Source organism: Pedobacter frigiditerrae, from assembly GCF_004331645.1.
GTDB classification, from domain to species: domain Bacteria; phylum Bacteroidota; class Bacteroidia; order Sphingobacteriales; family Sphingobacteriaceae; genus Pedobacter; species Pedobacter frigiditerrae.
Genome location: NZ_SJSK01000001.1, coordinates 1 through 922,746, shown reverse-complemented (window position 1 = coordinate 922,746; position 922,746 = coordinate 1). Strand labels below are relative to the sequence as shown.

Sequence of the window (922,746 nt, the reverse complement as noted above, 5' to 3'; positions counted from 1 at the left end):
TCACAATTCAGGTAACAAATTTGCGATTTTTTTTAAGGCGTTTAATGGAGTTCCGTATCCCAAGGCGGAGTGTCTTCTTTCATAGTTGTATCTCCACATAAAACCTTCCAGTTCTTCCAAAAGTTCTTCTTTTGTTAGTGTTCTGGTCTGACATAGGATGCATTCCTCATATAATATCCTCCAGAACCGCTCTATCTTTCCGTTTGTCTGGGGGCGGTATGGCTTGGTATAGATATGTTTCACATTGATGATTTTGAGCATTGTTTCGAAAAAATGGGTCTCCCTTGCTTTCTGGGAGGTATATGCCGTAAATTCAACCCCGTTATCGGTCATCACCTGTTCTGGCTCTATCCCATGTGCCTGCATCCACTTATGGCATTTAAAATATGCCTTGGTTACCTTCGCAGCGGTCTGTCGTTCTATCAGTTCAACATGGCACAGCCGTGTATGGTCATCTATCACGCCCAGCAGCATGTATCCCTTTCTGTCCACGGTAAGTGTTTTTGCTATTCGGTAGGTATCCGCATGCAGCATCTCCCCGGGATAACGCTTGACATAGCGCTTGACTGCAACTTTTCGCTTTTCATTCAATGGGTATCCCTTGAGTGTACGGCATATCGTGGATACCGAGGGGTGGGTCTCCAGTTTCCCTTCGATCATATGGAATATCTCGAACTCGTTGGCCTGTAACCTTCGCCTGATGTTTATGATCGTCCTTTCATCGTCCTTGCTCAGTATCTTCATTTGGCCCTGCCTGGGGCCACGCTTCAATGGAAGAAGGCTTTCTTCGGACTTGCCGCTCCTTGACCAGCGCTCATAGTATTTACTTATGTCTTTTCGATGAACCTTGAAAACATCACAGATCTCTTCTACGGTGCTAAAATGTTTACTCCTTTTTTGCTTGACGGCTTCATATTCCTGTACAACCAGAAGCCATTTACTTGTCATCAGTTGTTGCTCTGTCTTTTTCATAAAATAACAGTTTATCTAAGTTAATAACTGTTACCGAAATACTGAAGAATTACACTGCAGGCAGGCATTTTACATCTATTCTATTTTCCAAACAATGTTTTATAAATAGAATACTTGTAATTATCAGGAATTGCACTGGCTACGAAATAAGGAGCTTCAAATAGTTCTGTTAGTTTTTTTCTCAGTTCTGCTAAAAACTCAGGTTTAATTTCTTCTAAAAAATCACCTTTTAAAAGCTGCCTATTTGATTTGAACCATACCCCACCATAAGTTGGATCATTCATTGTTTTAACGATATACAAATTTGGCTCTACACAAGTTTTGCCGGCAAATTGCTCATAGGCATAAGTGTAAAGCAAAGTTTGAATTAAAGCCTTATTGATGTGTTTTCCATCTGAATCAAAAAGTGAAGGAATATCTTTAAAAGTCAATTTATCACTTCCAGTTTTGTAATCGATGATTTTGGTAACACCATCTTTAACATCGACCCTGTCTATGTAACCAAAAATCTTAATACTAGCTTCTTTTCCGTTAAGCGGGAAAGCAATTTCGGCTTCTACTTTTTGTTCTAAACTAACGATATTAAAAGGTGTTTGTTTTTCATCTTGGTCAAGAATAATAGTTGCATAAGCATCAACAATTGCCAAAACCACCTTTTGCATTCCTTTGTACTCGTGTACCTTATCAGGATTTTTAAACATCACAAAATTGAATGCTTTTTGGATAAATCCAGGGACTAACTTTCTTCGCTCATTTATCCGCTCTGCAGTAATTTCTGCAACCCTTAAATCTTGATAGAAATATTCCATCACCTTGTGCAAAACTGAACCGATTTCGTTAGCCTCTACAACGGCACTTACTTCTTTTGGTTCTTTAATTCCTGCAATGTAATTGAAGAAAAAATCTATCGGATTGGATATGTATTGCGTTAAAGCAGACGGAGAGATGGCTTTCTTTTTATCTAAGTAAACCTGTAAAGCCTTCTGAATAAACTCATTCCCTACTTTTTCAATTTTAACCTCCTTAAAGGGTTCTGTTTTTATATCGAGATTAAGCTCATTGTATTTAAAGTCGAAACCACTCTCAAATTCCAGTTGCTTTAGAATTCTGCTAGCTTCACCAGATGTGGATTCATCAGTTAAACTATTATAGACAAAATTGATATCTTTTGCTCGCTGTAATAGACGATAGACCATATAAGATGAAATTGCATCTAGGTTTTCTAATACTGGCAAACCATAAACACGGCGAATACTATCTGGAATAAAGCTATTTCCAATAGATGATTTAGGGATAATCCCTTCATTAAAGCCTAAAATAACAACCTTATCAAAATTTAAATTTCTGGTTTCTAATAATCCCATTACTTGGATACCATTCAATGGATCACCAGCTAAGGGAACAGCAATTGCTTGCAAAGATTTTTGAACCAGATAGATTACAAAAGAGATTTCTTCGTTGCCTATATGCTTTCCAAAAGTATCGTGTAATCTGTTAAGCTCTTGAATGGTTTTGACAAACAATTCTGCATCTATTTTTTTTAGCGTTTTAGCATTTGATAATCGTGTTAAAACGTAATCGAGAACGCCTAATAAATAAGTAACAACATTTTCTGGTTTATCAATTTTTTTATAGAAAACTTCAAACAACCCGCTTTGCTTTAGCAAACGTTGATGTTCTATTTCTACAATGTTTTCATTTAGTAAAGCCGTCTGGATTTTATCCTTCATCTTTTGGCTTAAACCAGACAATGGATGAGTGATAAAAGCTTCCACATTTTTATATGAAACGACATTGTTTTGCAAAACTTCCAACTGACTATTCAGCCACAAATCTGCCAAACCAAATATGCTCGAAGTAGCTAATGCAAAACCCATTGTTACGTTTAAATCAATGTCGTTTCCATTGTAATTTGTTGGGATAGTTTGTAAAGTTGGAATGAGCAAACTTTCATCAGCCAAAACTACTACAGTAGAGCCAAGTTCTTCTGTTTTCTCATAATCATCAATCAAAATATGGTTCAAAATTTTTGCTTGCGCAGATTGACCTTGTACTTTGAAGACATTAACCGAATGTTCAGCAGTTTTCATCAAACTTACCTGGTTCTCAAACACATTTTTTAAACCCAACTGGTTGATGTTCTTCCTTAAAAACAAACCTGCTTCTTGCAATGGGTCAGCTAGGTAATATTCATCTGCATCAAAGTAAAACAAGGATTTTTCTGCCTCTTGTAACTGGGTAAATATTTTAGCTTCAGCACTGCTTAAAGCATTAAAGCCAACGAAAACGATTTTACCTTTTTCAAAGGTCTTTAAAAATTCTTGTTCATTAATATTTCCTTCTGCCAACAGGCGATAAGCTTGACCATTGGTAATATAATCCTGCGCTTTTAAAGTCTCGTGAAATTTGTGATAAAGCTTTGGCATTCTGCGCCACATCTTTATAAAAAGTTCCTGTTGTTTTTTATGCTTTCCTTCAGAATAGGATGTCCAAAATTGAGCTAAAAATTCATATTGCTCAGGACTTAAATAATCGAAATCTTTATTGATGATAGAAATGTCTTCTAAATCTTGGTACAGCTTTTCTGCATCAACCAAATCACTATCTATCTGGCTAAAATCACTTAAAATAATTTTGGCCAATGGAAAAAATTTATGGCTAGAAATGGTTTCTAGCTTTTCCTCTACCAATAATTGATTATAGATTTTATGTAAGGTGAAAAACTGCAGGTAAAAATCGGCAATCTTGTATTTTGTTGCACTTGCAAAAAACTCTTGAATGGTAAAAAAAGAAGGGCTAAAAAACGGCTTTTGAATTATATCAGCCAAATGCTTCTGCAAATAAGCAGATGGTCTTTTGTTATTAAAGATAATGGCACAATGCTGTAATTGCGAACCAAACTTCGCTATCAAATCTTCAGCAACTTCTTGTAAAAATGGTTTCATATTAGATTTGAGTATTGAGATATGAGATGTGAGACAGAATGCTTATCGAATGAGAAGCAATCCTAAAGCGTATGTTATTAAATTTTGTAAAATTTTCCATTTCTCTATACCAATTTTAACTTTCCACTAACCGCATAAAACAAATAGGTTTTCACATTCTCAAATCCCATAGCCAACAACAGATTTTTATAATTATCAATCTGCTCTATGTGTTTATCACTCTCTTCTAAGGTGAATTTATAATCTAAAATAATTACTTCATCATCGGTAATTAAAACTCTATCTGGCCGATGCAATTTACCCTTAGCATCGATAATATTTTTCTCAGTTATACTTTCCGTCGCTTTGCTTAAGATTGCTTTCAAGTCTGCATTATTTAACACCTCTAATACCGATGATTTCAAATCTAATTGTTCTTCATCTTGTACAATTCCTTGTAACACCAAACCGCTTATGTACGTCTCCACTTCTTTTTCAGTACTTGCGTTTGCCAAAATATCGTGAAGAAGGGAACCTTTTCTGCCAGATTTCTCAATGTTCACTAAATGCCTTAAATGTTTTTCTTCTGATGGAACATACAATTCAGATAAGCGTGTTGTAGTAGGATAAGTAGCTAACCTGATAAAATTAGAATTTTCAACCTTGTTTTCAATCTTCACATAATCCTCAATCGCATACAAGTTATTCTCATCGAATTGAGCATCAAAAGTTAGATTAATCACATCGCCCATTGTAGATAATTTTGGTTCTTTTTTAGCCATCGTGGCGATGTATAAATAATCCTTCGACCTTGTCGTTGCCACATAAAGCATATTCAATGCATCCATATTATTGTATAACAACTCTTCGTAATATGCTTTTGAAATTGATGAATTTGACAAGTCTTCAGTGTATTTTAAAGGAATGCCACGCAACTCTTTGTAAACTGTATCTTCTGATGAAACCCAAAAAGTGGAATTTGTTTTTCCTTTAATTTCCCAATTACAAAATGGCACAAAAACAGCCCTAAAAGCTAAACCTTTAGATTTATGGATAGTGATGATTTGTATCGCATCAACTCCTTCAGGCGATGGCAAAGATTTTTTCACGCCATCCTCATCCCACCAGGTTAAAAACGCAATGATTCCTTTCTCTCCCATCCGACTAGCATTAGCGGTTAAATCTCTAAATGCCAATAAATATGGAAGATGTTCTTGCAGATTTTTTAAGCCATAACTTTCAATTAAAATCTCTAGTAATTCTGGTAAAGGCAATTGCAACCAACTTTGCCAATTTTCGCACAAAGTAGTTGGGAGAACACTAGACAAACTGCTTAAAGAAACACCATTTAAGTTTAAATAATGATTTGCATTTGCTTCTTTTCCTTGCAATGAATGATACAACGCAATACAATTTGCTTTGTACAATGCAGTTTGTGCATCAATACCTATCAGCACTTTTAAAGTATTGATGATTAATTGTATTGCCGAATTATTAGAAATTAACAAAGCATCGCCAGATAAAACTGGTAAATTTTGTTCCATTAATTGCTGAACAGTTAACATTGCCTCGCTGTTAGAACGAACCAAAATAGCGATGTCTTTTAACGAGTAATTCTGCTCGTTTTTAAGATGGTTTATTTCATTTATTACATCAGCCAAAGCCAAATCTCTAAAAACAGTTTCTGTAAATCTTGCTTCATTTGGCGCATCATCCTTGCCAAATTTCTTGATTTTTATCGTTCCACCCTTTAAAGTATTTGGCGCATAATTTTGTGTTGAAGCTCCGTAGATATCTGTAATAATTTGCTGGTAGTTTTGGCCTTGCCACCAGGCTGAGATACTTTCTGGTTTGCCTAATAAATTTTCATTTAACTCATTCTGTAAAGTCAATGGAATTTGACGATAAAGAAAATTGTTAAACGTAATGATATTCTCGGTACTGCGATAATTTTCAGCCAAACTATCCTCTAAAACATTATGCGCACCAACATCGGTCTTAGCATGTTTGTGTAAGATATTCCAATCGCCATTACGCCAACGATAAATAGATTGTTTAGTATCGCCCACAATTAAATGGTCAATTACATCTGGATTTGGCGTAGCAATGGCATTAGTTAAAAGCGATTTGAAACTTCCCCACTGACTTGTTGAAGTATCTTGAAATTCATCAAATAAAAAATTACGGTATCGGTTGCCAACTTTCTCCCAAATAAAGGAAGGATTGTCTCCAGCATCTTCGGTAATTCCATAGATTAATTTTTGCGCATCGCTAATTAATAAGTTATCATTTTCTGCTCTATATTGTTTCAGCAATACTGCAATTTCTTGCATCAACCTTAAATAATACAGATTTTTATTGAAAGCGATTGCTAAACTGTAATTTGGCAAATGCGCTAAGTAGTGAGCCTTTATCTTCTGTAGAATAGGATTTATGGTATCATAAACTTCTGGCAGACTTACATTTTTTTGGAACCATTCTTCAGGCTCATCAATGTATTTAAATAATGTCTCGAGATGAGAAAAATCACCTCTGGCAACTAAGATTATTTTCTTTAATCCGTTTCTAGATTTTCCTTTTAGGTCATCATTTTCAACACCTAAAACATCCATTGCTTCGTTAGCTTCAGTTGCTAGGGCAATTATCTCTTCTTCAAAATTTTTAATCTCAGCTTTGGTAACGCTAATGTATTTTTTGAATAATTCGTCGATGTTTTCCAGTCCTAAATCTTCAACAGCGGTTTCAAAAATCTGAAAGCGTTCTGAAAAAATCTCACCTATTAAATTGTAGAGTTCAATTTTGTAGTTCCAACTTTTATTATCACCAATTCGCTCGATAGCCAAATCTATAATCCATTGTAAAAGTTGTTTGTTATGGTCTAAAGCTTCATCTAATTTGTTAACCAAATCATCTTTCACTTTATCATAATTCATCTCTAAATTATAATCGGCATTTAAGCCCAACTCAAAAGCAAAACCACGAATTACCTTTTGCACAAAACCATCAATGGTACTTACCGAAAAACGACTGTAATCGTGAAGAATTTTACGATAAATCTTCTCTGCTTTAAATTGTAATTCTTGAGTACTAAGATTTGGATAAGCTGTCAGAACCAGCTTTCTGTAATCTTCAATTTTCCTAGCAGGATCTCCTTTTGCCAAGCCAACCAAAACTTCTAAAATTCTGGTTTTCATTTCTTCGGTTGCCTTGTTGGTAAAGGTTACCGCTAATATTTCGCGGTATTTATTTTCGCCACTAAAGAGCAAAGTAAGATAATGTGCCGTTAAACTGAATGTTTTACCAGAACCCGCAGAAGCTTGAAGTATTTTGAGTGGTTTGTTAGCCATATGTAATTCCCTACGGATTAAACTTACAAAATTTAAACCCGTTCAGAAATCTAGATTTTCAACAATTCATTGAGAACTATTTTTTCTTGGCTTTCCTTTTTTGCAAAGTTTTATGGCTTATTCTTGCTGGACGTTGGGCCATTTCTATAGGATAACCTAGTAAATCTCTAATAACAACCGATGCACAAGTCCCGCCAAATGCAGCTGGCAAATAGGAAACTGTCCCATAGGCGGATTTTTTGAAGTTGCTGCCATCAGTCATAATCAATGAATCTTTTCTTATTTCTTCAGTTGAGAATACGGCCTTAATCTTATCTGCATTTATTGTTTTATTTAATCTTTTGCGAACATAACTTGCCAATACACACTGGTAAGTATCAGGCAGCATTGTAATCTTAATACTTGTCGGGTCAAGTTTACCACCTGCACCCATAGAGCTTACTATTGGGATATTTTTTTCTAGTGCCGAAGAAAGTAAGGTAAGTTTTGGCTTTACGCTATCAATACAATCCATCACGTAATCGAACTTATTTTCTAAAAGTTCTTGGCATTTCTCTGGTGTTAAAAATGAATTAATAACATTCAATTTTAAGTCTGGATTAATCGCTAATAACCGCTCTTTCATAATCTCAGCTTTACTTACTCCATGATTGGTTGCCAATGCCGGCAGCTGCCTATTTCTATTTGTTGGGTCAACTACATCACCATCTACAATAGTCATTTCTCCTATGCCAGACCTGCAAATAAATTCAGCTGCAAAAGAGCCCACACCTCCTAAGCCTACAACTAAAACGTGTTTGTTTTGCAGTTTTTCTATTCCATTATCTCCTAACAGCAAAGCCGAGCGAGAAAGCCAAGTAACATTAGACATCTTTTTATATTAGGTTTATTTTTTTGCAGTTGGCAAAAATAATCGCTTTAAGCTCATCAACCGAACATTTTTTTATTTCCGCAACTGCATGATAAATTTCTTGAATTGTTATTTCAGAATCATCGGTTTCTAAGTAGAAGTCATCCAGTTCTTCAACCAGCTTTGCTGCGCCAGAATTTTCTTTTAAAACTGCAGCACCAAAAGAAAGAGAAAAACCTTTAGCTACCAATTGTTCCCCGAGTTCTTCATTTTTATTAAAACCATGGATAATCATTGGAACTTTAACTTTTAGCTTTTCTTTAACCTCTATTAATTCCGAAAAAGACTTCACACAGTGCAAAATTAATGGCTTTTTCAATTCTTCCGCTAATAGAATCTGTCGCTCTAAAATTGCTAACTGATTCTCCAATTTTTCACCTCTCAGCTTATCGAGCCCACATTCTCCTATTAACTTAACATTAGTTTGTTTTGCCAAAAACACTAGGTACTTCATTTGCACTTCGAGCTTATCAATTGTTGCATACCAAGGGTGAAGACCTATAGAAATTGGTTTCTTCTTCGGCATTGCCAAAAAAATATCATCTGTTAGGGTAAGGCTTTGGATGCTGGTAACACCAGATTGTGTTGCGGTTTTGTGAGTATGTATATCTAAAAAATCCATCACTATGCAAAGATAAGCTTTTGTAATTTGTACTTACTCTGTAAAGAAATACTGATTAATATACAAATGGTATAGTCTTTATTATCTTTACGTTATCAATTATATAGCTATGAAAAAAACACTTATAATCTTCGCACTAGCACTATTATCAACAACGGGTTTCGCACAAACAGCGCCAACAAAACCAGTTGTAAACATCTATAATCCAAAAGCAAATGCCCAAGCAGATATAGATGCTGCAGTTGCTAAAGCGAAGAAGGAAAAGAAACATGTATTTATTCAAGTTGGAGGTAACTGGTGTATTTGGTGTATCCGTTTTCATGATTTAGTGGATGCCACGCCAGCTTTAAAAGAGCTTTTAAATAAAAATTACGAAACAGTTTTATTAAATTGGAGTCCTGAGAATAAAAATGAAGCTGTACTTAAAAAATTAAGTTACCCTGGCCGTTTTGGCTTCCCTGTATTTTTAATTTTAGATGGGGATGGAAAATTAATTCACACACAAAACTCTGCCTACTTAGAAGAAGGAAGTGGTCACAGTGTGAAAAAGATTACTGAGTTTTTGAAAAACTGGAACTATGCGGCACTGCAACCAGAGAACAATAAATATTAGTGTTGAGTTGGGGGTTGAAAGTTAATAAAGGCGGAAAGCTATCGCTTTCCGCCTTTTTATTTGTCCATACTAGAAATCCATTGATTTACCGTTCCAAATTTATGATTTGGCGTTTTTGAAGCATTAATTTCCAATACCCCTCCAGCCATAATTTCATCTTGGCTTATCCAATTTCTATCAATCAATTTTCCATTCAGTTTTACTTGATTGATGTAAATATTATCCTTTGTAAAGTCGTTTACAGTAATTATAAACTGCTTTCCTGCTGGCAAATTATAAGTTAAGGTTTTAAATAGTGGAACATTCAAATAATAAATTGGCAAACCAACACAAGCTGGAGAAAAGCCACTAGCTGTAAAAACATACCATGCTGACATTGCTCCTGCATCATCATCCATTGTTCTAATGTAAGCTTTAGGTTCATTTTTATAAATCCTATCTACAAAAGGGTCAATACCTCTACTGTTATCATTAAAATAGTATTGAACAACTGTATCAGCTGCCAATTGATGCATCCATTTTTGTGAAACCCAAGGCTGTTTAGTCATGTTAAACATGAGCGGAACTTGCAAATCGGGTTCATTTGCATGGTTATAAAAATCGCCTTTGTAAAATTTGGTAAGCTGAGCTAGGTAATTTTCATCTCCCCCACACAGTTCTATTAAACCTTTAACATCAAATGGAACAAACCATCGGTATTGCCAAATTGTGCCTTGATACAAACCTCTAGCCTGCATTCTATCTACATCATTCTTATCAATATCCTTAAAATCTTTATTCCAGTATTTTTTGTAGTCCGCAGCTTTTTCTAAATACTTTTTATAGAGTTCTGGTTGTTTAAGATGGTTGAAAATCTGGGCTAGTGCCCAAACATCATAACTTGCTTCTAAAGCTTTATCTGGTTTGCTGAAATCTAATCGATTTATCTCAGACACTAATGAATCTGCAATCTTTGCAAAATCAACCTTATATCCTTTTCTATAAGCATCTAATAAAACAACAATTGCATGCTCTGTTCTAACAGTATTTGATGGCTCTTTTTGAGTGGCATAATCTTTTTTACCACTTAGATACAGGCTTGCAATTGAAGAAGTCATATCTTGAAATGCCTTTGGCTGAATGATCGATAACAAAGGCAATTGTGTCCTATAATTATCCCAAACAGCCCAACCATTGTAGTATGCTTCTTTAGATTGATTAGTTGTTCCATTACTGGTTTTATAACTACCATCAGCCTCTGAAATTAAATATGGCGATTGCATGGTTCTATAAAGCAGCGAGTAAAATAGCTTTTGGCTTGTTATATCTCCTTCTGCTTTAATTGTACTTAATTTTTCATTCCATTCGTTTTGCGATTTCTGCTTTAATCTATCAAACCATAGGTTATTAGCATTTATAACTGCATAATCATGGTTTACAGCAGAAAACCCAATTCGAATTTCCTCTTCCGTTTCATTCTCGTCGAAAAAGACATTTAATTTATGTTCATTAATTGATTTTACAGTTATCTTTTTACCAAAGTATATTTGATAGTAAACCTTGTATTTTCCTTCACTACAAGTAGTTCGTGCTTCAATCCAACCTTCAATTCCTTTGTTATTTACCGTATGTTCTTCTGCAACAAATCCTCTTGATAAAGCATGGCTGAAATCTATATAAACCCCTTTTTTCCCTTTTGGAAATAAATATTTATGAATTCCCGATTTATTGCCTGCAGTTAATTTTACATCAATTTTGTTTTCAAAACCAACATGATAGTAACCAGGACTTGCATCTTCAACAGTTTTAATTAATTCATCTTTTTCATCGCCAAGAAATGGTTTAATTAATAGTAAACCACCACTTCCTGTGCAACCTACACCTTCAAAACGATTATGCGTAAATCCTAAAAATAACTTTGCATTATGCTCATAACCAGCATGAAGATTTGGATACGTTTGTGGACCAATACTCATCATACCAAAAGGAGATGAAGCCGCAGGGCTAAGTTGCCCATGATCTCCAGAAGAACCTAAAAATACATTTACTAATTTTACTGGTTCGAAAACCTTCTGTTGAGCTTTTAAATTTCCACAAAAAAAGAAAAGAAGTATTGGAATTAACTTGGTTGATATTGATTTATAGTCCATCACCATATTTAAAGAACGTATTAACAGAAACCGGAAGTTTACCTGTTGGTATTAATTGATTTTTAAAGACTGAGGCTGCCGATTTTTGCATAAATTCTTCTTTCTGGTAGGCTACCAATAAAGCTTTTGCATTTTCTAATCCTGTTAATCCTGCCAGGTTATATGGGTTTGCAAATAACGCAAAAACCGCATCTTTTTTGGCCATATCAGCAATAAACATTTTCAAATCTGCACTTAAAGGAATGTTATTTCCAGGACGAATACGGGTATCCACAATTCCAATAATCACTTGGTCATCTGGTTTAATTTCTGCCAATACCTTTGCAATTGCATTTGCGTTTGCGTCCTTATTTAAATTATAAACAACAGAATTTTTATAAGTAACTGCCAATTCTTTTTGAAATGCAGTAACATCCGGAGTTCCTAGATTTAGGATAACTGTTCTCTTATCTGGTGAAAGTGTTTTGATGTATTCTCTTCCTCTTAACAAGGTCATACTTGCATCTGCCAACTGCTGTAATAACACTAAGCTTTCTGGCCTATTCACATCGGCAACAACATTATTCTCGTTAATGGTTTGAGGTATATTTAACCCCGCCCAATATTTAGCTGTTAAAATTTTCTTTACGCTTTCATCAATTCTTTCCATGGTTAAACGCTCTTCTTTAATTGCCTTTCTCACCATTTTTACGGCTCTTTTACTATCTTCAGAAAGCTCAAGAATATCATTGCCTGCAATTACGCCCATTACATCGGCTTCGCCATCCTTAAAAAATTTCACTACACCTTTCATTCCCATTGCATCAGAAATAATGATTCCCTTAAAGCCTATTTGCTCTTTTAATATCCCCGTAACAATTGGTTTTGACAAAGTCGAAGGCATATTTGGTGTAGCATCTAAAGCTGGAATATTCATATGTGCAATCATTACCCCTGCTGCGCCGCTCTTAACCAGTTCTTTAAAAGGATACATTTCTAAACTATCTAAACGCTCTTTTGTAAATTTAAGTTGAGGCAAATCAAAGTGAGAGTCTACATCTGTATCTCCGTGACCAGGAAAATGTTTGATGCTCACTAATAACCCGCCCTCTTGCATTCCTTTTAGATAAGCAGCTCCCTTTTCAGCCACATTATATTTGTTTTCGCCAAAAGAACGGTAGTTAATTACAGGATTTTTTGCATTGTTGTTTACATCAACATCTGGTGCCAAATTCATGTGCATGCCAATTCTTTTGAAATCTTTGGCAACCTCTAAACCCATTTGGTATATCAATTCTTTATTCTGAATTGCCCCTAAAGCCATTTGATAAGGATAAGCAATAGTGCTATCCAAACGCATTCCTAATCCCCATTCTCCATCGGAAGCAATTAATAATGGAACTCTTGCTAGTTTTTGGTATTGATTAGTTAAAGCAGCTTGCCTTCCAGGACCGCCCTGAAAGAAAACCAATCCTCCAATTTTTTCTTTTTTGATTACCTTACCAATAGAATCGGTAAAGGCCTTGCTTTTATTTGTATATGCTGCAACAAAGAACATTTGAGCAATTTTTTGCTTCTTATTCAGCTTTTTGAAAACCGAATCAACCCATTTAGGCTCTTGTTTTAAAAGGTCGATATAAGATGTTTGTTGTGCTTTTATCGCAGTTGCGGAAATAGTTATTACGATACTTAGCGTATAAAAAAGGGATTTCTTCATTTTTTCAATTATAGACAAGCCATAAAATTAGCAATTATTTATTTGTCTCAACGTAGGCAAATAGCTAGCCAAGTTATTCAATTGTATTAAATTTAATACACTTTAGACGGTATTATAAACATCAGCTTTGCGATGAGAATAAAAGTTTAAACAAGTATTAAATCGTTGTTTTTCAATCAATAAACATAGTTTTTAATATTAAAAAAAGATCCAATTTAAATTCTTTGGCACATTTATTCCATAAGAGTTTGCAATTAATTAAAAATTATAAAAGATGAAAAAAATATTTATTCTAGCAATTGGCTTGTTTATTACAGGCGTTGCAAATGCACAATCTACAGACAAAGCAATTAGATTTGGAGTTAAGGCGGGTGCTAACTATTCTAACATTATTAAGGATGATGGAAACAATGATTTCAAAACAGATTATTTAGTTGGTTACCACGCTGGTGTTACATTAGACATTAAATTATTAGAAAATTTGGCCTTTACCCCAGAGCTTTTGTACTCAACTAAAGGTTATAAGTCTACTACTACCTTTGGAGAATTTACTCAGAGAACTTCATTTATTGATGTGCCTATTTTGGCAAGCATTAAATTAGCAGAAGGCTTAAATGTTGTTGCAGGCCCACAGGTTTCATTCCTTTTATCTACCGATAATAAATTTGAAAATGGTTTTGGTGCAGCTCAACAAACTATTGTTGAAGATGAATCAGACCGTTTCAAAAAGAGTTTAGTTGGTGGTGTAATTGGTTTTAGATATGATATCAATAGCCAATTCGGAATCAATGGTCGTTATGCTTTAGATTTCCAGAAAAACAATGAAAACGGAAGCTCAACAACTCCAGAATTTAAAAATCAAGTATTCCAATTAGGTTTAGGAATTAAATTCTAATCTCACTAATGATAATAATAAAGGGCCGTCTAGTTAGATGGCCTTTTATTGTTTAAGCAAAATCTATCAAAACAATATTGGTTCCTAAATAGTTACTATTACATCGCTCTGCAAATTATTAACTTAAATAAATATGTTATGAAAGATGTAAGCACACCAAAAAACAATCCAACTGTACAAGGTGGTACAAAAGCAGATAGAGCTAACCACAACATCAAATTGGATAAAAAAGAAATTGGTATCAGCAATGCTGGTGGACAAAGGTCAGACCAAACTTCAAATAAAGATAATCAAAGAAAAAGAGGAGAATAATTAAAAAAGCATCAGGTTCTCTGATGCTTTTTATTAATTTTCTTTAGCTAACGCTATAATATCTTTAACTTCTAGAATTCTTCTCTTTTCAGAATAATTCGATGTATTTATCATAGCCAAGCCCATTTCTTTTAAGCTTACATAACTATTTTTGTTAACTGCTTTTAGGATTGGAAATAACCAAAGGAATACTTTATAAAAACCATGGGTATATTTTAATCCTTTAGTAGGTTTTATTATTCCCGGACGGAAATTAAAAACTTGTTTAAAAGGAAGTTTCATTAAATCATTCTCTGTTTTCCCTTTTACGATCGCCCAATTTACTCCACCTTTTTCGCTACTATTTGTGCCCGCTCCAGATACATAACAAAAGGTTATATCATTATTTAATTTGCTTAATGTTTCTGCAATATGCATTGTTAAGCTATAGGTCATTTTATAATATTCATCCTTTGCCTTCCCTACAGATGTAACACCCAAACAGAAATAACAAGCATTATAACCTACTAATTGGCCTTCAATTGTAGAAAAATCGAAAAAATCTTGATGAATAACCTCTTTTAATTTTGGATGTGCATAACCACAAGGCTTGCGATTAATGACTAAGATTGCCTCAACTTTATTGCTATTTAAACATTCATAAAGTACGCCTTCGCCAACCATCCCAGTTACGCCAGTAATAATTGCTTTTATTTTAATTTCCATAATTTAAATAGATTGTCGCTAATTTAACTATTCTTACAGACAAAAAGTTTGAATGACTCAGTTCTATGGCCTTATAAATTCTGCATAACTTTTTTTGATGTATAAAATAACCTCATAATCGTTCAGCTTTTTTGCGGCTAAGTATGTTGGTCGGTATCTCTGAGTAAAGGTTTGTAATGAATCTCCCTTTAACAGCGTTGAAGTTTCAATTTTTGATTTAGAAAAAACATGATCAATATATTTTTCCTCTTCATCTTTTAATAAAGTTTGTTTTAATTTAGAAACTGGGAATTTATTCTTTCCTAATAAACCTACTATCTGCAAAACATTTAATTTTAATATAGACGCGGTGGAATTAGGGTTTATATTAGTATGTGGAGATTTATAATTTGGATCTACCTTGATAAAGGCATCAGTGAATTTTGGACTCTGATAGTTAAAAACATTAGCATATTCTTTCCTCAAATCAAGAGAATCCTTCTTGTAATTTCTATTTGTTTTTATTTTAACCTCTCTTAAATCTATACCTTTTGTGGCTAGATAAATATTAATAGGACTATTGAACATTTCTTTTTTTACAATTAGTTCAAGTATTTCATAACCCATAATTCTAAAACTAACTCGGTCTCCAATTGAAGCGTTACTGATGCCAAATTTCCCATTTTCATTAGTTAAAACGGTTGCATTTTTACTGTGTACTTGTGCATTTGCAATGGGTAATCTTGTAACTGAATCAATTGCATAGCCATTAACATTTTGAGCAAATAGATTAGTGGAAAACAATAATAGATAGATGATTAAAAGCTGTTTCATTCTCAATATCATCAAATCTAATTTTTAATGACATGGTTATTAAAACTTTAACAGACCTTAACATTTATTAAAATCATTCTATCTTTGCTACATATGCCAGAACTACTGTTATTATGCGTTATGTTAATCCCTCAAACTGTTGCAGGGGTTTATGCAAATAGTATGGGCAAAAGTTTTTGGTTTTGGTTTTTCATTTCCTTCTTAATCCCTATTATTTCTTTAATTGTTTTACTGTTTTTAGATAACGATAAAAATGAAGAAAGAAAAGGTTATCAATTGGCAGATCATGTAGAAAAGAAAGATGAATTAAAATAAAAAATCCTCAATCATGTAACTGATTGAGGATTTTGCTTTATCTCTTTTGTTAATTTCTTGGTCTTTGCTGTTGTGCACCACCCAATAAATAATCTTTAGGCGGCTCCATATTTAACAAATTCTGCACAAAATAATCCCAACGTCTACGCATCATATAAGGTGAATAGGCGCCAAAACCATGTGCACTATTAGGAAACACTAACAAATCGAAGCTTTTATTCGCTTTAATTAATGCGTCAACCACTAACATTGTGTTTGATGGTGGTACGTTATTATCCATCATTCCATGCGCTAACATTAATTTACCTTTTAGGTTTTTCGCATAATTTTGATTTGCTTGTTTTTCATAATCAGAATTTTCCACTAACCCGTTATAACGTTCGCCCCAATCATCCTCGTAGTTACGATTATCATGGTTTCCTGATTCTGCAATACCAACTTTAAAGAAGTCAGGGTAACGGAACATAGCTGCAGCAGTTGCAAAACCACCACCAGAATGCCCCCAAATTCCCACTTTATTTGTATCAATTGGATATGTTTTAGCCAAAGTTCTAATGGCAGCAATTTGATCTGGCAAAGTATTTTCGGCCATATTGCCATAGCTCATGTCATGATAAGCTTTTGAGCGAAATGGATTACTGGTTCCTTCAATCATTACAACGATAAATCCTAATTCGGCTAAAGCCTGGTGATCGCCCCTAGAAGCAGAGAAAGACCAGCTTCCTACACTTCCACCTTGCGGACCAGGATAAATATAATCGATAACCGGATATTTTTTATTTGGATCCATTTTGGTTGGCGTAAATACCAAACCATAAACATCAGTTTTACCATCTCCACCTTTTGTACTCACAACTGTTGGTGCTTTCCAGCCTTTAGCGACTAATCTAGAAACATCAGTTTTTTCTAAACTTGTAACCAGTTTACCTTTAATATCCCTGTAAGCCATTACTGCTGGTATTTCTGGAGTAGAATAAGTATCTACAAAATAATTGCTTGTTGGTGATAAAGAAATAGTATGATTTCCTGCATCTGGCGTTAATAAAGTTAATCCTTTACCATCAAATCCTATTTTATAAAAATAGCCAAAATAAGGGTTGCCTTGCTCGCGACCACATCCCATAAAGTATAACACACGATTTTTCTCATCTACCTTTACCAACCTTGTTACCAACCAATCTCCTTTGGTAATTTGATTTTTTAGCTTCCCTGTAGTTGCATCATATAAATACATATGGCCCCAATTGTCTCTTTCAGAATACCAAAGGATTTCTTTAGTGTCTGGTAAATAACGCCAGTTAATAACCCCACGCCCAGATTCAAATTGAGTTTTTACAGTTTCTTCAAAAACCTCTCTAACCGCTCCTGTTGTTGCATCCGCAATGCGAAATTTTTCATTTTTATGATCTCTTGATGTTGATAAAAATGCCATTTCAGAGCCATCAGCTTTCCAATCAATGTCATCGAAAGTTCCGCTGCTAGCAATATCATCACTCAAAGTTGCTCTATGAGGATCGGGCGGGATATTTAAGCTGATCACCTTTGCATTTTCTACATCGATGATTACTCTTCTTATCGTTGCAATTACTTTATCGCCTGGTAACGGGTATTTCCAAGCTTTTAAAACTGGTGCACCCACATTGGTGGTCACCAAATACATATCGCTCACGTTTCTTTGATCTTGCTGAAAAGTGGCAACTTTTTTTGAATCTGGAGACCAACGTACAATTGGACCATCACTCATTGTCCAACCTGCATTATCAGTGGCGTAACCATAATCTTTTATACCATCCGTAGTTAATTGTGTTTCTTTTTTGGTAGCAATATCACGTACCCATAAATTCCAATCTTTAATAAATACAGCTTTTTTGCCATCGGGCGAAGTAACTCCACTTGCACCACCGCCAAATCTCCTACCACCTTGTCCACCTGAAGAAGCATCTTTATATTCAGTAGTTAAAGTCTTGGTTTTTTTGCTCGGATCTACCAAGTAAGTTTCACTACCATTTTGACTTCTAACAGTATACCAGAATTTATCTGTACCATCAATCCAATTTGGGTTTATGCTTGAACGATCAACATACTGTGCGGTATTATAAGCCATAAAGCTTTCTGCACGTTCATAATCCTTTGCTGTAATAACACCTTGTTGGGCATTTACAGCTATGGATAAAGTTGCCGCTGTTATTGTAAGTAAATATTTATTCATATGTCTATTGTTTTACTACGGCATAAAAATAAATTATTTCAACTAATCGACTTTAAAGTATTAGGAATAATACAATTCTTCAATTCGATTAAACAAAAAATGCCCAAGTGTTAGCAAGGGCATCTCATTATTATATTTGGTTAGATTTATTCTACAACAGTAACTTTAATCATATTGGTTTTACCTTTAGCTTGCAATGGAATTGAAGCTGAATTAATCACAATATCACCTTTTTTAATTAGTTTGTTCTTCTTCAAAACATCATTTACATCTGTAATCGTATCATCAGTGGTTTCAAACTTATCGTAGAAAAATCCCCTAACACCCCAAATTAAACTTAAGGTATTTAACATGCCTTCATTACTTGTAAAAATAAATATAGGCGCTTGCGGTCTGTGGCTCGCAAGCTCAAAAGCAGTATAACCACTTGATGTCATTGAAACTATGCCGACCGCATTTGTCTGTTTTGACAAGAAACAAGCCGAATCGCACACCGCATCACTCAAGAAGCTTTTAGAATCTTTATTTAAATATTTCTCAACGTGGAAAGAGTAATTGTTATCTTCTATGTTAGAGATGATTTTTTGCATCGTTTCGATAACAATTAGAGGAAATTCTCCAACCGAAGTTTCGCCACTTAACATTACTGCATCAGCACCATCAAGAACAGAGTTAGCCACATCATTAACCTCAGCACGAGTTGGACGAGGGGTAGTAATCATGCTCTCTAACATCTGTGTAGCAATGATAACTGGTTTAGAAGCTGCTCTACATTTTTTAACAATCATTTTTTGCAACAATGGCACTTCTTCCATTGGCATTTCAACTCCAAGGTCTCCACGAGCAACCATAATTGCATCAGAAACTGCGATAATTTCATCAATATTTGCAATTGCCTCTGGCTTTTCGATTTTAGCAACTACTCTTGCTTTTTTACCACGAGCTTTAATGATATCTTTTAATTCGATGATATCTTCCGCATTACGAACAAAAGATAAACCAATCCACTCTACATCATTTTCTAATACAAACTCTAAGTTCTTACGATCTTCAACAGTTAAAGAAGGGATAGAAACCTTAGTATTTGGAAGGTTTACTCCTTTTCTTGAAGTTAAAATTCCTCCGTGAACAATTTCGCAAACTACTTCATCTTTATAATTGGTTTCAATTACACGCATTTGTAATTTTCCATCATCCAAAAGAATAATTTCCCCAGCTTTCACATCTTGTGGAAAGTTTTCGTAAGTAATGTAAATACGCTCCTCATTACCAACACATTCTTGTGTAGTAATAACTGTACGCTTACCATTAACTAAGTGAATACCACCATCTTTTACAGTTCCAATTCTAATTTTTGGGCCTTGTAAATCGGCAAGTATACCTACATTATATTTGTATTTTTTATTGATGCTACGGATGGTATCTAAAACTTCTTGGTGATCTGCTTGAGAACCGTGAGAAAAATTTAAACGGCAAACATCTAATCCTGCGTTAAACATGCTATACAAAACGTCTGGTTTAGCCGATGCTGGGCCTAAAGTGGCTACAATTTTCGTTCTTGAATGAAAAGGTTTCATTTATTTATTTCTATTAAATGATAAAACAAAAAAGCGTTATTTTTTAGAAATTAACGATGTTTTATCTAATTGTTTATGTTATATTTTGGTTTTATTTAGATTCAAATATAGTGTATTTAATACACTAACAATATAAAATTTACATTACCAAATTTTCTTTCGACTTCAATTTGAGAGGACTTATCTGCGCAGCTACCTGAATATCAGTCAGTTTGTTCAATCTAGTCAAAATAAAATTAAGGTCATCTTTATCAATGTACTGTTGTATAATGATAAAAAAATCAACTTTGTTCATTTCAGGAATTAAAAACCCTTCCGGATTTCGATTGTTAACCAAATAATATTCAATTTCACCTTGTTCTACAAAATAATAAAACCTAGAAAATGAAAGTGGAGCCTCATCAATATTATAGTAAACCTCGTGATCGTCAGTCTTTTCGAACTCAAACTCTAGGCTTTTATTTATCTTGTGACAGAGGATATAATCTTTTACAGCTGCCGTTATGGCTATTAAAACAAAATCAAGGTCTAAAGACAGTTTTAAATAAGTTTTGTTCAAAACGTAATATTTTTTTAGAATTACGAAATTATAAAACTAATTTTACATTAAGTTTGAAATAAAAAGATTAAAATTGATTGAGAAATAAAAACATTTGAAAAGTGTTAGAATTTTATTTTTCTTTGCACAGAATTATTTAACCATTAAATTATAAAATTATGTCTGATATTGCTTCAAGAGTTAAGGCTATTATCGTTGAAAAACTAGGTGTGGATGAAAGCGAAGTTACGCCAGAAGCGTCTTTCACAAATGATCTAGGTGCAGATTCTTTGGATACTGTAGAATTGATCATGGAATTTGAAAAAGAATTCAATGTTGCAATTCCTGATGATCAGGCTGAGACTATCGGTACTGTAGGTCAAGCTGTTGCTTATTTAGAAAAAAACGTTAAGTAAAAATACGCTTTCCGTACAATACGTATAAATGGAATTAAAAAGAGTAGTAGTTACAGGTTTAGGTGCGCTCACGCCAATTGGCAATACTGTTCCAGAATTCTGGGATGGTTTAGTTAATGGTGTGAGCGGCGCTGGGCCAATTACAGGTTTTGATACAGAAAAGTTCAAGACTAAGTTTGCGTGCGAGTTAAAAAACTTTAATCCAGAAGATCATTTGGATAAAAAAGAGGCTCGCAAGCTAGATCCATTTGTGCAATACGCCTTGGTATCAACAGCAGAAGCCGTAAAAGATGGTGGTTACGATTGGGAAAAAATCGACACCAACCGAGTAGGGGTTATCTGGGGATCGGGTATTGGCGGTTTTAAAACATTCCAAGAAGAGATGAAAACTTTCTTTTTGGGCGATGGTACTCCAAGGATCAATCCATTCTTTATTCCAAAAGTAATTATTGACATTGCTCCTGGTCATATTTCTATGAAATATGGTTTAAGAGGACCAAATTTCTCTACTGTTTCGGCTTGTGCATCTGCGACAAACGCCATGATTGATGCCTTCAACTATATCCGTTTGGATATTGCTGACATCATTATAAGTGGTGGTTCGGAAGCCATTATCAACGAAGCAGGAATTGGCGGTTTTAATGCCATGCATGCACTTTCTACTAGAAATGATGACCCTAAAACTGCCTCACGTCCTTTTGACAAGGATAGAGAAGGTTTTGTTGCTGGCGAAGGTGCCGGAACCATTATTTTAGAAGAATTAGAACATGCTAAAGCTCGTGGCGCTAAAATCTACGCAGAAATTGTAGGTGGCGGCATGAGTGCTGATGCAAATCACATTACAGCTCCACACCCTCAAGGTTTAGGTGCTAAACTAGTAATGTCTAACGCTTTAAGAGACGCTAAATTAACAACCGCAGATATTGACTATATCAATGTTCACGGAACTTCTACTCCACTTGGAGATGTTAGCGAAAGCAGGGCGATTGTAGATTTATTTGGCGAAGATGCCTATAAATTGAACATCAGTTCTACTAAATCTATGACGGGACACTTACTAGGTGCTGCAGGTGCTATTGAAGCAATTGCTACAATTCTAGCGGTTCAAAATGACATTGTTCCACCAACTATCAATCACTTTACTGATGACCCAGAATTTGATCCAAAGTTAAATTTCACATTTAACAAGGCTCAAAAACGTACCATTCGTGCGGCTCAAAGTAATACTTTTGGATTTGGCGGTCATAACGCGTCTGTTATTTTCAAAAAATACGAAGGTTAACCTACGAAAACTATCTTTGTTGATATTTGTATTGTATATTTATACATTACATAGCAACCTTTTAATTTTTTGTTATAAGATTTAATGCCGTTTTTCAACTTATATAAACTTTACTTATCGCCAAACAAAGAGTTTGTAAAAAAACTTAAAAACATTTTGGGCTTTGTGCCTGGAAATGTGACTCTGTACAAAATGGCATTCAGACATCGGTCTGTAGCAAAAGTTTTAAAAAATGGCAGCAGAAGTAGTAACGAACGTCTAGAATTTTTAGGTGATGCTATCTTAGGTTCCGTTATCGCAGAATTACTGTTTAAAATTTATCCTTACAAAGAAGAAGGCTTTTTAACTGAAATGCGCTCTAAAATTGTAAATAGGGCAAATTTAAATCAGCTTGCTCGTAAAATGGGTTTTGATCAATTGATTGTTTACGATCAAAAAACAGTTAGCGTTTCTAGTAAACATCATTCTATGTTAGGTGATGCATTTGAGGCATTAATTGGAGCCGTTTACCTAGATAAAGGCTATAATTTCACTAAAAATCTTTTACTTAAACGCATAGTTAAGCCTTACATTGATGTGCATACTTTAGAAATGACGGAAACTAATTTCAAGAGTAAGTTAATTGAATGGTGCCAACGCCATAGTAAAGATATTTCTTTCGAAATGGTTGAAAATGGTGAAGGCGAAAGTGCTAAACTATTTACCATTCACGCCATCATTGATAATGAAAACCATGGTATTGGAAGAGATTACAACAAGAAAAATGCAGAGAAATTAGCCGCAGAAAAAGCTTGTGAGTCTTTAGCGATTTAAATTTCACTCATGAAGTATCTTCTCGATTTTCACACCCAATACAGTCAATTTTACATAGCTGATAAATTCACTTATCAACAAACTGATGGAGATTTTTGGAATGAAGATGCATATAATGACGGGCTTGGTTCAAAAGACGGAATTCTTGGTGTTGGCACAGAATGTTATGGACCAATGAAGGGAGAGCTAAACACACTTAGTGAGGAAAACTTAAATGTTGATTTCGCAAATTATGATCATATTGTTGAAGGTTCAATAGAAATCAAATCCGGTATATTACAAATTTTAGATTGTCCAACGTCTACTATTCAACTTGAAGTAAATCTGCTTCCAAACTGGTATATGGAAAGGATCTATTCTTCAAACTTAGAAAGTGTGTACGGCGATGAAGGTAATGATTACTATATGATAGAAATTTGGCCACAACCCAAGGCTAACAAAAAAGTACTGAAAAGACTCAGCTAATTTTTCTTCTTCAAAGTATCGGTATAATTCTTAAAAGAATCCTTAATCCACTTTGTGCTATCGTAATAAGTCCAGTTTTTGGCTTTTTCGTAATCAGGGCGATAGTTAACCATAAAATCTTCTAGTTCTTTTCCTGTTAAGCCAGTTTCTTTGTTAATGGTCGTTTTGTTAAAAAGCTGGTCTACGTGGCTATCTTGCAATTCTGAAACGTACATTTTATTAAATCTTCGGGCATTTTTGGGTGTGCGCCCAAATAATTCGTAAACAGCAGTCAGAGGCGATAATACATAGGAGAGTAGTGGAGGTTTTCCACCGTAAAATGAACCTTTGTTTTTAAAATCTCTTTTAATGGCATCGAGGGCTTGTTTTTTACCTTGACCATTAATCACCACCTCACTTAACATCGTTCCACCCCTATTTAATTGCAAAATAATATCCTTGGTAGAGCTAACTACAACTCTTATATCATTAAACCCTCTTTTTATAACAACTAATGTATCGCCTATGGCAGATTTTATAGAAAACAACCCCATATCATTACTGCCAACACTGTAGCCATTACGTAAATTAGTAACTTCTGCTAAGGCAATTCGAATTTTAGACCCATTCTCAAACACAACCCCACTTTGCATAAATTCTTGTTGTCCAAAGGCATTAACAAATGGAGAAGAAACTAAAAACAGAATGCCTAAAAAAACCAAACGTACAGGCTTCATTGTGTGTTATTTATTTATTTTGTAAACTTAAGGATTGTTTGTGAACCCAATTAGTTAAAAAACGTTAATTAATGTCAAAAGTTTTATCAGGGATATATTTAGTCTATGCAGGGATAATTTTTATCTCCTTGATGTTCATTGCATTACCTTTTGTATTATTGGCTTCGGCAATCTTATCAAAAACAACAGGCAAACGGATTATTCTATTTCTGTTAAGGTGCTGGGCTTGGGGATTTAGTGCTGCTTCCTTCTTTTGGATTAAAACAAAAAATACACATTTAATTAATCAAGATATTCCTCATATTTATGTAGGTAATCATGGTTCTTACTTAGACGCTATTGCCGTTTGTATTGGCATTCCACAATATTTTAGTCCGCTTGGAAAAGTTGAGATGACCAAAATTCCTGTGTTCGGCTTAATCTATAAACGAATTGTTGTTTTAATAGACAGAAGTAATAAGGAAAGTCGTGAAGAATCTGTTAGTGCTTTAAAAACAGACATTAGCAATGGGCAATCAATTCTCATTTTCCCTGAAGGAACGATGAATAAAACTGACAAGCCATTAAGCGAGTTTTATGATGGCGCTTTTAGAATTGCGATTGAAACTCAAACACCCTTAATGCCATTTGTAATGATTAATAATAGAGAGTTACTGCCTAGAGTTACTCCGCTAAAAGCCCGTCCGGGTTTATTAACTACAGTTTTTATCACACCTGTGGATGTAAAAGGATTAACACAAGATGACCTTCCCATGCTTAAGCAAAAAGTTTACGACTTAATGGAAGGAGCTATTTTAAAGTTTTAAGGGAATGCCTAGCGTAAAAGATAAAATCCACAATCCCTTCTAATAGCGTTTTGGCAATTAGCCATTTCTTCTTGAGTCTTATTCGCCAAATTTCACTTACAGGTAATAGCTATGGCTGCCCAGGGCACCTGCTTTCAATTAAATTAGCAAAAAGCCATCAAGACTGATACTTAAAGCCTTTAAAGACGAAGGATGAACGTAAGATTAACGAAAAATGAACGTAGGATGAAGCCATTACAACAAAGGATATACTAATGAATAGCTTACGCTATTAACAGCTAAGGCGACGGCTACAACTACTCGACTTAAGCCTAACCAAATAAAAAGATTAACCTTCTTGTTTCTTTATCATGGTCTAGCTATGCTTCTACCATTTCTTCTGTGAGGACAAGACGCCAACTAGGGGTCTGCTTCGACAAAAGCCTTAAAAAAACAACTTTATTAGTGCTAAATTGAGCTTTGTTGGACTTTTACTTGTACAGCGAACTTAAGTTAGGTAAGTTGGGCCTCGGCCACTTATTTGGTAGTTGAGATTGCCCATAATTAGTCCCTTAGGAGTTCTCTAGCTGGATAACTCATAGGGTTATGCCATTTATAGCCTTCTGCCTACTACCTTAAACCTTTTCCCTTTTTTTCTTATCTTTGCACATGATAAAATCAATGACAGGCTTTGGCTTGGCGGCTACTGATATAGAAAATGTAAAGTTTGCTGTTGAGATAAAATCTCTAAACTCTAAGTTTTTGGAGTTAAATTTAAAATTACCTAGAGCATATTCAGATAAAGAGCTTTTATTACGTAATACTTGTAGTAAAGATATTGAACGAGGAAAAGTTAATGTTTCTGTAAACATTGAACGTAGCGATGATAATCAGAAAGGGGCTACAATTAACACCACTTTGTTAACTCGTTATTACAAACAATTAGAAGAAATTAATGCTTCATTGGGCGCAAATTCTGCAAATCTTTTGCAAACAGCGCTTAATTTTCCAGAAGTAATTACCTATACAGAAGAAGAAGTTGGAGAAAATGATTGGGACGTTTTACATCAAACATTTTTAAAGGCACTGGCCAATTTTAATCAGTTTAGAGAAGATGAAGGCAAGGTTTTAAGAACAGATTTAGAGCTTCGCATTCAAAATATTTTAGATTTTTTTGCCGAGATAGATAAATTAGCTCCGTTACGAGTTCCACAAGTTAAAGCTAGATTAACTCAGTTTTTGGAAGAAACTGTTGGCAAGGTAAACGTTGACCAAAATCGTTTAGAGCAAGAATTGATTTATTACATTGATAAGTTAGACATTACTGAAGAGAAAACCCGTTTAAAAAGCCACTGTGATTATTTTATGGCAACTTTGAAAAGCAAAGACGCCAACGGTAAAAAATTAGGTTTTATCTCTCAAGAAATTGGTAGAGAAATTAATACCATGGGTGCCAAAGCTAATGATGCGCACATACAGCAATTAGTGGTGGGAATGAAAGAAGAATTAGAAAAAATTAAAGAACAGTTATTGAACGTGTTATAAGAGCTAAAAGCTTAAAGCACAAAGTCTAAAGCTTTGGTCTTTTCGCTTTAGCCTTTAGGCTTATTAAAAATGAAACAAGGCAAACTCATTATATTTTCTGCACCATCAGGAGCTGGTAAAACAACCATTGTAAGACACTTACTAGAGAAATTTCCGCAATTAAGTTTCTCTATCTCTGCAACAACCAGAGAATCTCGTGGAACAGAGAAACACGAAAACGATTATTATTTCATTACCAAAGAAGATTTTTTACATAAAGTTGCTCGTCAAGAATTTGTAGAGTTTGAAGAGGTTTACAGCGGAACGTTTTATGGCACCCTACGTTCAGAGATTCAAAGGATTTGGGATTCTAGTAAACATGTAATTTTTGATATTGATGTGGAAGGTGGCTTACGCTTAAAAAGGAAATATGAAGATGATGCATTGGCTATTTTCGTTCAACCACCATCCTTAGAAGTATTAAAAGAACGTTTAACTGGCAGAGGAACTGATAGTCAAGAGAAACTACAAGAACGTTTCGTTAAAGCAGAAAAAGAACTTTTATATGCTGATAAATTTGATGTAATTCTTAAGAACTACGATTTAGAAATTGCCTGTAAAGAAGCTGAAAAATTAATCGGCGAATTCTTGTCGAAATAAGTTAAAATGAAAACTGGCCTTTTTTTCGGTTCCTATAATCCAATACATCTTGGGCATTTAGTTATTGCTAACTATATGGCAAGCTTTAGTGGCTTGAAAGAAGTTTGGTTAGTTGTTTCCCCTCATAACCCATTAAAGCAAAAGAGCGGTTTGGCTAATATGTACGACCGCTTAGAAATGGCAAAATTGGCTACAGAAAATGCGCCACAAATTAAGGTGAGTGATATAGAATTTAAGTTGCCACAACCTTCTTACACCATAGATACACTTACTTATTTACAGGAACGTTACCCAGAAAAAGAATTCGTTTTAATAATGGGAGCAGATAATTTGGCGTCCTTAAAAAAATGGAAGAATTACGAAATTTTGTTAAAAGATTATCATATCTATGTTTATCCACGTCCTGGCGCCAATGTAAGTGAATGGCAAAGTCATCCGTCAATTACTTTTACGGATACACCAGAAATGGAAATCTCTTCTACTTTTATTCGTAAAGCTTTAAAAGACAATAAAAACATACAATTTTTTGTTCCAGATAATGTGTTAAAGTTCATCGAACAAAAAAACATGTATAGATAATACTTTGACCCCTTCGCTGAAGCAAGCAGCAATGAATTAACTAAGAAGCTTTATAAATCAAAAATACTGTTGGCTTTTTGTGTAGGTCTATTCTTTCACTTTTCCAAGCACCAACAGTTAAGGTTTTAATGTATTCATCTTCTCCGTTAATATTACAGGCTACGCAGAGCTGAGTACTTCCTCCACAGTTTTTCAATACATCTTCAAATAAATGATTGTTTCTAAAAGGTGTTTCCATAAACAATTGGGTTTGTTTATTCTTCTCAGAAAGACTTTCTAATTCTTTAATTCTTTTAGCTCTATCTACTTTATCAATTGGTAAATAACCATGGAATGTAAAGCTTTGTCCACTAAGTCCCGAAGCCATCAAGGCTTGTATCATAGAGTTCGGTCCAACTAAGGGCACCACCTTTATTCCACGTTTATGTGCTTCTGCAACAATTTCTGCACCAGGGTCAGCAACGCCTGGGCAGCCTGCTTCGCTCATTAAACCAACATCAATACCAGACATTAGTTGGGTAAAATAAGGCACTAAAGAGTTTCCACGTTTGTGTTTGCCAAAATCGTGAATAAGCAATTCACTTTGTGGTGTTTTTAAACCAGCTTCCTTTAAAAACTTACGAGCTGTTTTTTCATTTTCAACAATGTAGGTTTTAATTACATTAATTGTATCAATCAAAAATGGTGTATAAGATTTATTTTGGGCATTTTCTGCCAACGGAACTGGGATTAAAAATAAGGTACCTCTTTGCATAGCTAAACTTTAAGCTACAAAAGTACAGTTTTAAGCCAATAAAAGCGTGCTTTAAGCATTACAAAGGTTTGGCTAAACAGCGAACAGACAATATTGTTTGATTGGATTTCACAAAATGTAGCAAATTTAGTTCTGCCCGCCTTATTTTTTACACATCCTAGGAGTTGCTTTTGGCATACCTTAAAACACTTAATTGTAAAGAAAAGCGTTAAAATGAAGTAATAACACAGATTGTTAATGTTGGCTTAATCCTTAATTAAAAATGGTGTTCAAATTGATATACACAAAGCGTTAGGTTAATTATAAATTTTAAAACACACACAAAATGAAAAACATGATCAAATTACCAGCAATGCTGGTAGGTCTCATGCTCTTATTTGCCGGAACCACACAAGTAGCAAAGGCTCAGCAAGAGGATGTTTCCTTACAATCGTTTTACGATGAACTTTCTCCTTATGGAACTTGGATTCAGGACCCACAATATGGGTATGTTTGGCGCCCGGATGTAGACCAAGAAGATTTTAGGCCTTATTACAGTAATGGTCGTTGGGCTATGACCGAGTATGGAAATACTTGGGTAAGTAACTACGATTGGGGTTGGGCTCCGTTTCACTACGGCCGTTGGATTTACAATCGTTATAACCAATGGGTGTGGTTACCTGATACAGTTTGGGGACCAGCTTGGGTAAGTTGGAGAAGTGGCGGTGGTTACTATGGATGGGCTCCTTTAGGACCAAGCATTAGTATCGGTATAAATATTGGCAGAAGCGGTTATAGAGTGCCGGATATGTGCTGGAACTTTATTCCTTACAACAATATTTACATCAACAGTTATCCTCGTTATAACTATGGCAGAAACAGGGTTTACATCCAGAATACTGTAATTATCAATAACACTTACGTTCGTAACAATAGAACTTATTATACTGGCCCAAGAGCTGAGGAAGTAAGACGTGCAACTAATCAAAATGTAACTGTTTACAATGTAAACAGAAGCAGTAGACCAGGTGCCTCTAGAATTGATGATAGAAATGTAAACATTTACAGCCCACGTGCTAGTAGAGACAATGGAAACTCAGCTCCAAGAAATGCCGTTCAAGGTAGTATTAACCGCGGACCAGTTGGAAGAGATAATAGAGATAATAGAGATAACAATAACGTAACTGCTAATCGTGGTGACAGGGGAAATAATAATGGCGGATTTGATAGAAACAATGGAAACGTAAATCAAGGTGGCGATAGGAATTCTGACAGGGGTTACAACGGTGGCACTTCAACTAGGCCTTCTAGAAATGGAAATGAAGTTACTGCTCCTCAAGGAAGAGAAAACGGTAATCGAGGTAATGAGAATAATGGTGTTGCCAACCAAAGACCAAGTGTTTTTGACAGAAGAAGTGACGGCAACAATAACCCCTCTCAAAGAGTTGAGCGTAGTCAACCTACACCGCAATCTCAACCGCAAGAACAAAGGGTAGAACGTAGCCGAGAAATGCCACAACAACAAAGAGTTGAGCGTCAGCAGCCAGTTCAGCAGGCGCAACCTCAGCAACAAAGAGTTGAACGCCCTCAACCTGTACAACAAGCGCAACCTCAACAACGAATGGAAAGACCACAATCACAACCTCAACGTGTAGAGCGTACCCAATCAGCTCCACAACAAAGGAGCTCTGGTGGTGGTTCAGAAAGTCGTGGTGAGAGAGGTGGAGGCGGTGGCCGTCCAGGAAGAGGATAAAAATAATTGTTATGAACAAGAAGAGCCGGTTTTTTAATCGGCTTTTTTTATGCTTAATGATTTGAAAAGCCAACGCTTCTCTCTTGTGAACGTTAGTCACTAGGTCTGTCTTACTTGTAGAAGAATAAGTTAAATAGACCAGTCCCGATAACTCGGGGAAAGCGATATCCTTTTTTAATCTCACCCTGAGCGTAGTCGAAGGGCAATTAAAAAGATTTAGCGTACCTGCCTTCCGTAGGCAAGAAGCTGGACTAGCTTTAATCATGCATCTAACCTTGCGCTCAAAAAACAGCCTCTCTTTATACTTGCTACTAAATACTTTATACTCTTTTAAATATTCTTACCTTTGCAGCGCAATGAAACAAGCCACAGCCATATTATTCCCTCTTCGCTTTTTATAAAGCCTTGCTGCTGCTATTTAATTAAGTTTCTGCCCACATTATCAATAAAAAATCCATGGTTAATCCTGAAATAGAAAAAAGAAAAACGTTTGCAATTATTAGTCACCCCGATGCTGGTAAAACCACATTAACTGAAAAGTTTCTGCTTTTTGGTGGTGCAATTAATACTGCTGGTGCCGTAAAAAGGAATAAAGCGAACCAAAGTAGCACTTCTGATTTTATGGAAATTGAAAAACAACGTGGTATTTCGGTAGCAACATCTGTAATGGGTTTCGAATATAACGGTAAGCGTATCAATATTTTAGACACTCCAGGCCACAAGGATTTTGCTGAAGATACTTACCGTACTTTATCTGCTGTTGATAGTGTTATTTTGGTGGTAGACTGCGTAAAGGGTGTGGAAGAGCAAACTGAGAAACTGATGTCAGTTTGTAGAATGAGAAACACGCCAGTAATTATTTTCGTTAACAAAATGGACCGTGAGGGTAAAGATGCCTTTGATTTATTAGATGAAATTGAAAGCAAATTAAACATCAGTTTATGTCCATTGAGTTGGCCAATTGGTCAGGGGCACACTTTTAAAGGTGTATATAGTATTTACAACAATCACCTTAACTTATTTGAGCCAGACAAAAAGAAAATAAGTACTCCAGTTATTGAAGTTAATAGTTTAGATGATGAGAATTTAGCGCAGTTTCTACCTGAAAAATCATTATCGACTTTAAAAGAAGAATTGGAATTAGTTGAAGGCGTTTATGGTGCTGTTGATAAGGAAATGTACCTAGAAGGTTTATTAGCACCAGTATTTTTTGGTAGTGCAATCAATAACTTCGGGATTAAGGAATTGTTAGACACGTTTGTAAACATTGCTCCTAGTCCGAAAAGTAGAGAGGCAGAAGAACGTACTGTTTTAGCAACTGAAAAGAATTTTAGTGGTTTTGTATTTAAAATTCACGCCAATTTAGACCCAAACCATAGAGATAGAATAGCCTTTTTAAGAATTTGCTCTGGTAAGTTTGAGCGAAATAAGTTCTTCTATCACACCAGGAATAACAAAAAAATAAAATTCTCCAATCCGATGGATTTTATGGCCAACGAAAAAAGCATTGTTGAAGAAGCTTGGCCAGGCGATGTGGTAGGTTTATATGATAGTGGTACTTTCAAAATCGGAGATACCTTAACAGAAGGCGAGAAATTACAGTTTAAGGGAATTCCGAGCTTCTCTCCTGAAATTTTTAAGGAAGTTGAGAATAGAGACCCATTAAAAACTAAACAGCTAGAAAAGGGCTTACAACAATTAACTGAAGAAGGTGTTGCGCAATTATTCGTCATGCAACCTGGTAATAGAAAAGTAATTGGTGCTGTTGGAGATTTACAGTTTGAGGTAATCGCTTTCAGGTTAGAGCACGAATATGGTGCAAAAGCACATTTTAGGATGTTGAGTTACACTCGTTCTAATTGGGTAACATCAAAAGACCCTAAAAAATTAGAAGAGTTTTTAAAACGTAAACAACAGCATATTGGCGAGGATAAAGATGGTAATCCAGTTTACTTAGCAGATAATGAGTTTATGATTAATATGACGATGAGAGATTATCCAGATATTGAATTCCATAAAACGAGCGAGTTTAAATAGTTCATTGGTTCAATTGTTCATTGGGCAAAGCAGGTTTTTCTTCATATTGTTTATTTGCATTTGCTAACCTTCGTTTTATTTTAGAGACTAATAATCTTGGCGCAAGCACTTTTACGCATTCGCCGAAACCTAAAATTTCTCTTTCTAATTCATAATTTAAAACCACATCTATTCTAACAGTTGTGGTTTTTTCGTTTTTAGTGAGTACTATTTGAGAATCATGCAGCGGTTTGGTAATGATGTACGGCGCATGGTAGTTTTCAAATTCTAATATTACCTTTTGGCCCCTATCCTTTTCACTTTTGGTTACCCCAATTACATCCTCGAAATATCTATCAAAATCTACACCTTGGTAAGCTTTAAACTCTTCGTTTGGTAATTCTTGAAATTCGACAATTCTGTCTAGAGCAAGAGTTAATAATTGCGGGCTTTTTTTCGATTTTGTAATCAGAAACCATCTATTTCTATATTCCTTTAGCAGATATGGGTAATAAATTTGTTGTTGAGATTCTTTAGCCTTAAAAGATTTATACTCGATTAACAAGGGCACTTTATTTAATATAGCACGATATAAATCTGGAATACATGCTAAACCTTTAACCAACTTGTTGCCTTCTAACTGAATATTATTTCCCGTTTGTTTGGTGCTTTTGTACAAGTTATTCTCCAATCGGGCAATCATATCGCTCATCTCATCGAAATAATTAAAAGCGTTAAACTGTTTTAAAACGCCCACTATTTCCTTCATTTTATCAACATCTGAATTGTTTATTGGAGCTTTTGTAATGCTAAAATTAGAATCTTCATAAGCATAGAAACGCTTGTCTTGCACAACAATTGGCGCATTGTAACCTAGCTTATCGCTTCTCATTAACTGAATATCTGCCTGAATGGTTCGTTTACTTACACCTGTGGTAATCCCTTCTAACTCGTAAAGTGTTTTTGCAACCTTCTCAATGATATCATCCAAAGTCCATTTACGGAAACGATTTCTCAAACAATCATCAATTGTTTTGTATCTGATGAGCGCTAATTTATTGATAGCCATATCTAAAGTTTTAATGCGTTTTTACAAAGACCGCTTAAAATTAATCGATTAAATATAACAATCTTCATTTTATCTACGCAACACAACTGCGCAATTGAAATTTTATTTTGTAGATATTATCTTATTTACAAAATTTTTATACTGACTATCAATAACTTAAAATATTTATCTAAATATATTTTTTGTTGCGCAAATGTACTGCGTAGTAGCTAAACAACTTTGTAATGTCGCTCAGCGATAAAGTTCTTTGATTAAATATAATAGATATAAAGATATTCCGATGAATAATCGGAATGGCAATACTAAAGTTTACACCTATCCTAGTTGTGGGTTTCTAATGGCTCCAAAGTATGAGTGCGTTGCATCATCATATACTGATAGGAAGATGATAGTTTGCCTAAACACGTTGTGTGTCGTGGGTTCGAATCCCACTTCCGAGCAATCGGAATAGTTCAGGGGTAGAATAACAACTCAAATGCAGGTTCGAATCCTGCTTTCCAACCATTATGGAAATAGCAAACTGGTAATGCAATGGATTAGGGTTCCATCTAAAAAGAAGAGATACTTCAAATTTCTCAAAAACTAGCGTTGTGAAATGCATTCTGCTTACAAGATGTTGTAAATCTTCAAAAGCAAATTTGCTTTTTGCTTTGAAAGTAAAACGAAAAAGGTGCTGATTTAAAAATCAAATCTTCTAGCGGTAAAAGTAATATTCAAAAGAATATGACAAACTCCAAAAGCTGATTTCGTTCTTAAAAACAACTGAAAGCAATTTACTTCCGCAGAAAACGAATGAATGTTTTCGCAATGCTTTTTAAAAGGATTAACAATTAAATAATTATAAATTTTAAACATCAAAAAACATGAGAAAAATTACAATTAACACCAATTATGTTGGATTGGTGTTTAAAAACGGAGAATTAAAAAGAGTATTAATCACAGGAAGATATTGGTTAGGTTTTGGCGAAACCATCACTTTGTATGACATGAGTAAAGAATATTATTACACTGTTGCAGAGTTAGATGTGTTATTATTGAATGCCGACTTTGCCAAATTAATTTATGTAGTTAATGTTGCCGATAATGAGTTGACTTTGGTTTATCAAAACAAAAATTTCAAGAACGTTTTAGTTGCAGGTAGATATGCAATCTGGAAAGGCTTATCTGAATACGAGTTTATTAAAATTGATATCAGCACCATCGAAGTTGATGAGAGAATTGACAAATACTTATATGAAAAAGGTTCTTTATTCAACTTCATCAGAGCTTTTAAAGTAGAATCTTACGAAAAAGGTTTGTTGTTGATTGATGGCAAATTTGAAAAAGTGATGGAGGCGGGCAATTACATTTACTGGAAAAACAGCACCATTATCCAAGTTTTAAAAACCGATATGAGGCAATTGAACATGGAGGTTATTGGTCAAGAGATTTTAACAAAAGATAAAGCGCAATTGAGAATGAACTTTACAATTCAATACAAAGTAGAAGACATTGTTAAAGCTTTATTGGCTAACAAAGACTTCGAAAAACAATTGTACATCTTGATGCAATTAGCTTTAAGGGAAACTGTGGGTTTGATGACCTTTGACGAATTGATGGAGAGCAAAGAAAAAATTGGAACTTCAATTTTAGAAAGCACCATCGAAAAAGCTGGAGACTTAGGCGTAAAATTGGCAAGTTGTGGTGTAAAAGACATCATTTTATCTGGTGAGATTAAAGACATCATGAACCAAGTTTTAATTGCTGAGAAAAAAGCTCAAGCCAATATGATTACTAGAAGAGAGGAAACTGCATCGACCAGAAGTTTGTTGAATACCGCAAAACTAATGGAAGACAATGCCATGTTGTACAAATTGAAAGAAATGGAATACGTGGAGAAAATCGCAGAGAAAATCAATACCATCAGTTTATCTGGAAGCGGACAAATTGTTGACCAATTGAAACAAATCTTCGTAAAATAAATTAAATTTAGATGCCCTCGGCTAGGTGAACGATGCCTGCCGAGGTTTAATTAGGAGTGAAATGAAAACAGAAATAACAGGCAAAACCCTTAAAGCCTTGGGTTATACCGAAGGAAAACATTAGGCTTGGCTTTAGAAATCTTGAAAGACAATTTTCAAGATATCGAAATAAATGAAGTTCAAAAATTATTAAAAAAGGTAAAAAATTATCCAGAAAGTTTTTTGGATGATAAAGTGCTAGGTGTTTTGGCAACAGCAATTATAGAAGAAGCAAATCCGAAAGGCGATGGCACGATTGATTTAATCGAAAATGCAAAAGCATATGCTGTCTTTGGAGAAAACTATATTGAAGATGGCGCAAAAGACCAAATGAACATTGCCATGAAATTACCAGTTACTGAAGCTGGTGCCTTAATGCCTGATGCGCATCAAGGGTATGGTTTGCCAATTGGCGGTGTTTTAGCTACTCGTAATGCAATAATTCCATATGGAGTAGGTGTTGACATAGGTTGCCGAATGGCGTTGAGCATATTCGATATTCCTGAGAAGCATTACTTTGGTAAAGATGACATGTATAAGAGAGAGTTAATTGCTTTTACAAGGTTTGGTGCAGGGAGAGAATTTAGGTCCTTAGAAAGAGCAGACCATGAAGTTTTAGAAAATGAAGATTTCAACTCCACTCCTTTCTTAAAAAATTTACACGGAAAAGCTTGGGCTCAATTAGGCACCTCTGGTGGCGGGAATCACTTTGTGGAATGGGGAATTATAGATTTTGCAGAACGAGATGAAGTTTTGAATATCGACAAAGGACGTTATGTGGCTTTGTTAACTCATTCAGGTTCTCGTGGATTTGGAGCAACTATAGCGGGTCATTACACCAAAATAGCCAAGGAGATTTGCAAGTTGCCTAAAGAAGCAATTAACCTTGCTTATTTAGACATGAATACTGCAGAAGGTCAAGAATACTGGATTGCAATGAATTTAGCGGGTGATTATGCTTCTGCCTGTCACGAGGTGATACATAAAAGGTTAACTAAAGCCATTGGGGCAAAGGTTTTAGCGAAGGTAGAAAACCATCATAATTTTGCTTGGAAAGAAACTTTAAATGGTGAAGAACTTATCGTTCACAGAAAAGGTGCTACTCCAGCTGGAAAAGGCGTCATGGGAATTATTCCAGGAAGCATGACGGCGCCAGGATTTTTGGTTAGAGGAAAAGGCGAGACAAGCTCAATTAATTCTGCTTCTCACGGCGCAGGGCGATTAATGAGCCGTACAAAGGCGATTCAATCTATTACCAAATCTGATATGAAAGCCATTTTAAAAGACCATAATGTAACCTTAATCGGTGCAGGTTTAGATGAAGCGCCAATGGCTTATAAAGACATTAATAAGGTAATGGCTGCACAAACTGATTTAGTGGATGTGATTGCGAAATTTGAACCAAAAATGGTGAGAATGGCTGATGATGGAAGCAGGGAAGATTAACCCCAAACCCCTAAAGGGGCTTTTAAAACCTCGCAGGAATTAAAACCTACGAGGTTTTTTCTATTATTTCAACTTGCTTAAAGCTGTTGCAATTCTAGGTAACATATCCTTAATATCTTGTAAAGAACAACCACCAATTGACGCTCTGAACCAAGGCATATTTTCATCGTTGCCAAAGGCTGAGAATGGAACGATAGCTGCTTGTGCTTCTTTAATTAAATAGAAGTTAACATCAGCGCTGTTTTTTAGCAAATCGCCACTTGGTGTGGTTTTACCAATATAATCTATTTTCAAAGTTAGGTAGATTGCTCCCATCGGGATAACTGCATCAACAGCAAAACCTTCACTTTTTAATTGCTGAAAGCCTTTATACAATTCATCTAAACTTGCTTGAACTTGTGCTTTAAAACTACTTAAAAACTCATCAACCAATATTTTGTTTTTGAAATAATCTGCCACAGCAACTTGCTCTGCTTTTGGCGCCCAAGCACCAATGTGACCTAACAAAGATTTCATTTTACCAATCACATTTTCTGGTCCAAATGCCCAGCCTACTCGCACGCCTGTAGCGGCCAAACATTTAGAAATGCCATCAATGTAAATGGTATAATCTTTTAATTCTGGACGTAAACCAACTGGATTTACGTGTTCTTTATCAAAAGTTAACAATGAATAAATCTGGTCGTACATGATGTACAGAGGTTTTTCATCCGCTTTGCGTGATTTATTCTCCTCTATTACGATATCGCAAATTTCTTCCAACTGTTGTTGCGTAAACATAGTTCCCGTTGGATTTAATGGCGAGCATAAAGCCAGTAAAGTTGCGCCTTTTAAATGAGGTTTTAGCTGAGCTGCAGTTGGCATAAAATTATTTTCAACTGTAGTTTCAATTGCAATACCTTTTGCTGCCGATAAGTGGCAATAGTGATTGTTATTCCAAGATGGGGCTGGGTAAATCACCGTATCTCCTGGGTCTATCAATGCCAAATATGTTGCATAAATTAACGGACGAGAACCTCCTGCAATTAAGATTTCGTTTAAACCATATTCTAACTCATAACGGTCTTTTAAGATTTCAACTACTGTTTCACGTAATGGTAAAATACCATCTGCTGGTGGATAATTGGTATGACCTTCGCGATATGCCTTTACAATCGCTTCCTCTAGTGGTTTTGGAATTGGAAAAATGGATGAATCAAAATCGCCAATAGTTAGGTTTGCAATTTGAGCACCCTTGCGCTTCATGTCATTAACTTCGTTTCCAATTTTAATGATTTCTGAGCCTATAAGTGTGTTTGCTAATACTGATACATTCATTTCATGTAGATTTTATATTGTTATTACAGATTCGTCTTTCGCAATGACGAGTTAAGAAATTAAAGCTCCCTATTTAACCAAATTCGTTATTGCTTTGTTTACCTTCTCAAATTTAAATTGCGCTAAAACTTCATTCATCATTGCGCTAATTTCATCATTACAAAGATTTCCAATGCTTCCTTCGTGCGTATGCTTAACCGTTTTATTTGGCGCAAAAGTTCCATTTTCAATGGTTTCACCAACAATTTTATAGGCTTCTCTAAAAGGTGTTCCGTTTAAAGCTAGTTCATTCACCACATCAACGCTAAATAGATAATCGTACTTTTTATCGTCTAAAATATGGTCTTTAACGGTGATGTTTTGCAACATGAAAGTTGTCATTTCTAAGCATTCATTTAAAGAAGTGATTGCTGGGAAAAGGTTCTCTTTTAACAACTGTAAATCTCTATGGTAACCAGATGGCAAATTGGTAGTCATCATTGCAATTTCATTTGGCAAAGCCTGAATTTTATTACAACGAGAACGAATCAATTCAAAAACATCTGGGTTCTTTTTATGTGGCATAATGCTAGATCCAGTTGTTAATTCATCAGGAAAAGTGATAAAACCAAAATTCTGGTTAATGAACAAACAAACATCCATCGCCATTTTTGCTAAAGTAGCAGCCACAGAAGACATTGCCTGACCTAAAATTCTTTCTGTTTTACCTCTACCCATTTGCGCATAAACCACATTGTAATTTAGTTTTTCGAACCCTAGCAATTCGGTTGTCATTGTTCTATTTAGTGGGAAGGAAGAACCGTATCCAGCAGCAGAACCTAATGGGTTTTTGTTACAAACTTTATAAGCAGCAAGCATCAATTCCATATCATCGGCCAAGCTCTCTGCATAAGCACCAAACCATAACCCAAAAGAAGATGGCATTGCAATTTGCAGGTGCGTATAACCAGGTAAAAGTTTGTCTTTATGGGTATTGCTTAGCGAAATTAATTGGTTAAACAAGGTTGAAGTATTCTCAACCATTTCTTGTATGCAAGCTCTGAAATATAACTTCAAGTCAACCAAAACTTGGTCGTTACGAGAACGACCACTATGAATTTTTTTACCTGCTTCGCCAATGCGTTGCGTTAACAACCATTCTACTTGAGAATGTACATCTTCTACACTATCATCAATGGTAAATTTTCCTTCTTCAATTTCTTTATAAATTACTTTGAAAGCAGTTTGAACTTCGACTAATTCATCAGCTGTTAGCAAATTAATACTGGCCAACATTTCTACGTGAGCCAAAGAACCTAAAACATCAAAAGCTGCCATTTGTAAATCCAATTCTCTATCCTTACCAACTGTAAATGTTTCGATGCCTTTATTTACTTCAATATTTTTTTGCCAAATCTTCATTGTAATTTTTATGCGCTTAAAATGCTTTGCAAAAGTACGAATAAGTAGCAAGTATTTAGTATCAAGTATCTAAACGGTCAATTTATTCCGCCTTGCTTTAAATTTATTTAAAAACACTATTTTCGTCCAAACAAACCCTTAATTATGAAGAATTTAAAATTTATTCTACTCGTTTTTGCAATATCCGTTGCAACTAACGGTTTTGCCCAACAACGACCGGCATTAACTTGGAAAGACATTTCAAAGTGGACTTACAACAGAGGAAATACGTTATCGCCTGATGGTCAGTGGATGGCTTGGGCAAGCGGACCAACGGAAGGAGATTTGAAATTGACTATTCGTAAAACATTCGACACGCTAAGTCATTCTTATCCAATTGGTGCAACTGCAAATGGATTATTGTTCTCAAAAGATTCTAAGTACGCAGCTTTTAGGGTTTCAGCCAAAGATGCCGAATTTAAAGCTGCCAGAAAAACAATGAAACCTTTGTATGATAAATTAACGATAGTTTCTCTGGCCGACAACAAGCAAACTTCATTTGAAAGAGTAAGGAGTTTTAGTTTTTCTGGTGAAAATTCTTCGTGGATTGCCATACAATTTTCTGCATTAGAAAGTGCACCAAAAGATAAAGATGCAGCCAAAGGAACCGATGTTTTACTTTATAATTTGGCTACAAAAAAGAGCTTCAACATTGGTAATGTTTCGGAATTTGCATTTAATAAAGCTGGCGACCAGCTAGCTTATACTGTTGATGCAAATGGACAAAACGGAAACGGTGTGTTTTTAAGAGATATGAAAACTGGTTTGACTACGGCTTTGGATAACGACAAAGCTGTTTATAAAAGTATAAACTGGAATGAAGAAGGAACTGCTTTTGCCTTACTAAAATCTAACAAAAACGAGAAATACAAAGAAGATGTTTTTAGTGTAATAGGTATCAATAAAATCAATGGCGATTTAACCAGCAAAGTAATTTACAACAGTTTAGATGATGCAACTTTCCCGAAAGGAAAAGGTGTAAATACCAATGCAACACCTTATTGGTCAGACGACCAGTCTACCTTGTTTTTCGGCATTAATACACTAGAAAAAAAGGAAGACAAAAAAACAGACAGCGTTTCGAAATCAAAAAAACCAGATGCTAAAGCTGATAGTTTAGCAAAATTGGTTAAACCTGAACCAAAAAAAGAAGATATCGAAAAACCTGATATGATTATCTGGAACTGGCAAGATAAACGTCTTCAATCTGCACAACAAACGCAAGAAATGAGAGACAAAAGTTTCAGTTATACTAGCTCTTATCGCATTGCGGATAAAAAATTCACACAGCTAGCAGATAGCAATATGCGTTCTGTTACAATTGTACCAAAACAACTTTATGCAATTGGCTATGACAATTCTAACTACGAATTAGCTGGGAACTTAGATGGGCAAAGTTATACCGACATTTATCTAATCGACCTTAAAACTGGTGCTAAAAAACGTTTATTCGAAAAAATGTATGCTTCAAATGGCGGGAGATTATCAGTTGCGCCAAACGGTAAAATGGCTAGTTATTATGTAGATGGTGTTTTCTATAGCATTAATTTAGAGACAGGTGCTACTGCTAATCTGACAGGAAATATTAAATCATCTTTCATTAATGAATTGGATGATCATAATGTTTTGAAACCTTCGACCCAAAACTTAGGCTGGTCTAGCGATTCTAAATACGCCTTAATCATGGACAACTATGATTTATGGAAAATCTCTGCCGATGGCAAAAATGTAGTTGCACTTTCTGACAATTGGAAAAGCAAAAAGACAGAAGTTGCAATGAGATACCGTATTTATGAAGATGAAAAAGGTACAGATTTAAGCAAAGACCAATATTTCGGCGTATTCAATGTTAGAGATAAAAAGGCTGGTATTGGAATTCTTCCTGCTGGTAAAAACAAGATTAACATCTTATTTATGGATGATAATTCTTACGGGGCTTTTGCAAAGGCAGAAAAAGGTAAAGTGTTCACTTATGCAAAAAGCAACTATCAAGAATCTCCAACTTATTATGCTAGTGCAAGTAGCGATTTAGTGGCTCCTAAAAAAGTAAATTCAAATACGCCAGACCAAGCTAAATATGCATGGACATCTGGAGTAAAATTAATTGATTATGTAAGTGCCAATGGCGACAGTTTGCAAGCTGCATTATATTTACCAGCTAACTATGTTGCCGGTAAATCTTACCCTACCATTACTTACATTTATGAACGTTTAACCGATGGTTTGAATAGCTATACGATGCCCGGTTTCCCAGGTGGTGGATTTAACAAAGCAGTGTATTTAAGCAATGGTTACGCAGTTTTAGAGCCAGATATTAAATACAAATTAAACGACCCAGGTATGTCGGCAGTTGCTTGCGTAGTGCCTGCGGTTAAAGCTGCAATTGCAACAGGTGTGGTTGATGAAAAAAATGTTGCCATTCACGGTCACTCTTGGGGCGGTTATCAAACTTCATTCTTAATTACACAAACAAATATTTTTAAGGCTGCAGCAGCTGGTGCTCCACTAACTAATATGATTAGTATGTACAGTTTAATTTATTGGAATAGTGGTGGCACAAACCAAGCTATTTTTGAAGCTAGTCAAGGTCGTTTAACATCAGGTTACTGGGATAACTGGGATGCTTTTGCTCGCAACTCTCCTGTTTATCACATTAAAAAAGTGCAAACACCGCTATTACTTTTACACAACGATAAAGATGGTGCTGTGGATTTCACTCAAGGAATTGAATATTACAACGGATTAAGAAGATTGAATAAACCAGTAGTGATGATTACTTATCGTGGAGAAAATCACGGCATAGCTAAATTGCCAAATCGTAAAGATTACGCTGTTCGCATGATGGAATATTTCGATTATATGCTAAAAGGAAAACCTGCACCAGAATGGTGGAGCAAAGGTGTTAATCGTTTAGATATGGAGAAACATTTAGAAACTAGGGCTTTCGATGGAGGTGAAGGGAACTAAAACTAGTTTGTCATTCTGAGCTTACGAAGAATCTATTACGCTAAATTTCCGTAATAGATTCCTCGTTCTTCGGAATGACAATTTTTTTTATTCTATTTACCGTTAATAACTGGCTTTAGCATATTTACGTAACCTGCCACACCTTCTGCAACTTCGCGAACATATAAAAATTCATCAGCCATATGCGAGCGGCCAGAAAAACCTGGACCACATTTTACTGATGGAATATCTAATAAAGCTTGGTCTGATGTAGTTGGAGAACCATAAGTAGTTTTGCCTAAATTTACACCAGCTACTACCACCGGATGATTTTTATCAATTGACGATGGTTTTAAGCGAATAGAACGAGGCGTAACATCACAATCTACATTTGCTCTGATAATCTCCAAAACCTCTTCATTGGTGTAAGAATCTGTTACACGAACATCAACAGTAAAAGTACAATTTGCAGGAACCACATTATGTTGTGAACCAGCGTTAATAATCGTAACCGTCATTTTTAACGGACCAAAAACTTCAGAAACTTTTGGGAATTGATAGTTTCTAAACCACTCAATATCTTTTAGTGCTTTATAAATTGAATTTTCTCCTTCTTCCCTTGCCGCGTGACCAGCTTTTCCGTGGGATGTACAATCCAAAACCAACAAACCACGCTCGGCAATAGCCAAATTCATTTCGGTTGGCTCGCCAACAATCCCGAATTCTAATTCGCCTAAATCTGGCAAAACTAATTCCAATCCGTTATTGCCTGAAATCTCTTCTTCCGCCGTTGCGGCTAAACAAATGTTATATTTTAAATCTTCTTGAGGATAGAAATAAAGGAAAGTCCCAATCAATGAAACCAAACAACCGCCCGCATCATTACTACCCAAACCGAACAGTTTATCGCCTTCAATGGCAGCATCATAAGGATCGCGAGTGTAACCAGAATTTGGCTTAACGGTATCGTGGTGAGAGTTTAAAAGCAATGTAGGTTTTGTAGCATCAAAATGTTGGTTATATGCCCAAACATTATTCATCTTACGATAGGTTTTTACACCTCGTTCTTCTAAAAACTGTGCAATTAAATTCGCCGTTCTATCTTCTTCCTTACTAAAAGATTGGATGCGAATTAATTGTCGCAATAAATCCAAACTTTCTTTTTGTATATTTTCTAACATCGTATTGAGTAATGCGTATTGAGTATTGGGTTAGGGTTTTCACCTTCAACCTTCCTACCTTCAACCTTTTTAACCTTCTTTTGTGTACAAATTCCCTGCCTTTAAAGCCGAAAGTTTAATGCCTTTAATTAGTGATGAACTAAAACCATTATGTTCCATTTCGTTTAAGCCAGCAATGGTACAACCTTTTGGCGAAGTTACTTTATCTATTTCTGATTCTGGATGTGTTCCATGTAATAAAAGTAAATCTGCAGCACCCTTTGCCGTCTGAACAGCCATTTTTAAAGCTTCATCTGCGTGAAAACCAATTTCAACTCCACCTTGTGAAGCTGCTCTGATTGCCCTTAAAAAGAAAGCAATACCACAAGCACAAAGCGCAGTTGCCGAAGTCATTAAATCTTCGTTTATTTTAACAACCGAACCAACTGTTTCAAACATTTTCGTAACGTCAGCTAAATTCTCTGCAGAAGCATTATCACTTGCAATACAAGTCATAGATTGACCAATTGCAATTGCTGTATTTGGCATTGCTCTAATTACTTCCACATCATTACCCAACTTATCTTTTACCGCAGCACAACTTACGCCTGAAATTACAGAAATTATCAAATGCTTACTGGGATTAATAGCCGATGATATTTCATCTAAAACAGTATTTAATTGTTGTGGTAAAACCGCTAAAATTACAACATCAGCATTTGCAACGGTTGTTTTATTATCATTGCTGATATTAAATCCTGCGACTTCAAAGGGTTTAAGGTGATCTAAACTTCTACGTGTTAAAGTAATTTGAGCAGCCGATGTATAGTCAGCTTTTACTAATCCTTTCGCTAAAGAAATACCGATATTTCCAGAACCTATAATTGCTATTTTTTTTTTCATTTGATTACACAGATTAATGTGATTTCACCGATTTAATATTTATTAGAAAAGCAGGCTCTGTACAACTATTAATGTTAATCCTGCTATCCGCTTTACTTCGTTGCACTTCGTGTTCGCTACTATCAGGTTTAGTTTGCAAGGGCAGTGGTTAAATTGGTTTCTTTTCCTGCAAATAGTAAAGACCTTCAACCTTCCGCCTTTTAACCTTCTACCTTATTTCAGCATTTTTGTTCCAAAGCTCCCACTTTCCAATTCGCCTAACTCATCAGCTTTGCCAATGTAAACAGCAGCAACTCCTTTATTAATTGCTTCAAAGGCATTATGCAATTTAGGTATCATTCCACCTGCAACTGTACCATCAGCTTTTAAGCCTTCAAATTCACTCGATTTAATTTCTCGGACCACTGTCGCATCATCATTTACATCTTTCAGCACACCTTTTTTCTCGAAGCAATATACCAATCGTGTTTTATATAATGACGACATGGCGACCGCAACAGCTGACGCGATTGTATCTGCATTTGTATTTAGCAACTGTGTATCACCATCATGCGTAATTGCGCACAAAACTGGCGTTAAACCTGCTTTCAATAAGCTATCTAACGTAGTTGAAGAAATAGAATTTTCATCTAAATCACCAACGAAACCATAATCTATTTCTTTTACAGGGCGTTTTTTAGCTTTAATGATATTTCCATCTGCACCAGTTAAACCAATTGCATTATTACCTTTTGCTTGCAATTGTGCCACCATGTTTTTATTGATTAATCCGGCGTAAACCATTGTTACAATGCGCAAAGTTTCGATATCAGTAATCCGCCTTCCATCAACCATTTTAGCTTCAATGCCTAAACTCTCTCCAAGTTCAGTGGCAATTTTTCCACCTCCGTGAACTAAAATTTTATCTCCCGGTAAAGCAGTAAAGTCTAACAAGAATTGATGTAAATTCTGAGAATTGTCAATTACGTTCCCGCCTATTTTTATGATGGTTAGTTGTTTCATATATGGGTTATGGGTTGCGGGTTATGGGTTACGAGTTTAGGCGCACTGACCTGTAACCCGCAACTCACAACCCGTAACATACTATTATAATTCTTCCAACATTGCTTTTAACACTGCTTGTGCCGACCAAAGTCTGTTACCAGCTTCGTGAATAACTAGTGAATTTGGTCCATCTAAAATTTCAGAAGACAATTCTAAATCGCGGCGAACAGGCAAACAATGCATCACTTTAGCATCATTTGTAAATTTCAATTTATCGTTATTCATCATCCAGCCGTCTGGATAAGTTAAAACCTTACCATATTCTTTGTAACTGCTCCAATTTTTAACATACACATAATCAGCACCTGCTAAAGCCTCTTCTAAATTATATTCAATTTTAGCTCCAGGCGTAAAGTCTTCAGCAAGTTCATAACCTTCTGGTTGTGCAATGGTAAAATCTATCATTCCTTCTGCTTGTGCTTTACACATCCACTCGGCAAATGAATTCGGCACCGCTTGTGGTAACGCTTTTACGTGTGGCGCCCAAGCCAAAACAACTTTTGGTTTAGCATTAGCTCCAACTCTTAGTGGGTTCCAAGTTTCGTGGATGGTAATGATATCTGCAAAACTTTGCAAAGGGTGGCGAGTTGCACTTTCTAAACTAACAACTGGTACAGCACAATATTTAACAAATTTGTTGAAGAAATCTTCACTGTAATCCTCTTCTCGATTATTCAATTTTGGAAAAGAGCGTAAGCCTAAAATATCGCAATATTGACCCATTACAGCAGCTGCTTCACGAATGTGTTCAACAGTTGAGCCGTTCATTACCACGCCATCTTGAGTCTCTAATGCCCAGCCTTCTTTGTCCAAGTTCATTACCATAACGTTCATACCCAAATTTAAAGCAGCCTTTTGAGTGCTTAAACGAGTACGCAAGCTAGGGTTCATAAAAACTAGTCCTAAGGTTTTGTTTTTACCCAAATCTTGATGCGCATAAGGGTTTGCCTTCAATGCAAGTGCATCCTTTACAAATTGTTTGATGCTCGGAACATCGTGTACGGAAGTGAAAAGTTTCATACTCCAGACCCCTAAAAGGGCTTTAAATTATAAATAATATTATTTAACTAGTTTGCTGAATGCCACCAAAAATTCATCTGCGTGAGCTTTGGTTAAGTTTAAAGCGGGTAATAAACGGATTACATTTGGCTTAGCTTCTCCAGTAAAAATGAAATGTTTAAACAACAAATCCTTTTTAACGTGAGCTAGTTCTTCTGGCAATTCGATGCCAATCATTAAACCGCGACCTCTAACTTCTTTTACCTGTTCGAATTTATTCAATTCTTCAATTAAATAATTTCCAATTTCTTCGGCATTTTTCATCAAGTTATCTTTTTCCATAACTTCTAAAACAGCCAAAGCCGCAGCACAAGCTAAATGGTTCCCTCCGAAAGTTGTTCCTAATTCACCGTGCCAAGGTTTAAATTTTGGAGCAATTGAAATTCCTGCAACAGGAAACCCATTACCCATTCCTTTAGCCATTGTATAAACATCTGCTTCTACGCCAGCGTAATCGTGTGAATAGAATAAACCTGTTCTACCATAACCGCATTGAACAGAATCTGCAATGTAAACTGCATTATATTCATCACAAAGTGAACGGATTTTTTGCAAAAAACTTTTTGAAGCTTCTTTAATGCCGCCAACACCTTGAATGCCTTCAATAATTACAGCGCAAATTTCATCGCCCTGCGCTTTAAAAGTTTCTTCTAAAGCAACTTCGTTATTGTGAGGTAAAAAGACTACGTTTTCAGTTTGGTTAACTGGCGCAACAATTTTCGGATTATCAGTAACGGCTACAGCCAATGAAGTACGTCCGTGGAATGAACCAGAAAAAGCAATTACCTTTTTTCTTCCATTGTAAAACGATGCCAATTTTAAAGCATTTTCATTTGCTTCGGCACCAGAATTACATAAGAATAACTGGAAATCTTTTTTGCCAGAAACTTCGCCTAATTTCTCTGCCAATTGAACCTGCAACGGAATTTTAACTGAATTAGAATAAAATCCAACTTTGTTTAATTGGTCGGTTAAACGAGTTACATAATGTGGGTTAGTATGACCAATAGCTATCACAGCGTGACCGCCATATAAATCTAAATATTTTTGTTCGTTAGCATCCCAAACATTACTGCCTGATGCTTTTGTAATTTCTATATCGTTAAGTGGGTATACGTCGAATAAATTCATTTTCTTAGAGTTTTTGTCATTCTGAGCTTGCGAAGAATCTACTTTTGAGATACTTCGTTCCTCAGTATGACAAGTAATTAAAAATAGGCCGCTTTCAACTTCAAGCCAGCCGTTTCTTCCAAGCCAAACATTAAGTTCATATTCTGAACCGCTTGTCCGCTTGCACCTTTTAAAAGATTGTCGATCGCACTGATGATAAATAATTTATTGCCGTGTTTTTCGATATGAACCAATGCTTTATTGGTATTTACAACCTGTTTTAAATCTATGTTTTTCCGACTTACGTGTGTAAATGGATGTGCAGTATAGTAATCTTCGTAAATAGTTTGAGCTTCTTCTAAAGTCAAATCACTTTCTAAATACATTGAAGCTAAAATGCCCCTAGTAAAAGCACCACGTTGTGGGATGAAATTTAAAGCTTCAGAAATTGATGGCTGAAGCTGTCCTAAACTTTCTCCAATTTCATTTAAATGTTGATGTTCAAAAGCTTTGTAAATAGAAAGATTGTTATTTCTCCAACTAAAATGTGAGGTTGTTGCTAAGCTTTGTCCAGCACCAGTTGAACCAGTGGTAGCATTGATGTGAACTTCGCTCTTAATCAATCCTTTTGCAGCTAAAGGCAATAAGCCCAACTGTATGCAAGTCGCGAAACAACCTGGATTAGCAATGTTTTTTGCTGATTTTATTTTATCTCTATTTAATTCTGGCAAACCATAAACAAATTGACGATTTTCGATTGACGAATTACGATTTAATCTAAAATCTTGTGATAAATCGATGATTTTAATGTTTTCATTAATTGGACTTGCTGCTAGAAATTTCTTTGCATCGCCGTGGCCAACACATAAAAACAGCACATCGATATCCTGAGGGATGTCGCTTGTAAATTTCAAATCGGTATCACCAATTAAATCAGTGTGTACATCAGAAATTAAATTTCCAGCGTTGCTTGTGCTATTTACGAAAGCGATTTCCACGTTTGGGTGATTAACCAAAATACGCAACATTTCACCACCAGTATAACCTGCACCGCCGATTATACCTGCTTTTATTTTTTTACTATTCACAATCTGTTCTGTCATTTTGAGTTGATGGATAGGAGAAAAGTATAAATTCTAAATCTTGATTTGTTTCATTCGAGATTTTATGTTTGTCGCCTGCCTTTATTTGCAAGCCGGTATTTGCATTGACTGTTACGGTTTCCTCCTCAATTAAAAACGTTGCCTGTCCTTTCAATATGTAGAAAAATTGCTCTGCAAAAGCGTGAAAATGTAATTTCTCAGCAGTTTGAGCTGGCATTACCTCTTGTTTAATTGCTGCATCAGCTTTGCTTACAAAATTCCATCCCTCACAATTATCACCCCATTTGTAATGGCTTAAACAATTTTCTTTTGAAAGGATTTCTATCATATTTTATTTATTGTCCTTCGACAGGCTCAGGATGACAACATTAGGGAGCTTGCTTCATCGTTCCTCCTCGCAATTATGAAGTATGTACAGCAGTTTTATTCTTTAGTCTTTTAGCTTTCGGCTTCTTCACCATTAACTTTATGCCATATCATTACTTGGTTACCGAAAATTTTAGAGAAACCTTTAACGTCATCTCCGCTCCAAGCATTATTCATTTCGCCGTAGCTACCAAATTTATTGCTCATTAAATCATGGTTAGATTCTATCCCAATAATTTGGAAACGATAAGGCAATAATTCAACAAATACCTTACCACTTACAACTTTTTGTGTATCGGCTAAAAACGCTTCAATATTCCGCATAACTGGGTCATGAAATTGACCTTCATGTAACCAGTTTCCGTAGAAAGATGACAACTGTTCTTTCCAACTTAGTTGCCATTTGGTTAAAGTATGTTTTTCTAAAGTATGGTGCGCTTTGATTATGATAATTGGGGCCGCAGCCTCAAAACCAACACGACCTTTAATACCTATAATGGTATCGCCCACATGGATATCTCTACCAATACCGAAAGGCTGAGCAATTGCTTGTAATTTTTGGATAGCTACTACAGGATGTAATTTTTCTCCATCAATTGCAACCAATTCACCTTTATCGAAAGTTAATTCAATTCTTTTAGCTTCAGTCTCTGAAACCTGAGTTGGCCATGCGCTTTCTGGTAAAGTTTCGTTAGAAGTTAAAGTTTCCTTTCCTCCAACAGATGTCCCCCATAAACCCTTATTAATAGAGTATCTAGCTTTCTCTGCGCTATATTCTACACCGTGTTTAGCTAAATATTCTATTTCAGCTTCGCGTGATAATTTTAAATCTCTAATTGGCGTGATAATCTCTACTCCAGGAATAAGGATGTTGAAAATCATGTCAAAACGAACTTGATCGTTACCAGCTCCAGTACTTCCATGAGCAACGTAATCTGCACCAATTTTCTTTACATAATTAGCAATTGCAGTAGCTTGGCTAACACGTTCTGCACTAACAGAAAGTGGGTAAGTAGCATTTTTTAATACGTTACCGAATATTAAATATTTGATGCAACCATCATAGTAGCTTTCAGTTTCATCAACCACAGCGTGAGATGCCACACCTAAAGCATAAGCACGTTTTTCAATTTCTTGCAACTCTTCATCAGAAAATCCGCCAGTATTTACAATAACTGAATGAACTTCTAAATTACGATCTTCTGCTAAATGGATGCAGCAAAATGAGGTGTCTAATCCTCCGCTAAACGCTAAGACAACTTTCTTCTTCATCAATTCTATTTATTAAATAAAAGGGTAAACAATACTAAAATGGATTTCAATCCAAACTTTGGTTTAATAACCAATCTCGATTTAATACGCATGAAACGTTCATACAATCCAGGTTTTTTCTGTAATTCTTCTGCAAAGAGCTTTGCTGCTTCGTGTTTCTTCTCTGCCGGATCATAAAGCATTGCTGTACACATACAGTTTTTGCGATCCTTCATTTTTAAAATCTCGAAATTCACACAGCTTTGACAGCCTTTCCAAAAATCTTCATCTTGCGTTAACTCAGAATAAGTAACAGGTTCGTAACCTAAATCAGAATTGATTTTCATCACGGCTAATCCAGTAGTTAAACCAAATATTTTTGCCTTGGGATATAATGATCTGGAAAGATTAAAGATTTCTTGCTTTATGGCATGAGCCAAGCCTCCTTTTCTATACTTCGGGCTAACAATTAAGCCAGAGTTAGCAACAAATTGACCGTGGCTCCAAGTTTCTATATAGCAAAAGCCAGCCCAAGAGCCATCTTTATGAAAAGCAATCACCGATTTGCCCTCTTTCATTTTGCTGGCAATATATTCTGGCGAACGTTTAGCAATGCCCGTACCTCTAGCTTTTGCAGATTCAGCCATTTCTGTTACAATCTCTTCTGCAAAAACATAATGTTCAGCGATAGCGACTTGTACTATAAATTCATTAATATTCATTCGTTTTCTAACGAAAAATTAAGGTATTCTTGTTAATTGGGTTTTTAGAGAGGATCAATTCCTCGTTGGTATTATAGTAAGATGTACTAAATACGCGGCGTATAATTTTGCCGATTGGTAGTAATGTAAAATACGGGGTGTAAGCGTTCAATAAACAAGCTTTTAGATGCAATATTCTTTGCTTCTAAAATTGAAAGTTTATGGATAATATTCTTGCTCATTATTTTGTTTGCTAATCCGTATTAAATTAGTTGAGGCGCAAAGGTTTAAATAAAAAATGAGTTACGCAATATTAATCTCATTTTTTTACATTTTTACGTTGCTTTTTAAGGAATTGTATTGAAACGTTTTTTCATTTAACAAAGTTTAACATCGTTTTGTTAAGATAAAACACAATATTTGTAATAATTAAGATATCAGTAATAAGATAAATTAACAAATATCTTATCCCTATTTAATTTGATCATGACAAAAAATTTTACTTCTATAACATCCAAGAAATCATTTCTAAATAAATTCTATTTAGCTATTGTATTATTTAGCGCAATTTCATTTAGTTCTTGTAAAAAAGATACGCCAGTAGAAACAGCATTTACTGCGGTTTCAGTGTTTAATGCCTCTCCTACGTTTTCAACCTACGATGTATATTTAAATGACTCAAAAGCAAATGCAGCAGCCTTACCATTTGGTGGAGGGTTAAATTATGCTAAAGTTAGTCCAGGTACCTATAATATTAAATTCACAACTTCTGGCAGACCAGAGAGTCTTTTAACAAAAAGTATTACATTACTTCAAAATACTTACTTTTCTTATTTCCTAATCAATAGGCCAACTGGTTTGGATGGATTATTATTAACGGATGATCTAAGTGCGACATCGAGTACAAATGCATTTGTTCGCTTCATTAACTTATCTCCTGATGCTCCAGCGCTTGATTTAGTAATTAATGCTGGTGCAACAATAACCACAAACAAGCTTTTCAAAGAAGCAAGTACCTACACATCACTTACAGCTGGAACTTTTACATTTGATATTAAAGATAAAGCAACGGGAAATGTTTTAGCATCATTACCTGGTTCTGTAATTGCTGCGGGATTTCATTACACCATTATTGCTAGAGGATTAGTTACTCCTGCAAATTCAAATGAACATCCTTTTAGCGCACAACTATTTAAGCAACAATAGATTTTTATAAAAAATTTTAAAGGGCATCATAATTATGATGCCTTTTTTTATGGCTGAAAAACTGGATTCAAAAAAATAAAATTTTTAGAGCTATTGTTAGTAATACCACTTACTGAATTTTTCAATTACCCTAATCCAACAGTTATGAAGCGTTATATAAACGGCAAAATAACGTAAGATAAACGAAGGATGAACGTAAGATGAACGAAAGATAACTAATATACAGTGCGTATAATATGCCAAAACCGATAACTTGATTTCGATTTACTATACCTTAACCACCTACTTGATCTTTTTTAAATTATTCTGAACTTAGATAAGAGCCTGCTAATCCTTTTTTGTTTTCTTATTTAGAATAATTCAAAATAATTTGGATACTTAGCTTTTTCGTTGTTAATTTGCGGCTCTTTAGAATTAATCCAAATAAGAACAACGATGAAAATACAGTTACAAAACGCGATCCTACTCTTCTTTACAATTTTTTCAATCTCCGCCTCGGCACAACAGAATGCCACCATAAAAGGAAAAATTACAACAGCCGACGGCAAGCCTGCACAATATGTTAGCATTGGCTTAAAAAATAAAAACTTAGGCACAACTACTAATGCCAACGGCGAATACACGCTACAAAGGGTTAAACCCGGAAGTTACACACTAAAAATTAGTTCTGTTGGTGTAAATGCTCAAGAAAAAGAAGTAACAGCAACTGCTGGACAGACATTGGTTTTAGATTTCATACTTACTGAAAATAGCCAGGCTTTAAACGAAGTAACAATAGCTGGAATAAAAAACAAGTATAAGGTTAGCTTACCATCTGCTTCATTAAGGTTAAATGAACCCATTTTAGAAGCTCCACAAAATATTCAGACAATTAGTGATCAAGTTATAAAAGATCAACAAATCATTAGCATGAGCGATGGTTTGATTAGAAACGTAAGTGGTGCAACAAGATTAGAGCACTGGGGAGATTTATATACCAATATTACAATGCGTGGTTCTCAAATTCAGGCCATGCGCAATGGTTTCAACTTTGTTTCTTCTTATTGGGGACCCCTAACTGAAGATATGAGCATTGTAGACCATATCGAATTTGTAAAAGGTCCGGCTGGTTTTATGCTGGGTAATGGCGATCCAAGTGGAATGTATAATGTAGTTACCAAAAAACCTTCTGGCTTTAACAAAGGTGAAGTTTCTTTTACGCTTGGCAGCTATGATCTATATAGAACAACTGTTGATTTTGATAGAAGGATAACCACAGACGGAAAACTATTATTTAGATTAAATGCTGCAATGCAAACAAAAGGCTCTTTTAGACCTTTTGAAAAAAACGACAGGTATACATTTGCGCCATCCCTGAGCTACCAAATATCAAATAACACCAAATTTACAGCAGAGTATACATTGCAAAATGCAAAAATGACTGAAGTAGGTTCTTATTATATCTTTAAACCAGACGGAGGTTATGCTTCGTTACCTAGAAATTTTACGCTTACTCAACCTGGTGTGCAACCTACCAGAATTAACGATCATAGTGTTTTCTTGAATTTACAGCACAATTTTAGCACTGATTGGAAATTAACCGCTCAAGTTGCTTATTCAAAATATTTGCAAACAGGAACAAGTTCATGGCCATCTGTAATCAATGCAAATAATACTGTAATTAGAAATGTTGGTATATGGGATGCAGAAAGCACAATGAAATTAGCGCAGTTCTTTATCAATGGTGAAGTAAAAACTGGCGGCATAAACCACAGAATTATTGCAGGTTTTGACGGTGGTAAAAAAGATTATTTAGCTGATTGGGGTCAGTCTCATGACTTAGATTTACCGTCTTCTCCGTTCGATTTAAACAATCCTAACTATGGTTTTCCTTCTAATGGTTATCCTAATTTTGATAGAGATACTCCTTTAGAGCAAAGAGCTATTGCTGCTGGTGGTTTAATGGATCAGAAATATCTTAGCGGTTATGTACAAGATGAGCTTGGATTTTTTAACAATAAAGCTCGTTTAACCTTGGCAGGAAGGTATACTTATGTTAGTCAATCTGCATGGGGCGGGCCTTCTGATAAAGCAAAACACTTTACACCTAGAATTGGCTTAAGCGTATCTATAGATAAAAACACTGCTGTATATGCTGTTTATGACGAAGCCTTTACCCCACAAAGTGGATTATTGCGTAGCGGAGGAACTCCAGATCCAATTACTGGAACTAACCACGAGATTGGTATTAAGAAAGATTGGTTTGATGGCAAATGGAATACAACACTTTCTGCTTACAGAATACTTAAACAAAATGAGCTAACTGGTGATCCAAAAAACAAAGCAGGAGAAACCTTCAGCATTGTTGTTGGAGAGAAAAGAGCTCAAGGAATTGAATTTGATCTAAGAGGAGAGATTACCGATGGCTTAAAATTAATTGCTAACTACGCTTATACGGATGGTAAAGTAACTAAAGTTGCCGAAGGTGTTACAAGTATAGTAGTTGGAGAAATAGTTCCGGGTTTTTCAAAACATACCACTAACGCTTGGTTAACTTACACCTTACAAAGTGGCGCATTAAAAGGAACTGGTATTTCTGGAGGATTTACTTACCTAGCTGGTAGAGCAACTGGGACATACGATGGCTCTAATGCTAACAAAAACTTACCTAATTATTTCAAACTTGATGGAGGTTTATTCTGGGAAAACAAAACAGTAAAAATTACTGCAAATGCCTTTAACATTTTAGATAAGTATTTATTCTCTGGCGCTTACTATACTAATTATTGGAATGCTCCTACTTATGATCAACCTGCTTATTCATGGCAAGCTGAAGCTCCAAGGAATTATCGTTTAAGCATTGCTTACAAATTTTAACATCATTTATGCCAGCAAAGAAAAAAAACAATAGGCTTAAATATTGGACAGGCAAAATACATTTATGGCTCGGATTAACTTCCGGGCTATTTGTATTTTTTTTAGGTATAACAGGTTGCATTTTAGCTTTTGAAGTAGAGATTGAGAATGCCATACAATCCTATCGTTTTACAGAAAATCAAAACAAGCCGTTATTACTTCCAACAAGGTTAAAAGAAATTGCAGATAAGGCGCTTCCAAATAAAAAAGCCCATAGCATTAACTACCAACCAGGCAAAACAACCCAAGTGGTTTATTATGCTGCAGAGCCTGAATATTATTTCATCGTTTTTGTAAATCAATATACCGGAGAAGTTTTAAAGGTTAAGGACATGAGTGAAGATTTCTTCAGGATTGTCATCAATGGACATTATTATTTGTGGTTACCTCCAGAAATTGGTCAGCTAATTTTAACAACCGCTACAATGATTTTTGTTTTCCTTTTAATCTCTGGATTAATTTTATGGTGGCCAAAAAGCAAGGCCGCCAGAAAGCAACGTTTTAGTGTAAAATTAAAATCAAAATGGCGCAGACTTAATTATGATTTGCATAACGTGTTAGGCTTTTATATGACTTTCATTGTTATTTTCATTGCTTTATCTGGAATGGTAATGGGGTTCCAGTGGTTTGCCAAATCGGTTTATTGGGTAAGTTCTGGCGGAAAATCTATGACTGTTTTTGAAGAAACATTTTCAGACACTACAAGAACAGCGAAACTAAGTTTAAATGCGGCAGCGGCTGATGTGCTTTGGGCAAAATTTGTAAAAGAAGATCCAACATTTAAAGGTAGCTATGATGTTCATATTCCAGAAAATGAAAAAGCATCTGTAGAAATTGCCAAAAACCCAGACCCTACAACTTATTGGAAAGCAGATTACAGGTACTTTGACCAACATACTTTAAAAGAAATTGAAGTAAAACACATATACGGTAAATTCTCAAACACTAGCACGGCTGATAAAATTTCGAGAATGAACTATGATATCCATGTTGGATCTGTATTAGGCTTACCAGGGAAAATAATCGCGTTTGTAGCTAGTTTAATAGCTGCAAGTATGCCCGTAACCGGGGTAATTATTTGGCTTGGCAGAAAGAAAAAAAGAAAACCACTTAAATTAATATAACATGAAAAAACTACATTTATTATTCGCTTTAATATCTTCAGTATTTAGCGTTACTGCACAAAACAAAATAGATCAAGATCGCGAAGCCATTAAATCTTTAGCAGGCTTTTATAAAGTAACGTTTAATTATGCCGAAACATTTTCTCCTGAAGATGATTACAAATTCCACGAAAGGCACCGTTCTTCAGCAAAGGAAATTGCTATTTTGGTAGAAGATTCTCCTAGGAAAATTGTTATCCAACATTTGTTGGTCATGAGAGGCGACAGCATGATCATTAAACACTGGAGAGAAGATTGGACTTATGAGGATCAAACTATTTTGGCTTATGATAAAGACAATGCCTGGAAAAAAGTAACATTATCTGCAAACGATGTAAAAGGAAAATGGACTCAAAAAGTTTTTCAAGTTGATGACAGCCCACGTTACCAAGCTATAGGAACTTGGGTACACGTAGATGGCAGACACCAATGGCAAAGTAATACAGACTCTCCACTTCCACGTAGAGAAAGCACTGAGCGTAATGACTACAATGTTCTAAATCGTGGCAATAACCTTTACTTAACTGCTAATGGTTGGATGTTCGAACAAGACAATAAAAAAATTGTTCGTGCAGATGGTAGAGATAAACTGATTGCGATGGAAAAAGGTATGGAAGAGTTTATTAAAACAGACTCAAAATCTTTTGGTTACGCACAAACTTGGTGGAAACAACAAGAAGCTTTCTGGAAAGACGCTCGTGCAAGCTGGGATGCAGTTTTTGCGGAAACGAGCTACTTGAAGTTAAACCTTAAAGTCGAGAACAAATTATTGTATGAGCAATTTTTCGCTTTAGGCGATCGGTCGACAAAAGAAAAATGGTCATCAGAAAAAAACAAGGAAAACATCAAAAAGGTAATCCAAACTTATTTAGTAAAAGCTAGCTAATTTTAATAGCAGTAATTTTTAGCCGCAGATTCGTAGATTCATCAAGGGTAAACCAAGAGAAAATCTGCGAATCTGCGGCTTTCTTATTTAGCATTTATTATATTGCTTGTCCAAAACATTTTTATGAGGAAGGTCTTAATTATTTCTCTCTTGTTAACAAGCTTAGCTTGTTATGCTCAAGATATAAATTATACCCAAAAAACTTTAAACACCCTTACGTCTAAAGAACTTTGGGGAAGAGGTTATACTAAAAACGGCATGAGTAAAGCCGCAGATTTTATAGAATCTCAGTTTAAATCTTTTGACTTGCAACCAATGGATGGAAAAGATTACAAACAGCGCTTTATGTTCTCTGTAAACACTTTTCCTGGACAGATGGACTTGAGTATTAATGGTAAAAAATTAATTCCTGGTAAAGATTTTATAGTTGGCCAGGCAAGTGTTGGCATTATTGCAAAATCTAATCTAGAGCAAAAAGATAGCGTAACATTTTTAGATGCGAAAAATAGAATTGTCGTTGTTTTACAAGATAAATTAACTTGGTCGGTAGCTCAAAAAGTAAATGATTACACTGAGATTTTTATTAAAAAATCATCGCTCAGCGAAACCCCTAAATCTTTAGCCGTTAATATTGAAAATCAATTTATTCCCGACTTTGCCGCATCAAATATTTGCGCCATAGTTCAAGGAGCTACTAAGCCAGATTCTGTAATAATGATTACTGCTCATTACGACCATTTAGGCGGTATGGGAAAAGATACCTATTTCCCAGGTGCGAACGACAATGGTAGTGGTGTTTCATTCTTGCTAAGTTTGGCAAAGTATTACGCTGCAAACCCTCAAAAATATACCATTGCTTTTATTTGTTTTGCAGGAGAGGAAGCCGGAATTTTAGGTTCTAAATATTTCACAGAAAATCCTATAGTTCCTCTAAAAAATATTAGGTTTTTAATTAACGTAGATATGGTTGGAACAGGCGAAACTGGAGCAACTGTAGTTAATGCCACCCAATATGCTAAAGAGTTTGCAGCACTAAACCAAATTAATAATGAAGGTAAACTATTGGTAAAAATTAATCCCAGAGGTAAAGCAGCCAACAGCGACCATTATTTTTTTACAGAAAAAGGAGTGCCAGCTTTTTTTCTTTATACACAAGGTGGAGTTGCAGCTTATCATGATGTTTTCGACAAACCTGAAACACTTCCATTTACAGTTTATGAAAATCTATTTAAGTTATTTGTTGGGTTTAATAAATATTTGATGAACTAGATGAAAATTAGGCGACAACTAACCTTATTTGTAGAAAACCAAACCATTGAAGAAATAAGGGCTAAATTTAATCAAATACAACACGCTATAATACCTGCTCACGTTACACTTTGTAGAGAAGATGAGCTAGAGGATTTAGAAAAAATTATAGCAAATATTAAAGCACTTCTAATTGATAAACCGATAAAGATTTCTTTTAATGAAGTGATAAGATTTGACGATGGCAAAGGAGTCTTAATTCCTGCAAATGAAGAGAATATCGATTTTCATAATTTAAGGAATCTCATATTGATTTATCCTAGAAAACATCTGCCGCATATAACCTTAATTCATCCCAGAAATTCAACTTGTACTGATTCCATTTTTGAAGAAATTAAATCTTCTCAATTACCTACAACATTATTCTTTAACAAAATCATTTTAATAGACAAAAAGATGGTGGGAAATGGAAAATTTTGGATGAATTTATGGTTTAAAAATAACTCGATGTCATTCCATTGTTTGGATATTTAAACGATAGAAACAAATCCATTTCCTTGTTGTTAATTTGCCTAAAAAATTTAGAACATGTCGTTACTTTTCTCTCCCATTAAAATAAAAAACATCGAATTAAAAAATCGGATTGTGGTTTCGCCAATGTGCGAATATTCTGCAACAGATGGTTTCTCTAATAATTGGCATTTAGTCCATTTAGGCAGTCGTGCTGTAGGTGGCGCAGGTTTAATTATTTTCGAAGCTACAAGCGTTTCTCCTGAAGCCAGGATTTCTATCGGCGATTTGGGCATTTGGAAAGATGAACACATTGAAAAATTCAAGGAAATTGTAGATTTTATTCATCAAAACGGTTCCGTAGCTGGCATTCAATTAGCTCATGCAGGGCGAAAAGCAAGTTTTGATATCCCATGGGAAAATCCATTGCAATTGCATATAGAAAACGGTGGTTGGGATACCGTTTCAGCAAGTGCAGAAATTTTTAGTTCTACAGATAAAACTCCAATTGCCTTAGATATTACAGGAATTGAAAAAGTAAAGGCGGATTTTAAATCGGCAACAGTTAGGGCAATTAAGGCTGGCTTTAAAGTAATAGAAATTCATGCGGCACACGGTTATTTGCAACATCAATTTTTATCGCCAATTAGCAATAAAAGAACCGATAATTATGGCGGTAGCTTTGAGAACAGAATTCGCCTATTGATGGAGACCATTGAAGCAGTAAAAGAAGTTTGGCCGGCGCAAAACCCTTTGTTTGTGCGTATTTCGGCAACAGATTGGGCAGAAGGTGGTTGGAATTTGGAGGAATCTATTCGTTTATCAGCTTTGCTAAAAGAAAAGGGAGTTGACGTAATTGATACTTCTTCTGGCGGTTTAACGTTAGCACAACAAATACCTTTAGTTCCTGGTTATCAAGTCCAGTTTGCAGCTGCCATTAAAAAGAAAACTGGGGTAACTACAGGAGCAGTTGGTTTAATTACTGATGCTAAACAGGCTGAAGAGATTTTACAAAACGGCGAAGCTGATTTAATATTTTTGGCTAGAGAATTTTTAAGAGATCCTTACTTCCCTTTGCATGCAGCTTTTGAATTAGGTGATGATGTGAAATGGCCATCGCAATATGAAAGAGCGAAGCCAAGAAAATAATTCTTGTAAGTTGTAAATCCATATGTTAAAAAAGTTCGTATCTGTTTCTAGATAAGGATTAACTAAAAATTAAAACCATGAAAAAACTTACACTCAACCCTATGCTAATTGGCAAATACCTATTCGCATTAATGTTTACCATTGCGATAATTTCTTGTAAAAAAGATAAGACGATTATTACTTTGCCACTCGTTGGTCCAGACCAAGAGTTCTACGTACTTTCTAACAATACCATTAAGTTATTTAATGGTAAAAACGTAAAAACTCAAATCAGCACAGTAACTATTACTGGTTTAACTGGTGCAGAAAAAATGTTAAGCGTTGATTTTAGACCAGCTACTGGAGAATTATATGGCGTTAGTGATGCTAGTAAATTGTACGTTATTAATGTGAGCACAGGTGTTGCAAGAGTCGTTTCGACAACAGCCTTTACGCCAGCTATAGTAGGCACAGCCGTAAGTTTAAACTTTAACCCAACAGTAGATAGAATTAGATTGATATCTAATATGGGTCAAAATTTACGTTTAAATCCTGAAACAGGACTTGTAGCTGCAACTGATGGTTCCATTAATGGAGCTGCAGGTGCTGTAATTTCTGGCGCAGCTTATACAAATAGCGAATCTGGTGCAACTAGTACTGTACTTTTTGATATTGATTTAACCACAAAAAAATTATACAAACAAGACCCACCAAATAATGGAACATTGGTTGAAGTTGGCAGCTTTGGTTTAGATTTAGGAAGCGCAGTAAGTTTTGATATTTCTCCAAAAAACACAAATGCAATTGCTACTGGATTCAGTGGCGGCATTTATAAATTGTTCACTATTGATGTTGCCACAGGCAAGGCAACCTTAGCTGGTGAATTTGCCAACGGCTTAACGATCCAAGGTATTGCCATTTCTAGCAATGCTGCAGCTTATGCTACAACTAGCACAAATAATTTATTAATTTTTAATCCCAAAAACACAGAAACTCCAATAATTAAAGCAATTACTGGTTTACAAACTAACGAGACTGTTGTTGGTATGGATTTTAGACCAGTAAATGGTCAAATTTACGCTTTAGGTAGTACGAGCCGTTTATATGCGGTTAATATTGGGACAGGTGTGTTTACACAAGTAGGCTCAGGCACACTTTCAACGCTGTTACTAGGTACTAGTTTTGGATTTGATTTTAACCCAACAGTAGACAAAATTCGTGTGGTTAGTAACACTGGTCAGAATTTAAGAATAAATACAGATGGTTCAGTATTTATGGTAGACGGGATTTTAGCACCAGGTACACCATCGGTTAGTGCAGCGGCATACACTAGCAATTTTTCTGGCGCAACAAGTACCAAACTTTACGTGATTGACCACAATACTGATAAGCTTTATACCCAAGACGCAAACGTGGGTACGCTAACTGAAGTTGGTGCGCTAGGTATTAATGTAGAAAATACATCAGGTTTTGATATTGTAAGTTCTGGCGCAACAGATACAGCTTATGCTATTTTAACTGTTGGTACAGCTACTAAATTATATACCATCAACTTAACAACTGGTGCAGCAACTGCTGGAAGAGAGATTCCAAACGCTGTAACAAGTTTTACTTTAGGTCTTAGACTTTAAGATATTCTCTCTATGTTTTGAAGCTGTATTCCAATGGGATGCAGCTTTTTTTATTCTTAAGGATATTTTTAAAACAATTTTCTACTATTTTCGATTATAAATAAAAACAAAATAGCATGTTCGATAAATTAATGGCTGCCCAAAAGCAGGCAGAAGAAATTAAAAAAAGATTAGACACCGTTTCTGTATTTGGAGAAGTGGAGGGTGGCGCAATAAAAGTTACAGCTACTGCAAATAAAGCAATTACTGCTATAGAAATTGAAGAGGGCTTTTATGCAAATGCAGATAGAGAAGAGTTAGAGGAACTTTTATTAACCGCTGTAAACAAAGCTTTGGCACAAGCTGATCAAGTTAGTGCAACAGAAATGCAAGCCGCAACTCAAAGTATGCTTGGTGGTTTAGGCGGAATGTTTGGAGGGTAATTGTTTTCTAAATACTTTATACTAACTACTATATACTTCTTTTATGAAATACACATATTACGGCCAATCTAGTTTTCTAATAGAAACTGAGACGACAAAGTTATTATTTGACCCATTTATTAGCCAAAATCCATTAGCTAAACATATTGATATTAGCAAAATAGAAGCCGATTACATTTTGGTAAGCCATGGCCATGGGGATCATGTGGGCGATTTAATTGAAATAGCCAAACAAACCAAGGCACAGGTTATTGCCATGCCAGAAGTTATTGGGTGGGTAATGAAACAAGACATTGAAAATGTACACCCGATGAACTACGGAAAATACACTTTCGATTTTGGAACCGTAAGAATGGTTTGGGCAACACACTCTGCCGGCTTACCAGATGGTAGTTATGGTGGTAATCCAGCTGGTTTTGTATTGGAATTAGATGGCAAACAAATTTATTTTGCGGGAGACACCGGCTTAACTGTTGAAATGAAATTGTTGGCTGAGCTGTATAAATTAAACTACGCCATTTTACCTATAGGCGGTAATTATACAATGGATACTGATGATGCCGTTATCGCCTCAAACTATGTGAATTGCGATAAAGTAATTGGCGTACATTATGATACTTTTCCACTAATTGAAATAGATAGTAAGGTTGCAATAGAAAGCTTTAAAAGGGCACAAAAGACTTTGTTATTACCAGCCATAGGCGAAACCATAACTTTATAAAAAAAGCCTTTCAGAAATTCTCTGGAAGGCTTTTTACTTAACAACTAGTTATGACTTAGTTTTTCTTTGCTGCTTCTTTATTTACTTTATAGCGCATATCTGCAGTACCGTCTTTTTTAGTAGGCCCAGTAACTTTTACTGCTGCTTTATAACGTTTGTCTGGTGTTCCGTCAGCTTTTAGCTTTACACCAGCAGCGTTTGTAGCTGCTGTTACTTTTTTAACAGCTACAGGTGCTGTTGTTTTAACAGTGGCAACTTTGGTTTCAACTTTTTTAACCTCCGTTTTAGTGGCTACTGGTGCTTTCGCAGCCGTCACTTTTACTTGTTTAGTAGCTTTTTTAGCTGGATCTGTTACAGCTGTCTGTGCGAAAGTAGTACTCATCCCTAATACTGCAATTGCGAAAATGCTTAATAATTTTTTCATGGTCGGTTTTAATTTTGATGTAAACTTCATCTATCCTTATGAAGATTAAATGAAGTTAATCAATTATCTCAAAGAAAACCTAATTGGAATTATATATCTCATTCTTACAGGCTCACCTAATTCTTTTGCCGGCAACCAATTCATTGAAGTTCTAAAAACACGTAATGCTTCACTACTTAAATCTGCATCAGGACTTTCTTTTACTTTAACATCTTCCAATTTACCATCTTTCATTACAGTAAATTCTAGTTTTACAGTTCCTTGAATATTGTTTTTTTGAGCATTTGCTGGATATCTAATTTCTCTACCCAAAAACTGATAAAACGCTTGCATACCGCCAGGGTAACTTGGTGGTTGAATAATAAAAACATTTTTTACGCTATTCCCATCTTGGTCGAAATAAATTCCATCAATCACTTTCCCCTTTTCATCGTATTCTTCACTAAGAGCTAGCTTCTTGCCTTTGTAAAACATTTTCCAATTTCCTGTTTTGATGCCCATTACATAATCGCCTTCTTTTTTTAAATCTCCATTATCCCAATAGGCTTTAAAATCTCCATTATACTTATCATAAGTATAATTTACGTTTTCAAACAATTGTTGATTTGGATAGTAATAATGCCATTCTCCATTTTTGTATCCTTTTTCATAGTTGCCCTCCTCTTTTACCACTCCATTTTCATAAAAAGTATAAGGTCCTTTTCTAACCTCCAACTTTTTATCGGCAAAGCTGATTTTTTCTCTTAAAACACCTTTTTTATCTGTTAAACTTAGTACCCAAAACTCTCCCTTTTGCTCAACATTACTAATCCATTTTGAGCGCATTGGGTCTTTGTTGTAACCTGGGTTCGAATATACAATTGTGGTATCCTGCCTTACTTGTGAAAAAGCAAGAGATGGAATAAATATTGAAACAATAAGCAGGATGTATTTTTTCATTTTATGATAAATTAATGTGCAGCTAACCAATTAACACCTTCGCCAATTTCAATTTCTATTGGCACTTCAGTTTTTATTGCAGTTTTCATTCTATGTGTAATAATGGCCTTCATTTGTTCGACTTCAGTTTTTAAAACGTCGAAAACAAGCTCATCATGCACTTGCATTGTCATTTTTGATTCTAGTTTTTGGTCTTGCATATCTTTATGGATGTTAATCATCGCAATCTTGATTAAATCTGCCGCAGAACCTTGTATGGGCGCATTAATCGCATTTCGCTCTGCATAACCTCTTACCGTTTGATTAGCAGAATTAATATCTCTCAAATATCTTCTTCTGCCCATTATCGTTTCAACGAATCCATTTTCACGGGCAAAGTTCATGGTATCACTCATGTATCTTTTAATACCTGGATATTGGGTAAAATATTGTTCAATAATCTCTGCCGCTTCTTTACGAGGGATGTTTAAATTTTGTGATAAACCAAATGCCGATTGACCATAAATAATACCAAAGTTAACCGCCTTTGCATTTCTTCGCTGGGTAGAATCTACTTCTTCAATACTAATTCCGTAAACTTTCGCTGCTGTTGCGGTATGAATGTCGATACCTTTGTTAAAAGCATCGAGCATGTTTTCTTCTTTACTTATTTCTGCAATTATGCGCAATTCAATTTGCGAATAATCGGCGGATAACAAAATATGGTCTTCATCTCTTGGAATAAATGCCTTGCGGACCTCTCTACCCCTTTCTGTTCTAATTGGTATATTTTGTAAATTAGGGTTATTAGAACTTAGCCTTCCCGTTGCGGCAACTGCCTGATTAAAACTGGTATGAACTCTGCCTGTTTTTGGATTTACTAATAACGGCAAAGCATCAACATAGGTTGATTTTAGTTTTTGCAGCTGGCGGAAGTCTAAAATATCCTTTACGATATCGCTTTTATGGGCTAATAATGTCAAAACATCTTCCCCAGTTTGGTATTGGCCGGTTTTTGTTTTTTTCGCTTTCGGGTCTAACTTTAGATGGTCGAACAGAACTTCGCCTAGTTGTTTTGGAGATGCTAAATTAAACTTCAGCCCTGCTTTTTCATAAACACTTTGCTCTGCTTTTGTAATCTCAGTTTGTAGTTCAATTGAGTAAGCATTTAATGTTTCGATATCTATTTTAACACCTTCTTTTTCAATATCTGCTAAAACATAAATCAGCGGATTTTCAATCTCCTCCGCAAGTTTAATGGCATTTTTCTCAATTAGTAAAGGCTCGAAAACATTTGCCAATTGTAAGGTTACATCGGCATCTTCTGCAGCATAATCAACTACATTTTCTACAGGTACATCTCGCATTGTTCCCTGACCTTTTCCTTTGGCACCAATTAAAGTTGTGATAGAAATTGGCGTATAACCCAAATAATTCTCAGATAAAACATCCATATTATGGCGTGTGTCTGGATCAATTAAATAGTGGGCCAGCATAGTATCAAAAAGTTTTCCTTTCACATGAACATCGTACCACTTAAACACCAACATATCATACTTGATATTTTGGCCAATCTTGGCGATGTTTTCATTTTCTAGGATAACTCTAAATTCATCAACAATAGATTGTGCTCCTACCCTATCTTCTGGAACAGGAATGTAATAACCTTCTCCTGGTTTAATAGAGAAAGATAATCCCACTAAATCTGCCAAATTCGCATCAGTTCCAGTGGTTTCCGTATCAAAAGAAATACTTGGCTGTTTTAGCAACAAGTCAATCAGATCTTTTCTCTTTTCAGGAGTATCCATTAAGAAATATTCATGTGGGGTATTACTGATGTTTTTTGCATCAATTGGCGTATCAAACAATGAAGGTTGCTCTGAGAAATCTTTCCTTTTTACTTCAACATTGTTGCCAAATAAATCTTGTTGTTGAGTGCCGCTTTTCGCATCATTTACGCTAAATTCTTCACCAAAAACTCGTTTCCCGATTGTACGGAATTCTAGTTCAGCAAACAGTGGCTCTAATAATTCTCTGCTTGGTTCTTCTAAAACTAATTTAGTTTCATCAAATTCAACTGGAACATTTAAAATTATGGTTGCTAGTTTTTTAGAGATTAATCCTTGCTCAGCAAAATTCTCAACGTTTTCTTTTTGTTTTCCCTTTAGTTCATGGCTATTGGCGATAATGTTTTCCATACTGCCATATTGTTTGATTAACAATTTTGCAGTTTTTTCTCCAATACCAGGAATTCCTGGAATATTATCTACCGCATCTCCCCAAAGTCCTAAAATATCAATTACCTGCAATACATTTTCAATCTCCCATTTAGCCAAAACTTCAGGTACACCTAAAATTTCCATTTCATTACCCATACGTGCGGGTTTGTAAATGAAAATATTTTCAGAAACCAATTGTGCAAAATCCTTATCAGGAGTCATACAATAAACCTGGAAACCCTGACGCTCACCTTCTTTTGCTAAGGTTCCAATAATGTCATCGGCTTCAAAACCATCTTTAGTTATTACAGGAATTTTAAAGCCCTCTATTAGCTTAAAAATGTATGGCAATGCTTTTGATAAATCCTCAGGCATCGCTTCACGATGAGCCTTATATGCCACAAAATCTGTATGTCTTTCTGTTGGAGCTTCAGTATCAAAAACAACAGCGATATGACTGGGCTTTTCTTTTTTCAAAACTTCCATTAAGGTATTTGCAAAACCCATTACGGCCGATGTATTAACACCAGTAGAGGTAAAACGAGGGTTTTTACTCAATGCAAAATGCGCTCTATAAATTAGCGCCATTCCATCTAAAAGAAAAAGTTTTTTATTACTCATGTGATTACACAGATTTTAATGATTCATAGAGAAAATTACCTTATGAAATCGTGAATTTGCAAAGTTATTATTTATTTTTAATTCACCTTATCTTTAATCTTTGTTCCTTATTCTTTATTCACCTATGTACAACTAGACCAAATATTTCCGTTATTTGTTACGATGAAAGCATTTAAAATCCTATCTGTATTTTTTCTTTTAAGCGCTAAGCTTTTTGCTCAAGACGCTATCTTAATTAGTGAAGGAAATTTTGTTCGTGGTGTAATTAAAGGGACAAACTTTAGTTCGGTTGCGATACAAGAAGATGACCAAGTTATAAAAGAATATCAAGCAAAAGATATTCAATCTTTTATTTGGAATGGCGAAACCTACACAAGCAAGCCTATTGTGGTGAAGAAGAAAATGGAATATCGTTTTTTTAAACTGATTGAATCTGGTACGGTTAATTTGTATTCTTATGGAGATAAGGCAGAAACGCCACAAGCTGCACAGCCAAGGGTAAAGGTTAGACCATCAGTAGGAATTGGTATGGGGACAGGTGGTTTTGGCGGAGGCTTAGGTGGTGGTGTTAGCATTGGTTTTGGTGGAGGAAGAAGAAATGATGAGCAGGTTAGCAGTGGTCAGAAAGGGAAAATAACTTACTTTTTAGAAAAACCTGGAACTGGACCAATGCAAGAAGTTGCCATTGAAAATACAAATGCCGTAAAAACCATTTTGTTGGCAAAACTAAACAATGATGAAGATTTAGCCACAAGTATAAAAGCTACAGAAAGCTTCGATGCAAAAAACTTGGCAGCTTATGTGAAGGCTTACAACTCTTCTGGAAAGAAGTAGGCCGCGTGAGAAGCGAGAAATCGTCCATCGTTTTTTGTCTGTCATTTCTAAAAACGAATAACGATAAACGCACAATTACCTTGCCACACAACCAATTATATGGTCGTTAACCATCCCTGTTGCTTGCATAAATGCATAACAGATGGTTGTACCAAAAAACTTAAACCCTCGTTTTTTCATATCCTTTGCGATAGCATCTGAAATTTCAGTTCTTGCGGGAATGCCGCCATTTTTAAAATCATTAACAATTTGATTTTTAACGGGCATAAAGCCCCACACAAAATTAGCAAACGAACCAAACTCTTTCTGAATTTCTATAAAAAGTTTAGCATTGTTTATGGCAGAATTAATTTTTAATCGGTTACGAATAATGGTTTCATCTTTCATTAATCGTTCTACGTCTTTTTCTTTAAAAGCTGCAACTTTCTTTACATCAAAATTGACGAAGGCATTTCTATAACCTTCTCTTCTTCGTAGAATTGTTATCCAGCTTAAACCAGCCTGAGCACCTTCCAAAACCAAAAACTCAAACAAGATTTTATCATCGCGAACAGGCTTACCCCATTCTGTATCATGATATTTGATGTATATCGGGTCGTTTCCGCACCAGTGACAGCGTTTTGAGTTGTGAGCTTCCATATTGACAATTAACAATGAGATTGCTTCGTTCCTCCCAATGACGAGGTGGAAAAATAATTAACTAAGAATCCGAACTGTTCAACTCATCCCAAAACTCAACCGCTCTTCGGTAATGAGGAATTACAATTGAGCCACCTACCAAATTGGCAATCATAAATACTTCATTTACTTCCGCATTATTAACCCCCTCGTTGTAGCATTTTTCTAGATGATATTTAATGCAATCATCGCAACGCAAAACCATTGAAGCCACCAAGCCTAGCATCTCTTTTGTTTTTACATCTAAGGCGCCATCTGCATAAGTAGTTGTGTCTAAGGCAAAAAACCTCTTGATGTTTGTATTTGATGTTTCCATTATTCTATCGTTCATTTTTGTACGATAGCTATTAAATTCTTCTACTAGTTTTCCCATGTTTTAATTTTTGATTATGAATTACGATTGGATATCTAAACATCGGCCTTTCCGACCCGGACTTTTATAACTCTTCTAACGGGTTCCAGAAAACCTTTTTAAAATCTTTTACCTTATCATTTTCAACCCTCACTCCTTCTTGCTCCAATAATTGTTGCATCAATTCCGGTGGCGAGAAATGAAATTTTCCAGTAAGCAATCCACTGCTATTTACTATTCTATGAGCAGGCACTTTTGGATGTGCAATGCCAGCATTACTCATGGCATAACCAACCATACGAGCAGAGCCGCCAGCACCCAAAGCTTTTGCAATTGCACCATAAGAAGTTACCCTCCCTTTTGGAACTAATCTTGCAACTTCAAAAACCTGTTCGTAAAATGAATCGTCCATTAGCTAAATGAAAATTGGATATAATTGATGTTTTTATCATGTTTCAAATAAATTCTTTCATAATGAGTTTTGATGGATAAAACTTCATCTGCAAATTCGGATTGGTAAAGGTGTGCCGTATTCTTGTGGGTAATTAGCTTTAGTTCTTCTACTTTTTCACAAGTATAAGCGTAAAGTCCATCGTTATCTGTTTTAAGGTTCATTTTCCCACCTGGTTTTAGCAAAATTCTATACTTTTCTAAAAAGCCAGGAAAAGTTAAACGCTTCTTTTCTCTACTTTCTTGTGGTTGTGGGTCGGCGAAAGTAATCCAGATTTCATCAATTTCTCCTGGAGCAAAATATTCTAAAATATCCTCAATCTGTATTCTTAAAAAAGCTAGGTTTTGTATGCCTTCATCAACGCCTGTTCTTGCACCTCGCCAAATCCTGTTTCCTTTTAAATCTACGCCTACAAAGTTTTTCTCTGGAAACAGCTTAGCTAAATTAACAGCATATTCTCCTTTACCACAGGCTAACTCTAAAACTACAGGATTGTTGTTTTTGAAATGTTCTGATGCCCACTTCCCTTTCATCACTTTCCCCAAATGCAATTGATATACGTTTGGAAAGGTATCTATCTCTGCAAACTTTCTTAATTTATCTTTACCCACTTTAAAATTTTTAAAACACAAAAGTAAGATTTAATTGCCATCTAAACATTAGCAATAAGTAGTTCTGCAAAAATTAAAGTAGTAACTTATTTCTTTCGAAAATACTGGAAGATCTAGAAACACCATACACAATACCACCTGCCGAAACCTGATAACCAAGAGAAATTACATATACTAGTTTTTCTAAAATAAGACCTGTTTTATTATCTACCAAATAGGTTCCATTGCTACTACTGTTGACTAGTTTTCCAATACTAGAACTTGTAAATTTTAAAATAGTGTTTTTTTCATTCACATTCTCAATCCAAAATTTAGTGGTGATTTTCTCATTGCCAGTAGTTGAAACATCCGTCCAATTATGTCCTTTTATTAAGTTTTTAGTATAGGTAATATCAGCAAATAGGTCAAATAATTTCCCCTTTTTAAAAACCTCAGGTTGTATCCCAGCAAAAGCAAGCAAGGTATCTGTTGCAAGCTCAACCTTTTCAACATTAAAGGATTCTATAATTCCATATTTGTTTATTTTTACATCAACAGGCTTATTGACAATATAACTTAGGGCATTTTTAATGGTTGAACCATCTAAGCCAGAAGAAGAATTGTAATGTAATTTTTTACCCATTGCATCAATAAGATTATCTGTGCTTTTAACCTTAACATTAAATGTATAATCATTATCATCTACAGCAATTACTTTTGATATTTTTGAAACGGTTGAAGTAGAGTTTACCTCAAGAACTTGTTTGCCCCTTTGAATGATTGATTTAGAATTAACCACAACATCTGTTTGATATTCCATGTTATTTTTGAAAATAAAAATTCGATGCCCATCTTGTGCGAATGAGACAAAACGAAATAATGTGAATATAAAAAGGAAATAGGTTTTCAAATATTTGTAGTTCGACATTTCTTATGTGTTAAAAATTACACTATCCTAAAATTAACTGGGGGCCTAATACAAGGCAAGCCTTACTTGGGGGTTAGAAGGAATAGTTGGCAATGGAGGCAGCATTATAGTTTTAGGAAAATTAGACTGTGTAATATCTCCTTCGATAGATTGAATCATATTTGATTCTGGCGCTATTGGCATTCCCGGAGAAGAGGGCAGCTGTGGCAAATAGCTAGCAGCCATTATAGTTGGCACGCCGGGGGGCACAATAATTGGCGGCATTGCAGGAATGGCAATATTGTAACCAAAATCTGGATTTAATGATGGTGCTACAACTGGCAATGGGACTTTAAAATCTGAATTATTGTTTCTGCCATTTTGAGCCATAGACTTACTCAAGCTTATCAAGGTTATTGACATCGAGAAAATAAAAATTAATCTTTTCATAATTATTTTTTGCTTTTTGATAATGAAAAAGGACAACCAATAGTTCCTATCATTGATACTCTATCGCCTGAGTTCTTGGTAAGGTTATAAACACCTAAGCCAATTATTAGGGGAGAATCTTTTACCGGCTGAAAGCCGGTTGAAAAACCAAGATTTAAACCAGACCATTCTACATTGACATTTACATTTTTCAAAACTTCATAAGACACATTTGCAAAAATGCCTGTACCGTGCTTACCTTTACCTGAAGCAATGTCCCAAGGGCTTTTATACAAAAAGCGCCCATTACCAATACCAATGGTATAAATCAATCCAGAATATCCAGCCTCGCTTGATTTTACAGATTGAACAGCATGACTAAATGAAATATAATATGTTCCATCTGGCGCATCTGATACTTTTTGATTTGCAAAAAGTTGAACTCCCCCTATTGCGATACTACTTGCTTTAAATAGTTTTCGGCTTAGTATAATATTTCCTGAAAAATCTCTTAGCTCTGTTATCCTTGTTATATTAACACTAGCCGAAATACCAAAATATTTGCTTGGATTACCAAAACCAATACCAAAAGAGCCAATTAAATCTCCTTTATTCGGCTTTACATACTCTGCAGGAAAAACCCCACCCAAAAGTGCAAAAAGATATGTTGAATTGCCAACCCATCCTGTGGGTGTCATTATACTATGTGTACCGTTATTTGGCAACAAGGTTACGTCAGCAAGAGAAAATATAGCCTTTGCCGATATCATCGAATCTACCTTTAACTTCAAGCCATTTTCAAATGGGTCCTGAGCTTTTGAAATTTTAGGAAGAAGAATAAACACCACAACAGCGATCATTACAATGCTGATTATATTGTTCTTTTTCATAAATAAGCGGATAATTCCTTATCCAGATTTTGAAGCGTTAACTTATTGATATATAAATTTATAACTTTTTATTTATTAAGCAACTTTTAGAAAAATTTAATCTATGTGCAGACAATACGGGTCGATGAAATTAGAATAATTGACCCCAAAGCTTATTCTAAAAATGATTCTTAAATAGAATTTTGATCAAATTGATTCAAATGAACGAGAATTAACATAGTTAAAATTGATACATTTGTAAATAATAATAAATTATAGCTATATGACATTAGTTCAACTGGAATATATAGTAGCTGTAGACACCTACAGGAGCTTTGTAAGCGCTGCTGATAAGTGTTTTGTAACACAGCCCACACTGAGTATGCAGGTGCAAAAGTTAGAAGAGTTTTTGAACGTTAAAATATTCGATAGGAGCAAGCAACCCATTGTACCAACCGAGATTGGAGCTCAGATCATAGCTCAAGCCCGTATTGTTTTACAAGAGAACAAGAAAATTAAAGAAATCATTAGTAGTCAACAGCAAGACGTAATTGGAGAATTAAAAATTGGGATTATCCCAACTATTGCCCCTTATTTATTGCCTAAGGTTATTGCTTCTATGTTAGAGAAATACCCTGATCTAAAATTATTAATATGGGAATATACAACCGAAGACATCATCCATCATTTAAAAACCGGCGTAATTGATTGTGGAATTTTAGCTACTCCTTTGTTAGATATAAATATTTCTGAAACACCAATGTACTATGAAAACTTTGTAAGTTATATCAGTAAAAACAGCAAGCTCTTCAAGAAGAAAGCAATAGATGCAGATGATTTAGAAGATGAGAATATATGGTTATTAAACGAAGGGCATTGTATGAGGTCGCAGGTATTGAACATTTGTCGCTCTACAAAAAACAATCGCTTACAATCCTTAACCTACAACACCGGAAGTGTAGAAACTCTAATAAGGATGGTTGACGTAAATGATGGCGCAACCTTATTACCCGAATTAGCATTGGCTGATTTAAATGCTAAACAGTTAAACAAAGTGCGTTACTTTAAATCTCCAGAACCAGTGAGAGAAATTAGCTTGGTAACACATAAAAACTTCATTAAAAAAAGAATGTTAAATGCATTAAAAGAGGAGATTCTGGCTATAATTCCTAAAACAATGAAGAACAGGAAGAAAAAAGACGTAATTGGAATCTAATAGTAGGTGAGTTTTTTTGTCTTCTCAATATAAATCTGATTGTTCAGTAACTCTTTAATTGTGATCACATTACCAAATGCATCATGTTCGTAGATAAACTCCAATGTGAATGGAACTTTTGCAGGTGAAGGATAAACAACTGCGGCTTTATTCAGTCCAATTTTAGTATTTGTATGAATAGTATGCTTTTTTAGTTGATCATTATTATATTCATAAACTTCGTCTGTAAACAACGTATCTCGACTTGAATGACGCCGAATCAACTGTTGTTTTGAATTATAAAAATAATCAATTTTGGTTTCGATCTTCTTTGCCTTGTCATTAAAGTCTTCATATTTTTCGATTTTCAATAATCCTTTATCATATAAGTAATGACTATACAAGGCGGGCGTATCAGCTTTCCCATTTCGGACGAAGTAAGCCCTTTTTTCAATGGGAAGATGGTCAATATCGTAAGCATAGGCAATAGCAAGATAAGAACCTGCATTTGAAACGTCATAATAAGACTTTGCAAGCACCATATCATTAGCCTTGTATTCATACACAATAGCAGATGTTCCAAGCTGATTACCTCCCATACTACCACTTTTGCTTTTTTTGATCAATAAGCCAGTAGAACTATAAAAAAAATTAGTGTTAGTGCGGATAATGGTGTCGCCGTTAAAAATTGTTGCCCGATACTGAACAAGGTCCTTATCTTGTTTATTTTTTGTGTCTTTATTAAAATAAAGACGGTTCTTGTCTCTCGGTTCTTTTAGTATCCACTCTACAGCATTGTTTTTTTTGAGAATATTTATAGGCTGTAACAATATCACGCTTATTTTCATTAAATGGAATGAATGAAAGCCGATCTCCTTCTTTTGTTAAGTATTCTTCAGAAATGGTGTCTGTTCTAACCGAATTATTGCTATATCTTGTTACGAAATAAACAATTGACTTTACTGGTTTTCTTTTGTCTAGCGCATAAAATTTATCATAGTCAAAAGGCTTTGGCTCAACTTTAACATCAAGAGTTTCTTGGCAACGAACTGTTATTGCGAACGGAAGTAGTACGATCAATATTACGAGAAGCAAAAAGAGCTTTCTCTCCATACATTTAATTATTTCCTACAGACTTCAAACCTTCGATACCAACCACTTTTTCTTCTTCTTCACCCTTTTTCAACTTTTTCTTCTTCTTATTTGGGTCAACACCACTTAGCCGCTCTTCGGTAAGTTTATTGTACTCTATTACCTGTTCAGGCTTTAAAAGGCTTTTAATATTGTTATTTGTTTCGTTGTTCAGCTTGAAAAAGTTAGTCTCATCTTCTGGTCTAAAGGTACCCGCTTGTTGCTTTTTGTACAGCGCCAACTGCTCCTTAGAGAGATTAAAAACATAATTATAGATTACGCCTCTTTGAGTTGGCGTTAATTTTAATCTCTTATCCATCTCTTCTATATTCTTCTTCGCAAGTTCTTCTGCTGTAGGGATTTTCTGAGCCCAACTAGAAAAAAAGCCACTAAACATCAACATCGTAATTAAAATCAGTCTTCTCATGGCACAAATTTAAGAAATAAATCGAAAAAAATAAGGCTTGTGAATTTCTCTTCACAAGCCTTAAAATATTAGCTTCTTGCTTATTACAATGCTTTTTTGTAGCGCTCTGCTACTGCATCCCAATTCACAACATTCCAAATTGCAGCTAAATAAGCTGGGCGTTGGTTTTGATATTTTAAATAATAAGCGTGCTCCCAAACATCAACACCAAAAATTGGCGTTCCTTTTACCTCTGCAACATCCATTAATGGATTATCTTGGTTTGGAGTTGATGAGATAACTAATTTTTTATCTGCACCTACAGAAAGCCAAGCCCAACCAGAACCAAAACGAGTTGCGCCAGCATCCTGAATTTTAGTTTTAAAGTCTGCAAAAGAACCAAAAGTTTCATTAATTGCTTTTGCTAAATCGCCAGTTGGCTCACCACCTTTATTTGGGCCTAAAACTGTCCAGAATAATGAGTGATTAAAGTGTCCACCTCCATTATTACGAACTGCAGCAGGAAATTTTGAAATATTTTTAACAATTTCTTCGATGCTTGAACTTGCCTCAGGCTTACCTTCTAAAGCTTTATTTAAGTTGGTAACATAAGCTTGATGGTGTTTACCATGGTGAATTTCCATAGTCAACTTATCGATATGTGGTTCTAATGCGTCTGTTGCGTATGCCAACGCAGGTAATTCAAAAGCCATAATTTTTATTATTTAAGTTTTTAAAATGTTAATGTACAAATATAATCTTCAAAGGTTAAGTTTTACACCTTTATTTGTCAAATTTCTTTGCGTTTATTTTGAAAAAACGTAGTCATTAACCTACCACATTCTTCGGCTAAAACACCACCTTTTAAAACTGTTTTTGGGTGCAAAAGGTTTTGATTTATTCTAGTAAACCCTCGCTTCTCTTCATTCGCACCATAAACAATTCTCGAAATTTGCATCCAAAAACTAGCTCCAGCACACATTACACAGGGCTCAATGGTTACATATAAAGTACAATCTTTAAGGTACTTGCCACCTAATGTTTGTGCCGCAGCTGTAAAAGCTTGCATTTCTGCGTGAGCGGTTACATCATTTAATTGTTCTGTTAAATTATAACCACGACCAATAATCTTACCCTGACATACTACAATTGCGCCAATTGGAATTTCATCATTGTCAAATGCCTTTTTTGCCTCGTTTAAAGCAAGCTTCATAAAATGCTCATCAGCACCTGTTAGATTTTCTTTCTCTTCGAAATTATAATAACTCATAAAATGGTTAATTGATTAAATTGGTTAACTGTTATATGAGTTTGCTTCCATTTGGCACTTTTTTATCAACTGACATTAAAACAATATCGCCATTTTCATCTGCTAAACCTGTAACCAAAAATTCACTCATAAATTTACCAATTTGCTTTTTAGGGAAGTTGATTACCCCAACAATTTGTTTTCCTATTAATTCTTCCTTGCCGTAATGTTTAGTGATTTGCGCACTGCTCATTTTTATTCCAAACTCACCAAAATCAACCTTTACTTTATAGGCTGGCCTTCTGGCTTCAGGAAAATCGAATGTTTCAAGTATTGTTCCTACTCTTAGTTCTACTTTTTCAAAATCGCTCCAAGTAATTTCTTCCATTTGGTAAAAATACTATTTAACCACAAAGGCACGAAGGACAATAATAGTTATTAATACTAATTTTTGTATTGAATAGGTCCCATAACTCACAACTTGGAACTCACAACTTTTCTTAACTTTGCACAATGGTAGAGATTAAGTTAAAAAAAGGAAAAGAAAAAGCAGTTTTACAACGTCATCCTTGGGTGTTTTCTGGTGCGCTAGAAAAGATTAAAGGAAGCCCTGAAAACGGAGATGTAGTTAAAGTTTGCAGTGCGAATAATGATTTTTTAGCTTACGGTTATTTCAATAGTCAATCTCGTGTTGCCGTTCGTTTATTAGAATGGGATGAAAATCAAATAATTGATGAAACTTGGTATACACTAAAGATTAATCAAGCCATTACCTCAAGAGCTCATCTTCTAAAAAATAAAAACACCAATACCTATCGTTTAATTTTTAGTGAGGCAGATTTTTTACCTGGCTTAATTGTAGATAAATACGATGACTTTTTATCAGTCCAGATTTTAAGTTCGGGCATTGAAAAGGCAAAACCGATTATTATCGATTTATTAGTTAAAGCCCTACAACCAAAAGGGATTTTTGACAGGAGCGATGCAACCGCTCGTACACATGAAGGAATTACTGCAGAAAATGGCCTGCTTTGGGGAGAGGCTCCAGCAACTTTCATCGCTGTTAAGGAAAACGGAATTACTTACCATATCAATATCGCCGAAGGGCAAAAATCTGGCTTTTACTGCGACCAACGTGACAATCGCAAACTTTTAGCAGATTATGCAGAAGGCAAAACTGTATTAGATTGTTTTAGTTACAGTGGCGGATTTAGTTTAAATGCTTTTAAAAACGGCGCTACTGCAGTAACTAGTGTTGACAGCTCTGCATTAGCAATTGAAACTTTGAAGCAAAATATAGCGTTAAACAAATTTGATTCGGAAAACCATATCGCTATCCAATCTGATGTAAACAAGCAATTAAGAGCTTTCAAAGAAGAGGGAAAAAAGTTCGATATAGTTGTGCTAGACCCGCCTAAATATGCGCCATCTCGTTCTGCTTTAGATAGGGCTGCTCGGGCTTATAAAGACCTAAATCGTTTAGGGTTATTATTGCTTGAAAGCGGTGGTTTATTGGCTACTTTTTCTTGTTCCGGCGCAGTAGATATTGAAACCTTTAAACAAATTTTGGCTTGGGCCGCATTAGATGCAGGAAAGGAAGTTCAAATAATTAGACAATTTTCACAACCAGAAGACCATCCTATACGTTTATCTTTCCCAGAAGGCGAATATTTAAAAGGATTATTAATTCGAGTTTTATAAAAAATAGCTAAGAACAAATTATGCTTATTGTACAAAATATTAGGCTCAGTAGAGTATTAATTGATACGTGGAAAGTCGATTTAATAATGATTATTTCTTGTACAGCAGCATATTTTGTAAGAGAATATTTAATTGCACATCACTTTCAAATCTCTGCCATTATACCAACGGTATTGGGTACAGCAATTGCATTTTTTATTGGCTTTAATAACAACCAGGCTTATGATAGGTGGTGGGAAGCTCGTAAAATTTGGGGAGCAATAGTTAATGATTCAAGAAGTTTAGCTAGAAATTTAATCAACTTTGTTGAGGATCAAGAAACTGCCAATAGAATGGTTTGCAGGCATATTTCTTTCATTTATGCTTTAAAAGCTAACCTTCGTAGCACAGTAGATGAAATTTATACCAAGTACTTAACTGAATTCGATAAGCAAGATGTAGAAAGACATAGCAATAAGCATAATGCTATCTTAAACATACAGGCAATGGAATTGCAAAGGTTATATAAAGAGAATAAAATTGACGGGTTTAAGTTTATGGAAATCAACGAAATGTTGGTAAAATTAACTGATAGTATGGGTGGGTGTGAACGTATTAAAAACACTATATTTCCAACTACATATAGTTATTTAACTAAAGTTTTTATATGGCTATTTGTGGTAACCTTTACCTTAGTAATTAGTCAGGATATGGGTTATTGGAGTATTTTTATGGGCTGGCTAATAGGCTTTGTTTTTGTTTCTACCCAAATAAATGGGATGAGATTAGTTAATCCATTCGACAACAAATCATCTGGTTTACCACTTAATCATATCTGTAGAACAATAGAGATTAACCTGTTACAAATGCTGCGTGAAGAAGATATTCCAGAACCAATCAAACCAATTAATAACGAGTATATCTTGTAAGTAATTGTCCATCTAATATTTTAGGTTTGCCTAATAACAAAAGGAAGCTTTCTAACGAAAGCTTCCTTTTGTTATTAGGCATATATGTTAAAGTTATATCTCCTCTGAGCTCCCTGGTAACTTTTCATACTCGCCGGCTAAGGCATATTTGCCGAAAATAACTAAGCCAATTGCTATTGGAATAAAGATTAACAAAATAATCCCCCATTGCAATGCGGTGTTAGTTTGCGCAACTCCAGCTTCAGCTTTGCTAATTTTATCCCAAGCTTGCCATGACATAAAAACCATAGCTGCAGGACCAAGAATAATCCATATTAACCCTAATATTTTTTTTATTGATTTCATATCCTTAATCGTTAATAGTTTCGTCTTTTTTATTTGATAAATATACAGCTCCAATGATAAAACTTAGTGCAGCAATCCCGATAGGATACCATAAACCAGAAAGTGGTGTTGAACCTGCAAAACTCGCAATTAAGGTTGCTACAAAGGGCACCAGACCTCCAAAAACACCATTACCCACATGGTAAGGAAGAGACATTGAGGTATATCTAATTTTTGTTGGGAAAAGCTCTACCAAGAAAGCTGCAATTGGTCCATAAACCATTGTAACTAATAAAATCTGGAAGAAAACTAATCCTACAAAAATCCAGAAAGTTGATGTTTCTAGTATTTTATCTTTATAAATTTCTTTCGAATGGCCAATTGTTTTGCTAGCATCTGCATACACGGTATCAACCAAAACTTTGCTGTAAGATGCCCCACTTAACAAGCTTATTTTAGTACTGGTGGTTATCAAACTATCTCCTTTATCATGTAAAGGAACTCTTGTAATTACAGGTTCTGCCGTAGATGCTATTGCCGATACTTCAGTTTTACTTACATCACTCTTGTCTAAAAACATTTGATAAATTGGGCGATAGAATATAATTCCAAGCAGCATTCCAGTCAGCATGATCCACTTTCGACCAACTTTATCACTCCAAGCCCCAAATACCACAAAGAAAGGCGTTGCAAAAGCAATTCCCCAAAGTAAAATATATCTCGAATCGTTAAAATCTATCTTACAAGTATTTTCTATAAATGATTGGGCATAAAATTGACCTGTATACCAAATTACACCTTGCCCCATGGTAGCACCAAACAAGGCTAACAATACCATTTTGAAGTTTCCTTTTTTACTGAAACTCTCTTTCAAAGGATTTTTAGAAATATTTCCCTCTGTTTTTAACTTCGTAAACATTGGCGACTCGTGCATTTTTAAGCGGATGTAAATAGATACGCCTACCAATAAAATAGAAAGCAAGAATGGAATTCTCCAACCCCAATCTGCAAATGCCTCAGCTCCAATAATATTTTTTGACAGCACAATTATTCCCAATGAAAGGAATAAACCTAAGGTTGCTGTAGTTTGAATCCAACTGGTAAAAAAACCTCTTTTGCCTTTTGGCGCATGTTCTGCCACATAAGTTGCCGCTCCACCATATTCTCCACCTAATGCTAAACCTTGTACTAAACGTAAGATTAATACCAAAATTGGAGCAAAATAACCTATGCTAGAATAAGAAGGTATTAAGCCAATTAGAAATGTAGAACCACCCATTAAAACCAAGGTTAAAAGAAAGGTATATTTTCTTCCAATTAAATCTCCCAGTCTGCCAAAAACCAAGGCGCCAAATGGCCTTACAATAAAACCCGCAGCAAAAATTGCCAAAGTATTAATTAGTGCAGAAGCACCGGCATCTGCGGGAAAAAGCTGTGCACCAATAATGGTGGCTAAACTGCCGAAGATGTAAAAATCATACCATTCGATTAGGGTTCCGAGGGAGGATGCACCAATTACTTTAAAGATGCTATTTGGTTTAGTTTCGTGGTTCATAATTTTTAAAACTAATGGTTTAAAAATTAAAATACAACTACATCAATGAAAAGCTGTTAGCAAAACCGTTAAATTAACGTTTATAATTTCAAATAAAGTGTTTAAACATTAAAGAATTAAGAAAAAATGTTCCTTAATATTCTATTTTTTAAGTAAATCCTATGTTTCTCTAATAGCTAAAAAATTTGGCTGTTATCTCATCTTTACGGGTAAGAATTTTACGTGGGATGCCCATTAATGCAAATTTAAGCAGGAAAAATCATTGTTGAGCGTTGAGTTGTAAAAATGCAATTCTACAACTTAACAAATCAAACAGCTTAACAACTCCACTCTTATTGTTCGTCTCTAAAATAAACCTTGTAATAATTCATAGAGCGGTCATCATCAAAACCTTTTTCTATTAAATCTTTATTACCATGAATATAGATGTGGAAGTTCTTATCTAATTTTAAGATGTTTTTATAGTTTTTGGCCTGTTTTTTTACTGCGGCATCAGAAATATCAAAGTTGTCTGCAATTGGACTATCAAATTCTTCTTCGTAGTTCTTCTTGTAGCTTTTGAAAGATTCTATTCCTTCTTTGTTAGCGATAACTTCGTTTGCAAACTCATCAATATCAAAGGTTTCTTTTTCCTTAAAATACTTCATTGATTTATTTAGCAAATCGATTTTATCTGTTCTAGATATCTCGAAGTCTTCATCTAGTCTTTCGGTTACAAAGCTTTTGTAAACACCTAACACATTTTGGGTTTGACTGTAATTATCATTACGAACTTTTAGCTTTAAAAACTCGTCTTTCCAATAAACTGCTTCTGCACTGCGGTTAGTTTGGTCTATTACTGCCACTTTATAACCTTCCATGGCTTCGGTATTAAAGATTAGGCAACCTTTATCTAGCTTGTTGATATTAATGGCTTCTTGCTCGTATTTTAAGCCAAAACCACCTTGTTCTGGATAAACCGTTAAGTAACTTTCTTTAGTTTCAGATTTGAAGATACCGATGGCATCATGCAAGTCACCTTCAATTTGTACATTTTCGAAATAGGCAACGTATAATTCACCAGATTTTATTTTTGGGTGATTAGAAATCTCGAACAAATAGGTGGCTAATTTTTTAGTATTATCGTGGAAAATTGCTCCATTGGCAAAAATCTCTGCAGCAAAATGGTAAACCTCATTTAAATTAAGGTCGTTATTTGGGTGCATGAAACGATAAATTTCATTTACTTTTTCATACGGTGATAAGAAATATTGCAACAACAATTGTTTCAGCATTTCGTCTTCTAAATGCATAGATTGGTCTGAAAGGACATAAAATTCGTCTTGAAGTTTATTACCAATTCTATGTATAGAAAGTTCGGCTAATGTTGCTTGAGAAAAAGTAATCATATTTTAAAAATGTGACCGCAAAGAAACGAAGATTTTATGGAACACTATAAAAAAGAAATTTCTATTTAAAACTGTTCATTTACCAATTCCTTATTTAACATTGCGCCAACCATATTTCCTCCTGCTACAGAATCTGAAACCGATCTCATCATTGTAGTACAATCGCCAGCTGCGTAAACACCATATACATTTGTTTGTCTAAAGCTGTTAACATCAACATAACATTGTTCATTTAATTGAATGTTTAAATCTGTTATGATTTTTGTATTGTGCTCCATTCCAACTCTAGCGTAAATAGCTTCCAACACAAATGTACTTTCATCCCTAAATTTGAGACGCTGTACCGATCCCTTTTCATGAACAATTTCTTTTATTTCTTTTTGAACAATGTTGATGTTTCTAGCAAGTAGCTTAGCTTGACTAACTGAATCGATATCAGCTATTCCGTTAGTAAATAAAGTAAGGTCTTTGGTCCAGTTGCTAATTAGTTTTGAAAATTCGAATCCAATTTCTCCATTCGCAATTACACCTGTTTTTTCACCTCTCACCTCGTAGCCATGACAATAAGGGCAATGTAAAACTGAAATCCCCCAACATTCTGCAAAGCCTTTTATAGCTGGAAAAATATCTTTAACTCCAGTTGTAATAACCAATTTTTTCGCAACAAATACCTGTTGATTTGAGGTTTTAATCTCAAACCCAGTTTCCGTTTTTACTGCATTATCTGCAATACCTTCTAAAAATCTTACCGTTGGATAAGCCAAAACCTGAGCCTTGGCAATTGCGGCTAAATTTGCAGGGGTTTCTCCATCTCTTGTTAAAAAGTTATGTGAATGTGGCGTTTGCCAGTTGCAAGGCTTACCGCTATCAATAATTAACACCTTACGCAAAGAGCGACCTAAAGCCATACCTGCAGCTAAGCCTGCGTAGCTACCTCCAACAATAATTACATCAAATATTTCCTCCTTTTGCATAACCTTATGTTTGAAACAAAAATAATCGATATATTACTGAAGCTATAATTTAGGCGTAACGATACTGTAAAAAGAACTACTGTTTTTTGTAATATAAACCTTGCCTGTCCGGCAGGCAGGGTTATTGAAGTGAGCACGTAGCGCAGCGTAGTAAAACGAAAAGAAGGGCTCTCGTTTCCGACACCCTTCTTCCTTTGTTTTTCTAAAAACCTTATTTATTTTCTTTTTCGTGTGGCGTATTTCTTAACGAAACGGGTTTTTTATTGTTCTTTTTCATTTTAAGGTTTAACATCTCTACCAATACTGAGAATGCCATTGCAAAATAAACATACCCTTTTGGTATGTGCTGGTCAAGTCCCTCAGCCAATAAAGAAACACCAATTAACAGTAGAAATGATAAGGCTAACATTTTTACAGTAGGGTGTTTGTTTACAAAATTACTAATGGCACTTGCAGAGAACATCATAACGATTACAGCGATAACAACCGCAGCTATCATAATTTCTATGTGTTCTGCCATACCTACAGCGGTAATAACAGAATCTAGTGAGAAAACGATATCTAAAATCAATATCTGAACGATAGTTCCAGCGAAAGAATGCACCTTAACTTTTCCTTCAGATTCTTCATCACCTTCTAGTTTATTGTGTATTTCATGGGTGCTTTTATAGATTAAAAATAAACCTCCTGATAACAGGATTAAATCCCTTCCAGATATAGCCAATTTCTCTAACCATTCTTCGTTTGTAATGCCAATCCAATCGCCAATGTTAAACAATGATGCCGTTAGTCCCATTACCCAGCTTAATGAAAGCAATAACAAAACACGAGTAATCATAGCCAATGCTAAACCTAGTTGACGAGCTTTTTTTTGTTGGTTTTGTGGGAGTTTACCCGACAAGATTGAGATGAAAACAATATTGTCTATTCCTAAAACAATTTCTAATATTGTTAAGGTTAAAAGGGAAATCCAGGCTTCTGGCGTGGCTAAAAAATCCATAGTTAAAATATATGAGGCGAATATAAAAAAAGCCTGTCGATTTACATCAACAGGCTTAGGTATTATTTGTTTGGTTTATTTATTTGAAAGTAACACTATTATACTGAACCTTTACCACTACTCTGGCGTTGCCGCCTTTACCTATTTGTCCGCTATAATTTTTGTCTTGACTATAACTTCTATCGTCTCCACCTTCTCTTTTTGCAGTTACGTTGGTGCCATATTTAAACCCTGCATAACTTGTTTTTACTTCGAAATTAGCATTGTAATTGGTTGCAAAACCTAAATTTACAGTAGTATACTGTCCATCAACATCTACATCTCTACCAGCTTCAATATCATCAATGTTAACACTTCCATACTGGGCTCTACTTGTTAAATTTCCACGTAAAGAACCCACCTTAACGCTGGTATATTGAGTGTTAACATTCATTGCACCACTAACACTACCGATTTTTATTCCACCACCATACTGATGCTTAATACTTGCCGCTCCTTTTACACTTGTAATGTTAACAGCAGAATACTGAACATCGATATCTAATGTCCCAACTGTACCTATAGTAACCCCAGAACCATATTGGTGTTTTATTTTTAATGAGCTGGCTTCTTTAATATTGGCGGCACCATATTGCACATTAACGTAGTTATTTCCATTATTTAAATCGCCTGCAATAAAATTACCATATTGAACTTTTATAGAAGTGGGCCCAGAAAAATCGCCCATGGTAATGTTGCCATATTGCTGTGATGCAGATAATGAATTATTAGCTGGCATATAAACTGTATAATGAACTTTTACCTCTCTACGCCAAATTGTTTTTCCATTTTTAATACTACTTCCCCAGTTACCATTACGATTGCCCATTTCAGTTTTATAGCTCACTAAATCTCCGCTTTTAGTGGCTTCTATCGAAACGTCATCTAATAATTTTTGCGCCTCCTCTGCTGTCTTTGCATAGGCTTTCATGTCTACATCAACCTTTACCTCGTTTTTATCCCAGGTTTTAATAGTTATAGATCCGAATTGGTTGTTTAAACTAATTTTATCACTTCGATCTACTGTAAAAGCCTTTGAAAAAGACTTAGCTTTCATTGGCGTATCGTCTTGTGTATCTTGATTGTTTGAACCATCGCCATACCTAACATTTACACTGTTTTTTACATCATTTACAGTGTAAGAATAAGATGATGAAGTAGAAACGGTGGTGTTAACTTTTGGATTAACATTAACAGAAATACTTGGCTGTTGTTGAGCATTTACCTGTGTGGCGAGTAACAGCATACCCGATAGGCTTAAGATTGCTAATTTCATATTGAATTCTCCTTTTTATTATATTGATTGACTTGATTGATAATCATTAACTGCTGTTTTAAAACTTGCAGTTGCATTTCGCGATTTTTCACCATTTCCTTAACCACAAAAATTTGATTTGGACTTTCTGGCAATTCAGTTTTTAACCTGTCGTATTCTGCATCAAGATTTTTTAAATCTTCGGTAAACCTTTTATACAAATCCGGGTTTTCAGATGCGTAAATAGCTAAACTGTCTTTTTTCTCTTCTATTTGACTTACAAAACTTACTTCTCTCTTGCCAAACTCTGGGTTAATATCCGCCACGTCGATGTTTTTGGCCTGGTTATAATTATATGTAAAGTATAAGCCTAAACTCACTACCAATGTTGCTGCAATACTCATCCATTGGTACATTTTAATCGACTTTTTTGGCTGTTTTTTTTTATCCAGCTCTGCTTCAATTCTTGTCCACAACTGGTCTGATGGACCTTTTACTTCAAACTCTTTTTTGTTGTCTTTTACAAACCCCTCTAATTTATTGCTCATCTTGCTACTCCTTTCATTTCTAATAAACTATTCAACTTTCTTTTTGCCCGCATGTATTGCGAACGTGATGTATTTTCTGTTATTTTTAATATATGTGCTATCTCTTCGTGGTCATAACCTTCAAATAAATAAAGGGTTAAAACTACTCTGTAACCATCTGGCAACTCGTTCATTGCCGCCTTTATGGCTTCTACTTTTAAAGTAGTTTCCTCATAATCAGGCGCAGGCTCATCTGCCACTTCCACTTCATCTAAGCTTACTAGCTCTAACTTTCTTTTGCGTAGGTAGTTAATTGCCCTGTTAATTACAATTTGTTTTAACCACAAACCAAATGTTGTTTCTTGTCTAAAATCAGCTATACGATTAAAAGCATCTAAAAAAGCTTCTTGCAAAACATCCTCCGCTTCAGCATCATCATTTACAATTCTTAGCGCAACATTGTACATCGCATTAGCATACAACTTGTATAACTCAAATTGTGCTTTACGGCTACCAGCTCGGCAATCATTTACCAGCTCTACGTGCTTATCTATGTATACTGTTTCCAAATTCTAAAGCGTTCTGATTAAAAGACATCGTAATTTTTAAAACGTTGCATCAAGGTAGAAAAAAAGTTTATAACCCCTAAATCCCCTAAAGGGGACTTAGGGTTAGAAAAGCAAAGGCAGAAGCTTTTATGAATGTTAGTCCCGCTATACTTTCTGCCATGAAGAATGGCATTCATCCTATCGGGTTTAGAGAACAAAAGTTTGTGCAAGAAGGAAAAAAGAACAAGGAGCAAAGAATAAAGATTGAAATTCCTGTCTTAATACTTAATACTAACTACTATATACTTATTAAAACAAAATCGGTATTTTTGCGGCTCAAAATTTAATTTAAAGATGTTAAGAACAACAACTTGCGGTGCTTTAACACTGCAAAATTTAGGCGAAAATGTAACACTCTGCGGTTGGATGCAGAATTCTAGAGATTTGGGCGGGATGACTTTTATAGACATTCGCGACCGTTACGGCATCACTCAGTTGGTTTTTAACATGAATGATAATGCAGATTTATGCGCTGGCGCTCGTAGCCTTGGTCGTGAGTTTGTAATTAAAGTTAGTGGAATCGTTGTAGAACGTTCAAATAAAAATAAAGAAATCCCAACTGGCGAGGTTGAAATTAAAGTTACCGAATTAGAGATTTTAAATGCTGCAAAATTACCTCCATTTTTAATTGAAGATAAAACCGATGGTGGTGATGATTTACGTATGAAATATCGCTACCTAGATTTACGTCGTAACCCGATTAGAAATAACATGATTTTACGTCATAGAATGGCTCAATCTGTTCGTCGTTATTTAGATGCTTTAGACTTTATCGAGGTAGAAACTCCAGTTTTAATTAAATCTACGCCAGAAGGCGCAAGAGATTTTGTGGTACCAAGCCGTATGAATGGTGGCGAGTTTTATGCTTTACCACAATCGCCACAAACATTTAAACAGTTGTTAATGGTTTCTGGTTTCGACCGCTATTTTCAGATTGTAAAATGTTTTAGAGATGAAGATTTACGTGCAGATAGACAACCAGAATTTACACAGATTGACTGTGAGATGTCTTTCATTGAGCAAGAAGATATCTTAAATACTTTCGAAGGTCTAATTCGTACTTTATTTAAAGAGGTTCGTAACTACGATTTACCTGAAGTGCCTCGTATGCAATATGCAGATGCGATGAAATTCTATGGCTCTGATAAACCAGATACTCGTTTTGATATGAAATTTATCGAAATGAACGACATTGTTAAAGGAAAGGATTTCCCTGTTTTTGACAATGCAGAATTAGTAATCGCTATTAATGCTAAAGGTTGTGCACATTATACCCGTAAACAATTAGACGAGTTAACAGACTTTATTAAACGTCCACAAATTGGTGCAACGGGTTTAATTTACCTTCGCCATAATGAAGATGGTTCTTTAAAATCTTCAGTTGATAAATTTTATAACGAAGAAGAATTAGCAAGATGGTCGGCAACTTGCCAAACCCAACCAGGCGATTTAGTTTTAGTAATGGCTGGCGGAATTGATAAAGTTCGCAAGCAATTAAGTGAGCTCCGTTTAGAAATGGGTAGCCGTTTAGGTTTACGTGATAAAGATAAATTCTCTGCGCTTTGGGTTTTAGATTTCCCTCTTTTAGAATGGGATGAAGAAACTGAACGCTACCATGCCATGCACCATCCATTTACTTCTCCAAAACCAGAAGATATTGCAATGTTAGATACCGACCCTAAAAACGTTCGTGCTAACGCTTATGACATGGTCGTAAATGGAACTGAAATTGGCGGTGGTTCTATTCGTATTCACGACAGAACATTACAGGCTTTAATGTTTAAACACTTAGGCTTTACTGCAGAAGAAGCTCAAAAACAATTTGGTTTCTTAATGGATGCATTTGAGTTTGGCGCTCCTCCACATGGTGGTATCGCATTCGGATTTGACAGATTATGTTCAATTTTTGCAGGATTAGATTCAATTAGGGATGTTATTGCCTTCCCTAAAAACAATTCAGGCAGAGATGTAATGATTGATAGTCCAAGTACAATTGACGATAAACAATTGAAAGAATTAAAGATTAAGACGGATTTGTAGTTCACCAGCTCATGAGTTCATTAGTGTGATTGGGCAAGTAGTATAATCAATAGCTCGTCATGCTGAATTTATTTCAGCATCTGACTTGCAGGAAATAAATTCAGCATGGCGCAGGCCACAAAACAAAAAAGGTCTTGGCAAATTGCCAAGACCTTTTTTGTGCACCTAGCTAGTTAGCTATAAAAAAATGAGCTAACGATGCTACTGAACTAAAAAAGCCACAGTAAAAACTGTGGCTTTTTCTAATAAGTTTCACTATCAGGAGGTATGCCATAGTCTACAAAACCAGCATCTTTCTTTTTGTCTTTTTTGCCAAAAAAAGATTTAACCATATTAAAAATACCAGAAATATTTTCGGCATCTAACGACTTCCCTAATTTCCCAGAAACTAAGGCACCTACCGCTTTTGTAATTACACCAGAGCCTCTAAAAATAGTGCTGTTTAATAACATCGGCAATGCAATAGACATAATTTTACTGCTAATGTTAGTCTTCTCATCAAACTTTAAAAAGCCACTTGGTGTTGCAAATTTTTTAATCAGATTGCCAATTGAAAACTGACTGATATATACTTTAGAATCTTCTTTCAGCATTACCCCACGATGTTTGTAATCAGCTTTTAATCGCTGTACTTCACCATGCAAATCATCTAAAGTTTTGATGCTGTTATAATTTCTCTTCATCGTCATCGTCTTTATCGGCCACCTTATCAAAGTATTTCCTGATGAATAAATTCACCAATACTCTTTCAATGTATTTATCCTTAGTTAAATAAACAATAATAGATAATAGCAAGTAGATGGTAGCAACGCAGCCAAAACCTCTTGCATAACTTCCTAATACTTCAGAAAGATATAAGGCCAAGGTAAACGATGCAAATAAAAAAGCCAGCACAAATGAAATAACTACTGCACCACTTGTGATTAAATCTGCGAAAATCTTAGATCCCTTTTCCACAGCCGAAAGCTTCGTATATTCAATACGAGTATCGATGTATTCCTTGGCATCTAAAAAAATATCTTCAAGATCTTTTTCTTTATTATCTTCCATTATCTTTTAGGATTAAATAGCTCAAACATTTTCTACTTCGGTAGAATACTCATCTTCTACATCACGTAATTTACTTTTTATAGAGCTTACTACTTTATCTTTTAAACTGCTCAGGTTATTAATTTCATCAGCTGCTTTATCCTTAATCGAATCGCCTAAATCCTTTAAAGATTGACTTAATTTATCTCTTGTATCGCTTCCTTTTTCTGGAGCAAACAATAAACCTAATGCTGCTCCTGCAGCTAAACCAGCTAATAATGCTACTAGTACTTTCGAATTATCATTCATAATAATTAATTTTTATTGTTAAACATAAGTTATTTCAAATATAGCAATGCTGATGTTATGCTATTGTTAATCTTAAATTATAACTCATCTTGCTCATGATTTGTTTTAATTCTTTCTAATCTTTCTGTTGCCATTGCACTAGTTTCGTAGATTTTAATGAGCAAGAAAAAGTAAGATAACAACAATGGTCCAAACACCAGCCCCAATATACCAAATAATGGAATACCAATAACTACGCCAATTACAGTAATTATCGGGTGAATATTTCCAATTTTTTTTGCAATCATGAATCTTAGCACATTATCGATATTGATAATGACCACAAAGCCAAAAATTAGCATTGCCCAACCGGCAAAATTGTTTCCCTCTGCCAATTGTAATAATGCACCAGGCACAAAAATAACCGGGGGGCCCAAGATTGGCACCAGTGATATAAATGCTGTTATTACTCCCCAAAAAAGAGGGTCGTTATATCCCAAAACATAAAATGATAAGCTTACTAACGAGCCTTGAACAATAGCAATAAAACCCTGCCCAACAACGTTTGCATAAGTTGTATTTCTCATTTCTTCTGCAAATCGGTTAGAATTTTGTTCTCTGAAAGGCGCATATTTAATCAGTGCGTTTTCAAATGTTTCTCGCTCTACCAACATAAAGTACAGTAAAAAATACATTAGCAATAAACCAAGAACCACATTAAAAACACCAGAAATTAAAGACGGGAATAAACCAGTAGCCCAACTACCAGCACTTTTTAACCCATCCTCTATTATTTTACCTACATTACCGTTAACTGGTAAAAGATGTTGAATTTTATACAGTAAATTCTTAAAATAAATTTGATCGTTATTTAGTTCAGTAATTTTTTCAATTACCATACTGCTTAGTGCATAAAAGGGAAGCACAAGTACTACAATTGAAATGAACAAAAGTAACACCGCAGTAAAACGCCTATTCCAATTCTTTACTTCAGTTAAATGAATATAACCTGGGCGTAAAATGGTGTACAAAACAAGTGTACTTAACAGCGAGCCAAAAATCCCCATTAGGGAATAAGCAATTAAACAACCTAATGCTATAATAATAACAAGGTTAATATAGTTACGCTGTTTGTAGGTAAATATAGACATACGGAGCTTTAGATGTATATATCATTAAATAACAAAAGCCCCTAAATTGTTTTAGAGGCTTTCAATTTTATTGAAAAATTAAATCTTTAATTATCCAAATCAATAGCCTTCATTTTATTATAAAGTGTCTTTCTATCGATGTTCAAAATTTTGGCCGCTTTGGTTTTATTAAAATTTACCTCTTTTAGTACATTTAAAATCGCTTCATATTCTGCTTCTAAAGCTGCGTTTTTTAAATCTCTTGGTTTATTGGAAGTGGCCGAACGAACAATAGAATTTTCAACCGCATTTTCAATTGCCGTTGCTTTTGCATAAGTAGAAATTTCTAACGGCAAAGCTTTTAACTGAATTTCTTCTCCCTCGGTTAATAATGTCGCTCTCCTTACAACATTTTTAAGTTCACGAACATTTCCTGGCCAGTTATAGGTTAAAAAGCACTCTTCAACTTCTTCAGAAAAACCCTGAACATTCCTACTCAACTCTTCATTTGCAGTACCTAAAAAAGTGTTTGCAAAAACCATGATATCTTTTCCTCTTTGGCTTATTGGCGGCAAGTGAATAGAGAATTCATTAAACCTATGGAATAAATCTTCTCTAAACCTTCCTTTTTGAATTGAATCTCCAAGGTTCTCATTAGTTGCAACAATAATTCTTACGTCCAAATCTAATTCCTTTGTGCTACCAATACGTTTAATCTTTCTTTCTTGTACCGTTCGCAATAATGCAGCCTGAATCTCATAAGATAAATTCCCTACCTCATCTAAAAACAATGTCCCACCATTCGCCATTTCGAAGTGACCAATTTTGGTGTACAATGCGCCGGTAAAGGAGCCTTTTTCATGGCCAAAAAACTCACTTCCCGCTAATTCCTTAGTCAAGGAACCACAGTCCATCGCTACAAAAGGTTTATCTTTCCTTGGGCTATTTAAATGGATAGTTTTTGCAACTGATTCTTTACCCGTTCCACTCTCCCCTGTTAAAATAACACTATATGATGTTGGAGCAACAAGCATAATTTGCTTCATCAAATCTCTAGAAGCACTGCTTTGTCCAACTACAAACTCTCCTGTTTCAGCCTCAACTTTTTTAGCAGATTTTTCTTTCTTATTTGTAGAAACAACAGGCTCATAAACAGCATTAAGTGCAATTTGCGTTTCAATTGCCTTATTAATTGTATTTAGGATTTCATCCGGGTAAAGCGGTTTAGTAATATAATCGTAAGCCCCTAACTTTATAAGTTCCACCGCAAGTTTAATATCAGAATAACCAGTTATAATTATTACTCCTGTGCTAGGATAATTATCTTTGATTTTAATTAACATTTCCTTACCATCTGTATCTTCCAAACGGTAATCACACAAAACCAAATCAAACTTTTGTTTAGACAAATGATCCATTGCAGAATTGCCATTTGTAGCAGTTTCTACGCTAAAGGAATTTCTCGTTAAAAACTTTGATAATAAGAGCCCGATATTAATTTCATCATCAACGATTAATATTTTCTTCATATAAATAACTAAATAATAGCTAAATATAAATAAATATTTAGTTTGGGAAATATTTTCTACACTGTTTTTAACAAAAATTCACACAAAAAAAGCACCTGTTAAAAAACAGATGCTTTTTAATTAAATTATTTTCTTAAGAACTAAAAAGTATAACCTAGTCTTAATCCCATAAATCCTGCACCATCTAAACCTTCATATCTCACACCAACATCAAAACCACCAAACTTAGCTCCAACACCTGGCGCATAAGTAAAGCTTGTACTGCTTACAGAAGTAACGGTTCCACCAGAAACAGATGGTAAATAAGTTTTAGCAATAGTTACGCCTGCTTCTGCCATACCGTAAAAATTTTCAGAGAACATGTAACGACCACCAGCTTTAATTGGGATCCATATTGCAGCTTTTGTATCGAGATTTGCATTTGCTAAATCTTTAGGAATAAAAGCAATTGCACCTGTTGTTAGGGTTGCATCGAAGTTTTCTGCAATACCTTGGCTAAACCTTAAAGTTAAACCAGCACCAACATCATAAGATGCCTTTAATCCACTTAAGGGCAAAGCGCCTTCAACTCCAATACCGAATTTGAAACCGTTAACGCCAGCGTTTTGTGCTTTTAGATTTGAACTAGCTAACAAGATTGCGCCAGCTAATAGAGTAAATACTAATTTTTTCATGTTTGTTTGAGTTAATTTGATTAATCTTTGTTTAAACAAATATTGGCACAAACACTGGTTAAATAAATACCCATACATAGGTATATTTTAATACCCACTAACACTTACTAAGAAATAAACTGACTGATTTTCAGTCAAATAAAAATATTATTACCCCATTTAAAATACACTATCTGCCCTTAAAAACCGCTTTCCGTTTCTCTAGGAAAGCTGCAACCCCTTCTTTAAAATCTTCTGTTTGGAAGCAATTGGCAAACTCATCAATTTCAACCTCGAAGCCGTTAACATCTTCTTTTAAAGAGGCATTAACTGCTTTTATAGCACTAGCAATGGCCAAAGGTGCTCTAGTTTTAATTTTATTCAAAATTTCTTCTGCCTTGGCAATCAATTCTGCCTGTGGCACAACTTCATTTATCAATCCAATTCTATGAGCTTTTTCTGCAGTAATCATACCAGCGGTGGTAATCATTTCAATAGCCCTACCTTTTCCTACCAACTGTGTTAACCTTTGCGTGCCCCCATAGCCTGGTATTAGTCCTAAGGTAACTTCTGGCAAACCTAGTTTTGCATGATCACTTGCTAAACGAATATGGCAGGCCATTGCTAATTCTAATCCTCCGCCAAGGGCGAAACCATTAATAGCTGCTACAACAGGTTTGGGACAATCTTCAATAGCATCGAAAACATTTTGATGCCCATTTCTTGCCAATTCTTTTCCTTCAGCTAAAGAATAATTTTGGAACTCTGAAATATCAGCGCCAGCAACAAATGCCTTTTCTCCTGCTCCAGTAATCAATACGCCCCTCACCTCTTCACTGTTTGTGGCAAATACAATTGCATCCGCTAATTCACTTAACACTTCCTTATTTAAGGCATTAAGCTTATGTTCTCTATTGATGGTGATGTAAAAGATCTGCTCCTTTACTTCAGCTATGATTTGTTGATATGCCATCTCTTAAAAATTTCTGTTGTTAACTACCCATTCTTCAATATAAGTCACTATGCTTACCATTGGTGTTCCGGGAGGGAAAAGTTCTCCAACGCCAATTTCTTGGAGCTTTTTCCTATCTCCATCAGGAATAATTCCTCCACCCGTTAATAAAACATCTGTTAATTGCTTTTCTTTCATGATGGCAACAATTTTAGGAAAAACGGTCATGTGAGCACCAGAAAGAATCGAGATTCCTATGGCATCTACATCTTCCTGTAAAGCTGCATTTACCACCATTTCTGGTGTTTGGCGTAGGCCAGTATAAATAACCTCCATACCCGCATCTCTTAATGATGTTGCAATCACTTTTGCCCCACGGTCATGTCCGTCTAAGCCAACTTTTGCTACTAAAACCCGAATAGGTCTATTCAATGTATTGTTCATATTTGATAACAAGTGGAATGTAAATGTAAAGAAATTAGTGCTTTTTAAATAACCTCTCTTAAATGTAATTATAAGGAAGTTAATAACCAGCACAGAGCCAACTTAGAGCCAGTTATAACGAAGGATGAACGAAGGATGAACGTAAGATGAACGAAGGATAATAGGAGTTTAGTTAATCTTTAACTATCTTTATACAAAGCAAAACCTATGGCAATTTCAAAAAACAACATCGTTACCGAAACCCTAAGTGGTAAGGTGGGCAACATCATTTTCAAAAACTACGGCAACAAGACCGTTATCAGCAAGCACCCAGATATGTCTAAGGTGGTCAAAACTGAAAGGCAGAAGGAAAATCAACTGCAGTTTAAGGCGGCACAGGCCTATGCAAAGAGCATCCTTTCAGACCCAGAGAAAAAGCAAGCGTTTATTAAAACGATACCCAAAGACAAAATAGCTTACCACGCTGCCATTTCAAAATACCTAAAAGAGAATAAAAGCACTTAATAAAGCTATTCAAATAGAGGATAAAATCGGTTAATTTATTAACTTTGAGGTCTATAATCTATAATTTTTATGAGTGAAGAAAAATCATTGAACTTTATTGAAGAGCTAATAGAGAATGATTTAAGTAGTGGAAAGACGAAAACCTTAGTAACTCGTTTTCCGCCAGAGCCTAACGGATACTTACACATTGGACATGCTAAAGCGATTTGCCTTAATTTTGGTTTAACCCAAAAATATGGTGGCTACACTAACCTACGTTTTGACGATACTAATCCCGTAACTGAAAAAACAGAATATGTAGATAGTCAGCAAGCAGACATTCAATGGTTAGGCTTTCAATGGAAAAATGAATTATATGCTTCAGATTATTTTGATCAGCTACATTCTTTTGCCGTAAAACTCATTGAAGACGGTTTAGCTTATGTAGACCACAGCACAGCCGAAGAAATTGCTACACAAAAAGGAACACCTACAGAACCTGGTACACCTAGTGCCTATAGAGAACGTAGCGTTGATGAAAATTTAGCTTTGTTTGCGCAAATGAAGAATGGCGAATTTGCTGATGGAACTTGTACATTAAGAGCTAAAATCGATTTGTCAAGTTCAAACATGTTAATGCGTGATCCAATTATTTATCGCATTAAACACGCTCATCATCACCGTACAGGAGATGCTTGGTGCATTTACCCAATGTATGATTTTGCACATGGACAAAGTGACAGTATAGAAAACATTACGCACTCAATTTGTACTTTAGAGTATGTGTCTCACAGAGAATTATACGATTGGTTTATAGAGAAACTTGGTATTTTTCCTTCTAAACAATATGAATTTGCCCGTTTAAACCTTACGTACACAGTAATGAGTAAACGTAAGTTAATGCAGTTGGTTAACGAAAATATGGTTAGTGGCTGGGACGATCCACGCATGCCTACTATTAGTGGTCTGCGCAGAAGAGGTTATACACCAGAAAGCATTAAAGAATTCTGCGAGCGCATCGGCATTGCCAAAAGAGAGAATCTAATTGAATTAAGCTTATTAGAGTTTTGCATTCGCGAAGACTTAAATAAAAGAGCTACTCGTGTAATGGCTGTTTTAGACCCTATTAAATTAATAATAACCAACTATACCAAAGGTGAAGAAATTTTAATAGGCGAAAATAATCCAGAAGCTGAGGATAAAGGAGGAACTCGTGAGATTCCATTTAGCAACGAACTTTGGATTGAGCGTGAAGATTTCATGGAAGAACCTGCAAAAAAATGGTTCAGGTTAGCGCCGGGTGCAACCGTAAGATTAAAACATGCTTATATTGTTAAGTGCGAAGATTTCAAGAAAGACGAAAGTGGAAACGTAACAGAAATTCACTGCACCTATATTCCTGAATCGAAGAGCGGTGAAGATACAAGTGGCATAAATGTTAAAGGAACTATTCATTGGGTAAGTGCAAAACATGCTGAAACTGCTGAGGTGCGTTTATACGATCGTTTATTTACTGTCGAATCTCCAGATAGCGAAGAAGGTGATTTTAAGGATTATTTAAATCCAGAAAGTATGCAAGTAATTAAACAAGCGTATATAGAGCCTTATTTGGCTAATGCAGAACAAGGAATTGGTTATCAGTTTATACGTAAAGGTTATTTTAGTGTAGATAAAGATTCTAAGCCTGGAAACATCATTTTCAACAGAACTGTTGGCTTAAAAGAAGCTTGGAAACCTAAAGCATAATGTAAAAAGGAAAATGTAAGATGGGGAATGGGTTCTTTACATTTTCCATCTTACTTCCTACATATACTTCTTGTACAAATTAAACAAAATCAGCTTATCTGGTTCTGTTAAAGTTGGCGTTAAATCATTACCCACAAAGTGACGTTTGAATGCTGTAATAGCCGCTCCCAAATTCTTCACATCATAACCTATAATTCGCAAGGCAGAAGTTGTATCAAAATCTGTAGGTGGCATTTGCAAAACATCATCAAACCATAATCCAAAACCTTTTTTAGCTAAAGTTTTCCAAGGGAAATTATTTGGATCTGGTTTACGCGTTGGTGCAAAATCAGCATGGCCAATAAAGTTAGCGGTTGGAATACTGTATTTCTTTTTCAAGGTAGCCAATAAAGCGCAAAGGCTATTAATTTGCGCATCTGTCCATACATCGGTTGTACCATTATTATCCATCTCTATTCCAATAGAACAAGAATTCATATCCGTAACGCTACCCCATTTGCCTGCTCCGGCGTGTTGTGCCCTTAAATAATCATTTACCATTTGCACAACCTTTCCATCTCTGCTCACTACATAATGAGAACTTACTGCCGTTCTTGTAATGGTAAATGTTTTTATGGTTTGAGCTAAAGAATCTTGTGCGGTGTGGTGGATAATTACAAAATTAGGCTTTCGAATTCCCATATTAACCGTACCCACAAAATACTGTTGGTTGTTAAGAGAGTCTATAGTTTGTCCTTCTGGGGGAGTTGCTTTAATGGTTTTAGAAAAATCCTTCGCCATATTTTTATAAATCTTATCTGTAGCAGCATATTTATTTGTACTACAGTTAGTCAAAAACATTGTGCATCCTAATAAAATGGCACTATTTGAAATTGTCTTTTTTAACAGCATGGCTTTTGTTTAGTGGTGATAATCAGTAGAGATTTGCTTCTATTTTTTTGCTAATTTAGTGCATTGAAATAAAATAAAATCAATTTCGTAACCAAATGAAGAATAATAACAAAACTGTTGCTTTACTTTTAGGCCTTTCAATAACGACTAGCATATTTTCTTGCAATAACGCGGAGCAAAAAACAGGTAATAACGATAAAAAAGCGAAAGACAGTTTAATAGAATATGTTGCTCAACGATTGCCAATTTATGAGAGAGTTAGGCTAACTACCAACTTGAATGAACTTTCAGTAAGCGAAAGAAAAGTGCTTCCACTATTAATTGAAGCCGCCAAAATAATGGATGAATTATTCTGGAAACAAGCATACCCCCAACGCGACAGTCTTTTAAGCACAATAAAGGACGAAAAAACAAAGCAGTTTGTGATGATTAATTACGGTCCTTGGGATAGGTTAAATGGCGACAAACCTTTTGTAACCGGCATTGGTGCGAAACCTGAAAACGGGACATTTTATCCGGCTGGGATGAAAAAGGAAGACCTTGAAAAATCTGATGTAAAAGATAAGTTTGGCTTATACTCGGTAATTAGAACCGAGCAAGGTAAATTAATCTCGGTTCCTTACCATGTAATTTATGCCACAGAGTTGCAAAAGGCCAGTAGTTTATTAAAACAAGCTGCACTAGTTGCAGACGATGCCGGATTAAAAAAATATTTAAACCTTCGTGCTGATGCTTTGGTATCAGACAATTATACCGCAAGTGATTATGCTTGGTTAGATATGAAAACCAATGGACTTGATATTATTATCGGCCCAATTGAAAATTATGATGACAAATTATTCAATGCTCGTGCATCGTTTGAATCTTATGTTTTAGTTAAGGATAAAGTTTGGAGCAAACGTTTAGCAAAGTATGTTGCTATGCTACCTGAATTGCAAAAAGGGCTACCTGTTGATGCGAAATATAAAAAAGAAACACCAGGTACAGATTCTGAATTAAACGCTTATGATGTTCTTTATTACGCTGGAGATTGTAATGCTGGCTCAAAAACAATTGCCGTTAACTTACCAAATGATGAAGTTATTCAACAGAAAAAAGGAACTCGCCGTTCGCAATTGAAAAATGCAATGCAAGCCAAGTTTGATAAAATCTTAGTGCCAATTGCCAATGAATTAATCGATAAAGACCAAATTAAACACATCAAGTTTGATGCGTTTTTTGCTAACGTTATGTTTCACGAAGTGGCGCATGGCTTAGGTATCAAAAACACAATTACAGGAAAAGGAACCGTTCGCTCTGCATTAAAAGAACAATACTCGTGGCTAGAAGAAGGCAAGGCTGATATTTTAGGTTTGTATATGGTAACTGGCCTGCTTAAAAAAGGTGAACTTACTGGCGACATAAAAGATTATTACACCACTTTTATGGCTGGTTTGTTACGCTCTGTGCGTTTCGGTGCCGCAGAATCTCACGGTAAAGCAAATATGCAATGCTTTAATTTCTTTAAGGAAAAAGGCGCATTCCAAAGATCTGCAAACGGAACTTATAAAGTTGATTTCGACAAGTTCGCGATAGCGATGAATGAACTAACCAATTTCATTATTATACTTCAAGGAAATGGTGATAAAATCGCTGTTGAAAAAGCTCAAAAAACAAATGGAGTCATTGCAGCGGAGCTGCAAGGTGATTTAGATAGATTATCTAAAAAAGGTATTCCAGTTGATTTAGTTTTTGACCAAGGTGTTGATGTTTTGGGCATGAAATAGATAAAAAAGAGAAACAATGGATAGGGAACAGAAAATAGTTTCGGCCTCTGCAAAATAAATAAAAGCCTGTATAAGTGAATTATACAGGCTTTTTTACGTGCTATAATTTTACATTCTACAAAAAAAATAAAAAAGCTTGTAACCTTTTCTTGATTCTGCTCGTCTATAAGGCACAAACTATTGAAGAGGTGAACAACCTTTTAAACTAAACTTAAATTTTAGGAAATGAAAAAATTTACGTGCAGGCGTAGCGGAATTTTTATGCCCTATTTTTTAAACTTAAAACATACAAAATGAGAACTATTTACTTTTTATTATTAGCACTACTACTCGGAAATATAGCCGTTGCCAGTAAACCTGCCAAACAAGGAACCATAAACGGAATCATATTAGATGAGCAAAATAAACCTGTTGATTTTGTAACTGTTGGCTTATTTAAATCTACAGATTCATCTTTAGTAAAAACTGCTTTAACTACAGCAGATGGAAAATTTGAATTCTCAAATATTAACACTGGCTCCTATTATATAAAGGTTAACAATATGGGTTTTGAGAATTACAAGGGAAAGATCTTTATTTTATCTGAACAAAATTTAACTCATACATTAGGTGAAATCAAATTAAAACCTACTAGTAAAACCTTAAATACGGTAAGCGTTACTGCGATAAAGCCATTAATAGAACGTAAAACAGACAAAGTGGTTATGAATGTAGAGAATAGCAGCATCGCTGTTGGTTCTACTGCATTAGAGGTTTTGCAAAAAGCACCAGGCGTTACTGTAGACCAAAATGACAATATTGCCATGCAAGGGAAACAAGGTGTAATGATCATGATAGATGGCAAGCAAACTTACATGAGCAATGCTGATGTTGCCAATTTACTGCGAAACATGCAAAGCTCTCAGTTAGAAACAATAGAACTAATTACCAATCCATCATCTAAATACCCTGCCTCAGGAAATGCAGGAATTATCAATATTAAGACAAAAAAGAGCAAAAATGCTGGTACAAATGGTAGCGCGAATGCAACATTGGGCTATGGCAAAAACTTTAGAGGAAGTGCAGGCATCAATCTAAACCATAGAACAGAAAAGCTAAATGTTTTTGGTAATTACAACTACAGCAATATTGAAAGAGACAATTTTATCGCTATTGACAGAATCTCTAACGGCACTCCAAACACTTATTTTTCTCAAGCTGGAGATATGAATAGAAAGATGAAAAATAATAATTATAAAGCTGGGTTAGACTTTTTTATAGATAAGAAGAACACAATTGGTGTATTAGTAAATGGTTATGCCAACAATGGAAACGAACACTCTTTAACCAATACTAAAATTGGACCTAATTTTTCTGTTTTAGATTCATCATTAGTTGCCAATAATTTACAAACCAATAAGTATAATAACATTGCATACAACATTAACTATAAATCTATATTAGACACCGCAGGTTCAGAAATTTCGGTCGATTTAGATTATTCTAAGTACAATGGTAACGATGGTTCTATTTTTGAGAATACTTATTTATATGCCAATGGTAGTTTAATGAGGCCTACTGAATTTACCAGAAACGGAACTCCTTCTGAAATTAACATTAAGGCATTTAAGGTTGATTATAATGTTTCCTTAAGTAAAACTGTAAAATTAGAGGCTGGGTTAAAAAGCAGCTGGGTTAAAACAGATAACGATTTAAGGGCAGAACAACTACTAGCTAATGTTTGGCAAAATGATGCTCGCCGCAGCAATCAATTTGTTTACGATGAGAATGTTAATGCCGCTTATACAAATATTAATAAACAGTTTAAAAATACAAGTATTCAACTAGGTTTAAGGGTTGAACAAACTACATCAAAAGGAAATTTAATTACTACTAAAAATGTTGTTGAACGTAATTATTGGGATTTTTTCCCCACCTTCTTTGTGCAGCAGACTTTGTCTAAAAATAACCAGGTTGGCTTTTCTTACAGTCGCAGAATTGATAGGCCAAGTTATGATGCCCTAAACCCTTTCGTTTACTACTTAGACCAATATACTTACAGCAAGGGAAATCCATTCTTAAATCCGCAGTATACGAACAGTTTTGAGGTTAGTTATACCTTGCTTCAGAAATACAATCTATCTGTGAATTACAGTAGAACAAATGACGCAATTACAGAAGTGATTTTACCAGACCCTGCACAAAAAGCCTTATACCAAACCAATGCTAACATTGCTAAAAACACCTCTTATAGCGCGAACTTAAATATCCCTGTTAAAATTGGTAAATGGTGGGATATTAACAATAATTTAAATGTTTTCCACTTAAGTTTCGAAGCTCCTAACTTGGCCGGGCAAGAACTAAAGACTGGAAAAACAGCATATCAGTTTAGAATGCAGAATACCTTTATGATTGCTAAAGGTTTAACTGCAGAATTAAGTGGAAATTACGAATCGCCTTTAGATTATGGCACACTGAGCCTTCAGTCTCGTTACTCAATAGATGCAGGAATAAGCAAGTCTTTGTTTAATAAAAAAGCGAGCTTAAAATTGGCTTTGAGTGATGTATTTAATACCAATGATACTGAGTTAACAAGTGCATACCCAGGTTTGAAATACGATTTGTACCAGAAAAATGAAACCCAGATTGGGAGAATTAGTTTTTCTTATCGTTTTGGTAAAAATGAAATTAAACCCGCTCGTCGTCGTTCTACCGGAACAGAATCTGAACAAGGAAGAATGAAGAATTAATATTCAAAAGCGGGAATAATATTAGAAAAGGCAAACCTGAGTTTCATTTTAATGTTAGTCCCGCTTTTACTTCAAGTCGTCCCGCTAAGAAGCTGAATAAGGGACTGCATTTAACCTTGCGATTCAAATAAGCTACTTTTCTATATGTGCGCTTACAATTTCTTCTAAAGCATGAATATCAAAAGGTTTTGCTAAAAAACTATCAGCACCTGCTTTTGTAGCTAAGGCACTTACATCATTATTTGCTGAAAAATAGATAACCGGAATATGTTTTAGATCAGGGTGAGATTTTAACTCTTGTGTAGCTTCAATGCCCCCAACATCAGGCAACCAGTTATCCATAAAAATTAGATCAGGCATATAGGCCGAAACTTGCTCTACAATGTTATTTGATGTTGCAGAGGTTTTAATTTCATAACCAGCATCTTCTAGAATTAAAGTGCAAAGTTCTAGAATATCATTGTTATCATCAAAAATAAATACTTTTTTAGGCATTTCTTGAGCGTTTAATTTAGTTTATTTATATAATCTGCCATTAGTTCTACATCCAAAATTTCATCAACATTTGCTCTTAAAATAGCTTGATTTGGCATGTAATCTACTTGAGCTGTTTTGGGATTTTGTACTGCTACTTCTCCACCGAATTCTTTAACCATTATTAGTCCATTCACACCATCAGCATTAGAACCTGATAACAATAAACAAACCAATTTATCCTTATATACTTCTGCAGCCGATTGAAAGGTTACATCTATAGATGGTCTAGAATAATTTACTTTCTCCGAATAGTCTAGAGAAAAGGTAAAATCTTTTTCAAATAAAAGATGATAATCTGAAGGGACAATATATATTGTTTTGGGAAGTATATTCTCTTTTTCCTCAGCTTCTTTAACCGTCAGCTTTGTTTTTGTAGACAGTAAGTCTGACAGCAAGGAGTCAGTTCCTTTTTTACGATGTAGAACAATTATTATTGGAAATGTAATATCAATATCAATGCTTGGAAGCACTTTGATTAATACATCCAAGCTTCCGGCAGAACCTCCAATTATTAATGCTTCACAATTTTTCATTTACTGTTTTCCTCCATATTTTCTCCATTTCCAATCTTTTATATCGTTTACTGATTGGTGAAAAATCTGTAGTTTCTTTTGTACCCAAAGCTAAGAAACCTAAGTTGTCTAGACTATTATCAAACAATTGCAGCACTTTAAACTGCAAGTCTCTATCGAAATAAATGAGTACGTTTCTGCATAAGATTAGCTGAAACTCATTAAATGAATGATCTGAGACCAAGTTATGAGTCGAAAAAATCATTTTTTCTTTTAAGTCCACATCAAATTTTGCCAAGGAGTAGTTTGCGCTATAATACGACGAAAAATCTGCTTTTCCGCCAGATGCGATATAATTCTCTGAGTATTGTTTCATTTGGCTAAGCGGAAACATACCTTGGGCAGCTTTTTCTAGAACCGTTGGGTTAATATCTGTTGCATAAATTAACGATTTATGCAGTAAGTTAAGCTCTTTTAAAACAATTGCCATAGAATAAGCCTCCTCTCCAGTTGAGCAACCAGCCAACCAAATTCTTATGAAGGGATAAGTTGCTAAGGTTGGCAAAACATTATCTCTTAAAGTCTTATAAAAATTAGGGTCGCGAAACATTTCTGTAACATTAACCGTAATTTGTTCTACAAAACGTTTAAAATAAACGCTATCGCTTCCTATTTTGTATCTAAACTCTGCAAAACTTACTTGCTTATCTAAACTATATAACCTATTTAACCTTCTTTTTAACGAGGCTCTAGAATAGCCCGTAAAATCATACCCGTATTGATCTAAAACATCATCAATTAATGTTTCTACTTGCTCATCATCTATAGAGGGTAAATTAGACACTAGAAATATTTGTTTAAAAGCAATACCAATTCGTCAACGTTTACGGGTTTCGAAACATAACCAGCAGCACCCGCCTCAAGGCAACGCTCCTTATCTCCTACCATGGCCTGTGCAGTTACTGCAATTACGGGAATTTTTTTTAATTCGGGATCAGCTTTCATTTTTCTCATAGCTTGGTATCCATCCATATCAGGCATCATCATATCCATTAACACCACATGGATATTTTTATCTGCCGCTAGGGCATCAAAACCTTGCTTTGCACTTTGCGCAGATAGACAGGTATATTTTTTTGCTTTTAAAACGGCTGATAAAGCAAAAATATTCCTACTATCGTCGTCTATTATTAATATTTTCTTTGTTTTAACTTCCATAAATCTTTAAAACAATTTGTTCTAAACCCTATCATATAACCAAACCCTTAATAACGAAACCAATTGATCAACATCTACTGGCTTCGATATATAATCTGAAGCACCTGCAGAGATACACTTTTCTCTATCTCCCATCATTGCTTTAGCAGTAACAGCTAAAATTGGCAAATGTTTGTAGGCAGGCATTTGCCTTATTAAAGTGGTAGTTTGGTAGCCATCAAGTTCTGGCATCATCATATCCATTAACACCACATCTACTTTTGGGTTTTCTGCCAAAACCTTTAATGCTTCTTTACCATCAACTGCAGGCAAAATTTTCATTTGATGTTGTTCTAAGGCCTTCGTGAGAGAGAAGATATTACGAACATCATCATCGGCTATTAGCACAACTTTATCTTTTAACACCTCATTTAGTCCTCCAAGGTTATCTCTTAATAATGGTTTGGTATGCTTTCCCTTTTCTTCAACCAAATGCAAAAATAGACCAGCCTCATCTAAAATACGTTGATAAGAATGAGCCGTTTTTACAACAATAGAATCTGCATACTGCTTAATTCTACTTTCTTCGCCTTTCGAAATACTCTTACCTGTAAAGATAATAATAGGCAAATGCTCTAGTCCTTCACTTTTTTTAATGGTCTCTAAAGTTTCATAGGCATTTTTATCTGGAATTCCCATGTCTAATATCACACACTCCACTTCTTTCCTTTTCAAGGCCTCAATACTTTGGTTCACGTTTTCTACCACCAAAGTTTGAATGTTCGAACTGCTTAAGAAATAACTTAGTGCCTTAGCATGTTGTTGGTTCTCTTCTACAATTAACACCTTTTTAGGATGCCTGCTCAATGCTTCTTCAAGTTTCTCGAAAATTTGTTTCATGTGATCTAGCGCAACAGGCTTGTCAATAAAATCTACTGCACCTTTTAACAAACTTTCTCTTTTTACCGAAAGAGACGACATGATATGAACTGGAATTGGCCTTGTTTTAGGATTAGATTTCAGCTCTTCCATTACCTGCCAACCATCTTTAATTGGCAATTGAATATCTAATAATATAGCAAGAGGATTAAACTGATTCGCCAATTCTATACCCACATCTCCTCTAACAGCAACAATGCCTTTATAATTTCTTTTACGGGTAAAACCGAGAAGCGTCTTCGCAAACATGGTATCGTCTTCAATGATCAAGATAACCTTGTCATTTGATTTGATATCGTTCCTGTCATCTTCAATCTCTCCGGGAATATGATCAACCGTAAAGCGCTCAATGGGCTCAATTACATCAATCAAATTACTTTTTATCTCCTCTTCTTTATTGCTGGCTTGCTCTTCTAAAAAAGCTTCGTTATCAGAAAAATTAATTGGTAGTATGAGCGTAAACTCACTTCCAACATTTTCATCACTTACCACCCGTATTTCTCCACCAAGTAATTTCGCTAATTCTCTACTAATTGATAAACCTAAGCCTGTACCTCCAAACTTACGTCTGGTAGATCCATCTGCTTGCTGAAAGGCTTCAAATACCATGTTTAGTTTTTCCTTGGCAATACCAATGCCTGTATCCTTAACTTTAAATATTAAAGTTTTATATTGCAAATCTGCATTTACAGAAAGCTTAACCTTTCCTTCGGTTGTAAATTTAAATGCGTTTGATAATAGATTTTTTAAGATCTGCTCCAACCTCATCTTATCGGTATTCATTTGTTTTGGAACATCACTATTTACAAAAACCTCCAGGTCCAATTTTTTATCTTTTGCTATTGGGTTAAATAATGATTGCATATCTGTAACAACCTCTTCAACCGTCACATCTCCAACTTCCAAGCTCATTTTACCTGCTTCAATCTTAGATAAGTCTAAAATTTCATCAATTAAGCTTAACAAGCCTTGCCCTGAGCTTTGAATAACAGCGGCATATTCTGTGTATTCTTTCTCCAAATCCTCATTATCTGCCATTAATTTAGAAAGCAATAAAATTGAGTTTAAAGGTGTTCTTAGCTCGTGAGACATATTGGCCAAAAACTCAGACTTATATTTAGTGCTTTGCTCTAGCTGCTCGGCTTTTTGTTGAATATCTAAATTGCGTTCTTGAATTAACTGGTTTTTTTCTTCTAATAAACTTGTACGTTCTTCTAGCTCTTGATTACTCTGTAAAAGCTCTTCCTGTTGTACTCGTAACTCTTCTTCAGAAGCTTGAATTTTTTGGGTTTGGGCTTCTAGCTCGGCATTTAAACCCTCTAGCTCACTGTGTTGTGCTTGTAGCTCTTCGGCTTGCGCTTGCGTTTCTTCTAAAAAATCTTGTAATTTTTTACGGTTTTGTGCCACATGTATAGCAATGCCGATATTTCCAGAAATAGAATTTAAAAACTCTAGCTTTCTTGGAGTATATTCATTTAACGACGCCAATTCAATAACGCCGATAATAAATCCATCCCTATGTAATGGGAAAGCTACAACATTTTTAGGCTGTGTTTGCCCGGTAGCATAGCTGATGGTTATTTCTCCAGCAGGAATATCTTGTATTAAAATTAACTTTTCTGATTGTAAACATTGCCCAATTAAGCCTTGGCCTGAAACAATCTTATCTTTTACACTATCTGCATTAAGTGCATAAGAACCAGTTAGGTAAAGATTTTTATCATCTTCTAAAACGTAAAGTGCTGCTACGTGGCTTTTGGTATGTGCTACAATTTCAGTTAACATATCATTGGCTAAAGTTTTTAAATCTTTCTCGCCAACCATTTGGTCGTTAAGTTTGGCAATGCCAGATTGTAACCACTCTTTATCTTCTAACAGACCAAAAGAATATTGTAAAGATTCGGCCATCGCGTTTAGCGAGCCTGATAGATTCCCTAAGCCATCTTTTGCTTCATCATCTAATCTAACATTATAGTCGCCACTAGAAATTTGGCGGGCAATACCTTGAATAACTTGAATCCTTTGATCGGTTTCTTTGTTAAGTATTTCAAGCTTGCGTTGTAATTCTACACGTACATCAAAATCGGCAGCCACCTTCCTGTAGAAGAAAATGGTAATCAATAAAGATAAAATTGCCGCAAGAATAATTAAAAATGGTGTATAGCCAGATATTTTGGTTAAATCGGCATTGCGAATAGCAAGCAACCTCGTCTCCTCTTTCTCCATGTCTTTGATGATTCTTCTGGCATCATCCATATAAACCTTGCCAGCCAACAAACTAGCTTCAGAAATAGAGCCTTTATTTCGCTTGAAAATAATTGTTTCATTGATTACTTCAAATCTATTGTCAATTATCCTTTGTAGTTCTTTAATTTTTCTTTGTTGGTAAGGATTATCTAGTGTTTTTATCTTAACCTCATTAAAGGTTGACATGATTTTTTCCTTTGCTCCGTTATAAGGTTCTAAAAAAACTGCGTTTCCTGTTAATAAATAACCTCTTTGACCAGTTTCGGCATCTTTTAAGAAAGATATGATCTGATTTACATTATTTATTACCTGATTGGTATGCGAAACCATATCAGCGTTTCTGATTAGGTTTTTTATGCTGATATAAGATGCAAGCGAGCTGATGACCAATAAGATCAAAGATAAACCGAGACCAAGACGCAGGTTACTTTTGAAAGATAATTTCATTTTTTAGAGGTAAGTTTTAATCATTAAAATCGCTGTTTGAATTTATTGGCATTAGGAAGTAAAACTCTGAACCTTTGCCGTAGGTACTATTTACCCCAACTTGGCCGCTATGTCTTTTTATAATTTCTGATGAGATATACAAGCCAATTCCTAAACCTTGAAACCTTTGAGAAGTCTCTTCTACTCGGTAAAACTTATCGAAAACATGTGCCAATTGTTCTGGTAACATTCCAATCCCTGAATCCTTAACTGCCAAATAGAGCTGTTCATCTTTAACATTTAGGGTTAACTCTATCTCTGTCGTTCCAGGAGAGTATTTAATGGCGTTGGTTAAAAAGTTTATAATAACTTGTTCAACACGCATTTCATCCCCAAAAATTTCACAATTAGCAATTCCTTTTTTGTGAATTTTAAAGTCAGGATTGGATTGATGCATTACTTCAATTACATTATCTACCAACTGATCAATAGAAAAGTTTTGTTTGTTAAATTTAAGCTTACCACTTTCAATTTTAGAGATATCCAACAAATCAGCAATCAAACTATTTAATTTTTCTAGCTGCACTTGTGCTTTAGCTAAATGCTTTTTAACCGTCTCCGTATCCCCCTTACTCACACTTCTTTCTAGCAACTGAACATAACCTTTAACACTTGTTAGTGGGGTTTTTAATTCATGGCTAGCAATGCTGATAAATTCGTCTTTTTTACGTTCTGCCTCCTTACGAAATTCGATTTCTTCGAGCAAGTTTTTCTGCATTTCATTTAGCTTCCTATTCTGCTCGTAAATGCGATAAAAGGTTTTCACTTTTAGTAATAGGATATTCATATCAACCGGTTTGGTAATATAATCTAAACCTCCTGATGAATAACCTTTAGCAATAAATTTAAATTCTGTATTGGCTGCTGATAAGAATATAATAGCTGTTTCCTTGGTTTTGCTGTATCCAGAAATAGCTTCTGCAACTTCAAAACCATCCATCCCTGGCATTTGCACATCGAGAATAATCAAGACATAAGAGTTTCTTAAAACCTTCTTTAAAGCCTCTTCGCCAGAGGATGCAGTATCTACCTCAAAATTATTTTTTTCGAGAACTTTTTTTAATGAAATTAAATTCTCTGGTGTATCATCTACGATTAGAATCATTTAAAACTTGGCGCTATTTTATCATTCTTTAATTTGGTAATTCTAGGCAGAGAACCAATATAAGAATACAAAACAAATGTTTTAATGAATTGTTTTGGAAAACTTTGAAAAATATTTTGCTTGCAATTAATTCTGCATTAAGATACCCAGTTAAGCTGAGCATGACGAACTTCTTAAATCTGCGGTTAAAAAATTTCTATACTACAATCGTGATGCATTAAAAGTATCACCCTGTTTAATATCACCCGTTTCAAAACCTTTTTTAAACCAATACATTCTTTGGGCAGAGGTACCGTGTGTAAAGGCATCAGGCACTACTTCGCCTTGAGACTGCTTTTGCAGTTTATCATCGCCAATGGCATTGGCTGCATTTAAGGCTTCGTCTATATCACCAGCATCTAGCCTAAAATCTTTTAAGTTTTGAGCATGGTGAGCCCAAAGCCCCGCATAAAAATCTGCTTGCAATTCTAATTTAACAGATAGTTTGTTGTATTCAACCTCACTTAATCTACCTCGGGCTTCTTCCATTTTGGCTGAGGTTCCCAATAAGTTTTGTACGTGATGGCCCACTTCATGTGCTATAACATAAGCTTGTGCAAAATCTCCAGCCGCACCGAAACGATTTTTTAGCTCATCATAAAATGATAAATCGATGTAAACTTTATGGTCTCCTGGGCAATAGAATGGCCCAACAGCCGAACTTGCATTTCCACAAGCAGATTGAACTCCATCTCTAAACAATCTTAAAGTAGGCTCTTCGTATCTCGCCCCTAAGGAACTGAATTGTTCTCCCCAAACTTGTTCGGTCGATTCCAGAATTCCTGCTACAAATTTTCCTTGTTCGTCTGTTGGGGCCCCTTTTTTTACCTCTCCTTGTTCAGTTGCTGGTATTTGACTTACTAAACCGGTAAAATCCTGACCAAATATTAAGCCTAGAATTACTACGATAACACCAACACCACCTCCTAGGGCAATTTTACCTCCACTACTGCTTCTTCCATCCTCAACATTGCTACTTCCTTTTCCGAACCATTGCATAATCTTATTGATTTAATTTGGAAATTGATTGACAATTTTAATACCAATATTTAGTTAAAGGCTGCAATTCCTTTTTCTATTCGGCTTTCAGTTTCGGCTTTGCCTAATAATTTGGCGATATCAAAAACACCAGGACCAAATTTTCCGCCTACAAGCATGATACGTAAAGGCAGCATCAATTCTCCTGGCTTAAATCCTTTGGCTTCTGCAAATGCTTTAAACTCTAATTCTAATTCTTGAGCCGTAGCCGATTCATTTATATTTTGACCAAATTCTTTAAAAAATGCAGCTTTTTCTGGACTCCACTTTGGTTTAACCGCAGCAGAATCATATTCACTAGGGGCAGCAAAAAAGTAAGCGCTTTGAGCAACAAAATCTCCCAACAAATTACAACGGTCTTTAACTGTATCAATTACTTTTAATAAGAATTCTTCATCATTAATTTCAATTCCATTTTCAGCTAAAGCATTTTTAACTGATAATTTTAAATTGCTAGCTGAAGACTGCTTAATCCATTCATGGTTGTACCATTTTGCTTTTTCAAAATCGAATTTCGCTCCTGCTTTACTAATGCGTTCAATCGAGAATAATTCTATTAACTCTGCTAAAGTGAAAATTTCTTTATCAGTGCCATCGTTCCAACCCAACATGGCTAAAAGGTTAACAAAGGCTTCAGGCATAAAACCCAATTCCTTAAATCCTTTGGTTATATCACCGGTTTTTGGATCGTTCCAATTCATTGCATACACTGGGAAACCTAATCTATCACCATCACGTTTGCTTAATTTTCCGTTACCATCAGGTTTTAAAATCAAAGGTAAATGTGCCCATTGAGGCATCGAATCTTCCCATCCTAAATATTTCCATAGTAAAATATGGATTGGTGCAGAAGGTAACCATTCTTCACCCCTAAAAGCGTGACTAATTTCCATTGCTTTATCATCTGCAACAACCGCTAAATGATAAGTTGGCATTCCATCAGCTTTTAGCAAAACTTTATCATCCACTAAATTTGTATCGAAACTAACTAGGCCCCTAATCATATCAACAAAAGACACATGCTCGTTCTCAGGGATTTTTATTCTTACTACATAAGGTATATTTTCTGCTAGTAATTTATCTACTTCTGCTTGTGATAAAGTCAAAGAGTTTTTCATCTCCATACGGCTTTTTTGTCCGTATAAAAAATTAGGTTCAATTGCTCTTCTAGCATTTAGTTCTTCAGAGGTGTCGAAAGCGTAATATGCATAACCATCAGCAATTAGCTGATCTGCAAATTGTTTATAGCTAGCTTTGCGTTCGCTTTGGCGGTATGGACCAAAAGCTCCAGGATTTTGTGGACTTTCATCAGGAGTAATTCCGCACCAATTTAAACAGTCTACAATGTATTCTTCTGCACCGTAAACAAAACGGGTTTGGTCGGTATCTTCTACACGTAAAACGAATGTTCCATTGTGTTTTTTTGCAAACAAATAGTTAAAAAGTGCGGTCCTAACGCCACCTAAATGTAAGCCTCCTGTTGGGCTTGGGGCAAATCTTACTCTGATATTCTTTTCCATTACACTGCAAAGATATATTTTCATCCTTATAAAAGTTGCTTTTATTAGTGATCAAGTGCCAAAGACATACCTTTCAGCCAAACATGATTTTTTTGTTTTTAGTGTTATATTTCGAAAAATCATATGGTTTTTACCTCATTTACGTTTCTGTTGGTATAATTTTGATCGCTATTTTGTAATTTGCCATTATCGTATGAATCCATATCAAAAAAAGCGCCGCTGGAAGATTTTCTTACTTGTTTTTGCAATTGTAATTGGTGGTGCCTCTGTTTTTTATTCTGATTTTTTCGTGAAAAAGATGGAGCGTGAAGAAGCTGCCCAGTTTCAGCTGAAAGTAGCTGTTTTAGAACAGCAAATGAAGATGTATGAAGTCCCTGAGGTAACGGCGGTTTTTGATGTCATTAAGAAAAACAACAAAACAGGCTTTATCATTACCAAAACTGATGGGTCTATTTTATTTTGGGATGGTTTAGATACCACAAAAACATTTTACAACGTTGATAATAAAAATCAAAAACAACAATACGATTCTTTATATTTTGTTCGCCAATTAAGTAAAATGAAAGGCCAACACAAACCAGTAAAGATGTTGGGCATTAATGACGAAAAATTGATTGCCTATTATAAAGATTCATTCATTTTAACACAGTTGAGGTTTTTCCCTTACATCCAACTAGGCGTTATTGGCTTATTCTTAATTACAGCTTATGTAGCATTTAGTTCGGCCAGAAAAGCAGAACAAGACCAAGTTTGGGTGGGCATGGCAAAGGAAACAGCGCATCAGTTGGGCACCCCCATTTCATCGCTCATGGCTTGGACAGAGTTGATGAAATCTAAGTTTGATGCCGAGGATGACCCATTGATTGCTGAAATGGAGAATGACATTCATCGATTGGAAATTATAACAGACCGTTTTTCTAAAATTGGTTCTAAACCAATATTAGAAGACCATGTGGTGTTTATCGTTGTCAAAAACTTTGTAGATTATTTTAAAGTTAGAACCTCTGATAAAATCAACTTTATTATACAGGGAGATAATCAGGTTAGGGCAATGTTAAGTATTCCCTTGTTCGATTGGGTTACGGAAAACCTATTAAAAAATGCAGCTAACGCGATTGAAAATGAAGGTACAATTACCATCAATATTATTGAACACTTAACCAAAGAGGAAGTATTTATCGATGTAAGTGATACGGGAAAAGGCATTGCTCGTTCTAAGTTCGATACCGTTTTTCAACCAGGATATACTACCCGTAAACGCGGCTGGGGCCTAGGTTTATCATTAACTAAAAGGATAATAGAAAATTACCACAGCGGGCAGATTTTTGTGAAAGATTCGGAACTCGGCAAAGGAACAACATTTAGAATCATATTAAAAAGTAGTACAACTTATGAACCCACCACAAACACAGGAGTACCCAGAATGGGGTAAAACATACATCAAACTTGTAGAAGGGGATGTAATTGAATTATTAACTCAACAGGCTAGCGATTTCCCAAATTTCATTAATAATTTAATTGAAAAAGGCGATTATGCTTATGCACCAGGAAAATGGACCATTAAGGAATTAATTGGGCACATTATTGATACTGAACGTATTTTGGTTTACCGATTATTGTGCATTGCTAGAGGAGAAAAAGCTGCTTTACCAGGTTTCGAAGAAGATGATTATGTGGCTAGTGCTCATTTTAAAGACAGAAGCTTGTTTAGTTTTTCAGAAGAATTTGCATTGATGAGAAAATCAAACATGTATTTTATTAACTCTTTAAATGAGGCCGAATTGAGTAATGTTGGGAATGCAAATGGAAAGGATATGACGGCAAGGTCTTTAGTTTTTGTGCTAGCTGGACACATTCTCCACCATGTGAACGTGATTAAAGAACGTTATTTATGATTTGGTTTGCGGCGTTTACTCCTGCAATGCTGAATGATAGGCCGAAAAATCACATTGGCGCTTTGCTTGGTATAGAATTTACCGAAATCGGTGATGATTATATTTGCGCCACAATGCCTGTTGATGAAAGAACACACCAACCTGCTGGTATTTTACATGGTGGCGCTTCTGTAGTTTTAGCTGAAACTTTGGGCAGTATCGCATCTTATATGTGCATAGACCCAAATAAATACATTGCTGTTGGATTAGAGGTTAATGCGAACCATATTCGCCCAGTAAGTGCTGGATTTGTGAAAGGCGTTTGCAAACCCTTACACATCGGTGGAAAAACCCAAATTTGGGAAATTAAAATGTACAACGATAAGGGAAAAATGAACTGTGTAAGCAGGTTAACCGTAGCCATTTTACCGAAACCAATTTGAGTCGAAAAAGTCTGGAAGACCGAAAGTCCGAAGATATAGAATCAAAAAAGTCCAGAAGCTATTAACTTCCGGACTTTACTGTCTTTCCGACTTTCTGACTAAGCTTGTTTATCTAACCAAGCTTTCTCGATGATATAAGATACGATTAAGCCTATTCCTCCAAATACACCAAGGCAACCAAAGTAAATTGCAACAGATTGTCCTTCTTGAGCATCCGTCATATTATCGCCAAATACACCTCTTACGGTAAACAAGGCAACTAAAAGGCCAATGCCTAGGCCAACTAATAATAAGCCGAATTTTAAACTTAAAAATGGTTGAGGTGTAGATTTACGAACGCCTGGATCTATTCCGCGTTCTATCATTGCCATTTTTTCCTTGTTGTTAAAATATCTTATTCCGAATATCATTGCGAATGTGCAAATGAAAAATGTGATTGGTACTAATATTCCTTCCATGATTTTATTTATTTAATGTTAAATATTTCTTTTTCGTTTATGAACCGTGTTCTGAATACTATGACAACAAGAAAAAAAATTAGGTTACACCCTGTGTGAAAAAAGATGAAGAAGTTTGGTTAATTGGTTAAATGATTGAACTGGTTAATCGAATTTAAATGCGAACTTTATGTTATATACAACAGTTAAACGATTATACATTTTACACAGTTAACCATTTCTAGAACAATTAATCCTTCTACTGTAACCTAATCCAAAAACCTTGCGTCTTAGTTATATCTTATGCAGCAAAAGGAAACAGATTTAGATTTAATTACAGCAGTGCTGAATGGCGATACCGCACAATATGCGGTGTTAGTTAAACGCCATCAGCGCTTTGTATTTACACTGGCAATACGTTTCGCAAAAAACAGGGAAGATGCCGAGGAAGTTGCACAAGATGTTTTTGTTAAGGCCTATAGAGCATTGGGAACATTTAAACAAACATCTAAATTTTCTACTTGGCTTTATACAATAACTTATACCACTGCTATGACTTTTCTTCGCAAAAAAAGATTGGATACTCAATCTATAAATGATGATGAAAACGTATTACAAATTGCCAACAATGGAAATGATTTTGACGCCAGTAATTCGGCTGAAAAGAAATCAAGTTATGCCTATTTAAGCCAAGCAATTGATATGCTTTTACCAGATGATGCAGCAATCATCACCCTGTTTTATAAGGGCGAACAAAGTTTAGATGAAATTGGTGAAGCCTTAAGTATGGAGCCCAATACCGTTAAGGTAAAATTGCACAGGGCGAGACAACGATTAAAAGAAAAATTACAATATTTGTTAAAGGATGAAGTTAAGGAATTGATATGAACACGATAGAAGAACAACTTTGGAACTACATCGACGGTAATTTTACTGTCGAAGAAAAAATTGAAATTGAAAAAAAGATAACTGTCAATATTCAATATCATAGCGCTTATCAAGAATTATTGGCCGTTCATAACGAACTTAATCAATTAGATTTTGAAGAACCTTCTATGTCCTTTACCCGTAATGTAATGGACAAGGTAAATTTAGAATTGAAGCCTGTTGCGTTAAAAACAAAAATAGACAATCGAATTATTTATAGCATTGGCGCATTTTTCGCTCTATCTATAATTGGCATATTCATTTATGCCATTGCAACAAGCGGTGCAAGTTTTGATTTCAAAATGCCCACCATCAATTTTGATGCTGGTAAATATATAAATGCAACTACAATCCAAGTCTTCGTATTAGTTGATGTAGCTTTGGGGTTATTATACTTAGATAGTTTCTTGAGGAAGAGAAATATAAACGCACAGAAAAAGGGAAATTAACAATATAAGGCATTGATATAAACTTATATTTCTTATATGGTTTTCTTTGCGCTCTTTGTTTCTTTGCGGTTAAAATTATAAATGCATAGAAAAAGGGAAGTTTTAGCTTCCCTTTTTCTATGCATATGGTTAAAAACTATTTCTTAAACTTAATTGGCAATATCGCCTGCGTTGTATCCCAAGCCATCACTAAATTAGCACCATCATTAGCTTCTGTAAATGTCATAGAAAAAGCTTCTAACACTTTTTCGAACCTTGTTATAGGAACATCAACTCTCACTACGTCTTTTGCCTGATCATAGTTAAAAGCTCCCCATCTATCAGTTTGTTTATTTACAATTATTGTCCATTTATCCTTAGTCGGAATAGCAAATAAACTATATGTTCCTGTCTTTATTTTTTTTCCCCCAATGATAACTGATTTCCTGAAATAGATTTCGGTATTTTCATTTGCTCCTAAGCGCCAAACTTTGTCAAACTGCTCCAATACCCCAAAAATCTCTCTCCCTTTTTTCATCGGACGAGAATAAACTACTTTGATAATTGGCAATGACGTATCATCCTTTTTAACTTTTACAGCATTTAAAGGATAATATAATGCATCCATGGGGCTTGCATCTACATTTGGAAATTTGACAGGAGTTGTTTGCGCATTTACTGCAATACCAAACAATGCCAACATAAGGCATAAACTTAATTTCTTCATGGCAAAAAAGAATAAATTATCTAAAGACCTAGTATTCGCGGCCTTTTACAATTTTATTTAAAAATACAGCAGCGAAGATTAGACCTAAAATACCGCCTAAAACTACATAACCAAAACTAGTGGTAACGGCTAAAACTGCTAACATACCAGTTAAAAGACCAATAACGTACCACACCCACTCAAAACTGTTTTTATTTTCTTCTGTACTCATTTTTGTATATAATTTGTGTCCAAAGGTAAATATTTATTTTAAAAATATTTATGCCTTTAACGCTCTGTTTTTAATAATTCGTTGATTTTGACTAGTTCATACCCCTCTTTCTTCAAATATTTAATCAATTCTGGCAATCTATCATAAAGTTTGTCTGTTCTTCTTGGGTCTGTTCCTATATGCAGTAAAAAAATAAAGCCATTTAAACCATCTGGTTTACTTTTATCATACTCAATTATCGATTTATAAATTTCATCACTACTTCTATAAGATTTTCCCAATTCTGGATAAGTGTAATCTGCATTAGAACGAGTGCCCGAAGTGAAATTTATCAATTGTAAATCCATTTGGCTTGTCCAATCTGCAATTTGTTGATTGTACCACTCATACGGAGGAAGGAAATATTTCGCACTATCCATCCTTATCCCAAACTTTTCCATTGCTCCATAATTCCATATCAAATCACTTTTAAACTGAAGTTCCGAAACCAACAAACTGTCTCTTTTAGTCCAATCATTATATAATAAATGGGCATTTGAATGAGCGCCTAAATAATTGCCATTTGCCTTTAAAGACTGAATAAGTTTTATGTTTTTAAATTTTCCGTAAAATCGACCAGTTAAAAAGAAAGAAGCCCTTACATTTTCATCAACCAATGTTTTATTGATACTATTTCCGCCGTCAGCAAATTCATCCCCTGTAAAAACTAAGGCAATCTTTTTTTCTGTCTTTTTCCCTCTGGTAATAGCCCCTAATTCTGCTTGAAATTCCTTAGGCAAAGTTTTTACCCTGCTATCAAATGCTGCCAACAAATAGATGAGGGAAGCTGTCCCGTCCATTGTGGGTTCATTGGTGCTGTAATCTCCATAATCATCATGATAAACTGCTAAATCACTTTGAAATTCAGCGTAATCATCAGGCTTGGTCAATTGAATTCCGATTAGGTTTTTGTAGATACTCGTGTAAACCGGTCCATCAACCAAGCCACCATCAATTGGATATTGCTTTAAATGTGAAAATGCAGAATGTGGGTCAACAGGTGTATCACCCCAAGTAGGCAAACCATAAACCATACTCGTTCCCCAAGGATTACATCCAAAAAGCCAATCGAAGTTTGCCTGTTCCAATTCCGTAAAAGTATCTTCGTCACTTAACTTTTTATACCAAAAACATTGTTGTGCAAAGGCAACAGTCAAGTTATTGCTACACCATATAAATGGGATGCCCCGATAAAATGCATTTTTCTGTGCCCTTTCCCAAACGCGCTCAATCCCTAGTTTATAATATCCAGTCAATTGTTTGCGCATCGTCGGATTGAGTTTCGATAATTCATAATGTCCAATATTTACAAAAGGATAATATTGATAATGGTTCGCGGTATCTTTTGTTAGCCAAGGTGTAACCGGTTCTAATTTGGCATAGTTCAGAGCTTCCTTCGAACTCTTATTCAAATATTTTTTATCTACTAAAGGAATGGAAGCATAAGCCAATTCCATATCATCAACCCAGTTGTCTTCAGCGTAGATGTAAGGAGATTTTACCGAGACCGTTTGTGTTACGCCTTTTTTAATGTTCGCATAAGCCAAAGCACTTTTTGCTTTTTTACCTAAGTTTTGGGCATAAGTTTCATTAGATTTTACGAATATGCTAGAACCCAGCGCAAAAGCACTTGCAAATTTAGCCGCAGTAGAACTTGTGCCTTTGGTGTTGTTCATGAACTTGCCGCGTTGTTGAGGTTCGCCATCTATGTAGTATAAAGGTCGTTCGAAACCTTTTCCATATTGACTATCTTCTTTCGGAATTCTCATCGAAATATGGTCTCTATCATCCGCAAGCTGATTAAACATGATATTATCCTTCGGATGCATTTTTAACAACCAATCTAATCCCCATTTTGCTTCATCCAATACATCGGCAATGCCATTTTTACCATCCAAACCATTCGCTTTTTTTATATCGGCAAATACCTGAGGAAAATCTCTATAAGCCATTAATAAATGATAGGTTGCATTAGCAGAGGTTGTAGAATATTGCAAATAATCACTTGCATCATGCCATCCACCAGATGCATCGATATGTGTGCTATCTTTTATGCCAGCTCTTGCACCGTATAAAACAAAACCATCGTGAGTATGGCAACTGTCTTGTAGGTAAGGATTAAATCCACTTCGTTGTTGACGCATGTAACGCAAGGCGAAGTCTGCCGTGTGGCGATAAACTTCATCACCTATAATTATTTCTGGAGATTTGATTTCTGAAATGCGAATGAAATATTTTCCCGGTGTTTTAAAATCTGAAAAATTTAACCTGGCAGTTGCTGTAAATGGACCATAATCACCAAAAGATTTGATATTACTTGAAGTGTAAACTACCTTTCCTTTTTGGTCAATTAGCTCGAATTTATCAGGAACCTGATTAGTTTTGCTCGCCCAAATAGCAACTTTAACAGATTTAGGTTGATAGCCTAGTAAATTTATTCTTATCCAGCTATTGTTAGAATCTATTGCAGATTTTGGGGTAAAGGAGGTTAATGCAAGAATTAGTAAAAGGAAAAACTTATTCATCAAAGCTTGATTATTAATAACCGATAAATAAATATACTTATTGTAAATTAAATGAAAAATTACAGCTTCTCTTTTTGATAGCTTTTCTAAATGTTTTAAAAGGCGCCTCAAAAGACTGATTTTGGGGATTTAAAGAATCAGAACCAGAATCTGTGGAGTAATTCTATATCAATTGTCTACCTTAGTTAACCCATGGGTTAAACATTAACCGAATGGGATTACATTTGCCCCGATTCCCTAGTAGTGAAAATGGAGTGTTGCGGTGGCACTCTCCTTTTATGTAAGTCCATAGTAAGTCCATATATAATCCATACTAAGTCCATATATTTATATTAATACTTGGACTTAATATAGATTTTATATAGTTTTATATTGAAGGCTTGTCGAAGGAGTGTTTAGATGTGTTTATAGCCTTCCTATAACATACTGGTCATAGCTAGAATAACAGTGAAATTCATTAGTGGGATTGTGGGCCCGGTAATCTTCAAGAAAGTGGGAAACAGACAGCTTGTTGCTTCCACGCATAAGACTGAGCTGGTCAAGATGAAGGCTGCCACCTTTAATGCCGCCCATGTCTAGTAAATTGTGCAAGTATATCAGGTAGGGTGCAGACAACATTCCTTGCCTACGATGATAGCGAAATGGTTATCCGCTTGCTAGCGATTGCAATTCATAGTATTCTACACCTAATATTATTGCTCCATTGATAAAGGAGAACTCTATGTTTTTTATCCTAAGCCTAAATCTACACATTATCATCCAATTGTAAAAGTGATTCAAACAATTTGACAATTAATCAATCGATTGATTAATTTTGTCAGGTGAAATAGTAGCAATGGAAAAAACTGATAAAAAAACTGATATACTTAGGGCAGCAGAGACTTTGTTTGCTGAGCTTGGTTTTGAGGGAACATCAACTCGTCAAATCGCAAAAGAGTCGGGTGCCAATATGGCGATGATTAATTATTATTTTGGCAGTAAAGAAGGTGTTTTCTTAGAAATTATGGAAGACCGTATTTGCGGTTTTAAATCTCAGCTCAATCAAATTAACGATGAGCAAATTCCAGCCAAAGAAAAACTGCTAAAAGTAGTTGAACAATATGTTACTCGAATTTTTTCAAACATTACCTTCCATAAAATGATGCATAGGGAACTTTCTCTAACTCAACGTCCAGAGATGTTTGGCCAAATTAAAGACGCAATGGCAAGCAACAGAATGGTAATTGAAAAAATCATTGAAAATGGCATTGCAGAAGGAAGTTTCAGAAATGTTGATGTAAGAATGAGCATTCTAACCATTATGGGCACCATCAGCATGGTTGCTATTTCGCCAACCAAAGCAGAAGACAACATTGATATGAATGACGAAAAACAAAAGGAAGTTCTAAGAAAGCGCTTAGTAGCTCACCTACAAGATTTCATCATTACTCATTTAACAAAACCAACAAAATGATAAAAAATAAATTCAAACTCTTATTATCAATTTTACTGCTTCCTGCAGTTTTACAAGCCCAATCACTTAAAAAATTAACTTTACAAGAAGCCATAGATTTAGGTGTTGTCAATAGCAAAAACCTAAAACTTTCTCAAAATAAAATTGATGAAGCCGTTGCAAGATTAGCTGTAGAAAAAGACAACGTCTTGCCAACTGCATCTGCAAGTTTTTTATATAATCACGCAGAAATCCCTACAAATACTTTAACCATTGGAGGGGGTAATCCCATCCATTTACCAAACAGAGCCGACGCCTTTGTAGGTACCGCCGCTATACAAGAAGTAATTTATGGTGGTGGAAAATATAGATACGCAACAGAATCAACCAAATTATTAACCGATGTTGCTCGTTTAGATGCCGACAAAAATAAAGAGGAAGTTAGCTATGCTGTTATCAATACTTATTTCTCTCTATTTAAAGTAATGCAAAGCAAAAAGGTTATTGCTCAAAATTTAGAAGCAATAGCAAGTCAGCTTAAACAAGCACAAAGATTTTTCGAACAAGGCATTGTAACCAAAAATGATGTGTTGAGATTTCAATTACAACAAGCAAATGTTTCTTTAACAGATTTAGAAATAGAGAACAATCGTAAAATCATCAACTACAACTTAAACATCCTTTTAGGTTTATCCGAAGATACTGAAATTACAATTGCTGAAAGTGATTTGCCTTTGCAAGCCGTACAGCCGCTAAGCAATTATATCAGCACTGCTTTTGCAAACCGGCAAGAATTACAGCAACTAGATTTGCAAAATAAGGTTGCTGATTTTAACATTAAAAGCATTAAAGCAAATACAAGACCTACAGTTGGTGTGGGCGCAAATTTATATTACATCAATCCAAGTGGCAGTTTTATCCCTCCTTCTGAGCAATTTATCATGCCTATTACCATTGGCGCTACCGTTTCTTGGAATGTAGCTTCTTTATGGAACAACAAGAACAAAGTAGCTGAAGCAAAAATTCAGCAAAAAGAAATTGGTTTGCAAAAAGATGTTTTGTCAGACAATGTAAAAACAGAGTTGAATAGAAATTATCAGAACTATCAGTTAGCAGTTAAGCGCATCAATGTTTTAGAAACTTCTATAGCTCAAGCAACGGAGAACGATAGATTATTAGAATCAAAATACAAAAACAACATTGCCTCTGCTACAGATAGAATTGATGCAGAAACACTTTTATATCAAGCTAAAATCAATTTAGAGTTGGCAAAAGCCGATGCGAAACTAGCTTACTATACCTTATTAAAATCAACAGGAAAAGTTTCTCAATAATATAACCATAACAACATAAAGACAATGACAACAAAACCAGAAAAAAAGAAAAACAAAGTTTTACCAATCGTGCTAGCAATTTTGGTGGTTGCTGGAGCAGCATTCGGTATTAGCGAATATATGTATGCAAGCAAACACGTAGATACAGACGATGCGCAAATAGATGGCGATATCAGTCCGGTTGTAGCTCGTGTTGGTGGTTATGTAAAAGACATCAACTTTGAAGAAAACACAAAAGTAAGCCAAGACCAAGTTTTGGTAACTTTAGATGACCGCGATTATAAAATTAAATTAGAACAAGCAGAAGCTGGTCAAGTTGGTGCAAATGCAGGTGTCGGTGTTACTCAGGCACAAATTGTTGCAACTTCTGCCAATACGAGCACTGCTAAAGCAAATATCGAAGCAGCTAAATCAAATGTTCAAGCAGCAAATGTTAAGTTAAATTTGGCGCAGAAAGATTTTAATCGCTATGCTAACTTGATAAAAGACGGCGCAATAACACAACAAGCTTTCGATCAGGCAAAAGCCAATAAAGAATCGGCAGAAGCCGCAAAAGCAGCAGCTCAAGCAGCGTATGAAGCTGCACAAGACCAATATACAGCAGCTGTTAAACAAGTTGGAACAACTCAATCTCAACTTGGAGTCAGTAATTCGGGTGTAAGTCAACGTCAATCTGATGTAGATTTTGCCAAATTGCAATTATCATATACGGCGATTAAAGCGCCTGCAACTGGTATTGTTTCTAAAAAAAATGTTCAAAAAGGACAATTGGTACAACCAGGTCAATCTTTATTTGCCATTGTTAACGAAAATAGCTTATTCGTTACAGCTAACTTTAAAGAAACACAATTAGAGAAAATCAAAGTTGGTTCGAAAGTTAAGATCACGGTTGATGCTTACGAAGACCAACCAATTGATGGAGAGGTTTATAATTTCGCTCCAATTACGGGTGCAAAAGGTTCGCTTTTACCGCCAGATAATGCAACTGGTAACTTTGTTAAAGTTGTGCAACGTGTGCCAGTAAAAATCAAAATCCAATCAAAAGACAAAGAATTACTAGAAAAATTACGCCCAGGAATGAGTGTTAAAGTTTCAGTTTCTGTAAATTAATTACAATGGCCGAAGTAGGTTTTAAAAAATGGATCATTACGTTTACCGTAATCACGGCTTCGCTTTTGGAGCTGATTGATACTACGATTGTAAACGTAGCTATTCCTCAAATACAAGGTAACTTGGGCGCAACCCTCGAGGATATTGCGTGGTTATCTACAGGTTACGCCGTTGCAAATGTGATCATCCTGCCTATGTCGGGTTGGTTGGGCAGTCGTTTCGGACGTAAAAATTATTTCTTAACCTCCATTATCGTTTTCACCCTTGTTTCTTTTCTCTGTGGTAACGCCACCTCTTTAAATGAATTGATTTTATTTAGGATTTTACAAGGTTTAGCTGGTGGTGGCTTAATCTCAACAGCTCAAGCCATCTTGATAGAAACTTGGCCGCGTGAAGATGTGGGTATTGCTACGGCCCTATTTGGCTTAGGTGCGGTTGTAGGACCAACAGTAGGACCAACAATTGGTGGTTATATTCTAGAAATAGCAGATTGGCCTTGGATTTTTTATGTAAACATTCCTGTCGGGATCCTCGCGGCCTATTGTACGATAACTTTTATTCGAGAGACACCAAAGGATGGAAAAGGAAAACCAGTAGACTGGTATGGCATAGGCTTATTAGCTGTTGCAGTTGGTAGTTTGCAGACTTTGTTAGAAAAAGGCGAAAGCGAAGATTGGTTTGCTACACCATATATTGTTGTTTTAGCAGCAACTTCAGTTTTTGGTTTATTGTTATTTATTTGGCGAGAGTTAAGTACCGACCACCCGATTGTGAACCTTAAAATTATGAAAAAGCGAAGTTTCTCCATTGGGATGTTCACTTCCTTTATTTTAGGTTTTGGATTGTATGGTTCTGTTTTCGTTTTCCCTGTTTTCGCACAAAATCTATTAGGATTTACGCCTTTACAAACAGGAAAGCTCTTTATTGCTGGAGGAATTTGTACCATCTCGATGATGCCTTTTATTGGTATCATGCTTAAAAAAGGTGTGCCAGCACAATTCATGGCAACAGGCGGAATGTTTTTATTTTTTGTGTTCTGTTGGATGTTGAGCAAATCAACCCTAGCTTCTGGAACTGACGATTTTTTCTGGCCATTAGTGATTAGGGGTTTTGGGATGGCTTTATTGTTTGTTCCGCTTACCACTTTGGCTATGCAAGATTTATCTGGACCTGAAATTGGACAAGGCTCTGGATTAAATAACATGAGCAGGCAATTAGGCGGTTCTTTCGGGATAGCTGCACTTACGACATTAATTCATCTTCGTGCCGGTGGCCACAGAGCCAATTTATTGACCAATATAAACGATTACAATCCTGCGTTTACCCAAAAGTTAAATGGCTTAATCAGCAATTTTATGTCAAGAGGAGCATCATATCTAGATGCAAAACTAATGGCTATGAAAGCTATTGAAGGTACTGTAATTAAGCAAACGATGTTGCTTACTTACAATGATGCCTATTGGGTAGCTGGACTGGTTATGTTGTTTTCTATTCCTTTGCTGTACCTGCAAAAGTTTAAAAAGAATACCAACATAGCGGTCGATGCCCATTAAATAAAACAGTCCCGACGTAAACGTCGGGACTGTTTTTCCCAAAAAATTAACAATTAGTTATAGATTTCTTCTTACAAGAAAATCTATAGATACTTTTAAAAGATTTGTTTAACCTTTAAGAATACAAGGTAGGAATTATTTGTAAAAGTTCAAAATATATACTTTCAATTTTTAAGTCCTTATTAAAAATAACTAAATTGCCTTTCAATAATTTAAAATTCGCCGAAATAATCTTAAGGTTAATTCTATATGAATTTTAAAATTATTTGATAATATCGCCGTTTTCCTAACTAATTTTGTAATATTTTTGTTGTTTAGGTGCAAATTCCGTACCTTTTCGCCATGCAATCAAACCAACCTACTAGTCAACGCGAATCTATTTTCAATAACGAAGTAATTTCTAGGTTCGAACTATACAATAGCTTATTCTTAACCTTGCCATTTTATAAGGTAAAAGATACTGGAACCTTATTGCCTCTTTTCATTAAAAGTTGTGAAGATGGTGTTAAAAATCATCAAACTCCAGCAAAGCTGATTGAAGACTTTTTTAAGAAATACACTACAAATACAGATTCAAAAGATGTTGTTGATTTGCTTTTTAGGTTTATTCAATACATAGAAAGACAAGTTGTACTTTTTGATGCCGTTGAAGATGCGTCTTTTAATAAATTAAACGTTAGCGACGAACAAAGTTCTTTAAGAGCACTTTTCTTAAAGGCAAACGATGATAAAACTTTGCATGAAAAAGTAGACCAATTGATAGAGGATTTCTCTTTGCGTTTGGTTTTAACGGCGCATCCAACACAGTTTTATCCTGGAAGTGTATTGGCAATCATTAACGATTTAACGATTGCCATTAAAGGAAACGATATTACTACCATCAATCAATTATTACAACAATTAGGTAAAACACCATTTTTTAATAAAAAAGCGCCAACACCTGTTGATGAAGCCTTGAGTTTAACTTGGTACCTAGAAAATGTTTTCTACTTCGCCGCAGCAAATATTCAATCTGGCTTAAACTCTCTATTGAGCGAGTACCACATCGACCCTAAAAAAATTATTGAACTTGGTTTTTGGCCAGGTGGCGATAGAGACGGAAACCCAAATGTGCATGCAGAAACTACATTGCAGGTTTCTAAAATGCTTCGTCAGATTTTATTTAGATGTTACTACCGCGATTTTAGAAATCTAAAACGTCGTATCACTTTTAGGGGGGTTGAAGATAGTATATCTGTTTTACAAGATTTGCTTTATAAAAATGCTTTTGATACCAATATTGAAGCTCAAGATATCTCTGATTTAATTATTGAAAACTTAAATAAAATCTCAGCTACTTTAATTAAAGACCATGATGGTTTATTTGTTGATTTAGTTGAAAATTTAACGAGAAAAGTAGAGTTATATCGTAGTCATTTCGCATCATTAGACATTAGACAAGACAGTAGGATTTTACGTGATGTACATGCTTATTGCCGCCAGCAGAAACCGATTAACGCTTTGTTTAACGAAGATTATGATAGCTTATCTGAAGCCGAAAAAATTAAAGCCCTTTCGTTTAGAAATGCTAAAATTATTTATGCTGACGAGCAAGACAGTTTAATTGCCGATACCTTGCAAACCATTTTCCAAATTAAGGAAATGCAACAGAGCAATGGAGAAATGGCCTGTCATCGTTTCATTATCAGTAATTGCCAACAGGCGAGTGATATTTTACAATTAATCGAGCTGTTTTTATGGAATGGCTGGGAGGCTGATGAGTTAACCATCGACTTTGTTCCCCTTTTTGAAACCGTAAATGATTTATCCGGCGCAGCCGAAATCATGGAGACATTATACACCCATCCGTTCTACAAAAAACATTTAGAGCACCGAGGCGGAAAACAAGATATCATGCTTGGCTTCTCAGACAGCACAAAGGATGGCGGTTACTTAATGGCAAACTGGTCTATTTTTAAAGCAAAAGTTGGTTTAACCGAAACTGCAGAAAAACACAATATTAAATTGGCATTTTTTGATGGTCGTGGTGGCCCACCTTCTCGTGGCGGGGGTAAAACACACCGCTTTTATGCTTCAATGGGTAAAGAAATTGCAAATAAAAACATTCAATTAACCATACAGGGCCAAACGATTAGCTCACAATATGGGTCAATAGATAGCGCTGCTTTTAACATTGAACAATTAATTAATGCCGGTATTTCATCGGGTGTAAAAGCAAAACACAATGTATTATTAGATAAAGCTAATTATGATGCCTTAGAAGTGATGGCAAATGACAGCTATGAGTCTTTCTTGGCGTTACGTAAACATCCCTTGTTTTTATCGTACCTAGAAACTTTATCTCCCTTAAGTTTGCTTTCTAAAATCACAATCAGTAGCCGACCAGTTAAAAGAAACTCTGGAGAAGCTTTGAAATTGGAAGATTTAAGAGCAATTAGTTTTGTGACTTCTTGGAGCCAGTTGAAACAAAATATTCCAGGTTTTTACGGCATTGGAACGGCATTAAAAAATCAAGAAAAAGCTGGTAATTGGGAGCAGGTAGAAAAAACTTATCATCAATCTGGTTATTTCAAAACCATTATAGACAACTGTATGATGTCTATGAGTAAATCTGATTTTACCATAACCGAATATTTAGCTAAGGATGAGAAGTTCGGCAAATTCTGGAGTGTTCTTCACGATGAATTTGAGCTTTCTAAGGCCATGTTGTTAAAACTAGCGGGTCATCAAAGCTTAATGGAAAATTATCCTGTAGAGAAGCGCTCTATTGCGGTTAGAGAGAAAATTATTTTGCCTTTGGTATTGATACAACATTTTGCTTTAGAAAAACTGCAACATGAATTAACAGACGAAAAACGTCAAGCTTATGAAAAGCTAGCAATTCGTACAGTTTATGGAATTGTTAACGCTGGAAGGAATTTGGCGTAGTTAAGCAAGTTGTCAGTCAGAGCTTGTTGAAGACTTTACATCATGCTTCGACAAGCTCAGCATGACAAACAAATAAATGATGCAACTAACTTGGATTTATAAATCTTTTGATGAACTCAACACAAAGGAGCTTTACGCCATTTTACAATTGCGAAGTGAGGTTTTTATTGTCGAGCAGAATTGCGTTTACCAAGATGTAGATGGCAAGGATAAAAAGTCATTTCATTTAATGGCTTGGCAAGGCGATCAATTGGCCGCTTATACTCGTTTAGTTGCGCCCGGTGCTTCCTTTCCACAAGCAAGCATCGGAAGAGTGATTACCTCTCCAAAATATAGAGGATTGGGCATTGGAATTACTTTACTTGAAAAAAGTATTACTCACACTTTAGAAACTTATTCAACCAATAAAATAAGAATTGGCGCACAGCTCTACCTTAAAAAATTCTATGAAGGTTTTGGTTTTGTAGCCGAGGGCGAAGAGTTTTTAGAAGATGGAATACCTCATGTAGAGATGATTTTGGAGAAGTAAAACCAAGAAGTTTTGTCATTGCGAGGTTCATTCTCCGATTCTTCATCGGTAATGACCGAAGCAATCTCCTTATGGATTAAAAGTATGAAAGAGATATTAAAATCTAAGATAGCACCATTACATTTTCTAATTGTTTTTACAGTAGCTTTTATAATGTGTGGCTTTGTGTGGTTTTTGGCCATTCCTCTAATATACTGGTTTGCATTTGGCGAAGGTGCTGAATCCGAAAGAATTGGAGAGCTGTCTATCAACATTTTTATAGGGAATTGGGCAGCTTTAATTATAGTTCTCATTTTGTGTCTACTTGGGGTTAGCAATAACTATAAAAGGCAACGATTAAGAAATGCGAAATCTTACTTATTGACTATTATACTAATTTCAATTTTATATGTTTTCAAAATACCAATTGCAGAATTAATTATCGAAGGGTTCAATTAGAAATGTTGTTAAACATAAAATGAGATTGCTTCGGGCGATGAAAAATCGACGTCCAAATTGTTGGAGCGGGCTCTCGCAATAACGTCTCAACAAACAAAAAACCCTCTCGAAATTCGGGAGGGTTTAGTATTAATCAAATAGGGATGATTGATTATCTATCGATTGAACCCATTACTCGCTGAGCAAATGCATTTAATGCGTCTTTTTCTAGTGCGCCACCATTTACTTCTGCGTGAACTTCTAAAGCTCCACAGATATTGGTAATCATTTCTCCTGCCACGTTTACTTCTTCTTCACTCACACCTCTGAACTCACAAAAAGCTTCTAAAACTTCTAATGTTGCCTCCAGTTTTTCTGGAGTACTATTTTGAAAAAGTTGTCTGATTACTGGAATCTTCATCTTTAGTCTAGTTAATTTTTGTGAATAATTCTGCCAATCCCTCAGCTTTATTGGTTTGCACTTGGTCTACCAAAGCACCATTTTCAAAAGCTGCAAAAGTTGGTAAATTATCAACGTTAGCAAACTTTCTAGAGTTAGGATATTTTTCTGCATCAACAATCAAAAAAGCTACATCCTCATTTTCAGCGGCCATTTTTTTAAACTTTGGCTTCATGATTCTGCAGTTGCCACACCATGATGCTGCGTATTGCACCATCACTTTTGTGTTGTCTGATAAATGTTGTTGAAGATTGTCTTCTGTTAATTCTAAAAACATAATGTTTTAATTAATTAGTTTGCGCTTAAATATTCAGCAACGCCAGTTCTGTTTGCGTTCATTGCTTCTTTTCCTTCTTCCCAGTTTGCTGGACAAACTTCACCATGTTTTTGAACGTGGCTATAAGCATCAATTAAACGTAAATATTCTTTAACGTTTCTACCTAATGGCATATCGTTAACACTTTCGTGGAATACTTTACCAGTTTCGTCAATTAAATAAGTTGCACGATAAGAAACATTTGAACCAGCAAATGATTCGTTTCCATCTTCATCATAAGCAACTTCTTGGTCAAGGATATCTAAAATAGTAGATAAGTGTCTATGAGTATCAGCTAATAAAGGATAAGTTACGCCTTCAATACCGCCATTTTCTTTTACTGTGTTTAACCACGCAAAGTGAACTTCGTTTGTATCACATGAAGCACCAATTACAATTGTGTTTCTTTTTTCGAAATCTGGTAATGCTGCTTGGAATGCGTGTAATTCTGTTGGACAAACAAAAGTGAAATCTTTTGGATACCAGAATAATAATACTTTTTTGTTTTTGCTAGTCGCTTCTTCAAATATATTGATTTTCAAATCATCGCCCATTTCGGACATTGCATCAATACTAACGTTTGGGAACTTTTTACCTACAAATGCCATAATTATTTTAAATTTTATGCCGCAAAGGTACGCTTATTTAAGGTCGTTATCAACCAAGATTAACTAATAGCACATACTTAATCTTGATGGGCTTATAGACAAAAACTATATAGCGCTAAGAAAGATTAGTTTTTGTCTATTTTATAATTTAGCAAATGAATGATGAAGCTCTTGGTTAATGCAGTCCCGCCGTTCGCTACCTGCCTACTGCAGGCAGACAATCCATTTGGATTTAGCTTTGACAAATTCTTTCCATCATGCTATAAAAGTTGTCAAAGCTTAAGAAAAGCAAAAAGTATTTTCCCTTCCGTCAGGTTTAAAGAACAAAGGTTTGTGGTTCTTGGCAAGATATAAAAGCGAGTTGCAAACAAATAGTCTGTAAGCAACAGACCACGAAAAAAGTTTGTCGAAAAAAAGCCACAGATTAACAGAATATATATAATCTGCGAATCTGTGGCTTAAACTTAAAGTCTAATCTATTTCTTCAAAGTGGTTTCGAAGATTTTAAAAATACGTTTGTATTCATCAGTCCAGCTGCTTGGCTCTACAAAGCCGTGGTCTTCTACAGGATAAACCGCTAGCTCCCAATTATCTTTTCCAAGCTCTATGAAACGTTGTGTTAAACGTACGATGTCTTGGAAGTGAACATTTACATCTACCATTCCATGCAACATCACTAAGTTCCCTTTTAATTTATCGGCATAATAAATAGGCGAGCTGCGCTTATAAGCGATTGGGTCATTGTAAGGTTCATTTAAAATATTAGCCGTGTAGCCGTGGTTATAATGCGCCCAATCTGTAACCGAACGTAAAGCCGCCCCAGCTGCAAAAACTTCTGGTTCCTTAAACAATCCCATCAAGGTGATAAAACCTCCGTAAGAGCCGCCATACAGACCAATATGTTTAGGATTCACCCCATACTTCTCTACCAACATTTTAACGCCATCTACTTGGTCTGTTAAATCTTTACCGCCCATATTCCTATAAATTCCCGTACGGTGATTTCTACCATAACCAGAGCTTGCCGTGTAGTCGATATCGATAACAGTATAGCCATTATCTGCTAACATATTATTGAACATGTATTCTCTAAAATATTGGCTCCACCAATAATGAACGTTTTGTAAATAACCAGCCCCATGTACAAAAACTACAGCAGGTTTATTTGGGTGTGGATTTGCTGCCGGATAAACTCTTGCATACACATCATCGCCATATCTGTTTTTAAATGAAACCAAATCTGGTTGGCGCCATTTGTAGCTATCAAATTCTGCCGAAGTTGATTTGGTAATCTGAACTGCTTTAGCTCCTGGTTTATTCGCTTGAATATAAAGCTCCCAAGGTTTGTCCATATATGAATAATTGATGGCTAACCATTTTTCGTCTGGAGACATGGTAATTTCATTTCCACCTTTCATTGCTGTAATTTGAACTAAATCGCCACCATTTACGCTTAGCTTATAAAAGTGCGTAATACCAGGATGTTCCTTATTTCCACTGATGTAAAAAGTAGTTTTGTCTTTAGATAAAATTGCTCTTTGAACTTCCCATTTACCACTAGTCAATTGTTTTTTCTCCCCATTAGTTATGTTATATGTATACAAATGAGAATAACCCGTTGCTTCACTTTGGAAATAAAAACGGTTGTTATCAATCCATTCTATGTTACGCCCAACACCTGGTCCGCCTATCCAAGCCTCATCACGTTGACGGTCTAAAATACTTACATTCCCCGTATTAGCATCTAACTTTAAAATCCATAAATCTTTGTTATCGTTTGCATCTGCGGTGATGATAGCTGTTGTACCATTTTCATTCCAAATTGGCGAACCAAAATTGATTTTACGGTCTTCGTTTTTCTTAGTTCTCTCTTCTAGTTGTTTAGGATAATCTTTTACATAATCTGGCAAATCTTTTATACCTGGGATTTGAGAAGTATGAACCGTATAAACGCTGTCTTTTGTACCATCATAAATAAAGCTCTCTGAAACCGTTAATGTTTCACCAACCTTAGTACGACCAGCAATGTCTTCAGTATAACCAGAAGCCGTTACATAGTTTGGAACAATGGTGTTATGATTTGTAGTAACTGGACTTGTTAAACGATAAGTAACAAACCTACCATCTGGACTAACGGTTAAACCAGATAGAAATTTATCGTCTAAATAAATTGCCTTTATAGTTTTAAAGTTGGCATCTGCACTGCCAAAACCAAAACGACGACCACCAGCCGCTCCTGCAAAACCCTGTCCCCTTCCTCCTGTTTTATTACGTTTTTTAATGATGTCAAATAGTTCTGTTTGGTCCGTTTTTAACCAAGTATCTTGAACTGTTGGCGCAACTCTTTCTGGAGCTCCAGGAACGGTTGGCCCGCCCAAACCTGGTCTTTTTCCTTTTACAAAATTTGTTAATTGTTTAGTCTCGCTAGTTGACAAACTCAATTGAAATAAGTTATCGCCACGCTGAAAAATAACATCGTTATTGTACAAAAATTTTGTGCCGTTTTCGCGGTCTACGGTGTTGGTTAACCTTGTTTCTTTTTTCTGTTCGAAGTTGTACAAATAAACATCACCACCCTTTTCAAATAAACCTAAAGATTTGTCTTTGTTGTAAGTATAAACTGTACCAGCAGCTTTTTCAGCAGCATTGTCTTCAGTAGTTTCTGGTTTATTGGTTAATACGCTTACTTTATAGGCTTGATCCTTTTCTTTATTTTCTGGATTCCAGCTAAAAAAAATGGTTTTGCTATCGTCAGACCAACGGTAATTTGTTGGGGCAACGCCCATCCATTTTGGGTCTCTCATTATTTTTTGAACCGTTAACGGAGCAACTTGCTGTGCTTGTGCAGCAGCTGATAGAAAGAGAAAGAAAACTAGATATTTTTTCATTTTATTTTATTAATTAGATTTACTGGCTAAACCACCTTTTTTACTACTCACATTAACAGTGAACTTACTTCCACCTTTTACTAACCAACGAACAGTTACAAAAGAGTTTCCAGGGATATTTTGAACCTTAATATTTGCCGGGTCTCTATTTTGTTCAACGGTAAAATTCATATCACGATTAGTTACAATCATTCCGGCAACAACGGTTCCGCCAGTTAAAGAAATAATATCTGGAGTTTCTATGTTATTTTTCACATCCTGACTAGAGTGTGTTGGAATCATTCTTTCGTTATTGATAATTGCCGTAACCTGTGTTAACCCACCAATATCTTTTACTTCAATTTCTCCAACAGACAATTTTGGCGTGTTGTAAGCGTGGTAAACACTGAAAGCCATGTTACGATGCGCATCGCTTTCTAGCAAAAAGCCTGGGTGTAAACGAGTGTAAGTTTTCTTGAAACCACCAATCTCTATATCGCCGTAAGTTGGATGTTTAAAAGGATGCCAATCAACAAAAGCATCTTTCATTAACAAATCCTTATCGAAAGTGTATAATTGCGTTTGGCTGTCTTCTCCATCAGTTTTATTGTACATCGAATAACCAGTCCATAACTCGTTAGAGAAAGTATAAATTCCTCTACCGCCGTAAAACCAATCTAACTCTCCCCCAAAAACAGAATATAAATCTTTATAAACAACTAAGTATTTATATCCCGGCAGCATTTCTTCACCTTTTTTACCTAATGCATCATAAACTCTAATATCTAACGCATTGTAAGTATCCAAATCTTCTAAAGCTCCCGGACCTCTTAAAATCATACCCCCATTATTGTGGTAAGATTGTGCTGCCGCGATGTTAGGATGTTTCATCACAAAATCTACAATCGCTCTGTTTTCTGGAATTGAAAAAGGGTATTTATAAGCACCTCCTTGAATGTAATTTGGTTGCCAGTTCCATCCCCAATCACGGTTCGGGTCATAAGCACCTTCACCATCTTCGTTTACAAATCCGTCTCCGTCATTATCAATTCCTTCGCTGCCCAAAAGTTCGTATTCTCCCTTTTCTTCTCCGCTCACCAAAATCATTCTTCTGTTATCGGTTGGATCAACTTTATAACGACCAGTTACACTTTTGCGACGCATCATTACAATTTGCCCATCGTTATCTAAATCATCAAAACCATCTTCATTTGTTGTCCCATCACGGTCATTGTCGATAGGAATTAAACCTGTTCGTGGAGAATGTGCGGTGTTTGCTTGATGAATAAAATTATCTCTCGCATCAGGATTGATAGTTGGAGCGATATAAAAAGTTTTATCCGCCAGTAAAGACATGATTGCTTTATTGCCAGAAGCGTACATTTCTGCCAAATACCAAGCGGTGTATAAAGCAAACTCACTACCTTGAATTTCATTGGAGTGGATATTTCCATCAATGTACATAGCGGGTTTTTTATCGCCGCTGCCAACTTTTGAATCTGTAATGGTCATTACCCAAAGCTCTTTCCCTTTAAAGGATTTTCCCATTGATTCAAGTTTTACCAAATTGGGATGAGCCGCAGCTAATTTTTTGCAAATGTCTGTTATTGCGGCGTGGTCGTTATATCTATTCCAGCTTACTTGAACCTTCGGATTTGGAGGTGTGCCAACCGCTGCTAAAATATTTTCGGGCTGTTGGGCTTTTAAAATTCCGGCACACAAAATAAATGCAACCAGAAGAATTGTATGTTTAATTTTCATCGTCTTTTCTGATTTTTATAGTGATACCTCGATTGATTTACTTCCTGTAGTTGGGCTAGCTGCATCGATCGTTACTTTACCGCTACCTTTTATCAACCATGTTAATTCTTTGTATTCCTTACCCTGAATACTTTCTAACGATTGGTTTTTTCGTCCGCTAACAACAGTTTGATTAGCATTTGTATTCACTTTAACTACAATCTTTTTCAAGAAATAACTTCTATCGCCAATTTTGGTATAAGTAGACAAATCTCCTGTATTTAATACGCTGAGTGTAACGCGTGTTAATCCATCCGCTACTTTTTCTGTCTTCAAATTAATGAAATCTATTTGAGGTGCCATTGCTGCCAAGCTCACCACAAAATCTGTATGTTTTGCCACAATTCCATCTACCAATTTATAAGGCGGGTTGATTAACACAAATGGGTCAACTCCACCAACTTCTACAGTTTGTCCAGGAAAATCTGGATGAGTTACTGCTTTCCACGGTGTAAAAGTATTGGTAATTCCTTGGCTTGTTGCCCATCTCAAATAAGAAGCAATTGGGTCTTCATTTACAAATTTCTTCTCTTTACGAGCGGAATCGGGAACAACTTTAGGAACCCACCAACCCGGTGTGCTAAAACTTAAACGACCATAGTGAAAATATCCCCATTGAGAAAAATCTCCACTTTCTGCTTGTGTTTTTGGAGCATCCTTTGTTTTGGTAATCTTGTTGTATCTTTCAGAAACTAATGCATTTGCTTTAACATCCGCCTCATACCAACCCGTAATTATTCTTTTAGTTAGCGCCATTGGATTAAATGTAACTGGCGTTGACAAGTTATTTGTTGGGCCGAAAGTTACAACGGCATAAACGTTAAAGGCATCATATAAGAAATCAAATAATGCTCTATTTTCTTTTTCTGAAACTGCATATTCTCCCGCTCCTGAAACAAATGGTTTAAAATTATAGCTAGAATTTTTATTGAAACTTATCCCGCCTTCTCCATCTTCGTTAAACTCGCCATCCTTATCATTATCAATTCCTTCTGGCAATAAAATGTATTTTCCTGTTTCACCTTTGGTAAAATCAGCGACTAATAAAGAACGAGGGTCGTCAGTATTTAATTTATACTTTCCTGTTGGGTCCACGATTCTCATCATTGTGATTTTTCCGTTTCCATCTAAGTCATCAACATCATCTTCGTTTAACTTCCCATCTCTATCGTCGTCGGTTTTGGTTGCATTACCACTTCTCTCAGATCTCACTTTTGCAAAATATTGCTCTGTAGCATCTGGACTCATGTTCGGGAAAACATAGAAAGTTTGTTTGTTTAACAATGTTTTAATACTATCTGTAGATGATGATGCCATTAGTTTTTCTGCAAAACCAATCGCCATTTCTACACCCAAAAGATGTTTACCTTCTACGCCACCAACCACAACAATTGCTGGTTTTTGTTCTGTTTTGCCAGAGCCGATGGTTAACATTAAAATGTCTTTTCCGCCAACTGTTTGCGTTAAGGTTTTCGATTTAACTAATTGGGGATATTTGTCTGCAAGTGCTTTAACCCTTTGGGCTAATTTGGCATTGTTGCTGTAATCCTGTTGATTTTGCGCGAAGGAATTGCATAGCAATAGCAGAAAAAACAGGTTAAAAAGGTATAATTTCTTCATATAAGTTAGGTTATGCTTGCAATTTATAGAAAAAAAGCATTTACATAATCTAAAGCTTATCAAGATTTTACAAATGTTACAGTAGAAAGGTTAAAGGTTGGGGGGCTTATGGGCAGAAGGTTTAAATAATCAAAAAACACAATGAAATCTCAATAATACATGGTGTACTTTGTGTCTTTGTGGTTCAAACTCTTATCTAACGACCTTACCTTTTTCATCAACATTCACATTAAAGGGCGGCATATAATCTTGTAATAAAACAGCGAGCTCCCTTCTGTTAATCTGTCGCTCTAAATCAAATTCTGTTTTAAACTGATAAGATGTTTTCCACTTTTTAGGAATCTCCTTTTTCATAGATTCTAAAGATTTATTTCCAACGTAACTGATCATATCTAAAGACGAGCCGATAGTCATTATCGAGTTTTTATAATCATCGAACCAAATTTGAGCCTTGTAATAAAAGTCTTTTATGGGTTGTCTAATTTCTTCGGTAGTTACCAATTTATTTGGCGAGAATTTAGCAGATTTACCATCTATTTCTGCTTTTAAAATACCTGTAACCCCAACAAATTGTATTGCCTTCCAATTGGTATCAGGCTGTTTAATATCACCAAACGGCATTAAATCTAATTTATAATTAATCAATTCGCCTTGAATTTTTTTGAGATTAGATTCAGATGTTTTTAAGTCGAAAAACGCAGCATAAGCAGCCGTCGCTCCTGCGGCTTGACCCAAGGACATACTTTCCGGGTCATTAATCCAAACCAAATTTTCTTGCTCTTTCAATAGCAACTGGTACATTGAAAAAATAGTTGCTGTATTCCCATTTTCTAGTTTTCCACTTGCCACACTTGTTCTATAAAGTGTTTGGTTGTAATCTAGTTTATTCCAATTTGCACTCGGAGCAATTATTTTTAAAGCTTCATTCAGTTTCGCATCTGCAGGATTGATTAAAACTTTTGGCCTAATTGTACTCCCATCGCTTAATTTAAAAACCCAATTTTTTCCTGAACGTTCGGCTTTTACCCACATAACGTTTTTAATGATGCTTAGATTTTTAATGCTATCAACCCAAACATTTAATGAAGCATTAGCTTTCTGTTTGTCGAAAGGAACAACCTTAGTACTATCCTTTTCCATTAGGAATTCCTTATATTTTTTTAAGAACTTGGTTTGAATTCCCGAACTCAATCCCTCTTCAACCGGTGAAAGGTCAAAACCACCAGCTTGTAGTAATATGCTGGTCTTGACTCCAGAAACAGCAGATTGTACCGCTGCAGCAAGTGCCGCATTCCCATTTCCAATTACCAAAACTTTAGCCACAAAAGGTTCTTCTTTTACCTTTTTAACTGCTGTTTTCTGTGCATCAGCATTGCTAAATAAGTTGACTAAAATTAAAACCAAAAATATCTTCTTTATCATTTTACAGGGAATATGGAATTATATACGCAATATGCTTTATTTGGATGTGTTTTTAATGAACTTTACTAGTCATTTAACTATATTTAACAAATCAAGAACTTATTAGTTCTCAATGGTATGGAGCAAAAAATCAATCAAGTTTTTAAATCACAACAAGCTTACAAATATACGCTTAGAAAAGAAAACGCAGCACAGCGGATTTTAAGACTAAAAGCTTTAAAAAATGCCATTCTAAAAAATGAGTCTGAAATTTATCAGGCTTTACAAAGTGATTTAAGGAAAAGCAGATTTGAGGCCGCATTAACAGAGTTGATTTTCATTTATGGAGAATTGGACTTCGCCATTAAAAAGTTAAGTGGTTGGATGCGCCCAAAACACATTGCCGCAACATTAAGTAATCCATTTGCAAAAAACAGATTGTATTATGAGCCAAAAGGTGTTTGTTTAATAATTGCTCCTTGGAATTATCCATTTCAATTAACAATGAGTCCTCTGATTTCTGCAATAGCAGCAGGAAATTGTTGTATTGTCAAACCGTCAGAATTAAGTCCGCAAACGAGCAAAATTGTTTCAAAAATTATTGAAGAAGCGTTTAATGAACAGGAAGTTGCTTGTTTTGAGGGCAATGCTGATATTTCTTCTGCGCTTTTAGAACTGCCTTTTGACCATATCTTTTTTACTGGAAGCACAGCAATAGGAAAAGTAGTAATGGAAGCCGCTGCTAAAAATTTGACCTCGGTTACTTTAGAACTTGGGGGCAAATCGCCAACAATAATTGATAAAGATGTTAACCTAGAAAAAGCAGCGGAGAAGATTGCCTGGGGCAAATTGGTTAACAGCGGACAAACCTGCATAGCGCCAGATTACATATTTGTACACGAGCAACAACATGATGAATTTATTAGATTGTATAAAGCCGCGGCAAGCAGAATGTTTTTTAAAACAGAAACTAAAATAGACCATCGCGTTTATGGTAAAATCATCAGTCAAAAGCATTTTGTAAGGTTAAAGACCTTAGTTGATGAAGCTGTAGAAAAAGGAGCAAGAATAGATTGGGGAGGAAATTTTGATGAACAAGAACAAACCATTTACCCGGTTATTTTAAGTAAAATTCCTAATGGGGCTAAAATAATGGAAGAAGAGATATTTGGCCCTATTTTACCAATTATTACTTACCAAAATATAGCGGAAGTAATTGACCAAATCAATGCAAAAAGCAAACCACTGGCACTTTATATTTTTAGTAAAAGTAGCAAGATGGTAAAAGACGTCATTAAAAACACCAGCGCAGGCGGTACTTGTGTAAACGATGTTTTAATACATATTTCTAATCCGAAATTGCCTTTTGGCGGTGTAAATGGAAGCGGAATTGGAAGCAGTCACGGATTTTTTGGCTTCAAGAATTTCTCTCATGAAAGAGCAATTATGTTCCAAAGAAGACTAGATTTTAATAGAATGATTTATCCTCCCTATGTTGGTAAAGAATGGGCGCTAAAAATGTTGAAGAAAATAATATAATTTCCTAATGTAATAGTTTTTTAACCACAAAGACACGAAGTTCACAAAACGATTTTAAATCTTATGTTTTCTATAGTTTGCCGCTATAAAAATACAACGCTTATATCTTCTTATAATCCTTAGATGGTTTACATAATATAATTTAATATGCATGATTTAGAAAGTTTAAAATATCCTATTGGAGAATACAATCCACCAAAAACCATTACCGAAAATGTGCTTAAAGAATGGATTGAACAATTAGCAACCTTACCTCAAGAAATTGTAGAAATTACCACTGGCTTAAGCAATACTGATTTAGAAATTCCTTATCGCCCAGATGGCTGGACTGTGAGGCAAGTTGTACATCATTTAGCCGATAGCCACATTAACGCTTACACTCGTGTGCATTTAACTTTAACAGAGGACAACCCGACAGTAAGACCATATCATGAGGAAAGGTGGGCAGAATTAGCTGACGGAAAAACAGAAGACATCCAACTTTCGATTGACATTTTAAACGCAATGCACAAGCGCTTAGTTGCGCTATTGAAAACACTAGATATTAATGCATTCGATAGGACCTATTTTCATCCAGGCGCAGAAAAACAATTTACATTAGGTTATTTAGTTGGCAACTATGCTTGGCATGGCAAACACCATTTAGCACATATTCAATTGACTCTAAAATGAAAAAATATTTAATCTTATTGGCCTTCATATTTATCGTTCAATTATCCGCCAATGCGCAAAACAAATCTATTAAACAGTTTAACTTTATGTTGGGCAGCTGGGAAATGAAAACAGCGAAAGGAAAAATAACTGAAACCTGGTTAAAGTATAAGGATAGTTTAATAGGCAAAAGTTATCGCCATAATTTAAAAGGAGACAGTGTATTAACGGAAACGCTAGTTATCAAAAAGATTGATGGCAATTTTTATTACTGTTCAAAAGTTAGTGGGCAAAACGACAACCAAACCATCAAGTTTAAGCTTCTTCCCGTTAAGGAAAATACATTCATCTTCGAAAACCCATCTCATGATTTCCCCCAAAGAATTGTTTATCAAAACAAGGCAAAAGATGAGCTTTTAGCTTGGGTAGAAGGAGAAAAAAATGGCAAAAAAGGGAAATCAGAATTTAATTACCTGCGAAGGAAGTAAATTAATAATTAAGAGAAAAGCCTACTCCAAAACCCATGTCGCTATCATAATGGGTTGTTAACGAGAAGTATTTATTCGCGATGTATTTAAAACCGCTCATATATTCTTTATCAGTATTTACCATAAAACTCATTCGCAATCTTTTTGAAATAGGAATGTCTTCCCTCATCAATTGCAGTCTTATAATACCGTCATTATAAACTTCAGCTTGTGCCTTAACTAGCATGGGCAAGGTATATTCTGCTCCTATACTTACAACTGTCCTGTTATCTTTGGTGTTGGTTTGACCGAAAATATTCCTTTCTTGTTCATCCATACCCATTTTTCTATAACGCCAATCAAATCCAACAAAAGGCATCAACCATTGCATTTTGCCAATGTATCTTCCAATATGGGTTTCAGTTTCAAAACCATGCATTTTGTTATAACCTAAGCGCCATTCAGTTCCTATGCTCCACCGAGTATTGGCAAACATGGCCATACCGTCGTTTCCGTTACTTGCAAAATCATTTTCGGCCATAAAATGAAACATTCTATCATCGGCAAATAATTTTCTTTGTGCTAATTTCGGATTTGGTATTTCTGGATTTGCTGGCGAATTTTCATAGCTAAAAACTCTGCCCATTCCGCTCATCATGTGATACAAAATGTGGCAATGAAAAAACCAATCTCCACTTTCTGTAGCGGCAAACTCCAAGGTATCCCTTTCCATTGGCATAATGTCTAACACGTTTTTTAACGGGGCAAAATCGCCTTGTTTCCCTACTAATCTAAAATCATGTCCATGCAAATGCATTGGATGCCTCATCATGCTATTGTTGTAAAGTATCACCCTAACATTTTCTCCTTTTTTTATTAAGATTTTATCAGTCTCTGAAACAGTTTTATTATCTAAAGTCCAAACATACCTGTTCATATTCCCAGTTAGGTCAAACTTCAATTCCTTAATTGGTCCATTAGGTAAAACTGTACTTTTTGGGGCTCTCAACATCGTGTAATTTAGCGTTACAATATCTCCTTTTGTTGAGGTCATATCCATTCCGTCCATATCATGATCCATTTTAGCATTATCATCACCAGATATTTCAGGGTACATTACCATATTCATATCCATGATCTGGTTTTGCATTTTCATTCCCTTCATTTCCTTTAGATTGCCATTCATTTCCATCATATCATTCATCATCTTCATCCCCTCAAAATAGTCTAACCTAGGTAATTTTTGTGCTGCCATTTTGATCCCATTACCTAGCCATAATGAGGCAGATTTTGTTCTATCCTCTGGTGTAACCAAAAACTCATAACTCAAGTTTTTTGGGATTTCAACAATCACATCATAGGTTTCTGAGACGGCAATCATCAATCGATCCACTTCTACAGGAACCACATCATTGCCATCATTGGCAACAACGGTTATTTTACCGCCAGCATAAGTAAGCCAAAAATAAGACGAAGCACCTGCGTTGGATATCCTTAACCTTACTTTATCTCCTGCTTTAAAATTTTTAGCAGTGAATTGATTTTTGCCATTTATCAAAAATTGATCATAATAAACATCGCTTACATCCATTGCATTCATACGTTTCCACTCGTTGGTAATTTTTGTTTTAAAATGACCTTCTTTTATCGCTTCCGCATAACTTTGTGTACTGCCTTTTTTGATGGCAAACCAATCTGTCGCATTGTGTAAACTTCTATCAATTTCCTTTGGATTCATATCAGCCCACTCACTCAAAATAACAGGTATTGTTGGAATTGTGGGCTCAGCTCTTTTATTTAAAATCATAGACCCATACATGCCAATTTGCTCTTGCAAACCTGTGTGGCTATGGTACCAATGCGTTCCACTTTGTATAATTGGAAATTTATATAAATGTGTGGTATGTGGCTTTATTGGCATTTGAGTTAAGTTAGGCACACCGTCATATTTATTTGGCACAAATAGACCATGCCAATGCAAAGATGTTTCTTCATTTAACTCATTATGTACATATATTTCTGCTGTATCGCCTTCTGTAAATGTTAATGTTGGCATTGGTATCTGTCCATTTACAGCAATAGCTCTTTTTTGTTTTCCAGTAAAATTTACTGTGGTATCTCGAACATATAAATCATATCGAACTGTTTTTGGCACAACTTTGCTTGTTGAAACCTGAAGAGGTTTTTGGTTTGCACCTGGAGCAGGATTAGCTTGTTTAGACTTCGATTTAACCTCAACTAGCTTCATTCCGCATTTGGGACATTTACTTGGTTTATCATCTTTAACTTCTGGATGCATTGGGCAAGCATATGTTGTTTGGGTTTGGGCATAACCTGATAAATAAATAGAGACTAAAAACAAAAGAAGTGCTAATTTTTTCATGTTGTCTTAAATTTTAACCGTTCTTAAACGAAGTGCGTTTCCTATTACTGAAACTGAACTGAAACTCATTGCTAAAGCAGCAATCATAGGTGATAATAATAAACCAAATACAGGATATAAAACACCCGCTGCTATAGGAATTCCTAATACATTATAGAAAAATGCAAAAAACAGGTTTTGCTTAATGTTTCTCATCACATGGTGACTTAATTTTTTTGCCCTTACAATGCTCTGCAAGTTACCTTTTACTAGGGTTATTTTTGCGCTTTCGATTGCAACATCCGTCCCTGTTCCCATTGCAATACCAACATCTGCTTGCGCTAAAGCGGGAGCGTCGTTAATTCCATCGCCTGCCATTGCTACAATTTTTCCTGTTGCTTGCAATTTCTTAATTTCCTTAAGTTTATCCTCGGGCAAACAACCTGCCTTAAACGAACTTAATTTTAATTCTTCTGCTACTGTTTTGGCTGTGTTTTCATTATCTCCAGTAAGCATAATCACTTCAATTCCTTGGTTTAGTAGTTCAGCAATTGCATTTTTACTTGTCTCTTTTATTGCATCAGTAATGGTTATGTATCCAGCAATTTGCTCATCAATAGCGATATAAGAAACGGTCTTTCCTAGTTGCTGTTCGGCTATAACTTTCTCTGCTATTGAAGCGGAAACAATTGCCCCAATATGCTCCATCAATTTTTGATTGCCAAGCGATATCTTTGAGCCTTCGTAAGTTCCTACTACACCTTTACCAACAATGGTTTCAAAATCATTTACTGACACCAGCTTAACGCTTTTTGCTTTGGCAAAATCTACCACGGCCTTTGCTAAAGGATGTTCGCTTTGCTGATTTAAGGAAGCTATTTTCTTAAGCAAATCATCTTCATTATTATCAAATGAAACTATTTTTTCCAAAGAAGGTTTTCCTTCTGTTATCGTTCCTGTTTTATCTATAACTAAAACATCTACTTTATTCATTTTCTCCAGGGCCTCAGCATTTTTTATCAAAACGCCAACTTGAGCACCTTTGCCGACACCAACCATAACAGACATTGGCGTTGCCAAACCCAAAGCACAGGGACAAGCAATAATCAATACGGCAACAGCATTAATCAATCCGTAAATTAACCGAGGTTCTGGACCAAATTGTTGCCAAATGAAAAAAGTAATAATAGCAATAACAACTACAATTGGAACGAAATATTTCGCTATGGTATCTGCCAGTTTTTGTATTGGAGCTCTTGAACGACTAGCGTCTTCAACCATTTGAACAATTTGAGCAAGTAAGGTTTCCGAACCTATTTTATCTGCTTGCATGACAAAGGATCTTGTTCCGTTTATGGTGCCCGCAATTACATTGTCTCCTTCTTTTCTATCAGCCGGAATTGGCTCTCCAGTTATCATGGACTCATCAACACTACTAAAACCCTGATTTATTTTACCGTCTACAGGTATTTTATCCCCAGGTTTTACACGTAATAAATCTCCCTTTTTTATATCGTGAATTGATATCGGTTGATCTATACCATTTACAACTACTATTGCTTCTGTAGGTGCCAATTTTAACAATGCTTTAATTGCCCCGCTTGTTTTATCATGCGCTTTTGCTTCCATTAACTGCCCTAACAACACAAGCGTTAAAATAACAGTCGTGGCTTCAAAATAGAGATGTACTGAACCATGATCGCTTTCAAACTCTTGAGGAAAAAGATGGGGAAATAATAGTCCAAAAACACTAAAAAGAAATGCAACCCCAGCACCAATCCCTATTAGCGTAAACATGTTTAAATTCCAAGTGATGATTGATTTATAAGCTCTTACAAAAAACATCCAACAGGTATAAAAAACAACAGGTATTGAAAGAATAAATTGCACCCAATTCCATTTCTCATCATCCATTATTCGATTTAAAGGATTAGGATGAAACATACCAACCATTGCAATAATAAATATTGGAATAGTGAAAAGAAGGGAAATTTTCATCTTCCCTAAAAGATTTTTATAGCTTTTGTTTTCTTCGCTAATAGACGTTTCTTTCCTTACTAGGTCCATCCCACAGATAGGGCAATCTCCTGGCTTATCAGTTATAATTTCGGGATGCATTGGGCAGGTATATTCAACCGAATGATTGATAATTGGCTGTTGTACCAAATCCATTCCGCAAACAGGGCAACTTCCTGCTTTATCATAAACTTTATCTCCTTCGCAATGCATTGGGCAATAGAATTTACCTGCCTGAGCAGGATGTACTATTATCGGCGCTTTTTGATGTGTATGTGTTGCGCAACACGATTTTTTTTCTTCTGTTGAAGCTCCACCGCTTGGTAAACTAATTTGATAATGGTTTCCCAAAGCTTGTTGTAAAACTGCTAAATCAATATGGTTGGTCATTGTTATTTTTGCAGATTTGGTGTCTTTAGAAACATCAACTGCCGTAACTTCTGGCAACAACAATAAACTGCTTTTAACTTTATTTTCACAACCAGAACAGGTCATTCCGGTAACTTGATAATTATGTGTCATCATTTTAAATTTGATATACAAAATTATAACAAGCAGACTGAGCCTTTGTTACATAATAACCGATAAGATTTACATAATTTTAAATAGTTATCGTCATTACCAGCTCGACTGTTAATCTTAATGCGGAGGAAAGATGATTAAAGCATAACGCTTTACGATTCCCGTTTTCACGGCAATCACGAAGTCGAATTACCCAATCTGCACAGAAGTCATTGTAAGAGAACCACCAACGGCTTTATCATTAAACAAAGTAGCCCCTTCTTTTTCATTTTGCAAACCCAGTGTATACATTAATGGCAAATAATGTTCTGGTGTTGGAATACCTAACATGACATCACTTCCCATGGTTTGATAATTGATTAACGCTTGATGGTTTTTATTTAAAATGGCATTTTTAAACTTATCGTTCGCTTCAATAGCCCAGTCATAACCTCCGCCATTTATCATTTCCCAACTTACCATTCTAAGATTGTGAACCATATTGCCACTACCTAAAATCAGCACTCCTTTTTTGCGCAATGTGCATAATTCCTTTGCCAAATTATAATGATACTGCGCATCTTTTGTGTAGTCGATACTTAATTGCAAAACAGGAATATTTGCTTTAGGAAACATGTGTTTAATCACCGACCAAGCGCCATGATCTAAACCCCAATCGTGATCTAAAAAAATGTCTGTAGATTTTACTAAATCTGAAGTTTCTTTTGCTAACTGCGGATTACCAGGAGCTGGATATTGCACATCAAAAAGGGCCTGTGGAAAGCCTCCAAAGTCGTGAATTGTTGGTGGCATATCCATTGCCGTAATTTTAGTTCCCTTGGTAAACCAATGTGCCGACACCACTAAAACAGCTTTTGGCACAGGAATGTTCTGAGCAATGTCAATCCACTTTGAGCTAAATTCATTTAATTCAATGCCATTCATAGGTGAACCGTGCCCCATAAATAGAACCGGCATGAATGCTGTTGCATCTAGCCCTGAAGTGAACTTTTTAAATTGATTTAGCGTTTCCATCTTTATCGTTTTACTTGTACAAATTTACGTAGAACGATATTTTAAAACGTTGATGTAAGATAAGAACTCAAACTTCATTCAGCGTTTTGCGTTCCAATTTTTTGTTAGATTTATAGGCCGATGGTGTTAAGCCTGTTACTTTTTTAAACTGCGTTGATAGATGAGCAACACTGCTGTAGTTTAAGTCGTAAGCAATTTCACTTAACGATTTTTCTCCGTAGGCTAGCAATTCCTTAACCTTTTCGATTTTTTGTGCGATGAAGTATTTTTCAATGGTTTGACTTTCGTGCTCAGAAAAAGCAGCGCTTAAATTAGCATATTCAATGCCTAATTTTTCACTCAAATAATCCGATAAATTAAGCTTCAGTATTTCTTTAGAATAATGAACCAATTCAATAATCACCGTTTTAACTTGCTCAACTAGCTGTTGCTTTTTTTCAGTTAAAAGCTCAAAACCGAATCTATCTAAAGCGAGCTTCAAGCCATTCTTCTCTTCTTCACTTATATTTTCTTGCTCAATTTTTACTTCTCCCAATTGAATAGAAATAGGGTTAAAGCCAAGTTTTTCTAACTCAGCTTTAACCACCATTTTACATCGGTCGCACACCATATTTTTGATATACAGCCTCATCTATTTTTTCGCAATAGTTTCTGTTACTTCACCACAGTCATACATCATACTGCCATAAAATGGATTTTGAACATCTTCCACTTCATTTAACCAGCTTTTTTTCGCCATTGGACAATATTGCACATAAACTACTTCGCTGTTTAATTTAAAAGCTTTAGCCAAATTAATCATGGCAGTAGAAACCGCCCAAAAGCTCTGTCTTTGTACTTTAATTACTTTTTCATTGCTTATTGCTAAGGCCGCAGTTTTAATTTTTGCAGTTTCTGTTTTCCATAATGCTTGCTGACTTGCAGCTAATTTTTTGGTTGGAAAACTTTCAATGTTAGTTAACAAAACTTTAGTGTTCTGACTTGCTAAAGTTGCGTTGTCTTTTGCCAAAGCATTTTTAATGTTAAAATAGGCATTTAAAGTTTTATCAAACTCGGTTTTTGTTGTCGCTGTTTGCGCTTTTGCGACAGAGAAAATTGTGATGCTGAATACAGCAATCATTACTAATATTTTTTTCATCTGTTTAAATTTTATTTTCATTTCTTACTTAATGCGTTAAAAAAATTAAATTCTATTCTTGCTAAATACATGTTTTTCAAATATCTATTTGGCATATTTCCTGTTGCTTGAAAACGATAACCTACATCTATTCTCGTTTTGCTGTTTAAAATTACTTGAATAGCTGGGGCCAAATCTAGGTACGAATTTCCATTTGCGGGATTAGTCTTCCCTAGTACTTCAAAATACAAATTAAAGTTAGGTTGGTTGTAGTTTTTATAGACAAAAGGGAGCAATAAATATCCTGATGAAAGGCTGTAATTAAACATTTCATTAGGCATTTTCATTGCCATAAACATTGGTGTCGGCGAATGAAACATCATGCCTGGATCAAAGTACAGCATATCTTCTTGCTTTTTAAAAGTACTACTGTAACCAAGCGTGGCTGATAATGCCAATTTGTGAATCAATTGTGTAAAGACTAACCCGCCTTGCCAACCAGAATTATCTCCTTCTAAATTAATGTCTTCACTAACCATATCACGTTTACTTGTGCTTACTCTGCCATAAAGCGCCCCACGAAAATGGCTGTGATCATTATCCATAGACAAAAACCTATACTTTGCATAAAAACTTCCACCTTCTACCCGATATTTTCCATCCATATCAGACATAAAACCTTGCAGGTGAAACATTAGGCTCTTATTCAGCCCAACCATACCTTCAACAATCGTTCTATTTGTAAAGCTTGGTTTAAACATCCCCTCGTTGGTTAAACGAATAGCGATTGAATTCTTTGGCATATTACTAGCAGGCTCAGTAAAAACATAGAGTTCTTGAGCAAAGGCAGATTGATTAAAGCCAATAAATACCAGCAGTAATCCTATCAATTTCCTTATCATTTTTATATGCTTAAGTGATAAATTCTAGTCTTTTTACCATTGATAATTCCAGTACCACTTGGATAAGAATCAAACTTTACGGTTGCCGATTTCTGTTTAAATGCAGCATTAGAAATGAAGCTTTTATCTATTACACTCACTTTAACCGATCCGTTTAAAACCTTACTTTTTACATTGGCAAAACGATAAACATTTGAACCTACAATTGCTTGTCCTTCTTCATCAATTTTTACTTGATTAAAGTTTACTGTAGCATCTAGTTTTCCAACAGAAAAACCTGCTTCCTTAACCTTTTTGTTCAATTGGTCGAAGTTTACCACTTTGTCTTTTTTGAAGGTAATCACAAATAGGTTTTTATTTAAATCTGGTGTTACATTACTTACATAATCTAAAGTACGCAAAGACTTTTCAGTAGCTTGAGAACACATAGAACAAGTTAATCCTGTTACTTGCATTTCTACTGTAGTAATTTGTTGAGCCGACACTTTGTTTATAGCAAAAAGCATCAAAAAACTGAATATGATTTTGGTCGTTTTCATCTTGAAATTTTTATAAATGAGTAAATATTCATCTCCCCGATGGGAAAAAAAACAATGCATAAGGATAATACTTAGCTTAGCTCATTATCTAATTTCTAAAAACGCAGTTGAAAATGTGTAAAGCCACGCCCTTGGACTTGGGTGGTGCTTTGTTTACAACCTTACTAAAATAAGAAGGTAAAACTTGACTTAATAAATCAGCAAATTTTGGATGTAATAATGTTTCAAAACTAAATAGTTTTGGTAATTTGAAAGCACTCTCTACTTGATGAGAATCCTTAACCTTAGCGTCAATCTTGGTGTTTTTACAACAACCATCATCCTTTTTATCTGTAGTTTTTGCGTTGCAATATTTACAAGCTACTTGTGCATTTGTAACTGAAACAGAAGCTAATTTGCCGCCACAAAAATGAATGCTCAAAGCCACGCCAATTACGCTTAAAAGGTAAAAGATGCAAAGGCCTATTGCTGATTTTTGCTTTAACTTCATTATTAACAAAGCTATACATAATTTTTTGAATTGAGATTTCATCAATTGTTAAAAAATGGTAAATTAAAACTATCATTGATTTTAAGCCACAGATTAGCAGATTCTTATGAGCAATAATTCTATTATCCAAAAGTAATCTGCTAATCTGTGGCTACCTTTTTAGTTATAATCTCTTCCAATTTTTAAATACCTTAGCATAAATTCATTTTAAGTATGAAAAAACTCTTTACACTTCTCTTAAGCCTTTGTTTAGTTACTGCTTTTGCTGCAAAACCTAAAAATCAATATGTAAAAATTACAACATCTAAAGGTGAAGTGATTATTAAACTCTACAATGAAACACCTTTACATCGTGATAATTTTTTAAAGTTAGCTAAGGAAGGTTTTTTTGATGGCACATTATTTCACAGGGTGATAAAAGCTTTTATGATTCAAGGAGGGGATCCCGATTCTAAAAATGCTGTAGCTGGCGCTGCGCTTGGAGAGGGCGGGCCGAAATACACCATTCCTGCAGAATTTGTAGATAGTTTATTTCATAAAAAGGGCGTATTAGCCGCGGCCAGAGAAGGTGATGCTGCTAATCCAACAAAGGCTTCAAGTGGCTCTCAATTTTATATCGTTCAAGGAAAAGTATGGAACGATTCTACTTTAAATGCTGTTGAGAAAAACAGGATGAAATTTAAAATTCCAGAATGGCAACGTCAGGTTTACAAAACTATTGGCGGCACACCACATTTAGATAGAAATTACACTGTTTTTGGCGAAGTGGTAAAAGGTTTAGAAATGGTTGATAATATTGCGGCTGAGCCAACAGCAAAAGGAGACAGGCCTATAACTGATGTAAAAATGACCATTACTATATTGAAGAAAAGAGAAGCAAAAAAACTAGAAAAAGAACTGAAAAAAGCTGCAATAAACAAGTGAAGATAAATGGTTTGGAGCAAATGCTTATCCACCCAGTCTCGCTACTTGATACTAAATACTTGATACTAAAATGAAAATTATCTCCTATAATGTAAATGGCATTAGAGCCGCCTCAACAAAAGGTCTTTTTAATTGGCTACAAGCTACAGATGCAGATATGGTTTGTTTGCAAGAAGTGAAAGCCTTAAAAGAACAAATCCCCGAAATTATTGCCCTGATAGAGCAATTAGGCTATCACCATTATTGGTTTCCTGCAGAGAAAAAAGGATATAGCGGTGTTGCCATTTTAACAAAGATTAAACCTAACAACATTTCTTATGGCTGTGGTGAATCTTGGATTGATGCCGAAGGAAGGGTTTTAAGAGCCGATTTTGATACCTTTTCTTTAATGAGTTTATATATGCCATCAGGTTCTAGTGGCGATGAAAGACAAATCAAAAAGTATGAGTTTATGAAGTTTTTTGATGTCTATATTGATGAAATCAGAAAAGAACATCCTAACTTAATTATCTCTGGCGATTATAACATCTGCCATCAAGCAATAGATATTCATAACCCAAAATCTAATGCTAATTCATCTGGGTTTTTACCCGAAGAACGTGAATGGATGGAGTTGTTTATGAATAATGGCTTTATAGATTCGTTCAGGCATTTTAATAAAGACCCACATCATTACACATGGTGGAGTTATAGAGCTGGTTCTAGAGGTAAAAACTTAGGTTGGCGAATTGATTATCACTTGATAAGCAGGCCTATGGAAAGCAGGCTAAAAAATGTTAAGATATTACCTGACGCCTTGCATTCTGACCACTGTCCGGTATTGCTGGAATTAGCATAAAGTTTAACTGGTTAATTGTTGTAATTGGTTAACTGTAACCGGGCTCAATTAACCAATTTTACAATTTAAACATTTAACCAAAAATGCTCATTATAAACATCAAAGGGCTAGTAGGCGTCCACCCAAAAGAGAAAATTTCTCTTCGTGGTAATGAAATGGCCAATTTGCCCGTTTTAGAAAATGCCTGGCTCTTATTAGAAGATGGGTTAATTAAAGATTTTGGTTTGATGAGTGAAATCCCATCTTCCATTTTACATCTTCCATCTTCCATCAATGCCAAAGGCAAATTCGTTTTCCCTTCTTGGTGCGACAGCCATACACACATTGTTTTTGCTGCTCCAAGAGAAGAGGAGTTTGTAATGAAAATTGAAGGGAAAACTTATGAAGATATCGCTGCAGCTGGCGGGGGAATTTTAAACTCAGCAAAAAAACTAGAACAAGCAACCGAAGATGAGCTTTTTAAAAGGGCAAGCCTACGGTTAGCCGATATGATTAAGCAAGGAACTGGTGCGGTAGAAATAAAAAGTGGCTATGGTTTAACCGTAGAAAGCGAGCTGAAAATGTTGCGAGTTATCAGAAGATTGAAAGAAGCTTTTCCTATTCCAATTAAAGCAACATTACTAGCAGCACACGCTTATCCCTTAGCTTATAAAGAAAATCATAAAGGTTATATTAATTTGATTATCGCCCAATTATTACCTTTAGTTGCCAAAGAAAATTTAGCTGATTATATTGATGTTTTTTGCGAAAAAGGATTTTTTTCTATCGCAGAAACTGATGAAATTTTATCCGCTGCTGCGAAATACGGATTGAAACCAAAAATCCATGCTAACCAGCTTTCAATTTCTGGAGGTGTTCAAATTGGCGTAAAGCATAATGCCATTTCAGTAGACCATTTAGAAGAAACAGACAATGAAGTTTTATCAACTTTAGCTCATAACGAAACCATTGCAACACTTTTACCTTCCTGTTCCTTTTACTTAGATATTCCTTTTGCAAATGCCAGAGGTTTAATCAATAACAGTGCAAAAGTTGCCATTGCAACAGATTATAATCCAGGTTCAACACCATCAGGAAATATGAATTTCGTAGTTTCCTTAGCCTGTATTAAACTAAAAATGTTGCCAGAAGAAGCGATCAATGCAGCTACTTTAAATGGAGCCGCAGCAATGGAACTCAGCAATCAAATGGGAAGCATCGCCATTGGCAAAAAGGCAAATTTATTCATTACTAGAGCGATGCCTTCTTTGGCATTTTTGCCTTATAGTTTCGGCCAGAGCCAAATTGAAACAGTTATTTTAAACGGGGAAATTTATAATGGATAGCTTTAAAATTTACACGCAGAGCGATATCGATTTATTGATAAATGAGAGAGTTGCCGAGGAAAAACTAGGTCAACATGTTTATGTTTATGATTGTCCAACCTGTGCAGAAGGCGAAATAAATATTCAAGCTTTGATGGATTCCCCTGCTCAATATGTTTTACTTGGCATTCCTGAAGATATTGGCGTAAGGGCAAATTTAGGTATAGCTGGTACAAAAACTGCGTGGAATTCAGCTCTAAAAGCATTGTTAAACATTCAGAGCAATCCGTTTTTATCTGGGGAGGAAATCTTGGTTTTAGGACATTTCGAAATTGAGGAGCCAACAGACGCAAGTTTACAAGGATTAAGAAAAAAAGTAAATACTATTGATGCTTTGGTTTACCCAATTATTCAGAAAATAGTTAATGCTGGCAAAGTTCCAATCGTTATTGGTGGCGGACATAATAATGCAGCGCCAATTATCGCTGGAGCATCTATGGGAACTGGTGGACATAAAATTAATGTAGTAAATATTGATGCCCATGCAGATTTAAGGGACAGGGCAGAAGGAAGGCACAGCGGCAATGGTTTTAGCACAGCATTAGGTAGCGGCTATTTGAATCAGTATAAAATATTTGGCTTGCACCAAAATTATGTGAACCAAACCTTACCTAATTATATTGCAGCTAATCCAAATATCAAGGCATTTTACTTCGAAGATTTGCTGCAAAGCCCAAAATCTGTATCAGAAAATTGGAATGATTTTATTGCTGATTTAGCTGACCCCAGCGGTTTAGAAATCGACTTAGATAGCATAGAAAAAGTCTTATCTAGTGCTCAAACGTCATCGGGTTTTGAATTAAATGATATTAGAAATATCCTCTTATCCAACAGGAAAAATTTCGCTTATTTGCACATTTGTGAAGGTGCAACAGAAATGGAAGATGGCAGAGTTGATATTAAAACAGGAAAGACAATTGCCTATCTAATTACTGATTTTATTAAAGCTCTTCAGCCTCATATTTCTCAGAAGCCTTAAGCATTAATTCCATTTCTGCTATTTGAGCAGCCGTTAATGGATCTTCTTGTTCTTGCATTTCGAAAATGGCAATCATGGTTTCTTCGTAATGTTTTGCAGAAGTTATTTTGAATTCCTTTTCCATTTTAATGCGTATTGAGATGTGCGTATTGAGATTAATGCTTTCTACTAATCTTTAAATATATAAATTTGATTTGGTGTAATGCATTTATCCAATCGGATATCATTCAAATGTACATCAATAATTTCTTCTACCGCATCAAAAAATGATAGTCCTATTTTTTGTGTAGCTAATTTCGACAAAAAGCGGTCATAAAAACCTTTTCCATAACCAACCCTATATCCTTTTTTATCAAATGCCAGCAAAGGAACAATTACCATGTCTGGTGTTGTCGTAAATAGTTTTGCTTTTTGAGGTTCTGGAATATGATAATGATTGTTAAGCAGGTCTTCTTTATCTAGATAAGAATGATGACTCATGATACTTGTCTTAAAATCTGCCTTTGGTATTACAATTTCTATTTCTGGGTGTTGTTGTTGCAACCAATCGATAATTAAAAAAGTATCTGGCTCCTTTTGATGAATGATTGGCAAGAAGATATGTAAGCTTTTAATATTCGATAAATCGAGCTTTTTAAACTGCGCTAACAACTTTTCGTTTAACTCTTGGAGATTATCCTCGGTTAAAGCACTGCGTTGATTTAAGGCTTGTTTTCTTAAGGCTGATTTAAGCATATACAAACTTACAAAAGAGATTGTCAGTCTGAGCTTGTCGAAGACTAATTTGTCTAAAATCCTTCGACTACGCTCAGGATGACATTACAAAAAGAAGCCGCAGGTTTACTGATTGATTTAATCAGCGAATCTGCGGCTATGACAAAATTTGTTAAGGAACTATAATCTTGAAAATCTTATAATCCTTAAATCCTACTCCTATTTTACTCTCTCTACGTATTCTCCAGTGCGAGTATCAATTTTAACTCTGTCACCTTGGTTAACAAACAAAGGAACTTTAATTTCCACATTGTTTTCTACTGTTGCCGCTTTTAAAGCATTGGTAGAAGTATCACCTTTTACTGCTGGCTCCGAATAAACAACCTCCATTTCAACAAAATTTGGAAGACTTGCTTGAATCGGTTCTTCGCTTTCAATAGCTACTAAAATGCTCATTCCTTCTTTCAAGAACTTAATAGATGGGCCAAATAAAGATTTAGCCACATTAAATTGCTCATAAGAATTGTTATCCATAACCACCAAAGAGTCACCCTCTTCATATAAGTATTGATAATCATTAGTCTCTACGCGGCAAATCTCCACAACCTCGTCTGTGTTCATACGAGCTTCAATAAGCCTTGATGTTTTAATGTTACGAAATTTACCAGTGTAAAATGCTCCGCCTTTACCTGGTGTGCGGTGATTCCACTCTTCTACTGTAACTAGTTCATTGTTTACACGAAGAATGTTACCTACTTTTATTTCTGATGCTTTTGCCATGATGTTTTAAAAATCACTAATTATTTGGTCTTCTTTTTTTGAAGGCGCAAGGTAAAAAAATATTTTCTAAAAAAGCTTTAAAAAAAGATAGCTTCGGGAACCACTCCGAAGCTACAATCAACCTAAACCTAAAACTAAACTATGAAATTCTTATTATATTAAAATTGCTTTATCTTCTTATTTAGAAACTTGAAGCAATCTATTTTAATCAATTTGTACGATATTTAGCTATTAATTCCGCCTTGTTTCGTGGCGCAAAGGTATATACTATATTTCAATTATGCAATAGCAAATTAAAAATATTTTTATAGTATGGTTTTAAAGAGAAATAGACTAGTTTTTTGCGAAAAATTTAACATAATCAACATTAAATTAATAGGAAAAGCGAAGACGGCTTAGGGGTTAAAGCAAGCCTGGCTTTACGCTAAATCTTTTAATTATCCTTCGACTATGCTCCGGATGCCATTAAAAAGGGTAACGCTTCTCCCGATAGCTATCTGGACCTGTTTATAAACGAAGGCTTTTGCAACTATTTAGGGTTGCAAACTGTCAAAAGAACTACTGGCTCTGTTAAATAAACCCGATTGTAGTGAACACGTAGGGTTAGCCCTTGCGGCTAACCACGAAGTAAAACGGAAAGCGGGACTGTAATTGCCAAAAGCTTCTGATAATCATTTCCCAAAAACAACTATAATTATCCATATAGTTATTAGACGAATCGTTGTATACCAGCAATATTCATCCGATGATGGCTAAAAACCTATTTATAATCAGAAATACTCAGTAAGTTTTTGCAGAAGCCGTATTCATGCTCTTGATTAGACCCTACGATAACCATTTTATTTGGAGCAAACTTTTCGATGAGCTGCAAATACCAATCTACACCTTGTGTGTCTAAGTTTGAGGTAGGCTCATCTAAAAATAAAAGTGGTGTATTGGAGCAACAAGCCAAGGCAAGCTTGGTTCTTTGTTTCATTCCAGAGGAGAAGTGTTTTAAAGCCTTGTCTTGTGATTTCTTTAACCCAAGCAGGCCCAACACCTCGGCGGCATTTAATCCATGGGCATAAGCCTTAAATTGAAAGTGAAAATCGATGGTTTCTTGTAAAGTGAATTCTTCTACTAAATCTAAATACGGCGCAGCAAAGCTGATGTATTGATATACATCCTCAACCCTAATTACCTCCAGATTTGAATACCCGATTTCGCCTTCCGAAGGGGTTAAGCTTCCCAATAAAATACTTAACAAAGTAGATTTTCCAGAACCATTCGGGCCTAAAACAGCATATTTTTCGCCATGCTTAAACGTATAGTCTATATTTTTAAATATCCATTCTTTATTAAACCGGCGACCAACGTTGTTTAGGGAGATATTCATTTAGTATTGCGTATTGAGATATGCATATTGAGAGATATAAGACTTAACCTTACCTTCAACCCTCAGCCTTGAAACCTTAGGCCTTAAGATTATCGTTCCTTGCTTCCTGTACCAAAACCTCTCATTACCCCACGGTTAGAGTTGCGAATAAAATCTACAATTTCATCACGTATTTCGGTTGGCTGGAATTCTGCTTCTATGATATCTAAAGCTTTGGTAACGTTATTGTTTTTTACAAACAACACACGATAAATCTCTTGAATTTCGTTAATCTTTTCTGGAGAAAAACCCCTTCTACGCAATCCAACTGAATTGATACCTACGTAAGAAAGTGGCTCTCTAGCCGCCTTAACATAAGGAGGAACGTCTTTACGAACCAATGAACCACCAGTTACAAAAGCATGTGAACCAACTTTTACAAATTGGTGAATAGCAACCAAACCTGCCAATACCACATAATCTCCAATGGTAATGTGACCTGCTAAGGTTGTGCTGTTAGAGAATATGCAATAATCACCTACTTCACAATCATGCGCAACGTGAGAATAAGCTTGTATTAAGCAGTTTTTTCCAATAACCGTTTTCCATTTGTCTTTTGTACCACGGTTAATGGTTACACATTCGCGAATGGTTGTATTATCACCGATTTCTGCGGTAGTAACCTCACCTGCAAATTTTAAATCTTGCGGAACACCAGAAATTACAGAGCCTGGAAAAATGCGGCAGTTTTTACCAATTCTTGCGCCATCCATTATCACAACGTTAGAACCAATCCAAGTGCCTTCCCCAATTTCTACATCTTTGTGAATTACAGCAAATGGCTCAACTACAACATTATCTGCAATTTTTGCTTGTGGGTGTATATATGCTAACGGTTGTATCATTATGCTGTTTCGCTTTCTTTAACTCTTGAAATTTGAGCCATCATTTCGGCTTCAACTACTATTTTTTCTCCTACCATTCCAATGCCCTTCATCTGTGCAATTCCCCTACGAATAGGCTCCATTAAATCGCATCTAAATATAATCGTATCTCCGGGCAATACTTGTGCTCTAAAACGCACGTTATCTATTTTCAAGAAATAAGTTAGGTAATTTCTTGGGTCTGGAACTGTACTTAAAACCAAAATTCCACCAACCTGAGCCATGGCTTCTATTTGGATTACACCAGGTAATACAGGTGCTCCGGGAAAATGTCCTCTAAAAAAATCCTCATTCATTGTTACATTTTTAACGCCTACAACGTGAGTTTTAGAAAGCTCTAATACTTTATCTACAAACAAAAATGGTTGTCTATGAGGCAAAATATCCATGATCTGCATTACATCATACAATGGTTTTGCATTTGCGTCATAAACCTTTTGTATTTTCTTGCCTTTTTCTTTTTTAATTGCTGCCTTAATCTTTTTAGCAAAAGCAACATTTGCTGCATGACCAGGTCTTGCTGCCATGATATGGCCTTTTAAGTGAACGCCAACCAAAGCTAAATCACCGATCATATCTAACAGTTTATGGCGAGCTGGTTCATTTTGATAACGCAACTCCATATTGTTCAATATTCCTTGTGGGGCAACCTCTATGGCACTTCTATTGAAAATTTTGGCTAAGTGTTCTAATTCTTCTTTAGTTACTTCTTTATCTACAATAACAATGGCATTATTTAAATCGCCTCCTTTAATTAGGTTGTTTTGTAATTGATATTCTAATTCATGCAAAAAGCAAAAAGTTCTACATGACGCTATTTCTTTCTTAAACTCAGCAATGCTAGATATTCCTGCGTGTTGACTTCCTAAAACAGGAGAATTATAGTCAATCATACAAGTAAAACGATAGTCATCTAATGGCATTGCCACAATTTCTACCTTTCTATCTTCTTCTGTATAAGTGATGTTATGAGGAATGGTGAAATATTCTCGGTCAGTTTCTTGAGAAGCAACGCCAACCTCTTCTAATGCTTCAATAAACTTAATAGAGCTTCCATCCATAATTGGTGTTTCTGGCCCATCTAGTTTTAACAAAACATTATCCAAATCCATACCAACCAGGGCCGCCATTACGTGCTCAACTGTACTTACACTTGCTCCATTTTGAGTAATTGTAGTCCCTCTGGCTGTATCCGTAACATTATCACAGTCTGCATCTACAATTGGCTGACCAGGAAGGTCTATTCTTTGAAACTTAAAACCGTGATTGTCTGGTGCAGGGCAAAAAGTTAACGTAACATTTGCTCCAGTGTGCAAACCTACGCCAGCCACAGAAATTTCACTTTTTATAGTTTTTTGCTTAACGTTCATTCTTATTTTTGTATTGTACCTATTTGTTCTATAATAGCTGTTAATTCTGCTATCTTGGCCTCTAAATCTCTTATGCGTTTATCAACTTCTGGCAATTTTTTAAAAATTACAGTAGAGCGCATCCATTCTTTTAATGGCTGTGCAGGGCTACCATGCCATTGTTTATTTTCTTCGGTATTAAAATTAATTCCTGCTTGTGCGCCGATCTGAGTGCCCTTACCCAAATTCAAATGACCTGCAATACCAACCTGACCTCCAATAACTGAATTATCACCCAGTTTTGTACTTCCCGATATTCCTGTTTGAGCAGCAACTACAGCATGAGCGCCAACATCCACATTGTGTGCAATTTGAATTAGATTATCCAATTTGGCTCCTTTGCGGATAAAAGTAGAACCCATTGTTGCTCTATCAATTGTTGTATTTGCACCAATTTCCACATCGTCTTCTATAACAACGTTCCCAATCTGTGCAATCTTATTATAGGTCCCATCTGCTTGTGGGGCAAAGCCAAAACCATCACTACCTATTACCGCGTTTGAATGTATGGTTATTTTGTTTCCTAATATAGAGCGGTTATAAAGCTTAACCCCAGGAAAAATGATGTTATCACTTCCAATTTTAGAATCTTTACCAACATACACTTGCGAATATATTCTGGTGTTATCTCCTATTTCAACATTTTCTTCTATGCTACAAAAAGCGCCAATAAATACGTTCTTTCCAATTTTTGCTGTCGGGTGTATAAAACAAGGTTGGACTATCCCTGCTGGAGCGTAATCATGATTTAATGCTTCATTATATTTTTCTAATAAGACAGAAAAAGCGCTATACGGGTCTTTAACTTTTACTAAAGTAGCGCTTACTGGTTGTGTTGGTACAAAATCACTAGAAACGATTACCACCGATGCTTTTGTAGTGTATAAATAATTCTCATACTTAGGATTAGACAGAAAACAAAGCGAGCCATTGCTGCCATCTTCTATCTTAGAAAGCTCCCCAACTTTTACGGTTTCATCTCCTTCGATGGTTCCATCTAAAAACTCGCTTATCTGCTTGGCAGTAAATTGCATCTTACAAAGTTAAATGTTAAATTGATATGAACAAATAAACAACATTCCTTAATCTTACCACAAGGATAAGACTGTTTAACTGGTAAAAGGTTATTTTATTATGTTAAAAAATGCTAAATATCTCTTGTATAGCAAAGGATGTGCTTTTTTACCGTCTTATCTAAAGATTCTAAGTTAGACAAATCTGATGCTTTTGCAATATCTACCAAATCATTATTCTTCATTAAAATATTGATATTACTATTACCCGCATTGTATGCCCTGTTTCTAATGGTGTCTGTAAAAACAAAATAAGCAACATCATCCTCTTCTAGGTTTAACGCTAAAGCTGTTTGAACAGCTAAATGTTCTATTCTAGCAGCACCTGGTTCTGCATTGCTAATTTCTACTTTATATAAATTTCGAGAGTTTAACATTTTACAAAGCTTAGACAAAATCATATCATCATGGTTTTCCCAAACCTTTATGGCAGCATAAATATCTTGGTCGTCTAGTTTTGAAAATTGCAGTAAATGATTTTCGCCTTCAAAAAAATTATGCTCTGTAATATCGTTCTGCAAGAAATGTTGTAATGCTGGCGTAGCGAATAATATTTCTCCTGCAGATGCTAATTCTTTTGCTCTTTCTAATATTTTAACCAACAATTGTTCTGCTGCAATAACGGTTTTATGTAAGTAAACCTGCCAATACATTAATCTACGAGCAATCAAGAATTTTTCTATCGAGTAAATCCCTTTTTCTTCGATTACCAAATTATCATCAACGACGTTGAACATTTTAATGATTCTATCAAAGCTAATTACACCTTCACTTACACCCGTAAAAAAGCTATCGCGATTAAGGTAATCCATCCTATCTAAATCTAGCTGCCCAGAAATTAGTTGACAGAAAAAACCACGATGATAGTTTCCTTTGAAAACATTAATTGCAGCTGTTAGTCGTCCGTTAAATTCTTCATTCAACTTATCCATCATCACCATAGAAATGTCTTCATGGCTAATTCCGTTGACTAGCGTATGCTCCAATGCATGAGAAAATGGTCCGTGACCTATGTCATGCAATAGGATAGCAATGGTTGCGGCTTCATCTTCTTCTGGAGAAATATAATGTCCTTTATTTCTAAGAACCTCTAATGCCAAACTCATGAGGTGCATTGCGCCTATGGCGTGATGAAAACGCGTATGAATTGCTCCTGGATAAACCAAATGAGTCATTCCTAGCTGTTTAATATACCTTAACCTTTGAAAATAAGGATGCGAAATCAGGTCGTAAACTAATGCAGATGGTATGGTAATAAATCCATAAACGGGGTCGTTTATTATTTTCTTTTTGTTCAATTCTTAAAAATAAATTATACGGTACAAAAATTGCTATTTTTATCGACAGTAGAAAAGACCAGCTCTTTTAAAAACTTTAAATTACATAAAAAGTATATATAATGCAGGAAACCAAAATTTTATGGGCCGATGATGAGATTAACCTATTAAAACCACATATATTATTGCTCAACGAAAAAGGATATCACGTAACTACTTTCACAAATGGTAACGATGCTTTAGAAGCCTTTGGAAAAGAACATTTCGATTTGGTTTTTCTAGATGAAAATATGCCTGGATTAAGTGGCTTAGAAACACTGTCTGCAATTAAAAATATCCGCTCAGATGTACCCGTTGTTTTAATCACTAAAAGTGAAGAAGAAAACTTAATGGAAGATGCCATTGGTTCTAAAATAGACGACTATCTGATTAAGCCGGTTAATCCGAAACAGGTTTTGCTAACCATAAAGAAAATTATAGATAACAAACGTTTGGTTAGCGAAAAAACTTCATCAGCATACCAACAAGATTTTAGAAATATTGGCATGACTTTAAATGACCGCTTAAGCTATGAAGAATGGGTAGACATTTATAAAAAATTAGTTTTTTGGGAACTTGAATTAGAGAAGTTAGACGACCCACAGATGCATGAGATTTTAACCATGCAAAAATCTGAGGCCAATATGCAATTCTCTAAATTTATTGAAGACAATTATTTGGGATGGGTTAATGGAAAAGAAAAAGCACCATTATTATCTAATGAATTATTAAAGAAAAAAGCATTTCCTTTAATTAATGATAAGACACCTGTTTTTTTCATTCTGATTGACAATTTACGTTACGACCAATGGAAAATCATAAACCCTCTAATTAGCGAATATTTTAGACTGGAAGAAGAAGACACTTACTCAAGTATTTTACCTACCGCAACCCAGTACGCTCGTAACGCTATTTTTTCAGGCTTGATGCCTTTAGATATGGAAAAAAGATTCCCTGCATTGTGGCAAAATGATGATGATGAGGGAGGAAAAAACATGCATGAGGAAGCTTTTTTAGCAGACCAAATTAAACGAAGCTTACGTAAAGATTGCAAGTTCAGTTATCATAAGATTTTAACTTTTGACCAAGGTAAAGACTTAACAGAAAAAGTAAGTAATTTAATGGATAATGAGTTTAATGCCATTGTTTACAACTTTGTCGACATGCTGTCTCATGCTCGTACAGATATGCAAATGATTAGGGAACTGGCTAACGACGATGCCGCTTATCGTTCTTTAACTTTATCGTGGTTTGAGCATTCTCCTTTATTAGATTTATTAAAAAAGATTTCTCAAAAACGAGTTAAATTAATCATTACTACAGACCATGGAACAATTAGGGTTAAACACCCTAGTAAAGTAATTGGAGATAGAAATACAAACACCAATTTGCGTTATAAGCAAGGAAGAAACCTTAATTATAATGCTAAAGATGTTTTCTTAATTAAAAATCCACACGAAGCAAAACTGCCTAAAATAAACATAAGCTCAAATTATATTTTTACCAAGGAAGATAAGTATTTCGTTTATCAAAACAACTACAATCAGTTTGTTAATTACTATAATGAAACGTTTCAACATGGCGGAATTTCATTAGAAGAAATGATTATCCCAGTGGTTACATACAGTTCTAAGTAAAAAGCCTCACCCCTTAATCCCCTCTCCAGAAAAGAGGGGGCAGAAGTGAAAATTTACTTCGGACTTTCGGACTGGCTTTTTTTTATCTTTGCAAAATGAAATCCATTTCTATAAATAGCACGGCTGAGTTAAATTCCGTAGCAGGGCAATTATTAGCATTTGCAAACGGTAATAAATTTTTCATTTTCGAAGGTGAAATGGCTGCAGGAAAAACGACTTTTATTAAGGCTTTTTGCTCCGTTCTGGGAGTCAAAGACGTGGTGAGCAGTCCTACTTTTTCTATCGTTAACGAATATGAAAGCAAAGCCGGATTAATTTATCATTTCGATTTTTATAGATTGAAAACCCAACAAGAGGCTTATGATATTGGTTATGAAGAATATTTTTACAGCGGCGATTATTGTCTTGTAGAATGGCCAAGCAAAGTAGAAGGCCTTTTACCAGAAAAGTACATCAAGGTAGAGATTTTAATTACTGGTGAAGAGCATAGAACATTTACTTTTAATGATGAGGTAAATGGCTAATAATTGATGGTTCATTGCCTGTCTGTATGTATCCTATCTGGCTATTGACCATCAACCGTCAACTATCAACCGTTTTCTCGTTCTTTCAAAAAATTTCCGTATCTTCAAACACCTAAAAACTACCAGATTATCATGGCTACAGGATTAAGAGAAGGCATGGCCGCTATTGCTCAGAGAGGATTAATGCAGACCCAAGAGGAGATGCTGGAAACCAACCAAAAAAGCAATAATCTATACATCGGTATCCCAAAGGAAACTTCATTTCAAGAATGTAGAATTGCACTGACTCCACTTTCTGTTGCGCTGTTGGTTAATAATGGGCATCGAGTGGTAATTGAATCTGGAGCGGGTGTTGCCGCAAACTTTACAGACAAAGACTATAGCGAACAAGGGGCTCAAATTTCTTACAGCAAAAAAGACGTTTACGCGGCAGATATCATTGTTAAAATTGCCCCACCAACATTAGAAGAGGTGGGTTTAATGCGCAAAGGGCAAACTTTAATCTCAGCCTTACAAATTGGAACTTTAAAAGAAGCCAATTTAAAAGCAATTCTTCATAAAAAAATTAATGCCTTATGCTTTGAGAACTTAAGAGATGAAGGTAATGTTTTAAGTGTAGTACGTGCCATGGGCGAAATTGTAGGCTCAGCTTCTATATTTATCGCAGCAGAATATTTAAGTAGCGCATTTGGTGGTAAAGGTTTAATGTTAGGTGGTTTTACAGGTGTTCCGCCTACTGAGATTGTAATTCTAGGTGCGGGAACTGTTGGTGAATATGCTGCTAGAACAGCGCTTTCTTTAGGTGCAGAAGTTAAGGTTTTTGACAGCTCTATTTTTAGGTTAAGACGCTTACAAAATAATTTAGGAAGTCGGGTTTTTACTTCAGTTATGCAGCCAATTGTACTTGCGAAAGCAATTACAACTTGCGATGTGGTGATTGGAGCTATTCGCTCTGAACATGGCCGCAGCCCTTGTTTGGTGATGGAAGAAACCGTTGCCAGAATGAAACCTCACTCTGTGGTGGTTGATGTAAGCATTGACCAAGGTGGTTGTTTCGAAACTTCTGAGGTTACAAATCACAAAGACCCTGTTTTTAGAAAACACGATGTGATTCATTATTGTGTGCCAAATATTGCATCAAGAGTCCCTAGAACAGCATCTTATGCCTTGACTAATATCTTTGCCCCAATTCTAGTTGATATAGGCGATATGGGCGGACTAATGAATTTGGTGTGGAATAAACCAGGAATTCGCGAAGCTTTATATGCTTATCAAGGTCACTTAACCAATAAAGATTTAGCCAATATTTACAATCTTCCTTTTAAAGATTTGGAATTATTAGTTGTTTCTAATCAATAGCAAATGAAAAATTGTATAATCCTTTTCTTTTTATCTATTTGCCTTACTTCTTGCGCACAGAAAAATGCACAAAACCCTTATGGTTTAAAAATTATTAATGACTATAGAGCATACAAAGCTGATTATAACGCCAATCCCAATAACGAGTTAATTGAGATCAAAAAAGCTATTCCCTCTGTGGTATTAGACATCCGCTATGCGACAAAAAATAATTTTATGCAGCAAGTGATGTATAATCAAGCAAAGGCATTTGCCAGAAAACCTGTTGTAGAACATCTTAAAAAAATTCAAGCGGTTTTAAAAACAAAAGGCTACGGACTAAAAATATTTGATGCTTATCGCCCTTATGCCATTACACTTGCCTTCTGGGAAAAAGCAAGTGATAAAAACTTTGTAGCAAATCCAAATAAAGGCTCTAAACATAATCGTGGCTGTGCAGTAGATTTAACCATCATAGACTTTAAAACGGGCAAAGATGTGCCTATGCCTACACCGTATGATAGTTTTGCGCCAGAAGCAGCTCCACACTTCGAAAAACTTCCTGCGACAATCATCAAAAACAGAGATTTTTTAATTGCAACGATGCAAGCCAATGGTTTTAAAGTAATCTATAACGAATGGTGGCATTTCGATTTTAACGGATGGCAAGATTATGATTTGATGGATATTCCGTTTGAGAAACTTTAATCCCTTCTACCATTTAGTCCCAAGTTCGAATCTAATTTTCATTTTCAGGAGCTATTTGAAGAGGTTTTGGCTTGTAAATAAATTGAAGATAGATTAATCCTATAAAAGTAATGCCGGTGCAGATGTAAAATATACTTGGTATTGTTGCCACATCATTAATAAAGATACTTCCTGCTAATAAAGCTCCTAACCCTATCCCAACTTCCATGAAGATATACATTGTAGCAACAGCTTTTCCCCTGTGGCCAGGCTTGCTTAAATCAATTGTCCATGCAGTTACGCTAGGAGATAACATTCCCGTTGCTACTCCATAAATTGCAGATGCTGTCATTAAGAGAAATTCTGAGTTTGCAAAAGCTATTCCTAAAAGAGAAACCATTAAAATTGAAAGGGAAATCCGTAAAATTACCATTCGTCCGTATTTATCAGAAACCTTCCCTGCAATAAATCTAATGAGCAGTGAAGCAAGTGTAAACACCATAAAAAACAATCCCTTATTGCTTGTCCCTAAATGATGACTCCAATCTGAAATTACAGTTAAGATTACACCATAACTAATATAACTCCATAAAACGATCAACGCTGCCGGAAGAACCTGCCATTCGATAATGTCTGCTTTTTTGATTTTTAAATGAGCTGCCTTAAACCTTTGCTTGTTAGGCAATGTCTCTTTCATGTTTGCTAAAATAACGATGGATAGCAACGCAAAAAGCGACGAACAGTAAAATAGCATATCAATAGAAAAATGATCTGTTATGGCGCTTCCAATTGCAGGTCCAATAGCCAAACCCGTGCTAAAACAAACACCATGAACACCCATTGCTTCGCCCCATCTATCAGGAGGAACCAAATCTGCAACATAAGCAGAAGTTGCAGTTGGTTTAAAACCAGTAGAAAAACCATGTAATAACCTCAAGAATAGAAATCCTGCAACTGATGTTAATATTGGATATAAAAATCCGCATAAAAAACAAACAATAGAACCCACCGCCATTACGGGAACACGGCCAATGGTGTCTGTTAACTTTCCGCTAAAAGGACGAGAAACTCCAGCGGTTAAGGTAAAAAGTGCAATAATTAACCCCTTATATTCAGAACCACCTAAAGCCGATAAGTAAGCTGGCAACTCTGGAATTAGCATATTAAAACTAGCCGAAAAAAGAAAAGAACTTAAACAAACCAATCCGAATTGTAGGGTATAAATACTCGATGAAGGTTGCAAAAGATGATCAATTATTTATTGCTTTTCATTGCTTTAGCTTCTCCACCCTCGGTATGGTGAGATGCGCCATAACGGCTCGTTTTTACTTCAACCTTTTTTCCTTTAACTGTAACTGTAAAAAGGTAATCATAGTCATCATCAGTTAAAGGCTTAACTGGTTTTTCTCCACCAAAAGCTTCAATTATTTCTAAAACAGTGTTCGAATGTCCAACAATTAAAATATTCTTGCCTTTTGCATTTTCGATTAATTGAGTTGCAAGTGCTTTTGTTTGATCTGGATTATAGGTTTTGATGGAAATCCCTATTTTATCTGCTAATGGAAATCCTGTTAACTTGGTTCTTTTATAATTCGTAGAAAAAATAGAATCAATTTTTTGTCCCTTTAGTTCTTTTGCAAGCGCTTGAGCTCTTTCGCTACCTTCTGGAGATAATTCTGGGTCTTTTTCTTTAGGGTCGCCTGTTAATTTTTCTGCGTGCCTAACCACATAAACCCTTAATGCTTTTTGTGCATTTACAGTTTGGTGGCCAACTAGCAATAAGAAGCAAATAATTATAAAGTTTTTCATATTTTCTATTCTAAAAGGATTCGATTAATTTTTTAATGTCTGATTTATCGTGCCAACTACTTAAAACAATTCTATTTACAATTGGCCCATCCTTATCTGGGTAAGAAAAGGAGGACACAAGAATGTTGTTTGTCAGCAACTTTTTGCTAATGTCTGCATTTTTAAAGAAAAACACTGGAAAATCTTCGATAAAATGCCAATCATCATTTCCTTTTAATTCGTCGCTTAAAGTAAAAATGTTATCCTTAAGCTTTATTAGTTCCCTTCTATAAATCTCATCGCCCTGCATAAATGCAAAAAGCCCCGCTGCCGATGGTGGCGAAGCACCCAAAAATTCGTTGCTTTTTTTTAACTGGCGGATAATTTTTTCTGAGCCTAAAACTATTCCTGCATCAACCCCCAAGGCTTTTGCCATAGAGGCGATTAGAACCACTTCCAGGTTTTCTTGATTATGAATAGATGACAAAGCGCTTAAGCCATGGTTATTTACACCTATTCCGTGGGAGTCGTCAACCAACAAAGTAATTTGCTTTTCCTTTGATATGTCTTTTAGAAATGAATAATCATAAATCTCAGGGTAAAGATTATTCATTGAGTTGCTAATGACAACCCATTTTGTTTTTTCACTTTGATTTATTTCATCAACTAGGCGAATTGACCAAGAAGAAAATGCGTCATTAATTTTTTGATCTACTTTTAACCACAATGCAGGGTGACTTGAAGGCGCATACCTAATTTCGCCAAAATTTGAGAGCATTTTCACAGTTAATTGAGCGGCTAAGTATCCGCTAGAAGTTATTAATGATGCCTCAGCACCAAATTTTTTAGCTGCAAAATTTTCTGCATCTCCATAAATACCAAGCTGAACATTATTGCCTCTACTTGTACCATTGTTGAGGCCGTATTTTTTTATTCCTTCAACATAAAGTTTGATAAAATCATCATTTTGTGGAATGCCCAAATAAGCTGTACCTCCAAAATAAAGATAAATTTTATCGTCAACCCGTATTTGTGGTCCTAATGGTATTGCTAAATCTTTAAACTCTTCTTGCATTAATATGTTCTTCCCAACTGATCATTTGCTGCTCGAATTAGGGATTTATCATTATTGGTGTCATGAGAGAATTCCCAAAACATAATTCCATTTGCCCTTTCTTTTGCTTTTTGGGTTTTTGCTTTAATTAATGTTATTCCATTGTAACCATATGTTTTTCCATTGACTGTAGCTACATTTAAAGTTACGTCTGCGCCAGAAGCTTCAATTTCTCTATAACCTATTGATGCTCCAGCATTATCTTTTCCGTAGAGCGGCATACCCAGTATCGCTTTTTCTTTTGGCATTGCCTTAGTGTTTAACCATACATTTAAACTTGCTTCCGTCATCTTCATAGACGCATGGTTTAATGGTTCTGTGCTATCATAACCAGGCCCATCATATTGCATGATGTTGAAGAAATCTACATATTGATAAACCTCAGTCTGTATTGCATCTTTGTTGGTAGAAGTGTATACAGCCGGCGTAATGGCGGCGCTCAAAAATTTATTAACCTTATGTAATTCTGTCGATAATTCTTTCATTAATAAGGTAAAGTCTGTGTTTGGGTTACCATTTTCTGTTCTTGGATATTCCCAATCCATATCTACTCCATCCAAATTATTGTTTTTAGCAAAGGTTACTATATTCTTTACAAGATTAGCTCGGGCTGTTTCAGATTTAGCTACGGCGGCAAAGGTTGCTTCTGTTACACCTGTTGCTATGCTAATAGAGATGCCAAATTTGACGTTATTAGCTTTTGCTTTTTGTTGCACCGCAGAAAATCTTGCTTGCTGAGGCAATGCCATTAAAGAACCATCTGCAGATGCATTTGGGCTTAGGAAAGCATAAAACAAATGAGTAATCATTTTATATTTCGCATCTGAAACCGTGTTAGGGTCTCTGTAACTTGGCATATAAGCAACAATTTTAAAGCTATTATCTGTTACATATTGCGTGGGGTTAGGTGTTGTCGTGTTTGGTGCTGGCTCTACAGGCGCAGGCGAATCGTTTTTTTTACAAGCGTTTATTGTTAAAATAATTGTTAGTGCAAACAGTAGATTTTTAAATTTCATTCTATTTCAATTGATTCTTAAAAAATTCAAATTGTTGTTTGATAGACTTTGTCCAATAAGCTTTATTATGGCCTCCTGGTTGAGAAATGTAGGTTGCGTTGAGTTTTAACTCATCACATTTTTGCTTAAGCTGGTTGTTGGAAACATAGAACATATCTGATGATCCACAATCAAAAATAAATGGTTTTTCATTTCCTTTTAGTTGATTGATGTTTTCTGTAACCGAAAATTTCTTCCATAACTCACTATCAGCTTGAGGGTTTCCCAATAAATCTCCCAACCCAAATTTACCAAATCCATCTGATAATTTTATGCCTCCGCTTGTACTTCCTGCTCCGCTAAATAAATCTGGGCGTTTTATAAACAGATATAATGCACCATGTCCTCCCATACTTAATCCGCTTATAAATACATTTTTATCATCCACTTTGTATTTGTTTTTGATATCTGGATAAAGCTCATCAAAGAAAAAAGTTTCATATTGCCAATCAGCTTTTGCAGGGCTATTGAGGTACCAACTACTAAATAAGCCATCAGGACAAACAATAACAAACCCATACTCATCTGCATATTTTTGTGCATCCATGATATTATTCCACTGCTTGTAATTGCCGCTGTAGCCATGCAACAAAAACATAACTGGGAGCTTATCAATCTTTTTATAGTTTTTTGGTTTAAAAACCCAAGTTGTATCTGCCCTTGGTAAGTTTTTACTTTGATAAACAAGTAGGTCTTGCGAATATGCCGAAAGTTGCCAAATTAAGGCTATCGTTAAAATAATTAGTCGTTTCATTTAAAAATTATCGTGAATGTATGTCATTACCCTTACCATTTCCTTCCTAACATCTGCAGTTGGAATAACAAAATTATTGTTCATAAATGAGAATATTAATACCCTACCAGACTTTGTAACCACATAGCCACTTTGGTTATGGTTATTAGAAAGGCTTCCTGTTTTACCAAATACAAATGGATTGTCTGTTTTTGGATAAGCATTTTTTAGTGTCCCTGTTTTCCCGCCAGCAGGCAGCATATTAAACAGTTTTTCTTGATTATTTACTTCGCCATAAATTAACTCCAAAAGCTTAACCATATCTCTGGGTGTAAATAAGTTTCCTCTAGACAAGCCAGAACCATCAACCCATTTAGGTTTGTCTGGCAAGGCCGATAAATAAGTATTATTAATGTAAGCTATTGTTTTAGCGGTATTTAAATCATCTCCTATTTTATTCCCATAAACCAACAAAAGCTGTTCGGCAATAAAATTATCGCTCGGAAGCATCATTTGTTTAAATACCGAATCGCTTTTAGTGTTATAAATAGTTTTTGCTGCTGATGGCATTTTCATGTTAATGATGCCGATGTATTTGTTTAAAGTGTCTGACAATAAATTAATTGCTGTTGAACTTGAAACTTTATACGGTACTTGTTGCCCGTACTTTGCTGCAATTTCTGTTTTTGGATAAACGAATCTATTGATATTAAAGTCTCTGGTTACTTTAAAAGTTTGAGTACTTGTACTATCCAATGCAAAACATGAAGCAAAAGTTTGAGGCAATATTTCCATTTTACCCTTGTTTTTTGCGCTTATCAAAACCATATTATCAAACAATGGCAATTCATTAATTTCTGCCTGATAATACTCGTTGTAATCATCCCATTGCCAACCGTTTCCATAAAAATCGCCAGTATATCTTCCGGGTGCAAAAAACAACTTTTTATTGGTTGATTTTAAAAGGCTATATGCATTTAAGCCCTTTAACTGCGTGTGCAAAAACGAAGGATCTCCTGTTCCCCAAAAAATAAGCGAATCGCCTTGTTCAATATATCTTAATGAGGGGATTGAATCTGGCATCATTTTTAACCCTGCATAAAAAGTATAAAGTTTAGTATTAGATGCTGGTGTATAATATTTATCTGCATCTTTCTGAAAAATCATTTCCTTCTTCTGCATATCATAAAGTGCAAAGCCCACTTGATATTTATCAATTATTTTAGAATTTTTAAATTCTTTGCTTACTTTATGGGCGATAATCTTATTTGTGGAACAGGACGAAAACATTATCACACAAAGAAAAATCAGATATAACTTGTGTTTTTTATTAACTAGGGAATTGTTTTCCATTTATATATCTATTATTGATAGAAATGTGCGCCCTAATTTATTAATTTAGTTTCATGAAATATTGGCAACGGGTAATAAAAATCCCTTTAATATTCAGTTTTATTGGAATCATTGCCTTTCAATTGATTTTTTCATTAAAGGGTTATTCTCAAGTCTTTACTTTTCCTGATAAACAAAAAAGATCCTTCATAAATTTTGAATTTATAAAGAATTTAATCGTAATACCTATTTACATTAACAATAAGGGGCCTTATAACTTCATTTTAGATACAGGAGCTGGTCCTTTAATCATTACTGAGCCAACATTAATAGACACTCTCGGTCTTAAAAATTTACGTTCTACAAAAATACGAGGGCTTGGCCAAGGTGAAGAGATTGATGCTTTTGTAACTGGAGAACTAAATGCTCAAATAAAAGAAGCGAGCATTAACAACATACCAACTGCCATCTTAAAAAAAGATATTTTTAATTTATCTAGTTATCTTGGTAAAAAGATTTATGGCATCATCGGCTTTTATTTCTTTAACAGCTTTGTAGTGAAGGTAAATTATACAAATCAGCGAGTTAGTTTTATTTTACCAGATGTAAAAATCAAGAAAAGAGGGGCAAAGTTCCCAATTGAGATAGAAAATAAAAAACCATACATAACTGTCGATTTACAAACACCTCAATTAAACAATGTTAAAGTAAAATTAATTGTTGATTGTGGTGCGGGGCACGCTTTATCAATGGAAGCATTAAATGGAGCACCATTTCCTCTACCTGATTCTAGCGTTGCTGCAAATTTAGGGGTAGGTTTGAGCGGACTGATTGATGGTCGCGTTGGAAGAATTCCTCTTTTAAAGCTGGGCAATTATAAATTTAAAAATATAATAACCGGCTTCCCTGCATTTGAGTCTGTTGCCGCGCAAATTGGTTATAATTCTCAAGATGGAAATCTTGGTGCTGAATTCTTAAGGCGATTTGACATGACTTATGATTATCCAAATAATGCAATTTACTTTAAGCCAAATCAGGGCTATAATTTACCTTTTGACCACGATATGTCTGGTATGGAGGTTTATACCGATCCCGATAATAATAAAAGATACTTTATAGGAAGAATAGAACCGGGCTCTTCAGCAGAAAAACATGGCTTTCTAGAACAGGATGAAATTGTTGGGATAGACTTTAAACTTGCCGAATTATACTCTTTAGAAGAAATTACAAAGTTGTTTAAATCTGATAATGGTAAAACTATAGTTGTTGAAATTATTAGAAATGATAAAAACATTATCAAACTTCTCAAGCTAAAAAGGAGAATTTAATTTTCTAAGTATATTATTAGTAAACATGAAATCAGCATTCTTTATCCTATTGTTGTTAATTAGTCAAACTACATTTGCGCAAAATACGGACTCCATAACATTGGTTAAAGCAAAATGGCAAAAGCAAAAAATTGCACCCAAAACCAAATTAATTACACATCATTTTAACCAAAAAAATCTATTCGCTGCAAATCAATATATCTCCTATATAGAAATCAAAAGGAAGGGCAATGCTCCGGTTTTTGCATTTGGTAACGAAATAAAGGAGAAGAAAACAACTTCAACATTTGGAAAAGAGCTTCATGCCTTTGCAGCCATTAACGGTACATTTTTCGACGTTGCAAATGGCGGTTCTGTCGATTTTATTAAAATGGACGGTGTGATAATTAAACAAAATGTATTAGATAAAAATGGAAATAGGGCAAGGCATCAGAAAGCTGCAATAGTTATAGACCAAGGTAAATTAAGTTTAAAAAAGTGGGATAATTCTCCAAACTGGGAAAACTCCTTAACAGAAAAAGATGTAATGCTTAGCGGCCCTTTATTAACCTTTAATTTACAAAACGAACAATTAGATACCACATCCTTTACCAAAGCCCGCCACCCCAGAACTGCCGTTGGAATTAAACCAGGTGGAAACATAATCTTGCTTACTGTAGACGGAAGGCAAGAAAACGCTGCGGGGATGAGCCTTTATGAATTAACTAGCTTAATGCGTTGGTTGGGTTGTACAAGTTCTATTAATTTAGACGGTGGTGGTTCTACAACCTTATGGGTTTCTTCATATGCTGAAAACGGAGTGGTTAATTTTCCTTCCGATAATAAAAAATGGGACCATGAAGGAGAAAGAAAAGTTGCAAATGTTATCCTTTTAAAAAAGAAACAATAATATATTTGCCGCTGTTATTTGTGAGTGTCGTTTAAAATGAAATTTAATCACCTATCTTTTTCTGTTCTAATTATAAGTTTGCTTTTTTGTTGTGCCTGTAACTCTAAATCTGAAAAATCAAATGGAGAGGAAAAATCTGAGAGTGATTTAACTTTTAGAGATGTAAATGGCATCCGCTTTTATGAAGTTAAACGTAGGTTTAAAAACGGATTGTCTTTTAACAAAGATGGTTTTCAACAAGAACCTACATGGATAATCCAATTTAAGTCTCCAGATACCATGCTTGCCTATAGTCCAGAAAAACAAGGGATGGAAGCCTTTTTCCTTCAGTTTGACCACGGACAAGTTTATAATTTTGCAAGAGAATATTTTAGGGTAAAAACCATCACTAAAGATAGCCTGATATTACAACGGCTACAGGTTGATGGTAGAGTTATAGCAGGAGATGATGATGTTCGCTCTGATGTTTATTGTACTTACTATACCCAAAATTACATAGAAAAAGTCCTTCATACTACTGTAGGTGAGTTACAAAGACCAACAAAAGCAGATACCTTATTTATTAAAGATCTTTCAAACAAGACAAACAAAGACCCATCAAATGCCAAGATAGCCTTTGCGGCAAGAGAACCTGTTGTATTTACGCCTAAAGGAGATTTTATTACAGTAGAAAAATTTAGCACACAAGATGCTACAACACATCGAACTCAGGCTTATGATTATATTTATCCCGAGTATAGAATTGAAATTAAAAAATCTTATAAAGCCTTTGCCTATCGCTTTTCTTTGGTTGTTGCTGCTAATGGAAAAATGTATGTAAACAGGGTTGATGGCGTTATGGAGGAGGATATGGCGGCTAGAAAAAGATTGTATCAAGGCATTACAGATGTTTATTTAAAAAACCTGTTAAAAATAACTCCTGGGACTACCTTAGGTATCCCACATTCAAGCGAAATTACCGTAAATCTAGTGGGCAGACTTGCGAAATAAAAGCCTGTTTCATAGTTATTTGCCAAAAAATGAGGGATTTGCATTTATTAATAATTAATTATGTACCTTGCACACTTAATTATTAAATACAATACAATGCAAGAAGGAACAGTAAAATTTTTTAATGTAACTAAAGGTTTCGGATTTATTATCCCTGCAAACGGCGATAGCGAAATTTTTGTACATTCAACAGGTCTTATCGACGAAATTCGTGAAAACGATAAAGTTGAATATGATGTTGAAAGCGGTAAAAAAGGTTTAAACGCCGTTAATGTGAAAGTAATCTAATTATTATCATATTTTACCAAAAAGCCTCCCGAATATCGGGAGGCTTTTTTGGTTTTAAGGTTTTTGGTTATCAATTTTATTTCTGATAAACCCTTACATAGTCTACCTTCATCTCGGCAGGAAAAACAGATTCATCAATTCCTTTTTTGCCTCCCCAACCACCACCAACTGCAACGTTCATTAATAAATGAAACGATTGGTCAAATGGCCATTGCTCACTTCCTTTACCACTATTTTTAAAGGTTAATGCTTTTTGGTCATCAATAAAGAAATCTATATGGTCTGCAAACCATTCTATTGCATAAAGATGATATTCTGTATAAGGATTTATAACTTTTAACCCTTTACCCACTTGCGTGTTTATTTTATGGTTAAAAGATTTAGTGTGAACAGTTGTATAAACTGTGTCTGGCTCGTAACCAACATGCTCCATTACATCAATTTCGCCACTGCTAGGCCAATTTCCATATTTCCAATCTCCAGGCAACATCCAAATGGCAGGCCAAAGACCTTTTCCTTTTGGCAGCATTGCCCTTACTTCTAATCGACCGTATTTCCAATCAAATTTCTTTCTGGTCGTTACCCTGGCAGAAGTAAATTTCATATTCTCTTTATCCGCTTTGCGAGCAATAATGCTTAAAACTCCTTTGTCTACTTTTGCATTTAAAGTATCTGCATTGGTATAAAATTGTTTTTCTTCATTTCCCCAACCAGAGCCTCCTACATCATAAGTCCAATTATTTGGGTCAGGCAATCCTTTACCATTAAACTCATCGGCCCATTTTAATTTCCAGCCTTTAGCCACCGGAGATTTTTTAATCAATTCAAAAGTTAATTCTGGCTCGTTTGTGGTAATGTAATCAAAGTTGTTAGCCAACAAATATTCTATTTCTTGAGGTAAATTTGCAGTCCATCCATTCAACGTAATCCCGAATTTCTTAAATTTAGGAATATAATCCACATTTTTTTGATACACCGAAAAATGGTAATCTACACCAGAAAAGTGGTCTGCATTCATTTTTTCAGGAGTGGCATCTCCTTTTAGGTATTGGACCTTCGCCCCTGGCATAGCTCCTATAATTTGCGTACAGATATCATATCCAAAACTGATGTACTCAACCCAAGCTTCCGCTTTCATTTTCCTTACCATTTTTAAAGCCATTGCGGTTAAAAGCGAATCTCTTTCCCTTCCTAAATTTTGAGGCTTTAATTCTAAAATAAGTTTTGTTTTTTTCTGTTTCATTCCCGCTTTTAGATAAGATTCTAAAGTTGGTATAGACTCTCCGTTCGAAAGTTTTTTAGCTAACAACTCCTTGTAAGTAGATTTACCAATGTTAATGCCCAAGAAATTTGGATCATGGTTTACCACCATTACGCTATCTTTAGATAAATGAACATCAAACTCAGACCCATGACAGCCTAATTTTACCGCTTGTTGCAAGGATGCGATAGAGTTTTCTGGTAATCCAAGCTTTTTCCATGCGCCACGATGAGCAACAACTTGATTTTTATTCCAAGTGGTTATGGTTTTTTGAGCCATCGTATTTGTAACTATCATACCGATGAACATTGTCGAAATCAATAATCTTTTCATATTTGGGTTTTGAAATGTTAAAATTAAGGTTTTGAAACAAAGTTTATATTGATTTTTTGTTAACTTATGCCTGATTATATAAAAATCATCCCTCAACCTGTTTATCGGTATTTATGACACATGATTTTTACCTTTATATTCGTTAAAAACTTATGGGCAGTAATTACGACCTTCTTATAGCTAAGATTAATGAATTTACTCGAAAGTTTTACCTCAATAAACTTTTACGTGGAAGCATTTATGCCGCAGCAAGTATTTTAGGCCTATATCTTTGTCTCTTCGTTTTGGTTTATTATACCCATCCCGGAACAGCGACAAAAACCACTTTATTCTTTTCTTTTTTACTGATTTCTTTAACAGCTATTGGGTTTTGGATTGTTAAACCCGCTTTGGCCTATTTTAAACTAAGCAAAACATTAAGTATAGAACAAGCAGCAAGTTTAATTGGGAATCACTTTTTTAATGTTAAGGATAGATTGTTAAACACCTTGCAGCTTAAAGCATTGGCTGATGATTCTCCCCAAAACAGTCAGCTAATTTTGGCGGGTATAGACCAAAAGATTGGCGATCTAAAGCCAATTCCTTTTGCAAGCGCCATTAACCTTAACGATAATAAAAAGCATATTAAATATATTTTGGTGCCATTGGCGATAATCTTGTTCATTGGAATTATTGCCCCTGCCATTTTAAAAGAAGGCACAAATAGCTTCATCCGTTACAACGAAGAAATTTTACCGAAAGCTCCTTTTGATTTTAATGTTTTAAACAAAAATTTAAGGGTTACACAGGGAGATGATTTTACCGTGAAAGTAGAATTAACAGGTAATGAATTTCCTCAAGAAGTTTATATCGAAGATGGCGCAAATACTTACAAACTAGAAAAAGAGAACATCAGCCATTTCAGTTATACTTTTAAAAACATTCAAAAGAATAAATCACTACGCTTTTTTGGTGGCGGATTTAATTCTAGTTCTTTTGTGTTAGATGTAAAACCAAAACCATCATTGCTTAACATGAGTGCTAAGCTTAATTTCCCGGCTTATCTGAATAGGAAAAGTGAAGAGTTGAGTAATGTAGGCGATCTGTTAATCCCAGAAGGGACAAAAGTTACTTGGGAATTACACACAGAAAACAGTGATGAGTTAGCATTCATATTACAAAATCAACCTTACAAATTAACCGTTGAAGATGATGTGGCTAGTTTCAGCACAACTATACGAAAAAACAGCAATTATCGCATCGTTCCAAAAAACACTTTTGTAAGCAATGCTGATTCTTTAACTCATCAAATTGCTGTAATTGCCGACCAATTTCCAAGCATTGTCGTCACAGAAACACCAGATTCCGCTAGCACAAAGGCGCTTTATTTTTCAGGAAATATTGCAGATGATTATGGTTTTTCATCATTAAAATTCAAGTTCAATATAAAAGAAGATGGCAAAAATGTAGGTAGCCAAAGTAAAATTATCTCCATTAAAAACAATCAAATTGAAAATGCCTTTTTCTACCTGTGGAATTTAAATGATATAACCGTAAAACCCGGACAAGTATTAGAATACTATTTTGAAGTAGCCGATAACGATGGTGTAAACGGCGCAAAAGTTTCTCGTTCAGAAATAAAAACTTATCAGGTTCCTACCCAGCAGCAAGTTGCCGAAAAAATGGCGGAAGGCAGTGAGGCATTGAAACAAAAAATGGAATCGACCATTAAATTGGCCAATAAAATTGAAAAAGACAGTAAAAAGCTTGCGCAAGATTTACTAGATAAAAAACAGCTAACCTTTGAAGATAAAAAGCAAGTTGAACAATTATTAGATAAACAAAAACAGTTGGAAGAAGCTGTTAAGGATATCAAAAAACAGAACGAGAAAAACACCCTAGAAAAACAAGAAAACAATACACTTAACGAAGAACTAAAAGAAAAGCAAAAACAAATTGACGATTTGTTTAACAATGTTTTAGATGAAAAGACCAAACAATTATTGCAAAAACTGCAACAATTAATGGAGCTTAACAATAAAGACATGACAAGGGAAGAGTTAGCTAAAATGCAACTAGACAATAAAACCTTAAAAAATGAATTAGACCGTATTTTAGAGCTCTACAAACAACTAGAGTTTGAGCAAAACTTGCAAAATAAAATTGATCGATTAGAAGAAATGGCTAAACAACAAAAAGAGTTAAGTCAACAATCTAAAGAAAAAAACGCCAATTTAAATGAGATAAAGAACAAGCAAGACCAGCTCAATAAAGATTTTAAAGATTTACAAAAGGAATTGGGAGAACTTGAAAAGAAAAATCAAGAGTTAGATAAGCCCAATCAGTTTGAAAACCCTAAGGAGCAAACCGAGCAAATTGAGAAAAATCAGCAAGAAAGTAAAGAGCAGCTAAATAAAAACGAGAAACAAAAAGCTTCAGAAAAACAACAACAGGCAGCTGAAAAAATGGAAAAGCTAGCTGAGAAAATGAAAGAAGATCAGCAAGAAGGCGAGGAAGAAGAAGACAAAACCAATGCCGAAGAGTTACGTCGTTTATTAGAAAATTTATTAAGCACTTCTTTTGAACAGGAAAAGGTTTTGTTGGCCTTAAGGAAAATGAACAACAATGACCCTGCCTACATTAGCAATGTTCAACAACAAAGCACCATAAAAGATAACATGAAAACCATTGCTGATAGCCTGTTTTCATTGAGTAAAAGAGTTCCTCAAATTGCAACAACTGTAAATGCAGAAGTTGATAAAATTAATTTCAACATTGGTAAAGCCTTAGATTTTTTAGGAGATAGAAGAACTCCCGAAGCCAACCGCTCACAACAATTGACAATGACTTCTTTAAACAACCTTGCTTTAATGATAAATGAAGCTTTGGAAAGCATGAGAGATGCCATGAAAAATTCAAAGCCAGGAAGTGGCAAAAAGAGCAAAAAACAAAGCATGAAACAATTGGAGCAAATGCAGCAACAATTGAATAAAAATATGCAGAATGCCCGCGAAAAAATGCAAAGGGAAGGCGGTAACATGGGAACGGTTCCAAAAGGACAAATGAGCCAAGAGTTTGCAAAAATGGCACAGCAACAGCAAATGATTAGGGAAGCTTTGCAAAAGGTAAACAAAGAAGAGAATAAAGATGGAAAAGGTTCTTTGGGCAATTTGAATCAGATTGTAGAGGACATGAAAAAAACCGAGTCTGAGCTGTGGAATAAAAAGATTACTGAAGAGACAATGGATCGTCAGAAAAACCTGCAGACCAAACTATTAGATGCAGATAAAGCACAGCGAGAGCAAGATCAAGATTCAAAAAGAGAGAGTAATGCGGCAAAAGATTTTCCTCCGTCTTATCAGCAAATGCTGGAGAAGTTTAAAAAACAACAGCAAAGTGAAAGTGAGCTCATTCAAAAACTTCCACCAAATTTGAATTATTACTACAAAAACAAAATAGCAGAATATTTTAAATTGCTAAATTCGTCCTCGAAATAATCGTCATTTCGACAGCGCGCAGCGACCAGAAAGCTGTTTATTAACTGTTTTATAGACTCATCGCTGCGCTCTGAACGACAAACATCTATTATGGCTAAAATCAATTTCTTTACTGAAGACATTTCCTATAACCTAAAGCATAAACGTTTAATTAAAGCTTGGATTGCTGCAACAATTACAGAAGAGGGTTATCAATTAGACGAACTGAACCTCATTTTATGCTCCGATGAATATTTGTTGCGTATAAACCAAGATTACCTTCAGCACGACGATTATACCGACGTGATTACTTTCGACAACTCTGAGGAGCTTAAAACGATCGTGGGCGATATTTTTATCAGCTTAGAGAGGATTAAGGAAAATGCCGTTAATTTTAAATCAACTACACTTGCTGAATTATGCAGAGTGATCATACACGGTACATTGCATTTATTGGGCTATAAAGACAAAACAAAGGCAGCAAAAACACTAATGACAGAGAAAGAAGATTATTACTTGGCGAAACTTGAAGTATTGCCTTAATTGTCCCAAAGGGATATCTTTGGCACTTTATTGTTGGTATTGCAATGAGAAATAAAAAAAGAGAAAAACAAGCCGACCAACAATTTTGGGCAACATTCTATTACATGAATGTTCCCAAACATATTCCTGGCATTCCCATGCATGTGGAACATGTTCGTTTTAGACTTTATGATCGTGTTGATGATGACCATTTAATAAGAATGGTACAAGGCATTAAATCAGTTGGGCAATTAGACTTAGACGAAACAAACATTACCAATGAGGGTATCGAAGAACTGGTAAAACTAGATTACATCACCGAACTTCGGTTAAAAGGTTGTCATGACATCACAAACGAAGCAATGCCTTTTATTTGTGCCATCAAAGGATTGGAGCTTTTACATTTAATTGGAACCTCCATTACAACTGCTGGTTTTCAGCAAATTGGAAAACTAACTTCCTTAAAAAAGCTTTTAATAAGAGCAGATAGAAACGATCCTTTATTGGAAGAAATCTACATCAATCTTCCGAAAGATTGTGAATTTATTATTGATTACAAGATTTATCCTTTTAATGAGTGATTATACAAAGGCGTCATTTCGATCGCAGCGCAGCGAGGAGAAATCTCTAATTTTATTAGCCATTGAATAAAGTTTCTGCACAAACAAAGCAAGAACATAATAGCTTTCAGATCTCTCGGTCGTTCCCCCTTCGAGATAACGAGAAAATCTAAGGCACAAAAATCGCGTAAATCAAATAACAAATTAGTAAGCCAATTATACCGGTTATAAATCCTGCAACGCGTCTCTTTTTTATGAAACACAACAAGATTAATCCACTTAAAGAAACTAGGATTAAAAATACTGCAGAAATGTCTATGATCCATCCCCAGCCAGAGCCAGAATCCCTGCCCTTATGCAAGTCGTTCATGACAGCAACAACGCCCATTTTTATTTCCGATAACTCGTACTTTCCTGTCTTGCGGTCTATAAAGGCATCAGCAGAATAAGCTGGTCCTTTTAAGGTAACACTAACTTCGGCCTCATCAATTCTAACTTCGCTTACATAGCCTTTAACGTGATGTGTTTTGCGTAAAAACTCTACTATTTCTAGTTTGGCTATTTTGTTGGTGTCTGGATTATTTACCCATTTAACATTTAAAGTGCCTTTATTTTTGATGTTAACTTGTTTGTCGCCACCCAACCATGATGGATGGTTTAATGTTAAGCCTGTAAACGAAAAAAAAAGCACAACGGCAAAACTCACCATCGAAAGGTAAATATGTAACCAACGGGATAACTTGGCTACTTCCTTTTTAGAATTAGCCGTTTTCTGTACAACTTTCTTCTTTGAAGGCGTTGCTTCTGGTGTCGAGTTATTTTTTATAGAAGTCAAAAGTTACGTTTGAGATTTCAACATTGCCTGCATTTGTTGTCTTTTTTGCAGCTTTTTTTAGTTCTAAAGGCTGACGGATAATTTCATCCGTTCCATGTTCTTTAGAGGTTTCTATCATGATGGTGTATTTTCCCTGCGGAACAAAGTCGCCTTTATCATCTTTTCCATCCCATTTTATGGTGTATTTTCCTGGATTACGTGTTGCGCCAGTTACCGAAGCATAAGTGGTTTTATCTGCAGTAAAAGTTGTTCCGTTGATACGATACCAGTTTTTAAGGTCTGGAATCCATTTGGTTTTATTGTACCATAAAGCCAAATTACGAACTGATTTTTTAGCTTCATTCTCTACCCAAATGGCAGCAAATGGACGGTGACTATTTCCTTCAATTTTATTAAACTCAAAGTTAATAGCCAACTCAAATTTTGGATCCCAAGGCTTTTCTGCTCCTTTTAAAACCGAGATTGTTTTTTCAGTTTTAACATTTTTGCTGGCATCAACATAAGCGTTCCAGCCTTTACTTTCTATTCTTTTACCATCATTGGTAATGATTAAATATTCTGCGCCATCAACAGTTGCAGCCAAAACTTTGCTCTCTTCTAAAGACAAAACGTTAAATGCAGTAGCAAGTGCACCAGCGTCTGTAGCGTTTGGCGCAATAACGGTTGCGCTAATTACACCATCAACAGGCTTGCCGGTACGTGGGTCAACAATATGTGAATACCAATTCTTGCCAATTTGCTCACCCCTGCGATAATTACCACTCGTTGCAACAGCTTTATTGCTAAGCAATAAATAAGCCAGAGGCGCATCATTTTCTGCATTTGCTAAAGGATTGGTTACATTTACGGCGTCTGTAACATCGCCTTTAATTACTAAATCGCCACCAATATTTACCACAACCGCATTTACTTTAGCTGAAGCCAAAGCCACGTCACAAGCTAAATTAATGATGTAGCTTTTTGCAAAAGTATTCATCACTAAAGGTGCTGAGCTTAAACGTGTAGCAGTTAAATTATTTTCATTAAGCACATAATGTACCTGTTTCATCGTGGCAACGGCCGATTTAATTGCTGTTGCTGTAGGTAATTGTTGTTTTTTAGCGGCATCGCTCCAAAGCTTATTTGCTACCACTGCTGATGCGTCTAAAGCGCCATTTGTACGTATTTTCCATTGCTCAAACAAGTTCAACATCTCAAACAATTCCTTTGAAACTTTAACTGGAGTATTCAGGTCTTGTTTCATCCATTTACTAAATTCACTATTGGCATCATAAGCACTAAAAATAGCCGAAAGTCTATCGATCTCTGCTAAAGCAGCTGTTTCCGCTTTTTCAGCTTCTGCTTCAGAAACACTTGTAAATTTAAATTCTAGTGATGTTCCCAACACATTTTCGTAGTGAGAAACATATAAATGTTGGTTGTTTTCCTTAACTTTTTCTGTTTTAGGTGGAGCACCAATTAACAATAAACCAGCTAGCAAAGAGGCAAATAGTTTCATTTAATAATTAAGTTTAATTCTAAATTAGGAGTAAATTTAAAACTTGGTTTCGATTTTATCCCTGTGTGACTGTTTTTTTTACCTAAAGGTTTAACCGTTTGTCGGCCTGAGCCTCCAAGACGCTCATTTAGGGATATTCACATTATTAAAATTCAATCCAAGATTAACTTTTTGCAAATGTTATTGCCTCCTTAAAAGCCTCAATAATTAACTTGTTCTCTCTTCTTAGCAAAGTTGGATTGACTTTTATCTTTACAAAACCATCTTCCCTCGGCATTCCGAAAACGATATTATGTTCTCCCCTCAACCTGGTATTTAGCTTTCCGGGGTCAATGCCTTTATCTATTGAAACATTAAATTGGTTTGTGCCATTTTCTACCTCACTAACTTTTATCCCCTTAAGCTGAGTAAAAAGACTAAATAAATCCTTGGTTTTTGTTTTAATCTTTTCCATTACTTCATCAATATCCTTAAGGTGGTGTAGAGCGATGGCAGCACTAGGCCAATTTGTAAAAACGCTGCCACCGTGTATTTTAACTAAATGATGCATTTGATCTATTAAAGCTTTGTCTCCACACAAAATGGCGCCACCTGGAGCCCCTAAATATTTATACAAACACATATAAACGGTGTCAAAGTACGAGGAATATTCTTTTACGGTTGAATTTGTAAATGCTGTTGCCATGTGCAGTCTTGCCCCATCTAAATGCATTTTAAATCCTTTTTCTTTACAATACGCCGAAATCTTTTTAATTTCTTCTAATGGAAATGCTTGATTATCGCATCTTCTTACTGGTGTTTCTATGGAAATTGCACCTACACCGCCAACAAAAACCTCTCCTACTTCATGGTAAGTAACAGACTGTTTGAGTTCTTCTAGGGTAAAATGTGCTTTGCCTTGAGCTAAGGGAATTAATCGTTTATTAAATAAAGTTTGTGCCGCATCTCCTTCATCCCTGTAAACGTGACTCGTCTCTTGCACAAATGCCTTTGTATTACCTCCGCACAAATAACTAATAGCCAATTGGTTAGCTAATGTGCCAGAAGGCATAAAAATAGCTGCTTCCTTTCCTGTCATTTCTTTAAACTTATTTAACAGCTTTTCTATATCGCCTCCTTCTGCGTAACTATCCCGTTCTATTGGTTTTGCAGCATTAATCTCTTGGAGCTTATTGATAAAGTCTTCAGGTCTATAAAAAATGCCATCATTAATAAAATAAACCGCTTCACTATCTTTTGATACTTGCTGCTTTGCTGAAGCAAATGCATTTAATGGCACCGCCGAAGCAATAAGAGGCAAGGCAGATAATGAAGAGAGCTTTAAGAAATCGCGGCGTTTATAGGCAGACATATTTGTGTTTTAAAGATTGTTACAGGATTAATAAAATTGGCTTTTTCTTTTCTGAAATCAAAACGGGAAGCTGATTTTGCTATAAAATGCTGTTTCTGATAGATTAAACCTATAACAGGGACATCTTAGGCGTCGCCCTTGCGGCTAACCCAAGTAAAGCTAGCTCTCTTTTTAACAAAAACTTGTCCCAAAGGGATTCCCTTGGAACTTTTCTAATGATTTTTTTGATGCCCGTTGGTCGAAAAATTACAGGCGTTCGTCGACAGTTACACGATGTAGGTATAATACAGCGATTTACGATGCAACCTTTTGCCCTCGACCTCGTCTTATATACGAAACCAGCCAGAAAGATGGCGGCGACAAAAAAGAAAAAACATTTATAAAACAAAGATTTTAAAAAAATAAAAATATGAAAACTTCTATCAAAACATTAATCGCATTATCATTAACAGGTTTAGTATTAACAAGTTCAGCTTTTGTTACTAAGGCAGCTGATGGTCAGAAACAAACAGTTTTAACAGATGTTAAAAAAGTAAATAAAATAAATGTCTCTGGAAATGTAGAGTTGATCTTGGTTCAAAGCGCTGATGAGAATGTGAAAGTTTACAATGATTATTACGCAAGTAATGCATTGGTTCAACAAAAAAATGGAGAGCTGCGTATCAGTTCTTTCAACAAAGAAACTTTAACAGTTATTGTTTATGTAACTAATTTAAACTCTATCACTGCATCTGAAAATGCAACTGTTAAAACTTTTGGAAAATTTAGTCTTTTGAACTTAGATGTTAACTTAAAAGATAAAGCAACAGCAAATTTGAACACGAGTACAATTAGCTTAAACGCAAATGTAACTGATGAAGCAAACTTAACATTATCTGGTACAACTGAAGAGTACAATGCGGTTTTAGGAAGTGTGGCTAAATTGAACATGAACAGTTTTGCTGCAGAAACTACAAGCATCAAATCACAAAATATTTCAATTGCTAAAATAGCTGCTCCAGTTCAATTAGCGATTGCCGAATAATAAAATTCATAATCCATCATAAATTTAGTTTAGTTTTTAGTTTAGTTAAAAAAATGCGGATGGATGTCCGCATTTTTTTTGCGTTATATTTTTCGTCATTCCCACGCAGGTGGGCATCGTAATGCACCTTATCAAGAACTCGATTAAACTTTGTAACCGCATTACGATGCCCAGTCAAGCTGAGCATGACGAGACAGCGATAACTTTAGCATAATCAAGTCACTTTCTATCCCTAAAATTGACAATATTATAATCTTTATTTACTTTGCCATAAACCAAATTATAGCTTATGAAAATTGCCTTTTCTATTCAGCAAAAAGCAAAAATTGCCTTACTCCTTTTTTGTATCATGGCTTGCACCATATTAATAAGGCTTTTAGAGGACAAGAGCTTGAATAGCATGAATAATGCCTTTGTTTCCATGTATAATGATAGGTTGGTTCCCGCCGCAGATCTTTTTTATGTTTCCGAAATTCTTTTCGAAAAAAGAGATTTGATTGAAAAACATCGCCGTTTAAACATTTCAGAAGCTGAGCAAACCGCTAAATTAATGGCAATTCGTAATTCCAAAATCGACTCTGTCTTAAAAAAATACGGCAAAACTTTTTTGGTTAATGATGAAAAAAGCAGCTTACAGCAATTGAAACAAAGATTAATTACGCACCAAACACTTGAAAAAGATGCAGTTTTTAATACCAAACACAATGATGTTTTTGCTTTTGAAGAGTTAAACTATTCTTATAAGGAGATTCTTAAAAACTTATCGCTTTTAACCAAAACACAAACTTTAGTAGGTAAAGAACTGATTAAAGAATCTGAAAGCTTATATGCCGGAACTAAGATTTACTCAGCCATTCAATTTGTTTTGGCCATTGTAATCGGAATATTAATTGTGTCCATCATCTTTGCTTCAAACGTAATTAAGGTGAAGCAGGAGAAATTTAATCTGAATTAAATCTGGCCTAATGGTCGGTGTCTCATCGACCAGCTTGTTTTAACTATGGCTTCACCATATAAGACACCGGCCAATGGGTAACAATTTAACATTCTCTATCCAAATATTTAAATTTTACCCCCGTTCACTCAACTTAAATTAGTATATTAGTTTAACCATTGCAACTCTAGTAATCAAGCTTTTTCAAAGCATTCGTTCCTTGTTTTAACCCCTCAGGTCCAAGTTAAGTCCACTTCAAGTGCACCTTTACTCCACGTTATATCCACCCTCTCTTTAGTCTTCCTTTAACTGTACCAAAGTGATGTTGTGACATTGCTCTAATTGAAATAGACTATAAATAGGAGAAAAAAGTACGCATAGAAGAAGTATTGAAATAGGCCTAAGTTTGCCAAAATCCTTCGGGTTTTCTTCGGGAATTCTTTTAGGTTTCTTCGGGAACTGTTCGGGAAGCGTTCGAGTCTGCTTCGGGAAGCCTTCGGGAAACGTTCGGGAAACGTTCGACACAGACCCGAATAAAAGTCGAAGCGCACTCGAACGCTTTAGCATCCAAAGGTGATGCAGTTACGACTCAGTTACGATGATATGCTGATGAAAAGATGATGGAGAGGTTCTTCCTTTGCCCCTAATACTTGTCACGCCGACCAGCTTGTTAATTCAATGAAGCAAAATTGATTGAAATCTTTCGTGTTTTCTCCCACATTCCTCCCAGATTCCTTCGAAGAATTGGCCTTTAAAGCAACGTTTCTCGAACAAATCTGGGAGAAGTCTCGAACAAACGTGCTTTCAAACCGTTCAAATCAGGTCAAAACCATTCAAATTCGGTCATCGTGAATCAAGCTACCACAAGCAATGTTTTTTCCTCATACATTCGTTTCAACGTTACTCGTTCTTTGATTTTATTAAATTCTGTCTTTACAATTACCTAGTCAATCTCATGCCAAAATTTTAATCATTACTTTTGTAGTAATTTCTTATCTGATAAATCGTTAAAAAATACTTTGAGTACACTAATTGCAGCTGAAGGCTTAGGCCACGGATACCATGACGAATGGCTTTTCAAAAATTTAACACTGGGCATTAATCCTGGTCAACGTGTAGCGTTGGTAGGTATAAATGGCGCCGGTAAAAGCACCCTTTTAAAATTATTAGCCGAACGCTTTCCTCCTCTAGAAGGAAAAATTGTTAAAAACAAGGCCGTTAAAATTGGCTTTTTAGACCAAGAACCTAGCTTTCCTGATGGTTATTCTATTAGTGATTTCATCTTTTCTTTAGAGAATAAACAGCAACAGCTGATTAGGGAATATGAAGAATTGATTGAAGATCCTAATCCAGATGAAAAAACATTGAACCGCTTATATGAAGAATTAAGCGAGCACAATGCCTGGGAATATGAGCACGAAATCAAAACGATTTTGAGTCGTATGGGGATTAATCATCTACAACAAAAAATAGACACGCTTTCTGGTGGGCAGAAAAAACGTTTAGCTTTAGCTAAGTTGTTAATTGAAGATCCAGAGATTTATGTGTTAGATGAGCCGACCAATCATTTGGATATTGATACGATTGAGTGGTTAGAAAAACTATTGACTTCTGGCAATAAAACCATTCTTTTGGTTACTCACGATAGATACTTTTTAGACAATGTTTGCAATACGATTGTAGAATTGGATAGAGGAAAAATCTATAATTACAACGGAAACTATGCTTTCTTCTTAGAAAAGAAAAGCGAACGCGAGGCTTCAGACGAGAGTACTTTTCAGAAGAACAAAAACCTATTGAAGAAAGAATTAGAGTGGATGAGGCGTATGCCTGCGGCTCGTACGGTGAAATCTCAATCGAGGGTAAACTCATTTTATGATTTAGAAGAAAAAACCAAACAACGTTCTGACAATCAAAAAGTTACACTAAATGTAAAAATGTCTCGTCAAGGAAATAAAATTCTTGAGCTAAATCATATCGGACAAACATTTGATGATAAAAAAATCATTAATGACTTTACTTATGTCTTTAAAAGAGGCGATAGAATTGGTTTAGCTGGTAAAAATGGAACCGGTAAATCAACATTATTAAATATTATTACAGGATTTTTAAACCCAGAAAAAGGAAATGTTGATGTGGGTGAAACTACTGTTTATGGATATTACAAACAAGGGGGCTTAGCTTTTGATCCAAAAGAAAGAGTAATAGACATTGTAAAATCAGATGCAGAATATATTAAGATGGCAGATGGTCAGACCATTTCTGCTTCTGCCCTATTAACTTTATTTCTATTCCCTCCAAAAAAACAACACGGAATGGTAGAGAAATTAAGTGGTGGCGAGAAGAAACGTTTGCACTTGATGAAAGTTCTGATGCAGAACCCAAACTTCTTGATATTAGATGAGCCGACTAATGATTTAGATATTGACACCTTAAATGTGTTAGAAGAATTCTTAGAAAACTTTCCTGGTGTATTAATTTTAGTTTCACACGACAGGTATTTGTTAGACAAGATGAGTGAGCAATTGTTTATCATGGAAGGCAATGGAGGCGTGAGTATTTATAACGGAAACTATTCTGAATATAGAATTAGTTTAGATACGGCAAAAGACAATCAAGCACAGAAGAAGGCAAGAGTTGAAGAAGCTGTTGCTGTAAATACTCCAAAAAAATTAAGTTTCAAGGAACAAAAAGAGCTTGATGAAATAGAGGAAACTGTAGCTGAAAAAGAAAATGAGATTGAAGATTTGACAAAAAAACTCAATTCAATTGATGCAACAGACTATGTTAAAATTCAAGAAACAGCAGCGCAAATAGAAATCCTAAACAAACAATTGGAAAGAATAATGGAGCGTTGGGTAGAACTTTCGGAAAAAACAAGTTAGTATGGAAACCTCAGATGTTATTGCAACTATTGGAGTAAGCCTGTTATTAATTGCTTTTTTTCTGCAAAGTTTAAAAGTGATAAAAACAGAAAGCGCTACTTATGGCTTCCTTAATTTGTTTGGGGCAGGCATTGCAGGATATGCTTCTTGGTTAATTCCTTTTATACCATTTGTTATTTTAGAAGCGGTTTGGAGTGGGGTTGCGCTTTATGGATTAATTAAATTTTATACGAAAAAGAAAAGTTCCACGTGAAACAAAAATAAATCTCATTGAGATTTTTAAGTAATTTTGTATTGTTTCACGTGAAACAAAAATAAAAATCGATGTTTAAAGAGTACGATGTTATTGTTGTAGGCGCAGGTCACGCCGGTTGTGAAGCCGCCGCCGCTGCCGCTAACCTTGGGTCTTCTGTTCTGCTGGTTACCATGAATATGGAAACCATTGCGCAGATGAGCTGCAACCCTGCCATGGGTGGCGTTGCCAAAGGACAAATAGTAAGAGAGATTGATGCGATGGGTGGTTATTCGGGTATAATTGCCGATAAAACTACGCTCCAGTTTAGAATGCTTAATAAATCTAAAGGCCCAGCGATGTGGAGTCCTAGGGCTCAAAATGACAGAAAGCGTTTTGCTGAAGAATGGAGGCTTGCCTTGGAACGAACACCGAACGTAGATTTCTGGCAGGAAATGGTGGGTAGCTTAATCATTAAAAACAACACGGTTGTTGGCGTAAAAACCGCTCTTGGTGTTGAGATAATGGGGAAGGCAGTAGTGCTTACCAATGGCACTTTCTTAAATGGCATTATCCATATTGGAGAGAAAAAATTTGGTGGTGGCAGAACGGGGGAAAAATCAGCTACTGGTTTAACTGAACAATTAACCGAATTGGGTTTTGAAGCAGGCAGGATGAAAACAGGAACCCCTCCCCGAGTTGATGGTCGCTCATTAAATTATTCACTAATGGAAGAACAATGGGGAGATGAAAATCCTGGTCGTTTTTCTTATACCAATGTAGAAAGACCAACAGACCAAAGGTGTTGTTGGATTACCTACACTAACGCTAATGTACACGAAACTTTAAAAGAAGGGTTCGAGAAGTCTCCGATGTTTACTGGAAGGATTAAGGGTTTGGGTCCTCGTTACTGCCCTTCTATTGAAGATAAAATTAACCGTTTTGCAGAAAGAGAAAGACACCAAATTTTTGTAGAACCCGAAGGATGGAACACTTGTGAAATCTATGTAAACGGTTTCTCAACTTCGTTACCAGAAGATGTACAATATAAAGCCTTAACTCAAATTCCAGGATTTGAAAATGCCAAAATGTTCCGCCCTGGTTATGCCATAGAATACGATTATTTTCCACCTACCCAGCTAGGATTAACTTTAGAGACCAAATTAATTAGTAATTTGTTCTTTGCAGGGCAAATAAATGGCACAACAGGTTACGAAGAAGCTGCTAGTCAGGGTTTTATAGCCGGAATTAATGCACACCAAAAGGTAAAAGACCAGCATGAACTGATCATGAAGCGTTCTGAGTCTTATATAGGCGTATTGATTGATGATTTGGTGACCAAAGGAACCGAAGAACCCTATAGAATGTTTACTTCTAGAGCAGAGCATCGTTTATTATTAAGGCAAGACAATGCCGATATTAGGCTCTCTCCTATTGCCCACAAATTGGGTTTAATAAATGATGAACGTTTGGCCATCGTAAATAAGAAAGTAGAAAACTCAGACGCCATTGTAGAATTTACCAGAAAGCAAGGTGTAGAAATGGCTGAGGTAAATGAGTTACTAGAAACTTTGGGAACGGCTACACTAAATCAAAATGTAAAATTATTTAATGTATTGAGCAGACCTCAAGTTGGGATTGAAGACATTAGAAAAGTAAACAAACCTTTTGATGAACTTTTAAATAACTTTGACCAAGAAACTGTTGAGCAAGCTGAGATTAAAATTAAATACGAAAGCTATTTCGAAAAAGAAAATGAGATTGTAAACAAAATGCAAAAGATGGAAGATAAATCTATCAATCCTGAATTTGATTATAACAAGCTCTTATCTTTATCAAAAGAAGCAAGAGAAAAATTGTTAAAGATAAAACCAAGAACTTTAGGACAAGCTTCAAGAATTTCTGGTGTTTCTCCTTCAGATATCTCAGTTTTGATGGTTCATATCACAAAATAACTATATATGTTTGATTATCAGTAATTTAACTTAAATTTATCTCGGCTTATTTTCAGGCGATTTAAAAGCATTTCTCAAAACTTTAATCATATCTATTAAAAACAATATAAAATTAAATACAGCCAATCTAAATGCCTAAAAATAAGAAGACAGCAAAGACCCCGTATTTACATTATCTAATTTTAATAATTGGACTCTTTTATGGCTGTGCAAGCATCCAAACTCCTCAAGGTGGACCAAAAGATACTACCCCCCCAAAGGTTTTAAAAATGGAACCAAAAAATATGATGACAAATTTTAATGCGAAAAAAATTGTTATCGATTTTGATGAGTACATTAAATTAAATAACGAGTTCAAAGAATTTTCTATTTCACCTGAGCAGGACAAAGCGCCAATCTTAAAAGGAAAATTAAAACGGCTAGAAATTACGCTTCAAGATTCTCTTGAAAAAAACACTACCTATACTTTAAATTTTGGAAAAGCAATAACAGACATTAACGAATCTAACGAACTTAAAAATTTCACCTATGTATTTTCTACCGGCCCTACTCTAGACTCACTAAGCATAAGTGGAAGGATTAAAAATTCTTTAACCGGCGAACCCGAACTTGATGCTGTTGTCTTTATCCTTCCGGTAGAAAGAGATTCTCTGTTTGGTAAAAAGAAACCATCCATTTATACTACAACTGATAGCAGTGGTTTATATAAGATGAATAACCTTAAAAAAGGCACATATAAAATTTATGCACTTAAAGAGAAAAGCGGCGATAAAATATATCAGCAAGTAAACGATGAGGTTGGTTTTATTAAGGAGCCTATTGTTTTAGATAAGAATTTAGATAGCGTCAACATCAGTGTGTTTAAAGAGTTAGCTAGTACATTTAGAATTATCGACAGAAGATTAAATACTGATGGAAGTATTTCGATGAACTTTAATCAGAATTTAATTAAACCGGAAATTTCTGTAATTGAACCCGCAAATATAGATGCGGGCAAAAAAGTTCAGTTTAATAAAGGCAATGATTCTGTTAAAGTTTGGCTAAATGATTTAAGCTTTGATTCTCTTAAAGTAGCCATAAAAGACCAGGGGAAAATTTTAGAAACCGTTAAGTTTACCAGGGGAAAAAGAGATACTTACACTAGAAATATTACCATTTCTGACAATACTGATAATAGTGTACTCAATCCCAATAGAAGCTTAAAAATTGAATTTAATTTACCTATAGATAAAATTGATTTAACGAAGGTAATCTTATTGGAAGATTCTATTCCCAGAAAAGGAATAACGATAGAAAAGGATAGTTCGGACGTTTTAAGTTATAATGTTAAATATCCATGGAAAAAAAATGAACCTTATATTTTGAAATTTGAAGCTGGGTCTATAACTGGTATTTTTAATTCTAAGAATAAAGAAATTAATAAGAATTTTAAGTTAGGTAGCACGGATGAATATGCCACTTTAACCTTAAATGTTGTTGTACCCGATACCAGTAAAAATTACATTTTACAACTGGTAAATGAAAAAAAGGAAGTTGTGATTGCAAGTAGGAGAATCTTAAAAAGTTCATCGATAATTCTTGCTAACTATAAACCTGCCAGCTATTATGTAAGAATAGTTTACGATGATAATAAAAATGGTGTTTGGGATACTGGAAATGTAAGCAAGGGTATCCAACCAGAAAAGATTTGGTACGCTTCAAAAGAGTTCTCAATAAGGCCAAATTTTGATGTAAGGGAAAAGATAGAGATACCACCCCCAACCCCCTAAAGGGGGCTTTGCATGGCGGAATATTAAATATTGATAGGCAAGTCCCCTTTAGGGGATTTAGGGGTTAAACCACCCAGAATACATGATATAATTATCAGGTAATTTATTTAATAAAGCTCGTTGCTCGTCTGTAATGGGCTTTATTTTCTTTGCAGGTGTTCCTGCATATAGATATCCACTTTCACAAATTGTATTTTCCAAAACTACTGCACCTGCAGCAATGATACAATATTCCTCAACAATTGCATTGTCCATTACAATGGCACCCATTCCTATTAAAACATGATCTTTAACATCACAACCGTGTACAATGGCATTATGACCCACAGATACCCTATTACCTATATGTGTAGCTGCTTTTAAATAGGTAGCGTGTATAACTGCTCCATCTTGTATATTACTATCATTACCAATGGTAATACTGTTTACATCCCCCCTAATTACAGCGTTAAACCAAACCGAACAGTTCTCTCCCATCACAACATCTCCTACAATGGTTGCGTTTGGTGCAATGAAACAATTTTCTCCCCATTTTGGGTGAATGCCTTTTACAGGAAGAATAACCCCCTTACCCCCTGAAGGGGGATTTGAATTTCCGTTGTTTATAATATCTTGATTCATTTTTAATTGTATTTTTTTGGCAACTTAGGAAAGTCCCCTTTAGGGGATTTAGGGGTTTATATTATGGTATCAACTAATTCTTTTGCGTGTGCTGGATAATCTGTTGTGAAGTGTAATCCCCTACTTTCTTTTCTGGCAACTGCTGATTTTATCACCATATAAGCTACTTGAATTACATTCCTTAGCTCGCATAATTTGACAGAAACCTTATTTTTTTTGTAGAACTCTTCTGTTTCTTCATACAATAAAAACAACCTTCTCATTGCTCTATCTAACCTAAAATCAGAACGAACAATACCTACATAATCGCTCATTATTTTTTGAGTTTCGCGTAGGTTGTGTGTTACTAAAATATCCTCATTAGATTGAGTTACACCTTGCTCATTCCACTCCGGAATATCATCAGGTACAATGTTATTCTTATAATTTTCTAAAGCGGATAAATAAATACGATGCGCAAAAACTGTTGCCTCTAATAAGGAATTTGATGCTAATCTATTTGCACCATGCAATCCTGTAGATGAAACCTCACCACAAGCATACAAGTTCTGAATAGAAGATTTTCCATATTCATCAACTAAAATACCTCCACACATGTAATGCGATGCGGGTGTAACAGGTATAAAATCTTTTGTCATGTCTATTCCGATAGACAAACATTTAGCATATATATTAGGGAAGTGATTTAAAATATCTGCCTTTTTTCTCATGGTTATATCCAAATAAACAAAGTCATCTCCCGACTTTTTCATCTCGTTATCCACAGCACGAGCTACAATATCACGAGGCGCTAAAGACCCACGTTCATCATATTCATACATAAATTCTTCGCCATTTCTTCTTCTTAACACACCACCAAAACCCCTAACCGCTTCAGAAATTAAAAAAGATGGGTATTCTCCAGGATTATATAAAGCTGTTGGATGAAATTGAATAAACTCCATGTTTCTAATTTTTCCCTTTGCTCTGTATACCATTGCCATTCCATCGCCAGTGGCAATAACCGGATTAGTGGTGTTAGAATAAATGTGACCAGCGCCACCACTTGCCATAACTGTAACGTTTGCTAATATCTTTTCCACATCGTTAAGCTCTGTGTTAAAGGCATATATACCGTAGCAGTTGATATCTTCACTACTCTTATCCACATGTTCACCTAGGTGATGTTGGGTAATTAACTCTAAGCAGAAGTAGTGTGTTAATATCTCTATGTTCTCATTTTCATGAATTTGCTTTAATAAAACACTCTCTATTTCGTATCCCGTAATGTCTTTATAATGCAAGACCCTATGTTCCGAATGACCACCTTCTTTAGCCAAATCGAAAACACCTGCAGTGTTCTTATCAAAGTTAATCCCGTAGTCTATAATCTCTTGTATTCTTTCAGGGCCTTCTTTAACTACGATTTCTACAATTTTTTCATCACATAATCCATCGCCAGCAATTAAGGTATCTTCTATATGTTTTTCGAAAGAATCAGATTTATCTACCACAACTGCTACTCCACCTTGTGCATATTTAGTATTTGATTCGTCTTCGTTAGATTTGGTAACAATTAACACTTTTCCGTGCTTAGCAGCCTTTAAAGCAAAACTTAAACCTGCAATACCTGAACCTATGACTAAAAAATCTACTTTCCTCATTAAAATTAACGTAAATCAACAACTTGTTAAGAACATCACAAATAGTGTTAACAGAATGTCTAAATAAAACCAACAACTATTTTTGAATGTTTAAAGCTAAGGTAAAAAGGTAATTTGACACAATCTTTTACATTATTTTTAAGCAACTTTGCATAGTTTATTAACTTTTTACACCACAACTAACAATACACATTTAGGTATTGATAAGTTTTTTAGTGAATTAGTATAACGTTGTAAATCAGTAGAAATTTATAATAAAAATGAATGTTAATTGTTGGTAACTATGTGATAACTCATATTACCTCATTTAAATTAAGAACTTACTCACAGTACCAACACCTTAATAAGTAATAAGATTCTATTTATTTTAAAATAATTATAAATTATTGTACTGTTGAAACCAGCTATCTTTACAAAAGTTAAGAGCTACTAAAAAGAATGCGATGATGACTATAGATGTTTTAGAAGAATTAAATAAAAAAGGTTTTGTTGACGAATCGATTGACCCTACCCTTGATTTATTTGATGAAATTGAAAAATTAAAGAAAGAGAAAAATGCAGTGATATTGGCTCATTATTATCAAGAGCCTGATATACAAGATATTGCTGATTATATTGGAGATAGTTTAGGTTTATCTCAAGAAGCTGCTAAAACAGATGCAGATATAATTGTGTTTGCTGGAGTGCATTTTATGGCAGAAACAGCCAAGATCTTATCGCCAAATAAAACAGTTTTATTACCAGATTTAAAAGCTGGATGTTCTTTGGCTGATAGTTGTCCACCTCACCTGTTTAAAAAATTTAAGGAAAAATATCCAGACCATTTGGTGATTACTTATGTGAATTGTACAGCTGAGCTAAAAGCTTTGAGTGATATTGTTTGTACGTCAACAAATGCGGTACAGATTGTGGAAAGTTTACCAAAAGAACAGAAAATTATTTTTGGTCCAGATAAAAACCTGGGTGCCTGGGTTGCAAAAAAAACCGGAAGAGATTTAGTATTGTGGAATGGTGCTTGTATGGTACACGAAATATTTTCTAGAGAGAAAATTACCAAGTTAAAAGAGCGTCACCCAAATGCTAAATTTATTGCACATCCAGAATGTGAAGAAGCTGTTTTGGCAATGGCCGATTATATTGGAAGTACTACTGGATTGTTAAAATATGCCATCAATAATCCAGCAGAAGAATTTATTGTAGCTACAGAAAGTGGAATTATCCACCAGATGGAAAAAGCTTGTCCAACAAAAACATTTATTCCGGCACCACCAAATAATAGTTGTGCTTGTAATGAATGCCCTTACATGAAAAGAAACACACTAGAGAAATTGTATTTGTGTTTAAAAAATGGTTTACCCGAGGTTACAGTGCCTGAAAATATTATTGTAGAAGCTCGCAAACCAATAGAAAGAATGTTAGAAATTTCAGCAAGTTTGGGATTGTAATAATAATCCGTCACCCTGAATTTATTTCAGGGTCTTTCCTGCAAAGAAGATGCTGAAATAAATTCAGCATGACGAACTTAAATAGAAATTATGTTTGAAAATAAAGAACGCACAGCGATATCAGATTTAGGTGAATTTGGATTAATAAAACACTTAACAACCAACTTTAAAATACAGCACGAAACCAGCTTAAAAGGAGTTGGTGATGATGCTGCAGTATTGGATTTTAAAGACCAAGTATTAATATCTACTGATTTATTGTTAGAAGGAATTCACTTTGATTTAGCCTATGTGCCCTTAATGCATTTAGGTTATAAAGCTGTTCAGGTTAACTTAAGCGATATTTATGCAATGAATGGCATAGCTACTCAAATTACGGTTTCAATAGGTATTTCGAGTAAGTTTCCGTTAGAGGCTGTAGAAGAAATTTATAAGGGAATTGAGTTAGCTTGTAATAAATTTAACATCGATTTAATTGGTGGTGATACCTCTTCAAGTAAGCAAGGTTTAGTTATTTCTGTAACAAGTATTGGTCACGCAGCGGCGGAAGATATTTGTTATAGAAATGGTGCTGAAGAAGGAGATTTATTGTGTGTTTCTGGAGATTTAGGTGGAGCTTATGTTGGTTTACAAATATTAGAAAGAGAGAAACAAATCTTTTTAGAAAATCCACAACTACAACCAGATTTAGAAGGTAAGGATTATATCATTGAGCGTCAATTAAAACCAGAGGGAAGAAGGGATATTGTTGATTTATTAGCTCAAATGAAGATTAAACCAACATCTATGATTGATGTTTCTGATGGTTTGGCTTCTGAAATTTTGCACATCTGTACACAATCTGAAAAAGGTTGTACTTTATACGAAGAAAAAATTCCTATAGACCCAATGACTTATGAAACCGCTCGTGAATTAGGTTTAGATCCAACGGTTTGTGCATTAAATGGTGGTGAAGATTATGAGTTGTTATTTACCATTAAACAAAGTGATTACACAAAGTTGAAAAATGATGTTGATATCAGTATTATTGGCCACATAACTGATAAAAATTCTGGATGTAACATGATTTCAAAATCTAATGTTTCGCATGAGTTAAAGGCGCAAGGTTGGAATGCTTTTAAGGGATAATGATGCTTTGTCATTCCGAGGAACGAGGAATCTGCTGAGGGGAATTTGATTTAATAGATTCTTCGCTGCGCTCTGAATGACAAACAAGCTCTGAATGACAAAATTTTAAAAAGACTTTATTATGAAAAGAACAATTATACTTCTGTTTTTCTTATTTCATTTTAGTTTTACTAATGCTAATGAAAAGTACAGTTATAATAAATATACATCAGCAACACTTTCATTAGATACTGCAAAAGCAAATAAATTTTATAAAAAAGGATTGATTTCAGCTAAAAATGAAAACTATAAAGAAGCATTCGATTATTTTACAAAAGCTATAAATTCAAATCCAAATTTTGCAGAAGCATACCTTAAAAGAGCCATTGTAAGGTATAAAGCCAAGATTTATGAAAATATATGGGGTGATTATGATATGGCTATAAAATTAAAACCTGATTACGGTGAAGCTTATTATGAAAGAGGTAGGTTTAAAGGCCAAATTTCTGGCAGTGGTCTTTTAAAAAGAGCAGAGAATGAAGATATTAAGAAAGCAAAAGAGTTAGGTTACAAACCTTTTTAATGTAAAAATGAAATCAATCACTCTATTTTTCATTCTTATTTCAGTTTCCTTAAATTCTTTTTCACAAGAAAAATTATCCTCCAAAAAATTCGATGAAATAGCTTTAGTCAATGGCATCACTTTTATTGATTCGAAGTTTGACCAACCCAAATTCAGCTGTGGATTTATCTTAAAATATGGAAATGATACGCTTGCAATTACAGCAAAGCATTTGCTAAATATTATCAAATCGGATCATATGAAAGCTGTTTCACTTGAAAGTAGCATCAAATCTTGGAGTTTATATCCTTTGACAAAAAAGGATGAATTTATTATTACTGATAAATTATTAAATGAAAATAAGAGTGAATTATTAGCAGATAAATCGACTTATATTAATGATTTATTGGTTTTTTCTATTAAACAAAATCATTCAAAAGTTAAGCCATTAGAAATTAGAACGACTGTACTTGTAGAGGGAGAAAAACTATATGCTGTTGGTTGGACAAGAAAAATGGAAAGTGGTGAACAAAGGGTTTACGAATTTGAATTTTATAAAATAAGTGGTAATCGTATTTTACTTAAGGATGTAATCGTACCAGAGTTATTTGGTGGTTTAAGTGGAGCACCTGTAGTTGATGAAAATGGAAAAGTAGTGGGAATCGTATCTGGCTCAACAACAGACCCTGAAACTAAGAAAAAATATTTTTCTCCATTTTATCTTACTGAGCTAAAGTCATTTATTGGGAGATAGGTAAGTTGATATCAATGTAAAAAAGAATAGCTTGTATTTCGCATTAAGATGCCCAGTCAAGCTGAGCATGACGAACCCTAAAATTACTCGTCCCCATTCTCTAAAAATTTAGAATCTATCTGTTTATTAGACTTTGTCTTTGCTCCTAGTTTTTTAATCTTTTCTACTTTGCCAATTAGATTTCCATTGCCATATTGCAACTTTTTAAAGGCATCATCATGTGCTTTTTGAGTAAGGTCAATATGTTTGCCAATCTTATCCATATCTTCTAAAAAACCAACAAATTTATCATACAAAGCACCAGCCTCTTCTGCAATTTCAAATACGTTTTTATTTTGTCTATCTACTTTCCAAATGCTGGCAATGGTGCGTAAAGTTGCTAATAAAGTAGTAGGGCTTACAATAACTACTTTTCTATCCCAGGCATAATTAAATAATTCGTTATCTGCTTGAACGGTTACGCTAAAAGACGATTCTATAGGCATAAAAAGTAAAACAAAATCTGGAGAATTGATTTGATATAAATTTTGATAATTTTTACCAGCTAAGCCATCAATATGAGATTTTACTGAGATTAAGTGTTGCTTCAAATTCAGTAACTTCTCTTCATCAGTTTCTGCATTCATCATTCTTTCGTAGGCAACCAAGCTTATTTTAGCGTCTACAATCAAATGTTTCTCGTCGGGCAAGTCAACTATCACATCAGGCTGAAAACGGGCGCCTTCGGCGCTAGTAATACTTGCTTGGGTGCGGTATTCCCTATCCTTGATTAATCCAGAACGTTCTAAAACCCTTTCTAAAATAACTTCGCCCCAATTACCTTGTTTTTTACTATCGCCTTTAAGCGCTTTGGTTAGGTTATTTGCATCAGCTTGGATTTGTTTACTTTGGTCCATCAATTGAAAAATAACACCTTTTAATTGACTTCGCTCAGCAGCTTCGGTTTGATAAACTTTATCTACTTTTTCTTCAAAAGATTTAATGTTTGCTTTTAGTGGGTTTAAAATAGAATCTAAATTTGTCTGATTCTGTGCTGTGAATTTTGCTGTCTTTTCATCCAATATTTTATTAGCAATAAGTGAAAATTCTAAGGTGAATTTTTGTTGTAAATCTTCAAGATTCTTTTGTTGTTCTGCCAGTTTATCACGATGTGAATTAACCAAGGCTTCTGCTTTAATCAAATTGCTTCGCTCAGCAGTAAAACGCTCACGTAAATCATTTAGTTCATCTTCTAGTTTAAGTTTTTCTTCCTTTAAATAGTTGATGGTGTCATTATTTGCTATAGGTTTACGCATTAATACAGCAATAATTAACAACACTACAATTATTAAGAGTACAACAACAACGATTTCCATTTTGCTAATATTTTTATCAAAAATAGAAAATATTAGCTAACCAATTTTGAAGAGATTGCTTAAATACTATATTTACCGCATGAATAATCTTTTAGTCCTAATTCAATGTAAAGATAGCGTTGGCTTAGTTACCAATATCACTCGAGTCTTAGCGCAACATCAATTAAATATCATCGCCATGCGTGAATTTGTTGATGAAGTAAAGCAGCAATTTTTTACAAGGATTGAATGCAGTGGAATTGTGGAAAATCACAATAATTTGCAACAAGAATTACTGAATAATTTGCCAACAGAAGCTGGTGTCCGTTTGATTCCGGAAGCAGAAAAGAGTATTGCATTATTGGTGACCAAAGAATTTCATTGTTTGGCAGATATTTTAGTAAGGGATAACTTTAAAACCCTTGGGGCAAAAGTTAAGTGTGTAATTGGAAATCACGAAACGCTAAGAGATTTTGCCGAGAAATTTGAGGTTCCATTTTTTTATGTTTCTCACGAAGATAAAGGAAAGGCTGATTTTGAAAATGAAATCACAAGTCTATTATCAAATTATCAGTTAGATTATATCGTGTTGGCCAAGTTCATGAGGATTCTTTCACCAGATTTCATCGCTCAATATTCTAATCAAATCATCAATATACATCACTCCTTTTTACCTGCATTTATTGGTGCAAACCCATATAAACAGGCTTTTGAAAGAGGTGTTAAAATCATTGGCGCAACCGCTCATTTTGTGACTAACAACCTAGATGAGGGACCAATCATTTCTCAACAAACCATACACGTTAACCATACTTTTGATGCGAAACAAATGGCGGTTGCAGGCAGGGAAATTGAAAAGGCAGTGTTGAGCAAAGCACTAGAACAAATATTAGAAGATAGGGTGTTTGTTAGTGGAAATAAGACGATAGTTTTTGAGTAGGGTTTTTAACCACATAGGGACATAGAAGATATAGGTATTTTGAAAGTTTAATAATGAAATATATAGTAATCATCTTTTCGATTTTATTAAGTGTAAATACATTTGGACAGGTACGCAAAAAGATAAAGCCGCCAGTTGAATCAGATGTAAAGTCAAATAAATTTGGAAGGATTTCTAATATTAATTTTTCAACAAGAATAAAAAAGTATCCATTTAATAAAGCAGTACAAATACAGTTGGTTTCCTTTGAAGACCCAACAGGTGGAGGTCAAAGAGACTCCACAAAAAAAATTATTTATAACCAAAATATGCCAAAATCATATTTTGCGGTTTGCATTAATCCATTTAAAGAGATAAAAACGCTTAATTATATTCAAGTAGATAAACTAACAGATATCCTATTTAATTACGGTCCGCTAGGCGAAAATCACATATGCAGTTTTGGTGCATGTTATTCCCCCCATAACGCCATATTATTTTTAGACGAAAATGGGAAAGTCTTTGATTTTATAGAAATATGTTTTCATTGTTTACACATGTATAGTTTTTCAAAAAAATTAGATGTTGAAAATGAATGTGACCATACCATTAATATGATAAGCGAGTTTTTTAAAGTGTCAGGGATAAAATATGGTGTTGTGGATGAAGTAAAAAAATAGGTTGAGTGTAAACGCCGTCTATAAAAGCATGGTAAATCAATGAAAATATAAATCCATTTCTATTGTGACCTATGTTTCTATGTGGTAAAAACCTATAGACTCCTCAAAACCATCTCTCCTGCTTCTTCACCTGTATGGCTACCAATTGCAATGCCCATTCCGTTGCAGCGAACTGCGCAAAAAACATTTGGTTTGGCTTCTTCGATAATTGGAGCTAGTTGTGGGCCAAAAGCCATGATACCACTCCATTTGTGCTCAATTTCGAAATCAGTTTCTGGTAAAATAACGTCTTTTAATAATTGATGCAAAGCATTTTGTACCAATTCAGTTTCTCCAAATTGTGTAGTTTGTTCTGCCCTAAAGTTTAAATTTCTTCCACCACCCAAAAGGACTCTACCATCAATATTTCTGAAATAATAATAACCTTTATCGTAATGAAAAGCTCCCTTGATTTTTAAATTGGGAATAGGCTTTGTTACAACAACTTGCCCGCGACCTGGGGTTACAGCTAAATCTGGTAAAAGTTCATTTACAAAAGCATTATTTGTTAACAAAACCTTTTTACCGGTAAACGTACCTTGGTTCGTTATTAAAGCTATTCCATTATCTTCTTCAATTAAATCATCAACCTTGCAGTTACTCAACAATTCCACTCCTAGCGCTTTACTCTTGGTTATTAAAGCTTTCATCATTAACCCAGGGTCAATTTGTGCTTCTAATTTATTTTCCAAAAGCACATCAATTCCGTTGAAACCAAAATTAGAAATCTTGCTATTAGCCTGAGTGTAAACGCCTTTTTGTAGCACAATATCTTCAATTAGGGCATTGTAATGGCTTAATTTTGATACACATTCTTCGGCTAAAACCTGCTGTTCAGGCTTAAATAGCTCATATCCTCCATAATTTTTGAATTGAATATTGTCATCGCCCAGTAAATCCCTAAGCTTCAATAAGCCTTTCCATCTTTTAGAAATAAGGCTATGCAAAGCGCCGGGACCACACAATTTTTCTTGCTCAATTAATTCAGATATACTGCCAAAACAAGCGAATCCAGCATTTTTTGTACTGGCTCCTGAGGGTAAAAAACCCCTTTCCAATATTAAAACGCTAACTTTCGGATTTGTGGTTTTAATTGTGATTGCAGCATTTAAGCCAACAATCCCACTGCCGATTATAATCACATCGGCGTTAAAGAAATTCTTCTTTTCCCAATAAGAGAGGTTATTTGGCATAGATTAGTTATTGTAAATTTTTTATGCTTATCAAATATGGGAACACTTTTTGATTTATTCCACACGAAAAACATACAAAATCGATATGGGAACCTATTTAATTTTAATTATCCCGGTACTTTTGTTGAGCATGTTTGTGCAGTGGCGATTTAGAAATAAATTCTCAAAATATGCAGAAATGCAACTCAACTCAGGGTTTTCGGGCAAGGAAGTAGCTGAAAAGATGCTACATGACAATGGCATTTACGATGTAAATGTATTGAGTTTAGACGGACAATTAACAGACCACTATAACCCAGCAACACGAACTGTAAACCTAAGTACAGATGTGTATTATGGGCGTAGTGTTGCGGCTGCCGCCGTTGCTGCTCATGAATGTGGTCACGCAGTACAACACGCAAAATCTTACCATTGGTTGCAGTTTCGTTCTAGTATGGTACCAATTGTGAGTATCTCTTCTAATCTTTTGCAATGGGTGCTTTTAATAGGTGTTTTTTTAATTGTTTTTAAAGGAACGCCGATTGTTTTAGGCATTGGGGTTGCGGGATTGGCATTGGTTACCATCTTTAGTTTTATTACGCTTCCAGTAGAGTTTGATGCAAGTAAAAGAGCGCTGTTGTGGTTAAGAAATAACCGTAGTGTCATGTATACTGATGAGGAAAATGTACAGGCAAAAGATGCACTTTGGTGGGCGGCCATGACTTACGTGATTGCAGCTTTAGGAGCTCTAGCCAACTTGCTTTATTATGCTTCCATGTTATTTGGAAGAAGCAGGGATTAATAATTTTAACACAAATGAACTCAAGGACGATGATTAATTTTATCGTCCTTTTTTTGTGAAAATGTTAGGTAGTGCTTTTTGGAAAACGTAGTCCCGCCTTTCGCTTTATTCCCGATGAAGAATCGGGAGATATCGCTGCAGTCGGGTTTATGAACAAAGTAGGTGCTAATGGTACAAAACTGCTTCTGTCCTAGGTAAAATAAACCCTGCCTGTCCGGCAGGCTGATGGTAGCGAATACGTAGGGGTTGTCCTTGCGGCTACCCAGAAGTAAAGCGGACAGTGGGGCTAGAGAAGCCAAGAATTACTGATTTTGGTTTGTTAAAACAAGAGATGTCTAAGATAGATTCTTCCTTCGTCAGAATGACAAAATCGCCCAGAATGACAAGTAAAGAAAAGATTTAATTCAATCTATAAGGAACAACCAATTCAAACTCTGGGATGTCTACATCGAAATTGGTTTCATCAACCAAACGAATCATGGAATAATTGCCTTTCATGCTACCGATGTCGGTTTTAAGGTTACATCCAGAAACGTATGAATAACTTTTGCCTGGTTCGATTACAGGCTGTATACCAACCACACCTTCTCCCTCAACTTCTCTTACAGAGCCGTTTGAATCGAAGATAAACCATTGGCGACGCATTAATTGAATTGCATAATCTGACAAGTTTTCTATCTCTATACGATAAGCAAACATGAAATGTTCGTTAGCAGGATTAGAATGCTCGTCTTGGTAAATGGTTTCTACCGAAATTTTTACACCTTGAGTTATAGCTGTAACCATTTGTTAAATTTATAAAAAGCTTTTCAAGAATCAAGCCATTTCAGAAAAAGGTGCAATGTGCTCGTATTTTTCTGCCACTTCGTCTAATATTTGATTGATGGTCTCAATATTTTCTTCTTTAACCAACATCATTCTGTACTGTTTAAAATCTGGCAAACCTTTAAAATAATTCGAATAATGTCTTCTCATTTCAAATACACCAACTTTATCGCCTTTCCACTCAATAGACTTATTTAAGTGTGTCCTGCAAGCAATAATTCTTTCGTCTAAAGTTGGACCAGGCAAATGCTCACCGGTTTTAAAGAAATGTTTCACTTCACGGAAAATCCAAGGATAGCCAATTGCGGCTCTACCAATCATGATTCCATCTACTTCATATTCCATTCTCCAAGCGGCGGCTTTTTCTACACTATCTACATCGCCATTGCCAAAAATTGGAATTTTAATTCGTGGATTACGCTTAATTTCTCTAATTAATGTCCAATCGGCTTCGCCTTTATACAGTTGAGCTCTTGTTCTGCCGTGAATAGTTAAAGCCTGTATGCCAATGTCTTGTAATCGCTCTGCGACTTCTTCAACATTTTTAGTATTATCATCCCAACCTAAACGGGTTTTAACGGTAACAGGCAAGTGTGTGGCTTTTACAACAGCATCTGTCATTTTTACCATCTTATCTATATCTTGAAGCAAACTTGCGCCCGCACCACGACAAGCAACATTTTTAACAGGGCAGCCATAATTAATATCCATTAAATCTGGCCCGGCAAGAGTTGCAATTTCGGTTGCTTCACGCATACTTTCGATATCGCTACCAAAAATTTGAATACCTATAGGTCGTTCGTACTCAAAAATATCTAGTTTTTTACGGCTTTTTGCGGCATCGCGTATTAATCCCTCAGAAGAAATAAACTCTGTGTACATCATATCTGCACCACCTTGTTTACAAACGTAACGGAATGGAGGGTCGCTCACATCTTCCATCGGTGCAAGTAACAAAGGGAACTCTCCCAAATCTATATTTCCTATCTTTACAGACATTTTTCTATCTTCAAACCAAATTAATGGGACAAAGGTACGAAAATTCGAAATAATGCAATTCACCATACCAACTAGAGAAGAAAATCATCCGCTACTGCAACTTTTAATATTAGGAGTAGGCGCTTTTATAGGTGTTATTATTTTTGCCGTTATTGGATTTGTAATCTGTTTAGGTATTTATGGATTAGATTTAATAAAAAGTACAGATTGGGCAACAGGAAGCGATTTAAGGTATGTGGGTGCATTAAAAATTTTAATAACGGCTCAGCAGATAGGTTTATTTCTGGTTCCCGCTATTGCTTTATCAATTTTTGAAGGTAAAAGACCACACCAATTTTACGGGATGAAAACGGCCAACATCAATTTATTAGGCCTTGTATTTCTATTAATGATTTGCTCTACACCACTATTGGGCTGGGTAAATGAATGGAACATGAATTTACACTTGCCAAACGCTTTAAAAAACATTGAAAGCTGGATGAGGAAGATGGAAGATGAAGGTGCGGTGACTACAAAAGCAATTTTAGCAGGTAAATCTTTTGGGGCATTAGCCATTAACCTTTTTGTGGTGGGTTTGGTGCCGGCAATTTGCGAGGAGCTTATTTTTAGAGGGGGATTACAAAGGACATTTTTAAGATTGATTAAAAATCCACACGTTGCTATTTGGTTATCTGCCATTATATTTAGCACCATACATTTTCAGTTTTTTGGATTTTTTCCTAGGTTATTTTTGGGCGCCATGTTCGGCTATATTTACTTCTGGACTAAAAACATTTGGTATACTATCTTTGCTCACTTTTTAAACAATGCTTATGCAGTAACGTTGATGTGGTACTTTCAACGAAATAATTTACCATTGGATAAAGCAGATGAAACAAATATTGCTTGGTACGGCTATTTAATTAGTGCAATATTAACCATAGCTTTGTTTTGGATTTTAAAAGACAAAACAACCAAAGAAGAAGTTGAATAGAACTTTGTCTCAAATCTCAATACTCACATCTCAAATCTAACAATGAAGACCAGAGCAATAACCGCTTTCTTTTTTACTATCGTGATGCTTGCCTCTTTGCTAAATGGCTATGCTTTTACAGGTTTCTATTTAATTTTAAGCATTGTTGCCTTGTTAGAATTCTATAAAATGGTTAAAATAGGAGGGATTCGTCCGCATAGAAACATTGGTGTTTTTGCTGCGGCAGTCATTTTCCTTTTAACGGCCAGCTACCATTTTTATCAATTTGAATTAAAATACTTATTGCTGATTGTACCATTGGTGTTTTCGGTTTTCATATTTGAACTATACAAAAAAGAAAAAATTCCTTTTGCTAATATTTCTTACACATTCGTGGGATTTATTTACGTAACCGTTCCTTTTTGCTTTTTTTACTCGCTAGGATTTCTAGCAGATTTTAACAACTACAACTTTCACTTACCTCTTGCTTTTTTATTGATGCTTTGGGCAAGTGATACAGGAGCATATCTTTTTGGGGTTAAATTTGGGAAAACCAGATTATTTGAACGCCACTCACCAAAAAAATCATGGGAAGGTTTTTTGGGAGGACTGTTCACGAGTGTAGTCGTATCTTACTTAATTTCCCGATGGTTTCCGGAAATGAACCCATTCATTTGGGCAGGAATGGCTGTTCTTATTGTTTGTTTCGGCACACTTGGCGATTTAGTAGAATCTATGCTGAAAAGAAGTTTAGATACTAAAGACTCTGGTAGTTTTTTACCCGGGCATGGTGGTTTTTTAGATAGATTTGATGGCTTACTAATTGCAGCGCCAGTTGTGTACGTTTACCTGTACTTGATTTTAAACCCCTAAATCCCCTGAAGGGGACTTGGTAAACAGGATACAAACATTATTATTTAATTACTTGCGTTGGCTTCTTGTTTTCATCAATAGCTACAAAGGTGAAATCTCCGTGTACGGCTAATTCTCTTCCTTCGGCATACATTTGTTCAATGTAAATCTCAACGTTTACCTTCAAACTCGTATTACCTACCTGTGTAACCTTACCTATTAGCTCAACAATTGTTCCCGCAGGGATAGCCTTTTTAAAGTCAATCCTATCACTACTCACCGTAACCATAATTTGCCTACTAAATCTTGTCGCTGTAATAAATGCAACTTCATCCATCATGTGCATGGCTGTACCGCCAAAAAGTGTATCATAATGATTGGTAGTATTTGGAAAAACAGCTTTGAAAATGCTAGTTTTTGAGGCGATAATTCTTTCTTCTAATGTCATTTTATAATCTTTAATAAGCCTGCCGAATCTTCGACAGGCTTGGTTAATTTTTAGTTATTACGCATTATTTTCGCGGCTTCCACCATTTCGATTAATGCTTTTTTGGTTTCATCCCAGCCTCTGGTTTTTAAGCCGCAATCTGGATTTACCCATAATTGCTCGCTTGGAATTACTGCCTTTGCTTTTTTCAGCAAATCTATCATTTCTAATCTATTTGGTACTCTTGGTGAGTGGATATCATACACACCAGGCCCAATTTCATTTGGGTATTCGAAATCAGCAAACACATCTAATAGTTCCATTTGAGATCTAGAGGTTTCGATGGTAATTACATCTGCGTCCATATCGGCAATGTTTTTTATAATGTCATTAAATTCAGAATAACACATATGGGTGTGTATTTGAGTTTCATCTTTAATGCCACTAGCGGATAGTTTGAATGCATTTACAGCCCAGTTTAAATAATTTTCCCATTCGGCTTTTCTTAATGGTAATCCTTCCCTGATGGCGGGTTCATCAATTTGGATTATTTTGATGCCTGCTTTTTCTAGATCACAAACCTCATCTCTTATTGCTAAAGCAATTTGTGTACAGGTTTGAGACCTAGGTTGGTCATTGCGAACAAAAGACCATTGTAAAATAGTAACAGGGCCGGTTAACATTCCTTTCATGTATTTAGGTGTTAACGATTGTGCATAAGAAGTCCATTCAAGGGTCATCGGCGCATACCTTTTTACATCACCATAAATAATTGGAGGTTTAACACAACGAGAGCCATAGCTCTGTACCCAACCATTTTTAGAAAAGGTAAATCCGTCTAATTGTTCGCCAAAATATTCGACCATGTCATTTCTTTCAAACTCACCATGCACCAAAACGTCGAGTCCAATTTCTTCTTGCCATTTTACGGCTTTAGTGGTTTCATCGGCAATTAATTTGTTATACTCTGCTGTTGAAAAAGTTCCATTTTTAAACTTTGCCCTCCAACTTCTTACTTCCGCTGTTTGAGGGAAAGAACCAATAGTAGTTGTGGGATAGCTTGGAAGATTTAAGGCATTTTGTTGTTTAACTTTTCTAACAGAGAAAGAATTTAATCGCTCAGCATCTTTACTCGTAACTTGATTTATACGAACTTTAACCTCACTTTTATGAATAAGACTTGATGTTTTACGGTTTTGTTGAGCGATTATGTTTTCTGCTAGTTTTCTCTCTGCAGAAGTTCCACGATCGGCATTCGCTAACTGTTTCAAGGTTACCACTTCAGCTATTTTTTGCTCTGCAAAAGCCATCCATTGCTTAATTTCCGGTGTTAATATTTCTTCATTGGTTTCATTGTCTAAATCACATGGCGAATGGATTAATGAACAAGATGGCGCAATCCAAACCCTGCTTTCTCCAATTTTTTCCACAACAGTGTTGATGGTTGACAAGGAGTATTCAAAATCATTTTTCCAGATATTTCTTCCATCAATTAAACCTAGAGAAAGAATCACATCACTCTTTAATACACTTAAAACATCATTTAATTGCTGTGGAGCTCTAACTAAATCTATGTGTAGCACAGAAACAGGTAAAGATGCAGCTAAAGCAATATTGTCTCCTAAACTATCAAAGTAAGTTGCCAAAACAATTTTTAGCCTTGGGAAGGCATTTTTGATTTGTTTATAGGCCTCTCGAAATGCTTTCTTCTCTTTTTCTGTTAAGTCTAGAGCTAAAAATGGTTCGTCAAACTGTACATATTCAACACCAAGATTAACAAGTTGAGTTAAAACTTCAAGGTAAACAGGCAATAGGTTTTTAAGCAAGTCAATTTTTTCAAAACCAGCTTCTTTTTCTTTTCCCAATAAAAGGTAAGAAACAGGCCCAATTAATACGGGTTTGGTAACGATACCTAGTTGTTTGGACTCATAAAACTCGTCTATTACTTTTGTAGAAAACAACTTAAATTGTTGGTTTTTGTAAAATTCAGGTACTAGATAATGATAATTGGTGTCAAACCATTTGGTCATTTCCATTGCAATAATGTCCAAGCCTTCTTTTTGATAGCCCCTTGCCATGGCGAAATACAAATCTAATTCTGTGTTTCCCTTTTTAAGCATGACTTCGTTATACCTTTTTGGGATTGCTCCAAACATTAAGGAGTGATCAAGTACTTGGTCATAAAATGAAAAGTCGTTAGAAGGAATAATAGAGATTCCTGCATTTTTTTGCATTAGCCAATTTTCCTGACGAATGTTCTTACCTACTTGAAGTACGGTTTTGTGTCCTGTTTTTGCTGCCCAATAATTTTCGCAGGCTTTTTTTAATTCTCTGTGGCTACCAATTCGCGGGTATCCCAAATTTTGCGTTAGCATTTCTTTTAAAGATTAAATTAATAAATCGTTTAAAAGTTCTTAAAGCTATATGCTTAGTAGAAATGATAAAAAAGAACAGGCATAAATTATCCATTTGTTTATCAAAAAAGATAGGCAAAAAGCAATAAAACAATGTTTTATGTAAAGATAAATCGAACCTGACCAATTGCTTCATTTCGCGAAAGCATTCGTCAATTCAATAATGGCAGGTCTCCTGGCTCACCTCCAAATTATCGCCTTCCCATTCTATTGAAACAGTGGCGTATTGATAATTTGTTTTCATCCTTAGAAAAGGAAGAAGGTTTACAGTTGCGCGACAGCTCGTGATTTACACACGATTCCCTATTAATCTACAGCTAAGTAAAACCGTTATCGGTTGATGAAAAATAAAATTAAGAACTTACATCGGGGCAAATGTATGTATTAAGAACGAGTAAATGAAGATTTTAACAGATGTAACAAATCAATAACAGCTATACGTTAATAATCTTTCTCTTTTATATTTGGTTTATAAACCCCTAAACTAAATTCCATGACAAAACTTTACCAACGCAGCTTTTTGCTGGTTGCGATACTTTTTTGTATTCAATCTGCAATAGCACAAAACGTTCCAACACCAAAAGACCATTTCGGTTTTAACATTGGTGATGATTATCAATTAGCTAACTATACCCAAACAGAGGCTTATTTCAAAAAACTAGCAGAGACTTCTAAAAGAGTGAAACTAGTTGATATCGGTAAAACCGAAGAGGGTAGAAGTCAGTACATGTTGATCATCACTTCTCCAGAAAATCAAAAGAACTTAGCTCGTTACAAAGAAATTTCTCAGAAACTAGCACACGCTGAAGGTTTAACACCAGAGCAGGCAAAAGCCTTAGCGGCAGAAGGCAAAGCAGTAGTTTGGATTGATGGTGGATTGCATGCAAATGAAGTTGTTGGCGCACATCAATTAATTCAGATGGCTTATAATTTGTCTAGCAAAACTGACGCAGAAACCAATAAAATTTTGGATAATGTGATTGTATTGATGACACACGCTAATCCAGATGGACAAGAGTTGGTAAGTGATTGGTACATGAGAGAAAAAGACCCCAAAAAAAGGTCTACAAATGGCCTCCCTCGTCTGTATGAAAAATATGCGGGTCATGATAACAATAGAGATTTCTTTATGCTAAATCTTAGGGAAACTCAAAATATCGGTCGCCAGTTATTTGTAGAGTGGATACCTCAAATTATGTATAATCACCATCAGGCCGGTCCGGCAGGAACTGTTGTGGCGGGCCCGCCTTACCGCGACCCCTACAATTATGTTTTCGACCCAATTGTTTTAACGACAATTGATGCAGTAGGTGCCGCAATGCACAATAGGATGAATGTTGAATCTAAACCTGGTTATACACAACGTGGAGGTTCTGTTTTCTCTACTTGGTACAATGGGGGATTAAGAACAACCACTTATTTCCATAACATGATTGGTTTGTTAACGGAAATTGTTGGTAATCCTACACCATCAGATATTCCTTTAGTCCCATCGCGATTATTGCCAAATGGAGATTCCCCTAATCCTATCTTACCTCAAAAATGGTATTTCAAAAACTCGATTGACTATTCGGTTTCTTTAAATTACGCGGTTTTGAACTACGCACAGCGTTACCATGATGAGTTGTTGTATAACATTTATCAAATGGGTAAAAACTCAATCGATAGAGGAAGTAAGGATACCTGGTCGTTCTCTCCTAAAAAGATTGATGCCATTAATGCTGCAGCACAAAGTGGAAGACCAGCTACCACAACGACACAAGGTGGTGGCGGATTTGAAGGAAGAGGAGCAATGTCTGTGAAGTATTTGGATACGGTGATGAAAAACCCTGTTAACCGTGATGCTAGAGGTTATATCCTTTCTGCAGACCAACCAGATTTTACAACTGCCATTCGCTTTTTAAACGCTTTGATTAGAACAGGAATTCAAGTTCAGAAAGCAACAGCAGCATTTACGGTTGCTGGGAAAAATTATCCAGCGGGTAGTTATGCGGTTAAAACCGACCAAGCGTTTCGTCCGCACGTTTTGGATATGTTCGAACCACAGGACCACCCGAACGATTTTAAATATGAAGGAGGCCCTCCAATTGCGCCTTATGATGCTGCAGGGTGGACATTAGCTTATTTAATGAACGTTAAGTTTGATAGAATTCAAGATAAATTTGATGGTCCTTTTGAGAAACTACCTTACGGAGAATTATTAAAAGCAACACCAAAAGCATTGCCTTCTGGTAGTGGTTATGTGTTAAGTTCTTATGCAAATGAGAGTTATTTGGCAGTAAATGAATTATTAAAAGTTGGTGCCGAAGTTTATCGCAATGCTGCAGATGGTTCGTTTTATGTTCCAGCTTCGGGGAAGGCAAAAAGCATTTTAGATAAAGCAGAACACGGTTTCGGAATGAGGATTGTTTCAGGTTCTAAACCTGCGAAAGCTGTAAAGATTGCACCATCTAGAATTGCTATTTGGGATACTTATGGAGGTTCGATGGATTCGGGATGGATTAGATTTATCATGGAGCAATACCATTTTGATGCGACCGTAATTTATGCTCCTGATATCGATAAAGGAAGCTTAAAAGATAAATATGACGTAATTGTTTTTGTTGATGGTTCTATCCCCTCGTATAGCGCAAACGGAATTACTGCAGGAGGAGGGAGAGGTGGTTTTGGAACACCAGCTTTAGAAAGTATTCCAGAAGAATATAGAGCTAGGGTTGGGAGAATGAGTCAAGACAAATCAATTCCTCAATTAAAAGCATTCTTAGAGGCAGGAGGCGAAATTGTTGCCATTGGTACAGCTACAAACTTAGCTGCCCATTTAAACTTACCTGTTCGCAATGCGATGGTTGAATTAATTGCGGGAGTTGAAAAGAGATTGCCAGCGGAGAAATATTATGTCCCTGGAAGCGTGTTGAATGTTGCTGTAGACAAAACTCAACCAGCAAACTGGGGAATGGACAAAACAGCAGATGTTTATTTTGATAACAGCCCTGTATTTAAATTAAGTGCTGATGCAGTTTCTAGTGGAAAAATTAAACCTTTAGCTTGGTTTGCTAACTCAACTCCGCTGCGTAGTGGTTGGGCTTGGGGACAAAGCTATTTGCAAGATGGTGTTGCTGCTTTTGAGGCAGATTATGGTAAAGGAAAATTATTTGCCTTTGGACCAGAAATTACCTTTAGGTCTCAAACGCATGGTACATTTAAATGGATGTTTAACCAGTTGTATAAATAGAGAGTCTAGTCATCCGATGATTGTATGCGTCCTGCTACAATCATCGGATGACTAATTATAAATGCTAAAAACCCAGCTAACCTTTTGGTTAGTTGGGTTTTTACTTTTAGCTTACCATCCAAAAATCCATCAACCTTACCTTTGTTTTATGAAAGTAGAAATCTGGTCTGATGTGATGTGTCCATTTTGCTATATTGGCAAGAGACATTTTGAAAAAGCAATAGAAAAATTGCCATTTAAAGATGATATTGAAATAGAATGGAAAAGTTTTCAACTTAATCCAGAATATAACAATACAACCAATGAAGATTTGTATACTTATTTAGCTAGAGCCAAAGGAATGTCTATTGAGCAAGCTAAACAAATGACAGGTCAAGTAGTTGAAATGGCTTCGAACGTTGGCTTGGATTTAAATTTCGCAACCAATGTTCCTGCTAACTCTTTTGATGCGCATCGTTTTTTGCATTTTGCGAAAAGTAAAGGCTTACAAAACCAGGCCGAAGAAGCGTTGTTTAATGCGCACTTTATGGGTGCTAAAGATATTGCTAAACACGAAACTTTACTCAGCATTGCTGAAGATTTAGGATTAGATAAAACTGAAACTTTAAATGTTTTGAAAAGTGATGATTTTGCAGAAGCTGTTCGTTATGATGTTTATGAAAGTCAGCAACTGGGTGTTAGGGGAGTTCCATATTTTGTGTTCGATAGGAAATATGCTTTATCTGGCGCACAACCTGTTCTGGCTTTTGAACAAGCCATTGTGCAAAGCTTTACAGAATGGCAAGCCATGCAGCCTAAAACAACGCTTCAGTCATTAAATAAAAATGATGATGCGATTTGTGATGAGAATGGTTGCGAGATTTAAACAGATTGGTCATTCTGAGGAAGGAAGAATCTCAGAATAAAGCTTCTTTTAGATTCTTCGCCGGCTACCGATGTAAAATCTGCACAAGTCTGAATGACAAACTATTTTTACAAGATAACCCTAATTCCACCCACCTCCTAAAGCCTGATATATATTTACCACAGCATTTAGTTGTTGTTTTTTGGTTTCTATTAATTCTAATTTGGCTTCCAAAGCATCGCGTTGCGTCATTAATACTTCAAAATAATCTGCTCGGGCAGAACGGAAAAGATCGTTAGAAATATCTACAGATTGTGTGAGTGCCAAAACCTGTTTTGTCTTTAGGGCATAACTTTTTTCTAAGTTTTTAATGCTCGAAAGTTGATTAACGGTTTCGATATATCCATTTAAAATCGTTTTTTCGTAATTATAAATAGCTTGTACTTGCTTTGCATTAGCAGTGAGATAATTTGCTTTTATAGCGTTTTTATTAATTAGAGGACCTGCTAAATCTCCAGCTAAGGAGTATAACAATGACTCTGGAGTTCGCACCAAATAAGAAGGGTTAAATGCTTGAAAACCTAAGTTTGCAGATATTCCAAATGAAGGATAGAATTGTGCCTTTGCTACTTTAACATCGAGTTTTGCTGCTGCTAAACCCAACTCGGCTTGTTTAATATCTGCTCTATTTGCCAATAATTGAGATGGAATGCCGGCATTGATCACGTTAGGTAGCAAATCGTTAAAACTTTCAGAATTTCTTTTAATCGTTTGTGGAAACCTGCCTAGTAAAAAGTTAATTCTATTTTCAGTCTCGGTAATGTTTTGCTGAATACTAAACTCTAAACTTTTAGAGTTGTAAACTTCAGCTTCAAATTTTCTAACCGCCAGCTCTGTAACTCTGGTTGCTTGTTTTTGTATCTTCATCAACTCCAAAGCATTATTCTGTATGGTGATGTTTTTCTTTACGATATCGAGCTGATTATCCAAAGCCAAAAGCTCATAATAGGAGTTGGCAACCTCAGCTATTAAATTGGTAACCACAAAGTTTTTGCCTTCAATGGTAGATAAATAACGTATTACTGCCGCTTTTTTCGCATTATGAAGTTTATGCCAAATATCTACCTCCCAATTCGCCGTAAGTCCAAATTGGTAATCTGGTAATATTTCGGGCACTTTTTTACCGGGTATAATATCTGCACTAGCATCTCCAGCACCTTGACTTGTGTAAAGACCCACTTTTTCTAATCCTGCACCTGCACGATAACCTACACTTGGTAAAATTTCTCCTTTTTTAGCTCTTACTTCATTTTTTGCAATCTCGATTTCCTGCAAGGTCACATTCAATTCTTGATTATTTTTTAAAGCCGTATCTATTAAGCGGACTAAATAGTTATCCTTAAAAAACTCACGCCATTTAATACTGGTTACGTTTATTGTATCTGTAGACCCATTAAAAGCATTTGGTATACTTGTGTTTTCGGTTCTTTGTGCCAATTGAGGCGCTTTGCAAGCTGTATAGACCAAGCAGATTAGCGCAAAGCCAAAGCCTTTATATATTTTATTTTTAAACATTATCTTCAATTTCTTCTGTTAAGGGATGTTCTTCTTCAATTTTTATCAGTTTTCTTTTTGAGGCAATTGTGCCGAAAATAAAGTATAGCCCAGGAATGATGATTACGCCAAATACGGTTCCAAATAACATACCGCCCGTAGCCGCGGTCCCAATCGTTCTATTTCCTATTTTTCCTGGTCCAGTAGCTATCATCAATGGAATTAAGCCAGCGATAAAAGCAAAAGAAGTCATTAAAATAGGACGGAACCTAACAACTGCGGACTCTATTGCAGCTTTGGCTACAGAAACCCCTTGGCTATGTCGCTGTGCTGCAAACTCAACAATTAACACGGCATTTTTACCAAGTAAACCAATTAGCATTACCATGGCTGCTTGTGCATAAATGTTGTTTTCTAAGCCTAAAATTTTAAGCAAAAGATAAGTGCCAAAAATTCCGGCAGGCAGCGATAAAATAACCGACAATGGCAATACAAAACTTTCATATTGAGCTGCTAAAATTAGATACACAAAACCTAAACAGATTAAGAAAATATAGATGGCTTCATTTCCCCTAGAGACTTCGTCTTTTGAAATCCCCGCCCAGTCAATAGCGAAACCTCTTGGCAATGTTTTTTTCGCAACTTCTGTAATGGCTTTAATGGCTTCTCCTGAACTATAACCTTGCCCAGATTGCCCACTAATTTCTGAAGCATTGGCCATATTGTGACGTGTAATTTCTGATAATCCATAAACTTTATCCATTTTCATAAAGGCAGAAAAAGGAACCATTTCATCCCTGTCATTTTTTACTGAAAGCTTTAAAATATCACTCGGTAAAGCTCTATATTGGGGCAAAGCTTGCACCATTACTTTGTATTGACGGTCGTATTTTATAAAACTTGTTTCGTAATTACTTCCCACAAAGGTTGACAATGTACTCATTGCGTTATCAATTGTTACGCCTTTTTGCTGTGCTAAATCGTTATCAATGTCTAACATATATTGAGGAAAACTAGCACTATAGAAACTGAAAACTGATGAAAGTTCTTTTCGTTTATTTAGTTCGCGAACAAAATCATTGCTCACCGTTTCCATCTTTTTATAATCGCCACTACCCGCTTTATCCAATAAACGCAGCTCAAATCCACCAGCGGCGCCATAACCAGGTACAGCTGGGGGTTGAAAAAATTCGATAGTTGCACCAGGAATATCTTTAGCTTTTTCTTCAAGCTCCTTAATTACATCTAGCGAAGAATTTTTACGTTCACTCCAATCTTTTAAGTTAATTAAACAAGTACCAGCATTTGAACCTGTTCCTTCAGTCAAAATCTCATATCCTGCTAAGGAAGAAACAGACTTTACGCCCTCAACTTCTTTGGCAACAATTTGTAATCGTTTAGCAATTTGATTTGTCCTTTCTAATGTTGATCCAGCAGGAGTTTGAATAATGGCGTAAACCATTCCTTGGTCTTCGTTAGGGATAAATCCAGAAGGTACTGAATTGTTTAAAAACCATATTCCAATACAAAAAGCAATTAATGTACCGAAGGTAAAAAGCCTACGAGTTACAACTCTATCTAAGATGTTTTTATAACTTCCTGTTAATCTGTTAAACCAGTTGTTAAAGCCATCTAGCACTCGGTCTATTGGTGTTTTCTTTTTTGCCTTACCGTGATTGTTTTTTAACATAATGGCACACAAAGCAGGCGTTAAAGTTAGTGCCACTACTCCAGAAAGGATAATTGCTGTAGCCATTGTAATTGAGAACTGTCGGTAGAAAATACCTACCGGACCAGACATAAAGGCAACAGGAATAAATACCGAAGCCATTACAAAAGTGATTGCAATGATGGCTCCACTAATTTCTCTCATTGCTTGCTGCGTTGCTTTTAATGCGGATATTTTACCGTGCTCCATTTTCGTGTGAACGGCTTCGATAACTACAATCGCATTATCTACTACTACTCCAATGGCCAAAACAAGTGCAAACAAGGTAATTAGGTTAAGTGTGATGCCAAAAAACTGCATAAACACAAATGTTCCAATTAGCGATACCGGTACGGCGATGATTGGGATTAATGTTGAGCGCCAATCTCCTAAAAATAAAAACACCACCAAGCCTACTAGAATAAAGGCTTCCAATAAGGTGTGAATTACCTTTTCAATAGATGCGTCTAAAAATTTAGACACATCATAACTGATTTCATAATCCAAACCTTTGGGAAAAGAAGTCGCCTTTATTTCGGCCATTTTAGCCTTCACATCTTTAATTACCTGACTGGCATTGCTTCCATAAGATTGTTTTAGTACAATCGCTGCAGATGATTTTCCGTTTAAATTGGAGTATAAGTTGTAAGCAGAACTACTAAAATCTACATCGGCAACATCTTTAAGGCGCAACATTTCACCATCTGGACTAGCCCGTAAAACGATGTTTCCATACTGTTCTTTTGTAGTAAAACGACCAGAATATTTCAACACATACTCAAATGCTTGTGAGCGCTTGCCTGAACTTTCGCCAGTTTTACCCGGAGAAGCTTCCAAACTTTGTTCATCAAGAGCTTTCATTATCTCTTCTGCGGAAATTTTATAGGCTTGCATACGGTCTGGTTTTAGCCAAACTCGCATCGCATAATCACGGTCTCCTAAAATATCTGCGAAACCAACACCATCAACACGCTTTAGCTCAGCTAAAATATTAATGTCGGCAAAGTTGTAAAGAAAACTTTCATTCATCTTTGGGTCTTTGCTATAAAGGTTGATGTACATCAGCATATTTGATTCTTCCCTGCTAATTTTTACACCTTCCCTTACCACTAAAGGTGGTAATTTGTTGGTTACTGCTGCTACGCGATTTTGCACATTTAGCGAAGCTTGATTGGGGTCTGTTCCCAAATTGAAAACAACTTGGATACTAGCTTCTCCATCGTTTCCAGCATCAGAGGCAATATATTTCATTCCGGGAACACCATTTAAGGCACGTTCTAAAGGAATTACTACAGACTTAATCAATAACTCATTATTTGCACCTGGGTATTCTGCAGTGATATTTACTTTTGGAGGAGATATAGAAGGGAATTGTGTTACTGGCAAGCCTGTAATAGCAAGCGCACCTAAAAACACAATTATTAGGGATATAACAATAGAAAGGACAGGCCTTTGTATAAATTTGGCGAACATAAATATTAATAATTAAGCGTTATTATTCTGCGTATAATTTCAGGTTGCTGATTACGCCTTTTGGGTCCAGGTACTTGAACTTGATTTTATCATCGTCCTTTACCTTTTGTACACCATCGAATAGGATTTTGTCTCCTTCTTTTAGTCCATTGCCAACTACATATAAATCTGGCATTTCATTAGCGATAGAAATTTCACGAGACCTTACTTTATTACTTTGGTCTATTACAAAAACAAACTTTTTATCTTGAATTTCATAAGTTGCTTTCTGTGGAATAACGAGCACGCTTTTTAGCGGAACAAGCATTTGTATTTTTCCGGTTTCACCATTTCTAAGTAGGTTGTTTGGATTAGTAAACCTTGCTCTAAACGCGATATTGCCGGTTTCATTGTCAAACTCACTCTCTACGGTTTCTACAGTTCCTTTAGATTTTAATACTTCGTTATTTGCCATTAATAAGCTAACCTGTTGTTTGCCTTTTTCTTTATTGGTGTTGGCATAGTTTAAGTATTCTGGCTCAGAAACGTTAAAGTAGGCAAACATCTGGCTATTGTCTGATAGGCTGGTTAGTAAAGCACCTTCATCAACCAAGCTACCTAGTTTAAGTGGAATGCGGTCAATAGTTCCATCAAATGGCGCCCTAATTTCTGTAAGCGCTAAATGCATTTTTGCCAATGATGTTTCGGCATTTGCGGCATCTAATTTAGCTTTCGCCATATAGAGTTCATTTTTCGAAACAACATTTTTGTCAGAAAGCAATTTGGTGTTTTGTAATTCAAGTTCTGCGGCTTTAGTTTCCGCTTGTGCTTTAAGCAATTCGGCTTCAAACATTTTGGGCATAATTCTAAAAAGTAATTGTCCTGCTTTTACAGTTTGGCCCTCATCTACATAAATATTTTGTAGATATCCTTTTTCTTGAGCTCTTAATTCTATATTTCTAACCGATTTAATTTGAGAAACATATTCTTTCGTGAAAGAAGTGTCAATTTTGAGTGGAGATGTGACCGTATACTTGGTTTCTTCTTCCCTTTCTTCTTTTTTTGAAGTGCAACCTGTTTGATATAACAATGCACTCGTGATTGCGAGCATTATAAGTTTTTTCATTATCTGATTTTTTGGCGATTTTTGAGTTCTAGGTATGAAAACCTAACAAGCGCCAAAATAAATGCAGGAATATGAAGTTTTTATGAATTTGATAAGCAGGAAGGATGATTTATTTGTGCAGCAGGCCTAAAATTTCCCTTAAATTGGAAAAAAAGGGGTGTTGAAATAGAATTTTATAATTGGTTACTAACGTTTTAACCCTTGCAACAAATATTCTAATCCGTTTAACTTAATCTCATACATTGTTGCTAATAAATGGCCTAACCTGCCAGGAGGAAAACCTTGGCTATGAAACCAAACCAAGTAAGTTTCTGGCAAACGTGAAATAATCCACCCTTTGTACTTTCCAAAAGGCATTTTCATTGTAACGAGCTCGTTTAACATTTGTGGATCCATAATCTTTTTGTCATTCTGACGAAGCTTGCCCGTCAGCTAGGCGGGGAAAAATCCAGGAGCGAAAGTATAGAGAGATCCTTCGCTGCGCTCTGGATGACAAAATACTACAAAATCAACTCTAGCATTTCTATTGCTTCATCAACGTTTGCAATGTTATCGAAAGAAATCCGTAAACTATCTTTTACTTCCTTTAAATTACACAATCGTTGATGGATTTGTGCAAAAGCCAATATTTTATTAAATACTTCCGAATCAAAAAACCTCGATTGTTTATCGGTAATGAAATAACCACGAAGAATATTCTTTTTAAAACTCAGTTTTTCAAAGCCTAAACGTTTGCCAACCCATTGTAATCTCAAAACCTTAAGCATTGCTTTAACAGGTTGCGGAACTGGACCAAACCTATCTTTTAATTCAGTCTCAAAAGCAGCTAATTGCACTTCATTTTCTAGTTTGGAAAGTTCGGTATATAGATTATATCGCTCTGTAATACTAGTTACATAATCATCGGGAATGTGTAATTCTACATCGGTATCAACCTGGGTAAAATTTACAAAAGCTCGCTCTGGCTCATCCTTAAATAAGTCTTTAAACTCAGCATCTTTTAATTCCTGAATGGCTTCATCCAAGATTTTGTTATACATCTCGAAACCTATTTCTGCAATAAATCCACTTTGTTCTCCGCCCAGTAAATTTCCACTTCCACGTATATCTAAGTCACGCATAGCGATGTTAAATCCGCTCCCCAAATCAGAAAATTCTTCAATGGCACTCAGTCTTTTTCTAGCTTCATTTGTTAAGGTTGATAAAGGCAAACTCAATAAATAACAAAAAGCTTTTTTATTAGAACGACCTACACGACCACGCATCTGGTGCAAATCGCTCAATCCAAACATGTGTGCATGATTAATGATAATCGTGTTGGCATTTGGAATATCAAGTCCCGCCTCGATAATGGTTGTGGCTACCAAAACATCTTTTTCTCCGTTGATGAAATCAAGCATCACGTCCTCTAGCTGATCGCCATCTAATTGACCATGTGCAATGCCAATTCTTGCTTTAGGGACTAGGGTTTGAATCAATCCGCCCAACTGTGGCAAATCATTAACACGGTTGTGTATAAAAAAAACCTGACCACCTCTATCTAGTTCAAACTGCACAGCTTCTTGAATTAATTTATCATTAAATACATGGAGTTCTGTATTAACGGCTTGTCTATTTGGTGGTGGCGTACTCATGATAGATAAATCTCTTGCGCCCATTAAAGAGAAGTGCAAGGTTCTAGGAATAGGGGTTGCGGTTAAAGTAAGTGTATCCACATTTACGCGTAAAGCCTTTAGTTTTTCTTTAGCTGCAACGCCAAATTTTTGCTCCTCATCTATAATCATGATGCCCAAATCCTTGAACTTAACATCCTTGCTTAATAAGCGATGTGTGCCAATTACAATATCAACCTTGCCGTTGGCTACACGTTCTAAAGTGTCTTTAATTTGTTTCGAGGTTTTAAATCGATTGATATAGTCGACTGTACAGGGAAATTCCTTTAAACGTGATGAAAATGTCTTGAAATGTTGTAAGGCTAAAATGGTTGTAGGCACTAAAATAGCCGCTTGTTTACCATTGGCAACGGCTTTAAAGGCTGCTCGAATGGCAATTTCTGTTTTGCCAAAGCCAACATCTCCGCACACCAACCTATCCATTGGATGTGGCGCTTCCATGTCTTTTTTTACATCGGCAGTTGCCTTAACTTGGTCAGGTGTATCTTCGTATATGAAAGAGGCTTCGAGCTCGGTTTCTAAATAACCATCGGGGGCAAAAGCAGTGCCTACCTGGGCTTTCCTCATCGCATAAAGCTTGATTAAATCTCGGGCAATGTCTTTAACTTTTTTTTTTGTGGTCTTCTTGAGCTTGTCCCAAGCTTCGGTACCCAATTTATTCATCTTGGGTTGCGTACCATCTTTTCCGCTAAACTTCGCAATGCGATTTAGGGAGTTAATGTTCACATAAAGTAAGTCGTTATCTGCATAAACCAGACGAATCATCTCTTGGGTTTTGCCATTTACTTCTACCTTTTCTAAACCTGCATATTTCCCAATTCCATGGTCAATATGCGTTACAAAATCGCCAGGTTTAAGTTCGCGTAAATCTTTAAGTGTAATTGCTTGACTGCGTTGATAACCTTTTTTTAACTGATATTTATAAAAACGGTCAAATATCTGATGGTCTGTATAAAAAGCTACTTTTTGCTGCGCATCTAAAAAACCTTCACGAAGCGGGATGTTAACTGGTGTAAACTTTGCCGTTTTATCTATGTCATCTAATATCGCATACAAACGTTCGGTTTGTTTGGTAGAGTTTGTAAAGATAAAATTATGGATATGCTGACTTTCATTCTCTTTTAAGTTCTTAATCAGTAAATCAAAATCTTTATTGAAAGATGGCTGCGGTTTAGTTTCAAATTGGATTACATCATCTGTTTGATAGAAAAACTGCTTGCCAAACTCCACTAAGGCAAAATCCTGAAATAAATCAGACAACATTTTCTCATCAGTAAAAGAGAATTTTGGATCTAACCAATTTGGGTTTTGTTGTTTTTCGGTTAAGGCTAAAGCTTTCCAAAGTTCAACAGCTTTTTTGTAACCACCTTTTACAATGTCTAAAGTATATTCTACATCCTTAAACCAAAGCTGTGTGTCTTTTTCAATATAATCTAACAAACTGATGTTATTCTCTGTTAAGAATTTTGCCTGTACGTTTGGTACGATAGTTAAACTTTTTACATCATCAACTGAAAGTTGCGTATCAATTTCAAAAGTTCTAATGCTTTCTACTGTATCGCCAAAAAACTCGATACGATAAGGGAGTTCGTGTGAGAAAGAAAAAATATCTACAATACCACCACGAATAGAAAATTGACCAGGTTCATAAACAAAATCCGATCTTTCAAAATCGTATTCAAATAAAAACTCATTGATAAAGTCGATACCTAAAGTAGCACCGATGCTAATTTCTAAAGTGTTTTTCTCTAATACAGAACGGTCAATTACCTTTTCGGCCAATGCTTCTGGATAAGTAACTACAATTTTTCCGTATTCAGATTGGTGATTTAACTCGTTTAATACCTCGGCCCTTGCCAAAACATTGGCAGTATCTATCTGCGTAAATTCAAAAGCTTTTCTAAAAGAAGAAGGAAAAAACAACACTTCTTTGTCCAAAATTCCTTCCAAATCTGAAAGGAAATAAGAAGCTTCTTCTCTATTTGGCAGAATAAAAAGCTGTGGTTTGTGCAATAAAAAGTAGGTTGAAATGGCTATCACAGCATCGGCAGAACCTACCAATCCCTTTAATTGGGTTTTGCCGCCCTTTCCTTTGTTTAACGATTTTGCTGTCGCAACAACACGCTCGTCTGTTTTGTATCTGTTAATCAGGTCGCGAATGTTCACTATGTAAAGGTAAATAAAGATTTGTTATTAGATATGAGAATTGAGATTTTAGATATGAGACAATTGAAGAGCATAATGGTTCTCAAATCTTGGCTCACTTCTCAAATCTTGTCCCACTTCTCATATCTATTCTCTCACATCTTAACTAAAACCGAGTTTGTCGAGATTTTTTTTAGTTTCGTCGAGTACACTTTAGTAACAGTAACAAAAATCTTATCATTGTTTCTAATTAATACAAAACGAGGAACATGAAATACATTAAAAGCTTTCCGATAGAGTTAACATTTTGGATTTTAGCTTTGGTGTTGTTAGCAACTGCCAACCCTCATGAGCATCACTTTAGCCTTTGCCCTTTGGCAAATTTAGGAATAATTTGGTGTCCAGGGTGTGGTTTGGGAAGGTCGATAACCGCATTGTTTCACGGAGATGTTAGTGCAAGTTTTTCACATCATTGGTTCGGTATACCAGCTTTGATTTTGATTGGCCATCGCATTTATCAGCTCACCAAACAATTATTTAATAAACAAAAAGAAATTAATTTAAAATTTTAGGAGGATTAGCAATGTTTGACTCACAATTTATGGCTTTACCGGGTATAACCCCTCAAGAATATAGTTATCTACAAACCGCAACAAATGGCTTAAACGAGCAACAAGTGCGTACGTTCTTAATGATTTATTCTAGCAAAAGAAAAAACCCAAGTGATATGCTTTTGTTCTGCGTAATCGGATTATTCTTGGTTCCAGGTTTACAAAGATTTATCGTTAACCAAATTGGGATGGGTATTTTATATTTATTTACTGGCGGATTATGTTTGATCGGTTCGATAGTAGATATCATTAATCACAAGGAATTGGCATTTGAACATAACCAGCGTATGGTATTCGAAAGTTTGCAAATGGCAAGAATGGGTAGTTTCCAGTAAAAAAATTATTAGTTCTCGGATGAATACTTTGCATATAGCTATATTCATCCGAGGACTTTTCATAAAATAATCCTTATCTGTTTAAAAGCGGGTAAGGATTATTTGTGTGTAATCAAATCTGGTTAAAACTATTGATCGGCTAATTCTTTGTTGTAAAGCCCTTTTCAAGCTCATACTGTTGTTCAATTAATCTGGCTTATTAACCCGCTCTTATCTTTATCATCCTTCGTTCATCTTACGTTCATCCTTCGTTTATCTTACGTCTTTATAGGCTTTGTTTAGGCTCTATTCATTAGTGATGCTATGCCCAAGCTTTTGTTGGAGTTAAAAAATTACTTTCTGTTTGGAGGGATTTAGCAAAGGATGGTTAACTTTATCAAATGAAGTTAGCTGAGATTACCAATTTCCTAGAGAAGATAGCGCCACTCAATTATCAGGAAGATTACGACAATGCAGGCTTAATTGTAGGAAATGCGAATGATGAAGTTCACGCTGCTTTGGTAGCATTGGATTGCACAGAGCAAATCGTAGATGAAGCAATTACTAAAAACTGCAATCTTATCATCACTCACCATCCCATAGTTTTTAAAGGACTAAAAAAGTTTAATGGTAAAACTTATGTAGAAAGGGTAGTGTTAAAAGCAATAAAAAATAACATTGCATTATATGCTATTCACACTAATTTAGACCATGTGGCACACGGCGTAAGTGGAGAAATCTGTAAAAGATTAGGGATACAGAATGCTAAAATTTTAGCCCCTAAAAACAACTTGCTAAAAAAGCTAGTTACATTTTGTCCTATAGCACAGGCTGATGGAGTTAGAAATGCTTTATTTGTTGCGGGAGCTGGTGATATAGGTAATTATAGTGAATGTAGTTTTAACACTGAAGGTACTGGAACTTTTAAAGGTGGGCAGGGTGCAAATCCTTTTGTTGGAGAGGTTGGAGAACAACATCTTGAAGCAGAGATAAGGATTGAAACCATTTTTAAGGTTCAAGATGAGCGAAAGGTTTTGTTGGCTTTGTTAGAAAATCATCCTTATGAAGAAGTTGCTTATGATATTTATGCGTTGACAAATAAATTAGATAATGTTGGCGCAGGTATGATTGGATGGTTGCCGCAAGAAATGGATAATGTTGATTTTTTGAATTTAGTAAAGCAAAATATGAAAGTCAAAGTGATTCGGCACACTGCTTTATTACCCAAGAGGGTCAAAAAAGTTGCCGTTTGCGGTGGTTCGGGCAGTTTTTTGTTAAAAGATGCCATTGCTGCAGGGGCTGATGCCTTTATTACAGCCGACTTTAAATACCATGAATTTTTCGATGCTGAACAGAAGCTTGTTATCTGCGATATTGGCCATTATGAAAGTGAACAATTTACATCTAATTTGTTGATAGATAATATTCAAGAAAAATTTCCTAACTTTGCAATCCGTTTAACGGAGCATAATACAAACCCCATAAATTATTTCATTTAATGGAACAAACAGTAGAGCAAAAGCTAAAAGCTTTATACGAATTACAAAACATACACACTAAAGTTGATAAAATCCGTCAGGTAAGAGGTGAGTTGCCAATGGAAGTGGCTGATTTAGAGGACGAAGTAGCCGGATTAGAAACACGTATACAAAAAATCAAAGCTGAATTAGACGATACTGAAGATGCAATTGTAAACCGTAAAAATATGATTAAGGAAGCACAAGCTTTAATCAAGAAATACGAAAAGCAATTAGAAGATGTAAAGAATAACCGTGAATATGATGCTTTAACTAAAGAAGTTGAGATTCAAAATCTAGATATTCAGGTTTCTGAGAAAAAAATTAAGGAACATGGTTTCGAAATTGCTTCTAAAACAGAAATTTATGATTTAGCTTTAGCTAATATTGAAGCGAGAAAAGGCGATTTAGAAGTTAAAAAAGGTGAATTAGCAACAATTACAGCAGAAACTGAAAAAGAAGAGCAAGCATTGCTTAAAAAAGCAGATAAAGCAGAAACTCAAATTGAGGAGCGTTTACTGACCGCTTATAATAGATTGAGAGGTAATGCGGTAAATGGATTAGCTGTTGTAACTATCGACAGAGATTCATGTTCAGGTTGTTTCAACCAAATTCCACCACAACGTCAATTAGACATCCGTCAACGTAAAAAAGTAATTGTTTGCGAACATTGCGGAAGAATTTTAGTTGATGAAGCGTTAACTCAAGAGTTAGCGGAAGCATAGAACCAAAACCAAATATAATACTAGGTCGGATGAAAATCCGGCCTTTTTTTTTGGAAGATTTCTCAAACTGAAGAGAGGACATCGATTTTATATCCCAAAAATTCCTCTTTTAAATAGCTCAATTAAAAACAAAGACCACTTTTGTTCGTTATATAAAATTACTAACTTAAACTTTCAAACGAATTTGCTACCAATGCATCAAATCAAATTATTAAGGTTACCCATTTCTTATTTCCTATTCTCTATTTTCTTTCTATTTTCTAATAATGCTTCTGCAAATTTTGATTTTAATACCAATTGTCAAAAAGCCTATCAAAATATCTTCGAACTTAAACTAAATGCAGCTCGTCAATTAATTGCAGCTGAAAAGAAAATTCACCCAAATAATTCAATTGTTCCATTTTTAGAGAATTATGTAGATTATTATTATTTGTTAACCACAGAGAGTAAATCAGAATTTGAGCGACTAGAGCCAAATAAAGAGGTGAGGCTAGATCAAATAAGCGATGATGATAAAAGCTCTCCATACTACCTCTATGCGCAAGCTCAAATCAACATACAGTGGGCTTTAATGAGAGGTCGTTTTGGTTCTTATTTAACTGTTGCGAGAGAAATAAATAGAGCAAATAGTTTACTGCAAGAAAACACCAAAAAATTTCCGGGGTTTCATTTAAATGGGATAGGCTTAGGGCTTATTAACGCTGTTTTAGGTGTGTTGCCTGATGGGTTTTTAAAGTCAACACTATCAACATTTGGTATAAAGGGAAATTTACAAGCTGGATTAAATATGTTAGATAAATTGGCGGAGAATTTACCAAAATCTGCATACGAGCCTTTTTATGAAGAAACGGTTTTTACTTATGCTTATGTACTGTCTGACGTAGCGAAGAGCCCAAGCGCTTATGCAAAAACAATGAAGTACATGGCTCGGATACCAGATACGAGCTTACTAAAGTGTTATTTACAGGCATATGTTTGTGCTAGAAATGGGCACACGGATGTAGCTATCACTACACTTGCGAATAGGCCCACTGGGGCGGTTTATCAGCCATTTCCCTACTTAGATTATTTAATGGGAATTGCAAAATTAAACAAGCTAGATTATTCTGCCGAGGCATCTTTCGAGAAATTTTTACAAACCAATAAGGGTGTAAACAATATTAAAGATGCCTATTTACATTTAGCGTGGATTGCTCTATTAAAAGGAGAAAACAATAATCTTTCAGCCTTAATAGCCAAAACAAAAGCCAGCGGCTTTATCTTCGCAGAAAGGGATAAACAGGCGTTGAATGAAGCGAATTCTCCTACGCCTAATAAAGAATTATTAAAGGCAAGATTACTTTTTGATGGTGGGTATTTTGCTAAAGGACTTGATGTTTTGTCTGATAGTAAAGCTGAGGATTATGCATCAGCCAAAGATAAAACAGAGTATCATTACCGTCTAGGTAGATTAAATGATGCTTTAGGGAAAGACGATATGGCATTAATGAATTATCAAAATGCAATTACGGTTGGGAAATCGTTAAAGTATTATTTTGCGGCAAAATCTGCCGTACAAATCGGAATAATTTACGAAGCTAAAAAGAACACTCAAAAAGCAAAATCCAGCTTTAACCTCGCTATTTCAATGAAAGGGCATGAGCAAGAAAATAGCATCGAAAATGAAGCTAAGCAAGGGTTAAGAAGGATTGGTGGATAGCTTTGCTTATCATTCTGGCCCCCAAAGAAACTCTTAGAAGAGATTAATCAAAAAAATCAGATTCCTCCAAGGTCGGAATGACAAAACAATCTAAAACTTATAAACCACAGCATTAATGTGCATTCCTGCGCCAACCGATGCAAAAACAGCATATTCTCCTTTTGTAATTTTATAACCTTCTACTTTGTCATTCAAAACTAAGTCTATTAGCGTAGGGATGGTTGCAACTGAACTATTTCCTAACCAAGATATGGTCATAGGAACTAAATTATCTGGCACAGAATCTAAATCATATAGTTTAAAAAGACGTTTCATAATGGCATTGTCCATCTTTCCGTTGGCTTGGTGAATGAAAACTGTCTTTATTTTATCTAATGGAACACCTGATTTATCTATTGCTTTTTTAACAACTTGGGGAACATTGATTACGGCAAACTCATAAAGTTTACGTCCATTCATTTTTAGATAGGTGTTACCGTTTTTTTCATCAGGATTATTACTACTTCCCATTGTTAAAAGAGAGGCGTGGCTTGCAAATGTCTGACTTTTATGTGCAATAATTCCTGTTGGTTCTTCAGTTTCTTTAGCCTCAAAAATTACAGCACCAGCGCCATCAGAAAAAATCATACTATCTCTATCATGCGGGTCGATAATCCGAGATAGTGTTTCAGATCCAATAACCAGTACTTTTTTGGCATCGCCGCTTTTAATTAAGTAATCAGCTTGAATTACACCTTGAACCCAACCAGGACAACCAAAAATCACATCATAAGCAACACAATCTGGATTTTCTATTTCGAGCATTTGCTTAACCTTGGCAGCTAAAGCAGGTAGCATATCCATGCGATTTGAACCTTCCTTAACATCCCCAAAATTGTGGCAAAAAATAATATGGTCTAAACTTTCTTTGTCTATCCTAGCAGCAGCAATAGCTTTTTGAGCAGCTAGGGCAGCAATGTTGCTATTCAATTGATTAGAATCAACGTAACGACGCTCTATAATTTCTGTAATTTCACTAAACTTGTTGATGATTTCTGTATTTTCTTTATCTAGCTTAATGCCGTTATCGAAAAAAGAAGCATCCATAAAATGGTCGCCAGAGATGATATTCTCTGGTATGTAACTTCCTGTACCAGTAATAACTGAATAAATTTTGTTCATCGTGCCCTATTCTGTACCCTATACTAATTCGGTATTTGGTATAAATCTATTATATTTTAATTGAAATTAAAAATAATTAGCTAAAATCGTCAATTAAAAACACAAATAATTCTTTAGGGCCATGTGCGCCAAGCACCAAAGTTTTTTCAATATCAGCCGTTCTACTTGGTCCAGTAATGTTGCTTACCATTGACGGGATTTGAGTGCCGTATTTATTTTTGAGCATTTGAAAGGCATCTTTTAAGTCTAAAACTAATTGTCCGGTTCTGGCTATTACAATGTGGTGATGTGGAAAAATGCTTAATCTTCGCCCTGCGGCATATTGATTACTTACCATGACAGAGCCATTACGAGCAATTAAAGCTTCGCAGAGTGTGATACCTACCTCTGCTTGTTCAAAATCTTTATCAGTCTGGTAAAAGGGAAATTCGTAATGCGATAATAAAGCCTGTAGTTCTGGTTCCCAACAATAAATTTTGCGCCATTTAAATTTATCGGCAAGCTCAAGAATGTTTTCAATGAAATCGACCCCGTTTTCACAGAAAATAAAATTACCAGATATTGCATTTAACTGTTCGGCAAAAAGTACTTCAAGCTCTTCTGAATTGGTTTTATAAAGTTGGCTTTCTTCTAAATTAGGATAAGGATTGTCTCGCTTTTCTAGCAAGGCCTTTCTAATTTTTTTAAGCATTAATTCTTTTGAAGAAACATTCTCTTTCATACGACAGCCAAAATTACTTAACGGGAAGGATATAAGCAAAGAAGCAGCCTTAATTATAAGACTGCTTCTTTTGTAAATTAATTAATCTATTTTTTATTTAGGCTCTTCTTCCGCATGAGCTGAAGGAGTGCCAGGGTCTTTTTTTGTTGGAGTAATTAAGGAAACATTATCTGCAGGAACAAGTTCTGCAAGTAATTCTGTGCCCTCTGTATCAAACTCACGTTTGCCAAATATTTCCTCTAAGTCTTCTTTGAAAATCACCTCTGCCACCAATAGTTTCTCGGCTAGTTTAACTAGGTTTTGTTGATTATCTGCCAAAATTTGTAAGGCTCTTTGGTATTGCTCCTCAATAATTTTGCTAGCCTCTTCATCAATAATTCTTGCTGTAGCTTCTGAATAAGGTTTGGTAAAACTTTCTTGACCTCTAGAATCGTAATAAGAGATATTGCCTATTTTATCGTTTAGTCCATACATTGAAACCATTGCATAAGCTTGCTTAGTTACTTTTTCTAAATCGCTTAATGCACCTGTACTAATTTTACCAAATGTGATTTTCTCTGCTGCTCTACCACCCATTGTAGCACACATTTCGTCTAATATTTGCTCGGTAGTGGTAATGCTTCTTTCTTCTGGTAAATACCATGCGGCACCTAAAGATTGGCCACGAGGAACAATAGTTACTTTAATTAGCGGATGCGCATGTTTTAACAACCAAGAAACAGTTGCATGGCCAGCTTCATGGAAAGCAATAGCTTTTTTCTCTTCTTTAGTAATTATTTTATTCTTTTTCTCTAAACCGCCAATTATACGATCAACGGCATCTAAGAAATCTTGTTTAGTTACAGATTCATGCGTTTTCCTTGCAGCAATTAATGCAGCTTCATTACATAAATTTGCAATATCAGCTCCTGAAAAACCAGGGGTCTGTTTGGCCAAGAAATTAATATCGATGTTTTCTTCTAATTTAATTGGCTTTAAGTGTACATTAAATATTTCTTTACGCTCATTAATGTCGGGCATATCAACATAGATTTGTCTATCAAAACGACCAGGTCTTAACAAAGCACTATCTAATACGTCGGCCCTATTGGTTGCGCCCATGATAATAATTCCGGAATCGGTACCGAAACCGTCCATCTCTACTAACAATTGATTCAAGGTGTTTTCACGCTCATCATTTCCACCCATCATACTACCTTTCCCTCTAGCTCTGCCAATGGCATCGATCTCATCAATAAAGATGATACAAGGCGCTTTATCTTTAGCTTGTTTAAACAAATCACGAACACGAGAAGCTCCAACACCCACAAACATCTCCACAAAATCAGAGCCTGATAAAGAGAAAAATGGAACTTGAGCCTCGCCAGCAACCGCTTTAGCCAATAATGTTTTTCCGGTTCCTGGAGCCCCAACCAATAATGCACCTTTAGGGATTTTACCACCCAAGTTTGTATATTTTTTAGGATTTTTAAGGAAATCTACAATTTCCATTACCTCCACTTTGGCTTCCGTTAAACCAGCAACATCGTTAAAAGTTATATTTACTTGGCTTTCTTTATCAAATAAAGTTGCTTTTGATTTTCCAATGTTGAAGATTTGCCCACCACCACCACCGCCACCACCGCCCATACGGCGCATCATGAATATCCAAAGCCCAATAATTAATAACAAAGGGATAACAATGTTCACAAATAGACCAGACCAAGGACTAGATTTTGAAGTTGTTTCAGATTTTAACTGTTGGTCTAGAGGAATTTTTGCATTGGTTTGAGATGCCTCTAATCTTTTATCCAACGCATCGGTAGAAGGTGAAGTAAAAGTAACTAAAGGACCTTTATTTGTACCTGTATTGAAAGCCGATTTGCTTTTGTATTTTTTATAAGCAGGGTCTTCTACTTTATCATCTTTTATAAAGACTTCAGAAATTACAATGTCATCAGATTTATACGAAAGGATTCTTTTAACGTTACCTTTTAAAAGCATTTCGCTTTCAAAAACTTTATAATCTACGTTTTTAACACTATCTGTAGAAAATAAAACCTGAGCTGCTATTAGTGCAACTATAATTGCTGCATAAACCCAAAAAATATTGAATTTAGATCCTTTTTGGGGTTTTTTTGGAATATTTGGAGTTCGTCTGATCTGTTTTGGCTTGGTATCTGTATTTTGAGGTTCTTTCATGTTAGTTCAAATGTGTGTAAATAAATTGGCTATGCACTTTTGTAAGAGGTGGCTTCTGCATCGCCCCATAAATCTTCAATTCCAAAAAACTCACGTTTTTCGGTTTTAAAAATGTGTACTACAATATCAAAGTAGTCTAAGATAATCCATTCGGCGTTTTCCTGACCTTCTTTATGCCAAGGACTTGTTTGAGTTAGTTTATAGATTTCATCTTCAACACTATCAGCAATTGCTTTTACTTGTGTGGAAGAATCTGCATTGCAAACAACAAAATAATCAGAAACAGAACTATTTAGTTCTCTTAAATCTAAACGAACAATGTCATGCCCTTTTTTTTCTTGTATGCCTTGTACAGCTATTTCAGAGAGGTATGTAGAAAGATTTGCGGTTTTCTTTTTTACCATTAAAAATTTTTAATTTTGATAATCAACAAATATAAATCAACACTTGCAAAATAACACTTTTTCAACATTATTTGTTGGTCAAAATCTTATCAAATTATTAGCGGTTGATTCTACTAATACTTTTTTAAAGAATTTGGTGTCAAAATCCGAGCCATTACCCGAAGGAACTGTAATTATGGCAGACCACCAGTTTGCAGGAAGGGGTCAACAAGAAAACACCTGGCAAGCAGAGCCAGGAAAAAACCTAACCGTAAGCATTTTATTAAAGCCAAAATTTTTACCGCTTAACAAACAGTTTTTGTTAAATATAGCCATCAGCATTGCCATAAACAAAGCTTTATCTAAGTATGTGCCTGTAGGAATAACTATAAAATGGCCAAATGATATTTACTATTTAAATAAAAAATTAGGCGGCATTTTAATAGAAAACTCAATTGTGGGCAATGCCATTAAAACTGCCGTTATTGGCATAGGTTTGAACATTAACCAACAAGATTTTTCAAATGAATTGGCTTCTAAAGCAACATCGTTACATCAAATTTTACAGGAAGATGTTAATTTAGCTGAGCTGTTGAGCGAAATTTGTAGTCAAATAGAAAGTTTATACCTACAACTAAAAACAGGGGCACATGCTTTTTTAACAGAAGCTTACGTTCATAAGTTGTATAAAATTAACATTCCGTCAATGTATCGCCACAATGGCGAGATTTTTGAAGGTATAATTTTAGGAATAACAGATTTAGGATTGCTTAATGTTATGAGAGACGAAAAAGTAACCCAGTTTAATTTTAAAGAAATAGAATTTTTAAACCCATAAATAATGAAGAAAGCAATTTTAATTTTGACGTTAATGTTTTTTAGTGCAGTTGGAGCTTTTGCCCAATTGGAAAATCCAGTGAGCTGGTCTTATAAAGCAACAAAAATTAGTAAAACAGAAGCGATAGTCTATCTAAAAGCCACTATAGAAGATGATTGGCATATCTATTCTCAAAATATAAAACCGGGCGGGCCAAATAAAACCGTATTTACCTTTACACCATCAAAAGACTTTTCATTAGTTGGAAAACCAAAAGAGCCAAAACCAATTACAAAATTTGAAAAAAGTTTTAAGATGGATGTTTTGTATTTCGAGAACGAAGTTATATTTCAACAAAAGGTAAAGTTGAATAAGGGAACAACCGTAGTTAAAGGACAGGTGGAGTTTATGGTATGTAATGACAAACAATGCTTACCACCCAGCGAAGTAACGTTCAGTATACCTGTTAAATAAAACAATAAAATTTATGGAAGTCTCGATTTATCGGGACTTTTTTTATTTAAAAATATGAAGAGAATAATTCTATTCGCGGTTTTGATTTTCGCATTTACAAGGGTTGATGCGCAATTGGAACAGCCTGTCTCTTGGACGTACCTAGCTAAAAAGGTAAATAAAAATGAAGCAACGTTATATTTGAAGGCTAAAATGCAAAACCGATGGCATATTTATTCCTTAGATGTAAAAGGTATCCCTGCTAAAACAAGCTTTAGTTTTTCACCATCAAAAGATTACATTTTGATAGGAAAAACCATAGCACCAAAACCTGTTTCTAAGTTTGACAAAATTTTAGAACTTAATTTAACTTATTTTGAAAATGAAGTTGTTTTTGCTCAAAGAATAAAGCTTAATAAAACATCAACAATAGTTAAGGGGAAAGTAGAATTTATGGCTTGTAATGATAAGAAATGTTTACCTTCTGATGAAGTTGCTTTTAGCATTCCAGTGAAATAAAAATGTAATACCAATGCAATGTAAATAACCCTAAAGCTTACATTAACCGTCATTAATAAAAAGATTTATTAATTTCACCCCCTTTACAAAACAAGCATGAAAAAAATAGGATTACTGATATTACTTATCGGTGTTTTTTTGGTTTTACAACCCGCCTCAAGTTACGCAATCAAACTGCAAACAGATACAACTACAAAAGTAGAAGATGATGGATTTACAACCGTTGGCTCTGCGGAAGATAGCATAGCGAATAGCAAGGTAGCGCCTGTAGCTACAGATACTGTAAAAAAGGATACGGCAGCGGCAGCAAAAACAGGAGGTGTACAAAAAGAAAAAAAGACACTTACACTATGGGAAACCTTTATCAAGGGGCTCTTGGGAGGGTTTCTAGGGTTTTTGATGCCATGCATTTTTCCAATGGTACCTTTAACCGTTAGCTACTTTATGAAAAAGGGAGGAAGTAGACAAAAAGGAATTGCACAAGCAATAATCTATGGGCTTTCAATTATTGTGATTTATGTTGGGGTTGGATTATTAATTACAGTGTTATTTGGATCAGCAAAATTAAACGAGCTAAGTAGTAGTGGTACATTTAACATTTTGTTTTTTATTCTGCTGGTCATTTTTGCAATATCATTTTTTGGGGCGTTTGAAATAACATTGCCTAGTTCTTTTGTGAATAAGATTGACCAAAAGGCCGATACGACTAAAGGATTGGGTGGGCTGTTTTTCATGGCCGCTTCTTTGGCATTAGTATCCTTTTCTTGTACCGGCCCAATTATTGGAACACTGTTGGTAGATGCAAGTTCAAAAGGTGAATTACTTGGGCCAGCAGTAGGAATGTTTGGCTTTTCACTTGCATTAGCCTTACCATTTACCTTATCAGCAATATTTCCAGGCTTTCTAAATAATATGCCAAAATCTGGCGGTTGGTTAAATAGCGTAAAGGTTTGTTTAGGATTTTTAGAGCTTGCCTTAGCATTGAAGTTTTTATCTTCTGCTGATTTGGTATGGCATTGGGGTTGGTTTGATAGAGAGATATTCTTGGTGTTGTGGATTGTTATATTTACCATGATGGGATTCTATCTTCTTGGTAAACTACAGTTTTCACATGATAGCCCATTGCCTTTTATTTCTGTGCCAAGATTACTACTTTCCATAGTTTCTATTGCATTTGCCGTTTATATGATTCCTGGCTTATGGGGAGCTCCAGTAAGTGTTTTAAGTGGGATTGCACCACCAATGCATACGCAAGACTTTATCTTAAGAAGTGGTTCAACAGAAGCTACAAAAGCAAGCGCAGCATTTCCTGCAAAAGTTAAATACAGCGAAGTTCTACATCCACCCATTGGTTTTAATGTATTCTTTGATTTAGATGAAGGGCTTGAATATGCAAAAACGGTTGGCAAACCCGTAATGTTAGATTTTACAGGATGGTCATGTGTAAACTGTAGGAGAATGGAAGACGATGTTTGGATCAATCCAGAAGTTGGCAAATTAATTAAAGAAGAATATGTGCTTATCCAACTTTATGTTGACGAGCGTAAAGTTAAAATGCCGGCGAATAAAGTTCATTATTCAAAATATTTGAAAGGTGATACTGATGATTTAGGAAGATGGAATCAAGATTTACAAGCAACAAAATATGGGTCTAATTCGCAACCTTATTATGTGTTGGCAGATCATAATTTAAACCCATTAGTTGAGCCTCAAGGAGCAATTTTTGATGCAAAAGAATATGCAGCATATTTGCAAAGTGGCATAGACCAATTTAAATCAGCAACAAAAAAATAAAATGAGTACAATTAAAAATATAGGCGTTTTAACCTCAGGTGGCGATGCTCCAGGGATGAACGCTGCTATTAGGGCTGTAGTTAGAGCTAGTTTATACCACAATTTAAAAGTTACCGGAATCTTAAGAGGATATGAAGGATTAATCCAAGGAGATTTTTTTCCTATGGATGGAAAGTCTGTAGCCAACATTATCCAACGTGGGGGGACCATATTAAAAACTTACAGATGTGATGCTTTTCGTACTAAAGAAGGCAGAGCCCAAGCCTATAAAAATTTAAAAGAAAGTGAAATTGATGCCCTCGTAGTAATTGGTGGAGACGGAACTTTTAGAGGAGCGGACATCTTTTCCCAAGAATTTGATTTTCCTATAGTTGGTTTACCCGGTACAATTGATAACGATTTAATGGGTACCGATTTCGCAATTGGTTATGACACTGCAATAAACAATGTTGTTAACGCCGTTGATAAGATTAGAGATACTGCCGAATCGCATGATAGACTTTTCATTGTAGAAGTGATGGGCAGAGATTCTGGATTAATAGCTCTAAGAAGTGGTATTGGCGTTGGTGCCGAAGCCATCTTAATTCCAGAGGCAAAGGTTGGCTTACCCCAATTATTCCACAGAATAGAAACCGGACGTAAAGATAAAGCTTCAAAAATTATCATCGTAGCAGAAGGCGATGAAGGAGGTGGTGCATATGTTGTAGGCGAAGCATTAAAAGAGAAATTTCCTAAATACGATATTCGCATTTCTGTATTAGGTCACATACAACGTGGTGGCAAACCAACCTGTATGGACAGAGTTTTGGCAAGTCGCCTAGGTGTAGCCGCTGTAGAAGGGTTGTTAGAAGGAAAAACTGATGTAATGGTGGGTCAGATAAATAAAGAAATCGTTTTTACGCCATTTTCTCAAACCACCAAACACATAGACGCAGAAAAAATTACACCAGCTTGGTTAAGGTTGGTAGAAATACTTTCAATGTAAGAGAATAAATTAAAAAATGTAGCCGCAGAAGAGCAGATTTAAACTGTTTTCTGCGGTTTTTTTATTGCATATCATCTACTCATTTCTAGGTATTTTATAAAAAGTTTAACTAACATTTGTGAAATAGCTGTAGGTTTCGCATCAATAGTAAAACTTACAGCTATGAAACTTTCCATATCCTCTCTTTTAATATTGCTACTATTTTCATTTCTGGGCAATGCCCAAATGCCTGTTCTCAAAATAAAAACAGCTAATGCACAACAAGAATCGGTTAATTTGCAAAAACTGAATGTCGATGTTCAGATAACTGGAAACATTGCCAAAACGGTAATGACAATGACATTTTACAACAACAGCAATCGTGTTTTAGAGGGAGAATTAACTTTTCCAATGCCAGAGGGCGTAACCATTAGCCGTTATGCATTAGATATTAATGGAAAAATGAGAGAAGCTGTTCCTGTAGAAAAAGCAAAAGCTACAGAAGTATTTGAAAGCATTGAGCATAGAAGAGTAGATCCAGGGTTATTGGAAAAAGTAGAAGGAAATAACTTCAGGACAAGAATTTATCCAATGCCAGCAAAAGGAACAAGGACAATAATTGTTGGTTATGAAGAAGAACTGAAATTTGATAAAAGCAATGTTTTACTTTATCATTTACCTTTGGATTATAATCAGGCAATTGCCAATTTTACACTCAAAACTACAGTATTCGAAAGTCTTGTTAAGCCGGAATTACTTGAGCAACCAGACGGAAGTTTTAGCTTTAAAAACGTTGGAAATACTTATTTGGCGGAGATGAAAAAAACAAATTATCAACCTCAAAAAGGAATAACAATAAACCTGCCTAAACTTACAAATATTCCAGAAGTGCAAATGCAAAAAGCAAGTAGTGGATATTATTTCTTGGTTAATGTTTTCCCGAAAGAGCAAAGCAGACCACGAGTGTTGAATAATCAAATAGGTTTAATTTGGGACTGTTCTTTAAGTGGCCTACAAAGAGACCTTAAAAAAGAATTAGCCTTATTAGAATTGCTTATCCAACAAAAACAAAACCTTACCATCAATTTAGGATTGCTAAATAATACCTTTAAAAATGGCGGTTCATTTGTAATAACCAATGGAGATTGGACTTTATTAAAGAAGAGATTAGAAAACATCGTTTATGATGGAGGAACTAATTTTAGCTCAATTAATCAACGGGCTTTGATAGGAAATGAATACATTTTCTTTACAGATGGCCTTTCTACCTTCGGCAAAAACACGGTTTTCCTAAACAAACCAATCCATACCATTAATTCATCAAACAAAGCTGATTATAGTAATTTGAAATACATCAGTTTAAAATCTGGCGGTGAATTTATAAACCTAAATAATACAAAAGTTGAAGATGCTTTTAAACAATTGAATGTAGAACAACTGCAATATTTAGGCATCAAAAATAGCGGAGAAGTTCGTCAAACTTATCCATCTATGCATGTTAATATAACAGGGCATTTAGCCATTGCAGGTATTTTAAGTCAATATAGCACGAGTATTGTGTTGCAATTTGGCTATGGAAATATGGTTGTGAGTGAACAGACAGTTCGTCTAGATCCTAATGCACAAGCTTTAAGCTCAATTGATGTGAGCAGAATCTGGGCTCAAAAGAAAATTACAGAAATGGATATCCAATATGAAATTAACAAAGTTGAGATTAGCCAATTGAGTAGACAATTTGGGATTGTAACTAGAAATACCAGTTTAATTGTATTAGAAAGTGTTGATGATTATTTAAGGTATGACATTGTTCCCCCAACAGAATTAAGAGCGCAATACGACGTAGTTGTTAAACGTCGTAGGGCGGATATTTTAGAACGCAAAACTGATTTAGTTAATGATGCCGTAGCAATGAGTAAAGTTTTAAAAGCTTGGTGGAATACTGATTTTAGTCATCCTCCAAAAAACGACCAGGTTAAATTTCCATCACCAGTTGTTGTTCACGATAGTGCAGCAGCAGAACCTGTGGCTGTTGGGAATGCTGGAAATGCGAATAGAATGGCAAATCAACAAACTCAAGAGGTTATGCTTAGAAGGAGAGAAGCTCAGGCAAGTAAAACCAGTAACGATAACACTCTTTATGAAGTGGTAAGCTCTGCACCCGTAAATCAAGCTTTATCTGGAAGAGTTGCCGGAGTTTCAGTAAGCTATTCATCCGCAAAAGTAGTAGAACAAGCTGTAATTATTGTTCCAGAATTTAAAAGCGATAAGGATTACATGAAGTCTTTAACAGGAACAACAAAAGAAGCTTATGAAAAATACCTAGCGATTAGGCCACAATATTTAAGCACGCCAACATTTTATTTTGATGTAGCCAACTGGTTTTATCAACAGGCAGATAGCACAAGGGCGCTAACTATATTAAGCAACATTGCTGATTTAGATTTAGAAAATGCAGATTTATTTAAGGTACTTGCTTACAAGCTTAAACAAACTAAAGAGTATAGGTCAGAATTATATATAACAGAAAAAATATTGCAATGGCGTCCGATGGATGCGCAAAGTTACCGCGATTATGCTCTGGCATTGGCCGATAACGGTGCTTATCAACAAGCGTTGGATAATTTATGTAAGGTACTGACTCAAAGTTATAATACTCAAACATCTGATAGAGATGATGGTATTGAAGAGATTGTGATTGCGGAAATAAATAATTTGATTGCCAAATATGGAAGTTTATTAAACACAAAAGGAATAGATAAACGATTAATTCAGCCATTACCTGTTGATATTAGAGTAGTATTAAATTGGAATAAAAACGATACAGACATTGATTTGTGGTTAACAGACCCTAAAGGCGAAAAGTGTTATTATAGCAATCAAAGTACGGCTATCGGGGGTAGAATAAGTAATGATTTTACTGATGGTTATGGTCCGGAGCAGTTTATGCTTAAAAAAGCAATTAAAGGAAGTTATAAAATTGAAGTAGATTACTATGGTGATAGACAGGTAAGCATTGGCGGACCAACAACTGTTACCGCTGAAATTTACACCAGATATTCAACAGGGAAACAAGAAAGAAAAATAATCATAATTCCGCTAGAAGAAGGAAATAAAAACAAAGGGCATTTGATTGGAGAGTTTAAATTTTAGGAGAAGGAAAAGTTGTGGAGATTCTAAGTCTTTAGTCGGAAAAACTTAAATAGCAGCACGGGTTTCCGTTAATAGGTGGGATTGGAGTGATATCCTTTCCCCCCCCTTTAGGGGTTTTAGGGGAAAAGATTTAGCAAAAAGCCCGACTAAAGGAGTTAATTGCAGATGCTTTCACTCCCATTCTTAATATAGCATTAAGATGCCCAGTCAAGCTGAGCATGACGAAGTTTAACGCCTACATCAACTTATCTAAAACTTGTTGCCAATTATCTACACGTTCATATTCCGTCAATAAAAGGTTGTGGGGTGATGTAAATAACAATGTCCTGCCCCTAAAATCGATGAAGTTTTTAGCTCTATCGTCTATCATTACATCAGTGTTTACAATTTTTTCACCGCAAAATATGATGTTTCTCCAGCCTATAAAGGGAAAATGTTCGGCTAGCCAATGATATTTGTCTTCTAATGAATTTGGAAATTCCATTGCTGCAGAAACGATATATACTTCGTGTTTTTCTTGTAATTTCTTTACGGCTTTAACGCTTCCTTCAATTAACTCTAAATCTCTAAAAAAGCCTTTTTCATTAATATAATCGAACCATTTATTATTAATGTGTTCTGGAATATGCTGATAAATCTCATTGCCAGCTTCTATTTTTAAATCTAATGGAATGCCGTAATCGCGGTTATAAAGTTGAATAAATTTTTTAATGGGGTCGGCTAAGACTTCGTCCATATCTATGGCTATTTTCATAATTGTAAATATCCAAATTTGCTATTGTAGTAATGTTATTTGAATATAAAATAATGCAGTTTGCTAGTTATTAGTATTTTACTTACTTTTGCATCCCCGCAAGCACGAAGCTCCGGGAACTATGTTGAATACATAAACTTAAAAGAAAAATGGCAACTAAAATCAGATTGCAAAGATTCGGTAAAAAAGGGAAACCTTTTTTCCACGTGGTAGTAGCGGATTCTCGTTCTCCAAGAGATGGTAAATTTATTGAGCGTTTAGGTTCTTACAACCCAAACACCAATCCTGCAACTATCGAAATTAACTTCGACAAAACTTTAGACTGGGTAAACAAAGGTGCACAACCAACCGATACGGCTCGTGCTATTCTTTCTTACAAAGGTGTTTTATACAAAAAACACTTACAAGGTGGAGTTAAAAAAGGTGCTTTAACTGAAGAACAAGCAGATGCTAAATTTGCTCAATGGTTAGAAGCTAAAGGTGGCCAAATCGAAGGTAAAAAAGAAAGCTTAAGTTCTACTAAAGGTGAAGCTAAAAAAGCTGCTTTAGCTGCTGAAGCTAAGAAAAATGCTGACCGTGCTGCTGCAATTGCATTGAAAAATGCACCTGTGGCTGAAGAGGTTGTTGAAGAAGAAGTAGTTGCTGAAGACGCTCCTGCTGCTGAAGCTGCAACTGAAGAAGTGGTAGCAGAAACTCCAGCTGTTGAAGAAACTGCTGCTGTAGCTGAAGAGGCTCCAGTTGCTGAAGAAACTCCTGCTGTTGAGGCTTCAACTGAAGAAGAGAAAAAAGAAGGAGCATAATCATAGATTTGTTTTAACTTATGATAGCGTTCCGAGTTTCGGGACGCTATTTTTATTTAACCCACCCCTAAATCCCCTAAAGGGGACTTGAAATATGATAAAAGAGGAAGCGTTTTATATCGGTTACATTACTAAAACCAAAGGCTTAAAAGGCGAGGTACAATTGTACTTTGAGTTTGATGCTTATGAGGATTTAGATTTGGATGTGGTTTTCGCTGATATGAACGGCAAGATGGTTCCGTTTTTTGTAGAGTCTCATAAACTGTATCCAAATAATACTGGGCTTTTTTATTTCGAAGACCTAGACCATATAGATAAAGCTCAAGCCTTGGTTAAAAAGAAAATCTATATGCCTTTAAGCAAAATGCCCGAACGCGATGAAGATGATTTTGGTTATGAAGATTTAAAAGGATTTATAGTTACTGATGAAACACAAGGTGAATTAGGCGAAATACTAGAAGTTCACGAATATCCTCAACAATTTGTTGCTACCCTACTTTATAAAGAGAAAGAAATTTTGTTCCCTTTAAATGAAGATATGATTATTGAAATTGATGAAGACGAGAAAACTTTACTGGTAGATTTGCCAGAAGGATTGCTCGACCTTTATTTAAATGCTTAACCTATAAACATTGATGCGTTTTAAACGTTCTATTGTTATGAAACGCCTAATATCCTTTAGCTTATTGTTGTTTGTTTTCTGGGGTTGCAACAACCCGAAAGAAAGCAAGAAAGAAATGCCCTCATCAACTGTTGATACTTCTTCTAAAGTAGAAGCGCCAAAAGATGAAGATGGTTTAAGTCAACAGGATTCAGTTAAAGCTACAGGAAGACAAATTCTGGCCTTTTTAGAAGAAAACAATTATTCCGAATTAGTTAAATACTTTTCGAGCGAAGGAGTTCTTTTTTCTCCTTACGGATTTATAGATTTTGCTAAAAGCAAAAGGTTAACACCAGATGATTTTTTAGAATCAATCAACAAAAAGTGGATTTTAACCTGGGGGAGTTACGATGGAACAGGCGAGCCCATTAAGCTTTTAGTTCCTAGCTATCTTAAAAAGTTTGTATATAATGCTGATTATGTTAATGCCGAAGCAGTAGGTTTTGACCAAATCATGAAACAAGGTAATTCGCTAAATAACCTAAAAGCAATTTATCCAAATCATCATTTTATTGATTACCACTTTAGTGGTTTTGACCAAAAAAACAACGGAATGGACTGGACAAGCCTTAGGTTGGTCTTCGAAAAAACTGATGGCCAATATTTTGTGGTTGCCATCATCCACGACCAGTGGACTATTTAAGCGCTTTTTAAGACTTTATGTAAAATATTTTAATCTTTTAGTAAAAAATACTTGACATTAATGACAAATATGTTTTACATTTGTTCAAACAAACTTGATGCGCAATCTTGTAGTCTAATGTAGAACTTAAAAAGATTTAAAAATGAAAAGTAAATTCCTGTTTCCAACGTGGTGTGCTATTGTTGGTTACTTATTGGCAATCCCAGGGTTTATCTTGGGTTATTTATATACCATAAATAAATATGAAATTCCTGGTTTTGGGTTTAAGATGCGAGAAAGAAATGACCTTTTTCAACCATCATTTGAAAACTTTACAAATGAACTGGCAATTTTTTTAGTAGTAGGCGGATTGATTTTGATTGCATTTTCTAGAAATAAAGAAGAAGATGAATTAAGTGCAAAATTAAGATTGAACTCGCTTTATTGGAGTATCATGATTTATTATGTTCTCTATATCATAGGTCTTTTATTTAGTATAACCATCGGTGAAATTCCATTTATTGGTGAGCATGCTTCAGAATTAAATTTATTTACGCCATTAGTCATTTTCATAATTCGATACAATTATTTGATGCATGTTAACAAGGAGAGCTATCTTATGTCACAACCAAAATTTTTGCCCAATTCGCCTTATCGGAAAATTGGCATCTTTCTTTCGCTCATAAGCTTGGTGGTATTTATTTTAGTAACGGTAATCAAAACAAAAGATTTGTCAGACACTTTTTCTTCTTCCGCTTACCTAGGTTTAGTAATTGGGTTTATGCTTTGGACTTTTTCGCGAAACAGAATTGAAGATGAAATGGTGATGCAACAGCGATTGGAGAATTTGCAATTAGCAGTATATTTTAATTACAGTGTTCTTCTTTTAGCAACCATTCTGTTTTATTCATTAAACTTTTTACTCGTTCTATTATTTGCGCAGATATCATTACTACTGTTTTTTATTATCAGAATGGAATTTATCAAATACAAAAACAATAAATTATTAAATACTTTTGAGGGAGGAATGAGTTATGAAAAATAATCTAAGGGTGCAAAGAGCAATAAAAAATATAACTCAAGCCGAACTGGCAGATTTAATTCAAGTTTCTCGTCAAACCATTAATACCATAGAGTCTGGAAAATACGTTCCATCAACTGTGTTAGCTTTAAAAATGGCAAAGGTTTTTAATGTTCCCGTTGAGGAAGTTTTTCAATTGGAAGAAGGAGATTAGATGTAAGATGAAAAAGGGAAGACGGAAAATGTGCTTGGAGCTAAATTATAATTAACACTAATTCCCCCACGTTAAGCACATCTTCCTTTTTACATCTTCCATTTTCCATATCTTTGCAACATGCGTTTCGATATCATTTCCGTTTTACCAGATTTATTGACAAGTCCTTTTGCTCATTCTATTTTACAGCGGGCACAAAAAAAAGGAGTAGCAGAAATTGTGGTGCATAATTTAAGAGATTACGCCACCAACAAACAGAAAAGTGTAGATGATTATCCTTATGGTGGTGGTAGCGGAATGATCATGTCTGTAGAACCTTTTGCGCTCTGTATAGAAAAATTACAAAACGAAAGAACATACGATGAGATTATTTTCATGACACCAGATGGTGAAACTTTAAATCAGGGAATTGCAAATCAGCTTTCGATCCAAAAAAACATCATCATTTTATGTGGGCATTACAAAGGAATTGACCAGCGCATAAGAGATATTTATGTAACTCGTGAAATTTCTATTGGCGATTATGTTTTGTCTGGAGGAGAATTGCCTGCTGCGGTTGTGGTTGATACTGTCGTGAGGTTGGTGCCTGGCGTTTTGAATGATGAAACTTCTGCGTTATCAGACAGTTTTCAAGGAGATTTGTTAGATGCACCTCTATACACGCGACCAGCGGAGTGGAGAGGGCATAAGGTTCCCGATGTGTTGTTAAGCGGGCACGAGGCAAAGATAAACGAGTGGCGCCACGATGAGGCGGTTAAGCGGACACAAGAGCGTAGGCCAGACTTGCTGAAGTAAGTTGAGCCGTTATTTGTGGAGTTGTGGAGTCGGCCAAATCATACATCTTAACACCTCGGCATGTACACAATTTAACCCCATCATATTGTGGAAAAATCGCCATTTGTTAAAAAATAAATTTATTTTGAACTTCACTTTTATTTTTAAAATAAAATTCCTAATATTGCAGTCCGATTTTAAACAACAAAAAATCGGCTTAATAGCTTAAAATCATGGATTTAGTAAAATTTGTAGAAGAGCAGGTAATCGCGAAAAATGAGTTTCCTTCTTTCAAATCAGGAGATACAATTAGTGTACACTATAAAATTCGCGAAGGTAATAAAGAACGTATTCAAATTTATCAAGGTGTTGTTATTCAACGTAACAGTGCTGGTGCTAATGAAACGTTTACTGTTCGTAAGATGAGTAATGGAGTTGGAGTAGAGCGTATCTTCCCAATCAATTCTCCAAATATTGATAAAGTAGAAGTTAACAGTCACGGTAAAGTACGTAGAGCTAAATTGTTCTATTTACGTGAATTAACTGGTAAAGCTGCTCGTATCAAGTCTTTAAGAAAATAATATTCTTTAACAAGATATATAACCTTCACGATTAGTTTCGTGGAGGTTTTTTTGTTTTATCTTTGCGCCACCAAATAGAAAAATGTAATGAAGGATTTATTAAAAAAATACGAAGAAAAACAGCCAGAGATTGTTTTTGAATGGAAAGACAAAGAATCTGAGGCTGAAGGATGGGTTGTTATCAATTCGTTGCGTGGCGGTGCTGCTGGCGGTGGAACAAGAATGAGAAAAGGACTTGACAAGCGTGAGGTTGAATCATTAGCCAAAACAATGGAGGTAAAGTTTACCGTTTCTGGTCCGCCAATAGGTGGTGCAAAATCTGGTATTAACTTCGACCCTGCGAACCCTCGTAAAAAAGAAGTTTTAGAACGTTGGTATAAAGCCGTAATGCCGTTATTAAAAAGTTATTATGGTACTGGCGGAGATTTAAACATAGACGAGATACACGAAGTTATTCCAATAACCGAAAGTTATGGTTTATGGCATCCACAAGAAGGTGTGATTAGCGGTCACTATCAGGCTAGAGAAAATGAAAGAATTCACCAAATTGGACAATTACGTTATGGCGTTTCTAAAGTATTGGAAGATTTAGATTATACGCCAGATATCAAAAGAAAATATAAGGTAGCCGATATGATAACAGGTTACGGTGTTTCTGAATCGATAAGACATTATTATAATATTTGGGGTGGAGAAATTGCAGGTAAAAAAGCAATTATCCAAGGTTGGGGTAATGTTGCTGCAGCAGCAGGATATTACTTGGCACAACAAGGCGTTAAAATTGTAGGTATTATTGACCGTGTTGGTGGTTTAATTAAACCTGAAGGATTTACAGAACAAGAGATTAAAACTTTGTTTAACGACCGAGTTAACAACACATTGGTTGCAGACAATTTGATTCCTTTTGCAGAAGCAAGTGAACAGATCTGGAATGTAGGTGCTGAGATTTTTGTTCCAGCGGCTTCGTCTAGATTGGTGCAACAAGCCGAAGTTGATAAAATGATTACAGCTGGGTTAGAAGTTATAGCTTGTGGCGCTAATGTTCCTTTTGCCGATAAAGAGATATTCTTCGGAAGCATCATGGAACATACAGATAATCACGTAGCTGTCATTCCAGATTTTATTGCAAACTGCGGTATGGCAAGAGTTTTTGCTTATTTAATGCAGCGCAATGTAGAAATGAGCGATGATGCAATTTTCTCTGATGCATCTAATATCATTCATAATGCATTGCAAGCCGTTTATAATACTTCAAATAAAAGAACAAATTTATCAAGCACCGCATTTGAAATTGCGTTGAAACAATTAGTATAAAATGGATAATCAATTTTTTGAACAGGTAATTTGGGGCAATACAGTACAGGCATATTGTATGTTTGCGGGCATCATTTTGCTCGGACTTTTATTAAAGAGATTCGTTTCTAAGAGATTAAGCCAGCTACTTTTTAAACTGTTCAAAAAATTTGCCGAAGAGGTTAAAATAGATACTTTCATTGCTTTATTATTAAAGCCGTTTGAGTTTTTCATCAGCCTTGCCACTTTATATCTTGCGGTTAATCAATTAAAACACCCATTAGAAGTTGTGGTGTTTCATTTTAACAAGCAGATAAATAATGTTAAAACCCTACAGCCATTTACGCTTGGCGAGCTATTAGATAAGACATTTTTATTCCTTATCATCCTTTCTTTTTTCTGGATTATTTTAAGGATAATAGATTTTATTGCCCACGTATTTACTTATAAGGCCATTAAATCTGAGAATAAAGCAGACGACCAATTGGTTCCTTTTTTAAAGGAGTTATTTAAGTTTGTTATTTATTTTATCGGCTTTTTCGTTTTATTAGGTTATGTATTCGAGGTTAATGCATTAAGCTTAATCACTGGTTTGGGTATTGGGGGTATTGCTATTGCCTTGGCTGCAAAGGAAACATTAGAAAACTTAATTGCATCATTTACAATTTTCATAGATAAACCTTTTACTGTAGGCGATTTAGTTAAGGTTGATGGAATTGAAGGAACGGTAGAGAAAGTTGGCTTTAGAAGCACTGTATTTCGCAGTACAGACAAAACAACAATCATCATCCCAAACAGGGCAATGATAGATGGTGTTTTAGAAAATATGACCCGTAGAAATTACCGTAGGGTTAAATTTAATATCGGCATTACTTATGAAACTGATTCTGCCTTGATTAAAAATATAATCGAAGACATCAATGCATTTTTAGAACAAAGTGAGCACACAACAGATGCTTCAGTTACTTTTGATAGTTTCGCAGATTCTGCCCTAAATATTCAGGTTTTGTATTTAGTAGAAAATATAGAGTACAATAACTACCTTAAAATTAAGGAAGACGTTAATTTCAAAATCATTGATATTGTTAATCAACATGGTTCAGAGTTTGCTTATCCTACGCAAAGAACGGTTGGCGAGAAGAATAAATAGTTATGTCATCCTGAGCTTGTCGAAGGACAAAAACTTGGAAAGCAAAGCAGAGCTGCAATAGCCTAGGATTACCGACGATGTTTTTCTAAAACTTTACCATCTAAGGCATCTAAGTTAATCTAAGAAAGATGAAATGTAGAAATGCTAAGCTGTCCTTACCTGCCTACCGCAGGCAGGGATTTCTAATATGGTAAGGAAGTAACTTAGCTAAGTTCTGCTAAAACTGTAATTCCGCCTTTAACAACTTGATCTAATTGCAGGTTAACTTTAGTGCCAACTGGTAAGAAAATATCAACTCTAGAACCGAATTTAATAAAGCCAAACTGTTCTGTCTGTACTACTTGATCTCCTTCTTTAATGTACCAAACAATTCTACGAGCCAATGCTCCAGCAATTTGTCTGAACAACACAGGCGTACCGTTAGCATGTTCTACAACTGTAGTAGTACGCTCGTTTTCGGTGCTCGATTTTGGGTTCCAAGCTGCTAAATATTTACCAGGATGATATTTGAAAAACTTAACCACACCAGAAATTGGGTTACGGTTAATATGTACATTTACAGGCGACATGAAGATAGAAACCTGCAAGCGTTTATCTTTGAAATACTCACCTTCTTCAGTTTCTTCAATTACTACAACTTTACCATCTGCAGGGCAAATAACCAAGTTTTCGCCTGATGTAAATGTTCTAGAAGGATTTCTAAAAAACTGTAAAACGATAATAAATAATGCGAAAGATAAAATATAGATAAACCAGCGCAACCAAGTTACATCTGCAAATTTGTAGTCTACAAATGCATTAAGCAACATGATAAATAAAATGGTAAGCGCAAGGCTGGTATAACCTTCTTTATGTATGGTCATTGTCTTCAGTTTTTAGTAAGTCGCAAAATTCGGAAAAAAATATCATATTCTTATATTCATCCGATGACTTAAATTACTTTGTAGCTCTATAGATATCCTTTAAATTTCTGCCCAAACCATCATAATCTAATCCATAACCAACCACAAATTCATTAGGTATTTCGAATCCTACATATTTTAATTCTTCTATAGGCTCTTTTAATGCTGCTGGTTTAAACAATAGGCTGCAAACTGTAACAGATGAGGGTTTTTGTTTGTGAACTTTTTCTAGAATGTATTTTAAGGTTAAACCAGTGTCAACAATATCCTCCACTAAAATAACATCCCTATCGTGCAGATCTTCTGGCAAACCAAAAGCTTCTTTAATTTCTCCAGTACTTTCCGTACCGTGATAGGATGCAACTTTGATAAAACCAACTTCGCAAGCAATGTCAATTTCCTTAAGCAAATCGGCCATGAATAAAAAACTGCCATTTAAAACACCAATAAAAACGGGGCAACGATTCTCAAAATCTACATTTAATTGAATGCCAATTAAACGCGTTCTTTTGGAAATCATATCATAATCTAACATGATTTCGAAGTCTTTATTGTGTATTTGAATTTTGTTCATCCTGTTTAGCCTCCGTTTTCTTTTTCTTTCCTGCGTTGTTCTCTTCTTTCTTGGCGGAGTTGTTTTTTTGTTTTTACAGTATCAGTGGTTTTTGTAGGAGCTTTGGTAACGGTATCTTTTTTAGAGCCACCAAATAATCGGTCAAACAAGTTTTTAGATTTATCTTGCATTCCGCCTGGAGGCATCATATCTTCCTCTTCGGCTTCAATTTTAGTAGTATCAATAACTACAGAGTCTGGCAATAAATACTGTCTTAAACCTTCTCTTAACCTAACATTATAAAAGCCATACCCACTTGTGTCAGCGGGTGTTAAGCCTCTTCTGGCCATGGTATTGCCAATAAAATTAAACCAAGGATATAAATAAGGTTTTAAGCTCCCATCGCTCATGAACTTATACATCGCAGCTTTAGGTTTAGGGACGATGTTAGCTAAGAAAATACCCTCACCCACTGTTAATTCTGATGGGGATTTGCCAAAATAATGTCGAGAAGCCTCTCCAATTCCATACACATTTTGCCCCATTTCAATAATGTTGAAATAGACTTCTAACATACGCTGCTTGCTAATTAAACGATTGTTTTCAATTAGCCAAACTATCAAAATTTCTTCCGCCTTGCGAGCTAAAGTTTTTTGACGACTTAAAAAAACGTTTTTAACCAACTGCATTGAAATTGTACTTCCACCGCGTTTAAAGCGTTTTTCTTTAAAGTTTACAGCGATGGATTTACGAATAGATTCTTCTACAAAACCTTTGTGTCTATAAAATGATGGGTCTTCGGACGTTAGAATAGCATTTTTAAAATTAGACGAAATATCTTCTAATCGAGTAAAGTTTGGATTAGATGGACCAATGGTAATATCTCGCATTGGTTTGCCATATTCATAAGGCGTATAAACAAAATCTGAATTAATTTTCTGTAAATCGTTTTTCCCCCATTTCACAATTTTGAAGTTTGTTGGTGTTAAGGTAGATTCGAATTTTACGCTATCAGGAATAGAAGTATCTAAATAAAAGTTAAGGTTGTATTTTAGCTTTCCCTGTACTTTAATTCCTTCTAAAGACTCGAATAAGCCTACTGGAAAAGCATCAAAAATAGCTTGTGCATCTTGCTCTTCAGCATTGATCTTCATCTCATAAATCTTGTTTGGAGACAAGGTGTATTTTAAATACGGATGAACTGAGGCGTTTTTTAAGAACACGGTTGATGTGCTATCCAAAGAAATGAAATTCTCCCCGATTAGTACATCTGCATCTATTTTTGCATCCGGAACAACAATATCAGCAGAAGAAATTCTCTTTTGGTTAATGGTTAAGTTTTTGATAGCCCATGAACCAGAAATTTTATAGTCATCTCCACTGTAATCAGCATCTTTCATTTCTGTGCTTGCCGTATCAAAGCTGAGCTTGGTATGCAGTTTTTGTTCTAAATATTTGGGTAATTGAAACTTTTGACCATCAGCAAAAAACATTACGTTAAGCCTTTTTTTACCTGGATTTAATTTTCCATTGACATGCCAAGTTGCTGTTGTGTCATTAACAACAATAGTCGAAACTAGTTTTCCATTATCTATAGTTGCACTAGTTTTGAATTTTAAGGATGCTGTATCATTGTCATTTAAACGCACCACAAAATTCTTGATTTCCATGTCATCAGGAATTTTGTAAAATACCTCGTTTAACAAATCACTTGCCAAATCGCCAAGGTTAACTTTGCTTTTTGCAGTTGTGCTATCTTTCTTTTTTCGTTTTAAAATGAAGTCGATGTTTGTTGTAGAGTCTCTTAAAACAATATTTAACTTTCCCTGGTCAAGATTAATTTCTGATAATTTAACATCGCCAAACAATAGAGGAAATAATTTTACGGCAACCGTAATGTCGTTTATGGTAGATAGTGTATCTCGGTCTTTTGGAACAACCGAAATGTCTTTCATATTTACGGCACTTAATCCAGTAAAGCCAGCCGAACCAATTTTAATTTTTAGGCCATAATCTTTATCCGCTTTTGCGATAGCCTTAGCCATCATTTTTTTTAATAAAGCTTCTCTTTTGCTATAAGCATAAACACCAACAGATATAAATAAAAGCAAGAACACACCTAAAACCCAAACGCCGATTTTTAGATATTTCTTGGGAATGTTAATTTTTGGTAACTGCATAAACTAATGTAGAATTAATTGTTAAACAAACGCTTAGAGCAAATGTTTATTCTGCGTTAAAATTACAATAAAAAGGACGATAGAAAATTTTTTGTGCCTATGTTTTGTTAATTTTGAGGAATGATAATTACCAAGGAGCAAGTTTTAGCTGCCTTAAGCCATGTTGAAGACCCAGATTTAAAGAAAGATTTGGTTACGCTTAACATGATTAAAGATGTTAAAATTGAAGATAAAACGATAGGATTTACCCTAGAACTGACAACACCTGCTTGTCCGATGAAAGAGATGTTGAAAAACGCATGTACAAATGCAGTTAGACATTTCGTGTTGGCTGATGCAGAAATCAATATCAATATCACTTCGAGGGTTACCAAACCATTAGATATTTCTCAGTTGAAAGACATTAAAAATATAATTTTAGTTTCTTCTGGTAAAGGAGGCGTTGGAAAATCTACCGTGGCCAGCAACCTAGCTGTAACTTTAGCTAAAGATGGTGCAAAAGTTGGTTTAATAGATGCAGACATTTATGGGCCATCTGTTCCCATCATGTTTGGGTTAATTGGAGCAAAACCAAGCGCTAGAGAAACGGAAGATGGTAAAAGTTTAATTTTGCCAATTGAAAAATATGGGATTAAATTACTTTCATTAGGTTTTTTTGCCGACCCAGACCAACCTGTGCCTTGGCGTGGACCAATGGCATCAAACGCCATCAAACAGTTGTTTAATGATGCAGATTGGGGTGAGCTAGATTATTTAATCGTCGACCTTCCTCCGGGCACTGGAGATATTCATATTACCATTAGCCAGAGTTTTCCAATTGCTGGAGCTGTTATTGTTACCACTCCTCAACAAGTGGCATTGGCCGATACTAGAAAAGGATTGGCAATGTTCAGAATGCCAGGAATAAATATCCCAGTTTTAGGCGTAATAGAAAACATGTCTTATTTCACTCCAGCAGAATTGCCAGAAAACAAATATTACATATTTGGCAAGAATGGCGGGAAAGAGTTAGCGGAAAAATATGATGTTCCATTTTTAGGCGAAATACCATTGGTACAGGGCATTACCGCCTCAGGAGATAGCGGAGAACCAATATCTATGGAAAACGATAGTCCAATAGCTGCTTCATTTACTGAAATTGCAGGGAAAATTGCCCAACAGATTTCTATAAATAACGTACAGACAGCTAATTGCTAAAAAATTACTATTTTTATACTTTAATTGATATAAAATGAGTTTAACAGAACAAGTGGAGCAAGCATTAGAAACCATTAGGCCATATTTAATTGCTGATGGAGGTAATGTTGCCATAGAAGAGATTACGACGGACAATGTTGTTAAATTAAGATTATTGGGTAATTGCGGTAGTTGTAAAATGAGTTTTATGACCATGAAAGCAGGTATTGAACAAGCTATCATGAAAGCTGTGCCAGAAATTACTAGTGTTGTTGCTGTAGATTTAGCAGAACAAGATTAAGTTTTTAACAAAATTTAACTAGTCAATAAGCCATTTACAAGTATTTTTGTACAATGAAGTATAGCTTAACTATCATATTGTTGTTGTTTGTTGCAACTGTTTTTGCGCAAAACGAAACCAAAAGCAATAAATTGATTCAATTTTCGGGGATTATTACCGATGTTGACAGCAATTCTGTTGTGCCATACGTTACCATTACCAATAAAAGTTTTAACGAACAAAAATACGCAGCCAATTACCAAGGCTATTTTTCATTCATAGCCCATCCGGGTGATACATTATTATTCTCTGCGGTTGGTTTTACAAGCAAAACCTTTGTTTTACCAAATCTTATTGCCGATAGTAAATTTACGGCTATGATTAAGCTAAAAACTGAAATCGTTTATTTAAGGACCGTACGTGTTAATCCTTGGGCAACCGTAGAAGAGTTTACCAAAGATTTTCTTTCCATGAAAGTGGCAGATGATGATTTGGCACTTGCTAAAAGAAACGTTTCTCCAGAAGCTTTAAGGGGAATGATAAAAACCTTGCCTAGAGACGGGCAAGAAGTTAGCAATGGGAACTATCGTTATAATTTTGACAGGATGATGAATGTAAACATGCGTCAGACTAATCCACTCCTAAACCCATTTGCTTGGGGTAAATTAATGCAAACTATCTTTAATGGAGATAAGTTGCGTAGCGAAGAACAATAAATTTAATTTACGATTTTAGATTGAGGAGTTACGAATATTGAGGTTCAAGAAATCGTAAATCTTAAATAATCTTATCTTTTTTTATTCTGCTTAGGGAAACGCATTTTGTAATCAGTAGATACATTTCCTTTGGAAATAGCATCTAACTTTCCTTTTAACAATTGTTTGCGTAATAAGCTTAGTTTGTCAGTAAAAAGTTTGCCTTCAATATGGTCATATTCATGTTGAATAACTCTTGCGGGAAATCCTGTTACTTTTGCTTTATGTTGCTTCCAGTTTTCATCATAATAACTAATCAAGATATTTGGCTTACGCATCACATCTTCACGAACTTCTGGAATGCTTAAACAACCTTCGTTAAATGCCCAAGGCTCGCCAGACTCCTCTAAAATCTGTGCATTGATGAATACTCTTTTGTAAGCTTCCTCTTCCTCATCACCTTTGGTATCTACAATGAATAAACGAATAGGTAAACCAATTTGGGGAGCAGCTAAACCCACACCACTCGCATTGTACATTGTTTCGAACATATTGCTAATTAGTTGTTGCAAATCAGGATATGTTTCATCAATATCAACACAAACTTTCTTTAAAACTGGGTCTCCGTAAGCTACAATTGGTAATTTCATCAGGATTGTTATTTCTTATAATAGTGCAAAAGTACGAAAATACACGAATTGTTAGATTGCTTTATTGCTAAATTGTTGATTAAATCATAATTAATGGCTCAATAAGCTAACAAGGCTTACTTGAATCTAGTTGAACCATATGAGAAATATAAGTTCATTTAAGGTATGCTCTTATATTCCTTAAAAGACTTATATTGTAAATTACAATTTAATCTTCTGTCGGGTAAAATGTTAAAGAACTCAATTTACTTTCATCCAAAATCTCATTAGAAATGTTGGCCATATCGGTTACGGTAACAGCTCTAATCTTATTAAAAACGGTTTCCAAATCATCAATTTTATTGTAATCAATTAAGCTTTTCGCCATAGAAATAATTAAGCCAATTCTATTTTCTTCGCCTAATGCAATTTGTCCGATAAACTTATTCTTAACTTTTTGTAATTGAATTTCTGTTAATGGATTTGCTTTTATTTTCTTAAATTCTTTAGCAATCAGACTAAATGCTTTATCTAGTTTTTCTTGGTCTGTGCCAAAATAAAGGGCAAAAATTCCCGTATCACTTAACGGACTGTAATTAGATTCTATAGTGTAAGCAATACCGTATTTCTCTCTAATCTGAAGGTTTAAAATAGAGCTCATTCCTGTTCCACCGAGCATGTTGTTTAACAACAATAATCCGGCTTTATAAGGATGGTGTAAGGAATAAGCTTGCGTGCCCATAATTACATGTGCTTGTGAAATTTGCTTATTTACAACTATGTTTTGTGCAGCATTTGGAACTGGAGCTATCCTGTTTTTTGGTGATAAATTTGCAGGAACAGATTCGAAATGTTTTGAGCCTACTCTAACGAATTTATTTAAAGGATAATTTCCAATTACACCAACAACAATTTCATCTGTACGATAATTGGCTGCGATAAATTTTAAAATATCTTTTTTCGTTAAAGCATTAACCGTTTCAGGAGTTCCTAAAATATTTCTCCCAAAGGAATGGCCTGCAAAAAGTTGGTCTTCAAAATCATCATTAATGGCTTCTTCTGGCTGGTCTAAATAAGAAGTAATCTCATCTAATATTACACCTTTTTCCTTTTCCATTTCATCCTCTGGGAAAACGGAATGAAATACAATATCATTAAAAAGTTCTAATGTTCTATCTAAATATGGATTTAAGAAAGAAGCGTGAATGCAAGTGTATTCCTTGGTGGTATAGGCATTTAAATCAGCGCCAACACTTTCTAATCTTGTTAAAATCTGATTGGTATTTCTTTTTTCAGTACGTTTAAAAATCAGATGTTCTATAAAGTGAGCCAAGCCCATTTGCGCTTCGTCTTCATCTCTTGAGCCACTGTTGATAATAATACAGGCATGAGATATGGTCGATGCCGAAGGAACATGAAGTAATCTTATGCCGTTTTTTAAAGTGTGTACGTTGTATTCCATTAAGCAACAAAGATATGGTTTTTTAGCTATAGCTTCTTCGTTTCCGGAACCGTAACCTTCTCTCTTGTAATTATTAATTAAAAATAAAATCCCTAACGCAGCTATTCTTTGTCTGCATTACTTGGCAGCTCAAAATATGCTCATCTTTCCAGTGCAGTAGAATCAGCAAACTGTACGTCCAGTATTAGTTATTGTCCAAGTAGGCATCAAGTAGGTCTATGACGTAAGTAATCCTTACTTGATACCTACTTGATACATCGGTGATATGTACTAGTTACTCCCTTTGCTACTGTTTGTTGAAGCCTTCTTCATCCCCTAATGACAAGCTGAGACCAAGATCTGAGCTCTTCTATGTTATAATGAGTTTTAAATAAGTAACTTATAGGTTATCGTCTTTTAATAAATGGCTAATTTAAATGATGTTAGGGAACAAAAGGCCTCTTTATTAAGTTTATCCTAACCTGTCATTTTGACTTATAAACTCTTTTGGAACAACCATTGATAAGCATAGGTATAATCAAAAAATTATAAATTAATTATGACAACAGAAAAAGGAAGTATTTCCATACACACTGAAAACATTTTCCCAATCATCAAGAAATTCCTGTATTCGGATAATGAAATCTTTTTAAGGGAACTAGTTTCTAACGCAGTTGATGCGGTTCAAAAAATAAAACGTTTAGCAGCTCTTGGTCAGTACAACGGCGAACTTGGCGAGCCATTAGTTGAGGTAAGTTTAGACCAAGCAGCAAAAACCATCACTATTAGCGATAATGGTTTGGGGATGACTGCAGAAGAAATCAAAAAATACATCAACCAAGTTGCTTTCTCAGGTGCTAGTGAGTTTGTAGAGAAATTTAAGGATGCGAAAGATGCTAATGAAATCATTGGTAAATTTGGTTTAGGTTTCTATTCTGCGTTTATGGTTGCAGATTTAGTAGAAATTCAAACGTTATCTTATCAGGATGGTGCTGAACCAGCAAAATGGACTTGCGATGGTAGTACATCCTTCGAGATTTCTGAAGGAAGCAGAACCACTCGTGGTACCAGCATCATTTTACATATTAACGCAGAATCTGAAGAGTTTTTAAGCGAAGATAAACTTCAACAAATTTTAGATAAATACGCTAAATTTTTACCTGTTCCAATCAAGTTTGGTACTAAAACAGAACAAGAAGAAGATGGTGTTGATGCAGAAGATAAACCTAAATACAAATCAATTGAAGTTGATAACATCGTTAACACAACTAATCCAATTTGGACAAAGGCACCTGCAGATTTGTCAGATGCTGATTATTTAGATTTCTACAAACAATTGTATCCTTTTTCAGAAGACCCATTATTTTGGATTCACTTAAACGTTGATTATCCTTTCAACTTAACAGGAGTTTTATACTTCCCTAAAGTAAAGGATGATTTTGATATGCAACGCAACAAAATCAAATTATTCAGTCGCCAAGTATTTATTACTGATGAAGTAAAAGATATTGTTCCAGAATTTTTAATGTTATTACACGGTGTAATTGATTCTCCAGATATTCCATTAAACGTATCGAGAAGTTTCTTACAAGCAGATAGCAACGTTAAAAAAATCAATAGTTACATCACTAAAAAAGTAGCTGATAAATTGGCTGAATTATTTAATAAAGACCGTAAAGCTTACGAAGAAAAATGGAGCAATATTGGTTTATTCGTTAAATACGGAATGATTAGCGAAGAGAAATTCTATGATAAAGGAAAAGATTTCGCTTTGTTAACCAATACCAAAGGTGAGAATTTTACTTTCGAAGAATACAAAGAAAAAGTAGCTCCAGCTCAAACTGATAAAAACGGAACGGTAGTTTATTTATATACTACTGACCCAGATAAACAAGATGGATTTATCCAATCGGCGGGGAAAAAGGGTTACGATGTTTTATTGATGAATTCTCCAATTGATAATCATTTTGTGAGTAGCTTAGAACAAAAACTAGAGAAAACACAATTGAAACGTGTTGATGCCAGTGTAGCAAATCAACTGATTGAAAAAGATGAATTGCAAGAATCTGTTTTAAGCGAAGAGCAATCGACCAAAGTAAAAGAGATTTTTGAAAAGGCAATTGTTAAGGCTAATTTCAGTGTAGAAGTTGTGGGTTTAAGTCCAGATGATTCTCCAGTTACGGTAACTATGGACGAGTTTATGCGTCGTATGAAGGATATGGCAAAAATGGGTGGCGGAATGAGTTTTTATGGTAATATGCCAGATAGCTACAAAGTTGCCATTAACGGAAACCACAAATTAGTAAGTAAAATTTTAGCATCGGCTGATGAAGAAGAGCAAAGCAAATTTGCTAAACAAGCAGTGGATTTAGCTTTACTTTCTCAAGGAATGTTAACAGGAGCAGAATTAACAGCTTTTGTAACTAGAAGTGTTGAGTTAATATAACCGAAGAGGTTTACCAAGTTTCTTTAACCACATAGAAACATAGGAAACATAGTTTTTTTACACCATTGGCTATGTTTATCTATGTGTCTATGTGGTTTATTTATTTAATATGAAAAGAAGATTTCAATTATTACCCGTAACCATTTTCATCGCAATTTTCTTTTTGCTGAATTGGTATGCATTGAGTGGTTTGCAAGTTGTGGCTACGGAGGCCTACGTTCCGAGTGTATTTTGGTCTGTTATTTCACTAAGTGTTTTCGCTTTGATTTTTGCAATTCAAGGTATACAAAGTAGAGGAATGGGTGTGTTTTTTAAAATTGCAACCCACGCTTTTTTAATGCTGTTTGTGAGTGAGCTTATCTTCATTATTAACTTGATTTTAGATGATATTTTTAGGGTTTTAGCAGGATTATTTCAGTTAATTAAGCAAGGTGATTTCTTAGCTCCTGCTAGAAATATCTATTGGGTTGAATTTGGAATTGGTCTTTTCTTCGCCTCAATTTTATTGTTTTTGTATGGGATAATAAAGGGCAAATATGCTTACAGGGTGATTAAGCATACTTTAACCTTTAAGGATTTACCTTCAGCTTTTGATGGCTTTACGATAACTCAAATATCTGATGTTCATGCGGGAAGTTTTACCAATCCTAAAGCGGTGCAAAAAGGAATCGACTTAATTAATGAGCAAAAATCAGATTTGTTTGTATTTACGGGAGATTTGGTTAACAATAAAGCAGAAGAAATTAAGCCTTGGATAGGACATTTCTCACAGATAAAAACTAAGTATGGTCAGTTTTCTATTTTAGGCAATCATGATTATGGCGATTATGTAAAATGGGATAATGACTTAGTCAAAAGAGGAAATTTACAGCAACTCAAAAAATATCATTCAGAATTGGGGTTTCATTTATTGTTAGATGAGCATATTGATTTAAATAAAGATGGACAAAAGATAATCTTAGCAGGAATTGAAAACTGGGGCTTGGGATTTGGTGAACGTGGAGATTTACAAAAAGCGTTACAAGGAACTACACCTGAAGGGTTTAAAGTGCTGCTTTCTCATGACCCATCACACTGGGATGCGCAGGTGAAGAACAATCCTTCAAAAATTCATTTAACATTAGCTGGTCATACCCATGGGATGCAATTTGGCATCGAGGCGTTCGGTATAAAATGGAGCCCGGTAAAATTGAGGTATAAACATTGGGCAGGAATTAAAGAAGAAAACGGCAGATTTTTAAATGTAAATCGTGGTTTTGGCTTTATCGGATTTTCTGGAAGAGTAGGAATTTGGCCAGAAATTACTGTGATAGAATTGAAAAAAGGATAATTATTTTTTTAGGGTGTTGTAGCGTTTGGCATTTTACCTCCGTATGGGTTCTTAGTGTTGATGGCCATTAACCTATTTTTCACCCTTAAAATTTAATTATGAAACTTACATTTAATTACAAAGCTTTACTTGCCGCAACCGCTCTCTCACTTGGATTAATTTCTTGTTCAAAGAATGATGATTATATTCCACCAGCAATTTCTGGAATAAGTATTATCCATGCATCGCCAACTACGGAGAAATTAGACGTTTTTATCAATAATACTAAAATAAGTGTAAACGATTTTTCTTTCGGAACGAAGATGGACTATCTAAATGCTTATTCTGGCAAAAGAAAATTTGATGTGGCAAAAACTGGAACAACAACTAGTTTAAAATCACAAGAATTTACACTAGAGCCACAAGAAGGTTACTCATTATTTGTTATTGATAAATTAGAAAACATCAACCTCCTTTTCTTAAAGGATGATTTTACGCAACCTGCTGCAGGAAAAGCTAGAATCCGTTTTGTGAATTTAAGTCCAGACGCTGAAGCTTTAAACTTAGCAATAGCAGGTAGTGCAACAGATTTATTTACCAATAAGGCATTCAAGGAATATTCAACTTTCGAATCTATCGATGCTGCTGAAAAAGTAACCTTTAACATTAAAAACAAGACAACAGGAGCTAATGAAGTTGTTTTAGCCGATGTTAAAATTGAAGCAGGCAAGGTTTATACCCTTTATGCAAAAGGGCTCAAAGCAACTGCTGATGCAACTAAATTCGGAGCGGCTATATTTACACACAAATAGTCAACCAAGGAGCCAATCTATAAATGGTTGGCTCTTTTTGTTTTATCGATTTTTCTATAAATTTTTTATGGAAAATGGATGTTTATCTAATCTAACTTAAAGTTTTAGTTAAATTTTGTAAAAAATGCAAGATGCTTAAAACTAAAAATTAAGTTTGTAAAAGGTAACCATCATCTCTTGAAAAAACGCTACTCAGTTTTTCTATTATTAATCCTGTGTTTATGCACATTAACACTGTTTGCCCAAAGCAATAGGCGTGTTAGTGGTTACGTTGCCGATACCAGTAAAACAGCAATAAGCGATGCTCCTGTGTTATTAATTATTGGTACCGATACATTGCGAACCACTACAGATGAAGAAGGCTATTTCAGCTTTGCTAAAATAAAACCAGATCCTTTCTCTATAAAAGTTGAGCTAATGGGTTATCAGCCTTTTATCAAAAACTATTCTTTTGGAAAGGAAAAACAATTGGAAATTAAAGATATTCAACTCAAGTTTTCTTCGAATACCTTAAAGGAAGTTGTGATTAAAACCAGGCCAAATCCAATAAGAATAATGCAGGATACCATTGAGTATAATGCTGCGGCTTACAGGGTTATGGAAGGGGATAATGTAGCTGATTTAATAAAACAGTTTCCGGGATTAGAGGTTGACGATGAATACAATGTGAAAACGATGGGGAAAGAAATGGTAAAACTGCGGATTAATGGAAAGGATTTCTTTACAAATAACATCAAAGACTTTATAGGTAAACTTCCAGCAGGTATTGTTTCCAAAATCCAAATTATAGATGATTTTGGCGATGAAGCAAACTTTACGGGAATCAAAATTGGCGAACCAGCTAAAATGCTAAACATAGTAACTAAGCCAGGGATGAATAAAGGAAAGTTTGGCTCACTTAGTATTAACGGTGGTACAAATGACCAAATGGGTAGTGGTGCAAATATTAATTTATGGAGCGATGAGAAGCAAAGCACAGCTGGTTTAAATTATGGAACATCAAACAATGGAGCAGGAAAAACTCAAAATAAAGGTTTAGTAGTCTCCCATAATGATAAATGGGGGAAAAATGGAAGTTTTGGAGTTAACTATAATGGTGGAAATAATAATTCTGCCTTTGCTAATGAGCAATCTGTAGAAACATTAAATCCGTTGGGTACGTTTTATAACAATTCATCCAGTAATGGAGAAAATAAAAACAACAACCATAACTTAAACAGCAATTTTAACTTCAATAATAAAAAGATATACTTAAATGGGAATATTGGGGCTTCCTATAATAATGGTAATAATATCAGCTCTTCTATTAATAACCAATCGGGTGTGATTAAACAGGATAATAAAAACTTTAATCAATCCACTAACAAGTCGCCAAGAATTAATGCTAGTTTAAATTTCTCTAAAATATTAAAGAATAAAAGAAATAGCTTATCTGCAAATTTGGGTATTTCTACCTCTTCAACTAATTCGGATAGAATTATAAATACCAACACACTTTATTACGACAAAGTAACACAGGTTTTAGAAAAAGATTCTGTGTTGAACAGGAATTTGATCACAGAAGGAAACAGTCTAAACTTTAATTACGGAATTAGCTTTAGTTTGGGTTTAAAAAAGCCTAAAGACAGCTTAGCTCGACAAAGCTTAAATTTCAATTATAATGGTTCGTTTGGCAGAAATAATAATGATGTTTCTACTTTTGTTTTTGATAACCTAAACAATCAAGCTAGGTATGTCGACTCGTTAAGTACCCAATCTAGTTCGGTATTTATCAACCAACTTTTGGGAATTAACTATAATTTCAACAATAAAAAGATGAGGTATAATTTTGGGCTTAACCTGAGGCCGACTTTTATGAGTAGTAACTATATCAACCTACATCGAAAAATAAACAATAATAACCTCAACTATTCTCCAAATATTAATTTAAGTAGAACGATAAGCAAGGGGAAAACAATTTCAGTTAATTATAGTGGCAATAATAATAGCCCTACAATCTATCAATTACAACCCATAAGGAATACTCAAAATTTACAGAATATAGTTGTTGGTAATCCAAATTTAAAGCCTTCATTTAATCATAATGTTTCATCAAGTTTTAATTACGTGCATACCAAATCAGGGGTTTCGGTGCAAAGTGGATTAAGCTTTGCTACCACCCAAAATGAAATTGTAAATAATGTTGTTTTAATTCCCGATACCTTAAACAGTTTAAAGCAAGAAACAAGGTTCGAGAACGTAAACGGCACTTATAATGCTGGGAGTAATTATATAGTAAACGTTCCTATTAAAAAGAATAAACTTTCTATTTCTTATGGAGGTAATATTGGACTTTCAAACAGGGCTGTCTTCATTAATAACATTAAAAGTTTTAATAAAGGATTAAACTTTTCACAAAACATTAATGCATCTCTTAATTTGAAGAAATTTGGATTTAATGCCAATACAAGCTATAGTTTTAGCTCTAACAATAATTCTATTAACGTTAACCAATTTAATGATGTAGCTCTAGCTAATCTAGGACAAATAACTGGGGCTAACTTTTTTAAGACTCACAATTTTAGGACAGGCTTAAATAGCTCTTTAAGATTGAAGAAACTTTCAGTTTATGCAAATATGAATTACAACATGAGCGTAAACAACTCTGATTTCAACAACGCTACTAATAGAGATGTTAAAAGCTTAGATATGTCACTTTCAGCTCAAGCAACGATAAGAAAAAGCTATCGTGTAGGATTTAATGGGAGTAAAAGAATTAATTCTGGTTACTCATTGGCAAATACAAATCCATTACTTTTAAATGCAAATTTAAGCAAGTCATTTTTTAAATCTCAATCATTAAGTCTGAACATTAGTGCTAATGATTTGTTAAACCAAGGAAATAACTTAGCTAGGTATGTTTCTGGGAATTCGATAATCGATAGTAGAACTAATCAAATTACTAGAGTTTTTACATTTGGATTGAGTTATAACATCTCTAACTTTGGGGGAAGAAATTTTAGGGTTGATGCAGATTAAAATGAGTAAAAAAATAATTGGTAATGTCTTTTTTGTAATCCTCATATTGGTAGTGCTTTTTGTGCCGCCAGTTAAGGCATTTATGATACAAGGTTTAATGGGCTTAGGCTTATTTAAACCAAACGTTGATGCAGAAATTTTACCTTCTACGCCAGATTTATCTCAAATTAAGTTTAAAAATGCCAAAGGGAAAGTTGTTAATCTGAATGAATTAAAAGGTAAAGTGGTTTTTATTAATTTTTGGGCAACTTGGTGCCCTCCCTGTTTGGCAGAAATGCCTTCCATTAATAAATTGCATCAACAATTAAAAAACGATACCGATGTTGTCTTTTTAATGATTGATGCCGATAGTGATTTCCCAAAAGCCCAGGCTTATATGGATAAAAGAAACTACCAAATGCCCGTGTATACTTTTGCGAGTGATTTGCCTAAGGAGTTATTTAAAGGCTCACTACCAACAACAATTGTATTTGATAAAAAAGGAAGAATTTCATTTAATGAAGTAGGTGCCGCAAATTATTCAAATCCAAAATTTATAGCGTTTATTAAACAATTAAAAGAGTTAAAAAATTAATATGTTACTACCATTTGATATTGAAATAGGAGAAATTAATTATGCTGTTTTTCCTGAGGGAAATGATACTTATGTAATTTTCAAAGATGGAAAGGAATACGTTCAAATTCAAAAGGATACTGCCGAGCAATGGCTAAAATTTGATAAGGAAACGGCTTTGCCATTATTTGATTATGATGAAGAAGTTAATCAGATAGGAAAGCAAATTGATGCTTACAATGAAAATCCGCCAGAAGAAGAGGATGAAGAAGATTTGGACTAAGTTTAGCAGAGCTGGATGCGTAGATTATTAAAAAAGCTTTTTGGTTCATTCGTTATCAGAATGGCGAATAAATACGCATCTAATCCCAAAAAAGAGCGTGTTCATGAAGCGCTCACAAATCTTTTTAACCATATTATTACGAATCCTGGTAAGAAAGGATTGTTATTTGATTTTCACGACAAGCAACCTTATATTATATTTTCTGACCAGCATAAGGGAGCCAAAAACTATGCTGACGATTTTAATTTCGGCAGGAAGAATTACCTTGCTGCCTTATCTTATTACAACTTGCAGAGTTTTACGCTAGTAAGCTTGGGCGATAGTGAAGAATTATGGGAAAACTCTTTAGAAGCGGTTAAAAAACATAATAAAGACACTTTCATTCTCGAAACAGAATTTCTAAAAAGAGAAGCCTTCATCAAAATATTTGGTAACCATGATTTGTATTGGGACAACGACCCATTAGCGTCTTTTCAATTAGAAAAAATCTATGGTTCAAAAGTTAAAATTTATGAGGGATTAATACTTCAAACCTTAATTGGCAATAATCCATTGCAAATTTTCTTAACTCACGGCCATCAAGGTGATTTACAAAGTGATGGAAATTGGTTTAGCAAATGGTTTGTATCGAGGGTTTGGGCGCCATTACAAGCTTACCTTCAGGTTAATCCAAATACGCCAGCATTTAATAACCAGCTCAAATCTAAACACAACCAATTCATGTATGAGTGGGCAGCTGTTCAGCAATCAGTTCTCATAACGGGTCATACACATCAACCGGTTTTTAATTCTTTAACACATTTAGAAAGGTTATACATCAACCTAAACGAAGCAAGAAAAAACGAGGATGAAGCTGCAATTGAAAAGATTGAACAGCAGATGCGGAAAGAAAGAATTTATGGAGCAGAAATGCCAAGTTTCACTGCATTAAAGTCTAATTACTTTAACAGTGGCTGTTGCTGTTTTAGTGATGGAGATATTACGGGAATCGAAATTACTGAAGGCAAAATTCGACTAATTAAATGGGCTTATGCAAAAGGAAAACAACCCACAAGAATAATTCTGGAAGAGGCTGATTTATCAACATTAATTACCGAAGTTTAGCAACTATGGAAGAATCATTCTACATCAAGGTAAACGGCATCATTTACGAAGTTATTCCAGAAGAAGGGAGCACATTTACCATCTTTAAATTTGATGCAGAGTATATGCAAATACTTCGCAATAAAAACAATAAATGGATGCGCATCGATTATAAAACAGACGAGCCTATTTTAGAGGAAAATAAGGAAGTAGAAGATGTGGGTAGGTTGATTGATAGATATTTGAAGAATTAGGTTCTTTTTACCTCTACCTTCTTCCATTCTATCCAGCCCAACTTTCTCTATCCAAACTTCTATAATGTATAGCTTCGGCTAAATGTTCCGACTCTATATTTTCACTGGCTGCCAAGTCTGCAATGGTGCGTGCAACTTTTAAAATACGGTCGTAAGCGCGAGCAGATAAGCCTAATTTTTCCATCGCTCGTTTAATTAAAACTTGTCCTGTTTCATCAATAACACAAATTTGCCTAACCATATTCGGACTCATCTGTGCGTTAAAATGCAAAGCATCGTTAGCTTCAAAACGTTTGTCTTGAACTGCTCTTGCTTTCATCACTCTTTCTCTAATCAAGCTGCTTTTTTCCGCTTCGCGGGATGATGCCAGTTCTGTGAAATTTACGGGCGTAACCTCAACGTGTAAATCGATCCTATCTAATAAGGGGCCAGATATTTTGCTTAAATACTTTTGTACTATTCCTGGGCCGCATAAACATTCCTTTTCTGGGTGATTAAAAAAACCGCAAGGACATTGGTGTGTCGATTATTCTACGAAAGGAAAAAACCTTTCCAAAACCTTTCAAAGCAGGTTTTCCGAACAATCCAAAAAACATTGGAGAGCATATCAAAAAGAAACGTATGCAATTGGGTCTAATGCAGAGTGAGGTGGCGGAAATGTTTAAGGTTAGTGCCGACTGTATTACCAACTGGGAAAACAATCGAAACAAGCCTCAAATTAACTACTACCCAAGTATCATTTCCTTTTTGGGATATGTCCCGTTTGAGTTAAATACAAATACGTTATCGGAAAAGATATTTGCTTACAAGTGCATAAACGGATTGAGCTATAAAGCGTTTGGGAAACTGCTAGGGGTTGATGCTTCCACGATACGCTGTTGGGAGATTGACCAAGGCACGCCAAATAAAGAAAAGATAAAGAAACTGGAAACACTACTAACAACAAAGCCACTCGATTGAGTGGCTTTTATTAATTCATTATTGAGCTTCATTTAATTTACATCGATCGTACATTGCGTCAGCAACTCCGTGCATATTAAAATACAAGTCGAACGCATAATTATTACATTCGATGTGTCCATCTGGATCGTTCGCAAACGTCGCCGTACAGTTCGCTGTGGCTGCACTCAAGATATTCTGCAGGTTGTCGCAAAAGCTTAAATAGGAGTCTAAACAACTTGGTGCTTCTGGTGGTGGACCCACAACACTAACAGTAGGAATTTTAGAATTATTAACGGACTGAGAGTCCGCATTAGTGAAGCATAGGGACAACCCGATTAATATGATTATAAATAGTGCGTTTTTCATTTGAAATATTTAATTTTTTAGAGGTCAATTGATTAAAATTAAGGGCGCGATTTTTTTAACCCATAGCGCTTATTCACTCGCTTTGTCATTACACCTATTAAAGGCACTTAAATCAGCCATAAGCATCGCGGTGTTAGTGTCGTCAGCCAATATTTTGCATTCGGTAAGACCTGCGGGATCTGACGGAAAAGTGACATCACAAACCGCTATCATTAATATCCATAAGTTATAAGTCATCTCCATTCTTGAATTGAACTGGCTCAAACAAGTGGGAACCTCAGGAGGAGGGCCGACAACGCTGACTTTTTCTACCGTAGAATTGTTAACCGATTGGGCGTTTGCGTTGTTAATGCTTAAAAATAACCCAATGAATACGATTAGGATTACTCTGCTTTTCATTTCGATAAAAATTTAAGCGTTTCTTTCTTGAAAAACTCTTCCTTTTCTTCTTTGCTCAGGCTATTTGAGAAATTGGGATATTTTTTATACAATTTGGCAAGCTTACCATTTGCCTCTTTATACTTAGCAAGTATCAGCTCTGGGTTAGAGAAACCAAGGCTTTTAAGATGACTGATGTATTCAGTTTCAGTCTTTGGTTGGACGGCGGGTTTCCACTTGGTTGCATCGTACTTTTGAGCTTTATTAAGTTGTTCATTATGGGTTTTTTGAATATCCATTAGTGTACTCAGATAATCCTGAAACAAAGGGTCAACAGATACCGAGCTAAGCATAATAGTCTTATCTTCTCCCACGAGCGCTTTTGCATTTGCAAATGATACTACCTGAGCATCTTTCATTGTGACAAGGTCTTTGCTACAGGCAAACAATACTGCAATGAGGGCAATTAATAATAAATGGGTTCTTTTCATTTTCTTTTTTTAAGTGATTATTTAGTTTGTTTTGGTATTCAGGCGGTAATATCTTGAACGCAGTGATGATATATAGAGATAAAATAGAATGGCGAGTTACCCTTATATTACTATCAACAGAGAATCCAGATAAGTAATTTTTTTGTATTTCTCTGTGCTTTTCAATAAGCTGGTATATAGTTTATTGAGGTCTGTTAAGGAGGTACGTTCTGCATCAGAACGCATCAGGTTGATGCCGATAACCAAAACTTGGTTCTTATATTCCTTAAAAGAGCTTTTATCGCTTTTTAGTCTACGTATAGTTTTATTTATATCAATCAACTTTTTAGAAAAAACGTCGCTCTCTGAATGGGAGACCGAATCGACATTTCCGTTACTATCTATACTAAGTGTCAGCAAAAACAGGAAACTCTTTTTTTCAAACTCATTGGAATGAAACAACTTCTGGTCTACAACTAACGACTTCTTGATTGCGTCAGAGGCTTGCGACTGAGAAAAGCAGATATTAGATGCAACGCATAGCAAAAGTGTAATTAGTATGTTCTTCATTTTACTAAGATAGCCTAGTCCTTTGACTTTATGTAAAAAAATCGCCAATAGGCAAATTCCATACGTGAATGCCTATTTGTTTTGCTTGATGAGTTCAAAGAGCCCTGTCTTATATGCCTCTCCGATTGAGATTTTTATATCCCCAGTCAAAAGCATAAAGCTCTTATTTATGGTTTTGATATGGTTAACGTTGACAATGAATGACCTGTGAACCCTAACGAACATCTCATTAGAAAGCTTGTCCTGAATGTGCTTCATACTGATTTTTACAAGATGACTGCCCTCCAAAGTACAGATGTTCATCCTGTGATCCTGTGCCTCGATGTACAGTATCGAATTAATCTTGATTGGCAAAAGGTCAGCCCCACCTGTTAGGTTAACGAAGAGTGAGCTCTCTAAGCGCAGGGTCTGCTGAAGAAATGTTATCGCCTTATTTATTGCCTTGGTAAAACGGTCGAAGGAAATGGGCTTTAGAAGGAAGTCTACAACATCTTTTTCAAAGCCATCGAGTGCATATTTTGAGTGACCAGTTATCAATATAATAACTGATTCCTTAGGAAGCCTTTCGATTAAATCAATGCCCGAAATTTGAGGCATTTCAACATCCAACAATATGATGTCTGGAGTTACTCCCTCGCTTACTTCCCTTAACGCCTCCATCGGATTTGTCGAACAGCCCATTAGGGAAAGCTCTGGCACACGACTTACATAATTAGTCATTGCCTCAACAGAATGAAGCTCGTCATCAATGACATAACAGGAATATGGAGGTCTTTTAGTATCTGACATTTATTACCAATAAATCTAATCTTGCAATCCTTTGTAAAATAGTAAAAATTTAAACAGAACATAACTAGAGTTTTCCATGCAAATATTTTTAAAATGGATTAAGCTATAAGGCGTTTGGCAGATTGCTAGAAGGTTGATGCCTCTACCGTTCGCTTGAACTATTAATTTCATTTGTTGGCGAGCGAAGATACACAGCTTGATAACTCCTGTCCTGATTAACGCAAGCAAAAATTCTAAGAATTAGCTTATTGCGAATTGCGTTCAACACAAGCATTTTTTGTTTGCCCTCTCCTTCGGTTTTACGCAAATAGTACGCCTTCATCTCTGGCACGTTTTTAACCGAGCCCATCGCGCATATATGCAACAAGGACTTCATTTTCTTATTAGCCATGTGAGAAACCCTTGCTTTTCCCAGTACCGTTCCAGATGACTTCAAAAACGGCGCAACTCCCGCATAACAGGCAAATTTCTTCGGGTTGTTAATGTCCCTGAACTCATTCGTGCAGACGAGCAGATGAACCGCCGTTATCGGTCCGATGCAAGGAACGGAAGTTACTATTTTCATTAGTTGATTAAGCCGTTCATCTTCCCGAATGAGCTTTGCAATGCTTATGTTAACTTCTTCAATGTCCGCTTTTAACGCCTCTATGCTCCTACTACATAACTTCACACTGCTTTTTGCCACACCCTTTTTTATAAAAGTGGATTGCTCTTTTAACGGGACATTGATTGCGACCTGCAGGGAGAGCAAGCGGGTTCTTATGGTTGAGAGGTTGGCAAGCTCTACCAGTACCTGCCGTTTGGGCATCCATAGTCGCAAATGGTCGCGGGATTTATACGCATATTCGGCTATGCGCCTTGCATCAATCTTGTCGTTTTTGCCCCTGATGTTTCCGAGCGAGTTCCTGATATGCAATGCGCCTTCGAGCACAATGTTTGCCTTGACCCGTTTCAGGCAGTTGAGGAGATGATTGCAGTATATTCCCGTATGTTCCATGGCAAACACGGCTTTTGAAACCGTGAAGCCCGTCAGTGCTTTTAGCTCTTGGATAAACGCAGTTATTTCCTCGGCGTTGTTTTTAATTTCTCGATGGAACAGCACCGTTGTTCCTTTCATTACTACGTGGTCAAGCTTGTTTCTTGAAACGTCCGTTCCGATAAAATACGTGTAGTTCTTTTTTCTGCTTGTTGCTTCCATCTTTGTCAAAAAACGACAGGTCTTTCCTCTTTGCAAAAATCCTGAGATTTCAGATGTATTATAATGCTACCTGTCGTTTGTCTTTTATAAACAGTGGAATTAATTCATCCGATAAGCCTCAAAGCTTTGAGCGACGACTAAAGCACCCACTGTTTTAATTATGTTTGATTTATAAAACAGCGGGATTGTCTCATTTGATAAGCCTATAACTTTGGACTATGCCTAATGCCCCCGACTGTTTTAACATTATTTATAACTATTACGGATGCACGTACGTATATCTAAACTTATCGCCATTAGTGCCAGTCTCAAATCCCGAAAGTTGCAACCGTGTCTCGGAAAGCTCGTCGATTGACAAGTCAAGCATCCCCGTAAAAAAGGAGTGCTTTAACGTCTTTTCGTTATTGGCAAAACTCCAACTTCCTTTGCTGATGACCGTATAGGTAGTACCGCCTGTATTCTCTTTCCGCTCCGCTGTTCCATCAGCATAGAAAAAATAATATTGCACACGGGGAGTTGATGAATTGTACGTTTCCCATTTGCTTATACCGTCATTGTATATTTCGCTAGAGGTTTGCACCCACGATTTTTTAGTGAGTAATTCAACTTTCGTGGCTGAAGATGAACTATTTTCCTTCTTACAGGAAACAAGAGAAAAGATTATTAGTGCGATTACTATATATACTTTCATTTCCTTATTGTTTTTTAAGCGTTACCTCATAATTCTTGTGCTCGTACTTCATCATTGCTCCAGTTGCGGCATCGACTGCCCACCCCAGCATTCCGAGCATATTCAGCACGGCAACTGGATTGAACACGGTTTTTGGCGCTATGGTGGCGGTTTGATAACCGCTTTTTTTCACTACGATTTGCTCTCCTGTAAAACCTTTTTTAAGGGTTACATCAACAGGCGTTTTGCCTTTCGCTACACCGTTTACTTCAACGTCCGCATTCGGCGGGTCTGAAATGACTTTCACGGTTTGTGTGGTTTTGGTAAGGATTGTTGCGCAACTTGATAATGTGCCGATGGCGCACGCCACGATAAGATAGGTAATGAATTTTTTCATAAAGTTTGGGGTTTGGTTACGGTGTAAAACTCAAGAACTTTCATTTTAAAACCTACCACCCATGATGATACTTTATTCGTACTAATGATAACTTTTAATATATTTGGGTTATGTATGGCATGAAATTAAGACTAGTGCGTGAACTGCGCGGATTGTCGCAAGAGAACGTTGCAAACAGGCTGGGTATCGCTCAAAATACTTACTCTAAGTATGAGAACAACCAAATCAAGATTTCTGCCGAAATGATGGAGAAGCTTGCCGAGGTGCTAGAGGTTAGTCCAATGGATATCATGGGACAAGTGCCTGCCGTTATCAACTTCGAGCAAAATCAAGGAACTCTTTTTGGCAACATTGAGACTTTGGTAGTTGGACAAAAGGAACTGTACGAGCAAATCATTAAATCTAAAGACGAGGAAATTGCGAGGCTTGTTAAGTTGCTCGATAGTATGATGAAAAAATAGTCCTACGCATAAAAGCTGTTGTAACAGTTGTAGCACTTGAACCGTCGCAACGAACTCCACCACATAAGTATCTTGAAAAGTGTCGGTCGAGGGATTCTTTGGACTGTTGTCTGTTTGCAGTTGGGACAATTGACTTTTTCACGTCCAGTGTCGGAAGGTGTGGGTTCTAGAGGCATTGTTGAGAGGGGTTACGGGTAAAATTCTTGTTGCAATTTACCCAAAAGAAATGCATTTTCGTGTGAAGAAATTATGAAGATAGAACGCACTATATCGCTGTAAGAATACTCTCAATTTCCAACTTTATTTTTAAATTCGTCAAATGATATTGGTTCAACTTGGTCTAGTTATAATCTTTGGTGTGTATGGGAGCTACATTGTTCATACTTGGGACAGGGCAAATCTTTTCAATAAGATTTGTTGCGTAATTGCGCTTTGCGCTTGCTTTATGATGGGTCTTGACGGATATTTGAAGTCAAAAGAACTTATGCGCCAAGAGGCAAAAGCCCAAGATAATTAATCTGTAATGATACTTACGCCCTTGTTACTACGACAGTGCGCCGTATTGTAGCTTGTGTGTTATCTCTTCTTTCCGCTATTCAAGATTTATTAAAAGTAAGATTATGTTTTCATCATTGCCCAAGACGGATATGTAATGTACCGTTAAAAATTAGGTAGTGATAATTGTAAGATAAGCCTTAACCGTAGGTGGGCAATAACACTTTTTCTTTTGGGGCAAGGATAATTCGTTGGAATTTATTAATCTTAAAAAGTTCCTGCTTATTTATATAATTTGGAAGTGAAAAGTGAATTTTGACCTCATCTCCGAAAAAATCTTTTGGTAAGGTTATTGAAAAATTGCCGCTTTCATCAGACTTCGCGGTTATTTCTGGAAATTCATCAACCAATATTTTAACATTTGCAAGGGGTTCGTCAGCGCTGCCGACGTTCCCAGTTATTATTAACGAGGTGCTGTCTCTTACCACTGGAACAGAAAGACTATTTTCTTCCAGCGTTACTGTAGTGGTTTTGGTAAGGTTCTTAAATACCCATTTATCACTTTTTAGGTATAATTCCACAGGTTTAGATTTAAAGGTTTCTGAAATAGTCTTGAATAAATAGCCCATATTGCTGGTAAGCATATTGCCTGCTATGTAGTCGTCATTTAGCTTCAGCTTTAAGCCTAGCTCATCAGAATAAATGTTTTCGTTCTTATTATCTTTTAAGAAGACGGTGGTGTTGAAATTTTCCCTATTGTGTCCTACTGGATTATAAAAATATATCAAAACAAAAATAGCCATGCCGCCTGTGGCAGAAAGCCCCAAAGTATGAGTAGTCTTAATGGTTAATGACCCGATTATTCCCGCAGAAAGTCCCGCAACCCCTAATGCTAGTAAAATTCTCAGAACGGTACTGAAACCCTCCGATTGAGTTTTATCGGGCGTGAAAAAGTAAACGGCTATAACTACAGCGGTTACTACTGTCCCAATTACGATGCTTATTATATTCTTTCTGTTTTCTTGTGCCATTGGACGTTGAATTTTTGAGTTAAAACCATTTATGTCTATGCCTCTGTCTGCGAATTGTTTCTTGTATTCTTTTATCTTTTCTGAAGATGAAAAGGTATTTATGAAATTTTGAATAATCGTGAAAAGACCGATTGATAATGCAACATTTTGCCCGGTCTTTTCATTGAATATCTTGATGAGGTCTAGGAAGCCAAAAGATGGCTGCAGAAAACTTACTATGGTTGCAGTGAAATTATTACAAACATTATCATCCTCAAAGAGATTATATTCATCGTTTAAAGTGATAATGGCATTATTAATCAAACTTGCGGTATCTGCATGAGATTTTATTAGCTCGGCAATTTGGTTTTGGTTGTGTTTTAGGTCAATGCTTTCATCAGCGAACCTAATGCTCAACGCCCTGACTGCGAGTGTAAATGTGTCACAGGCGTCTTTAATCTTCAGTTCAACCTCTTCTAGCATCACTTTCTTTTTTTAAGTATTTCGATTAGCTGTTTCATCCAATAATCTGCTTCCCCAAAATCGACTGAGTTTTTTAGAGTTATGAAGGTAAGGCCTAAGAACGGAGCTACCCGTAAGATGACGTCAACAGCATTTGGGTCTTTTATCTCATATAATGCTTTCACGATTTGTTCGAGAGTGTTTTCGGAAACATTCGGAGCCTTTGCTTCCTCTAGAATTTTTGAGACGGCGGAGCGTACTTGGTTGTTTTCACCCATAGATTTGTTAACGTTTGATTTGTAACTGGTTATCTAATATATAAAAATACTTCAAAATTATTTTTTCTTCCCACTCTTTACGATGCTTTCTATAATCGCTCGCTTCGTATTCTGTTCATCGGTCGTGAGCGTTCTGTGTTGCACATTCACTCGATAGCCCTTCACGCGCTTTTCTTCCTTCTCTTTCGATACTGTTTGCAGAAATACTAGCAAGCTTTCAACGGTATCGACTTGCACATTATGCGGTATTGGATTTAGGGATTGAATAACCGCTTTTCGTGTACTTGTGTTATCGATGCAGGCAAATATTTTTGTGTAATTGGCTTGCAGGCACTTTTCAATGTTATGCACCTCCCACGTCGCTTCCGTTGATTTGGATATTTCCACGGCAATTATTTTTCCGTCTTTTTCAAGCAACACGTCAACCCGTCCTTTTCCGTCAGGCGTGGGGGCTTCAATCGTTGCCCTGTATCCGTTGGCTTCCGCCATTTTCTTTATCAAAACTTGATGATAGCGGTGCTGACTAGGCGCTTTTGACGGCACTGGAATTTCTTCTTGCCTAGTAGGTTGTTCTTGGGTGTCTTCAACAATGGGTTCGGACTGCGTAACTTTCGGCTCGTCAAATGTTGGTTCTTCTTTGGGAATAGTAGCGCCGTAGGTTGTTCTTGAATGCGCAATGATTTCATCCGCAAATCCTTTGTCATCTGTTGCACGCAATGAGGAAGCAATCAGTGAAAAGTCATCCTCGCTTCTGTTCACTCGGGCAATCGCTTCTCCTGGGGAAAGGTTTTGCAGGTCGTCCGCTCCGAATGATGCGAAGCCTTCGGCCAGCCTCTTGGCATCGGTATCGCCCAGTCTGAAACATACCCTTGTGCCGGCATTGGAAAGCAATGCGCCAGCAAGTTCATTGTCGTATTTCGCAACCTGTGCCATGTCCTGATGCGCCAAAATTAAGCCTAAACCGTATTTACGGACACCGCTCAGCATGTTTGCCATAGAGGGCGTGATGAAGTGCTGAAATTCGTCTATGTATAAGTAGAACGGTGTGCGTTCAGCACTTTCTTGCGCTTGCCTTGCCATTGCGGACTGCTGAATTTTGGACACGATAAATGCACCCATAAGAAAACTATTTTCTGCTCCTATCATGCCCTCGCTTAATTTCACGAGAATGATTTTATTGCTGTCCATCAACGCCTGAAAGTTCAAACTTTTCTTTTGCGACACCATGTTGCGAATTAGTTTCGGGCGCAGGAAGGTATCAAGCCTTGTAAGTATCGGAGCGATAGAACCACCTTTTAAAAGAGGAAATTCCTTGCGCCAATAATAGACAATGTCGGGGTCTGTAACGGTCGAAAGTATTTGTTCCCTAAAGTCTTTTTCAAGTAGGAAACGGCGCAGGTCTAACAATGTGCCGCCTTTGGTGTTGTCCAAAAATGCGATGATTGCGTTGGCAAAAACGCTGTTCATCTGGTCGCCCCAACTAGTGCTAAAGCGTTTAAAGAGCGCCACCAAATCGCTTGCCAATACCTCTTTCTCCACTTCCGAATGTGCGGACAAGATGTTGAATGCCACGGGATGCTCCCTGTCGTTGGGGTCTATCAGTACAACATCTTTTATTCGCTCTTTAGGAATAAACGGCAGTATGTTTTCTATCAAATCTCCGTGAGGGTCTAAGATTGCACAGCCGTTTCCGTTTGCAATGTCTTGATTGATAAGGTGCAGAAGCATGCTCGACTTGCGTGTGCCTGTTGCGCCTATGATGTGCAGGTGGCGAAGCCGTTGTTCGGGACTGATGCCAACGGCAACTTCTTTCCCTTGATGAATGTTTACTCCCAATTGATATTGATGCCCGACAACCGAAAGCGGTGCGCCTTTGGTTTTCTTCGCATCCCGTACTAATTTATGTGAATGTATTCCCGTTGGAAAATGGGCAAAGGTTGCAAGTTCTTTAATGTTTAAAAGCATTCCGAAACGGTGCGTTTGCCGTAGCTCAAAGTCATCCAACAGGTCTTCAAGCTCCGCATCCTCAAAGGCTTTTAAACTATTATGATTTGATGCACTGGCGGTACACAAAGCGGTATTTAATAGTGCTTGCACTCTATTAATATTGTCATAGTGATAGTCTTGCACGGCGACCCGAATGGCCACGGCAAACAACGGTTGCGTGAGCTTCTCCTTTGCCAAGTTGGGCATCTCGGGCGCATCGATGAAAAACGAAGTGTTGTGTCCGTCTGACACGGCATTGATAATGCTTTTAGACCAGTCATTCACAAGCCCTGAAAAGAGTATTTGCAATACAACCCTCTCTTCATGCTGCAACTGTTCCAACACGGCATAGAAGCTTAGAAGCGGGTCGTGGTCATAACCCTTTGGGGTTGCGAGCGGTCGCATAAACTCTTCTTTCAGCGCGTACTCAACTATGTTTAGTAGTTTGTCGGGTTCTGTAAGGCTTTCAGGCGGTTGCTCCTGCACAATGCATTCAGGGAACAATGCCTTTATCTGTCCGTAGATATAAAACTTATCACCAGCCCTGCAAACAAGCTGTGTTTTGATATATTCGGCTGTTGCTATAACTTCGAAGCTTGTCGGGTATGTGCTTTTTGAAATCATCAGTAACAGATGCTCCATGCTTTCCGAACGCAGTTTGTGGTGCTTCGGAAACACGATGCTGAACGTTACTAAAGAAACATCATCTATAAATGGAAATACGTCATACTCGGGCGGTTTGTATTCATAGCCTTTTGGTGTGGTGTTTTTTCTGAACAAGTCCGCAAACGTGCTAAGTATTGTCGGGCGTTTGCCGTCATCAATATAGGCTTCGGGCACATAATGCTCAAAGAATGGATAAAACGGCGGTTCAAGCTCTACAGCCTCGGGCGCACGCATCCAGCCACGCCCTCGAATTTCCCAATCATAAAATTGGGTAACGAGAGCCTTTGGTTTTGAAAGAAACACTTTAGGCTTGAGCTAAACGAAATCCCTTGTCACTAGTTACTTTCTCAACAAGTGCCTCGACTATTTTCTTGATACTTTGTAAAAACAAGTCTTCGCTGTCTTGCTGATAGAATGTTTTTTTCATACTGTTTCTAGCCCATCGCTCTCCAAAAAAAGGAATGATACTTAAAATGAACGTCCAGAGGCTCAATTCTTCTTTCAGCCACCATGAAATAAAATAGCTTCGTCCAAAAGGTGCAGCACAAACATAAAACAGATGTTCTTTATGCTGAATACATAAGTATTCACGAGAACTGGTGATAAATGTACCCTCAGAGAGATTTACCCGTGTGACACGAAGATTGGGGTATTCGAAACTGTTGAGAGTGTCTTCTACTGATTGATAGAATTTTTGTGACGAGAGTTGCAGGTCTTCAAAATGAAATGAAGAATGCGCAACAATTGATTTTTCTGTTGCCATGGGTTGAGAGAGTTAAGTGAGCGTTACTTAAATCTCGGAAAAAGAAATTGGAAATACAATAGGTTGGATATCCTAGTATTCATACATTGAAGGGTTATAATTTTGTTTGATTTCATCAATAAGTTTAATCCTAACATCGTCTTCTGACTTTATATCTTCATGTTTTTCAAATAGAACATCAACGTGAATTGTTCCTGAAAGACGACCACCATAAATATAAGTCCTAGCTCTCATAGACGTAGGATATGGTATTGATAGGCCATTAGAGTTTTTAGCGATGGGGTGAAGGGTCGTCTTCGAGAAATTTTCTTTTTCAGGTTCGATTAAATCCTCTCTAGAATTTACTATATCAAAGGCTCCTTTATTGTAGATTAGTTGAGATACTGACCTTACATCTGACCTTGGTTTTCCATCGATATTTATTCCATATCCATTAATTAAAATGCCGTTTAAATCTTGATTAATATTCCATATACCGAAATAAACTTTATTATTAAGGGTATATTTATATGACCATATTCCTTTTAAGAAGGTCCTATTGTAATAAATCTTTAGTAAAAAACTTACATTATTTACTAGCCAATATAAAACAATAACAAAAACGTGATAGAAGCCTAGGGAGCCTAAATAACTTACAATAAAAAGTAAATAAATATTTCCTGCAAGTGGTTTTAGATAGCTTTGAGTAAAAACAAATACACCAATTACCACGAAAAGGATAAATTTATTTATGTCTTTGGGGTTTTGCTTCATTTTATTGAATTATTAAGGGTTAAGAATTTGCCAGTTCTTAAAGCCATGCTTTGTATAAGATATTTTTTGTTCTAAGCGGTCTACAACTATACCTTTAATTTTGGCACCAATCAGTTTAAAATAAAAATCTTCAGACATAGGATCTACAGAAAAATTTCTCAATGATAAATCATCATGATCTCTTAGACTTGCATCATCTTGTATTTGTAATTCAGTATTATTCAATGTAAACGTATTATTTGTTAAATCTATCTTCATAGTATCAATGTTTTTAGACATCTTTCCCCACCCATGTGGGACTAAATAATATTCCTCATTCCTGAAGGATATCTCATTTAATGCATGTTTATGCACTTGATATATAAATATTGGATTTCCTGGGCTAGTAAAAATTGGATAAGTGTCATTTTCTTTTGCTAAATAACTCCCAAGCATAACAGATGAACTATCGGGCATATAGTAATGATGATAATGGTCAACCTTATTTACGATAGCATTTGCCCCTAATAAAGTCTCAGCTATAAATTCGTGTCTAATACAATTATATTGCTTAATTCCTTCTGCCACTTTCGCAAATAGTTCAGCTTTGTGACCATCGATATATCTTAAATATCTAGAGCCATTGGAAACGGTTTTGATATCATTATAAAACCAGTTGCCTTTTATCGGATAAAGCCCATTGAACTGCTTTTTGAATTCAGATGCTGATGAATGTAATAGTAGATAATATTTTTTTGTCAACGAACTCTGGGCAATAATAATAAAGTGATTTCCTCTATTAAAATTGAAAATATAGGATGAGGTAGTTAATGATTTTAATAAATTATCGAAACTGAACTTGTTAAAATAGTTTATATCTCCAGTTATTTCAAAAATTGAGCCCGTACAGATGTTTACTGTGGTATCAACGGGAATAAAAGGCACAGTACTCTTCCACTCCACAAAGGAACCCGTTGGAAATCCTCCCGCAATCCTAATTAAATCGTGTGGAAACCCCAAATCTAAAGAAGTATGTATTTTACAATCGGAAAATTTGTCTACTTTTTTTAGAGCTGAGCTCAACAATGCTTCTGTTTCGGCGCAAAATTCAATTAATTTTGTTTGAGTAATATCGCCGTCGAGTAGCACGTTCATTTTAATAGCTATTATATTTCGAAAAAGTCAACGGCATTAGTTTCTGTGTTATAAATAGCACATGTAGGAGTTCCTTTCCACCCCATTATTTCACCAGGGTTTACCCATAAACAATCATTAATTCTTTCCTCACTCTTTTCGTGGGTATGTCCAGAAAAGACCGCATTATAATCACCAGTTGAAGCAAGGGCTTTCCCATAAAGAGGGTAGTGTGTTACTGCAATCTTAGCATTTCCAAAATTAAGCTCAGCATGTTCGCCATGCAATTTCAAATTTTTAAATTCGTTATTGGCAAATTTCGAAATAGTAAAACGATCTCCGTCACCATTACCAAATACACAGTGTATTTCTCCTTCAAAGGCACCCATTAATCTTGCGGGAATAGGAGAGCAAAAGTCGCCACAGAAAATGAGAGTTGAAATTTGACGTGAGTTAAAAAACAGCAATGTTCTTTTAAGATTTTCAAGATTATCGTGTACGTCTGAGAAGATACCTATAAGCATAATATATTTTTAACTAATTAGAAGCTAAACAATTACTCTAATATATTAATAAATTAATAGAGTTCTGTTTAATTTTATTTATACTGTTTCATTCCATTAAAGTCAACTATATCAATTTTCAAGGTGGGTTATCGCGCTAAAACCTTTACTACTTGTCCCATCTATAAGCAACTTTATATAAATATTATATCTAGGCAGATTGATAAAATCCTCATGATTAAAGGTTGGATAAAATTCTCTTTCCATAACTTTTGCGTCTTTCAATCCTAAACGAAAACAGATAATAGTCCCGACATTTCCTAGTACTGCGCTTCTAACACCATCCTCTAGTTGCTCTAAATGTTGATGTGTGAGAAATAAGCCAACACCATATTTTCGTACTTCACTAAGCATTGTGGCAAATGATGATGAGAGAAATGAATGGGCTTCATCTATATACAAATAAAACTGCATGCGTTCGTTTAAAGGTTTTTCCGCTCGCCTCATAGCGTTAGTTTGAATGCATGTTGTAAGAAAACTTCCAAGTATGGTGGAGATATCTTCACCAATCTCACCTTTGGAAAGATTGCAGAGCAATATTTTATTGTCATTCATACACTGTTCGATAGAAATGCTTTTATGCCCTCCCATAATTACTCGTAATGTATCGTTTGCGAGGAAAATGCCAATCTTGTTGAGTATCGGCATGATTTGGCTCGCCTGTACGCTCGGGGTGTAGGCGTTGTATTCGGTCGCCCAGAAGGAATGAGTATAAGGATTTTTAACATATTTCAAAATCATTGAGCGAAATTCCTTGTCCACCAACAAGGCATGAATGTCTAATAGTGTAGCATCTGGATAATCAAGAAGAGTGAGAATGGAAAAGCGCAATATATATTCCAACTTATTACCCCAATTCTCGTGGAATATCTTTTTGAGGGTCAAAACCATTTCTGATGCAACCAATTGCCTCTGATGTTCTGGAACGTTATAAAGAGGGTTAAACGTAGGTGGTGTGTCTAAGTTCGTCGCATCAAAATAGACGACATCTTCCTTTCGGTGTTCAGGGATTTTCTTAATTAATGTGTTTACAGTGTCTGCGTGAGGATCAATGACGCAAATTCCGTTTCCCTTGTAAATATCATCCAATGCCATATTCACGAGCAAAGTACTTTTACCTGTTCCTGTCTTTCCGAGACAATAAATATGTTGCAAACGGTCTAATTGTTTAATGCCAAATAACTGGTCTCTGTTGCGCCAGTTTGTCCGTGCTATAGGTGTGAATGGGTGGTATTCGTACACGCTTACAGAATACGGGAGTGAGAGAATTATTTTTAGTACCCTTTAATTTATCAAGGGATAAATTAAAGGGTACTAAAAATACAATCAAAAAACTGCAAGAATATAAGTCATGGAAATCAAGCCTGACCAGCTGCAAAGTTTTATAAAATTATACGAGGATGAGTTTAATGTTTTGCTAACAGCAAAAGAAGCACAGTTTAAAGCTTCATTGCTGTTACAATATGTTTCATTCTGCATTAAGCCACTTGCGAAAGTTGAGGAAACTGATATAAATGATATGCCGGATTAAGTGAACAACAAAAAATATTTTTGTACCCAGCGAGGGAGCAACTAACATTTAGTCCGGCAAAGACAAAAGTGTTTTTAGTTGCTCCCTCTTTGCGTTTTAATGAATAAAGGAAAAATTGTCTATTTTGAATATGCTAGAAAATCAACCGAAGGAGATAGTCGGCAGGTTTTGTCGATTGAAGGGCAATTGAAGGATAATCAAAAGGTCATCGAAAGAGAAGGTTTGAATGTGACCCATTCATTTCAAGATAAAAAATCTGCCTCCATACCTTTTAATAGACCGTTTTATACTGATATGATAAACCGAATTAAAAAGGGTGAAGCATCGGGCATTGTGGTTTGGCACATAGATAGATTAATGCGAAACCATTTGGAGGCGGGAGAATTCCAGTATTTATTACAAACAGGTGCGATACAGTCAATTTGGACACCTTACAAGGAATATCGAAGCGAAGATAACGGATTATTGCTAAGTATTGAAGCTAGTGTTGCGACACAATTCAGTAGAGATTTGGCAGTAAAAGTTAAGAGAGGGTTATTACAAAAATGTGAATTGGGGCAACCTCCAATGTTAGCTAAGTTAGGCTATCTAAATACGAAATATTCTATCCACGGAACGAATGAAATCATCGAAGACCCCGAACGCTTTCATATTATAAGAAAGGCATTTGAAATGCTTTTATCTAGGCAATACACAACTCCTGCTATTACCGACATTCTCAACAACGAATACGGATTTAGAACGCGCCAAAGTGGTAAAAAAGCACCATGTCCTCTACATGTTAGTGTCCTGTACAGAATATTTACCGATCCATTTTATTACGGATATTTCAGTTATATGGGCAAGCAATATAAAGGAGTGTACAAGCCAATGATTACGCTCCAAGAATTTGAGCAAGCACAAGAAATTTTGGGTCGCAAGGGAAAATTGAAACCAAAAAGGCATGAATTTCCCTTTGCTGGCTTTATCAAATGTGGGGTTTGCGGTTGTGCCATAACCGCTTCAAAAAAGACCAAAATGATTAAGTCTACTCGAGAATATAAGAGCTATGTTTTTTATCACTGCACGAAGCGCAGGGAAAAATGCACAGAAAAAGAGTATACAAAAGCGATAGAAATGGAGGAAATGATAATAAGAGAACTGGAAACAAGCACTCTTATTCCAAAATTTAGAGATTGGGCTATAGAAGCTATAAAGGAGGATTATCATGAAGAAGTGAGCAAACATAAGAAGCTATTACAACAAATCGCTTCTTATGAACAGCGATTAGCTCGAGAATTAGACAAGTTACTCGACTTACGAATTAGTGAAGCTATTTCCGAAGAAAAATATTTGGAGAAAAAATCCGAAAAAGAGGCTGTTCTTAATCGTGTAATAGACAAGAAAAAGAAGTTAGAAAGCAATGTCAATGACTGGCTGGGGCAATTTTCTGAAAAGCTAGTTTTTGCGACGAACGTAGTTGAACGATTTAAAAATGGAGAGTTTTGTGAACAAAAAGGCATATGTCTCACGCTCGGTTGGAACTGGGAACTTAAGGAAAAAACACTCTTAATTTCCAAGCTAGAATGGTTTATTACAATACAAGAGTTGAAAAAACTGTATGATAAGTATAAGCATACGTTGGAACCAATAAAAACCTATAAGGAATTTAAGGAATGTAGCTATTTCTATGACATACTTCGCGTCGTGCGGAGACTGCGCGAAGACATTAGAACCAAGTTTAATGAAAATCAGCTTAGAAGCTATTAATTAAAATCTTATATTTAATATTGATTAAAATTAAATATGTGGTTAAAGAATATATAAAGAGTGTTTCCGAATATATTGAGCATTTTGATAGCCTCGATATGATATATGGTAGTTCAGAAATCCTTTTTAGAGGACAAAGTTGTGATAGGCCATTAATTCCAAAACTTGGGAGAATTCCAATAAGAGCAAAGTCCTCAATCAAAGAGGTTGAACATTCTTTAATTACAGAATTTAAAAGAGGAATATTGCCATTATCAGAATTTAAGCCAGACAATCCATGGGACTTATTGGCTCTAGCTCAACATCATGGGTTGCCTACAAGACTATTAGACTGGTCGAGCAATGCCTTAATAGGTTTATGGTTTGCAGTTTGTAAACCACCAAAAACTGATGATAAAGGGAAAATACTAGATGGTGTGGTTTGGGTTTTTCTCCCAAGTAAGGAAGATTTTATTTCAGATGAAGCAGTTTTACCAGATCCATTTAAGAATACTTTTACAACAAAGATATTTAAGTCTTCGATGATCAGTAGACGTATTGCAGCCCAAGCAGGAATATTTACAGCACATAGAATAATTGTCACGGACAATAGGTTCATTCCACTTAATACTAACTCAAAGTATAAGAAAAAATTATTTCCTGTTTACATAAAAGGTCAGCATTTTTGGACTATCCGAAGAGAATTGGCGCAGTTGGGAATAAATCATTTTTCAATTTTTCCAGACTTAGATGGTTTTTCTAAACATTTGGAATGGAAATATGCTAAGTTTACGGATGAAAAATATTAATGGAAATAGGTTAGTATCTATAAATATTTAAATCGGACAGCCTATATGTCATGGCAGGTACGCTAACTTCAAAAACCTTTGCCAATTCCTCTATTATATTAGTTTCATGTAGTTCCTTGTATTTAGGGTCTTTCATTTCATGAAGTATAAATTCTTTTGGCATTAGTATAGCTGCAGCAAATGCATTAGCCTGTCGTTCCTGAGCAATTTCTTTAGGGCTATACTTTATGTCACTTCTAAATTTAACAATGAAGTCTCTATCGACAAAAAACTCATTTTTATTATTAAGGTTGACATGCTGTTTTAGGTGTCCAAGTTCATGGGCTATAGTAAATCTTTGTCTTACCCTAGAGTTTTCGGTATTAAACCCAATTGTATATTTATTTTCTTCAACAACCAAAACCCCAGAAATTTCTCCGCCAAAATCATACCCAACGACATTAGCTCCGCACATTGCCGCGATTTGTTTTATGGGAACAGGGGCTTTCATAACTCCAGCGTTAGCTAACAACTCGTTAACGGTTTCTGAAAGCTTATTATAATAGCCGATATTTGCTTTGTAAAAAGACATTTAGCGTTTTTTATATTGGGTGATTTTATAGAAATGTTTTAATTTTTGCATTGCTAGGTCACGGTCATCGAATTTCTGTTCAATTTCTTTAGAAAGATTTACCTCGAACTTACTATTTAGGTCTAATGATTTGTCGTTCTCTAATTTAGGTAATAACTCTGTAACTTCAACATTAATTATTCTAGCTAAATCCAACAGGACATGAAGTTGTATCTTTTGGTTTCCATGCTCAATGTTAACCAAAGATGTCCTAGTTAAGCCTAATTCCATTGCTAAAAACTCCTGTTTATACTTCGCGTTTTTTCTCGCAGAACGGATTAGTCCACCTAGCTTTTTATAAAAAATATCTTGCTCTTCTTTTGCTAACACAATTTACGGGTTTCCATAATTAATACAAATAACGTTATAAAATTGTTTTGTTCCAAAAAATGTCCGCATTTGCGGACAAAATAAATTTAAAAAAAGTCAAAAAATATTTTGAATATAAATTTTTGAACTTATATTTGTACTGTATTTATGATGAAGAAGTGGCTATTGTAATATCGACTTTAGAAATATAAAAAAAGCCAAGCCATCGAAAAGAAAAGAGGCTTGGCGTTTGAGGGAAACAAAGTTCCATCGTAGTGGTATACGAATATAACTTGTTTCTCTTGGATTACCAAATTTTCTTAGAAGGGTTAATGTGTTCCACCTTTAAAAACAATGGAGAGAAGCAAATCATACATATATGAAAGCACCAATCGGTACTACAGCAAGCACAGGTCATTCTTGTCCAGAGAGTGGAGTGTGGAGAGTAGTGGGTACGCCTACTACAACTGCGCCTATTGCAAAGGGTAACACAATGCCGCCTTATAACGGTAAAAATGCTACTTGGAGACTAGAAGCCTACGCTTAATTAATTAGGGCGAGCATTTGCTCGCCCTTTCATTGTTTAACCCTTAACACATTAAGAAAATGGGTAAAAATCAACATGTCGTACCTCACAACGGAAGTTGGGCGGTGCGCGGTGCGGGTAACGAGAGAGTTACCAAAGTTGCAGAAACTCAAGCTCAGGCAACAAGAATTGCTAGAGAAATAGCAATTAATCAGCGGTCTGAAACAATTATTCACAGGCCTAATGGGCAAATCCGTGACAGAAATTCGTACGGTAATGACCCGCATCCTCCAAAGGGATAATCCATTAAAGAGCCGTGATATTAACACGGCTCTTTATAGTTTAAACACACAATTTTATTTAAAAGAATGGCAAACACAATAAATTTTTACATATCAGGAATTTGGCAAACAACCCATAATGGGTCGAAGATTGTATCTCATGTTTTTTTGCATGCAAATGATGCAGATGGGTTTAACCGTGGGGTAAAGACTAGTCGTGAAGAGGTTGTAAAGTTAATAGAAGCGGGCAAAATCGTCATGACACTAAGATGGGACTATCACACGGCCGCATTTAAAACAGGAGCAAAAGTTGAAATTATCGAAGTTGGTAATATAAAATATTTAAGAACGCATAAAGATGCAACTGTTAACGACAATTTAGATAACATGATTAGAATGAACGCATTTATATGATTTCTAATTATTAACTACCCTCAAGTTTATCTTTAGGTAAATTTGAGGGTAGTTACTTTATACTACGAACAATAATATTCTTATTGCTGTGGATTATCCGAAAACCTATTATCCAAATATGTTAAAGATAGTTCGCCAAAATGCGGGCTTTAATCAAAGACAGGTTGCCAGGCAACTAGGTCATTGCAACGCTACACTCCTATGGCATTGGGAGAATGACAAAAAAATGCCAAGCGGGATTGCATTAATCAAATTATGCGCATTCTACGGAAAGGAAGTCAGGGACTTGTATCCGCAGTATTATCTGGATGCCAAAAAAAGATTTGTCGACCAACAAGGCGATACACCTCTCAATTAAATAATATTAGCCCTTCTTTAAAATCTTTTAACGGATACTGCGCTTTGTTGCGCCCAAATTTTGAAATCGCCTTACGAACGTTCGTTCGTAATCTCAAAAAAAGAACGGTCGTCCGATCGCGGACATTATTATTAATAATCAAGTAACCGCTTATGGAAACAACATTACATTATGGGACTGATACGAAGCTATATGTACACTCCTAAGGAAATCCAGCTAGCGGAGGATATGGCAAATGCTCTGGAAGACCGCAAATCACTCTCTTTTTACCTGCATTGTGCCAAGAAATACCCCCGTGATTACCTCCTCGCAACACTTACTCACGTCGTAACATTGCCTAGCCATTCAATACGCACCACACGGGCAAGACTGTTCACGAACATTGTTACCAATTCAATCTTCAATACCGATGACGATATTAGGGATTAGTGTTGGCACTACACGCACTGGAATAGCGGTGATTAAAAACGGTGTGCTGCTTAGTCGAGAAATGCACAACTTTGATGCGGTTTGGTCTAAGAAAAAGCTTAACGCAATAATCAAGCTGTACCGCCACTACGTGGAAAAAGCCGAGGTGACGGGAATAATCATTAAAGTGCCTCCATTGAGCAAGCATGATAAGCCAATCAAAAGCATCATAAGAGGAATTGAACGGCTTGCATTAAAGTATGGTTGCGAACACGATTACATCACCAAGCGCGAGATAAAGGAACGAATGGCATTGCGCCGAACCGATGAACTCATAAAGTTCACTCTCAAAATATATCCTAACCTCGGTTCTTTGCCCGAGAACCGTACAAACAACTACCGCAACTACAGTACAAAACTGTACGAAGCAGTATTGAGTGCGCATCTGTTCTATAAAAGACAACTCATGAAAATTCCCGAATAGTTCCCAATCAAATAGCGAAAAATTCAAACGTAGCTTTTAGAAGCTACGTTTTTCTTTGCATTGACAATCTAGCTCAAAAACAACGATGCTATAAGGATTAACATCAATGGCCATTAACCCCAATACAAGACTTTATTATCAAGCATTTGATATATTTTCATGCCATGAAAACACGCAGACAGCTTGTCTCTCTGTGGGTACAATATTAATACCAAATTTCTGCTTTGCATTCTTGAACAAAAGTTTATCTAAAGTTAAATTTAAGGGTAGTATATTTATTTCGTCTGTTTTCATACACTTTCAAGTAGATACAGTTCTTAAAAACTAGTATATTCAATTAACTGAAAATTCACTTAAACAAAAAATGAATGGAACAGCCAAAACAAGTTGGCATTTGGATACGGGTATCCACCGACATGCAAGTAAAGGACGAAAGTCCCGAACACCACCAACAGCGTGCAAAAGCCTATGCGGACTTGCGAGGCTGGCACGTTGTTGAAGTCTATCGGCTTGATGCCGTCAGCGGAAAGGCGGTTATGCACCACCCCGAAACACAAAGAATGCTCAAGGACGTGCGAAGCGGACACATTGAGGGCTTGGTCTTCTCAAAACTTGCCCGCCTTGCCCGAAGCACCAAGGAACTATTGGAGTTCGCCGAAATCTTTAGAAAGGAACAGGCGGACCTGATTTCATTAGCGGAGCAAATCGATACGAGCAGTCCAGCGGGAAGATTGTTTTTCACTATCATTTCGGCAATGGCCGAATGGGAGCGTGAAGAAATTTCAAGCAGGGTTGCCGCATCCGTGCCAATCCGTGCAAAAATGGGAAAGCCGTTAGGCGGACAAGCAAGTTACGGCTATGCGTGGCACGACAAACAACTGGTCATTGACGAGAAAGAAGCACCAATTCGCAGACTGATGTATGAGATATTTCTCAAGACACAACGCAAGCAAACGACCGCCAATGAACTCAACGCACTAGGCTATCGCACCCGAAACGGCTCACACTTTTCTGATAATACGGTGGACAGGTTGCTTCGCGATACCACAGCCAAAGGCGAGCGCAAAGCAAACTACACCAAGAGCTTGGGAGACAAGAAGCAATGGATAGTGAAGCCAGAAAGCGAATGGATTATTACCCCCTGTCCTGCAATCGTGACGGAAGAGCTTTGGAACCAGGTAAACTCAATTCTCATTCAGCAGGAACAAAAGAGCAAGAAGACGAGAAAGAAAGCCGTGTATCTGTTATCGGGATATATACAATGCGAATGCGGAAAGACAATGTACGTCTTCCACAATTCAAAGGTATATGCCTGCAAGGTGTGTAAAAAGAGAATTGCGGTTGATGACATTGATGAAATATATCAGACGTATCTGACGGAGTATTTGCAGGGCATCAACGCAAAGGATTTTCTCGCTCAATCCGACAACATCATGAAGGAAAAGAGTGCGCTCCTTTCCCAAACGGTAAGCGAAAGAAAGAAGCTCGCAAAGAAGTTTGAAACGTTTTTAGAGATGCGTCTCCAAGACGAACTTTCAAAAGAACAGTTTGCGGAACACTGCCAACCGATTAACGTTCGCATTGCGCAGTTGGATGACGCAATACCCGAGCTTCAGGCCGAGGTTGATTTTCTTTCCATCCAGTTGCTCTCAAGTGACACGGTGCTGGACGAGGCGCAACAGCTCTCACATCAATGGGCTGATATGCCGTTTGACAAGAAGCGTGCAATCGTCGAAACCATTACCGACGGCATCACCATCAGGAAAGAAGACATCGACATTGCGCTGTCCTTTCTCCCATCTTCTTTCCTAAATGCGGAGAATAATCGACGCAACTTCAAGGATTCATGGAAGCAATCAACATGAAACTAGATGGATATTCAACCGAGAATCGAGCTCTAGAAATCGTTACTTTTCTATCTTCTAAAGGTTGACGCATTACTTCCAAAACAGTTCTTTTAAACTCAGGTAATTCATCCAAAAACAAAACACCATTATGTGCCAAAGATATTTCTCCTGGTTGGGGATTCATTCCTCCACCAACCAAAGCAACATCTGAAATGGTATGGTGTGGTGAGCGAAATGGTCGCTCCGTCATTAACGCATTGGCAACAGGAAGTTTCCCTGCAACTGAATAAATTTTGGTGCTTTCTAAAGCCTCATTTAAGTTTAATGGTGGTAAAATAGTTGGCAAACGTTTGGCGAGCATCGTTTTTCCAGCTCCTGGCGGACCAATCAATATCACATTATGTCCCCCAGCAGCGGCAATCTCTAAAGCACGTTTAATGTTTTCTTGACCTTTTACATCAGAGAAATCTTGTTCATAACTGTTAATCTGATTAAAGAATTCTTTATGTGTATCTACAACAACAGGTTCAGGTTTCTCTTTACCATTAAAAAAGTCGATTACTTCTTTTAGGGTTTCCATTCCATACACCAAAATATTATTTACGATGCCAGCTTCTCTAGAATTTACTTTAGGTAATATGAAACCTTTAAAATTGTCATTTCTAGCCTGTATAGAAGTTGGCAACGCACCTTTTATACTTTGCAACCCCCCATCCATGGAAAGCTCACCCATGATAAAGTATTTGTCCAAATCCTCAACTTCTACCTGACCTGATGCAGCTAATATGGCTATGGCAATTGGTAAGTCGTAAGCCGAGCCTTCTTTTCTTATATCCGCTGGGGCGAGGTTAACCACAATCCTTTGTCTGGGCATGTGATAGCCTGAAGTTCGAATAGCGCTTTCCACTCGAAACATACTTTCTTTTACTGCGTTATCTGGCAAGCCGACCACAAAATATTTGGTGCCACTTACAATACTTACTTCGATGGTAATGGTTAAAGCGTCTACGCCATAAACGGCGCTTCCATAGGTTTTTACAAGCATAATTTTAAATGTATGCAAAGCAAAACAGATTTATAGATTCCTTTTTAAAATTGAAACTACAGGGAAAATTCTTTAATTATTACGGCGTAATTTTTCTTTTTTAGAAATAAATAAAGTTAACCATCTAAGAAATCTAAGGGCATCTTAGTTTGCGGTAAAACCACTATCTCACTAGAACGATTCTTTCTATATCTTAAGCCTTAGATTTTCTTAACTGTCTTAGATGGTGTTAAACCCACAAAAAAATCCCGAAGCTTTTGCAACGGGATTTATGTGTATCGTTTTAAGCTTTTATCTTTTAAGCCTACATTCTACCTTGCGGCATTTTAGGCATATTTTTCATCATTTTTGCAGCAGCTGCTGGATTTGAAAACTGCTTCATCACTTTACGCATATCTTCAAATTGTTTAATCAGCTTAGTTACTTCTTCAACTTTATTGCCAGAACCTTTTGCAATGCGCATACGTCTACTTTGTTGAATGCTATCTGGATTTTCTTTTTCAAAAGGAGTCATCGACTGAATGATTGCCTCTACATTTTTAAAAGCATCATCCTCAATGTCAACATTTTTCATCATTTTGCCAACACCAGGAATCATTCCCATCAAATCTTTCATATTACCCATTTTCTTGATTTGTTGAATCTGGTTGTAGAAATCGTTGAAATCGAATTTATTCTTGCGGATTTTCTTTTGTAATTCAGCAGCTTCCTTTTCATCGAACTGCATTTGAGCACGTTCAACTAACGAAACAACATCACCCATTCCCAAAATACGAGATGCCATCCTGTCTGGATAGAACACATCAAGTGCTTCCATCTTTTCGCCAGTACCAATAAATTTAATTGGTTTGTTTACAATAGATTTAATAGATAAAGCAGCACCACCACGAGTATCGCCATCTAACTTTGTTAAAACAACACCAGTAAAATCTAAACGGTCGTTGAATACTTTGGCTGTATTTACCGCATCCTGGCCAGTCATCGCGTCTACTACGAATAAAATCTCATGAGGTTTAGTTTGTGCTTTAACCTCAGAAATCTCATTCATCAAGCTTTCGTCGATAGACAAACGACCAGCTGTATCTATAATGATTACATTATTGTTGTTCTTTTTACCTTCTGCAATACCCTCTAAGGCAATGGCAACCGGGTCTTTAGATGCAATGTTTGCATAAACCGGAACGCCAATTTGCTCGCCTAAAATCTGTAATTGGTCAACAGCAGCAGGGCGATAAACGTCGCCAGCTACCATGATAGGCTTTTTACCTTTGCTTTTTAAGTGTAAAGCTAGCTTACCGGTAAAAGTAGTTTTACCAGCACCATTCAAACCCGCAATTAATATAACAGTAGGATTATTCTTTAAATCAAGCTCAGTAACCTCTCCACCCATTAAGGCAGCCAACTCATCATTCATGATTTTGGTTAGCAATTGCCCTGGAGAAACAGCAGTAAGTACGTTTTGTCCTAATGCTTTTTCTTTTACTTCGTCGGTAAAGGTTTTAGCTGTTTTATAATTTACGTCGGCATCCAATAAAGCTTTTCTAATCTCTTTCATGGTCTCAGCAACGTTAATTTCGCTGATACTTCCTTGTCCTTTTAAAACTTTAAATGCCCTGTCTAGCTTATCCTGTAAATTCTCAAACATAATTTGTCTAATTCTTAAAGCGCAAAGATATTAATTTTTAAGGTAAAAGCCCACAATGACTTAGTAACTGTTAACTGTGCCAAAGGCATCACTTTATGACAAATTGAAAACTGTTTTGGTCGTTTTTATACTATTTCTGGTTTATCTTTTTGGCTTTTTTTGAAAAATTGAATTTATTGAAAGCCAAAAAGGATTTCGCTACAATCATTAACGGAAAGCCAACCTAATACTTGACAACTATAAAAGAACCTTGAGGAGATCTCAAGGGCTATATTTTAAAACGTAACTAAAAAGTTACTAATCTACTAATCAATTAGTATTGTTATTAATTAATTAGTATTACTTTTGAGTATAATTTTTATGGAGATGATAAAACTAGCAAAAAGAGAAGAACAAATTATGCAAGCGTTTTGGGATGTGGAAAAAGCATTTATCAGAGATATTATTCCAATGCTTCCGGAACCAAAACCGCATTACAATAGTGTGGCAACTATGGTAAAAATTCTAGAAGAAAAGGGATTTTTAGGACATGATGTTGTAGGTAATATGTTTTGCTATTTTGCAAAAATTAATAGAGAAGAATATCAAAAACACGCATTAAAACATGTAGTAAGTCAATATTTTGATAATTCCTACCCACGTATGCTTGCCTTTTTTGCTAAAGAGCAGAATCTTTCTGAAGATGAATTAACAGAAATCGTAAACCTTATTAAAACTAAAAAGCCATGATTTTCTATGCCTTAAATGTTGCGCTTATTCTAGCCGGATGTTTCTTGTTTTATAAAGTATTGTTACAGAAAGAAACCTTCTTTCCGTTAAACAGATTTGTTTTATTAGGCTGTTTATTTCTGTCTTTTAGTTTGCCATTAATTCCAGTTCCCCAACAATGGTCGTTTAGAAAGGCAAATATCGAAGTATCGATATTTGAATCTAAAACAAAAATTCAAAGTTCAGAACAAGCGGTAAATTCAAAAACGACTCAAACTGTTCAGGCAGGTTCTTCAAAAGAAAACAATACAAAAGAATCGTTCTTTAAAGATGTTTCACTACTAGACGTAGTAGTTTGGGCATATTGGTTAGGTGTTGCGGTTTTTGGCATCAACTTTCTGTTTCAACTTTGCATTTTATTGTACAAAAGTTATTCAAGACCATTTATTCAGGATGGAAGATTTAGAATTGTTGAGCTCTCTGGTGAGCAGGCTCCATGCTCATTTGCCAATAACATTTTTATCAATCCAGAAAAATATGATTGGGATACGTATAACCAAATCATCCTTCACGAAAAAATCCATATTCAGCAAGGACATAGCTACGATATTATTTTAGCAGAATTGGCATTAATTTTCCAATGGTTTAACCCGTTCGCTTGGTTTTATCGCAAAGCGATGGAAGATAACCTAGAATTTTTAACAGACAACGAATTGTTGTCACATTCTGATATTGAGCCAACAAGTTATCAAATGAGTTTGGTAAAGGTTTCGGCTCCAAACTTTCCAGCAAGTTTAACAACAAATTACAATCAATCTATTCTTAAAAAAAGATTACTCATGATGAACTCAAAAAAATCAAATATTAACTCTACATGGAAATATCTATGTATAGTTCCGCTTTTATTAGTGTGCGTTTCTTTGTTTAACGAGCCAGTTGCATTCGGAAAATCAACTAAAACTAACGCAAAAAACAATAATAAATTTATGCAAATCTCCAACAAGGGAACTTGGTTTGCAACAATAAAAAATGACAAAATTAACATCCGTTTCGAGGATGAAGAAGGTAATAATAACTACAGCAATAGCGAATTTTTATTATCAGAGTTTAAAAATTTACCAACAGCAGAAAAAGGAACTTTTTCGTTAACAAGAGATGCAGGAACCATCCAATTTATTGGCAAATTTGATGGAAATGCAGGAATGGGAAACTATGAATTTAAAGTAGATGATAACTTCTTTAACTTCCTAGAAAAGGAAGGTGTAACCGCAAACAAAGAAAAAGATGGAATGGTTTTTTATATGATTAAACTTAAAAAGGATTTCATTGCAATGCTTAAAAAACAAGGTTACACTCAATTTTCTAAAAATGATTTAATTCCGCTTTGCGCAATGAAGGTTACTGGAGAATACATTGCTTCATTAAAAAACGCTGGATTAGATAATCTAAGCCTTCAAGATATTATTCCATTAAAAGCGCTAAATGTTGATGCTGCTTTTATAAAAGATATTAAAAGTTCAGGCTATAAAAACATTACAGCTAGTAAATTAATTACACTTAAAGCTCAAGGAATTGATGGTGAGTTTTTAAGAAATGCTAAAAATGCCAGTGATAAAGAAATGGCACCCACCAGAGTTAAATCTCCAAAAATTAATACAAGAACAGACCATAAGACCAATGGAGATGATGAAGATGACGAATTAGGAATGGCTATTGCAAAAAAAGCAATGAACATTACTGCAGAATTTGTAAAAACATTTACTGCTGCAGGCTTTAAATTCACTGATGAAGAACTTTTAGGAATGAAATCCTTAGGCATTACACCAGAGTATTGTAAAAGCTTTGAAGATCTAGGTTTGGGTAAACTAGATTCTGAAGATCTTCTGGGAATGAAAGCCCTTGGCATAACCGCAGCAGACTATAATGAGTATAAAAAACTTGGCTTTAAAAACCTTACCGTTGAAAATGTGGTAAGCGCAAAAGCAACAGGGACTACGCCTACATATATTGCTGAAATGAAAAAGAAAGGACATAATTATTCTTCTATTGAGAAATATGTCGAAAAGAAAGTCGTTTTAGGACTATAATCAACAATAGATTGCTTTGATAATTTCAGAGCAATCTATCTTTATAATTCCCAACAAAATTTGTTTAAGTACCATGCTCCTAAAAGATTTTTTAGTTGCACAGGTATCGCTATGCCAAAAAATTGCTCACGTATTAAAATATATTTTTGTTACGATGCAACATTTACCTAATTAGCCGTGTCTAATCTTTAATCAAACAAACAAATGAAATTTATTTTTACCAGCCTTATATTGGCGCTCTGCGTTACCACCGCTCTAGCTCAAAATGCACAGCCAAAAAAGAAAGTACAAGTGCAACGAACTTCTACAAGCCCTAAAATAGATGGGTTTTTAGATGATGCGGTTTGGAATGCAGCACCAATAGCAACAGATTTTATTGAATTAAGGCCAGTTCCGGGACGTGTAGAAACTAAAGAAGGTAGAACAGAAGTAAAGTTTTTATACGATGACTATGCCATCTATGTTTCGGCCAGAATGTATGATAAACCAGATAGCGTTGTGCATGAATTGGTTTCGAGAGACCAAATTGGTAATGCAGATTTTGTAGGTGTAGTATTTGACACCTTCCTAGATGGGGTAAATGGTTATGGGTTTTTCGTTACTGCAGCTGGTGTACAGTTTGATGCAAAGTACTCGCTTATCGCAGGAGAGGACGAAAGTTGGAATGCTGTTTGGGAAAGTGAAGTAACAATTGATGATAAAGGTTGGACTGCAGAAATTAAAATCCCTTATTCCGCTTTGCGATTTTCTAGTAAAGATATTCAGAACTGGGGAATGAATATTACTCGTAAACGTACAGGAACCAATCGCCAAACATTTTGGAATTTCGTTGACCCAAAGGTTGATGGTTTTGTTAACCAGAGCGGGGTTTTAGAAGGTTTTAAAAGCATCAAGGCGCCATTGCGTTTATCTTTTTCTCCTTATGTTTCTACCTTGATTAGTCATTATCCATACAACACGCCTGGCGTAAAAAATACGCAAGCAACTATAAATGGTGGTATGGATGTGAAGTACGGTATTAATCAAAGCTTCACTTTGGATATGACTTTAATACCTGATTTTGGACAGGTACAAAGTGATTATAGGGTTCTGAACTTGACGCCATTTGAGGTAAAATTTAATGAAAACCGTCAGTTTTTTACGGAAGGAACAGAGCTATTTAATAAGGGTGATTTATTTTATTCCAAAAGGATTGGGTCAATCCCATCTTACTTCAATAAAAGCGAACTAAAGTCTACCGATAAAGTAATTAAAGACCCACAAGAAGGAAAAGTGCTAAATGCTACAAAAATTTCTGGGCGTACGGCTAAAGGTTTGGGCATTGGGGTTTTTAATGCCATAACTAATAACATGTATACAGAAGTTGAAGATTTAGCTGGAAATAGAAGCAAGTTTGAAAGTCAACCTTTAACCAATTACAATATTTTTGTTTTAGACCAAACCTTAAAAAACAACAGCTCTATTAGTGTAATCAACACCAATGTTTTAAGGCAAGGAAGTGCTTATGATGCAAATGTAAGTGCAGCCTTATTCAATTTTAATGATAAAAAGAACGCCTATTTTATTGATGGAGCAGGTAAAATGAGTTATGTTACTGCAGACCCAATTAAAGAAAACCGAAATGGTTACAGCTATCAATTTCAATTGGGAAAGAAAAGCGGAACATTTACTTTTAATTATGAGCAGGAGTTTGCAGACACCAAATTCGACCCATCAGATATGGGTTTTTACACCAATAATAACTTTCTTGACCAGTCAATAAATATCGCTTACAATAAGTATAAACCAGGTAAATGGTATAACTCTATTCAAGCTTGGACTGAAATAGAATATTCAAGAAGATTTAAACCTGGCGATTTTCAAAGTCTGGGTATTTTCCCAGGCGTATATGTTCAATTTAAAAACCAATGGTCTGCAGAGCTAAATGCGAATTGGCTAGCAGAATCTAATGATTTTTATGAATCTAGAAACGGACAAGTTTACAAAGCACCAGAAAGTTATCGATTGGCTATTTATGTTAATCCAAATAGAGCAAAAGCTTACAATTTTGGAGGAAACATAGTCAGAATTAAAAGAGCAATGTTTGATGGGGTTAGTTACAATTATTACTTTTTTCAAAACTATAGGGTAAGCGATAAACTAGCTTTTGGTTTAGACCTTAATTTTAATCCGAGTTACAACTTTGTAAACTGGGTTGGCTTTAATGGCGCTCAATCTGTTTTCTCTAGATATGATAGAAACACAGTTGAAAATACAATGGATGCCAAGTATAGTTTTAGTAATAAAATGGGCATTCGTTTAGGGGTTAGGCATTATTGGTCTGATAGAAGAAACAAAGAGTTCTACGCACTAAACAATGCTGGCGGATTAAACGCTTACACTGGACCAGCTTTACAGAATGTGGATAGAAACTATAATGTTTTTAATATAGATTTAGCGTATTCTTGGGTTTTCTCTCCTGGGAGTGAGCTAAGCATTACCTACAAAGATGCTGCAGAAACAAATGATAAATTTTTAACCAAGCGCTATAGCAGAAACTTTGATAATATTCTTTCTAGCCCACAAAACAATAGTTTATCTATCAAGATATTGTATTACATCGATTACTTAAACTTGGTGAAGAAGAAAGGATAGAGTTATTAAATTTTTTAGCAGAAAAGGCGCAGACTTGATTTGGATATGTTATTCTAATCAGTGCCTTTTCTGTATTTTGAAAATAAATACCAGTCCGTTTAATTAGTTATTAAATTATGAAGCTTACTTTTTCTTTCTCTTAATAAATATAACGGCAAAACCACATATTAAACATATAGCTAAATGTCCCAAATAATATGTCCAGTCTAAATGAATAACTGCTTTATACCAGTAAATCTTTATTAATAAAGTTACTATTGTTAGGAAAAGGCAAAGCAAAAATCCTTGTAAAAAGGCTTTTAAGGTTAAGTTCATGGTATTTAATTCAATGTGTGAATTGAGATTAATCTCAGCATCCCTTTTTGGACTACAGCTTACCTAGGGAAAGCAAACACCAACCCAAGCGCTAAGGTTTGTGAGCCTTGTATTTTTAAATCGGTATCTCTATCGTATAAACCAACGCCAGTAATAGAAACGTTCATAAATCGGTTAATTTTAGCAATTACGTTAATATCTAACCTATGGTCAATATGCCCAAAATTATCATAAGGGATAAACATATTGTATTTGGTTTTTAGCATTACGTTTTGGAAAATTTCTTTTTCGTAATTCATCACCACTTGAAATGCCAACTCATTTCTAATTGTTTTGCCTTTTTCTACCCCGAAATTTTTGGGATTAGTTCGGTAAAGCGCAGTATCTAATACGAATGTTTGTCGGGCAGTTCCAGTACCAATTCGGGTAGAGAAAAACTTATTTGGCTTATATTCAAAACCTATTGATTCTGTTAAATAACCAGGAGACATAAACTTCGAAAGCAAGTTTTCTTTTTCGTTTCCTTGTGCATCTCTACTGTATGAAAAGCCTTTGTCAAATTGAGACTCGAAATTCATCGAACCAAAGAAATACCAATTTTTAGATAATTGTACAGCAGCTTTATTATCCCAATATATCCTATCTGTTGTTTTCTTTTGTAACTGACTTTTGTTTTTAACCTTACCGTATTGTAAAATTACTTCGCTTGCATAACTATAGCTTTCTTTGCTATATTCTGCTTTGTAATTAATTAATCCGCCTATGGCTAAAGAGTTTACACCACCACCTTTCCAATTATCGCTAAACGCAGCCTGATTAATATTTATTCCAACAGAAGTCCTGGTTTTCCAGTAATTTACCTTGGCATTAACCAATGCCGGACTTAAATTTACTGGTTTAAATTGTATTGTTCCAATTCGAGATGGAAGTGGACTGCGTTTTAACTTTATATCTAAACCCTTAGTAGAAATAGGAACAGTGTCTACTTCTTGAGCAGCTAAACGAAAAGAAAAGGCAGATATGGTTAAAAAGGCAAGCAGTAATTTCTTCATTCTATTGCAAAGAAAAACAAAAATTAAACGGAATAAAAGTTTTTTATACTTGTCGCCTTTGCATTATCCTAAACCATCTTCCGAGCATTTAACGAAGAAATTTAGTCCAATTGTATAATTTCCTTTTAGATAAATAATTTAAATCTTCCTCAAAATGATAAGATTCCCTTTCAAAACAGATGTTATAATATGCTTGGTAGTGATTTTTATATTTAACAAGGTTGATAAAGTAATTCAACAAATAGAGCAAATAGAATGGAATAATCAATAATTCCAATTGTTGTTGTAAATGAATTTTCTCGTGATTAAGTAACACTAAATCTTTTTGTTGTGATGAGTTTTTAAGTAGAATGAAGGGAAATATTGCCATCGCGTTAGCTGGCAGTTTTGGTAAAATTAACAACCAATACCTCATTGATTTTGATAACTCAAATTAGGGATATTTACCTTAGGTAAACTTGGCAATCTTAATAAAGAAGGGTTTCTTTTATAAGACGCAAAGCTGTTTTTGATGAACAGTACAAAAGCATATTCAGATGCAGACAAGGTGAATTGGTAAGTTGGGCGATACTGCGACATAAAATCCTTTAACTCTGCATCATTGGCCGATGTTAGTGCTTTAACATAGTCTGGTTTAAAACGATAATCTATGATTTCTTCTCGATAATCTCGTTCTAAAATTGCTTGTAAATGCCTTGCATTTTTTCCTTGCCTGCTAAGTAGGTTATAGATCGCATCAATGCCTAAACCAACTCTATTGAGGCCCATAGTAAATAAATCTTTAGTACTTCCTTTATCTAACTGATATTTGTAATCCTTTTTAAGAATTGAATATTGTTCTTGAGGAGTGAGCGTTTTACCGTAAATTTTAACTTCTTTTAGTTTGATGCTTAAAGATTTTAGTTGAAATGCTATTGCACTTTGACCTTTGAAAATTACTGTATCCATTCCGTAACCACTCAAGGCTGCAAATAAAGTGTCTCCAACCTTTGCAGTTGCTGTAAACTCTCCTTTATTGTTATTGTAAATTCCTTCGTCGGTTGTCGGGTTGTAAATGTAAACTTTCGCTAATCTCAATTTGCTATCTTTGTCTACCACAAAACCTTGCACCGTTTTATTTTGGGCAAAGAGTTGAGTACAACAGCATAACATTAATAGAAATAGGCTTAAAGATTTCATTAGCTTACAAAACTACAATATAAGCAAATAAGGTTTGTTTATATTAACATTATTTAACTACCAATAGTTTTTGACCAATTTTGATGTTGTTGTCGGTCATTTTATTCAAAGCCTTCAATTCATCAACCGTTAGTTTAAAAAGTTGAGAGATTTTAAATAAAGTGTCGCCTTGTTTTACCACATAATAGCCATCAGCTGGTGCTGTAGTGATCGCAGCACTAGGCGGGTCCTTCGGTGCAATTTCAATAGGTGCAAACTTTTTCTTCTCAACTGGAATATTTGCATTTATCTCCGTAAAAACTCGGTCTTCTCTGGCAACTTTCTCACTTTCAGATTCTGGTGAATCGTATTGATTTAACTTATACTTTTCTATAATGCCAATCAGCATATCAGCATATTTTGGATTGGTTGCATATCCAGCAGTTTTTAAACCAATTGCCCAGTTTCTGTAATCGTTTTTATCCAACTCGAAAAGGAAGCTATAACGTTTACGTTTTAAAAACTCAGAGTGGTCTTTATAAGACTCTCTAGCATCTTTATAGACCCTAAAACAATCGTTAGATTGGTCATCATCTTTATAATAGGCTTTCCCTTTCCAATCTGATGTACATTTAATACCAAAATGATTATTCGCATATTTAGCTAAACTACTATTTCCACTGCCAGATTCGGAAATTCCTTGTGCTAGGGTTATGCTTGCCGGAATTCCATACTTATTCATTTCCTCTATCGCCACTGCTTTAAAAGCGGCTATATAACTAAGGGTTGTATAAGTAGTAAAATTCGGATTTTCTTTATTTGCGGCCTTTTCAATTTGTTTATTGTTGCGGCTATATTGCCTCGATTTACAAGAACTAAAAAAGATAATGGCAACAGCCAAAAATAGTAGGGTTTTCTTCATTATAATTTAAGTTTCTGACCAGGCTGTAGCGCAGCTGATTTCAATCCATTTTTCTTCATCAATGCTGCGGATGTGGTTCCAATTCGTTCGGCTAATTTATTTAAGTTATCGCCTTTTTTAACAGTATAAATATTTGTTTTTTTGGTTGATGATTTTATTCTGCCTCTACTAGTTGTTTTTTTTACTGCAACTTCTGAAACAGGCGGCACGGGTTCCGTATAATCATCCGGTCTTTCATCATAAAGATAAAGCTGGTATTTGTTTATCAATGCAATAACCTGAGATGACCAAGTTCTGCTATGCGCATAACCGCCACGTTGTATACCTCTAGCCCAATTCCTGAAATCGTATTGGTCATATTTACCAAATAATACATTAAAATAAGTTCTGCTATGTAAAAAAGAAACAAAGTGATTATAAGAAGAATCTACTGTCGGGTAGTCGCGATAAGCAGACCTTATTTCGGCACTACTATTCTCTCCTTTTACACCGAAATGATTATTTAAATACTTGGCAATCTTGCTTTTCCCTGCTGCAGATTCATGTATGGCAACAGCCAGTATTAAACTTGCAGGTAATTGATGAATCCTCATTAACTCTTGTGCATGGTTAACATGCTCAGCAATGTAATCTTCGGTAGATTGTGCTTTAACTTTCGAGAGAATTAAAATGAATAAACAGAAAGTAAATATTTTTTTCATTTCTTTGGGTTAATCGGTTAATTATCTGATCATTTAATTGATGCTAACAGTTAACCAGTTTAAACAATTATACAGTTAAACTACTTCTTCCTTATTACAAAAAGACCATCTCTCACTGGCAGAATTAATTTTTCAACCCTGCTGTCTGTGGCAATCTGGTCATTAAAATTACTAATGTTTTTGGTGTCTTTATCTTGTGCGTTGTTCAACACTTTTCCACTCCACAGCACATTATCCACAATTATAATTCCGCCGGGCTTAACTTGGTCAAAAACCAAATCGTAATAAGTGCCATTATTTTTTTTATCGGCATCAATAAACACCATATCAAAAACCTCTTCACTCAGGGTTTTTAATGTTGCTTGGGCATCGCCGATAATATATTTGATTTTAGAATTTAGAGGTGATTTAGCGAAATTTTCACGAACCATATCTTCTAGTTCTGCATTAATATCTAAAGTATAAATAATGCCATCTTCTGTTAAGCCTTCAGCAAAACACAGGGTAGCGTAACCAGTAAAAGTACCAATCTCTAAAATCCTTTTAGGATTATTCATCTTGCTTAACATACTCAAAACCCTACCTTGATAATGCCCGCTTAACATTCTGGGCATTAAAACTTTTAGGTTGGTTTCCCTGTCAATATGCTGAAGTAATTCGTCTTCAGGTTCGCAATAATTTAAGAGTAAGTTTTGTAGTTCTTCGCTAATCATTTTGCTTATAAACGTGGTTTTTCCATAAAATATTGCAGAATTATTGTGGCAGCTATGGTGTCAACCCTTTCTTTATCTCTTCTATCGCTCTTTTTTAGCCCACTTTGCATGATCGTTTGTGTAGCTAATTTAGAAGTATAACGTTCATCAATCCAATGTTGTGGAATAGTAGGAAAGTTCTTTTTTAAAATGGTAGAAAAGCCTTTTACATGCTGAGCAGATTCTGAAGGGGTGCCGTCCATTTGTTTTGGGTCGCCAATTACAAAAGCCTCAACTTGCTCTGTAAGCAAATACTTTTTAAGGTAGTCTACAATGTCTTTTGGGTGTACATTATCCAATCCTGTAGCAATAATCTGCAAAGGGTCTGTTACGGCAATGCCGATACGTTTGGTGCCATAATCAAAAGCAAGGATACGTGCCATAGCTGCCAAAGATAAGACTTTTAGCGAAACTGAATTTTTAGCTAATTATCAGTAATCCTTATAGGTAATCTTTTCCCTTTTAAATTGATGTTCGGGAATTCTTTTGAGTAAATTGGTTGCTGGGTCAACATAAAATTTACTTGTGGTGCTGTTGGGCAGCTTTACAACTTTACCCATAAATTTTCCATAAACATTTCCATCTTCATCAAAACTTACATTAGATTTTGGCTCAGTATACCAGAATATGCATTCTCTGTATTCTTCTAAATATTTAGGTTGTATTCGTTTGATGAATTCAGCATAAATGAAATCAAAATCTTGGTCAATATAATTGTTTAGCCACTTTTTGACCAAGCTAGTATCTAAAAAAGAGCGTGATGTTTTAATGCTTTCTCGTATTGGTAACTCATCAAGCAGGTTTAAGTCCGAAACCTTGTCATCAGCATAATCGCCCTTAACTTTGTATTTCGATTTTGAACCTGAGGTTTTTCTCAATAGCCACTTTTCTTCTTTCATTTAGGTGGGTTATTTAAATACCTAAGTTCTGATTATAATTTGAGAAAAATTAGTCAATCCCAAGAAAAACAGAAAGCTATTGAATCGGTCTTGATCACTCGTTGTGGTATTGTATATCAGTGGTTGATTAATCATCCTTCGTTCATCTTACGTTCATCCTTCGTTTATCTTACGTTATATTGCCGTTTATATACCGCTTGAGGAGACCTTATAAACGTAAGCGAAGCCCAGTATAAGCGAATGTGATTCAAGCATTTTCGGATAGAAGAATGCGGGAAAATCCATAACGCTATTGGTAGGTTAATTGGATTCAAATTTTCGTTGAAAATCGCCAACTGAAAACTGATTAGCTCCCTGCTCTATTAATCTCATCGCCAGCACCACCGGTACTACGTTTCGCAGCTTTTAAAGGTTTACCAAATCGGTAACTAAAACCAACATTTAAAACTTGGCTATCCCTCCATAAAATGAAGTACTCGCTCGCACCCGGAAAATCTGTTACACCTTCCATAGATTGTGTGTAAAAAATATCTCTTGCTGTTAATCTGATAGTGCCTTTCCCTTTTAAAACAGTTTTTGCTAAACCAGCAGATAACTGGCCAGTTGGCGATAATAGTTCTTGTAAATCATTGCGGTTTTTAGTGGTATAAAAGCCAGAAATTTCTCCGTTTAAGGTTTTGCTTAATTTAAACTGATTGTTCATACTAGTGTGCAGTTGCTTAACGGATGATTTATAATTTACGTTTTGGTAACCACTTAATCTTTTGTAATTAAAGTTGCTTTGTGCAGTTAAGGACCACCATTTAAAAGGAGAAACCTGCGTAGAAACAGAAACACCTAGATTGTACATTTGTCCCACGTTTCCTTCCGTGTAAACCAAAATATCGTTTCCTTCTGATAAGAATAATTGTGAAAAATAGTTCTTAATGTTACTATAGGAAACGGCAGTAGTTAATACTTGCTTAAATGAATGACTTAACTCAAAGTTCCAAGTATATTGTGGCAAGAAAAACGGATTTCCTCTTTGATAAGTATACTTGTTAATAATGAAAACGAACGGGTTTAACTTTTGATAAGCTGGTCTGTCAATTCTTCGCCCTGAGGTAAAAGAAAACGAATTGGCAGAATCTGCCTGATAAGAAACATAGCCCGATGGAAACAAATTATCATATTTTTTAGAGAATATACTTCCAGTTTGTGCTGAATTTCCTAGCTGGTTACCATCGTATTGCGTATTTTCATAACGTAAACCCAGCTGATAACTTAAACGATTAATTTTGTGCTCAATGCTTGTGTAAACAGAGTTGATGTTTTCTTCATATAAAAAGTGATTGCTTTTCTTTAAATCAGCTTTCCAATTGGCACCATCAAACAACTCATAAGCAGCTGTATTATCTGTATTGATTTTTGATGTTTTTACACCTGCTTCAAACTTTGCATCTTTTCCAATTTGTAAAGTATAATCGGCCTTTGCTGCAAATATTTTCAGTTTAGAAGGGATATCTCCTCTTGAACCTTGGTTATAATTTACCATTCCTGTTCTTATATTCTGGAAATTTTGGTCATTATCAATTCCGTATCTCAAATAATCCACATCAAAGCCAATGTCTTGAGTTTTGTTGATATTATGCCTTCCATAAACATTTATAGCACCATTTCTCAATTTAAAATCACTTCCACTATAAGTAGTAATTGCAGAATCAACTACATTTTGAGCATTAAGCCAAGTTGCAACCGCATCACCTTTTCCCCTTCGTTGTACAATTGTTCCTGTAAGTGTTAAGCCTAAAGTTGTTTTTTGCGATGCGTAAAAATCTATCCCAGTTTTTAGCGTATTGTTATTGCCTTTATTCCCTAAATAAGATGGCTGGTCTAACCTCGCCGCTATTGCACCATTATTGTCGAAATACTTCCTATCAGCATAAATAGAGGTGAAACCCTTGTTATAGTTATAGCTGTAATTTAAGAATGTGTTAAAAACTCCTTTCCTATAATTCAGCACTAAAGAGTTGTTGCTCTTTAAATATTTTCCTTGTCCAACATTGGTTGATAAATTGCCATTAAAACCTTCTTGTCTGTTCTTTTTAGTTTTGATATTGATGATGCCAGCATTTCCGCTTGCATCATACTTAGCTGAAGGACTTGTAATTAATTCAATCTGATTAACTTGAGAAGAGCTCATGCTATTTAACAAATTGTTCAATTCTGCACCAGAAAGATAGGTCGGTTTATCATCTATCATCACTAAAACACTGGCTTTACCTTGTAAACTGATGCCGCCATTTCTATCAACCATAACACCTGGCGATTTCTCTAAGACCTCTAAAACTGTTGTGCCCGCATTCGTAACTCCCGCATCAACATTAACCACAGTTTTACCCTGTGTTCTTTGTACAAATGGTCGTTGTGATGTAACTGTAACTTCATTTAGGTTCTTGCTGCTTGTTGATAAAATTACAACAATGCTATTTGTAGCAGAAGGGATTTGGAACGCTTCGCTATTTTTAATAGCATAACCCAAAGCATTTACTTTTGCAATATATTTCCCATCAGCTACCTGAAAATCGGCACTGCCTTTATTGCTCGTAATTGCAGCTTTAACCAAAGCCTGATTATCAGCTTTGCGTAATTCTACAGTTGCATTTTCAATTGGTTTCTGTTGTTCATCTAAAACAAGAATATTTATTGGCTTGGTTTGTGCCAATAAGTTATTGTTAATTGCTAAGCAGCAAAACAACAATAAGGTTTTAAAAATAGATTTCATTTGTATGGTGTGTGTTTCGTTTAAATCTGACTCGACTAAGAGCCATTATTACAGTTTCCTATTACTTTTTGCAGTAAATCCCTCATCAGTTTAATGGATTCTTCATCAATACCTTTTAGTGCGGCAGCTCTATTTTGCAAGGCGATTTCATTTACATCAATTGTTATCTTTTTCCCAGTTTCGGTTAGTGTTAAGTTTACCCTTCTCCTATCAGAGGGATGAATTTCTCTAGTTAAAAAATCTTGTTTTATCAATAATTGGATGATTCTAGTAATGGAAGCATTATCCTTAAATACTATTTTACTTATATCATTTTGTGTGATATTTGGATTTTCGGCAACACTTTTTAAAATTAACCATTGGTCAATAGTGATGTCGTAACCAGCTTTGCGAACATTTCTTTGTGCAAATTGATTATAGGTCCTAAAGCATTTATCTAAAGTATAAAGCAGCGTGTTGTTTAACTTTTCCATAATTCTATAGCAAATTTATAAATGCCAAATCAATAATTGATATATCAACTAATATTTTACAAAGCGTATTGGGATTTGAGTATTGCGTATTGAGACTAGAAGGAATCAAACCATTTCTCTATACGCAAATCGCAATACGCTATACCATTTCTCACATCTATTTCTTATTTTGCACCAATGCAGTTTAAAGAGATAATTGGTCAGGAAGACATTAAAAAGCAATTGATACAAACCGTTGTAGAGAACAGGGTTAGTCATGCGCAATTGTTTTTATCTCCAGAGGGTAGCGGTGCTTTGCCATTGGCCATTGCTTATGCACAATATCTAAATTGTCAAAATAAGTCACCTACAGATAGTTGTGGAGAATGCTCCTCTTGTAGAAAGTACGAAAGATATATTCATCCCGACTTACATTTCTCCTATCCATTTTTTGCTTCAGCTGCTGTGAAAATCGCAGTTGATGTATTAGAAGAATGGAGAAGTTTATTGTTGGAAGACCCATATTTCAATTTGGATATTTGGCGATCAAAGCTAAGTGCAGACAATAAACAAGCAAATATTAACATTGCAGAGTGTCATGATATCATCAAAAAATTAAGCTACAAAGCATTTGAGGCAGACACGAAAGTTTTAATCATGTGGTTGCCAGAATTTTTAGATAGGGAGGGAAATGCCCTGCTAAAAATAATTGAAGAACCGCCTGCAAACACCCTGTTTATTTTAGTAGCTCAAAATCAAGAACAGATTTTATCGACTATTTTATCTCGCACGCAGATTGTTAAAATTCCGAAATTACCAGATACAGAAATTGAAGCATATTTAATTAACAAAGCTGCCTTGTCTGAAAATCAAGCAACTGAATATAGCTTTTTGGCAGATGGAAATTTGATTGAAGCCAAGGCGATGTTAAATGATACACCTAACAACAACGCAAGTTATTTTGCAGAGTGGTTACGTATGGGTTTTGGCAATAAAGTACCAGCAATGATTGCCTTTACAGATACTGCTGCAAGTTGGGGTAGAGAAAATCAAAAGAATTTTTTAAAATATGGCATCAACTTTTTACGCGAATGTAGCTTGCTGCTAAGCGGAGCTGATGATTTGGTTAAATTGCCTCATCAAACATTAGAGGTGGCAATAAAATTATCCACCCATGTGTTAAATTTGGGGATGGTGGAAGCATTAATTAACGAATTAGAGAAAGCACATTACCACATCGAGCGGAATGCGAATCCAAAAATTCTGTTTTTAGATGTATCTTTACAATTAGTTAAAATAATTAAGTTTAAAACGTTCCCGAAAGGGACTCAACATATATACAATTAATATGGGATGTGGAAGTTGTTCTACAGGTGGCGGTTGCGCTCCCTCTGGCTGCAAAAGTAATGGCTCATGCCTTACTGGTGGATGCCAAAAAATGGAAGTACACGATTGGCTATCCAATTTAGATATGCCATCTAATTATATACCTTTTCAAGTTGTTGAAGTAAAATTTAAAGGCGCTAGAAAAGAATTCTTTTTAAATAACGATAATATTTACCTTGAAATTGGTGAGTTGGTTGCGGTAGAAGGTGCAACTGGCGGATACGATATTGGCCACGTTTCCTTAACGGGAGAATTGGTGCGCATGCAAATGAAACGCCGCAAAACGCCACTAGACCAAGTTACTCGTAAAATATATCGTAAGGCTACAGAGGCTGATGTAGATAAATGGAAACTGGCAAAAGATATGGAATGGGAAACCATGCATAAAGCCCGTACCTTGGCATTAGATTTACGTTTGTCGATGAAAATTAGCGATGTAGATTACCAAGGAGATAAAACAAAAGCTACGTTTTTTTATACAGCAGAAGGTCGTGTAGATTTTAGAGAGTTGATTAAAAAAATGGCTGAAACTTTTCGTATTAGAATTGAAATGCGCCAAATTGGTATGCGTCAAGAGGCGGGTCGTTTAGGCGGAATTGGTTCTTGTGGTCGCGAATTGTGCTGCTCTACTTGGTTAACTAATTTCAAAACAGTTTCTACAGCTGCGGCTAGGTACCAAAATCTTTCCTTAAATACATTAAAACTTGCTGGACAATGCGGTAAGTTAAAATGCTGTTTAAATTATGAATTAGATACTTATTTGGATGCTTTAAAAGATATTCCAGATCGCATTGAGGCTTTGCAAACAGAAGTTGGGGTTGCTCGCCATCAAAAAACAGACATCTTCAAAAAATTAATGTGGTTTAGTTATGCCAATCAAGAAGATTGGATTCCTTTAAAAGTTGACCGTGTGAAAGAAATCATGGCAATGAATAAAAAAGGAGAAAAGCCAGTTAATTTGAAGGACGAAGCAGTTGAACTAAAGACAACAACAATAGTTGAAAAAGTTCATGATTATGAAAATGTAGTTGGTCAGGATAGTTTAACAAGGCTAGACGATAGAAACAAAAACCGTAACAATCGCAATAACCGTAATAACGATAGAAACAGGAATCAGCCTCAGGGAAATGCGCCACAACAAACACGACCACAACAGCCTAAGGCTGCGCAACAGAGCAAGCCCGTCAGCTCCAAAGGAGTGCCTTTGGCACAAAACAAACCACCTCAAGCACAACAGCAAAGACCACAGTCTCAAAAGCCAAATCCAAATCAGGCTGTTCAAAAACCTGTTGCAGAGAAAAGTGAGGTTACTAATCCAAACGGGCCAAAACCAAACAGAAACAATAAAAACAGGAATAAAAATCGAAATAAAAACAAGTCTAAAGATCAAGCGCCAAATGCCCCAAAAGGCGATGAATAGTACAATGCATAAATTAAGGTTCATATGTTTTTTAGCAGCATTTAGCATTTTGCTTGGTGGTTGTGTTAATGATAACCTAGTAGATACCAATCAGGCTATGCCAGAAAATAATTGGGCCTATGCAAAAAGTGTTAAGGCAACTGTGGAGGTTAAAGACATTAACGAACCTTATAATTTGTATTTTAAACTTCGCCATACGGCAGATTATCGCTATTCAAATATCTATGTAATTGTACATATTAAGGGAAAAGGCTTAAATCGAAATAATCGCTATCAATATAAATTGGCAAAAGCCGATGGCGAATGGCTGGGTAGAGGCTCTGGAGATATTTTTACTTATAATTTCCCCTTATTAACAAATTATCACTTTGCCAAACCCGGTAAATACGAAATAGAAATAGAACAAAATATGCGTGATAATCCACTAAGTGGCATTAGTGACGCAGGAATAGCAGTAGCCAAAACTCAAGCAAAATAATACCTGTTTTTAGGTATTTTATATCCATAATCTTAACGCTAATTTGCACTAGCTAACCAAACAGAAAGCATAAAACCAATTCAGATGAAGTCATTGTTCACGGCAATTTGCCTATTCATTATATCAGTATCAGCCTCTGCTGCTGAAATCATTTTTTTAGAGAACCCAACTTGGGCAACTGTTTTAGAAAAAGCTAAAAAAGAAAAGAAAATGATTTTCTTAGATGGCTATGCAACTTGGTGCGGTCCATGTAAAAAAATGGATGCTGAAACATACAAAGATCAAGCTGTTGCAGATTACTACAATGCCAATTTTATCAATGTTAAATATGACATGGAAAAAGGTGAAGGTAAAACATTGGCAGAGAAATATATGGTTGAGGCCTATCCTAATTTAATGTATATAGATACTGAAGGGGTGTTGTTGCATAAAGGAGTTGGCTTTTTGGAAGCAAAGGAATTTGTAGACTTAGGTAAAAATGCTAAAGACCCAAACACCCAGTATTATACTTTAAAAAAGAAAGCATTAGAATTAAGTAATGCTCAATTCTTAAAATTTGCCGAACAAGCAGCAGCATTTGAAGATGAAGATTTTGACCAATTAGGCTCGGATTATTTAGCAAAACAAGCAGACATTTTAGCTAATGCTGATTTAATTGATTTGATAATGGTGCCAATTAATACATTGCCAGATGAAAAGGCTTTGGCTTATTTGGCAAAAAGCGAAGCGAAGATTACTGCTTCTGGCAAATATACCAAAGCAGATTTTGAAGAACGTTTAATTGGATTAACGATAGATTACGCTATTTCAGATAAAACACAAGGAGATGCTGAAAAACTCGACTTCGATAAAGTAAAAACTATTTTGGATAAATATATTCCATTAAAAGCCTTTTTTGTATTGCACTATTTTAAAGCACAGTATGGTTTGGATAATGGTAGGATTGACGATGCTATAACTTCATTAGACCTCTTAATAGTAAATACACCAAGCAAAGTAAATCTTGATCAAATTTGTAACGCAATGATGAATTTGGGGCCAATTCTTTTAGAAAAAGGAAAATTAGACCCAGTTTTGAAAAAATTTGAAGCGATACAGTTTGATTCGAAAAAGGCATATATGAAAGATTTTGTAAAGGCAATCATTTACATAAAAGCTAAAGAGTTAGACAAATTTAAAGTAATTGCAAGCAAAATGATTCTAGACGTTAATACACCTGAAAATGTAAAAGAAGACATAAAATCTGCACTGGAAAGAATGAATCAGAAACCATAATTATAAACTTAGCCATAGCTACAGGAATAAATTTATTCAAACGATTGCAGCTTTTTGCTTAAGAATGATTTAATAAAACAACCTATAGCAAAGGTAACAACTGTTCTAGCGCCATTCCCCTACTTCCTTTTAGTAAAACTAGTTTGCCTTTAATCGGATTGTCTTGCAAATGATTGGCTGCATCAGCAGGAGAGCTAAAAAACTGACCGGGATATTTATCTTTAAACTCATAAAAGCTCTTGCCTATAAACAAAGTTGATAATTCATTTTGAGCGGCAAGCTCAACTACTATTTCATGTTGTTCTGGTCCTTCTGCGCCCAACTCAAACATATCACCAATTATGGCAATTTTGTGCTCAGCACTTAAAGCTTTTAAATTATTTAAAGCCGCTGTCATGCTACTTGGGTTTGCATTGTAAAAATCGCAGATTAAAGTATTGTTCTCTGTTTTTGTTAATTGAGAGCGATTGTTAGTCGGGAAATAATTTGCCAAGCCGTTGTTGATTTGAGAAGGCGTTAAATCAAAGAAATTCCCGATACATATTGCTGCTAAAATATTTTCGAAATTGTATGTTCCAGTAAGGTTTGCTTTAGCTTCGTGGTTTTTACCCTTTGTGCTCCAGTTAAACTCTATAAGTGGGTCGCTATTTTTTAACTCGCCACTTACTGCATTTTCTTTTTCAGTACCGTAATAAATTACCTTATTCAAATCCGCACGTTCACTCATCTCTAGTAAATAAGGGTTATTGCGATTAATAAAAGCAAAACCATGCTGGGCTTTTAAATAAGCAAATAACTCAGCCTTTCCTTTTTTTACGCCCTCAAATCCCCCAAATCCATCTAAATGAGCCATACCCACATTTGTAATTAAGCCATGAGTTGGTTGTGCAATCTCACACAAAAACTCAATCTCTTTTTGATGATTTGCTCCCATTTCTATTACCGCAATTTCTATATCACTTTGCATAGATAAGATAGATAAGGGCACACCAATATGATTGTTTAAATTTCCTTTAGTAGCAAAGGTTTTAAAACGCTCTGCTAAAACTGCTCTAATAAGCTCTTTGGTAGTTGTTTTTCCGTTGCTGCCTGTTAAGCCAATAACTGGTATGGTTAATTGTTTTCTGTGGTGTTTGGCTAAGTCCTGTAACGCTGTTAAAACATCAGGAACTAAAATGCATTGATCATTTTTGGCGTATTCTTCATTGTCAACAATTGCAAAAGCAGCTCCTTGTTCAATTGCTTGCAAAGCAAAAGTATTGGCATCAAAATTTTCACCTTTAAGCGCAAAAAACAAACAACCCTTGGTAATGGTCCTTGTATCTGTACAAATTGTTGGGTGGTTTAAATAGTGTTTGTAAAGCTGTTCGGTATTTGCCATTGTGCAAAGCGGATAAATTCAATCGTAAAATTACAAATGCAAAGACAAATAAAATATTCTTTTTAGTATTATTGGTAAATATTCCCTTTATATGAAAAATTATCTGCTCTATCTTTTATTTGTTTGCCTTGGTACAACCACTGTTTTAGCCCAAACTCCATCACCAGATGAATTTTTAGGATATCCTTTGGGCAGTAAATTTACACCGCATCAAAAGGTGGTGGATTATTTTAAAAAGGTTGCTGCAGCTAATAAAAATATCCAATTACAAGTTTATGGAAAAACTTATGAAGGAAGAGAATTACTGTTAGCGGTAATATCTGATCCTTCAAATATGGATAGATTAGAACAGATTAGAACTAATAATTTGGCTTTGTCCAATGCAGAAAAATCTGCAAAAGCAACAAAACAACCCGCCATTTTATGGTTAAGTTATAACGTACATGGTAATGAAGCTAACTCAACCGAGACCTCAATGAGGGTGCTTTATACGTTGGCAATGGCTAAAGAGAGTAATGTTAAAGATTGGTTAAAAAACACAGTAGTGATTATCGACCCTTGTTTAAACCCAGATGGAAGAGAGAGATATGTAAGTAATTTTAATATGGTAAGTGGGGTAGTTCCAAATCCAGACCCATCTGCTCGCGAACATAGCGAGCCTTGGCCAGGAGGAAGACCTAATCATTATTACTACGACTTAAATAGAGATTGGGCTTGGCAAACACAAATAGAAACGCAACAAAGATTGGTAGCATATCATAAATGGATGCCACAAGTTCATGTAGATTTTCACGAGCAAAGTTATAACGAACCTTATTATTTTGCCCCTGCCGCAGAACCTGTTCATCAAGATATAACCACCTGGCAAAGAGATTTTCAGGTTACTGTCGGAAAAAATAATGCAAAATACTTTGATGAAAATGGATGGCAATATTTTACCAAAGAACGTTTCGATTTATTATACCCTTCTTATGGAGATACTTATCCTTTATATAATGGGGCAATAGGAATGACTTATGAGCAAGGTGGAATTAGGGCTGGTCTTGCGGTTATCACATCAGATGGAGATACGCTTACCTTAAAAGACAGGATTGACCATCACTTTACTACTTCAATAGCTACGCTAGAAACGGTATCTACACACAGTGAAAAGCTTTTGACCGAGTTCAAAAAATATTTTGAGCAAAGCACTGCTACTCCTCCAGGAAATTACAAGACATATATTGTTAAGGCGCAAAACATAGAACGTTTGCGTAAAATGGCAGAACTCTTAAAAAGAAATCATATAGCGTTTGCCTTTGGTGCAGATAGAACTTTAAATGGTTACAATTACGAAAACCAAAAGCTTGAAAATTTTAAAGTAGAAAGAAACGATTTGATTGTGAATTTGCAGCAGCCTAGTTCTGTCTTGGCAAATGTGCTCTTCGAACCACAAACAATGGTTACAGATTCTAACACCTATGATATTACTGCATGGGCTTTGCCTTATGCATACGGACTAAATGCTTATGCTGTTAAAGAAGCGTTAATAGGGACATATACTTTCATTGAAGAGAAAAAAGAAAGTATACCCGCAATTGCAAAACCTTATGCTTGGGTAATGCCTTGGAACTCTATTAAGGATGCACAAACATTAATCGCCCTGCAAAAGCAAAACATTAAGGTTCGCATAGCTGAAGAAGCATTCACAATTGGCGGAAAAGTTTATCCTGCTGGTTCTTTATTGGTTTACAGAACAGAAAATGAGAAGAGTATTAAAGATTTCAGTAAGATTCTTTCGGAAATAGCAAAAGGTAATAACGTTTCCTTATATCCTATAGCAAGTGGTTATGTAGAAAAAGGAAAGGATTTTGGTTCTTCTGTATATAAACTATTAACAACGCCAAAAGTTGCGGTTGTAACGGGTCAAGAAGTTTCTTCTCAAGGAGTTGGAGAGGTTTGGCATTTCTTTGAACAAGAATTGGATTATCCAATTACCTTAATAAGTGTTCAAAATGCTGGCTTTCTAGATATCAATAAAATTAATACTTTAATCCTCCCTGATGGAACATATACCGAAAAATTAGCAGAGCAATTATCAAGTTGGATTACGGCAGGAGGTAAATTGATATTAATGGAAGATGCGATTAGCTCATTAGTTGGTAAAAGACCTTTTGATATCAAGAAAAAAGAATACCCTGAAAAGAAGGATAAAGATATAAATGAAAGAAGGTATGCTGAGAAAGATAAAGACGATTTACAAAATTCAATTCCTGGAGCTATATATAAGGTTTCTATAGACCAAACACATCCATTGGCTTTGGGCTTAGGAAAATTCTACTACACGCTAAAAACAGACGAGAAGATTTACGAACCTTTAGAAAATGGATGGAATGTTGGCACATTAAAAGCTAATAGTTATATAGCTGGTGTTGCGGGAGAAAAAGTAAAAAAGAAATTGGCTACAGGCTTGCTTTATGGCGTTCAAGAATCTGGTAGAGGAAATATCATCTATCTTGGAACCGATGTTTTATTTCGCTCCTTCTGGGAAAATGGGAAACAAATGTTCACAAACGCATTGTTTTTGGTGAATTAAATCTGAAAAGGTCTTCCTTTTGTAAATTTTTATTAGTGTCCCTAATTTCATAAGCAAGATAAAATCGATAAAGCTTAATGAAACTTTATCGATTTAGTATTGATGCTAACGCCAAAACATCGTCTATTAACTATTTGTGAATTTTTGATGAACTTTGATTGTAGCCAGTAATTTTTCTTGGTTTGTGCTGAAAATGTTACAATTAATTTGTTTTAGCTACATTTTTTTTGCAAACTTGTGGTTAATTAACTTAATACTAACTTAAAATACACTACCAATACAAAAACTGTCATTATCAAAAGGTGACAAGAATTAGGCGTGGAGGGATCGAAACTCGTCTTGATTGATCTATTTAATAGATGATAATTCTCAAAATCAATTTCGAATGAAATGATCTAAAAATTCGCCAAAAACAACCATTTTTCACACAAAAATTAATTATTTATGAAAAAAATTTTACAAAGCCTTCTCGTTTTGTCTTTGCTGTTTTCTGTGGCATTTGCACAAAACCGAACGGTTACTGGAACAGTTAAAGACAAAACGGGACTGCCTGTCCCTGGTGTAACTGTAAAAGGTAGAGGTTCAAATGCCGTAACGGGCACAGCTTCAAATGGTACTTTTAGTATTAGCGTTCCTGCTTCAGTTACAATAATAGAATTCTCTTCATTAGGTTATGCTAATCAATCATTAACTATTGGAACAAGTAATGTTGTTAACGCAACATTAGAAGACAGTACAAACGACTTACAAGAAGTAATGGTAGTTGCTTATGGTACTGTTAAAAAAGAAAGTTTTGTTGGTTCTGCGGCAGTGGTAGGCGCTAAAAATTTCGAAAGCAGACCTACCACGTCTTTCCAAAAGTCTTTACAGGGTGCGGCTGCTGGTGTTCAAGCAAGCAGTGTTTCTGGACAGCCTGGTGCATCAACTCAAATTCGTGTTCGTGGTATTGGTTCAATTACACAATCCGCTGAACCGTTATATGTGGTGGATGGTGTTGCAATATCGTCTACTGGTACAGACTTAACAAGTGTTGCACAAACAGCAGATTTTATGGCGACATTAAATCCAAATGATGTTGAATCGGTTACTATCTTAAAAGATGCTTCTGCAGCTGCTATTTATGGATCAAGAGCTGCTAACGGAGTAGTTTTGATTACTACTAAACAAGGAAAGGCTGGTGTAACTAAATTTAGCGCAAGTGTTTCGGGAGGTTTTTCTGCTCAAGCAGTTGATAAGCATGAAACTTTAAATGCCGAAGAATATTACAGGTTATATTTCAATAGCTATTATGCAACTGCAATCGCAGGTGGAGCGACACCAGCTGCAGCAGCAACTACTGCAAATACCAATACAAGGACTAAACTAAGTGTAAATCCTTTTAATACCTTAAATCCATTTGTAGGTGGTGGAGCTCTAGCTCCTGGCGCAGCTTTATTGTATGATACAGATTGGAGAGATGCTGTTTTAAGGAAAGGAATTACCAAAGACGCGAATATCTCTGCTAGTGGCGGTACCGAAAAATTAAAATATTATGTTTCAGGCGGGTACTTTGACCAAAGAGGTATTGTTATTGGTTCAGATTTTAAAAGATTTACAGGAAAGTTTAATCTTTCAAGTGATGTAAACAAATCAATCTCTTTTGGTATCAATAATACCTTGGCAAATTCAATTCAAAATACGCCTGCAGGTGCTGGTGGCGGAGCGAATCCTGTTCGTTTTGCAGACATTAACTCAAACATTTATTCATTATATGTAAGAGATGCTAATGGTAATGTAACTTATGATGTTAACGGTAAGCCTGTATATAATTACGTCAACCCAGTTTCACCTGATTTTAATCCAGTTGGATTAAATGAACTGGATCAATATCTGTCTAAAACAACACGTATCAATTCAGTACCATACATTCAAGCAAAATTCTTAAATGGATTTACAGCTAAATCATTGGTAAGTTTAGATTATACAGGAGTTAGAGAAAACCAATTCTACAATTTAGAGCATGGTAATGGAGTAGGCGTAAAAGGTAGAGCATATCGTTATTCTAAAGAAGATATAACTACAACCTACATTAATACCTTAACTTATGATAAAAGCATAGGAAGCCATAACATCAATGTATTATTAGGTCAAGAAGCATTTAAAAATACATATGATACTTTTTCTGCCGAGAGAACACAATTCTCATTTGCAGGACAAACAGAATTAGGTAATGCTGCACTTCCAGGTTCAGGAACTACTTCTGGTGTTACTGAAGAAAGATTCGCGTCTTATTTCTCGAGATTAAATTATGATTTTGCCAATAAATATTATTTTTCAGCCACTTTCAGACGTGATGGTTCTTCTGTTTTTGGGCCTGATAAAAAATATGGTAATTTTTGGTCGTTAGGTGGTGCTTGGAGAGTAACTCAAGAAAAATTCATGAGTAACTTAAGCTTCATTAATGAATTGAAATTACGTGCAAGTTATGGAACAACTGGTAATAATAAGATCGGTCGTTATGCAGCACAAGGATTATATTCGTTAACAGGTGCTTATGAAGGAACAGGTGGAGCAGTTTATAGTCAATTAGCATACGATGCATTGCAATGGGAAAGAAATAACACGACAGACATTGGAATTGAATTTTCAATCTTAAATCGCCGCATTAATGGTGAGTTAGGCTACTACAAGAAACAATCTCAAGGTTTATTATTTGCTCAACCATTGAGTAGGATGACGGGGTTTATCAGTTTAAATACAAACTTAGCAGAAATAAACAATTCTGGATTTGAGGTTACTTTAGGAGGTACGCCAATTGTTACTTCAGATTTCAACTGGAATGTGTCTATAAACGTAACTACTAATAATAACGAGATTAAAAAACTATCTCAAGCTGAGGTTGGTGATGGACAATATAATCTAAAAGTTGGTGGAGACCGTTATGCATGGAATTTAAGAGAATATGCAGGGATAGATCAAACTGATGGTAGAGCGATGTGGTACATGGATGATGCAAACGGAAATAAGATTACTACCAAAACTTATGCAAGTTCAAAATTATATAATACACATGGTTCGGCATTACCAGATTTCTTTGGTGGTTTTAACAATACATTAACCTATAAAGAATTTGATTTTAGCGTATTTACTTATTTCTCTTATGGAGGGAAAGTTTACGATGCGCTTGAGCAAACATTAACGCATAATGGCATTACTCCTGGACAGCAATTGTCTAGAGAGGTATTAAATGCTTGGTCACCAACAAATACATCTTCAACTATTCCAAGATTTGTTCCTGTTAACTCAGATTTCTCTAATAGTCCTTCTACTAGGTATTTACACGATGGTTCTTATATCAGAGTGAAAAACATCACACTTGGATATAAGCTTAAAAGAGACTGGGCCGCGAAAGCGAAGTTAGGCAGTGCACGTATTTTTATTATGGCAGAAAACCCTTTCACCTTAGCTAAGCATAAAGGTTTGGATCCTGAACAAGCAATTAATGGAACGAGTAACAATGATATCCCTAACATTAAAACACTTTCTGTTGGGTTAACTGTTGGATTTTAATATATAAGATAGATATGAAAAAGATAAATAAAATCACAATATATACATCCCTATTATTAGCGACAATTGCTACAGGATGTAAAAAGGAATTTTTAGAGGTCGTACCAACTACTTCAATCAAAGCAAGTGAGGCATTTACTAGTCCTGAAAGGATTGCATCTGGATTAACAGGGCTTTATGACCTAACTACATTAAGTTCATATACTAATGACATGATCTTAACTGCTGACATTAAGGGGAATGATATATTGGTGGTTAGTGGCGCTGGTAATTATGGCCGTTTTGTTACAGGCTACCAATTCTCACAAACGTATACTTCTAACGAGCCTTTAGCCTATTGGACACAAGCTTATAGAATTATTGCAGGTTGTAACCAATTTGAGTTAAACATTCCTACTTCTCCATTAACAGCTGCTCAAAAAACAGCATATTTAGCAGAAACAAGAGCATTAAGAGCTGAAGCTTATTTTAATCTAGTAAGATGGTATGGTAAACCTTATACGGTTGATCCAGAAGCCTTGGGTGTGCCATTGGTTTTGGCGCCATTAGGACCAACTGATGTGCCTCCTTTAAGAAACAAGGTTAAAGAAGTGTATGCTCAAATTCTTACAGATTTATTATTTGCTGAAGCTAACATTCCAACTTCAAAAACAAGTGTTTATAGGTTCACAAAAGCTGCAATACAAGGTTATTTGGCTAGAATCTATTTAACAATGGGTAATTATACTGAAGCAAGTAAATATGCTAAATTAGCGAGAACAGGTAAAACTTTAAGTACAGGTGCAGCTTTATTAACAGGTTTCACAGTGCCAACTTCAGAATGGATCTATGCGATTAATGTTAGAACTGATGATAACCAAGGCTTCCTTAACGTTCACTCGTTCTATGATCCTTATGATATTGGTTACTCAAGTTTTAGAGCAAATGATGCATTCTTCAATTCTTTTGCTGCAAATGATATCCGTAAGCAACAGTTTCTAGTTAATGGCGTATTAGGTGCAAGAAGAGGTCCAGAAGGTTATTTAATTAATAAATTCGACTTTAGAACTTCTGCTGCAACTAACACGGTATTAATTCGTTCATCAGAAATGTATCTAATTGAAGCAGAGGCTGAGGCTAGATTAGGTGTAGCTAATGAGCCAGCCGCTAAGCTTGCTTTACAAGCAATACAAGCTAGGGCTATACCTGGTACTCTTCTTTCATTAAACACTGGACAAGCGCTAATTGATGAAATTTTAGCAGAAAGAGGTAAAGAACTTTATGGTGAAGGTCATAAGTTTTTTGATCTTTTGAGAACAAAAACACCTATCGTGAGAACAGCAACAAATGGTCATTGGGTAGCTTTAAATCTTCCAGTAGGAGATAACAGATTGGTATTCCCTCTTCCTCAAGCTGAGTTAAATGCTAATCCATCGTTAAAACCTCAGCAGAACCCTGGATACGCAAATTAATTATACAGAACTAAATTAGTTTGTTAAAATAAAAGCCCAGCTTACATTTGTAAGCTGGGCTTTTTAGTATAATTATTCCTGCTACTTCTTATCAATACTATACTTTCCTGGGCCAATAAAAATCAAACTAAAAAACACAATGCCTAACTCTATAGCATGGCCAGCTCCATCCAATCCATCGCCTTTGGCAAAATGAACTAACGCAGCAATAATCATGGTAATTACCAACAGTAAATTAACAGGACGGAAGAATAAACCCAGAATCAATAAGAAACCACCAATACCTTCAGAAGCTGCGGCCATAAAACCCCATAACATTGGTAAAAAATCAATGTGAACAACTTTCATACTTGCACCAAGTTTTGTCCAACCATCTGGGCCACCCATTAATTTTGGTAAGCCGTGTACCATCATCATTACACCTAAACCAACTCTTAAAATTAATAATCCAGTATTGCGGTATTTACCTAAACTCTCGAAAATTGCCATGTTATAAATAGTTTAATTGAACATCATTTTTAGCTACAGAAAGCGATATGTTTTTGCCAACAACCATTGCTCGGTTATCATCTATATGTCCTGTGGGGAAGTTAAAACAAACAGGATAATCAAATTCCTTTACCAATTCCCAAATCACTTCTTCAGGTGTTTGCCCAAAAGGAATTTTTTCTTCGCTAATTTCATTAAAAGCACCTACAATTAATCCCTTTAGTTTGTTCAGCTTGCCTTTTCTTTTAAGCAAACGCATCATTCTATCAATAGAGTATTCATGTTCACCAACATCTTCTAAAAAAAGAATTTTATCATCGTAGTTCATTTCAGAAACAGAACCTTCAACGGTGATTAATAAACTCAAGTTACCACCAATTAAGATCCCTTTCGTTTTACCCTCACGATTACTAAACTCGCTGGTGTAATGGTAAGATAGTGGTTCCCCAAATAGTGATTTTCTTAAACTTTCCAAAGCTTCAGCCGTGCTGGTATCAAAAGTATAAGGCATTTGCGCATGTATGCTTTGAATAGTTAAATCCGCCAATGCGTGAGAAAGCAAAATGGTAATGTCACTAAAGCCAACCAGCCATTTTGGCTCTTCATTGAAGATGGTAAAATCAAGCAAATCTATAATCCGGATAGTGCCATAACCACCACGAGCAGCAATAATTGCTTTAATGCTTTTATCATCTAAAAACTGTTGTAGATCTGCCGCTCTTTCTTCATCTGTTCCCGAAAACTGATGGTATGATCCACCCACTGTATTTCCAATAACAACTTCCAAACCCCAACTTTTTAAGGTCTCAATAGCACTATCAATAGATTTAGGTAGTTTTTTAGCTGGACAGACAATCGCAATTTTATCGCCCTTTTTTAAATAAGATGGCTGTTTAATCATAGGTAAAATCAATATCTTTGCAAAATAAATAAATAGTTTTGGATAACGATAAAATTAAAAGATATACGGTAACGGCAGCCTTGCCTTACACTAATGGCCCAGTGCATATTGGTCACTTAGCCGGTGTTTATTTGCCTGCAGATACTTATGTGCGCTACCTTCGTAGCAATAAAAAGGATGTAAAGTTTATTTGTGGCTCTGATGAGAATGGAGTGCCTATTACTTTAAAAGCCAAAAAAGAAGGAATTACGCCACAAGAAGTTGTAGATAAATACCACAAAATTATTGGTGATTCTTTTAGGGAGTTCGGCGTGTCTTTTGATATTTATCATCGTACCTCATCCTTAACTCACCACCAAACGGCGTCTGCTTTTTTTAAGAAGTTACATGATGATGGTGTTTTTACAGAAGAAGTTACCGAACAATATTATGATGAGAAGGCGCAAACTTTCTTGGCAGATAGATACATTATAGGTACTTGCCCTAGGTGTGGCAATGAGAATGCTTATGGCGACCAATGCGAAAACTGTGGAAGTACACTTAACGCAACAGACTTAATTAACCCAAAATCTACGTTGTCTGGAGAGCCACCTGTTAGAAAGGAAACCAAAAACTGGTTTTTACCTTTAGATAAATATGAAGGGCAACTAAGAAGTTATATCGAAAGTCATAAAGAATGGCGACCAAATGTTTATGGACAATGCCAAAGCTGGTTAAATGCAGGTTTGCAACCAAGGGCGATGACTAGAGACTTAGATTGGGGTGTAAAAGTACCAGTAAAAGGAGCAGATGGAAAGGTTTTATATGTTTGGTTTGATGCACCTATTGGTTACATCTCTGCAACAAAAGAGCTTTGTAATTACGCTACACTAGACGTTTGGAATCCGAAAGCGGATGAGTATTACATTAACCCAATGGAAGATGATAAGTGTGGTTGGGAAGAATATTGGAAAGATGATTCTACTAAACTAGTTCATTTTATTGGTAAGGATAATATCGTATTCCATTGCATTATTTTCCCAGCAATGTTAATGGCACATGGTGGATTTGTATTGGCTGATAACGTTCCGGCAAATGAGTTCTTAAACTTAGAAGGACAAAAAATATCGACTTCTAAAAACTGGGCTGTTTGGTTAAATGAATATTTGTTAGAGTTTCCAGATAAGCAGGATGTATTGCGTTACGTGTTAACCGCTACAGCACCAGAAACAAAGGATAATGATTTTACTTGGAAAGATTTTCAAGCTCGTAACAATAACGAGTTAGTGGCCATTTTAGGGAACTTTATTAATAGGGTTACAGTGTTAACGCATAAATATTTTGATGGAAAAGTGCCTATGCTTATGACAATTACGGAGCAAGACCAGGCTGTAATTGATGAGTTGGCATTATATCCTGCTAAAATTAGTGCATCCATAGAAAACTATAGGTTTAGAGAAGCATTGGGTGAAGTGATGAATGTAGCTCGTTTAGGTAATAAGTATTTAGCTGACACAGAGCCTTGGAAAGCAATTAAAACAGATGAAGACAGGGTAAGAACTATCTTGCATATTTCATTACAAATTGCGGCAAATATTGAGATTTTGATTGAGCCCTTCTTGCCATTTACTGCCGATAAATTAATGAAGATGTTAAATTATGGCGGTCACCAATGGGAAGATGCTGGGAGCCTTAATTTACTGGCTCGCGGCCACCAATTAAATGAACCTACCTTGCTATTTGCAAAAATTGAAGATGAAGAAGTGCAAGCGCAAATAGATAAATTAAATAATAGCAAAACCGCTAATGCACAAGCAAATGCTACCTTGGTGCCTGCAAAAGAAAACATCACATTCGACCAATTTGGTGCAATGGATATTCGTGTGGCAACCATTACAGCGGCAGAAAAAGTAGATAAAACCAAAAAGCTATTAAAGCTTACTGTAAACACAGGCTTAGATGAAAGAACTGTTGTTTCTGGCATTGCTGAACATTACAAGCCAGAAGATATCATCGGACAACAAGTGAGTTTATTGGTTAACCTTGCGCCAAGAGAAATTAAAGGAATTCTATCACAAGGAATGATTTTAATGGCAGAAGATGCAGAAGGTAAACTAACTTTTGTTGCGCCAACTACCAAGTTTGATAACGGAAGCGTAGTGAGATAATGCTGAATTGAATCTCTGAAACCTTCCAGTTTTCACTGGAAGGTTTTTTTATAAATTCAGAATTTGATTAGAGGTTAATGGTAAGTTCAATGTTTACTTGCTTCAAAAAGTATTCATCATGAGAAACCACTAATAGCGTTCCCTTATATTCATTTATCGTATCCGTCAAAACCTCTAAATTCTGAATATCTAGGTTATTGGTTGGTTCATCTAAAATGATAAGATCAGGAGCAGTGTTGTTAATGGTAAATGAGCAAAGTATCAAACGCATCTTTTCACCACCACTAAGCGCACTGCAAGGTTTATCCCAATATTCCTTTGTAAATAAGAAGCGATTGAGCCTAATCTTTATCTCATGTTCTTGTAATGCTCCTGTATTAAAACTTTGCGCTTGTTCATAAACACTTAATTGATTATTTATTAATGAGTAGTCTTGATCGATATAAATTGCCTTAGTGGTAATGGTCTCTAATGTTCCCGAAATCGGTTTTACTTGTCCCAATATCAACCTGATTAATGTTGTTTTTCCTGATCCATTTGTCCCTTTTATGGCAATGCGATCACCACTTTTAATCTGAAAGCTTAAATCATCTTTCCACAGCAATTGATGATTGTATCCAAAGTTAACAGCATTGGCACTAACCAAAATTTTTCCTTGATGAAGATCTGAGTCTATAAAATTCACTTTCATTTTATCCCTATCGGGGATGTTTAGGCGGAGCTGATGTAATTCCTCTGTTATGCTACTTATTTTCTCGATATGAACACCTTTCAGTTTAGCTGTACTTCTCTCCGCATTATTTTTAAGGGTATTAATCGAAATGGTAGGCAGCCCTGCTTTTTCTTGTTTTTTCTTTCCTTTAGCATCTAATTTCTGCTGCCTTTCTATCGACTCTCTTTCTGTCTCTTTCGCTTTTCGGAGTGTTTTCTCCTTGTTTCTTAGCCCCTGATTTAAAGATTCCATCGCTATTGCTTTCTGCGTTGTATAAAAGTCATAATTGCCACCATAACTTATTATACCGTTTTTACTTAACTCGCAAACACAATTAAGTAGGTTAAGTAGGGTTCTATCGTGGCTTACCACAATTAAGGTGTTTTTAGTCGATTTGATATAATCATAAAGCGTATTTCTGCTATAACTATCTAAGTGATTGGTGGGCTCGTCTAGTAAAACTAATTGAGGCTGATGAATAATAATCCCAGCAAGGAAAGCCCTAGTTTTTTGGCCGCCACTTAGTGTTTCTAGTGGTTGGTTCAAGTCTAGACTGGCCAAGTTCCAATAAGCCAAAGCTGTTGCACAACGTTCTTCAATTGTCCAATCGTCGTTTAATACAGTTAGATTTTCATCAGTTGCATGGCCTTTTAAAATTTCAGCAAGCGCAGTTAATTTATCAGCTATTTGAAGTACTTCGGCAATGCTATTATTATTAAATTGACCAAAATGCTGAGGAACATAGTAAGGGTCTTCACCAGTTTTTAATGAACCAATAGTAGCTTGTAGTTTTCCTGCTAAGATTTTTAAAAGGGTAGACTTCCCAGTACCGTTATTGCCAATTAATGCAATTTTATCGTTTTTGTTTATGTTGAGATTTACATCACTAAATAATAAATCTCTATTAGGGTGTATATAGGTAACACCTTGTAGATAAAGCATGATTTCTTTCTTAAAAATGAATAATTAAAGAATCCCTTTGAGGCGGGTTCTCTTGATTTTTCGCGAAAAGAAATTAAATCCTACATTGATGGTGTTTTATGGGAATGCAAAAATAATAAATCTTAACTTATAATTGCATGTCGACTAAATTTACACAGCCTTCCGTTGCCCTATGGAAGACTCGTCGATTACTTCTTTAGCTTGATTTCTTAAATCGGCTAACTTCTCGAATTCCTCTTCATATTTTGGATGCTCAGTTTTCATCACCTTGTCCCAAAAAGTAAAGTACAACCCGAAATTGCTTTTAAAGTGTGTATGATGTAAGTTATGGTGCGTAGAGGTATTGTGCCACTTAAATATTTTATGACGAACAAACCATTTTGGTAAAAACTCAAAACCAGCGTGGCCAGCAACGTTAATCACTAAAGAATAAATACCAAAAACAGAAATTACAGAGATGTGATGTGGAATGGTAAAAACGAGTACCAACATGATTCCCATCTCTATCATGGCCTCAAAAGGGTGAAATGAGTAAGCCGCAAAAGGGGTTGGATTTATAGATTTATGATGTGTTTTATGAGCAAACTTAAAGAGCGGTTTCCAGTGTAATAAACGATGCGTCCAATAGAAATAAGTATCATGAATAATAATCATGATTAAAAAGCTTAAGAAATAATAGCCATAACCATATTTACTTATCGGGCTATAAGCCATTGTTAGGCCGTTTTTATTGGCCCAAATTACAAATGCTATAAAAGCACTTAGAATCAGGAAAGTATAAATGGAGTAACGTATTTCAAGAAAAACGTGTTTGTTTTGTGGATAACGCTGCTGAATTTTGGTGTGCCAAAACTTCTTTCTTTTCCACACATACAAGGTCAGAAAAACAATTCCTGTAAATAGAAAATATTGGGCCATCATCACTACTGCCCCATTAAACCATTTCGAAATTATTTTATAATAAAACTCCAGTTCCACAGTACAAAGTTAATCATTGTAGGTCGATTAGCATAATTCTATAAAAACCTGTACCTTTTACTAGATTAATGTTTTGCCACCAATGATTGAAAACTTCACATTTTACCTAAGCCTCGTAATCGCCATCGTATTATTGATTATGTTAGCCAATAAAATTAAAGTAGCCTATCCGGTGCTTTTGGTTTTAGCAGGATTAGGGATTTGTTTTATCCCAGGTATTCCCATCATACACATCGACCCAGCACTTATTTTCATCATCTTTCTTCCCCCTTTATTATATGAAGCGGCTTGGTCTATCTCATGGAAAGAGTTGTGGCACTGGCGACGAATCATTTTAAGTTTTGCCTTTGTTGTGGTATTCCTAACGGCGATGTCCGTAGCCCTTGTAGCCAATCATTTTATTCCAGGTATTTCTTTGGCGTTAGGGTTTTTATTAGGTGGCATTGTATCTCCGCCAGATGCGGTAAGTGCTGGGGCAATTTTAAAATTTGTAAAAGTACCCAAGCGAATGTCGTCTATTTTAGAAGGAGAAAGTTTGTTAAATGATGCATCTTCTTTAATTATCTTCCGCTTTGCAATGATAGCCGTGGCAACAGGACAATTTATTTGGTATGAAGCAGCCTTAAGTTTTAGTTGGATGTTATTAGGTGGTGTAGGAATAGGATTATTGGTTGGTTTTGTATTCATGAAAGCACACAAATATTTACCTACAGACGCAAATACAGACATTGTATTATCTATTGTAACGCCTTACTTAATGTACATAGCCGCAGAAGAAGTCCATAGCTCTGGCGTATTGGCTGTAGTAAGCGGTGGTTTGCTTTTAGCAAATAAAAGGCATTTGTTTTTAAGTAGCACATCCCGATTGCGAGGCGTAAATGTTTGGGAAAGTTTTTGTTTCGTGTTAAATGGCTTGGTATTTATATTAATCGGGTTGGCATTACCAGAAATCACAGAAGGATTAAGGAATGAAGGTGTAAGTATTTCATCGGCTATTGGATATGGACTGTTGATCACTTTGGTGCTTATCGTAGGTAGAATTTTATCTGCTTATGGAGCAGTGATCGTTACCTTAATCATGCGAAATTTCATAACTGTTGCAGATACCCGTAGTCCGGGTTTTAGAGTGCCTTTAGTATTAGGATGGACAGGGATGAGAGGTGTGGTATCTTTAGCTGCGGCATTATCAATTCCTGTTCAATTAGCAGATGGGTCTGCCTTTCCGCAACGTAACTTAATCCTGTTCATCACTTTTATTGTAATCCTTTTAACCTTGTTGCTACAAGGATTAACCTTGCCTTATTTAATTAAAAAGTTAATCACACCAAACTTAGAAACAGACTTGTCTGAAGATGAGGTCTATCATCACATTAGAAAAGAGTTAGCCGATCATGCCTTGTTTCATTTGCGAACGAATTATAGTGAACAATTGGAAACCGACCCAGTATTGCAACAAATGTCTAGAAAATGGGAAGACGCAGGTCGATTAGCCGATGATATGGTAATGGCAGAAGCGTGTAAGGTTATTTATTTAGATATTTTAAGCAAGCAGAGAGAATGGCTACACCAAAAAAACAATGAAGAAGCTACGCTCGATGAAGATATTGTTCGTAAACATTTACTGAATTTAGATCTGGAGGAGGAGAAACTGAGGTTTTTGTAATTCATTTAATGGCTGATAATCATTATATTAGATTTAAAAATCAACATGACGCCTCCTCAAGAAAAATTCATTTTATATCCCTATGCATCTTGGTTTTTTGCATTGGCGATACTCATTACCTGGGTTGGGTTTTCAACTACATATTTTGCCAGACTAGGTGCATCAACAGTTTATCATCATATCCATGGCGCAACTGCTGGATTATGGATTGCCTTGCTAATCGTTCAACCTTTATTGTATAAGTATGGGAAGCTAAAACTACATCGCAAATTAGGGTGGATTGCTTCAATTATTTTAGTTCCCCTTTTAGTTTTAGGTGGATTAAAAATGATTCAAATGATGATTCAACGCCAAGATTTTTACCCACCTGGCGAAGTTTATCGACTTTCATTTATTGATTTTTACTCGCTGATCCAGTTTCTGTTGTTTTTTGGATTAAGCTTATATCATGGTAAATGCATTCATTTGCATGCTCGTTACATGGCGTGTACAATCCTTACCCTACTTCCTCCTGCCATTACAAGGTTATTGTTTTTTATCCCGTTTTTAGACACTTTCACCAAAACTCTTAATGTAAGTTTCGCTTGTGTGGAAATAACCTTATTAATTTTAATTTGGGATGATAAAAGAAATGGTAGTTTTCGCAAGCCTTATTTTTTTGCCTTAGTAATTTTTGGATTACTACACCTGTTGATGAATTATGCAGGAGGTTGGGCATTTTGGAAGAGTTTAATGGATGGATATGCTGGCTAATTCTTAATGAGGTTCTGCTTTTGCAATATAAAACTTTTTAAAAAGATGATGGTTATTATAGCATGGAAGCAATTATCTCATCACTACTTAATTTGCTTGAAGAACTTTATGTTGGCTCTACAGGCAATGAAACCTGGGTAATAGATCAAAAACCAGGATATGGATTTAGTAAAACAATTGATCAAGTTGATGCGAAACAAGCCTCGACCTCAACAGTACAAGGTGGCTCTACAATAGCTGCCCATACTGAGCACTTAAGGTGGAGCATTCGCGTGGCACTCGAATTCTTCAATGGAAAAATGCCTTCACCAGATTGGGCTGAAAGCTGGAAAGTTAAACAGGTAAATGAAGAAGAATGGAAGAAGCTGCAACAAGATTTACTTAAGGCTTATCAAGACCTTAAAAACGGAATAGCAGAGAGAAAAGATTGGTCTAGTGAACAATTTAACCAAGGTGTTTTAGCACTAGTTCCTCACGCAGCTTATCATTTGGGCGCAATTAGACAATTGATCATTGCTACAAGGTAGAAGTTATTTCGATCAATATGGTAATCTAACAAATCATAAAGTTGTTTGAAAAATACATTAGTTTTACTGACCAATTCCGTAAACTAAATATGCTATATTTTAAAACAATAACCTTCCCTGATGATGTTACACAACATCAAATCGAAACTGCATTAAGAAAATCAGCCATTAAGAAGACAACGGTATTAGATTTTCAAAAATCGGTAATTGACGTCAATAGAGATAAAGACTTTTTAGGTTTTGAAAGCAAGAAATCTTTAAGCTTTACAAGAACCAAAACCTCCTTAGAGTTCATGTTGCCAAAGCTAATCATCAACTTGCCTAAAGATGAGTTGGCAACGTCTTATAAAATTAGATTAAGTGCAGTACCTTTTACCATATGTTTAATTTTAAGTATGGGGATTTTAACAGCTTTTGTTGGCTTATTAAAAGGCACGTACATCTTTGAAGAAATGAGTCCGGTTTTTGTCGGGGCAATGCTGTTTTTCTTACTCCTTATGTTAGAACTTAAAATTACCAATGCTAGAATAGTTAAGAGCATTAATAACAGCGTGTAGATATAACTAAGAGGTTTAAAAATGTAACTTAAGATCAGTATGAAGTTGATATTTTGCTACTACATTTTCGTTCCCTGATTTTGAACCACATCAATTTAAATATTAACTTTAGTAAACAGATAGAACTAAGATGACTACAAGAAGAAATTTTTTACAAAAAGGAATATTGGGCGTAACTGCAGCAACACTGATAAATATCCCATCAGTTTTCGCGGAGCCTGTTGCACGTAATGTCGCAGGTGAAGACTCTTTTAAATTAGGGATCGCAGGTTATAGCTTTCTTAATTTTAACCTTGACGAATCACTTAAAATAATGAAAAAGGTTGATGTACATTATCTCTGTATCAAAGACTTTCATTTGCCTTTTAAAAGTACAACAGAAGAAATTGCAGCCTTTCATGCTAAATTGAAGGACAATAATGTAGTAGGATATGCTGTGGGCCCCATATACACTAAAACTAAAGAAGAGATTGACAAAGCATTTGATTACGCAAAAAGGGTTGGTGTTGATTTGTTGATAGGTATTCCAGCCCATGCCGATCTGGAATACGTTGCCAAAAAAACAAAAGAATATGATATTCGCTATGCCATCCATAATCATGGCCCCGAAGACAAGCTATATCCAAATGCAGAAAGCATTTATAACCTCATTAAAAACCTAGATCAACGCGTTGGTATATGCTTTGATATGGGACATAACAAAAGAGATGGACGAGATTCAGTTGCAGACCTTCAGAAGTTTTCAAAACGGATTTTTGACATGCATTTAAAGAATGTAACTGAAGCTGCAAATAAGGGTACCACTTGCGAACTAGGTCGTGGGGTGATTGATATTCCGGCATTCGTAAAAATGTTAAGAAAGGTTAATTACAAAGGCTCTTGTAGTTTGGAGTACGAAAAAGACATGAAAGACCCATTAGCAGGAATAGCTGAATCTGTAGGTTATTTTAGAGGTGTATGTGATGCTACCCGCTAGATCTTTTTACCTTGGCTGTAGTTCACCAAACTAAATTAGATTACTTTCAAAACAAAAAGCCACCAATTTGGTGGCTTTTTGTTTAGGCCAGAATGGATGAAATAAGCGAGTGCCATCTCTCAGCATCCAATACATTTCGTCAAAACAGTAGTAATAATGTTCAATGAGTTTACATTAATGGTAATCTATTATATATTTATCATAGATGATCCATTAAGGAGAAGCTTACATGGAAAATTAGCTAAACCTATGTTAAAGCTTTTTTGAAATCATCCGCATAAAAACCAAATAAATGAATTGTATGTTTAAGAAAATGTTAGCCGTCGCATGGGTTGTCTTGGTTATCATGGGAATATCCGAAAAAACCTTCGCACAGCAAAAAACTACACCCTCTAAAGACACTGAAGCAGTTGTCGAAGATGGTGGCACAGGTCCCTACAAAGCTATAATGGCAGTCGAGACAACACTTCCCACACATACTGTATTTCATCCTAAAAATCTAAATCTCTTTAACACCAAAAATAGATTGCCAATAATTGTATGGGGAAATGGTGCTTGTGCCAATTCGCCTTGGGAGCATGTGAATTTTTTATCCGAAGTATCGTCTTACGGTTTTTTAGTGGTGGCAATAGGTACTATTTCTGAAGATAAAACTGATAACAGAAAATCAACCTCATCTCAGCTTACCGATGCAATTAATTGGGCTATTGCACAGAATAATGATAAAAAAAGCGCTTATTATAATAAGATTGACGTAAAGAAAATTGCGGTGAGTGGGATGTCATGCGGAGGCTTGCAGACATTAGAGGTTGCGTCTGATGCTCGAGTTACCACAGTAGTGGTTTGCAATAGTGGTATTTTTAAAACTCCAGGCAATGGTATTAGTAATATGCCTAAACTTACTAAGGAAAGCTTGAAAAAAATCCATTCGCCTACTTTGTATATTTTGGGTGGAGTAAAGGATATCGCCTATGACAATGGAATGGATGATTATCAGCAAATCAATCACGTACCCATTTTTATGGCAAATATGGATGTAGGGCATGGAGGAACCTATCGTGAGCATCATGGAGGTGAATTCGCTAAGTTGGCCATCTCATGGTATAAATGGCAGTTAAAGGGAGATAAGGAAGCAGCTAAAGTTTTTGAAGGTGAGCCTGCTGGATTGTCCAAAAACCCAAAATGGAGATTTGAGAAAAAGAAGATACCTTAACAGAGATTAAATTGGGATTAATCTTTTTAGCACATCTATAAATTGTTTCCGATTAAAAAAGGAGTTGTCCTAGTAAATAATTTTTTCTCTTGGATAGCGTATCTTCGAATATAGTATGAGCATTGAAAACTACGACAAGTATTGCAGTAAATTTTAAAATTGATTGCCGTGGCAGAGAATAAAGCTACGGACCCAAAATAATGTGTATATCAAATATATGAGTGGTTTAAATTCAGATTTTACCAAATATCAATCTAATGTAAGACTTGGTCAGCTAGGTAGTTGTACAGTCGTTTCATTTCAAGCACAAATCGTTTGTATTTCGATCCCTAAGTTATGATGTTCAAAAGAATAGCTAATTCAAGCGTAATATTACTCTTTATTGCTATGTTATTAATGTGTAATGTAGCTCTGGGGCAAAATACTCCAAATTTCATTACGCTAACCACCAAGAATGGATTATCATCAAATACAGTTAATACTATTCTTCAAGACCGCAATGGACTAACCTGGTTCGGTACCAACGATGGCCTTAACAAATTTGATGGCACCAATTTTACAGTATATACCAATAAAAGCAAGGATAGTACAAGTATTCCTTCCAATAACGTAACTGCCCTTTTAGAAGATAAATCAGGCAGGTTATGGGTAGGAACAAGTGCCGGAGGCTTGTGTTTCTATGACTCTAAAAAGAATACATTTACCTCATTTACTGGTGATGGGATACCTGGTCGGACTGGTCAATTTAATGTTTTGACCCTATATGAGGATCAGAGTGGAAATATTTGGGTTGGCACCTTTGGTGGATATAGAATAATTAACCCTAAGACATTTAAGGTAAGGAATGTTGGGATCAATACCTTTATGGGAAATGGATCTAGCGTGCTCTCATTTTCTCAGGGAAACAGTAATAAGATGTGGGTTGGAACAAATGTGGGCCTTTTAGCAGTTGATTTAAAATCTGGCATAACCGAGAAATTCATTCATAACCCATCAGATCCAAACAGTCTTAGTAACAATTGCATTAGCACGATCATTAAAGATGAAAGTGGTCGTATATATTTTGGCACTAACCGAGGGCTGAATATGTTGATAAGCGAAAATGGTCAGTTTAAGGCATTTTTGCAACCAAGTAGTAATCAGCTCTCGGATAATTTAATTTACGAGACTAGCTTAGCCAAACAAGGCAAGATTTGGATCGGGACAGAAGAGGGAGTGAGTATTTTCGATACTAAAACACAAACCTTCTCTAACATTCGACCTAACAGACGAGAGCCTTTCGGTTTGAGCCATAAATCTGTAAGAAGCATTTGTATGGCCAAAGATGGGATAATTTGGCTTGGAACTTTTCAGGGTGGAGTGAATAAGTTGGACCCAAATTTGGCTCTTTTTAATCTAAAACATAGCAGTCCCTTTGATCCCAAAGGTTTAAGATCTCCAATTGTTACGTCTTTTGTAGAACATAAAAAAGGTAAGCTATTTATTGGCACAGATGGAGGTGGAGTGCATTATTTTGATAGGAGCAGTGGGCTTTTTGAACATATTAATGTGAAGAGCAAGATTGATAATTCTGGGAACCCACTTTCCATACTTGCACTTGACTTAGACACTCGTGGTTTTTTGTGGATAGGGACTTATCAGGATGGGCTATTCTGTTATAATATGTTAACAAAAAGCTATAAGCAATTTCTAGCTGGCCCTTTAGCCAGTGATTTGAGCCAGAATGATATTTTCTTCGTGAAAGAAGACAGTAGAGGAATGATTTGGATAGGTACAAATGGAAATGGAGTTAATGTATACAATCCAAAGACCAATCTTTTTACACGTTATGGAACCTATCTTATCCCTCCTATGTTACTGCCAAGCAATGGATACATGCGTGCCATTTCAGAGGATGCCAAAGGAGACATCTGGTTGGCCTCCAATGGAACTGGAATAGCCGTTTATCAGCATAAAACAGGAAAGTTCAAACTATATAATAAGGCAAATAGTGGGCTTTCTAATGATGTGGTGTTGAGTTTACTGCATGACAGTAAAGGCAATTTATGGGCAGGCACAGATGGTGGAGGCTTAGATTTTTTTGATCCTCGAACTGGTAGGTTTACCAATTTCAACGAATCGAATGGTCTTCCAAGCCCAATTGTCTACAAGATACTCGAAGATCACGCTGGGGTTATATGGTTCAGTACGGATAGGGGAATTAGCAGTCTTAACCCTAAAACCAAGAAAATCAAAAACTTTGGTCGCCCTAATGGATTACAAGATAGCCCATTTGTGCTAGGCTCTGGGACTACTACTTCAGACGGAGAACTTTATTTTGGTGGACAAGAAGGCTTCAATTACTTTTTTCCAAGGGACTTACCTGCTACAAAAACTGCCCCAAGTGTGTTGCTTACTGAGCTGAAGGTCGCTAACATTGTAGTGCTTCCCGGTGAAAAATCGCCTATTAAAGAACAGATTGGATTTGCAAAAAAAATAGATTTAAACTACGGTCAGAACTTTTCCATCGGCTATACAGCTCTGAACTATACAGCTCCTGAACAAAACAATTACTCCTACCGCCTTGTAGGCCTTGAGGATAAATGGAATTACGTAGAAAGGGAAAAGACAGCCTATTATACCAATCTAGACCCAGGCAATTACACTTTTCAGGTAAGGGCAAGTAATAACGATGGTTCCTGGAGCAATAAGGTAACCTCTATATCCGTACATGTGCAGCCCCCTCTATGGCGCACTGTTTATGCATATGCTTTTTACGTAATTGCAATTGGCACTATGTTATTTGCAATTAGACGAAGAGGAATTCAACGCATAACACGGCAACTTGCGCTAGAGCAAGAGCAAATCAATATCCAACAAAAGATACTTCAGCAGCAAAGAGAAGCAGAACGTGCACATGCATTAGACATACAAAAAATCAAGTTCCTCACTAACTTAAGCCACGAGTTTAGAACACCCATCTCACTCATATTAGCCCCTGTGGATAAATTGCTTTCTGTTAAGCAAGATCAATATGTATCTGGCCAGGTAAAAATGATCAAGAGGAATGCCCGTAGATTGCTGAACCTTGTTAACCAGCTACTCGATTTTAGAAAGATGGAAGAACAAGAGTTGAAATTGAACCTGAGCCAAGGCGATTTAATCCTCTTTGTTAAGGAAGCAGCAGAAGCTTTTCAAGACCTTTCCGATCGGAAAAAAATCTCTCTTCAAGTGAGCAGTGATGCGCCTAGTTTACAAACTTATTTTGATCAGGATAAAATGGAGCGGATTATATTCAATCTGCTCTCTAATGCTTTCAAATTTACACCAGAAGGTGGAACGGTCAGTTTAAGGATGTCATTGCAAATTTCACCTAGCAACTCCAAACCTATATTTGATATTGCAGTTTCGGATACGGGAATTGGGATAGCCCCTGAGAACAAGGTTAAGGTCTTCGATCGTTTCTTTATGGGTAATAATGTAAGTTCGATTCTAAATCAAGGAAGTGGGATTGGATTGTCGATCGTGAAAGAATTTATAGAATTGCATGGAGGCGAGATCACATTGGAAAGTGAACTTGGCAAAGGATCTACTTTTCTGGTTTCCCTACCCGTAGAGATAATAGAGCAAGAGCAAGTATCTGGCTCTGAAAACAATGACTATGTATTGGGTGAGATGACTGATTTCCAATCGGAAGTTGACCAAGGTTCGGCAGTTACCAATGGAAAAATAGCAACTGTTCTTTTAGTAGAGGACAATGAAGAGTTTAGATTCCATTTAAGGGATAGCCTACAACCCTATTACCAAATTATTGAAGCATCAAATGGGAAAGAAGGATGGCAAAAAACACTTTCTGGACACCCTCAGTTAGTGGTAAGTGATATCAGTATGCCAGAAATGAACGGTATCGAACTTAGTCAAAAAATCAAGGCCGACAAAAGGACCAGCCATATTCCCGTAATTCTACTTACAGCAATTAGTGGAGAAGAGGACCAAATAAAAGGCCTGAAGTCTGGAGCTAACGATTACCTTACCAAGCCTTTTAATTTTGATATTCTACAAGCAAAGATTGAGAATTTGTTACTGTTCAACCGATCAGTAAAGAATGCTTATTCAAAACAAGTCAAAGTTGAATCCAAGGAAATAGAAATCGAATCAAGCGAGGTTAAGTTATTGAGCAAAATCGTAAAGTATATAGACGAGAAGTTAAATAATCCAGAATTATCTGTTGAAGAATTGAGTAAGCATGTTGGAATGAGCAGAGGCTCATTATATCATAAGCTATTGGAAATAACTGGTCTTACACCAATTGAGTATATCCGATCAGTTAAATTAGAAAGAGCTGTAGAGCTATTGGAAAAAAGTGATTATAATGTTGCACAAATTGCATACATGACAGGATTTGGTACGCCTAGTTATTTCTCAAGGCTTTTTAAGGCTCAATTTAATATGCTTCCTTCAGAATATATCAATGCAAAGCGCAAGGATAAAAAAGATCATTCGTAACAATAACCTACAATGTTGACAGAGAAAACATTTGTGGGTTATTCTTGAACAAATCACCTATTCAATTTATTGAACATGGACTAGATTTGGATAAATCAAATATACGTATGGACCATTACTACAAAAAATTCCTGTTACTTGTTTGGCATATTGCATTAAAGGAGAAAATCAATATTTGTGCTTAAAAGGCTTAATTCCCGCTAGATAAACCGATACAATGGCAAATAAATCAATTGGAAAATGAAATTCAAACTCAAAATATCGCTCTGTCTATTCCTTGCTCTACCATTATCAGTAATTGCACAGAACAAATACCCTTTCCAAAACACTAAGCTCGATTTTAAGAAGAGGGTTGATGACCTTGTCTCTAGAATGACCTTGGAAGAGAAAGTAGGACAAATGCTTAATGCAGCTCCAGCCATTCCTAGATTGGGAATTCCTGCTTATGATTGGTGGAACGAGGTGCTTCATGGAGTTGCAAGAACTCCATTCAAAGTAACTGTGTATCCCCAAGCAATTGGTATGGCCGCAACTTTCGATAAACAGTCTTTATTTAAAATGGCAGACTATTCTGCATCGGAGGGGCGAGCAATAAATAACAAAGCCATAGAAATGGGGCGTAGCGGAGATCGTTATGTTGGCCTTACCTACTGGACACCAAATATCAATATTTTTAGAGATCCAAGGTGGGGCCGTGGGCAAGAAACCTATGGCGAAGACCCTTACTTGACATCGGTAATGGGTGCTTCTTTTGTAAAAGGTTTACAGGGTGATGATCCTAAATATCTAAAGGCTGCCGCTTGTGCCAAACATTATGCCGTACACAGTGGGCCAGAGCCTGATAGACATGTCTTTAATGCAGAAGTTAGCAAGTACGATTTATGGGATACTTATCTGCCGGCATTTAGAAAATTGGTGGTAGAGAGTAAGGTTGAAGGAGTAATGTGTGCCTATAACGCCTTTCAAACTCAACCTTGTTGTGGCAGTGATCTTTTAATGGTAGATATCCTTCGCAAACAATGGAACTTTACTGGATATGTTACCTCAGATTGTTGGGGAATAGATGATTTTTTTAAGAACCACAAAACACATAAGGATGCTGCATCAGCCTCTGCAGATGCAGTTTTACATGGAACCGACGTAGAATGTGGAACCGACGCCTACAAATCTCTCGTAAAAGCGGTTAAAGAAGGTAAACTGCTTGAATCCCAAATTGATGTTTCTGTAAAACGCCTCTTCATGACTAGGTTCAAGCTAGGTATGTTCGACCCAAAAGAGATGGTTAAATATGCTCAAACCTCATCTTCGGTACTTGAAAGCGATGAACACAAAGCCCATTCACTGAAAATGGCTAGGCAATCAATAGTGATGCTCAAAAATAAAAACAACACCTTGCCCTTAAGCAAGTCGGTTAAAAAAATAGTGGTTTTAGGTCCCAATGCTGATAACCCAATCGCCATACTAGGTAATTACAATGGTACGCCTTCTGTACTTAAAACGGTTCTTCAAGGTATTAAAGAAAAGCTGCCCAATGCTAATGTGGTATATGAAAAGGCAATTAACTTTACCAATGATACGCTTTTGGCTTATAGAAACTATTCAAATCAATGCAGCTTTGATGGAAAGCAAGGTTTTAAGGCAGAATATTTTGCAAATAATGAACTGAAAGGTAATCCTGTTTCAAGGCAAGAACAAAGTTTAGAACATGCTTGGCAAGAAGGACAGCAAGTAGGCGAAGGTATAGTTGCCAGGAATTTTTCAGCAAGATATACAACTAACTATTTGTCAGATGCAGATGGTCCAGTTACTTTCGAAATAGAGGGTGATGATGGTTACCGTTTCAAGGTTGATGGTAAGGAAGTGATTAATGCTTGGACAAGAAATAGATGGGGAGCGCAACAATACAAACTGTTGGCACAAAAAGGTAAATCTTACCAAATCGTACTAGAATACTGGCAGGGCGACGGTAAAGCAAATATTAAGCTAAGTGCTGGAAATTACCAAAAGACAAACTTCATAGCCTTGGTAGAAAGAATTAAAGATGCAGATGCAATTGTGTATGTAGGCGGTATATCTCCGCAACTCGAGGGCGAAGAAATGAAGGTTAATTTTCCCGGTTTTAGCGGAGGCGATAGAACTTCTATCATGCTGCCAAAAGTACAAACCGATTTAATGAAAGCCTTGCACGGTACAGGAAAGCCAGTGGTTTTTGTAATGATGACAGGAAGCGCCATTGCAATTCCTTGGGAAGCCGAAAATATTCCGGCCATAGTCAATTGTTGGTATGGAGGGCAATCTGCCGGCACTGCTGTAGCTGATGTGCTTTTTGGAGACTATAATCCAGCAGGAAGACTACCTGTTACCTTTTATGCGAGCGATTCAGATTTACCCAACTTTTCAGACTATTCAATGACTGGCAGAACATATAGGTACTTTTCTGGAAAACCGCTTTATGGGTTTGGATATGGACTTAGCTATAGTTCATTTAAGTATGAGCAGTTAATAATGCCCGCCCAGATTAAGGGAGGTGCCAGGCTAAATTTAAGCGTAGCGATAACCAATACAAGTAATATTACTGGTGAGGAGGTGGTCCAGCTTTACATCAGCAATCCGAACTCAAAGGTTAAATCTCCAATAAAAACATTAAAAGGTTTTGAGAGGATTGTGCTGAAGCCTGGAGAACGTAAAGTTCTAAAATTTAGCCTTTCGCCGAGGGAACTTTCATTCATCAAAGAAGATGGGGTTGCTCAGGTGATAAAGGGTAAACTCGTGATAAGTGCTGGAGGGTCACAACCTGATGAAATGAACCCAACTTCTGGCAATCTTCTTAAAAAAACCATAACCATACTTTAATACAAATAATGTCCCTTTGGGCACAGCTATTCCCATAGAAATAATATATGAAAAAAATTATCTTGATTTTGATTGGCCTGTACTCAGGTTTATGTCAGGCACAAATTAAATTCACAAATCCAATCATGTCTGGGTTTTATCCAGATCCCAGCGTTACTAAAGTGGGTGATGATTACTATCTAGTAAACTCCACTTTTGCTTACTTTCCTGGTGTTCCAGTATTTCATAGCAAGGATTTGAAGAATTGGAAACAGATTGGAAATGTAATAGATAGACCATCTCAAATGACTTTTTTTGGCGACCAAACCTCTAGGGGGCTTTTTGCTCCGTCCATTAATTTCTTTAAGGGTACTTATTACATGACCTGTACCAATATCGATAAAAATGGAAATTTCGTGATGACGGCTAAAAACCCAGCAGGCCCATGGAGTAATCCGGTATGGCTTCCAAAGGTTAGAGGAATTGATCCTTCCTTGTTTTTCGATCAAGACAAGGCTTATATTGTCTATAATAGTGACCCTCCTGGTAATAAATCGCTTTATCCTGGCCACCGTACCATACGCACATTTGAATTTGATCCAGTAAAGCTCAATGTAATAGGCGAGGAAGTACAATTGGTAAATGGAGGTGTAGACATTAGTAAAAAACCTGTTTGGATTGAGGGACCACATATCTTTAAGCGTGAGAATTGGTATTATCTCTGTGCTGCAGAAGGGGGAACTTCTGTAAATCATTCACAGGTTATTTTGAGAAGTAAAAATGCGACAGGACCGTATATACCTTATGAGAAAAATCCAATCTTAACGCAACGAGACTTGGATCCCAATCGGAAAGACCCGATTACCTCTGCTGGCCATGCCGAACTTGTTGAAGGGCCAGATGGCAAAACCTATGCAGTTTTTTTAGCTGTTAGACCTTATGAAGGTAACCATTACAATACGGGTAGGGAAACCTTTATTGCGCCAGTAAAATGGGAAGATGGTTGGCCAATTATCAATCCTGACCAAAAAGAGATACCCTACCATTTTAATGCTGGTTTTAAAGAAGTAAAACAGACTGCACCACCACAAAGTGGGAATTTTGCCTACAGGACCACTTTCGAAAACAAGATTGATCAATCTCTTTTGTTTCTGAGAACTAACGATACAAGTTGGTATAAGTTAGATAAGGTAAACGGATTGACCATGAAATTGCTACCTGAAACTTGCATGGGCTTAGGAAACCCAGCGTTTATTGGCAAAAGGCAGCAACATTTAACCGGTAGCGCAACCACAGAGATGACATTTGAGGCACAAAAACCCAATGAAAAGGCTGGAATGCTCATCTTTCAAGGAGAATACAATTTTTATTACATCTGTAAGTCGATTAAAGAAGGTAAACAAGTTGTACAACTCTATCAAGGTAATCCAAAAACGAAGACAATGGATTTGATAACAGAAGCACCAATTAGCGGCAAGAAAGTTCAGTTTAAGATCCAGGCGCAAAGAGAATTTTACAGCTTTCATTTCTCAGAAAATTCTGGCAAATGGAAATTACTAAAGGATAAAGCAGATGGGAAGTTCTTAAGTACGCAAACTGCTGGTGGATTTGTAGGCTCACTTTTCGCATTGTATGCAACCTCATCTGGAGAGCCATCTAAAAATATAGCTTCGTACAAATGGCTAGATTATAGTGGAAATGATGCGGTTTATAATAAATAAGGCCCATCAATAGATATCAAGAAAGCAAGATTGCTAGTGTAAACAGAGTTAAATAACCCAAACAAAAAATTGAAAAAGCTAACTACCATATACGATATTGCTAGTGCGTTGGGCATAACCGTCTCTACCGTTTCGAGGGCATTAAGGGATTTTCCAGGAACTAGCGAAAGTACGCGAAAAACCGTTGTAGACATGGCTGCCAAACTTGATTATAGGCCTAATAAATTGGCTTCCGCACTTAAATCTGGCAAAACATACATCATTGGGATAATTGTGCCTAGCATTGAGGCCCATTTTTTTGCATCCATTATCCATAGCATTGAAGATGAGCTAAAGGAAAGTGGTTATAGCATCATTGTATGTCAATCAAGCGAATCACGGTCTAAGGAAGTTAAGGGGTTGAATACGCTGCTAGAAACACAGGTTGATGGTATAATGGCCTCACTTGCCTTAGAAACTACTGATGATGTTTCCCATTTCCAAGAGGTGATTAATCAGAATAAACCACTCATACTTTTTGATAGGGTACACGATAGCCTTAAAGTACCAACTGTAACCATTAACGATTTTAGGGCAGGCTTTTTAGCCGCAAGCCATCTCATTGAAAAAGGATATAAAAGAATAGCCTTTGTAACCACCAGTCATAAGATTAAAATTTTTGGTGAACGACTAGAAGGCTACAAACAGGCGTTACGGATGAATAACATGGCTATTTACCAAGAGGATATCATTCTTGGCGGCCTTTCTATTAAAGATGGAAGGTTTGGGGTGAGCAAGCTACTTAGAAATGAGAATAGACCTGATGCAATTATTGCTGGAGATGATTTTACCGCTTTAGGCGTTGCTCGCAAACTTAGAGAGGCTGGTCTAGAACCGCCAATAATCGGGGTTATGGGTTTCGCAAACGAAGTTTTTTCTTCTTACGTAAGTCCCAGCCTTTCTACGGTAGACCAACACCCAGATTTAATTGGCAAAGAGTGCGTAAAGCTTTTTCTAGAGATGATTAAACAGGCAAATCCTTATGATAAGCTTACACAAATTATAGTGGAACCCACTATTGTGGATAGGCAATCGACAAGATCCTATTTAGAGCAAAAAGTGGTGTAATTGCTATTCGAAAGTTAGCCAATCTAATTCAGTATGGCCATTAGATTTCATTACTATAAATAGATTTTGAATACCAGTTTGTCGTTTTAACAATGGAGCATTAACTTCAATAAAGCTTTCGCTTTGCGGCACTTTTACTTCTGCAATCATAAGACCATCAGGTTTCCCAATGCGAATTTGAATTAAAACCTCTTTAGTTGATTTTGCCTTCAACTTTACATTGTGCAACGACTTGTTACCAAAAGCAACAGTATTATACTGCAACCATGCATTATTTTCGGTAAAAACTGTTTTCCAACCCTTAAATCTATCTGCAGTATCTATAAAATCGATACTCACACCTTTTGAACTAATCTGAGAATACCTGTCTAATTGTATCGTTTTCTTAGCATCAATAACTCCAATTCCCCTTAAAGTTGGAATAACCTTTTTAATAGTTCCGTCTGCATTAAATGTTAAACTATCTGCTCGTATAGATCGAGCCTTATCAAAATTTGGAGAGTAATCATTGTGATGATAAAAAAGATACCACTGTTTCTTGAATTCGATAATGGAATGGTGATTGGTCCAGCAGCCTGTCGCAGATTCATCCATGATAACACCCATTACTTTAAACGGACCAAGGGGATGTTTACCAATGGCATATTCAAGCCGCTCAATTTTGTTTTCTACGTGTGGGTAGGTAAGGTAGTAAAGCCCATTACGTTCAAACATATAAGGGCCTTCTTTAAGTCCTTTGGTAGGTAAATCGCCAAGCGTTTTAACTTCTGATTCTAGCTCTAGCATATTTTCTTTGAGTTTTGCGCCGTATATGTTACCGCCTGACCAGTAAAGATAAGCTTGCCCATCTTTGTCGATAAAGACATTTGGATCTATCCCTTTAACATTTTTAATCGGTGTACTTTCCGGTATAAATGGACCTTCAGGTCTATTGGAAACTGCTACGCCAATGGTAAACCCCTTACCATAAGCAATGGTATCCTTTGGAGTTGTTGGAAAGTAGAAGTAATATTTCCCATTTCTTTCTATGCAGTCTGGTGCCCACATGCTATAACTGTTTGGTTTTACCCAAGAGACATTATTTTGCGTTACAATTACACCATGATCTGTCCAATCGATAAGGTTAGCAGATGAAAAGACATGATAATCTTCCATTGCAAACCACCCCAGTCTTCCTTTTTCCTTTGTTGCTATGATATCATGAGAAGGGTAAATGTACACCCTATCACCGAAAACCCTAGCAGATGGATCTGCAGTATATTGGCTATTAATTAATGGGTTTTGGGCACTAACTGAATTAAAAACTGTTATAAAGCCGAAGCAAAAAACAAGGTGTTTTAGCATACTGGTTTTAGTTAAATATCATTACAAAACCATCATTTCCTTGCAAAGAAACAGTTGTTCTTCCGCTGGAGTTGACGGTAATTTTCTTCGTTAAAAATTTAGGTTTGCTGTCGGCCCCTATTTCTGCCGTAATCAGGTCTGCTTGCTTTCCTTTTAAGAATGACAAGTCAAGGTCCAATGTCTTTTTTATTTTCTCTCCATTTAAACCTGCTATATACCACTTGTTACCAGCTTTTCTGGCCACTACAAATGACTTTCCTGGCTCGGCTTCTATTAGTTTCACATCATCCCAGCTGTTCGGAAGATTTCTTAAAAAATCTTTTACTTCAGTCGAAACATAATTCATTCCTTCTGGGCTTTCTGCATAATGCTGTATGCCAGACAAAAATGCTACAGCCGTTGCAAGCTCGAATGATGGAGTGGTTGCCCTTTTGATATTCGGAATTTTGTAAAGGTTCATCGGGGTAAAATCCATCGGGTCGAAATTGTTCCGAATTAGTGCATTGAGTACCATATGTTCAGGTGCTCGATTTGCTGCGGATTGGGAAAAAGTAATCATTTCGTAACCATGCACAGCTTCAGCAGTCATCAGATTGGGATAGGTGCGCTGTAACCCTCTTGGCAGTGTTGCACCATGGAAATTGAGCATTAACTGATTACTGGCCGCATCTTCCAAAAGATCTTCGTAGTAATTGATCATAGACTGACCATCGCCTGCAAAAAAGTCAATCTTTAGACCCTTAATGCCCATTTCCCTTAAACGGGCAAACTCTTTCATCCTATCGGCATGATTAAGTAGTTTATTTTTTGGTGTAAACTTAACGGTGTTCCAACTTCCAGCAGAATTATACCATAACAGTAACCCTACGTTCTTCTTCTTCGCGTATTCCACTAGAACCCTAACAGAATCATAACCTATTGATTGATCCCAATTGGCGTCCAATAAACAATATTGCCATTGCATATCCGCAGCAAGATCTACATACTTCTTTTGTACTTTATAAACGGTAGAATCATCTTTCTTTAAGATCCAGCTCCATGATGCTTTTCCAGGTTTAACAAACGAGAAATCCATTTTCTTTTGCGGGAGGGCCAAATCCGTTCCTAGTGTAGATTCTGCTATGCTTTTTAGGCTTCCTATTACAATTATTCTCCAAGGTGTTTTCCAGGGTAATGATGATTCTGGAAGAAGGGTTGCACTGCCATTGGTAAATACTTCTGCAGGCTGGGGAAAGTTTATTTTGTATTCGCTATCTGGCGAATGCTGTTGCAATGCGGTACCACAATAACCTCTTCCCAATGCAGTTTCAGTAACCATCAACCAAGTTTCACCATATTTAAATAATGCTGGGTACACCCATCCATTTGATCCTGGAGATGATGTTCCGGTGGCGATATCAGTTCGATAGTAATCCTCGTAAGAAGGATTGGTATGCTCAAAGCCTGTTTGCGCCTCTGCCTTAGGCTGAAGCCAAGCCCTGGTTCCTTCTACAAAATGAAAACTGGTCGCCTCTGCTGTTATCTTTTTGATGTCGGTGCTACGCTCAGGGAATTCGTATTGAAAGGCAACGCCATCATTAGAAACCCTAAATGTGATGTTCATTTTTTTTCCGGTTTTAGTTTTAGTCTCTATAATCCGTTGCATGGCACGATAAGAGATGTTCTTCTTTTTGGCATTAACCATACTGTAGTTATCTACAATAAGTTTGGGTTCAGATACTTTTAAGACGAATAAGTTTTTGGAAAAATCTTCATCTTCTCTTATTAAACCAAGTTTAGATTTGCGGAGAACAATTTGGCCATTTCGAACAATATGATAGGTGTTGGTGCTCATATCGCAACTCAGCACAATTTTTTTATCGGGACTGCTTACCGTATATACGGATTGTGAAAAACTGTTTATGCACAATAGCGATAAAATAGGAAGGATGAGTTTTTTAAGAATATTCATTTGTTTTATTGCTAGTTAAATTTCCACCAATCGAAGTTGAAAAGATTGCCGTTGGAACCTTTGAAAACAAAGAAAAGATCATGAATCCCCGTAATCACTTTTTCTGTCTTAAATACCTGGGTAATCCATTTTTCTTTATTTGTTGCTGGTTTAAGTATAACAGTGCCTATTGTTTGGCCGGTTAAACTATCTGTTCTTATTTCGATACTCGTACCTTCTAATGCTGCGGAAGTTCTTAACTCAATCGATTTTGGTCCTTTTCTAAGATTTACATTCCTCACTTTTAGATAATCTCCAGCACTAATATCAGTTACATATACACCAATACTGGGGTCAAATGCTGTTTCAATTCCATCTTGCCAGGCAATGGTTTCGGCTTGTGTAATTTGATATGGATTTAATGTTTGAATTGCCTTAACACCAGTTACCGTATGCTCAATTCTGGGAATGGAGCCATCTGGATTAAAAGTAAATTCTTCCACAGCAACAGATCTATTAAATCCGCCACCACCTTTTAAGGCGCCATTGTGATAAAAGAAATAAGACTTCCCTTTATAGTCAATTAGTCCGGGGTGATTGGTAAATGCCCCTCCTTTTTTGATGACTGTCATGATGGTATCTCTGTAGTTCCATGGACCTGTTGCAGTTTTACTGGTAGAATAGGCAAGGTGTTCTGGAACTCCCCCGGCTGCATATAACAGATAATATAATCCTTTTCGTTTATGTAGCCAAGGTCCTTCTTCATAAGCTGAAGGTCGTTTGTCTGCATCTTTATAACGAACACTAAAACCTTCCTTGTTTAGGGGAACGGTGATTACTTCGCCAGAGTAGGATATCATATCGGCATTCAGTTTCACATATTTTAGGTAAGGATTGCCCCAATACAAATAAGCTTGGCCATTATCGTCAATAAATACTGTGGGATCAATGTCTCCATTGCCACTGTGCACCAATGGCTTGCCAAGTACATCTTTAAATGGTCCAGTTGGACTTGTAGATACCGCAACTCCAATTGCCATTCCTTTTCCATTTGCTTGATTTACGGGAACATGCCAATAGAATTTTCCGTTTCTAAAGGTACACTGCCCTGCCCAAGCATCCTTGTTAGCCCATTTAAATGTTTCGAGTGATAATGGCGATCCGCGATCTGTCCAGTTGACCATATCAACCGTAGAGTAAGCACGCCAATCTTTCATGGTAAACCAGGTGGACTTGTCTTCGTCATGACCAGTATATAGAAAAACAGTGTCTTTATATACCAATGGTGCTGGATCTGCAGTATATACAGCCTGGACAATTGGATTTTGAGCAATTGTTACGAAAGGTGAGCCAATAAAACTGGCGAAAGCGCATAATTGTACTAATCTTTTAATAGCCATAACTATTTCGCCGAAAATTCCCACCAATCCATGTTTACCTCAGGCGTTTCCGACCCCTTTATGGTTATAAAAAGATCTTGTAGTCCAATCGCCCCATCAACCTTACAGCTAACCGTTTTCCAAGTTTGACCATTACTTGTATTCGGAACGGCCATTTTTCCCACTATTTTACCTGTTGGACTACCTAAACGTAATTCAACTGTGTTGTTACTACCTGTGCTGGCAATAGAAGTGCTAAACTTCTTTGCACCTTTTTTTCCAAAATCTACTCCTTTGATTTTAATCCAATCTCCATTTTTTACATGGGTAACGTTTAAGCCTCCATTGCTACAAGCCTCAGTTTTTACACCCTGTTGTGTGTACATGGTCTCGGCTTCTACACGTTCGTAAGGGTTTAGTCCGTTAACCTGCGATATCCCATCTTCAGTATAGGTTACTTGCTCAATGGTACCGTCTGCTTTATAATTTAGTTTTTCTATCGCCAAATTGCGCTTAAACTCGGTAGGGATGCCCAAGGCGTAGGCCACCTTTCTATTGTGGTAAACATGATACCATTCGCCCTTAAATTCAAATATTCCTTGATGGTTATTATTGTTGTTTTTTGGGGGCTGTGCAGCAACAATGCCGGCATAGGTAAAGCCTGAGGTAGGACTTTTACTGGTCATGTAATCTATTCGCATTTGTGCCCGCGGATTGGTTGAGTATGAAAAATAATAGATCCCATTTCTTTTATGCATCCAAGAAGCCTCAAAGAATGCTGGTGCGGTTATTGAGATCGCGGGGCCATCGGTACTAATCATATCCTTATTCAGTTTAATCACCCTTACATTGCTATCGCCGTTTCCACCAAAATACATATAGGCTTGGCCATCATCGTCAATAAAGGTCATCGGGTCAAATAACCACATATTTGGTGCAGGAAGTACACCTGGTGTTTGGGTCTCGACAAGTTTCTTCCCAATCGGGTCTTTAAATGGACCTGTCGGGCTAGTTGAGGTAGCTACACCAATACCATTTCCACCGTTTCCAAAATAAAGGAAGATTTTTCCATCTCTAGCCACTGCTGCTGGCGCCCAAGTTCTTCCTGCCCAAGCCACGTCTCTTGGTGCTTCAAAAACTACACCATGGTCAGTCCAGTTTTTCATGTCACTGCTTGAAACACAAACAATAGATTTCATTTTATAGCCACTATTTTTTTCTGAGGTATTGTCGTCATCATTAGAAGCATACAGATATATCCTTCCATTGTAAACTAGTGTGCCTGGGTCTGCTAAATGTCGGTAGCCAACAATTACATCATCTGCGTAGCTAGGTTTAATTATACAAAGTGATAGGGAAAAAATAAGAATTGTAAAAATTGCTTTGATGTTCATAAAGTATTCAATTTGGGTGTTTAAATCAATTCCACTAAATTATTGAGACAGGGATTGTGTCACTAGTCTATTTCGTCATATTTACTATTACATTTGATTTATTTTACTTAAAAAGCCAGGGTGACAATTTTGACGAGAAAACATTCATCGCATAGATTTGAACAAAGCGCTAGGTAGGTTTAACTTTTTTGTAAATAGCTTTGGATAACCTAAGTGTAAAACCTTTCCAAATTTTTATAAGCTGTATGAAGAAACTTAAACGATTCACTTTCTTGCTTTATTTTTCTCTGGTTAGCATTAGCTATATTCAAGCTCAGAAAGCACAAAATCCTGTTTTATATGCCGATGTGCCCGATCTCTCAATGATTAGGGTAGGTAAGGTATATTACATGAGCAGTACCACGATGCACATGAATCCAGGTGTGCCCATCATGAAATCTACAGACCTTGTAAATTGGAAAATAGTAAGTTATGCTTATGATACACTTGGAAATTCAGATGAACTTACCTTATCCAACGGAAAATGGGATTATGGGAGAGGGTCTTGGGCAAGTAGCCTTCGCTATCATAATGGGATTTATTATGTGAGCACCTTTTCTGGAACAACGGGGAAAACCTATATCTATAGCACTAAAAATATTGAAAAGGGGCCTTGGAAATGCGTTTCATTTAAGCCATCACTACATGATCACTCTTTGTTTTTTGAAGATGATGGTCGTGTTTATATGGTATATGGTGCGGGTAAAATTATCCTTGTTGAACTAAATGCTGATTTATCAGCCATTAAAATAGGTTCAAAGCCTAAAGTAATCATCGAAAATGCTAGTCTTCCAGCGGGTGCAAATACCGGCTTACCCTCAGAGGGTTCTCAACTGTTCAAAATCAATGGTAAATACTACATCTTTAATATCACCTGGCCAAAAAATGGAATGAGAACGGTAGTGATTCATCGTTCAGATAACCTTACCGGTCCTTATGAAGGTAGAGTAGCGCTCCAAGATTTGGGAGTAGCTCAGGGTGGCTTAATCAATACCCCTGAAGGAAAATGGTTCTCCTATCTTTTTAGGGATTTTGGTTCGGTTGGTCGCATTCCGTATTTGGTTCCAGTGAACTGGGAAGAAGGTTGGCCCGTATTGGGAGATAATGGCAAAGTTCCAGCGGTACTTGATCTCCCAGCGAGCAAAGGACTGATTCCTGGCATAGTGGCGTCAGATGAGTTTAATCGCACTAAAGCAGAACCATTGCTTCCCTTGGTTTGGCAATGGAACCACAATCCTGACCCTAAAAATTGGTCTGTAAACAAACGCCCTGGATATTTAAGAATTACTACTTCAAGAATAGATACAAACATTTTGTTAGCTCGTAACACTTTAACTCAACGTACAATCGGTCCAGTTTCTTCGGGTACAATCTCAATGGACATTGCTAATATGAAAAGTGGAGATAGGGCTGGATTAATGCTCCTGCAGCGCAAATACGGCTGGGTTGGTGTAAAAAACGATAACGGAAAGAGGAAAGTAGTAATGGTTAGTGATCAAAAAGGTACTGTTGAAGGAGAGGAAGTTCCAGATGGGCAACAAACAGTCTTTCTAAAAGCACATTGCGACTTTAAGAATCGCACAGATAAAGGCTATTTTTTCTACAGTTTCGATGGTAAAACCTGGAAATCTATTGGTGAGCCATTACAGATGTCATATACGCTGCCTCATTTTATAGGTTATCGATTCGGCCTTTTCAATTATGCCGTTGAAAACACTGGTGGCTACGTAGATTTCGATTATTTTAGAATTGAGACAAAATAAGACTGTTAAGAGCCTTTTCTATCCATATGCTCACATTAAACTAATAATATAAATATCGACCTTATATCCCTAATCATAAATTAATAGAATGATCCGTATTTGTTTATTTTTTTCTGCTTTGATGATGGTTTTTTTACCTACTAAAGCACAACGTTATGAAAAAACGACCTTAGGAGCCAAAGCAACCATCAATCAAACTACAGTTGAAATTCAGTTTTATAGCCCTACGCTTGTAAGGGTTCTAAAATGGCCAGCAGGCAACACCTTCACTAAGCAAAGCCTATCTGTTATAAAGGTACCTGAAAAAACACCAATAAAAATTCAAGAAAATAAAGATAGGCTTCTAATATCCAGTAAGGAATTGGTGGCAACCCTAAACCTGAAAGACGGTCAAGTTACTTTCAGAAGGCCAGATGGTACAGCTTTACTCAATGAAAAAGGAGCAGGATCTTCTTTTACCGATTTTACCGATTCCGGAACAAAAACATATACAGTTGCCCAGTCATTTGTACTTGAAAAGGAGGAACCTATTTATGGATTGGGTATTCTTCAAAATGGCAAACTATCGCAAAGAAATCAAAAGATAAGGATGGTGCAGAACAATACCTGGGACTTCGTTACTTTCTTTCAGTCGATAAAAGGTTATGGATTATTTTGGGACAACTATTCTCCCACTACTTTTAATGACAATGCAGAGGAAACTTCTTTTAGTTCTGAAGTGGGCGATGGCATAGATTATTATTTTATGTACGGCGGGAATGCTGACGGAGTAGTTGCTGGTATGCGAAACTTGACTGGGCAGGTGCCAATGTTTCCATTGTGGACTTATGGGTTCTGGCAAAGTAAAGAACGGTATAAAAGCCAAACTGAGTTGGTAGGTGTAGTTAAAAAATATAGGGAACTTGGGGTTCCGCTTGATGGGGTGATACAGGATTGGCAATACTGGGGGAACAATTATTTGTGGAATGCCATGGATTTCCTCAATCCCGAGTTTTCAAACCCGCAAAAAATGGTCGATGATGTGCATAATCTTAATGCTCATCTTATCATTTCTATTTGGTCTTCATTTGGACCTGCAACCAAACAATACCATAAGCTAGACAGTATTGGAGCACTTTTCAATTTTGCTACATGGCCAGAGTCAGGCTCGGAAACTTGGCCCCCAAACATGAATTATCCTTCGGGTGTTCGAGTGTACGATGCTTATCACCCAAAAGCACGAGATATTTACTGGGATTTTTTGAACAAAGGACTTTTTTCTCGCAAGATTGATGGTTGGTGGATGGATTCTACCGAGCCAGACCATCTCAGTTTTAAACCTGCCGATATGGATACCAAAACCTATTTGGGTTCTTTTCGTAAAGTACGCAATGCTTACCCCTTGATGGCTGTAGGTGGTGTTGCTGAACATCAGCGTGCAGCAAGCGCCGATAAACGTGTGTTTATCTTAACTCGTTCTGCTTTTGCCGGACAACAGCGCTATGGAGCAAATACGTGGTCGGGTGACATTACTTCTTCGTGGGAGTCGCTAAGAAACCAAATTCCCGCCGGTTTAAATTTCTCATTATGTGGCATCCCTTATTGGAATAGCGACATTGGTGGTTTTTTTGCTGGCGGATACAACAAAAGTTGGAACGATGGTTCGGGCGCTAAGAACCCGCTATTTCAAGAGCTTTATGTGCGCTGGTTGCAATTTGGAGCGTTTACACCAATGATGCGTTCGCATGGTACAGACGTTCCACGAGAAATTTACCAGTTTGGGGAAAAAGGCGAACCCGTTTATAATGCCATAGAGAGCGCGATCAAACTACGTTATTCCTTACTGCCATACATCTACTCTACAGCACGGGAGGTTACGAATGAGCAATCAACATTTATGAGAGCGTTGATGATGGATTTTAGTAAGGATAAGAATGTTTCAAATATTAACAATGAATATCTTTTCGGTCCATCTATTTTGGTAGCACCAGTAATAAATGCACAATACACACCCGAAACCATTGTAAAGACGAATGAAAAAACGGGTTGGAACAAAAAAGACAATGATAAAGAAAAGGCAACCGTTACTGAAACCTTTACCCAGCCTAAAGCTACGAAAGTGTATTTGCCAGCTGGCGTAGCTTGGTATGATTTCTGGACCAACCAAATGCACAATGGCGGTCAGGAAGTTTTAAAAACAACTACTTTAAGCACCATTCCTTTATTTGTAAAAGCTGGTAGCATAATCCCAATAGGTCCCGATGTGCAATATGCCTCTGAAAAAAATTGGGATAATTTAGAAATTAGGATATATGAAGGTGCCGATGGAAGCTTCACTTTATACGAAGATGAAAATGACAATTATAATTATGAAAAAGGAATTTATGCAACAATCAATTTTAATTGGAATAACAAAACCAAAACACTAAGTATAGCAGATCGCAAAGGTAGTTTTCCTGGAATGTTAAGCAGTCGTAAATTCAAAATTTTGAAGGTAATGGCAGATCAAAGTACGGAAACAGGTGTTAAAAATGATCATAAAGAAATTACTTATATGGGGCGGAGAATAGCTGTAAAGTTTTAATTTATTCAAGATTATAAAAAAAGAATGAAAAATAGAATCAGCAAGCTTTCTGCTTTAATGATACTTGCATTATCGCTATCTGCAATGGCTCAGAACCCCATTATCCAGACAAAATTTACTGCAGATCCAGCCCCATTGGTACATAAGGATACAGTTTATCTTTATACCACACATGATGAGAATAATGCAGGCCCAGGAATGGGGAAATTCTTGATGAAAGACTGGCTTTTGTACACTTCAACCGATATGGTAAATTGGACTGATCGTGGTGTAGTCGCTTCTTTAAAAAGCTTTAGCTGGGGAAGACAAGATAACGGAGCATGGGCACATCAATGCATAGAGCGAAATGGCAAGTTTTACTTGTATTGCACCGTGCAGGGAAGTGGAATCGGCGTATTAGTGGCCGATAGCCCTTATGGGCCATTTAAAGATCCTTTAGGTAAAAAACTAGTTGGAGGTGATGATATTTGGAGCACTATTGATCCTAGTGTGTTTATTGACGATGATGGGCAGGCTTACCTATATTGGGGCAACCCAAGCTTATGGTATGTGAAGTTGAACAAAGACATGATCTCCTATTCTGGGGAGATTGTCAAAGTTCCAGAAGTAGGTAAGGCAAAAGGCCAAACCACCCCAGATGTATACCATTATCAGGAGGGGCCTTGGGCTTACAAGCGAAACGGCCACTATTACATGAGTTATGCCTCTACCTGCTGCCCAGAAGGCATCGGATATGCCATGAGCAACAGCGCAACCGGTCCTTGGGAATACAAAGGATACATCATGAAACCAAACGGAAAATCGAGCGGCAATCATCCAGGAATAATTGATTACAAAGGCAAATCTTATGTTTTTGGTTTCAATTTTCGTCTAAACTTTATGCTTGCGGATCTACATCACGAAAGACGGTCTGTATGTATAGAAGAACTGAAATACAATCCAGACGGAACAATTACTGAAGTGCCTTGGTGGTCTGAGACCGGAGTTAACCAAGTAGGTTCATTTAATCCGTTCAACCGTATTGAGGCAGAAACCATTAATTGGTCAGAGGGCGTTAACACACTAAAGGATAATAGCACAAACCAAATGTATGTTACCAATATTAATGATAATGATTTCATCAAAGTACGTGGGGTAGATTTTGGTAAAAGCGCCAAAAAATTCGAAGCGAATATTGCGGCTGTTTCGGGTGGACGTATTGAGATAAGAATCGATGATAAGGCTGGAATCTTATTAGGCACCCTGAATGTGAAAAGCAATGGCGCAAGTAAAGCCTGGAAAACGATAGCTTGTAACCTTAAAGAGATAAAAGGAAAACACGATGTATATCTGGTATTTAAAGGAGGCAAAGAAAATCTTTTTGACTTCGACTGGTGGCAGTTGAAAGCAAAATAAATCCAATCATAGCAGATAAATTGTACACAAAGTAGATCAAGAATTTAAAGTAATGAATACAACTCTTAAGCTGTTCCTGAATTGTTGGCTGATTGGCCTTTTAAGTGGTGGCTCGTTTTCCTTCGCACAAGAAAAACCATACTTCTCTAAACCTGTAGGGAGTACAAGGTATAAACTAATGTATAATGAACCCAGCGCAAACTGGAATGAAGCACTTCCTATAGGTAATGGTTTTTTAGGGGCAATGGTTTTTGGAGGAATACAACAAGAAAGACTTCAACTAAATGAGACGACTATTTGGGGCGGTGGACCAAACAACAATGTTGATACGGCAGCGAAAACAGCTATCAATGAGGTTAGGAGTTTATTGAACCAAAAAAAGTATGTAGAAGCGCAAACCTTGGCAAACCAAAAACTGGGGCCAAAAGGCAATAGCGGAATGCCATATCAATTGGCGGGTAACCTATATATTGATTTCCCCGGTCATGAACGTGCAGAAAAATATCATAGAGACCTAGATATCGAAAACGCAATTGCAACAGTTAGCTATACAGTTAATGGGATAAGGTTTAAAAGGGAGTATTTTACTTCATTCACCAAAAACGTATTGGTAGCCAGGTTAACTGCAGACCATCGCAATTCAATTAATTTTAAAGCAAAGCTACAAAGTCCGCTTGCGCAGAAAATGTACGCTAAGGATAAAGATTTAATACTTTATGGAAAAGGAAGCGACCATGAGAATCAGAAAGGTAAAGTACAGTTCAATGTAGTAGCAAGAGCAAAAACAATAGGAGGTCTTTCTCGTGTAGACAGTTCAGGTATTGTGATTGAAAACGCAGATACAGCAATCATTTTCCTAGCCATCGCCACTAATTTTGTTAATTATAAGGACCTATCGGCAGATCCACTTGCTCGAGCATTAAATACGCTCAATAATGGACATCTTGAAAATGTAGAAGAATTATTGGCCACGCATCGCACGTTTTACAAGAATTATTTCAATCGTGTTAAGCTTGATCTTGGAACTTCTAAAGCAATGGCAAAGCCTACCAATATCCGCATTCAAGAGTTTGCAAATGGAAATGATCCGCAACTGGCCGAACTTTATTTCCAGTTTGGAAGATACCTGCTTATTTCATCTTCGCAGCCAGGTTCACAGCCTGCCAATTTACAAGGGATTTGGAATGGCGAACTAAAAGGGCCTTGGGATAGTAAATATACGGTTAACATCAACACAGAAATGAACTACTGGCCTAGTGAAGTTACCCAGCTTTCGGAGTTAAATGCCCCATTGTTTAACATGATTAAAGATCTTTCTGTAACAGGTATAGCTTCAGCAAAGCAAATGTATGGCGCAAGGGGATGGATGTTACATCATAATACCGATATCTGGCGTAGTACGGGGATAGTAGATGGTGCATTTTGGGGGCTTTGGCCAACCGCTAACGCCTGGCTTTGCCAACACTTGTGGGAACATTATTTGTACACTGGAGATAAGGCTTTTTTGGAGAAATATTATCCAATCATGAAATCAGCATCACAATATTTTCTGGATGCGCTCCAAACTAATCCAGATCATAATTGGCTAGTTGTATCACCTTCTGTATCTCCAGAGCATGAATATTTAAACGGCAAAACAGCTGTTTCTGTAACTTCTGGGGCAACAATGGATAATCAGCTAGTTTTTGATTTGTTTAGTAATACATCAAGGGCCGCAAAAGAACTTAAGGTTGACCATTCGTTTGTCGACAGCTTAAATCTTTTCAAGGATAAGCTACCCCCAATGAAAATTGGTAAACATGGGCAGTTACAAGAGTGGCTAGAAGATTTAGATTCACCTACAGATAACCACCGACACGTATCTCATCTATATGGTTTGTACCCAAGTAATCAGGTTTCCCCATTTCAAAATCCTAAGTTATTTGCAGCAGCTAAAAATGTTCTGCTTTATAGAGGAGATGTATCCACTGGTTGGTCGATGGCTTGGAAAATTAACCTGTGGGCAAGATTGCTTGATGGAAACCATGCCTATAAATTAATTACAGATCAGATTAAGCCCGTTACCCAACAATCTGGAGGAACCTATCCCAACTTCTTCGATGCACACCCTCCATTTCAGATAGATGGTAATTTTGGTTGTACTGCAGGAATCTCAGAAATGCTCATACAGAGTCATGATGGAGCCATTTATCTATTACCCGCATTACCTGATGCTTGGCCCAAGGGGAATGTGCAAGGTTTAGTGGCACGAGGAGGTTTTAAGATAGACTTAGAATGGGAAGGTAAAAAAATTACCAAACTGGTTATTTACTCAGCTTTAGGCGGCAATTGCAGGCTTCGATTAAACCAGCAAGCCTTAAATAAAATGGTTAAAAAAGCAGTTGGACAGAATAAAAATCAACTGAATCAGGGTGCAATGATTAAAGAAGCAATAATGGCCGAAACAATCAATGACCTGAAGATAGAAACCCCTGACACCTGGCTGTACGATTTCATGACGACGCCTGGAAAAAGCTATGTTATCATTGATAAAAAAGAAAACTAAATATATTGTTATGAAAAAATCACTATTTACAGTAATAGCCTTATTGATCTGCCTAGGTGCAGCTAATGCTCAAACAGGCCAAGCTCCCGAAGGATTTGACCAATTGAACACTTCCATCGCCCATGGTAAATTAGATACCATTACTTATGATTCAAAAACCGTTGGGGTTAAACGTCACGCTGTGGTTTATCTTCCGCCAAACTACAACAAACAAAAAAAGTATCCAGTGCTTTATCTATTACATGGAATAGGTGGCGATGAGTTTGAATGGTTAAACCAGGGAAGGCCAGAAAGAATCATGGATAATCTTTATGCACAGAAGAAAGTAAAAGACATGATTATCGTGTTGCCAAATGGAAGAGCGATGGAGAACGACCGTGCCACGGGAGATATCATGGCAAAAGATAAAGTGGCTGCTTTTGCTAATTTCGAACGTGATTTGCTAGACGACCTTATCCCTTTCATAGAAAAACAATATCCTGTTATCAGTAATAGAGAGAGTCGTGCCCTTGCTGGATTATCTATGGGAGGTGGACAATCGTTAAATTTTGGACTGGGCAATTTAGGCACATTCGCTTGGATTGGTGGTTTTTCATCTGCACCTAATACAAAAATGCCAGATCAGTTGCTACCCAATCCTGCCACTGCAAAAGATCAAATTAAACTGTTATGGATTTCCTGTGGAGATGAAGATCGCTTACTTGGGATTAGCGAGCGCACCAGGGATTACATGATTGAGTATAAAGTGCCACATATTTTCTTTAAAGAACCCGGAAAGCACGACTTTAAGGTTTGGAAAAATGATTTGTATCTTTTTTCTCAACTCTTGTTTGTGAAAAAATAGGTATGGGTTTCGAATTCCTATCGGCTGGTGAGACACCAGCCGAAATAAACGGAATTTTTTGGTCGTTTAGACACAGATCGTTAGAAAAAAAACGTTACGTGCATTACGATACCTAGTCAAGCTATCAATGACAAATATGGTGGGTTAAGCAAATCGCAACCCATCAAATTCACACAGGCCAAACCCACTACGCCACGGCCTTGAATCATTTCGACGGAGAACGCATTCAAACTTATCCACTACCTTACAAAAACCACAACCCAAGACAGAAAGCAGTCCGATTTTTCTTCGGACCTTTTTCTGTCCCCATAAAAGTTTGGATAGCGTAATCCTAGTAATGATTCACAGCCTTGAACTTTTGGTCCTTTTGGTTCAAGCCAAAAGGACTTGACCCTTCGGCCGTCAAGGGCCGAGGCAAGCAAGAGCGTCGGACTAACTATCCTGTATAATAGCTTGTCATCGATTGATTTTATCTACTTTACGGCAACGCCCGTTGCCGTTTGAACAATTTTCTTTATCGTACCATCCGCATTATAAAACATTTCGTCAATACAAATAGACCGTCTGTAGCTTCCACCAGTTGGCAACGAGCCGTTATGATAAAAGAAATAAGATTTACCTTTATAATCTAACACACCAGGATGAGTGGTAAAACTATTAGGTACGTTTTCTTGTATAATGCCTTGATAAGTCCAGGGCCCTGTAATGCTTTTAGCTGTACAATATTCAATCATCTCTGGCTTGGTGCCTTTGCTTGCGTATAACAAATAATAAAGATCATTTCTTTTGTATACCCAAGGTCCTTCTATATAGTTTTTCGGAGTGATGATGGTAATCTCTCCATCCATTTCAATCATGTTCTTTTTTAACTTTACCCATCTGCAACTCCCATTTCCCCAGAACATGTAAGCCTGTCCATCATCATCAATCATCACCGTTGGGTCAATATCATCCCAAGCATGTTTTAAGTCTGTGGTCATTTCGTTAATTACCAAGGCTTTTCCAATGGCATCTTTATAAGGCCCAGTAGGATGATCAGAAACGGCAACACCTATAGCCGCTCCGCCATTACTTCTATCATCCTTTTTATGGAAGGTAGACACAAACCAGTAAAATTTGCCATCTCGCTCTATACATTGTGCAGCATAGGCATCACCCGTTGCCCATGAAAAGGTTTTGGGAGAAAGGGCTGCTCCATAGTCTTTCCAGTTAACTAAATCCGTGGAAGAGAAAACGTGCCAATCGGGCATCTTATAATTAGTTGCAGAAACTGACGCCGTATCATGACCAGTAAATAGAAAAACGGTATCTCTGTAAACAATTGGAGCGGGATCTGCCGTAAAGATGTGCTTGATGATAGGGTTTTGGGCGCTTGCCCAAAAACAGCTAAATACTAGCGATATCGCAATTAAAATATTCTTTTTCATTTCAGTACTATATTAAGATTCATTTAAACCAGCAAATAGTTTTTACTTCTTAAAATTGATTACTTCCCAATAAGCTTTTTTCGGCTTAAATTGAGCATCAAACAATAGCGGATAATTTTTTCTTCCCGCAACAGGGTAAGAGTCAAGCCAGGTTCTACGGTCCGAAATATTCCAAAACGTAACATTCGTGATTACATTTTTGTATCTCCTAAACACATCAAATACCATTTTGTACTTTGCCATTTGCTGGGCTTCCAATGCCGGTGTAAATTCATCAGGTTCGTTTGCGCCTCTTGCACGTTTAAATTTCTCCCATGGGTATACGGAAATGTCAAGCTCCGTAAACTGAATCTTGAGCCCTAGAGACGAATACTTTTCAATTGCAGTGACCAGCTCATTTTCAGTAGGTTCATATATCGACCAATGTGCCTGTAGCCCTACGCCATCAATTGGAACACCTTTCTCCTTTAAACTTTTGAGGAGCTTGTAAAGCCTTTCTCTTTTTTCAGGACGTTCGGTATTATAGTCGTTGTAGTACAATTTTGCATCTGGATCTGCAGCATGTGCATATTCAAAAGCTTTAATGATAAAATCCTCTCCACATATTTGGTACCACTTAGAGTCACGAAGGTATTTGGTCGAATCATCATCAATGGCTTCGTTTACCACATCCCATGCATATATGTTTCCTTTATATCTACCAACTACTGCGTCGATGTGGCTTTTTAACCTTTGTAAAAGCACTTCTTTGCTAACTTGTTTTCCATCTTTATCTACAAAAAACCAAGAAGGAGCTTGTTCATGCCAACAAAGGTTATGTCCCCTCACTTTAATGTTATTTTTCATGGCAAAACTTACAATTGAGTCGGCTGTAGACCAATTAAATCTTCCCTCAACAGGCTGCATCATCTCCATTTTCATGTCGTTCTCTGCCGTAACGCTATTAAATTGTTTTTTAATGAGCATTGCTTCTTCTCCAGCTAGGTTTCTTTTGCCAACAGCAACACCAATAGAGAAATAGTCTTTGTAAAAATCTTTTAATCCACGAGGATCATCTTGGTAGTTTAGGGCTGATTGTTTGGTTTTGCATGCCCCTAAAATTATAATGAGAAATATAGCTATAACATAGCTACAGCTGATAGTTGGTCGGTTCATAGGTATTCTTTCTAAGGTTTCATCAAACTATTGAATGCATGGTCGTCTAGCATTTGAAAAGTGTTGATTTGGATAGTGGGTAAATATCTTTATGTGCTTATTCTTTCAATTGGTAACCTAAAAGGGATAACATTTTTGTGCCATATCTTTTTCCCAACATGCGATAGCCCTCCGCAGAAAAATGAAGGTTGTCAGGTCCGTCTGGGCAACCAGCTGAAGAAATTACATATGAATTGGGAATGGTTTGAGGCAAGGTTGCAATGATGGCATTCATGCTAGCGCAAACACCACCTTGATCCGCATTTACTACCTCGCCAGCAAGTAACGGAATAGATTTGGCGTCTAGGTTAAGGTCTGCCAATAGATTTTGATATACATTTTTAACCTTGTCAGGCCACGTTTTATCACCAGTATTTGATTCGCCCTGATGCATCAGAATTCCTTTGATTACGCCACTTTTTTGAGCAACTTTTGCCATTTCTACCAAGCGGCCATAAGGATTTCCATCATATTCCTTCAGCATTCCTTTCATCCATTCTGGAGCAGTTACCGTGTAAGATTGATAGTTGTCCTTATCGAAAAGTTCAATTTTGCAACCACCAACCGCAACATTAATTACACCTACTTTAATGTTTTTTGGAAGATTGGCAACTAACGTTCGGCCAAAATAGTCTACTGGACCCAACCCTGTTTTGCACCTTGCCAAAGGAGGTACTGCGGTATACCAGTTGCCCTTGGTTCTATTCAAGTTTGCACAATTAACCGCCTCTAATATTTGAAAGCGTTTATCTATATCGATAGTGTCTTGCGCTTCAAAAGCAGCACTTCCCTCCATGTTTGATTGACCAAAAGATAGGAAGATATAAAAATCAGGGTCTTGTGAAAATGAAGGTAAACTTGTGAACAGCAATGCTGAGCAAAATAAAATGGCTCGTAAACTTTTCATACTATTATATAAGGGTTATTGATTTTAGAATTTGATGACTTCGTAATAGGCTTTCTTAGGCTTTAGCTCGGTGTCGAAAAGTAAGGGGTAGTTTTTTCGGCCCCTGCCATCCAACCAACTATATTTATCTGATAGGTTCCAAAAAGTAACACCGGTTATATTTTTTTTATACTTTCTAAATACCTCAAAAATCATTTGATATTTCTCGAGTTGTTTTTGTTCCATCTCTGGAGTAAACGTAGTAGGCTGAATGCTCTTTTCGCCAGTAATGAGTTGTCCACCCTGTCTTCCGGCATAAACAGAAATATCCAGTTCGGTAAACTGAATCTGTAAACCTAATGAAGAGAACATTTCGATAGATTTTTCAAGTTCTGCTCTAGTAGGGCTATTGATCGACCAGTGAGCTTGCAACCCTACACCGTGTATGGGCACTCCCTTAGCCAATAAGTTTTTAAGCATTTTATAAATTTTATCCCTTTTCGCAGCGTTTTCAGTATTGTAATCATTATAAAATAAGATGGCTTTAGGGTCTGCCTTGTGGGCATATCTAAAGGCCTCTTCTATAAAATCCTCTCCAGCAATTTTAAGAAATTGCGATTTACGGTAGTAACTAGTATCATCTGCAATCACTTCATTTACAACATCCCATGCATATATTTTTCCGCGGTAGCGAGATACCACTGTTTCGATATGATTTTTCATCCTGCTTAACAAAACTTGTTTTGAAACTGGCTGCCCTATTGAATCTTTAAAAAGCCAGAATGGTGTTTGTGCATGCCATACCAAACAATGTCCTCTTACTTTTATTTTATTCGCAACGCCAAATTCAACGATCGAATCAGCAATTGGCCAAAAATACCTGTTTTCACCAGGATGTATTGGGCCCATTTTCATCGCATTCTCTGCAGTGATACTATTAAAATGCTCAAGGATCAGTGATTTTTCTTTGCCCCTAAGGTCGCTTGGTTTAACTGCAACTCCTATGGGGAAATATTTTTTGTAATAGTCTTTAAGTCCATCTGTTTTTTTAACGCCTGATATTAATAAGGTTCCTATAAAAAGCAGTAAAATGCCTAATTGTAATTTGTTCAGTTTCACATTCATATTTTGGTCAGTTTATTAATTAAATCAACATTGCGAATTTATCTACCTACACACTTTTCGAATGGTTTAATTCATCATTTTTACTAGTACATTTGAACATTTACACAAGTTGCGATAGCTATTTACCCTTTTAATGAATTGTTTGTTTTTATCGATACTTATCCAGCAAAAAGGGGGGCAAGTACTTTGTTTCATATAAGTATAAATCCAATGTTTTGAACGATTCGCAATATGCTAATCTTGGGCGCCCTTAAGTTTTTAAAAACCCATATAAAGCAGACTCCTTTATATATATAAATAAGTAGATAATACTATCGACTCTTAAATATCAGTATTTCTATGCAACCGATTGAATAAATAATGTAACATTATTAAATGTACGCTTAGGGCTATAATTCGATGTTTTCTTGATGAAGGAGTTTATACAGTTTTAAGCTTCCGTGCAACCGATGCCGACTAATTTTAAAGATAGAACGTTAGACTTTGGTTAAAATGGATGCGAAATTTGTAGTTTTTATATAGGTTTTCATCTCATTTGTTCAATAATTATAGAACATTTTTATAATAAAACCCCTTTTATTATGCTTTAAATGCTGTTTTTGCATCCTTAAACAAACAGGGTATAAATTTGAACAATTGTGCTATCATAAAAATTGTAGCTGTACTAGTTTCGTTAAACTAAATATAGACCAAAACATTTCCTAGCAGCAGTTTATGAATCAGTCGCTTAACACATTTCATTCGATCGCTCTCATTATTTTGGGAACGCAATGCACTTGAGTTAAGAATTTGACCTTAGCACTGCTAATTATGTGTAGACGATAATAGCTTCAATCAATATGCAAATTGATGAAGAGCGTATCCTTCTCAAATGGTTTTATCTAGCTGTAACCAAAAATATAAACCATATAGAACCGAACTCAATGACAGCACCAAGTTAACGTCTCTGTCCCCAGCGGACATCAATGCATGAGAACCTTTTAAATGCATTAAACTAATCAATCAAAAAACCAAAATATAAACCTAATACTATGACAAAAAACTACTATCTAACCGCGGGAGAAATCTGCCCCTGCCCAGCTAAAACAGGTACAAATCTCTGTTTTTATAATCCTATTAAATTCGGATTGATATAATTATCCAAGTTCTATTTCTCTTTAAACGATTTAAATAATGGAAAAAAATACCAAAACGGGTATTGCTGTGCACTCCAAGTATTGGAGGTATAAGCAGGCGCTGCTCGTAATTTATTTAACACTAATGGCTTCCTTACTTTTGGTTGATCATGCTGCGGCACAACAGCGACGAAAAATAACAGGAACTGTAGTTGATGAACAGGGTCCTATTTCTGGTGCAACCATCACCTTAAAAGGTACCAGTGTTAAGACACAAAGTGATGCAAACGGCGAATTTGTTATAGAGGTAACTGCCGACAGACAAATCATAACTGTAGCGTACGTGGGTATGAAAACCCAAGATGTGAATGTGGCAGGCAAAACAACTGTTAAAGTAACATTAAAAGACAATACCGACCAGTTAGGCGAAGTAATCGTTGTTGGTTACGGTGTGCAAAAGAAACAAAGTGTAGTTGGGGCAATTACACAAACTACAAGCGAAGTACTAGAAAGAACCGGTGGGGTATCTAGTTTAGGGGCAGCCTTAACTGGAAATTTACCAGGTGTAATTACAACAGCTAGTACGGGTATGCCTGGTGAGGAAGATCCACAAATTCTTATTCGTGGTAGAAGTACTTGGAACAATGCAAGCCCACTTATTTTAGTTGATGGCGTAGAGCGATCGATGAACAATATCGATATCAGCTCGGTAGCATCAGTTTCTGTATTGAAAGATGCATCAGCAACTGCTGTATTTGGGGTAAAAGGTGCAAATGGCGTTATCCTGATTACTACAAAAAGAGGCCGCGATGGAAAAGCAGAAATTAGGGCATCTGCCAACACAACCATGAAATCAGCCTCTAAACTGCCAGGTAAACTTGATTCGTATAACATGTTTCAAGCTCGAAATAAAACCATTGAGTACGAGCTAGCACTTGCTCCTGGGGCTTGGACCTCCTATCTGCCAGAAGCTGTAATGCAAAAGTACCGTTCTCCTGCAAATTTGGAGGAAGCAGAACGTTATCCTAATGTCGATTGGGTAAATACGCTGTTCCGCGATAACGCAATGTCTTACAATGCAAATCTAAATGTAAGCGGAGGCACGTCGTTTGTAAAATACTTTTCTTCTGTAGACTACCTTGATGAGGCCGATCTTTTTAGAAGATTTGAGAACGACCGCGGATATAGTGCAGGTTATAGTTTTAGAAGATTAAACGTTAGAAGTAACTTAGATTTTCAATTAACACCTTCTACTACTTTAAGAGCTAATATTTCTGGCTCTAGAGGTTTGTCTGGTAGGCCATGGATTGATGTAAATCCTTATAACACTTGGACAGCTGCCTATTCTGCTGCTCCAAACCTTTATCTTCCTGTTTATTCAGACGGAAGTTGGGGATTCTATAAGCCAAACGAACAACAAAGCTTAAACTCGGTTCGTATTTTATCTACAAGTGGTCTTCAACAAACCACAACCTCTCGTATCACTACAGATTTTACCCTAGATCAAAGTTTAAATTCATTGGTTAAAGGACTTAATGTTAAAGGAACGCTTTCTATAGATAATACTTTTATTGAAGCTGGTCGTGGAATAGATGACAGGAATAACGGAACGCTAAGTAAATATATTGATCCTGAAACTGGAGTGGTAAGTTATTCGCAGACCAAGGATGCTGCCACCGAATTAGAATGGCGTGAAAGCGTAAGGTGGTCAAGTAGAGCAGGTGATGTAAATGATGGCGCTACCTATCGTAGAATGTTTACTCAGTTACAACTGAACTACTCAAAAACAATTGCACAGAACCATAATCTTACCGCTATGGGGCTTTGGAGTAGAGATAATAGCGCTATCGGAAGTATCATCCCTTCATATAGAGAAGATTGGGTGTTTCGTACAACTTATAATTACAAAGGTAAATATAGCTTAGAATATAACGGTGCCTACAACGGATCAGAAAAATTTGGTCCTGAATACCGCTTTGATTTCTTTTCTTCTGGCGGACTTGGCTGGATGATTTCTGAAGAGGCTTTCATGAAACCTATAAAATTCATCAGCTCACTTAAATTACGTGGGTCGTATGGAGAGATTGGAGATGATGGTGGATCCCCTCGATTTGCATTTTTAACCAACTGGGCGTTCGGTGGAACTACACCACTAGGTGTTACTGGTGAAGCAGCCGAACAAAGTCCATACAACTGGTATAGAGAAACTGGTGTGGGTAACCCAAATGTTCGTTGGGAGAAAGTAGTGAAAAAGAATATTGCACTAGATTTCGGTTTTTTTGGAAATATGATTTCTGGAAGTGTTGATTTTTTCCAAGATGATCGTAGCGACATCTTAACAGGTACAGCCAGGGCGGTACCGAGTTATTATGGAGCCTCTCCGCCTACTTTTAACGTAGGTAAGGTGCAGTCAAGGGGTTATGAAATTGATCTTCGCATTAACAAGAAAATAAATAAAAACCTAACGGTATGGAGTAATATCAACTATACCCATGCCAAAAACAAGGTAATTGATGCAGATGTGGCTCAACTATTACCACTTTATTCGAAACCTATTGATAAACAGATTGGGCAAGCCTATTCTTACGTAAGCCAAGGTTATTACAATACTTGGGATCAGCTTTATGGAAGTACCATGCACAATGCAAATGACCAACAAAAAATTCCAGGAAACTATCATATAGTGGATTACAATGGAGATGGGATAATTGATGCCAATGATAATATTCCATTTGGATATTCTGGAGCGCCACAAAACACCTACAATGCAACCATTGGTTTCGAATGGAAAGGCTTTAGCGTATTTGCACAGTTTTATGGTGTAAATAATGTTACCCGTCAAGTAGTATTGGGATCCTTCTCAGGAAAAAATACAGTGGCTTATGATGAGGGAAGTTACTGGTCTAAAGACAATACAAACCCAGATGGCCCAATGCCAAGGTGGGAATCTACCCCGGCAGATTATTTCAGGGCAGACAGATTCATGTTTGATGGATCTTACCTAAGGCTAAAGAATGCTGAGGTGGCTTACACATTTAGGCAAGACTGGATTAAAAAAATGGGTATATCTAGTTTACGTGTATTTGTAAACGGAAACAACCTACATGTTTGGACCAAGATGCCTGATGATAGGGAAGCCAACTATCAAGGTGCAGGCGGACAAGGCTGGGCATCTCAAGGAGCTTACCCTACTGTAAAGCGATATAACCTGGGTGCTAATTTTATTTTCTAATCGAGATTGTTATGAAAAAATATACAAAATGCCTATTAATGATAGGATTTATTTGGGTAGGAAGCGGGATGGTATCCTGTAAAAAATATTTGGATAGAGATCCAGAAGCAATCGTATCTGCTGAATCAGCTTTCAAGGACTTTAGAAGTTTTCAAGGCTATACAGAAGAACTTTATAATTGCATTCCAGACTTTACCAATCGCTATTGGACAAATAGCTTTAACTGGGGTGAAGATGAAATCCAATCAACGGTACAAAATTTCCACTTCGTTAATAAAATTGATAATGGCGATTTTTGGGGCTGGCAAAGAGAGTTTGATGGTTGGGGAGCGGGATTTATGGATAATGCCGGTGCCAATACCAACAACGACAGATTTACCAAAGGCCTATACCCACTAGCTTGGTACGGAATTCGTAAGGCCAATTTAGGTTTAGAGAATCTGAACTTAATGGTAAATGCAACACCAGAAGAACGTGATTTGATCAAGGGTCAGCTTTTGTTTTTCCGTGGATGGTTTCATTTCATGCTGATTCAATATTTTGGCGGATTACCATATATAGATAAAGTATTACCTTCTGATGAGCCATTTAGGCTTCCAAGATTAAAATACCAAGAATGTGCAGCAAAGGCAGCGCTAGATTTAAGACAAGCCGCTGATTTATTACCAATTAACTGGGATAATACCACAGCAGGAATTCAAACGCTTGGTAAAAATCAGTTACGTATCAACAAAATCATGGCTTTGGGCTATTTAGGCAAAAATTATCTTTGGGCAGCAAGTCCTTTGATGAACTTCGAGTCTACAGGCAGCAAAACCTATAATGCCGAACTAAGTAAAAAAGCTGCAGCAGCATTTGCCGAACTGTTAAAACTAACAGAAAGTGGTGCTGCCCCTCACAAGTTGTTGCCATTTAATCAATACAGCACCAACTTTTACACCATGGGACAAAACTTCGCCTTGCCAGGAGGTACTGAAGCGATTTTCTCTGGTCCATATTGGGGTGCTCATGGCTCTACCTATGGTACGGCGAAACAATATACCCCTGCAATTGTAGGTGCTGATGCGCTAGTGTTTGCCCCTACCGCAAACTATGTTAATTATTATGGGATGAAAAACGGTTTGCCTATTGCAAATTCTGCAACGGCAGATCCTAGTGGTTCTGGATATGACCCACAATCGCCATGGCGTGACCGCGACCCTAGGTTTTATAACGATATCATTTATGATGGGGTTAAGGTTGTACAGGGAACACTTGCGGCTAACATGGAGGCGCATCGTTACGCCAACTTGTTTACAAGCGGAAGTTATAGAGACGACCGTTCTGGTAGCCGAACAGGATATTTGATGTTCAAATTTGTGCCTCGAACTGCCAATAACTTTGATCAGGGTTGGAATTATGGACAGAACTTGAACATTAAAGTTCCGTACATGCGTTTGGCAGACATTTACCTAATGTATGCTGAAGCAGCTGCTACAGGTTACGAATCTGCAACCGCAACTACAGATGGTTTTGGTAAATCAGCCGTTGATGCCATCAATGTAATCCGTGATCGAGCAGGTGTTGGACGTGTTGCCGCACAGTTTCTAGGCTCAACTACAGAGTTCATGAAAGAAGTAAGACGTGAACGTGCCGTTGAACTTGCCTTTGAAGGACATCGTTTCAATGATCTTCGCCGCTGGCGCTTATTGGCTGAGGTGCCATATACATTAAAAACTGCAGCAGAATTTGACCGAGCTGCTACCTTAAACCCAGCTGCCGATACCAAATTAAACAAAGTGGTAAATTATCGTGAGCGTGTAATCTTACAAAGACCATTTACTGAAAAGCATTACTGGCTGCCATTAAAAAGAGCAGATGTAAATATGTATAAGGAGTTTGCACAAAACCCTGGATGGTAAGGTAGTTCATGATCATAAATAATTAAATATAACAATGATGAAATTTTTAAGAAATGGAATAATGCTGTGTGCCTTTTTTACGCTATTCGTCAGCGTACTCAAGGGTCAAGAAGCAGTTAAAATACCTATAAAAGCCGTAGTCCGTGCCAGCAATGGAGATCCAATCAAAGGAGCTACAATAAGTGTCGAAGGGAGTGACGTGCTAACTATATCAAATCAATCTGGCGAATTTTCATTGTCAATTGCCGCAAATGCAGCATTTACGGTTAGCGCCACAGGATACCAAAACTCATTAGTAATTGCAACAGCAGATCTTAAGCAAGTCACCTTAAAAAATGAGGAAAACATTGTAAATGTCGGTTTCAAGAAAGTGGAGGGAAGTGATCTTCCCGCTGGCGTATCAAGCGTAAATTTGGCAAAACTTTTTGAGAAAAACTTTACCACCTATGGCCTAGATGGAATGGAAGCTTTTGCACCTGGTTTTAATGGAAACAATCTTTGGGGCATGAACTCTTCTTTGGTTCTTATTGATGGGGTACCACGTGACGTGGGAAGTATCACACCAAATGAAATAGAGGAAATTACATTCTTGAAAAGTGCTTCAGCAGTTGCCTTATATGGTAGCAGAGGTGCTAAAGGTGTAATCTTAATAGCTACAAAAAGAGGTGGGCTAACTAAGCAAAAAATAAATGTACGCTCAAATATGGGACTTAACGTTCCAAAAAGATTCCCTCAATACTTAGGCTCATCAGAATACATGAGCCTATATAACGAGGCTTTAGTTAACGATGGCTTGGCGGCTACCTATACGCCAGAAACAATTTATAACCATTCTGGAGTTAATCCTTATCGTTATCCAAGTGTAGATTATTATTCATCAGAATACCTAAAAAGTAGCTATGCTCGCTATGATGGCGTTGCAGAGATTTCTGGTGGTAATGATCGTGCTCGTTATTACACTAACCTAGGATTTATTTCTAATGGCTCTCTACTAAATTTCGGAGAAGCAATGGAGAATAACACCACAGAGCGCTTTAATATCCGTGGTAATGTAGACATGCAACTTACAAAAGCCCTAAAGGCAAGAGTAGATGCAAGTGCTGTGTTTTCTAACGGAGGTGGTGTAAATACCAATTATTGGGGCAGTGCAGCAACCTTGCGCCCTTATTTATTTACGCCACTAATTCCTATCAGCATGATAGAGGCAAGTGATGAGGTTAGTAAGGCAATGATTAAAAATGCGACCATTATAGATGGTAAGTATATACTTGGTGGTACACAATTAGACCAAACTAACCCATTTGCCGCAATTTATGCAGGTGGTAACAATAGGTTTGTTCAACGTGAATTTCAGTTTACCACAGGGATAGATGCAGATTTAAATGGCTTGTTAAAGGGACTTACCTTTAATACCAGTATGGGAGTTGATTACTTAAACAGGTACAACCAAGGCTATAGAAATGGATATGCAACTTACCAACCAAACTGGACAACTTATGCTGGTTCTACGCAAATCGGGAGTTTAACTCGTTGGGGCGAAGACACTAAAACAGGCGTTCAAAACATAGCAGATAGTTATTACAGACAAACTATCTCCCTATCTGGTCAATTAAATTACAATACAACAGTTAGCAATAATCATCATATCTCAGCTATACTATTGGCAGCAGCTTATCGCCAGTCGCAATCTGAGATCTATCAGCCAACAACAAACTCTAATTTAGGGCTTCAGTTAAATTATGATTTTAGCAAGAAATACTTTGTTGAGCTAACCGGTGCACTGGTGCGTTCGCCAAAAATGCCTCCAGGAAACAGAATTGCTTTCTCTCCAGCAGCTACTATTGGATGGAAGCTTAAGGAAGAATCTTTCCTTAAAAAAGTTTCATTCATTGATGATTTAACACTTACGGCATCTGCTGGGATTTTAAATACAGACCTAGATTTTGATGAGTATTTTGCCTACGAAAGTATCTATACAGCAACTGGTGGTACCTGGCACGGCTGGAATGACGGCGTAGGAACACAATCTACAGATTCTCGCCGTGGTACTAATATGAACTTAACTTTTGCTCAAAGGAAAGAAATCAGTATTGGTATTAAAGGTGCAATGTTTAAAAACGTATTAGATTTTAGTGCTAATGTTTTCAGAAACAACATCACAGGCATCATTGGACAAATTAACGTTCTCTATCCAAATTATTTTACAACAGGCTTTCCAAGTTCTTCATTTGTTCCTTATAGCAATTACAATAGCGATCAGCGTACAGGTTTAGATTTTAACGTAAACTTTAACCAGAGGACAGGTTCGGTTCAATGGACAGTAGGTGCTTCTGGAACTTATTACACCACCAAGGCAACCAAACGTGCCGATTTGTTAACTTATGAGAACAGCTATCAATACCGCGCTGGTAAACCACTAGATGCAATATGGGGCTTAAAGAGCAATGGGTTCTATATGGATGCAAGCCAAGTGGCAGCTGCCGACGGAATTAATGGTCCAAAACCAGCGTTCGGTTCGGCATTGGCTCCTGGTGATATAAAGTACATCGATCAAAACGGCGATAAAATCATTGACGATAAAGACCAGGTATACTTAGGTCGCGGAGGATGGTTTGGCGCTCCTTTTACTGCAGGTTTAAACCTAACCGCTAAATGGAAAAACCTTACTTTATTTGTTTTGGGTACAGGTCGTTTCGGCGGAATTGCCATGAAAAACGACAACTACTTTTGGGTAAATGGAAGTGATAAATATTCAGCAGTAGTAAGAAACAGATGGACCACTCAAACCAAGGATTCGGCAACTTTCCCTCGTTTAACTACCTTAAACGGCGATAACAACTTTAGAGCCTCAGATTTTTGGCAGTATAGCACCGACAGATTCGACCTGTCTAAGGTTCAAGTTTCTTACACCATTCCAGATAAAGTTTTCAAAAGCAAAGTGTTAAAAGAATTGGGCGTGTATGTAGCCGGATTTAATCTTTTAACCGTTGCAAAGGAAAAGGAAATATTAGAGATGAATTTAGGTGGTGCTCCACAAACCAGGTTGTATAACCTGGGTGTAAAGGCAATGTTTTAATTGAATATAATATTAGATAAGATGAACAGAATATTAATACGATTTATAGTTGTCGTTGTTGTGCTCTCGGGCTGTAAAAAATTTACCGACCCAGCTCCCCAAAATAATGGAGACTTTGAGAATATCTACACAGAACCAGCACTTGCCCACGGGTTATTGCTAAACGGTTACACACGACTTCCCTCAAATGGCTGGTCTTTTAATGATGTAGCCACAGATGATGCAGTAAGTAATGACATCAATAACAATTACCGAAAAATTGCTACAGGCCAATGGTCTGCTGCATTTAACCCACTTGATCAATGGACAAATGCCAGAGCAGGTATCCAGTATATCAATTTATTCTTGGCAGAGGCCGATAAGGTATTATGGGACTCTAAAGACCCAATGTTAAATACCATGTTTAACGATCGCCAAAAAGGAGAAGCCTATGCGTTAAGAGCATATCTAATGTCTTACATGCTACAGGCACACGCCGGAAAAGTTGGCAACGTTTTATATGGTTTCCCTTTGGTGCTTCAACCAGAAACCCCAGCTTCTGATTTCAATCAACCTAGGGCAACTTTCGATGCTTGTATTAAACAAATCTATAGCGATTTAGATAAAGCAGAGCAATTACTGCCATTAGATTATGCCGATATCAGTAACACTACTCAAATCCCAGCAAAATATGCAGGCATTAAGGTAGAAACCTACAATAGGGTTTTCGGTAAGTTCTTTAATCAACGCATGACTGGCCGTATTTCAAAAGCTATTCGTGCTAAAGTAGCATTAATGGGCGCAAGTCCAGCCTACAGCGCAGGCAATTCAACCACTTGGATTGATGCTGCAAATTATGCTGCCCAGGTATTGGCACTTAATGGATGGCTTGCTAACTTAGACCCTAATGGCGTTACTTGGTATGACAATAGAGCCGAAATCGATGCATTGGCATCAGGTGCAAACCCTAGAGAAGTCCTTTGGCGTACCAATGTGGGCTCAAATAGTGATTTAGAGGCAGCTAATTATCCACCAACCTTATCAGGTCAAGGTCGTATAAATCCTACTCAAAACTTGGTAAACTCATTCCCCATGTCAAATGGATATCCAATTACCAACACCACTTCAAGTGGATATAATCCTAATGCGCCATATACTGGCAGAGACCCACGTTTAACAAAATATATCTTATTTAACGGAAACACAGCAGGATCTACAAATAAGGTAATCAATACCACATTAGATGTGGCTACAAATGACGATGCGTTAAATAGGAAAGAAGTATCAACTAGGACAGGTTATTACATGAAAAAACTGTTAAGGCATGATGTAAGTCGTACCCCAACAGTAAATAACCAGAAGCATTACAGACCTCATATCCGCTATACAGAAATATTTCTAATTTATGCAGAGGCGGCAAATGAAGCATGGGGTCCAATGGCCAATGGTGGCAACGCCTACTCCGCTTATGATATCATCAAGGCCATTCGTGCAAGAGCTGGTGTAGGTACTACCAATGGCGATGCTTACCTAGAATCAATTAAAGCTGATAAGGATGCCATGAGAACATTGATCAGAAATGAAAGAAGACTTGAATTAGCCTTCGAAGGATTTCGATTCTGGGATCTACGCAGGTGGAATGCAGTTTTAAATGAACCTGTAAAGGGCATGAGTATTTCGCAAGGCGCCTATCAAGAAATTAATGTAGAAGCGAGGAGTTATCAAGAACACATGAGATTTGGTCCTATCCCTTATAGCGAAATTTTAAAGTATAATTCTTTACAACAGAATACAGGATGGTAAGCCCTCTGGCATGTACTTCATTAATAAATAACGAAACGATGAAAAATAAATATTATATGATAATAGTGCTTATACTGGCACTAGGTTCTTGCAAAAATGAAGAAATGGAGTTTCCGGATTACGATACGCAAACTGTTTATTTCGCTTATCAGTCACCAATTAGAACCATCACAATGGGTGAGGACATTTTTGATACCACGCTTGATAACCAGCGTAGACTCCAGATCATGGGCACTGTTGGAGGAGTTTATTCCAACAAGGAAAATATCAATATCGGAATTAGTGTCGATAATTCACTGACGCAAGGATTAACCTATGGCTCTCCTTATAGTGGAACCGTAAGGCCGATGCCAGCTAACTATTATACACTCGCATCTAACAAAATCGTAATTCCAAAAGGAAGTCTAATCGGTGGTGTTGATATTCAATTGACCGATGCTTTTTTTGCAGACCCATTGTCTGTAGGTACAACCTATGTTATTCCACTAAAAATGACAGACGTTGATCAAAATAAAACAATCTTGCAGACTAAGAATTATACCCTTTATGCGGTTAGGTACATTAATACGTGGCAGGGATTTTACTTACGTAGAGGTAAGGACAATGTGGTGGGCAAAGCCGGAAACACGGCCTTAAACCAATCGATAGTTAGACACATGCAATACGTAGAGAAAGATGAAGTCAACAAGATAAATACCCGTTCGCTAACCCAGGCAGAATTTCCTGTGGTATTTAAGGTAGCTGGCGGAACAAGTATTAATAAAACCTTATTGTTAACATTTGATGCTAACGGAAATTGTTCTGTAGCTGCTAGCGATGCTAGCTTTACGGCAACAGGAACAGGGAAATTTGTAAAAAGAGGCGAGAAGAACAGTTGGGGTAGCCAAGATCGTGATGCCCTTTACCTAAATTATCAGATTGACCTAAGTGATAGGACTATTAATTCTTTAGACACACTTGTCATGCGTGACCGTGGCGTAAAGGCAGAGACATTTACACCAATCAAGTAAATAAATTTTATCTAATAATCCAGAAAAAATGAAAAGATTATTCAACATCACAATGGGCGTGGCTGGGCTAACCTTGCTTGCTTCTTGTCATAAATATGAGTCGCTTGACTTTAATGTAGACAAGCCAACCAGCTTCACTGCTCAGGAGCAAATCGATGCCTATCAACCATTAAAAACATACATCAACCGCACAACAAATGCCAAATTCAAATTGGGGGCGGGGACTTCATTGCAAGCCTATGTAAGTAAGGGGGTAATGTATAGGCTTATCAACAGCAATTTCGATGAGATTACCTTAGGCTATGAAATGAAACACGGTGCTGTTGTCCAGGCAGATGGAAGTTTGGCTCTATCCAATGTGAAAACATTGTTGGAAACAGCTTCTAAGGCAGGGATTTCTGTTTTCGGGCACACACTCGCTTGGCATGCCAACCAAAATGCAACCTATTTGAAAAGCATCATCGCTCCAGTAGTCATTCCATCATCGGGTGGCCCGTCTTGGGATTTAGTGATAGGTGCTGATTTTGAAACAGACAATGCAGCCGTTTATCAATCCAATACCAACGCAGTAATGTCTTTTACAGCAGCAGGCGAAGGCTTCAATGGAACAGGCAGGGCATTAAGAATCAATAATGCCGCAGTCCGTACCAATGATTACGATGCGCAATTGTTTCTCAAGTTTCCTGGAGTGGTGTTAGGGGAGAAATACGAGCTCAAACTAAATGTACGTTCAGATGTGGCCGCATCTTATTCTACACAAGCTCACGTAACCCCTGGTGCTTATAAACACTGGGATTTCTTCGGTACAATTTCCTCAACACCAACATGGACAACTTATACAAAAGAGATCACGGTAACAGCAGACATGGCCACAAGCGGAAGTGTGGCTTTTAACCTAGGGAAAACAGCAACCAATTTCTATTTTGATAATATCACCTTAAAAAAATACAATCCACTTGGTGGAACTACCATTGTGGAGAAAACTGCCGACCAGAAGAAAACCATATTAACCGAGGCCATGGACAAATGGATCAAGGGAATGGTGACTGTTTCTAAAGACTACGTTAAAGCTTGGGATGTGGTAAATGAACCCATGGATGATGCTAAGCCTTACGAACTTAAAACAGCAGTTGGTAGAACCACCATTGCTGCTGACGAATTCTTTTGGCAAGATTATTTAGGAAAAGACTATGCCTTAAAAGCCTTCCAATTGGCTAGGCAATACGGTAATGCTACGGATATCCACTTTATCAACGATTATAATTTAGAATACAGCATTGATAAATGTAAAGGTCTAATCGCATATGTAAAATACCTTGAAGATAAAGGAGCAAAAATAGACGGGATTGGAACACAAATGCACATCGTAGCTACTTCAGATAAAGCGAAAATTGATGAAATGTTCACCCTGTTGGCAGCAACAGGTAAACTGATCAAGATATCTGAATTAGACATGGGCTTTGCGGGCAACATCAAAACACCAGCTGTAACAAAAGAACAATACGCAGCGCAGGCAGAGATGTACAAATATGTGGTAAAGAAATATTTCGAACTTATTCCGCCAGCACAGCGATACGGAATCACCATATGGGCTCCACAAGACAGTCCAACAAGTTCAAGCTGGAGAGCAGGAGAGCCAATTGGTCTATGGACAGAAGGATTGATAAGAAAGCCAGCCTATGTTGGCGTAGCTGAAGGGCTAAAATAAAAAATTAAGATACATTTGGTTAGTAAGAATGCCAGGGGTTAAACGCAAGGTTTCCCCTGGTTTTTCTGTTTTAGATAACTTGTGTCTTATTTGGATTTTCAATAGCGCAGAATGGCTGAGAATTAGAAAATAAACAACCTGAAGTCATTAAAATATTTGCAACTAATTTATAGTTGCAAATATCAAAACTAAAGCTTACATTTGTTCTATAAGCAGTAGTAGCTGCGGCTGTTATCCCATAGAGAAGTTATAAAGTATTTAAAAGAAGGGAGTTTTACTATGAAAAGATCGAACAACAAAACAAGACGCGTATGTCACGTAATGAAAAATTACTCAGCAGATTACTGTCAGTTCCAAGTGACTTTACCTGGGACGAACTGGTAAGGATACTTTCTTACTATGGTTATAGAGAAATTAAAGGCGGAAAGACCGGCGGTTCAAGGAGGAAATTTGCAGATGAAAAGAAGCACATTATTTCCCTTCACAAACCCCACCCGTCAAATATTGTTAAAGAATATGCAATCCGTGATGTGATTGCACATTTAAAAGCCATTGAGCACATAAAGGATGAATGACATCTTACAACACAAAAACTATTATGCATCAGTGCATTTCAGTGCTGCTGATGAAATCTTTTACGGGAAGATTCTTGCGATTAACGATTTAGTTAGTTTTGAAGGATCTTCCGTAAAGGAACTTAAATCTGCTTTTGAGGAAGCCGTCGAAGATTATTTGGAGACCTGTATAGAAGTTGGAAAGAATCCAGATAAAACCTTTAAAGGTACTTTTAATGTACGAGTTCCGTCAAACTTACATAAAGAGGCATCACTTTTTGCTGCCTTTCACAATATGACATTAAATGAGTTTGTGAAAACAGCACTTTCGTTTACTCTAGAACATAAAGACCAAGTAAACAGAGCACTTGATAATGAAGGTAAGGCGTTAGAGCCAGCTTAAAAACCATCATCATTTGAAGGCTTAGTATCGTACTTTATTAATTTTATATAAGGGTTCATTGAAAAGGTGTCGCAATGTAATTGTGTATATCTTCTATTGTCTACTTTTTACAAAATTGGCAAGTATTATTATCTCTTCCAACCCTATTTACGAATTCTCCTTGCTCAGAGTTAAGATATTCAAGGTGCTTTTATTTTTTCTCCTAGCTTGTTGGCCCTGGTGTGTATTCCCGAAGCCACCTATTTCAAACTATTTTTTGGAAGATTTGCAGCCAATTATTGAATGTTTTTATCCAATTGGTTAATTCAAATAGCTTCACTAGTAGCTTCAAACCATTTTGATCCCCTTATTTTAAGCTAAGGCTCGAAACGATCAGAATTACGGAACATAAAATACGAGCTGATCCAATAGCCATTTATTTTAAATGCGTTTCTCAATACCTTTTCCATGAATCGGGTATCGCCAAAAGCATGGTCGGTGGTTCTTGTGGTTACAAATCCATTCTGGTACATCGTATAATCCCTAACCTTAGTAAGAGAAGCCCTGTTGTAGGAGAACTTTGAATTTTTATTCCATTCACGCTGCTTAAAACTTAACAGGTCTGCATAGTATTTCTCCCTTACCCCATTTACGTCTGTATATCGAAGCGACTGCTTATTAAATAGATTTTCCTTACAAATTCCTTCGAACTAAAAACGCAACCTATTTCAAACGCTTAATTGGTCATTTGCGCCTTTGTATCAAGTTATTCTATTAAATTCGAAACAAAATCCTTTTCTAATGAAATTTAAGTCTGTTCTTGTATTTGGCATATTTGTTCTAGCAAGTCTATTTTATTCACAGAAATCTTTAGGCCAAGATGTAGTCATTAAATGGTCGCCCAGTATGGACAAATATGTGCTCGGCTATTATACATTGATGGCTAAAGAAATTGGTCTTAGCAGCAGTGAGGTTACAAGTATTTCTAATTGTATGCTTGCTAAATTAAAGGCCCAGTTTCCAAACGGGTTAAGCACAAGCAAAGAAAAATTTGGTGACATCAACAAAAAAATAGCTGGTGAATGCCTCCCTAATATAAAAGGAGTAGTACCTTGGAACTTAAGTAACGAAAAATATGTCAAGGATAGATTATTAAATGATCTGCCAAAAAATATATCCGAAGAAACTAAGGCTTTTATCACAGCATGTGCTTTTTCACGGTACAAAGCCAAATACCCGAATGGAATTTCTGTCAGCACCCAAAATATAGAGGAACAAAAGTCCGATTTTTTATCTATGATTAATATTTGTGTTGCCGAAGCAAATTATATGGGTATACCATCATGGAGTGAAAAAAACATTTCGTTATTTAAACTTTTTCTTCTGGAACAATTACCTAAGGATATGGCGGGAGCTAAAAAAGACAAATACATGATATGCTTTATCCAAAAATTAAAAAATAAATATCCTAATGGATTCTCAATAGATAATAAAAACAGGTTGGAATTTGAATCTTTGTTTAAAAACCTTGATGAGACATGTATAACGGAATCTAATAAGGGATAATCACCGTTTGGTGGCTTTTAATTGTGGTTTCAAAGACACCTATTTCAAACTCTTTTTTAGAAGACTTACAGTTAATTATTGATATTCTGGGTCAGGAAGGATGATTTTAAATATCTCGGCGAGACGGATTTCAAACTTTTTTGATAAAAGAGGGGAATTTTAGTTTTGCCAAAACCGCCACCATTTATTCCCTTTCTCATGATATTCACCAGTTTTATCTGCTTCTGTACGTATTTCTTCTAGTGATACTTTCTCCCCTTTGTCAGGGAATAAGATGCCCCCACTATCGACATACGCTATTGGTAAATATCCAAAATTCTGACCATCTCGTCCGATAATAGTAATATAAGCTCTGGTTAACTTAAAAAAGGCAGCAGGATCTTTTGCTATGCGGTCTAAAAAACCATCAAATGTTTTAGCGATTGGTTTTAGAGTATTAAAATGAGGCTGAGGATTTAATAAAAATATATTGCCTGCATATTCCCCTTCCAAAAAAATAGTTAAACAAGCTGGCCCGCCATCAACCTGAGCAAATGCTAACCATTTATTTTCACCTCTATAAAGTGTCTTAGTTTTATTAAAGTCAATTGTCCCTGCTAATTTTCCTTTTGGCAAATATAGTTCGGTAAACTTTATTAGATCGTTAACTGGTAATTGTGATAGCAAAGGTCTTGTTTGCGCATTTTTTGGAAGCACAGGCATGCCTAAACTGAAACCGTTACATTTAGCATAAAAGTTAAAGAACTCATTTAAGTTAGGATTTACACATAGTTTTTCAAGATCCCTTAATCCTTTTGCATCAATATTTTTATCGAGTTTATTTTCAATCTCAACCTCCGTTGCCTCTTTAGTAGAATTCACATCAAATTTTACTTTCAGTACCGGTCGGTTAGTTCCAAACAAATCAAAAAAAGTTCTATTCTGTTTTATTTTGCTCATTATTCTAAACTGATGTTCAATGCGTAAGATATTAAGAATTTTATAAGACTAAGTTCTAAGAATTAATAACTCAATCAAAAAACCTCTTATATCTATATGTCCAATTTTATGAAATAAATGAACAGATGATGATTTTATGTCAATTTATTTTATCCCTTTCAACAATATGTTCATCTTGATTGGCGCTCACCAACCATATACAAATTCCTTCGAACTAAAAAAGCCACCAAATTGGTGGCTCTTGTTTGTGGCTCTCAAAGAAACAGATTTCAAACTCTTTTTTTGAAGATTTACAGTTGATTATTGACATTCTGGACGTGAAGATAGATTTTGAGTATCTCGACGAGACGATTATCGAACTCTTTTACCATAATTTACTTTCAATAAGATTTTGCAACGATGTCTTGTATGCTTTTAATTAGGCAAAACGATATTCAATTTTAACCAATTCGCCATAACTACTTACCTGTTTATACCTAAAAATACTCTTATATTCCTTTTTAGTTTCAATAATAACATTGTGATCATCTTTCCAGTAAACTTTAATTGGCAATTTCTCTCCTTTAGCACCATAAACACCACCAACTCCTCCACGTAATGATATATTAACATAAGTCAAAGCATGCTCTCCTTTCCCGCTAATTTGTACGCTTAATTTACAAAAACCATTTGGTGCTATTTCTTCGCACAACAGCCATTTCTTACTAAGTTTGTGATAATCAATCGCATTCATTGTCCAACTATTCTTTCCTTGTACTACACTGTAACCTTCAATAGTAATGAGCCCACCAAGGGCTTTCAATCTACTTATTTCAGTTTCACGTTTTGCTAATAACCCTTTTAAAAGATCTACATTCTCCTGCTCTTCTGGATGTGTTCCATAAGCTTTTAGATAATTTTCTATCAGATAAACATCGTTATCAACAATGCGTCCTTTCGAAATAATGGGCATTACATTAATTTTAAATTCTTCAAAAATATCAATGTTGTAACCTGTATTTTCCTTGATATAGTTATTCAAACCCTGGTCGTAATGATGTCTTAATAGTGAGATATGCATATCTAAACGTCTTTTGATTTGCTTTGACCTATATTTTTTAATGTCTAGTTCGGTTTTTTTTATATCACCTAAATACCAATCTTTTGAAGGGCTGTAATCATCAAAAACCATATCGCCTGAATGATATTCAAGAAGATAGTTAAGTGTAGCCAAAAGGATGCTTTTATTTTTTTCTCGCTCTTCTTTAGTATATGCCAATTTAGACGAATTTATTTGTTACAACAACCATTATTATTTAGAATAAGTCTTTGGTGTTTTACAACTGAAATATACAAATTTATGGCTGAAAATTAATAAAAGTTCAATTTAGATACGGAGTGAGGTAATTAGGCCAGGTTCTCATTGTGGTTGGTGTTATCACCAACCAATCTCCCCATTCGCATAAAAAGCTCCGCTTTTTACATGAAGCCTTTGAGGTGACACCAATTTCAATCTCTTTTGTGGATGATTTGCATCGTGCGGCAGGTTTGACGAGTGACATAGTGCGGTGATAATACCAACCACAGGCTATCGCCGACATAGCAACAGTATAAATCAAACAGGCCAAGATTAGAGACGCCAGCTATAATTTACAAATTTCTCTTTATAGACAGCGGCAAACATTTGAACGGTAGCATTGGATAGCTGGCCAGCAATACTAAAATCAAGTACGTCTATTGATATGTTGTATTGTGCTGATACTGGCTGAATCAGGTTGAGGTGATTTAGAAATGCGGCTTCATCCGAATAGGCTTCAATGATCAAACCTTCATCTGAACTCGGATCTTTAAAGTAGCAGTCATAAGCCAGCACTTTTGATGAGCCTTCGCCGGCAACAATCTTTTTAAGTTCATTCGTCATATTTTCAAAGTGTCGTCTTTCGGCAGGATCAATTTTTATGACTGCGGTAATCTTTATTAAATTTTCGTTTTCCATGGTCTCTAATTTAGCATCTAAAAAAACGCAGGGCGATCGTTATTGATCAGCCCCGCTTTGAAATGTTATTAAATTAAACGGTTACGATAATTTTTCCTACTGCATTTTTAGTTTGGATCAATCCGTGCGCTTTCGTTGTTTGCTCCAATGGAAATGTAGCAGACACGTAGGTTTTGATAGCGCCTCTTTCCAACAAATCGGCTATTGTCTGTAAATCATCCCGATTAGCCTGCACATATACCCGCATACCGGCTACTTCTTTAGCTTTTAATTTTTGCTGCATATCCTCATCTAAATCTACGATAAGGCTTAAAAGTTTCCCGCCTGATTTGATCGCTTTTAATGAGCGCTGTACGTGGTGTACATCGTCGCTCCAGACAGCATCGTGGACAATGTCGGCATCCTGTATATGATCTTCAAAAGACTGGGTTTTGTAATCGATAAATTCGTCTGCACCCAGGCTCAATACAAAATCTTTATTGGCTGCAGAAGCTACAGCGATAACATACGCCCCAAAATATTTAGCGATCTGAACAGCGTAGTGACCTACACCACCGGATGCTCCGGTGATGACTACTTTATCACCTTTTTTAACGTTGCCGTTTGTTACGAGCGACTGCCAGGCGGTTAAAGCGGCCAATGTAGCGCCCGCAGCCTCGTTAAAGCTGATATTCCGGGGTTTTAACACCAGTTCTCCCTCTGGTGCGGCTACATATTCGGCGTAACCATTGGCCTGCCCGGGAAATTTGACCATACCGAAGACTTCATCTCCCGTTTTAAAACGAGTTACAGCAGTGCCTGCTGCTGTAACCACACCCGCTACATCCCAGCCTAACACAATCTGTTTTTCGTCGCCTTTGATCTGGTAAACATAATTTAAGAGTTCCGGCATCCTCGTCGCCGCGGCATCTACCGGGTTAATACTGATCGCTTTTGTTGCTATTAAAACTTCGTTTTCTTTGATAGATGGTATCGGGATCTCTGCCAATATCAAATTTCCGGGGCCGCCGGTTCCGTTTAATACGATTGCTTTCATGACTAAATTTATTTTCGGTACAAATTTGAATTGTTTATACCTTTGCATCAAGTATGCACTTTTTAGTGCCCTACATACCCAAAATATACCATAATGATTATCAGATAATTAAGTACTTAAAAATGACACTTAATAAACCAACACCCGATTGCTGTGTAGATTTCGCTTTTCAAAGAATCGGTGGAAAATACAAAGGCCGCATTATGTACAGTATTCATACGCATGGGGTTTCGCGCTATGGCCAGTTAAAAAAATTGATTGCCGGAATCACGCCAAAAATGCTTACACAGACTTTAAGGGAGCTTGAAAATGACAAACTCATTCACCGGAAAGTCTATACCGAAGTGCCCCCAAAAGTGGAATATACCTTGACGGAGTCCGGGCAGAAACTAATTCCGTTTATCGAATACCTGAAAGAATGGGTAGAAGAATTAGTTTCCTCCAATCCAGATCATGAGCTTTATAAACATCATGAACTTTACGGGCGCTAACCTGTAGTAAAACCCTGAAGCCAGGGGTATTTTATTGGCTGTTAACAATATGTGTATTTCAAAGCTAACAAAAAGGCCTCCAGATTTTCATCTGAAGGCTTTTGAATAATCTTCCCATACATATGAATAGCATGGGTTTAAATGTGGTCCCGACGAGAATCGAACTCATATCTAAAGTTTAGGAAACTTCTATTCTATCCGTTGAACTACGGGACCATTATCTTACAAAGATTTTAAAAATTCTTTGCCAATTCCTGATTTCAGGTATTTTTCTCTATTTCTTGCGGCTATCCTGCCAACAATTGGCACAGGACCAATCAGGTCGCAAATATATAAAAATATCTAACTCAACTTTATATAAATCTAATTACTCCGCATCAATAATTGCTTCTTTAAGCGAAGTAATTTTTAAAACATAAGCCTTGCCCAAACTGAACTTAAAATGATTGTCTTGCAATAATTCCTTTATTTTAGGGCTGCTAAGCAAAACGTCATATAAATCTCTAGCTACTGCAGAAGCTGAAATGTTATTTTTTACCTTACCATTTTCCAATTCTAAACTGAATGAGTAATCTGCCTTATTTCTATTGCCTAAACTATGTAAATCAGATTTAGTGAAGCTAATTTCTTGCTCTTCAGTTATTGCCTTTTTAATTTGGATAGCAAATACTGGGAGGTATCTTTTCCAAAGTGGGTAATAAAGGTTTATTTGTGTCATCATATTTTTGTATTCGTGTTTGTGTTTTGTTGTCTAGAAATAACAATCGGAAATTTCTTTGTGATCAGAAAAGACATGCGATTGATAGCCCTGTATGTTTTTAGCTTATATTATTCAATGGTTGTTAGCTACAATTGCCATATAGCAATCTAAGCTCAAGATTCCGATATGAATAAAATGGAATGGATTTGTCAATCGGTCAGAAACCAAAATAATGTTGTTCGACCTCCCAAAATTGTACTGCTTTCGTTAAGCTAAGCTTGTAAAAGTAAGCTTTAACAGCCAATATTCCTAAATGCCAACGCGAAAGCTATATTTTAAATCAGAAATGATTGTCAAGAGTAACAATTGCCACGCAAAAGCCATCTTTTTTTTATGCGGTATAATGTTTGTATTAGTATAAACAGTAGTCTATATTTATCCCTAATTAAATGAAAAAGAGAATCTTAATAGTTGACGATCAGCCTTTAAGCATTGAACCCGTGACAATGCTATTTGAAGAAGAAGGGTATGAAGTAAAAACAATGAATACCCATAAGGGTATATTCACTGAAATCGACGAATTTAAACCAGATATAATTTTATTGGATGTTTTCCTTAATGGTAATGATGGCAGGTACATCTGTAGCTTACTTAAATCCATGGACAAAACACAAGCCATTCCAATCGTGTTAATTTCAGGATTAATGGAATACAAAACAATTTTGAGCGAGGATGTTTGCCCAGATGGATTTTTACAAAAACCCTTCGATTTAGACAAATGTATTGAAATGGTAAAATCCTTGGTAAACTAACTAGCTTTCAAAAACACAACACTCTTTCCCTTTAACAAACCAGTCGATTTTCCATCGTTAAACTGGTCACATTGCAATACGAATAATGCTTGGGCGCCTTCGGGCAAAGCTGTAAACTCAAAAATCGAATCCCCTGATTTTTCCCCACCCTTAATTTCTGCATCCAACCTTTCAATTGAAAAAGGGACCAATAAAGTTTCATCGGCGGCAATGCGTAAAATGCTCAATCGATAACCCGTTGTATGGTTCAAGTAATAGTTAAGCTTTACAACATCATTCTTCGTTCCGTCATTTTTATTGCCAAATAACAAAAACCTCCCCTGTTTAGATGTTGGATAGTCTAACCTCATTTCCATTCCCTTAAAGCCTGCATAGTTATAATTTTCGCCAGCTTTTTTCTGTTGACGAAAAACGGAAACCAATCTGCTCCAGAACTCGCCATTCTTAAAACCAGGTGCAAATTCATTAACCGCATCAAAAATGATCTTCGCCATCAAGTTAGCTTCAGATTGATTGGTCGAGCTGGCAATCATGCCATCAGATTTCTCCCAGAATTCTCTTTTTTTCCTGCTGTGGAAACCATAAGCCTTGCTGTCCACAAATGTGATATCCCCTATAGTGCCACTTAATTTGATAATTGAACGTGCCTTTGCCATAAAAAACGTATATTTAAATTACAACCTCAAGTTACGGCATTTCCGCCACAATTCCAAAAATTTTCACTATGCTTACAGCGACCATACGGCGACATTACGGCGACCTTACCGCGACTTGTAGTCGTGACAGAGTCGTGAAGAGTCCGTGAAGAGTTCGTGAAGAGCTCGGTTAAGGTTCGCTTTAGGTTATGTTCGCCATCCCCAAATTCGACGATTTGCCGAAGAAGAGACGAACAGGATACGACGCCGATACGACCGTGTTACGAAGCTGGTATAAGGAAAGAGCGAATAGAGGACGGAAATGAGCCGAACAACAACCGATAAAGGGACAATTGACTCCTTTTTATGTTTTATCGCCACCAAACAAAAAGCATCAGCGTAAATTGGCGAAACGGAAAAGGGGCATAGGCCTTCAAGACATGATACCCCTCCTCTTTATGTAAAGAGAGAGGGGGGAAATCTTTTAATTGACAATAATACTATCAATGCCTTTCGCTAAAGCATTATCCTGAATGCCCGGGATGTTAGTGCCTTCTACGCGAACAACAGTAATGTCAGTTATACCTAAAAAGCCAAATACCGATTTTAAATAAGGAACGGCATTATCATAACTCGCCATCGGGCCTTCAGAATAAACTCCTCCAGCCGAAAAAGCGATGTAAAGCTTCTTGTTTTTGATTAATCCCTCTGGGCCATTTTGATCGTATTTGAAAGTTACACCCACTCTACTGATGTGATCTATCCAAGCTTTTAAGTTAGAAGGTACACCGAAGTTATAAAGGGGTACGCCCAATACAATGATATCTGCGGCCATGATTTCTGCAATGGCTGCATCAGAGTGTTCAATGGCAACTAAATTTTCAGGGGTCCTACTTTCTACAGGAGCAAAAAAAGCATTTAAATGCGCCTCTTCCAAATGCTGAAAACGCTCTTCAACCAAGCTAAATTCCTTAACGGTACTATCGGCATAGGCTAATTGAAGTTTATCTATAATGGCATTTCCTAATCTGATGGTATAAGAGGCCGCTCCCCTAGGGCTAGAAATAATGTGTAATATCTTTTTCATTGTTTTATGTAATTTATGTCGACAAATCTATTTACATTTGGTTATAAAATATTAGTAGTATACAAAAGGTTAGTGGTAATATTTTGTATAGTAATTTGATATTCAATTAATTATGAAAAAAGAAGAAACACACGGTGACTGTAATGCCTTTCTAAATCCGATAGGTGATGCCTTGTATGTAATTGGCGGAAAGTGGAAGCTAAGGGTGATTTCAAGTTTGAGGGATGGAAGCAAACGATTTAACGAGATACAAAGAACCGTTGTTGGCATTTCTGCTCGTGTGCTTTCTGCAGAGCTAAAAGAATTGGAATTAAATGGCTTTGTTAAAAGGGTAGTTCATCATCAGTTAACACCCGTGGTGGTAGAATATCAATTGACCGAATATGCAGGCAGTTTAAGCAACGTATTACACGCCTTGGCAGATTGGGGAACCATGCACCGCGATAAGTTAAGGCAAGAAAGGTAAATGTTAAGAAGACGATAAGCTGACTAGCTACAAAAGCTTATTAGTATACCCTATTTTTTTTGTATTCATTAATCTTTTGTGAATTGTTAACAGGAGAAATTCCTTCACGAGTATAGCCGCATCGAACACAGGTTCAAACATAAGATTAGTATGTTCATATTATTCTCTAAAAATTTGCAAAACAACCTTAAATAAATATATTTGTATGTACAGACATATTATCAAAGTTTAACCAACTTTTGCAGAATTAAATGACATGAACGCAAATAGAAAAATTTTCTCTACCAAATTTTGCGCTCTTCTTTTTATAGCGATGTCGTTCGGGGCATTAACGGCAAAAAGTCAGCTTAAAAAACCAAATGTGATTGTTATCGTATCAGACGATCACGCCTATCAAGCCATTAGTGCTTATGGATCTCAATTAATTCATACCCCAAACATTGATAGGATTGCAAAGGAAGGGATGTTAATGAAAGAAGCTGCGGTAACTAACTCAGTCTGTAGCCCGAGCAGAGCTGTTTTGTTAACAGGAAAATATTCCCATCTCAATGGAATGAAGGATAATGGCACTTATTTTAATGGTGCGCAAGAAACACTGCCTAAAATTTTCAAGAGAAATGGTTATCGCACTGCGATAGTAGGTAAGTGGCATTTGTTTAGTACACCAACAGGTTTCGACTATTGGAATATCTTACCAGACCAGGGAAACTATTACAATCCTGGCTTTAAAAAGAATGGTAAAGACACCACTTATACGGGTTATGTAACGGATGTAATTACCGATGTGGCATTAGATTGGGTAACCAAGAATAAAGACGAGGCGCCATTTTTTTTGATGTTGCACCACAAGGCGCCGCATAGAAACGTAATGCCGCCATTAAAGTATTTAGAAAAGTTTAACGATACGAAGTTCAAGCTCCCATCTAACTTTTATGATGATTACAAAGACAGAAAAGCCTTACAAATTCAGCAGGTAACGATGAAGGATCATTTAGACATCCGTTACGATAGTAAAATACCTTGCGATACCTGTCCCGTTAACAAAGTGAATGATTGGGCGCCCGCCGAATACCAAAGAGAAATACAGCGCCTAAGGCCAGATGAACGTAAGATTTGGGATGCCGCTTACCAGAAAGAGTATGAAATTTTTAAGACCTTAAAAACTAAGGATGAAATTGTACGCTTTCAATTTCAACGTTACATGGAAGATTACCTAAGGGTGGTTAACTCGTTAGATGATAATGTTGGGAGGGTGCTGCAGTACCTGCAAGACCAACATCTGTCAGAAAATACGATTGTTGTTTATGTGTCTGATCAAGGTTTTTACTTGGGCGAACATGGTTTGTACGACAAACGTTTCATGTATACAGAATCATTTAGAACGCCGATGATGATTAAATATCCTGCAGGTTTTAAAGGAGGGCGAAAAACAAGCTCATACGTGCTTAACCTAGATATAGCACCGACTTTGTTGGATCTTTCTGGGATCAAGGTACCTGAAGATATGCAAGGTGTATCTATGAAAAAGCTGCTTACTACAGGTGAAGATGAAGATTGGCGAAAAGAGGTTTATTATCATTACTACGAAAAGTCTTTCGGTTTAACCAGGCATTATGGCATTAAAACAGAGCGATACAAATTGATTCGTTTTTATGATCCTGTGGATGCTTGGGAATTGTACGACCTGAAAAAGGATCCAATGGAAATGCATAACCTATATGATGATCCGAAACAGGCAACGCTGATCAAATCCTTAAAAGAACGACTAAAAGCTTTACAACTAAAATATAAAGATAAGATTTAAACCAGGTTTGAAAGCTTGTTAGATTTTATGTCCAATTGAATATTAAAAAATTAAATAATGAAACGTTTCGCCTTTATAACCATCCTGTTATTGTCACTATCGGGTTCGATTTTCGCCCAAGAAATGAACGTTGGTTCTTATAATTTACGTTATGATAACCAGACAGATTCTATAGCTGGCAATGGCTGGCGAGTACGTTATCCTGTTATAGCACAGCTGATTAAATTCAATGATTTAGATGTTTTTGGTGTGCAGGAAGGTTTTTATCACATGCTAAATAACCTAGCGGATAGTTTACCCGGTTACAAATGGATTGGCGAGGGTAGAGATGGTGGCCAAAAGGGCGAGCACTCTGCCATCTATTATAAGGAAGCCAAGTTTAAACTCCTAAAAAGTGGTAATTTCTGGCTTTCGGCTACAAACACAGAAAGCCCTAATGTGGGTTGGGATGCGGCATTGACCCGTGTTTGCACTTGGGCGCAATTTAAGGAGATAAAAACGGGCTTTGTATTTAACTTTTTCAACGTGCACATGGATCATGTTGGTGTTTTGGCACGTAGTGAAGGTGCTAAACTGATCATGGCCAAAATGAAGGAAATGACTGGTGGTAAACCCACAATCTTGACTGGAGATTTTAACGCAAATCAAGATTCGGGCGCTTACCTTACGTTAAACGAATCTGGATTATTAAAAGACAGCTATGTTTTATCGCCTGTTAAATTGGCCAACGGCCCAACTTTTAATGGTTTTAAGATTGGCGGTAACAATAGCAATGCCCGTATCGATCATATTTTTGTGACCAAACAATTTAAGGTAAAACGCTATGGTATTTTAACGCAAACATTTAATGGGAAATTACCTTCAGATCACTATCCGGTAGTGATTAATGTTAGTTATTAGCTTGGTGGGATTGAAGGGGCTAATCCTTAAAACAGGGATTAATTGCTAATCCCTTCTGCTTTCTACTGTATATACAAAGCTGTCTGCCCTGTAATAACCTAAGTTAAATTCAATTGGCCTATCCCCTTGGTCGTAAACAAAACGCTTTCTCACTAAGATAGCAGAGCCGGGTTCTACCTCTAGCTTGGCACTGATAAACTTATCGGCCTCCTTGGCGCTAATTTCTTCCTTAGATAAATTGGCAACAACAGAATGTTCCTTCTCTAAGATTTCATAAAGCGGTCGTTTAAAGTCTTCTTCGCCCGTTAATCCAACCCTTGGGTGGAAATAAGAGATGAAATAAACAAATGGCCCTTCCAGTCGGCCTCTTAAACGTTCTAGCTTTAACACTTTTTTATCGGTACTGATGTCAAAAAAGTGAGCTAGTTTTTCATCAGGGGTAACCCAACTGATATGGAGCTCGAAGTTTTTGATTGGAATGCCTCTGGCTTGCATCTCTTGAGAAAAGCTTAGCCAGTTATTAGATTTTGAACTTACAGAAACCTCAGCAACCTTGGTTCCAACGCCTTTTTTCCTGATTAGCAGCCCTTCGTACACTAATTTATTTAAGGCTTGCCTTAGCGTTGTCCTAGAAATAGCAAGTTGTTTAGCCATGTCAACTTCATTGGGAAGGAACTTTGTGGCATACTGTGGGTCCTTAATTAGGTTCCGCAATAATTCCTCTGCCTGTATATGCAATGGAATATGACTTTTATGGTCGATAGAGAATTTCACCTTCATGTTAACAAGCCATTAAGCTAATAAAAAATAATATAGCAAAAGTAAAAAAATATTTGTTTTTAATTAGAATGTTTATATGTTTGTACATAACCAATGTATAAACTTTAATCTCCTCAGTATGAAACAGGTAAAACCTTATTCAAAAAGAAAGGAAACAGGCCATGAGAACAGTGTACAAGTTTCCGATGTGCTATTAATGCCAAATCTTAAATCAAATTCAAATATTTAATCAATTGAGCTAGCATTATTAATTATGAAATCATTTTTACTTAATCGCCTCAGCAAAAAAGAACTGAACCAATCTAGTTTGCTGTCGCAAAATTCTAAACTGCAAGAAAGCCATTGGCGCCATCAGTTGCAGTCACTTAAACTATTAGCCTGTTCTCTCTTTTTGGCTTGCTGTATTTATGGATCAGCTTATGCTCAAAACACCGTGAAACTAACGGGAACAGTTAAAGATGAAACCGGGCCACTTCCGGGAGTTGGGGTTACCGTAAAAGGAACAACGAATGCAACTACAACAGGGCCTGATGGAAAATATGCGATCAGCGCTAAAGTTGGCGAAACATTGGTGTTTACCATGATTGGCTATAAGGCTAATGAAGTTGTTATTGGTAACCAGACACAGTTAAATGTAACATTAACCTCTACTTCATCAGATTTAAGTGAAGTAATTGTAGTTGGTTATGGCTCTCAGAAAAAGGCTACTTTAACTGGTGCGGTATCTTCGGTTACGGCAAAAGAAATTGTAACCACCAAAAATGAAAACGTTCAAAACATGTTAACTGGTAAAATTGCTGGTGTACGTGTAGTGCAGAACAGTAGTGAGCCAGGGGCTTTTAATACCTCATTTGATGTAAGGGGATTAGGCTCTCCATTAGTGGTTGTTGATGGGGTGGTTAGAAATAACTTCTCTCGTTTAAGTGCTGAGGATATAGAAAGCATTACCGTGTTAAAAGATGCTTCTGCCGCTATTTACGGTGTGCGTTCTGCAAATGGCGTAGTGTTAATTACCACTAAAAAAGGTAAAAAGGGAAGTGTAGAGCTTAATTATAATGGCTCGTACTCGCTTCAAAAACCATCATTCATGCCTAATTCGGTTAATATTTTCGAATACATGACTTTGGCTAATGAATATTCACTGCACTTAGGGGGTACTGGTTCCTATAACAAAGGGCCAGTTCGTTTTACGCCAGCTGATTTTACGGCCTATCAAAATGGTACTAAAGTAGCTTCCGATTGGAATGCCGCTGTGTTAAGGTACACCGCTCCTCAATCTCAACATGATATCAGTGCTTCAGGGGGTAATGAAACCACCAATTATTACGCAAGTTTAGGCGTTCAGGATCAAGAAGGGTTTTTCAAGTCGGGCGATTTAAACTATAACCGTTATAACCTTAGGGCAAATTTAACAACTAAGCTTAACAAAAACTTAACGTTTGACGTGAACCTAACAGGTATCGTTGATCAAAAGAATCAGTTAAAGGAAGATACTTATTGGGTAATTAGAAGTACTTGGTACCAAGCACCAACAGAGCCAATTTTTGCAAATAACAATCCGGCTTATTTAGCAAAGGTTCCTAGTTCGTTAAACGCTTACGCACATGCAAATGCTGATATAAGTGGTTATCGTAACATTCAGAACAAATGGTTCCAATCAACTACCAGTTTAAAGTATGATGCACCATTTTTAAAAGGCTTAAGCGTAAAGGGCTTATTTAGTTACGATTATCAAATCGCCACTAACAAATATTATACTAAAACCTATAACCTTTATACTTATACTGCTGCAACAGGTACTTACGCTCCAGAAGCTCAGTTCTCTCCATCAACATTAAGAAGAGAGTTTTATGAGTACCCAAGTCTATTGTTCCAAGCTTCGGCAAATTATACCAAATCATTCGGTTCGCACAATATCAGCGCACTTGCATTATATGAGCGAAACACCTTAAAGGGAGATAACTTTTTCGCACAGCGAAACCTAACCATACCTGTTGATCAGTTATTGGCAGGTTCTACTACCGACCAGCAAGGCTTCATGTCAACTGCTCAAGGCAGTCTTTTCAATAATCAAACTGCTTCTTATGTAGGTAAGTTTACTTATGATTATGATGGAAAATATTTAGCTGAAGTAGGTTTTAGGGCAGATGGTTCATCTAAATTCTCAGTAAACGAACAATGGGGATTCTTCCCTTATGCTTCAGCTGGATATCGCTTGTCTGAAGAAAAATTCTGGAAAAACTCACCGCTTAAATTCGTAAACAACTTTAAGATTCGTGGTTCTTATGGCGAACAGGGTGACGATTCAGCAGCAGCCTATCAGTTTATCACCGGTTATAACTACCCTGCTACAGGTTCGGTATTTAATGGCGTATACGTTACTGGTGCTTCTAGTAAAGGTTTAGCCAACCCAATTATCACTTGGTTTACAGCGAAACAGTTAGACATTGGTGTTGATGCTGAAATGTGGAATGGATTACTTGGATTTTCAGTTGATTATTTTGTAAGAAATAGAACAGGTTTATTGGGAACCCAAGCCAACAGTTTACCGGATGTTGTAGGTGTTAATTTCCCTCAAGAAAACTTAAACGGCGATCGCTCAAGAGGTATCGATTTAGAGGTTAACCACCGTAACCAATTGGGTAATTTTTCTTATAGCGTTAAGGGTATAATGGGCATTACCCGTACCATGAACACTACACGTGTACAAGCACGAGCTGGAAACTCTTACTTAAATTGGGAAAACAGCAACTTTACAGCTAATCGCTGGAATAACTTATACTGGGGCTATGGAACAAGTGGTCAGTTTGAGAATTATCAAGCAATTAAAAACAGTCCAATTTATGCTTCAAGAACTACTGTTGTGGGCGATTACAGGTATGAAGATTGGAATGGAGATGGTGTGATTAGTTCACAAGATTCACATCCAATTTCTACCTCAGGCTTACCTACTTTAACTTATGGATTAACGCTTAATGCCGCTTATAAAAACTGGGATTTTAGTACAACCATTAGCGGTGCCGGAAATGTATATGTTTCTTACTTTGAGCAATTGAATACACCACTTTGGGCTGGGGGTAATGCCTTAAAACAATTTTTAGATAGGTACCATCCTGAAGACCCTAATGCAGATCCATTTGATCCAAACACAAAGTGGGTACCAGGTTATTACGCTTATACTGGTACGGTACCATTTACCAATACTTTGGCTAATGCACAGAATGCCAAATATTTCAGGATAAAAACCATTGAACTAGGCTACAGTTTACCGCAAAAGTGGTTTAACAGAATAGGAGTAAAAGGATTAAGGTTTTATGCCAATGCATTTAACGTACTTACGGTTACCGATCTTAAGTTCCTAGATCCAGAACACCCATCAAGTGATTTTGGCTATGTGTATCCATTGGATAAAAAATTCACTTTTGGCCTTAACCTTAAATTATAATAGAAGTTATGAAAAGGAAACTTTATATATTATTAGCTGTGGTGATGACATCATTTGCAGCTTGTCAGAAACTGGATGTGCCACCTGTAAACATTGTTCAGGATGCAGATCTATTCACTACAGAAGCGGGTGTTGATGCTTATGTGTCAAGAATGTACTATACCATGCCAATTGAAGATTTTAAATATCACCCAGTTGGTGCTTTTAACCAAACTGGTCAAGTAGGTTCGCCACACGCCATTAGCGGCGAGGCCGTGAGCAGGGATTTAGGTAATGTGACAGAAACACACAACTATTGGAGCGCAGCCTATTTATTAATCCGCGACTGTAATTATTTCATCGCTACGATGCCAACCTATGCAAGCAATTTTAAACCTGAGCAGGTTCAAATGTGGATAGCAGAAGCTCAATTTGTTCGTGCCTTTACTTACTTTGCTTTGGTTAAACGTTATGGAGGAGTTCCGTTAGTTGATAAATTATTAACAAGACCTGGGGAAACTATTTCTGAGCTTGCTTCGGAAATTGAAGAACTTAAAATTCCACGTTCAAGCGAGGAAGCCATTTGGGACTTTGTTGCTAAAGAATTGGATGCAGTTTATATTACTTTACCAGAAACCAATAAATCTAATAGAGCGAACAAATATGTTGCTGCATCACTAAAATCAAGAGCAATGTTGTATGCGGGCACGATCGCAAAGTACAATACCATTGACTTAACCACAGGCAGTATCCGTTTGTGCGGTGTGCCGGCTTCAAAAGCAGTTACCTATTTTAAAGCGGCTTATGATGCAGCGAATTTGTTAAACGGCAAATATGCATTGTATAAAAATAAATGGTCGGCAACGGATAAAGAAGCACAGTATCAAAACTTTGTAAGTCTTTTTCTAGATAATTCATCTGCAAATAGAGAATCTATTTTTGCTAGACAGTTTAAATATCCAGACTTGACGCATATGTATGATGCATTAAATGTGCCTAAGCAATGGGAAGGTCCACAAGGAAACTATTCATCAGAAACCTTACCAACCTTAAACTTGGTAGAAATGTATGAAGGTTTCCCAAAAAACCCTGACGGAACAATCCAAACGATGGATGCTGGTGGTAAATATTTAACCTATACCAACACCATGGATATTTTTGCCAATGTAGAGCCAAGACTAAGAGCTACGGTAATACTGCCTGGTGATTTATTTAAAAGTGTTCAGATTGAAGTACGTAGAGGTGTTTTCACAGGATCTTCTTCAGGAGGTTTAAGTGACCTAACCCCTGGAAATGCAAGTACAGCATATCCTGCTACTTTATTAGGGTCAGCAACTGTAGCGGCAAACCTTGATGCGGCAAATCTAGTAACACTTTCAAACGGAGCAAAGATTACTAGGTCTGGCGCAAGTGGCATTTACACCGCAATTGCTGCAAATGCAACTGGAGGTACTTATACAGGCTTTTATGTAAGGAAATATTTAAGTCCAGAAAAACCTCAAGCAGAAACATTGCCTAACCGCTCAGACCAACAGTTTATTGAGTTTAGATATGGGGAGGTTGTATTGAACAAGGCAGAAGCTGCTTATGAATTATTCCTATTAGGACAAGGTGCTACTTATGCTACCGAGGCCTTAACCTTAACTAATTCGATAAGGGAACGTGCAGGAGCTTCACTTTATGTTGCAATTAACAACATTAACGACATTAGAACTGAACGTAGAAGAGAACTGGCTTTTGAGAACAAAACCATTTGGGATTTGAGAAGATGGCGCATTGCAAATTTAGAGCAAAACAACACCATTTATAAAGCACTTATACCAATCATGTTGCAAGATCAAAGTAAGTACATTTTGGATGTGAGAAATGAAGAACGTGGTGTAAACTATACCTTCCAAACCAGATGGTATTATAATCAGATTCCTACTGCAGCAATTGCTAAAAGTTTAAACCTTGTACAAAACCCAGGTTGGTAATTTAAAAATTCAAAAGATGAAAAGAATAACCTATTATATCGCAATATGCCTTGCCCTATTAACAGCAAGCTCATGTTCCAAATACGATAACTATGCTGCTCCAGACCAAACCGTAAAAGGGGTGGTAACAGATGCTGGAACAGGGAAAGCAATTCAAACAGAAGTAACAACAACGGATGGCTCAATGACTGCCGGAACCAGAATTAGACTAGTAGAAACCAGTTACAGCCCAACCGCTACCCCTCAATTTTTAGGGTCGAGGCAAGATGGTAGTTTTACTAATACCAAGCTTTTTGCCGCAACTTATACCATGACTCCAGAAGGTGCATTTGTGCCACCTACGCCAAAAGTGGTAGAGGTTAAGGGTGGCACCACAGAAGTTAATTTTTCTGTTGAACCCTTTCTTCGTATAGAATGGGTTGGGGAACCAACTTATGACGCGGCAACTGGAAAAATCAATGCACAATACACCATAACCAGAGGTACAGCCAATGCGTCGTACCAAGAAGCCATTGGCGATTGTGTACTTTACCTTAACAATACACAATATGTTGGAAACACCAATTTCACGCTATTCACTAGGCCTGCAACCCCGGCATTAACTGTAACCAATAGTGTGGCAAGCCCGGTATTGCCTAAAGGGAGGGAGATGTTTTTAAGGGTTGGAGCTCGAATTGGTTCTAGACTTTATAACTACAGTACAGTTAAATCGGTAACGATACCAAATTAATTACCACGACTAAATAAGCCTCATCTGCGGGAAATTCTCCCGCAAATAAGGTTTAATATTGATTAAATTACAGCTGTTTAGCAGCAGAAACTAAGAGGAATACCTTGATATGGAATTGAATACTAATGTATTAGATAAGAGCGAGCCGATAATTAATAATTGGAGATTAAGCTCCGAAACTATTTTGCCACAACAAATTAACCAAAAGAAAAATGAAGATACTGGTTACGATATATATCCTTATCATTCATTAGGGAGCGGAAAAATTAACAATGGTTATGCATCCTTGGTTAACTGGATAATTGAACAAAAAACGGTAAGGATTGATGGGTTTAATGGTGTTTTCTGGAATGTTGTTCAAACCGCAATTGACGATGAGCTAACCAAAAAAGGCATTACTGTAAAATGGACATACTTAGCTGATCATTTAAAAGACAGTCAGGATATAGAAAGATTAGTCACTCCTTTTTTAGGCGAAGCTAAAAGTGTTTGGGGCACAAAAACCAATTTACAAATTTCAGATTTTTTTAATACCGCTCAGCTTTCAAGTTTACCGGTAGATCAAAAATACGAGGTTAACATTGCCATGGGAGTTGGCGCTGCACTATTAAATTGGGATTCGCCTTTGGTTTATCTCGAAATTCCAAAGAATGAAATACAATACCGTTTTCGTGCAGGCGCGATCACCAACATTGGGGCTGATGAGATTGATGGTGCAGCGGAAGCCTATAAGCGATCTTATTTTGTAGATTGGGTAGTTTTAAACAATCATAAACAAAACATTTTAAATGAAATAAGCATTGTGGCAGATGCACAATGGAAAGAATCAATCAATTGGGCCTTTAATGCTGATGTGCAGCAAGGCTTAAAGGAAATGAGTCAATCTGTTTTTCGTGTGCGACCTTGGTTTGAAGCGGGTGCTTGGGGTGGACATTGGATGCAAGAAAAAATTGAAGGATTAAATAAGGATGAAGTAAACTATGCCTGGTCATTCGAATTAATCGTGCCAGAAAATGGAGTTCTTTTTGAAAGTGATGGTAATTTGCTAGAGGTTCCATTTGATCTTTTAATGTACCAGCAAGCCTCAGCTGTTTTAGGTAAACACGAACCAATATTTGGCACTGAATTCCCAATTAGATTTGATTTTTTAGATACGTTTGATGGTGGAAACTTATCTATTCAATGCCATCCATCGTTAGACTATATTAGGAAGGAATTTGGAGAAAATATTACTCAAGATGAAACCTACTACATTTTAGATTGTAAAGATGATGCAAAGGTATATTTAGGATTTCAGGAAGACATAGACCCAAAAGCTTTTGAAAAAGAATTAGCATATAGTCAAGAAGAGAGCAAGGAAATAGACATTACAAAATATGTTCAAGAGTTAGCTGCCCACAAACATGATCTATTTTTAATTCCGAATGGTACGGTGCATAGTGCCGGGGCTAATAATTTAGTATTGGAGATCAGTGCAACCCCCTATATTTTTACTTTTAAAATGTACGATTGGATGAGAATGGGACTAGACGGACATCCAAGGCCAATCAATATAGACCATGCACTTAAGAACCTTAAATTTGAAAGAAAAGGAGAAAAGGTTAAAAATGAGTTAATAGCTAAACCTAAGGTAATTGAAAGTGGTGCAAATTATGAAATTATCCATTTGCCAACTCATGAAGCACATTTTTATGATGTACACCGCATTGAATTTGATGAACAGGTGAGTATAACCACTGCGAATGTTTGCCATATTTTAATGTTGGTTGAAGGTAGCGAGGTTACGGTAGAAACTTTAGATGGCACTAAAATGAATTTCAATTATGCAGAAACCTTTGTAATACCCGCAGCAGCTAAAAGTTATACCATTTTAAATAATGGAAAAGGACGGGCAAAAGTGGTGAAGGCATTTGTTAAGGATAACGCAAATTTGCTTGTTTAAATAAGATCATAAAATAATGCACCTAAAAAAATTACCTTTTTTCTTGTTGATGCTGTTTTCGGCTTTAACTCTCTATGCGCAGCAAAAAGAGCCAGTTGATTATGCCGATCCGCTACTAGGTACATCAGAATCTAGGTGGATGTTAAATCCTGGAGCTACAATGCCTTTTGGAATGGTACAGCTTAGCCCAGATAACCAAGGCGATGTTTGGAAATCTGGTTATGAATATTCTTTAAATAACATAGGTGGGTTTAGCCATGTACATTCATGGACAATGGTTGGACTTTCGGTAATGCCTACGGTGGGTTTGTTAAGCACTTATCGCGGTGCTGCTGATGCGCCAACAACAGGGTGGACATCGGGTTACAGATCAAGAATTGATAAAAGCACTGAAGTTGCAAAGCCAGGTTATTATGGGATTACCTTGATGAATGGAAACATTAGAACAGAACTAACCAGTACCACTAGGGCTGGGTTTTTTAGGTTCACTTATCCTGAAGCGCACGATGAAGCCCACATCCTTTTAGATCTAGATATACCTGGAGAGGCTAAAACAACAATTTTAGATGCAAAAATCACCAAGATTTCTGACACGGAGATTGAAGGCTATTCCCATCAAAAATGGAGTTGGAACGAATATACCGTCCACTTTGTGGTTAGGTTTAATAAACCAATGAAGAGTTTTGGGGGCTGGAATGGTGATAAGGTTCAAAAAGAAATCAAACAGGTTTTAGGAAAAGGACGGGTTGGTGCATTTGCCGATTTTAAGGTAAATGCTGGCGACGTAATTTTAATGCAAACGGGGATTTCCTTGGTAAGCATAGAACAGGCACGACTAAATCTAGAAACAGAAATGAATCCTTTTAAATGGGATTTTGATGCCGTAAAAACAAATGCCAGAGACGTTTGGAACACCATGCTCAGCAAGATCAAAGTAGAAGGGGGAACAGAGACGGATAAGAAGAAATTTTACTCTAACTTTTATAGGTCTTATGTTGCCCGCACCACTTGGAGTGATGTAAATGGTAAATATGTAGATGTGAATGAGAAAATTCAACAAGCCAATTCACCTGTTTATGGTTCAGATGCACTATGGAATACTTTTTGGAATTTAAACCAACTATGGGGACTTGTTAATCCAGATATAACCAGCAACTGGGCAAAGTCTCTTATTGAGATTTATAGAACGGGTGGCTGGCTTCCAAAAGGTCCGGCGGGGATTGAATATTCTGGTATCATGGAAGCCTCTCATGAAATCCCTTTAATAGTTGGGGCTTACCAAAAAGGGATAAGAGATTTTGATATTGAAACAGCGTATAAAGCGATGTTACATCAACAGACCACAACAGGAGTTAAAACTCCAGAAAATGGATTTGCAGGCAACCGCTTCTTTGATTCTTACATGAAGTTGGGTTATGTGCCCAATGAAGAAGGACAAGTCTCAAATACCTTAGAATATGCTTATGACGATTGGTGCGTAGCGCAATTTGCAAAGGCAATTGGGAAAAAAGATTCGTACGAGATGTTCTTAAAAAGAGCAGGTAATTATAAAAATGTATTTGATCCTGAAACCAAATATATCAGGATGAAAAACAGAGATGGCAGCTGGGTTAAAGATTGGACTCCATTCTGTTGCACAAGTTTTAGTGGCTCGGGTTATTTAGAGGGCAATGCTTGGCAATACAGCTTTTTCAATCCACATGATGTGCAAGGCATCATTAATTTAATGGGTAAAGACGAATTCAATAACCGCTTAGATGAGGGTTTTGAGAGATCAGTAAAATATAACTTTAATGCAGAAGGAGATCAATATGATTTGGTTCCTGTAAATCACGGAAACCAGCCTAACATGCAAGCAGCTTGGTTATTTAACTATTCGGGCAAACCTTGGCTTACTCAAAAATGGACACGAGAAATCATGAATAGGTACTATGGCTCAACACCTTACCACGGCTGGCTTGGAGATGAAGATGAGGGACAGATGGGTGCTTGGTATGTAATGGCGGCTATGGGTTTATTTGAAACAGATGGAGGAGTTTCGGCTAAACCGTTTTATGAAATTGGCAGTCCGATCTTTGACAAGATTACCATTGCTTTGGATAATAAATATTATTCAGGTAAAACGTTTGTGATTGAGGCTAAGCATACCTCAGCTACCAATAGATACATTCAATCTGCCAAGTTAGACGGTAAAGACTTAACTAAACCTTGGTTTTACCATGCTGATTTAGTTGATGGGGGTACTTTAACTTTAGAGATGGGTGCTACACCAAATATGAAATGGGGAGTTAAACCAACTGATGCGCCGCCATCTATGTCTCCAATAAGAAAATAACAATTAGTTCTAAATATAAATTTATGAATAACGAACAAAAACGAATTAGCCTTTTAACCATCACGCTGGTCGCCTCACTTGGAGGTTTTCTCTTTGGGTTTGACATGGCTGTAATTTCAGGTGTACTACCACTAGTTCAAAAACAGTTTACATTGTCTGCAGCTCAAGAAGGATGGTTTGTTTCATCTGCTTTGGTAGGCTGTATCATTGGTGTAGCATTTTCTGGCGAGTTAAGTGATAGATTGGGGCGTAAAAAACCACTGATTCTAACTGCTATTTTATTCATCATTTCTGCTTTAGGTTGCGCAATTATGCCAAATCTATCTGGCGTTATTTGTTCCAGGTTAATTGGTGGTATTGGTATTGGAATTGCATCTAATGTAGTGCCGTTATACATTTCTGAAATTGCTCCATCGGCAATTAGAGGCAGATTGGTTACCTATTATCAATTTGCATTAACCTTCGGAATTCTAGTCGCGTATTTAAGCAATGCCGCATTGTTAAGTGGGGTTTCTGTGCAAGAGCTTACCACATCTGGTTTAACTAATATTTTTAACGCAGAAGTTTGGCGTGGAATGTTGGGCCTGGGGGTAATTCCAGCGCTACTATTCTTCTTTGGTTTATTGATGATTCCAGAAAGCCCACGTTGGTTAATCCAAAAAGGTCGCACCGCAGAAGGAGTAACTATTATCAGTAGAATAACAAATCAACCTAAAGCCGAAATAGAATCAGGTTTATCAAAACAAAACAATAAAAATGAGAAAGGATCTTACAAGGATTTGTTTGCACCAGGTGTTAGAAAAGCTTTAGTAATTGGTATTCTTTTGCCCTTGTTTTCTCAGTTTAGTGGCATCAATGCCATCATTTATTACGGACCTACCATTTTAGGCAATGCAGGTATTTCTTTAAGTAACTCCTTAATTAGTCAGGTTATTTTCGGTGTTGCCAATATGTTATTTACACTGGTTGCCATATGGAAAGTTGACAGTTGGGGAAGAAGGCCATTGTATTTATTTGGAACAGCTGGCGCAACAATTACCTTAGTTTTAACAGGAATTTGTTTCTATTATGAAGCAACAACGAGTATTTGGTTATTAATCTGCGTACTAGGGTTTTTAGCTTGTTTTGCTTTTTCAATAGGGCCATTAAAATTTGTGGTGGCATCAGAAATATTCCCAAGTGCTATTAGGGGAAGGGCATTGGCAATTAGCATCATGGTGATGTGGGTTGCAGACACTATTGTAGGACAGATTACCCCTATTTTATTAAAAGAAATTGGCAGTGCAGGTACATTCTGGTTTTTTGCTTTTTTCTGTTTAGTAGCCTTTGTAGCAGTATATAAATTGCTGCCAGAAACTAAAGGGAAATCTTTAGAACAGATAGAAAATGATTGGAAGGAAAAGGGAGAAGATCAAGTTTTTGTTCATTAATATTTGTGTTATAAGATGATAAATGATTCAATAGCAATTGGTGTAGACATAGGTGGAACACACATTACGGCTGCCTTAGTTGATTTAAAGAAGAAAAAGATATTACCAGGCTCATTTATACGTGAAAAGGTTGATTCTCACGGTTCTCATGAGCAGATAGTAGAAGTTTGGAGCCAAGCAATCTTAAAAGTAAAACAAGACCAAAACGTAAATAAAGTGAGCCTAGCCATGCCCGGCCCTTTTGATTATGATAAGGGGATTTGTTTGATAAAGAATCAAAATAAATACGAAAACTTGTACGGCCTTAACATCAAAGAATTGTTGGCAGCAAAACTTAAGAATGAACCTAAAGACATTTCTATGGTTAATGATGCAGCGTCTTTCTTGCAAGGGGAAGTTTTCGGTGGTTCGGCTAGTGGTTTTAAAAATGTAATTGGTTTAACATTGGGTACTGGTCTCGGTACTTGCACCTATAATAATGGTAAGGCCAGTAACGCTAACCTTTGGCAACATCCTTTTAAGGAAGGCATTGCTGAGGATTATTTATCAACAAGGTGGTTTACCAAAAGATTACAGGTATTAATATCAATGGCGTTAAAGAATTGGCAGAGCTAGCAGGTAAAGACCCAAGGGTGAAAAGAATTTTTAATGAATTTGGGAATAACCTAGGTGATTTTTTAATTGAGTTTGCCTCCCTTGCACATCCAGAAGTAGTGATATTGGGTGGCAATATTGCAAAAAGCTTTAGACTTTTTAAAAGAACATTGTTGACGAATATTCAAGATAAATTTCCAGAAATAAAAATAAAGGTGGCGGTTTTAGGTGAGGAAGCAGCCTTAATGGGTGCTGCCAGTTATTGGAAAGATAATGCACGCCTATACAAAAGCCTTTTAGTATGATGAACATGAAAAAGACGAATTATATCTTATTTATATTATTGTTTATAGTTGGGTTAACCGAGGCGAATGCGCAATCTGATAAAGATTTACTGCAATATGTAGATCCGAAAATTGGAACTGCGCATAGCCGATGGTTTTATTTTACCCCAGGGGCTGTGCCTTTTGGAATGGCAAAACCAGCACCATCAACTAATGGCTCTTATGGTAATGCACATGGCTGGGATGCAGTTGGGTATGATGAACGTCATAACTCCATTGAAGGCTTTGCCAACTTCCATGAATTTCAAGTTGGTGGTGTTGTGTTTGCGCCAATAACAGGAAAGCTACAAACCTTAGCCGGAAAATTAGAAACACCAGAAAATGGTTATCGTTCTACATTTGATAGAAAGGACGAAATAGCAAGCCCAGGTTATTACTCAGTTTTGTTAAAAGATTATCAAGTTAAAGCAGAGTTAACCTCAACTCAACGAGTAGCATTTCATCGTTATACTTTCCCTGCTTCGCAAGAATCTCATATCTTATTTGATATAGGGCATAAACAAGGAGAAGGTGGCGAGGTGAAGGATGCCAAAGTTTATGTAACAGCCGATGGCAAGATAGAAGGTTACGTAACTACACTTCCTGTTTACGTTCAGAAATATCAACCTGGTGCAGAAGTAACGATGTATTTTTCAGCTGCGCTAGATAAAAAGCCATCAGCTTATGGCGTATTTAAGGGAGAAGAAATTTTTAAGGGAAAAGCTGAGATAGCAGGAAAAGGCGCAGGACTTTATTTAACATTTTCTACAAAAGAACAAGAAAGCATTACCATAAAGGCAGGTTTATCTTACACCTCAATTGAAAATGCAAGACTGAACCTCGATGCTGAAGCCAAAAAACTTTCTTTTGATAAAGCAAAAACTACTGCAGAAAAGAATTGGGCAGGTTATTTAGGTAGAATTAAAGTACAGTCGAAGGAAAGGAAAGATATGGTTAAGTTCTATACGGGACTATATCATGCGCTTTTGGGAAGAGGTTTAGCTAGCGATGTAAATGGTGCCTATCCAAAAAACGATGGCGGAATAGGGCAAATTCCTTTGGATGCGAATAACAAACCAATACACAATCACTACAATACAGATGCCATTTGGGGCGGCTTTTGGAACTTGACGCAATTATGGGCGATAGCCTATCCAGAATATTATTCAGATTGGATCAAAAGCCAACTTTTAGTTTATAAGGATTCGGGCTGGTTGGCTGATGGAATTGCAAATAGCAGGTATGTATCTGGTGTAGGAACCAACTTTGTAAGTTTAGCTATTTCCAGTGCTTATATGGCTGGTATTAAAGATTTTGATGTGAATTTGGCTTATGAGGCTTCCCTAAAGAATGAGTTGGTAGGTAAAGACAGACCACATGGTGCTGGGAAATTAGATGTAGACCAATTTGTTAAATATGGTTATGTGCCTCACCTAGACAAGGGCAAAGGTGGTGGAGAAAGATGGCAATATTCTGCCTCCCACACATTAGAGTATGCTTTTAGTGCTTATGCCGTTGGTCAATGGGCAAAAGTTTTAGGCAAAGAAAGCGACTGCCAACAATTAATGGGTTTATCTAAAGCTTGGGAGCGGCTTTATGATCCAAAATTGAACTTGATTCACCCTAAATGGGAGAATGGTAAATTCATAGAAAACTTTAAGCCAAGTGAAGCTTGGCGAGGGTTTCAAGAAGGTAATGCTTGGCAATATACCTTCTATGTTCCGCATGATCCAGCAGCCCTAATTGAAAAAATGGGTAAGGCTAATTTTAACAATCGCTTAGATAGTATCTTCTCCACCTCCCAGAAAAATAATTTTGGTGGTGGTACTAAGCTCGATGCTTTTTCTGGATTGGAGGGATTATATAATCATGGTAATCAACCGAATTTGCACATCTCCTGGCTTTTTAACTTTTCTGGTAAACCTTCTCTAACTCAAAAATGGGTGAGAACGATTTGCAATGAGTTTTACGGAACAGATGGTATTCATGGCTATGGTTACGGACAAGATGAAGATCAAGGGCAATTAGGCGCTTGGTATGTCATTTCTAGCATGGGTTTGTTTGATGTAAAAGGCTTTACTGCTCCGGATACTAAAGTTGGCTTGGGAAGTCCACTGTTTGATCAAATAAAGATCAAAGGGAATAAGAAATATTTTAGTGGTAAGGATTTTACAATTGAAGTGAAAAATAACGGAGCTGAGCGTATTTATGTACAATCTTATACTTTAAACGGGAAACAATTATCTACTCCATTTATTTCGCTAAAAGATTTACAAAATGGAGGAAAATTAACTTTACAAATGGGAACTAATCCAAAAGATCAATACTAAAGATGATAAAATTTAAATCAATTAACTTGCGTTTTCAGCCATTAAGGATGCTTTCTTTCTTGTTGGCAATGACCATTAGTTCAAGTGTTTTTGCACAAAATAAATTAATCTGGGAAATTGGAAAATCTGATAACCAAACATCAGGACTAGCTTTGGCTCCAGCAGATTATAAGAAATTTTTAGAATATGATTTTGGCTGGGAAGATCGATATTATTTGGTGGGTTATTCAAATCCAGCAAAGGATTTCCCTTATGTATTGCCTGGTCCAAAAGACAGTTGGGGTGGTACTGCGCCTACCGCAGGGATAAGGTCTCATTTATTAAACATCTTGTTTGATTTAAGAAATGCCTCAGCAAGTAAGCCATTCAAATTGGTAATTGATTTAATTGGATACAATGGCGAAAAGCCGCCATTGTTCAAAGTGAACATCAACGGAAAAGGAACGGTTCGGCAATTGCCAAAAGGCGATAAAAGCAATGTAGTGGCGGGAGATATGGCAGCTGCAAAAGAATATGTGATAGAGATTCCTATTAAAGCTGGAGCTTTACATAATGGCGGAAATGAAATTCAACTTACTTCGCTTGATGGTTCTTGGCTGGTTTTCGATCAAGTAAGGTTAGAAGGCTCTCCTGAAACTATTGTTAAGTCTCCTAAAATTGCTTATGCAAGATCCATTGAAGCCGCGAACTATGAAATTATAGAAAATGGGAAACGCTTACAGCCTTTATTGGTAGATGTAGAACACCTAAGTGGAAAACCTAATTTAACTGTCAAGTTAGATGGAAAACAAGTTTTTCAAGAAAAGATAGAAACAGGGCGCTATCAGTTTGAAGTGCCAATGTCAGCAGTTGCTACACTTAAAAGAAGCAAATATGAGGTTTTAGCAAACGGCATTGTTATTGAAAGTGGAGCGGTTTCACGTTCGCCAAAATCATTAGGTTCATTTGCTAGTTATGTAGATACCAGGATAGGAACAGCTCACTCTCGTTGGATGATTGGGCCAGGGCCATGGATGCCTTTTAGCATGGTTAAATTAAGTCCTGATAACCAAAATGCAGGTTGGCAAGCAGGTTATGATCCAACATTTGAAAGTATTGGTGCTTTTAGCCATATACATGAGTGGACCATGGGTGGTTTAGGGATGTTGCCTGTTAATGGGCCATTAAAGATTAAGGTTGGCGATCAAAGAAGCGCACCAGGAGAAGGTTATCGCTCTAGGATAGATAAATCTACTGAAGAAGCCCCTTTGGGTTCTTACAAAGTAGATTTGATAGATTACGGCATCAAAACTGAAGTTACAGCAACGTCTAGGGCAAGTTTCATGAAGTATACTTATCCTAAAGCAACAGATTCTAGGATTATGATTGATCTGCAAACTCCTGCAGAAAATAGATACAACTTAGCAGAAGTAACGTTAAAAAAAGTAAGTGACTATCGAATTGAGGGTTATAGTAAACAATTTGCGCCTCAAGTTTGGATTGCTCAAGCAGGTTCTAGCGAACAGGAATATATTGTTCATTTTGTAATAGAATTTGATCAGCCCATTAAAAAATTCGGTACTTGGATTGATGACCAGATTGGAACAGAAAACCTAATTAACATTAAAGACCCAAAAGATGCTGGTGCGTTTGTAGAGTTTGATACGAGGAAAAAACAGGTGGTACAAATGAGAACAGGGATTTCGTATGTGAGTGTTGAAGGAGCTGCCAAGAATTTGACAACAGAAATTAGCAATCCGTTTGGTTGGAGTTTCGAGAAAGTTAAAAACAATCAACTTACTGTTTGGAATGAGCTGTTAAGCAGGGTAAAAACGACCAGCAATGATAGAAGGGAAAAAGTGAGGTTTTATACCAATATGTACAGAGCTATCTGTAGTAGAAATACTTTTAGCGATGTGGATGGAAAATGGGTTGATGCAACAGAGAAAATCCAGCAATTTAGCAACCCTAATGATATTGCCTTGGGCTGTGATGCTTTTTGGAATACTTTCTGGAATTTAAACCAGTTTTGGAATTTAGTTACACCAGAGTGGTCGTCGAGATGGGTAAAATCTCAATTAGCAATGTATGATGCAAATGGTTGGTTGGCTAAAGGTCCGGCTGGTATGGAATATATTCCAGTTATGGTGGCCGAACACGAAGTGCCTTTAATTGTGAGCGCTTATCAAATGGGTATTAGAGATTACGATGTAAATAAAGCTTTCGCAGCTGCGGATAAAACCTTATCAACTCCGCAAACTAAAGTTGGAGGAGCACTTGCCGGAAATCAAGATTTCGAAGCTTACATGAAATATCACTATGTGCCCTATGATAAAGGAAGGTTCTCGAATTCCTTAGAATATGCTTATGATGATTGGACATTGGCCCAACTAGCCAAGTCTATTGGCAAAACAGCTAAATACAATGAATATACTGAAAGAGCCAACTGGTGGAAAAATGCAATTGATACCGTAAGTGGTTATGCCAGGATGAGAAAATCTGATGGTTCTTGGTTTCCAGATTTTGACCCTTTCCAATCGGGAAGAAACGAACATTATGTAGAAGGAAATGCTTGGCAACTTACTTTTTTTGTTCCGCAAGATGTAAATGGGTTGGCAAAAATGATAGGGACAGATCGTTTTAAGGAGCGATTAAGTTGGGGATTCAACGAAAGTGTTAAATGGCGTTTCAATGCGCCTAATGATCAATATTGGGATTATCCAGTTACACAAGGAAATCAGCAGTCTATGCACTTTGCCTTTCTATTTAATTGGGTAAAACAACCTTGGTTAACACAAGAGTGGAGTAGATCTATTGTAGATAGATATTACGGTTATGATGTTGCTAACGCCTATTTGGGAGATGAAGATCAAGGACAAATGAGTTCTTGGTACATCATGGCCGCTTTAGGCCTTTTTCAAATAGATGGAGGAACTAGAACAAATCCCATCTATGAAATTGGTAGTCCTATCTTTAAAAATGTAACCATTAATTTGGGCGAAAAATATGGTAGAGGTAAAAGTTTTCAGATTGAGGCGGTTAATGCATCAAGAATGAACAAGTACGTTCAGAGCGCCACATTAAATGGAAAACCATTAGATAACTTTTGGTTCAGATCTAGTGAATTACTTAAAGGCGGAAAACTTGTTTTACAGATGGGGCCAAAACCAAATACGGCTTGGGGTATTAATTCTTTGCCCGCTGATTAACTGGTATCATTTTAACCGATATATAATCTTTAATAGACGAATAGAGAGCTGCTGATTTGTGGCTCTCTATTCTTATTTACACAATGATGTTTTTATTTTAAACTTCTATTTATTTCGATTTAATAACTTCGAATACTTTCACTTGTGTAATTTCTTTGATAAAAGGCAGTCATTCTGGATAAAAAATCAAAGAATTGGTATATTTAACTTTCATATTATTTCGAAATGGATTCTAGAAGAGATTTTCTAAAAAAAGCAGCATTACTATCTGGCGGCGCAATGATGGCTAATATTTTGCCTCCAGCAATTCAAAGGGCAATGGCCATCAATCCGGCTTTGGGCAGTACGTATTTAGATGCAGAGCATATTGTTATCTTAATGCAAGAAAATCGTTCTTTCGACCATTGTTTTGGAACCTTGCAAGGCGTAAGAGGATTTAACGATCCAAGAGCAATCAGGTTACCCAATCAAAATCCAGTATGGTTACAAACCGATGCCATAGGAAATACCTATTCGCCATTTAGATTAGATATTAAAGACACCAAAATAACTTGGATGGGTTCATTGCCACATTCAAGGGCAAGTCAGGTTGATGCTAATAACTTTGGTAAGTATGATAAGTGGTTGCTCGCCAAGAAATCTGGCAATAAAAAATATGCCGATTTGCCTTTAACATTAGGTTATTACACGAGAGAAGATATTCCATTTAATTATGCCATGGCTGATGCCTTTACTGTTTGCGATCAGAATTTTTGCTCGGCGATGACCAGTACAACACCAAACCGTTCTTTCTTTTGGACGGGTAAAATTACCCATGATACGGATGGAATTCCGAAAGCTCACATTAGAAATACAGATTTTGCACATGCTACATTAGGTTGGGAAACTTTTCCAGAGTTGTTATCACAAAACGATATTGCTTGGAAATTTTATCAAAATGAAATTAGTTGTGGAGGCGGTTTTGTTGGCGAAGAAAGAGCGTGGTTAGCTAATTATGGTTGTAATCTTTTAGAGTTTTTTAAGGATTACAATGTAAAGTTCTCAGCGCGATATATTAAAGGCTTGCAAAACCAAGCAGAAACTTTGCCAGCAGAAATAGATAAAATTCAAGAGGCAAGTCCGGCAGATGAACAAGCTGCGGTAAAAGCTAGGGAAGCATTAAAAACGAAACAGGAAGTTTTGGATAATGCCCGAAAAGAATTAACAAAATGGAACAAGGAAGGTTATGATAAATTAACGGCAAAACAGAAAGACCTTTATCACAATGCATTTACCGTTAATATTGGGGACCCTAATTATAGAAAAATTGCCCAATTAACCTATATGGATAATGGCGTAGAACGTAAGGCAACAGTTCCGGCGGGTGATTTATTACACCAGTTTAGAGATGATGTAAATAAAGGAAAACTACCAACCGTTTCTTGGTTAGCTGGTCCGCAGAACTTTTCAGACCATCCTAGCGCACCTTGGTATGGAGCTTGGTACGTTTCTGAGATTTTAGATATTCTCACTAAAAACCCAGCTGTCTGGAAAAAAACCATTTTTATTGTTACTTATGATGAAAATGATGGTTATTACGACCATATTCCTCCTTTCTCTATTCCCGACCAAAAACTACCTGAAACAGGAAAAGTATCTGAAGGAATTGAAACTGAGATTGAACACGTTAGATTAGCAAATGAAATTAAGCAGGGCATTCCAAAAACACAAGCAAGAGAAGCGCCTATTGGTTTAGGTTTTAGGGTGCCAATGATGATTGCTTCTCCTTGGAGCAGAGGAGGAAAGGTTTGCTCAGAGGTTTTTGATCATACTTCTACCTTACAGTTTTTAGAAACTTTTGTTAATCAGAAATTTAAGAAACAAGTGAGGAGTAGCAATATTAGCGAGTGGAGAAGAACCATTTGTGGCGACTTAACTTCTGCTTTTACACCATATAATGGCGCACCATTGGAGAAAATTCCTTTCTTAGACAGGGATAAAAATGTAGAAACTATTTTTAACGCTAAGTTTAAACAAGAGCCTGCTGCAATGAAAAAACTTTCGGCACAGGAAATAGCAGCGATAAAAGTAAAGCCATCATTAATTAGTCTTCAAGAAGAAGGAATCCGTTCTTCTAGCGCATTGCCTTATGAGTTATATGCCAATGCCGGTTTAACAAACGATGGAAAAAATATCGCGATTAAATTTGCAGTTGGAAATGAGGTTTTTGGTAAAAGTGCTGCCGGATCTCCTTTCACGGTTTCGGTCCCAGTTAAATTTGGCCCACAAAATGAGCTAGCCAAAAATTGGTCTTTTGCGGTAAAAGCTGGTGATAGTTTATCCTACAACTGGCCACTAGCTGCTTTTGAAAATGGCAATTATCATTTGCGTTTAAATGGACCAAATGGATTTTTCAGAGAGTTTATGGGCAGTAAAAACAATTCGCTTGTAAAAATTGATTGCACTTTTGAAAAGGTAAAAGGAAATGCAACAAAGCTTACAGGAAATGTCATTGTTAATTTGGTTAACAATGATACGAAGTCTCATACTTTTAATATTAACGATAATGCTTATAAAACCACAAATATTAAGAAGGAAGTAGCTGCAAAAAGTATGGCTCAGGTAATCTTAAACCTACAGAAATCTTTTAATTGGTACGATTTTTCGGTAAAACTAGCTAACCATGAAATATTTGAGGAGCGTTTTGCTGGCAGGGTAGAAACTGGCATCGAAACCAAAACAGATCCTTTCATGGGTAGAATAGTTTAGCTAAAAATTTAAATTCTATGAAATACCTTGTATTTGTTGCGTTAACATTAGTTTGTTTTAGTTTTAGGCTTAAAAATTGGTCAGAGAAGCCGAGGAAGCAAATTTATTTGTTAATGGGGCAGAGCAATATGGCTGGTCGTGGTGTAATTACAGATGAATATAAAGAACTGCAACATACTAGGGTTTTAATGCTCAATGCAAATAACGAATGGGTTGCTGCTAAACATCCAATCCATTTCGATAAACCAAAGGTAGCAGGCGTTGGTCCGGGTTTAGCATTTGGTGCAGCATTGGCTGATGCTTTTCCGAAAGATTCCATCTATCTAGTTCCTTGTGCGGTTGGTGGAACATCAATTGCTAAATGGGAACCTGGTGCTTTTGATAAATCTACCAACACACATCCTTATGATGATGCCTTATTAAGGATAAAGGAAGCTATGAAACTAGGGAAAATTAATGGAGCAATTTGGTTGCAGGGAGAATCAGACAGTAATCCTAAATCTGCTGCGGTTTACTTAGAAAAATTAACTGCTTTAATTGAACGAGTTCGTAAAGAAACCAATAATCCAAACTTACCTTTTGTGGTTGGCGAGCTAGGTCAATATCGTGATAACTATAAGTTAATTAATGAGGTATTGCATCAGGTTCCTCAAAAAATTAAGCTCACCAATTATGTTACTTCAGAAGGTTTAACCCATAAAGGAGATACTACGCATTTCGATAGCCCTTCTGCAACTACATATGGTGTCCGCTTCGCAAAGGAAATGTTAATGCTGATTAAGAAGTAAGTTTTCCTTTCTCCCGCAGATTTTTTCTAGCGTTTATAAACATAACGAATCATAATATTCTTTTATCTCGTAATTTGCGTACATCAGAGGGCTTATATTTTCTCCCGCAGGTTTTGGGGATTGCGCAGATGTTTTTTTGGCGAAGGCATTCTATTTGGTAAATCCTAATCTTCTTTTATCTGCGAGATTAGCGTTCATCAGCGGGCAAAACTAATTCCCCAAATATTTGGTCGATAGTAATGATTCGGAAGTTTCCACTTTACTTTTTTAGCACCAATTTTGAGAGCCATATAGTTGCCTTATTAGCGTTTTAGCCACGTAGAAATAAGTGCTTTAAAATAGAATTACTACCTTAGAAAATTGATGTAAATAATTGATTAAAAATATAAATAATGAATAACAAATTCTCTTTAGAAGGAAAAGTAATCGTTGTGACAGGCGGAACAGGAATCATAGGAAAATCATTTATAAAAGGGATAGTAGAAGCGGGTGGAACGGTTGGGATTTTAGGAAGAAATGAAAAAGTTGCCAATGAAAGAGCTGAAGAAGTGATTAGAAACGGCGGTAAGGCAATCGCATTAATTGCTGATGTACTTGATGAAAAAGCATTAGAGCAAGCCAGAGATGAAGTTTTAGCAGCTTTTGGAAGAATTGATGGCTTGGTAAACGCAGCCGGAGGAAATATACCTGAGGCTATTATCATGAAAGACGATGATATTTTCGGGATGAACGTTGACGGCATGCGCAAAGCGATGGAATTAAATCTTTGGGGGACGTTAATTCCGACTCAAATTTTCGGTAAGGCAATGTTACAAGCAGGTACAGGGAGTATTGTAAATATCTCTTCAATGAGTTCTAAAAGAGTAATTACTAGGGTTTTGGGTTATAGCATGGGTAAGGCAGCAATTGACTGTTATACGCAATGGTTTGCCGTAGAATTGGCTAATCGTTTTGGTGATAAAGTAAGGATGAACGCGATCGCCCCTGGTTTCTTTTTAACCGAACAAAATAGAGCTTTATTAACCAACACGGATGGTTCTTATACAGAACGTGGTAACTTGGTAATTAAACAAACTCCATTTAAACGTTTTGGTGATACCGATGAATTGATTGGTGCTTTGCAATGGTTGTTAAGCGACGCTTCAGCTTTTGTAACGGGAACGGTTATTAATGTTGATGGCGGCTTTTTTGTGAATAGCGGAGTTTAACCACTTTTGTCATTCAGAGCGAGGCGAAGAATCTATTAGAAGGGTTATTCATTATACTCTCGTTCCTAGGAAAATCTTTTTTATGCATCTACTGGTCTCAAAGCAAAAAATCTAGGACTAATAATATTAGCCTAGATTTTTAACCTTAAATTGAGAGACGCTAATTTACCACCAACCCTTTACATTATAAACTACAGCTTGCGGTTGACGATTGGCATAAGCCATACCCAAACTGTAAGCTGATTTAAGAACATCAGAATCTAATTGCTGTTGTTTAAATATAAACTGCCATTCTTTATTGTCTTTTTCTTTCACACCCTTAGCAATTTCAGCAACAAATTTTTTCACTTCAGCATAACAAGCAGAAGTTGGATCTATCTGACTTAAGATATCTCCCGCAGCGACAGCGCCATCATAATTTTGGCTTGCCGCCCAAATTGTTTTTGCTTCCATTAATCTGGTTTGGCAGATCTTATCTCTATGCTTTTTGTAGATAGGGATAATGATAGATCTTGCCTTGTTATAACAATCTTTACTAATTTCTGGTATGCCTGATAATTTATAAAAAGCTTCTTCATATCTACCCTGACTAGCCAAGCTTTGTGCATCGCTAATAATAAAATCACATTTGGTATTGTAATATTTTAAAATTTTAGCCTTTCCAGATTCTATAAATGTTTTAATGGCATTATTGTTTGCATTGATACCTTTTATGGCAGAGATATAGGCTTTAGTTTCATTTTCTCCAACACCTTTAACGCTTACTGATGTGCTTGAGAACTTTGTGCCGTCAATACCGTCGCCAATGTAAAGCGTAATATCTAATGATAAGGCATGCATAGCCGGCGCTGTTGCCGTTATGTTTTTAGACATGACGCTAACATTTGCTGTAATGATAAAACGTTCGTTCATGGCGCTTCCCCCCATACCACTTTCCGTAACAATTTGGCTTAATTTATTAGACAAAATGCTTCTAGCCGAAACCGGCATTTCATCAATTTGTTCTGGAACATAGGCCGCTAAGGTAATTCTTCCAAAATCATCAACCTTACCCTGGCTATTTTGAGCAAAAACACCAAAAACAGGCGATAAGGCAAGTAAGAAAAATAATAATTTTTTCATGTTTTTTCGTTTAGTTTATTTTTCTCCTAAAACAATTACTGCTTGACCAAGTCCTTTTGTCATCAATTTATTTACAATTGAAAAAGGAGCCGCACTTAAGAATTTTTGTAGATTTCTTGCAAACGCTCTAGCATCGATAGCATTACCTGAAGCATCATAAAGCGGAATGCGTACTTGATCGAAATGCATTTGGTTTTCAGTAGCATCTACAGTACTAAAGCGCCCCTTTACCGTATTTGCTTTCATCCAATTTTCAATCAGGGTTCCCAATTCTTCACCGTTATATTCTTTTTCTAAATCGCCAGACCAAGTATCGAATTTTTTAACGTAGATAGAAATCTCTCTACCGTTTTCAAACAAATCATCAAAGTGCTTTTGTAATGAATTACTAAAATTATCCATGTGATTGAGAACTGCCTCCTCAAGTAAAATAGGCACATCAACAGAAAAAGAGGGTGCGCCATTACCCGTTGCCGTTGCAATTTCCTTATTTGAGTAAGCGTCTAACCCAGCCAGTATAAAACTTACATATTTTTTTGGTCCACTTTCGTTTACCCGGTAAGAAAGATCCATTATTATATCCGCTTTTGCTGTTTTACGTAACTTATCAATTGGCGATTCGGTTACACCTCCCCCTGTTTTTGAAGTCAATATGGCATCTTCGGCACTATTTGTTTCTAAGCTTTTTAATGTTTGCTCTAAACTGATTAAAGGAAAGCCTTTCTCTCCCATTACGCCATTAATCTTGCTAATCACTAATTTCAAATCAAGATCGTTTTGAAATGCTTTTTTATAATCAGGTATTTGTTTTTTTGTGCCCTGATCATCAAAAGAGGTATAGTACCCTTTAGTTATGCACCATGCATCGCTGGGCACAATCATTATACGGGGTTTTTTTGCTTGCGAAAATACCTGTGTATGCAAAAGTATTATCGTTATAGCCAGAAGTATTTTTCTTTTCATATCACTTAATTTTTAATTATACCCTCATTCATGAGTTTTTCTTTTATTCGCGATCTATCAACTGAAATTTCAAAACCTAGCGCCAAATTTTGTGTCTTTTCTAACATTTTAATTTCTTGTTTGGTTGCAAATTCCCTTGATATGCTTACAAAGTCTTGTGTTGATAGTAACGAAGTGTAAAACTTTAAGAAATAGTCCTGCTTATCAGTTTCTACTCTTACATCGGTAATAATTGGTTTTTGAAACATGGCATTGTTGCCATTGGTAATACCAACAAAAACAATTTCTCTAATTACCTTTTTTAATACGTTAACTTTAATCTCTTCATAGGTTCTGCCTGTTGCAAATGATTTTACAATTAAACGGCCATTACCATCGGTACTAATTCCTGCAACTTGATAGTTATAGTTGCCTTTGTCCAAAACTACTTTTTGACTGCATGAACAGCTTATTATGGCTATTATAAATGCCAATAATTTTAATTTTTTCATCCTGTATAAATTATTAATGTCTTATTGATGGTTTACATTTGTATTAACGAGCTCGTAAACTCGGTTTGTTTTTAATTGTGATGAAGCTAACATGATTCGTTCATTAGCTATGATTTTGAAGATCATGATGGTTTCATCTTAATTTTTTTAAAACCCAGAGTTTAACCCTCTAATAATTCCTGCCTCTTCTAAATCTTTGCGTAATGCATCTTTTGATACGGTTACAATTACACCAATCTTAAATTCTTTGCCTACTTTTTTGGTATCTTTTGCATCAATTTGGCCTGCGTTAGATAAGCTAACGTATTTCATGTATTTCCCGTTATCTTGAAAAAAGTTCATAAAGAAATCGTTTTTTTCATATTCGATATTCGGGTTTGTGGCTATGGCTTTTTGAGATTTACACCCATCTTTACCAGGAAATCCTTTAAAAATTACACCGTGAACAGCATTTTTTTTCGCTTGTTCAAGATCTAGTTTTGATTTGCTTGAGATGGTGTAAACTTTTACCAAATACATTCCGTCTGTACCTACGCCAGCACATTCTATCTCATAATTCCAAGCATAGGTTTGTTTATCTTCTTCGGTGGGTTTAACTTTTGTAAATTTTTGTTGTGCCTTTGCAACAAATGTTATTGTGGTAAGGACAATAATTAGAACTGATTTAATACTCATTTTTATGATGGTTAGTAATGGATTAATGATGTGAAATTTAGGCTCAATTCAAGAATTAGGCTACTTAACCTGTCTGATTAATAAACCCGGATAAAAATCTTTACCGCTTACTTTTTTGAAATAGGTTTTGTCAGTTTTTTGATTAGGATTTTCCTCGTCGGCTGCAAACTTATTATCCCAAATAGGATATTTAGTATCAACTTTTAGGGTTCCAATTTGTACAAACTTTGTTTTGCCCTTTTCGTCTTCTTGTTGTTCTAAAACTTCGAACTTAGTTTTCTCTGTTACACCATCTTTTAAGCCAATTTTTGCGGTTAATGGTTCAATGCTAAACAATGGCATTTTTGTTTTAAAAACATCATATTCACCTTGTAGTTTAGATATTACATTCTCTATTGATTTTACTGTCGCTCTGCCAATTAACTCGCTATTTGATTTGGTTGTGTATGCTGTAGACTGTACATCAGCAAATGATTTATCAGTGCCAATATATTCTAGTTTAAAGAAATCGGCATTATCAAAAGCTAGTTTTTTTGCAGGCGTTATGGTTTTGTCATCAGCCCATAGCTCGTTATAAAACCTGCTTTGTATTTCCTCATTCCACACCAGTTTAAACAAATGTGAGTGAGTAGCCACAACAAACCCTTTACCAAAGGTTTTTAACCCCTGATCGGCTAATTGACTGCCTACCGCGCCAAGCTTAGAAGCAAAGGCGCCTAAGAGCGCCCTGGCTTTACCCGCTACTTCTTCTTTATTGGTATATTTAGAATCGTTTACCAATACAAAGGTGTTACCGATTAGTTCCTCCCCCGCATCAGCCAAGGCAGATAAACCCCTTTTACTCGATTTTGCAACCTCAATGTTTAAAATATTTGCGTCATAGAACCCTCTTTCTTTAATCAAATTCATATTAAAGCCTCCCTTTTCACTTCGATTAAACCATTTGGCTACTAATTTCTGTGCAATTTTATTAGCTGCTAAATAGTTCTTGATGTTAGTTAATTCGTCTTTTGCGCTTGAAGCTTCAATATATCTTTCACTTAAATTATGGTTGTTATATTTATCTGGTAAAACCCTATCAACAAAGTACTTTTGAATGTCTGTTTCGTACTCTCTTGACGAGTTGGTTGTCATTAAGGTATAAAGAGAACTACGTTTGTAACTTGCAGAAACGCTATCGCTATTTTTTTTAATCTGTTGCGCATAAGAAAGCGGCATTACAAAGATTATTAGTCCGATAATTAGTAAGTTTTTTTTCATGATTTTTAGTATTTGAGTGCATTAAAATTATTAGGTATAGGAGTTTGTAATCGGTTTTTACCAATTTCAAGTGTTGCAATTTGAACACTTATGATGAAACCAAAAACTAGCCCATAAAGGACAGTAATGTCTTTCCATAAAATAAAAATTTACTGGATTTGAGAGCCAGTGTTTACGAATAAGAGTTTGTTACCAATCCATTTATTGGATGTTTAGCTTCTCTTTATCGCTTGGGTTAATTCAAATTTGGTTTTTAGTTAATTTTATTTACTAAATCTCAACATATTAAAAACAAAAAGAAATACCTATAATTAGGTATTTTGCTATCATTTAATTAGTAATGTAATTAAGGTTTTGAAAGAATAACCATAATGGAAAATTGCGTAATTGTTAGTAAAGTCTGTAAATTTTCTATAGCTGATTTTTGTTGAAATCTTGTTTGTAACTGCTCCAATTCTTTGCTTAATTTTCCAAACGTCTTGATGGTTTATTCCCATCTGTGCAATCAAATTAAATCTATGTAATCATTTTCCTTATGGGATTAATTAAAGACATCTATAATAAACCATTTTTCGAAAGATTGGCATCTAGCTTTGAAAAAGTTATACCTGATTTTGTGCCTGAAAAATTCATGAAATCTATTTTGTCGGATGCTTTTTATAAAATGGAATGGAAAGAAAGAGTGCAGCACACAACAAGAGTCCTTCATGGTTTTATGCCAAAAGATTTTGCAGAAAGTGCAAAATTGATGGAGCTAATTGTTGAGCAATTAAGAGCAGATGGTTTTGGAGAACAGGGCTTGGTATTTATGTTTTTGCCAGATTATATAGCCACTTATGGATTAGATGATTTTGAAAATTCTGTTATAGCCTTGGAGTTTTTAACCCAGTTTATAAGTGCAGAATTTGCAGTGAGGCCATTTCTCTTAAAATATGGCGATCAAATGATGGATGAAATGTTGAAAATGTCAACACACGCAAACCATCACGTTCGCCGTTTTGCAAGTGAAGGAAGCAGACCAAGATTACCTTGGGGTGCAGCAATTCCGGCACTAAAAAAAGACCCTGCACTAATCCTTCCAATTTTAGAAAACTTAAAGAACGACTCATCTGAATATGTAAGGCGAAGTGTTGCCAATAATTTAAACGACATCACAAAAGATAATCCTGAAGTTGTTATCGGTATTGCCAAAAAATGGAAAGGTTTGGGCAAAGAAACTGATGCGATTATTAAACATGCTTGCAGAAGTCTATTGAAAAGTGGGCACCCAGAAATTTTAAGTTTTTATGGTTTAGATGCTACGCATTTATCGGTTATTGATTTTAAGATTGAAACGCCAAAAATTAATATTGGTGGCGAGGTGGAGTTTTCTTTCATCATTAAAAATGAAGATAAAATTGAGCGTTACATCAGGTTAGAATACACGCTTTATTACTTGAAAAATAATGGTGGCTTAGCTGGTAAAGTTTTTAAGATCAACGAGAAATCTTATCCCGAAGGTGCGGAGATAAAAGTAAAACGTAGGCAAAGCTTTAAGTTAATTACCACTAGAAAATTTTATACTGGGTACCATAAATTATCAATTATGGTTAATGGGGTAGAAACTGTAATTGGGGATTTTGAATTGCTTTAGGTCGCTTTCCTAGAAGCTGGATGCTGAAACAAGTTCAGTATGACGATACTTATTCATTAAAATTTTGTTAATAGATGTTAAATTAAAGTCACTTAGCGATACAATATTCTTCTTTATCGACACTTAGTTTTTTTAAATATTTAAGTATTTATGTTTGAAACATCAAATGTTTAACCTTAATATTTAAGTACATGAATTCGAAGAAAAACATAGAGACTAATATTTTTGTATTAGCGGCAGCAATGATGATCGGCTTGTTAATCTTTATTAGCGGATGCAAAAAAAGCAGCACGACGGCTAGTACTACCGAAATCTCCACCACAACCACAGGTTCAGGTAAAACTTCTGTAATTGATAACACAAGCATTACTTCTGGCATCGCCGAAGGTTCAACAGAAGTTGGCGCAAATGTAGATGATTTAATAGCCAACTCTACTTTTGGCAGTGTGGTATCTATCACATTTGGCACAACAATTACAATTACTAATCCTTTATCCGCTTCTGGTGTTGCCATTACACAAAGTGGAGGAGATGTAATCATTACCTCAACAGCTACTGGCGTTGATTTTCAAATCTCAGGGACAACCACTAATGGTTCTGTTAAAGTTTACAGCGATAAAAAATTCAAACTAACTTTAAATGGAGCAACCATAACTAATAATGATGGTCCTGCGATAAATATTCAATCATCAAAGAGGTCTTTTATAGAAGTTAAAGAGGGCACCACAAATACTTTAGCAGATGGCACAACTTATGCAACTTCAACTGAGGATACGAAGGGAACTATTTTTAGTGAAGGTCAAATGGTGTTTTTGGGTACTGGAACTTTAAATGTAAAAAGCAATTGTAAACACGCCATCGCAAGTGATGATTATTTAAGAGTAATTGAAGGAAATATTAATGTAACAAGTGCCGTTTCAGATGGAATTCATACCAATGATGCTATTATCATAGACGGAGGAACTCTTAAAATTACAGCCACGGGCGATGGAATTCAGGCAGATGAAGGCCACGTGATTATTAACGATGGTACCATTACCACAACAACAGTTGATAAAGGAATTTCTGCATCTTATGAAGGAGCCGACGCGACAATTATTCCGTATGTAACTATAAACGGAGGAACAATTACAGTAACATCCACCAAAGGTGAAGGCATTGAAAGTAAAGGGGTTTTAACCATTAACAAAGGAACAATTGCTATTAACACATACGATGATGGAATTAACGCTGCAAAAGCAATTTATATAAACGGAGGAAATATTTATGCTTATGCTACAAATAATGATGCGATAGATTCTAATGGAACTTTAACAATAACAGGAGGCAAAACTGTAGTAATCGGCGCAAATTCTCCGGAGGCTAGTATAGATTGCGATGCGAGAACATTAAAAATAACAGGTGGATTGGTGGTAGGTATTGCAGGCTCAACCAGCGGACCAACTGCAAGCGTAAGTACAGTAAGAAGTGTGGTTATGGGAAGTGGTGCAGCAAACAAAATTATACATATTGAAGCGGCAGACGGCACAGAAGCACTCACATTTTTAGCTCCAAAAGCCTATACAACATTAGTTTATGCTAGCTCTAAATTAAAAGCAAGCACCGCCTATACAGTTTATACTGGCGGAAGTGTTTCTGCAGAAGCAACTAACTTTTATGGATTATACTTAACTGGAACTTATACTTCTGGTACGCAAGGAACTACTTTTACTACTACCAACGTAGTAACTCAAATCGGTGGTAGTATTAGCAGGGGATAGATTAGATTAGTTTTTTTGGTTACCACAGTGGATTTGATGGATGTCAAATCCACTTTTTTTAAGCTTCACCTTACCCCACCCCAGAAGTGAGGGAGTTGAACACTGAGCATCTATCGGTTGGTGTCTCACCGACCGAAACTACAGCTTTATCCTGTGATAAATGGTTTCTGTGGCTTTTGCCTCGTCTCCTTCTGGCGAAATATTATAGGCCCTCAATATAAATTGGTCTGAGTTAATAATCTCTAATTCTGTTCTCCAGCTCCAAGGCGCATCAATTCCAATCCAACCATATTGGCCAGTAACCGAAAAACCATTTCCAGTTTCCGAGCCTTCAGAATGCATAATGGCTGTTCCCATATGGAAGGTATCTATCCAGCTGCATTGGCATTTCTCATTACCTAAATCATAAGCCCAGGTCATTCTACCTTCGTATGGTTTACCGTTTAACGTGCCTTCGTATTCATAGTTTAGAAAACGCCCATCCATTAATAGGGTTATTTTTCCACGCATCGGCGATTCATCAGCCAATATATCTTTCTCAAACCAAGTACGAGTGTTGCCATCCCAACTACCTACTAATGCAGCCAGCCTTAAATGTTGACCACTTTCTCTGCTAATTTCGAATTTACTTTTGCTCATCAACACTAAAATACAGAATTTATTTAAATTTACGGTTAGTCAAACCTATTTCTATGAAAACAATCCTATTCTCTATTTTTGCTGTGATTACCATATTTATAGCCTGTAATTCATCACCCAAACAAGAAAAACCAAAACTTGAAACTTATACTAATGAGGAAATTGGTTGGACAATTGAAATTCCAGCAGGTTTTCAGTCTTTAAGCCAATCTAGAATTGCAGCTAACGAGCAAAAGGGAAAAGAAGCAATTGGAAAAGTTGCCGAAGGCGATATAAAAATGGACAGCTTAAGGCATTTAGTTAATTTTCAGAAAAATCAATTCAATTCTTTTGGCGCAACGATAGAGCCTTACGCGGAAAAAAAGGCAGGAGATTACCTAGTCAATAATCAGTTGATTAAAAAATTGATATTCGATACTTACACCAATCAGAAGATTAAAATTGATACCTTGTCAGGAAAGGAAGAAATAGCTGGGCTAACCTTTCAGACGTTTAACATTAAAATTTATGGGCCAACTGGTGAAGTTTTAATGAATCAAATTATGTTTAACCAATTGATAAAAGGTTATGATTTTGGCGTGAATATTAATTATAACAATGAAACTGATAAAGAAAATTTGTTGAATGCTTTTAAGAATTCTTCTTTTATAAAAGAGAATTAACTTAATTATTGCCCGCTGATTTTGCAGATCACGCAGATAAAGTCAGGTCAAAATCTGCGTAATTAGCATCATCTGCAAGAGACAAGTTTGGTAAATCTAAAATTAATTTAACTTCGCTTTATGTCATCACATCACATTGTAAGAGAAAAACAAGAGCCAGCTTTATATATACATCATTTAGGCAATTTTAACGAGGAGTATCTTGGCCAGTTATTAGAATGGAGCCCGACTTTATTAGTGGCAAGTAGCGAATATGAAAAAGCAATCTCTTTGGGTTTAAAGGTAGATGTGGTTATTGGAAACGAAGAAAGCGCCCACATTCAGGAAAACACAAAATGGATTCTCTCTCCAACAGAAAGCTTGCAAGCAGTTGTTAAATATTTGGTAGCAGAGAAATACCCGGCAGTAAACATCATCAGTAAAGAAAATAAATTTGATGATTTAGCACACCTAATTACAGAAATAGACATTGTTCTATTTACAGAAACTGAGAAGAGTTATCCTGTAAAACCTGGTTTTAGTGTTTGGAAACCGGCTGGTACAATTTTTAAAATAGACATCATTTCTTATTTCGAAACCAGTAATTTAAAACCAATTGACGAGGGAAGTTTTGAGGTAATGAAAGACGGTTTTGTGAGTTTTGAATTTATAACCGAATATTTGTTTTTGACAGAATTGTTATGATACTTTTAAGAAGAGGTAAAACCGAAGATATGCCGATAGTGGCAGATTTAGCAGAAAGAATTTGGCCAAATACTTATGGACAATACATTAGCGAAGAACAAATAAATTACATGCTCAAACTGATGTATAACCAAGGCGAATTGTTAACTCAGTTAGAAAAAGGTTATGTTTTTTTAATGGCTTCTGAAGAAGATAAGGATGTAGGTTTTGCTTGTTATTCTATTGTAGATACAGAAAGTGATATATATAAACTGCACAAAATTTATGTGTTGCCAGAAATGCATGGCAAAGGTGTGGGCAAAATATTAATGAATGAAGTAATTAACTTAGCTAAACGCAAAGGCGGGAAATCACTTGAGCTCAACGTAAACAAGAATAATAAATCGAAAGACTTTTACCTTAAAAGTGGCTTTAAAATAAACGAATCCGTTACCATAGATATTGGCAACGGATTCGTTATGGATGATTTTGTAATGGAACTGCAATTCAGTTAACAGTTTTCAGTTAACAATTGCCAACTGAAACTGCTATCTTTTTTAATGCCCTCTAATTGGGTCTTTTGGTTTAGAAACATTAGGATATTTATAGGTTTTCATCTCATCTTGTAGCAATTTGATGGTGCGTTCTAGTTGAGGGTCTTTACCATCTAATAAATCTTTTGGAGTTTGCTCTATAAAAACATCTGGTGCAACACCTTCGTTTTCTATAATCCATTTACCGCTCGTATCATAAATTCCAAAGTTTGGAGAGGTAATGCTACCACCATCTAATAACGACGGATAACCACTAATACCTACCAAAATTCCCATCGTTGTACGCCCAACCAATTTGCCTAATCCTTTTTCTTTGAACATATATGGCATCATATCGCCACCAGAACCTGCATTTTCATTAATCAACATCGCCTTTGGCCCAAAAATACCATTACCTGGCGTGGTAAAACTTTTACCATCCCTAATTGCCCAATAGCTTACCAATTCGCGACTTAATAAATCGATGACATAATCGGCAACAGAACCACCGCCATTATTACGTTCGTCTAGCAACAAGGCTTTTTTATCCATTTGTGAGAAGTAGTAACGATTAAAATAAGTGAAGCCGTCTTGACCTGTATTTGGCATATACACATAAGCAATTTGACCACCACTTAATTCATCAACTTTTTTACGGTTCTTTTCAACCCAAGCCATTTTTCTTAATTCCATTTCTGCAGCGGCAGAAATTGGCACCACAACAACTTCTCTAGCACCAACCAAAGTTGGTTTGCTGTTTACTTTAATAGCTACTTGTTTACCTGCTTTAAAATCAAAAAGACTGTAGATAGAAGTTTTAGAATCTAAAGGAACTCCATTAATGGCAACAATATAATCTCCCTCGTTAATGTTTAATCCTGGTTCTGCCAATGGAGCTTTAAATGTTGGGTTCCAATCTAAACGATTAAAGATTTTGCTGATTTTATAGAAACCATTTTCAATCGTATAATCGGCCCCAAGCAAACCTACACCAACTGCTGGTGCAGTAGGCTCGTCGCCAGGATAAATATAGTTGTGCCCAACAACCATTTCACCCATCATTTCATTAAACAAATAAGCTAAATCTGAACGGTGATTTACATAAGGTAAAAACTTCTCATATTTAACTTTAATAGCTGGCCAATCTGCACCATGCATATTCTCTGCATAGAAATATTCTTTCTCCATCTGCCAAACCTCATTAAACATTTGTTTCCATTCTGCAGTTGGGTCTACCAGAACTTTAATGCCGTCTAATTTAATTTTTCCAGTTTCAGACGTTGCAGGTTTTTGAGCAGCAGGAACAATGTAATATCCACCACGCATTGCATACATCATGCTCTTTCCATCAGCACTTACATTTGCACCAAACACACCAGAAACTAAAGATTTGCTTTCCATTTTGCTTAAATCCAAAGCACTTAATTCTCCACCTTTAACAAACAATAACTGACCATCTACACCACCATCAAGTCCAGATATACCTGTAAGAGGCAATGCAATAATTCTATTGCTTAAATCATCTAAATCAATTTCTACAGATTTTTTAAGTGGTGTTGTAGCAGCAACTGCTGGAGTCGATTTTTTATCCTTATCCGCTTTCTTAGGCTCTTCCTTTTTAGGCTCTTCTTTCTTGGGAGATTCAGTTTCGTCTGCTTTTACAGTTTCTTCATCACTTTCTGTTTTATATAATGAAGGCGTTTTCTTAGAAAGAATTAAAGCATAGGCAGTGTAGTTAACTGGGCGCTGATAGGCAGACATGTGCAAACCGCTATTTGTTAAACCCACATCGGTACTTGCCATAAAGAATAAATACTTTCCATCTTTGCTAAAAGTTGGATTTGCAGCATTACTCATTCCATCAGTAATCTGTGTGTGCGTTCCTTTTTCAATATTGAAAAGAAAAACTGCACTTACCGTATTTGGTAATGTTGCCACATAAGAAATCCATTTAGAATCTGTAGACCAAGCTGGTTGCAATTGATTATAAGTTCTATTGGTGTGTGAACCTAGTTTATCTTGTTTTACCAGAACTGGTTTGCGTGTATTAATGTCTATATAACAGAGATTCAAATGACTATCGCTATAGAAAAGCTTTTTGCTATCTGGCGACCAAGTAGGTTGGAAATAGAAATGTGTATCTCCTAAGTCTATATATTCTGGTGCACCTTTAGTTACTTGATTTTGCAATACCAATTGATATTTTCCATTTTTATCAGATAAATATGAGATGTATTTTCCATCTGGCGACCAACCTGGATATTTTTCATAACTGCCTGGAGAATTAGACAGATTTCTTGCATCACCTTTTTCTTTTGGAACAGAGAAGATTTCACCCCTGCTTTCAAATAAAGCCCTAACACCTTTTGGAGAGGTATCGTAATTGCGAATGTCGTTTGCTAAATCATTGTAATGCTGGCGTTTGTAAGGAGCGTCTGCCTGAATATTTATACTTATGTCAGTTACTTTATTTGTTTTTCCATCTAACAGATGAATTTTTCCACCTTGTTCAAAAGCCAATGCGCCATTTCCTGCAACTAAAGATTTGATATCGTAATCTTTGTAATTGGTTAATTTCTCTACCTTTTTACTTTTTGTATCATAGCTATAAAGGTTTAAGGTTAAGTCTTTATCTGATAAGTAATAAACCTTATCGCCAAGCCATTGTGGTTTTACATTGTTAGTTCCAGTGCCCGGAATAATCTCAATGTTTTTTGATTGTGTATCGAAAATCCAAACCTGAGGCATACCGCCACCACGGTATCTTTTAAATGCGACATTTGCCCTATCAGTGGGATCAGTGTTTTTAATGTATGCCCAATATCTTTTATCAGCCGATGGCGAGCCTTGTACTGCCTCTGGCATTGGCAGTGCTTTTTCGTTAGTGCCATCAATGTTAATGCTGTGCATTCTTGGGCTTAATGCGAAATTGTAATCGCGTGTAGAAGTGAAATATAATTCATCGTTACTTAACCAACCTTTTACAGCATCTCCATTAGGATGATAAGTTACTCTTTTTGGCTCACCACCTTCAACGGGGATAATATATACATCGTTATTTCCATCATAATTGCCAGAAAAAGCAATCAACTTTCCATTTGGAGAAAATACAGGACTCTGCTCAACTGCAGGATTTACGGTAAGTCTTTTTGCGTTACTTCCATCTCTGTTGGCAACCCAAATATCGCCACCATAAACAAATGCAATATGATTTGCACTTACTGATGGGCTCCGCAATAATAAGGTCTCATTATTTTGGGAAAAAGCTGGAGTAATGAATTGAGTTGCTAAAATTGCAGACCCAATAAGAGAGCGATTAAAAGATTTTAAAATTTTCATTTTGTGTTGTTTAATTTAAGCCACAGATTAGCAAATTGTCATCCTGAGCGGAGTCGAAGTAAATCTGCAAATCTGTGGCTGCTTTTTGACTTATTAATTTTTGGCTAGCTTATTAGCGTTGTCCCAGTTTGGGGATACGAGTTGGTGTGTCAATACCTTTTACAATGCTTACTGCACTTTTTGCAATAGCTTTAATGGTTGATAAAATATTTTCTACATCCAATGTTTTATACTCGTCAGTTAGTTGATGATAATAAGGATCAACATCTATTTTATCTGTACTGATAGTGTGGGCAGGAACGCCCAATGCTGCTAAAGTTGCATTATCACTTCTGTAAAATAAATTCTCTTTAATATATGGGTCTGGATGGAAAGTAAATTCAGTGCCAGCTAAATTTTTCTGTAAAATCTGTCCGAAATCTGATTTATCATAACCAGTTATAAAAGCAGTATTTTTGCCAAACTTGCTGTCTTTTCCAATCATTTCAATATTAAACATGGCAACTACATCATCTGGATTTAATTGCTGTGAGAAATAACGAGCACCAAAACCGCCAATTTCTTCTGCAGTAAAGGCAACAAAGATTAGCGTACGCTCATTGTTGTTTAGTTTTTTGTAGTATTTGGCTAAGGCAATCATTGCTGAAGTTCCAGATGCATCGTCATCCGCACCGTTCATGATACTGTCGCCATCTTTAGCCTTTACAATTCCCATATGGTCATAATGTCCAGAGAAAATCACCAATTCCTTTGCTTTTGATTTTCCAGGGATAATGCCAGCCACATTAAACAAAGGCATTTTAACGATTTCATTTTTCAACTCAACCTTAAAATCTTTAGCAACGGTGTCTTTATCCAACACAAAAACTATTGCACTTGGTTTTGCAGGATTTAAGTCTTTTTCGTCAACAGCTCTTCCTGCCTGACCTTTCAATCTGTTAAAGGCATCAACAAAATTTACATCAACTAAAACCAATTGTTTCTTACCACTTCTTGCTAAACCTCTATATTGAGTTATAAAATCTTTACTTGGGTCAAGTTTGATGAAACCATCACTATTGGTTTGGTCAAAAGATAATTGCTCATTGTTATGGCCAACCACTACAATGTTTTCAGAAGGAACTGCTTGCCCATCTATGGTTACCTTTGCAGATACAGGTTTGAATTGATATTTATAAAAAGTTTGGCGATAACCTGAAGCACCTGCTAAAGGTTTTAAACCAATTTGTTTAAACTCGCCTTCAATAAACGAAGCAGCTTTATCGATGCCTGGTGTAAAGGTTCTGCGACCTTGCATTTCATCACTGCTTAGCGTTTTAATTAAGTGGTCTACATAATCCTTGGTAATAATTTTATTGATATCTTGAGCCGATGCAACTGAAGCTGCAAAAGCTAAGAATAAGGTGTAAAGTGTTTTTTTCATTATAATAAGTTGTTAGGATTCTTAATTCTGTTAGCACATATCCCAATTATTTAAGGATTGGTGTAAATACGGGTTTAAGGTAGCGTTAATCCCTAAAAAAAGCAGAATTTTTGAGGAAATTATTACTGAATAGACGATGGACCCTGAAGTATAGTTGCAAAGAATTAGAAATTTGTTTTAAATATTAAAATGAGTGTGCTGTTTACCAGAAACTACGGTTAGGAGATTATTTCCCCACATCTTTTAAAACAATAAAGCCAAAATCCAATCGATTAATGCATTAAATATTTCAGAAATTTTAAAGTTGTTAGAAGACATATTTTTGTTTTTAAGTGTTTTATCTACAAAAGGCAAGATCATACTATAAATTTCTGGAGCTAAGATTCTTCAGAATTTAAATCTCTTCGAGCTCTATTTCGAATTTGTTCTTTGCGCTTTTCTATTTCAGTACTTACCCTTGTTTCGTGAATGCCATCAGCTACTTCAAGCTCAAATTCTTTGTCTTTATCTGATAAATGGACCTGGGTTGTTTCTATGTTTTCAACCGCATGGTCATACGGTCCGCGGCTACTCATTAACTTTACAAAAACAGGTAAACATTCAAAGAAGATAAACAGCAAGCCAATAAACGTTACAGCAATAGCTGTATTGGTATCTCTAGTGCCGTCAACATTAAAACTTAACTGACCCAGAGCCCAGTTCCTATCTGCAAAACCAGCAATATTACTTAAACTATCTAATTGTTTTGTGGTGTACAATTTCTCGGTCATTAAACCATCGAATTGTTTTCTCCCATCAACAAACTTTTCCATTTGTCGAACATCTTTTGTCAATGTATCTAGGTTTTGTTCGCGTTGTTTCAGCTCTGCTTCCTTTCTTTTGGCATAAGGGCCATAACCCATAACACCAGACGTTTCGGTAGTCTTGTTGCCAAAAATCTCAAAGTTTAGCTTTTGTCTATCAGACTTGATGGCTGCGGCTAATGAATCTCTTTCGGCTTTGGCATCATTTAACTTGCCAATTTCAATAGTATATTTTTTATCGAAGGCTTTATTTAAGGTATCGATTTTTGAACGCTGGCCATTTAGGTAACTTACATTTAAGCGTTCCTTAATTTCTTTATCAAAAATCTTTAATTCCAATGGGCGAGAAATAACCATCCCAATCATGATTGCTAAGAGGATACGTGGTGTGGCTTGCCAAATTTGTTTGTTGGTTGTAGCATTTTTGTTAATGCTGGATACTATATACCTATCCATATTAAAAATAGCTAAGCCCCAAATTATTCCAAAAAACAAGGCGAAAAGCCAAGCGAAATCCCCGCCTTTAAAAACGAAATACATAGCGTATCCCCCAGATAATGCAGCAAATAACCCTGTAAAGAAGATGGTAGCGCCTATGCCTAAATATTTGTTATGTTCTGTAGGGTGTTTTTCTAAGGTGGTTAAATGTGCTCCAGAGCAGAACCAAAAGAAACGAGAGATGCCATTCATAATTGCAGCAAATTAATCAAGATTTAGTTATTAAACGCTTTTAAAGGCAACTTGTTACAAAAAATCAGCTAATATATTAGTCTAATAATGACTAATATGTTTTTTTAAGTTAACAAGCAGAGGGATTTCTAATCTTTCATTCAAATAAGCTTGAAATAGCTATGAACCAACCTTGATCATATAAGGAATAATAGCTCCTTCATTAACGAGAAAGCCGTTAATAATTTCTAGGTGAAAATTATCTACGTACTGTTGGGTAGATGAAAATACCGATACTAGGGTATTGATGTAAGTTACTGTTGTGCTGATATTTATCAAAAAATTAATCATCATGAAACTATGATGGTCTAACAATCAAAATGCAATGATTAAGATTCATAATAGCTTCAACCAAAACAAAAACTAATCATCATGAAAAAATTATTACTAACCACAGTACTCGCATTATCATTTTGCTTTGCTGTAAATGCTCAAGACGAAACCGTAACTGAAAATCCAGCAGAGGTTACAGATTCAAAAACATTGTCGTTAGACGAATTAAAAACTCAACGTGCAGCTTTATTAGCCTTGTCTAAATCAGAAGACTTTTTAGAAAAATTAGCCAAAGTAGATAAATTGCAAGCCCCAAAAGAGACAGGTATTGGGGGTTTAGATGCCTTAACAACAATGGCTGCAAAACTGATAGACCAAATGAAAACTACTAGGGGTTCTATCCCTCAGTTTTATGCTAGTGTAACTGGACAAACAATGGATGGTAACCCAGCAACTAACGTTACACCAATACAACCAGACCAATTAATTGCGTTATCTAAAATGTTTGTAACCATGGGTGTGGAGTTAGTAAAATCTTCTAAAGAATTGTTAACCATGCCAGGAGAAATTAAAAGTGCAGGTGTGATGAAAGCAATGAAAGCATTAAAATCGATGGCTTATATTAAAAATGCTTTTGTGGCTTTAAAACAAGAAATTTCTTATAATGCTAAAATGACACAAAATCTAATTGCAACTAACAAGGCAATGGCCGGCGATAAATCGAAATAGTTTAGATTAACACTCAAAGAAATTTAATCCCGATTATTCATTTAGTCGGGATTTTTACTTTTAAACCATTTTTGCCCATTTGCCTGTAAAACTGGTTTTTGTATATTTGGAAAAATATAAAATCATGAAAGAAATTTCGGTACAAGAACTAAAGCAAAAAATAGATAATAAAGAAGATTTTCAATTGATCGATGTAAGAGAAACATTCGAATATGAAACTTCAAACTTAGATGGCTTAAACATTCCTTTAGGTGGAATTTTAATTGAAACTGAGAAAATTGCTACAGATAAGCCTGTAATTGTACAATGCCGTAGTGGTAAAAGAAGTGCTGCAGCAATTATGCAACTAGAGCAAATGCATGGTTTTGATAACTTATACAATTTAAAAGGGGGTATTTTAGCTTGGCAAGAAGCTTTTGATCCAAATATGCCTGTATATTAATAGGATTTTAATTTTTGGATGCCTTATCTTATTAATCCTCAAATCCTGATCTTATGAGGAAAAAAATTATCTTAAATGTACTTTTTAATGTAGGAATCATCTTTTCTATTTTTGGAATGGGATGGGCCTACAGTAATAAAAGTCCACTGGTTGTCGCATTTTTTGCAGCAACGCTTGTTGCGTTTATTTATGTTAAAGTGCAATTACTTAAAAGCGTAAATAAAGATTTAAAGAAGTAGGATGATAGTTAATGGATGATGATCTATTAACTATCAATCTATTCTCTTATCCAAACAACTCCTCATCAATCCCAGTCAATCCCAAACCGGGCAAGTCATTTAAAACATAACGTCCATCTCTCATTGCGGGTGCATCAAAAGGATTGTTTTTAGTTAGCCAAGGACCATCTAAATCTGCCCAATCGCAAAGTGGGGCTAATGCTGCACCAGCTAATGTGGCGATAGAAGTTTCGCTCATACAACCTATCAAGATTTTCATTCCAAAACTTCTGGCTTTTAAAATCATTTGATGTGCCTCATACATTCCCGCACTTTTCATCAACTTAATGTTAATGCCATGGTAAGCGCCTTTCAAATTATCCATGTCTGCTAAACGTTGTACAGCTTCATCTGCAATAATCGGTATTGGACTTCTCTGCGTAAGCCAAGCATTTCCTTCTAGGTTCGTTTTATCCATCGGTTGCTCAATTAATAAAACGCCTTGGTCGTGCAACCAATAACACATGTCTATTGCTTCTTTTTTATTGCTCCAGCCTTGGTTGGCGTCAACATATAAAGGCAAGTTGCTTACACTTCTTATCGTTTGAATTAATTCCTTATCGTTGTCTCTACCTAGTTTAATTTTAAGCACTTTAAAGCCTTTGGCATCAGCCACTTTTTCTTTTAAAATCTCAGGCGTATCAATACCGAGTGTATATGAAGTAATTGGCATTTTAGCTTTATCAGCACCATAAATTATAGCGCAAGGCTGATTTAAAATTTTACCATTAATATCATTCAAAGCTATATCTATTGCAGCTTTTATTGCCGGATTTCCTTTTTCAATTTCATCCAAATAATGATGAACTGCTGCAAAATCAAACGGGTGTTGAAACCTATTCCAGTCTACTTTTGCTAAAAATGAAGCAGCAGTAATTTGGCTTTCGCCCATATAAGGAACCATACTTGCTTCGCCATACCCAATATAACCTTCGTAATTTAGCTTCAGGAGCATTAAAGGTGTACTTGTTCTCGTAAATTTAGAAATCGAGAAGGGATGTTTTAATTCTAATTCAAACTCCTTGCAACTTATTGTCATTTGATGTCGTCTTGTTTATAAAAGGTATTTGTACCAATAGTATATTTGTTAACGCTAAACAAATCACCATGAAAACTATTTCAAGATTACGGTATTTTCTTTATTTATCCATACTAATTGTTGGATGTACCACCGGAAAAAATGCATTACAAAAAGGAAACTATGATCAATCTGTTTTTAAATCGGTTGATCGCTTAAAGAGTTCGCCTAAAAATGCAGAAGCAATGTATGTTTTGCCAATTGCTTATGATTTGGCATTAAAAGAACACTTGCGTAAAATTGATGAAGCAAAGGTTTCTTCTGATGTTTTGAGATGGGAAACGATATTGGCTCACTATCAAAAAATTAACCAATTGAGTGATGAAGTAAATGGATCGCCAGTTGCTTTGGGCTTAATACCAAATCCTCAAAAATACATTAATGAAGTTGAGGATAGCAAGTATAAAGCTGCGGAGGTCCGTTATACTTTAGGTGTAAACCAGATGAACGAAAATAATCGTGTTAGTGCTAAAAATGCTTATTTTAATTTCGAAAAAGCACAATATTTTTATCCAAGCTATAGAGATGTTAAGAATAAAATGGATGATGCTTATTGGGCTGCTGTTGTTAAAGTTGTGGTGCAACCTGTAAAAGTAAATAGCGGTTACTATCAATTGAGCAATCAATATTTTCAACAACAAGTGAGTGATTTCATCAGCAGTTACCAACAAAATAGATTTGTGATTTTTTATTCAGAGCAACAAGCAAACAGTCAGAAAATTACTCCAGACCAAGTATTACGTTTAAGTTTTGATGATTTTATTGTTGGACAAACCTATGTGAAGGAAAGAGTAGAGAAATTGAAAAAAGACAGTGTTTTAATTAGCGATAGCAGAGCAAATGGAAAAGTTTATGGAACAGTAAAAGCAACATTGAGTATTTTCAATAAGCAAGTTTCTTCTTCAGGTTTATTGGCCATGACTATTATTGATTATCCATCTAATAAAATAATCCGCCAACAAAGATTACCAGGAACTTATGTGTGGCAAGATAACTGGGCGACTTACAAAGGAGATGAAAGAGCTTTGACTAGCCAACAATTACAGATGACCAAAAGGAGAGAGTTATTGCCTCCGGCACCAGCTTCATTATTTGTAGAGTTTACCAAACCAATTTATGCCCAACTGGTTGATGAGATTAGCTATTTCTATAATAAGTATTAATAGTTTTGTCATTCTGAGCTTTGTGAAGAATCTCTAAATCTTATGATTTAGAGATTCTTCGGTTTATAGCAGTTTTATTGTTTGTCCATTAACTATCAAATAGCAAATCTATTGGGTCTATATAAAAGAACTAAGCCATTAATGCTAAACTAACGAGCCTATTATAACGTAAGATAAACGAAGGATTAACGAAGGATCAACGTAGGATGAAGCCTATTTAAATATACTTTTGCTAATCATCCGGTTAAGGATAAGTGGTATTTTTAAAAGTTTAAGTTTACTTATCGTGTTGGTAAATACTCTTCTGCCAACATTTACCTTTTGACTTGGTATTGATTTACCTAATCAATTTATTGGCTACTTTTGGAGAAATGAATACAGCGTTATACAATCCATTCAAAAACTTCGATTTTAAGAATAACAAATGCTTTTTAAGTGGTGATACCTTTTTATCGCCTTTGGCAACTGTAAATGTTTTGCCAGATTGGCTTTTGAGTATGGCAAACCTTAGCGGTAATGAGCAAATTCAATTGTTAGATGAAACCATAAGGACATATAAAAGTTTGGTTGTTCCAGCTAATGTCACTGTTTTCGACAACTTTATTTCTCCATTGGAAGATAAAGTTGCCTTAGCTTTTGGTAAAGGATATGAAGGTGTATCTGCTTTGCCAGAAATAGATTTGTTTAATTGGATTGGTAAATTGATGTATAGCTTTTTGTATATAGAGATGCAAGGGGCCATTCGTTTACAACAGTTAAGTGGTGATGGAATGAACATGTCGCAAGGCTTAATGCATAAGTTTGGCAACCTGCATACCATGTTGCAAAGCATTTACCGCGAAGTAGTTTTAGAAGATTTTGCACCTTGGTCTATCATTGTTGTGCCGTTAGAAAATGAAAATACACCATTCAGTTTTAGAGATGAGATTAACACTTTAACTTTCTCTTTAAAATTTAAGGATTTTGGAATTATTGCTTGTTTGCAAGATAATGGAACCAACAAAAGATACCACCAAGAAATAATTGATTCTATAAAGGATAAAAAGCTCTCAGAACAACAGTTCGAAGAAATAGCTGCTCGGTTTTTCTACTCTGCATATTTATTTAATCGCTTACCAGAGTATAATATTATGCTCGTTGAAGATATAATTTATATTGATGCTATGCCATTAAAAGGAATGCAAAATAAGCCTCTTTTTGATACTTGGGCAAATAAAACTTATGGACAGGTTTTAGAAAATTTCTGGAAACCATGGGGACATACTTTATTTGAAATCATTAAAGACCCAACAGCTCCAATGAGTTATTTCGATGAACCTTTTTTACCCGCCAGTTAGTTTAGTAATAATCTGAGCAATAAAATCTGAAATAATTCCGGGAGATAAAATAACGGTTAATAAAATACCTGCTAAAGCCCCAAAAAAGTGTGCGTCATGATTAATATTGTCATTGGATTTTTTAGACATATAATAACAATAAAATAAATATAAGGGACCAAATATAATAGCCCAAATTCCTAATTGTGGAGGTAAAAAAAGGATACCAATCTGCATAAATGGCGCAAATAAAATCATACTAAACAATACACCGCTAATTGCTCCAGAAGCACCTAAACTATGATATCTATATTCGTTTTTGTGTTTTAATACTGATGGAATATCGGCTAAAACCATACTCACAATATACAACAAGCCAAATTGCCAATGCCCTAGCAATTGTTCTAAGGGAAAAGCAAAAAAGTAGAATGTAAGCATATTAAAAATAAGGTGCGTCCAATCGGCGTGAATTAGGCCGCTTGTGATGTAGGTGTAAAGTTTTTTGCCCTTGCTTACCGTGTATGGATGCAGCATAAATTTACCATAAACGGTTGCGTCGTTAAAGGCATAAACACTGGTAATAAGTGTGAAAACGAATATAATTGACGCTACCGGAGTATCGTTTAAGTATTGCATCATGTTATTTTAAATTTAATTTGGTTTCTTGTTGCAATCTTCCAATTGGATAGCGCATATAAGTTTTTTCGAAGTAATCAGAATTTTTGTAAACAAAATCTAACTGCATTCTTCCACTTTTTGCCAAGTCTGGATTTTTCAATTTTTCTGCTTCTAGTTTTTGTTTAAGCTCAGGATTTTTCGTTAATAAATCTGCTGCAGTATCTTCAAAAACGTAGCTTGAATACCCCTCTTTTTGACCGAGAATTGAGTCGAAAAAGTTCCAATTAAAAAACGAATCAATTGCTTGTGGTTCTAAGGTTTCTACAATGTAGCGATTGTTGGCTTGATTTACGTAAACCACATAATCACCAGCGTAAAACTGAACAGCTTGTTTAACGGTGGTTAGGTTTACACCAGAATGTTGGTAGTGACCTTCATACGGCCTAGTTCCGGTTCTCATTTCGCCAATGTAATACATATTTAAATCTAACTTTACATCAGTGGCTAATTGCTGCATTTTAACATTATTTAATTTAAGCAGAGCGATTACTTTATCCCAAGCCTTTGGAATTACATAAGCAATCGGCTTAGTAACTGTTAAGCTTGGCTCAAACTTATCCCAGTATTTTATTTTTTTTGTGTACGGGTCTTTTCTATCATAGTACAATCTATCCGTACCACTAACTTCACTAGGTTTGTATTTGGCAACATAACCTTTAAACTCAATGCTATCATAAACAGAGCGATTTAATTTCCAGTCTAATGGGAAATCTTTTTGGCTTGCCACAAATTCATCTGCTTTACGTTTATTTTCTCCAATAATTTTTGCATCTCTTACAATTACATCAACATAAGTATTCAATAATTTATAGGTAGATTCTACACGTTTATCGAAATCCTTCAGCATGTGAGTTTCTGGCATGAAGCCAATCGAATTATGCAAAGCTGCATAACCAGTTGAATAACGTGGAGATTCGATATAACCTGTAATGCCAGCATCTGGAGTTTCATTGATGGAATTAACATAAGGGATTAATTCATAGCCAACATTTTTCATTTTGCTATACAAATCAGGCACTAATGTTTTGGTTAAATAGCCAGATAAAATCGGATTTAATTTATCCTTTTGGGTTGGGATTAATGTCATCGTATACTGGTAGTCCGCACCGTTACTGGTATGTGTATCAACAAAAATCTCTGGTTGCCAAGTGTTAAATATTTGCTGAAAAGCCTGAGAGTTTTTCGAATCGGTTTTAATGAAATCCCGGTTTAAATCGTAGTTTTTACTGTTCCCTCTAAAGCCATATGCAATTGGCCCGTTTTGGCTAGCCCTAGATGTTCCACTTCTATTATGACTTCCGTCAATATTATAAACAGGGATAATACAAATGACAACATTGTCAGGTAACTTATGGTTTTTCATTAAATCACGAGCAAATAACATGCTTGCATCTATACCTTCAGGTTCACCTGGATGAATACCGTTGTTAATTAATAAGATTCTTTTATCGCTTTTACGCAGTGAAACAGGATCAAAGATTTTATTTTTTGATAAAACTAGCAGGTGCAAAGGCTTACCGAAATCAGTGCTGCCATAAGTAAATAATTTTGTTTGTAGCGGATAGGCCTTGGCAAGGCTTTCATAAAATGAAATAGACTCTTCGTAAGTGGTGGTTTCTTTTTTACCACTTTTCTCAAAAGGAGTTTGTTGGGCAAAAGAATTTATTGAGATAAAAAGTATTAAAAAGAGAGATAATTTATTCATAAAAAAGTAAGCTAAATCAATCCTCTAAATTACCCTTTTTATTTAATTGCAGAAGTATTATCTTCTCCTGTCTAACCCCATTGGACCAAAATTATATTTAAAACCAAGAGATAAAAAGCTATACATATCTTTGCTTTTAGTACCAATGCTTTCATAGCCATCCATGCCTTCTCCAAGAGCCATTGTATTTTGAAGGTTTAGATTGATAGCATAACGCGTAAGCCCCCATTGATTTGGTATGTAGAAGTTAATACCGAAGTTTAAAAGGACAATACCTTCTTTGCTGTAGTCGGCTCCTGGGTAAAAATTGTTGCCGTAATATCTTACGTTAGATATCTTATTACTAATTATACCTACCCCGGCACCTGCATATAAACCTCTAATATTATAAAGGAAATTATTACGTAGCTGATATGAGGTTAAAAACTCTCCAAGTTGTACTCTCAGGTTACCTATAGCGGCCTTATAAGAATTTATAAACTGTCTATTATTGGGGTCAAAAGTTATATCACCCCCTGCTAATTCACCTTTTTGAAGTTCTCCTCCCAAGGTAATGTATGGAGTAATTTGAAGGTCTAATGAACCATAAGCTGCAAAGCCCAGTGTCTTTTTCTGTAAATCGGCAAATGCTAAAGTTCCTCCAGCGCCAGCGCCGATGCTTAATTTGTAAAAGTTGGTTTGAGCTAAAAGCGCAGAACTTAAAAAAAGTAGGGATAATAGGGATGTTATTTTCTTCAAGTGATTTTAATTAATTTCAAATATTCGTTTCGAAATACCAACTGGACCAAAATTATATTTAAATCCAACAGAAAATACAGTGTACATATCTGGGGCATCATTTTCAAACTTAGCCATAGGGTCATTATAACCATCTAATCCTTCGCCAAAGGTTAAATTACCTTGATAGTTGATGTTTATGATATATCTTAACTGGTCATCTCTATCTTTAAAATAAAAGTTCATCCCTAAATTGAGAGGCATTAAAAGATTTACACTTTTATCTTCTCCAGGGAACTTATAGCCAAGTGGCGGATTAGTAGTTTGGGTATTTGGCTTGTAACGTACAACGTAAGCCATGTTATTGCTTATTGCACCCAGGCCTACGCCAACATATAGTCCTTTTATAGCACTTAAAAAACTTTGTCTATAGTACCCAACAAATTGACCTAAAGCAACTCTGCCGTTAAGTGAAAAACCTTTATAGTTATTTTTAAATTGACGATTATGGGGATTGGTTATAATATTGCCCCCTCTTATTTGCCCTGCCTGAATCTCTAATCCGGCTGTTAAGAAAGGAGTAAGATTATAATCAGCCGTTATATGTCCACTATAACCTTGACTGTTTTCTCTAACATCTGCGTAAGAAATATTAGTTCCAAGACCAACACCTACTGCAAATTTGTAGAAATTGATTTGGCTAAATCCAATTAATGTAGATAGTAAAAGTGAAGTTGTTAGAATAGCTTTCTTCAAAGTCCTTGTTTTTATTGTGTTAACTGCAAAATTATAATCTTTATTGTATTTATAAGTATTAATTTTGGAAAACTATGGGTAATTATCAAAACAAAGACCAAAAGCTACAAAATAGGTTTTTAAAATATGTACAAGTTGATACTCAGTCTGATTCAAATTCAGAATCTTTTCCTTCAACATTAAAACAGAATGATTTAGCGAGGATATTAGTCGATGAATTGCTAGATATTGGGGTTGTTGATGCACACTTAGATAGTTTAGGGTATGTTTATGCTACAATTCCTGCAACATCCGACAAAAAAGTTCCTGTTATTTGTTTTTGTTCTCATATGGATACTTCACCGGATTGCAGTGGAGAGAACGTAAAACCGATTATTCATAAAAATTATAATGGTGAAGATTTAATTTTGCCAGATGACCATTTGATTGTTTTAAGATTGGGTGAACATAAAGATTTAAAAAATCAGATTGGAAACGATATTATTACTGCAAGCGGAACAACTCTTTTAGGGGCAGATAATAAAGCGGGTGTTGCAGAAATTATGGAAGCTGCGACTTTTTTAATGCAAAATCCAAACATTAAACATGGTGTAATTAAAATTTTGTTTACACCTGATGAGGAGATTGGGCGTGGTGTAGAAAACGTAGATTTAAAGAAGGTTGGAGCTGATTTTGCCTACACAGTTGATGGAGAAACTTTAGGTTCTATTGAAGATGAGACATTTTCTGCCGATGGTGTGAATTTAATTATAAATGGTGTTAGTTCTCACCCGGGTTTTGCAAAAGGGAAAATGGAAAGCGCTATTAAAGCATTGGCAGATATTTTATCGGCTTTGCCAAAAGATAAACTAACACCAGAGGCAACTAGTGGAAAAGAAGGTTTTATCCATCCTGTTAGTTTCCATGGTAGCGCAGAACAAGCAGAAGCTCAATTTATTATCAGAGATTTTGATGACGACTTATTAAAGACCCATGAGGAAACTTTAGAAAATATAGTAAAGGATGTGCTTAAACTTTATCCAAATTCTACTTACGAGTTTAAAGTAAGTGAGCAATATCGCAACATGAAAAAGGTTTTGGATAAATATCCTCAAATAATTGAATATGGGATAGAAGCAATTAAACGAGCTGGAATAACTCCAAAAAGACAAAGCATAAGAGGCGGAACAGATGGTTCTCGTTTATCTTTTATGGGGTTACCGTGTCCTAATATTTTTGCAGGTGAACATGCTTTTCATGGTAAGCAAGAGTGGGTTTCGGTACAGGATATGGAAAAAGCAGTGCAAACTATTATAAATATTGCTTGCATTTGGGAAGAGCAATCTGATTAGCTAATTAATTTTAGTCTCGCTAAGTATTGATCTTCTCCGTCTTCAAAAATAATTTCACAGTGCCATCCGTTTTGATGCGCAAGGTGAGTTAATGTTCCTTGATCTAAATACAGCCAATTGAACCAATTTCCTTTTTTCTTTCGATATTCGTAACGAAAGCTCACTTCGCCAAAATAGTGATTGGAAGGTTTCTCTAGGTCTTCATATAAATAGGATATGTCAGAACTATCAAAAAGTAATTGGCCATCAGGGTTAATTACTTTTTTTGCTTTTTGTAAAAAATCAACATACCCAGCCAAGGTTCCTGTCAAACCTATGCCATTCATCAATAATAAAAGAGTGTCGAACTTTTCAGTTGTAGTAAAAACATCTTGAACTAATGCATTTTTAACACCACGTTGTTGCATTATTTTTACGGCACCGGCCGAAATATCAATAGCAGTAACCTTGTGCCCTAATTCTTCTAAAACCAATGCATGGCTGCCAACACCAGCGCCTATATCTAAAACATCACCATAGCAACGTGAAAGTGCATAATGCTCCAATGGAGGCATTTCATCCTCATCTCTAAAGAAAATATCGACAGGCATTTCTTCAGGCTCACTATATGAATTGTGTAGCCACAGAATATCAGACTTCCCTTTTGTATAAAAGTCAGCTAGTGCTTTTCCAAAAACATCCATAATTCAAAGATAGTTTTGGATTAGTTAACGCCGAAATTTAGACGTTAACTTTTGCTACTTTATCTTTTACAAGTCCAGTAACAGCTGCAAGTTTGTCTTTTGAACTGTCTAGTAAATCACAAAACCAGTCTGTTGCCTTTTGCTTAAATTCATCATTTTTATCTGATGAAAGAACTAATGCGATTGCTGTTCCTATAGCAACGCCAGCCAATAGGCCAGTTAAGATTTTTGTTTGCTTTGTCATAATTGTAGATTTTATAAAATTCTAACAATATTAAAACGCAATTGTTCTTTAATAATTACAAATTTGATTTTGCTTAACATTTTGTATGCTTCAAAAACTATCCTATTTCAATCTAATACTTGCCGTTGTTTATCTCTTGGTGTACTTAAAGAGCGGAACTTTTAATTCTACTGCTGGCATATTTGTAATTATAGTGTTTAGCTGGCTTTGTTTGAGGAGTTATCAATTAGATAACTACATATGGAAAGTCTGGCATTATTTAACCGGGGCTTGGGGTTTGTATTTTATTGGGACCATAATTTATGGCATTTTCAATATCGTTGGTCCTGCAATAGAATATAATTTTATGAGTAATGATACCTTGACGTACTTAATTATTGGAGTTGTATTTTGTGTTTCTGTTTTAACGCACATTATAATTTACTTTCTGAAGAATTATAAAGAGTTGAAAGGCTAAGACCGATCATTTTATAGTACACCTGCCGCGTTTATCTGGATAAAGCGGCATACCCCGATTTTTAATCGAGGATACAGCATAAAGCTAGACAAACAATCAAAAAAGCCGCCGAAATTGCTTTTCAAAAACGGCTTAATTAATTGTCTATAAGCATTTTTCTATTTAATCCACCCTTGCCTCATGACCCGCAACTCATAATGCCTAACTTTTTTTCTGCCAACTCTTTGACAATTAAAGTATTCTCCATATCTTTGCAGTCCCTAAAAAACAGGGAATTAATATATTTTTTAACAAATTAAATAAAAGCAAGTGAATACGTTAAGTTACAAAACTGTCTCTGCCAATGCCAAAACTGTTAACAAACAGTGGGTTGTAGTTGATGCACAAGGAGAGATTTTGGGGCGCTTGTCTTCTAAGATCGCGATGATCATTAGAGGAAAACACAAGCCAGAGTTTACCCCAAACGTAGACTGCGGTGATAACGTTATCGTTATTAATGCAGACAAGGTAAAATTGACAGGAAACAAATTAAGCGATAAGCAATATGTTTCTTACACTGGTTATCCAGGTGGTCAAAAATTTATTTCTCCTAAAGAATTAATGGCAAAACACCCTACTCGCGTAGTTGAGAAGGCTGTTCGTGGTATGTTACCAAAAACAAAATTGGGCAAAAAATTGTACACCAATCTTTTTGTTTACGCTGGTTCGGAGCATCCGCATGCAGCACAATCACCAAAAACCATTACACTTTAATTAAAAGAGAAAAGAAATGTCAGTTACAAACACTTCAGGTAGAAGAAAAACTGCAGTTGCCCGTATCTATTTAAAAGAAGGCAACGGCACCATTACCGTTAACGGTAAAGATCACAAAGTATATTTCCCAACATTACCTTTACAATACATTGTTAACCAATCATTCGAAGTTTCTGAATTGACTGGTAAATATGATGTTAACGTAAATGTAAACGGTGGTGGAGTAAAAGGACAAGCAGAAGCAGTTCGCTTGGCAATCGCTAAGGCTATTGTTGAATTAGATGCTGAGAAAAAACCAGCATTACGTGCTAAAGGGTTAATGACCCGTGACATGCGTATGGTTGAACGTAAGAAACCAGGACGTAAAAAAGCACGTAAGAAATTCCAATTCAGTAAACGTTAATCTTAAAGGAGACAAACACAATGGCAAGAACTACATATCAAGACTTATTGGATGCAGGTGTACACTTTGGTCACCTTACCCGCAAATGGAATCCGAAAATGGCACCATATATTTTTATGGAACGCAATGGGATTCACATTATAGATTTAAACAAAACTTTAACTAAAACCGAAGAAGCTGCAGCAGCGATTAAACAAATCGTAAAATCAGGTCGTAAGATCTTATTTGTAGCTACAAAGAAACAAGCTAAAGAAATCGTTGCTGAGCAAGCAAGAAAAGTAAACATGCCTTTCGTAACCGAGCGTTGGTTAGGTGGTATGTTAACTAACTTTGCTACAGTACGTAAGTCAATTAAAAAGATGGTTACCATCGATAAAATGACTAAAGACGGTACTTACTCAATTCTTTCTAAAAAAGAGCGTTTGATGATTCAACGTGAGCGTATCAAATTAGAAAGTTTATTAGGTGGTATTGCAGACTTAAACCGTTTACCGGCTGCAATTTTCTTAATCGACGTTAAAAAAGAGCATATTGCTGTAGCAGAAGCGATGAAATTAAACATCCCTACTTTTGCAATGGTTGATACTAACTCTGATCCATCTAACATCGATTTCCCAATTCCTGCGAATGATGATGCAACTAAATCAATTTTATTGATTACAGATGTAATTATTAAAGCAATTGAAGAAGGATTAGACGAGCGCAAACGTGAAAAAGATGATGAAGCTGAAAAAGAAGCTGTAGCTGTTAAAACTGCTGCTGATGCTCCAGAATCAAAAGAGCCTAGAGCTGCTGGCGAGAAAAGACCAACTAAAAAAGAAACTGCTGACGCACAAGCATCAACAGAAGATTCTACAGAAGCATAATTTAAGTTGTGGGTTGAGAGTTATGAGTTACGGGTTTACCCATAGCCTTGTAATCTTCAACCCATAATATTTTATAAAAAATTAAAAACATACAAAATGTCAACAGTACAAATTACTGCCGCAGATGTAAATAAACTACGCCAACAAACTGGCGCTGGTATGATGGATTGCAAAAAAGCTTTAGTAGAAGCTAATGGCGATTTCGAAGCTGCGGTTGATTTATTGCGTAAAAAAGGTCAAAAAGTATCTGCCGCTCGTTCTGGTAATGCTACTTCTGAAGGTCTAGTATCAATCGCTGTTTCAGCAGATGGTACAAATGGTAAATTAGTTGCTTTAGCTTGCGAAACTGAACCAGTTTCTAAAGTTGAAGATTTCCGTAACCTAGCTCAGGCAGTTCTAGCTGCTGCGGTTGCTAATAATCCAGCTACTGCGGAAGAATTATCGGCAATTACATTAGAAGATGGACGTACAGTTGCCGAAACTATAACTGAACTTACTGGTAAAATCGGAGAGAAAATCGTTATCCAAGAGTACGCAAATGTATCTGGCGAAAAAATCGTTTCTTATATCCACTCTAACGGTAAAATGGGTGTTTTAGTAGTGTTTGAAGGCGCTAATGGCGTAGATATTACTGAAGCTGGTAAAGATGTTGCAATGCAAATTGCTGCAATGAGCCCAGTTGCTGTTGATAAAGACGGTGTTGATCCTGCTACTATCGAGCGTGAAATTGAAATTGCAAAAGATGTAATTCGTCAAGAAGGTAAACCGGAAGAAATGGTTGAAAAAATCGCTGCTGGTAAATTGAACAAATTCTACAAAGACAGTACTTTATTAAACCAAGAGTTTGTTAAAGACGGTTCGGTAGATGTTCGTAAATTCTTAGACAACACTGTTAAAGGTTTAACAGTTACAGCTTTCAAAAGAGTACAATTAGGAGCTTAATCCATAATTATATGAAATAAAAAAGGGCCGGTTAATTTAACCGACCCTTTTTTTATTTCCTTCTGGCAGTATAGCTGCCAACTTCCTTACCTAAATCATCAAGCATTTTTACCGTTAGTCCACTTGAATTTACAGTAATCTTGGTTAATGTCCTATTCCCGTCTTTGGGTCCACCTCCGATTACTAATGGATAATGATTAGCTTCTTTATTGGGCTGATGAACCATATACTTATGAGTGTGCCCACTTAAAACCAAATCTACTTTTCCTTGATTTAATAATGGATCAAATAATTCTGTACAATGTTTTGGCCCATGTGCATCTCCAGAAAAACGAGGTGGAATATGCATTAATACTATTTTGAAAGGAGCTTTTTTAAATTCCTTTGATTTGATCTCCTGTTTTAACCATTCAGCTTGATCAATTCTGTATTGATCAAAATCAACTATGCCAGCATAAACAGGATGTGCATCTTCTTTGTCTTCACCGGTATCTATAATTACAAAACGAACAGGACCAAGAGTAAAAGCGGCGTGACCAACATGTTTAAAATATTGAGGAAATTCTCTTGCAAATTTACCCCTAGTTTCATGGTTTCCTCTTACATAAATGAAAGGCGTTTGTTTGGCGAATGAATCAACACAAGGCTTTAACATGTGGTCTATAATTTGCTGCTCGTCTGTTTGGTAGTCGAAGATATCCCCATTAAAAAAGATGAAGTCATTTTTATTACCCTTGTCTAAATCCAATAATAAGGGAATAGATTTAGGCCTATCATGAATATCATTTAGCATTAAAAATGAAACCTCTTTTTTAGAGATATCGGTATTTATAAAACTATTAGTTTCAGAATTAACCGTATTTCCATAAGTAAGTTTATAGGGCTGAAAATCTTTTATTTCTTTAGAATAGATGCGATAGTAATAAGTTTTGCCGGGAATTAGACCTTTAAGTGTAACGCAATTCAGTTTGCTATTGGCTGCCTTTAATCCTAACTCTGATTTTCCGTATGCTTTTCGATTTAACTTATTTACGTCTTCTCCAAATTCTACCCAACCAGCTGCTACTTTGTTGGTCAGCCACAAAATGGTCATTTCATTGCCAAAGTTAGTTTGTAAATAAGGTCCAACTGCAATTGCAAACTCATCTACCTTTTCTGGCAAACTTGCCATTGTTTGTATTGGGTTGATAAATGCTGTAGCACCTAGAGCCAATGTTGTTTTAAGAAAATTTCTTCTTTTTGAGCTTTGTTCGGTATTCATATTGTGGGATTTGTAAGAAGCAATATAAAATTTTAAAATATTACCTTCGTAAAAACTAGCTGCTTAACATGACGCAAACGTTTGATATTTATAACTATTTTGATGGAGATGCTATAAAACCATTAGAAAAGCTAGAAATTGTTGATGGAAAATTTAAAGCTGTAACAACGGCAGAAATTGTTTCTGATAGAGAAAGTCTGATTATTCCTGGTTTTATAGATCTTCAAATATATGGTGCTGGAGGGAGATTGTTTTCTGCAGAACCAACTGTAGAGTCACTTACGATTATAGAAGATAATCTGTTAAAAAAAGGAACAACAGGCTTTCTGGCTTGTATCGCAACAAATACGCCTGAGGTTTTTAATGCTTGTATTGCATCTGCAAAAGACCATAGGAAAATAGCTAAAAACTGTTTGGGATTACATTTAGAAGGGCCATTTTTAAATGCTAAGCGTAGAGGAGCACATATAAGCGAATTCATTCGTAAGGCAACACTGGATGAGGTTAAAGCACTAATTGATTTTGGCGACGGTATAATTAAAATGATGACCATAGCGCCAGAAATACAAGATGAAGAAGTTATTCAATACCTTTTGGATAATGATGTTGTAGTTTCTCTGGGGCATAGCGATGCCAATTTTAAACAAGCCAAAGCAGCTTATGATTTAGGCATACAAACCACAACACATTTGTTTAACGCCATGTCTCCTATACATCATAGAGAGCCAGGTATCCCAGCAGCAGTTTTTAATCATAATAAAGCGATGGCAAGCATCATTGCAGATGGTAATCATGTGGATTTTGAAGTGATAAAGTTTAGTCAGAAATTGCTAAAAGAAAGAATGTTTTTAATTACAGATGCAGTCACGGAATGTTCATCTGGACCTTATCAACACCGTTTACTAGGAGATAAATTTGTAATGCCAGACGGAATATTGTCAGGTTCATCCTTAACCATGTTGCAAGCCGTTAAAAATTGCGTAAATCATTGTGATATTGATTTAGTAGACGCAATTAAGATGAGTTCGTTATATCCGGCAAGATTAATAGGAGAGAATAAATTTAAAGGAAAAATACAGTCTGGTTATCAAGCAGATTTCTTGGTTTTAGACAAAGAACTGAACCTAAAAGAAATAACTTTGAAAGGAGAATTAATCCACAACTAAATAATTACATCAATTATTAAAAACCATAGTAGCTAAGTAAAAAATTGTTAATATTTTTGAGGTCATGAAATATAAACGGATTTTACTAAAGCTAAGTGGCGAATCGTTAATGGGTAATAAGCAATATGGAATTGATAATGAGCGTGTTAAACAATACGCTGAAGATATCAAAGCTGTACATGACAAAGGCTTACAAATTGCAATTGTAATTGGTGGAGGAAACATTTTTAGAGGTTTAAGTGCAGAAAAATCTGGAATGGATAGAGCACAAGCCGATTATATGGGAATGCTTGCCACTGTTATTAATAGCATGGCTTTGCAAGATGCACTTGAGAAAGTTGGATTAAAAACCCGTTTATTATCAGCTATTAAAATGGAGCAAATCTGTGAGCCATTTGTAAGAAGAAGAGCTGTTCGTCACCTTGAAAAGGGTCGTGTAGTTATTTTTGGTGCTGGTACAGGAAATCCGTATTTCACAACAGATTCTGCTGCTGCTTTAAGAGCTATTGAAATTTCTGCAGATGTGGTACTAAAAGGAACTCGCGTTGATGGAATTTATACTGCTGACCCTGAGAAAGATCCAAATGCTACTAAATATTCAGAAATCACTTTCAAAGAAGTTTATGCTAAAGGCTTAAATGTAATGGACATGACAGCCTTTACACTTTGCGAAGAAAATAAAGTTCCAATCATTGTGTTTGACATGAATAAAAACGGAAACTTTATGAAAATTGCCAAAGGCGAAGAGATTGGAACGCTAGTAATGGGCTAATTTCTGAATGAAGTATTTCGTTATTTTTCTTCTGTTATTAAATACCTGTTTTGCACAAAAAATTGTTGTTAAAGATGAATCAGGTAATTTATTAGCAAACGTTTCTATCTTTTTGGTTGAAAAGGATAATTCATTGATTGGAATAACCAACAATGAAGGTTTTTCAGAAATTTCCTTAAATAAAAATGCTAGTTATTTATTTCACTTGCTAGGATTCGAAGATGTAAAATTGCCTTATTCAGCAATTAACAGTATGAGAGAGATTGTATTAAAAAGTGCACTAAACGAATTAGAAGATGTTGTAGTTGCCTATGCAAAGTCAAATATCTTAAAGATTAAAAATACGCCAGCTGATCGTTTTTGGAGCTACCCTAATTTTTCAAACGCTGCCTTAAATAAGGTTATTCAAATTAAGGTAGATAGTGCTGGGTTTTTAAATAAACTTACTTTTCCAATTAAAGTTCAAGATAAATCGAACGTTAGTGATTATAGATTTGTTTTGTTTAAAGATGATAATGGGAAGCCTGGCAAAGCCTTAATTAATGAAAGTATTGTTGGCAATATGGATAAGAAGAAATTGCAATTTGATTTGAAGAGCTTAAATTTTTACCTAGAAAAAGGGAGTTATTTTTTTGGATTCGAAGCCTTAACGCCAGCAAATTTTATAAAAAGAGAAGGTGAGCAATTTAAAAAGGGAAAGTGGGTAACTGTTCCTTTAGTTATAATAAATAGTCTTGATACTGCTAAAACCTACATTAGGCACAACCTTGGAGAATGGCTAGTAGAAACTGAATTTAAATTTGAAAACGGTAAGAGAACAACACAACTTTCAAAAGGAAGATTTTTAGCTTACGAATTAGAAATGCTAACAGCTGTAGCTAAATAACACTAATTTTTATATTTTTGTACAAACACTACAAATTATGAATGACCTCATAAAGAAACAATTAGCAGACGCACAAGCAACAATGGATAAGGCAATTGCCCATTGTGAAGCAGAATTGACTAAAATAAGAGCGGGAAAAGCATCAGCAGGAATGTTAGATGGAATCATGGTTGACTATTATGGCAACCCAACTCCTTTGGCACAAGTAGGTGGAATTACAACCCCAGATGCTCGAACCTTAATTATCCAACCTTGGGAAAAATCGTTATTGGTTCCAATTGAAAGAGCAATTATGGAAGCTAATATTGGTATTAACCCGCAGAATGATGGTATAATTATCCGTTTGGTTGTACCGCCTTTAACAGAAGAACGTCGTAAAGATTTGGTTAAAAAAGTTAAGGAAGAAGCAGAAAGAGGAAGAATTACTGTTCGTAATATTCGTAAAGATGCAAACGGTAAAATCCAAAGATTAAAAGGTGAAGGTATTTCTGATGATGAGATTAAAACTGGCGAAGGTGAGGTTCAAAAAATAACTGATGCTTACATTGTTAAAGTTGATAAACACGCAGAAATAAAAGAAAAAGATATCATGACCATCTAATCTCAGTATAGTCTAAATGTAATTTAAAAGGGAATGTAGCTAAGCTTCATTCCCTTTGTTTATTTTTGCAACCCAAACAATAAAAAAAAATGAACTTACTGCTCCAATATTTAAAAGAACATAAATGGTTAGTGGTGCTTGCTTTATGCTTAGCTGCTATGAACATCGGCTTCTCATTAATGGATCCTGCTATTACAGGGAAATTAATGGATAGGTTCATCACAAAGGCAGGTTTATACCAATCTAATAAGGAGGCTTACATAATGGGTGTTCTAAAGTTAGTTGGGGCTGCAATTGGTGTGGCCATGGTATCTAGGATTGCTAAAAACTTTCAGGATTATTTTACCAGTATTATCATCCAAAAGGTTGGGGCAAAAATGTATGCAGATGGGCTTAAACACTCTTTGGAGTTGCCGTATCAAGTATTTGAAGATCAACGAAGTGGAGAAACTCTTTCTATCCTTCAGAAAGTAAGAACAGATAGCGAAAAATTTATCACCTCATTTATTAGCATTCTTTTTATCAGTTTTATTGGATTGATGTTCGTTATTGTTTATTCGCTATCTATTAGTTATAAAGTAACTTTAGTTTATGCTGCATCAATTCCCATTATCAGTTTTATTAGTTGGTTTTTGAGTCGAAAAATTAAAACAATACAACGTTCAATAATTTCTGAAACCACAGCATTAGCTGGTTCTACAACTGAATCGTTGCGTAATATAGAGTTGGTAAAAAGTTTGGGTCTCGCAGATCAAGAAATTGGGAGGTTAAATAATACAACTTATAAAATATTAGGTCTTGAGCTTAAAAAGGTAAAATACGTTAGAAGTATGAGCTTTGTGCAAGGAACTACCGTGAATTTGGTGCGTAGTACGATGATTGTAGTACTGTTAATGCTTATTTTCGAAAATAATATTACTCCAGGGCAATATCTTTCATTTTTATTCTACTCATTCTTTTTGTTTGGTCCGCTTCAAGAAATTGGAACAGTGATTTTGGCTTGGCGAGAAGCAGAGGTTTCATTAGGTAACTTTAAAAGAATATTAAGCACACCTGTAGAACATAAACCATTAAACCCAATTAAGGTTGAAAAAATTAGTACTTTAACTTTTGAGGATGTAAACTTCAAACATCTTTCTGGGAAAACCAATGCATTAAGCAACATCAGTTTTACAACAAATAATGGTGAAACCATAGCCTTTGTAGGACCATCGGGTTCTGGAAAGACTACCTTGGTAAAGCTCTTAGTAGGTTTGTATCAACCAATGGAGGGTAAAGTATTATACAATCAAATTTCAGGTAAAGAAATTGACCTTAATCAATTACGTGAAAAAATAGGTTTTGTAACTCAAGATACTCAACTATTTTCTGGTACGATAAGAGAAAACTTACTTTTTGTAAAACCAAGTGCAAGTGATGAAGATTGTATGAGAGTTTTACATCAGGCAGCTTGTCAGAATTTATTAGCTCGTGCCGATAAAGGACTTGATACTGTGATTGGTGAAGGTGGTGTAAAGGTTTCGGGTGGAGAAAAACAACGCTTATCAATAGCTAGAGCATTATTACGTAATCCAGATATTTTAGTGTTTGATGAGGCAACATCATCTTTAGATTCGATTACTGAAGAAGAAATTACCAAAACCATTCGCGAGGTTTCTGATATAACCAGTCAAATTACCATCTTAATTGCACACCGATTATCAACTATCCGCCATGCAGATAGAATTTTCGTTTTAGAAAAAGGAAATATTATTGAACAAGGTAAACACGCAGATTTATTAGCAGAAAAAGGCTTGTATTATGCCATGTGGAGACAACAGGTGGGCGAAAGATAATTGCATTTAGTGAAATACCTTTTTACAATATTGATTTTGTTTAGCATTGCTTGTGTTAAGGCTCAATCAACTCAAAAAGGTATTTCTGTTCATGATCCAGTAATGATTAAACAAGATAGTATTTACTATTTGTTTAGTACTGGAAACGGAATTAAGGTACAAAGTTCTAAAGATTTACTAAGTTGGAAGCTAGAGCGGCCAGTTTTTGCAACGGCTCAAACTTGGGCTGTAGAATCTATACCTGGGTTTAAAGGGCATATTTGGGCGCCAGATATTTCTTATCACAACAATCAGTATTATTTGTTTTATTCGGTTTCTACTTTTGGCAAAAACTCTTCCGCAATTGGGGTAGCTACTAACAAAACCTTAAATCCATCAGATTCAAGTTTTAAATGGGTAGATCATGGAAAGGTCATTGAATCTACGCCAGGAAAAACACATTGGAATGCAATTGACCCAAATGTAATTATAGATGATAACGGTAAACCTTGGATGACATTTGGTTCTTTTTGGGACGGAATTAAAATGGTGCAACTAACAAAAGACTTGTTAAGTATTGATACCAGCATTTACAAAATTGAAACCATCGCAAGTCAAAAGAAAAAAGGACAATCTGGCAATAATGCAATTGAAGCACCTTTCATATTTAAGAAGAATGATTACTATTATCTTTTTGCTTCGATAGATTATTGCTGCAAGGGTGAAGCAAGTACCTATAAACTGATTGTTGGTCGATCTAAAAATGTTCAAGGCCCTTATTTTGATCAATTAAATATTCCTCTAGCAAATGGAGGCGGAACGATTTTATTAGCTGGAAATGAAAACTGGCATGGCATTGGGCATAACGCCGTCTACCATATAGAAGGAAAAGATTACCTTATTTTCCATGGATATGATGCAAAAGATAATGGCAAATCAAAACTGAGGATTGAAGTTTTAGATTGGAAAGATGGTTGGCCAAATGTAAGGAAACAACCTTAAATCTGCTCTTCTATTTTATCTGCTGGTTTTATATCGTTTAAGGTTAATGGCAGCAAACTTTTAGTTTTAAAATAGGTAATGGCTGCAATCCCTAAAGTCATACTTCCTCCAAAAACTACAGCAGGAACGGTTCGCATGAGTTTTGCTGTTAAGCCAGATTCGAACGCTCCAATCTCATTAGATGAACCAATAAACATACTATTTACCGCCGAAACACGGCCCCTCATTTGGTCTGGCGTAAGCAATTGCATAATAGTAGAGCGAATGATTACACTTACACTATCAAACGCACCTTCGCAGAATAAAAAGAATAAAGTCAAATAGAAACTGGTAGATAGACCATAACAAATAATGCTAACTGCAAAACCAGTAACTGCAATTAACAAGTTTCTCCAAGGTCTATTCATTGGTGAGAACCTAGTCATAAGCAACATGGTTAATACCGAACCTAATGAAGCTGAGGCCCTCATAAATCCTAATCCTTCAGAACCAACACGCAAAATTTCATCTGCAAATACTGGCAGTAAAGCCACAGCACCTCCAAAAAATACAGAGAATAAATCTAAACTCATTGCACCGAGCATCATTTTACTTTTAAAAACAAAGTTGATGCCTTCCTTTAAACTTTTAACAATACTTTCCTTAGGAATAAAGGTTGGTGGATGAGGTTTCAAAAAGAAGATGCAGACTAAAGCAAAAAATATAAAACTTATAATAACAAGATAAGTAATAGTTATTCCGTAAAACCCATAAATCAAACCCCCAATTGCTGGTCCTGCAATGGAAGCCATTTGCCAACTAGAGCTACTCCAGGTTGCTGCGTTTGGGTATAAAGGTTTAGGTAGGATTTGAGCCATTAGAGAAAAAGTAGCTGGTCCAAAAAAACCTCTTGCTAAGCCTATCCCAAATATCATAAAATACATAATCGGAATGATAAAGCTAGTTGGAACATAAGAATGCATCTTATTAGAGGTAGTCACTAACATAATTAGTGAACATAAAAATACACCAGAAAATATTTTTAAAAGCAATCCTCTCTTTTCAGTTTTGTCAGCTACATATCCACCATATAGAGCGATACTTATAGCAGGGATAGCCTCACAAAGACCAATAAAAGCTAGTGCCAATGGATCTTTTGTTATTTTAAAAATATGAAACCCAATAATTACCGCCTGCATTTGATAGGCAAACGTAAAGAAAAAGCGCATTCCTAAATAAGAGCGAAATTCGCGGTAACGTAAGGAGGCAAAAGGATCTTTTTTTTCTACTATAACTGATGATGCTTCCAAGGCAAATTATATTAGTGGTTGTGCAGGATTGTTTTTGTAATAATCCAATTTATATTGAAACATCTCACTCATTCTTGCCGCTCTCCATTTAGCTTCACTAGCTTTCTCGCCTGTAAAATGTTCATCAACAGTTTCATTAAATAAACTAATCCAAGTATCGAAATGTTCCTTCTCTATTGGAAGTTTTGCATGTTTTAGAAAAGGAGTTCCACTATAGGCCGGTACCTCCAATAATAATGTTTGCCAAAAACCATACATTCTCTCTAAATGTGCGGGCCATTTATCTTTAATAACCCCATTAAAAACAGGTGATAATAATTCATTATCTCGAACTTTTTCATAAAAGTCATTTACCAATAATTTAACATCATCTAAATTAAGAATGTCTGTCTGTTTGGTTTCCATATTGTGTTACTTAATGCTATCAAATATAAGCCGTTCTATTTGAGAAGCTTTATTTACAATCATAAAATGACCTCCATTTGGTATTTCTATTGCATTTTGGATATTTTTAATTGGAAATATTTTATCAGATGTTCCATGAATATGTATTAAATTCTCTGAGTGCTTATCATTATCCCAATTCATTATTTGATGAATTGCCCAAACTAAAAAATTTGGATTAGTGTCTTTAATGATTTGATGAAGTAATTTAGATTCTTCCTTGCTTTTTGTGTCGAAGTAATAATCTGCAGTAAGTAAATTACTCAAAGTCAGCAACCAAAGTGGGGCAATTTTATGGATTTGTAATCGACTAGCTAGCTTGAGCTGCCAACTAAATTCACTTTTAGATTTTACACTGGATATAATGATTACTTTCTTACAGGCAAGAATTTTCAAAATTTCTTGAGCGATAATTCCTCCGAAAGAAATACCTATCAGAATTACTTCCTTAGTTTTGTCTATTTGTTCAGTGAGTTCTTGGCAATAATTAAATAAGCTTTCATTTTTTCTAGGCTTATTCCATTTAATAAATCGATGTTCAATTTTGGATAAATCTAGAAACTGAAAAACCCTTTCGTCGGCACCTAAACCGCTAATGAAATAAACCATATAGTAAATCTAGGAATAAACCTAGTGGGTTTCAAAACCTACGAGGTTTTATATTTCAAATAATAGCCTTATAGAAATCGAGATATGCCTCGTACATATTTTCCGCTTGATTGATAGCTGAGGATGCTGCAATACCATAAATCCCAGTGTCTAAAAGCGGGCGAATGTCTGCTAAAGTAACTCCACCAACCGCTAAAATGGGTAAATGTATATTTTTAGCCTTCGATTTTTCTATCGCATCAACATAACCTTCTACGCCAAGTAATGGATAGTCGTTAGGTTTTGTAGTGGTAACTTTAAACGGACCGAAACCTGCATAGTCTGCACCTTCATTTGCTAATCGAATTAAATTTTCTATAGTATTTGCAGAACCTCCTAAAGTAAACTCTTCTCCAATTTGTTTACGCAGGGCAATGAAATCAGCATCCATATCTTCAATGTGAAAACCTTGAATATCGGCCTTATCTTTTAAGTGAATGTGATTGGTTACGATTAAAGTTGCTCCCCAATCATCGCAGATTTCTGCTATGGCATTAATATCGGCTAAAAGTTCATCATCAGCTTTGCTTAAACAGCGATATTGAATCCATTTTGCCCCAGCTTCACAGGCTACTTGAACTTGTTCTACATGAGAACTTTGTGGAATATTATGTGTAATGAAATGAAGCTTTTCGATGTATTTTTTCATAGCAATCAAATAGTCATTGCGAGGAGGAACGACGTGGCAGTCTATCTTGGCAAGAAAGATTGCTTCGCAAAGCTCGCAATGACAAGTTATTAAATAGGTTAAAACTTAACGTTCAAGCTCAACAAAAAATTACGTGTTGCTTGTGGATAATAATAATTACCACGATCTAGAACTCCGCCGTAAAGATAACTGTAAGAACCTCCATTGTTTTCATAAAGTGTGCTAAACACATTATTTACCAATAAAGTTAAGCCCACATTTTTAACACCTGCAAAAGCGGTATTGTAGCTTAGGCGAATATCGTTTACAAAAAAGCTAGATAATGTGCGGCTATTTGCAGACGTATTGTCTAAATTTTGCTTGCCAACATATTTACTAATGAAAGCAATTTCACCATTTTTAATTAGTCCATAACCAATTTCACTCGATGCAATTACCGATGGAGAGAAAGAAATATTGCTGTTTTTATAAGTGTTAACTACTGTTGGATTTAATGCAGCAGGGTCTTCATCATAAATGTACTCGTTAAATTCTTTTATTTTATTACGGCTTAATGTTGCTGTTGCTGCCCAATAAAAGTTTTTTAATATTTGCCAACGGCCATCAAATTCAATACCTAATCTATAACTATCTGGCACATTTTGTCTGGTTTGTCCTCCAACATCGTTCAGTTTTCCAGTATTAATTAACTGGTCTTTATAAAGCATGGCATAGCCATTAATCCCAAATGAAAGGTTGTTAAATTGTGTTCTATAACCAGCTTCAATATCTGTTAAATTTTCTGATTTTGGCCTGCTGTTTATATTAGAATCAGTAAAATCTCTTCTATTTGGCTCCTTGTTTCCAATAGCAACAGATGCATAAACATTACTTTTTTCGTTAATATTATAGGTTAAACCAGCTTTTGGATTAAAGAAATCTAAAGTTGCATTTTGTTGTGCAGGATTACCAGCTAGATCTTTACCAAAATATGAATAGTAAACATGGCGGTATTGAAGGTCTGCGAAAATGTTAAATTTATCTAGCTGATAATTTGCTCTTCCAAAAATGTTAAAGTCAGTTTTAAAAGCATCATTATCATTATATCTGTGTATCATTGAACCACTTGCATCGTAATTTGCATACTTAGCCCAAATCACTTCGTCAAAGTGTTTTCCGTCATATTCATTATAAGCTCCACCTAAAATAAAGTTTAGGTTGGTTTTTGGTGTGTAGTTTAAGGAATAGGTAACGCCATAAAAATCGTTATCAAGCCATAATCTCCTTACTAAATCAGACTCGGTAATAGTAGTGCCACCAATTACGACAGGTGCAATGTTATAGTCTGCTAATGTGCGATTTTCTTTAAACTCTTCATAATAACCTCTTCCATAAGTATAATGAAGTGCTGCATTCGCCACAAGCTGATTACTTAAATTACGGGTGTAAAATAACTGATAATGGTCTTGCTGATAGTTATCGGTTTGGTTATCGTAAGTAAAATCATTATGTCTTCTATCGGTTATTAATTGCGCTTCTGAAATACCATTCCATGCCTGATAAGTTTTTTCGGTGCCGCTAAATACGTTGGCACGAAGAATATCTTTTTTGCCATAATAGGCACCAGATACGAAAAACGATTTTAAGTTTGAAGAGGCTCTATCCACATAACCATCACTCTTAATTCTTGACAAGCGACCATCAAAACTAAATTTATTATTGATCAGTCCTGAACCGATGTTAACTGTGTTTTTCCAAGTTTCATAAGAACCATAAGTGCTATTTACTTCAGCATAGGCAGAATCTCTTCTGGTTGTAGTTTGTATGTTTAAACTTGCGCCAAAAGCACCAGCACCATTTGTAGAAGTGCCAACACCACGTTGAATCTGAATATTATCCACAGAAGAAGCTAAATCTGGTAAGTTGATAAAGTAACTACCTTGACTTTCCGCATCATTTAACGGAATGCCATTTACCGTTACATTTATCCTTGTTGCATCACTTCCACGAATCCTTATCCCTGTATAACCGATCCCTGCACCAGCATCAGAGCTCACAACAACCGACGGTGTTTGATTTAATAAATATGGGAGGTCTTGCCCAAGATTGTTTTTATCTAATGCAGCTTTGTCAAGGTTTTTATAGGTTGTGGCCGTGTTTTTTGATGCTCGTGTAGCACTTACCACCACTTCATCACCTACAAAACTTTGTACAGATAAACTGAAGTTAATGATGGTATTTGAGTTTAAATCAACAGTTTTTTCTTCGGTTTTGTAACCTAAATAACTCACACTAAGAGTGTATTTGCCTGGAGATACACTTAAGGTATAGTCTCCATTTTTGTCACTCAGAATGGTTACTGCTTTGTTTTTTAACTTGATTGTTGCTCCAGCTAAAGATTTTTGATTGTTTTCGGTTACTTTTCCGTTAACAGTAATTTGGGCCATTGCAACACAAGGCAACAGCATGGCAAATAATGCCAATAATCTTAAATTTTTCAATTTGTATTTTTTGTTTTAGTTAAACGTTTCGGAAACTGGGGTTACCTCCGAATTAGTTAAACTCCATAAACCATCCCTACGCCAGCATTACCTGGATCAGGTGCATTTAGAGGTTGACGGTTGAAAGTAAAAAGGCTGAAGGTCTCCCTTTTCCATCTTACATTTTCCCTCTTCCATCTAAAATGGGTATGTTCTCAGCCTTTATTTGTGTTTTTTACAAAACAAGGCACCCCTTATTGATGGTGCAAATGTAATGTAAAAGGATTAAGATTAAGAAATTGATTTGAAAATAGTATTATAATGACTGATTGTTAGGTCCTTAAGAAATCATCAATAGCATAAATCGCATTTTGTAATCGGGTTTCAATACCTCCAATTACTTTATAATTTGCGTTTAATGCTTTTAATTCTTTATGCCAAATTTCCATAAAATAATCACGCTTATGCGGAAAATCTCTTAGAGGGTCATCCTGCCAAGGTAAATCAATATCTAGTAAAAGATAGAAATCATAAGGACGATTTGTCAAGCCATCTAAAACAACTTGAGGTGTTTCTCCAAAAAACTCATCGCTCCAAATTTTTACGGTAGCAAAGGTTGTATCGCAAATAATAAATTCAGTTTCGGCCGTTGCCAAAATAGATTCTTCTAATGCAACTTGCCCGTGAAACATATTAATCTCATCCTGTAAAGTGCAATCGCTTGTTAAGGCTGCACAATAATAACGAGCATATTCAGGTACCCAAGGCACATTATAATGTTTTGCCAATGCGATGGATATGGTAGATTTGCCCGTGCTTTCAGGGCCAACAATTGCTATCTTTTTAATTGTTTTGTTCACGATAAATCTTTCTCCAATCTAAATAACCCATTGTGGCAATGCCAATGTATAAAGCATACATCAACCCTGTTGCATACAAGTCTTTTGAAAAATATACACTTACATAAATAATATCTACAAATATCCAAATTAACCAATTCTGTAGAACACGCCTAGCAAGAAAAACTTGTGCAATAAGGCTACAGGCTGTACAAAAGCTATCAACGAAAGGAAATGACGCGTTGGTTTTATGGAATAAAGTAAAACCTAGTCCTAAAGTAAATACTATTACTCCAATAATTGAGAGGATGACTTCTTGTTTAGTAATATTTATAATTGGTTGCTCTTTTTCAGGATTATCTTTTTGCTTGCTCCAATAATACCAGCCATAGATATTTGTTAAAAGGAAATAAACTTGCAAGCCAGCATCTGCATAAAGTCTACCCTCAGAGAATATGAAAACATAGATAATTACACTAATGCAAGCAATTGGCCAATTCCAAATGTTGTTTTTAGCCGCTAACCACACGCAAAGAATTCCAGTAAATACACCGCACCACTCTAACCAACCAGTCCCAAAGAGAAACTGTTTTATGCTTTCGCTAAATCCAATTGCCAGTAATAACATGTTTCAAAAGTATAAAATAGATATGAGTATTGAGATGTGAGATTTAAGACTGAATTATAATTTAAGGAAAATCTTAAAAACAAAAAAGTCCGATAGGAAACAACGCCTACCGGACAATAAACCAAACAAACTATTTATGAAGAATCCTCAAACTTGTTGAGGAAATTTTTAATCTAATTAGTATTAGGCGTTGAATTAAAATTAATCGCGGCCCTCACGCTCACATCACTTGATAAAGAACTTCTTAAAGTGTATTCCATTCTCACTCTTAAGTTATTCCCTTTCACATATTCATCTACAAAACGTGAATTGTCTATGTCTAGTACAAGATTGTTGCCAATATTTTCTGAGACATCATTTCTTGACGCAACCATGACTTCAGCCCCAGCGCCATTAACTAAAAATATTTTTACGGATTTAAAAACCCCTAAGTTCTGATTTGTAGGGTTACTTGCATCTAACCTAACTGATGCTATCCTTACTTCCTTAATGTAATTGGTGCCATTTTGATTGCCAAAGATTTGGTCAAAACTGCTTGCCGAGCTTGTAGCGCTTAATGTTGTATTTATTTTTGAGCTTGCAGGGATAATCAAACTCGAAGTATAGGGGAAGGTAGATTTAATGATTGACTGTACTGTTGCACATCCTGCCAAAAGGCTAGATATTATTACAAATGATAAAATTATTTTTTTCATATACTACAAACAATCATTGGGCTTAAAAGTTTTTTTTGTAAAAAATCAATCAATATTGTCTTGTTTTTTAAACTATTGTTGAAATTTAAATACAGTTTTAAATAAGTCTCATTCGTAGTAAAACTCAAAATCAATTAAAACAATCTCCCATACAGGATGTTAATTTATTATAGTTTAAACAGATTGAAATGAAAATAGAATTACGCTTAATTAATAGAAATTAAACTAAAGATTATTATCATGAAAAGAGCGAGTTTAGGAATTTTAGCTGTTGCAGGCTTATCATTAGGATTATTTGCATTCGGCTCTATCAAAGAAGGTGGCATACAAGGAAAAGTTACACCAGCAGAAGGTGCTAAAGAAGTTGTTGCAATTGCAGGAACAGATACTTTAAGGAGTACCATAAGTAATGGAGCTTTTGTATTTAGTAAAGTAAAAAAGGGAACATATACCGTTTGGGTAAAAGCAAATGCACCTTATAAAGATACTTCGGTAGAAAATGTAGCAGTCACAGATAGTGCAACAACAGATATTGGAGAGATAAAGTTATTACAATAGAAATATTGTGTGTGTTAAAAAAGAAAGAGGGCTTAATGTCCTCTTTTTTGTTGCAATAAATTTCAAAAAAGTCAAGCTTTTTTCTATTCAAAAACCTATCTTTGCATCCCGACAGAGCTGTGGGAGTTTTTAATACATCGTAGCAAGGATTTCTCCCAGCTATTAGTCAGAATTTGACTTTTTACTTTAGACTTTTTTAAAAACCCACAATGCCTAAAGATCTCTCTATACAATCAGTACTTATTATTGGATCAGGACCTATTATTATTGGTCAAGCTTGCGAATTTGATTATGCAGGTTCTCAAGCCGCACTTTCTCTTAAAGACGAAGGAATTACGGTTTCAATCATCAATTCTAATCCGGCAACCATCATGACGGATAAAGTTATTGGCGATCATGTTTACTTGTTGCCTTTAACCTTAGATTCGATTGAGCAAATTTTAACTGACCACGCAACTAATCCAAACTTACCTAAAATTGATGCTGTATTGCCAACAATGGGCGGTCAAACTGCCTTAAACCTTTGTGTAGATGCAGAGGAGCGTGGAATTTGGAAGGCACACGGTGTAAAAATCATTGGTGTTGATGTTGCTGCAATCGAGAAAACCGAAAACAGGGAGTCTTTCCGCCAGTTAATGGTTGATATTGGTGTAGGTGTTGCGCCTTCAAAAATTGCAAACTCATTCTTAGAAGGTAAAGAAGCCGCTCAAGAAATCGGTTTCCCATTGGTAATTCGCCCATCATATACATTAGGTGGTTCTGGTGGTGGTTTTGTGCATAAAAAAGAAGAATTTGATGCTGCATTAAAACGTGGACTAGAAGCTTCTCCAACCCATGAAGTTTTAGTAGAAAAGGCCGTTTTGGGATGGAAAGAATATGAGTTAGAGCTTTTGAGAGATGGAAATGATAACGTAATCATTATTTGTTCTATCGAAAACTTCGACCCAATGGGAATTCATACTGGAGATTCAATTACTGTTGCTCCAGCCATGACTTTATCGGACCGTTGTTACCAAGAAATGCGTAATCAGGCTATAAAAATGATGCGTGCCATTGGTAATTTTGCTGGCGGATGTAATGTACAGTTCTCTGTAAATCCAGATAATGATGATATCATCGCTATCGAAATCAATCCTCGTGTTTCTCGTTCATCAGCGTTAGCAAGTAAAGCTACTGGTTATCCAATTGCTAAAATTGCTGCAAAACTGGCAATTGGTTACAACTTAGATGAGATTGAAAATCAAATTACTAAAACAACTTCGGCGTATTTTGAGCCTACTTTAGATTACGTTATCGTAAAAGTTCCTCGTTGGAATTTCGATAAATTTAAAGGTGCTAATACAGAACTTGGTTTGCAGATGAAATCTGTAGGTGAGGTAATGGCAATTGGCCGTAGCTTTATCGAAGCTTTACAAAAAGCTTGTCAGAGTTTAGAAATTGGTAGAGCTGGTTTAGGAGCAGACGGCAGACAAAAAAGAAATATCGAAGAAATCATGCATGGCTTAGAGCATCCAAGCTGGAACCGTTTGTTCCTGATTAAAGATGCAATGAGTATGGGTGTTCCTTTAGAATCTATTCGTAAGGTTACTAAAATTGACAAATGGTTCTTGTCTCAAATTCAAGAATTAGTAAATATAGAAGTAGAACTTAAACGTTATTCGTTAACTAACATACCAAAAGATTTCTTCTTCAATTTAAAACAAAGAGGCTTCTCTGATATTCAAATTGCCTATGTTTTAGGTAATGTTACAGAAGATGATGTTTACAACCGCAGAAAAGAATTAGGCATTAAACGTGTTTATAAAATGGTTGATACTTGTGCAGCTGAGTTTGCGGCACAAACACCATATTTCTACTCAACTTTTGAAGAATCTCCAATCCAAATTTCTTTGGTTGGTAATGAGATACTTTCAGATGGCGATGAGTTAGGTTCAAATGAATCAATCGTATCTGATAAGAAAAAGGTAATCGTTTTGGGTTCTGGTCCAAATAGAATTGGACAAGGTATAGAATTTGATTACTCTTGTGTACATGGTTTATTAGCTGCAAAAGAGAGCGGTTTCGAAGCGATTATGATTAACTGTAATCCAGAAACGGTTTCTACAGATTTTAACATGGCCGATAAATTATACTTCGAACCAGTTTTCTGGGAACATGTACGTGAGATTATAGAACTTGAAAATCCAATTGGTGTAATTGTACAATTAGGTGGACAAACAGCGCTTAAAATGGCTGAAAAACTTCACGAGAACAACATCAAAATTATCGGTACTGCTTATAATGATATGGATGTTGCCGAAGACCGTGGTCGTTTCTCAGACTTGTTAAAAGAATTAGATATTCCTTATCCAAGATATGGGGTTGCAGAAAATGCTGAAGAGGCAATCGTAGTTGCAAACGAAGTTGGTTATCCAGTTTTGGTTCGTCCGAGTTACGTATTAGGCGGACAAGGAATGAGCATTGTAATTAACGATGAGGATTTAGAAAAAGCAGTTGTTAAATTGTTGGGAGATTTGCCTGGTAATCGCGTACTTATCGACCACTTTTTAGATAGAGCAGAAGAAACAGAGTCGGATTCGATTTCTGATGGAACTGATTGTCACATTGTTGGTTTAATGGAACACATTGAGCCAGCAGGTATTCACTCGGGAGATTCTTTTGCAGTATTGCCACCATTCAGCTTATCTGAAAAGGTAATTGCCGACATGGAAACTTACTCTAAGAAGATTGCTAAAGCTTTAAATGTAATCGGATTATTAAACATCCAATTTGCTGTTAAGAACGATAAAGTTTATGTAATTGAAGCAAATCCTAGAGCATCTCGTACTGTTCCATTCATTGCAAAAGCTTATGATGTACCTTACATTAATATTGCTGCAAGAATCATGTTGGGTGTAAATAAATTGAAAGACTTTACAATTGTTCGCAAACTAAAAGGATATGCTATTAAGGAACCTGTATTCTCTTTTGATAAATTCCCTGAAGTAACGAAAGAATTAGGTCCAGAAATGAAATCTACAGGAGAATCAATTCGTTTTATTAAAGACTTAGAAGACCCATATTTCCGTAAGTTATATAAGGATAAATCGATGTATTTGTCTAAATAGAATAAAAAAAGGAATGTCAGTCTGAGCTTGTCGAAGACTAGTCTATAAACTAAATCCCTTAACGAAAGTTGAGGGATTTTTTGTTATAACGATATCGTCATTGCGAGGAACGAAGCAATCTTAAAGCGATTTTTTTGAAGCGCAATAACACTACAACAATTAAAGGCAGTCCAACTTTCCGCTATATCTTTTTTGTTCTTCGACAGGCTCAGGATGACAAAAAAGGATGTCGCTTCAATTTGGGCTATTTAACCTAAGTTTGTGCAAGGAACCGCACATAGTTTCACAAACCTCCGTAAACTAAACTCGATTGCACGAATCCCGATTTTTCATCGGGAGAAGCAAAAGCGGGACTAACCTTAAAATGGAATGCTGTTTTTGCTTTTCAAATAAGCTTAAATGTCATCCTGAGCGTAGTCGAAGGATTACTGTTTAGTCCAAATTCTGGTATTTAAATCTAGTTCGTGTACAATATCATACATAAAACCTAGAATAGATATGTCATCATCTAGCAAATCAGCCCTTAATAACGTTTTGTAAACTGGAGCTTCAAAATAGTTTTTATCTAGCGGAAAAGCTACGTACATACTGGAATTGATAAACGATAGTGAAACAGTGTAAGCAGAACGCTGATTAAGGTCGTTAATTCTTTCCATCATTGCAGGAGTTAAAATATAACGAGCTTCCACTTGGTCGGTACTGTAAGTCACGAAATTTTTGTTGAAACCATCATTTTCCAACTCAACAACATTTTTATCGCCAACAGAAAATATGTTTTTAGAGAACCATGCACCTATTGAAGAACCGAAATCTTTTGGACGTACTACGGTAACTCCATTAAAGTTTTTGTTAAAATCGGCAGTAAAGACAATACCTTTTAAAATGTCATGCCAAGTGGTTTGAGTACCGTTTTTAGTCCGAGTTTCTGTTTTATATTCTGCGTGAACTTCGGCGAAATAAAATGAAGTTTTATCAACCTTACCACAAATTAAATCTTCGGTATGGTAACGGTCTATGCCAGTTGTAAATAATTGAGAAGAGGTGAATTCGGCTTCAGATATTCCATTTGTAGGGTCTAAAGTTAGACATTGGTCTACCGAACTTAATGCAGCGCCAACTACTTCTTTTTTAAATCTACTTTTATATTGAGCGGTATCATCACTTATTTTGTACAGCATAACTCCGCCAGGAATTACAGCAGCGGCACCAACTAATAAACCAGCAATTAACCCACCAAAATTGGTAACAGGAAAAGCCAATAAGATGCCGCCTAGAATTAAGCCCCAACCTTTATAATTGGTCGAAACAATTTTTTTTCGCTGAATTTCTAGTTCCTCAAGAACGCTTTGAACCGCTGGACTTATTACAAAATTGACTGCCATTAATTATTGAAAAGTTCTTTAGCGTCCACATTCTTACGTTCTTCTTCTGCTGTTTCTAAAACTGGCATCGGCTGATAACCTAGCATTCCGGCAAACATATTACCTGGAAACATCATCACAGCGTTATTGTAAGTAGTAACAGATGAATTATAGTTTCTTCTAGCTGCGGCTATTTGCTCTTCACTTTCTGTCCAAGTGCTTTGTAGATTTAAAAAGTTGGTATTTGCCTTTAGGTCTGGATAATTCTCTACACTAACCATTAATCCTTTTACTGCAGAACCAATTTGTTGGTCTAAAGCTAATTTGTCACTTTCACTAACATTGCTACCCAAAGCTTTACCTCTTAATTCAGTGATTTTGGTTAAGGTGTCGCCTTCGTATTGCATATATTGCCTAACGGTTTCAACAAGGTTTGGTAATAAATCAAAACGTTTTTTAAGCATTACATCAATTGCAGAAAATGCATTGGCAACTTGATTTTTCTTACTTATTAATGAGTTATAAATTCCTATGCCAATAATTAATACAAGGATGGCAATTACTGCTACAATAATCATTTTTGTTTGTTTAAGTCTAGGTTAAATATAAATATAGTATTAAGATATATAATTGGTTTAGCTGTTACAAAAATTAGCTACAAAAAAAGAACCCTGTTGCGGAGACAACAGGGTTCAAATCAATCAATACTAAAAAGGAGAACCTTTTTAATCTTCCAAAATTACAACTCCTTTTGCTTCAAACACAATTTCTTTTTTAGGTTGTGTAATTTTAGCTATTTCTTCAGCTGATTTTTTAGCATCTTCTGCAAAATGTTTCAAATCTTCAACGGATGTTTCTTTTCTTTCGGCAAAGCCATCAATCACTACTTTCTTCCCTGCCAAGTCTTTTGGCATAAAAAAAGCATAGTCTTTAAAGTTTACAAACATAGTTTTACCGTTAGGCAATTCTAAATTCATAAAGCAACCTTTTTTCTGGCAAACTAAAGTAACTAACCCAGTTACCTTCATGTCTTTTTTAGTTTTATCGCCTAAAGTAGATTCCACCTGTGCGGTTGTTATTACATCTCCTTTTTTAACCCCTTCTCCAAAAGATTTTCCTTTGTAAGCATCTTGTGCAAATGCAAAAGCAGTAAATAGGCATAAAGCCAAGCTCAAAATAATTCTTTTCATTTCAATTTATTTAATTTGATATAACTCAATTTCTTATCTATTACAAAAGTATTTAAAATCCTTCTAAGTAGGCAATGTTCTTTTGGTAAATTTTATTCAGAAAAAAACCCCACTGCTTCCAGCAGTGAGGTTAATCATCCCTATTGTTTTTATTAGCATCCATCACTGGAACTAATAACACAAAACATCAGGCAATTATTTGCCCAAATTCTCATATTTTAATTAATCGTCTGCAATTGTTTGATAGTTTGATGTTTATGTAAATTAACCGCAAAAAGGAATACGCATTCTTTGGTTAAGGACGTGGAATTATTTCCCGAATTATCTTAAAGTGGGAAATTCATTCCAATATTAATATTCAAAAGTCTACCCAAAAAGTAGAGAAAACACTTCTTCAATTTTGCTAACCGTTATAATTTCTATCTTAAATTTACCCCTTTCTAATCCTTTTAGGTTGTAATTAGAAATGAAGATTTTTTCAAAGCCTAACTTTTCTGCTTCAGAAATTCTTTGTTCTATTCTATTAACAGCCCTGATCTCTCCAGATAAACCAACCTCTGCCGCGAAGCAGATTTTAGAAGAAATAAAAATATCTTCATGAGAAGAAATAATAGCAGCCATTATTGAAAGGTCAATTGCAGGGTCTTCGACTTTTATGCCACCAGCAATGTTTAGGAAAACGTCTTTTGCACTTAACCTAAATCCACACCTCTTTTCTAAAACGGCTAAAAGCATATTCATTCGTTTTGTGTCAAAGCCTGTAGCAGAGCGTTGAGGAGTTCCATAGGCGGCAACGCTAACCAATGCTTGTGTTTCGATTAACATTGGTCTAGCGCCTTCTAAAGTAGCACCAATTGTTATGCCGCTCAGCTCTTCATCTCTTTGACTTAATAAGATTTCCGAAGGGTTGGAAACTTCCCTTAACCCGCTGCTCTGCATAGCGTAAATTCCCAATTCTGCGGCTGCACCAAAACGATTTTTAATCGACCTTAAAATTCTATAGATATGATGCCTATCTCCTTCAAATTGAAGAACGGTATCCACCATGTGTTCTAAAATTTTTGGGCCTGCAATGGCTCCGTCTTTGGTAATGTGGCCTATTAGAAATACAGGAGTGTTGGTTTCTTTAGCAAAACGTAATAATTCAGCCGTGCATTCCCTTACTTGAGAAACACTCCCTGGAGTTGATTCGATATGAGCAGAATATAAAGTTTGTATTGAGTCTACAATTACAATTTCTGGCTCTAATTGCTCAATTTGCTTAAATATGTTTTGTGTTGATGTTTCTGTAAGTATATAGCAATCTGATTTTGGATTTGCAGTAATCCGCTCTGCTCGCATTTTAATCTGTTGCTCACTTTCTTCACCAGAAACATATAAGATTTTTCTGCCAGCTACATTTAATGCTAATTGCAGCATTAAAGTCGACTTGCCTATTCCGGGTTCTCCACCAATTAAAATAACAGAGCCAGCAACTAATCCACCTCCTAATACTCTATCTAATTCTGCATCTCCAGTACTGGTTCTTTCTTCAGTTGCACTCAAAATCTCTTCAACCTTGCTTGGCTTGCTTAATCTTTGTGTGCCAGAAGGCGATTTCCACGTGGGAATATTTGCAACACCTTTGTCAATAACTTCTTCAACAAAAGTATTCCATTGGTTACAAGATGGACATTTACCTAGCCATTTGGCAGATTCATAGCCACAACTTTGACAGAAATAAGCAGATTTAGTTTTAGCCAATTTAATTTACAATTTGCCTGCCTGCCGCAGGTAGAGATTTATGAATAACGATTTGAAACATGAATTTAAATGTAATCAATGGAATAATCGGATTAAGTTTTAAACAAAAAAAGCCTAATTTCAATTTGAAACTAGGCTATGTTTTATAAAGTCCCCTTTAGGGGATTTAAGGTTTACAATTTAATCTCTTCGTCTTTAGAAGATAAAAAATGAAACTCAGTTAAATTATAAGAAGACATGGATTTTACCCTAATGCGTTGTCCAAATTTGAAGAACCATTTCCACTGTAAAGAAACTAATCCTTTTTTAATGAAGGCTTCAATATATGGATGTACACAAAGTGTAATATTCTTTTCATTCTGCTCTTGCAAAATGTATGTCAAGTTACTTTCAATATCATCCATTAAAACAATACTGGCTTTAATTTCTCCAGTACCATCACAAGTTGGACATTTCTCAACCGTAACAATATTCATCTCCGGTCTAACACGTTGACGAGTAATTTGCACTAAACCAAATTTACTTGGAGGTAAGATGGTGTGTTTAGCACGGTCTAACAACATCAAATCGCGTAAATAATCAAAGAGCATTTTTCTATTGGTCGGTTTATGCATATCGATAAAATCGATAACCACAATACCACCCATATCTCTCAACCTCAATTGACGAGCAATTTCTTTTGCAGCCTCTTTATTAACTTGAAGAGCATTTTCTTCTTGATTTTCTTTGCTAGCAGTTCTATTACCGCTGTTTACATCAATTACGTGTAAAGCCTCAGTATGTTCTACTACCAAATAAGCTCCGCCAGCAAGATTTACTGTTTTGCCAAAGCCATTTTTAATTTGTTTTTCAACGCCGAAATGCTCAAAAATTGGCTCTTTATGCTTGTAATGTTTAACGATTTTTTCCATTTCTGGAGAAATTTCGTGTACATAAGAACGTATATCTTCGAACAGATTTGCATCATTTACATAAACATTTGTAAAATCAGCGCTTAAAATATCTCTGATTAGGGTAGAAGTACGATCCATCTCTCCCCAAACACGTTTAGAAGGCTCTGCATCAGGTAACTTTTTAGTAAAGTTTTCCCATTTGGATACAGAATCCAATAAATCTTTTTGTAATTCGGCAACGCCTTTACCTTCAGAAACAGTCCTAATGATTACTCCAAAGTTTTTAGGCTTAATACTTTCAATAATCTTTTTTAAACGATTACGTTCGGTATTGCTTTTAATCTTTTTAGAAATCGAAATTACGTTCGAAAAAGGAACTAAGACAATGTATCTTCCTGCTATAGAAAGGTCAGAGCTTAATCTTGGGCCTTTAGTAGAAATTGGTTCTTTAGCAATTTGAACAGGTAAGATCAAATTCTTGCTGACAATTTCGGATATTTTACCCGCTTTATTAATGTCGGCTTCTAATTTAAAATTGTCTAATAAAGTTCCATTGACTGTGCCGTTACGCTTAATTTTAGTAAGCTTTATCAAAGATTGTACTTGTGGGCCAAGGTCGAAATAATGCAAAAATGCATCTTTCTCATAACCAACATCAACAAATGCAGCATTTAGGCCAGGCATAATTTTTTTAATGCGACCTAAATAAATATCGCCTACGGCGTAATTATTGTTAATGTGTTCCTTATGAAGCTCAACAAGGTATTTATCTTCAATTAAAGCTATGGTTACTCCCGTAGGAGTAGAATCGATTATTAATTCCTTTACCAAAAGCTACAGATTTTAAGGCAATTTAATGCCTTATTACACATGGACCAAAAAACATTGAATCCAAAAATAAATGCTTTATTTAAGAAACATTTATTTTTGGCCAAAGCACTAATAGGAAAATCCTATTTTTTCTTGTGTCTGTTTTTTCTTAAACGTTTTTTACGTTTGTGCGTAGCCATTTTATGTCTTTTTCTTTTTTTACCGCTTGGCATAATTTTAAGTTTTTAATGTTTTTATTAATTCTGTTAATTAACGTTTATTCTTTAACTCAGCCACCTTTTTATCTATAAAACCTGATAATGTAGGATTGGCGGCTAATTTTTTGCTATTTAAATAAGCGTCTATTGCTTCTGTGTTTTTTCCTAGATTTTCATAAGCCGTAGCTAAGTAAAAATAGGCATCTGGTGTAGCTTTAATATTGCTAATAATGTCGTTAAAACGAATAATAGCTTTGTCAAACTGACCAGACTTGATTGCGAACATGCCTAAATTCATGTTCGCTTTTAAATTTTTTGGATCTTTTTTAACTACTTCCAATAACATTGCGATACCACTCATTGGAGCACCTAAGCCGTTTACGATGGTAATGCCTAAACCAGTTTTTGCATCGTTACTGCTGGTGTCAATCGCTAATGCTTTTGTAAAGGCATTATTTGCCTTTTGTAACATAGCTGGTTGTATCAAACTGTCTTGGGTGTTGTCAAAAGCTTTCAAAAAACGAGTTCCTGCATCTAACCAATTTGAAAGTGTACCTTCATTATTGGCAACAACCTCTAAGTACATTGCGCTTGGAACAGATTGCTCAACATCATCCCATTTCTGTGCTAATGTTTTTGCGTTTGTAATTTTATCTCCCTCCGAAGCACTTTTATAAGAATTCTCTAACGCAATAATTTCTTTAGCAGTTGCACTGCTCACTAAATTCTTTGCAGTAGTAGAAACTTCTTCGATAGTTATTTGCGGGGTTGATGATGCAGTCGCTTGTCCATTTGTAGGTATTTGTCCAGCTTCATCTTTTGGTTTAACCAGGCCCTTAACGTCTCTAGTAAACAAAAATCCGCCAAGCAATAATATTGCAATAATAAGAATAACTTGTTTTGAACGGATATTGTTTAACATAATGAATTAAGCTTCTGCTTTAACTTTTTTAGAGTTGTTTTTAACTTTATCAACAAATACTTTTGCAGGTTTAAAGCTAGGAACAAAATGCTCTGGGATAATGATAGCAGTGTTTTTAGAAATATTTCTAGCAGTTTTTTGTGCTCTCTTTTTTACAACGAAACTTCCAAATCCTCTAACATATACATTCTCGCCGCCAATCATACTGTTTTTGATTACTTTGAAAAATGCCTCAACTGTTTCTTGTACATCTACTTTCTCAATGCCTGTTTTTGTTGATATTTCTGAAATAATATCTGCCTTAGTCATATTTTTCTATTTTATTAAGTTATTGTGTATTTAATATTATAACTGTTTTGGGGTTGCAAAAGTATTGCTTTTTAATGAGATAGGAAAATAAAAGATGATTTATTTACAATCAAAATCATCATGTCACTGCAAGTTTTAATAAAATGACAAGTTTTGATTGTATTTTTGATGAAATGAGCTTCCAAACCGAAATAATAAAATGGTATAAAATTAATAAACGCGATCTTCCTTGGCGTAGTACAACAGATCCTTATGTAATTTGGTTATCTGAAATCATCTTACAACAGACTAGGGTTGAGCAAGGCTTGCCTTACTTTAACAAGTTCTTGGAAAACTTTCCAACGGTAAAAACTTTTGCAGGTGCCACTGAAACTGAAGTTTTAAAACTTTGGCAAGGCTTAGGTTATTATTCTAGGGGTAGAAATATGCTTTTTACTGCTAAACAAGTAATGGAATTGCATAGTGGTAACTTCCCAAAAGATTATGATAAGTTGATTGAGTTGAAAGGAATAGGCGATTATACTGCAGCAGCCATATCTTCTTTTTCAAATGATCAATCTAAAGCTGTTTTAGATGGAAATGTTTTTAGGGTGCTATCTCGATACTTCGGAATAGAAGAACCAATTAACTCTACAACTGGGAAAAAAATATTTTCAGCGCTTGCTCAAAGTCTAATTGAAGGTCAAAAACCATCAGTATACAACCAGGCGATAATGGAATTTGGTGCGTTACAATGTAAGCCTAAATCTCCTAGTTGTAGTATTTGCCCATTACAAGTTGGTTGCTTTGCACTTAAAAATCACAAAGTGAATGTATTGCCAGTTAAGCTTAAAAAGGTAAAAGTAAGAGAAAGATGGTTTAATTACTTTGTTGCATTACAAGGCGATAAAATTTTAATTAAACAGCGAAAGCCAGGGGATGTTTGGCAGCAGATGTATGATTTTCCTTTGATTGAAACCAGTGGACCTGTAGGCTTAAATGTTACACAGTTTAATGATACAGTAAAAGAAATGTTTGGTAACGATATAAAAATCAAATCTTTGATGCAAAAAAAACATATTTTAACTCACCAAATTATATATGTTCATTTTTTTGGTTTAGAAAATTATATGATTAACTTTAATATGCATACAGATATTAAATCGGTTATGGTTGAGGATTTTGCAGTTCTGCCTCATCCGAAAGTTATAAGTGATTTTTTTGAATTGTATTTGCAAAACAAACCAAATATTTAATCTATGTCCGGTATTAATAAAGTTATTTTAGTGGGGCACCTGGGTAAGGATCCAGAAGTTCGACATCTAGAAGGTGGTGTAACAGTTGCAAGCTTTCCTTTAGCAACCTCAGAAACGTATAACAAAGATGGTAAACGTGTTGAACAAACAGAATGGCACAATATTGTGCTATGGCGAGGTTTGGCAGAAGTAGCATCAAAATATCTTCAGAAAGGAAAGCTAGTTTATATTGAAGGAAAATTAAGAACACGCTCTTTTGAAGATAAAGAGAAGGTAAAGAAATATGTAACAGAAGTTGTAGCCGAAAACTTTACTATGCTAGGTAGGAAAAGTGATTTTGAAAATACGCCTGTTAGCTCTGGAACTCCAAAAAGTGAAGATGATTACGTAAGTCCAAACAATGATTCGGTAGCTGAAACTGGCGATCTCCCTTTTTAGAAAAGACCATAAGAACAAAGAAGCCTCAAATTAATTTGAGGCTTCTTTGTTCTTATTCAACTGTAACAGATTTTGCTAAATTTCTTGGTTGATCTACGTTACAACCTCTTAATACAGCAATATGATATGATAATAGTTGAAGCGGAATAGTTGCAAGTAATGGTAAAAATGCTTCATTTGCATCAGGTATTTCAATACAATAATCAGCCATTTTTTTTACTTCAATATCCCCCTCTGTAACTATAGCTATAACTACACCCTTTCTAGCTTTAACCTCTTGAATATTACTAATTACTTTTTCATAAGATGAGTTTTTAGTTGCAATCACAACAACAGGCATTTCCTCATCAATTAAGGCAATTGGGCCATGTTTCATTTCTGCCGCCGGGTAACCTTCAGCATGTATGTACGAGATTTCCTTTAGTTTTAATGCGCCTTCTAGCGCAACTGGAAAGCCGCTTCCTCTCCCTAAAAATAAACAGTTCCTAGAATCCTTAAATTTCTCAGAAATTTCCTTAACAATATCATTAGATTTTAAGGCGATTTGTATCTTATCGGGAATAGAATCAAGCTCGGTTAATAATTCAATCAATTTAGAACTGGTAATTGTTCCCCTTTGCTGACCGATATAAAAGGCTATTAGTGTTAATACAGTAACCTGTGCAGTAAATGCTTTAGTTGATGCCACTCCAATTTCTGGCCCCGCGTGAGTATAAACCCCTGCGTGAGTAAGTCTTGGGATTGAAGCCCCAACTACATTACAAATGCCAAAAATGGTTGCACCTTTTTCTTTAGCCATTTCTATTGCAGCCATTGTATCTGCAGTTTCTCCAGATTGAGATATCGCAATTACCACATCTTTTTCGGTTATGATTGGATTTCTATACCTAAATTCTGAAGCATATTCCACTTCAACGGGTATACGAGCATATTCTTCAATTAAATATTCACCAACTAAGCCAGCATGCCAAGATGTGCCACAGGCAACAATAATTATACGATCAATGTTTTTAAGCTTATCAACGAACTCCTTAATACCTCCAAGTTGAACCTTACCTTCTTCTGGATAAATCCTTCCTCTCAAACAATCCCTAATCGAACGGGGTTGCTCATAGATTTCTTTTAACATAAAGTGATCGTAACCACCTTTCTCCAGCATCTCAAGCTTAAGTTCTAGTTCTTGTATATAGGGTGTTTGAACAACATTGTCTAAGCGTTTTATCATCAATTCATCGCGTTTTAAGAATGCGATTTCATTGTCGTTAAGATAAATTACATTTTTTGTATATTCTATAATTGGTGTAGCATCAGAAGCGATAAAATATTCTCCTTGGCCAACTCCAATTACCATTGGACTTCCTTTTCTAGCAGCAATCAGTTGGTCGGGATTATCTTGATCCATTACTACTATAGCATAGGCCCCACTAACTTCCTTTAATGCTAGTCTAACAGCTTCTAATAAATCATTATGTTCATTCTTGTAAATCTCTTCTATTAAATGAATTAATACTTCTGTATCAGTGTCGCTATTAAAAATATGCCCCCTGCTTAAAAGCTCTTCTTTTAAAACAGCATAATTTTCTATAATGCCATTATGAATAATGGATAACCTACCATTGTTTGAAGTATGAGGATGTGAATTTCTATCTGAAGGAGCTCCGTGTGTAGCCCATCTAGTATGGCCCATCCCAATTGTTCCCGCTAAGTCTTTCCCTTCAGCAAAATTTTCAAGTTCATTAACTTTGCCTGCTTTCTTAAAGATATTTAGATCGCCATTATTAATTAAGGCAATTCCAGCACTATCATATCCACGATACTCTAATCTTTTTAGTCCTTTAATTACAATGGGCCAAGCTTCTCTAAAGCCAATATAACCTACAATTCCACACATATATAGTCCTTTTAGTTCTTGAAAAATAAAACCCCTCGAAAATAGTTAATTTCCGAGGGATTTTAGAAGTTATAAAATTATTTATATCTCTAATTTATCTTGGTATAATAAATATTTAATTTCATTAGATTATCACCAGCAACTGGATTCTTTTTATATGAACCAATAACGGCTCTAGATGCTGTTGCTATTGAAGGAAATACTTCAAATTCTGTTGAAGGTGTAGCGGCTAAGAAGGTTCCATAATCTATGGTTTTGCCATCCAGAAGGTCTTGTACGTATGCTGAAACATTAAAAATATATTGTTTAGTTAAAACATTGTAATAACCTCCAAAAGTGCCACTGTAACGAGGGTCAGGGCTTGAAGTTGAAGATCCGGCATTGTTGTCTGGTAAATTCTGTCTTTTTTCAGCAATGTCATACCTATAAAGTGCTAACCTAGGGGCAGCGTTATAAGGAATAGCATCAGAGCCTGAACTTAGGTCAATAACAAGTTCAGCTTTGTTGACTACGATTTTGCCTGTGCTTGCAGCAAATTTGCTTAAGTATGGGAATGAGATCTTGTTCCTTAGGCCAGATAGTGGTTGTAAATATGTAACTGGATATTGTATACTTGGATTTGATAATTGTGTGGCAACAGGTGTGCCTGTATAATCATGCTTAATTGTTGCAGCAACTGGATTTGTGCTAGCTACTATTGGAAAATCTATAGAAACCGTATCTTTTAAGCCAGTGCTTACATTTGCTTTTTTATAGTATAAAACAAGAGATGAGGAAGCACTACCAAAGTCAAAAAACATTATACCACCGTTACCGGTAGAGTTTGTTTTGTTTATTTGTACATGTAAGCCATTAAAAAACCTTGTAAAATTTGCATTGTATTTTAAATTCTCTGCACTTATATTAACAATGTTTTCTTGAATAAATGTTTTATCTAAAGGTATTCTTATTTGAGGACTAACTGTTCTAAGTGTGTCTGCCTTTCCCGCAACAACATCTGTTACTTTATAAGCTGTTGTTGGACGTAATTTACCAGTTTTATTGCCTAAAAGTGTTGAATAAGACCAATCTCTATCGCTTAAAAAAGAAGTTTCTCTGGATATATTTACATTTAACTGATGAACATCAATACTGTAATTAGCGGTACTGTCTCCATAAAATTGACCACCATACTTTAAAACTAAAATAGCTGAGTCAACAACAGGTGTTGTCCCGAAGTTGTAAGCATCCACTGGCAGGTTTACTGCCATAGCCAAGCTTGATTCTGTTGTGCCAAATATAGGGTCTTTTAAAAATCCCATTGGAAATCTAGCGGCAGTTACCGTAGATGTAATGTCGTCTTTCAATGTTCTAGAACTAATGGTAATAGTATCAACCAAAGCTCCTTGTACAGCGATACTCGGGTCAACTTCTAAACCAATTGTAGAGGAATTTTCGCATGAAGCGAAAAGAAAAAGACTTATCAACAGGGTTAATAAGTCTAGTTTTATAAATTTCATATTTGTTATTAAAATAATGCTTCTTAAGCTACTGAAACCAATTCTTCATCAGAGATTTCTTCATAAAAACTGAAGAAGTTCTCGTAATTTTCGGTTAAATTAAAGGCTAAAGTTGGCTTATTAGAATCTTTAACAAATTTTAACACATCATTGTCAATCTTTTCATCAGCTAAAACTACTGCGTCTGAATGAGTTATGGCTCCAATGTGTAAACTATTACTATCTGCTTTAATAAATGCTTTTGTATCTTCTTCAGTCATATTTTGCATCACAGCTTTTTTGTGCAAATCAGCATTTAAAGTTTCTGTAAAACAGTTTTCATAAACCGAATAAACAACTTTGGCATTTTTAAATGTTGGGTCGTTTTTATAAGTAGTTTTAATATAAGCAGGCACTAAAGAAGTCATCCAGCCATGGCAATGAACAATATCTGGTGCCCAGCCTAATTTTTTAACAGTTTCTAATGCTCCTTTACAGAAGAAAATAGTACGTTCGTCATTGTCTGCATAAAATTTGTTTTCCTTGTCTCTAAAAACATACTTTCTTTGAAAATAATCTTCGTTGTCTAAGAAATAAACCTGCATACGTGCGGCAGGAATTGAGGCTACTTTAATAATTAGCGGATTGTCATTATCATCAATAATAATGTTCATTCCTGATAATCGAATAACTTCGTGTAACCTGTTTCTTCTTTCATTGATGTTACCAAACCTAGGCATCAAGATGCGGATTTCGAATCCTTTTTCTTGCATCGCTTGAGGCAGTTGACGGGTAATTTCAGAAATTTTAGTAAGTTCGAGGAAAGGCGACATCTCGTGTGTAACAATCAGTAGCTTCGTTTTTGCCATCTCCATAGTGTATATTAAATTATGTTAATTTAAAGATTATCAAGGTGCAAAGGTACGAATAATATTAACATTTATCAATAACTTGTGCAATAGGCTTTGTAAGTTTTAGATAATTGTTCAACTTTGAGCCTTTAAAAACCAATTGATAATTTGGAAATCACAAATACAATCTCAGCATTACAAATGTTGTTAATGCCTTTACAAATGGCAAAATCTAAAGTTGCGTTAGTACCTACCATGGGTGCATTACATAAAGGGCATCTCTCATTAATTAAGATTGCGCAACAGCATGCTGATGTTGTTGTATGTAGTATTTTTGTAAATCCTACTCAATTTACAGATCCAAAAGATTTAGAAAAATACCCACGTCCGCTTGAACATGATATTAAAATGCTGCAAGAGGCGGGATGTAATTTTGTATTTATGCCAACAGTAAAGGAAATGTACCCTAGTTTTCCAACACCAGAAAATTGGTATATTGACCTAGGAGCTGCTGAGTTTTTATTGGAAGGCGAGTTTAGGAAAGGCCATTACCAAGGTGTAACTCAAATTGTAAAGAAACTTTTTGATGCAGTTGGGCCTGATGTTGCATTTTTCGGTCAAAAAGATTTCCAGCAGGTGCTAATGATTAAACGAATGGTGAAGCATTTTAATATGCCCGTTGAAATAGTTTCTTGTCCAATTATAAGAGAAGATGATGGGTTAGCCATGAGCTCTAGAAATATTCATTTATCTAAAACAGATAGGGAACATTCTTTAATATTAAGCAGGGCATTAAAATATGTAGCAGATAATTTCAACAAATCTGATTTGACTGACTTGCTATTAAAAGCTAAGGCAATGATTAATGAGATGCCTGGTGTAGAATTAGATTATCTTACCATTGCAGAAGGCGAAACTTTATTGCCAATTGCTAATAAACAAGTTAAAAATCCAATAGCGCTTGTTGCTGCCAAAGTAGGTGAAACTCGTTTAATCGATAATATGCTTCTTAATTAGATTTAAGTTTTGACTTTGAGCTGAGAACTTGCAGCTCCAAACTGTAAAACTTTATTCATAGCTTTGCACAATGATTATCGAGATTTTAAAATCGAAAATACACCGCGTTAAGGTAACACAAGCAGAATTAAATTATGTTGGTAGCATAACTATAGATGAAGATTTATTAGATGCAGCCAATATCATTCCTAATGAGAAGGTTCAAATTGTTAACAATAACAATGGCGAACGTTTTGAAACTTACGCAATTAGAGGTGAACGTGGTAGTGGTATGATTTGTCTAAATGGAGCTACAGCTCGCAAAGTGCAGGTTGGAGATATTCTGATTATTATGTCTTATGGTTCTTTGCCAATGGAAGAAGCAAAAAAATATCAGCCAATTCTTGTTTTCCCAGACGACAATAATCGTCTGCTAAAATAATTGTAGAATTTAGTTGGCTCTATTCTCTTCCTCGCTTCTTTTGTTTTCCTTACTTTTGTAAGTAGAGGTGCCAAAGTTGTACGTTAAGCTAAAAACCAAGCGTTGTGCGCCAAAATAATGATACATATCATTATTAATAATGCTTTTTTCCCTGAAAATCAATCTTCTTTTGATGTTGTCGAAGGCATCGTAAAGCGTAAGCTTGGTGTTGAGCTTGTTTTTGAACCAAGCTTTTTGCAAACCAAAATCAATTCCGTAAACAGGTTTAAATATGTAAAGACCGTTGCCACTTTTTGATTCGTAACTATAGCCAACATCCAACAACCAATCTTTTAAGTTGAAAACTTGACTGCCGTTAATCGTATAGTTAAATACACCAATACGGTAGGTTTGATTGAAGTAAGGAGTTAGCTCCTTGTTGTAATAAAACCCAACATTGTTGTTCATTCGCCACCATTTATTAATAATTAAGGGTGAACTTAACTGCAGGTTTGCAAAATTTCTGTAGGGAAGATTTCGACCTAAAAAAATTAGTTCATTTGTAGCTGGATTGTATTCGGGGTAACGGGCGAGGACATCTGTTTCTCGTCCAGCATTTAATGAAATGTTAATCGCTTTCCTATTATACGCCAATGCGAAAAGATTAGTTGTTGATGGTTGTAGGTATGGGTTTCCTATCCAATAATGGCGTGGACTGTAGTAAAAACGGAAGGGATTTAAAGCTGGGAAAGTTGGTCTTGTTAGCCGCCTACTGTAACTGAAGCTAAGTTGCTCAACATTGTTAATACTATAAGTAATGTTGAGGCTAGGCAGCCATTTCAAATACCTTCTTTCTGTAGCCATATTGGTCGTTATCGAATTGGCCATTGTATGTGTATATTCTGCTCTTAAACCCAAGCTATAATTGATTTTATCCCATTTGCCTAGATAAGAGAGATATCCGGCGGTAATATATTCACGATAATGGAATTCATTACTACGCTGGGCATCTAAGTTAAAAACCGCATTAACCAAAGTGTAATAGCGAAGATTATTTTGAGTAGTAGTGTAGGCAAATTTACTACCAAATTCCAATTTAGCTATTCCTATGGCTTGGCTGTAATCTGCTTGTGCAGTGTGGATCAAGATATTGTTCGTAGAATTGGTTTTCCAATAATTTAGCCGTTCATTGCTCAATTCATTCCAATTTTGAATGTCCTCGGTTTGTCGACTGTCTATTTGAGCCAAAGAAGCAATTACATGAAGCTCACTATTTTTAAACTTAGCATCGTAATTAAGTCCACCTGCGTAATTATGCTGTTTGGGTAATGCATTATTGCTGCCGTTAACATGTGCAATTTTATGTGCTAAGTTGCTAGTTTGTGTAAGTAATTGATTGTCTGTTACCGCATTTCTGTCAACTTGAAAGGTGCGGGCAAAGACCTCTAAACTTTGTCCTTTTTGCAATTCGTAAGCCATTCTTGCCTGCACATTAAAGTTCTGGTTGGAAGTGACGGTTCGTGTATCAGTAGTCATGGCATTTCTATTAGGCAAGTACTGTAATGCATAGTATTTGTAAAAGGTGCTTCCAGTGATATGACCCAATTTTAAGTCGTAGATAAACCTGTTTGTTTTATAAGTAAACGATAGGTTATTGTCGAGTAAGCTATAGTTGTTTCGCTGAAACCTAGCATTATATATTCCTTTTAACCCTAAAGATTGATTTCTTTTTAGTTTAACGTCAATAATGCCTTGATATTCGCCATCATATTTTGAGGAGGGCTGGCTAATTAATTCAATGGATTCAACCATTTCAGGAGCTAAGCTGTTTAAGTAAGCCTGAATTTCATCATTATTCATATTTATCGGTTTTCCGTCAACAAACAATGTTGGGGTAGCTCTACTGGCCATCAACATTGTTCCGTCTTGGTTAATTTGTAATCCAGGGAGTTTTCTAAGTACATCCATTAAATTAGAAGCAGACTTAAAAAAAGGATTGTTAGCAATACCAATTTTTATTTGGCCATTCATAGCACTAAAGTTTGGGGTTCCGCTAGTAACTGATATTTCTTTGAGTAGATTAAGATCTTCGTTTATTAAAACATTACCTAGTGCCAAGGTTCTTGAATCATCCTTATTAACGGTTAATTCTTTATGCAGCTTTTGATAGCCAATTAAGGTGGCAGATAAAATGTATTTCCCATTAGGTACCTCCTTAAATTCAAATAAACCCAATGTATCGCTATTGGTATTTTTAATCAGGGTTGGTTGGTCTTGATATACCAATGTTAAATTTGCAAACGATACGTCTTGATTGGTTTTTGCATCAACCAGTCTTCCTTTAATAGTTTGTGCATGTAAGTATGTGCCTGTAAACAAGCAAAAGCATAATAATACCGATTTAATCTTCATGTGTTTTGGTTTTATGGAATGTTCCAAAACTAGAAGCGAAGAGGCCAGAATAGGTTTTGATTTTCAGATTTGGGAGTTCTGAATTATAAATTCAGACAAATCTTATGTGATCAAATAGTTGATAACTGTTCTTTATAAAGCGTAGGGGTTGTATGGGTGTGTTTTTTAAAAGCAGCATAAAAGGTAGATTTTGAGTTGAACCCAACCTCATAACCAATTACTTCTAACTTAATAGGAGTATTGTTAGCAATCAGCTGGCAAGCTTCGTTTATACGATACTCATTAATATAGGCCGCAAAACTTTTACCTAAGTTATCATTAAGAAGTTGTGATAATTGATGACTTGAAATGTTGATCTTTTGAGCAAGGTCATTGAGCTTAAGGTCAGGATTTTTATAGAGTTCTTGTTCTAATATGATTTGCGTAAGTTTCTCTTTCAATACAAGCGCCCGCTCATCTTCAATTTTTTTATTGGCATAACGCTCTGGGTCTTGACTATCTGAAAAAAAACTGCTTGTTTTTCTTTTGCTAATAAATAAGAAAACATTTAGATAAAGAATAAGAGAGAAAAATAGGGCCCCACTAATGCAGGGCCCATTAAAAAATGAGAAAACAGATAGCTTAAATGCTACTGGGATCACTAGATTACCTATAAATACAGATAATAATAATTTTTCTGTTGAGGAGGTATTTTCCTTAACATTAAAAAGCTTTGAGAAAATATTGCGTAATAACCAACCTGATCGTATAATATAAATAGTGAATTGAGCAGAAATTATTGTTCCGATATAATTATTCCATATATCAGGCCTATTATCATAAGGGATAATGATGCTGGCAATTACAATTGCCATAAACCAAAACAGATAAGTCCATTTATGGATGGAGGTAATTTTGGCGCTTTGACCTAATGTCGATTTGATAAAATAAAACAGAGATGGTCCAGCAAAAGAACTTCCCAAAACACCTATTTGGATATAAATACCGGGCAATGAAGGGTAGAAATAAAAGATAAAAGACTTTCCAATCTTTAAGGAAAGCGCCAAAAGCAATAAACCTAAAAAACAAGAAGTTGTTGATTTGGCTTTTTTGAAAAATAGCAAGTAAATACTGATTATAAAACCATTAAATACCCCTAAAGCACTAAAGAAAAACAATATTTGTTGAGCCAGATTCATTTAAACAAAAATAACAATCTTAAGCTAACCTAGCATTTTTAACTCATAATGATTTGTCAGTAGAATATTAATCTGGCAGCCATGGTCAGAATAGGCTTATAAGGATGGATATTATAGAAAAGTTGCAGGTTGCTCTTTAAACCAGTTGCCAGAGGGATAAATATTGCATTGTAAACAACATCCAGTAAAGCCAAAATAAATAGTAAATAATCGGTAGTAATTTTCTTATCTTAGCATAAACATTGCTCTTCTAGCAATCGAGTTCGCTCAAAGCGCTTCACCTCCTTTCTTTTCAATCCATCAAGTCCAGGTCAAGTCCAAGTTATATCCAAGTCAAGTCCAAGTTATATCCACCCTTCCCTTAGTCTCCCCTTAACTGTCCAATAGTGATACGCCTATACTGCCTTAGTTCTTAGAGACTATAGTACAACTAGGAGACAAAAGAATAGGTTTAGGATAGGGCCTGAGTAATGCCATAGAGGAAGATGGAGGTAGAATGAAAATTATTGATTTTCTATTAATTAATTTATCCTTTATGCTACCCATGACCAAGTATGGGTTAAGACGGATCATCAATGAAACATCTCTTCGACAAACCTTCATTATAGAAGTATATAAAATCTATGTAAAGTCCAGATTATGCAATAAATATATGGACTTACTATGGAGTTACCTAAGATCAAGGCAATACTACGATACGCCATTCTCACTATTAAGGAATCGCGGCAAAGGCAGCCCCATTCGGTTATCGTTAATATGGGTTAACTCTGGCAGACAATTGAGGTATAATTACTCCATATGTTCTGGTAGTGATCTTTTCTCACCAACCTAAAAATTTTTCTTATTTAAAAAGCATAATCCCTGCTTTTCGGATAATTTGTCCTGCCACCGTTTCTGCCAGAAAATGGCACCCGCTTATGTCAGGTTTATTTAAGTTAAACCTGTAGTGTTTAGGTAGGGAAACTCTTATAATAGCAAAAAACCTCTTTGAAATAAGTCCTGCCTGTCTGGCGGGCAGGTTGATTCTAGCGAACACGAATCCTGATTTTCTTCTGGAGCGTAAAGCGAAAGTAGGGAGTACTTTGTTGTTTTGCAATGCTTTTGTCCTACTAAACCCTTGAAGCTTGTTTAAATAAAGCATTATAAATTTGATTAAAAAATTACTATGCAGCCATAGTAATTTCATTAAGAAATACTAAATTTGGCAACGCTAACCTTTTATAAACTTTAATTATGCTTTTTGAGTTAAGTGAAGAACAAGTAATGATACAGCAGGCGGCAAGGGACTTTGCGCAGACTGAGTTAAAACCTGGTGTTATCGAAAGAGACGAAAATCAAAAATTCCCAGCAGAGCAAGTAAAAAAACTAGGGGAGTTAGGTTTTTTAGGAATGATGGTAAATCCAAAGTATAATGGAAGTGGCATGGATGCTGTTTCTTATGTTTTGGTAATGGAAGAGCTTTCAAAAGTTGATGCGTCTGCTTCTGTTGTGGTTTCTGTTAATAATTCGCTTGTTTGTTACGGATTAGAAGCTTATGGAAATGAAGCGCAAAAAGAAAAATATTTAAAGCCGTTGGCGTCGGGAGAAAAGATTGGCGCATTCTGTTTATCTGAGCCAGAAGCAGGGTCTGATGCCACATCTCAACAGACTACAGCCGAAGATATGGGTGATTATTACCTATTAAACGGCACAAAAAACTGGATTACAAATGGAAGTACTGCCAGTACATATTTAGTAATTGCACAAACCCATAAAGAATTAAGACATAAAGGGATTAATGCTTTTATTGTAGAAAAGGGAACACCTGGATTTACCATTGGTCCGAAAGAAAATAAATTAGGAATTCGTGGCTCTGATACACATTCATTAATGTTTAATGATGTAAAAGTTCCAAAAGAGAATAGAATTGGTGATGACGGGTTCGGTTTTTCTTTTGCAATGAAAACTTTAGAAGGTGGTAGAATCGGCATAGCTGCGCAAGCATTGGGTATTGCTGCTGGTGCTTACGAATTGGCTTTAGCCTATTCGAAACAACGTAAATCTTTTGGTAAGCCAATTTCAGACCATCAGGCAATTGCGTTCAAATTAGCAGATATGGCTACGCAAATTGAAGCAGCGAGGATGTTGGTTTACAAGGCAGCTTGGTTAAAAGACCAAGGTCAATCTTATACTTTAGCAGGTTCTATGGCTAAGTTATTTGCTAGTAAAGTAGCAATGGATGTTACTGTTGAGGCAGTACAAATACACGGCGGTTATGGTTTTGTGAAAGAATATCACGTAGAAAGAATGATGAGAGACGCGAAGATTACGCAGATATACGAGGGTACATCAGAAATACAAAAGATGGTAATTAGTAGGAGTATTCTAAGTAAATAACCCCTAAATCTCCTGAAGGAGAATTGGTTCTTGTAAACAAAAGCCACAAGGAAAATATTTCTTTGTGGCTTTTGTGGTTAATCCTTTTTAGACTTACTTTTTATCTACTCCAAAAATAGAATCCAAAATCATTTTGATTACAGAAACTGCAATTGCTAAAATTGCGGCGGCTAAAAATCCTGATGTATTAAACCCAGTCATCCAATTATCCACCAGTAAAATCATCAATACAGTAATAATAAATGAGATTAGGCCAAGTGTTAATACATTTAGAGGGAAAGTAAAAACCCTTAATAATAATCCGATAGTAGCATTAGCAATGGCAATTAAAACTGCAGCAATAATTGCACTTCCATAGCCATCAACACTTACACCAGGCACAAGGTAAGAGCCAAGCATCATTGCCAAGCCCATTAATAAAATTTCGAGTATTAATTTCATAATGTTAATTTAGTTATATGTTTAAATATATAAAGTTTTTAGCAGTTGTTATTTGTGCTGCTTTAATTGCTTGTAACGCTACAAATAGCAAGCCACTATCTATTCGGTTTTCTTCTGATAGCAATAGCATTATTATTGCCAATATTAATGAAGCAGGATTATATCAACTTAAAGCTAATATCAATACAGATAGCAACTACCAAAAATTAGTTTCTGTTTTGCGGACCCCTGCTGAAGACGATTCGACAAGTATGGAAATAGAATGGCCCGGAAAATTAAGCGTAGCAGGTGATAGTTTAATATTTACCCCAAATTTTCCCTTCGAGAGAAAGAAGGTATATTTAGTAGAAACAATACTAAATGCACACTTTGCAAGTGGTAAGGAAATTATAAAATCTAAAGTTGGCTTTAAGGTAAAAGCGCAACAACAAATATTGCAGCGGTAGGTATTGTCCTCATTTTCAAATGCATTTTTGATTTTGAAAAAATAATTCGTACATTTGCACCGTAATAGAGGAAGAAGAGGGGACAGTGTCCCCTCTTTTCTTTTACAACAAATTAGGATATGCAGGTAGAAAAAAGAGTTAAAGAACTTGTAGAAGAAAAGATTGCCGACAAACCTGAATTGTTTTTGGTGTCAATAAAAATGTTGCCAAATAACAAGTTGATTATTCACGTAGATGGTGATGAGGGGATAAGCATACAAGATTGTGCGGCAATTAGCAGGCATGTTGGCTTTCATTTGGAAGAAGAAAATACGATTGAAAAAGCTTATAATTTAGAAGTTTCATCCCCTGGTGTTGGTGAGCCGCTTTTATTAAATCGTCAATATGATAAAAACATTGGCAGAGATTTGAGCGTTAAGTTGGCAGATGGGAAAATGAAAGAAGGGAAATTGCTTGCCGTTAACGATACTGCAATTATAATAGAAGAAAAAGTAAAAGAAAAAGGTAAAAAAGTTCAACTGGTAGAAGCCCAAATTGAATTTAATAATATAGTAGAAACAAAGGTTTTAATTTCATTTAAATAAAAAAATGAGCAATATTAACTTAATCGATTCATTTCAGGAGTTTAAAGACTTCAAGAATATCGACCGCCCTACAGTAATTAGTGTGCTGGAAGAGGTATTTCGCAGTATGTTGCGTAAAAAATATGGCACAGACGAAAACTGTGACGTAATCGTGAATCCAGATAACGGGGATTTGGAAATCTGGAGAACTCGGAAAGTAATGGAGGATGGTTTTTCTGAGGATGATGATCTAGAAATTGAACTTGCAGAAGTGAAATTATTAGATGCCGATATGGAAGTTGGAGATGACTACATTGAGCAAATCACATTAGAAAGTTTTGGTCGAAGAGCGATTTTAGCTGCTCGTCAGACTTTGGTTTCTAAGGTTTTAGAGTTAGAAAAAGACGAAATCTTCAAAAAATATAAAGATAGAGTTGGCGAGATTGTAACCGGTGAGGTTTATCAAGTTTGGAAAAAAGAAACTTTGGTATTAGATGATGAAGGCAATGAATTAATGATGCCTAAAACAGAGCAAATTCCGGCTGATTATTTCAAAAAAGGAGATTCGGTTCGTGCTGTAATTTCTAAAGTTGATATGGTTAATGCAACTCCAAAAATTATCATCTCTAGGATTGCGCCTGAGTTTTTGCAACGTTTATTCGAAATTGAAGTTCCAGAAATTTTTGATGGTTTAATTACCATTAAGAAAATTGTTCGTGAACCAGGAGAGCGTGCTAAAGTTGCTGTAGAATCTTATGATGATAGAATTGATCCAGTAGGTGCTTGTGTTGGTATGAAAGGTTCTCGTATTCACGGAATCGTAAGAGAATTAAAAAATGAAAATATTGATGTAATTAACTTTACAAATAATGTTTCACTATACATTCAACGTGCTTTAAGCCCTGCAAAAATCACATCTATTAAATTGGATGACGCTACAAAACATGCTTCGGTTTACTTAAAACCAGATCAGGTTTCATTGGCAATTGGTAGAGGTGGACATAACATTAAATTGGCAGGTAAATTAACCGGATATGAAATTGATGTTTATCGTGAAGCTGGCGAAGAAGATGAAGATGTGGATATCGAAGAATTCTCAGATGAAATTGATAGCTGGATCATTGATGAATTGAAAGCTATTGGTTGTGATACAGCAAAAAGTGTATTAGCTTTATCTGTTGATGAATTAGTAAAAAGAACCGATTTAGAAGAGGAAACAATTAAAGAAGTAATTGGTATTCTTCAGTCGGAATTTGAATAAACGTTGTATGCTTGAATAAACAAGGAATAAACGTTACTTTTGTATATAATTAGTAAAAAAATAGGATAATAGATGTCAGACGACAAAGCCGTAATTTTATTTAAAGCAGCCAAAGAGCTTAACATAGGAATTGCTACAGCAGTAGAATTTCTTGGTAAGAAGGGCTTTGCTGTGGAAAATAAGCCCACTACAAAACTTTCTAAAGAAATGTATGATACATTGATGAGAGAGTTTCAGGGGGATAAAATCGTAAAAGAAGAAGCCAATCAGATAGTTATAGGTAAAATACGTCGTGACGAACCCGAAGCAGCTGAGAGAGCTCCTGAGGTGCCTAGTAAAAAACAAGATTTTGAAAACGAAGGTATCTTAATCAAGAATCTTCATTCATATACTCCTCCGGTTGAGAAGCCTAAGGAAGAAAAACCTGTTGAGGCAAAACCAGTTGAGCCAGTTAAGGCTCCTGAACCAGTTGTTGCTAAAGAAGAAGAAGGTTCTTTACCAGGTGTGAAAATTGTTGGTAAAATAGATCTTAGCAACTTAAATAGTAAAACTCGTCCTGATAAAAAGGAAGAGCCAGCTCCTGTAGTTGAGGCTAAAAAAGAAATACCAGCTCCCGAAGCACCAAAAGCTCCTGCGCCAGTTGCAGAGAAACCTGCGCCTGTTGAAGTAGCTAAAACACCTGCTCCAGAAGTAAAAGCACCAGTTGAAGAAGTAAAGGTTGAAGAAAAACCAAAAGCTGCTGAACCAGTTGCCCCAACTCCTGTTGCCGAGGTTAAAGAAACTCCAGCAGAGGATGAAGTAATTAAAGCTCGTTCGGTTAAATTATCAGGGCCAAACATTATTGGTAAAATTGTATTGCCAACAACTCCTGATCGTAGAAACCAACCTGTAGCATCATCTGGCGATAGTGAAGCCGCGAAACGTAAACGCAAGCGCAAGAAAACTCCTGGTGGGCCAAATGCCCCTCAACAAGCACAAGGTGGTAATCAAGGTGGACAAAGCCAACCTCAGCAACAAGGACAACAAACTCCTCGCCCTGCAGGTACTGGTGTCCCAGCTAATAGACCAGATTTTAGAAATAATACCAACAATACGGCTGGTGGTCGTCCAAACTTTAGAAATGCTAGACCGGGTGCCCCATCAACAGGCGGTGCTAAAGAAGAACCAACAGAAAAAGAAATACAAGATCAGATTAAAGCAACACTTGCTCGCTTAAGTGGAGCAGGTAAATCTGGTAAATTTGCACAAAGAGCAAAATTACGTCGTCAAAAACGTGATGATGTTGCATTAACTGCAGAGGAAGCAGCAGCAGAAGAGCAATTACAATCTAAAGTATTAAAAGTTACAGAGTTTGTTACGGCAAATGAATTGGCTAATATGATGGATGTACCAGTTACCAAAATTATTGGTACTTGTATGAGCTTAGGAATGTTCGTTTCTATTAACCAGCGTTTAGATGCAGAAACTTTAACCATTGTTGCTGATGAATTTGGTTATGAAATTCAGTTTGTAAAAGCTGATGAAGAAGCTGATAGTGTAATTGAAGAAGAAGATGCACCTGAAGATTTAGAGACTAGGGTTCCTGTGGTAACCATCATGGGTCACGTAGATCATGGTAAAACATCATTGCTAGATTATATTCGTAAAGCGAATGTTGTAGCAGGTGAGGCCGGTGGTATTACACAGCATATTGGAGCTTATAAAGTAACAACTAACTCTGGCAAACAAGTTACTTTTTTAGATACACCTGGTCACGAAGCCTTTACAGCGATGCGTGCTCGTGGTGCCAAAGTAGCGGATATTGCAATTATTGTTATTGCTGCGGATGATGCAGTGATGCCTCAAACTAAAGAAGCAATTAATCACGCACAAGCTGCTGGAGTACCTTTAGTATTTGCATTTACAAAAATAGATAAGCCAGGTGCTAACTCAGATAGAGTAAAAGAACAATTATCTGCAATGAATATCTTGGTTGAAGATTGGGGTGGAAAATTCCAATCGCAAGAAATCTCAAGCAAAAGCGGATTAAATGTTGATTTGCTTTTAGATAAAGTATTATTAGAAGCTGAGTTATTAGAATTACAGGCTAACCCTAATAAACGTGCAACAGGTACGGTTATCGAGGCAACTTTAGATAAAGGTCGTGGTATTGTAACTACAGTATTGGTTCAAGCTGGTACATTAAGAGTTGGAGATCCAATCTTGGCAGGAAGTTATAGTGGTAAGGTTAAAGCTTTATTTAACGAACGTGGTGCGAAAGTTTCTGAAGCTGGCCCATCTGTACCAGTACAAGTATTAGGTATGCAAGGTGCACCAACAGCGGGTGATAAATTCAACGCAATGGAGAGTGAGGTTGAAGCAAGAGAGATTGCGAATAAACGTTTACAATTAATGCGTGAGCAAGGTTTGCGTACGCAGAAACATATTACATTGGATGAAATTGGTCGTCGTTTGGCAATTGGTAACTTTAAAGAGTTAAACTTAATTGTTAAAGGTGATGTGGATGGTTCAATTGAGGCATTGGCCGATTCATTGTTGAAACTATCTACTGAAGAGATCCAAATCAATATTATTGGTAAAGCTGTAGGTCAAATTTCAGAATCTGATGTGTTATTAGCATCTGCTTCAGATGCAATCATTATCGGTTTCCAAGTACGCCCTTCGCCAGGTGCTCGTAAATTAGCAGAGGCTGAACAAATTGATATTCGTTTATATTCTATTATTTACGATGCAATTAATGAGATTAAAGCTGCGATGGAAGGTATGTTGGCTCCAGAATTTGAAGAGAAAATTGTGGCTAACGTAGAGATTAGAGAAACTTTTAAAATTACTAAAGTTGGTACCATTGCAGGTTGTATGGTATTAGACGGTAAGATTACTAGAAACAGCAAAATCCGTATTGTGCGTGATGGTGTTGTAGTATATACTGGAGAACTAGCTTCATTAAAACGTTTCAAAGACGATGTTAAGGAAGTTTCCAAAGGTTACGAGTGTGGTCTAAACATCCAAAACTTTAACAATATTGAGGTTGGAGACATTGTAGAGGCGTACGAACAAGTAGAGGTGAAACGTAAATTGTAACATTTCTAATTCTTAAAATATAAGGGAGCGATATTTGTATCGTTCCCTTTTTTGTTTTAAACCTATTGAGTTAAATCCCGTCAATTAATTAATGACTAATACCATCACCACTTTAGAAACTCCCAAGAAAAATTTCGATTTTATAGACTCTATTCGCGGCATTGCCATGTTGGGTATTGTTATTGAACATAGTTCTGCTTTTTGGTTATTAAAGTATGACAGCTATAGTGATAAATTAATCCAGGCAGGATACATGCAATTGTTTAAGTTTGCAACTATTGCCTTCTTTCTTATTAGTGGCTTCCTTATTAATCATAAATTTACTGAATATACCCCCTTACAATACATTAGAAACCGTTTTAAGAATACAATTGGCCCTTGGCTGTTTTGGATTTTTATATACTTAGCAATAAGTATCGGTCAGCGTGTGTTTATGTTCTTAAAATCAGGCGATTCAAAAAACCTTCCGGGTGATTGGTACGATGCAACTATAGGGATGTTTTTTCGAGTGATTTTTCATAGTAACTATTGGTTTATCCTCAATTTTTTAATCTGTATTGCCATTTTGCTCATCTTTAAAAAATACATTTATAAATGGGTTTTTGGTTTGATTTTGGGTTTTATGTCTTTTTTTTATAGCATAAATCTTTATTATGGGTGGATACCAGTAGAACATACAACTGCTTTATTTGGCTTTGTATTTTATCTTTGGCTGGGAATTTTTTTGAATAAGAACTTTGCTGAGGTAAAGCATAAACTAAACAAGCTTTCATTTACTGTAATCATAATTGTCAATATTGTTCTCTTTGTGCTGAGCACATTAGAAACTATACACTTAATGGATTTAGGGATGACAGATCCATTTAACACATTGCGGATAACAAATATATTTTACTCTCTTGGAATGTTTGCGCTATTGTTAAAGATGGGAGATATGAAAGGTGTACAAAATACATTAAATCCTAGACATACTACCTTTGGGATATATCTGCTTCATCAAATATTAATAGATTGGATATTGATTGAAATTGTAAGACCTTTTAATCTTGATTTAAATAGTATATCAGCAGTAAGTGTTGTTGGTTATTCGCTGTTGAGATTCATTTTTACTTATACTTTGGCCTTATTGCTTGCTAAGCTTATTTCAAAGACTAAATTCAAATGGTCAATTGGTTCTAGGTAAAATAAACTATAGGCATTTCTGAAATAGACAGCTGTTTCTTATAGATATACAGGTTAAGGAGACGCTCGCTTAAAAAACCTATTGTACGATTTTGATAAGCATATGGACTAACTTTGATGGTTTTTTCAAGCTCAAATAAAATTGGAAATAGCCATGAACAGTAAGCTTCAATAAACTGTTTGTCAGCCGTAAACATATGATAGCAATGCATGGTATTTCCTGATGAGAAGAAGGTTTTTGCAAATTCAAAATAGGTTGGTGCCAATTTTTCTAAGGCCTCTTCAAAAAGAGCCCAATCCTCTCGCAAGTGATAATATATAAATTGATCTTTAATATTCAAAGGATAAACGCCTAAGCAACCCACACTGCTCGCCTTAGCTAGCACAATTTGTTTTTTGTTTAATTTTTCTAATAGATGATTTTTGATCATTGGTGATGATATTGCATCTAGGTTAGCGTCAGATAAAGATTTAATATAGGCATCTGAGTTAACTTGATTTTTTTTTTGCCGCCAGAAATTTTGCTTTATCTCTACCTCTGGCAAGCTAAAATATCTCCTATAATGTGATAAACCTATATATTGGCTGTCTATTTTATCGAGGTTTTTCCAAATCCAATATAATGCAGTGGTTTCACAAAAGCGACTATTCCTATCTGAGATATTTTCTCCGTCACTATCACTCAAAAAACCTAAATCAATTTGACTTTTGTCTTTACCAACTTGTATAGGTTTAATGAAAGAGCAATTTGGAACGGGATATTCCTTATGGAAAACACTGAAAATGGTTAGGTCTTTATCGTACATTTAATTCATTTTTTGCTGTATGAAGGGCAGCTCCAATTACTTGATGCATATCATAGTATTTGTACTCTGCTAGTCTGCCGCCAAAAATAACATTAGGTTCTAGTTCTTTCAACTTTTTATACTTATTTGCTAGATCTTCATTACTTGTATCGTTTATTGGATAGTAAGGTTCATTTTGTGGTGTCCATTCTAAAGGGTATTCCTTCGTAATAACAGTTTTCGCCTGTTTCCCAAATTCAAAATGTTTATGTTCAACTATACGAGTATAGGGGGTTTCAGAATCAGTATAATTTACAGCAGCAGTTCCCTGGTAGTTTTCGGCATCTAATATTTGATGCTCAAAATTCAAACTGCGATATTGTAAGTGTCCTAACGAATAATCAAAGTATTCATCTAATTTGCCAGTATATACAAGTTTAGGAGCAAGTTTCATTAATTCTTTCTTTTCTAAAAAGAAATCTGTTTCTAACTTTACCTCAATACCTTCAAGCAATCCCTCTATGAGTTTGTTGTAACCACCCATAGGAATACCCTGATATTTATCATTAAAGTAATTATTATCAAACGTAAACCTAATAGGTAAGCGTTTGATAATAAAAGCAGGTAGTTCAGTAGCCTTTCTTCCCCATTGCTTTTCTGTATAACCTTTAATGAGCTTTGTATAAATGTCTGTGCCCACCAAGTTTAGTGCCTGTTCTTCAAGATTTTTAGGTTTTTTAACTAGGTTGTTTTCAACTTGGGTTTTGATAATCAACTTAGCTTCTTCTGGTGTTTTTGCTCCCCAAAGTTGATAAAAGGTATTCATATTGAAAGGCAAGCTGTACATTGTGTCCTTGTAATTGGCTACTGGAGAATAGGTAAATCTATTAAATTCGACGAATGAATTAACGAAATCCCAAATTTCTTTATCGTTAGTGTGAAATATATGTGGGCCATACCAATGGATATTTATACCTTCAATTTCCTTACAAAAAACATTTCCTCCAATGTGCTCTCTTTTATCAATAACTAAACATTTTTTACCTGCTTTAGTCATTTGATGTGCAAATGTTGCTCCGAAAAGCCCTGAACCAACAATGAGGTAATCATAATTCATAGCCATATAGTAACAAATATAATTATTGCCATTATGAAAATATTATTTTATAAAGATTAGTTTTGCTTTAAATGATTTCTATAATAATTGCATCAGTAAACCAAGAACTTTTAGCGGGGTTAGAAGAAAATATTGCCCTAACAATTGGTGTCGATTTTGAAATTATTGCGATAGAAAATAGTAAGGGAGTAAAAGGGATTTGCGAATTATACAATGACGGCGCTTTAAAAGCAAAATATAATCTGTTATGCTTTATGCATGAAGATTTGCTGATCAAAACAAAAAATTGGGGAGAAATTGTAGTTAATCTCTTTAATAGTAACTCAGGTCTTGGTTTAATTGGGGTTGCTGGATCTCAATATAAATCAGTGGCGCCTTCCAGTTGGTATTGTTATGAAAATGAAGCCCCTGAATTACTTAACTTCAATATTATACAACGTTACAAATATGCTAATAAAGAGAAACAGCTACTATATTCAAATCCACATAATGAGAAATTTATAAATGTGGCTAGTATTGATGGAGTTTGGCTATGTTGCACAAAAATGGCAATAGCTACTTATCCGTTTGATGAAAAACTGTTAAAAAAATTCCATGGTTATGATTTAGATTTTTCTTTGGGAATAGGTCAAAAATTTGAAATTGGTGTAACATTCGATATTTTGATTGAGCATTTTTCGGAGGGTTATACAGATAAAACCTGGCTGGAAGAGATTCTCAAAGTTCATACTAAATGGAGCTTTAAATTGCCGATTGATACCGCTAGTTTACCCGATCATAAAATTTTGCTTTTAGAAAAAAGAGGATTTAGGAGTATGATGGGTAGAATGAGGGATGAGGACTTTAAATTCGAAGAAGTTAAATCAATGCTAATGCAGAGCAGGAAATCTAGAGTCATAAAATGGACTTTATTTCTAAAATTATACCTGCATCTAATTAAGATTTTTTTAAAAAAATCTAATCAAATTTCATAAAAATTATGTGACTGCTTTTTTTAATTCTTCCAAATAAGCATAGCCTACTTTCTCATCTGGCTCTAAGTGACAACCTTCACCCCATTCATTCCATGCATTAATAAATAAAAACTGTTCGTTTTTGGGGAAATTATTTTTGGTATAAGAGACCATCTTTTTAGCCCAGGTACCAAATAATTTTGGGTTCGAATCTATATAAATTGTAGCATTTTCCTTTCTCCTAGCGGAATTATCCCAAGACGGACTAATACATCTAAAATATTTGTAGTTTGGTTTTGGCTTGTTAATCATATTATTAACCAATGTAGGGTATGAAAAAACCTTATTGGTAAATTTAGCAGATCTTTTAATGCTCGATTTATGGAGCATTTTACTCACTAAATAACTAAGCATATTTTTCTTTGCTGCTTTTTCGCCACTATATTTTCCATCTGGCGCAAATTCTGTTCCTGCATCAAAACCATGTAAGACAGGATCAATATTTCTTTCGAAGTTCTCTACTCTAATCAAATATAAATCAGGAAACCCCGCTTTTTTTACTTCTTCTCTCCAAATTTCAGAAGCTTCTTTAATATTAGGGTGTAATTCTGTTCTATACATTAAGAAAACAGGTTTTCCATCAATTTTAATATATCGTTCATCTTTAAAGAATGGCATTAGATACTTAATGTGCTTTAAGTCATCATCTAATGAATAGTTTTGTTTCTTTAAAACTTCTTTCTCTTGACCATCCCACGTTCTTGTCCAGTTTTCATTTGCCCAACATAGACAAAATGGTAATTCTGGACTTTTATTAGCCAATAGATTATGTAAAGGTGTTTCTAATAGCAGTTCTCCATTAAACCAGTAATGATAAAAGCAGAAACCATGTAAACCGTATTTTTGAGCTATTTTAGTTTGTTTCTCAAGTACATTATTATCACTCAAATCGTAATAATTATTGTTAATGGGAATGTGAGGCTGGTAATGGTCTTTAAACTTTGGTGTTGCTTTTTTAACATTTGTCCACTCAGTAAATCCTTCGCCCCACCATTCGTTATTTTCTTTAATTTGATGGTATTGAGGAAGATAAAAAGCAATTGGTTTAATGTTGTCCATTATTAAGGTATTATTGGTGTTGTGTGCTCTCGGTTATCAAAAATTTTAATCTGCTATAAACTGATTTTTTTCGGATGTAAAATAATTGATGAGCGTTTCTAATTAGAATTGAGAACAATTTTAAGGAAAATTTCTTGAATCTCAACTCCTCATAATTATGAATTAGCTTTAGAAGCATTTCTTTCACTGATCCAATTGTCATTGGGTGAGCTAAAAATAATTTAAATTGATATAACCTTAAACTTCTAGGGTCTGTATGGTCTGCACTTGTAGAGCTGTTACTATGCTTTCGGTGCTTTACTAAACTTTCATTTAAAAAATTAATCCTCCCGGTATTTGCAGCAGTGTAGGCAAACCACCAATCATAATAAAAGTCCTTGGGAAATGGGGGTGTTGTCTCTAATAAATCCTTATTAATCATGCAAGCGTGTCCCGAAACACAATTATAATACAAGAAATTTATAGCACAATCGCCAGATACAAATTTATGATGAGACTTTTTTGATAATCCATTAGGAATACCATTTTCATCTATATAGGCAGAATTATGGTATATTAAGAGATTATCCCCAATGTTTTCAACCATTTTGGAAATCTTGTTCAACTCCCACATATCATCTTGATCAGCAAAAGCTATATAGTCACCCTTACAATTTTCTAAAGCTTTTTTAAAATTTTTGTTGAATCCCAAATTCTTCTCATTAATATAGAGAGTTATGTTTGAGCGAAGTTTCTGATATTCTTTTATTATGCTAACTGTATTATCAGTAGAACAATCATCAACGATGATAATTTCTAAGTTTTGGTAATCTTGAATTACTAATGAATCCAGTTGTGCTTTTAGGTATTTCTCTCCATTATACGTGCACAGGGCGATAGAAACTAAACTCGTATGTTGACTCATCAGATCTTCTTTTTAATGCCATTAAATATTCTTGCAAAGAAAAGGGTTATAGAATTACCGTAGAACAATTTGAAAATGGACCCAGAAAGATAAAAAATTGATACATTGGTTTGTATCCATCTATTTCTAAAGAAATCATCATACTTAGAAATCAACTTTTTTCTAATTACATAAAATTCTTCGTTTTTATTGCCAAGACTTTTATGCGTTAAGTTAAAAGGAATTACGTATGCAGAATATCCATTTAATTCTGCTTGTAAGCATAAATCAGTACCATATAAATGGAAACCTTTTAAATCATTGGATACTTTTAGGAACGCTTCATTTTTAACAAGGATGAAATTTTCATCAATAGCAGAAACTTTTAAAGGAAATTTCCCTTTGTTCATAAAGCTTCCATCAGGATAAGAAATATGATATACCACATGGTTTGGTCCAGCTGCACCAGAATTACTGCAAATTGCCCAATTTTGATCTTTGATATCTAGGTCAGATAATCGTTTCTTTAAATCAGCAACATTATCCTTGTTTATTAAAATATCCTGATGGCAAAGGATAATGTACTTTCCATTCGCTTGACGCAAAAAATAATTTATTGCTTCGTATGCATCAAAAAGATTGCTCTTAGTATTGTCAGCATATATAAATTCACATATGTCATCAGTAAAGCCACTCCTTTGAAATGAATCAACCATCTCATTGTATTCATCTTTTCTAGTTACTAATGTACAAATGGAAAACTCATACTCGTAAGTAGCCTTTTTAAGAGCCTTTGCTTTATTGTATAAATTTTCGGTCATACCTCTTAATCATTAAATGCCTGCATATCAATTAATCTTTTATACAAGCCCTTATGTGCTATTAACTGTGTATGTGTCCCGGTTTCTACAACCATGCCATTCTCAATAACAACAATTTTATCAGCATGTTGTATAGTACTTAAACGGTGCGCAATAACAATTGATGTTCTATTCTTCATCAAATTGTTTAAAGCTTCTTGAACTAATTTTTCTGATTCTGTGTCTAAGGCTGAAGTTGCTTCATCTAATAACATGATAGGTGGGTTTGCCAAGACCGCCCTAGCAATACAGATTCTTTGTTTCTGCCCACCAGATAATTTATTACCTCTATCTCCAACAGTAGATTGATAGCCTTCTTCAGTGTTCAGAATAAAATCATGTGCATTGGCAATTTTAGCTGCATTAATAACTTCTTCTTCTGTAGCATTTGGTTTTGCAAAAGCGATGTTGTTAAAAATCGTATCATTAAATAAAAAGGATTCTTGGTTAACTATTCCCATTTGACCCCTAATGCTTTCAACCGTTAAGTCTTTAAAATTATGTCCGTCAATTTTTATAGTTCCAGATAAAGGGTCATGAAAACGAGGAATTAAGTCCATTAATGTACTTTTTCCTCCACCAGAAGGTCCTACCAAAGCAATAGTTTGACCTTTTTCAATACAAAGATTAATTCCTTTTAAAACTTGTTTATCTCCGTAATTAAATGAAACATCTTCAAATGTTAATGAATTATTGAAATTTTCAAGCGCAAAAGCATCAGGTTTATTTGTTAACTCTGGTTTAGTGTCAATTAAATCTAAAACCCTTTCGCCTGCTGTTATTCCTGAGTGTATGCCACTAAAAGAATCTGTTATAGCTTTAATTGGCTGCATTACTTGCGAAAAGGTTGCCAGGTAAACCACAAAATCTGAAGCGGTAAGGTCGCCTTCTCCGCTTAAAATTTGGACACCTCCATATAATAAAATGAATACAACAACAAAAACGCCAAGTGTTTGAGATACAGGAGAAGCCAATTGTTGCCTTCTTATCATTTTCCTGTTGATGAAGGAATAAAATTTATTCTCTTCATCAAACTTTGATTTAATCCTTTCAGAGGAATTGAAAGCTTTAATAATTTTAATCCCGCTTAATGATTCATCTAAAAAACCAATCATCTTAGCAAAAGACTCATGCGAAAGCATTGCTTGTTGTTTGAGTCTTTTTACAATTTTGCTAATGATAAAACCTGATATTGGAATTACTAGAAGAGAAAAAAGAGTTAATTTTATAGATATTGATATTAAAACACCAATCCAGAAAAGGAGTTGCACAGGTTCTTTAAAAACAACTTGTAAGGTATTGGTAACGGTAAATTGAACTACTTGTACATCAGATGCAACTTTAGAGATGATGTCACCTTTTCTTTCATTGTTGAAATATCCAACATGTAAGTTCATCACATTGTTAAATACAGACTTTCTTAAATTTAGTAAGGTATGCACCCTTAAATCTTCCATATACCTCTGAGATACATACCTGAAAAGATTGGCTAAAAATACTGTTATGACTATAACAACGCAGATTACCTCAAGTGCGTAAATTTTGTCATGAGTTGCGATGATGTCTTTAATATAATCTCCAAATTTCCTTACAAAATCAAATGATGAGGTAGGCTCTGTGATTTTAACTGGTTTCGATGCTTCTTCTGGTAAAAAAAGCGTATTCATTAATGGCCCTAGTAAGGTGAAAAGAAATGTGTTGAAAACAATATATAATAAGGTTGCTATAACATATGGAATAGCAAACTTTTCTATAGGTTTTGCAAAAGATAATAATCTAAAATAAGTTTTCATTTATTAGAATAAAGAAAGCAAAGTTACGGTTTTTGTGGCTTGTTTAGCTAAATGAGAATTTGTGTACTGTAAATTTTAATAATTTTATCAATAGCAAAACTCATAAAATTCTGTTTATTTGTATTAAATGAACTTGCATCAGGATTTAAAAAAAGGAATTGAAGAAGGCGATTTTAGAATAATTGCCAGGGCATTAACCTTGGTAGAGAATGATATTGAACCTTCAGCTGACCTGCTTAAATCTTTAAAAATTAAAGACACTCTTGTTTTAGGAGTTACAGGGCCTCCCGGAGCAGGTAAAAGCACCTTGGTAAATGCAATAACCAATAACCTTTTAATTGCTGGGAAAAAGGTTGCTATTGTAGCTATAGATCCAACCTCACCTTTTAATTTTGGCTCTTTGTTGGGTGATAGAATTAGGATGTCTCAGCAATTTAACAATCCTAATGTTTACATCCGATCCATTGCAACTCGAGGGGCCTTAGGTGGAATATCTCCTAAAACATTGGAGATGGTTGATGTTTTAAAGGCAGCAAAATTTGATTTAATTATCATTGAAACGGTTGGTGTGGGGCAATCTGAAGTCGAAATAGCTGGTTTGGCTGATAAAACTTGTGTTGTTTTAGTTCCTGAATCTGGTGATGAGATTCAGAATATTAAATCTGGATTAATGGAAATTGCTCAAGTGTTTGTGGTAAATAAAGCAGATAGAGAAGGAGCAGATGTTTTTGCAAATAACCTTAAAAAGTTAGTGAATGAGCGACATCAAGCTATTCCGGTTTTTAAAACTGTTGCCGATAAAAACATAGGTTTAGTTGATTTATGCGACTGGGTATTAGAAGAAAAAGGCTACACAAATGAAAAAAGAAAATTTTTAATAGCTGATAAAGCTTATAAAATTATTCAAAACCAAAAAACAAAGGGTATAGATAAAACAAAGCTTCTGAACGATGTGAAAGAAGCCTTGTTAAAACCCGATTTTAATGTTTACCAATTTACCCAAGACTGGCTTAGGCATTCATAATTTCTTCTATTTCTTCTGCAATTATTGGAATATTGTCCATTAAATCATAATTTCCATCCTTTGTAATTAGAATATCGTTCTCTAGTCTAACAGCAAAACCCTCTTCAGGAATATAAATTCCAGGCTCGCAAGTTAAAATATTACCTTCAGCAAAAGGAGTGTATCGCCCCGCGAAATCATGTACATCTATGCCTAAATGATGAGACGTGCCATGCATAAAATATTTTTTATATGCCGGGTAAGATGGGTTCTGGTTTTTCACATCTGTAGGAGAAATTAACTTTAACTTAATTAGTTGTTCAGTCATGATCTCACCAACCTGTTCATGGTAGGTATTCCAAATTGCTCCTGCAACCATTAGTTTTTTTGACTCATTTAGTACGTGTAAAACTGAATTGTACACATCTCTCTGTCTTGGTGTAAACTTTCCATTAACTGGGATCGTTCTTGTCATATCTGCATTGTAGTTTGCATATTCAGCTCCAAAGTCAAGTAATATTAAATCTCCGTCATTACATTGTTGATTATTGTCTGTATAATGCAAAATATTTGCGTTATTGCCTGAAGCAATAATGGGATTATAGCCATGGCCGGTGGCAGCTTGTTTAATGAATTCGTGTATAATCTCTGCTTCAATTTCATATTCCATTACGCCTGGTTTCATAAATCTCAATACTCTATTAAAAGCATCTTTTGTAATATCACAAGCTTTTTGGGTAAGACTTACCTCTACATCTGACTTTATGGCACGTAGCTGTCTCATTAAAGGTGCAACCCTTTCATATTTATGTAAAGGATATTTATTCTTTAACTCGGTTATTAATCTAATGTCTCGATAGGGTACGGTATGTGCATACCTGTCGTTTTCGTTTGTGTTAAGAAAAATATGATCAGCATAGTGGATTATGCTATGAAGAATGTTGTCAAAATCTTCTAGCCAATAAATATTAGTTATGCCCGATGTTTGTTGTGCTTGCTCTTTTGTGTATTTATGCCCCTCCCAAACTTTTATGTAGTCATTGGTCTGTCTTAAAAATAGGACTTCTTTATACAAAGGATTAGGACAGTCGGGAAAAAGCAATAAAATAGATTGTTCTTGGTCTATGCCAGTAAGATAAAATAGATCGGGATTTTGCTTAAAAAGAAAATTTTGATCACCACTTCTAGGAAATTCATCGTTTGAATGAAATATAGCCACTGATTGTGGTGTTAATAGATGTTTTAGGTTTTCTCGGTTTTTAATAAATAGAGAATTGTTTATTTGCTTGTATTTCATGTAATTATTAACTTTGATTAGAAGATCAATTATTCAAATGTAATTAAATGAACTAAATTTTTGAAGTTTGGAACAGAGTTTGTGTAATGTTTTGAGATTATAAAAATTTGTTTAATTTTGTCTTACAAAAAATTATACAATTAATATTTGTTTAACCTTAAAAAAGAAAATTATGAATTATTCTACTTTAAAAAAGGGTGTTGCAGCCTCTCTAGTAGCTTTAGTTGGAGTTTCTACTCTTGCTAATGCTCAGGATGCTCCGGCCTCTTCTTCTGCCAAGGTATTTGGCGGAACAGCTCAGTACAGAACTTGGTCATTGGGTATTAATGCTGGTGTTTTATCTCCAGTTGTTGTTACTGGTGGTACAAATGATTTTACTAATTGGGATGTTAACTTAGGTTACGGTATCTCATTACGTAAACAATTATCACATGCTTTCGGATTAGAAGGTAACATTATGCGTGGTAAATTATCAGGATCTAATAAAGACGCTGCTGGCGGTGTTTTAAATGGTGTTAAAGATTTCGAAACTAAAATTCAATATGCAGCTGATTTAAGAGGTGTTATTAATATTGGTACTGTTGATTTCTTAAAACGTGAGAACTCAGTTAACTTTTTCGTAAGTGCTGGTTATGGTTTAATGGCTTTCAATCCAACTACAACTCAAGCTAATGGAACAACCGTAGATAACTCAGGTAAATATGGTGAAAACGGTGATAATGACTATATCAAACAAGCTTACATTCCTGTAGGTGTTGGTATTAAATTTAAAGTTTCTGACCGTGTAGCTTTCAACTTAGCTTATACTGCTAATTTTGTTGATGGTGATAACGTAGATAGAGTTTATGCTAACGGTACTTCTAAAGATAAATTCTCTTACGGTTCTGCTGGATTAGAATTCTCTTTAGGTTCTAAAGCTAAGCCAAACTTGGATTGGGTTAACCCAGTTGCTTTAATGTATGATGAATTAAAAGACCCTACATTACGTCAAGAAGTTGAAGCATTGAAAAACCGTGTTTCTAACGTTGAGAAATCTGTTGAAGATTTGAAAAAAGATACTGATGGTGACGGTGTTGCTGATCAATTTGATAAATGTGCTGGTACTCCAGCTGGAACTAAAGTTGATGGTTCAGGTTGTCCTCTTCCAGTTCCTGCTCCAGTAACTTCAACTCCAACTGAAACTGTTTCAAATGTAACTGGTTTCGAAACCATTCAATTTGAATTCAACTCATCAGTATTAAAAACTGAATCTTACCCTACTTTAGATAAATTATCTTCAGTATTGAAAGAAAACGGTGGTAAAGTAACTACTAAAGGTTACGCTTCAAGCGAAGGTACTGCTGCTTACAATTTGAAATTATCTAAAGATAGAGCAAATTCTGTTAAAACTTACTTAGTAAACTCTGGCGTTAATGCTAGTCAAGTTACTGCTAAAGGTTTAGGTGAAGCTAATCCAATCGCTTCTAACGATACTGAGGAAGGTCGTATCCAAAACCGTCGTGTTGAGACTTCAAGAAACTAATCTTTCTTAATTCGATATAAAAAGAGCCCCGAAATTTCGGGGCTCTTTTTTTTTATACCTACATTTGCAATATGTACTTCTTCAGAAAACAAGATCCAAATAGGGCAACAAATATTAATATCAAGATAATGCATATTATCAATGCTGTCGCGATAATATTATTTGTAGGAGGAATTAGTTGGAAATTAATACAATGGTTTTTATTAAAATAAGAAATGAAACATTATGATTTTCAAATTTAGCAGTAAGAAAATAATCATAGTACCTGCCTGCGGTAGGCAGGGCTTCATCACTTTTAAAAAACAATAAGAAAATAGATGAAAAAAGTAATTTATACTAACAGTGCCCCAGAACCAATTGGCCCTTACAGCCAAGCAATAGTTGCAAATGGATTTTTATTTGCGTCAGGACAAGTTGCTATTAACCCAGAGAATGGAGAATTAAACATAGTGTCTATTGCAGAAGAAACGCATCAAGTAATGCGCAATATTAAAGCAGTTTTATTGGAAGCCGAATACGCCTTTGAACATATCATTAAGACAACTATATTTTTATCTGATATGGCTTTGTTTGCTGAAGTGAATGAAGTTTATGGCTCTTATTTCGAATCTGCTTATCCAGCTCGTGAAACTGTTGCGGTAAAAGGTTTGCCAAAGGGTGTTAATGTAGAAATTTCAATCACTGCATACAAAGCTTAAATTTCGTTGAAATCTAAATCACGTTATTTATTAGCAGCCTTTCTTTCTGTTGCCATCTGGGGGTTTTTCTCAATTCCATTAAGGAATCTAAAGGCATATCCTTCAGAAGAAATATTGTATTATAGGACATTTACTTCTTTGATAGTAATATGGATTGCCATTTTACTATTCAGAAGAAAATATCTAAAACAGGATATTCAGTATTTTAAATCGGTATTGCCAAAGCAAAAGAAAATTATCTTTTGGCAAATTATTGGTGCAACGATATTACTCACTTTAAATTGGTATACATTCATTTACGCCATTAATAATGTAAGTATTAAATCGGGTGCATTCGCTTATATGGTATGCCCACTGATTACAGCTTTTGGTGGTTTCATTATTTTAAAGGAAGAGCTTTCTAGAATTAAATTAATATCACTTGGTATTGCCTTGCTTAGCATAATCATGTTAGCAACGGGTTCTTTTATAGAAGTGCTATGGTCTGTTATTATAGCAGCGCTTTATGCCTTCTATTTAATTATCCAAAGGAAAATGCAACACTTAGATAAGTTAAATGTGCTTGCCTGTCAAATTACTTTAGCAGCTGTTTTAATGTTGCCATTCTATATTTATCATCATCAAGGTTTCCCAACAGGGGGATGGTTTTGGGGGCACATTGTAGTTATTGCAGCATTATTTACAGTCATTCCTCTTTTTTTGAGCTTGTATGCCTTAATAGGAATTCCATCTTCAACATTGGGTGTAATTATATATTTAAACCCAATTATTGCGTTTACAGTTGCTGTTTTATATTTTGATGAACATATTAGCTTTCATCAGTTATCGGCTTATCTTTTATTGCTATTTGCAGTTTTTCTATTTAATTGGAACTTGATAAAAGATATCTTTACTTTTAAAAGAAAATAAGATTACTTTGTTTGCTTCAAATTTAGATACTCCTCTTGTTTACTTAAAAGGCGTTGGTCCTAAGCGTGCCGAACTTTTGCAAAAGGAGTTGGGGATGTGCACTTATGAGCAATTACTAAATCATTATCCTTTTAGGTATATAGATAGAACTCGTTTCTACAAAATTAACGAGTTAAATCCTGATATGCCATTGGTACAAGTTATTGGGAGGGTAATTAGTAAAGAAACCATAGGCGAAAAACACAAAAAGAGAATTGTTATCAAATTTACTGATGATACTGGAACAATGGAACTGGTTTGGTTTCAAAGTTTAAAGTGGGTTGAAGATAACATCATGAGAGGCAGTTTATACATCGCCTTTGGCAAACCAACATTCTTTAATGGCAGCTTTAGTATTTCTCACCCAGATCTAGAGCCGTATCCAAGACAAACTAGCATAACGGGAAACCTAACGTTGCAACCAATTTATAATTCGACAGAAAAGCTCAAAAAGAGTTTTTTAGACAGTAAAGGAATTCAGAAGTTAATTCATCACATTATTGAATTACATATTAATGAAGTTAGGGAAACACTGCCAAAATATATCTTGGATAAATACAAATTGATTAGTCGAAAAGATGCTTTAATCAATGTTCATTTTCCTTCAAATACAACAATGTTGCAACATGCGGAAAGGCGGCTGAAATTTGAGGAGCTTTTCTTTATCCAACTCCAATTACTTTATAATAAACAACTGCGAAGTTTAAAGTTCAAAGGAGCGTTATTTAATACAGTTGGAGAGCGTGTAAACACTTTTTACAACATAATGCTGCCTTTTGATTTAACAAATGCACAGAAGCGTGTTATAAAAGAGATTAGGTTAGATACCCAAATGGGAAGTCAAATGAATCGCCTAATACAAGGTGATGTAGGAAGTGGAAAGACAGTAGTGGCTTTAATGAGTATGTTATTGGCAAATGATAACGGATACCAAGCCTGTATGATGGCCCCTACCGAAATTTTAGCTAGACAGCACTATCAGTCATTAGTTGATTTACTAAAAGGTGAATTAGTGAATGTTGCTGTATTAACTGGAAACTCAACTAAAAAACAAAGGACTATTTTACACGAACAGTTGGAAAACGGTGAAATAGATATTTTAGTTGGTACGCATGCGCTGATTGAAGATAAAGTTAAATTTAAAAACTTAGGTTTAGTTATTATCGATGAACAACATCGTTTTGGAGTTGAGCAAAGGGCTAAACTTTGGCGTAAAAATGTAATTCCACCTCATATTTTGGTGATGACAGCGACACCAATTCCACGAACGTTGGCGATGACTTTATATGGTGATTTAGATGTTTCTGTAATAGATGAGTTACCTGTTGGAAGAAAACCAATTGAAACTAAACATTTGTTTGAGGGTCAGCGACTGAGAATGTTTGGTTTTATAAAACAGGAGATTGCCAAGGGGAGGCAGGTATATATTGTTTATCCGTTAATAAGAGAAAGTGAGAAACTTGATTTATTGCATTTGGAAGCAGGAATTGAACAAATGCGTTTTGAGTTTCCATTGCCAAATTATCAAATTAGTATTGTGCATGGGCAAATGCCAAACGCTGATAAACAATTTGAAATGCAACAATTTATTCAGGGCAAAAGCCAGATTATGGTGGCCACAACCGTTATTGAAGTTGGGGTAAATGTGCCAAATGCTTCTGTAATGATTATAGAAAATGCAGAGCGATTTGGGCTTTCGCAGCTGCATCAATTAAGGGGTAGGGTTGGTCGTGGGGCTGAACAGTCTTTTTGTATTTTGATGACTGGAAATAAACTCAGCCAAAACTCTAAGCTTAGGATAGAAACAATGGTTAAGACCAATAATGGTTTCGAAATCTCTGAGATTGACTTACAACTTAGAGGGCCAGGCGATATAACCGGTACACAACAAAGTGGTGTTTTAGAATTGAAAATGGCAAACTTAGCTAAAGACCAAATCATTTTACAAGAAGCTAGAAATACCGTGATCGATATCTTTGAAAAAGATGCCATGTTAGGTAATCCAGAAAATGTGCTCTTGAAAAATTACATTGATAAAAGAACAAGAGCAATTGCTTTTGATAAGATTTCATAAGCCCCTTAAGGGCTTTGGGGTTTAATCCTCATCACTACCTGGCAAACTACCTAAGCCAGTGTAAGCGCCTTTTCTAATGATTGGCATTTTTAGATATTTAAATAATTCATCTAAATGCATTAAGCTGCCATTGGTTTTGTTGCCTAAGAAAATTACCACAATATCCTTATCTAAATCACGGATATAAATGTGACGGAAACCGTGCCACCAACCTGTATGGTAAACAACTTTGTCCATTCCTTTTCCATCAAACATACGCCAACCATACCCATAATTAAAGTGACCATTAACTGGTTTATTACGACCAACGTAAGCAGAATCTAAACTCTTGTTGGTTAGCAATCTCTCGTTTTTCAAATACTTATCATACAATACCAAATCATGAATTGTACTGTAAATTCCCTTATCGCCAACTGGACCATCTAAAAAGTTTTGCGCTACTGAGTACTTGAAACTATTTCTGTCATGACCAACTACATCAACAGGGATTTTTGGGTAAACCGTAGTAGAGTAAACGTGGGTATGTTTCATTCCAGCTGGTTTGAAGATGTTCTCCATCATGTATTCAGCATAGGTTTTTCCAGTAACCTTTTCTATAATTGCACCCAACACCATGAAGTTAGAGTTGTTGTAATGGAACCTATTATCTGGCTTGGTGTATGGATTTGGTTTTCTTTCGGCAATAACATCCATCACTTCTTTATTTGACACGCCTTTTTTCTGGTCTTTTTTCTCTTTACGCCAAATGTCATCTATAAAATATACATAGTTCATCATTCCACTTCTGTGGGATAAAAGTAGTTTTACGGTAATGCCATCGTAAGGGAAATTTGGGTAAAACTTCTTTACATCGTCAGTTAATTTTAGCTTTCCTGCTTCAACTAGTTGCATAATCGCAACGCCAGTAAAAGTTTTGGTAATAGAAGCTAGTTCAAATTCCGAATCTATTTTTAAACTATCGCGATGAAGGTAATCTGCCCAGCCTTTAGCGCCTTGATAGATAATTTTACCTTTTTTAGCAACCAGTATGTTTCCATTGAAGCCGTATTTTTTGTGCAAATTATCAGCAAAGCCGGCAATCCATTGGTCGCCTTTTTTAGGGTCGTAAGTAATTACTAAACTATCAGCTTTATCGTCTTCCTTGGTTCTTGTTTTTTTATCGGCGGCTGCCTTTTTAGCTTTTTCTTCTTTGGTGGTACAAGATGAGATGGATATAATGGTAAGCGCTAGCGCTGTAATTAGTAGACGAAACTTCATGTAGATAGATAAACAGGTTTTAAAAGCTTGCAAATTAAGGATTATTGCTTTTTTAAACGCAAAAGAGTTTTAAACATTGCCACATTTTATAAAGCAGATTAGGATTTTGGCGACTTGTTTTTAAATAGTTGCACAATCTGGTGCTAATTAAACCCCTGCCTACCGGCAGGCAGGCGATTTGTAGCGGACACGATCCCGATTTTACATTGGGAGAGTAAAGCGGGGCTCAAGGTTCAAAAATGTTACTGCACCTGCTTTTCATAATTATTTTACAAAACTCTATCATCTTTTAAAAGGCTGTAATTTTAAAAATGCTAAATTTGGTCAAAAAATAATAAGATCATGAGTTTCAGAATAGAACACGATACCATGGGCGAGGTGCAAGTGCCTGCTGACAAATATTGGGGAGCACAAACCGAACGTTCACGTAATAATTTTAAAATTGGCCCGGAAGCCAGTATGCCGAAGGAAATTATACATGCTTTTGGTTACTTAAAAAAGGCTGCGGCTTTGGCTAATACAGAGTTGGGTGTTTTGTCTCAGGATAAAGCAGATTTAATTGCTAGTGCTTGTGATGAGGTTATTGCAGGTAAATTAGATGGGGAATTTCCATTGGTAATTTGGCAAACAGGTTCTGGAACGCAAAGCAACATGAATGCAAATGAAGTAATTGCAAACAGGGCTCATGTTTTAAATGGTGGCAGTTTAGCTGATGATAAAAAAGTGTTGCACCCGAATGATGATGTGAATAAATCTCAATCGAGTAATGATACTTACCCAACTGCAATGCATATTGCTGCTTACAAACAAGCTGTAGAAATTACGATACCTGGATTAGAAAAATTGAGGAACACTTTAGCTAAAAAAGCGGCGAGTTGGAATGATATTGTAAAAACGGGTAGAACGCATTTTATGGATGCAACTCCATTAACATTAGGGCAAGAGTTTTCTGGTTATGTACAACAAATTGAAAATGGCTTAAGGGCAATTAAAAATGCTTTACAAATGATAAGCGAGCTTGCTTTAGGCGGAACAGCTGTTGGTACGGGTTTAAATACACCTGCAGGTTATGATGTTTTGGTAGCTAAAAAAATTGCTGAATTAACGGGTTTGGCTTTTGTAACTGCTCCGAATAAATTTGAGGCTTTAGCTGCGCATGATGCGATGGTTGAGCTTTCCAGCGCTTACAGACGTGTGGCTGTTTCTTTAATGAAGGTTGCCAATGATATTAGAATGTTAAGTTCTGGTCCACGTAGCGGAATTGGAGAAATCATTATCCCTGATAACGAACCCGGTTCTTCTATCATGCCAGGAAAAGTGAATCCGACACAACCAGAAGCTTTAACTATGGTTTGCGCACAGGTTATGGGTAATGATGTAACAGTTGGTATTGGTGGTAGCAATGGTCATTTTGAATTGAACGTTTTTAAACCAGTTATTGCTGCTAACGTATTACAAAGTGGTCGTTTACTTGGTGATGCTTGTGTATCATTTAACGATAAATGTGCTGAAGGAATTGAGCCAAATAAACCTGTAATTAAACAACACATGGAAAATTCATTGATGTTGGTTACAGCACTTAATCCATATGTTGGTTATGAGAATGCAGCTAAAATTGCTAAAAAAGCACATAAAGAGAATAAAACTTTACGTGAGGCAGCCATCGAGTTGGGTTTGTTAACTGACGAACAATTTACAGAATGGGTTAAGCCAGAAGATATGGTGGGAAGCCTTAAATAATTAAGCGAAAAGCAGAAAGACTAAAGCCGAAAGCAATATTAAGTTGCAAAACATAACGTCGTAAATATTTAATGATGACATTTTTTTTTAAGAGAACATACTTCTTCGCTTTAGTCTTTAGTCTTTCAGCTTTTTTCTTTTCCTGCAGCCGTTTACCTAATGTACAAGGCAAGGGAGAAGCCCTTTTACAAGGGGTGTGGAATCAAGATAGTATTGCAAATTCCAGTAAGCTTTTAACTTATACCCAACATCGTTTTAAAATAAGTTGCGATTCATTTTATGTGGATTTGACGACTTTTTCGAAAGTAAATTATTATTCGGATTCATGCTTTAATAAAGGGGTCTGGAAAGAGTATGCAAAAGGGACTTACGTTGTTAAAGGCGATACTTTAATGCTAAATGGAACTTTTACAAAAGATAACTACAAGCAAAAGGTTTCTGGCTGTTACAGGACTGGAAGGTATTTAACTAATTTTAAGATTAAGTCATCTGGTGCAAACAGTTTGGTATTAGAGAGTTTGAATGACCAAAGAGAATGTGCATTGGTTTTGAAAGAAAAAATTACCTGTGTGCCTAAAGAATTATAGAATGAAGAAATTATCAATATTTAAAAAGTTAGTTGTAGTTTTTGCTTTGGTTTATGTGCCAATTACAGCAAGTGCTTGGGGTGCATTAGGACATAGAATTGTTGGTGAAATTGCTGACAGTTATTTACAGATGAAAGCTAAAGCAGCTATTAAACAAATTTTGGGAACAGAAAGTATAGCTCTATCGGCAAATTGGGCAGACTTTGTGAGGTCTGATAGTTCTTATAGTTATTTGAGTAGCTGGCATTATGTAAATTTGAATCCAGGCTTGAGTCAAACGGATTTGTTTAGTTATTTAGATAATCAACCTAGTGCTAATGTTTATAACAAAACCAATGAGATGATTGTTGTTTTGAAAAACAAGAAGAGTACATTGGCACAAAAAACATTAGCATTAAAAATGCTTATCCATTTAATTGGGGATATGAATCAGCCGATGCACACTGCCAGAAAAGATGATTTAGGAGGAAATAAAGTGCAGGTTTTATGGTTTGGCGAAAAGTCAAACTTACACAAGGTTTGGGACGAGCAGTTGATAGATTTTCAGCAATTAAGTTATACAGAATATACAAAAGCAATTAATCACCCTACAACTTTGCAAATTGCCAACTGGCAAAAAGCTAGCTTAAAAGATTGCATTTGGGAATCGTATGGTATTTGTAATAAGATATATGCAACTGGTATTAAAAATGATGATAAATTAAGCTATAAGTATAATTACGATTGGATTGGCACTGTGAATGAACAACTTTTAAAAGGAGGCGTTCGTTTAGCGAAAATTTTAAACGATATTTATAAATAGGAATTAGGGTTTATTTAATTGTGCTGTTCTTGTAGCGTTTCTTTCCAAGATTTCGTATTGGTTATAAAATCTAAATATAATATGAGAGCATTTTTAGTTTTAGCATTAATTTTCCTAACCATCGGTTGTAAAAAGGATAATACTACAGCAAATATAACCGATTATAACTGGGTGCTAAAAGCTCAGGTTATATCTCCGGCAATTACTATTAACGGCAAAACCTCCACTAATTATTTAAGCTTGCAAAATCCTGAATGGTGTTCAAAGAACTTCACTTATGTATTTTATGAGAGTGGTCTTTTTGAATTTAGTTCTAATGGGTCGCTTTGCGATATGATACCAAATACAAAATCACAAAAATGGAAAAGAGAGGGTGACCAGGTTACTTTAGACTACGGGAACACTGGAGGGACTGTTGTTATATTAAAAGTAAAAGGGAATTCTTTAATTCACACTTCAGAAATAACAAGTAATGGAGAAAAGCATGCCCTAGTATCTACTTATTTGGCTTCAAAATCAAAATAACATTGAAAATATTAATGGTTTGTTTGGGTAATATTTGTCGCTCGCCTTTGGCAGAAGGAGTGATGCGTCATTTAGTAAACGAACAAAACTTAGGTTGGGAAATTGCATCTGCAGGAACGGGAGATTGGCATATTGGTAGTGCTCCAGATAAGAGAAGTGTTGCAGTTGCAAAAGAATTTGGCTACGATATTTCTGCACAAAGAGCAAGGCTTTTTGATAGTCATTTATTTGACGAGTTTGACCATATTTTGGTAATGGATAAAAACAACTATAAGGATGTTTTAAGATTAGCTAAAACAGAAGAGCAACGCAAAAAAGTTAGCTTCTTTCTAGCTGATGAAGGCGAAGTTATAGATCCTTATCACCATAACCACTTATTTGAACCTGTATTTAAGGAGGTGGAAGCAAGGTGTAAGAAATTGATTAATCAGTGGAAATAGATTAGTTCACTAGTATCATTGGTTCATTAGCCAGGGCCTACAATCTATTCTTAATTTCTTCTTTCACGCCAGTTAAATAAATATAATAGAACATACAGGCAGAAGCTATTGCCCCGAACGTATGCCAGAGGAAATGAGTGCCAGTATTTAACCATTCCCATTTATCCGCAATGCGAAATGTAAGTGCAATTACAAAAGAGATAAGCGCATAACCTACCCATTTTCCATCTTTCCAATTACTACGAATTAGATAGCCTAAAACGGGTAATAAAACTAATGCTGCCATCATTGCATAGTTAATGTTGATGAATAATTGCATATCGTTTCCAGACATTGTACTTCTAAAATAGAATTGAAAAGCTAGATAAGCGAATACAAATAAAAGTGCGAAATACCATTTAATCAGCTTTGCTAAAAAATATACACCTGCAGAAACACAGAGCAACATGATTGGCAGCCAGTCCATCATGATAAATATATTCCATTTTCTAAAGGCGTGATAAGTTGTGCCACCTACGCCACCAATATAAAGTAGGATTAAACAGTAAGTTAAAAACGGATGAGCTTTATGTTCTTTCCTTAATTTAAATGTCCAATAAATGGCTATTCCTAAGAAAAAACAAGATGTTAATGCGTTTAATGGCTCAGGAAAAAGTTGTTGTAGATTAGTTTCAGTGTAGAGTGAACCACCATCTGGTGGATTTTGGAATAAACGCATATTAAATGTTTGTTTTTTAAAAACGTTAAGTGAATTTAAATGTTTTAATTTTATCTCATACAAATTTCACAAGCCAATGCAAACTCCGAAGTTATTTATGATATTACTAGGCGCAACGCCAATGGGAAGAAATATAGAGCAACATGATATATTCTTTGGCATTGGTACATCTGTTAAAGAATTATTGCCAGAGATGCTAGCTTTTTGGCCAGAAGCAAAAGGTAAAATCCATGTTGATGCTTACAGAATTGTGAACAAGGTTGGAGACTATAAAGTTGAAGTAACTGCTAAAGAAGAAGAAAATAAAACTGAGATAAGAAGTTTGTTCTTTATGAATTTAGGTGGTTACAAAAAGGATGAATTTGAAGAACTTCATTATAAGATGTTAGCGGTTTCAGATCAAAAAGCACTTGCCATAAAAGAAGCTAAGGAAACTGCATTTTACAAACACGTTGGCTTTAAAGGTGCAACATCTCACATAGATGATAAGTTCGGTGTAGATGTGGATGATATTTTCGAAATCAAGGATATTTTATCAAAAGAAACAAAAAGCAAATACACCTTAAAGTTTACTCCTGCTAATGGTTTGCAAGAAGATGAAATCTTTTTGGGATACTTGCCTTTATCGAAAATATAGTCGTTCGTCATACCCAATTCGATAGGGTATCTTAATGCGAAATGCATTATTTCAGTCTCAGTGCAGGTAATGGAACGAAGAATTTAACGCTTAAGATTCTTCGCTTCGCTCTGAATGACAAAAGAACTAAGCTGGTTGCATTTGGGTAGCAATTGCCATTCTGTTCCAGGCATTAATAGCTATAATTGCCATCATAATTTGGGCCAGTTGGTTATCATCAAAAAATGAATTTGCTTTTTTATAGGTTTCATCAGAAACGCCACCATTTGCAATTAAAGTCATTTCTTCAGTTAGTGCTAAAATAATTCTTTCTTCTTCTGTATAAAGGTTAGCTACTTCTCTCCAAGCATTTAGTAAGTAAATACGTTGCTCTGTTTCTCCATGCTTTCTAGCATCTGTGGTGTGCATATTGATACAGAATGCACAACCATTAATTTGAGATGCTCTAATTTTAATTAATTCTTTATGAGTTTTATTAAGTGAAGTTGCTGCTAAATAAGTTTCGATACCCATTAGTGCTTTGTAAGCTAACGGTTCTATTTGACCAATGTTTATTCTTGTTTCCATTTTTTAATTGTTTTATGATGAATCAAAGGTAAACCGAAGCTGTATGAAAAAACTTAAACTAGTTTAAGAAATGAATAAATAAGCGAAAAGGGCTAAGTTTTACCCAAAGTAAAAAATGCGTTTTTTATATAGAACAAGAGACTATCTAGTTCTTCTTTACTCTGTGAACTCTTTGTGTTCTCTGAAGTAAAGGAAATTATCCCTTCTTCCTTAACTCACTTAAATATTCTGGCGTTAAACCTAAATAAGAAGCCAACATGTATTGAGGTATGCGTTGAACAAACTCTGGAAATAAGGAAACAAATTGACGGTAGTTTTCTTCTTTAGAATAATCGTAAAAGTATTTAAATCTCATTTGAGATGCTGCGTAAGCTCGTTGTATAATGATTCTGAAGTATTTTTCTAACTGTGGCAACTGCTTAATTAACTCTTCTTGTTTATGATGTTCTATTACAATAACTTCAGAATTTTCTACGGCCTGAATATAGAAATGAGCGGGAGATTGCATAGTAAAACTCATGTAATCTGATATCCACCAATTTTCTAATGCAAACTGAGTGATTTGTTCTACGCCTTTGTCATTAATAAAATACATCCTTAAAAGACCTTTTTCCGTGAAATAATTGGCTTTACAAACCTGCCCTTCCTTTAGTAAAAAATCCTTCTTTTTTAAAGAAACTGTTTTCACATAAGAGGATAGAATCTGCAATTCATCTTCATTGAGAGTAATGTATTTTTTAAGATGATTAATGAAGTTTTGCATAGCAATCTAGACTTATGAAGTTTCCATTTTTAATTTCATAATCAATAAAGGTTCCTTCGTGGTTAAAGCTTAACTTATTTAGCAAGTTCTTTGAATTTTTATTTTCTGTTTCAACAAGAGCTTCTATGCGATGTAACTTCAACTCTTTAAATGCATAATTGCAAACTAAGTCTACAGCTATTTTCATTATGCCTTTTCCCCAGTATTCTGGGAGTAGCCAAAAACCAATCTCAGCCTTTTGGTGAATTTTGCTTAGGTTATTAAGGCCTATTGCACCATAAAAATCAGAGTTTTGAGGACTGTTTATTGCCCACCAAATCCCAGTTCCACTTTCCTCAAGTTCAGCAAACCATTTCATTTGCTCTTGCGTATCATATAAACTGCTATAATTAACGCCATAATATTTAACAATATCGGGATGTGAAAGGCCTAGAAAAATCTTATTAATATCCTCGTCAACTATTTGCCGCAACTGAAAACCTTCTTCAAGAAAATTTGGGAAAACATTGTACATTTTTAATATGATAATTAATCAAATATATAAAGCTTTTGGTATTCCTAAATGCGCTAAGTTATTTTAAACTTTTATTTATGGCTAATGTTCTTTAGGCACATCAAAACTAAAAAATATGGAAACGAGAACAGTAAATGCAGAAATTTTAAACGACCTGATTCAAATAAATAACGATAGAGTTGCAGGTTATGAAAAAGCTATTGAAGAGCTAAAATCAGAAGATTCGGATTTGAAATCTTTATTTGTAAGAATGATTGGTGAGAGCCATAAATTGAAAATGGCATTAGCAACTGAAGTGCAAGCTTTAGGTGAAGAAGCAGAAGAAGGAACCACTAATTCAGGAAAAATATACAGAGCTTGGATGGACGTTAAAGCAGTTTTTACAGGCCACGACCGTAAAACAGTTTTAAACAATTGTGAGTTTGGAGAAGATGCGGCTCAAAAAGCATATAAAATGGCACTAGCCGAAGAAGATTTATCAGCTGATTTGAGAAGTTTAATAACCGAACAAAAAGCCCAATTAAGAGTGTCTCACGATGAAATCAAAGCATTGAGAGATTCCCAAGCATAATAAAACTCGCTGAAGCAAAAAGCCATCCTGATTAATTGGGATGGTTTTTTTGTTTAATGATTATTTATCTTCTTCGTTAGAGAAATAAACTATCTTTTCTGTTTCTTTAGGTTCTGGTATATCTTCTTCGCTTATCGACTTTAAAATCTCAGGACTAATTTTTTTTAGCTTAATGATTCTGTTCGCTTGATTTTGAACACATTTTTCAAATAGATTTCTTACAACCCTTGCATTCCCAAAACCATCATCCTTTTTAGAGTATAATAAATCAAAAGTATCTTTTAATTTATCCTCAGCATCTTTGGAAACTATAAAATCAGACTTCTTGCAGAAGTTTTCAAAAATTTGAAATAACTCAGCTGGAGAAAAGTGTTTAAAAGAGAAGTAGCGATTAAACCTTGAATTTAATCCTGGATTTGATTCAATAAAGAGCTTCATGGGTTCAGTGTACCCAGCAGCTACTACAACTAAATCATCTCTTTTATCTTCCATTCTTTTAAGTAAGATACTTATGGCCTCTGCACCATAATCATTGCCGAACGTATTTTGTGTGAGAGCATAGGCTTCATCAATAAACAATACACCACCGATACTTTCTTCTATTATTTTATCAACCTTTGTAGCCGTTTGTCCGACATATCCTGCTATCATACCCTCTCTATCAGTTTCATAAAGTTGGCCTTTAGAGAGAAATCCTAAGTGTTTAAAAATCCTGCCTAATAATCTTGCGACAGTGGTTTTTCCTGTGCCTGGAGGTCCTAAAAAAACAGTATGCAAGGATATTTCGATGTTCTTCAACCCTTTTTGGCTACGTTTTTTTTGTATTTCGAGTAAGTTTATTAGCTCTTCTATGTCTTTTTTTACATTTTCTAAACCAACTAGCTCATTGAGCTCTTTCATTACTTTTTCTAAAGAATCATCGGCTATGGTAGCTGCTTGATATTTGCTCTTGAATTTAGATGGTTCAAAGTTTAAAAAAACATTTAATTCTTTAGTGTTCGAAAAGTCTAAATTGTAAGCGTACTTTAAAAAGATTTGAATTTGATTAGCAACAATGTCAAGCCTTTTATCTTTTTTTCCTGCTAAAGTTGATACAATGTAATAGTGATTTTTGGTTGTAGAAAAAGTATTGTCTTTTTTTATTTTATGTAAATGAACCTTAAATTCTTCGCTAGTAACTAATTTGTTCAATTCAGCAATTCCTGCTACATCAGCAAAGTGATTGTTTCTTAAGGCATCATAATAATAGGCCAAAACAAATCTTGATGTTGGACTTTCTTTAGCTTCGTTTTGTTGATAAGCTGTTATCAGGTCTGAAATGAAAAAATGCTCTGCTTTTAACAGCAGGTTATTACTTCGGTTTACTTCAGTATTTATGCTATTCACAAAATCATCGTCTTGATTTAGTATCGCACAAAGTGCTAATACTTTTTTTGTCTCTTGCTCAAGTATTTGAATAAACTCTGCTGTAATAATTAGTTTATCACCACTAATTTCCGCAGATTTTAAATACTCTTTTATAGACAAAAAGGAGTTTTCTAAAAACGAAATTGGATCTTGTTTTTTCAAAGGTTTTCTTTTAAGAAATCATCATTTGATGAATAATATCTTTTGATAGCTTGATATGTTTTTCTCCATATAACTCCCAAGCTATACCTAATTCTCTTAAATCAAATTTAGCTACAATCGTTCCGTAGGCCTCTTTTTTGCCATTAATTGTTGGATAACCGATTACATAGATTGTTTGAGCTAATTCAATTGCTAATTCGATATCATGGGTAGAGAAAATAACGGTATTAAAGTCTGACGTGCTGCTTAGCAACTCAAAAGATTTTTTTACTTCTTGAATATTGCCAACATCTAAACCAGAGAAAGGCTCATCCAAAACAATGAATTGATCTGATGAGAAAAGTTGTTCGATGATGGCTATCCTTTGTCTTTGTCCTCCAGAAAGTTCATTCGGATATTTATCAACGCAGGTATCAAGACCCCATTTTTCTATATATTCTTTTATTTTAGCCTCTTTTTCCGTTTCGGTAAGTGAAGTTTTTCTAAGCGCAAATTTTAAAGTCTGCTGAACAGTTTTATGCCTAAACAAGGTGTATTTTTGATCTACAAACCCAATATTGCCTTCTTTCACCACTTTTGCAATATTAGGTTCAGTTGCTTCAAAATCCTTAATCAAAATTTTGCCTGTTTTTACAGGCACTAAACCAGTAATGGCTTTAAAAAAAGTAGATTTGCCTCTACCAGACCTGCCCACAAATGCAATTACCTGCCCAGTGTGATCTACACCCTCACGCACTACATCTTTTTCTGTAAGTGTAATGTCTTTTATAATTACATGGTCATCGTACGCTACGCTAAGGTTTTCTATGTATAAAAGAGTTTCTTTATATTGATGTTTCATACATTAAATTTTTGAGTATCTGAAGATTGCTTTTCTTAAAAAATTGATTCCAGAATCCAGCCCTAAACCAATAATTAAAATGATGATTTGCAATGCGATGATGCGGCCATGGTTCATAAATTTATCTGAATTTTTAATCAAGAAACCTAATCCGCCAGACGCGACAACAATTGATTCTACTGTTACAAGCATCATCCAGGCAATGGCAAGATTTTGCCTGATTACATCTATCACATAGTCTATTCTACCTAATATAATTACCTGCCAAAGCACTTCCCATCTGCTACACTTTAAAGTCTTAGCATGGTCAAACTCTTCTTCTGGTATATCTTTTATAACAGCTATTAGCGATGTGGTTAAAAAGGTGGTTAAAAATATAACCAAAATCCATACCTGCATATTTCTTGCGTCATGAACTAGCAATGCTACATAAAATGATAAGCCCGTAAAGGGTAAAAACCTAAACTTTGTTATAAATTCTGATATGGGTTTAAGTACTGGAATTGGCCAAGTATAAGCTAAGAGCATTGAAATAACTACAGCCAAAAAAATAGAAAGGAAACATAATTTTAACGAATTAAAGATATGTTCTACCAAACCCTCATTGTAAAGTGCTGTAAAGCCACTAAAAACTTGGGCAGGAGAAGGGAACAAATGTTTTGTTCCCGAAGTACCAATAAACCAAATAGCAATAATAAGTACAATCCATGAAACCAAAATTATGGTCTTATTGCTCTTGGAAATTTTTTCAAAAGGAGTTAAGAATTTTATCATAATATTTAAAAAGGCTATTGTTTAGATAGCCTTTAAGTTTTTTATTTTAATAAGGTAATTACAACTCGCCTATTTAAGGCTTTACCAGCAGCACTGTTATTGTCCGAAAGAGGTTCATTTTGCCCCTTGCCATCTACCAATTGGAAACGACTTGCAGGAATCCCTTTTTGTTTTAAATAATCTACAACCGCTTGTGCTCTACTTTTCGAAAGCGCTAAGTTGCCAGCAGGATTACCTACATTATCTGTATGACCAACTACGGTAAGTTTTGTATTTTCTGCTTGCACCAATAGGTTATAAATTTTTTCAACTTCTTTACTTGAAGTACTTGAAATTTCTGCACTACCACTATTGAAGTTGATTTTCCATTCGCCTGAAGCTACAACCTCGGTAGCCTGGTTGCTGTAATCTGCTTTATCAGCTGATGTAGACTCAATATCATTAATATTTTTCAAGAAGAATAAATTTACAGCTTGGTCATATGGTACAACCTCTCCAACGTTTTCATTAAAGCCGAATGGATTTAAGTCTTTTAAATAGCCAGAAACTTGATTGTATACAGATTTGTATCTATTAACACCATCAGTTAAACCAAAATATTGCATTGCGTCAGCGTAGTTAAATACTTTTGAACCACCCATGTTGTAGGTTAAGCCATTTTTAGTTGCAGATTGACCTTTAAACATTTTGTACCAGTATTCTGGTGTTTCCATTTTATAAGTATCTGTAATTGCTTCTGAAGCTCTAACTTTCCAATCTTCGTAATTTTTGATTTGGTTAGAAGCAACAAGCGCAGATTTTAAGATGTTAGAAACAATTTCTGGGTTTTTAGTAGCCCATTCTTTAACACCAATTACAGCAGTTGGCATTTGGTTATTAAACTCTTTAGTAGAAACAATATCAATAAAGCCAGAAAGTTTGTCGAATACCGTTTTATCTCCAGGAGTCCAAGTTGCACAGCCATCAATTTTTCTACTTACTGTCTTGCCAGTTAATTTGCCATTTACAACTTCCTTTAAAGAAACAGTCCATCCAGTAGTTTGAGATTTGATTAGTTCTTCTGCAGATTTAATGTAATCATCATTTTCTGACGGATAGATATTAACTGCATCTGCATCGTAAGTAGCAGGGTCTGGATTTACTTTTAATCCATTTGCGAAACAATAGTTAACAGTTGTTACCCAGTCGCCATCACCTAACACAGCAGATATGACAGCACCTTTCATAGATTTAGGGTCAGATTTCCAGCTTGGTGGGCCGATTAATTTATCCTCACCGTAACTCATACCGACTACGCCCATTACTTGTAAATGGTATTTATCTTTACCATACTTTTCGTCTAAAGCTTTTTGAACAGAGCTGATATAGAAAGGAGCTCCATCGCCCATTATCATTACTGCAAAAATACTTTTGTCAGAACTAGGGAATGCTTGACCTTTATCAAACTCTTCGATGAATTTCATTTGCATGTTGCGAAGTTCCGAAAGCCAATCTTGACGAATAATCTCAAGATTCACTCCGTTTTTTTCCATTAATGAACCCTTTGTTGTTTTTGGGCCGCCGTTAGCAACAATAATTCCTGATTGTGCATTCCAGGCGTAACCAGCAATTCTAACCAAAGGTTTTTCGCTTACTTCAGTTGAAATGTCTTTAGATGGTATTTCAATTTTCTCGGCATTGGTGACATTATTAACATCTGTTTGGTTAACTTCCATACCAGATAGTTGTTTGGATATAGATGTTCTTATCCCTGGCGACGCATAATATACACCAGCCAAAATAGCCCCAATAACTGCTATAACAATTAATAGCTCTGAAAATGTTGTTAATTTCTGCGTTCTTAATATTTTTCCCATTTTAGTTTTTGTTTGTTTAAAGGTACCTGATGCTTATTTGGTAGATTAAAAAATTTCTCCAAAACCACCATTATTTAGTTTTTCTTCCTTAGTTAGCTTATAGTTTGGATTATTATATTTTGTTGAGTCTGGTACTACACTATCTCCAGTTTTAATCTGGTCAGCTAAAGTGTCTAATCTAGAATATAATTCATCGTTATCTACAGAATATTTAGACGTTAAGGCATCAATGTCTATTAGGTTTTCAGAAGTTTGAGCAATATCTAGCGCAATCGTAGAGGTAACAACTTCCAGTGCATATTCTAGTTCCCAATCTTGGGTAAACATCATTGCACTTTTTGCGCTTTCGGTAGCCTCTTTAGCATTTTTTGCGAATTGATATTCTTTCTCTAGCATCCTTATTGTAGCATCAAAATCTGCAATTTTAATATCAATAGCAGTACCTGCTAAAGTAAGTTTTCTATCCATTTTACCTAAAACATTAGCCCTCACGCCATATTTTTGAATAAAGTTTTTACTTTGCTCATATTGTGTAGATACTCTTTGAGAGTCGCTAAGTTTTCTGGCCAATTCACTTTGCAATGCAACATATTCATCAGTATCTTTTGCTGCAACACCACCTTGTTTTACCATTTCATCCATGGCAGACTTTAATTTTTCAGCTTGTCTTTGTAAGCTTAAAACATCATCTTGGAAAACCCTCGCTTCTTTTTCCGCCTTATTGGCCTCAATTTCCATCTCGTTTTTAAGCCCTTTTAGTTTGGCTTTGGTGTTTTTAAAAACCTCACGATTTTTAATCATTTTTTCCTTTTGCTCATTTAGTTCATTAAAAGGATTACTCTGAATTAAAGCTTTATGGATGTTTTTTGTTGCAAAGCGAAGCGCTTTCATTATTACTGGATACATCATCACCAAAAAGACCAAAAACACACCAGTTGCAGAGATAGCAATCGCTTGACCAAGCATTGTAAAAAGCGGTGGGATGATATAGGTCCAGGTTAGATAACCCCCAACGCCTAAAAGTCCAAGGGCTAATACCCAAAACAAACCTTTCTCACCTTTTTTTAGTGCCCCAGCCTTTAAGGCTATTTCTCCTTTTGTTTCATCAAAATGTTTTAATATTGGTAGGGATAAAAGGGTGTTCTTTTCTTGTTCGTACTTATCCATTATAAATATTGATTTACTCCTGTTAACACTGTGTTTATAGATTCAAGAATTTTATTCTTAGCAAAGTTATTAGCCTCTATTTTTAATTGAATTTCAGAATATTGCTCTCTATTTCCCTCACCTACCTTTAAAAGCTCTGCCTTTTTTGTTGCCAATTCTTGTTGTAGCTGAGCTATTTTCGATTCTAAGTCTGTAATAGATTTAGTTAATGATTGCTTTTGAGCAGAAATATTGGTGTCTAATGTTGATTTTTTAGTTTTACCATCAGTATCATATTTGCTATGAACTTTTTCAATTTCAGCGATGTAAAACTTGGCTTTATCTACAAGAAATTCTTTTGTTAAACTAGGGTTTATGGTTTTTCCCATTGTAAAGGCCATCTTGTAGCTTTGAGGATTGGTTACGCCAACTGCCATCACAGATTTATAAAGTTCGAAAAAATCAAACCCTTGAGCGTTAAGAGATTCAAAACCTTTTTCATAAACTGCTAAAATATCAGTTAAAAAGGGGTTTGGTAAAGAGTTCTCTGTGAAATATTGTTGCTGTTGATCTGGAAATTTATTCTCTAATTCTTTTGCAATAACAGGTTCTGGGCTTTCGTTTTTTTCTTTATCAGTGTCTTCATTAACGAAAAGACCTTTCCAGTTAAATGATTCTTTTGCCATAGTTTAATTTTAATCTTGTATTAAGATATAGATTGTGCGTTATTGTTTCGATAAATGTAAAAAAAATCTGTATTTATTTAATCAATACCTATAATGTTTATTTGGAACATCTATTCATCCTATTCTAAAATACGAATTGATAATGAGTCTAAAACAACAAAGCTCCAATTTACTGAAGCTTCGTTGTTGGGATTATTTCTTATCTAATTCCTTATCTAAGTAATAAGTTACTTTATGAATGGCATTATCAATGGTATCACTTAAAATGGTGATGAATGAACCAGATTTTGCATTGTTAACGAGGTTCTTCATGCAGTCTTCCCCATTATTATTAATCTCAATTGGGATATTTGGGTTTACTTCTTTCAAGCCTTTTACCAATAAGTCTATTAGTTCCTGCTGTTTGCGACCACGAAGATATTTTTCTTGACAGATTACAACCTTGTCGAACATTTGAGCAGCAATACGAGCTGTTTCTATGATATCTTCATCTCTTCTGTCTCCTGTGCCTGAAATTACACCAATATGTTCTGTCGCAGCAACGGTTTGTAAGTAAGCCTTAATGCCGTTAAAACCATCAGGGTTGTGAGCAAAGTCAACTAAGATTTTAAAATCTTTAAACTTGAACACATTCATCCTACCTGGTGTATGTGCAGCAGAAGGAATAAATGTTTCTAAAGACATCCTAATGTCTTCGGTTTTGTATCCCCATAAAAATGTAGTTAAAGTAGCGGCTAACACATTTTGTATCATGAAATCAACAGAGGCATTAAAGGTTAAAGGAATATGTGTTGCTTTTTCTACACGGATTTTCCAATCTCCTTTTTTAATGGTTATATAACCATTTTCATAAATAGCAGAAATTCCTCCTTTTTTACTATGCTCTTTAATTACTGGGTTTTTTTCATCCATACTAAAGTAAGCAATATTGCAATCAGCGCTTTGGGCTATTTTAAGGCAATAAGAGTTGTCTGCGTTTAATACAGCCCAACCACTTCTCTTAACGGCTCCAATAATTACAGCCTTAACTCTTGTTAAATCATCTAAGGTATCAATATCAGAAATACCCAAATGGTCTTCTTGAATATTAGTTACTACACCAATATCACATTTGTTAAAGCCCAAACCAGCACGTAAAATTCCGCCTCTGGCCGTTTCCAAAACCGCAACTTCTACAGTAGGATCTTTTAAAATAAATTCAGCACTAAACGGACCAGTTGTATCACCTTTCATTAACAAGGTGTTTTGTACATAAATCCCATCAGATGTGGTAAAACCAACCCTGCTACCATTGTTTTTTACTATATGAGCAATTAAACGTGTAGTTGTGGTTTTGCCATTTGTACCTGTAACAGCAATAATTGGAATGCGAGCAGATTTTCCAGGAGGATACAACATGTCAATTACTGGAGCAGCCACATTACGAGGTAAGCCTTCGCTTGGCGCTAAGTGCATTCTAAATCCTGGAGCAGCATTAACCTCTAAAACTACGCCACCATTTTCTGTTAATGGCTCCGTTAAATTTTGTGCCATGATATCAATCCCACAAATATCTAAGCCTACAATTCTAGAAATTCGCTCGCAGTTAAAAACATTTTGAGGGTGAACTTGGTCAGTTACATCAATAGAAGTACCTCCAGTACTTAAGTTGGCGGTAGATTTTAAGTAAACGATTTCTCCCTTTGGTGCTACAGTTTCTAATGTATATCCTTTTTTCTCTAATAAATCTTCAGTATCACGGTCTACGGTAATTTCTGTAAGCACATTTTCATGGCCATAACCGCGACGAGGATCTTCATTTTCCGTATCAATTAATTCTTGAACAGTGCTTTTTCCATCGCCTTTAACGTGAGCTGGCACACGTAAAGCAGCAGCAACCATTTTATGGTCTATTACTAACACTCTAAAGTCATGTCCAGTAATAAAGCGCTCTATAATAATTCTTCTAGAATATTCTTTTGCATAATGAAAAGCTGCAATTGCTTCATCTTCATTTTTTACATTAATAGTTGCTCCTTTGCCATGATTTCCATCCAATGGTTTAAATACTAATGGAAAACCAACTCTTTTAATAGCATCATGAACATCATCTAGGCTTGATGCAGTAACACCTTTAGCAACAGGAATTGCTGCATCGCTCAATAACCGCTTTGTTTCGTCTTTATTACCTGCAATATCAACAGCAATGCTACTTGTTCTTTCTGTCATGGTAGCTCTAAAACGAACTTGGTTTTTACCATAACCCAATTGTACCAACGAACTTTTATTTAACCTTATCCAAGGGATGTCTCTTGCAATGGCTTCATCAACAATAGAACCAGTACTTGGTCCTAATCTTTCAGACTCCCTAAGTTCACGCATCCTTTGGATGTCATGTTCAAGGTCATATTCCTTGTCATTTATTAAGGCTTCGGCAATGTTTACTGAGGCCTCTGCTGCATAAACACCAGCTTTTTCTTCTAGGTAACTAAAAACAACATTGTAAATTCCTTCGGTTTTTGTTTGGCGAGTTCTACCAAAACCAGTGTCCATTCCGGCTAAGGTTTGTATTTCCAATGCGATATGTTCTATCACATGGCCCATCCAAGTTCCCTCTTCAACACGTGTTAAAAATCCGCCCGGTGCGCCTTTAGAGCAACGATGGGTTTGCAAACTAGGAATTAGTTTTTCAATCCTTTCTCTAAAACCTTCAATAACGTTGGTTGGACGTTGCTCAAGCTCTTCCAAATCTAAACGCATTTGGATTAATTTTTTTCTATTTATAGACCAAATATTCGGTCCTCTTAGCACTTGTATGCCTAATATCTTCATCGTTGTCTTATTTTAAAATGGTAGTAAAAAGGAGCGTTAAGCTCAGTAGAGCTTCTTGTCTCAAAGAAAAAATTAAAGTATAAAATATTTTTCAAATTAAAGGGCTATGCCTTGTAAAAGTTTAACAAGTGTTTTTGTTTTAATGTTAGTGTAAAGTACAAAAAACGACTTGGATTGTTAATTAAAACTATAATATTGATAAAAATAATGTTAATTAGTTGGGCTAATGGCATATATTTGGCATTTTAATAGATATCTAGACCATAAGAATGACTCCAAAAGGTAAATTAATAATAATTGGCGGTGCAATAAATACCGGAAGTTTTGCAGAAACGCAGTTCGGTTTGCCACAAAACATGAACTTTTTTGAGCGTGGAATTTTAAAAAGAATTACTACAGAATCTATCAAAGGGAATGATTCTCGTTTCGAGATCATGACAACCGCATCTTTAATTCCTGTAAAAGTTGGCGAAGAATACATTAAGGCATTTGCACAGTTAGATGTACATGATGTTGGTGTAATGAATATTGGAAGTAGAGAAGAAGCCAATAAGCCAGAATATGCAGAGCGAATTAAATTAGCAGACGTAATTATTTTTACTGGTGGAGACCAATTACGTTTGACTTCTATCTTCGGAGGAACAGAAATTCATCGTGTTTTGCTAGATAAATATCAGAACACAGAATTTGTAATTGCTGGTACATCAGCAGGTGCTGCGGCAAGTTCTAAAAACATGATTTACCAAGGAAGCAGTAAGGATGCCTTATTAAAAGGTGAGGTAAAAATTACAGGCGGATTAGGTTTTATAGATGATGTAATTGTAGATACTCATTTTGTACAAAGAGGTAGGATTGGACGTTTATTATATGCTGCAGCAAGTAACCCTGGTATATTAGGTATTGGCTTGGGTGAAGATACTGGCTTGTACATTCAAGGAAATACAATGGAAGCTATTGGTTCTGGAATGGTTATTTTAGTTGATGGTCGACATATGGCTGATACAAACTTAACTGATGTAGAAATGGGGCAACCGGTTTCTATAAAAAATATGATTGTGCATGTAATGTGCGATGGAGATATTTACGATTTAACCAATCATCAACTAGTTATTCATCATCCAAAAGTTGTTCCAACAGAATAATTCAGTTTACAAAAATCTGTCTTAATACTATATACTAAGTACCAAATACTAGATGAAGGTTATTATACACGGTGGTTTTTTTAGTGAATCATCTACCAATCAGGAAACAAAAAAAGCCAAACAAGATGCATTGGCTTCAATTGTTGAAAAAGCATATCAATATTTAAAAACACATTCGGCTTTGCAAACCGTAGTATATACTGTTGCGCTATTAGAAGATAATGAGTTGTTTAATGCAGGCATTGGCTCTCAAATACAAAGTGATGGAAAAGTGCGTTTAAGCGCCTCGTTAATGGATGGTAAAACCCAGAAATTTAGTGGTGTCATCAACCTAGAAGATGTTAAAAATCCAATAGAAGTTGCTGAAAAGCTTTTGAATTATGATGATAGGGTTTTAAGTGGTGAAGGCGCTTTAAGTTTTGCTCGTGACTATGGATTTGAATATTTTAATCCAATTACCGCCCAGCGACAAGCAGAATATCAAGAAAAATTAAATCAACAAGAAAGAAAAGGAACGGTTGGTTGTGTAGCCTTGGATGCAGATGGAAATCTGGCTGTTGCCACTTCTACAGGTGGAAAAGGCTTTGAAATCCCATGTAGGGTAAGCGATTCAGCAACCATAGCTGGGAACTTTGCCAATGAGTTCGCTGGTATTTCTTGTACTGGTGTTGGAGAAGATATTGTGAGCGGTGCTTTAGCTGCTAAAATTGTAACTCGTGTTACCGATGGTTTTACCTTAAAAGCTGCTTGCGATAAATCATTCGCTGAGTTAAAATCGTTCGATGGTTTTGCAGGTATTGTGGGCATATCAGCCAAAGGTGAAATTTATCATTGCTATTCGCATCCTTACATGGTTTGGGCATCTTTCGACGGTAATCTGCAAGTGTTTAACTAAAATTTTACATATCTTTATCGGATGAATAAAATTTGTTTAGCGCTCGTTTGCTTCTTTTTTGTTTCTAATGCTGTTGGTCAGAATGTAAATTCCGGACCTCAAGATGTTGCGGCTCCTGTAATTAATATTGCAGTTTCAAATACTGATGAATCTACTGGTGACGAGTTTTTTGCAGATGCAGAAAAGAATGAACGCCGTGGCGATTTAAATGAAGCTTTAACCTTGTTTGGTAAAGCCGCATTCGAATATAATAATGATAGAAAATTTAGTCGTTATGGTGCTACTTTGCTTAGAATGAGTAATTTACATATGTTGCTTGCTCGTTATACAGAAGCAGAGCAAGTTGTGCTTAACGCAGCCTTAAAAACTTATTCTAAAATTGGCAGTAGGTCTGGTCAAATGGCATCTTATAATCAACTGGGTAAAATCTATTTCGCTGCTAATAAACTTACGCAGTCCCTTTGGTTTTATACCCAACAGGGAATTTTGGCGCAACAATTAAAAAATAATACTTCATATATTGATTCGGTATTAGGTATTGCTGCCATAAAAATCAAAAAGAAAGAATATAATTTGGCTACCAAAGATGTAAACAGGGCAGAATTGCTAGCTAAAAACTCTAAAATCACCCAATTTACTCAACAAATTAAGAGCAATCGCTCTATTATTGCAGAGAAACAAGGGAAGAAATAATTTTTAGGAAATGATAATAGCACTAACTGCGGAATATGTTGATAGCTTTTATGAGTTATTTGCAGAGGTAATGAATACTGAATTCACGGAGTTTCACAAAAATGATATTTATACTTTTGTTAATATACTTCACAAAAAGGAGAATTTTTCAAGACCTGAATACCAAAGGATCTATGATGTTATTATATCCATAGATAAAAACAATAATGTCATAGGATTTATCATCGCTATTAAATCTGTTACTGGAGTTTCGAATATAGCATGGATGGGTGTCGATAAAACTTGTAGAATGAAAGGTGTTGGTTCAGATTTATTGGCTTATTATGAAAAAATTGCCGATAACTTAGGCTATCATTTAATAGAACTAAATACTATTAAAGGCAAAGAAGATTTCTATATTAAAAATGGCTATTATGTTATTGGAGTGAGAGAAGATGGACATTATCATATAGATAATATTATAATGAACAAGAGGGTAAACATTAGTTAACCCTCTTGCTTTTTAAAAGCCACTCATACATAATAACCACATCAAATCAATAATTTCGTCTGCTTCAAGACGAGTGCTTTCTAGCTGAATTAAAGAATTTAGTCCTTCTAATGACATAATACAAAGTTTTAGTTGGGTTTACATTAACCAAATTAAAAGTAGTATTTAAAATTTAATTTTAAAAAACAATAACTGTTATTTCTTCAAAGAGATAAACTATGTATCCAGCAATTCTTAAACACACTAAATATACCCATAAGGGGGTATTTCATAAACATTAACGGCTTTAGATATTTGCTTTAAGCATTCTTTTGTGGAATGTCTATAATTTTTATCAAATGTTTAAATTTAGAATTGCCATTTTTGCTTATTTATTTTGTTTTGTGAACTTCAATTCGGTTGCACAGACTGTAGCAATAAAAAGCAAGATAAATGCTCAGATTAATTTGGCAAAAGATATTGTTTTTTCAGATATGAAAAGGTCAAATCGTGTAGCAGATTCTGTTCTTGTTTCCTTAAGAAAATATAAATTAGAATTGGAAGAGGCTTCAATTTATAACCTAAAGGGAATTATTTACAATTTTAGTGGTAAGCTAGATAGTTCTTTGATTTTTTTTGAAAAGGCAGAACAAATTGGCTTAAAAATAGGAGATAAACTTACAATAGCAAAGGCTAAACAAAATAAAAATATGCCTTATGGTAAAATGGGTAAATATGCATTAGCTATGCAGACTATTTTTGAAGCTATAAAATATTATGAAAGTATTAATTCCAAATCTGCCATAGCAAGATGTTATGGTGATATAGGAAATATTTTAATCAGACAAGACAACTCTAAAGGTGCAGTAGACTATTTGAAAAAGGCCATCGCAATGGCGGATGAAGTAAATGAGTTATCACTAAAAACAAATTTCTATAATTCATTAGCCGTTGCTTATGACGAATTGAAGGATAAAAAAGCTGCAAAAGAAACATATTTAAAGGGATTAGCTCTTGCTGAAAAATTAAATAATGTCAAATCTCAAATAACAATTACCTTAAATTTAGGAATGATATCTTGGAGCCTAGACAATACCGATGATCAAAGCTTCGAATATTATAAAAAAGCTGAAAAGCTAGCTATTAGCTTTGGTGATAGAACCAATTTGGCCTACATATATCAAAATATGGGTAGAAATTATTTTCACCAAAAGAAGTATTATGAAGCACTGAAGTATACCCAAAATGCAAAGGATTTAGCATTAGAAACTAAAGATTTATACAGTTTAGTGAGAATATATTCTTCTTTAGCAGAGATTTATAAAAATATCAGTAAATATGATGATTCTTACAATTCTCTTGTATTAAAAGATAGTTTATCTAAGATTTTGTTTAATAAAGAATCATCAGAACAAATAAATACTATCAGAATAAAATATGAAGCAGAAAAGAAAGAACAACAAATTTTATTGTTAGATAAGCAAAACCTTATCCAAGGATTAGAACTAAATAAAACCAAGCTTGAACTAGAAAACCAAGATCTTGAAAATGAAAAGAATTTATTTAAGATTGGTTCTCAAACTTTATTACTTCAAAAAAACAAAATCCTTTTAGATAGAAAACAATTAGAGGCTACGGCAAAGGCACAACAAATCAAGTTATTAGCGTCAAAAAATGATGTTCAAAAGTTGGAGTTATTAAAGAGAAACATCTTCCTCGGAATTATTGCTGGGGCATTGCTAATTACTATATTATTAAGCTACCTTTTTTACAATCGATATAAACTTAAACAAGACGCACGTTTGCACGAGGAAGTAATAACCCAGCAAGATTTGGCTACAAAGGCAGTATTAAATGCCGAAGAAAATGAACGGAAACGAATCTCTGGAGAGCTGCATGACGGTTTAGGTCAAATGTTTTCTGCGGTTAAAATGAATTTATCTGCTTTAACAGATGGATTAAGTTTTAAAGATGAGCACGCTAAGAAAATGTTTAGTAAAACAATGAATTTAGTTGATGAAAGCTGTAAGGAAGTTAGAGTGATATCACACCAAATGGCACCGAATGTTTTGCTGAAATCAGGATTAACAGCTGCGGTTAGAGATTTCATTAATAAGATTGACTCTCGGAAGCTAAAAATTAATCTAGAAACTTTCGGGCTACAAGAGCGGTTAGATCAAAACATTGAAACCGTTTTATACAGAGTGATACAAGAAACAGTAAACAATGTAATTAAGCATTCTGGTGCAAACTCCTTAGATATTCAATTAAATAAAGATGAAGACGGTATAAACGCAATGATTGAAGATAATGGGAAAGGATTTGAAACCAATCAAATTGAGAAATTTGAAGGGATTGGACTAAAAAATATCCGTACTCGTATAAGTTTTTTGAAGGGTACAGTAGATTTTTCATCAAGGCCAGGACAAGGAACATTGATTGCAATTTTTATTCCTTTTTAGCATTAAAAAATACCTACAAATGGGTATATGTACTGAGGCTAAATAAGCTACATTTGAGTGCTTAATCGTCCTTAATGAAATTTGCGCTTACTCTCTTATTGTTTTGTTTAACAGCACCTTATCAAGTAAATGCTCAAGATCAAAAGGTTTTGGATAGCTTGAGGAGGTCGCTTAAAAAATCGGCAATTCCAGAGCAAGCTCAAAATCTTAACAAAATCTCATCAGCATATTTTAAAATTAATTTAGACAGCGCAACTGCATATGCTAATAAATCAGTAACCTTTTCTGCAAAACATAAAATCTTCAAAGAATTGGCCATCGGCTACAATTACTTAGGACAAATGATGTACTACAAGGGTAATTATACCTCATCATTATCTAATTTTGAGAAATTTAGGGCAGTGTCGATTCAAATAAAAGATAATGTTTTAACAACCCAGGCCATTAATAATATCGCCAATGTTTTAATAGATTTAGGAAAAACCGATGAAGCAATTCAAAAATATGAAGAGGTTTTAGCAATCAGCAAAAAAAATAACGACAAAAAAGGACAGTCATTAGGTTATGGTAACCTAGCTTTTGTTTATCGATATGTTGGAAATAATGCAAAAGCCATTAACTATATTTTTGAACAGATAAAAATAGATGAAAGCATTAATAATAAGATGGGTTTGGCTTATTCTTATCAACAATTGGCTTTATTATATAGCCAAAAAAACGATTTTTCAAATTCGAAGAAATACATCGACCTATGCCTAGAAAAATTCAAGGAACTAAATGATGGTAGAAATATTGCCATAACTTATGATTTGTATGCTTCTTATTTTTCAGGTATCAACGATGCCAAGAAAGCAATTGAATATGAAAAAATGGCAATAAGTTTAGCAGACAAGCATCAAGACAAACGTTCATTGGCTATATTCCAATCAAAACTTGCAAACCTTTATTTTGAAGAAGGGAATTTTGAACTGGCCGAGACAAATTTTGTTCAGGCTATAAGTTTACATGAGGCTATAAATTTACAGAAGACCATTGCTGCGTCTTATATTGGCCATGGGAAATCATTGTTGAAACTAAATAGGCTAAGCCAAGCCAAAACTGATCTTGATAAGGGATTAAGTATTGCTATTAATCAAAAATCTGCAGTTGATAAAAGAAATGCTTACGAAGCATTAACAGAATATTACATTAGAATTAATGAATCTGACAAAGCCATTAAAGCCCAAAAAAAATACATTGTAGTTAAAGATAGCTTGCTAAATGAGAATAATAACAAGCATATTAATGAATTAAATACAATTTATCAAACTCAAAAAAAAGAGCAACAAATATTATTGTTGGATAAACAAAACCTGATACAGGGATTAGAACTAAATAAAAACAAATTAGAATTAGAAAATGAAAGTTTAGAAAACGATAAAAAAGCTTTCCAGATCAATGAGCAAGGTTTAATTCTTCAAAAAAACAAGGTGCTAATTGCGCAAAAACAAATAGAAACTAAAGCAAAGGAACAGCAGATTAAATTATTGGCTACTCAAAATGAAGTGCAAAAACTAGAACTTCTTAAACGAAATATCTTTTTAGCAATAATTATCGGTATACTTTTAATTTCTATTCTGCTTGGCTATCTATTCTATAATCGCTACAAATTAAAACAAGAAACTCGTTTACAAGATGAGGTAATCAAACAACAAGACTTGTCTACTAAAGCCGTGTTAAATGCCGAAGAGAATGAACGAAAACGAATTTCTGAAGAGCTGCATGATGGCTTGGGGCAAATGTTCTCTGCTGTAAAAATGAACCTCTCGGCATTAACTGAAGATTTAAGCTTTAAAAATGTAAAAAGTGAAAAGATGTTCAGTAAGACATTAAATCTAGTAGACGAAAGCTGTAAAGAGGTAAGGTCAATCTCACATCAGATGGCACCAAACGTCTTGTTAAAATCCGGATTAACATCTGCAATAAGAGATTTTATCAGTAAGATAGATTCAAGAAAATTAAAAATCAAACTTGAAACATTTGGACTTCAAGAAAGACTAGATCAAAATATAGAATCCGTTTTATATAGGGTAATACAAGAAACGGTAAACAATGTAATAAAACATGCTGGTGCTAACTCATTAGATATTCAATTAACTAAAGATGAAGATGGGATTAATGCAATGATAGAAGATAATGGAAAAGGTTTTGATGCCACACAAATCGAAAAGTTTGAAGGCATTGGCTTAAAAAATATTAGAAGTAGGGTAATGTATTTAAAGGGAACAGTAGATTTTTCATCAAGTCCGGGTAAAGGGACATTGGTGGCGATTTTTATTCCGTTTTCTTGATGAATTAAGACTGGATAACTATTCCAGCCTTAATTTAATTACCTAATTAAACCGTTAAGATCATCTACTATGGTGTTGCCAACTGTTGAGACTAGATCTAATAAAAATAATTGGATTTCTACGAAATACATAAATATAATTTTAACACAATCACCATGATTGATGAAATAAAGATAAATAAAAACAATATTTTAAACGATAAATACCTCATGCCACATAGTATGAAATTTATACATATTCCTTTGTAAATTAGTAAGATGGAAAATACACTCTTAACAAATTTGTTCATTGTAGATGATCATCAACTGGTGGTTGATGGTTTACGTTCATTACTCAACAATGAAGAAAAATATGCCATAGTTGGTTGTAGTAACCAGCCTAAGGAAGTGTTATCTATGTTAGATGAGCTAAAGGTTAATATTCTTTTAACGGATATCAATATGCCCGAAATGTCTGGCGTTGAGCTTACCAGAAATGTGAAGAAGAAATACCCAAACATTAAGGTGCTTGCTCTATCCATGTTTGGTGAAAGACAGGTTATTAAGGAAATGATTGATGCAGGTATCTCTGGTTATATTCTTAAAAATACAGGTAAACAAGAACTTTTAGAGGCATTGGAAAAGTTAGCTAATGGGCAAACTTTTTTTGGAGAAGAGGTAACAAGAGAATTAATGAAATCATTTAAAAATGATGAGGAAGGTTCTCATCTAACCAATAGGGAAGTAGAAATTATTCGCCTAATAGAGTGCGAGCACAGCAACAAGAAAATAGCCGATATGCTATTTATTAGCGAACGCACCGTTGAAACGCATCGTAAAAATATATTTAGAAAAACCGCTACTCAAAGTATTGTTGGTTTGTTAAAATATGCTTACGAACATAAGATAATTTAGTCTTGTACCTGCTGTTGGGTAGATGAATATACCCTAGCTAAGGTATTGATAAGGGAAGTGCTTTTTTTAACATTTGTTATATAAAAAGAAAATCAAAATGAAAAAAATCACAACCATTTTATTGGCATTCACAATTTTAACTACGGTATTTGTTTCTTGTAAAAAGGATGATGAAACCGTAAAAGCAACTGGCTCTGCTAGTGCACAACTAACACTGGCAAATGGCGCTGCGTCTGCATGGACAGCAACATCAGCCACTGCTGTTAAATCTGGAACTAACTATACCATTACAGCGCTAGGTCCAAATAGTACAAACCTTGTTATTAAGGTAGATAATGTTGCTGCGGCCGGGACATTTACTTTAACAACAGCTACAAGAGCAGCAACTTTTACAACAGGCGGTAAAACTTATGCGACTACAAATAATGGAGGTGGCAATGTAATTATTACAGCAATTAGTGCAGACAAAATTGAAGGCACTTTTTTATGCGAAATGTTTGATGCTACAACAACAAGTGCTATTTATTGCAGTTTAGGATCTGGAAAATTCTCCGCAACTTTTTAAATGAATTTAAATAATTAACAATCTCAAACCAAAACGCTATGAATATGAAAACAAGTACTAAAGTAATTGATATTTTAAGCAAGCGTGAGGTAGAGATTATTAAGCTCATTACTCAAGAGTTTAGTAACGAAGATATTGCTGCTCATTTAGCGATAAGTAAGCGTACGGTAGAAACCCACCGTAAAAATATCTTCAAAAAAACGAAGGTGAAGAGCATTGTTGGCCTAGTAATGTTGGCTATTAAAAGCAAGCTAGTTTCTTAATCGTATTAGTAACTTTACAAACTTTACAAAAAAGATACAGACTAAATCTGTATCTTTTTTGTTTATTTAAAAAAATGGTATCATATTGGATGATGATTTTATAAGAATGAATTTTAAACAAGTAAAAGAGATGTTGAGAAGAGTATTGATGATTACGTTTACTGCCGCGGCGTTGGCGTGTAGCGCTTCGCCAAAGGCCCAAAAATTGGTTGATGGTGTTCAAAACATAAAACCAGATGATCAACAAAGTTTGGTTATTAGACAAGTTGTTTCCTTAATTGAAAATTATAACTATAAGAAGATTCCCCTTAATGACTCTATCTCATCTATTATTTTAGATAGGTATATCAAGGCTTTGGATCCTTCTAGGTATTATTTCTTAGAAAGCGACATTAAAGAATTTGATAAAAGCAGAACAACCTTAGATGACGATTTTAGAATCGGAGATTTAAGTGTGCCATTTTATATTTTTAACGTTTACTTAAAAAGATATAATGAACGTGTAGATTATTCTATTTCTCAAATTAAAAACAAGTTCGACTTTAATCAGAACGACACTTATGTTTATGACAGGGAAAAAATGCCATGGGTTACTTCTACCGCTGCCTTAGACAACATTTGGAAAAGTAGAGTCAAATACGAATTAGTTAACTTGAAAATTGCTGGTACTGATCAAACGAAAAATATTGAGACTTTAACTAAGCGTTACCAAAGTTTAAAAACTCAATCGGCTAAATTTAACAACCAAGATGTGTTTCAAATTATAATGGACTCTTTTACAGAAGCCATTGATCCACATACAAACTATTTTAACCCAAGAAACGCTGAGGTGTTTAACCAAGAAATGTCTCGTTCTTTGGAAGGTATTGGAGCTACATTACAGTTAGATAATGAGGTTACTAAAATTGTAAATGTTATTCCAGGTGGGCCAGCTTTTAAAAGTAAACAAATTAATGCTGGAGATAGAATTGTTGCTGTTGCGCAAGGTGTAGATGGAGAGTTTGAAGATATAGTTGGTTGGAGGATTGATAACTCTGTTGCAAAAATAAAAGGTCCAAAGGGTACAACCGTAAGATTAAAAATTATACCTAATGGTCAAGAGCTTTCTTCTAAGCCAGTTATCATTACATTGGTAAGAGATAAAGTAATCTTGGCAGACCAATCTGCTAAAAAAACAGTGAAAACTATTCAATCTGATGGCAAGCCATATAAAATAGGAATTATTGATGTGCCAGCCTTTTATGCAGATTTTAAAGCCTATAATGCTGGCGATAAAAATTATAAAAGCACCACTCGTGATGTTCGTTTATTAATAGATACATTAAAAAATATCGACAAAGTTGATGCTATTGTAATGGATTTAAGATCTAACGGCGGTGGTTCATTGGTTGAAGCTATTGACTTAACAGGATTATTTATTGATAACGGTCCGGTAGTACAGGTTAAAGATATTAGAGGTAATGTAAATGTTGATGAAGACAAAGACGCAGGTGCAGCATGGACTGGTCCATTTGGTGTAATGATTGACCGTTTAAGCGCTTCAGCTTCTGAAATTTTTGCTGGTGCAATACAAGATTACGGTCGTGGTATTATAATGGGTACACAAACTTATGGTAAAGGAACTGTACAATCTACCATAGATTTAAATAGAATTGTAGAACCATCTATTTTACAAAAAATGATGTCTGTTTTAGCAGCAAACAAAACTAAAGTGCAAGAAACTACAACCTCGCAAAAGGTAGGTAAGCCTGTTACTACAAGTACGGTAATTGTTGATAAAGATGGTGTACCTCAATTAGGTCAGATTAACTTAACAATGGGTAAATTCTATCGTATTAATGGTAACAGTACACAACATAAAGGCGTTATCCCAGATTTTAATTTCCCATCTATTTATCCATTGGATAAAATTGGTGAAGATACTGAACCATCGGCTTTGCCATTTGATATCATTAAATCATCAACCTATACTAAAGTTGCAGATTTAAGCGGCATAAAAGCAAGTTTAATGAAGATGCATGATCAAAGAATGGCAAGCTCTTTAGATTATAAAGTGTTGCAACAAGATATCTTAGATTCTAAGAAACGTGATGATGAAACTGCAATTACTTTAAATGAAGCTAAGCTTAAAGCAGAGCGTGATGAATTGGAAACTAAAGCATTGGTTAGGTTAAACCAATTGAGAGCGTCTAGAGGTTTAGCACCAGTTAAAAAAGGCGATAAAATTACCAAAGAAGACAACTTCGACTTTATACAAGAAGAAAGTTTAAGAATTATGGTTGATTTGATGAAGTTAACTGAAAGCACAAAGCTGACTAGTAATACATCAACATTTAATAAATAGAAATTATTAAGCATAAAAAAAGTCTGGGCAATTTGCCCAGACTTTTTTGTTTTTAGAGATTTTATGTAATCCAAAAAGATGTCATCCTGAGCGTAGTAGAAGGAATCTTTTTGGATTACACTTAAATTAGTCTTCGACTACGCTCAGACTGACAAATACTGGCTAACTTAATATATTAACAGATTTGTGATTAACCCAGCTAACTATTATTTCTTATTGTTTGTTTTCTCCATCTGCATAGACATCATTTCTTTCATCGTCTTATTCATCCCTTCTGTACTTCCGTCTAAGAAAATCACATTACCATCACTATTTTCAGCAAAGTGTTTAATCGATTCTGTCCACATGGTGAATAAGATTACTGAAATATCAAGGTTTGCTTGTTCCATTTCTTGAGCAGCTTTTGTCATACCGTGAGCAACCTCTGCACGGAATAAAGCGATACCTTGTCCACGTAATTGAGCAGCTTCACGCTCTGCTGCTGCAGCAATTTTAATGGCATTACCATCGGCCTCTGCACCTTTAGTTTTAGTAATTAATAGAGCTTGACCTTCATTTTCAGCCGCTGCTTTTAAGTTATTGGAAGCAACTACTCTACTCATCGAACGCATGATTTCTTCATCAAAAGTAATATCATTCAATTGCAAATCTTGTAAATGGTAACCCCAACTTTCTAAAACTTGGTCAATTTGGTGTTTTACATGTTCTACAATCTCATTTCTTTGTGCTAATACGTTAGCTTGTTTTTGTGTAGCTACATAAGCTCTAATCGAACCTTCGATGGTACGTATTAAGGCTTGCATTAAGTTGTTTGCGTCAACAAATTTAAAGGCAACATTTTTAATGGTTTCTTCATCGTGGTTTAAAACAGAATAAAGTAACATCGCCTTAAAATATACATTGGCTTGGTCATGTGTTACCGCTTGAAAAGAAAGCTCAACCGAACGATTTTGAATAGAAATCCTTGAATGAAGAACTTCTATTAAAGGAATTTTTAAACTTAATCCTGGTCTTAATTGCCTGCGGTATTTGCCAAAAATAGTTACTACTGCAATTGTACCTTGTTTAACAGTTACAAATGAACTGAATAATACTACTAGTCCGAAAAAAAGTAAAATGTATGGAATGTACATCATGGTTGTTTGATTTAATTATTAATCAATATTACTATTAATTGTGATGAATAATAAATAATTATTTAGGCACCTATAAAAAGGATGGACATAGCTGAAATTTTACGGCTTAAAGTTATAATCTGTACTAACTATTAGGGTGCCAAACAAAAAGTATAATTCGCTGTTATATTCCTGTAAAATCTAAAACTATGAATGTAAAACGAATTTTTGGAACGATATTAACCATATTAGGTATAATAGGTTTAATATATGCTGGATGGGGCTTTGTACAGCAGAGCGCTGGTACAAGAGGTCTAGTAGTGGCAGCTATTATAGGTGTAATTTTCTTTGTTTCGGGCATAAGCCTAGTGAGGAATACAAAAGACGAAGCTTAACCTATTTTAAACTTATCCTACCATTACCTTCAAACTTTAACTGATTTTCGGGAATATCGAGATTGGTTAAAGTTTGTATTTTTTTGAATGCTGTAAAATTTTCATCAATCGTTAATCGGTTAACTTTATCCTGTTTAATAGAAATTACATCAACATAAAGAAAATCGCCTTTGGCGTTAACTTTTAATTGTAAAAGAGGAGCAAATCCATTCGGGCCTTTTAGTCCAAACATTCCATAAGTGCAGAAATTGCCTAAGCTGTAAGCTATAAATTTGTTTTTATAAACTTCCATTGCTCTTGTAACGTGCGGGCCATGACCTAAAACTACATCTGCCCCAGCATCTATAACACCATGTGCAAAGGCATACACGTTTCCACGGTTTTCATTATAAAACACTTCTGTTTTGCGTGTAATGTGTTCAAATTTAGCGCCCTCTCCCCCCCCGTGAAAAGATACGATCACTATATCAACCTGTTTTTTAAGCTCGGCAACCAACATTTTAGCACTATCAATGTTTTTGATAGAAACCGTATTGTCATTTGGGGCGAATGCGCAAAAGGCATATTTCACACTGTCTTTTTCAAAAATTGCAAATGGTTTAGATTGTAATCCTGCATATTCAATTTGTAGGGAATCTAATATCGAAGTAGTCCGTTTTCTTCCTGTTAAGCCAAAATCGCCGATGTGGTTATTCGCAATACTTAATACATTAAAGCCAGCTTTCTTATAAATTCCTGCATACCTTTCGGGCATTCTAAAGGCAAAACAGCTGGTGCTATGTGGGTCACTGCATTTGGTTGATTTCCCTTTGTCCAAAAAGCAGCCTTCCAGATTTCCAAAAACGATATCACCTTTTAAAAATTCTTCAACAGCTACAAAACTATTAACTGCATCATCTGAAGGAAGATTAACTTTGCTTGGATAAGCGGAACCTAACATCATATCGCCAACGGCAACTATGCTAATCGTATCCTTTAATTTCTTAAGCTTTGGGGTATCAACCTTTGTTGGGGGAACAATTGCAACGCTTTTATTTTGACAACTTATTAAAAAATAAGCTACAACAACAGTTAAAAAAGCAATGCTTAAAAATTTCTTCATTATGTTTTAATAAAAAATCCCTCCCAAATAACTGGGAAGGACTATATGCTTTTTAATCTAAAATCGTAAATTAATATTATTCTTCTACAAAATCTTTTTTATCACCATCAAGGATTCTTCCGCCCTTGTAAAAATAACGGCTATAATAAAGGTCATTTAGGCTACTTATTTTAACTCCACCAGAACTTGAGTGTGCAAAACGGTTATCGCCCAAATAAACACCTACGTGAGAAATACTACGGCTTTTAATTTTAAAGAAAACTAAATCACCTTCTTTTAACTCATCTTTAGACACAGGATCTACCATGCTAAAAATATCACGAGAATTACGTAAAATGGTTGTGTTAAAAACTTTCTCGTAAATGGTTTTTGCGAAAGCAGAACAATCAATTCCTTTTTTAGTGTTACCACCAAAACGGTAAGGAGTTCCAATCCACTCGTAAATAAATTTGTATAATTTTAAGTTAGCGGTTGCGTCTACAGCAACACCCATTACTTGAGAAAAATATTGTGAGGCTAAATTATCAGGGTCTTCAACGTTTGTTTCTTTAGTCTTCTTTTGAGCAAAAACAGCAGAGAAACTGCAAAGAACGATTAAAGTAGAGAACAAAAACTTTTTTATCATGTTATACTGTTAAGTTTGGGTTAGATAATACTTACACTTAAACGTACACCACTACGGGCTTATTGTCAGGTCACAAAAGTATGTGATTTACAAATGTTATCCAAATGTTTTAACTTAATTGTAAAAGTTATTAACATTTTAACTCCAAATCGGAGTAATTATATTATTATTTCGCTCAAGATTTTAAATTATTTTTTTAATAAAATACCTAATGGAAAGCTATTCTTCTAAACAAAATTTAATTTCTTCATTATTTTCTAAGGATGCTAAAATTTATTGCAGATTGTTAAAAGAAAAAAATATTAATAACGTGTTAAAGACGATTACAAGTTTGATTATGATAACAAAATAGATTTTAACAAGTTATTATTGGTTTAACAAGGATATTTTTACACTAAATCATATCAGAAATTGCATAAAAAAAATTAGATTTGCTCTCGTAAAATAAAAATCAATACCTCAACATGAGTGCAGTAGAAATAAATAAGGATACCTATTTGAAGTGGTTTGAGTCGATGTTGCTAATGCGCAAATTCGAAGAAAAAACCGGGCAGTTATATGGACAGCAGAAAATTCGTGGTTTTTGTCACTTATACATAGGGCAAGAAGCGGTTGTTGCAGGTGCAATATCAGCTATGCAAAAAGGTGATTCGATGATTACAACCTATCGTGATCATGCACACGCTTTAGCTTTAGGTGTTAGTGCAAATAGCATCATGGCCGAAATGTATGGTAAAATTACTGGCTGCTCTAAAGGCAAAGGTGGCTCAATGCACATTTTTAGCAAAGAACACAACTTTTATGGCGGTCATGGAATTGTTGGTGGTCAGATTCCTTTAGGTGCAGGTATTGCATTTGCAGAAAAATACAAAGGAACTGATAATGTAAATATTTGTTACATGGGAGATGGGGCTGTAAGACAAGGTGCTTTAAATGAGACCTTCAATATGGCAATGTTATGGAAATTACCAGTAATTTTTGTTTGTGAAAACAACGGTTATGCAATGGGAACTTCTGTTGAGCGTACCACTAATATGAGCGATATCTATAAAATTGGTTTAGGTTTCGATATGCCATGTGCACCAGTAGATGGAATGGACCCAATTGCTGTGCACAACGCAATGGATGAAGCAATTCAACGTGCTCGTAAAGGCGAAGGGCCAACTTTCTTAGAAATGAGGACTTACCGTTACCGTGGTCACTCTATGTCTGATCCTGCTAAATACAGAACTAAAGACGAGTTAGAAACATATAAAGCGAAAGATCCAATTGAGCAAGTAAGAGAGGTGATCTTGAAAGAGAAATATGCTGATGAAGCTTGGATTACTTCAATTGAAGAGAAAGTAAAAGAGATTGTTGACGAGTCAGTGAAATTTGCTGAAGAATCTCCATTCCCTGATGCGTCTGAACTTTATAAAGATGTTTATGTGCAAACCGACTATCCTTACCAAGAAATTTAATAAGAACGCATTTCAATAGATATATATAAATGGCTGATATAGTAAAAATGCCCAAAATGAGCGATACCATGACCGAAGGGGTAATGGCAAAGTGGCATAAAAAAGTGGGCGATAAAGTTAAAAGCGGTGATGTTTTAGCCGAAGTAGAAACTGATAAAGCTACGATGGATTTAGAATCTTACTGGGATGGAACGTTATTATTTGTTGGCGTTGAAGAAGGTAAAGCTGTTCCGGTTGATGCTGTAATTGCCGTTATTGGTAAAGAAGGCGAAGATTATAAAGCTGCTTTGGAGGCTGAGTCGGGAAGTCAGAAGACCGAAAGTCCGAAAGAAGAAGCTCCTAAGGAAGAAGCAAAAACTGAAGCTCCTGCTCAAGGTGGTGGTTTAAGTGAAGAAGAATTAAGTAAAAAAGGTGTAACGGTAATTCGTATGCCATTACTAAGTGATACAATGACTGAAGGCGTTATAGCCGAATGGCATAAAAAAGTTGGTGATAAAGTTAAAGATGATGACATTTTAGCTGATGTAGAAACCGATAAGGCTACTATGGAAGTGATGGGTTATGCAACAGGAACTTTATTACACGTTGGTGTTAATAAAGGTGAAGCTGCAAAAGTAAACGGTATCATCGCTATTGTTGGTCCAGAAGGAACGGATATTTCATCTATTTTAGCAAATGGCGATGCTCCTGCAAAACCTACAGCCGATAAAAGTGCTGATGCTCCTGTAAAAGAAACTAAAACTGAATCTGCTCCTGCAAAAGAAGAAGCTCCGGCAACAACAAGCTCAAATGGTGGTCGTATCATTGCATCGCCTTTGGCTAAGAAAATTGCAAAAGATAAAGGAATTGATTTAGCACAAGTTGCTGGTAGTGCAGAGGGTGGCCGTATCATTAAAAAAGATATAGAAAACTTTAAGCCTTCAGCTGCACCTCAAGCAGATAGTCAGAAGTCCGAAAGCGCGAAAGTAGCAGTAGCTCCAGTAATTCCAACATACGTTGGCGAAGTTAAATTTACTGAGCAACCAGTTTCGCAAATGCGTAAGGTAATTGCAAAACGTTTAGCAGAAAGTCTATTTACTGCACCACATTTCTACTTAACTGTTAGTATTGATATGGATAACGCAATGACTGCCCGTACTGCAATCAATGCAGTTGCACCAGTTAAGGTTTCCTTCAACGATATCGTAATTAAAGCGGTAGCGGTTGCATTGAAAAAACATCCAGCTGTTAATTCATCATGGGGTGGAGATAAAATCCGTTTCAATGAGCATACTAACATTGGTGTTGCAATGGCTGTTGAAGACGGCTTATTAGTGCCAGTTGTTCGTTTTGCTGATGGTAAATCATTATCTCACATTTCTGCTGAAGTGAAAGATTTTGGCGCTAAAGCAAAAGCTAAAAAACTACAACCAGCAGATTGGGAAGGAAGTACTTTCACGGTTTCTAACCTAGGTATGTTTGGTATTGATGAATTTACATCAATCATTAACTCTCCTGATGGAGCCATCTTGTCTGTAGGTGCTATCCAAGCTGTACCGGTAGTTAAAAATGGAGCTGTAGTTCCTGGTAACGTAATGAAGTTAACTTTAGGTTGCGATCACCGAGTGGTTGATGGTTCTACCGGAGCACAATTCTTACAAACCTTAAAAGGATTATTAGAAGAACCAATTAGATTATTAGCATAGTCTATAAATTTGTCATCCTGACTTGTGCCGATTTACATCGGTATCTTGTCGAAGGATCTCGGAAATAAAACTTAAAAGCTACCTCAAAAGGGTAGCTTTTTTAGTTTGTGCTGATTGTCAATTTATTAAAAATAATATACCTTTAGTTAAACTAAATTAACCCTCAAATGGAAGCGTCCCTAAACCAGCCAATTCAGCAAAATCAAAGAACCATAATTGTAGATGTATTGAGAGGTTGGGCACTTTTGGGTGTGGTTTTAATGAACTATTTTGATTTTTTCACTTTAGGTAGAAATTGGGAAACCTTTAAGCCAGATACATTAACAAATGTGTTAATGTATTTTACAAGTATTGTTTTTGCTGCAAAATATTGGACTTTATTAAGTCTGTTATTTGGTTATGGTTTCGCTGTATTAATGAATAATGTGAAAGAGAAAGGGCATAATGCTTATGGCTTTTTCGCAGGACGGATGTTCTGGTTATTGGTTTTGGCATTTATAAACAGCGCCCTATTCTTTGGAGATATTTTAAAGGACTACGCCATATTAGGTTTAATATTATTGCTCTTTTATCGAAGTTCTGCAAAAACAGCTTTCATTACCAGTATTGTTTTATTGCTTGCTATTCCGGCGATATCTGCATATGTAAATACCTTGTCTAATGACAGTCAGAATGTGTTTGTAAAGCTATTTCCCTTATATAGAAGCCATAACTTATTAAATGTTTTGTGGTTTGGTTTAAAGGGAACCTATTTTGCAGAAATGATAAGTAAACCCTATTTGTATACAGTTCACGTAGTGATGTTTTGCTGCTTCTTATGGGGATTTAGCTTGTATAAGATCAATTTCTTTAATAATTTAAATAGTAAATTGAAATACATCAAAAGAGCATTCTGGATTTCGTTGGCTGTAGCGATTTTTTTAACCATATTCTTTCAACTAGTTAAATATTTTAAATGGGATTTTCTTAAACATTATAAACTTGGGTATTGGTTAATTTTAAGCTCAATGCTATTTATTGCAAGCGCAATTTGCTGGTTATATGTAACGGGAAAGCTTAAAGGCTTTTTTGCAAGTTTAGAGGTGATGGGTAAAATGACCTTAACTAATTACATGACACAAAACCTAATTGGATTATTTATTTTCTCTGGTTTTGGGTTTGGTGTTTGGAATACGATGCCAATTTGGTTTTATTTATTGCTAGCTCTCCTTGTATATACTTTGCAAGTCTATTTCAGTAAATGGTGGTTGTCTAAATATAATTATGGCCCAGTTGAATGGATATGGCGACAATTGAGTTATAGGAAAAGATTGCCGTTGAGAAAGGTTTAGAATTTGGGAAGGCACCCCTTTGGGGCTTTTTGTTTCAATCTTTCAATTGGTCTTCGACAGGGCTCAGACTAATATTGATAAATTTCCAAGACAATTGGGTTTATTTTATGCAAGTCTTTGTTCCATAGGAACTCCTTTGGAGCAACTATGAGGGGTTTCCTTACACAAACCTAAGTTCATAGCCCCGACAGGAGCGAACGAAGTAAAACGCCTGCCTGCTGGACAAGCAGGGATGACAGGACTGGTCTTAGTTAGCCGCAGCAATTTGCGCTTCTGAACCAATATTAAATCCTTGTTCCTTGCTCTTTAATCTTTTTTGTACTTTTGCGCCATGTCTATTACCAAGCCAAGCTTACCAAAAGGAACAAGAGATTTTTCGCCGCAAGAAATGGTGAAACGTAATTATATTTTCGATACCATTAAAACGGTTTTCAAAAAATATGGCTATGCAGAAATACAAACGCCAAGCATGGAAAACTTGCAAACCTTAACTGGTAAGTATGGAGATGAAGGTGATAAACTGATTTTTAAGATTTTAAATAGTGGAAACTATTTAAGTGATTTGGATTTTAGATATAAATTAGGCGAAGAGTGGATTAAGTTTAATGCTGAAACAGCACTATATCTTTTAAAGAAATTTGAAGATTCCTCTGGTTTTATGCCCGAGAACCTCGATGAACGACAATTTTTAAATACAGTTAAAAATATACCAAGGTATTTAGAGAAATTATCATCTACTTTAGCTAAAAATATTTCTGAAAAGGCGCTTAGATACGATTTAACTGTTCCGTTTGCTCGTTACGTGGTGATGCACCAAAGCGAGATTTCTTTTCCTTTCAAGCGTTTCCAAGTTCAGCCAGTTTGGAGGGCAGATAGGCCACAAAAAGGACGTTATAGAGAGTTTTACCAATGTGATGCCGATGTGGTTGGTTCCCCATCTTTATTAAATGAGGCAGAATTTATTTTAATTTATCACGAAGCATTAAGCAAATTAGGCTTAAAAGATTTTAATATTAAAATCAATAACCGCAAAATTTTATATGGTATAGCAGAAACCATTGGTCAGACAGATAAATTTATGGAGATGACCATCGCTCTCGATAAACTAGATAAAATAGGGAATATAGGTGTTACTGATGAATTAATAAAGACAGGGTTTTCTGAATTGGAAGCTGTAGAAGTACTTTCATTTCTTATTGCAGACCAAACAGGATTTACAATTGGTAAAAAGTTAGATAATCTAAGACTTATTTTTGGGACTAGATCTAAAATTGGATTGAAGGGTATTGAGGAAATTGAAAAAGTTTTTGATTATGTTTCAAAGTTGACATCCGACAACTCAGAACTCGCAACTACTATCGAATTGGATATCACTTTAGCTCGCGGTTTAAACTACTACACTGGCTGTATCTTTGAGGTTAAAACTAATGAAGTTACCATGGGAAGTATTGGTGGAGGCGGTCGTTATGACGATTTAACAGGGATGTTTGGGTTAAAAGACTTAACGGGTGTTGGGATTTCTTTTGGTGCAGATAGAATTTATGATGTTTTAGAAGAGTTAAACTTATTTCCTGCTTCTGCAGCACAAGGCACAAAAGTGTTAATTAGTAATTTTGATGAAGCAGCAGAGCTTTATGCTTTGCCTATCTTGCAACAATTAAGAACAGCAAATATTTCAGCAGAGTTATACCCATCATCAGCAAAGCTTAAGAAGCAAATGAGCTATGCACATGACAAGAATATTCCTTATGTGATTTTAATCGGTGGTGATGAAATGGAAAGTGGCTTGCTAACTTTAAAAGATATGCAAAGTGGTGAACAACAAAAATTAGGTATTAAAACCATTATTGGACAATTAGGCAAAGGGCTTTAACATTAAGGGATTAAGATGATTAAGAAAATCGCTTGATTTTTATAAATTAGATTTGTCCTTGCTGAATTTGAGGAGTCATTTACAAAGGTTGTGGTCCCAGCAAAATGATTATTTACACTCACTAAAATACTCTTTAGGGACATTAACTTGATTTTGTCCCGTGTCCTTCCTTTTTTCTTATCATTTGACATAATGTCACGACCATAGCATCTTCAGTAGGTTCTACCGGGCATCATTTAACCTAAAGGTAATACTCCTTCGATAAACCTTCATTATAAAACCATTTAACGTCTGTATTAAGTCCGACTTTTAATTAGAAAATATGGACTTACTATGGACTATATATGGACCTACTATGGACTTACCTCGAACGAATCAACTTTAGACTAAGGTCATTTGTGCCATTAAAGAACTGCACAAGTTATTAAGTTATTGTTAAACTATGGTTGCTTTAGTAGAGAATGGCTATCAAAATTAGTTTACAGATTTTAAATGTAATTCCTTTTGAGGTGTTGTTAATGATTAGCAATGGAGAAAGGGATTCTTTCAGCTCATTTAGCATTTTAAAATTTGGTGAAAGCAAAATCACTAATATTTGGTCTTCATAAAGCTAGCTAGGTTTTTCATTGCTTGTGCAGCAACTTTCTTTCTTAAAAAGGGTGTCCATCCTAAAAGAAAACCTTTAATTCCCAAAGCTTGGGTAGACCAAGTATGGAAATTGAAACTGTCCGTATGTTTAATTATTTTTCCGTTTTCAATTTCAAAAATAGCATCAATTTTATTAACAACCTTTTTGCCAGTGGCAGAGAAGGTATAATAAGCATCCCAGTGGGCAGTTACAGAATTTTCATTAGCGGTAATTCTACTAAATTCAAGCCTCATATCCTTGCCCTTGACAACTAGCATTTCCCACATTGCTTTTACTTGCTCGGAGTTGAGATTTTTAAAAACAGCATCGCTAAAAATTGCATTGTCTGCGTAACTAGCTTGCATTCCCTTGTAATCCTTATTTTTAAAACTAGTGTAAAAATTATGGATTAGTTGTTCATTATCTATCATCACCTTTGGATTTGCATAAATGTATGCAAAAATTTAGAAGTTCTTTCCGGCAAGGATACCTTCGATTTTATCTAGCAAATCATCTATGTCAAAAGGCTTAGCTAAAAATCCGTTAGGCTTATGTTCTGTGTTTTGTTGAAAAGTTGCTGTGGTGTATTTTGCAGAAATCATTAAAACAGGGATGTGAGCTGTTTTTTCGTTATTACGTAATTGTCCTAACAATTCGCGACCATCACCATCGGGTAACATGATGTCTAAAATCAATAAGTCTGGTTTAAAGGAATCGATATGTTCCATCATGTCAACACTTTTATTTAAGCCTGAAACCTTATAGGCTTCGCTTTGCAATACCAAAGTAATCACATCTAGAATAGCGTGATTATCTTCTATAACTAATATGTTTTTGTACTTAGATTTGTTTGCCAAAGTGATGATTTTTGTAACACAAATATATTTAATGCAATGATAACTTTTGCAAAAATTATTTGTCAATTTAAAGCTGTAAATTTATCCTTAGATTTTTAAGGCAATAAAAAAATTGCCTTAGTTTATATTTTACTAAAAAAAGAATTTGATATGAAAAGAAACGCAACTGCCGTTTGGAATGGCACCGGAAAAGATGGAAAAGGAACATTGACCACACAAAGTGGAACATTAAGTAATACACAATATTCTTTCAAAAGTCGTTTTGAAGAAGGTGTGGGTACAAACCCTGAGGAGTTAATTGCTGCAGCACATTCGGGCTGCTTTACCATGAAGTTAAGCTTTAATATCTCAGCAGAAAATATCACTCCAGAAGACATTACAACTAAAGCAACTGTAGATTTAAATCCAGAAAAAGGAGAAATTGTAGGTATTCATTTAGAAGTTAAAGTAAAGGCAGAAGGTTTGTCAAAAGAAAAGTTTGAAGAACTAGTAGCAGATGCAAAAGCTAATTGTCCAATCTCTAAATTAATGAATGCACCAATTACTATCGAAGCAGAGTTGTTATAAACAATATTGTCCTAATAATTAAGCGCCAATCAAATTGTTTGATTGGCGCTTTTTATTTCACAATTTTTAACATTAAAGCGGTTTAAATAATATTAACTTTGATTGTCATCTTATGCGATGATTATAAAATTTTATGAAGAAAGCCTTTTTAGTAATTGCCCTGCTTTTAGTTAGCACCATTGGATTTTCACAAAACGTAATTAGCTTATTTAACAAAACTAATTCGTTTTTTATTTATATGGCCGAAGCAAAATATGACACCGCACATCTATTTTTTGATGAAGCCGAACAAGCAAAAATTACACCAGATAACTTAAAAAAACTTTGGGATAATATTACCACCAACTTAGGCAAGCCCGAAATCTTAGATGCGATCTCTAGTAAAGTTCAAGGAGATTTTTATGCGGTTACCGTAGAGGGTAAATTTGAGAAAGCAGAGCAAAATTTTGTTTTAATGTTTAACAAGAAGGAGAAAATTGTAGGTTTATTTATGCCTCCAAAAGCTGCGACTTATACTAAACCTGCTTATGCAGACACTGCCTTGTACACTGAAAAATCGGTATATTTACAAACCCCTGGACACCAGTTGGCAGCGATAATTACCACACCTAAAAACAAGACAAATTTCCCTGTCGTGGTTTTGGTTCATGGTTCTGGCCCTGGCGATATGGATGAAACAGTTGGTCCAAATAAACCTTTTAGAGATATTGCAACAGGTTTGGCTTCAAAAGGTATTGCAAGTGTACGTTACGTGAAAAGGACCTTAGTTTATGCCGGGGAATTTAATAAAGTTTTTACAGCTAAGGAAGAAGTAACCGATGATGCTCTTGCAGCAATTGCAATGGCAAAAACCATAATGGGTGCAGACCAAAAAAGTATTTATGTTTTAGGGCATAGTTTAGGAGGGATGCTAGCACCACGTTTAGCAACACTTGCGCCAAGTATAAAGGGTATTATCTTAGCTGCTGCACCGGCTAGAAAATTAGCTGATATTATAATTGATCAGAATAAATACATCGTAGAACTTGCAAAAGACACTACGAAAGCTACACAAGTAAAACTTGGTGAAGCAATTAAGGAAATTGAGGCTGCTAAATTGGTTAAACTGGCGCCAAATATGAAACCTGATTCTGTTATCCTAGGTTTGCCAGCTGCTTATTGGGTAGATTTAAATGCTTACGACCAAGTGGCTACAGCCAAAAAATTAAAACAACGTATTTTAGTTTTCCAAGGGGGGAATGATTTTCAAGTAGCTATGGCAGATTTCAATATCTGGAACGCTGCTTTAGGTAAATCAGCAAATGCGAAGTTGAAACTTTATCCAGAATTAAATCACTTGTTAAGTCCACAAACAGAAAAGGCATATACCCAACAATATCAAGTTCCTGTAAACGTATCTGAACAATTGATTAGTGATATTGCACTTTGGATAAGTGGCAAATAACTATTAGTTAACCGACTATTAGAATTTTGCTTATTTAATTGTACCTTTGCACAAAAATTGTTTCCCTGTGGTTTGCGCTTTGATTATTTGCAATCGTTTCATAAACAATAACATATAAAAAAGGTTTATGAAGAAAGTTGGAGATTACAGAAAAACATTAGGTGTTACTAAAGCTACAGAGCTAAAAGAAATCAAGAGTATTTACAGAGGCTTGATGAAAGATTGGCATCCTGATAAGTTTAGTTCAGATGCTGAAAAGCACTTAGAAGCAGAAGAAAAAAGTAAAGAAATTATTGAAGCGTATAATTTTTTATTGAGTATTGCACCAGAAACTTTGGAGCATGCTAAAGACGAATATATTCAGACTACAACTACCTCTAACATTCAAGATTTTCAGTTTAAAGATGCGATTTTACGTATCGATTTCTTCGATGGTAGTGCTTACGAATATTTTGATGTGCCAAGAGCAATGTACATTAAATTGGTAAATGCTGATTCTCCAGGAAGATTTGCAAGAAGACACATTTTTAATGCTTTCCCTTATCGTAACGTAGCGAAGTTAGCTACAGCGTAATAGTCATTAGTCATTAGTTCAATGGTTCATTGGGCTATTATATAATTCTACTTTGACAAGACCTAACACACAAGAAGGTTTTTGTCAAAGTTTTTTTATGGATTTATATCTGCGTGAGTCATTCCGAACGAGTTTTTCACGAGGAGGAATCTCTGGAGTTATCTGCAAAAGATATGTTAGTGAACAGATATCTCCTCGCTGCGCTGCGTTCGATATGACGAAGATTATTATATTTCATCAAACGCTCCCTACATATTCCATCCAATTTTCTATCTTAAATTGGTAAGCTAAATTTCTAGCTACATTTTTACTTTCTACTTGTTTCCAGTCTAAAAGTTCATCTATAAATTGGGGCTTTTCAAAACCACTTGTTAAGCAAGCTTTAGTGTAAAAATCTTTTCTAGAAGGATGACTTGGTGTTACGCCATGGTAAATATTGCCAAAGGCTTTTTGCTCGATAATTGTTTTCGTAATGCCTATACAATCGTCTAAATGGATTAAATTAATTGGTGCCAAACCATTGGCAATATCAGTTTTACCTGCAAAATGTTTGGCTAAATTTCTTTCTGGTCCAATTAATCCGGCAAAGCGGATGATGGTTGTAGTAAAAGCTTGGGCTCCTTTTAAAGCTGTTTCTGCTTCCGATAATACTTGTCCAGCTGTTGTGTTTGGTTCTGGGATAGTTTCTTCATCTAAAATAAAATTCCCATTTTGGAAAATTCCGGTAGAGCTGATGAAAATAACTTGCTTCACTTTAGCCTTTTCAGCAGCTATTGCGATGTTTTTAATCTTGCTTGGGTAATCTGCCTGGGCATTTCTTTTTGGGGGAATGCTGATGATTAAAACATCGCAGTTAAAGAATGTTTCATCATAATTGACAGACTCACCATCAAAATTTATTAAGTAAGGTTGTATGTTAAACTTGCTGAAGGTTTCTAGCTTCTCTGTGCTAGTGGTAGAGCCATTAACATGATACCCAGCAACAACGAGTGCTTTTGCCATTGCTAATCCATACCATCCACATCCTAAAATACTGATTGTTCTGTTTTCCATTTATAAAAAAGCCTCGCAGGGATTTAACCAACGAGGCTTGCTTAAGTTTTTTATATTATTTAACAGCTAGTGGAACTGAAACTTTTTCCCACTCTAGAGCAAAACCCTTATTGTCTATTTTGTAAACTAATCTTTCTTGATTTTCTTTTAACGCTTTCACTTTCACATCAACTCTCAATTGATCTTCAGCCTCCTTGTAATTGAAAGGGTTTGTATTTGCTACTTCTTTATTGAAAATAGCTGTCCAAGTTCCACCTTCTTTAGGGATTAAGAAGAAGTTATATTTACCTGCTGGCAATTTTTTACCTTGTACCGTTAAGTCCTTATCAGTTTCGAAAGTTGTAGTTTTATTTGCGCCAGCACGCCAAACCTTATCGTATTTCTCTAATCCACCCCAAATTGTACGACCTTTTACTGCTGGGCTGCTATAGTTGATAGTAACTGTTGCATCGCCAATTTTTCCTGTAGCTGTGGCGGGTGGACTAGCTGGAGCCTTGGTCTCTTGTGCAAATGCACTTGCCGAAATTGTAGCTACAAATAATAAAGTAGCTATTGATTTAATTGTCCTTTTCATTATCATTTTAATTTTGGTTAACGGAATCTGATTTCTATAAATCTAAGGTTTTAGCTTAAGAAATTTCGATTTGCTTATATTTCTTTACATTCAATTAGCGATTGAATTAATTTTGAGACTTTATTATTGTAATTTTAAATGTCAAACTTAAAATCAAACAAAATGAAATTTACAATCAAAACTATGGTATTGCTTTTAGTGGCTTTGGGTATCAATAACAACCTAAGCGCACAACTGAAACTACCAGCACCAAGTAGTACACAAACCATAATCCAAGAATTTGGATTGGGAAAAATTACTTTGACCTATGCTAGACCAAGCGTTAAGGGACGTAAAATATTCGGCGGAATGGAACCAATGGACAAGGTTTGGAGAACAGGGGCAAATGCTGCTACCATTATCACTTTTACTGATGCTGTTAAAATAGAAGGACAAGATTTGCCAGCTGGCGAATATGGTTTGTTCTCTATTCCTAATGCTAAAGAATGGACAGTTATTTTTAGTAAAACTGCTAAACAGTGGGGAGCTTACACTTATGACCAAAAGGATGATGTTTTGCGTGTAAAAGTGAAAACTAATGCATTGAAAGATAAAGTAGAAACTTTAACGATGCAGTTTGCGAACGTAACAGAAAGCAAAGCTCAATTGCAATTAACGTGGGAGAACATGTCTTTTGCAGTAAATTTAACAACGGATGTTGATGCAAAAGCAATGGCTAATATTGCGGAGGCTATGAAAGGTGAGAAAAAGCCTTACATGCAATCGGCGATTTATTATTTTACGAATGGAAAAGATTTAAAAACTGCTTTAGGTTGGATGGTAGAGGCTGATAAAGCTGAGCCTAAAATGCCTTGGACTAAACTATGGTTAGGCAAAATGCAGTTAAAATCTGGTGATAAAGTTGGTGCTGCTGAAAGCGCAAAAGCTGGTATCGCCTTAGCAACTACAATGAAAAATGATGAGTACATCAGGTTAAACACACAACTATTGGCAGAGACGAAAAAGTAAGTCTTGAGTCATTATTCTAATTCTTGAGTTAATATGCTAAACCGTTTCAACTTGTGTTGGAACGGTTTTTTGTTTACTCCGCTTCATTCCCACAAATTTCTGTTCGAGATGTAGTGGGGTGCATTCGAGAATAGTAAGAGGTAAGTTAGTTCAAATCTATCCGATTGTCTTCTTTATGTTGGCATAAGCTGTAGTAACTTCCATATATGATTCGTAAAAATGTTTTTCTCCATTTAACGAAGGAGTTGGGAATAATATGCTGGTCAAGTAGTACGATTCTTCAGCGAAATCAATTTTATAATAATAGAATTCACTACAAATGGTAAGCCACCATGACCCTGCGAAAAATGGGGCTTTAGCTTTATGCAAGGCAAGTCTTTTGATGTCAGAGAAATTTTTTTCGAGCTGTATACCATCTTTTGAGATTGAGATAGTTTTTTGGTGATAGTCAATCTCTATGCTTTGATAGTTGGTCACCTTTCGGTACTGTAAAAACAAGTTTAGCTGTGGAAAACAAAACAAGAGCCAAATAAAAATGCAGAACAAAATTACTAATTTTCCTTTTTGCGATTCCATAAATAATGGCATAAATAAGATAGGAATCAAAAGAAACGAAAATAATATTACCCATTTCAGGCTATATATTTTGCCTTTCGTAGAGACTTTGTAAATCATCCTGTAAATCTAATCAACTGAATTATATAAGTGAAATAATCGCACAGCTGTTTGAGAGGTTAGCTTAGCGCATTTCGAATTATGTGATAACAACGGATTTCAAATCCGTAAGATGCTTTAAAGAGTAGTTTTTAATGATTAACCTCCAACTCAACGGTCTTCTTTTTCAATAACCTCTGTATTATTAAAGCAAAAAACACCACCAACAAACAGCCAATTACATTTAGCCATAAATAAGCAACCCATTCGTTAAAACCAATAATACATACTATAGCCTCTGTTAAAATCGCGGCATAAAAAACGGCTTTTCCACGTACTTTTTTAATGTAAAAAGCAACAATAAAAACGCCTAAAATTGTTCCATAAATAAAGGAACCTAAAATATTAACGGCTTCTAATAAGTTGCCGATTTTGCTAGTAAATAAAGCCATCACAATACAAACTGCACCCCAAATTAAGGTTGCCCAACGAGAAGCTTTAACATATTGTTGGTCAGTTGCTTCTTTGTTGATTAATCGTTTGTAAATGTCTACCACACTTGTAGATGCCAATGAATTTAAGGCACTTGCAGTAGAACCCATCGAAGCTAAAAAGATAATGGCGATTAACAAACCAATTAATCCCTTTGGCAGATATTGCGTAACGAAGCTTAAAAAGACATAATTGTTATCATTTGTGCTCGCTTTTGCATCATTCTTTAACATTAGCTCTGTTAAGCTTTTGCGAATGGTTTTTGTTTCTTCATCGGCTTTTTTAACGGCAGTTCTTTGCTGATTAATTAAGGTTTCATCTTTGGCCTCAAGTGCTTTATCGAGTTTAATTACTTCTTGTTGCTTGCTTTCGAATGCTGAATTGTAATCGGTTTTTATTTTATTCAGCTCTGCTTTGTACGGACTTGCCTCTAGTTTATTTAACTCATAACTGTTAAAAAAGATAGGTGCTTTATTGTATTGATAAAAAGTAAAAACCAAAACGCCGATTAACAAAATCAAGAATTGCATTGGTATTTTAACCAGACCATTCATCAATAAACCCAATCTACTTTGACTAACAGATGAACCTGTTAAATACCTTCCAACCTGACTTTGGTCGGTACCAAAATAAGATAGTTGCAAGAAAAATCCTCCTATTAACCCGCTCCAAACAGTGTAAGGGTTATTCCAATCGAAACTAAAATCTATCACATTTGTTCTTCCCATTTTTCCAGCAATGCTGATGGCTTTTGTAAAACCAACATCTCCCGGCAGGAGATGAACAACCATAATTCCGGCAGCGAAAAGACCGCAGAAAATAATGCTCATTTGCAAAAGCTGGGTATAAGAAACAGCTTTTGTTCCGCCATAAACGGTGTAAAAAACCACTAATCCGCCAATAAATAAGGTGGTGTACGTGGTGTCGATATTTAAAATAGTAGATAAGATAATGGATGGTGCATAGATTGTAATTCCAGTAGATAATCCACGTTGGATTAAGAATAAAAATGCGGTTAATGCCCTTGTGTTTAAATCGAATCGTTGTTCTAAATATTCGTAGGCGGTGTAAACTTTTAATCGATGAAATATGGGTACGAAGGTGATACACAATACAATCATTGCCAATGGCAAACCAAAATAGAACTGAACAAAACTCATGCCTGATGTATAAGCCAAGCCCGGAGCCGAGAGAAATGTGATGGCACTGGCTTGAGTTGCCATTACCGAAAGGCAAACCGTGTACCATGGCAAACTTTGGTTGCCTAAAAGGTAGGCTTGCATACTTTGTGCACCACGACTTTTATATACGCCGTAGCCAACGATAGCTAATATCGTGGTGAATAAAACGGCCCAATCTATATAGCTCATTCGAAATATTTAGTAAAGGCGTAAAACAAAGCAATGAGTAAAACGAGCCAAAAACCTAATAAAAAGTAAAACTGCTTCCAAGTATTCACAAATGGTGGAAGGTCTTTTTCTGTTTGTTTGTCTTCCATTTTTAGGGTTGTTTCGGAGCTAATAAATTTGCGAATAAACGGTAAGCGCCCGGCACACCAGCCGGTAATTCTCTAAAGAAAACTAGGGAAGTATAAACGAATTTTCCTTTGCCATAATCGGCGATTAATAAGGAGCCATCGCTTTCAGTTTCTCCAGTATCTTTCATACTCAAAACGGTTGCATATTTTGGGTCTATATCTGTTGCAAAATATAATCCTCTTTCTTGTATCCAGCCATCAAAATCCTTTTCAGTTATTTTGTTTGGATAATTTAAAGCAGCACTTTTAGGGTTAATGAAGTTAACTTTTGCATCTTCTTCGGTTACCCTTTTGTTAGCCAACTTAAATGGATACGGTCCAAAGTTTGAATATTTTAATCCATTGTTTACATTGTATTGAATTAACAAAGTGCCGCCATTTTGAACGTAAGCCAATAGTTTTGGCTGAACAATTTTTGCATCATCGTTAATGTTATAAAAACGAACACCAACCACAATTGCATCAAAAGTAGACAGGTCGCTGGTTAAAACTTGTGCAGGGTTTAAATTAGTAACCTGATAACCCATTTCTTTTAAGGCATCAGCAGTTAAATCTCCGGCGCCATCTAAATAACCAATTTTTTTCCCTGCAATTTTTAAGTCTATCTTTTCTAGTCGGGCAGTTGCTTGAGGGAAGATTGTAATTGTTGGGATATGTTCATAACTGATGATTTTTAGACCTTTATCATCTATTTTTCCATCGGTATTAACTTGTAGCGTAATATTGCCGCTGTTTATATCGCCTCCGGGAGTAATGCTAAAACTAATGTTTTGCTCATCGCCCTTTCTGGTTAGGTTAAAATCTATTTTCTCTGGATTACTTTTCCATCCTTTTGGTAATTGTGGCGTTATAAAACCAGTACTGTTATTGCGAAAATTTTTCAATTGAACAGTAATTGTTTTAGGAGAATTGCTACTGAAGATATAAGCTTTTTCGCTCATCGTGGCAGTTACTGCAGGTGCAATAACTAGTGGTTGATAACGCTCGCCTTTTACTGGATTTGTATTTTTATATAAAATCGGAATATCGATACTTATATCAGTGCCATTTATGGTAACGGTTCGGTGTAAAGCAAATGGTTTTGGGTTTTCAGGATAACCAATATCGGTTTGATTATCGATAATATAACTTCCTATAGGATGATTTTTTTCGAGGTAATAAGGTTGTGAAATTGCATTTGCCTTTGCGCTCATACTTAGGCTTTGCATTTTATTATTTTCAAGTGCAAAAACATTATCTACTTTAATTGTTAAAGGGGAACTGGTTTTAGCTCTATAAATGGTGTTTAATGAAAACTTAACGCTATCGCCAAGGGCATAAGCATTTTCTGTTGTAACGGCTTCGGTCCAAAATCCGGCAGTTGCTAAAATCAATTCATTTAAAAGTTGATGATTAAAATCTTTTGAATCGGTCAGTTTTTTGAGTTGAAGTAATTTGGGCAGGATAGCCTCTGGTGCCGCTACATTATATTCCTTTTTAATCTCGCTTAATAAAAGTTCAACTGCTTTATCTTTTATGGTTAAATCTATGCCATCAAAAATTGAAGTCTTAGCCGGCTCGCCAGCAACTGGAGTGAAAAATTCATAAGCTTCGCCACGTTGTAAGGTAGAGCCAAAACCTTGGCTTTTATGATTTGTTCTACTGATTGCAGCTATTTCGCCATAACTTTTTCCTAATAATGGATTGTATAAACCCACATCTAATTTCAGTTGGTCGGGAGAAGTGGTGTTGTTGCCACCAAAATTAAAGGTGTTCCATAATATTCTCTTCGCTTGCCAAACTTTTACATATTTCAATTGCTCTGGGAAACGAGTTTTATCAGCCGCTGCTACAAAAGCTTCTCTAGCTAAGATAGCCGAACCAGCATGATGGCCATGGCCAGCTCGTGCATCTTCGGGGAAACGAGTAATGATAACATCTGGTTGAAACTTGCGAATTACCCAAACCACATCTGACAAAATCTGTTCCTTGCCCCAAATTTTAAAGCTTTCATCTGATGTTTTTGAAAAGCCAAAATCGTTGGCTCTTGTGAAAAATTGTTCGGCTCCATCGGTTCTTCTGGCCGCTAACAATTCTTGCGTTCTAATTAATCCTAAAAGTTCTGCTTGTTCGTTACCAATTAAGTTCTGTCCGCCATCACCTCTGGTTAAGGATAAATATCCAGTTCTTACTTTTGCTTCTTTAGCTAAATAAGCCAACAGGCGAGTGTTTTCATCATCTGGATGAGCTGCGATATATAAAACACTACCTTTAACATTCAGTTTTGCAATGCCCAAAGCAATTTCTGCAGCATTTAATTGTTGCATTTGTGCTTTTAAAAAAGCAGGAAAAATTAAAAAGGCAATAAGATAAATTAAGCGTTTCATACAAGGTTTTAAATCACTAAATTAATTAAAATTTAGTACAACCAAGGGTGATAAATCTTCAATTGCGTAACAATTTAACTAAGCAAAAATAGTTTTGGTACCATAGTTGATTATACCTTTGTGTTTAAATAACCGTTATAAAATGATGAATAGATTTTTTCTAGGTTGCCTGTTAGTTGTAGGATTATCAGCGTGCAGTGTGAATAAACAAGCGCAACAAATTAAAGCATTAGAAAAGTGCGATTATAAGCTCCTAAATGCAACAAATATTACAGTTGGTGGTGCTGATGTGCAGAAATTAATTAAAGGAAATAATATTGACTTGAGCAGCTTGCCTTCCTTAGCTTTAGGTTATTTAAGAAAGGATATTCCTCTAAAGGCAAAACTAAACTTGCAGATTTCTAATCCTTCGTCAACTTTAGCGGCGATTAATAATTTCGATTATATCATCTTAATTAACAAGCAAGAAATTGCTAACGGAACGGTTGACCAAAAGGTAAGCATTGATGCTGGTCAGACCACCAATGTTCCTGTTCAGTTAAACGCTAATATCTATAAATTTTTGTCAGACGGAACAGCGCTTTCAGATATTACAGATTTTGTAAAAGCGGCTAATTCTGGAAGTGAAAAGAAAGGGATAGTTACGTTAAAAATTCGTCCTTCTATTATGGTTGGTGGCGGATTGGTGAAATATCCTGGTTATATTACCATTGATAAAGAAGTGAGTAGTAAGATTTTGTTGTAAGCATTCTTTGGTTAACCGCAAAGAACACAGAGAAAGCGCAAAGAAAAAAAGCTAGAGGGATTTAATGGGATAAGAAGTTGTGCTTAGTTTACTTTGCGAAAACTTTGCGCTCTCTGCGTTAAAAAGAACTATCAGATACAAGAGCATAAAGGAAATGGGATTAGCTGTAATATTTTAAAGCTTATTTACTTTTTATGTTACCTATGTTTCTATGTGGTTAACTCCAGAGTTAATATCCGTTTAATACCGATTAATTTCAGGAAAGTCTTTTCATAATTATTCCCTAAATTGGCTTGTCTTTTAACAGGTGGTTTTTATGAAAACAAGCTCAACACTTTCCAAAAATATATACTTATTTGCATTTATTTTTCTTATCACTTTATCTGCCAATGCGCAATTACTGGTAGAAAAAGCAGAATATGGCAGGGCCGACTCGCTTCGTGGTTATTTATCGCCTATGCGAAGTTGTTATGATATTAATTATTATCACCTCGACTTAAAAATAGATATTGATAAAAAGGCAATTAGCGGTTCTAATGAGTTTAAGTTTACAGCAACTAGAGATTTTACCAAGTTACAATTCGATTTATTTGCCAATTTTAAAGTAGAAAAGGTGATTTATAAAGGCAAATCCTTAACCTTTAAAAGAGAAATTAATGCTGTTTTTGTAAACTTTCCTTTGGTAAAAAAAGGTAGTAAAAATAGCTTCACCGTATATTATTCAGGTAATCCTACTATTGCAAAACGAGCCCCTTGGGATGGTGGTTTTGTATTTGCAAAAGATGTAGCAGGCAAACCATTTATAGCAACTGCTTGTCAGGGTGTAGGTGCAAGTATTTGGTGGCCAAATAAAGACCATCAGGCAGATGAAGTCGATAGTATGTTAATTAGCATAAGTGTGCCAAAGGGCTTAAAGGATATTTCTAATGGAAGATTAAGAAAAACTACCGAACTAAAAGATGGTTACACTCGTTTCGATTGGTTTGTGTCTAACCCAATTAACAATTACGATGTTGCACTTAACGTTGGCGACTTTGTTCATTTTGATGATATTTACGAAGGAGAAAAAGGCAAGTTAACTTTAGACTACTGGGTATTGCCAGAAAATTTAGAGAAAGCGAAAGTTCAATTTGCAGCTAACGTAAAACCGATGTTAAAGTCTTTTGAGTATTGGTTTGGTCCTTATCCATTTTATGAAGACGGCTATAAATTAGTGGAGAGCCCGCATTTAGGAATGGAACATCAAAGTGCAGTTGCTTATGGCAATAAATACCAAAATGGTTATTTAGGCAGAGACATGTCTACAACTGGAATAGGTTTAAAATGGGATTTCATCATTGTTCACGAAAGTGGCCACGAATGGTTTGGTAACAACATTACCTCAAAAGATTTAGCTGACATGTGGATTCATGAAAGCTTTACTAATTACTCTGAATCATTATTTACAGAAAGTATGTTTGGCAAACAAGCCGGACAAGAATATATTGAAGGCACACGAAAAGCCATTCTAAATCAGGCACCGGTTCAAGGGATTTACAATGTGAATAGGGAAGGCTCTGGAGATATGTACCCGAAAGGAGGAAATCTCTTGAATATGGTGCGAACCGTTATTAATGATGATGAAAAATGGCGTTCGATTTTAAGAGGTTTGAATAAAGAATTTTATCATTCTACAGTTAATGCCGAAGATGTAATTGGTTACATCAACAAACAATCTGGGAAGGATTTTACTAAGGTATTCGACCAGTATTTAAAACATACCAACTTGCCAATTCTTGAAATAAGGGTTTTAGATGGTAAGGCTACTGCTCGTTGGATTGCCGATGTTAAAGGATTTGATATGCCTGTTAGGTTGAAGGTAAAAGGAGGAGATTTTAAATTCTATAATTTAACAACTGCATTTAAACCAATCGAATTAGCAGGAGCAACAAAAGATAACATTGAAGTAGATTTTAACTATTACATCGGAAAGTTGTTTTATTAGCTTGATAATTTTAGCCATAGATTCGCAGATTTGATATTTATTAACCTGCGGCAACTCCTAGTTTTATTACATTTTCCTAAAACGATCCTCAAGGGATAATCATCCTCGTTAAATAATGAGCTAACTTATCTACGAAGAGTTTCGTAACAAAGCTGTTAAATCATTATTTTAATCAACTATTTTTTTAGGTTTGATGCAACATTCTTAAAAGTGTAGTGTCTTCTATTTATTTTATCTTATTTAATCTCATTTTATGAAGAGAATTTTATTTAGCCTTGCCTTAGTTTTAACTGCCAATTTATTGTTTGCCCAAAAAGGTAGTGTAACAGGAGTTTTAGTAGATAGCGCAAATCAAAAAACCACATTAAATTATGCTACTGTTTCCGTTTTTAAAGGAGCAGATACCGTTTTAAGTACTTATAAGTTATCAGATGATAAGGGAATTTTTAAAATCAATAATCTTGAAATTGGCGTAAAATATCGTTTGGTAATTAATGCCTGGATGTATAACATTGTTCGTAAGGAGGTTTCTATAACCGTTACTGAGCCAAACGTAAATTTTGGAAGTTTAGCTTTATCAGAAAAAAGAAACAATCTAAATGAAGTAGTCATCCTCTCTGAGCGGCCACCAGTTATTGTGAGAAAAGATACCATAGAATTTAATGCCGAATCTTTTAAAACTTTGCCAAGTGCTGTAGTTGAAGATTTATTGAAAAAGTTGCCAGGAGTAGCTATTGATGCAAATGGGGCAATTATGGTTAATGGAAAATCCGTTAGTAAAATATTAGTTGACGGAAAAGAATTCTTTGGTGGAGATCAGCAAATAGCGACTAAAAATCTGCCTGCAAACATTATCGATAAAGTGCAATTAAGCGATGATCCTGAGGCAAAGCGGAGAGATCCTGATGTGGTAGCAGGTAACATACCACAAATCATTAATCTGAAATTAAAGAAAGCAATTAAAAGTGGTGCTTTTGGTAAAATTTATGCTGGTGGTGGTTTTAAAGAACTTTTTGAAGCTGGTGGTATTATGAATTTTTTTAGAGATACCACACAAGTTAGTGTTTTAGGTTATGGCAATAATGTAAACAAGCCTGGTTTTAGCATTAGCGATGTAATGCGTATTGGAGGTTTCTCAAGATCAGGTGTAAACTCAACTTCAGTTAATTCAGACGGAGGCTTTTCTTTAAACGGAATTTCCTTTGGGGGTTCTATGAATGGTGGGGTACAAAAATCAGCCGGTGGAGGAGCTAATTTTAATACGATTACTAAAAAAGGATTGAAGATTAATGGGAAATACTTTTTAGGTTATAGCGATAACTTTAATGATACACAAACAGATGTAGACCAAATGCTGGGTAACAGGCGATTATTTACAAACAGTCAATCATTGCAAAACAATATAAATTATAGCCATAATTTTGGTGGCAAAATAGAAGCAAAATTAGATAGTTTAACAAAACTAATTATCGAACCAAACGTCTCAATTGGTATTGCAAATAACGATGGCACTTTAGTTACCTCAACTTTTAACAACAATTTTCAGCTTGAAAGTGAAGGTAATAACATTTCTAAATTAAAAGGGCGTACTACTGATTATAACATTAGCACCAACCTTTGGAAAGACTTTAAGAAAAAAGGCAGGTCGCTAAACCTTACCTTAAATGTGTCGCAAAGAGATAACCTAACAGATAATTTTAATATTAACGAAAGCAATTTCTACCTCCCACAAAGTCCAACTGTATTATTAGATCAACTAAGGGATAATAGCATTTTTAATTTTAATATTAACCTAAACGGAAACTACAGCGAACCGCTTAGTAAAGTTTTAACGTTGAGCATTGCAAGTAGCGCTAATTATATAGACAATGAAAACGCTTTGGTTACTTTTTTCAGAAACCCGAACAATCAAGCTTATGATATGGCAGTGCCTAGTCTTAGCGAAACAGTAAATCAAAGTGGTTATAAAACCAACAACAGAGTAAGTTTACGATGGGCCATAACTAAAGACTTAAATATTCAGCCAGGTTTTGTTTTTAATACTATTGATTTAAAAAATGAGTTTACCAATAACCAAAACTTCGACCAACATTTTAATTTTTTTGCCCCGCAATTAACCATAAGGTATAAAAATTTAAACTTTAGTTATTCGCCATCTTTTAGAGAGGCCGATGTAAGATATTTGCAACCAATTGCAAACAATACTAATCAATTCTATATTCAAAATGGTAATTCGAATTTACGACCGTCCAAAACACATCAGGTAAATATGAATTTGTACAAATACGATACACAAAAAACATTGAGTTATAACTTGTACCTAGGTGGTAGCGTACAAAATGATGGTGTAATTATGTCGAGAGTAATTGGCGATGGTGGCGTACAAACCGTAACACCGGTTAATCGAGATGGTATTTGGCAGTTTCACAGTAATGGTAGTATTTCTAAAGATTTTAAAAGCACAAAAAAACAGTTTACCGTAAGTGCTAGTTATTGGGGCAATTACAATAAAAGTTACGTCATAGTAAATAACATTATTAGCGAGAGCAAGATCATTAATGGCGGCCCCCGCATTGGTGGAAGAATTAATTTGAATGATAAACTTGAGTTTGGAGAAACTTACAGCTTCGGTTTTAACAAAAGTTTTTACACCGATAACTTTTTTAGGGATCTAAATTATTACAACCACGGAAGTGATACCGAATTAATTATCCGCATACCTAAAAAGGTAGTTTGGGAAACCAATTACCGTTTACAGTACAACACCCAAACGCTTAATGGGCAAAATAATACCATCAGTTTTTGGAATGCAGCAGTTACCACACTTTTTATGAAAAATGATAGGTTGCAACTTAAATTATCTGTTAACGATATCTTAAATACTAATAACCGTCGTTATGTTTACATTACTGAAAACACTGCAAGAGATTTAAGAACAAATAATATTGGCAGACACGGCTTGCTGACCCTCACTTATAATATCCAAAATTTTGGTGGCAAAGTTGGCGGAAAGGATACGATGTTTAGGTTTTAAACTTGATGAACTTTGTTAAAGTTATAACAACATACTTGGAGCTTTGACAAAATTTAAATCGTTAATAATTTGAAAAGCAAAAGTAGAGTTTCTTTTTAATGTTAGTCCTGCCATTCGTTACAATTCCCGATGAAGAATCGGGATATTTCCACTGCTGTCAGGTTTAATTTACGCAGGGTTTTGCTGCTATGAACGGTTTCTTTGCAAAGGCCTATTTCCTAAACCATAGTGGCGAGCACGACACGAAGTGAAACAAAGCGCCGGCCTGCCGGCCAGGAATAGCGGGGCAAGACCATTCAGATTGACAACAATATTGCTTTTCAAAAACTACTCGAAATGAGCTGCTTAAAAACTTTTAGAAACGTGAGGTTTAAAAGTATCTGTTTTGACTGTTGCTTTTAGTTCATTCAAAATATTGTACAAGCCAAAATTTGTACGGTTAATGTAAATGAAATGTTTTACACCACGTGCTTGTTTAAATTCTGGCATTTTAGCAATCTTTTCGCCATAGCTGTATAAAGCTTCAAAAAAATCATTCTGACTAAAATCAAAGGTTGGAGTGATGTATGGTTTAGCAAAAAGGCTAATCATTTCCTTATAGGCTTTGTAATAGAATTCAATTTGTGCTGGCGTATCATTTGCCAAAATCATTTCTAGTTTTCTAAAAGCCTTGATGGTTTCTTCTTTATTCTCAAATAAATCTGTAGAGGTTAGCGAGAAAAATGGCTCATAAAAATCATCAGGCATTTCTTTAATACAGCCAAAATCTATGGCCCCTAACTTTTCATCCTTGGTAATTAAAAAATTTCCTGGATGCGGGTCGGCGTGTACTTTTCTTAATTCGTGTTGCTGGAAATTATAGAAATCCCACAATGCCTGACCAATTTTATTCTTTAATTCTTGCGAAGGATTTGTCTTTAAAAACTCTTTTAAATGCATTCCTTCAATCCAATCCATGGTAATAATTCTATTGCTAGAAAGGGCTGGGTAATAATTAGGGAAAACAACATTATCTAAATTTTTACAAGCTTCAGCAAATTCCATTGAACTGCGAACTTCACGCTCATAATCTGTCTCTTCTAATAAGCGTTCTTCAACTTCCTTGATATAGATATTTAGCTCCTTTTCGCTCATTCCCAATAACCGGAAAGCAAAAGGTTTAACCAATTTTAAATCAGATGAAATGCTATCTCCAACACCCGGGTATTGAATTTTAATGGCTAGTTTTTTACCATCTAACTCAGCTTCATGGACTTGCCCAATTGAGGCAGCGTGAGTAGATTTGATGTTAAATTTATCGAATATTTTCTCAGGTGTCTTGCCGAAACTCTTGGTAAATGTGCGTACAATTAGCGGTCCGGATAATGGAGGTGCGTTGTATTGAGATTGCGTAAATTTATCTACATAAGCTCTTGGCAAGGTGTTTTTATCCATACTGAGCATTTGTGCAATCTTTAATGCAGAACCTTTTAATTCACTTAAAGAATTGTATATATCTGATGCGTTATCTTCATTCAATTCATCGCGACTAAGCTCTGGATTGAAGATTTTTTTTGAATAATGTTTAATGTAATTTCCACCAATCTGGAAACCTGTTTTTACAAATTTCGCCGAGCGCTCTACCTTGGTGGTAGGCATTGTTTCTTGTGCCTTCATTAGCCTAAAATCCCATCTTTTCTTTCAACTTTCCGTTTTGCGAAAGGAATTTTCCATATTCGAAAAGGTTGTCTATTGGAGAACGTTGAAATAAATCGAACGTAACTTGAATGCCTCTTTCAATGGCTTCATCTGTTTTTTCAAAACCATTGCTATCATCATTTACCCAAAAGTTTAAGATAAATGCATATTGAACCCAAAGTGCATCTTTATAGCGTTTGCTAAAGAATTTGCGTTCGGCAAGTTCGCCACTTTCCAAACCTTCATTAATAATTTGCTCTGCGAAGTTTTCGAAAATCGGTTTAACCCCCGATAAAACTTCAGGAGTTGATAACCTAATGCCGTGTTTTTTCAAACTATAAATTACAAAGCTTCTTTGACTTTTCAGCAACTCAACATAACTATAGAAGAAGGATAATATTTTCTCTCTTGACGAATATTGCTCCCAAAGTTCTTGTTTCTGAATCTCATCAATGGTTTCTACAGTAAGCTCAAACCAAATGTTCTTTTCAATGCTTTCAAACGAACCATAAAAAGCATAAAAATCAGCCTCTGTTATTTTTAATTTCTTAACAAAACTATAAACTGATTTAGGTTGCTCGTTATGTGTTAAAACGTAATCGATATAACCTTTTTTGATTTGCGCCTGAGTTGCCATTTTCTTTTTATTTAAAAACGTAAAAAATGTGGTGTTGGTTTGCGAAAGCACTCAAAATTAAGATTTTATTTATCACGAATTTGCAATAAAATGAGCTGTAATTTCCTGAAATTTATTGATATTGGATTATGGAAAAATATTTTCGACTATCGATACTTTATTTTCTATTAATAATTTCTTCTTGTTCAATTGATAACCCAAAAGAAGAACAAAATATTGTTAATGATGTTTCTCAACTTAACCCAATAAAGGTTCAGCGAGTTGTAGTGCCAACAACTAACTCAGAAATTATAGGTGTTGTTAAAAATCAAAAAGGAACAATTTCTATAGGCGGAGGAAGATTTAGTATGGGTGGACAAACTGCAACTGAGAATACAATCCAAATAGATATGCGTAAGTTCAATCGTATTATTAGTTTTTCGAAAGAGCAAAAAGAAATTACAGTTCAAGCAGGAATAAGGTGGAGAGAATTAATTCAATTTATAGACAAGTACGATTTGTCGGTTAAAATAATGCAGACTTATGCAAATTTCACTGTTGGTGGTTCTTTAAGTGTAAATGTACACGGCAGATATGTTGGACAAGGCCCAATTATTTTATCAGTTAAAAGCATAAAAATTTTACTAGCCAATGGTGATTTGATAGCCGCTAGCCCATTCCAAAATCAAGAAATTTTTTATGCTGCAATTGGAGGATATGGTGGTATTGGGGTAATTACAGAAGTTACCCTTTCATTAACAGAAAATTGTAAAGTAGAACGGAAAGATACCGTAATGAAGATTAGTGGATACAATCATTTTTTCTCAAACACCATAAAAAACAATTCAGATGTAATTTTTCATAACGCAGATATTTACCCTAGGGATTTTGATGAGATTAGGGCAATTTCTTATATGAAAACAGATAAGGAATTGACAATTAAAGACAGGTTGAAGCCCAATGATGGTAGTTATGTGATGAATCGATTCGCGATAAAAACTGTTTCAAATTCTTGCTTTGGAAAATGGTTAAGAAAGGATGTTATTAATCCATTGTATTATTCTGGAAACGTAGTTGAGTGGAGAAATTATGAGGCGACTTATGATGTGGCAGAATTGGAACCAAGTTCTCGTGAGAAATCTACTTATGTACTGCAAGAATACTTTGTTCCTATAGCGCAATTTGGTTCTTTTTATCCAAAAATGATTAGGGTTTTGAAAGAGAATAAAGTCAACGTAATGAATATTTCAATTAGGCATGCAAATCGCGACCCTGGCTCACAGATGGCTTGGGCAAAGGCTGAAGTTTTTGCTTTTGTAATTTATTATAAACAAGGAGTTTTAGATGCTGATAAAGAAAAAGTAAAAATATGGACAGGTCAATTAATTGATGCTTCAATAGTCGAAAAAGGTTCTTATTATTTGCCATATCAAATCTATGCTCGTAAAGAACAATTTTTGAAAGCATATCCTAATGCCTTGGAATTTTTCAAATTAAAGAAAAAATATGACCCTGAATATAAATTTAGAAATAAGCTATTTGATGCTTATTATAACTAAATCTCGCTGATTCGCTTATTGATGTAGTTCTTAAATCTACTATGTTTAGCTTCTCCTACTGCTTGTTTGCCATAAATTCCATTGGGGCCAGAAAGCAGGTAAGAAATAGTGCAAGCAATGGCCACATATATTCCACATTCGCTACCAAATAACTCCATTGCCATAAATATACAAGCTAAAGGAGTATTGGTTGCACCAGCAAAAACAGCAACAAAGCCCATTCCGGCTAAAAGTCCAACGGGTAACGGCAAAAATAACGATAAAGCACTGCCCAAGGTTGCGCCAATAAAAAATAGTGGAGTTACTTCGCCGCCTTTAAAACCAGCAGCCAAAGTGAGTATGGTTAATGCCATTTTTATGGCAAAACTATAAGTTGGTAATTGTTGGTTAAATGATTCAACAATGGTTGGAATACCTAAGCCAATGTATTTCGTAGTTCCTGAAAGGTAAATAATGATTACCAGGATTATACCTCCAATTAATGGTCTAAGTGGAGGATATTTTATTTTCGATTTGAAAATAGAACCAACATAATGCAAGGTTTTGCTAAATGCTGCGGCGCATAAGCCAAAAATAACACCTGCAATTATCGCATAAATAAGGTTTAAGAAAGAAACATTTGGAACAAAGTCTATGTGATAAACGGTATGGTGTGTATTCCAAAGTTTAGTAACTAAATCTGCAATGATTGCTGATGCAAATGCAGGAAAAATCGAATCGTATTTTAATTTGCCGATTAAAAAGACTTCCATTCCGAATACGGCGCCAGCCAAAGGTGTTCCGAAAACAGATCCAAAACCTGCAGCAATTGCGGCAATAATTAAAATCTTTCTCTCATCTGAAGACAGCTTAAAAGGTTTGCTGAATTGGTCGGCAATTGCACCTGCCATTTGTAAAGCAGTACCTTCACGTCCTGCAGAACCACCAAATAGATGTGTAGCCATTGTGCCCAAATACACAAAGGGCATCATTTTAAAAGGAATAATTTGTTTGGGTTCATGAATGGTATCAATCAATAAATTGTTACCTGCTTCAACATCTTTGCCCCAATAATAATAGAGCAAGCCAATAAGCAAACCTGCAATTGGTAAAAAGCCAATTATCCATATATGATTTTCTCGGAAATTGGTAACCCATTCTAAAGATTGCAAAAATCCGGCAGATGCTGTGCCAATTAAGCCACCTACAATTAAACTGATAAACAGCCATTTTAAGATGTATGGAATAGCAGGATATTTCCTGAAAAAAATTAAAATATTAAGATTGATTTTTTTGCTGATCGATTTTTCTTTTTTTAATGACATAATACCCTGATTAAATGTTTTTACATTCATAACCAGGCGTCATCAGCTTTTTAGGGCGGTTCAAATAGGAAGACACCATTTCCTTAAGGCAAACTTAATATTATTTTTGGAAAAATTAAAGAATTGTCGGTCTGAGCGTAATCGAAAACTCTTCAATTGTCCTTCGACAAGCTCAGGATGAGTCTACTTCAATCCCAATCTATGTTTTCTTAATGTATCTTTTGCAATATCGTAACCAGCATCAGCGTGGCGAATTACGCCCATTGCAGGGTCGTTATGTAATACACGTTTAATGCGTATTGCTGCGTCTTCAGTTCCATCGGCAACGATAACCATACCGGCGTGAATAGAATAACCAATGCCAACACCACCACCATGATGCAAAGAAACCCAACTTGCACCACCAGCAGTATTGATCAGCGCATTTAAAATTGGCCAATCTGCAACAGCATCGGAGCCATCAAGCATAGCTTCTGTTTCACGATTTGGAGAAGCAACAGAGCCCGTATCTAAATGGTCGCGACCAATAACAATAGGCGCTTTCACTTTTCCATCGGCTACTAATTTGTTAAAGGCTAAGCCAGCTTTTTCTCTTTCTCCTTGCCCCAGCCAACAAATTCTGGCAGGTAAACCCTGAAAAGCAATTCGTTCTTGAGCCATTTTAATCCATTGGCGTAAACTTTCATTTTCTGGAAACAACTCCAAAATCAATTTATCGGTTTCATAAATATCTTGAGGGTCGCCACTTAAGGCTGCCCATCTAAAAGGTCCTTTTCCTTCACAAAATAAAGGACGAATGTAGGCAGGTACAAAGCCAGGAAAATCGAAAGCGTTTTTAACACCAGCTTCCAAAGCCCTTCCACGCAAGTTATTGCCATAATCGAAAGTGATTGCGCCACGTTTTTGTAGCTCCAGCATTTGCTGAACATGTTTAGCCATTGTAGCGTAAGAATGCTTGGTATATTCGGTAGGGTTTTCAGTTCTTAATACATTTGCTTCAGCTACACCTAATCCTTCTGGGAAATAACCAATCAATGGATCGTGTGCAGAAGTTTGGTCGGTTAATGTATCTGGAACAATATTTCTATCAATTAATCGCTGCAAAAGCTCAACTGCATTGCAAACTACACCAATTGAAAGTGCCTTATTTTCTTTTTTGTATTGTAATGCTTTGTCGATTGCTTCATCAATATCATAAGAAATTTCATCAATATATCTGGTTTCTAAGCGCTTTTTGATTCGCCATTCTTCTACATCCGCCGCTAGGCAAACTCCTTGATTCATTGTAATGGCCAAAGGTTGTGCGCCGCCCATTCCGCCTAAACCAGCAGTAACATTTAACGTTCCTTTTAAATTACTTTGGAAATGTTTTTTGGCAAGTGCCGAGTAGGTTTCGTAGGTGCCTTGTACAATTCCTTGTGAGCCGATATATATCCAAGAACCAGCTGTCATTTGGCCGTACATCATTAAGCCTTTATCTTCCAACTCATCAAAATGTTGTTGTGTTGCCCATTTTGGAACCAATTGCGAATTAGAAATTAAAACCCTTGGTGCATCTTTATGAGTTGGTAAAACACCTACTGGTTTACCCGATTGAATTAATAAAGTCTCGTTATCTTCTAAGTTCTGTAAGGCTTTAATAATTAGTTCTAAAGCTTCTTTGTTACGAGCGGCCTTTCCTCTTCCGCCATAAACAATTAAATCTTCTGGTCTTTCAGCAACCTCTGGGTCTAGGTTGTTTAACAACATTCTTAATGCTGCCTCTTGTACCCAACCTTTACAGGTTAATGTACTTCCCGTTGGTGTGTTCTTAACTTTTAGGTTTAAACCTTCGTTTATATTTGTGGTCATATCAAGGCAATGTTACAAGCCAAATGTAGAAAATTATTGTTATTTGTTTAGGTTTGTCAAAGAAATTGAAAAAGAGACGTTTACATATTCAACGAATTTTAACCTTGGTGATGCTTTGGGTATTTTCCCTTGCCATTACACCTTGGAGCGCTTTGCATCATCACGCAGAGGTCGCTACTAGTTCAGTCGAGAAAAACTGCACACATAAGGTTCACGTTAAAACCAATGCAGATACCTGTTTAATTTGTAAAGCTCATTTCGAGAAAAATTATACCATTTCAAGTGCAACTTTCATCACTTATTTAAATAGTAAGTTGATGTCTAAAAATATACCAATTGTAACCAGTTCATACACCGAACTGATTTCTACCTCACTAAGAGGACCTCCAGTTTTTTCATAATACTTCTAGAGGCGTCATGCTGTCCCGATAATTACCTGGATTATTTCAGCATCTTTTATGCATTGTTAAATCACCAAAGACCCTGAAATAAGCAGAGAAGCTTTCTTGAAGTCAAAAATTCAATAGAAGCTACTGAAAAATTCAGGGTGACGCAATTACTAAAAATTTATTGTCTAATTGTTCGATAAATGGATGGCTTCAGCTATTCCTCTTTATCTTAAATATATTATTATGAAAAAGATACACCTATTACTGGTTGTACTAGTTACTTTTTTTACCCTACCAACTTATGCCAATGTTTTAGCAGAATTTAAAGGGAAGGTTACCGATGCCAATACAAAAGAGCCACTTTCTGGCGCTACTGTTTATATCTCAGATTTAAAAGCCACCACTACAACCAATGTAAATGGAGAGTTTACTTTTACCAATGTACCGGCAAAAGGAAAGTTTTTGGTAGAGGTTAGATACGTTGGCTATAAAACTACTTCTCAGCAAGTAGATTTAAGCTTAGCTAAAGAAATTACTTTTGCTTTAGAATCTTCTGTTATTGAAAGCGCTGAGGTAGTAATTACCGGAACACCTTATAGCTCTAATAACAAAACAAATAGTTTGGCAGTAGTTTCTGTAAATCGAGAAAAGTTAGCTCAATCTGCTGGTACAAATATTATTGATGCCATTTCTAAAGTTCCTGGAATTTCTCAAGTAACCACTGGTGGCGCTATTTCAAAACCTTCAATTAGAGGTTTAGGGTATAACAGGGTTTTAACTATTGTTGATGGAGCACGAGAAGAAGCCCAACAATGGGGCGATGAACATGGCGCAGAAGTAGACCAGTTTTCTGCCAATAGAATTGAGATTTTAAAAGGGCCTGCAAGTTTACTTTATGGTTCTGATGCTTTGGGTGGGGTAATCAATATTATTGATGATTTGGTGCCGCCAGCAGGAGATTTTAATGGAAATTTCACAACTAGCCATGGAACTAATAACGGTTTAACTGCTTCTTCTTTAATGTTGCAGGGCAATACAAATGGTTTTGTTTATCGCGGTCGTGTTTCTTACAAAAATGCTTACGGGTTTAGCTACAAAGATAAAACAGTACCGAACTCGGGATTTAACGAGACTAATTTTAGCACAATGCTTGGTTTAAATAAAACTTGGGGTTATGCGCATTTAAGCTTATCGAGATTTAATACCAATGTTGGTTTAGTAGAGGAAGGTCCAGATGCTAATGGCGATTATTTAGATGAAGATGGTAATGTAATTTCAAACAGTGATGCTAGGACAAGAAAACTAGGATTACCTTTTCAAAACATTAATCATTATCGTGCTGCAATAAATAGTAACATCCTTTTAGGCGGTGGACAATTGAAAACCACCTTGGCCTTGCAAAGAAACATTCGTAAAGAATTTGAAGAAAGTAAGGATGAACCTGGATTAAATTTAGGATTAAACTCTTATACCTATGATGTTAAATATTCTTTCGCCAACAGTGGAACTTGGGAGCCAACAATTGGTGTACAAGGAATGCATCAAACCAATGTAAATGCTGGCGATGAGTTTTTAATTCCAGATTATGTGAGTGATAATATAGGAGTTTTTGCCTATTTGAAACGCAACTTTAAAAATGGTGCGTTAAATGCAGGTGTGCGTTATGATTATAAAAATATAGATGGTGCTGACTTATTTGAAAATGGAACTCAAGTTTTTAAAGCTTTTAACAACAACTTCTCAAATATTTCTGGCTCGCTAGGTTTTGCTTTTGAATTGGCTAAAAACTTAAACCTAAAAGGAAATGTGGGTTCTGGTTTTAGGGCGCCAAATATTGCCGAACTTGGCGCAAATGGTAAACATGAAGGTACTTTTAGATACGAAGTTGGAAACAGCAATTTGAAGCAAGAAACAAGTTTGCAATTTGATTTAGGTTTAGCATATAATGCGGAGAAAGTAACCTTAGGATTGAATGCTTATAGCAATCGCATTTACAATTACATTTATCCAGGTAATTTCAATAATGAAACTATCCCGTATGATGAAGAGGATGGAACAACTAGTATTTTACCTCTATATCGTTTTGTGCAAACTGATGCGCAATTTTTAGGCGGAGAAGCATCTATAGATTTCCATTTGATTAAATCACTTCACTTTGAAAACACATTTGCTTACGTACGGGCAAAAAACTTAGCAGATAATTCTGCATTGCCATTTATACCAGCAGCTAGTTTAAATAATGAATTACGTTTTGAGCCAACAATTAAAGGATTAAGCGATAGCTTTATTAAAGTTGGAGTTACAAACGTTTTTAAACAAAATCGCTTTGATAGTTTTGAGACAGAGACTGATGGTTATACTTTATTAGATGCAGGTATCGGAACTTCTTTAAAAGTTAAAAATGGTAAAATCAATATCTGGTTAACCGGACAAAATTTAACTGATAAACTTTATTACAATCACCAAAGTAGATATAAACCAGAAGGAATTTATAATCCAGGAAGAAACGTGAGCTTGGGTATTAGCGTTCCTCTTTTGTAAATATTGGATCACTAGTTCATTAGTTCAATTGTTCATTGGTTTGCAAAGCTGCAGCCTATCGGTTGTTGCCTCACCGACCGAAACAAATTATTAGCCACAGATTAACAGATTTTAAATCTGCGAATTTGTGGCTTTTTTAATGCGCATTTGTCGTCCTGAGCCTGCGAAGGACCTCTGTTCAGAATTCCTTTAATGAGATTCTTCCCTGACTGTCCAGTAGGCAGGCTTCGTCAGAATGACAAAATAGAATGATAAAAAGAAAAATAAATCACAAATAATTTGGTGGTTTCAAAAATAGCTCATACTTTAGTGTATTATTTAACTAATACAGTAGAGAATGATTAAAATTAACAACCTAAATTTTGGTTACAGCAAACATCAACTGTTATTCAAAAACTTGAGCATGCAATTAAGCAATGGTCATATATATGGATTGCTTGGCAAGAACGGTGCTGGTAAATCAACCTTATTAAAAAACCTAGCCGGATTGGTGTACGCTGAAAGCGGAAGTATGGATGTGTTAGGCTATAATCCTGCAAAGCGTCAACCTGCTTTATTAGAGCAAATCTGTTTTATTCCAGAAGAGTTTTATTTGCCATCGGTTAAAATAGATGCTTATGTAAAAGCAAATGCAGTTTTTTACCCAAACTTCGACCATCCTTATTTTACGAGCCTGTTAGCAGAGTTTGATATTCCGGTAGGACAGAAATTAATTAATATGTCTTATGGTCAGAAGAAAAAGGTAATCATCGCCTTTGGCTTAGCTACAAATGCCAAACTAATCATCATGGATGAGCCTACAAATGGTTTGGATATTCCTTCAAAAGCACAATTTCGTAAAATCATGGCATCGGCATTAACAGAAGATAGATGTATTATCATCTCTACGCACCAAGTAAGAGATTTAGATAACCTAATTGATACAGTGATTATGCTTGATGAAAATAGCGTTGCCTTAAAAGCATCGGTAGAAGAGATTACTGACAAATTGGTATTTAAACGAGTTAAAGAAATTGATGAAACAGTAATCTATTCAGAGCCATCACTAGCTGGTTTCAATGCCGTAATGCCAAACTTTCATAAAGAAGATAGTAAGCTCGACTTAGAGTTGCTATTTAATGCTGTATTGGCGGAAAAAAATAAACTAAAACCAATTTTTAACTAAATCTTAAACAGACATGAACAACACATTTAACATACAACGTTTTGGTCTTTTGTTGAAGAGACAATGGCTAGAATTTGGCAAAATTTATTTGATCAGCTTATTGGTTGCATTAGGTGTAATCGTTGCATTTTATGGTTTCGCCTTATGGAAAGCCTTCACTTACGCAGATTCGTTTTCTCCAAGAGACCTGAACTTTAGAGAGCCCTTATTTTTAATTTTCGGCTTCATCTTTATCAGTATAATTGCAAGTAGTTATTTTGCACACTTGGGTCAAAAACCAAAGGCGATTATTGATTTGTTGATACCAGCCTCAACTTTTGAAAAGTTTTTAACTGGAGTTTTCTTTACTTCAATTTTGTCAATCGTAAGTTTTTTATTCTTGTTTTACATTACAGACTTGGCATTCGTATCAAAACTAAGAGGAATGTATACCAGTGTAGAACAAATTACACCTTATGTACACAATGGTAAGGAAATAACAAGTATTGATCACATCGCTTACTTTTTCAGCAAATATAGTGGTCGTGATAAATTTCTTCCATTGTATTTCTTCCCATTTTTTGTGACCAGTGTTTTCTTATTGGGTTCAATCTTCTTTAATAAATTCCACTACATTAAAACTGCAATTTGTGTAATGATTTTCTCGGGAATCTGGACTGCCATTGTAGTTAAGTCAGGTGAGTGGTTATTTGAAGGGAAGATTATGATTGACCAAGAAAACAGAAACATGAACCATATGTCGCAGAATACAGGAGAATGGTTGGGTGTACTTTTAATAGTAACTCTTACTGCAATATTCTGGAGCATCACTTATGTACGCCTTAAAGAAAAAGAGGTTTAATTTTAAACGGTATAGATATGGAATTTAGAGATAACAAGGCAATATACCTTCAAATAGCAGCTTACGTTTGTGAGCATATTTTACTTGGCAAATGGAAAGTAGACGAGAAAGTTTCCTCGGTTAGGGAAATGGCAGTAACGCTAGAGGTAAACCCGAATACAGTAATGCGTACTTACGAGTTACTGCAGAACAAAAATATAATTAGCAACAAAAGGGGTATTGGGTTTTTCGTAGCCGAAGATGCATTGAAAAATGTAAAGGACTACCTAAAAACACAATTTATAGAAGAAGAACTACCTGTAGTTTTTAGAAATGTTTACTTGTTAAACATCGGGTTTGATGAATTAGAAACTCGCTACAACACTTTTGTTAAAGAAACTTTTAATCCTTAAAGAGATGAAATTAAGTAATAAATTATTAATCGCTTTTGCAGCTTCACTTATTTTAATTCCGTTTTTTGGGATGATATTTGTATCTGCAACAATGTATAAAACTGGAACTTACAAAGAGAATGTTCTTAAAATTGAAAATTTTAGCACACCCACTAAAAATATGGAAAGCTTAGCTATTTCATCTCCATTTGAATCTGTTAATATTGCAGATGCTAAAGGAATGGTGTTAAATGTACAGTTTATTAAAGACGATAAGTTCGGCGTTAAAATCCAGGATGATTTAAAAGGTTTAGTCACTGCAACCGTTGATACAAATGGTCAGTTACAGATTGTAATTAAAGATAAACCTAAATCTGAAGAAAATAGACACAGGTATTATATAAACATTTATGTTTATTCTCCAACTATAAAGAGCTTAAATGTGTCGAATGCAAATGACATCAACATCATGGCTGTAACAGATACTTTAAGTTTAAGTATTCAAAAATCTACAGGTATTTCATTTGATTCTGAAACACATATTAAACAATTAAATGTAAAAACAGCCGATGTTGAAGGTATTCGTTTTAGGGAAGATGATATTAAATCTATTAAATTAGATTTGCACAACACTAATTTTTATAGTGAAGAGAGTTCTTTTGAGAATGTTTCAATTACCACTAATGGTAAATGTGAAATTGAGTTTATTGGAGACCGTGATGTTCAGAACAAATACACCATTAACAATTTGAGCTTGATTACAAATGGCATAGCCGATGTGAAATTGGGAAATATTAAGGTTTCAAACTGTTCAGGTAAACTTTCAGACGAAACTCAGGTGCAAATGCCTGCGGTTAATTTGAACCAAATGTATAAGAAGTAAGTTTTAATCATCGGATGAATATGGGCAATGCAACCAATATTCATCCGATGACTATTTAGATTTTTCTATCCCTCATAAACTCAACGCTCACTTTGATGTCAGTTGATAAAATCCGATCAGCCTCGTTAAAGGAAACAACTTTTCGATAATCATTCACCAATTTTTCAATTTTAACTGATGATTTTTCTGGCAATCTTAATTCTAGTGCTTGGCTTGCTGTTAGGAGTTCTATAGCCAAAATTCTTTCTAAATTATCGCAAACGCGAAGACATTTTGTTGCAGCATTTGCCCCCATACTTACATGGTCTTCTTGTCCGTTACTGCTCACAATGCTATCTACAGAAGCAGGTGTACACAATTGTTTATTCTCACTTGCAATTGAGGCTGCTGTATATTGAGTAATCATTAATCCCGAATTTAATCCAGCATTTTTAACTAAGAATGGAGGTAGTCCTCTTGTTCCGGAAATCAATTGGAAAATTCTTCGTTCTGAGATAGAACCCAATTCGGCCAATGCCAAACACAGAAAATCTAATGTTAACGCCAAAGGCTGTCCATGGAAATTGCCAGCTGAAATAATTAAATCCTCATCAGGAAAAACATTCGGATTATCTGTTACCGAATTCATTTCGGTTTCAAATACAGACTTAATGTAATTGATACTATCCTTACTTGCACCATGCACCTGTGGCACGCAACGGAAAGAATAAGGGTCTTGGGTTTGTTTGCCTTTTCTAGCAATTAATTCACTTCCTTCTAGCCAGTTATTAATACTTGCAGCGGTGGCAATTTGCCCTTGGTGTGGCCTAATGAGGTGACTCAAAGTTAAAAATGGGTCAATTCTGCAATCAAATGCATCTATTGAAATGGCAGCAATTGCATCAGCCCACACAGAAAACTGTTGGGCTTTTAGCAAACAGAAAGTCCCATAAGCACTCATGAACTGTGTTCCATTTATCAAGGCTAAACCCTCTTTGCTCTGCAAGGTTAAAGACGACCAACCTAAATTTTGATAAAGCTGTTTGGTGGTAATTTTCTTGCCTTGATAATAAACTTCCCCTTCGCCAATTAAAGGTAATGCCAAGTGTGCCAATGGGGCTAAATCGCCAGATGCACCTAAAGAACCCTGTGTATAAATTATAGGTAGAATATCGTGGTTGTAAAAATCTACTAGCCTTTGTACGGTTGTTAAGGCAATAGCCGAATGACCATAACTTAGCGATTGTATCTTTAACAGCAGCATCAATTTTACAACCTCATTTGGTACTTCTTGCCCGGTTCCACAAGCGTGAGATAACAATAAATTATGTTGAAGTTGAGTAAGATTTTCTGCCTCAATCTTTACGTTTTGTAAATAGCCAAATCCAGTATTGATACCGTAAATCGGGTCTTCGTTATTGCTTAATTTATCATCGAGGTATTTTCTGCATTTCTCAATGCGTTCTATAGCTTGAGTAGATAATTTTATAGTTAAATTTTCTTCAATTATTAGCTCAATAGTGGACAATGATAATTGCCCAGAACCGATTTCGTAAACTGTCATGTATTTCTATTTGGTGGCGCAAAAGTATAAATAATGGTTAAATTTAACACAATCAAGAGTAATCATTGTTTTCTTTTATCAACGTTTAATAAATATGAAACCATTTTTCTTAGCCATTATCTGTCTATCCTTCGGAATGAATGTCTTAGCTCAAAAACAAGATACTTTATCTATTACTTTAGAAAATGTAAAATATGCTTATAATGTTCAGTTCTTTAATGTCCCGGCTGAAGGTCAAGATTTAAAAATGGCTTATATGGATATTGCACCAGCTGCAACCTCAAATGGTAAAACAGTCGTTTTATTTCACGGTAAAAATTTTGGAGGATATTATTGGACTAACGTAATTAAAGTATTATCAGCAAAAGGATTCAGAGTTGTTGTGCCTGACCAAATCGGCTTTGGTAAATCGTCAAAGGCTTTTATACATTATAGTTTTCATCAAATGGCTAAATGGAATAAGCAACTGTTGGATAGTCTTGGTGTTCAAAAAACATCAATTTTAGGGCATTCGATGGGTGGAATGTTAGCTACTCGTTTTGCTTTACTTTTTCCCGAAAAAACAGAGAAGCTATTATTGGAAAATCCTATAGGCTTAGAAGATTACAAAACGTTCTTGCCTTACATCAATACACAGCAACAATATAAAACAGAGTTGAAAGCTAATGCAGAAAGCATTAAAAAATATTATCAAACTTCTTATTTCACCAAGTGGAAATCAGAATATGACGAGTTAGTTCGTATAGCTGCAGGGCCAACTTTTAGCTCAGATTTTCCTCGATATGCTAAAGTTGCAGCAATGACTTTTACAATGATATTTGAACAGCCTGTGGTTTATGAATTTGCCAATTTAAAAGTGCCAACAGTTTTGTTTATTGGCAAGGAAGATAAAACAATTGTAGGCAAGGCGTTGTTAAGTTTAGAAGAACAAGCCAAACACGGTCGGTATAAAATTTTAGGGAAGGAAACAGCCACTAAAATTCCTAATGCTAAACTTATAGAATTTGAAAACTGTGGGCATATCCCTCACTTAGAAGTACCCACTGAATTTTTAGCAGCGCTGATGAAGAATTTATAAAGTCCCCTTTAGGGGATTTAGGGGTTAACTCTCCAATATTTCCAATTGTGTTAAAATATCTTCCTCTGTAATTGGATAAGGTTTTTCGTTAACTATGTTCTGATAAACAGCTTCAAATATCCCAGGATAATCTCCTTTTTCTGAAGCTATAAAGTCTGCCGTTCTTCCACCATCTTCAGTAACCAATGTTAATTTCCCCGCATCATCAGGATTTTCAATCCCATAACCATCTTCAGTTGGTTTCATTCCTTTTAGTAATTGTGCTTCCTGAACATCAGCATGGTTCTTGCTAAACGAACCCATCATTCCATTTACCACAAATGCGGATTGGATATCTACAACCAACATACTTGCTGTAAGAAAAACATTTAGTTCATTTGGATAAGTCAATTGGATAGCAAAGTAATCATCAACCTTTGTGTTAACACGATTTTTGCTTAGTATTTTATTAAACTTTTCTGGCTTGCCAAATAAAGCAATAGCTTGGTCTAATAGGTGTGGACCTAAATCATATTGCAAACCTGTTGCTTCTACTAATTCCTCCTTAAAAGTTTTCGGACTTATTTCATTCCTGTATCTATCATAACGAAAATGAACCTCAACTAATTTGCCTAATTTGCCACTTTCAATTACTTTTTTTACTGCATTAAAACCACTATCGTATCTTCTATTTTGATAAATGAAGGCTTTTTTACCTACACTTTTTGCTAAAGCGAATAGTTCTTTTGCTTGTACTGTAGTAGCAGTAAATGGTTTTTCTACCAAAACATGCTTGCCTGCTTTTAATGCTTGCTTAGCATATTCATAATGTGTGTTATTGGGTGTGTTAATGATAACTAAATCAATTGTATCATCATTTAACAATTCTTCAACACTGTTATAACTAATAATTTCTGGGTAATCATCTTGAGCGATTTTACGATTTCGCTCTACAATACCTTTTAAATTGAAACCTGGATGTGTACTTACAAATGGTGCATGAAATACCTTGCCAGACATACCATAAGCCAATAGGCCAGTGTTGATTTTACTGTTCATGACACAAAGCTAAAAATTTGACTTATATGTGCGTTAAACTGTTTGTCATAAAAGTATATTTGTACCATGAAGCCAGCAGAAATACACGCTAAATGGAAAGAGTTACAGAAAAAAATTTCTGAAGAATTTGATTCTGATACACCAGATTTGAAAGTGATTCTGTTTTTAATTGGCGTTCAAGAATTAGGCAAAGGCCCAGGTAAATACAGTAAAAGGCAAAAAGAAGAGTTAATGCATATTGCAACTTGTCGTTTGTTAAGTGAAATGGGTTTTTACGAATTAGAAGGATTAGACCAGGATGGTTGGCCACATTGGAAGTTGGTAAAGCCGGTCCCATCTTATGCTTTAATGGAGCAAGAGTTGTTGCTTAAAGGTTTAGCAATAACTTATTTCGAGGATATTTATTCTTAAAGTTGTTAGTCACCCTGAGCGAAGTCGAAGGGTCTAATTTGCGATTAATAATTTGGGCGTTTTAACACGCTGTCCGCTGTATCTTTTTAGCTGTCCTTCGATTACACTCAGGATAATAGCCAAAAAGGATGCCGCTTCCATCGTTAACGCTAAATTTAACATTAAAAAACCCCGAAACAAATTAATGCAACGGGGCTTTTAAGTTTATATAGGTAAATATAAATTTTATTATTTGCCTGAGGCAGCAGCTTCTTTTTTCAATTGATCGTTTGCAACGATTACAATCTCTACTCTTCTGTTTTCTGCTCTACCAGCTTCAGTTGCGTTATCGCCAATTGGCTCTGCAAAACCTTTACCAACAGTAATTAAACGTGAAGCAGGAACACCTTGAGAAACAGCATAAGCTTTAACAGCTGCAGCTCTCTTTTGAGAAAGTGTCATGTTATATTCTTCAGTACCACGGCTATCTGTATGTCCGATAACTTTAATATCAGTACCTGGATATTGATTCAATGAAGTAGCTAAAGATTGGATGTTAGTTTTAGCAGCATCTTTTAAAGCAAACTTATCAAAGTCGAATAAAATACCACTGTCAAATTTAACGATGATACCTTCACCTTCACGAATTACCTCCGCATTTGGAATTGCATTTTGAATTTCGGCAGCTTGTTTATCCATTCTTTTACCAATGAAACCACCAGCTGTACCACCAACAGCAGCACCAATAATTGCACCTACTGCAGTGTTACCTGCTTTTTTACCAATAATACCGCCAATAACACCGCCAGCTGCAGCGCCAATACCAGCACCTTTTTGTGTGTTCGTTAAACTATCACAACCTTGAAATGTCATTGCTCCTAATGATAGGGCAATACTTAATGTTGCTATTTTGAATTTTGAAGTCATCATTTTATTACAATTTAATTTAGTAATAAGCGTTATTCAAACCTAGTGCCAAGTGCAGCACTAATTATTCGATTGTTGTAAAAAGCCTTCTTTTTTATTGTCACACAGCGATTTAAATTGAAAATCTATAATCTTAGTTTTTATTTAATCAAATAAAATGGCCAATCTTATACCTCAAATTGGGTATCCGATTGACCATAATTCTATACATTAATCTGTTAGCCTTCTCTTTTAAGAGTGGGTGAAGGGAGCTTACTCTGCAAAATAAGCTTCCAATTCCTTCAATGTATTTTCATCTGTATGGAAGTCTTTAATGACTAACCCTTTTTCTAAAAGGATAATCCTATCACAAACATCAGTTACATGATTTAAATCGTGACTAGAAATTAAAGTAGTTAAACGATGTGTCGCTTTTAAGGACTTAATCAAAGTCTTTAATCTAATTTGCGTAGTTGGGTCTAAATTTGCAAAAGGTTCATCCAATACCAAAAGCTCAGGCTTTTGCATCAGCGCTGCTGCAATGCCAACTTTGTTCTGGTTTCCTTTAGAGAAATCTCTTATATATTTACCTCGATTTAAAATTTCGCCATTAAAAAATTCATCGTATTGTTTCAAATAATCAGCAACATCAGCTACGCTTAAATGATGTAAGCCACCAATGAAAATGAAATATTCTTCTGGAGTTAAATAATCTATTAAAAAACCTTCATCTAAATAAGAAGCGGTATAATCTTTCCAATGGTCGTTATTGGCCACATTTTGGTCTTTTGATAAAACTTCGCCGCTATCGGGTCTAATTAAATCAAGCAACATTCTAAACATGGTTGTTTTTCCTGCACCATTATTACCCACTAAACCAACGGTTTCGCCTGCACGAATGTTCAAGCTTTTAATGTCAACTACAGTGCGACCACCGTATGATTTTTTTAATTGTTTAATCTCTAACATATCTTATTCTCTAAAGCCTTCAGCTATTTTATAACGTTGTTTCTCAAATCTTTTAACTAGTAAGTTTATCCAGAAGTTACGCATCAATAATGTAATTAATCCGAAAATTGCAATGGCTGCTAAACCCCAATAAGGTTTATTTAATATGCCAAAAGGTAAATAAATAAAAACTGGAACTAAAATAAATGGCAGGCCCAAAATCCACTGAGTGGCACCCACACCCTGCCAATTAAAGCTCGCACCTTTAGTAAGGTCCAATCGTTTATAATTCATTGTAGCAAAATAAAGTACAATTACTGTAGCAAAGCCGATGTTATAGAGATAAGCTGCCAAATGCATCAACAAAAGCTTATAACTCATGAAACCATAAAAACTGGCCAAAAGAGTTATAATAGTACAGCTAATGGTAAACAATAGGAATTTAGCCTTAATGAAATTCTTGAAATCAATCTTGTTGACTAGCAAGCCATCAAAATGAGTGCTTTGCCAAGCAAACATAAACTGTCCGTAAGAAATGATGGTAATGCCTGTCATAAATAGTGCAGCAAAAAGCATTTTTCCAAATTCGTCCTTCGCTATCATAGGTGCTTTATAAAAGATAAAGCCATAAGCGAGAAAAGCAAACCCCATAAAGATAGAACCACGAGAACGCTTATGCCTTAAAATCAATTTTAATTCTAATGCTGCCAATTCACCAACTTTACCATAACGATTTAAAAAGGCATAATCAGTACTTACTTTTTTATCATCTTTTGTACTTAACTCTTCTGTATATAAATTAGTGCGTAGGTAAATAGAATTGATAAAGAATATTATTCCCGCTGCTAAAGTAAATGCCAATCCTAAGAAAGGATATTTTACAACAGTCATAAAAATAAAGTTTGATGCAGCCCTTACGGAAACAATGTTGTAATAATCCAGACCAGCAAATACAGCAACAAAACCAATAATTAAACCGAAATATGCAATGTTATTTATTGATTTTCTTTTTAGATACAGCACCAAATAATTATTGAAAACTGTAAGCGAAAGAATAGATACGATATACATTATCCCAGTTATTGCGCCATAAGTTGTCCCAATTTTAATAATGCTAAAAGGAATAAAAATAAACAATGGCAAAAGATTAAAGAACGAGAACAACGATTTTATGTTCAAGAAATTAACGATTGTCTTTTTACTGATATTTAAATGCAAATAAGGAATTATACTTAGTGTTGGTAGTTCTTGCATTTGTGTTCTAATACCTAAATCAAACAAGAAATAATATAAAATAAACCCGTTAAAAATTACAATAACATTCTTGCTGGGAAAGAATTCTTGGATGAGGTAACTCATTCCAAAGCCAAGCCCAATAGCCGCCACTAAGAAATAGAGCATAAAAAAACCAAGTAGAATTTGAGCAGCAATACTGCCAGCTTTGTTTCGGCTACGCCAAAAATCTTTCCATTGATGGCTTAAAAAAGTTGATAGCATATTAATAGTTGTATTTGTTTTTCCAATTCTGTTTCAATTTCTCTCTCAATTTTTCTTCTGCCGGATTTTTGCCCGGGTCGTATAATTTTGTTCCACTTAGCTGCTCTGGGAAATACTCCTGCTCAGAGAAATTACCTTCATATCCATGAGCATATTGGTAGTCTTTTCCATAACCAATGTTCTTCATCAACTTTGTTGGTGCATTGCGAATATGTAATGGGACTGGTAAATTACCAGTTTGTTTCACCAAAGCCTGTGCTTTATTTATGGCTTCATAACTTGCGTTACTCTTAGCGCTTGAAGCCAAGTAAGTTACACATTGCGATAGAATTATTCTAGACTCTGGAAAACCAATCACATTTACAGCAGTAAAACAGTTGTTTGCTAAAAGTAATGCATTAGGGTTGGCATTTCCAATATCTTCTGATGCTAAAATCAATAATCTACGGGCAATAAATAATGGGTCTTCACCACCCTCAATCATTCTCGCCAACCAATAAACAGCTGCATTTGGGTCGCTACCACGAATAGATTTAATAAAGGCAGAAATGATATCGTAATGCTGCTCGCCAGCCTTATCATATAAAGCTAGGTTTTGTTGTGCATGGGCGAGGACATTCTCGTTTGTCAGTTCAATTTTATTGCCGCCAATTCCATTTACAGCAATTTCTAATACGTTCAATAATTTTCGGGCATCACCACCAGATAAACGAATTAAAGCTTCATGTTCTTTGATTTTGATTTTCTTTTCCTTTAAAACGACATCCTTTTCAACTGCTGTTTGTAATAAGCCAGCAAGTTCATCTTCTGTTAAAGCTTGTAAAATATAAACTTGGCATCGAGATAGCAAAGCGGAAATAACTTCGAAACTTGGGTTTTCTGTTGTAGCGCCAATCAAGGTAACTAAGCCTCGTTCTACAGCACCCAATAAACTATCTTGTTGCGATTTGCTGAAACGATGAATCTCATCAATAAATAAAATAGGCAATCCTAAGAAACTGTCTTTAAGGGCAGCGGCTTTATCAATAACTTCGCGAATATCTTTAACGCCAGAATTAATGGCGCTGAGGTTAAAAAAAGGTCTATCTAAACTTAAGGAAATGATAGAGGCTAAAGTAGTTTTGCCAACTCCTGGTGGCCCCCAGAAAATCATTGATGGCAATTGACCACTTTCTATCGCTTTGCGTAATACCGCATCATGACCAACCAAATGCTTTTGACCAACATATTCGTCCAGATTTTGAGGGCGCATCCGTTCTGCTAATGGCGGTAGATTTTGCATAACTAAAGATAAGAAATTAGTAGTTAGTATTTAGTGGTTAGACAAGGAGTCTTAGATTTATTTTCTCTAAATACTAACTACTATATACTAAGTACTCGCCTTTGGCTTCTTCTTAAAAAACTTTTTTTTCTTTACGTAAGGTTTTTCGTCTTTGCCAGCAGGTTCGTCTTTAGGTGCTTCACCTAAATGTGCTGGTAATTCAATGCGATCAATCTTACGCTCAATTAGTTTCTCAATATTAGCCAATTTGCGTTTATCCTTATTATTTACAAACGTAATTGCAGTTCCTGTTGTGGCAGCTCTTGCCGTTCTGCCAATTCTATGGATATAATCCTCTGGGTCTTGTGGAGCATCAAAATTGATTACTAAATCAATACCTGTTACATCAATACCTCTACTTAAAACGTCAGTTCCAATTAAAACATCAAGTTTGCTATTTTTAAAATCAAGCATGATCGCTTCACGATCTTTTTGCTCTAAATCGCTATGAAACGCGGCAACCTTTTGACCAAGTTTTTTGAAAACTTTGCCAAGTTCCTTCACTTTTTCTTTTCGTCCTGCAAATACAATAATGCGTTTATAGGTAGCAGGTTTAAGAATCTCTGTTAATAAAGATACTTTTTGCTCATCATGTACAAAATAAATCTGCTGATTAATTCCTTCCGCAGGTTTAGAAATGGCAAGACTAATATTTTCTGGGTCCTTTAATAGTGTAGCTGCCAAAGACCTTATTTTAGGGGGCATGGTAGCCGAAAACATTACCGTTTGGCGTTCTTTGGGTAGGTAGCCAACTATTTTCATGATGTCCTCGTAAAAACCCATGTCCAACATCCTATCAGCTTCATCTAATACCAAGTATTGTAATTGGTCCATTTTTAAAAGCCCACTAGAAAGATGTGCAATTAACCTTCCAGGTGTAGCAATAATGATATCTACACCTTCACGCATCGAACGTTTTTGCTGTTCGTAGGCAATACCATCGCCGCCACCAAAAACCGTTAATGAGCTGATATTGGTGAAATAAGAAAGTGCCTCAACCTGTAAATCTATTTGTTGCGCAAGTTCTCTTGTAGGTGTTAAAATCAAGGTGGTGTTGTGCCTATCGTGGTTTTCGGTAAGCATATTCATGATGGGCAATAAAAAGGCACCTGTTTTTCCTGTTCCAGTTTGTGCACAAGCAATTAAATCTTTTTTAGCTAAAATTAGCGGAATGGCTTGTTGTTGTATAGGCGTTGCGTTTTTGAAACCCATTGCCAGTAAACCCTCTAAAAGTTCGGGGTTAAAATTAAAATCTTTAAAATCCAATGTTACGTGTTGTAAAATACTGTATAAAAGTACCTTAAATTAAGGCCAAAAACAAATGGGAGGTTTAGGATAAGAATTAGAAAAGCAGGGTTCGGTTGTTTTGGGGATATTTAGTCCAGCTATCAATGTAATCTTTTTTGTGCTGCCACACTGAGCGTAGTCGAAGTGCTCAGCATAACAAAAAAGTATTAAAAAACGAATTAAGCTGCTTAGGGTATGGATAATGGTAATGCGAAAGCACCAGCCATACGTTAGTTTAGCCTTAGTGTTGATGGTAGCATCTTACGTCCATCCTTCGTTCATCTTACGTTCATCCTTCGTCTTTATAGGTGCCGAGAGATAGCGTTTAAGGTTTAGGTAAGGGTTGTTGGGACCTTAGCGTTACGTTAAGAGCAGTATGATAAATGACCAAGGAAGATAGGTAAAAAAATTACACTTGGTCTCAATAAACTCCTTTGTTATGTTCACTATTTGGCTACTCTCAAAACAATAAAGCCCCGATTTATAATCGAAGCTTTATCTTAACTAGGTTAATTTATGGTGTGCCTGCCCTTCACGGATCGCCCGTTCACAGGACTTTTTTATCAAATTGTGGTTCCTTGTTTTTGATAGAACAAGCTAGCAATTCTTTAGTTTTAATTCGATAATAATTTATCCACAAATCCACATTTGTGTTAGTTATTTGATTTGACTATTCGATAAGGTGTTTAGGCGCCTCAACAAAACGACGACTTAGCAAACAAGTCTCTTATTTCTTCGTATCCGCATAGCCGAATACCTTTTGTAATAAGCCAGTAGTACGAGCGCTAATATTATCTCTAATTTTAAGTTCTTCTTGTGCTACTTGAATAAACATTCCATCTATTGCTTTTTGTGCTACATAAGTAGATAAATCTGTATTCACAGGTTTAACCAAAGGTATTTTGTTATAAGCTGTAGCTGCATCTCCCCAATATCTAGTTGCGCCAACTTTACTTAAACTCGTTGTAATTACTGGTCTAAATTTTTCCATCAGCTGTGCTGTAGTTACACGTTTAAAGTATTCCGTAGCAGAATTTTTATTGCCTAATAAAATATTTGTTGCATCAGCAATCGTCATTTGTTTAATTGCAGAAACAAAAATCGGCTTTGCTTCTTTTGCAGCGTCTTCAGCGGCACGATTTATACTCAAAATCACATTGTCTGCAAGTGAATTTAAACCTACACTTCGTAGGGTTTTCTCTACTTTTTGTGCTTCTGTTGGGAATAATATCTTAACAGCTAAATTGCCAAAAAAGCCATCTTTTGCTGAAAGTCTATCTGCTCCTGCTGTTGTTCCAAATTCTAAGGCTTGTTTTAAACCAGAACTTATCTCTAAAGTTGTTGGCGTTCCTCCCATAGGAATTTGCTTTAATATGCCGCCAATAGCATTTTGACTTTGAACATCACAGCTACTCAAGCTAAGAATAACCAGTGCAAAGAAGTATAAGCTAATTTTTTTCATCATTTCCATTTTATGTGTTTTAAACGAAAAGAATTAAATTTTATCTTTTATTTTCTTCAATACCGTTTCTATTTGCAATACTAAGCAAATCCTTTGCCATTAATTGTGTCGCTTTTGCTAATCTTAAAAATTCTGAACGATAGCCATCTTTGTCTTTACCTAAAGAACCTTCGGCTAATTGTATAACCTGTTCAAAATTACTTTGTTGTTTAAAATCAGATTGGCGTAAAAGCATGCCGAATTCGGCCACCGCTGCAGAAAAGTTGAAGTTGCTACTCATTGTGATGTTTTTCTTTACTATATTATCAATCACGGTTTCTTGGATTAGTTTACTTGTATTTCCATCAGGTTCCTTATAGCGTAATTTGATGGTTAACATTTCATCACTTGCATTTTCTGCCACATTTTTCTTAGTTCTTTGATATTTCAAAGCATCAACTGAACCAATAAATTCACTTTTTATACCTACTGGGATAATTTCATAAAGTGCAGTAACCGTATGCCCGGAGCCAATTTCGCCAGCATCTTTTTTGTCATCATTAAAATCTTCGCTATTTAACATTCTATTTTCATAGCCAATTAAACGGTAAGCCTGAACTTTAGCAGGATTAAATTCTAATTGAAACTTTACATCTTTTGCAACTGTAAATAATGTACCTCCAAATTCATTAACCAATACTTTTTTAGCTTCGGAAATGTTATCTATATAAGCATAATTTCCATTTCCTTTATCAGCTAGCGTCTCCATTTTACTGTCTTTGTAATTCCCCATTCCGTATCCTAAAACAGTTAAAAATACCCCGGTTTTACGCTTTTCTTCAATTAATTTTTGCATATCTAAATCACTGCTTTGACCAACGTTAAAATCACCATCGGTGGCTAGAATTATTCTGTTGTTGCCGCCTTTTATAAAGTTTTCTGATGCTACTTTATATGCTAAAGCCAAACCAGCGCCGCCAGCGGTAGAACCACCTGCATTTAATCTATTTAATGCTTCTTTTATGGCAGTTTTATTGTCGCCAGCAGTTGAGGGTAAAGCCAAACCTGAACTTCCAGCATAAACTACAATAGCAACTTTATCTTTCTCCCTTAGTTGGTCGGTTAGTAGTTTAAGAGACGAAACTAATAAAGGAAGTTTGTTTGCATCACTCATTGAACCAGAAACATCAATTAAAAATACAAGATTAGATGCGGGTAATTTCTCAGTTGAAACAGTTCTCGCTTGTAAACCAATATGCAATAACCTATGGCTAGGGTTCCAAGGTGCTGGAGCGATTTCAGTAACAATATTTATTGGGTCTTTTCCTGTAGGCTGTGCATAATCGTAATCAAAATAATTTACCATTTCTTCAATGCGGACTGCATCTTTTGGGGGTAAGCCGCCATTATTAATAAAACGACGAACATTACTATATGCAGCAGCATCTACATCAATAGAAAATGTTGAGAGGGGGTCTTTATCCGTTTTGCGAAAACCGATTTCGCTGATAGTACTATAACTTTCTGTGTTGTTAATGATTTGAACAGAACTATTACCTCTTATTTTTATCGAAGAATTTGATTTAGCAGATAGTCCTGCAACCTTACCTGACAAAGCAGATTGGACACTGAAGGGTTTAGCATTTTTTAATTCTTGACTTGAAATTGTAGTCGACTGGCTTCCTTGTTCACGCCTTTTTAAGTTTAATCCTCCAGCTGTAACTACTATTTCATTTAGTGTTTGCCTGTTTGCCGTCATCGAAATGTTGTAATTGCTATTTTTACTTAGTTTAATAATTTGGGTTTCATATCCTAAATAGGAAACTGAAATTGCTGTATCAGTTATAGGGATTTTTAAAGAGAACTTGCCAGCCATATCAACTATGGTAGCTTTATTACTCGGCAAACTTTTAACATCTGCACCAACCATTTGCAGGCCATCTGCTCTGTCTGTTACTAAACCTGTAATTATTCTTTGGTTGGCAGCTTTAAATCCTACAAATAGGAAGCACGCTAAAATGATGGTCAATATTTTTTTCATAAGTTTGGGTTTTAACTATTGATGTAAGGTTTATCAGATTTCCATATCCTTATCGGAAAATATTTTTTATACTTGAACAACATTTAGCCGGTAACCCAATTGAAGTTTATAAAGAACACATCTAAAATTAATGAGCAGGACGACTTATCGCTCATAGCCACTTATCAGCAAAGTGGCGATTTAGAAGTGCTAGGGACTCTTTATAATAAATATATGCACCTGGTTTTTGGGGTTTGCTTTAATTATTTTAAGGATGAAGAGCAAAGCAAGGACGCTGTAATGCAAATTTTTGAAGAATTAGTGGTGAAATTGAAAGTTCATCAAGTTCAAAACTTTAAAAGTTGGTTACACGTTTTGTCCAGAAATCATTGTTTAATGGCGTTGAGAAAGTCTGCAAAAAATCCGACAATAGCAATGGAAGATAATTTTGTGGAAAATGGAGATTTTGTGCATCTAGATATTGATGATACGAAAGAGACCCAGTTAACAGTGATGGAAAAATGCATGGAAACCCTGCCAGAAGAGCAAAGGAAAAGTGTAGATTTGTTTTATTTGCAGGAGAAATGTTATAAGGAAGTGGCGGATATTACCGGATACGATATGCTTAAAGTAAAGAGTTATATTCAAAATGGGAAAAGGAATTTGAAAATTTGTATCGAGAAAAACAGTGAGCTATAACGAGTGGTTAGATATAGATGTATTGGAAGATTACCTTGATGGTAAGCTTGATGCCAAAACTATGCATAAGGTAGAGCGTATTTCACTCGAAGACCCCTTTGTAGCCGAAGCTTTAGCTGGGTTAAGCCAATCTCCAAAACGTTCTCAATCTTTATCGTTATTACAAAAACAACTTCAAGAGCGAATTGCTCAAAAACCAATTGAGAAAAAACGTTGGACACTTACTTCACAAAGACTAAGTATAGCTGCTGCGGCTGCCGTTCTTTTTGTTGCAGTTAGTGTGTTATTCTGGATGAAGGAAAATAACCGCAGACAATTTGAGGCTCAACAAGCTAAAAAGGTTGATGTAAATATTGCACCACAAGTTGCGGAAACAAAAATAATAAAACCTGCGGCTCCTGTGCCTCCAGTACCAAAAGTTGAGATGGAAATTGATAAGGCGCTAGCTAATTCAAAAGCTAACAGTATGGCAAAAATCAATAGGAAAGAACCACTTGTTCAAGAACCAGAGCCAACGGTTGTTGCCGCTCCAGCTAAACCAGTTGTTTCTGCCGCTAGAGTTCCTGTAGCTGCCCAATCTGCAGTAGTAAATGAAGAGATTAAAATAAATGATGCATTAGCTAAAAGGAAAGAAGTAAAAGCGTTAAATGAAATTTTAGTAGGTAAAGCAGAAGGTATAAAGTTTAACCCAAATATTAATGGCAAAGTTGTTTCGAAATACGACGGAATGCCAATTCAAGGTGCTGATGTTATTTTGGCCAATAGCGATGTGAGTACAATCACAAATACTAAAGGGGAATTTCATTTAAGGGCAGATACCACTCAAAGCCAACAGTTAGCTATAGGTTATCCTGGCTTTGCGTCTCAAGTAGTAAAAGTAAATGGTAACCAATCTTTCAAAGTTGAGCTCGAAGCTAACAAAAATGCTCAAAATGAAAACGTAGTAGTTGGTTATGGAACGTACAAAAATACAAGCCCAATACCGTTTGAAGGGTGGTTAAGTTTTTCGAAATATTTAGTTGAAAACAATAAGCTACTAAAAAATGGAGCAGCTACTACTGGTAAATTAGTAAAATTGACCTTTAAAGTTCAAAAAAATGGACGGCCAAGTAACATTAAAATACTTCAAGGTTTAACCAAAGCCGAAAATGATGAAGCTGTTCGCTTAATTAATGAAGGGCCAAAATGGACTTTATCTTCAACCTCAAGTAACATAGTAGAACTTAGCATTAAGTTTTAACTTATTTTTATCAAAGGTAGATTGTAGGCTACCAATCAATTTTAACATCATGTATAAAAATTCTCAATTTGAAGAGAAAGATGCCGATAAAGTTCTGGCATTCATGAAAGCTCATTCTTTTATAACCTTAATTGGTCATGATGGAGAGTTTCCTGTAGTAACTCAAATACCTGTTCACATTTATCAAGATGAAAATGGCATCCGTTTGGTAGGGCATATCATGAAAAAAACCGACCATCATCAAGCTTATGCTAAAAACGAAAATGTCATGGCGCTTTTTACAGGAGCTCATAGTTATGTGAGTGCTTCGGTTTACGAAAATCCGGCAGTTGCCTCTACTTGGAATTATAGTTCAGTACAATGCAAAGGCAAAATAAAATTGATGAATGCTGATGAAACAAGAGCCGTTATCAAACATTTAACAGATAGTTTCGAAGACCCAAAATCTAGTCCTGCGGCATTTCACAAAATGGATGATGTTTATATTGAAAACAATTTAAAGGCAATTGTAGGTTTTGAAATTAAAGTAGAATCCATTAATAACGTATTCAAGCTAAGTCAAAACCATAGCTATCAAAACCGTACAAATATTGCTAAGGATTTAGCTAAAAGCGATAATCCAGATGCACAAGAAGTTGCTAAACAAATGAAGAAAATGCTATAGATCAGTTTACATTGTGTAGTTTCCTTAAACTAACTATTTAATGAAAACGCTTAGTAAGTAATAAATTAAAGCTGCTAACGCTGCCGATACGGGAATAGTTAATACCCAAGCCCAAATTAGCTTTACCGTGACGCCCCATTTAACTGCAGAAACACCTTTTGTTAAACCAGAACCAATAATAGAACCTGTAATTGTATGAGTTGTACTTACCGGAATTTTTAAATGTTCTGTAAAATATAAAGTCAATGCACCAGCAGTTTCAGCCGTTACACCTTCAAATGGAGTTACTTTAGTAATTTTAGAGCCCATTGTTTTCACAATTTTCCACCCACCACTTAAAGTTCCTGCTGCAATTGCGCTATAACAAGCTAATGGTATCCATGAAGGCATCTGACCAGCAATTTCTTCACCATTTGGTCCTTTAGAAGGTAATGCTACATGCAGCCAACTAGGCAAAGCATCCATTGATACTCCACTAGTATGTATATAAACGACAACAGCTGCCGCAATAATTCCCATTACCTTTTGCGAATCGTTACCGCCATGGCCCAAACTAAATGAAGCTGATGATAATAACTGCATTTTTCTTAACCAAGCCGTAGATTGAGTTTGATTTAAACTGCTAAAAATTAAACAGAAGAAACTAATAGAGAATACTATAAAGAATACAAGTAGCCATTTAATGTTATGCGATTCAAACATTACACTTAAGAAATGAGATTCAAATCTTGGGTGCCTAATTTCATTATAGAACAACATTTGGTTATAGATATACCAAGCTGTTATGGCCATTAAAGTAAGCGTAAACACTTTGGGCCAAATACTCTTTTTGGATGAATGTAAGAGCCAAATGGATATAAAGTAGGAGATGATTGCTCCAATAAAGGGTGCAATTACGATAAATCCAATAATAACTAATACGCCAGTTGGCATTTCGCCAGCTTTACCTTCTTTATACCAGTTAACTGCGCTTAATCCAGCGTGGGCAATTGCTGCACCAGCAAAACCACCAATTAAAGTATGTGAAGAACTAGAAGGGATACCAAACCACCAAGTAAATAAATTCCAAATAATAGCCGCAATAACACCTGCTAAAATTACGGTAAGGTTAATTTCCATGGTGTTGGCAGTTTTAGCAACCGTATCGGCTACACCAAAACCAAACACCCAATATGCTAAAAAATTAAAAAATGCAGCCCAAACAACCGCTTGAAATGGAGATAAAACTTTGGTTGCAACAATTGTAGCAATTGCATTGGCAGCATCATGAAAACCATTGATATAGTCAAAAACTAGTGCTAAACCAATAATTACAAAAAGAAGGGTTAAAGTCATATTTAAGCGTTTTTAACCAAAATAGATTCCAATACGTTAGCTGCATCTTCACATTTGTCTGTTGCAATTTCTAAGGTTTGTAAAATCTCTTTTTGTTTAATCAATTCTATTGCATTGGTTTCAAATTCGAATAAACGAGCAATGGCTAAATTACAAACGTAATCTGCTTGGTTTTCTGCACTATTAATCCTAACGCAAGCATCAGCAATAACTCTTATGTTTTTAAAGCTTCTTAATTCTTTAATCGCTTTTTCTAAATCGCCACACATTTCTACTAAAAGTTCTGCCAGTTTAACCATGGCATCGCCGATGTTAGTTACATTGTACAATTCAATATTTCCTGCAGAAGCATGGATGTAATCAGCAATGTCATCAATGGCGGCTGCTAAAGAGTGAATATCTTCTCTATCAAACGGAGTGATGAAGTTTTTGCTTAGCTCTATGAAGATGGTGTGAGTAATGTCGTCTCCAACATGCTCCAAACGCTCAACTTCCTTAATGGCTTCTTTTCTTTTTTCTAAATCATTAGTAGTTACCGCAACCAATAATGCTTCAGAGATTTTTACAACATTTGTTCCTGCTTGTTCAAAAAGCGGTTGAAATTTTTTGTCTTTTGGAGTAAAGAAGCTAAATATACTATTCATACTAAATTAAATATGCTGCAAAGCTAAAGTTAGTATGTTAAGTTAATGTTAACTCTTATAACTATTTTAAATTATTAGTTAATTGCTTTTTTGTAAGGTAAAGCCAAAAGTAGTTCCAATATTTGGTGTGCTACGAACAGAAATGGTCTGCTCATGTGCTTCAAGAATGTGTTTAACAATAGCTAGACCCAGTCCTGTACCACCTTCTGTTCTAGATCGATGTGAATCTATTCTGTAAAAACGTTCAAATAATCTTGTTAAGTGTTTTTCTTCAATCCCAATTCCATTGTCTGTTACTTCAATTAAAAATTGGTCATGTAATTCAAAAATCTTAACAGCTGTAGATCCATTTTCATTTCCATATTTAATAGAATTTTGCAATAGGTTAATTAATATCTGCCTTATCTTTTCTCTGTCCGCAAAAACCATTGTGGGGCCTGTGTACTTATCTTTAAAGAAAAGCTTTATTTTATGCCTCTGTGCTGTATCTTCTAAACTATCCATTACTTCCTTAGCTAAAACTACAAAGTCAAATTTTTGATAATTGATAGGCATTTCGCCAGTTTCTAGCTTGGATATAGCATCTAAATCGTTAATCAAGTAGCTCAATCGTTCAATATTATTTTCAGCTTTTTTTAAGAATTTCATTGCCATTTCTGGATCGTCAAGCAAACAGTCTTGTAAGGTTTCTACGTAACCTTGAATGGCAAAAAGAGGTGTTTTAAACTCGTGAGATACGTTTGAAAGAAACTCTCTACGAAATTGCTCTTGTTTTTTAAGTAAATCTATCTCTTTCTTTTTTGCGCCTGCCCATTCTTTAACTTCAGCCTCAACATCATTTATAGGGTCAGAACTTACATATTCGCCTAAAGCTTCTTTTAAATCTTTCCCTAGTTTTAGGTTATGAATCAACTTATAAATCAGCTTAATTTTGGTATATATATACTTTTCGAAAAGATAATAAAAAACCAAAAAACTGGTTACAAATGATATCCCAAAAGAAACAGCCAAATAATATAGATTATGTTGAAAATAGAAATTAACTAATCCGATAGAAAGTGCTACAGCTAATGCTGTAATTAAAACAAGTACGCTAAGCTTCATAGAGCTAATTTACAGTTTTAAGGTTAATTAATTGTTAACAGAGTGGAAATCAGTCTTTGCTCATTATTCATTATTACAACTGCTTCTCGGTTAAATATTTCCAGTACCTTTTTGGCACATGCTTAATATGAAGTTTTGTGTTTTTTCGAGAAACAATATTGGTGCTTTTAAAATAATCTTTCCACAAATGAGCGTATAGTTCTTCTTTTTCATTTAACTGATGAGCAGCAGGTTGTTTTAAAGCTTGAAGATTAATTTCTATCGTAATTTCCTCTACCACAGTTAAATCGTAGAATAAACCATAATGCCTTTTTAAATCGTAAATAATCCATTTTTGATCTGCATAGCGATTTTTGAAATGATTGAGAATTAAAGGCAAAACATTAAAATCTGGGTCTATGCCACAATAGAAAATCCCATCGGCTGTATGTTGAAACCTAATAAAAGCTTCCATTCTGTGTTTTTCTCGTTCTACACTCTTGGCAGCTTTCGATAATGCCAATACGTGATCATTTCCATAGTTTTTTTCAGCACCTGCTGGATTTTGAAAAATGTAAATTGTAAAGAGAAAAAGAGAGTTGAAAATTTCAGGAATTTCAGAAAGATAGGCGCAGTAAAATTTCCTAACCCATTCTTTGCTCAGTTTCTTCTGCAAAGCTGCCCAAACTCTATCGGCTTTTGTCCTGTCGTTTTGAATTGGAAAGGATTCGGTAAAAGCATCTGGCTGATAAAACTTCTCAGTTCTTAATATTACTTCTCCTGGTTTACGTTCATACCATTCGAAAACAGTAGTTAGCAAACCTTCTAAACTTCCGTCAAAAACATAAATCATTTAAATAGAATTAGTTGATTGGAATCTGTTTTTAAATATTTACTCTGGCTTTCTGCTAAAATAAATGCCTTGATTTGAGTGGCTTGAAAATCTTTCATTTGAAAAGGAGTATCGGCACATTTAATAAAGTGTTTAGCTCTACTGTAAGCCACGCCAATATTTTTCAATTGATAAATATGCAATTTCCCAAACTGACGAGCTTGGACGATCTTTTGAGCGGACATGACACCAATCCCAGGAATTCTTAAAATCATTCGATACGGAGCCGTATTTATGTCAACAGGAAAATGCTTCAAGTTTCTTAGTGCCCAACTTAATTTTGGGTCAATATCAATCTCTAAATGCGGGTTGGCATCATTTAAAATTTCTTGGACTTTAAATCCGTAAAAACGCATTAACCAATCTGTTTGATACAATCTGTTTTCTCTTAATAGGGGAGGTTGGGTGCCTAAAATTGGCATTCTAGTATCATTACTAATTGGAATATAGCCAGAATAATAAACTCTACGCAAGGCGAAGTTTTTGTAAAAGGCATCGGCGGTATACATGATTTCTTTATCCGTTTCTGGTGTGGCACCTATCACCATTTGCGTACTCTGTCCAGCAGGAACAAATTTAGGAACGCTTTTAATTAGTTTTTTTTCAACCTTAAATTGTACAATTTGATTCTGAACAAAACCGAGTGGTTTAATCACATCTTTATGGCTTTTATCTGGAGCTAATAACTTCAATCCAGTTTCTGTTGGCATTTCTAAATTAATACTCATTCTGTCGGCATATAAACCCGCTTCTTTAATTAATTCTTCACTTGCGCCAGGAATTGTTTTTAAATGGATATACCCATTGTAGTTTTGCTCAAGACGAAGTTTTTTGACAACTCTTAAAAGCCTTTCCATTGTATAATCTGCATTTTTAAAAATGCCAGAGCTCAAGAATAGGCCTTCAATGAAGTTTCTGCGATAAAAATTCATTGTTAATTCTACAACCTCGTCAACCGTAAAAGCTGCTCGTTCTATGTCGTTGCTTTTTCTGGAAACACAATAGGCACAATCAAAAATGCAATGATTTGTAAGTAAGATTTTTAAAAGAGAAACACATCTTCCATCTTCAGTATAAGTATGGCAAATGCCTGAATGATGCCCATTGCCTATGCCTTTATTGGTATTTTTTCTATCGCTTCCGCTTGATGAACACGAAACATCGTATTTGGCTGCGTCAGCAAGGATACTCAACTTCTCTCTTAATCTCTCCGACATCTTAATCTAATTTACTATCAAAAATAGCAAACAAAAACTAAAATATTTAGTAAATTAATAGAGCTTTTTGGTGTTTTTGTAATAATTACCAACCCAAATGCTACCAAAACAAAAAAGAGAAATTACACGCCACCAGTCTATATTCTTATCAGTAGTGAAATAAACCATTGGTATTGCGATAACTAAAATATAAAATAGCAAAGTAATCATTCTTGCCAAGGTACTTTCGTAGAAATTCTTAGAGCTAATTGGAATTTTAGGGTGTGATAGATTATATAAATCTTGATAATAAGTTAATTCATTAAAGAACTTTTCTGCATCTTCTTCTTCAGTTTTGATAGCACTAAAGTTGGCAGTAAAACTTGGATTTTTAAAAGTGATTTGATAAAAATTACCTTGTTCATTATAAGCAGTATCTGAAATGTTGGTTACATTTTCCCAGCCAGAAAAAAAGGTATTGTACTTATAGAAAAAATTCTTCTTCTCAAACTTAAAGCTTATTCCACTTTCATTAACAAAGGTTTTGCAAGGTACATTAAGCCATTTTTTGATCATAAGCAATAAAGAGACGACCAATACTATCAAAAAGAAAACGATAAGGCCGTAGATTATCCAATCTGGTAAGTCCTTTGGAAGATTAAGTAGAATGACAAACATAATATCCATTCCAAAAGTTGGAATGAGAATCATTGCTAAGATAAGTACTGAGTTTTTGCTATATAAAAGCCTATATGGTAACATTTTTTATTTAAAATTACCCAAAGCATTTTCACCTAACAATACCTATTCATGGGTATTTTTTTAGCGTTTACCTTCCCATTCACCGTAAAATTGTTCGAGATAATTGAGCATAAACTGATGACGTTGCTCTGCTATTTCCTTTCCCGCTTCTGTTTTCATTAAATCCTTTAACAACAAAAGCTTTTCATAAAAGTGATTTAAAGTTGGCGCAGTGGTATTTTTATATTCCTCTTTACTCATATTTAAATTAACAGGAATTGATGGGTCGTATAAAACTCTGTTTTTATAACCTCCATAAGTAAAAGCCCTCGCAATGCCAATTGCACCAATTGCATCTAATCTATCAGCATCTTGTACTACATCTAACTCTTTTGATTTAAAAGTAATAGTTCCTAAACTGGCTTTGTACGATAAATTTCTGATTACTTCTTGTACGTGAAAAATAATGTCATCACTTATGCCAATGCTTTTTAAGAAATCACCAGCTTTTTGAGGGCCAATTTCTTCGTCACCACCATTAAATTTGCTATCTGCAATATCGTGTAAAAGAGCAGCTAATGCTACAATTAATTCATCACCTTTTTCTTTCGCATTAATGGCTTGAGCAGTTTTAAAAACTCGCTCAATATGAAACCAATCATGTCCGGTTTCGGCATTGGCGAGCGTAATTTTAACAAAGTTGATGGTTTGGTCGATGATAGCTTGCATAGAAGAATTTTTGTGCAAGTTATCTCGAAAAAATTTAAAAAGGGCGTTTGTTGAAAAGTTAAGGTTAACCTTACTTTTCAAATTCTGCTTTATTGAAGTATAACAATTGAGTTACTTCTACTTCTAAAATGATGGCAATATGAAATAACCTATCTAAAGTAATCTTGCTGTAACCTAGCTCTATTTTACTATAAGCATTTTGCGATATATCTAACTTTGCAGCCAAATAATCTTGAGTATAATTTCGATATTCCCTCACCTTCCGGATGTTGCCAGCTACGGCTTGCATCTCTGCTTTTACTTTATCTTTCATTTTTACTTAGGTTGATGTAACCTATTAACGAAAAAGGAGTGCTAACAGTTTTGATTATTTTTCAGATAATTTTAACTTAATTTAGGTTTAGGTCTTTCATCTTCAGCCCTTCTGGTGCCATCATAAAGTTCGTATTCTAACATTCTACAATCCAGCTTCCCATTGTAAAACTCTATTTTTTTATCAGCTTTAAGTCCAATTTTTTTAGCTAAATCTGGGTTTCCCGTAAAAATATACCCAAAATAGCCTTTGCAGTTTTGCTTCATGAAATCGCCAATGCGTTTATAGGTCAATTCCAATTTGCTATGTACACCTAAACGCTCTCCATATTCGGGATTGAAAATGACAACTCCTCTTCCGCCTTCTGGAACTGGTGTTTCTTCAAAATCGCACACTTCAAAAGTAATTAAGGTGTCTACGCCAGCGGTTTTTGCATTTCTACGAGTTACTTCAACTGCATCTTCAGAAATATCTGAAGCTATAATTTGTAGGTCGACATTTTTAATTACTTGGTCTTTTAATATTCTTCGCTCTGCAAAAAACACTTCTTCATCATAACCCAAAATATGCATGAAACCATAATTCATCCTAAATAAACCTGGTCGGCGATTAGTTGCTAATAACGCTGCTTCAATTGCCAAAGTTCCAGAACCACACATCGGATTTACAAAAGGAGATTTTTGATCCCATTGAGTAGCCATGATTGTACTTGCTGCTAACGCTTCTAACATAGGTGCCTTTCCTGGGATTTTACGATAGCCATGTTTTGCTAAAGTTTCGCCACTGGTATCTAAAAAGATATCAACATCATCATCTTTCCAATATAAATGCACAACGGTTTTATTGGCGTCAGAACCAGAGTTAGGACGGATGTTTTTCTTTTCTCTAAAACGGTCTACAATTGCATCCTTTACTTTCAAATTTGCAAAAAGGGGTGTAGTAATAGTTGGATTATCTACGTTAGAAGTTACAGAGAAATAGCCTGCAAAATCTATCAATTCTTCCCATTCTATGGTAAGTAAAGCAGTATATAATTCATCAGGCGTGTTTGCTTTAAAGCTATTTATGCAATATAAAATCTGACTAGCACATCTTAAATTCAAATTCAGTTTTATGCATTCAGTTAAAGTAATATTTAACTCAACACCTGTTGGAAAAGACCTTACAATTTCATAGCCTAAAGCTGTAACTTCATCTTGTAAATAAGGCGATAGCCTTTTATTGCAGGTAATTATTACCTTGCTTTTGGTTTGGAAAACTTGCATCATATTGGGGCAAAGTTACCAATAAAAAACAGAATTAATTTTAAAGGAGTTTTAGTGTATGATATCTAACAAATTGTCGTTATTATTTAATTACTTAACTATTAATTGTGTGGAAAACTTGATGTAGGATTATCAAGAAAATTTTAGAGATTTGATTTAGGAACAAATATTAGTATTGAAATGGAAATTAAAGGCAAGGTGCACGAAATAGGTGCTTTACAACAAGTGAGTGACACGTTTAAAAAACGTGATTTAATTATAGAATACGCAGAGAACCCAACCTATCCTGAGTTTATTAGGTTTGAAGCAATACAAGATAAAACAGCTTTATTTGATTCTTTAAAGCCAGGTGATGAAGTTGAAGTTTCTTTCAACTTACGCGGTCGCCCATGGACAAATAAAGAAGGCGTTACAACTTATTTTAACAGTTTAATAGTTTGGCGCTTGACAACTTTAACAAATACTGCTGCAGCTCCTGCGGCACCACAATATGCAGCTCCTGTAGATTTAAGTGCTAAAGCAGGAGAGGAAGATGACCTTCCATTCTAGTAAAAATCTTTTTTAAGAAAACAGGTTAATTGAGCTCTCGAATTTTTTCGGGAGCTTTTTTGCTTTAATACATTGGCTGTTACTGTGTTAAAAAGTGTTAAAACAAGGCCATTTGCTTAATTCTTGATTATTTTTGAATAGTTTAAAATGAAGAAGAGAAGCCTTTGGTTAATTACCGCTTTAATGACACTAGCATTGCTAGGTGTATTTGTAATGCAATTGTATTACATCAAGGAATCTTACAAACTTAATTCTAAGCTCTTCGAACAAAATGTTAATCAGGCATTAAATGCTGTTGTTAATAAAGTTCAAAAGCAAAATGCAGTTAATCATATCAAAAAGAAGGATTTAGATTTTGAGGTTCAAAGGAAAGAGAGTGATTTACAAAGAGCACAAAAGTACGTTGACCTTAAAGAAAAATTCAGTTTACAAGAAGAGAAAAGAAACCAAGAGAAATTTAAGCAAATTTTAGATGCACTTAATTATCAGGACAAACTGATAAAAATGAATTTTGGAGATGCGATAGTGATTTCTGAGGAAGAGTATGTCAATCTAAGTAAAAACTCAGGTATCGTATTTTTTTTAGATGAAACTAGAGATGTAAATGGAAATATTAAACAAAGGATTGCTCAATTAAGATATAATCCTAACAGAGAAAGAACATTTAATTTAACTCCAGCTTCGCTACCTGATACCATAAGATACCTAGTTCAAAATCCTATAAATGCAAAGCCTTTATCAGTCTCGGTTGCTACTGTTGATAGCACGATGGCTAAGAAATTTAAAATTGAAGATGCAATTGCACAAAGGAGATACCAACAAGCCCTGAAGGACTTAAGTGCGGATACGATAAATATTTTAGACGATAAGAGTGTAAGTGTTTTTCAGGATGCTGCTAAAGAAATGGCCGACAAGGACGTTCCTCTAATTCAAAGGATTCCTAGCAAAGAGCATTTAGATACACTTATTAAAAGAGAGCTGCTGAATAAAAGCATAACGATTGATTATGATTTTTGGGTTAAGCTGGCAAATAAAGATTCTATTATTTATCAGAATGCATCGCAAAAGACGGGGGAGTTTCTGCCTACTAACGTATATCGATTTACCTTGTTTAATCAGGATATCATTCGTGATCCAGGGTTGCTTTATGTCTATTTTCCAGAAAAAAGCTCCTTAATCTTCAGCAATATGTTTGTCTCTATGGCATCATCTGTTGCTTTGTTATTAGTACTTATTTCGATTTTTGCTTATACAATTTATGCTATCATCAGACAGAAAAAATTATCTGAGATGAAAACAGATTTCATTAACAACATGACACACGAGTTTAAAACTCCTGTTGCTACTATCATGATTGCTAGTGAAGCTTTAAAAGATCCAGAGGTTACTGAAGATAAAAATAGAATCAGCCGGTTGGCTAATATTATTTATGATGAAAACGTACGATTGGGTAATCATATTGAACGAGTTTTAAGCGTAGCAAGGTTAGAGAAAAAGGAAATTAAACTTGAATGTAATCCAGTAAATGTAAATGACTTGATTACGGCCGTTGTAGATAGCATGAGTTTACAATTGCAAAAGAGGAATGCAGTTTTAACATTGGATCTTAACGCTGCAGAGGATGTGATCATGGGAGATGAACTACATTTATCGAACGTGATTTACAACTTGATTGACAATGCTAATAAATATAGCTCAGATACACCAAAAATCCATATCAGCACCAAAAGTAACATCAAAAATTTGTACATTGAAATTAGTGATGAAGGTATTGGATTGACCAAAGAGCAAACTAAACGCATTTTTGATCAATTCTATAGAGTTCCTACAGGGAATTTACATGACGTGAAAGGTTTTGGCCTAGGCTTAAATTATGTACAAGATATTGTTAATGAAATGAATGGTTTGGTGAAAGTGCATAGTGAGAAGGATAAAGGAACAACATTTGAAGTGATATTACCGTTTAAACAAAGCAATTAATTATGATGAAGAAAATATTATTGGTTGAAGATGACCCTAACTTGGGGATGTTACTACAAGATTATTTGCAGTTAAAAGGTAAGTTTGATGTGGTGCTTTGTACCGATGGTGATGAAGGATTAAAAGCCTTTAGTAAGCAGAATTTCGATCTTTGTATTTTGGATGTAATGATGCCTAAAAAAGATGGCTTTACATTGGGAAAAGATATCCGTAAGATAAATCAAAATGTGCCAATAATTTTTGCAACTGCAAAAGCTATGATGGAGGATAAAGCTTCCGCCTATGATTTGGGAGGCGATGATTACATTACCAAACCTTTCCGGATAGAAGAGTTGTTGTTGCGTATAAATGCTTTGTTAAAAAGAGTTTCCAGTAAAGAGACTGCAAGTGAACCAGCACAAACTCAATTTGAAATTGGGAACTACAAATTTGACTACACTACTCAACTGATACATTTTGATGGAAAGCAGCAGAAACTCTCAACTAAAGAAGCTGAGCTTTTACAATTACTTTGTTTAAAGAAAAATACTGTTTTAACAAGGGAAGAGGCCTTGTTAAGTATTTGGCATGATGATAATTATTTTAATGGCAGAAGTATGGATGTTTTTTTAAGTAAGCTTCGTAAGTACCTTAAGGAAGATCCAAAAGTGGAGATTTTAAACGTACACGGAAAAGGCTATAAATTGCTGATTAATTAATCGAATACATAAAGATTAAAAAAGGTCGTTACCCTAATGGATAACGACCTTTTTATATTTTAAGGGGTTTTTAGAGTAGAAAAGCCTTTAAAGAATCTTGACCCCATTCTCCCCAGTCTTTGGTGGCAGCTTTTAGGATTGCAGTTAATTGTTTGCTATCAACAGGTTTTCCCTTAACTGGAGCTTTTAATTTATCATCTGTTACTGGTTGGTCTAAAACAGAAGTTGCAAACCATGTAATGTGTTCATAAGGTAAAGCAACCCCTAAAATCATTCCAGGTAAGCCCGAAAAAGTTTCAGGTCCACCAGATACAGGTATTTCTTCTGTGTAAAAGGCAACAACATAAATAGAATCCATTATTAAGGCATTCGCTCTTCTGCAGTCATATCCAGCAATGTTTCTTATCTCATTGGTAATTTTCCAATTAATCTTGCGGGTGCTATCTTTTAATAGATAGGTTTCTTCAAATACTTTTTTCTGAGATATAACTGTACCTGCATTAGTATTTGTAGCCGTAGTATTATGCTGATTTGCAGATTCAAAATCGAAAAATCCACTTCCAACTACATCCTCCTCAATTGGGGTGAATAAGGTTTGTTCTTTTGAGAATTTTAAGGTGCTTTTTAAAACTTTAAACTGAGGGTTCTTTTTTTGATAATCTTCAAAGGCTTGTGCATAATAACTTCTGTCAGAATTCTTTTTTACTTGATCTTTGATTAAAGCATACATATTAACCTTTTTCTCATATTCAATTACTCCTTGATTGGTAAAACGAGCATTTTGAGCAACAACTGTCTGCGATCCTAGAACTAAACAGCTTATAATAAATTGATATATTTTCATTTCAGTTGTGATGAAAGATTATTTTTTTACACCCATTTTATTGAAATCCCAAATTACAGAGCACATAAAATAGCGTTTAATATTATTGAATTTTGTTTGAGTAATAGTGTTTGCGCTAGCATACCTGTTAAACCCTCTGTTTTGATTTAAGATATCATTTCCTGAAATACTTAACTTAAGGTTATCCGTTTTTAGGAATGTTTTGCTAATGGTAGAGTTAATGATCATTTGCTCAAAACTTTGATCGAACGAAGCTGTTGCTGCATTGTATTTATAATTTGCATCACTGCTTATCTGTACCTTTCCTGGTAAGTAAACAGTAAATGAACCGTAGCCGCTAGTTGCTAAACCATTACTATTAACGTTTTCGTTTAATGATGATTCTTGTGTTTCATAGCTTGGACTAAAACGCAGATTGAAACTGAATTTTTTCTCAGCATATTTATTTACACCTATAGTAAAGCCATAGCTATTACTTTTTGTTTTATTAAGCGTATTATTAACGTAACTATAGGAGGTACTTCCATCTAAATTTAGCCCAAAATTGCCACTAAAACCCAGTTTTTTTATCTTTCTCGAAAACTCAAGGTATCCATAGAAGTTGTATGGGGTTTTACCATTTAAGTTAATGAACTGATAAGAAGATTTTCCTGTAGTACTATCAAAAGTCGTATTATTTACAATTTGATTGTTTACAAAACTTAAACTGGCATAACCATACATGTATTGATCAGAGATAACTTTATAAGAGTTGTAATCAATACTGAAATTGTTGTTGTATGATGGCTTCAGGTTAGGATTTCCTATAGGAATGTTTAGCAAATCATCATTTACCTTAACAGGTTGTAACTGAGAAACACTTGGTTGACTGGTGCGCCCATTATAGCCTAATGACAAGGATTTGTATTGTGAGAACTTATATTGATACCTGGCTTGTGGCATCCAGTTAAAGAAATTTCTTTGATAGCGCACATCATTATAAACATCTAGTTGATCAAAATTAATATTGTTAACTTTTAAACCACCACTTAAAACAGTCTTTTTGTTTTTATAGCTAAATGTTGCGCCGCCTTGATTAGATAACTGATCTGTTGTAAAGTTATTGCTAAACTGTAAATCAAGCACATCGTATCTTCCCGGAATTGATTGATTAAAAGATTTACGATCTGCCTTTCCGCTATTTAAACTTAAGCCATAATTAAATACAAGAGAAAGTTTTTTGTTAATTGGCTCTGAGAATGTAAAGTTGGCAGAATATAAGCCGGTTTCTATATTATTATCTTTCAATTGATCAGTAACAATAGATTCTTTTATAGACTTATCTAGATTGTAAGCCACATTTTCAGAATATAAAAAACCTTCAGTATCAGTTTCTGTTCTTGCAGCGCTTAGGTTAAGTGAATAATTACGGCCCAATTTTTTTAACTTTTTAGTATATAAGGCTGATAAATTAAATATTTTGTCATTGCCTTCACTATTGTTAGATCGTATTTCAGTATTCAATAAGCTATTATCTTCTCTTCTTCCAGTAGTATTAAAAATACTTTCAGTTTCATTATTTTTCAATGTTCCACTTGCAGTAACTTTTAAATTGCTAGTCGTATCTAGCTTAATTTGATAAGTTGCATCTAACTTTTGTCTAAATATGTAGTTTTCAGTTGTCTGGTCATTATTTCTATTTACAAAGTTGTCTGGGATGTTTTGCTGTGAAAGTGTGTTTTTAATAATATTCACTTTTAAAGAACCAACTTTATAATTTGTGTTAATAGATTCTTTATCCTTATTCCATTTTGTTTCATAATGTGCGCCACCATTTCTTGCAACAGGAATTCCCTCATCGCGATAGGTTCCTCCCCATGAATCTAACTCATCCCTTCCTCCGCCAGTAATCATCATACCGCCATCTATAAACTGTACATCGCCACCACCGCTACTGCCATACTTATCACTATCTTGCCAGCTTAATCCTGTTTTGCCATTATTACTGGCTGTTCCATAAAATGAGAACTTTTCTTTGCCTTTAAATTTATTGAAAAGTAATTGAGCGGTGTAAAAATCATCTGTTCCTCCACCTAGGTCTACTTTACCGAAATAACCGTTTTTAGCATCTTCTTTAAGTTTGATATTAATCGTTTGAGTCTTTTGTCCATCATCAACACCTGTAAAAGCAGCCTGGTCACTTGCTTTTTCAAAAAGCTGGACCTTGTCAACCATATCTGCTCTAATGTTTTTGGTTACTAAAGTGGGGTCATCGCCAAAAAACTCTTCACCATCTACCAAAACTTTAGGTACAGTTTTTCCTTGTGCAGTAATCTTACCATCTTTATCTACTTGTATACCAGGTAGTTTTTTAAGTAAATCTTCTACCTTGTCGTTGGGTTGTATGGTATAACTTGCTGCATTAAATTCAGTGGTGTCCCCTTTAATTTTAATAGCAGCGCCCTGCCCTTTAATGATAACCTCATTTAGCAATTTCGCTTTAGATTTCATGTTAATCTGCTTAAAATCAAAGCTGCGGTTAACAGAATCTAATGCAAATGGAGATACATAATCTGCATATTCAGGATAGGTGAGTAGCAAAATGAAATTTCCTTTTCTCATTGGGCTAATTGCAAATGTACCATCTGCTTTGGCTCTTGTAAACTTGTAAAGTGTAGAATCTTTAGCATTTAAAATGCTAATTGTTGCGTTTTGAAGCTTAGCATTACTAGCAGTATCAGCAGCAATCCCCTTGATGGTATAAGGATTTTGAGCAAATAGCATAGTAGAAAAGCATAAGGATAGCACAATGGCCAGGCTTATAGATTTCATTATTAGGTTTGTTTTGGTCTTCTAAATGTATAACTAAATCTTTAATACTAAAAATTTAGTTGTAAGATTTTAACATTAAATAACAATATTTAACATTTGGTTTAATCATATACATGCAAATAATTTCGATACATATAGTTATTTCTAGCTCAAACGTAGCAACTCTATTACGCTAAAAAAACCTATAACTAGTATTCATACCATTTGGCTGTGAATTTGGAAAATAATGAACTATTTAACAGTAACATTAGAAATGGAAAATGTATATTGTACAACCTGTGATTTATAGAATAAAATGTTACAACCCATAGAAGAACTACAGCCTGCCCAACTTGCGGCAAAGTTTATAAATTTAACTTCGAGACATATTTTTTTAACTGGTAAAGCTGGCACTGGTAAAACTACATTTCTTCGAAGCCTTATTTCCTTAACACATAAAAAGGCAGTAATTGTTGCCCCAACTGGTATTGCTGCAATTAATGCAGCAGGGGTTACCATTCATTCACTTTTTCAATTGCCATTTGGAACTTATTTACCAAAGGTTGTGCTAACAACTAATGTTGCAGAATACCAGCATTACAATACTCCAAAATCTATCATCAAACACTTAAATATGAACGCTACCAAGCGACGTATTTTGTTAGATTTAGAATTGTTGATTATTGATGAAGTGAGTATGTTAAGGGCAGATTTATTGGATGCCATTGATATGGTTTTGCGTTATATCCGCAAAAACAACTCTGCAAGCTTTGGCGGTGTGCAAGTTTTGTTTATTGGCGATTTACATCAATTGCCTCCAGTTGTTAAAAACACAGAGTGGAACTTGTTAAGTGCTTTTTACAAAAGTGCATTCTTTTTCGATGCGCAAGTTTTAGAGAAAAATCCACCTGTTTATATTGAGTTAGAGAAAATTTATCGACAAGCAGATGAAACTTTTATTCACTTATTAAATAACCTGAGGAATAATCAAGTAACAGAACAGGATATCGCTCTACTTAAAACTTACTATAAAGAAAACTATAGACCTGTATTGACTGATAATTATATCACCTTAACAACGCATAATAATAAGGCAGATACGCTTAACAGAAATAGTTTAAAGGAATTAGCAGGAAAGTCTTACTTCTATAATGCAATAATAGATAAAGAATTTAGTGAAGGGTCTTATCCGGCAGAAAAAAGTCTAGAGCTAAAGGTTGGTGCGCAAGTTATGTTTATCAAGAATGACCCGACTGGAGAGCAAAGATTTTTTAACGGAAAAATTGCTATCGTTAAAAAGTTAACCGATGAGGTTATAGAAGTAGAAGCAGATGGTTCAAGACAAAATATAATTATCGAGAAATACACTTGGAAAAACATCAAGTATACTGCCAACAAGGTTACTAATGATATAGAAGAAGAAATTGCCGGAACATTTACTCAGTTTCCTTTGAAATTGGCTTGGGCAATTACTGTCCATAAAAGCCAGGGTTTAACTTTCGACAAAGCAATTGTGGATATTGGCGATGCATTTGCGCCAGGACAAATCTATGTAGCGCTTTCTCGCTTACGTTCCATGAAAGGTTTGATTCTAACATCTTTAATTTCTGGGAGAGGAATTAGACAAGACCAAAACGTAACTTATTTTGCTAAAACAAAGGAACAGCAAGAAGATTTAACCATACAAATTAAAAAGGAGAGCGATGCATTTCTAAACCATTCCTTATTACAAAGCTTCAATTTTTCTGTATTGGATGTGTATGTTTTCGAACATGTATTTAGTTATACAAAAGATGAAAAACGTTCTATGAAACAGACACATTTGTCTTGGGCAACAAAACTGCAGAAAGATTTAATGGCCTTAAAGGTTAATGCAGATAAGTTTTTAAGACAAATTGAAAAATTATTTATAGCGGGCAACGCCGAAAGTTTAAACTTGCTTTTGGAAAGGACACAAGCGGCAGAAAATTATTTTAATCCGCAACTACAGCAAATGAGCGGTTCTATATTCGAACTTATTGAAGTGGTTAAAACTCAAAAGCAAACCAAAGAATATTTAGTCGAATTGTTAGAGATGGAAGCGATGTTTTACGAGCAATATAAAAGGATTCGTAAAGCAAAAGCAATGCTCGCAGCAGCAAACCAGGGGGTAGAGCTAAAAAAGGAAGATGTGCTAGCTTTGTATGATAGTGCTAAAAGAGCAGAGCAGATAAAAACAGCTTATACTTTGCCCAATAAGGAAGAATTTAAGCCGCCAGGTGAGGATGTTTACTCGAGAATTAGAGCTGCCAAAAAAATCAAGGAGCCTAAAGAGCCAAAGGAAGATACAAAAGAAATTACCTTGGCTTTATTTAAGCAAGGCAAAAATATGACTGAAATTGCTGCAGAAAGAAAAATGACTATTGGTACAATTGAAGGTCATTTGGCACATTTTGTTGCTAGGCAAGAGGTAAAGGCAACTGAACTTGTACCCGCTAAACGATTAGATGAAATTACCAGCGTAATCGCAAAGCTAAAATCTATGAAGCTAAATGAGGTACGTGATGCATTAGGTAAAAGTTATGGCTTTGGAGAAATAAAGATTGGTATTGCCGCTTATTTAGCAGAAGGAAATTAAAGGAAATGGAAAATATAAGATGGGAAAGGGAAGATGGAATGAAAAGCAATATTTAATCTTTTCCAGAACCTCATGATCAGCTTGAGTGGACATCTTAAAACGAAAGTAGGTTAAGATTCTTATTGACCGGTGGAGACACCGGCCGATAAGCGAAAAAAACTTTGCGCCCTTCTCTTCTTTGCGGTTATTTTACTAAAATTAGATTCTTCACTGCGCTCTGAATGACAAATCTATATTGACAATTCTCCCTCAAAAACCTTTTCTGCTGGCCCACATAAAAATACGTTTGTAAATTTAGCGCCATCATAATCAAAGTTGATTTTCAGTTTGCCACCCAAAACCTCAATTGGAGTTTCGATATGGCCTGGTTGTTTTTGTTGTGCCATTGCCATTGCAACAGCGGTTACGCCAGTGCCACATGCAAAAGTTTCATCTTCAACGCCACGCTCAAAAGTGCGTACAAACAGATGGTCGCCTTTATCTTCTACAAAGTTTACATTAATTCCATTAGTTTTATAGGTATCGTTATTTCGAATCCCTTTACCGGTTGTAAAAACATCTAGCGATGCTAAATCTTTAACTTCTGTAACGTAATGTGGCGAACCAGTATTTAATACAAAAGCATTTCCGTCAGTTTTAACCGTATCTACATCAATCATTTGCAGTTCTACCCAATTGCCTTCTGCTGTAATTTTGGCATAATGTGGACCATCAACTGCCAAAAAATTAGTTTCATTTGTTATTACGCCTAGGTGTTTGGCAAAGGCAACAATACATCGGCCTCCATTGCCACACATACTGCCAACATTGCCATCTGAGTTATAATAAACCATCTCAAAATCGTAATCCTTATGGTTGGTTAAAAACATCAAACCATCTGCCCCAATACCAAAACGGCGGTCACAAAGTTGCGATACAAGCTTATTATCAATGTTTTTTAATTCATTAACACGATGGTCAATTAAAATAAAATCGTTACCAGCACCTTGATATTTTGAGAATTTAATGTTCATTATTTCTTCATTTTGGCATCTAATATTTGTTCGTTGAAAATGCTAAATCGTTTGTTAAATTTGATTTAACATTTTTTAACACAAGTTTGGATGTGTTTAGTATACAAATATCGTTTATATGGTATTAAATTTGAGTAAATCATTAGTAAAAAAGATAATTAATATATAAGCAATGAAAAAAATAGGATTAATGCTGTTAACTGCATTTGTGGGAGGTGCAGTTGCAATTGGCGCTTATAAACTTTTAGAGCGCAACAACGATGGCTATTCATTAACTGAAAAGCAGAACATGATGTTTGCCAATAACCCAATTAAAATATCATCGGCAGGTACAGTAGATTTTGTGCAAGCAGCAGCAGCTGTTTCTCCAGCGGTTGTTCATATTAAAACAACTTATGGTACTAAAACAGCTAATTCTGATGAAGGTGGTTCTAGTATGGAAGATATATTCGGTCAAATGTTTGGTGGTGGTGGCCGTAGACAACGTCAGCCAAGTGCGGCGTCTGGTTCGGGTGTAATCTTAACAGCCGATGGCTATATCGTAACCAATAATCACGTAGTAGATAATGCTGATAAAATTGAAGTTATTTTAGCTAATAGACGTAAAGTAACTGCCAAAGTAATTGGCAAGGATGCAAATACAGATTTAGCACTAATTAAAATTGATGTGGATGGTTTGCCATTTGTGAAAATGGGTAACTCAGATAATGTACAAGTGGGCGAATGGGTTTTGGCTGTAGGTTTTCCTTTAGATTTACAGACTACCGTTACTGCTGGTATTGTGAGTGCAAAAGCTCGTAGCATTGGTATTTTAGATAGACAAAATCAAACACCAACTCAAGAAGAGTGGATGGAATATCAAAGAACCGGTAAAAGGCCAGAACGCCCAGCAAATACTTCTATCGAGTCTTATATTCAAACTGATGCGGCCATTAACCCAGGTAACAGTGGTGGCGCTTTAGTTAATGCAAATGGAGAATTGGTTGGTATTAATGCAGCTATTGCTTCAGAAACTGGAAGAAATGAAGGTTATGGTTTTGCAATTCCAGTAAACTTAGCTAAAAAGATTTTGGAAGACTTTAAACAATATGGTGCTGTAAAACGTGGTTACATTGGTGTTTCATTTAGAGCTTTAGACGCAGATGCTGCTGAACAATTAAACATTAATGAAATTAACGGTTTATATGTGAATGAAGTAGTGCCAAATGGTGGAGCAGAAGCTGCTGGTATTAAACAAGGTGATATCATTAAAAAGGTAGAAGGTGTTGAAATTTATGATTCGCCAGATTTGCAAGAAAAAATTGGTCGCATGCGTCCTGGTGACAAAGTTGCTTTAACCGTTTTAAAAACTGATGGTTCAACCAAAAATGTAAATGTAACTTTAAAACCAGAAAGTAAAGTAACGTTAGCATCTACTGCTGGTAAACCTACTGGTGCTTCTATTAGTAAATTAGGCGCAAGTTTTGCGCCCGCTTCTGCAACTGTAAAATCTAAATACGGTGTAACTAACGGCGTTGTGGTAACTAATGTAGAACAAGGTAAATTGTTTGACAGCTTTGATGTGACCAAGGGACTGGTTATTACAACTGTAAATGGAAAACCAGTTAACAGTGCTGCTGATATAGAAAAAGCCTTGCCTTCATCAAAAGATGGAAAAACAACCATTTCTGGTGTTGGAGATAGAGGGACTTATACGTTCTCTTTCAATGGGAATAATTAATAAATACCTGTTATAACTGAGGGGAGCGATTTAATTATTGCTCCCTTTTTTTGTCCTTAAATTTTTTCTTAACCTCTTCATTAGCTGATATTTTATAATTGAAATTGCAATTTTTTTTAGAATGTTTCTAAATAACCACTTTATTATGATTTTATAGAAACACATCCCGTTTTAATTCATATTTTAAATACTTTTGCATTAACTGAATAAAAAATAAAAGCTAATGGGTAGTATCGCAAATGCTTTTTCCTCGTCAATAGGAAAAAAACTAATAATGGGCCTTACAGGTCTTTTTCTAATCTCTTTTTTACTTGTGCATTGTTTCTTGAACTGTTTTGTATTTTTTGACAAAACGGGAGTGTTGTTTAATGAAGGTGCTCATTTTATGGCAACCAATTGGATAATTAGAGCGATGGAGGTAGTTTTAATGTTAGGGTTGTTGTTGCACATTATACAAGGTGCAAGATTAACATTCGAAAATCAAGCTGCAAGGCCTGTAAAATATGCTTATAACGATGGTAATGCTAATAGTAAATGGTATTCTCGTTCAATGGGTTTGTTAGGTACATTATTGCTAATGTTCTTGGTTGTGCATTTGTCTGACTTTTGGATTGTATCTCGTTTTACAGGTATTGAGCATTTTAATGGAAATACTCCAGTAGATGCTGCAGGCCATGAGGATTTATACGCAGTAATGTTTGCTAAATTTAGTGAGCCTTGGCGTGTAATTGTATACGTGTTGGCTATGTTTTCTTTAGCATATCACTTATTACATGGTTTTGCTTCAACTTTTCAAACCATGGGTTGGAACCACAAAAAATACACACCAATCATTAAATCTTTAGGTGTTGCTTTCTCTATCATCATTCCGTTGCTTTTTGCCTTAATGCCAATTGCAATTTACTTTGGTTGGGGTTTATAAATAATTTTGAACGAATAAAGCTAAAATACAATGTCAGCAATAAATTCAAATATACCAGAAGGAGAATTAACCAGTAAATGGACGAAATTTAAATCGTCTGTGCCTTTGGTTAACCCTTCTAACAAAAGAAGTTTAGAAATAATTGTAGTTGGTTCTGGTTTAGCCGGGGCGTCAGCAGCTGCAACTTTGGCAGAAATGGGTTACAAAGTGAAATGCTTTTGTTTCCAAGATTCGCCACGTAGAGCACACTCTATCGCTGCTCAAGGTGGTATCAATGCCGCAAAAAACTATCAAAATGATGGCGATAGCACTTATCGTTTATTTTATGATACCATTAAAGGTGGAGATTATCGTGCCCGTGAAGCAAACGTTCATCGTTTAGCTGAGGTTAGTGCAAACATTATCGATCAATGTGTGGCTCAAGGTGTTCCTTTGGCTCGTGAATATGGTGGTTTGTTAGATAATCGTTCATTCGGTGGTACGCAAGTTCAAAGAACATTTTATGCAGCTGGTCAAACTGGTCAACAGTTATTATTAGGCGCATACTCTGCTTTAGAGCGTCAAATTGGAATGGGTAAAGTAGAAATGTTTACTCGCCATGAAATGCTTGAAGTTGTTAAAATTGATGGTAAAGCTCGTGGTATCATTGCTCGTAATTTAATTACAGGAGAATTGGAACGTCACTTTGGTCATGCTGTGGTATTAGGAACTGGTGGTTACGGAAACGTATTCTATCTTTCTACCAATGCAATGGGAAGTAACGTAACTGCTGCTTGGAAAGCGAATAAACAAGGGGCATTTTTTGCAAATCCTTGTTACACTCAAATTCACCCAACTTGTATTCCAGTTTCTGGAGATCACCAATCTAAATTAACCTTAATGTCTGAGTCGTTACGTAACGATGGACGTATTTGGGTTCCTAAAAAGAAAGATGATACTCGTAAAGCTTCGGAAATTCCTGAAGATGAAAGAGATTATTATTTAGAGCGCCGTTACCCTGCTTTTGGTAACTTGGTTCCACGTGATGTGGCATCTCGTGCTGCAAAAGAAAGATGTGATGCAGGTTATGGTGTTGGTGCTTCTAAATTAGCCGTATACCTAGATTTTAAAGCGAATACAGAGCGTTATGGTAAAATAGAGGCTTCAAAAGCTGGTAATCATAATCCAGATAAAGAAACCTGTATGCGTTTAGGATTAGCTGTTATTAAAGAAAAATATGGCAATCTATTCGATATGTATGCACAGATTACTGGCGAGAATCCTTACGAAACGCCAATGCGTATTTATCCAGCTGTTCACTATACAATGGGTGGTTTATGGGTAGATTATAACTTGATGACAACTGTACCAGGCTTATATTGTACTGGCGAGGCTAACTTTTCAGATCACGGTGCAAATCGTTTAGGTGCGTCGGCTTTAATGCAAGGTTTGGCAGATGGTTATTTTGTTCTTCCATATACTATCGGACAATATTTATCGAAAGAAATTTCTGTTAAGGCAATCCCAACAGATCATCCAGCATTTGCTGAAGCAGAAGCTAAAGCAAAGGGAATATTAGATACTTTAATTGGAATTAAAGGAACTAAATCTGTAGATCACTTCCACAAAAAACTAGGTTTAATCATGTGGGATAAATGTGGAATGGCTCGTAATGCTGAAGGTTTAAAGTCGGCCATTGCAGAAATTCAACAATTAAAGAAAGATTTTTGGAGTGATGTTCGTGTTCCAGGATCAGCAGATGAATACAACCCAGAATTAGAAAAAGCTGGTCGTGTTGCAGATTTCATAGAGTTAGGTGAGTTGATGTGTATCGATGCATTAAATCGTAATGAAAGTTGTGGTGGTCACTTCCGTGAAGAATATCAAACTGAAGAAGGAGAAGCTTTACGTGACGACGAAAACTACGCTTACGTAGCAGCTTGGGAAAATAAAGGTGATGGAAGTTTCGAGCTTCACAAAGAAGAATTGAAATTCGAAAATATTAAAATAGCACAAAGAAGTTATAAATAGTATTTAGAATGGGAGTATTTAGTATTTAGATATGCTTTCTAACTACTAATTACTAACTACTATCTACTTAAATCTCTATACAATGAGTACAGGAAATATGAACTTAACGCTAAAGGTTTGGCGTCAGAAGAACACAAAAGACAAAGGAAAAATGGTTGACTATAAAGTTGCTGATATTTCTCCTGATATGTCTTTTTTAGAAATGTTCGATGTTTTAAACGAAGATTTAATTACAAAAGGTGATGATCCAATTGTATTTGACCACGATTGTCGCGAAGGTATTTGCGGTATGTGTTCAATGTTTATCAACGGTCGCCCTCACGGTCCAAAAGATGCAGTAACTACTTGCCAATTACACATGCGTTCATTTAAGGATGGAGATACCATTGTAGTTGAGCCATGGAGAGCGAAAGCATTTCCTGTAATTAAAGATTTAACGGTAGATAGATCTGCATTTGATAGAGTTATCGCAGCAGGTGGATTTATTTCGGTAAATACGGGTAATGCACAAGATGCAAACAACCTACCAATTCCAAAGGCACAGGCAGACGCAGCATTTGAAGCAGCAGCTTGTATTGGTTGTGGAGCTTGTGTGGCTACTTGTAAAAATGCATCGGCAATGTTATTTGTATCTGCAAAAATCTCTCAGTTAGCATTATTACCACAAGGACAGCCAGAAAGATACAAACGTGTTCAGAATATGGTTGCTCAAATGGATGCTGAGGGTTTTGGTAACTGTACAAATACAGGTGCTTGCGAAGCTGAATGCCCTAAAGGGATTTCTTTAGAGAACATTGCTCGAATGAATAGAGATTACTATTCAGCTAAATTTATAAGCGAAGAAGAAGGGTAATTGAGTTGTCTGTTGGCACTTAATAGTTAATAGTATTGAACTGCAAACTGTTAACTGAAAATTGTTTTTGTTTTTTTCCTATTAAATTACTAGATTTAAATGTCCGAGACAAAGGAGTTTAATAATCGAAAAACCCCGACCAATTAGGTTGGGGTTTTTTGTTGAGTATAATCAGGTTAAAAAGGTATTTGCTTTATTTTGCTAAGTTGAATGAGATAGGGATATTATATTTAACATTTACTGGCTTCCCATTTTGAAGGCCTGGCTCCCATTTCTTCGAAAGTTTTAAAACCCTCACAGCTTCTTCGTCTGTTCCGTAACCTAATTTGCGTTCAACTTTTATATCTGCTAGCGCACCATCTTTTAGTACAGTGAATGAAGCTAATACTTTCCCTTGTATTTTATTCTCTTTCGCTTCTGTTGGGTATTTAATATTCTCGCCTAAGAATTTGTACAGTTTATCAAGTCCACCAGGATATTTTGGAGGATTTTCCATTGATACGAAATTATATACGGTATTGTCTTCTACCACTGCGTCTGTAGATTTAACAGTATTTGTTGTGTTAGCATTAGCTTTGCCTCCTGCCAATGCAAACTTCACAGGAATGTTATATTTTACTCTTACAGGTTTTGCATCTTCAATTCCAGGATTCCAGTTTCTTGATAGTTTTAATACCCTAATGGTTTCTTCATCTGTTCCGGACCCAAGGCTACGCTCAATTTTAATATCAGTTAATGATCCGTCTTTTTCAACTACAAAAGACACTAAAACTTTACCTTGTACATTGTTTTTAGCAGCCATTTCTGGGTACTTGATATTAGCGCCTAAAAACTTGTAAAATGCTTGCAAGCCACCTGGATAAGTAGGAGGGTTTTTTATAGAAACAAAATTGTAAATCTTTTCATCATCCTGCGCAATTGCAGATTTTTGGCAAAATGTTAGCAGTAACACCGCAATTAGCGATGAATAAATTAGCTTTTTCATATGGTCTTAGTTTTTAAGTTTTAAGATTTATTTTACAGTCTTTTTTGGGGTATAGTCTTTGGTTAAGATAATAATTACACCATTTCTCCCTTCTTCGCCGTATTTTAGAATAGAAGCAGCATCTTTTAAAACGCTAACAGACTGAATGCTGTTTGGGTCAATATTCTTCATAAAATCATACTCAATCACATCGTCGTTTAATATAACTAAAGGATGTTTGCCCTCTGAATTTTGAAGAGAACCCCTTGTGAAGTTAACCTTGAACCCATTTTTACTTTTAGGATTAGCCTGCGCAGTATCTATTGCCCCAACCTTATTCATTCCAAAGCCCATAATTACTAATTTTAATTCTGAGTAACCTTTAGGTATAAGGTAATTTTCGTTTTTTACAGGAGATTTGGAATCTGCAATTCGATACGAGGTAACCAATGCATAATTGCCACTTTGTAACTTCGAAAAATCTTTATAGGCAAAAAGCTTTTGTGTTACTTCTTCATCAAACCCTAGTTCTGGATTTGCATTTGTGACGGTGAATTTTTTGAGAGTTCCATCACTAATTGTTAATAGAATTAAACTATTTCCTTGAGCATCAACTAATCTTGCTTTTTCAGGATACTTAATATTTTCACCTAAAAATTTATAGAACTTTTCCAAGTCGCTTGTCTTTGCGGTTTTGTTTTCTTGCGTATAAGCCTTTTGAAATGAGCCTACTAAAATAAATAACAATAAATAAATAATCCTTTTCATAAGCTTAATTTCTATTAGTTAGGGTAGCCGTAATTAGTTTTAGTTTAGGTTTTTTTGTAGTTACCACGATAACACCATTTTTTCCTTCTTTTCCGTATAATGCTAATGCATTTGCATCTTTTACAATACTTACACTTTCAATGGTATTGGCATCCATCGTTTTTAAGTAATCGCCATCTTTAGTATCTCCATCAACAATAACCATTGGAGGTTCTCCACCGGTATAATTTTTTGTGCGTATCGATGCAAATGAGACTGGTTTTGATTCTTTTTTACTCTGATCTAATGCGAAGCTGATTGGAATATTATATTTAACCCTAACAGTCCTGCCATTCTGAATACCAGGGAACCATTTTTTACTTGTTTTTAAAACCCTTACAGCTTCTTCATCAGTACCGTAACCTAGTTTTCGCTCTACTTTAATGTCTGATAGGGAACCATCTTTCTCAACTGTAAACGAAACAAGTACCTTTCCTTGAATATCATTATCTGCTGCAAATTGAGGATATCTTATGTTTTTACCTAAGAATTCATAAAACTTTGCAAGGCCTCCAGGGTATGTTGGTGGGTTAGACATGGCAACAAAATTGTAAACAGTTTGATCTGTCACCTCTTCTTTTGGTGCGTAAGCTGTAATGACCAAATTAGACATCGATGTTTTTTCGGCGTCGGTAGATGCATTTTCGTTCTTCATTTGAGCATCGGAGCCTTCAAGTTTAAATGTTACTTTTAAACTATAATCACCATCTTTCTGAAAGAAATCATCATAGTTTGTGATTTGCTCAATTACTTCTTCATCACAGCCTGATCCAAGTTCGTTTTGAACTACAATATCCATCGCTTTGCCTCTTCTAACAGAGAAGTTTATTACCGTATTTCCTTGTACTTTTTTCTTTACGGCTTCAGTTGGATATTTTATGCCATCTCCAAGATATTTGTAAAATGCATTCCAAGAATTAGCATTTTCTTTTTCATTTATGCTGTTGTAACTAGAAGGATTTGTTTCTGTGTTATTAACAACGAGTGCTTGAACCTGTACTTGATCTAATTTTGTAGTTCGAGGTGCAAGATTAACAACACTTAAAGGTTGCTCTATTACTTGTGTAAAAACATCATTAGCTTCATTTAAAGGTATTTTTTCGGCAACGGCCAAAATTTGATTGTTTTTACGAATAGTAGCGGATGATAAAACTAAAGTAATTGCAAACAACGGAACGAATAGTCCATATTTTAGAATTGCAGCTTTTTTAGAACGTTGTTTGTGCAACATGAAAATCCTCTTTTTGATCATTGATTTTGTTAAAAAGCCATTGGTTAAACTATTTGGTTTTACCCCAAAAGCATGGCTCAATAATAACAAGGCATAGGTTTCTTTATCACCTTGAAACTTTGCAGCTGCTTCATCTGCTAAATATTCATGAATGTTTTTAACAGATTTTTTGTACAAATAGATAATGGGATTAAACCATATTATTATTCCTAAAATCTCAAAGAAAATCACATCAATGGTATGTAGTTGTTTTACATGGATATCTTCATGCAAATCTACAGTAGCTCTTTCGGGTAAGTTTTCGGAAACAGATTTTCTATTAAAAAAAGAGAATGCAACATTTGAATCTGTTTTGCCAAAAAGCTGGTTAATTGCAAATAGTTGATAGGCAAAGTGAAGCAAGAAAATAAAAGTGCCTACTAAGTATATCATAACGATTAACCGACCCCAGTCATATTGCTCTTGTGTTTGCGGCATAATAGCATAATTACTTACTATTGTATTTATTTCGCTAACGCTGATGTATAGTTTATCACTTACTGCCTTTTCGCTAAACATCTCGAATCTTAGAAATGGTATAGCCAAAGAGAATAACCCTGATAAAACAAGATACAACCTATTTAAAACAAAATAAGTCTCTCTATCTAAAAGCAGTTTGTAAAAACAATAAAATATGACCAGGTAAATATTTACCTGCAAGAGATAATGTGCCCAACTCATTTTGGCTTATTTTTAAATTTGTTAATCATCTTTAAAATTTCATCCACATCACTTAAATCTAATTTCTCTTCCTTCACAAAGAAAGAGAACATGCTTTCTACCGAGTTCTCAAAGTAATTGCCTAATAACTTCTCAGTTGCATGTCTTTTGTATTCTTCTCTACTAATTAAAGGATGATATTTATGGGCTTTTCCATAAGCTTCATGTCCAATAAAGCCTTTAACTTCTAATATTCTAATAATTGTGGATACGGTATTGTAAGCTGGCTTGGGCTCTGGTAAATAATCCATTACTTCTTTTACGAATGAACTTTCCAGTTGCCATACAATTTGCATGATCTGTTCCTCTGCCTTCGTTAAATCTTTAATTTCCATGATAATTGTTGTTTATGTATATATTGTGAGCGTTAAAGTAAATATTGATTTAAATGTTCAATTATTTTACATAAACTTAAAACTAATATTTTAGTTTACAAAATTTTTTAGCAATTATTTTCTTAATATTAAAAAATAAACCAAATACTTATGAAAATTGCCTTTCATGGCGCCGCCCGTAACGTTACGGGAAGCAAGCACTTAATTACATTAAACAACGGAACGAAAATATTATTAGACTGCGGAATGTTTCAGGGCATGGGACAAGAAACGGATGAATTAAATGATGAGTTTGGTTTTAATGCGGCTGAGGTAGATTTCTTGATTCTTTCTCATGCACATATAGATCATAGCGGCTTAATTCCTCGCTTGGTTGCACAAGGCTTTAGAGGTGTGATTTTTGGAACCCAGGCGACAAAAGAATTAAGTAAGATTTTATTGCTTGATTCTGCAAAAATTCAGGCCGGCGATTTGAAATATGAAAATAAGAAAAGGCAACAACGTCGTTTACCTTTAGAAAAGGCTTTATATGAGGAGGAAGATGTTTTAACTGCTATGGAATATTTTGTGGCTGTTGAATATAAAAATAAAACAAGGGTAACCGATGAAGTTACCTTAGAGTTTATAGATGCGGGGCATATTATCGGTAGTGCCTCTGTTAATTTAACGATTATTGAAGATGGTAAAACAACACAATTATGTTTTAGTGGTGATGTTGGACAGTATGGAGATTTACTTTTAAGGTCACCACAAGAATTTCCTCAAGCCGATTATATATTACTTGAATCTACTTATGGAGATCGATTACATAAGGATGCCCAACCAACAGAAGAAGCTTTTTTACAAGTAATTTTAAAAACTTGTGTAGAGAAAAAAGGGAAAGTAATTATTCCAGCCTTTAGTGTTGGCAGAACGCAAGAGTTACTTTATGTTTTAAATAATCTCGATTTGGAAGGTAAGCTACCTGATGTAAAAGTTTATGTTGATAGTCCATTATCGGCTAAAGCCACAAAAATAATTGAAGAGCATGCAGAAGGTTATAACGATGAGGTTTTGGATATTTTAAAGATTGATGATAATCCTTTCGATTTTAAGAACTTGCATTATGTTCAAGATGGAGAGGAATCAAAAGCTTTAAATGATAAACCAGAACCTTGTATTATTATTTCGGCATCTGGCATGGCTGAGGCTGGAAGGGTTAAGCATCACATCAAAAATAATATCAGCGAGAGTAAAAACACCATTCTAATGGTGGGTTATTGTGAGCCAAGATCATTAGGCGGTCGATTGAAAAATGGGGAAAAGCAAGTAAGTATTTATGGTGAACAATTCCAGGTAGTTGCAGAGGTGCAAAGCATACAGTCTATGAGTGCGCATGGCGATTACGAAGATTTGTTGAAATTTATGTCTTGCCAAGAGGCTTCAAAAGTTAAGAAGGTATTTTTAGTACATGGTGAATATGACGTGCAGCAGGTTTTTAAGCAAAAACTATTTGAAAAAGGATTTAATAATGTAGAAATTCCTGATAGGCATCAAGAATTTGATTTGTAATACTACTCTATGGCTTGTCAACCCTTAACCTTCCATCAGTAGGCCTTCTAATATCTCTTGGTTGTGTCTCCTTCGTGTCTCGCTCTTTAAAACTAGTATTTTTGCAGAGGAATATGGGAGGGAACTGGGAGAACAGACGAAGGAAGCTCGAAGGAGGGGTGGACTGAACGTGGACTTGAGGCGCAGTTAATGTGGACTTGATGTGGACTCTAATAAATTCGATTTTGGAAATTAAACATTGGATATTAGGACATATCCTTTTGATTAAACTAATATACGAAAATTGAAAGGGTATCAAGAAATTTCTATAATAAACTGATTATACTGTAAAATACTAATCTAAATCTTTATCAAATTATTTTTGATACCGTAAACCACCAAGCCTGTTCTTGATTTTATATTTAGTTTGGCAAAAAGCGATTCACGGTAATTATCTACAGTTCGTGGGCTAATGTTCATTTCTGATGCAATCTCCTTGTAGGTTAACTCAGTGCTACAAAACTGCAAGAATGTCAATTCCTTTTCTGAAAAGATAGGTTTTGTGTTTTCTTGTTTTAGAGAGACCAAAAGCCTGCCAGAGACTAAATCATTAATGTAAAAACCTTTTTCTATAGTCGTTTTTATTGCAGTGAGAAGTTCAGAAGGTTTAGACTCTTTTAGCATGTAACCACCAGCTCCCGCTTTCAACATACCAATAATTGCCTTTTCATCTTCGAACATACTCAATGCTAATATATGCACATGAGGCAGAGTATCCTTGATCCACTTTGTAGTGGCATACCCATCCATAATTGGCATATTGATATCCATTAAAACAAGTTGGGTATTTGGATAGCTTACGATTTTTTCTTGAAGATCTATTCCGTTTGTAGCTTCAAAAACAACATTAATTTCGTCAAATTCTGATAAAAGGCTAGCTAGGCCAGAACGAAATAAGGTGTGGTCATCAACAATTGCAATATTTATAGTTTCGTTTTCCATGGCTTAAGGATAAGGTATCTCTATAGAGATTGATGTTCCAGTTGATGGGGTTGATTTTATTAGTATTTCGCCATTGATTAAAGCTACTCTTTTAGCCATAGAATTTAATCCCATACCAGATTTTTTCATTTTTTCATTTTCGGTGTCAAACCCAATGCCATTATCTTGTATGTTTAAACATATTTTTTCATTTATAATATATATGCTAAACTCTAAATATGTAGCTTCTGAATGTTTAATAATATTGTTGATGATTTCTTGAAGCAAACGTAAAATAATAAGGTCCTTGTTGGGAGAGGAAATGTCAATGTTAATGAGATTATTTTTAACTTTTAACTTGTAGTTTCCTATCTTTTTTAAGCGATCTAATTCTTGTTTAATGGCATTCCCTAAACCTGTTTGCACAATAAACTCGCCATACATTAACTTTGCTAATCCTCTTAATTCTTTTATAGAGCTATTAACTAAGTTTAATGATTCTGTTACTTTTTTTTCAAGGCGTTGAGGTTCATTTAAGTTGATTGAATTTAATGTAAGAGCAGTTAGACTAAGTAATTGCCCTATATTATCATGCAAGTCTGAAGCGATAGTTTGCATAGTTTGCTCTTGTACTTCTATTTGAGTTTTGAGGAGTTCTGATTCGAACTTTTGGTTCATTTCTTTTTTTTCTTCTATATGCAATTTTCTTCGCTGATTATAAAGTACAATAATGAAGATCAGACTTAAACAGATGATCAAAAATATTAAGGAAAGAATAATTATTGGGGTAAAGAGTTCTGAATTTTCCGAAAACATAAAAATGATTTAATCCAACAACTATACATTATTAAACTTAAAAAACACATTAAGAAATATCTAAGACGAAAGTTCCCAATAATTTTAATTTTAATCAATTCAGAAAAAAAGGAATTTACACAAGTACTTGTTGCGTAAAAAATTAAACAGCCTGAAACAAACCAAAATTCTGGCTGTTCAAGAATATTTATATATTCTAGCTGCCTGAATAAACTGAAATAATAACTAATGCAAAAGATAACTACCCCTACACTAAAAAAATTATTTGTCCTGTAAAAAAAAAGTTCATTCAATCCTTTATTATAATTAAATTCCCAAAAGTAAAGCCCTCCGATAATTGCTAAAAAAGCGGCAACTATTTTTTTAATGCCAGGTATTGGAATAATTCTCGAAAAAATCCAAGTATAAAATATAACATAAACGATCAGAAAAAGATTATATAACCATGCATTACTTAATCCTTTAGGCAGCATAATTGCTGTATAATAGCCATAACTTTCCACTCCAATTGTTAATGTCAAGAATGGAATAAATACTCTCCAAAATTTTGGATATACATTTCTTAAAAATAGAATGGATGTAATTAAGCACATCCATTCTATAATCAAAGCATAAGGCAGTTCTAATACTTTTAGCATAAATTTTATTGACCTACATCATAGCCATCAGCTGGTTCTGGAGGAGTAGGTACTTGTCCACCTGCGCAATCTGGTTTGCAAATTGCAGTTTGATCAAGCCCATTTCCACCAGTTGATATGGCCACAGTATCCTTATTATCAGTTAACATATCTAAATATAAGTGATTTTTTGAACTTTTAATTTTAGTGTTGCACAATATTGTTGTATTCATTTTTTCATAATGAAGGCTACTTGATGGGCAAGTTGTTTGGTTAAAGTGATTGCCAATATATATCTTGATTCCAAAACCTTCGTAGTCCGCGGGAACTGGCTTAACCATTGAAAGTACGTTTTTATCTAATACCCCATTATCAATGCAAAGCTTTAAAATTTCTTCAATTCCGAAATGAGAAAAGTGTAAAAGATCTCCAATGATTTCGTATTTCTTTCTATACGCTTGTACCATGTCCTTGACCATTTTTTTGTTTACTGGGCCGGCAGGATTAATAAAGCCTTTTTGTTTTGCACTGTTTAATTGAATCTCCATGATTGTTTTAATTTAAATGATTGTTAAGGTTTAATTATTTATAAATCTCAATAATTAGTAGTGTATTAACAACAGTGAAACTACGGTTGGATGTACCGTAGAAATACCCTATTAAAAAGGGTAGTAAATGCATTTTTTTCGATGGTTAGTTAAATAGTTTTGGATATGTAAATTGATTTAAGCAAAATGAAAATAGATTAGTGTACTAAGGATTTACTGAAAACTGACGGCAAACCACCCAAACGACAACAACACTACAATTAATATTAAATAATATGGCAAAGCAAAAGAATGTAACGCTATCAATGGAAGCTACAAGAAGTTTCTCATTGACACTTGAACCAGTCAGCGGTGGAATCACCTTATTTTATGCTTTCATTAACGGGGTTAAAGTAATTCAATCTGATGGGGCAAAAAAGAGAAATTGGACGGGGAAAATTCCTGATGCACAAGTAAAAATTAAAGTTAGAGTTGTAGGCATTGATGATGCTACTTTCAAACTTAGTCTTGATTTGCCAGGAATAGCTGAAGACCAAAGTTTAACATTTAAATTACAAGGAGGTTATTATGAAACAGAAATTACTTTATAGCTTATTAATCCTCTTTCCATTTATTGGGTTTGCTCAAGATGCAAAGTTCAAAATTTTGCCATTTATTAATGGAATAACTTCAATCAAAGAAGGACAAATTGAAGCTGGGCCAGAATTAAATTGGGAGAAAGTTGAGAAAGGGAATACATTCATAATAAGACCATCTATTAGAATGCCTCTGACGTCTAAATCAGATAATATTTTACAGATTGATAGATTTTCTTCAACCTGGAGGGGCATTTTATCAGTACAGTACACAAAAGACAATACGGAAGAAAATGGTGGAATCTCCCGACATTCAGTCAATGGACAATTTGAGTATGGGTCGGCTGTCTTCAAGTATTATCCGACTGGCATTAAATCTAATGAACAAAAAATTGGTGAAACTTCATATGCTTTTGAATTAAAGTATATCGGTTTTTTTACAAAAGGTAAAACAGAAGCCAAGCAATTTTCCCCGCAATTTAGACTTAGGTATTCTTACGACTGGAAAGCTGCAAATGAAGTTGGTGTTGTAAATCCCATAAATAGTAATGGAGTTATAACAACCTCAAATTTTGTGGTTGAGGCTCCGAGTGTGAAGCCAACATTTTCCCCTGCCTTTTCATTGCAAATTTATCCTGGCAAAGGTAGTTTCAGTTATTCACCAACTATCTATTATGACTTTACTGGAAAGAAAAGAACAAACAATCCGTTTGACAATCTAAATAGATTGAGACTTGAAAGCTGGGTATTCTTCTATCCATTGGTAAAAGACAATCCAAATGTAAAAATTGGAATATCTCCATTTCTTAGTGTTAGAACAGCGGGTACAGACGATTTTAATAAAGTCGAATATGGCGGTATGATTACCGTAAAGTTTGGGACAACATTCTTGCAATTCTTTTAGGGGAGAAAGCGACCGATATGCTTCGTATGAGTTAGCTACTGTATGCTAAACCCTCCGAAATCTAACCAAGTTTTGAGGTCAGTGATAAACTAATCAATAAACAAAACACAGTTTAAGAAATAGGCATTACTTTATAAATTCCTTTATTAAATCTTCGAATTCTAATTACTTAAAATATCATTATGAATAATTATTTAGAGACGGGTATTGCAGTTGTTTTAATCTTCTTTGTGTTTAGCACTGTAACGTATGTAATTCAAGAGCTTATTGCCGTTAACCTAAAGTTTAGGGGTAAAATGTTAAAGCAATCTTTACAACAATTAATGGGTATTGTAAGTAGCGAGCTTTTGAAGCATCCGCAATTAAATAAGCTAAAAGAAAATGCTGACAAATTGCCATCTTATATACCTGCTACAAATTTTGCGATGGCAACGATAGATATAATTGCCGAAAAGAGCGGGGCGAGAACGAACGATCTATTTGCTGATTTTAAGAATGGATTAACTGCTTTAAAAAATCAACAAGCTAATACTCTAATTAAAGATGGCTTACCTAAATTATTAGAAACTTTGGCAAATAGTTCTAAAGATATAAATGAACTACAGGCTAATGTAGAAAAATGGTTTAATGAATATATGGATAGGGTCAGTGGCTGGTATAAAAACAAGTATAGGTGGGTTACGCGAATAATAGCCATTTGCATTGCCCTTGCATTTAATTTAAATATGGTAAGGATTATCAAAACCATACATAATGATCCAATATTAAAAGCTAGTCTAGTTTCATCAGCAGAAAAATTGGTAGATCAGCCAGATGTAGTTAAAGATTATTATTTGAGTAAAGTAGATGTGCATTTTAATGAAATTGATAAGAAATATGATTCAATATTGAAGGATACTGCAACTAAAAAAATCAACGTAGACTCTTTAAAAAATGAAAGAGATTCTGAGAAATACAAGGTGCTCACAAAATATAATGAAGAACAATATTATTTTGCTAGCTCAATGATTAAAAATATATCAAGCGATAAGTTGATTTTCGGTTGGACAAAAAATCCATTTAAAGTACTTGATGAAAGAACCAATTTAAGGAGGAATATGTATTGCTATGAATATTTGGTTTCTTTTTTAGGGCTTATGATTGGAGCCATTGCAATCTCAATGGGAGCACCATTTTGGTTCGAAGTGATGATGAAACTTGTAAATGTAAGAAGGGCTGGCTTAAAACCAAAGGGTGATAGCTTGGCAAAATAAATCAAACAAAATTATTGCTAATTAAAGAAGAAAAAATTAACCAAAAAGTTTAACATGAGAGAAAGAACTATAAAACGAATACTTAATTGTATTCCTTCAAAAGAAACCAAAAATGACTGGAATTTTAAAGATGCCATAGCCGCAAAGTTTGCAAAACCTATCACTGCAATCCCAGCATCAGTAGATTTACGTGAAAATTGGTGGAAAATTAACGACCAAGGACAAACTGGCTCCTGTGTGGGATGGGCGACTGCAGATGCATTGCTACGCTGGCATTTTGTAAAGAAAAAACAATTGGGGGATAAAAATCTGTTATCTGTAAGGTTTATATGGATGTCGGCAAAAGAAACCGATGAGTTTAACGAAAGGCCATCTACATTTATTGAGGTTTCTGGCACTAGCTTAAAAGCCGCCTTAGATATTGCCCGAAAGTATGGTTGTGTAACTGATCAAATTTTGCCATTTGATAGTAATAAATCGTTTATGGGAGATGAGAATGAATTTTATGCCTTAGCATCTCGTTTTCGCATTAGGAATTATTTTAATCTCGGCCAAAATAATGTAGATAAGATTAGAGTTTGGAAAGAGTGGATTGCTGCAGGCAATGGACCAATATTAGTACGATTAGATGTTGATGATACTTGGCAAAATGCTGGCGTTACTAATGGGAATCTGGACATTTATTTGGAGGATACTCAACAAGGTGGACATGCAGTAGCCATTGTAGGTTACACAGTAGATCGTTTGATTATAAGGAATAGTTGGGGAGCTACAAGTTGGGGGGATAATGGTTATGCTTATGCATCTATCCCTTACGCTCAAATGGCATTTACAGAAGCTTATGGGATAACTGTCTAATTATAGATTTAGTGATAGGTATGGGTTTAAGTGTCTTAATCGTAAAGACATATTTAACAAGCACTCTAAAAGTTTAAAAAATAGATTTATGACGTTAGACATATCTTATAAAGAAGAACAAATTAGCCAACGGGAGCTAGAGATCTTGCATTTGGTATGTATGGGAAATAATAGCAAGGAGATTAGTAATCAGCTATTTATAAGTGAGCTTACCGTTAACACACATCGCAGGAATATGGTAAAAAGACTTGGTCTAAAGAACTCTCATCAACTAGTAGTGTGGGCCTTTAAAGAGCGGATGTTCACGATATAATAAAGAAGCCCCCAGATTTTTATCTAGGGACTTCTTTACTGTGTGATTAATTAATTATGGTCTTGCAGGTGCTGGTGTAGGCATTGCTTTACGAGGCAATTTCTCAGCTCTTTCTGAAGTATGATAAACAAAAGAAGCTACAATAGTGGCAGACTTTTTCAAATCATCCATATCTAAACGGTCAAACGTATCCATGTTAGAGTGGTGTGTACGTGTGTTATAATCCATTGGATCTTGAATAAACTGGAAGCCAGGTAAGCCAATACCATCATAAGCTTGGTGATCTGTACCACCAGTATTGCTAATGGTAATTGTTTTAGCACCTAAATCAGCAAATGGAGTTAACCAAGCTTGGAAAATGTCTTTTACTGCAGCATTTCCTTGCAAATAAACACCTCTAATTGTTCCTGTTCCATTATCTAGGTTGTAATAAGCAGATAATTTCTCATGTTCAGGTTTAGCTTTCATGTCGGCAGGGTCTGCAAAATGTTGTTTTACATAACCTCTTGATCCGAATAGACCTTGCTCTTCTGAACTCCATAAAGCAATACGAATGGTACGTTTTGGTTTAAAGTCGATAGCTTTTAAAATACGCATTGCTTCAATCATAACTGCAGATCCTGCGCCGTTATCAGTTGCGCCAGTACCAGAGTGCCATGAATCATAGTGGCCACCTAACATTACAATTTCATCTTTTAATTTAGGATCTGTACCAGGAATTTCTCCAATTACATTGTAACCCTTTGGATCTTTATCATAAAATGAAGTTTTAACTTCAGCCTCTATTTCTACTTTCTCTCCGCCACGTAATAAACGTAAAATGTGTAGGTAATCTTCACTGCTTACTTCCAGTTCTGGATTTACCGCTTTAGCATCTAATTTATAAGAAGCACCATTGCTAGTAAAGAAAGTACCGTGACTTCCACGAGCGTAAGTTAATTTTAATCCAATGCCCTCGCTTAATAATACACTGTCAATTGCAGCTCTCATACCCATCATTCTCATCATCATTGCTCTTTGGTTGTTACCTGCACCTGGAGCTCCTTGACGATTTCCTGGCCCACCACCAGCAGCTGGAGGAGTAGCAGCAGCCATTTTCTCTAAATCTTCATCTGTATAACGAACGGCATCGGCCTTATAGGTATTCTTTAAAGGTTGTACCAATGCAGATTCAATCATTACGATTTTACCTTTTAGCTTGCCCTTATATTTTGCTAAATCAGTTATTGTATCAGCTTTAATTAAAATAACTTCAGATTTAATTGGGCCATTTGTGCCTGGTGTCCAAGCTTTTGGAGAAGCAATAATTGGACGGTAGAAAGGTTTGGTTGTAGCAGCATAATATTTATCAACTTGCCATCCTTTACCAAAATCACCCCAAGCTTCTAAATGAACATTCTTTAAGCCCATTTCATTGAAATATTTAACTGCCCAATCTTGTGCTCTTTTTAAGCCTGGAGAGTTAGATAAGCGTGGCCCTGCAACATCAGTAATCTGGTAAGCAATTTCAGATGCTTTAGATTTATCCAATCCTTCTGTTCTAATTTTTGCCACAGCGGCCGAGTTTACTGGCTCTTGTGCAAACGCAGAAAAGCATAAGCCCAAAGCAAATGCACTAAAAGTAATTTTTTTCATCATAATTATAGTTTTAATAGTTGTTAAGCGATTTTAAGTATCATTATTGTTGGTCAATTTACAGTTAATCATAAATAATTGTACCTTTCTATTCAGATTTTTACACGCCCTGTTATGATTAGAATGAAATATTTTAAAATCTCTTTAGTTTTTATCTTTTTAGCTTCTGGAAGGCTGTTTGCTCAACAAACTATTAGCAGAGATCCTGCCATAAGTGCTTTAGTTAATGAAGTTTCGGCTTCTAACTTAGAATCTGTAATCAAGAAATTAGTTTCCTTTCAAACTCGTCATACCTTAAGTGATACTTTGAGTAAAACTACAGGCATCGGCGCTGCCAGAAGCTGGATTAAAAGTGAGTTTGAAAAATATGGTGTTGCGGGCGGGAATAGGCTTCAAGTTTCTTATGATACTTTTACGCAACCTGCAGATGGCAGAAGGATAACTGCCCCGGTTGTGCTTAAAAATGTTGTAGCAGTTTTGCCGGGTACAGATCCAAATGATAAAAGAATGTTAATGGTTTCAGGTCATTATGATTCTAGGGTAACTGATGTGATGAACATTAAAGATTTTGCCCCTGGCGCAAATGACGATGCTTCTGGTGTTGCCGCAGTAATGGAAATGTGTAGGATAATGAGCAAACAAAAATTCAATTCTACCTTGGTTTTTGTGGCAATGGTTGGTGAGGAACAAGGTTTATATGGCGCCACAAATTTGGCAAAACGAGCAAAGGAAGAAGGTTGGAAGGTTCACTTGTTGATGAATAACGATATAGTTGGCAACTCTTACGGAATGGAGACCGACATTAAAGACAATAAAAGTGTACGTGTGTTTAGTGAAGGAGTATCTCCCTTGGAAACACCAGCGCAAGTTGCAGCAAGGCAATCTGCTGGCACAGATAACGATGGAAAAGCCAGACAGGCAGCCAGATATATTAAAGAGGTTGCAGAGCGATATGTAGATCAACTAGAAGTAAAACTGATTTATAGAAGAGACCGCTTTTTACGTGGAGGCGATCACACACCTTTTTCTCAACAAGGTTTTGCCGCAGTGCGGATTACCGAGATGAATGAAGATTTTAATAGACAACACCAAGACGTGAGAACAGAAAATGGTTTTAAATTTGGCGATTTGCCAGAATATGTAGATTATAATTATTTACAGAAGGTTACCAGAATGAACTTATCTGTTATGTCTAATTTGGCACTATCAACTCAAGAACCCGAAAATGTAGTAGTGCTTACCGCTGGTTTAACTAATAAAACTGCCTTAAAATGGGATGCTCCAAAAGGGAAAACTCCAATAGGTTATTACGTTTTGATGCGTGAAACCACAAGTCCATTTTGGGAAAAAAAATTCTTTGTTAAAGAGAATGCAGCAACGCTTGCTTACTCAAAAGACAATTATTATTTCGGTGTACAATCTGTAGATGAGAATGGGCACGAAAGTTTAGTGATTACTCCAAGAGCGGGGAGGTAAATTACTTTGACAAACTTATAAACTCAATGCAAATGGTTTGTCAAAGTAAAAGCGGTTTTGTCATTCAGAGCGAAGCGAAGAATCTATGATTAAGAATTCTTTCGATCAGATTCCTCCAAAGTCGGAATGACAAATATTAATTAATTCCTATTTCCCGCTTTAGCTTGTCTTGCACCTTGATTCTCCTTTAAATTTAATTTATACACAAACGTTAAACGATACCTTGCTGCGTTTGGACTGTTAACCTGAACAAGCGAATAATTGTTACCTGTTGTTGTTGTTTCAAATTTTCTTAAATTAAATAGATTGGCAACATCAAACAATAGTGTTGCTTTGTCTTTTAAGAATGTTTTTCCCGCTCCAACATCTATGTTATGGATGCTTGCTGTTCTACTTTGAGCATTACTTTGGGCGCCTGTAAAATTATATCGACCTTGAAAACTTAACTTTTTAGGTAACTTTATTTGCGTGCTTATTCTACTGGTTAAAATGTTGCCGTTGTAATAAAAATCCTGATTGGCATAAAATCCTTTTTGGGTAAAGTAGTAGGCATTAACTTCCATGCTAAACTGTAAAAAACGATAAGGGTTGTACAATAAAGAAAGTTCTAATCCACTGCGTGATTCTCCATCAATATTAATAGGCGTGGTAATAAATACACCATTCGAGTTTCTGTAGGTATAATCTTGAGTAATGTTTTTATTGTTTTGGTAATATAATGAAGGATTGAATGTGAATTTATTCCAATTGCTTAAAAAACTCAATTCTACAACATCAGCATAAGATGGATTTAAGTCCGGATTACCAACATACTGCGAATTGAAATCTGTTAGCTCATTAAATGGATATAATGCAAAAAGTGATGGCCTGTTAATACGTTTACTGTAACTAGCCTGAATAGTTGTCTTCGTATTAAACTGATAAGATAGGTTAAGCGTTGGAAAAAATCTAGTGTATTTCTTATCACTATTAAATGTTCCAGCTCTATCTTCTAAACCAATTTTTGTTAATTCGGTTCTCATTCCAAGTTGGTAAGCTATTTTATTCCATTTGCTGCCAAATTGTATATAGGCACTTCCAATTAATTCATCATAAATAAGCTCATTATTAATTCCATCTAATATCTCCCAATTGATATTATTTTGTCGTTCTGCTTTAAAATCGCTAGTTACACTACGTTTTTCAGCTTTAATGCCAAACTCTAGATTTGCATCGCTGTCTAATGGATGCACATAGTCTGTTTGCAACATGAAATCTTTACTCGCACCAATGGAACTTGTTCTAACACCCGGGAAAGTTGTAACGTTAGGCAAAGTTTTTTGGGTAGATAAGCTCCAATCTTTATCACTGTTCCAAAAATCATATTGCATATCTACAGTGTATTTCTGGTTAGGCTTGTTGAAGGTTTTAGTGTAATTAAATTCTATCTGATTATAGTCCCTTTTTTCCCAAGACTCGCCTTTACGCAATAATATACTATCTAATGTATTTCCCTTTTTTGCATAATCATATTGCAAGCTCGTTTTATCATGGTCGTTTGTAGTTTTATTTAAAAACGCTGCGGTAATGGTATTGTGGTTATTGATTAGAAAATCTCCTCCAAAGTATAACATCTTGGCATCGTCATGTCTATCCTCATCTTGTCGTTTATGAAGCAAGTTAGTAGTTCCTGCATCATTGGTAAACTGATCTGAAATGTAAAGTCCATCATAATCTGAATAACGTAGGCCGAAGGTAGAGAACAAGTTAATTTTTGCCGATTTATAGTTTAAACTTGGTGTAATCCTGGTTTCATTTGGTACACCCGCCACTAAACTCAATTGGCCATTTAATCCAGATTTTTTATTTTTCTTTAAAATGATATTAATGATCCCTGCAGAACCTGCGGCATCGTATCTTGAAGATGGATTGGTAATAACCTCCACTCTTTCTATCTGGTCTGCTGGCAATTGATCTAATGCATTTCCTTGTGTAAATCCAGAACGCCTCCCGTCTATCAATACCAATACATTGCTGTTTCCTCTTAAACTAACACCCCCAGCAGGACTAACACTTACAGATGGTACGCCATTTAGTAAATCTAAGGAAGAGCCAGTTTGTGATAAAATATCTTTTCCAACCTGAAACACCTTTTTATCGAGCTTTAAGCTAATAGATGGTTGTTCGCCATTAACAGCAACTTCTTTTAATAATTGAGCATCTGGCTGAAGAATGATCACTAAATTAAGGCTTGATATAGATTTGGTTAAGGTTTTAACCAAGGTTTGGTATCCAACTAATGAAAACTCTATGATTAAGCTATCTTTTGAAACCGCTTCTAACTTGAACATTCCTTTTTCATCTGTAATGGTTGCTGCCAAAAGCTTCGTTGATGTGTCTTTTATGCGTACAGTTGCATAAGGAATTGGAACTTTATCTTGTTGTTCTTTTACAATTCCGGCTACCGTTCTTGAAGAAGTACTTGCTTGCTGTGCGTTACTATTTAAATAACTCAACAGGATGATCAGGGATAAAAATAATTGTTTCATGGCACAAGTTTAGTGGCAAAAAAGCTTCAAGTTTTAGAAAACTATGTGAACGGCTCTATATCCTTTTGAAATGCATTTTTCTACAAATTCTATATCCTATCTTTGGTAAATGAAGAATTACCTCTTTCTTTTTTTGTCGTTAATCTTCTTGTCTTGTAATAGACCAGAAATTAGTTTTAAGGATTATCCGCCAGTATATAAAACAGGTGATAGCCTATCATGGGCAAAAAAGGATTTTAATGAAAAAGGCTGGGCAACAGCACGTGGTGATACTAAAAACAATATTTTTTGGGTAAGGTTAAAAATAGATTTGACCAAAAAACCATTAGGGCTACTGGGACTAAAAATAGAGGCTTTTGGTGCTTTTGATGTTTATTGGGACGGCAAATTGATAGGTAAAAACGGCCAGGTCAGTATGCTTAACCAGGCAGAAATACCAGGCGCAGCAACAAGTTACTACAGCATACCAGATTCGTTGGCTCAAACCGGAAGCCACGTACTTGCACTTCGGGCCTCACAAGCCCATTTGGGGAATTTTCAGCGAGATATTTCTGCAGGCTTGAGTACTTACGATGACCTACTTAAAATGCCATTAAAGGCCTCTTCATTTATGAATTTGATTGCAGGTGCTTTTCTAATTGCGGCTATATATTATCTTTTTTTGTTTATCAATGGCAGGGTTAAACAATACACCATTCTGATTTTTTCGGTTATCTGTTTTTTATTTTTCGCCTTGCTGATCTTAGAATATATCAAATTTTATATAGAAATTCCTTATACACGTTTTTTCTTGCGATTGGAATTGATAGGTTGGTTAACTTTTGCACTTTCCATGTTGGTTCCCTTATATTTTACCATTCAATTTAAATTTAAATGGAAGAAAATATTAATGAGCTTGCTTTTTATCTCATTGGTTGCCATCTATATTTTAAACTTTGGGCATTATGATATAACTGCCTATTATTATAGCCAAGCCATGTGGATTGCGTCTTTAATCGTAGTTTTTAGGGGTATCTATCAAAAAGAAAAAGGAGCCCTGATTGTACTGATAGCTTTGCTTTTAAGGTTATTGATTAATCAATTCCTATTTTATGATTTTAGCTTGTTCATTAGCTTTTCCCTTATTGTTTTGTGCATACTTTATTTGCACACCATTCAAATGAAGGTGATAGAAGAAGAATATCAATCATCGTTATTGCTTTCTTCTAAATTGCAGTTAGAATTGATTAAAAAGAATATTCAGCCTCATTTCATAAAAAACACTTTAACTTCTTTAATGGATTGGGTAGAAGAATCTCCAAAAGAAGGTACGGCGTTTATACAAGCATTGGCTGATGAATTTGATATCATGAACAGTATATCAGAACAGGCGTTGATCCCTATTAGACAAGAGATTGAGCTCTGTAAAAAGCATTTGTCGGTTATGCAGTTTCGGAAAGAAATAAACTATAAATGGGAAGAAGATAATATCGATGAAAGTGAATTTATTCCGCCCGCATTGATACATACCATCTTAGAAAATGGAATAACACACAGCAGTCCGCTTGCAGATGGAAGCATGAAGTTTAAACTTTCGTTTTCAGCAGGAGCTGATTATAAACAATATACTTTTGAAACTTTTGCAAATAACAGGGTTAAAATTAAACCAAGAAATGGAGGTAATGGATTTACTTATATTAAAGCTCGACTAACTGAAAGTTATGCTGAAAATTGGGAATTTACATCACATGAAAATACTCAAGGTTGGATGACCACAATTAAAATTTATACCAAATGAGAGTGTTGATAATTGAAGATGAAGCTAGAATTGCTAAGCGATTAGAAAGAATGGCAAGTAATTACTTTGAGCAGAACTCTACTATTTCTATTTGCGATTCTGTGCAGAAAGGAATGGCATATATAGAAAATAATGAGATTGATTTGTTGTTGCTAGATTTAAACTTGAATGGAGAAAATGGCTTTGATTTACTAGAATCTGTTGTTTCAAAATCTTTTCATACCATAATTGTTTCTGCCAACACAGATAAGGCAATTATGGCTTTTGAATATGGTGTGTTAGATTTTGTGCCTAAACCCTTTGATGAAATTAGATTAGCCCAGGCTTTTAAAAGAATAAAGGCAAATGTAAAACCTACTGATGAGTTGCTTAAATTTCTAGCTGTAAAAAAAGCAGGAGACATTAAATTGATAGATATTGAAGATCTGCTTTTCATAAAAGGGGCAGGCATTTATAGCGAGCTGCATTTACGTAATGGAAAGCAAGAACTGCATGATAAATCATTGGAAACTTTAGAACAGCTTTTGCCATATTCATTCGAGCGTATCCATAAATCTTATTTGGTTTCTTTAGAACTAGCAGAAAAGATTTTAATTCAATCTGGAAGTAAATATAGCTTATTGCTTAAAAGCGGAGAGCAATTACCAATCGGCAGGTCTAAGTATAAGGATTTGAAGAATAAGATTGTTTAATTTGTCTAATAAAAAGGCATAAAAAAAGGGTAGCATCCACCAAACCCTTTTTAACTAAAAACTAAACTAAATTCTTTATTTGATTGTCTTTTTTGCGACTATAAAATACCCTATAATAAATACTACGGCTCCACAAATAAGACTATTAATTATTGCTTGATCAAAGATTATTAACTCTGCACCTTTTTTAGCGCTCATGATATTCATTACCGTTAAGCTAGGAAAACTATAAGGCAGATATACCGCATATTTCCACCCTACATTGGCCATAATGGAACATATAATGGTTAACAAAAATCCTAGTCCAAATGGCTTAAGGAAATCATTCCACATGATATTCATTAAGAATTGAATAGAGATAATGCCTATTGATGATAAAAATAACTTTCCAAATGCTTTGAATATAAGCTCATTGGGATTGTAATCCCCAAACTCTAATTGCGGTCTTATTAACTCAATTGCATGTCCTGAAGCTATAATCAAGAGTGCAAACAGAAACATCGTTAGAAAGGTTAAAAATATGATGTATAGAAATTTACTGGTATATATTGATAATTTGGATAAAGGTAGAGAGAATAAGCTTTTCCAAGTATCACCCTTATATTCCATATTGGTAACGGCATATGTATTATAGATTACCAAAATAGGTAACAATAATGAACCCATTATACCTGAAATAGGCGAGATAAAGTAAAACCAAAGTATCTGAGGCGGATGTTTAATTAAATCTTGGTACTTAAAAATAAATCCTAAACTTATTGCTATGCAAAGTAATAAAGGCAATAAAATTGAACTCCAAAATGCTAGCGTTTTTCTGGATTTATAAAATTCGGACTGTAGTGAGATAATTAATGAGTGCATTGTTAATTTTTTGAAGTAATGTCTAAGAATAAATTTTCAAGGTCTTTTCTTTCCTTGCCAATAGAAAAAACGGTTACACCATTTTGAACCAACAATGTATTCATTGTTCCCATATCAGCTTTTGTTTTGAAAATTACTGATACCGTTTGTCCATCTTTTTGAACAATTTCTGCCCCTGCATTTGATAAAATTTCAATAGCTTTTTCTTGGTTGTCGGTCTCAATTTTTACTGATGGTTTGCTTAAGTCATGCAATTCGTTTATCGTTCCTTGAAACAATAATTGTCCTTTATTTATGATGCCAACATGAGTTGCAGTTCTTTCTATTTCTGCTAATAAATGACTTGATACTAAAATGGTTTTGCCATGTTTAGCTGTCAATTCAATCATCAAGTTTCTTATCTCAATAATCCCGTTAGGATCTAAGCCGTTAGTTGGCTCATCTAACAATAACAATTCAGGATCTGATATTAAGGCCAAGGCAATTCCCAAGCGTTGTTTCATCCCTAAAGAATATTTGCCAGCTTTTTTATTAGCAGCGTCTGTTAAGCCAACCAAGCTTAACATTTCGGCACATTTACTTCTCTTAATTCCCAAAAGTATGCAACGATTAACTAGATTTTCTTTTCCTGTTAAGTGTGCATATATTGCAGGTTGCTCTACTAAAGCACCCATGCGTTTTAAGCTCGCAATGCGATTTGAATTGATCTCTTTCCCAAAAATAAATACTTGGTCTGATGGAGATTGTAAAAGATTTAACAGGATCTTTATGGTTGTGGTTTTTCCAGCTCCGTTAGGACCTAAAAATCCATAAATACTTCCTTGTGGTACTTGTAGCGATAAATCTTTAACAACGGTTTGTGCGCCAAAGTTATAAGTTAAGCCTACTGTTTCTATTGCGAAATTGCTCATGCTTATTTTAAGATTGCAGCAGTAGCTTTAACAATTGTGTTTGATGTTGGAGCTGCTGTTTTTACAACTGCCTCATCATCTTGCGTGTTATTTGTGCTTGTGGCAAAAGCAAATAACATCATTACAAATACTGGAAATAATAAAAGTAAGAATGGCGATACGTTTGATAACTTTTTCATAACTCGTTTTATTTTAAGGTTCTTTTTTCTAGGTTGTTTTGTTTTGTTGAACAAATAGAATAATTTAAAATATCCTGCTAAAATGTTTTAGACCAAGTGCATTTTATCTTAGATAAACGGTTAAAAAGGCTAGTTTTGCAACTGATTGGCAGTTTTAGCCTTTTGGTAGAAAAAAAATGCCAGTTCGTCGAAAGTAAGCTCGTAAAATAAATGATATATTTACTTTGGATGTAATTAAAGGCATTTTAAATAATTAGAGTTTATGAAAAGTAAAGGTGCAATAATAGCACATTCTATATTTTGGTTGCTGATGCTAGGGATAGCATTATCTATGATATTTATTGGTACAAGGCCTACTACGAAAGATATTATCTACTCTTATGGTCTGTTTAGTATTTTGAATCTTTCTGCATTTTACATTAATTATATTTTTTTAATTCCAGAACTTATACAGAAACGTAAAAAGTATTTACTTTATGTACTTGCATTTTTATTTTTAATCGCTGCTTCTGTAGTTGTTAAATTAGTTATAGCAGTTTTAAACCCTGAAGATTTATTGCAGTTTCGAACTGATAAAGGTGAAATCCATACCATTTCAGTTAATGAATATTTATTTAAGTCTACATTTTTATCGGGTTTTATATTAGTTACTAGCTGTATCATTAAGTTTTCTGTAGATTGGTTTTCTAATGAGAAGGTTCAACGTAATTTAGAAAGTGAGAAAAAAGACATGGAGCTACAGTTCCTGAAATCTCAATTGAATCCTCACTTCTTGTTTAACTCTTTAAATAATATCTATTCTTTAGCCTATCAAAAATCTGAAAAAACCGCAGATGCGATTTTAAAGCTTTCTGAAATTATGCGTTACATGATTTATGAAAGTAATGACAGTTGGGTAGATTTAAGTAAGGAAGTGGAATATGTAACCAGCTTTGTAGAACTCCAAAAGCTAAGGTTTAAAGATGGTGCTTCGGTTGTAATTACCATAAATGGAGAAATTGACGGGCAAAAAATTGTGCCATTAATATTAATTTCTTTCGTAGAAAATGCATTTAAACATGGCGTTGCAAATGAGCCAGAAGACCCAATTAAAATTAATATTATTGCCAACCAAAAAATACTTCACTTTAGTGTGAGTAATAAAAAGAGTAAAACCAATAAAGATGCCATGGGTGGTGTTGGTTTAAATAACGTAGAACGAAGGTTACAGTTGCTTTATCCCGATAGGTATAAATTAAATATTGTAAATTCGGCTACACATTACACTACAGAATTGATGCTAGACTTATGATATTAAAATGTATTGCTGTTGACGATGAGCCATTGGCGCTCGACATTATTGAGGATTACGTTTCTAAAGTGCCCTTTTTACAACTGGTAAAACGTACCGAAAATGCCATTGAAGCTTTACAATTGGTACAAGCTGGTGGAATTGATTTGGTGTTTTTAGATATTCAAATGCCAGATTTAACTGGGATTCAATTCTTGAAGATTGCTAGTGGAAAATCGAACTATATTTTAACAACTGCTTATTCTCAATATGCATTGGAAAGTTATGATTTGAATGTATCTGATTATCTTTTAAAACCAATTGCTTTTGACCGTTTTTACAAGGCTGTAGAAAAAGTTCACAACCAATTACTAAAATCAGAACCTGCCGCGGTTGTAGTACCTGAGCCTGTTGCGCCACAAAACAACAATCATAATAATGGGCCTGTTCAAGATTTTATTTTCGTAAAAACAGAACATAAAATTCAGAAAATTGAATTGGATGATATTCTTTACATAGAAGGCTTAAAAGATTACATTTCTATTTTTACTAAAACAGAGCGAGTAATTACTTTACAGAATATGAAAAAGATGGAAGAAACCTTGCCAAAAGGAGAGTTCATCAGGGTTCATAAATCATACATCATTTCGCTTGATAAAATTGAAAGTATCGAACGTAGTCGTATTTCAATTGCTTCTAAAATTATTCCAATAGGAGATACTTACAGAGATGAATTTTTTAAATTGATTGACGGGAAGAATATTTAATTATAGTTTGTTATTCAGAGCGAAGCGAAGGATCTATCGAATGAACTCTTCTTTATAGATTCCTCGTGCCTCGGAATGACAAAACATATTTAATTCGTCGCAACAGGTTTAACCGCATAACCTTTAGCTTGAAAACCTTTAATTAGTCCATTTTTACCTACTAAATGTCCAGCGCCGATAGCAATAAATAGGCTTTTGTTTTGCATTAAATTAGGCAGTTTTTCTATCCATTTTATATTACGGTTTTTTAATAACCTGTTGTTTTCTTCGGGAGTGAAATCATCTAATTTGGAGAAGGTTTTTTCTATCGCTTTTAAGTTTTGTGTAATGTAATCTTCATAAAGCTTTTTGCTTTCAGCCTTATTTTTATCTGCCTCTTTAACATATTTAACCAACACTTCTTTTTGCCTTTCTAAGCTACTGCCAAATAGAATTTGAGCTTGTTCTTCTAATGTTTCTAAACCAATTACTTCTTTGTTGTTTTCTTTGCCATAGTCTTGAAAATATTGGTCGATAGCAGGATTAGTATCGGTAAAGGTAACTGGAGATGTCATTTGAATAATCATTGTCTGCACTGCCATCGGACTAAATACATTGAACATTTTAAGCTCATATTTCCCCAAGCTTTTTAAATAATCATCAATTAATTTATACTCCGAAGCGCTCAATAATTTATCTAAAGAATTACCTTTCATAATCATATAGGGCATTAATTTAATGGCTAATTCCTTAGTGATTATTAATTCTCCAACAACAATATCTGCGGCAATAAATTTTTCATTTAAAACCTTCATCGTGTCTACAAAACCTTTGTCGGCAAAATGATAAGTGCCAAAAAGATAAGATGGTTTTGCTAATCCATTACCAGATATTTCCCAAAGCAAGGTGTTCTCTGCAATTTTCTTTTGTGCATTTGCACTCAGGCTAAAACCTAAAAAACCAATTAAAAGGTATTTGATAATTCTCATGGGATGGTATATTTTAAATTAACCACAGATAGACACAAATTTTAGAGTATATTTTATCGGTGGTTTTATTATGACTTCATACTATTTGTATCTAAGTCTGGTAAACGAATAGCCTGATGCAGTTTCTCTCTAATCGCATTTTCTGCTGCTAAAACTATTTCTTCAGCGTTTTTATCTGCTTTATTAACTGGATTTAAAACAGTCCATTTAATTGGATTGCCGACCGTTAAAAAGAACTTTCCATAACGCACAATTTTCCAAGAATTTTCAATGGCAATTGGAACAATTAAAGCATCGGGCACTACTTTTAACAAGGTTGCAATTCCACCCACATTAAAAGGTTTTATATTGCCGTCTTTGGCTCTAGTGCCTTCGGCAAATATCACGGTACTCCAAGTATTTTCCTTCATTCTACGGCCCAGTTTTATCAATTCAGAAATAGATTGTTTGCTATCTTTTCGATTAATATTTGCACCGCCACCAACTCTGAGGTTATAAGAAATGGAAGGGATGTTTTTGGTTAATTCTATTTTAGAAATAAATTTAGGGTGATGTTGTTTCAAGAACCAGATTATACCTGGAATATCATACATACTTTGGTGGTTGGCCACAAAAATAATTGGGTTGTCTGTTGGCAGGTTTTGGTCGTTTTTAAAAGTAACCGAGTTAAATAAAACCCAATTGCAGTAGGTTAAAAAGAAGTTCAAAATATCTACAGAAACTTTGTGTGCCTTATAACCAAAAGCACGAAAGCAAATCCATTGTATAGGATGGAAAATGCATAAAAATAAAAAGAATACGATGTTAAAAATAGGGCCAAATATGTAGCCTAAAAATTTACTCATTGATTTAAATTTTACCTTCTTGTATTAATATCTTAGTTTTTAAAATTGCTGCAACGCTTATGCTATCAGTAATTTCGCCATTTAAAACCATTTGATAAGCATCCTCAAACGGCATTTTTTTAATAACCAATTGTTCAGTATCTTCTGGAGACGATGCGCCTTCGGTTAAACCTTGAGCAAGATATACTATTGCAAATTCGTCGCTTACAGAGTTAGATAAATGCATTCGCTGGATTTCTGTAAAATGTTGTGCTGTAAGCCCACTTTCTTCTGCGAGCTCACGTTTGGCACTTTCTATTGGGTCAGCATTTAAAGCTCCACCTCCTTCAATAATTTCCCAGCTATAGGTTTTTGTTGGGAAACGAAATTGTCCTACAAGCCAAGTATTTAACTCTTCATCTAAAGGTAAAATGCCGATGGCAAAATTTTTAAAATGAACTTCACCATAAATTCCTGGTCCACCAGCAGGATTAAGAACTTGATATTCTGTTAAAGTAATCCAATTGTTGTCGTAAATTTTTTGGCTGCTTAAAACTTTCCAAGGGTTATCCGTGCTCATAAGCGCAAGATACAGAGAATTATGAAGTCTTAGTTCTAGATTTTTCAATTTTGAAAAACAATGACAGTAATTTTTGGCTTAACCTGTCCTGCCTGCCTGTCCAGTAGGCAGGCTTTTCTTACTGCCGTGAAGGACGGTATTCGTACTCCCGATAGCTATCGAGACAGGTCTATGATTTTAACGGTACTGGGGGTTGGCAAATTGCAACCAGACATATTTGTACAGACCTAGGTTTAATAAACGGGATTGTAATGAAAATCCTTTTTGTAATGCTGAGCCTATCGAATCACAAAAAGATTGAAATGAAAAGCCCGACTACTTTAACCGATTATCACAACAACTTGTTTTTCTAATGCAATTGATATTTCTAGATTTTAACATTAAGAAATTAAGGTTAATAAGCAATAATTATTCTTCTCACCTTAATGTTAAAAAAATTATTGCTTAGGTGCAGGCGGGATAACTACTTTATTAACTTTTACTTTAGTAAAACGATAGTTTAAGCTAAAGTTTACATTGCTAGAATTATTAGTGGAATAACTTTGAGATATGAAATTTAAACCTTGGTTAAAGGAATTGTTGTTCTTTCTGCCAAATGGATCTTGCGTACTAATCCTAACACTTAATGTATTTTTAAAGAAACTTTTTCTAGCGCCAAAACTGCTATTGACAGAACCTTTGTTTCTACCCTGGGCTGTGATGTTGTTCGCGTAGTTTAAGTTAGATTCGAATGCAGTTTTGTAAGGTAATTGCATCGAAATACCTAATGAACCTCGTAAACTTAAACCATCTCTATTTAATGATGAATTTAAAGAAGAACTGTACTTGCTTTGGATAACGCTAAAGTTTCCATTTGTAGAAATCTTATTGGTGGGGCGGAAGTTTCCGATTAACATTAAGGCAAAAGATTGGTTTGTGCCAACATTATCAAATGTGCTTTCTGAGATACCATTGGGGTTTACAATTCTATATCTTTCTATAACCCCGCTACTTGTTGAGTAAGAAATACGTGGTGTAAACGACCATTTTAATCCGAAGGCACCAAAGCTTACATCCATTTGATGGGTATAAGACGGAGATAAATCTGGATTGCCATAAGAAATATTTAAGGTATCTGCATTGTTAACCTGTGGGTTTAATGTATTCTCCCTTGGTCTGTTTATGCGAACGCTATAAGTTGTGCCAAAGTTATATCTCTTTTTAAAAAAACGATTAATAGAAACACTCGGAAATGCACTTAAATAAGGTTTCACATTGTAGCTAGAACCAGTAGACAAATCGAAGTTAACATTAGTATATTCAGCTCTTACGCCACCTTTTAAACCCCAACCGCCTTTGCGATAATTATAGGAAGCATAACCTGATAAAATGTTTTCGTTGTAAAAAAACTTGTTGGTTAGCTTTTGGTTGGTAATGTATTCTTGTGTTTGATAATTGAAGTTCTGAACTAATAAATCGTTGTCGTTTTTGCGATAATTATAGGCAAGACCGAATTCTAGTTGGTCACGTTTTTTAAAAACAGGCTTGTCGTAATCTAAATTAAAAGTCAAGCCATCATTGCCAGTTTGATTATCATTTTGCTGTAAACTTGGATTTAAGTTTACAGGAAAAGCATAAGTTCTGTTGTAAGAACGAAAATCGTTATTTGAGTTAGTATTAATGGTAACACCGATGGTCATTTTACCGCCAATTGTATCTGTTTGCAGGTTATAATCGGCATTAAAAACAAAGTTATTGCTATTGCCATCGCCAAGGTTTTGCTGATTGCGTAAACGAGTGGCAATTTGTTCTTCATTTAAATAATAAAAATCGTTTCCAGAAAGGCTATTGGTACTGTTAACGTTATAGTTTGTAGAAAGACGTAAACTTTGCTTTGGTGTAATATCCCAGTCAAAACCTACCCTGAAATTACCACCTTCATTCTCATTTCTATTGTTGTTAAACTGGTTATAATAAAATGTTGTATCAGGAAAAATATTTGTTCTATAACTCTCGCTATTGCCTTTGCCAATATTTTGGCGATATGCTCCGCCGCCGTTGATGTTGAAGTTCTTACCACGATAAGAAGCAAAGGCATTGGTGTTTGTATTGCCTTGTAAACCTGCATTTATGCCAATATTCCCATTAAAACCGACTTTAAAGCCTTTTTTCATTACAATATTAAGGATGCCTTCTCCATCTCCAGAATATTTGGATGGTGGATTTGTCATTACTTCTATTTTCTCAATTGCATCTGATGGCAACACGTTTAACAAATCGGCAATGTTCGATGTCATGTAATCAGATGGTTTCCCATCAATAAAAACCCTTGTACTTCTTTTGCCAGAAATGGTTGCATTTCCATCAATGTCTACTTGTACCATTGGCACGTTTTTAAGCACATCTGTAGCCGTACTTCCTTCAGCTAAAACAGATGAACCCACATTATAGGTAATTACATCGGCTCCAAATTCTACTAGAGGTTTTTGAGCGGTGATTACCACTTCATTTAAATTGCTTTGCTCGCTTGCCAGTTTTAAATTTCCAAGGTTTTTATCGAAATCTTTTTCGGTGATGATAATTTCATTTACAAAAAGATTGGTGTAGCCAACATAACTAACTTTTACTCGGTAAGTGCCCACTTTTAAATTGCCGATTTTGAAGAAACCATTCTCATCACTTTGTGTAATAGAAAGTGTTTGTTCATTTGTTCCTTCGTATAATGAAACTGCGGCATAAGGAATGGGTAATGCACCCACTTCTTCAATAACTTTACCTCTAATAATGCCTTTTTCTGCAGCATTAACACTGAAGGACATAAAGCTTAAAAAGGCAAAGGCTAAAACAAGTGGGGACAATCTTTTCAAGGTAGCGCTAATATAAAAGTTTAAAATGATTCTTCATCTGGACGAGAACCTTGTTCGTCTGATTTTTTAGTTTTCTTAAAACTAAAATCGGTTTTACCGAAGCGGTAAGAGAAGGTTAAATTTGCTTGTGTGCCACCAAATAAACGACTAAAATCTACAATAGAGGTTGATCCAATAGTTTGCATTTCCCATTTCCTGCTTGCAAAGATATCTCTAACGTTAAGGCTTAAACTAGTTTTTTTGTTCAAATCGTATTTAGCTCCAGCATCTACACCATACATTGCTCTTCTTATGCCTTGTGCCATTACTTCCCTAGAACGATATTCTCCTCGAAGCTGAAGAGTTACGCCGTAAGGTAATACAAAGTTGTTTGTTAGGTTGGTATTATAGCTAAAACCCGAGTTTTCTACTATGCCAAATGCAGGTACTCCCTTTATTTTGCTTTGGTAAAGATTAACGTTTGCTGTAAAATTCCACGATTTGAATAAATCAAATTTTCCAATTAACTCTAAACCGCTATTGATACTTCTAGTTAAGTTTTGAGGAGTTGTAATAGTAATCCCATTTGCGTCTGGTTCGGTTCTTATACGCTGAATTACATCATTAGTTTGGCGCATGTAAACTGAAGATATCAATGAAAACTTTTTCCAAAACTTACTATGGCTAAACTCAAAAGCGTGTACATCTTCAGGTAATAAATTCACATTTCCTTGCCTGTAGTTTAACGGATTAGATACATCTAAGAAAGGGTTAGTGTCCCAGCCTCTAGGTCTATTTACCCTACGGCTGTAGCTCAATTGTAACTGATGGTCGCCCTTAAGTTTTTGAGTTAAAAAAACACTTGGGTAAATACGTGTATATGCTACTCTGCCTGGAATGTAATTAAGGTTAGAATTAATGTCATAAGCCCCTAAGCGGGTATCTAAGGCTGCATCTTCTGCTCTTAAACCAACTTGATAACCAAAATTATTAATCTGATTTTGATAATTAACATAAGCAGCATGTACTTGGTCTTTATTGTTAAACTCATTGCTCAAGGCATAATTAAAGTTAAACTGACCATTAACTGGGCTTAATTCATCGGCGTAGGTAGAACTTTCTGAAATACGGACTTGGCTACGTAAACCTGCTTCAATTTTACCTGATTTTCCAACTGGTAAGGTATAATCTAATTGGGCGTTATGGTTTCTGTTGAAGCTTGACCTATCGGTTTGTTGTACTTCTAAATTATTAACCGTTGTGCCGTTAGTGTTGTAGATATTTGTATTGTAAATCTGAAAGCTGTCATTATCGCCCTGTGAAAAACCTAGATTTATAGTTAGTTCTTCTTTTGGTTTTTTAAATTTTTGAGAGAAATCTAGGTTCAAGTCAACACTTTTTCCATCTCCGTTTTCTACATTTCTTCTTCTACTTAATTCAAGAGGATTTTTTGTGGCGCCTAATTTATCAATGTTTAAGAACTCATTTTCATCTTCATTTCTTAAATTAAAACCCGTTGAAAAGCTGACCACACTTTTTTCGGCTAAATAGTAATCAATCCCAGCTTTTAAATTATGGCTCTTATTTAAATCGTTAGAGTTAGAAAGTTGGTCGGCAAAACCAGTAGGTATAGATGGATTGATAGGGTTAATGTAATCTATGTTATTGTAACCACCACCTATACGATTGCCGTAACGATAGCCATAATTTCCATAAAGATTAATCTTACTGTTTTGGAAACTTAAACTGGTGTTTGCATTGTAGTTATCACGATTGCCAGCTGATAGGGCAAGGGAACCATTAAAACCAAGTTTTTTATTTTTCTTTAAAACAATGTTGATGATGCCTGATTGACCTTCTGCATCGTATTTTGCAGATGGATTAGTGATTAATTCCACACTTTCAATTGAACTAGCAGGAATTGATTGTAAGATTTGAGCAACGTTTCCGCCAGCAATTAATGATGGTTTTCCGTCTATTAAAACCCTAACGCCAGCAGAACCACGCAAACTTACATTTCCTTCTATGTCTGTTTGTACGGATGGAACATTTTGCAATAAATCTGATGCAGAACCACCTTCACTTACTAAACTTTGGTCTACCGAAAAAACCTTTTTATCAATGCCCAATTGCATTGTGGTTTTTGGGGCAGTAACTTTTACTTCACTTAGTAAATTGCCTTTGGCTGGTTTCATTTTAATGGTGCCAAAGTCTACTGTTTTAACAGCTTCTGATATAGAAACCGAGTCTCTAACCATAGTTTGAAAGCCTACGTAACTGGCTTTAAAAGTATAAATGCCTTTTGGTAAATTTGTCAAAATGAAATTACCATCAGCATCTGTTTGAGCAATTTTTACAGTGGCTTTCGTTCTTTTATCTAATAGTATAGCTGCAGCGAATGGAACTGCTTGATTTGTTTCGGCTTCTATAATTTTTCCGCTAATCTTACCTTCGCCTGTGTTTTGAGCGAATATTTTTACAGTGATTATACAAAATGCTAGTGCAAATAGCAGAACTTTGGTAGTAAAGTGTCTCATCTTAAATTTATCTTTCCGTTTTCCTTATGAATTGACAAAGGTCGGCTTTGATGGTTTAAAAAAAGGAGGCGTAACTATTTTATTACAGCTATTTTATGCTCAATTACAGTAATATTTTTGATAACGGAACGAATTATTCAAGTTATCGTGAACTAATCAACAGTTTATTTTTAGAAAACAAAACTACAGGTGATGACCATTCACTTGGAATGTTGCATTATACCAAAATGAACATCCAAAGAATGAACAGAGTTGAAAAAACGACTGTTCTAAACCCTGATTTGCTTGAGGCAATTTTAAATGTAAAATCAAGCTACAATTTTTTGGTTATTAGCGAAGGATGGTGTGGAGATGCTGCACAGATTTTGCCTGTAATAGAAAAGATTGCGGCAGCTTCAAATGGAAAATTCTCTTTAAAAATTGTATTAAGGGATGAGAATTTAGAGCTGATGGATAATTATCTTACCAATGGTGGAAGAGCAATTCCTGTGCTTTTGGTATTGGATGAAAATAAAAATCCAGTTTTACCGAAATGGGGCCCAAGACCACAAATTTTGCAAAATTTACTAAAGCAATGGAAACAAGAAATTGAAGATACTGGATTAGTTGCAGAACAATTACACGGTTGGTATGCGAAAGATAAAACTCAAGCTACACAGGCAGAGTTAACAGAATTATTGAAACAGTTGAACTAGTTTTCAAGATTAAACCATGTAAGACATCTAAGAAGGTATATGTTTAGCGTACGCTTATATTGACTTACCATACTTATAGGGTAACCCCCTTTATGCTAAAAGAAAATATTAATCAACTGAAACAATTAATCCTTCTTGTTGTAAAATCTTTCTGTAAACTTCCATTTCTGTAAAAGAACCTTCTAATACAGCACATTTACCTTTGTTGTGAACTTCCCAAGCAATTTTTTCGGCTTGTGTTTCACTGTAATCTAAATATTTCATCATACACCAAATTACATGCTCGAAAGTATTTACGTCATCATTCCATAATATTAAACGATGAACAGTTTTTAAAGAGGTTAAAATCTCTTCTAGTGTAAATGTTTCTTCCTTGGTTTCTGTTGACATAGTACAAAAATAATGAAAAGTAGCAAGTAGTTAGTATCTAGTATCAAGATTAATGCAATTCACATATCTCATCTCTCACATCTAACCAAATTCGTTACATTTGTTATCCAAATTAAAACTTATGCAAAGCTCCAAAATCGCAGGCGTTGGTTATTATGTTCCTAAGAATGTGTATACCAACAATGATTTATCTCGTTTCATGGAAACAAATGACGAATGGATTCAAGAACGTACAGGCATAAAAGAACGTCGCTTTGCAGATAGATTAGGAGAAACTACCACGACAATAGGGGTTGAAGCTGCAAAAAATGCCATTGAAAGAGCTGGAATTACTGCTCAGGATGTTGATTTTATCATTTTTGCTACCTTAAGCCCTGATTATTATTTTCCCGGTTGTGGTGTTTTATTGCAACGTGAAATGAAAATGAAGGAGATTGGGGCGCTTGATGTTCGTAATCAATGTTCTGGGTTTTTATATGCATTATCCATTGCCGATCAGTTTATTAAAACCGGTATGTATAAAAATATTTTGGTTGTTGGCTCAGAAAAACACTCCTTTGCCATGGATTTTGAAACACGCAGCCGTAATGTTTCTGTGATTTTTGGAGATGGAGCAGGAGCTGTGGTTTTACAACCAACTCAAAAAGAAGGTCAAGGAATTTTAAGTACACATTTGCATAGCGATGGCGCTGATGCTGAAATTTTGGCTATGTTTTATCCAGGTGCTGCGGCAAATAAGTGGTTGCCAGAAAAACCTGGTTATCCAGAACAAGAGTTAGGTGGCTTATTTATGACCACGGAACAATTAGAAGGTGGCGCGGCCTTGCCTTATATGGATGGCCCAGCCGTATTTAAAAAAGCTGTAGTGAAATTTCCAGAAGTAATTAGGGAAGCTTTAGCAGCAAACAACTTAAAAGCAGAAGATATTGATTTATTAGTTCCACATCAAGCCAATTTGCGCATCAGCCAATATGTGCAACAATTGCTAGGCTTAAGCGACGATAAGGTTTTTAATAACATTCAGAAATACGGAAATACAACAGCAGCATCTGTACCAATAGCCCTATGCGAAGCTTGGGAAGCTGGCAAAATTAAAGAAGACGATTTAGTTTGTCTCGCTGCTTTTGGCTCTGGTTTTACTTGGGCAAGTGCTTTGATTAGATGGTAATCAGTGAGTAGCTTTCGATTTGCAGTAACCCAACAATAAAGCAATTTAACAATAAAACAATTTATGTTCAAACTAGGTGATTTTGTTCGTTTTGTAGACGAAAAGAGAGAAGGATATGTTACTCGTGTAATTGATGCGCAAACTTTAGGCGTAACAGATACAGATGGTTTCGAAATCCCAGTGGCAATAAGTAATTTAACCCACGTACACGGTCATCATTCAACCGTTGTGTCACACGGTGATAATCAAAAACCAATTATTGTTGATGAAGAATTTAAAGAAGTTGGTGTTTTTCTGGCAGTTGCTGAAGACTCAAAAGCAAGTGCTGTTGCTCATTTCACTTTGATAAATAATACTTCCTATCAACTATTGTTAAGTTTAAAAACAGATAAAAAGGGAATTTATAAGGGAGAATTTGCAAGCACGATACAACCAAAAACAAGTACGCAATTATATAGTGCCAACTTGGGAGATCTAGAAGTGTGGCCAGAATTTATATTTCAAATTTTGTATTTCACAACGGGGAATATTAAACCAAAAGAGCCGATAAGCTTAACTAGAAAATTTAAGGCAAAGGATTTTAGTGGCGCTAAAAAACAAGTTCAAGAAATTAACAAATACGCATGGCTGATACAATTAGATGAACCAGTTCCATTAATTGATGCGAAAAAATTAAAGGAAAGTTTTTTCAAAGCTCCAGCTAGTAAACCTGTGGTTGAACAACCTGCAATAGAAATAGATTTACATATCGAAAAACTAAGAAACGATTATCAGTTCTTAAGTCAATCTGAAATTATTGATATTCAACTTTCGTATTTTCAGCAAATGCTAGATGCGGCCATTGTTCATCAAATGCCATCAATTGTATTTATTCATGGTGTAGGTAATGGAACATTAAGGCATCATATTCACAAAGCCATAAGCAAACATCCGCAGGTGAGAACTTTTATGGATGCCCAAAAAGAAAAATTTGGTTTTGGTGCAACGGAGGTGATTTTTAAAATTTAAACTCCAAATTGACGTAAGTGGTGATCCGTATGTTTCCATAATAGAACATCCCATTGTTGTGTGCTCATTTTACCAAAAATTGGATGTTTGATGGCAAGGTTGTGTTTTTGAGCGTCAAACTTGTTAATTAAGTTGATGAGGTTTTGTTTTTCGGCCTCTAAATTTGGATCAAAGCTTACTATAAAACTCTTATGAGTTGGCAGATTTTTCTCAAATGATTCTTCCTTCATTAATTTCTTTTTAATGATTGGACCTAAAATCATAAAGATTAAATTGGTATTCAACTTCAACTCTCCAATACTAACTTTTATAGGTGCTTGAGCATGTAATAACATCTGTGAAGCTGACATTTTGCCCCATTCTCTTTCGCTGTCTTCATTTAGCGATGTTATTCGATCAATTATTTCTTGGCGTTCTTGAGGGTTAAATAAAGATTTCATTTTATTTAGATTCTGTTTTGTTTACAATTTTTATATTACTTTTTTGATAACCAAACCTGCCAAATAAGTCTGCCCCCTCAATTTTAACAGTATAAGTGCTTGGTTTATCTGCTGCATAAAATGATATTTTGGCTTTTCCATTTTCATCGGTAACCACATTTGCATCCCAATAAATGGTAGACCGGTAATCTGTCAGTGAATTTTTACCAGCAGCATATTTTGGGCTGTAAAAATCTTTTGCAATATATAAAGGGAGTGGTCTAAATACGTAAACTCCATCTGCTGTAATAATCCAAGGCCCCTTTCCACTACGTGTTTTAATATCTAGAAAGTAATAAGCACAGCCTTTGTAAATATTTATCTCCACAATATCTTGGGCGCTTAATTTATTAAATATATAGTTGTTAACTCCAAATACATCTGGATATTTGCTTGTTTTACTTACGCCAGTTTCATTATAATTGTCTTCAATGTATTGAGTTAAAGCTAGAGTATTTACGTTATCTACAACAACATGGGATATCAAGTTACCACCGACCAAAAAATTGGTAAAATCATGGCGTACAGTTCTTCCACCGCATTGTCCTGCCCACATAGTTCCTATAGTAAAACCATCAATTTTCTCTTTCAATAAATCCATCAGAGATTTCCGTGGATTCTTTTTTAGTTCCTCTTCATCTATTTTAAGTTTTAAGTTAGCATCCCAAGCACTGGTTTGCATAAATTCTTCTCTTTTGGCTTGTCCCTTTATAATAACCTCCTTTAACATGTTGCCCTCTAACTGTAGCCTTTCAGGAGTTTTACGATTTACTATACCCGAATGTTTATAATAATTTAAGGTTACACTATCTGAATTTACGTACCAAGGTCTTATCGGATTGATGGTAGTTATATCTGCTGCTGGTTTAAATTCATCTAGTGCAAGGTTAGCTGTTGAAGTTTTCCCCTTTGCGTTTTTAATTTTAATAGTGTAACTAACGCTGTCTAACAAGGGGAGGTCTTTAAATAAGAACTTTCCATCAGCATTGCTTATCGTATCCATTACCAAAATATTCCTACCTAATGATAACAAAGTGAGGTTAATATTTGGCACAGGTTTTTTAACTAGATTCGTTAACCTTCCCTCAATTACATTACCTTTTTCTGCCTTGTAAGTAGGGTTGTGAGCTTGCGATAAGATTTTGTCCCAATTATAACCCACCCAAGCTTGTGTTAAAAGAAGATGATCTAGTGCTTGTAATGTATGTGTTTCTTCATCATTAAAATACCAAGATGGATCCTCAATTAATCCCCTCACATTACTTTGCAGCAAAAAATAACTTATGATGTTATCTTCATTCAAGGTCTGTTTCACTTGGCCATCGTCTGTAACCGCTATAGAAAAACTGCCGCTCAAGGGCGAGCCATCCTCTTTTTTAGTAGTTATTTCTATTGCGATACTATCTTTTTGTTCAAAACTGTTCTTGTTAGGTTCAACAGAAATTTTAATTTTCTGATTTCGGTTAATAAAAGCCTGACGCTCATTTAAAGGCTGTTGCTCTTGCGAGAATAAAGTGAAATGAATAATTCCATCTGGGAAATCTTTTTTTGGAAGTTTTAAAGTACTAAAGCCATTTTTTAAATTTAAAACTGTGGTTAGTATGTTTTCATCACCTGCTTGGGCCGTTAACGTATAATTCTCTAATCGCTTTTGCTCACTTGCTTTAATGTAAATGTATATTGAATCTTTCGTGGAAAAAGGCTCAATCCTTAATGTAGTGCCATCTTCTTTTGCTAATGGCAGCATTTGTTTTTGCTCTTTACCACTTAAATTATAGACAGCGAAATAGTTTTCTCCTTTTTTAGTCATCAAATAAAAACTGCCCATTCCTTTATGGGTAGGTTTTAGTTCTGCAATAGTTTCATTTTTACTATTTACGATTTTTCCAGTAATGTCTTTGCCTAAGCCATCGGCACCAATTGCTTTAAAAGCTACTTTACCGAAAATATCATTAACCATAAATCCACCTTCGGGCATAAACTGTAAATCAAGCTGATCTACATCTTGCAAAAGGATTGGCAAAGTAGATGTTCTTGTCTTGTCTTTTTTATCAATGATAATGAAACTATACTTCCCATTTAACTTATTTTCTCCCATTGGGATTTGTGTTTCGATTGTTCCATTTATACTCGTTTGCAAATCGGCTCGCATCAGCCTCTTTTTATCATTCATCAGATAAACCTCTACATCTTTAAGTCCAGCGGCCTCATTTTTAATGTTCGTTATTCTTATTTTTAAATCTAATGTTTTTTTAGCTGATGATGTATTGAGCTTTTGATAAGAATCTAATAACCAGGTCTTCTCATTGGCTTTGCCAACATAAAAACTTTTCTGGAAAAAATAATTATTTCCAAAGTTTTGCTGCCAGTTGCTGTAGGCCCTGATGGTATAACTACCTTCTTTTAAGTTGTTTTTCAATGCAAAATCTCCATAGCCCAGGCCATTGTTTAAGGCAATAACCCTATTCTCTACAAAGTTCAAACTATCATTAAAGAGCTCAATATATATTTTATCGGTGCGATCGTTTAAGGTATGATTTCCGTTGAGCAAAAAGCTTTTAAACCAAACCGTATCGCCAACATTGTAATAAGGCTTATCAAATGAGAGATATAATTTTTCGACGGGCAGAATTTTGTTAAAAACATCAATCTTATTTGACAAATTGTTAAAATGCTGGGCTTTTAAGTTGTTGCAAATGCAAAATAAAACGAAAAGAGTAATCAACAATTTTTTCATAGGAGCAGTTTAATATTTTACTTCGATTCTGTTTTATTTACAATTTTGATAATGCTTTTTTGATAGCCAAATCTTCCCATTAAATCAGTTCCCTCAATTTTTACTGTGTAAGTGCTAGGCTTATCTGCCGTATAAAATGATATTCTTGCCTTTCCATTTTCATCTGTAACCACATTAGCGTCCCAAAAAATTGTAGACCGGTAATCGGGTGTTAAACTTTGGGGTGTATATTTTGGGCTATAAAATTCTTTAGGCAGATACAGGGGTTTTGGTCTGTAAACATACACTCCTTTCGTATTAGTAATCCAAGGTCCTTTGCCACTTCTTGTGGTTATGTCTAAATAATAATTACTAATGCCTCTGTAAACATTAATGTTTTTGATATCTTCTGCTCCGAGCGCATTAAAAATCATAATATTTATAACGAAAACTTCTGGAAAAAGGGCCGTTCTACTAACTTGGTATTGATTAGATTGATAAGGAACATTATCTATTTGGTCGTCTGTTCCTGTCGAAACTAGATGTGTATTGGTGCCATCAATTATTACGTGAGAAATTAAATACCCACCAATCATAAAGTTACTAAATTCGTGCCTGCGTGGTCTAGAAGGTGGTGGATATTTTACACCTTCTACTATATGATCTTTTATGCCAAAAGCCCCATCAGCATAAAAACTGCCAATGGTAAAACCTGAAATCTTCTCTTTTAATAGATCCAATAGGCTTTTCCTTAGGTTCTTTTTTAGTTCTTCTTCGTCTATTTTATACTTCAAGTTGGCATCCCAAGCACTTTTCTGCATAAAAATCTCTCGCTTTGCCTGCCCTTTTATCTCAACTTCTTTAAGCAAATTACCTTCAGGCTTAAGTGCTGAAATATCTATCGGTTTTTTTGCTAATTGTTTGTTTGTATAATACTTTAATAAAGTACTATCGGGATTTACAAACCAAGGTTTAACTGAATTATTCGAGGTGATATCTGGAGCACTTTTAAATTCATCAACCGCTATTCTTGCCAACGAGGTCTTACCTTTTGCATTCTTAATCTTGATGGTATAGGCTGCGCTATCCAATAGTGGAAGATTTTTAAAAAGAAACTTGCCCTCTTGATTGCTAATGGTATCGGTAACAAAAATATTCTTGCCCATAGACATAAGCGTAAGGTTTATGTTTGGCACCGGCTTGTTCAACAGATTTGTTAATTGCCCTGTTATGTTATTACCTTTTTCTGCCCTGTATTTTGGTGCTAAATCTTGTTTTGTTAGCTCATCCCAATTATAGCCTATCCAAGCCTGTGTTAACAATAAATGGTCAAGGGCCAAAAGTGTTGCAGGTTCAGTGTCTTTAAAATACCAGGCCGCATCTTCAATATTTCCCTTTACATTGCTTTTTAGCAGGAAATAACTGACTATGTTTTCATCATCCTGTTGCTTAACCTGGCTGTCGTCTGTTACGGAGATAGAAAAACTACCACTTAAAGGAGTTCTATCTTCTTTTGTTGCTACTAATTCTAGGGCAACGCTATCTCTTGCCCCATAGCTATTTTGGTTAGCTTTTACAGCAAGGCTGATATATTGATCATGGTTAACAAAAACCTGACGTTCGATAATGGGGTTTTGTACTGGAGAGAAAACGGTGAAATGTATTATGCCGTCTGGAAAATCTTTTTTAGGAAGCTTTAAGGTGCTGAACCCATTTTTCAGATTGATGGCGGCACTTATTATAATCTCATTGGCAGACTGCGCAACTAACAAATAATTATCTAACCGATGGCCCTCACTAGCCTTCAGGTAAACATAAAGTGAATCTTTTTTAGATAAATGATCAATCCTTAAACTTACCCCATCATCTTTTGCCAGCGGTACCTGTTGCCTGATTTCCTTGCCTCCAAGCTTGTAAATTGCAAAATAACTTATCCCTTTTTGAGGCAGAAGATAAAAACTGCCCATCCCTTTATGGATTGAGGCAAATTCTACCAGTTCCTCATTATTCTGATTTACAATCTTGCCCTTGATATCCTTGCCCAAGCCATCAGCGCCAATGGCTTTAAAGGCTACTCTTGCAAATATGCCGTTTACCATATTTCCGCCCTCTGGCATAAATTGCAAATCTAATTGGCCTGCATCTTGCAGGATGATGGGTAGGGCTAATTGCCTTGATTTTTCTTTTTTATCGATGATGAGGAAGCTATAATTGCCGGTTAGCTTGTTTTCTCCCAAAGGGATTTGAGTTTCTATAGTTCCGTTTATATTGGTCTGTAAATCGGCTCGCATCAACCTTTTTTTATCATTCATCAGGTAAACCTCTACATCTTTAAGCCCGGCAGCCTCATTTTTAATGTTGGTTATTCTTATTTTTAGATCCAGTGTTTTCTTATCGCTTGATGCATTGAGCTTTTGATAGGAATCCAATAGCCAGGTTTTTTCATCGGCCCTGCCCACATAAAAACTTTTCTCGAAAAAATACTCACTCCCAAAGTTCTGTTGCCAGTTGCTGTAAGCCCTGATAGTATAGGTACCTTCTTTCAGGTTGTTACCCAAACCAAAATCCCCGTAGCCCAAGCCGTTATTTAAGGCAATAACCCTGTTTTCTACAAGGGCGAGGCTATCATTAAATAGCTCTACATAAATTTTATCGGTAAAGTTGTTTAGCTGGTGGTCTCCGTTGAGCAAAAAGCTCTTGAACCAGAGTGTATCGCCAACGTTGTAGTAAGGCTTATCAAAGGATAAATAAATTTTTTCTGTAGGGAAAACCCTGCGATAGGCCTCAATTTTATTGATTAGAGGGTTAGCTTGTTGTGCAAATAGTAAACAAGGCGCTATGATAGTTAAAAATAAGAGCGTCAATCTAAGTTTCTTCATAGCGGATGATTAGCTAACTTCCTTTAGCAGATCTTGTCATTTGTTCTAGCATATCCCACATTTCGGTTGGTATGGCTTCTAATCCGTTCATTTGCCCAGCACCTTGTAGCCATTCACCACCATCAATTGTGATAATTTCCCCGTTAATATAACTAGAAAAATCACTAATTAAAAATGCGGCTAAGTTTGCAAGTTCTTGATTATCACCAACTCGATTTAGCGGAACGCGGTTTTTGAAGTCAAATTTCTCAGCTAAGTCTCCAGGTAGTAATCTATCCCATGCACCTTTAGTAGGAAAGGGGCCTGGTGCAATTGCATTTGTTCTAATGCCGTATTTACCCCATTCTACAGCTAAAGATCTTGTTAATGCCAAAACCCCACCTTTTGCACAAGCAGATGGCACTACATAAGCAGAACCCGTAAAAGCATAAGTTGTAACAATATTTAGTACAGTTGCGGGTTGTTTAGCTTTTATCCAATGTTTGCCAAAAGCCAAGGTGCAATTAACGGTTCCTTTTAACACAATATCTATAATGGTAGAAAAAGCATTGGCAGATAAACGTTCAGTTGGAGAAATGAAATTGCCAGCTGCGTTATTTAATAAACCATCAACTTTGCCAAATTTTTCTAGCGTTTTAATCAAGAGATTTTCTACTTGTTCGTTATCTCTTACATCACATTGTACTGCTAAAACCTTTCCGCCAGTTTCAGCCGCCATTTCATCGGCAGTTTTCTGCAAGACTTCTAGTTTTCGGCTAGTAATCACCAGATTAGCGCCAAGCTTTAAAAAGTAGGTGCCCATTGCTTTTCCAAGCCCAGTTCCGCCACCAGTAACAACTATAGTTTTACCTTTTAAGGCATCATCTCTTAACATTGGTTGATTAAACATTTAATTAGTATTAGTATAAAGTAATTAGATAGGTTGATAAGAACTAAAAATAGCCAATTGAAAGCTATTAAGCTTTTCTTTGTAGACTATCAATAATTGTTTTTAAAATGGCTCTTGTGCTTGGAGACCACCATTGTTTGAGCATAATTTCTAAATCTGCAGTTTGATCGGAACTTGTAGAGTTAATTAGGTCTTTTCTGATATTAATTTTACTTTTCGACCAAGTGTTTCCTTCAAACGCCATATATTTTCTGGCTTTTCTTTCTGCAGTAGTTAAAATACTTTCAGGCTTAACAATTTCGTCAATTAAACCTATAGCTAGTGCCTCTTCAGGATTGAATAATTTCCCTTCTAATAAACTTCTTGTGGCATTTGCTTTTCCAAGCCAAAATGAATAAAGATTAAAAATGCTGTTTGGAACAATTATTCCCACAGGTACTTCATTTAAACCGATGATATATTTACCTTCTGCCATCACACGTGCATCGCAAGCAAGTGCAATTACACAACCGCCAGCAGGACTATGGCCATTTATCGCGGCAACTAAAGGCTTTTTAAAAGCAGTTATTTTGGACACAAAATTGAGAAATAAATACCAGAAACTTTTGGCCTCCTCCTCATTGTAGTTGTATAATTCTATTAGATCTAATCCTGCAGAAAAAAAATGTTCTTTTCCAGTTATCATTACCCCCCCAATATTTGCGTCAGTTTCTATGCTTTGCAATATATCGGTTAATTCGGTAACCATTTCATGGTTTAAAGAATTTGATTTACCTCGATTTAATGTGATGATTGCCAATCGATCTTTGACAGTTACTTCTATTGTTTTCATAAGTTTTGTTTTACTTGGTAAGTATATACTTTTCTGCCAATATTCCCATAAGTATCCATCCCTTCTACAGTAACTCTATAAGTGCCTCGTGTACTTGCATTAAAGAAATTGAAAGTTGCTTTACCATTTTCATCTGTGTTTAAGTTTGGTTTCCAATAAATGGTGCTACGCAAGTCTAGCATTTCCTGATTGGTTTTTGGGTCATCATAATCAGGGGAATAAAACTCTTTAGTAGCAGTAAAGCCACGACTGCTAATTTTAACCAAATTTGTTTGAACATTGGTTACAGGTCCACCTCCTGTTTTCGTAGTAATATAAACAATACCCCAAGCGCCATCAGATCCGTAGACGGATAAATTAAACAAAGAGGTTAAAACTTCTATCCCAGCTATATCTTGGGGATTCATTGCCTGTAATATGCCAGGAAAATCTCTTTGATTAATTTGAACGCCATCGATAATTAATAACATAGGTGGCTGACTAGTTATAGACATTGATGATCTTCTAACCGCAGCTTGTTTAATCATATTGTTTACCACCATTACACCAGGCACCCTAGTAAAAACTGAATATATATTTGTTTCATATTTTAACTTATCACCTTTAATTACATAGTCTGCGGCAGCACTTCTATTTGCAGAGTTAGGCACATTAAGTAATGGTTTTAGCGCTCTTTTACCAGTAATAATAACAGGCTTTAATAAAATGCCTTTATCTAGCTTATTAAATTTATTTAGTTCAAAAAACATTTCTTTGGTGCTTTGTAAATAAGGCAACATATTGATGGAATTACCAATGTATTGATGATCAATTATTGGAGCCCTATCGTTAACAATGATATTTATCTTCGGGTTGTTTTTGCTTGATTTGCTGTGTAAGATAAATGTAGCCGTATCTGGTATAGCTAACTTGTCAAAAACAAAATTACCTTTGATATCAGATAAGGTGTCTAAGTTGAATCTATAAGATGAACTGTTAGAAAACATGATTACCTTGGCATTTGACAAAGGCCTGTTACCCCAAGAAGTAATCTTGCCAGCTATTTCTAACGATTTTTCTGGTCTAAAGGTCATTTCGGGCTCTTTTTGGTTGTTTACATCATTCCAATTGAATCTTCTCCAACCTTGGGTTAACAATAAATTATCGAGTTGCTTATCTCTATTTTGATTTGCTAGATTGAAATAATAATTGGGTTTTTCTATAAATCCTTTTAGGTCTGCAGTTAATAAAAGGTTTGACATGATGGTAATTTCTTCATCTTCATTAACCAGTACTTTTTCTGCATCGGTTACTGATACTGAAAAATTACCATCGATAGAGTTATTATTTGCATCAGTTACAAACAAACTTAGATCCATTTTCTTTTTAGTGGTAATAGCGCTAGTATAATTTTTAACTTCAATTTTTAAAGCATCATTGTTGTTTACAAAAATTAAACGTTCTGAAACAGGCTTGCTTTCTGCATTGAATAAGGTAAACTGAACTATACCAGTAGGGAAACTCTTTTTGGGGATATTAGCAGTAAATACTGCATTATCTATTTTGCTGGTAAAAGAAGCATACATTACGCCATTAGATTGTGCAACAACAAACATTTCTTTTCCATTTACCAAATCTGGGCTGCATGAAATCTTTACATTGATATTTTCATCAACTGTGTTAATTGCTAAACCGTAACCACTTTCTGCAATTTCTGGAAAGTTAAATGATTTCAAATTTCCATCAGTCATTAATACATAAGCAGTATAGTTCTCTTTAGCTATTGGCATTAATGCAAAAACCCCCATACCCATATTTTCTGTAGTAAATTCTGCAATTTTTTCTTTGTTTCTGTTTAAAACGTACCCAGAAAGATTAGCCCCCAAACCATCAGAAGTTACCGCCTTTACACCTACTTTGTTTCTAATACCTGCAACTAAGTTTCCTCCTTCTGGGAAGAATTTGATGCTTAAGTCAAGTTTTTTCTCCTTTATTTTTGTGGCTGTAATTGGGTCTAAGATATTTCCAATCTTTATAAACTTTTCAAAATAAAAATCGTCGGCATAGTTGCGCATGTAATTTGTATAGGCGCGAATGCGGTAGGTGCCAGAGGTTAGTGAATCTATTAAATTTATGTTGCCAGCTGCCATCCCATTTTCTACTGAAAGTGTAACTTTTTTCATTAGCATATTTTGACTGTTGATTAAATCAACATACAATACATTACTCAACAATGAAGGTTCGTTCTTTTCTGCCGTTACCAAGTAAGCCTTTAGCCAAATGTCTTCACCTATTGCATAATAGGGTTTATCTAAGTGCAAATGAGCCTTTTCTTGTGGGTAATTTGCAGTTATTTTGGCAAGATGTTTCAGTAACCTTTCAAGTGGAGTTTCATCAATTTTAAAACTCAGCAAGAAGATCGTAAGTATACTCAATGTCCAAATGGTGATTTTATTTTTCATAAAAAACTAATTTATTTGTGCTTTAAACCAAATATCTTCTTCTATGGCGTGATATTGCTTGTCTAAATGCAGATGAACCTTTTCTTGCGGATAATTTGAAGTTTTTTTGGCAAGGTGTTTCAATAACTTTTCAAGCGGAGTTTCATCAATTTTAATCCCAAGTAGCGTAAAAGATAGAATGAACAGGAGAAAAAGTTTAATTCTGTACTGCATAAGCTATTAATTAGGTTGACCAACTTTATAAGTAAATATCTTTCTGCCAATATTCCCAAAGGCATCCATTCCCTCTATAATAATTCTATAGGTTGTAGGGCTGCTTGCACTAAAGTAACTGAAATTTGCAATCCCCTTGGCATCAGTATTTACATTTGGATCCCAATATATTGTACTTCTTAAATCTAGCATTTGCTGATTAATTTTTGGGTCATCATAGTTAGGTGAATAAAATTCTTTTTTGATTGTAAAGCCACGATTCCTGACACTTGTGGTATTAGTTGATGGCGGATTTACTCCTGTACTTCCGTTTTTTGTAGTAATATAAACAATGCCCCAATATCCGTCTTCTCCATATACAGATGTATTATAATTGCTTGTTAAAACTTCAATCCCTTCAATATCAAGAGGATTCATTGAAGATATAAATCCCGGCTGTTCTGCCTGTTTAACATATACCCCATCTAATATGATAAGCATAGGTTGAGCAGATTGTGTCAAAGAGATGGTCCTATTAGATGCCCTATAAATCATCCCATTTTTTACTAAAACCCCACCAATTTTACTAAAGGCAGTTAAAATGTTAGTTTCATATGCTAACTGATCACTTTTTACTACCCTATCAGCAGCACCACTGGCATTTGCAGAGTTTGGAATGTTAATTAATGGCTTTAACGCTCTTATACCAACAATATTTACGGTGTTAAGCAAAATTCCTTTGTCAAGTAAATTGAACTTATTAAGTTCGTTAAACATTGTTTTTGTGTCTTCCACATATGTTGAAATATCTATTGCATTGCCAGTGTATTTATTGTTGTTAATTACAGGATAAGGATTAACTTTTAAGTTGATGTTTTTATTGTCTTTTCCTTGTTTAGCTTGCAGAATGAATGCAGCGCTATCAGGTATATCTAGCATATCAAAAACAAAATTCCCATTAGCATCAGAAACCGTGTCTAGTAAAAGAGGATAGCCTTTTGTTTTAGAAAACATAGTTATTTTTGCATTTGGCATCGGTTTGTTACCAAGTGAGCTTACTTTTCCTGCTATTTCTAAGCTTTGTTCAGGTCTAAAAGTTATTTCTGTATCCTTTTCATTGATTAAATCTTGCCAAAGAAAACGTCTCCAGCCTTGCGTTAACAATAGATTGTCTAAATGACTTTCTCTATCTGCATTGGCAGTATTAAAATAATAATTTGGCATCTCAATAAATCCTTTTAAATCAGATGTTAATAAAAGATTTGATAGGATAGTCTTTTCTTCATCCTCATTTATAGCAACTTTTGAAACATCAGTTACGGCCACAGAGAAACTTCCATCAACAGGGTTTCCTGAAATGTCAGTAGCAACCATATTTATGGTAGACTTCTTTTTAATAATGGCATTCTCAGTATTCTTGATTTCAATGCGGAGTTCGTCGTTATGGTTTACAAAAATTAATCGTTCTGCAACAGGTTTGCTAATGGAATTAAAAAGCGTAATATGAACCATGCCAGTTGGAAAATTCTTTTTTGGGATACTTGCAGATAAAGAAGGCTTATCTACCTTGCTTGTAAATGAAGCATAAATAACTCCGTTAGCTTGTGCTACTACATACACATCCTTTGAATCTACTAGGTCTGCTGTGCTAGATATCCGAATATTAATATTATCACTTATCGCATTAACAGCTAAAGCATACCCGGTCTCCATAACGGATGGTAAATCGAATAATTTACTGGTGCCATCTGCTAATGTTACAATTGCAGTATATTTTTCTGAGGCTTGCGGAGTTAACGCAAAAATGCCCATTCCGGCATGTACAGTTTTAAATTCTGCAACTTTTTCTTTATTTCTATTGATGATGTATCCAGAAAGATTAGCCCCCAATCCATCAGAAGTAACAGCTTTAACCCCAATTTTGCTTCTAATACCTTTAATTAAATTTCCCCCTTCTGGAAAAAATTGAAGATCAAGATCTACCTTTTTTTCTTTTGTTTTATTTGCAATAATAGGGTCTAAGATATTTCCAATGGTGACGAATTTTTCAAAGAAGAATTGGTCATCATAATTGCGCATATAATTAGTGTATGCTCTTACTTTATAGGTGCCAGAACCAAGGGAGTCTAAGAGGCTAAAATTCCCATAACCAAAACCCTTATCCATTGAAATAGTTGATTTCTTTAGGATTTGATTTTTGTTATTTATTAGATCAACATAAAGAACTTTACTGAGCAATGATGGCTCGTTTTTTTCGGCAGTTACAACATAAGCTTTAAACCAGATGTCTTCACCAATAACATAATAGGGCTTGTCGAAATGTAAATGGATTTTTTCTTGAGGGTATGTAGCCGTTATTTTCGCTAGTTGTTTTAGCAGTTTTTCCAGTGGTGTATCGTCAATTTTAAAACCGAATATGATTATTGTTAATAAGGAGAGTACAATTAGGTTAAACTTAGTTTTCATAGTGTTTTATGATTTTTTTGATAAGTATATGTTTTTCTGCCTAAGTTGCCGAAGCTGTCCATCCCTTCTATTATTACTCGATAACTTTTTGCATTAGAACTAGGAAAGTTAATGGTTGCTTTTCCATTAATATCCGTGTTAACGTTTGGATTCCAATAGATTGTGCTTCTTAAGGTATATGCATTAGATTCTTTCTTATTTTTAGGGTCAAATTTTGAAGTGTAAAATTGTTTTGGGCTGGAGAAACCATAATTAGAAAGCTGAGCCGTATTATAAGTCGTGAAAGAAGGGTCATTAATGACTGGTTCCACTGCACCAGATTTAGTGGTAATGAGAATTACACCCCAGTAGCCATCATCATAAATTGCTGTATTGTAATTTGAGATTAAAACTTCTATGCCTTCTACTGTTGAAGCTTGCATCCAACCTAGTGCTTCCTGAGATGCTAAAGGAGAACCGTCTACAATAACTAACATTGGCTGTTGTTTACCTTTAAAATTTGGCGCTATAGATGTGGTATTCTTTATTGTTCTTATGATTTTACCTTCTACTATTTTTACCCCAGGAACACCAAAAAACAGTTCGAACATAGTCCCATTTTTATCTTTGAAGCGCTCTTTTGGAACTACATAATCAGCACTTCCATTTCTGCTTTTTGAATTGGGAATGTTTACGATTGGTTTTAGGTCCTTTTTTTTATTGATATTAACAGTCTTAAGTTTAATGCCTTCTGGGCTAGATTCATAAATTCCATTGTATTGTTCTTTTGCATTGTCAATGTAACTTTGAATATCAAACTGAATATTAAACTGTTTTTTCTCGTCAATCTTCGGTCCTTCATTTAATATAAGTTTGACATTTTTATCACCTGTAGTCGATTTTGCCTGCAAAATAAAGTTAATAGAATCGGGTATATCTAATCTATCAAAGGAAAACCTACCCACATGATTTGAGGTGGTATCTAAAATCATATCGTAACCATTTGTTGTAGACATTAATACAATTTTGGCATTGGCAATTGGATTGTTTTTTAAATCTGTAACCAAGCCAGAAATTTCTAGGCTTTTTTCAACATTGTAAGTTATAGCTCGATCTTTATTATTAATAAGGTCTTTCCAAGTAAATCTTCTCCAACCTTGTGTTAATAAAAGATTGTCTAATTGACGTTCTTTACCTGGATTTATATTGTTAAAATAATAATTAGGTTGCTCGATAAACCCCTTTAAGTCTGAGCTAAGTAATAGGTTAGAAAGGATTGTATTTTCATCATCTTCATTAAATATAACTTTGCTTTCATCAACGACAGAAATCGAAAAATTACCATCAATTGGGTTGTTGTTAACATCAGTTGATGTTAAGTTTAAGGTGCTTTGATTATTCTGAACTACAGTCTTTAGTTCAGACAGGCTAATCTTTAATTGATCCTTATGGTTAATGAAAACTATACGTTCTGCAACTGGTGTTAGATTCTCAAATAGTGTAAACTGAATAATTCCAGTGGGGAATTTAGATTTTGCTATAGTAGCTGTGAAAATTGGACTATCAAAATTTGTTGTTGAGGTAAAATATGTTGTTCCATTACATTGAGCTATAAGATTTAATTTTTGTCCATTAACTAGATCTGAACTGGAAGCAATTTTTATGGTTAAATTTTCTGAAGAAGTATTGACTGACAAACTGTAGCCCCTTTCCTCAATTTTTAGAAAATTAAAAGAGGAAGTGCTACCATCGGCATTAACTACAATTGCTTGGTAAGTTTTGCCTTTAACAGGGCTTAATGCGAAAATCCCCATACCTGCATGCTCTGTTTCAAACACAGCAACCCTTTGTTTAGCCTCATCAATAATATATCCAGAAACATTTATTCCAAAACCAGTTTCATCAATTGCTTTAACCCCAACTTTACTTCTTATACCGTAAATTATACTTCCACCTTCAGGAAAAAATTGAAGGTCTATATTCTTTTTATGGTCCTTAATGGGTTTTGATTTATTGATTTCTGCCAAGTTTTGTAAGCTAATCGTTCTTTCAAAGAAAAAATTATTATCAAAATTGCGCATATAATTGGTATATGCTCTTATTCTGTAATTTCCAGAAGCTATTGAGTCTGGTATTGTTAATTGCCCCAGCGCTTTCCCACTATCAATGTTTAAAATCAATTTTTTAGCAACTTTATTTTCTTGATTTATCAAATCAATATAAAGTATCTTACTAAGGTTTGAAGGTTCATTTTTTTCGGCACTTACTACATACGCCTTAAGCCAAATATCTTCGCCCATGGTATAATATGGTTTATCTAGGTGTAAATGAACCTTTTCTTGCGGATATTTCCTTGTAAACTCTTCTAATTTTTTAAGAAGCGCAGTTATAGGGTCATCTTCGGCAATAAAAGACGAAAAACTGAATGAACTTAATGCGCATACCAAGCAAATAATAATCCTTTTTTTCATTTTAATTCACTTGATAAGTTATTACTTTTCTAGCCAAATTTCCTTCAACATCTATCCCTTCGATTACTATTCTATAGTTGCCTGCTCTATCTGTGTTATAGTAATTGATATTTGCCTTTCCGGTAGCATCTGTTACAACATTTGGGTTCCAAAGAATAGTTGTGCGTAAGTCAGGGTTTTTATCAGGATTTGTGTCATATTTGGGGGAATAGAATTGTCTAGTTGTATCATAACCTTTTGGAGTAAAAATGGTAATTCCTGGGGCATTAATTTCAGACATTTTTCTTCCTTTTCCTCGTTTTGTGGTAATGATGAGCAGGCCATTCTGTCCAACGGAACCGTAAGCAGCAATGTATCCAGCTGATTGCAACACTTCAACACTTTCTATCTCACCAATAGGTATATCATCTAATGAGAAATTTCCAAGCAGCATCCCGTCAAGTGAAACTGCCAACAATTTTACATCTGGAAGTTCACCCGGTACTTTTGAGGACCCTATGGGCAATCTGGTAGAAAATGGATAACCTGAGCTATCTGCAACACCCATAATTCTTCCTTGTGCGATATATTGTGCTAACGAAAATGAGTTCTCGAGATCCTTTGCGGTAATAATCTTATCGGCATTGCCCCGGCCATTGTAATTTGAACTATTGACTGAAGCGCTATCTTTTTTGTCAATTTTCTTTACAATATTTACAGTCTTGAGTTGATTTGTCCTATTTAAGAAACCCTTTTTATATTGCTCGTCAAAATAATCACCGCTCTCCATTAGGTATTTCATCATTGATGTATTCACATTAACCTCAATGTCCCCAATTTTTACATTTCTATTTATAGGTTGCTCATGAAACTTGTCTAAGGCGATTTTAACGTCTTTTTTCCCTTCCTTATTACTGGCCTGCAACATAAATTTGATACTGTCTCCGAAACTAACTTCATCAAAAATGAAACGACCCATTTCATTAGTTGCTGTACTAGCCATTACCATTCCCTTAGATGTAGAGAGTAAAGTTATTTTTCCATTAACTACAGGCTTATTACCATTAGTTGTTACCAAGCCACTAATACTCATGTTTTTTTCTGCTGGAAAACCTGTTGCAGGTAATGGGGGGCTATTTATTTCATTCCAATCTATCTTTCTCCATCCTTGGGTAAGTAATAAATTATCTAGCTCTATTGCTGTTGTGTTTTCTTTATTTAAAAAGTAATGATTTGGTTTTTCTACAAAGCCTTTAAGGTCTGAGGTAAGCAGTAGGCTAGTTAGTATATTGGATTCGTTATCTAAGTCTGTTGCTATAACCTCTGAGTTTGTAATGGCTATAGAAAAACTACCTTGAACAGGTTGGTTATTATTTGAGCTAACTATATCAAAATTTACATTCCCCTTTTTTGTGTAAACTGACTTAAAATTATTAAGACTTAAGTTGATCTTATCACTTGAGTTATTTACAAAGATTATCCGTTCGCTAACAGGTAAATTTTCTGGCGAGAAGAGCGTAAGTTGAATGATCCCCGAAGGAAATTTTGCTTTCGGTAAAACAACTGTAGAGATTTGTTTTGTGGTTGAAATTTTTGTTGTCGTTAACACTTCTCCGTTGTGCTGAGCAATTAAACTCAATTCTCCTTTATTTAATAGATTTTCAGTAAGCATAACCTTTACGGATGCTTTTGCAGTATCAAGGTTGTTTACTGAAAATGTGTAACCGCCATCTTCTGCTACTGGAAGCTTAATTATTCTCTCCATGCCATTTGCCAGCTTTATTTTTGCAATGTAGATTTTTCCTGCTGATGGATTAAGAGAAAAGGAACCCATTCCCAAATAGGTAGACTCGAAAGTTAAAACTTCCAGTCCTTCATTATCTATAATTACCCCGCTAACATTTTCTCCAATACCGTTGTTATTAATCGCTTTAAAGGCCACCTTACAGGGGAGTCCTTCAATCAATCTTCCGCCCTCAGGAAAAAATTGAACGTCAACAGCAGTTGAAACAGATTTAATAGGGATTGTATTGATAACTTTAGAGCCATCAGGCATAGAAACCGTTGTTTTTATAAGTCCAGTTTTTTTAACGCTGAGTTCCTTGTTTATGGTTTCGATGGTAATCTCTCCATTTGCATTGGTTATCGTATTACCCTTGCTACCAACTGTATTATTTAATCGTGTTTCAAAAGCAACAACCGCATTATTATAAGGCCTTCCGGTTTTATTTGTAAATTGTATTGTACTTTTTAGCTTTTCAATATTATTGTCTACACTATACGAATTATTGGTTTTGGTAAAAACCTTATTCGCCCAGCTATTGCCTATTTTGATGTTTTTATCGAAAAAGAAATCAGATCCTGCGTTTCGCATCCACTGTGTATACGCTCTTATTCTATAATTACCTTCTGCTAGCGAATCTGACAGTTTAAAATCACCCCACGCAATTCCAGAAATCATCTGTAACTTCAATTGCTTCGTCAATGAATCTTTTTCATTAATTAAATCAATATACAAAATGTTGCTGATTGAAGTTGGTTCAGATGTTTTACTGTCAATTACATAAGCCTTAAACCAAATATCATCGCCTATAGCGTAGTAAGGCTTATCTAAATGGAGATAGACTTTTTCTTGAGGAAATTTTTTCGTAAACTCTTCTAATTTTTTAAGAAGAGCAGTTATAGGATCATCATCGATAATAAATGCCGAAAAACTAAATAGACTTAACGTGCATATTAAGCAAATGACAATCTTTTTTTTCATTTTTAATTAACTTTGTAAGTCACCACTTTTCTAGCCAAATTTCCTTCAACATCTATTCCTTCAATTACAATTCTGTATGTCCCTGCTTGATCAGTATTGAAATAATTTAAGTTTGCTTTTCCAGTAGGATCAGTAACTAAATGAGGATTCCAATAAACAGTTGATCTAAAGTCTGGCTTTGGGTCTGGTGTTGCAGTATATTTTGGAGAATAAAACTCTCTCATTGGATAGTAGCCTTTTGGCGAATAAGTTACAATTCCAGGAGAATATCTATTATAGTTACTTTCTGTTCCTGCACCTCTTTTAGTGGTAATAACCAAAACTCCACTACCACCATTTGAGCCATAAATGGCAGTATTTGCACCGGGTTTTAAAACTTCAACCGATTCAATATCGTTTACTGGAATATCATCCATATTGAATTCGCCACCCATATTCATTCCGTCTAAAACAATAGCCATCGGGCTTCTCCCACCAGCTCTCATTGAAAATGCTTGACCATTAGTTACAGTTACGCCTGCAATTCTACCTTGTATGTATTGTGAAAGAGAAAAAGCTGTTTCTAAATCTTTAGCCGTTACAATAAAATCTGCCCGCCCTGCACCGTTTAAATTTGAAGAGTTTGGAGCAGGATTTTTCTTCTCTACAATCTTAACCTCATCTAACAAAATGGTGCGATTTAATAAACCTCTTTTTACTTGTTCGTTGAAATATTTATCACTCTGATTAAGGTATTCCATCATCGATTCATTAACATTAACCTCAATATCTCCGGTGTTTTTGTTAACTGTTACAATTTGTGCGGGCTGTACATCTAGATTTATTTCAACGTTTTTGTTTTCTTTGCTCGTTCTTGCCTGAACAATAAACTTCACGCTATCACCAAAAATGATGTCTTTAAAGTTGAAACGACCATTTGCATCACTTACCGTATCTGTGGCGAAAAAACCTCCTGAGTTAGAAAACAAAGCAACTTTGCCATTAGCTACTGGTTTGCCGCCCTTTGTAATGGTACCACTAATGTTCATACCCTTTTCAGGCTGATAAGTGATGGCTGGAAATTGACCACTTGCCACATTCTTCCAGTTTATCTTTCTCCAGCCTTGTGTAAGTAATAGGTTATCTAACTCTATTCTAGTTTTCATAGTATTATCTAAAAAATAATGGTTAGGTTTTTCTACATAACCAACCAAGTCTGATGTTAATAACAAACTAGTTAAGATATTACTTTCATTTTCTAAATCTGGAGTTACTGCTGCTGTATTGGTAACTGAGATTGAGAAGCTGCCTTGAAGTGGCTTTCCTACATTGGTGGCCATTAAATCTGCACTTACGTTCGCTCTTTTGCCATAGTTGGCATTTAAATTCTGAACGTTTACATCAATTTTATCGATAGCATTATTAATGAAAGCCAAACGTTCGCAAACTGGTAAATTTTCTGGTGAGAATAAGGTAATTTGAACAATGCCCGAAGGAAATTCATTTTTTGGAATGGAAACAGATACAAGTTGTTTTCCTGTTGGAATTCTAGTTGAAAAATAAACACTTCCATTATGCTGGCCAACCAAACTTAGTTCCCCTTTATTTATCAAGTCTGGAGATAGATATACCTTAACAGCTATTTTTGATGTATCTGTGTTGTTTACCGAAAGTACATATCCTGAAGGTGCGGGTTTAGGTAATGGGATTGTTTTCTCGTTACCATTTGCAAATTTCACTTTAGCGCTATATATTTTTCCTGGTAATGGATTTAGTATTAAAGAACCCATACCTAAGTAAGTGGTTTCGAAACTTAAAATTTCTGTGCCTTCATTATCAATTATTTTACCAGTTATGTCTTGGCCTAAGCCATTACTGTTAACGGCTTTTATGGCAACTTTTGTCGGTAATCCTTCAACCAATCCTCCTCCTTCTGGAAAAAACTGAACATCAATATTTGAAGATGTAGTTTTAACAGGGATTATTTTAACAATTTTTTTGTTGTTCTCTAAGGTTATTGTGGCTATGATTTTTCCTGACTTATAAACATCTGGTTGAGTATTAGTATAATTTACAACTATTTCTCCTTTGGAATTTGTAACACCTTTCCCCTTTGCTACGCTTCTATTGCTCAATTGCACTTCATAAGTAACATTTGAACTAATGTAGGGCACCCCATCTTTACTTGTAAACGATATTGTTGTGGCTACTTTCTCAGCAGTTCCTTCGGTGCTTAAAACATTATTGGTTTTAGTAAACACTTTGTTTGCCCAAGAGTTACCAATTTTGATGGTTTTGTCATAAAAGAATTCAGGACCAGCGTTACGCATGTATTGTGTATAAGCTCTAATTCTATAGTTCCCCTCACTTAATGAATCTGTAAGCTTAAAATCTCCAGCTGTAATCCCACTTTCCATAGGTAATTTAAGCTGCTTCTTAATAGAATCTTTCTCATTAATTAACTCAACATAAAGAATTTTACTCAGTGTTGAAGGCGCTGACGTTTTAGAGTTAATAATGTAGGCTTTAAACCAAATGTTATCACCTATTGCATAATAAGGTTTGTCTAAGTGTAGATAAACTTTTTCTTGCGCATATTTTGATGAAAATTCATCTAGTTTTTTTAAAAGAGCTGTTATTGGGTCGTCATCTGTGATAAAAGCAGAAAAACTAAGGATAGAGAGCAGTGCAACAGAAAGGATGATTAACTTTTTTTTCATTTGGCTATTATAATAAAGCCTTAAGTTACAAAAACCTAAGGCTTTATTATAATTAATGAATTAAAAAGTTAGTTGATTTTTTAAAAGCTGTTTTTAAACATCATACTTTCTACCGGTTTTGTAGTTTTGTTATTGTATTTGGCATCGCTTTTAGTATTGTACATATTTTCGATATTACCATCAACAGCAAAATATATTAACTGGCCAATTGGCATTCCAGCGTAAATACGTACAGGTTGTGCACATGATATTTCTAAAGTCCAGGTATTGCAAAAACCAACATCGCCTTTTCCCGCAGTTGCGTGAATGTCTATTCCTAAACGACCAGTACTGCTTTTGCCTTCTAAAAAAGGGACATGTGCGTGTGTTTCGGTGTATTCTAATGTTACGCCTAGGTATAAAGTTCCAGGTTGTAGTACAAAACCATCTTTTGGAATTTCGAAATGATCTATCTTGTTATGTGCTTTTGCATCTAAAACCCGATCTTTGTAAGTAGCTAAATATTTGCCTAAATGCACATCGTAAGAGTTAGTGCCAAGGCATTCGATGTTAAAAGGTTCTATAATGATAGTGCCCTTATCAATTTCATCTAGTATACGTTTATCAGAGAGGATCATTTTACGAAAATTTTGGACTAAATTATGATTAATTTAAGATACTTTTGTATTGATTTTCTAAATAAGAGATGCCAGTAGTTTTTAGTAAAAATATTGATGATCAGACCATGCTTTCTGTATGGAAGATTGATGAGACTGAAGAACAATTACTTTCAGGTTTGCAATTAAAACAGCATGAATTGGATGTAATAGAATCCTTAAGTAACGGGAAAAGAGCATTACATTGGCTTAGTACACGGTTGTTATTGAGAACGATGTTGAATACTTCGGATTATATCGATTGCCAGATGGACGATCATGGTAAACCCTATTTGGTAAACTCTGAAACACATATTTCTTTAAGTCACTCTTTTGATTATGCTGCGGTTATTATCAGCCGGGATAAAAAAGTAGGTGTTGATATTGAGTTGATCAAAATGAAAATTAAAAGCATTAAGCATAAATTTTTATCGGATATAGAATTAGCCCAAAAGCAAATAGGCGATAACACGAATGGTTTATATGTGAGTTGGTGTGCCAAAGAGGCCATTTATAAATGGTATGGGAAAAAAGGTCTAGAATTTAAACAGCACATCCATATTAAACCATTTAAGTTAAAAGATGAAGGTTCTTTACAAGCCACGGTAGAGTTGCCTGAGGGAAGTAGGGAGTTGACAGTTAATTATTTTAAAACTAGCGATGGCTACATGCTAGGTTACGTTGTAGCTTAAGAGATGAATAAAGAGGTTGAGTTTATAGATTGGGGTTTAACAGATTATCAGGATGCTTGGAATAGGCAAGAGGAAATTCTGACTAAAACTGTTGCAATTAAATCTAAAAATAGGACTGAAAATTTAACACTTGAAACACCAAATTACCTCATTTTTAACGAACATCCACACGTTTATACTTTAGGTAAAAGTGGTCATCCAGAGAATTTATTATTGGATGAGCAAGGCTTAATAGAGAAAAAAGCTACTTATTATAAAATCAATCGTGGAGGCGACATTACTTATCATGGCCCTGGCCAAATTGTTGGTTATCCAATATTAGACCTTGATAATTTCTTTACAGATATACACTTGTATTTAAGAACGCTTGAAGAAGCTGTAATTTTAACTTTAGCAGATTATGATATAACCGCAGGAAGATATGAAGGTTATACTGGTGTATGGTTAGATGCTGATAACGGAAAAGCTCGTAAAATTTGCGCAATGGGTGTTCGTTGCAGTAGATGGGTTACCATGCATGGCTTTGCATTTAATGTAAATGTAGATTTAGATTATTTCAAAAACATTGTGCCTTGCGGTATAGACGATAAGGATGTAACCTCTATGCAAAGAGAGTTAGGCAGGGCATTGGATATGGAAGAGGTTAAAGGCAAATTGAAAAATCATATTGCAGAACTATTTAGAATGCAATTAATTTAATCAACAGAAGCTTAGATAAGCTAACATCTCCACTTTATTTTTTCTCGTAAGTTAAAAGATGAAATTTCACTTTATTCTTTTTTCTTTATGCTTATTATTGGGTTGTGAAAAAAGTGCAACACAGCATATGATAACCAAACCTATTAATAATTCAAATTTCTTAACTTACCTCGCTCTTGGCGATTCATATACCATTGGAGAAGCAGTTACAGCGCAAGAATCTTTTCCTTATCAATTAGTTTCGCAATTAAAAGGACAAGGGTTTAGCTTTGGTGCCCCGAAAATTATTGCCAAAACAGGATGGACAACTGATGAACTGCAAGCAGCCATAAAAGCAGAAAATATTAGCCAAACTTATGATGTGGTTACTTTGCTTATTGGTGTTAATAATCAATATAGAGGATATCCTGAAACCACTTATCGTAAAGAGGTTAAGGACCTATTGCAAACCGCTTTAAGTTTTGCAAAGGGAAATAAAAGTAGGGTTTTTGTAGTTTCTATACCCGATTGGGGAGTTACTCCATTTGGAAAGAATAGCGGTAAGGACATTGAAATAATCTCAAAACAGATTGATGCTTTTAACGCCATCAATAAAGAAGAAACTTTGGCGATGGGTATTAGCTATACAGACATTACCCCAGGTTCAAGGCTTGCTCTAACAGACGTTTCTCTTATCGCTAAAGATGGCTTGCATCCCTCTGGTAAAATGTACAGTGAGTGGGCTACCGCATTATTTCCGAAGATTGTTTCTTCGTTAAAATAGTACATTCATTTTAGAACTTTTAAAAAAAAACTTGTAGGTTTTTTACTTTATGTTGAAGTTCATATAGGTAGTAAGGCAAGTGCCTATTTAATGCCTCCACAAAGCAAACAATTTAATCCTTACAAATTAAGCTCCTTAGATCCCAACAATTCACGACGATTTCTTTAATTCCTGAAATAAAGGAAGTTTAATGTTCACTAATTATTTAAGGATAATTGAGTGCTCAGCTATGGGTTAGGTAGTACCCATTCGAGCTCACTCCCATTCATCGACCTATCTAATCCGCAACAAGTACAATATAAATCCGCGTCTAGACCACGTTACACGCGGACTAGACGCGGTTTTGCTAAGACGAACATACGATTAAAGACCCTGTTAAGACTAAGGGAGTATTGACTAAGGATTGGCTCTAGGTTAAGCGATATAAAAAGGCATACGTACTGTGTATGGCCAAAAATGAAAATCAATTAGGGTACGACAAATTGTAGCGAGAAGTCCTTAGCCATATTGCATTTGACAATGTTTATCTAATTAACATTCTTTTTTAATTTAAATGTTATACTTTTATTATAACTGAAAATTAAAACCTAATAAACTAAACAAAAAACATTATGGATTATTCATCAAGTTATTCTTCGGAAGGTACTGGTATCTTAGCGGGTATTGGTATAACCTTCATTGTTATCTATTTAGCAATCCTTGTACTTATGGTTGCTTCTATGTGGAAAGTGTTCGAAAAGGCTGGGAAACCAGGATGGGCAGCAATTATCCCAATTTACAATACCCTGATTATGATTGAAATTGTAGGGAAACCAACAATTTGGATCTTGTGGTGTTTGATTCCTTGTGTGAACATTGTATTTTCTGTTTGGTTAATTAACTTAGTAAGTAAAAGTTTCGGTAAGGAAGAGGGCTTTACGGTTGGCATGCTTCTTTTACCGTTTATCTTTTGGCCAATTTTAGGATTTGGAAGCGCTAAATACGTTGGCCCATCGGCTGCCGAAGCTCAAACAGGTTTTGGAAAAAATCCTTTTAATCCAAACGACCCTTTTAATCAGCCACCAGCAACTCCAGAAGCGTAAATAATTTTGCAACTATTATCAATTTATATATTATCGGCTTTGTCTTTTGTAATAAGCAAAGCCGATAGTTTTTTAATACCCTGTCCATTTAAATACCTTACCCATTTAGATTGTCCGGGGTGTGGTTTTCAGCGCTCTATTTTGGCTCTAATACAAGGCGATTTCGAGAAAAGCTTTCATCTTTATCCCCCTGCCGTCCCTTTCTTATTAGGTGTTTTAATAGGCGTCTCGAGTTATGTTTTTAAATGGGATAGAAATTCGAAAATATTAAAGTTGGTTTATTTAGCAGTGGGATTTATCATTTTAACCAATTACATCTATAAAGTAGCAACTCAGCAATTACATTAAATAACAGCTATATCCTAATTATTCTCGTAGGTTCTGGAGTTGCTTCAACAAATATTCTATTGATAGCAACAGATGGCGTGCGTCCCTCTGGTATGGTGAATAGGCCGCAGTGTTATTGACCGCAAAAAAATCATTGTAAATATCTTAAACTGCTCTAGAAGTAATATGGCTATAATCAGTGATAATTGTTTTCAAGAAATCCATTTCATTCATGCCTTCTGGTATAGTAATAGTTAACAAGCTAGAAACCTTGCTTGCCATTTGGTAAATTAAATCGGCATTAAAAGTTTTATAGTAAGTATTTAAAACTTCATGGATCAATTCAATATCTCTATCTGTTAATTGATGAACGTTATCAAAAGTGGTTACATACTCATCGGCTACTGGATGAAAAGCAATGTGACCAATATTGGTTCTTGGCACTGTTTTAATTAAAGTTGTTCCGGCCACAATATCTCCAATACGTTGTTTGTTTTCGGTAACTGCTACGCATATCAATGCACCAACTTGAGAGGTAAGCGTAAAATCAATAATTCTAAAAAGCCATCTCATAAAGTACTGACCTAAGGTTGGTTGCGAGCCATCAAGGCTGATGACCTTAATTTTTAATAGCCTTTTGCCCACACTTTGGCCATTCATAAAGATTTCGCAAAGTAAATCGTAGAACACAAAACCAGCGCCATAAATAACAAGTAAAACTATCATGGTCATTTCATTTCCATCTAACATTCCTGTCATAGAGAAGATAATCATAAAAGTAATCAGCACAAAAATCAGCAGGGCAAGGTCAATTAATCTGGCACCAACACGTTCGCCTAATCCGGCTACTGGATAATCTATATCTACATGCTGACTGGTATTTACTTTAACGGTTTCCATAGTCTCAATAATAAGGATTTTTTTTATTGACTAATAGAAATTTTGTTTTATTTTAACGGAAATTTAAACTGGGTAATTTATTTATGAGAGAGGCGCTGTTTGTGAAGCAGAATTCTGAAAAATGGAAGAGTTATGAAGCTTTGCGTACGGAAAATCCTGATGAATTAGCCCATCGTTTTATAGATATTACCAATGATTTAGCTTACGCAAAAACTTTTTATCCAAAGTCTCAAACTACAGCCTATTTAAACGGCATTGCTTCAGTTTTACATCAAGCCATTTATAAAAACAAAAAAGAAGAAACTGGTCGTTTCATTAAGTTTTGGAAACATGAATTGCCTTTGGTTTTTTATAAATACAGAAAGCAGCTTTTATATTCATTTATCTTTTTTATCATCTCAGCCAGTATTGGTGCCATTTCGGCAAAATATGATGATACCTTTTTAAGGTTAATCTTAGGCGACCGTTATGTAAATATGACCAATGATAATATTGCCAAAGGCGACCCATTTGGAGTTTACAAAAAGCAAGGTGAATTAGAGATGTTCTTTCAAATAGCAAGTAACAACGTTTGGGTAACATTGCTTACTGTAGTTAGCGGTGCATTGTTTTCTATCGGTCCAGTTTTTATGATGTTACGAAACGGAATAATGCTTGGCGCTTTTGAATATTATTTCTTCAGTAAAGGTTTGGGTACACAATCTATTTTAGTGATTTGGATACACGGAACCTTAGAAATTCTTTCTATAATTATTGCTGGTGGCGCAGGTTTGGTTTTAGGTCATGGTTTACTTTTTCCTAGAACATATACAAGGCTGGTTGCTTTTAGAAATAGTGCAAAAGATGCCACAAAAATTGCAATTGGCATTGTACCTATTATTTTATTAGCGGCATTTTTTGAAAGCTATATTACCAGACACACTGAAATGCCCATATATTTAAGCGTTGCCATACTAGGCAGTTCATTGTTTTTTATGGTTTGGTATGTCATCATCTACCCAATACAATTGCATAAACGCACTCAAAACATTTAAAATGGAAAACAAAGTAGAGTTTAAAAAAAGAAGAGAATTCGGAGAAATCATAAGTGATACCTTTTTATTTATAAAGCAGAATTTTAAGCCGCTAATGACAGCGGTGCTATACCTTTGTGGTCTCTTTCTAATCGCTGGTTTAATTAGCTCTATTATGGCACAATTGCAAATTGTTGGCGCAATGGAAGGTATAAAAAGAGGGACGATAAATAGTCCATTTGCAATGCTTTATAATTTTAGCTTGGGTTACTTATTCGTTATCATATTTATGGTTTGCAGTTATACATCATTTTATGTAACCGTATTAAGTTATATTTCTATTTATATTCAAAAAGGTAATGTGGCACCAACGGTAGATGAAGTTTGGGCTTACTATAAGTTTTACTTTTTTAGAGTTATGGGAAGTGGAATATTAATGACAGCGTTTTTAATTGTTTGTTTTATCCTATGTTTGGTTCCAGGTATTTGGGTTTTTCCGGCGGTTTCACTTTTCTATCCAATTATGGTGATAGAGAATGCTGGCTTAGGCTATTCTTTTAATCGTTGTTTTAAATTGGTAGCTGACGAGTGGTGGATTACTGCTGCTACAATGATTGTAATAGGAATTATTGCAGCTGCTTGCTCTTATGTTATTCAAGTGCCAGCAATGATTATTGCCATGGCAAGTGCCTTTACTCATGTTGAGCAACCAATTACTAAAACTTACGCCATTGTTACTTCATTAGCGCAACAACTTTCACAAGTTTTTATGGTTATTCCAATCATAGGCACAACGTTTATTTATTTCAACTTGGTAGAACGTAAAGAAAACACTGGATTATTGAGCAGAATAGAAAGTTTAGGTCAAACTGCAGCACCAGAAAACTCAACTCCAGAAGAATATTAGCATGCGTTTACTACTGGTTTTTTTCTTGCTTTTTATAGGGGCCTTTAATGCCCAAGCTACGGCTTTGCAAAAACCAGTTGCAAAAACTGTCATCAAACCTAAAGTAGTTAAGAAACCTTTGGTATTAAAAATAGATAGTTCTAAGGTTGAATTAAGAACTGTAGATGAACAAGCGGTTAATAATTACAGCAAACAAAAGGAGTTTATTTACGATGATGTTGCGCCGGCCAGCATGAGTATGTGGGATAAATTTTGGCGTTGGTTTTGGCGATTGTTAGGTAGGTTGTTAAATGGGGAAGTTTCTGGAGGAATTATTAAATATCTGCTGATTGCCTTGCTGGTTGTTGGAGTTGTTTATGCGGTCATCAAAATAATTGGCTTGGATTTGAAACTGCTAACAAAAAAGTCTAAAGGAGTGGAAGTTCCTTATGAAGAGAGTTTGGAGAACATTCACGAAATAGATTTTGATAGTCAATTAGAACAAGCCATTGAAAATGGCAATTACCGATTGGCGGTGAGGCTTTTATACCTAAGAACCTTAAAACATTTAACCGATAGAAATTTAATAGATTGGAAATTAGAAAAAACCAATCAAACCTATGTTGCAGAATTGACCAATGAAAACTATAAAAGCGAATTCACCAGTCTAACCAATCAATTCGAATACATTTGGTACGGAGAATTTTTTATCGATAAGCACACTTTCGAACCAATTAACGAATCTTTTCAATCTTTTAACCAATCTACAAAATGAAAGGATTCAGGAAATATTTAGTTTTTGGAAGTATCTTATTGGTCATTTATTTTGTTGCACAATATTTTAAACCAAAACCAACAGATTGGTCGCCATCTTATTTAAGTGCAGATAAAATTCCATTTGGCACCTATATTTTGCGTCAAAGAATTGGCGATTTATTTCCGGGTGTTCAAGTAAAAACTGTAGACAACGAGGTTTACAGCAACATTAAAGGGAGACCTGAAGGAAAATCTAATTATTTCATTATCGCATCTAACTTAAAAGTAGACAAACTCGATTACCAAGAAATGGTAAAATACATGGAAGCTGGAAATAATATTTTCATTGCAGCTTCTAATATTCAAGGGATGTTGGTCGATACTTTAAAAATCAATATTACTTCTAATTTTAACTTCCAGAATAAGAGAAAATACCCAATCAATTTTGTTAATCCTAGTTTAAACAGAGAATACGATTATTACTTTGATAAGGGGATTAGCGAGCAGTATTTTCACGAAGTGGATTCTTCTAGAGCCATTGTTCTGGGGCAAAAAGAAAAGAAATTTGCCAATTTTATTCAATATAAATATGGAAGTGGTTCCTTATTTATATTGCCAAATCCAGAGTTGCTAACTAACTATAGTTTGCTCAGAGAGGATGGCTTGGACTATGCCTCAAAAGCACTTTCTTATTTGCCAAAGACGAAAAATTTAATTTGGGATGAACATTTTACGCGTCCTGCTTCTCAAAATAAATCGGTTTTAAGGGTGTTTTTCGAGTACGATCAATTGCGTTGGGCGTATTACATCGCTTTGCTAAGTTTAGTTGTGTTTGTGCTTTTTGAAATTAAAAGGCGACAAAGAGTTATTCCAGTAATTGATAGGTTAAAAAATACCTCGGTTGAATTTGTTAGTGTTGTTGGTAGGGTTTATTATCAACAGCGAAATAATAGAGATATTGCTGAGAAAAAGGTGATTTATTTGATGGAATATATTCGTAGTAAATACAGGTTAAAAACCATCAATATTAACCAAGAATTTAAGGAAACATTAATTAGAGTTTCTGGAGCAACTGAGGAAGTGATAGAAGAGCTCTTTACTGAAATAATTTACCTTAACGCAGGTGGTATGGTTAGGGACCAACAGCTGATCATGTTAAACAAAATAATTGAACAATTTTATAAACAAGACCAATAAATATGGAACAGGAAATGTTTAATCAAAGAACCGATTTAACACAATTGAATGCTGCTGTAGAGCAAATAAAGCAATCATTGGGAAAAGTTATTGTTGGTCAGAAAGATACAATAGATTTGCTAATTGCTGGCTTACTGGCGGATGGTCATTTGTTATTGGAAGGAGTACCAGGAGTTGCAAAAACATTAAGTGCCAAGTTGGTTGCCAAATGTATTTCAGCAACATTTTCTAGGATACAATTTACACCAGATTTAATGCCTTCTGATGTTTTAGGTACAGCAGTGTTTAGTCCGAAAACAGCAGAATTTCAATTTAGGAGAGGGCCGATTTTTGGTAATATCATTTTGGTAGATGAGATTAATCGTGCACCAGCAAAAACTCAATCTGCTTTATTTGAGGCAATGGAAGAACGACAAATTACGGTAGATGGACACACCTATATTTTGGAAGAGCCGTTTATGGTGTTGGCAACTCAAAACCCAATTGAGCAAGAAGGAACTTACCGTTTGCCAGAAGCTCAGTTAGATCGTTTTCTATTCAAGATTGAAGTTAAATACCCAACATTGGAAGAGGAGATTGAGATTTTAACCAATCAGCACCAGCTAAAAACTGTCGACCAATTAAATGAGATTATAGCAGTTCTATCAATTGAGCAAATCAAATCATTAAGGGCAACAATTAAGGCATTGTTTGTAGAGCCTAAATTATTGGCCTATGCAGCGCAGATAACTCACGAAACACGTAACAATAAATCGTTGTATTTGGGTGCTTCACCAAGAGCTTCTTTGGCAATGATTAATGGTGCAAAAGCAATTGCTGCAATGGCAGGTAGGGATTTTGTAACGCCTGATGACATTATTAAAGTTGCTGCGCCAGTTTTAGCGCATAGAATTATGTTAAGTCCTGAAAAGGAAATGGAAGGTTTAACAACAAGCGATGTTGTAGCACAGATTATTAAAAAGATAGAGGTACCGAGGTAGAAAGATATCGTCATTTCGACCTCAGGGAGAAATCTCTACTGTCTTAACCACTGCCTAATTTAAAGGGTATTTATAAAACAGATATCTCGTCGCTGCGCTCTGTCGATATGACGAAAAATGAAAGAATGAAGAACTTTTTTAGAAAATATTATACAGACCTATTTTTAGGCACAAGATTATTCATCGCCATTGGTGTATGTGTAACACTGTTTTTATTTTCTTTCTTTATACCAATTTTAGGCGACTTGCCTTACTTCGTGTTTGCAGTTTTAATGGCTTTAGTTTTTGTTGATTTATTGCTTTTATACCTAACCGAAAGAGGTGTTTTTTTAAGGCGAGAAGTACCTGAGCGTTTAAGTAATGGCGATGATAATGAACTTAAAATCTATCTAGAGAATTTCTATGGTTTTCCTGTTAGTATTGGGATTATTGATGAAATTCCTTTCCAATTTCAAAAACGTGATTTATGGTTTACCACTAGTTTAGCGAGTCGTGAGCAAAAGTCGATCAGTTATTTATTGCGTCCAACCAAACGTGGAGAATATGATTTTGGCTTAACCAGGTTATATGTTCAATCGCCATTAAAATTAGTGAGCCGAAGATTTAACATTACTGGCGATAAAATCGTTCCAGTTTATCCGTCTTTTTTAAAGATGAGGCAATACGAATTGATGGCTGTTTCTAATCGTTTAACCGATATCGGGATTAAAAAAATGAGAAGGGTTGGTCATAGCATGGAATTTGACCAAGTTAAAAATTATGTTCCAGGAGATGATTATCGAACCATCAATTGGAAAGCCACAGCTCGCAAAGGCGATTTAATGGTTAATTCTTATACCGACGAAAAAGCACAACATGTTTATTGTGTAATTGATAAATCTAGGGCAATGAAAATGCCTTTTGAAGGTTTAAGTTTGCTCGATTATGCCATTAATGCCAGTTTGATTTTAAGTAGTGTGGCACTAATTAAAGAAGATAAAGCGGGGCTGATTACCATCGCAGAAAAAACGGGAAGTATTGTGCCTGCCGACCGTCGACCAATGCAACTGAACAAAATCATGGATGTGTTGTACAAAGAAAAAACGCGTTATCTAGAAGCAGATATGGAAGCTTTGTACATTAGCATTAGGGCAACGTTAAAGCAAAGGAGCCTGGTTGTTTTTTTTACGAATTTCGAAAGTATGAGTGCTTTAGAAAGGCAGCTTCCATTTTTAAAACGTATTGCCAAATTCCATTTGTTACTAGTAGTGTTTTTTGAAAATACTACCTTAAAATCTTTAAGCGAAAAACCCGCAGAAAATGTAGAAGGCATTTACATTAAAACCATCGCAGAAAAATTTGCCTTTGAAAAGAAATTGATGGTTAAAGAATTAACTAAACACGGTATTTTAAGTATGTTAACCCCACCGCAAAATTTAACTGTAAATGTGGTGAATAGATACTTGGCGATAAAGGCTAGGCAACAGATTTAATTGAGGTTGAGTGTAAAAAGGTGTTGGAGATCTCAATTACAACCAATTTCAGGAATACATAATTCATAAGGAAGTCCACCTGATATAAAAATGCCAATATTAGTTTTTTCATACTTGAAGTAAAGGGCATTATTCATTATTGACTTTGGTAATTCATCAGGCATTGTAAAATTATAAATGATAATCGTGTTTTGAGTTTCATCTACAAATGCAACCTCGCTTCTACCTCTTGGAGATAACATTTGCCCAATTCCCATTATCGAAAAATTTGTGATAATATGATATGAACTGTGAGTTTTAAGGTCTACTATTTTACCCAGATATTTTATTTTGGTCTTCGTATGTTTTTCTGAGATTGTTATTTCCTTGTTGACATTTGCATTTTTAATGAACTTTTCATAAAATCCCAGTTCACTTTGACTTGATTTAAATTTTTCAGAAAGCAATTTTCCTTTCATGTCTTTATTAAATTCTAAAGTATCATAAAGTAATGTTTGGTTTTCAATCTTTTTGGAATTAATATCTTCCTTGATTTTTAATGCTCGTTTTAGCTCATTCCAATCTCCATTTTGAGCTAAATTTTCAGTGTTTTTTAAACTTCCAATGGTTTGTTGAATACCACATTGAAAGCAGATTTTTGAAACTCCTAAGATTTTACCTTTCTTCTTAAAAATTAAAATGTCGCGATAAATTGGAGCACAAGCATTTACCTCAACTTCTCTATGAGGTCTAACTGTGTAAAAGTCTTTTATTAAATTAAAATATCTGTTCTCTATTTTGGTTTTTAGAGGATAATTTAGATTGATGTCAACTATAAAATTTTTATCACTAATTTTTTCTGGGCCTTCGCTAGTAAGAATATCCTCAAATTGTTTTACTTCCAATTTTTTTTCTTCCTTTTGAAAAAGATCTCTTAGCTGACTGTCTGTTATGTCAGTTTGATAATGTACAACTTCATCAAAGTCAAACACCAAGCTTGCATTGCCATGTTCAACTGTTTTTGTTTCTTTAAGTTGGCATCCAAAAAAAATGACAACAATAAATAATAAAGAGTATTTCGTCATTCTTAAAAGTAAGGATATTTTTTTAAGGTGTTTTGGGTTTCTAAGATTGTGTAGAATTTTCATGTAGAAAGGAAATAAAGACCTATGGTTTGAATAAAACACAATCCTTCATTTTACACAGAATGACAATTACCCTATATTTGCGGATGATATGGCAAACTTTATTCTTATAGGCTTATGCATTATTGCAGGGATTCTTTTCAGAAAGAATAAAGTCTTGCCAAAAGATGCGCACAAAGGAATAAATGCTTGGATTATTTATATCGCTTTGCCAGCAGTATCTTTTAAATATTTACCGCATATAACTTTTACGAGAGAATTGTTGCTACCGATACTTGCACCTATTTTTGTTTGGCTTTTTGGTTGGCTATACATCACATTTTATAAAAGGATAAATCCTAAAATGAGTTTAGCAACTGCTGGAGGCATGAAGCTGACTAGTTCATTGAGTAACACTTCATTTATTGGGTTTCCATTAATAATGGCCTATTTTAGTGAAAAGGAGTTAGCGATTGCCATCATTTGTGATCAGATTACTTTTACCTTGCTTTCTACAATTGGTATTATTGTAGCCATAAAATCTTCACAAGACCAGAAATTAAATGTTGGGCTGGTGGTAAAAAAAGTATTGACTTTTCCTCCGTTTATAGGCTGTGTGTTAGCTTTAGTTTTACCCAGATTTCTTGATGTCTCAGTACTGGATCCTTTGTTCGATAAATTAGCAGGAACTGTTGGTCCTCTGGCATTATTTTCTATCGGTTTACAATTAAAATTTGGTGGCTGGTTTTCTGAATTGAAATACATCAGCATTGCTTTAATATACAAGTTAATACTTGCACCGATGCTTGTTCTAATTATAGCATTGATATTTGGCTTAACAGGGATAATTACCAAAATTACCATTTTTGAGATGGCAATGCCAACTTTATTAACTGCAGGCTTAGTGGCAGATCAATATAACCTCAATCCAAAAGTATCTAATTTAGTGGTTGGAATTGGCATTGTATTGTCCTTTTTAACTACCGGGACTTGGTGGCTGGTTTTAACTTATTCTGGATTGGTTTAATATCAATTTATGATTCCGATTGGGAGAAATTTACTAGTTCGAGCTCTAAAAGATAGATCGCTTAACCTAATGAACCAAATTAACACTCCGGCAAACTCAATGGGATATTGGTTGCCAAGCCACCATCAGAAGTTTCTTTGTATTTAGAGTTCATATCCAAAGCGGTTTCCCACATCGTATTTACTACGGCATCTAAACTTACTTTTGCCTTATCAGGATTACTTTGTAACGCCAATTGACTTGCGGTTATCGCCTTAATGGCACCCATGGTATTACGTTCTATGCAAGGAATTTGAACTAAGCCGCCAATTGGGTCGCAGGTTAAGCCTAAATGATGTTCCATTGCTATTTCTGCAGCCATTAAAACCTGACGCTGTGAGCCACCTAAAACTTCTGTTAAAGCTGCAGCAGCCATTGCAGATGAAACGCCAATCTCAGCCTGACAACCACCCATCGCTGCAGAAATAGTTGCGCCTTTTTTAAAGATACTACCAACTTCAGATGCACAAGCAATAAACTGAATGATCTTATCTTCATCATAACCATCGCAAAAGGTAATAAAATATTGTAAAACAGCAGGAATTACGCCAGCAGCACCATTTGTTGGTGCGGTAACCACTCTTCCAAAAGCGGCGTTTTCTTCGTTTACTGCCAAAGCAAAACAACTTACCCAGTCTAAAATATAATTGAAACCATTGCCTCCGTTTCTAATGGCTGCAACCCAAGAGTCGTAATCTGTGTAAGTTTGACCTTTAATTAAACGTTGATTTAATTTTAATGCCCTTCGGGCAACATCTAATCCACCAGGTAAAAAACCACCTGTATGGCTACCGCGATAAATACATTCCTTAATCACTTGAAAATGTTTTAGAATGCCTTTTTTAGTTTCTGCTTCTGGTCGCCAAGCAGCTTCATTTTCCATCACTACTTCACTCACTTTTAAGCCAGTAGATAAACACCAGTGTAAAAGTTCGCTTGCTTTTTCTACAGGAAAAGGAAGGTCTACTTGTTCTTTTTCACTACCATTTTCTCCATCCTTAACAACAAAACCACCACCAATAGAATAATAAGTTTCAGAAAAGGCTTTGCCAGTATTTAAAAAAGCTTGAAAAGTAACTGCGTTGGGATGGAAAGGCAAACTTTCCATAAAAAGGAAAATCAAATCATCATGATATGAAAAATTGATGTTTTCTTCACCACCTAACAACAACTTCTGACTTGTTTTTATTTCTGCAACTGTACTGTCGATCGCATTTACATCGAAGGTTACAGGATCTCCGCCGGCTAAACCTAATAAAATAGCAATATCTGTTCCGTGTCCTTTTCCAGTTTTGGCTAAAGAGCCATAAAGTAATATTTTTACCTGCTCAACCTCGTTTAATAAGCCTTCTCTTTTTAGAGATGAAGTAAATTGTTGTGCGGCTCTCCAAGGGCCCAAAGTGTGTGAGCTTGAGGGACCAATCCCTATTTTAAAAATATCGAAAACTGAAATTTGTTCATTTGGCATGGGCACAAAGCTATGTACTTTTAATGATATTTGTGTATTTTGTGATACGAAGTTTAGAACGTTTAAATGAATAGAATAATTATTATATTTTGTCTTGTTTTTATCAGTTTTTTAGCGGTTTCTCAAACCTACAAAGCACCAACCGATGAAAAAGTGGCGGCTAAATTATCCCAATGGGGAGATAAAAAATTTGGCCTGTTTATGCATTGGGGAATTTATAGCATTCCCGGGATTGTAGAATCATGGAGCATAAATTCTGAAGATGCAAGCTGGATTCCTCGCGATAGCACCAAAAATTATGAGGAATATAAAAAATGGTATTTCGACCTTAATAAACAGTTTAATCCTGTAAATTTTGACCCGACTATTTGGGCTAGTTATGCTAAAAAAGCAGGGATGCAATATGTGGTTTTTACTACCAAACACCATGATGGCTTTGCAATGTTTGACACTAAGCAATCAGATTACAAAATTACTGGGAGGGATGTTCCTTTTGCCACAAATGCTAAAGCCAACATCACCAAAGAAGTTTTTTCGGCTTTTAGAAAAGAAGGATTTATGATTGGTGCTTATTTTTCTAAACCAGATTGGCATAATGAAAACTATTGGTGGCCGAGATACGCAACACCAGACAGGAATAACAATTATGATATTCGCTTGCATCCACAACGCTGGGATAATTTTAAGAAATTTACCTATAACCAAATTGAGGAGTTAATGAGTGATTATGGCTCAGTAGATATATTATGGTTAGATGGAGGTTGGGTTAGGCCAAAAGCAACGGTTAATGAAGAGGTTTTGTCTTGGGGTGCACCAATTCCAGCTTGGGACCAAGACATAAATATGCCTAATATAGCCAATATGGCACGGAGAAAACAGCCTGGATTAATTATGGTAGATAGAACGGTTCATGGCGAATATGAGAATTACCAAACACCAGAGCAAAAGATACCCGAAAAGCCATTAAATTATCCTTGGGAAACCTGTATGACAATGGGTGATGCTTGGGGTTATGTGCCAAATGATAATTATAAAAGTACCAATACTTTAATCCACTTATTAGTGGATATTGTTGCCAAAGGCGGAAACTTCTTACTAGATGTTGGCCCGAAACCTGATGGAACATTCCCTGAGCCCGTTTTACAAAGGTTAACAGAAGTTGGGAATTGGATGGCAATTAACAAAGAAGCCATTTATTCTACTCAACCAATTGCTCCTTACAAAACCGAAAATGTTTGTTTCACTAAAAGCAAAAATGGGAATATTTACGCACTTTATTTAATAGATGATAAAAATGTAGCTTCATCAAAAGTTACAATTAAATCGCCACCAAAAATGCCTAAAAAACTAACATTGTTAGGATTAAAATCAAACTTGAAATGGAAACAGATAGGCAATAATTTAGAAATCATTTTGCCAACAGGAGTGAAGGATTTGAAACATACTTTGGTTTTTAAGATGGATTAATAAAGGAATATTTTACTAATTTAAAGCAATTTACTAACCTTAAATAGCGTATCTCATAATGGAATTCAAGGAAAACAGCCTTAATTTAGAATATTGTAGAGCAAGTATGAGCAAAAGATTTATCAACTATCTCATAGATTCAGTTGTGGTTTTTACGGTCTTGTTTTTGATGGGTTTTACACTTGAACTTATATCTCCAGGTCTCATATCAGGATCAAGTATCGGGGGGCTTTCAGAACGAATAGTTGGTATGATATTTTATGGTACTATAATGTCTTTTACTGAAATTGCTTCTCAAGGCAAATCTATAGGTAAACTAATTACAGGAACTAGGGTAATTGATGAGGATGGTTCAAGTTTAAGTATCGGAAAAGCCATTATTAGAAATTTTATTAGAGCGATTCCTTTTGATGCATTTAGTGCATTTGGTAATCCATGCAAGCCCTGGCATGACAGTTGGTCTCATACCATGGTTGTTGATGAAAAGTTATTAGCCCTTCAAGTAAGAAAAGATGTTTTTTTCTCAGCACTTAAAAATCAAACGCAATAATTTTTGTGTCCTGCAGCATTCTGTCTACAAATTTTTGATGGTTTTTTGGGCTGCCGACTGCAGTCCAGCTGCCGCTGATAATGCCATTGGCTAATTCTTGCTTGCCCCTGCTTAATTTTAATTTGGAGTTTCTGATGTATTCTTCATAATCATCTAAACTTTCATTTTCATATCTTTTTACAATGCGGTAAGTTCTTTTGGTAAAACGACGCTCTACAAAATTCTCTACATAAGGGAATATTAATAGCGCTAGTAAAACTACAAATGTTACACCGATGGCTTGTTCGTAATAATCGCTGCCCACCGCCATTCCAATTGCCGCAACTATCCATATTACACAAGCTGTGGTTAAGCCCTTTACTTGATTATCTTCTTTAAAAATAACACCCGCACCTAAAAAACCAATTCCGGTTACAATATTAGATGCAATTCTATCCTGACTATTTAAGCCAATCTTCACAGATAAAATGGTGAATAGGGTAGAGCCCAAACCAATCATGATCATTGTTTTTAATCCGGCTTGCTTGCTTCTAAACTCCCGTTCTAAACCAATTAATCCGCAAAGCAACGTTGCTATTAAAAATTTGTTGACTTCGCTCTGCGTAAGGAAATGACTGTTTTGTAAAATGTTATCCATAAATAGTAAACTCGAGTTGAAAAACAAGTTCGAAATTAATATTTAAATAACGTGTGTTTTGGGTGTAAAGTTTTAAGGATACCTAAATTTTGGTGGATGAAAATCCAGAGATAGGAGGTTCGAGATTGCTCCAATGGAGTCCCTTCGGGACAAATCTCGAACAGCAAACTTTATAGTTACTTAAATTCTCAATGAGCCACGAAACCCTCTGGCGGCATAATAAGATTCTGCGCCATTATGGTAAACAAAAATAGTATCATAGCGTCTGTCTGCAAAAAGTGCACCTTTCAATTTTCTAATAGCGGGAGGGGTTACTATCCAACTAGATGTTTTTAAGTCGAAATTGCCCAACTGTTGCAATGATCTATATTGTTCTTCTGTTAAAAGTGCAATTCCCATACCTGCAGCCATATTAATAGCGCTATTTTCAGGTTTGTGTTCTTTCCTTGCTTCTAAAGCTTCATGGTCGTAACAAATGCTCCTGCGTCCTTTTGGGCTTTCTGCAGAGCAATCATAAAAGATAAACTCATTGGTTTTTTCATCATAACCAACAACATCCGGTTCTCCGCCCGTAGTTTCCATTTCATCTAACGACCACATTTTTTCAGGACTAGCATCTAATTTAGCTTGTACTTTATCCCACACAATGTCTTTGTGACGATTCATGTTTTTCTCAAAGCGAGCTTTTAATAGGTTTACTAGCTCTGTATGTTGTTCTGGTGATAATTTATTTTTCATGGTATTGATACTTTGTTAATCATCTAATCCTTTGCCGTCCAATATTTTGGGCAGGTATTTCTCAACTCTCGATTCCCTAGTTTTAGCTAATTTAGGTTGAGAAAAATGTAATAAATACGCTCTCTGCCTGCCTGGTGTTAATGCCTCAAAAGCAGTTTTTATAGCTGGTATTGTGTTTAGCGTATGTTGAAATTCATCGGCAATGGCAAATGCTTCAGTCTTTTTCAAAGGTACTTTTAGCCCAGCTTTTTCTACTTCGATGGCTTCAAAAATATAGGCTTTCAAGGTATCTTGCATTTCTATTATTTCTAAAAGATTGGTAAAGCGAATTTGCCGCGCTACTTGCACATTTTTTGTTTGTTGAATTAAAATGCCCTTGCTATCCTTTAATAAAATGCCTTTAAAAAAGAGGAAAGCACAATATTCCTTAAACTCGTGTATCAGCACAATATTCTTGTTTTGGAGCATGTAACAAGGGCAACCCCATTTCAATTCTTCAGTAAGCCCAGTATCAAGCGCAATTGTTCTTAACTGTGTTAGTTCTTGTTGCCACTTAGATTTATTGAAGTAAAAATCAACCTTCGGATTCATGTTCTTTTATGGTTTAATTGAAATGGTTTTTCTATCATCAGGTCTGAAATACCAAGATACTAAAATCAAGATTAACAATAATGTGGGGCCGAAAAAATCTTTAGTGCCATCTCCAATAGCTAGATGAGAAAAGATAGCGCCAGACATGGCGAAGAAAAAACCAGCATATGTCCATTCTTTTAATAAAGGGAATTTTGGAATAAGTATGGCTATAACACCTAAGACTTTCCAAATGCCTAATAGCGTTAGAAAATATAATGGATAACCTAAATGAGTCATCATATCGACTTCTTCTTTCATTTTAATGAGTTGTACAACTCCGGTTGATAACATTCCTAGCGCAAGCCAAATTGTAGCTACCCAATAGATAATTTTATTTCTCTTTGTCATGATATGTTATTTTAATTTATTTACGATTTCTTGTAAGCGATTATGCGCCATATTTAAGCCTTGAGCAAAAGGTAACGCTAACATTTGGTCTCTAAATGCAATTGATTTATACACGGTGTGTATGGTTAGTTTGCTGGTGCTTTCGGTTAATTGCTCAAATTCTAAAAATTCAAGTTGAACTGGAAATGGCGTGTTCTCCATTTTAAAAGTACGAGTGATTTTTTGGTTAGGAACAAATTCATGGATTGTACCATTTGCTCTAAATACCACTATTCCTTGAGGATTTGACGTTTCGAATTGCCAAGAACCATGTTGTTTACTCTCTAGTTTCAGCACTTTTGTACCCATCCATTGCTCAACAATTTCTGGTTCTACATAAGCTTTAAAAAGCAATTGCAAAGGCAAATCAAATTCTCTGGTAATTACGATTTCTTGCTTGCCATCTTCTGCGTGGATTTTTGTTTTTAGTTCCATATTTCTACGATTTATAGTTTTTCATTACGGCCTCCAATTTATTAAACTTGTCATCCCACATTTTGGCAAATGGGAGCAACCACTCTGCAATCTCTTTCATCTTGTTTGGATTAAAGTGGTAAGAAATTTCCCTTCCTTTTTGTTCTTGGCGCAAAAGTTCGCATTCAGTTAAAATTTGAATGTGTTTGGAAATAGTTGGTCTGGCTGTATCGAAGTTGGAAGCAATTGCACCAGCTGTCATTGATTGGGATGCCAATAGGAGCAGGATAGTCCTTCTGGTTGGGTCTGCGATGGCTTGAAAAATATCTCTTCTTAAATTCATATGTAGCTATTTGACTACAAATATATGTGAAGTCATTTGACTACGCAAATTTATTTAGCTATTTTTATTACTTCACGTTATCGAAACGCTGCCTCGGGTATTTAAACCCGATAGAAGCAGAAATACTTTTTGTTTTTGCCTCAGGGTTTAGGTTAGTTGATCACCAACATACAGATTTAGCTTCGCTGAGCCCTTTGGGGTTCTCCTTGCAGTCGAAATGACGGTAAACAAAAAGATTTAGCGTATGGCGGGACTTCAGTAACTATGAAATGCTGTCATTGTTCCAAGGGGCAATGGCAGTAAGTTAAGAGGTGTTGTCAGTCTGAGCGTAGTCGAAGACTAATTTAATTCAGCTAAAAAATCAAAAAAGATTCCTTCGACTACGCTCAGGATGACATCTTTTTTAATTTTGTTTCCTTAGTTTAAGGACATTGCTTAAGGGGAATGCCTTTGGCATTTTTTAAATTAACTAATCACGATTAATAAAAAGCAGAACACCTTAATCCATTGTACTTTTTGGTTCGGGTACTATTTGCCCAATACTTTTCGTAACCAATACTACCTTCAGTTGTACCACTGGTATTGGTGTAATTGATTTTTGAGGTTGTGGCATCATGGCTTACGCCAAATCTTATTTTCTCGGTATCTCTACGTTGCAGAAAAACATCTACAATAAGCGAAAGTACAAATGCATCTGAACCTCCTTGTTGGTTGGTTCTGTACCAAGCACCGGCATTAAAACCTCTGTACTTAAATTGTGCCCCAGCACTAATGGAACTTACATTGCCTTGTTTGTAATAAACTACAGAAGGGATTAAAAAAGCACCTTCGTCTTCCAAATAATTGTAATTATAACTTAAAGGCATTTTAAAACTGGCATTAATTACAAATCTGGCTGGTAGCCTTGCTTGTGTGCCGCTAAAAGATTCGTCTGGTCTATTAATGTGATAAACTGATGCCCCTAGCATCGCATTGCGGTAAACAAAATTTACACCAGCTGCGGGATCAAAGAAAAAGCGGTTAGAAACTTCTGGTAATTGAGCGGAAGAAATTATGCTTGGATCGTAACCTATTCTTCTATCTAATTGATCACTAAATACTAATTTTCGCCAATCTATGCTTCTATTAGTAAAGCCTGCCTGTATACCGAAAGATGCTAAGAATTCATCGCCACCAACACTATAAGAATAAGTGGCGGCAACGTTGTTTTTTGTAAGATAGGCTACGCCTTCGCTACTTCTATTAAAGGATAGACCAACACCACCAGCAAGTTTAGGTACAGCAACATCAACAGATGCATTGATGTAGGAAAGATCCCCTCCTAACGAACTCCATTGGTTTCGATAAATCATGTTTAATCTTAAATCGCCATCGAATTGACCAGTAAGTGATGGATTTAAATAGATGGGCGCATTAAAAAACTGAGAGAATACATGGTCCTGAGCCTTGGTGATTAAAAACCCAAAGCAAAAACCAATACTTAAAATCGCCACAAAAATCCTTTTCATCATCTAATTAAATATATTTCGCCCGTTCGCTTTGGAACAGATTTCCCAAAAGTCATTCCCTTCCATTCTGTGCCGTTAACCAGTTCTACATCTATTTTCCAGAAATAAATTCCCTGGGGTTGGGGCATACCTTTATAGTTTCCATCCCATCCTTCAACAGGTTTGCCATCATTTAGCTTAGTGGTTTCCCAAAGTACCTGCCCCCACTTGTTAAATACCTGCATTTTCCAGCTTTTAATGCCAGAACCTAGGGCAGTAAAAGTTTGCAATTCAGAGCTTGTGCCTCCCGGGATGAATGAGTTTGGCACATACACATAACCCGGAACACCTACAATTTGTACGTATTTCTGAAGACTATCTACACAACCATATTCATTGTAAGTTCTCATGGTAACCAAATAAGTTCCTGTATCTCGATAAGTATGTGAAGGATCTCTTTGTAAGGAAATGTCACCATCGCCAAAGCTCCATTTATAGGTTTGGGGTTCATTGGTACTCTCGTCTGTAAACTTGAAAGTATAATTTGGTATGCTGGTTACCGCTGCTGGGGAAATTGCAAATGCAGCATTTGGTGGAGCTACGATTGTAATGTAATTTGGTATTGTAACTACAGTTGGACAACCTCTGTCACTGTAGGCAGTTAACGTAACGTCATGCTGCCCAATGGTATTAAATGTGAATATTGGTTCTGCATCACGAGAAGTGTTACCATTGCCAAAGTCCCAAGCGTAACTAACTGCACCAACTGTATTATTGGTAAATTTAACCGCTAAACCAGTACAACCTGTAGTTATGTTTGCTTTAAAAGCAACTATTGGTTGAGGATCTATAATAATAGTTACTTGTGATGAAGCCGTTGAACAATCATTATTTGCAACCATGGTAACTGTGTAAGTTCCAGCCCTTGTAAAAGTATGCGATCTAACTTCTGTTTGTAAGGTGTTTACTATGTCCACAACGCCATCTCCATAAGTATAAGTAAATTGGCTCGCTCCTTTTGTGTTGTTAATGAAGTCAACTGTAAAGGGAGCACAGCCCCTCAGTTGATTTCCGTTTACGGTTAAGGCAGGGGTAATTGTATTTGGCGAAACCCTAATAATAATGCTCCTTACATCTGTTCCACATTCATTCGTAGCAGTCATTTTTACATTAAAATCTCTGACCACATCTGTTATGAAAGTATGGCTTACATCTGCTTTGCTTGTTGTAGCAGGAGATGTAGTGCCATCATCAAAATCATAACTATAAAAGGTATTAGAGCCAGGCGATGTGTTTTTGAAGACTATAGCAAGAGGAGAACAGCCGATTGTTGTAGAAGGTAAAAATGCTGCAACTGGCATTGGTCTAACTGTTACGGTTGAAGTTGCGGTGTTAGAACCACAAGGTGTTGTAACTCTTAAACTGATGTTATATACCTTGTCTTTGCCAGCTGGATCTGCTTGAAATGTTAGTGTGCCAGGATCTGCAGTAACGGAAACAAGTACATTGTCTATTCGCCATTCAAATGTAAATCCTGCTGTTATAGCAGTGGTATTTGTAAAAGTAACAGATAATGGCCCGCAACCTTGAGCAGTAGATTGTGTGTAAGATGCAGTAACATTTGGCCTAGTTGTAAAGGTATGGCTCATTTCATCTGAGAGACAACCAAGGCTACTGGTAGTAACTAATCTTATAACTACACTTGCGTTATCTGTAGCAATCGTATAGCCAGGGAAAGTTAATCCAGTACCAATAATTACACCATTTGCATACCAAGTATATGTTGCATTTTGGGCTGGGTAAGGAATGGCTTTGATATTATTATCATCTATTAAATAAGGGTTACAACCAATATCATTTGTATAGGTAAATTCTGCTCTGGCGTTTAAGTTAACGGTTATTCTAATCAAATTACTTATGCTTTGTGATGAACCAGCACAAACTGAACTTGCAACCAAGCGACGATATAATGTAGTTTGCGTAATGGCAGGTGGACTATAAGTTTGTGTATTAATGCCAGGTACAACAGACCAAGTGTTTCCATTATCTGTACTTTGTTCCCAACTATAAGTATAACTAGTTCCATCTCCACCAGTTGGCTGAGAGCCTGTAATTGTATTTGGAGTTGTTGTTAAACAAATGGTTTGATCTGCAGCAATGGTATTATTAGCAATAGGAGGTAAGGCAATTATAGTGATGATGTTACTTGTTGTTGAACACGCACCACTGCTTACAATTCTTTGGTACGATAAATTTGCAGAAACAGTTATATTTAAATCTCGAGCAGTTTGTCCGGTTATGGTTGTCCAAGGTGCGGCACCTGTTGGGCTACTCTGCCAAACATAACTGTAAGTTCCGCTTCCACCAGTTGGTAAACTTCCTGTTAAGGTAATTGCCTGACCAGTACAATTAGTAGTAGCTGAAGTGGAAATGATGTTATTTTGCAGTGCTGATAAATTGTTAACCATAACATCATCACTACTTGCAGGGCATGGCGCTACACCAGAAATTGTCCAACGGAAAATATAAGTTTGACCACCAACTAATCCATTAACTGCGCTGTTAAATTGGCTGGCATTAGCAAATGTTACGCTTGTTTGTCCTGAAATTAATGTCCAAGAGCCAGTATTGGTTAAAGGGTCATTACCAGCTAAAATAGTAGATGTTACATTACATAAATCTTGATCTGGGCCTGCAATGGCCCCTACAGCACCTTGATTTACAGTTACAGTAGCCACTGTAGAAAGTGACTCTCCGCAACTTCCATTTTTTACTACGGCTCTGTATTGTGTGGTTGTAGTTAGATTTACGTAATTGATGGATGGTAATGTTGTATTGATTACCGAGGTAGTTACGAAGTTGTCTGTAGAGCTTTCCCACCTTACAATGTTCCCTACATGCCCGCTTACTGTGATTTGGCCATTGCTATTTCCTGCACAAACGGAAGTGTTACCCGCCGTCATGCCTCCATTTGAAGGGAGGTCGATCTTAATATCTACATCGTCGCTACTTGCAGGACAAGGAGCTAGGCCAGAAACTGTCCAACGGAATGTATAAGTTTGACCAGCAACTAATCCATTAACTGCGGTATTAAATTGGCTTGCATTAGCAAATGTAACACCAGTTTGCCCAGAAGTTAAAGACCATGATCCTGTGTTTGTTAAGGGATCATTTCCTGCTAAGACAGTTGACGTTACGTTACACAAGTTTTGATCCGGGCCTGCAAGAGCGCCAACGGCACCTTGATTTACGGTTACCGTTGCTACTGTAGAAATAGCTTCACCACAACTGCCATTTTTTACAATGGCCCTGTATTGTGTAGTTGTACTTAGGTTGGTGTAATTTATTGTCGGTAATGTGGTGTTGATTATGGTAGTAGTTACAAAATTATCAGTAGAACTTTCCCATCTTACAATACTTCCTACCTGACCGCTTACTGTGATTTGACCATTACTATTGCCGGCACAGACAGCTGTGCTGCCCGTAGTTATTCCACCATCAGATAGAAGGTCTATTCTTACAATTACATCATCACTACTTGCAGGGCAGGGAGCCAAACCTGAAATTGTCCAACGGAAACTATAGGTTTGCCCGGCAACCAATCCGTTAACAGCAGTGTTGTATTTGCTGGCATCAACAAAAGAAGTGCCTGTTTGCCCAGAAATGATGGTCCATAAACCTGTGTTTGTTAAAGGGTCATTTCCTGCCAGAACGGTAGATGTTACACTACATAAATTTTGATCTGGGCCTGCAATGGCACCAACAGCACCTTGGTTTACGGTTATGATAGCAGCACTAGAAATTGCTGTGGCACAAACGCCACTTTGCACAATTGCCCTAAAATAGGTTGTAGTGGTAAGATTGGTATAGGTTAGTGATGTTGTAGTGTTATTAATTATATTTGGATAAGTTACGCCACCATCTGTTGAACTCTCCCACCTTATAACGTTACCTGTTTGCCCGCTTAATGTAATGGTGCCGGTATTAATACCTGCACAAACTGTTGCGGATCCTGCTGTTGTACCACCTACCGAAATTGGATTTATCGTAATGGAAACATCATCAGTTTTTGGAGAGCAGCTAGCCGCTCCAGTAATCGTCCATCTAAAAATATAGGTGTTGCCAGGAAGCAGGCCATTCGCCGTACCATCAAATTGAGTAGGATTTGTAAAAGTTACACCAGGGAATGGGCTTACTTGTGTCCAAAGGCCAGTGCCAACTGTAGGTTGATTTCCTTTAAGTGTAAAACTTGTTGCATTACAAATATTTTCATCTGCACCTGCATCTGGTGTGGTTGGCTGAGGTTCAACAGTAATTGTTATGGTTACTGGAGTTCCAGGGCATCCTTCATCTGAAATTGGGGTAATGGTATAGTCGACAGTTCCAGAAGTAGTTGTGTTATTAACAAGAATATCATTAATTGTATTGGCTGAGGTAGGTGTTGAATTAGTACTACTCCCTAAAACACCAACCGTGGCAGCGCTTGTCCAAGTGTATTTAGTATTTGGTAAATTCGACGCTAAAGTAATGGCTGCACTTTGTCCACTGCAAATATTAAGGCTAACAGCAGTTGGGGTTACAATAGGATTTGGGGTAATTGTAACGGTAAAGGTAAATGGAACTCCTAAGCAACCATTGCCGGTTGGTGTAATTGTATAAGTAACTGTTGCATTTGAGGTAGGATTACTATTTGTTAAAATATCATTAATATTTCCACTTCCACTTGCTGTGAAGCCTCCAGCATTAGCTGACCCAGTTGCTGTCCAGGCATACGTAGCTCCAGCAGTTGCTGAAGTTGGAGCATAGGCAACATCAGTGCCTGTGCAAATCGATTTTGTATTGGCACTATTTACAGTAACCAATGGTTTAATGGTAATAATAATGTTGTCGTCTATAACATCACAAGGAGCAGGTAAAGTGGTAGTTGCTCTTAATGTTAACGTTACTTGTCCTATCGCTTTCTCAGCGGCACTTGGTGTATAAGTTGCATTTATATCATTTCTATTTGGGCTAAAAATTCCCGATCCCCCAACCCATACTCGTGTTAAAGCTGTTCCTGTGACCGAACCATTTAAGTTAACTATATCATTAAAACAAATGGCTTGGTCCGCTCCTGCATTTACTGTTGGGGCCGGTGTAAATGAAATGGTTTGATTTACGGTTACTGATCCACAGTTGTTTGTGTGCGTTACAGAAACTGTATAGGTTGCATAGTCTAGAAATTGTATTGAAGGATATTTCGTGTTCTGATTTGAGCCCCCTGTAAAAGCAAAATTTCCACCAGTAATAGTCCAGGTATAGGTATTTGCTAATTCAAATGATGTTCCCGAGAAAGTAGTTCTTGTAGGTCCTGGTGTTGTAGGGTTAAAATCGTAGGTGTTAATACTACACAGCGCTGCATTTGGAGATAAGGTGGCGGTAGGAGCTTCATTTACTACAACTCTTTGAGATAAAGTACTAACTGAACCACATGAAGGTGTGCTAATAGTTAAGGTAACTTGATAAACCCCGGTATTACCAAAAATAAATTCTGGTTGTTGGCTTGATGAACTTGTACCACCTCCATAAGATACACCTGTAGAAGGTGATACAGACCAAGAATAATTAGCAGTATTACTGCAGGTATTGTCAACTATAGAGGTGTTTGTTGGAATAATGGAACTGCCCAAACAAATTGTAGCTGAGGGAAGCGTAAATGATGGTTTAGGAGAGTCTTGAATACAAATAGACATTTCAAATGGATCGGCATCGCAGGTGCCAGAACTTACTGACTCTAGTCTAACAGTATGGGTGCCATTAGTAGTAAATGTGTAAACTAGATTATCCGATATAGGTCGATTTGCCCATACTAAAACCCCATCTACAAACCAATTATAAAATACAGTGTTCGGCGTGCAACCAGGAGAGTTTGTATTGGGATCTTCGCCTTGTAAAGATGTGTTGACAAATGTTACGGCTGTATTAGTACACGATGGTGTTACTGTTGTAAACGAGTTTATGGGTTTAGCAATAACCTTTGCTGTTGATGAAATGGCAGCACCCACTTTTCCACAAAATGGATTTTCGACGCTAATGTTTACGGCAAAAACGTTGTATTCTGTGCCCGAGGATCCGCTGAAAACATTTCCGCAAGACGATTGTGTGTAAACATGTGAAACTTTTCCTCCACTTTGAATAATATCACATAAAGTATAGGTAGTAGTTGTTAAGTCCCCCCAATTTACTACATACGTGTCTCCTGGGAAGTTTTTTTGAATACCAGCAGTACCAGTGTAATCTACGCTAAACTCTAACGCTCCCTGAGGCAAACAAACTACATTGTTCCCACTAGTTGAAAAGGCTGTTACGGTTTGGTTATTAATAATGAAATATGCTTTTGTTGCAACTCTTCCATCCAGCATTAAAGCCTTAGTTACAAGGGTATAATGCGCTAGACCAGCTGTAAATATTTGATTTGGGGTTAGGAAAGCTAAAGTTGTTGGTGCTCCTCCCGAAATTTCATTTGTAATTGTTGCACTTACTATAGTCCCAGCAGTTGATTCGTTAGTTAGTGCGAAATTATTGTTGTTTTTACCTGCACATAAACCAAAAGTCTCGGTGTTAGCGGCACTTATTGGTACTGAAGTAATTTTAGCCTCAACAGCACTACCAATTCCAATTACAAAAGAATTGGAAACTGCTGTAGTTAAAACTGGTGAAGATGATTCTATCCTTAATTTGTAGCCCAATCCAGCTGGCGTGCCCACCGGAATAATCCCATTTACAAAAGTGCTATAGAATGAATTATAGGTTCCTATTACCACTCCTGGAGCAAAATTTCCACTAGCATCAGAAAGCCTGAGTCTAAAAATGTTTCCTTGAGCTATACAGGTAGCAGGATCTATTGTGAAAGTAGCAGCGATAGTGCTACCGGGTGAATAAGGGCCCGGATCTATTGTACCTATGTTAAGCTGAGCAAACACAGGGAATGCCACAGCACATAATATGCTCAAGAACAGTATTCGGACTAATTTCACGGTAAAACAATAGGTACCCAAATATAGCCATTTATCTATTGAAATTTAATTTTGAATTGGTGAAATTGTCGTTAAAAGAAAAACCCCTCAGAACTTATAAGTTTTGAGGGGGTTTTTATGTGAATTATGGAAGTCCCCTTTAGGGGATTCAGGGGTTTGAATTACATCATTCCACCCATGCCACCGCCACCCATTGGAGGATGTGCACCAGCACCAGCTTCTTCTTGCTCATCTGCTAAAACAACCTCTGTTGTTAATAACATTGCTGCAATAGATGCTGCGTTTTCTAAGGCTACACGTGATACTTTAGTTGGATCGATAACACCAGCTCCAATTAAGTTTTCGTAAACATCAGTACGAGCATTGTAACCGAAATCTGCTGAACCTTCTTTTACTTTTTGTACAACGATAGAACCTTCAATACCTGCGTTTTCGCAAATTTGACGTAATGGCTCTTCGATAGCACGACGAATAATTTGGATACCAGTGTTTTCGTCTTCGTTAACACCTTTAAGGTCAGTTAAAGCAGCAACTGCACGAATAAATGCAACACCACCACCAGCAACAATACCTTCTTCTACTGCTGCACGAGTTGCATGTAAAGCATCATCAACACGGTCTTTTTTCTCTTTCATTTCTACTTCACTTGCAGCACCTACGTAAAGTACAGCAACACCACCTGAAAGTTTAGCTAAACGCTCTTGTAATTTTTCTTTATCGTAATCTGAAGTAGTAGTTTCAATTTGAGCTTTGATTTGACCAACACGAGCTTTGATGTCTTCAGATTGACCAGCGCCATTGATGATAGTAGTATTGTCTTTGTCAACAACAACTTTCTCTGCAGAACCTAAATAAGTTAAATCAGCATTTTCTAATTTATAACCTCTTTCTTCAGAGATAACGATACCGCCAGTTAAGATAGCGATGTCTTCTAACATTGCTTTTCTTCTATCACCAAAACCTGGAGCTTTAACAGCAACAACTTTCAGAGAACCACGGATTTTGTTAACTACCAATGTAGCTAAAGCTTCACCATCTAAATCTTCAGAAATGATAACCAACGGTTTACCAGTTTGAACAGTTTTTTCTAAAACTGGCAACAATTCTTTCATGTTGCTGATTTTTTTGTCGTAGATTAAAATGTAAGGGCTTTCTAATTCCGCTTCCATTTTATCAGCATTAGTTACAAAATATGGAGATAAATAACCTCTGTCAAATTGCATACCTTCTACTGTTTTAACTTCAGTTTCTGTACCTTTTGCTTCTTCAACAGTAATTACACCATCTTTACCAACTTTGCTCATCGCTTCTGCAATTAATGAACCGATAACATCATCGTTATTAGCAGAAATTGAAGCAACTTGTTTAATTTTATTGTTGTCATCACCAACAGCTTGAGATTGCTCTTTTAAATTAGCAACAACTGCCGAAACAGCTTTGTCGATACCACGTTTCAAATCCATAGGATTTGCACCAGCAGCAACGTTTTTAATACCAGTAGTGATAATTGCTTGAGCTAAAACAGTAGCAGTTGTAGTCCCATCACCAGCAATATCTGCAGTTTTAGAAGCCACTTCTTTAACCATTTGAGCACCCATGTTTTCAATTGGGTCTTTTAATTCGATTTCTTTAGCTACAGTTACACCATCTTTAGTGATAGCTGGTGAACCAAATTTTTTATCGATAATTACGTTACGACCTTTTGGACCTAAAGTTACTTTTACTGCATTCGCTAAAATGTCAACGCCTCTTTTCAGGGCGTCACGTGCTTCAACGTTATATTTTACTTGTTTTGCCATTATTAATATTGTTTGAATGTTTTAATGTTGGAAAGTTGAAATATTTTCTTGTCCAACGGTTATATGTTTCATCTTAACATTACAACGTTTAAACATTGCAACGTTACAACGTTTCTTAAAGAGTTCCTAGGATGTCAGAATCTCTCATGATTAAATACTCTGTGCCTTCGATGGTTACTTCTGTACCACCATATTTGCTGTATAAAACTTGATCGCCAACTTTTACGCTTAAAGGAATCAGACTTCCGGTTTGGTCTGCATATCTACCTGGTCCAACTGCAACTACAACACCTTGTTGTGGTTTTTCTTTAGCGGTATCAGGAATATAGATACCTGAAGCTGTTTTTTCTTCTGCAGCAGCAGTTTCAACAACTACTCTGTCTGCATTAGGTTTAAAGTTTAAAGCCATAAATACTTTTATTTTTTAGTTTTTGTAATTGAATTAATTCGCAATATAATACGATGAATTGGATTAATCAGTTTTTGTGCCAAGACTATTTTGATTGTCAAATTTGCATTTGCTGTCAGTTTATGGTTTTTTACAATAATTTCAGGTGTCAGACTGGCAGGAAACAAAAAAATCTTAGGACAAAAAACTAAGGTTTTCACGCTTCTTTTTTTGTAAGATTAATTACTAAATCGTTTTATAAACTAAAATCTAATTTTATACATTTGATTGTATGAGAAGAATTAAATTTCTAGGATGGTTTGTGCTATTGCTTTTTATGGCATCAAATCTCTTTGCCCAACTTGAAAAAAGCCCAGTTGATTATGTAAATCCCTATATAGGTAACATTAGTCATCTATTGGTTCCCACTTATCCAACGGTACATTTGCCAAATAGCATGTTACGTGTATATCCCGAAAGAGAAAATTACACAAGCAATCTATTATATGGTTTACCATTGGTGGTTACCAGTCATCGTGGTAGTTCGGCTTTTAACCTTAGTCCTTACCAAGGATCAATTGCTAATATTAAAAGTGTGATGAGATTGAGCTATGATAACGAAATGATCAAGCCTTATTTTTACAGTGTAGATTTAGATGAAATAGATGTTAATGTGAAGTATGCTCCATCGCATCAATCTGGTATGTACGCTATCGGTTTTGCTAATAAAAAACAGACTCCTTATCTCATCATCAATACAAAAAGAGGAGAGCTAACCAAAACAGACCACAGCATAAGTGGTTACCAACAACTAGACAATAAAACTAAAGTATACATCTATTTAGAAACGGATGTTAAACCAGCGCTTATTGGTACACAAAAGGCTGATAAGATTGAATCTGAAAATAATGCGACACAAGGTAATAATGCCTTTTATGTAATTCAGTTTCCAGTAAATACAAGTAATGTTAAAGTGCGTTATGGTATTTCTTTTATTAGTGTTGAGCAAGCAAAGAAAAATTTAAGACGAGAAATCAAGGATTACAATTTGGATGTTCTGGCTAAACAAGGTAAAAATATTTGGAATAAAACGCTTAATAAAATTAAAATAACCGGAAAGGATGAAAACGCCAAAGTGGTTTTTTATACCTCACTTTATCGTACTTATGAGAGGATGATTTCTATATCTGAAGATGGAAATTATTATAGTGCTTATGACGGCAAGGTGCATAGCGATGGTGGTAGAAATTTTTATACAGATGACTGGATTTGGGATACCTATAGGGCTACGCATCCGCTACGCGTTATTATAGAACCTAAAATGGAAAGCGATATGATTAACTCTTATGTTACCATGACAGAGCAAATGCCAAAAGCGTGGATGCCTAATTTTCCAGAAGTAACAGGAGATAGCAGAAGAATGAATGCTAACCATGCGGTAGCTATGGTTGCAGATGCGAATGCAAAAGGATTAAAAGGCTTTAACTTACAACAAGCCTATGCTGTGGCTAAGGCAGCAATTACAGAAAAAACCTTGGCGCCATGGTCTTCAAAACCAGCCGGAATATTAGATCAATTTTATAAGGATAAAGGTTATTTCCCTTCTTTGGCTGCTGGTGAAAAAGAAACTGTACCAGAAGTGCATGGTTGGGAACGTAGACAACCTATTGCTGTAACCTTGGGAACAGTATATGATGAATGGTGCCTTTCTAAGATTGCTTCAGCAATTGGTGATAAAAAAGATGCTGATTATTTTTCTCTTCGCAGTAAAAACTATCGTAAGGTGTTTAACCCTGAAACCAAGTTTTTTCACCCTAAAGATTCTACTGGTAATTTCATGCCAAATTTAGATTATCGTTTTCCGCCAGCAGTTGGTGGTAGAGACGCCTATGATGAAAACACAGGATATATTTTTCGTTTTGATGTACAACACAATATTGCAGACTTGATCAACTTGATTGGAGGAAAAGATGAATTTATTGGTGCTTTAGAAAATATGTTCAGTACACCGTTGGGCAGAGGTCGTCCAGATTTTTATCAAACTTATGCCGATCATACAGGTAATGTTGGCCAGTTTTCTATGGGAAATGAGCCAGCCATGCATATCCCATATCTGTATAGTTATGCTGGACAACCTTGGCATACCCAAAAAAGAGTTAGAACATTGCTTGACCAATGGTTTAGAAATGATTTAATGGGTATACCCGGTGATGAAGATGGAGGCGGACTGACTTCTTTTATAGTTTTCTCTCAAATTGGTTTTTATCCCGTTACACCAGGCTTACCAATGTATGTAATAGGTAGTCCGGTTTTTGAAAAAGCAACCTTGGATTTGGGTAATGGAAAAACTTTTACGGTTAGTTGCTTAAACTATTCATCGGGTCATAAGTACATTCAAAGCGCTAAATTAAATGGGAAGGTTTGGAATAAAGCATGGTTTAGCCATGAAGAATTAATGAAAGGAGGAGTTTTGGAATTAGTGATGGGCAAAAATCCTAACAAGATATGGGCTGCGGATAAAGATGCCGTTCCGCCTTCTTTTGAAATGCCTAATTAACATTTACTTGATAAATAATTCAAAATGAAAAAAATACTATTCCTAATTGCGTTATTGGTTACATTAAGCCAAATAAAAGCTCAGGAGGTAAAACCACTAGAAGTTGCTATTGCTGGGCTAAGTCATGATCATATTTATGGAATTTTACAGCATTATAAAAAAGGAACCATAAAGCTTTTAGGCATAGCCGAAGCTAATCCAGTCCTAGTTGCCAAATTCAAAAAGAGCTATCAAATTCCAGATTCTCTGTTTTACAAAGATTTGCGAGCTTTACTTAAAAATAAGCATCCAGAAGTGGTAATGGCATTTAATGCGGTTTCTGAACATATTAATGTAGTTAGAGTTTGTGCGCCTCTAAAAATAAACGTGATGGTAGAAAAACCATTGGCAACAACCGTAAAAGATGCTGAAGAAATTGTTGCCTTGGCCAAAAATAATAGCATACAGGTATTAACCAATTATGAAACTACTTGGTATGCTAGCAATCAAAATGTGTACCAACAAGTAAAGGCAAATGCAGTTGGCGATGTAGTAAAAATGATAGTACACGATGGACATCAAGGGCCTAAAGAAATAGGGTGCAGTGCTGAGTTCTTAGAATGGCTAACAGACCCAATAAAGAACGGGGCAGGAGCTTTAACAGATTTTGGTTGTTATGGCGCTAACTTAATGACTTGGTTAATGAATAATCAAATGCCAATTTCTGTTAGTGCGGTTACGCATCAAATCAAACCTACTGTTTACCCTAAAGTAGATGATGATGCTACCATTATTTTAGAATACCCAAATGCTACTGGAATTGTTGAAGCATCATGGAATTGGCCATTTAGCATTAAGGACTTAGAGGTTTTTGGCAAGAAGGGTTATTTACAGGCTGTAAATGGAAATACCTTGCGTAGCAAAAACGGAAATAATAACTATGACATCCTAAAACTGGAGCAGTCTGAAAAAAACTACAGAGATTATGTGCCTTATGTTACGGCAGTTTTAAGAGGGGAAATTAAACCTGTAAATGATTTATCATCATTAGCAAACAATTTAATTGTAGTAAAGATTTTAAATGCAGCAAAAGAATCTGCCAAGACAGGAAAAAAAGTGATGATGAGGTAGCCTTATTAATTTCTTGCCCTTAACCAAAAAATGTAACATGATGATTTGGATCATTCAGCTTATTTCAAGATAGTTTCGGTTAAATAGGGGTTACTGTTGCCGTCATGCTCAGCTCGTCCCGATAGTTATCGGGAGGGCATCGTAATGCGATAGCAGGTATTTTTACTTTTCGCTGGTATTATCACCAATCCACTATTTTTTTTATCGGTAAGTATAGTTGGTGATCCACCAACCAGAGGTTAATATTATTTACTACCCTCATATTCAGTTCGACGGGGCATCGTAATGAAATTAAACTTATTTCGATTAAGAATTTAATTTACTGATAGAGTGTATATTTGCATCATTATGGGTTACACAAAAGAAAGAGTAAAGCTTGAGAAGCTATTGGCTAAGCTAAATGGAGTTAGTATTTACATCGAAAAAAGTCTTGATGTATTGTTACATACTCATGAAGAGTATTCTCATACCATTAGAATTTTAAAGAACAAAGAGCCTGAGGTATTTACAAGTCATTACACTGAAGAATTACAGGCTATTAAGCTGGCTAAAAAAACGCTAAAAGAAAGCGACACAGATTTAGCAAAAGAAGAAAATTTTAATGCTTATAAAGAGGTTATAACTACAGCCCTTAAAAAAACGATTAACGCTGCGCTAGCGATTGTATAAGATTTAGATTGGCTAATAGTTTGTATAATTAGAACATCTGATTGGTGATAACACCACAGTTGTTCGGAACAAATTTATTAATGATTTTTTAACCACACCTGCCTGCCGGCAGGTAGAGACATAGAAAACATAGGATTGAGCAGTTTCTTCTGTATCAACTATGTGCCTATGTGGTTAGTTTTTAATCTTCCGAACACTGATAGTTATAATACCCACCAGAGATTAAACTGACAAATGCGAATCAAGGTGTTTGGAGCTTAGGGTAGGGGCAATGTGGCAAAAGGTTAACCCTACATTAGTTTAGCCTTAGTGTTACAAGTTCCATCCTACGTCCATCCTTCGTTCATCTTACGTTTATCCTTCGTTTTTATAGGCGCCTAGGTATAGCAATATTAGGTGTAGTCTGAAGCTTGGCTGGGATCTTAGCTGATCATGTGCAAAAGTTGTGGACTAGGTAGATATTATTACGCTCGCTAATAACTAGAATTATCACACAGGAACATTGCTGTAATAAATCTTCATCATAAATGTATATAAAATCTATATAAAGTCCAAGTTTTATTATTAATATATGGACTTAGTATGGATTATATATGGACTTACTATGGACTTAGATAGTAAGAGAGTAACATTGAGGTAAGTGGTAAATCTATTCGGTTATCGTTAAACCTAAGGTTACCCTAATTGAAAATAGATATGGAATTGGTTCACAGATTTTGAAAGTGATCCGTCTTAGCGTTAGTTAAATAGGGTTACGCTTTTATATTATTTTACGATTAGTTGCCGTTCGGCTTTCCTGTTTGCAAGGGACGAACTTCTAAAACAAAAAAACTCCTGAACTTTCGCTCAAGAGTTTTCACTATTTCGTTTAATGAAATTATTTTTTAGTAGTATCTGCAGTTTTTGCAGGAGTTGCAGCTGGTGTAGCAGATTTAGTACCGCCACCCAAAATAGAAGGATTAGCTTGTTTGCTGATCTTATCGTCAATTTTAGAAGCGCCTGCAGATGCACCACCACCAGATTTACCAACAGTGGTAATTGCTAATGAACAAACTACAATTAAGGTTAACAATACCCAAGTGCCTTTTTCTAAAACATCACCAGTACGTTGTACGCCAAACATGTTACTGCCAGAACCGCCAGTAGCCAAACCACCACCTTTTGGGTTTTGTATTAAAACAAATCCGCCTAATGCGATGCAAAAAATAATTAATAAAATGATTAAAAAGGTTACCATGGTATTTTATGTTGTTAAATTTTCTTTTCTAGAGATTGAATAAGGTCGGCAAAGTAACGGCTTTTTTCTGGAAATTTCAAACTTAATTTTTCATAAGTATCTATAGCCTTGTGGTAAAGCGTTTGCTCGATATAAATTGCCGCCAAAGTTTCTGAAACTAGATCGTTATGGTCTTCGGCACTTTTCTTTGCCTTGTTCTCATTGTTGATTTGCTCTGCCTTTGGTGGTCTTATTTGTGGCTCGTTTTTAATGAACGAATCTATAATATCGGTCCCTTTATGTACAATTTGCTTGTTTAGCGGTCCTTTATTAGCTTCATCGGCAATATTAAATGGTGTTTGCAAATGGAAGATGTGCTCCACATATTGTTGCTGTAATTCGCCTTGAACAGCAGGAGTGTTGTTAGTCTTTTTCGGCGTAACATAAGGTTGAAAAATCTGCTCATGCGCTGCACGTGTTTTTGCTAACCACCATAAAAAGGTATAAGGCAATTTATCATCATCGTATTTGCTAACCGTTTGCGCTTCTGCTTCTTGGTCGTACTCTTCTGGATGTGTAAATACTTTAGTCTCGCTTTTTGGTGTCGCGGAAACTTCAGTAGTAAAGCTTTTTTCGAATGCAAAAAAGTCTGATGCTACAATACTTTCTATTGCTAATTGATCAGGCAAACTTTCTTCCTTAACCTCATCTTTGATCTTAATCTCGTCCTGAGCCTTAGTTAAAACAGGAACAAAAGCAGCAGTGTCAACTTCAGCTATTTCTTCAAAAGTTTTCTCCTCTTCTTTTTCAGGTTCTACTGCCGGAGTAATGTTTAACTCAGCTATTTCTTCGTAAACTTCTTCGTCAACCTCATCTTCTACCTCAGTCTCAACCTTATCCTCAGTTACAGGACTTGCCTTTATCTCAGTGATTTCCTCAAAAGTTTCTTGCTCATCTGTTAAAGTTTCGGCAAGTTCCAAATCTTCTACACTTTCTATCTGCTCGTAGGTTTGATTTTCATCCGCCTTGATGGCGTCAACAGGAACTAAATTTAATTTGCTGGTAATTAAACTTTCTGTTTGATAAATGACTTGATGCAACAAAGCACCACCATTATATAAAGCTGCAGTTGCTAAAGTAGAATCGTTTGCATTGGCCTTAGCTAATAATAAATGTAAAGGCTGATAATAAGGATATTTTTTAACTAAATCTGACAACAAATCGGTATCTGCTGACGAAACCATAACTGGTTTTGCCAATAAATTTGCGAGGTGTTGTTTAGTATGTAGATCTAGCTCCATGTTGCTAAGTTAATAATTGAAATGTGATATTGTTACCATTGTGCGAAAGCACGATTAAATATATTTTCGGTAAGCTTTACGTTTACTTCCTTAATCAATTTATCTTGAATGGATTGCAAAGATTGACCTGCTAACGAAAAATCTGTGAAAGCTGTAAAGCTTTCATCAAAGCCTTCTTTTTCATGGTCCTTAATGTTATTGATGTATTTAACTTTAACAGTTATGGTTAAGCGATTGGCACCAGCAACCGGTCTGGTGTTGTCTTGTATGGCAATTGGTTTAATGTTGTAATCTACAATCTCACCCGTAAAGCTTGCATCTGCTTCTTGCTGTTGCGTAATAGTTAAATTACTTTGATTACGGATATAAGTTTTTAAGGATTCAGTAAAATCATTACTTAAAGTTGGGATTACTAAGGGTGCTTTGTTCTCGAAAAGTGAAATGTTAATTGTTTTCATTTCTGGTGGGATAGAAGCACCTTTAAATGTATAACACCCGCTTAGTGAAATAACAACTGCTAAAATGAATATGATTTTCCTCATGGTTATAGGTTAAGTTCTTTTATCTTACGGTATAATGTACGTTCTGAAATACCCAATTCTTGTGCAGCAAATTTACGTTTGCCTTTATGTTTCTTTAATGCTTTTTTAATTAAGTCAGATTCTTTATCTACTAAGGATAATGATTCTTCAACTTCCTCGGCATCATGTGCATAGTTATATTCTGTTGGCGCATTTTGCGATGGATGTTTAATTGTTAAAGTTGACTCATTGTTGTTAGGCATATCAACTTCTTGATATAACTGATTAATGAACTGAGGGTTGTCTGCCATGATATGCGATGTATTGCCACCATTCTGAATAATCTCTGCTACCAATTTTTTCAACTCCATCATGTCCTTTTTCATATCGAAAAGAACCTTGTACAAAATATCTCTTTCAGAAAAATCTTCTTTGCTGTTTCCATTAAGCGTCATCGGTAAATTACTTCCTTGTTCATTCGGAATATAATTTAACAAAGCTTGTCCGCTTACATTTCTGTCTTTTTCTAGAACGCAAATTTGCTCTGCAATATTTTTCAACTGCCTAACATTTCCTGGCCAGCTGTAATTGCTTAAAATCTGAATGGCTTCTGGTTCTAACTGAATCCCCGGACTGCGGTATTTATCGCTAAAATCTGCAGAGAACTTACGGAACAATAAATAAATATCTTCCTTGCGTTCATGCAAAGCCGGAATGCGCAATGGAACAGTGTTTAACCTGTAGTATAAATCTTCACGAAATTTTCCAGATTTTACCCTGTTATAAACATCAACGTTTGTTGCCGCAATAATACGTACATCTGTTTTTTGAACCTTAGAAGAACCTACACGTAAATACTCACCACTTTCTAAAATACGTAACAAACGAGCTTGTGTACCCAATGGTAATTCGGCAACCTCATCTAAAAATATCGTTCCGCCATTGGCAACTTCAAAATAACCTTTACGAGCTTCATGTGCGCCAGTAAAAGAGCCTTTTTCGTGACCAAATAATTCTGAATCTATTGTGCCTTCTGGAATTGCACCACAGTTTACCGCAATAAAAGCACCATGTTTACGAGTGCTCATTTGATGGATAATATGAGAAAAAACTTCCTTACCACTACCACTTTCTCCGGTAATTAATACCGACATGTCTGTAGGGGCAACTTGTCTGGCAGTATCTATAGCACGGTTTAACAGCGGCGAACCACCAATTATCCCGAACCTATTTTTTATATCTTGTATATCCATTTAGTATCAAGTATTTAGTATCAAGTATCAAGACGGCATTGCTAATTGTTGCTTCTTTATCCTTGTTCTTTAAGCTTAGGCTATTCTTCCTAAAAGTGTAGCAGATGTGCAACGTTCTATATAAACATTTGCATAGTCGCCTGGTTTTACTGAATCGGTAACTGGAAAAACAACCATCGCATTTTCGTCATTTCGACCCCTATACTCTTTGTCTGACTTTTTAGAGTAACCTTCAATTAAAACCTTAACTGTTTTACCAACAAAATCTTCTAGGCAAGCCAATGAATCTTCTTGCTGTTTTTTGAATATTTCTGCCAATCTACGGGCTTTAATATCGTCTGGAACATCATCTGTGTATTTACGAGCAGCCAAAGTTCCAGGGCGCTCTGAGTAGGAGAAGGTGTAAGCGAAATTGTATCTCGCATAATCCATAATGCTCAACGTATCTTGGTGTTCTTCTTCTGTTTCGGTGCAGAACCCTGCGATAATATCAGCCGAGATGGCGCAACCTGGTATAATGCTGCGGATGGCATCAATTCTGTTCATGTACCATTCGCGGGTATAAGTACGATTCATTAAAGCTAAAATCCTCGAATTACCCGATTGAACAGGCAAGTGAATGTAATTGCAAATGTTATCGTATTTAGCAATGGTGTATAAAACTTCGTCGGTAATGTCTTTTGGATGTGAAGTAGAAAAACGAACTCGTAAATTCGGACTAATTTCAGCAACCAAAGCCAATAATTGAGCGAAGTTCATCGATCCCTCTTCCGCAATTAGGTGTTCATCTCTACGTGTTCCTGGTAAATCGGTTTTATTAGTTAAAGCCTCCAATAAGGCATCGCCGGTTAAAGTATTCATTTCGTCGGCCAAATCATTTGTTATAGCTTGGTCAGCTTTTGGTTTTGTCCAATGATATGAATCAACATTCTGCCCTAACAAAGTAACTTCGCGATAGCCATTTTCAAATAAATCTTTACATTCGTTAATGATAGAAAATGGGTCTCTGCTGCGCTCACGACCACGAGTAAAGGGTACAACACAGAAAGAACACATGTTGTCACACCCACGCATAATGGTTACGAAAGCAGTAATGCCATTGCTATTTAAACGAACCGGACTAACATCTGCATAAGTTTCTTCGCGAGATAAAATTACGTTTACTGCTTTATGTCCTTCTTCTACCTGGCTAATTAACCCAGGTAAATCACGGTAAGCATCTGGACCAACAACCACGTCCACTAATTTTTCTTCTTCTAAGAATTTAGCTTTTAAACGCTCGGCCATACAGCCCAAAACGCCAACAATTAATTTCGGGTTTCTTCTTTTCTCTACACCAAATTGTGAGAGGCGATTACGAACACGAGTTTCAGCGTTTTCGCGAATAGAACAGGTGTTGATGAAAATAACATCTGCTTGATGATAATCTCCAGTAGTTTCAAAACCTGTATCAGCTAAAATTGATGCAACGATTTCGCTATCTGCAAAATTCATTTGGCAACCATAACTTTCAATGTACAGTTTTCTGCCGTCGCCTTTTTTTGGAGTTTCTAAAAGTAAAGCCTCTCCCTGGCGCTCTTCATCGTGTTTCTTTTCCGTAAGCTGTAAATCAATCATCAATTATTCAATTTTATTGGGGTTTCAAAAATACAAAATATAATTTATAAATGACAAATTGTCAGCATCAAAAATAACTCTCCTTACAAAATTCAAACAATGCGGCTAAGATTTGGGTTATTACTTAAATCATTTTATGCCAGCTAAAAAACGCAATACAAAAAAAATACTTACTTGGGTAGGAGGTATTTCGCTAACGCTTATTATTTTAATTGGAGGAGTTGCCATTTACTTTAGTGCAAAGTGGAAACCGCTATTAACAGAAAAAATTAAAGCCGGCGTTTACGAAGGTTCTAATCATTTATATAAAATTGATTTTCAAGATATCCATTTAAATTTGGTTACTGGAACCATCGTTTTAGATAGTATTAAATTAACTCCAGATACTACAGTTTTTAATCAGCTAAAATCGATAAAAAGAGCACCAGCGCATTTATTTAGAATTAAACTGGCGCACTTAAACCTGAAACGAGTAAGTGTTTTGAAGGCTTATTTCAGTAAGGAAATTATCATGAATGATATCATATTGGATAATCCATCCATTGATATGGTTTATCATAAAGTGCCTAAAAGAACTGATACACTTGATGATGATAGAACATTATACCAGCAAATTTCTAAGTCATTAAAATCAATTAGAGTTTTAAATATTAAAGTAATTGATGCTGATTTTGATTATTACAACGGTTCGAAAAAATTAAATGCCGTTAAACATTTGAGTATTAATGTGAAAGATGTTTTAATAGATTCATTAGCGCAATTTGATACAACCAGGGTTTTTCACGCTAAAGATATTGCCTTTGCAATGGCCGATTATCGTTCTTTAACAACGGATAAAATGTACACCATCAAGGTGGATACGGTAAGAGGTTCCTTGAATAAAAAAACGTTGAGAGTTGTTGGTGTTCAACTAATTCCGATGTATCCAGACTTGGCTTTTAGTAGAAAATACAATGCACAAAAGGACCGTTATGATTTGAAGTTTGATGAGTTAAGTTTTAGTGGAATAGACTTCATTTCCTTAAATAATGATGGAAATTTACACGCTAAGAGATTAAACATAGGGCCAGCAAAAGTTGCGGTGTTTTTAAATAGGGAATTGCCACCTGCAGGTTTTAACAAGGGAAGAAATTATCCGCACAATGCGTTAAAAAGATTAGGTATAGAAACCTTGATTGATACCTTAACCTTAAATAAACTGGATATTGCTTACACAGAGTATAACCCAAAAACTAAGGAACGTGGAACTTTAAAACTGGATAATTTAAGCGGACAAATTTTAAATATAACCAATGATTCTTTAAGATTAACTAAGAGAAATCACGCTTATGCAGATTTAACTACCTATGTAATGGGAACAGCAAAATTGAATGTTAAAATCGATTTCAATTTAACTTCAAAAGATGCTGCTTTTAGCTATATGGGGCACGTAAGTCCGTTTGATTTGAAGGTATTAAATCCGCTTTCTAGGTCTTTGGGTTTGGTTTCTATTAATACCGGAAGTGTTAAAAGTGTAGATTTTACCATTAATGCGAACGAAAGAGGAAGTGCCGGTGTGGTAAAATTCGCTTACAACGATTTAAAAGTTAACCTTCTAAAAGAAGATGAAAATGGGGTAAAGGAAAAGAAAGGCTTATTATCATTTTTGGCAAACACAGTGTTAATTAAAAACGATAATCCTACAAAGGACGAACCTCTAAGAGTTGCTAATATTACTTTTACAAGAGTTCCTCAGGCATCATTTTTTAACCTAATGTGGAAGAGTGTTTTTATAGGTATACGAGAAAGCGTTGGACTTGGAATTGTTCCGGTAAAGCCCATGAAAGAACCAGTTCCCAGCAAAAAAGCAGAGCGAATAAAAAAACGAACAGAACGAAAAGCAGAAAAGGCTAAGAACTAATAACTGTTTTACCATCTAAGAAATCTAAGATTTTCTTAGCTGGTTCAAAAACCGCTACATTTTACTATATTGGAACACATAAACAAATGTTCAAAATATGGCTGATAAGGCACCAAGAAAATTTAAAGTTATAAAGTGGGTTTTAGGAATATTATTATTCATTGCTTTAAGTTTAGTTGGTGCTTCTTGGTACATCAGTGTAAAGTTTAAACCCTTAATTAAGGCTGAACTAAAAGAGTTGGTGCAGAAATCAACTAATGGTTTGTACAGTGTAGATTTTTCTGAAATTCATACCAATTTCATCACGGGTTCTGCAACTATAAGTGATGTAAAAATCATTCCAGATACCAATGTTTTTAAGCTTTTAATAGCAGCGAAAAAAGCACCAAACAATCTTTATTATATTCGTTTAAAGGAGTTGGCTATTAAAAAATTCCATCCATTTACTATCTATTTCAATAAAAAGGTGGATGTAGATTTATTGTTGTTTGATAAGCCAGACATCACCATGGTTAACAAACACTTCGATTTTAATGACAACAGACCCCCACGCCCAAGGGTTTCTCCTTACGATTACATCAAAAAGATGTTCAAATCATTAAGGGTAGAAGTGGTGGATTTTAGAAATGCTAGATTTAAATACGTAAATAATAATGGGCCAGTGGCAGATGTAGATTCTGTCGCAAACATAAGTATTACGCTAAAAGATTGGTTAATCGATTCGCTTTCTGCCCAAGATAAAACAAGGCTCTATTTGCTAAAAGACATTAATGTAAATGTGGTAAACTATGCTTACGCAACACCCGATAGTATGTATCACATCAATGTTAATCAATTAGATTTTACCGCGTCTAGCGGAAAAGTAAACATTAAGGAGTTTGGATTAGTGCCTCGTTATAGCGAAGCCGACTTTGCCAAAGTAGCTGGTTATGCAAGGGATAGGTTTAACATCCAACTCAATAACATCAGCCTTGATGGCTTAGATTTACCTGCCTACATACGCAAAAGAGAGTTAATTGCCAGCCAAATGACAATTACAGATGGAAGTGTAAATGTGTTTAATAACAATACGTTCCCTAAGTTGGTTAAAGATAAAACAGGAAGGTTTCCGCATCAACTATTACAACAATTAAACGCACAATTGACCATCAAAAAAATTAACCTCAGTAATATTGATGTGAGTTATGCCGAGTTTGACAAGAAGAGTTTGCAGCGAGGCAAAATTAACTTTCAAGGAACATCAGGAGTCATTACAAATACCACCAATGGAGAGAAAATAAAAGCAGTTAACCCAATTATGCAGGCAGATTTGGTAAGTTATGTAATGGGACAAGGGAAATTAAACATCAACTTTAAGTTTTATTTAACCTCGCCAATTGGTGCTTTTGATTACAAAGGAGCAATTACAGGCCTAGATGGTAGAAAATTAAACCAGATTGTTAAACCATTGGGAATGGTACAAGTAAATAAAGGAGATATTAAAAGTTTAGCATTCGATATTAAGGCAAATCAGGATGTTGCGAAAGGAAAAGTTGACTTTAAGTTTAATGATTTGTCTGTAGCGTTATTAAAAAAGCAAGAAGGGAAACAACGCTTAGTTAAAAAAGGCTTGCTTTCCATACTGGCAAATGCGTTGGTTTTATACTCTGATAATCCAACTGCCGATGGAAAATATACGTCTGCACCCATTAATTTTAAACGGGAACCAACAGCATCATTTTTTAGTTTCATCTGGAAAACCCTTTTTCAAGGGGTAAAATATAGTGTTGGCGTAACGCCACAAAAAGAAGCCGAAATTAAGGCTCAAGTTGCCAAGTTCGAAAAGATGAAAGATGACAGGGACGAACGCAGAAGACGTAGGCAAATTCGAATAGAACAAAAAGAGCAACAACAGCGACGTCGCTAGAAGCAAAACCGCCTTATATGTTTGGCATATAAGGCGGTTAATTTTATCTATAATTCCTTCGGCAAGCTACCGATATAAATCCGATAGCTATCGGATCGGTCCACGTCAGGATGACAAACCTAAACTATCCAGTTCCAACCAAATCTATCTTCAGTTAAACCGTTTCTAATGTCGTTTAATTCTTTGGCAATACCTGTAGAAATAGTACGAGTGCTGGCATCACTTAATTTGTAAAGTTCGCCTTGGTAACCAATCTCGCCAATTTGAGTAACGGTGGCTGCGGTACCAACTGCAAAAGCTTCAGTTAATTTTCCGTTTTTAGCACCTTCCACAATTTCTGCGATGGTTACTTTTCTTTCTTCAACAGTAATTCCTCTATCTTTTGCTAAAGCAATAATGGTATCACGAGTTACACCATTTAAAATGGTTTCGCTTACAGCAGCAGTAATTAATTTGCCATCTAAAACAAACATTACGTTGGCTGCACCAGATTCTTCAATTAAGGTATGCGTAGCAGAATCTGTCCAAATTAATTGGTCAAAACCTTCTTTTTGAGCCTCTGCAAAGGGATATAAAGAACGAGCATAATTTCCGGCAGTTTTGGCATAACCAACTCCACCTTCGTTTGCACGAGTATATTTTGTTTCTATTTTAACTTTTAAAGCTTTAGTGTAATATGGGCCAGTTGGAGTAGCCAATAAAACAAATTTATAAGTATCACTTGCTTTTACACCTAAAGCTGAATCTGTTGCAAACATTACAGGTCTTAAATACAAAGAGTAATTTTCTTGCGTTGGCACCCAGCCTTTATCAATATTAATTAAGGCAGAAATAGCTTGCATAAAAATCTCTTCTGGAATAGTTGGCATTGCAATTCTATCAGCAGAAATATTAAAACGCTCAAAGTTTTTGTCCGCTCTAAAAACACTTACTTCGCCATTTGGCAAACGATAAGCTTTCATTCCTTCAAAAATTGCCTGACCATAATGTAAAGCAGAAATTGCAGGGCTCATTGGAATTGGTCCGTAAGGTAGAATCTGCAAATTCTTCCATTCTCCATCTTCAAAATCGGCCATAAACATATGATCTGTAAAAATTTTTCCGAATGGTATGTCTTTAAATTCTGTTTCAGCTAATCTCGGATTGCTGCTTTCTGTAATCTTAATTTGTAAAGTATCTATCACTGCCTTAAGTATTTATTTGATGTAAAAGTACGAAAAAACGTATTTAAACCCAATTTATTTTTCGTTTCGAAGTGTTTGTAATACACTAAGCACCCAACCTTTACCCCATTCTTCCATCTGTTCTTCCGTCCATAAAAAGGGATAAAAAATTCGCTTTTGGAAACGCGGAGGCAAGTATTTCTGCCAATTTGTTCCGCCAGTTGCGGCAATATCTGTTGGGTCTTTTTCTAAATAACGCACAGCGGATTTGTAATGAGACAATGGCCATTCTACGTTTACATAAAGGTCTAATTTTCTCAATTCTTCAGCCAGTTGGCTCACGTCTTCTCCTTTTTTCTTTAATTGATGATATAAAGCGGAGAAGTTGGTTTGCTCGCGTTCTTTGGCTAGGGCAAGAAACTGCGCCGCGTATTTTTTAATGAATTGCTTTAAGGTTAATGTCTGTTTGCCACTAGATAATTCTGTAGCACCAAACTTCCAATAAATATGTTCAAATTTTTCTTCGATAGTATTGTTTGCTAGGGTTTCTCTTTGACTTTTATCAACCAGTTGTGTAAAGTCTGTAGCGCTAATTTCTATCATTCTGTATTGGCCAGATTGAAATCCGCTTGCCGGCAATAAAGACATCCTGAACTTTAAAAACTGTTCTTTCTCCATTCCATTAACCATTACTTCAAAAGAAGTAGTTAATGCATTAAAATAGGCATTAATCCGTTTTACGCGTTCTGTAAAAAATTGCACAGTTAATTCAGTGTGTTCTGCAATTTGCCTGCATTCATGTAAAGAAAGTTTAAAATATAATTCCGTAATCTGATGATACATGATAAAAATCTCTTCATCAGGAAAAGGAGTTTTTGGGCTTTGTAGGCTCAGTAAAGTATCTAAATGGATATAATCCCAATAGGTTAAAAAATCTGCGTACAACAAACCATCTAGGTAAGATGCCATATCTTGACCCATTGCTTCATACTTTTCTTGAAGCTTATCTAGTTTGTCTTTTATTTGTGGTGTAAAATCCATGGCTTAATTAAAATTAGTAATAATGAAAATACAGGTCGCACATAATGCAACGATAAGTTATTACTAATCAATTAACTTGGTCTGGCTATAATTACGCTAATGAAAGAAGCCCATTTCCAAGTTTTAAAATCCATGTTCAATTTCATATGGTTAATTAATACAGCACTCTAAACTTAATCGTATTCTCAATCTTCTTTAACGATTTAAACAATTGTTTATCATACTCGGCATTAATATCAGTTATGGCGTAACCCAATGTAGGGTTTGTCATTAAAAATTGTCCAACAATGTTGATGTTGTGCTTAGCAAAAATAGTGTTAATCTGCGCCATAATTCCAGGTACATTTTTGTGGATGTGAATTAAGCGGTGCGATTTATCAATAGCCGGCAATTGTAAATTAGGGAAATTGCTGCTCATATAAGTTGTTCCCTTATTCATAAAATCAATAACTCGTTTCGGAATAAAAGATGCACTCCTCGGATTGCTTTTTGGGTCGTCGAAAACCACAATACCCATATCAGTACAAGTTTGAAAAGAAAGCTTGTTTTTGGCACTTCCTAAATAACCAATGGTTTTTAGCTTAACTGCACGTTCTAGCTTTTCTTGCTCAATTTTCTCGCCATCCGCTAATAAAATCATTCCCACATCGGCAACATATTTTTCTTCGAAAGAGGTTTTATGTCTAATAGAAAAACCATCTTTCTTCAAAAGGTCGATACTTTCTTTTGGAATGTCTCCAACAACTAAGCAAAGAATCCTGTTCTTCGGATAAGATATCGCCCTTGGCAAATTATTTACGTACAAAAACTCATCAAAACTTGGTGTAATGTGGTCGGCTTTTGAAACAATACTTTCTCTAGCAATATTCTCTGTAAAGGCGAAGAATTTTTTTATCAATCCACTTTCACGAAGTTGATAATCAGAATAACCATCTCCAATGCCATACAAATCTCCTTCTAAAGCCATTTGGCGCATTAGTTTTACTTTGCCACCTTCTTCACTTAAAGGGTTCGAGTGGTCGTAATCTATAATTTTTCCATCACCTGTGGTTACAAAAGTGTTGGCGTAAATATTCTCTTTTTTAATATGATACTGACTTACAACGGGTGTAATGAATTCTTTAAATCCGCCAGAAACTATTAAAACTTCATCAGCGTGTTTTTTAAAGAATGCCGCATTACGAGAAAAGGAAGCGGAAACTTTCTTTTTTAAACGAGTAATTAGTTGCTTTAAATGGTCTTCGTTTGCCTCTAATAATTGAACACGTTTTGCCAGGCTTTCAGAAAATGAAAGCTTTCCTTCCATTGCTAAGTTGGTATAATCTTCAATTTTTTTAAAGATTGCTTCCTTATCAGGATGTTTGTTTAAAGAGATACGAGCCAGTTCATCTAAAGCTTCTACTTGCGTAAAGGTGCTGTCAAAATCGATAATATAATAGTTCTGTGGTTTCACCTGGTTGTTTTTTGTTTTTAATTGTCAGCTGGAGCCTTTGAGGATTAAAATTCATCATCCCTCTGCATTCAATGATGAATTTTAATCCTGTCGGGTTGATTAGCGTTATTTCAAAGCCTCGCAAACTTCGCGGATGCTTTGTTTTAGTGGTTTAAAGTTAATATTTATGGCAGTTCGAATTTTTTCATTGCTGTAATAACTCAAATTAAAACTGCTACGAGCGGCATCTCTGGTTAAAGCTGGGGCTTTTCTAGTAAAAATAGAAGCCAATTTTGCAGCTCTCCAAGCAATGTCCAGCATCCAAGGTTTAGCTTCTGTACTTGGTTTTTTAATTCCAAAACCATCGGCAATTTCGGCAAAAAAATCTTTATAATTCAGGTTGTCAGCAGATAAAGTATATCGCTCTGCAGTAATTTCACTAGTCATTAAGGCAATCATACTTTTGGCAACATCTTCTACATCAACGATGCCTGTGGCGCCATCCGTATAAAACTTTAAACCTTCTTTAACCAATTTAAAAATTGCACCACTTCCCTCGAATCCTGCATTTTTACCAATAATTACTGCCGGATTTACAATAACTGCATCTAAACCTTCGGCTATGCCACGCCAAACCTCCATTTCGCCTTCATATTTTGAAATGGCATAAGCATGAACTTTTGAATCATATTCCCAAAAATCTTTCTCGGTAATTTGTGCTCCTTTTTTGGCATTACCTAACGCAGCGATTGAACTTACGTGAACTAATCGAGCGTTAAAATCAGCACAAAGATTTACAATGTTTGAAGTTCCTTCGATGTTTACTTTTAGCAATTTTGCTTTGTCTTTTGGGTCGAAGGAAATAAAAGCTGCACAGTGATAAACCTGATTTACATTTTCAAAAGCATCTGCTAAGCTTTCTGGCTCGTTAATATCGGCAACATACCATTCAATAAGCGGGTTATCTTTTAATAAAATTGGAATTTTAGAAGTCTCTCTTTTTAACGCTCTTACCTTAAAATTTTGAGCTGTTAATTGATGAATTAATTCTGCACCTAAAAATCCTGTAGCGCCGGTTACCAGTATCATTGTATTTTTTTTAGATAGCTCATTAATATATGCGCCCAAAAATAGATATTTGATGCCAAACATTTATACCGCTTTTATGTCTTTATCAGATTTTTTTTCGCCAATTAACCCAGAAAAGTTTAGTCCCAAGCAGGGGTTTTTAACTAGTCAGCTAGGGTTAAAGGCAAATTTTTATACCGAACGTTTCCCAGAATTGGAAGATAAAGCGTTTGATATTGCCATTTTTGGGGTAAAAGATGATAGAGGTGCGATAAATAATAATGGTTGTGCATTAGGTGCCGACCATTTTAGGGAACAATTTTATGCCTTAAACGAGGGTGCTTTTATCAGTAAAATAATCGATTTAGGAAATATCATTGCTGGTAAAGAAGTTTCAGATACTTATTTCGCGGTTAAAACTGTTGTGGCAGAGCTGATAAAATTGAATATTTTGCCTGTAATTATTGGCGGTGGACAAGATTTAACTTATGCACAATACATGGCGTATGAAAGTTTAGAGCAAAAAGTTGATTTAGTAGTTGTAGATTCTAAGTTCGATTTAGATGAAGATAAAGATGAAGGAGTTGCAACAACTTCAAATTCGTATTTAAGCAAGATTTTCCTTCATCAACCTAACTTTTTGTTTAACTATAGTAATATTGGCTATCAAACTTATTTTGTAAATCAAGATAGTTTGAGGGTAATGGATAAGCTTTATTTTGATGTTCATCGCTTAGGAGAATTTTTACCAGACATTACCTTAACAGAGCCAATTCTTCGCAATGCAAATATGATTAGTTTCGATTTGGGCGCTATTCGTTCTGGAGATGCTGGTGCTAATATTAATGCTGGTCCGAATGGTTTTTATGGCGAGGATGCTTGTAGAATTACTCGTTATGCAGGAATGAATGATAAATTAACCTCTATCGGTTTTTATGAATTTAATCCCGCATACGATAGAAATGGGCAAACTGCGATGTTATTAGCGCAAATGGTTTGGTATTTTATTGATGGATTTTATAACCGTAAACAAGATTTTCCATTGACTCCAAAATCTCAATATATCATTTACAGAGCAAGTTTAAAAGACGGTTCAGGCGAAATGAATTTTGTGAAAAGCAAACGTTCAGACCGTTGGTGGATGCAAGTTCCTTATCCTTCTGGCATCTCAAAAAATGAAAGATATCACTTAGTGCCTTGTAGATACGATGATTACAACACTGCTGTTAATGGCGAAATGCCTGATTTATGGTGGCGAACGTATCAGAAGTTAGGATAATTTTACAATTGAATCATCTTTTTAAAGTGCAGATTTTTTATATTTGCTTATAATCTAAGCCCCTAAACCCTAATAAATACATAATGAAAAAATTAATTTTATCTGCTTTTTGCCTTTTACCACTAGGTTTAATGGCGCAGCAAGCTTTTACCATTCAAGGTAAGGTTGGTACTTTAAATGAACCTGCAAAAGCATTTTTAGTTTATAAAGTAGGCACAAATAGCATTACAGATTCTGCAACATTAAAAAATGGAACATTTGAATTCAAAGGTTCTGTTGATGGTGTAACTTCCGCATCTATTAGAGTTAAACATGACGCAACACCCGTTGACCCTAAAAAACGTGTCCCATCAGATGTAATTACCGTATTTCTTGAAAAAGCAACTATAAAAGTTGAAGCAGCTGATTCTATCAAATATGCAAAAATTACTGGCTCTAAAGTGAATGATGACAATGCAAAATATATCACATTGTTTAAACCAATGAACGATCAGGTTGCCATTTACATGAAGGAATACAATGCTTATACAACAGAGCAGAAAAAAGATACAACTTTTATGAAACCTTTCATGGCTAAGTACACTGCTGCCAATAAGGATAGAGAACCTTTAACTAAGAAATTTGCTGAAGAAAACTTGAACTCTTACATGGGTTTAGTTGCTTTTAGGTCTTCAATGGGATATGATATTGATCCAAAAATTGTAGAGCCACAATTTTTAAAATATGCTGCTGAATATAGAGCATCTGCTTTAGGAAAGAATATTGCCAGTACAATTGAAGGTGCTAAAAAGACTCAAATAGGTGTAATAGCGCCAGATTTTGCGCAGCATGACCCTGAAGGAAAAGTGGTGAAGCTGTCAGATTTTAAAGGCAAATATGTGCTGGTTGATTTTTGGGCAGCTTGGTGCGGTCCTTGTAGAGAGGAAAATCCAAATGTAGTTGCAGCTTTTAATAAATTCAAAGATAAAAACTTTACCGTTTTTGGTGTATCTTTTGATGGAGGTACTACAGGAACCACCAAAGAAAAGTGGTTAGAAGCAATCGAAAAAGACAAATTAACTTGGACGCATGTTTCTGAATTAAAAGGATGGGAAAATGACGCTAGATACCTATATGGTATTCAAGGTATCCCAGCAAACTTTTTAATTGACCCTACAGGCAAAATTGTAGGAAAGAGTTTAAGAGGTGAAGCATTACACAAAAAATTAGAAGAACTTTTAGGGGTTAAATCTAAATAGTTCATCTTAAAATAAACAGAAAAGGCTTCGAGTATCTCGAAGCCTTTTCTGTTATATAAAAACCGTCATTTCGACCTTTGGGAGAAATCTAGGAAATAAAACATATTGATATCTCCTTTCGTCGATATGAGGAGGATACGCGCTTACATCAAATCAAAACCGATATCTTCTCTAAAATATTTGCCGTCAAAATAGATGCGACCTGCATCTCCTGTTGCACATTGCAATGCGGTAAACTGGTCGTCTTGTAAACTGGTAATTGCAATTACCCTCCCGCCATTGGTTTTAACTTGTCCACCTTCTAACGTTGTTCCAGCATGGAAAGCTAATGAATTACGTAAGTTCTCAATGCCAGATATTGCTTTTCCTTTTTCATAATCTCCAGGATAACCACCAGCAACAATCATTACAGTTGCTGCATTTTTAGGACTAATTGACAACTGATAAGTGTCTAATTTTTTATCCGCACAGGCGATAAATAACTCCACTAAATCGCTTTCTATTCTAGGGATTACACTCTCGGTTTCTGGGTCGCCCATTCGGCAGTTGTACTCTATTACATAAGGTTTATCTCCAACTTTAATTAAGCCGAAGAAAATGAAACCGGTGTAATCAATGTTATCTTTTAATAAACCATCAATTGTTGGTTGAATGATGTCTCTTTTAACTTCGGCCATGAAATCTTCGTTAGCAAAAGGAACTGGAGAAACTGAACCCATTCCGCCAGTATTTAAACCCGTATCGCCTTGGCCGATTCTTTTATAATCTTTCGCCTCTGGCAAAATCACATAGTTTTTCCCGTCGCTTAGTACAAAAACTGAAAGTTCAATTCCAGCTAAAAATTCTTCAATAACTACAGTGCTTCCGGCATTGCCGAACTTACCACCTAACATTAGTTTTAATTCTTCTTGCGCTTCTGCAACATTATCTAAAATTAAAACACCTTTACCAGCAGCCAAGCCATCAGCTTTTAACACGATTGGTGTAGCGTGATTTTGTAAATAAGCTAATCCTTCTGCTAAGTTTTCATTAGTGAAAGATTTGGAAGCTGCCGTAGGAATGCCATGGCGCTCCATAAACTGTTTAGAAAAATCTTTGCTGCCTTCTAAAATTGCACCTTCTTTTTTAGGTCCGATAACTGGAATGTTTGCTAAAGCTTCATCATTTGCAAAAAAATCATGAATGCCATTTACTAAAGGCTCTTCTGGTCCAACCACTAAAAGTTCAATACCTTCTTTTAAAGCAAATGCTTTTACAGCTTCAAAATCATTTGGATTGATGTTTACATTTTTGCCATAAGCACCTGTACCTGCATTACCAGGAGCGATAAATAATTTTGAGCAGTGAGCAGATTGGCTCATTTTCCAAGCAAAAGCACATTCTCTTCCGCCAGAACCTAACAATAGAATATTCATGGAAGCAAAGATAATAATATGCTCATACCGTTTAGGATGATTTTCACATTAATATCAGTTTTTGAATTTTGAGATAGGATTGAGTTGGCCGCAGATTTTTTATTGAAGTTGAGTGAAATCTTGATACTCGATACTTACTACTTGATACTAATTAAGCTCAATAACTAAAATAACAGCATTATTGCTTAACGCTTCCAATTCAATTTCTTCAGTATTCCATAGCGCTAAACCATCTTTTTCATGGAGTAACCTTCCATCAACTTCAAATGCACCTGTAATTACAAAGGCAAACAGCTTGGCTGATTTATTTAAATTGTAATTAACTTCTTTTCTGCCATCAAATCTTCCAATATTTAAAATAAAAGGAACTTCAATAACATTAATTTTATGTAACTTATTTTTAATGGATAAATCGAAACTAGAAAACTGTGGGTTGTTTTCCATCGGCTCTTGCGCATCAATACCAATGCATAAATAATTTACGATATTACTCTCAAATGGATTACTTAAGGTAATATTTGCACCTTGTTCTACATATACAATAACAGCTTCTTCAACATCTACATCAGTTTCATTTTCACTATCGTCTAAATAATTAACTGCGCCTGTAATTGGTAAAATGATAATGTAACTATCCCTATCTACTTCAAAACAAGTTTTTTGATAACCAGCCAACATCTCATCATTTAACATGTAAAGTTTACCAACTGATGTTTTATCAGGAGTTTTAAAACCTTCAAAATTGAATGTGCTATACCTTTTTATTTTATTGGTTTCTTTTAAACCTCTTTGGTCAGCGAGAAATATCTTACCTTTTGATACAGATTTCATCATCATTTTATAGAATGTATAGTTAAGAAAGGCTGAATGGCAAACATATCTGTCAACATATCACCCTCAGTTGCTGTTAATGGAGAAGTCAATAAATAAGATGCAATGGTGTCATGCCAAATTAATGGTTCCGAATAAAAATTGATAGCAATAACGTGTTTGTCGATATTCCTTAAATCAGAGTTTATAATTTCAAACTTGAATTGCTTAAAAGTTAAAAATGGCTTACCAATGTTATTTGCAATTTCGGGAATAACATCATTTAACTGTCTTAAATAATCTATAATTGCTCCACTTACCAAAAAATGAAGCTTTTCTGAGCCTTTTACATTGTAGATGAGCTCAGAAAAGGTGTTATATTTTTTATCTTGATTATAAAATTGAGCTTGCAGTTTAAACTCTTGGTAAGAATCTTCAAATACTAACTTATCCCAAGCTTTTGTACAGTTTATATCAATTATTTTCCTGTAGCACAGAGTGATGATGCGTTTTTCCATATTGTAATTAATTAAAAAAGATGCTGGAATGAGAACCAACACCTTTAACTAACCAAACAAATATTTTATTAAGCTGGAACACTAATCTGCATATTCAACACAAACCCTGCAGTTGTAGAACCTGTAACTGTTGCAATTTCAATTCCTGAGCTATCATCACTAAAAACGTTATCAGATTTGTTATAAGTATAACCACTCATCCCTTTTGAATAGCCATTTACAGCGGCAACAGCAGAACTAGTACCTTCTGGAAATGCAATTTGAGTAACTTTTAAAGATGTGCCAGCGGCATTATAAACGTGAACGTGAATATGAGTTGCTCTTCCACTATACCATCCCGGAAAGATAGAAGTAAAAGTTACCAATCCATTTGTATCAGTAGTTTGTCTGCCTCTTAAAAAGTGAACGGATTGATAGTTGGTGGCTTGCATCCCACTTCCACCATATTCAGAGTAATTTCCTTCTGCATCACAATGCCAAATATCTACAATCGCGTTAGCTAATGGATTACAATTGTTATTGCTGTTGCCAATTACAATTTTTGCAGTTAATTTATAACCGGTTTTGCCATCTGTTATGTCGCTACGAACGTAAGAAGATGGCGTATGTGTTGGAAATGGGCCTTCCGTTTCTGTTGGTGCAACAGAACAAGATGCAGTAGAAGAACCTCCTGTTGGAGTAGTAGTTGTTCCAATTGAACTTGTTGTACTCGATTTCTTGCAAGCCTCTAAAATTACAGGGGTGGAAATTGCTCCAATTACCAAGCTTCTTAAAAAGTTTTTTCTTTCCATTTTGACAGATTTAAATAGTTAATTCAAATCCAAAGATGGAGTGTTTATCTTTTTGTAACAAGAATGTGTCGGTAGGCAGCTTGTTTGTGTCGATAAATTAATTGGGATGTTAATTTTTGTTAAAATGTTTTAAATGAGTTTATTACTGATTCTTCCAGTCATTAATGAAATCTACATAAGTGTCACTTATTGGTAGTTCTTGGCCAGTAGCTAATTTAGCCTTTCTATTTAATACCGATTTAACATTTGCAACCGACACTACAAAACTTCTATGAATGCGCTTGAATTTATCAATTGGCAATTTTTCTATCATTTTCTTTAGAGGCATTAGGGTTAAAATCATTGTATCATCCACCATGTGTATTTTAACATAGTCTTCCAAACTCTCTAAGTATAAAATGTTCTTCAGGTTTATTTTAACGAGTTTGTATTCAGAGTGAACAAAAATACTCTCATCAGTATTTACCTCTATTTTGTTTTGATGCTGAAAATATTCAAAAGCTTTATTTACAGCTTTTTTAAAACGGATATATTCAATAGGTTTCAAGAGATAATCTATTGCGTTTAGTTCAAAACCATCATAAGCATAATTTTTATAAGCCGTTGTAAATATCACCATTGGTTTATCTACTAAAGACCGATATAAATCTATTCCAGAAATATCTGGCATATTAATATCTAGAAATAGTAAATCAACTTTGTTTAGGTTTAAATATTCAGCTGCAGCAATTGCATCTTCAAAATCATTTAGATAAGTTAATTGGGGAGAAACATCGATATAACTTTTAATCAATTCTATGGCTAAAGGCTCATCGTCTACCACAACACAACGTAATGTTTTACTCATCATAAATGGATGGTTAGTTTAACTGTAAACAATTTATCATCATCATTAATTTCTAATATATGTTTGTTGGGATAAATATAATCTAACCGCTTTTTGGTATTTGTTAAACCTATACCGCTTCTCTCAGTGTCTTTCTTATCAGGATAAATTGAATTTTGACAGAGTAGATTTAAAATGTTATCCTCAATGGCTAATTTGATAATTAATTTATTACTGCTGTGGTTACTAATGCCATATTTAAAAACATTTTCTACAAAAGCCATTAATATTAAAGGGGCTATCTTCTTTTCTGCATCTAAAAATCCTTTTACTTCATAATTAAGTGTCGTTTTTTTTCCTAACCTTAATTTATGCAGTGCGATGAAATCTTCTATGCAATCAACCTCGTTTCTTAGGCTTACAAATTCATTGCCCGCCTCATCTGTAATGTAACGCATAATGTTCGACAGCTTCATAATAGAAGGCGCTGTATTTTCATCTTTAATAATGGCAAGCGTGTAAATGTTATTTAACGTATTAAACAAGAAATGAGGATTTACCTGCGCTTTTAAAAAGGAAAGTTCAGCTTCTGTTTTTTGCGCTTCGGCACTTATCGCTCTTTGTGTGGTTAAGCTTAATTGCTTGTTTGTTTCAATAATTACCTCAATAGTGATGATGATTAAAAAAAGAAAAACGCTTAAAACATCAATTTTTGGCCCACTTCTTCTCTCATTTCCCATCGGTGGTCTATTTTCGGTTGAGTGTGGGGGTTCTCTTCTTGGGGCGTCTACCTGATTAGGCTTTGGCCTCAATTCAAACATTAAGCGGTCAAATGGCCTTGTAAAAATTAATGCAGCCAGAATAAATAATAGGCTAGTAAAGTATAATATTGTTTTTCGCCTTGCGTAAAGCTTTGGGAATAATAAATAACGATGTAGAAAATGAATGGATAAAAAAATAAAGCAGAATATTGAATACTTAAAAACGGCTTTAGTACTTATTATGCTATTTAAACCTTCTTCGCTAATTAATAAGGGCAGTATTAAAAGCGATGCCACGATTAATAATTGTAAGGATTTAAAAAATCGCTGGCTTTTAAACATCATACAATTTAGACATAATTTTGAAATGAACTTTAAGTAGAAGATGTAAAATTGGAAGATTTTCTAGTGGCTATTTAAAAGGTATCGGTAAAAAAGGCTAATGTGTCGATAAATCTTAATGAAGTTTTTCATTGATGATATGTAGATTTTATTCAGTGAATATCTTAGATGTTTACTCGATTTTTAAGTCGAAACGACCTTGAGTAGCATTTATGATAGAGCAGCTCTGTTTTTCTAACTTAAATTCAAATGTACCAGAGATGAATTTTGTCAAATCTATTTTGGTAATGGTTATTGAGCCAGATACAATTCTGTTGTCAAAATAGTAACAAGATGATTTTTGATCCCTATAAATAACACCATTATTTGAAAAGTCATACTTGCCTGGTTTATCAACTCCTATTAATCCTATACTTAATTCCATCATATCTGTAGAAGATAAATATCTTTTAGCGATAATATTCAATGTGCCTCCTTTGTAATTGGGATCATAAGAAAGGTCTAATTTTTGCTGAAGTAATGCGGCCTTTGGTAGCCAAACATCTCCATTTAATAGAAAGCCAAATGTGTTAGCACCCGTTTGAGTAATTGCGGGTAGTTCTTCTTTAATTAGGTTTAGCGTAAATTTGTCTTTGCATTTTGAGCTACATAAAAACAATATGCATAATGAAAAAAGCAAAAATCGAGATTTAATGGTTTTCATTATTTGGAGTTTTTCGGTTGGTTTAAAGTTAGTTATATTGTTTGATTAAAATATTTGGCGGTCTGGTTTATCAGTATCATTAGCTGATATTGGTTAATAATTAATAAACAGGTCTAAAGAAATATTTAATAGGTTCAAATTTCTGTATGTAAAAGATTAAAATTAGATTTGCCGCAAGAATGAAACACGTTGTAGCCATATCGCTAGTTTTTTTTAGCCTTACCCATCTCGCAAAAGCAGAAGATGTTGGTAGGTTAAAACTATTAACAGAGCGTTATTGCAATAAAACAGAAATTGATTCGCACGTAGTAAGTGTAGATGCTAATCAGCATAAAGAACAAAGAAATCCATTTTTTCTATCCTATAGTGAATTGACTTTAATTGGCATCATGCCAGAAATTAAAGTTGCAAAACACATCGCATATAACCACATCGTTGCAGATTTAACGATTAGGAAAAAGCCAAAAAACAATAGCCCTTAATAATTCCCCATTTATTATATAAATCCCCATCAATCTGATGAGGGAAAGGGATTTTATTCCTTAACTGCCAAGTTGGCTTAGTATTAAGCAATGGCTTGGTTGTTGTAATTCTGATTTACGATTTTTGAATTACGATTTACGACTGATGAAATATGAAGGAGCTAATGGTCTCTTAACTTATAGGGCTATCATTAACCTTACAACAATAAAACAATTTAACAATTAACAATAAATAAAACATGTTAGGATTTTTAGCCAAGATATTTGGAAGCAAATCAGAAAGAGATATTAAAGCATTACAGCCTTTAGTACAACAAATAAATGAAGAGTACGCAAAGCTTTCATCATTAAGTAATGATGATTTACGTCAAAAAACAACTGAATTTAAAGCAACAATTGCTGATGCATTATCTGATATTGACACTAAAATAGCTGATATTAAAATTGCGGCAGAAAATCAAGAATTATCATTGCAAGAGAAAACAGCGATGTATGATGAGGTTGACGCATTAGGTAAAGAACGTGATGTTGAGTTAGAAAAAGTGTTGTTGCAAATTATGCCATCAGCCTTTGCTACCATTAAAGAAACTTCTCGTCGTTTAAGCGAAAATGAGAATTTAGAAGTTACCGCAACACAATTTGATAGAGATTATGCAGCTCGCAAAAGCAATGTGAAAATTGTTGGCGATAAAGCGCTTTGGGCTAACAAATGGGATGCATCTGGAACAGAAGTTCTTTGGAATATGGTTCACTACGATGTGCAGTTAATAGGTGGTATGGTTTTAAATAGTGGTAAAATTGCCGAGATGGCAACTGGAGAGGGCAAAACCTTGGTAAGTACATTACCTGCTTATTTAAATGCTTTAGCCGGTCAAGGGGTTCACATTGTAACCGTAAATGATTACCTAGCTCGCCGTGATAGTGAGTGGAACGGACCTTTGTTTGAGTTCCATGGTTTAAAGGTCGACTGTATCGACAAACACGAACCTAATTCGCAACAACGTAGAGATGCTTATTTAGCCGATATTACCTACGGTACAAATAACGAATTTGGTTTCGATTATTTGCGTGATAACATGTCTCAAACACCAGATCAACTGGTGCAACGCAAATTGCACTTTGCGATGGTAGATGAGGTCGATTCAGTATTAATTGATGATGCTCGTACACCATTGATTATTTCTGGTCCGGTTCCTTTTGGAGACCAACATGAATTTCACGAATTAAAACCTCGTATTGAGCGTTTGGTTAATGCCCAAAAAACCTTTGTTTCATCAGCATTAAATGAAGCGAAAAAATTAATAAATGATGGTAAAACTGGAACCGAAGAAGGTGAAGGTGGCTTAGCATTATTACGTGCGCACCGTGGTTTACCAAAAAGTAAAGCCTTAATTAAGTTTTTAAGCGAGGGAAGCGTAAGGCAGACTTTATTGAAAACAGAAAATCATTACATGGCAGACCAATCTAAGAATATGCCTAAGGTAGATTCTGAGTTATTCTTCTATATTGATGAAAAAAACAACCAAGTTGAGTTAACAGAAAAAGGTATTGAGTTAATTACCCAACAGGGCGAAGATGCAAACTTCTTTATCTTGCCAGATGTAGGTACAGCAATTGCTGAGATTGAAAAATCTGATTTAAGCAGCGAAGAGAAAATTGCTCAAAAAGATGCCCTGATGCGTGATTATTCTGTTAAAGCAGAACGTATTCACTCGGTAAATCAATTGTTAAAAGCTTACACTTTATTTGAAATTGATGTAGAATATATCATCGATGAAGGTAAAATTAAAATCGTAGATGAGCAGACTGGCCGTATCATGGATGGTCGTCGTTACTCTGATGGTTTGCATCAAGCAATTGAGGCTAAAGAGAATGTGAAAGTAGAAGATGCTTCGCAAACTTATGCAACTGTCACTTTGCAAAACTTCTTCCGTATGTACCACAAACTTTGTGGCATGACGGGTACGGCAACTACAGAGGCTGGCGAGTTCTGGTCAATTTATAAATTAGATGTGGTAGAAATTCCTACCAATCGTGTAATGGCTCGTAAAGATGAGCAAGATTATGTTTATCGTACCATTCGCGAAAAATATAATGCAGTTGCAGAGGAAATCGTAAAACTAACAGAAGCTGGGCGCCCAGTTTTGGTAGGTACAACATCGGTTGAGATTTCTGAATTGTTAAGCCGTATGCTTAAACTTCGTGGTATTAAACACAATGTGTTAAATGCTAAAATGCATCAAAAAGAAGCAGATATTGTTGCAGAAGCTGGTCAGGCAGGAACGGTAACTATAGCAACAAACATGGCTGGTCGTGGTACAGATATCAAATTAGGCCCAGGCGTTAAAGAAGCTGGTGGTTTAGCAATTGTAGGTACCGAACGTCATGAATCTCGTCGTGTAGACAGACAGTTACGTGGTCGTGCGGGTCGTCAAGGTGACCCAGGAACTTCACAGTTCTTCGTTTCATTAGAAGATAACCTGATGCGTTTATTTGGTTCAGAGCGTATTTCTAATATCATGGTTAAAATGGGTATCGAAGATGGAGAAGTAATTCAACATTCAATGATTACCAATTCTATTGAGCGTGCTCAGAAAAAAGTAGAAGAGAACAATTTTGGTGTTCGTAAACGTTTGTTAGAGTATGATGATGTAATGAACTCGCAACGTACGGTTATTTATGCAAAACGTAGAAATGCGTTGTTCGGCGACCGTTTAGATGTTGACATGAACAATATGGTATTTGATGTTGCCGAAGATATTGTAACTGAATACAAGGAGCAAAGTAATTATGAAGGTTTCAAATTAGAAGTGATCAAAAATTTCTCTTCAGATACTTCAATTACAGAGAATGACTTTAACGCTAAAAATATTCACACCCTAACGGATGTTTTATTTGAGGAGGTTACAGCATTTTATGCTCGTAAATCTGAAGGGATCATTAATCAGTCTATGCAAGTTTTAAAACAAGTTTATGCAGAGAGAGGACAACAAATTGAGCAAGTCGTAGTGCCGTTTAGTGATGGAATTAGACATATTCAAGTTCCTGTTAACTTACAAAAAGCAATTGATAACAATGGTCGTGAGGTAACTAAAGCCTTCGAAAAAACAATCATTTTAGCTTTAATTGACGATAGCTGGAAAGAGCATTTACGTGAAATGGACGAATTAAAACAGTCTGTACAAAATGCTGTTTATGAGCAAAAAGACCCATTAATTATCTATAAAATGGAAGCTTTCAACTTATTCAAAAGCATGTTAAATGTGGTGAATAAAGAAGTAGTAAGTTTCTTATATAAAGGTGGTATTCCAGTTCAGCAAGATGCTGAAGATGTAAGAGAAGTGCAAGCGCCTAAACGTACACAAAGCAAATTGCAAATGTCTAAGCCAGAGTTTGAGCAATCTAGCAGTAGTGCAATGCCGATGGAAGATACAAGGGAAGTAGTTCCTCAACAGCCAATTCGTAAAGAAGCAACCGTTGGTCGTAACGAACCTTGCCCATGTGGAAGCGGCAAGAAATTTAAAAATTGTCACGGTGCAAATGCATAATTTGTAATACAAGTTAAGAATGCCGAATTTTGCAAAAAGTTCGGCATTCTTTTTATAGTACTATCCCGTCATTAAAAAGAGAACAATTGACAATCCAGTAAGTGATCATGATGAGAATTTTTCTATCTATACTTTTTTTATTCTGCTTTCAGCAATCCTTTGCTCAAACAAAAGGAGAAGTTACAGTCATTAAAGACCCATTAATTGATAGTTTAATAGCAAAGAGGATTGAATTAAATATAAAAAGACCTTCCGCAACCAATCCTACTACTCCTGTAATATTCAATGGAATGGGCTATAGGGTACAGGTTTTTTATGGGTCAGATAGGAGAGAAGCTTTTAACGAACAAAGCAAATTTAGAGCCCTCTACCCTAAAATAATGACCTACATTAGCTACAAGGAACCTAATTATTATTTACGAGTAGGCGACTTTAGAACAAGAATGGAAGCCCAAAAACTATTAACAGAGTTAAGAGCAAATTTTCCAACACTGTTCATTTTTAGAGAAAAAATTAATGCTCCAGATTTGGAAGAAACGAATAAATGAAGGTTAATTGTTTAAACTGTAAAACTGGTTAATTGATTTTTAAGCTCAGTTAACCGATTTAAACAATTACCCAATTAACCCAAGCACATAATGAAACAAAAAATACAAGAATTAGCTGCTAAAATATATAATGATGTTGTTGGTTACCGTCAACACATTCACGCTAACCCAGAACTTTCTTTTAAAGAATTTCAAACTTCAATGTTTATCAAAGAAAAGTTAAACAAATGGGGAATTGAATATTCGGATATGGCGAATACAGGAGTTGTTGGCTTAATTAAGGGAAATATTCCATCAGATAATATCATCGCCCTGCGTGCTGATATGGATGCCTTACCAATTCATGAAGCAAACGATAAACCTTATCGCTCCAAAAATCAAGGTGTAATGCATGCCTGTGGCCACGATGTGCACACTTCATCCCTTTTAGGGACGGCTTATATTTTAAACCAATTAAAAGATGAATTTGCAGGTACAATAAAATTGATTTTTCAACCTGCTGAAGAATTGCTGCCTGGTGGGGCAAGTATCATGATTAAAGAAGGTGTTTTAGAAAATCCTAAACCTCAATCTATCGTTGGTCAACATGTAATGCCTTTAATCGATTCTGGAAAAGTTGGCTTTCGCTCGGGTATTTACATGGCATCAACCGATGAACTATACGTAACTGTTCATGGAAAAGGTGGTCACGGCGCACAACCTCATCAAAACATCGACCCTGTTTTAATTACAGCACATATTATCGTCGCCTTGCAACAAATTGTTAGCCGCAATGCCGATCCACGTTTACCATCTGTACTTTCTTTTGGAAAAGTAAATGCAAATGGTGCAACCAACATCATTCCGAATGAGGTTAAATTAGAAGGAACCTTTAGAACCTTAAACGAAGAATGGAGAAATGAGGCGCATAGATTAATGAAAAAAATGGCTGAAGGTATTGCCGAAAGTATGGGTGGTAGTTGCACTTTCGATATTCATAGAGGTTATCCATTTTTAATTAACGAAGAAAAGGTAACTGCAAATGCTCGTGCTTGTGCAGAGGAATATTTAGGTGTAGAAAACGTTATAGACTTAGATATTTGGATGGCAGCCGAAGACTTTGCTTATTATTCTCAGGTAACGGATGCGTGTTTTTATCGTCTAGGGACTGGAAATGTAGAAAAGGGGACTACTTATTCTGTACATACACCAAACTTTGATATTGATGAAGATGCACTTAAAACCTCTACTGGGTTAATGGCATATATTGCTTTAAAACAACTAGGGAACTAGATTTAAGGATTATGGGATTTGCAAGATAATGGACCCAAAAACATTCTAATATTTCAACTTTCTAACTATTCAACAATTTTTTCTAAGCAAATGAAAAAACTAATTCTACTGATAGCTTTAACGTCTCTCCTGCTAAATGCTAAAAGTCAGCAAATAGAGCGATTTAATCCCGATACCATTAAAACCATTCAATTAGATTCTGTAGTTGTAATTAAAGGCCAACGGTTAAATATTGAAACTTTCATTAATGCTGTAATTAACGATACCAGTTTTTACAAAGCATTTCGTGATATGAAAAAGTATTCTTTCATTGCAGAAAATCGCATCTTTTCTTATGATAAAAAGAACAAGGTTGATGGAAAAGTTTACCGTAAAATAAAACATAATAACGATGGACCTTACAAAATGGAATATTTGGTAAAGGAGAGTAGTGGGAATGTGTTTAAAAAGAATGGTAAATACCAGTTGTATACCGTAGAAATGTTCGATTACATTTTCATGAATGCTTATAATTCAGATTTTGTTCCGAATGCACCATCAGGTGATGGAAAAGGAGGAACAAATGAAAGTTATAAAAACAAGCTTAAAACTTTAATATTTAATCCTGGCAGGCCAATTAAAAACCTTCCTTTTATAGGAAGTAAAACAGAAATATTTACGGCAAATATGCGCCAGTACTATGATTATACTTTTTATAGCGGAACTTATTTAGATTCAATTCCTGTGTATCGTTTTAAAGTCTCGGTAAAGCCAGATATAAGCAGTTGGACAAAAGATGGGTTAATGATTAAAGAATTGGTAACCATTTTTGATAAAAGAAATTTTCAAATTTTAGGTCGTTACGTAGATATGAAATACAGCAACATGTTATTTGATTTTGATGTGCAAATGAATATTGAAATGAGTTATTTCGATGAAGTTAAGCTGCCAACAAAAATCACTTACCAGGGTAATTGGGACTATCCATTTAAAAAGAAAGAACGAGCTAGTTTTTTAATCGTGCACAAAGATTATAAGTTAGGTAAAAGCAAGTAATAGCATTGTTTCATGACTAGCAAAAACCTAAAAGATTATTATCTTTAAACGTTTAAACAAATCCAAATTATGCATTCATTTTATCGCATTAAAGCCAAATGGTTTTTGGTTATTGCATTGCTGTCTACAGTTGGTTTAAAGGCTCAAGTCTTAACATCAAAACAAATAGATAGTATAGCCGAAAAAACCTTAACTACTTTTAATGTGCCAGGTATTGCTGTTGCAGTTATTAAAGATGGCAAAGTAATTCACGCTAAAGGTTATGGTGTTCGTTCAATTAAATCCAATTTAAAAGTTGATGAAAATACGCTTTTTGGTGTAGCATCAAATACCAAAGCATTTACGGCTGCGGCTTTAGGAATGCTGGTAGATGAGAAAAAGATATCTTGGGATACAAGAGTAACCGATATAATTCCAGAATTTAAAATGTACGATCCTTATGTAACCAATGAGTTTACCATAAGAGATTTGTTAACGCATAGAAGTGGATTGGGTTTAGGTGCGGGCGATTTAATGATTTGGCCAGATTCATCTACCGTTGATAAGAGGCAATTGATACATAATCTACGTTATTTAAAACCTGTTTCTTCTTTCCGTACCAAATACGATTATGATAATTTATTGTATATCGTAGCAGGTGATGTGGTGGCAAGAGTTTCTGGCATCACTTATGAAGATTTTATCGAAACCAAAATCATTAAACCTTTGGGGATGAATAAAACCGCTGCAAGTTGGTATCGTTTAAAGGATAAATCTAATGTAATTGATGGTCACGCTCCTTATGAAGATAAATTATTGCCAGTTGGCTTAAGTTTTGGAGAAGTGGCAAACGCTGCAGGAGGAATTTACGCTAGCGTAACTGACATGAGCAAATGGGTAACTGCTATGATTAATGGCGGTAAATATGGCGAAGCGTTAGACAAAAAATTATTCAGTCCTGCTGTTGCAAAAGAACTTTGGACCCCACAAACAATTATTAATGGTGGTGGCGCTCAAGGTGCTTTCAATAGTTATGGCTTGGGTTGGTTTTTAAGTAATGTAAAAGGGAAATTCCAAGCAACACATACAGGTGGGTTATCGGGAATTGTAACTCAAGTAACTATTATTCCGGAATTAAAATTGGGAATTATAGTATTGACTAATCAGCAATCTGGTGCCGCATTTAATTCAATTACCAGTTCTATTAAAGATGGTTATTTAGATACAAAAATGACTGATAGAATTAAATTGTACAACGATAACAGATTGGCAAACGAGAAACAAGCCAAACAAATTGTAGATAAAACTTGGGCAGATATTGCCGCTATTCAAAAAATAAACACAGCAAAACCTGATGTAAAAAATTATTTCGGCACTTTTAAAGATGCTTGGTTTGGAGAAGTTACCATCAGTGAAGTAAATGGGAAAATGCATTTTCAAGCGAAAAATGCACCAAAACTAAAAGGTGATATGACCTATTACAAAGGCAATACTTTTATTGTTAAATGGTACGATAGAAGCTTAGATGCAGATGCATTTGTTAGTTTTAGTTTAGATAATGCCGCAAAGCCAGATGGGTTTAAAATGACAGCCATATCTCCTTTAACAGACTTTAGCTTCGATTTTCAAGATTTAGATTTTAAAATAACCAAATAGAAAACGATGAACAAATATTTAAAATCAGGAAGTTTAATAGCTGTAATTGCTATTTTATTTTTAACTACAGCGATGAAACCTAAACCTAAAAAAGTAATCTTCTTTGGTGATTCCATTACTCAAATGGGCGTTTGGAAAAATGGTTACATTAGCTTACTTAAAAAGTCTTTAGATACTACAAAATTCGAATTAATTGGCGCAGGTATTGGCGGTAATAAAGTGTACGACCTTTATTTAAGGATGGAAGATGATGTGCTAAACAAAAAGCCAGATTTAGTTTTCATTTATGTGGGTATAAACGATGTTTGGCATAAATTGGGTGCGAAAACAGGAACCGATTACGATAAATATTTAAAGTTTTATCAGGCACTAATTAATAAAATTCAAGCTACCGGAAGTAAAGTTGTGCTTTGTACCCCTTCAGTAATTGGAGAAAGGAAAAATGGTACTAACGAAATTGATGGCGATTTAGATAAATATGCAGCAGGCATTAGAGATTTGGCTGCGAAAAATAATCTTCCGCTATGCGATTTAAGAAAAGCATTTCTAGATTATGAAGTTGCAAATAATACTGAAGATAAAGATAGAGGTATTTTAACAAGCGATAAGGTACACTTAAACGACACTGGAAATAGATTTGTATCAGAACAAATGTTGCCTTTTATTAAATAACCCCTTACCCCCTCAAGGGGGAATGAAATTTACAATATACATTAACGATAGAAAGGAAAGTCCCCTTTAGGGGATTAGGGGTATGATAAACCGTGAAACGATAGACAAAATAATGGATACCGCCCGCATCGAAGAGGTGGTAGGTGATTTTGTGCATTTAAAAAAACGCGGTACAAGCCTCATCGGCAACTGCCCATTTCACGGAGAGAAAACGCCATCATTTCACGTATCTGTAACTAAGGGAATTTATAAGTGTTTTGGTTGCGGTAAAGGCGGAGATTCTGTTCGCTTTATCATGGAGCATGAGAAATACTCTTACCCAGAAGCACTTAAATTTTTAGCCAATAAGTATAATATAGAGGTTGAAGAAACGGTAGAATCCGTTCAAGATGTTGAAGCTCAAAATGCAAGAGAGAGTTTATACATCGTTTCTCAGTTTGCTGCTAACTATTTCGAAGACCAAATGTGGAATAGCCAAGAGGGTAAAACTATTGGGTTGAGCTATTTTAAAGAACGTGGTTTTAGAGAGGATATCCTTAAGAAATTTAACCTAGGTTATTCACCCGATGTTTGGGATGCCTTAACGCTAGACGCGGTTAAAAATAAACACGCAGAAGAGTATTTAGAAAAAACAGGCTTAGCCATCAGAAATGATAAGGGCAAGTTATACGATAGGTTTAGAGGCCGCGTCATGTTTCCCATTCATAACTTTACGGGTAGAGTAATTGGATTTGGAGGCAGAACCTTAAAAACAGATAAAAATGTTCCGAAATATGTAAACTCACCAGAAAGTGAGATTTACCATAAATCAAATGTGCTTTATGGCTTGTTCCATGCTAAAAAAGCCATTCGCGACCAAGATAACTGCTATTTGGTTGAAGGTTACGCCGATGTACTTTCTGTACATCAAGCGCATATTGAAAACGTTGTCGCTTCTTCAGGAACATCTTTAACCATAGAGCAGATTAGGTTAATAGGTCGTTTTACCCAAAATGTTACCATTCTTTATGATGGAGATGCGGCAGGTATAAAAGCATCTTTACGAGGCTTGGATATGATTTTGGAAGAGGGATTGAACGTTAAAGTTGTTTCTTTCCCAGCGGGGGATGACCCTGATTCTTACATGCACAAAGTTGGTGCAGGCGCTTTCAAAACTTATATAGAAGATAATCGTAAAGATTTCATTTTATACAAAGCCAATATCCTCCTAGCAGAGGCTGGAACGGACCCAATAAAACGGGCGGGCATTATTCGTGATATTGTAGAGAGCATCGCTAAAATTCCCGATAACATTAAAGCTTCAGTATTTATTCGTGAATGTAGTAGCCTTCTCCAAATTGAAGAAAGGGTTTTACTAAGCGAGCTCAATACCATGCGAGCAGCAAAGCTGAAGAAGGCTTCGGCTCCACAGGGTAGGCAATATCAACAACATCCAGATATGCCACCGGCAGATTTGATGTCGGATGAACCTGGACAAGCTGAACAGCAAATGGCAACTGCTGTAGAAGTAGATGACGAACTACAAGAGCAGGAAATCGTGCGTTTGCTTTTAGCGTTTGGGCACGAATTGGTAAGTTGGGATAAGATCGATAACATGTACATCGGTTCTTTTATCATGCAGAATTTAACAGACGTTACTTTTGAAAATAAACTTTGTAAACGAATTATAGACCACTATAGAACTGAAATTGAGGATGGACATTTGCCAACAGCTAACCAGTTTATAAAAAGCGATGATAGGGAAATAGCTGATTTAGCGATTACGCTTTCTAGTTCGCCATACACATTAAGTGAGAATTGGTATAACAAGCACAACATCTATGTTCGTGATGAAACGGTAAATCTAAAAGCAACAATTTTAGGCGGATTGTATCACCTTAAAAAACGTAAAGTTGATAGAATTCTACTAGATTTATTAAAGGAAATAAAAGCCGAGAACGATGCAACAAACCAAGAAATCTTGATGCAACGATATGCCTTTATTAAAAATGTAGAAAAAGAAATCTCAAGATTTTTGGGTTCGGTAATAGTGAAGTAGGTTATGGGTAGATACGATGTCTTTATACTAAATACTAACTACTATATACTTTGAAATGGCTCAACACAACGAATTAGGTTTTAAAGGCGAAGCTATTGCAAAACAATACTTAGAGAAATTAGGTTATGAAATATTAGATGAAAATTGGGTTCATGGAAAATCTGAGATTGATTTAATTGCATATTTTAAAAAACAAATCATCTTTGTAGAAGTTAAAACAAGAAGTTCGGTTTCATTTGGCTTACCAGAAGATTTTGTAAGTCTGGCTAAACAGAAACAAATGGATTTAGCAGCAAATGAATATATAGAATTGATGAGCCATCAAGGAGAAATCCGATTTGATATCGTATCAGTTCTTTTTGATAAACAAAATAATTATACCATTAAACATATTGAAGATGCATTCTGGCCTTCCTAAAAAATCATTTTTATCCCAATGGGTAATATTTGTCAGCTTTATTATTTTAGCTTGTATCACCTTTGGGTGTAAAGATGAAGAGAAAATAAGCTTAACCTTTAGTGCACCAGACCAAGGTCAGAATTTTAACGCTGGCGACGAAATTAAAATCAAGCTAGATGCACCAAAAGATGCAAAAATTAGCAATGTTGTTTATTTAATAGATAGTACTGTTATTTCTACCAAAAGCAATGCAGATTCGATTTTATTACCCACAAAAGGATTGCCTTTAGGTTACAGAATGATAAGTGCAATTGTAACACAGGGTGAAAAGAAAGATACCATCTCAACTAATATCGTTTTAAAATCAAATAAAGCTCCAATTAAATTAAGTTATAATGTGGTTAACTCATTTCCTCATGATACTACTGCTTACACAGAAGGCTTAAGTTATGTAGATGGTAAATTATTAGAAAGCACAGGAGAAAAGGGTGCATCTGAATTAAAATGGGTTGAGTTAAAATCTGGTAAAACGCTGCAGAAAACAAAATTAGATCCTCAGTATTTTGGTGAAGGTTCGCTAAAAATAGGCGAAAAAATTATCATGCTTACCTGGCAAGAAAGTATTGGGTTTATTTTCCATGCGAAAACCTTCAAACAAATAGGTACATTTCCGTACGGAAGCAGTAGAGAAGGATGGGGTTTAACGTTTGATGGTAAACAAATTCTTAGAACTGATGGAACAAACCGTATCTGGAAAATGAATGCGAATACTTTTACGGAAGAAGGATATTTAGAGGTTTATAATGAAATTGGCCCAGTAGAAAGTTTAAATGAGTTAGAATATATAGATGGAAAGATTTATGCAAACGTGTATTTAACTAGCAAGATTGTAAGAATTGAGCCGATTACAGGTATGGTAGAAGCGGAGTTAGATTTATCAGCCTTAGTACCTCAAAATTTCTTTAAAACAGATGATGAGAAGCAAAATAACGTTTTAAATGGGATAGCTTGGGATGCCAAGGGAAAAAGATTATTTGTTGGGGGTAAAAAATGGCCAAAGCTTTATGAAATTAAACTCAATAATACTTCGGCCAAATAATCTTTAAATCTTTGCTTTCTTAGGCTCGCTTAAATAACCATTGTAAGAAATAGATTGTTTGTTATTGCTCATTACGCTGAGAGTTCCGTAACCATTTTCGCTAATGCTTAGGTTCATTCTTACGTTATCTTTTACATCTTTTGTAGCTATTTGTATATCCCAGCCACCTTTTTTGCGTTTTTTTATTTCGTAAGTGAATTTTTTCGCCTTGAATTTATATCCACTTTCATCATTGTTCATTGGTGCAGAAAAAGATCTTCCATAATAAGGTAAATAAACAACTAAACTATCCGAGGATACCTCAACATCGTAATTGCTGCCTGTAAGTGAGATATTTCCTCCATTATTTCCTCCCGGCATTTTACTAATGATATTATTAATTTCAGTACTATTTAAGGGCATTGCATTTGTAGCAACAAACACATAATTTTTCTCTTCCACAATCCTAGTGGTAGTAGCCTTGTCAGTTTGTGCATTGGCGCTTAAAGCAACCATACTTACAGCAAATACTCCTATTTTTTGTATTAATTTCATAAAATGAATGATATAATGATTAACAATATAGCCAATTAATTTTTAACTAAAACGTTGACTTTCACTAATGATTATAAAATAAATCGGAATCCATAAATGAAATTAAAAAAAGGTTAATCTACAAGAAATAACATCCTCGCAGATTAACCTCCAAACTATGAAATTGTTGCAGTTAGCGTGGTTCCAGATACAGCTAATGCATATACCTTTAATGCTGAAGTAGTGCCTCCATCATTGGGCTGCGCTACAATGCTCCCAGTAGTTGTATACTTAGAACTGTGTAAACTGCACTGTATAACATTGCTAGCCTGTACCCAGTTAAGAGCGCCTCCTTGATGCGGGCATGAAGCTTGCGTGGCAACAAATGAGCTTGCCGCATTGCCAGTTGCAGTTCTAATAAATAAAACACCACCAGACGCTAGAAATGCACCTACCGTTAATAATTGAGAACCTAAGTCTACATTAACCTTTGTGCCAGCGCTGCCTCCACCTCCGCCACCACCACCACCAGGTGAAGGAGTAGGGTCATCACCTTTACTTCCGCATCCAGTCATACAACTTCCAGTGCATACCAATGCAATCCCAAGTCCTAACGACTTGATAAATTCATTACGTTCCATAAAATTTTAGTTTTTAGTAAATAGTTGATTTTGTATTAGGATCCTTGTTCTTGGATTTGAATAAGCTGAAATTTCTGGATATGGTGAAGCCAAAACGGACCCCACCATCGGTCCATGATTTTTTGGTATTAGCTATGAAATTATTTTCAGTTATAAACTCTGAGTTCATAAAATTGAGTGAGAAAATATGTCCACCAGTTTCAATTTCTAAGCCTACACCTAGTGGATTGTATAAAGGAGTAGTTAAGTTATCCTTTCTTGAGAGTCCATTAATCAAGGTGTAATCTGCTACAAATGAAAGTCGTTTTGTGAGCTTAAATCTTCCGGCAAAACCGACAGAAAATAAATTATTTGGGTCATTAGGATCAGCACTTACCGAGCGAATTAAGTAAGAAGGCATAACTTGCAATGAAACCCTAGATGAAAACTTTCTTGAGATAATGGGTTGAATTAAATAAGTTAATCGGTCTGCATAATTGGCAAACTCTGTAGTTGCAAAAGGTGCTCGAGCCACCAAGCCTACTTGAGCTAAAAATGTCAAATTAAAGGGTAATCCACTATCTTTTTGTTGCTGTATTAATTTTTGTTTAATGTATAAGTCAAAAAGCTCATCATGTTTACTCCTACCAATGCCAATTGTTAGTTTATCACTAACGCCATAATCTAATCCAATAAATAAGTCTGTAGCTACATCTAATCCATAAAGTGTATGTGCACTTCCAAATTCACCTCCAATGTCTCCAAAATGATGACGGATTCTTAAATCTAAATCGTGTTTTTTTTGGGTTTCAGTAGAATGAGACAATACAATGTGAGTAGCTTTAAAAGTTGACTCAACCTTGTTAATTTTTTTAGAGCTATCAAGTGTGTTTAGCAATGAGTCTGCAGACTGAGCACTTGCTCTTACCACTAAAAACAGCAAAACTAAAAAGAGATAAATAAATAATTTCGATTTGTTCATGGTCATTTATTTAGAGGGGTTAATGTTCCTTGTATTGTTACCTTAATTACTTCTGCTATTTTGGTAAAAACTAAACTTGGTATTTTAATTTGATGGGCGGCACAAGCCACATCAAAAGTTGAGAATAAATTAACAGCTCCATTTTTGATGGTTATTTTTCCTATTATGTTTCTAGGTTGGTCTACTCCGTGTACACTTAATGTCCCTTTTGCCGTAACATTGTACTCGCCATCTTTTGTCCAATCGATTTTTGGACTTATAATTCCTTTAAACTTAGCAACAGGGTATTTATCACTTTCCATATAATTTTCATTGAAGTGCTCTTGCATTAACTTTTTATCAAATTCCAAACTTTTTATGTTTACCTGTATGGCAAGCTCTTGCTTTTGAGCAATTAGCACCGCTGTTCCACTAGAACTAGCCGCTTTAATATCTTCAACAGGTGTTGATGAGAAAATGTTAACCTTGATGTTCTTTCCTATAAATGTTTGCGCATTTGTGGAAGTTGCACAGCTAAAGGCTAGCAGAAATAAAATCAGAGACTTAGTTTTTATTGAAATCATAACGCAGTTTTAAGGATACACCACTAGACTTTAAAGGCACGTTTCCTTCACCAATTCCCGATATTGGAATTTTAACATAAGGTTCGATACCGAAGGCGATTTTTTTGTTTTTTAGCTTGATATTATAAGTTGCAGATAACTCTACCACACTTAAGTAATGTTGATTGGCATTGGCCACATCAGTAATTCTATCTGCTCTATTTAATTCTTTATTGTACTTAAAAACATAATTCTCTTTTATCATTAAATAGCTTGAAAGACCAGCATTCAATTCAATGCTTCTTTTCTGGTTTTCACTAATGTTATATGATGCTCTCAAAGGAATCTCTACCACCTCACAAGCAGCTTCTATTCCCGAGAAATTAGCTTTATTAGCATTTGGATTAGAAAATACATAATCATATGCACTGCTAGAATAATTTTTACTGCCAAAGCTTATTCCAGTTTGTATGCTTAATTTCTTCGTTATACCCACAGCAACCGTAGCACCAATGCTTACTCCCGTTTTGCCACCAATTAGAGAACTAGTAGAGCTGAAATCTGGACCCGCTACGATAGCTACACTAATAGGTATTTTCTTTTTTCCTTTTATAGTTAACTCTGTTTTTGATTTGGTTAATGGCGTATCGATTTTATCTACATTAGTAGTAGAATTGGCAATTACATTTTGTAGAATTTGATTAGCTGGTTGTTGTATTCCAGTTGTTATATCTTGCTTTTTTGTAGCGTTACTATTTGATGAGTTTTGGACTATCACACTTTCAATTGGTGTGAATTTTTCGTTTTTAACAGGAGCACCATCAATTGGATTAACACTCAATGATTGATTTTTTAGTGTTTGATAAGAATTATTGTTTGCTTTTTTATTATGCTGAGTAATTTCTAACTCTTCAGATTTACTTAATGGATTAAGATCATTCACGATATTTTTAGGCTGCTCAACGGCTGGTTTTTCAGAAACGATGGTGTCAACTTTGTTTTTACTGTCTTTATTCAATAAATAGAAACCCATTCCAAATGAAAGTAGCAGCAATAGAATACTCGCATATCTATAATAAATAAGTCGCTCCCTTTTGCGTAGTTTCGTCTCCATCTTTAACCATGATTCTTCCTCAAACTCGGGTAACTCTTCAGTTATCCTAGTTTTAAAGGCTTTATCAAAGTCTATATCGTTCAATTCTTTCATTTTAATAGTTAATTTTTTGTAGGCTTGGGTTTGGTGTTTCAGTTAACATCTTTTTTAAATTTTCCCTAGCCTTAAATAAGTTTGATTTAGAGGTGCCAACAGAAATTGATAACATTTCTGAAATCTCTTCATGAGAAAAACCATCAATTGCAAATAGATTAAAAACTGTTCTGTAAGCATATGAGAGTTTTTGAACCAGCTTAATGAGGTCCTCATAATTTAAATGGGAAAGAATGTTCTCACTATCTTCCACCTCGTGCTTAGCATTTAGCTCTTCCATTTCTATCTTTCTAATTCTACTTCTGTAACAATCAATTGATGTATTAATCATAATGGTGCTTAACCAAGCATTAAATGAGCGTTGATTGTCGTATTTGCTCATATTCATAAATACCTTCATGAATCCATCATTAACCATCTCAACCGCTTCATCTTTGTTTTTTGCATAGCGTAAACATATTCGCATCGAGTAACCATAATAAAGCCGATAGAGGTCTTTCTGACTCCTTCTGTCTTTATTGATACAGCCATTGATTAGTTCGGGTGTTAGCAAAATATGTTCAATTAAGGTTGTTTAATATTTGCAGTTACGCCAGTTTTTTAAGAAAGGTTGCTAGATTATAAAGAAATTTATGAATAAAAATTTCATATAAAGAAAAATCGCCATTCAATTGAATAAAATCAACTAAATGGCGACTCTTAAATTTGTTGAGCTGTACAGTTGTTAAGCTGTTGAGTTGAATTGATTAACAAAAAACAACTAAACGACTCAACAGTTATCTAAAATTACCTCCAGCTCTTATATTGATTAATCAATCCATTTGTAGAAGAATCATGAGAGGTAACTTCTGCATCATCTTTTAACTCTGGTTGTATTTTTTGAGCCAATTGCTTGCCTAACTCAACTCCCCACTGGTCAAAGCTAAAAATGTTCCAGATAATGCCTTGTACAAATATTTTGTGCTCATATAAAGCAATCAGGGTTCCTAAAGAGTATGGAGTTACCTTTTTCAATAAAATAGAATTGGTTGGTCTATTGCCATCAAATACTTTAAACGGTGCCAATTCCTTTATCTCACTTTCAGACTTTCCAGCTTTTTTTAATTCTTCTTCTACTTCCTCTTGGCTTTTTCCATTCATTAAAGCTTCAGTTTGAGCAAAATAATTAGACAACAAAATAGGGTGATGATCTCCCAAAGGATTTAAAGTTTGTGCAGGAGCTATGAAATCACAAGGAATTAATTTTGTTCCTTGATGAATTAATTGATAAAACGCATGTTGCCCGTTAGTTCCTGGCTCACCCCAAATAACAGGCCCAGTTTCATAATCAACAACATTTCCGTTTCTGTCTACGTGTTTACCATTGCTTTCCATGTCTCCCTGTTGGAAGTAGGCCGCAAAGCGATGCATATATTGATCGTAAGGTAAAATTGCTTGTGTTTCTGCACCAAAAAAGTTGATGTACCAAATGCCTAATAAGCCTAAAATTACAGGAACATTTTGTTCAAGAGGAGTGTTCTGGAAATGTTCATCACTTGCGTGTGCACCAGCTAACAATTGTTTAAAATTATCAAAGCCAATGCCTAATGAAATTGACAAACCGATAGCACTCCATAGAGAATATCGACCTCCAACCCAATCCCAAAATTCAAACATATTTTCGGTATCAATACCAAAAGCCGATACATCTTTTGCATTTGTAGAAAGTGCCGCAAAATGTTTAGCAATATCTTCAGTTTTTGCGCCACTATTTAAGAACCATTCTCTTGCACTGTGTGCATTGGTCATAGTTTCTTGAGTAGTAAATGTTTTAGAGGCTACTAAAAATAAAGTCGTTTCTGGGTGGACTCCTTTTAATGTTTCCGCTAAATGCGTTCCATCTATATTAGAAACAAAATGTAAGTTTAACCTGGTTTTGTAAGCTTTCAAAGCTTCCGTTACCATTACCGGACCTAAATCTGAACCTCCAATACCTATGTTTACGATATCTGTAATTGCTTTGCCAGTATAACCTTTCCAATCTTCAGAAATGATAGCGTTGCTAAATTTTTCCATTTTGGACAAAACAGCGTTTACATCTGGCATTACATCTTTACCATCAACTAAAATTGCTTTATTACCTTGGTTACGCAGGGCGATGTGTAAAACTTGTCTATCCTCAGTTTGGTTGATTTTATCACCGCCATACATCGCCTTTATGGCTTCGTCTAACTTACACTCATTAGCCAACTGAATAAGTAAGGCAAGTGTAGTGTCGTTAATCCTATTTTTAGAAAAGTCGATTAAAATATCCTCAAATAAAATGGAGAATTTTTCGAAACGTTCCCCATCTTGGGTAAATAAATCCTTTAGGCTAGTTTCATTGATAGTTATAAAGTGATCTGCTAGGTATTTATACGCAGTTGTTGTGGTAAAATCTATTTTTGGAAGCATAATTGACTGTTTAGTTACGTAAAAATAGTAAATAGTAAATAACTTAAACCAAATATCATGCTAGAAAATCTGGAACAACTTGTAAGGGATAATGCGCAAGAACTAATTGTAAATAATGGTCAAGTGCCAAACGAACACAATGAAGCTGCAATTCAAGCAGCCTCAGGATCAATTTTTGATACTTTAAAAGAACAAATCAGTACTGGAAAAATCTCTCAATTAGCAGATGTTTTTAATAAACCAGATGCTGTTCAAGCAAATCCAGTAGTACAGGAAGCTACCTCAAGCTTTACAGATAAATTGGCTGGTTTTGGCATTAATGCAGAAATGGCAAAATCTATTGGAGCATCATTAATTCCGGTTATCATGGGTAAATTGGTTAATAAAACCAACGATCCAAATGATAGCTCATTTAATATTCAAGATATGTTAGGCAAGTTTGCTGGTGGTGCCGATGGCAAATTTGATTTAACTGATGTAATGAGTATGTTTAATGGTGGTGGTCAAGCTCAAGCAGGTCAGCCAGCAGGCGGTGGCGTGTTAGATAAATTGAAGGGTTTGTTCAATTAAGTAACTAAATATTTAGAGTAGCCGAATTCATTGTAAATGAATTCGGCTTTTTTATTGGCTTTTATTTATCTTGCCTTAATAATCCCAATTTTTATGAAAACGTCTCTTCTTTTAGCTTTCTTAGCTTCTCCATTATTACTGAGCGCTCAAAATAATCCTCAGAAAGCGGAGGTAAGTAAACGTGCTGATGCTCTAACTGAAAAAGTAATCAATTGGCGAAGAGATTTTCACGAACATCCAGAATTAGGAAATAACGAAGTACGCACAGCGGAAATTATAGCTAAACATTTAAAAAGCCTAGGAATAGAAGTTAAAACAGGAGTTGCTAAAACAGGAGTGGTAGGCGTTTTAGTTGGTAGCAAACCTGGCCCAGTTGTAGCTTTAAGAGCAGATATGGATGCCTTGCCAGTAACAGAAAGGCAGCCATTGCCTTTTGCCTCTAAAGTTAAAACAACATACAACGGACAAGAAGTGGGTGTAATGCATGCCTGTGGTCATGATAGTCACATAGCGATTTTAATTGGGGTAGCCGAGGTATTGGCAGGAATGAAAAAAGACATTGCAGGAACTGTTAAGTTCATTTTTCAACCTGCAGAAGAAGGGGCGCCATTTGGCGAAGAAGGTGGGGCAGAGTTAATGGTTAAAGAAGGTGTTTTACAAAACCCCAAAGTAGATGTTGTTTTTGGTCTGCATATCAATTCTCAAACGCCTGTTGGTCAAATTACATACCGGCCGGGTGGTACAATGGCAGCTGTTAACGATATGAAGATTACAGTTACAGGTAAACAGGCACATGGGGCTTATCCTTGGAGCAGTGTAGATCCAATTGTGGTTTCGGCACAAATCATAAATAGTCTGCAAACTATTGTAAGCAGAAACTTAAATGTTACTGAAAACCCTGGGGTTGTAACCATTGGTTCTATACAAGGTGGGGTTCGGTCTAATATTATTCCTGAGAAGGTGGAAATGCTAGGTACAGTTAGAAACTTTACACCCGAGGATGAAAAAATGTTCATCGAACGCATTAAAATGATTGCTGTAAAAACAGGTGAGGCAGCAGGGGCAAAAGTCGAAGTACTTATTCCTTACAGTGCACATTATCCTGTAACGTTTAATGACATTGCCTTAACCGAAAAGATGCTGCCAAGTTTACAATCTACAGCCGGTGCTGCCAATGTAAAATTAAAAGCTCCCGTTACTGGTGCCGAAGATTTCTCCTTTTATCAAGAAAAAGTACCTGGTTTGTTTTTCTTCTTGGGCGGAATGCCAAAAGACCAAGATCCTTTAAAAGCACCATCGCATCATACACCAGATTTCTTTTTAGATGAAAGTGGATTTACATTAGGGGTAAAAGCCTTATGTAATTTGACACTAGATTATATGTCAATGAAGAAATAGTAAGTATGACGCAAAATGCCTATCGCCATGCTCAAAACCATTTTATATATTTGCCATTATGACTAAAGAACAAGTACAGGATTTAAGGGACAGGGTAACGTCGCTGAGGAGGTATCTTTGACGTTGAAGAGAAACTAGAAGATATTCGTATTGAGCAAGAACTTACCTTGCAACCAAATTTTTGGGACGATCCCAAAAAAGCAGAAAAACATATTGCAGCAATTAATGCTAAAAAAATATGGACAGATGGCTGGCAAAAAGCCAATGCCGCTGTAGAAGATGCTGAAGTGCTATTTGACTTTTTCCAGAATGGCGATGCCACAGAGCAAGAATTACAAGAACAATTTGATTTAAGTTTAAAGGAAGTTGAAGACTTGGAGCTGAAAAATATGCTCAAAACCAAGCAAGACTCTTTAAATGCTGTAGTTCAAATTACTGCTGGTGCAGGCGGAACAGAAAGCTGCGATTGGGCTTACATGTTAATGCGGATGTACTTGATGTGGGCAGAGAAAAATGGCTACAAAGTAACAGAACAAGATTATAACGAGGGCGAGGTTGCAGGCATTAAGTCGGTAACGATAGAAATTGCTGGCGAGTTTGCTTATGGCTACCTCAAAGGAGAAAATGGGGTACATCGTTTGGTAAGGATTTCGCCCTTCGATTCTAATGCTCGTAGACACACTTCTTTTGCATCAGTGTATGTTTATCCATTAGTTGATGATACCATTAATATAGACATTAACCCTGCAGATGTGGAGTTTGAAACTTTTAGAGCAGGCGGTGCAGGTGGACAAAACGTAAACAAAGTGGAAACGGCTGTTCGTTTATACCACAAACCTTCTGGTATTATTATTAAAAACCAAGAATCAAGGTCGCAGTTGCAGAATAAGGAAAATGCATTACGCTTACTGAAATCTCAACTTTACGAAATAGAACAGCGCAAACGCGATGAAGAAACAGCATTGATTGAAGGCTCTAAAAAGAAAATTGAATGGGGTTCGCAAATTAGAAGTTACGTGTTAGATGATAGAAGAGTAAAAGACCATAGGACTAATTTTCAAACTTCAAATCCACAAGCAGTTTTAGATGGAGATATTAATGATTTCTTGAAAGCCTATTTGATGGAGTTTAGTTAGATATGAGTATTGAGATGTGAGCCAAAGGCATCCCTTTGGGAAGATTTGAGAAGGTATTAATTAAACAATATAGCAATTCAACAATCATCGAATTCAGCAATAACATTAATTTTTAATACATTTAAACTGTAATAAATTATTCAATGAAACGATTATCCATTTTTGTATTTTTTCTTTTTGTAGTGATGGAAGTAAATGCTCAACAAGTTATTCCGCTTTATAAAGGAGCAATTCCTGGTGCAAAAACACCACCTTCAGATTATGTTGAAGCTACTGTTAACGGAACTGATGGTGTTGCAAGGGTTAGCAAAGTGGTAACGCCAACTTTAACAGCTTATTTGCCTGCCAAACCAAATGGAACGACCGTTATTATTTGTCCGGGGGGAGGTTATTCCATTTTAGCTTTTGATAAGGAAGGTACACTAGTGGCAAAAAGATTTAGCGATTTAGGTATAACTGCTTTCGTTTTAAAATATCGCTTACCAAGTGATGCCATTATGGAAGATAAATCGATGGGTCCTTTGCAAGATGCACTACAAGCTATTTATTTAATCCGTAAAAACGCCAATGTTTGGAATGTTGACCCTGCTAAAATTGGCATTATGGGCTTTTCAGCAGGTGGTCATGTTGCATCGAGTTTAAGCGTTCATTATAACGACGTTAAAGTGCAAAATCAAGAGGGGGTTAGCTTAAGACCAGATTTTTCAGTCTTAATTTATCCAGTAATTAATTTCGGATCTTACACTCATGCAGGCTCGGTTAAGAACTTATTAGGTGAAAATCCTACTGATGCGCAAAGAAGGTATTTTTCAGGAGAATTACATATTAATGCACAAACACCACCCGCATTTTTGGTGCATGCAAACAACGATGGAGCAGTACCCGTTAAAAATAGCTTGGAGTATGATGCAAACTTGGCAAAGAATAAGGTTGCCGCCGAAATGCACATTTACCAAGGTGGTGGTCACGGTTTTGGAATGTACAATAAAACCACAAAAGACGATTGGTTTGAAAGTTTAAAAAACTGGATGACCGCTAATAAGTGGCTGTGAAAGATTGGTTTAACCATATAGGAACATAGTATATAGAAAACCAGAAGCCTAATGGCTGGTGTTCCCACCTACCATCTCATTTTCCAAACCTCAATTAGAACAAAAACTTTTTATGATTGTCATCCTGAGCTTGTCGAAGGACAATCATAAAAGATAGGCAGTAAAGCAGAACTAACATTATTGCCTATCGGCTGGTGTCTCCACCTGCCGAAATCTAATTTATAGGTCGTTCTCCGCTAAAATCTCTTGCAACTGTTTTAATTCTTCTACCTTTTCTGCAGCCCCTAAATTTTCATAAGCAGAGATTAAATTGCGAATAATACGACGAATAATTTCTGTGTTACTACAAGGTGAATAAAAGCCTGGCTGCGGCTCTAGATTTAGTTGGCGCAAAAACTGATCTACATCATGCTTGCCGAAAATGGCGCCTTTATTAAAAGCATTGATGTAAAATAGAACCCCGTATTCTTTTTCAGCATTACTCTCGTCTATGTAACCTAAAATAAAATGCTGTGGTAAATTAACGCCATAAACAGGAATATCAAGTTTTTGGGCAAGCGTAGCATAAATAATGGCCAATGAAATTTGATTTCCTTTTTTGCTGTCTAAAACCTGATTTAAGTAAGAGTTTTGCGGGTCATGGTGGTTTTTTGTATTACCGATGAAGCCATATTGATTATAAAAAACGTGGTTAATGAGTTTAATCTTCTCTATGGAACTCATTTCATGCTGCATCCCAATCCAAATTTCACGTTTAATCTCTTCAATTTGATTAATGATGGCTTGTTCATCTAAATCTGGATATTGGTAGCGATTGATAACTAAAGCGCCTTGTAGAAGGTCAAACGCACCGCTTTGGTACCACAAGTTTAAATCTTCCTTAATATTATTAAATTGAATGGTATGAACGATATTTTCTATACGCTCTTGCAATAAAGTATCCAAAGATTGTTCCCAGGTACTTTCTAGATAAACGATAGCCTCATTACCGTATTCTAGCAGGCGCTGTTGCACATGCTGATAGATTTCTTCATCAGGATCGTCTAATAATTTGACTAAGGCACTAATTTCTGCAAGATTTTCCATTAAAAATGCAAATTACAATTTTCAGTTTAGCTATTTTTGCGGCTATGGTATTTCAATTTGCTATCGATTATCTAAAGCATCGCCTCACTGCAAACAGCAGGCACGGAACGCATTCGCCGTTTGTATATAAGTTAACTGATGAGGTAATTTACGATTTTTCTAATAAAAAAGTATATGATGACATTGAGGCACAGCGAAAAAAACTTTTAAATGACCATAAGTTAATTACTGTTACCGATTTAGGTGCTGGTTCTCACTTAAATAAGAATCGAACAAAAAAGGTAAGTCAGATTGCAAAAAATGCTTTAAAAGCGCCTCGTTTAGCACAGCTGATTTATCGTTTAGCAGCAAATCAACATCCTTCAAATATGATTGAGCTGGGAACTTGTTTGGGAATTACAAGTGCGTATTTAGCCAAAGCCCAGTCTACAGCCAAAGTATTAACCATTGAAGGTTGCCCAGAAACCGCTGCAGTTGCTAGTCAAAATTTTACTGATTTAAGCTTAATAAATATCGACTTGCAGATTGGAAATTTTAATGATTTATTACCAGAAGCAATAACAAATTCGGAAAAACTCGATTTTGTTTATGTAGATGGAAACCATACCAAAGCAGCAACATTAAATTATTTCAATTGGTGTTTACCAAAAATCCACGAGAACTCATTATTAATATTTGATGATATTTATTGGAGTGAAGGAATGAAAGAAGCTTGGGAAGAAATCAAAAACCATCCAGAGGTTACGATAACTATAGATTTATTTTGGATTGGATTAGTTTATTTCAAAAAAGGACAGGCTAAAGAGCATTTTAAGATTAAGTTTTAGATTCGTTTTTCGTCAATCGTCTTATCGAAACTCAATATGTCTAGACTGCTTTTGTAAAATTATTAAGCTTATAATCAGTCTGTTATAAATTACTAACTGCTTTTTCAATTACATAACTTAAAAATCAGTTGTAAAACTGAATGTTTAGTTATATCTTTATTTTATGGAAGAATTAACTAAGGCCGAAGAGCGCATCATGCAAGTTTTGTGGAAACTGCAAAATGCATTTGTTAAAGATATCATAGATGAATTAGAGGAAGAACCCAAACCTCCATATAACACCATCTCCTCAATTGTTAGGCTTTTAGAAAAAAAAGGTTATGTGAGCTATAAAGCTTATGGCAAAACCTATGAGTATTTTCCAGCCATTACAAAAGAAGATTATACCAAAACTACCTTCTCTAAATTATTTGCTGGTTATTTCGATAATTCGCCTAGTAGCTTATTATCATTCATGGTAAAAGAAGAAAAGTTAAGCGAAAAGGATATAGAAGAGTTAAAGGCATTAATCAATAAAAAATCCTGATGATGGAACCATTGTATTACTTCTTAAAAGTTAGTGCATGCACAATGCTTTTCTTTACATTTTATTTAATCGTGTTAAGAAGATTAACCTTCTTTAAGATCAATCGTTTTTACCTGTTATTTACATTGATGATTAGTTTCATCATTCCCACTTTACATTTCACAGTTGAAAGAGAGGTCGTACAAGCTGAAGTAGTAAATACCCCAGAAATTAGTCCGGTTGCTACAATTACAGAGCAGACCTTTGAAGCGCCAATTCAAAATCAGTTAACCGTACCCTTAGAACAAGCTTTTGATTATTATTCGCTATTACCTTATCTATACTTTTTGATAGTTTTAGGTTTGTTATTTGTTGCCACCTGGCGATTGTTTCAGTTGGTTAAGCACACTAAAAACAGCGTTGAAAAAATCAACGGTTTAAAAATTGTTTCGAAGGCAAAAGGCTTTACCAACTGCTCATTTTTCAACTATGTTTTTATAGATGAAGAGAATTTGACAGAAACTGAGCTTAGCATCCTGCTTAAGCACGAGGAGGTACATGCCAAACAGTTCCATTCTATTGACAAAATCATTTTGATGATTTTAAAAGCAGTTTTATGGTTTAATCCTGTAGTTTACCTGTATGACAAGGCTTTGGAACAAGCCCATGAATTTGAGGCTGACGAAACAACATCTCAAAACTTTGGAACACCTGAATATGCTGGTCTATTATTAAGATTGGCCATTAGCAAAAGCGAAATGCCACTAGTACACAATTTTGTGAAAAGTCCAATTAAGGAAAGGATAAAAATGTTGTTTAATTCAAAATCGAAGAATATGAAAAAATTAATGTATTTGTTGGCATTACCTATCGGATTAGGTTTGTTATGGGGTTTTACAGTTGATGTTATTGATGTTTTGGCTTCGGCCAAAAATGAAGAAAAAGTATTTACGCTAGTGTTGGATGCGGGTCATGGTGGTAAAAATAAAGGGGCCGAAGTAAAAGGCTATACGGAAAAAGATATTACACTAACAATGTCTAATAAAATCAAAGCTCTTGCCGAAGCTAGTGGAATTAGAGTAGTAACTACTAGACCTAGTGATGAAAATGTAAGTATAAACGACAGGACAAAAGCTGAAGGCACTATACTTCTTTCGCTACACTTAAATTCATCACTTAAAGCGACAGCGAATGGAATTGAGATGATAACATCGGGAAGCTATAATAACGATTTAAAGCTCCCAAAATCAAACAGTATTACCTATTATTTATACAAGGAGTTAAAAAATATAACAGGGATTAAAGTCAATAACAAGCCAAAACTTAGTAATATTCTATTGCTTAATCAATCGCCAATTCCAGGTATCCTATTAGAGATGGGTTATTTAACTAATAAAAGTGATTTTGATTTTATTACTAACGAAAAAAAGCAAGATGAACTGGCAAAATTAATCGTAGCAGGTATTTTGGTTTACAAAGAAAAACTACCAGCCTCGGAAGAGATGCGAGCTAAATTTAAAAAATCATATGAAGAGTTTAATGTTAAATATACAGCCTGGAAAAATTCTGAGTTATATAAAAAGTTAACGGATGAATCTAAAAGCTTTAAGTCGCAAACGTTAATAGGAACTGTTAATTCCTTGAATTATGTAAAAATTGGTGGTTTGCCAACCTTAGATGGGTTTATTTTAAAATCCAACAATAAATTATACCGTATTTACATAGGTAGGGATGAAGCAAAGGCTCTTTTATTTAAAGCTGGCGACGAAGTAAGTTTGTATGCGCCAAAAACGGAAGTTTGGTTTGATTCTGAATACCCAGCAATTAAACCAAAAAAGGTAACTGTTTTAAAAAGTGTTGGTGTTGCTCCTGCAAAGTTAGAATCTAAACCAAAACTAATATCCTCGGCAACCATGAATGTCGACACAAAAAATAACATCACTTACATAAAAAAGGGCATTATGGAGATTGGAGATGTTAAGTTAGAGGCAGAAGATATAACTTGGGATACGAATAATGGAATAATTACAGCTAAAATTGCAACTATTCAATTCAAAAATGGAGACAAAGTTGTTTCTAAATCTATCATATATGATGTAAAAAAAGGAACTTATAAAGCGCTTGCTGCATCTGGAAATATTGCAGCAAAGGCAACAATACCTTCACTATACGTTGTAAATAAATCTCCAGAAATTGAAAATCCAACTATTTCTGCTGCCTACCAACTAGTTAAAAGATTAAAAACTAATAATGATTCTTTAAAAATGAATCTTATGCTGGATAAAATATTACTAATAAGTGGTAAAGTAAATTTAAACGTAGATGGTTATGCTTTAACAGGAAGGGTAATGCAAGTTGAAAAGGACTCTAATCTTATTACAGCTCATATGGCAACTTTTACAGATAAAAATGGCCATAAAGTAAATGGAGATGTAATAGAATTTGATTTGATTTCTAAGAATTATAAAGTTGCACAACCAGTTGGCGCAGCTTATATGAAATACTAATTCTTTTCAATTACTAAACTTTGCAAAGCCCTCCCTTCTGGGGAGGGTTGGGAGAGGCTGCTTATTGCCCTGGCTGATAATTTCTCTCCACGTGTTTCAAGACATCTTCTTTATAAAACAACACATCTTTAAACTCACCTTTGGTGTACATTAACGCTTGGTCTGTAAAATGTTTGGAGTTAGGGTCGCCACTATTTCCGCCAGCTAAAATAGATTTAGCCTTTATCCTTTTGCCAAATTCAACCACACAAACAAAGCTATTGCCGCTATAGCCATAACGTTTATTGGTTTTAAAAGGATTGCTGATATAAGAACCTAATTGGCCCCACATTGCCGAGCCAAATCCAACTGGCAGACTAGGTAAGTTATCATCATATTTCTCCTTAATAGCTCCAGTTAAACGTTGAAATCTATTCAACTCTCCCCAAGCAATTTGCCATTTGCCGAAACGTTTGTTTAAATCTGCCATGGTGGCTTTTAAAGGATCTAATAAATCATTTGGCCTGGCACTTTTAGCAAACTCTGTTGTTGCCTCTACCTGGTCTTTATCACCTGGGTTGATATACACCTTACGAATAGCAGAATTTAATCTTGGTGCCCACTCCATCGCCAAAGTTGTAGCTTCAGAATTTTCAGCAGATCTATAATCCCAGTTTTTAAGTATAGCTATAGGAGCTTTTAATTCTTCAATTAATGGATCACTTTGTGGCAATTGATTATAAGCTTTTAATAAAGCTGGAATTAGAACTTCAAAACCAGGCATATAACTATCGTAGCCGGTTTCAATAACCTTTTCCATAGTATATTTAATAGGTCTACTTAATAATTTAACTGCTGCAACTCCCCTAAAGTTCTCGCCATCTGGCGCCATATAACTTGGGTAATTTGTTTTTATCGGACTATTTTTTCCTGCTGAACTAAAGGGAGTAGAATTACAGTTTTGCAGCCAGCCATTTGCGGGATTATAAACGTGAACCATATCTTTCACATTGTGCATGCCTTTCCAAGCAGTGGCTGATGTAGAACCATCTACAACCTCACTCCAGTTATATTTTGTATCTCTTATTGGAATAAAATTGCCGTGCCAAAAGGCGATGTTCCCTTGTGCATCTGCATAAACTGTATTGTTGGAAGCATTCGCCTTTAAATCCATTGCTTTTTGATATTCCTCAAAATTTTTAGCCTTGGTGCGTACCCAACTTTGAACCAAACTTTGTGCATTTCTATTCTTAGCTTTTAAACTGATCCATTTACCATCTCTTATCGCCATAACAGGGCCATTATTGGTAAAGTAGGTAGTAAAGGTTTTGGTTTTTAGGGATGTTCCATCTAAGTAGCTAATGTTTATCTTTTTCTGCGTTACAGGAAATTTCTTTTTATCGTATTGGTAAAATAGACCTTTATCAGTTTTAATAATTTTCTCAGCATAGATATCTGCTATGTCAACATTGTTTGAGGTGTGCATCCAGCCTAGATGTTCATTAAAACCTTGATAAATAAAAAATTGCCCCCAGGTTACTGCACCATAGGCATTTAAGCCTTCTTCGCTTTGCATTTGCACTTCTGGCCTAAAGTAAAACGTAGTATGCGGATTGATGTATAAAATGGAATTGCCAGACGCTGTCATGCTAGGGGCAAAAGCAAAACCATTTGATCCACTATGTTGCTCTTTAATTACAGGTATGTAAGCTGTTGGCGAATGATTACCGGTGTAAAATTTCTTTAGCTCCTCAATGGTTAAGTCAGCGGTATTAATAGCGCCAATACTTCCATCTGTCCACATTAAAGGAAACCAAGGTTTAAACCTAATTAGTAATGCAGGTTTAACTTTTGCATTTTTATATAAGTAATAATTTATGCCAGCTGCATAGGCATCAAGCAATTTTTTAAAGGAAGGTTGTGCCTTGGCGTAATCGGCTTTTGCTTCTGTACTATCAAATAACAATCGAATTTGAAGGTCGTTAAATACTGCAGATTCCCCATTAATTTCAGCCAGTCGGCCTAGTTTTTCAATGTAGTTTAATTCTACACGTTTAAAATCATCTTCACATTGTGCATATAACAAACCAAAAACTGCATCAGCATCGGTTTTGCCATAAACGTGTGCAATTCCCCATTTGTCTCTTATAATATTTACCTTTTTAGCTTGCGCTTGGTAAGCTGCAATTTCTGCTGGCGTAAATTTTTGGGCAAAAAGTTGGAGCGGTAATAAGAGTAAAAGGAATAAATTTTTCATAATGAACCATTTGAGCATAGCTGGTTTTAGCCAAATGCGGATAAGGCTAAATTGTGAAAATTTTCTAAGAGATAAAGAATTTAAATGAAAGCCACTAATTTGAGTTTTGTCATCCTGACGAAGGAAGGATCTAAAAGATGAATTCACAAATAGAGATTCTTCGCAGGCTCAGAATGACAAATTTTACATTTAAAACGCCTCCGCCAAACTAATATACATTCCACTTTGGCGTTTTTCGTCAGCTTTTTTCTCCCCTACACCATAATCTAAACGAACACTTAAGCCTTTGGCGGTATCAAAGAAATACCTTCCGCCAAAACCATAATCCGGTTTTAAATCGTGTAAGGAGAAATTGCCGTTGGCGAATACTTTTCCTCCGCCTGCAAAGGCAACAATGCCAAATCTGTTCATGAAGCGATAACGCAGTTCTGCTTGGGCAGCCAATAAATTCTCATCGCGGTAGCGACCAGTATAATAACCACGCATCATTTCGTCGTTACCCAATTGTGGTAACAAATAGAAAGGCGTTTTATCTCCCTGCACCGTATGATATAGACCTTGCACACCCAAAACTACTTTTGGTGCCAAAGACCAAAAATTACGCACATTGACTTTTACCTGACTGCCAGTAAAATTACTGCCGCCATAAATGTCTGGTGCGTATTGATAAGTTACTCTTCCAAAAAAGCCTTTTGTTGGATAATTGTTAGAGTTTCTAGTATCATAGCTTTGAGACACTCCTAAATATAATACTGAGCCACCAGCTCTATCATATAAAATAGGAGAGGTACTATAAATTCCACCTGCAACTTTATCTGTGAAATTATAATCTTCAAATCCTATAGAAAGTCCAGTGTAAGCATTTTTAATAAATGTCTTCTCCGCATCAAGCTGGATTTTCATCAACTGTTGTACTAACCTATCTTCATCTTTTTGATTAGTATTATTTCCTAAGCCATAAAAGTTAAATGGAGTTTTTCTGAATTTAAGTTCTCCAATAAAATGATATTTATTGCCTGGTGTCCAAGCATCACCTTTTAAAGTTAGGTTGTATGTTTTTTTGGTAGAGTAAGATGCTGTTCCAGAAAAGTTAGAACTACGGTTAGTTGTATCTTTTCTATCCATATAAAATGAATAAAGTGCACCTAAACCAAACTCAAAGCCAGTTTCTTGTGCATAGCCCAATACTGGAATTGGCATAAAGCTGGCCTTGCGGGTAGTGTCTTTTTCATTAGACAATAACTTTTGAATTAGTTTTTTTTGCGCCAAAAGCGGATTAACCAAAATAGTTAACAACAAAAGGATTAAGAATTTTTTCATCGCCACAAAGTAAAGGAATTATTGCTTAAATGTTTAATTATTGAAAGAGCTTGCTTTTAGGCTCACATCACAAACCTGTTAAAGGGATTAAAATTGGCTTGATAGGTATAATTCAGATTAAGGCTCATTGCAGTCATAGTCTGTCTTACCTTAGTTGTCATTGCACCTTAGTCGTATGTTACCCTTAGCAAGACCGCATCAAGTCCGCATCGGCTGTGCTCTTGAGGCGGATTGATTATGGTTTAGACTCGGACTCAATAAGACTATAATACGAATGAAATAAGTATGGGGACTAAGGGAAGACTAAGAGATAGTTAGCTAATCTATTTTTAAGGATGGTTTTGTACTTAGGTATTTAACTAATTCAGTTAGCAGTTTATGATTACCGTTTTTTCCATAGAGATGCCAATGGCACAGTTTAACTGCGCAAGTGAACAATAATACTAATGAACCAATGAACTTTTGGAGTTAACCTAAAAACTGTACTTTTGCAGCCGAACAATAAAAATATAGAAATGAGTACGACAAGAGGACCGATATCGAAATTCATGGAGACTAACTATCTTCATTTTAACGCTGCGGCTATGATGGATGCCGCTAAAGGTTATGAAACCCATTTAGATGAAGGTGGAAAAATGATGATTACCCTTGCAGGTGCTATGAGTACTGCAGAATTGGGTATTTCTTTGGCAGAAATGATTAGACAAGATAAAGTGGCTATCATTTCATGTACAGGTGCAAACTTAGAGGAAGACATCATGAACTTGGTGGCACACTCACATTATAAACGTGTTCCAAACTATCGTGATTTAAGTCCACAGGATGAATGGGATTTATTAGAGAACCATTACAACCGCGTAACCGATACTTGTATCCCTGAAGAAGAAGCATTTCGTCGTTTGCAAAAACACATCCATAAAATATGGAAAGACGCAGATACTGCAGGCGAAAGATACTTTCCACATGAGTTCATGTATAAAATGTTGTTAAGTGGCGATTTGGAGCAATATTATGAAATTGACCCTAAAAACTCATGGATGTTGGCAGCAGCTGAAAAAAATTTACCAATTGTTGTTCCAGGATGGGAAGATTCTACAATGGGAAATATCTTTGCGTCTTATGTAATGAAAAGTGAGTTAAAAGCAATCACAATGAAAAGTGGTATAGAGTATATGGGTTGGTTGGCAGATTGGTATATCGCAAACTCAGCAGGTAAAGGCATTGGCTTTTTCCAAATAGGTGGGGGTATTGCAGGTGATTTTCCAATTTGTGTTGTGCCCATGTTATATCAAGATATGGAAATGGAAAATATTCCTTTTTGGAGCTATTTCTGCCAGATATCAGATTCTACTACATCTTACGGATCTTACTCTGGTGCAGTGCCAAATGAGAAAATTACCTGGGGCAAATTAGATATTCATACACCAAAATTCATTGTAGAATCTGATGCAACAATCGTAGCTCCATTGATTTTTGCGTGGATTTTGAAAATGTAATTCGTTAGTTAATAGTTGATAGGCTATGGTTCATGGTCTATTAACTATTGGCATATTAAGTTCCAAATTTTTTTGAAAACTTAAGACTATCGAAATCAACAGTTATTTAAAAATTGTTGATTTTTTTGCGTTTAAAGCTGAAATTTCAATAATTTAGAATGATTATAAATTGTATTTCACTGTCATTAATATGTCATTGGTAACTTAATAAATTTTACTTTTGTTCAAATCTTCAAGAGCGATACCAGTCACAACATCGTCTAGATTTAAAATTTATTTCAATAAAAAGCATAAAACACTCATTATGAGGAATATCTCATTATTTTTTAAGAAAGTTTCAAAGTCCGCATTCATTTTTGCTGCTTTATCTTTTTTAATGGTAGCTGGAGCGCAAGCACAAACTGATTTAGTGGAAGGCAAGACTTTATTTAAAAGTAAATGTGCTTCTTGTCACGCATTAGATCATGATGGAACGGGCCCGGCATTAACAGAATTGGTAAAAACACTTGATGATTCGTTTTTAATCCCATGGATTAAAAATAATCAAGCTTTAATTGCTTCAGGCAATAAACAAGCGATCGAAGCGTCAAAGTTAAAGCCTTCAGAAATGACTGCTTTCCCAACTTTAACAGATGCACAAGTTTTAAACATTGTGGCTTACGTTAAAGAAGGTGAGCCAAAAGTAGCTGTAGTTCCTGGCGCAGAGGTAAAAGACGAAGGTGCTTCAGGGCTTTCTATCTTGGGTATCGTTGCAATTATCGTACTATCTATTATTGTATTGGTTGTTTTAGGCCGTGCAGTAAAAATGTTAGAACGTTTAATTCTAGAAAAACAAGGTATTGTAGTTGTTGAAGAAGAAAACGTTTCTTTAGCTGCAGGTGTTAAAGGATTGTTCAAAAACAAGAAGTTCGTATTCTTCTTCGTTTTGTGTTTGGTAATGGTACTTGGTTCGTTCGGTTGGATGGGCATGTGGGAAACAGGTGTTCACACAGGTTATCAACCAGTACAGCCAATTAAATTCTCTCACGAATTACACGCTGGTATCAATCAAATCGATTGTCAATATTGCCACACCGGTGCATTTAAGTCTAAAAACTCAACTATTCCTTCTTTAAACGTTTGTATGAACTGTCACAAAAACGTACAGGCTAGAAAAGAAGATGGTCAGATTTCTCCAGAGATCATGAAGATTTATAATGCTTTAGGTTATGATGCTGATAAACAGACATACGATAAAACTAAAGAAAAACCAATCGAGTGGGTACGTGTACACAACTTGCCAGATTTCGCCTACTTCAACCACTCTCAGCACGTAGTAGTTGGTGAAGCAGCTATCCGTAAAGAAAAAGGCCTTAACCCTAAAGATCCGGTTTGTTTTGCTTGCCATGGTCCAGTTAACACAATGGAAGAAATTTATCAGTATTCGCCATTAACAATGAAATGGTGTATCAACTGTCATAAAGACGCTGATATTTCTGGCAAAAAAGATGATGCCTTCTATACCAAAATCATTGAGGCACACGAGAAAATCAAAAAAGGAGAAAAAATCACTCCAGCAATGCTAGGTGGTTTAGAGTGTGGTAAGTGCCATTATTAATTAATAGAGTTTAGTAAGAACGTTCGATAAACAGTAATATAGCTTAAATGGAAAGCAATAAAAAATACTGGAAAGGCTTAGAGGAGTATAAAAACACTCCCGATTTTGTTGAAAACAACAAAAACGAATTTGCAGAGCCACTTCCAATAGAAGATGTTTTAAGTGAGGCAGGATTAAGTACAGTTACACCACGCCGCGACTTTTTAAAAGCCTTAGGCTTTGGGTTGGGTGCAGTAACTTTAGCTGCCTGCCAAAAAGCACCTGTAACCAAATCAATTCCTTATTTAATTAGACCAGAAGAGGTTGTTCCGGGTATTCCAAATTTCTACGTTTCGACTTTTAAAGGTCAAAGCGTATTGGTAAAAACAGTAGTTGGTCGCCCTATTAAAATTGAGGTTAATCCAAATGCAGGTGTATTTAGTACTGGTACTGATGCACAAGCACAAGCTTCAGTTTTAGATTTATATGATGTATCTAAATTAACAGATCCTTCTCTTAAGAAAGCTAAAACTAGTTGGTCTGAATTAGATACGTTTGTTAAAGGCGAATTAAATAAAGCACAAGCTTCTGGCAAAAAGATTCGTATTGTTTCTTCTAGCTTAAATAGCCCATCGGCTAAAGGAGTTGTTGCAGATTTTGCTGTTAAATATCCTACTACAAAATTAGTACAATACGATGCTGTATCTTATACAGGTATCATCAAGGCAAATGAAAATAGCTTTGGTAAAGCGGTATTGCCAAAATATAACTTCGATAAAGCAGACCTTATTGTAAGTTTCGGTGCAGATTTCTTAGGAACTTGGATTAGCGGAGAAGAATTCACTGCTCAATATGTTGCTAATAGAAATTACAAGTCACTAGAGAAAAAGAAAATGTCTCGCCACTTTCAATTTGAAGCTGGTATGAGTTTAACAGGTACCAATGCTGATACCCGTGTTCCAATTAAATTATCGGAGGAAGGACCAGCATTAATTACCTTATATAATGCGATTACAGGTGGAAGTCTAGCTGGTGGTTCATTGGGTAACAATGTAACAGCAGATAAAGCCTTAAAATTAGTTGCAAAAGAATTATTACAGAACAAAGGAAAATCATTAGTGGTTTCTGGTTCTAATGATGTATCTACCCAGATTTTAGTAAATGCCATTAACTCCGCTATTGGTAGTTATGGTACTACAATTGATTTAGATAATGCTTGCAAACGTTACGAAGGTAATGATGCAGAATTTGCTGAATTAATCAATGAGATGAATAGAGGCGAGGTTGCTGCTGTTTTCTTCTTGAATTCAAATCCAGCTTATGATGCCATCGACAATAAAGCATTTACTGATGCATTGGCTAAAGTAGCTTTAAAAGTATCTTTTGCAGATAGAGATGATGAAACTGCTGGTCTTTGTGATGTTGTTGCTATTACGCCTAACTATTTAGAATCATGGGGTGATGCAAATAGCTACGAAGGATTTTACTCAATCGTTCAGCCAACCATTAATCCTGTATTTAACTCTCGTCAAGCAGAGCAAAGCTTATTAATTTGGTCTGACGCAGCTGTTCAAGATTACTACCAATATGTACGTAACAATTGGGAGAAAAACATTTTACCAGTTGTAGGCAAAACTTGGAACGATTTATTACAAACAGGTGTATTTAGTGCTACCGCTAAAACTGCAGGTGCTTATACCTTCAGTATGTCATTAGATGCTGTTGCTTCATCAATCACTGCAAGTAGCAAAGCGTTAGTTGCAAAAGGTAATGACGGACTAGAATTACAAGTTTACGAAAGTATTCCAATGCGTGATGGTAAACATGCCAACAATGCATTCTTGCAAGAATTACCAGATCCAGTTTCAAAAGTAACTTGGGATAACTATATCGCTTTAGCTCCTAAGCAAGCAGAAAAATTAGGATATAAAGAATTTGATATCTTAACTGTTAAAGGCGAAAAAGGATACGGTATTGATCTTCCAATTTTAATTCAACCAGGTCAAGCAATGGGAACTGCTTCTATTGCCTTGGGTTATGGACGTACTAAAACTGGTAAAGCTGGTAACAACGTAGGTAAAAATGCTTTCCCTTTTGTAAGTTTCAGTAATGGCACATTAAAATATGCTACTACAGTTACCTTATCATCAACTGGCGGAAGAGAGGAATTAGCTCAAACACAAACTCACTATTCTTTTGAAGGAAGAAATATCATTCGTGAAACTACTTTAAAAGATTACTTAAAAGATCCTGCTGCAGGTTCTGGTAACCACCATAAACATAAAGTTTACGATTTGTGGACTACCGATAAATATGAGAAATTAGGTAATGACTGGGTAATGGCAATCGATTTGAATGCTTGTACTGGTTGTGGTTCTTGTATTGTTGCTTGTAACGTAGAAAATAACATTCCTGTTGTTGGTAAAGACGAGGTTCGTAGACGTAGAGAGATGCACTGGTTGCGTATTGATCGTTACTACAGCTATAACCAAGAGCCTGCTGCACATGCAGAAGCAGCTCATGGTCACGAAGAAGGATCTAATGCAGTAACTAAAGAGAAAGAAATTGCGCATTTGGAAGAAAATCAAATGAACAATGTTTCTGTAGTTCACCAACCAATGATGTGCCAACACTGTGATCACGCTCCGTGCGAAACAGTTTGTCCTGTATTGGCAACGGTACACTCATCAGATGGTTTAAACCACATGGCTTATAACCGTTGTGTAGGTACACGTTATTGCGCAAACAACTGTCCATACAAAGTTCGTCGTTTCAACTGGTTTAACTACTGGAATGATTCACGTTTCGATAACTATTTAAATAATGAGTTTACACAATTAGTATTAAATCCAGATGTTACTACTCGTTCTAGAGGGGTAATGGAAAAATGCTCTATGTGTATTCAACGTATCCAAGCTGGTAAATTAACAGCTAAAATGGAGAAACGTGCTTTAAAAGATGGAGATATCAAAATGGCTTGTCAACAAGCTTGTTCTGCTAATGCAATTATCTTTGGAGATAAAAATGATCCAAATTCAGAAGTTGCTAAAGCATTGAAGAGCGAACGTATCTACTATGTTTTAGAGGAGATCAACGTACAACCAGGTATTGGTTATATGACAAAAATTAGAAATATAGATTCAGAAACTAAAGAAGTACACGCGTAAGCAGTACTTAGCAATATAAATTATGTCAGGACATAACGAATCAATTTTAAGAGAACCATTAATTACTGGTAAAAACATCACGTACGCACAAATGACGGATGAAATTTTACTACCAGTAGAAAACAAGCCGAACAGGGCTTGGTGGATTGGCTTTATCGTCGCACTTTGTGGCGCTACACTTTGGGTGGTTGCCGTTAGTTATACCTTCTGGTTCGGTATCGGAGCATGGGGATTAAATAAAACAGTAGGTTGGGCTTGGGATATCACCGGTTTCGTATGGTGGGTAGGTATTGGTCACGCAGGAACACTAATCTCTGCAGTACTATTACTCTTCCGTCAGAATTGGCGAAATTCCATTAACCGTTCAGCAGAGGCGATGACCATTTTCGCTGTTATCTGTGCCGCAACTTACGTAGTATCTCACATGGGTAGACCATGGTTGGCTTATTGGGTATTACCATTGCCAAACCAATTTGGTTCACTTTGGGTTAACTTTAACTCTCCATTGGTATGGGATATGTTTGCAATCTCTACTTACTTCTCAGTATCATTATTATTCTGGTACACAGGTTTATTACCAGATATTGCAACAATTAGAGATAGAGCTGCAGGTGTACGTAAAAAAGTTTATACTATTCTTTCTTTCGGATGGAATGGTAACGTTAAAACTTGGCAACGTTTTGAAGCGGTATCATTAATCTTAGCAGGTATTTCAACTCCACTTGTACTTTCAGTACACACTATCGTATCAATGGACTTTGCAACCTCGGTAATTCCGGGATGGCATACGACCATTTTCCCTCCATATTTTGTGGCTGGTGCAATTTTCTCAGGCTTTGCCATGGTATTAACCTTATTATTAGTTGTACGTAAAGTATTAGGTCTAGAGAACTACATTACCATGTTCCATATCGAATCGATGAATAAGATCATCATCCTAACCGGTTCAATTGTAGGGGTAGCTTATTTAACAGAGTTCTTTATCGCTTGGTATTCTGGTTCAGAATATGAGCAATATGCTTTCATTAACCGTTCTACAGGGCCATTCTGGTGGGCATATTGGATGATGATGACATGTAACGTGATCTCTCCACAGCTGTTATGGTTCAAAAAGATTCGTACTAATATTGCAGCTACCTGGATTTTATCAATTGTAGTAAACATAGGTATGTGGTTCGAGCGTTTCGTAATTATCGTAACTTCATTACACCGTGATTATTTACCATCAAGTTGGACAGATTTTACACCAACTTGGGTTGATGTGAGTGTATTTGTTGGCTCAATTGGTGTATTCTTTACTTTGTTCTTGTTATTCTTAAGAGTATTACCATCTATCGCAATTGCAGAGGTAAAGTTATTATTGAAGAGTGCAAGTGAGCAAGCTAAGAAAGAATTGATTGAAGAAGGACACTTAGATAAGGAACAAGTTGCAGACTATGTAGGGTCTTTAGAAAAGTTTGATAGTGTTAACCTAGAAGATTACGCAAAAAAATAACAATGAGTAATATCAAATATATTTTAGGCAGTTTTGGTGATCCTGACGAGATGATGCATGGCATCGATAAGTTACAGGAGAACAACATCAAAATACATGATGTATATACGCCTATGCCTATTCACGGCATCGAAGCAAAATTGGGAGTTAAAAGATCTAGATTAGATATCGCAGCATTCTTTTTCGGAATTACCGGAACAATAACAATGTTAAGCTGTGTGTTTTTAGCAACAACGGTAGACTGGCCAATTAACATTGGTGGTAAAACCCACTTTGCATTACCAGATTTTATTCCAATTACTTTTGAGTTAACTATTCTATTTTGTGCTTTTGGCCTTGTAGGATCGTACTACGCTTCAACCCACTTGTTTCCGGGAAGGGCACCAAGAGTTATGGATTTGCGTGCAACAAACGATCGTTTTATCATCGCTATCGATGCTAAGGAAAATGCAGAACACGCAAAAATTGACGAACTATTAAAAGGCGCAGGTGCTTTGGAAGTAAAGCATAATGAAAGGAAGTATATCAGCTATGAATAAGAAATATATAGTTTACGCTACATTAATCGTACTTGTTTCTGTTGTTATGCTCTCGGCATGCAGCGATAAAAGAAGTACTGGTTTAGAGTATGCAAGAAATATGTATGATCCGATTGCTTATAATCAAGATCAACCAAACAAAAACTTTGCAAACGGAGCTACAGCTCAAACTCCACCAGCTAACACCGATCCAATTGGTTTTGTGAAATATGAACTGGCTAATACTAAAGAAGGTTATGAAGCTTCAGCAGCGTTAGTTAATCCGCTACCATTAACAGAACAAAATCTATTAGAAGGTAAACACTTCTATACCGTGTTCTGTTCGCCATGTCATGGAGAAAAAGGTGATGGACAAGGTCATATCGTGAAATTGGATAAAGGTATATCTGGAGTTCCATCTTACCACGCTGCTGATGCGGTTTCATCTCGTGGCGGTGCAATGAACACTATGCCAGCTGGAAAAGTCTATCATACTATTATGTATGGTTTAAATGCAATGGGATCTCATGCTTCACAACTAACGCCAACTGAAAGATGGAAAGTGGTGATGTATGTTCAACAATTACAAAAAATAAAATAAGAAAAGCAAATTAAATGGGAACTCATCATTATAATTTAAGTGAACAATTTGAGTTTACAGGAAAGGTAAAAGCCTTAAGCATTATCGGTATCCTTGTGGGTATTGGTGCTATTGCTTATGGTTTTATGGGAGATGAAGTAAGTCACGAACGTACTTTTGCCAACCTGTTACTTATGGCATATTATTTTGCCTGTGTATGTATGTCTGGAGCTTTCTTCTTAGCTGTTCAATTCGTTGCACAAGCAGGATGGTCTGCCTCAATTCTTCGCGTACCTCAAGCAATGGCTAAGACTTTGCCAATTGCTGTAATCATTTTATTGGTTGTTGTAGGCTTAGGCTTGTACACTCATAACTTGTATCATCACTGGAATGCACCTGGATTAACTGATCCTAGTTCTCCAGATTATGATAAGTTAATCGATGGTAAATCAGCATTCTTAAATGTACCTTTCTTTATGGGAAGACAAGTTGTTTTCTTAGGTGCATATAGCTTATTTGCTTATTTCGTTACTAAATGGTCTTACAACGAAGACTTAAATGGAGGTTTATCTTCATATCAAAAGAGTTTTAAGTATTCATGTATTTTCTTAGTAATCTACGGTTTTACTACTCCGATATTTGCTTTCGATACCATCATGTCGTTAGAGGCTCACTGGTTCTCAACTATGTTTGGTTGGTATAACTTCGCCGCAATGTGGGTAAGTAGTTTAGCTACAATAGCGGTAATCATTATCTTGTTAAGAAAAGCAGGTTACATGAGCTGGGTTAACAATAGCCACTTACATAATTTAGGTCAGTTTATCTTTGGTTTCTCTATTTTCTGGACTTATGTATGGTTTGCTCAATTCTTATTGATTTACTATGCAAATATGTCTGAAGAGACAGTATATTTCTACAAACGTTTCAATAACTACGAAGCTTGGTTCTATATCAATTTAATCATGAACTTTTTATCACCATTGTTATTGTTAATGGATCGTGACAATAAGAGAAGTGAGAATGTTTTATTGACAGTATGTATTGTGGTTCTATGTGGTCACTGGGTAGATTATTACCAAATGATTATGCCAGGTGTATTTGAATTTGGAACTAAAGATGGTGCTGGTTTCGGCATCATTGAAATCGGGACAGCATTAGGATTTGTAGGTTTGTTTACGTTTACTGTATTAACTGCTTTAAGCAAAAAACCATTAATTGCTAAGAATCATCCGTTTTTACAAGAAAGTTTAAACCACCATTTGTAATAGATAGGTTTAAGATTATATAATTTAATATTAAAAAAGTACAACGTACTAATTTAAGAAAATGAGTTTAAAAAAATTAATAGGTAATAAAACAATGGCGGCTTTAGCAGTATTAATTACTGTATTTGCAAATACCAGTGCTTTCGCTCAAGAAGCAGCCGCTGCCGCTACGGCTAAACCAGTAGATATGGGACCGATATATAAATCGACCTTATTCTATATATTGCTGTTCTTGTTGTTATGTTTATTCATTGCAATAGTTGGAAAGGCATTAAGAGTTTATGAATTAACGCAAGAAACGCAAGGCAAACAATCAATTAACTGGGATAAAGTTAACGGGATCATTTTCGCTATATTCTTAGTAGTTGGTTTGTATGGTGTGTACTGGGAATATACGGTTCATGGCGAAATGCTTTTGCCTGAGGCAGCATCAGAACACGGTAAGAAAATTGACCAAATGTTTAACATTACGTTGATTATTACCACTATTGTATTTATTTTAACTCACATTGTATTATTTGCTTTTGCTTATTTCTACAAAAGCAGCAACAATAGAAAAGCTTATTACTATCCTCATAATAACGCATTAGAGCGTGTTTGGACAATTATTCCGGCTTTAGTATTAACAGTATTGGTATTAATGGGTTTCTTAACTTGGAGATCAATATTCTATAAAATTGAAGATCCAAATAACAAACCTTTAAGTATTGAAGTAACTTCATCTCAATTCCAGTGGGATATTCGTTACCCAGGTGCTGATGGAGTAGTAGGTAAAAAGAACTATAAAAAAATAACAGCTATAAACGCATTAGGTATCGATTTTACTGACAAAAACAGTTTAGATGATCAAATTGGTGATGAGATTGTTTTACCAGTAAATAAACCAGTGCGTTTTATTTTAACAAGTAAAGATGTATTACACAGTTTCTATATGCCTCACTTTAGAGTGCAGTTAAATACTGTTCCTGGTATGACTTCTTATTTCGAATTCACACCAACCATTACTACAGAACAAATGAAGGTTAAAACTAATGATCCTAGTTTTAAATATTTATTGCTTTGTGCTAAAATTTGTGGAGCAAACCACTATAACATGCAGAAACCTGTAAGAGTAGTTACTCAAGCAGAGTATGATGCTTGGGTTGTAAAACAAACCCCTTACTTAACAAATGATTTAAGAAAAGCATTTAATCTTCCTGTAATTGCTGAACCAGTTGCAGCACCAGCAAAAGCTGATACAACTGCAAAGGATACTGTAAAAACAAATCAAATCGCTTTAAAAAAATAATAATACTGGAGAGCCCTTATTATGTCAACTATATCACTACAAGATACACACCACCACGATAGTCACGATGATCACGGTCATCACCATGAAACGTTCTTAACTAAATACGTATTTAGTCAGGATCACAAAATGATTGCTAAGCAGTTTTTAATAACTGGTATCATAATGGCAGTTATTGCAATGGGATTATCTATATTATTTAGACTTCAATTGGCTTGGCCAGATAAAAGTTTTCCTCTTTTAGAAACATTTTTAGGTAAATGGGCTGAAGGCGGCAGAATTAAGCCAGACTTTTATTTAGCATTAGTAACCATTCACGGTACCATCATGGTATTCTTTGTATTAACAGCAGGGTTAAGTGGTACTTTTAGTAACTTATTAATTCCATTACAGCTAGGTGCTAGAGATATGGCTTCACCTTTCTTGAATATGCTTTCTTACTGGTTCTTCTTCAGTGCTTGTGTAATCATGATGGGTTCATTCTTTATACAAACTGGCCCGGCAAGTGCTGGTTGGACAATCTACCCACCACTATCGGCAGTCCCTACTGCAATTCCAGGTTCTGGAATGGGTATGACCTTATGGTTAATTAGTATGGTATTATTTGTGGCATCATCATTAATGGGTGGTATCAACTACGTTACTACTGTATTAAACATGCGTACTAAAGGTATGGATCTTTGGAAAATGCCTTTAACAATCTGGGCATTCTTCTTAACAGCAATCTTAGGTATATTATCTTTCCCAGTATTAGTTGCTGGTGTTGTATTGTTGATCTTTGACCGTAGTTTTGGTACAAGTTTCTACTTATCAGATATCGTAATGGGTACTCAAGTACTTCCAAACGAGGGCGGTTCGCCAATTTTATGGCAACACTTATTCTGGTTCTTAGGTCACCCAGAGGTATATATCGTAATTATGCCAGCTTTAGGTATTTCATCAGAGATTATCTCGGTAAACTCTAGAAAACCAATCTTTGGTTACCATGCAATGATTTATTCATTAATTGGTATTACAACATTATCATTCATCGTTTGGGGTCACCACATGTTTGTAACAGGTATGAATCCTTTACTTGGTGGTGTATTTATGATTACAACATTAATTATTGCAGTTCCTTCGGCAGTTAAGACATTTAACTATTTAGCTACTTTATGGAGAGGTAATATCAGATTTACGCCAGCAATGTTATTTGCTATTGGTTTAGTTTCATTCTTTATCTCAGGTGGTTTAACTGGTATTTTCTTAGGTAACGCTGCATTAGATATTAACTTACACGATACATACTTTGTAGTTGCCCACTTCCACTTGGTAATGGGTTCAGCAGCGATTTTTGGTATGCTTGCAGGTGTTTATCATTGGTTCCCTAAAATGTTTGGAAAAATGATGAATGCCAAATTGGGTTATTTGCACTTTTGGTTAACGTTTATCTGTGCATACTTGGTATTCTTCCCGCTACACTTTTTAGGTTTAGATGGTGTGCCTCGTCGTTACTATGCATTTACAGAGTTCGAATTCATGAACAAATGGTTAACAGTTAACGTATTTGTAACTTGGGCTGCAATTGTTGCTGCTTTAGCGCAAGTTGCTTTCTTGTTCAATTTCTTCTACTCTATATTTAAAGGTAAAAAAGCACCTCAAAATCCTTGGGAAGCTAATACATTAGAGTGGACTACACCGGTAGAGCATCTACATGGTAACTGGCCGGGGGAAATCCCTACAGTATATCGTTGGCCATATGATTATAGCAAGCCTGGTGCTGAACATGACTTCATTCCGCAAACAGTTCCTTTCTCTCAAACAATGAGCTCTAATTTGCCTCATGATTTTGAAGGAAATGCTGAAGCAGAAAAGGTTCAAAAAGATTGGGAAGCTGTTAACAAGCCAACTCAAGAAGAAGCAGAATAAACAAGTTTAGCTTGTTTATAATATAGAATAAGGTATCTGCTGAAGTTAAAAATAGCTTGCAACAGATACCTTGTTTTTTTAAATCCATCACACCCAATGATTGCTAAATCTGAAAATAGATTTATAAGATTAAACTTCATTACTATTATTGTAACACTACTGGTTATTTTGGCTGGTGGTATAGTTCGCAGTACTGGTTCTGGAATGGGATGTCCCGATTGGCCTAAATGTTTTGATCAGTATATACCTCCTACTTCTGTAAAAGATTTACCTGCCGATTATAAAGAGAAATATGTTGCGGGTAGAATTAAAAAGAACGAAAAGTTTGCTAAATACTTAGAAAGCATGGGTAAACCCGAGTTAGCAAAAAGCATTAGGCACGATCAAAGTATAATTGTGCCTGAGGAATTTAATTCAGCTAAAAGCTGGACTGAATATGCAAACAGGTTAGTGGGGGCAATTTTGGGTATATTTTTAATATTGGTAGCGATTTACTCTTTTGTTTATAAAAAGACAGCTAAGCGAATTATAGTATTAAGTATACTGAATATTTTAATTATAGGTTATCAGGGATGGTTAGGTTCGATAGTTGTTTCTACTAATTTAACTCAATGGGTGGTAACGGTACATATGTTATTAGCCCTAGTTATTTTAGGAATATTGATATACACTTACAATTATGCTAAGCAACTGCATAAGGAAAGAAGCGTGATCATGTATCGCATATTATGGCTAAAAGGATTTTTGGCTTTTACTATTATAATTACAATAGCACAGATTGTATTAGGAACAGAAGTTAGGGAAAGTATAGATACAATAGCGAAATCTTTAAATTTTGGAGATAGAAATACTTGGGTTGCCAAGGTGGGTTTTGTTTTTTCATGGCACAGAGATTTAGCCATATTGGTAGCAGTTTGTAATTTTATAGTTTATAAAATGGTTATCGATAGATTTAGTGGTAAAGCTTGGCCTTTAATGACGGCGAATTACATCATGGTTATTTTAATCATACAAATAGCTACCGGATTTATACTTTCTTATCTTTCATTACCACCTTACGCACAAGCTATACATATTTTATTTGCAACAATATTGTTTAGCCTACAATATTATTTATACCTATTAGTTTACCGTACGGCAACTTACAAACCTTCCCGATAGCTATCGGGATTAACCAATTAAAAAATTGAAACAGTTTTTTTCAGACTTCTCGAAATTGATCAAATTCAGACTAACATTTTTAGTTGTGTTTTCCGCTTCAGTTACTTTTTTAATTGGATCTAAAATACAGATTGACAGGGGGATTGCTGCAGGGATTAATTGGGACAATTGGTTGATATTAATTGTTGGTGGTTTTTTAGTAACCGGTGCAGCTAACTGTTTTAACGAAATCATTGAGGTAGATTTAGATAAATTGATGACCAGAACTAAAGACCGTCCGATGCCAGCTGGTAGAATGACGACGGGTCAGGGTTTGGTTTTGGGATTAATCATGGGTATTGCGGGTACTTGGTTACTAGGCAAGCTTAATTTAGAAACAGGGTTAATTTCTGTATTTTCTATTCTACTGTATGCTTTTGCATATACGCCATTAAAGCAAAAATCGCCAATTTCGGTGTTTGTTGGAGCAATTCCAGGCGCATTGCCTCCACTTATCGGTTACATTGCTGCCATTGGTGGGCAATCTGAAATTGGTTACGTACCAGTAGATTATCAAATCGCCATTATTCTATTTTTGATACAATTTGTTTGGCAATTCCCTCATTTTTGGTCTATTGCTTGGGTATTAGATGACGACTATAAAAAAGCAGGGTTTAGGTTATTGCCTACTAAAAAAAGAGATAAAACAAGTGCTGTATTTACATTTATCAGTACACTGATTTTAATACCAGTGAGTTTACTACCAACATTTTTGGGCTTTGGCGGATTTTATATAGCTGGAGTTTCAATTATAGCTGGAATTGCATTTAGTTATTTTGCTTACCAAATGATGGTAAAGATGGATTTGCCAAGTGCTAGAAAAGTGATGTTTTGTTCTTTCTTTTACATCCCTTTAGTACAATTGGTTTTATTATTTGATTTAATCGTTTAACAATATTTAAATGGAGTTTGCTTTGCAACAACAAGAGATAAAATTTGATGCCAAACCCAAAAAGTTTGTGGTTTGGTTATTTGTGGTTTCCTCTACTATTATGTTTGGTGGGTGGACAAGTTATTATATCGTATTTTCTGCATCTAAGGGTAAAGGGCATGGTTTAGTATTACCAGATGCCTTTATTTACAGTACAGTAGTTTTAGTCGCAAGCAGTATAGCACTTTACTTAGCATCAAGGGCACTTAGAAATGGAAATAAGGCTAATCAACAGTTGTTTTTATGGATTACCTTAGCCTTAGGTTTAGGTTTTGGCTTTTTACAGTTTCAGGCTTGGACAAGTTTATATCAAAGTGGGGCATTTTTAATTAATAATAATGCGGCTATTTCCTTGATATATATTGTTTCAGGATTTCACTTATTACACATATTTGCAGGGATTTGCTTTATATTAAATAGCTTGGTAGGTTCATACAAGAACATTCCAACAGAGAAAGCGGTTTATCGTCAAGAAATTACTTCAATTTTTTGGCATTTTATAGATATATTATGGATATATCTGTATGTTTTTTTACTTTTGAACAGTTAGATTTTTTAACAAACTATTATACTATTACTAAATGGATTCATTATCGAAATTAGACCAAGTTAAAACTACTCCATGGGCAGGCGGACGTTCGCCATGGTCGGTAGAATATGGTAAAATAATGATGTGGTTTTTCTTATTATCAGATGCCTTCACATTCTCATCATTATTGGTTTATTATGGTGCACAACGTTTCACTAAATTTACTTGGCCATCGCCAGATTTGGTTTTTCAATCTATACCGGGCATAGCAGATCACGGGTACCCTTTGGTTTTTGTGGGTATCATGACCTTCATTTTGATCATGAGTTCTGTAACTATGGTTTTGGCGGTAGAAGCTGGACACAGAAGAGCTAAAAAAGAAGTAATTTGGTGGATGGTGGCTACCATTATTGGTGGTTTCATGTTCTTAGGCTGTCAGGCAATAGAATGGACGCATTTACATCATGAAGGTTTTTGGTGGGGATCAATTCCCACGGCTAAAGAATTAACTCATTTCTTTACAGGACCTGTTTCTACAGTTGCAGCACAACAATTTGCAAATCTATTCTTTACCATTACAGGTTTTCACGGTTTTCACGTATTTAGTGGTGTAGTTATCAATATCATCATTTTATGTATGACTATTAATGGAACATTTGAAAAACGTGGTCATTATTTGATGGTAGAAAAAGTTGGTTTATACTGGCACTTTGTAGATTTAGTTTGGGTGTTTGTATTTACATTCTTCTATTTAGTTTAATTATAATTCATTTAAAATATTATCATGTCAGAACATAACGTACATACAACAGAAGATCATGGTCATGGTGACCAGGAGGGAATGACTAAAGGGAGAATCTGGAAAGTATTTTTTATCCTATTATTTATTACTGTTATCGAGTTTATCATCGCATTATGGATTAAACCTGCTGGTTACTTTGGAGACCATGCGATTTTAATTGGTAACACACTTTATATCGCTTTAACCCTGTTGAAAGCTTTTTATATTGTGGCTTATTTCATGCACTTAAAATTTGAGAAACTTGGATTGCAATTGGCATTGTCCGTTTCTTTTATATTTATTATTTATTTCATTGTTTTAATGCTAATTGAAGGCGGTTACATACATGACCATATGCCTCAAGTGCTATAAGCTTGATGAAATATAATCCAATAAAAAAAATATTAATCCTGGTAACCATTTTAGCGGTACCGGGATTTTTATATTATTTACTACAAGAAAAGGGGAAAAATAGGTACAAACCATTAGCTATTTATGGCCCAAAAAAAGTAGCATCAACTTTTCATACAGTTAGGGGTAAGCAAATTCCAGATACCGTTTATCATGTTGTTGAAGATTTCAAATTAGTAAACCAAAAGGCTGATACTTTAACGTGGGAAAACTATAAAGGAAAGATAGTATTGCTTAACCTATTTTACACTAATGGCCCTGGTGGGATTAATTTTGCAAATAAAGCGATGTCGACGTTTGCTAATGTGTATGAAAAAAACACCATGATTCATTTTATAGGATTAAGTATAGATCCGGAACATGATAAGCCTGCAATCCTAGGTGAATACGCAAAAAATATCTCCGCAAATGCTGGAAAATGGGATTTATTAACTGGAGACAGTATTCAAGTAAATAAACTTATCAAAAATGGGTTGTTATTAGATGCACTTAAGGTGATTGAAAATGGCAAGGCCAAATTTACTTTCAGTAATATGTTTGTGTTATTAGATTCGCAACATAGGATAAGAGGTTATTATGAAGCAACAAATCAAGAAGCATTATCAAAATTAGATGATGAAGTCAAGGTATTGGTTGCTGAAGAATTAAGAAACATAAAAGACGGACGATAGTCAAAAGTCAAATAAAGTTTGGCTAAACAAGTTAAGATATTAATATGAACACCCCAATCGAACAAAAATATAATAAATGGATTATTTTATTGTCTATAGCAATACCTGTTGCTGTAGCTGTACTTTTTTTCGTTAAAATACCAAATGCCCAACCACTACACTTTTTGCCACCTATTTATGCAACAATAAATGGGATTACCGCAATACTTTTAGTAACTGCAGTTTTAGCAATTAAAAGTGGCAAGATTCAATTACATCAAAATTTAATGAAATTGGCTATTGTTTGTTCGTTGTTGTTCTTATTAATGTATATCGCTTATCACATGACAACCCCGTCTACAAAATTTGGCGGAGAAGGAACAATAAAATATGTTTATTATTTTATCTTATTAACCCACATACTTTTATCAATAGCAACAATCCCATTTGTTTTGGTAACGTATGTAAGGGCTTTGGCTCAAAGATTTGATAAACATAAAAAGATTGCTAAAATCACTTTCCCATTATGGTTATACGTAGCTGTTACTGGTGTTGTTGTTTACCTAATGATTGCTCCATATTATACTCTTAGCTGAAACATTAAAATATAACTAGCAAAAAGGAAGTCTAGCAGATTAGGTAAATTTATACAGATCCCTTGTCCATACTGATTTTATGACATAAATTTTAAAACTCACCCTAGAATTTATCATTACCTTTGTATCAATGTTTAAGAAAATTACTTGCATCTTATTTATTCTTGTGGCCACCACAATTATTATACCTGAGGTAAAGGCACAATGCTCTATGTGTACCATTAGCGCCGAACAAGGGACTAAAAATGGGAATACACAAGGTAAAGGTTTAAACTCCGGTATTATTTACCTGTTGGCAATTCCTTATATCTTAATTGCAGGGATTGGTGTGTTATGGTACAAGAACTACCGTAAAAAAGTTACTTCTACCTCTAGTAATTAATCCTTTTATTTTTCTGTTATGGGCAACGACTTAAAAAAGACAAGTAAGTTTTATGCCATCATTAAAGGTAAATGTCCTCAATGTAGAAGAGGGGATATTTTTACTGGGAATATTTACGGTTTTAATATTCAACGTACCAATTATAGTTGTTCGCACTGCAACCAAAGGTTTGAGATAGAACCAGGTTATTTCTATGCGGCTATGTACGTAAGCTATGCCATGAATATGATAGAAATGATTTCAATGGGATTTGCCACTTATTATTTGTCTGGTGGTAGGCTTGATTTTGATTCGCTGTGGTTGTATGTTGGTGTAATTTTTTTAGGTTCACTTTTGTTATCGCCCTTAAATTATCGATATTCACGTATCATATTATTGCATTGGTTATCTCCTAAAATAAAGTATAATCCAATCTTTGATAAACCATAGTTAGTTTGCAGTTATTAGTTTACAATTGTAGACAACACAATTAAACAGTTTAAACAATTAACCAATTGAACTTAATGTTAAACAGAAAAACTTTCGATTTCCTTAATGCAGTTACGGAAAACAATAATCGTGAATGGTTTGCAGAAAATAAACATTTATACGAAGAAGCGAAGGAAGATTTGTTTCCTTTTATAGCAAAGCTGATTAAAGAATTGGCAGCGATAGACCCAGCCTATTCTGCAAGTACTGAGCCTAAAAAAGCATTGATGCGTATTTATAGGGATGTTCGTTTTAGTAAGAATAAAGATCCTTACAAAAAGAATTATGGAATTGCATTTGATGTAAAAGGATATGGGCCACGTACGCCTAGTTACTATTTGCACTTACAACCAGATAATTGTTTTTTTGGAGTAGGATTTTGGCAACCAGAAGCGCCAGTTTTGAAAAGCATTAGAGAAGAAATTGATTATGGTGCCTCAGAATTTTTGGAGATAATTAATGCAAAAGATTTCAAGAGTATTTATAAATTAAGTGAAGAAGATAAATTGAAAAAGGCGCCAAAAGGTTATGATGTTGATCACCCACAAATTGATTTGTTGAAACTAAAAAGCTTTATTGCCATTTATAAAATTAAGGATGAAGAATTTTTTAAACCAGAAATCGTTAATAAGTTAATAACTGCTTTTAAAACTATTCAACCTTTTGTTCTATTTTTGAGAAAAGCTACTGATATTGGTTAACTGAATGATAGTGTGAACTTAACAATTAACCGAGTGACCAAATAACCGATTAACCTTAACAAACTCAACTACTAAATGAAGAATGCTTTTTTTGCCCTAGCCCTATTTTTAATCACTTCAACAATTACTTCTTGTGTAATTCTATCTCCTAAAAAATATAAAGCCTTATTGGCGAAACAAGACTCTTTAAATTCAACCTTAACTGAAGCTCAATTAAATGGAGAAAGCTTAGAGCAACGCATTACTCGTCTAAGGAAGGATACATCCGACTTAAACAGCCAATTGAATGATTTAAGAACCCAGCATAATGAAATGGAGGCTAATTATGCAAAATTGCGCAATAACAGCTCTGCAGAGATCAATAAGCTTTCTGGAAACTTAAATAAGCTATCTGATGATTTGAAAAAACGCGAACAACGTTTAAAAGAAGTAGAGGAGATTCTTCGTAAGAGAGATGAGGCAACAAACCAACTTAAGGCTAAGTTACAAGAAGCATTATTAGGCTTTACTAAAAATGGATTAACGGTTGAGATTAAAAATGGTAAAGTATATGTTTCATTAACAGATAAATTGTTGTTTCCATCGGGGAGTATCATTATAGATGAGAAAGGAAAACAAGCCTTAACACAATTGGCTACAGTATTGAAACAACAACCAGAAATTAATATTGCAGTTGAAGGGCACACGGACTCTCAGAAGATAAATAACTTAGGGCAGATTAAAGATAATTGGGATTTAAGTGTGCTTCGTTCTACCTCAGTAGTTCGCTTTTTAACAGAAGAACAAAAGGTAGAAAGTGTAAGAATGACAGCGACAGGTAAAGGGCAGTATCAACCTCTAAATCCTAATACATCTGCAGAGAACCGTAGTAAAAACCGTAGAATTGAAATTGTACTTTCACCTAAATTGGATGAGCTGTACGATTTGATTAAACAATAAATTTGATTTTAGACTTTAGAGTTACGATTGACGATTTGGCTGTACGTAATTCTAAAATTATAGATTTCTTTATCCAACAAACTCCATTAAAGTACGGAAGGCAACGTGCCTATTCTCGAACTTGCTTTGTAAATCTGCTTGTAATGTTGGAGCATAATTTAATTGATAATCATCATACTCGGTTAAGTTTTCTGCTACATACTGTATGCAATAAGTTACTCCTTCGTTAGGAGAATCTAAAACTTTTAACAAGCGATTGGAAACAAACTTTCCAGTTGCCATTACTTCTGGGATATGGATTTCTTGCATCCATTGCAACCACTCTTCTGCAGCTGCGTCTTCTATAATTACAGTAACGTTGTATAATAACATAGGGCAAAGATAAAATATTTTGGTTAGATGTTAAGGAGTGGAGTTGTTAAGTTGATGATCATCTCGACGCCTAACCGCCTAACCGCCTCACCAACTAAACCCTCTAAACTTTTTAAGTGCCTACATTATCACCTCGTATGTTTCTGAAACGTTTTCTGGCTTCGGCATTGAACATACTGCCGGGATAATCGTTCATCAATTGTTGGAAGAGTTTTTTTGCTTCTTCGGGATTATTTAATTTCTTCTCATATAAATCTGCCAAAATAAATAAGGCATCATCTGTCCAAATGCTATCGTGATGATTAGCAATAATTTCTTTGAGCATGGTTTCTGCTTTTGGTACATCACTTGTTTTGATAAATATTTTAGCCTTAGCCATCAAAATATCATCAGCTAGGCTATTATTCGGATAAGCAATATTAATACTGTCGAGTTTAATTAAGGATTGATCGGGCTTATTCATGAACTGCAGCATTTCTGCATCAGCATACATTTTTAGTGCAAGGCTATCATTTTTGCTTTGTAAATTATCGTTTATTAAAAGACTTAAATTTAAAGCATCATTGGCAATTAGTTGTGATGTTGATGCCTTTAAAACATCGGCTTGAGATTTGGCGTAATTAAAATCGCCTACGTAAAAGAAAATTCTAGCTGAGCGAAATTTAGCTTCATTACCTAATGGTTGATTTTCGAATTGCTTAGAAACTTGTTCATACGCTAAAATAGCTTCCCAGGGCTGTTTTGTTAAAACATAAATATCACCTAAATCCATTTTTATTTGAGCTACATCACTTTGTGAGATGCCTGAAGTTTGTAAGGCACTTTCTAAGGTTAATTCTGCCTTTTTTAAATCGTTAAGGTAGTAAGCCTGTAGATTTGCTAGCTTCCTTAGCGCAACTAATCCTTGTCCGTTTCTTCCATACTTTGCCAGAACTTCCAAGTATTCATCAGCAAGGGCTTGAATAGCTACTTTCTCGTATTTGCCAGATATGGCCAATTCATATTTGGCGTTAATTAAGGCAACTTTGGCGGCAAGATAGAGTTCATTTTCTTCGCCTTTGGTTAAAATGTATTCGTAAGCTTTAATAGCAGTTGCGTAAGCCTTGTTTGAAACGAAAGTATATGCTGTGTTAAACAATAAATTACCATCACCTTTGGTGCGTTTATCTTGAGCAATTAACTGACGTAATGCCATTTCATATTGCTGCTGCTGAATATATTGCCAGGTTAATAATTCAGTATAAATCTCGGTTTGTGGGTCTTTTTGAATTTTCTTTAACAATGCATTTTGCAATAATTGATAATCTGCATTGTCTTCAAATACCGAAGCTAAGACTCCTTGAGCTTGAGGTAATAATTGAGGTGTGCTTGCTAATACATTAATATATTCTTGTATGAGCATCTGTTTGTCTTTTTTAAAACGATAAATGCTTAAAAGCTCAAATTGGAACATCTGCTCATCGCCAAAAATCTTTCTTCCTTGTAAAAAGGCAGAAATAGCCATGTCGTAAGCCTCGAATCTGTAAAATGCATTCGCCATTTCCCTAAATTTGTTTTCGTCTTTAGGCGTGTTATTAATGGCTTCTTGAAATATTTTGTTAGCATCCGCAGTGCGACCATTTTCTTGATAAACCCTGCCTAATGCAATTGCATATTGAGATTTTTGAGGATATTGTTTAATTAGTTTTTTAAGAATTGATTCTGCTTCAGTATATTTTTTAACCTTAATAAGAGATGAGAAGTATAAATCAAAATAGCTGTCGTTTTTAGTTTTATTGAATAATTTCTCTAATAGAACGGCAGCTTTTTCAAACTCTCCCTGTTGGTAATATTGATAGGCTAATGCCTCATCCATATTGTCTTGAGCTCTCAAAAGGATGAATGAAAAACCAAAAAATATAATTAAAAATAATTTTTTCATTAGAAACGAATGATTTACCAATGCTTTAAATTTAATGATTTACAATAGCATTTAAACGTTTTTATTAAAATAACGAAAATTGTTAATGCGTATTCTAAATGTTACTTATAAAATTATTTGAATAAAAGCAATGTTGCTACATTGAACCCACAACACTATTTTGTTATAAGTAACAATATTAATAATTACTGCTATTGGCAAGTAGGGTTGTGTATTTTTGTACGGTACTATAACTATGACGATTACTAAGAAATTTCTATTTATGATGCTGAGCGCATTCCTTTTTGCCTGTAACAGGGAAGAAAAGGTTGCGGTTATTCCTGTTAATGATTTTTTTAAGTCGCAAGATAAGGCTACCTATCGCATATCGCCGGATGGCAAAAGCATTTCTTATTTGAAATTGGAAAATAAGAAACAAAACCTTTTTGTTGAGGATATTGCTACTGGGAAAATAGTACAATTGACCCATCTAAAAGAGAAAAACATTAGCTTCTACTCTTGGGTAAGTAACAATGAATTAATTTATTACAAGGAAAAAGCAGGAGAGAAATTTCAATCTGATTTATTTATTATTGATAAACAGGGAGCAAATGAGAGGCAGTTAAATTCCAATGCAAAAAGCAGGATTAGGGTTTTAGAGGATCAATTGATAGACGATAAATTTTTATTGATTCTTTCTAATCAGCGAGACTCTACTGTATCTGATGTTTATCGCTTAAATGTAAGGGATGGAAATATGTCAATGGCTGCTCAAAATCCGGGTAATATTACCAATTGGATGACCGATTCAAAAGGTAAATTAAGGATGGCGGTTTCAAGCGATGGTGTAAATCAAACTTTGTGGTATCGTGAGAATGAATTCCAAAAATTTAAGGCCATACTTACAATTAACTTTAGAACAACATTAATGCCTGTCGCATTTGCTGAGGACAAACCCAACATTATTTATGCAATATCTGATGTTAACAGGGATAAAAGTGCTTTGGTAGAATTAGATTGTATTACAGGCAAGGAGAAGAGTATACTTTTTGGCAATGATACTTTGAATGTCGTTGATGCTCAATACTCAAGACAAAAGGGGAAAATAGCCTATGTAGTTTGCGAAACTTGGAAAAAAGAGAAACACTATTTAGATAATGAGGCCAAGTTACTTTATCAAAAAATAGATGAATTGTTGCCACAAACAGAGTCGAGAATTTTAGATAGAGATAAAAACGAAAATGTATTTGTAATTAGAACGTTTACTGACCGAAATCCAGGATCATACTATTTATATATTGCAAGTACAGGGAAGATAAAAAAGCTGAGTGATATTAATTCTTCAATTAAAGAAGAGCAAATGTGCGAAATGAAACCTATTAGTTATTCTACTAGAGATGGAATGAAGATTAATGGATATCTCACCTTGCCTTTAAATAAGGATGCTAAGAATTTGCCAGTTGTTGTTATGCCACATAACGGCCCTGGGCTGCGAAATACTTGGGGCTACAATGCAGAAGTGCAGTTTTTGGCAAATAGAGGTTATGCTGTTTTGCAAATTAACTATAGAGGCTCTGCCGGTTATGGAAAGAATTTTTATGCAGCTGGCTTTAAACAATGGGGTGGCAAAATACAAGATGATATTGATGATGGGGTGAAATGGTTAATCAGTGAAAAAATTGCCAACCCTCAAAAAATTGCTATCTATGGAAATGGTTTTGGTGGATTTATTGCCTTAAATAGCGCTATACAAAGTCCGAAATTATACAAATGTGCAGCTTCAAATTCTGGGGTGCTTAATTTATTAAGTTACATTAAATCTATACCTCCATTTTTAAAATCTAATTTACAGATGTATTATGATATAGTTGGTAACCCTGATACTGAGTTTGACTATATGAGACAAGCATCGCCAGTTTTTCATGCAGATAAGATTAACATCCCTATCTTTATTACACAGAATGTTAAAGACCCAAGAATTAACTCAAATGATGCGATACAATTTGTTAAGGAATTAAAAAAACGCAATATTAACGTAACCTATCTTGAAAAAGATGATGCTTTTTTCTCGGCTAATAGAGAAGAAAGTAGGCAGAAGGTTTATACCGCTTTAGAGCAATTCTTGGAAAGTAATTTGAAAAAGAAATAACCTTTTAAAATTAAAATGGTTTCAGAAAAAGATAGTGGTTATCGCAAGAATTTTACGTTGATAGTAATTTTTATAGGCTTAATCTCTATCATTTTTGTGCTTTCGCTTTTTTTAGCCTACAACTTCAGCAAAAAGAATATTGAAAACGATTTTGTTTCAGCAAAAGCTAATGTTTTGGAGGAAAGTATTAAGCCTTATAATGACTTCTTTTTAAATAAATTACCAGAAATTTCTTACTATAACGGGTTTTTAGATTCTGCAACTGCATCAAAATTTACGGATACAATTTTACTCCAATACTCATTTGTTGAAAAGGTTGTTTTTTACGATGCTCAAGTAAAAAACCTTAAATACGAGGAAAGTGGAATAAGTTATGGAGATTGTTCAATTGGTACAAAAAGTGTATTTCAATTTGCAAGATCTTTACCTAAAGATTCTATTAAATTATTTGGAGAAAACGACGTAATTAATAATGCAGATATTGATGATTTTAATAAACTCTCATTAAAATTAATTACCTACGTTCAAAAATTAGACACTGCAAAAATTCCAACTCAAGAACAACTATTTAGCAATTTTACGAATATTAGGTCTAACCGTATTGATTATTTCAATATTCCCAATTTTGAAGATTTAAAGGTTTACAAGAAGATGATTGCCGGAAAACTAGCTTCTGATCCAGTTTATCAGCAAGATATGCTTTCTTTTGAATTGGACCCAAGTAAGTTAAAGATAAAAAATACCAGGCCGCTGCTTTATGAAAAAATAAGCGTTGTACCTGTTACCTATGACCCATTAGATACATCTTCCGATTACATAACTGGAGAAATTACATTAGGAGGCCCATTTTCAGATTATAAGCTTTATTTTATCTCTGCTAAATCATTTGTAAAAAAGGAGATTTTTAGTTATTTCTTGCCAATTGCAGCATTGTTGTTGTTGTTTTATGGCGTATTGGTTTTGGTTGCTTTTCTAATTTACCGAAATTTAAATATTAACCATAAGATGTTTAAGTTGCAGTATGATTTTGTAACCAATTTAACGCATGAATTTAAAACACCGGTAAGTGTTATCAAAATTGCAGGGAATAATATCAAAAGTTCATCGGGTTTGTCTGAACGCGAACAAAAGATGTACGGTAGAATTTTAGATGAAGAGGCCGATAAGCTTAACGGTTTAATGAATAAACTATTGGCATTTACACAGATAGAGAATAAAGCTATTACTTTAAACCAGGATGAGATTAATATAGTTGATTTTATAGAAAGTACAATAGAGGTTCATACCTTAAAACATCCAGATTTTGATATTAGTTATGAAACTTCTGGTTTTACAACCTTTATTACAGATCCAGTTTTGCTAGGTAGCCTTTTTGATAATTTAGCAGAAAATGCCTACAAATATTCGCCTCCAAAACAAAAGAAGTTACACATTACAGCTCGAATGATAAAAGATAGGGTTGTGTTGAGATTTAAGGATACAGGTATTGGTATTCCATCATCAGAAATAAATAATATCTTTAAAAAGTTTTATCGCATTCAAAACCGATATAATCAAAATGGAAGTGTTGGTTTAGGTTTGGCTTTCTGTAAAGAACTCGTTAATTTTATGGATGGGGAAATCTCTGTAAAGAGCGTTGTAGATAAAGGAACAGAATTTAAAATTGTACTACCCTATAATAATTGAAATGTTGTAAAGTTGTAAAGTTGTAATGTTGCTAGTCAACTTTTCAACCTTTAGACTTTACAACCTTAAAACAAACAAATATGTCGAAAGGAATTAAAATACTGATAGTTGAAGATGACGAGAACCTACGCTTTTTAGTAGTTCATCGTTTACAAGCTGAAGGATATACAGTGTTAGAGAATAGTGATGGTGTTACTGCTGTAGATACCATTATGTCTGAAAAGCCAGATATTGTGTTATTAGATTGGATGCTGCCTGGTAAAGAGGGAGCTGAAGTTTGCGAAGAAGTTCGTAAAAATGGCTATGAAGGTTTAGTGATCATGATGACCGCTAAAGCTCAAGATGTAGATAAAATTGATGCTTATAACTTTGGCGCATCAGACTATGTTACAAAGCCTTTTAATATGGATGTTTTAGTGGCAATGTTAGATAGCAAAGTTAAATTCTTAATTAACAATGATCGTTCTGAGATTCATCGTTTTGGGAATATGGAACATCATCCAAATATTCATACACTTTTCCGTGATGGCAAGAAGATTGAGTTAACGATATTAGAAAACAGAATATTGTTATACTTCTTGCGTAATCCTAATAAGGTAATTAACCGTGATGAGTTGATGTTGGTAGTTTGGGGTTATAATTCAGATGTAAATACCCGTACACTGGATATGCACATTGTTAGATTGCGTAAAAAGATAGAGCTTAATCCAGATAATCCTCAATTGTTACAAACCGTTAGAGGAATTGGATATCGATTTAATGCTGGATAATCGATTTGTCATTCAGAGTGCAGCGAAGAATCTCATAAGGGATTTTATATGAAATCCTTCCGTTGTCAGGATGACAAAACTATATTTAAAAGAATCGCAATAGCCACAAAATCAAGAATTGCAAAATCATTGTTCCATCTAAAAAGAAGAAGTAATAATATTCGTTTCTTTTTAAGTTAGATTTAAAGATTAGCCATCCCGTTAGGAAAAGGGTTAAAGCCAAACCAATAACATCTAGATTGATGCTTTTTGTAAAAAGAATAAGTAAAATTAAACAGGTACCTAATAAAGCTTGGCAGAAAATCCAGGCTTTTTTTTCGCCCAACATTACTGGGATTGTTTTTAATTCATATAATTTGTCTTGATATAAATCGCGAATGTCAAAAGGGATAGTAATGGCACAAATGAATAAAAAACGTTTAGCAACCAATAATAAAGTTTCACTTAAAGAAACGGCAATTCCATAAGTGCTTTCTACTTGTACAATTGGCAAAAGCACACAGCTTGTTGACCATACAAACGCAATTAGGAATAATTTAATGCCAGGGATATTTCTTAATCCAATATTTTTATCATCCAACTTTAAAAAAGGAAAATTATAAGCTAAAGCTAAAATCCCTACAAACCCCATTAATAGTTGAGATTGAAAACTCAAATACCATAAGCCAATAGGGATGATGCAGAGTGCTGCTATAAGGGTAATGGATATAGTTAGCCTAAGATGAGAGAAAATCCATCTTACCCTTTTAAAAGGAGATTTTTGAGGCTCTTTCGGTTTGGCCAATAGCATACTCAAATTATAAACTAACAATGTTGAGCAGAAGACAAACATCAGGACATATTTGTCAATGGGAACTTTTAATAGGTAATAAGTAACCAAACCTTGCGCAACAGCACCAAAAGCAATAAAAAGATTGCTAAAAAGCAGGAAATCTAAGGTAGAAAAGAATGCTTTTTTAATCATTTAGCAGATGGATAGTTAAGCTCGTTTCAATTCAAATATCGTAATTTCTGGTAAAACTCCTACACGGCCAGGATAACCTAAAAATCCGTAACCTACATTTACGTAAAGTTGTTGATGTTTTTCTTGGTAAAGCCCCGCCCATTCTTTATAGATATATTGAACAGGGCTCCACTGCATTTCTTTTAATCGAACACCAAATTGCATCCCATGTGTATGCCCGCTGAACATCGCATCTATCTGTGGATATTTCTCTAAAACTTCTCCACGCCAGTGTGATGGGTCATGAGATAATAAAAGGTTAACAGGCAAATCCCCTGTGTTTTTTACAGCCTGTTCCATTTTTCCATATTTTGGAAAACGACCCATTCCCCAATTTTCGATTCCTAAAATGCCTATTTCTTCTCCATCAACTTTTAATCTCCTGTTTTCATTCATCAGCAAATCATAACCCATTATTTGATGAACCTTAATCATATCTTCTAAGTTTTTAACCTTAGCAGGAGAACTTTCCTTTCCAAAATAATAATCGCCATAATCGTGATTTCCTAAAGATGAATAAACACCTAATGGTGCTTTTACTTTAGCGAATATATCTTGGTAGTCCTTTACCTCATTCGTTAAGTTATTTACTAAGTCTCCTGTAAAAAAGATGAAATCTGGTTTCTCTTTTAACAACATTTCTACACCACCTTTAACAGCAGTTTTGTTGTAAAAACTACCTGAGTGAATGTCAGAAATCTGTCCCATTTTAATACCATCAAAGGCTTTGGGTAAATTGGGTAAAATCAGTTTTACGTGTTTAACTTGATAGTCATAAGCGCCAGAAATAATACCCCAACTTAACGAACTTAAAGGGACAGCTGCGCTAACTAAACCAGCTTTTACTAAAAAAGAAGAACGACTAATGGGTTCTCTTCCAATTGTTTGTTTAGTAGTTTTAATAGGAGTTTTATGTCTTTTTAATTTAATAAAAAATCTCCTTAAATCGTCTATTAAGAGAAATGGGAGCATAAAAATTTTTCCAACTGTTAGCAAGAAGAACGCAACCAGAATAATTGCTCGTGCAGTTAAAAATAGATTAAGAAAAATAGCAGCAAAAACACCGATTATCAATAATATATTAATTGACCACCAAATGATTGCAAAACCGAGTTTGGTTTTTGGCGACCATTTTTTAAAAACTGAAATTATTGCCTTGTAGCAATAGAAATCTAACAGCAGTATAAGTAAACTAAGAATGGATAGAACAAGTAATCTCATAATTTAAGAATGGTGGATATTATTGGTTTTAGAAACTAATAGTAGGTTTTAGTTACAAGTTTATCTAAAATCATCTTCGTCCTCATCTTCTAAATCAACATTAAATAAGCTGTCGAACATATCTGCAAAACCGAAACCACTATTTAAGTAATTTTTGCTTACCTGAGAAAATTCCGCTAATCCGTGTAATACAAATTCCATCAATAACAAAGTTTGGTTTTCGCTTAATTTAGGATGAAATTTTTGAACCAATTCGTGTAATCCATCAACTCCCACTAAAGCTTGTTTGTATTGCGCTAACTTTAAATCGTCAGCTATTTCTATTGTATTTCCCTCAGTAAACCATTCCGTTATTTTGGTATATGGATTAGCTGTTTTGCTTTTCTTAGCTCTTTCTGGGTCTGGGAAATACCTTGCAAATAAATGTTTAATGGCTTTTCCAATTAAAGTATGCGCAACTTTCGCAGGACCTTCCAGTTCACCTTCGTAAACCAATTCTATTTTACCAGTTACTGCCGGAATGATGCCGCTTAAATCTGCCAATCTCACAAAAGTAGATTGCTCATTATTGATTAACATTCTTCGTTCTGCATTGCTAATTAAATTCTCATAAGCAGAAATAGTTAAGCGAGCAGATACGCCAGATTTTTGGTCAATAAATTCACTCTTCCTAGCTTCAAAAGCAATTTGTTCAACCAAATCTTTAACTAATCCGTCAGCTTCAATTAATTTTTGCTCGGCAGTTAACTTGGCTTCTTGGAAAGTAATCTTTCTAGAGATTTCAATCGTTTTAGGATAGTGGGTTAAGATCTGACTTTCAATCCTATCTTTTAATGGCGTTACAATGCTACCACGATTGGTATAATCTTCTGGATTTGCTGTAAATACAAATTGAATATCTAAAGGTAATCGTAATTTAAAACCACGAATTTGAATATCTTTTTCTTGCAACATGTTAAACAAGGCTACTTGAATGCGAGCTTGTAAGTCTGGCAATTCATTAATCACGAAAATACTGCGATGTGCCCTAGGTATTAAGCCAAAATGGATTACTCGTTCATCATTATATGTTAATTTCAATGTAGCCGCTTTAATTGGATCTACATCACCAATTAAATCAGCAACTGTAACATCTGGTGTCGCTAATTTTTCAGTGTAACGTTCGCTGCGGTGTTGCCATGATATAGCAGTGTCATCACCTTTGGTTGCAATTTCATTTTTAGCATACCATGAGATTGGATTTAATGGGTCGTCAAAAATCTCACTTCCTGTTACGTAAGGAATATATTCATCTAATAAGTTAACCATTAAACGAGCAATTCTAGTTTTTGCCTGACCGCGTAAACCCAACAACAAAACATTATGGCGAGATAAAATTGCGGTTTGTAGTTCAGGGATAACGGTTTCGTCGTAGCCTAAAATTCCTTCAAATCCTGCTTCCTTATTTTGTAATTGTGTAATTAAGTTCTTTCTTAATTCGTCTTTTACGCTTAGTGATTTATAATTGCTGGCCTTTAATTGACCTAGTGTAGTTGCTTGCATAGATGCTATAATATTTTAGTCCGAAAGTCCGAGGTACGGAAGTCCGAAGGTAGATTTGAGTTTAATACTTTCTAGTTGGTTCTTCGCTTTGGTCTTTTAGCTTTCGACTTTCAGCTTCCCCTAAATGTTTTTCTTCTATTCTTAATGTAATCTTCAAAGATGTATTCCCCCAAGCCAGTTAATGAGCTGTAAAATGCCCTGCCACCATTAATTTGCGTAAATTGCCTTACAAATTGTTGTAAATAAGGGTCTTGGGCAATCATAAAAGTGGTAATCGGAATATTTAAGCGTTTACATTGCGCAGCCATATTTAAGGTTTTGCCAATTACCTTTCTATCTAAGCCCATACTATTTTTATAATAACGACCATTCTCTTTTAAGCAAGTTGGCTTGCCATCGGTAATCATAAAAATTTGCTTGTTATGGGTTTTTCTTCTTCGCAGTAAATCAGTTGCCAATTCTAAACCTGCTAAAGTATTAGTATGATATGGGCCTACCTGTAAATATGGTAAATCTTTAATGGTAATAGGCCAAGCATCATTTCCAAAAACCACGATATCTAAAGTGTCTTTTGGGTATTTTGTTTTAATCAGCTCAGCTAAAGCCATTGCTGTTTTTTTAGCTGGGGTAATTCTATCCTCGCCATATAAAATCATGGAGTGCGAAATATCAATCATCAATACTGTTGAAGTGAGTGTTTTATAATCCTTTTCTTCAACCTCTAAATCCCTATCAGTTAAGGTGAAATCGCCAATGCCATGATTAATTTGAGCATTTTGGATAGACGCCGTCATATCAATTTGGTCTAAACTATCACCAAATGAATACTCTCTTCTGTCTGCATTTTTCTCTTCCCCAATTCCCGAGATGTTACTGTTGTGATTTCCCTTTCCAGCTTTTTTAAGTTTGCCAAAAATTTCCTCCAATGCAGATTTACGAATGGTTTGCTCTGTTTTTGCTGTGATTTTTACTTCGCCATTTTCCTCTTTCAGATATCCCTTGTCTTTCAAGTCATCAATAAAATTACCCATCCCGTATTCGTTATTGGTAAATTTATATTGCTTATCAAGCTCGTTCATCCAGGCCAAAGTTTCTCCGGCATCACCTGCGGTATAATTTAGCAGTTCTGTGAAAAGCTTCAGCAATTCATCAAAACCACCTTTAGGCAATTTATTAGGCAAGAATTTAGAAAATTGGAATCCTCTCATGTTTATGATAAACGATATTCCGAAGTTAAAAGTTTGGCACTAGAGTATTTTAAGCCTGATGTCATATTTAGAGGAAGCTAAAGGCTGAAAGACTAAAGCTGAAAAGAAGCATAGGGGTCGCCAATTGTTACTTGGGGACTGCCAACTGAAAACAGAGTAGGGCGCCTGCCTGCCGGATAGGCAGGCTTCCAAAGCTACGCAAGGGTCGGGCTTTTCAGAGCTTCGTTTCGCTGCGGTGCCGGGAAAACTAGCACTAAACCCTAACAATCCTCCCAAAGGGATGCCTTTGGCACTAACGGAATACCATAGAATAGTTAATTAAAAACTTCGTCTCCGTAAACAGGATTAGCACCGACCTGTGAAGCTACAAAGGCACCAACTTTACAAGCTCTATCCAATATGGTGTCCATCGGGTAGCCATTTAAGTAACTTGAGATAAAAGTGGCAAGAAATGAATCGCCTGCTCCAACTGTGTCAGCAACTTTAACTTGGTAACCTTTGTGATGATAAAGTTTATCTTGCTGTAAAACATAAGCACCCTTTTCGCCAACAGTTAAACAGATAATTTTAATTTGAAATAGATTGCTCAATTGTTTCAACAGTTGTTCATCAGTATTTCCTGATAAATTTAAAGCAGATTTTAAGTAAACCAATTCGTGTTCATTTACTTTTAAAATATCAGCCTCATTCAATAATAATTTCAGCGTTTCTATTGTATAAAAAGGTTCACGAAGATTAATGTCGAAAACCTTCAGCTTTGCATATTTAAGCAATGATAGAATAGTGTTTTTGCTTTTCTCATTGCGACAAGTTAGACTGCAATACACAAATGCATTAGCAGCTTGAACAGTTGAAATTAAGCTGTCGGAAAGTTCGATGGCATCCCAAGCTACAGGTTCTACAATTTCATAGGTTGCTTGCTGCTGTTCGTCTAATGTTACTTCAACGGTGCTAGTTGGAAGTTCATTAACTTGAATTAAGTAAGTAGAAAAATTGTTTTCAGCAAGAAATTCGATTAGGTCTTTTCCATTTTTATCATCGGCTATGGCACTAATGAATTGAGTTATTAAACCTTGTTTATGTAAATGTAAAGCAACATTCATAGATGAACCACCAGGCTTTTTACCTTCTGGAAAAACATCCCATAAAATTTCGCCAATTGTAACAACGGTTTTCTTCATATAGATTAAATGTATAAATTTAGCGATGAAAAAAATCATATTTTTTGTGCTAATCGCTTTTTCTTTTGCTGTTAAAGCTCAAAAGTCAACAGAAAAACAAGCCATACTTAATGTCTTGGAAAAACAACGTGCAGAGTGGAACAAAGGAGATGTTGAGGCTTATATGCAAGGTTATTGGAAAAGTGATAGTTTATTGTTTGTTGGTAAAAGTGGGCCGACTTATGGCTGGCAAAAAACCTTAGAAAATTATAAAAAAGGTTATCCAGATAAAGCAACAATGGGTTATTTAACTTTCGGAATTAAAAAAGTAGAATTTTTAACAAAGGACAAAGCTTTCGTTTTGGGCAGCTGGAATGTAAAACAAGAAAAGGCAGAGCTGAAAGGTTATTTCACCTTGTTACTCCGTAAAATTGATGGTTTTTGGAAAGTTGTGGTAGACCACTCTAGCTAACTAATTTCCTGTATTTTTTGGTAAAGTAGTATAGAGAGTATAAAGTTAAAATACTTCCAATAATGGAAAGTAGCACAACACTTTGCGAAAAAAACTCGACCCAGTTTAGTTTTATTTTAAAGAATTCCTTACTTAATAAAACACCGATACTGCCAACATAGGCAAATGAATCAGTTATATAAATTAAGAACCCTACATTGCTCGCATATTTAAAAGTTGCAATGAGCCTATCGAAAAATATTGCATTAAAAGGGATATAGACCATATAAAGACCTAGACCAACAAAGGTCATCCACCAAATAGGAGTGATGTAGTTTTCTTTGAATAATATTGTACAAGTACCAGCTATTAAAAATCCGATGAGTATAAAAATGTGAGCGATTTTTAACGCAAGGAAATTGTTTTTAATTAATACCATACTACCAATAAGTAATAGCACAATTAAAGTTATTGGCGTTTCTGTTTTAGAAAATATTGCAGCTTGATTAAAATACCCCATTTCTTTCCACATTTCTGCTCCAAAATTATCTCGAATGTCTCTAAAGATGGTTGCAAAGCAGTAGATGATTACACAGGCAACCAGACCACCTAAAAACTCCTTAATAAACTTTTTGCGGTCAATTGCAGACATTGGAATTCTGTTAGCCCTATGATTTATGTCGTCTGCATTGGGAGCGGGTATTTTTTCCATTAAATAAACAAAAAGCATTAATGGGATAGAAAATACAAGTCCGGTGTAAAAAGGGACCCAAAATTCTGAGATTTTATAAGTAATCATTAACCAGGCACCTACAGATTTCACAAAACCAGCTGCAAAAATAAAGCTAACGGCTAAAGTTGCACCAATGAAATCGGTACTTCTTCGACCTTCGACATAAGAAAATACTACGCCCCAAAGTATGCCTAATGGGAAGCCATTAATGAAAAGAAAGATAATGTTATAGGGCAAAGGAGTAATTGCAAAAAACAACCAACTGAGCCAGGCTATTGCTGTAAGCATTAAAATAATTTTCCCTCTGCCAGTTCTTTTTAGCTCAGAAATATATTTAATGCCATAGAACTTGGCCAATAGATAACCTAACATTTGGCTAATGACCAAAACCGTTTTGTAGCTGTAACCCGCTATAGTTAATCCATCAAACGTAGCAACCGTAAATGATTTCCTGAAGCCGAAGATCATTGTGTAAGCTAAAAACACAACAATGGCGGCATATAAGCCTTTTTTAACTTGTTGATTTATTTTAAAGCTTTTGGCCATTCAGTTTTATCATTTAAAACTGAAATATACAAATAATTAGTTACGAGTTGTTCGTTAAAGGTTTAGGTGCAAAGTTACACTGCTATTTAGGGGCAAGGAATTTTAATAGTAGCTTCAAGGGAGTTCCTTTGGAATAAAAGCTTTCTAAAATAAACCCGATTGATGAGGAAAGATTGGATGAAGTATAAAATCTGGGGGAGCTAGGGTCCCATACTCTTCTCCATACTTAAATTCCAGAGGGGTTTTATAGTTAGAGAAGTGCAGTGTAGTAGTTTAGGCTTAGTGGTAGTAGTACCATCCTACGTCCATCCTTCGTTCATCTTACGTTCATCCTTCGTTTAACCAAGCGTCGAATAATAGCCTTATGGGTTTAGATCTAGAGTTGTTTGGGTTGAAACTATCAGTGATATATGCATCGGTTCTCCCCAACTTTTACGCTTGACCCAATAGATTACAGATCTGCATTGGGTTTTACTTAAAAAGAAATAATTTATCTTGGAAGTCCTTTTCGTAATGCTTTTTCAGCGATTTGAACGGCTTTCTTTTCACGCCAGTCTGAATAAGATTTTTTGAAAACCATTTTTATCAAACTATCTACACCACCTTTTATTGCTAAATTAAATACACTGGCAGCTTTTCTAGATAAAGATGCATCCCAAGCTCTTAAGCTTAATGAGAATGAACCATCAACATATTTCATCCAGTGCCACATCCCTGTAGGCATAAATAAAGTATCGCCATGTTCTAAGAAAACCTCATAACCTTCTACACCTTTTAAAGCTGGGAATTTCTCGAAATCCGGATTGGCAACATCATAATCTTCTAAAGCGTAAGTGGCATTTGGCAAACAATATAAACGTTCTTTCCATTTATTATCAAATAGAATGATGTGTTTTCTTCCGCCAAAATGCGTATGGAAAAGATGTGGTAAATCTATATCGTAATGTAAAAAAGTAACAGAGTTAGAGCCGCCAAAAAACATTGCTGGCATACTTTCTATAAAACCACCCATTAAATCTTTAGGAATTTTAATGTCGTTGATTAAGCTTGGTACATGTTTAAACAAGTTGAAGAAGAAAATACGAAGTTCGGTAGGTTCTCTTTTAATCAAATCTAAATATTCGCCAAACTTCATGCTAGCTATAGAAGCGTTGATTGGCTTGGTTGGGTCGGCTTTAGAATTGTCCACCAAATTCACCTCTATATCGCCACCAATTTCTTTTAAATAATCGGTTGTCCATTTCTCACGAGCCGGCCAATCTTTAGTTAATCCTTTAATAATTAATGGTTTCCTTGGATCCAGGTAATTTTTTTTAAAATCTTCTGGGCTAATGGTTTCTACAGTGTCAACAGGTTTTAAAATAAAGCTCATAATGTGCAATAAAGTAAATTTTAGGCAAAGAAAACGCTTCTTCAACCTATTACATACAAAAGTGTAAATTAAAATTTAAAAAAAATATGATTAATCTCATAAATGTTAAGCCTATGATAATTCGATGTAAATTCTAGTAATAGAAAAGCGTCTCGACCATTGGTCGAAACGCTTTTTTATAAGCAAATAAATTAAGCCGGTTTGCTGCTTATTTTGGCATTAGAACAGTGTCAATTACATGAATTACACCATTGCTTTGAAAAACATCAGCGATAGTTACTTTACTTGTACCACCTTTTTCGTCCTTAAGCAATAAACTTTTTCCTTCCATCCAAGCCCATAATTTTCCGCCTTGTACAGTTGTTAATTCTGCTTTGCCACCACCAGCTTTAATTGCTGCAGCAATTTCTTTACTGCCCATTTTACCAGCAACAACATGGTAGGTCAAAATTGTAGTTAATGTCGCTTTGTTTTCAGGTTTAACCAACATATCTACAGTTCCGGCCGGTAGTTTAGCAAAAGCATCATTAGTTGGTGCAAATACGGTAAATGGTCCTGCGCTTTTTAATGTTTCTACAAGACCTGCCGCTTTTACCGCTGCAACTAATGTAGTGTGGTCTTTAGAGTTTACTGCATTATCTACAATATCTTTATTGGCATACATTGCTGCACCACCAACCATCGGATTTTTTTGTGCGTAAACTTCACTTGAGAATGCCATAGCTGCTATGACAAATAGGGATAAGAATATTCTTTTCATATAATTTAGTTTTGATATGAAGCACTTACGGAGAATAAAATCCTATGGATTGAAAAAAATAAAATTTAGTTTTAAACATTTGGTTTACAGATAATTAAAAATTAACTGAACTAAGTCACCTTAGCTTTACGTATAATTTTCGAAAATAATTTAGGAAAGAAACGCTTAAGTAATACTCCTTTTGTTTCCTTTCGGCCAATGTAAACTTCTTCCTTTTTAGCGTTGATAGCCTTTATCATTTGTTTGGCGCATTCTTCTGGCGACATTCCATTTTCTTGGGCATCATCCATTGTGCCTTGTGTAGAGCCATCGGCTGTTAAAGCGTTAATTGTAACATTTGTTCTGATGAAACCGGGGCAAGCTAACATGATTTGAATATTTGAATTATCAAGTTCAATGCGAAGTGAATCAAAATAGCCGTGTAAGGCGTGTTTTGAAGCAGCATAAGCGGAGCGATATCTAGTTCCGAATTTGCCTACTAAGCTACTTACACAAACAATACTTCCACTATTTTGCGCTATCATTTGTGGTAAAATGGCTTTGCTTAAAATAACTGTTCCCCAAAAATTGATGTCGAGAAAACGTTGCTCGGTTTTTAAATCGGTTTCGAGCGCTAAACTTCTTTGGCTAATTCCGCCACTATTAATTAAGATATCTATCCTTCCAAAAATGCGGATTGCTTCATCAGCTTTGCTAGGCAAGGACTCATTTTCTTCTAAATCAAGAGGTAAAATATGAATATTGATATTATCCGTGCAGTTAGATTTAACTCTCAAAAGTTCATCGCGATTGCGTGAAGATATAATCAGTTTTGCGCCTAGAGAATTATACGAGTAAACTAAAGCTTCTCCAATTCCTGAAGATGCGCCAGTAATCCAGACAATTTTATCGTTCATTATGCAATTACAATTAATCTATGTTTTCTGCGAAAAGTTCGGCAGCAATGCCATCTGCAAATAATTTTCCAGCTTCTGTTAATTTTATAATGTTATCAGTCAGCGTTAAATGACCTTTGGCTAGAAATGGTTTAATGTCTTTTTGAACTTGGATTGAAAACTGATTGCCAAAATCATCATCTATTTTATTCAAGTTTGTTCCCCACGTGGTGCGAAGAGAAGTCATGATATATTCATTAAACCGGTCGGTTTCACTCAATTCTTCAACTGTTTCCGCGAGTTTTTTATCAGCTAATAAATTCAAGTACTTTGCATTATTAGCTATATTGATGTATCTATTAAAGCCATCAAATCCGTGTGCTGATGGACCAATACCTAAATAGGGGATGCCTTTCCAGTAATTTGTGTTATGAATGGCATATCTTCCTGACAAGCTATAATTAGAGATTTCATAATGTTCAAAGCCCGCCTTGGCCAATTTTTCAGTTAATATTAAAAACTGAGATACACTTTGCTCGTCATTTAGCCCTAATTGTTTTCCCTTTTGAATGGCATTTGCCAATGCAGTCTTCGCTTCGACTGTTAGTGAATAAGCAGAAATGTGCGGGGTTTGCAATTCGATGGTTTTGTTGATGTTCGCCAACCATTTCTCATCGGTTAGTAAAGGATATCCATAGATTAAATCAATGCTTAAATTCTCAAAACCTGCGTCCTGACTTCTTTTTATACAACTTTCTGCTTCATCGGCATTGTGTGCCCTGTTCATCCAAATCAAATCCTCATTAAAAAAAGATTGAATGCCTATGCTAAATCTGTTAATAGGAAGCTGGCGCAATTCACTGATTTTTTTCGAATCTAAGTCATCTGGATTTGTTTCAATGGTAATTTCAGCATCGGCTGATATGGAGAAACAATCAATAAGTGTATTGAAAATTTTTGCTAATGAAGTAGATGGCAAAACAGATGGTGTGCCCCCGCCAAAATAGATACTTCCTACTTGTTGTCCATTTAATCTATCTTTTTTTAGCCTTATTTCTGTGCAAATGGCATCAGTCATTTCATCAACATGCTTAAGCGATGTAGTAAAATGAAAATCGCAATAAGTACATGCTTTTTTACAGAAAGGGATGTGAATGTAGATGCCGGCCATTGCGCAAAGATAAATTAATTTAGGCCCTAATATAAAACCAAAGATAAAGCTTAAATTTGCAGTTCAGAAAACGATATTGATTTCGTCATAATAAGAATGTATAAAAGGATAATATTGCTTGTGTTTTTTATTTTAGGAGGATTTGTATTGCTCCTTAATGCAAATCAAACTCAATTAGAATCGGATACATTACAACAAAATGCCCTTTATACTGATAGTTTAGATTCTGTAGTTGTTGCTCCGATTGATACAATTACTCCACAAAATTTACGACCACTAGATTCGCTAACTAAAGCACAAATTGCAGATAGCTTAAGAATGGGCTTTGGTTTTGAGAAAGGTGATTTTAAAACTTTAATTGAAAATTTTTTGCTAAGTACAATTAGTAATGACCCTCGCCAAAAAGGAGAGGTGTTGCCAAGAGGCGAAATATGGGTATTGGGTTTTGTCTCTCTCCTGCTGGTGATGTTTGCGGTGTTAAAAAATACCTTTTCTAAACAGCTCATTGCCATCGTGGAATCTTTTTTTAGTAATAGAGCATTAAGCAATTTAAATAAAGAAGATAATCTGTTTAATTCATGGCCGTTTTTACTTCTTTTCGTACAATTTGGCTTTACCATCGGGATGTTTTTTTACTTGGTAGCTCAATATCAAGGATTAGAATACGCTAAGAATGGGTTTCAATTTTTTATTACGGTTTCTGCCCTCATCATAGTGTTGTATGTGCTAAAAATTGTATTGTTAAGATTGTTAGGGTTTATTTTTGACATTCAAAAGCCGATTGGAGAATATGTATCTATATTATATTTAAGTTACTTTAATACTTCTCTTTTGTTTATTCCATTAGTGGTCGCATTTGCCTTATCTCCCTTAAAAAGTGGGCGGTTATACATTGCAATTGCGATTATTTTGATCATAGTTATATTCATTTTTCAGTTTATTAGGGCAGGGATAAATATTTTATCTAATTATAGGTTTCCAAAAGTGTATTTAATTTTGTACTTTTGCACCCTCGAAATTTGCCCTATATTAATATTAATCAAGGCAATAGGATTTTAAGAGGTAATTAGTTAAAATGCAGGAAAAGAACGAAGATAGGTTACGTAAAGTAAAAAGTATACTGATCACTTTACCAAAACCCGAAACAGAGAAGTCGCCCTATTTTGATCTGGCAAAAAAGTATAATGTGAAAATAGATTTTAGGTCTTTTATTCATGTTGAAGGTGTTCCTGCCAGAGATTTCAGAAAAGATAAAATCAATTTAGCTGATTTTACAGCAGTTGTTTTTACTAGCCGTAATGCGGTTGATCATTTTTTTAGAATTTGTGAAGAAATGAGATACGATGTACCTGCTGAGCTGAAGTATTTTTGTATTTCTGAATCAACTGCTTTATATCTTCAGAAATATATCCAATACAGAAAACGTAAGATATTTTTTGGTAAGCAAACTGCATCTGATTTAGCTGAAGTTTTGAAGAAACATGCTGCTGAGAAATTCTTGTACCCATGCTCTGATGTCGCTACGGAAGACACGATGAACTTCTTGCAAAAAAATGGATATGATTTTACTCAGGCTGTTTTATTTAGAACAGTAGTAAGTGATTTGTCTGATTTGGCTGAAGTTTTTTATGACGTAATTGGTTTCTTTAGCCCATCCAGTATTCAATCATTATATATTAATTTTCCAGACTTTAAGCAAAATAATACTCGTATTGCGGCCTTCGGTTCAAATACCAATAAAGCAGCTACTGATGCTGGTTTAATTGTCGATATTGCTGCTCCTAGTCCTGCAGCTCCATCTATGATTATGGCTATAGAAAATTATATAAAAAAATCTAATAAGTAATTTTTAGAAGATTCTAACGTTACTTAACAGTCTTTTACAGAGAAATGTGCTTAAAAGGCACATTTTCTTTTTTGTGAAAAACTTCAATAAATGATTTATTTTCAATAACTTGTTATTAAGTTTTAATCGAGAAAGTATTTTGAATAAAATGGTTGAGGTTTTATTTGCCCAAATAATTGTTTATATCAAGGATATTCGATAAAATTGCTATTAAATAAAAAAGATATTGCATTAACTGATTTTATGAGAAAGATATACCTTCTAAGTTTTTTCATTGTTTGTGGATTTCTTGCTAGCTGTGGTGGTGGTGGTACTCAAGGTGAATTAGTAGGCGCATACAATAGAAAGTTCAAGAATAAGACCATTCCTTTAGGTATGGTTTTTATTCCTCAAGGAAGAACATTAATAGGCACATCTGATGAGGATATGAGTTTCTATTCAGGAAATCAAGCTAGAATGACATCATTCAGTGCTTTTTATATGGACCAAACCGAGATTACAAATGCAGAATACAGGCAGTTTGTAAATTGGGTTAGAGACTCTGTTGCAGTTTATTCATTAGGCCCATCTGGTGCGCCAACACTTTTTAAACCTGTTCCTGCAGCTACTGCCGGCGGACCTGCTGTAACTACATCTCAACAGGATATCAACTGGAGAACTGTTGGTAATGGAAATGTGCTTTGGGGAAGAAATAGTGCCTTTAAAGCTAGGTTACAAAATATGTATTATGCTGGTAATGATGCGCTACCTGGTAAAAATGAAATTGATGTTAGGAAATTAAAATATGCTTACAGTTATTTAGATCTTGATTTAGCTGCAGCTGGCGCAAATGATCCAAGTAAGAGTAGACAAGATTTTATCCAAAGCTATAAGGATAATCCAACTCCTGGAAAAACAAATGAACATGCTTCAATAAGTGTTTATCCAGATACAATGGTTTGGAAGTTGGACTATTCGTATTCACAAAATGATCCAATGGTTGAAGCTTATTTTAACCATCCATCTTATGATCGTTATCCTGTAGTGGGCGTTACATGGGATCAAGCAACTGCATTTTGTAATTGGAGAACAAGATTATACAGGAATGTAGCTGCTGCACGTAAAATCCCTGAAAACAGTAGATTAAAATATAGACTGCCAACAGACCAAGAATTTGAATATGCAGCGAGAGGTGGAAGGACTAAAACTAAATATCCATGGGGAGGTCCTTACATCATGAATACAAAGGGATGTCTACAAGCAAACTTTAAAGTTGGTAGGGGTAACTTATCTGACGATGGAGGTATGTATACTGTTGATGCTCGTGCTTATCTTCCAAATGATTATGGCTTATATAATATGGCTGGTAATGTTGCTGAGTGGACGGTGACTGCATATAATAAATCTGCAACTGCTTTATTACTAGATTTTAACCCCAACTACACGAGTACTGCAAAAGGAGCAAAAGTGGTAAGAGGTGGATCATGGAAAGACATGAGTATATTTTTGCAAAACTCTGTTGGTACGTATGAATATCAGGATAAGGCAAGATCTTACATCGGTTTCCGTTGTGTGTCTGATTTTCCTGGTAATTCCTTAAATTAAAATTCAACTCAAAAAAATAAAACAAACTTTTAAAAGATTATGGCGGCAAAAAAACAACCAGGCTGGTTACACGTAGCAATTTCATGGGGTGCGAGTATCGTAATTATTGGAGCTTTAGCAAAAATTCTTCACTTGGGTGGTCCATTAGCTAACTGGTTCATTGGTATTGGATTAGGGGTTGAAGCAATATTATTCTTTTTAACAGGATTTTTTCCGCCAGAACCAGAGTTGCCTTGGGAAAAAGTATATCCAGAATTGGGAGACGGCGTAGAAGCCAATAAAGTTGTTAAGCAACAACAAGTTGCTTCTTCAGGTTTTTCTTCAACTGGAGCATTGGATAAAATGCTTTCAGATGCGAAAATTGGGCCTGAATTGATAGAAAGCTTAGGTACTGGATTACGTACTTTCGGAGATAAAGTGGCTACCATTTCTAATGTAACTGATGCTGCTGTTGCAACAAATGAATTTACTGGAAAAGTAAAAACTGCTTCGGCAAGTTTTGATGATTTGAGTTCTGCTTTTGGTAAAGCAACTGCTCAATTAGTGGAGATGGGTGAAAGTAATGTAGACTCTAAAGCTTACCATGATCAGGTAAATAATCTAGCTAAAAACCTATCTGCTTTAAATGCTGTGTATGAATTAGAACTACAAGATTCTAGCGCTCACTTAAAATCGATGAATAAGTTCTATCAAAACCTTGCTTTAACCATGGGCAACTTTAACGAATCTATGGAAGATTCGAAACAGTTCAAGGAAGAAGTTGGTAAATTGGCTAAGAATTTAGCGTCTTTAAACGCAATTTATGGCAATATGTTAACCGCCATGAACCAACCTCGTATTTAATTAATTTCAAATTATATTAATCGTAAACGCAAAATTAATTAAACATGGCTGGAGGAAAAGAAACGACAAGGCAGAAGATGATCAATATCATGTATCTGGTATTATTAGCTATGCTTGCCTTAAACGTTTCAGATACAATCTTAAATGCTTTTAAGAATATTAATGATAGTTTAGATGCTTCTAAAACTAATGTAAGCTCTAGCTTAGATCAGCTTTTTAACTCATTCCGGGATACGGAACTAAAAAATAAGCCTGAACGTGCACAACCTCTTTGGGATAAGGCACAAAAGGCTAAAAGTTATGCTGATGAATTGAATAAGAATATTCAGAGATTAAAAGATGAGTTTTTGGACAAAGGAGAGGGGATAAACCCTGAAACCGGCGACTTAATGTTGAGAGATAATATGGATATTGCTCAACAAATCATGATTAATCAAAAAGAAGGAGAAAAGCTAAAAGCTAAAATTAATGAAACAAGAGCTAAATTAATTGCCTTGCTTGATCCAAAAGATAGAGGAAATGTTTCATTCTCATTAGAAGCATTAGATCCTAAAAAAGCTGTGAGTGGAAAAAGCAATTGGGAAGATATTAACTTTGGTGAGGGAACACCACTAACAGCTGCCAATACTATTTTAACTAAAATTCAAGCTGATTTGCAAAATGCAGAAGCCGAAGTTGTTAAAAAAATCTTTGGTGAGTTAAATCCGACTCAAATGACTTTAGATAAATTTAAAGCAGTCGCTGTTCCTTCTAGTAGCTATGTAATTCAAGGTCAGCCTTATAAAGCGGAAGTATTCTTAACTGCTAGTGATTCTAAATCTAACCCAAGTATTACAGTTGGGGGAAGTTCTCTAGCTGTAAAGGATGGGGTAGGAACATATACTGGTGGTACTGGAAGTGTTGGTTCATTTACTTGGAAAGGTACAATTCGAGTTAAACAAGCAGATGGAGAAATTAAAACTTATGATACCGAACCAATCACATATCAAGTAGCTAAACCTTCAGCAACTGTATCATCTACTAACCTTAACGTTATTTACGCAGGTATTCCAAATCCATTTTCGGTATCTGCTCCAGGTTTTTCTTTAGAAAGTATTAAAGCAAGTATTTCAGGCGGTTCTATGTCTGGAGGTGCTGGTAAATTTATAGTGAATGTTCCGGGCAGTATGGTTGGACAACAAGTTACTATTAATGTGTCGGGAACTGTAGATGGAAAATCATTAGGCTTAGGTAGTAATGCTTTTAGAGTAAAACCAATTCCCAATCCAATGGCTAGGATCTCAGGTAAAACTGGAGGTATTATTTCAGGAAGTAGGGTCCCATCTGAAACAATTAACGCAACTATTGATAATTTTGAATTTGATGTAAAAGTTAGGGTTACTAAGTTCACTTTGGTAATTATTAAACCTAGGCAAGAACCTCAAACTATCTATTGTACTGGTGATACATTTAGTGGTGCAGCAAAAGCAGCAATGGCTAACTTACCTTTTAACTCTAGAATAATAATTGATAATGTACAAGCTCAAATGCCGGATGGACGTACGCCGACATTGAACTCGATGTCATTTGTCGTAAATTAAGATACCATGAAAAAAATACTCTTTCTTTCCATATTTGTTTTAGCTACGGTTTTTGCCTTTGCTCAAACTCCTGGTAATCCACCAGTAGGTAATACAGTTGTTCCAAAGAAAAAACTTCCAAAAAAAGATGGTTTTATCTTTAGAGAAGAGAATGTAGCAGATACAGTTGTGCCTTATTCTGTGGTTAATAAGGAAGATGTTTACTTTACAAAGAGGGTTTGGCGTGAAATTGATCTTCGTGATCGCGGAAACGAAATTATGTCATCTCCAAAAGTAAATTTAATAGGCGTTATCTATAAGGCACTTAACGATGGGGAACTGGATTTATATTCACCTAATGATGAAGATTTCCAAGGTGATCCAATTAGCCAGAAAAAAGATGCTGCTGCAAAAACGAATTCTAATTCTGCTGTTGATAGTGCATTTTTAGGTGTTAATCCAGCTACAAATGAAGTGAACAGAGCAGATAACGAATTTTTTAAATCGCGTTTTATCGCTTTAAGAATTAAGGAAGATTGGATTTTAGATATAAGAAGAGGGATCTTTGAACCACGTATTGTTGGTGTTGCCCCAGTTATTATGCAACTGAGTTTCCCGCAAGATAACAATGGTAATCCAGTAATAGATCCTGTATCTGGAAAACCAAAAGTTGATACTTTAGGAACTCCTGCAGTTGGCTGGTTATATTTTGATGATCTAAGGCATATTTTGGTAAAAACTAAAGTTGCAAACAATAACAATGACAACTCTGGAATTAACTTTGATGATGTTTTTGTAAGAAGATTGTTTTTCAGCAATATCACTAAGGTTTCTAATACAGCTGATGAAAGATTTAAAGACTACTTGGCAAACTCAAAAGATCAGTTGCTGGAATCAGAGCGTTGGAAAAAATACATTGCTGATTTTGAGCAAGGTCTTTGGGAATACTAGTTATTAAAGAGGTTTGTTAACCCAATGTGAAAACATTGGGTTTTTTTATGCCTTGAAATAGTCGTTTAAAGCGACGATTTGTTTTTTATTTAGAACTTGAGCCAACTCTTCTTCTTTGGCTTCTTTAATTCTTTTAACAGACTTAAATTTAACTAAAAGCTTATCGGCCGTAGTTTTTCCAATGCCAGGTATGATTTCTAATTCTGTTTTAAGTGTGCCTTGATCTCTTTTCTTTCTGTGAAATGTAATTCCGAAACGATGCGCCTCATCACGCAATTGCTGGATAACTTTTAAGGTCTCCGATTTTTTATCTAAATATAAAGGGAAACTATCGCCTGGATAATACAATTCTTCTAATCTTTTGGCAATGCCGATTACTGTTACTTTCTTGTCAATACCTAATTTCTTCAAACTGCTTACTGCTGATGATAATTGGCCTTTACCACCGTCAATTATAATCAATTGAGGCAATGTACCTTCTTCTTCCAACATTCGTTTATATCGCCTATATACCGCTTCTTCCATTGTAGCAAAATCGTTTGGGCCTTCAACGGTTTTTACGTTAAAGTGGCGGTAGTCTTTTTTGCTTGGTTTAGCATCCTTAAATACTACAATTGCAGATACTGGGTATTTGCCTTGAAAGTTAGAGTTGTCAAAACATTCTATGTGTTGAGGTAATTGAGTTAGTCTCAGATCTTTTTGCATCTGACTTAGAATACGATCGGTTCTTAAATCAGGATTTAGCTTTTCATATTGATTTAATTTCTCCTTTTTAAAGAATAAGACATTCTTTTGAGAGAGTTCTAAAAGCTTCTTTTTCTCTCCAAGCTTTGGAACAATCAATTTTATGTTCTCATCAACCAATGAAATTGGAAATGGAACAACAATTTCTTTTGAGGTGCTTTTAAATTTAGTCCTAAATTCAGTGATAGCGATGGTTAAAAGCTCTTCGTCAGTTTCATCCAAGCGCTTTTTAATTTCAATGGTTTGGGTCTGAATAATGCTTCCATTCATCACTTTTAGGTAATTCACAAAAGCATATCGCTCATCAGATGCAATGCTTACCACATCAATATTGGTGATGGCACTATTTACAACTGTAGATTTACTTTGATACTTTTCTAAAACACCTAACTTTCGTTGATAGGAATGAGCTAATTCAAAGTTTAAATCTTCGGATGCAGTTTTTATAACTTGATTAACGCTACGGATTACATTCCCAATCTTACCATTCAGAATGTCTTTTATCTCATCAATGTTTTGATCGTAATCTTCTTTTGTTTGATAATTTTGGCAAGGACCTTTGCAATTACCAATTTGATATTCTAGGCAAACTTTAAACTTGCCATCATTTATATTTTGAGGAGTTAATGGAAGGTTGCAAGTTCTTAAAGTATAAGTCTCCTTTATTAAGTCTAAGATGGTGTGCATCATTCCTACAGAAGCATAAGGGCCAAAATAAGTTGAACCATCCTTAACATACTTCCTAGTCCAATAAATACGTGGGAACTGTTCTTTTTTAATGATAATCCATGGATAAGTTTTATCATCTTTCAACATGATGTTGTAGCGAGGCTGGTGTTTTTTAATCAGGCTATTTTCCAGTAGCCAGGCATCAATCTCTGTATCAACTATGGTAAAACTTATTCTTCTAATTTTAGAAACCAGTACACGCGTTTTTCCGTTAAACTGGTTGTCTTGATTGAAATAAGAACCTACTCTGTTTCGTAAATCTTTAGCCTTGCCTATATAAATAAGCAAATCATCCGTATCAAAGTACTGATAAACACCAGGTTTGTGCGGAATGTCGGCTAAGGCCTTTTTATAATCGAAACTGCTCATTTAGACTACAAATCTATTGAAAAAATGTGGGGTTCCCTTTAGGATAGATACGGTTAAAAACCTAATTTTTTGTCAAGTTCTGTTGTTCCTTGTTCTTGTTGAAGGTATTGATTACAATCGTAAACAATAGATACACCACTTTTCGGTGGTTCGAAATCGGCTTTACTTATTTTTAAGCTTGGATTTGCATAAACTCGCTTCATAAAGCCAGCATAAATAGGTAGGGCAGAATTAGCCCCTTCTCCATCTCTTGTACTTGTAAAATGAAACGCTCTGTCTTCGCAACCGGTCCAAACTCCTGCAACTAAATCTGGTGTAATTGCCATAAACCAACCATCAGAGTTGTTTTGCGTTGTTCCAGTTTTTCCGCCGGTTGGTGCATTTACACCATATTTATAGCTTAACCTAGAGCCTGTACCTCCAGTAATTACACCTTTTAGCATTCTGGTCATTACATAAGCAACTTCTTCGTTCATGACAACTTTGATAACAGGTTTACTGTCATATAAAACCACACCATTTTTATCTTCTATTTTTAGAATATAGGTAGGTTGTGTCCATGCTCCTCTATTGGCAAAAACGCCATAAGCACCAACCATATCATAAATTGAAGCATCAAAAGAGCCTAAACAAATTGATGGGACAACGGGCACATCTGACGTGATACCCATCTTTTTAATTTGAATAGCCACAGCGTCGGCACCAACCTGTTGCATCAAGTAAGCGGCAATGTAATTTTGAGAATAAGCCAATGCTTTTTGTAAGGTAATAGAGCCTGGTAAAGTTCCAGAAGAACGCGGTGTCCAATCTTCACTGCCAGGATTGGAAATGGTAACTGGTACGTTAGGGACAGTTAGACAAGGAGATATTCCATTTTCCACTGCTACAGTATAGGTAAAAGGTTTAGCGGTTGAACCCACCTGACGGGTGCCCATTTTTACTTGGTCGTATTTAAAATGTTCAAAATTTATGCCGCCAACCCAGGCTTTAATGTAGCCTGTTTTTGGATCCATAGCCATCATCGCATTGCGCAATAACAACTTATAATATTTAACAGAGTCGATGGGTTTCATCAACGTGTCTATATTTCCTTTCCAAGTAAAAATGGAAAGCATACTTTTTGTATTAAAATCTTCTTTGATTTCTTCATCAGATTTTCCCTCCAGTTTTAAAGCTTTGTAGCGATCAGAACGTTTTACACCCTGCTCAATCTGCATTTCCATTCCTTTGAATGGATTACGGCCTTTCCAACTTCTTGCAAATTGTGCTTGAAGAATCTTCATGTATTCTTTCTGGGCTTCTTCTGCATAAACTTGCATGTCATAATTGATAGTGGTTGTGATTTTCAATCCATCTCTATCTAGGTCATAAGGAATACCATTTTTAGTTATAGATCGTTCTTCTAATATCTTTTTTACTTCAGATTTTAAAACAGACCTAAAATAAGGTGCAATTCCTTCGTTAGTTGTAGCTGCATTAAAGTGTAGGTCTAAAGGTTTGTCTTTTACAGCATCGAAATCTGCTTGTGTTAATAAATCGGCTTTAACCATTAATGCCATCACGGTATTACGTCTTGCCAAGGCTCTTGCTGGATTTCTAGTGGGCGAATATCTTGTTACACCTTTTTGTATGGCAACTAAAACAGCAGCTTGAGGAACAGTTAATTTATCTGGGGTGGTATTAAAGTAAACTCTTGCAGCCGACTTAATTCCGTATGCCTGATTTCCAAAATCAACCGTATTTAAATACATGGTGATGATTTCTTCCTTAGTATAGTTTCTTTCCAGTTTTACTGCAATTACCCACTCTTGAAACTTTTGGATTACCCTCTTTAAATAGTTCTTTTGCCTACCTTCATCAGAGAATAAGTTTAAAGCTAATTGCTGTGTAATTGTACTTCCACCTTGTTTTTTGCCAATTAAGATATAAGCAAAAATGGTAAATGTTCTTTTAAAATCTATTCCTGAATGTGAAAGGAAACGTACATCTTCTGTTGCAATCAACGCATTAATAACGTTAGGAGAGATTTGGCTGTAATTTACATTAGAACGATTTTTAACAAAATAGGTTCCTAAAACTTTTCCATCTTCTGAAATAATCTCGGTTGCCTCATTGCTTTTTGGATGTTCAATAGCTCTGAAGGATGGAATATCGCCAAAAAGGCCAAAGCCTATTAAAACAATAAATAGAGCAAAAAATACCATTCCACCGATGAGCAATTTCCAAAGCCTACGGTTATATTTCTTTATATCTTCTGGTGATAGAGGTGATTTACGCATTTCTCTTAATGATTAACCTTGAAAAACTCAAGATATCTATTTAATGTTTCTCTGTTTTTTATTTTATCGAAGTTCTCTTTGGTAATATAAAAACCTTTATAAGTACTGGTAGGAACTTTCATAATTCTTGTTAATTGACTTGTAATGCCTTCAGAATAGGTTTTTACTTCACTTAGCGTATTAAAATTTCCAACATATATAAGTTGGTCTTCTTGTAATTCTTGCAATTGATGTTTTAACCCAGTGCCAGAATAATTCCCCCTGTTAAACTGCCCTACGCCAAAACGAGATGAACTTACGCTTAAACTCATATCATTAACGGCAATTACATAATAATATATATTCGATTCAGCCTTGCTGAACAAATTATCTGCTACAGCTTGTTTGGCTGGTTCATTAATTGGGTTTGCTTGAACTGGTGCTTGCTGTACAGGATTGTTAACGGGTGGATTATTTGCAATTATTTCTTTCTTAGGTTCTACAATAGCTGGTTGCACAACAGGAATTGCTGGCTCTGTTTTAATAGGCTGTGGCTTCTGAACAGCAACTGTGTTTTGCTGAGCAATAAATCGAGGTTCAGTTGGGTCAAAATCTATTAGCGCAATTTTTCGTGCCTTAAATACAGCGATATTTTCATCAATGTATTTTAAATGATCTTTAACTAATGGATTAATCAATTGGTCATTTGGGTACTTAAATAAAATGTTATTAAAAGCTAGTAATAAGCTATCTACATTTTGTGTTCTGCCAATGGCGATTGCCTTTAAATAATCATACTGTGCCTGTAAAGAATTTCCTGGGAAACGAGCATTTGTTTCGTTAACCGCATTAATTACAGATGTAAAGTTTTTTTTCTCGTAGTCGGCAAAAACAGTATTATAAACTTTATTTACTTCGGCATCTAAAGCATTCTGTTTTGCGGAGAAGTTGGGGTCTAGAATAGTTTTAGCATACACAGAGCCAGGAAATTTAGCCAACACCAAGTTTTTAAAGCTTTCTGATTTTGCGGGATAAGTATCTTTGTAGTCTAAATATAAGCTATAATAAATAGCATCTAAGTGGTTGTTTTGTGGGTAACGAGCTAGCAATGTTTCATAAACTTTAATCGCTTCTTTTTCATCGCCCAATACTTGCTGATAGAAGGCGGCAATCTCAAAATAGGCATCAATAATTTGTTGATCGGATTTCTGTAGCAAGTCAGCTGTTAAGGGTAGCTTAGCTGTGTAAGCAGCAACTTTTACACTTATACCCTCATTAACAGATTGGCCATTTCCCGCGCCTTGATTATTATCGATTACATTAGCTTGGTTTTGTTGATTAACCTGTTGTGATGATTTGATGCTTTGGCGCCAGTTGTCTTCTAAGGGTCTATTTCCCCAGCGTTTTTTAAAATCAGTAAAACCTCGGCTAACTGCAGAAATATTATTGAAATAGAAAGTGCCGTTCTTTTGAGTTTTATCAGGATCATCGTTTTTAACTTCCCTATTGTTTGCCTTTATGTTTGCATTAGGGATAACCTTTGGCTCAAAAATCTCATTAATTCTTTTTTCACGAGCTTGTTGCGGTAAACGAGCAATCATTTGCAAAGTATCTTGCTCTGCAATTAATTGGTAACGTTGTGTTAAGTACTCTAAATTTTGACTTATTCTTAAAATTGATTCATAACCAGGGTAAGTTTTGGGTAAAGTAGTGGCTGCACTATCATAATATAGTTTTGCGCTTACATAATTTCCTAAATTTTTAAAGTTAAGCTCTGCTAATCTTAAATAAGATAGGCCTTTTTGATATTGATTACGTGTACTGTTTTTAGCAGATATCTTATAATATTCTTCTGCCTTTGCAAAATTATTGTCGCCGAAATAATCTTCAGCTACCTCGTAATAAATCTGGTCTGTATAATCGAAATTTTTGTCGTCTTTTAATAATTTTAATAAAGCCTGGTTTCTATTATAAGATTGATGATTTAGTAAATCGTATATTCTAATTTTACTTAGCTTGGCATTAAAATACATTTCAAAGGGGGCATTGCTATTCTCAACTTTGGTATAATATCCCACACTTGCAGGGTATTCCTTTTCTCGTTCGTAAAGTTGAGCCAAAATATAAGGCCACCTAGTTCTGCTATCCATTTTATTGGTTTCCTTAATGGCTTGCTCAAGATAGCCAATTGCATTTTTATACTTTCCTTGATAAATGCTCATTTGAGCTAAAGTAGCTAATGGCTCAGCCTTTTCATTTTTTACAGAATCTAATGTGATTTTAACCGTATCTAAAACTTTAGCTGCAAGTTCGTAGTTGTTAAGTTGCATTAAGCTTCTAGCTTTCCAAGTCATAGCAGCTAGATAAACTTTTTTATCCTTTTGGTAAGCTTTTGCTGTATAATCGAAATATTCTGTGGCCGTAAAATAACTTCCTTTATAAAAATTGGTTTTAGCCAATAGCATATAAGCCTCATCCACATAATTGCTCAAACCCTTTTCAGCAATGATCATTTGTGCTTTTTGGGTAATCTCATCTAAAGATTTAACATTGCCAACAGGAGCAGTTGTAGTCATAAAATCGGCCGTTGTAGGTGCAATATAAACTGACAAAAACTCATCAAACTTATCCTGGTAGGTCTGAGAAAGATCATCCTGATAAGTATCTAATAAAACATTTGAGTTATAGATGTAGTTATACCTAGCAGATAGGTTTTGTAAACCCCTGTTTGTAGGATTATCTTTTTGCGTAGAACAAGCATACAAGATAGTGATACTTAGACAAGCTAAAAAGAATTTAAAACTAAGTTTCGAAAGATTGTTCAAGAATCTATAGGTTGTGTATGAATACAATATAACAAAATGTATGCAAAAATATTTTATTCGCCCATTAATTCTTAATAAATAGGTATATTTTTATCCAGATAATTTAATATGACAAACCAGCAAGACAATCAGCCGAAAAAACAGGCAACCAATTTTGCAAAGTATAGTGGCATAGCTTTCCAAATGTTGGCTACAATTGGCCTATTTTCTTTCGTTGGTTATAAAATAGATGAGCATAGGGAAAGCAGTAAGTTTATATTCACTGCCATACTGGGTTTGGTAAGTGTTATTATTTCTTTGTATCAAGTGGTGCGCTCTTTAAATAAAGACAATAATTAAGTTTGTTTGAAAACGGATGTGTAGAGCTTTTGGCAATTTTAGCCCTTCTTTGCGCTTCAATCTGTTTATCCTTCGACAAACTCAGGATGACAAAACAGGATTTTCGCTTCAATAAGGTTTGTATTACAGCGGTAGTGATTCTTGGCAAAATCTTGGAAAGTTCCAAAAAAGAAAAACGAATTAAATATTACCTTTGCTAAAATTTAAAGGCTTGGGCATACAACGTTTCATTTTATATTACATTCTATATACAGCGCTCCTTGCTGGTATAGCCTTATCATTGCCACATCTTTTTCCCGATGTAAAACTATTGGCCAATAAGTTTTGGGTGGTTTTTGGCTTTTTAGGCGGACTAACTTTTATTGCATACATTTTGGCTTTAATAGGCATCAAACGTAATCCAGAAACTGGAGTTTTAGCCATTATGGGCTCAATTGCAGTGAAGATGCTTTTTTCTATGGCTTTTGTGCTGATTTACAGCTTAAATACTAAAAAAAACGGTTTAGTTAACGGCCTAAATGCTGAAGAAAAAGACTTAGTTTTCATCTTCAACTTTTTTTCTTTATATTTATTGTTTACCTTCTTTGAAATATACGGTTTGTTACGTAACTTGCGCCACCAAAATAAATAGTAAAAATCTGCGAGTAAATGGATTGTAGCCACGTTTTTGAGTTTAAGTTTAGAAGGTTAATTGTTGTTTTTACGCTTTTTTCGGCGTTTTTGATGGTTTCTCTTGGTGCAAAAGCACAAGTAGATACTACTCATAAAGCTGAGGAGGCTCATACTGAAACAACAGAAAAGAAAAAGTTTGAGATTGGTAAGTTTGCCTTGCACCACATCGCTGATTCTCACAGTTGGCATGTAATTGGTGAAACTTATATCGGTTTGCCAGTTGTCTTATATGCAAACGGTAAAGTTGTAACCTTTAATGCTAGTGATTTTCATCATGATGATGATGCAAAAGTTGTAGTTGAAAAAGACGGTCAACGTTTTGTTAAAATGCACGAGAAGATTTATTTGGCATCTGCAACTGCTAACGAACATGGTCAGTATGTAGAGTTGGATGAAAAACATCATGCAAAAAATGCTCGTCCTTTAGATTTTTCGTTGACTAAAAATACTTGCACGCTATTACTTTCGGTGGTTCTATTATTGGTGGTATTTATTAGTGTTGCTAATGGATATAAAAAACGCCATGGTAAATCTCCAAAAGGATTACAGTCTTGGTTAGAACCAATCATTCTTTTTGTTCGTGATGATATCGCGAAGCCAAACTTAGGTCATAAGCATGAGCGTTTCATGCCATATCTCTTAACCGTTTTCTTTTTCATCTGGTTTAATAATATGTTAGGATTAGTTCCTTTCTTGCCAGGTGGTGCTAACTTAACAGGAAATATTGCCGTAACTATGGTTTTAGCGGTTACTACTTTCTTAATTACGATATTTAATGGTAACAAACACTACTGGAAACACATCTTTTGGATGCCTGGGGTACCAGTTCCAATGAAGATATTTTTAATGCCATTAGAATTGATTGGTATTTTCACCAAGCCAGTTGCATTAATGATACGTTTGTTTGCAAACATTACAGCAGGTCACATTTTAGTACTTTCGTTAATTTGCTTAATCTTCGTATTTAACAGTATTTGGGTGTCTGCAGCATCTATTCCATTCGCCATCTTTATTGGAGGAATTGAATTAATGGTTGCATTTATTCAAGCATTTATATTTACAATTCTATCTGCCTTGTTTATTGGAATGGCAGTAGAAGAACACCACCACTAATTAGAATATTTTTTAAAACAATTAATATATAAAATCATGATTACAGGAAGTATTGCTGCAGTAGGTGCAGGATTAGCTGCGATTGGCGCTGGTTTAGGTATCGGACGTATTGGTGGTTCTGCGATGGACGGTATTGCTCGTCAGCCAGAAGCTGCCTCAAAAATTCAAACTGCGATGTTAATCGCTGCTGCCTTCGTTGAGGCTGTTGCTTTATTCGCGGTTGTTGTTGCGTTAATGTAATAACACCTAGCCATTCTGTAGAAGATTGTTTTACAGAATGGCTATTATTTGAAACAAGAAAAATTATAATATATACAGAAATGGATTTATTAATACCTGAAGTTGGTTTAGTTGTATTTCAAACAATAGCATTTTTATTGTTAATGTTTCTTTTGAGCAAATTTGCTTGGAAACCAGTATTGGCTGCCATTAAAGAACGTGAGCAATCTATTGATGATGCTTTAAACAAAGCAGAGTTAGCAAAACAAGAAATGGCTCGTTTAACTTCTCAAAATGAAGAGTTAATGAAACAAGCTCGTGCAGAACGTGATGAAATTTTAAAAGAAGCTAAAATTCTTAAAGATAGCATTGTTAATGAAGCTAAAACTTCAGCACAAACTGAAGGTGCTAAATTGATTGAAAAAGCTCGTATCGAGATTGAAAATCAAAAGAAAGCAGCATTGGCTGAATTAAAAGGACAGGTTTCTACCTTATCATTAGATATTGCAGAGCGTGTTTTACGTAGCCAATTAGATGATAAAGCAAAACAACAGGATTTGGTTAACAGCCTGTTAAAAGATGTGGAGTTAAACTAGTATTGAGTATTGAGTATTGAGTATTGAGACTGGGCGCTTAACCCAAACTCCAAACTCTAAACTCCAAACTAAAAAAATATGTCAAGTAAAGCAGCAAGCAGATACGCAAAATCATTAATCGACCTTTCTACAGAGCAAAATGCTTTGCAGGATATGATGAATGATATGGTGTTGTTTGAGCAAGTTGTTGATAACAACAGCGAACTAGAAGCGATTTTAAAAAATCCAATTGTGCCTTTAGATAAAAAAGCAGGTATTTTGAATGATGTTTTTGGTAACAAGGTTCATCAAATTACTCAAAGCTTTTTGAAACTGGTAGTTAATAAAGGTAGAGCAGGAATTTTATTTGAAACTTCTAAACAGTTCATTAACCAATACAATTTTATTAAAGGTATTGTAACTGCAGAGGTAACATCTGCAATTGCATTAAATGATGCTACTAAAGCTGAAATTGTTGCCTTGGTTAAAAAAGAAATAGGCGCTAATGAAGTTATCGTTAAAGAAAAAGTTGACGAAAAATTAATTGGTGGCTTTATTTTAAAAGTTGGCGATAAACAATTTGATGCTAGTATTTCTAGCGGCTTAAATAAATTGAAAAAAGAATTTGCGCAAGGAGTTTACTAGTTGTCCCAAAGGGATGTCTATTACGGCACGTTAAAAGCGAGCTAAGAACTACTGAACGTAAAATATAAACCCGTCCCGATAGCTATCGGGAGAAGCGGACACGAAGTAAAGCGGAAAGCGGGTTCCGATAGCTATCGGAAGAAATAACAAAAGAGTACAAGATTTACATTTTCAAAAAGAAATCAAAATAAAAATTATGGTAGAGGTAAGACCAGACGAAGTTTCGGCAATTATCAGACAACAATTGTCAGGCTTTAAATCAGAAGCTGAACTTGAAGAAGTTGGTACCGTATTACAAGTGGGTGATGGTATTGCTCGTGTTTACGGCTTAACTAAAGTTCAAAGTGGCGAGTTAGTTGAGTTTGCTAACGGGTTGCAAGGTATTGTATTGAACCTTGAAGAGGATAACGTGGGTGTGGTTTTGTTAGGCCCATCTGACGAAATCAAAGAAGGTGATACTATTAAACGTACTAAAAAAATTGCCTCTATTAAAGTTGGTGAAGGTATGTTGGGTCGTGTTGTAAACACACTTGGCGAGCCTATCGATGGTAAAGGACCAATCTTAGGACAGACTTACGAAATGCCATTGGAGCGTAAAGCGCCAGGAGTAATTTATCGTCAGCCAGTTACTGAGCCTTTACAAACAGGTATCAAAGCAATTGATGCAATGATTCCAATTGGTCGTGGTCAACGTGAGTTAGTTATTGGTGACCGTCAGATTGGTAAAACTGCAGTTTGTATCGATACCATCATCAATCAAAAAGAATTTTACGAAGCAGGTAATCCTGTATTCTGTATATATGTAGCTTGTGGTCAGAAAGCAAGTACTGTTGCAAACGTTGTTCGTACTTTAGAGGAAAACGGTGCAATGGCTTATACTGTTGTTGTTGCAGCATCTGCCGCTGAACCTGCTCCATTGCAGTTTTATGCTCCATTTGCTGGTGCTGCAATTGGTGAGTTTTTCCGTGATACTGGTAGACCAGCTTTAATTGTTTATGATGATTTGTCTAAACAAGCTGTAGCTTACCGTGAGGTGTCATTGTTATTACGTCGTCCTCCAGGTCGTGAGGCTTATCCAGGTGACGTATTCTATTTACACAGTCGTTTGTTAGAAAGAGCTGCAAAAATCAACTCTAACGATGAGATTGCACAAGCAATGAATGATTTACCAGAATCATTAAAAGGTATTGTTAAAGGTGGTGGTTCATTAACCGCTTTACCAATTATCGAAACTCAGGCTGGTGACGTTTCTGCATATATTCCAACTAACGTAATTTCGATTACTGATGGTCAGATTTTCTTAGAGTCTAACTTGTTTAACTCAGGTATTCGTCCGGCAATTAACGTAGGTATCTCGGTATCACGTGTGGGTGGTAATGCTCAAATTAAATCAATGAAAAAAGTAGCTGGTACTTTAAAATTAGACCAGGCCCAATACCGTGAGTTAGAGGCTTTCTCTAAATTCGGTTCTGATTTAGATGCAGCTACAAAATCTGTTTTAGATAAAGGTGCTCGTAACGTAGAGATGTTAAAACAAGCTCAGTTTACTCCATTTACTGTAGAGAAACAAGTTGCGATTGTTTATTTAGGTACTAAGAACTTAATGCGTTCGGTTCCTGTAAACAAGGTAAAAGAATTTGAAGCAGAGTTTTTACAAGCATTAGAATTACGTCATCCAGAGGCTTTAGCTTCTTTAAAAGCTGGTAAGTTAGATGATGCAGTTGAAGTGTTAGAAAGAGTTGCAAAAGAGATTTCAAGTAAATATTAATTTAGATGGAAGTATATAGTATTTAGTATTTAGATAAGATGTCTAAGTACTAAATACTAACTTCTAAATACTAAAAGATGGCTAATTTAAAAGAAGTAAGAATTCGTATATCATCGGTACAATCTACCCAGCAGATTACCAAAGCCATGAAAATGGTTTCGGCTGCAAAGTTGAAACGTGCTACCAATGCTATTGTTCAGTTACGCCCGTATGCTACTAAATTGAAAGAGATTTTAGGAAATCTTTCTGCAAGTTTAGAAGGTTCATCATCTCCTTATATTCAGGAACGTGAACCAAATAAAGTATTAGTGGTTGTGGTATCGTCAAACCGTGGTTTAGCTGGTGCTTTTAACATGAACGTAATTAAAGCTACTAATAACTTAATTGCCGAAAAATATAGTGAGCAACTAAAAAATGGTAACGTAAGCATAGTTGCGATTGGGAAAAAAGCTCAAGATTTTTATGAAAAGCGTAATTACACTGTTATTGGAAACAATACCGAGGTTTATTCTGCTTTAAACTTTGATAACGTTAGCAAGATAACTGACGCTATCATGGCTGGTTTTGCTAAAGGAGATTTTGATAAAGTAGAATTGGTTTACAACAGGTTTAAAAATGCTGCTGTACAAATTTTAACTTCAGAACAGTTGTTGCCTTTGCCAAAAGCTGAGCCAGTTGCAGATGCTAAAACTACAAACGTTGATTATATTTTAGAACCGAACCAAGAAGAGATTGTAACTCAATTGATTCCTAAGTCGATTAAAATTCAATTATACAAAGCAGTTTTGGATTCTCATGCTTCAGAACACGGTGCTCGTATGACATCAATGGATAAAGCAACTGAAAATGCTGGCGATTTAATTAAAGCATTAAAATTAGCTTATAACCAAGCTCGTCAGGCTGCAATTACAACAGAGTTGACAGAGATTGTGAGTGGTGCTGCTGCGCTTAATGGATAACCCCTAAATCCCCTAAAGGGGACTTGATTATAAAAACCCTTATCTTTATTGATAAGGGTTTTTTGTTTTAAGACATTTGTAAACTTTATCTTTGATTAAATTGAAAATAGTTATGAAAAAATACCTTTTAATTTGGATGCTGGCTATTCTTCCCATCTTGTCTTTTGCACAAGCTTTAACACCAGCAAGGGATTATACAAATGCAGTGCTGTGGCAGCAGTTTAGTGGCGAGTACAGCGCTTTAGCTTTTCAGGCTTACAACTTTGCCAGGCTGTCCTTAAAAGAAGCTTTATGGAATCAAGCGAATGCTAAACCAAATTGCGTAATTGTAGATGCAGATGAAACTGTTTTGGATAATTCTGCTTTTCAAGGACATGAAATTAAAAAAGGAGTGAGTTATTTACCTGCAGATTGGACAGAATGGACTGCTTTGGCGCAAGCGGATACAGTCCCTGGAGCTTTAGCATTTTTGAAGTTTGCTGCCAGTAAGAATGTTGAAACATTTTATGTAACAAATAGAGAAAAAACCGATTACGAAGGTACTTTAAAGAACCTGCAAAAATTTGGATTTCCGAATGCGGATGAAGCCCATCTATTGGTAAAAACTACCGCTTCAGATAAAGAACCTCGTCGCCAAAAAATATTAGAGAAGTACAATGTTTTGTTGCTATGTGGTGATAATCTAAGTGACTTTTCCAATGTTTTTTATCGAGAAGGAAAGGATACAAGAGAGCAAGTTAATGCAATGCAGAGCTTATTCGGGACGAAGTTTATCGTATTGCCAAATCCTATGTATGGCGATTGGGAAAAACTTTTGTATAAGGGAGAAAAATTGAATGAGGCCGATAGGGGAAAACAACGATTAGATAAATTGAAAACTTATTAATTTGTTGTATTTTTTAGTTTATAAATCTTATTTTTGCACATACAATTTTAAAAAGAAAAGAAGATGAATCAATCTGAAGAAAGAGAAAAAAGCATGAAAGCCGCTAACGAAACATCAATTTACAAGTTATTATTAGTTGGTATTATAATCAGTATGATTGGAGTTTACGCACGTTTTGCTTTCGATTCTACGGCACTTTCTATTGCATCTTGGATAGTCTTGTTTATCGGCTCTTGGGTATGCTGTAAGGCAGTTTTTAAGATGTTGAACACAAAATAAATATACCGTTTTATACGTAGAGGTCTACATTAGTTTTAACTAGTGTAGACTTTTTGTTTTGTAGTATTTCTGTTACAGGCAAAGAACTAAGGTTACTTCTGCATCATATTGGCATTAAGCAATACCGGCCGGTAAATAAATAAAATCAATTTTTATTCCTGAAACAACTATGGGTATACTATGTCTTTTTACGTAGTTGCAGATGGTGGTTTTATAACCAAAAAACTATAGAGTATGAAAAAGTATTTATTTTGTATTGCCATCATTGGGTTAATGTTTGGCTGTAACGCAGAGAAAAAAGATTATGCAGCTGATGAATCAGTTAGTAAAGAAGTAGTAATAGCCGATGCTGCTGATACCACCGCAGCCCCTAAGATTATTAAAACCGCAGATATGCGTTTTAGGGTTAAAGATGTTCAACAAACTAAAGAACAACTGAGCGCCACCATTAAGGCACAAGGCGGAACAGTGATGGAATTCTCCATTAACAGTTCAATTCAAGAAAGCGATAAGGTAAAATATTCTGCTGATTCGTTAAAAGAGATTACAGCTTACAGAAAAGAAGGATTGGTGATTGCTAAAATTCCTTCAGAGAAACTTGATGATTTTACGAACACTGTAGCAAAGATGGCCGTTTTTGTAGATAACCAAGCTATGAAAATGGACGACCAGAGCATTACTTATCTTGCTAATAAATTAAAAGCACAAAATAGAGTTGATGCCGTAAATACAATCAATAAAACTGCTAAAAGACAAGGCAACAACGTAGAGACTTCTTTAAACATTAAAGATGATTATGTGGACAAGAAAATTGAGAACATGAACATTGATAGTAGGGTTAAGTTCAGTACAATAACGTTAAATTTCTACCAAGATAATACGGTTAAAACGCTGATTGTTGGTAATGATAATTTATATGATTATCGCCCTGGCTTCTTCCAAAGATTAGGTTTGAGTATTGTAGCAGGATGGTCTTTCCTTAAGGAGTTTATCTTGGGTGTATCTACCTTATGGCCTTTCTTAGCAATTGGTTTGGGATTGTTTTTTGGGATTAAAGCTTATTTGAGAAGGAGAAAAGTATAGATAGTTGCCTAAAAATGAAAAGAACAATATTTACAATTGTATTTTTTGGACTGTTAACTATAATGCTTGCTTGTGAGGGAATTGTTGGGGGTGATGGTTATATTTATAACTCAAAGACCAATATTCCTTTGGCAGAAGTTAAAGTAGTACTTCTTTTAAATAACAAAGCCCAAGACAGTTGTTACTCAAATGAAAAAGGGTTTTTTAGAGCTAGCCAATTTGTAGGTTGTGTGCCAAAATGCCCTAATGCAAAAATTTTGCTAACTAAAGATGGGTTTAAAAGTTTAGCAATTGATTTTGATGAATATTGGAAAAGTAATGACTATAACTCCATTTCGAGAGATAGTTTGATATTATATCTAATTCCAAATGAATAGAGACAATCTGCAATTATAATAACTAAGTTAGACCTTTTTTATAAAGGTCTAACTATTTGAAGTTTACTTAATTCTCTTTTTATTGTCTTTTACAAAAGCATCCCAACCAGAATAAGATTTGCCAGTATTGCTGGTGCTAATCCGCTGAAAAGAATGACAAACAGCAACAGCTAAACCATCAGTTGCATCTAAAAACTCAGGCGTTTCTTTAAAGTTTAATAACCTTTGTAACATTGCAGCCACTTGTTCTTTACTTGCTGTTCCTTTTCCGGTAATGGATTGTTTAATTTTTCTAGGAGCATACTCGGTTACCGAAATATTTCTTGATAAAGCAGCTGCCATTGCAATGCCTTGAGCCCTACCTAGTTTCAACATTACTTGTATGTTTTTGCCATAAAATGGAGCCTCAATGGCTAAAACATCTGGTTTATATTCGTCGATAAGGGCAATTGTTTTTTCAAAAATGCGTTGAAGCTTTAAAAAATGATCATCCAAATGATCCATTCTCACAATACCCAAACTTATTAGTTCTATTTTTGTTCCTTTCTCTAATACTATACCATAACCCATAATTGCTGTACCTGGATCGATACCCATAATTATGCGTTCCTTTTTTTCAGCCAACATAAAACAATATTAAGCATATTTGCAGATACAAAAAGTAAAAATTTGACACCTCAATACAAAAAAATATTTTCTATCCTTCTTAAAGTCTCAATTGTAGTTTTTGCATTCTGGTTTATCTATGTAAAACTGATTGCTAACAATGATTTAAAGAAATTTATATCGTTATTAAACTCAATGCCTAAAGTTCAGATTTGGACTATTATATCCACAGTTGTGGGATTGATGTTACTAAATTGGGGTCTAGAAGCTGTTAAATGGAAAAGGTTAATTAAACAGGTTGAGCCAATTAGTTTATGGTTGGCTATTGAATCTGTATTTTGTGGATTAACATGGGCAGTTTTTACGCCAAATCGTATCGGCGAATATGGAGGAAGAGTGTTTTTTCTCTCACCGAAAAGAAGAATTGTTGGCGTAGTCGCCATGACAGTTGGTCAAATAGGTCAGTTAGTTTTAACTAATATTTTTGGTGCAATTGCTGTAACTGTTTTCATTTATAGATTTACACCAATTGATTATCGATTGTTTTTAGCTGTTTGTGTAATTTCCATTGGGTTCTGCCTTTCCTTCATTATATTTTTCTTTAATATAAGATGGTTAAATGGGATATTACTCTCTATCCGTTTTACTCGGAAATACAAGAAATTTTATTCGATTTTAGCTCGGTATAAAAAGAGGGAATTATTAAGAATATTGTTGTTTTGTTTAGCTAGATATTTAGTTTTTAGTACCCAGTACTACATTATGTTTGAGTGGTTAATTCCAGAACTACATATATTGGATGTGATGATGCTGGTTAGTATTTTGTTCTTTGTACAATCATCATTACCCTCATTAGATTTGTTCGATGTTGGGATTAGAAGTTTTACGGCATCTTATTTTTTTGGCTTTGTAACCTCTAACATTGTAGCAGTAATTGCAGTAACTGCTAGCATTTGGCTCATCAATCTTATTATTCCTGCTATATTAGGTTCATATTTTGTTTTTAAATTAAAATTCTTTGGAAGTAGTCAGCGCACTTAGTTATTTTACCGTTTTTTTAACCTTTATTTATTTATTTGTAGTAGGTACGTTTATTAGAGGATGGGCTAAAATTCCATATTTTAAGTGGAATGAAAGTAAGCCTACAACAAAAGTTTCCATATTAATTGCTGCACGTAACGAAGAAGATAAAATCGGCAAAACCATTGATGATATTCTAGCTCAAGACTATGATAAGAGTTTAATAGAGCTAATCATTATAGATGACCATTCTACTGATGAAACCTCGGCTATTATTTCTTCTTATACTAGTCAAGGCGTTCAATTGATACAACTTAATGAAGCAAATGCCTTAAATTCATACAAGAAAAAAGCAATTCAAACAGCAATTGGACAAGCTACTGGTCAACTAATCATTACTACCGATGCTGATTGCAGGATGGGTAAAAATTGGTTAAAAACCATTGTTAATTGTTATGAAGCGAATGGGCATAAAATGATTTCATCGCCCGTGGCCTATTTTGAGGAAAAAAACTTATTTGAAAACTTACAAACTTTAGAGTTTTCTTATTTAATTGGTTTAGGTGCCTCTACTATTGGCAATAACAATCCTAGTACTTGTAACGGGGCAAACTTAGCTTACGAACGCGAGGCTTTTTTTGCAGTTGGGGGTTTTAAAGGAATTGACGATTTAGCATCAGGGGATGATGAATTGTTACTTCATAAAATGGCTGCACTTTATGAAGGCAAGATAGGTTTCTTAAAAAATAGAGATGCAATAGTTTATACCCACGCAAAACCTAATGTTAAAGAATTTCTGCAACAACGCAAACGTTGGGCATCTAAAACAACGAGGTATAAAGATAAATTGGTTATTGCTTTAGGTCTAAGTATTTGGTTGTTTAATGTTAGCATTATTGTTAATTCCATTTTGGCTGTCATTTTTACAGACATAAGTTTAAAATTTCTGCTGTTTCAGTTAATTTGCAAACTGACGATAGAACTTATTTTTCTATATGATGTAACTAAATTCTTTAAAAGAAAATCACTATTGTTTCTATTGCCATTGCTTAATCCAATGCATATAGTTTATTTTGTATACATTGGTTTAGCAGGTAATTCTGGCAAGTATAATTGGAAAGGCCGAATGGTTAAATAATAAAATGAATAACAGTCCTTCAAAAAAAATATGGAATAGATTTAAGCGCAATAAATTTGCGTTTGGGGGATTGATTTTTATTTCTTTGATGATGGTAATTGGAATTTTAGGATATATAATTACACCAGACCAAACTCCTTATGCTAGTACTATCAATCTAGCCCTAAACAAAAAGAAACCGGGCAGAACTTTTCAGTTTTTAATCATCAGTAAAAATGATAAAATAAAGCAGGTTAATGTATTTGAGAAAATGCTTTTTGGTCAGCCTGCAAATTTCAAGAGCATGCCCATTACAGGTTATCGTATTGTAAATGATAAAGTTTTGGCTCAAGAATACATTGGAGATGATGAACGACCAAAGGAAACGACATACGAATTAAAATCACTGTGTCCGAAATGTTTATTGCCTTCTAAAATGGGGACTCAACAAGCAGTTTTTGAAGAAAGTAATATTTACAAACAGACTTTTTATTTAGGTACAGACCCTTATGGTAGAGATTACCTAAGTAGGTTGATTTTAGGTATTCGTGTTTCTCTTTCGGTGGGTTTAATAGCTGTTTTAATCTCTTTAATTATTGGAGTAAGCTTGGGTGCTATTGCAGGTTATTTTGGTGGTAAAACTGATGCTATTATCAGCTGGTTTATGAACGTGACTTGGTCGTTACCCTCATTATTATTAATTATAGCTATTTCATTTGCCTTGGGGAAAGGGTTTTGGCAAATTTTCATTGCTGTTGGCCTATCTACTTGGGTAGATGTGGCTCGTTTGGTTCGTGGACAAGTATTGGCCTTAAAAGAAGTAGAATATGTAGAGGCAGCCAATGCATTAGGATTTTCGACTTTCAGAATCCTATCAAAACATATTTTACCTAATCTTGCGGGCCCAATATTAGTAGTTGCATCTGCCAATTTTGCTTCAGCTATTTTATTAGAAACAGGTTTAAGCTTTTTAGGTTTTGGCGCACAACCGCCTATGCCTAGTTGGGGTACCATGATTAAAGAACATTATGGTTATATCATTATGGATGCAGCATACCTTGCTGTTTTACCTGGGTTAGCGATAATGCTTACAGTTTATGCTTTTAATTTGTTGGCAATAGGTTTACGCGATGCTTTTGATGTAAAGGGACAGAATGTAACGGTTTAAATTGTTTAGGTGTTGAGTTGTTTATTTGTTGAGTAAACCTTATCTCTTCTTCGATGCTTTGGCAAGCGGGTTAAAGGCCAAAGCTAAGGCGACCCAAAATTTTAAATCTTCATTTTTTACAAGGACATCTTCAGCAACTTGTATATAGCTTTTCATTGGCTTTTTGCCCATTACCATTTGTCGCCAACCATCCATGTCTGCAATTTCATCAAATGAATCAGGATTTATTCTAACCATTAATTCATTTTTTGAAACGCCTACACACATTTTCCCATTAACCATAAACACTAAGCCACTAAACATTTCCTTTTCTTCAACATCTGTTAGATGGGAAAGTAATTCGCTAACGCGATAGGCTAATTCTTCATTATAACGCATTACTTAATTAGATTTTGAGATGGAATTATAGGTGTTAGATACTGATTTTTCTTGTGGGGTTGAGCCCATCACCACAAATTTATAGTTGCCAGCTTCTAGGTTATTTAACACAATCTCTCCGTTTGAATTTGTAGCTACAGTAAACATTTGTCCGCCGGGGTTTTTACCTCCTTTAACTATTATTCCTCCAATTGGAGTGCCAGCTTGTCGGGTATTCGGATTATTAGTTGGTAAAGAAATAACAAATTTATAGTTTCCAGTAGTTGGATTATTAAATTCTATTTCTCCATTGTCGCCTGTTACCACATTTAAATTTCCTCCTGGGTTTTTACCACCTTTTACTACAATACCACCAATTGGACCGCCCGCAGTGAAAGTAACTTTGCCAGCGGCATCAACTTTTCCTTTTATAGCTTTCATGATGCAAGGGAAATGAGATTCTGGATAATTCATTTTACAATAACTACAATAATGTCCTTCTGGAGCGGCTTGTTTGGCAACAGGGTTACTAGTTTCTTTAACAGTTGTTGAGGTTTGACTTGCTTTGTATACTTGAGCCAAAACACTTAAAGAAATACATAATGTTAAAGCTAATGTTGTAAATAATTTTTTCATGATATTATAGTTTAATATTTGAATGGTTAATTATCTGTATATAAACTTAGTTATAATTTGTTACCCCCAAATTTTATAGTCGATAAATATTAACTTTGTAAGGTGTTATTAAATTGTTATCATATAGAGTTAGTTGAAGCTGGTTGCGACGAGGCTGGAAGAGGTTGTTTGGCCGGTCCAGTATCAGCGGCTGCTGTAATTTTGCCAAAGGATTTTTATTTAGAAGGTTTAGATGATTCTAAAAAATTAACGCATCAACAACGTGAAAAGCTAAGGCCAATTATTGAAAAAGAAGCATTGGCTTGGGCGGTTGCATTTGTAGATCATGAAGAGATTGACCAAATTAATATTTTAAATGCTTCTTTTTTAGCGATGCATAGAGCAATAGAGAAATTGATGCTTATCCCACAGCATTTAGTAATTGATGGCAATCGCTTTAAAAAATATGCAGATATTCCGCATTGCTGTATTGTGAAGGGTGATGGTAAATATTTAAATATTGCCGCAGCATCTATTTTGGCAAAAACACATCGTGATGAATATATGGCAAACCTTCATCAAGATTACCCACATTACAACTGGAAACAGAATAAAGGCTATCCAACTATTGAACATAGAAATGCGGTAGTTGAAATTGGTTTATCCCCTTTCCATCGTAAAACTTTTAATGTAAGCGACCCTCAATTAACTCTTTCTTTTCAGGAAGAAGTTTAATTTGTAATTTCACATTGTGAAAATCCTTTTTTTAACTGGTCGTGTTCCTTTTCCGCCTAATAGCGGCTATCCAATTGTGGTTTATAATACCGTGAAGGGCCTGTTAACATTAGAAACTGAAATTACCCTATTCAGTATAAATCCAACAAAAGATCATATAGACGTAGATGATATTTACGATCCTGTTTTTGATCAAATCAATTTTCATTCTTTTAGCTTAGATATTGATGTAAATGTTTGGGGTGCATTTTTCAATATATTCTCTAATCAATCTTATAACGTCTCTCGTTTTTATGATGATGATGCCGCCAAGCTTTTAGAGAACTTATTACGTGAACAAGAATTTGATATCATTCAATTTGAAGGGTTATTTGTAGTTCCGTATCTAGATATTGTAAAAGAAAATAGCAAAGCAAAGTTAGTATACAGAGCTCATCACGTTGAATTTGATGTATGGGAAAAATTAGCCACCTTGGAGCGTTTTACACCTAGAAAAAAATATTTAGAGTTTTTATCTAGAAGGTTAAAGGTTTATGAAACTGAGCAAATCAATCGTTTTCATCAGGTATTTTCTATAAGTGAGCCCGATAGACAGAATATTTTATTGATGGGATGCCAGACAAGGCTAGATGTTTTTCCCGTTGCCATAGATTTTGAAAGGTATAATGTTGATGTCACTAAAACGAGTTTCCCTACCTTATTTCACTTAGGTGCAATGGATTGGCGACCAAATAAAGAAGGCTTAGAATGGTTTTTAGATGAGATTTGGCCTGATATAGAAAAGCTGAGTGGAGAACTTCGTTTTTACATTGCTGGAAGAAATATGCAAAAACAGTTTTTCGATTATGATTCTGAGAACTTAATAGTTGAAGGAGAAATTTTTGATGCTGTTGAGTTCATGAATTCTAAAGCCATTATGATTGTGCCCTTGCTTTCTGGAAGTGGTATGCGAGTTAAGATTATTGAAGGGATGGCGATGCAGAAATGTATTATTGCTACAAGTATGGCAGCTGAAGGGATTAATTGCAAAAATGGTAAGGATATCTTAATTGCAGATACGCCAGATGAGTTTTACCGCTCTATTTTGCAATGTATTACGCAACCTAATAAGTGGCTGGAGATTGGTGCAAACGCTCGTAAAACTGTAGAACGAGACCACGAAATTAATAGCAACGCAAAGCGGATGTTGGCTATTTACGAGGTGTTAATGAAGGGGTAGTTTGTTGCTCGTCTTTCGTTGTTCATTTGCCATAAAAGAACAACGATGGAACTAAGTCTTTGGCTTTTTACTTTCTATAAATGCTTTTGCGGCTTCCTTTATTTCTTTATAGCATATCCGCTTTTATCAAATAGTTCGAAATGCGTTGCACTAACATCGTCAAACAGCTAAGGTGACGCCAACCGATAAAGCACGGCCTTTTGATTATACTACGATAAATCGGAAGACATCAAGGATGATACAATCTTCTAAACATTCGAATAAACAAAGCCCTTTAGTTTGTTAGCTTTTAAGTAAATAAATTCTCGTTTAGCATCGATGATGATGTTGAATCTTTTAATGATATCTCCGCCTATGATGCTCATTTTTTGTCGGCCGAGTGCGCCTTCGAAAAAGCCAACGGGTATATTGTTTAGTTTTATTTTGCCAAGGCTAAAATTTGAGATGATTGCTTTTTTGGTTTTTAGGATATTGCCAAATGAATCTTTTAATTGTTTTTCGTCGGTTACTTTTAATTGCTCGCCTAATTTATTGGTGGCTACAAATTGGTCGTCGAATAATATGGCACCAGCGTAACCTGAATGAATTAAAAATTTGTTTTTGTAGTAATTGTTGCCGATTGCCACATTGCCTTCTACAAACATCATTTCATCTTGGAAGCTTAGTTTGAGTTTTTCGAATCTTTTGGTTTTGCTAGGTAAACTAGCATAGATAATTAATATTTTTTTATCAAAGTCTATTTCGATGGTTTTGTTTTCGAATAGGTCTAAACCAAACTTGCCATCTGTATGTTGACCAGAGTTTTTGTTTTCCCAAATGGGTACATTTTCCCATTTCAATGAGCCTATTTGTAAGGTATTGCTTTTGCTAAATCTTGAGGTATTATCGTTGCCGCCCCAACTTTTAACGCTATCTGTTCTGTCGAATTTTAAGCTGGTTATTTTTTGAAGTACCTCTTCGGTTAGAGTTACTGCGTTAGCTGCTGTGTGAAACATTAGCTGAACGGTGTCTTTTTGGTTAAGGACAGCTTTAACAGAAAGGTTATTGTATTCGGTTAGTTGAAAAGGTATGGTTGTTTTTTGTTGTGCAAAAGTAGTTAGGGAGAAAAAGATTAGGAGGAGGAGAAGTGTTTTCATTTTTTTGTTTTGGATTGCCAATGATAAGAATTGCAGCTTACAAATAGCAATTTTTTTACCATCTAAAGAAATCTGAGGGCAGCTTAGGTTGTTTTTAGCCGCAGATTCGCAGATTATAAGTGGGTAGGAGTTACGCTAACCAAAGGAAATTCCCTAGGGCTACAACCTCGAAATGACAGTTAGACGAAATGCTATGTAGTAATTAGGTTTTTAAACCGCAAAGAGCTACAATCCTTCGTTCTCTAAACCCGATTGCAGTGGAAATACTTTTTGTTTTGCCAAGGTTTCATTCGATGAATATTTGCATTGCTGGCTATATTCATCGGATGAATTGATAGATCTCAAAAAAAATATTGCAACGAAAGGCGGGGCTGCAAATGCAATGGAAAAGGGGCTTTCATTTTCTAAATTTAAGTAGAGGAGATGTGATTTTAAATGAAATTTTAACTCATAGATTCTTCGCTGCGCTCTGAATGACAAAAAGGTAAAAAACATTGCGCTATTCTTAGTATTTTTGGCACTTATTCGGTTAGCGGTTAACAGTTTTTTCCAAAAGGATGCCTTTGGGAAAGTTAGCAGTTGGCTTTTGATTATATATAAAACCAAATAAATGAAGAATACCGCATTAACAGAGAAACACATTTCATTAGGTGCTAAAATGGTGCCTTTTGCTGGTTATAATATGCCCGTGCAATATGAAGGCATTAATGTAGAACACGCTACCGTTAGAAACGCTGTTGGTGTTTTTGATGTAAGCCATATGGGCGAGTTCATTTTGAAAGGCGAAAATGCCTTGGATTTGATACAAAGGGTAACGAGTAATGATGCCTCGAAATTGATTGATGGCAAAGTTCAATATTCTTGTTTGCCGAACAAGGATGGTGGTATTGTTGATGATTTATTGATTTATCGCATTGATGAGAAAAGTTACATTTTAGTCGTTAATGCAAGCAACATTGAGAAAGATTGGAATTGGATACAACAGTTTAATACAGAAAATGTAGAAATGCATAATATTTCTGATCAGACTTCATTATTAGCTGTTCAAGGGCCGAAAGCTGCAGATGCACTGCAAAGTTTAACGGATATCGATTTGGCTTCGATGGAATATTATACCTTTAAAAAGGGAACTTTTGCTGGTGTTGATAATGTAGTGGTTTCTGCAACTGGTTATACTGGTGCAGGTGGTTTTGAAATTTATTTTGATAATGAACATGCAGATAAAATTTGGGATGCAATTTTTACAGCAGGTGCTGAATATGGCATTAAACCAATTGGATTAGCGGCTCGTGATACTTTGCGTTTAGAAATGGGTTTCTGTTTATATGGTAATGATATTGATGACACAACATCGCCAATTGAGGCTGGTTTAGGCTGGATTACTAAATTCACTAAACCTTTTACAAATGCTGAGGCTTTGCAAGCTCAAAAAGAAGCTGGTGTTACACGTAAATTAGTTGGTTTCGAAATGATTGATAGAGGTATTCCTCGTCACGATTATCCTATTGTAGATGCAGAAGGTAATGTGATTGGTAAGGTTACCTCAGGTACGCAATCGCCATCTTTACAAAAGGCAATTGGTATGGGTTACGTAACTAAAGAACTGGCTAAGGAAGGCACAGAAATCTTTATCGACATTAGAAATAGCAAGATTAAAGCTAAAGTAGTTAAGTTTCCATTTTATAAATAGATAAAAGTAGCGAGTATCAAGTAGCAAGATGGGGTATCGATGAACTTGTCTTTATACTTGATACTTTATACTTGATACTCAAAATATGTCTAGAACCATTGAAGTTTGCCTAACGCCAGCCTTATTACACTTATATAATATTGAAAACAGCATTGTTGTAGTGATTGATATTTTAAGGGCGACATCATCAATTACTTATGGTATTGATAATGGTGCTGAGGCGATTATTCCGGTTGCTCACGTAGAAGATTGTTTGGCTTATGCAGACAAAGGTTTTTTGTTGGCTGCAGAACGAAATGGAGAAGTGGTTGCTGGTTACGATTTTGGTAATTCGCCGTTCTCTTATACAAAAGAAAAGGTTGGTGGTAAAACTGTTGTGTTAACTACTACTAATGGAACAAAGGCTATGCACATGGCGCAAGAGCGTGCTTATAAAGTAGTAGTTGGTTCTTTCTTGAACCTGACTTCGCTTTGCAACTATTTAACAGCCCAAGATAAAAATGTACTGTTGCTTTGCTCTGGCTGGAAGGATAATTTTAACCTAGAAGACACTTTGTTTGCTGGTGCCGTGGTAAATGTTTTACGTAATGATTTTACGCATAGCGATGACGCTTGTGTTGTTGCAGAGGATATGTATTTAATGGCTAAGGATGATTTGAGAACTTATTTGCATAAATCTTCTCACAGTCATAGATTGGCGGCATTGAATATTGAAGAAGATGTACGGTTCTGTTTGAAATTGGATTTGTGTAAGGCGATTCCGGTTTTAGAGGGAGAAAAATTGGTGCCTCTATTTAAAAGTTAAAACTTAGCCCTAAGCATAGTGCATTAGTGTTTAAAGTTGCGCCATTAAAAAGGGTTTCTTTTGGTGCCTCATTAATATAAAAAGCTCGGTCTATACCAGCATGTGTTTTCATTTGATGTATTTTGTAATCTAATTCAACCTTTAATTGCTTATTGATAGGTACGGATAGGTTTAAGTCTCCAGCTAATTTAAAGGAGTTTGCCTTGTGTATAAAGCTTACTGGTTTCTCAAAGTCGGGTATCAAATTCCAGTTAGCTTCTGCACCATACTTGTAGAAACCTCCTAAAACCTCTAGACTTAAATTAAATAATCTATTTTTAAAGATTATAGCAGTGCCAAAATCAAAGCCCCTATATTTTACTTTGTAGGTAGAATTTAATCCTGCTGTGCTTGGGTTGTTTATGCTTTCTAATAGCTGAAATTCTTGTTGGTTGTATGCTATGCCAATAATTGGACTAATGTTTAATTTACCAAATGTTAAGGCCTGATAGCTCAAATGTAAGCTGGAGTTAAACAAATGGCCTTTATCTGCATTGAGGACGTCGCTGTAAAAAGGACTTTCTCTATTGTCATCGGCATAATCTGTGTCTGTTGCTTGGCCTTTTTTAATCTTATAGTATTCACTACTTGCTTTTAAGCTTAGGTTTTTTGGAAGCGTATATTTTACTTCAATTCCAAAGCCAAATCCTTTAAGGTTATCCCAAATTAATTCTGATAATATATTTGGGTTTTTACCAGCTGAATTTCCGGCGATAGACCAGTCGCAGTTAGTATTATGTAAGCCTACAAAAGGCTTAATATTCCATTTCTTTAAAGTATCTGCTTGTGCTAATGCCATTATACTAAAACCCATTAAGGTTATTAATAATAAGATAGGTTTAAGCTGCTGGACTCGTAAAAAAAATAGCATACGGTAATATTAAGAAAAAAAAATACCTAGCAGTAATTTAACCACTAGGTATTTTTTTCATAGAGATATTAAAAAGGATAAACGGTACCGATAAATGCTTTGTCGGTAGGAGATAAAACAGTGTTCCATCCCACTTCAAAATCGCCAATTGTTAATGCATTGTCAACAGCATAGTGCATAATTGAAGCTTTGTCGTAAGCGCTGTAATTAGTTTGTGCAGTGCTGTATTTTGCAAATAAGTTGTTGTCAACATCTGCTTGAGACCAATAGTTTGGAGCGCCAGCATAGTAAGCATAAACAGCTGGTTTATCCCATGGAATAGCAACTAAAGGGTGTTGGTGTTCGTGAATCATTCCTAAAGCGTGGCCAAATTCGTGAATCACCACGCGGCTATATTCTGAATCTGCTGTTGTTGCGGTTAACCAACCAAAATTCATAGTTGAACTGCTTTTAGATATTAACTTAGCGTCTGTGCCAAGATAAGACCAAGAGCCGTCTCCACTTTTAAAACCTACTCTAATGGTTGCGGTTCTATCATTAGTAACAAAAGTAAATTTGATGTTAGCATAAGTTTCCCATTGTTTGGCGAACTGAATCACTTTAGCTCTAATTGCTGATGTGCCACCATTTAAGCTTACTTTTAATGTTGTTCCGGGAACCCATTTTTTAGCTTGCAATACGGCGCCTCTTGGGGTTACGCCATCCAAAGTTCTTTCTGTACAGATTTTAAGGTCTCCAAGAGGATTGTTACTTTGTTCTTGCGTGAGCTCTAGTTCTTCACTTGCTGTAGGTACTTCTTTCTTACACGAATAGAACGTGGTAGTTAGCGCTAAAGCAACAATAAATGTTTGGCTTAATTTTAGAATTTTCATAGTTTTTGTTTTAGGGTTAGTGATTTAGGTGAATTTATTTAGTTATACATTTTGTTTTAATAGGTTAAAAAATTAAATAACTGTTATGTGCTGTGCTGGCAATACCTATTCCTAAGGTAAAATCTTCGATACAATTATGCAAATAAATTGTCATAAAAATTTCAAAAAATAGGAATGGAGCTTTTCAGGGCAGTTTTAAGTTAAGAGCATGATGACTGTATTGTAAGATGCCTAAGCGCCTGAAGAATTTAATGACTAAAAGCGATTTTGGGTTTTTATTTGCACAAATCTTCTGACAGCCAGAGGCTGGCGCATTGAATATTGATGAAGATGTACAGTTTTGCTTGAGATTGGATTTGTGCAAGGCGATTCCGGTTTTGGAGGGGACAAGGTTGGTGGCGCTGCCTCTGTAAGTATTGCCCGCTTATTTAGCAGATGACGCAGATTTCTTTTTATCTGCGAAATTCCCGTTATCTGCGGGAGGAGCGGTTACTTGACATGCAAGCTAGGCCCTGAAACAAGTTCAGGGTGACGGATAAAATTATCCCTTCATCAACTCCTGAAAACTCTCACTATTTTTAATTGCTCTTAGTGCTTCTTCATGGGCTAACCAATAAATAGTTTCAGCTTTTTTCATATCGAAGGTGCTGATTTCGCCCATTCCTTTTGGCTCTATCATTAAATCGCAGAATTTAGCTTTACGCTCCATGTCATGATTAATAGACATGATCCCCGCTCTTTGCATTAAATGTGCAATTTTGGTAATCTTTTCTACGGGTTTTAAGTGATTGCACGATGAGCCTATGATATAATCGCAATTATTAAGTAATGGCTCTACTGGGAAATTGTTTAAAATTCCACCATCAACATACATGTGATTATCTATTATAATGGGCTTAAAAATACCAGGAATACAACTAGATGCCAAAATTGCTTGAATTAATGGTCCTTTGGTAAAATAAGCTAAAGTGCCTTCGCTGAAGTTAGTGGCACAAATGGTTAATGGAATTTTAAGGTCTTCGATTTTATCATGTGGGAAATAATCTTTTAAAACGTCCCTAACATTCTCAATATTAATTAAACCTAATGAGCCTAAGGCAGGACGGATGAATCTGAGTAATCTGGTCTTGATGAAGATATTTAATCCTTCTTCTGGATCAATTCCGGCAGCGTAGAAAGAACCAGCAATTGAACCTGCACTTGTTCCACTTACGTGACTGAACTCTATGCCTAGGTTTGTAAAAGCCTTTAAAATCCCTAAATGAGCAATACCTCTAATGCCACCCCCAGATAAGACGATGCCGATTTTCTTTTTTTCTTTAACTAGTGTCATTGGTTCATTTGTTCAATTGTGTCATTAGTAGGATTACTGGATTGTTTAATTGATGCATTGCAAGCTGCCAACTCCCAACCCAAAACTCCCAACTCAAAACTACTGACTCTCTTTAGGTTTATACTTAGCTTTGGTTAATATCTTTTGCGCATCTTGGTCGGCCATTAATTGTTGTAAGGTAATATCAGGATTTGCCTTCATGTATTTTTTTACAATTTGCCAGCCAACGAAAACGCCTAATTTGGGAGCTGAATAACCTTTTTCGCCAATTCCAGCTGTAAATGGACCATCATTTAAATAGTTTTGGATTTTTTGTGGGTCAGTTTGATAAATTAAATCATTTTCTAAGAAAAGAGCCCATATATTTCCTTCAAATTGTTTAGACCAGGTTAATTGCTTTTCGGTATAACCAATTTTAACGGTATCACCAGTTGCTTCTGGTAAAACCTTATCTAAAAAGTAAAGGATTTTACCTTCGTAAATCATCTTAGATAATAAGGTTTGGTCTTCACGATTGGCTACGAAAAGTTCTTGTTTGGCATATTCTTCAGTAACTCTGGGTACAATGTATGCGGGAGTAAATCTCCTTGATAAATACTTTGGCGAGCTGGCTACAATTGCTTCATAAAACTTACTGTTTGGCCCTAAAAACATATCTAAACCTATTCCAATGTAATTATCTCCCACTGGAATTTGATAAGCAAAACCTGATATAAAGGAAATGAAACGTGGAACTTTAGCTTTTGGATAATAGAATTTGATGTATTTGAAACTCTCCGTTAAGTCTTTTTCGACGGTTGTTAAATTGGGAAAAATGCTATCAACTTCCTTATTTACGTCTGCATAAGGTTTACTTTTATATAAACCTTCAATTATTGCTGCATTTGGTAAACTGGGGTTGCCAACCATTCTTTGCGTATAATCATCATAAAAAAAGCCGTATTTCTGATGTAAAAAAATATTGGTTTGTTTAATGTCTTTATTTTTTCCTTGATATAAATCTTTGTCGAAACGTTGTATTTTTATATCCAACTTGATGTTGCTAACGTCTGGCTTTTTGCTTTGTTTACAAGAAATAACAGCGAGGCAAAGAAAAAATAGATAAATTTGTGCCAAAGGCATCCCTCTAGAAAGATATTTTACGTTATAGCTCATTGATGTCAAATATATAAATACACCATTAAAATAAACTACTTAAAGATGAAAAAAGCAGCAATCGCAATACTATTCTTACTCTTTACTGTTAATCTATTTGCCCAAGAAAATAGGATAGGCAATTATGGTTTTAGGTTAGGTTTAACTGCACATCCAAACTTTGGATTTATTAAGGCTGAAGGAGGAAAGGGCAATGGGGTTAGTTTAGGATTTTCTTATGGTTTAATAGGCGATTTTAATTTTGCAGAGAATTATAGTTTTTCTACAGGTTTAACTATAACCACCATTAACGGTAAAAGTACAGAGGTAAATGCACAACCTCATCATGGCATAAGTGCCGCAATAACAGATTACGATCTAAAATACATGATGCAGTACGTTGAAATCCCTTTAACTATTAAGCTAAAAACTAGCGAAATGAATGGAGTTCGCTGGTTTGGTCAGTTTGGTTTGTCGAATGATGTTAGATTAAGTGCCAGACAAGATGCAAAAAGCAATGGAACTGAATTAGCTAATAATGTAAATTCATCTGATTGGACTAGTTTATATAGAGCCGGGTTGATTATTGGTGGTGGAGGTGAATTTAGCATTAACAATAAAACCAGTGTAATGGCAGGTTTAACCTTAAACAATGGTTTTACCAACATTACTGATAACAGTTACAGCGTTAAGAACCATTTTGTAGCTATTAATTTCGGCGTATTCTTTTAAATCCAGTTTCAAATCTCACATCTCCATACTCAATTCTATTTTAATGAAAATAGCACTTGCCCAACTTAATTATCACGTCGGTAACTTCGAAAATAATACTAAACACATTATCGAAAATATTTCTCTTGCAAAACAGAAAGGTGCAGATATAGTAGTTTTTGCAGAATTGGCAATTTGTGGTTATCCTGCCAGGGATTTTTTAGAGTATACAGATTTTATATTACTATGTGAAAATGCGGCTCAAGAAATTGCAAAACACTGTGTTGATATAGCTTGTATTGTTGGATTACCCATTAAAAATCCCTTAATTGAGGGAAAGGATTTGTATAATGCTGCCTATTTTATAGCTGATGGAAAGATTCAAAATATTGTAAAAAAAGCACTGTTGCCAACTTATGATGTATTTGACGAGTATAGATATTTTGAACCCAATACAAAATTTGAGTGTGTTAATTACAGAGGGAAAAAGATTGCTTTAACCATTTGTGAAGACTTATGGAACATTAATGATAATCCATTATATGTTTCTTGTCCGATGGATGAATTGATTAAGGAATCGCCTGATGTGATGATAAACATTGCTGCTTCTCCCTTCAATTATCGTCATGATGAAGACCGTATTCAGGTATTGGCAGATAACGCGAAAAAATATAAACTTCCACTTTTTTATGTAAACCAAGTTGGCGCACAAACCGAGATTATTTTTGATGGAGGTTCTTTAGTTTTCGATGAAACTGGCGAGGTAAAAGCAGAAATGAAATATTTTGAAGAAGACCTTCAAGTATTTGATTTGGATGAAATTCAAAATGTAAAAAATAAATATCCAGCACCAGAAAGAGCAAGTGACATTAGTCAGATACACGATGGTTTGATTCTGGGCATTCAAGATTACTTCAAAAAATCTGGATTTAGCAAAGCGGTTTTAGGTTTGTCTGGCGGAATTGATTCTGCTATAGTTTGTGCCTTAGCTTGCAGAGCTTTGGGTGCTGAAAATGTAATGGCAGTTTTAATGCCATCTAAATATTCTTCAGACCATTCTGTAAAAGATGCCCTGGATTTGGTTAAGAACATAGGTTGCAAACACGAAATTATTGAGATAAAAGAAGCTGCGAATGCTTTCGATAACATGTTGGCAAAACCATTTACTGGCTTAGCACAGAATTTAACAGAAGAAAATATCCAGGCTCGCTGCCGAGGAATTATTTTGATGGCAATGTCTAACAAGTTTGGCTATATTTTATTAAATACGTCTAACAAAAGCGAGTGTGCTGTTGGTTATGGTACTTTATATGGCGATATGTGTGGTGCAATTGGTGTAATTGGCGATGTATATAAAACTCAGATTTTTGAGATGGCTAGATACATTAATAGGGATAGCGAGATTATTCCAGAAAATACAATTGTTAAACCACCGTCTGCTGAATTAAGGCCAGACCAAAAAGATTCTGATTCGCTACCTGATTATGATATTCTCGATAAAATCTTATTTCAGCATATAGAAATGCAAAAGGGTTCTAAAGCAATTATTGCTCAAGGATTTGATGAAGCTTTAGTTAAGCGTATCTTGAAAATGGTAAACTTGGCAGAATTTAAAAGGTATCAGACCCCACCAATTTTAAGGGTATCTCCAAAGGCATTTGGTATGGGGAGGAGAATGCCAATTGTTGGAAAATATATGGATTAACAAAGAAGCCTAACATATGTTAGGCTTCTTTGTTGAAAGATTAAACTTTATTTGGAGTAGTCTCATCATTATCCGTAAGGTCTTCCCACTTATCTTCTGCCTTTTCTTTCAATTCAGAAAGTTTAATTTTGGCGTCTAGAGCCATTTGTTTGGCTTCTTCACTAAGCTCGTCCCACTTGCCTTCTGCTTGATCTTTTAATATTTCAAATTGATCTTCTGCCTTGTCTTTAAGCTCTTCAAGTTTATCTGATAGGTTGTCAAAAAAGCCTTTTTCTTCTTCTGGTTGTTGATTTTTGTTTTCCATAATGTTTATTTTTCTGTAGATGAATTTCAAATATAAAAAATAAATATCGGTTTAACTATTTGGTTTTTAGATGTTTAAACTCTTACTTTTTGTTTAAGGGAATTAGCCAAAAGAATCCCTATGCCAATCATGATAGAAACATCGGCCAAGTTGAAAATTCCAGTTCTAAACAAGCCAAAGTCCATATGAAGGAAATCGGTTACTGAACCATAAATAATTCGGTCGTAGATATTACCAATTCCTCCGCCAATTAAAAAGCACATTCCAACTTGCATTGCTTTAGGTAAATTGATTTTATAAAGCAAATAGAATAATGCATAGCCTAAAACAATTACAGGTAAAATGGTTAACAGGATAAATCTAACTGCATCTGGCAAGTTATTGCCAGCACTTAAAAAGGCACCTGTATTTTCTACTTTAGTAATGATAAAATGGTCTTTAATAATATTGATGTTCTCATTATAATCAACTTTATTTCTAATGATGGATTTCGAAACTTGGTCGCAACCAATGTTTAAAGCAACCATTGCAAGCAGTAAAACTATTCTTAAATTCTTTTTGTTTTTCATCTGCTTAGTTAATGACTTTGTTAGATTTCGGTATAACCAATTTAGAGTTAATTTCAGGAAACATTTTTCTCAAGTCTGCTTCTTGTGTAGTTCCGGTATCCAAAAAATACCAATTTTTACCACCATCATAAGAAATAGAGAACAAATAACTATTAGAGTGAATCGTTTTTGCCCCAAATTTTAAATCTAATATTTGAGGTACAATACTTTGAATATCTTTTGGGGATTTAATGGTCTGCACAACTTTGCCAATTGAAATTTTATCAAACTGAAAACCTTGTTGTTTTAAACCTGTCATTGTTTGTTTAAGCGTTGCTGCTGCTTTTTCAGTGCCACCCATCATTTTAATAATTTTTGGATGTGTGTATTTCAGCAACGTTTTATAATCTCCTTTTGAAACGGAAATTGCCATTTCATTAGCTTGCTTATAGAGATTGTCTAGATAAACTTGTGCTTTTAAATTGGTGGTTAATCCAATTATTAAGAAGATGATAATTAATTTTTTACCCATTTTTTGTAAGGAATAATTAGTGCTAGTAAAACTGCTAATATCGAACAAATTTGTGCCAAGATATCTCCAGTATTAACATAAGTCGTGATGTTGTCGTTTAGGTTGATATTCTCTTTTAAAGCAGTCCTTGTCCACCAAGTAGATTTATTTGTAATATCTCCTCTCTGATTGATAAACCCAGAAATCCCAGTGTTTGCCGAGCGAACTACCCATCTTCGAGTTTCAATTGCTCTTAATTTGGCATACAATAAATGTTGGTCTTTGCCAGATGTATTTCCCCACCAACCATCATTGGTAATGATAGCAATAAACTGAGCGCCATTTTTAACAGATTCGCCAATCCAACTTCCCCAAAGGGATTCGTAACAAACTACCGGAGCAACGCCAATTCCGCTTTGTGAATAAAATACGCCTGGTTTTTCTTGCCAACCCCAACCAGAAACGCTACCACCTAAACCTTCAAAAACTGGTGCTAAAAATGAAAATACTTTTGGGAAAGGCATTTTTTCTACACCCGGAACTAGTTTAGATTTATGATAAAACTCAACTTCAGCTGAATTTTCTACTTGCATTGCGGTGTTATAATTATCGAAAAAGCCCCCATTTGAATTTACTTTGGCAGAGAGAGTATGTTTGTCATTGTAAAACTTAACACTTTCTATTCCGGTAATTAATGTTCCATTTTTGTATTTACTTAAAAATTGCTGTGCGTATAAAAAATCTGGATTGCTACGGATTTTCTCTTCATCAGCATATCTTGGTATGGCAGTTTCTGGCCAAATAAAATATTCGGTATTTACTTGTGCTACAGAATCTGATAAATGAGTAAGAATGTTCAGTTCATTAGTAGAAACGGAGCCGTATTTATCATAAGGATCAATATTTGGCTGCACCACAACTACGTTTACAGGAACAGATTTTTCTTCATATTTATTATATTGATATAAAGAAAATCCGATGGGCAGAACTAAAACTAATATCCAGCTAACACTGAATCTGACTAGCTTTGCATCCTTCCTAACTATGGCCTTGTAAGTTTCAAACGCCAAAATATTGCTTAATAAAATCCAGATTGAACCACCATAAACCCCTGTGTACTCATACCATTGCGCTAGTTGATGCATTCCTGCAAAACCATTACCTAAAGTCATCCAAGGAAAGGCTAAATCCCAACTTTGGTGTAAGTATTCCATCGAAATGTAAAAGCAGATTAAGCCTACATAAGCTATTATCGGATTTATCTTAGTTCTCAATTGATAATACAACCAAAAGGCGAATGTCATTAATAAGGCACCTAATCCAAATGGAATTAATGAAACTGGAATAGCAATTAACCAACCATTGTATGCTTTTATGGCATTATAAACCCAGTAAATACTTGCTGTATTCCATACTAAAAAAGTTAGACCAGCAGTTAAGAAAACTTTTTTGCCAGTTGTCTTTTCTTTTGGAGCAACAACATTATCCAATGCAATAAACAATGGAACTAAGCCTACTAAAAGTAATGGAGCAAACCAAACATTTGGTGGCCAAGCTAACCACATTAAAAAGGCACTAAGTAAGGCTAAGAGATAGTTTTTTTTCATTTTTTTGTTAGTGTTCGTCATGCTGAATTTATTTCAGCATCTTTCCTGCTATTCCTTTTTGGGAAGACAGACCCTCAAAATGATTTAAGGCGATTTATAAGTTTAGAAACAAATCTTCCCAATTGGAATTTTCAGCATTTATCAAATTAATCTTCCATGCCCGTTTCCAATTTTTTAATTGTTTTTCTTTTCCAATGGCTTCCTCTATAGTACTGAATTGTTCATAGTATACTAATTTATTGCAATTGAATTTAGCAGTAAAAGAGTTTGGATAAAATTTTTCTTTATGCTCAATAATTCTAGCATATAAATCAGAGGTTACACCAATGTATAAAACTGTATGTGAAAAGTTGGTTAATATATAAACACAGCCCCCTCTTTCCATTTTTTGGTGTTTTGCTCCCTCATCCCAGACCCTGAAATAAATTCAGGGTGACGGAATCGGGTAATTTACAAACTATCTAAAATAGCCGATTTTTTACTTTCGTATTCTTCCTGAGTGATCAACTGTTTATCGTAAAGCGTTTTTAGTTTCCTTAGCTTTAAAGTGGTTTCATCTTCTGCTTCTTCAATTTGTGGCTGCTGAATAACAACTGCTTCTTCAATTTCAATTGGGGCTTCGAATATACCCTGAACAGGAGGTAAGTTTATGGCAGAAGCTGAAGCGCGGTTCTCTTCCAGTTTCTGTTGTCTAGTTAATTCTTTTAAAGCTTCTAACTGCTCATTTGCAGCTTGATGTAGTTTTCTAGCTTGAACTTTAGGAATAAACTCAGTAACAATATTTTCGCCATGCTGCGGTACGCAGATAAACTTAGAGCCGAAAAACTCTTCTTTAAACGAAACCTCTTTTATGTTTTTCCAAGAAATATCTTTAAAATTCATTGTTAAACCTAAATTTCCTGGCTCACAATAGAAAATACGCTTGTTGCTTATGGCGATGCTATCTGGCAACAAGTTTACAGCAGGTTTTTTTTGTACAGCTAAGTACAAAAGCTCTTCCCCTGTGGTTAATAAATCATTTAATTTCCCAATTACCTTTTCTACAGCCTTTGGGTCTTGTTCGTCACTTAAAAATCTATCTATTGAGTTCATTATTTTTCTTGTTTGTATTTGTCTTTATTCTTTGATTTTTCTTTACTTGCTTCACAGCCAGCAACACAAATTACGAATTCTCCTTTTAATATATTGTTTTCGAAATGTGATTTTATTTCTAACACTGTACCGCGAACAGTTTCTTCATAAATTTTAGTCAATTCTCTACTAACCGATGCTTGCCTGTCTTCACCTAAAAACTCAGCAAATTCTTCTAATGTTTTCAATAACCGATGTGGACTTTCATAAAAAATCATCGTCCTTTCTTCATTTGCCAATAACTTTAAACGAGTTTGTCTGCCTTTTTTTACCGGCAGAAACCCTTCAAAAACAAATTGGTCGCTAGGCAAACCGGAGTTAACTAAAGCAGGTACAAAAGCTGTCGCCCCTGGCAAACAGTTTACTTCTATTTCATTTTTTAAGGCTTCTCTAACTAGAAAAAATCCTGGATCAGAGATGGCTGGAGTTCCTGCATCAGATACTAGAGCCACATTTTTGCCATCTTTTAAAAATTTAATAATTTCAGAAGTAGCCTTGTGTTCATTATGCTGATGATGCGAATAAGCTTTTTTATCGATGCCAAAATGTTTAAGCATTGGTGCGCTTGTTCGGGTATCTTCAGCCAAAATCACATCCGCTTCCTTTAAAATACGAATAGCCCTAAAGGTCATGTCCTCTAAGTTTCCTATCGGCGTAGGTACGAGATATAGTTTACCAGTCATTTGATTTACGATTTACGATTTACGAATGACGATTTATTATAGTACGATTAAAAATCTAAAATCGTAAGTCGTAATTCGTAATTCAATCTTATCTTTGTAAAAAAATAAAATAATGCTGCAAGTTAACTATATCCGCGAAAATAGAGAGAAAGTTTTAGAGCGCCTCAATGTGCGTAATTTTAAGCAACCCGAATTGGTAGACCAAATCATTTCCATAGATGAAGAACGTCGCCAAACTCAAAATTCGTTAGATAATCTTTCAGCAGAAGCTAATAGCGCTGCAAAACAGATTGGCGAATTAATGCGCAATGGCAAAAAGGAAGAAGCAGAAGCAATAAAAGCTCAAACTACTTCTAATAAAGACAGCATTAAAACACTTGGAGATAAGTTAGCCGAATTGGAACAAAACCAGTTTAACTTACTTGTTCAATTGCCAAATTTACCTCACGACTTGGTAAAATCAGGCACTACGCCAGAAGAGAACGAAATTGTTTTGGTACACGGTGAGCCTGCAAAATTACCTGCAGATGCTAAACCTCATTGGGAGTTAACGGCTAAATACGATATCATCGATTTTGAATTAGGTGTTAAAATTACTGGAGCAGGTTTTCCTGTTTACAAAGGAAAAGGAGCTCGTTTGCAACGTGCATTAATTAACTTTTTCTTAGATGAAGCAATTGCTGCTGGATATAAAGAAATGCAAGTTCCTCATTTGGTAAATGCCGCATCTGGTTTTGGTACCGGACAGTTGCCAGATAAAGAAGGACAAATGTATCATTCAACTGTAGATGATTTGTATCTTATTCCAACTGCAGAGGTTCCAGTTACTAACCTTTACCGTGATGTAATTTTAAAAGAAGAAGATTTACCTATTAAGAACACGGCATACACACCATGTTTTCGTCGTGAGGCAGGTTCTTATGGCTCACACGTTCGTGGTTTAAATCGTTTGCACCAATTTGATAAGGTAGAACTTGTTCAAGTTACTCATCCAGATCGCTCTTACGAGACGCTTGAGGAAATGAGTACTTATGTACAAGGTTTACTGCAGAAGTTAGGTTTACATTATCGTGTGTTGCGTTTATGTGGTGGTGATATGGGCTTTGGCTCTGCCATGACTTATGACATGGAAACATGGAGTGCTTCACAAGAACGTTGGTTAGAAGTTTCTTCGGTTTCAAATGTAGAGACTTTCCAAAGTAACCGTTCTAAAATTCGTTTTAAAGGCAAGGAAGGTAAAACTCAATTAGCGCATACCTTAAATGGAAGTGCTTTGGCATTGCCAAGAATTGTTGCTTCAATTTTAGAAAACTATCAAACTGAAAATGGAATTGTCATTCCAGAAGTACTGAGAAAATATACAGGATTTGATATTATAGATTAGCGAATGACGTCGTCTCAACAGAACAGAGCGACGAGAGATCTGTTACATTATTATTTCTGTAAAATGTTCAGCTTATAGTTGTGAACTTACAGATTTCTCTTTGCGTAGAAATGACGAAATATACAAAAACGAAAAGGGCCTCGATTTTACATCGAGGCCCTTTTCTATATGATAGGATTGTGTTTCTCTTACAAGATTAAAATTAATAATAAAATGATGATGATAATTGCACCAACTGAAAGGTAAACACCGCCAGACAAAGCACGAGCTTTATCTTTCATTTCTCTTAATTCTTTGCGTAAAGCTTTTTTCTCTTCTCTAGTTAAGTTAGATTTATCCATATTACGGATTTCCTCAACTCTGTTTACAATTTTATCAAACTGAACTTTTTGCTCAGCCGTCATTTCTGTTTTAGGTTCTTTTTTGTCTGCTGCCGAAACATTTGTTGTACTAACTGCTAAGGTAAAAACTAGTACTAGGGAGTAAATAAATTTTTTCATGATTATAATTTTTAAGGTTTGTATTTCAATATAAACAAAAAACCTACCAAATTGATTTGGTAGGTCTCTCTTTTTTTAAAATCCCTTATTTTTTATTGATATTAAGCTTTTGTTAAAACTACAATTATTCTATTCTTAATAGTTGTCTACTGAAATGGGCAATTACTTAATTTCAAAAACTGTATTTACTACATAATTCAGCTTTATTTTTTTGAAATCTAATTCAGGAGCAGCAGCTCCACTAGCATCCTCGGCTTTCATCATCATTACATTTGCTCTGTACATTGGTTGTGGGTAAGCTTCGTTATTTATTTCCTGAATATCAATTACGCCACCTAATTTTTCTCCCAAAGCTTCAACCATGTATTGTGCTTTTTCTTTGGCAGCTTGCAAAGCTTTAATTTTCAACTCTTTTTTAAGCGCTGTAATTTTAGAGTAATCATAACTTTCTATACTAGTTGATGAAATACCTTTTGGGTCAACTGCACCAATAATTTCATTCCACTTATTCAAGTCGCTTACCTTTAAACGGTATTGTTTGCTCGCTAAAAAATCAGGGTTTTTCTTTTTTTCAGTTATATAATTGTAGCTCGACACGTTGTTAACCATTAAATCTTCTTTCGCAATACCTGCTTTTAAAACAGCATTATAAAGCTGGTTTTCCAATTCTGTAATCTCAACTCTCTTTTTGCTGTTATTATCTTTTAAATATTCTTTTAAAGAAATACTTAAATAAATAATGTCTGGCGTAACTTCAGTTTCTGCAGAACCACTAACGGTAATCTTCTTTCTTAAATCTACTTGTTGTGCCATTGCACTCATACTAAATAGGGCAATAATGGCTAATGTTATTAAACGTTTCATAATTATTCTTTTTGTGTGTTTAGGTTAGATGTAAAAATCATACCAATTCCACATAACAAATTTCATTTTTGATTTAATGCGCACATTTTCAAAAGTTTATTTTGTAATAAAAGTTTTATTTTTTTAGAAAAGCAGGGATGGTGCAGCTATTAAAGGAGAGTCCTGCTGTCCGTTTTACTCCGTAAGCAACCAAAGAGGTTGCTACTACGTGCTCAATCCATCAGGTTTATAAACGAAGGCTTTTGCTGCTATGAGGGGTGGGACTTGCATTCAATCTTCTAATGCAATTGCTCTTCTAAAAATAGAATTAAAGACTATTTTTAATCCAATCTTCTTTGTCAACCTGATAAACAAAATTGGTTTTAACAGGTTCTCCATAATAGGCAACTTCAATTGTATCAATCTTTTTGGCACCTAGTTTTTCTGTAGCCTTTTGAGAACGGAAATTAGTTTCTCCAATGTGCAAGATGATTTTATCTACAAATTGAAAAGCGTAATCGAACATTAATTTTTTTAACGCTTTGTTATGTCCTTTGCCCCAATAAGCTCTGCCAATAAAAGTATAGCCAACTGCTACTGAATTATTTTCTTCATCTAATTCATAATATCTTGAGCTACCAATAACGTTTCCAGTTTCCTTTTCTGTAATTAAAAAGGCACCTTTCGATTCCATCGCACCCTTAAAGAAATTCTGAAAGACTTCTCTTTGATATCTGTTTTTATTTGGATGTTGCTCCCAAACTAATGGGTCAGCAGCTACTCCATATAATTTTTCAAAATCTTCTTCCTGCAAAGGAACAATTTTTATCAATTCATTTTCAAGCGTAGGTTGTAAGTCGAAATTCATATTGTTTTAGGGCGGTGGTTTCGGAACGATAAGGTTCTTTTTTTACCACATAGATACATAGAAAACACAGTGTAATTTTCAAGCCTATGTCTACTATCTGCCTATGTGGTTTAATTACTATTTGCTTAATTTTTTAATTGGTTTCAACATTAATTTTTTAAACTCAACTTCAGAACCTTCGGCTTGTAAAGCAATCTGACCTTTGTCAACCGTACAGTTTGTTCCTTCGTTAACTAGAACACCATTTACCCAAACTTTTACATTGTTTTTATAACATTCTATCACCATTGTATTCCATTCGCCTAATGGTTTTTCTGTTCCATCAGTTAGGTTTTTAATCCTTCTGGCCTTATTTCCATTAACTCCCCAAGTATCTTTTGGCCCACGACGAGCCTCCATGTCAGGAACAGTAATATCTTCTTCAATACACCAAAAATCTCCAGCATCTTGATGTTGCATTTGTACCTCCAAAGATTTTGGAAACATTCCGTATAAAGCTCTTGGCGTAGAAGCGTGAACCAATACGCCACAATTACCTGGTTTACCCGCAAAACGATATTCAACTTCTAAACGATAATTTTGATAAATGGCATCAGTAATCAAATGGCCTCGTGGGTCGCCCAAGCTTACCAACATTCCATCACGGATAATAAAGGAAGGCTTAATATTTGGGTCTTTATCTTTTGCTGGAACATCGCTGTGCCAACCGGCTAATGATTTGCCGTCAAATAGGCTTTTTTGTGCAAAGGTTATAGAAGTGCTAATTAAAATGGTTAGTGTAAGAATTAGGATTGATTTCTTCATCATTTTTAAATTTGGTTATGAATCAAATATAATCATCTAAAACAAAAAGCCACACAACAATTTGCTGTGTGGCTTGTAAAATCTTAAATCGTTCCAAATGCATCCCTTTGGGATATATCTACAATCGTAATCTAATTAATCTTCTACTGTTTCGTTGTTAATTCCGATTTCATCTTTAACCTCTTCCTTAAAATAACTTTTTTGGAAGATTAAAATGGCTATAACACCAACAGAAATTGCAGCATCTGCTAAGTTAAATACCGGACGGAAAAATTCGAATGGCTCGTTTGCCCAAAAGGGAGACCAAGATGGAAAGTGACCTTTTATAATTGGGAAATAAAGCATGTCAACTACTTGACCATGCAACCAACCTGCGTAACCATAAATTTTACCATAAAATACAGAGTCGATGATGTTTCCAACTGCACCTGCAAAAATTAAGGCAACGTTTAAAATTAATCCACGATGATATTTGTGTTTAATTAGGTGGTGTAAACCGTATCCGATACCGGCAACCGCAAAAACTCTAAATAAAGAAAGTGCAAGCTTACCAAATTCGCCACCAAATTCTAATCCAAATGCCATACCGTTATTTTCGGTAAAGTGGATGATAAACCAGTCGCCAATAATTTTAAACTCTTGTTGCAGGCTCATATTGGTTTTAACCCAAGTTTTTGAAGCCTGATCAGCAATAAGTACTAAAATTATAAGTATTAAGGGTTTAGTATAGCCTTTCATTAACCTTGTTTCAATTTAGCTTCCATACTTAACGTTGCATGAGGTACAGCACGTAAGCGTTCTTTCTGGATTAATTTTCCAGTTTCTCTGCAAATTCCGTAAGTTTTATTTTCGATACGAACTAAAGCAGCCTCTAGGTTATCGATAAATTTCTTTTGACGAGCAGCTAGTTGATTAATTTGTTCTTTTTCTAATGTCGCAGAACCGTCTTCTAATGTTTTATAAGCACCAGAAGTATCTTCAGTTCCATGAGAATTTGGACTGCTTAATGACGAAGTAAGTGAAAGAAACTCTTCCCTTGAACTTTTTAATTTTCCTTGGATTAGCTCTTTAAACTCTTGTAGTTCACTGTCTGAATAGCGGGTTTTTTCAGTTTTTTCCATTTTAATTTATTGTTTAGCAATCAAAAGCTGTAGTTCAACATCTTCGATTACGATTTTGTTTCCATTATCTATTCTGTCTGACAATATAATATCATCAGCTAATATTTCAGCGCAAATGTAAGTTTTGTTTTGCATCACTGCATCTGCAATTAAATTATCATACTGTAAATTTACAGTAATGCGGTCTGTAACTTCAAAATTCAACTCTTTTCTTAAATTCTGAATACGATTAATCAGCTCTCTCGATAAGCCTTCCTGTTTCAACTCTGTGGTAATACTAATGTCTAAAGCCACTGTTAGGTTGCCCATATTAGTCACTTGCCAGCCAGGGATATCTTCAGCAATGATTTCGACGTCACTTAAAAGTATCGAGTAGCTAGTATCAGGCCCGCCTGTCGGACGGGCAGGTATCAAGATTGAACCTTCTTTTTCAAACTTCGCTAAATCTTCTTGTGAGATATTATTAATCGCTTCGGCTACCAATTTCATGTCCTTTCCAACTTTAGCACCTAAAGCTTTAAAGTTTGGTTTTACTTTCTTCTTGATAAAACCAGCAGTATCCTTGATGAAATCAATTTCTTTGATGTTGGTTTCTGATAAGATTAGGTCTTTAACTAAATCAACCTTTACTTGGAAATTATCATCTAAAACTGGGATAAGTACTTTAGCTAAAGGCTGACGAACATTGATGCCCATTTTCTTGCGTAGTGATAAAACCATCGAAGAAATGTTCTGTGCCAATTCCATTCTCTCATTTAAATCATAGTCAATTAATGTTTCATCAACTTCACTCCAAATGGTTAAGTGAACAGATTTTGCTGTATGAACTTCAGGATTTGCTTCTGTTAATCTGATGTATAACCAATCTGCAAAGAACGGAGCAACTGGGCTCATGATTTGAGAAATAGTCATTAAACAAGTAAACAGAGTTTCGTAAGCTGCTTTTTTATCTTCCGTCATTTCGCCCTTCCAGAAACGGCGACGAGATAAACGTATGTACCAGTTACTTAAGTGTTCATCAACAAAAGCTTGGATAGCTCTAGCTGCCTTTGTAGGTTCATAAGCTTCGTAACTTTCATCAACTTCTTTTATTAATGTTTGAAGCAATGATAAAATCCAACGGTCTAATTCACTACGTTGAGCAATTGGAGTTTGATTTTCTAAGTCAATTTCAAACTTGTCGATATTTGCATAAAGCGCAAAGAAAGAGTAGGTATTGTAAAGTGTTCCGAAGAATTTACGACGAACTTCATCTAATCCATCTAGGCTAAACTTTAAGTTATCCCATGGAGATGCATTTGAAATCATGTACCAACGCGTAGCATCGGCACTGTATGTATCAATTGTGCTAAAAGGGTCAACAGCATTGCCTAAACGTTTAGACATTTTGTTGCCGTTTTTATCTAACACTAATCCATTAGAAACCACATTTTTATAAGCAACACCTAAGTTATTTACGTGTTTGTTGATGGCTTTAATTTCATCACTACTTTCGCTTAACATTACAGCAATAGCATGTAAAGTAAAGAACCAACCACGAGTTTGGTCAACGCCTTCGGCTATAAAATCTGCAGGATAAGCATTTTTAAATTCTTCCTTGTTCTCAAAAGGGAAGTGCCACTGTGCATAAGGCATTGCACCGCTATCAAACCAAACATCAATAAGGTCTAATTCACGAGTCATTTTTTCGCCTTTGGCTGATGTTAAAATTACATCGTCAACATAAGGACGGTGCATGTCTTTTAGCTCAAAACCAGCAGGCATGAAACCAGCGTCAATAGATTTTTGGATTTCTGCATTCAACTCTGCTATAGAGCCAATACATTTTTCTTCCAAGCCATCCGCTGTACGCCAAATTGGTAATGGCGTACCCCAATAACGAGAACGAGATAAATTCCAATCAACCAAGTTTTCTAACCAATTGCCAAAACGACCCGTTCCGGTAGCTTCAGGTTTCCAGTTAATGGTTTTATTCAATTCCACCATTTTCTCCTTAACGGCGGTTGTTTTGATAAACCAACTATCCAATGGATAATATAAAACTGGTTTATCTGTACGCCAGCAATGAGGATAAGTGTGAACGTATTTTTCTACCTTAAAGGCTTTGTTTTCTTCTTTTAATTGGATAGCTAACTCAACATCGACAGATTTTTCTGGAGCATCTCCATCTGCGTAATATTCGTTTTTAACGTATTTTCCGCCATAATTTCCACCTAAGGCTGCGATGAATTTCCCTTGCAAATCTACCAAAGGAACAGCGTTGCCTTTATCATCTAACACCAACATTGGTGGAACTTCTGGCGTTGCCAATTTAGCAACTCTAGCATCATCAGCTCCAAAAGTAGGAGCAGTGTGAACAATACCAGTTCCATCTTCCGTAGTTACGAAATCTCCTGAAATTACTCTAAACGCATTTTCTGGGTTTTGGTAAGGTAGTGCATAAGGCAATAATTGTTCGTATTTGATGCCTACTAAATCTGCGCCAACAAATTCGCCTAATATTTGATAAGGGATTTTTTTGTCTTCAGCTTTGTAGTTGGTGAAATCTTCATCAGCAGCTACCAAAAAGTATTTACCAGCAAACTGCTTGCCTACTAGAGCTTTTGCCAAGATTACTTGGATCGGCTCAAAAGTATATTGGTTAAAAGTTTTAACCAAAACATAATCAATCTTTGGACCTACAGTTAAAGCAGTGTTACTTGGTAAAGTCCAAGGAGTGGTTGTCCAAGCTAAAAAGTAAACCGTTCCAAATGCTTTTAAAGCTGCAGGTAAAGTTTCATCAATTGCTTTAAATTGGGCAACAATAGTCGTATCACTTACATCACGATAAGTTCCAGGTTGGTTTAATTCGTGAGAACTTAATCCAGTTCCTGCAGCAGGTGAGTAAGGTTGTACCGTATATCCTTTGTATAGATATCCTTTTTCGTAGAACGATTTTAATATCCACCAAAGGGTTTCGATATATTCATTGTGGTAAGTAACGTAAGGGTTTTGTAAATCAACCCAATAACCCATCTTTTCGGTTAAGTCGTTCCAAACATCTGTATAGCGCATTACCTCTTCTTTACAAGCAGAGTTGTATTCTTCGACAGAAATTTTCTTGCCGATATCATCTTTGGTAATGCCTAATTTTTTCTCAACTGCAAGCTCTATTGGAAGACCATGCGTATCCCATCCGCCTTTGCGTTTAACTTGATAACCTTTAAGGGTTTTGTAACGGCAAAAAATATCTTTAATAGCACGAGCCATAACGTGGTGAATACCAGGCATTCCGTTTGCAGAAGGCGGACCTTCATAAAAAGTAAAAGGCTTAGCTTTTGAGCGAGTTGAAATGCTTTTTTCAAATATCATTTCATCTTTCCAAAACTTAAGTATTTCTTCTCCTATTTTAGCTAGTTCTAAAGTTTTAAATTCCCTATACATCAATCAAGTATCTTCAAAAATTAAAGGATGCAAAGCTAAGGTTTTAGAATGAATTTTGGTAGTTTTGAAGTCAATTTGTTTTATGGAAAAACGACTAAAAACCGGACTTATTTTTATGGTTGCCGCAGTAGTATTAATGCCTATTGCGATTTTGCTCAAAAACAGTAACGAAACACTAACTATTGCGGTACTTATTTTTACCATGTTATTAGAACTTATTGGGTTAATCTTTGTTATCATGAGCATATTAAAGAGAAAGAAAATCTAAAGCTCAGGGTTATGATAAAGGTTCTAAGGTTAAAAAAAGGTGTAATTGCAATAGTTTTAGGAATCATTCTGCTTATCGTTGCTCAGGTTATGAGTAGCAAGCATATCGATGGAAGTAATGTTGTATTGGGCTTTTCAGGCGGATTTTTAATTTTGGGTTCTTTAATTTTCCTATATCCAATTTTATTTGCCAAAAAAGTAGATAACGAAGGTGAGGAGGTCGAATTAAAGCCTGCAGCTAAAGAACCATTAGATGGCGAAAATGTGGCCTAATCAGTTTTATTGTTGTTTACTTTTTTCCAATCACTAGCAGTCATCTCAAATTTCACTTCCCCTTTTCCGTGTGTTCCAATTATCTTCCAACCAGCTTTTTTGTAGAATTGTTCAGCCCTAGTATTTGCTGAAGTCCCGAGCCAAACATTTGTATTTGTTTGATTGAAATACCAATTTAGCATGATGTCGTGAAGTTTTCTTCCAATTCCTTGCCCTTCAAATTTAGGAACTAAAAACAATGCCCAAATATTATTTTCTTTCAAATCAACTATTGAAAAACCTACAACTTCATCACCGATTTCACACACCCAACCCTTACCTCGATTTAAGATATAATCTTCTACGTCGGCATCAGGTACTAAGTTAGGGTCAGATAAAGTATTTTCCCTAACCGAATTTCTAACGATCTGAATTTGTTTGATGTCTTGTATGGTGGCTTCTCTAAAAATCATTTGAGCTTAATGGTCAATTAAATCTTCGTTTTTAGCCGCTTCTTCTGCTGGAATTAATTTGCGAGTTTTCTTTTTGTCTAACCAAAGCATTAATGCAGGTAATAAAGTTAGATTGAAAACCAAGGCAACAAATAGCGTTATCGACAATAATAAGCCTAAAACCACTGTTCCGCCAAAAGTGGACGCTGTGAAAATACCAAATCCAAAAAATAAGATCAAAGCAATATGCGTCATGCTTACTCCAGTTTCTCTAATGGTATCTGATACTACTTTGGTGACACTGTAATTGGTTAAAGTTAGTTCCTGCTGGTACCTAGTTAAGAAATAGATGGTTTGGTCAGATGCCAATCCAAAGGCGATAGTAAAAATTAATATGGTAGAAGGTTTTAAGGGGATATTGAAGAATCCCATCAGTCCTGCTGTGATAACTAAAGGAACAATGTTTGGCAACAAGGAAATAAACATAATGCCCAAGCTTTTAAACTGAGCTAGGCGTAAAAGCGAGATTAAAATTATGGCAAGGCCGATACTTTCAAATAGGTGTTTTAACAAATAATCAGTCCCTTTTGAGAAAATAATACTCGAACCAGTTAACTGAACATCAAATCTTTTTGGAGTTAAAATAGAATCAATGCGAGGTTTTAGTTCTAGCAATATGGCGTCTAATCTCTTCGAGCCGATATCAGCCATTTGAAAACTTACACGTGCCGTCTGTTTATCCTTGTCTACAAAGTTGGTTAACATATTGCCATTTCCTTTTCCAGAGTTGGCCGCATAAGCTAGAATGAAGTTTTTCTCAATATCTGTTGGTAGACGATAAAATGCAGAATCGCCATTGTAAAATGCTTGAGACGCATATTTCAATCCAGTATTTAATGAAATTGAGCGAGAAAACTCTGGATAAGATGCAATCATCCTTTCCATTTTATCAATTTTATTGAGGGTAGAAATACTTAAAATTCCGTTTTTCTTTTTGGTATCAATACTGATTTCTAATGGTAAAATGCCTTCAAAATTCTTCTCGAAAAACTTCAAATCTGTTAATATTTGGGAGTTTTTTGGTAAGTCATCTACCACGTATCCATTAATGTTGATTTTGTAAATTCCAATAAATGAAATAACAGATATGATAAAAGTAAGCACATAAATAAGCACACTTTTATTTTGGACTAGCAAATCTGTTTTCTCTAGTAATTTATCCAAGAAATTAGGGATGTGTGGCGTATTTGCTTTTCCTTTTGGCATTGGCAAATAACTGAAAATGATTGGGATTAGACACAAGCACATTAGCCAAGTGAACATTACATTTAATGCAGCAACACTTCCAAATTGCATTAACAATTCACTTCCTGTAAAGTATAAAACGCCAAAACCAATGGCTGCAGTAACGTTGGCAATTAATGTAGTTACGGCAATTCTTTCTATGGTAATGCTTAATGCTTTTTGTTTGTCGCCGTGTTTTTTAAGTTCCCCATGGTATTTATTTAAGAGCAAAATACTATTCGGAATACCTATAATTACAATCAATGGTGGAATTAATCCAGTTAAGATGGTAATCTCATAGCCAAATAAAACCAAGGTGCCAATGCTCCAGATTACACCCATTATTACAACCAAGATTGGGAAGAAAACCGCGTAAAAGCTCCTAAAGAAAATTAACAATATCAATGCTGAAACTAGGATTGATAAGCCTAAGAAAAGCACAAATTCGTTAGACACAAGCTTACTTGTGGCGGTTCTGATAAACGGTAAACCAGATTTATGAACTAGGATATTGGTGTTTTTAGCAAACGCATCAGCCTTTGCTTCTATCTCTTTTAATATTGGGTTCCTGTTAACTGAGTTTAATATTTTAGGATCGAAGGTAATGGCCATTAAAGTAGCATTACTTTCTTTGTTAAATAATAGTCCATTGTAAAATGGCATTCCTTGTATTTTGCGTTTTATCGAGTCCATTTCTGAATCCGATTTTACAAACCCACTTGGAATTGGGCTAACTACAAATTTCTGGTTAACGGTGTCTTTTTGTAATTCGAATAACTTTCCGATAGACAATACACCTTTTATTCCTTTTAATTTTTGGATTTCATCCGTTAGTTGGATCCATTTGTTATAGTTGTCTTTTTTATAAATATCGGCACTTTGAATACCTAAAACCATTACACTTCCATCTTCGCCAAATGTTTTCTTGAAGGCATTATATTTAATAAAAACAGAATCTGTTAAGGGTAAAATTTTTGCGCCAGAATAAGATAGCTTCAGGTTTTTGGCGTGGTAAGCCATAAATACGGTGGCAATTAGGAAAAAAAGTACGAGAAGGATTCGGTTTTGAAGTATAGCTCTAGAGAGTTTAGCCCACATAATCAACTGCTGTTTAAAAAAGTAAAGAAACTATAAAAATGGCTGATTGCAAAATCTATGTCTTAATTTGTGTTAAATTAAACACTAAACGAGGATTATTGTTTGTTCAGTAGTAATTGAACAATATCTGATTTCATTATTTTGATGTATTTTAGCGTTAAATGAAGAAGTTTTTAAAAAGTTTTATCTATTCTTTTAATGGCTTGTCCTATGCTTTTAGAACACAATTGAGTTTTAGGGTTCATTGCCTGGCAGCAGTTTTGGTAGTGCTTTTAGGTTTATATTTTAAACTAAATTCATACGAATGGTTATGGATAGCTATTGCAATTGCTGTTGTTGTTATTTTAGAGTTGGTAAATACTGCTATTGAGATTCTAGTAGACTTAGTTTCGCCCGAGCAAAACCCTAAAGCTGGAGCAATTAAAGATGTAGCTTCTGCTGCGGTTTTAATCGGCGGTTTAATGGCTTTGGTAATTGGGTTGATTATTTTTGTGCCAAAACTTATTTAATAATGTTGCACAAAATCCGAGGAATAGTTTTGAAAACTACGCTGTATAGTGAAAGTAGTGTGATTGTTCAGGTTTTTACAGATAAATTTGGGATCCAATCTTATTTAATAAATGGGGTAAAAAAGCCAAAGGCGAAAATACCAATGAATTTGCTACAGCCATTACATTTATTAGATATGGTTGTTTATCACAAAATAAATACCCAAATACAACGAGTGGCAGAAGCAAGACCATCGCCCGTATTTCGTTCTATTCCATATCATGTGATTAAAAACACCATTGTTCAGTTCCTGAATGAGGTGTTATATAAAAGTATTCGTCAGCAAAATGCAGATGAAAATTTATTTAATTTTATTTACAATGCCATTAGTTGGTTCGATGAAACGGATGACCCTAGCGTGAATTTTCATTTGGCATTTCTATTAAAGCTATCTAGGTTTTTAGGTTTTGCTCCTCATTCACAAACTCGAAATGACCAAAAATACTTCGATTTACAAGAAGGAGACTTTACTTCGGTGATGCCAATTCATCCATATTTTATGGACAAAATAGATGCAGACTGGTTTTTGTTGTTATTTAATACACCTTTTGAAAAATTATTTGAAATAAAAATAGACAACATTACTCGTCGCTTTTTGTTAGATAAAATATTGGTTTACTATACTTTACACACGGCGTCGTTCGGTCAAATTAAATCTCATCAGGTGTTGGAAGACATTCTTTCTTAAAAAAAGTGAAATTATTTTTGCAAAACAGATAGAAGACACTATATTTGCATTCCCAAAACGAAGGAAGGATTTCATTTTTTAAGGGAAAAATAAAAGGGAGCTTAGCTCAGCTGGTTCAGAGCACCTCGTTTACACCGAGGGGGTCGGGGGTTCGAACCCCTCAGCTCCCACCAAAAGCCTCTCATTGCAAAATGAGAGGCTTTTTTGTTTCTAAAATATTTATGTAGATGTGTCGGGAAGAGGATCGGATCAACTCCGATCAATACATCAATCCCAAATATTGTGTGGCAAGCGATATAATTATGGGTTGAGTGAAGACTAGCCAGAGAATTTATTTAAACGAAGGATGAACGTAGAATGGTGCTATTGCCACTAAATCTAAACTAATAGGTAGCTGGTGTTTTCTTCTTACCATTGATATACATAATCCCTAGACACTTTTGCTTTTTTTTGCCCGTTATGGTGAATGGTTATTAACTTAACTCAAGTTCTACGCTAAACCTTAGTCCTTAACCTCTAACCAAATCCTCAACTAATCAACTCAATTAGATGCCACTTAAATCTGCTATTTCATTTACTTATATTAAGAAATGTATATGCTTAGTTAATATCTGCATTTAATTACGATTTTCTTTTTCTATTTTTAGTGCCATGAATTATAAAGTGCGCATTTTATTCTGCTTGATGTTTATTACGTTACAATCTCAAGCACAAGAACAGGCAGCTTATCAGCAAAAAATTGATGGAACAAAGCTTTCTTTTGATATGCAAGCCATTCCGGCAGGTAGTTTTTTAATGGGAAGCAAAAAAGGAAATGCTGATGAACTTCCAGTTCACAAAGTAAAATTAGATGCTTTTTGGATGAGTAAATTTGAAGTAGCTTGGGATATCTATGAACCATTTCTTTATAGAGATTACGAAAAATCTAACAGCTTAACACCCGTTCCTCCGCAAGTTGATGCAGTAACCAGACCCACAAAACCTTATCTAGATATGACTTTTGGAATGGGTAAACAAGGGCAACCAGCTATTGGTATGACTCAATATAACGCCATCCAGTTTTGTAAATGGCTTTATATGCGTACAGGTGCTTTCTACCGTTTGCCAACAGAAGCAGAATGGGAATATGCAAGCAGGGCGGGAAGTATGGATGAATTCCATTTTGGAAACGATGCCTCAAAACTAAATGAATACGCTTGGTTTGTGGACAATAGTGAAAAGAAAACCCATCCAGTAGGTTTGAAAAAACCAAATGCTTGGGGCTTGTATGACATGTTGGGCAATGTTGCCGAGTGGACTTACGACGAATACAAACCAGATTTTTATGCAAGTTTAGGTAAAACTGAAGTGAAGAACCCAGTTGCAATACCTGATAAATTATATCCTTTAGTTGTTCGTGGTGGTGCTTATGATGATGATGCAAAGGCACTTCGCTCTGCTGCAAGAAAAGCATCAGACCCATCTTGGAAACAAATAGACCCTCAAATTCCAAAGAGTAATTGGTGGTTTCCTGAAGCGCCATTTGTAGGGATAAGATTAGTTAGGCCATTGATAACGCCAACAAAAGAAGAAATTGAGGCTTATTACAACAAAGCTCCTATAGCAGATTATTAACCAAAAATAACCAAATATTAAACTGAGAACTAATGACAAATAACAACAAAACACTAAACGAAAGAAGAGAGTTTCTAAAAGCCTCTGCATTAGTGGCTGGTGGTGTATTAATGAGCGGCTATTCATGGGCGGGCGTAAACTCGTCTGTAGATGATACCATTAAAATTGCACTAATTGGCTGTGGAGATAGAGGAACAGGAGCTGCTTTTCAGGCGCTGAACACTAAATTTAATTTGAAGTTAGTGGCAATGGCCGATGCTTTTCAAGACCGTTTAGATAATAGCTATAAAGCACTTTCTACTAAGTTTGGCGCAAAGGTTGATGTTCCAAAAGAACGTCAGTTCGTGGGTTTTGATGCCTATCAAAAAGCAATCGCACTAGCAGATGTTGTGTTATTGGTAACGCCACCAGGATTTAGACCCATGCACTTTGAGGAAGCCGTAAAACAAGGTAAACATGTGTTCATGGAAAAACCTGTTGCGGTTGATGCCCCTGGAATAAGAAAGGTTTTGGCAGCAGCCGAATTAGCAAAACAGAAAAAATTAAATGTAGTTGTTGGTTTACAGCGTAGGTATCAAACTAATTATAGGGAAACCATCAAAAGAATTCAAGATGGTGCTATTGGAGATATTTTCGGCGGACAGGTTTACTGGAATAGTGGTGGTGTTTGGGTAAAACCTCGTACTGCTGGTCAAACAGAAATGAACTATCAAATGAGAAATTGGTATTATTTCAACTGGCTTTGTGGCGACCATATTGTTGAGCAACACGTTCATAATATCGATATTGCCAATTGGATAAAAAATGCTACACCAGTTTCTATTCAAGGAACCGGTAGTAGAGCTTGGAGAACTGGTAAAGATTACGGAGAAATATATGATAACCACGCTGTAGAGTTAACTTATGCAGATGGTTCTGTAATTCATAGTCAGTGCCGTCACTTCGAAGGAACAACCAATCGTGTTGATGAAAGTTTCCAAGGTACAAAAGGTAAGGTTTACCTTTCTGCAAATAACAGTGGGATTTTATGGGACCATAAAGGAAAAGAAATCTTCAGTCATAATACAAAAGGAAATGCCAACCCATATCAAACAGAACATGACGAATTGTTTGCGGCCATTGCTGGTAACGAATATAAGTTTTGGGATGCAGAAAGAGCGGCTAACAGTTGTTTTACAGCAATAGCTGGAAGGTATGCAACTTATTCTGGAGAAGTAATTAAATGGGATGAGGCATTAAAAGCAGAAAACAGCTTGTTCCCAGAAAAATTAACTTGGGATGCAATGCCTAAAGTTTTGCCAGATGCTAATGGACTTTATCCTGTTGCAATGCCAGGGAAAACAAAGGTGCTTTCTTAGTGCATAATTGTTTCAAATATTTAATCTTATTCCTATCCGTTGCCTTCCTATCGGCAACAAAAAGTTCTTCCTTGCGTGAATTCAAAATAACAGGATTTGCGCAAGGCACAACTTATTCCATCAATTATTTCGCAGACGATAGCCTGGTTACCAGAAACCAAATTGACAGCATCTTAAATGTGATCGACTTATCAATGTCTTTGTATAAGCCAAATTCAACCATCAGCAAGTTTAATAAAATGCCAATGGGGAAGATTAAGATTGATACGCACATGAAAAACGTATTGGTCAAATCTTTTCAGATCAATAAGGAAACAGATGGTCTATTTGATATTACACTTCAGCCTTTAATGAGGTTGTGGGGCTTTTATAAAGATGGGGCCAATCAAACTCCCGATACTTCAAGAATAAAAGCATTTCTATCCGAGACTATCGGAATGAACAAAATTAAATTGAGGAAAGACTTTTTAAGCAAGGCAAATAACCATATAGAGATCGACTTAAATGGAATTGCGCAGGGTTACTCGGTAGATGTTATTGCAGATTTCTTTGAAACAAAAGGCATTAATATTTATGTTGTAGAGGTAGGAGGTGAGGTGAGTGCAAAAGGACCAAAGCCAGATGGAAAACCAATAAAGATAGGAATAGAAGGCCCGTCTGAAAATGCTTTTACCGATGCTAATATCAAACACATCATTTCTTTTACGCAGGGTGCAATTACAACATCTGGTAATTACCGAAAATTTATCACTTATAATGGCAAAAATTATGGTCATATCATTAGCCCTAAAACCGGTTATCCTATCAATAATGAAGTGATCAGTGTTACTGTTTTTGCTAAAAAAGCAATAGATGCAGATGGCTATGATAATGCTCTTATGTTAATGGGTATAGAAAAGGCTTTAAAGTTCGTAGAACAGAAAAAAGATATTGAAGCCTATTTTATATACAAAAAACCAGATGGAAAGGTTGTTGACACCCTAACATCTGGCTTTAAAAAAATGATTGTTGATAACTTATAAGGTTGCTACAACATTCCAGCTTCCAAATGCTTTTGAAGCAATTTCTTTAGCATCAGAAGGGGTGATGTCGCCAGCAATGGTGATGAAAGTATCACTGGCTTTAAAGCTTTTATTATAATAATCCTGAACATCTGCAGCTGTAATTGAATCTAAATCAGCTTTGTTTCCAGTATATAATGATTTCATTTCATCAAATGCTTGCTTAGCTGTTGTTGGATTTAAGAAAAGAGTTGAAACATAATTTAAGGCAGGCTCAAAATTAGCAGTGTTGGTTGCTGTATTAGCTTCATTATAAGCAAAGGTTACTTTTGATGAAGTTGCGCCAGTAGCAGACATCGAATCGTTAAATTTAGTCGCTTTATTATTTAAATAGTTCTCGAATACTTGTGCAATTACTTTATTTCCACAAGTCTGATTCTCAATAGTTAATCTCGAGTATATTTTACCTAAACCATTGTTCTGCGCTACTATAACAGTTATTCCGTTTTTTAGCTTAAAACGAACAGGTGCTTTCATTGAGTTTTGTGCAGAAGCAACAGTAAAAGATAATAGGGCAATAAAAAGAATTGCAATTTTTGTTATTGATTTCATAATAAGGATTTACTAATTTTTTTAATTAATTAATTTGTTGAAGCAAAATTACTTCGAGTATTTAAACGTAAATAGATATAGTAGTTACAAAGGCAATTACGCACGTTGAACGATAATTTTTAGTCGTTAAAAATTCTTTGTTCATTTTGGGGATGTAAAATGAACAGAATGAACAAAAGTAAAACTTATTTCTTAATAATTAAAATTTTACCGCTAAATCGCGTTTTAAATCGTTTTACTTCAGGTTTGATAATTAGATTGTTCCATTAAATAATGTAATTTCTACCCTTAATTTTTTGTAATACTTAACCTACGTAAAAAATAAATGAACAGATTGAACAAAACTCAAGTATTTTCTTAAAGATTAAAATATTACATTGGGTTAGGCTAAATATTGCAAATGGATTGCTTGATAATTGACGATAACCAAATTTCTAGGCTTACGCTTATTCAGTTAATTGCCTTAGATCCATCTTTAAATTTAATCGCCGAATGTGCCAGTGCAAAAGAAGGCCTAAATAAGATCTTAACAACTTCTGTAGACTTATTATTGCTTGATATAGAAATGCCTGGAATGAATGGCATTGAATTGGCAAAAAGCTTAGGGCAGAAACAACCCATGATTATTTTTACAACCTCCAAAAGAGATTATGCAGTAGATGCTTTTGACTTAAAGGTTGTCGATTTTATTACTAAACCCATCTCACCTTCCAGATTTTTGCAGTCCATAGAAAAAGCAAAAGAAGTTTTTCAACAGAAAAATGAAAAACTTAATCAACAGGCTGATGATTTTTTATTTATAAGAGACTCCATTACCGTAAGGAGAATTAATGTTAACGAGATTTTATTTCTCGAGGCTATGGGTGATTATGTTAAAATTCAAGTAAAGGATAAGTTTTATCAGATTCATTCTTCTTTAAGATCTGTGGAAGATAAATTGCCCAAACACATTTTTTTAAGGGTGCATCGTTCCTTTATTATTAATGTAAGCAAAATAGATACAATTGAAGGTGGCACGTTAATTATCAATGGAAATTTTGTACCTGTTTCTGATAGTTTTAGGGCATCATTAAATAAAAGAGTGCAAATACTTTAATAATGAAAGAGCAACCTGAATTTAAGCTTATTAATTTAAGCTATATGCAAGAAATAAGTTTGGGAGATCTTGAATATGAAAAGAAAGTAACAACACTATTTATAGAAATTATCCCTGAGAATTTGGTTGACCTAGAAACCTATTTTGAACTAAAATCATTTGAAAACCTTAAAAAAACGTTACATCATATGCAATCGAGCATATCTATTATGGGCTTAGATGATAAATTGTCAAAATATATGGATTTTGAAGCTTATGAAAATGCAAATGAAAAGGAAATAAAAGAAAAAATGGATTTCATAACGACTATTTGTATCCAAGCTATTGCGGAAGCTAAGGATTATTTAAAAAATTTAGGATAGATTGTTATTTATTGTTAATTTTTTAGGTTGACGGGTTTCAATTCTCTATTTTTAACACATCATGATTTTTATTGAGAATGAACATATCATTGCTTCTTTTTCTGCAAAAGGGGCAGAGCTGCAAAGTATTAAAGGAACTGACAGCGAAACAGAATACATGTGGAGCGGTAATGCGAATTATTGGGCTAAGTTTAGTCCAATCCTTTTCCCCATAGTTGGCGCAATTAAATATGAATCTTATCAGTTTGAAGGTGAAAACTATCATTTACCTAGACATGGTTTTGCTCGAGATATGGAGTTCGAATATCATCATGTTAATGAACAAGAAATCGTTTTCACATTAAAACATAGTGAAGTTACATTCAAGGTTTATCCCTTTGCATTTATACTAAGTATTCGGTATAAAATTCATGGTGCAAGTTTATGTTGTACTTATGAAGTCTCAAACCCGTCTGATAAGGAACTTTTATTTTCCATCGGTGCTCATCCAGCATTTGCTGCACCCTTAAATAAACAAGGCGTTTACACAGATTATTACTTACTGTTTAACAAGGATGAAGAAATCACTTTTCATCATATTATAGATAACCTGATTTCTGACAATACAACAACCATAAAACTAGAAGAGGGAAAATTGCCCTTAACACATGAGTTGTTTTATGATGATGCCTTGGTGATTAAAAACCTGAAGAGTGATAGTATATCCATACTCAACACTAAAAATTATAACGGACTAGATTTTCATTTCAAGGATTTCCCATATTTCGGTATTTGGGCAGCAAAAGATGCAGATTTTGTTTGCTTAGAGCCTTGGTGTGGCATCGCCGATGGCATAAACCATAACCAACAGCTGAGAGATAAAGAAGGCATAGTTTTCCTTGAACCAAATGGCGAGTGGCAAAGAACCTGGCAAGTAACCTGTTTTTAAATTCTTAGTTACGTCATGCTGTCCCGATAGTTATCGGGATTATTTCAGCATCTGTTACGAAGGAAGGAATTTGAAATAAAAAAAACGAATCTTTCGTTAACTTTTTCTTTGCGAAAACTTTGCGTCTTTGCGGTTATCGTTATACATTTATATTAATGGATTCAAGAAGAGATTTTCTAAAAAAAGCAGCATTATTATCAAGTATTTTTGGTGCGGCGAATGTGATCCCGATGTCTATACAAAAGGCAATGGCAATAAATGCAGAACCTGGCAGTACATTTTATGATGCCGAGCATATCGTTTTTTTAATGCAAGAAAATCGTTCTTTCGACCATATGTTTGGTAAAATGAGAGGTGTTCGTGGTTTTAATGACCCAAGAGCCAAAACATTGCCTAATCAGAATAAGGTTTGGTTACAGAACGATGAAAAGGGAAACACATTTGCGCCATTTCACGTTGACATTAACAAAACAAAAATTACTTGGCAAGGTGGTTTGCCACATTCTTGGAGCGACCAAGTTGCTGCCAGAAATAAAGGTAAATATGATAAATGGGTACCCGTAAAATCGCTGATGTCTTTAGCCTATTATCAGCGAGAAGATATTCCTTTTTATTACGCAATGGCAGATGCCTTTACCATTTGCGACCATCATTTTTGTTCGTCCTTAACTGGCACAACACCAAATAGATTGTTTTTCTGGACAGGTACAATTCGCCCCGAGCAAAACGCAAATTCTATTGCTGCAGTAAATAATTCGCAAGCAGAATCTCGTGATAATGCATTTGTAGACTGGCAAACCTTTCCAGAAATCTTAGAAGATAATGGCGTCTCTTGGAAAGTTTACCAAAATGAAATATGGACCAGCAATTTGCCAGAGGGAGAAATAGATGATTGGTTAGGAAATTATGGTGATAATCCTTTAGAGTATGTAAAGCGTCATCAAGTAAAGTTATCAGCTTATTTCCGTAAAAATGGAGATAAGACGAGTCACCCTGCATTAACAGCGGAAGAAGTTTTAACGAAGTATAACCAACTACCTCAACGAGAAAAAAACTTAATCGATAAAGCTTTTGCTACTAATATTGATAATTCAGATTATTTAAAGCTGCAACCATTTACGTTTACAAATGAAGCTGGCAAACAAGAAACATTAAATATTCCGCAAGAAGATATTTTTGAGCAATTTAGAAAAGATGTTGATTCGGGGAAATTGCCCACCGTTTCTTGGTTGGTAGCGCCACAACGTTTTTCTGATCATACAAGTTCACCCTTATACGGGACTTGGTACGTTTCTGAGGCGATAGATATTTTGACTAAAAATCCAGAGGTCTGGAAAAAAACCATCTTTATTTTAACTTACGATGAAAATGATGGTTATTTCGACCACTTACCACCATTCGTTGCGCCAAAACCGGAAGATATTTCTACGGGAAAAACTAGTGATGGTTTAACCGCCTGGGCAGATTATGAATATAAAAAGGATAGTCCGATTGGTTTGGGTTATCGTGTGCCAATGATGGTTGCTTCTCCTTGGAGTAAAGGTGGTTATGTGAATTCACAAGTTTTCGACCATACTTCTTCTTTGATGTTTTTAGAGAAATTTTTAAGTCATAAAACAGGAAAAGCAATTAAAAGTGATACAATTAGCCCTTGGCGCAGAGCGATTTGTGGCGATTTAACTTCTGTTTTTAGACCTTACAAGGGCGAGAATTTAAATGTTCCCGCAAGGCTGAAGAAAGAAAAAGTAATTACTGGAATTCAGAATGCAAAATTAAAGCCTGCACAAGTAACACCAGCAGCCTTAAACAAAGCTGATGTTGATAAAATAAATACATTATTACCCTTTGATAAAGAAGCGTCTGAATTTGCCCCAGCCCAAGAAAAAGGTACTCGTTTGGCTTGCGCTTTACCCTATCAATTATTTGTAGATGGTGGTTTAAATGCAGAAAAAACAGAAATAAAGCTAAATTTTAAAGCTGCAAAAACTGCATTCGGCCAAAAGTTAGAATCAGCTGGAGCGCCATTTAACGTTTACACTAAGGGAACTTATAAAAAAGACAAGGGCAGAACCTGGGCTTATGCGGTAAAAGCTGGTGATGATTTAACTGATGCTTGGGAGTTTAACAACTTTGAGAATAAGGTTTATAACCTTGTTGTAAATGGACCAAATGGTTTTTACAGAGAGTTTAATGGCTCAAAAGCCGACCCTAGTTTAAGTTTAGAATGCCTTTATGAAGTAAGTGGAGTGATTAAAAAGCCTACTGGTAATGTTCAATTGGTTTTCGAAAATAAAGAAACATCCGCATTACAAATTTTAATTAAAGATGATGTTTACAAAGCCAACACTAAAACAATAACGATTACTGCAAATAGCCAAAAAACGGTTTCACTAAACTTGCAAAAAAGTAAAGGCTGGTACGATTTCAAAATTTCAGTTGCTGGCAATAATGATTTTTTAAAACATTACGGCGGTCACGTAGAAACTGGGGAAGACTCAATTAGTGACCCATTTATGGGAGGAGTTTTATAAACCACACCTGTCCCGATTTTGCGGGAGATACAAAGGATGAACACAGATACAATACATTATTTTAACATCTGTTCTTATCTGTGTGTATCTGTGGTTAAATTTTAATTTTACAAAATGCAACCAATAATTAGACCTATTCAAAAAAGTGATGATGCCGAACTTGGCAAATTAATAAAAGCAGTTTTAACAGAATTTAAAGCTAATAAACCGGGTACCGCTTATTTTGACGAAAGCACAGACCATCTTTCTACTGTATTTGAAAATCCAAAGTCTGCCTATTGGGTTTTAGAAGAAGATGGTAAAATAATTGGTGGTGGCGGTGTCTTCCCAACAGCTAATTTGCCAGAAGCAACTTGCGAGTTGGTTAAGCTCTATCTACATACAGAAGCTAGGGGGAAAGGTTTTGGTAAGGCATTAATGGATAAATGTTTCGCTTCGGCAAAGGAACTTGGTTACGAAAATATGTACCTAGAATCTATGCCAGAACTTAATCAAGCTGTAAGTATGTATGAGCGTATGGGTTTTGAACATCAATGTTCGCCATTAGGTAACTCAGGCCATTTTGGTTGCGATATTTGGATGGTTAAGAAGTTATAGGTTTTTGAACCACCTAAGAAACCTGAGAAGACCTAAGTTTATTAGGTAACCTCGCTTTTAGCTTAAATGAACTTATATTCCTTATATGGTTCAGATATTCCAACCATATAAGGAATATAAGAAAATATAATTTTTCTTGGTGCAAGAATTTTTCTATGGTGCCCTTTGGTTTCTTAGGTGGTTAAAAATTAGTAGCAAAAAACTTAGCTGTCCTTGCCTGCCTGCCGCGGGCAAGTATTTCTTAGATGGTTACCTTCTAAAAGCCTAAATTGACTTGTTTTTCATTAAAATTGGTGTTAATATTAATGAAATCATTAGCCCAGACATTCCTGTAACCAAAACATTTCCATATTGTTGAAATGGAAGCCCACAAAGAATTCTAAGCAATACAATCAATAAGCTAATACAGAGAATTAATAACCAGTAGTTAAAATTGATTTTGCCTAGCACTTCTTGCTTAGGCAATTTTAGAATTGAAAATAAAATCACTATTGCTCCAACAACTGTGCTTGAATGTTGGATGATTTTATGAACAGAAATAGATAAGCCTAAAAAGTTAATCATTGTTAAAAGTAGAGGCATTCTCCTAACAAAGTAACCAGTGTCGTGTGTAAAACTATCCCAAAATAGATGTGAAAAAGCACCAATTAATACTGAGAAACATACAATTATCCAATTCTCTTTAAAATAACCTATCCAATCAAAATCTTTAAATACCGAAAACCGGCCTTTTAAGAAGATAGGTGAATTTCCTATCAATGCATTTCGTGCTATAAGATGAAATAGAAAGGCTAATAAAAGACCGAGAGGTAAATCGAACCAAAACAAACCACCTAATGTATGGCTATATTCGCTTTTGATTCTCATCCTGATGAAGTATTCAAAGTCAGGTGTTAAACTACCCATTACTAACCCAGTCAATGAAATCCACCTTTTAGGTAAATAACTTAGCGGTAAAACAATTGCTGGATGTGAGAATGTAAATGGCATATTAATCTAGCATGGAAATCATACAAGGTTTCTGAGGTGTCCTTTGGTCTCTTAGGTGGTTAAAAATTGAAAAACAATCTTAGCGCTCTTTGCGGTTAACCCTTAAATTAATCTAACAACAAATCATCATCCTCACCTAAGCTTAATTGAATATTATCATTTCCAGAAATACCTTCGATAGAACCACGAATATGAGCTGCGTTTAGTAACACCTTTTCCAATTGTTTCTCTCTGCTTTTCCATAACCGTTCCATCGCGTCACGTTCACGCTGAATAGATAGTTTCATGCTCATGAAACCTTCACGAATCGCTTTCCATTGTTCAGAAAACTCATTGCCGTTTAGGTAATCATAAAGCATGTGCATTTTATCACCTTTGTTTTCTTGAGATTTTGTAGCACCAAAAAGTTTGATAATTCCATCCCTTAATATGTAAGAAACTGCTTTAACTTCATCAAAAGAGCAAATCCATACACCATCTTTTTCCCCAAAACAATCCATCCCCTTTGGGTAGCATTGCGTTACAATTACCGCAACATCAACACCCATGCTGCGCATGTCTTTTTTTAATTTTTCAATCCATTCCATCGAGAAATCTTTAGTGCGTTTGCTTTCATATATTATGCGACCGCATTCCTGTCCGAATTGATTACGCACATTATGCACACAATCTGCACCACGCACACCTTTACCAACTTCTTCAATTAAATCAAACGGAAAAGTATTGCGCAATAACTCCTCTAAAATCAACTCTTGAACTTCACCCTGCAATTGCATAGAACCTTGTTCGGCTTTACGCTTCATTTCCTCGGCTAGTTTCTTTTGGTCGTCTAGCTGTTTTTCTAATTCCTTTACACGAAGCTGATGTTCAGTTTCTTTTAAGTTATTTTTCTCCAACTCTTGCTTGCGAACTTGTGCAACCAACTCCTCACGTTGTTCTTGTAATTTACGCTGAATGCTTAATTCCAATTCTTCTTCGCGAATCTTTAATTCTTGTGCTGCTTTTAAAAATTCTATTTCTTTAGCACGAGCCAACTTTAGTTTTTCTTCGTTTTCCTTGTTGGCATCTTCAGACATTTTTAGTTTATTCTCAAAATCGGCACTAATTGTTTTACGTAAGTTTTCTGCCATGGAAGCTTGTAGAGCAGTTTTCTCTTGCGCTAGTTTTTGCTCAAAGGCCAGTTCTTGCTGTTTCTTTTGTTTGTCAAAAACCTCTTCTTGTTGTTTTCTTTGTTGCTCAAATGCCTCTGCTTTTTTCTGAAATTCCTCTTCCTTTTGTTTGGTAAAAGAAACCATTTTCTCACGTAAATCTTGTTTGTATTCTTCAGCCATTACTTCTTCAATAGGGAAAGAATGGTTGCAGTTAGGGCATTTTATTTCTGTAGACATGTGTTGTGATTTGATGACCCGAATTTTTGGGCGAACTCAAAAATACAGAAATTATGGATAGGATTTTACAACCGAATGTCTATTTTTGGTTTCAAGCCAAATCATCATGTTTCGTTCCATTTTTAACGCATATAAAGCCTCATTTTCTGGTTTAAGTAGAGAGACTTGGCTGTTGAGCTGTGTAATTTTGCTTAATCGTTGTGGTTACATGGCTGTACCTTTTATGGGGCTGTATGTTACGCAATCTTTACATCGCCCAGAATCTGATGCTGGAATTATCATTTCCTTATTTGGTGTTGGTGCTATTTTAGGTGCAGCTGCAGGAGGAAAGTTGACGGATATGTTTGGTTTTAGGCCAGTTCAAATCTTTTCGTCAATAATTGGTGGCGCTCTTTTCTTGGTGTTTGCTCAAGTGAATGATTTTACTACGCTTTGTGTCATGTCATTATTAATCAGCTTTTTCTACGATGCTTTTCGCCCTGCTAACTTTGCTGCAATTGCAGCTTATTCTGCGCCTGGGAAAGAAACTCGTTCTTATTCATTAAATAGATTGGCAACCAATATTGGCTTTTCGTTTGGCATTACCATAGGTGGTGTTATTGCTGCTTTTAATTATAAGTTGTTATTTATAGTAGATGGATTAGTAAGTATTGCGGTTGGTATAGGTATATTTTTACTATTGCCAACGGTAAAGGGATTTAGAAAAGCAGCAATTGAAAAGGCAAAAAATGTTATGGTACGTAAGCCCTGGCAAGATGCTTTATTCATCAAATTTGTTTTATTAACAACTGTTTTTGCGACTTGTTTCTTCTTAATGTTTAGGGTAGTTCCAGTATTTTTTAAACAAGAGTGGCATATAGACGAAGCTAAGATTGGTTTAATTTTAGGCTTAAACGGGGCTATTATCGCTCTGCTAGAAATGATTATGATTAGCAAAATAGAGAATAGAAGATCCCCAAAATTCTACATCGTAACAGGTGTTCTAATAGTTAGTGTTTCATTTTCTTTTTTAATGATACCAAAATCCTTGCCCATTGTTTTAGCGTTGTTAAGTGTAATTGGTTTTACTTTTGGAGAGATGTTTTCTATGCCTTTCATTAATACTTTTGTGATTAAACGAAGCAATGAGTTTAATAGAGGGCAATATGCAGCAGGTTTTTCTATAGCTTGGTCAATAGCGCAAATTACTCCAGCTGCAGGATTTTATTTAGTAGAAAAATTAGGCTATAACATGCTTTGGCTTTCTAGTGCAATAATGCTTTTGTTTTGTGCTTATGGCTATAGCGCTTTAAATTATAAGGAAGAATAAAACTATAAGTTAAAAATATTTCTTCTATCCGTTCAAACAATTTTATTTGTTAATGTGTTTCCATATTTATGAAAGCATTTATTGCTTCCATAAGCGACAATAAAAATTGCAAAAAAAACAAACTTAAATAAATGAAAAAACGTATACACATTTTAGAAGATGATAAAGACATAGGTTACATCATCGAGTTTTTATTAAAAGATGAAGGATATGAATTACAACTTTCATCAAGCTTTGCAGAAATGAAAAGCAAGTTAAAGGATTCGATTCCAGACCTTTTCATTTTAGATGTAATGTTGCCAGATGGTAACGGCATCGAAATCTGTCACGATTTAAAAAATGACATTTTTACCAAACACATTCCAGTAATTGTAATGTCTGCCAACGTTCGTAGTAAACAAATGAGCGAAATGGCAACACCAGATGATTACATCAGTAAGCCATTTGATTTGGATGATATTGAAAATAGAATTAAAAAACTATTAGATAAAAAAGAAGTAGCCTAAGTGCTAAAATTAATACTTGAAAGGGATGGACAAATTGTTCATCCTTTTTTGTTTGCTTTTAGTCCGTAAGTCCGAATGTCTGGAAGTCCGTAGGAAGTAGTTGCCTACCATATGACTATGTGGTTAATTATTAGAAAAGCAAATCCAGCATTCCATTTTAGCGTTAGTCCTGCTTCCCGCTTTTAGCCCCAATGTAAAATCGGAAACTATCTCTTCAATCAGCTTTGTATAACAAAAGACAGTGCTTTTTTGAACAATGTCTTTATACTTTCTACTAAATACTTTATACTTTTTATTAATTTGCACCCTCAATCGTAAAAATGTCTGTCGAAGAAAGTATTTATCACATAAACCAAACATTCGAAAAAATTTCATTCTTACCAAAGGGATTAAAAGAAACCCAATTTGATGAATGTAACTTTAAAAATTGCGACTTTACCGAAGCAGATTTTTATGGTTGTGATTTTACCAAATGTAATTTCGATAACTGTAATCTCAGTATGGTCAAATTTGGAGCCATCGGTTTTGATGGCGTAAAATTTATCAACTGTAAAATGGTAGGCGTAGATTTCTCGAATACAAAAGACTTTCTTTTTGGTGTAGATTTTTCTAATTGCGTTTTAGACTATGCTGCTTTTATGAGAAAGAAAAACAAAAAAAGTAAGTTCAAGGATTGCTCTTTAAAAGGAGCTGACTTTTCTGAAGCAGATTTAAGTGAGGCAAAATTCGAAAACTGTGATTTAAATACAGCTGTATTTATGAGAACTAATTTAAATAGTGCAAACTTTACCTCTTCTTATAATTTTACCATCGACCCAGAAAAAAACCAGCTAAGAAAAGCCAAATTTTCTTCTAATGGTTTAATTGGGCTCCTTAGCAATTATGGTATCATTGTTGAGAACTAAATAATAATAGCAAACCAAACACGTTTTCCATTACTAATATTAAAATATGAACATTAAGAAATTATTATCGCTTGCTCTCCTAGCGGCGCTTCCACTTTTATCATCTGCACAACAAAAAGCCAACTGGCAAAACCTAGATCTTAAAACAGATACAACTTTTGGTATCAGCACAGAAAAGGCGTATAAAGAACTTTTAAAAGGTAAAAAATCAACTCCTGTTTTGGTAGCTGTATTAGATGGCGGGGTAGATTTAAACCACGAAGATTTAAAAAGGGTAATCTGGACCAACAAAAAGGAAGTTGCGGGTAACGGTGTAGACGATGACAAAAACGGTTATGTAGACGATGTTCACGGTTGGAATTTTCTTGGCGGAAAAACCGGATCAGTAGAATTTGAAACATTAGAACTTACGCGTTTAGTGCGCAGAGACAATGCCCGTTTTGCTGGTATTACTGCTTCAACAGTTACAGTTAAAGATAAAGCAGCTTATGAAGCTTTTGTAAATAACCGTACTGAATTAGAAAAACAATTGGCTACTGCAAAAAGTGATTTGCAAGGTATAACTGGGTTTAAATATTATTTAGACCTAGTGGTTAAAAAGATTGGAAAAGAAAATCCAACTGCAAAAGATTTCGAAGCCTTTAAAGCAACAACCAAACAAGAAGAAGGTATTAAAGCAGCAGTTTTGGGTATATTAAATGAAATGGATTTCAAAACATTTTATGACACTCAAATCGAAGCAGGTTTAAAACAAGCGACGGGACAGGTAAATTATAATTTAAATATAGATTACGATCCAAGAAGCATTGTTGGAGATAATCCAAATGATAGCAAGGAACGTTTTTATGGCAATAATGACATTAAAGGTCCTGATGCTTTACACGGTTCTCATGTATCTGGTATTATAGGTGCAGATAGAACCAACACAATAGGTATTAAAGGTGTGGCAGATAATGTAATCATAATCGGTGTTCGCAATACACCAAACGGTGATGAGCGTGATAAGGATGTAGCTAATGCCATCCGCTATGCGGCAGACAATGGTGCAAAAGTATTAAACATGAGTTTTGGTAAATCTTACTCTTGGGATAAAGCAGTGGTAGATGAAGCTGTGAAATACGCAGTAAGTAAAGATGTTTTGTTAGTACACGCAGCAGGTAATGATAACAATGATGTTGATGTAGAAAACAATTTCCCTACGGCAAAATATTTAGATGGTAGCATTGCCAGTTCTTGGCTTACGGTTGGTGCATCTGGACCAAAAGATGATGAAACTTTAAAAGCAGCGTTTTCTAATTATGGCAAAACAACAGTTGATGTTTTTGCGCCAGGTGTTAGAATTCTTTCTACTGTGCCTGATAATAATAAATATATTGAAGAAGATGGAACAAGTATGGCAGCACCAGTAGTAGCGGGTTTAGCGGCTTTAATTCGTTCTTATTATCCAAAATTAACAGCAATACAAGTGAAAGATATCATCATGAAATCTGTAGTAAAAGTTAACCACAATGTTTCTACCATGAAAGGTGCAGATACAGTGAGCATTCCATTTGCTGATTTATGTGTAAGTGGTGGAATTGTAAATGCTTACAATGCCTTGAAATTAGCAGCAAGTTATAAGTAAAGAGCTGAAAGTTTAAGGAAAGCCTCGATGAATAATCGGGGCTTTTTTGTTTATTAATATCGCTATCATTAGCGTTTACCTCCTTTATACCTTCACTTCACCAGCGGCCTTATTTTAACTATAGATTAAACGCAGTTCATAGGTATTTAATTAGGAGTTAACAAGGTAACCAACCTAGTAATGACCCTGTTTTGACCTTGTTATGACCCTGTGATCACCCTGTAAACTGTAACCATAAATACCAGAACGCTACTACCGCGATTGGATAATAAATTAATCATACGTTAATTGTGATGAGGGCATTTTCTTGATTGGGAAAGTTGATGTCGACCTTGTGTCACCAACCAAAGACCTCCTTAATGGTTTTAAAGGACCAGGCTATTGATTCCCCCAGCGTTGTTCGAAAGACGTTGCTTTAAAACAGCAGTTCCTTGAAAGAATCTGTGTGTGAACATAGTAAATTTCTCACAAATAAGCAATAAATTACTATGCATGCAGAATAAATTTAAAATCGGTTGTTGCAGAAAAGATAATTTATTAGATTTGAGAAACAGCAATTAAACAAAGCCACTTGTTGTTAACCATCTAGCCAAATTTAATAACTTACTCCATGTCTACAGTCATAACAAGAGTATTCGACCTTTTAAAGTATAATCTCGAAAATTTCCCTAAGCAAGAATTTGTTAGCGGAAAGATAAATGGGACATGGAAAAAATATAGCACTCAAGAGTTTTGTGACACCACAGATAATTTAAGTCGTGGTTTAACCACTATTGGCATTGGCAAAGGTTCTCGGGTTGCGGTCATGTCGGCAAACAGGCCTGAATGGAATATCTGCGATTTCGCCATTATGCAGCTTGGTGCTTATCAAATCCCATTATACCCAACTTTAGCAGAACATGATGTTAAATTCATTATCGAGAATGCCGAAATAACCACAGTGTTTGTAAGTGATGAAGCGATATACAAAAAAGTAAAAGCTGTTGCTGCTCAGCTTAAAAACCCAATTCAGATTTTTTCATTTAACAAAGTTGAAGGTGCAACCCACTGGGAGATTTTAGTGGAGACTGGAAAATCAACCAATGTTGATTTAGAAAGCTATAGAAATGCAGTTAGCGCAGCAGATATTTTAACTATCATTTATACTTCTGGAACAACAGGAACACCAAAGGGTGTAATGCTAACACATTACAATTTAGTTCAAAATTTCATTAAATCATCCGTTTTACTACCGCCGGGAATAGATAAAGCTTTAAGTTTTTTACCTCTTTCTCATATTTTTGAACGTTTAGTCTCTTATTTATACGCCTACGGTGGTGTTTCTATTTATTATGCCGAAAGCATAGATACCATAGTTGCCGATATACAAGAAGTAAAACCCAATGCATTTTCTACCGTTCCGAGGTTATTGGAGAAGGTGTATGATAAGATCATGGAGAAGGGCAAGGATTTGAAAGGGATTAAAAGAGGAATTTTCTTTTGGTCTTTAGCTTTAGCTGAAAAATTTGATCATGACAATGGATGGTGGTATAATTTCAAGTTAGCGATTGCCCGTAAACTAGTATTTAAGAAATGGCAAGCCGCTTTAGGAGGTGGCATTGTTGTTATCGTTTCTGGAGGGGCAGCATTAAACCCAAGATTGAATAGGATCTTTTGGGCAGCAGGTATGCCGATTTTTGAAGGGTATGGTTTAACCGAAACTTCGCCTGTGATTACCGTAAATCATTTTGGAGAAACAATGTTTGGTACTGTAGGTACAGCTATTGAGGGAGTGGAGATTAAAATTGCTGCCGATGGCGAAATTTTAGCTCGTGGTCATAACATCATGAAAGGTTATTATATGAGAGACGATTTAACTGCCGAAACCATCGACAAAGACGGCTGGTTCCACACGGGCGATATTGGCGAAATTTTAAATGGTAAATTCCTTAAAATTACGGATCGTAAAAAGGAGATTTTTAAAACAGCTGGAGGAAAATACGTTGCTCCACAAATGTTAGAGAACAGGTATAAGGAATCTCCTTTAATAGAACAAATAATGGTATTGGGTGAAAACATGAAATTCCCAGCGGCATTAATTGTTCCTACTTTTCCGGCTTTAAAAGCTTGGTGTGCTCATAAAGGGATTGCTTATACCACCAATGAAGAAATGATTAAAAATGAGCAGGTTTTAGCTAAATATGACGGCATAATTTCCGACCTTGGAAAAGAATTTGGCAAATGGGAGCAGGTTAAACGTTTCGCGCTGTTAGCCAAAGAGTTTAGCATAGATGGGGGAGAGTTAACACCGAAATTAAGCTTTAAACGTAAAGTTATATTAGAAAAAAATAAAAATACCATCGATAAAATTTACAAGGATGCAGAAAACTACAAGCCAGAATCTTAGCCTAATAAAAATAGGTAGTTACTTATTGATTATTAGTTTGCTCTTTAGTTGTGCGGGTGGTCATCTAGGTAAAAATAATAGTGGCGAATATTACAACGGAATGGTGGTTTCTGCCAACGAAATAGCTTCGGAAGTTGGTGTAGATATCCTTAAAAAAGGAGGAAATGCTGTAGATGCAGCTGTTGCTGTTCAATTTGCGTTAGCCGTTGTATATCCAAATGCTGGTAATATCGGTGGTGGTGGTTTTATGGTCTATCGCTCTGCTAAAGGCGAAATCAATTCATTAGATTTTAGAGAAAAGGCTGCGGCAAACGCCGGAAGGGATATGTATTTGGATGCAGCCGGTAATCCGATAGTAGATAAAAGTTTATACGGACAATTAGCGGCTGGTGTTCCAGGTTCTGTAGCTGGAATGGTAGAAGCACATCTAAAATATGGTCGCTTAAAATGGGAAGATCTAATTGCTCCCGCAGTTCATTTAGCTGAAGAAGGATTTAAGCTGTCGGCAAGACAAGCAAAGGAGCTTAATGGTTTAAAAGGCAGATTTAAAAAATTAAATCCCTTAGGTACGGCATTGTTAAAAGAAACACCTTGGGCAGAAGGTGATGTTTTGGTGCAAAGTGAATTGGCAACTACCTTAAAGTTAATTGCATCACAGGGCAGAAATGGTTTTTATGAAGGTGCGGTGGCAGATTCAATTGTTGCCGAAATGCATCGTGGTGGAGGTATCATTAGCAAACAAGATTTGGCAAATTATAAAGCCGTTTGGCGTAAACCAGTAACTGGGAACTATAGGGGATATGAGGTAATTACAATGCCTCCTCCATCAAGTGGCGGAATTGCTTTAATCCAATTACTAAAATCTGTTGAGCCGTATCCTTTGTCAAAATGGGGTTTTAATACAGATTCTACTGTTCAAGTGATGATTGAGGCAGAAAGAAGGGTATACGCAGATAGGGCAGCTCACTTAGGCGACCCAGATTTTTATCCCGTACCACAGAAAAAACTGATTGAAGATGCTTACCTCAAACAAAGGATGAGTTCATTCAATTGGAATAAGGCGAGCACAAGTGCAGAGATTAGTGCTGGAGAAATTCCTCCTGCAGAACATCCAGAAACAACACATTTTTCTATTGTAGATAAAGCCGGGAATGCAGTTTCTATCACGACAACCTTAAATGGGTCTTATGGTGCAGGTGTTGTAGTTAAAGGTGCCGGTTTTCTGTTAAATAACGAAATGGATGATTTCTCTGTAAAACCCGGAGCACCAAATATGTATGGTTTGGTGGGTGGAGAAGCCAATTCAATTGCACCAAATAAAAGAATGTTAAGTTCAATGACGCCTGCTATTTTAGCTAAGGATGGCCAGTTATATATGGTAGTTGGTACGCCAGGTGGCTCAACAATTATCACGTCTGTTTTTCAAACTATTTTAAACGTAGTTGATTTTAACCAGTCAATGCAAGCTGCAGTTAATGCTAAAAAATTCCATCACCAATGGTTGCCAGACCAAGTAGATGTAGAAGAAAAAGCACTAGATAGTATAACAACCATAAGACTTAAAGCTAAAGGCTACAAAATCGTTACTCGTGGAGCAATTGGTAGGGTAGATGCCATTTTAAAAACGAAATGGGGCTACTATCAAGGTGGTGCCGACCCAAGGGGAGATGATAAAGCGGTGGGCTGGTAAATAGGGAACAGGAAATAGGAAACAGGGAACAGGAAATAGGAAATAGGGAGCAGGGAATAGGTTTGTGACTTGCCTATCGGTTAGTGTCTCCACAAACCGGTACTTATTTAAATTATACAGCTGTACATAGAAAAGAACAAGGCTTCTAAACCTATGTCCCTATGTGGTAAACCTCAAACAAGTAACCTTTATTTTGCATTGACCTCATCTATTTTATGACTAAATTCATCAAAAATATAATTAGCTGTCATGTATAAAATTTTCTGCTCTGTTTTGCTTTTAGTGTTAAGCATTCAACTTTCTTGTGCTCAAAATAACAATTCAATAGGCTCTAGTGGCGATGCAAGTATTGTAAGTGCTTTAATCAATCAGTATCAGTCTGATGAAAATATGCTATCTCGTAAGTATACTTTAAAACGTTCTGAAGAATACTTCCAGCGGATGGATAAATTTTATAGCACTTGGTTAGCCAAGTTAAAAGCCCTTCCATTTGATAAGCTGAATGTAAATGAGAGAGTTGATTACACATTGCTGAAACGAGACATTAATGTAGATGTTAGAGCACTGCAACAAGCGAATGAAGATTTCAAAAACACAAAGTTTGCAATCCCATTTGCAAAGACAATTATTGACTTTGAACAGAAAAGAAGAGTTGGAAAACAACAAGATGGCAAAACTACAGCAGAAATATTCGACAAATTAAAAGATGAAATTAATCAGGTTAGTAAAGATGTAAATGATAAACAGATAAAGTTAACGCCACTACAGGCTAGCTGGGCACAGGCAACAGTAAACCAATACTTAGAAGTTTTTACTGAAGCTTATAAGTTCTATGATGGCTATGACCCACAATTTACCAAAGGAACTAAAAGTGTCTATCCTGATGTTTTAAATGCATTAAGAAATTATGCAACTGAATTGGGGAAGACTGCTAAATTATCAATGGCAAAAGATGATGGTAGCGGGATTTTAGGAAATCCGATTGGAAGAACTTCCTTTTTAGACTTGTTGAAAGATGAGATGATAGCTTATACGCCAGAGCAAATTGAAGCAATTGCAATGAGAGAATTTGCTTGGTGTGATGCGGAAATGATCAAGGCATCAACAGCAATGGGTTTTGGTAAAGATTGGAAAAAAGCTTTAGAGAAAGTTAAAACGGATTATCCAGCGCTTGGTAAACAGCCAGAATTGGTTTATGAACTGGCAAATGAAGCGATAAATTTTGTCGAGCAAAACAAGTTAATCACAGTTCCTGAATTGGCGAAAGAAGGTTGGAGAATGAGAATGTTGACGCCAAAAGAACAACAATTTGCGCCATTCTTTTTGGGTGGAGAATCTGTACTTATCGCGTATCCGACAGAAGACATGACCGAAGACGCAAAAATGATGACGCTAAGAGGAAACAATCGTCACTTTTCCAGGGCTGTGGTATTTCACGAATTAATCCCAGGTCATAATTTACAATATTTCATGCAAAGCAGATATAAACCTTATCGCAGGGGTTTTGGTACGCCGTTCTGGACAGAAGGGTGGTCGCTATACTGGGAAATGTTATTGTGGGATAAAAACTTCGCGAAAACCCCAGAAGATAAAATAGGAATGTTGTTCTGGAGAATGCACCGTTGTGCCAGAATTATCTTCTCTATGAATTATCATTTAGGGAAATGGACACCAAAACAATGTATAGACTTTTTAGTAGAGCGAGTTGGTTTTGAAAGGGCAAATGCAGAGGCAGAAGTTCGCCGTTCTTTTACAGGTGGTTATGGTCCGCTTTATCAAATCGGTTACATGCTAGGTGGCCTAGAATTTAGAGCATTACATAAAGAATTGGTAATAGGCGGTAAAATGAGTAACATTCAATTTCACGATAAAATTCTAAAAGAGAACAATATGCCTGTAGAAATGGTTAGAGCACTTTTAACTAATCAATTATTGCCAGAGAATTTTAGCACAAAGTGGAAATTTGCAGGAGAAAACCCTTAATTCAAACAAAAAGGGTATTTGGTTGTTTCACTGCGCTCCAACACTTTTTGCGAGATTTTGTATAGCAAAGCACACAGCATTTAACATTTTTTAACAATTTTTTAAATGATTAAATGAGTTGTAACCTGCTGTGATTTAGTGAAGTATGGCTCTGAAATATTTTGGCACGCCAGTTTTTGGTATGGGTATTGCCTAAAGGCTTGTAAATAAACAAGAACGCTTATTTACAAAATCAATATTATGAAACTGAAATTTTTAAAATGTTTGCCAGTTGCCTTAGCTGGTTTATTTATTGGTTCTTCTGCAATGGCACAAGAAACTACAACAACTACCTCAGAACCATTTAGAACTTGGTCAATCGGATTAACCGGTGGGGTGTTATCGCAATTTTCACCGATAGGTGGTCAATATGATTTCACTAAATCACATTACAACTTTGGATATGGTCTTTACATTAAAAAACAAATTACACCTGCATTCTCATTAAAAATTGATGGACAAAGAGGTGAAGTTAGAGCCGACAATTCAAAGCCATATAATGACGGTGGATTAAATGTAACTCCTTTTAGTTCTTATTCTACAGATTTAAATTATTCTGCAAGTTTAAGTGCTCAAGTAAATTTAGTTAACTGGAGTATGTTTAAACAACAAAACAATGCGCAATTATATGCTTCGGCAGGTGGAGGTTTTGCTAACTACACTGCTACCACAGTATCTAACCCAGGCGCTGTGTCTGTAAAAAATGCAACGGATGATGTATTAATTATCCCAGTTGGTGCAGGTGCAAAATTTCGTTTGTCTGATGCAATTAACCTAGATTTAGGTTGGACAATGAATTTTGTTGACGGAGATAAATTTGATGGTTATGCAAGAGGTGGTAACGATAGGTATAGCTATGGTTACGCTGGTTTAGAGTTTGCTTTGGGTAAAGGAAAACAATTGGCTTTCTATAGCCCTACTGCTGCTACTTATGATGAGGCTCTTGCTGCAAAGAATACTGCAAATGCGTTAAAGTCTGATTTAGATGCACAGAAAGCTGAAAACGCAAAATTGCGTTCAGAAATGAATGACTTATTAAAAGATAGTGATGGTGATGGTGTTGCTGATAAATTAGACAAATGTGCTGGAACTCCTGCAGGTACTGTTGTTGACGGTTCTGGTTGTCCTTTAAAAGTGCCTGCGCCACAAGTAACAGAAAGAGTAATTGTTACTGAGGCTGATCGTAAAGTTGTTGCTGATGCAATTTCTAACTTAGAATTCGACTTAGGTAAAGCAACAATTCGTTCAAAATCTTATGCTACTTTAAACAGAGTTGCTGCTTTATTGATGGAGAAAAACTTTAGCTTAAAATTAGCTGGTCATACAGATAATACAGGTTCTGATGCTTTAAACTTACGTTTATCTAAAGACAGAGCAGAATCGGTTAAAGCTTATTTAGTATCTCAAGGTGCTAATGCAAGTAGAATTGAAGCAACAGGATATGGCGAAAGTCAACCAATTGCTACCAATGCTACCCCTGCAGGTCGCCAACAAAATAGAAGAGTAGAATTTACTTTGTACTAGTAGAACTCATTCTTAATAGAAAGCGTTCCGTTAATCGGGGCGCTTTTTTTTGTTTGATAGCTTGTGGTCCATAGCTCATTGCTAGTTCGAGCCTGTGGCTCGGACTTTAAGGTTGGGAATCTGTCATTCCGACTTTGGAGGAATCTATTTGAGCATATTGCCTCTAAATAGATCCTTTCTCGAAGAAGTCGAGATAAGCTGTTGCACTCTGAGTGACAAATTTATTTATAGAATAGTTTAGTAAAACAACGCATCAACTTTCGGCAAATGCAACCCTTCTTTCCGTTTTACTAAGAAGTCCCTTTGGGATAGGAACAAACATTGATCAGTGCTTCAAAATTGCGCTTCTAAAGAATTCAATTATTAGATTGCTTTCCCGAAAAGTTGGGACAGGCAGTGCCCCTGGATAACTAATAATTTCTTAAAAAAATATTTTCATTTTCTACTTGCATCATAAAATCTAATTCTATAAATTTGTTATGCAAGCATAGTAATTAATGAAGCAGAAAGAAACAGTAGATTATTTTTTAAAGGTGGTATGGCAAAACGTATCCAATACCTATAACCAAATTGCCGGTGGCTTTGGAATTACACAAGCCATAGGATATGTACTCATTAACATTGAAGCAGAAGGGACAGCGGTTTCGGCCCTGGCGGCTTTACTTGGTGTTAAAGCTACAAGTTTATCCAGAATGTTAAACAATATGGAAGAGCTAGGCTTAATTTACCGCGAAACTTCTACAGGTGATAAACGTTCCGTGAAGGTCTTCCTAACACCATTTGGTATAGAGAAAAGAAAATTGGCAAGAAATGTTGTGGTTTCTTTCAATGAATATTTGAACGATAAACTAAGCCCGAAAGAAAAAGAACAATTGATATCAACCTTAGATAAAGTGAACCAGTTAACCTTGGCTTACGCAACTATAAAAGAGAATGATGAAAAGAATAAATAAAGTAGCTGTATTAGGCTCGGGCATTATGGGTTCTCGTATTGCCTGCCACTTTGCCAACATTGGTGTAGAGGTTTTGCTTTTAGATATTGCTCCAAAAGAACTAAGTGCCGAAGAGCAGGCAAAGGGATTGGCTTTAACTCATCCAACGGTTAAAAATCGTATTGTAAATACAGCTTTGCAAACTGCTGTTAAAACAAACCCATCGCCCATTTACTCCCAAAGCGTTTTAAAGCGAATTAGCACCGGTAATTTTGAAGATGATATGGCTAAAATTGCCAATTACGACTGGATAATTGAGGTTGTAGTTGAAAATTTAGGTATTAAACAAAAGGTATTTGAGCAAGTAGAGCAATTCCGCAAGCCAGGTACTTTGGTAACTTCTAACACTTCGGGCATCCCAATACACATGATGGCTGAAGGTAGAAGCGATGATTTTAAAGCTAACTTCTGTGGTACACACTTTTTTAATCCGCCTCGTTATTTAAGGCTGTTAGAAATTATTCCAACACCACACACCAAGCCAGAACTGGTAGATTTCTTAATGCATTATGGCGATAAGTTTTTAGGTAAAACCACTGTTTTATGTAAGGATACGCCTGCGTTTATAGCCAATAGGGTTGGTGTTTATTCTATCATGTCTTTATTGCATTTGGTAGAGAAAATGGACTTAACGGTTGAGGAAGTAGATAAATTTACTGGTCCGGCTTTAGGTAGGCCAAAATCTGCAACTTTCCGTACAACAGATGTGGTGGGTTTAGATACCATGATTAAGGTATCAAAAGGATTGTATGATAACTGTCCGGATGATAAAGCACATGATTTGTTCAAACTTCCAGCATATGTTCAGAAAATGGAAGCTAACAATTGGTTGGGGGATAAAACCAAACAAGGTTTCTACAAAAAGACAAAATCGCCTGACGGCAAAACAGAAATATTAGCGCTTGATTTAAAAACGCTAGAATATCGTCCCCAACAAAAAGTAAAATCTGCCACTTTAGAAATAACTAAAACTATTGAAAAAGTAGCGGATAGAATGAAAATTTTTGCAACTGGTAAAGATAAAGCGGGTGAATTATTCAGGGCTTCTTTCTTTGGTTTGTTCGAATATGTTTCAGACCGCATTCCAGAAATTTCTGATGAATTGTATCGCATTGACGATGCAATGCGTGCGGGTTTTGGCTGGGATCTAGGTCCGTTTGAGGTTTGGGATGCTGTTGGTATTCAGGCTTCATTGGATGGAATGAAACAATACGGGCATACACCAGCAGCTTGGGTAAGCGAAATGTTGGCTGCCGGACACAGTTCATTCTATAAAATTGAAGATGGTGTTAAAAAATATTACGACATCCCATCTAAAAGCTATAAGGCAATTCCAGGTACAGATGAGTTTATTATCCTAGATAATTTAAGAGCCAATAAAGTGCTTTGGAAAAACAGTGGGGCATCAATCATCGATTTAGGTGATGGGATTTTAAATGTAGAATTCCACTCTAAAATGAACACCATTGGTGGAGATACCTTATCAGCCATTAATAAGGCAATTGATATGGCAGAGAAGGATTATCGTGGGGTTGTAATTGGCAATGATGGAGCTAATTTCTCGGCAGGTGCTAACGTGGGCATGATTTTTATGATGGCAGTTGAGCAAGAGTGGGAAGAGTTAAACATGGCTGTTCGATTGTTCCAGAATACATCAATGCGCATTCGTTACTCCTCAATTCCCGTTGTTGTTGCTCCTCATAATCTGACCTTAGGTGGTGGTTGCGAATTTAGTCTGCATGCAGATTTTGTGCAATTAAATGCAGAAACTTATATGGGGTTGGTTGAGTTTGGCGTAGGTGTTATTCCGGGTGGAGGTGGAAGTAAAGAGTTTGCTTTACGTGCATCTGATGAATATAAAGCAGATCAAATTGTGCAGAACACCATGAAAGACCGTTTCTTGACTATAGGAATGGCTAAAGTTTCTACTTCTGCGGTTGAGGCATTTGAATTGGGTTATCTACAAAAAGATAAATACGCCATTAGTATGAACAGGAGCCGTTTAATTGCTGATGCTAAGGCGAAGGCAATTGAACTGGCAGATGCAGGTTATACTAAGCCTGTTCAGCGAAAAGACATTAAGGTTTTAGGTAAACAAGGCTTAGGAATTGTTTATGCCGGTGCAAATACCATGTATTCTGGTAACTACATTTCAGAACACGATAAAAAAATCTCAGAGAAATTAGGCTGGGTAATGTGTGGTGGAGATTTATCATCGCCAACAGAAGTTACCGAACAATACCTGTTGGATTTAGAAAGAGAAGCCTTTTTATCACTTTGTGGAGAAAGAAAAACTTTAGAGAGAATACAGAGCATTGTAACGAAAGGGAAACCTTTGAGAAATTAAAATTGGTATTGCGTATTGCGATTTGAGTATTGAGACAAGTTTGTTGGAAATAGTTTAATAAAGTTAAGGACATCCCTATTGTGCAAAACTGAAAATTTAAAATTATGCACAATATTAAAGAACTTAAAATTTGGCAAAAAGCGATTGATTTAGCTGTAAAAGTTTATGAAATCTCTGCCAAGTTCCCCTCAGATGAACGTTTTGGACTTGTGTCTCAAACAAGAAGATGCGCAGTTTCTGTCCCATCAAATATATCTGAAGGAGCAGGAAGAAATACTAAAGGAGAGTTTAGACAATTTTTGGGAATTGCAAATGGCTCTTCCTATGAGTTACAAACTCAAATGATTATTGCTGAAAAGCTAGGATTTATAAATGAAGTTGATTGTGAAAAGCTATTAGATAATATAGATGAACTCCAAAAAATGAATTATAAACTTCAAGCAGCATTAAAATAAGTAAAAATTAATAGGTAGGCTCATTGTCTCAATACACAAAACGCTCTACATAACATTAATAAAATTAACAAGTAGGCTCATTGTTTCAATACGCAATACGCTCTACTCAATACTAAATAAATGGAAGCATATATAATAGCAGGACTTAGAACAGCTGTAGGCAAGGCACCACGAGGTGTATTTCGTTTTACAAGGGCTGATGAATTGGCGGCAAATGTAATTAGAGAATTGGTGGCTTCGGTTCCGAATTTGGATAAGGAGCAAATTGACGATGTAATTGTAGGTAATGCAACTCCAGAGGCAGAGCAAGGCTTAAATATTGCCCGTATGATTTCGCTGATGGGCTTGGATACAGATAAAGTTCCAGGCGTAACCATTAATCGTTATTGTGCATCAGGGTTAGATACCATTGCAACTGCAGTAGCAAAAATTAAAGCTGGTATGGCAGATTGTATTGTTGCTGGTGGTGTGGAAGTAATGTCGGGTATGCCATTTGGGGGATGGAAATTAGTGCCAAATCCAGAGGTGGCAAAAACTAATCCAGATTGGTACTGGGGAATGGGTTTAACGGCAGAAGCGGTTGCTAAAGAATACAATGTGAATAGAGAAGATCAAGATGAGTTCTCTTTTAATTCGCATCAAAAAGCTATTGAGGCAATTAAAAATGGTCATTTAAAAGCTGGTGTTTTGCCAATTACGGTAAACGAAAACTATTTAGATGCGAATATGAAAAAGCAAACCCGCTCTTACGTAGTAGATACTGATGAGGGTCCGAGGGCAGATACAACCGTTGCAGCTTTGGCAAAGTTAAAACCAGTTTTTGCTGCAAATGGTGTAATCACAGCAGGTAACTCTTCACAAACATCAGATGGAGCAGCATTTGTTTTAGTGGTTTCTGAAAAGAAAATGAAAGAATTAGGTGCAGAGCCGATTGCTCGTTTGGTAAGTTATGGTGTAGCAGGTGTGCCACCACGTGTCATGGGAATTGGTCCAATTGAGGCCATTCCTAAAGCATTAAAACAAGCAGGTTTAAAACAAGATGATATGGACTTAATTGAGCTAAATGAAGCCTTTGCATCTCAGTCTTTAGCAATCATCAGAACATTAGGTTTAGACCAAAGTAAAATCAATGTTAATGGCGGTGCAATAGCTTTGGGTCACCCACTTGGCTGTACGGGAGCGAAATTATCTGTCCAAATATTTAACGAATTAAAAAGACAAAATAAAAAATACGGAATGGTAACCATGTGTGTGGGAACTGGACAGGGTGCGGCTGGGATATTTGAGGTTTTTTAAAGAGATATGAGATTTGCGTATTGCGTATTGAGACAAAGTCGATAGGTTATAGCAATTTATTTAATGGATTATTAATGGAGTATTGTCGCAATACGCAATACTCACTACACAATACTAAAATGGAAACTACAGACAAAAAAACAATTAAAGGTGGCGAGTTCTTAATTACTGAAACCACTTACCAGGATGTATTTATTCCTGAGGAATTTGATGAAGAGCAGCAAATGATTGCGCAGACTTGTCGTGATTTTTTGGTGCAAGAGATTAATCCAATTTTAGATAGGATTGATACGCAAGAGGAAGGATTAATGCCGTCATTGATGGATAAAGCTGGAGAATTGGGCATTTTAGGTGTATCTATTCCTGAAGAATACGGAGGTTTTGGTAAGAACTTTAACACTTCAATGTTGGTGGCTGACGTTTGTGGTGCTGGTCATTCTTTTGCGGTTGCTTTATCTGCACATACTGGAATTGGCACTTTGCCCATCCTTTATTATGGTAATGAAGCGCAAAAAGCTAAATATATTCCTAAACTCGGGACTGGTGAATGGAAAGCTTCTTACTGTTTAACTGAGCCAAATTCTGGCTCTGATGCCAACTCTGGTAAAACAAAAGCTAAGTTAACGCAAGATGGAAAACACTATGTCATCAACGGGCAAAAGATGTGGATTACCAATGGAGGTTTTGCTGATATCTTTATTGTTTTTGCAAAAATTGATGACGATAAAAACTTAACTGCGTTTATTGTAGAAAAAGATTTTGGGGGTATTACCATGAACCCAGAAGAACATAAAATGGGTATCAAAGGTTCGTCAACTCGTCAAGTATTTTTTAATGATTGCCACGTACCGGTTGAGAATATGCTTTCTGATAGAGAAAATGGTTTTAAAATAGCAGTTAACATTTTAAATATTGGTCGTATAAAATTATCAGCAGCGGCAATTGGTGGTAGTAGAGAAGTCTTAAACCAGGCTGTAAATTATTCCAATGAGCGTGTTCAGTTTGATAGGCCGATTTCTAAATATGGTGCGATCAGATTTAAAATCGCCGAGATGGCGGCTAAGATTTATGCTGTAGAATCTGCAAATTATAGAGCTGGACAAAATATTGATGATGCTTATGATGAATTGGTTGCAGGCGGAATGGATGCAAGTAAAGCAAAGCTGAAATCTACCGAGCAATTTGCTGTAGAATGCGCAATTTTAAAGGTTTGGGGTTCTGAAGTATTAGATTATGTTACTGATGAAGGTGTTCAGATTTATGGCGGTATGGGTTTTAGCGCCGATGCGCCAATGGATAGAGCTTATCGTGATGCCCGAATCAATCGAATTTTCGAAGGTACTAATGAAATCAATAGACTTTTAACAGTTGACATGATGTTGAAACGTGCGATGAAAGGTGAGCTAGATTTAATGACACCTGCAACAGCTGTGGCAGCAGAGCTGATGTCTATTCCTGATTTTGGAGAAGAGGATACAACCTTGTTTGCGGCAGAGAAAAAAATTATCTCCAACCTAAAGAAAGCCACCTTGATGGTAGCAGGTGCTGCGGTTCAAAAGCTGATGATGAGCTTATCTAAAGAGCAAGAGATTTTAATGAACATTGCCGATATGGCAAGTTATGTTTATATCGCTGAATCAGCTATGTTAAGAACGGAGAAATTAGTTTCATTAAAAGGCGAAGAAGCTTGCAAAGGTCAGATAGATATGATGAAAATCTACTTTGTAGAAGCAGTTGATGGAACGCAAAAAGCCGGTAAAGAAGCTTTATGGGCATTTGCAGAAGGAGATGAGCAAAGAATGATGTTGGTTGGTTTACGTAGGTTTACCAAAATGGAGCCATTTAATGTAAAACAAGCTCGTCAGAATGTGGCGCAGCAAATTATAGAAGCGAACAAATATGTTTTTTAAGGTTGAATGTTGAGGGTGTAGAGGTTTAGAGTTTGAGCATTTAGCTAAACTCTAAACCATTTTTTGCATTATAATAAAACCTTAAATCTTTCGTCTTCCTACCCTTCCACTTTTTTCAAATTGTTAAATTTGGTTAAAAATTGCGCCATCAGCAATAAAAGCTTATTTTTGTGCAATTATGTTAAAAACCAGAATGATAATTGGTCTTTTTTTAATTGTTGGAGCTTTCTCCGCTTGTAAAAAAGATTCATATGATGCAGAAAAACAAGCAAAGATTGACGACGGGTTAATTGTAGATTTCATAGCTAAAAACAGTATAGTTGCTGTAAAACATAGCTCAGGCCTTTATTATCAAATTTTGTCTCCAGGTACAGGAAATACGGTGATTAATAGCTCGACAAATGTTACAGTAAACTACGAAGGAAGATTATTGAATGGAAACGTTTTTGATAAATCAGCTGCAGCAGCTACTTTTCCATTGGGTAATTTAATACAAGGCTGGCAAATTGGTATTCCATTGATACAAAAAGGTGGAAGAATACGATTAATTATACCTTCGGCCATGGCTTATGGAAATACATCACCAAGTTCATCAATACCAGCAAATTCGGTTTTAGATTTTACAATAGATTTAATTGGTGCACAATAATATAAAAATGCGTAAACTAACTACATACACTTTAGCCTTGTTAGGCATACTTGTTCTTTTTAATTCTTGTAAAAAGGAATATGAAACCATCGAAAGTATTGATGATGCAAAAATACAGGCATACATTAAAAAGAATAACTTAACGATGACTAAAGATCCTTCAGGATTTTATTATCAATTAGTAACTCAAGGTACTGGTGCTTCTTTATTAAATAAAGACTCTGTTTTTTATAACTTGTCCATAAGTTCTTTAGGAGGTGCAAACTATTACACAACAGCAGCTTATAATAATGAAGGAACTTACTTGGGTTATATTAGTCCCTCTTCTTATAGAACGGCTTTGGAAGGTGCAAATAGAGGTGCAAAGGTTCGCGTAATTTTACCTTCTTATTTAGCCTACGGTAAAAATGGAAATGCAACTGTACCTTCAAATGAGGTGATCATTTCAGATATTACTACGGAAGTTTTACCTACTCAATGGCAAATTGATGATAAACGAATTGTTGATTTTTTAGCTGCAAAAGGATTAACGGCAACGAAAAGTCCTTTAAGAGTATATTATATTGTAAAAACACCAGGAACTGGAACGTCTGTTGATATATCATCAACAATTACCGTGAAGTACACCGGTAGAACTCTAAATGGAACCGTATTTGATACAAGCGGAGATGCTACAATTTCATCTCCTTTAGTAAGTTTAATTAAGGGCTGGGAGGTACTGTTAGGCATGCAGAAGGGCGCAAAAGTTAGAATTTTTGTTCCGTCAAATTTAGGGTATGGACTTGATGCCCAAACAAGTATTCCAGGAAGTTCAGTTTTAGATTTCGATATTGAATTAGTTGATGTAACTAATTAAATTAAAAATATTTTCTAAAAGCCATTAACCCGAAAGTTGATGGCTTTTTTATGTCAATGCTTTTTTAAATGCTGCCAAGATCCTATCTCTTGCAAATGTATGTTCAACTATAGGGATAGGTAGTATTGCATTTTTATATTCAGGAGCCCATTTATAAACATACTGCATTTTAGGGTCGAATTTTTTAAGCTGTAATTCTGGATTAAAAACCCTGAAATAAGGTGCAGCATCATTACCAGATCCACAGGCCCATTGCCAACCACCAACATTGCTTGCCTGCTCATAATCTAACAATTTTTCTGCAAAATAAGCTTCTCCCCAACGCCAATCTATTAAAAGGTGCTTGCATAAAAAGCTGGCTACCACCATCCTTACACGGTTGTGCATAAAACCAGTTTCATTTAATTGTCGCATTCCAGCATCAACTATTGGGTAACCTGTTTTGCCATCGCACCAAGCTTTAAATTCAGTTTCATTATTTCGCCACTTAATATTATCATAGGCAGGTTTAAATGCGTGATCAACAATGTGAGGATGGTGCCACAAAATCATCATGTAAAATTCTCTCCAAGCCAATTCAGAGAGCCATTTATCTGCTCTTTGATCTTGTGCTTCCCTAACTACCTCGCGTATGCTTATGGTGCCAAACCTTAAGTGTAAACCAATATGAGTTGTGGCATCCTTAGCAGGATAGTCGCGTTCTTTATCATAATCTTTTAGCTTTTTCTCGAAATTATTAGATGGAAATCCTAGATGTGATTTTTCAAACCCTAGCTCTTTTAAAGTTGAAAATGGAAGCGAAGGGGTTTGAAATAAGTTTTTTAAATATTTACCAGTGGGATAAGATTTAACATAAAAATCATTCAGCTTCTTTAGCCATTGGCGATAGTAAGGTGTGAACACAGAATAAGGCTTTCCATCATCCTTTACAATTTCATTCTTCTCAAAAATAACCTGGTCTTTGTAAGTTTTCAAGGGTATATTCTCACTCCTTAAAAACTCGCCTAAACTATCATCTCTTTTTGTAGCATAAGGTTCATAATCGTGATTTGCATAAACACCTTTAACATTATATTCACTTAAAATTTCTGGCCACGCTTTCTCTGGCGTGTCAAATTTCAATAACATTGAAGAACCTTTCTCCTTTAATTGTTCTTGAATATCGACCAAGGTCTGATAAATGAATGTTATTCGGGGATCGGCTTTATTTTCTAGTTTATTAAGGATATTTTTATCGAAAATGAATAAAACTAAAACAGGATATTTTCCTTTTAAGGCGTAATATAAAGCGGCATTATCTTTTAGTCGTAAATCTCTTCTTAACCAACAAATGCTAATTTCTGCCCCTTGATCCCCTAAAGGGGACTTTCTTGATGGTATGTTATTTTGTTTCATTGTAAACTTGTAACTCCTCCTTTAGTGGGTTGGAGAGTTATAAATTGAATTTAAAGCATCGTCTAAATTTACATAAGTATATTTATAACCTGCCTCTAAAAGTTTGTTGGCAATGGTGTTGTTGCTCATTAGAGGTAAAATGCTCATTTCTCCCATAATAGCCTTGAGGGCAAATTTAGGGATATGAACTGGCCAAACAGGGCGATTTATTTTTCCTGCAATAGCTTTTGTTAAAAATTTATTCGAAACAGGAAAGGGTGCGCAAGCATTATAAGGGCCATTCATTTTCTCATCCTCTGCTGCTTTAATAAAGATTTTAACGATATCATCCAAATGTATCCAAGGCATCCATTGTTTGCCTGAACCTAAAGGTGCGCCCACAAATAATTTAATTGGGGTTTCCATTGCTTTTAAAGCTCCATCTTCTTTACTTAATATTAGACCAATTCTAATTTTTACTACCCTTATGCCTAATTCAACTCCTTCGGTTGCAGCATTTTCCCATAACTTACAGCATTCTGATAAAAAACCTTCTCCAGGCTCACTTGTTTCTGCTAAAATCTCATTACCTCTATCGCCATAAAAACCAACAGCAGAAGCAGATATAAATGTAGTTACTGGGGCTTTTGTTTCTTTAATGGTTTTATATAAAAGTTGGGTAGATAAAACCCTACTGTCGATAATTTCTTTTTTCCTTTCGTCAGTCCATTTTTTATCTGCTATACCTTCGCCAGCTAGGTGGATAATTGTATCTATGTCCTTTAACGCATTTGAATCTATGGTTTGCTTATAAACATCCCATAGAAATACATTTACATCTTTTATAGATGCTTGTTTTCTTGATAAAATAGAAATTTGATAACCTTCTGCTTGCAATGCAGGAATAAGTTGTTTGCCCACTAAACCAGTTGCACCTGTGATGAGAATGTTTTTTGCCATACTGTATATACTGTAAATGTTTGGTTTTGGTTTACGAAAGATAGTAATTTCTTTATAGTTCGATGGTTCATTTGTTCACTAGTTCAATGTTGCTATGGTCCCCTCTTTTGCTTAATGAGCTTCTGTGTGATATGCAACTCCTTTTTCCTTCTTACCTGCCTGTCCGGTAGGCAAGCATCTTCCCTTTTCCATTAGAATGTGTTATCGGTATGTAAAAAATAAGATGGCAGGACTTGTAATTGTAAGATTTTGTGCAAATTGCAAGTCAATATAAATGGCTACGGATATGAGCAAAAAGATTTTAGTTTGGTTTAGGAATGATTTACGCCTGCATGATAACGAAATGCTAGTGGAAGCCATTGCAAAAGCCGATGAAATTTTACCTGTTTATGTGTTTGACCCTCGTCATTTTGAGAATTCTCGGTACCATACCATCAAAACGGGCTCTACCAGAGCTCAATTTCTAATAGAGAGTGTTGAGTCTATCCGTCAATCATTTCAAAAACTTGGTGGCGACATTCTAATTGCACAAGGTAAACCTGAAGAGTTATTGCCAGCTCTTGTAGCGCAATATGAAATTTCAGAAGTTTATCACCATAGGGAAGTAGCTAGCGAAGAAACTGCCGTGTCTACTGGTGTTGAAGATTTACTTTGGAAACAGAAAGTGAACTTAAAGCATTTTATTGGTCACACGCTTTATAACAAGGAAGATTTGCCTTTTCCGATAAAGGATATACCTGATGTTTTTGCTCAATTTAAAAAGAAAACGGAACGTGATGCTATTGTAAAACCTTGCTTTTTAACACCAGAAAAAATCAATTTTGTTAGTGTTGAAGATTGGGGCGCATTACCGAAGCTAAGCAACCTCATCATAAATGAAGAATTGCAGGGTTTGACTGAGAATTCTGAGTTTAAGGGCGGTGAACAGGAGGCGTTTAAACATTTGCACGATTTCTTGCATGCTGGTGAAGATATGGCTTTGTCTAATGCATCTTTAAAAAAGAACGAGGTCGTTTCTAAGCTCTCCGCTTGGCTAGCTTTGGGTTGTCTGTCGCCGAGGGAGGTTTATTGGAAGATGAAGGAGGCAGAAGCTAATTATGGTTTAAAGCCTTATTTTAACCAAATTGTTTTAGGGCTTTTATGGCGTGATTATTATCGTTTTATGTTTAAGAAATATAGAAATACATTTTTTAAACCAGCTGGATTTGCCGCTAACTTGCAAGCCTTGCCCCAGGTAGATAATGATTTATTACAAGCTTGGAAAAATGGAAATACTGGTCAGCCTTTGGTAGACGCAATGATTTATGAGCTAAATACTACAGGTTATATTAATAATGCAGCCAGACAATTAGTAGCTACTTATTTAGTTTACGAATTAGGTTTAAGCTGGGTAATGGGCGCAGCATATTTTGAAGAAAAACTAATTGATTATAATCCTGCAAGCAACTGGGGGAATTGGGCAAATATAGCTGGTGTTGGAAACGACCAACGTTTAACTAACAGTTTCAATTTTGAAAAACTGCTTAAAATCGTCGACCCTAAAGGTCTTTATAGTCAGCCTGTTAGGGCTTAACTTTTCTGGTAACCAAAAAGTGGCTTTTTATTTAATTTAATTGTTAAGTTTATTGCCATTTTTTAAGGTAAAATCCTAATTTTGCAATACTTATCGAAAATAATACACAAATGGATAACTTATCTTATCTCAATGGCGCCAACGCCGAATATATAGAATCCTTATACCAAAGCTATAAAGAAGACCGAAATTCAGTTGAATTTGGGTGGCAAAAATTTTTTGAAGGCTTTGATTTTGGCAGAACCTCTGATGCTACAGCAGTTAGTACTGAGGCACCAGAACATTTTTTAAAAGAAATTAACGTTCTAAATCTAATTAACGGATACCGTCAACGTGGTCATTTGTTTACCAAAACAAACCCAGTTAGAGAAAGACGTAAACATACACCAACTTTAGCAATTGAGAATTTTGGTTTAGCACAAGCCGATTTAAATACGGTATTTAATTCTGCTATTGAAACCGGTATTGGTGCGCCTGCAAAATTGAGCGATATTGTTGCTTTTCTAGAACAAACTTATTGCGTTTCTATTGGTGCTGAATATAAATATGTTCGTACTCCAGAAATTTTACAGTGGATTGAGCAGAAAATGGAAAGCGAGCGCAATACGCCTAAGTTTTCTATTGATGAGAAAAAACGCATCCTTACTAAATTAAATGAAGCCGTAAGTTTTGAGAACTTTTTGGGCACTAAATTCTTGGGGCAAAAACGTTTTTCATTAGAAGGTGCAGAAGCAGTTATCCCAGCTTTAGATTCGGTAATTGAAAAAGGCGCTGAATTAGGTATTGAAGAGTTTGTGATTGGAATGGCACATCGCGGTCGTTTAAATGTATTGGCAAACATCATGCAAAAAACCTATAAGGATATTTTTGCAGAGTTTGAAGGTAAAGGTTACAGCGCAGATTCTCCATTTGGAGGTGATGTGAAATATCACTTAGGTTACTCAACAGACGTAACAACTAATGCAGGTAAAAATGTTCACTTGAGCTTATGCCCAAATCCATCTCACTTAGAAACAGTAAATGGAGTGGTTGAGGGAATGTCTCGCTCTAAAATTGATTTTAAATATGGTGGCGACAATAGTCGCTTAGCACCAATATTAATTCATGGTGATGCATCTGTTGCTGGCCAGGGAATTGTTTACGAAGTGATACAAATGGCTAGTTTGGAAGGTTACAAAACTGGTGGTACCATCCATTTAGTAATTAATAACCAAATTGGTTTTACAACGAATTATAAAGATGCCCGTTCTAGTACTTATTGTACGGATATTGCTAAAGTAACCTTATCGCCGGTTTTCCATGTAAATGGAGATGATGTAGAAGCTTTGGTTTATGCTATTAATTTAGCGATGGAGTATCGTCAGAAATATAAAAATGATGTGTTTATTGATATTTTATGCTACCGCAGATTTGGTCACAACGAAGCGGATGAACCTAAATTCACTCAACCATTGTTATACAAAGCAATAGAGAAACACGCTAATCCTCGTGATATTTATATCGAAAAATTGACTAAAACTGGTGAATTGGAAGCTGGTTTAGCTAAGGAGATGGAAAAACAGTTTAAAGGTCTTTTACAAGAGCGTTTAAATGAAGCTAAAGAAATTACATCAACTTATAGTGATGTTAAATTTGGTGGCGCTTGGGCAGACATGCGGTTAGCTACAGCAAAAGATTTTGATGTTTCTCCAGATACTTCTGTAAAGAAAGCAACCTTACTAGAAGTAGCCAAAAGAATTTCTACACTTCCTGCTGATAAAAAGTTCTTCAAAAAGATTGAGAAATTATTTGATGAGCGTAATAAAATGGCAACAACCACCCATGTTTTTGATTGGGCAATGGGCGAGCAATTAGCTTACGGAACTTTATTGGCCGAAGGTAAAAGAGTTCGTTTAAGTGGACAAGATGTAAAAAGAGGTACTTTCTCTCATCGCCATGCGGTTTTAACGTTAGAAGATTCTGAAGAAGAATACACGCCATTAGCAAATGTTTCTGATCAACAAGCACAATTTGATATTTACAATTCGCACTTGTCTGAATACGGTGTTTTAGGATTTGAATATGGTTATGCAATGGCCAATCCAAATGCCTTAACAATTTGGGAAGCTCAATTTGGTGATTTCTTTAACGGAGCTCAAATTGTTGTAGACCAATATATTGCTAGTGCAGAAACAAAATGGCAAAGAGAGAACGGATTGGTGATGTTGTTACCTCACGGTTATGAAGGTCAAGGTCCGGAACATTCATCGGCTCGAATTGAGCGTTTCATGGAGCTTTGTGCAGATTACAACATGCAAATTGCTAACTGTACAACACCTGCTAACTTCTTCCATGCTTTACGTCGTCAATTTAAACGTGATTTCCGTAAGCCTTTAGTGGTGTTCAGTCCTAAGAGTTTATTGCGTCATCCGCTTTGCGTAAGCCCACTTACTGATTTCACAGAAGGTAAGTTTAAAGAAGTAATTGATGATGCAAACGTAAAGGCAGCAGATGTTAAACGTGTTGTTTTCTGTAGTGGAAAGATCTATTACGAATTATTAGAAACACAAAAAACAAACGCGAAGGGAGATGTTGCTTTGGTACGTGTAGAACAATTGTATCCAACTCCTGTAGACCAAATGGAAGCTGTTTACAAACGTTACAAAAATGCAAAAGATGCGGTTTGGGTTCAAGAAGAACCAGAAAATATGGGGGCTTGGCCATACTTGTTGCGTAAATTAAGAAAAACTTCATTTAGCCAAATGGATGTTATTTCTAGAAAAGAAAGCAGCAGTACAGCTACAGGTTATGCAAAACAACATACCAATCAGCAAGCTTACATTATTGCGAGTGCTTTTGATGTTCCTGTAACTGAGAAGGTAAAAGAAACTGCGGCAAAAGCAACCAAAAAATTAGTAAATATAGATTAAAAGAGATTTGAGATGTGAGATTTGAGATGTGAGACATTTCAACGTTGCAACATTTCAACCTTAAAACTTTACAACATAAATAAAGATATGGGTTTAGAAATAAAAGTTCCGCCAGTTGGCGAATCGATTACAGAAGTAGTTTTATCACGTTGGGTTAAAAACGATGGGGATTTTGTTGAAATGGACGAAATCATCGCAGAGTTAGAATCTGATAAGGCAACATTCGAATTAACAGCAGAAAAAGCAGGAACTTTAAAAATTGTAGCTGCCGAAGGCGATACTTTACCAATTGGAGCAGTAGTTTGTTCAATTGAAGAAGGTGGAGCAGCTGCAGCACCAGCAAAAACTGAAACTCCAGCAGCACCAGTTGCTGATAAGGTTAGTGCACCAGTTGCTGAAAAATCCGGCGAAAGCTATGCAACTGGAACTCCATCGCCATCAGCTGCTAAAATTTTGGCAGAAAAAGGTGTTGATGCAGGCGTAGTAAAAGGAACAGGTGTTGATGGTAGAATTACCAAAGAGGATGCTTTAAAGTCCGAAAGTCCGAAAGCTACTAGTCCGAAAGCTGCAACTACTCCAGCTCCAGCAGTTGCAGGTTCTAGAGGTGAACGTAGAGAAAAAATGTCGCCTTTACGTAAAACAGTTGCTAAACGTTTAGTAACTGTTAAAAATGAAACAGCAATGTTAACCACATTTAATGAGGTAAACATGAAGCCAATCATGGACTTAAGGGCTAAGTATAAAGACCAATTTAAAGAGAAACATGGTGTTGGTTTAGGGTTCATGAGTTTCTTTACTAAAGCAGTTTGTGAAGCAGCTAAAGACTTCCCTGCGGTTAATGCTCGTATAGAAGGTGAAGAAGTTGTTTACAATGATTTTGTGGATGTTTCTATCGCAGTTTCTGCACCAAAAGGATTGGTTGTTCCAATTATTAGAAATGCAGAAAGCATGAGCTTGGCACAGATTGAAAAAACTGTAATTGAATTGGCTACAAAAGCAAGAGATAGCAAATTGACAATTGACGAAATGACAGGTGGAACATTTACAATCACCAATGGTGGTGTATTTGGTTCGATGATGTCTACTCCAATTATCAATGCACCTCAATCTGCAATTTTAGGAATGCACAATATTATTGAGCGCCCAATTGCCGAGAATAAAGAAGTAGTTATTCGTCCGATGATGTACATTGCCTTATCTTACGACCACAGAATTATCGACGGTCGTGAGTCTGTTGGCTTCTTGGTAAGAGTTAAACAATTATTAGAAGATCCTGCTAGATTATTACTGGGCGTATAATTAAAATATAAATTTATTGGCCCTAATGTTTTGCATTAGGGCTTTTTTTTGAACTTCTTTTTAGAAAGATTAAATGAAGAAAATAATACTAAGTTTATTGCTTTTGATGGCAATGGGAAAGTTGTCGGCACAAACTACAATACAAAATTCTGGGTGGCTATTTTTATTGAATAGTACGAAATTGAGTGAAAAATGGGGCTTGCATTTAGATGTACAAGTACGTTCTTCAGATAACTGGGAATATGTTAGAAATGTATTGGTAAGACCAGGGATAACTTATTACATTAACGATAGAAATAATGTAACAGCTGGTTATTTATATGCAACTACTGATACTCGATTAATAGGAACTTCAAATACCGTTTTAACAGAGAATAGGATTTGGGAACAGTATATTTTTACCCATAAACTAAAATCAAGTTTTGTAAGCCATAGGGCGAGATTAGAGCAACGCTTCATAGAACAAACCAATGGTGATGAAATCTTTGCGCAACGATTCCGTTATTTTGTCAGGTTATTGCAGCCCTTGCAAGGCAAGGTAGATGTTTTTAGCAAGGGACCTTTTGTTGCATTGCAAAATGAAGTATTTTTGAATGTACAGAACAAAGAACTTCTAAACAACAGTTTGTTCGATCAAAATAGGCTATACATAGCTGGTGGTTATCGTTTCTCTAAACATATAGATTTGGAAGCAGGATATTTAAACCAATATATAAATGGGTCGGCTAGAAATACCTCAAATAGAGTTGCTCAATTGGCCTTGTACACAAGGTTTTAATGAATTAAAAGTCATTTTTATAGTTTTAAGTTGTTAAAAGAATGTTTTTAATCACCTTTGGATAAATGAAACGTTCATCTATACTAATATTTGCTTTACTATTCGGTAGAAAAGTTAGCGCCCAAGAAATCATTACCCCTCCAGTTAATCAGCCAAAAATTGGCAAAAGCCTTTTTAACAATACTGTTAGCAGGAACTTTTCTCGTAAAGGTGAATGGTTTGTACATTGGGGATGGAATTTTTCATGGTACGATACTAGCGACTTAAATTTCAAAGGTCCGGGATATAATTTCACTTTAAAAAATATTACCGCGAAAGATAGACCATCGGAAATTTCTACAGATTATATTAATCCTTTAGAGCTAACTACGCCACAATTCAATTTCCGTTTCGGCTATTTTATTAAGGATAATTATAGTATTTCGTTAGGGTGGGACCATATGAAATACGTAATGGATGTGCCTCAAACAGTAAATGTAGATGGTTATATCAGTGCTACGATTTCTAATCCAGCTATACCTACAGGTGCTTATGCAGGCACCTATAACAATACGCCGTTAACTGTTAAGGCTGATATGTTGAAGTTTGAGCATACGGATGGTTTTAATTATGTAAGCACAGAATTAGAACGTTATGATGACATCTGGGTAGCTAAATCTCAAAAAAACATGTTAACGATGGAAACTGGTGTGGGAGTTGGTTTAATGATACCTAGAACTGATGTGCGCTTGTTCGGAGTTGGCGAAAATAACTTCTGGAATATAGCTGGTTACGGCATTTCTGCAAAGGCAGGATTGAAGTTTCACTTCACTAAAAAGTTCTATCTTCAAAATACAACAAAGGTTGGATTTACCGACTTATCTGCCATTCACACCACAGGAAGAGATGATTTAGACGGAGCAAGCCAAACAATAAGATATTTGGAAAACTTTACGGCCTTGGGATTTCAGTTTTAGAATGTTAGACACATAGTTTTTCTCGGTTTTTTCTGATAATTTAATTTTTATGGCATTCTTTTAAAGGTGTGGCAAACCCTGCTGTCCCTTATTTTTCATTCTGTAGCCTAAAGGAATATAATTTAACTTTTTAAATATGATTTCATAACCAAGATTATGCTTCTTTGATGCTAAATCTTATAAGCAAAGTTAACTTACAAAGGGTTGATTGAGGTAAGAATTAGCTATATCTATGGTTTTATTATGCCCTAAAATAGGTGATAATAAAGCTATTTTTACCCTTTTGATTCTTTTGTTTTAGTTTGAGATTTGGGTTAACCCATCGGATTTTTATCTCAATGTCTTCTAGGTTAATAAATTATTGAAAATTTAAACCAAAACTCCTTATGAGTGCTTCTCAATCAAATCTGTCAGATCCTAAGTATGGATATGATATGGTAGTTGCAACTACCCAAACTGCTATAAACGCGACAATGAAAGAATGGCTTTCTAAATATGTTGGTAAGCCTTTTATCCAAGCCTATGTATTTAACCCAGAAACAGAATCACCAATCATTAGTGATTTTGACAAATTAAGGGAAAAGTTAGGATTTGATCCTTTCGAGATCCCAGAAGATACACCAACAACAGATCCCCGTTTTGCTAAACTTAAAGAGGAGATGTTTATGTTTGCTTTTATAGTTGAAATTGGATTGCCCAAATTTGATTTGGATAAAATCCCTGCTGTCATCGAGTTTAATAAAGAGGGTTCGTATGTAACCTACAACATGGTTTGCAAAACTTTTAAGATCATCGCAATTGAGCAGCCAACCTACGGTAAACCCAAATGGATTAACCTTGACCAAGCTAAATGTGATGCGCCTTGGGTATTCAGTTTTATGGTAGATCTTGATATGCGAACAGACAATATCCACAACCACATGCATGAACTGCCGGAAGAAACGCAAAAAGATATTAAAAATCTTGGCGAAGATATGTTCAGTATGCAACAGCTTTTTCTTGATTTGAATAGTGCTGGTATGAGTGATCAGCCCTTAATTTCAGGACTGGATAAACAAAGTGCTGCCTATTTTTACCTGACCACATTTTTTATACAAGGATACATCAATGATATCGGTAAAACTGGCGGAGTGATGTTGGGCTTTAGTGTAGTTTCAAAAGAACCATTTCCGAAAAATGTATCTGTGATCCCAACTGATATGAATTTCGAAATTTGCTCTTACAGAGATGAAGCAGGAAAGCCTACTAAAGATTACAATGCCTATACGCTTAATTACCTCATTATGGCTAAAAATAACTTGATGCCAGCACCGGTACAGTTTACATGGAATTGGGTTGAGAAAGAAAGGGTAAGGGAACATGCAGGTGTAATGGCTGTAAATCGAGGTACATTTATTGCATTTTTGAGCCACCTGTTATCACCCAACTTACATTATACTTCTAAACAACCAAAAGTAAGATTTCATTGTGATTGTATTAAATCTACATTTTATTGGGATTTTGTAAATGACGATACCGTAAAAACGTATAACATTGTTAACAATGGCAGTGCCCATATTTTAACTTATAACTATAGCAAACATGATTCAAGCAGTGATACTACCTATTGTGGGGTTTATGGTACGTGGGGTAATATGAGTGCTAGCTATTCTGTGCAATCAGATATTTTTTTAGAGGCGACAAAGATCCGTACCGAAACGACAATTACGGTTCACATGCACTTGAATTCAATGTCGGCCGTTGCTGATGGTAACTTTGCAAAGTACAAAGCAACAACAGTTTATGCAATAGGAGTTGATGAATATGGCTCATTAACCGTTGATCAGGCTGAACCACAAGTTGATGATCAATCTGAATCAATCAGTACAAGTTTCTGGTCTAAGTTTATCAGTATGGGACAAATTGATGGAATGATTGAGAAGGTTAAAGGGAACATCAAGCCAATGGTTGAAAAATTGATCACAAATGAATCGAAAAATATCAAACAGATGTTAAATGGTTCTAGATCATGGGTTTTCCCAGGTGGGAAAACATTTGTTTTTAGAGAAGCGGCCTTTTCTGATTTTCAAGATCTAACATCAAAAGTATTGTATGTTGAACCCAATGCTACTAAGAAGGAGATCGCTATCCTGCTAAAACAGGCAAGTGAAGAAGATGCTCGAATGGATGCAGAAATTGCAAAATGCAAACAGCTAAAATCGGAGCCTGCATAGCCTTTATCATAAGGCATCCAAACGGTTTGTTTTATCAGATCGATGCCTTTGTTCATTTTTAACAAGACTAATTTTATCAAAATGTCAGAAAAAAAAATTACCTACTCTACAGAGTTAATGGTGAATTTTAAACAAACTACAGTAGTTTCGCCGCAAAAAAAATTTCAGGCATTACAAACTACTGAAGGTAATGCACTACTTTTTTCAATTAGCACCGATAATGTATTTTTTCTAACCGAACAAATACCTGGTACAAAAAGTGGCTGGGCACAGGCCGATTTAAGTAGTGGTTTAACAACGGTCCAGGGCAACGCAGCCATCAAAGTTAAAACCTTTGCGGTATCACAAAACTTTAGCAGTAAAAAAATTGATCTAGCGATAGCAGTTACCATCAATGAGAAAGATTATCTATATCTATCGCTTAATAATCCAGCCTCAGCGGCAGCAATTACTCCCGAAAATGTGAACTGGATGCTTGTTCCCTATGATGATCCTAGCCAGAAGGACATTAAAGTGCAGATTGAACACCTTTACATCGCCGAATCCAAAACCGAACAGTATATTGTTGTAGATATTTCGCGAAAAACATTCGCACTTCCTTCCAACTTTTTAGAACGTTATTATATCGATACCAATAAAAAGAAGGGAAAGTATTGGTGTAACCTTGTAATGGGGGGCGATCTTGATCCCGGAGTTCAGAGTTGCCTAGGCAGAAAAAAAGATGCTAGGGTTGATGCAATTTATACTTTAGGTGCCATTAATGGCAGAAAGGAACTGCTTTATGCTCCATTATATAATCCCTTTGATCCTGAGGCACCGCCAACAATTACTAGGTTAACTATGCCAGCTAGCGCTAGTGCTATAGCTGTTGCAGCTACTGAACATGGAGAAACTGACCTGTTTGTTGCGGCAGATAAAGCCTTGTATTATTTTGCAACTGACAATCAAAAAAATGATGCAAAAGGTGTGCAGATTCAACAGAGTGACCTGTTTGAAGGTGTTACCCATCTATTTGCATTTGCAACTACCGACCAATTTGTAATTTGGGGGATGAACCGTGCAAATCAGATTTTTTATACCTCTTGCCTCAGAGAAAATATAAACAAAGCTACATTCTGGACTTATCCTTTACCCATCCTTACAGGTGTAAATCAACTTTCTCCATACCTTAACATCACCGATTCTGCCAATACATTTTTTGCAGTAGCTGGTAATCAATTGAAAAAGGCCGTTCAATCACCAGAAACCAGTTTATGGAATTTTGAAGATATTTCCCTAAAACCGCCTGTAAACGAAAAGGCCAAGAGTATCAGTTCGTATACTACCCGAATTCAGCTTACAGACGGCAATGATCAAACCCTACCCGATAAAACTTTATATCTACAAGCGAGTGCCAGAATGCCGGTAACCGTTAATAATTTATATTATGTGTTAACACCAACTCCAATTCCTGTAGTTACAGATTCGTCAGGCGTAATTACCGTGATTGATGAGGTTGAAGACATATCAGGTATCCAGTTGATTATTTCTGACGAAGCTGGTACGTCGGTGGCAATTAATCCAATGGAAAAAGTGATCAATAAAATAGGAGCGCTTAATACTGGTGATAAACTTAAAGATGCGACCATTACCAATCCAGATGGAAGCTCCAAAAAACTCGTGACATCAGATGTGAGTAGTGATGATTTGGCAGCAGTGGCAAAATCAAACATCAATATCCATAAAGCCTATAAAAACGTTTCGGATAGTATGTTCAAGGCTAGACCAGGTTTATTGCTGCAGATGAATGCCAACGGTGGGAATGTGATGTACCTGGAAGGTTATGGAAATACGATTCTATCTGATATTGGAGATCTTTTTAGATGGCTTGAATCTGGTATTAGCCATATTGTGGATGTAATCTATGATGCAGCTTCGAGCGCATGGAGATTTGTAGTAGAAATTGCCGGGAAAGTTTATCAAGGTATACTTGATTGCGTTGAAAAAGTAGTTAGTGCCGTTAAATGGTTATATGATGCCATTAAAACTGCTATTGAAGATCTGATCAAATACCTTGAGTTTTTGTTTGCATGGAAAGATATTTCACGAACAAAAGGCGTTTTGAAACACCTGACCAAATTGTACCTTCAGCATGAAGTAAATCAGATTGCTTCAACAAAAACAAAGTTTGATACAGAAATGCAGAACTTGGTAACCGCCGTTAACGATTGGGCAGGTATGGGCAATTTTAATGGGCTTGGAGATTCTGCAACTTCACCTACTAACGCTGGATCAAAGCCGTCCGAGGGACAGGATGCGCCCAGCAGTTTACTTTCCACACATTTTCAGGAAAATGCTGGCAATGTAGTTACCCAGTGGTTGCAATCAACAGTAGAACCGAACAAAACGCCAATCGATATTTTTGTAGATGTTTTGGTAAAACAAGGTGTTATCTTGGAGAAGGTAATGCACCAGGTACAACGTTTGGCAGAAGACTACGCTAACTTAACTTTGGAAGAAATCCTTAAAAGAATTATTGGCATTGTGGTAAGTGGAGTTTTAGAAACTACACGGAATATAGTGGGAACCATATTTGATGTGATTGCAGAATTGGCAAATGCAGCCCTAGAGATTTTAGATGCTCCAATCTATGTGCCTGTGCTCAGTGATATTCTCGAATATTTTGGTGTTCCAAAATTGTCGATATTAGACCTGATCTGTTATATTGCCGCAGTACCAGTTACTTTAGGTTACAAAATTGCATATGGTGATGCACCATTTAAAGACGACGAATATTCTGCTTTTTTACAAAGTGCCAAAACGTTGGAGGAAGTAAAAGCCGCTATTCGGAAGCCTCAAACTGACTTGATCACTGATCCAAATTCATCATCCATTATATTCCCCGCAGAATACGACAAAGCGATCTATATACTTTGCCATACCGGGTGTGGAATTGCTACCTTTTTATATGCAGCCGTTTCTGCTAAGGAAGCCTCATCAAGGTCAAATGAAGATGAGTGGGGCACATGGTCTGCGGTATTGGGTTTTTTAGCTGCAGCAACCAATGGTGTTGCGGGTGTGCTTGTGCCTTTGGTGCCTATTAAAAATTCGGCTGTTTCAATTGTGAATACTGCTACAACAGGTATTAGCATACTTTGTAAGTTGATTTTTAGTGGGCCGGGCCAAAGTTATTTTGGTTCAAGCCAAGGAATTTCTGGAGTGCTAAGAGTTAATGATGGTAGGGCAACAGGAGCAATTTTTAATTTGATACTCATTTTGCCGGCATTAACCTGTTCTGTTTTTCACTTTCAGGAAATGGCCAATGAAAAGTCAAGTTCAGAACGGACTGCTTCTATACTTGAAGAAACCAGTAACGTTACTTCATATATTAGTAGAGCCAGTTATTCTATTGCGGTAAACATAGATGAGCCAGATGCAAAAGCAGCAGCGGTAACTGTAATGACAGTTGCCAATGTATGTACAGGAGGTTTGCAAATTGCTACAGCTATTGCTGGATCTTTTTAGAAAAGGGATCTTATGTTTTTATAAAGCTGTCTCAAATTAAACAATTGAGGCAGCTTTTAATTTATTTATCCTCTATAGCTAATGGCTTTCCTTTATTCTTTGAGCATCATAAGACCATCAAAAACTCTATATTCAAAACGTAACAAAAGTTAGATTTATTGATTTATCGGCCATTCATACTACTGGAAGAGATGATTTAGATGGCGCTAGCCAAACGATTATGTATTTAGAGAATTTACAGCATTGGGATTTCAATTTAAGGTTTAGCCGCATTCGCAGCTTTATTTTTTTGTTGGCGATAATACCACCCATATGTTAAATAATAGTTAGCCGCAGATTCGCAGATTTTAAAGACAAGAAAATTTAATACTCCCTTGTAGTAAGTATGTTAGTATACCCACTAACCGAATGAAAAAATACGGTTAAGGTGGTATTGTTCACTTTTTCAAATAGCTGTTCCTTAGTGATATAGTTATTTATCACAAACATTTATTATTGAAGATGAAAACAATATTAAAAACATCGCTATTTGCATTAACTGCATTAGTTATTCTTTTTACACCGGGTTGTAAAAAAGACGGAGAAGATGAAATCATTCCAAATACAGTAATTGCTGGGAATTGGAAACTAGGAGCCAATAGCTATAAAGTAGCTTATACAAGTAAAGGCGCCACATCTGGAGGGGGAAGCACTGGAGTGATTGCAATTTTTGCAGACGCCATTCTAACAAGCCCAACCGTAAACACATTAAATCTTATTTTTAAAACTACTCCAACCGCTGGTGGAACTTATCAATTGGTTGGTATTGGAGCATCTACAACAGATAAACACGTTGAACTTTTTGCAGGTAATTCAACAACAGTTTACGCTTATATCGGTACACCAATTAATATTGAGGTAACGGTTACAGGTGGAAAGGTAAAGGTTGTTATACCTGAAGTTTCTGTTAAGGCTACTACTGGTTCATCTGATGTAAAACTCTCTGCAACTGTTCAAGAATTGTAAGGGCAATAAATCTATTGGTCTTGTGGTTGGTATTATTATTCTTGTGGTGATAATGCCAACCAAAGTTCAGCCTGAAGAAAGGAGATTGCCACGCCCTGTGAAAAACAGAGGCTCGCAATGACGCATACTAAACGAAAAAAGCTTCCCGGTAAATTTGGGAAGCTTGAGCTTTTTCTTGTGTGTGTTAAAAGCGTTATATTTTTCTTACTCGGCCAGAGCCAATTACTCTTTGTTCAACTGTAGCGTTGCCACTGTAATTAATATTACCAGAGCCACTAACTACAGCATCGATATGGTCTTCTGCATTAACATTTACTGAGCCAGAGCCACTAATTACTGATGATAATGAGCCTACAGACAAACCTTTCTTAGTAAGTGAACCAGAGCCGCTAATGGTAACTGTTGCTTTATCAGCTTTGCCAGAGATATTTAAATTTCCAGAGCCACTTATTACACCAGTATAGCTATCAACATCTATTGCTGCGGTAATATTGCCAGAACCACTTAAGGTAGAAGCTAAGCTTGTTCCTTTTATGTTTCCTTTAACAGACATAGTTCCGTTACCACTCATCGTTAAACTGCGAATTGTTTTTGCCGAAACATAGGCTGTTATTTTTTTATTCTCGTATTTTCTAGCCCAGCTAGTCCAGCTATTTTGGGGTCTAATTACTAAAACATTGCCTTTTACTTCGGTAATTAAAGTAGCTATAGCATCTGCATCACCTTCAAATCTTAAACTTTCTGTAGTTCCTAAAGTAATTACTACATCGATTGGTCCACCAGCAGCAACACCATTGAAATTTTTTACATCTCTATCTTCTTTTTTGAATTTAGATTTGCCAATAACTATAGGATAAGCTGCCAATATAGGCTCAAGGTTCAAGCAAGCAAGAACCAAAATAAAGCTAAATGATAGGAATATTTTCTTCATGGTTTTAATGTTTTCTTATAAGACGAGTGTTGTAAGGTAAAAGTTGCATGGCGAGGAAAAAAAAGTTTAATTGGTTAATTGTTTAACTGTTTAACTGTACAATGTACTTAACCAATTAATCGATTTATACAGTTAACCCTACTCTCCCTTCTTAGTCTTTACATAAAAATTCTTTTCAGTTTTAAAATTATCCATAGTTACTGATGCATCAATCTTAATCGTTTTCCAATCGTTTGTTGGTTTAATTAAAGTGTATTCATCCGCTTTTAATGAAACCTTAACAGGCATATCAAATCCAGTCACATCGGTTATCCAACGATAAGATAATACGCCATTATTAATTTTATATTCTAATACCGGAATTTTTGAATAGCGTAAGTATTGGTCGAAAACTTTATCTAATTTCAATCCACTCTGTTTAGCAATATAAGCCTCAACCTCTGCAGATGTTGTGGTTTTATGATAGAAAGTACTATTCAACCCTCTCAATATGCTTCTGAACTTTTCATCATCATTAACCAATTGGCGAATGGTATGTATTAAGTTAGCACCTTTTGGATACATATCACCATCGCCTTCTTTGTTTACGTTGTATGGGCCAATTACAGGTGAGCGGTTGCCAATTCCTTTGCGTAAGCCAATTAAATAGGCTTCTCCAGCTTTTTTACCCTGGGTAGATTCAGTAAATAGTGCTTCAGAATAAGTGGTAAAACCTTCATGCACCCACATATCGGCAATATCTTTTGTGGTAATATTATTGGCAAACCATTCGTGGCCACTTTCGTGAACAGTAATGTAATCCCATTTTAAACCATAACCAGTTCCAGACATATCACCGCCTAAATAACCTTTTTTAAATTGATTGCCGTAAGCAACCGCACTTTGATGTTCCATACCTAAGTGTGGTGCTTGAACTAATTTATAGCCATCTTTATACCAAGGATAGGGGCCAAACCAATGTTCAAAAGATTCAATCATTGGTTTTACATCAGCATCCCAATGTGGACGAGCAACTGCACTATCTTCTTTTAGCGACCAAAAGTCTAACGTTAAAGGTCCTTTCTCACCATTGTAGGTGTCAGTCCAATGTGCGTATTTGCCAATGTAAAATGATACGGTATAATTGTTAATTGGATTAGCAACAAACCAATTGTGTTGTTTATAGCCATCTGGTTTTTCTACAATGCTACGTAAACGACCATTAGAAACTTCATCCAAATCTTTTGGAACAGAGATGCTAATTAGCATACTATCAACCTCATCGCTTTGATGGTCTTTGTTAGGCCACCAAACGCTAGCACCTAAACCTTGGCAAGCAACTGAAACAAACGGATTACCAGATTTATCTTTTTTGAAAATAAAACCGCCATCCCAAGGTGGGTTACGAGCAATTGGCGGATTGCCATTATACCAAACCGTAAAACTATCCTTGCTTCCTTTTTTAATGGTTTTTGGGAAGGTTACAAACACAGCCCCAAATTCGCGAGTGTATGGGACTTCTGCTCCTTTATAAATGATTTTATCGATTTTTAGGTTCGCAAACAGATCAAATTGTAACTTGTTAAAATCTTGCGTAGCTGTAAACTTAAATTCATTACTGCCACTTACAGATTTATCATCCATATTAATTTTCACATCTAAATGGTAATAATTAATATTATAACACATGCGCAAAGGCGTAAGCATTCCTCGTAAGGTGTCCGCTCTTGTGTATGTCTTTTTACTAGCCATTAACTGTGCACTTACATCATAGTTGGCTAAAAAAAGAACTAAGATTAAGAGAATGATCTTCTTCATTTGGTGTTATTATGGTTTTAGAACGTTCACTGTTAGGAATGAACTATTATTGGTGTCATGATAAATTTTATGGATAGCTTTTTGGAAATCTGCAGGTTGTGCTTGGTAAATATCCATAAACTTTTGAGGGTTTCTATCTGCCAAAGGGAACCAAGAATTTTGAATTTGAATCATGATCTTGTGCCCTTTTTTGAAAGTATGTGCTACATCTGGGAGGGGATAGTTAACTTTTGTGATTGCACCAGGAACAAATGCTTCAGGTTTTTCGAAACTATTGCGATATTTTCCACGCATAATTTCACCACGAACCAACATTTGGTAGCCACCCATAATTAAGTTTTTAGGGTTTGGTGCTGGGTTTGGCGCATCTTCTGGATAAACATCAATCAGTTTTACGACATAATCTGCATCTGTTCCAGTTGTAGATACTACAAGATTAGCTAAAACTGGCCCGGTTAAAGTAATGTCTTCGGTTAAGGCATCTGTTTGATAAACTTTTACATCTGGTCTGCGAGCTGCAAAACGTTGGTCATCTATCATATATTCCCTTGTCCTTCTGTCTTGCACGCCATCCTGATAAGGAACTGGAGCATTTGGGTCACTAACATATTCATCCCAGCTATCTGTTCTGCCAACTTTTGTAAAAGCCAACTTCCCGTTAGGGTGTAAATATAAATTTCTGCTTTCTGTTTCTGCTGGTGGCCAAGTTTTAAATTTCTTCCATTCATTGCTGCCCGTTACAAAAATGTTAGCTTCTGCAGCATTAAAATTGCCTTCACCTTTTAAATAGAATTTGAAAAATGGAAGCTCAATGTTCTGTTGGTAATACGTGCTTGTTGGCTGACCAAATTGAATATCGCCAAAGTATGAACCATCGCTGCGAACCCAGCCACCATGATACCAAGGTCCGGCAACTAAAATATTATTAGCGCCAGGATTTTGTTTTTCGATAGCTTTATAGGTAGCAAATGTTCCATAAGCATCTTCTGCATCAAAAAAACCTCCCACAACCATTACCGCAGGTTTTACATTAGTTAAATGAGGTAAAATTACCCTAGCTTTCCAAAAGGTATCTAAGTTTGGATGTTTAAATAAGTCATTCCAAAATTTAATACTATCTGCAAAATACTTGTCTTTTAGGTTTTTAATCGAACCAGCTTCTAAATAAAAACGATAATTATCTTTTATTGGAAATACCAATCCTTTTGGGCCTTTATCTGGCGTAATAGGTTTTGGACGAGGTACACCAAAGCTACTCATGAATCTAAAAGCATCATTTAAGAATAACACGCCTCTGTGATGAAAATCATCACCCATGAACCAATCTGTTACAGGCGCTTGAGGAGAAACAGCTTTTAATGCAGGGTGTGCATTAGGTAGGGAGGTTGTAGAGTAAAAGCCAGGATAAGAAATACCTGAAATACCAGCTTTGCCATTGTTGTTCTGAATGTTTTTAACCAACCAATCTATGGTGTCGTAGGTATCTGTGCTTTCATCAATTGCTTTGCTGCCTTTTTGTGTGGTTTGCGGCCTAACATCCTCAAACGTTCCCTCACTCATCCATTTACCACGTACATCTTGATAAACAAAAATAAAACCTTCTCTCATCAAGGCAGGAAAAGTACCTAAGCTCAATTTATACTTATCCTCGCCATATGGTGCAACAGTATAAGGTGTACGCGAAATTAAAAAAGGATATTTTTTAGTTTGGTCTTTAGGTAAATAAATAGATGTAAAGAGTTTCACACCATCACGCATCACAATTTGTCGTTCTAGTTTAGTGTAATGACTTCTTACATAGGCAGAATCAGTTTCTTGCGCATCTAAATTAGATGCCGTGAAAACCGAGAATAACAGGAGGGCTGAAAGTATAAAACGCTTCATCATTTTATGGGGTTTTTTATAAAGTATAAATATATTAACTGTAACATGTATTCCGTAGGAAGTATCAAGATTGTGATGGAATAGAGTATTGAGATATGCGTATTGCGTATTGAGATTAATTTCAACAATCAAGCAATCTAACAATTCAACAATCTCTCCCCGAACTTTACAACCTTCCAACATTTCAACTTTACAACAATAAAACTAATCCGTAACTTAGCCACATAAAAATTAAAAAAGATATGCAATACGATGTAGTTGTAATTGGTTCCGGTCCGGGCGGTTATGTAGGTGCCATTCGCTGTGCACAATTAGGTTTGAAAACAGCAGTAGTAGAAAAATATAAGACTTATGGCGGCACTTGCCTAAATGTAGGTTGTATTCCGTCAAAAGCTTTGTTAGATTCTTCTGAGCATTTCCATAACGCTGCACATTCTTTTACAACTCATGGTATCAACTTAAAAGATTTAAAAGTTGACATGAAACAAATGATTGCTCGTAAAGATGATGTTGTTTCTCAAAATACTGCTGGTATCACTTATCTTTTTAAGAAAAATAAAATTGATGCATTTGAAGGTGTAGGCTCATTTGTAGATAAAAACACCATCTTGGTTACTAAAGCTGATGGTTCTACAGAAACATTATCAGCTAAAAATGTAATCATTGCAACTGGTTCAAAACCTACTGCATTGCCTTTTTTACCAATCGATAAAAAACGTATCATTACTTCTACAGAAGCTTTAAACATTAAAGAAGTTCCAAAAACGATGGTCGTTATTGGTGGTGGCGTAATTGGTTTAGAATTAGGCTCTGTTTATGCTCGTTTAGGAACGAAAGTTTCTGTAATTGAGTTCATGCCATCTATCATTGCTACAATGGATGCCGGTTTAGGTAAAGAATTACAACGTGTTTTAAAGAAATCTTTAGGAATGGAATTCTTTATGGGACACAAAGTTACTGGAGCAACCACTAAAGGCAAAACAGTAACCGTTACTGCAGACAATGCTAAAGGTGAAGCTGTATCATTCGAAGCAGATTACTGCATTGTAGCGGTTGGAAGAACTGCATATAGCGAAGGTTTAGGTTTAGATAAAATAGGAATTACAGTTGAAGAAAGAGGCAAGAAAATCCCTGTAAACGCACATTTGGAAACATCAGTTCCTGGTGTTTATGCCATTGGCGATGTAATTACTGGTGCCATGCTAGCTCACAAAGCTGAAGACGAAGGTATTTATGTAGCTGAAACTATTGCTGGACAAAAACCACACATTAATTATAACTTAATTCCAGGAGTAGTTTACACTTGGCCAGAGGTTGCTTCAGTTGGACAAACTGAAGAGCAATTAAAAACTGCTGGTGTGAAATATAAAACTGGTTCATTCCCTTTCAAAGCAAGTGGAAGAGCAAAGGCAAGTATGGATACAGATGGTTTTGTTAAAGTTTTAGCAGATGAAAAAACTGATGAAGTTCTAGGCGTACACATGATTGGTCCTCGTGCTGCAGATATGATTGCCGAAGCTGTTGTTGCAATGGAATTCCGTGCATCTGCAGAAGACATTGCAAGAATTTGTCACGCTCACCCAACTTATACAGAAGCTTTAAAAGAAGCTGCAATGGCGGCAACCGAGAATAGAGCGATACATATATAAGATGTGAGAAGCTAGATTTGAGATATGAGATTAAAAGCCAGTATTAATTACTGGCTTTTTTTATGGTCAAAAATTAATATAAAGATAACCTATAGCAAATATAGGTTTGAGCGACAGGGAATATTTTTGCGGTTAGATAAACAGATAAAAAATGACCCTGAAAACGAAACTATTTACTGCGCTTGCATTTTTTGCAATTGCAATTACATCTTGTAAAAAGAACAACCCATTAATCCCAATTAATGTAGATACTGAAGAAATAGTCCCTGAAAAAATCGATAGTTTTTCTGAAATAGCAATGATTGACTTAGGTGGAGCAACGGCTTCGGAAATATCGGCTTACGACCCATCAACCAAAAAATTATTTGTGGTTAGTAATGATGGTGGTACAAAAGTAGAAGTAGTAGATTTAAGTGCTTACCCAACCGTTACTAAATCAAGAACGTTAACTTATGCAAGTAACGCAGGCATAAATAGTGTAGCGGTAAGCAATGGCTTATTGGCAATTGCATTAAACGGTGTAACGCCTCAATCCAATGGTGATATCGTAGTGTTAAAAACATCAGACTTGTCAGAAGTAAAAAAGATTAGCGTTGGTGCTATGCCAGATATGGTAACTTTTAGTCCAGATGGTAGTTATATCATTTCAGCAAACGAAGGCGAACCTAATACCGACTACACAATCGATCCAGAAGGAACTATCTCAATTATCGATGTAAAAAATAATTATACTGTTAAAACATTTGGTTTTGCTGATTTTGTAGTTGATAAAGCAAAACTTGTAGTAGCAGGTTTAAGAATTTACGGCCCAAATGCTAGCTTTGTACAAGATATTGAGCCAGAATATGTTGCGGTATCAGCAGATTCAAAAAAAGCATTTGTAACCTTGCAAGAAAATAACGCGGTAGCAGAGGTAGATATCGTTGCTGGGAAAGTAACTAAAATAACCCCATTGGGCACAAGAGATATTAGTCTTGCAGATAATGCTTGGGATGTAAGTGATAAAGATGCTAAGGTTGGTCAACTAGGCACTTGGCCGATTAAGGCTTTCTATTTGCCAGATGCAATTTCATACTTTTCAGTTAATGACAACCAATATTTAGCCTTGGCTAATGAAGGCGATACTCGTGCTTGGGCAGGCTTTAACGAAGAGGTAAGGGTAAAAGACCTAACATTAGATCCAGTTAAATTTCCTACAGCTGCCACATTAAAGTTAGATGCTAACCTTGGCAGATTAACCGTAACTAGAGCTTATGGAGATATTGATGGTGATGGAGATTTTGATGAATTGTATGCCACAGGAGGTAGAAGTGTAAGTATTATTAATGCAGTAACAGGTATATTAGTTGCCAATATTGGTAAAGATTTAGAACAACGCGTTATTAATGCAGGTAAATATGATGATGATCGTTCAGATAATAAAGGGGTTGAAGTTGAAGGGGTTACAGTTGCCAAAGTAAACGGAAAAACTTTAGCCTTTATTGGTATGGAGCGATCTTATATGGTTGCCATTTATGATATTAGTATTCCAAGCAAACCTACATTTGTACAGCTTTTTCAAACAGGAGAAGAACCAGAGGGTATAATGTTTGTAAAACCAAAAGATAGTCCAAATGGTAGAAGTTTGCTAATTGTGTCAAGCGAAAAAGATGGAACGGTTAGGTTTTATCAACCTAATAAATTGTAATAAAAAGAGTCTGGAAGACCTTGCCAAAGGCATCCCTTTGGGAAAAGTTTTAAAGTCCGGAAAAGATAAATTTCATTAAAAGCCAGTAAGCAATTACTGGCTTTTCTGTTATTGAGCTATAAGTCTGAGCTTCCCGACACTTCGGGAAGCTCAGACTGACATTACACTTATTATATCCAAATGATAAAAACCGCTTTCTTTTACCATTAGATTTCAAGAACTTTGTCCCGAAGGGATGCCTTTGGCATAAATTATTTTCCCTAACTCATTATGTCAGAAATTATAGAAGCGCCAGTTCTTCAAAACCCTTTTCAAGACCATCCTTACAGCAAGAAAAGAGTAAGACTAGCGGTTTCCTTATTCTACTTCGGACAAGGAATTGTTTTTGCTTCTTGGGCAAGCCGTATTCCAGATTTAAAGGCATCAATGCAACTTTCAGATGCAGCGTTAGGAAGTATTTTACTGGCATTGCCAGTAGGACAATTGTTAACCATGCCTATCTCTGGTAGGTTAACCACTATTTTTGGAAGCAGAAGGATGTTAACCATAGCAACGCCTCTTTACGCATTAGCCTTAACTTTTATAGGCTTGGCAACTGCTGGTTGGCAATTAGCATTATGTTTATTTCTATTTGGCGTGTCAGGTAACCTATGTAACATTGCTTTAAATACACAAGGCGTTTCTGGAGAAAAATACTACGGTAAACCCATTATGACATCCTTTCACGGCGCTTGGAGTGTTGGTGGTTTTTCAGGAGCTTTAATTGGTTTATTAATGATTAACCTTGAGCTTTCTCCCTACATTCACTTCTGTATAATCGCTTTATTGGCTTGGATGCATATTGCCATTAATTATCGCTATTTATTGGGCGGCCAAAAACCAACTTCGACAGAAAAATCAAAGCTGTTTACAAAACCTCAAGGGGTCTTAGTTCAACTAGGTATTATTGGTTTTTGTAGCATGGCAACAGAAGGGGCAATGTTCGATTGGAGTGGCGTTTACTTTAAAGATATAGTAAAAGCGCCGCAAGCCTTGGTCATTTTAGGTTATACTTCTTTCATGATCATGATGGCGACAGGTAGATTCCTTGGAGATAAAGTAATAGCACGTTACGGACGAAAAAGATTATTACAAGTAAGTGGTGTAATTATCTCCATTGGAATGTTTACTTCTGTTATTTTCCCATTTTTAATACCTTCTGTTATTGGATTTATGCTGGTTGGTATCGGTGTTTCCGGTATTGTGCCTATGGTTTATAGTATTGCTGGTACAAATACCAAAGTTTCTCCAGGTATTGCCATCGCCATGGTTTCTGGGGTAAGTTATTTCGGTTTTTTAATGGGACCACCATTAATCGGTTACATTTCTGCTCTGTCGAGCTTACGTTATTCTTACGCGGTTATTGGCTGCTTCGGATTATTGATTACAGCAATTGTTGCTAAGATTAGTGCGATTAAATAGAATTGAGTAGAGCGTATTGCGATTAGGGTTTGAAAAACATTGTCAGTAGTTTTTGGCTAATGCAGTCCTGCTTTCAGCTTTAGTCTTTTCGCTTTCAGCTCAAGAGCTATCGCTTCAATCAGGTTTATTTAACAGAGGCAGTAGTTCTTGGCAGCTTGCAACCCTAAATTTTGCACAGACCTTGGTATGCTAAACCTGCCTGTCACGGCAGGCAGTCGGGATAGCAGCGGATCCCGATGTTAAATCGGGAGAAGCAATAGCCCGACTAACGTGAATTTGACTGCTACACTTGCTTTTCAAATACCTTATGGCAATTAATAATTCAGGTCTTAGTTTGGGTTGGTGAGGACACGGAAAGAAGTTTGTCTTCGACTCCCGAAGATTCTGTGTTAATATCCAAATGTTTTTTCTAATTTTATTTCTTCAAAGGCAGCTTTAAGCTAGCCTCATTAGAGCAGTTCATTTATGTAATGGCTGCTCTAACCATTTAATGCTTCTGGCACTTCTATTCTTACATAATCCCTGTCAAAGGGCTTGTCTGTCTTAAAGATGGTGTAGATTAGCTCAAGTATTTTTCTCTGCACCGCTACCACTGACTTCATTTTTATGCCATGGCCCGATACCAGGCGGACAAAGAGCATCTTATGCTCCCTGTTATGTCTTATTGCCGCCAGGGCTGGCATGTGCATCGCCTTTCTCAGGTGCCTGT

General features: G+C 35.5%; 795 protein-coding genes, 3 tRNA genes, 4 pseudogenes and 2 riboswitches. Of the genes and pseudogenes, 411 read left to right on the top strand and 391 right to left on the bottom strand.

Features of this window, described 5'->3' with window-relative positions:
- The 5 genes from EZ428_RS03975 to EZ428_RS03955 form a co-directional block, all read right to left on the bottom strand.
- Positions 1–972 (bottom strand): integrase core domain-containing protein, encoded by a 972-nt coding sequence (locus EZ428_RS03975; RefSeq protein ID WP_131551806.1) that lies wholly within the window; start codon positions 970–972, stop codon positions 1–3.
- A gap of 80 nt (positions 973–1,052) precedes the next feature.
- Positions 1,053–3,917: a PD-(D/E)XK nuclease family protein gene (locus tag EZ428_RS03970; protein ID WP_131551805.1), complete on the bottom strand. Its 2,865-nt coding sequence runs from the start codon at positions 3,915–3,917 to the stop codon at positions 1,053–1,055.
- A gap of 104 nt (positions 3,918–4,021) precedes the next feature.
- Positions 4,022–7,243 carry a UvrD-helicase domain-containing protein gene (locus tag EZ428_RS03965; RefSeq protein WP_131551804.1) on the bottom strand — a complete coding sequence of 1,074 codons (3,222 nt, stop codon included), beginning with the start codon at positions 7,241–7,243 and terminating at the stop codon, positions 4,022–4,024.
- Positions 7,244–7,319: 76 nt separating this feature from the next.
- Entirely contained in the window at positions 7,320–8,114 is a 795-nt protein-coding gene (locus EZ428_RS03960; protein ID WP_131551803.1) for a tRNA threonylcarbamoyladenosine dehydratase, read from the bottom strand.
- A gap of 4 nt (positions 8,115–8,118) precedes the next feature.
- Positions 8,119–8,775: a TatD family hydrolase gene (locus EZ428_RS03955; RefSeq protein ID WP_131551802.1), complete on the bottom strand. Its 657-nt coding sequence runs from the start codon at positions 8,773–8,775 to the stop codon at positions 8,119–8,121.
- Between the two features lie 109 nt (positions 8,776–8,884).
- Between EZ428_RS03955 and EZ428_RS03950 the strand changes: the two genes are divergently transcribed.
- Entirely contained in the window at positions 8,885–9,388 is a 504-nt protein-coding gene (locus EZ428_RS03950) for a thioredoxin family protein (RefSeq protein ID WP_131551801.1), read from the top strand.
- 56 nt (positions 9,389–9,444) lie between these two features.
- Here the strand turns inward: EZ428_RS03950 and EZ428_RS03945 are convergent, their stop codons facing one another.
- Together EZ428_RS03945 and EZ428_RS03940 are read right to left on the bottom strand one after the other, a co-directional pair.
- Complete coding sequence (locus EZ428_RS03945) at positions 9,445–11,517, bottom strand: glycoside hydrolase domain-containing protein (protein WP_205945595.1); 2,073 nt, start codon at positions 11,515–11,517, stop codon at positions 9,445–9,447.
- Positions 11,507–13,213: a glycoside hydrolase family 3 protein gene (locus tag EZ428_RS03940; protein ID WP_131551799.1), complete on the bottom strand. Its 1,707-nt coding sequence runs from the start codon at positions 13,211–13,213 to the stop codon at positions 11,507–11,509. Before EZ428_RS03940 ends, EZ428_RS03945 begins: the two co-directional genes overlap by 11 nt.
- 274 nt (positions 13,214–13,487) lie before the next feature.
- On the opposite strand from EZ428_RS03940, the gene EZ428_RS03935 reads away from it, so the two are divergent.
- Complete coding sequence (locus tag EZ428_RS03935) at positions 13,488–14,108, top strand: porin family protein (protein WP_131551798.1); 621 nt, start codon at positions 13,488–13,490, stop codon at positions 14,106–14,108.
- Between the two features lie 138 nt (positions 14,109–14,246).
- Positions 14,247–14,420: a hypothetical protein gene (locus EZ428_RS23920; protein WP_165501700.1), complete on the top strand. Its 174-nt coding sequence runs from the start codon at positions 14,247–14,249 to the stop codon at positions 14,418–14,420.
- A gap of 33 nt (positions 14,421–14,453) precedes the next feature.
- Here the strand turns inward: EZ428_RS23920 and EZ428_RS03930 are convergent, their stop codons facing one another.
- Both EZ428_RS03930 and EZ428_RS03925 read right to left on the bottom strand, forming a co-directional pair.
- Positions 14,454–15,125: a Rossmann-fold NAD(P)-binding domain-containing protein gene (locus tag EZ428_RS03930; RefSeq protein ID WP_205945594.1), complete on the bottom strand. Its 672-nt coding sequence runs from the start codon at positions 15,123–15,125 to the stop codon at positions 14,454–14,456.
- Positions 15,126–15,188: 63 nt separating this feature from the next.
- The gene (locus tag EZ428_RS03925; RefSeq protein WP_131551797.1) at positions 15,189–15,938 is read right to left on the bottom strand and encodes a peptidase associated/transthyretin-like domain-containing protein; all 750 of its coding nucleotides are present in this window, start codon (positions 15,936–15,938) and stop codon (positions 15,189–15,191) included.
- A 93-nt stretch (positions 15,939–16,031) separates the two neighbouring features.
- Between EZ428_RS03925 and EZ428_RS03920 the strand changes: the two genes are divergently transcribed.
- Positions 16,032–16,253: a hypothetical protein gene (locus EZ428_RS03920; protein WP_131551796.1), complete on the top strand. Its 222-nt coding sequence runs from the start codon at positions 16,032–16,034 to the stop codon at positions 16,251–16,253.
- 49 nt (positions 16,254–16,302) lie between these two features.
- Here the strand turns inward: EZ428_RS03920 and EZ428_RS03915 are convergent, their stop codons facing one another.
- The 3 genes from EZ428_RS03915 to EZ428_RS03905 form a co-directional block, all read right to left on the bottom strand.
- Entirely contained in the window at positions 16,303–18,462 is a 2,160-nt protein-coding gene (locus EZ428_RS03915; protein WP_131551795.1) for a S9 family peptidase, read from the bottom strand.
- Positions 18,463–18,608: 146 nt separating this feature from the next.
- Positions 18,609–20,039 (bottom strand): pyruvate kinase, encoded by a 1,431-nt coding sequence (gene pyk, locus EZ428_RS03910; RefSeq protein WP_131551794.1) that lies wholly within the window; start codon positions 20,037–20,039, stop codon positions 18,609–18,611.
- 139 nt (positions 20,040–20,178) lie between these two features.
- Complete coding sequence (locus EZ428_RS03905; RefSeq protein WP_131551793.1) at positions 20,179–20,598, bottom strand: IPExxxVDY family protein; 420 nt, start codon at positions 20,596–20,598, stop codon at positions 20,179–20,181.
- A 158-nt stretch (positions 20,599–20,756) separates the two neighbouring features.
- Between EZ428_RS03905 and EZ428_RS03900 the strand changes: the two genes are divergently transcribed.
- From EZ428_RS03900 to EZ428_RS03885, 4 genes are all read left to right on the top strand, one after another.
- Positions 20,757–20,993 (top strand): acyl carrier protein, encoded by a 237-nt coding sequence (locus EZ428_RS03900; protein ID WP_031266521.1) that lies wholly within the window; start codon positions 20,757–20,759, stop codon positions 20,991–20,993.
- A 28-nt stretch (positions 20,994–21,021) separates the two neighbouring features.
- Positions 21,022–22,275 (top strand): beta-ketoacyl-ACP synthase II, encoded by a 1,254-nt coding sequence (gene fabF / locus EZ428_RS03895; protein ID WP_131551792.1) that lies wholly within the window; start codon positions 21,022–21,024, stop codon positions 22,273–22,275.
- Positions 22,276–22,359: 84 nt separating this feature from the next.
- The gene (rnc, locus tag EZ428_RS03890; RefSeq protein ID WP_131551791.1) at positions 22,360–23,088 is read left to right on the top strand and encodes a ribonuclease III; all 729 of its coding nucleotides are present in this window, start codon (positions 22,360–22,362) and stop codon (positions 23,086–23,088) included.
- Between the two features lie 9 nt (positions 23,089–23,097).
- Positions 23,098–23,553, top strand: a complete 456-nt coding sequence (locus EZ428_RS03885) for a hypothetical protein (protein ID WP_131551790.1) — start codon at positions 23,098–23,100, stop codon at positions 23,551–23,553.
- Here EZ428_RS03885 and EZ428_RS03880 read toward each other — a convergent pair.
- The gene (locus tag EZ428_RS03880; RefSeq protein ID WP_131551789.1) at positions 23,550–24,269 is read right to left on the bottom strand and encodes a hypothetical protein; all 720 of its coding nucleotides are present in this window, start codon (positions 24,267–24,269) and stop codon (positions 23,550–23,552) included. The genes EZ428_RS03885 and EZ428_RS03880 overlap by 4 nt on opposite strands.
- Before the next feature lie 71 nt (positions 24,270–24,340).
- Here EZ428_RS03880 and EZ428_RS03875 point away from each other — a divergent pair, with 71 nt between their 5' ends.
- The 4 genes from EZ428_RS03875 to nadD all read left to right on the top strand — a co-directional run bounded on the left by EZ428_RS03875 (position 24,341) and on the right by nadD (position 27,817).
- Entirely contained in the window at positions 24,341–25,075 is a 735-nt protein-coding gene (locus EZ428_RS03875; RefSeq protein ID WP_131551788.1) for a lysophospholipid acyltransferase family protein, read from the top strand.
- A 660-nt stretch (positions 25,076–25,735) separates the two neighbouring features.
- Positions 25,736–26,599: a YicC/YloC family endoribonuclease gene (locus tag EZ428_RS03870; protein ID WP_131552451.1), complete on the top strand. Its 864-nt coding sequence runs from the start codon at positions 25,736–25,738 to the stop codon at positions 26,597–26,599.
- Between the two features lie 69 nt (positions 26,600–26,668).
- Positions 26,669–27,238, top strand: a complete 570-nt coding sequence (gene gmk / locus EZ428_RS03865) for a guanylate kinase (protein WP_131551787.1) — start codon at positions 26,669–26,671, stop codon at positions 27,236–27,238.
- Between the two features lie 6 nt (positions 27,239–27,244).
- A complete protein-coding gene (gene nadD, locus EZ428_RS03860; RefSeq protein WP_131551786.1) occupies positions 27,245–27,817 on the top strand; it encodes a nicotinate (nicotinamide) nucleotide adenylyltransferase in 573 nt (190 codons plus the stop codon).
- Between the two features lie 40 nt (positions 27,818–27,857).
- Here nadD and EZ428_RS03855 read toward each other — a convergent pair whose 3' ends face one another.
- Positions 27,858–28,571, bottom strand: a complete 714-nt coding sequence (locus tag EZ428_RS03855; protein WP_131551785.1) for an SAM-dependent methyltransferase — start codon at positions 28,569–28,571, stop codon at positions 27,858–27,860.
- A gap of 325 nt (positions 28,572–28,896) precedes the next feature.
- Here EZ428_RS03855 and EZ428_RS03850 point away from each other — a divergent pair, with 325 nt between their 5' ends.
- Both EZ428_RS03850 and EZ428_RS03845 read left to right on the top strand, forming a co-directional pair.
- The gene (locus EZ428_RS03850) at positions 28,897–30,303 is read left to right on the top strand and encodes a DUF6600 domain-containing protein (RefSeq protein ID WP_131551784.1); all 1,407 of its coding nucleotides are present in this window, start codon (positions 28,897–28,899) and stop codon (positions 30,301–30,303) included.
- A 456-nt stretch (positions 30,304–30,759) separates the two neighbouring features.
- The gene (locus EZ428_RS03845) at positions 30,760–32,340 is read left to right on the top strand and encodes a peptide chain release factor 3 (protein ID WP_131551783.1); all 1,581 of its coding nucleotides are present in this window, start codon (positions 30,760–30,762) and stop codon (positions 32,338–32,340) included.
- A 1-nt stretch (position 32,341) separates the two neighbouring features.
- Here the strand turns inward: EZ428_RS03845 and EZ428_RS03840 are convergent, their stop codons facing one another.
- On the bottom strand, positions 32,342–33,388 hold the full coding sequence (locus EZ428_RS03840; protein WP_131551782.1) for a helix-turn-helix transcriptional regulator: 1,047 nt from the start codon (positions 33,386–33,388) through the stop codon (positions 32,342–32,344).
- A gap of 443 nt (positions 33,389–33,831) precedes the next feature.
- On the opposite strand from EZ428_RS03840, the gene EZ428_RS23915 reads away from it, so the two are divergent.
- The 3 genes from EZ428_RS23915 (at position 33,832) to EZ428_RS03830 (ending at position 36,834) form a co-directional block, all read left to right on the top strand.
- Positions 33,832–33,892, top strand: a tRNA-OTHER gene (locus EZ428_RS23915).
- Between the two features lie 359 nt (positions 33,893–34,251).
- Positions 34,252–35,349: a slipin family protein gene (locus tag EZ428_RS03835; protein WP_131551781.1), complete on the top strand. Its 1,098-nt coding sequence runs from the start codon at positions 34,252–34,254 to the stop codon at positions 35,347–35,349.
- Between the two features lie 141 nt (positions 35,350–35,490).
- Complete coding sequence (locus tag EZ428_RS03830) at positions 35,491–36,834, top strand: RtcB family protein (RefSeq protein ID WP_225870988.1); 1,344 nt, start codon at positions 35,491–35,493, stop codon at positions 36,832–36,834.
- Between the two features lie 63 nt (positions 36,835–36,897).
- On the opposite strand, the gene EZ428_RS03825 is transcribed toward EZ428_RS03830, so the two are convergent.
- Together EZ428_RS03825 and argH are read right to left on the bottom strand one after the other, a co-directional pair.
- Positions 36,898–38,151, bottom strand: a complete 1,254-nt coding sequence (locus tag EZ428_RS03825; protein ID WP_131551779.1) for a pyridoxal phosphate-dependent aminotransferase — start codon at positions 38,149–38,151, stop codon at positions 36,898–36,900.
- Positions 38,152–38,220: 69 nt separating this feature from the next.
- The gene (argH, locus tag EZ428_RS03820; RefSeq protein ID WP_131551778.1) at positions 38,221–39,552 is read right to left on the bottom strand and encodes an argininosuccinate lyase; all 1,332 of its coding nucleotides are present in this window, start codon (positions 39,550–39,552) and stop codon (positions 38,221–38,223) included.
- Between the two features lie 144 nt (positions 39,553–39,696).
- Between argH and EZ428_RS03815 the strand changes: the two genes are divergently transcribed.
- Positions 39,697–42,558: a S9 family peptidase gene (locus EZ428_RS03815; protein WP_131551777.1), complete on the top strand. Its 2,862-nt coding sequence runs from the start codon at positions 39,697–39,699 to the stop codon at positions 42,556–42,558.
- A gap of 92 nt (positions 42,559–42,650) precedes the next feature.
- Here the strand turns inward: EZ428_RS03815 and EZ428_RS03810 are convergent, their stop codons facing one another.
- The 9 genes from EZ428_RS03810 to EZ428_RS03770 all read right to left on the bottom strand — a co-directional run bounded on the left by EZ428_RS03810 (position 42,651) and on the right by EZ428_RS03770 (position 51,255).
- Complete coding sequence (locus EZ428_RS03810) at positions 42,651–43,718, bottom strand: M20 family metallo-hydrolase (protein ID WP_131551776.1); 1,068 nt, start codon at positions 43,716–43,718, stop codon at positions 42,651–42,653.
- A 69-nt stretch (positions 43,719–43,787) separates the two neighbouring features.
- Positions 43,788–44,600, bottom strand: a complete 813-nt coding sequence (gene proC, locus EZ428_RS03805) for a pyrroline-5-carboxylate reductase (RefSeq protein ID WP_131551775.1) — start codon at positions 44,598–44,600, stop codon at positions 43,788–43,790.
- Positions 44,601–44,813: 213 nt separating this feature from the next.
- Complete coding sequence (argB, locus tag EZ428_RS03800; protein WP_131551774.1) at positions 44,814–45,602, bottom strand: acetylglutamate kinase; 789 nt, start codon at positions 45,600–45,602, stop codon at positions 44,814–44,816.
- Between the two features lie 84 nt (positions 45,603–45,686).
- Positions 45,687–46,664 (bottom strand): Rossmann-fold NAD(P)-binding domain-containing protein, encoded by a 978-nt coding sequence (locus EZ428_RS03795; RefSeq protein WP_131551773.1) that lies wholly within the window; start codon positions 46,662–46,664, stop codon positions 45,687–45,689.
- A 39-nt stretch (positions 46,665–46,703) separates the two neighbouring features.
- The gene (locus EZ428_RS03790; RefSeq protein WP_131551772.1) at positions 46,704–47,834 is read right to left on the bottom strand and encodes an aspartate aminotransferase family protein; all 1,131 of its coding nucleotides are present in this window, start codon (positions 47,832–47,834) and stop codon (positions 46,704–46,706) included.
- Positions 47,835–47,911: 77 nt separating this feature from the next.
- A complete protein-coding gene (argC, locus tag EZ428_RS03785; RefSeq protein ID WP_131551771.1) occupies positions 47,912–48,916 on the bottom strand; it encodes an N-acetyl-gamma-glutamyl-phosphate reductase in 1,005 nt (334 codons plus the stop codon).
- A complete protein-coding gene (locus EZ428_RS03780; RefSeq protein WP_131551770.1) occupies positions 48,894–49,244 on the bottom strand; it encodes a cupin domain-containing protein in 351 nt (116 codons plus the stop codon). Before EZ428_RS03780 ends, argC begins: the two co-directional genes overlap by 23 nt.
- 110 nt (positions 49,245–49,354) lie before the next feature.
- Positions 49,355–50,554, bottom strand: a complete 1,200-nt coding sequence (locus tag EZ428_RS03775) for an argininosuccinate synthase (protein ID WP_131551769.1) — start codon at positions 50,552–50,554, stop codon at positions 49,355–49,357.
- Positions 50,555–50,559: 5 nt separating this feature from the next.
- Positions 50,560–51,255: a GNAT family N-acetyltransferase gene (locus EZ428_RS03770; RefSeq protein WP_131551768.1), complete on the bottom strand. Its 696-nt coding sequence runs from the start codon at positions 51,253–51,255 to the stop codon at positions 50,560–50,562.
- Between the two features lie 465 nt (positions 51,256–51,720).
- On the opposite strand from EZ428_RS03770, the gene EZ428_RS03765 reads away from it, so the two are divergent.
- From EZ428_RS03765 to EZ428_RS03720, 10 genes are all read left to right on the top strand, one after another.
- Positions 51,721–52,440, top strand: a complete 720-nt coding sequence (locus tag EZ428_RS03765) for a DUF4397 domain-containing protein (protein WP_131551767.1) — start codon at positions 51,721–51,723, stop codon at positions 52,438–52,440.
- A 435-nt stretch (positions 52,441–52,875) separates the two neighbouring features.
- Positions 52,876–55,296: a TonB-dependent receptor gene (locus EZ428_RS03760; RefSeq protein ID WP_131551766.1), complete on the top strand. Its 2,421-nt coding sequence runs from the start codon at positions 52,876–52,878 to the stop codon at positions 55,294–55,296.
- 8 nt (positions 55,297–55,304) lie between these two features.
- Positions 55,305–56,459 carry a PepSY-associated TM helix domain-containing protein gene (locus EZ428_RS03755; protein WP_131551764.1) on the top strand — a complete coding sequence of 385 codons (1,155 nt, stop codon included), beginning with the start codon at positions 55,305–55,307 and terminating at the stop codon, positions 56,457–56,459.
- Position 56,460: 1 nt separating this feature from the next.
- Positions 56,461–57,384 (top strand): DUF6607 family protein, encoded by a 924-nt coding sequence (locus tag EZ428_RS03750; protein WP_131551763.1) that lies wholly within the window; start codon positions 56,461–56,463, stop codon positions 57,382–57,384.
- Positions 57,385–57,507: 123 nt separating this feature from the next.
- Complete coding sequence (locus EZ428_RS03745) at positions 57,508–58,653, top strand: M28 family metallopeptidase (RefSeq protein WP_131551762.1); 1,146 nt, start codon at positions 57,508–57,510, stop codon at positions 58,651–58,653.
- Positions 58,654–59,166 carry a 2'-5' RNA ligase family protein gene (locus EZ428_RS03740; protein ID WP_205945593.1) on the top strand — a complete coding sequence of 171 codons (513 nt, stop codon included), beginning with the start codon at positions 58,654–58,656 and terminating at the stop codon, positions 59,164–59,166. It abuts the gene before it with no gap.
- 54 nt (positions 59,167–59,220) lie between these two features.
- Positions 59,221–60,291 carry an NADPH dehydrogenase NamA gene (gene namA / locus EZ428_RS03735; RefSeq protein ID WP_131551761.1) on the top strand — a complete coding sequence of 357 codons (1,071 nt, stop codon included), beginning with the start codon at positions 59,221–59,223 and terminating at the stop codon, positions 60,289–60,291.
- A 77-nt stretch (positions 60,292–60,368) separates the two neighbouring features.
- A complete protein-coding gene (locus tag EZ428_RS03730) occupies positions 60,369–61,901 on the top strand; it encodes a DUF4394 domain-containing protein (protein WP_131551760.1) in 1,533 nt (510 codons plus the stop codon).
- A gap of 116 nt (positions 61,902–62,017) precedes the next feature.
- Positions 62,018–62,323 carry a YbaB/EbfC family nucleoid-associated protein gene (locus tag EZ428_RS03725; RefSeq protein WP_131551759.1) on the top strand — a complete coding sequence of 102 codons (306 nt, stop codon included), beginning with the start codon at positions 62,018–62,020 and terminating at the stop codon, positions 62,321–62,323.
- 43 nt (positions 62,324–62,366) lie between these two features.
- Positions 62,367–63,044 carry a metal-dependent hydrolase gene (locus EZ428_RS03720; protein WP_131551758.1) on the top strand — a complete coding sequence of 226 codons (678 nt, stop codon included), beginning with the start codon at positions 62,367–62,369 and terminating at the stop codon, positions 63,042–63,044.
- A 55-nt stretch (positions 63,045–63,099) separates the two neighbouring features.
- Here the strand turns inward: EZ428_RS03720 and EZ428_RS03715 are convergent, their stop codons facing one another.
- The 3 genes from EZ428_RS03715 to polA all read right to left on the bottom strand — a co-directional run bounded on the left by EZ428_RS03715 (position 63,100) and on the right by polA (position 67,226).
- Positions 63,100–63,468: a hypothetical protein gene (locus EZ428_RS03715; protein ID WP_131551757.1), complete on the bottom strand. Its 369-nt coding sequence runs from the start codon at positions 63,466–63,468 to the stop codon at positions 63,100–63,102.
- Between the two features lie 63 nt (positions 63,469–63,531).
- Complete coding sequence (locus EZ428_RS03710) at positions 63,532–64,407, bottom strand: energy transducer TonB (RefSeq protein WP_131551756.1); 876 nt, start codon at positions 64,405–64,407, stop codon at positions 63,532–63,534.
- 11 nt (positions 64,408–64,418) lie between these two features.
- The gene (polA, locus tag EZ428_RS03705; protein ID WP_131551755.1) at positions 64,419–67,226 is read right to left on the bottom strand and encodes a DNA polymerase I; all 2,808 of its coding nucleotides are present in this window, start codon (positions 67,224–67,226) and stop codon (positions 64,419–64,421) included.
- A gap of 162 nt (positions 67,227–67,388) precedes the next feature.
- On the opposite strand from polA, the gene EZ428_RS03700 reads away from it, so the two are divergent.
- Positions 67,389–68,060 (top strand): hypothetical protein, encoded by a 672-nt coding sequence (locus EZ428_RS03700; RefSeq protein ID WP_131551754.1) that lies wholly within the window; start codon positions 67,389–67,391, stop codon positions 68,058–68,060.
- 75 nt (positions 68,061–68,135) lie between these two features.
- On the opposite strand, the gene EZ428_RS03695 is transcribed toward EZ428_RS03700, so the two are convergent.
- The 7 genes from EZ428_RS03695 to EZ428_RS03665 form a co-directional block, all read right to left on the bottom strand.
- Complete coding sequence (locus EZ428_RS03695) at positions 68,136–68,699, bottom strand: DNA-3-methyladenine glycosylase I (protein WP_131551753.1); 564 nt, start codon at positions 68,697–68,699, stop codon at positions 68,136–68,138.
- 61 nt (positions 68,700–68,760) lie between these two features.
- A complete protein-coding gene (locus EZ428_RS03690) occupies positions 68,761–69,111 on the bottom strand; it encodes a carboxymuconolactone decarboxylase family protein (protein ID WP_131551752.1) in 351 nt (116 codons plus the stop codon).
- Positions 69,112–69,175: 64 nt separating this feature from the next.
- On the bottom strand, positions 69,176–69,502 hold the full coding sequence (locus EZ428_RS03685) for an MGMT family protein (protein ID WP_131551751.1): 327 nt from the start codon (positions 69,500–69,502) through the stop codon (positions 69,176–69,178).
- A complete protein-coding gene (gene trmB, locus EZ428_RS03680) occupies positions 69,502–70,152 on the bottom strand; it encodes a tRNA (guanosine(46)-N7)-methyltransferase TrmB (protein ID WP_131551750.1) in 651 nt (216 codons plus the stop codon). Before trmB ends, EZ428_RS03685 begins: the two co-directional genes overlap by 1 nt.
- Before the next feature lie 73 nt (positions 70,153–70,225).
- Positions 70,226–70,951, bottom strand: coding sequence for a hypothetical protein (locus tag EZ428_RS03675; RefSeq protein ID WP_131551749.1), 726 nt, complete (start codon positions 70,949–70,951; stop codon positions 70,226–70,228).
- 153 nt (positions 70,952–71,104) lie between these two features.
- A complete protein-coding gene (locus EZ428_RS03670) occupies positions 71,105–71,488 on the bottom strand; it encodes a hypothetical protein (protein ID WP_131551748.1) in 384 nt (127 codons plus the stop codon).
- 2 nt (positions 71,489–71,490) lie between these two features.
- A complete protein-coding gene (locus tag EZ428_RS03665; protein ID WP_131551747.1) occupies positions 71,491–72,357 on the bottom strand; it encodes a hypothetical protein in 867 nt (288 codons plus the stop codon).
- 262 nt (positions 72,358–72,619) lie between these two features.
- On the opposite strand from EZ428_RS03665, the gene EZ428_RS03660 reads away from it, so the two are divergent.
- The gene (locus EZ428_RS03660) at positions 72,620–73,552 is read left to right on the top strand and encodes a hydrogen peroxide-inducible genes activator (protein ID WP_131551746.1); all 933 of its coding nucleotides are present in this window, start codon (positions 72,620–72,622) and stop codon (positions 73,550–73,552) included.
- On the opposite strand, the gene EZ428_RS03655 is transcribed toward EZ428_RS03660, so the two are convergent.
- The 5 genes from EZ428_RS03655 to EZ428_RS03635 form a co-directional block, all read right to left on the bottom strand.
- On the bottom strand, positions 73,549–74,379 hold the full coding sequence (locus EZ428_RS03655; RefSeq protein WP_131551745.1) for a hypothetical protein: 831 nt from the start codon (positions 74,377–74,379) through the stop codon (positions 73,549–73,551). The two genes, EZ428_RS03660 and EZ428_RS03655, sit on opposite strands and share 4 nt — an antisense overlap.
- A gap of 269 nt (positions 74,380–74,648) precedes the next feature.
- Positions 74,649–75,089, bottom strand: coding sequence for a hypothetical protein (locus EZ428_RS03650; protein ID WP_131551744.1), 441 nt, complete (start codon positions 75,087–75,089; stop codon positions 74,649–74,651).
- Positions 75,090–75,172: 83 nt separating this feature from the next.
- Entirely contained in the window at positions 75,173–75,781 is a 609-nt protein-coding gene (locus tag EZ428_RS03645; RefSeq protein WP_131551743.1) for a superoxide dismutase, read from the bottom strand.
- 77 nt (positions 75,782–75,858) lie between these two features.
- A complete protein-coding gene (locus EZ428_RS03640) occupies positions 75,859–76,338 on the bottom strand; it encodes a nucleoside deaminase (RefSeq protein ID WP_131551742.1) in 480 nt (159 codons plus the stop codon).
- A 31-nt stretch (positions 76,339–76,369) separates the two neighbouring features.
- The gene (locus EZ428_RS03635; protein WP_131551741.1) at positions 76,370–76,705 is read right to left on the bottom strand and encodes a tRNA-binding protein; all 336 of its coding nucleotides are present in this window, start codon (positions 76,703–76,705) and stop codon (positions 76,370–76,372) included.
- A 125-nt stretch (positions 76,706–76,830) separates the two neighbouring features.
- On the opposite strand from EZ428_RS03635, the gene EZ428_RS03630 reads away from it, so the two are divergent.
- Both EZ428_RS03630 and EZ428_RS03625 read left to right on the top strand, forming a co-directional pair.
- Positions 76,831–78,018 (top strand): class I SAM-dependent rRNA methyltransferase, encoded by a 1,188-nt coding sequence (locus EZ428_RS03630; RefSeq protein WP_131551740.1) that lies wholly within the window; start codon positions 76,831–76,833, stop codon positions 78,016–78,018.
- A 20-nt stretch (positions 78,019–78,038) separates the two neighbouring features.
- The gene (locus EZ428_RS03625) at positions 78,039–78,926 is read left to right on the top strand and encodes a bestrophin family protein (RefSeq protein WP_131551739.1); all 888 of its coding nucleotides are present in this window, start codon (positions 78,039–78,041) and stop codon (positions 78,924–78,926) included.
- A 93-nt stretch (positions 78,927–79,019) separates the two neighbouring features.
- Here the strand turns inward: EZ428_RS03625 and EZ428_RS03620 are convergent, their stop codons facing one another.
- From EZ428_RS03620 to EZ428_RS03585, 8 genes are all read right to left on the bottom strand, one after another.
- Positions 79,020–79,271: a DUF6814 family protein gene (locus EZ428_RS03620; RefSeq protein ID WP_131551738.1), complete on the bottom strand. Its 252-nt coding sequence runs from the start codon at positions 79,269–79,271 to the stop codon at positions 79,020–79,022.
- 4 nt (positions 79,272–79,275) lie between these two features.
- Positions 79,276–80,805 carry an MFS transporter gene (locus EZ428_RS03615; protein WP_131551737.1) on the bottom strand — a complete coding sequence of 510 codons (1,530 nt, stop codon included), beginning with the start codon at positions 80,803–80,805 and terminating at the stop codon, positions 79,276–79,278.
- 332 nt (positions 80,806–81,137) lie between these two features.
- Positions 81,138–82,193, bottom strand: a complete 1,056-nt coding sequence (locus EZ428_RS03610) for a nucleoid-associated protein (RefSeq protein WP_131551736.1) — start codon at positions 82,191–82,193, stop codon at positions 81,138–81,140.
- Positions 82,194–82,258: 65 nt separating this feature from the next.
- A complete protein-coding gene (locus EZ428_RS03605) occupies positions 82,259–83,167 on the bottom strand; it encodes an NAD(P)/FAD-dependent oxidoreductase (RefSeq protein ID WP_131551735.1) in 909 nt (302 codons plus the stop codon).
- 211 nt (positions 83,168–83,378) lie between these two features.
- Complete coding sequence (locus EZ428_RS03600; protein WP_131551734.1) at positions 83,379–84,167, bottom strand: TerC family protein; 789 nt, start codon at positions 84,165–84,167, stop codon at positions 83,379–83,381.
- A gap of 79 nt (positions 84,168–84,246) precedes the next feature.
- Positions 84,247–85,482, bottom strand: a complete 1,236-nt coding sequence (locus EZ428_RS03595) for a hypothetical protein (RefSeq protein WP_225870987.1) — start codon at positions 85,480–85,482, stop codon at positions 84,247–84,249.
- Positions 85,479–86,009, bottom strand: coding sequence for a hypothetical protein (locus tag EZ428_RS03590; protein ID WP_131551733.1), 531 nt, complete (start codon positions 86,007–86,009; stop codon positions 85,479–85,481). Before EZ428_RS03590 ends, EZ428_RS03595 begins: the two co-directional genes overlap by 4 nt.
- On the bottom strand, positions 86,006–86,557 hold the full coding sequence (locus EZ428_RS03585; RefSeq protein ID WP_131551732.1) for an RNA polymerase sigma factor: 552 nt from the start codon (positions 86,555–86,557) through the stop codon (positions 86,006–86,008). The genes EZ428_RS03590 and EZ428_RS03585 overlap by 4 nt, the downstream gene beginning before the upstream one ends.
- A 333-nt stretch (positions 86,558–86,890) precedes the next feature.
- Between EZ428_RS03585 and aspS the strand changes: the two genes are divergently transcribed.
- On the top strand, positions 86,891–88,636 hold the full coding sequence (gene aspS, locus EZ428_RS03580) for an aspartate--tRNA ligase (protein ID WP_131551731.1): 1,746 nt from the start codon (positions 86,891–86,893) through the stop codon (positions 88,634–88,636).
- Between the two features lie 242 nt (positions 88,637–88,878).
- Here the strand turns inward: aspS and EZ428_RS03575 are convergent, their stop codons facing one another.
- The 8 genes from EZ428_RS03575 to EZ428_RS03540 form a co-directional block, all read right to left on the bottom strand.
- Entirely contained in the window at positions 88,879–89,319 is a 441-nt protein-coding gene (locus EZ428_RS03575; protein WP_131551730.1) for a hypothetical protein, read from the bottom strand.
- Positions 89,303–89,686, bottom strand: coding sequence for a phage holin family protein (locus tag EZ428_RS03570; RefSeq protein ID WP_131551729.1), 384 nt, complete (start codon positions 89,684–89,686; stop codon positions 89,303–89,305). Before EZ428_RS03570 ends, EZ428_RS03575 begins: the two co-directional genes overlap by 17 nt.
- Before the next feature lie 21 nt (positions 89,687–89,707).
- Entirely contained in the window at positions 89,708–89,974 is a 267-nt protein-coding gene (locus EZ428_RS03565) for a YtxH domain-containing protein (protein WP_131551728.1), read from the bottom strand.
- Between the two features lie 77 nt (positions 89,975–90,051).
- Entirely contained in the window at positions 90,052–91,104 is a 1,053-nt protein-coding gene (locus tag EZ428_RS03560; RefSeq protein ID WP_131551727.1) for an AI-2E family transporter, read from the bottom strand.
- Between the two features lie 86 nt (positions 91,105–91,190).
- Complete coding sequence (locus EZ428_RS03555) at positions 91,191–92,612, bottom strand: sigma-54-dependent transcriptional regulator (RefSeq protein WP_131551726.1); 1,422 nt, start codon at positions 92,610–92,612, stop codon at positions 91,191–91,193.
- A gap of 140 nt (positions 92,613–92,752) precedes the next feature.
- Positions 92,753–93,286 (bottom strand): hypothetical protein, encoded by a 534-nt coding sequence (locus tag EZ428_RS03550; RefSeq protein WP_131551725.1) that lies wholly within the window; start codon positions 93,284–93,286, stop codon positions 92,753–92,755.
- Between the two features lie 169 nt (positions 93,287–93,455).
- Complete coding sequence (locus tag EZ428_RS03545; protein WP_131551724.1) at positions 93,456–94,238, bottom strand: enoyl-CoA hydratase/isomerase family protein; 783 nt, start codon at positions 94,236–94,238, stop codon at positions 93,456–93,458.
- 3 nt (positions 94,239–94,241) lie between these two features.
- Positions 94,242–94,661, bottom strand: a complete 420-nt coding sequence (locus EZ428_RS03540; protein WP_131551723.1) for a cobalamin B12-binding domain-containing protein — start codon at positions 94,659–94,661, stop codon at positions 94,242–94,244.
- Between the two features lie 207 nt (positions 94,662–94,868).
- Between EZ428_RS03540 and EZ428_RS03535 the strand changes: the two genes are divergently transcribed.
- Both EZ428_RS03535 and EZ428_RS03530 read left to right on the top strand, forming a co-directional pair.
- Complete coding sequence (locus EZ428_RS03535) at positions 94,869–95,165, top strand: hypothetical protein (RefSeq protein WP_131551722.1); 297 nt, start codon at positions 94,869–94,871, stop codon at positions 95,163–95,165.
- Between the two features lie 69 nt (positions 95,166–95,234).
- Positions 95,235–96,890: a glutamine--tRNA ligase/YqeY domain fusion protein gene (locus EZ428_RS03530; RefSeq protein WP_131551721.1), complete on the top strand. Its 1,656-nt coding sequence runs from the start codon at positions 95,235–95,237 to the stop codon at positions 96,888–96,890.
- 57 nt (positions 96,891–96,947) lie between these two features.
- Here the strand turns inward: EZ428_RS03530 and EZ428_RS03525 are convergent, their stop codons facing one another.
- Positions 96,948–97,730: an N-acetylmuramoyl-L-alanine amidase gene (locus EZ428_RS03525; protein ID WP_225870986.1), complete on the bottom strand. Its 783-nt coding sequence runs from the start codon at positions 97,728–97,730 to the stop codon at positions 96,948–96,950.
- Between the two features lie 146 nt (positions 97,731–97,876).
- Between EZ428_RS03525 and EZ428_RS03520 the strand changes: the two genes are divergently transcribed.
- Complete coding sequence (locus tag EZ428_RS03520; protein ID WP_131551719.1) at positions 97,877–99,547, top strand: dipeptidyl-peptidase 3 family protein; 1,671 nt, start codon at positions 97,877–97,879, stop codon at positions 99,545–99,547.
- A gap of 293 nt (positions 99,548–99,840) precedes the next feature.
- Positions 99,841–102,276 carry an outer membrane beta-barrel family protein gene (locus EZ428_RS03515; RefSeq protein ID WP_131551718.1) on the top strand — a complete coding sequence of 812 codons (2,436 nt, stop codon included), beginning with the start codon at positions 99,841–99,843 and terminating at the stop codon, positions 102,274–102,276.
- Between the two features lie 132 nt (positions 102,277–102,408).
- Here EZ428_RS03515 and EZ428_RS03510 read toward each other — a convergent pair whose 3' ends face one another.
- From EZ428_RS03510 to gltX, 8 genes are all read right to left on the bottom strand, one after another.
- Positions 102,409–102,771, bottom strand: coding sequence for a response regulator (locus tag EZ428_RS03510; RefSeq protein WP_131551717.1), 363 nt, complete (start codon positions 102,769–102,771; stop codon positions 102,409–102,411).
- A gap of 11 nt (positions 102,772–102,782) precedes the next feature.
- Positions 102,783–103,346 (bottom strand): chemotaxis protein CheB, encoded by a 564-nt coding sequence (locus tag EZ428_RS03505; RefSeq protein WP_131551716.1) that lies wholly within the window; start codon positions 103,344–103,346, stop codon positions 102,783–102,785.
- On the bottom strand, positions 103,333–104,169 hold the full coding sequence (locus EZ428_RS03500) for a CheR family methyltransferase (RefSeq protein WP_131551715.1): 837 nt from the start codon (positions 104,167–104,169) through the stop codon (positions 103,333–103,335). Before EZ428_RS03500 ends, EZ428_RS03505 begins: the two co-directional genes overlap by 14 nt.
- Entirely contained in the window at positions 104,169–104,543 is a 375-nt protein-coding gene (locus EZ428_RS03495; RefSeq protein ID WP_131551714.1) for a response regulator, read from the bottom strand. The genes EZ428_RS03500 and EZ428_RS03495 overlap by 1 nt, the downstream gene beginning before the upstream one ends.
- A 21-nt stretch (positions 104,544–104,564) precedes the next feature.
- Positions 104,565–108,155, bottom strand: coding sequence for a response regulator (locus EZ428_RS03490; RefSeq protein WP_131551713.1), 3,591 nt, complete (start codon positions 108,153–108,155; stop codon positions 104,565–104,567).
- A 16-nt stretch (positions 108,156–108,171) separates the two neighbouring features.
- Positions 108,172–109,299 carry an ATP-binding response regulator gene (locus EZ428_RS03485; protein ID WP_131551712.1) on the bottom strand — a complete coding sequence of 376 codons (1,128 nt, stop codon included), beginning with the start codon at positions 109,297–109,299 and terminating at the stop codon, positions 108,172–108,174.
- A 201-nt stretch (positions 109,300–109,500) separates the two neighbouring features.
- The gene (ypfJ, locus tag EZ428_RS03480) at positions 109,501–110,337 is read right to left on the bottom strand and encodes a KPN_02809 family neutral zinc metallopeptidase (protein ID WP_131551711.1); all 837 of its coding nucleotides are present in this window, start codon (positions 110,335–110,337) and stop codon (positions 109,501–109,503) included.
- A gap of 50 nt (positions 110,338–110,387) precedes the next feature.
- A complete protein-coding gene (gltX, locus tag EZ428_RS03475; protein ID WP_131551710.1) occupies positions 110,388–111,896 on the bottom strand; it encodes a glutamate--tRNA ligase in 1,509 nt (502 codons plus the stop codon).
- A gap of 193 nt (positions 111,897–112,089) precedes the next feature.
- Here gltX and EZ428_RS03470 point away from each other — a divergent pair, with 193 nt between their 5' ends.
- From EZ428_RS03470 to EZ428_RS03460, 3 genes are read left to right on the top strand one after another with little or no spacing between them, the layout of a single operon-like run.
- Positions 112,090–113,328: a sensor histidine kinase gene (locus EZ428_RS03470; protein WP_131551709.1), complete on the top strand. Its 1,239-nt coding sequence runs from the start codon at positions 112,090–112,092 to the stop codon at positions 113,326–113,328.
- Entirely contained in the window at positions 113,288–113,791 is a 504-nt protein-coding gene (locus EZ428_RS03465) for a DinB family protein (RefSeq protein WP_131551708.1), read from the top strand. Before EZ428_RS03470 ends, EZ428_RS03465 begins: the two co-directional genes overlap by 41 nt.
- Positions 113,788–114,213 carry a hotdog fold thioesterase gene (locus EZ428_RS03460; protein WP_131551707.1) on the top strand — a complete coding sequence of 142 codons (426 nt, stop codon included), beginning with the start codon at positions 113,788–113,790 and terminating at the stop codon, positions 114,211–114,213. The genes EZ428_RS03465 and EZ428_RS03460 overlap by 4 nt, the downstream gene beginning before the upstream one ends.
- Before the next feature lie 98 nt (positions 114,214–114,311).
- Here EZ428_RS03460 and EZ428_RS03455 read toward each other — a convergent pair whose 3' ends face one another.
- A complete protein-coding gene (locus tag EZ428_RS03455; RefSeq protein WP_131551706.1) occupies positions 114,312–114,671 on the bottom strand; it encodes a DUF6249 domain-containing protein in 360 nt (119 codons plus the stop codon).
- Between the two features lie 282 nt (positions 114,672–114,953).
- Here EZ428_RS03455 and EZ428_RS03450 point away from each other — a divergent pair, with 282 nt between their 5' ends.
- Together EZ428_RS03450 and EZ428_RS03445 are read left to right on the top strand one after the other, a co-directional pair.
- Positions 114,954–115,538, top strand: coding sequence for an RNA polymerase sigma factor (locus tag EZ428_RS03450; protein ID WP_131551705.1), 585 nt, complete (start codon positions 114,954–114,956; stop codon positions 115,536–115,538).
- Positions 115,535–116,026: a hypothetical protein gene (locus EZ428_RS03445; RefSeq protein ID WP_131551704.1), complete on the top strand. Its 492-nt coding sequence runs from the start codon at positions 115,535–115,537 to the stop codon at positions 116,024–116,026. Before EZ428_RS03450 ends, EZ428_RS03445 begins: the two co-directional genes overlap by 4 nt.
- Before the next feature lie 136 nt (positions 116,027–116,162).
- On the opposite strand, the gene EZ428_RS03440 is transcribed toward EZ428_RS03445, so the two are convergent.
- The 3 genes from EZ428_RS03440 to EZ428_RS03430 are packed head-to-tail and all read right to left on the bottom strand — an operon-like array spanning position 116,163 to position 119,507.
- The gene (locus EZ428_RS03440; protein ID WP_131551703.1) at positions 116,163–116,732 is read right to left on the bottom strand and encodes a DUF2911 domain-containing protein; all 570 of its coding nucleotides are present in this window, start codon (positions 116,730–116,732) and stop codon (positions 116,163–116,165) included.
- 28 nt (positions 116,733–116,760) lie between these two features.
- Complete coding sequence (locus EZ428_RS03435) at positions 116,761–116,943, bottom strand: hypothetical protein (protein WP_131551702.1); 183 nt, start codon at positions 116,941–116,943, stop codon at positions 116,761–116,763.
- A gap of 56 nt (positions 116,944–116,999) precedes the next feature.
- Positions 117,000–119,507, bottom strand: a complete 2,508-nt coding sequence (locus tag EZ428_RS03430; protein WP_131551701.1) for a glycoside hydrolase family 9 protein — start codon at positions 119,505–119,507, stop codon at positions 117,000–117,002.
- A gap of 835 nt (positions 119,508–120,342) precedes the next feature.
- Between EZ428_RS03430 and EZ428_RS03425 the strand changes: the two genes are divergently transcribed.
- The 6 genes from EZ428_RS03425 (at position 120,343) to EZ428_RS03400 (ending at position 128,393) form a co-directional block, all read left to right on the top strand.
- The gene (locus EZ428_RS03425) at positions 120,343–120,960 is read left to right on the top strand and encodes a TetR/AcrR family transcriptional regulator (protein ID WP_131551700.1); all 618 of its coding nucleotides are present in this window, start codon (positions 120,343–120,345) and stop codon (positions 120,958–120,960) included.
- Positions 120,957–122,273 carry a TolC family protein gene (locus EZ428_RS03420; protein WP_131551699.1) on the top strand — a complete coding sequence of 439 codons (1,317 nt, stop codon included), beginning with the start codon at positions 120,957–120,959 and terminating at the stop codon, positions 122,271–122,273. Before EZ428_RS03425 ends, EZ428_RS03420 begins: the two co-directional genes overlap by 4 nt.
- 24 nt (positions 122,274–122,297) lie before the next feature.
- Positions 122,298–123,383 carry an HlyD family secretion protein gene (locus tag EZ428_RS03415; protein WP_131551698.1) on the top strand — a complete coding sequence of 362 codons (1,086 nt, stop codon included), beginning with the start codon at positions 122,298–122,300 and terminating at the stop codon, positions 123,381–123,383.
- Between the two features lie 5 nt (positions 123,384–123,388).
- Positions 123,389–124,936, top strand: coding sequence for a DHA2 family efflux MFS transporter permease subunit (locus EZ428_RS03410; RefSeq protein WP_131551697.1), 1,548 nt, complete (start codon positions 123,389–123,391; stop codon positions 124,934–124,936).
- 342 nt (positions 124,937–125,278) lie between these two features.
- Positions 125,279–127,864, top strand: coding sequence for a phosphoenolpyruvate carboxylase (locus EZ428_RS03405; RefSeq protein ID WP_131551696.1), 2,586 nt, complete (start codon positions 125,279–125,281; stop codon positions 127,862–127,864).
- 76 nt (positions 127,865–127,940) lie between these two features.
- Positions 127,941–128,393 (top strand): GNAT family N-acetyltransferase, encoded by a 453-nt coding sequence (locus EZ428_RS03400; RefSeq protein WP_225870985.1) that lies wholly within the window; start codon positions 127,941–127,943, stop codon positions 128,391–128,393.
- Here the strand turns inward: EZ428_RS03400 and EZ428_RS03395 are convergent.
- The 8 genes from EZ428_RS03395 to EZ428_RS03360 all read right to left on the bottom strand — a co-directional run bounded on the left by EZ428_RS03395 (position 128,366) and on the right by EZ428_RS03360 (position 137,903).
- Complete coding sequence (locus tag EZ428_RS03395; protein WP_131551695.1) at positions 128,366–128,686, bottom strand: hypothetical protein; 321 nt, start codon at positions 128,684–128,686, stop codon at positions 128,366–128,368. The two genes, EZ428_RS03400 and EZ428_RS03395, sit on opposite strands and share 28 nt — an antisense overlap.
- 296 nt (positions 128,687–128,982) lie before the next feature.
- Positions 128,983–129,231: a DUF6952 family protein gene (locus EZ428_RS03390; protein WP_131551694.1), complete on the bottom strand. Its 249-nt coding sequence runs from the start codon at positions 129,229–129,231 to the stop codon at positions 128,983–128,985.
- A 7-nt stretch (positions 129,232–129,238) separates the two neighbouring features.
- Positions 129,239–129,547 (bottom strand): thioredoxin family protein, encoded by a 309-nt coding sequence (locus EZ428_RS03385; protein ID WP_131551693.1) that lies wholly within the window; start codon positions 129,545–129,547, stop codon positions 129,239–129,241.
- A 14-nt stretch (positions 129,548–129,561) separates the two neighbouring features.
- Positions 129,562–130,194 carry a peroxiredoxin gene (locus tag EZ428_RS03380; RefSeq protein WP_131551692.1) on the bottom strand — a complete coding sequence of 211 codons (633 nt, stop codon included), beginning with the start codon at positions 130,192–130,194 and terminating at the stop codon, positions 129,562–129,564.
- Between the two features lie 476 nt (positions 130,195–130,670).
- Complete coding sequence (locus EZ428_RS03375) at positions 130,671–133,082, bottom strand: S9 family peptidase (RefSeq protein ID WP_165501699.1); 2,412 nt, start codon at positions 133,080–133,082, stop codon at positions 130,671–130,673.
- Between the two features lie 9 nt (positions 133,083–133,091).
- Positions 133,092–134,822, bottom strand: coding sequence for a M14 family zinc carboxypeptidase (locus EZ428_RS03370; protein WP_131551691.1), 1,731 nt, complete (start codon positions 134,820–134,822; stop codon positions 133,092–133,094).
- A 15-nt stretch (positions 134,823–134,837) separates the two neighbouring features.
- Positions 134,838–136,481 carry a M14 family metallopeptidase gene (locus tag EZ428_RS03365; protein WP_131551690.1) on the bottom strand — a complete coding sequence of 548 codons (1,644 nt, stop codon included), beginning with the start codon at positions 136,479–136,481 and terminating at the stop codon, positions 134,838–134,840.
- Between the two features lie 192 nt (positions 136,482–136,673).
- Complete coding sequence (locus EZ428_RS03360; protein ID WP_131551689.1) at positions 136,674–137,903, bottom strand: hypothetical protein; 1,230 nt, start codon at positions 137,901–137,903, stop codon at positions 136,674–136,676.
- 117 nt (positions 137,904–138,020) lie between these two features.
- Here EZ428_RS03360 and EZ428_RS03355 point away from each other — a divergent pair, with 117 nt between their 5' ends.
- The 3 genes from EZ428_RS03355 to EZ428_RS03345 all read left to right on the top strand — a co-directional run bounded on the left by EZ428_RS03355 (position 138,021) and on the right by EZ428_RS03345 (position 140,560).
- On the top strand, positions 138,021–139,421 hold the full coding sequence (locus EZ428_RS03355) for an aldehyde dehydrogenase family protein (RefSeq protein ID WP_131551688.1): 1,401 nt from the start codon (positions 138,021–138,023) through the stop codon (positions 139,419–139,421).
- A 147-nt stretch (positions 139,422–139,568) separates the two neighbouring features.
- On the top strand, positions 139,569–140,093 hold the full coding sequence (locus tag EZ428_RS03350; RefSeq protein ID WP_131551687.1) for a YfiT family bacillithiol transferase: 525 nt from the start codon (positions 139,569–139,571) through the stop codon (positions 140,091–140,093).
- Positions 140,090–140,560 carry a DUF6265 family protein gene (locus EZ428_RS03345; RefSeq protein WP_131551686.1) on the top strand — a complete coding sequence of 157 codons (471 nt, stop codon included), beginning with the start codon at positions 140,090–140,092 and terminating at the stop codon, positions 140,558–140,560. The genes EZ428_RS03350 and EZ428_RS03345 overlap by 4 nt, the downstream gene beginning before the upstream one ends.
- 1 nt (position 140,561) lies before the next feature.
- Here EZ428_RS03345 and EZ428_RS03340 read toward each other — a convergent pair whose 3' ends face one another.
- The 8 genes from EZ428_RS03340 to EZ428_RS03305 form a co-directional block, all read right to left on the bottom strand.
- Positions 140,562–142,922, bottom strand: a complete 2,361-nt coding sequence (locus EZ428_RS03340) for a multicopper oxidase domain-containing protein (protein WP_131551685.1) — start codon at positions 142,920–142,922, stop codon at positions 140,562–140,564.
- Positions 142,923–142,928: 6 nt separating this feature from the next.
- Positions 142,929–145,442: a heavy metal translocating P-type ATPase gene (locus tag EZ428_RS03335; protein ID WP_317126445.1), complete on the bottom strand. Its 2,514-nt coding sequence runs from the start codon at positions 145,440–145,442 to the stop codon at positions 142,929–142,931.
- A gap of 186 nt (positions 145,443–145,628) precedes the next feature.
- Positions 145,629–146,453 (bottom strand): 4,5-DOPA-extradiol-dioxygenase, encoded by an 825-nt coding sequence (gene ygiD / locus EZ428_RS03330; RefSeq protein WP_131551684.1) that lies wholly within the window; start codon positions 146,451–146,453, stop codon positions 145,629–145,631.
- 67 nt (positions 146,454–146,520) lie between these two features.
- Positions 146,521–147,084, bottom strand: coding sequence for a helix-turn-helix domain-containing protein (locus tag EZ428_RS03325; protein ID WP_131551683.1), 564 nt, complete (start codon positions 147,082–147,084; stop codon positions 146,521–146,523).
- Entirely contained in the window at positions 147,085–147,591 is a 507-nt protein-coding gene (locus EZ428_RS03320; protein ID WP_165501698.1) for a DUF3347 domain-containing protein, read from the bottom strand.
- A gap of 17 nt (positions 147,592–147,608) precedes the next feature.
- The gene (locus tag EZ428_RS03315; protein WP_131551681.1) at positions 147,609–148,472 is read right to left on the bottom strand and encodes a hypothetical protein; all 864 of its coding nucleotides are present in this window, start codon (positions 148,470–148,472) and stop codon (positions 147,609–147,611) included.
- Between the two features lie 2 nt (positions 148,473–148,474).
- Entirely contained in the window at positions 148,475–149,011 is a 537-nt protein-coding gene (locus EZ428_RS03310) for a heavy-metal-associated domain-containing protein (RefSeq protein ID WP_165501697.1), read from the bottom strand.
- An 88-nt stretch (positions 149,012–149,099) separates the two neighbouring features.
- Positions 149,100–149,501 carry an HYC_CC_PP family protein gene (locus EZ428_RS03305; RefSeq protein WP_131551679.1) on the bottom strand — a complete coding sequence of 134 codons (402 nt, stop codon included), beginning with the start codon at positions 149,499–149,501 and terminating at the stop codon, positions 149,100–149,102.
- 213 nt (positions 149,502–149,714) lie between these two features.
- Between EZ428_RS03305 and EZ428_RS03300 the strand changes: the two genes are divergently transcribed.
- The 4 genes from EZ428_RS03300 to EZ428_RS03285 all read left to right on the top strand — a co-directional run bounded on the left by EZ428_RS03300 (position 149,715) and on the right by EZ428_RS03285 (position 153,606).
- Complete coding sequence (locus tag EZ428_RS03300) at positions 149,715–150,425, top strand: peptidylprolyl isomerase (protein WP_131551678.1); 711 nt, start codon at positions 149,715–149,717, stop codon at positions 150,423–150,425.
- 70 nt (positions 150,426–150,495) lie between these two features.
- Positions 150,496–151,263 carry an exodeoxyribonuclease III gene (locus EZ428_RS03295; RefSeq protein ID WP_131551677.1) on the top strand — a complete coding sequence of 256 codons (768 nt, stop codon included), beginning with the start codon at positions 150,496–150,498 and terminating at the stop codon, positions 151,261–151,263.
- An 83-nt stretch (positions 151,264–151,346) separates the two neighbouring features.
- A complete protein-coding gene (gene hutI / locus EZ428_RS03290; protein WP_131551676.1) occupies positions 151,347–152,588 on the top strand; it encodes an imidazolonepropionase in 1,242 nt (413 codons plus the stop codon).
- On the top strand, positions 152,581–153,606 hold the full coding sequence (locus EZ428_RS03285) for a formimidoylglutamase (protein WP_131551675.1): 1,026 nt from the start codon (positions 152,581–152,583) through the stop codon (positions 153,604–153,606). The genes hutI and EZ428_RS03285 overlap by 8 nt, the downstream gene beginning before the upstream one ends.
- Here the strand turns inward: EZ428_RS03285 and EZ428_RS23910 are convergent.
- From EZ428_RS23910 to EZ428_RS03250, 8 genes are all read right to left on the bottom strand, one after another.
- Positions 153,569–153,730 carry a hypothetical protein gene (locus EZ428_RS23910; protein ID WP_165501696.1) on the bottom strand — a complete coding sequence of 54 codons (162 nt, stop codon included), beginning with the start codon at positions 153,728–153,730 and terminating at the stop codon, positions 153,569–153,571. The two genes, EZ428_RS03285 and EZ428_RS23910, sit on opposite strands and share 38 nt — an antisense overlap.
- A gap of 44 nt (positions 153,731–153,774) precedes the next feature.
- On the bottom strand, positions 153,775–154,341 hold the full coding sequence (locus EZ428_RS03280) for a 5-formyltetrahydrofolate cyclo-ligase (protein WP_131551674.1): 567 nt from the start codon (positions 154,339–154,341) through the stop codon (positions 153,775–153,777).
- Positions 154,342–154,539: 198 nt separating this feature from the next.
- Entirely contained in the window at positions 154,540–155,100 is a 561-nt protein-coding gene (efp, locus tag EZ428_RS03275) for an elongation factor P (RefSeq protein WP_131551673.1), read from the bottom strand.
- Positions 155,101–155,860: 760 nt separating this feature from the next.
- Entirely contained in the window at positions 155,861–156,475 is a 615-nt protein-coding gene (locus EZ428_RS03270) for an ABC transporter ATP-binding protein (protein WP_131551672.1), read from the bottom strand.
- An 89-nt stretch (positions 156,476–156,564) separates the two neighbouring features.
- A complete protein-coding gene (lpxA, locus tag EZ428_RS03265) occupies positions 156,565–157,359 on the bottom strand; it encodes an acyl-ACP--UDP-N-acetylglucosamine O-acyltransferase (RefSeq protein ID WP_131551671.1) in 795 nt (264 codons plus the stop codon).
- On the bottom strand, positions 157,359–158,768 hold the full coding sequence (locus EZ428_RS03260) for a bifunctional UDP-3-O-[3-hydroxymyristoyl] N-acetylglucosamine deacetylase/3-hydroxyacyl-ACP dehydratase (protein WP_131551670.1): 1,410 nt from the start codon (positions 158,766–158,768) through the stop codon (positions 157,359–157,361). The genes lpxA and EZ428_RS03260 overlap by 1 nt, the downstream gene beginning before the upstream one ends.
- A gap of 2 nt (positions 158,769–158,770) precedes the next feature.
- Positions 158,771–159,841 carry a UDP-3-O-(3-hydroxymyristoyl)glucosamine N-acyltransferase gene (gene lpxD, locus EZ428_RS03255; protein ID WP_131551669.1) on the bottom strand — a complete coding sequence of 357 codons (1,071 nt, stop codon included), beginning with the start codon at positions 159,839–159,841 and terminating at the stop codon, positions 158,771–158,773.
- Between the two features lie 113 nt (positions 159,842–159,954).
- Positions 159,955–161,178, bottom strand: a complete 1,224-nt coding sequence (locus EZ428_RS03250) for an HD domain-containing protein (protein ID WP_131551668.1) — start codon at positions 161,176–161,178, stop codon at positions 159,955–159,957.
- 101 nt (positions 161,179–161,279) lie between these two features.
- On the opposite strand from EZ428_RS03250, the gene porX reads away from it, so the two are divergent.
- The 4 genes from porX to EZ428_RS03230 all read left to right on the top strand — a co-directional run bounded on the left by porX (position 161,280) and on the right by EZ428_RS03230 (position 165,403).
- The gene (gene porX / locus EZ428_RS03245; RefSeq protein WP_131551667.1) at positions 161,280–162,833 is read left to right on the top strand and encodes a T9SS response regulator signal transducer PorX; all 1,554 of its coding nucleotides are present in this window, start codon (positions 161,280–161,282) and stop codon (positions 162,831–162,833) included.
- Between the two features lie 95 nt (positions 162,834–162,928).
- Positions 162,929–163,357 (top strand): tRNA (adenosine(37)-N6)-threonylcarbamoyltransferase complex ATPase subunit type 1 TsaE, encoded by a 429-nt coding sequence (gene tsaE, locus EZ428_RS03240; protein WP_131551666.1) that lies wholly within the window; start codon positions 162,929–162,931, stop codon positions 163,355–163,357.
- A 132-nt stretch (positions 163,358–163,489) separates the two neighbouring features.
- Positions 163,490–164,716, top strand: coding sequence for an alanine dehydrogenase (locus EZ428_RS03235; RefSeq protein WP_131551665.1), 1,227 nt, complete (start codon positions 163,490–163,492; stop codon positions 164,714–164,716).
- Positions 164,717–164,719: 3 nt separating this feature from the next.
- A complete protein-coding gene (locus EZ428_RS03230; RefSeq protein ID WP_131551664.1) occupies positions 164,720–165,403 on the top strand; it encodes a M15 family metallopeptidase in 684 nt (227 codons plus the stop codon).
- A gap of 31 nt (positions 165,404–165,434) precedes the next feature.
- Here EZ428_RS03230 and EZ428_RS03225 read toward each other — a convergent pair whose 3' ends face one another.
- The 6 genes from EZ428_RS03225 to EZ428_RS03200 are packed head-to-tail and all read right to left on the bottom strand — an operon-like array spanning position 165,435 to position 171,362.
- Positions 165,435–166,625 carry an MFS transporter gene (locus tag EZ428_RS03225; protein ID WP_131551663.1) on the bottom strand — a complete coding sequence of 397 codons (1,191 nt, stop codon included), beginning with the start codon at positions 166,623–166,625 and terminating at the stop codon, positions 165,435–165,437.
- 11 nt (positions 166,626–166,636) lie between these two features.
- Positions 166,637–167,191: a phosphoglycerate mutase family protein gene (locus EZ428_RS03220; protein ID WP_131551662.1), complete on the bottom strand. Its 555-nt coding sequence runs from the start codon at positions 167,189–167,191 to the stop codon at positions 166,637–166,639.
- Positions 167,192–167,201: 10 nt separating this feature from the next.
- Complete coding sequence (locus EZ428_RS03215; RefSeq protein WP_131551661.1) at positions 167,202–168,245, bottom strand: aminotransferase class I/II-fold pyridoxal phosphate-dependent enzyme; 1,044 nt, start codon at positions 168,243–168,245, stop codon at positions 167,202–167,204.
- Entirely contained in the window at positions 168,245–169,300 is a 1,056-nt protein-coding gene (locus tag EZ428_RS03210) for a glycosyl hydrolase family 18 protein (RefSeq protein ID WP_131551660.1), read from the bottom strand. Before EZ428_RS03210 ends, EZ428_RS03215 begins: the two co-directional genes overlap by 1 nt.
- A 1-nt stretch (position 169,301) precedes the next feature.
- Positions 169,302–170,093: an alpha/beta hydrolase gene (locus EZ428_RS03205; RefSeq protein WP_131551659.1), complete on the bottom strand. Its 792-nt coding sequence runs from the start codon at positions 170,091–170,093 to the stop codon at positions 169,302–169,304.
- Positions 170,094–171,362, bottom strand: coding sequence for a D-alanyl-D-alanine carboxypeptidase (locus tag EZ428_RS03200; RefSeq protein WP_225871013.1), 1,269 nt, complete (start codon positions 171,360–171,362; stop codon positions 170,094–170,096).
- Positions 171,363–171,478: 116 nt separating this feature from the next.
- Between EZ428_RS03200 and EZ428_RS03195 the strand changes: the two genes are divergently transcribed.
- The 4 genes from EZ428_RS03195 to EZ428_RS03180 all read left to right on the top strand — a co-directional run bounded on the left by EZ428_RS03195 (position 171,479) and on the right by EZ428_RS03180 (position 174,899).
- On the top strand, positions 171,479–172,732 hold the full coding sequence (locus tag EZ428_RS03195; protein WP_131551657.1) for an aspartyl protease family protein: 1,254 nt from the start codon (positions 171,479–171,481) through the stop codon (positions 172,730–172,732).
- Between the two features lie 25 nt (positions 172,733–172,757).
- Positions 172,758–173,621 carry a phosphodiester glycosidase family protein gene (locus tag EZ428_RS03190; protein WP_131551656.1) on the top strand — a complete coding sequence of 288 codons (864 nt, stop codon included), beginning with the start codon at positions 172,758–172,760 and terminating at the stop codon, positions 173,619–173,621.
- A gap of 36 nt (positions 173,622–173,657) precedes the next feature.
- Complete coding sequence (locus EZ428_RS03185) at positions 173,658–174,611, top strand: hypothetical protein (RefSeq protein WP_131551655.1); 954 nt, start codon at positions 173,658–173,660, stop codon at positions 174,609–174,611.
- 96 nt (positions 174,612–174,707) lie between these two features.
- Positions 174,708–174,899, top strand: coding sequence for a cold-shock protein (locus EZ428_RS03180; RefSeq protein WP_090993574.1), 192 nt, complete (start codon positions 174,708–174,710; stop codon positions 174,897–174,899).
- 76 nt (positions 174,900–174,975) lie between these two features.
- On the opposite strand, the gene EZ428_RS03175 is transcribed toward EZ428_RS03180, so the two are convergent.
- The gene (locus EZ428_RS03175) at positions 174,976–176,493 is read right to left on the bottom strand and encodes a family 16 glycosylhydrolase (protein WP_131551654.1); all 1,518 of its coding nucleotides are present in this window, start codon (positions 176,491–176,493) and stop codon (positions 174,976–174,978) included.
- A gap of 152 nt (positions 176,494–176,645) precedes the next feature.
- Here EZ428_RS03175 and EZ428_RS03170 point away from each other — a divergent pair, with 152 nt between their 5' ends.
- The 3 genes from EZ428_RS03170 to EZ428_RS03160 all read left to right on the top strand — a co-directional run bounded on the left by EZ428_RS03170 (position 176,646) and on the right by EZ428_RS03160 (position 181,051).
- Positions 176,646–179,969, top strand: a complete 3,324-nt coding sequence (locus tag EZ428_RS03170; protein ID WP_131551653.1) for a DUF4175 family protein — start codon at positions 176,646–176,648, stop codon at positions 179,967–179,969.
- A 90-nt stretch (positions 179,970–180,059) separates the two neighbouring features.
- On the top strand, positions 180,060–180,491 hold the full coding sequence (gene ybeY, locus EZ428_RS03165; protein ID WP_131551652.1) for an rRNA maturation RNase YbeY: 432 nt from the start codon (positions 180,060–180,062) through the stop codon (positions 180,489–180,491).
- Between the two features lie 44 nt (positions 180,492–180,535).
- Complete coding sequence (locus EZ428_RS03160; protein WP_131551651.1) at positions 180,536–181,051, top strand: hypothetical protein; 516 nt, start codon at positions 180,536–180,538, stop codon at positions 181,049–181,051.
- Between the two features lie 148 nt (positions 181,052–181,199).
- Here EZ428_RS03160 and EZ428_RS03155 read toward each other — a convergent pair whose 3' ends face one another.
- The 3 genes from EZ428_RS03155 to EZ428_RS03145 form a co-directional block, all read right to left on the bottom strand.
- Positions 181,200–181,865, bottom strand: coding sequence for a PepSY-associated TM helix domain-containing protein (locus EZ428_RS03155; protein ID WP_205945592.1), 666 nt, complete (start codon positions 181,863–181,865; stop codon positions 181,200–181,202).
- On the bottom strand, positions 181,846–183,363 hold the full coding sequence (locus EZ428_RS03150) for a DUF2271 domain-containing protein (protein ID WP_131551650.1): 1,518 nt from the start codon (positions 183,361–183,363) through the stop codon (positions 181,846–181,848). Before EZ428_RS03150 ends, EZ428_RS03155 begins: the two co-directional genes overlap by 20 nt.
- A gap of 163 nt (positions 183,364–183,526) precedes the next feature.
- Positions 183,527–184,714 carry a threonine aldolase family protein gene (locus EZ428_RS03145; RefSeq protein ID WP_131551649.1) on the bottom strand — a complete coding sequence of 396 codons (1,188 nt, stop codon included), beginning with the start codon at positions 184,712–184,714 and terminating at the stop codon, positions 183,527–183,529.
- Positions 184,715–185,123: 409 nt separating this feature from the next.
- Here EZ428_RS03145 and EZ428_RS03140 point away from each other — a divergent pair, with 409 nt between their 5' ends.
- From EZ428_RS03140 to EZ428_RS03115, 6 genes are all read left to right on the top strand, one after another.
- Positions 185,124–185,738 (top strand): GIN domain-containing protein, encoded by a 615-nt coding sequence (locus EZ428_RS03140; RefSeq protein WP_131551648.1) that lies wholly within the window; start codon positions 185,124–185,126, stop codon positions 185,736–185,738.
- Positions 185,739–186,027: 289 nt separating this feature from the next.
- The gene (locus EZ428_RS03135; RefSeq protein ID WP_131551647.1) at positions 186,028–186,693 is read left to right on the top strand and encodes an MCP four helix bundle domain-containing protein; all 666 of its coding nucleotides are present in this window, start codon (positions 186,028–186,030) and stop codon (positions 186,691–186,693) included.
- 998 nt (positions 186,694–187,691) lie between these two features.
- Complete coding sequence (locus EZ428_RS24400) at positions 187,692–189,557, top strand: ABC-F family ATP-binding cassette domain-containing protein (protein ID WP_131551646.1); 1,866 nt, start codon at positions 187,692–187,694, stop codon at positions 189,555–189,557.
- 1 nt (position 189,558) lies between these two features.
- Positions 189,559–189,810 (top strand): CBU_0592 family membrane protein, encoded by a 252-nt coding sequence (locus tag EZ428_RS03125; RefSeq protein WP_131551645.1) that lies wholly within the window; start codon positions 189,559–189,561, stop codon positions 189,808–189,810.
- Positions 189,811–189,881: 71 nt separating this feature from the next.
- Positions 189,882–191,744, top strand: a complete 1,863-nt coding sequence (gene mnmG, locus EZ428_RS03120; RefSeq protein ID WP_131551644.1) for a tRNA uridine-5-carboxymethylaminomethyl(34) synthesis enzyme MnmG — start codon at positions 189,882–189,884, stop codon at positions 191,742–191,744.
- A gap of 131 nt (positions 191,745–191,875) precedes the next feature.
- Complete coding sequence (locus EZ428_RS03115; RefSeq protein WP_131551643.1) at positions 191,876–193,513, top strand: Ig-like domain-containing protein; 1,638 nt, start codon at positions 191,876–191,878, stop codon at positions 193,511–193,513.
- Between the two features lie 57 nt (positions 193,514–193,570).
- Here EZ428_RS03115 and EZ428_RS03110 read toward each other — a convergent pair whose 3' ends face one another.
- The gene (locus tag EZ428_RS03110) at positions 193,571–194,134 is read right to left on the bottom strand and encodes a gamma carbonic anhydrase family protein (protein WP_131551642.1); all 564 of its coding nucleotides are present in this window, start codon (positions 194,132–194,134) and stop codon (positions 193,571–193,573) included.
- Positions 194,135–194,190: 56 nt separating this feature from the next.
- Complete coding sequence (gene nadB, locus EZ428_RS03105) at positions 194,191–195,777, bottom strand: L-aspartate oxidase (protein ID WP_131551641.1); 1,587 nt, start codon at positions 195,775–195,777, stop codon at positions 194,191–194,193.
- 443 nt (positions 195,778–196,220) lie between these two features.
- Between nadB and nadA the strand changes: the two genes are divergently transcribed.
- The 4 genes from nadA (at position 196,221) to EZ428_RS03085 (ending at position 199,645) form a co-directional block, all read left to right on the top strand.
- Positions 196,221–197,222, top strand: coding sequence for a quinolinate synthase NadA (gene nadA / locus EZ428_RS03100; RefSeq protein ID WP_262711762.1), 1,002 nt, complete (start codon positions 196,221–196,223; stop codon positions 197,220–197,222).
- A gap of 90 nt (positions 197,223–197,312) precedes the next feature.
- A complete protein-coding gene (thiL, locus tag EZ428_RS03095) occupies positions 197,313–198,350 on the top strand; it encodes a thiamine-phosphate kinase (protein ID WP_131551640.1) in 1,038 nt (345 codons plus the stop codon).
- Between the two features lie 121 nt (positions 198,351–198,471).
- Complete coding sequence (locus EZ428_RS03090) at positions 198,472–198,912, top strand: tetratricopeptide repeat protein (protein WP_131551639.1); 441 nt, start codon at positions 198,472–198,474, stop codon at positions 198,910–198,912.
- A 7-nt stretch (positions 198,913–198,919) separates the two neighbouring features.
- Positions 198,920–199,645 carry a trypsin-like peptidase domain-containing protein gene (locus EZ428_RS03085; protein ID WP_131551638.1) on the top strand — a complete coding sequence of 242 codons (726 nt, stop codon included), beginning with the start codon at positions 198,920–198,922 and terminating at the stop codon, positions 199,643–199,645.
- An 83-nt stretch (positions 199,646–199,728) separates the two neighbouring features.
- On the opposite strand, the gene EZ428_RS03080 is transcribed toward EZ428_RS03085, so the two are convergent.
- Positions 199,729–201,000: a DNA recombination protein RmuC gene (locus tag EZ428_RS03080; protein WP_131551637.1), complete on the bottom strand. Its 1,272-nt coding sequence runs from the start codon at positions 200,998–201,000 to the stop codon at positions 199,729–199,731.
- A gap of 79 nt (positions 201,001–201,079) precedes the next feature.
- Between EZ428_RS03080 and purU the strand changes: the two genes are divergently transcribed.
- Together purU and EZ428_RS03070 are read left to right on the top strand one after the other, a co-directional pair.
- Positions 201,080–201,919 carry a formyltetrahydrofolate deformylase gene (purU, locus tag EZ428_RS03075; protein ID WP_131551636.1) on the top strand — a complete coding sequence of 280 codons (840 nt, stop codon included), beginning with the start codon at positions 201,080–201,082 and terminating at the stop codon, positions 201,917–201,919.
- A gap of 53 nt (positions 201,920–201,972) precedes the next feature.
- On the top strand, positions 201,973–202,578 hold the full coding sequence (locus EZ428_RS03070; protein ID WP_131551635.1) for a hypothetical protein: 606 nt from the start codon (positions 201,973–201,975) through the stop codon (positions 202,576–202,578).
- 92 nt (positions 202,579–202,670) lie between these two features.
- On the opposite strand, the gene EZ428_RS03065 is transcribed toward EZ428_RS03070, so the two are convergent.
- The gene (locus EZ428_RS03065; protein ID WP_131551634.1) at positions 202,671–203,810 is read right to left on the bottom strand and encodes an NAD(P)/FAD-dependent oxidoreductase; all 1,140 of its coding nucleotides are present in this window, start codon (positions 203,808–203,810) and stop codon (positions 202,671–202,673) included.
- 85 nt (positions 203,811–203,895) lie between these two features.
- Here EZ428_RS03065 and EZ428_RS03060 point away from each other — a divergent pair, with 85 nt between their 5' ends.
- A complete protein-coding gene (locus EZ428_RS03060) occupies positions 203,896–204,591 on the top strand; it encodes a zinc metallopeptidase (RefSeq protein ID WP_131551633.1) in 696 nt (231 codons plus the stop codon).
- Between the two features lie 399 nt (positions 204,592–204,990).
- Here the strand turns inward: EZ428_RS03060 and apaG are convergent, their stop codons facing one another.
- Both apaG and dusB read right to left on the bottom strand, forming a co-directional pair.
- A complete protein-coding gene (gene apaG / locus EZ428_RS03055; protein ID WP_131551632.1) occupies positions 204,991–205,377 on the bottom strand; it encodes a Co2+/Mg2+ efflux protein ApaG in 387 nt (128 codons plus the stop codon).
- A 30-nt stretch (positions 205,378–205,407) separates the two neighbouring features.
- The gene (gene dusB, locus EZ428_RS03050; protein WP_131551631.1) at positions 205,408–206,415 is read right to left on the bottom strand and encodes a tRNA dihydrouridine synthase DusB; all 1,008 of its coding nucleotides are present in this window, start codon (positions 206,413–206,415) and stop codon (positions 205,408–205,410) included.
- Positions 206,416–206,467: 52 nt separating this feature from the next.
- Here dusB and EZ428_RS03045 point away from each other — a divergent pair, with 52 nt between their 5' ends.
- Together EZ428_RS03045 and EZ428_RS03040 are read left to right on the top strand one after the other, a co-directional pair.
- Complete coding sequence (locus EZ428_RS03045) at positions 206,468–207,388, top strand: CPBP family intramembrane glutamic endopeptidase (RefSeq protein ID WP_131551630.1); 921 nt, start codon at positions 206,468–206,470, stop codon at positions 207,386–207,388.
- 42 nt (positions 207,389–207,430) lie between these two features.
- Positions 207,431–208,240 carry a phosphatidate cytidylyltransferase gene (locus tag EZ428_RS03040; RefSeq protein ID WP_131551629.1) on the top strand — a complete coding sequence of 270 codons (810 nt, stop codon included), beginning with the start codon at positions 207,431–207,433 and terminating at the stop codon, positions 208,238–208,240.
- Between the two features lie 40 nt (positions 208,241–208,280).
- Here the strand turns inward: EZ428_RS03040 and EZ428_RS03035 are convergent, their stop codons facing one another.
- A complete protein-coding gene (locus EZ428_RS03035; RefSeq protein WP_131551628.1) occupies positions 208,281–208,667 on the bottom strand; it encodes an acyl-CoA thioesterase in 387 nt (128 codons plus the stop codon).
- Positions 208,668–208,717: 50 nt separating this feature from the next.
- Positions 208,718–211,021 carry a 5-methyltetrahydropteroyltriglutamate--homocysteine S-methyltransferase gene (gene metE / locus EZ428_RS03030; RefSeq protein WP_131551627.1) on the bottom strand — a complete coding sequence of 768 codons (2,304 nt, stop codon included), beginning with the start codon at positions 211,019–211,021 and terminating at the stop codon, positions 208,718–208,720.
- A 187-nt stretch (positions 211,022–211,208) separates the two neighbouring features.
- Positions 211,209–211,407: riboswitch (cobalamin riboswitch) on the bottom strand.
- 146 nt (positions 211,408–211,553) lie between these two features.
- Here metE and EZ428_RS03025 point away from each other — a divergent pair.
- Both EZ428_RS03025 and EZ428_RS03020 read left to right on the top strand, forming a co-directional pair.
- Complete coding sequence (locus EZ428_RS03025) at positions 211,554–214,292, top strand: M14 family metallopeptidase (protein WP_131551626.1); 2,739 nt, start codon at positions 211,554–211,556, stop codon at positions 214,290–214,292.
- 148 nt (positions 214,293–214,440) lie between these two features.
- Positions 214,441–215,157, top strand: a complete 717-nt coding sequence (locus tag EZ428_RS03020; protein ID WP_131551625.1) for a DsbA family oxidoreductase — start codon at positions 214,441–214,443, stop codon at positions 215,155–215,157.
- Positions 215,158–215,277: 120 nt separating this feature from the next.
- Here EZ428_RS03020 and EZ428_RS03015 read toward each other — a convergent pair whose 3' ends face one another.
- The 5 genes from EZ428_RS03015 to mfd all read right to left on the bottom strand — a co-directional run bounded on the left by EZ428_RS03015 (position 215,278) and on the right by mfd (position 224,815).
- Complete coding sequence (locus EZ428_RS03015) at positions 215,278–216,711, bottom strand: TolC family protein (RefSeq protein WP_131551624.1); 1,434 nt, start codon at positions 216,709–216,711, stop codon at positions 215,278–215,280.
- Complete coding sequence (locus tag EZ428_RS03010; protein ID WP_131551623.1) at positions 216,704–219,871, bottom strand: efflux RND transporter permease subunit; 3,168 nt, start codon at positions 219,869–219,871, stop codon at positions 216,704–216,706. The genes EZ428_RS03015 and EZ428_RS03010 overlap by 8 nt, the downstream gene beginning before the upstream one ends.
- Before the next feature lie 22 nt (positions 219,872–219,893).
- A complete protein-coding gene (locus EZ428_RS03005) occupies positions 219,894–220,976 on the bottom strand; it encodes an efflux RND transporter periplasmic adaptor subunit (RefSeq protein WP_131551622.1) in 1,083 nt (360 codons plus the stop codon).
- 186 nt (positions 220,977–221,162) lie between these two features.
- Complete coding sequence (locus EZ428_RS03000; protein WP_205945591.1) at positions 221,163–221,372, bottom strand: DUF3820 family protein; 210 nt, start codon at positions 221,370–221,372, stop codon at positions 221,163–221,165.
- A gap of 104 nt (positions 221,373–221,476) precedes the next feature.
- Positions 221,477–224,815 carry a transcription-repair coupling factor gene (gene mfd, locus EZ428_RS02995; RefSeq protein WP_131551620.1) on the bottom strand — a complete coding sequence of 1,113 codons (3,339 nt, stop codon included), beginning with the start codon at positions 224,813–224,815 and terminating at the stop codon, positions 221,477–221,479.
- Between the two features lie 248 nt (positions 224,816–225,063).
- Here mfd and EZ428_RS02990 point away from each other — a divergent pair, with 248 nt between their 5' ends.
- The 5 genes from EZ428_RS02990 to EZ428_RS02970 all read left to right on the top strand — a co-directional run bounded on the left by EZ428_RS02990 (position 225,064) and on the right by EZ428_RS02970 (position 229,660).
- A complete protein-coding gene (locus EZ428_RS02990) occupies positions 225,064–225,366 on the top strand; it encodes a DUF2752 domain-containing protein (RefSeq protein ID WP_131551619.1) in 303 nt (100 codons plus the stop codon).
- A gap of 11 nt (positions 225,367–225,377) precedes the next feature.
- The gene (locus tag EZ428_RS02985) at positions 225,378–225,740 is read left to right on the top strand and encodes a TM2 domain-containing protein (RefSeq protein ID WP_131551618.1); all 363 of its coding nucleotides are present in this window, start codon (positions 225,378–225,380) and stop codon (positions 225,738–225,740) included.
- A 380-nt stretch (positions 225,741–226,120) separates the two neighbouring features.
- Positions 226,121–227,218, top strand: coding sequence for a Nif3-like dinuclear metal center hexameric protein (locus tag EZ428_RS02980; protein WP_131551617.1), 1,098 nt, complete (start codon positions 226,121–226,123; stop codon positions 227,216–227,218).
- Positions 227,218–227,961, top strand: a complete 744-nt coding sequence (locus tag EZ428_RS02975) for a zinc ribbon domain-containing protein (protein ID WP_131551616.1) — start codon at positions 227,218–227,220, stop codon at positions 227,959–227,961. The genes EZ428_RS02980 and EZ428_RS02975 overlap by 1 nt, the downstream gene beginning before the upstream one ends.
- A 193-nt stretch (positions 227,962–228,154) precedes the next feature.
- Positions 228,155–229,660, top strand: coding sequence for a tetratricopeptide repeat protein (locus tag EZ428_RS02970; RefSeq protein WP_131551615.1), 1,506 nt, complete (start codon positions 228,155–228,157; stop codon positions 229,658–229,660).
- 90 nt (positions 229,661–229,750) lie between these two features.
- On the opposite strand, the gene EZ428_RS02965 is transcribed toward EZ428_RS02970, so the two are convergent.
- The 4 genes from EZ428_RS02965 to rsfS form a co-directional block, all read right to left on the bottom strand.
- Positions 229,751–230,821: a 3-oxoacyl-ACP synthase III family protein gene (locus tag EZ428_RS02965; protein WP_131551614.1), complete on the bottom strand. Its 1,071-nt coding sequence runs from the start codon at positions 230,819–230,821 to the stop codon at positions 229,751–229,753.
- 76 nt (positions 230,822–230,897) lie between these two features.
- The gene (locus EZ428_RS02960; protein ID WP_131551613.1) at positions 230,898–231,542 is read right to left on the bottom strand and encodes a LutC/YkgG family protein; all 645 of its coding nucleotides are present in this window, start codon (positions 231,540–231,542) and stop codon (positions 230,898–230,900) included.
- A 93-nt stretch (positions 231,543–231,635) separates the two neighbouring features.
- Positions 231,636–233,723, bottom strand: coding sequence for an ATP-dependent zinc metalloprotease FtsH (gene ftsH, locus EZ428_RS02955; protein ID WP_131551612.1), 2,088 nt, complete (start codon positions 233,721–233,723; stop codon positions 231,636–231,638).
- A 29-nt stretch (positions 233,724–233,752) separates the two neighbouring features.
- On the bottom strand, positions 233,753–234,127 hold the full coding sequence (gene rsfS, locus EZ428_RS02950) for a ribosome silencing factor (protein WP_131551611.1): 375 nt from the start codon (positions 234,125–234,127) through the stop codon (positions 233,753–233,755).
- Positions 234,128–234,170: 43 nt separating this feature from the next.
- On the opposite strand from rsfS, the gene EZ428_RS02945 reads away from it, so the two are divergent.
- The 6 genes from EZ428_RS02945 to EZ428_RS02920 all read left to right on the top strand — a co-directional run bounded on the left by EZ428_RS02945 (position 234,171) and on the right by EZ428_RS02920 (position 241,803).
- Positions 234,171–234,944, top strand: coding sequence for a biotin--[acetyl-CoA-carboxylase] ligase (locus EZ428_RS02945; RefSeq protein ID WP_131551610.1), 774 nt, complete (start codon positions 234,171–234,173; stop codon positions 234,942–234,944).
- Between the two features lie 3 nt (positions 234,945–234,947).
- Positions 234,948–235,397, top strand: coding sequence for a protein-disulfide reductase DsbD N-terminal domain-containing protein (locus EZ428_RS02940; protein WP_131551609.1), 450 nt, complete (start codon positions 234,948–234,950; stop codon positions 235,395–235,397).
- A gap of 54 nt (positions 235,398–235,451) precedes the next feature.
- Complete coding sequence (locus EZ428_RS02935) at positions 235,452–235,895, top strand: protein-disulfide reductase DsbD domain-containing protein (protein WP_131551608.1); 444 nt, start codon at positions 235,452–235,454, stop codon at positions 235,893–235,895.
- A gap of 96 nt (positions 235,896–235,991) precedes the next feature.
- On the top strand, positions 235,992–237,689 hold the full coding sequence (locus tag EZ428_RS02930; protein WP_131551607.1) for a protein-disulfide reductase DsbD family protein: 1,698 nt from the start codon (positions 235,992–235,994) through the stop codon (positions 237,687–237,689).
- 1 nt (position 237,690) lies between these two features.
- Positions 237,691–238,674: a 6-phosphofructokinase gene (gene pfkA / locus EZ428_RS02925; protein ID WP_131551606.1), complete on the top strand. Its 984-nt coding sequence runs from the start codon at positions 237,691–237,693 to the stop codon at positions 238,672–238,674.
- A gap of 162 nt (positions 238,675–238,836) precedes the next feature.
- Entirely contained in the window at positions 238,837–241,803 is a 2,967-nt protein-coding gene (locus EZ428_RS02920) for a VIT domain-containing protein (RefSeq protein ID WP_131551605.1), read from the top strand.
- 235 nt (positions 241,804–242,038) lie between these two features.
- Here the strand turns inward: EZ428_RS02920 and EZ428_RS02915 are convergent, their stop codons facing one another.
- The gene (locus EZ428_RS02915) at positions 242,039–242,557 is read right to left on the bottom strand and encodes a 5' nucleotidase, NT5C type (RefSeq protein ID WP_225870984.1); all 519 of its coding nucleotides are present in this window, start codon (positions 242,555–242,557) and stop codon (positions 242,039–242,041) included.
- A 149-nt stretch (positions 242,558–242,706) separates the two neighbouring features.
- Between EZ428_RS02915 and EZ428_RS02910 the strand changes: the two are divergent.
- The 9 genes and pseudogenes from EZ428_RS02910 to EZ428_RS02870 all read left to right on the top strand — a co-directional run.
- Positions 242,707–243,237 (top strand): annotated as a pseudogene (locus tag EZ428_RS02910) (30S ribosomal protein S16); the annotation flags it as partial.
- Positions 243,238–243,451: 214 nt separating this feature from the next.
- Positions 243,452–243,979, top strand: a complete 528-nt coding sequence (gene rimM, locus EZ428_RS02905; RefSeq protein WP_131551603.1) for a ribosome maturation factor RimM — start codon at positions 243,452–243,454, stop codon at positions 243,977–243,979.
- Positions 243,980–244,016: 37 nt separating this feature from the next.
- The gene (locus EZ428_RS02900; RefSeq protein WP_131551602.1) at positions 244,017–244,661 is read left to right on the top strand and encodes a hypothetical protein; all 645 of its coding nucleotides are present in this window, start codon (positions 244,017–244,019) and stop codon (positions 244,659–244,661) included.
- A 142-nt stretch (positions 244,662–244,803) separates the two neighbouring features.
- The gene (locus EZ428_RS02895) at positions 244,804–245,685 is read left to right on the top strand and encodes a hypothetical protein (RefSeq protein ID WP_131551601.1); all 882 of its coding nucleotides are present in this window, start codon (positions 244,804–244,806) and stop codon (positions 245,683–245,685) included.
- A complete protein-coding gene (locus EZ428_RS02890) occupies positions 245,675–245,875 on the top strand; it encodes a helix-turn-helix transcriptional regulator (RefSeq protein ID WP_131551600.1) in 201 nt (66 codons plus the stop codon). Before EZ428_RS02895 ends, EZ428_RS02890 begins: the two co-directional genes overlap by 11 nt.
- A 120-nt stretch (positions 245,876–245,995) precedes the next feature.
- Positions 245,996–246,670 (top strand): tRNA (guanosine(37)-N1)-methyltransferase TrmD, encoded by a 675-nt coding sequence (gene trmD, locus EZ428_RS02885; protein ID WP_131551599.1) that lies wholly within the window; start codon positions 245,996–245,998, stop codon positions 246,668–246,670.
- Between the two features lie 212 nt (positions 246,671–246,882).
- Positions 246,883–247,230, top strand: a complete 348-nt coding sequence (rplS, locus tag EZ428_RS02880; protein ID WP_131551598.1) for a 50S ribosomal protein L19 — start codon at positions 246,883–246,885, stop codon at positions 247,228–247,230.
- 87 nt (positions 247,231–247,317) lie between these two features.
- Complete coding sequence (locus EZ428_RS02875) at positions 247,318–248,544, top strand: Glu/Leu/Phe/Val dehydrogenase dimerization domain-containing protein (protein WP_131551597.1); 1,227 nt, start codon at positions 247,318–247,320, stop codon at positions 248,542–248,544.
- Between the two features lies 1 nt (position 248,545).
- Positions 248,546–249,673 (top strand): mechanosensitive ion channel family protein, encoded by a 1,128-nt coding sequence (locus EZ428_RS02870; protein WP_131551596.1) that lies wholly within the window; start codon positions 248,546–248,548, stop codon positions 249,671–249,673.
- 203 nt (positions 249,674–249,876) lie between these two features.
- Here the strand turns inward: EZ428_RS02870 and EZ428_RS02865 are convergent, their stop codons facing one another.
- The 3 genes from EZ428_RS02865 to EZ428_RS02855 all read right to left on the bottom strand — a co-directional run bounded on the left by EZ428_RS02865 (position 249,877) and on the right by EZ428_RS02855 (position 253,308).
- Positions 249,877–250,536: a phosphatidylserine decarboxylase family protein gene (locus EZ428_RS02865; RefSeq protein WP_131551595.1), complete on the bottom strand. Its 660-nt coding sequence runs from the start codon at positions 250,534–250,536 to the stop codon at positions 249,877–249,879.
- A 73-nt stretch (positions 250,537–250,609) separates the two neighbouring features.
- On the bottom strand, positions 250,610–251,149 hold the full coding sequence (hpt, locus tag EZ428_RS02860; RefSeq protein ID WP_131551594.1) for a hypoxanthine phosphoribosyltransferase: 540 nt from the start codon (positions 251,147–251,149) through the stop codon (positions 250,610–250,612).
- 5 nt (positions 251,150–251,154) lie between these two features.
- The gene (locus EZ428_RS02855) at positions 251,155–253,308 is read right to left on the bottom strand and encodes a transglycosylase domain-containing protein (RefSeq protein WP_131551593.1); all 2,154 of its coding nucleotides are present in this window, start codon (positions 253,306–253,308) and stop codon (positions 251,155–251,157) included.
- 120 nt (positions 253,309–253,428) lie between these two features.
- Between EZ428_RS02855 and EZ428_RS02850 the strand changes: the two genes are divergently transcribed.
- Genes EZ428_RS02850 through EZ428_RS02840 form a run of 3 tightly spaced genes read left to right on the top strand, consistent with a single transcriptional unit; the run spans position 253,429 to position 255,480 of the window.
- Positions 253,429–254,505: an Mrp/NBP35 family ATP-binding protein gene (locus tag EZ428_RS02850; RefSeq protein ID WP_205945590.1), complete on the top strand. Its 1,077-nt coding sequence runs from the start codon at positions 253,429–253,431 to the stop codon at positions 254,503–254,505.
- 34 nt (positions 254,506–254,539) lie between these two features.
- A complete protein-coding gene (locus EZ428_RS02845; protein ID WP_131551592.1) occupies positions 254,540–254,785 on the top strand; it encodes a NifU family protein in 246 nt (81 codons plus the stop codon).
- Positions 254,786–254,838: 53 nt separating this feature from the next.
- Complete coding sequence (locus EZ428_RS02840; RefSeq protein WP_131551591.1) at positions 254,839–255,480, top strand: peptidase associated/transthyretin-like domain-containing protein; 642 nt, start codon at positions 254,839–254,841, stop codon at positions 255,478–255,480.
- Between the two features lie 71 nt (positions 255,481–255,551).
- On the opposite strand, the gene def is transcribed toward EZ428_RS02840, so the two are convergent.
- Positions 255,552–256,109, bottom strand: coding sequence for a peptide deformylase (gene def / locus EZ428_RS02835; protein WP_131551590.1), 558 nt, complete (start codon positions 256,107–256,109; stop codon positions 255,552–255,554).
- Positions 256,110–256,317: 208 nt separating this feature from the next.
- Positions 256,318–257,550 (bottom strand): M16 family metallopeptidase, encoded by a 1,233-nt coding sequence (locus EZ428_RS02830; protein ID WP_131551589.1) that lies wholly within the window; start codon positions 257,548–257,550, stop codon positions 256,318–256,320.
- A gap of 538 nt (positions 257,551–258,088) precedes the next feature.
- Here EZ428_RS02830 and htpG point away from each other — a divergent pair.
- The 8 genes from htpG to EZ428_RS02790 all read left to right on the top strand — a co-directional run bounded on the left by htpG (position 258,089) and on the right by EZ428_RS02790 (position 267,287).
- Entirely contained in the window at positions 258,089–259,975 is a 1,887-nt protein-coding gene (htpG, locus tag EZ428_RS02825; protein WP_131551588.1) for a molecular chaperone HtpG, read from the top strand.
- A gap of 109 nt (positions 259,976–260,084) precedes the next feature.
- Positions 260,085–261,305, top strand: a complete 1,221-nt coding sequence (locus tag EZ428_RS02820; protein WP_131551587.1) for a metallophosphoesterase — start codon at positions 260,085–260,087, stop codon at positions 261,303–261,305.
- A gap of 98 nt (positions 261,306–261,403) precedes the next feature.
- Positions 261,404–262,096 carry a DUF4397 domain-containing protein gene (locus EZ428_RS02815; protein ID WP_131551586.1) on the top strand — a complete coding sequence of 231 codons (693 nt, stop codon included), beginning with the start codon at positions 261,404–261,406 and terminating at the stop codon, positions 262,094–262,096.
- 177 nt (positions 262,097–262,273) lie between these two features.
- Complete coding sequence (locus EZ428_RS02810; RefSeq protein WP_131551585.1) at positions 262,274–265,114, top strand: TonB-dependent receptor; 2,841 nt, start codon at positions 262,274–262,276, stop codon at positions 265,112–265,114.
- Between the two features lies 1 nt (position 265,115).
- Entirely contained in the window at positions 265,116–265,688 is a 573-nt protein-coding gene (locus EZ428_RS02805) for a TlpA family protein disulfide reductase (RefSeq protein ID WP_225870983.1), read from the top strand.
- Between the two features lies 1 nt (position 265,689).
- Entirely contained in the window at positions 265,690–265,950 is a 261-nt protein-coding gene (locus tag EZ428_RS02800; protein ID WP_131551583.1) for a hypothetical protein, read from the top strand.
- Positions 265,951–265,965: 15 nt separating this feature from the next.
- Positions 265,966–267,054, top strand: a complete 1,089-nt coding sequence (locus EZ428_RS02795) for a metallophosphoesterase (protein WP_131551582.1) — start codon at positions 265,966–265,968, stop codon at positions 267,052–267,054.
- Between the two features lie 5 nt (positions 267,055–267,059).
- Positions 267,060–267,287, top strand: coding sequence for a hypothetical protein (locus EZ428_RS02790; RefSeq protein WP_131551581.1), 228 nt, complete (start codon positions 267,060–267,062; stop codon positions 267,285–267,287).
- Between the two features lie 28 nt (positions 267,288–267,315).
- Here EZ428_RS02790 and EZ428_RS02785 read toward each other — a convergent pair.
- Positions 267,316–267,813: pseudogene (locus EZ428_RS02785) on the bottom strand (magnesium chelatase subunit ChlI family protein); the annotation flags it as partial.
- On the opposite strand from EZ428_RS02785, the gene EZ428_RS02780 reads away from it, so the two are divergent.
- The gene (locus EZ428_RS02780; RefSeq protein ID WP_262711761.1) at positions 267,807–268,247 is read left to right on the top strand and encodes a helix-turn-helix domain-containing protein; all 441 of its coding nucleotides are present in this window, start codon (positions 267,807–267,809) and stop codon (positions 268,245–268,247) included. The pseudogene EZ428_RS02785 and the gene EZ428_RS02780 overlap by 7 nt on opposite strands.
- Positions 268,248–268,265: 18 nt before the next feature.
- Here EZ428_RS02780 and EZ428_RS02775 read toward each other — a convergent pair whose 3' ends face one another.
- The 8 genes from EZ428_RS02775 to EZ428_RS02740 all read right to left on the bottom strand — a co-directional run bounded on the left by EZ428_RS02775 (position 268,266) and on the right by EZ428_RS02740 (position 273,067).
- Entirely contained in the window at positions 268,266–268,595 is a 330-nt protein-coding gene (locus tag EZ428_RS02775) for a hypothetical protein (RefSeq protein ID WP_131551579.1), read from the bottom strand.
- A gap of 69 nt (positions 268,596–268,664) precedes the next feature.
- Complete coding sequence (locus tag EZ428_RS02770) at positions 268,665–268,994, bottom strand: hypothetical protein (protein ID WP_131551578.1); 330 nt, start codon at positions 268,992–268,994, stop codon at positions 268,665–268,667.
- Positions 268,991–269,464 (bottom strand): hypothetical protein, encoded by a 474-nt coding sequence (locus EZ428_RS02765; protein ID WP_131551577.1) that lies wholly within the window; start codon positions 269,462–269,464, stop codon positions 268,991–268,993. Before EZ428_RS02765 ends, EZ428_RS02770 begins: the two co-directional genes overlap by 4 nt.
- A gap of 102 nt (positions 269,465–269,566) precedes the next feature.
- Positions 269,567–270,013 (bottom strand): hypothetical protein, encoded by a 447-nt coding sequence (locus EZ428_RS02760; protein WP_131551576.1) that lies wholly within the window; start codon positions 270,011–270,013, stop codon positions 269,567–269,569.
- Positions 270,014–270,085: 72 nt separating this feature from the next.
- The gene (locus EZ428_RS02755) at positions 270,086–270,802 is read right to left on the bottom strand and encodes a LytR/AlgR family response regulator transcription factor (protein WP_131551575.1); all 717 of its coding nucleotides are present in this window, start codon (positions 270,800–270,802) and stop codon (positions 270,086–270,088) included.
- A gap of 142 nt (positions 270,803–270,944) precedes the next feature.
- Entirely contained in the window at positions 270,945–272,000 is a 1,056-nt protein-coding gene (locus tag EZ428_RS02750) for a transposase (protein WP_131551574.1), read from the bottom strand.
- A gap of 259 nt (positions 272,001–272,259) precedes the next feature.
- A complete protein-coding gene (locus EZ428_RS02745; protein ID WP_131551573.1) occupies positions 272,260–272,691 on the bottom strand; it encodes a hypothetical protein in 432 nt (143 codons plus the stop codon).
- A 4-nt stretch (positions 272,692–272,695) separates the two neighbouring features.
- Complete coding sequence (locus EZ428_RS02740) at positions 272,696–273,067, bottom strand: PEGA domain-containing protein (protein WP_131551572.1); 372 nt, start codon at positions 273,065–273,067, stop codon at positions 272,696–272,698.
- A gap of 110 nt (positions 273,068–273,177) precedes the next feature.
- Here EZ428_RS02740 and EZ428_RS02735 point away from each other — a divergent pair, with 110 nt between their 5' ends.
- Entirely contained in the window at positions 273,178–273,528 is a 351-nt protein-coding gene (locus EZ428_RS02735; RefSeq protein WP_131551571.1) for a helix-turn-helix domain-containing protein, read from the top strand.
- Positions 273,529–274,223: 695 nt separating this feature from the next.
- On the opposite strand, the gene EZ428_RS02730 is transcribed toward EZ428_RS02735, so the two are convergent.
- The 8 genes from EZ428_RS02730 to EZ428_RS02695 form a co-directional block, all read right to left on the bottom strand.
- The gene (locus EZ428_RS02730) at positions 274,224–275,516 is read right to left on the bottom strand and encodes a hypothetical protein (RefSeq protein WP_131551570.1); all 1,293 of its coding nucleotides are present in this window, start codon (positions 275,514–275,516) and stop codon (positions 274,224–274,226) included.
- Positions 275,516–275,773, bottom strand: a complete 258-nt coding sequence (locus EZ428_RS02725; protein WP_131551569.1) for a hypothetical protein — start codon at positions 275,771–275,773, stop codon at positions 275,516–275,518. Before EZ428_RS02725 ends, EZ428_RS02730 begins: the two co-directional genes overlap by 1 nt.
- 57 nt (positions 275,774–275,830) lie before the next feature.
- The gene (locus EZ428_RS02720; RefSeq protein WP_131551568.1) at positions 275,831–278,728 is read right to left on the bottom strand and encodes a type IV secretory system conjugative DNA transfer family protein; all 2,898 of its coding nucleotides are present in this window, start codon (positions 278,726–278,728) and stop codon (positions 275,831–275,833) included.
- Between the two features lies 1 nt (position 278,729).
- Positions 278,730–279,188 carry a hypothetical protein gene (locus EZ428_RS02715; RefSeq protein WP_131551567.1) on the bottom strand — a complete coding sequence of 153 codons (459 nt, stop codon included), beginning with the start codon at positions 279,186–279,188 and terminating at the stop codon, positions 278,730–278,732.
- 72 nt (positions 279,189–279,260) lie between these two features.
- The gene (locus tag EZ428_RS02710; RefSeq protein ID WP_131551566.1) at positions 279,261–279,941 is read right to left on the bottom strand and encodes a hypothetical protein; all 681 of its coding nucleotides are present in this window, start codon (positions 279,939–279,941) and stop codon (positions 279,261–279,263) included.
- Between the two features lie 12 nt (positions 279,942–279,953).
- A complete protein-coding gene (locus EZ428_RS02705) occupies positions 279,954–281,075 on the bottom strand; it encodes a hypothetical protein (RefSeq protein ID WP_131551565.1) in 1,122 nt (373 codons plus the stop codon).
- 11 nt (positions 281,076–281,086) lie between these two features.
- Positions 281,087–281,578 (bottom strand): metallophosphoesterase, encoded by a 492-nt coding sequence (locus EZ428_RS02700; protein ID WP_131551564.1) that lies wholly within the window; start codon positions 281,576–281,578, stop codon positions 281,087–281,089.
- A 111-nt stretch (positions 281,579–281,689) separates the two neighbouring features.
- Positions 281,690–282,859 carry a type IV secretory system conjugative DNA transfer family protein gene (locus EZ428_RS02695; RefSeq protein ID WP_225870982.1) on the bottom strand — a complete coding sequence of 390 codons (1,170 nt, stop codon included), beginning with the start codon at positions 282,857–282,859 and terminating at the stop codon, positions 281,690–281,692.
- A gap of 109 nt (positions 282,860–282,968) precedes the next feature.
- Between EZ428_RS02695 and EZ428_RS02690 the strand changes: the two genes are divergently transcribed.
- The 3 genes from EZ428_RS02690 to EZ428_RS02680 all read left to right on the top strand — a co-directional run bounded on the left by EZ428_RS02690 (position 282,969) and on the right by EZ428_RS02680 (position 285,685).
- Positions 282,969–283,148 (top strand): hypothetical protein, encoded by a 180-nt coding sequence (locus tag EZ428_RS02690; protein ID WP_131551562.1) that lies wholly within the window; start codon positions 282,969–282,971, stop codon positions 283,146–283,148.
- Positions 283,149–283,247: 99 nt separating this feature from the next.
- The gene (locus EZ428_RS02685; RefSeq protein WP_131551561.1) at positions 283,248–284,897 is read left to right on the top strand and encodes a recombinase family protein; all 1,650 of its coding nucleotides are present in this window, start codon (positions 283,248–283,250) and stop codon (positions 284,895–284,897) included.
- Between the two features lie 20 nt (positions 284,898–284,917).
- Entirely contained in the window at positions 284,918–285,685 is a 768-nt protein-coding gene (locus EZ428_RS02680) for an FRG domain-containing protein (protein WP_131551560.1), read from the top strand.
- A gap of 10 nt (positions 285,686–285,695) precedes the next feature.
- Here the strand turns inward: EZ428_RS02680 and EZ428_RS02675 are convergent, their stop codons facing one another.
- Both EZ428_RS02675 and EZ428_RS02670 read right to left on the bottom strand, forming a co-directional pair.
- Positions 285,696–286,256 carry an ImmA/IrrE family metallo-endopeptidase gene (locus tag EZ428_RS02675; RefSeq protein ID WP_131551559.1) on the bottom strand — a complete coding sequence of 187 codons (561 nt, stop codon included), beginning with the start codon at positions 286,254–286,256 and terminating at the stop codon, positions 285,696–285,698.
- On the bottom strand, positions 286,257–286,625 hold the full coding sequence (locus tag EZ428_RS02670; RefSeq protein ID WP_165501693.1) for a helix-turn-helix domain-containing protein: 369 nt from the start codon (positions 286,623–286,625) through the stop codon (positions 286,257–286,259).
- Between the two features lie 358 nt (positions 286,626–286,983).
- Between EZ428_RS02670 and EZ428_RS23905 the strand changes: the two genes are divergently transcribed.
- From EZ428_RS23905 to EZ428_RS02645, 6 genes are all read left to right on the top strand, one after another.
- On the top strand, positions 286,984–287,151 hold the full coding sequence (locus EZ428_RS23905; protein ID WP_165501692.1) for a hypothetical protein: 168 nt from the start codon (positions 286,984–286,986) through the stop codon (positions 287,149–287,151).
- Between the two features lie 59 nt (positions 287,152–287,210).
- Positions 287,211–287,432, top strand: a complete 222-nt coding sequence (locus EZ428_RS02665) for a DUF2188 domain-containing protein (protein WP_131551557.1) — start codon at positions 287,211–287,213, stop codon at positions 287,430–287,432.
- 66 nt (positions 287,433–287,498) lie between these two features.
- Complete coding sequence (locus EZ428_RS02660; RefSeq protein ID WP_131551556.1) at positions 287,499–287,825, top strand: DUF3892 domain-containing protein; 327 nt, start codon at positions 287,499–287,501, stop codon at positions 287,823–287,825.
- 118 nt (positions 287,826–287,943) lie between these two features.
- Positions 287,944–288,183 carry a helix-turn-helix domain-containing protein gene (locus tag EZ428_RS24330; protein WP_131551555.1) on the top strand — a complete coding sequence of 80 codons (240 nt, stop codon included), beginning with the start codon at positions 287,944–287,946 and terminating at the stop codon, positions 288,181–288,183.
- A 409-nt stretch (positions 288,184–288,592) separates the two neighbouring features.
- Positions 288,593–289,075: a hypothetical protein gene (locus EZ428_RS02650; protein WP_131551554.1), complete on the top strand. Its 483-nt coding sequence runs from the start codon at positions 288,593–288,595 to the stop codon at positions 289,073–289,075.
- 368 nt (positions 289,076–289,443) lie between these two features.
- The gene (locus EZ428_RS02645; protein ID WP_131551553.1) at positions 289,444–290,940 is read left to right on the top strand and encodes a recombinase family protein; all 1,497 of its coding nucleotides are present in this window, start codon (positions 289,444–289,446) and stop codon (positions 290,938–290,940) included.
- Here EZ428_RS02645 and EZ428_RS02640 read toward each other — a convergent pair.
- Positions 290,915–291,967: pseudogene (locus EZ428_RS02640) on the bottom strand (YifB family Mg chelatase-like AAA ATPase); the annotation flags it as partial. The gene EZ428_RS02645 and the pseudogene EZ428_RS02640 overlap by 26 nt on opposite strands.
- Before the next feature lie 304 nt (positions 291,968–292,271).
- Positions 292,272–293,612, bottom strand: coding sequence for a signal recognition particle protein (gene ffh / locus EZ428_RS02635; protein WP_131551551.1), 1,341 nt, complete (start codon positions 293,610–293,612; stop codon positions 292,272–292,274).
- Positions 293,613–293,978: 366 nt separating this feature from the next.
- Here ffh and EZ428_RS02630 point away from each other — a divergent pair, with 366 nt between their 5' ends.
- The 3 genes from EZ428_RS02630 to EZ428_RS02620 all read left to right on the top strand — a co-directional run bounded on the left by EZ428_RS02630 (position 293,979) and on the right by EZ428_RS02620 (position 299,041).
- Positions 293,979–294,341 (top strand): BlaI/MecI/CopY family transcriptional regulator, encoded by a 363-nt coding sequence (locus EZ428_RS02630; protein WP_131551550.1) that lies wholly within the window; start codon positions 293,979–293,981, stop codon positions 294,339–294,341.
- Entirely contained in the window at positions 294,338–296,407 is a 2,070-nt protein-coding gene (locus EZ428_RS02625; protein ID WP_131551549.1) for a M56 family metallopeptidase, read from the top strand. Before EZ428_RS02630 ends, EZ428_RS02625 begins: the two co-directional genes overlap by 4 nt.
- A 204-nt stretch (positions 296,408–296,611) precedes the next feature.
- Complete coding sequence (locus EZ428_RS02620; protein WP_131551548.1) at positions 296,612–299,041, top strand: DUF5916 domain-containing protein; 2,430 nt, start codon at positions 296,612–296,614, stop codon at positions 299,039–299,041.
- Between the two features lie 374 nt (positions 299,042–299,415).
- Here EZ428_RS02620 and EZ428_RS02615 read toward each other — a convergent pair whose 3' ends face one another.
- From EZ428_RS02615 to EZ428_RS02570, 9 genes are all read right to left on the bottom strand, one after another.
- Positions 299,416–300,408 (bottom strand): DUF3078 domain-containing protein, encoded by a 993-nt coding sequence (locus EZ428_RS02615; RefSeq protein ID WP_131551547.1) that lies wholly within the window; start codon positions 300,406–300,408, stop codon positions 299,416–299,418.
- Between the two features lie 411 nt (positions 300,409–300,819).
- Entirely contained in the window at positions 300,820–301,587 is a 768-nt protein-coding gene (locus EZ428_RS02605) for a hypothetical protein (RefSeq protein ID WP_131551546.1), read from the bottom strand.
- 49 nt (positions 301,588–301,636) lie between these two features.
- Positions 301,637–302,488 carry a glucosaminidase domain-containing protein gene (locus EZ428_RS02600; protein ID WP_131551545.1) on the bottom strand — a complete coding sequence of 284 codons (852 nt, stop codon included), beginning with the start codon at positions 302,486–302,488 and terminating at the stop codon, positions 301,637–301,639.
- Complete coding sequence (locus EZ428_RS02595) at positions 302,488–303,189, bottom strand: glucosaminidase domain and LysM peptidoglycan-binding domain-containing protein (RefSeq protein WP_131551544.1); 702 nt, start codon at positions 303,187–303,189, stop codon at positions 302,488–302,490. The genes EZ428_RS02600 and EZ428_RS02595 overlap by 1 nt, the downstream gene beginning before the upstream one ends.
- A gap of 80 nt (positions 303,190–303,269) precedes the next feature.
- Positions 303,270–303,902, bottom strand: coding sequence for an O-methyltransferase (locus tag EZ428_RS02590; protein WP_131551543.1), 633 nt, complete (start codon positions 303,900–303,902; stop codon positions 303,270–303,272).
- A 5-nt stretch (positions 303,903–303,907) separates the two neighbouring features.
- Positions 303,908–304,324: a Holliday junction resolvase RuvX gene (gene ruvX / locus EZ428_RS02585; RefSeq protein ID WP_131551542.1), complete on the bottom strand. Its 417-nt coding sequence runs from the start codon at positions 304,322–304,324 to the stop codon at positions 303,908–303,910.
- Between the two features lie 48 nt (positions 304,325–304,372).
- A complete protein-coding gene (locus EZ428_RS02580; protein WP_131551541.1) occupies positions 304,373–304,840 on the bottom strand; it encodes a hypothetical protein in 468 nt (155 codons plus the stop codon).
- A 346-nt stretch (positions 304,841–305,186) separates the two neighbouring features.
- Entirely contained in the window at positions 305,187–307,604 is a 2,418-nt protein-coding gene (locus tag EZ428_RS02575; protein ID WP_131551540.1) for an outer membrane beta-barrel protein, read from the bottom strand.
- Between the two features lie 35 nt (positions 307,605–307,639).
- Positions 307,640–308,077, bottom strand: a complete 438-nt coding sequence (locus EZ428_RS02570; protein ID WP_131551539.1) for a MarR family winged helix-turn-helix transcriptional regulator — start codon at positions 308,075–308,077, stop codon at positions 307,640–307,642.
- A 177-nt stretch (positions 308,078–308,254) separates the two neighbouring features.
- Between EZ428_RS02570 and EZ428_RS02565 the strand changes: the two genes are divergently transcribed.
- The 4 genes from EZ428_RS02565 (at position 308,255) to EZ428_RS02550 (ending at position 312,615) form a co-directional block, all read left to right on the top strand.
- Positions 308,255–309,403 carry a DNA polymerase III subunit gene (locus EZ428_RS02565; protein WP_131551538.1) on the top strand — a complete coding sequence of 383 codons (1,149 nt, stop codon included), beginning with the start codon at positions 308,255–308,257 and terminating at the stop codon, positions 309,401–309,403.
- 1 nt (position 309,404) lies between these two features.
- Positions 309,405–310,862: a PSP1 domain-containing protein gene (locus tag EZ428_RS02560; RefSeq protein ID WP_131551537.1), complete on the top strand. Its 1,458-nt coding sequence runs from the start codon at positions 309,405–309,407 to the stop codon at positions 310,860–310,862.
- A complete protein-coding gene (locus tag EZ428_RS02555; RefSeq protein WP_225870981.1) occupies positions 310,855–311,340 on the top strand; it encodes a gliding motility lipoprotein GldH in 486 nt (161 codons plus the stop codon). The genes EZ428_RS02560 and EZ428_RS02555 overlap by 8 nt, the downstream gene beginning before the upstream one ends.
- An 84-nt stretch (positions 311,341–311,424) precedes the next feature.
- Positions 311,425–312,615 carry a thioredoxin family protein gene (locus EZ428_RS02550; RefSeq protein ID WP_131551536.1) on the top strand — a complete coding sequence of 397 codons (1,191 nt, stop codon included), beginning with the start codon at positions 311,425–311,427 and terminating at the stop codon, positions 312,613–312,615.
- A gap of 82 nt (positions 312,616–312,697) precedes the next feature.
- Here the strand turns inward: EZ428_RS02550 and EZ428_RS02545 are convergent, their stop codons facing one another.
- A complete protein-coding gene (locus tag EZ428_RS02545; protein ID WP_131551535.1) occupies positions 312,698–313,996 on the bottom strand; it encodes a UDP-N-acetylmuramoyl-tripeptide--D-alanyl-D-alanine ligase in 1,299 nt (432 codons plus the stop codon).
- A 91-nt stretch (positions 313,997–314,087) separates the two neighbouring features.
- On the opposite strand from EZ428_RS02545, the gene EZ428_RS02540 reads away from it, so the two are divergent.
- The 3 genes from EZ428_RS02540 to EZ428_RS02530 all read left to right on the top strand — a co-directional run bounded on the left by EZ428_RS02540 (position 314,088) and on the right by EZ428_RS02530 (position 321,571).
- Complete coding sequence (locus EZ428_RS02540) at positions 314,088–316,571, top strand: M14 family metallopeptidase (RefSeq protein ID WP_131551534.1); 2,484 nt, start codon at positions 314,088–314,090, stop codon at positions 316,569–316,571.
- Between the two features lie 444 nt (positions 316,572–317,015).
- Positions 317,016–320,120: a SusC/RagA family TonB-linked outer membrane protein gene (locus tag EZ428_RS02535; protein WP_131551533.1), complete on the top strand. Its 3,105-nt coding sequence runs from the start codon at positions 317,016–317,018 to the stop codon at positions 320,118–320,120.
- 14 nt (positions 320,121–320,134) lie between these two features.
- On the top strand, positions 320,135–321,571 hold the full coding sequence (locus tag EZ428_RS02530) for a RagB/SusD family nutrient uptake outer membrane protein (RefSeq protein ID WP_131551532.1): 1,437 nt from the start codon (positions 320,135–320,137) through the stop codon (positions 321,569–321,571).
- 81 nt (positions 321,572–321,652) lie between these two features.
- Here EZ428_RS02530 and EZ428_RS02525 read toward each other — a convergent pair whose 3' ends face one another.
- Entirely contained in the window at positions 321,653–322,060 is a 408-nt protein-coding gene (locus tag EZ428_RS02525) for a DoxX family protein (RefSeq protein WP_131551531.1), read from the bottom strand.
- 1 nt (position 322,061) lies between these two features.
- Positions 322,062–322,961, bottom strand: a complete 900-nt coding sequence (locus EZ428_RS02520) for a S66 peptidase family protein (RefSeq protein WP_131551530.1) — start codon at positions 322,959–322,961, stop codon at positions 322,062–322,064.
- A gap of 38 nt (positions 322,962–322,999) precedes the next feature.
- On the opposite strand from EZ428_RS02520, the gene metG reads away from it, so the two are divergent.
- A complete protein-coding gene (metG, locus tag EZ428_RS02515; RefSeq protein ID WP_131551529.1) occupies positions 323,000–325,108 on the top strand; it encodes a methionine--tRNA ligase in 2,109 nt (702 codons plus the stop codon).
- A 67-nt stretch (positions 325,109–325,175) separates the two neighbouring features.
- Here metG and abc-f read toward each other — a convergent pair whose 3' ends face one another.
- A complete protein-coding gene (gene abc-f / locus EZ428_RS02510; RefSeq protein ID WP_131551528.1) occupies positions 325,176–326,762 on the bottom strand; it encodes a ribosomal protection-like ABC-F family protein in 1,587 nt (528 codons plus the stop codon).
- A 150-nt stretch (positions 326,763–326,912) separates the two neighbouring features.
- Complete coding sequence (locus EZ428_RS02505) at positions 326,913–327,740, bottom strand: sterol desaturase family protein (RefSeq protein ID WP_131551527.1); 828 nt, start codon at positions 327,738–327,740, stop codon at positions 326,913–326,915.
- 82 nt (positions 327,741–327,822) lie between these two features.
- Here EZ428_RS02505 and EZ428_RS02500 point away from each other — a divergent pair, with 82 nt between their 5' ends.
- The 10 genes from EZ428_RS02500 (at position 327,823) to EZ428_RS02455 (ending at position 343,574) form a co-directional block, all read left to right on the top strand.
- Positions 327,823–329,403 (top strand): Na+/H+ antiporter, encoded by a 1,581-nt coding sequence (locus EZ428_RS02500; protein ID WP_131551526.1) that lies wholly within the window; start codon positions 327,823–327,825, stop codon positions 329,401–329,403.
- 45 nt (positions 329,404–329,448) lie between these two features.
- A complete protein-coding gene (locus EZ428_RS02495; protein ID WP_131551525.1) occupies positions 329,449–330,156 on the top strand; it encodes a hypothetical protein in 708 nt (235 codons plus the stop codon).
- Between the two features lie 62 nt (positions 330,157–330,218).
- Positions 330,219–330,683 carry a DinB family protein gene (locus tag EZ428_RS02490; RefSeq protein ID WP_131551524.1) on the top strand — a complete coding sequence of 155 codons (465 nt, stop codon included), beginning with the start codon at positions 330,219–330,221 and terminating at the stop codon, positions 330,681–330,683.
- An 89-nt stretch (positions 330,684–330,772) separates the two neighbouring features.
- Positions 330,773–331,240 carry a hypothetical protein gene (locus tag EZ428_RS02485; protein WP_131551523.1) on the top strand — a complete coding sequence of 156 codons (468 nt, stop codon included), beginning with the start codon at positions 330,773–330,775 and terminating at the stop codon, positions 331,238–331,240.
- 130 nt (positions 331,241–331,370) lie between these two features.
- The gene (locus EZ428_RS02480) at positions 331,371–332,216 is read left to right on the top strand and encodes a sugar phosphate isomerase/epimerase family protein (protein ID WP_131551522.1); all 846 of its coding nucleotides are present in this window, start codon (positions 331,371–331,373) and stop codon (positions 332,214–332,216) included.
- 301 nt (positions 332,217–332,517) lie between these two features.
- Positions 332,518–333,429, top strand: a complete 912-nt coding sequence (locus EZ428_RS02475) for a poly(ethylene terephthalate) hydrolase family protein (RefSeq protein ID WP_205945589.1) — start codon at positions 332,518–332,520, stop codon at positions 333,427–333,429.
- Positions 333,430–333,765: 336 nt separating this feature from the next.
- Positions 333,766–337,914 (top strand): hybrid sensor histidine kinase/response regulator transcription factor, encoded by a 4,149-nt coding sequence (locus EZ428_RS02470; RefSeq protein ID WP_131551521.1) that lies wholly within the window; start codon positions 333,766–333,768, stop codon positions 337,912–337,914.
- Positions 337,915–338,154: 240 nt separating this feature from the next.
- Positions 338,155–340,767, top strand: coding sequence for a glycoside hydrolase family 3 C-terminal domain-containing protein (locus EZ428_RS02465; protein ID WP_131551520.1), 2,613 nt, complete (start codon positions 338,155–338,157; stop codon positions 340,765–340,767).
- Positions 340,768–340,814: 47 nt separating this feature from the next.
- Entirely contained in the window at positions 340,815–342,467 is a 1,653-nt protein-coding gene (locus EZ428_RS02460; protein WP_131551519.1) for a glycoside hydrolase family 43 protein, read from the top strand.
- Between the two features lie 69 nt (positions 342,468–342,536).
- Positions 342,537–343,574, top strand: coding sequence for a LacI family DNA-binding transcriptional regulator (locus tag EZ428_RS02455; RefSeq protein ID WP_131551518.1), 1,038 nt, complete (start codon positions 342,537–342,539; stop codon positions 343,572–343,574).
- Positions 343,575–343,577: 3 nt separating this feature from the next.
- On the opposite strand, the gene EZ428_RS02450 is transcribed toward EZ428_RS02455, so the two are convergent.
- Genes EZ428_RS02450 through EZ428_RS02435 form a run of 4 tightly spaced genes read right to left on the bottom strand, consistent with a single transcriptional unit; the run spans position 343,578 to position 349,621 of the window.
- Positions 343,578–344,918: a family 43 glycosylhydrolase gene (locus tag EZ428_RS02450; protein WP_131551517.1), complete on the bottom strand. Its 1,341-nt coding sequence runs from the start codon at positions 344,916–344,918 to the stop codon at positions 343,578–343,580.
- Between the two features lie 7 nt (positions 344,919–344,925).
- On the bottom strand, positions 344,926–346,869 hold the full coding sequence (locus EZ428_RS02445; protein ID WP_131551516.1) for a glycoside hydrolase family 97 protein: 1,944 nt from the start codon (positions 346,867–346,869) through the stop codon (positions 344,926–344,928).
- A gap of 11 nt (positions 346,870–346,880) precedes the next feature.
- Complete coding sequence (locus EZ428_RS02440; protein ID WP_205945588.1) at positions 346,881–348,248, bottom strand: glycoside hydrolase family 43 protein; 1,368 nt, start codon at positions 348,246–348,248, stop codon at positions 346,881–346,883.
- Between the two features lie 2 nt (positions 348,249–348,250).
- Complete coding sequence (locus EZ428_RS02435) at positions 348,251–349,621, bottom strand: glycoside hydrolase family 43 protein (protein WP_131551515.1); 1,371 nt, start codon at positions 349,619–349,621, stop codon at positions 348,251–348,253.
- Between the two features lie 245 nt (positions 349,622–349,866).
- Between EZ428_RS02435 and EZ428_RS02430 the strand changes: the two genes are divergently transcribed.
- From EZ428_RS02430 to EZ428_RS02410, 5 genes are all read left to right on the top strand, one after another.
- Entirely contained in the window at positions 349,867–351,423 is a 1,557-nt protein-coding gene (locus EZ428_RS02430; RefSeq protein ID WP_131551514.1) for a glycoside hydrolase family 43 protein, read from the top strand.
- A gap of 88 nt (positions 351,424–351,511) precedes the next feature.
- Complete coding sequence (locus EZ428_RS02425) at positions 351,512–353,986, top strand: glycoside hydrolase family 31 protein (protein WP_131551513.1); 2,475 nt, start codon at positions 351,512–351,514, stop codon at positions 353,984–353,986.
- A gap of 24 nt (positions 353,987–354,010) precedes the next feature.
- Complete coding sequence (locus EZ428_RS02420) at positions 354,011–355,381, top strand: glycoside hydrolase family 43 protein (protein ID WP_131551512.1); 1,371 nt, start codon at positions 354,011–354,013, stop codon at positions 355,379–355,381.
- 52 nt (positions 355,382–355,433) lie between these two features.
- A complete protein-coding gene (locus tag EZ428_RS02415) occupies positions 355,434–357,926 on the top strand; it encodes a glycoside hydrolase family 95 protein (RefSeq protein WP_131551511.1) in 2,493 nt (830 codons plus the stop codon).
- A gap of 10 nt (positions 357,927–357,936) precedes the next feature.
- Positions 357,937–358,770, top strand: coding sequence for an alpha/beta hydrolase (locus tag EZ428_RS02410; protein WP_131551510.1), 834 nt, complete (start codon positions 357,937–357,939; stop codon positions 358,768–358,770).
- Positions 358,771–359,243: 473 nt separating this feature from the next.
- Here the strand turns inward: EZ428_RS02410 and EZ428_RS02405 are convergent, their stop codons facing one another.
- The 4 genes from EZ428_RS02405 to EZ428_RS02390 form a co-directional block, all read right to left on the bottom strand.
- Positions 359,244–360,197: a glycoside hydrolase family 43 protein gene (locus EZ428_RS02405; protein WP_131551509.1), complete on the bottom strand. Its 954-nt coding sequence runs from the start codon at positions 360,195–360,197 to the stop codon at positions 359,244–359,246.
- 42 nt (positions 360,198–360,239) lie between these two features.
- Positions 360,240–361,352, bottom strand: a complete 1,113-nt coding sequence (locus EZ428_RS02400) for an endo-1,4-beta-xylanase (RefSeq protein WP_131551508.1) — start codon at positions 361,350–361,352, stop codon at positions 360,240–360,242.
- A 97-nt stretch (positions 361,353–361,449) separates the two neighbouring features.
- Positions 361,450–362,298, bottom strand: a complete 849-nt coding sequence (locus tag EZ428_RS02395) for a sialate O-acetylesterase (protein ID WP_131551507.1) — start codon at positions 362,296–362,298, stop codon at positions 361,450–361,452.
- Between the two features lie 24 nt (positions 362,299–362,322).
- Positions 362,323–363,402, bottom strand: a complete 1,080-nt coding sequence (locus EZ428_RS02390) for an endo-1,4-beta-xylanase (protein ID WP_131551506.1) — start codon at positions 363,400–363,402, stop codon at positions 362,323–362,325.
- A 1,173-nt stretch (positions 363,403–364,575) separates the two neighbouring features.
- On the opposite strand from EZ428_RS02390, the gene EZ428_RS02385 reads away from it, so the two are divergent.
- From EZ428_RS02385 to EZ428_RS02345, 9 genes are all read left to right on the top strand, one after another.
- Complete coding sequence (locus EZ428_RS02385; protein ID WP_131551505.1) at positions 364,576–367,749, top strand: SusC/RagA family TonB-linked outer membrane protein; 3,174 nt, start codon at positions 364,576–364,578, stop codon at positions 367,747–367,749.
- An 11-nt stretch (positions 367,750–367,760) separates the two neighbouring features.
- Positions 367,761–369,650, top strand: a complete 1,890-nt coding sequence (locus EZ428_RS02380) for a RagB/SusD family nutrient uptake outer membrane protein (RefSeq protein WP_131551504.1) — start codon at positions 367,761–367,763, stop codon at positions 369,648–369,650.
- A 34-nt stretch (positions 369,651–369,684) separates the two neighbouring features.
- Positions 369,685–372,726 (top strand): SusC/RagA family TonB-linked outer membrane protein, encoded by a 3,042-nt coding sequence (locus EZ428_RS02375; protein ID WP_131551503.1) that lies wholly within the window; start codon positions 369,685–369,687, stop codon positions 372,724–372,726.
- A gap of 21 nt (positions 372,727–372,747) precedes the next feature.
- The gene (locus tag EZ428_RS02370) at positions 372,748–374,508 is read left to right on the top strand and encodes a RagB/SusD family nutrient uptake outer membrane protein (RefSeq protein ID WP_131551502.1); all 1,761 of its coding nucleotides are present in this window, start codon (positions 372,748–372,750) and stop codon (positions 374,506–374,508) included.
- Positions 374,509–374,546: 38 nt separating this feature from the next.
- Positions 374,547–375,518, top strand: coding sequence for a DUF5627 domain-containing protein (locus EZ428_RS02365; RefSeq protein WP_131551501.1), 972 nt, complete (start codon positions 374,547–374,549; stop codon positions 375,516–375,518).
- A 28-nt stretch (positions 375,519–375,546) separates the two neighbouring features.
- A complete protein-coding gene (locus EZ428_RS02360; protein ID WP_131551500.1) occupies positions 375,547–377,226 on the top strand; it encodes an endo-1,4-beta-xylanase in 1,680 nt (559 codons plus the stop codon).
- 311 nt (positions 377,227–377,537) lie between these two features.
- On the top strand, positions 377,538–377,801 hold the full coding sequence (locus EZ428_RS02355) for a type II toxin-antitoxin system HicA family toxin (RefSeq protein WP_131551499.1): 264 nt from the start codon (positions 377,538–377,540) through the stop codon (positions 377,799–377,801).
- Positions 377,794–378,183, top strand: coding sequence for a type II toxin-antitoxin system HicB family antitoxin (locus tag EZ428_RS02350; RefSeq protein ID WP_131551498.1), 390 nt, complete (start codon positions 377,794–377,796; stop codon positions 378,181–378,183). Before EZ428_RS02355 ends, EZ428_RS02350 begins: the two co-directional genes overlap by 8 nt.
- Before the next feature lie 780 nt (positions 378,184–378,963).
- The gene (locus tag EZ428_RS02345) at positions 378,964–379,728 is read left to right on the top strand and encodes a hypothetical protein (protein WP_131551497.1); all 765 of its coding nucleotides are present in this window, start codon (positions 378,964–378,966) and stop codon (positions 379,726–379,728) included.
- A 159-nt stretch (positions 379,729–379,887) separates the two neighbouring features.
- Here EZ428_RS02345 and EZ428_RS02340 read toward each other — a convergent pair whose 3' ends face one another.
- The 4 genes from EZ428_RS02340 to EZ428_RS02325 form a co-directional block, all read right to left on the bottom strand.
- Entirely contained in the window at positions 379,888–380,667 is a 780-nt protein-coding gene (locus tag EZ428_RS02340; RefSeq protein WP_131551496.1) for a hypothetical protein, read from the bottom strand.
- A 418-nt stretch (positions 380,668–381,085) separates the two neighbouring features.
- On the bottom strand, positions 381,086–381,925 hold the full coding sequence (locus EZ428_RS02335) for a hypothetical protein (RefSeq protein ID WP_131551495.1): 840 nt from the start codon (positions 381,923–381,925) through the stop codon (positions 381,086–381,088).
- A 351-nt stretch (positions 381,926–382,276) separates the two neighbouring features.
- Positions 382,277–382,642 (bottom strand): putative quinol monooxygenase, encoded by a 366-nt coding sequence (locus tag EZ428_RS02330; RefSeq protein ID WP_131551494.1) that lies wholly within the window; start codon positions 382,640–382,642, stop codon positions 382,277–382,279.
- A gap of 73 nt (positions 382,643–382,715) precedes the next feature.
- The gene (locus EZ428_RS02325; protein WP_131551493.1) at positions 382,716–383,678 is read right to left on the bottom strand and encodes an NADP-dependent oxidoreductase; all 963 of its coding nucleotides are present in this window, start codon (positions 383,676–383,678) and stop codon (positions 382,716–382,718) included.
- 122 nt (positions 383,679–383,800) lie between these two features.
- Here EZ428_RS02325 and EZ428_RS02320 point away from each other — a divergent pair, with 122 nt between their 5' ends.
- Positions 383,801–384,169 carry a winged helix-turn-helix transcriptional regulator gene (locus EZ428_RS02320; protein ID WP_131551492.1) on the top strand — a complete coding sequence of 123 codons (369 nt, stop codon included), beginning with the start codon at positions 383,801–383,803 and terminating at the stop codon, positions 384,167–384,169.
- A gap of 144 nt (positions 384,170–384,313) precedes the next feature.
- On the opposite strand, the gene EZ428_RS02315 is transcribed toward EZ428_RS02320, so the two are convergent.
- Positions 384,314–384,385 (bottom strand) — tRNA-Arg (locus EZ428_RS02315).
- 151 nt (positions 384,386–384,536) lie between these two features.
- Complete coding sequence (locus tag EZ428_RS02310; protein ID WP_131551491.1) at positions 384,537–384,890, bottom strand: hypothetical protein; 354 nt, start codon at positions 384,888–384,890, stop codon at positions 384,537–384,539.
- 428 nt (positions 384,891–385,318) lie between these two features.
- On the opposite strand from EZ428_RS02310, the gene EZ428_RS02305 reads away from it, so the two are divergent.
- Positions 385,319–385,681 (top strand): response regulator, encoded by a 363-nt coding sequence (locus tag EZ428_RS02305; protein WP_131551490.1) that lies wholly within the window; start codon positions 385,319–385,321, stop codon positions 385,679–385,681.
- On the opposite strand, the gene EZ428_RS02300 is transcribed toward EZ428_RS02305, so the two are convergent.
- Positions 385,678–386,337 (bottom strand): hypothetical protein, encoded by a 660-nt coding sequence (locus EZ428_RS02300; protein WP_131551489.1) that lies wholly within the window; start codon positions 386,335–386,337, stop codon positions 385,678–385,680. The genes EZ428_RS02305 and EZ428_RS02300 overlap by 4 nt on opposite strands.
- Before the next feature lie 463 nt (positions 386,338–386,800).
- Complete coding sequence (locus tag EZ428_RS02295) at positions 386,801–387,403, bottom strand: FMN-dependent NADH-azoreductase (RefSeq protein ID WP_131551488.1); 603 nt, start codon at positions 387,401–387,403, stop codon at positions 386,801–386,803.
- Positions 387,404–387,515: 112 nt separating this feature from the next.
- Between EZ428_RS02295 and EZ428_RS02290 the strand changes: the two genes are divergently transcribed.
- The 3 genes from EZ428_RS02290 to EZ428_RS02280 all read left to right on the top strand — a co-directional run bounded on the left by EZ428_RS02290 (position 387,516) and on the right by EZ428_RS02280 (position 390,573).
- On the top strand, positions 387,516–387,869 hold the full coding sequence (locus EZ428_RS02290; RefSeq protein ID WP_131551487.1) for a winged helix-turn-helix transcriptional regulator: 354 nt from the start codon (positions 387,516–387,518) through the stop codon (positions 387,867–387,869).
- A gap of 256 nt (positions 387,870–388,125) precedes the next feature.
- A complete protein-coding gene (locus tag EZ428_RS02285) occupies positions 388,126–389,673 on the top strand; it encodes a sulfatase family protein (RefSeq protein ID WP_131551486.1) in 1,548 nt (515 codons plus the stop codon).
- Positions 389,674–389,730: 57 nt separating this feature from the next.
- Positions 389,731–390,573, top strand: a complete 843-nt coding sequence (locus EZ428_RS02280; RefSeq protein ID WP_131551485.1) for an endonuclease/exonuclease/phosphatase family protein — start codon at positions 389,731–389,733, stop codon at positions 390,571–390,573.
- A gap of 45 nt (positions 390,574–390,618) precedes the next feature.
- On the opposite strand, the gene EZ428_RS02275 is transcribed toward EZ428_RS02280, so the two are convergent.
- Complete coding sequence (locus tag EZ428_RS02275; protein WP_225870980.1) at positions 390,619–391,353, bottom strand: GntR family transcriptional regulator; 735 nt, start codon at positions 391,351–391,353, stop codon at positions 390,619–390,621.
- A gap of 253 nt (positions 391,354–391,606) precedes the next feature.
- Between EZ428_RS02275 and EZ428_RS02270 the strand changes: the two genes are divergently transcribed.
- The 13 genes from EZ428_RS02270 (at position 391,607) to EZ428_RS02210 (ending at position 414,369) form a co-directional block, all read left to right on the top strand.
- On the top strand, positions 391,607–394,798 hold the full coding sequence (locus EZ428_RS02270) for a SusC/RagA family TonB-linked outer membrane protein (RefSeq protein WP_131551484.1): 3,192 nt from the start codon (positions 391,607–391,609) through the stop codon (positions 394,796–394,798).
- An 8-nt stretch (positions 394,799–394,806) separates the two neighbouring features.
- Entirely contained in the window at positions 394,807–396,753 is a 1,947-nt protein-coding gene (locus EZ428_RS02265; RefSeq protein WP_131551483.1) for a RagB/SusD family nutrient uptake outer membrane protein, read from the top strand.
- A gap of 16 nt (positions 396,754–396,769) precedes the next feature.
- Positions 396,770–397,483, top strand: a complete 714-nt coding sequence (locus tag EZ428_RS02260) for a DUF3823 domain-containing protein (RefSeq protein ID WP_131551482.1) — start codon at positions 396,770–396,772, stop codon at positions 397,481–397,483.
- 109 nt (positions 397,484–397,592) lie between these two features.
- A complete protein-coding gene (locus EZ428_RS02255; protein WP_131551481.1) occupies positions 397,593–399,425 on the top strand; it encodes a class I mannose-6-phosphate isomerase in 1,833 nt (610 codons plus the stop codon).
- 16 nt (positions 399,426–399,441) lie between these two features.
- The gene (locus EZ428_RS02250; protein WP_131551480.1) at positions 399,442–401,760 is read left to right on the top strand and encodes a GH92 family glycosyl hydrolase; all 2,319 of its coding nucleotides are present in this window, start codon (positions 399,442–399,444) and stop codon (positions 401,758–401,760) included.
- Positions 401,761–401,783: 23 nt separating this feature from the next.
- Positions 401,784–403,190 carry a sugar porter family MFS transporter gene (locus tag EZ428_RS02245; protein WP_131551479.1) on the top strand — a complete coding sequence of 469 codons (1,407 nt, stop codon included), beginning with the start codon at positions 401,784–401,786 and terminating at the stop codon, positions 403,188–403,190.
- Between the two features lie 15 nt (positions 403,191–403,205).
- Positions 403,206–403,805, top strand: a complete 600-nt coding sequence (locus EZ428_RS02240) for an ROK family protein (RefSeq protein WP_131551478.1) — start codon at positions 403,206–403,208, stop codon at positions 403,803–403,805.
- Positions 403,793–404,089, top strand: a complete 297-nt coding sequence (locus EZ428_RS02235; RefSeq protein WP_165501691.1) for an ROK family protein — start codon at positions 403,793–403,795, stop codon at positions 404,087–404,089. Before EZ428_RS02240 ends, EZ428_RS02235 begins: the two co-directional genes overlap by 13 nt.
- A 5-nt stretch (positions 404,090–404,094) precedes the next feature.
- On the top strand, positions 404,095–406,437 hold the full coding sequence (locus EZ428_RS02230) for a GH92 family glycosyl hydrolase (protein ID WP_131551476.1): 2,343 nt from the start codon (positions 404,095–404,097) through the stop codon (positions 406,435–406,437).
- Between the two features lie 2 nt (positions 406,438–406,439).
- Positions 406,440–409,625, top strand: a complete 3,186-nt coding sequence (locus tag EZ428_RS02225; protein WP_225870978.1) for a GH92 family glycosyl hydrolase — start codon at positions 406,440–406,442, stop codon at positions 409,623–409,625.
- 225 nt (positions 409,626–409,850) lie between these two features.
- Positions 409,851–412,373, top strand: a complete 2,523-nt coding sequence (locus EZ428_RS02220; RefSeq protein ID WP_131551475.1) for a phosphocholine-specific phospholipase C — start codon at positions 409,851–409,853, stop codon at positions 412,371–412,373.
- A gap of 17 nt (positions 412,374–412,390) precedes the next feature.
- A complete protein-coding gene (locus EZ428_RS02215) occupies positions 412,391–413,161 on the top strand; it encodes a sialate O-acetylesterase (protein WP_131551474.1) in 771 nt (256 codons plus the stop codon).
- Positions 413,162–413,553: 392 nt separating this feature from the next.
- Positions 413,554–414,369, top strand: a complete 816-nt coding sequence (locus EZ428_RS02210) for an SDR family oxidoreductase (RefSeq protein WP_131551473.1) — start codon at positions 413,554–413,556, stop codon at positions 414,367–414,369.
- A 165-nt stretch (positions 414,370–414,534) separates the two neighbouring features.
- Here EZ428_RS02210 and EZ428_RS02205 read toward each other — a convergent pair whose 3' ends face one another.
- The 5 genes from EZ428_RS02205 to EZ428_RS02185 all read right to left on the bottom strand — a co-directional run bounded on the left by EZ428_RS02205 (position 414,535) and on the right by EZ428_RS02185 (position 418,880).
- Positions 414,535–415,491: a hypothetical protein gene (locus tag EZ428_RS02205; protein ID WP_131551472.1), complete on the bottom strand. Its 957-nt coding sequence runs from the start codon at positions 415,489–415,491 to the stop codon at positions 414,535–414,537.
- 15 nt (positions 415,492–415,506) lie between these two features.
- Positions 415,507–416,454, bottom strand: coding sequence for a DUF6175 family protein (locus tag EZ428_RS02200; RefSeq protein WP_131551471.1), 948 nt, complete (start codon positions 416,452–416,454; stop codon positions 415,507–415,509).
- Positions 416,455–416,459: 5 nt separating this feature from the next.
- Complete coding sequence (locus EZ428_RS02195; RefSeq protein WP_131551470.1) at positions 416,460–416,945, bottom strand: hypothetical protein; 486 nt, start codon at positions 416,943–416,945, stop codon at positions 416,460–416,462.
- 147 nt (positions 416,946–417,092) lie between these two features.
- On the bottom strand, positions 417,093–417,620 hold the full coding sequence (locus EZ428_RS02190; RefSeq protein WP_205945586.1) for a hypothetical protein: 528 nt from the start codon (positions 417,618–417,620) through the stop codon (positions 417,093–417,095).
- 60 nt (positions 417,621–417,680) lie between these two features.
- Entirely contained in the window at positions 417,681–418,880 is a 1,200-nt protein-coding gene (locus EZ428_RS02185) for a hypothetical protein (RefSeq protein ID WP_131551468.1), read from the bottom strand.
- Between the two features lie 535 nt (positions 418,881–419,415).
- Here EZ428_RS02185 and EZ428_RS02180 point away from each other — a divergent pair.
- Both EZ428_RS02180 and EZ428_RS02175 read left to right on the top strand, forming a co-directional pair.
- Positions 419,416–420,513 carry a DNA alkylation repair protein gene (locus EZ428_RS02180; protein ID WP_131551467.1) on the top strand — a complete coding sequence of 366 codons (1,098 nt, stop codon included), beginning with the start codon at positions 419,416–419,418 and terminating at the stop codon, positions 420,511–420,513.
- 191 nt (positions 420,514–420,704) lie between these two features.
- Complete coding sequence (locus EZ428_RS02175) at positions 420,705–422,273, top strand: carbohydrate-binding domain-containing protein (protein WP_131551466.1); 1,569 nt, start codon at positions 420,705–420,707, stop codon at positions 422,271–422,273.
- A gap of 138 nt (positions 422,274–422,411) precedes the next feature.
- Here EZ428_RS02175 and EZ428_RS02170 read toward each other — a convergent pair whose 3' ends face one another.
- Positions 422,412–422,912 carry a DUF1579 domain-containing protein gene (locus tag EZ428_RS02170; protein ID WP_131551465.1) on the bottom strand — a complete coding sequence of 167 codons (501 nt, stop codon included), beginning with the start codon at positions 422,910–422,912 and terminating at the stop codon, positions 422,412–422,414.
- A gap of 53 nt (positions 422,913–422,965) precedes the next feature.
- On the opposite strand from EZ428_RS02170, the gene EZ428_RS02165 reads away from it, so the two are divergent.
- The 3 genes from EZ428_RS02165 (at position 422,966) to EZ428_RS02155 (ending at position 424,752) form a co-directional block, all read left to right on the top strand.
- Positions 422,966–423,574: a hypothetical protein gene (locus EZ428_RS02165; RefSeq protein WP_131551464.1), complete on the top strand. Its 609-nt coding sequence runs from the start codon at positions 422,966–422,968 to the stop codon at positions 423,572–423,574.
- Between the two features lie 120 nt (positions 423,575–423,694).
- Positions 423,695–424,258, top strand: a complete 564-nt coding sequence (locus EZ428_RS02160; RefSeq protein ID WP_131551463.1) for a thiamine pyrophosphokinase — start codon at positions 423,695–423,697, stop codon at positions 424,256–424,258.
- Positions 424,255–424,752, top strand: coding sequence for a GNAT family N-acetyltransferase (locus EZ428_RS02155; protein ID WP_131551462.1), 498 nt, complete (start codon positions 424,255–424,257; stop codon positions 424,750–424,752). Before EZ428_RS02160 ends, EZ428_RS02155 begins: the two co-directional genes overlap by 4 nt.
- Positions 424,753–424,794: 42 nt before the next feature.
- Here the strand turns inward: EZ428_RS02155 and EZ428_RS02150 are convergent, their stop codons facing one another.
- The 4 genes from EZ428_RS02150 to EZ428_RS23900 all read right to left on the bottom strand — a co-directional run bounded on the left by EZ428_RS02150 (position 424,795) and on the right by EZ428_RS23900 (position 431,358).
- Positions 424,795–428,109, bottom strand: a complete 3,315-nt coding sequence (locus EZ428_RS02150; protein ID WP_131551461.1) for a S41 family peptidase — start codon at positions 428,107–428,109, stop codon at positions 424,795–424,797.
- A 112-nt stretch (positions 428,110–428,221) separates the two neighbouring features.
- On the bottom strand, positions 428,222–429,532 hold the full coding sequence (locus EZ428_RS02145; RefSeq protein WP_131551460.1) for a M20/M25/M40 family metallo-hydrolase: 1,311 nt from the start codon (positions 429,530–429,532) through the stop codon (positions 428,222–428,224).
- Positions 429,533–429,909: 377 nt separating this feature from the next.
- Positions 429,910–431,025, bottom strand: coding sequence for a DUF4407 domain-containing protein (locus EZ428_RS02140; protein WP_131551459.1), 1,116 nt, complete (start codon positions 431,023–431,025; stop codon positions 429,910–429,912).
- Between the two features lie 159 nt (positions 431,026–431,184).
- Positions 431,185–431,358, bottom strand: coding sequence for a hypothetical protein (locus EZ428_RS23900; protein WP_165501690.1), 174 nt, complete (start codon positions 431,356–431,358; stop codon positions 431,185–431,187).
- Between the two features lie 78 nt (positions 431,359–431,436).
- Here EZ428_RS23900 and EZ428_RS02135 point away from each other — a divergent pair, with 78 nt between their 5' ends.
- The 3 genes from EZ428_RS02135 to EZ428_RS02125 all read left to right on the top strand — a co-directional run bounded on the left by EZ428_RS02135 (position 431,437) and on the right by EZ428_RS02125 (position 432,747).
- The gene (locus EZ428_RS02135) at positions 431,437–432,066 is read left to right on the top strand and encodes a hypothetical protein (protein ID WP_131551458.1); all 630 of its coding nucleotides are present in this window, start codon (positions 431,437–431,439) and stop codon (positions 432,064–432,066) included.
- A 124-nt stretch (positions 432,067–432,190) separates the two neighbouring features.
- Positions 432,191–432,508 carry a rhodanese-like domain-containing protein gene (locus tag EZ428_RS02130; RefSeq protein WP_131551457.1) on the top strand — a complete coding sequence of 106 codons (318 nt, stop codon included), beginning with the start codon at positions 432,191–432,193 and terminating at the stop codon, positions 432,506–432,508.
- Positions 432,509–432,561: 53 nt separating this feature from the next.
- A complete protein-coding gene (locus EZ428_RS02125) occupies positions 432,562–432,747 on the top strand; it encodes a DUF6358 family protein (protein WP_131551456.1) in 186 nt (61 codons plus the stop codon).
- A gap of 46 nt (positions 432,748–432,793) precedes the next feature.
- Here EZ428_RS02125 and EZ428_RS02120 read toward each other — a convergent pair whose 3' ends face one another.
- Entirely contained in the window at positions 432,794–433,825 is a 1,032-nt protein-coding gene (locus EZ428_RS02120; protein ID WP_131551455.1) for a dipeptide epimerase, read from the bottom strand.
- Between the two features lie 68 nt (positions 433,826–433,893).
- Here EZ428_RS02120 and EZ428_RS02115 point away from each other — a divergent pair, with 68 nt between their 5' ends.
- Together EZ428_RS02115 and EZ428_RS02110 are read left to right on the top strand one after the other, a co-directional pair.
- Entirely contained in the window at positions 433,894–435,027 is a 1,134-nt protein-coding gene (locus EZ428_RS02115; RefSeq protein WP_131551454.1) for a hypothetical protein, read from the top strand.
- Positions 435,028–435,398: 371 nt separating this feature from the next.
- Positions 435,399–436,364: a hypothetical protein gene (locus EZ428_RS02110; RefSeq protein WP_131551453.1), complete on the top strand. Its 966-nt coding sequence runs from the start codon at positions 435,399–435,401 to the stop codon at positions 436,362–436,364.
- On the opposite strand, the gene EZ428_RS02105 is transcribed toward EZ428_RS02110, so the two are convergent.
- The 4 genes from EZ428_RS02105 to EZ428_RS02090 are packed head-to-tail and all read right to left on the bottom strand — an operon-like array spanning position 436,350 to position 440,199.
- Positions 436,350–436,979, bottom strand: coding sequence for a rhomboid family intramembrane serine protease (locus EZ428_RS02105; protein ID WP_131552436.1), 630 nt, complete (start codon positions 436,977–436,979; stop codon positions 436,350–436,352). The genes EZ428_RS02110 and EZ428_RS02105 overlap by 15 nt on opposite strands.
- Before the next feature lie 4 nt (positions 436,980–436,983).
- Positions 436,984–438,726: a M14 family metallopeptidase gene (locus tag EZ428_RS02100; protein ID WP_131551452.1), complete on the bottom strand. Its 1,743-nt coding sequence runs from the start codon at positions 438,724–438,726 to the stop codon at positions 436,984–436,986.
- Between the two features lie 57 nt (positions 438,727–438,783).
- Entirely contained in the window at positions 438,784–439,464 is a 681-nt protein-coding gene (locus EZ428_RS02095; RefSeq protein ID WP_131551451.1) for a hypothetical protein, read from the bottom strand.
- Between the two features lie 6 nt (positions 439,465–439,470).
- Positions 439,471–440,199 (bottom strand): hypothetical protein, encoded by a 729-nt coding sequence (locus tag EZ428_RS02090; RefSeq protein WP_225870976.1) that lies wholly within the window; start codon positions 440,197–440,199, stop codon positions 439,471–439,473.
- 74 nt (positions 440,200–440,273) lie between these two features.
- Between EZ428_RS02090 and pepT the strand changes: the two genes are divergently transcribed.
- Positions 440,274–441,530, top strand: a complete 1,257-nt coding sequence (gene pepT, locus EZ428_RS02085) for a peptidase T (RefSeq protein ID WP_131551450.1) — start codon at positions 440,274–440,276, stop codon at positions 441,528–441,530.
- Here the strand turns inward: pepT and EZ428_RS02080 are convergent.
- Positions 441,527–442,213: a class I SAM-dependent methyltransferase gene (locus EZ428_RS02080; RefSeq protein ID WP_131551449.1), complete on the bottom strand. Its 687-nt coding sequence runs from the start codon at positions 442,211–442,213 to the stop codon at positions 441,527–441,529. The two genes, pepT and EZ428_RS02080, sit on opposite strands and share 4 nt — an antisense overlap.
- Before the next feature lie 37 nt (positions 442,214–442,250).
- Positions 442,251–442,457, bottom strand: coding sequence for a YtxH domain-containing protein (locus EZ428_RS02075; protein WP_131551448.1), 207 nt, complete (start codon positions 442,455–442,457; stop codon positions 442,251–442,253).
- An 85-nt stretch (positions 442,458–442,542) separates the two neighbouring features.
- Here EZ428_RS02075 and EZ428_RS02070 point away from each other — a divergent pair, with 85 nt between their 5' ends.
- From EZ428_RS02070 to tsf, 5 genes are all read left to right on the top strand, one after another.
- On the top strand, positions 442,543–442,914 hold the full coding sequence (locus EZ428_RS02070; RefSeq protein ID WP_131551447.1) for a hypothetical protein: 372 nt from the start codon (positions 442,543–442,545) through the stop codon (positions 442,912–442,914).
- 309 nt (positions 442,915–443,223) lie between these two features.
- The gene (gene rplM / locus EZ428_RS02065; protein WP_131551446.1) at positions 443,224–443,667 is read left to right on the top strand and encodes a 50S ribosomal protein L13; all 444 of its coding nucleotides are present in this window, start codon (positions 443,224–443,226) and stop codon (positions 443,665–443,667) included.
- 16 nt (positions 443,668–443,683) lie between these two features.
- Positions 443,684–444,070 carry a 30S ribosomal protein S9 gene (gene rpsI / locus EZ428_RS02060; protein ID WP_131551445.1) on the top strand — a complete coding sequence of 129 codons (387 nt, stop codon included), beginning with the start codon at positions 443,684–443,686 and terminating at the stop codon, positions 444,068–444,070.
- Between the two features lie 20 nt (positions 444,071–444,090).
- Positions 444,091–444,936 (top strand): 30S ribosomal protein S2, encoded by an 846-nt coding sequence (gene rpsB / locus EZ428_RS02055; protein ID WP_131551444.1) that lies wholly within the window; start codon positions 444,091–444,093, stop codon positions 444,934–444,936.
- Between the two features lie 96 nt (positions 444,937–445,032).
- Entirely contained in the window at positions 445,033–445,878 is an 846-nt protein-coding gene (gene tsf / locus EZ428_RS02050) for a translation elongation factor Ts (protein ID WP_131551443.1), read from the top strand.
- A gap of 52 nt (positions 445,879–445,930) precedes the next feature.
- Here the strand turns inward: tsf and EZ428_RS02045 are convergent, their stop codons facing one another.
- Positions 445,931–447,139, bottom strand: coding sequence for an FN3 domain-containing metallophosphoesterase family protein (locus tag EZ428_RS02045; protein WP_131551442.1), 1,209 nt, complete (start codon positions 447,137–447,139; stop codon positions 445,931–445,933).
- Between the two features lie 68 nt (positions 447,140–447,207).
- Between EZ428_RS02045 and nagA the strand changes: the two genes are divergently transcribed.
- From nagA to EZ428_RS02015, 6 genes are all read left to right on the top strand, one after another.
- On the top strand, positions 447,208–448,305 hold the full coding sequence (gene nagA / locus EZ428_RS02040) for an N-acetylglucosamine-6-phosphate deacetylase (protein ID WP_225870975.1): 1,098 nt from the start codon (positions 447,208–447,210) through the stop codon (positions 448,303–448,305).
- A 64-nt stretch (positions 448,306–448,369) separates the two neighbouring features.
- Positions 448,370–449,077 (top strand): UMP kinase, encoded by a 708-nt coding sequence (gene pyrH, locus EZ428_RS02035; protein WP_131551440.1) that lies wholly within the window; start codon positions 448,370–448,372, stop codon positions 449,075–449,077.
- 7 nt (positions 449,078–449,084) lie between these two features.
- Complete coding sequence (locus tag EZ428_RS02030) at positions 449,085–449,963, top strand: hypothetical protein (RefSeq protein ID WP_131551439.1); 879 nt, start codon at positions 449,085–449,087, stop codon at positions 449,961–449,963.
- Positions 449,964–450,000: 37 nt separating this feature from the next.
- Complete coding sequence (frr, locus tag EZ428_RS02025) at positions 450,001–450,564, top strand: ribosome recycling factor (RefSeq protein ID WP_131551438.1); 564 nt, start codon at positions 450,001–450,003, stop codon at positions 450,562–450,564.
- An 89-nt stretch (positions 450,565–450,653) separates the two neighbouring features.
- Positions 450,654–452,399, top strand: coding sequence for an ABC transporter ATP-binding protein (locus EZ428_RS02020; protein WP_131551437.1), 1,746 nt, complete (start codon positions 450,654–450,656; stop codon positions 452,397–452,399).
- Positions 452,400–452,408: 9 nt separating this feature from the next.
- Entirely contained in the window at positions 452,409–453,380 is a 972-nt protein-coding gene (locus tag EZ428_RS02015; protein WP_225870974.1) for a family 43 glycosylhydrolase, read from the top strand.
- Here EZ428_RS02015 and EZ428_RS02010 read toward each other — a convergent pair.
- From EZ428_RS02010 to EZ428_RS01975, 8 genes are all read right to left on the bottom strand, one after another.
- Positions 453,377–454,669, bottom strand: a complete 1,293-nt coding sequence (locus tag EZ428_RS02010; RefSeq protein ID WP_131551436.1) for an MFS transporter — start codon at positions 454,667–454,669, stop codon at positions 453,377–453,379. The genes EZ428_RS02015 and EZ428_RS02010 overlap by 4 nt on opposite strands.
- A gap of 6 nt (positions 454,670–454,675) precedes the next feature.
- Entirely contained in the window at positions 454,676–455,074 is a 399-nt protein-coding gene (locus EZ428_RS02005; protein ID WP_131551435.1) for a group III truncated hemoglobin, read from the bottom strand.
- 6 nt (positions 455,075–455,080) lie between these two features.
- On the bottom strand, positions 455,081–455,722 hold the full coding sequence (locus EZ428_RS02000; protein WP_131551434.1) for an alpha/beta hydrolase: 642 nt from the start codon (positions 455,720–455,722) through the stop codon (positions 455,081–455,083).
- 55 nt (positions 455,723–455,777) lie between these two features.
- The gene (locus EZ428_RS01995) at positions 455,778–456,410 is read right to left on the bottom strand and encodes a thiamine phosphate synthase (RefSeq protein WP_131551433.1); all 633 of its coding nucleotides are present in this window, start codon (positions 456,408–456,410) and stop codon (positions 455,778–455,780) included.
- Positions 456,411–456,508: 98 nt separating this feature from the next.
- A complete protein-coding gene (locus tag EZ428_RS01990) occupies positions 456,509–458,890 on the bottom strand; it encodes a TonB-dependent receptor (RefSeq protein ID WP_131551432.1) in 2,382 nt (793 codons plus the stop codon).
- 311 nt (positions 458,891–459,201) lie between these two features.
- A complete protein-coding gene (locus EZ428_RS01985; protein WP_131551431.1) occupies positions 459,202–459,729 on the bottom strand; it encodes an AAA family ATPase in 528 nt (175 codons plus the stop codon).
- Positions 459,713–460,336: a nicotinamide riboside transporter PnuC gene (gene pnuC / locus EZ428_RS01980; protein ID WP_131551430.1), complete on the bottom strand. Its 624-nt coding sequence runs from the start codon at positions 460,334–460,336 to the stop codon at positions 459,713–459,715. The genes EZ428_RS01985 and pnuC overlap by 17 nt, the downstream gene beginning before the upstream one ends.
- Before the next feature lie 173 nt (positions 460,337–460,509).
- Entirely contained in the window at positions 460,510–461,031 is a 522-nt protein-coding gene (locus EZ428_RS01975) for a hypothetical protein (RefSeq protein ID WP_131551429.1), read from the bottom strand.
- Between the two features lie 240 nt (positions 461,032–461,271).
- On the opposite strand from EZ428_RS01975, the gene EZ428_RS01970 reads away from it, so the two are divergent.
- A complete protein-coding gene (locus tag EZ428_RS01970) occupies positions 461,272–461,589 on the top strand; it encodes a carboxypeptidase-like regulatory domain-containing protein (protein ID WP_131551428.1) in 318 nt (105 codons plus the stop codon).
- 209 nt (positions 461,590–461,798) lie between these two features.
- Positions 461,799–464,696 (top strand): carbamoyl-phosphate synthase large subunit, encoded by a 2,898-nt coding sequence (gene carB / locus EZ428_RS01965; RefSeq protein WP_131551427.1) that lies wholly within the window; start codon positions 461,799–461,801, stop codon positions 464,694–464,696.
- A gap of 425 nt (positions 464,697–465,121) precedes the next feature.
- Here carB and EZ428_RS01960 read toward each other — a convergent pair whose 3' ends face one another.
- The 7 genes from EZ428_RS01960 to EZ428_RS01930 form a co-directional block, all read right to left on the bottom strand.
- Entirely contained in the window at positions 465,122–466,078 is a 957-nt protein-coding gene (locus EZ428_RS01960; protein WP_131551426.1) for a DUF3137 domain-containing protein, read from the bottom strand.
- On the bottom strand, positions 466,078–466,635 hold the full coding sequence (locus tag EZ428_RS01955; protein ID WP_131551425.1) for a LemA family protein: 558 nt from the start codon (positions 466,633–466,635) through the stop codon (positions 466,078–466,080). Before EZ428_RS01955 ends, EZ428_RS01960 begins: the two co-directional genes overlap by 1 nt.
- A gap of 147 nt (positions 466,636–466,782) precedes the next feature.
- Positions 466,783–467,247: a DUF4920 domain-containing protein gene (locus tag EZ428_RS01950; RefSeq protein ID WP_131551424.1), complete on the bottom strand. Its 465-nt coding sequence runs from the start codon at positions 467,245–467,247 to the stop codon at positions 466,783–466,785.
- 366 nt (positions 467,248–467,613) lie between these two features.
- Complete coding sequence (gene radA / locus EZ428_RS01945) at positions 467,614–468,990, bottom strand: DNA repair protein RadA (RefSeq protein ID WP_131551423.1); 1,377 nt, start codon at positions 468,988–468,990, stop codon at positions 467,614–467,616.
- Between the two features lie 173 nt (positions 468,991–469,163).
- Positions 469,164–470,714, bottom strand: coding sequence for an Rne/Rng family ribonuclease (locus EZ428_RS01940; RefSeq protein WP_131551422.1), 1,551 nt, complete (start codon positions 470,712–470,714; stop codon positions 469,164–469,166).
- A gap of 249 nt (positions 470,715–470,963) precedes the next feature.
- A complete protein-coding gene (locus EZ428_RS01935) occupies positions 470,964–471,833 on the bottom strand; it encodes a tetratricopeptide repeat protein (protein ID WP_131551421.1) in 870 nt (289 codons plus the stop codon).
- Positions 471,834–471,839: 6 nt separating this feature from the next.
- Positions 471,840–472,142, bottom strand: a complete 303-nt coding sequence (locus tag EZ428_RS01930; RefSeq protein ID WP_055133196.1) for an HU family DNA-binding protein — start codon at positions 472,140–472,142, stop codon at positions 471,840–471,842.
- A gap of 143 nt (positions 472,143–472,285) precedes the next feature.
- Here EZ428_RS01930 and mutY point away from each other — a divergent pair, with 143 nt between their 5' ends.
- On the top strand, positions 472,286–473,377 hold the full coding sequence (gene mutY, locus EZ428_RS01925; protein ID WP_225870973.1) for an A/G-specific adenine glycosylase: 1,092 nt from the start codon (positions 472,286–472,288) through the stop codon (positions 473,375–473,377).
- A 3-nt stretch (positions 473,378–473,380) separates the two neighbouring features.
- The gene (locus tag EZ428_RS01920) at positions 473,381–473,815 is read left to right on the top strand and encodes a single-stranded DNA-binding protein (RefSeq protein ID WP_131551420.1); all 435 of its coding nucleotides are present in this window, start codon (positions 473,381–473,383) and stop codon (positions 473,813–473,815) included.
- A gap of 52 nt (positions 473,816–473,867) precedes the next feature.
- Here the strand turns inward: EZ428_RS01920 and glmS are convergent, their stop codons facing one another.
- The 3 genes from glmS to EZ428_RS01905 form a co-directional block, all read right to left on the bottom strand.
- Positions 473,868–475,706: a glutamine--fructose-6-phosphate transaminase (isomerizing) gene (gene glmS / locus EZ428_RS01915; protein ID WP_131551419.1), complete on the bottom strand. Its 1,839-nt coding sequence runs from the start codon at positions 475,704–475,706 to the stop codon at positions 473,868–473,870.
- A gap of 89 nt (positions 475,707–475,795) precedes the next feature.
- Positions 475,796–477,205, bottom strand: coding sequence for a DUF4270 domain-containing protein (locus tag EZ428_RS01910; protein ID WP_131551418.1), 1,410 nt, complete (start codon positions 477,203–477,205; stop codon positions 475,796–475,798).
- Positions 477,206–477,228: 23 nt separating this feature from the next.
- Positions 477,229–478,053 (bottom strand): glycogen/starch synthase, encoded by an 825-nt coding sequence (locus EZ428_RS01905; protein ID WP_131551417.1) that lies wholly within the window; start codon positions 478,051–478,053, stop codon positions 477,229–477,231.
- Positions 478,054–478,203: 150 nt separating this feature from the next.
- Here EZ428_RS01905 and panC point away from each other — a divergent pair, with 150 nt between their 5' ends.
- Positions 478,204–479,052 carry a pantoate--beta-alanine ligase gene (gene panC, locus EZ428_RS01900; protein WP_131551416.1) on the top strand — a complete coding sequence of 283 codons (849 nt, stop codon included), beginning with the start codon at positions 478,204–478,206 and terminating at the stop codon, positions 479,050–479,052.
- Between the two features lie 70 nt (positions 479,053–479,122).
- The gene (panD, locus tag EZ428_RS01895) at positions 479,123–479,473 is read left to right on the top strand and encodes an aspartate 1-decarboxylase (RefSeq protein ID WP_131551415.1); all 351 of its coding nucleotides are present in this window, start codon (positions 479,123–479,125) and stop codon (positions 479,471–479,473) included.
- Positions 479,474–479,482: 9 nt separating this feature from the next.
- Here panD and EZ428_RS01890 read toward each other — a convergent pair whose 3' ends face one another.
- Together EZ428_RS01890 and EZ428_RS01885 are read right to left on the bottom strand one after the other, a co-directional pair.
- Positions 479,483–481,864 (bottom strand): outer membrane beta-barrel protein, encoded by a 2,382-nt coding sequence (locus EZ428_RS01890; protein ID WP_131551414.1) that lies wholly within the window; start codon positions 481,862–481,864, stop codon positions 479,483–479,485.
- Positions 481,865–481,974: 110 nt separating this feature from the next.
- Positions 481,975–482,826 (bottom strand): helix-turn-helix domain-containing protein, encoded by an 852-nt coding sequence (locus tag EZ428_RS01885; RefSeq protein WP_165501689.1) that lies wholly within the window; start codon positions 482,824–482,826, stop codon positions 481,975–481,977.
- Positions 482,827–484,275: 1,449 nt separating this feature from the next.
- On the opposite strand from EZ428_RS01885, the gene EZ428_RS01880 reads away from it, so the two are divergent.
- Positions 484,276–485,418 (top strand): acyl-CoA dehydrogenase, encoded by a 1,143-nt coding sequence (locus EZ428_RS01880; RefSeq protein ID WP_131551412.1) that lies wholly within the window; start codon positions 484,276–484,278, stop codon positions 485,416–485,418.
- A gap of 93 nt (positions 485,419–485,511) precedes the next feature.
- Here EZ428_RS01880 and EZ428_RS01875 read toward each other — a convergent pair whose 3' ends face one another.
- On the bottom strand, positions 485,512–485,859 hold the full coding sequence (locus EZ428_RS01875) for a phage holin family protein (RefSeq protein WP_131551411.1): 348 nt from the start codon (positions 485,857–485,859) through the stop codon (positions 485,512–485,514).
- Between the two features lie 17 nt (positions 485,860–485,876).
- On the opposite strand from EZ428_RS01875, the gene EZ428_RS01870 reads away from it, so the two are divergent.
- The 5 genes from EZ428_RS01870 (at position 485,877) to EZ428_RS01850 (ending at position 492,393) form a co-directional block, all read left to right on the top strand.
- Entirely contained in the window at positions 485,877–486,305 is a 429-nt protein-coding gene (locus EZ428_RS01870; RefSeq protein ID WP_131551410.1) for a hypothetical protein, read from the top strand.
- A gap of 119 nt (positions 486,306–486,424) precedes the next feature.
- On the top strand, positions 486,425–486,889 hold the full coding sequence (gene rimP, locus EZ428_RS01865) for a ribosome assembly cofactor RimP (RefSeq protein WP_131551409.1): 465 nt from the start codon (positions 486,425–486,427) through the stop codon (positions 486,887–486,889).
- 4 nt (positions 486,890–486,893) lie between these two features.
- A complete protein-coding gene (nusA, locus tag EZ428_RS01860; protein ID WP_131551408.1) occupies positions 486,894–488,129 on the top strand; it encodes a transcription termination factor NusA in 1,236 nt (411 codons plus the stop codon).
- Positions 488,130–488,201: 72 nt separating this feature from the next.
- Positions 488,202–491,210, top strand: a complete 3,009-nt coding sequence (gene infB / locus EZ428_RS01855; protein WP_131551407.1) for a translation initiation factor IF-2 — start codon at positions 488,202–488,204, stop codon at positions 491,208–491,210.
- A 91-nt stretch (positions 491,211–491,301) separates the two neighbouring features.
- Positions 491,302–492,393 (top strand): acyltransferase family protein, encoded by a 1,092-nt coding sequence (locus EZ428_RS01850; RefSeq protein WP_131551406.1) that lies wholly within the window; start codon positions 491,302–491,304, stop codon positions 492,391–492,393.
- Here the strand turns inward: EZ428_RS01850 and EZ428_RS01845 are convergent.
- Together EZ428_RS01845 and glf are read right to left on the bottom strand one after the other, a co-directional pair.
- Complete coding sequence (locus EZ428_RS01845; RefSeq protein WP_131551405.1) at positions 492,386–493,198, bottom strand: DUF4422 domain-containing protein; 813 nt, start codon at positions 493,196–493,198, stop codon at positions 492,386–492,388. The genes EZ428_RS01850 and EZ428_RS01845 overlap by 8 nt on opposite strands.
- Positions 493,188–494,300: a UDP-galactopyranose mutase gene (gene glf, locus EZ428_RS01840; RefSeq protein WP_225870972.1), complete on the bottom strand. Its 1,113-nt coding sequence runs from the start codon at positions 494,298–494,300 to the stop codon at positions 493,188–493,190. Before glf ends, EZ428_RS01845 begins: the two co-directional genes overlap by 11 nt.
- Positions 494,301–494,365: 65 nt before the next feature.
- Between glf and EZ428_RS01835 the strand changes: the two genes are divergently transcribed.
- Positions 494,366–495,268, top strand: coding sequence for a glycosyltransferase (locus EZ428_RS01835; RefSeq protein WP_131551404.1), 903 nt, complete (start codon positions 494,366–494,368; stop codon positions 495,266–495,268).
- 3 nt (positions 495,269–495,271) lie between these two features.
- Here EZ428_RS01835 and EZ428_RS01830 read toward each other — a convergent pair whose 3' ends face one another.
- The 4 genes from EZ428_RS01830 to EZ428_RS01815 are packed head-to-tail and all read right to left on the bottom strand — an operon-like array spanning position 495,272 to position 499,902.
- On the bottom strand, positions 495,272–496,366 hold the full coding sequence (locus tag EZ428_RS01830) for a glycosyltransferase WbsX family protein (RefSeq protein ID WP_131551403.1): 1,095 nt from the start codon (positions 496,364–496,366) through the stop codon (positions 495,272–495,274).
- Positions 496,367–496,376: 10 nt separating this feature from the next.
- Positions 496,377–497,270, bottom strand: coding sequence for a glycosyltransferase family 2 protein (locus EZ428_RS01825; RefSeq protein WP_131551402.1), 894 nt, complete (start codon positions 497,268–497,270; stop codon positions 496,377–496,379).
- A complete protein-coding gene (locus tag EZ428_RS01820) occupies positions 497,270–498,070 on the bottom strand; it encodes an acyl esterase (RefSeq protein ID WP_131551401.1) in 801 nt (266 codons plus the stop codon). Before EZ428_RS01820 ends, EZ428_RS01825 begins: the two co-directional genes overlap by 1 nt.
- Positions 498,071–498,075: 5 nt before the next feature.
- Positions 498,076–499,902 carry an ABC transporter ATP-binding protein gene (locus tag EZ428_RS01815; RefSeq protein ID WP_131551400.1) on the bottom strand — a complete coding sequence of 609 codons (1,827 nt, stop codon included), beginning with the start codon at positions 499,900–499,902 and terminating at the stop codon, positions 498,076–498,078.
- 127 nt (positions 499,903–500,029) lie between these two features.
- Between EZ428_RS01815 and meaB the strand changes: the two genes are divergently transcribed.
- The gene (gene meaB / locus EZ428_RS01810; protein WP_131551399.1) at positions 500,030–500,926 is read left to right on the top strand and encodes a methylmalonyl Co-A mutase-associated GTPase MeaB; all 897 of its coding nucleotides are present in this window, start codon (positions 500,030–500,032) and stop codon (positions 500,924–500,926) included.
- Here the strand turns inward: meaB and EZ428_RS01805 are convergent.
- The gene (locus EZ428_RS01805) at positions 500,913–502,202 is read right to left on the bottom strand and encodes an aminopeptidase P family protein (RefSeq protein ID WP_131551398.1); all 1,290 of its coding nucleotides are present in this window, start codon (positions 502,200–502,202) and stop codon (positions 500,913–500,915) included. The two genes, meaB and EZ428_RS01805, sit on opposite strands and share 14 nt — an antisense overlap.
- A gap of 172 nt (positions 502,203–502,374) precedes the next feature.
- Between EZ428_RS01805 and EZ428_RS01800 the strand changes: the two genes are divergently transcribed.
- The 5 genes from EZ428_RS01800 to recG all read left to right on the top strand — a co-directional run bounded on the left by EZ428_RS01800 (position 502,375) and on the right by recG (position 507,444).
- Positions 502,375–503,724, top strand: coding sequence for an OmpA family protein (locus tag EZ428_RS01800; RefSeq protein WP_131551397.1), 1,350 nt, complete (start codon positions 502,375–502,377; stop codon positions 503,722–503,724).
- A gap of 71 nt (positions 503,725–503,795) precedes the next feature.
- On the top strand, positions 503,796–503,936 hold the full coding sequence (locus EZ428_RS24310) for a DUF6728 family protein (protein WP_317126443.1): 141 nt from the start codon (positions 503,796–503,798) through the stop codon (positions 503,934–503,936).
- Between the two features lie 105 nt (positions 503,937–504,041).
- A complete protein-coding gene (locus tag EZ428_RS01795) occupies positions 504,042–504,422 on the top strand; it encodes a RidA family protein (RefSeq protein ID WP_131551396.1) in 381 nt (126 codons plus the stop codon).
- 6 nt (positions 504,423–504,428) lie between these two features.
- Complete coding sequence (locus tag EZ428_RS01790) at positions 504,429–505,331, top strand: EamA family transporter (RefSeq protein ID WP_131551395.1); 903 nt, start codon at positions 504,429–504,431, stop codon at positions 505,329–505,331.
- A gap of 7 nt (positions 505,332–505,338) precedes the next feature.
- The gene (gene recG, locus EZ428_RS01785; RefSeq protein ID WP_131551394.1) at positions 505,339–507,444 is read left to right on the top strand and encodes an ATP-dependent DNA helicase RecG; all 2,106 of its coding nucleotides are present in this window, start codon (positions 505,339–505,341) and stop codon (positions 507,442–507,444) included.
- 21 nt (positions 507,445–507,465) lie between these two features.
- Here recG and EZ428_RS01780 read toward each other — a convergent pair whose 3' ends face one another.
- A complete protein-coding gene (locus EZ428_RS01780; protein WP_131551393.1) occupies positions 507,466–508,701 on the bottom strand; it encodes a serine hydrolase domain-containing protein in 1,236 nt (411 codons plus the stop codon).
- Positions 508,702–509,043: 342 nt separating this feature from the next.
- On the opposite strand from EZ428_RS01780, the gene fumC reads away from it, so the two are divergent.
- The 5 genes from fumC to EZ428_RS01755 all read left to right on the top strand — a co-directional run bounded on the left by fumC (position 509,044) and on the right by EZ428_RS01755 (position 512,795).
- Positions 509,044–510,441 (top strand): class II fumarate hydratase, encoded by a 1,398-nt coding sequence (gene fumC, locus EZ428_RS01775; RefSeq protein WP_131551392.1) that lies wholly within the window; start codon positions 509,044–509,046, stop codon positions 510,439–510,441.
- 71 nt (positions 510,442–510,512) lie between these two features.
- The gene (locus EZ428_RS01770) at positions 510,513–511,028 is read left to right on the top strand and encodes a fumarate hydratase (RefSeq protein WP_225870971.1); all 516 of its coding nucleotides are present in this window, start codon (positions 510,513–510,515) and stop codon (positions 511,026–511,028) included.
- Between the two features lies 1 nt (position 511,029).
- Positions 511,030–511,830 (top strand): S1/P1 nuclease, encoded by an 801-nt coding sequence (locus tag EZ428_RS01765; RefSeq protein ID WP_131551391.1) that lies wholly within the window; start codon positions 511,030–511,032, stop codon positions 511,828–511,830.
- Positions 511,831–511,911: 81 nt separating this feature from the next.
- A complete protein-coding gene (locus tag EZ428_RS01760) occupies positions 511,912–512,355 on the top strand; it encodes a hypothetical protein (protein ID WP_131551390.1) in 444 nt (147 codons plus the stop codon).
- Positions 512,356–512,357: 2 nt separating this feature from the next.
- Entirely contained in the window at positions 512,358–512,795 is a 438-nt protein-coding gene (locus tag EZ428_RS01755) for a low molecular weight protein-tyrosine-phosphatase (RefSeq protein ID WP_131551389.1), read from the top strand.
- A gap of 37 nt (positions 512,796–512,832) precedes the next feature.
- Here EZ428_RS01755 and EZ428_RS01750 read toward each other — a convergent pair whose 3' ends face one another.
- On the bottom strand, positions 512,833–513,513 hold the full coding sequence (locus EZ428_RS01750) for a hypothetical protein (protein WP_131551388.1): 681 nt from the start codon (positions 513,511–513,513) through the stop codon (positions 512,833–512,835).
- Positions 513,514–513,589: 76 nt separating this feature from the next.
- Here EZ428_RS01750 and EZ428_RS01745 point away from each other — a divergent pair, with 76 nt between their 5' ends.
- Positions 513,590–514,150 carry a DUF1543 domain-containing protein gene (locus tag EZ428_RS01745; protein ID WP_131551387.1) on the top strand — a complete coding sequence of 187 codons (561 nt, stop codon included), beginning with the start codon at positions 513,590–513,592 and terminating at the stop codon, positions 514,148–514,150.
- Positions 514,151–514,276: 126 nt separating this feature from the next.
- Here the strand turns inward: EZ428_RS01745 and EZ428_RS01740 are convergent, their stop codons facing one another.
- The 3 genes from EZ428_RS01740 to EZ428_RS01730 form a co-directional block, all read right to left on the bottom strand.
- Positions 514,277–514,717 carry a carboxymuconolactone decarboxylase family protein gene (locus EZ428_RS01740; protein ID WP_131551386.1) on the bottom strand — a complete coding sequence of 147 codons (441 nt, stop codon included), beginning with the start codon at positions 514,715–514,717 and terminating at the stop codon, positions 514,277–514,279.
- Positions 514,718–514,913: 196 nt separating this feature from the next.
- The gene (locus EZ428_RS01735) at positions 514,914–515,480 is read right to left on the bottom strand and encodes a Crp/Fnr family transcriptional regulator (RefSeq protein WP_131551385.1); all 567 of its coding nucleotides are present in this window, start codon (positions 515,478–515,480) and stop codon (positions 514,914–514,916) included.
- Positions 515,464–515,994: a GNAT family N-acetyltransferase gene (locus tag EZ428_RS01730; protein ID WP_131551384.1), complete on the bottom strand. Its 531-nt coding sequence runs from the start codon at positions 515,992–515,994 to the stop codon at positions 515,464–515,466. Before EZ428_RS01730 ends, EZ428_RS01735 begins: the two co-directional genes overlap by 17 nt.
- Positions 515,995–516,109: 115 nt before the next feature.
- Between EZ428_RS01730 and EZ428_RS01725 the strand changes: the two genes are divergently transcribed.
- Positions 516,110–516,565 carry a PA2169 family four-helix-bundle protein gene (locus EZ428_RS01725; protein ID WP_131551383.1) on the top strand — a complete coding sequence of 152 codons (456 nt, stop codon included), beginning with the start codon at positions 516,110–516,112 and terminating at the stop codon, positions 516,563–516,565.
- A gap of 60 nt (positions 516,566–516,625) precedes the next feature.
- Here the strand turns inward: EZ428_RS01725 and EZ428_RS01720 are convergent, their stop codons facing one another.
- The 7 genes from EZ428_RS01720 to cphA form a co-directional block, all read right to left on the bottom strand.
- The gene (locus tag EZ428_RS01720; protein WP_131551382.1) at positions 516,626–518,134 is read right to left on the bottom strand and encodes an AAA family ATPase; all 1,509 of its coding nucleotides are present in this window, start codon (positions 518,132–518,134) and stop codon (positions 516,626–516,628) included.
- Positions 518,135–518,144: 10 nt separating this feature from the next.
- The gene (locus EZ428_RS01715; RefSeq protein ID WP_131551381.1) at positions 518,145–518,975 is read right to left on the bottom strand and encodes an ATP-binding cassette domain-containing protein; all 831 of its coding nucleotides are present in this window, start codon (positions 518,973–518,975) and stop codon (positions 518,145–518,147) included.
- A gap of 3 nt (positions 518,976–518,978) precedes the next feature.
- On the bottom strand, positions 518,979–519,749 hold the full coding sequence (locus EZ428_RS01710; protein ID WP_131551380.1) for an ABC transporter permease: 771 nt from the start codon (positions 519,747–519,749) through the stop codon (positions 518,979–518,981).
- A 41-nt stretch (positions 519,750–519,790) separates the two neighbouring features.
- A complete protein-coding gene (locus EZ428_RS01705) occupies positions 519,791–521,605 on the bottom strand; it encodes an OmpA family protein (RefSeq protein ID WP_131551379.1) in 1,815 nt (604 codons plus the stop codon).
- 45 nt (positions 521,606–521,650) lie between these two features.
- Entirely contained in the window at positions 521,651–522,772 is a 1,122-nt protein-coding gene (locus EZ428_RS01700; protein ID WP_131551378.1) for a hypothetical protein, read from the bottom strand.
- Positions 522,772–523,437 carry a hypothetical protein gene (locus EZ428_RS01695; protein ID WP_131551377.1) on the bottom strand — a complete coding sequence of 222 codons (666 nt, stop codon included), beginning with the start codon at positions 523,435–523,437 and terminating at the stop codon, positions 522,772–522,774. The genes EZ428_RS01700 and EZ428_RS01695 overlap by 1 nt, the downstream gene beginning before the upstream one ends.
- A gap of 192 nt (positions 523,438–523,629) precedes the next feature.
- Positions 523,630–526,248 (bottom strand): cyanophycin synthetase, encoded by a 2,619-nt coding sequence (gene cphA / locus EZ428_RS01690; protein ID WP_131551376.1) that lies wholly within the window; start codon positions 526,246–526,248, stop codon positions 523,630–523,632.
- Between the two features lie 269 nt (positions 526,249–526,517).
- Here cphA and EZ428_RS01685 point away from each other — a divergent pair, with 269 nt between their 5' ends.
- From EZ428_RS01685 to EZ428_RS01640, 10 genes are all read left to right on the top strand, one after another.
- Positions 526,518–527,390, top strand: coding sequence for a cyanophycinase (locus tag EZ428_RS01685; RefSeq protein WP_131551375.1), 873 nt, complete (start codon positions 526,518–526,520; stop codon positions 527,388–527,390).
- A gap of 52 nt (positions 527,391–527,442) precedes the next feature.
- The gene (locus EZ428_RS01680) at positions 527,443–528,285 is read left to right on the top strand and encodes an isoaspartyl peptidase/L-asparaginase (RefSeq protein WP_131551374.1); all 843 of its coding nucleotides are present in this window, start codon (positions 527,443–527,445) and stop codon (positions 528,283–528,285) included.
- A 21-nt stretch (positions 528,286–528,306) separates the two neighbouring features.
- On the top strand, positions 528,307–528,978 hold the full coding sequence (locus EZ428_RS01675) for a hypothetical protein (protein ID WP_131551373.1): 672 nt from the start codon (positions 528,307–528,309) through the stop codon (positions 528,976–528,978).
- A 10-nt stretch (positions 528,979–528,988) separates the two neighbouring features.
- Entirely contained in the window at positions 528,989–529,468 is a 480-nt protein-coding gene (locus EZ428_RS01670) for a GNAT family N-acetyltransferase (RefSeq protein ID WP_131551372.1), read from the top strand.
- Between the two features lie 338 nt (positions 529,469–529,806).
- On the top strand, positions 529,807–531,909 hold the full coding sequence (locus EZ428_RS01665) for an ATP-binding protein (protein WP_131551371.1): 2,103 nt from the start codon (positions 529,807–529,809) through the stop codon (positions 531,907–531,909).
- Positions 531,910–531,983: 74 nt separating this feature from the next.
- Positions 531,984–534,239 carry an ATP-binding protein gene (locus tag EZ428_RS01660; protein WP_131551370.1) on the top strand — a complete coding sequence of 752 codons (2,256 nt, stop codon included), beginning with the start codon at positions 531,984–531,986 and terminating at the stop codon, positions 534,237–534,239.
- A gap of 257 nt (positions 534,240–534,496) precedes the next feature.
- Positions 534,497–535,132, top strand: coding sequence for a response regulator (locus tag EZ428_RS01655; RefSeq protein ID WP_131551369.1), 636 nt, complete (start codon positions 534,497–534,499; stop codon positions 535,130–535,132).
- A 97-nt stretch (positions 535,133–535,229) separates the two neighbouring features.
- Positions 535,230–535,697, top strand: a complete 468-nt coding sequence (locus EZ428_RS01650; protein WP_131551368.1) for a DUF6252 family protein — start codon at positions 535,230–535,232, stop codon at positions 535,695–535,697.
- Between the two features lie 44 nt (positions 535,698–535,741).
- Positions 535,742–535,960: a response regulator transcription factor gene (locus EZ428_RS01645; RefSeq protein ID WP_205945585.1), complete on the top strand. Its 219-nt coding sequence runs from the start codon at positions 535,742–535,744 to the stop codon at positions 535,958–535,960.
- A 106-nt stretch (positions 535,961–536,066) separates the two neighbouring features.
- Complete coding sequence (locus tag EZ428_RS01640) at positions 536,067–538,304, top strand: carboxy terminal-processing peptidase (protein WP_131551366.1); 2,238 nt, start codon at positions 536,067–536,069, stop codon at positions 538,302–538,304.
- Positions 538,305–538,510: 206 nt separating this feature from the next.
- On the opposite strand, the gene EZ428_RS01635 is transcribed toward EZ428_RS01640, so the two are convergent.
- Positions 538,511–539,440: an SPFH domain-containing protein gene (locus EZ428_RS01635; protein ID WP_131551365.1), complete on the bottom strand. Its 930-nt coding sequence runs from the start codon at positions 539,438–539,440 to the stop codon at positions 538,511–538,513.
- Between the two features lie 188 nt (positions 539,441–539,628).
- Here EZ428_RS01635 and EZ428_RS01630 point away from each other — a divergent pair, with 188 nt between their 5' ends.
- A complete protein-coding gene (locus tag EZ428_RS01630; protein WP_131551364.1) occupies positions 539,629–539,814 on the top strand; it encodes a hypothetical protein in 186 nt (61 codons plus the stop codon).
- Position 539,815: 1 nt separating this feature from the next.
- Here EZ428_RS01630 and EZ428_RS01625 read toward each other — a convergent pair whose 3' ends face one another.
- Both EZ428_RS01625 and EZ428_RS01620 read right to left on the bottom strand, forming a co-directional pair.
- Complete coding sequence (locus tag EZ428_RS01625; RefSeq protein WP_131551363.1) at positions 539,816–540,916, bottom strand: CapA family protein; 1,101 nt, start codon at positions 540,914–540,916, stop codon at positions 539,816–539,818.
- A gap of 76 nt (positions 540,917–540,992) precedes the next feature.
- Positions 540,993–541,541 carry a C40 family peptidase gene (locus EZ428_RS01620; protein WP_131551362.1) on the bottom strand — a complete coding sequence of 183 codons (549 nt, stop codon included), beginning with the start codon at positions 541,539–541,541 and terminating at the stop codon, positions 540,993–540,995.
- Positions 541,542–542,005: 464 nt separating this feature from the next.
- Between EZ428_RS01620 and pdhA the strand changes: the two genes are divergently transcribed.
- The 4 genes from pdhA to hisS all read left to right on the top strand — a co-directional run bounded on the left by pdhA (position 542,006) and on the right by hisS (position 547,890).
- Positions 542,006–543,001, top strand: a complete 996-nt coding sequence (gene pdhA, locus EZ428_RS01615; protein ID WP_131551361.1) for a pyruvate dehydrogenase (acetyl-transferring) E1 component subunit alpha — start codon at positions 542,006–542,008, stop codon at positions 542,999–543,001.
- Positions 543,002–543,030: 29 nt separating this feature from the next.
- The gene (locus EZ428_RS01610; protein ID WP_131551360.1) at positions 543,031–544,686 is read left to right on the top strand and encodes a dihydrolipoamide acetyltransferase family protein; all 1,656 of its coding nucleotides are present in this window, start codon (positions 543,031–543,033) and stop codon (positions 544,684–544,686) included.
- Positions 544,687–544,853: 167 nt separating this feature from the next.
- Positions 544,854–546,017, top strand: coding sequence for a DUF418 domain-containing protein (locus EZ428_RS01605; protein ID WP_131551359.1), 1,164 nt, complete (start codon positions 544,854–544,856; stop codon positions 546,015–546,017).
- A gap of 331 nt (positions 546,018–546,348) precedes the next feature.
- Entirely contained in the window at positions 546,349–547,890 is a 1,542-nt protein-coding gene (gene hisS / locus EZ428_RS01600) for a histidine--tRNA ligase (RefSeq protein WP_131551358.1), read from the top strand.
- Between the two features lie 588 nt (positions 547,891–548,478).
- Here the strand turns inward: hisS and EZ428_RS01595 are convergent.
- Together EZ428_RS01595 and EZ428_RS01590 are read right to left on the bottom strand one after the other, a co-directional pair.
- Positions 548,479–548,949 carry a nuclear transport factor 2 family protein gene (locus EZ428_RS01595; RefSeq protein WP_131551357.1) on the bottom strand — a complete coding sequence of 157 codons (471 nt, stop codon included), beginning with the start codon at positions 548,947–548,949 and terminating at the stop codon, positions 548,479–548,481.
- Between the two features lie 33 nt (positions 548,950–548,982).
- A complete protein-coding gene (locus tag EZ428_RS01590) occupies positions 548,983–549,375 on the bottom strand; it encodes a response regulator (RefSeq protein WP_131551356.1) in 393 nt (130 codons plus the stop codon).
- Positions 549,376–549,525: 150 nt separating this feature from the next.
- Here EZ428_RS01590 and EZ428_RS01585 point away from each other — a divergent pair, with 150 nt between their 5' ends.
- From EZ428_RS01585 to EZ428_RS01575, 3 genes are all read left to right on the top strand, one after another.
- Positions 549,526–549,942 carry an OsmC family protein gene (locus EZ428_RS01585; protein WP_131551355.1) on the top strand — a complete coding sequence of 139 codons (417 nt, stop codon included), beginning with the start codon at positions 549,526–549,528 and terminating at the stop codon, positions 549,940–549,942.
- Between the two features lie 133 nt (positions 549,943–550,075).
- Complete coding sequence (locus EZ428_RS01580; protein ID WP_131551354.1) at positions 550,076–551,386, top strand: DUF3887 domain-containing protein; 1,311 nt, start codon at positions 550,076–550,078, stop codon at positions 551,384–551,386.
- 127 nt (positions 551,387–551,513) lie between these two features.
- A complete protein-coding gene (locus EZ428_RS01575) occupies positions 551,514–551,960 on the top strand; it encodes a KTSC domain-containing protein (protein ID WP_131551353.1) in 447 nt (148 codons plus the stop codon).
- Positions 551,961–552,197: 237 nt separating this feature from the next.
- Here EZ428_RS01575 and EZ428_RS01570 read toward each other — a convergent pair whose 3' ends face one another.
- A complete protein-coding gene (locus EZ428_RS01570; RefSeq protein WP_131551352.1) occupies positions 552,198–553,013 on the bottom strand; it encodes an NAD(P)H-binding protein in 816 nt (271 codons plus the stop codon).
- A 55-nt stretch (positions 553,014–553,068) separates the two neighbouring features.
- The gene (locus EZ428_RS01565; RefSeq protein WP_131551351.1) at positions 553,069–553,587 is read right to left on the bottom strand and encodes a DUF2911 domain-containing protein; all 519 of its coding nucleotides are present in this window, start codon (positions 553,585–553,587) and stop codon (positions 553,069–553,071) included.
- A gap of 162 nt (positions 553,588–553,749) precedes the next feature.
- On the opposite strand from EZ428_RS01565, the gene EZ428_RS01560 reads away from it, so the two are divergent.
- Complete coding sequence (locus EZ428_RS01560; protein ID WP_131551350.1) at positions 553,750–554,595, top strand: DUF2911 domain-containing protein; 846 nt, start codon at positions 553,750–553,752, stop codon at positions 554,593–554,595.
- 156 nt (positions 554,596–554,751) lie between these two features.
- Here EZ428_RS01560 and EZ428_RS01555 read toward each other — a convergent pair whose 3' ends face one another.
- The 4 genes from EZ428_RS01555 to EZ428_RS01545 form a co-directional block, all read right to left on the bottom strand.
- Positions 554,752–555,072, bottom strand: coding sequence for a hypothetical protein (locus EZ428_RS01555; protein ID WP_131551349.1), 321 nt, complete (start codon positions 555,070–555,072; stop codon positions 554,752–554,754).
- 329 nt (positions 555,073–555,401) lie between these two features.
- Positions 555,402–557,111: a sodium:solute symporter gene (locus tag EZ428_RS01550; protein WP_131551348.1), complete on the bottom strand. Its 1,710-nt coding sequence runs from the start codon at positions 557,109–557,111 to the stop codon at positions 555,402–555,404.
- Positions 557,108–557,239, bottom strand: coding sequence for a hypothetical protein (locus tag EZ428_RS24275; RefSeq protein ID WP_262711760.1), 132 nt, complete (start codon positions 557,237–557,239; stop codon positions 557,108–557,110). The genes EZ428_RS01550 and EZ428_RS24275 overlap by 4 nt, the downstream gene beginning before the upstream one ends.
- Before the next feature lie 2 nt (positions 557,240–557,241).
- Positions 557,242–559,644 carry a PIG-L family deacetylase gene (locus tag EZ428_RS01545; protein ID WP_131551347.1) on the bottom strand — a complete coding sequence of 801 codons (2,403 nt, stop codon included), beginning with the start codon at positions 559,642–559,644 and terminating at the stop codon, positions 557,242–557,244.
- 142 nt (positions 559,645–559,786) lie between these two features.
- Between EZ428_RS01545 and EZ428_RS01540 the strand changes: the two genes are divergently transcribed.
- The 3 genes from EZ428_RS01540 (at position 559,787) to EZ428_RS01530 (ending at position 565,407) form a co-directional block, all read left to right on the top strand.
- On the top strand, positions 559,787–560,389 hold the full coding sequence (locus EZ428_RS01540; RefSeq protein ID WP_225870970.1) for an LEA type 2 family protein: 603 nt from the start codon (positions 559,787–559,789) through the stop codon (positions 560,387–560,389).
- Positions 560,390–560,705: 316 nt separating this feature from the next.
- Positions 560,706–562,373: a M1 family metallopeptidase gene (locus EZ428_RS01535; protein ID WP_131551346.1), complete on the top strand. Its 1,668-nt coding sequence runs from the start codon at positions 560,706–560,708 to the stop codon at positions 562,371–562,373.
- Positions 562,374–562,626: 253 nt separating this feature from the next.
- On the top strand, positions 562,627–565,407 hold the full coding sequence (locus EZ428_RS01530; RefSeq protein ID WP_131551345.1) for an outer membrane beta-barrel protein: 2,781 nt from the start codon (positions 562,627–562,629) through the stop codon (positions 565,405–565,407).
- Between the two features lie 345 nt (positions 565,408–565,752).
- Here the strand turns inward: EZ428_RS01530 and EZ428_RS01525 are convergent, their stop codons facing one another.
- Complete coding sequence (locus tag EZ428_RS01525) at positions 565,753–567,063, bottom strand: ABC1 kinase family protein (protein WP_131551344.1); 1,311 nt, start codon at positions 567,061–567,063, stop codon at positions 565,753–565,755.
- Positions 567,064–567,067: 4 nt separating this feature from the next.
- Positions 567,068–567,721, bottom strand: coding sequence for a TetR family transcriptional regulator C-terminal domain-containing protein (locus EZ428_RS01520; RefSeq protein ID WP_131551343.1), 654 nt, complete (start codon positions 567,719–567,721; stop codon positions 567,068–567,070).
- 128 nt (positions 567,722–567,849) lie between these two features.
- Here EZ428_RS01520 and EZ428_RS01515 point away from each other — a divergent pair, with 128 nt between their 5' ends.
- Positions 567,850–569,259 (top strand): FAD-binding oxidoreductase, encoded by a 1,410-nt coding sequence (locus EZ428_RS01515; RefSeq protein WP_131551342.1) that lies wholly within the window; start codon positions 567,850–567,852, stop codon positions 569,257–569,259.
- Here the strand turns inward: EZ428_RS01515 and EZ428_RS01510 are convergent.
- The gene (locus EZ428_RS01510; RefSeq protein WP_205945584.1) at positions 569,256–570,563 is read right to left on the bottom strand and encodes a voltage-gated chloride channel family protein; all 1,308 of its coding nucleotides are present in this window, start codon (positions 570,561–570,563) and stop codon (positions 569,256–569,258) included. The genes EZ428_RS01515 and EZ428_RS01510 overlap by 4 nt on opposite strands.
- Before the next feature lie 26 nt (positions 570,564–570,589).
- A riboswitch (Fluoride riboswitch) is annotated at positions 570,590–570,655 on the bottom strand.
- A 91-nt stretch (positions 570,656–570,746) separates the two neighbouring features.
- Complete coding sequence (gene hutU / locus EZ428_RS01505) at positions 570,747–572,414, bottom strand: urocanate hydratase (RefSeq protein ID WP_131551341.1); 1,668 nt, start codon at positions 572,412–572,414, stop codon at positions 570,747–570,749.
- 110 nt (positions 572,415–572,524) lie between these two features.
- Between hutU and EZ428_RS01500 the strand changes: the two genes are divergently transcribed.
- The 6 genes from EZ428_RS01500 (at position 572,525) to EZ428_RS01475 (ending at position 578,604) form a co-directional block, all read left to right on the top strand.
- The gene (locus EZ428_RS01500; RefSeq protein ID WP_131551340.1) at positions 572,525–572,815 is read left to right on the top strand and encodes a hypothetical protein; all 291 of its coding nucleotides are present in this window, start codon (positions 572,525–572,527) and stop codon (positions 572,813–572,815) included.
- A gap of 231 nt (positions 572,816–573,046) precedes the next feature.
- Positions 573,047–575,344 (top strand): TonB-dependent receptor, encoded by a 2,298-nt coding sequence (locus tag EZ428_RS01495; protein WP_131551339.1) that lies wholly within the window; start codon positions 573,047–573,049, stop codon positions 575,342–575,344.
- A gap of 337 nt (positions 575,345–575,681) precedes the next feature.
- Entirely contained in the window at positions 575,682–576,509 is an 828-nt protein-coding gene (locus EZ428_RS01490; protein WP_131551338.1) for an ABC transporter ATP-binding protein, read from the top strand.
- A 13-nt stretch (positions 576,510–576,522) separates the two neighbouring features.
- Complete coding sequence (locus EZ428_RS01485) at positions 576,523–577,350, top strand: hypothetical protein (protein WP_131551337.1); 828 nt, start codon at positions 576,523–576,525, stop codon at positions 577,348–577,350.
- Positions 577,351–577,367: 17 nt separating this feature from the next.
- Positions 577,368–577,742 (top strand): GntR family transcriptional regulator, encoded by a 375-nt coding sequence (locus EZ428_RS01480; RefSeq protein WP_131551336.1) that lies wholly within the window; start codon positions 577,368–577,370, stop codon positions 577,740–577,742.
- Between the two features lie 4 nt (positions 577,743–577,746).
- Complete coding sequence (locus EZ428_RS01475; protein WP_131551335.1) at positions 577,747–578,604, top strand: GIN domain-containing protein; 858 nt, start codon at positions 577,747–577,749, stop codon at positions 578,602–578,604.
- Between the two features lie 55 nt (positions 578,605–578,659).
- On the opposite strand, the gene hutH is transcribed toward EZ428_RS01475, so the two are convergent.
- Entirely contained in the window at positions 578,660–580,147 is a 1,488-nt protein-coding gene (gene hutH / locus EZ428_RS01470) for a histidine ammonia-lyase (protein WP_131551334.1), read from the bottom strand.
- Between the two features lie 94 nt (positions 580,148–580,241).
- Here hutH and EZ428_RS01465 point away from each other — a divergent pair, with 94 nt between their 5' ends.
- Positions 580,242–581,225, top strand: a complete 984-nt coding sequence (locus tag EZ428_RS01465; protein ID WP_131551333.1) for an alpha/beta fold hydrolase — start codon at positions 580,242–580,244, stop codon at positions 581,223–581,225.
- Positions 581,226–581,249: 24 nt separating this feature from the next.
- Here EZ428_RS01465 and EZ428_RS01460 read toward each other — a convergent pair whose 3' ends face one another.
- Complete coding sequence (locus EZ428_RS01460; RefSeq protein WP_131551332.1) at positions 581,250–582,263, bottom strand: Gfo/Idh/MocA family oxidoreductase; 1,014 nt, start codon at positions 582,261–582,263, stop codon at positions 581,250–581,252.
- Between the two features lie 66 nt (positions 582,264–582,329).
- On the opposite strand from EZ428_RS01460, the gene EZ428_RS01455 reads away from it, so the two are divergent.
- The gene (locus EZ428_RS01455) at positions 582,330–582,674 is read left to right on the top strand and encodes a hypothetical protein (RefSeq protein ID WP_131551331.1); all 345 of its coding nucleotides are present in this window, start codon (positions 582,330–582,332) and stop codon (positions 582,672–582,674) included.
- A gap of 228 nt (positions 582,675–582,902) precedes the next feature.
- On the opposite strand, the gene EZ428_RS01450 is transcribed toward EZ428_RS01455, so the two are convergent.
- The 7 genes from EZ428_RS01450 to EZ428_RS01420 form a co-directional block, all read right to left on the bottom strand.
- On the bottom strand, positions 582,903–583,583 hold the full coding sequence (locus tag EZ428_RS01450) for an OmpA family protein (RefSeq protein WP_131551330.1): 681 nt from the start codon (positions 583,581–583,583) through the stop codon (positions 582,903–582,905).
- Between the two features lie 249 nt (positions 583,584–583,832).
- Entirely contained in the window at positions 583,833–584,528 is a 696-nt protein-coding gene (locus tag EZ428_RS01445) for an ABC transporter ATP-binding protein (RefSeq protein ID WP_131551329.1), read from the bottom strand.
- Between the two features lie 3 nt (positions 584,529–584,531).
- The gene (locus EZ428_RS01440; RefSeq protein ID WP_131551328.1) at positions 584,532–586,004 is read right to left on the bottom strand and encodes a DUF5687 family protein; all 1,473 of its coding nucleotides are present in this window, start codon (positions 586,002–586,004) and stop codon (positions 584,532–584,534) included.
- A gap of 1 nt (position 586,005) precedes the next feature.
- Positions 586,006–587,286, bottom strand: coding sequence for a replication-associated recombination protein A (locus tag EZ428_RS01435; protein WP_131551327.1), 1,281 nt, complete (start codon positions 587,284–587,286; stop codon positions 586,006–586,008).
- Positions 587,287–587,373: 87 nt separating this feature from the next.
- Complete coding sequence (locus EZ428_RS01430) at positions 587,374–588,591, bottom strand: DEAD/DEAH box helicase (RefSeq protein ID WP_205945583.1); 1,218 nt, start codon at positions 588,589–588,591, stop codon at positions 587,374–587,376.
- A gap of 748 nt (positions 588,592–589,339) precedes the next feature.
- Positions 589,340–590,074, bottom strand: coding sequence for a DUF4197 domain-containing protein (locus tag EZ428_RS01425; RefSeq protein WP_131552427.1), 735 nt, complete (start codon positions 590,072–590,074; stop codon positions 589,340–589,342).
- Between the two features lie 40 nt (positions 590,075–590,114).
- The gene (locus EZ428_RS01420) at positions 590,115–592,094 is read right to left on the bottom strand and encodes a vWA domain-containing protein (RefSeq protein ID WP_131551326.1); all 1,980 of its coding nucleotides are present in this window, start codon (positions 592,092–592,094) and stop codon (positions 590,115–590,117) included.
- 99 nt (positions 592,095–592,193) lie between these two features.
- Between EZ428_RS01420 and EZ428_RS01415 the strand changes: the two genes are divergently transcribed.
- The 3 genes from EZ428_RS01415 to EZ428_RS01405 are packed head-to-tail and all read left to right on the top strand — an operon-like array spanning position 592,194 to position 594,676.
- On the top strand, positions 592,194–592,772 hold the full coding sequence (locus EZ428_RS01415; protein WP_131551325.1) for an RNA polymerase sigma factor: 579 nt from the start codon (positions 592,194–592,196) through the stop codon (positions 592,770–592,772).
- Entirely contained in the window at positions 592,762–594,012 is a 1,251-nt protein-coding gene (locus tag EZ428_RS01410) for a carboxypeptidase-like regulatory domain-containing protein (RefSeq protein WP_131551324.1), read from the top strand. The genes EZ428_RS01415 and EZ428_RS01410 overlap by 11 nt, the downstream gene beginning before the upstream one ends.
- 49 nt (positions 594,013–594,061) lie before the next feature.
- On the top strand, positions 594,062–594,676 hold the full coding sequence (locus tag EZ428_RS01405) for an FMN-binding negative transcriptional regulator (protein ID WP_131551323.1): 615 nt from the start codon (positions 594,062–594,064) through the stop codon (positions 594,674–594,676).
- A 33-nt stretch (positions 594,677–594,709) separates the two neighbouring features.
- On the opposite strand, the gene EZ428_RS01400 is transcribed toward EZ428_RS01405, so the two are convergent.
- From EZ428_RS01400 to EZ428_RS01360, 9 genes are all read right to left on the bottom strand, one after another.
- Positions 594,710–596,011, bottom strand: coding sequence for an inorganic phosphate transporter (locus EZ428_RS01400; protein WP_131551322.1), 1,302 nt, complete (start codon positions 596,009–596,011; stop codon positions 594,710–594,712).
- Positions 596,012–596,013: 2 nt separating this feature from the next.
- Positions 596,014–596,655, bottom strand: coding sequence for a DUF47 domain-containing protein (locus EZ428_RS01395; RefSeq protein ID WP_131551321.1), 642 nt, complete (start codon positions 596,653–596,655; stop codon positions 596,014–596,016).
- A gap of 78 nt (positions 596,656–596,733) precedes the next feature.
- Entirely contained in the window at positions 596,734–597,759 is a 1,026-nt protein-coding gene (locus EZ428_RS01390) for a sensor histidine kinase (RefSeq protein ID WP_131551320.1), read from the bottom strand.
- 73 nt (positions 597,760–597,832) lie between these two features.
- On the bottom strand, positions 597,833–598,591 hold the full coding sequence (locus tag EZ428_RS01385) for a TIGR03915 family putative DNA repair protein (protein WP_131551319.1): 759 nt from the start codon (positions 598,589–598,591) through the stop codon (positions 597,833–597,835).
- Positions 598,588–599,847, bottom strand: coding sequence for a putative DNA modification/repair radical SAM protein (locus EZ428_RS01380; protein WP_131551318.1), 1,260 nt, complete (start codon positions 599,845–599,847; stop codon positions 598,588–598,590). Before EZ428_RS01380 ends, EZ428_RS01385 begins: the two co-directional genes overlap by 4 nt.
- A 54-nt stretch (positions 599,848–599,901) precedes the next feature.
- Entirely contained in the window at positions 599,902–600,537 is a 636-nt protein-coding gene (locus EZ428_RS01375) for a hypothetical protein (protein ID WP_131551317.1), read from the bottom strand.
- A 111-nt stretch (positions 600,538–600,648) separates the two neighbouring features.
- Positions 600,649–601,296 carry an HD domain-containing protein gene (locus EZ428_RS01370; RefSeq protein WP_131551316.1) on the bottom strand — a complete coding sequence of 216 codons (648 nt, stop codon included), beginning with the start codon at positions 601,294–601,296 and terminating at the stop codon, positions 600,649–600,651.
- A gap of 70 nt (positions 601,297–601,366) precedes the next feature.
- The gene (locus EZ428_RS01365; RefSeq protein WP_131551315.1) at positions 601,367–601,609 is read right to left on the bottom strand and encodes a helix-turn-helix domain-containing protein; all 243 of its coding nucleotides are present in this window, start codon (positions 601,607–601,609) and stop codon (positions 601,367–601,369) included.
- Between the two features lie 71 nt (positions 601,610–601,680).
- Positions 601,681–602,874 carry a THUMP domain-containing class I SAM-dependent RNA methyltransferase gene (locus tag EZ428_RS01360; protein ID WP_131552426.1) on the bottom strand — a complete coding sequence of 398 codons (1,194 nt, stop codon included), beginning with the start codon at positions 602,872–602,874 and terminating at the stop codon, positions 601,681–601,683.
- Positions 602,875–603,054: 180 nt separating this feature from the next.
- Here EZ428_RS01360 and EZ428_RS01355 point away from each other — a divergent pair, with 180 nt between their 5' ends.
- The 3 genes from EZ428_RS01355 to EZ428_RS01345 all read left to right on the top strand — a co-directional run bounded on the left by EZ428_RS01355 (position 603,055) and on the right by EZ428_RS01345 (position 606,101).
- Positions 603,055–603,423: a DUF3127 domain-containing protein gene (locus EZ428_RS01355; protein ID WP_131551314.1), complete on the top strand. Its 369-nt coding sequence runs from the start codon at positions 603,055–603,057 to the stop codon at positions 603,421–603,423.
- Between the two features lie 147 nt (positions 603,424–603,570).
- The gene (locus tag EZ428_RS01350; protein WP_131551313.1) at positions 603,571–605,403 is read left to right on the top strand and encodes a sensor histidine kinase; all 1,833 of its coding nucleotides are present in this window, start codon (positions 603,571–603,573) and stop codon (positions 605,401–605,403) included.
- A 5-nt stretch (positions 605,404–605,408) separates the two neighbouring features.
- Positions 605,409–606,101 (top strand): response regulator transcription factor, encoded by a 693-nt coding sequence (locus EZ428_RS01345; protein WP_131552425.1) that lies wholly within the window; start codon positions 605,409–605,411, stop codon positions 606,099–606,101.
- 70 nt (positions 606,102–606,171) lie between these two features.
- Here the strand turns inward: EZ428_RS01345 and EZ428_RS01340 are convergent, their stop codons facing one another.
- Positions 606,172–606,945: a GLPGLI family protein gene (locus EZ428_RS01340; RefSeq protein ID WP_131551312.1), complete on the bottom strand. Its 774-nt coding sequence runs from the start codon at positions 606,943–606,945 to the stop codon at positions 606,172–606,174.
- 18 nt (positions 606,946–606,963) lie between these two features.
- Positions 606,964–609,756 carry an outer membrane beta-barrel protein gene (locus EZ428_RS01335; protein WP_131551311.1) on the bottom strand — a complete coding sequence of 931 codons (2,793 nt, stop codon included), beginning with the start codon at positions 609,754–609,756 and terminating at the stop codon, positions 606,964–606,966.
- 295 nt (positions 609,757–610,051) lie between these two features.
- Between EZ428_RS01335 and EZ428_RS24305 the strand changes: the two genes are divergently transcribed.
- Positions 610,052–612,352: a helix-turn-helix domain-containing protein gene (locus EZ428_RS24305; RefSeq protein WP_205945582.1), complete on the top strand. Its 2,301-nt coding sequence runs from the start codon at positions 610,052–610,054 to the stop codon at positions 612,350–612,352.
- A 230-nt stretch (positions 612,353–612,582) separates the two neighbouring features.
- Here the strand turns inward: EZ428_RS24305 and dapF are convergent, their stop codons facing one another.
- A complete protein-coding gene (dapF, locus tag EZ428_RS01325) occupies positions 612,583–613,365 on the bottom strand; it encodes a diaminopimelate epimerase (protein WP_131551310.1) in 783 nt (260 codons plus the stop codon).
- Between the two features lie 172 nt (positions 613,366–613,537).
- On the opposite strand from dapF, the gene EZ428_RS01320 reads away from it, so the two are divergent.
- The 4 genes from EZ428_RS01320 to EZ428_RS01305 all read left to right on the top strand — a co-directional run bounded on the left by EZ428_RS01320 (position 613,538) and on the right by EZ428_RS01305 (position 618,870).
- On the top strand, positions 613,538–615,085 hold the full coding sequence (locus EZ428_RS01320; protein WP_131551309.1) for a S1C family serine protease: 1,548 nt from the start codon (positions 613,538–613,540) through the stop codon (positions 615,083–615,085).
- A 223-nt stretch (positions 615,086–615,308) separates the two neighbouring features.
- Positions 615,309–616,007 (top strand): succinate dehydrogenase cytochrome b subunit, encoded by a 699-nt coding sequence (locus EZ428_RS01315; protein WP_131551308.1) that lies wholly within the window; start codon positions 615,309–615,311, stop codon positions 616,005–616,007.
- A 30-nt stretch (positions 616,008–616,037) separates the two neighbouring features.
- The gene (locus tag EZ428_RS01310; RefSeq protein WP_131551307.1) at positions 616,038–618,017 is read left to right on the top strand and encodes a fumarate reductase/succinate dehydrogenase flavoprotein subunit; all 1,980 of its coding nucleotides are present in this window, start codon (positions 616,038–616,040) and stop codon (positions 618,015–618,017) included.
- A gap of 82 nt (positions 618,018–618,099) precedes the next feature.
- Positions 618,100–618,870 carry a succinate dehydrogenase/fumarate reductase iron-sulfur subunit gene (locus EZ428_RS01305; RefSeq protein ID WP_131551306.1) on the top strand — a complete coding sequence of 257 codons (771 nt, stop codon included), beginning with the start codon at positions 618,100–618,102 and terminating at the stop codon, positions 618,868–618,870.
- A gap of 193 nt (positions 618,871–619,063) precedes the next feature.
- On the opposite strand, the gene EZ428_RS24175 is transcribed toward EZ428_RS01305, so the two are convergent.
- From EZ428_RS24175 to EZ428_RS01285, 4 genes are read right to left on the bottom strand one after another with little or no spacing between them, the layout of a single operon-like run.
- The gene (locus EZ428_RS24175) at positions 619,064–619,855 is read right to left on the bottom strand and encodes an energy transducer TonB (protein WP_131551305.1); all 792 of its coding nucleotides are present in this window, start codon (positions 619,853–619,855) and stop codon (positions 619,064–619,066) included.
- A gap of 27 nt (positions 619,856–619,882) precedes the next feature.
- Entirely contained in the window at positions 619,883–620,602 is a 720-nt protein-coding gene (locus EZ428_RS01295; RefSeq protein WP_131551304.1) for an energy transducer TonB, read from the bottom strand.
- 4 nt (positions 620,603–620,606) lie between these two features.
- Positions 620,607–622,592 carry a TonB family protein gene (locus EZ428_RS01290; RefSeq protein WP_131551303.1) on the bottom strand — a complete coding sequence of 662 codons (1,986 nt, stop codon included), beginning with the start codon at positions 622,590–622,592 and terminating at the stop codon, positions 620,607–620,609.
- Positions 622,589–622,966: a BlaI/MecI/CopY family transcriptional regulator gene (locus tag EZ428_RS01285; RefSeq protein ID WP_131551302.1), complete on the bottom strand. Its 378-nt coding sequence runs from the start codon at positions 622,964–622,966 to the stop codon at positions 622,589–622,591. The genes EZ428_RS01290 and EZ428_RS01285 overlap by 4 nt, the downstream gene beginning before the upstream one ends.
- Positions 622,967–623,116: 150 nt before the next feature.
- Between EZ428_RS01285 and EZ428_RS01280 the strand changes: the two genes are divergently transcribed.
- On the top strand, positions 623,117–624,517 hold the full coding sequence (locus EZ428_RS01280; protein WP_131551301.1) for an MBL fold metallo-hydrolase RNA specificity domain-containing protein: 1,401 nt from the start codon (positions 623,117–623,119) through the stop codon (positions 624,515–624,517).
- A gap of 339 nt (positions 624,518–624,856) precedes the next feature.
- Here EZ428_RS01280 and EZ428_RS01275 read toward each other — a convergent pair whose 3' ends face one another.
- The 4 genes from EZ428_RS01275 to EZ428_RS01260 all read right to left on the bottom strand — a co-directional run bounded on the left by EZ428_RS01275 (position 624,857) and on the right by EZ428_RS01260 (position 627,458).
- The gene (locus tag EZ428_RS01275; protein ID WP_131551300.1) at positions 624,857–625,498 is read right to left on the bottom strand and encodes a response regulator transcription factor; all 642 of its coding nucleotides are present in this window, start codon (positions 625,496–625,498) and stop codon (positions 624,857–624,859) included.
- Between the two features lie 3 nt (positions 625,499–625,501).
- The gene (locus EZ428_RS01270) at positions 625,502–626,179 is read right to left on the bottom strand and encodes a sensor histidine kinase (protein ID WP_165501688.1); all 678 of its coding nucleotides are present in this window, start codon (positions 626,177–626,179) and stop codon (positions 625,502–625,504) included.
- Between the two features lie 77 nt (positions 626,180–626,256).
- Complete coding sequence (locus tag EZ428_RS01265) at positions 626,257–626,931, bottom strand: hypothetical protein (RefSeq protein WP_131551298.1); 675 nt, start codon at positions 626,929–626,931, stop codon at positions 626,257–626,259.
- Positions 626,932–626,936: 5 nt separating this feature from the next.
- Entirely contained in the window at positions 626,937–627,458 is a 522-nt protein-coding gene (locus EZ428_RS01260; RefSeq protein ID WP_131551297.1) for a hypothetical protein, read from the bottom strand.
- Positions 627,459–627,733: 275 nt separating this feature from the next.
- On the opposite strand from EZ428_RS01260, the gene EZ428_RS01255 reads away from it, so the two are divergent.
- The 5 genes from EZ428_RS01255 (at position 627,734) to EZ428_RS01235 (ending at position 631,361) form a co-directional block, all read left to right on the top strand.
- A complete protein-coding gene (locus tag EZ428_RS01255; RefSeq protein ID WP_131551296.1) occupies positions 627,734–628,048 on the top strand; it encodes a hypothetical protein in 315 nt (104 codons plus the stop codon).
- The gene (locus tag EZ428_RS01250; RefSeq protein ID WP_131551295.1) at positions 628,026–628,937 is read left to right on the top strand and encodes a hypothetical protein; all 912 of its coding nucleotides are present in this window, start codon (positions 628,026–628,028) and stop codon (positions 628,935–628,937) included. The genes EZ428_RS01255 and EZ428_RS01250 overlap by 23 nt, the downstream gene beginning before the upstream one ends.
- Before the next feature lie 182 nt (positions 628,938–629,119).
- Positions 629,120–630,190: a hypothetical protein gene (locus EZ428_RS01245; protein WP_131551294.1), complete on the top strand. Its 1,071-nt coding sequence runs from the start codon at positions 629,120–629,122 to the stop codon at positions 630,188–630,190.
- A gap of 54 nt (positions 630,191–630,244) precedes the next feature.
- A complete protein-coding gene (locus EZ428_RS01240) occupies positions 630,245–631,048 on the top strand; it encodes a C1 family peptidase (protein WP_131551293.1) in 804 nt (267 codons plus the stop codon).
- Positions 631,049–631,136: 88 nt separating this feature from the next.
- Positions 631,137–631,361: a response regulator transcription factor gene (locus EZ428_RS01235; RefSeq protein WP_131551292.1), complete on the top strand. Its 225-nt coding sequence runs from the start codon at positions 631,137–631,139 to the stop codon at positions 631,359–631,361.
- Positions 631,362–631,415: 54 nt separating this feature from the next.
- Here EZ428_RS01235 and EZ428_RS01230 read toward each other — a convergent pair whose 3' ends face one another.
- On the bottom strand, positions 631,416–632,999 hold the full coding sequence (locus tag EZ428_RS01230; protein ID WP_225870969.1) for a M28 family metallopeptidase: 1,584 nt from the start codon (positions 632,997–632,999) through the stop codon (positions 631,416–631,418).
- Between the two features lie 120 nt (positions 633,000–633,119).
- Between EZ428_RS01230 and EZ428_RS01225 the strand changes: the two genes are divergently transcribed.
- Positions 633,120–634,472: a M20/M25/M40 family metallo-hydrolase gene (locus tag EZ428_RS01225; protein ID WP_131551291.1), complete on the top strand. Its 1,353-nt coding sequence runs from the start codon at positions 633,120–633,122 to the stop codon at positions 634,470–634,472.
- Positions 634,473–634,612: 140 nt separating this feature from the next.
- Here EZ428_RS01225 and EZ428_RS01220 read toward each other — a convergent pair whose 3' ends face one another.
- Positions 634,613–637,000: a TonB-dependent receptor domain-containing protein gene (locus tag EZ428_RS01220; protein ID WP_131551290.1), complete on the bottom strand. Its 2,388-nt coding sequence runs from the start codon at positions 636,998–637,000 to the stop codon at positions 634,613–634,615.
- Between the two features lie 109 nt (positions 637,001–637,109).
- Between EZ428_RS01220 and EZ428_RS01215 the strand changes: the two genes are divergently transcribed.
- Together EZ428_RS01215 and EZ428_RS01210 are read left to right on the top strand one after the other, a co-directional pair.
- Positions 637,110–638,777, top strand: coding sequence for a histidine kinase (locus tag EZ428_RS01215; RefSeq protein ID WP_205945581.1), 1,668 nt, complete (start codon positions 637,110–637,112; stop codon positions 638,775–638,777).
- Positions 638,774–639,469 carry a LytR/AlgR family response regulator transcription factor gene (locus EZ428_RS01210; RefSeq protein WP_131551289.1) on the top strand — a complete coding sequence of 232 codons (696 nt, stop codon included), beginning with the start codon at positions 638,774–638,776 and terminating at the stop codon, positions 639,467–639,469. The genes EZ428_RS01215 and EZ428_RS01210 overlap by 4 nt, the downstream gene beginning before the upstream one ends.
- Before the next feature lie 75 nt (positions 639,470–639,544).
- On the opposite strand, the gene EZ428_RS01205 is transcribed toward EZ428_RS01210, so the two are convergent.
- The 3 genes from EZ428_RS01205 to EZ428_RS23885 are packed head-to-tail and all read right to left on the bottom strand — an operon-like array spanning position 639,545 to position 641,420.
- The gene (locus EZ428_RS01205) at positions 639,545–640,330 is read right to left on the bottom strand and encodes an ABC transporter permease (RefSeq protein WP_131551288.1); all 786 of its coding nucleotides are present in this window, start codon (positions 640,328–640,330) and stop codon (positions 639,545–639,547) included.
- A 2-nt stretch (positions 640,331–640,332) separates the two neighbouring features.
- Positions 640,333–641,241, bottom strand: coding sequence for an ABC transporter ATP-binding protein (locus tag EZ428_RS01200; protein WP_131551287.1), 909 nt, complete (start codon positions 641,239–641,241; stop codon positions 640,333–640,335).
- Between the two features lie 2 nt (positions 641,242–641,243).
- The gene (locus tag EZ428_RS23885) at positions 641,244–641,420 is read right to left on the bottom strand and encodes a hypothetical protein (protein ID WP_165501687.1); all 177 of its coding nucleotides are present in this window, start codon (positions 641,418–641,420) and stop codon (positions 641,244–641,246) included.
- Positions 641,421–641,682: 262 nt separating this feature from the next.
- Between EZ428_RS23885 and EZ428_RS01195 the strand changes: the two genes are divergently transcribed.
- Together EZ428_RS01195 and EZ428_RS01190 are read left to right on the top strand one after the other, a co-directional pair.
- Positions 641,683–642,711 (top strand): sensor histidine kinase, encoded by a 1,029-nt coding sequence (locus tag EZ428_RS01195; protein ID WP_131551286.1) that lies wholly within the window; start codon positions 641,683–641,685, stop codon positions 642,709–642,711.
- A complete protein-coding gene (locus EZ428_RS01190; protein ID WP_131551285.1) occupies positions 642,708–643,457 on the top strand; it encodes a LytR/AlgR family response regulator transcription factor in 750 nt (249 codons plus the stop codon). Before EZ428_RS01195 ends, EZ428_RS01190 begins: the two co-directional genes overlap by 4 nt.
- Positions 643,458–643,546: 89 nt before the next feature.
- Here the strand turns inward: EZ428_RS01190 and EZ428_RS01185 are convergent, their stop codons facing one another.
- From EZ428_RS01185 to EZ428_RS01165, 5 genes are all read right to left on the bottom strand, one after another.
- Positions 643,547–644,425: a TraB/GumN family protein gene (locus tag EZ428_RS01185; RefSeq protein ID WP_131551284.1), complete on the bottom strand. Its 879-nt coding sequence runs from the start codon at positions 644,423–644,425 to the stop codon at positions 643,547–643,549.
- Positions 644,426–644,493: 68 nt separating this feature from the next.
- A complete protein-coding gene (locus EZ428_RS01180) occupies positions 644,494–645,270 on the bottom strand; it encodes a lysophospholipid acyltransferase family protein (protein WP_131551283.1) in 777 nt (258 codons plus the stop codon).
- 4 nt (positions 645,271–645,274) lie between these two features.
- Positions 645,275–645,829: an NUDIX domain-containing protein gene (locus EZ428_RS01175; protein ID WP_131551282.1), complete on the bottom strand. Its 555-nt coding sequence runs from the start codon at positions 645,827–645,829 to the stop codon at positions 645,275–645,277.
- Between the two features lie 437 nt (positions 645,830–646,266).
- Positions 646,267–648,675 (bottom strand): outer membrane beta-barrel protein, encoded by a 2,409-nt coding sequence (locus tag EZ428_RS01170; RefSeq protein ID WP_225870968.1) that lies wholly within the window; start codon positions 648,673–648,675, stop codon positions 646,267–646,269.
- A 20-nt stretch (positions 648,676–648,695) separates the two neighbouring features.
- Positions 648,696–651,191 (bottom strand): outer membrane beta-barrel family protein, encoded by a 2,496-nt coding sequence (locus tag EZ428_RS01165; RefSeq protein WP_131551281.1) that lies wholly within the window; start codon positions 651,189–651,191, stop codon positions 648,696–648,698.
- A 95-nt stretch (positions 651,192–651,286) separates the two neighbouring features.
- Here EZ428_RS01165 and EZ428_RS01160 point away from each other — a divergent pair, with 95 nt between their 5' ends.
- A complete protein-coding gene (locus EZ428_RS01160; RefSeq protein ID WP_131551280.1) occupies positions 651,287–651,886 on the top strand; it encodes a thioredoxin family protein in 600 nt (199 codons plus the stop codon).
- A 108-nt stretch (positions 651,887–651,994) separates the two neighbouring features.
- Here EZ428_RS01160 and EZ428_RS01155 read toward each other — a convergent pair whose 3' ends face one another.
- Positions 651,995–652,276, bottom strand: coding sequence for an ATP-dependent Clp protease adaptor ClpS (locus EZ428_RS01155; RefSeq protein WP_131551279.1), 282 nt, complete (start codon positions 652,274–652,276; stop codon positions 651,995–651,997).
- 121 nt (positions 652,277–652,397) lie between these two features.
- Here EZ428_RS01155 and EZ428_RS01150 point away from each other — a divergent pair, with 121 nt between their 5' ends.
- Both EZ428_RS01150 and EZ428_RS01145 read left to right on the top strand, forming a co-directional pair.
- Positions 652,398–653,444, top strand: coding sequence for a 3-oxoacyl-ACP synthase III family protein (locus EZ428_RS01150; RefSeq protein WP_131551278.1), 1,047 nt, complete (start codon positions 652,398–652,400; stop codon positions 653,442–653,444).
- Positions 653,445–653,507: 63 nt separating this feature from the next.
- Positions 653,508–654,452 (top strand): Smr/MutS family protein, encoded by a 945-nt coding sequence (locus EZ428_RS01145; RefSeq protein ID WP_131551277.1) that lies wholly within the window; start codon positions 653,508–653,510, stop codon positions 654,450–654,452.
- Here the strand turns inward: EZ428_RS01145 and EZ428_RS01140 are convergent.
- The 12 genes from EZ428_RS01140 to dcd form a co-directional block, all read right to left on the bottom strand.
- Complete coding sequence (locus EZ428_RS01140; protein WP_131551276.1) at positions 654,449–654,892, bottom strand: DUF1569 domain-containing protein; 444 nt, start codon at positions 654,890–654,892, stop codon at positions 654,449–654,451. The two genes, EZ428_RS01145 and EZ428_RS01140, sit on opposite strands and share 4 nt — an antisense overlap.
- 1 nt (position 654,893) lies before the next feature.
- On the bottom strand, positions 654,894–657,668 hold the full coding sequence (locus EZ428_RS01135; protein WP_131551275.1) for an MG2 domain-containing protein: 2,775 nt from the start codon (positions 657,666–657,668) through the stop codon (positions 654,894–654,896).
- Between the two features lie 17 nt (positions 657,669–657,685).
- A complete protein-coding gene (locus tag EZ428_RS01130) occupies positions 657,686–660,526 on the bottom strand; it encodes a hypothetical protein (protein ID WP_131551274.1) in 2,841 nt (946 codons plus the stop codon).
- Between the two features lie 13 nt (positions 660,527–660,539).
- Positions 660,540–661,415 (bottom strand): SDR family oxidoreductase, encoded by an 876-nt coding sequence (locus tag EZ428_RS01125; RefSeq protein ID WP_131551273.1) that lies wholly within the window; start codon positions 661,413–661,415, stop codon positions 660,540–660,542.
- A 67-nt stretch (positions 661,416–661,482) separates the two neighbouring features.
- Complete coding sequence (locus EZ428_RS01120) at positions 661,483–662,247, bottom strand: enoyl-CoA hydratase/isomerase family protein (RefSeq protein ID WP_131551272.1); 765 nt, start codon at positions 662,245–662,247, stop codon at positions 661,483–661,485.
- Positions 662,244–664,688, bottom strand: coding sequence for a TonB-dependent receptor (locus tag EZ428_RS01115; RefSeq protein WP_131551271.1), 2,445 nt, complete (start codon positions 664,686–664,688; stop codon positions 662,244–662,246). Before EZ428_RS01115 ends, EZ428_RS01120 begins: the two co-directional genes overlap by 4 nt.
- 6 nt (positions 664,689–664,694) lie before the next feature.
- On the bottom strand, positions 664,695–664,901 hold the full coding sequence (locus EZ428_RS01110) for a hypothetical protein (RefSeq protein WP_131551270.1): 207 nt from the start codon (positions 664,899–664,901) through the stop codon (positions 664,695–664,697).
- Positions 664,902–664,907: 6 nt separating this feature from the next.
- Complete coding sequence (locus EZ428_RS01105; protein WP_131551269.1) at positions 664,908–667,346, bottom strand: TonB-dependent receptor plug domain-containing protein; 2,439 nt, start codon at positions 667,344–667,346, stop codon at positions 664,908–664,910.
- Positions 667,343–669,796, bottom strand: a complete 2,454-nt coding sequence (locus EZ428_RS01100) for a carboxypeptidase-like regulatory domain-containing protein (protein ID WP_131551268.1) — start codon at positions 669,794–669,796, stop codon at positions 667,343–667,345. The genes EZ428_RS01105 and EZ428_RS01100 overlap by 4 nt, the downstream gene beginning before the upstream one ends.
- A gap of 1 nt (position 669,797) precedes the next feature.
- A complete protein-coding gene (locus EZ428_RS01095) occupies positions 669,798–672,539 on the bottom strand; it encodes a carboxypeptidase-like regulatory domain-containing protein (protein WP_131551267.1) in 2,742 nt (913 codons plus the stop codon).
- A gap of 2 nt (positions 672,540–672,541) precedes the next feature.
- Positions 672,542–675,238, bottom strand: coding sequence for a carboxypeptidase-like regulatory domain-containing protein (locus EZ428_RS01090; RefSeq protein ID WP_131551266.1), 2,697 nt, complete (start codon positions 675,236–675,238; stop codon positions 672,542–672,544).
- An 80-nt stretch (positions 675,239–675,318) separates the two neighbouring features.
- Positions 675,319–675,855 carry a dCTP deaminase gene (gene dcd, locus EZ428_RS01085; RefSeq protein ID WP_131551265.1) on the bottom strand — a complete coding sequence of 179 codons (537 nt, stop codon included), beginning with the start codon at positions 675,853–675,855 and terminating at the stop codon, positions 675,319–675,321.
- 68 nt (positions 675,856–675,923) lie between these two features.
- On the opposite strand from dcd, the gene EZ428_RS01080 reads away from it, so the two are divergent.
- From EZ428_RS01080 to EZ428_RS24325, 5 genes are all read left to right on the top strand, one after another.
- Positions 675,924–676,565 (top strand): 4'-phosphopantetheinyl transferase family protein, encoded by a 642-nt coding sequence (locus tag EZ428_RS01080; protein WP_131551264.1) that lies wholly within the window; start codon positions 675,924–675,926, stop codon positions 676,563–676,565.
- A gap of 3 nt (positions 676,566–676,568) precedes the next feature.
- Positions 676,569–677,264 carry a lipoyl(octanoyl) transferase LipB gene (gene lipB / locus EZ428_RS01075; protein WP_131551263.1) on the top strand — a complete coding sequence of 232 codons (696 nt, stop codon included), beginning with the start codon at positions 676,569–676,571 and terminating at the stop codon, positions 677,262–677,264.
- A gap of 58 nt (positions 677,265–677,322) precedes the next feature.
- On the top strand, positions 677,323–678,027 hold the full coding sequence (locus EZ428_RS01070; RefSeq protein ID WP_131551262.1) for an SGNH/GDSL hydrolase family protein: 705 nt from the start codon (positions 677,323–677,325) through the stop codon (positions 678,025–678,027).
- 611 nt (positions 678,028–678,638) lie between these two features.
- Positions 678,639–679,109 (top strand): DUF5684 domain-containing protein, encoded by a 471-nt coding sequence (locus EZ428_RS01065; RefSeq protein WP_131551261.1) that lies wholly within the window; start codon positions 678,639–678,641, stop codon positions 679,107–679,109.
- Positions 679,110–679,115: 6 nt separating this feature from the next.
- Positions 679,116–679,457 (top strand): DUF2752 domain-containing protein, encoded by a 342-nt coding sequence (locus tag EZ428_RS24325; RefSeq protein WP_394343153.1) that lies wholly within the window; start codon positions 679,116–679,118, stop codon positions 679,455–679,457.
- Positions 679,458–679,601: 144 nt separating this feature from the next.
- Here EZ428_RS24325 and EZ428_RS01055 read toward each other — a convergent pair whose 3' ends face one another.
- Positions 679,602–680,336 carry an RDD family protein gene (locus EZ428_RS01055; protein WP_131551260.1) on the bottom strand — a complete coding sequence of 245 codons (735 nt, stop codon included), beginning with the start codon at positions 680,334–680,336 and terminating at the stop codon, positions 679,602–679,604.
- An 83-nt stretch (positions 680,337–680,419) separates the two neighbouring features.
- On the opposite strand from EZ428_RS01055, the gene EZ428_RS01050 reads away from it, so the two are divergent.
- The 6 genes from EZ428_RS01050 (at position 680,420) to EZ428_RS01025 (ending at position 686,640) form a co-directional block, all read left to right on the top strand.
- Complete coding sequence (locus EZ428_RS01050) at positions 680,420–681,370, top strand: stage II sporulation protein M (protein WP_131551259.1); 951 nt, start codon at positions 680,420–680,422, stop codon at positions 681,368–681,370.
- Between the two features lies 1 nt (position 681,371).
- Positions 681,372–682,256 carry a hypothetical protein gene (locus EZ428_RS01045; RefSeq protein WP_131551258.1) on the top strand — a complete coding sequence of 295 codons (885 nt, stop codon included), beginning with the start codon at positions 681,372–681,374 and terminating at the stop codon, positions 682,254–682,256.
- Between the two features lies 1 nt (position 682,257).
- Complete coding sequence (locus tag EZ428_RS01040; RefSeq protein ID WP_131551257.1) at positions 682,258–683,010, top strand: DUF4129 domain-containing protein; 753 nt, start codon at positions 682,258–682,260, stop codon at positions 683,008–683,010.
- Positions 683,007–684,188 carry a DUF4350 domain-containing protein gene (locus EZ428_RS01035; protein ID WP_131551256.1) on the top strand — a complete coding sequence of 394 codons (1,182 nt, stop codon included), beginning with the start codon at positions 683,007–683,009 and terminating at the stop codon, positions 684,186–684,188. The genes EZ428_RS01040 and EZ428_RS01035 overlap by 4 nt, the downstream gene beginning before the upstream one ends.
- A gap of 2 nt (positions 684,189–684,190) precedes the next feature.
- Complete coding sequence (locus tag EZ428_RS01030; RefSeq protein WP_131551255.1) at positions 684,191–685,168, top strand: AAA family ATPase; 978 nt, start codon at positions 684,191–684,193, stop codon at positions 685,166–685,168.
- A 125-nt stretch (positions 685,169–685,293) separates the two neighbouring features.
- Positions 685,294–686,640: a DUF58 domain-containing protein gene (locus tag EZ428_RS01025; protein WP_131551254.1), complete on the top strand. Its 1,347-nt coding sequence runs from the start codon at positions 685,294–685,296 to the stop codon at positions 686,638–686,640.
- A gap of 32 nt (positions 686,641–686,672) precedes the next feature.
- Here the strand turns inward: EZ428_RS01025 and EZ428_RS01020 are convergent, their stop codons facing one another.
- Positions 686,673–687,767 (bottom strand): hypothetical protein, encoded by a 1,095-nt coding sequence (locus EZ428_RS01020; RefSeq protein WP_131551253.1) that lies wholly within the window; start codon positions 687,765–687,767, stop codon positions 686,673–686,675.
- A gap of 88 nt (positions 687,768–687,855) precedes the next feature.
- Between EZ428_RS01020 and EZ428_RS01015 the strand changes: the two genes are divergently transcribed.
- On the top strand, positions 687,856–688,770 hold the full coding sequence (locus EZ428_RS01015) for an AEC family transporter (RefSeq protein WP_131551252.1): 915 nt from the start codon (positions 687,856–687,858) through the stop codon (positions 688,768–688,770).
- Positions 688,771–688,849: 79 nt separating this feature from the next.
- On the opposite strand, the gene EZ428_RS01010 is transcribed toward EZ428_RS01015, so the two are convergent.
- Positions 688,850–690,277, bottom strand: coding sequence for an L-serine ammonia-lyase (locus EZ428_RS01010; protein ID WP_131551251.1), 1,428 nt, complete (start codon positions 690,275–690,277; stop codon positions 688,850–688,852).
- A 66-nt stretch (positions 690,278–690,343) separates the two neighbouring features.
- Here EZ428_RS01010 and EZ428_RS01005 point away from each other — a divergent pair, with 66 nt between their 5' ends.
- Positions 690,344–691,744, top strand: a complete 1,401-nt coding sequence (locus EZ428_RS01005; protein ID WP_131551250.1) for an alpha-L-fucosidase — start codon at positions 690,344–690,346, stop codon at positions 691,742–691,744.
- Positions 691,745–691,802: 58 nt separating this feature from the next.
- Positions 691,803–692,294: an RDD family protein gene (locus tag EZ428_RS01000; RefSeq protein WP_131551249.1), complete on the top strand. Its 492-nt coding sequence runs from the start codon at positions 691,803–691,805 to the stop codon at positions 692,292–692,294.
- Here EZ428_RS01000 and EZ428_RS00995 read toward each other — a convergent pair.
- From EZ428_RS00995 to groES, 10 genes are all read right to left on the bottom strand, one after another.
- Positions 692,275–692,931 carry an MgtC/SapB family protein gene (locus tag EZ428_RS00995; protein WP_131551248.1) on the bottom strand — a complete coding sequence of 219 codons (657 nt, stop codon included), beginning with the start codon at positions 692,929–692,931 and terminating at the stop codon, positions 692,275–692,277. The two genes, EZ428_RS01000 and EZ428_RS00995, sit on opposite strands and share 20 nt — an antisense overlap.
- A 180-nt stretch (positions 692,932–693,111) precedes the next feature.
- Positions 693,112–693,669, bottom strand: coding sequence for a DUF4256 domain-containing protein (locus tag EZ428_RS00990; RefSeq protein ID WP_131551247.1), 558 nt, complete (start codon positions 693,667–693,669; stop codon positions 693,112–693,114).
- Positions 693,670–693,684: 15 nt separating this feature from the next.
- Positions 693,685–694,260: a YdeI/OmpD-associated family protein gene (locus EZ428_RS00985; RefSeq protein WP_131551246.1), complete on the bottom strand. Its 576-nt coding sequence runs from the start codon at positions 694,258–694,260 to the stop codon at positions 693,685–693,687.
- A 6-nt stretch (positions 694,261–694,266) separates the two neighbouring features.
- Complete coding sequence (locus EZ428_RS00980; RefSeq protein ID WP_131551245.1) at positions 694,267–694,650, bottom strand: DoxX family protein; 384 nt, start codon at positions 694,648–694,650, stop codon at positions 694,267–694,269.
- A gap of 6 nt (positions 694,651–694,656) precedes the next feature.
- Entirely contained in the window at positions 694,657–695,124 is a 468-nt protein-coding gene (locus EZ428_RS00975) for an SRPBCC family protein (RefSeq protein ID WP_131551244.1), read from the bottom strand.
- 4 nt (positions 695,125–695,128) lie between these two features.
- The gene (locus EZ428_RS00970) at positions 695,129–695,446 is read right to left on the bottom strand and encodes an ArsR/SmtB family transcription factor (protein ID WP_131551243.1); all 318 of its coding nucleotides are present in this window, start codon (positions 695,444–695,446) and stop codon (positions 695,129–695,131) included.
- A 479-nt stretch (positions 695,447–695,925) separates the two neighbouring features.
- Complete coding sequence (locus EZ428_RS00965) at positions 695,926–696,957, bottom strand: PorP/SprF family type IX secretion system membrane protein (protein ID WP_131551242.1); 1,032 nt, start codon at positions 696,955–696,957, stop codon at positions 695,926–695,928.
- Positions 696,954–703,925 (bottom strand): PKD domain-containing protein, encoded by a 6,972-nt coding sequence (locus EZ428_RS00960; RefSeq protein ID WP_131551241.1) that lies wholly within the window; start codon positions 703,923–703,925, stop codon positions 696,954–696,956. Before EZ428_RS00960 ends, EZ428_RS00965 begins: the two co-directional genes overlap by 4 nt.
- Positions 703,926–704,110: 185 nt before the next feature.
- Complete coding sequence (groL, locus tag EZ428_RS00955; protein WP_131551240.1) at positions 704,111–705,748, bottom strand: chaperonin GroEL; 1,638 nt, start codon at positions 705,746–705,748, stop codon at positions 704,111–704,113.
- A gap of 115 nt (positions 705,749–705,863) precedes the next feature.
- On the bottom strand, positions 705,864–706,157 hold the full coding sequence (groES, locus tag EZ428_RS00950) for a co-chaperone GroES (protein ID WP_131551239.1): 294 nt from the start codon (positions 706,155–706,157) through the stop codon (positions 705,864–705,866).
- 271 nt (positions 706,158–706,428) lie between these two features.
- On the opposite strand from groES, the gene EZ428_RS00945 reads away from it, so the two are divergent.
- From EZ428_RS00945 to EZ428_RS00935, 3 genes are all read left to right on the top strand, one after another.
- Positions 706,429–708,693 (top strand): GH92 family glycosyl hydrolase, encoded by a 2,265-nt coding sequence (locus tag EZ428_RS00945; RefSeq protein ID WP_131551238.1) that lies wholly within the window; start codon positions 706,429–706,431, stop codon positions 708,691–708,693.
- Positions 708,694–708,717: 24 nt separating this feature from the next.
- The gene (locus EZ428_RS00940) at positions 708,718–709,803 is read left to right on the top strand and encodes a Gfo/Idh/MocA family protein (protein WP_131551237.1); all 1,086 of its coding nucleotides are present in this window, start codon (positions 708,718–708,720) and stop codon (positions 709,801–709,803) included.
- Between the two features lie 348 nt (positions 709,804–710,151).
- Positions 710,152–710,472: a hypothetical protein gene (locus EZ428_RS00935; protein ID WP_131551236.1), complete on the top strand. Its 321-nt coding sequence runs from the start codon at positions 710,152–710,154 to the stop codon at positions 710,470–710,472.
- Positions 710,473–711,349: 877 nt separating this feature from the next.
- Here the strand turns inward: EZ428_RS00935 and secG are convergent.
- The 5 genes from secG to EZ428_RS00910 all read right to left on the bottom strand — a co-directional run bounded on the left by secG (position 711,350) and on the right by EZ428_RS00910 (position 716,380).
- Positions 711,350–711,709, bottom strand: coding sequence for a preprotein translocase subunit SecG (gene secG / locus EZ428_RS00930; RefSeq protein ID WP_131551235.1), 360 nt, complete (start codon positions 711,707–711,709; stop codon positions 711,350–711,352).
- A gap of 14 nt (positions 711,710–711,723) precedes the next feature.
- Positions 711,724–712,989, bottom strand: coding sequence for a hypothetical protein (locus EZ428_RS00925; protein WP_131551234.1), 1,266 nt, complete (start codon positions 712,987–712,989; stop codon positions 711,724–711,726).
- A 32-nt stretch (positions 712,990–713,021) separates the two neighbouring features.
- Positions 713,022–713,531 (bottom strand): LptE family protein, encoded by a 510-nt coding sequence (locus EZ428_RS00920; RefSeq protein WP_131551233.1) that lies wholly within the window; start codon positions 713,529–713,531, stop codon positions 713,022–713,024.
- 2 nt (positions 713,532–713,533) lie between these two features.
- The gene (locus EZ428_RS00915; protein WP_131551232.1) at positions 713,534–714,763 is read right to left on the bottom strand and encodes a sigma-54 interaction domain-containing protein; all 1,230 of its coding nucleotides are present in this window, start codon (positions 714,761–714,763) and stop codon (positions 713,534–713,536) included.
- A 75-nt stretch (positions 714,764–714,838) separates the two neighbouring features.
- Complete coding sequence (locus EZ428_RS00910; RefSeq protein WP_131551231.1) at positions 714,839–716,380, bottom strand: MiaB/RimO family radical SAM methylthiotransferase; 1,542 nt, start codon at positions 716,378–716,380, stop codon at positions 714,839–714,841.
- A 136-nt stretch (positions 716,381–716,516) separates the two neighbouring features.
- Here EZ428_RS00910 and EZ428_RS00905 point away from each other — a divergent pair, with 136 nt between their 5' ends.
- The gene (locus tag EZ428_RS00905) at positions 716,517–718,280 is read left to right on the top strand and encodes an AsmA family protein (RefSeq protein WP_131551230.1); all 1,764 of its coding nucleotides are present in this window, start codon (positions 716,517–716,519) and stop codon (positions 718,278–718,280) included.
- 97 nt (positions 718,281–718,377) lie between these two features.
- A complete protein-coding gene (locus EZ428_RS00900; protein WP_131551229.1) occupies positions 718,378–720,186 on the top strand; it encodes a hypothetical protein in 1,809 nt (602 codons plus the stop codon).
- Positions 720,187–720,305: 119 nt separating this feature from the next.
- Here the strand turns inward: EZ428_RS00900 and EZ428_RS00895 are convergent, their stop codons facing one another.
- From EZ428_RS00895 to EZ428_RS00880, 4 genes are all read right to left on the bottom strand, one after another.
- Complete coding sequence (locus EZ428_RS00895; RefSeq protein WP_131551228.1) at positions 720,306–721,370, bottom strand: branched-chain amino acid aminotransferase; 1,065 nt, start codon at positions 721,368–721,370, stop codon at positions 720,306–720,308.
- Positions 721,371–721,424: 54 nt separating this feature from the next.
- A complete protein-coding gene (locus EZ428_RS00890) occupies positions 721,425–722,390 on the bottom strand; it encodes a tryptophan 2,3-dioxygenase family protein (protein WP_131551227.1) in 966 nt (321 codons plus the stop codon).
- Between the two features lie 154 nt (positions 722,391–722,544).
- On the bottom strand, positions 722,545–723,843 hold the full coding sequence (locus tag EZ428_RS00885) for an HAD-IB family phosphatase (protein WP_131551226.1): 1,299 nt from the start codon (positions 723,841–723,843) through the stop codon (positions 722,545–722,547).
- Between the two features lie 105 nt (positions 723,844–723,948).
- Positions 723,949–724,911 (bottom strand): NAD-dependent epimerase/dehydratase family protein, encoded by a 963-nt coding sequence (locus EZ428_RS00880; protein WP_131551225.1) that lies wholly within the window; start codon positions 724,909–724,911, stop codon positions 723,949–723,951.
- A 76-nt stretch (positions 724,912–724,987) separates the two neighbouring features.
- Here EZ428_RS00880 and EZ428_RS00875 point away from each other — a divergent pair, with 76 nt between their 5' ends.
- Together EZ428_RS00875 and EZ428_RS00870 are read left to right on the top strand one after the other, a co-directional pair.
- Complete coding sequence (locus EZ428_RS00875) at positions 724,988–726,169, top strand: formimidoylglutamase (protein WP_131552420.1); 1,182 nt, start codon at positions 724,988–724,990, stop codon at positions 726,167–726,169.
- An 83-nt stretch (positions 726,170–726,252) separates the two neighbouring features.
- The gene (locus EZ428_RS00870) at positions 726,253–727,407 is read left to right on the top strand and encodes a TlpA disulfide reductase family protein (RefSeq protein ID WP_131551224.1); all 1,155 of its coding nucleotides are present in this window, start codon (positions 726,253–726,255) and stop codon (positions 727,405–727,407) included.
- A 143-nt stretch (positions 727,408–727,550) separates the two neighbouring features.
- On the opposite strand, the gene purD is transcribed toward EZ428_RS00870, so the two are convergent.
- The 7 genes from purD to EZ428_RS00835 form a co-directional block, all read right to left on the bottom strand.
- On the bottom strand, positions 727,551–728,822 hold the full coding sequence (purD, locus tag EZ428_RS00865; RefSeq protein WP_131551223.1) for a phosphoribosylamine--glycine ligase: 1,272 nt from the start codon (positions 728,820–728,822) through the stop codon (positions 727,551–727,553).
- Positions 728,823–728,969: 147 nt separating this feature from the next.
- Positions 728,970–729,656 (bottom strand): pirin family protein, encoded by a 687-nt coding sequence (locus EZ428_RS00860; RefSeq protein ID WP_165501685.1) that lies wholly within the window; start codon positions 729,654–729,656, stop codon positions 728,970–728,972.
- The gene (locus tag EZ428_RS00855; RefSeq protein WP_131551221.1) at positions 729,656–730,150 is read right to left on the bottom strand and encodes a hypothetical protein; all 495 of its coding nucleotides are present in this window, start codon (positions 730,148–730,150) and stop codon (positions 729,656–729,658) included. Before EZ428_RS00855 ends, EZ428_RS00860 begins: the two co-directional genes overlap by 1 nt.
- Before the next feature lie 68 nt (positions 730,151–730,218).
- A complete protein-coding gene (locus EZ428_RS00850; RefSeq protein ID WP_131551220.1) occupies positions 730,219–730,941 on the bottom strand; it encodes a dioxygenase family protein in 723 nt (240 codons plus the stop codon).
- 142 nt (positions 730,942–731,083) lie between these two features.
- Entirely contained in the window at positions 731,084–731,791 is a 708-nt protein-coding gene (locus EZ428_RS00845) for a LytR/AlgR family response regulator transcription factor (protein ID WP_225870967.1), read from the bottom strand.
- Entirely contained in the window at positions 731,788–732,588 is an 801-nt protein-coding gene (locus EZ428_RS00840) for a sensor histidine kinase (RefSeq protein WP_165501684.1), read from the bottom strand. The genes EZ428_RS00845 and EZ428_RS00840 overlap by 4 nt, the downstream gene beginning before the upstream one ends.
- A 454-nt stretch (positions 732,589–733,042) precedes the next feature.
- A complete protein-coding gene (locus EZ428_RS00835) occupies positions 733,043–733,573 on the bottom strand; it encodes a DUF6252 family protein (protein WP_131551218.1) in 531 nt (176 codons plus the stop codon).
- 179 nt (positions 733,574–733,752) lie between these two features.
- On the opposite strand from EZ428_RS00835, the gene EZ428_RS00830 reads away from it, so the two are divergent.
- The 10 genes from EZ428_RS00830 (at position 733,753) to EZ428_RS00785 (ending at position 746,302) form a co-directional block, all read left to right on the top strand.
- Positions 733,753–734,055, top strand: coding sequence for a hypothetical protein (locus EZ428_RS00830; protein ID WP_131551217.1), 303 nt, complete (start codon positions 733,753–733,755; stop codon positions 734,053–734,055).
- Positions 734,056–734,294: 239 nt separating this feature from the next.
- On the top strand, positions 734,295–737,603 hold the full coding sequence (secA, locus tag EZ428_RS00825) for a preprotein translocase subunit SecA (protein WP_131551216.1): 3,309 nt from the start codon (positions 734,295–734,297) through the stop codon (positions 737,601–737,603).
- A gap of 107 nt (positions 737,604–737,710) precedes the next feature.
- A complete protein-coding gene (locus tag EZ428_RS00820; RefSeq protein ID WP_131551215.1) occupies positions 737,711–738,151 on the top strand; it encodes an SPOR domain-containing protein in 441 nt (146 codons plus the stop codon).
- Between the two features lie 87 nt (positions 738,152–738,238).
- A complete protein-coding gene (locus EZ428_RS00815; protein ID WP_131551214.1) occupies positions 738,239–739,423 on the top strand; it encodes a M20 metallopeptidase family protein in 1,185 nt (394 codons plus the stop codon).
- A 90-nt stretch (positions 739,424–739,513) separates the two neighbouring features.
- Positions 739,514–740,458 (top strand): hypothetical protein, encoded by a 945-nt coding sequence (locus EZ428_RS00810; RefSeq protein ID WP_131551213.1) that lies wholly within the window; start codon positions 739,514–739,516, stop codon positions 740,456–740,458.
- Between the two features lie 69 nt (positions 740,459–740,527).
- Positions 740,528–742,093 carry a serine hydrolase gene (locus EZ428_RS00805; RefSeq protein WP_131551212.1) on the top strand — a complete coding sequence of 522 codons (1,566 nt, stop codon included), beginning with the start codon at positions 740,528–740,530 and terminating at the stop codon, positions 742,091–742,093.
- 6 nt (positions 742,094–742,099) lie between these two features.
- Entirely contained in the window at positions 742,100–742,765 is a 666-nt protein-coding gene (locus EZ428_RS00800; protein ID WP_131551211.1) for an SGNH/GDSL hydrolase family protein, read from the top strand.
- 82 nt (positions 742,766–742,847) lie between these two features.
- The gene (dnaG, locus tag EZ428_RS00795; RefSeq protein WP_131551210.1) at positions 742,848–744,803 is read left to right on the top strand and encodes a DNA primase; all 1,956 of its coding nucleotides are present in this window, start codon (positions 742,848–742,850) and stop codon (positions 744,801–744,803) included.
- A gap of 55 nt (positions 744,804–744,858) precedes the next feature.
- The gene (locus EZ428_RS00790; protein ID WP_131551209.1) at positions 744,859–745,221 is read left to right on the top strand and encodes a YraN family protein; all 363 of its coding nucleotides are present in this window, start codon (positions 744,859–744,861) and stop codon (positions 745,219–745,221) included.
- Positions 745,202–746,302, top strand: coding sequence for a glutaminyl-peptide cyclotransferase (locus EZ428_RS00785; protein WP_131551208.1), 1,101 nt, complete (start codon positions 745,202–745,204; stop codon positions 746,300–746,302). Before EZ428_RS00790 ends, EZ428_RS00785 begins: the two co-directional genes overlap by 20 nt.
- 3 nt (positions 746,303–746,305) lie before the next feature.
- Here the strand turns inward: EZ428_RS00785 and EZ428_RS00780 are convergent, their stop codons facing one another.
- From EZ428_RS00780 to pgi, 7 genes are all read right to left on the bottom strand, one after another.
- Positions 746,306–746,836, bottom strand: coding sequence for a DUF4251 domain-containing protein (locus EZ428_RS00780; RefSeq protein ID WP_131551207.1), 531 nt, complete (start codon positions 746,834–746,836; stop codon positions 746,306–746,308).
- Positions 746,837–746,991: 155 nt separating this feature from the next.
- Complete coding sequence (locus tag EZ428_RS00775; RefSeq protein ID WP_131551206.1) at positions 746,992–747,456, bottom strand: QcrA and Rieske domain-containing protein; 465 nt, start codon at positions 747,454–747,456, stop codon at positions 746,992–746,994.
- Positions 747,457–747,469: 13 nt separating this feature from the next.
- On the bottom strand, positions 747,470–748,417 hold the full coding sequence (locus EZ428_RS00770) for a DUF5777 family beta-barrel protein (protein ID WP_131551205.1): 948 nt from the start codon (positions 748,415–748,417) through the stop codon (positions 747,470–747,472).
- A gap of 2 nt (positions 748,418–748,419) precedes the next feature.
- The gene (locus tag EZ428_RS00765; RefSeq protein ID WP_131551204.1) at positions 748,420–748,980 is read right to left on the bottom strand and encodes a YceI family protein; all 561 of its coding nucleotides are present in this window, start codon (positions 748,978–748,980) and stop codon (positions 748,420–748,422) included.
- Positions 748,961–750,166 (bottom strand): hypothetical protein, encoded by a 1,206-nt coding sequence (locus EZ428_RS00760; RefSeq protein ID WP_131551203.1) that lies wholly within the window; start codon positions 750,164–750,166, stop codon positions 748,961–748,963. The genes EZ428_RS00765 and EZ428_RS00760 overlap by 20 nt, the downstream gene beginning before the upstream one ends.
- Position 750,167: 1 nt before the next feature.
- Entirely contained in the window at positions 750,168–750,719 is a 552-nt protein-coding gene (locus tag EZ428_RS00755; RefSeq protein ID WP_225870966.1) for an RNA polymerase sigma factor, read from the bottom strand.
- Between the two features lie 233 nt (positions 750,720–750,952).
- Complete coding sequence (pgi, locus tag EZ428_RS00750) at positions 750,953–752,599, bottom strand: glucose-6-phosphate isomerase (RefSeq protein ID WP_131551202.1); 1,647 nt, start codon at positions 752,597–752,599, stop codon at positions 750,953–750,955.
- Between the two features lie 57 nt (positions 752,600–752,656).
- Between pgi and EZ428_RS00745 the strand changes: the two genes are divergently transcribed.
- The 4 genes from EZ428_RS00745 to EZ428_RS00730 all read left to right on the top strand — a co-directional run bounded on the left by EZ428_RS00745 (position 752,657) and on the right by EZ428_RS00730 (position 756,755).
- A complete protein-coding gene (locus tag EZ428_RS00745; protein ID WP_131551201.1) occupies positions 752,657–753,169 on the top strand; it encodes a hypothetical protein in 513 nt (170 codons plus the stop codon).
- 93 nt (positions 753,170–753,262) lie between these two features.
- Entirely contained in the window at positions 753,263–754,567 is a 1,305-nt protein-coding gene (locus EZ428_RS00740) for an amidohydrolase (protein ID WP_131551200.1), read from the top strand.
- A gap of 58 nt (positions 754,568–754,625) precedes the next feature.
- Positions 754,626–755,703 (top strand): peptide chain release factor 2 gene (prfB, locus tag EZ428_RS00735; protein ID WP_131551199.1). Its coding sequence is split into 2 segments (ribosomal slippage): positions 754,626–754,685 and positions 754,687–755,703, totalling 1,077 coding nucleotides; the frame shifts between segments, so codons are not numbered across the junction.
- 143 nt (positions 755,704–755,846) lie between these two features.
- Positions 755,847–756,755, top strand: a complete 909-nt coding sequence (locus EZ428_RS00730; RefSeq protein WP_131551198.1) for an alpha/beta hydrolase — start codon at positions 755,847–755,849, stop codon at positions 756,753–756,755.
- 219 nt (positions 756,756–756,974) lie between these two features.
- On the opposite strand, the gene EZ428_RS00725 is transcribed toward EZ428_RS00730, so the two are convergent.
- Entirely contained in the window at positions 756,975–757,841 is an 867-nt protein-coding gene (locus tag EZ428_RS00725; RefSeq protein ID WP_131551197.1) for a transglutaminase-like domain-containing protein, read from the bottom strand.
- 5 nt (positions 757,842–757,846) lie between these two features.
- On the opposite strand from EZ428_RS00725, the gene EZ428_RS00720 reads away from it, so the two are divergent.
- From EZ428_RS00720 to EZ428_RS00710, 3 genes are all read left to right on the top strand, one after another.
- A complete protein-coding gene (locus tag EZ428_RS00720) occupies positions 757,847–758,668 on the top strand; it encodes an O-methyltransferase (RefSeq protein WP_225870965.1) in 822 nt (273 codons plus the stop codon).
- Positions 758,669–758,831: 163 nt separating this feature from the next.
- Positions 758,832–759,194, top strand: coding sequence for a BlaI/MecI/CopY family transcriptional regulator (locus EZ428_RS00715; RefSeq protein ID WP_131551196.1), 363 nt, complete (start codon positions 758,832–758,834; stop codon positions 759,192–759,194).
- 2 nt (positions 759,195–759,196) lie between these two features.
- Entirely contained in the window at positions 759,197–761,680 is a 2,484-nt protein-coding gene (locus EZ428_RS00710) for a M56 family metallopeptidase (RefSeq protein WP_165501683.1), read from the top strand.
- A gap of 61 nt (positions 761,681–761,741) precedes the next feature.
- Here the strand turns inward: EZ428_RS00710 and EZ428_RS00705 are convergent, their stop codons facing one another.
- On the bottom strand, positions 761,742–763,916 hold the full coding sequence (locus EZ428_RS00705) for a penicillin acylase family protein (RefSeq protein WP_131551194.1): 2,175 nt from the start codon (positions 763,914–763,916) through the stop codon (positions 761,742–761,744).
- Between the two features lie 189 nt (positions 763,917–764,105).
- Complete coding sequence (locus tag EZ428_RS00700; protein WP_131551193.1) at positions 764,106–765,236, bottom strand: BamA/TamA family outer membrane protein; 1,131 nt, start codon at positions 765,234–765,236, stop codon at positions 764,106–764,108.
- 515 nt (positions 765,237–765,751) lie between these two features.
- Between EZ428_RS00700 and EZ428_RS00695 the strand changes: the two genes are divergently transcribed.
- The 20 genes from EZ428_RS00695 (at position 765,752) to EZ428_RS00600 (ending at position 786,117) form a co-directional block, all read left to right on the top strand.
- Positions 765,752–766,732 (top strand): deoxyhypusine synthase family protein, encoded by a 981-nt coding sequence (locus tag EZ428_RS00695; protein WP_131551192.1) that lies wholly within the window; start codon positions 765,752–765,754, stop codon positions 766,730–766,732.
- A gap of 304 nt (positions 766,733–767,036) precedes the next feature.
- On the top strand, positions 767,037–768,329 hold the full coding sequence (locus tag EZ428_RS00690) for a c-type cytochrome (protein WP_131551191.1): 1,293 nt from the start codon (positions 767,037–767,039) through the stop codon (positions 768,327–768,329).
- Between the two features lie 47 nt (positions 768,330–768,376).
- Positions 768,377–771,475, top strand: a complete 3,099-nt coding sequence (locus tag EZ428_RS00685) for a TAT-variant-translocated molybdopterin oxidoreductase (RefSeq protein WP_131551190.1) — start codon at positions 768,377–768,379, stop codon at positions 771,473–771,475.
- A 22-nt stretch (positions 771,476–771,497) separates the two neighbouring features.
- Positions 771,498–772,970 carry an NrfD/PsrC family molybdoenzyme membrane anchor subunit gene (gene nrfD / locus EZ428_RS00680; RefSeq protein ID WP_131551189.1) on the top strand — a complete coding sequence of 491 codons (1,473 nt, stop codon included), beginning with the start codon at positions 771,498–771,500 and terminating at the stop codon, positions 772,968–772,970.
- Between the two features lie 2 nt (positions 772,971–772,972).
- A complete protein-coding gene (locus EZ428_RS00675; protein WP_131551188.1) occupies positions 772,973–773,509 on the top strand; it encodes a DUF3341 domain-containing protein in 537 nt (178 codons plus the stop codon).
- The gene (locus EZ428_RS00670) at positions 773,502–774,089 is read left to right on the top strand and encodes a c-type cytochrome (protein WP_225870964.1); all 588 of its coding nucleotides are present in this window, start codon (positions 773,502–773,504) and stop codon (positions 774,087–774,089) included. Before EZ428_RS00675 ends, EZ428_RS00670 begins: the two co-directional genes overlap by 8 nt.
- 14 nt (positions 774,090–774,103) lie before the next feature.
- Positions 774,104–775,333, top strand: a complete 1,230-nt coding sequence (locus EZ428_RS00665) for a quinol:cytochrome C oxidoreductase (protein WP_131551186.1) — start codon at positions 774,104–774,106, stop codon at positions 775,331–775,333.
- 61 nt (positions 775,334–775,394) lie between these two features.
- Positions 775,395–776,621: a cytochrome c oxidase subunit II gene (locus tag EZ428_RS00660; RefSeq protein WP_131551185.1), complete on the top strand. Its 1,227-nt coding sequence runs from the start codon at positions 775,395–775,397 to the stop codon at positions 776,619–776,621.
- 21 nt (positions 776,622–776,642) lie between these two features.
- Positions 776,643–778,529, top strand: coding sequence for a cytochrome c oxidase subunit I (locus EZ428_RS00655; RefSeq protein WP_205945579.1), 1,887 nt, complete (start codon positions 776,643–776,645; stop codon positions 778,527–778,529).
- Between the two features lie 96 nt (positions 778,530–778,625).
- Positions 778,626–779,690 (top strand): COX15/CtaA family protein, encoded by a 1,065-nt coding sequence (locus EZ428_RS00650; protein WP_131551184.1) that lies wholly within the window; start codon positions 778,626–778,628, stop codon positions 779,688–779,690.
- A gap of 25 nt (positions 779,691–779,715) precedes the next feature.
- Positions 779,716–780,621: a heme o synthase gene (gene cyoE, locus EZ428_RS00645; protein WP_131551183.1), complete on the top strand. Its 906-nt coding sequence runs from the start codon at positions 779,716–779,718 to the stop codon at positions 780,619–780,621.
- A 10-nt stretch (positions 780,622–780,631) separates the two neighbouring features.
- The gene (locus EZ428_RS00640) at positions 780,632–781,210 is read left to right on the top strand and encodes a cytochrome c oxidase subunit 3 (protein ID WP_131551182.1); all 579 of its coding nucleotides are present in this window, start codon (positions 780,632–780,634) and stop codon (positions 781,208–781,210) included.
- 31 nt (positions 781,211–781,241) lie between these two features.
- Positions 781,242–781,949: a cytochrome c oxidase subunit 3 gene (locus tag EZ428_RS00635; RefSeq protein ID WP_131551181.1), complete on the top strand. Its 708-nt coding sequence runs from the start codon at positions 781,242–781,244 to the stop codon at positions 781,947–781,949.
- Positions 781,950–781,973: 24 nt separating this feature from the next.
- Complete coding sequence (locus tag EZ428_RS00630; protein ID WP_131551180.1) at positions 781,974–782,342, top strand: cytochrome C oxidase subunit IV family protein; 369 nt, start codon at positions 781,974–781,976, stop codon at positions 782,340–782,342.
- A gap of 5 nt (positions 782,343–782,347) precedes the next feature.
- Positions 782,348–783,052 carry an SCO family protein gene (locus EZ428_RS00625; RefSeq protein ID WP_131551179.1) on the top strand — a complete coding sequence of 235 codons (705 nt, stop codon included), beginning with the start codon at positions 782,348–782,350 and terminating at the stop codon, positions 783,050–783,052.
- A gap of 44 nt (positions 783,053–783,096) precedes the next feature.
- A complete protein-coding gene (locus EZ428_RS00620) occupies positions 783,097–783,627 on the top strand; it encodes a DUF420 domain-containing protein (RefSeq protein ID WP_131551178.1) in 531 nt (176 codons plus the stop codon).
- 130 nt (positions 783,628–783,757) lie between these two features.
- Positions 783,758–784,009, top strand: coding sequence for a hypothetical protein (locus EZ428_RS00615; RefSeq protein ID WP_131551177.1), 252 nt, complete (start codon positions 783,758–783,760; stop codon positions 784,007–784,009).
- Between the two features lie 18 nt (positions 784,010–784,027).
- Entirely contained in the window at positions 784,028–784,438 is a 411-nt protein-coding gene (locus EZ428_RS00610) for a DUF983 domain-containing protein (RefSeq protein ID WP_131551176.1), read from the top strand.
- 74 nt (positions 784,439–784,512) lie between these two features.
- Positions 784,513–785,178, top strand: coding sequence for a DUF2461 domain-containing protein (locus EZ428_RS00605; protein ID WP_131551175.1), 666 nt, complete (start codon positions 784,513–784,515; stop codon positions 785,176–785,178).
- A gap of 75 nt (positions 785,179–785,253) precedes the next feature.
- Entirely contained in the window at positions 785,254–786,117 is an 864-nt protein-coding gene (locus EZ428_RS00600) for an OmpA/MotB family protein (RefSeq protein WP_131551174.1), read from the top strand.
- A gap of 69 nt (positions 786,118–786,186) precedes the next feature.
- On the opposite strand, the gene EZ428_RS00595 is transcribed toward EZ428_RS00600, so the two are convergent.
- The gene (locus EZ428_RS00595) at positions 786,187–786,489 is read right to left on the bottom strand and encodes a DUF4286 family protein (protein ID WP_131551173.1); all 303 of its coding nucleotides are present in this window, start codon (positions 786,487–786,489) and stop codon (positions 786,187–786,189) included.
- A gap of 112 nt (positions 786,490–786,601) precedes the next feature.
- Positions 786,602–788,410: a tetratricopeptide repeat protein gene (locus EZ428_RS00590; protein WP_131551172.1), complete on the bottom strand. Its 1,809-nt coding sequence runs from the start codon at positions 788,408–788,410 to the stop codon at positions 786,602–786,604.
- Between the two features lie 262 nt (positions 788,411–788,672).
- Between EZ428_RS00590 and EZ428_RS00585 the strand changes: the two genes are divergently transcribed.
- The 3 genes from EZ428_RS00585 (at position 788,673) to EZ428_RS00575 (ending at position 792,994) form a co-directional block, all read left to right on the top strand.
- Positions 788,673–790,538, top strand: a complete 1,866-nt coding sequence (locus EZ428_RS00585) for a S9 family peptidase (RefSeq protein WP_225870963.1) — start codon at positions 788,673–788,675, stop codon at positions 790,536–790,538.
- A gap of 15 nt (positions 790,539–790,553) precedes the next feature.
- Positions 790,554–792,224, top strand: coding sequence for a sensor histidine kinase (locus tag EZ428_RS00580; protein ID WP_131551170.1), 1,671 nt, complete (start codon positions 790,554–790,556; stop codon positions 792,222–792,224).
- A gap of 80 nt (positions 792,225–792,304) precedes the next feature.
- Positions 792,305–792,994, top strand: a complete 690-nt coding sequence (locus EZ428_RS00575; protein WP_131551169.1) for a response regulator transcription factor — start codon at positions 792,305–792,307, stop codon at positions 792,992–792,994.
- Positions 792,995–793,079: 85 nt separating this feature from the next.
- Here the strand turns inward: EZ428_RS00575 and EZ428_RS00570 are convergent, their stop codons facing one another.
- From EZ428_RS00570 to EZ428_RS00550, 5 genes are all read right to left on the bottom strand, one after another.
- Positions 793,080–793,958, bottom strand: a complete 879-nt coding sequence (locus EZ428_RS00570; RefSeq protein ID WP_131551168.1) for a UbiA prenyltransferase family protein — start codon at positions 793,956–793,958, stop codon at positions 793,080–793,082.
- A 15-nt stretch (positions 793,959–793,973) separates the two neighbouring features.
- Positions 793,974–795,218 carry a metallophosphoesterase gene (locus EZ428_RS00565; RefSeq protein ID WP_131551167.1) on the bottom strand — a complete coding sequence of 415 codons (1,245 nt, stop codon included), beginning with the start codon at positions 795,216–795,218 and terminating at the stop codon, positions 793,974–793,976.
- A gap of 60 nt (positions 795,219–795,278) precedes the next feature.
- A complete protein-coding gene (locus EZ428_RS00560; protein WP_131551166.1) occupies positions 795,279–796,760 on the bottom strand; it encodes a P-loop NTPase family protein in 1,482 nt (493 codons plus the stop codon).
- A gap of 110 nt (positions 796,761–796,870) precedes the next feature.
- Positions 796,871–797,968, bottom strand: a complete 1,098-nt coding sequence (locus EZ428_RS00555) for a vWA domain-containing protein (RefSeq protein WP_131551165.1) — start codon at positions 797,966–797,968, stop codon at positions 796,871–796,873.
- Positions 797,969–798,282: 314 nt separating this feature from the next.
- Positions 798,283–799,149, bottom strand: coding sequence for a carbohydrate kinase family protein (locus tag EZ428_RS00550; RefSeq protein ID WP_165501682.1), 867 nt, complete (start codon positions 799,147–799,149; stop codon positions 798,283–798,285).
- A gap of 25 nt (positions 799,150–799,174) precedes the next feature.
- Here EZ428_RS00550 and EZ428_RS00545 point away from each other — a divergent pair, with 25 nt between their 5' ends.
- Complete coding sequence (locus EZ428_RS00545; protein WP_131551163.1) at positions 799,175–799,600, top strand: YybH family protein; 426 nt, start codon at positions 799,175–799,177, stop codon at positions 799,598–799,600.
- Here EZ428_RS00545 and EZ428_RS00540 read toward each other — a convergent pair.
- The 5 genes from EZ428_RS00540 to hemW form a co-directional block, all read right to left on the bottom strand.
- Positions 799,593–800,858, bottom strand: a complete 1,266-nt coding sequence (locus EZ428_RS00540) for a DUF5690 family protein (RefSeq protein WP_131551162.1) — start codon at positions 800,856–800,858, stop codon at positions 799,593–799,595. The two genes, EZ428_RS00545 and EZ428_RS00540, sit on opposite strands and share 8 nt — an antisense overlap.
- A gap of 490 nt (positions 800,859–801,348) precedes the next feature.
- Positions 801,349–802,230 carry a cupin-like domain-containing protein gene (locus EZ428_RS00535; RefSeq protein WP_131551161.1) on the bottom strand — a complete coding sequence of 294 codons (882 nt, stop codon included), beginning with the start codon at positions 802,228–802,230 and terminating at the stop codon, positions 801,349–801,351.
- A gap of 208 nt (positions 802,231–802,438) precedes the next feature.
- Entirely contained in the window at positions 802,439–802,990 is a 552-nt protein-coding gene (locus EZ428_RS00530; RefSeq protein WP_131551160.1) for a fasciclin domain-containing protein, read from the bottom strand.
- A gap of 110 nt (positions 802,991–803,100) precedes the next feature.
- A complete protein-coding gene (locus EZ428_RS00525) occupies positions 803,101–803,886 on the bottom strand; it encodes an SDR family oxidoreductase (RefSeq protein ID WP_131551159.1) in 786 nt (261 codons plus the stop codon).
- 13 nt (positions 803,887–803,899) lie between these two features.
- The gene (gene hemW / locus EZ428_RS00520; RefSeq protein ID WP_131551158.1) at positions 803,900–805,036 is read right to left on the bottom strand and encodes a radical SAM family heme chaperone HemW; all 1,137 of its coding nucleotides are present in this window, start codon (positions 805,034–805,036) and stop codon (positions 803,900–803,902) included.
- Between the two features lie 96 nt (positions 805,037–805,132).
- Between hemW and EZ428_RS00515 the strand changes: the two genes are divergently transcribed.
- The 6 genes from EZ428_RS00515 (at position 805,133) to porN (ending at position 811,819) form a co-directional block, all read left to right on the top strand.
- Positions 805,133–806,095 (top strand): DUF4271 domain-containing protein, encoded by a 963-nt coding sequence (locus EZ428_RS00515; protein ID WP_131551157.1) that lies wholly within the window; start codon positions 805,133–805,135, stop codon positions 806,093–806,095.
- A 16-nt stretch (positions 806,096–806,111) separates the two neighbouring features.
- Entirely contained in the window at positions 806,112–806,882 is a 771-nt protein-coding gene (locus EZ428_RS00510; RefSeq protein ID WP_131551156.1) for a uroporphyrinogen-III synthase, read from the top strand.
- A gap of 243 nt (positions 806,883–807,125) precedes the next feature.
- Complete coding sequence (gene porK, locus EZ428_RS00505) at positions 807,126–808,466, top strand: T9SS ring complex lipoprotein PorK/GldK (protein WP_131551155.1); 1,341 nt, start codon at positions 807,126–807,128, stop codon at positions 808,464–808,466.
- A 39-nt stretch (positions 808,467–808,505) separates the two neighbouring features.
- The gene (porL, locus tag EZ428_RS00500) at positions 808,506–809,309 is read left to right on the top strand and encodes a type IX secretion system motor protein PorL/GldL (protein WP_131551154.1); all 804 of its coding nucleotides are present in this window, start codon (positions 808,506–808,508) and stop codon (positions 809,307–809,309) included.
- Between the two features lie 44 nt (positions 809,310–809,353).
- Positions 809,354–810,889: a type IX secretion system motor protein PorM/GldM gene (gene porM / locus EZ428_RS00495; RefSeq protein WP_131551153.1), complete on the top strand. Its 1,536-nt coding sequence runs from the start codon at positions 809,354–809,356 to the stop codon at positions 810,887–810,889.
- Between the two features lie 6 nt (positions 810,890–810,895).
- A complete protein-coding gene (gene porN / locus EZ428_RS00490) occupies positions 810,896–811,819 on the top strand; it encodes a type IX secretion system ring subunit PorN/GldN (protein ID WP_131551152.1) in 924 nt (307 codons plus the stop codon).
- Positions 811,820–811,864: 45 nt separating this feature from the next.
- On the opposite strand, the gene uvrC is transcribed toward porN, so the two are convergent.
- Genes uvrC through porW form a run of 3 tightly spaced genes read right to left on the bottom strand, consistent with a single transcriptional unit; the run spans position 811,865 to position 818,744 of the window.
- Entirely contained in the window at positions 811,865–813,661 is a 1,797-nt protein-coding gene (gene uvrC, locus EZ428_RS00485; protein ID WP_131551151.1) for an excinuclease ABC subunit UvrC, read from the bottom strand.
- 53 nt (positions 813,662–813,714) lie between these two features.
- Positions 813,715–815,940 (bottom strand): transglycosylase domain-containing protein, encoded by a 2,226-nt coding sequence (locus tag EZ428_RS00480; protein WP_131551150.1) that lies wholly within the window; start codon positions 815,938–815,940, stop codon positions 813,715–813,717.
- Positions 815,941–815,945: 5 nt separating this feature from the next.
- Positions 815,946–818,744, bottom strand: a complete 2,799-nt coding sequence (gene porW, locus EZ428_RS00475) for a type IX secretion system periplasmic lipoprotein PorW/SprE (RefSeq protein WP_131551149.1) — start codon at positions 818,742–818,744, stop codon at positions 815,946–815,948.
- Between the two features lie 108 nt (positions 818,745–818,852).
- On the opposite strand from porW, the gene EZ428_RS00470 reads away from it, so the two are divergent.
- The 12 genes from EZ428_RS00470 (at position 818,853) to EZ428_RS00415 (ending at position 827,659) form a co-directional block, all read left to right on the top strand.
- Positions 818,853–819,083, top strand: a complete 231-nt coding sequence (locus EZ428_RS00470) for an AtpZ/AtpI family protein (RefSeq protein WP_131551148.1) — start codon at positions 818,853–818,855, stop codon at positions 819,081–819,083.
- Between the two features lie 193 nt (positions 819,084–819,276).
- Entirely contained in the window at positions 819,277–819,714 is a 438-nt protein-coding gene (locus EZ428_RS00465) for a hypothetical protein (RefSeq protein WP_225870962.1), read from the top strand.
- A gap of 17 nt (positions 819,715–819,731) precedes the next feature.
- Positions 819,732–820,868 carry a F0F1 ATP synthase subunit A gene (gene atpB / locus EZ428_RS00460; protein WP_131551147.1) on the top strand — a complete coding sequence of 379 codons (1,137 nt, stop codon included), beginning with the start codon at positions 819,732–819,734 and terminating at the stop codon, positions 820,866–820,868.
- Between the two features lie 39 nt (positions 820,869–820,907).
- The gene (gene atpE / locus EZ428_RS00455) at positions 820,908–821,108 is read left to right on the top strand and encodes an ATP synthase F0 subunit C (protein WP_055132568.1); all 201 of its coding nucleotides are present in this window, start codon (positions 820,908–820,910) and stop codon (positions 821,106–821,108) included.
- An 80-nt stretch (positions 821,109–821,188) separates the two neighbouring features.
- Entirely contained in the window at positions 821,189–821,683 is a 495-nt protein-coding gene (locus EZ428_RS00450) for a F0F1 ATP synthase subunit B (protein ID WP_131551146.1), read from the top strand.
- 78 nt (positions 821,684–821,761) lie between these two features.
- The gene (atpH, locus tag EZ428_RS00445) at positions 821,762–822,307 is read left to right on the top strand and encodes an ATP synthase F1 subunit delta (RefSeq protein WP_131551145.1); all 546 of its coding nucleotides are present in this window, start codon (positions 821,762–821,764) and stop codon (positions 822,305–822,307) included.
- Positions 822,308–822,503: 196 nt separating this feature from the next.
- Complete coding sequence (gene atpA, locus EZ428_RS00440; RefSeq protein ID WP_131551144.1) at positions 822,504–824,075, top strand: F0F1 ATP synthase subunit alpha; 1,572 nt, start codon at positions 822,504–822,506, stop codon at positions 824,073–824,075.
- A 77-nt stretch (positions 824,076–824,152) separates the two neighbouring features.
- Complete coding sequence (atpG, locus tag EZ428_RS00435) at positions 824,153–825,034, top strand: ATP synthase F1 subunit gamma (RefSeq protein WP_131551143.1); 882 nt, start codon at positions 824,153–824,155, stop codon at positions 825,032–825,034.
- 112 nt (positions 825,035–825,146) lie between these two features.
- On the top strand, positions 825,147–825,920 hold the full coding sequence (locus tag EZ428_RS00430) for a 5'-nucleotidase, lipoprotein e(P4) family (protein WP_131551142.1): 774 nt from the start codon (positions 825,147–825,149) through the stop codon (positions 825,918–825,920).
- Positions 825,921–825,983: 63 nt separating this feature from the next.
- Positions 825,984–826,199, top strand: a complete 216-nt coding sequence (locus EZ428_RS00425) for a hypothetical protein (protein WP_131551141.1) — start codon at positions 825,984–825,986, stop codon at positions 826,197–826,199.
- Between the two features lie 234 nt (positions 826,200–826,433).
- Positions 826,434–827,282 (top strand): DUF4349 domain-containing protein, encoded by an 849-nt coding sequence (locus EZ428_RS00420; RefSeq protein WP_225870961.1) that lies wholly within the window; start codon positions 826,434–826,436, stop codon positions 827,280–827,282.
- Between the two features lie 14 nt (positions 827,283–827,296).
- Positions 827,297–827,659 (top strand): hypothetical protein, encoded by a 363-nt coding sequence (locus EZ428_RS00415; protein WP_131551140.1) that lies wholly within the window; start codon positions 827,297–827,299, stop codon positions 827,657–827,659.
- Positions 827,660–827,722: 63 nt separating this feature from the next.
- Here EZ428_RS00415 and ruvC read toward each other — a convergent pair whose 3' ends face one another.
- Positions 827,723–828,286: a crossover junction endodeoxyribonuclease RuvC gene (gene ruvC, locus EZ428_RS00410; protein ID WP_131551139.1), complete on the bottom strand. Its 564-nt coding sequence runs from the start codon at positions 828,284–828,286 to the stop codon at positions 827,723–827,725.
- 42 nt (positions 828,287–828,328) lie between these two features.
- Between ruvC and EZ428_RS00405 the strand changes: the two genes are divergently transcribed.
- The 3 genes from EZ428_RS00405 to EZ428_RS00395 are packed head-to-tail and all read left to right on the top strand — an operon-like array spanning position 828,329 to position 831,570.
- Positions 828,329–829,306 (top strand): lysylphosphatidylglycerol synthase domain-containing protein, encoded by a 978-nt coding sequence (locus EZ428_RS00405; RefSeq protein ID WP_131551138.1) that lies wholly within the window; start codon positions 828,329–828,331, stop codon positions 829,304–829,306.
- Positions 829,284–830,423 carry a glycosyltransferase family 2 protein gene (locus EZ428_RS00400; RefSeq protein ID WP_131551137.1) on the top strand — a complete coding sequence of 380 codons (1,140 nt, stop codon included), beginning with the start codon at positions 829,284–829,286 and terminating at the stop codon, positions 830,421–830,423. Before EZ428_RS00405 ends, EZ428_RS00400 begins: the two co-directional genes overlap by 23 nt.
- A gap of 4 nt (positions 830,424–830,427) precedes the next feature.
- Positions 830,428–831,570 carry an ABC transporter permease gene (locus tag EZ428_RS00395; protein ID WP_131551136.1) on the top strand — a complete coding sequence of 381 codons (1,143 nt, stop codon included), beginning with the start codon at positions 830,428–830,430 and terminating at the stop codon, positions 831,568–831,570.
- 39 nt (positions 831,571–831,609) lie between these two features.
- Here the strand turns inward: EZ428_RS00395 and EZ428_RS00390 are convergent, their stop codons facing one another.
- Complete coding sequence (locus tag EZ428_RS00390) at positions 831,610–831,948, bottom strand: TfoX/Sxy family protein (RefSeq protein WP_131551135.1); 339 nt, start codon at positions 831,946–831,948, stop codon at positions 831,610–831,612.
- A 3-nt stretch (positions 831,949–831,951) separates the two neighbouring features.
- Positions 831,952–832,563 (bottom strand): carboxypeptidase-like regulatory domain-containing protein, encoded by a 612-nt coding sequence (locus EZ428_RS00385; protein ID WP_131551134.1) that lies wholly within the window; start codon positions 832,561–832,563, stop codon positions 831,952–831,954.
- A gap of 102 nt (positions 832,564–832,665) precedes the next feature.
- Here EZ428_RS00385 and EZ428_RS00380 point away from each other — a divergent pair, with 102 nt between their 5' ends.
- Together EZ428_RS00380 and EZ428_RS00375 are read left to right on the top strand one after the other, a co-directional pair.
- On the top strand, positions 832,666–833,277 hold the full coding sequence (locus EZ428_RS00380) for a ribonuclease HII (protein WP_131551133.1): 612 nt from the start codon (positions 832,666–832,668) through the stop codon (positions 833,275–833,277).
- A gap of 16 nt (positions 833,278–833,293) precedes the next feature.
- Positions 833,294–834,496 carry a glycosyltransferase family 4 protein gene (locus EZ428_RS00375; RefSeq protein WP_131551132.1) on the top strand — a complete coding sequence of 401 codons (1,203 nt, stop codon included), beginning with the start codon at positions 833,294–833,296 and terminating at the stop codon, positions 834,494–834,496.
- A gap of 248 nt (positions 834,497–834,744) precedes the next feature.
- Here EZ428_RS00375 and EZ428_RS00370 read toward each other — a convergent pair whose 3' ends face one another.
- Entirely contained in the window at positions 834,745–835,632 is an 888-nt protein-coding gene (locus EZ428_RS00370) for a retropepsin-like aspartic protease (RefSeq protein ID WP_131551131.1), read from the bottom strand.
- A 610-nt stretch (positions 835,633–836,242) separates the two neighbouring features.
- On the opposite strand from EZ428_RS00370, the gene gcvT reads away from it, so the two are divergent.
- Together gcvT and EZ428_RS00360 are read left to right on the top strand one after the other, a co-directional pair.
- A complete protein-coding gene (gene gcvT, locus EZ428_RS00365) occupies positions 836,243–837,322 on the top strand; it encodes a glycine cleavage system aminomethyltransferase GcvT (protein ID WP_131551130.1) in 1,080 nt (359 codons plus the stop codon).
- Positions 837,323–837,407: 85 nt separating this feature from the next.
- The gene (locus EZ428_RS00360) at positions 837,408–838,127 is read left to right on the top strand and encodes a 2-phosphosulfolactate phosphatase (protein WP_131551129.1); all 720 of its coding nucleotides are present in this window, start codon (positions 837,408–837,410) and stop codon (positions 838,125–838,127) included.
- Here EZ428_RS00360 and EZ428_RS00355 read toward each other — a convergent pair.
- The 4 genes from EZ428_RS00355 to gldB form a co-directional block, all read right to left on the bottom strand.
- Entirely contained in the window at positions 838,117–838,980 is an 864-nt protein-coding gene (locus EZ428_RS00355) for a hypothetical protein (RefSeq protein ID WP_131551128.1), read from the bottom strand. The genes EZ428_RS00360 and EZ428_RS00355 overlap by 11 nt on opposite strands.
- Before the next feature lie 125 nt (positions 838,981–839,105).
- Positions 839,106–839,909, bottom strand: coding sequence for a M12 family metallopeptidase (locus EZ428_RS00350; RefSeq protein WP_131551127.1), 804 nt, complete (start codon positions 839,907–839,909; stop codon positions 839,106–839,108).
- 541 nt (positions 839,910–840,450) lie between these two features.
- Positions 840,451–841,242: a patatin-like phospholipase family protein gene (locus EZ428_RS00340; RefSeq protein ID WP_131551126.1), complete on the bottom strand. Its 792-nt coding sequence runs from the start codon at positions 841,240–841,242 to the stop codon at positions 840,451–840,453.
- Positions 841,243–841,341: 99 nt separating this feature from the next.
- Positions 841,342–842,397 carry a gliding motility lipoprotein GldB gene (gldB, locus tag EZ428_RS00335; protein ID WP_131551125.1) on the bottom strand — a complete coding sequence of 352 codons (1,056 nt, stop codon included), beginning with the start codon at positions 842,395–842,397 and terminating at the stop codon, positions 841,342–841,344.
- 45 nt (positions 842,398–842,442) lie between these two features.
- On the opposite strand from gldB, the gene EZ428_RS00330 reads away from it, so the two are divergent.
- Together EZ428_RS00330 and EZ428_RS00325 are read left to right on the top strand one after the other, a co-directional pair.
- Positions 842,443–843,108 carry a porin family protein gene (locus EZ428_RS00330; RefSeq protein WP_131551124.1) on the top strand — a complete coding sequence of 222 codons (666 nt, stop codon included), beginning with the start codon at positions 842,443–842,445 and terminating at the stop codon, positions 843,106–843,108.
- A gap of 43 nt (positions 843,109–843,151) precedes the next feature.
- Positions 843,152–844,792 (top strand): NAD+ synthase, encoded by a 1,641-nt coding sequence (locus tag EZ428_RS00325; RefSeq protein ID WP_131551123.1) that lies wholly within the window; start codon positions 843,152–843,154, stop codon positions 844,790–844,792.
- 40 nt (positions 844,793–844,832) lie between these two features.
- Here the strand turns inward: EZ428_RS00325 and EZ428_RS00320 are convergent, their stop codons facing one another.
- The 7 genes from EZ428_RS00320 to rsmI all read right to left on the bottom strand — a co-directional run bounded on the left by EZ428_RS00320 (position 844,833) and on the right by rsmI (position 849,576).
- A complete protein-coding gene (locus EZ428_RS00320) occupies positions 844,833–845,096 on the bottom strand; it encodes a hypothetical protein (RefSeq protein WP_131551122.1) in 264 nt (87 codons plus the stop codon).
- Between the two features lie 74 nt (positions 845,097–845,170).
- Positions 845,171–845,665: a signal peptidase II gene (gene lspA, locus EZ428_RS00315; RefSeq protein WP_131551121.1), complete on the bottom strand. Its 495-nt coding sequence runs from the start codon at positions 845,663–845,665 to the stop codon at positions 845,171–845,173.
- A gap of 4 nt (positions 845,666–845,669) precedes the next feature.
- Positions 845,670–846,176 carry a hypothetical protein gene (locus EZ428_RS00310; protein WP_131551120.1) on the bottom strand — a complete coding sequence of 169 codons (507 nt, stop codon included), beginning with the start codon at positions 846,174–846,176 and terminating at the stop codon, positions 845,670–845,672.
- On the bottom strand, positions 846,161–847,762 hold the full coding sequence (gene lnt / locus EZ428_RS00305; protein WP_131551119.1) for an apolipoprotein N-acyltransferase: 1,602 nt from the start codon (positions 847,760–847,762) through the stop codon (positions 846,161–846,163). Before lnt ends, EZ428_RS00310 begins: the two co-directional genes overlap by 16 nt.
- A gap of 94 nt (positions 847,763–847,856) precedes the next feature.
- Entirely contained in the window at positions 847,857–848,147 is a 291-nt protein-coding gene (locus EZ428_RS00300; RefSeq protein ID WP_131551118.1) for a GIY-YIG nuclease family protein, read from the bottom strand.
- Between the two features lie 65 nt (positions 848,148–848,212).
- Positions 848,213–848,854, bottom strand: a complete 642-nt coding sequence (locus EZ428_RS00295) for a PH domain-containing protein (protein ID WP_131551117.1) — start codon at positions 848,852–848,854, stop codon at positions 848,213–848,215.
- Positions 848,854–849,576, bottom strand: a complete 723-nt coding sequence (rsmI, locus tag EZ428_RS00290; RefSeq protein ID WP_131551116.1) for a 16S rRNA (cytidine(1402)-2'-O)-methyltransferase — start codon at positions 849,574–849,576, stop codon at positions 848,854–848,856. The genes EZ428_RS00295 and rsmI overlap by 1 nt, the downstream gene beginning before the upstream one ends.
- Before the next feature lie 112 nt (positions 849,577–849,688).
- Between rsmI and serS the strand changes: the two genes are divergently transcribed.
- A complete protein-coding gene (gene serS, locus EZ428_RS00285; protein WP_131551115.1) occupies positions 849,689–850,960 on the top strand; it encodes a serine--tRNA ligase in 1,272 nt (423 codons plus the stop codon).
- A 188-nt stretch (positions 850,961–851,148) separates the two neighbouring features.
- Here serS and EZ428_RS00280 read toward each other — a convergent pair whose 3' ends face one another.
- From EZ428_RS00280 to ileS, 7 genes are all read right to left on the bottom strand, one after another.
- A complete protein-coding gene (locus EZ428_RS00280) occupies positions 851,149–851,460 on the bottom strand; it encodes a hypothetical protein (RefSeq protein WP_131551114.1) in 312 nt (103 codons plus the stop codon).
- A gap of 162 nt (positions 851,461–851,622) precedes the next feature.
- A complete protein-coding gene (locus EZ428_RS00275; protein WP_131551113.1) occupies positions 851,623–852,324 on the bottom strand; it encodes an SIMPL domain-containing protein in 702 nt (233 codons plus the stop codon).
- A gap of 307 nt (positions 852,325–852,631) precedes the next feature.
- Positions 852,632–853,171, bottom strand: coding sequence for a GNAT family N-acetyltransferase (locus EZ428_RS00270; RefSeq protein ID WP_131551112.1), 540 nt, complete (start codon positions 853,169–853,171; stop codon positions 852,632–852,634).
- A 117-nt stretch (positions 853,172–853,288) separates the two neighbouring features.
- Positions 853,289–853,978, bottom strand: coding sequence for a 3-keto-disaccharide hydrolase (locus EZ428_RS00265; protein ID WP_205945577.1), 690 nt, complete (start codon positions 853,976–853,978; stop codon positions 853,289–853,291).
- Positions 853,979–854,110: 132 nt separating this feature from the next.
- The gene (locus tag EZ428_RS00260; protein WP_131551111.1) at positions 854,111–854,713 is read right to left on the bottom strand and encodes a lipoprotein signal peptidase; all 603 of its coding nucleotides are present in this window, start codon (positions 854,711–854,713) and stop codon (positions 854,111–854,113) included.
- Positions 854,713–855,096 carry a TraR/DksA family transcriptional regulator gene (locus EZ428_RS00255; protein ID WP_131551110.1) on the bottom strand — a complete coding sequence of 128 codons (384 nt, stop codon included), beginning with the start codon at positions 855,094–855,096 and terminating at the stop codon, positions 854,713–854,715. The genes EZ428_RS00260 and EZ428_RS00255 overlap by 1 nt, the downstream gene beginning before the upstream one ends.
- Positions 855,097–855,102: 6 nt before the next feature.
- Positions 855,103–858,519 carry an isoleucine--tRNA ligase gene (ileS, locus tag EZ428_RS00250; protein WP_131551109.1) on the bottom strand — a complete coding sequence of 1,139 codons (3,417 nt, stop codon included), beginning with the start codon at positions 858,517–858,519 and terminating at the stop codon, positions 855,103–855,105.
- Between the two features lie 82 nt (positions 858,520–858,601).
- Here ileS and EZ428_RS00245 point away from each other — a divergent pair, with 82 nt between their 5' ends.
- Both EZ428_RS00245 and EZ428_RS00240 read left to right on the top strand, forming a co-directional pair.
- Positions 858,602–858,787 (top strand): hypothetical protein, encoded by a 186-nt coding sequence (locus tag EZ428_RS00245; protein ID WP_131551108.1) that lies wholly within the window; start codon positions 858,602–858,604, stop codon positions 858,785–858,787.
- A gap of 11 nt (positions 858,788–858,798) precedes the next feature.
- The gene (locus EZ428_RS00240) at positions 858,799–859,059 is read left to right on the top strand and encodes an isoleucyl-tRNA synthetase (protein WP_131551107.1); all 261 of its coding nucleotides are present in this window, start codon (positions 858,799–858,801) and stop codon (positions 859,057–859,059) included.
- Here the strand turns inward: EZ428_RS00240 and EZ428_RS00235 are convergent.
- Together EZ428_RS00235 and EZ428_RS00230 are read right to left on the bottom strand one after the other, a co-directional pair.
- Entirely contained in the window at positions 859,056–859,511 is a 456-nt protein-coding gene (locus tag EZ428_RS00235; protein ID WP_131551106.1) for a GNAT family N-acetyltransferase, read from the bottom strand. The two genes, EZ428_RS00240 and EZ428_RS00235, sit on opposite strands and share 4 nt — an antisense overlap.
- Before the next feature lie 6 nt (positions 859,512–859,517).
- Positions 859,518–861,872, bottom strand: a complete 2,355-nt coding sequence (locus tag EZ428_RS00230) for an efflux RND transporter permease subunit (RefSeq protein WP_225870960.1) — start codon at positions 861,870–861,872, stop codon at positions 859,518–859,520.
- Positions 861,873–862,033: 161 nt separating this feature from the next.
- On the opposite strand from EZ428_RS00230, the gene EZ428_RS00225 reads away from it, so the two are divergent.
- The 6 genes from EZ428_RS00225 (at position 862,034) to EZ428_RS00200 (ending at position 867,103) form a co-directional block, all read left to right on the top strand.
- A complete protein-coding gene (locus EZ428_RS00225) occupies positions 862,034–862,381 on the top strand; it encodes a diacylglycerol kinase (RefSeq protein ID WP_131551105.1) in 348 nt (115 codons plus the stop codon).
- A 2-nt stretch (positions 862,382–862,383) separates the two neighbouring features.
- Complete coding sequence (gene recO / locus EZ428_RS00220) at positions 862,384–863,109, top strand: DNA repair protein RecO (protein ID WP_131551104.1); 726 nt, start codon at positions 862,384–862,386, stop codon at positions 863,107–863,109.
- Between the two features lie 95 nt (positions 863,110–863,204).
- Positions 863,205–863,282, top strand: a tRNA-Val gene (locus EZ428_RS00215).
- 511 nt (positions 863,283–863,793) lie between these two features.
- Positions 863,794–864,723 (top strand): formylglycine-generating enzyme family protein, encoded by a 930-nt coding sequence (locus EZ428_RS00210; protein WP_225870959.1) that lies wholly within the window; start codon positions 863,794–863,796, stop codon positions 864,721–864,723.
- A 32-nt stretch (positions 864,724–864,755) separates the two neighbouring features.
- Positions 864,756–866,081 (top strand): Gfo/Idh/MocA family protein, encoded by a 1,326-nt coding sequence (locus tag EZ428_RS00205; protein WP_131551102.1) that lies wholly within the window; start codon positions 864,756–864,758, stop codon positions 866,079–866,081.
- 71 nt (positions 866,082–866,152) lie between these two features.
- Positions 866,153–867,103, top strand: a complete 951-nt coding sequence (locus EZ428_RS00200) for an FAD:protein FMN transferase (RefSeq protein WP_225870958.1) — start codon at positions 866,153–866,155, stop codon at positions 867,101–867,103.
- Here the strand turns inward: EZ428_RS00200 and EZ428_RS00195 are convergent.
- Complete coding sequence (locus EZ428_RS00195) at positions 867,098–867,694, bottom strand: insulinase family protein (protein ID WP_131551101.1); 597 nt, start codon at positions 867,692–867,694, stop codon at positions 867,098–867,100. The genes EZ428_RS00200 and EZ428_RS00195 overlap by 6 nt on opposite strands.
- A gap of 400 nt (positions 867,695–868,094) precedes the next feature.
- Between EZ428_RS00195 and EZ428_RS00190 the strand changes: the two genes are divergently transcribed.
- The 5 genes from EZ428_RS00190 (at position 868,095) to EZ428_RS00170 (ending at position 873,208) form a co-directional block, all read left to right on the top strand.
- Positions 868,095–868,790, top strand: coding sequence for a LytR/AlgR family response regulator transcription factor (locus EZ428_RS00190; protein WP_131551100.1), 696 nt, complete (start codon positions 868,095–868,097; stop codon positions 868,788–868,790).
- Positions 868,791–868,792: 2 nt separating this feature from the next.
- Positions 868,793–869,152 (top strand): hypothetical protein, encoded by a 360-nt coding sequence (locus EZ428_RS00185; protein ID WP_131551099.1) that lies wholly within the window; start codon positions 868,793–868,795, stop codon positions 869,150–869,152.
- 61 nt (positions 869,153–869,213) lie between these two features.
- The gene (locus EZ428_RS00180; protein WP_131551098.1) at positions 869,214–870,080 is read left to right on the top strand and encodes an aldose 1-epimerase family protein; all 867 of its coding nucleotides are present in this window, start codon (positions 869,214–869,216) and stop codon (positions 870,078–870,080) included.
- Positions 870,081–870,235: 155 nt separating this feature from the next.
- Positions 870,236–872,611, top strand: coding sequence for a phosphocholine-specific phospholipase C (locus tag EZ428_RS00175; RefSeq protein ID WP_131551097.1), 2,376 nt, complete (start codon positions 870,236–870,238; stop codon positions 872,609–872,611).
- A 114-nt stretch (positions 872,612–872,725) separates the two neighbouring features.
- Complete coding sequence (locus tag EZ428_RS00170; RefSeq protein ID WP_131551096.1) at positions 872,726–873,208, top strand: GNAT family N-acetyltransferase; 483 nt, start codon at positions 872,726–872,728, stop codon at positions 873,206–873,208.
- Between the two features lie 264 nt (positions 873,209–873,472).
- On the opposite strand, the gene EZ428_RS00165 is transcribed toward EZ428_RS00170, so the two are convergent.
- Positions 873,473–874,198 (bottom strand): DUF4184 family protein, encoded by a 726-nt coding sequence (locus tag EZ428_RS00165; RefSeq protein WP_131551095.1) that lies wholly within the window; start codon positions 874,196–874,198, stop codon positions 873,473–873,475.
- A gap of 107 nt (positions 874,199–874,305) precedes the next feature.
- Positions 874,306–875,586 (bottom strand): DUF2130 domain-containing protein, encoded by a 1,281-nt coding sequence (locus tag EZ428_RS00160; protein WP_165501681.1) that lies wholly within the window; start codon positions 875,584–875,586, stop codon positions 874,306–874,308.
- A gap of 106 nt (positions 875,587–875,692) precedes the next feature.
- Between EZ428_RS00160 and EZ428_RS00155 the strand changes: the two genes are divergently transcribed.
- The 15 genes from EZ428_RS00155 (at position 875,693) to EZ428_RS00085 (ending at position 896,057) form a co-directional block, all read left to right on the top strand.
- A complete protein-coding gene (locus tag EZ428_RS00155) occupies positions 875,693–876,895 on the top strand; it encodes an MFS transporter (RefSeq protein WP_131551094.1) in 1,203 nt (400 codons plus the stop codon).
- 131 nt (positions 876,896–877,026) lie between these two features.
- Entirely contained in the window at positions 877,027–877,401 is a 375-nt protein-coding gene (locus EZ428_RS00150; RefSeq protein WP_131551093.1) for a response regulator transcription factor, read from the top strand.
- Between the two features lie 320 nt (positions 877,402–877,721).
- Entirely contained in the window at positions 877,722–878,306 is a 585-nt protein-coding gene (locus tag EZ428_RS00145; RefSeq protein WP_131551092.1) for a pentapeptide repeat-containing protein, read from the top strand.
- 46 nt (positions 878,307–878,352) lie between these two features.
- Positions 878,353–879,930, top strand: a complete 1,578-nt coding sequence (locus EZ428_RS00140) for a S8 family peptidase (RefSeq protein WP_131551091.1) — start codon at positions 878,353–878,355, stop codon at positions 879,928–879,930.
- Positions 879,931–880,540: 610 nt separating this feature from the next.
- Complete coding sequence (locus EZ428_RS00135; RefSeq protein ID WP_131551090.1) at positions 880,541–882,316, top strand: AMP-dependent synthetase/ligase; 1,776 nt, start codon at positions 880,541–880,543, stop codon at positions 882,314–882,316.
- Positions 882,288–884,006 carry a gamma-glutamyltransferase gene (gene ggt, locus EZ428_RS00130; RefSeq protein ID WP_131551089.1) on the top strand — a complete coding sequence of 573 codons (1,719 nt, stop codon included), beginning with the start codon at positions 882,288–882,290 and terminating at the stop codon, positions 884,004–884,006. Before EZ428_RS00135 ends, ggt begins: the two co-directional genes overlap by 29 nt.
- A 249-nt stretch (positions 884,007–884,255) precedes the next feature.
- Positions 884,256–885,989 carry a DUF885 family protein gene (locus EZ428_RS00125; RefSeq protein ID WP_131551088.1) on the top strand — a complete coding sequence of 578 codons (1,734 nt, stop codon included), beginning with the start codon at positions 884,256–884,258 and terminating at the stop codon, positions 885,987–885,989.
- Positions 885,990–886,229: 240 nt separating this feature from the next.
- The gene (locus EZ428_RS00120; RefSeq protein WP_131551087.1) at positions 886,230–887,552 is read left to right on the top strand and encodes an OmpA family protein; all 1,323 of its coding nucleotides are present in this window, start codon (positions 886,230–886,232) and stop codon (positions 887,550–887,552) included.
- Positions 887,553–888,049: 497 nt separating this feature from the next.
- A complete protein-coding gene (locus tag EZ428_RS00115) occupies positions 888,050–888,505 on the top strand; it encodes a MarR family winged helix-turn-helix transcriptional regulator (RefSeq protein WP_131551086.1) in 456 nt (151 codons plus the stop codon).
- Positions 888,486–890,891 carry a 3-hydroxyacyl-CoA dehydrogenase/enoyl-CoA hydratase family protein gene (locus tag EZ428_RS00110; protein WP_131551085.1) on the top strand — a complete coding sequence of 802 codons (2,406 nt, stop codon included), beginning with the start codon at positions 888,486–888,488 and terminating at the stop codon, positions 890,889–890,891. The genes EZ428_RS00115 and EZ428_RS00110 overlap by 20 nt, the downstream gene beginning before the upstream one ends.
- Before the next feature lie 104 nt (positions 890,892–890,995).
- Positions 890,996–891,346 (top strand): four helix bundle protein, encoded by a 351-nt coding sequence (locus EZ428_RS00105; protein ID WP_131551084.1) that lies wholly within the window; start codon positions 890,996–890,998, stop codon positions 891,344–891,346.
- Positions 891,347–891,466: 120 nt separating this feature from the next.
- Complete coding sequence (locus tag EZ428_RS00100) at positions 891,467–892,642, top strand: acetyl-CoA C-acyltransferase (RefSeq protein WP_131551083.1); 1,176 nt, start codon at positions 891,467–891,469, stop codon at positions 892,640–892,642.
- Between the two features lie 119 nt (positions 892,643–892,761).
- Complete coding sequence (locus EZ428_RS00095) at positions 892,762–894,552, top strand: acyl-CoA dehydrogenase family protein (protein WP_131551082.1); 1,791 nt, start codon at positions 892,762–892,764, stop codon at positions 894,550–894,552.
- Positions 894,553–894,745: 193 nt separating this feature from the next.
- A complete protein-coding gene (locus EZ428_RS00090) occupies positions 894,746–895,201 on the top strand; it encodes an FKBP-type peptidyl-prolyl cis-trans isomerase (protein ID WP_225870957.1) in 456 nt (151 codons plus the stop codon).
- Positions 895,202–895,208: 7 nt separating this feature from the next.
- Positions 895,209–896,057, top strand: coding sequence for an FKBP-type peptidyl-prolyl cis-trans isomerase (locus EZ428_RS00085; protein ID WP_131551080.1), 849 nt, complete (start codon positions 895,209–895,211; stop codon positions 896,055–896,057).
- 48 nt (positions 896,058–896,105) lie between these two features.
- Here EZ428_RS00085 and EZ428_RS00080 read toward each other — a convergent pair whose 3' ends face one another.
- Positions 896,106–897,452 (bottom strand): cryptochrome/photolyase family protein, encoded by a 1,347-nt coding sequence (locus EZ428_RS00080; protein WP_131551079.1) that lies wholly within the window; start codon positions 897,450–897,452, stop codon positions 896,106–896,108.
- Positions 897,453–897,473: 21 nt separating this feature from the next.
- A complete protein-coding gene (locus tag EZ428_RS00075) occupies positions 897,474–898,391 on the bottom strand; it encodes a TIGR01777 family oxidoreductase (RefSeq protein ID WP_131551078.1) in 918 nt (305 codons plus the stop codon).
- 286 nt (positions 898,392–898,677) lie between these two features.
- Here EZ428_RS00075 and EZ428_RS00070 point away from each other — a divergent pair, with 286 nt between their 5' ends.
- From EZ428_RS00070 to EZ428_RS00035, 8 genes are all read left to right on the top strand, one after another.
- Entirely contained in the window at positions 898,678–899,964 is a 1,287-nt protein-coding gene (locus tag EZ428_RS00070; RefSeq protein WP_131551077.1) for a DASH family cryptochrome, read from the top strand.
- A 110-nt stretch (positions 899,965–900,074) separates the two neighbouring features.
- Positions 900,075–902,873, top strand: a complete 2,799-nt coding sequence (locus EZ428_RS00065; protein WP_131551076.1) for a 2-oxoglutarate dehydrogenase E1 component — start codon at positions 900,075–900,077, stop codon at positions 902,871–902,873.
- A gap of 87 nt (positions 902,874–902,960) precedes the next feature.
- Positions 902,961–904,172, top strand: a complete 1,212-nt coding sequence (odhB, locus tag EZ428_RS00060) for a 2-oxoglutarate dehydrogenase complex dihydrolipoyllysine-residue succinyltransferase (RefSeq protein ID WP_131551075.1) — start codon at positions 902,961–902,963, stop codon at positions 904,170–904,172.
- Positions 904,173–904,245: 73 nt separating this feature from the next.
- Entirely contained in the window at positions 904,246–904,950 is a 705-nt protein-coding gene (locus EZ428_RS00055) for a DUF2490 domain-containing protein (protein WP_131551074.1), read from the top strand.
- Between the two features lie 65 nt (positions 904,951–905,015).
- Positions 905,016–905,906 (top strand): hypothetical protein, encoded by an 891-nt coding sequence (locus EZ428_RS00050; RefSeq protein ID WP_131551073.1) that lies wholly within the window; start codon positions 905,016–905,018, stop codon positions 905,904–905,906.
- 386 nt (positions 905,907–906,292) lie between these two features.
- Positions 906,293–908,119: a hypothetical protein gene (locus EZ428_RS00045; protein ID WP_131551072.1), complete on the top strand. Its 1,827-nt coding sequence runs from the start codon at positions 906,293–906,295 to the stop codon at positions 908,117–908,119.
- An 81-nt stretch (positions 908,120–908,200) separates the two neighbouring features.
- A complete protein-coding gene (locus tag EZ428_RS00040) occupies positions 908,201–911,623 on the top strand; it encodes a hypothetical protein (protein WP_131551071.1) in 3,423 nt (1,140 codons plus the stop codon).
- Positions 911,624–912,124: 501 nt separating this feature from the next.
- A complete protein-coding gene (locus tag EZ428_RS00035; RefSeq protein ID WP_131551070.1) occupies positions 912,125–912,628 on the top strand; it encodes a hypothetical protein in 504 nt (167 codons plus the stop codon).
- A 193-nt stretch (positions 912,629–912,821) separates the two neighbouring features.
- Here the strand turns inward: EZ428_RS00035 and EZ428_RS00030 are convergent, their stop codons facing one another.
- The 3 genes from EZ428_RS00030 to EZ428_RS00020 all read right to left on the bottom strand — a co-directional run bounded on the left by EZ428_RS00030 (position 912,822) and on the right by EZ428_RS00020 (position 917,240).
- Positions 912,822–913,559 (bottom strand): head GIN domain-containing protein, encoded by a 738-nt coding sequence (locus EZ428_RS00030; RefSeq protein WP_131551069.1) that lies wholly within the window; start codon positions 913,557–913,559, stop codon positions 912,822–912,824.
- Positions 913,560–913,697: 138 nt separating this feature from the next.
- Entirely contained in the window at positions 913,698–915,356 is a 1,659-nt protein-coding gene (locus EZ428_RS00025; RefSeq protein ID WP_131551068.1) for a M1 family metallopeptidase, read from the bottom strand.
- 9 nt (positions 915,357–915,365) lie between these two features.
- Positions 915,366–917,240 carry a CocE/NonD family hydrolase gene (locus EZ428_RS00020; RefSeq protein WP_205945626.1) on the bottom strand — a complete coding sequence of 625 codons (1,875 nt, stop codon included), beginning with the start codon at positions 917,238–917,240 and terminating at the stop codon, positions 915,366–915,368.
- 242 nt (positions 917,241–917,482) lie between these two features.
- Between EZ428_RS00020 and lpdA the strand changes: the two genes are divergently transcribed.
- The 3 genes from lpdA to EZ428_RS00005 all read left to right on the top strand — a co-directional run bounded on the left by lpdA (position 917,483) and on the right by EZ428_RS00005 (position 922,037).
- A complete protein-coding gene (gene lpdA, locus EZ428_RS00015; protein ID WP_131551066.1) occupies positions 917,483–918,889 on the top strand; it encodes a dihydrolipoyl dehydrogenase in 1,407 nt (468 codons plus the stop codon).
- Positions 918,890–919,040: 151 nt separating this feature from the next.
- Positions 919,041–920,576 (top strand): choice-of-anchor I family protein, encoded by a 1,536-nt coding sequence (locus tag EZ428_RS00010; protein WP_131551065.1) that lies wholly within the window; start codon positions 919,041–919,043, stop codon positions 920,574–920,576.
- Between the two features lie 270 nt (positions 920,577–920,846).
- The gene (locus tag EZ428_RS00005; protein ID WP_131551064.1) at positions 920,847–922,037 is read left to right on the top strand and encodes an MFS transporter; all 1,191 of its coding nucleotides are present in this window, start codon (positions 920,847–920,849) and stop codon (positions 922,035–922,037) included.
- Positions 922,038–922,516: 479 nt separating this feature from the next.
- Here EZ428_RS00005 and EZ428_RS24060 read toward each other — a convergent pair.
- Positions 922,517–922,746: pseudogene (locus EZ428_RS24060) on the bottom strand (hypothetical protein); the annotation flags it as partial.

Bases quoted from the DNA above. Each gene is read 5' to 3' on its own strand.
- EZ428_RS03975 (WP_131551806.1), bottom strand. From the start codon at position 972: ATGAAAAAGACAGAGCAACAACTGATGACAAGTAAATGGCTTCTGGTT.
- EZ428_RS03970 (WP_131551805.1), bottom strand. From the start codon at position 3,917: ATGAAACCATTTTTACAAGAAGTTGCTGAAGATTTGATAGCGAAGTTT.
- EZ428_RS03965 (WP_131551804.1), bottom strand. From the start codon at position 7,243: ATGGCTAACAAACCACTCAAAATACTTCAAGCTTCTGCGGGTTCTGGT.
- EZ428_RS03960 (WP_131551803.1), bottom strand. From the start codon at position 8,114: ATGTCTAATGTTACTTGGCTTTCTCGCTCGGCTTTGCTGTTAGGAGAT.
- EZ428_RS03955 (WP_131551802.1), bottom strand. From the start codon at position 8,775: ATGGATTTTTTAGATATACATACTCACAAAACCGCAACACAATCTGGT.
- EZ428_RS03950 (WP_131551801.1), top strand. From the start codon at position 8,885: ATGAAAAAAACACTTATAATCTTCGCACTAGCACTATTATCAACAACG.
- EZ428_RS03945 (WP_205945595.1), bottom strand. From the start codon at position 11,517: ATGGACTATAAATCAATATCAACCAAGTTAATTCCAATACTTCTTTTC.
- EZ428_RS03940 (WP_131551799.1), bottom strand. From the start codon at position 13,213: ATGAAGAAATCCCTTTTTTATACGCTAAGTATCGTAATAACTATTTCC.
- EZ428_RS03935 (WP_131551798.1), top strand. From the start codon at position 13,488: ATGAAAAAAATATTTATTCTAGCAATTGGCTTGTTTATTACAGGCGTT.
- EZ428_RS23920 (WP_165501700.1), top strand. From the start codon at position 14,247: ATGAAAGATGTAAGCACACCAAAAAACAATCCAACTGTACAAGGTGGT.
- EZ428_RS03930 (WP_205945594.1), bottom strand. From the start codon at position 15,125: ATGGAAATTAAAATAAAAGCAATTATTACTGGCGTAACTGGGATGGTT.
- EZ428_RS03925 (WP_131551797.1), bottom strand. From the start codon at position 15,938: ATGAAACAGCTTTTAATCATCTATCTATTATTGTTTTCCACTAATCTA.
- EZ428_RS03920 (WP_131551796.1), top strand. From the start codon at position 16,032: ATGCCAGAACTACTGTTATTATGCGTTATGTTAATCCCTCAAACTGTT.
- EZ428_RS03915 (WP_131551795.1), bottom strand. From the start codon at position 18,462: ATGAATAAATATTTACTTACAATAACAGCGGCAACTTTATCCATAGCT.
- pyk (WP_131551794.1), bottom strand. From the start codon at position 20,039: ATGAAACCTTTTCATTCAAGAACGAAAATTGTAGCCACTTTAGGCCCA.
- EZ428_RS03900 (WP_031266521.1), top strand. From the start codon at position 20,757: ATGTCTGATATTGCTTCAAGAGTTAAGGCTATTATCGTTGAAAAACTA.
- fabF (WP_131551792.1), top strand. From the start codon at position 21,022: ATGGAATTAAAAAGAGTAGTAGTTACAGGTTTAGGTGCGCTCACGCCA.
- rnc (WP_131551791.1), top strand. From the start codon at position 22,360: ATGCCGTTTTTCAACTTATATAAACTTTACTTATCGCCAAACAAAGAG.
- EZ428_RS03885 (WP_131551790.1), top strand. From the start codon at position 23,098: ATGAAGTATCTTCTCGATTTTCACACCCAATACAGTCAATTTTACATA.
- EZ428_RS03880 (WP_131551789.1), bottom strand. From the start codon at position 24,269: ATGAAGCCTGTACGTTTGGTTTTTTTAGGCATTCTGTTTTTAGTTTCT.
- EZ428_RS03875 (WP_131551788.1), top strand. From the start codon at position 24,341: ATGTCAAAAGTTTTATCAGGGATATATTTAGTCTATGCAGGGATAATT.
- EZ428_RS03870 (WP_131552451.1), top strand. From the start codon at position 25,736: ATGACAGGCTTTGGCTTGGCGGCTACTGATATAGAAAATGTAAAGTTT.
- gmk (WP_131551787.1), top strand. From the start codon at position 26,669: ATGAAACAAGGCAAACTCATTATATTTTCTGCACCATCAGGAGCTGGT.
- nadD (WP_131551786.1), top strand. From the start codon at position 27,245: ATGAAAACTGGCCTTTTTTTCGGTTCCTATAATCCAATACATCTTGGG.
- EZ428_RS03855 (WP_131551785.1), bottom strand. From the start codon at position 28,571: ATGCAAAGAGGTACCTTATTTTTAATCCCAGTTCCGTTGGCAGAAAAT.
- EZ428_RS03850 (WP_131551784.1), top strand. From the start codon at position 28,897: ATGAAAAACATGATCAAATTACCAGCAATGCTGGTAGGTCTCATGCTC.
- EZ428_RS03845 (WP_131551783.1), top strand. From the start codon at position 30,760: ATGGTTAATCCTGAAATAGAAAAAAGAAAAACGTTTGCAATTATTAGT.
- EZ428_RS03840 (WP_131551782.1), bottom strand. From the start codon at position 33,388: ATGGCTATCAATAAATTAGCGCTCATCAGATACAAAACAATTGATGAT.
- EZ428_RS03835 (WP_131551781.1), top strand. From the start codon at position 34,252: ATGAGAAAAATTACAATTAACACCAATTATGTTGGATTGGTGTTTAAA.
- EZ428_RS03825 (WP_131551779.1), bottom strand. From the start codon at position 38,151: ATGAATGTATCAGTATTAGCAAACACACTTATAGGCTCAGAAATCATT.
- argH (WP_131551778.1), bottom strand. From the start codon at position 39,552: ATGAAGATTTGGCAAAAAAATATTGAAGTAAATAAAGGCATCGAAACA.
- EZ428_RS03815 (WP_131551777.1), top strand. From the start codon at position 39,697: ATGAAGAATTTAAAATTTATTCTACTCGTTTTTGCAATATCCGTTGCA.
- EZ428_RS03810 (WP_131551776.1), bottom strand. From the start codon at position 43,718: ATGTTAGAAAATATACAAAAAGAAAGTTTGGATTTATTGCGACAATTA.
- proC (WP_131551775.1), bottom strand. From the start codon at position 44,600: ATGAAAAAAAAAATAGCAATTATAGGTTCTGGAAATATCGGTATTTCT.
- argB (WP_131551774.1), bottom strand. From the start codon at position 45,602: ATGAAACAACTAACCATCATAAAAATAGGCGGGAACGTAATTGACAAT.
- EZ428_RS03795 (WP_131551773.1), bottom strand. From the start codon at position 46,664: ATGAAACTTTTCACTTCCGTACACGATGTTCCGAGCATCAAACAATTT.
- EZ428_RS03790 (WP_131551772.1), bottom strand. From the start codon at position 47,834: ATGAATTTATTCGACGTATACCCACTTAACGATATAGAAATTACAAAA.
- argC (WP_131551771.1), bottom strand. From the start codon at position 48,916: ATGACAGAACAGATTGTGAATAGTAAAAAAATAAAAGCAGGTATAATC.
- EZ428_RS03780 (WP_131551770.1), bottom strand. From the start codon at position 49,244: ATGATAGAAATCCTTTCAAAAGAAAATTGTTTAAGCCATTACAAATGG.
- EZ428_RS03775 (WP_131551769.1), bottom strand. From the start codon at position 50,554: ATGAAGAAGAAAGTTGTCTTAGCGTTTAGCGGAGGATTAGACACCTCA.
- EZ428_RS03770 (WP_131551768.1), bottom strand. From the start codon at position 51,255: ATGAATATTAATGAATTTATAGTACAAGTCGCTATCGCTGAACATTAT.
- EZ428_RS03765 (WP_131551767.1), top strand. From the start codon at position 51,721: ATGACAAAAAATTTTACTTCTATAACATCCAAGAAATCATTTCTAAAT.
- EZ428_RS03760 (WP_131551766.1), top strand. From the start codon at position 52,876: ATGAAAATACAGTTACAAAACGCGATCCTACTCTTCTTTACAATTTTT.
- EZ428_RS03755 (WP_131551764.1), top strand. From the start codon at position 55,305: ATGCCAGCAAAGAAAAAAAACAATAGGCTTAAATATTGGACAGGCAAA.
- EZ428_RS03750 (WP_131551763.1), top strand. From the start codon at position 56,461: ATGAAAAAACTACATTTATTATTCGCTTTAATATCTTCAGTATTTAGC.
- EZ428_RS03745 (WP_131551762.1), top strand. From the start codon at position 57,508: ATGAGGAAGGTCTTAATTATTTCTCTCTTGTTAACAAGCTTAGCTTGT.
- EZ428_RS03740 (WP_205945593.1), top strand. From the start codon at position 58,654: ATGAAAATTAGGCGACAACTAACCTTATTTGTAGAAAACCAAACCATT.
- namA (WP_131551761.1), top strand. From the start codon at position 59,221: ATGTCGTTACTTTTCTCTCCCATTAAAATAAAAAACATCGAATTAAAA.
- EZ428_RS03730 (WP_131551760.1), top strand. From the start codon at position 60,369: ATGAAAAAACTTACACTCAACCCTATGCTAATTGGCAAATACCTATTC.
- EZ428_RS03725 (WP_131551759.1), top strand. From the start codon at position 62,018: ATGTTCGATAAATTAATGGCTGCCCAAAAGCAGGCAGAAGAAATTAAA.
- EZ428_RS03720 (WP_131551758.1), top strand. From the start codon at position 62,367: ATGAAATACACATATTACGGCCAATCTAGTTTTCTAATAGAAACTGAG.
- EZ428_RS03715 (WP_131551757.1), bottom strand. From the start codon at position 63,468: ATGAAAAAATTATTAAGCATTTTCGCAATTGCAGTATTAGGGATGAGT.
- EZ428_RS03710 (WP_131551756.1), bottom strand. From the start codon at position 64,407: ATGAAAAAATACATCCTGCTTATTGTTTCAATATTTATTCCATCTCTT.
- polA (WP_131551755.1), bottom strand. From the start codon at position 67,226: ATGAGTAATAAAAAACTTTTTCTTTTAGATGGAATGGCGCTAATTTAT.
- EZ428_RS03700 (WP_131551754.1), top strand. From the start codon at position 67,389: ATGAAAGCATTTAAAATCCTATCTGTATTTTTTCTTTTAAGCGCTAAG.
- EZ428_RS03695 (WP_131551753.1), bottom strand. From the start codon at position 68,699: ATGGAAGCTCACAACTCAAAACGCTGTCACTGGTGCGGAAACGACCCG.
- EZ428_RS03690 (WP_131551752.1), bottom strand. From the start codon at position 69,111: ATGGGAAAACTAGTAGAAGAATTTAATAGCTATCGTACAAAAATGAAC.
- EZ428_RS03685 (WP_131551751.1), bottom strand. From the start codon at position 69,502: ATGGACGATTCATTTTACGAACAGGTTTTTGAAGTTGCAAGATTAGTT.
- EZ428_RS03675 (WP_131551749.1), bottom strand. From the start codon at position 70,951: ATGGAATATCAAACAGATGTTGTGGTTAATTCTAAATCAATCATTCAA.
- EZ428_RS03670 (WP_131551748.1), bottom strand. From the start codon at position 71,488: ATGAAAAGATTAATTTTTATTTTCTCGATGTCAATAACCTTGATAAGC.
- EZ428_RS03665 (WP_131551747.1), bottom strand. From the start codon at position 72,357: ATGAAAAAGAACAATATAATCAGCATTGTAATGATCGCTGTTGTGGTG.
- EZ428_RS03660 (WP_131551746.1), top strand. From the start codon at position 72,620: ATGACATTAGTTCAACTGGAATATATAGTAGCTGTAGACACCTACAGG.
- EZ428_RS03655 (WP_131551745.1), bottom strand. From the start codon at position 74,379: ATGAAAATAAGCGTGATATTGTTACAGCCTATAAATATTCTCAAAAAA.
- EZ428_RS03650 (WP_131551744.1), bottom strand. From the start codon at position 75,089: ATGAGAAGACTGATTTTAATTACGATGTTGATGTTTAGTGGCTTTTTT.
- EZ428_RS03645 (WP_131551743.1), bottom strand. From the start codon at position 75,781: ATGGCTTTTGAATTACCTGCGTTGGCATACGCAACAGACGCATTAGAA.
- EZ428_RS03640 (WP_131551742.1), bottom strand. From the start codon at position 76,338: ATGAGTTATTATAATTTCGAAGAGAAAGAAAATCTAACAGGTGCTGAT.
- EZ428_RS03635 (WP_131551741.1), bottom strand. From the start codon at position 76,705: ATGGAAGAAATTACTTGGAGCGATTTTGAAAAAGTAGAACTAAGAGTA.
- EZ428_RS03630 (WP_131551740.1), top strand. From the start codon at position 76,831: ATGGTAGAGATTAAGTTAAAAAAAGGAAAAGAAAAAGCAGTTTTACAA.
- EZ428_RS03625 (WP_131551739.1), top strand. From the start codon at position 78,039: ATGCTTATTGTACAAAATATTAGGCTCAGTAGAGTATTAATTGATACG.
- EZ428_RS03620 (WP_131551738.1), bottom strand. From the start codon at position 79,271: ATGAAATCAATAAAAAAAATATTAGGGTTAATATGGATTATTCTTGGT.
- EZ428_RS03615 (WP_131551737.1), bottom strand. From the start codon at position 80,805: ATGAACCACGAAACTAAACCAAATAGCATCTTTAAAGTAATTGGTGCA.
- EZ428_RS03610 (WP_131551736.1), bottom strand. From the start codon at position 82,193: ATGATTACTTTTTCTCAAGCAACATTAGCCGAACTTTCTATACATAGA.
- EZ428_RS03605 (WP_131551735.1), bottom strand. From the start codon at position 83,167: ATGCAAAAGGAGGAAATATTTGATGTAATTATTGTTGGAGGTAGCTAC.
- EZ428_RS03600 (WP_131551734.1), bottom strand. From the start codon at position 84,167: ATGGATTTTTTAGCCACGCCAGAAGCCTGGATTTCCCTTTTAACCTTA.
- EZ428_RS03595 (WP_225870987.1), bottom strand. From the start codon at position 85,482: ATGAAATTAGCAATCTTAAGCCTATCGGGTATGCTGTTACTCGCCACA.
- EZ428_RS03590 (WP_131551733.1), bottom strand. From the start codon at position 86,009: ATGAGCAATAAATTAGAGGGGTTTGTAAAAGACAACAAAAAAGAGTTT.
- aspS (WP_131551731.1), top strand. From the start codon at position 86,891: ATGTTAAGAACAACAACTTGCGGTGCTTTAACACTGCAAAATTTAGGC.
- EZ428_RS03575 (WP_131551730.1), bottom strand. From the start codon at position 89,319: ATGAAGAGAAATTATAACAGCATCAAAACTTTAGATGATTTGCATGGT.
- EZ428_RS03570 (WP_131551729.1), bottom strand. From the start codon at position 89,686: ATGGAAGATAATAAAGAAAAAGATCTTGAAGATATTTTTTTAGATGCC.
- EZ428_RS03565 (WP_131551728.1), bottom strand. From the start codon at position 89,974: ATGAATGATAATTCGAAAGTACTAGTAGCATTATTAGCTGGTTTAGCT.
- EZ428_RS03560 (WP_131551727.1), bottom strand. From the start codon at position 91,104: ATGTCTATATTTACCTACAAACAGCGTAACTATATTAACCTTGTTATT.
- EZ428_RS03555 (WP_131551726.1), bottom strand. From the start codon at position 92,612: ATGAAGAAAATATTAATCGTTGATGATGAAATTAATATCGGGCTCTTA.
- EZ428_RS03550 (WP_131551725.1), bottom strand. From the start codon at position 93,286: ATGAAAAAATTAGTATTTACTCTATTAGCTGGCGCAATCTTGTTAGCT.
- EZ428_RS03545 (WP_131551724.1), bottom strand. From the start codon at position 94,238: ATGGCATATCAACAAATCATAGCTGAAGTAAAGGAGCAGATCTTTTAC.
- EZ428_RS03540 (WP_131551723.1), bottom strand. From the start codon at position 94,661: ATGAACAATACATTGAATAGACCTATTCGGGTTTTAGTAGCAAAAGTT.
- EZ428_RS03535 (WP_131551722.1), top strand. From the start codon at position 94,869: ATGGCAATTTCAAAAAACAACATCGTTACCGAAACCCTAAGTGGTAAG.
- EZ428_RS03530 (WP_131551721.1), top strand. From the start codon at position 95,235: ATGAGTGAAGAAAAATCATTGAACTTTATTGAAGAGCTAATAGAGAAT.
- EZ428_RS03525 (WP_225870986.1), bottom strand. From the start codon at position 97,730: ATGTTTTTGACTAACTGTAGTACAAATAAATATGCTGCTACAGATAAG.
- EZ428_RS03520 (WP_131551719.1), top strand. From the start codon at position 97,877: ATGAAGAATAATAACAAAACTGTTGCTTTACTTTTAGGCCTTTCAATA.
- EZ428_RS03515 (WP_131551718.1), top strand. From the start codon at position 99,841: ATGAGAACTATTTACTTTTTATTATTAGCACTACTACTCGGAAATATA.
- EZ428_RS03510 (WP_131551717.1), bottom strand. From the start codon at position 102,771: ATGCCTAAAAAAGTATTTATTTTTGATGATAACAATGATATTCTAGAA.
- EZ428_RS03505 (WP_131551716.1), bottom strand. From the start codon at position 103,346: ATGAAAAATTGTGAAGCATTAATAATTGGAGGTTCTGCCGGAAGCTTG.
- EZ428_RS03495 (WP_131551714.1), bottom strand. From the start codon at position 104,543: ATGGAAGTTAAAACAAAGAAAATATTAATAATAGACGACGATAGTAGG.
- EZ428_RS03490 (WP_131551713.1), bottom strand. From the start codon at position 108,155: ATGAAATTATCTTTCAAAAGTAACCTGCGTCTTGGTCTCGGTTTATCT.
- EZ428_RS03485 (WP_131551712.1), bottom strand. From the start codon at position 109,299: ATGATTCTAATCGTAGATGATACACCAGAGAATTTAATTTCATTAAAA.
- ypfJ (WP_131551711.1), bottom strand. From the start codon at position 110,337: ATGCAATGGTTCGGAAAAGGAAGTAGCAATGTTGAGGATGGAAGAAGC.
- gltX (WP_131551710.1), bottom strand. From the start codon at position 111,896: ATGGAAAAGAATATCAGAGTAAGATTTGCCCCAAGCCCAACAGGAGGC.
- EZ428_RS03470 (WP_131551709.1), top strand. From the start codon at position 112,090: ATGAATCCATATCAAAAAAAGCGCCGCTGGAAGATTTTCTTACTTGTT.
- EZ428_RS03465 (WP_131551708.1), top strand. From the start codon at position 113,288: ATGAACCCACCACAAACACAGGAGTACCCAGAATGGGGTAAAACATAC.
- EZ428_RS03460 (WP_131551707.1), top strand. From the start codon at position 113,788: ATGATTTGGTTTGCGGCGTTTACTCCTGCAATGCTGAATGATAGGCCG.
- EZ428_RS03455 (WP_131551706.1), bottom strand. From the start codon at position 114,671: ATGGAAGGAATATTAGTACCAATCACATTTTTCATTTGCACATTCGCA.
- EZ428_RS03450 (WP_131551705.1), top strand. From the start codon at position 114,954: ATGCAGCAAAAGGAAACAGATTTAGATTTAATTACAGCAGTGCTGAAT.
- EZ428_RS03445 (WP_131551704.1), top strand. From the start codon at position 115,535: ATGAACACGATAGAAGAACAACTTTGGAACTACATCGACGGTAATTTT.
- EZ428_RS03440 (WP_131551703.1), bottom strand. From the start codon at position 116,732: ATGAAGAAATTAAGTTTATGCCTTATGTTGGCATTGTTTGGTATTGCA.
- EZ428_RS03435 (WP_131551702.1), bottom strand. From the start codon at position 116,943: ATGAGTACAGAAGAAAATAAAAACAGTTTTGAGTGGGTGTGGTACGTT.
- EZ428_RS03430 (WP_131551701.1), bottom strand. From the start codon at position 119,507: ATGAATAAGTTTTTCCTTTTACTAATTCTTGCATTAACCTCCTTTACC.
- EZ428_RS03425 (WP_131551700.1), top strand. From the start codon at position 120,343: ATGGAAAAAACTGATAAAAAAACTGATATACTTAGGGCAGCAGAGACT.
- EZ428_RS03420 (WP_131551699.1), top strand. From the start codon at position 120,957: ATGATAAAAAATAAATTCAAACTCTTATTATCAATTTTACTGCTTCCT.
- EZ428_RS03415 (WP_131551698.1), top strand. From the start codon at position 122,298: ATGACAACAAAACCAGAAAAAAAGAAAAACAAAGTTTTACCAATCGTG.
- EZ428_RS03410 (WP_131551697.1), top strand. From the start codon at position 123,389: ATGGCCGAAGTAGGTTTTAAAAAATGGATCATTACGTTTACCGTAATC.
- EZ428_RS03405 (WP_131551696.1), top strand. From the start codon at position 125,279: ATGCAATCAAACCAACCTACTAGTCAACGCGAATCTATTTTCAATAAC.
- EZ428_RS03400 (WP_225870985.1), top strand. From the start codon at position 127,941: ATGATGCAACTAACTTGGATTTATAAATCTTTTGATGAACTCAACACA.
- EZ428_RS03395 (WP_131551695.1), bottom strand. From the start codon at position 128,686: ATGAGAACTATAATTAAAGCTGCCCAATTCCCTATAAAAATGTTGATA.
- EZ428_RS03390 (WP_131551694.1), bottom strand. From the start codon at position 129,231: ATGAAGATTCCAGTAATCAGACAACTTTTTCAAAATAGTACTCCAGAA.
- EZ428_RS03385 (WP_131551693.1), bottom strand. From the start codon at position 129,547: ATGTTTTTAGAATTAACAGAAGACAATCTTCAACAACATTTATCAGAC.
- EZ428_RS03380 (WP_131551692.1), bottom strand. From the start codon at position 130,194: ATGGCATTTGTAGGTAAAAAGTTCCCAAACGTTAGTATTGATGCAATG.
- EZ428_RS03375 (WP_165501699.1), bottom strand. From the start codon at position 133,082: ATGAAAAAATATCTAGTTTTCTTTCTCTTTCTATCAGCTGCTGCACAA.
- EZ428_RS03370 (WP_131551691.1), bottom strand. From the start codon at position 134,822: ATGAAAATTAAACATACAATTCTTCTGGTTGCATTTATTTTGTGTGCC.
- EZ428_RS03365 (WP_131551690.1), bottom strand. From the start codon at position 136,481: ATGAAGAAATTATACCTTTTTAACCTGTTTTTTCTGCTATTGCTATGC.
- EZ428_RS03360 (WP_131551689.1), bottom strand. From the start codon at position 137,903: ATGATAAAGAAGATATTTTTGGTTTTAATTTTAGTCAACTTATTTAGC.
- EZ428_RS03355 (WP_131551688.1), top strand. From the start codon at position 138,021: ATGGAGCAAAAAATCAATCAAGTTTTTAAATCACAACAAGCTTACAAA.
- EZ428_RS03350 (WP_131551687.1), top strand. From the start codon at position 139,569: ATGCATGATTTAGAAAGTTTAAAATATCCTATTGGAGAATACAATCCA.
- EZ428_RS03345 (WP_131551686.1), top strand. From the start codon at position 140,090: ATGAAAAAATATTTAATCTTATTGGCCTTCATATTTATCGTTCAATTA.
- EZ428_RS03340 (WP_131551685.1), bottom strand. From the start codon at position 142,922: ATGAAAAAATTAGCACTTCTTTTGTTTTTAGTCTCTATTTATTTATCA.
- EZ428_RS03335 (WP_317126445.1), bottom strand. From the start codon at position 145,442: ATGATGACACATAATTATCAAGTTACCGGAATGACCTGTTCTGGTTGT.
- ygiD (WP_131551684.1), bottom strand. From the start codon at position 146,453: ATGGAAACGCTAAATCAATTTAAAAAGTTCACTTCAGGGCTAGATGCA.
- EZ428_RS03325 (WP_131551683.1), bottom strand. From the start codon at position 147,084: ATGAGGCTGTATATCAAAAATATGGTGTGCGACCGATGTAAAATGGTG.
- EZ428_RS03320 (WP_165501698.1), bottom strand. From the start codon at position 147,591: ATGAAAAAAATATTAGTAATGATTGCTGTATTCAGCATCACAATTTTC.
- EZ428_RS03315 (WP_131551681.1), bottom strand. From the start codon at position 148,472: ATGATAAGGAAATTGATAGGATTACTGCTGGTATTTATTGGCTTTAAT.
- EZ428_RS03310 (WP_165501697.1), bottom strand. From the start codon at position 149,011: ATGAAAACGACCAAAATCATATTCAGTTTTTTGATGCTTTTTGCTATA.
- EZ428_RS03305 (WP_131551679.1), bottom strand. From the start codon at position 149,501: ATGAAGTTAAAGCAAAAATCAGCAATAGGCCTTTGCATCTTTTACCTT.
- EZ428_RS03300 (WP_131551678.1), top strand. From the start codon at position 149,715: ATGAAAAAACTCTTTACACTTCTCTTAAGCCTTTGTTTAGTTACTGCT.
- EZ428_RS03295 (WP_131551677.1), top strand. From the start codon at position 150,496: ATGAAAATTATCTCCTATAATGTAAATGGCATTAGAGCCGCCTCAACA.
- hutI (WP_131551676.1), top strand. From the start codon at position 151,347: ATGCTCATTATAAACATCAAAGGGCTAGTAGGCGTCCACCCAAAAGAG.
- EZ428_RS03285 (WP_131551675.1), top strand. From the start codon at position 152,581: ATGGATAGCTTTAAAATTTACACGCAGAGCGATATCGATTTATTGATA.
- EZ428_RS23910 (WP_165501696.1), bottom strand. From the start codon at position 153,730: ATGGAAAAGGAATTCAAAATAACTTCTGCAAAACATTACGAAGAAACC.
- EZ428_RS03280 (WP_131551674.1), bottom strand. From the start codon at position 154,341: ATGCTTAAATCAGCCTTAAGAAAACAAGCCTTAAATCAACGCAGTGCT.
- efp (WP_131551673.1), bottom strand. From the start codon at position 155,100: ATGGCAAAAGCATCAGAAATAAAAGTAGGTAACATTCTTCGTGTAAAC.
- EZ428_RS03270 (WP_131551672.1), bottom strand. From the start codon at position 156,475: ATGAATATCTCCCTAAACAACGTTGGTCGCCGGTTTAATAAAGAATGG.
- lpxA (WP_131551671.1), bottom strand. From the start codon at position 157,359: ATGATACAACCGTTAGCATATATACACCCACAAGCAAAAATTGCAGAT.
- EZ428_RS03260 (WP_131551670.1), bottom strand. From the start codon at position 158,768: ATGAACGTTAAGCAAAAAACTATAAAAAGTGAAATTTCTGTGGCTGGC.
- lpxD (WP_131551669.1), bottom strand. From the start codon at position 159,841: ATGCAATTTACTGCCAAGCAGATAAGCGAGTTTTTAGATGGAACCATC.
- porX (WP_131551667.1), top strand. From the start codon at position 161,280: ATGCAGGAAACCAAAATTTTATGGGCCGATGATGAGATTAACCTATTA.
- tsaE (WP_131551666.1), top strand. From the start codon at position 162,929: ATGAAATCCATTTCTATAAATAGCACGGCTGAGTTAAATTCCGTAGCA.
- EZ428_RS03235 (WP_131551665.1), top strand. From the start codon at position 163,490: ATGGCTACAGGATTAAGAGAAGGCATGGCCGCTATTGCTCAGAGAGGA.
- EZ428_RS03230 (WP_131551664.1), top strand. From the start codon at position 164,720: ATGAAAAATTGTATAATCCTTTTCTTTTTATCTATTTGCCTTACTTCT.
- EZ428_RS03220 (WP_131551662.1), bottom strand. From the start codon at position 167,191: ATGAAAAACTTTATAATTATTTGCTTCTTATTGCTAGTTGGCCACCAA.
- EZ428_RS03215 (WP_131551661.1), bottom strand. From the start codon at position 168,245: ATGCAAGAAGAGTTTAAAGATTTAGCAATACCATTAGGACCACAAATA.
- EZ428_RS03210 (WP_131551660.1), bottom strand. From the start codon at position 169,300: ATGAAATTTAAAAATCTACTGTTTGCACTAACAATTATTTTAACAATA.
- EZ428_RS03205 (WP_131551659.1), bottom strand. From the start codon at position 170,093: ATGAAACGACTAATTATTTTAACGATAGCCTTAATTTGGCAACTTTCG.
- EZ428_RS03200 (WP_225871013.1), bottom strand. From the start codon at position 171,362: ATGTTTTCGTCCTGTTCCACAAATAAGATTATCGCCCATAAAGTAAGC.
- EZ428_RS03195 (WP_131551657.1), top strand. From the start codon at position 171,479: ATGAAATATTGGCAACGGGTAATAAAAATCCCTTTAATATTCAGTTTT.
- EZ428_RS03190 (WP_131551656.1), top strand. From the start codon at position 172,758: ATGAAATCAGCATTCTTTATCCTATTGTTGTTAATTAGTCAAACTACA.
- EZ428_RS03185 (WP_131551655.1), top strand. From the start codon at position 173,658: ATGAAATTTAATCACCTATCTTTTTCTGTTCTAATTATAAGTTTGCTT.
- EZ428_RS03180 (WP_090993574.1), top strand. From the start codon at position 174,708: ATGCAAGAAGGAACAGTAAAATTTTTTAATGTAACTAAAGGTTTCGGA.
- EZ428_RS03175 (WP_131551654.1), bottom strand. From the start codon at position 176,493: ATGAAAAGATTATTGATTTCGACAATGTTCATCGGTATGATAGTTACA.
- EZ428_RS03170 (WP_131551653.1), top strand. From the start codon at position 176,646: ATGGGCAGTAATTACGACCTTCTTATAGCTAAGATTAATGAATTTACT.
- ybeY (WP_131551652.1), top strand. From the start codon at position 180,060: ATGGCTAAAATCAATTTCTTTACTGAAGACATTTCCTATAACCTAAAG.
- EZ428_RS03160 (WP_131551651.1), top strand. From the start codon at position 180,536: ATGAGAAATAAAAAAAGAGAAAAACAAGCCGACCAACAATTTTGGGCA.
- EZ428_RS03150 (WP_131551650.1), bottom strand. From the start codon at position 183,363: ATGAAACTATTTGCCTCTTTGCTAGCTGGTTTATTGTTAATTGGTGCT.
- EZ428_RS03145 (WP_131551649.1), bottom strand. From the start codon at position 184,714: ATGTCTGCCTATAAACGCCGCGATTTCTTAAAGCTCTCTTCATTATCT.
- EZ428_RS03140 (WP_131551648.1), top strand. From the start codon at position 185,124: ATGAAAACTTCTATCAAAACATTAATCGCATTATCATTAACAGGTTTA.
- EZ428_RS03135 (WP_131551647.1), top strand. From the start codon at position 186,028: ATGAAAATTGCCTTTTCTATTCAGCAAAAAGCAAAAATTGCCTTACTC.
- EZ428_RS03125 (WP_131551645.1), top strand. From the start codon at position 189,559: ATGGAAACCTCAGATGTTATTGCAACTATTGGAGTAAGCCTGTTATTA.
- mnmG (WP_131551644.1), top strand. From the start codon at position 189,882: ATGTTTAAAGAGTACGATGTTATTGTTGTAGGCGCAGGTCACGCCGGT.
- EZ428_RS03115 (WP_131551643.1), top strand. From the start codon at position 191,876: ATGCCTAAAAATAAGAAGACAGCAAAGACCCCGTATTTACATTATCTA.
- EZ428_RS03110 (WP_131551642.1), bottom strand. From the start codon at position 194,134: ATGAATCAAGATATTATAAACAACGGAAATTCAAATCCCCCTTCAGGG.
- nadB (WP_131551641.1), bottom strand. From the start codon at position 195,777: ATGAGGAAAGTAGATTTTTTAGTCATAGGTTCAGGTATTGCAGGTTTA.
- nadA (WP_262711762.1), top strand. From the start codon at position 196,221: ATGATGACTATAGATGTTTTAGAAGAATTAAATAAAAAAGGTTTTGTT.
- thiL (WP_131551640.1), top strand. From the start codon at position 197,313: ATGTTTGAAAATAAAGAACGCACAGCGATATCAGATTTAGGTGAATTT.
- EZ428_RS03090 (WP_131551639.1), top strand. From the start codon at position 198,472: ATGAAAAGAACAATTATACTTCTGTTTTTCTTATTTCATTTTAGTTTT.
- EZ428_RS03085 (WP_131551638.1), top strand. From the start codon at position 198,920: ATGAAATCAATCACTCTATTTTTCATTCTTATTTCAGTTTCCTTAAAT.
- EZ428_RS03080 (WP_131551637.1), bottom strand. From the start codon at position 201,000: ATGGAAATCGTTGTTGTTGTACTCTTAATAATTGTAGTGTTGTTAATT.
- purU (WP_131551636.1), top strand. From the start codon at position 201,080: ATGAATAATCTTTTAGTCCTAATTCAATGTAAAGATAGCGTTGGCTTA.
- EZ428_RS03070 (WP_131551635.1), top strand. From the start codon at position 201,973: ATGAAATATATAGTAATCATCTTTTCGATTTTATTAAGTGTAAATACA.
- EZ428_RS03065 (WP_131551634.1), bottom strand. From the start codon at position 203,810: ATGCCAAATAACCTCTCTTATTGGGAAAAGAAGAATTTCTTTAACGCC.
- EZ428_RS03060 (WP_131551633.1), top strand. From the start codon at position 203,896: ATGGGAACCTATTTAATTTTAATTATCCCGGTACTTTTGTTGAGCATG.
- apaG (WP_131551632.1), bottom strand. From the start codon at position 205,377: ATGGTTACAGCTATAACTCAAGGTGTAAAAATTTCGGTAGAAACCATT.
- dusB (WP_131551631.1), bottom strand. From the start codon at position 206,415: ATGTCTGTAAAGATAGGAAATATAGATTTGGGAGAGTTCCCTTTGTTA.
- EZ428_RS03045 (WP_131551630.1), top strand. From the start codon at position 206,468: ATGCAATTCACCATACCAACTAGAGAAGAAAATCATCCGCTACTGCAA.
- EZ428_RS03040 (WP_131551629.1), top strand. From the start codon at position 207,431: ATGAAGACCAGAGCAATAACCGCTTTCTTTTTTACTATCGTGATGCTT.
- EZ428_RS03035 (WP_131551628.1), bottom strand. From the start codon at position 208,667: ATGACATTAGAAGAAAGAATTATCGCCTCAAAAACTAGCATTTTCAAA.
- metE (WP_131551627.1), bottom strand. From the start codon at position 211,021: ATGCTAACGCAAAATTTGGGATACCCGCGAATTGGTAGCCACAGAGAA.
- EZ428_RS03025 (WP_131551626.1), top strand. From the start codon at position 211,554: ATGACAAAACTTTACCAACGCAGCTTTTTGCTGGTTGCGATACTTTTT.
- EZ428_RS03020 (WP_131551625.1), top strand. From the start codon at position 214,441: ATGAAAGTAGAAATCTGGTCTGATGTGATGTGTCCATTTTGCTATATT.
- EZ428_RS03015 (WP_131551624.1), bottom strand. From the start codon at position 216,711: ATGTTTAAAAATAAAATATATAAAGGCTTTGGCTTTGCGCTAATCTGC.
- EZ428_RS03010 (WP_131551623.1), bottom strand. From the start codon at position 219,871: ATGTTCGCCAAATTTATACAAAGGCCTGTCCTTTCTATTGTTATATCC.
- EZ428_RS03005 (WP_131551622.1), bottom strand. From the start codon at position 220,976: ATGAAAAAACTTATAATGCTCGCAATCACGAGTGCATTGTTATATCAA.
- EZ428_RS03000 (WP_205945591.1), bottom strand. From the start codon at position 221,372: ATGGATCCACAAATGTTAAACGAGCTCGTTACAATGAAAATGCCTTTT.
- EZ428_RS02990 (WP_131551619.1), top strand. From the start codon at position 225,064: ATGAAATACATTAAAAGCTTTCCGATAGAGTTAACATTTTGGATTTTA.
- EZ428_RS02985 (WP_131551618.1), top strand. From the start codon at position 225,378: ATGTTTGACTCACAATTTATGGCTTTACCGGGTATAACCCCTCAAGAA.
- EZ428_RS02980 (WP_131551617.1), top strand. From the start codon at position 226,121: ATGAAGTTAGCTGAGATTACCAATTTCCTAGAGAAGATAGCGCCACTC.
- EZ428_RS02975 (WP_131551616.1), top strand. From the start codon at position 227,218: ATGGAACAAACAGTAGAGCAAAAGCTAAAAGCTTTATACGAATTACAA.
- EZ428_RS02970 (WP_131551615.1), top strand. From the start codon at position 228,155: ATGCATCAAATCAAATTATTAAGGTTACCCATTTCTTATTTCCTATTC.
- EZ428_RS02965 (WP_131551614.1), bottom strand. From the start codon at position 230,821: ATGAACAAAATTTATTCAGTTATTACTGGTACAGGAAGTTACATACCA.
- EZ428_RS02960 (WP_131551613.1), bottom strand. From the start codon at position 231,542: ATGAAAGAGAATGTTTCTTCAAAAGAATTAATGCTTAAAAAAATTAGA.
- ftsH (WP_131551612.1), bottom strand. From the start codon at position 233,723: ATGAAAGAACCTCAAAATACAGATACCAAGCCAAAACAGATCAGACGA.
- rsfS (WP_131551611.1), bottom strand. From the start codon at position 234,127: ATGGTAAAAAAGAAAACCGCAAATCTTTCTACATACCTCTCTGAAATA.
- EZ428_RS02940 (WP_131551609.1), top strand. From the start codon at position 234,948: ATGAAGAAAGCAATTTTAATTTTGACGTTAATGTTTTTTAGTGCAGTT.
- EZ428_RS02935 (WP_131551608.1), top strand. From the start codon at position 235,452: ATGAAGAGAATAATTCTATTCGCGGTTTTGATTTTCGCATTTACAAGG.
- EZ428_RS02930 (WP_131551607.1), top strand. From the start codon at position 235,992: ATGAAAAAAATAGGATTACTGATATTACTTATCGGTGTTTTTTTGGTT.
- pfkA (WP_131551606.1), top strand. From the start codon at position 237,691: ATGAGTACAATTAAAAATATAGGCGTTTTAACCTCAGGTGGCGATGCT.
- EZ428_RS02920 (WP_131551605.1), top strand. From the start codon at position 238,837: ATGAAACTTTCCATATCCTCTCTTTTAATATTGCTACTATTTTCATTT.
- EZ428_RS02915 (WP_225870984.1), bottom strand. From the start codon at position 242,557: ATGAAAATAGCCATAGATATGGACGAAGTCTTAGCCGACCCCATTAAA.
- rimM (WP_131551603.1), top strand. From the start codon at position 243,452: ATGATAAAAGAGGAAGCGTTTTATATCGGTTACATTACTAAAACCAAA.
- EZ428_RS02900 (WP_131551602.1), top strand. From the start codon at position 244,017: ATGAAACGCCTAATATCCTTTAGCTTATTGTTGTTTGTTTTCTGGGGT.
- EZ428_RS02895 (WP_131551601.1), top strand. From the start codon at position 244,804: ATGAAAAGTAAATTCCTGTTTCCAACGTGGTGTGCTATTGTTGGTTAC.
- EZ428_RS02890 (WP_131551600.1), top strand. From the start codon at position 245,675: ATGAAAAATAATCTAAGGGTGCAAAGAGCAATAAAAAATATAACTCAA.
- trmD (WP_131551599.1), top strand. From the start codon at position 245,996: ATGCGTTTCGATATCATTTCCGTTTTACCAGATTTATTGACAAGTCCT.
- rplS (WP_131551598.1), top strand. From the start codon at position 246,883: ATGGATTTAGTAAAATTTGTAGAAGAGCAGGTAATCGCGAAAAATGAG.
- EZ428_RS02875 (WP_131551597.1), top strand. From the start codon at position 247,318: ATGAAGGATTTATTAAAAAAATACGAAGAAAAACAGCCAGAGATTGTT.
- EZ428_RS02870 (WP_131551596.1), top strand. From the start codon at position 248,546: ATGGATAATCAATTTTTTGAACAGGTAATTTGGGGCAATACAGTACAG.
- EZ428_RS02865 (WP_131551595.1), bottom strand. From the start codon at position 250,536: ATGACCATACATAAAGAAGGTTATACCAGCCTTGCGCTTACCATTTTA.
- hpt (WP_131551594.1), bottom strand. From the start codon at position 251,149: ATGAACAAAATTCAAATACACAATAAAGACTTCGAAATCATGTTAGAT.
- EZ428_RS02855 (WP_131551593.1), bottom strand. From the start codon at position 253,308: ATGCAGTTACCAAAAATTAACATTCCCAAGAAATATCTAAAAATCGGC.
- EZ428_RS02850 (WP_205945590.1), top strand. From the start codon at position 253,429: ATGATAATTACCAAGGAGCAAGTTTTAGCTGCCTTAAGCCATGTTGAA.
- EZ428_RS02845 (WP_131551592.1), top strand. From the start codon at position 254,540: ATGAGTTTAACAGAACAAGTGGAGCAAGCATTAGAAACCATTAGGCCA.
- EZ428_RS02840 (WP_131551591.1), top strand. From the start codon at position 254,839: ATGAAGTATAGCTTAACTATCATATTGTTGTTGTTTGTTGCAACTGTT.
- def (WP_131551590.1), bottom strand. From the start codon at position 256,109: ATGAAATTACCAATTGTAGCTTACGGAGACCCAGTTTTAAAGAAAGTT.
- EZ428_RS02830 (WP_131551589.1), bottom strand. From the start codon at position 257,550: ATGGAATACAACGTACACACTTTAAAAAACGGCATAAGATTACTTCAT.
- htpG (WP_131551588.1), top strand. From the start codon at position 258,089: ATGACAACAGAAAAAGGAAGTATTTCCATACACACTGAAAACATTTTC.
- EZ428_RS02820 (WP_131551587.1), top strand. From the start codon at position 260,085: ATGAAAAGAAGATTTCAATTATTACCCGTAACCATTTTCATCGCAATT.
- EZ428_RS02815 (WP_131551586.1), top strand. From the start codon at position 261,404: ATGAAACTTACATTTAATTACAAAGCTTTACTTGCCGCAACCGCTCTC.
- EZ428_RS02805 (WP_225870983.1), top strand. From the start codon at position 265,116: ATGAGTAAAAAAATAATTGGTAATGTCTTTTTTGTAATCCTCATATTG.
- EZ428_RS02800 (WP_131551583.1), top strand. From the start codon at position 265,690: ATGTTACTACCATTTGATATTGAAATAGGAGAAATTAATTATGCTGTT.
- EZ428_RS02795 (WP_131551582.1), top strand. From the start codon at position 265,966: ATGCGTAGATTATTAAAAAAGCTTTTTGGTTCATTCGTTATCAGAATG.
- EZ428_RS02790 (WP_131551581.1), top strand. From the start codon at position 267,060: ATGGAAGAATCATTCTACATCAAGGTAAACGGCATCATTTACGAAGTT.
- EZ428_RS02775 (WP_131551579.1), bottom strand. From the start codon at position 268,595: ATGAAAAACGCACTATTTATAATCATATTAATCGGGTTGTCCCTATGC.
- EZ428_RS02770 (WP_131551578.1), bottom strand. From the start codon at position 268,994: ATGAAAAGCAGAGTAATCCTAATCGTATTCATTGGGTTATTTTTAAGC.
- EZ428_RS02765 (WP_131551577.1), bottom strand. From the start codon at position 269,464: ATGAAAAGAACCCATTTATTATTAATTGCCCTCATTGCAGTATTGTTT.
- EZ428_RS02760 (WP_131551576.1), bottom strand. From the start codon at position 270,013: ATGAAGAACATACTAATTACACTTTTGCTATGCGTTGCATCTAATATC.
- EZ428_RS02755 (WP_131551575.1), bottom strand. From the start codon at position 270,802: ATGTCAGATACTAAAAGACCTCCATATTCCTGTTATGTCATTGATGAC.
- EZ428_RS02750 (WP_131551574.1), bottom strand. From the start codon at position 272,000: ATGGAAGCAACAAGCAGAAAAAAGAACTACACGTATTTTATCGGAACG.
- EZ428_RS02745 (WP_131551573.1), bottom strand. From the start codon at position 272,691: ATGAAAGTATATATAGTAATCGCACTAATAATCTTTTCTCTTGTTTCC.
- EZ428_RS02740 (WP_131551572.1), bottom strand. From the start codon at position 273,067: ATGAAAAAATTCATTACCTATCTTATCGTGGCGTGCGCCATCGGCACA.
- EZ428_RS02735 (WP_131551571.1), top strand. From the start codon at position 273,178: ATGTATGGCATGAAATTAAGACTAGTGCGTGAACTGCGCGGATTGTCG.
- EZ428_RS02730 (WP_131551570.1), bottom strand. From the start codon at position 275,516: ATGCTAGAAGAGGTTGAACTGAAGATTAAAGACGCCTGTGACACATTT.
- EZ428_RS02725 (WP_131551569.1), bottom strand. From the start codon at position 275,773: ATGGGTGAAAACAACCAAGTACGCTCCGCCGTCTCAAAAATTCTAGAG.
- EZ428_RS02715 (WP_131551567.1), bottom strand. From the start codon at position 279,188: ATGGCAACAGAAAAATCAATTGTTGCGCATTCTTCATTTCATTTTGAA.
- EZ428_RS02710 (WP_131551566.1), bottom strand. From the start codon at position 279,941: ATGAAGCAAAACCCCAAAGACATAAATAAATTTATCCTTTTCGTGGTA.
- EZ428_RS02705 (WP_131551565.1), bottom strand. From the start codon at position 281,075: ATGAACGTGCTACTCGACGGCGATATTACTCAAACAAAATTAATTGAA.
- EZ428_RS02700 (WP_131551564.1), bottom strand. From the start codon at position 281,578: ATGCTTATAGGTATCTTCTCAGACGTACACGATAATCTTGAAAATCTT.
- EZ428_RS02690 (WP_131551562.1), top strand. From the start codon at position 282,969: ATGGAAATCAAGCCTGACCAGCTGCAAAGTTTTATAAAATTATACGAG.
- EZ428_RS02685 (WP_131551561.1), top strand. From the start codon at position 283,248: ATGAATAAAGGAAAAATTGTCTATTTTGAATATGCTAGAAAATCAACC.
- EZ428_RS02675 (WP_131551559.1), bottom strand. From the start codon at position 286,256: ATGTCTTTTTACAAAGCAAATATCGGCTATTATAATAAGCTTTCAGAA.
- EZ428_RS23905 (WP_165501692.1), top strand. From the start codon at position 286,984: ATGAAAGCACCAATCGGTACTACAGCAAGCACAGGTCATTCTTGTCCA.
- EZ428_RS02665 (WP_131551557.1), top strand. From the start codon at position 287,211: ATGGGTAAAAATCAACATGTCGTACCTCACAACGGAAGTTGGGCGGTG.
- EZ428_RS02660 (WP_131551556.1), top strand. From the start codon at position 287,499: ATGGCAAACACAATAAATTTTTACATATCAGGAATTTGGCAAACAACC.
- EZ428_RS24330 (WP_131551555.1), top strand. From the start codon at position 287,944: ATGTTAAAGATAGTTCGCCAAAATGCGGGCTTTAATCAAAGACAGGTT.
- EZ428_RS02650 (WP_131551554.1), top strand. From the start codon at position 288,593: ATGACGATATTAGGGATTAGTGTTGGCACTACACGCACTGGAATAGCG.
- EZ428_RS02645 (WP_131551553.1), top strand. From the start codon at position 289,444: ATGGAACAGCCAAAACAAGTTGGCATTTGGATACGGGTATCCACCGAC.
- ffh (WP_131551551.1), bottom strand. From the start codon at position 293,612: ATGTTTGAGAATTTACAGGATAAGCTAGACAGGGCATTTAAAGTTTTA.
- EZ428_RS02630 (WP_131551550.1), top strand. From the start codon at position 293,979: ATGATAAAACTAGCAAAAAGAGAAGAACAAATTATGCAAGCGTTTTGG.
- EZ428_RS02625 (WP_131551549.1), top strand. From the start codon at position 294,338: ATGATTTTCTATGCCTTAAATGTTGCGCTTATTCTAGCCGGATGTTTC.
- EZ428_RS02620 (WP_131551548.1), top strand. From the start codon at position 296,612: ATGAAATTTATTTTTACCAGCCTTATATTGGCGCTCTGCGTTACCACC.
- EZ428_RS02615 (WP_131551547.1), bottom strand. From the start codon at position 300,408: ATGAAGAAATTACTGCTTGCCTTTTTAACCATATCTGCCTTTTCTTTT.
- EZ428_RS02605 (WP_131551546.1), bottom strand. From the start codon at position 301,587: ATGAAATCTTTAAGCCTATTTCTATTAATGTTATGCTGTTGTACTCAA.
- EZ428_RS02600 (WP_131551545.1), bottom strand. From the start codon at position 302,488: ATGAAGAAAACCCTACTATTTTTGGCTGTTGCCATTATCTTTTTTAGT.
- EZ428_RS02595 (WP_131551544.1), bottom strand. From the start codon at position 303,189: ATGAAAAAAATATTTACTTTCTGTTTATTCATTTTAATTCTCTCGAAA.
- EZ428_RS02590 (WP_131551543.1), bottom strand. From the start codon at position 303,902: ATGATTAGCGAAGAACTACAAAACTTACTCTTAAATTATTGCGAACCT.
- ruvX (WP_131551542.1), bottom strand. From the start codon at position 304,324: ATGGCACGTATCCTTGCTTTTGATTATGGCACCAAACGTATCGGCATT.
- EZ428_RS02580 (WP_131551541.1), bottom strand. From the start codon at position 304,840: ATGAAAGAAGAAAAGTGGCTATTGAGAAAAACCTCAGGTTCAAAATCG.
- EZ428_RS02575 (WP_131551540.1), bottom strand. From the start codon at position 307,604: ATGAAATCTATTTTTAAAACCTTATTGTTGTTTTGCTGCTTAGCAATT.
- EZ428_RS02570 (WP_131551539.1), bottom strand. From the start codon at position 308,077: ATGGAAAAGTTAAACAACACGCTGCTTTATACTTTAGATAAATGCTTT.
- EZ428_RS02565 (WP_131551538.1), top strand. From the start codon at position 308,255: ATGCAGTTTAAAGAGATAATTGGTCAGGAAGACATTAAAAAGCAATTG.
- EZ428_RS02560 (WP_131551537.1), top strand. From the start codon at position 309,405: ATGGGATGTGGAAGTTGTTCTACAGGTGGCGGTTGCGCTCCCTCTGGC.
- EZ428_RS02555 (WP_225870981.1), top strand. From the start codon at position 310,855: ATGAATAGTACAATGCATAAATTAAGGTTCATATGTTTTTTAGCAGCA.
- EZ428_RS02550 (WP_131551536.1), top strand. From the start codon at position 311,425: ATGAAGTCATTGTTCACGGCAATTTGCCTATTCATTATATCAGTATCA.
- EZ428_RS02545 (WP_131551535.1), bottom strand. From the start codon at position 313,996: ATGGCAAATACCGAACAGCTTTACAAACACTATTTAAACCACCCAACA.
- EZ428_RS02540 (WP_131551534.1), top strand. From the start codon at position 314,088: ATGAAAAATTATCTGCTCTATCTTTTATTTGTTTGCCTTGGTACAACC.
- EZ428_RS02535 (WP_131551533.1), top strand. From the start codon at position 317,016: ATGAAAAAAATTTTACAAAGCCTTCTCGTTTTGTCTTTGCTGTTTTCT.
- EZ428_RS02530 (WP_131551532.1), top strand. From the start codon at position 320,135: ATGAAAAAGATAAATAAAATCACAATATATACATCCCTATTATTAGCG.
- EZ428_RS02525 (WP_131551531.1), bottom strand. From the start codon at position 322,060: ATGGCAATTTTCGAGAGTTTAGGTAAATACCGCAATACTGGATTATTA.
- EZ428_RS02520 (WP_131551530.1), bottom strand. From the start codon at position 322,961: ATGATTAAACAGCCATCTTATTTAAAAAAGGGCGATAAAATTGCGATT.
- abc-f (WP_131551528.1), bottom strand. From the start codon at position 326,762: ATGCTTTATCTACAAGGTGTTACCTATATACACCCTAATAGAGATTTA.
- EZ428_RS02500 (WP_131551526.1), top strand. From the start codon at position 327,823: ATGATTGAAAACTTCACATTTTACCTAAGCCTCGTAATCGCCATCGTA.
- EZ428_RS02495 (WP_131551525.1), top strand. From the start codon at position 329,449: ATGACGCCTCCTCAAGAAAAATTCATTTTATATCCCTATGCATCTTGG.
- EZ428_RS02490 (WP_131551524.1), top strand. From the start codon at position 330,219: ATGGAAGCAATTATCTCATCACTACTTAATTTGCTTGAAGAACTTTAT.
- EZ428_RS02485 (WP_131551523.1), top strand. From the start codon at position 330,773: ATGCTATATTTTAAAACAATAACCTTCCCTGATGATGTTACACAACAT.
- EZ428_RS02480 (WP_131551522.1), top strand. From the start codon at position 331,371: ATGACTACAAGAAGAAATTTTTTACAAAAAGGAATATTGGGCGTAACT.
- EZ428_RS02475 (WP_205945589.1), top strand. From the start codon at position 332,518: ATGTTTAAGAAAATGTTAGCCGTCGCATGGGTTGTCTTGGTTATCATG.
- EZ428_RS02470 (WP_131551521.1), top strand. From the start codon at position 333,766: ATGATGTTCAAAAGAATAGCTAATTCAAGCGTAATATTACTCTTTATT.
- EZ428_RS02465 (WP_131551520.1), top strand. From the start codon at position 338,155: ATGAAATTCAAACTCAAAATATCGCTCTGTCTATTCCTTGCTCTACCA.
- EZ428_RS02460 (WP_131551519.1), top strand. From the start codon at position 340,815: ATGAAAAAAATTATCTTGATTTTGATTGGCCTGTACTCAGGTTTATGT.
- EZ428_RS02450 (WP_131551517.1), bottom strand. From the start codon at position 344,918: ATGCTAAAACACCTTGTTTTTTGCTTCGGCTTTATAACAGTTTTTAAT.
- EZ428_RS02445 (WP_131551516.1), bottom strand. From the start codon at position 346,869: ATGAATATTCTTAAAAAACTCATCCTTCCTATTTTATCGCTATTGTGC.
- EZ428_RS02440 (WP_205945588.1), bottom strand. From the start codon at position 348,248: ATGGCTATTAAAAGATTAGTACAATTATGCGCTTTCGCCAGTTTTATT.
- EZ428_RS02435 (WP_131551515.1), bottom strand. From the start codon at position 349,621: ATGAACATCAAAGCAATTTTTACAATTCTTATTTTTTCCCTATCACTT.
- EZ428_RS02430 (WP_131551514.1), top strand. From the start codon at position 349,867: ATGAAGAAACTTAAACGATTCACTTTCTTGCTTTATTTTTCTCTGGTT.
- EZ428_RS02425 (WP_131551513.1), top strand. From the start codon at position 351,512: ATGATCCGTATTTGTTTATTTTTTTCTGCTTTGATGATGGTTTTTTTA.
- EZ428_RS02420 (WP_131551512.1), top strand. From the start codon at position 354,011: ATGAAAAATAGAATCAGCAAGCTTTCTGCTTTAATGATACTTGCATTA.
- EZ428_RS02415 (WP_131551511.1), top strand. From the start codon at position 355,434: ATGAATACAACTCTTAAGCTGTTCCTGAATTGTTGGCTGATTGGCCTT.
- EZ428_RS02410 (WP_131551510.1), top strand. From the start codon at position 357,937: ATGAAAAAATCACTATTTACAGTAATAGCCTTATTGATCTGCCTAGGT.
- EZ428_RS02405 (WP_131551509.1), bottom strand. From the start codon at position 360,197: ATGAAAAAGAATATTTTAATTGCGATATCGCTAGTATTTAGCTGTTTT.
- EZ428_RS02400 (WP_131551508.1), bottom strand. From the start codon at position 361,352: ATGAACCGACCAACTATCAGCTGTAGCTATGTTATAGCTATATTTCTC.
- EZ428_RS02395 (WP_131551507.1), bottom strand. From the start codon at position 362,298: ATGAAAAGTTTACGAGCCATTTTATTTTGCTCAGCATTGCTGTTCACA.
- EZ428_RS02390 (WP_131551506.1), bottom strand. From the start codon at position 363,402: ATGAATGTGAAACTGAACAAATTACAATTAGGCATTTTACTGCTTTTT.
- EZ428_RS02385 (WP_131551505.1), top strand. From the start codon at position 364,576: ATGGAAAAAAATACCAAAACGGGTATTGCTGTGCACTCCAAGTATTGG.
- EZ428_RS02380 (WP_131551504.1), top strand. From the start codon at position 367,761: ATGAAAAAATATACAAAATGCCTATTAATGATAGGATTTATTTGGGTA.
- EZ428_RS02375 (WP_131551503.1), top strand. From the start codon at position 369,685: ATGATGAAATTTTTAAGAAATGGAATAATGCTGTGTGCCTTTTTTACG.
- EZ428_RS02370 (WP_131551502.1), top strand. From the start codon at position 372,748: ATGAACAGAATATTAATACGATTTATAGTTGTCGTTGTTGTGCTCTCG.
- EZ428_RS02365 (WP_131551501.1), top strand. From the start codon at position 374,547: ATGAAAAATAAATATTATATGATAATAGTGCTTATACTGGCACTAGGT.
- EZ428_RS02360 (WP_131551500.1), top strand. From the start codon at position 375,547: ATGAAAAGATTATTCAACATCACAATGGGCGTGGCTGGGCTAACCTTG.
- EZ428_RS02355 (WP_131551499.1), top strand. From the start codon at position 377,538: ATGTCACGTAATGAAAAATTACTCAGCAGATTACTGTCAGTTCCAAGT.
- EZ428_RS02350 (WP_131551498.1), top strand. From the start codon at position 377,794: ATGAATGACATCTTACAACACAAAAACTATTATGCATCAGTGCATTTC.
- EZ428_RS02345 (WP_131551497.1), top strand. From the start codon at position 378,964: ATGAAATTTAAGTCTGTTCTTGTATTTGGCATATTTGTTCTAGCAAGT.
- EZ428_RS02340 (WP_131551496.1), bottom strand. From the start codon at position 380,667: ATGAGCAAAATAAAACAGAATAGAACTTTTTTTGATTTGTTTGGAACT.
- EZ428_RS02330 (WP_131551494.1), bottom strand. From the start codon at position 382,642: ATGGAAAACGAAAATTTAATAAAGATTACCGCAGTCATAAAAATTGAT.
- EZ428_RS02325 (WP_131551493.1), bottom strand. From the start codon at position 383,678: ATGAAAGCAATCGTATTAAACGGAACCGGCGGCCCCGGAAATTTGATA.
- EZ428_RS02320 (WP_131551492.1), top strand. From the start codon at position 383,801: ATGACACTTAATAAACCAACACCCGATTGCTGTGTAGATTTCGCTTTT.
- EZ428_RS02310 (WP_131551491.1), bottom strand. From the start codon at position 384,890: ATGATGACACAAATAAACCTTTATTACCCACTTTGGAAAAGATACCTC.
- EZ428_RS02305 (WP_131551490.1), top strand. From the start codon at position 385,319: ATGAAAAAGAGAATCTTAATAGTTGACGATCAGCCTTTAAGCATTGAA.
- EZ428_RS02300 (WP_131551489.1), bottom strand. From the start codon at position 386,337: ATGGCAAAGGCACGTTCAATTATCAAATTAAGTGGCACTATAGGGGAT.
- EZ428_RS02295 (WP_131551488.1), bottom strand. From the start codon at position 387,403: ATGAAAAAGATATTACACATTATTTCTAGCCCTAGGGGAGCGGCCTCT.
- EZ428_RS02290 (WP_131551487.1), top strand. From the start codon at position 387,516: ATGAAAAAAGAAGAAACACACGGTGACTGTAATGCCTTTCTAAATCCG.
- EZ428_RS02285 (WP_131551486.1), top strand. From the start codon at position 388,126: ATGAACGCAAATAGAAAAATTTTCTCTACCAAATTTTGCGCTCTTCTT.
- EZ428_RS02280 (WP_131551485.1), top strand. From the start codon at position 389,731: ATGAAACGTTTCGCCTTTATAACCATCCTGTTATTGTCACTATCGGGT.
- EZ428_RS02275 (WP_225870980.1), bottom strand. From the start codon at position 391,353: ATGAAGGTGAAATTCTCTATCGACCATAAAAGTCATATTCCATTGCAT.
- EZ428_RS02270 (WP_131551484.1), top strand. From the start codon at position 391,607: ATGAAATCATTTTTACTTAATCGCCTCAGCAAAAAAGAACTGAACCAA.
- EZ428_RS02265 (WP_131551483.1), top strand. From the start codon at position 394,807: ATGAAAAGGAAACTTTATATATTATTAGCTGTGGTGATGACATCATTT.
- EZ428_RS02260 (WP_131551482.1), top strand. From the start codon at position 396,770: ATGAAAAGAATAACCTATTATATCGCAATATGCCTTGCCCTATTAACA.
- EZ428_RS02255 (WP_131551481.1), top strand. From the start codon at position 397,593: ATGGAATTGAATACTAATGTATTAGATAAGAGCGAGCCGATAATTAAT.
- EZ428_RS02250 (WP_131551480.1), top strand. From the start codon at position 399,442: ATGCACCTAAAAAAATTACCTTTTTTCTTGTTGATGCTGTTTTCGGCT.
- EZ428_RS02245 (WP_131551479.1), top strand. From the start codon at position 401,784: ATGAATAACGAACAAAAACGAATTAGCCTTTTAACCATCACGCTGGTC.
- EZ428_RS02240 (WP_131551478.1), top strand. From the start codon at position 403,206: ATGATAAATGATTCAATAGCAATTGGTGTAGACATAGGTGGAACACAC.
- EZ428_RS02230 (WP_131551476.1), top strand. From the start codon at position 404,095: ATGAAAAAGACGAATTATATCTTATTTATATTATTGTTTATAGTTGGG.
- EZ428_RS02225 (WP_225870978.1), top strand. From the start codon at position 406,440: ATGATAAAATTTAAATCAATTAACTTGCGTTTTCAGCCATTAAGGATG.
- EZ428_RS02220 (WP_131551475.1), top strand. From the start codon at position 409,851: ATGGATTCTAGAAGAGATTTTCTAAAAAAAGCAGCATTACTATCTGGC.
- EZ428_RS02215 (WP_131551474.1), top strand. From the start codon at position 412,391: ATGAAATACCTTGTATTTGTTGCGTTAACATTAGTTTGTTTTAGTTTT.
- EZ428_RS02210 (WP_131551473.1), top strand. From the start codon at position 413,554: ATGAATAACAAATTCTCTTTAGAAGGAAAAGTAATCGTTGTGACAGGC.
- EZ428_RS02205 (WP_131551472.1), bottom strand. From the start codon at position 415,491: ATGAAAAAATTATTATTTTTCTTACTTGCCTTATCGCCTGTTTTTGGT.
- EZ428_RS02200 (WP_131551471.1), bottom strand. From the start codon at position 416,454: ATGAAAAGAAAAATACTTCTGGCTATAACGATAATACTTTTGCATACA.
- EZ428_RS02195 (WP_131551470.1), bottom strand. From the start codon at position 416,945: ATGAAAAAATTAAAATTATTGGCATTTATAATAGCCATAATAAGCTGT.
- EZ428_RS02190 (WP_205945586.1), bottom strand. From the start codon at position 417,620: ATGAGTATTAAATCAGTTCTAATTATTGTCCTTACCACAATAACATTT.
- EZ428_RS02185 (WP_131551468.1), bottom strand. From the start codon at position 418,880: ATGAAAAAAAACTTACTAATTATCGGACTAATAATCTTTGTAATGCCG.
- EZ428_RS02180 (WP_131551467.1), top strand. From the start codon at position 419,416: ATGGGATTAATTAAAGACATCTATAATAAACCATTTTTCGAAAGATTG.
- EZ428_RS02175 (WP_131551466.1), top strand. From the start codon at position 420,705: ATGAATTCGAAGAAAAACATAGAGACTAATATTTTTGTATTAGCGGCA.
- EZ428_RS02170 (WP_131551465.1), bottom strand. From the start codon at position 422,912: ATGAGCAAAAGTAAATTCGAAATTAGCAGAGAAAGTGGTCAACATTTA.
- EZ428_RS02165 (WP_131551464.1), top strand. From the start codon at position 422,966: ATGAAAACAATCCTATTCTCTATTTTTGCTGTGATTACCATATTTATA.
- EZ428_RS02160 (WP_131551463.1), top strand. From the start codon at position 423,695: ATGTCATCACATCACATTGTAAGAGAAAAACAAGAGCCAGCTTTATAT.
- EZ428_RS02155 (WP_131551462.1), top strand. From the start codon at position 424,255: ATGATACTTTTAAGAAGAGGTAAAACCGAAGATATGCCGATAGTGGCA.
- EZ428_RS02150 (WP_131551461.1), bottom strand. From the start codon at position 428,109: ATGAAAATTTTAAAATCTTTTAATCGCTCTCTTATTGGGTCTGCAATT.
- EZ428_RS02145 (WP_131551460.1), bottom strand. From the start codon at position 429,532: ATGAAAAAAACACTTTACACCTTATTCTTAGCTTTTGCAGCTTCAGTT.
- EZ428_RS02140 (WP_131551459.1), bottom strand. From the start codon at position 431,025: ATGAATGGCATCTCTCGTTTCTTTTGGTTCTGCTCTGGAGCACATTTA.
- EZ428_RS23900 (WP_165501690.1), bottom strand. From the start codon at position 431,358: ATGATGATTAATTTTTTGATAAATATCAGCACAACAGTAACTTACATC.
- EZ428_RS02135 (WP_131551458.1), top strand. From the start codon at position 431,437: ATGAAAAAATTATTACTAACCACAGTACTCGCATTATCATTTTGCTTT.
- EZ428_RS02130 (WP_131551457.1), top strand. From the start codon at position 432,191: ATGAAAGAAATTTCGGTACAAGAACTAAAGCAAAAAATAGATAATAAA.
- EZ428_RS02125 (WP_131551456.1), top strand. From the start codon at position 432,562: ATGAGGAAAAAAATTATCTTAAATGTACTTTTTAATGTAGGAATCATC.
- EZ428_RS02120 (WP_131551455.1), bottom strand. From the start codon at position 433,825: ATGACAATAAGTTGCAAGGAGTTTGAATTAGAATTAAAACATCCCTTC.
- EZ428_RS02115 (WP_131551454.1), top strand. From the start codon at position 433,894: ATGAAAACTATTTCAAGATTACGGTATTTTCTTTATTTATCCATACTA.
- EZ428_RS02110 (WP_131551453.1), top strand. From the start codon at position 435,399: ATGAATACAGCGTTATACAATCCATTCAAAAACTTCGATTTTAAGAAT.
- EZ428_RS02105 (WP_131552436.1), bottom strand. From the start codon at position 436,979: ATGCAATACTTAAACGATACTCCGGTAGCGTCAATTATATTCGTTTTC.
- EZ428_RS02100 (WP_131551452.1), bottom strand. From the start codon at position 438,726: ATGAATAAATTATCTCTCTTTTTAATACTTTTTATCTCAATAAATTCT.
- pepT (WP_131551450.1), top strand. From the start codon at position 440,274: ATGGGTAATTATCAAAACAAAGACCAAAAGCTACAAAATAGGTTTTTA.
- EZ428_RS02080 (WP_131551449.1), bottom strand. From the start codon at position 442,213: ATGGATGTTTTTGGAAAAGCACTAGCTGACTTTTATACAAAAGGGAAG.
- EZ428_RS02075 (WP_131551448.1), bottom strand. From the start codon at position 442,457: ATGACAAAGCAAACAAAAATCTTAACTGGCCTATTGGCTGGCGTTGCT.
- EZ428_RS02070 (WP_131551447.1), top strand. From the start codon at position 442,543: ATGCTTCAAAAACTATCCTATTTCAATCTAATACTTGCCGTTGTTTAT.
- rpsI (WP_131551445.1), top strand. From the start codon at position 443,684: ATGTCAGTTACAAACACTTCAGGTAGAAGAAAAACTGCAGTTGCCCGT.
- rpsB (WP_131551444.1), top strand. From the start codon at position 444,091: ATGGCAAGAACTACATATCAAGACTTATTGGATGCAGGTGTACACTTT.
- tsf (WP_131551443.1), top strand. From the start codon at position 445,033: ATGTCAACAGTACAAATTACTGCCGCAGATGTAAATAAACTACGCCAA.
- EZ428_RS02045 (WP_131551442.1), bottom strand. From the start codon at position 447,139: ATGAATACCGAACAAAGCTCAAAAAGAAGAAATTTTCTTAAAACAACA.
- nagA (WP_225870975.1), top strand. From the start codon at position 447,208: ATGACGCAAACGTTTGATATTTATAACTATTTTGATGGAGATGCTATA.
- pyrH (WP_131551440.1), top strand. From the start codon at position 448,370: ATGAAATATAAACGGATTTTACTAAAGCTAAGTGGCGAATCGTTAATG.
- EZ428_RS02030 (WP_131551439.1), top strand. From the start codon at position 449,085: ATGAAGTATTTCGTTATTTTTCTTCTGTTATTAAATACCTGTTTTGCA.
- frr (WP_131551438.1), top strand. From the start codon at position 450,001: ATGAATGACCTCATAAAGAAACAATTAGCAGACGCACAAGCAACAATG.
- EZ428_RS02020 (WP_131551437.1), top strand. From the start codon at position 450,654: ATGAACTTACTGCTCCAATATTTAAAAGAACATAAATGGTTAGTGGTG.
- EZ428_RS02005 (WP_131551435.1), bottom strand. From the start codon at position 455,074: ATGGAAACCAAACAGACAGACATTCTTAATTTAGATGATGTTAAATTA.
- EZ428_RS02000 (WP_131551434.1), bottom strand. From the start codon at position 455,722: ATGGTTTATTTCATTAGCGGTTTAGGTGCCGACGAAAGGGTTTTTCAG.
- EZ428_RS01995 (WP_131551433.1), bottom strand. From the start codon at position 456,410: ATGAAAAAATACATCGAAAAGCTTCATTTCATTACACATAATATTCCA.
- pnuC (WP_131551430.1), bottom strand. From the start codon at position 460,336: ATGTTATTACTGGCAATTGGATTTAGCGAAAGCATAAAACAGTTTCTC.
- EZ428_RS01975 (WP_131551429.1), bottom strand. From the start codon at position 461,031: ATGAAAAAAATAATTTTATCATTTGTAATAATATCTAGCCTTTTGGCA.
- EZ428_RS01970 (WP_131551428.1), top strand. From the start codon at position 461,272: ATGAAAAGAGCGAGTTTAGGAATTTTAGCTGTTGCAGGCTTATCATTA.
- carB (WP_131551427.1), top strand. From the start codon at position 461,799: ATGCCTAAAGATCTCTCTATACAATCAGTACTTATTATTGGATCAGGA.
- EZ428_RS01960 (WP_131551426.1), bottom strand. From the start codon at position 466,078: ATGGCAGTCAATTTTGTAATAAGTCCAGCGGTTCAAAGCGTTCTTGAG.
- EZ428_RS01955 (WP_131551425.1), bottom strand. From the start codon at position 466,635: ATGATTATTGTAGCAGTAATTGCCATCCTTGTATTAATTATTGGCATA.
- EZ428_RS01950 (WP_131551424.1), bottom strand. From the start codon at position 467,247: ATGAAAAGAATTATTTTGAGCTTGGCTTTATGCCTATTTACTGCTTTT.
- EZ428_RS01935 (WP_131551421.1), bottom strand. From the start codon at position 471,833: ATGTTAAACAATATCCGTTCAAAACAAGTTATTCTTATTATTGCAATA.
- EZ428_RS01930 (WP_055133196.1), bottom strand. From the start codon at position 472,142: ATGACTAAGGCAGATATTATTTCAGAAATATCAACAAAAACAGGCATT.
- mutY (WP_225870973.1), top strand. From the start codon at position 472,286: ATGACAAGTTTTGATTGTATTTTTGATGAAATGAGCTTCCAAACCGAA.
- EZ428_RS01920 (WP_131551420.1), top strand. From the start codon at position 473,381: ATGTCCGGTATTAATAAAGTTATTTTAGTGGGGCACCTGGGTAAGGAT.
- glmS (WP_131551419.1), bottom strand. From the start codon at position 475,706: ATGTGTGGAATTGTAGGTTATATTGGCTTTAGAGAAGCTTGGCCCATT.
- EZ428_RS01910 (WP_131551418.1), bottom strand. From the start codon at position 477,205: ATGAAATTTATAAAACTAGACTTATTAACCCTGTTGATAAGTCTTTTT.
- EZ428_RS01905 (WP_131551417.1), bottom strand. From the start codon at position 478,053: ATGGCAAAAACGAAGCTACTGATTGTTACACACGAGATGTCGCCTTTC.
- panD (WP_131551415.1), top strand. From the start codon at position 479,123: ATGATTATCGAGATTTTAAAATCGAAAATACACCGCGTTAAGGTAACA.
- EZ428_RS01890 (WP_131551414.1), bottom strand. From the start codon at position 481,864: ATGAAGATTAAATCGGTATTATTATGCTTTTGCTTGTTTACAGGCACA.
- EZ428_RS01880 (WP_131551412.1), top strand. From the start codon at position 484,276: ATGCTTTTTGAGTTAAGTGAAGAACAAGTAATGATACAGCAGGCGGCA.
- EZ428_RS01875 (WP_131551411.1), bottom strand. From the start codon at position 485,859: ATGAAATTAATACTCGAAATTTTATTAATGGGCTTGGCAATGATGCTT.
- EZ428_RS01870 (WP_131551410.1), top strand. From the start codon at position 485,877: ATGTTTAAATATATAAAGTTTTTAGCAGTTGTTATTTGTGCTGCTTTA.
- rimP (WP_131551409.1), top strand. From the start codon at position 486,425: ATGCAGGTAGAAAAAAGAGTTAAAGAACTTGTAGAAGAAAAGATTGCC.
- nusA (WP_131551408.1), top strand. From the start codon at position 486,894: ATGAGCAATATTAACTTAATCGATTCATTTCAGGAGTTTAAAGACTTC.
- infB (WP_131551407.1), top strand. From the start codon at position 488,202: ATGTCAGACGACAAAGCCGTAATTTTATTTAAAGCAGCCAAAGAGCTT.
- EZ428_RS01850 (WP_131551406.1), top strand. From the start codon at position 491,302: ATGACTAATACCATCACCACTTTAGAAACTCCCAAGAAAAATTTCGAT.
- EZ428_RS01845 (WP_131551405.1), bottom strand. From the start codon at position 493,198: ATGTACGATAAAGACCTAACCATTTTCAGTGTTTTCCATAAGGAATAT.
- glf (WP_225870972.1), bottom strand. From the start codon at position 494,300: ATGGCTATGAATTATGATTACCTCATTGTTGGTTCAGGGCTTTTCGGA.
- EZ428_RS01835 (WP_131551404.1), top strand. From the start codon at position 494,366: ATGATTTCTATAATAATTGCATCAGTAAACCAAGAACTTTTAGCGGGG.
- EZ428_RS01830 (WP_131551403.1), bottom strand. From the start codon at position 496,366: ATGGACAACATTAAACCAATTGCTTTTTATCTTCCTCAATACCATCAA.
- EZ428_RS01825 (WP_131551402.1), bottom strand. From the start codon at position 497,270: ATGAGTCAACATACGAGTTTAGTTTCTATCGCCCTGTGCACGTATAAT.
- EZ428_RS01820 (WP_131551401.1), bottom strand. From the start codon at position 498,070: ATGACCGAAAATTTATACAATAAAGCAAAGGCTCTTAAAAAGGCTACT.
- EZ428_RS01815 (WP_131551400.1), bottom strand. From the start codon at position 499,902: ATGAAAACTTATTTTAGATTATTATCTTTTGCAAAACCTATAGAAAAG.
- meaB (WP_131551399.1), top strand. From the start codon at position 500,030: ATGAACTTGCATCAGGATTTAAAAAAAGGAATTGAAGAAGGCGATTTT.
- EZ428_RS01805 (WP_131551398.1), bottom strand. From the start codon at position 502,202: ATGAAATACAAGCAAATAAACAATTCTCTATTTATTAAAAACCGAGAA.
- EZ428_RS01800 (WP_131551397.1), top strand. From the start codon at position 502,375: ATGAATTATTCTACTTTAAAAAAGGGTGTTGCAGCCTCTCTAGTAGCT.
- EZ428_RS24310 (WP_317126443.1), top strand. From the start codon at position 503,796: ATGTACTTCTTCAGAAAACAAGATCCAAATAGGGCAACAAATATTAAT.
- EZ428_RS01795 (WP_131551396.1), top strand. From the start codon at position 504,042: ATGAAAAAAGTAATTTATACTAACAGTGCCCCAGAACCAATTGGCCCT.
- EZ428_RS01780 (WP_131551393.1), bottom strand. From the start codon at position 508,701: ATGAAGTTTCGTCTACTAATTACAGCGCTAGCGCTTACCATTATATCC.
- fumC (WP_131551392.1), top strand. From the start codon at position 509,044: ATGAGTTTCAGAATAGAACACGATACCATGGGCGAGGTGCAAGTGCCT.
- EZ428_RS01770 (WP_225870971.1), top strand. From the start codon at position 510,513: ATGATGACATTTTTTTTTAAGAGAACATACTTCTTCGCTTTAGTCTTT.
- EZ428_RS01765 (WP_131551391.1), top strand. From the start codon at position 511,030: ATGAAGAAATTATCAATATTTAAAAAGTTAGTTGTAGTTTTTGCTTTG.
- EZ428_RS01760 (WP_131551390.1), top strand. From the start codon at position 511,912: ATGAGAGCATTTTTAGTTTTAGCATTAATTTTCCTAACCATCGGTTGT.
- EZ428_RS01750 (WP_131551388.1), bottom strand. From the start codon at position 513,513: ATGCGTTTATTCCAAAATCCACCAGATGGTGGTTCACTCTACACTGAA.
- EZ428_RS01745 (WP_131551387.1), top strand. From the start codon at position 513,590: ATGCAAACTCCGAAGTTATTTATGATATTACTAGGCGCAACGCCAATG.
- EZ428_RS01740 (WP_131551386.1), bottom strand. From the start codon at position 514,717: ATGGAAACAAGAATAAACATTGGTCAAATAGAACCGTTAGCTTACAAA.
- EZ428_RS01735 (WP_131551385.1), bottom strand. From the start codon at position 515,480: ATGCAAAACTTCATTAATCATCTTAAAAAATACATTACTCTCAATGAA.
- EZ428_RS01730 (WP_131551384.1), bottom strand. From the start codon at position 515,994: ATGTACAATGTTTTCCCAAATTTTCTTGAAGAAGGTTTTCAGTTGCGG.
- EZ428_RS01725 (WP_131551383.1), top strand. From the start codon at position 516,110: ATGGAAACGAGAACAGTAAATGCAGAAATTTTAAACGACCTGATTCAA.
- EZ428_RS01715 (WP_131551381.1), bottom strand. From the start codon at position 518,975: ATGAAACATCAATATAAAGAAACTCTTTTATACATAGAAAACCTTAGC.
- EZ428_RS01710 (WP_131551380.1), bottom strand. From the start codon at position 519,749: ATGATAAAATTCTTAACTCCTTTTGAAAAAATTTCCAAGAGCAATAAG.
- EZ428_RS01705 (WP_131551379.1), bottom strand. From the start codon at position 521,605: ATGGGAAAAATATTAAGAACGCAGAAATTAACAACATTTTCAGAGCTA.
- EZ428_RS01700 (WP_131551378.1), bottom strand. From the start codon at position 522,772: ATGGATAAGTACGAACAAGAAAAGAACACCCTTTTATCCCTACCAATA.
- EZ428_RS01695 (WP_131551377.1), bottom strand. From the start codon at position 523,437: ATGGCAAAAGAATCATTTAACTGGAAAGGTCTTTTCGTTAATGAAGAC.
- cphA (WP_131551376.1), bottom strand. From the start codon at position 526,248: ATGAAGATATTAGGCATACAAGTGCTAAGAGGACCGAATATTTGGTCT.
- EZ428_RS01685 (WP_131551375.1), top strand. From the start codon at position 526,518: ATGACTCCAAAAGGTAAATTAATAATAATTGGCGGTGCAATAAATACC.
- EZ428_RS01680 (WP_131551374.1), top strand. From the start codon at position 527,443: ATGAAGGTTATTATACACGGTGGTTTTTTTAGTGAATCATCTACCAAT.
- EZ428_RS01675 (WP_131551373.1), top strand. From the start codon at position 528,307: ATGAATAAAATTTGTTTAGCGCTCGTTTGCTTCTTTTTTGTTTCTAAT.
- EZ428_RS01670 (WP_131551372.1), top strand. From the start codon at position 528,989: ATGATAATAGCACTAACTGCGGAATATGTTGATAGCTTTTATGAGTTA.
- EZ428_RS01665 (WP_131551371.1), top strand. From the start codon at position 529,807: ATGTTTAAATTTAGAATTGCCATTTTTGCTTATTTATTTTGTTTTGTG.
- EZ428_RS01660 (WP_131551370.1), top strand. From the start codon at position 531,984: ATGAAATTTGCGCTTACTCTCTTATTGTTTTGTTTAACAGCACCTTAT.
- EZ428_RS01655 (WP_131551369.1), top strand. From the start codon at position 534,497: ATGGAAAATACACTCTTAACAAATTTGTTCATTGTAGATGATCATCAA.
- EZ428_RS01650 (WP_131551368.1), top strand. From the start codon at position 535,230: ATGAAAAAAATCACAACCATTTTATTGGCATTCACAATTTTAACTACG.
- EZ428_RS01645 (WP_205945585.1), top strand. From the start codon at position 535,742: ATGAAAACAAGTACTAAAGTAATTGATATTTTAAGCAAGCGTGAGGTA.
- EZ428_RS01640 (WP_131551366.1), top strand. From the start codon at position 536,067: ATGAATTTTAAACAAGTAAAAGAGATGTTGAGAAGAGTATTGATGATT.
- EZ428_RS01635 (WP_131551365.1), bottom strand. From the start codon at position 539,440: ATGATGTACATTCCATACATTTTACTTTTTTTCGGACTAGTAGTATTA.
- EZ428_RS01630 (WP_131551364.1), top strand. From the start codon at position 539,629: ATGAATGTAAAACGAATTTTTGGAACGATATTAACCATATTAGGTATA.
- EZ428_RS01625 (WP_131551363.1), bottom strand. From the start codon at position 540,916: ATGAAGAAATTTTTAAGCATTGCTTTTTTAACTGTTGTTGTAGCTTAT.
- EZ428_RS01620 (WP_131551362.1), bottom strand. From the start codon at position 541,541: ATGATAAAAAAGTTTTTGTTCTCTACTTTAATCGTTCTTTGCAGTTTC.
- pdhA (WP_131551361.1), top strand. From the start codon at position 542,006: ATGAGTGCAGTAGAAATAAATAAGGATACCTATTTGAAGTGGTTTGAG.
- EZ428_RS01610 (WP_131551360.1), top strand. From the start codon at position 543,031: ATGGCTGATATAGTAAAAATGCCCAAAATGAGCGATACCATGACCGAA.
- EZ428_RS01605 (WP_131551359.1), top strand. From the start codon at position 544,854: ATGGAAGCGTCCCTAAACCAGCCAATTCAGCAAAATCAAAGAACCATA.
- hisS (WP_131551358.1), top strand. From the start codon at position 546,349: ATGTCTATTACCAAGCCAAGCTTACCAAAAGGAACAAGAGATTTTTCG.
- EZ428_RS01595 (WP_131551357.1), bottom strand. From the start codon at position 548,949: ATGATAGATAATGAACAACTAATCCATAATTTTTACACTAGTTTTAAA.
- EZ428_RS01585 (WP_131551355.1), top strand. From the start codon at position 549,526: ATGAAAAGAAACGCAACTGCCGTTTGGAATGGCACCGGAAAAGATGGA.
- EZ428_RS01580 (WP_131551354.1), top strand. From the start codon at position 550,076: ATGAAGAAAGCCTTTTTAGTAATTGCCCTGCTTTTAGTTAGCACCATT.
- EZ428_RS01575 (WP_131551353.1), top strand. From the start codon at position 551,514: ATGAAGAAAGTTGGAGATTACAGAAAAACATTAGGTGTTACTAAAGCT.
- EZ428_RS01570 (WP_131551352.1), bottom strand. From the start codon at position 553,013: ATGGAAAACAGAACAATCAGTATTTTAGGATGTGGATGGTATGGATTA.
- EZ428_RS01565 (WP_131551351.1), bottom strand. From the start codon at position 553,587: ATGAAAAGGACAATTAAATCAATAGCTACTTTATTATTTGTAGCTACA.
- EZ428_RS01560 (WP_131551350.1), top strand. From the start codon at position 553,750: ATGAAATTTACAATCAAAACTATGGTATTGCTTTTAGTGGCTTTGGGT.
- EZ428_RS01550 (WP_131551348.1), bottom strand. From the start codon at position 557,111: ATGAGCTATATAGATTGGGCCGTTTTATTCACCACGATATTAGCTATC.
- EZ428_RS24275 (WP_262711760.1), bottom strand. From the start codon at position 557,239: ATGGAAGACAAACAAACAGAAAAAGACCTTCCACCATTTGTGAATACT.
- EZ428_RS01545 (WP_131551347.1), bottom strand. From the start codon at position 559,644: ATGAAACGCTTAATTTATCTTATTGCCTTTTTAATTTTTCCTGCTTTT.
- EZ428_RS01540 (WP_225870970.1), top strand. From the start codon at position 559,787: ATGATGAATAGATTTTTTCTAGGTTGCCTGTTAGTTGTAGGATTATCA.
- EZ428_RS01535 (WP_131551346.1), top strand. From the start codon at position 560,706: ATGAAAACAAGCTCAACACTTTCCAAAAATATATACTTATTTGCATTT.
- EZ428_RS01530 (WP_131551345.1), top strand. From the start codon at position 562,627: ATGAAGAGAATTTTATTTAGCCTTGCCTTAGTTTTAACTGCCAATTTA.
- EZ428_RS01525 (WP_131551344.1), bottom strand. From the start codon at position 567,063: ATGAAGGCACAAGAAACAATGCCTACCACCAAGGTAGAGCGCTCGGCG.
- EZ428_RS01520 (WP_131551343.1), bottom strand. From the start codon at position 567,721: ATGGCAACTCAGGCGCAAATCAAAAAAGGTTATATCGATTACGTTTTA.
- EZ428_RS01515 (WP_131551342.1), top strand. From the start codon at position 567,850: ATGGAAAAATATTTTCGACTATCGATACTTTATTTTCTATTAATAATT.
- EZ428_RS01510 (WP_205945584.1), bottom strand. From the start codon at position 570,563: ATGTCATTAAAAAAAGAAAAATCGATCAGCAAAAAAATCAATCTTAAT.
- hutU (WP_131551341.1), bottom strand. From the start codon at position 572,414: ATGACCACAAATATAAACGAAGGTTTAAACCTAAAAGTTAAGAACACA.
- EZ428_RS01500 (WP_131551340.1), top strand. From the start codon at position 572,525: ATGCTTTGGGTATTTTCCCTTGCCATTACACCTTGGAGCGCTTTGCAT.
- EZ428_RS01495 (WP_131551339.1), top strand. From the start codon at position 573,047: ATGAAAAAGATACACCTATTACTGGTTGTACTAGTTACTTTTTTTACC.
- EZ428_RS01490 (WP_131551338.1), top strand. From the start codon at position 575,682: ATGATTAAAATTAACAACCTAAATTTTGGTTACAGCAAACATCAACTG.
- EZ428_RS01485 (WP_131551337.1), top strand. From the start codon at position 576,523: ATGAACAACACATTTAACATACAACGTTTTGGTCTTTTGTTGAAGAGA.
- EZ428_RS01480 (WP_131551336.1), top strand. From the start codon at position 577,368: ATGGAATTTAGAGATAACAAGGCAATATACCTTCAAATAGCAGCTTAC.
- EZ428_RS01475 (WP_131551335.1), top strand. From the start codon at position 577,747: ATGAAATTAAGTAATAAATTATTAATCGCTTTTGCAGCTTCACTTATT.
- hutH (WP_131551334.1), bottom strand. From the start codon at position 580,147: ATGACAGTTTACGAAATCGGTTCTGGGCAATTATCATTGTCCACTATT.
- EZ428_RS01465 (WP_131551333.1), top strand. From the start codon at position 580,242: ATGAAACCATTTTTCTTAGCCATTATCTGTCTATCCTTCGGAATGAAT.
- EZ428_RS01460 (WP_131551332.1), bottom strand. From the start codon at position 582,263: ATGAACAGTAAAATCAACACTGGCCTATTGGCTTATGGTATGTCTGGC.
- EZ428_RS01455 (WP_131551331.1), top strand. From the start codon at position 582,330: ATGAAGCCAGCAGAAATACACGCTAAATGGAAAGAGTTACAGAAAAAA.
- EZ428_RS01450 (WP_131551330.1), bottom strand. From the start codon at position 583,583: ATGATGACTTCAAAATTCAAAATAGCAACATTAAGTATTGCCCTATCA.
- EZ428_RS01445 (WP_131551329.1), bottom strand. From the start codon at position 584,528: ATGTTAGAGATTAAACAATTAAAAAAATCATACGGTGGTCGCACTGTA.
- EZ428_RS01440 (WP_131551328.1), bottom strand. From the start codon at position 586,004: ATGCTATCAACTTTTTTAAGCCATCAATGGAAAGATTTTTGGCGTAGC.
- EZ428_RS01435 (WP_131551327.1), bottom strand. From the start codon at position 587,286: ATGCAAAATCTACCGCCATTAGCAGAACGGATGCGCCCTCAAAATCTG.
- EZ428_RS01425 (WP_131552427.1), bottom strand. From the start codon at position 590,074: ATGAAAAAAATTAGCTTATACTTCTTTGCACTGGTTATTCTTAGCTTG.
- EZ428_RS01420 (WP_131551326.1), bottom strand. From the start codon at position 592,094: ATGAAAAAAATATTGACCATCATTTTAGCGTGCTTCCTATTTGTAGGA.
- EZ428_RS01405 (WP_131551323.1), top strand. From the start codon at position 594,062: ATGTATAAAAATTCTCAATTTGAAGAGAAAGATGCCGATAAAGTTCTG.
- EZ428_RS01400 (WP_131551322.1), bottom strand. From the start codon at position 596,011: ATGACTTTAACCCTTCTTTTTGTAATTATTGGTTTAGCACTAGTTTTT.
- EZ428_RS01395 (WP_131551321.1), bottom strand. From the start codon at position 596,655: ATGAATAGTATATTTAGCTTCTTTACTCCAAAAGACAAAAAATTTCAA.
- EZ428_RS01390 (WP_131551320.1), bottom strand. From the start codon at position 597,759: ATGAAGCTTAGCGTACTTGTTTTAATTACAGCATTAGCTGTAGCACTT.
- EZ428_RS01385 (WP_131551319.1), bottom strand. From the start codon at position 598,591: ATGATTTATGTTTTTGACGGAAGTTTAGAAGGTTTGCTAACTACTGTT.
- EZ428_RS01380 (WP_131551318.1), bottom strand. From the start codon at position 599,847: ATGTCGGAGAGATTAAGAGAGAAGTTGAGTATCCTTGCTGACGCAGCC.
- EZ428_RS01375 (WP_131551317.1), bottom strand. From the start codon at position 600,537: ATGATTCTCATTCCAACTTTTGGAATGGATATTATGTTTGTCATTCTA.
- EZ428_RS01370 (WP_131551316.1), bottom strand. From the start codon at position 601,296: ATGCAAGCTATCATCGACCAAACCATCAACTTTGTTAAAATTACGCTC.
- EZ428_RS01365 (WP_131551315.1), bottom strand. From the start codon at position 601,609: ATGAAAGATAAAGTAAAAGCAGAGATGCAAGCCGTAGCTGGCAACATC.
- EZ428_RS01360 (WP_131552426.1), bottom strand. From the start codon at position 602,874: ATGCAAGTTTTCCAAACCAAAAGCAAGGTAATAATTACCTGCAATAAA.
- EZ428_RS01355 (WP_131551314.1), top strand. From the start codon at position 603,055: ATGGAAATTAAAGGCAAGGTGCACGAAATAGGTGCTTTACAACAAGTG.
- EZ428_RS01350 (WP_131551313.1), top strand. From the start codon at position 603,571: ATGAAGAAGAGAAGCCTTTGGTTAATTACCGCTTTAATGACACTAGCA.
- EZ428_RS01345 (WP_131552425.1), top strand. From the start codon at position 605,409: ATGAAGAAAATATTATTGGTTGAAGATGACCCTAACTTGGGGATGTTA.
- EZ428_RS01340 (WP_131551312.1), bottom strand. From the start codon at position 606,945: ATGAAAATATATCAATTTATTATAAGCTGTTTAGTTCTAGGATCGCAG.
- EZ428_RS01335 (WP_131551311.1), bottom strand. From the start codon at position 609,756: ATGAAATCTATAAGCCTGGCCATTGTGCTATCCTTATGCTTTTCTACT.
- EZ428_RS24305 (WP_205945582.1), top strand. From the start codon at position 610,052: ATGTTACAACCCATAGAAGAACTACAGCCTGCCCAACTTGCGGCAAAG.
- dapF (WP_131551310.1), bottom strand. From the start codon at position 613,365: ATGAACATTAAATTCTCAAAATATCAAGGTGCTGGTAACGATTTTATT.
- EZ428_RS01320 (WP_131551309.1), top strand. From the start codon at position 613,538: ATGAAAAAAATAGGATTAATGCTGTTAACTGCATTTGTGGGAGGTGCA.
- EZ428_RS01315 (WP_131551308.1), top strand. From the start codon at position 615,309: ATGGGTAGTATCGCAAATGCTTTTTCCTCGTCAATAGGAAAAAAACTA.
- EZ428_RS01310 (WP_131551307.1), top strand. From the start codon at position 616,038: ATGTCAGCAATAAATTCAAATATACCAGAAGGAGAATTAACCAGTAAA.
- EZ428_RS01305 (WP_131551306.1), top strand. From the start codon at position 618,100: ATGAGTACAGGAAATATGAACTTAACGCTAAAGGTTTGGCGTCAGAAG.
- EZ428_RS24175 (WP_131551305.1), bottom strand. From the start codon at position 619,855: ATGAAAAAGCTAATTTATTCATCGCTAATTGCGGTGTTACTGCTAACA.
- EZ428_RS01295 (WP_131551304.1), bottom strand. From the start codon at position 620,602: ATGAAAAGGATTATTTATTTATTGTTATTTATTTTAGTAGGCTCATTT.
- EZ428_RS01290 (WP_131551303.1), bottom strand. From the start codon at position 622,592: ATGAGTTGGGCACATTATCTCTTGCAGGTAAATATTTACCTGGTCATA.
- EZ428_RS01285 (WP_131551302.1), bottom strand. From the start codon at position 622,966: ATGGAAATTAAAGATTTAACGAAGGCAGAGGAACAGATCATGCAAATT.
- EZ428_RS01280 (WP_131551301.1), top strand. From the start codon at position 623,117: ATGAAAATTGCCTTTCATGGCGCCGCCCGTAACGTTACGGGAAGCAAG.
- EZ428_RS01275 (WP_131551300.1), bottom strand. From the start codon at position 625,498: ATGGAAAACGAAACTATAAATATTGCAATTGTTGATGACCACACCTTA.
- EZ428_RS01265 (WP_131551298.1), bottom strand. From the start codon at position 626,931: ATGCTAAAAGTATTAGAACTGCCTTATGCTTTGATTATAGAATGGATG.
- EZ428_RS01260 (WP_131551297.1), bottom strand. From the start codon at position 627,458: ATGGAGATTCAATTAAACAGTGCAAAACAAAAAGGCTTTATTAATCCT.
- EZ428_RS01255 (WP_131551296.1), top strand. From the start codon at position 627,734: ATGGCAAAGCAAAAGAATGTAACGCTATCAATGGAAGCTACAAGAAGT.
- EZ428_RS01250 (WP_131551295.1), top strand. From the start codon at position 628,026: ATGAAACAGAAATTACTTTATAGCTTATTAATCCTCTTTCCATTTATT.
- EZ428_RS01245 (WP_131551294.1), top strand. From the start codon at position 629,120: ATGAATAATTATTTAGAGACGGGTATTGCAGTTGTTTTAATCTTCTTT.
- EZ428_RS01240 (WP_131551293.1), top strand. From the start codon at position 630,245: ATGAGAGAAAGAACTATAAAACGAATACTTAATTGTATTCCTTCAAAA.
- EZ428_RS01235 (WP_131551292.1), top strand. From the start codon at position 631,137: ATGACGTTAGACATATCTTATAAAGAAGAACAAATTAGCCAACGGGAG.
- EZ428_RS01230 (WP_225870969.1), bottom strand. From the start codon at position 632,999: ATGATGAAAAAAATTACTTTTAGTGCATTTGCTTTGGGCTTATGCTTT.
- EZ428_RS01225 (WP_131551291.1), top strand. From the start codon at position 633,120: ATGAAATATTTTAAAATCTCTTTAGTTTTTATCTTTTTAGCTTCTGGA.
- EZ428_RS01220 (WP_131551290.1), bottom strand. From the start codon at position 637,000: ATGAAACAATTATTTTTATCCCTGATCATCCTGTTGAGTTATTTAAAT.
- EZ428_RS01215 (WP_205945581.1), top strand. From the start codon at position 637,110: ATGAAGAATTACCTCTTTCTTTTTTTGTCGTTAATCTTCTTGTCTTGT.
- EZ428_RS01210 (WP_131551289.1), top strand. From the start codon at position 638,774: ATGAGAGTGTTGATAATTGAAGATGAAGCTAGAATTGCTAAGCGATTA.
- EZ428_RS01205 (WP_131551288.1), bottom strand. From the start codon at position 640,330: ATGCACTCATTAATTATCTCACTACAGTCCGAATTTTATAAATCCAGA.
- EZ428_RS01200 (WP_131551287.1), bottom strand. From the start codon at position 641,241: ATGAGCAATTTCGCAATAGAAACAGTAGGCTTAACTTATAACTTTGGC.
- EZ428_RS23885 (WP_165501687.1), bottom strand. From the start codon at position 641,420: ATGAAAAAGTTATCAAACGTATCGCCATTCTTACTTTTATTATTTCCA.
- EZ428_RS01195 (WP_131551286.1), top strand. From the start codon at position 641,683: ATGAAAAGTAAAGGTGCAATAATAGCACATTCTATATTTTGGTTGCTG.
- EZ428_RS01190 (WP_131551285.1), top strand. From the start codon at position 642,708: ATGATATTAAAATGTATTGCTGTTGACGATGAGCCATTGGCGCTCGAC.
- EZ428_RS01185 (WP_131551284.1), bottom strand. From the start codon at position 644,425: ATGAGAATTATCAAATACCTTTTAATTGGTTTTTTAGGTTTTAGCCTG.
- EZ428_RS01180 (WP_131551283.1), bottom strand. From the start codon at position 645,270: ATGAGTAAATTTTTAGGCTACATATTTGGCCCTATTTTTAACATCGTA.
- EZ428_RS01175 (WP_131551282.1), bottom strand. From the start codon at position 645,829: ATGAGCACGGATAACCCTTGGAAAGTTTTAAGCAGCCAAAAAATTTAC.
- EZ428_RS01165 (WP_131551281.1), bottom strand. From the start codon at position 651,191: ATGAGACACTTTACTACCAAAGTTCTGCTATTTGCACTAGCATTTTGT.
- EZ428_RS01160 (WP_131551280.1), top strand. From the start codon at position 651,287: ATGCTCAATTACAGTAATATTTTTGATAACGGAACGAATTATTCAAGT.
- EZ428_RS01155 (WP_131551279.1), bottom strand. From the start codon at position 652,276: ATGTCAACAGAAACCAAGGAAGAAACATTTACACTAGAAGAGATTTTA.
- EZ428_RS01150 (WP_131551278.1), top strand. From the start codon at position 652,398: ATGCAAAGCTCCAAAATCGCAGGCGTTGGTTATTATGTTCCTAAGAAT.
- EZ428_RS01145 (WP_131551277.1), top strand. From the start codon at position 653,508: ATGTTCAAACTAGGTGATTTTGTTCGTTTTGTAGACGAAAAGAGAGAA.
- EZ428_RS01140 (WP_131551276.1), bottom strand. From the start codon at position 654,892: ATGAAATCTTTATTTAACCCTCAAGAACGCCAAGAAATAATTGATCGA.
- EZ428_RS01135 (WP_131551275.1), bottom strand. From the start codon at position 657,668: ATGAAAAAATTGTTGATTACTCTTTTCGTTTTATTTTGCATTTGCAAC.
- EZ428_RS01130 (WP_131551274.1), bottom strand. From the start codon at position 660,526: ATGAAGAAACTTAGATTGACGCTCTTATTTTTAACTATCATAGCGCCT.
- EZ428_RS01125 (WP_131551273.1), bottom strand. From the start codon at position 661,415: ATGTTTAATCAACCAATGTTAAGAGATGATGCCTTAAAAGGTAAAACT.
- EZ428_RS01120 (WP_131551272.1), bottom strand. From the start codon at position 662,247: ATGAAAACAATAGAAGTAACTGTCAAAGATCGATTGGCAATCATCACA.
- EZ428_RS01115 (WP_131551271.1), bottom strand. From the start codon at position 664,688: ATGAAAAATAAAATCACCATTTGGACATTGAGTATACTTACGATCTTC.
- EZ428_RS01110 (WP_131551270.1), bottom strand. From the start codon at position 664,901: ATGCAGTACAGAATTAAACTTTTTCTCCTGTTCATTCTATCTTTTACG.
- EZ428_RS01105 (WP_131551269.1), bottom strand. From the start codon at position 667,346: ATGAAAACTAAGTTTAACCTAATTGTACTCTCCTTATTAACAATAATC.
- EZ428_RS01100 (WP_131551268.1), bottom strand. From the start codon at position 669,796: ATGAAAAAAAGGATTATTATTTGCTTGGTATGCGCATTAAGTTCATTC.
- EZ428_RS01095 (WP_131551267.1), bottom strand. From the start codon at position 672,539: ATGAAAAAAAAGATTGTCATTTGCTTAATATGCACGTTAAGTCTATTT.
- EZ428_RS01090 (WP_131551266.1), bottom strand. From the start codon at position 675,238: ATGAAAAAAAAGTTAATCATCCTTTCTGTTGCACTGCTCTCTATCCTT.
- dcd (WP_131551265.1), bottom strand. From the start codon at position 675,855: ATGATCCTCTCTGATAAACGTATACTAGATGAAATTGATAAGGGCACT.
- EZ428_RS01080 (WP_131551264.1), top strand. From the start codon at position 675,924: ATGCCAGTAGTTTTTAGTAAAAATATTGATGATCAGACCATGCTTTCT.
- lipB (WP_131551263.1), top strand. From the start codon at position 676,569: ATGAATAAAGAGGTTGAGTTTATAGATTGGGGTTTAACAGATTATCAG.
- EZ428_RS01070 (WP_131551262.1), top strand. From the start codon at position 677,323: ATGAAATTTCACTTTATTCTTTTTTCTTTATGCTTATTATTGGGTTGT.
- EZ428_RS01065 (WP_131551261.1), top strand. From the start codon at position 678,639: ATGGATTATTCATCAAGTTATTCTTCGGAAGGTACTGGTATCTTAGCG.
- EZ428_RS01055 (WP_131551260.1), bottom strand. From the start codon at position 680,336: ATGGAAACCGTTAAAGTAAATACCAGTCAGCATGTAGATATAGATTAT.
- EZ428_RS01050 (WP_131551259.1), top strand. From the start codon at position 680,420: ATGAGAGAGGCGCTGTTTGTGAAGCAGAATTCTGAAAAATGGAAGAGT.
- EZ428_RS01045 (WP_131551258.1), top strand. From the start codon at position 681,372: ATGGAAAACAAAGTAGAGTTTAAAAAAAGAAGAGAATTCGGAGAAATC.
- EZ428_RS01040 (WP_131551257.1), top strand. From the start codon at position 682,258: ATGCGTTTACTACTGGTTTTTTTCTTGCTTTTTATAGGGGCCTTTAAT.
- EZ428_RS01035 (WP_131551256.1), top strand. From the start codon at position 683,007: ATGAAAGGATTCAGGAAATATTTAGTTTTTGGAAGTATCTTATTGGTC.
- EZ428_RS01030 (WP_131551255.1), top strand. From the start codon at position 684,191: ATGGAACAGGAAATGTTTAATCAAAGAACCGATTTAACACAATTGAAT.
- EZ428_RS01025 (WP_131551254.1), top strand. From the start codon at position 685,294: ATGAAGAACTTTTTTAGAAAATATTATACAGACCTATTTTTAGGCACA.
- EZ428_RS01020 (WP_131551253.1), bottom strand. From the start codon at position 687,767: ATGAAAATTCTACACAATCTTAGAAACCCAAAACACCTTAAAAAAATA.
- EZ428_RS01015 (WP_131551252.1), top strand. From the start codon at position 687,856: ATGGCAAACTTTATTCTTATAGGCTTATGCATTATTGCAGGGATTCTT.
- EZ428_RS01010 (WP_131551251.1), bottom strand. From the start codon at position 690,277: ATGCCAAATGAACAAATTTCAGTTTTCGATATTTTTAAAATAGGGATT.
- EZ428_RS01005 (WP_131551250.1), top strand. From the start codon at position 690,344: ATGAATAGAATAATTATTATATTTTGTCTTGTTTTTATCAGTTTTTTA.
- EZ428_RS01000 (WP_131551249.1), top strand. From the start codon at position 691,803: ATGGAATTCAAGGAAAACAGCCTTAATTTAGAATATTGTAGAGCAAGT.
- EZ428_RS00995 (WP_131551248.1), bottom strand. From the start codon at position 692,931: ATGGATAACATTTTACAAAACAGTCATTTCCTTACGCAGAGCGAAGTC.
- EZ428_RS00990 (WP_131551247.1), bottom strand. From the start codon at position 693,669: ATGAAAAATAAATTATCACCAGAACAACATACAGAGCTAGTAAACCTA.
- EZ428_RS00985 (WP_131551246.1), bottom strand. From the start codon at position 694,260: ATGAATCCGAAGGTTGATTTTTACTTCAATAAATCTAAGTGGCAACAA.
- EZ428_RS00980 (WP_131551245.1), bottom strand. From the start codon at position 694,650: ATGACAAAGAGAAATAAAATTATCTATTGGGTAGCTACAATTTGGCTT.
- EZ428_RS00975 (WP_131551244.1), bottom strand. From the start codon at position 695,124: ATGGAACTAAAAACAAAAATCCACGCAGAAGATGGCAAGCAAGAAATC.
- EZ428_RS00970 (WP_131551243.1), bottom strand. From the start codon at position 695,446: ATGAATTTAAGAAGAGATATTTTTCAAGCCATCGCAGACCCAACCAGA.
- EZ428_RS00965 (WP_131551242.1), bottom strand. From the start codon at position 696,957: ATGATGAAAAGGATTTTTGTGGCGATTTTAAGTATTGGTTTTTGCTTT.
- groL (WP_131551240.1), bottom strand. From the start codon at position 705,748: ATGGCAAAACAAGTAAAATATAACGTTGAAGCACGTGACGCCCTGAAA.
- groES (WP_131551239.1), bottom strand. From the start codon at position 706,157: ATGGCTTTAAACTTTAAACCTAATGCAGACAGAGTAGTTGTTGAAACT.
- EZ428_RS00945 (WP_131551238.1), top strand. From the start codon at position 706,429: ATGAGAAGAATTAAATTTCTAGGATGGTTTGTGCTATTGCTTTTTATG.
- EZ428_RS00940 (WP_131551237.1), top strand. From the start codon at position 708,718: ATGAAAAAAATACTATTCCTAATTGCGTTATTGGTTACATTAAGCCAA.
- EZ428_RS00935 (WP_131551236.1), top strand. From the start codon at position 710,152: ATGGGTTACACAAAAGAAAGAGTAAAGCTTGAGAAGCTATTGGCTAAG.
- secG (WP_131551235.1), bottom strand. From the start codon at position 711,709: ATGGTAACCTTTTTAATCATTTTATTAATTATTTTTTGCATCGCATTA.
- EZ428_RS00925 (WP_131551234.1), bottom strand. From the start codon at position 712,989: ATGGAGCTAGATCTACATACTAAACAACACCTCGCAAATTTATTGGCA.
- EZ428_RS00920 (WP_131551233.1), bottom strand. From the start codon at position 713,531: ATGAGGAAAATCATATTCATTTTAGCAGTTGTTATTTCACTAAGCGGG.
- EZ428_RS00915 (WP_131551232.1), bottom strand. From the start codon at position 714,763: ATGGATATACAAGATATAAAAAATAGGTTCGGGATAATTGGTGGTTCG.
- EZ428_RS00910 (WP_131551231.1), bottom strand. From the start codon at position 716,380: ATGATTGATTTACAGCTTACGGAAAAGAAACACGATGAAGAGCGCCAG.
- EZ428_RS00905 (WP_131551230.1), top strand. From the start codon at position 716,517: ATGCCAGCTAAAAAACGCAATACAAAAAAAATACTTACTTGGGTAGGA.
- EZ428_RS00900 (WP_131551229.1), top strand. From the start codon at position 718,378: ATGGCTGATAAGGCACCAAGAAAATTTAAAGTTATAAAGTGGGTTTTA.
- EZ428_RS00890 (WP_131551227.1), bottom strand. From the start codon at position 722,390: ATGGATTTTACACCACAAATAAAAGACAAACTAGATAAGCTTCAAGAA.
- EZ428_RS00880 (WP_131551225.1), bottom strand. From the start codon at position 724,911: ATGATACTGGTAACCGGCGCTACAGGATTTTTAGGTGCAGAATTAATT.
- EZ428_RS00875 (WP_131552420.1), top strand. From the start codon at position 724,988: ATGTCTTTATCAGATTTTTTTTCGCCAATTAACCCAGAAAAGTTTAGT.
- EZ428_RS00870 (WP_131551224.1), top strand. From the start codon at position 726,253: ATGAAAAAATTAATTTTATCTGCTTTTTGCCTTTTACCACTAGGTTTA.
- purD (WP_131551223.1), bottom strand. From the start codon at position 728,822: ATGAATATTCTATTGTTAGGTTCTGGCGGAAGAGAATGTGCTTTTGCT.
- EZ428_RS00860 (WP_165501685.1), bottom strand. From the start codon at position 729,656: ATGATGAAATCTGTATCAAAAGGTAAGATATTTCTCGCTGACCAAAGA.
- EZ428_RS00855 (WP_131551221.1), bottom strand. From the start codon at position 730,150: ATGGAAAAACGCATCATCACTCTGTGCTACAGGAAAATAATTGATATA.
- EZ428_RS00850 (WP_131551220.1), bottom strand. From the start codon at position 730,941: ATGGAAAGAAAAAACTTTTTAAGAAGCTTGGTAATTGGAGCAATTTCC.
- EZ428_RS00845 (WP_225870967.1), bottom strand. From the start codon at position 731,791: ATGATGAGTAAAACATTACGTTGTGTTGTGGTAGACGATGAGCCTTTA.
- EZ428_RS00840 (WP_165501684.1), bottom strand. From the start codon at position 732,588: ATGTTTGAATTGAGGCCAAAGCCTAATCAGGTAGACGCCCCAAGAAGA.
- EZ428_RS00835 (WP_131551218.1), bottom strand. From the start codon at position 733,573: ATGAAAACCATTAAATCTCGATTTTTGCTTTTTTCATTATGCATATTG.
- EZ428_RS00830 (WP_131551217.1), top strand. From the start codon at position 733,753: ATGAAACACGTTGTAGCCATATCGCTAGTTTTTTTTAGCCTTACCCAT.
- secA (WP_131551216.1), top strand. From the start codon at position 734,295: ATGTTAGGATTTTTAGCCAAGATATTTGGAAGCAAATCAGAAAGAGAT.
- EZ428_RS00820 (WP_131551215.1), top strand. From the start codon at position 737,711: ATGATGAGAATTTTTCTATCTATACTTTTTTTATTCTGCTTTCAGCAA.
- EZ428_RS00810 (WP_131551213.1), top strand. From the start codon at position 739,514: ATGAAAAAACTAATTCTACTGATAGCTTTAACGTCTCTCCTGCTAAAT.
- EZ428_RS00805 (WP_131551212.1), top strand. From the start codon at position 740,528: ATGCATTCATTTTATCGCATTAAAGCCAAATGGTTTTTGGTTATTGCA.
- EZ428_RS00800 (WP_131551211.1), top strand. From the start codon at position 742,100: ATGAACAAATATTTAAAATCAGGAAGTTTAATAGCTGTAATTGCTATT.
- dnaG (WP_131551210.1), top strand. From the start codon at position 742,848: ATGATAAACCGTGAAACGATAGACAAAATAATGGATACCGCCCGCATC.
- EZ428_RS00790 (WP_131551209.1), top strand. From the start codon at position 744,859: ATGGCTCAACACAACGAATTAGGTTTTAAAGGCGAAGCTATTGCAAAA.
- EZ428_RS00785 (WP_131551208.1), top strand. From the start codon at position 745,202: ATGCATTCTGGCCTTCCTAAAAAATCATTTTTATCCCAATGGGTAATA.
- EZ428_RS00780 (WP_131551207.1), bottom strand. From the start codon at position 746,836: ATGAAATTAATACAAAAAATAGGAGTATTTGCTGTAAGTATGGTTGCT.
- EZ428_RS00775 (WP_131551206.1), bottom strand. From the start codon at position 747,456: ATGGAACGTAATGAATTTATCAAGTCGTTAGGACTTGGGATTGCATTG.
- EZ428_RS00770 (WP_131551205.1), bottom strand. From the start codon at position 748,417: ATGAACAAATCGAAATTATTTATTTATCTCTTTTTAGTTTTGCTGTTT.
- EZ428_RS00765 (WP_131551204.1), bottom strand. From the start codon at position 748,980: ATGATTTCAATAAAAACTAAGTCTCTGATTTTATTTCTGCTAGCCTTT.
- EZ428_RS00760 (WP_131551203.1), bottom strand. From the start codon at position 750,166: ATGAAAGAATTGAACGATATAGACTTTGATAAAGCCTTTAAAACTAGG.
- pgi (WP_131551202.1), bottom strand. From the start codon at position 752,599: ATGCTTCCAAAAATAGATTTTACCACAACAACTGCGTATAAATACCTA.
- EZ428_RS00745 (WP_131551201.1), top strand. From the start codon at position 752,657: ATGCTAGAAAATCTGGAACAACTTGTAAGGGATAATGCGCAAGAACTA.
- EZ428_RS00740 (WP_131551200.1), top strand. From the start codon at position 753,263: ATGAAAACGTCTCTTCTTTTAGCTTTCTTAGCTTCTCCATTATTACTG.
- EZ428_RS00730 (WP_131551198.1), top strand. From the start codon at position 755,847: ATGAAACGATTATCCATTTTTGTATTTTTTCTTTTTGTAGTGATGGAA.
- EZ428_RS00725 (WP_131551197.1), bottom strand. From the start codon at position 757,841: ATGGAAAATCTTGCAGAAATTAGTGCCTTAGTCAAATTATTAGACGAT.
- EZ428_RS00720 (WP_225870965.1), top strand. From the start codon at position 757,847: ATGCAAATTACAATTTTCAGTTTAGCTATTTTTGCGGCTATGGTATTT.
- EZ428_RS00715 (WP_131551196.1), top strand. From the start codon at position 758,832: ATGGAAGAATTAACTAAGGCCGAAGAGCGCATCATGCAAGTTTTGTGG.
- EZ428_RS00710 (WP_165501683.1), top strand. From the start codon at position 759,197: ATGGAACCATTGTATTACTTCTTAAAAGTTAGTGCATGCACAATGCTT.
- EZ428_RS00705 (WP_131551194.1), bottom strand. From the start codon at position 763,916: ATGAAAAATTTATTCCTTTTACTCTTATTACCGCTCCAACTTTTTGCC.
- EZ428_RS00700 (WP_131551193.1), bottom strand. From the start codon at position 765,236: ATGAAAAAATTCTTAATCCTTTTGTTGTTAACTATTTTGGTTAATCCG.
- EZ428_RS00695 (WP_131551192.1), top strand. From the start codon at position 765,752: ATGAGTACGACAAGAGGACCGATATCGAAATTCATGGAGACTAACTAT.
- EZ428_RS00690 (WP_131551191.1), top strand. From the start codon at position 767,037: ATGAGGAATATCTCATTATTTTTTAAGAAAGTTTCAAAGTCCGCATTC.
- EZ428_RS00685 (WP_131551190.1), top strand. From the start codon at position 768,377: ATGGAAAGCAATAAAAAATACTGGAAAGGCTTAGAGGAGTATAAAAAC.
- nrfD (WP_131551189.1), top strand. From the start codon at position 771,498: ATGTCAGGACATAACGAATCAATTTTAAGAGAACCATTAATTACTGGT.
- EZ428_RS00675 (WP_131551188.1), top strand. From the start codon at position 772,973: ATGAGTAATATCAAATATATTTTAGGCAGTTTTGGTGATCCTGACGAG.
- EZ428_RS00670 (WP_225870964.1), top strand. From the start codon at position 773,502: ATGAATAAGAAATATATAGTTTACGCTACATTAATCGTACTTGTTTCT.
- EZ428_RS00665 (WP_131551186.1), top strand. From the start codon at position 774,104: ATGGGAACTCATCATTATAATTTAAGTGAACAATTTGAGTTTACAGGA.
- EZ428_RS00660 (WP_131551185.1), top strand. From the start codon at position 775,395: ATGAGTTTAAAAAAATTAATAGGTAATAAAACAATGGCGGCTTTAGCA.
- EZ428_RS00655 (WP_205945579.1), top strand. From the start codon at position 776,643: ATGTCAACTATATCACTACAAGATACACACCACCACGATAGTCACGAT.
- EZ428_RS00650 (WP_131551184.1), top strand. From the start codon at position 778,626: ATGATTGCTAAATCTGAAAATAGATTTATAAGATTAAACTTCATTACT.
- EZ428_RS00640 (WP_131551182.1), top strand. From the start codon at position 780,632: ATGGAGTTTGCTTTGCAACAACAAGAGATAAAATTTGATGCCAAACCC.
- EZ428_RS00635 (WP_131551181.1), top strand. From the start codon at position 781,242: ATGGATTCATTATCGAAATTAGACCAAGTTAAAACTACTCCATGGGCA.
- EZ428_RS00630 (WP_131551180.1), top strand. From the start codon at position 781,974: ATGTCAGAACATAACGTACATACAACAGAAGATCATGGTCATGGTGAC.
- EZ428_RS00625 (WP_131551179.1), top strand. From the start codon at position 782,348: ATGAAATATAATCCAATAAAAAAAATATTAATCCTGGTAACCATTTTA.
- EZ428_RS00620 (WP_131551178.1), top strand. From the start codon at position 783,097: ATGAACACCCCAATCGAACAAAAATATAATAAATGGATTATTTTATTG.
- EZ428_RS00615 (WP_131551177.1), top strand. From the start codon at position 783,758: ATGTTTAAGAAAATTACTTGCATCTTATTTATTCTTGTGGCCACCACA.
- EZ428_RS00610 (WP_131551176.1), top strand. From the start codon at position 784,028: ATGGGCAACGACTTAAAAAAGACAAGTAAGTTTTATGCCATCATTAAA.
- EZ428_RS00605 (WP_131551175.1), top strand. From the start codon at position 784,513: ATGTTAAACAGAAAAACTTTCGATTTCCTTAATGCAGTTACGGAAAAC.
- EZ428_RS00600 (WP_131551174.1), top strand. From the start codon at position 785,254: ATGAAGAATGCTTTTTTTGCCCTAGCCCTATTTTTAATCACTTCAACA.
- EZ428_RS00595 (WP_131551173.1), bottom strand. From the start codon at position 786,489: ATGTTATTATACAACGTTACTGTAATTATAGAAGACGCAGCTGCAGAA.
- EZ428_RS00590 (WP_131551172.1), bottom strand. From the start codon at position 788,410: ATGAAAAAATTATTTTTAATTATATTTTTTGGTTTTTCATTCATCCTT.
- EZ428_RS00585 (WP_225870963.1), top strand. From the start codon at position 788,673: ATGATGCTGAGCGCATTCCTTTTTGCCTGTAACAGGGAAGAAAAGGTT.
- EZ428_RS00580 (WP_131551170.1), top strand. From the start codon at position 790,554: ATGGTTTCAGAAAAAGATAGTGGTTATCGCAAGAATTTTACGTTGATA.
- EZ428_RS00575 (WP_131551169.1), top strand. From the start codon at position 792,305: ATGTCGAAAGGAATTAAAATACTGATAGTTGAAGATGACGAGAACCTA.
- EZ428_RS00570 (WP_131551168.1), bottom strand. From the start codon at position 793,958: ATGATTAAAAAAGCATTCTTTTCTACCTTAGATTTCCTGCTTTTTAGC.
- EZ428_RS00565 (WP_131551167.1), bottom strand. From the start codon at position 795,218: ATGAGATTACTTGTTCTATCCATTCTTAGTTTACTTATACTGCTGTTA.
- EZ428_RS00560 (WP_131551166.1), bottom strand. From the start codon at position 796,760: ATGCAAGCAACTACACTAGGTCAATTAAAGGCCAGCAATTATAAATCA.
- EZ428_RS00555 (WP_131551165.1), bottom strand. From the start codon at position 797,968: ATGAGAGGATTCCAATTTTCTAAATTCTTGCCTAATAAATTGCCTAAA.
- EZ428_RS00550 (WP_165501682.1), bottom strand. From the start codon at position 799,149: ATGAAGAAAACCGTTGTTACAATTGGCGAAATTTTATGGGATGTTTTT.
- EZ428_RS00545 (WP_131551163.1), top strand. From the start codon at position 799,175: ATGAAAAAAATCATATTTTTTGTGCTAATCGCTTTTTCTTTTGCTGTT.
- EZ428_RS00540 (WP_131551162.1), bottom strand. From the start codon at position 800,858: ATGGCCAAAAGCTTTAAAATAAATCAACAAGTTAAAAAAGGCTTATAT.
- EZ428_RS00535 (WP_131551161.1), bottom strand. From the start codon at position 802,230: ATGAGCTTTATTTTAAAACCTGTTGACACTGTAGAAACCATTAGCCCA.
- EZ428_RS00530 (WP_131551160.1), bottom strand. From the start codon at position 802,990: ATGAAAAGAATATTCTTATCCCTATTTGTCATAGCAGCTATGGCATTC.
- EZ428_RS00525 (WP_131551159.1), bottom strand. From the start codon at position 803,886: ATGAACGATAAAATTGTCTGGATTACTGGCGCATCTTCAGGAATTGGA.
- hemW (WP_131551158.1), bottom strand. From the start codon at position 805,036: ATGGCCGGCATCTACATTCACATCCCTTTCTGTAAAAAAGCATGTACT.
- EZ428_RS00515 (WP_131551157.1), top strand. From the start codon at position 805,133: ATGTATAAAAGGATAATATTGCTTGTGTTTTTTATTTTAGGAGGATTT.
- EZ428_RS00510 (WP_131551156.1), top strand. From the start codon at position 806,112: ATGCAGGAAAAGAACGAAGATAGGTTACGTAAAGTAAAAAGTATACTG.
- porK (WP_131551155.1), top strand. From the start codon at position 807,126: ATGAGAAAGATATACCTTCTAAGTTTTTTCATTGTTTGTGGATTTCTT.
- porL (WP_131551154.1), top strand. From the start codon at position 808,506: ATGGCGGCAAAAAAACAACCAGGCTGGTTACACGTAGCAATTTCATGG.
- porM (WP_131551153.1), top strand. From the start codon at position 809,354: ATGGCTGGAGGAAAAGAAACGACAAGGCAGAAGATGATCAATATCATG.
- porN (WP_131551152.1), top strand. From the start codon at position 810,896: ATGAAAAAAATACTCTTTCTTTCCATATTTGTTTTAGCTACGGTTTTT.
- uvrC (WP_131551151.1), bottom strand. From the start codon at position 813,661: ATGAGCAGTTTCGATTATAAAAAGGCCTTAGCCGACATTCCGCACAAA.
- EZ428_RS00480 (WP_131551150.1), bottom strand. From the start codon at position 815,940: ATGCGTAAATCACCTCTATCACCAGAAGATATAAAGAAATATAACCGT.
- EZ428_RS00470 (WP_131551148.1), top strand. From the start codon at position 818,853: ATGACAAACCAGCAAGACAATCAGCCGAAAAAACAGGCAACCAATTTT.
- atpB (WP_131551147.1), top strand. From the start codon at position 819,732: ATGGATTGTAGCCACGTTTTTGAGTTTAAGTTTAGAAGGTTAATTGTT.
- EZ428_RS00450 (WP_131551146.1), top strand. From the start codon at position 821,189: ATGGATTTATTAATACCTGAAGTTGGTTTAGTTGTATTTCAAACAATA.
- atpH (WP_131551145.1), top strand. From the start codon at position 821,762: ATGTCAAGTAAAGCAGCAAGCAGATACGCAAAATCATTAATCGACCTT.
- atpA (WP_131551144.1), top strand. From the start codon at position 822,504: ATGGTAGAGGTAAGACCAGACGAAGTTTCGGCAATTATCAGACAACAA.
- atpG (WP_131551143.1), top strand. From the start codon at position 824,153: ATGGCTAATTTAAAAGAAGTAAGAATTCGTATATCATCGGTACAATCT.
- EZ428_RS00430 (WP_131551142.1), top strand. From the start codon at position 825,147: ATGAAAAAATACCTTTTAATTTGGATGCTGGCTATTCTTCCCATCTTG.
- EZ428_RS00425 (WP_131551141.1), top strand. From the start codon at position 825,984: ATGAATCAATCTGAAGAAAGAGAAAAAAGCATGAAAGCCGCTAACGAA.
- EZ428_RS00420 (WP_225870961.1), top strand. From the start codon at position 826,434: ATGAAAAAGTATTTATTTTGTATTGCCATCATTGGGTTAATGTTTGGC.
- EZ428_RS00415 (WP_131551140.1), top strand. From the start codon at position 827,297: ATGAAAAGAACAATATTTACAATTGTATTTTTTGGACTGTTAACTATA.
- ruvC (WP_131551139.1), bottom strand. From the start codon at position 828,286: ATGTTGGCTGAAAAAAAGGAACGCATAATTATGGGTATCGATCCAGGT.
- EZ428_RS00395 (WP_131551136.1), top strand. From the start codon at position 830,428: ATGAATAACAGTCCTTCAAAAAAAATATGGAATAGATTTAAGCGCAAT.
- EZ428_RS00390 (WP_131551135.1), bottom strand. From the start codon at position 831,948: ATGCGTTATAATGAAGAATTAGCCTATCGCGTTAGCGAATTACTTTCC.
- EZ428_RS00385 (WP_131551134.1), bottom strand. From the start codon at position 832,563: ATGAAAAAATTATTTACAACATTAGCTTTAACATTATGTATTTCTTTA.
- EZ428_RS00370 (WP_131551131.1), bottom strand. From the start codon at position 835,632: ATGAAAACACTTCTCCTCCTCCTAATCTTTTTCTCCCTAACTACTTTT.
- gcvT (WP_131551130.1), top strand. From the start codon at position 836,243: ATGAAGAATACCGCATTAACAGAGAAACACATTTCATTAGGTGCTAAA.
- EZ428_RS00360 (WP_131551129.1), top strand. From the start codon at position 837,408: ATGTCTAGAACCATTGAAGTTTGCCTAACGCCAGCCTTATTACACTTA.
- EZ428_RS00355 (WP_131551128.1), bottom strand. From the start codon at position 838,980: ATGGGTTTTAGTATAATGGCATTAGCACAAGCAGATACTTTAAAGAAA.
- EZ428_RS00350 (WP_131551127.1), bottom strand. From the start codon at position 839,909: ATGAAAATTCTAAAATTAAGCCAAACATTTATTGTTGCTTTAGCGCTA.
- EZ428_RS00340 (WP_131551126.1), bottom strand. From the start codon at position 841,242: ATGACACTAGTTAAAGAAAAAAAGAAAATCGGCATCGTCTTATCTGGG.
- gldB (WP_131551125.1), bottom strand. From the start codon at position 842,397: ATGAGCTATAACGTAAAATATCTTTCTAGAGGGATGCCTTTGGCACAA.
- EZ428_RS00330 (WP_131551124.1), top strand. From the start codon at position 842,443: ATGAAAAAAGCAGCAATCGCAATACTATTCTTACTCTTTACTGTTAAT.
- EZ428_RS00325 (WP_131551123.1), top strand. From the start codon at position 843,152: ATGAAAATAGCACTTGCCCAACTTAATTATCACGTCGGTAACTTCGAA.
- EZ428_RS00320 (WP_131551122.1), bottom strand. From the start codon at position 845,096: ATGGAAAACAAAAATCAACAACCAGAAGAAGAAAAAGGCTTTTTTGAC.
- lspA (WP_131551121.1), bottom strand. From the start codon at position 845,665: ATGAAAAACAAAAAGAATTTAAGAATAGTTTTACTGCTTGCAATGGTT.
- EZ428_RS00310 (WP_131551120.1), bottom strand. From the start codon at position 846,176: ATGGGTAAAAAATTAATTATCATCTTCTTAATAATTGGATTAACCACC.
- lnt (WP_131551119.1), bottom strand. From the start codon at position 847,762: ATGAAAAAAAACTATCTCTTAGCCTTACTTAGTGCCTTTTTAATGTGG.
- EZ428_RS00300 (WP_131551118.1), bottom strand. From the start codon at position 848,147: ATGGAAAGAGGGGGCTGTGTTTATATATTAACCAACTTTTCACATACA.
- EZ428_RS00295 (WP_131551117.1), bottom strand. From the start codon at position 848,854: ATGAACTCAATAGATAGATTTTTAAGTGACGAACAAGACCCAAAGGCT.
- rsmI (WP_131551116.1), bottom strand. From the start codon at position 849,576: ATGACTGGTAAACTATATCTCGTACCTACGCCGATAGGAAACTTAGAG.
- serS (WP_131551115.1), top strand. From the start codon at position 849,689: ATGCTGCAAGTTAACTATATCCGCGAAAATAGAGAGAAAGTTTTAGAG.
- EZ428_RS00280 (WP_131551114.1), bottom strand. From the start codon at position 851,460: ATGAAAAAATTTATTTACTCCCTAGTACTAGTTTTTACCTTAGCAGTT.
- EZ428_RS00275 (WP_131551113.1), bottom strand. From the start codon at position 852,324: ATGAAACGTTTAATAACATTAGCCATTATTGCCCTATTTAGTATGAGT.
- EZ428_RS00270 (WP_131551112.1), bottom strand. From the start codon at position 853,171: ATGAATTTCGACTTACAACCTACGCTTGAAAATGAATTGATAAAAATT.
- EZ428_RS00265 (WP_205945577.1), bottom strand. From the start codon at position 853,978: ATGATGAAGAAATCAATCCTAATTCTTACACTAACCATTTTAATTAGC.
- EZ428_RS00260 (WP_131551111.1), bottom strand. From the start codon at position 854,713: ATGAAAGGCTATACTAAACCCTTAATACTTATAATTTTAGTACTTATT.
- EZ428_RS00255 (WP_131551110.1), bottom strand. From the start codon at position 855,096: ATGGAAAAAACTGAAAAAACCCGCTATTCAGACAGTGAACTACAAGAG.
- ileS (WP_131551109.1), bottom strand. From the start codon at position 858,519: ATGTATAGGGAATTTAAAACTTTAGAACTAGCTAAAATAGGAGAAGAA.
- EZ428_RS00245 (WP_131551108.1), top strand. From the start codon at position 858,602: ATGGAAAAACGACTAAAAACCGGACTTATTTTTATGGTTGCCGCAGTA.
- EZ428_RS00240 (WP_131551107.1), top strand. From the start codon at position 858,799: ATGATAAAGGTTCTAAGGTTAAAAAAAGGTGTAATTGCAATAGTTTTA.
- EZ428_RS00235 (WP_131551106.1), bottom strand. From the start codon at position 859,511: ATGATTTTTAGAGAAGCCACCATACAAGACATCAAACAAATTCAGATC.
- EZ428_RS00230 (WP_225870960.1), bottom strand. From the start codon at position 861,872: ATGTGGGCTAAACTCTCTAGAGCTATACTTCAAAACCGAATCCTTCTC.
- EZ428_RS00225 (WP_131551105.1), top strand. From the start codon at position 862,034: ATGAAGAAGTTTTTAAAAAGTTTTATCTATTCTTTTAATGGCTTGTCC.
- recO (WP_131551104.1), top strand. From the start codon at position 862,384: ATGTTGCACAAAATCCGAGGAATAGTTTTGAAAACTACGCTGTATAGT.
- EZ428_RS00210 (WP_225870959.1), top strand. From the start codon at position 863,794: ATGTTTATTACGTTACAATCTCAAGCACAAGAACAGGCAGCTTATCAG.
- EZ428_RS00205 (WP_131551102.1), top strand. From the start codon at position 864,756: ATGACAAATAACAACAAAACACTAAACGAAAGAAGAGAGTTTCTAAAA.
- EZ428_RS00195 (WP_131551101.1), bottom strand. From the start codon at position 867,694: ATGAAATCAATAACAAAAATTGCAATTCTTTTTATTGCCCTATTATCT.
- EZ428_RS00190 (WP_131551100.1), top strand. From the start codon at position 868,095: ATGGATTGCTTGATAATTGACGATAACCAAATTTCTAGGCTTACGCTT.
- EZ428_RS00185 (WP_131551099.1), top strand. From the start codon at position 868,793: ATGAAAGAGCAACCTGAATTTAAGCTTATTAATTTAAGCTATATGCAA.
- EZ428_RS00180 (WP_131551098.1), top strand. From the start codon at position 869,214: ATGATTTTTATTGAGAATGAACATATCATTGCTTCTTTTTCTGCAAAA.
- EZ428_RS00175 (WP_131551097.1), top strand. From the start codon at position 870,236: ATGGATTCAAGAAGAGATTTTCTAAAAAAAGCAGCATTATTATCAAGT.
- EZ428_RS00170 (WP_131551096.1), top strand. From the start codon at position 872,726: ATGCAACCAATAATTAGACCTATTCAAAAAAGTGATGATGCCGAACTT.
- EZ428_RS00165 (WP_131551095.1), bottom strand. From the start codon at position 874,198: ATGCCATTTACATTCTCACATCCAGCAATTGTTTTACCGCTAAGTTAT.
- EZ428_RS00160 (WP_165501681.1), bottom strand. From the start codon at position 875,586: ATGTCTACAGAAATAAAATGCCCTAACTGCAACCATTCTTTCCCTATT.
- EZ428_RS00155 (WP_131551094.1), top strand. From the start codon at position 875,693: ATGTTTCGTTCCATTTTTAACGCATATAAAGCCTCATTTTCTGGTTTA.
- EZ428_RS00150 (WP_131551093.1), top strand. From the start codon at position 877,027: ATGAAAAAACGTATACACATTTTAGAAGATGATAAAGACATAGGTTAC.
- EZ428_RS00145 (WP_131551092.1), top strand. From the start codon at position 877,722: ATGTCTGTCGAAGAAAGTATTTATCACATAAACCAAACATTCGAAAAA.
- EZ428_RS00140 (WP_131551091.1), top strand. From the start codon at position 878,353: ATGAACATTAAGAAATTATTATCGCTTGCTCTCCTAGCGGCGCTTCCA.
- EZ428_RS00135 (WP_131551090.1), top strand. From the start codon at position 880,541: ATGTCTACAGTCATAACAAGAGTATTCGACCTTTTAAAGTATAATCTC.
- ggt (WP_131551089.1), top strand. From the start codon at position 882,288: ATGCAGAAAACTACAAGCCAGAATCTTAGCCTAATAAAAATAGGTAGT.
- EZ428_RS00125 (WP_131551088.1), top strand. From the start codon at position 884,256: ATGTATAAAATTTTCTGCTCTGTTTTGCTTTTAGTGTTAAGCATTCAA.
- EZ428_RS00120 (WP_131551087.1), top strand. From the start codon at position 886,230: ATGAAACTGAAATTTTTAAAATGTTTGCCAGTTGCCTTAGCTGGTTTA.
- EZ428_RS00115 (WP_131551086.1), top strand. From the start codon at position 888,050: ATGAAGCAGAAAGAAACAGTAGATTATTTTTTAAAGGTGGTATGGCAA.
- EZ428_RS00110 (WP_131551085.1), top strand. From the start codon at position 888,486: ATGATGAAAAGAATAAATAAAGTAGCTGTATTAGGCTCGGGCATTATG.
- EZ428_RS00105 (WP_131551084.1), top strand. From the start codon at position 890,996: ATGCACAATATTAAAGAACTTAAAATTTGGCAAAAAGCGATTGATTTA.
- EZ428_RS00100 (WP_131551083.1), top strand. From the start codon at position 891,467: ATGGAAGCATATATAATAGCAGGACTTAGAACAGCTGTAGGCAAGGCA.
- EZ428_RS00095 (WP_131551082.1), top strand. From the start codon at position 892,762: ATGGAAACTACAGACAAAAAAACAATTAAAGGTGGCGAGTTCTTAATT.
- EZ428_RS00090 (WP_225870957.1), top strand. From the start codon at position 894,746: ATGATAATTGGTCTTTTTTTAATTGTTGGAGCTTTCTCCGCTTGTAAA.
- EZ428_RS00085 (WP_131551080.1), top strand. From the start codon at position 895,209: ATGCGTAAACTAACTACATACACTTTAGCCTTGTTAGGCATACTTGTT.
- EZ428_RS00080 (WP_131551079.1), bottom strand. From the start codon at position 897,452: ATGAAACAAAATAACATACCATCAAGAAAGTCCCCTTTAGGGGATCAA.
- EZ428_RS00075 (WP_131551078.1), bottom strand. From the start codon at position 898,391: ATGGCAAAAAACATTCTCATCACAGGTGCAACTGGTTTAGTGGGCAAA.
- EZ428_RS00070 (WP_131551077.1), top strand. From the start codon at position 898,678: ATGAGCAAAAAGATTTTAGTTTGGTTTAGGAATGATTTACGCCTGCAT.
- EZ428_RS00065 (WP_131551076.1), top strand. From the start codon at position 900,075: ATGGATAACTTATCTTATCTCAATGGCGCCAACGCCGAATATATAGAA.
- odhB (WP_131551075.1), top strand. From the start codon at position 902,961: ATGGGTTTAGAAATAAAAGTTCCGCCAGTTGGCGAATCGATTACAGAA.
- EZ428_RS00055 (WP_131551074.1), top strand. From the start codon at position 904,246: ATGAAGAAAATAATACTAAGTTTATTGCTTTTGATGGCAATGGGAAAG.
- EZ428_RS00050 (WP_131551073.1), top strand. From the start codon at position 905,016: ATGAAACGTTCATCTATACTAATATTTGCTTTACTATTCGGTAGAAAA.
- EZ428_RS00045 (WP_131551072.1), top strand. From the start codon at position 906,293: ATGAGTGCTTCTCAATCAAATCTGTCAGATCCTAAGTATGGATATGAT.
- EZ428_RS00040 (WP_131551071.1), top strand. From the start codon at position 908,201: ATGTCAGAAAAAAAAATTACCTACTCTACAGAGTTAATGGTGAATTTT.
- EZ428_RS00035 (WP_131551070.1), top strand. From the start codon at position 912,125: ATGAAAACAATATTAAAAACATCGCTATTTGCATTAACTGCATTAGTT.
- EZ428_RS00030 (WP_131551069.1), bottom strand. From the start codon at position 913,559: ATGAAGAAAATATTCCTATCATTTAGCTTTATTTTGGTTCTTGCTTGC.
- EZ428_RS00025 (WP_131551068.1), bottom strand. From the start codon at position 915,356: ATGAAGAAGATCATTCTCTTAATCTTAGTTCTTTTTTTAGCCAACTAT.
- EZ428_RS00020 (WP_205945626.1), bottom strand. From the start codon at position 917,240: ATGAAGCGTTTTATACTTTCAGCCCTCCTGTTATTCTCGGTTTTCACG.
- lpdA (WP_131551066.1), top strand. From the start codon at position 917,483: ATGCAATACGATGTAGTTGTAATTGGTTCCGGTCCGGGCGGTTATGTA.
- EZ428_RS00010 (WP_131551065.1), top strand. From the start codon at position 919,041: ATGACCCTGAAAACGAAACTATTTACTGCGCTTGCATTTTTTGCAATT.
- EZ428_RS00005 (WP_131551064.1), top strand. From the start codon at position 920,847: ATGTCAGAAATTATAGAAGCGCCAGTTCTTCAAAACCCTTTTCAAGAC.